Origin of the sequence: Polyangium spumosum (genome assembly GCF_009649845.1) — a bacterium.
Taxonomy (GTDB): domain Bacteria; phylum Myxococcota_A; class Polyangia; order Polyangiales; family Polyangiaceae; genus Polyangium; species Polyangium spumosum.
Genome location: NZ_WJIE01000004.1, coordinates 1 through 860,279 on the forward strand (window position 1 = coordinate 1; position 860,279 = coordinate 860,279).

668 protein-coding genes, 19 tRNA genes, 3 pseudogenes and 1 riboswitch are annotated in these 860,279 nt (G+C 69.7%); of the genes and pseudogenes, 377 read left to right on the top strand and 313 right to left on the bottom strand.

Annotated features, from left to right (window positions below):
* Nucleotides 1–476: 476 nt before the first annotated feature.
* Nucleotides 477–938: a DUF3592 domain-containing protein gene (locus GF068_RS13955; protein WP_153819896.1), complete on the top strand. Its 462-nt coding sequence runs from the start codon at nt 477–479 to the stop codon at nt 936–938.
* Nucleotides 939–953: 15 nt separating this feature from the next.
* On the opposite strand, the gene GF068_RS13960 is transcribed toward GF068_RS13955, so the two are convergent.
* Nucleotides 954–1,865, bottom strand: a complete 912-nt coding sequence (locus GF068_RS13960) for a hypothetical protein (protein ID WP_153819897.1) — start codon at nt 1,863–1,865, stop codon at nt 954–956.
* A 155-nt stretch (nt 1,866–2,020) separates the two neighbouring features.
* Between GF068_RS13960 and GF068_RS13965 the strand changes: the two genes are divergently transcribed.
* The 3 genes from GF068_RS13965 (at nt 2,021) to GF068_RS13975 (ending at nt 4,823) form a co-directional block, all read left to right on the top strand.
* Nucleotides 2,021–3,037 carry a hypothetical protein gene (locus GF068_RS13965; RefSeq protein WP_153819898.1) on the top strand — a complete coding sequence of 339 codons (1,017 nt, stop codon included), beginning with the start codon at nt 2,021–2,023 and terminating at the stop codon, nt 3,035–3,037.
* A gap of 164 nt (nt 3,038–3,201) precedes the next feature.
* Nucleotides 3,202–3,783 carry a hypothetical protein gene (locus GF068_RS13970; RefSeq protein WP_153819899.1) on the top strand — a complete coding sequence of 194 codons (582 nt, stop codon included), beginning with the start codon at nt 3,202–3,204 and terminating at the stop codon, nt 3,781–3,783.
* A complete protein-coding gene (locus tag GF068_RS13975) occupies nt 3,780–4,823 on the top strand; it encodes a hypothetical protein (RefSeq protein ID WP_153819900.1) in 1,044 nt (347 codons plus the stop codon). The genes GF068_RS13970 and GF068_RS13975 overlap by 4 nt, the downstream gene beginning before the upstream one ends.
* Nucleotides 4,824–4,832: 9 nt before the next feature.
* Here the strand turns inward: GF068_RS13975 and GF068_RS13980 are convergent, their stop codons facing one another.
* The 8 genes from GF068_RS13980 to GF068_RS14015 all read right to left on the bottom strand — a co-directional run bounded on the left by GF068_RS13980 (nt 4,833) and on the right by GF068_RS14015 (nt 19,824).
* The gene (locus tag GF068_RS13980; RefSeq protein WP_153819901.1) at nt 4,833–5,627 is read right to left on the bottom strand and encodes a hypothetical protein; all 795 of its coding nucleotides are present in this window, start codon (nt 5,625–5,627) and stop codon (nt 4,833–4,835) included.
* A gap of 12 nt (nt 5,628–5,639) precedes the next feature.
* On the bottom strand, nt 5,640–6,758 hold the full coding sequence (locus GF068_RS13985) for a DUF2169 family type VI secretion system accessory protein (RefSeq protein ID WP_170319478.1): 1,119 nt from the start codon (nt 6,756–6,758) through the stop codon (nt 5,640–5,642).
* 4 nt (nt 6,759–6,762) lie between these two features.
* Complete coding sequence (locus GF068_RS13990) at nt 6,763–7,437, bottom strand: hypothetical protein (RefSeq protein WP_153819903.1); 675 nt, start codon at nt 7,435–7,437, stop codon at nt 6,763–6,765.
* Nucleotides 7,438–7,453: 16 nt separating this feature from the next.
* On the bottom strand, nt 7,454–8,455 hold the full coding sequence (locus tag GF068_RS13995; RefSeq protein WP_153819904.1) for a DUF2169 domain-containing protein: 1,002 nt from the start codon (nt 8,453–8,455) through the stop codon (nt 7,454–7,456).
* 19 nt (nt 8,456–8,474) lie between these two features.
* Entirely contained in the window at nt 8,475–10,865 is a 2,391-nt protein-coding gene (locus tag GF068_RS14000) for a type VI secretion system Vgr family protein (RefSeq protein ID WP_153819905.1), read from the bottom strand.
* A 327-nt stretch (nt 10,866–11,192) separates the two neighbouring features.
* Nucleotides 11,193–12,113, bottom strand: coding sequence for a thioesterase domain-containing protein (locus tag GF068_RS14005; protein ID WP_153819906.1), 921 nt, complete (start codon nt 12,111–12,113; stop codon nt 11,193–11,195).
* Between the two features lie 11 nt (nt 12,114–12,124).
* Nucleotides 12,125–15,490 carry a non-ribosomal peptide synthetase gene (locus GF068_RS14010; protein WP_153819907.1) on the bottom strand — a complete coding sequence of 1,122 codons (3,366 nt, stop codon included), beginning with the start codon at nt 15,488–15,490 and terminating at the stop codon, nt 12,125–12,127.
* Nucleotides 15,487–19,824, bottom strand: coding sequence for a type I polyketide synthase (locus GF068_RS14015; protein WP_170319479.1), 4,338 nt, complete (start codon nt 19,822–19,824; stop codon nt 15,487–15,489). The genes GF068_RS14010 and GF068_RS14015 overlap by 4 nt, the downstream gene beginning before the upstream one ends.
* Nucleotides 19,825–20,085: 261 nt before the next feature.
* Between GF068_RS14015 and GF068_RS14020 the strand changes: the two genes are divergently transcribed.
* Nucleotides 20,086–21,723 carry a flavin monoamine oxidase family protein gene (locus GF068_RS14020; RefSeq protein WP_170319480.1) on the top strand — a complete coding sequence of 546 codons (1,638 nt, stop codon included), beginning with the start codon at nt 20,086–20,088 and terminating at the stop codon, nt 21,721–21,723.
* 35 nt (nt 21,724–21,758) lie between these two features.
* Here GF068_RS14020 and GF068_RS14025 read toward each other — a convergent pair whose 3' ends face one another.
* A complete protein-coding gene (locus GF068_RS14025) occupies nt 21,759–22,502 on the bottom strand; it encodes an SDR family oxidoreductase (RefSeq protein ID WP_153819910.1) in 744 nt (247 codons plus the stop codon).
* A 123-nt stretch (nt 22,503–22,625) separates the two neighbouring features.
* On the opposite strand from GF068_RS14025, the gene GF068_RS14030 reads away from it, so the two are divergent.
* Both GF068_RS14030 and GF068_RS14035 read left to right on the top strand, forming a co-directional pair.
* On the top strand, nt 22,626–23,525 hold the full coding sequence (locus GF068_RS14030; RefSeq protein ID WP_153819911.1) for a LysR family transcriptional regulator: 900 nt from the start codon (nt 22,626–22,628) through the stop codon (nt 23,523–23,525).
* Nucleotides 23,526–23,613: 88 nt separating this feature from the next.
* A complete protein-coding gene (locus tag GF068_RS14035; RefSeq protein WP_153819912.1) occupies nt 23,614–25,071 on the top strand; it encodes an FAD-binding protein in 1,458 nt (485 codons plus the stop codon).
* A gap of 27 nt (nt 25,072–25,098) precedes the next feature.
* On the opposite strand, the gene GF068_RS14040 is transcribed toward GF068_RS14035, so the two are convergent.
* On the bottom strand, nt 25,099–25,257 hold the full coding sequence (locus GF068_RS14040; RefSeq protein ID WP_153819913.1) for a flagellar basal body-associated FliL family protein: 159 nt from the start codon (nt 25,255–25,257) through the stop codon (nt 25,099–25,101).
* Between the two features lie 771 nt (nt 25,258–26,028).
* Between GF068_RS14040 and GF068_RS43555 the strand changes: the two genes are divergently transcribed.
* A complete protein-coding gene (locus GF068_RS43555) occupies nt 26,029–26,742 on the top strand; it encodes an NUDIX hydrolase (protein ID WP_170319481.1) in 714 nt (237 codons plus the stop codon).
* Nucleotides 26,743–26,794: 52 nt separating this feature from the next.
* Here the strand turns inward: GF068_RS43555 and GF068_RS14050 are convergent, their stop codons facing one another.
* Entirely contained in the window at nt 26,795–27,463 is a 669-nt protein-coding gene (locus GF068_RS14050; RefSeq protein WP_153819915.1) for a hypothetical protein, read from the bottom strand.
* A gap of 279 nt (nt 27,464–27,742) precedes the next feature.
* Here GF068_RS14050 and GF068_RS14055 point away from each other — a divergent pair, with 279 nt between their 5' ends.
* The 3 genes from GF068_RS14055 (at nt 27,743) to GF068_RS14065 (ending at nt 31,798) form a co-directional block, all read left to right on the top strand.
* A complete protein-coding gene (locus GF068_RS14055; RefSeq protein ID WP_153819916.1) occupies nt 27,743–29,011 on the top strand; it encodes a hypothetical protein in 1,269 nt (422 codons plus the stop codon).
* 130 nt (nt 29,012–29,141) lie between these two features.
* Nucleotides 29,142–30,704, top strand: coding sequence for a thiol-activated cytolysin family protein (locus GF068_RS14060; protein ID WP_153819917.1), 1,563 nt, complete (start codon nt 29,142–29,144; stop codon nt 30,702–30,704).
* An 881-nt stretch (nt 30,705–31,585) separates the two neighbouring features.
* Entirely contained in the window at nt 31,586–31,798 is a 213-nt protein-coding gene (locus GF068_RS14065) for a hypothetical protein (RefSeq protein ID WP_153819918.1), read from the top strand.
* 3 nt (nt 31,799–31,801) lie between these two features.
* On the opposite strand, the gene GF068_RS14070 is transcribed toward GF068_RS14065, so the two are convergent.
* From GF068_RS14070 to GF068_RS14080, 3 genes are all read right to left on the bottom strand, one after another.
* Nucleotides 31,802–33,061, bottom strand: coding sequence for a hypothetical protein (locus GF068_RS14070; protein ID WP_153819919.1), 1,260 nt, complete (start codon nt 33,059–33,061; stop codon nt 31,802–31,804).
* Between the two features lie 217 nt (nt 33,062–33,278).
* Nucleotides 33,279–34,052 (bottom strand): hypothetical protein, encoded by a 774-nt coding sequence (locus tag GF068_RS14075; RefSeq protein WP_153819920.1) that lies wholly within the window; start codon nt 34,050–34,052, stop codon nt 33,279–33,281.
* 316 nt (nt 34,053–34,368) lie between these two features.
* A complete protein-coding gene (locus GF068_RS14080) occupies nt 34,369–35,208 on the bottom strand; it encodes a peptidase associated/transthyretin-like domain-containing protein (protein WP_153819921.1) in 840 nt (279 codons plus the stop codon).
* A 360-nt stretch (nt 35,209–35,568) separates the two neighbouring features.
* Here GF068_RS14080 and GF068_RS14085 point away from each other — a divergent pair, with 360 nt between their 5' ends.
* From GF068_RS14085 to GF068_RS14095, 3 genes are read left to right on the top strand one after another with little or no spacing between them, the layout of a single operon-like run.
* The gene (locus GF068_RS14085) at nt 35,569–36,087 is read left to right on the top strand and encodes a DinB family protein (protein WP_153819922.1); all 519 of its coding nucleotides are present in this window, start codon (nt 35,569–35,571) and stop codon (nt 36,085–36,087) included.
* 60 nt (nt 36,088–36,147) lie between these two features.
* Complete coding sequence (locus GF068_RS14090) at nt 36,148–36,990, top strand: hypothetical protein (RefSeq protein ID WP_153819923.1); 843 nt, start codon at nt 36,148–36,150, stop codon at nt 36,988–36,990.
* Nucleotides 36,991–37,024: 34 nt separating this feature from the next.
* Complete coding sequence (locus tag GF068_RS14095; RefSeq protein WP_153819924.1) at nt 37,025–38,005, top strand: NHL repeat-containing protein; 981 nt, start codon at nt 37,025–37,027, stop codon at nt 38,003–38,005.
* 3 nt (nt 38,006–38,008) lie between these two features.
* Here GF068_RS14095 and GF068_RS14100 read toward each other — a convergent pair whose 3' ends face one another.
* Nucleotides 38,009–38,719 (bottom strand): hypothetical protein, encoded by a 711-nt coding sequence (locus tag GF068_RS14100; protein WP_153819925.1) that lies wholly within the window; start codon nt 38,717–38,719, stop codon nt 38,009–38,011.
* Between the two features lie 52 nt (nt 38,720–38,771).
* Nucleotides 38,772–40,058 (bottom strand): hypothetical protein, encoded by a 1,287-nt coding sequence (locus GF068_RS14105; protein ID WP_153819926.1) that lies wholly within the window; start codon nt 40,056–40,058, stop codon nt 38,772–38,774.
* A 65-nt stretch (nt 40,059–40,123) separates the two neighbouring features.
* On the opposite strand from GF068_RS14105, the gene rsmG reads away from it, so the two are divergent.
* Nucleotides 40,124–40,825 carry a 16S rRNA (guanine(527)-N(7))-methyltransferase RsmG gene (gene rsmG / locus GF068_RS14110; protein ID WP_153819927.1) on the top strand — a complete coding sequence of 234 codons (702 nt, stop codon included), beginning with the start codon at nt 40,124–40,126 and terminating at the stop codon, nt 40,823–40,825.
* Nucleotides 40,826–40,844: 19 nt separating this feature from the next.
* Here rsmG and GF068_RS14115 read toward each other — a convergent pair whose 3' ends face one another.
* Nucleotides 40,845–42,239 (bottom strand): sigma 54-interacting transcriptional regulator, encoded by a 1,395-nt coding sequence (locus GF068_RS14115; protein WP_153819928.1) that lies wholly within the window; start codon nt 42,237–42,239, stop codon nt 40,845–40,847.
* Between the two features lie 69 nt (nt 42,240–42,308).
* The gene (locus GF068_RS14120; RefSeq protein ID WP_153819929.1) at nt 42,309–44,165 is read right to left on the bottom strand and encodes a DUF8189 domain-containing protein; all 1,857 of its coding nucleotides are present in this window, start codon (nt 44,163–44,165) and stop codon (nt 42,309–42,311) included.
* Nucleotides 44,166–44,547: 382 nt separating this feature from the next.
* On the opposite strand from GF068_RS14120, the gene GF068_RS14125 reads away from it, so the two are divergent.
* Nucleotides 44,548–45,957 carry a hypothetical protein gene (locus GF068_RS14125; RefSeq protein WP_153819930.1) on the top strand — a complete coding sequence of 470 codons (1,410 nt, stop codon included), beginning with the start codon at nt 44,548–44,550 and terminating at the stop codon, nt 45,955–45,957.
* Here the strand turns inward: GF068_RS14125 and GF068_RS14130 are convergent.
* The 10 genes from GF068_RS14130 to GF068_RS14175 all read right to left on the bottom strand — a co-directional run bounded on the left by GF068_RS14130 (nt 45,887) and on the right by GF068_RS14175 (nt 58,486).
* Nucleotides 45,887–49,039, bottom strand: a complete 3,153-nt coding sequence (locus GF068_RS14130) for a serine/threonine-protein kinase (RefSeq protein ID WP_153819931.1) — start codon at nt 49,037–49,039, stop codon at nt 45,887–45,889. The genes GF068_RS14125 and GF068_RS14130 overlap by 71 nt on opposite strands.
* Before the next feature lie 40 nt (nt 49,040–49,079).
* Entirely contained in the window at nt 49,080–49,811 is a 732-nt protein-coding gene (locus GF068_RS14135) for a response regulator (protein WP_153819932.1), read from the bottom strand.
* A gap of 27 nt (nt 49,812–49,838) precedes the next feature.
* Complete coding sequence (locus tag GF068_RS14140) at nt 49,839–50,960, bottom strand: sensor histidine kinase (RefSeq protein ID WP_153819933.1); 1,122 nt, start codon at nt 50,958–50,960, stop codon at nt 49,839–49,841.
* A complete protein-coding gene (locus tag GF068_RS14145) occupies nt 50,948–51,478 on the bottom strand; it encodes a Rab family GTPase (RefSeq protein ID WP_153819934.1) in 531 nt (176 codons plus the stop codon). The genes GF068_RS14140 and GF068_RS14145 overlap by 13 nt, the downstream gene beginning before the upstream one ends.
* Nucleotides 51,475–53,205 (bottom strand): OmpA family protein, encoded by a 1,731-nt coding sequence (locus GF068_RS14150; RefSeq protein ID WP_153819935.1) that lies wholly within the window; start codon nt 53,203–53,205, stop codon nt 51,475–51,477. The genes GF068_RS14145 and GF068_RS14150 overlap by 4 nt, the downstream gene beginning before the upstream one ends.
* Nucleotides 53,202–53,768: a hypothetical protein gene (locus tag GF068_RS14155; protein WP_153819936.1), complete on the bottom strand. Its 567-nt coding sequence runs from the start codon at nt 53,766–53,768 to the stop codon at nt 53,202–53,204. The genes GF068_RS14150 and GF068_RS14155 overlap by 4 nt, the downstream gene beginning before the upstream one ends.
* Before the next feature lie 115 nt (nt 53,769–53,883).
* Complete coding sequence (locus GF068_RS14160) at nt 53,884–55,788, bottom strand: mucoidy inhibitor MuiA family protein (RefSeq protein ID WP_153819937.1); 1,905 nt, start codon at nt 55,786–55,788, stop codon at nt 53,884–53,886.
* Nucleotides 55,789–56,135: 347 nt separating this feature from the next.
* Nucleotides 56,136–56,909, bottom strand: a complete 774-nt coding sequence (locus GF068_RS14165) for a hypothetical protein (RefSeq protein ID WP_153819938.1) — start codon at nt 56,907–56,909, stop codon at nt 56,136–56,138.
* A 40-nt stretch (nt 56,910–56,949) separates the two neighbouring features.
* Entirely contained in the window at nt 56,950–57,555 is a 606-nt protein-coding gene (locus tag GF068_RS14170) for a hypothetical protein (protein WP_153819939.1), read from the bottom strand.
* 88 nt (nt 57,556–57,643) lie between these two features.
* Nucleotides 57,644–58,486, bottom strand: a complete 843-nt coding sequence (locus tag GF068_RS14175; protein ID WP_338046383.1) for a haloacid dehalogenase type II — start codon at nt 58,484–58,486, stop codon at nt 57,644–57,646.
* Nucleotides 58,487–58,585: 99 nt separating this feature from the next.
* Between GF068_RS14175 and GF068_RS14180 the strand changes: the two genes are divergently transcribed.
* Entirely contained in the window at nt 58,586–59,506 is a 921-nt protein-coding gene (locus tag GF068_RS14180) for a LysR family transcriptional regulator (RefSeq protein WP_153819940.1), read from the top strand.
* A gap of 17 nt (nt 59,507–59,523) precedes the next feature.
* On the opposite strand, the gene GF068_RS14185 is transcribed toward GF068_RS14180, so the two are convergent.
* Nucleotides 59,524–60,513: a hypothetical protein gene (locus tag GF068_RS14185; RefSeq protein WP_153819941.1), complete on the bottom strand. Its 990-nt coding sequence runs from the start codon at nt 60,511–60,513 to the stop codon at nt 59,524–59,526.
* Between the two features lie 113 nt (nt 60,514–60,626).
* On the opposite strand from GF068_RS14185, the gene GF068_RS14190 reads away from it, so the two are divergent.
* Together GF068_RS14190 and GF068_RS14195 are read left to right on the top strand one after the other, a co-directional pair.
* Nucleotides 60,627–61,379 carry a 2OG-Fe dioxygenase family protein gene (locus GF068_RS14190; protein ID WP_153819942.1) on the top strand — a complete coding sequence of 251 codons (753 nt, stop codon included), beginning with the start codon at nt 60,627–60,629 and terminating at the stop codon, nt 61,377–61,379.
* Nucleotides 61,380–61,427: 48 nt separating this feature from the next.
* Nucleotides 61,428–62,438, top strand: a complete 1,011-nt coding sequence (locus GF068_RS14195; RefSeq protein WP_153819943.1) for an AraC family transcriptional regulator — start codon at nt 61,428–61,430, stop codon at nt 62,436–62,438.
* A gap of 1 nt (nt 62,439) precedes the next feature.
* On the opposite strand, the gene GF068_RS14200 is transcribed toward GF068_RS14195, so the two are convergent.
* Nucleotides 62,440–63,258, bottom strand: a complete 819-nt coding sequence (locus GF068_RS14200) for a metal-dependent hydrolase (protein ID WP_153819944.1) — start codon at nt 63,256–63,258, stop codon at nt 62,440–62,442.
* Nucleotides 63,259–63,435: 177 nt separating this feature from the next.
* Between GF068_RS14200 and GF068_RS14205 the strand changes: the two genes are divergently transcribed.
* The gene (locus tag GF068_RS14205; RefSeq protein WP_153819945.1) at nt 63,436–63,963 is read left to right on the top strand and encodes an MXAN_0125 family MYXO-CTERM protein; all 528 of its coding nucleotides are present in this window, start codon (nt 63,436–63,438) and stop codon (nt 63,961–63,963) included.
* Between the two features lie 9 nt (nt 63,964–63,972).
* Here GF068_RS14205 and GF068_RS14210 read toward each other — a convergent pair whose 3' ends face one another.
* From GF068_RS14210 to GF068_RS14220, 3 genes are all read right to left on the bottom strand, one after another.
* On the bottom strand, nt 63,973–65,475 hold the full coding sequence (locus tag GF068_RS14210; RefSeq protein ID WP_153819946.1) for a hypothetical protein: 1,503 nt from the start codon (nt 65,473–65,475) through the stop codon (nt 63,973–63,975).
* A 200-nt stretch (nt 65,476–65,675) separates the two neighbouring features.
* Nucleotides 65,676–66,071, bottom strand: coding sequence for a hypothetical protein (locus GF068_RS14215; protein ID WP_153819947.1), 396 nt, complete (start codon nt 66,069–66,071; stop codon nt 65,676–65,678).
* Between the two features lie 41 nt (nt 66,072–66,112).
* A complete protein-coding gene (locus tag GF068_RS14220; RefSeq protein ID WP_338046384.1) occupies nt 66,113–67,558 on the bottom strand; it encodes an aminotransferase-like domain-containing protein in 1,446 nt (481 codons plus the stop codon).
* A gap of 154 nt (nt 67,559–67,712) precedes the next feature.
* Between GF068_RS14220 and yedA the strand changes: the two genes are divergently transcribed.
* Nucleotides 67,713–68,930: a drug/metabolite exporter YedA gene (yedA, locus tag GF068_RS14225; protein ID WP_153819949.1), complete on the top strand. Its 1,218-nt coding sequence runs from the start codon at nt 67,713–67,715 to the stop codon at nt 68,928–68,930.
* A gap of 58 nt (nt 68,931–68,988) precedes the next feature.
* Nucleotides 68,989–70,431 (top strand): gluzincin family metallopeptidase, encoded by a 1,443-nt coding sequence (locus GF068_RS14230; RefSeq protein ID WP_153819950.1) that lies wholly within the window; start codon nt 68,989–68,991, stop codon nt 70,429–70,431.
* Between the two features lie 120 nt (nt 70,432–70,551).
* Here the strand turns inward: GF068_RS14230 and GF068_RS14235 are convergent, their stop codons facing one another.
* The 3 genes from GF068_RS14235 to GF068_RS14245 form a co-directional block, all read right to left on the bottom strand.
* Entirely contained in the window at nt 70,552–70,824 is a 273-nt protein-coding gene (locus tag GF068_RS14235; protein ID WP_153819951.1) for an MFS transporter, read from the bottom strand.
* Between the two features lie 228 nt (nt 70,825–71,052).
* A complete protein-coding gene (locus GF068_RS14240; RefSeq protein ID WP_153819952.1) occupies nt 71,053–72,015 on the bottom strand; it encodes a macrolide 2'-phosphotransferase in 963 nt (320 codons plus the stop codon).
* Between the two features lie 302 nt (nt 72,016–72,317).
* Nucleotides 72,318–73,277, bottom strand: a complete 960-nt coding sequence (locus GF068_RS14245; RefSeq protein ID WP_153819953.1) for a hypothetical protein — start codon at nt 73,275–73,277, stop codon at nt 72,318–72,320.
* Nucleotides 73,278–73,450: 173 nt separating this feature from the next.
* Between GF068_RS14245 and GF068_RS14250 the strand changes: the two genes are divergently transcribed.
* On the top strand, nt 73,451–74,440 hold the full coding sequence (locus tag GF068_RS14250) for a hypothetical protein (protein WP_240806920.1): 990 nt from the start codon (nt 73,451–73,453) through the stop codon (nt 74,438–74,440).
* Between the two features lie 36 nt (nt 74,441–74,476).
* The gene (locus GF068_RS14255) at nt 74,477–75,814 is read left to right on the top strand and encodes a hypothetical protein (RefSeq protein WP_153819954.1); all 1,338 of its coding nucleotides are present in this window, start codon (nt 74,477–74,479) and stop codon (nt 75,812–75,814) included.
* A 125-nt stretch (nt 75,815–75,939) separates the two neighbouring features.
* Here the strand turns inward: GF068_RS14255 and GF068_RS14260 are convergent, their stop codons facing one another.
* The 5 genes from GF068_RS14260 to GF068_RS14280 form a co-directional block, all read right to left on the bottom strand.
* Nucleotides 75,940–77,451: a PGRS family protein gene (locus tag GF068_RS14260; protein WP_153819955.1), complete on the bottom strand. Its 1,512-nt coding sequence runs from the start codon at nt 77,449–77,451 to the stop codon at nt 75,940–75,942.
* A 47-nt stretch (nt 77,452–77,498) separates the two neighbouring features.
* Nucleotides 77,499–78,554 (bottom strand): hypothetical protein, encoded by a 1,056-nt coding sequence (locus tag GF068_RS14265; RefSeq protein WP_153819956.1) that lies wholly within the window; start codon nt 78,552–78,554, stop codon nt 77,499–77,501.
* Between the two features lie 59 nt (nt 78,555–78,613).
* A complete protein-coding gene (locus GF068_RS14270) occupies nt 78,614–80,341 on the bottom strand; it encodes a serine/threonine-protein kinase (RefSeq protein ID WP_153819957.1) in 1,728 nt (575 codons plus the stop codon).
* 129 nt (nt 80,342–80,470) lie between these two features.
* Entirely contained in the window at nt 80,471–81,307 is an 837-nt protein-coding gene (locus tag GF068_RS14275; protein ID WP_153819958.1) for a S1C family serine protease, read from the bottom strand.
* A 59-nt stretch (nt 81,308–81,366) separates the two neighbouring features.
* Nucleotides 81,367–83,841, bottom strand: coding sequence for an ATP-binding protein (locus tag GF068_RS14280; RefSeq protein WP_153819959.1), 2,475 nt, complete (start codon nt 83,839–83,841; stop codon nt 81,367–81,369).
* 290 nt (nt 83,842–84,131) lie between these two features.
* On the opposite strand from GF068_RS14280, the gene glgX reads away from it, so the two are divergent.
* The 5 genes from glgX (at nt 84,132) to GF068_RS14305 (ending at nt 92,352) form a co-directional block, all read left to right on the top strand.
* The gene (gene glgX / locus GF068_RS14285; RefSeq protein ID WP_153819960.1) at nt 84,132–86,294 is read left to right on the top strand and encodes a glycogen debranching protein GlgX; all 2,163 of its coding nucleotides are present in this window, start codon (nt 84,132–84,134) and stop codon (nt 86,292–86,294) included.
* 9 nt (nt 86,295–86,303) lie between these two features.
* Nucleotides 86,304–89,432, top strand: coding sequence for a malto-oligosyltrehalose synthase (gene treY, locus GF068_RS14290; protein WP_206079473.1), 3,129 nt, complete (start codon nt 86,304–86,306; stop codon nt 89,430–89,432).
* Nucleotides 89,429–91,276, top strand: coding sequence for a malto-oligosyltrehalose trehalohydrolase (treZ, locus tag GF068_RS14295; protein ID WP_153819961.1), 1,848 nt, complete (start codon nt 89,429–89,431; stop codon nt 91,274–91,276). The genes treY and treZ overlap by 4 nt, the downstream gene beginning before the upstream one ends.
* A 113-nt stretch (nt 91,277–91,389) precedes the next feature.
* Complete coding sequence (locus GF068_RS14300) at nt 91,390–91,800, top strand: hypothetical protein (protein ID WP_153819962.1); 411 nt, start codon at nt 91,390–91,392, stop codon at nt 91,798–91,800.
* Between the two features lie 114 nt (nt 91,801–91,914).
* Nucleotides 91,915–92,352: a DoxX family protein gene (locus GF068_RS14305; protein ID WP_153820484.1), complete on the top strand. Its 438-nt coding sequence runs from the start codon at nt 91,915–91,917 to the stop codon at nt 92,350–92,352.
* A 1-nt stretch (nt 92,353) separates the two neighbouring features.
* Here GF068_RS14305 and GF068_RS14310 read toward each other — a convergent pair whose 3' ends face one another.
* The gene (locus GF068_RS14310) at nt 92,354–93,607 is read right to left on the bottom strand and encodes a beta propeller repeat protein (RefSeq protein WP_170319473.1); all 1,254 of its coding nucleotides are present in this window, start codon (nt 93,605–93,607) and stop codon (nt 92,354–92,356) included.
* A 214-nt stretch (nt 93,608–93,821) separates the two neighbouring features.
* Between GF068_RS14310 and GF068_RS14315 the strand changes: the two genes are divergently transcribed.
* From GF068_RS14315 to GF068_RS43560, 3 genes are read left to right on the top strand one after another with little or no spacing between them, the layout of a single operon-like run.
* Entirely contained in the window at nt 93,822–95,567 is a 1,746-nt protein-coding gene (locus GF068_RS14315) for a DUF1592 domain-containing protein (RefSeq protein ID WP_170319482.1), read from the top strand.
* Between the two features lie 33 nt (nt 95,568–95,600).
* Nucleotides 95,601–97,136 (top strand): DUF1552 domain-containing protein, encoded by a 1,536-nt coding sequence (locus GF068_RS14320; protein WP_153819965.1) that lies wholly within the window; start codon nt 95,601–95,603, stop codon nt 97,134–97,136.
* Complete coding sequence (locus GF068_RS43560; protein ID WP_170319483.1) at nt 97,136–97,531, top strand: YkgJ family cysteine cluster protein; 396 nt, start codon at nt 97,136–97,138, stop codon at nt 97,529–97,531. The genes GF068_RS14320 and GF068_RS43560 overlap by 1 nt, the downstream gene beginning before the upstream one ends.
* A gap of 30 nt (nt 97,532–97,561) precedes the next feature.
* Here GF068_RS43560 and GF068_RS14330 read toward each other — a convergent pair whose 3' ends face one another.
* Complete coding sequence (locus GF068_RS14330) at nt 97,562–98,434, bottom strand: hypothetical protein (RefSeq protein ID WP_153819966.1); 873 nt, start codon at nt 98,432–98,434, stop codon at nt 97,562–97,564.
* 45 nt (nt 98,435–98,479) lie between these two features.
* A complete protein-coding gene (locus GF068_RS14335) occupies nt 98,480–99,289 on the bottom strand; it encodes a hypothetical protein (protein ID WP_153819967.1) in 810 nt (269 codons plus the stop codon).
* Nucleotides 99,290–99,694: 405 nt separating this feature from the next.
* On the opposite strand from GF068_RS14335, the gene GF068_RS14340 reads away from it, so the two are divergent.
* On the top strand, nt 99,695–102,595 hold the full coding sequence (locus GF068_RS14340) for a DUF2169 domain-containing protein (RefSeq protein WP_170319484.1): 2,901 nt from the start codon (nt 99,695–99,697) through the stop codon (nt 102,593–102,595).
* A gap of 146 nt (nt 102,596–102,741) precedes the next feature.
* Nucleotides 102,742–103,980: a hypothetical protein gene (locus GF068_RS14345; RefSeq protein ID WP_153819969.1), complete on the top strand. Its 1,239-nt coding sequence runs from the start codon at nt 102,742–102,744 to the stop codon at nt 103,978–103,980.
* 49 nt (nt 103,981–104,029) lie between these two features.
* On the opposite strand, the gene GF068_RS14350 is transcribed toward GF068_RS14345, so the two are convergent.
* On the bottom strand, nt 104,030–104,737 hold the full coding sequence (locus tag GF068_RS14350; RefSeq protein ID WP_153819970.1) for a hypothetical protein: 708 nt from the start codon (nt 104,735–104,737) through the stop codon (nt 104,030–104,032).
* Between the two features lie 199 nt (nt 104,738–104,936).
* Between GF068_RS14350 and GF068_RS14355 the strand changes: the two genes are divergently transcribed.
* A complete protein-coding gene (locus tag GF068_RS14355) occupies nt 104,937–105,866 on the top strand; it encodes a DNA/RNA non-specific endonuclease (RefSeq protein ID WP_338046386.1) in 930 nt (309 codons plus the stop codon).
* Here the strand turns inward: GF068_RS14355 and GF068_RS14360 are convergent.
* Nucleotides 105,863–106,246, bottom strand: a complete 384-nt coding sequence (locus GF068_RS14360) for a nuclease A inhibitor family protein (RefSeq protein WP_153819971.1) — start codon at nt 106,244–106,246, stop codon at nt 105,863–105,865. The two genes, GF068_RS14355 and GF068_RS14360, sit on opposite strands and share 4 nt — an antisense overlap.
* A gap of 94 nt (nt 106,247–106,340) precedes the next feature.
* Between GF068_RS14360 and GF068_RS14365 the strand changes: the two genes are divergently transcribed.
* From GF068_RS14365 to GF068_RS14380, 4 genes are read left to right on the top strand one after another with little or no spacing between them, the layout of a single operon-like run.
* Nucleotides 106,341–108,203: a YVTN family beta-propeller repeat protein gene (locus tag GF068_RS14365; RefSeq protein ID WP_153819972.1), complete on the top strand. Its 1,863-nt coding sequence runs from the start codon at nt 106,341–106,343 to the stop codon at nt 108,201–108,203.
* Nucleotides 108,200–109,048, top strand: coding sequence for a hypothetical protein (locus tag GF068_RS44235; RefSeq protein WP_206079474.1), 849 nt, complete (start codon nt 108,200–108,202; stop codon nt 109,046–109,048). The genes GF068_RS14365 and GF068_RS44235 overlap by 4 nt, the downstream gene beginning before the upstream one ends.
* A gap of 57 nt (nt 109,049–109,105) precedes the next feature.
* The gene (locus GF068_RS14375; protein WP_153819973.1) at nt 109,106–109,990 is read left to right on the top strand and encodes a TolB-like translocation protein; all 885 of its coding nucleotides are present in this window, start codon (nt 109,106–109,108) and stop codon (nt 109,988–109,990) included.
* The gene (locus tag GF068_RS14380; protein WP_153819974.1) at nt 109,987–111,486 is read left to right on the top strand and encodes a tetratricopeptide repeat protein; all 1,500 of its coding nucleotides are present in this window, start codon (nt 109,987–109,989) and stop codon (nt 111,484–111,486) included. Before GF068_RS14375 ends, GF068_RS14380 begins: the two co-directional genes overlap by 4 nt.
* A 15-nt stretch (nt 111,487–111,501) precedes the next feature.
* Here the strand turns inward: GF068_RS14380 and GF068_RS14385 are convergent, their stop codons facing one another.
* Nucleotides 111,502–112,833, bottom strand: coding sequence for a cytochrome-c peroxidase (locus GF068_RS14385; protein ID WP_153819975.1), 1,332 nt, complete (start codon nt 112,831–112,833; stop codon nt 111,502–111,504).
* A gap of 3 nt (nt 112,834–112,836) precedes the next feature.
* A complete protein-coding gene (locus tag GF068_RS14390) occupies nt 112,837–114,663 on the bottom strand; it encodes an ABC transporter ATP-binding protein (protein ID WP_153819976.1) in 1,827 nt (608 codons plus the stop codon).
* 215 nt (nt 114,664–114,878) lie between these two features.
* On the opposite strand from GF068_RS14390, the gene GF068_RS44240 reads away from it, so the two are divergent.
* From GF068_RS44240 to GF068_RS14405, 3 genes are all read left to right on the top strand, one after another.
* On the top strand, nt 114,879–116,558 hold the full coding sequence (locus tag GF068_RS44240; RefSeq protein WP_206079475.1) for a hypothetical protein: 1,680 nt from the start codon (nt 114,879–114,881) through the stop codon (nt 116,556–116,558).
* Between the two features lie 14 nt (nt 116,559–116,572).
* A complete protein-coding gene (locus GF068_RS14400; protein WP_153819977.1) occupies nt 116,573–117,931 on the top strand; it encodes a choice-of-anchor L domain-containing protein in 1,359 nt (452 codons plus the stop codon).
* 78 nt (nt 117,932–118,009) lie between these two features.
* Nucleotides 118,010–119,122 (top strand): serine/threonine-protein kinase, encoded by a 1,113-nt coding sequence (locus GF068_RS14405; protein ID WP_170319485.1) that lies wholly within the window; start codon nt 118,010–118,012, stop codon nt 119,120–119,122.
* Nucleotide 119,123: 1 nt separating this feature from the next.
* On the opposite strand, the gene GF068_RS14410 is transcribed toward GF068_RS14405, so the two are convergent.
* Both GF068_RS14410 and GF068_RS14415 read right to left on the bottom strand, forming a co-directional pair.
* The gene (locus GF068_RS14410; protein WP_153819979.1) at nt 119,124–120,305 is read right to left on the bottom strand and encodes a hypothetical protein; all 1,182 of its coding nucleotides are present in this window, start codon (nt 120,303–120,305) and stop codon (nt 119,124–119,126) included.
* A gap of 44 nt (nt 120,306–120,349) precedes the next feature.
* Nucleotides 120,350–120,625, bottom strand: coding sequence for a hypothetical protein (locus tag GF068_RS14415; RefSeq protein ID WP_240806921.1), 276 nt, complete (start codon nt 120,623–120,625; stop codon nt 120,350–120,352).
* Nucleotides 120,626–120,831: 206 nt separating this feature from the next.
* On the opposite strand from GF068_RS14415, the gene GF068_RS14420 reads away from it, so the two are divergent.
* Nucleotides 120,832–122,508 carry a hypothetical protein gene (locus GF068_RS14420; protein WP_153819980.1) on the top strand — a complete coding sequence of 559 codons (1,677 nt, stop codon included), beginning with the start codon at nt 120,832–120,834 and terminating at the stop codon, nt 122,506–122,508.
* A 77-nt stretch (nt 122,509–122,585) separates the two neighbouring features.
* Nucleotides 122,586–123,557, top strand: a complete 972-nt coding sequence (locus tag GF068_RS14425; RefSeq protein ID WP_153819981.1) for a formylglycine-generating enzyme family protein — start codon at nt 122,586–122,588, stop codon at nt 123,555–123,557.
* Between the two features lie 73 nt (nt 123,558–123,630).
* On the opposite strand, the gene GF068_RS14430 is transcribed toward GF068_RS14425, so the two are convergent.
* The 8 genes from GF068_RS14430 to GF068_RS14465 form a co-directional block, all read right to left on the bottom strand.
* Nucleotides 123,631–123,999 (bottom strand): response regulator, encoded by a 369-nt coding sequence (locus tag GF068_RS14430; RefSeq protein ID WP_153819982.1) that lies wholly within the window; start codon nt 123,997–123,999, stop codon nt 123,631–123,633.
* A 221-nt stretch (nt 124,000–124,220) separates the two neighbouring features.
* Complete coding sequence (locus GF068_RS47010) at nt 124,221–125,747, bottom strand: insulinase family protein (RefSeq protein ID WP_153819983.1); 1,527 nt, start codon at nt 125,745–125,747, stop codon at nt 124,221–124,223.
* Nucleotides 125,744–127,009, bottom strand: a complete 1,266-nt coding sequence (locus GF068_RS14440) for a M16 family metallopeptidase (protein WP_153819984.1) — start codon at nt 127,007–127,009, stop codon at nt 125,744–125,746. The genes GF068_RS47010 and GF068_RS14440 overlap by 4 nt, the downstream gene beginning before the upstream one ends.
* Nucleotides 127,010–127,050: 41 nt before the next feature.
* The gene (locus tag GF068_RS14445; protein ID WP_153819985.1) at nt 127,051–128,169 is read right to left on the bottom strand and encodes an isopenicillin N synthase family dioxygenase; all 1,119 of its coding nucleotides are present in this window, start codon (nt 128,167–128,169) and stop codon (nt 127,051–127,053) included.
* Nucleotides 128,170–128,248: 79 nt separating this feature from the next.
* Entirely contained in the window at nt 128,249–129,079 is an 831-nt protein-coding gene (locus GF068_RS14450) for a hypothetical protein (protein ID WP_338046387.1), read from the bottom strand.
* A gap of 151 nt (nt 129,080–129,230) precedes the next feature.
* Complete coding sequence (locus GF068_RS14455) at nt 129,231–130,076, bottom strand: DUF4215 domain-containing protein (protein ID WP_153819987.1); 846 nt, start codon at nt 130,074–130,076, stop codon at nt 129,231–129,233.
* A gap of 63 nt (nt 130,077–130,139) precedes the next feature.
* Nucleotides 130,140–131,246: a PEGA domain-containing protein gene (locus GF068_RS47015; protein ID WP_153819988.1), complete on the bottom strand. Its 1,107-nt coding sequence runs from the start codon at nt 131,244–131,246 to the stop codon at nt 130,140–130,142.
* A gap of 263 nt (nt 131,247–131,509) precedes the next feature.
* Nucleotides 131,510–133,066 (bottom strand): protein kinase domain-containing protein, encoded by a 1,557-nt coding sequence (locus GF068_RS14465; RefSeq protein WP_170319486.1) that lies wholly within the window; start codon nt 133,064–133,066, stop codon nt 131,510–131,512.
* Nucleotides 133,067–133,214: 148 nt separating this feature from the next.
* Between GF068_RS14465 and GF068_RS14470 the strand changes: the two genes are divergently transcribed.
* The 4 genes from GF068_RS14470 to GF068_RS14485 all read left to right on the top strand — a co-directional run bounded on the left by GF068_RS14470 (nt 133,215) and on the right by GF068_RS14485 (nt 137,805).
* Entirely contained in the window at nt 133,215–134,744 is a 1,530-nt protein-coding gene (locus GF068_RS14470; RefSeq protein WP_153819990.1) for a ferritin-like domain-containing protein, read from the top strand.
* Between the two features lie 82 nt (nt 134,745–134,826).
* Nucleotides 134,827–135,876, top strand: a complete 1,050-nt coding sequence (locus GF068_RS44245) for a hypothetical protein (RefSeq protein WP_206079476.1) — start codon at nt 134,827–134,829, stop codon at nt 135,874–135,876.
* An 82-nt stretch (nt 135,877–135,958) separates the two neighbouring features.
* A complete protein-coding gene (locus GF068_RS14480; protein WP_153819991.1) occupies nt 135,959–136,927 on the top strand; it encodes a hypothetical protein in 969 nt (322 codons plus the stop codon).
* Between the two features lie 65 nt (nt 136,928–136,992).
* On the top strand, nt 136,993–137,805 hold the full coding sequence (locus tag GF068_RS14485) for a hypothetical protein (protein ID WP_153819992.1): 813 nt from the start codon (nt 136,993–136,995) through the stop codon (nt 137,803–137,805).
* Here the strand turns inward: GF068_RS14485 and GF068_RS14490 are convergent.
* Entirely contained in the window at nt 137,748–138,194 is a 447-nt protein-coding gene (locus tag GF068_RS14490) for a hypothetical protein (protein WP_153819993.1), read from the bottom strand. The two genes, GF068_RS14485 and GF068_RS14490, sit on opposite strands and share 58 nt — an antisense overlap.
* 155 nt (nt 138,195–138,349) lie before the next feature.
* Between GF068_RS14490 and GF068_RS14495 the strand changes: the two genes are divergently transcribed.
* On the top strand, nt 138,350–138,868 hold the full coding sequence (locus GF068_RS14495; RefSeq protein ID WP_153819994.1) for a hypothetical protein: 519 nt from the start codon (nt 138,350–138,352) through the stop codon (nt 138,866–138,868).
* Between the two features lie 29 nt (nt 138,869–138,897).
* Here GF068_RS14495 and GF068_RS14500 read toward each other — a convergent pair whose 3' ends face one another.
* The gene (locus GF068_RS14500; RefSeq protein WP_153819995.1) at nt 138,898–139,560 is read right to left on the bottom strand and encodes an HAD-IA family hydrolase; all 663 of its coding nucleotides are present in this window, start codon (nt 139,558–139,560) and stop codon (nt 138,898–138,900) included.
* A gap of 137 nt (nt 139,561–139,697) precedes the next feature.
* On the opposite strand from GF068_RS14500, the gene GF068_RS14505 reads away from it, so the two are divergent.
* Nucleotides 139,698–141,866 carry a hypothetical protein gene (locus GF068_RS14505; protein WP_153819996.1) on the top strand — a complete coding sequence of 723 codons (2,169 nt, stop codon included), beginning with the start codon at nt 139,698–139,700 and terminating at the stop codon, nt 141,864–141,866.
* Between the two features lies 1 nt (nt 141,867).
* Here GF068_RS14505 and GF068_RS14510 read toward each other — a convergent pair whose 3' ends face one another.
* The 3 genes from GF068_RS14510 to GF068_RS14520 are packed head-to-tail and all read right to left on the bottom strand — an operon-like array spanning nt 141,868 to nt 143,506.
* Complete coding sequence (locus GF068_RS14510) at nt 141,868–142,314, bottom strand: hypothetical protein (RefSeq protein WP_153819997.1); 447 nt, start codon at nt 142,312–142,314, stop codon at nt 141,868–141,870.
* A gap of 26 nt (nt 142,315–142,340) precedes the next feature.
* Nucleotides 142,341–142,886, bottom strand: a complete 546-nt coding sequence (locus GF068_RS14515) for a hypothetical protein (protein ID WP_153819998.1) — start codon at nt 142,884–142,886, stop codon at nt 142,341–142,343.
* Nucleotides 142,883–143,506, bottom strand: a complete 624-nt coding sequence (locus GF068_RS14520) for an RNA polymerase sigma factor (RefSeq protein WP_153819999.1) — start codon at nt 143,504–143,506, stop codon at nt 142,883–142,885. Before GF068_RS14520 ends, GF068_RS14515 begins: the two co-directional genes overlap by 4 nt.
* A gap of 302 nt (nt 143,507–143,808) precedes the next feature.
* Here GF068_RS14520 and GF068_RS14525 point away from each other — a divergent pair, with 302 nt between their 5' ends.
* The 9 genes from GF068_RS14525 to GF068_RS14565 all read left to right on the top strand — a co-directional run bounded on the left by GF068_RS14525 (nt 143,809) and on the right by GF068_RS14565 (nt 153,760).
* The gene (locus GF068_RS14525; RefSeq protein ID WP_153820000.1) at nt 143,809–144,375 is read left to right on the top strand and encodes a hypothetical protein; all 567 of its coding nucleotides are present in this window, start codon (nt 143,809–143,811) and stop codon (nt 144,373–144,375) included.
* Nucleotides 144,376–144,440: 65 nt separating this feature from the next.
* On the top strand, nt 144,441–145,484 hold the full coding sequence (locus tag GF068_RS14530; RefSeq protein ID WP_153820001.1) for a hypothetical protein: 1,044 nt from the start codon (nt 144,441–144,443) through the stop codon (nt 145,482–145,484).
* 497 nt (nt 145,485–145,981) lie between these two features.
* Nucleotides 145,982–147,526, top strand: coding sequence for a YifB family Mg chelatase-like AAA ATPase (locus GF068_RS14535; protein ID WP_153820002.1), 1,545 nt, complete (start codon nt 145,982–145,984; stop codon nt 147,524–147,526).
* Nucleotides 147,527–147,603: 77 nt separating this feature from the next.
* Nucleotides 147,604–148,629: a recombinase RecA gene (recA, locus tag GF068_RS14540; protein ID WP_153820488.1), complete on the top strand. Its 1,026-nt coding sequence runs from the start codon at nt 147,604–147,606 to the stop codon at nt 148,627–148,629.
* A gap of 66 nt (nt 148,630–148,695) precedes the next feature.
* Nucleotides 148,696–149,196: a single-stranded DNA-binding protein gene (locus tag GF068_RS14545; RefSeq protein WP_153820003.1), complete on the top strand. Its 501-nt coding sequence runs from the start codon at nt 148,696–148,698 to the stop codon at nt 149,194–149,196.
* 104 nt (nt 149,197–149,300) lie between these two features.
* On the top strand, nt 149,301–150,836 hold the full coding sequence (locus GF068_RS14550) for a hypothetical protein (RefSeq protein ID WP_153820004.1): 1,536 nt from the start codon (nt 149,301–149,303) through the stop codon (nt 150,834–150,836).
* Nucleotides 150,837–150,857: 21 nt separating this feature from the next.
* On the top strand, nt 150,858–151,853 hold the full coding sequence (locus GF068_RS14555; protein ID WP_153820005.1) for an NADPH:quinone oxidoreductase family protein: 996 nt from the start codon (nt 150,858–150,860) through the stop codon (nt 151,851–151,853).
* Between the two features lie 44 nt (nt 151,854–151,897).
* Nucleotides 151,898–153,019, top strand: a complete 1,122-nt coding sequence (locus GF068_RS14560; protein WP_153820006.1) for an arginase family protein — start codon at nt 151,898–151,900, stop codon at nt 153,017–153,019.
* Nucleotides 153,020–153,064: 45 nt separating this feature from the next.
* Complete coding sequence (locus GF068_RS14565) at nt 153,065–153,760, top strand: phage holin family protein (RefSeq protein ID WP_153820007.1); 696 nt, start codon at nt 153,065–153,067, stop codon at nt 153,758–153,760.
* Nucleotides 153,761–153,774: 14 nt separating this feature from the next.
* On the opposite strand, the gene GF068_RS44250 is transcribed toward GF068_RS14565, so the two are convergent.
* Nucleotides 153,775–154,371 carry a hypothetical protein gene (locus GF068_RS44250; RefSeq protein WP_206079477.1) on the bottom strand — a complete coding sequence of 199 codons (597 nt, stop codon included), beginning with the start codon at nt 154,369–154,371 and terminating at the stop codon, nt 153,775–153,777.
* 63 nt (nt 154,372–154,434) lie between these two features.
* Between GF068_RS44250 and GF068_RS14580 the strand changes: the two genes are divergently transcribed.
* The 5 genes from GF068_RS14580 (at nt 154,435) to GF068_RS14600 (ending at nt 162,975) form a co-directional block, all read left to right on the top strand.
* Nucleotides 154,435–158,022: a MopE-related protein gene (locus GF068_RS14580; RefSeq protein WP_153820009.1), complete on the top strand. Its 3,588-nt coding sequence runs from the start codon at nt 154,435–154,437 to the stop codon at nt 158,020–158,022.
* The gene (locus GF068_RS14585; protein WP_153820010.1) at nt 158,019–159,461 is read left to right on the top strand and encodes a MopE-related protein; all 1,443 of its coding nucleotides are present in this window, start codon (nt 158,019–158,021) and stop codon (nt 159,459–159,461) included. The genes GF068_RS14580 and GF068_RS14585 overlap by 4 nt, the downstream gene beginning before the upstream one ends.
* A gap of 34 nt (nt 159,462–159,495) precedes the next feature.
* On the top strand, nt 159,496–160,329 hold the full coding sequence (locus tag GF068_RS14590) for a maleylpyruvate isomerase N-terminal domain-containing protein (protein ID WP_206079478.1): 834 nt from the start codon (nt 159,496–159,498) through the stop codon (nt 160,327–160,329).
* Between the two features lie 37 nt (nt 160,330–160,366).
* Complete coding sequence (locus GF068_RS14595; RefSeq protein ID WP_153820011.1) at nt 160,367–161,134, top strand: SDR family NAD(P)-dependent oxidoreductase; 768 nt, start codon at nt 160,367–160,369, stop codon at nt 161,132–161,134.
* 224 nt (nt 161,135–161,358) lie between these two features.
* On the top strand, nt 161,359–162,975 hold the full coding sequence (locus tag GF068_RS14600) for a glycosyl hydrolase family 28-related protein (protein WP_153820012.1): 1,617 nt from the start codon (nt 161,359–161,361) through the stop codon (nt 162,973–162,975).
* Between the two features lie 56 nt (nt 162,976–163,031).
* Here the strand turns inward: GF068_RS14600 and GF068_RS14605 are convergent, their stop codons facing one another.
* The 4 genes from GF068_RS14605 to GF068_RS14620 form a co-directional block, all read right to left on the bottom strand.
* Nucleotides 163,032–163,238, bottom strand: coding sequence for a hypothetical protein (locus tag GF068_RS14605; RefSeq protein WP_153820013.1), 207 nt, complete (start codon nt 163,236–163,238; stop codon nt 163,032–163,034).
* Complete coding sequence (locus GF068_RS14610; protein WP_338046388.1) at nt 163,235–164,401, bottom strand: acyl-CoA dehydrogenase; 1,167 nt, start codon at nt 164,399–164,401, stop codon at nt 163,235–163,237. The genes GF068_RS14605 and GF068_RS14610 overlap by 4 nt, the downstream gene beginning before the upstream one ends.
* A gap of 75 nt (nt 164,402–164,476) precedes the next feature.
* Entirely contained in the window at nt 164,477–164,974 is a 498-nt protein-coding gene (locus GF068_RS14615; protein ID WP_153820014.1) for a hypothetical protein, read from the bottom strand.
* 148 nt (nt 164,975–165,122) lie between these two features.
* A complete protein-coding gene (locus tag GF068_RS14620; RefSeq protein WP_153820015.1) occupies nt 165,123–165,653 on the bottom strand; it encodes a superoxide dismutase family protein in 531 nt (176 codons plus the stop codon).
* A 119-nt stretch (nt 165,654–165,772) separates the two neighbouring features.
* Here GF068_RS14620 and GF068_RS14625 point away from each other — a divergent pair, with 119 nt between their 5' ends.
* Entirely contained in the window at nt 165,773–166,552 is a 780-nt protein-coding gene (locus GF068_RS14625) for a GDSL-type esterase/lipase family protein (RefSeq protein ID WP_170319488.1), read from the top strand.
* Nucleotides 166,553–166,574: 22 nt separating this feature from the next.
* Here the strand turns inward: GF068_RS14625 and GF068_RS14630 are convergent, their stop codons facing one another.
* Together GF068_RS14630 and GF068_RS14635 are read right to left on the bottom strand one after the other, a co-directional pair.
* Nucleotides 166,575–167,450: a CBS domain-containing protein gene (locus GF068_RS14630; RefSeq protein WP_153820017.1), complete on the bottom strand. Its 876-nt coding sequence runs from the start codon at nt 167,448–167,450 to the stop codon at nt 166,575–166,577.
* A gap of 112 nt (nt 167,451–167,562) precedes the next feature.
* On the bottom strand, nt 167,563–169,935 hold the full coding sequence (locus GF068_RS14635; protein WP_153820018.1) for a nitric-oxide reductase large subunit: 2,373 nt from the start codon (nt 169,933–169,935) through the stop codon (nt 167,563–167,565).
* Nucleotides 169,936–170,246: 311 nt separating this feature from the next.
* Here GF068_RS14635 and GF068_RS14640 point away from each other — a divergent pair, with 311 nt between their 5' ends.
* Genes GF068_RS14640 through GF068_RS14650 form a run of 3 tightly spaced genes read left to right on the top strand, consistent with a single transcriptional unit; the run spans nt 170,247 to nt 173,815 of the window.
* Nucleotides 170,247–171,935 carry an amidase gene (locus tag GF068_RS14640; protein WP_153820019.1) on the top strand — a complete coding sequence of 563 codons (1,689 nt, stop codon included), beginning with the start codon at nt 170,247–170,249 and terminating at the stop codon, nt 171,933–171,935.
* Between the two features lie 6 nt (nt 171,936–171,941).
* Entirely contained in the window at nt 171,942–173,162 is a 1,221-nt protein-coding gene (locus GF068_RS14645; RefSeq protein WP_153820020.1) for an FtsX-like permease family protein, read from the top strand.
* The gene (locus GF068_RS14650; RefSeq protein WP_153820021.1) at nt 173,162–173,815 is read left to right on the top strand and encodes an ABC transporter ATP-binding protein; all 654 of its coding nucleotides are present in this window, start codon (nt 173,162–173,164) and stop codon (nt 173,813–173,815) included. The genes GF068_RS14645 and GF068_RS14650 overlap by 1 nt, the downstream gene beginning before the upstream one ends.
* Here the strand turns inward: GF068_RS14650 and GF068_RS14655 are convergent.
* Nucleotides 173,748–174,848 (bottom strand): acyltransferase family protein, encoded by a 1,101-nt coding sequence (locus tag GF068_RS14655; protein WP_153820022.1) that lies wholly within the window; start codon nt 174,846–174,848, stop codon nt 173,748–173,750. The two genes, GF068_RS14650 and GF068_RS14655, sit on opposite strands and share 68 nt — an antisense overlap.
* Nucleotides 174,845–175,822 (bottom strand): hypothetical protein, encoded by a 978-nt coding sequence (locus GF068_RS14660; protein WP_153820023.1) that lies wholly within the window; start codon nt 175,820–175,822, stop codon nt 174,845–174,847. Before GF068_RS14660 ends, GF068_RS14655 begins: the two co-directional genes overlap by 4 nt.
* Before the next feature lie 213 nt (nt 175,823–176,035).
* On the opposite strand from GF068_RS14660, the gene GF068_RS14665 reads away from it, so the two are divergent.
* Entirely contained in the window at nt 176,036–176,380 is a 345-nt protein-coding gene (locus tag GF068_RS14665; RefSeq protein ID WP_153820024.1) for a BPSL0067 family protein, read from the top strand.
* Between the two features lie 78 nt (nt 176,381–176,458).
* On the opposite strand, the gene GF068_RS14670 is transcribed toward GF068_RS14665, so the two are convergent.
* A complete protein-coding gene (locus tag GF068_RS14670) occupies nt 176,459–177,928 on the bottom strand; it encodes a flavin monoamine oxidase family protein (protein WP_153820025.1) in 1,470 nt (489 codons plus the stop codon).
* A 239-nt stretch (nt 177,929–178,167) separates the two neighbouring features.
* Here GF068_RS14670 and GF068_RS14675 point away from each other — a divergent pair, with 239 nt between their 5' ends.
* Nucleotides 178,168–178,530, top strand: a complete 363-nt coding sequence (locus GF068_RS14675; RefSeq protein WP_153820026.1) for a cupin domain-containing protein — start codon at nt 178,168–178,170, stop codon at nt 178,528–178,530.
* A 13-nt stretch (nt 178,531–178,543) separates the two neighbouring features.
* Here GF068_RS14675 and GF068_RS14680 read toward each other — a convergent pair whose 3' ends face one another.
* The 3 genes from GF068_RS14680 to msrB all read right to left on the bottom strand — a co-directional run bounded on the left by GF068_RS14680 (nt 178,544) and on the right by msrB (nt 180,472).
* Nucleotides 178,544–179,236: a DNA-binding protein gene (locus GF068_RS14680; protein ID WP_240806922.1), complete on the bottom strand. Its 693-nt coding sequence runs from the start codon at nt 179,234–179,236 to the stop codon at nt 178,544–178,546.
* Nucleotides 179,237–179,280: 44 nt separating this feature from the next.
* On the bottom strand, nt 179,281–179,952 hold the full coding sequence (locus GF068_RS14685) for a hypothetical protein (protein ID WP_153820027.1): 672 nt from the start codon (nt 179,950–179,952) through the stop codon (nt 179,281–179,283).
* Between the two features lie 112 nt (nt 179,953–180,064).
* Entirely contained in the window at nt 180,065–180,472 is a 408-nt protein-coding gene (gene msrB / locus GF068_RS14690) for a peptide-methionine (R)-S-oxide reductase MsrB (RefSeq protein WP_153820028.1), read from the bottom strand.
* A gap of 138 nt (nt 180,473–180,610) precedes the next feature.
* Between msrB and GF068_RS14695 the strand changes: the two genes are divergently transcribed.
* Complete coding sequence (locus GF068_RS14695; protein WP_153820029.1) at nt 180,611–181,231, top strand: Uma2 family endonuclease; 621 nt, start codon at nt 180,611–180,613, stop codon at nt 181,229–181,231.
* Nucleotide 181,232: 1 nt separating this feature from the next.
* The gene (locus GF068_RS14700) at nt 181,233–183,155 is read left to right on the top strand and encodes a spermidine synthase (RefSeq protein ID WP_153820030.1); all 1,923 of its coding nucleotides are present in this window, start codon (nt 181,233–181,235) and stop codon (nt 183,153–183,155) included.
* Here GF068_RS14700 and GF068_RS14705 read toward each other — a convergent pair.
* Genes GF068_RS14705 through GF068_RS14720 form a run of 4 tightly spaced genes read right to left on the bottom strand, consistent with a single transcriptional unit; the run spans nt 183,142 to nt 187,087 of the window.
* Nucleotides 183,142–184,302, bottom strand: coding sequence for a homogentisate 1,2-dioxygenase (locus GF068_RS14705; protein ID WP_153820031.1), 1,161 nt, complete (start codon nt 184,300–184,302; stop codon nt 183,142–183,144). The genes GF068_RS14700 and GF068_RS14705 overlap by 14 nt on opposite strands.
* Nucleotides 184,299–185,453, bottom strand: coding sequence for a 4-hydroxyphenylpyruvate dioxygenase family protein (locus GF068_RS14710; RefSeq protein WP_153820032.1), 1,155 nt, complete (start codon nt 185,451–185,453; stop codon nt 184,299–184,301). Before GF068_RS14710 ends, GF068_RS14705 begins: the two co-directional genes overlap by 4 nt.
* Nucleotides 185,454–185,468: 15 nt before the next feature.
* Nucleotides 185,469–186,113: a maleylacetoacetate isomerase gene (gene maiA / locus GF068_RS14715; RefSeq protein WP_153820033.1), complete on the bottom strand. Its 645-nt coding sequence runs from the start codon at nt 186,111–186,113 to the stop codon at nt 185,469–185,471.
* Nucleotides 186,110–187,087: a fumarylacetoacetate hydrolase family protein gene (locus tag GF068_RS14720; protein WP_153820034.1), complete on the bottom strand. Its 978-nt coding sequence runs from the start codon at nt 187,085–187,087 to the stop codon at nt 186,110–186,112. Before GF068_RS14720 ends, maiA begins: the two co-directional genes overlap by 4 nt.
* A gap of 110 nt (nt 187,088–187,197) precedes the next feature.
* Here GF068_RS14720 and GF068_RS14725 point away from each other — a divergent pair, with 110 nt between their 5' ends.
* Nucleotides 187,198–188,763 carry a serine hydrolase gene (locus GF068_RS14725; protein ID WP_170319489.1) on the top strand — a complete coding sequence of 522 codons (1,566 nt, stop codon included), beginning with the start codon at nt 187,198–187,200 and terminating at the stop codon, nt 188,761–188,763.
* A gap of 73 nt (nt 188,764–188,836) precedes the next feature.
* On the opposite strand, the gene GF068_RS14730 is transcribed toward GF068_RS14725, so the two are convergent.
* A complete protein-coding gene (locus GF068_RS14730; RefSeq protein WP_153820036.1) occupies nt 188,837–191,074 on the bottom strand; it encodes a DUF3160 domain-containing protein in 2,238 nt (745 codons plus the stop codon).
* A gap of 90 nt (nt 191,075–191,164) precedes the next feature.
* Nucleotides 191,165–191,680, bottom strand: a complete 516-nt coding sequence (locus tag GF068_RS14735) for a hypothetical protein (protein WP_153820037.1) — start codon at nt 191,678–191,680, stop codon at nt 191,165–191,167.
* A 579-nt stretch (nt 191,681–192,259) separates the two neighbouring features.
* Here GF068_RS14735 and GF068_RS14740 point away from each other — a divergent pair.
* Together GF068_RS14740 and GF068_RS14745 are read left to right on the top strand one after the other, a co-directional pair.
* On the top strand, nt 192,260–193,552 hold the full coding sequence (locus GF068_RS14740; RefSeq protein ID WP_170319490.1) for a neprosin family prolyl endopeptidase: 1,293 nt from the start codon (nt 192,260–192,262) through the stop codon (nt 193,550–193,552).
* Nucleotides 193,553–193,566: 14 nt separating this feature from the next.
* Nucleotides 193,567–194,142, top strand: coding sequence for a hypothetical protein (locus GF068_RS14745; protein WP_153820039.1), 576 nt, complete (start codon nt 193,567–193,569; stop codon nt 194,140–194,142).
* An 11-nt stretch (nt 194,143–194,153) separates the two neighbouring features.
* Here the strand turns inward: GF068_RS14745 and GF068_RS14750 are convergent, their stop codons facing one another.
* Nucleotides 194,154–195,509: a cytochrome P450 gene (locus tag GF068_RS14750; protein ID WP_170319491.1), complete on the bottom strand. Its 1,356-nt coding sequence runs from the start codon at nt 195,507–195,509 to the stop codon at nt 194,154–194,156.
* A gap of 67 nt (nt 195,510–195,576) precedes the next feature.
* Here GF068_RS14750 and GF068_RS14755 point away from each other — a divergent pair, with 67 nt between their 5' ends.
* The 5 genes from GF068_RS14755 to GF068_RS14775 are packed head-to-tail and all read left to right on the top strand — an operon-like array spanning nt 195,577 to nt 201,368.
* Nucleotides 195,577–196,587, top strand: a complete 1,011-nt coding sequence (locus GF068_RS14755) for an NADP-dependent oxidoreductase (protein ID WP_153820041.1) — start codon at nt 195,577–195,579, stop codon at nt 196,585–196,587.
* 49 nt (nt 196,588–196,636) lie between these two features.
* Nucleotides 196,637–197,932, top strand: a complete 1,296-nt coding sequence (locus GF068_RS14760; RefSeq protein WP_153820042.1) for an efflux RND transporter periplasmic adaptor subunit — start codon at nt 196,637–196,639, stop codon at nt 197,930–197,932.
* Nucleotides 197,925–198,629, top strand: a complete 705-nt coding sequence (locus GF068_RS14765) for an ABC transporter ATP-binding protein (protein ID WP_338046389.1) — start codon at nt 197,925–197,927, stop codon at nt 198,627–198,629. The genes GF068_RS14760 and GF068_RS14765 overlap by 8 nt, the downstream gene beginning before the upstream one ends.
* Nucleotides 198,629–199,834: an ABC transporter permease gene (locus tag GF068_RS14770; protein ID WP_153820043.1), complete on the top strand. Its 1,206-nt coding sequence runs from the start codon at nt 198,629–198,631 to the stop codon at nt 199,832–199,834. The genes GF068_RS14765 and GF068_RS14770 overlap by 1 nt, the downstream gene beginning before the upstream one ends.
* Nucleotides 199,827–201,368: a TolC family protein gene (locus tag GF068_RS14775; protein WP_153820044.1), complete on the top strand. Its 1,542-nt coding sequence runs from the start codon at nt 199,827–199,829 to the stop codon at nt 201,366–201,368. The genes GF068_RS14770 and GF068_RS14775 overlap by 8 nt, the downstream gene beginning before the upstream one ends.
* A 3-nt stretch (nt 201,369–201,371) precedes the next feature.
* On the opposite strand, the gene GF068_RS14780 is transcribed toward GF068_RS14775, so the two are convergent.
* The gene (locus tag GF068_RS14780; protein ID WP_153820045.1) at nt 201,372–202,418 is read right to left on the bottom strand and encodes a hypothetical protein; all 1,047 of its coding nucleotides are present in this window, start codon (nt 202,416–202,418) and stop codon (nt 201,372–201,374) included.
* Nucleotides 202,419–202,565: 147 nt separating this feature from the next.
* On the opposite strand from GF068_RS14780, the gene GF068_RS14785 reads away from it, so the two are divergent.
* The 3 genes from GF068_RS14785 to eutB are packed head-to-tail and all read left to right on the top strand — an operon-like array spanning nt 202,566 to nt 207,433.
* Nucleotides 202,566–203,768: a CehA/McbA family metallohydrolase domain-containing protein gene (locus GF068_RS14785; RefSeq protein WP_153820046.1), complete on the top strand. Its 1,203-nt coding sequence runs from the start codon at nt 202,566–202,568 to the stop codon at nt 203,766–203,768.
* Between the two features lie 28 nt (nt 203,769–203,796).
* The gene (locus GF068_RS14790) at nt 203,797–205,215 is read left to right on the top strand and encodes an ethanolamine ammonia-lyase reactivating factor EutA (RefSeq protein ID WP_153820047.1); all 1,419 of its coding nucleotides are present in this window, start codon (nt 203,797–203,799) and stop codon (nt 205,213–205,215) included.
* A gap of 16 nt (nt 205,216–205,231) precedes the next feature.
* Nucleotides 205,232–207,433, top strand: a complete 2,202-nt coding sequence (gene eutB / locus GF068_RS14795) for an ethanolamine ammonia-lyase subunit EutB (protein ID WP_153820048.1) — start codon at nt 205,232–205,234, stop codon at nt 207,431–207,433.
* A 22-nt stretch (nt 207,434–207,455) separates the two neighbouring features.
* Here the strand turns inward: eutB and GF068_RS14800 are convergent, their stop codons facing one another.
* From GF068_RS14800 to GF068_RS14820, 5 genes are all read right to left on the bottom strand, one after another.
* A complete protein-coding gene (locus GF068_RS14800) occupies nt 207,456–209,072 on the bottom strand; it encodes a WGR domain-containing protein (RefSeq protein WP_153820049.1) in 1,617 nt (538 codons plus the stop codon).
* A gap of 68 nt (nt 209,073–209,140) precedes the next feature.
* A complete protein-coding gene (locus tag GF068_RS14805) occupies nt 209,141–210,415 on the bottom strand; it encodes an ABC1 kinase family protein (RefSeq protein WP_170319492.1) in 1,275 nt (424 codons plus the stop codon).
* 100 nt (nt 210,416–210,515) lie between these two features.
* Nucleotides 210,516–211,349, bottom strand: coding sequence for a HugZ family pyridoxamine 5'-phosphate oxidase (locus tag GF068_RS14810; RefSeq protein WP_153820051.1), 834 nt, complete (start codon nt 211,347–211,349; stop codon nt 210,516–210,518).
* A 406-nt stretch (nt 211,350–211,755) separates the two neighbouring features.
* Entirely contained in the window at nt 211,756–212,658 is a 903-nt protein-coding gene (locus GF068_RS14815) for a hypothetical protein (protein WP_153820052.1), read from the bottom strand.
* A 58-nt stretch (nt 212,659–212,716) separates the two neighbouring features.
* Nucleotides 212,717–213,967 (bottom strand): hypothetical protein, encoded by a 1,251-nt coding sequence (locus GF068_RS14820; protein ID WP_153820053.1) that lies wholly within the window; start codon nt 213,965–213,967, stop codon nt 212,717–212,719.
* Nucleotides 213,968–214,060: 93 nt separating this feature from the next.
* Here GF068_RS14820 and GF068_RS14825 point away from each other — a divergent pair, with 93 nt between their 5' ends.
* A complete protein-coding gene (locus GF068_RS14825) occupies nt 214,061–217,210 on the top strand; it encodes a protein kinase domain-containing protein (RefSeq protein WP_153820054.1) in 3,150 nt (1,049 codons plus the stop codon).
* A 10-nt stretch (nt 217,211–217,220) separates the two neighbouring features.
* Here GF068_RS14825 and GF068_RS14830 read toward each other — a convergent pair whose 3' ends face one another.
* Nucleotides 217,221–218,066, bottom strand: a complete 846-nt coding sequence (locus GF068_RS14830; protein WP_153820055.1) for a methyltransferase domain-containing protein — start codon at nt 218,064–218,066, stop codon at nt 217,221–217,223.
* A 711-nt stretch (nt 218,067–218,777) separates the two neighbouring features.
* Between GF068_RS14830 and GF068_RS14835 the strand changes: the two genes are divergently transcribed.
* Entirely contained in the window at nt 218,778–219,392 is a 615-nt protein-coding gene (locus GF068_RS14835; protein WP_153820056.1) for a hypothetical protein, read from the top strand.
* Nucleotides 219,393–219,403: 11 nt separating this feature from the next.
* The gene (locus GF068_RS14840) at nt 219,404–219,976 is read left to right on the top strand and encodes a hypothetical protein (protein ID WP_153820057.1); all 573 of its coding nucleotides are present in this window, start codon (nt 219,404–219,406) and stop codon (nt 219,974–219,976) included.
* A gap of 27 nt (nt 219,977–220,003) precedes the next feature.
* Here the strand turns inward: GF068_RS14840 and GF068_RS14845 are convergent, their stop codons facing one another.
* Complete coding sequence (locus GF068_RS14845; protein WP_170319493.1) at nt 220,004–221,968, bottom strand: serine/threonine-protein kinase; 1,965 nt, start codon at nt 221,966–221,968, stop codon at nt 220,004–220,006.
* A 179-nt stretch (nt 221,969–222,147) separates the two neighbouring features.
* On the opposite strand from GF068_RS14845, the gene GF068_RS14850 reads away from it, so the two are divergent.
* From GF068_RS14850 to GF068_RS14870, 5 genes are read left to right on the top strand one after another with little or no spacing between them, the layout of a single operon-like run.
* A complete protein-coding gene (locus tag GF068_RS14850; RefSeq protein WP_153820059.1) occupies nt 222,148–222,963 on the top strand; it encodes an STAS domain-containing protein in 816 nt (271 codons plus the stop codon).
* 59 nt (nt 222,964–223,022) lie between these two features.
* A complete protein-coding gene (locus GF068_RS14855) occupies nt 223,023–224,120 on the top strand; it encodes a tetratricopeptide repeat protein (protein ID WP_153820060.1) in 1,098 nt (365 codons plus the stop codon).
* A gap of 54 nt (nt 224,121–224,174) precedes the next feature.
* Nucleotides 224,175–225,404 (top strand): hypothetical protein, encoded by a 1,230-nt coding sequence (locus GF068_RS44255; protein ID WP_153820061.1) that lies wholly within the window; start codon nt 224,175–224,177, stop codon nt 225,402–225,404.
* Complete coding sequence (locus GF068_RS14865) at nt 225,401–226,726, top strand: protein kinase domain-containing protein (RefSeq protein WP_153820062.1); 1,326 nt, start codon at nt 225,401–225,403, stop codon at nt 226,724–226,726. The genes GF068_RS44255 and GF068_RS14865 overlap by 4 nt, the downstream gene beginning before the upstream one ends.
* A gap of 9 nt (nt 226,727–226,735) precedes the next feature.
* Nucleotides 226,736–227,743 carry a PEGA domain-containing protein gene (locus GF068_RS14870; protein WP_153820063.1) on the top strand — a complete coding sequence of 336 codons (1,008 nt, stop codon included), beginning with the start codon at nt 226,736–226,738 and terminating at the stop codon, nt 227,741–227,743.
* Between the two features lies 1 nt (nt 227,744).
* Here GF068_RS14870 and GF068_RS14875 read toward each other — a convergent pair whose 3' ends face one another.
* Complete coding sequence (locus GF068_RS14875) at nt 227,745–228,491, bottom strand: ferritin-like domain-containing protein (RefSeq protein ID WP_153820064.1); 747 nt, start codon at nt 228,489–228,491, stop codon at nt 227,745–227,747.
* A 16-nt stretch (nt 228,492–228,507) separates the two neighbouring features.
* Nucleotides 228,508–229,680 (bottom strand): hypothetical protein, encoded by a 1,173-nt coding sequence (locus tag GF068_RS14880; protein ID WP_338046390.1) that lies wholly within the window; start codon nt 229,678–229,680, stop codon nt 228,508–228,510.
* A 243-nt stretch (nt 229,681–229,923) separates the two neighbouring features.
* Here GF068_RS14880 and GF068_RS14885 point away from each other — a divergent pair, with 243 nt between their 5' ends.
* The 5 genes from GF068_RS14885 to GF068_RS14905 all read left to right on the top strand — a co-directional run bounded on the left by GF068_RS14885 (nt 229,924) and on the right by GF068_RS14905 (nt 234,684).
* Nucleotides 229,924–230,376 carry a PA2169 family four-helix-bundle protein gene (locus GF068_RS14885; RefSeq protein ID WP_153820065.1) on the top strand — a complete coding sequence of 151 codons (453 nt, stop codon included), beginning with the start codon at nt 229,924–229,926 and terminating at the stop codon, nt 230,374–230,376.
* Between the two features lie 85 nt (nt 230,377–230,461).
* Nucleotides 230,462–232,042 carry a radical SAM protein gene (locus GF068_RS14890; RefSeq protein WP_153820066.1) on the top strand — a complete coding sequence of 527 codons (1,581 nt, stop codon included), beginning with the start codon at nt 230,462–230,464 and terminating at the stop codon, nt 232,040–232,042.
* Nucleotides 232,043–232,083: 41 nt separating this feature from the next.
* A complete protein-coding gene (locus GF068_RS14895; RefSeq protein WP_170319494.1) occupies nt 232,084–232,383 on the top strand; it encodes a hypothetical protein in 300 nt (99 codons plus the stop codon).
* A 277-nt stretch (nt 232,384–232,660) separates the two neighbouring features.
* On the top strand, nt 232,661–233,788 hold the full coding sequence (locus GF068_RS14900; RefSeq protein ID WP_153820068.1) for a GNAT family N-acetyltransferase: 1,128 nt from the start codon (nt 232,661–232,663) through the stop codon (nt 233,786–233,788).
* On the top strand, nt 233,785–234,684 hold the full coding sequence (locus GF068_RS14905) for a hypothetical protein (RefSeq protein WP_153820069.1): 900 nt from the start codon (nt 233,785–233,787) through the stop codon (nt 234,682–234,684). The genes GF068_RS14900 and GF068_RS14905 overlap by 4 nt, the downstream gene beginning before the upstream one ends.
* Here GF068_RS14905 and GF068_RS14910 read toward each other — a convergent pair.
* Nucleotides 234,668–235,474, bottom strand: a complete 807-nt coding sequence (locus GF068_RS14910; RefSeq protein ID WP_170319495.1) for an SDR family NAD(P)-dependent oxidoreductase — start codon at nt 235,472–235,474, stop codon at nt 234,668–234,670. The genes GF068_RS14905 and GF068_RS14910 overlap by 17 nt on opposite strands.
* A gap of 15 nt (nt 235,475–235,489) precedes the next feature.
* Nucleotides 235,490–236,608, bottom strand: a complete 1,119-nt coding sequence (locus tag GF068_RS14915; protein WP_153820071.1) for an MBL fold metallo-hydrolase — start codon at nt 236,606–236,608, stop codon at nt 235,490–235,492.
* A 193-nt stretch (nt 236,609–236,801) separates the two neighbouring features.
* Here GF068_RS14915 and GF068_RS14920 point away from each other — a divergent pair, with 193 nt between their 5' ends.
* A complete protein-coding gene (locus tag GF068_RS14920) occupies nt 236,802–238,175 on the top strand; it encodes a DUF2330 domain-containing protein (protein WP_170319496.1) in 1,374 nt (457 codons plus the stop codon).
* A 7-nt stretch (nt 238,176–238,182) separates the two neighbouring features.
* On the opposite strand, the gene GF068_RS14925 is transcribed toward GF068_RS14920, so the two are convergent.
* Nucleotides 238,183–239,349, bottom strand: a complete 1,167-nt coding sequence (locus tag GF068_RS14925) for an oxygenase MpaB family protein (RefSeq protein WP_153820073.1) — start codon at nt 239,347–239,349, stop codon at nt 238,183–238,185.
* A 162-nt stretch (nt 239,350–239,511) separates the two neighbouring features.
* Between GF068_RS14925 and GF068_RS14930 the strand changes: the two genes are divergently transcribed.
* The 3 genes from GF068_RS14930 (at nt 239,512) to GF068_RS14940 (ending at nt 243,315) form a co-directional block, all read left to right on the top strand.
* Complete coding sequence (locus tag GF068_RS14930; RefSeq protein WP_153820074.1) at nt 239,512–241,407, top strand: OPT/YSL family transporter; 1,896 nt, start codon at nt 239,512–239,514, stop codon at nt 241,405–241,407.
* Between the two features lie 131 nt (nt 241,408–241,538).
* The gene (locus tag GF068_RS14935; protein WP_153820075.1) at nt 241,539–242,258 is read left to right on the top strand and encodes a hypothetical protein; all 720 of its coding nucleotides are present in this window, start codon (nt 241,539–241,541) and stop codon (nt 242,256–242,258) included.
* Between the two features lie 379 nt (nt 242,259–242,637).
* Nucleotides 242,638–243,315, top strand: a complete 678-nt coding sequence (locus tag GF068_RS14940; RefSeq protein ID WP_153820076.1) for a hypothetical protein — start codon at nt 242,638–242,640, stop codon at nt 243,313–243,315.
* Between the two features lie 105 nt (nt 243,316–243,420).
* Here GF068_RS14940 and GF068_RS14945 read toward each other — a convergent pair whose 3' ends face one another.
* Nucleotides 243,421–246,393, bottom strand: coding sequence for an alpha/beta hydrolase-fold protein (locus GF068_RS14945; RefSeq protein WP_153820077.1), 2,973 nt, complete (start codon nt 246,391–246,393; stop codon nt 243,421–243,423).
* A 327-nt stretch (nt 246,394–246,720) separates the two neighbouring features.
* Between GF068_RS14945 and GF068_RS14950 the strand changes: the two genes are divergently transcribed.
* From GF068_RS14950 to GF068_RS14960, 3 genes are all read left to right on the top strand, one after another.
* Entirely contained in the window at nt 246,721–247,329 is a 609-nt protein-coding gene (locus GF068_RS14950; protein WP_170319497.1) for a hypothetical protein, read from the top strand.
* Between the two features lie 94 nt (nt 247,330–247,423).
* On the top strand, nt 247,424–247,801 hold the full coding sequence (locus tag GF068_RS14955; protein ID WP_153820079.1) for a hypothetical protein: 378 nt from the start codon (nt 247,424–247,426) through the stop codon (nt 247,799–247,801).
* Between the two features lie 60 nt (nt 247,802–247,861).
* Nucleotides 247,862–249,592 (top strand): hypothetical protein, encoded by a 1,731-nt coding sequence (locus GF068_RS14960; RefSeq protein ID WP_153820080.1) that lies wholly within the window; start codon nt 247,862–247,864, stop codon nt 249,590–249,592.
* Here GF068_RS14960 and der read toward each other — a convergent pair.
* Together der and era are read right to left on the bottom strand one after the other, a co-directional pair.
* Nucleotides 249,589–250,989, bottom strand: coding sequence for a ribosome biogenesis GTPase Der (der, locus tag GF068_RS14965; protein ID WP_240806923.1), 1,401 nt, complete (start codon nt 250,987–250,989; stop codon nt 249,589–249,591). The two genes, GF068_RS14960 and der, sit on opposite strands and share 4 nt — an antisense overlap.
* Nucleotides 250,990–250,991: 2 nt before the next feature.
* On the bottom strand, nt 250,992–252,401 hold the full coding sequence (era, locus tag GF068_RS14970) for a GTPase Era (RefSeq protein ID WP_153820082.1): 1,410 nt from the start codon (nt 252,399–252,401) through the stop codon (nt 250,992–250,994).
* 117 nt (nt 252,402–252,518) lie between these two features.
* Between era and GF068_RS14975 the strand changes: the two genes are divergently transcribed.
* Nucleotides 252,519–255,089 (top strand): glycosyltransferase family 39 protein, encoded by a 2,571-nt coding sequence (locus tag GF068_RS14975; protein WP_153820083.1) that lies wholly within the window; start codon nt 252,519–252,521, stop codon nt 255,087–255,089.
* A 60-nt stretch (nt 255,090–255,149) separates the two neighbouring features.
* Entirely contained in the window at nt 255,150–255,632 is a 483-nt protein-coding gene (locus tag GF068_RS14980) for a TIGR02266 family protein (RefSeq protein WP_170319498.1), read from the top strand.
* 44 nt (nt 255,633–255,676) lie between these two features.
* On the opposite strand, the gene GF068_RS14985 is transcribed toward GF068_RS14980, so the two are convergent.
* The 3 genes from GF068_RS14985 to GF068_RS14995 are packed head-to-tail and all read right to left on the bottom strand — an operon-like array spanning nt 255,677 to nt 259,197.
* Entirely contained in the window at nt 255,677–257,455 is a 1,779-nt protein-coding gene (locus GF068_RS14985) for a hypothetical protein (protein WP_153820085.1), read from the bottom strand.
* A 40-nt stretch (nt 257,456–257,495) separates the two neighbouring features.
* A complete protein-coding gene (locus GF068_RS14990) occupies nt 257,496–258,551 on the bottom strand; it encodes a zf-HC2 domain-containing protein (RefSeq protein ID WP_153820086.1) in 1,056 nt (351 codons plus the stop codon).
* Between the two features lie 19 nt (nt 258,552–258,570).
* Entirely contained in the window at nt 258,571–259,197 is a 627-nt protein-coding gene (locus GF068_RS14995; RefSeq protein WP_153820087.1) for an RNA polymerase sigma factor, read from the bottom strand.
* 369 nt (nt 259,198–259,566) lie between these two features.
* On the opposite strand from GF068_RS14995, the gene GF068_RS45060 reads away from it, so the two are divergent.
* The 10 genes from GF068_RS45060 to GF068_RS15045 all read left to right on the top strand — a co-directional run bounded on the left by GF068_RS45060 (nt 259,567) and on the right by GF068_RS15045 (nt 274,084).
* Nucleotides 259,567–260,478 (top strand): hypothetical protein, encoded by a 912-nt coding sequence (locus GF068_RS45060; RefSeq protein ID WP_240806924.1) that lies wholly within the window; start codon nt 259,567–259,569, stop codon nt 260,476–260,478.
* Nucleotides 260,479–260,500: 22 nt separating this feature from the next.
* Nucleotides 260,501–262,909: a tetratricopeptide repeat protein gene (locus tag GF068_RS15005; RefSeq protein WP_153820088.1), complete on the top strand. Its 2,409-nt coding sequence runs from the start codon at nt 260,501–260,503 to the stop codon at nt 262,907–262,909.
* Nucleotides 262,906–267,219, top strand: coding sequence for a tetratricopeptide repeat protein (locus GF068_RS15010; protein WP_153820089.1), 4,314 nt, complete (start codon nt 262,906–262,908; stop codon nt 267,217–267,219). The genes GF068_RS15005 and GF068_RS15010 overlap by 4 nt, the downstream gene beginning before the upstream one ends.
* The gene (locus GF068_RS15015) at nt 267,216–268,859 is read left to right on the top strand and encodes a tetratricopeptide repeat protein (RefSeq protein WP_153820090.1); all 1,644 of its coding nucleotides are present in this window, start codon (nt 267,216–267,218) and stop codon (nt 268,857–268,859) included. Before GF068_RS15010 ends, GF068_RS15015 begins: the two co-directional genes overlap by 4 nt.
* Before the next feature lie 53 nt (nt 268,860–268,912).
* Nucleotides 268,913–269,164: a hypothetical protein gene (locus GF068_RS15020; RefSeq protein WP_240806925.1), complete on the top strand. Its 252-nt coding sequence runs from the start codon at nt 268,913–268,915 to the stop codon at nt 269,162–269,164.
* 22 nt (nt 269,165–269,186) lie between these two features.
* Nucleotides 269,187–269,768 carry a hypothetical protein gene (locus GF068_RS15025; RefSeq protein WP_153820091.1) on the top strand — a complete coding sequence of 194 codons (582 nt, stop codon included), beginning with the start codon at nt 269,187–269,189 and terminating at the stop codon, nt 269,766–269,768.
* Nucleotides 269,769–269,865: 97 nt separating this feature from the next.
* Nucleotides 269,866–271,296, top strand: coding sequence for an AgmX/PglI C-terminal domain-containing protein (locus GF068_RS15030; RefSeq protein WP_153820092.1), 1,431 nt, complete (start codon nt 269,866–269,868; stop codon nt 271,294–271,296).
* A gap of 196 nt (nt 271,297–271,492) precedes the next feature.
* A complete protein-coding gene (locus GF068_RS15035) occupies nt 271,493–272,071 on the top strand; it encodes a hypothetical protein (protein WP_153820093.1) in 579 nt (192 codons plus the stop codon).
* A gap of 37 nt (nt 272,072–272,108) precedes the next feature.
* Nucleotides 272,109–273,500 (top strand): hypothetical protein, encoded by a 1,392-nt coding sequence (locus GF068_RS15040; protein ID WP_153820094.1) that lies wholly within the window; start codon nt 272,109–272,111, stop codon nt 273,498–273,500.
* Entirely contained in the window at nt 273,500–274,084 is a 585-nt protein-coding gene (locus GF068_RS15045) for a polysaccharide biosynthesis/export family protein (RefSeq protein ID WP_153820095.1), read from the top strand. The genes GF068_RS15040 and GF068_RS15045 overlap by 1 nt, the downstream gene beginning before the upstream one ends.
* Before the next feature lie 27 nt (nt 274,085–274,111).
* Here the strand turns inward: GF068_RS15045 and GF068_RS15050 are convergent, their stop codons facing one another.
* Both GF068_RS15050 and GF068_RS15055 read right to left on the bottom strand, forming a co-directional pair.
* Nucleotides 274,112–274,942, bottom strand: a complete 831-nt coding sequence (locus GF068_RS15050) for a PCC domain-containing protein (RefSeq protein WP_153820096.1) — start codon at nt 274,940–274,942, stop codon at nt 274,112–274,114.
* Nucleotides 274,939–276,933, bottom strand: coding sequence for an OmpA family protein (locus GF068_RS15055; RefSeq protein WP_153820097.1), 1,995 nt, complete (start codon nt 276,931–276,933; stop codon nt 274,939–274,941). The genes GF068_RS15050 and GF068_RS15055 overlap by 4 nt, the downstream gene beginning before the upstream one ends.
* Before the next feature lie 179 nt (nt 276,934–277,112).
* Between GF068_RS15055 and GF068_RS15060 the strand changes: the two genes are divergently transcribed.
* Nucleotides 277,113–277,730, top strand: a complete 618-nt coding sequence (locus GF068_RS15060) for a Maf family protein (RefSeq protein WP_153820098.1) — start codon at nt 277,113–277,115, stop codon at nt 277,728–277,730.
* Nucleotides 277,727–279,157, top strand: a complete 1,431-nt coding sequence (locus GF068_RS15065; RefSeq protein ID WP_338046391.1) for a glycosyltransferase family 39 protein — start codon at nt 277,727–277,729, stop codon at nt 279,155–279,157. The genes GF068_RS15060 and GF068_RS15065 overlap by 4 nt, the downstream gene beginning before the upstream one ends.
* Before the next feature lie 6 nt (nt 279,158–279,163).
* Here GF068_RS15065 and GF068_RS15070 read toward each other — a convergent pair whose 3' ends face one another.
* Entirely contained in the window at nt 279,164–280,021 is an 858-nt protein-coding gene (locus tag GF068_RS15070; RefSeq protein ID WP_153820099.1) for a DUF4351 domain-containing protein, read from the bottom strand.
* A 316-nt stretch (nt 280,022–280,337) separates the two neighbouring features.
* Between GF068_RS15070 and GF068_RS15075 the strand changes: the two genes are divergently transcribed.
* A complete protein-coding gene (locus tag GF068_RS15075) occupies nt 280,338–280,601 on the top strand; it encodes a hypothetical protein (RefSeq protein WP_153820100.1) in 264 nt (87 codons plus the stop codon).
* Nucleotides 280,602–280,718: 117 nt separating this feature from the next.
* Here GF068_RS15075 and GF068_RS15080 read toward each other — a convergent pair whose 3' ends face one another.
* The 4 genes from GF068_RS15080 to GF068_RS15095 are packed head-to-tail and all read right to left on the bottom strand — an operon-like array spanning nt 280,719 to nt 283,548.
* Nucleotides 280,719–281,708: an RluA family pseudouridine synthase gene (locus GF068_RS15080; RefSeq protein WP_338046392.1), complete on the bottom strand. Its 990-nt coding sequence runs from the start codon at nt 281,706–281,708 to the stop codon at nt 280,719–280,721.
* Between the two features lie 10 nt (nt 281,709–281,718).
* Nucleotides 281,719–282,318, bottom strand: a complete 600-nt coding sequence (locus GF068_RS15085) for an SMI1/KNR4 family protein (protein ID WP_153820101.1) — start codon at nt 282,316–282,318, stop codon at nt 281,719–281,721.
* Between the two features lie 20 nt (nt 282,319–282,338).
* Nucleotides 282,339–283,364, bottom strand: coding sequence for a lysylphosphatidylglycerol synthase transmembrane domain-containing protein (locus tag GF068_RS15090; protein ID WP_153820102.1), 1,026 nt, complete (start codon nt 283,362–283,364; stop codon nt 282,339–282,341).
* A gap of 13 nt (nt 283,365–283,377) precedes the next feature.
* On the bottom strand, nt 283,378–283,548 hold the full coding sequence (locus GF068_RS15095) for a hypothetical protein (protein WP_153820103.1): 171 nt from the start codon (nt 283,546–283,548) through the stop codon (nt 283,378–283,380).
* Nucleotides 283,549–283,634: 86 nt separating this feature from the next.
* Here GF068_RS15095 and GF068_RS15100 point away from each other — a divergent pair, with 86 nt between their 5' ends.
* From GF068_RS15100 to GF068_RS15135, 8 genes are all read left to right on the top strand, one after another.
* Complete coding sequence (locus GF068_RS15100; protein WP_153820104.1) at nt 283,635–284,480, top strand: SDR family NAD(P)-dependent oxidoreductase; 846 nt, start codon at nt 283,635–283,637, stop codon at nt 284,478–284,480.
* A 230-nt stretch (nt 284,481–284,710) separates the two neighbouring features.
* Nucleotides 284,711–286,501 carry a hypothetical protein gene (locus GF068_RS15105; protein WP_153820105.1) on the top strand — a complete coding sequence of 597 codons (1,791 nt, stop codon included), beginning with the start codon at nt 284,711–284,713 and terminating at the stop codon, nt 286,499–286,501.
* A gap of 109 nt (nt 286,502–286,610) precedes the next feature.
* The gene (locus GF068_RS15110) at nt 286,611–287,120 is read left to right on the top strand and encodes a T3SS (YopN, CesT) and YbjN peptide-binding chaperone 1 (protein WP_153820106.1); all 510 of its coding nucleotides are present in this window, start codon (nt 286,611–286,613) and stop codon (nt 287,118–287,120) included.
* A gap of 43 nt (nt 287,121–287,163) precedes the next feature.
* Nucleotides 287,164–288,240, top strand: coding sequence for a hypothetical protein (locus GF068_RS15115; RefSeq protein WP_153820107.1), 1,077 nt, complete (start codon nt 287,164–287,166; stop codon nt 288,238–288,240).
* 86 nt (nt 288,241–288,326) lie between these two features.
* Nucleotides 288,327–289,142 (top strand): carboxypeptidase regulatory-like domain-containing protein, encoded by an 816-nt coding sequence (locus tag GF068_RS15120; RefSeq protein WP_153820108.1) that lies wholly within the window; start codon nt 288,327–288,329, stop codon nt 289,140–289,142.
* Nucleotides 289,143–289,376: 234 nt separating this feature from the next.
* On the top strand, nt 289,377–290,333 hold the full coding sequence (gene cyoE, locus GF068_RS15125; RefSeq protein ID WP_153820109.1) for a heme o synthase: 957 nt from the start codon (nt 289,377–289,379) through the stop codon (nt 290,331–290,333).
* Between the two features lie 10 nt (nt 290,334–290,343).
* Nucleotides 290,344–290,802, top strand: coding sequence for a DUF420 domain-containing protein (locus tag GF068_RS15130; protein WP_153820110.1), 459 nt, complete (start codon nt 290,344–290,346; stop codon nt 290,800–290,802).
* Between the two features lie 34 nt (nt 290,803–290,836).
* Complete coding sequence (locus GF068_RS15135; RefSeq protein ID WP_338046393.1) at nt 290,837–291,523, top strand: SCO family protein; 687 nt, start codon at nt 290,837–290,839, stop codon at nt 291,521–291,523.
* 1 nt (nt 291,524) lies between these two features.
* Here the strand turns inward: GF068_RS15135 and GF068_RS15140 are convergent, their stop codons facing one another.
* The 12 genes from GF068_RS15140 to GF068_RS43580 form a co-directional block, all read right to left on the bottom strand.
* Nucleotides 291,525–295,739, bottom strand: a complete 4,215-nt coding sequence (locus tag GF068_RS15140) for a sigma 54-interacting transcriptional regulator (protein WP_240806926.1) — start codon at nt 295,737–295,739, stop codon at nt 291,525–291,527.
* A 110-nt stretch (nt 295,740–295,849) separates the two neighbouring features.
* The gene (locus GF068_RS15145; RefSeq protein WP_153820111.1) at nt 295,850–296,515 is read right to left on the bottom strand and encodes a DUF3105 domain-containing protein; all 666 of its coding nucleotides are present in this window, start codon (nt 296,513–296,515) and stop codon (nt 295,850–295,852) included.
* Between the two features lie 32 nt (nt 296,516–296,547).
* Entirely contained in the window at nt 296,548–297,588 is a 1,041-nt protein-coding gene (locus GF068_RS15150) for a hypothetical protein (RefSeq protein WP_153820112.1), read from the bottom strand.
* 83 nt (nt 297,589–297,671) lie between these two features.
* On the bottom strand, nt 297,672–297,926 hold the full coding sequence (locus tag GF068_RS15155) for a hypothetical protein (protein WP_338046394.1): 255 nt from the start codon (nt 297,924–297,926) through the stop codon (nt 297,672–297,674).
* A 174-nt stretch (nt 297,927–298,100) separates the two neighbouring features.
* Nucleotides 298,101–299,531, bottom strand: coding sequence for a cytochrome c3 family protein (locus GF068_RS15160; RefSeq protein WP_240806927.1), 1,431 nt, complete (start codon nt 299,529–299,531; stop codon nt 298,101–298,103).
* Entirely contained in the window at nt 299,528–301,141 is a 1,614-nt protein-coding gene (locus GF068_RS15165) for a hypothetical protein (RefSeq protein ID WP_206079479.1), read from the bottom strand. The genes GF068_RS15160 and GF068_RS15165 overlap by 4 nt, the downstream gene beginning before the upstream one ends.
* A 242-nt stretch (nt 301,142–301,383) precedes the next feature.
* A complete protein-coding gene (locus GF068_RS15170) occupies nt 301,384–302,163 on the bottom strand; it encodes a HEAT repeat domain-containing protein (protein WP_338046395.1) in 780 nt (259 codons plus the stop codon).
* Between the two features lie 241 nt (nt 302,164–302,404).
* The gene (locus GF068_RS15175; protein WP_153820113.1) at nt 302,405–303,328 is read right to left on the bottom strand and encodes a hypothetical protein; all 924 of its coding nucleotides are present in this window, start codon (nt 303,326–303,328) and stop codon (nt 302,405–302,407) included.
* A 63-nt stretch (nt 303,329–303,391) separates the two neighbouring features.
* A complete protein-coding gene (locus tag GF068_RS15180) occupies nt 303,392–304,447 on the bottom strand; it encodes an outer membrane beta-barrel domain-containing protein (RefSeq protein WP_240806928.1) in 1,056 nt (351 codons plus the stop codon).
* A gap of 296 nt (nt 304,448–304,743) precedes the next feature.
* Entirely contained in the window at nt 304,744–306,147 is a 1,404-nt protein-coding gene (gene ftsY, locus GF068_RS47020; protein ID WP_338046396.1) for a signal recognition particle-docking protein FtsY, read from the bottom strand.
* A 128-nt stretch (nt 306,148–306,275) separates the two neighbouring features.
* Nucleotides 306,276–308,069 (bottom strand): carboxypeptidase regulatory-like domain-containing protein, encoded by a 1,794-nt coding sequence (locus GF068_RS15190; RefSeq protein WP_153820114.1) that lies wholly within the window; start codon nt 308,067–308,069, stop codon nt 306,276–306,278.
* A 151-nt stretch (nt 308,070–308,220) separates the two neighbouring features.
* Nucleotides 308,221–308,370, bottom strand: coding sequence for a hypothetical protein (locus GF068_RS43580; protein WP_170319474.1), 150 nt, complete (start codon nt 308,368–308,370; stop codon nt 308,221–308,223).
* A gap of 28 nt (nt 308,371–308,398) precedes the next feature.
* Here GF068_RS43580 and GF068_RS15195 point away from each other — a divergent pair, with 28 nt between their 5' ends.
* Nucleotides 308,399–309,202 (top strand): HEAT repeat domain-containing protein, encoded by an 804-nt coding sequence (locus GF068_RS15195; RefSeq protein ID WP_240806929.1) that lies wholly within the window; start codon nt 308,399–308,401, stop codon nt 309,200–309,202.
* A gap of 91 nt (nt 309,203–309,293) precedes the next feature.
* Nucleotides 309,294–310,130 (top strand): methyl-accepting chemotaxis protein, encoded by an 837-nt coding sequence (locus tag GF068_RS15200; protein WP_153820115.1) that lies wholly within the window; start codon nt 309,294–309,296, stop codon nt 310,128–310,130.
* 73 nt (nt 310,131–310,203) lie between these two features.
* Here the strand turns inward: GF068_RS15200 and GF068_RS46245 are convergent, their stop codons facing one another.
* Both GF068_RS46245 and GF068_RS15210 read right to left on the bottom strand, forming a co-directional pair.
* Complete coding sequence (locus tag GF068_RS46245) at nt 310,204–310,656, bottom strand: YraN family protein (protein ID WP_338046397.1); 453 nt, start codon at nt 310,654–310,656, stop codon at nt 310,204–310,206.
* Between the two features lie 23 nt (nt 310,657–310,679).
* Entirely contained in the window at nt 310,680–311,339 is a 660-nt protein-coding gene (locus tag GF068_RS15210; protein ID WP_153820117.1) for a hypothetical protein, read from the bottom strand.
* Between the two features lie 604 nt (nt 311,340–311,943).
* Here GF068_RS15210 and GF068_RS15215 point away from each other — a divergent pair.
* The 7 genes from GF068_RS15215 to GF068_RS15245 all read left to right on the top strand — a co-directional run bounded on the left by GF068_RS15215 (nt 311,944) and on the right by GF068_RS15245 (nt 334,352).
* Nucleotides 311,944–313,593 carry a hypothetical protein gene (locus GF068_RS15215; protein ID WP_240806930.1) on the top strand — a complete coding sequence of 550 codons (1,650 nt, stop codon included), beginning with the start codon at nt 311,944–311,946 and terminating at the stop codon, nt 313,591–313,593.
* A 100-nt stretch (nt 313,594–313,693) separates the two neighbouring features.
* Nucleotides 313,694–317,533: a tetratricopeptide repeat protein gene (locus tag GF068_RS15220; RefSeq protein WP_153820119.1), complete on the top strand. Its 3,840-nt coding sequence runs from the start codon at nt 313,694–313,696 to the stop codon at nt 317,531–317,533.
* A 9-nt stretch (nt 317,534–317,542) separates the two neighbouring features.
* On the top strand, nt 317,543–319,006 hold the full coding sequence (locus GF068_RS15225) for a tetratricopeptide repeat protein (RefSeq protein ID WP_153820120.1): 1,464 nt from the start codon (nt 317,543–317,545) through the stop codon (nt 319,004–319,006).
* A 202-nt stretch (nt 319,007–319,208) separates the two neighbouring features.
* Nucleotides 319,209–319,481 carry a hypothetical protein gene (locus GF068_RS15230; protein ID WP_153820503.1) on the top strand — a complete coding sequence of 91 codons (273 nt, stop codon included), beginning with the start codon at nt 319,209–319,211 and terminating at the stop codon, nt 319,479–319,481.
* 220 nt (nt 319,482–319,701) lie between these two features.
* A complete protein-coding gene (locus GF068_RS15235; RefSeq protein WP_153820121.1) occupies nt 319,702–321,759 on the top strand; it encodes an AgmX/PglI C-terminal domain-containing protein in 2,058 nt (685 codons plus the stop codon).
* Between the two features lie 345 nt (nt 321,760–322,104).
* Entirely contained in the window at nt 322,105–323,016 is a 912-nt protein-coding gene (locus GF068_RS15240) for a tetratricopeptide repeat protein (protein ID WP_240806931.1), read from the top strand.
* Nucleotides 323,017–323,084: 68 nt separating this feature from the next.
* Nucleotides 323,085–334,352 carry a tetratricopeptide repeat protein gene (locus GF068_RS15245; RefSeq protein WP_153820122.1) on the top strand — a complete coding sequence of 3,756 codons (11,268 nt, stop codon included), beginning with the start codon at nt 323,085–323,087 and terminating at the stop codon, nt 334,350–334,352.
* A gap of 243 nt (nt 334,353–334,595) precedes the next feature.
* Here GF068_RS15245 and GF068_RS15250 read toward each other — a convergent pair whose 3' ends face one another.
* Entirely contained in the window at nt 334,596–338,534 is a 3,939-nt protein-coding gene (locus GF068_RS15250) for a serine/threonine-protein kinase (protein WP_153820123.1), read from the bottom strand.
* A 224-nt stretch (nt 338,535–338,758) separates the two neighbouring features.
* Here GF068_RS15250 and GF068_RS15255 point away from each other — a divergent pair, with 224 nt between their 5' ends.
* Both GF068_RS15255 and GF068_RS15260 read left to right on the top strand, forming a co-directional pair.
* A complete protein-coding gene (locus tag GF068_RS15255; protein WP_153820124.1) occupies nt 338,759–340,282 on the top strand; it encodes a hypothetical protein in 1,524 nt (507 codons plus the stop codon).
* Between the two features lies 1 nt (nt 340,283).
* Nucleotides 340,284–341,198 (top strand): hypothetical protein, encoded by a 915-nt coding sequence (locus GF068_RS15260; RefSeq protein WP_153820125.1) that lies wholly within the window; start codon nt 340,284–340,286, stop codon nt 341,196–341,198.
* An 18-nt stretch (nt 341,199–341,216) separates the two neighbouring features.
* Here the strand turns inward: GF068_RS15260 and lpxB are convergent, their stop codons facing one another.
* The 6 genes from lpxB to GF068_RS15290 all read right to left on the bottom strand — a co-directional run bounded on the left by lpxB (nt 341,217) and on the right by GF068_RS15290 (nt 351,344).
* On the bottom strand, nt 341,217–342,362 hold the full coding sequence (gene lpxB / locus GF068_RS15265; protein ID WP_153820126.1) for a lipid-A-disaccharide synthase: 1,146 nt from the start codon (nt 342,360–342,362) through the stop codon (nt 341,217–341,219).
* Nucleotides 342,359–343,603 carry an HRDC domain-containing protein gene (locus GF068_RS15270; RefSeq protein ID WP_153820127.1) on the bottom strand — a complete coding sequence of 415 codons (1,245 nt, stop codon included), beginning with the start codon at nt 343,601–343,603 and terminating at the stop codon, nt 342,359–342,361. The genes lpxB and GF068_RS15270 overlap by 4 nt, the downstream gene beginning before the upstream one ends.
* A complete protein-coding gene (locus GF068_RS15275) occupies nt 343,600–344,532 on the bottom strand; it encodes a matrixin family metalloprotease (RefSeq protein WP_338046398.1) in 933 nt (310 codons plus the stop codon). The genes GF068_RS15270 and GF068_RS15275 overlap by 4 nt, the downstream gene beginning before the upstream one ends.
* Complete coding sequence (locus GF068_RS15280; RefSeq protein WP_153820128.1) at nt 344,510–345,112, bottom strand: hypothetical protein; 603 nt, start codon at nt 345,110–345,112, stop codon at nt 344,510–344,512. Before GF068_RS15280 ends, GF068_RS15275 begins: the two co-directional genes overlap by 23 nt.
* Nucleotides 345,113–345,279: 167 nt before the next feature.
* Nucleotides 345,280–349,140 (bottom strand): isopeptide-forming domain-containing fimbrial protein, encoded by a 3,861-nt coding sequence (locus GF068_RS15285; RefSeq protein ID WP_153820129.1) that lies wholly within the window; start codon nt 349,138–349,140, stop codon nt 345,280–345,282.
* A gap of 176 nt (nt 349,141–349,316) precedes the next feature.
* The gene (locus tag GF068_RS15290; protein WP_206079480.1) at nt 349,317–351,344 is read right to left on the bottom strand and encodes an OmpA family protein; all 2,028 of its coding nucleotides are present in this window, start codon (nt 351,342–351,344) and stop codon (nt 349,317–349,319) included.
* Nucleotides 351,345–351,738: 394 nt separating this feature from the next.
* On the opposite strand from GF068_RS15290, the gene GF068_RS15295 reads away from it, so the two are divergent.
* On the top strand, nt 351,739–352,023 hold the full coding sequence (locus GF068_RS15295; RefSeq protein WP_153820130.1) for a tetratricopeptide repeat protein: 285 nt from the start codon (nt 351,739–351,741) through the stop codon (nt 352,021–352,023).
* 234 nt (nt 352,024–352,257) lie between these two features.
* Nucleotides 352,258–356,004: an isoleucine--tRNA ligase gene (ileS, locus tag GF068_RS15300; RefSeq protein ID WP_153820131.1), complete on the top strand. Its 3,747-nt coding sequence runs from the start codon at nt 352,258–352,260 to the stop codon at nt 356,002–356,004.
* Nucleotides 356,005–356,095: 91 nt separating this feature from the next.
* Here the strand turns inward: ileS and GF068_RS15305 are convergent, their stop codons facing one another.
* The gene (locus tag GF068_RS15305; protein WP_153820132.1) at nt 356,096–356,818 is read right to left on the bottom strand and encodes a nucleotidyltransferase family protein; all 723 of its coding nucleotides are present in this window, start codon (nt 356,816–356,818) and stop codon (nt 356,096–356,098) included.
* Nucleotides 356,819–356,846: 28 nt separating this feature from the next.
* Nucleotides 356,847–357,572: a tetratricopeptide repeat protein gene (locus GF068_RS15310; protein WP_153820133.1), complete on the bottom strand. Its 726-nt coding sequence runs from the start codon at nt 357,570–357,572 to the stop codon at nt 356,847–356,849.
* Between the two features lie 120 nt (nt 357,573–357,692).
* Here GF068_RS15310 and GF068_RS15315 point away from each other — a divergent pair, with 120 nt between their 5' ends.
* Nucleotides 357,693–358,118, top strand: a complete 426-nt coding sequence (locus tag GF068_RS15315) for a tellurite resistance TerB family protein (protein WP_153820134.1) — start codon at nt 357,693–357,695, stop codon at nt 358,116–358,118.
* 75 nt (nt 358,119–358,193) lie between these two features.
* Entirely contained in the window at nt 358,194–359,054 is an 861-nt protein-coding gene (locus GF068_RS15320) for a serine/threonine protein kinase (RefSeq protein ID WP_338046399.1), read from the top strand.
* Between the two features lie 4 nt (nt 359,055–359,058).
* On the opposite strand, the gene GF068_RS46250 is transcribed toward GF068_RS15320, so the two are convergent.
* On the bottom strand, nt 359,059–359,598 hold the full coding sequence (locus GF068_RS46250) for an FKBP-type peptidyl-prolyl cis-trans isomerase (RefSeq protein ID WP_153820135.1): 540 nt from the start codon (nt 359,596–359,598) through the stop codon (nt 359,059–359,061).
* 87 nt (nt 359,599–359,685) lie between these two features.
* Here GF068_RS46250 and GF068_RS15330 point away from each other — a divergent pair, with 87 nt between their 5' ends.
* Nucleotides 359,686–360,222, top strand: a complete 537-nt coding sequence (locus GF068_RS15330; protein ID WP_153820136.1) for a hypothetical protein — start codon at nt 359,686–359,688, stop codon at nt 360,220–360,222.
* Between the two features lie 384 nt (nt 360,223–360,606).
* Here the strand turns inward: GF068_RS15330 and GF068_RS15335 are convergent, their stop codons facing one another.
* Both GF068_RS15335 and GF068_RS15340 read right to left on the bottom strand, forming a co-directional pair.
* The gene (locus GF068_RS15335; RefSeq protein WP_153820137.1) at nt 360,607–362,598 is read right to left on the bottom strand and encodes a serine/threonine-protein kinase; all 1,992 of its coding nucleotides are present in this window, start codon (nt 362,596–362,598) and stop codon (nt 360,607–360,609) included.
* A gap of 216 nt (nt 362,599–362,814) precedes the next feature.
* On the bottom strand, nt 362,815–363,657 hold the full coding sequence (locus tag GF068_RS15340) for an MFS transporter (protein WP_153820138.1): 843 nt from the start codon (nt 363,655–363,657) through the stop codon (nt 362,815–362,817).
* A gap of 200 nt (nt 363,658–363,857) precedes the next feature.
* Here GF068_RS15340 and GF068_RS15345 point away from each other — a divergent pair, with 200 nt between their 5' ends.
* Genes GF068_RS15345 through GF068_RS15360 form a run of 4 tightly spaced genes read left to right on the top strand, consistent with a single transcriptional unit; the run spans nt 363,858 to nt 367,281 of the window.
* The gene (locus tag GF068_RS15345) at nt 363,858–364,853 is read left to right on the top strand and encodes a 3-oxoacyl-ACP synthase III family protein (RefSeq protein WP_153820139.1); all 996 of its coding nucleotides are present in this window, start codon (nt 363,858–363,860) and stop codon (nt 364,851–364,853) included.
* A gap of 10 nt (nt 364,854–364,863) precedes the next feature.
* The gene (nadC, locus tag GF068_RS15350) at nt 364,864–365,766 is read left to right on the top strand and encodes a carboxylating nicotinate-nucleotide diphosphorylase (protein WP_153820140.1); all 903 of its coding nucleotides are present in this window, start codon (nt 364,864–364,866) and stop codon (nt 365,764–365,766) included.
* Complete coding sequence (locus GF068_RS15355) at nt 365,763–366,611, top strand: biotin--[acetyl-CoA-carboxylase] ligase (RefSeq protein WP_153820141.1); 849 nt, start codon at nt 365,763–365,765, stop codon at nt 366,609–366,611. Before nadC ends, GF068_RS15355 begins: the two co-directional genes overlap by 4 nt.
* 16 nt (nt 366,612–366,627) lie before the next feature.
* Entirely contained in the window at nt 366,628–367,281 is a 654-nt protein-coding gene (locus GF068_RS15360) for a radical SAM protein (RefSeq protein ID WP_338046400.1), read from the top strand.
* 165 nt (nt 367,282–367,446) lie between these two features.
* Here GF068_RS15360 and GF068_RS15365 read toward each other — a convergent pair whose 3' ends face one another.
* From GF068_RS15365 to hisA, 9 genes are all read right to left on the bottom strand, one after another.
* Nucleotides 367,447–368,397: a HEAT repeat domain-containing protein gene (locus tag GF068_RS15365; protein ID WP_153820142.1), complete on the bottom strand. Its 951-nt coding sequence runs from the start codon at nt 368,395–368,397 to the stop codon at nt 367,447–367,449.
* Nucleotides 368,394–370,301: a protein-arginine deiminase family protein gene (locus tag GF068_RS15370; protein WP_153820143.1), complete on the bottom strand. Its 1,908-nt coding sequence runs from the start codon at nt 370,299–370,301 to the stop codon at nt 368,394–368,396. Before GF068_RS15370 ends, GF068_RS15365 begins: the two co-directional genes overlap by 4 nt.
* Before the next feature lie 151 nt (nt 370,302–370,452).
* The gene (locus GF068_RS15375; RefSeq protein WP_153820144.1) at nt 370,453–371,778 is read right to left on the bottom strand and encodes an MFS transporter; all 1,326 of its coding nucleotides are present in this window, start codon (nt 371,776–371,778) and stop codon (nt 370,453–370,455) included.
* Between the two features lie 10 nt (nt 371,779–371,788).
* Nucleotides 371,789–372,349 carry a hypothetical protein gene (locus GF068_RS15380; RefSeq protein WP_153820145.1) on the bottom strand — a complete coding sequence of 187 codons (561 nt, stop codon included), beginning with the start codon at nt 372,347–372,349 and terminating at the stop codon, nt 371,789–371,791.
* Entirely contained in the window at nt 372,340–373,662 is a 1,323-nt protein-coding gene (gene epmA, locus GF068_RS15385) for an EF-P lysine aminoacylase EpmA (RefSeq protein ID WP_338046401.1), read from the bottom strand. The genes GF068_RS15380 and epmA overlap by 10 nt, the downstream gene beginning before the upstream one ends.
* Before the next feature lie 11 nt (nt 373,663–373,673).
* Nucleotides 373,674–374,021, bottom strand: a complete 348-nt coding sequence (locus GF068_RS15390; protein WP_338046402.1) for a hypothetical protein — start codon at nt 374,019–374,021, stop codon at nt 373,674–373,676.
* A 13-nt stretch (nt 374,022–374,034) separates the two neighbouring features.
* A complete protein-coding gene (gene pgsA / locus GF068_RS15395; protein WP_338046403.1) occupies nt 374,035–374,706 on the bottom strand; it encodes a CDP-diacylglycerol--glycerol-3-phosphate 3-phosphatidyltransferase in 672 nt (223 codons plus the stop codon).
* A 10-nt stretch (nt 374,707–374,716) separates the two neighbouring features.
* Complete coding sequence (locus GF068_RS15400; protein ID WP_338046404.1) at nt 374,717–376,036, bottom strand: tetratricopeptide repeat protein; 1,320 nt, start codon at nt 376,034–376,036, stop codon at nt 374,717–374,719.
* 73 nt (nt 376,037–376,109) lie between these two features.
* Nucleotides 376,110–376,832: a 1-(5-phosphoribosyl)-5-[(5-phosphoribosylamino)methylideneamino]imidazole-4-carboxamide isomerase gene (gene hisA, locus GF068_RS15405; RefSeq protein ID WP_153820147.1), complete on the bottom strand. Its 723-nt coding sequence runs from the start codon at nt 376,830–376,832 to the stop codon at nt 376,110–376,112.
* Between the two features lie 56 nt (nt 376,833–376,888).
* On the opposite strand from hisA, the gene GF068_RS15410 reads away from it, so the two are divergent.
* Nucleotides 376,889–377,185, top strand: coding sequence for a DUF2288 domain-containing protein (locus GF068_RS15410; protein WP_153820148.1), 297 nt, complete (start codon nt 376,889–376,891; stop codon nt 377,183–377,185).
* Between the two features lie 370 nt (nt 377,186–377,555).
* On the opposite strand, the gene GF068_RS44260 is transcribed toward GF068_RS15410, so the two are convergent.
* Nucleotides 377,556–378,071, bottom strand: coding sequence for a hypothetical protein (locus GF068_RS44260; protein WP_206079481.1), 516 nt, complete (start codon nt 378,069–378,071; stop codon nt 377,556–377,558).
* Nucleotides 378,072–378,078: 7 nt separating this feature from the next.
* The gene (locus GF068_RS15420; protein WP_153820149.1) at nt 378,079–379,464 is read right to left on the bottom strand and encodes a hypothetical protein; all 1,386 of its coding nucleotides are present in this window, start codon (nt 379,462–379,464) and stop codon (nt 378,079–378,081) included.
* Nucleotides 379,465–379,695: 231 nt separating this feature from the next.
* Between GF068_RS15420 and GF068_RS15425 the strand changes: the two genes are divergently transcribed.
* The 3 genes from GF068_RS15425 (at nt 379,696) to GF068_RS15435 (ending at nt 383,217) form a co-directional block, all read left to right on the top strand.
* A complete protein-coding gene (locus tag GF068_RS15425; RefSeq protein ID WP_240806932.1) occupies nt 379,696–381,342 on the top strand; it encodes a DUF1592 domain-containing protein in 1,647 nt (548 codons plus the stop codon).
* Nucleotides 381,339–382,715 (top strand): DUF1552 domain-containing protein, encoded by a 1,377-nt coding sequence (locus GF068_RS15430; protein WP_153820151.1) that lies wholly within the window; start codon nt 381,339–381,341, stop codon nt 382,713–382,715. The genes GF068_RS15425 and GF068_RS15430 overlap by 4 nt, the downstream gene beginning before the upstream one ends.
* A 76-nt stretch (nt 382,716–382,791) precedes the next feature.
* The gene (locus GF068_RS15435; protein WP_153820152.1) at nt 382,792–383,217 is read left to right on the top strand and encodes a nuclear transport factor 2 family protein; all 426 of its coding nucleotides are present in this window, start codon (nt 382,792–382,794) and stop codon (nt 383,215–383,217) included.
* A 3-nt stretch (nt 383,218–383,220) separates the two neighbouring features.
* On the opposite strand, the gene hisH is transcribed toward GF068_RS15435, so the two are convergent.
* Together hisH and hisB are read right to left on the bottom strand one after the other, a co-directional pair.
* Nucleotides 383,221–383,865, bottom strand: coding sequence for an imidazole glycerol phosphate synthase subunit HisH (hisH, locus tag GF068_RS15440; RefSeq protein ID WP_153820153.1), 645 nt, complete (start codon nt 383,863–383,865; stop codon nt 383,221–383,223).
* 2 nt (nt 383,866–383,867) lie between these two features.
* Nucleotides 383,868–384,455 carry an imidazoleglycerol-phosphate dehydratase HisB gene (hisB, locus tag GF068_RS15445; protein WP_153820154.1) on the bottom strand — a complete coding sequence of 196 codons (588 nt, stop codon included), beginning with the start codon at nt 384,453–384,455 and terminating at the stop codon, nt 383,868–383,870.
* 48 nt (nt 384,456–384,503) lie between these two features.
* Between hisB and GF068_RS15450 the strand changes: the two genes are divergently transcribed.
* From GF068_RS15450 to GF068_RS15465, 4 genes are all read left to right on the top strand, one after another.
* Nucleotides 384,504–385,268: a hypothetical protein gene (locus GF068_RS15450; RefSeq protein ID WP_153820155.1), complete on the top strand. Its 765-nt coding sequence runs from the start codon at nt 384,504–384,506 to the stop codon at nt 385,266–385,268.
* Nucleotides 385,269–385,335: 67 nt separating this feature from the next.
* A complete protein-coding gene (lon, locus tag GF068_RS15455) occupies nt 385,336–387,732 on the top strand; it encodes an endopeptidase La (RefSeq protein WP_153820156.1) in 2,397 nt (798 codons plus the stop codon).
* 2 nt (nt 387,733–387,734) lie between these two features.
* Nucleotides 387,735–390,059 (top strand): tetratricopeptide repeat protein, encoded by a 2,325-nt coding sequence (locus tag GF068_RS15460; RefSeq protein ID WP_170319499.1) that lies wholly within the window; start codon nt 387,735–387,737, stop codon nt 390,057–390,059.
* A complete protein-coding gene (locus GF068_RS15465) occupies nt 390,056–392,518 on the top strand; it encodes an ATP-binding protein (RefSeq protein WP_153820157.1) in 2,463 nt (820 codons plus the stop codon). Before GF068_RS15460 ends, GF068_RS15465 begins: the two co-directional genes overlap by 4 nt.
* Nucleotides 392,519–392,527: 9 nt before the next feature.
* Here the strand turns inward: GF068_RS15465 and GF068_RS15470 are convergent, their stop codons facing one another.
* Together GF068_RS15470 and GF068_RS15475 are read right to left on the bottom strand one after the other, a co-directional pair.
* Complete coding sequence (locus GF068_RS15470) at nt 392,528–393,241, bottom strand: hypothetical protein (RefSeq protein ID WP_153820158.1); 714 nt, start codon at nt 393,239–393,241, stop codon at nt 392,528–392,530.
* Nucleotides 393,242–393,547: 306 nt separating this feature from the next.
* Nucleotides 393,548–394,816, bottom strand: coding sequence for a tetratricopeptide repeat protein (locus GF068_RS15475; RefSeq protein WP_153820159.1), 1,269 nt, complete (start codon nt 394,814–394,816; stop codon nt 393,548–393,550).
* Nucleotides 394,817–395,012: 196 nt separating this feature from the next.
* Between GF068_RS15475 and GF068_RS15480 the strand changes: the two genes are divergently transcribed.
* Both GF068_RS15480 and GF068_RS15485 read left to right on the top strand, forming a co-directional pair.
* Nucleotides 395,013–398,984 carry a serine/threonine-protein kinase gene (locus tag GF068_RS15480; RefSeq protein ID WP_170319500.1) on the top strand — a complete coding sequence of 1,324 codons (3,972 nt, stop codon included), beginning with the start codon at nt 395,013–395,015 and terminating at the stop codon, nt 398,982–398,984.
* A gap of 134 nt (nt 398,985–399,118) precedes the next feature.
* Entirely contained in the window at nt 399,119–399,988 is an 870-nt protein-coding gene (locus GF068_RS15485) for a PAS domain-containing protein (RefSeq protein ID WP_338046405.1), read from the top strand.
* A 22-nt stretch (nt 399,989–400,010) separates the two neighbouring features.
* On the opposite strand, the gene GF068_RS15490 is transcribed toward GF068_RS15485, so the two are convergent.
* The 3 genes from GF068_RS15490 to hisS are packed head-to-tail and all read right to left on the bottom strand — an operon-like array spanning nt 400,011 to nt 403,875.
* Nucleotides 400,011–400,838 (bottom strand): SGNH/GDSL hydrolase family protein, encoded by an 828-nt coding sequence (locus tag GF068_RS15490; RefSeq protein ID WP_153820162.1) that lies wholly within the window; start codon nt 400,836–400,838, stop codon nt 400,011–400,013.
* A gap of 53 nt (nt 400,839–400,891) precedes the next feature.
* On the bottom strand, nt 400,892–402,589 hold the full coding sequence (locus GF068_RS15495) for a hypothetical protein (RefSeq protein WP_206079482.1): 1,698 nt from the start codon (nt 402,587–402,589) through the stop codon (nt 400,892–400,894).
* Complete coding sequence (hisS, locus tag GF068_RS15500) at nt 402,586–403,875, bottom strand: histidine--tRNA ligase (protein ID WP_153820163.1); 1,290 nt, start codon at nt 403,873–403,875, stop codon at nt 402,586–402,588. Before hisS ends, GF068_RS15495 begins: the two co-directional genes overlap by 4 nt.
* 92 nt (nt 403,876–403,967) lie before the next feature.
* On the opposite strand from hisS, the gene ruvX reads away from it, so the two are divergent.
* Complete coding sequence (gene ruvX, locus GF068_RS15505) at nt 403,968–404,468, top strand: Holliday junction resolvase RuvX (protein WP_153820164.1); 501 nt, start codon at nt 403,968–403,970, stop codon at nt 404,466–404,468.
* A 6-nt stretch (nt 404,469–404,474) separates the two neighbouring features.
* Here ruvX and GF068_RS15510 read toward each other — a convergent pair whose 3' ends face one another.
* Entirely contained in the window at nt 404,475–406,088 is a 1,614-nt protein-coding gene (locus GF068_RS15510) for a serine/threonine-protein kinase (protein ID WP_170319501.1), read from the bottom strand.
* 286 nt (nt 406,089–406,374) lie between these two features.
* Between GF068_RS15510 and rpsO the strand changes: the two genes are divergently transcribed.
* Both rpsO and pnp read left to right on the top strand, forming a co-directional pair.
* A complete protein-coding gene (gene rpsO, locus GF068_RS15515; protein WP_153820166.1) occupies nt 406,375–406,641 on the top strand; it encodes a 30S ribosomal protein S15 in 267 nt (88 codons plus the stop codon).
* Between the two features lie 397 nt (nt 406,642–407,038).
* Nucleotides 407,039–409,312 (top strand): polyribonucleotide nucleotidyltransferase, encoded by a 2,274-nt coding sequence (gene pnp / locus GF068_RS15520; protein WP_153820167.1) that lies wholly within the window; start codon nt 407,039–407,041, stop codon nt 409,310–409,312.
* A 103-nt stretch (nt 409,313–409,415) separates the two neighbouring features.
* Here the strand turns inward: pnp and lysA are convergent, their stop codons facing one another.
* Nucleotides 409,416–410,702, bottom strand: coding sequence for a diaminopimelate decarboxylase (lysA, locus tag GF068_RS15525; protein WP_170319502.1), 1,287 nt, complete (start codon nt 410,700–410,702; stop codon nt 409,416–409,418).
* A 172-nt stretch (nt 410,703–410,874) separates the two neighbouring features.
* Here lysA and pyk point away from each other — a divergent pair, with 172 nt between their 5' ends.
* The 3 genes from pyk (at nt 410,875) to GF068_RS15540 (ending at nt 415,391) form a co-directional block, all read left to right on the top strand.
* Nucleotides 410,875–412,296: a pyruvate kinase gene (gene pyk / locus GF068_RS15530; protein ID WP_338046406.1), complete on the top strand. Its 1,422-nt coding sequence runs from the start codon at nt 410,875–410,877 to the stop codon at nt 412,294–412,296.
* Nucleotides 412,293–414,257 (top strand): serine/threonine protein kinase, encoded by a 1,965-nt coding sequence (locus GF068_RS15535; RefSeq protein WP_153820170.1) that lies wholly within the window; start codon nt 412,293–412,295, stop codon nt 414,255–414,257. The genes pyk and GF068_RS15535 overlap by 4 nt, the downstream gene beginning before the upstream one ends.
* Before the next feature lie 87 nt (nt 414,258–414,344).
* Entirely contained in the window at nt 414,345–415,391 is a 1,047-nt protein-coding gene (locus tag GF068_RS15540; RefSeq protein WP_153820171.1) for a selenoprotein S family protein, read from the top strand.
* A gap of 10 nt (nt 415,392–415,401) precedes the next feature.
* On the opposite strand, the gene GF068_RS15545 is transcribed toward GF068_RS15540, so the two are convergent.
* Both GF068_RS15545 and GF068_RS15550 read right to left on the bottom strand, forming a co-directional pair.
* A complete protein-coding gene (locus GF068_RS15545) occupies nt 415,402–416,037 on the bottom strand; it encodes a hypothetical protein (RefSeq protein ID WP_153820172.1) in 636 nt (211 codons plus the stop codon).
* A 251-nt stretch (nt 416,038–416,288) separates the two neighbouring features.
* Nucleotides 416,289–417,050, bottom strand: a complete 762-nt coding sequence (locus GF068_RS15550) for a class I SAM-dependent methyltransferase (protein ID WP_153820173.1) — start codon at nt 417,048–417,050, stop codon at nt 416,289–416,291.
* A gap of 127 nt (nt 417,051–417,177) precedes the next feature.
* On the opposite strand from GF068_RS15550, the gene GF068_RS15555 reads away from it, so the two are divergent.
* A complete protein-coding gene (locus GF068_RS15555; RefSeq protein WP_153820174.1) occupies nt 417,178–417,678 on the top strand; it encodes a hypothetical protein in 501 nt (166 codons plus the stop codon).
* Here GF068_RS15555 and GF068_RS47025 read toward each other — a convergent pair.
* On the bottom strand, nt 417,672–422,561 hold the full coding sequence (locus GF068_RS47025; RefSeq protein WP_153820175.1) for a translocation/assembly module TamB domain-containing protein: 4,890 nt from the start codon (nt 422,559–422,561) through the stop codon (nt 417,672–417,674). The genes GF068_RS15555 and GF068_RS47025 overlap by 7 nt on opposite strands.
* 114 nt (nt 422,562–422,675) lie before the next feature.
* Nucleotides 422,676–423,803: an LNS2 domain-containing protein gene (locus GF068_RS15565; protein WP_153820176.1), complete on the bottom strand. Its 1,128-nt coding sequence runs from the start codon at nt 423,801–423,803 to the stop codon at nt 422,676–422,678.
* Nucleotides 423,804–423,940: 137 nt separating this feature from the next.
* Between GF068_RS15565 and GF068_RS15570 the strand changes: the two genes are divergently transcribed.
* From GF068_RS15570 to GF068_RS15580, 3 genes are all read left to right on the top strand, one after another.
* Complete coding sequence (locus GF068_RS15570; protein WP_153820177.1) at nt 423,941–424,600, top strand: hypothetical protein; 660 nt, start codon at nt 423,941–423,943, stop codon at nt 424,598–424,600.
* Nucleotides 424,601–424,615: 15 nt separating this feature from the next.
* A complete protein-coding gene (locus GF068_RS15575) occupies nt 424,616–426,985 on the top strand; it encodes a serine/threonine protein kinase (RefSeq protein ID WP_153820178.1) in 2,370 nt (789 codons plus the stop codon).
* A 63-nt stretch (nt 426,986–427,048) separates the two neighbouring features.
* Nucleotides 427,049–428,575, top strand: a complete 1,527-nt coding sequence (locus GF068_RS15580; RefSeq protein WP_153820179.1) for a tetratricopeptide repeat protein — start codon at nt 427,049–427,051, stop codon at nt 428,573–428,575.
* Nucleotides 428,576–428,640: 65 nt separating this feature from the next.
* Here the strand turns inward: GF068_RS15580 and GF068_RS15585 are convergent, their stop codons facing one another.
* From GF068_RS15585 to GF068_RS15600, 4 genes are all read right to left on the bottom strand, one after another.
* Nucleotides 428,641–429,117 (bottom strand): hypothetical protein, encoded by a 477-nt coding sequence (locus GF068_RS15585; protein ID WP_153820180.1) that lies wholly within the window; start codon nt 429,115–429,117, stop codon nt 428,641–428,643.
* Between the two features lie 242 nt (nt 429,118–429,359).
* Nucleotides 429,360–430,280, bottom strand: a complete 921-nt coding sequence (locus tag GF068_RS15590; RefSeq protein WP_153820181.1) for a hypothetical protein — start codon at nt 430,278–430,280, stop codon at nt 429,360–429,362.
* 165 nt (nt 430,281–430,445) lie between these two features.
* The gene (locus GF068_RS15595) at nt 430,446–431,867 is read right to left on the bottom strand and encodes an NAD(P)/FAD-dependent oxidoreductase (RefSeq protein WP_153820182.1); all 1,422 of its coding nucleotides are present in this window, start codon (nt 431,865–431,867) and stop codon (nt 430,446–430,448) included.
* A 66-nt stretch (nt 431,868–431,933) separates the two neighbouring features.
* On the bottom strand, nt 431,934–432,434 hold the full coding sequence (locus GF068_RS15600) for a DUF2505 domain-containing protein (protein ID WP_153820183.1): 501 nt from the start codon (nt 432,432–432,434) through the stop codon (nt 431,934–431,936).
* A gap of 909 nt (nt 432,435–433,343) precedes the next feature.
* Between GF068_RS15600 and GF068_RS15605 the strand changes: the two genes are divergently transcribed.
* The 23 genes from GF068_RS15605 to GF068_RS15715 all read left to right on the top strand — a co-directional run bounded on the left by GF068_RS15605 (nt 433,344) and on the right by GF068_RS15715 (nt 438,619).
* A tRNA-Lys gene (locus GF068_RS15605) sits at nt 433,344–433,417 on the top strand.
* Nucleotides 433,418–433,618: 201 nt separating this feature from the next.
* Nucleotides 433,619–433,694 (top strand) — tRNA-Gln (locus GF068_RS15610).
* A gap of 121 nt (nt 433,695–433,815) precedes the next feature.
* On the top strand, nt 433,816–433,971 hold the full coding sequence (locus tag GF068_RS15615) for a hypothetical protein (RefSeq protein ID WP_153820184.1): 156 nt from the start codon (nt 433,816–433,818) through the stop codon (nt 433,969–433,971).
* 82 nt (nt 433,972–434,053) lie between these two features.
* Nucleotides 434,054–434,132 (top strand) — tRNA-Tyr (locus GF068_RS15620).
* A gap of 60 nt (nt 434,133–434,192) precedes the next feature.
* Nucleotides 434,193–434,263, top strand: a tRNA-Lys gene (locus GF068_RS15625).
* 96 nt (nt 434,264–434,359) lie between these two features.
* Nucleotides 434,360–434,435, top strand: a tRNA-Asn gene (locus GF068_RS15630).
* 1 nt (nt 434,436) lies between these two features.
* Nucleotides 434,437–434,512 (top strand) — tRNA-Glu (locus GF068_RS15635).
* 5 nt (nt 434,513–434,517) lie between these two features.
* Nucleotides 434,518–434,589, top strand: a tRNA-His gene (locus tag GF068_RS15640).
* 137 nt (nt 434,590–434,726) lie between these two features.
* On the top strand, nt 434,727–436,388 hold the full coding sequence (locus GF068_RS15645) for a TROVE domain-containing protein (RefSeq protein ID WP_153820185.1): 1,662 nt from the start codon (nt 434,727–434,729) through the stop codon (nt 436,386–436,388).
* A 57-nt stretch (nt 436,389–436,445) separates the two neighbouring features.
* Nucleotides 436,446–436,519, top strand: a tRNA-Asp gene (locus GF068_RS15650).
* A gap of 90 nt (nt 436,520–436,609) precedes the next feature.
* Nucleotides 436,610–436,730: transfer RNA gene (locus tag GF068_RS15655), tRNA-OTHER, on the top strand.
* A 14-nt stretch (nt 436,731–436,744) separates the two neighbouring features.
* Nucleotides 436,745–436,815, top strand: a tRNA-Ala gene (locus GF068_RS15660).
* Between the two features lie 6 nt (nt 436,816–436,821).
* A tRNA-Gly gene (locus GF068_RS15665) sits at nt 436,822–436,892 on the top strand.
* Between the two features lie 5 nt (nt 436,893–436,897).
* A tRNA-Glu gene (locus GF068_RS15670) sits at nt 436,898–436,971 on the top strand.
* Nucleotides 436,972–437,015: 44 nt separating this feature from the next.
* Nucleotides 437,016–437,087: transfer RNA gene (locus GF068_RS15675), tRNA-Arg, on the top strand.
* Between the two features lie 89 nt (nt 437,088–437,176).
* Nucleotides 437,177–437,250 (top strand) — tRNA-Pro (locus tag GF068_RS15680).
* Nucleotides 437,251–437,268: 18 nt separating this feature from the next.
* A tRNA-Pro gene (locus GF068_RS15685) sits at nt 437,269–437,345 on the top strand.
* Nucleotide 437,346: 1 nt separating this feature from the next.
* Nucleotides 437,347–437,430 (top strand) — tRNA-Leu (locus GF068_RS15690).
* A gap of 4 nt (nt 437,431–437,434) precedes the next feature.
* Nucleotides 437,435–437,519: transfer RNA gene (locus GF068_RS15695), tRNA-Leu, on the top strand.
* Nucleotides 437,520–437,529: 10 nt separating this feature from the next.
* Nucleotides 437,530–437,602: transfer RNA gene (locus GF068_RS15700), tRNA-Leu, on the top strand.
* Nucleotides 437,603–437,662: 60 nt separating this feature from the next.
* Nucleotides 437,663–438,178, top strand: coding sequence for an HNH endonuclease (locus GF068_RS15705; protein ID WP_153820186.1), 516 nt, complete (start codon nt 437,663–437,665; stop codon nt 438,176–438,178).
* A 50-nt stretch (nt 438,179–438,228) separates the two neighbouring features.
* Nucleotides 438,229–438,468: a hypothetical protein gene (locus GF068_RS15710; protein WP_153820187.1), complete on the top strand. Its 240-nt coding sequence runs from the start codon at nt 438,229–438,231 to the stop codon at nt 438,466–438,468.
* A gap of 66 nt (nt 438,469–438,534) precedes the next feature.
* Nucleotides 438,535–438,619, top strand: a tRNA-Ser gene (locus GF068_RS15715).
* Between the two features lie 279 nt (nt 438,620–438,898).
* On the opposite strand, the gene GF068_RS15720 is transcribed toward GF068_RS15715, so the two are convergent.
* Nucleotides 438,899–439,903, bottom strand: a complete 1,005-nt coding sequence (locus tag GF068_RS15720) for a hypothetical protein (protein ID WP_153820188.1) — start codon at nt 439,901–439,903, stop codon at nt 438,899–438,901.
* 95 nt (nt 439,904–439,998) lie between these two features.
* On the opposite strand from GF068_RS15720, the gene GF068_RS15725 reads away from it, so the two are divergent.
* Entirely contained in the window at nt 439,999–441,069 is a 1,071-nt protein-coding gene (locus tag GF068_RS15725) for an alpha/beta hydrolase family protein (protein ID WP_153820189.1), read from the top strand.
* Entirely contained in the window at nt 441,066–442,352 is a 1,287-nt protein-coding gene (locus GF068_RS15730) for a hypothetical protein (RefSeq protein ID WP_153820190.1), read from the top strand. Before GF068_RS15725 ends, GF068_RS15730 begins: the two co-directional genes overlap by 4 nt.
* On the opposite strand, the gene GF068_RS15735 is transcribed toward GF068_RS15730, so the two are convergent.
* Both GF068_RS15735 and GF068_RS44265 read right to left on the bottom strand, forming a co-directional pair.
* Complete coding sequence (locus GF068_RS15735) at nt 442,336–443,700, bottom strand: pyridoxal phosphate-dependent aminotransferase (RefSeq protein WP_153820191.1); 1,365 nt, start codon at nt 443,698–443,700, stop codon at nt 442,336–442,338. The two genes, GF068_RS15730 and GF068_RS15735, sit on opposite strands and share 17 nt — an antisense overlap.
* 13 nt (nt 443,701–443,713) lie before the next feature.
* Nucleotides 443,714–445,654, bottom strand: a complete 1,941-nt coding sequence (locus GF068_RS44265; protein WP_206079483.1) for a hypothetical protein — start codon at nt 445,652–445,654, stop codon at nt 443,714–443,716.
* Between the two features lie 354 nt (nt 445,655–446,008).
* Here GF068_RS44265 and GF068_RS15750 point away from each other — a divergent pair, with 354 nt between their 5' ends.
* The 6 genes from GF068_RS15750 to GF068_RS15775 all read left to right on the top strand — a co-directional run bounded on the left by GF068_RS15750 (nt 446,009) and on the right by GF068_RS15775 (nt 450,899).
* Nucleotides 446,009–446,587, top strand: a complete 579-nt coding sequence (locus GF068_RS15750; protein ID WP_153820192.1) for a hypothetical protein — start codon at nt 446,009–446,011, stop codon at nt 446,585–446,587.
* A 551-nt stretch (nt 446,588–447,138) separates the two neighbouring features.
* Nucleotides 447,139–447,684 carry a hypothetical protein gene (locus GF068_RS15755; RefSeq protein ID WP_153820193.1) on the top strand — a complete coding sequence of 182 codons (546 nt, stop codon included), beginning with the start codon at nt 447,139–447,141 and terminating at the stop codon, nt 447,682–447,684.
* Nucleotides 447,685–447,717: 33 nt separating this feature from the next.
* Nucleotides 447,718–448,440 carry a hypothetical protein gene (locus GF068_RS46255; protein ID WP_153820194.1) on the top strand — a complete coding sequence of 241 codons (723 nt, stop codon included), beginning with the start codon at nt 447,718–447,720 and terminating at the stop codon, nt 448,438–448,440.
* Nucleotides 448,437–449,351 (top strand): isoaspartyl peptidase/L-asparaginase, encoded by a 915-nt coding sequence (locus GF068_RS15765; protein WP_153820195.1) that lies wholly within the window; start codon nt 448,437–448,439, stop codon nt 449,349–449,351. The genes GF068_RS46255 and GF068_RS15765 overlap by 4 nt, the downstream gene beginning before the upstream one ends.
* A 435-nt stretch (nt 449,352–449,786) precedes the next feature.
* Complete coding sequence (locus tag GF068_RS15770; protein WP_153820196.1) at nt 449,787–450,290, top strand: Hcp family type VI secretion system effector; 504 nt, start codon at nt 449,787–449,789, stop codon at nt 450,288–450,290.
* Nucleotides 450,291–450,413: 123 nt separating this feature from the next.
* On the top strand, nt 450,414–450,899 hold the full coding sequence (locus GF068_RS15775; RefSeq protein ID WP_153820197.1) for an Hcp family type VI secretion system effector: 486 nt from the start codon (nt 450,414–450,416) through the stop codon (nt 450,897–450,899).
* 64 nt (nt 450,900–450,963) lie between these two features.
* Here the strand turns inward: GF068_RS15775 and GF068_RS15780 are convergent, their stop codons facing one another.
* Nucleotides 450,964–451,731, bottom strand: coding sequence for a crotonase/enoyl-CoA hydratase family protein (locus GF068_RS15780; protein WP_153820198.1), 768 nt, complete (start codon nt 451,729–451,731; stop codon nt 450,964–450,966).
* 74 nt (nt 451,732–451,805) lie between these two features.
* Here GF068_RS15780 and GF068_RS15785 point away from each other — a divergent pair, with 74 nt between their 5' ends.
* The 3 genes from GF068_RS15785 to GF068_RS15795 are packed head-to-tail and all read left to right on the top strand — an operon-like array spanning nt 451,806 to nt 454,591.
* Nucleotides 451,806–452,999 carry an acyl-CoA dehydrogenase family protein gene (locus GF068_RS15785; RefSeq protein ID WP_153820199.1) on the top strand — a complete coding sequence of 398 codons (1,194 nt, stop codon included), beginning with the start codon at nt 451,806–451,808 and terminating at the stop codon, nt 452,997–452,999.
* A gap of 7 nt (nt 453,000–453,006) precedes the next feature.
* Nucleotides 453,007–453,336: a hypothetical protein gene (locus tag GF068_RS15790; protein ID WP_153820200.1), complete on the top strand. Its 330-nt coding sequence runs from the start codon at nt 453,007–453,009 to the stop codon at nt 453,334–453,336.
* 43 nt (nt 453,337–453,379) lie between these two features.
* On the top strand, nt 453,380–454,591 hold the full coding sequence (locus GF068_RS15795; RefSeq protein WP_153820201.1) for a hypothetical protein: 1,212 nt from the start codon (nt 453,380–453,382) through the stop codon (nt 454,589–454,591).
* A gap of 3 nt (nt 454,592–454,594) precedes the next feature.
* Here GF068_RS15795 and GF068_RS15800 read toward each other — a convergent pair whose 3' ends face one another.
* Nucleotides 454,595–455,176, bottom strand: a complete 582-nt coding sequence (locus tag GF068_RS15800; protein WP_153820202.1) for a hypothetical protein — start codon at nt 455,174–455,176, stop codon at nt 454,595–454,597.
* A 117-nt stretch (nt 455,177–455,293) separates the two neighbouring features.
* Between GF068_RS15800 and GF068_RS15805 the strand changes: the two genes are divergently transcribed.
* From GF068_RS15805 to GF068_RS15825, 5 genes are read left to right on the top strand one after another with little or no spacing between them, the layout of a single operon-like run.
* Entirely contained in the window at nt 455,294–456,523 is a 1,230-nt protein-coding gene (locus GF068_RS15805; RefSeq protein WP_153820203.1) for a serine/threonine protein kinase, read from the top strand.
* Nucleotides 456,520–459,594 carry a serine/threonine-protein kinase gene (locus tag GF068_RS15810; RefSeq protein ID WP_153820204.1) on the top strand — a complete coding sequence of 1,025 codons (3,075 nt, stop codon included), beginning with the start codon at nt 456,520–456,522 and terminating at the stop codon, nt 459,592–459,594. The genes GF068_RS15805 and GF068_RS15810 overlap by 4 nt, the downstream gene beginning before the upstream one ends.
* Nucleotides 459,591–461,897 (top strand): cyclic nucleotide-binding domain-containing protein, encoded by a 2,307-nt coding sequence (locus tag GF068_RS15815; RefSeq protein WP_338046407.1) that lies wholly within the window; start codon nt 459,591–459,593, stop codon nt 461,895–461,897. The genes GF068_RS15810 and GF068_RS15815 overlap by 4 nt, the downstream gene beginning before the upstream one ends.
* Nucleotides 461,898–461,914: 17 nt before the next feature.
* Nucleotides 461,915–464,173: an NAD(P)-binding domain-containing protein gene (locus GF068_RS15820; RefSeq protein ID WP_153820205.1), complete on the top strand. Its 2,259-nt coding sequence runs from the start codon at nt 461,915–461,917 to the stop codon at nt 464,171–464,173.
* 57 nt (nt 464,174–464,230) lie between these two features.
* Nucleotides 464,231–465,769: a vWA domain-containing protein gene (locus GF068_RS15825; RefSeq protein ID WP_153820206.1), complete on the top strand. Its 1,539-nt coding sequence runs from the start codon at nt 464,231–464,233 to the stop codon at nt 465,767–465,769.
* Between the two features lie 7 nt (nt 465,770–465,776).
* Here GF068_RS15825 and GF068_RS15830 read toward each other — a convergent pair whose 3' ends face one another.
* Nucleotides 465,777–466,541 (bottom strand): hypothetical protein, encoded by a 765-nt coding sequence (locus tag GF068_RS15830; RefSeq protein ID WP_153820207.1) that lies wholly within the window; start codon nt 466,539–466,541, stop codon nt 465,777–465,779.
* A gap of 174 nt (nt 466,542–466,715) precedes the next feature.
* Between GF068_RS15830 and mltG the strand changes: the two genes are divergently transcribed.
* The 4 genes from mltG to GF068_RS15850 all read left to right on the top strand — a co-directional run bounded on the left by mltG (nt 466,716) and on the right by GF068_RS15850 (nt 470,786).
* Complete coding sequence (mltG, locus tag GF068_RS15835; protein WP_338046408.1) at nt 466,716–467,897, top strand: endolytic transglycosylase MltG; 1,182 nt, start codon at nt 466,716–466,718, stop codon at nt 467,895–467,897.
* On the top strand, nt 467,894–468,538 hold the full coding sequence (locus GF068_RS15840) for a hypothetical protein (protein WP_153820209.1): 645 nt from the start codon (nt 467,894–467,896) through the stop codon (nt 468,536–468,538). Before mltG ends, GF068_RS15840 begins: the two co-directional genes overlap by 4 nt.
* A gap of 80 nt (nt 468,539–468,618) precedes the next feature.
* On the top strand, nt 468,619–469,932 hold the full coding sequence (locus GF068_RS43585; protein WP_170319475.1) for a hypothetical protein: 1,314 nt from the start codon (nt 468,619–468,621) through the stop codon (nt 469,930–469,932).
* Between the two features lie 23 nt (nt 469,933–469,955).
* On the top strand, nt 469,956–470,786 hold the full coding sequence (locus GF068_RS15850) for a hypothetical protein (RefSeq protein ID WP_153820210.1): 831 nt from the start codon (nt 469,956–469,958) through the stop codon (nt 470,784–470,786).
* A gap of 7 nt (nt 470,787–470,793) precedes the next feature.
* Here GF068_RS15850 and GF068_RS15855 read toward each other — a convergent pair whose 3' ends face one another.
* A complete protein-coding gene (locus GF068_RS15855) occupies nt 470,794–471,873 on the bottom strand; it encodes a hypothetical protein (RefSeq protein ID WP_153820211.1) in 1,080 nt (359 codons plus the stop codon).
* Between the two features lie 6 nt (nt 471,874–471,879).
* On the bottom strand, nt 471,880–473,307 hold the full coding sequence (locus GF068_RS15860; RefSeq protein WP_338046409.1) for a cytochrome ubiquinol oxidase subunit I: 1,428 nt from the start codon (nt 473,305–473,307) through the stop codon (nt 471,880–471,882).
* 162 nt (nt 473,308–473,469) lie between these two features.
* On the opposite strand from GF068_RS15860, the gene GF068_RS47030 reads away from it, so the two are divergent.
* The gene (locus tag GF068_RS47030) at nt 473,470–474,585 is read left to right on the top strand and encodes an SUMF1/EgtB/PvdO family nonheme iron enzyme (protein ID WP_170319503.1); all 1,116 of its coding nucleotides are present in this window, start codon (nt 473,470–473,472) and stop codon (nt 474,583–474,585) included.
* A 4-nt stretch (nt 474,586–474,589) separates the two neighbouring features.
* On the opposite strand, the gene GF068_RS15870 is transcribed toward GF068_RS47030, so the two are convergent.
* On the bottom strand, nt 474,590–475,117 hold the full coding sequence (locus GF068_RS15870; RefSeq protein WP_170319504.1) for a sigma-70 family RNA polymerase sigma factor: 528 nt from the start codon (nt 475,115–475,117) through the stop codon (nt 474,590–474,592).
* A 133-nt stretch (nt 475,118–475,250) separates the two neighbouring features.
* Between GF068_RS15870 and GF068_RS15875 the strand changes: the two genes are divergently transcribed.
* On the top strand, nt 475,251–475,823 hold the full coding sequence (locus GF068_RS15875; protein ID WP_153820214.1) for a GNAT family N-acetyltransferase: 573 nt from the start codon (nt 475,251–475,253) through the stop codon (nt 475,821–475,823).
* Here the strand turns inward: GF068_RS15875 and GF068_RS15880 are convergent.
* From GF068_RS15880 to zwf, 3 genes are read right to left on the bottom strand one after another with little or no spacing between them, the layout of a single operon-like run.
* Entirely contained in the window at nt 475,820–476,830 is a 1,011-nt protein-coding gene (locus GF068_RS15880; protein WP_240806936.1) for a glucokinase, read from the bottom strand. The genes GF068_RS15875 and GF068_RS15880 overlap by 4 nt on opposite strands.
* A gap of 41 nt (nt 476,831–476,871) precedes the next feature.
* Nucleotides 476,872–478,665, bottom strand: a complete 1,794-nt coding sequence (gene pgl / locus GF068_RS43590) for a 6-phosphogluconolactonase (RefSeq protein WP_170319505.1) — start codon at nt 478,663–478,665, stop codon at nt 476,872–476,874.
* Nucleotides 478,662–480,251, bottom strand: coding sequence for a glucose-6-phosphate dehydrogenase (gene zwf / locus GF068_RS15890; RefSeq protein WP_153820215.1), 1,590 nt, complete (start codon nt 480,249–480,251; stop codon nt 478,662–478,664). Before zwf ends, pgl begins: the two co-directional genes overlap by 4 nt.
* A 132-nt stretch (nt 480,252–480,383) precedes the next feature.
* On the opposite strand from zwf, the gene GF068_RS15895 reads away from it, so the two are divergent.
* Together GF068_RS15895 and GF068_RS15900 are read left to right on the top strand one after the other, a co-directional pair.
* Complete coding sequence (locus tag GF068_RS15895; RefSeq protein ID WP_153820216.1) at nt 480,384–480,860, top strand: DUF433 domain-containing protein; 477 nt, start codon at nt 480,384–480,386, stop codon at nt 480,858–480,860.
* A gap of 219 nt (nt 480,861–481,079) precedes the next feature.
* The gene (locus GF068_RS15900) at nt 481,080–482,372 is read left to right on the top strand and encodes a hypothetical protein (RefSeq protein WP_153820217.1); all 1,293 of its coding nucleotides are present in this window, start codon (nt 481,080–481,082) and stop codon (nt 482,370–482,372) included.
* Between the two features lie 87 nt (nt 482,373–482,459).
* Here the strand turns inward: GF068_RS15900 and GF068_RS15905 are convergent, their stop codons facing one another.
* The 6 genes from GF068_RS15905 to GF068_RS15930 all read right to left on the bottom strand — a co-directional run bounded on the left by GF068_RS15905 (nt 482,460) and on the right by GF068_RS15930 (nt 492,549).
* Complete coding sequence (locus GF068_RS15905) at nt 482,460–483,842, bottom strand: carotenoid oxygenase family protein (RefSeq protein ID WP_153820218.1); 1,383 nt, start codon at nt 483,840–483,842, stop codon at nt 482,460–482,462.
* Between the two features lie 24 nt (nt 483,843–483,866).
* Nucleotides 483,867–489,371 carry an AAA family ATPase gene (locus tag GF068_RS15910; protein WP_153820219.1) on the bottom strand — a complete coding sequence of 1,835 codons (5,505 nt, stop codon included), beginning with the start codon at nt 489,369–489,371 and terminating at the stop codon, nt 483,867–483,869.
* A 160-nt stretch (nt 489,372–489,531) separates the two neighbouring features.
* On the bottom strand, nt 489,532–489,927 hold the full coding sequence (locus tag GF068_RS15915; RefSeq protein ID WP_153820220.1) for a DUF7793 family protein: 396 nt from the start codon (nt 489,925–489,927) through the stop codon (nt 489,532–489,534).
* Between the two features lie 44 nt (nt 489,928–489,971).
* Nucleotides 489,972–491,036 (bottom strand): PAS domain S-box protein, encoded by a 1,065-nt coding sequence (locus GF068_RS15920; protein ID WP_170319507.1) that lies wholly within the window; start codon nt 491,034–491,036, stop codon nt 489,972–489,974.
* A gap of 182 nt (nt 491,037–491,218) precedes the next feature.
* On the bottom strand, nt 491,219–491,767 hold the full coding sequence (locus tag GF068_RS15925; protein ID WP_153820222.1) for a protein N-terminal glutamine amidohydrolase: 549 nt from the start codon (nt 491,765–491,767) through the stop codon (nt 491,219–491,221).
* 569 nt (nt 491,768–492,336) lie between these two features.
* On the bottom strand, nt 492,337–492,549 hold the full coding sequence (locus GF068_RS15930; RefSeq protein ID WP_153820223.1) for a hypothetical protein: 213 nt from the start codon (nt 492,547–492,549) through the stop codon (nt 492,337–492,339).
* A 152-nt stretch (nt 492,550–492,701) separates the two neighbouring features.
* On the opposite strand from GF068_RS15930, the pseudogene GF068_RS15935 reads away from it, so the two are divergent.
* A pseudogene (locus GF068_RS15935) lies at nt 492,702–493,016 on the top strand (LysR substrate-binding domain-containing protein); the annotation flags it as partial.
* Here the strand turns inward: GF068_RS15935 and GF068_RS15940 are convergent.
* On the bottom strand, nt 493,013–494,824 hold the full coding sequence (locus GF068_RS15940; protein WP_153820225.1) for an MYXO-CTERM sorting domain-containing protein: 1,812 nt from the start codon (nt 494,822–494,824) through the stop codon (nt 493,013–493,015). The pseudogene GF068_RS15935 and the gene GF068_RS15940 sit on opposite strands and share 4 nt — an antisense overlap.
* Before the next feature lie 146 nt (nt 494,825–494,970).
* Between GF068_RS15940 and GF068_RS15945 the strand changes: the two genes are divergently transcribed.
* The 3 genes from GF068_RS15945 to GF068_RS15955 all read left to right on the top strand — a co-directional run bounded on the left by GF068_RS15945 (nt 494,971) and on the right by GF068_RS15955 (nt 499,113).
* The gene (locus GF068_RS15945; RefSeq protein ID WP_153820226.1) at nt 494,971–495,507 is read left to right on the top strand and encodes a hypothetical protein; all 537 of its coding nucleotides are present in this window, start codon (nt 494,971–494,973) and stop codon (nt 495,505–495,507) included.
* 65 nt (nt 495,508–495,572) lie between these two features.
* A complete protein-coding gene (locus GF068_RS15950) occupies nt 495,573–498,386 on the top strand; it encodes an acetate and sugar kinases/Hsc70/actin family protein (RefSeq protein ID WP_153820227.1) in 2,814 nt (937 codons plus the stop codon).
* 7 nt (nt 498,387–498,393) lie between these two features.
* A complete protein-coding gene (locus GF068_RS15955) occupies nt 498,394–499,113 on the top strand; it encodes a hypothetical protein (protein WP_153820228.1) in 720 nt (239 codons plus the stop codon).
* Nucleotides 499,114–499,134: 21 nt separating this feature from the next.
* Here the strand turns inward: GF068_RS15955 and GF068_RS46260 are convergent, their stop codons facing one another.
* Together GF068_RS46260 and GF068_RS15965 are read right to left on the bottom strand one after the other, a co-directional pair.
* Nucleotides 499,135–500,694 (bottom strand): Kelch repeat-containing protein, encoded by a 1,560-nt coding sequence (locus tag GF068_RS46260; protein ID WP_153820229.1) that lies wholly within the window; start codon nt 500,692–500,694, stop codon nt 499,135–499,137.
* Nucleotides 500,695–500,763: 69 nt separating this feature from the next.
* The gene (locus tag GF068_RS15965; protein ID WP_153820230.1) at nt 500,764–502,014 is read right to left on the bottom strand and encodes a sugar MFS transporter; all 1,251 of its coding nucleotides are present in this window, start codon (nt 502,012–502,014) and stop codon (nt 500,764–500,766) included.
* Between the two features lie 139 nt (nt 502,015–502,153).
* Here GF068_RS15965 and GF068_RS15970 point away from each other — a divergent pair, with 139 nt between their 5' ends.
* Complete coding sequence (locus tag GF068_RS15970; RefSeq protein WP_153820231.1) at nt 502,154–503,740, top strand: sodium-dependent transporter; 1,587 nt, start codon at nt 502,154–502,156, stop codon at nt 503,738–503,740.
* Nucleotides 503,737–503,868 (top strand): hypothetical protein, encoded by a 132-nt coding sequence (locus GF068_RS46265; protein ID WP_275939157.1) that lies wholly within the window; start codon nt 503,737–503,739, stop codon nt 503,866–503,868. Before GF068_RS15970 ends, GF068_RS46265 begins: the two co-directional genes overlap by 4 nt.
* A 327-nt stretch (nt 503,869–504,195) precedes the next feature.
* On the opposite strand, the gene GF068_RS15975 is transcribed toward GF068_RS46265, so the two are convergent.
* Nucleotides 504,196–504,660 (bottom strand): SRPBCC family protein, encoded by a 465-nt coding sequence (locus tag GF068_RS15975; RefSeq protein WP_153820232.1) that lies wholly within the window; start codon nt 504,658–504,660, stop codon nt 504,196–504,198.
* A gap of 86 nt (nt 504,661–504,746) precedes the next feature.
* On the opposite strand from GF068_RS15975, the gene GF068_RS15980 reads away from it, so the two are divergent.
* Nucleotides 504,747–505,628: a hypothetical protein gene (locus GF068_RS15980; protein WP_153820233.1), complete on the top strand. Its 882-nt coding sequence runs from the start codon at nt 504,747–504,749 to the stop codon at nt 505,626–505,628.
* A gap of 39 nt (nt 505,629–505,667) precedes the next feature.
* On the opposite strand, the gene GF068_RS15985 is transcribed toward GF068_RS15980, so the two are convergent.
* Both GF068_RS15985 and GF068_RS15990 read right to left on the bottom strand, forming a co-directional pair.
* Nucleotides 505,668–506,360, bottom strand: coding sequence for a methyltransferase domain-containing protein (locus GF068_RS15985; protein WP_170319508.1), 693 nt, complete (start codon nt 506,358–506,360; stop codon nt 505,668–505,670).
* 94 nt (nt 506,361–506,454) lie between these two features.
* Nucleotides 506,455–506,961 (bottom strand): hypothetical protein, encoded by a 507-nt coding sequence (locus GF068_RS15990; protein ID WP_153820235.1) that lies wholly within the window; start codon nt 506,959–506,961, stop codon nt 506,455–506,457.
* Nucleotides 506,962–507,069: 108 nt separating this feature from the next.
* Here GF068_RS15990 and GF068_RS15995 point away from each other — a divergent pair, with 108 nt between their 5' ends.
* Together GF068_RS15995 and GF068_RS16000 are read left to right on the top strand one after the other, a co-directional pair.
* Nucleotides 507,070–509,706, top strand: coding sequence for a dynamin family protein (locus GF068_RS15995; RefSeq protein WP_153820236.1), 2,637 nt, complete (start codon nt 507,070–507,072; stop codon nt 509,704–509,706).
* Nucleotides 509,707–509,708: 2 nt separating this feature from the next.
* Nucleotides 509,709–511,682 carry a hypothetical protein gene (locus tag GF068_RS16000; protein WP_153820237.1) on the top strand — a complete coding sequence of 658 codons (1,974 nt, stop codon included), beginning with the start codon at nt 509,709–509,711 and terminating at the stop codon, nt 511,680–511,682.
* Here GF068_RS16000 and GF068_RS16005 read toward each other — a convergent pair.
* Both GF068_RS16005 and GF068_RS16010 read right to left on the bottom strand, forming a co-directional pair.
* The gene (locus GF068_RS16005; RefSeq protein WP_153820238.1) at nt 511,663–515,718 is read right to left on the bottom strand and encodes a protein kinase domain-containing protein; all 4,056 of its coding nucleotides are present in this window, start codon (nt 515,716–515,718) and stop codon (nt 511,663–511,665) included. The two genes, GF068_RS16000 and GF068_RS16005, sit on opposite strands and share 20 nt — an antisense overlap.
* A 55-nt stretch (nt 515,719–515,773) precedes the next feature.
* A complete protein-coding gene (locus GF068_RS16010) occupies nt 515,774–517,051 on the bottom strand; it encodes an SEL1-like repeat protein (RefSeq protein ID WP_153820239.1) in 1,278 nt (425 codons plus the stop codon).
* A 170-nt stretch (nt 517,052–517,221) separates the two neighbouring features.
* Between GF068_RS16010 and GF068_RS16015 the strand changes: the two genes are divergently transcribed.
* The 4 genes from GF068_RS16015 to GF068_RS16030 all read left to right on the top strand — a co-directional run bounded on the left by GF068_RS16015 (nt 517,222) and on the right by GF068_RS16030 (nt 521,545).
* The gene (locus GF068_RS16015) at nt 517,222–518,226 is read left to right on the top strand and encodes a fatty acid desaturase family protein (protein WP_153820240.1); all 1,005 of its coding nucleotides are present in this window, start codon (nt 517,222–517,224) and stop codon (nt 518,224–518,226) included.
* Nucleotides 518,227–518,275: 49 nt separating this feature from the next.
* Nucleotides 518,276–518,896, top strand: coding sequence for a thiamine biosynthesis protein (locus GF068_RS16020; protein ID WP_240806937.1), 621 nt, complete (start codon nt 518,276–518,278; stop codon nt 518,894–518,896).
* A 152-nt stretch (nt 518,897–519,048) separates the two neighbouring features.
* Nucleotides 519,049–520,602: a right-handed parallel beta-helix repeat-containing protein gene (locus tag GF068_RS16025; protein ID WP_153820242.1), complete on the top strand. Its 1,554-nt coding sequence runs from the start codon at nt 519,049–519,051 to the stop codon at nt 520,600–520,602.
* 37 nt (nt 520,603–520,639) lie between these two features.
* Entirely contained in the window at nt 520,640–521,545 is a 906-nt protein-coding gene (locus GF068_RS16030; RefSeq protein WP_170319509.1) for an ATPase, T2SS/T4P/T4SS family, read from the top strand.
* On the opposite strand, the gene GF068_RS16035 is transcribed toward GF068_RS16030, so the two are convergent.
* Nucleotides 521,542–522,453, bottom strand: a complete 912-nt coding sequence (locus GF068_RS16035; protein ID WP_153820244.1) for a CBS domain-containing protein — start codon at nt 522,451–522,453, stop codon at nt 521,542–521,544. The two genes, GF068_RS16030 and GF068_RS16035, sit on opposite strands and share 4 nt — an antisense overlap.
* Nucleotides 522,454–522,577: 124 nt before the next feature.
* Here GF068_RS16035 and bioB point away from each other — a divergent pair, with 124 nt between their 5' ends.
* Both bioB and GF068_RS45105 read left to right on the top strand, forming a co-directional pair.
* A complete protein-coding gene (bioB, locus tag GF068_RS16040; protein WP_153820245.1) occupies nt 522,578–523,570 on the top strand; it encodes a biotin synthase BioB in 993 nt (330 codons plus the stop codon).
* Entirely contained in the window at nt 523,567–523,989 is a 423-nt protein-coding gene (locus tag GF068_RS45105; RefSeq protein ID WP_206079485.1) for a GFA family protein, read from the top strand. The genes bioB and GF068_RS45105 overlap by 4 nt, the downstream gene beginning before the upstream one ends.
* A 73-nt stretch (nt 523,990–524,062) precedes the next feature.
* Here GF068_RS45105 and GF068_RS16050 read toward each other — a convergent pair whose 3' ends face one another.
* From GF068_RS16050 to ribA, 3 genes and pseudogenes are all read right to left on the bottom strand, one after another.
* Nucleotides 524,063–524,929, bottom strand: a complete 867-nt coding sequence (locus GF068_RS16050; protein ID WP_153820246.1) for a mechanosensitive ion channel family protein — start codon at nt 524,927–524,929, stop codon at nt 524,063–524,065.
* Between the two features lie 71 nt (nt 524,930–525,000).
* Nucleotides 525,001–525,645, bottom strand: a complete 645-nt coding sequence (gene hpt, locus GF068_RS43595) for a hypoxanthine phosphoribosyltransferase (RefSeq protein ID WP_338046433.1) — start codon at nt 525,643–525,645, stop codon at nt 525,001–525,003.
* A gap of 12 nt (nt 525,646–525,657) precedes the next feature.
* A pseudogene (ribA, locus tag GF068_RS44270) lies at nt 525,658–526,227 on the bottom strand (GTP cyclohydrolase II); the annotation flags it as partial.
* Between the two features lie 346 nt (nt 526,228–526,573).
* Between ribA and GF068_RS16060 the strand changes: the two are divergent.
* The 5 genes from GF068_RS16060 to GF068_RS43605 all read left to right on the top strand — a co-directional run bounded on the left by GF068_RS16060 (nt 526,574) and on the right by GF068_RS43605 (nt 530,360).
* Nucleotides 526,574–527,284: an SDR family NAD(P)-dependent oxidoreductase gene (locus GF068_RS16060; RefSeq protein WP_153820247.1), complete on the top strand. Its 711-nt coding sequence runs from the start codon at nt 526,574–526,576 to the stop codon at nt 527,282–527,284.
* A complete protein-coding gene (locus GF068_RS16065) occupies nt 527,281–527,994 on the top strand; it encodes an SDR family NAD(P)-dependent oxidoreductase (protein WP_153820248.1) in 714 nt (237 codons plus the stop codon). Before GF068_RS16060 ends, GF068_RS16065 begins: the two co-directional genes overlap by 4 nt.
* 18 nt (nt 527,995–528,012) lie before the next feature.
* The gene (locus GF068_RS16070) at nt 528,013–528,363 is read left to right on the top strand and encodes a hypothetical protein (protein ID WP_153820249.1); all 351 of its coding nucleotides are present in this window, start codon (nt 528,013–528,015) and stop codon (nt 528,361–528,363) included.
* A 44-nt stretch (nt 528,364–528,407) separates the two neighbouring features.
* Entirely contained in the window at nt 528,408–529,007 is a 600-nt protein-coding gene (locus GF068_RS16075; protein ID WP_153820250.1) for a hypothetical protein, read from the top strand.
* 333 nt (nt 529,008–529,340) lie between these two features.
* On the top strand, nt 529,341–530,360 hold the full coding sequence (locus GF068_RS43605) for a sialidase family protein (protein ID WP_170319477.1): 1,020 nt from the start codon (nt 529,341–529,343) through the stop codon (nt 530,358–530,360).
* Nucleotides 530,361–530,381: 21 nt separating this feature from the next.
* Here GF068_RS43605 and GF068_RS16085 read toward each other — a convergent pair whose 3' ends face one another.
* Nucleotides 530,382–530,657: a hypothetical protein gene (locus GF068_RS16085; protein WP_153820251.1), complete on the bottom strand. Its 276-nt coding sequence runs from the start codon at nt 530,655–530,657 to the stop codon at nt 530,382–530,384.
* Nucleotides 530,658–530,791: 134 nt separating this feature from the next.
* Between GF068_RS16085 and GF068_RS16090 the strand changes: the two genes are divergently transcribed.
* On the top strand, nt 530,792–531,289 hold the full coding sequence (locus GF068_RS16090) for a hypothetical protein (protein ID WP_153820252.1): 498 nt from the start codon (nt 530,792–530,794) through the stop codon (nt 531,287–531,289).
* A gap of 6 nt (nt 531,290–531,295) precedes the next feature.
* On the opposite strand, the gene GF068_RS16095 is transcribed toward GF068_RS16090, so the two are convergent.
* Nucleotides 531,296–532,441, bottom strand: a complete 1,146-nt coding sequence (locus GF068_RS16095; RefSeq protein ID WP_153820253.1) for an anthrax toxin-like adenylyl cyclase domain-containing protein — start codon at nt 532,439–532,441, stop codon at nt 531,296–531,298.
* 26 nt (nt 532,442–532,467) lie between these two features.
* On the opposite strand from GF068_RS16095, the gene GF068_RS16100 reads away from it, so the two are divergent.
* From GF068_RS16100 to GF068_RS16120, 5 genes are all read left to right on the top strand, one after another.
* A complete protein-coding gene (locus GF068_RS16100; protein WP_153820254.1) occupies nt 532,468–532,743 on the top strand; it encodes a hypothetical protein in 276 nt (91 codons plus the stop codon).
* Nucleotides 532,744–532,822: 79 nt separating this feature from the next.
* Entirely contained in the window at nt 532,823–533,359 is a 537-nt protein-coding gene (locus GF068_RS16105) for a hypothetical protein (protein ID WP_170319510.1), read from the top strand.
* A gap of 127 nt (nt 533,360–533,486) precedes the next feature.
* Nucleotides 533,487–534,428 (top strand): hypothetical protein, encoded by a 942-nt coding sequence (locus tag GF068_RS43610; RefSeq protein WP_170319511.1) that lies wholly within the window; start codon nt 533,487–533,489, stop codon nt 534,426–534,428.
* Nucleotides 534,389–534,574: an HNH endonuclease gene (locus tag GF068_RS47365; protein ID WP_170319512.1), complete on the top strand. Its 186-nt coding sequence runs from the start codon at nt 534,389–534,391 to the stop codon at nt 534,572–534,574. Before GF068_RS43610 ends, GF068_RS47365 begins: the two co-directional genes overlap by 40 nt.
* Before the next feature lie 546 nt (nt 534,575–535,120).
* Nucleotides 535,121–535,621, top strand: coding sequence for a hypothetical protein (locus tag GF068_RS16120; RefSeq protein ID WP_153820258.1), 501 nt, complete (start codon nt 535,121–535,123; stop codon nt 535,619–535,621).
* A gap of 51 nt (nt 535,622–535,672) precedes the next feature.
* On the opposite strand, the gene GF068_RS16125 is transcribed toward GF068_RS16120, so the two are convergent.
* The 5 genes from GF068_RS16125 to GF068_RS16145 form a co-directional block, all read right to left on the bottom strand.
* Nucleotides 535,673–536,896, bottom strand: a complete 1,224-nt coding sequence (locus GF068_RS16125) for a Kelch repeat-containing protein (RefSeq protein ID WP_153820259.1) — start codon at nt 536,894–536,896, stop codon at nt 535,673–535,675.
* A 45-nt stretch (nt 536,897–536,941) separates the two neighbouring features.
* Entirely contained in the window at nt 536,942–537,508 is a 567-nt protein-coding gene (locus tag GF068_RS16130; protein WP_153820260.1) for a hypothetical protein, read from the bottom strand.
* Nucleotides 537,509–537,522: 14 nt separating this feature from the next.
* Nucleotides 537,523–539,184 carry a carboxypeptidase-like regulatory domain-containing protein gene (locus GF068_RS16135; protein WP_153820261.1) on the bottom strand — a complete coding sequence of 554 codons (1,662 nt, stop codon included), beginning with the start codon at nt 539,182–539,184 and terminating at the stop codon, nt 537,523–537,525.
* Nucleotides 539,185–539,276: 92 nt separating this feature from the next.
* A complete protein-coding gene (locus tag GF068_RS16140) occupies nt 539,277–541,514 on the bottom strand; it encodes an FG-GAP-like repeat-containing protein (RefSeq protein WP_153820262.1) in 2,238 nt (745 codons plus the stop codon).
* 109 nt (nt 541,515–541,623) lie between these two features.
* The gene (locus GF068_RS16145) at nt 541,624–542,610 is read right to left on the bottom strand and encodes a helix-turn-helix domain-containing protein (protein ID WP_170319513.1); all 987 of its coding nucleotides are present in this window, start codon (nt 542,608–542,610) and stop codon (nt 541,624–541,626) included.
* Nucleotides 542,611–542,867: 257 nt separating this feature from the next.
* Here GF068_RS16145 and GF068_RS16150 point away from each other — a divergent pair, with 257 nt between their 5' ends.
* Nucleotides 542,868–544,418 (top strand): hypothetical protein, encoded by a 1,551-nt coding sequence (locus GF068_RS16150; protein ID WP_153820264.1) that lies wholly within the window; start codon nt 542,868–542,870, stop codon nt 544,416–544,418.
* A 4-nt stretch (nt 544,419–544,422) separates the two neighbouring features.
* Here the strand turns inward: GF068_RS16150 and accC are convergent, their stop codons facing one another.
* Nucleotides 544,423–545,928, bottom strand: coding sequence for an acetyl-CoA carboxylase biotin carboxylase subunit (accC, locus tag GF068_RS16155; protein ID WP_338046410.1), 1,506 nt, complete (start codon nt 545,926–545,928; stop codon nt 544,423–544,425).
* Nucleotides 545,929–546,007: 79 nt separating this feature from the next.
* Between accC and xseA the strand changes: the two genes are divergently transcribed.
* Genes xseA through GF068_RS16170 form a run of 3 tightly spaced genes read left to right on the top strand, consistent with a single transcriptional unit; the run spans nt 546,008 to nt 550,405 of the window.
* Complete coding sequence (xseA, locus tag GF068_RS16160) at nt 546,008–547,483, top strand: exodeoxyribonuclease VII large subunit (protein WP_338046411.1); 1,476 nt, start codon at nt 546,008–546,010, stop codon at nt 547,481–547,483.
* Nucleotides 547,476–548,408, top strand: a complete 933-nt coding sequence (locus tag GF068_RS16165) for a shikimate dehydrogenase family protein (RefSeq protein WP_240806939.1) — start codon at nt 547,476–547,478, stop codon at nt 548,406–548,408. The genes xseA and GF068_RS16165 overlap by 8 nt, the downstream gene beginning before the upstream one ends.
* The gene (locus GF068_RS16170) at nt 548,405–550,405 is read left to right on the top strand and encodes an amylo-alpha-1,6-glucosidase (protein ID WP_153820267.1); all 2,001 of its coding nucleotides are present in this window, start codon (nt 548,405–548,407) and stop codon (nt 550,403–550,405) included. The genes GF068_RS16165 and GF068_RS16170 overlap by 4 nt, the downstream gene beginning before the upstream one ends.
* On the opposite strand, the gene GF068_RS16175 is transcribed toward GF068_RS16170, so the two are convergent.
* The gene (locus tag GF068_RS16175) at nt 550,368–551,513 is read right to left on the bottom strand and encodes a glycosyltransferase family 4 protein (RefSeq protein WP_153820268.1); all 1,146 of its coding nucleotides are present in this window, start codon (nt 551,511–551,513) and stop codon (nt 550,368–550,370) included. The two genes, GF068_RS16170 and GF068_RS16175, sit on opposite strands and share 38 nt — an antisense overlap.
* A 152-nt stretch (nt 551,514–551,665) precedes the next feature.
* On the opposite strand from GF068_RS16175, the gene pseB reads away from it, so the two are divergent.
* The 9 genes from pseB to GF068_RS16220 are packed head-to-tail and all read left to right on the top strand — an operon-like array spanning nt 551,666 to nt 562,016.
* Nucleotides 551,666–552,697, top strand: a complete 1,032-nt coding sequence (pseB, locus tag GF068_RS16180) for a UDP-N-acetylglucosamine 4,6-dehydratase (inverting) (protein WP_153820269.1) — start codon at nt 551,666–551,668, stop codon at nt 552,695–552,697.
* Nucleotides 552,698–552,707: 10 nt separating this feature from the next.
* The gene (locus tag GF068_RS16185) at nt 552,708–554,225 is read left to right on the top strand and encodes a lipopolysaccharide biosynthesis protein (protein WP_153820270.1); all 1,518 of its coding nucleotides are present in this window, start codon (nt 552,708–552,710) and stop codon (nt 554,223–554,225) included.
* Nucleotides 554,222–555,376, top strand: coding sequence for a UDP-4-amino-4,6-dideoxy-N-acetyl-beta-L-altrosamine transaminase (pseC, locus tag GF068_RS16190; RefSeq protein ID WP_153820271.1), 1,155 nt, complete (start codon nt 554,222–554,224; stop codon nt 555,374–555,376). Before GF068_RS16185 ends, pseC begins: the two co-directional genes overlap by 4 nt.
* A complete protein-coding gene (gene pseG / locus GF068_RS47035) occupies nt 555,369–557,222 on the top strand; it encodes a UDP-2,4-diacetamido-2,4,6-trideoxy-beta-L-altropyranose hydrolase (RefSeq protein WP_170319514.1) in 1,854 nt (617 codons plus the stop codon). The genes pseC and pseG overlap by 8 nt, the downstream gene beginning before the upstream one ends.
* The gene (locus GF068_RS16200; protein WP_170319515.1) at nt 557,219–558,778 is read left to right on the top strand and encodes a GNAT family N-acetyltransferase; all 1,560 of its coding nucleotides are present in this window, start codon (nt 557,219–557,221) and stop codon (nt 558,776–558,778) included. Before pseG ends, GF068_RS16200 begins: the two co-directional genes overlap by 4 nt.
* The gene (locus GF068_RS16205; RefSeq protein ID WP_153820272.1) at nt 558,768–559,670 is read left to right on the top strand and encodes a glycosyltransferase family 2 protein; all 903 of its coding nucleotides are present in this window, start codon (nt 558,768–558,770) and stop codon (nt 559,668–559,670) included. Before GF068_RS16200 ends, GF068_RS16205 begins: the two co-directional genes overlap by 11 nt.
* Before the next feature lie 9 nt (nt 559,671–559,679).
* A complete protein-coding gene (locus tag GF068_RS16210; protein ID WP_153820273.1) occupies nt 559,680–560,300 on the top strand; it encodes a pseudaminic acid biosynthesis-associated methylase in 621 nt (206 codons plus the stop codon).
* Nucleotides 560,301–560,325: 25 nt separating this feature from the next.
* Nucleotides 560,326–561,279, top strand: a complete 954-nt coding sequence (locus GF068_RS16215; protein ID WP_153820274.1) for a hypothetical protein — start codon at nt 560,326–560,328, stop codon at nt 561,277–561,279.
* Entirely contained in the window at nt 561,276–562,016 is a 741-nt protein-coding gene (locus tag GF068_RS16220) for a class I SAM-dependent methyltransferase (RefSeq protein ID WP_153820275.1), read from the top strand. Before GF068_RS16215 ends, GF068_RS16220 begins: the two co-directional genes overlap by 4 nt.
* Here the strand turns inward: GF068_RS16220 and GF068_RS47040 are convergent.
* From GF068_RS47040 to GF068_RS16235, 3 genes are read right to left on the bottom strand one after another with little or no spacing between them, the layout of a single operon-like run.
* Complete coding sequence (locus GF068_RS47040) at nt 562,001–562,861, bottom strand: methyltransferase domain-containing protein (RefSeq protein ID WP_153820276.1); 861 nt, start codon at nt 562,859–562,861, stop codon at nt 562,001–562,003. The two genes, GF068_RS16220 and GF068_RS47040, sit on opposite strands and share 16 nt — an antisense overlap.
* Nucleotides 562,862–562,913: 52 nt before the next feature.
* A complete protein-coding gene (locus tag GF068_RS16230; protein WP_338046413.1) occupies nt 562,914–564,305 on the bottom strand; it encodes a CCA tRNA nucleotidyltransferase in 1,392 nt (463 codons plus the stop codon).
* Nucleotides 564,306–564,343: 38 nt separating this feature from the next.
* Nucleotides 564,344–566,236, bottom strand: a complete 1,893-nt coding sequence (locus GF068_RS16235; protein WP_240806940.1) for a serine/threonine-protein kinase — start codon at nt 566,234–566,236, stop codon at nt 564,344–564,346.
* Nucleotides 566,237–566,666: 430 nt separating this feature from the next.
* On the opposite strand from GF068_RS16235, the gene GF068_RS16240 reads away from it, so the two are divergent.
* Entirely contained in the window at nt 566,667–568,367 is a 1,701-nt protein-coding gene (locus GF068_RS16240; protein WP_153820277.1) for an ABC transporter permease, read from the top strand.
* Between the two features lie 7 nt (nt 568,368–568,374).
* On the opposite strand, the gene GF068_RS16245 is transcribed toward GF068_RS16240, so the two are convergent.
* The 4 genes from GF068_RS16245 to GF068_RS44275 all read right to left on the bottom strand — a co-directional run bounded on the left by GF068_RS16245 (nt 568,375) and on the right by GF068_RS44275 (nt 574,970).
* The gene (locus tag GF068_RS16245; RefSeq protein WP_153820278.1) at nt 568,375–570,210 is read right to left on the bottom strand and encodes a sensor histidine kinase; all 1,836 of its coding nucleotides are present in this window, start codon (nt 570,208–570,210) and stop codon (nt 568,375–568,377) included.
* A 142-nt stretch (nt 570,211–570,352) separates the two neighbouring features.
* On the bottom strand, nt 570,353–572,146 hold the full coding sequence (locus tag GF068_RS16250) for a 4Fe-4S binding protein (RefSeq protein ID WP_153820279.1): 1,794 nt from the start codon (nt 572,144–572,146) through the stop codon (nt 570,353–570,355).
* A gap of 1 nt (nt 572,147) precedes the next feature.
* The gene (locus GF068_RS16255; RefSeq protein ID WP_240806941.1) at nt 572,148–573,119 is read right to left on the bottom strand and encodes a DUF362 domain-containing protein; all 972 of its coding nucleotides are present in this window, start codon (nt 573,117–573,119) and stop codon (nt 572,148–572,150) included.
* Nucleotides 573,120–573,233: 114 nt separating this feature from the next.
* Nucleotides 573,234–574,970: a protein kinase domain-containing protein gene (locus tag GF068_RS44275; RefSeq protein ID WP_153820280.1), complete on the bottom strand. Its 1,737-nt coding sequence runs from the start codon at nt 574,968–574,970 to the stop codon at nt 573,234–573,236.
* Nucleotides 574,971–575,226: 256 nt separating this feature from the next.
* On the opposite strand from GF068_RS44275, the gene GF068_RS16265 reads away from it, so the two are divergent.
* The 9 genes from GF068_RS16265 to GF068_RS16305 all read left to right on the top strand — a co-directional run bounded on the left by GF068_RS16265 (nt 575,227) and on the right by GF068_RS16305 (nt 582,192).
* Nucleotides 575,227–575,661: a universal stress protein gene (locus tag GF068_RS16265; protein WP_153820281.1), complete on the top strand. Its 435-nt coding sequence runs from the start codon at nt 575,227–575,229 to the stop codon at nt 575,659–575,661.
* Between the two features lie 50 nt (nt 575,662–575,711).
* Complete coding sequence (locus GF068_RS16270) at nt 575,712–576,284, top strand: CDP-alcohol phosphatidyltransferase family protein (RefSeq protein ID WP_153820282.1); 573 nt, start codon at nt 575,712–575,714, stop codon at nt 576,282–576,284.
* 72 nt (nt 576,285–576,356) lie between these two features.
* On the top strand, nt 576,357–577,331 hold the full coding sequence (locus tag GF068_RS16275; RefSeq protein ID WP_240806942.1) for a DUF4349 domain-containing protein: 975 nt from the start codon (nt 576,357–576,359) through the stop codon (nt 577,329–577,331).
* An 11-nt stretch (nt 577,332–577,342) separates the two neighbouring features.
* Nucleotides 577,343–577,807, top strand: a complete 465-nt coding sequence (locus GF068_RS16280) for a serine/threonine protein kinase (RefSeq protein ID WP_153820283.1) — start codon at nt 577,343–577,345, stop codon at nt 577,805–577,807.
* Nucleotides 577,808–577,855: 48 nt separating this feature from the next.
* On the top strand, nt 577,856–578,494 hold the full coding sequence (locus GF068_RS16285; RefSeq protein WP_153820284.1) for a hypothetical protein: 639 nt from the start codon (nt 577,856–577,858) through the stop codon (nt 578,492–578,494).
* Entirely contained in the window at nt 578,494–579,654 is a 1,161-nt protein-coding gene (locus tag GF068_RS16290) for a hypothetical protein (RefSeq protein WP_153820285.1), read from the top strand. The genes GF068_RS16285 and GF068_RS16290 overlap by 1 nt, the downstream gene beginning before the upstream one ends.
* 42 nt (nt 579,655–579,696) lie before the next feature.
* Nucleotides 579,697–580,557 carry a hypothetical protein gene (locus GF068_RS16295; protein WP_153820286.1) on the top strand — a complete coding sequence of 287 codons (861 nt, stop codon included), beginning with the start codon at nt 579,697–579,699 and terminating at the stop codon, nt 580,555–580,557.
* A gap of 13 nt (nt 580,558–580,570) precedes the next feature.
* Nucleotides 580,571–581,884, top strand: a complete 1,314-nt coding sequence (locus tag GF068_RS16300) for a M28 family peptidase (RefSeq protein ID WP_153820287.1) — start codon at nt 580,571–580,573, stop codon at nt 581,882–581,884.
* Nucleotides 581,885–581,925: 41 nt separating this feature from the next.
* The gene (locus tag GF068_RS16305; protein ID WP_153820288.1) at nt 581,926–582,192 is read left to right on the top strand and encodes a NifU family protein; all 267 of its coding nucleotides are present in this window, start codon (nt 581,926–581,928) and stop codon (nt 582,190–582,192) included.
* Between the two features lie 71 nt (nt 582,193–582,263).
* Here the strand turns inward: GF068_RS16305 and GF068_RS16310 are convergent, their stop codons facing one another.
* Entirely contained in the window at nt 582,264–583,094 is an 831-nt protein-coding gene (locus GF068_RS16310; RefSeq protein ID WP_153820289.1) for a hypothetical protein, read from the bottom strand.
* 190 nt (nt 583,095–583,284) lie between these two features.
* On the opposite strand from GF068_RS16310, the gene GF068_RS16315 reads away from it, so the two are divergent.
* The 3 genes from GF068_RS16315 to GF068_RS16325 are packed head-to-tail and all read left to right on the top strand — an operon-like array spanning nt 583,285 to nt 586,237.
* A complete protein-coding gene (locus GF068_RS16315) occupies nt 583,285–583,878 on the top strand; it encodes a cobalamin ABC transporter substrate-binding protein (protein ID WP_153820290.1) in 594 nt (197 codons plus the stop codon).
* Nucleotides 583,875–584,696 (top strand): type I methionyl aminopeptidase, encoded by an 822-nt coding sequence (map, locus tag GF068_RS16320; RefSeq protein ID WP_338046414.1) that lies wholly within the window; start codon nt 583,875–583,877, stop codon nt 584,694–584,696. The genes GF068_RS16315 and map overlap by 4 nt, the downstream gene beginning before the upstream one ends.
* A 14-nt stretch (nt 584,697–584,710) precedes the next feature.
* Nucleotides 584,711–586,237: an FAD-dependent thymidylate synthase gene (locus GF068_RS16325; protein ID WP_153820291.1), complete on the top strand. Its 1,527-nt coding sequence runs from the start codon at nt 584,711–584,713 to the stop codon at nt 586,235–586,237.
* Here the strand turns inward: GF068_RS16325 and recN are convergent, their stop codons facing one another.
* The 4 genes from recN to GF068_RS16345 are packed head-to-tail and all read right to left on the bottom strand — an operon-like array spanning nt 586,238 to nt 590,704.
* Nucleotides 586,238–587,986, bottom strand: a complete 1,749-nt coding sequence (gene recN / locus GF068_RS16330) for a DNA repair protein RecN (protein ID WP_338046415.1) — start codon at nt 587,984–587,986, stop codon at nt 586,238–586,240.
* Between the two features lie 55 nt (nt 587,987–588,041).
* The gene (locus tag GF068_RS16335) at nt 588,042–589,496 is read right to left on the bottom strand and encodes a hypothetical protein (RefSeq protein ID WP_153820292.1); all 1,455 of its coding nucleotides are present in this window, start codon (nt 589,494–589,496) and stop codon (nt 588,042–588,044) included.
* Nucleotides 589,493–590,317: a hypothetical protein gene (locus GF068_RS16340; protein WP_338046416.1), complete on the bottom strand. Its 825-nt coding sequence runs from the start codon at nt 590,315–590,317 to the stop codon at nt 589,493–589,495. Before GF068_RS16340 ends, GF068_RS16335 begins: the two co-directional genes overlap by 4 nt.
* A gap of 12 nt (nt 590,318–590,329) precedes the next feature.
* Entirely contained in the window at nt 590,330–590,704 is a 375-nt protein-coding gene (locus tag GF068_RS16345; protein ID WP_170319516.1) for a YkvA family protein, read from the bottom strand.
* A 134-nt stretch (nt 590,705–590,838) separates the two neighbouring features.
* On the opposite strand from GF068_RS16345, the gene GF068_RS16350 reads away from it, so the two are divergent.
* Nucleotides 590,839–592,050: a DUF3829 domain-containing protein gene (locus tag GF068_RS16350; protein ID WP_153820294.1), complete on the top strand. Its 1,212-nt coding sequence runs from the start codon at nt 590,839–590,841 to the stop codon at nt 592,048–592,050.
* A 57-nt stretch (nt 592,051–592,107) separates the two neighbouring features.
* Here GF068_RS16350 and glgA read toward each other — a convergent pair whose 3' ends face one another.
* Both glgA and GF068_RS16360 read right to left on the bottom strand, forming a co-directional pair.
* The gene (gene glgA / locus GF068_RS16355; protein ID WP_153820295.1) at nt 592,108–593,553 is read right to left on the bottom strand and encodes a glycogen synthase GlgA; all 1,446 of its coding nucleotides are present in this window, start codon (nt 593,551–593,553) and stop codon (nt 592,108–592,110) included.
* 19 nt (nt 593,554–593,572) lie between these two features.
* Nucleotides 593,573–594,400 carry a shikimate kinase gene (locus tag GF068_RS16360; protein WP_338046417.1) on the bottom strand — a complete coding sequence of 276 codons (828 nt, stop codon included), beginning with the start codon at nt 594,398–594,400 and terminating at the stop codon, nt 593,573–593,575.
* An 85-nt stretch (nt 594,401–594,485) separates the two neighbouring features.
* Between GF068_RS16360 and boxC the strand changes: the two genes are divergently transcribed.
* Together boxC and boxB are read left to right on the top strand one after the other, a co-directional pair.
* Complete coding sequence (gene boxC, locus GF068_RS16365; protein ID WP_153820296.1) at nt 594,486–596,165, top strand: 2,3-epoxybenzoyl-CoA dihydrolase; 1,680 nt, start codon at nt 594,486–594,488, stop codon at nt 596,163–596,165.
* On the top strand, nt 596,162–597,601 hold the full coding sequence (boxB, locus tag GF068_RS16370; protein ID WP_338046418.1) for a benzoyl-CoA 2,3-epoxidase subunit BoxB: 1,440 nt from the start codon (nt 596,162–596,164) through the stop codon (nt 597,599–597,601). Before boxC ends, boxB begins: the two co-directional genes overlap by 4 nt.
* 178 nt (nt 597,602–597,779) lie before the next feature.
* Here the strand turns inward: boxB and GF068_RS16375 are convergent, their stop codons facing one another.
* The gene (locus GF068_RS16375; RefSeq protein ID WP_275939158.1) at nt 597,780–599,036 is read right to left on the bottom strand and encodes a cyclic nucleotide-binding domain-containing protein; all 1,257 of its coding nucleotides are present in this window, start codon (nt 599,034–599,036) and stop codon (nt 597,780–597,782) included.
* Nucleotides 599,037–599,101: 65 nt separating this feature from the next.
* On the bottom strand, nt 599,102–599,584 hold the full coding sequence (locus tag GF068_RS16380) for a hypothetical protein (protein WP_153820299.1): 483 nt from the start codon (nt 599,582–599,584) through the stop codon (nt 599,102–599,104).
* A gap of 127 nt (nt 599,585–599,711) precedes the next feature.
* Between GF068_RS16380 and GF068_RS16385 the strand changes: the two genes are divergently transcribed.
* Complete coding sequence (locus tag GF068_RS16385; protein ID WP_153820300.1) at nt 599,712–601,472, top strand: TolB family protein; 1,761 nt, start codon at nt 599,712–599,714, stop codon at nt 601,470–601,472.
* Between the two features lie 4 nt (nt 601,473–601,476).
* On the opposite strand, the gene GF068_RS16390 is transcribed toward GF068_RS16385, so the two are convergent.
* Nucleotides 601,477–602,724 (bottom strand): hypothetical protein, encoded by a 1,248-nt coding sequence (locus tag GF068_RS16390; RefSeq protein ID WP_153820301.1) that lies wholly within the window; start codon nt 602,722–602,724, stop codon nt 601,477–601,479.
* Nucleotides 602,725–602,733: 9 nt separating this feature from the next.
* Nucleotides 602,734–603,624 (bottom strand): hypothetical protein, encoded by an 891-nt coding sequence (locus tag GF068_RS16395; RefSeq protein WP_153820302.1) that lies wholly within the window; start codon nt 603,622–603,624, stop codon nt 602,734–602,736.
* Nucleotides 603,625–603,812: 188 nt separating this feature from the next.
* Here GF068_RS16395 and GF068_RS16400 point away from each other — a divergent pair, with 188 nt between their 5' ends.
* The 3 genes from GF068_RS16400 to GF068_RS16410 all read left to right on the top strand — a co-directional run bounded on the left by GF068_RS16400 (nt 603,813) and on the right by GF068_RS16410 (nt 609,720).
* The gene (locus GF068_RS16400) at nt 603,813–604,973 is read left to right on the top strand and encodes an endonuclease/exonuclease/phosphatase family protein (protein ID WP_153820303.1); all 1,161 of its coding nucleotides are present in this window, start codon (nt 603,813–603,815) and stop codon (nt 604,971–604,973) included.
* Entirely contained in the window at nt 604,970–605,797 is an 828-nt protein-coding gene (locus tag GF068_RS16405) for a hypothetical protein (RefSeq protein ID WP_153820304.1), read from the top strand. The genes GF068_RS16400 and GF068_RS16405 overlap by 4 nt, the downstream gene beginning before the upstream one ends.
* Before the next feature lie 80 nt (nt 605,798–605,877).
* Entirely contained in the window at nt 605,878–609,720 is a 3,843-nt protein-coding gene (locus GF068_RS16410; RefSeq protein WP_153820305.1) for a protein kinase domain-containing protein, read from the top strand.
* A 5-nt stretch (nt 609,721–609,725) separates the two neighbouring features.
* Here GF068_RS16410 and GF068_RS16415 read toward each other — a convergent pair whose 3' ends face one another.
* The 4 genes from GF068_RS16415 to GF068_RS16430 form a co-directional block, all read right to left on the bottom strand.
* Nucleotides 609,726–610,454 (bottom strand): glutathione S-transferase family protein, encoded by a 729-nt coding sequence (locus GF068_RS16415; RefSeq protein WP_153820306.1) that lies wholly within the window; start codon nt 610,452–610,454, stop codon nt 609,726–609,728.
* Nucleotides 610,455–610,464: 10 nt separating this feature from the next.
* Nucleotides 610,465–610,920 carry a hypothetical protein gene (locus GF068_RS16420; RefSeq protein WP_153820307.1) on the bottom strand — a complete coding sequence of 152 codons (456 nt, stop codon included), beginning with the start codon at nt 610,918–610,920 and terminating at the stop codon, nt 610,465–610,467.
* A 9-nt stretch (nt 610,921–610,929) separates the two neighbouring features.
* Nucleotides 610,930–612,024 carry a lysylphosphatidylglycerol synthase domain-containing protein gene (locus tag GF068_RS16425; RefSeq protein ID WP_170319517.1) on the bottom strand — a complete coding sequence of 365 codons (1,095 nt, stop codon included), beginning with the start codon at nt 612,022–612,024 and terminating at the stop codon, nt 610,930–610,932.
* Nucleotides 612,025–612,085: 61 nt separating this feature from the next.
* Entirely contained in the window at nt 612,086–612,745 is a 660-nt protein-coding gene (locus GF068_RS16430) for a hypothetical protein (protein ID WP_153820309.1), read from the bottom strand.
* A gap of 195 nt (nt 612,746–612,940) precedes the next feature.
* Between GF068_RS16430 and GF068_RS16435 the strand changes: the two genes are divergently transcribed.
* A complete protein-coding gene (locus GF068_RS16435; RefSeq protein WP_153820310.1) occupies nt 612,941–613,711 on the top strand; it encodes a TerC family protein in 771 nt (256 codons plus the stop codon).
* A 247-nt stretch (nt 613,712–613,958) separates the two neighbouring features.
* Nucleotides 613,959–616,067: a hypothetical protein gene (locus tag GF068_RS16440; protein ID WP_153820311.1), complete on the top strand. Its 2,109-nt coding sequence runs from the start codon at nt 613,959–613,961 to the stop codon at nt 616,065–616,067.
* 66 nt (nt 616,068–616,133) lie between these two features.
* On the opposite strand, the gene GF068_RS16445 is transcribed toward GF068_RS16440, so the two are convergent.
* The 6 genes from GF068_RS16445 to GF068_RS16470 all read right to left on the bottom strand — a co-directional run bounded on the left by GF068_RS16445 (nt 616,134) and on the right by GF068_RS16470 (nt 621,958).
* Nucleotides 616,134–616,904 carry a hypothetical protein gene (locus GF068_RS16445; RefSeq protein WP_153820312.1) on the bottom strand — a complete coding sequence of 257 codons (771 nt, stop codon included), beginning with the start codon at nt 616,902–616,904 and terminating at the stop codon, nt 616,134–616,136.
* A 421-nt stretch (nt 616,905–617,325) separates the two neighbouring features.
* Complete coding sequence (locus GF068_RS16450) at nt 617,326–617,892, bottom strand: hypothetical protein (RefSeq protein ID WP_153820313.1); 567 nt, start codon at nt 617,890–617,892, stop codon at nt 617,326–617,328.
* A 19-nt stretch (nt 617,893–617,911) separates the two neighbouring features.
* Nucleotides 617,912–619,396, bottom strand: coding sequence for a helix-turn-helix domain-containing protein (locus GF068_RS16455; protein WP_170319518.1), 1,485 nt, complete (start codon nt 619,394–619,396; stop codon nt 617,912–617,914).
* A 70-nt stretch (nt 619,397–619,466) separates the two neighbouring features.
* Nucleotides 619,467–620,768 (bottom strand): nucleotide sugar dehydrogenase, encoded by a 1,302-nt coding sequence (locus GF068_RS16460; RefSeq protein WP_338046419.1) that lies wholly within the window; start codon nt 620,766–620,768, stop codon nt 619,467–619,469.
* A gap of 14 nt (nt 620,769–620,782) precedes the next feature.
* Complete coding sequence (locus tag GF068_RS16465) at nt 620,783–621,511, bottom strand: tyrosine-protein phosphatase (RefSeq protein ID WP_153820315.1); 729 nt, start codon at nt 621,509–621,511, stop codon at nt 620,783–620,785.
* 57 nt (nt 621,512–621,568) lie between these two features.
* Nucleotides 621,569–621,958, bottom strand: coding sequence for a hypothetical protein (locus GF068_RS16470; RefSeq protein ID WP_153820316.1), 390 nt, complete (start codon nt 621,956–621,958; stop codon nt 621,569–621,571).
* A 141-nt stretch (nt 621,959–622,099) separates the two neighbouring features.
* Between GF068_RS16470 and GF068_RS16475 the strand changes: the two genes are divergently transcribed.
* The 3 genes from GF068_RS16475 to GF068_RS16485 all read left to right on the top strand — a co-directional run bounded on the left by GF068_RS16475 (nt 622,100) and on the right by GF068_RS16485 (nt 624,569).
* Nucleotides 622,100–622,516: a hypothetical protein gene (locus GF068_RS16475; RefSeq protein ID WP_153820317.1), complete on the top strand. Its 417-nt coding sequence runs from the start codon at nt 622,100–622,102 to the stop codon at nt 622,514–622,516.
* 49 nt (nt 622,517–622,565) lie between these two features.
* Nucleotides 622,566–623,738 carry an ArsA family ATPase gene (locus tag GF068_RS16480; RefSeq protein WP_338046420.1) on the top strand — a complete coding sequence of 391 codons (1,173 nt, stop codon included), beginning with the start codon at nt 622,566–622,568 and terminating at the stop codon, nt 623,736–623,738.
* Nucleotides 623,739–623,822: 84 nt separating this feature from the next.
* Nucleotides 623,823–624,569 carry a hypothetical protein gene (locus GF068_RS16485; RefSeq protein ID WP_153820318.1) on the top strand — a complete coding sequence of 249 codons (747 nt, stop codon included), beginning with the start codon at nt 623,823–623,825 and terminating at the stop codon, nt 624,567–624,569.
* 55 nt (nt 624,570–624,624) lie between these two features.
* On the opposite strand, the gene GF068_RS16490 is transcribed toward GF068_RS16485, so the two are convergent.
* Both GF068_RS16490 and GF068_RS16495 read right to left on the bottom strand, forming a co-directional pair.
* Entirely contained in the window at nt 624,625–625,200 is a 576-nt protein-coding gene (locus GF068_RS16490; RefSeq protein ID WP_153820319.1) for a hypothetical protein, read from the bottom strand.
* Nucleotides 625,201–625,259: 59 nt separating this feature from the next.
* Nucleotides 625,260–626,264, bottom strand: coding sequence for a COX15/CtaA family protein (locus GF068_RS16495; RefSeq protein WP_153820320.1), 1,005 nt, complete (start codon nt 626,262–626,264; stop codon nt 625,260–625,262).
* Nucleotides 626,265–626,412: 148 nt separating this feature from the next.
* On the opposite strand from GF068_RS16495, the gene GF068_RS16500 reads away from it, so the two are divergent.
* From GF068_RS16500 to GF068_RS16525, 6 genes and pseudogenes are all read left to right on the top strand, one after another.
* Nucleotides 626,413–627,234 (top strand): MOSC domain-containing protein, encoded by an 822-nt coding sequence (locus tag GF068_RS16500; protein WP_153820321.1) that lies wholly within the window; start codon nt 626,413–626,415, stop codon nt 627,232–627,234.
* A gap of 17 nt (nt 627,235–627,251) precedes the next feature.
* Nucleotides 627,252–627,440: pseudogene (locus GF068_RS47370) on the top strand (NAD(P)/FAD-dependent oxidoreductase); the annotation flags it as partial.
* A gap of 295 nt (nt 627,441–627,735) precedes the next feature.
* Nucleotides 627,736–627,960, top strand: a complete 225-nt coding sequence (locus GF068_RS16510) for a hypothetical protein (RefSeq protein WP_153820322.1) — start codon at nt 627,736–627,738, stop codon at nt 627,958–627,960.
* Between the two features lie 96 nt (nt 627,961–628,056).
* On the top strand, nt 628,057–628,410 hold the full coding sequence (locus GF068_RS16515) for a hypothetical protein (RefSeq protein WP_240806944.1): 354 nt from the start codon (nt 628,057–628,059) through the stop codon (nt 628,408–628,410).
* Nucleotides 628,411–628,428: 18 nt separating this feature from the next.
* On the top strand, nt 628,429–630,243 hold the full coding sequence (locus GF068_RS16520; RefSeq protein ID WP_153820324.1) for a radical SAM protein: 1,815 nt from the start codon (nt 628,429–628,431) through the stop codon (nt 630,241–630,243).
* Nucleotides 630,240–631,937 (top strand): radical SAM protein, encoded by a 1,698-nt coding sequence (locus GF068_RS16525; protein WP_153820325.1) that lies wholly within the window; start codon nt 630,240–630,242, stop codon nt 631,935–631,937. Before GF068_RS16520 ends, GF068_RS16525 begins: the two co-directional genes overlap by 4 nt.
* Nucleotides 631,938–631,989: 52 nt before the next feature.
* On the opposite strand, the gene GF068_RS16530 is transcribed toward GF068_RS16525, so the two are convergent.
* The gene (locus GF068_RS16530) at nt 631,990–632,742 is read right to left on the bottom strand and encodes a hypothetical protein (RefSeq protein ID WP_153820326.1); all 753 of its coding nucleotides are present in this window, start codon (nt 632,740–632,742) and stop codon (nt 631,990–631,992) included.
* Nucleotides 632,743–632,802: 60 nt separating this feature from the next.
* Between GF068_RS16530 and GF068_RS16535 the strand changes: the two genes are divergently transcribed.
* Entirely contained in the window at nt 632,803–633,798 is a 996-nt protein-coding gene (locus GF068_RS16535) for a beta-ketoacyl-ACP synthase 3 (protein ID WP_153820327.1), read from the top strand.
* 6 nt (nt 633,799–633,804) lie between these two features.
* Here GF068_RS16535 and GF068_RS47045 read toward each other — a convergent pair whose 3' ends face one another.
* On the bottom strand, nt 633,805–636,867 hold the full coding sequence (locus tag GF068_RS47045; RefSeq protein WP_153820328.1) for an Ig-like domain-containing protein: 3,063 nt from the start codon (nt 636,865–636,867) through the stop codon (nt 633,805–633,807).
* Between the two features lie 302 nt (nt 636,868–637,169).
* Between GF068_RS47045 and GF068_RS16545 the strand changes: the two genes are divergently transcribed.
* From GF068_RS16545 to GF068_RS16560, 4 genes are read left to right on the top strand one after another with little or no spacing between them, the layout of a single operon-like run.
* On the top strand, nt 637,170–638,201 hold the full coding sequence (locus GF068_RS16545) for an amidohydrolase family protein (RefSeq protein WP_170319519.1): 1,032 nt from the start codon (nt 637,170–637,172) through the stop codon (nt 638,199–638,201).
* Entirely contained in the window at nt 638,198–638,860 is a 663-nt protein-coding gene (locus tag GF068_RS16550) for a hypothetical protein (protein ID WP_153820330.1), read from the top strand. The genes GF068_RS16545 and GF068_RS16550 overlap by 4 nt, the downstream gene beginning before the upstream one ends.
* The gene (locus tag GF068_RS16555; protein WP_153820331.1) at nt 638,857–639,306 is read left to right on the top strand and encodes a hypothetical protein; all 450 of its coding nucleotides are present in this window, start codon (nt 638,857–638,859) and stop codon (nt 639,304–639,306) included. The genes GF068_RS16550 and GF068_RS16555 overlap by 4 nt, the downstream gene beginning before the upstream one ends.
* Before the next feature lie 6 nt (nt 639,307–639,312).
* The gene (locus GF068_RS16560; RefSeq protein ID WP_153820332.1) at nt 639,313–641,943 is read left to right on the top strand and encodes a hypothetical protein; all 2,631 of its coding nucleotides are present in this window, start codon (nt 639,313–639,315) and stop codon (nt 641,941–641,943) included.
* A gap of 6 nt (nt 641,944–641,949) precedes the next feature.
* Here GF068_RS16560 and mfd read toward each other — a convergent pair whose 3' ends face one another.
* The 4 genes from mfd to GF068_RS16580 all read right to left on the bottom strand — a co-directional run bounded on the left by mfd (nt 641,950) and on the right by GF068_RS16580 (nt 648,572).
* Nucleotides 641,950–645,693 (bottom strand): transcription-repair coupling factor, encoded by a 3,744-nt coding sequence (mfd, locus tag GF068_RS16565; protein WP_153820333.1) that lies wholly within the window; start codon nt 645,691–645,693, stop codon nt 641,950–641,952.
* Nucleotides 645,694–645,730: 37 nt separating this feature from the next.
* Nucleotides 645,731–646,663 carry a tudor domain-containing protein gene (locus tag GF068_RS16570; protein ID WP_153820334.1) on the bottom strand — a complete coding sequence of 311 codons (933 nt, stop codon included), beginning with the start codon at nt 646,661–646,663 and terminating at the stop codon, nt 645,731–645,733.
* 68 nt (nt 646,664–646,731) lie between these two features.
* A complete protein-coding gene (locus tag GF068_RS16575) occupies nt 646,732–647,373 on the bottom strand; it encodes a DUF4276 family protein (RefSeq protein WP_153820335.1) in 642 nt (213 codons plus the stop codon).
* Nucleotides 647,370–648,572, bottom strand: coding sequence for an AAA family ATPase (locus GF068_RS16580; RefSeq protein WP_153820336.1), 1,203 nt, complete (start codon nt 648,570–648,572; stop codon nt 647,370–647,372). The genes GF068_RS16575 and GF068_RS16580 overlap by 4 nt, the downstream gene beginning before the upstream one ends.
* A 147-nt stretch (nt 648,573–648,719) precedes the next feature.
* Here GF068_RS16580 and GF068_RS16585 point away from each other — a divergent pair, with 147 nt between their 5' ends.
* Complete coding sequence (locus GF068_RS16585; protein ID WP_153820337.1) at nt 648,720–649,421, top strand: hypothetical protein; 702 nt, start codon at nt 648,720–648,722, stop codon at nt 649,419–649,421.
* 218 nt (nt 649,422–649,639) lie between these two features.
* Here GF068_RS16585 and GF068_RS16590 read toward each other — a convergent pair whose 3' ends face one another.
* Both GF068_RS16590 and GF068_RS16595 read right to left on the bottom strand, forming a co-directional pair.
* On the bottom strand, nt 649,640–650,023 hold the full coding sequence (locus GF068_RS16590) for a hypothetical protein (RefSeq protein ID WP_153820338.1): 384 nt from the start codon (nt 650,021–650,023) through the stop codon (nt 649,640–649,642).
* Between the two features lie 44 nt (nt 650,024–650,067).
* Nucleotides 650,068–650,436 carry a DUF2325 domain-containing protein gene (locus GF068_RS16595; protein WP_153820339.1) on the bottom strand — a complete coding sequence of 123 codons (369 nt, stop codon included), beginning with the start codon at nt 650,434–650,436 and terminating at the stop codon, nt 650,068–650,070.
* Nucleotides 650,437–650,788: 352 nt separating this feature from the next.
* Between GF068_RS16595 and GF068_RS16600 the strand changes: the two genes are divergently transcribed.
* Entirely contained in the window at nt 650,789–652,924 is a 2,136-nt protein-coding gene (locus GF068_RS16600; protein WP_153820340.1) for a PilZ domain-containing protein, read from the top strand.
* Between the two features lie 21 nt (nt 652,925–652,945).
* Here GF068_RS16600 and GF068_RS16605 read toward each other — a convergent pair whose 3' ends face one another.
* The gene (locus GF068_RS16605; protein WP_240806945.1) at nt 652,946–654,541 is read right to left on the bottom strand and encodes a hypothetical protein; all 1,596 of its coding nucleotides are present in this window, start codon (nt 654,539–654,541) and stop codon (nt 652,946–652,948) included.
* Between the two features lie 88 nt (nt 654,542–654,629).
* Between GF068_RS16605 and GF068_RS16610 the strand changes: the two genes are divergently transcribed.
* The 13 genes from GF068_RS16610 (at nt 654,630) to GF068_RS16670 (ending at nt 672,194) form a co-directional block, all read left to right on the top strand.
* Nucleotides 654,630–656,345, top strand: coding sequence for a glycosyltransferase family 39 protein (locus GF068_RS16610; RefSeq protein ID WP_240806946.1), 1,716 nt, complete (start codon nt 654,630–654,632; stop codon nt 656,343–656,345).
* A gap of 220 nt (nt 656,346–656,565) precedes the next feature.
* Nucleotides 656,566–658,380 (top strand): sigma-54-dependent transcriptional regulator, encoded by a 1,815-nt coding sequence (locus GF068_RS16615; RefSeq protein ID WP_153820342.1) that lies wholly within the window; start codon nt 656,566–656,568, stop codon nt 658,378–658,380.
* 291 nt (nt 658,381–658,671) lie between these two features.
* Entirely contained in the window at nt 658,672–659,961 is a 1,290-nt protein-coding gene (locus tag GF068_RS16620; protein WP_153820343.1) for a zinc-ribbon domain-containing protein, read from the top strand.
* A 77-nt stretch (nt 659,962–660,038) separates the two neighbouring features.
* Nucleotides 660,039–660,554: a thioredoxin family protein gene (locus GF068_RS16625; RefSeq protein ID WP_170319521.1), complete on the top strand. Its 516-nt coding sequence runs from the start codon at nt 660,039–660,041 to the stop codon at nt 660,552–660,554.
* Nucleotides 660,555–660,611: 57 nt separating this feature from the next.
* A complete protein-coding gene (locus tag GF068_RS16630) occupies nt 660,612–661,148 on the top strand; it encodes a hypothetical protein (protein WP_153820345.1) in 537 nt (178 codons plus the stop codon).
* Nucleotides 661,127–663,232: a DUF3570 domain-containing protein gene (locus GF068_RS47050; protein WP_153820346.1), complete on the top strand. Its 2,106-nt coding sequence runs from the start codon at nt 661,127–661,129 to the stop codon at nt 663,230–663,232. Before GF068_RS16630 ends, GF068_RS47050 begins: the two co-directional genes overlap by 22 nt.
* Nucleotides 663,232–663,789, top strand: a complete 558-nt coding sequence (locus tag GF068_RS16640; protein WP_153820347.1) for a hypothetical protein — start codon at nt 663,232–663,234, stop codon at nt 663,787–663,789. Before GF068_RS47050 ends, GF068_RS16640 begins: the two co-directional genes overlap by 1 nt.
* Nucleotides 663,786–664,343, top strand: a complete 558-nt coding sequence (locus tag GF068_RS16645) for a hypothetical protein (RefSeq protein WP_153820348.1) — start codon at nt 663,786–663,788, stop codon at nt 664,341–664,343. The genes GF068_RS16640 and GF068_RS16645 overlap by 4 nt, the downstream gene beginning before the upstream one ends.
* 95 nt (nt 664,344–664,438) lie before the next feature.
* Nucleotides 664,439–666,424 carry a serine/threonine protein kinase gene (locus GF068_RS16650; RefSeq protein ID WP_153820349.1) on the top strand — a complete coding sequence of 662 codons (1,986 nt, stop codon included), beginning with the start codon at nt 664,439–664,441 and terminating at the stop codon, nt 666,422–666,424.
* A 287-nt stretch (nt 666,425–666,711) separates the two neighbouring features.
* Nucleotides 666,712–667,731 carry a hypothetical protein gene (locus GF068_RS16655; protein WP_153820350.1) on the top strand — a complete coding sequence of 340 codons (1,020 nt, stop codon included), beginning with the start codon at nt 666,712–666,714 and terminating at the stop codon, nt 667,729–667,731.
* 16 nt (nt 667,732–667,747) lie between these two features.
* The gene (locus GF068_RS16660; RefSeq protein WP_153820351.1) at nt 667,748–669,226 is read left to right on the top strand and encodes a di-heme oxidoredictase family protein; all 1,479 of its coding nucleotides are present in this window, start codon (nt 667,748–667,750) and stop codon (nt 669,224–669,226) included.
* Entirely contained in the window at nt 669,223–670,710 is a 1,488-nt protein-coding gene (locus GF068_RS16665; RefSeq protein ID WP_153820352.1) for a di-heme oxidoredictase family protein, read from the top strand. Before GF068_RS16660 ends, GF068_RS16665 begins: the two co-directional genes overlap by 4 nt.
* A complete protein-coding gene (locus GF068_RS16670) occupies nt 670,707–672,194 on the top strand; it encodes a hypothetical protein (protein ID WP_153820353.1) in 1,488 nt (495 codons plus the stop codon). Before GF068_RS16665 ends, GF068_RS16670 begins: the two co-directional genes overlap by 4 nt.
* Nucleotides 672,195–672,204: 10 nt before the next feature.
* Here GF068_RS16670 and GF068_RS16675 read toward each other — a convergent pair whose 3' ends face one another.
* Nucleotides 672,205–673,683 (bottom strand): Kelch repeat-containing protein, encoded by a 1,479-nt coding sequence (locus GF068_RS16675; protein WP_170319522.1) that lies wholly within the window; start codon nt 673,681–673,683, stop codon nt 672,205–672,207.
* 278 nt (nt 673,684–673,961) lie between these two features.
* Here GF068_RS16675 and GF068_RS16680 point away from each other — a divergent pair, with 278 nt between their 5' ends.
* The 5 genes from GF068_RS16680 to GF068_RS16700 all read left to right on the top strand — a co-directional run bounded on the left by GF068_RS16680 (nt 673,962) and on the right by GF068_RS16700 (nt 680,409).
* The gene (locus tag GF068_RS16680) at nt 673,962–675,137 is read left to right on the top strand and encodes a hypothetical protein (protein ID WP_153820355.1); all 1,176 of its coding nucleotides are present in this window, start codon (nt 673,962–673,964) and stop codon (nt 675,135–675,137) included.
* A gap of 41 nt (nt 675,138–675,178) precedes the next feature.
* On the top strand, nt 675,179–676,441 hold the full coding sequence (locus GF068_RS16685; RefSeq protein ID WP_153820356.1) for a hypothetical protein: 1,263 nt from the start codon (nt 675,179–675,181) through the stop codon (nt 676,439–676,441).
* Nucleotides 676,442–676,443: 2 nt separating this feature from the next.
* Nucleotides 676,444–677,280 (top strand): hypothetical protein, encoded by an 837-nt coding sequence (locus GF068_RS16690; protein WP_153820357.1) that lies wholly within the window; start codon nt 676,444–676,446, stop codon nt 677,278–677,280.
* Nucleotides 677,281–677,291: 11 nt separating this feature from the next.
* Nucleotides 677,292–678,815 carry a hypothetical protein gene (locus GF068_RS16695; protein ID WP_153820358.1) on the top strand — a complete coding sequence of 508 codons (1,524 nt, stop codon included), beginning with the start codon at nt 677,292–677,294 and terminating at the stop codon, nt 678,813–678,815.
* A gap of 148 nt (nt 678,816–678,963) precedes the next feature.
* On the top strand, nt 678,964–680,409 hold the full coding sequence (locus GF068_RS16700; protein ID WP_153820359.1) for a hypothetical protein: 1,446 nt from the start codon (nt 678,964–678,966) through the stop codon (nt 680,407–680,409).
* A 2-nt stretch (nt 680,410–680,411) separates the two neighbouring features.
* Here the strand turns inward: GF068_RS16700 and GF068_RS16705 are convergent, their stop codons facing one another.
* The 5 genes from GF068_RS16705 to GF068_RS16725 all read right to left on the bottom strand — a co-directional run bounded on the left by GF068_RS16705 (nt 680,412) and on the right by GF068_RS16725 (nt 688,596).
* Complete coding sequence (locus GF068_RS16705) at nt 680,412–684,383, bottom strand: ATP-binding protein (RefSeq protein ID WP_153820360.1); 3,972 nt, start codon at nt 684,381–684,383, stop codon at nt 680,412–680,414.
* A 454-nt stretch (nt 684,384–684,837) separates the two neighbouring features.
* Entirely contained in the window at nt 684,838–685,512 is a 675-nt protein-coding gene (locus GF068_RS16710) for a hypothetical protein (protein WP_153820361.1), read from the bottom strand.
* A 44-nt stretch (nt 685,513–685,556) separates the two neighbouring features.
* Entirely contained in the window at nt 685,557–686,162 is a 606-nt protein-coding gene (locus GF068_RS16715) for a hypothetical protein (RefSeq protein ID WP_153820362.1), read from the bottom strand.
* A gap of 4 nt (nt 686,163–686,166) precedes the next feature.
* Nucleotides 686,167–687,501: an AAA family ATPase gene (locus GF068_RS16720; protein WP_153820363.1), complete on the bottom strand. Its 1,335-nt coding sequence runs from the start codon at nt 687,499–687,501 to the stop codon at nt 686,167–686,169.
* A gap of 87 nt (nt 687,502–687,588) precedes the next feature.
* On the bottom strand, nt 687,589–688,596 hold the full coding sequence (locus GF068_RS16725) for an aspartate-semialdehyde dehydrogenase (protein WP_153820364.1): 1,008 nt from the start codon (nt 688,594–688,596) through the stop codon (nt 687,589–687,591).
* A 77-nt stretch (nt 688,597–688,673) separates the two neighbouring features.
* On the opposite strand from GF068_RS16725, the gene GF068_RS16730 reads away from it, so the two are divergent.
* Complete coding sequence (locus GF068_RS16730; RefSeq protein WP_153820365.1) at nt 688,674–691,745, top strand: PQQ-binding-like beta-propeller repeat protein; 3,072 nt, start codon at nt 688,674–688,676, stop codon at nt 691,743–691,745.
* Nucleotides 691,746–691,749: 4 nt separating this feature from the next.
* Here GF068_RS16730 and GF068_RS16735 read toward each other — a convergent pair whose 3' ends face one another.
* The 9 genes from GF068_RS16735 to GF068_RS16775 all read right to left on the bottom strand — a co-directional run bounded on the left by GF068_RS16735 (nt 691,750) and on the right by GF068_RS16775 (nt 704,486).
* The gene (locus GF068_RS16735) at nt 691,750–692,493 is read right to left on the bottom strand and encodes a class I SAM-dependent methyltransferase (RefSeq protein ID WP_153820366.1); all 744 of its coding nucleotides are present in this window, start codon (nt 692,491–692,493) and stop codon (nt 691,750–691,752) included.
* 11 nt (nt 692,494–692,504) lie between these two features.
* Nucleotides 692,505–693,425, bottom strand: coding sequence for a tRNA (N6-threonylcarbamoyladenosine(37)-N6)-methyltransferase TrmO (gene tsaA / locus GF068_RS16740; protein WP_338046421.1), 921 nt, complete (start codon nt 693,423–693,425; stop codon nt 692,505–692,507).
* A 56-nt stretch (nt 693,426–693,481) separates the two neighbouring features.
* Nucleotides 693,482–696,538 (bottom strand): alpha/beta hydrolase, encoded by a 3,057-nt coding sequence (locus tag GF068_RS16745; RefSeq protein WP_153820367.1) that lies wholly within the window; start codon nt 696,536–696,538, stop codon nt 693,482–693,484.
* A 31-nt stretch (nt 696,539–696,569) separates the two neighbouring features.
* Complete coding sequence (locus GF068_RS16750; RefSeq protein ID WP_153820368.1) at nt 696,570–698,225, bottom strand: hypothetical protein; 1,656 nt, start codon at nt 698,223–698,225, stop codon at nt 696,570–696,572.
* Between the two features lie 66 nt (nt 698,226–698,291).
* Nucleotides 698,292–700,634 carry an HAD family hydrolase gene (locus GF068_RS16755; protein WP_153820369.1) on the bottom strand — a complete coding sequence of 781 codons (2,343 nt, stop codon included), beginning with the start codon at nt 700,632–700,634 and terminating at the stop codon, nt 698,292–698,294.
* Nucleotides 700,635–700,802: 168 nt separating this feature from the next.
* On the bottom strand, nt 700,803–701,456 hold the full coding sequence (locus GF068_RS16760; RefSeq protein WP_153820370.1) for a hypothetical protein: 654 nt from the start codon (nt 701,454–701,456) through the stop codon (nt 700,803–700,805).
* 165 nt (nt 701,457–701,621) lie between these two features.
* Nucleotides 701,622–702,671, bottom strand: a complete 1,050-nt coding sequence (locus GF068_RS16765) for a hypothetical protein (RefSeq protein WP_153820371.1) — start codon at nt 702,669–702,671, stop codon at nt 701,622–701,624.
* A 229-nt stretch (nt 702,672–702,900) separates the two neighbouring features.
* Entirely contained in the window at nt 702,901–703,692 is a 792-nt protein-coding gene (locus GF068_RS47055) for a CPBP family glutamic-type intramembrane protease (RefSeq protein WP_153820372.1), read from the bottom strand.
* A 20-nt stretch (nt 703,693–703,712) separates the two neighbouring features.
* Nucleotides 703,713–704,486, bottom strand: a complete 774-nt coding sequence (locus GF068_RS16775; RefSeq protein WP_153820373.1) for a DUF6261 family protein — start codon at nt 704,484–704,486, stop codon at nt 703,713–703,715.
* Between the two features lie 812 nt (nt 704,487–705,298).
* Between GF068_RS16775 and GF068_RS16780 the strand changes: the two genes are divergently transcribed.
* From GF068_RS16780 to GF068_RS16795, 4 genes are all read left to right on the top strand, one after another.
* Complete coding sequence (locus GF068_RS16780) at nt 705,299–706,561, top strand: hypothetical protein (RefSeq protein ID WP_153820374.1); 1,263 nt, start codon at nt 705,299–705,301, stop codon at nt 706,559–706,561.
* Nucleotides 706,562–706,569: 8 nt separating this feature from the next.
* Complete coding sequence (locus GF068_RS16785) at nt 706,570–707,097, top strand: hypothetical protein (RefSeq protein ID WP_153820375.1); 528 nt, start codon at nt 706,570–706,572, stop codon at nt 707,095–707,097.
* A 232-nt stretch (nt 707,098–707,329) separates the two neighbouring features.
* Complete coding sequence (locus GF068_RS16790) at nt 707,330–707,875, top strand: hypothetical protein (protein ID WP_153820376.1); 546 nt, start codon at nt 707,330–707,332, stop codon at nt 707,873–707,875.
* Between the two features lie 133 nt (nt 707,876–708,008).
* Nucleotides 708,009–708,557: a hypothetical protein gene (locus tag GF068_RS16795; protein ID WP_153820377.1), complete on the top strand. Its 549-nt coding sequence runs from the start codon at nt 708,009–708,011 to the stop codon at nt 708,555–708,557.
* Here GF068_RS16795 and GF068_RS16800 read toward each other — a convergent pair.
* A complete protein-coding gene (locus GF068_RS16800) occupies nt 708,549–711,083 on the bottom strand; it encodes a bifunctional serine/threonine-protein kinase/formylglycine-generating enzyme family protein (protein WP_170319523.1) in 2,535 nt (844 codons plus the stop codon). The genes GF068_RS16795 and GF068_RS16800 overlap by 9 nt on opposite strands.
* A gap of 65 nt (nt 711,084–711,148) precedes the next feature.
* Between GF068_RS16800 and GF068_RS16805 the strand changes: the two genes are divergently transcribed.
* A complete protein-coding gene (locus tag GF068_RS16805) occupies nt 711,149–712,072 on the top strand; it encodes an FHA domain-containing protein (protein WP_153820379.1) in 924 nt (307 codons plus the stop codon).
* A gap of 69 nt (nt 712,073–712,141) precedes the next feature.
* A complete protein-coding gene (gene grxD / locus GF068_RS16810) occupies nt 712,142–712,456 on the top strand; it encodes a Grx4 family monothiol glutaredoxin (RefSeq protein ID WP_153820380.1) in 315 nt (104 codons plus the stop codon).
* A 3-nt stretch (nt 712,457–712,459) separates the two neighbouring features.
* Here the strand turns inward: grxD (GF068_RS16810) and GF068_RS16815 are convergent, their stop codons facing one another.
* The 3 genes from GF068_RS16815 to GF068_RS16825 are packed head-to-tail and all read right to left on the bottom strand — an operon-like array spanning nt 712,460 to nt 718,052.
* Nucleotides 712,460–713,206 carry a uracil-DNA glycosylase gene (locus GF068_RS16815; protein ID WP_338046422.1) on the bottom strand — a complete coding sequence of 249 codons (747 nt, stop codon included), beginning with the start codon at nt 713,204–713,206 and terminating at the stop codon, nt 712,460–712,462.
* Nucleotides 713,203–714,414 carry a lipase family protein gene (locus tag GF068_RS16820; protein WP_206079486.1) on the bottom strand — a complete coding sequence of 404 codons (1,212 nt, stop codon included), beginning with the start codon at nt 714,412–714,414 and terminating at the stop codon, nt 713,203–713,205. The genes GF068_RS16815 and GF068_RS16820 overlap by 4 nt, the downstream gene beginning before the upstream one ends.
* A 14-nt stretch (nt 714,415–714,428) precedes the next feature.
* Complete coding sequence (locus tag GF068_RS16825; protein ID WP_153820381.1) at nt 714,429–718,052, bottom strand: S8 family serine peptidase; 3,624 nt, start codon at nt 718,050–718,052, stop codon at nt 714,429–714,431.
* Between the two features lie 102 nt (nt 718,053–718,154).
* On the opposite strand from GF068_RS16825, the gene selA reads away from it, so the two are divergent.
* On the top strand, nt 718,155–719,555 hold the full coding sequence (selA, locus tag GF068_RS16830; RefSeq protein WP_153820382.1) for an L-seryl-tRNA(Sec) selenium transferase: 1,401 nt from the start codon (nt 718,155–718,157) through the stop codon (nt 719,553–719,555).
* A 3-nt stretch (nt 719,556–719,558) separates the two neighbouring features.
* Here selA and GF068_RS16835 read toward each other — a convergent pair whose 3' ends face one another.
* The 5 genes from GF068_RS16835 to GF068_RS16855 all read right to left on the bottom strand — a co-directional run bounded on the left by GF068_RS16835 (nt 719,559) and on the right by GF068_RS16855 (nt 727,529).
* The gene (locus tag GF068_RS16835) at nt 719,559–720,962 is read right to left on the bottom strand and encodes an MBL fold metallo-hydrolase (protein ID WP_153820383.1); all 1,404 of its coding nucleotides are present in this window, start codon (nt 720,960–720,962) and stop codon (nt 719,559–719,561) included.
* An 11-nt stretch (nt 720,963–720,973) separates the two neighbouring features.
* Nucleotides 720,974–723,622 carry a TonB-dependent receptor plug domain-containing protein gene (locus tag GF068_RS16840; RefSeq protein ID WP_153820384.1) on the bottom strand — a complete coding sequence of 883 codons (2,649 nt, stop codon included), beginning with the start codon at nt 723,620–723,622 and terminating at the stop codon, nt 720,974–720,976.
* 75 nt (nt 723,623–723,697) lie between these two features.
* Nucleotides 723,698–725,404 carry a serine/threonine protein kinase gene (locus GF068_RS16845; protein ID WP_240806947.1) on the bottom strand — a complete coding sequence of 569 codons (1,707 nt, stop codon included), beginning with the start codon at nt 725,402–725,404 and terminating at the stop codon, nt 723,698–723,700.
* A gap of 138 nt (nt 725,405–725,542) precedes the next feature.
* Nucleotides 725,543–726,172, bottom strand: coding sequence for a hypothetical protein (locus GF068_RS16850; RefSeq protein ID WP_153820385.1), 630 nt, complete (start codon nt 726,170–726,172; stop codon nt 725,543–725,545).
* Nucleotides 726,173–726,323: 151 nt separating this feature from the next.
* Nucleotides 726,324–727,529: a hypothetical protein gene (locus tag GF068_RS16855; protein WP_153820386.1), complete on the bottom strand. Its 1,206-nt coding sequence runs from the start codon at nt 727,527–727,529 to the stop codon at nt 726,324–726,326.
* A gap of 168 nt (nt 727,530–727,697) precedes the next feature.
* A riboswitch (cobalamin riboswitch) is annotated at nt 727,698–727,852 on the bottom strand.
* 434 nt (nt 727,853–728,286) lie between these two features.
* On the opposite strand from GF068_RS16855, the gene GF068_RS16860 reads away from it, so the two are divergent.
* The 3 genes from GF068_RS16860 (at nt 728,287) to GF068_RS16870 (ending at nt 732,427) form a co-directional block, all read left to right on the top strand.
* Nucleotides 728,287–729,975, top strand: a complete 1,689-nt coding sequence (locus GF068_RS16860; RefSeq protein WP_281326452.1) for a protein kinase domain-containing protein — start codon at nt 728,287–728,289, stop codon at nt 729,973–729,975.
* 128 nt (nt 729,976–730,103) lie between these two features.
* Nucleotides 730,104–730,652: a hypothetical protein gene (locus GF068_RS16865; RefSeq protein ID WP_240806948.1), complete on the top strand. Its 549-nt coding sequence runs from the start codon at nt 730,104–730,106 to the stop codon at nt 730,650–730,652.
* A gap of 269 nt (nt 730,653–730,921) precedes the next feature.
* Nucleotides 730,922–732,427 carry a BamA/TamA family outer membrane protein gene (locus tag GF068_RS16870; RefSeq protein ID WP_153820388.1) on the top strand — a complete coding sequence of 502 codons (1,506 nt, stop codon included), beginning with the start codon at nt 730,922–730,924 and terminating at the stop codon, nt 732,425–732,427.
* On the opposite strand, the gene GF068_RS16875 is transcribed toward GF068_RS16870, so the two are convergent.
* A complete protein-coding gene (locus GF068_RS16875; protein ID WP_153820389.1) occupies nt 732,424–733,257 on the bottom strand; it encodes an FG-GAP repeat domain-containing protein in 834 nt (277 codons plus the stop codon). The genes GF068_RS16870 and GF068_RS16875 overlap by 4 nt on opposite strands.
* A 112-nt stretch (nt 733,258–733,369) precedes the next feature.
* Here GF068_RS16875 and GF068_RS16880 point away from each other — a divergent pair, with 112 nt between their 5' ends.
* The 9 genes from GF068_RS16880 to GF068_RS16920 all read left to right on the top strand — a co-directional run bounded on the left by GF068_RS16880 (nt 733,370) and on the right by GF068_RS16920 (nt 744,791).
* Nucleotides 733,370–734,578, top strand: coding sequence for a phosphoglycerate dehydrogenase (locus GF068_RS16880; RefSeq protein WP_240806949.1), 1,209 nt, complete (start codon nt 733,370–733,372; stop codon nt 734,576–734,578).
* Between the two features lie 269 nt (nt 734,579–734,847).
* Entirely contained in the window at nt 734,848–735,435 is a 588-nt protein-coding gene (locus tag GF068_RS16885; protein WP_153820390.1) for a ribosome maturation factor RimP, read from the top strand.
* A 24-nt stretch (nt 735,436–735,459) separates the two neighbouring features.
* Nucleotides 735,460–737,112, top strand: coding sequence for a transcription termination factor NusA (gene nusA, locus GF068_RS16890; protein WP_153820391.1), 1,653 nt, complete (start codon nt 735,460–735,462; stop codon nt 737,110–737,112).
* Nucleotides 737,113–737,172: 60 nt separating this feature from the next.
* Nucleotides 737,173–738,072: a YlxR family protein gene (locus GF068_RS16895; RefSeq protein WP_170319524.1), complete on the top strand. Its 900-nt coding sequence runs from the start codon at nt 737,173–737,175 to the stop codon at nt 738,070–738,072.
* 30 nt (nt 738,073–738,102) lie between these two features.
* Nucleotides 738,103–741,306: a translation initiation factor IF-2 gene (gene infB, locus GF068_RS16900; protein WP_153820393.1), complete on the top strand. Its 3,204-nt coding sequence runs from the start codon at nt 738,103–738,105 to the stop codon at nt 741,304–741,306.
* A 155-nt stretch (nt 741,307–741,461) separates the two neighbouring features.
* A complete protein-coding gene (locus GF068_RS16905) occupies nt 741,462–741,836 on the top strand; it encodes a DUF503 domain-containing protein (RefSeq protein ID WP_153820394.1) in 375 nt (124 codons plus the stop codon).
* Nucleotides 741,833–742,213 (top strand): 30S ribosome-binding factor RbfA, encoded by a 381-nt coding sequence (gene rbfA / locus GF068_RS16910; RefSeq protein WP_338046423.1) that lies wholly within the window; start codon nt 741,833–741,835, stop codon nt 742,211–742,213. Before GF068_RS16905 ends, rbfA begins: the two co-directional genes overlap by 4 nt.
* A gap of 63 nt (nt 742,214–742,276) precedes the next feature.
* Entirely contained in the window at nt 742,277–743,812 is a 1,536-nt protein-coding gene (locus GF068_RS16915) for a protein kinase domain-containing protein (RefSeq protein ID WP_153820395.1), read from the top strand.
* Complete coding sequence (locus GF068_RS16920) at nt 743,802–744,791, top strand: hypothetical protein (protein ID WP_153820396.1); 990 nt, start codon at nt 743,802–743,804, stop codon at nt 744,789–744,791. The genes GF068_RS16915 and GF068_RS16920 overlap by 11 nt, the downstream gene beginning before the upstream one ends.
* On the opposite strand, the gene GF068_RS16925 is transcribed toward GF068_RS16920, so the two are convergent.
* The 3 genes from GF068_RS16925 to GF068_RS16935 all read right to left on the bottom strand — a co-directional run bounded on the left by GF068_RS16925 (nt 744,792) and on the right by GF068_RS16935 (nt 748,947).
* A complete protein-coding gene (locus GF068_RS16925) occupies nt 744,792–746,921 on the bottom strand; it encodes a serine/threonine-protein kinase (protein ID WP_338046424.1) in 2,130 nt (709 codons plus the stop codon).
* Between the two features lie 73 nt (nt 746,922–746,994).
* Complete coding sequence (locus GF068_RS16930; RefSeq protein WP_153820397.1) at nt 746,995–747,387, bottom strand: DUF3592 domain-containing protein; 393 nt, start codon at nt 747,385–747,387, stop codon at nt 746,995–746,997.
* A 12-nt stretch (nt 747,388–747,399) separates the two neighbouring features.
* Nucleotides 747,400–748,947: a phytoene desaturase family protein gene (locus tag GF068_RS16935; protein ID WP_153820398.1), complete on the bottom strand. Its 1,548-nt coding sequence runs from the start codon at nt 748,945–748,947 to the stop codon at nt 747,400–747,402.
* Between the two features lie 149 nt (nt 748,948–749,096).
* Between GF068_RS16935 and GF068_RS16940 the strand changes: the two genes are divergently transcribed.
* Nucleotides 749,097–750,338 carry a TRAP transporter small permease gene (locus tag GF068_RS16940; protein WP_153820399.1) on the top strand — a complete coding sequence of 414 codons (1,242 nt, stop codon included), beginning with the start codon at nt 749,097–749,099 and terminating at the stop codon, nt 750,336–750,338.
* The gene (locus GF068_RS16945; RefSeq protein WP_153820400.1) at nt 750,335–751,990 is read left to right on the top strand and encodes a TRAP transporter large permease; all 1,656 of its coding nucleotides are present in this window, start codon (nt 750,335–750,337) and stop codon (nt 751,988–751,990) included. Before GF068_RS16940 ends, GF068_RS16945 begins: the two co-directional genes overlap by 4 nt.
* A 49-nt stretch (nt 751,991–752,039) precedes the next feature.
* Here the strand turns inward: GF068_RS16945 and GF068_RS16950 are convergent, their stop codons facing one another.
* The 6 genes from GF068_RS16950 to GF068_RS16975 all read right to left on the bottom strand — a co-directional run bounded on the left by GF068_RS16950 (nt 752,040) and on the right by GF068_RS16975 (nt 760,738).
* Nucleotides 752,040–752,966 (bottom strand): TRAP transporter TatT component family protein, encoded by a 927-nt coding sequence (locus GF068_RS16950; RefSeq protein ID WP_153820401.1) that lies wholly within the window; start codon nt 752,964–752,966, stop codon nt 752,040–752,042.
* A gap of 33 nt (nt 752,967–752,999) precedes the next feature.
* Nucleotides 753,000–755,069 carry a bifunctional aldolase/short-chain dehydrogenase gene (locus GF068_RS16955; RefSeq protein ID WP_338046425.1) on the bottom strand — a complete coding sequence of 690 codons (2,070 nt, stop codon included), beginning with the start codon at nt 755,067–755,069 and terminating at the stop codon, nt 753,000–753,002.
* Between the two features lie 107 nt (nt 755,070–755,176).
* Entirely contained in the window at nt 755,177–756,487 is a 1,311-nt protein-coding gene (ahcY, locus tag GF068_RS16960; protein ID WP_153820403.1) for an adenosylhomocysteinase, read from the bottom strand.
* Nucleotides 756,484–757,533 (bottom strand): methyltransferase, encoded by a 1,050-nt coding sequence (locus tag GF068_RS16965; RefSeq protein ID WP_240806950.1) that lies wholly within the window; start codon nt 757,531–757,533, stop codon nt 756,484–756,486. Before GF068_RS16965 ends, ahcY begins: the two co-directional genes overlap by 4 nt.
* Nucleotides 757,534–757,658: 125 nt before the next feature.
* Entirely contained in the window at nt 757,659–758,942 is a 1,284-nt protein-coding gene (locus GF068_RS16970) for a M16 family metallopeptidase (protein WP_153820404.1), read from the bottom strand.
* Between the two features lie 35 nt (nt 758,943–758,977).
* The gene (locus GF068_RS16975) at nt 758,978–760,738 is read right to left on the bottom strand and encodes a peptidylprolyl isomerase (protein WP_170319525.1); all 1,761 of its coding nucleotides are present in this window, start codon (nt 760,736–760,738) and stop codon (nt 758,978–758,980) included.
* Nucleotides 760,739–760,902: 164 nt separating this feature from the next.
* Between GF068_RS16975 and GF068_RS16980 the strand changes: the two genes are divergently transcribed.
* From GF068_RS16980 to GF068_RS16995, 4 genes are all read left to right on the top strand, one after another.
* Entirely contained in the window at nt 760,903–761,409 is a 507-nt protein-coding gene (locus GF068_RS16980; RefSeq protein WP_153820406.1) for a hypothetical protein, read from the top strand.
* A 75-nt stretch (nt 761,410–761,484) separates the two neighbouring features.
* Entirely contained in the window at nt 761,485–761,841 is a 357-nt protein-coding gene (locus tag GF068_RS16985; RefSeq protein ID WP_338046426.1) for a PilZ domain-containing protein, read from the top strand.
* Nucleotides 761,842–761,891: 50 nt separating this feature from the next.
* Nucleotides 761,892–762,317 carry a hypothetical protein gene (locus GF068_RS16990; protein ID WP_153820408.1) on the top strand — a complete coding sequence of 142 codons (426 nt, stop codon included), beginning with the start codon at nt 761,892–761,894 and terminating at the stop codon, nt 762,315–762,317.
* A complete protein-coding gene (locus GF068_RS16995; RefSeq protein ID WP_338046427.1) occupies nt 762,317–764,359 on the top strand; it encodes an ATP-dependent DNA helicase in 2,043 nt (680 codons plus the stop codon). Before GF068_RS16990 ends, GF068_RS16995 begins: the two co-directional genes overlap by 1 nt.
* Here the strand turns inward: GF068_RS16995 and GF068_RS17000 are convergent.
* The 6 genes from GF068_RS17000 to GF068_RS17025 form a co-directional block, all read right to left on the bottom strand.
* Entirely contained in the window at nt 764,356–766,629 is a 2,274-nt protein-coding gene (locus GF068_RS17000; RefSeq protein ID WP_153820409.1) for a CapA family protein, read from the bottom strand. The genes GF068_RS16995 and GF068_RS17000 overlap by 4 nt on opposite strands.
* Nucleotides 766,630–766,890: 261 nt before the next feature.
* On the bottom strand, nt 766,891–769,359 hold the full coding sequence (gene pheT, locus GF068_RS17005; protein WP_153820410.1) for a phenylalanine--tRNA ligase subunit beta: 2,469 nt from the start codon (nt 769,357–769,359) through the stop codon (nt 766,891–766,893).
* Between the two features lie 120 nt (nt 769,360–769,479).
* The gene (locus tag GF068_RS17010) at nt 769,480–770,556 is read right to left on the bottom strand and encodes a DUF4340 domain-containing protein (RefSeq protein WP_153820411.1); all 1,077 of its coding nucleotides are present in this window, start codon (nt 770,554–770,556) and stop codon (nt 769,480–769,482) included.
* A gap of 18 nt (nt 770,557–770,574) precedes the next feature.
* The gene (locus GF068_RS17015) at nt 770,575–772,413 is read right to left on the bottom strand and encodes a GldG family protein (protein WP_153820412.1); all 1,839 of its coding nucleotides are present in this window, start codon (nt 772,411–772,413) and stop codon (nt 770,575–770,577) included.
* Between the two features lie 10 nt (nt 772,414–772,423).
* Complete coding sequence (locus GF068_RS17020) at nt 772,424–773,161, bottom strand: ABC transporter permease (RefSeq protein ID WP_153820413.1); 738 nt, start codon at nt 773,159–773,161, stop codon at nt 772,424–772,426.
* Between the two features lie 6 nt (nt 773,162–773,167).
* Entirely contained in the window at nt 773,168–774,337 is a 1,170-nt protein-coding gene (locus tag GF068_RS17025; RefSeq protein ID WP_240806951.1) for an ATP-binding cassette domain-containing protein, read from the bottom strand.
* Between the two features lie 447 nt (nt 774,338–774,784).
* Here GF068_RS17025 and GF068_RS44280 point away from each other — a divergent pair, with 447 nt between their 5' ends.
* Both GF068_RS44280 and GF068_RS17035 read left to right on the top strand, forming a co-directional pair.
* The gene (locus GF068_RS44280; protein ID WP_206079487.1) at nt 774,785–775,885 is read left to right on the top strand and encodes a hypothetical protein; all 1,101 of its coding nucleotides are present in this window, start codon (nt 774,785–774,787) and stop codon (nt 775,883–775,885) included.
* A 103-nt stretch (nt 775,886–775,988) separates the two neighbouring features.
* Nucleotides 775,989–777,848, top strand: coding sequence for a GAF domain-containing sensor histidine kinase (locus GF068_RS17035; RefSeq protein ID WP_153820414.1), 1,860 nt, complete (start codon nt 775,989–775,991; stop codon nt 777,846–777,848).
* Here GF068_RS17035 and GF068_RS17040 read toward each other — a convergent pair.
* The 7 genes from GF068_RS17040 to GF068_RS17070 all read right to left on the bottom strand — a co-directional run bounded on the left by GF068_RS17040 (nt 777,842) and on the right by GF068_RS17070 (nt 786,241).
* Nucleotides 777,842–778,411: a hypothetical protein gene (locus tag GF068_RS17040; protein ID WP_153820415.1), complete on the bottom strand. Its 570-nt coding sequence runs from the start codon at nt 778,409–778,411 to the stop codon at nt 777,842–777,844. The genes GF068_RS17035 and GF068_RS17040 overlap by 7 nt on opposite strands.
* 21 nt (nt 778,412–778,432) lie before the next feature.
* Entirely contained in the window at nt 778,433–780,580 is a 2,148-nt protein-coding gene (locus GF068_RS17045; protein ID WP_153820416.1) for a hypothetical protein, read from the bottom strand.
* 83 nt (nt 780,581–780,663) lie between these two features.
* A complete protein-coding gene (locus GF068_RS17050) occupies nt 780,664–781,272 on the bottom strand; it encodes a hypothetical protein (RefSeq protein ID WP_153820417.1) in 609 nt (202 codons plus the stop codon).
* 69 nt (nt 781,273–781,341) lie between these two features.
* The gene (locus GF068_RS17055) at nt 781,342–781,572 is read right to left on the bottom strand and encodes a hypothetical protein (protein ID WP_153820418.1); all 231 of its coding nucleotides are present in this window, start codon (nt 781,570–781,572) and stop codon (nt 781,342–781,344) included.
* Between the two features lie 37 nt (nt 781,573–781,609).
* The gene (gene lipB, locus GF068_RS17060) at nt 781,610–782,407 is read right to left on the bottom strand and encodes a lipoyl(octanoyl) transferase LipB (RefSeq protein ID WP_338046428.1); all 798 of its coding nucleotides are present in this window, start codon (nt 782,405–782,407) and stop codon (nt 781,610–781,612) included.
* Nucleotides 782,407–783,897: an HD domain-containing phosphohydrolase gene (locus tag GF068_RS17065; protein WP_338046429.1), complete on the bottom strand. Its 1,491-nt coding sequence runs from the start codon at nt 783,895–783,897 to the stop codon at nt 782,407–782,409. The genes lipB and GF068_RS17065 overlap by 1 nt, the downstream gene beginning before the upstream one ends.
* A 52-nt stretch (nt 783,898–783,949) precedes the next feature.
* Nucleotides 783,950–786,241 (bottom strand): pseudouridine synthase, encoded by a 2,292-nt coding sequence (locus tag GF068_RS17070; RefSeq protein WP_240806952.1) that lies wholly within the window; start codon nt 786,239–786,241, stop codon nt 783,950–783,952.
* Between the two features lie 358 nt (nt 786,242–786,599).
* Here GF068_RS17070 and GF068_RS17075 point away from each other — a divergent pair, with 358 nt between their 5' ends.
* Nucleotides 786,600–787,934, top strand: coding sequence for a hypothetical protein (locus tag GF068_RS17075; RefSeq protein ID WP_170319526.1), 1,335 nt, complete (start codon nt 786,600–786,602; stop codon nt 787,932–787,934).
* On the opposite strand, the gene GF068_RS17080 is transcribed toward GF068_RS17075, so the two are convergent.
* Together GF068_RS17080 and cyaY are read right to left on the bottom strand one after the other, a co-directional pair.
* Nucleotides 787,903–788,829, bottom strand: coding sequence for a matrixin family metalloprotease (locus tag GF068_RS17080; protein WP_153820421.1), 927 nt, complete (start codon nt 788,827–788,829; stop codon nt 787,903–787,905). The genes GF068_RS17075 and GF068_RS17080 overlap by 32 nt on opposite strands.
* Nucleotides 788,830–788,837: 8 nt before the next feature.
* Nucleotides 788,838–789,173, bottom strand: a complete 336-nt coding sequence (cyaY, locus tag GF068_RS17085; protein WP_153820422.1) for an iron donor protein CyaY — start codon at nt 789,171–789,173, stop codon at nt 788,838–788,840.
* A 106-nt stretch (nt 789,174–789,279) separates the two neighbouring features.
* On the opposite strand from cyaY, the gene GF068_RS17090 reads away from it, so the two are divergent.
* Complete coding sequence (locus GF068_RS17090; RefSeq protein WP_153820423.1) at nt 789,280–790,815, top strand: serine/threonine protein kinase; 1,536 nt, start codon at nt 789,280–789,282, stop codon at nt 790,813–790,815.
* A gap of 130 nt (nt 790,816–790,945) precedes the next feature.
* Here the strand turns inward: GF068_RS17090 and GF068_RS17095 are convergent, their stop codons facing one another.
* Nucleotides 790,946–791,704, bottom strand: coding sequence for a hypothetical protein (locus GF068_RS17095; RefSeq protein WP_153820424.1), 759 nt, complete (start codon nt 791,702–791,704; stop codon nt 790,946–790,948).
* A gap of 693 nt (nt 791,705–792,397) precedes the next feature.
* Here GF068_RS17095 and GF068_RS17100 point away from each other — a divergent pair.
* The 7 genes from GF068_RS17100 (at nt 792,398) to GF068_RS17130 (ending at nt 800,968) form a co-directional block, all read left to right on the top strand.
* Nucleotides 792,398–793,648, top strand: coding sequence for a hypothetical protein (locus GF068_RS17100; protein ID WP_153820425.1), 1,251 nt, complete (start codon nt 792,398–792,400; stop codon nt 793,646–793,648).
* Between the two features lie 8 nt (nt 793,649–793,656).
* Nucleotides 793,657–794,163 (top strand): hypothetical protein, encoded by a 507-nt coding sequence (locus GF068_RS17105; RefSeq protein WP_153820426.1) that lies wholly within the window; start codon nt 793,657–793,659, stop codon nt 794,161–794,163.
* Nucleotides 794,164–794,352: 189 nt separating this feature from the next.
* The gene (locus tag GF068_RS17110; protein WP_153820427.1) at nt 794,353–794,685 is read left to right on the top strand and encodes a DUF2251 domain-containing protein; all 333 of its coding nucleotides are present in this window, start codon (nt 794,353–794,355) and stop codon (nt 794,683–794,685) included.
* Between the two features lie 126 nt (nt 794,686–794,811).
* Nucleotides 794,812–796,215: a sodium:solute symporter family transporter gene (locus GF068_RS17115; protein ID WP_153820428.1), complete on the top strand. Its 1,404-nt coding sequence runs from the start codon at nt 794,812–794,814 to the stop codon at nt 796,213–796,215.
* Between the two features lie 152 nt (nt 796,216–796,367).
* Nucleotides 796,368–796,805, top strand: a complete 438-nt coding sequence (locus tag GF068_RS44285) for a hypothetical protein (protein ID WP_206079489.1) — start codon at nt 796,368–796,370, stop codon at nt 796,803–796,805.
* Between the two features lie 129 nt (nt 796,806–796,934).
* Nucleotides 796,935–800,138, top strand: coding sequence for a TonB-dependent receptor (locus GF068_RS47060; protein ID WP_338046430.1), 3,204 nt, complete (start codon nt 796,935–796,937; stop codon nt 800,136–800,138).
* A 23-nt stretch (nt 800,139–800,161) separates the two neighbouring features.
* Nucleotides 800,162–800,968, top strand: a complete 807-nt coding sequence (locus GF068_RS17130; protein WP_153820429.1) for a hypothetical protein — start codon at nt 800,162–800,164, stop codon at nt 800,966–800,968.
* Here GF068_RS17130 and GF068_RS17135 read toward each other — a convergent pair whose 3' ends face one another.
* Nucleotides 800,969–803,662, bottom strand: coding sequence for an ion transporter (locus GF068_RS17135; protein ID WP_153820430.1), 2,694 nt, complete (start codon nt 803,660–803,662; stop codon nt 800,969–800,971).
* 121 nt (nt 803,663–803,783) lie between these two features.
* Between GF068_RS17135 and grxD (GF068_RS46290) the strand changes: the two genes are divergently transcribed.
* The 4 genes from grxD (GF068_RS46290) (at nt 803,784) to GF068_RS17155 (ending at nt 806,737) form a co-directional block, all read left to right on the top strand.
* Nucleotides 803,784–804,716, top strand: a complete 933-nt coding sequence (grxD, locus tag GF068_RS46290) for a Grx4 family monothiol glutaredoxin (RefSeq protein ID WP_153820431.1) — start codon at nt 803,784–803,786, stop codon at nt 804,714–804,716.
* Nucleotides 804,717–804,738: 22 nt separating this feature from the next.
* Nucleotides 804,739–804,999, top strand: coding sequence for a BolA/IbaG family iron-sulfur metabolism protein (locus GF068_RS17145; RefSeq protein WP_338046431.1), 261 nt, complete (start codon nt 804,739–804,741; stop codon nt 804,997–804,999).
* A gap of 51 nt (nt 805,000–805,050) precedes the next feature.
* Complete coding sequence (locus tag GF068_RS17150) at nt 805,051–805,326, top strand: N-ATPase subunit AtpR (protein ID WP_153820432.1); 276 nt, start codon at nt 805,051–805,053, stop codon at nt 805,324–805,326.
* Between the two features lie 121 nt (nt 805,327–805,447).
* Nucleotides 805,448–806,737, top strand: a complete 1,290-nt coding sequence (locus GF068_RS17155) for a PAS domain-containing protein (RefSeq protein ID WP_153820433.1) — start codon at nt 805,448–805,450, stop codon at nt 806,735–806,737.
* Here GF068_RS17155 and GF068_RS17160 read toward each other — a convergent pair.
* Nucleotides 806,734–807,702 (bottom strand): hypothetical protein, encoded by a 969-nt coding sequence (locus GF068_RS17160; RefSeq protein ID WP_153820434.1) that lies wholly within the window; start codon nt 807,700–807,702, stop codon nt 806,734–806,736. The genes GF068_RS17155 and GF068_RS17160 overlap by 4 nt on opposite strands.
* A gap of 92 nt (nt 807,703–807,794) precedes the next feature.
* On the opposite strand from GF068_RS17160, the gene GF068_RS17165 reads away from it, so the two are divergent.
* Both GF068_RS17165 and GF068_RS44290 read left to right on the top strand, forming a co-directional pair.
* Nucleotides 807,795–808,085, top strand: coding sequence for a hypothetical protein (locus tag GF068_RS17165; protein WP_153820435.1), 291 nt, complete (start codon nt 807,795–807,797; stop codon nt 808,083–808,085).
* 57 nt (nt 808,086–808,142) lie between these two features.
* Nucleotides 808,143–809,834, top strand: coding sequence for a serine/threonine-protein kinase (locus GF068_RS44290; RefSeq protein ID WP_206079490.1), 1,692 nt, complete (start codon nt 808,143–808,145; stop codon nt 809,832–809,834).
* On the opposite strand, the gene GF068_RS17175 is transcribed toward GF068_RS44290, so the two are convergent.
* Entirely contained in the window at nt 809,831–810,610 is a 780-nt protein-coding gene (locus GF068_RS17175) for a chlorite dismutase family protein (RefSeq protein WP_153820436.1), read from the bottom strand. The genes GF068_RS44290 and GF068_RS17175 overlap by 4 nt on opposite strands.
* 81 nt (nt 810,611–810,691) lie before the next feature.
* Between GF068_RS17175 and GF068_RS17180 the strand changes: the two genes are divergently transcribed.
* The 3 genes from GF068_RS17180 to GF068_RS17190 are packed head-to-tail and all read left to right on the top strand — an operon-like array spanning nt 810,692 to nt 814,067.
* Entirely contained in the window at nt 810,692–812,293 is a 1,602-nt protein-coding gene (locus GF068_RS17180) for a PAS domain S-box protein (RefSeq protein ID WP_170319527.1), read from the top strand.
* Nucleotides 812,290–813,270 carry a serine/threonine protein kinase gene (locus GF068_RS17185; RefSeq protein WP_153820438.1) on the top strand — a complete coding sequence of 327 codons (981 nt, stop codon included), beginning with the start codon at nt 812,290–812,292 and terminating at the stop codon, nt 813,268–813,270. The genes GF068_RS17180 and GF068_RS17185 overlap by 4 nt, the downstream gene beginning before the upstream one ends.
* The gene (locus GF068_RS17190; RefSeq protein WP_153820439.1) at nt 813,267–814,067 is read left to right on the top strand and encodes a ribonuclease H-like domain-containing protein; all 801 of its coding nucleotides are present in this window, start codon (nt 813,267–813,269) and stop codon (nt 814,065–814,067) included. The genes GF068_RS17185 and GF068_RS17190 overlap by 4 nt, the downstream gene beginning before the upstream one ends.
* Here GF068_RS17190 and GF068_RS17195 read toward each other — a convergent pair.
* On the bottom strand, nt 814,052–815,623 hold the full coding sequence (locus GF068_RS17195; RefSeq protein ID WP_153820440.1) for a POT-type proton-dependent oligopeptide transporter: 1,572 nt from the start codon (nt 815,621–815,623) through the stop codon (nt 814,052–814,054). The genes GF068_RS17190 and GF068_RS17195 overlap by 16 nt on opposite strands.
* Nucleotides 815,623–817,005: an adenylate/guanylate cyclase domain-containing protein gene (locus tag GF068_RS17200; protein WP_153820441.1), complete on the bottom strand. Its 1,383-nt coding sequence runs from the start codon at nt 817,003–817,005 to the stop codon at nt 815,623–815,625. The genes GF068_RS17195 and GF068_RS17200 overlap by 1 nt, the downstream gene beginning before the upstream one ends.
* 119 nt (nt 817,006–817,124) lie before the next feature.
* On the opposite strand from GF068_RS17200, the gene GF068_RS17205 reads away from it, so the two are divergent.
* Nucleotides 817,125–818,462, top strand: coding sequence for a DUF4403 family protein (locus GF068_RS17205; RefSeq protein WP_153820442.1), 1,338 nt, complete (start codon nt 817,125–817,127; stop codon nt 818,460–818,462).
* Nucleotides 818,463–818,489: 27 nt separating this feature from the next.
* Nucleotides 818,490–818,996 (top strand): hypothetical protein, encoded by a 507-nt coding sequence (locus GF068_RS17210; protein WP_153820443.1) that lies wholly within the window; start codon nt 818,490–818,492, stop codon nt 818,994–818,996.
* A gap of 273 nt (nt 818,997–819,269) precedes the next feature.
* Here GF068_RS17210 and GF068_RS17215 read toward each other — a convergent pair whose 3' ends face one another.
* Complete coding sequence (locus tag GF068_RS17215; protein ID WP_153820444.1) at nt 819,270–820,025, bottom strand: hypothetical protein; 756 nt, start codon at nt 820,023–820,025, stop codon at nt 819,270–819,272.
* A 126-nt stretch (nt 820,026–820,151) separates the two neighbouring features.
* Here GF068_RS17215 and GF068_RS17220 point away from each other — a divergent pair, with 126 nt between their 5' ends.
* Nucleotides 820,152–820,559, top strand: coding sequence for a hypothetical protein (locus tag GF068_RS17220; protein WP_153820445.1), 408 nt, complete (start codon nt 820,152–820,154; stop codon nt 820,557–820,559).
* 110 nt (nt 820,560–820,669) lie between these two features.
* Here the strand turns inward: GF068_RS17220 and GF068_RS17225 are convergent, their stop codons facing one another.
* On the bottom strand, nt 820,670–821,899 hold the full coding sequence (locus GF068_RS17225; protein WP_153820446.1) for a zinc-dependent alcohol dehydrogenase: 1,230 nt from the start codon (nt 821,897–821,899) through the stop codon (nt 820,670–820,672).
* A 141-nt stretch (nt 821,900–822,040) separates the two neighbouring features.
* On the opposite strand from GF068_RS17225, the gene GF068_RS17230 reads away from it, so the two are divergent.
* Nucleotides 822,041–822,952, top strand: a complete 912-nt coding sequence (locus GF068_RS17230; protein ID WP_153820447.1) for a hypothetical protein — start codon at nt 822,041–822,043, stop codon at nt 822,950–822,952.
* A gap of 86 nt (nt 822,953–823,038) precedes the next feature.
* Nucleotides 823,039–823,755: a hypothetical protein gene (locus tag GF068_RS17235; protein WP_153820448.1), complete on the top strand. Its 717-nt coding sequence runs from the start codon at nt 823,039–823,041 to the stop codon at nt 823,753–823,755.
* A 33-nt stretch (nt 823,756–823,788) separates the two neighbouring features.
* Here GF068_RS17235 and GF068_RS17240 read toward each other — a convergent pair whose 3' ends face one another.
* On the bottom strand, nt 823,789–826,221 hold the full coding sequence (locus GF068_RS17240) for a thioredoxin domain-containing protein (protein ID WP_153820449.1): 2,433 nt from the start codon (nt 826,219–826,221) through the stop codon (nt 823,789–823,791).
* Between the two features lie 150 nt (nt 826,222–826,371).
* Between GF068_RS17240 and GF068_RS17245 the strand changes: the two genes are divergently transcribed.
* Entirely contained in the window at nt 826,372–827,664 is a 1,293-nt protein-coding gene (locus GF068_RS17245; protein ID WP_153820450.1) for a hypothetical protein, read from the top strand.
* Between the two features lie 120 nt (nt 827,665–827,784).
* On the top strand, nt 827,785–830,694 hold the full coding sequence (locus GF068_RS17250; protein WP_153820451.1) for a DUF7003 family protein: 2,910 nt from the start codon (nt 827,785–827,787) through the stop codon (nt 830,692–830,694).
* Between the two features lie 3 nt (nt 830,695–830,697).
* On the opposite strand, the gene GF068_RS17255 is transcribed toward GF068_RS17250, so the two are convergent.
* Nucleotides 830,698–831,261, bottom strand: coding sequence for a GNAT family N-acetyltransferase (locus tag GF068_RS17255; RefSeq protein ID WP_153820452.1), 564 nt, complete (start codon nt 831,259–831,261; stop codon nt 830,698–830,700).
* A 319-nt stretch (nt 831,262–831,580) separates the two neighbouring features.
* Here GF068_RS17255 and GF068_RS17260 point away from each other — a divergent pair, with 319 nt between their 5' ends.
* The gene (locus GF068_RS17260; RefSeq protein WP_170319528.1) at nt 831,581–832,549 is read left to right on the top strand and encodes a DUF4846 domain-containing protein; all 969 of its coding nucleotides are present in this window, start codon (nt 831,581–831,583) and stop codon (nt 832,547–832,549) included.
* A 51-nt stretch (nt 832,550–832,600) separates the two neighbouring features.
* Here GF068_RS17260 and GF068_RS43630 read toward each other — a convergent pair whose 3' ends face one another.
* Nucleotides 832,601–832,924 carry a c-type cytochrome gene (locus tag GF068_RS43630; RefSeq protein WP_170319529.1) on the bottom strand — a complete coding sequence of 108 codons (324 nt, stop codon included), beginning with the start codon at nt 832,922–832,924 and terminating at the stop codon, nt 832,601–832,603.
* A gap of 252 nt (nt 832,925–833,176) precedes the next feature.
* Here GF068_RS43630 and GF068_RS17270 point away from each other — a divergent pair, with 252 nt between their 5' ends.
* A complete protein-coding gene (locus tag GF068_RS17270) occupies nt 833,177–834,448 on the top strand; it encodes an MFS transporter (protein WP_153820455.1) in 1,272 nt (423 codons plus the stop codon).
* On the opposite strand, the gene GF068_RS17275 is transcribed toward GF068_RS17270, so the two are convergent.
* Nucleotides 834,405–834,875: a hypothetical protein gene (locus GF068_RS17275; protein ID WP_153820456.1), complete on the bottom strand. Its 471-nt coding sequence runs from the start codon at nt 834,873–834,875 to the stop codon at nt 834,405–834,407. The genes GF068_RS17270 and GF068_RS17275 overlap by 44 nt on opposite strands.
* A gap of 384 nt (nt 834,876–835,259) precedes the next feature.
* Between GF068_RS17275 and GF068_RS17280 the strand changes: the two genes are divergently transcribed.
* Both GF068_RS17280 and GF068_RS17285 read left to right on the top strand, forming a co-directional pair.
* Nucleotides 835,260–836,696 carry a serine/threonine-protein kinase gene (locus GF068_RS17280; protein ID WP_153820457.1) on the top strand — a complete coding sequence of 479 codons (1,437 nt, stop codon included), beginning with the start codon at nt 835,260–835,262 and terminating at the stop codon, nt 836,694–836,696.
* Complete coding sequence (locus tag GF068_RS17285; protein ID WP_170319530.1) at nt 836,648–836,986, top strand: DUF3634 family protein; 339 nt, start codon at nt 836,648–836,650, stop codon at nt 836,984–836,986. Before GF068_RS17280 ends, GF068_RS17285 begins: the two co-directional genes overlap by 49 nt.
* A 4-nt stretch (nt 836,987–836,990) precedes the next feature.
* On the opposite strand, the gene GF068_RS17290 is transcribed toward GF068_RS17285, so the two are convergent.
* Nucleotides 836,991–837,257: a hypothetical protein gene (locus GF068_RS17290; protein WP_153820459.1), complete on the bottom strand. Its 267-nt coding sequence runs from the start codon at nt 837,255–837,257 to the stop codon at nt 836,991–836,993.
* Between the two features lie 133 nt (nt 837,258–837,390).
* Nucleotides 837,391–838,521: a hypothetical protein gene (locus tag GF068_RS17295; protein WP_153820460.1), complete on the bottom strand. Its 1,131-nt coding sequence runs from the start codon at nt 838,519–838,521 to the stop codon at nt 837,391–837,393.
* Nucleotides 838,522–838,698: 177 nt separating this feature from the next.
* Between GF068_RS17295 and adh the strand changes: the two genes are divergently transcribed.
* Both adh and GF068_RS17305 read left to right on the top strand, forming a co-directional pair.
* Nucleotides 838,699–840,219: an aldehyde dehydrogenase gene (gene adh, locus GF068_RS17300; protein ID WP_153820461.1), complete on the top strand. Its 1,521-nt coding sequence runs from the start codon at nt 838,699–838,701 to the stop codon at nt 840,217–840,219.
* Nucleotides 840,219–840,611, top strand: coding sequence for a DUF779 domain-containing protein (locus GF068_RS17305; protein ID WP_153820462.1), 393 nt, complete (start codon nt 840,219–840,221; stop codon nt 840,609–840,611). Before adh ends, GF068_RS17305 begins: the two co-directional genes overlap by 1 nt.
* 27 nt (nt 840,612–840,638) lie before the next feature.
* Here GF068_RS17305 and GF068_RS17310 read toward each other — a convergent pair whose 3' ends face one another.
* Both GF068_RS17310 and GF068_RS17315 read right to left on the bottom strand, forming a co-directional pair.
* Nucleotides 840,639–842,972, bottom strand: coding sequence for a sensor histidine kinase (locus GF068_RS17310; RefSeq protein WP_153820463.1), 2,334 nt, complete (start codon nt 842,970–842,972; stop codon nt 840,639–840,641).
* Between the two features lie 42 nt (nt 842,973–843,014).
* Nucleotides 843,015–844,895, bottom strand: coding sequence for a DNA methyltransferase (locus GF068_RS17315; protein ID WP_153820464.1), 1,881 nt, complete (start codon nt 844,893–844,895; stop codon nt 843,015–843,017).
* A 380-nt stretch (nt 844,896–845,275) separates the two neighbouring features.
* Here GF068_RS17315 and GF068_RS17320 point away from each other — a divergent pair, with 380 nt between their 5' ends.
* Nucleotides 845,276–846,136, top strand: a complete 861-nt coding sequence (locus tag GF068_RS17320) for a hypothetical protein (protein WP_153820465.1) — start codon at nt 845,276–845,278, stop codon at nt 846,134–846,136.
* 3 nt (nt 846,137–846,139) lie between these two features.
* Here the strand turns inward: GF068_RS17320 and GF068_RS17325 are convergent, their stop codons facing one another.
* Nucleotides 846,140–846,586: a hypothetical protein gene (locus GF068_RS17325; protein ID WP_153820466.1), complete on the bottom strand. Its 447-nt coding sequence runs from the start codon at nt 846,584–846,586 to the stop codon at nt 846,140–846,142.
* A 100-nt stretch (nt 846,587–846,686) separates the two neighbouring features.
* On the opposite strand from GF068_RS17325, the gene GF068_RS17330 reads away from it, so the two are divergent.
* Complete coding sequence (locus GF068_RS17330; protein ID WP_338046432.1) at nt 846,687–848,204, top strand: amidase; 1,518 nt, start codon at nt 846,687–846,689, stop codon at nt 848,202–848,204.
* A gap of 85 nt (nt 848,205–848,289) precedes the next feature.
* Nucleotides 848,290–850,146, top strand: coding sequence for a hypothetical protein (locus GF068_RS17335; protein WP_153820468.1), 1,857 nt, complete (start codon nt 848,290–848,292; stop codon nt 850,144–850,146).
* Nucleotides 850,147–850,152: 6 nt separating this feature from the next.
* Here the strand turns inward: GF068_RS17335 and GF068_RS17340 are convergent, their stop codons facing one another.
* The 4 genes from GF068_RS17340 to GF068_RS17355 all read right to left on the bottom strand — a co-directional run bounded on the left by GF068_RS17340 (nt 850,153) and on the right by GF068_RS17355 (nt 854,707).
* Nucleotides 850,153–851,391: an AgmX/PglI C-terminal domain-containing protein gene (locus tag GF068_RS17340; protein ID WP_153820469.1), complete on the bottom strand. Its 1,239-nt coding sequence runs from the start codon at nt 851,389–851,391 to the stop codon at nt 850,153–850,155.
* Nucleotides 851,392–851,504: 113 nt separating this feature from the next.
* The gene (locus tag GF068_RS17345; protein WP_153820470.1) at nt 851,505–852,233 is read right to left on the bottom strand and encodes a response regulator transcription factor; all 729 of its coding nucleotides are present in this window, start codon (nt 852,231–852,233) and stop codon (nt 851,505–851,507) included.
* Nucleotides 852,230–854,029 carry an ATP-binding protein gene (locus tag GF068_RS17350; protein ID WP_153820471.1) on the bottom strand — a complete coding sequence of 600 codons (1,800 nt, stop codon included), beginning with the start codon at nt 854,027–854,029 and terminating at the stop codon, nt 852,230–852,232. The genes GF068_RS17345 and GF068_RS17350 overlap by 4 nt, the downstream gene beginning before the upstream one ends.
* A 24-nt stretch (nt 854,030–854,053) precedes the next feature.
* The gene (locus GF068_RS17355) at nt 854,054–854,707 is read right to left on the bottom strand and encodes a hypothetical protein (protein WP_153820472.1); all 654 of its coding nucleotides are present in this window, start codon (nt 854,705–854,707) and stop codon (nt 854,054–854,056) included.
* 81 nt (nt 854,708–854,788) lie between these two features.
* On the opposite strand from GF068_RS17355, the gene GF068_RS17360 reads away from it, so the two are divergent.
* Nucleotides 854,789–855,283 (top strand): hypothetical protein, encoded by a 495-nt coding sequence (locus GF068_RS17360; RefSeq protein WP_153820473.1) that lies wholly within the window; start codon nt 854,789–854,791, stop codon nt 855,281–855,283.
* Between the two features lie 13 nt (nt 855,284–855,296).
* On the opposite strand, the gene GF068_RS17365 is transcribed toward GF068_RS17360, so the two are convergent.
* Nucleotides 855,297–855,560, bottom strand: a complete 264-nt coding sequence (locus tag GF068_RS17365) for a DUF6968 family protein (protein ID WP_153820474.1) — start codon at nt 855,558–855,560, stop codon at nt 855,297–855,299.
* Nucleotides 855,561–856,338: 778 nt separating this feature from the next.
* Between GF068_RS17365 and GF068_RS17370 the strand changes: the two genes are divergently transcribed.
* The 6 genes from GF068_RS17370 to GF068_RS17395 form a co-directional block, all read left to right on the top strand.
* Entirely contained in the window at nt 856,339–856,980 is a 642-nt protein-coding gene (locus GF068_RS17370; RefSeq protein WP_153820475.1) for a hypothetical protein, read from the top strand.
* A gap of 11 nt (nt 856,981–856,991) precedes the next feature.
* Complete coding sequence (locus GF068_RS17375; protein WP_153820476.1) at nt 856,992–857,810, top strand: hypothetical protein; 819 nt, start codon at nt 856,992–856,994, stop codon at nt 857,808–857,810.
* A gap of 83 nt (nt 857,811–857,893) precedes the next feature.
* Nucleotides 857,894–858,403: a hypothetical protein gene (locus GF068_RS17380; RefSeq protein ID WP_153820477.1), complete on the top strand. Its 510-nt coding sequence runs from the start codon at nt 857,894–857,896 to the stop codon at nt 858,401–858,403.
* A 146-nt stretch (nt 858,404–858,549) separates the two neighbouring features.
* A complete protein-coding gene (locus GF068_RS17385; protein WP_153820478.1) occupies nt 858,550–859,275 on the top strand; it encodes a hypothetical protein in 726 nt (241 codons plus the stop codon).
* Nucleotides 859,268–859,849, top strand: a complete 582-nt coding sequence (locus GF068_RS17390) for a hypothetical protein (protein ID WP_153820479.1) — start codon at nt 859,268–859,270, stop codon at nt 859,847–859,849. Before GF068_RS17385 ends, GF068_RS17390 begins: the two co-directional genes overlap by 8 nt.
* 93 nt (nt 859,850–859,942) lie before the next feature.
* A partial coding sequence (locus GF068_RS17395) for a hypothetical protein (RefSeq protein ID WP_153820480.1) occupies nt 859,943–860,279 on the top strand: 337 nt, incomplete at its 3' end.

Sequence of the window (860,279 nt, forward strand, 5' to 3'; positions counted from 1 at the left end):
GGGCGGAGGTAGAATCGATGGATCGAAGATGGGAAGGTTTGGGCACGCGGGTCAGGTCCAGTCTCCGCCCTCTTCTCTACACTAATTTCGGGAGGAGCGCTGTCTCATCGGATGTTGGCACAGAGGGCTTCACCAGGTTTGCCAGCGTACGCTCCGACAAACCCATTCAGGAGGTACGGTCCCATCGAGCCCGGCGGCCAGCCGCGGCGGCGTTGGTAGCTCAGACCACGATGCCGACGACGTGGCCACGTCGTCGGAACGGGTGGCCACGTCGTCGGAACAGGTGGCTACGTGCTGCCGGAATCGGTGGCTACGTGCTGCCGGAACGGGTGGCTACGTGCTGCCGGAATCGGTGGCCACGTGGGTCCGGAATACGCAGGTTGCGGAAGAGTGGGGCCGCGGTGCGGGTGGCAGGAGCACGGAAGCGCTTCGTTTTGCTTGCATTTCGGTCACGCATGAAGGACGATTGAGACGTCGTGCCCCGTCCCTCCATTGGCCGCATCGTCACACGGGATTACCTGTCGTTCCTTCTTCTGTACATTGCGGGTGTTCCCTGGGGTTTGCTCATCATCGGATTGGTGTATGGGGTGGTGACTGGCCGTGATGTCCAGTTCCCCTGGGATCTACTGGCCGCAGCCGTTTTCGTGACGGCCATCGTGGCGCGGATGCTTCACCGTCGATGCCGGCGGATTTCTCGACTGTTCGAACAGGGCCTCGCCGTGGAGGGGCGCGTCGTGGACTCGACCTACCGCAGCGGACGCCGTCTGACGAGTCGCTATTCCGTGAACGTCTCGTTCGTGCTGAACGGGAGCGAGCACGTCGCGTGGATCATGTTGCCGTGGTACGTCGGGCAGCCGCAGAAGGGGCGCCCGGTGACGGTCCTCGTGCATCCCGAGAATCCGCAGGAGGTCATCGTGGCCGACGTGTTCGGCGGGTGAACTGCAGCTCCGCCATTACTGACAAACCCGCACGACCCGCGCCTGCATATCCCAGGTATGCTGCTGCTGGAAGTTATCGGTGTGGATCACCTGGGCCTCGATCCCGAAATCAACCACTCCGTTCGGCTGAATTTCGAAGGTATTCACCTGGAGGTTCTGGATCGTGATAACCTTGTTCGGCCCTGCGAGAGACTTCACCTCACCGCTCCCCAGCAACGCGAACCGGATCACCTCGAACCCCTGCTGCCACACGACGTCGGCCCAGGGGGCGCCGAACGTCGCGGTCTCGGCGTAACAGCCGTACACCGTCCAGCCGCCGCTGCATTTGCAGCCCTTGCAATCTTCGACGACCTGGCCGTCGACCACGCGATGAGCGAACCGCTGACCCATCGGGCCGCACGGGACACACACGGCCTCGGTCCCCATATCCGCCTCGCACACCTCAGCGTAATCGCACGTCTTGGTCGCGACGAAGTCCCACCCGGTACCCGGGTTGAAGCAGTTGTAGCCTGCAATCTGGCGGAACGACTGCTTGTCGATCTCGGTATCCGTCTTGTATTTGCAGGCTGCGACCTGATCCTCGCAGCCGCCCGAGCCACCACCGCCGCCGACACCACCACCGCCGCCGACACCACCACCGCCGCCGATACCACCATCACCGCCGATACCACCATTACCCCCGACACCGCTGGCCCCTTGGCCACCGCTGCCGCCGGTCCCTGGACCGCCGCCGCCCATCCCCGGGCCGCTGCTGCTCACGCTGCTCCCCGTCCCGCCTGCGCCACCGGGGTCCGCGCCACCCGATCCCCCGCCCGATCCCGAGCCGGATCCCTCGTCCGAACCGCATGCTGCCGCGGAGAGGGCGAAAAACGTCGTGAAGAAAATACGAGGAAACGAAGAACGAACGAAGGTCATCCTGGTGCTCACGATCGGATCCGAGCACAGAGGCCGCCGTGAGCGCAAGCGGAGTGCGTTGATTCTCTCGGCCGGGCCGAGGGCCGCGGCCTTCGCCGCGGGACGTCGATGCATGGCTGCTCGCGTTCGTTGATCACCTGACGGTTCGCCCGGGTTATACGAGCGACATGATCGACCTCGCGAAGCTCGCCGCCATCCCCGATCCTCCTTCCATCCGGACCGCCGCCGTCGAGCGCGCGATTGCCGATTCTGTCGCGTACCTCGGCTCCGATGCCGCGCAGCAGAGCCTCGAGCTCGATCCGTACTGGCCCAAGTGGCACTCGCCTTGGTGGCACATGCTGCTGCTCCACGAGCTTGGCGAGGCGCGCCAGATCCCCGAAAGCGCAGCGGCCTCGATGGTCGCAGGCCTCGACCGCCTGCTCCACATCTTCCCGATCCACCCCGACGACGCTCCGGGCGCCGATGTGCACCGCGACATCGCGTGCCACTGCGCGCTCGGCACGATGTCCTCCGTGCTCGCGGCCACTGGCATCGACGTCGATCGCGCGCTGCCCTGGATCAAGCCGTGGTTCGTGCGCTACCAGATAGCCGACGGCGGCCTCAACTGCGATGATGCCGCCTACCGCCAGACCGCCGAATGCCCGAGCTCGATGGTCGCCACCGTCGCGCCGCTCGAAGCGATGTTGCTCGGCGAGGCGTGGTCGAACGAGCAGCGCGCGTTCGTCGATCGTGCCGCGCGCTTCCTGATCGATCGCGCGCTCGTTCGCGGCTCGCAAACCGTGCACAACGCCGAGGAGCGCAGCGCCGAGGCCGGCTGGCGCGCGCTCGCGTTCCCGCGCTTTTACTTCTACGACGTGCTGCGTGGTCTCGCGGCGCTCGTGCGCTGGGCCGAGACGACCGAGCAGTCGCTCCCGCACGCCGCGATTGCGACCGTCGTCGAGGCCCTCGTCGAGCGCTGGCCCGATGGCGTCGTGCGCGTCGAACGGAAGGCCCATGCCGGGCGCTCGACGATCCTCCCGACCGTCGATCGTTCGCCCAGCCCGCGCGCGCCGGCGTCCACGTTCCCGCTGCTCGAGGCGGTCAGCATCATCGGCGAGCCGTCCGAGGCGCTGACGCGGCAATGGTCCGCGGCCCGCGCCGGGGTGCTCCGGCTGTCGCGCGCAGGACGGCTCATCGTCGCGTAGATCGACCCGGAACCGTCGGGGCATTGGCTGCGCGTCCCCCTGCGCGTGTTCGGATTCGCGCCTCGATTGGCGACGTTCATGAAACGCGCCCGGTTCGCGGCACGCGCAGGGCATCACCGCGCGCTTTTCCCAGCGGTACGGATGGGTTATCCTCGGCCACCGCCATGGTGAAACGAGACTTCGATGCCGCCGGCCCGGAAGCCATGCGGACAGGGGACGGCTCTCTGGAATCACGCCCCGACGTCGCCCTCGACGACATCGAGGCTCCGGTCGCTTCCGCCGCCGTGACGCTCCTCTCCGGCCGCCGCTACGAGCTCGAGGCCGGCGCCGAGCGCGACCAGCTCACCATCCGCAGCAGCGGCGGCGAGGTCGTGCTTCGCGTCGAGGTCACGGACCGCGGTCCCGTCCTGTCGTTCTCCGGGGCCGAGGTCGAGCTGTCCGCCGCGCGTTCCCTTCGCCTCGCGGCCCGGGACGTATCGATCGCGGCCGAGCGCGACGTCGAGCTCGTTGCAGGCGGGTCGCTGCGCGAAAGCGCCGCCGGGCACCATCACGTCCGAGCAGGTGGTGATGCTCGCGTGGAGGGTGCGAGCGTCGAATTGCAGGCAAATCGCGACCGCGTGGGTGTACGGGCCATGCGCGCGATCAAGCTCGATGGGGAGCATATCGGATTGAATGACGATCCACTTCCGCAACCGTTCGGTTGGTCGCAGATCGCCGGTGGGCCTGGCGAGGAGGGTGAGACGTGAGCGCGGAAGAGGCGATCCTCCCGTTCGAGCGCTGGGCGGATATTTCGGCGAGGCTGCTTCGCCGCAGTCCCGAGGAGCGACTCGATATCCTGGAAGAGCTCGAGATCGATCCGGCCGATTGGAGCAAGAACGAACTGCACTGGGCGATGGCGCTCTCCCGCGACGCGGACGTGGACCGGCAAGACCGGATGGAGCTCTACGCTGCGAAGTGCCTGGCCGAAATGAATCGGCGGCGCGAGCAGAAGGCGCAGGATGTCGCCGATGGCTCTGTAGCGCCAAGCCCGCAGATCGAGTCCACTGTGCCATCCCGGGAGCCCATTGCGGTGCCTCCCGTGGCATCCGTGCAGCCACCTCCGGCTCCCGAGTCGCCCCCGGAGGCGCCCGTCCTCGTGTTGCCGAAGCCCGCTTCAGCGCTGGGCACCACGATGCCCGCCGTGATGTCCCTTCCGGGAAAGCCGCTCCCGTTCGGTAAGCAGTCCTCCAGCGAGTTTCTGGACGCTTTGCAGGCGCCGCAATCGACCCCCGCAGCAGAGCCGATCGGCGACACGCAACCCTTGCCCATTGTCGAGGATGCCGTGCAGGACGCGCCGGTGGATCTGGGGACAACAGGACCGATCAAGCTGCCAGCGACACACGATCTTCCACTTCCTTTTAGCGATCGACCCGCGCCGGGGTTCGTCGAGGCCTTGCAAGCGCCGCGTGCCCCTGCGCCGAGGACTGGCATCACAGACGCCACACTGCCATTGCAGATGGACCTCATGGCACAGGCGAGGGCCGCCATGCCGTTCCTCGAGCCTTCCTCGATGGTCGATGGTCCCCGGCTCACCCTGGATGCCTACGCCTCGCTTTGTGCGGAGCTTGCGGTGGCTCCGGAGAATCGAGCGGAGATATTTCGCCGTTACAGCATCCGTGGCGATGCCGCGTGGCGAGCCGTGGACCAGGAGTGGCGTGTGCGTCTCACCGAGCGCCCGGAGATTCAGCGGGAGTGGCAGGGAAAGTACGACCGGTTCAGGGAGTGGTTGCTCCTGCAGAAAACTTGAGAAGCTCGCTCACCTCGTCAGGTATATCGGCGATAGCATGCTTTTACGGATGATCCTCAGCTTGGTGCGCTGATCGCCGCAGCCCCAGCCCCGACACCCTCCGGCCTCCCGCCAGCATTCGTCGTGATAGGGCGAGCCACAGCGGCCGCACTGGCTACCTGCATCCGACTCGCCACATGCCCGACATGCACCAGCGACGGCGGCGATGGGGAGCTGGTCGATCCAATGCATGAAACTGTCGATGAGGAGCAACGCCCGCACGAGGTGCTCCTCGTCGGTCTCGCGACACCTCGACACTTCGAATCGGACCATGTACCCACCGGCCCACAACCTGAGCGGATTGCCCATCCTGAACGACGCTTCGGCAATCTGGGCCTCGAACTGCTTCATCAGGGCCAGGATCTCCTCGCTCAGCAGCGCCACGACGTCAGGGGATCCTTCCGTGACCAAAGCGTCGACGCCCTGACTCCCGGCTGCTCGATGCACGAGATCGTGCATCCGTCGCGCCTCGACGCATACGCCCGGGATGGGGCGCATCGTGAGGCCCACGAAATGAATGTCCCTGATGTCCCCGAGCGGCCCCATGGTCAGACGAAGCATTCCCCCCCAGCCGGGCTTGTCGAACTCGAGGCAGTAGATCCGGGCGAAGGCGCTACGCCAGGCAACCCGAAATCCATAGGACTCTCCCAGTTTGGATAACATCCTGTCACGCTTCGCGTGGGCGCGGCCGATCGCGAAAGCCACCAACAGCATGACAGCAGTGACGAGGAGCGCAGTTTCGATCTTGTCGATGATCCGGTGCATACGGGTCCCTGCTCAGCGTGTCCAGAGCGTGGCGTGTCGCATCGTCTCGACCATCTCTCGTGGATAAGGCATCGCGACCTCCAGTGTCCCTGCCCAGGTGAGCGTGACGAGATCCATTTCGGGCTCGATGAGCACGGTTTGCAGGCTAGGCTCGAGCTCGCGGGGGTTCACGCCAGGCGGTTCGAGCACCATCTGCGGTCGGTCTGCCGGGAGCTCGAACGAGAGCGCCTCATGCCTTGGATGCAGCCGATGGAGCTCCACGCGTTCGTTACCTCTCAAGCGAACCGTGGCGAGTCCCGCCGGCGCACAGTTGAAGGCACGAGGGTCGACCGTGCCGTCCCACGTCACCATGCGCTGAAGAATTTCATCGAGCCCCAGAACCCCGAGCCTTGCTTCATGAAGCTCTCGCTTCGGGCGATCGAATGTCGCCGGGATGAAGAACACGGCGCGCGGGAACGTGAACTGATCAATGGGCTCGAAGCAGGCGGCGGCTGGGCAGTCCATCCATGCCCGCATCGTGGGGGCGCACAGCCGATCGGGGACAATCGGATCGAGGGGATCCTCGATGCTGGGCATGGCGCTGCCTTCCATTCGTTCCCGATCGACGTCGATGAAGAACCCTCGCCCCGCGGGGTTGCGCGGGTACGCGAGCATTCCCACGGTCGACGCGCCCGGGCTGTTCTTGGCGAGCGCCTCTGCGTGTTCGTCCCTACCGCCGTATGCATGATCCCAGATGAGCGGGAGCGCGTCGCGCGGCACCGGCGCTGACGCAAGGAGAGCGCCTCCCCTGCCGAGTTGAATGGTTCGATCGCCCCAGACGCGGAGCGTCCTCGCAATGGGGCCGACGCGAAGTGCCACCTGGAAGCTCGGGACACGACCCTGGTGGGAGTACGCGGTCCCTCGAAGGAGGACGTCCGTGGCAGGCTTGATGCCCGCGAAGAAATCGACGTCCTCGACGAGGCGATGGGCGTTCGTCACCGAGGAGCGAATGTACCGCGGCGCCTCGACCAGCGTTGCAGTCTGCGGAACTGGCTCGGCACACTTGCCATTGCGAATCGCGTAGCTCCGCTTGGCCGTGATGCAAAGGTAGCTCTTGCCATCGTACGCGCGGAACGTGCTGACGGTCGACATGGGCTCAGCCCTTTTGCTGGGCCTCGACCCAGTCATGAACTTCCTTGGCCACGGGCTCCATGAGCTTTTTCACGATTTGCTCCGTGATGAACTCGATGATCGAAATCGGAATGGATTCGAGCGGCCCTCCGATGCCTCCAAGCCGTGCGCCAACGATTTCGCCAAGCCGGGGAGCGAGAAACCCAAGCGAAACCCACTTCACCGCGCCCGACGCCAGATCGGCGAGTGTGGGAGACGTCTTCACGGAGGTGACAGAGAGGACGTATCCTGTGGGTTGATCACCTTTCTCCCAGCAATTGAAATTCAGCCCGAGCGCACCGAACATGCATGCCGCCAGTGGGTTGCCCTGGCCGGTGACGCTTCCGATCGCGAGCATGGGCTCACTGCCGGAGGGACCCAGGATCTTGGCGTATTGAGGAACCTGGAGCAGGCCCATCTCGGCAAACAAGTGCACGTGCGGCACGAGGAAGAGCGAAAATTCGTCGTGGATCATCTGCCACCCGTCCGCCGTTATTGTGCCGGTGCGGTGCCAGAAGTTCGCCGCCGGCCAGAAGAAGGGCGCGCCTACCGCGTAAGGCCAGGGGACCTTCTGGTCCTCGACCACGCCGGGGAAGGGGTAGAAATCGTGCACATCGATCCCCACCATGATCGCCGAGTTGTTGTAGAAATTGACCGACATCGTCGTTTCCCCGTGCTCAGGACTCGATGGTGATCCAGGAGGGAGCGGTGCTCTCGTTGTAGCGAAACTCGTATCCGTAGACGCAGGAGATGAACTGCCTTGCGGCATCGACGTGGACACTGCGGACGCGCGCGGACACCTCGGTTCGACTCTGGCCGCGGCGCAGCGTGACGCGTGCAGGGCACGCGGGAACCTCGAATCGGATCGCGTCCGTCCCAAGGCCCTGGAGGTGGATGGCTGTGCCAGGGGGAAGGGCATCGAAGACGAGATAACCAGGGGCATGGTGCTGGACCATGAAGAAGGCCCGACTCGCGAACCGTGCCTGGAAAGCGGACTTTGTAGCATCCACGGGATTCGCAAGTGGCAGGTCGACGTGGACATGACGGAGCCGAAGCCCCACGAGCTCCGGGCAGGGGACGAAGCAGCCCGGCACGGGCCGGTCGCCCCAGCGAGTGACGAGCTGGTCGGCGAGTTCGAAGTTTGGCAGGAGGCCCCCGATCGCCGCAGCTTCGTCGGCATAGAAGCCGATACCACGTTCATTGAGATAATACTGCACCTTCCCCCCGGGATGCGGGAGGTCGGTGCCCGGGAGGAGGCCGGGAGGAAGAACGAACGACCCCCCGAAGGCGCGCTCGAACGAGAGGGGGAGCGAGTCGAACGGGGCCGGGTCGGTTGCGGTGAGATCGCCGAGAACGCTCTGCTCCCAGCGCCGATTGCCAAACGCGACGATCCGCCGGATTTCACGACCTACGCTCAGCGTGACAGGGCGGAGGAACGGTGGGCGTGATGGGCCGAAGACCTCGCCGGCAGCCGTGACCGATGTGCCACGCCACATAGGAATCTTGGTGGTATCCGGCGGATCCGTGGCCACCCGCTCGACGGACCCCAGCATGGGCTCGAGCCGCTCGCCGACCACCCGAAGACGCAGCTCGACCACGATCGCGCCGACGTCGACCTCGTCGCTCAGGCTACCCCGCGAAAGCACGGGTGAAAACTGCGTCTTGTTCCGGACGAACACGAAAGCCTCCGCCTGGCGCTCACTCGTTCAGCTTGATCTTTCCGCCCTTGGCGTTGATGTTTGCTCCCATGAGGGTCATGTCGTCCCCCGCCACGATCTGGGTGATACCGTCTGAATTCAACATGACGGTGCCTCCGGCGATGTTGACCAGCCCGCCGCCAAGTTGGAACCAGGCCCCAGCGCCGTTGTCGATCAGAATCTTCCCGGCTTTCATGAGGATGAACGCCCCTCCGACCTCGAGCAAAATCTCACCGGGCTTCATCGTCAGCGTGCAGCCCGAGACGTTGACCGTGAAGCAATCCTTCTGAAAGAACCCCGCCGTGGTGCTGTTGGTCTGAAAATCGTTGGTCAGGTTGAAGTACGTGTTCATCGCCTTCCAGGCGAAATGCCCGTTGGCCTGGGACTCCTCGTTGGCTCCGATGAAGACCCCCCGCTTGCCCGAGATGGTCAGCGAGTCGTCGGCATGCACCTTCGCCGAACGGTTCCCGAAGATGACATGCGTATCATCCGCCCCGATCGTCGTGAGCCGCTGCACGTCCACCGTGTGCGCCTCGTTCGACGCGAAATGCGTCGTCCGATCCCCCTGGACCGTGACCTCCTCCGTTCCCTTCACCGAGTGCGTCCGGTTTCCCGTCACCGAGTTGGACTGGTCGCCTCCCACGCTCGTGGAATGGGAGGCGCGGACCACCTCATTGAAGTCACGCTGCGCGTGCAGGAAGATCTCCTCCAGCGTCGCCGCGTCCTCGAACCGGATCTCGTTGTAGCCGTCCCCCTCAGGCACGGCGGTGCGGCTGCGGATCGTGCTTCGCGTGGGATACTGCGACGGATCGTAGGGCGGTCGGTTCGGCTCATTGTAGACGCGGCCCACGATCACAGGACGCTCCGGATCACCTTGCAGATATGCGACGAGCACCTCGTGCCCCACGCGCGGCGTATACAGCGCCCCGAAGCCCGGCCCTGCCCAGTTCTGCGAGACCCGGATCCAGCAGGAGGATGCCGTTCGATCGTCGTCCGGCCTCTGATCCCAGGGGAAACGCACCCGGACGCAGCCCTGCGCATTGGCGTTGATCTCGGGGCGATCCGCCTTCGAGAACTCCTCGGCCGTCACGAGCGCGGTCTGAATGCCATGAATGCGTGGCCGCGGAGCACGTTGCGCCGGGCGGAACGGAATGGCTGACGGAAGCGCCTGAAAGCGGTTTTCGTATCCGGCCTCGAGCGTTCCCGTCGCGCCCGCGAACCCGAAGGGCTCGTCGTCGAGCACCGTCCCCTGCGGCGTGAGCTCCGTAGCAAACGTCTCCACACGTACCACGAGCAGATCCACGTCCTCACGCAGCCCATCACGATCGTGCAGCTTGAACTGGCGCCCCGGTTCGAGCGCGCGGACGGTGCTCACGCCTTCCCGTAACGCCTTCTCCACGACGAACCGCTCCATCCGAAGCTTCGCCGGGAACTTCGCCGGTGCCTCACCGTGTTGCTCGTCGTTGGCGGGGAACTCGTAGTGGCCCTCGGCGTCCGGATCGCCTCCGCGAAGCTCGGCGCTCGCCTCGAAGAGCTGCGTGCTACGATTCCAGTCGTAATCGCGCATGACCACGGCGCGCGACCGCATCCGGCGCGTGTCACGGCAAACCCGGACCACTTCCTGCCCCGCGGCCTGACCACCCCGGCTCGCGCCGCAGAGCTCGAAGCGTCGGGCTTCCTCGAAAAGCGGCGCCTGTCCGGGGGCGTCCGTGACGACCAGGACGAGGTCGGAGTCGGTGTGCTCGAAGTAGTAACTCAGCCCCTCGCGTTCGAGGAGTCGCGAGAGGAAATCATGGTCACTCTCGTTGTACTGCACGACATACGAGCTCGTGGCACGGTCCGTGAGGCGTCCTTCGTCCGTGACGGCCCAGCGGTAAAGCGCGCGAGGTTCACGGAACGAGCGGAAGTCCGGATCGACGGACGGGGGCTCCGCCTTGGCGCTTTGCGGCGCGAGTCCCTTGTGCCCGCGTGGATGCGCGGGGGATCGGTTCTCGAGGATCGCATGAACGATATCCTTGAGCGTCCATTCGACGAAGTTGCGACAGCGTCGCCGGAAGCGCGCCCGGAACAGGTGCGGTACCAGAAGGACCCGGTAAAGGATCACCTCCGACGTGCGATCGATCTCCTCGACTTCCGCGAGAATTCCGTGCACGTATCGCCATCGCCCGAGGGTGCGGATCCGGAAGGTCGCGCCCGTGTCGAAGAGCGCGTCGAGATCGACGGGGCCGCTCTTGGCCGGGCGCATGAGGACGATCTCGTAGCGGAAAGGCTGGGAGATCTCCTCGATCGCGTGCCAACGCACGACGCCGAAGGCGCCCCATCCCTCGTGCGTGCCGAGCAGGTAATCGGCTTGGTTGCCGCGGTCGAGGTTCTGCGGCGGGCGTGAGGTCATGACGGATCGCTCCCTGGACGAGCGAATTCCCTACCATGAATCGGCGTGGTTCCACATGGGAAGTGGGGCGGGAAGCTGCTCCGCGCTCCGAGACGCCAACCAAAATCACGGACGAGCCCAGCCGTTGCCCTGTTGGCCCCCACCGTATGCCGCTGAACATCGCCGACTGCTACGAGCGCACCAACCGCACGACGAGCGCCTTCGTCACGTTTGGGGACGCCGCAGTCCTCGCACGCCGCACAGGCGACACCGCCCGCGCCGAAGAGGCAGGAGGACGCCGGTCCCCGTGGATCCCGGCGAGCACGTGGTCGAGGCAAAGGCGCCGGCTTATCCGAGCATCTCCGCCATGCGCCGGGAGATGAGGCTGCAGTCCGGGTCCTCGCCACTGAAGAGGGACGCGCAATCTGCGCTCAGGGGGTGATAGTGGATCTGCTCCGGCGGTAAGCTGCGCAGGTGGACCGTGTACGAGGTGTTCATGTCGAGCTCCAGCTCGCCATGCGACTGCCGGCCTACCACCAGCACCTCCACGTGCCCGCGAAGCCGGCGCTTCGGCTGATAACCCAGCATGGCGGAGAGCCCCGCCTCGTACATCTTCATTCGATGTCGGAAGAGGTGCTCTTCGGCCGGGCCTTTGAGGTAACCCGCTTCCTTCACGAGCCCAGTGACGAAGTCATAACGCTCGCTTTCGGGCAACGCGCGGATCCGCTCCATCGGCAGGGGCACCTGAATGCCGATCAGGCGCTCGAAGATGAAGTGATGATCCTCGATGGCACGGAGCTGCAGCGCGTCGGTCCCCGGCAGGCACGCCCACGGGCGCAGGAACACCGGCATGACCTGGAGGAGCATGGCGACCTCCTCGCCCTCCTCCTGCAGCCGGCACGCGAGCTCATAGGAGGGCAGGCCCCCCATGCAGAACCCGCCGATGTAATAGGGCCCGTGCGGCTGCACCGCGCGGATGTGGCGCAGCGTGTACTCGACCACCTCCTCCACGGTGCGCAGCGGCTCGCGCTCCTCGTCGAAGCCAGGCGCCTGGCAACCATAAAAGGCCATGCGCTCGGGCAGGTGAGGCGCCATGTAGCGGAAGTAAGAAATGCCGCCGTCCGTGGCCGGGAAGAAAAAAAACGCCGGCGCGCCGGGCTGCCCTTTCTTGAATTGCACGAGGTTGGAGGGCACGTCCTGGAGGGAGGCCTCCCGATTCTGAATGAGAGCGCGCAGAAGCTCTTGCTTGGTTTGCGAAAGCTGGGTCATGGTCCTATCTCCTACGTTGGAATCAGCTCCGAGAGCATGGATTGGGCCTCGTCCTCGCTGAGCTCCGCCACCGCGGCCTCCAGCGCCTCCATGTCCCCACGCCTCACCGCCGCCTGGAGCCGCGCGCGCTTGAACACGAGCGAGAGGCCGCGCACGGTGGGGTGCAAGAACAGCTCGTTCATGGACACGGATACGCCCAGCCGCTCGGACGCGGCGTGCAGCAGGCGCGCCGCCATCAGGGAGTGCCCGCCCAGCGCGAAGAAATCATCGTTCCGACCGGGCCGCCGGCCCGGCAAGAGCTCGGCATAAAGCGCCGCGACGGCCTCCTCCATGGGCCCCACGGGAGGCTCGTGGACCACCTCGGCGGCGCGCCGCGAGAACGAGGCGGGCGGCAGCGCCTTGCGGTGGACCTTGCCATTGGGCGTACGCGGCAGCTCCTCCAGCACGGCGAAATGCGCCGGCACCATGTACGTCGGCAATCGGCCCGTGAGCCAGTCGCGCAGCTCCTGCGCGACGAGCGCCTCCTCGGCCTCGGGGCAGACGCAGGCGATGAGCTCCAGGGAGCCATCGGGCCCCGGGCGAGCGACCACCGCCGCTTCTCTCACCCCCGGGTGCTGGTTCAGCACGTGCTCGATCTCTCCGGTCTCGATGCGGTAGCCGCGGATCTTCACCTGTTCATCCAATCGCCCGAGGAACTCCACACGCCCGTCGCCGCGCTGGCGGACGAGGTCCCCCGTGCGATAACAGCGCACCGGCGCGGGCAATACGCCGCCCGGATTGATTTGCACGAAACGCTCGGCCGTGAGCTCCGGCCGGTTCCAGTATCCCGCCGCGACACCCTCGCCGCCGATGTACAGCTCGCCAGGCACGCCGGGCCCCACGGGCAGCCCCGCCTCGTCCAGCACGTAGATCTGCGTGTTCTCCAGGGGGCGACCCGCGAGGATCGGAGCGCCCGGCGAAAGGCGCTCGCGCAGCGACCAGATGGTGGTCTCCGTGGGGCCGTAGAGGTTCCAGAGCTCGGCGCAATGCGTGGCCAGGAAGTCCACGACCTCGCGTGAAGGGTGCTCGCCGCCGCAGAGCGCCTTGAGCCGTTTGTCGCCCTTCCATCCCGAGCCCATGAGGAGCGACCAGGTGGCCGGTGTGCCTTGCATGGCCGTGACGCTGTGTGCTTCGAGCAGGCGCGCGAGGCGCTTGCCGTCTCGCACGTCCTCCGTCTCGGCCAGCACCAGGCGGGCGCCCGTCACGAGCGGCAGGAAGAGCTCCAGCACGGAGATGTCGAAGGACCAGGTCGTCACCGCGAGGAACACGTCCCCCGCGCCGAGCCCCGGAGCACGCGCAAACGCCCACAAGCAGCTCACCACGTTGCGGTGGCGCACCACGACGCCCTTCGGCCGACCGGTGGACCCCGACGTATAGAGCAGATAGGCGGGATCCTCGGAGGTGACGGCTACCGGCGGCGGCGCGTCGGCGCGCAAGGGCTCGAGATCCCGCAGCAAAAGCACGGGCACATCCTCCGGCACGGCGCTGGGCGTCGGATCCTCGGACAGGACCAGGCGGGCCTGGCTATCGGCCAGCATGAAGCTCAGCCGCTCCGCGGGCATCTCCGGATCCAGTGGCAGGTATGCGGCTCCCGAAGCAAGCACGCCGAGGACCGCGCATAAAAGCTCCGGCGAGCGCTGACCGAGCACCGCGACGAAATGGCCCGTGCCGATCCCGCGCGCGGCGAGGGCGTGCGCGATCCCGTGCGCGCGTGAGAGGACCTCGGCGCCCGAGAGCGTGCGCCCCGCGCACGTGACGGCAGGCTCCTCGGGCGTCTGTTCGAGCCGCTCGCGCACCCAGGCGTGCAAGCAGCACGCGCGAGGATAGGGGTGCTCCGTCCGATTCCAATCGAGGAGCACCTCACGCGCGCGCGCCTCGCCGAGCAGGCAGGCCGCGTCCACGGGCGCGTCCGGCGCTACGCCGAGGCGCGTGGCCAGCGTCGTGAAGGACTCGGCGAAATGCGGGGTGAATTCGTCGGAGAAAAGCGACGCGCTCGAGAGCAACACGCCCCGGGTGCCCCCCGGGCTCGGTGTCAGGTGGAATTCCAGGTCGAACTGGCAGAGCTTCGGATCGAAGGGGAGCTCTTCCGCCGAGAGCCCCGCGAGCCGCGGGGCACGAGACACGTTCTGCAGGCCGAAGAAGACCTGGAAGAGCGGACTGCGCGAGGGATCTCGTGTCTGCCCGGAGAGCTGCACGAGCTCTTCGAAGGCCACGTCCTGGTGCTCGGCAGCCTCCAGACCGGCGCGGTGGACACGCCGCACGAGCTCACGGAAGTTGATCCCGCGCGGGATCTCGATGCGCAGGACGAGCGTGTTCACCATGCAGCCGATGAGGGGCTCGAAGCCGTGATCCCCGCGGTTGGCGTGCGGGGTGCCCACCACGAGGTCTCTCTGACGGCTCATGCGCTGCAGGGCGACGGCGAAGACGGCGAGCAGCGCGGCGAAGGGGGTCGCGCCCTCCTCCGAGGCGACACGCGCGAGCGCCGCGTCCACCTCCGGCGGGAGGAGGAAGCGATGCTGCCGCCCCTCGTAGCGGGTGAACGCAGGGCGTGGAAAGTCGCAGGGCAGCTCCAGCGAAGGCAAGCGCTCGAGCCGCGCGCGCCAGTAGGGGAGGCTCCGGGACGCGAGGTAGACCTGGCGCTCCCACTCCACGAAATCCGCATACCCCAGGCGAAGCTCGGGGAGCGCTGCGGGCTCTCCGGAGAGCTCCTCGCCATGAAGCGCCGAGAGCTCCTCGTTGAACAGGCCGAGCGACCATCCATCCACCACGAGGTGGTGAAAGCCGAGCGCAAATACGTGATGGTCGGGGCCGAGCGTGAGCAGGCAACTCCGCACGGGCGGCTCGCGCCCGAGGTCGAAGGGGCGCGCCAAGACGTCGCGCAGAGCCTCTTGCACCTGCTCCTGCGTGGGCGGCTCCGGGAAGCGCAGGCGCTGCAAGGGCAACGTGTGGTGGTCTTCGATGAACTGCACCAGGTGCCCTTCGAGCTCGACGAAGGTGGCGCGGAGCGCCTCGTGCCGAGCGACGATGCGCTGCTGGGCGCGCTCCAGGAGCTCCGGACGCAGGGGGCCGCGGAGTTCGTATGCCTGGGCGACCAGATAGGCGCACTCCCCGGACGCGAGCCGGGAGAGGAACCACAACCGGCGCTGCACGCTGGAGACCCCGATCGCCGTGCGCCCGGAGAGGAGCGAGAGCAGCTCGGCCTTGTGGGCTCGCATCGCCTCCTTGTCCTCGGCCTGGAGCGCGCCGGGCGGAGCCTTGAAGCGGAGCTGGCCCTCCGAGGCCCAGAGTCGCACGCCCTTGCTGGTGAGGAGACCTAGGAGCGCCTTGGCCGTCGTCACAGGCTGCCTTCTTCCAGTCGAGAGGCGAGGGCCTCGGCGTCGATGAGCGGCTTGCGCGCCTCTCGCACATGAGCGCAGAGCCCCTGGGCCAGCGCGCGGAGGCCCCGATCTTCGAGGAGGAGCGATACCGGCACCTCCACCTGCAGGAGCGCGCGAAGGCGATTGTTGAGCTGCATGGCCATGATGGAGTCGAGCCCGAGCCGCTTGAGCGAGGACTCCGGCAAGAGCATCGACGTCGGGAGCTGGAGGATCGCGGCAGCGCGAAGGCGCAGGATCTGCTCGACCAGGGCAGGATCCGGGGCGCCGTGGGTGTCACGCAGGGCCTGCTCCAGGCGCGAGAGCTCGGGCAACTCGGGGGCGGGGGCCGCGCTGACCTGGGGTTCGGGGAGCGTGGCGCCCCCGAGGCCCTCGGGCCAGTAGCGCTGGCGCTGCCAGGGGTAGACGGGGAGGGAAAGGATCCGCCCGCCGCGCCGCTGCACCACGTGCCAGTCCACCTCCACGCCGCACGTATAAAGCTGCGCGAGCGCCTCGTAGAGATGACGTCGCCCCTCGCCACGCCGCAGCGAATGCAGGACCACCGCGCTCGCGCCTTCCTCGGCGATCGTCTGCTCGCAGGCATGGCCGAGCAGCGGGTGCGGCCCCACTTCGAGGAGCAGGCGAATGCCATCCCGGAGCAGCGCGCATACTTGTTCGTGGAAACGCACCGGCTCGCGAACGTTTTGGACCCAGTGGCGCGTGTCGAGCTCCGGCCCCTCGGCGACGAGGCCCGTCGTGGTGGAATAGAGCGGCAGCGCGGCGCGTCGAGGCGTGATCCCTGCGACGTCGCTCGCGAGCGCCCCCTGCACGGGCTCCACCTGGGGGCAATGCGACATGGGGAACTCGGGGCCCATGACACGCGCAAAGGCGCCTTTCGCTTGCACCTCGGCGACGAGCGCCTCCACGGCCTCGCGCTCGCCGGCGAGCGCGAAGCTCCGTGGCCCATTTCGCGCAGCCACACTCGCGCGCCCGGACCAGCGCGCGAGGGCCGCCGCGAGCTCGTCCGGCGAGCTCTCCACGATGGCCATGGTCCCCTGGCCGTGTAGCGATCGCAGGTGCCGGCTGCGCGCGCAGATGACGCGGGCCGCGTCCTCCAGGCTCAATGCCCCCGCCACATGCGCCGCCGCCACCTCGCCCATGCTATGGCCCACGACCGCCGCCGCCCGAACGCCCAGCGACTCCCAGAGCCGGCAGAGCGCGACCTGGAAGGCGAACAGCGCCGGCTGCGCGACGTCGGCCCTGTCCTCGATCGCCCTGCCCTCGGAGAGCCACGCGGCGATCGACTCGCCGAGGTAGGGCGCGAGGGCCGCGTCACAGGCCAGGAGCGCATGGCGGAACGTGGGTTCTTGCTCCAGGAGCTCTCGGCCCATGCCCTCCCACTGGCCGCCCTGACCGGGGAAAACAAAGGCCAGACGTGGCGGCTCGGTCGGCGAGAGGTGGGCCCCGAGGGGGCGGGACAGGGCCGCGGCGAGTTGCTCGCGCAGGCCGGCGCGCGTGCTGCCGACCACGGCCACGCGGTGCCCGAGGTGGCTGCGGCCGCAAGCCGCCGTGTAGCAGAGGTCGTCCAGGTCCAGGTCTGGAGGGGCTTCCAGCCGGGAAAGGAGCCCCGCCACTCGCGCGCGCAGGGCCTCGGGCGTGTGCGCCGAGACCGGGAGCACGCGTGGCAGCTCGGGCGCCTCGGCACCCGGGACGTCCCGCAAATGCGGGCGCACGGGCACGCCTTGCTCCCGCAGGGTCGCGGCGGCTTCGAACAGCGCCTCCCACTCGGAGGCACGGCGGTGGAGGGAGGCGACGACGCGGCCAGGGCGGCCAGCGTGCGCGAGGCACTGCTCCACGAAGCGGGCGAGCGCGGGCTTTGGGCCGACTTCGAGGAAGAGGTCCTCGCCGCGCTGGGTGAGCAGGTCGACGGCCCCCGCGAAGTCCACGGGCTCGCGCAGGTTGCGGACCCAGTAACGCGCGTCGAGATCGCGCCCCTCCATGAAGCGCCCCGTCACGGTGGAGAGCAGCGGGGTGCGCGTGGGCTGCGGCGATATCCCCGAGAGTCCCTCCAGGAGCTCCGCCAGGATGGGCTCGACGAGCGGGCTGTGCGAGGGGAAGCCGATGTCGACGAAGGCGCAGCGCGCGCCTGCCGCTCGTTGCTCGGAGGCCACGCGCTCGAGCGCGGCGCGCTCGCCGGAGAGCGCGGTGGAGGTAGGCCCATTGAACACGGCGAGCGTGACGCCCGCCCTGTCGCCGATGGCCGCTGCGACCTCGTGCCGTGATCGCTCCACCAGCAGGAGCCCTCCCTGGCCTGCGAGCCGCCGGGTGAGCTGGCCACGCAGGCAGACGAGCCGCACGGCATCCCCGAGGGACAGCGCGCCTGCCACGTGCGCGGCGGCCACCTCGCCGAGGCTGTGCCCGAGCACGGCCCGAGGGACGACGCCCCAGGAGCGCCACAGCTCGGCCAGGGCCACCTGTACGGCAAAGATCGAGGGCTGCACCACGTCCGGCTCGTTCAGCCGCGATCGCTCGGGCGGGGCGAGCAGCTCGTCGAACAGCGACCACCCGACCTCCGCCTGGATCGCCCGATCACAAGCCGAAAGCCGCGCGCGGAACAGGGGTGAGGCCACGAGCAGCTCGCGTCCCATGCCGAGCCACTGGGAGCCGTGCCCGGCGAAGTAGAACACGGGCTGCCGAGGCGCCTGGGACAAGGGGTTCGGGGCCACGAAAGGCCGTGTTTGCGTGGCGCTCGCCTGCCACTCCTCGAGCACGACATGGGCGTTGGTGCCGCCGAACCCGAACGAGCTGACACCCGCGCGGGCCGGCCCCTCTCGTTCCGGCCAGGGGCTCGGCCGGGCCTGGACCTCGAGACCCAGGGAGGCGAAGTCGATTTGAGGGTTCGGCGTGCGGAAGTGCAGGCTCGCCGGGATCTCGTGGTGGCGCAGGCTGAGCGCGACCTTGAGGAGACCGGCTATGCCTGCGGCGGCCTCGGCGTGGCCGATGTTGCTCTTGACCGAGCCGATACGCAGGGGGCGCCCCGGAGGGCGGCCTTGCCCGTAGACGGCTCCGAGGGCGGATGCCTCGATGGGATCTCCGAGCTTCGTCCCGGTGCCGTGCGCCTCCACGTAGTCCACGGAGGCCGGGTCGACGCCGGCCCTTTGGCAGGCCATGACGAGCAGCGAGCGCTGGGCGCGAGGGCTCGGCGCGGTGAGCCCATTGCTGCGCCCGTCGTTGTTGGTCGCGCTGCCGCGGAGGACACAATGAATGGGGTTGCCGTCCGCGATCGCCCGCGACAGGGGCTTGAGCACCACGAGGCCGGCGCCCTCGGCGCGGGCGTAACCGTCGCCCCCCGCGTCGAAGGGGCGGCAGCGCCCGCCCGGGCTCGTGGCGCCGAACTTCGCCATCTGGACCAGGCTATCGGGCGCGAGGATGAGGTTGACCCCTCCAGCGAGCGCCAGCGTGGACTCGCCGCTGCGCAGGCTCTCGCACGCGAGGTGTACGGCCACCAGCGAGGCCGAGCAGGCCGTGTCGATGGCCATGCTGGGCCCCTCGAGCCCGAGCGTGTATGAGATGCGGTTGGCGATGAGGCTATGGTGCACGCCCGTCACGGTGTGCGGGGCGATGGCCTGAAGCCCCAGGCGGCCAAGGAGCAGGGCGAAGTCGCTCCAGATGGCGCCGAGGAAGACGCCCGTGGCCGAACCGGAGAGCGAAAGCGGAGGGATCCCAGCGTCCTCGAGCGCCTCCCAGGAGAGCTCCAGCATGATGCGCTGCTGCGGATCCATGTGGAGCGCCTCGCGCGGGGAGATGCCCCAAAAATGCGCATCGAAGCTCGAGACGTCGCGCAGGAAGCCGCCCTGGCGCATGGGAATGGTGCCGGGTATGGCGCGATCGGGCGCGTAGAGCGCGTCCACGTCGAAGCGATCGCGGGGGATGTCCGTTATCGCGTCCGTGCCCGAGCGCAGGAGCTCCCAGAAGGCTGCCGGCGAGTCTGCTCCGGGGAATCGACAGGCGATCCCGACGACGGCGATGGGCTCGTAGGCGACGACCCGAGGCGCCTCCAGGGCGGCGGGGCGCGCTGCGCCGGCGAGGTGGGCGGCGAGATCGGCGATGCTGGGGAACTCCCACAGCAGCGTGAGTGGCACCGGGCGTTCGAGCCACGTAGAGAGGCGGCTGGCGAGCGCTCCGGCTGTCAGAGAGTCCAGGCCCAGGCGGCGGAAGCTACTGTTTACATGGACCCGTTCGGATGGGATCTCCAGCAATTCGGCGACCGCTACGACCAGCCACCGAACAATGCTCTGCTGCGGAATGGCGCAAGCCACGCCCTCACTCTCCCGCTGGACGAAAGAAGCAACCGGCGCCAGGTTAGCATGGTCGAAATTTATGTGCTACCGGTAGTTTTGTTGCCCGAAACACGGTGTGAGCCGCCGCGGGCGACGAGGATGCTCTCGGCCTTCTCGGGGGCCCGTGCGGCTGAGAAAGCGCCACGTCCACCGCCCTGTTCCTGGGGCCTCCACGCGGCCGCTCGCAAGCCGGTGACATGGCCGCGCTCGTGCGCCAGCTATGCCGCTGGGAGGGCGCTCATGGCACGGACACCACTCTTGCGATTGCTGGAGAAGCTGGCCTCGGAGCACCATGCGGCGCGCCGGCGAGGGCTCAGCACCGCCGCGCTGCGCGAGGAGCGCGCGGCCACTCGCGAACGGGACGCCCGCCGCGGGATTTCCCTCGCTCGCCGCCGTTTCCTCGGCGCCGCGGGCGCGGGGGCCTTGACCCTCGTGTTCCCGCGCGTGCTCCGCGCCGCGGCCAACCCGACCATCGCCATCGTCGGCGCCGGTATCGCCGGCCTGACCTGCGCCCTCGCGCTGCGCGATCGTGGCCTCTCGGCCACGGTGTACGAGGCCTCCGGCCGCATGGGCGGGCGCATGTTCTCCAACACCACCTCCTGGGACGCGGGTCAAGTCAGCGAGTGGTGCGGTGAGCTCATCGATAGCAACAACCGCACCCTGTTCGCCCTCGCCCGTCGATTTGGCCTGACCATGGACAGCCTGGAAGGTGAAAAACCGTCCGGCCTGGTGAATACGTATTTCTTCGACGGCCGCTACTACCCCGTCGCCGAGGCCGAGCGCGATTTTGCGCGTGTTTACCCCGCCCTCCTTTCGGATCTGCTCGCCGCGGGCGAGACCACCACCCACGACCGCGCGACACCTGCGGGGCGCGCGCTCGATCGAATGAGCGTGTTCGACTGGATCGCCTCGCGGGTCCCGGGCGGGCACGCCTCGCCGCTCGGGCAGCTCCTCGACGTGGCCTACGTCATCGAGTGGGGCGCCGATTCGCGGGATCAGTCCGCCCTGAACCTCGTCTACCTGCTCGGCAATCAGCCCGACCCCGACCATTTCTCCGTGTTCGGCGCGTCCGACGAGGCGCATCACATCAAGGGCGGCAACCAGCAGATCCCCATCGCCATCGCCAGGGCGCTCGGACCGCACGCCGTCAAGCGCGGGCACCGGCTCGTCCGCCTGCGCGAGAGCCCGGCGGGGAGGCAAATCCTCACCTTTCAGCGAGGGCCGGGCGTGATCGACGTCGTGGCCGACTGGGTCGTGCTCGCCGTCCCGTTCGCCGTCTTGCGCACCATCGACCTGAGGGGCGCCGGCTTCGACGCGCGCAAGCGCCTCGCGATCGAGCAGCTCGGCCGGGGTCACAACGGCAAGCTTCACCTCCAGTTTTCGCGCCGATACTGGCGCGACGAGGGCCCCTGGCCCGGCAGGAGTGATGGATCCACGTATGCCGATACCGGCTACCAGAATACGTGGGAGGTCAGCCGCGCCCAGCCGGGCGAGCCCGGGCTCCTCGTCCTGTATACCGGCGGGGCCGTGACGGACGCGATGTCCACGCGGAGGCCTTTCGCCACCATCAAGGACGCGGGTGTCCTCGCGGACGCGCGCGCGGGGCTCGGCAGGCTGGAGAGGGTTTTGCCAGGAGGCACCAAGAACTGGAACGGGAGAGCGACGCAATCGATGCCGCACGCGAGCCCGCTCTACGAGGCGTCGTATTCTTTTTATCGTGTGGGCCAGCGGGTCCTGTTCGGCGGCCACGAGGCGGCTCGCCAGGGCAGGGTGCTCTTCTGCGGCGAGCATACGTCGCTCGATTTCCAGGGGCACATGGAGGGCGCCGCCTCCCAGGGCGCACGCGCGGCGGAGGAGCTCGCGCGGCTCATCGTGTAGCGGATGAATCCATACGCACGACGGCCGGCGCCACCTCACATGGCCAACATGCTCGCGAACGTCCGTTCGAGCGCCTTGGGATCACGCTGCCACGTCGCGAAGAGGTCGCGTGCGTTGGGATCGGGTAGAATCTCGTCGAGCCCCTGCTCGACGCCTTCGACGATGCCCCGCGCCACGACCTCCGGGCTCGTCTTCGGTATCTCGAACGAGCGGATCATATCCGTGTCGATCGCGCCTGGCAGGGCGGCGTGGACACGGATGTTCTTTTTCGCGACCTCCGCGCGGAGGGCCTGCGTCATCGACCAGGCCGCGGCCTTCGCGGCGGAATAGGCGCCGATCCCCGGCATGTTCGCGAGCGATACGATCGACAGCACGTTCACGACCGCCGCGCCGCCCGACGCGCCCGCCCGCTCCAGCGCTGGCAGGAAGGCCTTCGTCGCCGCGAGCGTGCCGAAGAAATTCGTCGCGAACTCCGCCGCGACCCCATCCGCGCTGCTCCCCGTGATGCTCGACGAGACGAGCACACCCGCATTGTTGATCAGCACCGTGACATCGGACGCGATGGCCGCCGCGGCGGCGACCGAGCTCGGGTCCGTGATGTCGAGCGGGAGCGGCACCACGCGGTCGCGCGCCTCCGCGACGAGCGGCTCGAGCTGCACGGGATTTCGCGCCGCGGCGTAGACACGACGCGCGCCCGCCTCGAGGACCACGCGCAAAAGCGCGCGCCCGAGCCCGCGGTTCGATCCGGTCACCAGCACGATTGCATCTTTCATCTTCATGGCGTCACCTCGAGCGCCACTCTGCGCTGGATACGCGCCTCGGAGTAGGCTTCGGGGGCGAAAGTCATTCTTGCGCGTGGCGCAAGAGTCGTGCAGCATGGCGCCGTGGACCTATTGGCTTGCATGACGACCTTCGTGCGCGTCATCGACGGCGGGAGCCTCTCTGCGGCTGCGCGCGCGCAGCGGCTCTCGTTGCCCGCCGTCAGCCGGCAGCTCCGCGCGCTCGAGGCGGAGCTCGGGGCCGCGCTCCTCGTCCGGTCGACGCGTCGCCTGCGCGTGACCGACGCCGGGCAGCGCTGGTACGAGCACTGCGTCCGCGTCCTCCGCGACATCGACGACGGACGCGAGGCGGTCCGGAGCACGCAGAGCGCTCGTGGCACGCTCGTCGTCAGCACGTCGCTCACGTACGGGGCGCTCGTCGTCATCCCGCGGCTCCGGAGGCTCGCGGAGGAGCACCCGCAGCTCGTCGTGGACCTGCGCCTCGAGGACCAGCTCGTCGACCTCGTCGGCGAGGGCGTCGACGTCGCCGTGCGCGCTGGATCGCCGCCGCCCGATAGCACCGCGTACATCGCGCAGCCGCTCGCCACCATGGCCCGCGTCCTCGTCGCCGCGCCGAAGTGGCTGCGCAAGAACGGGACGCCGCGCACGCCCCTCGAGCTCGCGCGCTTCGATCACCTCGTCCAGGTGACGCCGGCCGGCTCCGTCGTGCGCTGGAGGCTCTTGCGCGAGCGCGAGGAGGAGACCCCCGACGTGCGTGCTCGTATTCGTTCGAACGCGCCCCTCGCGCTGCGCGACCTCGCGCTCGACGGGGCGGGGATCGCGTACCTACCGGATTGGCTCGTCGAGACGGAGATCGCGCAAGGGCGGCTCCGGCGCGTGCTGCCGGAGTGGTCGTCGCCGCCGATCACCGCCTACGCGATCTACCGCGCCGAGCTCCGCGGTGCGCCACGGGTGCAGGCATTCGTGAACGCGCTGGCCCGGGATGGCGCGCCCCGCGCGACGAAAATCGAAAGCCGATCGTGAGCACGTTTTCGAGAATGCCTTTCGGCTGTCATGGCGGCGCGCTTCCCCTATACTGTCCCGCCACCTCTCCCTTCAGGAGCGATCGACCATGACCCAGCCCCAGAACCGCAGAGCTTTCCTTGCCGGCTTCACCGCCGCCTCCGTCATCCTCGCCTTCAGCCCCTCTGCGCGCGCCTGGCTGTCCGAGCCAGAGGCCGCTGCCGACGCCGTCCCCCTCCCGCCCCTCGACGGACAGCTCCTTTTTGCTCCCGACGATCTCGGCGCTGCCGCGGACGATTTCGGCCACATCCTCCACCACACCCCGTTCGCCGTCCTCCTCCCCGGCTCGATCGCCGACATCCGCCGGATCGTCCGCTTCGCCCACGCCCACCGGATCCCGATCGGCGGGATGAGCATGATCGGCAATACCCATAGCGTCTATGGCCAATCCCAGGTCGAGGCTGGCATCGTGATCAACATGGCCTCCCTCGCCGCCATTCACGAGATCGACGAAGATTGCGCCCTCGTGGATGCCGGCGTCCGCTGGGTCGACCTGCTCGCCGCCACGACGCCGCTCGGCAAGAGCCCTCCTGCGCTCACCGATCACATCGACCTCAGCATCGGCGGCACCCTCTCCGTCGGCGGCATCGGCGGCCAGGCCTTCCGCCACGGCATGCTCGTCGACAACGTCCTCGAGCTCGAGGTCGTCACGGCGCAGGGACGGCTCGTCGCATGCTCTCCCACCCGCCACCCCGCGCTCTTCCACGCTGCCCTCGGGGGGATTGGCCAGTTCGGCATCATCACCCGCGCCCGCGTCCGCCTCGTCGACGTCCCCGGCATGGTTCGCCGTTATACGGCCTTGTACTCCGCCCTCGTCGACATGATGGCCGACCAGGAGATGCTCATGGACGACGGCCGCTTCGACTACGTCGAAGGTTTTGCGCTCCCCGCCGAGGGTGGTGGGTGGATGTATCAAATCGAGGCCGCAAAATATTACGCCCCCGGACAGCCCCCGGACGACGCCGCGCTCACGGGCGACCTCGGCTTCGCGCCCTCCACCCTCACGGCGGAAGACCTCACCCATTTCGATTTCGCGAACCGCATTGCCCCCCTCGTCGCGTTCCTGAAGTCCATCGGCGCCTGGGAGCTACCTCACCCCTGGATCGACACGTTCGTCCCTGGCTCCCAGGCGGCCTCCTTCATTCAATCCGTCCTCGACCAGACGACGGCCGACGACATGGGCGGCGGGCCCATCCTCATTTACCCGTTCAAGCGCGCCGCCGTCACCGCTCCCTTCGTCGCCCTCCCCGACGAGCCCACGGTGTATCTCTTCTCCCTGCTCCGCACCGCGCCTCCTCCCGCCGTCCCCGATCTCCTCGCCAAGAACCGCGCCATCTATGAGACCCTCCGCGATCTCGGCGGCAAGCGTTATGTCGCGAGCGGCGTCCCCTTCACCTCCGCCGACTGGCAGGATCACTTCGGCGCCGCGTGGCCGGCGTTCGTCCACTTGAAGCACCGCTTCGACCCTCGCCGCGTCCTCACGCCCGGCCCTGCCATCTTCGACTGAGATCGCGCGAGCGAGGGCCGAGGCGTCTCACGGCCCGCCCCCGATGATGGCCTCCGGGGCCTCGTCCTCCGCGCCTCCGGGCGCGGCGGGCGCGCCGCTCCCGGGCCTCTGGGAGAAGAAAACGCCCGCGCCGATCAGGCACAACACCACCGCGATCACCGCGAATATCTCGAGGACCTTCTTCATTCTCCAGCACTGCGGCGTCGCACCGCGACGCCGCAGCCTCCTCACCGGGATGGGGGATGGATCGACGAGCGCGCGCACCGAGGCCTTCCACGGCGGAGCCATCCGCCTGCGGCTCGAATGCGCGGCTCATCGAACGAGCGCGGCGTAGATTGCCCGCCGAAGGCCCCCTCGTCCAGAAGAAAGGTCCCGCATTACGGACATTGTCTGTCCGATCCCCCGCGCGGCGGGTTCAGGGGCTCGACGCCGCGGCGACCCCGAACACGCGGCCGGGGTCCAGTATCCCTCCACGGCGCCGCACGGCGACCCCGCCGGCCAGGCTCCCAGCGCGCGTCGTGCTGGAGCGTCCGCGCTGCGCGCCGCTCCCTTTCGATGAGGAGGCCCTGGCGCGGCAACTCGCAGGGAGTTCACCGAGGACAGCGTCGCGGCTTCGCTCGCGGCCCCCCGCGTCCAGGTGATCTTGGGGCTCTGCCCGAAGCGAGACGCTCGCTTTTTGGCGCGTCGGTTGCACCCCGGCCTGACCGTGAGGCGCCCGGCGCGCCCGTGTCAATCATGCGCGTCATATTTCCCGAGGTGGGCGGTGCCGGTGGAGAACCAGCGCCGACGGGCGGCCGCAAGGGCCATCTGCCCCTTTGGCTCAACCGGCCATCCATTGACGTATCATGCCGGCCTCACCAAATAAACGCTAGTTCATTACAAACATTGTTCGCGCGTGAAATATACGATTCAATCAATCGAGGCAATGTGCCTCCGGCGCAGAAGGAGTCGATGACCATGGCAACAACGAAACACTGCCGCTCCGCGATGGCCACCACCTGTGCCTTGGCGGTACACTTCGTCGTTCCGACACCCGTCGCGTACGCCGATCTCAAGGCTTGCTATCTGGTGGCGTACGATTGTAGATCGGCGGTTGGCGCGGACATTCTACTGGGAAGAAGAAATGTGATCATGAGGAGGCGCGGTGAGGTGGTCCTGTCGCAGCCTACCGTGCTGCTGAACGCTGGGCAATACCTGGTCCCGAGCGGCCTAGCAGAACCAGGTGAAACCGACGGAGCGGCATGCGCCATCCGGGAATTCTTGGAGGAGACAGGGATCGACATGAGCTCGTATCATGGCGAATTGTCGCGGTCGACGCGTACTTTGATGGATGAGAATACCAAGGAGAAGCATGCGGTGCACTATGTCCGCGTGGATGACGTCGTTGCCCTTGGGAACGCCATCCAGGTGAACCTAGACGCCTCGAACACGCTGGCCGACGAGCTCCACGAGGTTGAAATTTCCCCGGAATCCATCGCGATCCACTTCTTCCAGCCCGCCCCGCCGCGACATCATGCCAGGCTCGGGTACGTCATGCCCAAGTGGATGAGGGATCAGTACGACGAGGCCAGCCGCTCCGCATGGAACGGCCACCGCCTCGACACCTACCTCCTCAGTCCTGCATCCGACTGGTTCAAAATGGCGATCGAGCAAATGCCGAGCTGCCCTTGACGCTGCTCCTTGGCCCGACAGAGTTCGCATGGACGTACGTCGGGTCCCGCCGTCAAGCGGTTTCCGGCTCCTCCACGGGGCTCAGCAACCCCGGTGGCTCCACGCAGAAGATGCCGAGGCCGTCGACCCAATCCGAGCGCTCGCCGAGGAAGTATCGGACTCCGCCCACCACCATGCCGGGCGGGCAGACACCCATCCCGCGTCCATGAGTGCCGTGCTCGGCCCCACGCGGCTCTCGACCCCTGTGCCAGTTCACGAACAAGGTCTCGCCATCACTCAGTCGCAGGCATGAGATCCCGATAGCGTCGACCCAGTCCGACTTCCCGCCTTCATAGTACTGGACGCCGTTGACGACGTGTCCTGCCGGGCACTTCCCACCACCCATTCCGTGCGTTCCCTGCCCGCGACTGGGCTCGCCGGAAGGATCCCAGTCGTGCTCAGTTACTTTGCCCGTCAACAAGTTGATACAGGAGACACCGATTCTGTTCACCCAATCAGGGTTCTCTCCTGTGAAGTGCTCGAAGTATCGAATACCGTTCACGACCGACAAGGGCGGACAATAGCCCATGTCGGCGTCGCGGGCGCCCTGCTCCGCGCCGCGCGCTCCCGCTTCGACGTCCCAGTTGTGACGGACGCCACTTTGCGCAGACGCGAGAGCCGCAAAAGCGCTCACGACCGCAACTGTCTGGACACCCAGACACAGCTTGAATGAGATTTTCATGGCCCATGCTCCCTTGATGGCGAATCGATGTCCCAAGTGCTCCGACGTCGCTCGTTGTGGGCCGATGGGAAGTTCATGCTCGGAGATCCGGCGCGGTGTTCATTCAATTACGCCTTCCCATCAATGACAACGACGCGAAAAATCTACGCCCCTTGGATCCTGTCGTCAAGGTCAGACCGCGGAGGGAACAGCGATCGCATCGGCGCTTGCGACGCGGAGTGGATCGCACAAGTGATATACAAGGCCAATCGATTGGCCCACGCATGAAAGGAGCCGAAAATGTCACTCAGTCACAAGTGGGCACGCTTGATTGGGCCGACTGCGTTTGCTGTCTTCGCCGCCGATGCCTGCACAAGCGACTCGGTCGCGCTCGCAGGTGTCCCCATGGTCGGATTCGAATGGGAGTTTCCAGGAGTAAAAGTAGCGATGGTTGCCAGGGACAAGGCCAACAACCCCGTCGATCCAGAGCTCGCTGGACCTGAAAGGGTGCTGTGTGCCAGCGACAAGATCAACAGTTATCCTCTTGTGAGCATCACGTACGACGATGGTAAAGGGCCTGAGGGAAAAAAGCCGGTCCGGACACTCGAGATCATGACGGCGCCGTTCGAGGTAGTCAAGATGAATGAAATAATGCCACAATCATTCGCTGCGATCAAGGGGTTCTTCGCGGCAGCGTTGAATGAAAAGAGTGAAAAGAGTGATGGTTGGTATAAGTCATGGTCTTCCATTGCGGAAGAGTCGGAATTGTTGTTGCTCAACACAAGTGCCAACAACTGGCCCTGCGGGCGCAAGCCTGAAGAATTGGTCGATACGTACGGTGACCACGTTGGTTACGTACGATTTAATGCGGATATAAGTTTTTATCCTATGCGCCAATGGCACCACCGTGATGTGGGGACCCAAACCAATGTCGGCATCAAACTCTCGGATTTGGTCACGAGAGATCTGAGTGGTAGACGCCTGTTTGGTGACGAGAAGGTGATCGGGCAAAAGGCCTACGAGCAGGCGAAGGACGCGTTGAGAAACGTGGACATGGACGACGAAGCCAAGAGTTTTCTGATACTCGTCGCGATGGGCGTAAATGTTCACACAGAAATGAACCAGATCGGTAGCGACAGCTTGTCTAACGCCGCGGTCAAGAACATGTTCGGGATGTATCCCAAAACGCGTCTGAACGATATATACAGGGGGCTGCAAGAGAATGATCGCGATAAGGTTGAGGGGTGGTTGGTCAACAGTAATGAGTTTAACACGAAATTTTGTGTCCAGCCGATGGATTGCACAAAGGAGATATCCAACTATTGGGAAGCGATCCGTGATGGCATGGACCCAATCGATGTTGCCAAACCTGCTGGTCCTATCACGTTGAATGATCCAGGTGGTATGGGTGTCGTCATGGAGGTCCGCCTGCAGGACGCATTGGTTAACAGGTACGCAACACTCCGATGGAGGGGACCCAAAAACAAAGGGAACGAGGGGCAATTTGAATTGGTGGACTGGGAAAGGTTCAAACACTCGATTGATAAACTGTTCTCCGTTGCGAATTGAGCGAATGGCTTGGGCCCACGTGTCTATACGAGGACCGCAGCATTTGGAGGCAATCTGGAGGGGTGCACCTGTCAATCATGGGCAGCCATGGCCGTAACCATCCGACTGTTGTCGTAGTGGCGGGGAGATCATGACGAAGCTGAGATTAATTACACTCCTGGCTCATGTGGGCCTGTTGGGCACCGCCTGCGTCGCGACCACCGATGAGGCAGATTCGAGCCGAACGGGCGAATATCGACAGGATGGTGAGATACACCGCGGCGAGGCGAGCCAGCCGTTGATGGCGATTGCCGCGATCGACATCGACGATTACATCCGCTCCCTGGACTACGATCAGCGACAGATCTTGAATGTCCAGCTGGAGGGCCGGACGCCGACGCCGCCGGCCAGGGAGCGGGAGAAGAAGGGGAGCGCGGTCATCATCACGACGAAAACGGAGCACTCCCTCAGCAAGAACCTGTCCGATGTGGCTCTCCTGCGCCCCACGACCGGAGTGATTTTTCCCGGCGCGCTGATCTTCGCGGACCACAACCTGATGGAGGGGCAGCCGGTACCCATCACGCTCCCCCGGAGCAACATGATCATCTCGATCGATCTCCCGGGATTGCGGCATGGCTGGCGAGTCGTCGAAGAGCCCTCCAACTCGTCCGTTCAAGATGCCGTCGTGGAAATGCTGGAGGAGTGGAACGCACGCCCTGCGTCTCAGGGTTACGCGAACGCGGCCCGCTCGTACTTCGAGGTAAAGACGGCGTATACCTCGAGGCAGGTCGCGCTGGAGCTCGGCATCAACGCCAAGTGGGCCGCCGGGGCGGCCTCGTCACAGCTCGACGTCAGCACCAACTCCGAAACCTCGGTTGCGATTGCATTTTTCAAGCAGGTCTTCTACACCGTCACCCTGGATGTCCCCAGCAGACCGTCAGCGTTCTTCGCGGATTCTGTCACTCTCGCTGATGTACAGCAGATGTTCAAAGCCGAACGCCCCCCCGCCTACGTGCGGAGCGTGGACTACGGCCGTATACTCATGGTGCGAATGGAAACGATGTCACGCGACACCCGAGCCAATCTGCAGGGCGCCCTGAAGCAGGTGACCTCCGGCGGCTTCGAGGTGGGAGGCAGCCTGCGTGCTCATTACGAGGACATCGCCAAGAACGCGACCTTCACGGTCGTGGCCATTGGTGGGGGCGCCCAGACGGTCACATCGTTCGCGGGCAGTGAAGACGACATGAAGAAGTTGCGAGAGTACATCACCAATGGTGCGACTTACCGGAGGGACAACCCGGGGGCCCCCATCTCCTACACGGTGGCATTCATGCGAGACAACGCGATCGCCACGATGGGTTTCACGGGCGACTACACCCAGACAGAAAGCGTCGAGTACCCGAACGGGTTCATCAAGATGGAGCACCGCGGGGCGTACGTGGCAAAGTTCGAGGTCTCCTGGGAGGAGCCCGACTTCAACGACGAATACACAGTACGCAAATCATGGAAGTCTGGCAATAAAACAGCGGGCTACTCGCACAAGCTCGACCTGCCGGGCGACGCGCGCAACGTGAAGATACTCGGCATGGCTGCCACCGGCCTCATTTGGGATCCGTGGGCAGAGGTGCTGAATCTTGCTTTGCCGGGCATCGACAACAAGTGCTACCGCATCAAAGGTACGACCCTGCACCGGAGCTGGGACACCCGGTGCTAAGCGGGTGCATGCGTCGGAACGGTGCGGGATGCCCCGCACGACGCGGGTGGGGGGTACGAGGAGGCTCGTGCCCATTTGCATGTTGTGGGTCGGGCTCAGGAGCCCGATCGAGATCCCGTCGCACGTCATCGTCGGGTCCTGCTTCCCGTCTTCATGAGATCCGACGCCTGTCGGATCTGGTTGAGATCGATTGCAGTGTCGACGAGCTTGTGTCTGTCCGACCCCCCGCGCGGCGGGTTCGGGGCTCGACGCCGCGGCGACCCCCGAACACGCGGCCGGGGTCCAGTATCCCTCCACGGCGCCGCACGCCCCCACGCCTTCGAACGCCGGCGGGCAACGCGCCCACGGCGAGCGTGCTCGCGAGGCATAACAAAAGGGAAGGGATGGAGCGCGTGGACGCGCGGCGGGGTCTTCGGGGTGAGCTCATGCGAGGTGGGATCCACCGCGCCTCGCGGGTGGCTCAAAAAAGACCACGAAGCGCCGCGCGAGACGAAGATGAGCCGATCCGGCCGCCTCGAGGATCCAACCCGAAGGACGCCTCTGCCGGAGCGCTCGATCGACATGGGCAACGTCGGCGGATCGCTCCGCGAGCGCGCCCTCGCCCTGGCGCTCGCGGAGCTCTTGCGCGCGCGCTGGGCGGATATCGCGGCGATGGCCGCCGAAAACACCTCCGACGACCCGGCCCGCGCCTCCGCGCGTGCATCGAGTCCACCCAGCGCGTCCCTGCCGGCGCGTCCCCCGAGCCAGCCTCCCGCGCCGTCGCGTGGCCCTCGGCCTTCCGAGCGCGCGCCCCCTCCGCCGCTCCTCTCGGCGGGCGGCTCTCGGCGGGCCCGCGTATCGAACTGGGCTCTTGCGACGCGCGCCTCCGCGCGCTCGCGACGGTGGCCCCCGTCGCCTCCGCGGGTGGCCTCGTCGTGATCGTGTCGGGGGTCGGGAGCGGCCGCGTGGCGCTCGTACCTAGGCTCTGGATATCGCTGGATCTCGAGGTCGGTTACGTGCTCCGCCGCCTCGAATCCCCGGCCGCCGCGCGCGCCTCGCTTGGCTTCGGCGGGATGCTCGGCGGCGGCCGGCTCGGGCTCGCGCTCGCCCTCTGACGTTCAGGGCGCGCAGGGATCGACCGGCGGCGGGTCCGGCGGGGCCACGGCGCCCAGGTGGGCCGCCTTCATCGTGAACCCGATTCCGATCGAGATCCCGTCGCACGTCTTCGTCGGGTCCTGCGTCCCGTCCTTCATGATATCGGACCCCTGTCGGATCTGGTTCATGATCGATTGCAACGTCGGCGAGCTCGGGTCACAGAACGAATCGTCGAACTTCGCGGCCGTCTTCGCGATCTCCGCCAGGAACGCCTCCGTGTCGATGATGCCGCCGAGCTGCCCCTCGATGGCCCCGTCGTGGCCTGGAGAGAGCTTCATTTCGAGGCGCGCGTGGCGGATGGGGATCGCCGAGAGGATCGCGTCGTTTCCATCACCGAGCACCAGATTGAAGTTCGCCTCGGGGCCGGATCGGTAGACGTCGTCCTCGATCACGCTCTGCAGGAACACGTTCTTCGCCGAGGCAGGATCCGCCGGGTCGAGCAGGAAGTCGGGCCCGAGGGGCCAGGCGTCGGTCCCGTCCCATTGCGGCGCCGCCAGGTTGTCGCCGCGGTAGAGCTTGCTCGTCGCGGCGCACGACGTCGACGCGCCGAGCCCCTCGATGGCCAGCAGGTAGGTGAATTTGCCGGCCTGCATTTCCTGGTTCACCTGGCTCGAGTAGTCGCTGGTGAGCGCCAGGATGATGGGCAGGATGTTCTTGCCGAAAGAGTTGTCCTTGCCCTCGTTGCCGTCGGGGTACACCGCGGCGGGGTGGCCGCCGCTCGCCGGCTGGCACAACCCGACGGAGTCCTTCGTCGAGATCACGCCATCGAGGTTCATTCCATAGTGCTTCCAGGCCATGTAGTTCGGCGTGCCGTCGGGATCCGTCTCGCCCAGCAGGAGCTTGTCGATGGCGAAGACCGTCGTCGTCCCGTCATTACACGCCGGCAAGCTTCCGCCGCCGCCAGCGCCGCCGAAGCCCCCCTCGCCGCCGCCGCCGCCGCCCGCGCCGCCGATGCCACCTTCGCCGCCGCCGCCGCCCGCGCCGCCGAAGCCACCTTCGCCGCCCACGCCGCCGCTGCCACCCTGGCTGACGCCGCCTTCGCCGCCCGCGCCGCCGCTGCCACCCTGGCTGACGCCGCCTTCGCCGCCTTCGCCGCCCGCGCCGCCGCTGCCTCCGGGGCCACCTGGGCCGGCGTTCACGGTGACATTGCAGCCGGCCGCGAATGCGATCGCCGCCGCCGTCAAGACGACCCCACCCGCTCGCAACAAGGAAGAATACCTCATACCTATCTCCTCTCGATTCACCCTGCCGGTAGCGGCAGCTTTTCGACCATCCAGCCTGGGACACGGCAACATGCGTGCCGTGGATGGTGGTTCTCTTTTACGGTCCGCGCCCTCGCGCGCTGGCAACCTGGTTGGCGCCCCCCCGGTCGTGCTGCCAACCCGGCAAGAGTCGGACGTGCCTGGAACGCCGCGCGTGGACGTGGTTGCGCGTGAGGAATCAGGGGTGGACTTCGGGGATCTCGGCCTCCGCCGCGGCGGCCTCTTCCGGCTCTTTGGCCGTGTCCCTCCGGGCGGCGTTTGCTCGGTATTCGTCGAGCGGTCGGAGCGCGTCGCGCGCGGCGGCGCGGGATTCGATCGAGGCCTCCTCGTCGAGGCATACCGCGACGAGCTGGAGGGCGTGGAGAGCGATCGCGGCGCCCACCTCGCGCAGCGGGACGGCGAGGCTCGGGGTGGCGACCTCGGCGCGGGCCTTGGTGACGCCGATGGCCTGCCCGTACAGCTTGTGGATCCGCCGCACCTCGGCGAGGAACTCGGGCCCCGCGACGGCATCGATATCGGCGGCGAGCTGCTCCTCGTCGATCCGCTCGAGCCGCTTCTGCGTCTCGGCCCACTGGCTCGCATAATCGGCCTTGAGGAACGAGAGCCCCGTGGGGAACAGGGTGGCGACCAGGAAGCCGGCGCGCGCGGCGAGGGGATGTGTCTCCTCGGGCAGGCCCGAATAATCCTCGATTCGCCCGAAGAGGCGGCTCATGGCATGATCGGCGAGCACGTCGAAAGGCCGCGCGTCGGGCCGCTTCGCCACGCGATCCCGCTCCTTCCACGTGGTCTGGAGCGAGACGGCCTTCTGGCGGAGCGCCTTCGCGGCCTTCTTGACGGCGAGCGGCGCATGCTTGGGCGTGGCGGCGAGGAGCTTGGTCGAGAGCGCGACGGCGCCGGGCACGTCGAGCTTGGGTGAACGAACATAAACGGACGGGTCGAATTCAGCGTCCATGGAAACCTCCATCAAAAGGGGGTGCGAGGCAGACGATGGAGGGCGCAGGAGTGTGCAGACGGAATCTTGCTCGATGTGCGCACATCGTTCCTGGAGGTTCCGGGACTTGGCGGATCGATGTGGAACATCGCGGCTGGAGGTTCCGGGACATGCCGGATCGATGTGGAAGATCGTTTCGGGAGGTTCCGGGACGTGGCGGGGCGATGTGGGAGATCGTTTCGGGAGGTTCCGGGACGTGGCGGGGCGATGTGGGAGATCGTTTCGGGAGGTTCCGGGACGTGGCGGGGCGATGTGAAGATGGTTTCTTCCCGAGCCGTCACGGGATCGCGCCGCTGACCTGCACGCCACCCCCATCCTTGGCGATCTGGGGCTGAATGATGACATTCGGCGGAGGCGGATCGGGGCGGTTGGCGAGCCCGATGATGAGGCCCGCCAGCGAGATCCCCGCGAGAACGCCGCCACCGGCAGCAACTCCCGTCCAAACGCCCGAGGATTGGCCGCCAGCCTCATCGCTCCGCAGGACGAGGCCCAAGGCGAGAGCACCGGCGCCGAGCCCCATCCCGATCCCGCTCGCGACCATGAGGTTCCGGGGCCACGTCGGCTGATCGCTCTTCGATCCCGTCGACAGGTTGGCGTTGATGTTGAAGTGGATCTGCGTCGGCGCTGGAAACGCGACGTATTGCGAGTGGACCTTCTGCTGCATCGCGATGTCGAGCGTCTTGTGCTCTCCCGCCTTGACCTCCACGTCCGTCTGGTTCTGCCAGTAGCCGGATGCATTCGCTTTGACGATGTGTTTGCCCGGCTCGACGAAGAGCTCCTCGTGGAACGGCCAATCCGTCACGTGATTGCCATCCACGGTGATGCGCACGCCGGGGATGTTGACGCGAGGGACGATCGTCCCGACGTGCTTCTTGCAGTACGCGTGGACGGACCGCACCTCATCCAGGGTATGCAGTGCGAAATCACGCGCGCTCCAGAACGCGAAGAGGTCCTGGATGTGACGCGCACAGGGCAAGTGGAGCCCGGCGCGAGCCTGCGCGAAGGCGAGCTCGATCTGCACGCTGGGCCCGTCGTTGAGCTCGTAGGCATCTCGATACTTGTCGAGTGCCTCCTGGATCTTGCCCTCCTTTTCGAGGGCCTGTGCCTCGACGAGCATCCTTCTCGCTTCGGGATCGAACGCCAGGAGGAACCGATGCGACCTGTACGACACATGCGGGATCTTCATCGTTTCGCCCGGAGGAGGCTCGGCCGTGGGCGCCGCCAGAGCTGCCGAGGCCGAGAGGGACACCACGAGGAGAACCGAGCTTGCGAGAGGCAGGTGCTCATGCGACCAGCGTATACACCAGATCATCGAGCGGTCAAGACGAACCGTTTGCCCGGGGGAACGCCGTCAAACCTTGGGTTCGTCCGAGGAGCAACGGCTCGAGGCGCTCGTCGACCCCGTGGAAGCCGCCTCCCGGCGTCCCCGCGTCATCGCAGATGGCGAACCCGCCCGCGACCATGGTACAGTCCTCGAATGTTGCTCCCGGTCTTGCGTTATCAGCTCGACATCTCGTGGTCGCTCCTGTCGCTGCACCTCTCGGCCCTGAACGACGAGATGTGCTTGTGGGAGCCTGCCCCCGGGGCGTGGACGGTGCGGCCCAAGGACGGGCGCTGGGTCGCCGATCTCGTCCTCCCCGAGCCGGATCCGCCGCCCACGACCACGATCGGCTGGGTGACCTGGCACATCGGCTGGTGGTGGACGGGCGCGTATGCCCACACGTTCGGCGCGGGCCGAGGCGAGAAGCTCGACATGATCGAGCTCGCGAAGACGGTGGATTGGCCGGGCAATACAAAGGCCGTCACGGCGTGGCTCACGGGCCTGCGGGACTCGTGGGCGCAGGCGATGGAAAAGCTCACCGAAGCCGATCTCGGGCAGCCGGTCGCGTGGTTCGACCAGCCGCTCGGCCACGTGCTCGCCTGGGCGAACGTCGAGCTCATGAAGAACGCGGCCGAGATCGGTCAACTGAGGCTCCTGTACGGGGCTCGCCGCTGATCCCCTCGGGCTGCTCCGGATGACGCCCCGGACGATGGAGCCCATAACGATCCCGGATCCATGGGCTCGTATCGTCCCCTGGCGGCGCTCGCCGCGCTCCTGCTCGTCCCGCTGTCCGGCGGCAGGGCCCGCGCCGCAGAGCCGTCGCCCCCCTATATCTCGCCCAAGGCGGGGACGGCCAGGGTCGAGGCCCGAAGACCCGCGAAACCCGCGGGCCCCACGCCCATGGTCCGGCGTGGGCTCATCCTGCCCTCGGGGCTGCTCGACCCCTACCTGAGCCCCTTCGCCGAGCGCCCCGTCGGCGGCGATGAGCTTCGCGCGGGGACGAGCTTCGGCGCCGTCTGGGGTTTCCTCCCCGAAATGCACCTCGACGTCCAGATCGGCCCGAACTACCTGACGCCGCGCGCTCCCCCCGGGATGGGCCGCTTCACCGTCACCGGCCGGTTCGTCCAATCGCGGCCCGTCGACCTCGGCGCCTCTTTCATGGTCGTGCTCGATCCGAACCCCGGGCACGCCCTCCTCAGCTACGTCCAGCCGGGCCTGCCCGCCATTTTACGCCCGAACGAGCACCTCCGTATCGATACGGGTATCCACGTCCCCATGTATCCCACAGGGGATCGCCGTATCGGGCTGCGCGTGCCGCTCAACGTCTATGTCCAGCCCGCCGATCGTTATCACCTCGGCGCGACGAGCGCCCTGTTCGTCCCCGATACCCGCGATCCGAAGGGGACGACCCTGCCCGTCGGTTTGACCGGCGGCTACACCGCGGGCCCCGAGCTCTCGTTCCTGGCGATCACCCCGTACGTCACCTGGACGAACTTCTACCAGCCCGCGACCGGCGCCCTGGACACGCGCTCCTTCGTCGCGGGCGTGATCGCGGATTTCATCATCGACCTCCGGTAATTTACCTCCTATCCTGGGGGGCCGGAGGTCACGCATGAGTTCCTTTTTTCGCTCGCTTCGATTCGTGGTTCCTTCGGTGCTCGTCTTTTCCGCCTGCACGGTCACGCAGAATGGGTCTCGCCCCACCGGAGGCGGCGGGGAGGGGAGCGAATCGAGCGGCGGACAAGGCGGCAGCGCCGGGGCCACCGGCGGGGGCGGGAGCGCCGGCTCCGGCGCGGGCGGCGAGGGCGGGGATCTCTTCGGCGACGGCGGAATGCTGGGCGCGGGAGGCGGATCCGGCGGCGACGGTTGCGCGGACGAGGCGAGGCTCGTCTACATCATCGGCCAGGACAACGAGCTCTACAGCTTCGACCCGCCCACGCTCGAGGTGAAGCTCATCGGCGTGATCAACTGCCCGACCGGGAACGGGTCGACGCCGTTCTCGATGGCGGTCGACCGCAAAGGGACGGCGTGGATCCTCTTCAGCGACGGCCGCATCTACCACGTCGACGTGAAGACCGCGGCCTGCGCGGCGACGGCGTACGCCCCGGGACAGCAGAATTTCACGACGTTCGGGATGGGGTTCGTCTCCGATACGAAGGGCAGCGAGTCCGAGACGCTCTACGTCGCCGATTACAATGGCAAGGGCCTCGCGAAGATCGACACCCAGTCGCTCGCGCTCTCCGTCGTCGGCCCCTGGGACCAGCTCTCCGGCGCGGCCGAGCTCACGGGCACGGGCGACGCGCGGCTCTTCGGCTTCTTCAACGACAGCCCGATCATCATCGCGGAGATCAACAAAGCTTCGGGCAACATCCTGAGCCAGGCGCCCCAGCCCTCGGTCTCGATCGGGAGCGGCTGGGCGTTCGCGTTCTGGGGCGGCGATTTCTGGCTGTTCACGAGCCCCGCGGGCGGCAACTCGCAAATCCAGCAGTACAGGCCCTCCACCGGGGCGACGACCGTGGTGAAGACGGGCCTCGGCACGAACATCGTGGGCGCGGGCGTCTCCACCTGCGCGCCGGTCGAGCCGCCGAAATGAGCTCTACTGGAAGTTCATCGCGATCCACCCGCCGGCGGAGCTGAAGCCGCAGGCGACACGCGAGAAGTACTTCGCGCTCATGTTCACGTAATGCCCGCAGACGTCGCCCGTCTGTTGCCCGTAAAAATCGCAGTTGGGGCAGTCGGGGTTGTACCCTTCATTGCAGGCGTCACACCCGGAGCAGCCGGCCTGGTCCTTCTCGCCCCACATCTGATCGAGGCAGCCCGAGACGCCGGCGGCCCCGTGGCCCAGGCATTCGTTCTGGCCGCTGCCATTGCAGGTCGGATAGAGCTTCATCCCCCAGGAGCCGTGAGGCTTGTTGTTCTCTTCGTCCCACGTCGCCTGCTGATCCACGCAGGGCTCGGCGTCCTTCCAGCGCTCGAGGGGCGGCAAGCCCTTCGTGGCGCGGAGCGTGTTGATCGTGTCGACGCACTCCTGACGCGCCGCCTCGAAGGGATCGGGCCCGCCGCCGCTGCTGCTGCTGCTGCTGGCGTTGCCGCCGCCGCCCTGGCCGCCGCCGCCCTGGCCTGCGCCGCCGCTGCCGTTCGACGCGCTGCTGCCATTCGACGACCCTCCTTGCCCCGCGACGCCGCCGCTCCCGTCGCCGCCCGCGCCGCCATCACCGCCGCTCCCCTGCGGCTCGCCGCCCGAACACGCGGCAGCGCCGAGCACGCCCAGACACGCAAGAACTCGAATGGTCATCTTCATCGACATGAGGAAGCTCCTTGGCCAGGGCGCCAGTATGGATTGCGGCGCCGACGCGACGTTAGCCCGGGGCACCCTCGATCACCACGGGATTCCCCTCCCGCGCGACCAGCACCTCCAGGCTTCCGTGCTCGCGATACCCCACGCCGGCCACCACCACGCGGTCCAGATGGCCCGCCACGCGCACTCGATCCCCCGCCTCGATGCGCCCCTCCCGCGCCGCGACTTCGCCCTGATCGAGCCCACGCGCGGCGAGGAACGTCTCGCCGCCCTCGCGGCACACGTCACCGCGCGCGGGCACGTTCACCACGACATTCGCGGCGTCCACCACGCAGCGGCGACCGTCCTCCGTCACCACCACGAACGGCACGGCGTCCGCGTCGTCGAGCGGCTGCGCCCCGCTCTCGCCCGTGACCCGGAACGCGAGGCACCACGTCCCGCTGAAGGGAGCCTCGAGCTCGGCGCGCTCCGCCTCCCCCTCGCGCTCGCCCCGCCCCGCGAGCGCCCCGCGCTCCGCCTCGGTGAGCGGCTCGGCGCGCCCCACGATCCATTCGCGAGCCTCGGTCCAGCGCGAGAGCAGCGCCTCGTTGATCGAGGGCGGGTGCGGATCGAAATGGAAGAGCGAGGGCGGGCGCAGGAAATAACCGAGGGCCCAGCCGAGGAAGCCGGCGCAGAGCGAGGCCGGGATGAGGCCCATCCCCAGGAAGACGGCGTTCATCAATAGCAGTATGCCGAGCGACCTGATGAACGTGACCGGGTCCTTGTAGTCGAGGGAGGGGTCCCTGCCGAAGAGGTCCACGACGATCTCGACGAGCAAGAGCGCCGCGGCGGCCCCGACCCACGTGGACCGCTTCCGCGCGAACACGCGGACGCGCTCGTAAAGCTCCACGATCCAGCCCGGGGTCGTCCTTCGACGTCGAGAGGGCCTCGGCGCCTGGTCGAGCGCGACCCGGAGCACGCTCTCTCGCCGATCGAGCCGTCGGCCGAGGAGGAGGCGCAAGAGCGCGACGACGCCGACCCAGAGGCCCACCGGGATCCCGAACAAGATACACGCGCCCGCGAACACGCCGCAGAGCCCGGCGAGGGGCAACACGACGTGGATGGCTCCCTTCGGAGGACCCATGTCCACGAGCATGTCGACCATCGCGTACAGCGTGAAGCCGATCGCGGGCACGACCATGATCACGATCGCCCACTTCGCGAGCCACGCCGCCCGCGCCGGGGGCTCGACGCGCTGGATCGCGTCGTTCACCGAGAGCGCCACGCGCCCGCACGTGGGGCAGCTCTTCAGCGCGGACGAGAAGCGCAGCCGGCAGGACGAACACCCACGCGTGAGATCACGACGCATCCGGGGCCCATCCTAACGGGTTTCGACCCTTCGCGGGCCCCTCCGCGGCATGCTACGCCGTCCGCGTGACCAAGGCCGCCCGTCCTCCCCTCCCGCTGCCGATCTCCGCGCCCCTCGCGCCTCCCGAAGGCTTCGAGGCGCGCCTCGCGGCGATCGGCGTCCGCCTCGAGCCGGCCGCGCTCGCGACGCTCGGCGACTACCTCGCGCGGCTGCTCGCGATGAACGAGCAGATGAACCTCACCGCGATCAAGGACCCGCACGAGGCCTGGGAGAGGCACGCGCTCGACGCGCTCACGCTCGTGCCCCTGCTCGCCGATCTCGGCGCGGGTTCCCGCCTCGTCGACGTCGGCTCGGGCGGAGGCCTGCCCGGGATCCCGATCGCCATCACGCGGCCCGATCTACGCGTCACGCTGGTCGAGGCGACACAAAAAAAGGCGGCGTTCCTCTCGGCCGTCGTCGCCGCGCTGGGCCTCGGCAACGTGGAGGTCCGCGCCGAGCGGGCCGAGAAGCTCGGCGCCGGGGAGCTCCGCGGGGCCTTCGACGCCGTGACCGCGCGCGCCGTCGCCCGATTGAACCTGCTCGTGCCGCTCACCGCGCCGTTCGTGAAGGCCGGCGGGCTCGTGCTCCTGGTGAAGGGCCAGCGCGCCGACGAGGAGCTCGCCGAGGCCAAACGCGCGCTCGCCGAGCAGCGGACGACCCACGAAAAGACGGTCGTGACGCCGACGGGGCGGATCGTCGTGCTCCGGCGCGGGCCACGCGCGGGCTGAGACGGGGGCGCGCCGGCCTTCAGGTTCGATAGGCGTCGGCGTCGATCCCGTACCGCTTCAGCCACCGCTGCACCTGCATGCGCGCCTTGCCCAGCGCGCGCGCCACGGCGGCGACGTTGCCCTCGTGCGCCCGGAGCAGGGAGACGAGCTCTTCGCGCCGCGCGACCTCCTCTCGCATCGAGGTCGTCGTCGTCTCCAGCGCGGCCCGCACCGTCTCGGGGAGGTGCTCGAACGCGAGCGTCTCGGCGCCGTCCCGGAGGACGAGCGCGGCGCACAACGTCTGCTCGAGCTCGCGCACGTTGGAGGGGTGATCGTGGAGCAGGAGGGCCCGCGCCGCGCGCGGGTGAATGCGCAGGCTCGAGGCTTGCGCCGGCGCGGAGCGCCGCAGGAGGGCGGCGACGAGCAGCCCGAGGTCCTCCTTTCGAGCACGCAGCGGCGGTATCTCGATGCGATGGCCCGAGAGGCGGGCCAGCAGATCACGGCGGAACGCGCCCGACGCCACCATGGGCTCGAGGGGGCGGTTCGTCGCGGCCACGACACGAAAATCCACGGCCACGGCCGCGGTCGCGCCGAGGGGTCGGACCTCGCGCTCCTGCAGGACACGAAGGAGCGCGGCCTGGGCGGCGAGCGACATGTCGCCGATCTCGTCGAGGAAAAACGTGCCCCCGTCGGCCGCCCGCACGAGCCCGAGGTGATTCGTGGCGGCGCCGGAGAACGCGCCGCGCACGTGCCCGAAGAGCTCCCCCTCGACGAGATCCCGCGGCAGGGCGGCGCAGTTGACGCCGACGAACGCGCCGGCGCGCCCGGAGGCGGCATGAATGGCGCGCGCCAGGACCTCCTTGCCCGTGCCGGTCTCGCCCTCGATGAGGACGGGAATACGCGACGCGGCGACGAGCGAGAGCCGCGCGTAATCGCGGGCGAGCGCCGGGCAGAGGGTGGCGAGGCCGAGGGCGGGGGCAGGTGGGGGCGCGTGGAGGATCGCGGGCTCGTCGGGGCCGACGTCGGCGGAGAGGCGGAAGAGGAAAAAAGAATGACCGAGCTCGACGAGGTCTCCATCCTCGAGCGCGCCGCTCTTTCGAGGCTCGCCCTGCACGAAGCAGCCATTCTTGGAGCCCAGGTCCTCGAGGAGCCAGCGGCGGCCGACGCGCAAGATCCGCGCGTGGCGGGAGGAGAGCCAAGGGTCGGGCAGGCGCAGCTCGCACCGGCGCACCCCGCCTTCTCGTGTCGCGACGGCGCCGTGGTCCTTTCCGCGGCCCATCGTGACCTCGTCGAAGGCGCCGAGGTCGACGCGGAGCGGCGGCGTGAGCGGCGCGTGGCCCTGGAGGACGAGGTAAAGAAGAGGGCGGCGCGGCGAGCCGGATTCGCAGGGCTCCCCGGTGGAGGAGAGCGTGGATTCGTCGAAGCCGCCGTTCACGCGGGAACGGTAGCGGCCTCGGGACGTCGCGTCAATGCGCCGCGCGCGGCCGGGCGGGTGGGGGCTGTGTCATTGGGGGGTGCCGGTCTGCGAGGCGCCGAGCGCGTTCTCCAGCCAATTCCGCATGCTGCCGACGTTGCGCCCCAGGGGATCGGGGCCGCCCGTGCCGAAGGTCGCAGTGTAACGCGAGTAGTCGCCGTTGTAGCCCTGCACCACCCCGACGACCCACCGCTGGCCGCTCGAATCCGTCACGAACAGGGGGCCGCCCGAGTCGCCTCCGCGCACGACGTCGTCGGTCACGCCCTGGACGAGGAATTTGTTCGGGCTATCGAGGTAGCAGCCAGGTCCCATGCCCATACACGTGAACAACGACCTGCCCACCTGGCGGGTCGTCGCGAGCTCGCCGCCGCTCCACGCGGATCCGTCCCACCACTGGGCGCGCATGACGTTGCCCTGGCCGTGCGCCATGCAATCGATGCGGTTCGTGCCCCACGACACGCAGGAAGGATCGTTGAGAATGCCGTGGCCGATGTGGAGCCACGGGGTCCAGCTCCCGCTGATCACCGCGGCGTGGAGCAGCTCGCCGTTCTGGTAGCCGAAGCAATCGAGGCGGTTCACGCCCCACGACGAGCAGGTCGGCGCGCCCGTGAAGAGGCCGCCGCGGTTCGCCCAGGGCTGCCACGCGCCGTTGTAGCGCAGGTGCTTGAGCGCGGAGTCGCTGCCGCGGGCCACGCAATCGATGTTGTTCGACGCGTGGCTGACGCAGCGGGGATCCGAGTACACGACCTGCGCGCCCATCGACTCCCACGGCGACCACGCCGAGCCGTTCCAGTAGATGTGATCGACGGTGTTCGATGTATCCCGGACGAAGCAATCGAGGCGGTTCGAGCCCCACGCGACGCAGCTCGGCTTGCCCGAGAACGTGAGCGTGCCCAGCGTCGCCCACGCGCCCCAGCCGACGTTGCTCTGATACCAGATGTGCTTCAGCCTGTTATCCCCGCCGCGGGCGAAGCAATCGAGCCGCCCCGAGCCCCAGGAGACGCATTCGGGATCCGATGCGATCGCGCCGCCGAGATCTTCGGGCGTGGGGATCGTGGCGCCGTTGTCGTTGCTCCACAGGTGCCCGAGGCGGCTATCGGTGCGCCGGTAGAAGCAATCGATGCGGTTCGTCCCCCACGAGACGCAGGACGGCGTCCCCTCCAGCGAGACGCTCCCGTTGGTCACCCAGGGTTGCCAGGTGCCGTCGTATCGACGGTGCGTGAGCTTGTTGAGGTCATCCCGCGCGAAGCAGTTCAGCCGGTTCGACGCGGCCGAGACGCAGCCCGGCGTCCTCGCGACGGAGCCGCCGAGCGAGACGAGGCGCCCGGTGCCGCCGAAGCCCACCATCTCGAGATCGGTCGTCCCGAAAAACGACGCCGCGGACACGTTCGCGGGCAAGCGCGTCATGACCTTGGACGGCGCGGCGATGCTCGACGACACCGGGGAGGACAGGCGCAGGAGGAAGGCGTCATTCCCGCTCGGGAGGCTGTACTGGGTCGACGTGCGGGTGATGGTGCTGCTCGTCGTGAGGCCGATCCGGATGGTGATCGGCTGCTGAAACGTATACCACGCGCCGGGCGTCTCCCATTCGTTCCAGTCGCCGGTGGGCGTGCCCGGCGTGCGGAGCATGTCCACGCAATGGCCCGCCGTGAGCACCAGGTCCGACGCGACGAGGGTGCCCGTGCAGAGCCCGCCGCCGGTCTCGATGCGGACGACGGCGTTCCGCGCGGGGGAGCTCGTGTCGTTGCCGTCGCCGAGCATGATCGCGCTCTCGGCGCCATCGACGCCCTCGTCCTCGCCGGCCGCGCCGCAACCCAGGGCGAAAAGGAAGGGGAGGATCGCGGCGGGCGCGATCGCCGCGCGCTTCGAAAGCAGAAGGTCGTACATCGGGTCTCTCCGTGGTGTCACGGCGGTGTCCTTCCCTCGATGAGGGCGCCGTGCAGAATGCGGCGGCACCTGGCAATACGCGTACCACGCGTCCGGAGGCGGCTTCCCCGCGGAGCGCCGCGCGCGCGCCTGCGCGCGGGCGCGCGGGGCTGTTGCGCTGTTGCGCTCGTGTTACGCATCGCCGCCGACGCTGATTTCAGGCGGCCCCGGCGCGCCGGATCCGCCTGGATGCATCGAGAACGCGGTCGTTGCGCCGTTGCATTGGAATCGATGGTCGAGCGATCGAAATGGCTTGCCATCGCCGAGCATTGCGTGCCAGGGTGGGCACGTTCTCATGAATACCCGTTCCTCCTCTCGCCCTCGGTGGTCCCCTCCGCTCCTCGTGCTGGCCGCTTTCACGGGCTGCGCGGTCGCGCCGCAGCCGACGTCGGGCGTCGCGGTGGACGCCCTCGAGTCCACCTGCGCCGGGGGCGGGTCGACCCACAACGACATGCCGCACAACGACATGCCGCACAACGACATGCCGCACAACGGGTTGACCACCGAGGCATTGCAGGAGAACGCCGCCCTCCTCGCGTTCCTGAGCCAGAACCCGCTCAGCACGGATGCGTTCGTGCAAGCCGGGCTCGAGGTGAGGCAGGTCCTCGCGACCGAGTCCGCGCGTACACTCCTCTCGTACGTCGTCTCGTGCGCGCTCGATCCGTGCACGGCCGTGAAGGTCAAAGACGCCCTCGGGCAAACCCATTCGTTCCGCGGCGAGCTCGGGTATTGCGGGCCGGAGGCGCCCACGATGCTGCGCGGCTGGTCCGGGGCCGCGCCCACCGAGGCGTGCCAGGAAATGGTCTCGTCCTGTATCCTCGCCCGGACCAATGCCCTCGGAAAGCGGGTCGTCCTCTCGCTGCGGGATTCGGTCTACGCGCGGCCGCTCGTCGAGCGCGTGCCCGTCGAGACCATGTACCGCGAGAGCCGCGGCACGGACATCGCGAGCTTCTCCCCGTGCCCGCCCGACGCCGCGAGCGTGCCCCCGGCCGAGCGGAACTGCGGGTATTCTCCTCGTTACATGGGGCGTTGCCTCGCGGGCGAGAGCGTCCAGCTCACCGCGCCGCCCGGGCTCGTCGTCCGCGTCTGCGAAGGCATCCACGGCTGCGATCACCCCGAAGGGCCGAACCCGACCGCTGGCGATCCGCGCTGGTATTCGCGCCATCTCCCGGTCACGGGGCAGTCGAGCACGGGCAAATGGAAGTTCTCCTGCCCCGGCACCCACCCCGAGGACGGCACCGTCCGGGCCCCGATCGGCCCCTGGCGCACCTATGGCGTGATGCTCGCGCCGCTGGATCCCGCCGCGCCCGTGCCGCCCGAGGCCGACGTGCAAGCAGCCAACAAAGGATACCCGGCGCCCGAGACCCAGGTGTTCACCCATCGCGAGGGCGCCTTTTATGGAAACCTCTTCCAGTCCGCCTGCACCAAGCTCCCGTGCCCGGCCGCCTCCGCGATGCTCTCGGGGAAACAGTATGCGTGTTACAGCGACATCTGGAGCGACGGCCTGGCCGTGCTCGCGGATCGGCTGTGCGCGAGCTCGAACGCGGATTGTTTCCAGAACGAGCCCGGCCCCTGCCTACCTGCGCCCGAGGGGCAATGCGACCGTGAGTCGAACGAGACGCAGCGGCGTTACACGAGCTGCGGCTGGACGGACCTGCCCAATTTCCTGACCAAACACACGGTCACCGTGTACCTGAATCACCCCTGCGATCTGAACGATTTGAAGAATTGCGCCCTCGCGCACCTGCCGTGAGCAGCGCCCGCATGTCCCGCACCAGCGGGACGTCCGCGTCCGCCATCGCCCACGCGTCGATCACCCGCCGCGCGAATCGCTCGGCCCGCGCTCGATCGCCGCGCCGCGCGGCCCGCGTCGCCGCCTGCGCCATCCACGCCCGCGCCCCTGCGGCCTTCGCCTCGCTCGCCTCGAGCGCCTCCAGGAGCCGCCCGACGATCTCGTCCTCGCCCGCGTGTTCGAATGCCTCCAGCATGGCCTCGCCCATCACCGCGACGAAGGGCCCGGGCGCGCGCACGAGGGGACGAAATGCCTGCGCCGCGCCCGCGAGATCCCCCTCCGCGTACCGCTCCGCGCCCGCCACGAATGCATCGGTCTCCGGCAGGAGGCCGCCCGAGAGCCGCTCCTTCAGGGAACGAAATCGATCGAAGCACCGCCGCGACACGCCGCGCGAAGCCCGCGCGCAGATCGCCGGTAGCCGCAGGGGCACGTCGAGGTGCGCGCCGTCGAGCGGCGGCGGCTCCGGCTCCAGGAACACGCGGACGATGTCGTCGGCGACCTCGGGCCCGCGGCCCAGCAGCAGCCCGATTTCGAGCGCCCGCCACGCGATCTGCAATCGCTCCACCCGCACCCACCCCGCGTCCTCCGCCTCGGTCCCCATCACCCGCCGCGCGCGCTCGAGCGCCCTCGACAACCGCGCCTCGCTCGCGTCCACCTGCACGAGCCATTTGTCGCGCGCCACGCGGTGCACCGGATATCCCCCGGTCGAGACCTGCAAGGCGAGCCCCCGGACCTCCTCGCGCAGCCCCGAGGAAAAGAGCCGATCCGCGAGGACCGTGGCCACGTACGTATCGAAGGGCGAGAGGACGTGCGCCCGCCGCGCGAATACGAGCGACGTCTCCGCGTCCTCGGTGGCCAGCGCCCCGAGCAGCCAGCCATAACCCTCCCACGGCGCCCACGCCTGCATTCCTCGCACGGCCGCGGGCGCCCTCTCCGTCCCCTGCGTCACCGCCGCGAGCTGCAGCCACGGCGCGCAGAACTCGCCCACCGGGTTCTTCGGCGAGGCCTGCACGGAGAGCAGCGCCGCCTCCGCCGCCCGCCCTGGATCCGTCGATTGCAGGAGGCATGACGCCGTCGCCCAGAGCGTGCTCCGCGCCTGCGGGGAAGGCGCCTCGTTCGCCTGCTTCAAAATGGCCTCCACGACCTCGGGCGGATCGCGCCGAAAGACCATGTGTTCGAGCCGCGCCCGCGCCGCGAGCGCGCCGGGCGACGCCTCGTCGAGCGCCGGCAACGTGATCTCCGGCGTGCGCAGCCCCAGCGTGTACGCGCATCGGTATCGCTCGATCAGGCCGATCTCCGCGAGATCGGACGCCTTCTCCTCCACGGCCGCGCAGGCGCCCGGCAAGCCGCCCGCGTTGTGCGCCATCGCGAGCGTCAGATCGAGCAAGCGGAGCGCGCCGTCCACGTCCTTGGCGCGCGACACGTCGGCCTCCTCCGGCGCGAGGCGCGCCGCCCGCGGCAGGCTCCCGCGCGTGACGAGCGCGTCCATCACCTCCCGCACGGCCTCGTAGAGCCCGCGCCCTCGCCCCTCGGCGTGATCACGCTCCACCCCCGCGTCGTTTTTCAAGACGATCCGCACCTCGAACCCCGACGCGCCCCGGAGCACCTCGCCGTCGATGTGCATCTCCGCGCGCCGCGCCGCGTCGAGCGAGCGCGTCCGGGCCTCGGGCCCCGCGTAAGGATCCTCGGGGGATCGATCCGAGGGTTGTCCAGGAAAACCCAAAAGCTCCGCGGGCAGGAGCGTGCTGCCGGGATCGCCGCCGAACAGGACGCGCGCCCGCTCGCAGAACGTCGCCGCCGCCGCCGCGCCCAGCCACCCCGCCGGCGCATCCACGCCGGAGGCCACGAGCACCGGGCAGGCGAGCAGGGCGCGCGCAGGCCGGGAAGCGGAGGGGACCGGGCGTGTCGCATCCGGGCGGACGTCCTCGTGAAACATCGCGACGAACGACCCTGCTCCCAGCGCGGCGATGCCGGCCGAAAGGAGCACGACCGCCCTCCGGCGCCGCGGCGGGCGCGTATCGACCCCGAGGGGCATCGTGGCGCTCGCGTCGGACGTCCGCGTGGCCGTCGCGTCGGACGTCCCCGTCCTCGTCGCGCTGGACGTCCGCGTCTGCTCATCGGCGCGCGGCTCGTCCGCATCACGCGCATCGTCCGCTTGGAGCTCCTCCCCCTCGAGCATTGCCGCCGGCACGCCGAGCGCGACGCCGAGCGCGCGTATCGCGATCGTGGCCCGCGAGAAGCGCCGCTCCGGATCGGGATGGGTTGCCCGGACGAACCAGGCGTCGAACGCCGCCGCCAGCTCCCTCCCGCGCCGCGCCGCGCGGGCGCGCGCCGGCTCGACGGGGCCCTTCACCGCCGTGAGCGCGAACGTGATGGGATCCTGGCCCCGCTCGTCCTCCCAGTAAGGGCTTCCCACGAGGAGCGTGAATGCGACCATTCCGAGCGCGTGGATGTCCGCGGCCGGTCCCACCGGGAGGCCACGAATCTGCTCCGGGGCCATGTACGTCGGTGTCCCCACCGCGCCCGTCGTCTCCGGATCGCCGAGCTCGGTGAGCACCTTGGCCACCCCGAAATCGACGATCTTGATACGAGCGTCCTCGCGCGGGCGCTCCTCGACGAAGAGGTTGCTCGGCTTGAGATCGCGGTGGACGATGCCGCGCGCGTGTGTCGCGTCGAGCGCGAGCGCCACCTGGGAGAGCAGTCGGATCACCTCGGCGGCCGGGAGCGCCCCCGCGCGGCGCAGCCGCTGCCCGAGGTCCTCGCCGTGCAAGAGCTCCATCACGAGATACGGAGCTCCCGTCGCGTCGTCCGTCCCTGCGTCGAGCACGTCCACGAGGAACGGGCTCTCGACCTCGCCCGCGACGCGCGCCTCGAGGCGAAAACGCTCGCGCAGATCGCCCCGCGTGGCGGCGTGCGCGTGCATCACCTTCAGCGCGCGTGGTCGCCCCGTGGCGATGTCCAGCACCTCGTACACCGCGCCCATCGCGCCTGCGCCGAGGCGGCGCACGACGCGATAGCGCCCTGCGAAGAGGGACGCGCGCATGACGGCGGCGAGCCTATCACGCCCGCGGCCGCCTCGTCGCTCAGGCCGACTCGACGCGCAGGCTCGACGACAGTTGCTCCTCGATCTGCCCGATCAGCCAACCGATGAAATCCTCTTTCCGCATCACGCGCGAGACGTGCAGCCCCGACCAGACCGGCGAGCGGACCGACGAGGTGTCGCAGCTCTGCACGACGACGGGCAGGTCGCGGATCGCGGGATCACTCCGGATCGCCCGGACGAGCTCCACCCCGTTCATCACCGGCATGTGGATGTCCGTGATCACCAGCGCGACCTTCTGCGCCGCCAGGGTCAACAGCGCCTCGTGGCCGTTCTCGGCCTCGAGCACCTCGAAGCGCGGCGACAGCACCGAGCGGTACATGTGACGCAAGAACGCGTCGTCCTCCACGAGCAGGATGGCTCCACCCGTGGCGCCGCCGAGCACACGCTCCACCACCGCCCGCAGCTCCGAGGCCGTCACCGGCTTCTCCACGTACCCCGAGACGCCGTGCAGGATGGCCTCGGCCTCGCGCTTCACCACCGTGACGAAGACCGTGGGGATGCCGCGGCTCCGCAGGATGCGGTTCAGCGCGAAGCCATCCATCTCCGGCATCAGGACGTCGACCAGCACGAGATCCGGCGTCCACGCCGAGAGCCCCCGCAGCGCGTCACGACCACTCGGGCTCGTGTGCACCTCGTGGCCGACGTCCGAAAGCGCCGAGGCCATCCAGACCCTCGTCTCGTCGTCGTCGTCCACGATCAGGAGCTTCGCCATGGTGCTCTCCTTGCCATCGCTCCTCCCTCATGCCGCGAGGGACGCCACGGAAGCGGGGGCCTTGCGAAGACGGAACCAGAATCGAGCCCCTCCCTCGGGCGGCGCGTCGTAGCCGATCGAGCCACCCCAGCGCTCGACCGTGATCCGGCAGAAATAAAGCCCGAGCCCCGTCCCTGCCTCGGGCCCGTTCCCTCGGCTGAAGCGCTGGAACAGGCGCGGCGCCAGCGCGGCCGGCACGCCCGGCCCCTCGTCCTCCACGCGCACCTCGACGTTCGGGCCGTCCTCGCGCGCCGCCACCCGGACCCGGCCCCCGACCGGGCTGTGCCGGATCGCGTTGTCGAGCAGGTTCGACAGCACCCGCACGAGCCTCGGCTCGTCTGCGATGACGAGCAGATGCGGGGCCGCGACGTCCTCCTCGATCCGCACCTTCCGCCCGCGCGCCGTCAGCTCTTGCGCCGCGACCACGCGGCCGATCCCGGCCCGCAGATCCGAGACCGCCGTCTCCTCGTGCGTGGCGTCGAGGTCGCCGTGCTCGGACGCGAAGACGCTCAGGATCTCGCGGATCATCGCGCGTTGCCGCAGCGCCGCCTCGAGCGCCAGCTCGACGAGCACGCCCTCCTCCCCGGGCGCGTGTCGCTCGTCGAGCGACGAGAGCACGCCGAGGATCGTCTGCAGCGGGCTCGCGAGGTCGTGGACGATGCAATGCATGAGGATGTCCTTCTGCTCGATCTCGCGGGAGAGCGCGTCGTAGGTGAAGCGCAGCTCGCGGGCGCGCTGCAGGAGCAGCCGTCGCTCGCGGAAGAGCTCGTCGCAGCGCGTGATCACGAGCAGGCAGCGCGGCCCGAGCTTCAGCGCGGACGCCACGAGGGGCAGCTCCTCGCCGCCCGCGGCCGTCTCGCACCAGATGTCCGAGTCGAGCCGCGTCGGCCCTTCGCCGCGAAAGACGCCCTCCGCCTCGGGCAGGAACACCTCGAGGAACGGAAACAACGTCTCCGCGCGGATGGGCGTGTGCGCCGCCGGCACGCCCTGCGTCAGCCGCGCATACCAGTCCGGCGGGCTGCCGCGCAAGACGAACGCCCCGTCGCGCTGGCGCTCGAGGACCACCTTCCCGAGGGAGGCGAGGACCGAGCTCGAGATCAAGGTCTCCATGGCACATCCGCCCTCCCGCTCCGGAGCAGCGCGTAGCCGAGCGCGCGGAACGCCTCCTCCACGCCCGCGCCCGTCTTCGCGCTCGTCTCGAAGATGGGGAAACACGACGCGAGCTCACGCTCGTGGGCGTCGTCGAGCTCCCAGAACGGCCGCAGATCGGCCTTGTTCAGCACGAGGACCCGCGGCACGTCCCCCACGATCTCCGCCGCCGCCTGGTGCAGGGCCAGCGCCGTCTCCACCGTCGCGCGGCGTGTTCCATCGGCGACGAGCAGATAACCCGCCGCGCCCCGCAGGTACGAGAGCCGCACGCGCTGGAACTCGTCCTCGCCGCTCAGATCCCAGAGGACCAGCACGACCCTGTGATCGTCCACGACCACCTGCTTCGACTCGATCTTCGTGCCGATCGTCGTCTGGTACTGGTCCGAGAAGATGCTGCGCACGAAGCGCATCAAGAGGCTCGTCTTCCCCACGCCCGTGGCGCCGAGCAAGCAGACCTTCCGCTTCTCCAGCGTGCTCATGGCTCTTTCCCTGCCTTCACGAGGTGCACGGCGAAGGTGACCCTCCGCGCGGCCACCTCCGCGGCCCCCACGCCACGCGCCTCGAGCTCGGTGGCCGCGATGCCACGCTTCACGAGCTCGGCCGCCACGTTCGCCGCGCGCTGCTCGCTCAGCCGCAGGTTCGCCTCGGGCGTGCCCGCCGCGTCGGTGTGGCCCACGAGCTCGATCCGCGCGGACAACCCTGCGCGTGGCGCCGCCGCGAGCAGCTCCCGCGCGGCGCGCGCCGCGGCGTCGAGGTCCTCGAGCTCCGCTCGCTTCAGCCGGGCCGAGCGGGGCGCGAACGATATCTCGAGACCCTCGAGCGTGGCCGCCGCTGCCTGCGTCCGGTGGAGCGCCTCTCCATCGAAGAGCCGCGTATCGTCGAGCGCATCCACGCCTGGCAACGTCGTGGCGACCAGCCGCGCGCGGTCGATCCACGCGCGCTCGGCGACCCCTGCGACCACGACCGTCCCCCCTTCGAGGTGCAGCGACACGCCCGGCGGCGGCCTGAGCACCTGCCACGCGCGCCGCTCGACGATCGGCGGATCCAGCGAGATCATCGGCTCGAAGTGCAGCTCCACCTCGGCGAGGTCGAGCCCGTGGCTCGGCAGCAGCGTGGCCGGGTCCCTCGCGAGCGGATCACCGAGCCCTTCGACGAAGCGGCGCCCTCCCGCGCGCCCCGATCGCGTCACCGTCACGCCCGGCTCCGCGCCGAGGGCCTCCACGTACCCGTCGAATCGCTGATGCCGCTCGTAGAGGACCCCTCCTGCGATCACCACGCCCGTCAGGGCGAACGCCGACAGGCCTGCGATCGCGATGAGCCCCCGGCGCTGGCTCTTTTGCTTCCGGATGCGCTCCTCCCGCATGCACCCGAGCAGCGCCTCGCGGGTCGGCTCGAATGCGGCCACCTCGCCCTTGAAGTTCTCGAGCGGCTCCCGGTATTCGCCGTGAATGTATTCGAGCGTCTCGACGAGGGACGCCTCCACGTCCTTCGTGGCCACGCCCCGGACGATCGCCACCAGCACGGCGCGTGGCCCGTGCTCGACGACGCCCGTCAGCCCTCCGACGGAGAAACGCGACAGGCCGCTCTCCTTTTCGACGCGGAAGGCGTCGCGCGCGAAATCGTCGATCGCCGCCAGCATCGCCGACACCTGATCGGGATCCTTCGCCTCCGCGCCGTCCGTCGCGACGTGCTGCAGCACGAGCCCGCTCTCCCGGTGCAGCAGGAACACGTGCTCCACGCGGTAGACCAGGCTGTGGCGCATCACGACCTCGGCGAACGGGCGGCCCGTGCGCCTCGCCTCGACCCGCCATTTCAGGCTATCGAGCGTCATCGTGCGCTCGACGATGTCGTCCACACGCTGCAGCATCGCCTCGAGCGCGGCCTTGGCTGCCTTCCGGACGGCCGGGCCGATCGACGGGAAGATCGCGTCGGCGAAGAGCTCCGGGTTCTTCCGGACGGCCTCGCGGATGTTCGCGAGCATGATCGGCTGCATCGCGGACGAGAGCTCCTCGCCGCGCCTCTGGCTCGCGACGGCGGCCTGGGGCAGGACCTCGCCGACGGCCTCGGCCAATGCGTCGGGGGACTCGAGCTTCTGTTCGAGGCTCTTCAGCCGCTCCTGCTCGGGTCGTACGAGCAGCGGGCGCAGGTCGTCGAGCGTGTAATCGTGTTCCCGAGGCCGCGCCCGCGCTCGCAGGCGGGGGCTCATGGCTTCTCGATGCGAGGCTCCGGGGTGCGTGGGGCCTCGACGACGCCGCTCGGGGGGCCGACGGACTCCGAGGCCTCGCCGCTGAACAGGGCGAGCTCGCGCTGCAGCGTCCCCATGAGCTCCTCCCGGAGCGAGTGTGTCTGCTCCACGAAGCCCTTGGCCTCGTCGAGGATCTGCTGCCGGAAATCGCGCTGGGCGCGGATCAGCCCGTCTTCGAGCTTCTTGATGCGCTGGTCGAGCTCGGCGATGGCGTCCCGCGCCTCGCGCGCCACGTTGTTCAGCGCGGTCATCTGCGCGGCGCGATCCGCTTGTTGCTGCGTGCTGTGCGCGTCCGTCTCCCGCTTCACGTGCGCCTCGAGCACGCCGACCATACGCTTCGTATCGGCGCGTAGCTCCTCGCCTTGTGCGGCGACCAGGCCCTCGATACGCGCGAGCTTTCGCTCGAAATCGCGCACGAACGCGCCGAAGAGGATCTCCCGCACTTGATCGAGGCTGTTCGCCGGGGACGTCGCCGCGTGCGACGTCCCCCTGCTGTCGAGCTCCGCTCGTGCGCCTGCGCTCATGGATCCCCTCGTCGCCATACTCGAAGGCTCCTTCGGCTCGGTGGATCCATAAAGCGGCGCGGAGGGCTCGCCAGCCCCTGCGCCGCGGGCGAGGCCGCTGGCCTGCGGCTCCCGTTCAGAGCTGCTGCTCGATATCGATGAGCCGCTCCTCGAAATCCATCTTCTGGCGCGGGGCCGCGGGGCTCGGCGAGGGCGGGCGCATCTGCTGCTTGCGCCGCACGTCGAAGACCAAAGACGGCGGGTATTCGACCAGATACGACACGCGGAACTCGCGCTCCTCGCGGGGCTTCAGCGTCACGGTGAAGCGCACGATCCCCTTCGCGTCCGGCTTCTCGTTCGGGGAGATCTTCACGTTGCTCACGCGGATCTCGGTGTTCTCCGAGACCGGGATCCGCTCGGCGAGGACCAGCGTCACGGGCCGATCCGACAGGTTCTTGGCCCGGCTCACGAAGGCGAGCTGCATGCGGTTGCGCGCGTTGCGCTGCAGCGAGCTCTGGCGCTTGTCGAGCTCCCTCGTGAGCTTGACCTGATCGGCCACGCTGAAGAACATGGAAAAATCCTCGTCCTTGGCCACGAACTCGACGTCCGTCATCCCGAGGAACGCGCCGTCCTGATAACGCGCCACGCTGCCGGGCAGGAGCGGCTGGTTCGTCTTGTTGGCCATCTCCAGCGTCACGGCTGCATTGAGGGACTCCTCCGGGGCGGCGATGATGCGGCGCTGCGCCTTGATGCGGCTCGACCCGATGCGCAGCCGGATCGATCGGCCGTCCGAGCGCACGATCGCCGGGTCCTTGGCGATGAAATGCGCCGTCGTGCCCCGCGTCTGCAGGCCCTGGAAGATCTGCACCGTCTTGCTCTGCACGCGCTCGAGCAGCGCCAGGTTCGTCGAATAGGATTGCTCGAACCGCTCCACCTCGGAGATGTGCTGCGACGAGGCCTGGTTCATCCGGTTCCAGTGCCGGTTCTGCTCCTCGAACTTCTTCTGCGCGGCGCTGAACGACGTCACCTGCCGCGTCACCGTCCGGGAGACCTCCTGCGTCTTTCCGAGCGCCAGCATCTCGAGCTCCGGGATCCGCTCGCTGTCCGAGGACGATTGCGTCGAGAACGACAGCTCCGCGTGGCTCCAGTCCTCCCCCGTCGTCTGCGTGACCACCGCGAACGACGTGAGCTCCACCCAATCGGGATCCGCCGCGCTCGCGCGCACCTCGTGCATCGGCTCCCACGTGGCCCCGGGCGTCGCGTACGTCAGCGTCAACGTCGCATTCGCGGCCGCGTTGCCTTGCGCCGTCACGAGCACGGTCGTCTCCTCGAGCTTCGTCAGCCGGCGCAGCTCCTCGAGGTTCTTCGCGCTCGCCTCCACGTCGGGCGCGAGCGCCTCGCGCGCGGCCCTCGTATCACGCCGCGCGGCGGCCGTCCTGCGCAGCGTCCCCGACACGAAATCGACGACCTGCCCGAACTCGCCGACCTTGATGTCGCGCGTGACGGCGTCGGTCTTCAGCTTCTCGACCGAAAACACCTGGAGCGAAGCGACCTGTTCCTCTTGTGTCTCGAGGATCGCGAGCTCGTCGTCGAGCGCCTGGAGCTTCTGGAGCATCGCCTTGTGTGCTTGCTCCACCTTGCGGAACCCCTCGTCGCTGGATCGCGCCAGGAATCGCCGCTCGACGACCACGTCGATGATCTTCCCGGCGCTCACCGCGGCCCGCACCGAGCCCTCGTCGACCCAGCCCGGCAGCTTCGTGAAACGAAAAACCACAGGCTCGGCCGCGAGCGCCACCGTCGCCTCGCGGCTGACGAGCGCGCGATCCGAATACACGGTCACCTTGGTGATACGCGAGGCCACGCCCTTGTCGGCGGGATCCTCGGGGCCGGAGACGGCGGCGGCCAGGGCGAACACGGGAGGAGGCGTGTTCGCAGGCGGATTCGGCGCGGCGGGCGAGGCGGCGGGCGGCGTGGCCGTGCACCCGAGGGCCGCGGAGAGAAGGAGCAAGGCGGCGATCGACGTCGGAAGGGGCGTTCTCATGGAAGACCCCTATTGTACGGACGAAAGGCCCCGAGGATCTATCCCGCAGATTTGTGTTCTGGCAAGCCTGAAGGCCTCCCCGAACAGGACGACGACCCGTCCGGAGAGGCCGATCGGCCTCTCGAAGACGGCTTTTACGTCGTCCGAAGAGGCCTCCCGGCCTCCGAAAACGCCTCGCCGCCTCGTTCGAAGAAGCCTCCCGGCCTTCGAAAACGCCCCGTCGCCTCGTTTTCGCAGACCTCCCGGCCTTCGAAAACGCCTCGCCGCCTCGTTCGAAGAGACCCCCCGGCCTTCAAAAACGCCCCGCGCACCCTTTTCGGGAGGCCTCGGGGCCTCTTCGGGCGCCGTTACGCCCCTTCCGGCGAACCCTCGGGGGCTCCGGCGGGCGGGTTCCCTGGGCGTGGACGCTTCTGGGTGGCCTCGCGGAACGCGTCGAGCGGCCGCAGGGCGGCCCGGGCGGTCATGATCGTCGCCGGCTTGTCCCGATCGACGGTCGCGAGCACCTTCGTCGCGTAATCGACGATCTCCTGGCCCATCGCCCGCACGTGCTCGCCGAGGTCCTCGGAGAGCGCCGCCTCGCGCTGCAGCACCCCCGCCACCATCTTCCCGTACGCCACGTGTTGCACGCGGACGTTGTCGAGGAACTCCTTGCCCGCGATCCGCTCGATATCGACGGCGAACTTCTCCTCGTCGATGCGCCGGAGCACGGAGTCCGCAATGGCGTATTGCTCGGGGTACGACTCCGTCAGGAACGAGAGACCGGCGTCACCGAACAGGCTCGCGAGGATCTCGCCCGCGCGTTTCGCGTCCGGATACGTCTCCACCGGGAGCAACGTATAGGCCTGGAGCCTGCCGCGCAGCGCGCCCCACGAATTGTCCCCGGCCCGATCGATGGGCCGCGAGTCCTCCTCGCCCGCGCGCCCGAGCGCCTTCTTGCGCAACGTATACGCGATCTGCGCCGCCTCGGCGACGTCGATGAGCCGCTTCTGCGCCTTCTTGACGGACGCCGGCATGATCTTCGGGCAGCTCTCGGCGAGGACGCGGGAGAGCGTGATGCCACCTTCGAGCGTCATCACCGGAGGGCGAATGTATGCGGCGGGATCCGGCGGGGTAGGGGACATGCGCGCGACCCTACCAGCAAAGTCGCGCGTGGGGAAGAGGCTATCTCGCGAACCAATCACTCGGCCGCTGGCGCTGGGTCACGACGAGCCGCGCCTTCGTCCACTGGCCCTGGCTCGGCTTCAGCGTGCCCGAGCATTCGATCGTCCGCGACGAGGTGCGCTCGTACGTGTCGGTGAGGTAGAACCAGCCTGAAAACCCGTCTCCGCCCTTCTTGTCGAACACGTGCGCCCCGCGCCTGAGCCCCGTCTTCACGGGCCGCAGCCTGCTCCCGCGGGAGCAGGAGACGTCGCCCTGGACCTCGAAGCCCCCGCCGCTCGTCGTCCCCTCGTCGACCACGAGCCAGATGTTGTTGAAGGCATACCCCGTCCCCTCCCATTTGAACGGGATCCGGAACGGCTTCTCCGGCTCGACGGGCGTGCTCGCGACCTCGTCGTCGGGGACGTGCAGATCGCGGCCCTCTTCCTGATAGAGGAGATACCCGCCGACAGCCGCCACGAGGAGGAACAGGGTGAAGCAGCCGCCGCCGAGGAGGAGGCCGACCTTGTTGATCTTGTTCGGCCTCGGGGCGGCCGTGCGATAGGGACCCTGGGGGCCCGGGGGGCCGGGCCACGGGCCGGCCGGCGGAGGGGGAGGGGCGGCGTGCATCGCGGCGAAGGTCTCACGAGACGAATGCAGGGTCAACGGCGCACGTCGAACGCGTCGGAGGTGAGAGCTGCGCCCAGCGCAGCATGAATCACGCGCCGGCCGCGGCGAAGGTGACGAGCTCGGAGAGGCCCGCTCCGATGCCGTCGGGGAGCACGTCCAGCATTTCGGCGGGCTGCTTCATTCGATTGACCCAGAACGTCGGATAGCCGAACCACTTCGCCCCCGCGGCGTCCCAGCCGGCGAACGCCGCGAATACGATCGCCTCCCGCGGGAGCTCGAGCGCGTCGACCGCGAGCCGATACGCGCGCGGATCGGGCTTGTAGGTCCTCGCCTCGTCGGTGCTGATCGCCCGTTCGAAGAGGCCCCCGAGGCCGGCGCTCGTGATCGCAGCGTCGAGCATCCGCGGCGTGAAATTGGACAGGAAGACGAGCCGTACGCCCGCGCCTCGCAAGGAGCGGAGCGCGGGGAGCACGTCGGGCCACGCGCGGAGCTCGAGGTGAGCCTCGAGGAGCCGCGTCCGTGTTCGCGCGTCGAGGTCGAGCCCGAGCCGCGTCGCGGCAAACGAGAGCGCGTCGGCCGTGACCTGCCAGAAATCCGCATACCGCTGCGAGGCAACCCGGAGCCACGTGTATTCGAATTGCCGGGTGCGCCAGGCGTCCATCAACGAGGCGCCCTGGCCCGGGAAGAGCTCCTCGGCGAGCGCGCCGATGGGCCGCGGGTCGAAGATCGGAAAGGCATCGAAGGCGATCGCCCGGACGCGCGCGCGCGCGGGCGGCCGCGCGGGGGCCTCGGGGGCCGCCGCGACGCACGAGGCGGCCACTCCGAGCGGGGCCGAGGTGAGGAGCTGGAGGAATCGACGACGGTTCGACGGGAGGGTCGGCATGAAGACCTCGCAGGTGATGGGGGGCAAGACGTCCCAGCGCAGGGACACGAGGAGCTTGCGAGCTCCGCCATGGTCCAGGCACCAACATCGGCGTATGCTCCCCATGCGTTCTTGCATGGCGCCGCGAGCGCCGAGCGGGCAGGAGATATGCTCGACTGGGATGATCTGCGGTTCTTCCTCGCCGTCGCGCGGCACAAAAGCCTCACGTCGGCCGCGCGCGCGCTCGGGGTCGCGCAGCCGACGGTGGGGCGGCGCATCGACGCGTTCGAGCAGCGTCTCGGGGCGAAGCTCTTCCGGCGCACGCCGTCGGGGTTCGCGCTCTCGGCCGTGGGGGAGGGGATGCTCGCGCACGCCGAGCGGATGGAGCTCGATGCGCTCGCCGCCGAGCGCGCCGCCGCGGGGCGCGACGCCGGGCTCGCGGGCCACCTGCGCGTCACCGCGTCGGAGTGGCTCGCCGTCCGCGTGCTCGGCCCGCTGCTCGTCCCTTTCCTCGCACGTCACCCTGCCATTTCCGTCGATCTGGTCGCCGACGCGCGCTGGCTCAGCCTGCCGCGGCGCGAGGCGGACATCGCGCTGCGCCCCGCCGCATTCGAGCACCAGGACGTCTTCCAGCGAAAGGTCGCGCGTATCGGCTTCGGCCTGTACGCATCGGAGGTCTACCTCGCCGAGCGTGGCGTCCCCGATTTCGAGAAACAATGCGAGGGCCACGCCCTCGTGACGATGGACGATGAGCCGCCGATCGCCGACGTCGCCTGGCTCCGCTCCGTCGCCGCCCGCGCCCACGTCGCCGCTCGGACGAATGGCCGCGAAGCGCAGGCAGCCATGGCCGCCGCGGGCGTGGGGCTCGTGTGCCTGCCGCGGGTCCTGGGGGACGCGACCGCGGGCCTGTACCTCCTCGCGCCGCCGTCACCGCCGCCCGAGCGCACGTTGTGGCTCGGCGTGCATCGAGATACGCGCGCCGTGCCGCGCGTGAAGGCGCTCGTCACCCACCTCGCGGGCGCCCTCTCGCCGCTCGCGCAGGCCCTGCGGCCGGGCGCGCGGCCCCGGGCGAGCCGATCGTCGTTGTAACCCATGCCCGCGTGGACTCAGTCGAACCCGCCGAAATCCCCGAAGTCGCCGCCGCCGGAGTCGCCGCCGCCGAAGTCGTCCCCGCCGCCGAAGTCGTCCCCGCCGAGGTCGCCGCCGTCCCCCGTCTCTGCGGTGGTCTCGGCGCCGGGCTCCGCGAGCCCGGGGTTTTCCGCGACGTCCGCGGCCGAGCCGACCGAGGCGCCGGACGGGCTGACCACGTGGATCATGGGCGCGTGCATCATGTGCATGAACGACGAGATGAGCATCACGTCGAGCATCATCCCCATCGGGCTCGGGTAATAACGCGTATACGGGTCGTAGGCGGGGTTCGAGGGTTCGAGCTTCGCCTCCGGCGCGCCTTCGCGGGGGGGCCGGACGACGAGCGCCTCCGCGCGCTTCTGCGTGATGATCGCCTCGGGCATCGCAGCCCGCAAGGCGTGCTCGAGGCGCGAGACGAACGATTCGAACTGCAGCCGCGCGCCCTCGAGGCGCGTCGTGTCCGCGACGAGGGGCGTGACGCGATTGCGGTATTCCTCCGCGGACTCGCCGCGCCTCGGCTCGAGGTCCTGGATCCGGCCGCCGATCGAGACGTACGCCGAAGGCTCTCCCGCGGGGTGCTCCGTGAACGCGCGTGTCTCGACGAGCAGGTGCAGCCCCGCCTCCTCGTGCTCGAGCGCCAGCCGCAGCTCCGAGAACCCGCTGCCGAAGAGCGACGTGTGCTCCGACATCGCGATCATGAGATCGGGCAGGTCGCCCGCCTTGCCGTCCGTGTCCTGAAAAACGACGGTATCATCGACGACGAGCGAGACGGCATTGTCGAAGCCCAGCCCCACGAGCGCCCGCTTGATCACGTCGACGAGCGCGCTCGCCTCGAACGCCACGCGGACGCGGTCGGTGGAGAGGTCCGGCGAGCCGCCGAGCCGTTGCTTGATTTTCTCCCAGAAGCTCGGCTCCCGATGGATGACTTCGCCCCGGAGCGTCGCGTGGATCTGTCCGACGAGCCTCATGATGCGGGAGAGTCTAGGCGAAGATCCGGGCCTGTCACCCGGAAGGCCACGCGCGGCGTCCGGGGGGGCTCGGGCGGGAGCGCGGCGGCGCGGCCGTGCTAGGGTGGCGCCCCATGTCGACCGCCACGTTCGAGCCGCCGATGACCGCACCAGCCGACCTCGCGGAGGTGGTGCGCAGACAGGGGTTCGCCGTGGCAGATTCGAGCTGGGCTCGCAGCAAGGCCGGCGCGGAGGATCTGGCGTCGTTCGCGTCGGAATGGGACGACATGCCGCTCGATCCGCACCTCAAAGACGGCGGGCACTACCGGCGGCGCAGGCATGCTTCGTTCATCGTCGACGAGGGCTCCTGCCAGCTCGTCCCGCGCCGCGCGCACTTCCAGCCCCTGGAATACAACGCGCTCCACGGCGGGATGGAGCGCTGGTTCGAGCCGATGCGGGAGAGCCTGATCACGCGGCCGTTCTGGTCCGCGCTGCTCACGGGTCTCTCGGGGATATGTTCCGAGATCGGACGTGCTTCACCCTGGTACGTCGAGGCGCACCAGTTCCGGATCGACACGAGCGAGGGAATCGGGCGACCCACGCCGGAGGGCGCCCATCGGGACGGCGTCGACTTCGTCGCCTTGTTCCTGATCACGCGCCACGCGATTCGTGGCGGCGAGACGCGTGTCTTCGACGCCCGCGGCCCGCAGGGGATCCGCTTCACGCTCACGGAGCCCTGGTCGCTGCTCCTGCTCGACGACGAGCGGGTCATCCACGAGTCCACGCCGATCCAGCCGCTCCGCGCCGGAGAATCGGGCGCGGCGCCGCTCGGACACCGGGACACGTTGGTCCTCACGTACCGCAGAAATGGGTTTCAGGACCCGTGAAGGCGCGCGCCTCTTGACAGGGGCGGCCGCATTCGATTTCCTGCGGACATGGGCGTGGGCATGGCCAGGGCGAGTGGTGACCTGCCGGCTGCTTATGCGCTGCACCTGGTGGATCTCGTGGCGCGGTGGGGCGTCAGCCCTCCCGAGGTGCTCGATGGCCTCGGGCTCACGCGTGAATCGCTGACGAACCCGGCGGCGCGGATTTCGCTCGAGACCACGGGCACGCTCGTGAAGCGGGCGATCGCGCTCACCGGAGAGCCGGGGCTCTCGCTCTTCATGGGGCTGCAGATGCGCCTCTCGTCGCACGGGTATCTCGGCTTCGCCGCCATGACGGCCGGGACGATCCGCCAGGCCATCGAGCTCGCCATTCGTTTCGTCCCGACCCGGACGACGGCGCTCGCCTTCCACCTGCACGTCGAGGGCGAGACGGCGTCCCTGGTCCTCGAGGAGCGCGCGCCGCTCGGCGAGGCGCGGGAGTTCATCCTCGTCACGCTGATGATGGGCATTGCCCAGATCGCCCGCGACGTCACGAAAAAGGAGCTCGTGGGGGACGCGGACTTCGCCTTCGAGGAGCCCGGCCATTTCTCTCGGTTCGCGCACCTCGCGCCCGGCCGGGTCCGCTTTGGAAAGGCCAAGAACCGCATCGTTTTCGCGTCCTCGGTGCTCGACCTGCCCCTCGACATGGCCGATCCGGTGGCGATGCAGCTCGCGCGCGAGCAATGCGAGCGGGAAATGCAAGCCCTCGGGAGGGACGACCGGACGGCGGCGCGGGTCCGGGAGCTCTTGCCGCTGCCGGAGGGGTACCGCTCGCTGGAGGAGATCGCGCAGCAAATCGGGGTCTCGCCGCGCACGCTGAAGCGTCGCCTCGCGGACGCGGGGACGTCCTATTCGGATCTGCTCGACGATCTGCGGCGCGAGCGCGCGATGCTCCTGCTCCGGGACGAGAGCCTTTCGCGCGAGCAAATCGCCGAGCGGCTCGGCTACTCCGACGCGGCGAACTTCGCCCGCGCCTTCCGGCGGTGGACGGGGAAGACCCCCGGGATGCTGCGCAAGCCGTGACTCAGGCCGAAGGCGCGGCCCGAGGGTCCGCCTTCCATCGCTCGAGCTCGTCGCGGTTATCCATGTCCCACGGATGGAAGCCGGGCCTGTAATAGTCGAGGTAATGCAGGAACAGCTTGAACATGCCGCCCGGGCGGAAGAACAGGAAATCGACGAGCGACACCCATTCCCGGGCCGAGAAGAGGATCCCGTTCTCGTGCATGAGCCGCGCCTGGTGCTCGATCACCTTCCCCCAGAAGATCAGGGTGGTCGGGATCATCAGGGCGCACCGCTCGAAGGTTTTGCCGCCGGACGCGAGGTAGACGTCGAAGGCGACGGCCTTGTGTTCGTTCTCCTCGGCGGCGTGCCAGCGCCAGAGCGCGGCCATCTCGGGATCCGCGCCTTCGAGCAGCCGCGGATCCCCGAGGATGAAATGACCCATGAGCGCGGTGAAATGCTCGAGGTTGCAGGTCACGGCGAGCTGCCAGCGCGGCGGCAGGAGCCGCGACGCGCGGCGAAGGATTCGCACGACGCGCTTCTCCATCTCGTCGATGGGGTAACCCTGCGCCTTCAGCATCTCGTTGTACCGGATGTGCTCGCGGCCATGGATGCCCTCCTGCGCGATGAAGGCCTTCACCTCCGCGAGGAGCGCGGGATCACGCACGCGATCTCGATGCGCCTTCACGGCCGCGATGAAGAATCGCTCCCCCGCGGGAAAAAAAACGGAGAGGTTGTCGAAGAAGAGCGTGACGGCCCGCCGCCCTCCGTGCCAGAAGCGCGGGATCCGCTCGCCGGTCTCGAACCGGAGGTTGCGAACCTCGATCGTCGGGGAAACGGACATCACTCACCTCCTGCGCGAACATGCGGATGTTGACACGCCGCGCCAAGCCTCGGCAGGTTCGCGCGTGCCAGATCCGTGTCATCTCGGGCCAGGGGGGTCGGGAGGGGAGCGCGGAGCGCGCGTCGTGGAGCGCAGCGCGGGCGTCTCGTGTTAGGGTCGCTCGCACGGAGGTCTTGCATGAAATCGATCGCGTTCGCCATTCCCTTCGCCGCCTTCCTCGCCTTCGCCCCGAGCGCCGCGCGCGCGGGTTGCCCGCAGGTGGAGCCCGGCTGCGACGCCGTCGTCGAGCTCGAAGCCCGCCTCGAGGGCGCGCCCGCCTGCGCCCGCCTCGACAAGGTCGAGCCCGAGAACGGATGCGTTTGTCACGGTAGCGTCGCCCTGGCGAACGATTGTGCCTTCGAGATCGTCGCCGGGGATTTTGCCTTCGTCAACGACAAGACCACCGTGCTCCCCGGCGAGACGCTGTCGCTTTACATCGATGGCAGCCCCACGGGTGACGCCGTGGGGGGGCCGCCCGGCCAGCACCACGAGGAGCTGAACCTCCAGGCCGACGGGCAGAGCTTCAAGTTGATCCTCGATTTCACGGTCGAGCACCGGGTCATCGAGACAGGCTGCAATGTATCCGGCGGAAGCAGGCCGGGCCTCGCGGCCGCTGGTCTTGGGCTCGCCGCGTTGCTCTTCGCCCGCCGCCGCCGGGCTCGCTGAGGGGCCGACTCACCGGCCAGGATCGGAGGTCCTGCCGCACCGGCGCGCCTCGCCTTCGCGCCTCTCGAGCTCGCGGCAGCGGCGCAAGGCCTGAAGGAAATATCGATCGCCGAAGGAGAGGGATTGCTGCGGCCATCCGTAGGACGCGGAGCCACGCGCCAGGATGCCTTCGTGGGGAGAATCCACGGCGAGATAAGCGAGCTCGCCGTCGGGGGCGCGGAACGTGAGCAAGGAATGCAGAATGTCCTCGGCGGCGCCGAGATACCGCTCTCGCAGGTCGGCCTCGTCGACGAGCGTGCCGAGCTCGAGCAGGCCCGAGGCCGCCACCGCGGCGGCGGACGAGTCCCGCGCGGTGAAGGTCTTCGTGCCCGGCCGCCGGTCGCCGCGGACGCCGTCCCGGTTCGCGTCGTTCCAGGGGCCCTCGGGCTCGCCGAGGGCCGCGTCGAAATCGGTCGGGGGCACGAAGTCGCCGGGGACGTGGTTGTAGGGGTCGCGCGTGAAATGCGGCAGGTGCGTGATGAAATGGTCGGCCAAACGTTTGGCCGTTTCGAGGAACAGGCGCGGCTCGGTCGAGGGATCGTCTCGGGTGTAGCGATAGGTCGTGGTGAATCCGTGGATGGCCCACGCCTGGCCGCGGGACCACGTGGATTCGGGCGCGAACCCTTGATCGCTGATCTTCGCGTGGATGCGGCCCGCGCCGGGCCCCGGGCCGTCGTGGTGCTGCACGACGTGGTAGGTGCTGCCGTCGGGCCGCACGTTTTCGGCCATCACCGTCCTCGCGTGGGTCACGGCGCGCTCGTAGAGGTCGCGGAGCGGCCCGGACGCGGGCCTCCCGGCGAGATCCCAGGCGAAGAAGGGGAGCTCGACGTTCATCATGCTGTCGATGTACACGGGATACGGCGCGAGATAACCGTTCGAGAGCGGGAAGGCTCGGTATGCGCCGACCGGCGCGCCTCCGGCGTTGAAGAGTCGATCCAGGGAGAACGCGCTCCGCTCGATCGCCGTTCGCGCGCGGCCCCGCCAAACCCCGCCCGGGTCGTCCTCCTCGCCGAGCGCGTGGAGCGCCTCGCCGAAGGTCGAGAGGAAACGGAAGCCGAGGTCGTGATCGATCGGGGTATTCTCGAGCGTCGCCATGACGGACGTCCATGCGAGCGCGGCTTCGAGCATGCGTGGATCACGTTCGTGGCGATAGAGCTCCCAGGCGACGCCGGGGAAAAAGCCGCTGCGCCAGTCCTCGACGGGTCTCTGCTCCCAGCTCCCGAGGTCGGGGGGCGAATGCCTGGTCACCACCGGGAAACGCCTGGCGAAATGGGCGGGGTCGATGCGCACGAGCTCGTCGATCGTGGCGCGCGTCCGCCGCTCGGCAAAGGCGAGCGCGTCGTCGATCGGCAGGCGTAGCGGCGAAGCGGAGGCTCGGCTCGGCGCCTCCTCGTGCGTGCAAGCGGGTATCGCGAGGCTCAGGGCGGCGATGAGGGGGAGCGCCCGACGAGGGCGGGAGGCGGGCTCGTGCATGCCCGGTCTCTCGCGCCGCGCGCAGCGGTCGTAAAGCCGGGGGCGGCTCGGTGAAGAGAAGAGGACTTCTCCCCGATCTCGGCCAGGGAGACGAAGCGAAGGAAACCGTAAAGACGGGAAGGGCTGTCGGACGCGTTCAGGACGTATACCCTTGGCGGGTCGCTCGTCACGAGACCCGCTGCTGTCCGTGCCGCGAATCGTCAGGCGGATGCGCCGCGCGCCGCGATGGCCGAGAGCCGCCTCGACCAGTACATCCACAATCCCGAGAAGCTCATGAAGATCCCGAGGAAGATCCACGTGCCCCAGGGCGCGCCCTGCACGAGGGAGAGGGCGAATCCGAGGACCGCGGCGCCGGACCAGAGGATCTTGAGCCGGAGCATGGTCCGGAAGCTCGCGAGGTCCGCATTGCGGCCGAGGAGAGACTCGCCGCCGATCCCGACGAGCGCCGCGCCCACCACGCGGCTCGTGACGGGGTCGACCGTCGTCCACCCGAAGAGCGCGAGGAAGAAGCCCGGGAACAACAAGAGTGGCACGGCGAAGAGGAGGTCGGCCGCGAAATGGATGACGAACCAGGTGCGGAGGGAGCGCGGGACCATGTCGCCATGGTCGCACGCATGGCCGCGCGGTGACAATGGGTTTACACCCCGCACTCCGCGCAGAGCTTCCCGAGCGTACGAATCGCATGATCGAAGAGCTCCGACCACGGGTGCCCGCACGAGAGCCGGATGTAGCCCGAGAACCTCTGCTTCGCCGAGAAGATCGGCCCCGGCGCGATCGCGATCCCGCGCGCGAGCGCTCGGTCGAAGAGGTCGAGCGCGCTCGTGCCCGGGGGGAGCTCGACCCACAACATGAACCCTCCTGCGGGCCTCGAAATGCGCGTCCCCGGGGGGAAGTGTTCGGCCACGGCCTCGCTCACCCGCTCGACCTGCGCCGCGAGCTTGCGCCGCAGCGCGCGCAGGTGGTGGTCGTAGCCGCCATTGTCGAGGAAATCGGCCACGGCCATCTGCGGGAGCGTCGCCGTGGCCACGCTCTGGGCGAATTTGAGCTGCTCGACCTCCTCGCGGAAGACGCCGGGCGCGGCCCAGCCCACGCGATAACCCGGCGCCACCGTCTTCGAGAAGGACGAGCAGAGCATCACGAGCCCCCGTTTGTCGAACGCCTTCGCCGGCCGCGGGCGCTCGTCACCGAAATGGAGGTCGCCGTAAATGTCGTCCTCGATGAGCGGGATCTCCCGGCGGCCGAGCATCTCCACGAGCTCCTCCTTGGCCTCGTCCGGCATCAAGGAGCCGAGGGGGTTGGCGAAGTTCGGGATCGCCATCACCGCGCGGATGCGGTGGCGCCCCATCGCCTCCGCGAGCGCGGCGAGGTCCATGCCCGTGCGCGGGTGCGAGGGGATCTCGATGACCCGCATCTGCAGGCCCGCGAGCAGCCGCAGGAGCCCGTAATACGCGGGGGATTCGACGGCCACCGTGTCGCCCGGCCGCGTGGCCGCGCGCAAGCAAAGGTGGAGCGCCTCGGACGCGCCCACGGTGGTCACGATGTCGTCGACGGAGAGCGCGCAGCCCCATTCGATCGAGCGGCGCGCGACCTGTCGGCGCAAAGCGACGAGGCCCGGCGGCGGGTCGTAGGCCACGCCCGCGCCGCCCGCGCCCCGCGCGATGAGGCTCAGGGAGCGATTGATTCGTTCGGTCGGCAGGAGCGCGGGGTCGAGGGAAGCCGCGCCGAGCGGCACGATGCTCGGATCCCGGGCGGCGCCGTAGAGCTTCGCGACGAGGTTGCCGATGCTCGGCCGGCTCGTGGTCGTGCACGCGCGCGCCGCGCGGGGCTCGGGCGGGAGGGGCGCCCGGCGCGCCCGCACGTAATGCCCGGACTGCGGCCGCGCCTCGATGAGCGCGCGATTCTCGAGCTCGAGGTACGCCTGCAGCACCGTCGCGATGCTGACCCCCTGCTGGCGGGCGAGGCGACGCACCGAGGGGATCCTGTCGCCGGGCCGGAGCGTGCCCCGCTCGATCAGCTCCTCGATGTGCGCGGCGACGCGCTCGTAAAGAAGCCCCTGCTCGGCGGCGACGGTTTCTTGCTGCACGACCGCGAAGGATACCGCGCGCCGCGCCCGCGCGCACCGGTACAGTTGCCTCGGGCGACGACCAGCACAGTGAACGCAGGGCCAAACTGTACCGGTCGCACATGCAGGTCAACTGCATCTGTGCCGTTGGCCGCGCCGGCGTCACAGTCCGGGCATGACGACGACCGTGCCGAGGTTCCGCGCGGGCGTGGCGCCGTTCGCGCCGCGTCGTGTCGAGCTCGATCTCGCCAAGGGGGCGCTCTGGGCGCAGCGGCTCCGGGGGCCGTTCGCCCTCGCTTGTACGAGCGGATCCGTCTGGCTGACGCGCGAGGGGGATCCTGACGACGTGGTGCTCTCGGCGGGCGGCTGCTACCGTGGCGCCGATCAAGGGCTCGTGGTGGTCGAGGCCCTCGCGACGGCGCACATCACGGTGTCCAGGGACGGCTTTTCAGGGAAAATGCGGCAGCTCCTCGCGGCCCTGCGGCAGCACTGGCTCGTGGTCGTCTCGCTCCTCTCCCTCTACCTGATCTGGGGCTCGACGTACCTCGGGATGCACATCGCGCTGGAGACGCTCCCGCCGTTTTTCATGGGCGGGACGCGGTTCTTGCTCGCGGGCGGCATCCTGTTCGCCGCGCTCAGGCTGCGCGGCGAGGCCTCGCCTTCGCGCAAGCAATGGGCCGGGGCCGCGCTCATCGGCGCGCTCATGCTCGCGTGCGGCAATGGGTTTCTCGCGATCGGCCAGCGACGCGGCTGGGTGAGCTCCGGCGTGGCCGCGGTCGTGGTGACGACGATGCCGCTCTGGATGGCGGTGCTCGCGAGCGCCTCGGCGTTCCGAGCGCGCCGCGCGGGCCGCGAAGGGGCCACGGCCGCGCCGACGCGGGGCGAATGGATGGGCCTGCTCGTCGGGTTCACGGGCGCTGCGCTCCTGCACCTCGGCGGCGCAATGGGCGGCTCCGGCGGCGGGATGCTCCTCATGATGCTCTCGCCCTTCGCCTGGGCGCTCGGCTCGCTCCTCAGCCGATCCATGGATCTGCCGAGAGGCCTCATGGCCTCCGCCGCGCAGATGGTCGCGGGCGGCGCGGTCATGCTCTCTCTTTCGCCGATCCTCGGCGAGGCGATCCCGCTCGAGCCCTCGTACCGCTCGCTCGCCGCCCTCGCGTATCTGACGGTGTTCGGCTCGATCGTGGGGTTCTCCGCGTACGGCTACCTCATCCGGAACACGCGTCCGGCCATTGCGACGAGTTATGCGTACGTCAACCCGCTCGTCGCCATCGTGCTCGGCATCTGGCTCGGCGGCGAAGAAGCGTCGGCGACGACGTGGCTCGCGGCGCTGATCGTGATCTCCGGCGTCGTGATCCTCTCGGTCGCGCGGGCGCGGCCGTCGAGCTCCTGATCTCGAAGCGCCCCCGAGCCCCCTTTGAAAGCAGGGCCGCTCGGTGTACACATGGACCATGGCGCGACGGGAGGGCATGGTCCGGCTGCCGGTTTGTCTCGGCCTGTTCCTCTTCGGAGGCTGCGGGGGCTCGGCCGCGGCGCCCGCGAGTGTCGTGACGGGGGAGGCCCCGGCGGTGCATTACTCGATCGCCGTGGATGCGGAGCTCCGCACGCTTTCGGCCACCGTCTGTCCCCGTGATCTCCGGCTCGCGCGGCTCCGCGTGACGAGGCCCGAGGACGCCTCGCGCGTGCAGAGGCCACGCGTCGTCCGGGCCGCGGGCGAGGTGCCGCTGGAAATCGAGCAGGACGCCGTGCCCATTTCATCGGACACGGACGGCGCTTGTATCGGCTACGACGTCGATCTCGGGCCGCCCCGGGAGGGTTTTTGGCTCGCGCACGGCGGCGGCCACGTGCTCGCGTCGCCCGACGTCTGGCTGCTCGCGCCCGAGCCCCGGCCCGCGGGGACGCGGGTGACGGCGAGCTTCACGCTCCCGGCGGGCGTGCGCGTCGCGGTGCCCTGGCCGGAGGATTCACGCGGACATCGTATTCCGGAGACGGCGTTCACGATGCGCGGCGCGGGGGCCTTCGGCGCGCTCGGGCGGGAGGCGCTCTCCGTGGGAGGCGCCGCGCTCGACGTGGTCTCGCTCGGCGATGGGTTCGGCGAGCGAGCGCCGCTCGTCACGAGATGGCTGGAGCGGAGCGCTGCGGCGTTGACCCAGCTCCATGATGATTTTCCCGTGCCGCGCGTGATGGTGTTGCTCCTCCCGCAGCCTGGGGATGACGTCGGGTTTGGCATGGCGCTGCGCGGAGGCGGACCGACGGTGATGCTCATGGTGGGGTCGAGCGTCTCGACCGAGGCGCTCGACAAGGATTGGACGGCCGTGCACGAGCTCTTCCATCTCTCGGCGCCGCGGTTTCATCCGCGGGACGCATGGCTCTCCGAGGGGCTCGCCACGTATTACACGGACATCTTGATGGGGCGCGCGAGGATGCTCGATGAAAAGAGCGCATGGGACGATCTCCGGGACGGCTTTCAGCGAGGGAATCGCCGCGGGACGGGGCGCACGCTCCGGCAGGAGAGCCTCGACATGCACGAGACGTACGCCTACTGGCGCGTGTACTGGGCCGGCGCGGCGATTGCGTTGCTCGCGGACGTGGAGCTCCGGAAGCGGGGCGTGGACGGCGGGCTCGACGCGCCGCTCCGCGAGCTCGCGCGTTGCTGCGCCCAATCCAAGGAGGCCTGGTCCGCCGAGCGGTTCGCGGAGTTCGTCGATGAAAGGACGGGGCAGGCCGTGATGAAGCCGCTCGTCGCGCGTTACGCAGGCAGCGCCGATTTCCCCGACACCGCGGAGGTCCTCGCGGCGCTCGGCGTGCGGGGCGCCGGGCGGGATATGACGCTCGTCGAGGACGCCCCGCGAGCCGGCGTGCGCAAGGCGATGATGGCGCCCCGCAAGCGTTAGGCGATCTCGGGCGCCGGCGCGGCCTCCTCGGGGCGGCGCTCGATGCGCTTGCGGAAGACGAGCATGCAGATCGGCGCCGCGACCGTCATGAGCCCGATGATGAGTCACATCTGCCCCGAGTCACGCGGACCCGTCGGCGGACAGTAGACGGTGAGCGTAATTCGCTTCGCGCCCGGGCGGCGCGATCGTCGCCGTGTACTCGTAGAGCCGCGGCGACCAGAGCGCCTCGCCGATCGAGAGCAGCACGATGAACACGACGCTCGCGGCCACGGTCGTCGAGAACGCCAGCGCGAACACCGAGACCGCCGAGATCGTCGCGCCAATCGCGATGACCGGATAGGGCGGAACCTTCCGCGTCAGCGCCGTCGCCACCGGGGTGAGGAAGATGATCATCGCCAAGTTGATCGACCAGTAATACGCGAACGGGAAATCCTCGCCGAGGGGCGGCCATGGGCGAACGATACACGCGGCGTGGCCCGGATCCAGTGGGATTCGCAGGCTCTGGCGGGAGGGGTACGTCACGGCACCGGCGGGCAATCGCGTGTGTCTCTATCGAGCGGGAGAAGCAAGGCGCTCCCCGCCCTGGCGATTGAACGAGGCCAGATCAGCGGGGCACGGCCGTCACCCGCTCTCCTGGGCAATCGTCTCGAGCATCGTCCGGGCGAACGCGATGACGCCTTCGTTCCCGTTCGAGAGGCCCCACTTCGCCCCGAGCGCGGGGAACGCGGCCCAGCGCTCGGCGGCGTGATCCGCGAGGCCGGGCCAGGTCGTGCCTCCTCGCGCTTCGAATCGCGTGATACACGCGTCGAGCGCCGCCTCGCCGAATGCGCCGACGAAGAGCGCGAGATCGATCGAGGGATCCCCGAGGTGGGCCTCGGTCCAGTCGAGGATCCCCGTCACCCGGCCGTCCTCGTCGAGGAGCAGATGACCGGGGTGGAGATCGCCGTGCACCAGGGCGAGGTGATGTGGCCAGATCGCGTCGTTCGCGAGCCATCGTTGCCAGCGGGCCCAGACCACGTCGGGCGGCGCGAGGAGGGCACGCGTGTCCTCCATGGCCCGGGCGATCTCGGCGCGGCTGTCGTCGATCGATTTTCGAGGGATACCGGCCTCCGCGATCTCGCTCGCGCTCACCTTCTGCAATGCCGCGAGCGCGTCGGCGAACGAATCGATGAACGTGGCCCTGGGCGCCGCCGGATCGATACGATTCCAGACGACGCCGGCCGTGGGATCCATCGAAACGGCGGGGACGTTGCCGAGGCGCGGATAGGCGATCACCTGGTCGGTGAACACGCGCCAATCGGGCACGGCGACGGGAAGGTGCGCGCGCACCAGGCGGAGCACACGCGCCTCGACGCGCGCAGATTCCACCACGGAAGGGCGCCGCGGCGTGCGGACGACCCACGGCGTGCCCTCCTCGTCGTGGGCGTGCACCACGAGGAAATCGAGGCCACTTCGATCGAAATCGTCCGCGGCGGTGACGAGCCGGAGCCCCTCGCGGCGCGCGGCGGCGACGAGCGCGGCTGCGGATTCGAGCGGCTCGAAGGACGAAGAATGGGTGGACGAGACATCACTACGTTCGGTCATGAAAAACTCCTCTTCGCGCGCCGACGAGGCGCGTGCGGAAGGGGAAGACCGCGGCGCGTGGTCTCACTGCCGTACGTGGCAAAATGGTCTCGGGCTGCCAGGCTGCCGGCGTGAGTCACCGCGCCCGGTCTTCCACGTGGGGAAGCAGGCACGGGAGAGCACCCACGCGCTCGATGCACCGACCCGGCCGTGCCGGGGATGCAAGGAGGACGAGGATGCCGAGCTCAGCGCAGCCGAATGAATGCCACGGCGCGACTCTGCCACGTGAAGCGCGTAGACGCAAGCCCCTCGTCGTGGACGGCTCAACGCGGGGCCCGGAGCACCGGCGGGAGCCGGATCACCGTCGTGCGTTTCCCGGAGAGCTCGGCCCCGCAACGATCCCCTCCGAAGTTCTCGTCGCCGTATACAACAAAGACGCCGAGCTCCCGGGACCCGAACCCGTCAAAACCTTCGGACCACCCGCAGGAGCCTTGTTGCTCGGCCATCCAGGTGGTTTTTCCGGGGAGGGGGAGGTCGATCGGGAGCGTCACCTCGCGGATCGTCCCGTCCGCCGTCAGCGCTCGCAGGATGACCTTTTCTTCGAAGCGATCCTCCTTCTCCTCGCGCACGTACTCGAAATCGAGGCCCTCCCGATCGAACCGCGTGACACGTTTCCACGACCATTCCTCACGATCGTCGCGCTCGAGATCGAGCTTCGTCCAGGGAGTCCCGGGGCACGGCCCTTCGGGCTTGCGCCCCGACGAGACGCCCCTCCACGTGCTTTTGTCGAGGATCCGGTTGGCCGCCGCGAGATCGCGCTTCAATCGCGACAGCGCGGCGGGGCTCGTGTCGTCCGGGTCCGACGAGAGGACGTAGAACCCGAGCGCCTTCCCCGTGGCCACCGAGTAAAATCCCAAGGAATCGTAATCATGCCCGGTGAAGCTCTGCGTGTCCCCGAACCACGCGACCATGATCGTCCCGTCGCGGTTCACGGCCGGAAACACGTCCCGCTCTCCACCGGCCACGCGCACCTCCCAGGGGATCGGGGACGTACCTTCTTCGTCCTCGCTCTGGCGTGGCACGAGCTCCAGGCGAATCGGCGCGAAGTGGGGCTCGGGCGCGGCGGCCGCTGCGGCGCAATCGTCCGCCCAGCGGGGCTCGGCCTGTTTGTCGCCGGCAATGGCTCCGGAATCGAGGGGCGCCGAAACGTGAGAATGACTCTGGCCCTGGCCACAAGCGACCAGGGCAAACGAGGCGAGGAGGGCGATGGACGGCGCGCGCATGGCGCCCGAGAACGCCTTCGAAGGAGGACACATTCCGCTCTTGGCAGAGCCCCGAGAATCGTCGAAACCCTGTGTTCCACGATTCAATTCTGGGCTACACTGAGGCTCGCTGACGGACGAGCCGTACGGGCATGCGCCACGCGCGCCGTCCCGTCCTCGGCGATCTGGGGGTCATGTCGATGCTCATTGCCTCGTGCATCTTGCTCGCGTTTGCCCTCTGCGGGCTCGTGTTCATGGGGGCGCGATACCGGCGGACGACAGAGGCCGCGAGCGACGCTCGGAAGCGCGCCGAGGCCCTGGAAAACGAGAATCGGGCGCTCGTGGCGAAGCTCCACGTCGCCGTCGAAGAGGACAAGAAAAAGGTCGGCTGGCTCGACCACCAGGAGCAGGAGATCCTCTGGCTCCGGGCGGAGCTCGAGAAGCGGCCGAAGATCACGCGCAAGACGTACAAGATCCTCACGCTCGGCGTCAAGGCCACGGGCAAGACGTCGCTCACCCTCAAATGGGCGAACCCCTTGATCGATCTGGGCGTCCTCGCCGGGACCAAGATCGACCGTTACGAGCGGACGGTGAGCCACGTGCTGCAAAAGGACGTGGTCATGGAGCACGTCTTCGAAGTGGGGGACTGGGGCGGCGAGCACATCGTCGACGCGCAGCAGGAGCTCATCGGAGACGAAATTCACGGGCTCCTCATCGTCGTCGACCTCGGCGGTAAAGACGCGAAGAAGGTCGAGCCCGCGCGTATCCAGGAGCAGATCCAGGAGTTCCAGCCGCAGGCGCTCAAGTTCTTCTTCGGCCCGAAGACAGTCGCGTCGTGCAAGACCGTAGTGCTCTTCATCAACAAGAGCGACCTGCTCTCCGGCACGCCCCTCGAGGTGGAGGAGCAGGCGAAGAAGCTCTACACCCCGCTCATCGAGAACCTCCTGAAGTACTCGATGCAGCTCGATATCCGCGTCTTCGTCGGCTCCGCGAACTACGGGCACTCGACCCACCTCCTGTTCTCGCATTTCGTGGAGCGGATCCTCCCGAAGCACGCCTACGATTCGCAGCTCTTGCAGCGCATGGTGAAGGACTTCTCGGAGGCGCCGAAGGCGGAGAAGACGGTCCCGCTCCCCGCCTTGAACACCACCTCCGAGCCTCCCAAGCTTTCGCGGGTGAACTGAATGAGCGCGCGCGGCGAGGGCCGAAGGGGAGGCTACGTGGCGCCGACGTACGAGGCGCCCGCCGACGTGGCCTGGTACCATTTCCTGCACGGGAACGTCCCAGGGCATCAGATCGACTTCATCTATCACCCGGAGGTGCCGCAGGGATCGCTCTCCCGGCAGCACTTCGGCCATCTGGCGAGGCTGCTCAAATACATCGAGCCGCGGACGACGAGTGATTGCGCGTTCGCCATCGGGAACCTCTCCCGTGACGATACCCAGCACGAGCCGGGGCGCGGCGGCGTGGCGCTCATCTTCGGGCTCCGCATCCGCGGCGCCCGCGATCACGCCGGCCGGCAGGATCCGCCATTCTCGCACGCGATCGTGGCCATCGAGCGGGACCTCGATGAGGCCTTCTTGCTCCGGGCCGCCCTCGATTTCCGCGCGCGCCTCTTCGAGCGCACGGCGGCGACAGCGCAGGGCAATGGCTGGTATCACACCTATGCCCGCCGCGGAGAGGATCCCGCCGCGGCGCTGCCCCTGCTGCAAGCGTACAAAGCGAGCTTCGAGGGGCTGCCCTCGGCGGGCCCCGGGGCACGCTCGCTCCGCTGGGCCGTGGCCGAGGAGGTGAAGCTCCCGGGGCGTATCGTGATCACGCACGACGGCGATACGCCGTTCGAGGCGATCGCGGCGTGCGCGGCCAGGATCGCGGCCGTCCTGTATCGATCGAACATCAAATGGACGGCCCTCTCGAATGGGCGAGAGTCCGACCTGTCGAACGGCGTCACGATTCGATTCTTGCCCGCGAGCGAGGTCGGGCCGCAGCCGGCGGGGACGCCGATCGTCCGGCTGGAATGCGTGCCGCAGGACGAGGACGAGCTCGCGCGGGAGCTCTTCGGCGCGACACCCGTGCGGGGGCACGAAGGGCCGGAGCGCGGGCTCGGATGGCGGGATCAATATCGTGGGCCCGCCACGGCGCTCGTGGAGGAGCCCGCGCCGGTGGACATGGCCTCGGCCTCGCCGGACGTGCCAGCCCATTCCACGCCAAAACGCTGGCCCCTCGCAGGGCTCGTCGCGGTCGTCGCCATGGGAGGTTTTGGCTTGTACCTGACGCGCGGCGCGGGCCCGGTCGCCGATCCGGCGCCTCGGTCGCCCGAGCCGAGCTTCGCGCCCGGGCCGGTCGCTCCGGAGGCCGCGCCTCCCAGCGTCGCGAAGGAGGCCGGGCCTCTGCCGAGCACGCCTTCGGCGAGTTCTACCGGGCCGACCACGAATGACAATCCAGCCGCGAGCGTCGCCGCGCAGGAGGGCGCCTCGTCGAACAAGCAAGCGAAGGCGCGGTCGCCGAAGCCTCCCCGCAAGCCGCCGCCGGTCGTCGGAGGCCCTCCGCGGTTCTGATCGAACCGGCGGCGAGCTCCCGCCCGTGGAGCTTTCGTGGGTTTTTTTTGACAAATTCTAAAATGGTTTTGGCAAGAGCATCGCCGTGCTCCGGGGAGCACGGCGACGCTTCATCTCGAAGGTCGTCAATCGAAGGACTGCGCCTCTGCGCGGACCCCCGCGGGCGCCGGAGCCTGGGGATCGCCGCCCAGTCCACCGGGCCCCTCGAGCCCGAGCTCGAACGTGACACCCGGCGCCACCGGTGGTGCATTGCCGACCCATGCAATCCCGATCGAATGGCCGCCGCGACCGCCGCCGCCGTGCCCGCCGTCGCCACCGTTGCCCCCCTTGCCGCCATTGCAGCCGGGCTTCAAGGGGGAGATCAGGGGCGGGGCGCCGCCCTGTCCACCGGCGCCGCCATTTCCTCCCGCCTGGCCCGAGGCGCCGTCGCCGCCCTTTCCGCCCCTCGCCGTGACGATCGAGACGTCCTCGAAGGCGAGCCTGGCGTCGAGGCTCAAGAGGCCGAAGCTCCCGCCGCCCGCGCCGCCCCCGACGCCGCCTTTTCCGCCGCAGCCGCCCGTGCCTCCGCTGCCGCCGCCGGCGCCGTGGATCGTCTGGCTGCCCACGGGGCATTTGCCTCCCCCGGACCCGCCCAATGCGGCGCCGCCGCCGCCGCCGGCCAACCCCACGGAGCCTTCGCCGCCGCTCGCGCCGGCGGCCCCTTCATACCCGCTCGCCGAGATCGACCCGAGCAGATCGCCGTGAGCGCCCGGGGCGCCGACGCTCCCGTCCGCGCCGGGCCCGCCATCCGTGCATTCGGTGAGCGTGAATTCCTCGGGCTCGCCGCCATGGCCGCCGCTCACGTCTTTCCCGTGCGAGCTGTTTCGACCGGCCTTCCCCCAGGGCGAGGTGCCAAAACCCCCGGATCCGCCGATCGATTCGACCGGTCCACACATCGTGACGACCTCCTGCACATTGGAGTACGTACACGCGGCATATCCCATTTTCCCGGGCGCCCCGTCGGTCGCCGCCTGGGCTTCGCTCGGCGGGGTTTTTCCGTCGGCGCCATTGCCGGCCTCCAGATGACACCGGACGAGCTTCAGATCGGAGCCCTCGGCGATCACCGCGATGGATGACGAACCCGGGAGGACGGCGTCCGCGGCGATGACCTCGACATTCGTAAGGACCGTCGGTCCCCCCGCGCGGACCCGCAAGGGCACCTCGTTCGCGCTCGCGGAGAGCGTCGTGACGCCGACCTGCGCGCTCCACTTCGTGCCGGTCGTGCAGTTGTACCCGCCGTGAATCACCTCGCCGCCGCGCAAGGTGAGCGGCTCGACGAACGTCTCGGCGCAAGCGTAAATGGGTCGCGCGCCCTCCGCCTGCGCCATTCCCACGGCCTTGCCGAGCGTCCGCAGCGGGCGCTCGGGTGTCCCCGGGTTTTCATCGTCGCCGGAGGCCGACACGTAGATCCCGCAAGGCGAGGGCTGACTCGGATCCCCGTCGAGCGAGCATGCCACCTTCGTGCTCGCCTGGCCCCCGGCGCAGGTCTTCGTGACGCTGCAATCGGCGAACACGTCGAGGCCGCAGCCCCCGAACGCGGCGGCCCCAGCGGCGCACGCGAGCGTCGCCAGGAGGGAAGCCAATGAATGACGACGCATGAGCCTCGAACCTCCCCCATCCTCGTGACGACCCATCTTCAATGCCATCAGAACGTCCCCACGACCACGAGCGAGCCCCCCGCGGGCGACACCGCGGGCAGCGCGCGAATGGCCCCCGTCTTCGCGCGCTTCGGCTCCGAGAGGCCGAACGCGAGCGTCCCGACCGCCGCCAGGCCGCCTCCGACGAGGCTCCAGAGCGCGATTTCGCCGAACTGGTTCTGCTCGTTCTTCAGGTGGACGAGCTCGGGGCAGGGGCTCGTGCCAGCGTTATACGTACAGTAATCGTCGCTCTCCGAGGACAGCGGCTCCGCCAGTGTCCGCGCCGTGGCGGCGCGATTCACCGAGAGGGCCGCGAAGACGACGCCCCCCAGGATCCCGACCCCCGCAGCCACGCCTCCCGCAATGAGGATCGGCCTGCGATTCGAGCTCGGCGGCCCGGGCGGCGGCGCGCCTGTGTCCTCGCGGCGCGCGAGCACGCCGCTCGGCTGATCAGCGCTGCCCAGATCCAGCCGCAGGAGCTGCGACGCGCCCGGCCTGGCCTCGATCACGACCGGGCCCGAGGACCGCTCGCCGAGGCGCGCCTCGATCGTCCGCCGCCCCGGCTCGACGAACACACCTGCGTTCGCCTCGGGCCATTGAAACTTTTCGCCGTCCACGATCAAATGAACGCCGTCCACGTTCGTGTGCACGGAGAGCTGCGTGACCTTGGACCGCGCCTCGGAGAACATCGCGGAGGTGGCCTGGAGCTCGTCCGCCGCCACGTCCTCGGCGTGTCGCAGGAAATACGAGAGGTGCTCGGCCGCGTCGCGATGGTGGCCGAGCTCGAGCTCGACCCACCCGAGCGTGCCCGCGATCTGGAAATGCTGCATGATGCGCCACGCGGCCCGCAGCTCGTCGAGGGCGGCCCTCCATTGCTTCGCCTTCGCCGCGTCCTTGCCACGCACGTAATGGGCCCGGGCCATGTCCGCAGCCGAGGACGAGGTCTCCGAAGGCGCCGGAGGATCGGCCGCCGCCGCGGGGAGCGAGGCGCCCTGCGCGACGAGTCCCAGGACGAGCGGCAAGAGGCGCCGCGCTCGCGAGGTCCTTTCGATTCTCCCACCCATGCGGCAGGATAACATGAATTGCCGAGGAATCGAGGGCCCGCGAGGAAAACTCGAGACCTTCAGCGCTTGCAATTCGGGAAGAATCGAGGGCACGCCTTCCCGGTCTGCGCCGGCTTCGTGCTCGGGGCGCGCCATTTCGCTTTCGCTGTCGTCGCCGGCTTCGGCTGCGGCGGATCGACGGGCGAGGCGAGCGGTTTGCCGCCTCGAACGGGCATCGCGCTCCGTTTGTCCGGGCTGTTCGTGGGCGCCGCGGCTCCCGTGCCCGCGGAGGGCGATTGCGGCGGCCCGGCGCTCGGCGTGGCCATCGGCGTCGCCCGCGCGACCGTGGGCGCGGGCGGCGGCGAGGGGAGCGGCGCGGGGGTCGATATCGCCCCGCCCGGCGCGTCCGGCTTCTCGGGCCTGTTCGCCGTCGCCCGCGACGCCACGATGAAGATCAGCACGGGCGCGGCGAGGAGCGCGCAGAGGAGGGCGCCTCTGCGCATCACCTGACGTCTTCTCCGCTGTTTCTGCATTTCGGCGTCTGCCGGCTCGGTCCCGGCCGACATCGTGATGGCCCCGACGGTCATCGTGGCGCTCGGCGTGGTGCGGACCTCCGCGGCGCCGCAGAGCTGCGGCGTGGTCGCCGTGAGAATCGCGCTCAGCGACGTATCGCGCCATGGCGCTCTCGGCCCGCCCGCGGCGGGCGGCGGGGGTCGCACCTCGTCTCCCTCGGCCTTTTCGCCTTTGCCGGCAGGGAGGACCATCGTGCCAGGCAGCCGCATGCCCCCGTCCGGGGCGATTCCGACGGCGGGCCTTTGCTCGCAGACTTGCGTCTTTGCTTCGGCCTCGTCGGGCGTCGTGCCGTCGATGGCCAGCGTGAATTTCACGGTCTCCGGCCCCTCGGGCTGCGGCAGCGTCTTCGCGAGCGGCGCCGCCATGGTCGGCAACGACGCGGAGACCTGGGTCGCCTCGCGATCGCGCGAGAGCGCGTCGAGCAGGACGGCGACCTCCTGCGCTGATTGAAGGCGTTTGTCCCTTTCGCGCTGCAAACAATGGTCGACGAGGTCGGCGAGCCGGGGGTCGACGTGTCGGACGCGGCTCGAGACCGGGGGGATGTCCGCGACCAGGATCTGCTGGAAGAGGACGTCCACGTTTCCCTTGAACGGGCGCACGCCGGTGAGCATTTCGTACAGGACGACGCCCAGCGACCATACATCGGTCCGGAAATCGAGGTCCGCGGCGCAAAGCACCTGCTCCGGGCTCATGTACCCCGGTGTGCCGACCATGACGCCCGTGACGGTTCGCACGCAATCCTTCGTGTCGAGCTGCTTGGCCACGCCGAAATCGAGGACCTTCACCACGAATCCGTCGGCGGCTGATTCCCGGTGGAGGAACACGTTCTCAGGCTTCAGATCGCGGTGAATGATGCGCGCCTCGTGCGCCGCCGAGAGGGCGAGCGCGACGTCGCGGCCGATTCGCGCGGCCTGCTCTCCGGGGAGCCTGCGCTCGCGTTCGAGCAGATCGGCGAGCGTCTCCCCCGAGAGGAGCTGCATCACGAGGAATGGATCCCCCGCGGACGTCTCGCCGGCGTCGTAGACGTCGACAATATTCGGATGGGACAAACTCTTGAGCGCGCGCGCCTCGCGGCTGAGGCGAAGGCGGAGGTCCGCGCTCGGCCGCAGGATCAGCTTGATGGCGACGCTTCGGGCCGTCCGCTCGCTCTGGGCCTCCCACACCGACCCCATCGCGCCCTCGCCGAGTGGACGGACGAGGCGATATTCTCCCCCGATGCAGTCTCCGGCTTTCATGACCCCCCCGGCGCGCGATGTTACCACCGAGGGTGCGCAACAACACGGAAAAGCCGAGCCAGCGCCCGTTTTCTGGGGATTCGTCCGAGGCGACCGCGCACGTCCCGCGCGGAGGATACGTGGATCGCTTCAATGCCCCCGGCGCGCCCGCGGCCTCGACCTGCGCGCGTCCCAGAAGCTCCACAATGCGACCAGGGCCACGAGCCCCGCGAGGACGGCCGCCGAGATGGCCAGGTTCCGGAGCACGTCCTGCTCCGGCGTGCTCTCGAAAGGGATCACCGGCGCCGTCGGGCCGAGCTTCTCGAGCATGTCCTTCACGACCTCGATCGGAATGCCGAAATTCAAGCTCTGCGCTCGGTTCAGCGTGCCCACCGCGACGGCGACGACCTCGCCGCGCCTCGTCATGATCGGCGAGCCGCTCGAGCCCGGGGATATCGCGGCCGTGATCTGGATGCCCCACGATTGCAGCTCCGCCTCCCGAGCGATCTCCTTTCCCACGCCGCGCTGCCGGATCGCCGAGACGATCCCCACCGTCAGCGTGCCCGAGAGCCCGAGCGGGCTGCCGATGACCACGACCTCGTCGCCCGGAGAGACGCCGCTCGAATCGCCGAGCGTGAGCGCCGGCAGCCCGGCTCCGTCCGCCTTCACAATGGCGATGTCCCGCTCCTCGTCGGCGCCCAGGCGCCCGAGGATCACGAGCTTCGAGCCGTCCGCGAGCGTCGCCGTGACCTTCGCCGCGTTCGCGACGACGTGGTGATTCGTGACGATCCGTCCATCCGAGGAGATGAAAAACCCCGTCCCCGTCCCGAGCTTGTTGCCCGCCGTGTCCTCCACCGTGAGAAGCACGACCGAGGGCTTCGTGCGCTCCGCGAGCTCGGCGAGCTCACCCCCGGCCGCAGATGCCACGGCCGACGAAAACGAAATGGAGAGGGTCAGGGTCATCGCTGCCGCGAGCCGGTGGACCATGCCGCGACGGGAAGCGAACGAGCCGCGTTTGTCAAGAGAAATGCTACGTCCGCCTCCGTTCAGGCCGAACGACGCACCGGCCTTCGAGGGGCGGCGCGGGGGCGGCCTTTTCGCATCTCCGCCACGGAGGAGAGGGCCCGCTCGAGCTCCGCGGGATCGATCGGCTTCGTCATGTGGGCATCGAAGCCCGCGTCCCGGGCGCGGCGGCGGTCCTCCGCGCTGCCGTATCCGGTCTGCGCGATGAGGTAACTCCCGGCGGTCGCGGGGCTCTTCCGCAGCGCCTTCGCCACGGCATATCCATCCATGTCCGGCAGGCCGAGGTCGCAGAGCACCACGTCGGGAGCCAATCTCTCGGCAGCCGCGATCCCCTCCGGGCCGGTGTAGGCCACGTCGACGCGATATCCGAGCAGGCGCAGGAGGTTTTGCATGATGTCGGCGGTGTCGCGGCTGTCCTCGATGACGAGGATTCGCAAGGGGCCGTCGGTTCGTCGCGGCGAGGGGACCGGGGGCGGGGCCACGGCGAGCGCGCCTTCTGCGGAGAGCGGGAGCCGTACGCAGAGCGTCGCTCCTCGCCCCGGACCCTCGCTATGGGCCGCGACGGCGCCGCCGTGCAGCTCGACGAGTCCCTTGACCACGGCGAGCCCGAGGCCGAGGCCGCCTCGCGAGCGCTCGAGGCTCCGGTCGGCCTGGCTGAAGGTCTCGAAGAGCCGCCCGAGCATGGCCGCATCCATGCCGATCCCGGTATCGCTGACCGAGATCACGACCTCGTTCTTCGCGAGGTCCCCGTCGACCTTGACGTGAATGGTGCCCCCCGGGTCGGTGAATTTGATGGCGTTGTGGAGCAAGTTGCCGACGATCTGCGAGAGACGGGTGGGATCCCCCTGCACCCACCGGGGCGTATCCGGCAGGGAGAGCGATAGCGAGAGGCCGCTGTTCGTGACGATGGGCTCGTAGTCGTGGGTGACGTCGCGGACGAGCTGCACGATGTCACGAGGCTCCTTGCGCAGCTCGAGTTTGCCCCGGGAGATCCGCGAGACGTCGAGGAGGTCGTCGATCATCCGGGCCATGTGGGCGATCTGTCGTTCGATCATGGCCAGCGTCCGCGCGGCCTCCGGCGGGCCGGCCGCCTGCATGTCGAGGACCTTCACGGCCGTTCGAATGGGGGCCAGCGGATTTCGGAGCTCGTGCCCGAGCATGGCCAGAAATTCGTCCTTGCGGCGGTCGGCTTCCTTGAGCGCGAGCCCCGCCTCGCGCAGCGCGCGCTCCGTCTCCTTCAAACGGGTGACCTCGTGCACCGTGATATTGATGGCCTGCACCACACCGGCCTCGTCCTTGATGGGCACGAAGCTCGTGACCCAGTCGCGCAACAACCCGGGGTTCTGGGGGGTCTCCATGCGGTACTCGATGTCGGTCACGGGCTCGCCCGATTCGAGCACGCGGCGAAGCTTGGACTCGATGGATTGCGCGATGTTGGGCACCATCTCCCGCAACGGGCGGCCGATGTGCGCGGCGGCGGGGGCGCCATTGATCTGGGCCAGCGTCTCGTTGATGTTCACGTATCGGAGCTCGGTGTCGAGGAGGCACATGCCCGCGGGCGACGTCTCGTAAATGCTCTGGAGCTCCGCGAGGTGGCGCTGCGCGGCTCGTTCGCTCTCCTTGAGCTTGCGGACGAGCTCGCCGCGCTCGATCACGGCGGCCACCTGATCGCTGAGCGTCTGCATGAGCCGGAGCTCGTCGTCCGTGTACCGGGTTCGCTTTCGCGTCGCGAAGGCGAGCGTGCCGAGCACGCGGCCGTGCGCGACGAGGGGATAACCTGCATAGGCCTGCGCGCCGGTCGATTTGAGCGGGTCCGCCCCGGGAAACGTGGAGTGCTGGAGGTCGTCGAGGATGAGGGCCTTGCCCGTCTGGGCGACCGTGCCGCACAGGAACTCGCCGTACTTGAGCTCGTGGTATTGTTTGCGCTGCTCGGGCGTGAGCCCCGCGCTCGACTCGAGCTCGAGCACCTGGGGCACGGCCCCCGTCATGTAATTGAAGTAGAGCTCGACGTCGAGGTCGCTCGCGAGCTCCGCGAAGATCGCCTCGAGCAGCTCCGCGGGCTCGTCGGCGAGGGCGAGGCGCCCTGCGGCCTTGGCGAGCAGGCGGAGGTGCCCGTGCTGGGCCTCCTGGGCTTCCTGCGCGCGCCTTCGTTCCGCTACCTCGTCTGCGCGGCGCGCGGCGGTCTCGGCCAGCCGCTCGGCGGTGCGCCGCCATTGCACGCCGAACGCGGTCGTCAGCCAGAGGACCACCAGGCACGACGCGCGGCCCGTGGCGTCGATCCACGGGGGGACGATGGGCGGATGCGGGGACAAAAAGAACCCGACCGCCGTGAGGCCCGTGCATACCCCGACGACGGAGAACGCCGCTGCGCGAGAGGGGAGCCACAAGGCGAGCGAGACGGGCACGACGTACACGAAGGGGACGGCGAATCCCAGCGGTATCGAGAGGTCCAGCACGAATGTCGCGAGCGCGAGCGCCGCGATGACGAGCGGGCGCAAGGCGGCGAACCCCACGCGCCAGCGCGGTCGGGCTGGCTCGTCGGCAGAGCCTGCGAAACGCGTTCGGTCCCCCGATATGCTCTTCACAGCGTGCTGGCGGCGCCTCCACCACCCGGCGCATGCCGCCCCCTTTGGGACGAAAACATGCGTGGTGCGCCGTAGCTCGTCGAGCCGTGAGGCGGGCCGGCGCGAGCCATCGCTCGTGCGGGCTCGCCCGGAGGGCCTTGGGGGATTTCCCCGAGGGGGCCCGGGATACCGCATTCCAGCGTGGATGCTATGGACAGGACTCCATGCCCGCACGTTTCTGGCCCGGTCGCGAGTACCCCCTCGGATCCTTCTACGACGGATTCGGCGTGAACTTCGCCTTGTTCTCGGAGAACGCCGAGCGGGTCGAGCTCTGCCTCTTCGACAACCCCGACGACCGATCCGAGCGGGAAAGGGTTCTCCTCCCCGAACGGACCGCGCACGTATTCCACGGGTACGTCCCGGCCCTCCGCCCGGGGCAACTTTATGGATATCGTGTCCACGGCCCCTACGACCCCCCGCGGGGCCTCCGGTTCAACCCGCACAAGCTCCTTTGCGATCCTTATGCCCAGGCCGTCGCCAACGAGGTCGACTGGCGGGCGCCGATGTTCCCCTACAAACTCGGTCACCCCGACCAGGACCTCGCCATGTGCGAAGAGGACAACGCCTGGGGCGCGCCGAAGGCCGTCGTCGTGGACAACGTCTTCGACTGGGAGAACGACAAACACCCGCGGACGCCCTGGCGGGACACGGTCATTTACGAGCTACACGTCAAGGGTTTCACCATTCGCCACCCGGACGTCCCGCCCGAGCTCCGGGGCACGTACGCGGCCCTCGCCTCCGAGCCGGTGATCACCTACCTGAAGAAGCTCGGCGTCACCGCGGTCGAGCTCCTGCCGGTCCACGAGATGGTCGACGATCAGGTGCTCGTCGATCGGGGCCTCCGGAACTACTGGGGTTACAACACGCTCTCGTATTTCGCGCCCGCGGGCCGGTATGCCTCGATGGGCCGGAGGGGCGAGCAGGTCGCCGAGTTCAAGCGGATGGTGAAGACCCTCCACGCAGCCGGGATCGAGGTCATCCTCGACGTCGTCTACAACCACACCGCCGAGGGCAATCACCTCGGGCCGATGCTCTGCTACGAGGGCATCGACAACCCCACGTATTACCGCCTCGTCGCCGGCAATCCGCGGTATTACATGGATTATACCGGCACCGGGAACTCGCTCAACATGCGCCACCCCCAGACGCTCAAGCTCGTCATGGATAGCTTGCGTTACTGGGTCACGGAGATGCACGTCGACGGTTTTCGCTTCGATCTCGCCTCGACCCTGGCCCGCGAGCTCCACGACGTCGATCGGCTGAGCGCGTTCTTCGACATCATCCACCAGGATCCGACCCTCTCTCGCGTGAAGCTCATCGCCGAGCCCTGGGACGTCGGCGAGGGCGGTTATCAGGTGGGCAATTTCCCGGTGCTGTGGACCGAATGGAATGGCCGTTATCGCGACGCCGTGCGCCGGTACTGGAAGGGCGACGCGGCCCTCACGGCGGAGCTCGGGTACCGGCTCACCGGATCGAGCGACCTCTACGAGGGCGGCGGGCGGCGGCCCACGGCCAGCATCAATTTCGTCACGGCGCACGACGGCTTCACGCTGCGCGACCTCGTCAGCTACGACCACAAGCACAACGCGGCGAACGGCGAGGAGAACCGCGACGGCGCCGACAACAACGATAGCTGGAACCACGGCGTCGAGGGCGAGACCGACGATCCGGCCGTGAGAGAGCTCCGGGATCGGCAGATGCGGAACTTCTTCACGACCCTCATGATCTCGCAGGGCGTGCCGATGATCTGCGGCGGCGACGAGCTCGCCCGGACCCAGGGCGGGAACAACAACGCCTATTGTCAGGACAACGAGGTCTCGTGGCACGACTGGGACGTCGACGAACGACAGCGCTCGATGCTCGAGTTCGTCCGGCGCCTCTCGGCGTTCCGGCACGAGCAGCCCGTGCTCCGCAGGAAGAAGTTCTTCTCGGGCGGGTACATCCGCGGCAGCGAGATGAAGGACATCGTCTGGTTCCGGCCGGACGGCCAGGAGATGAGCGCCGAGGATTGGCAAAACCCGCACGGGCGGGCGCTGCAGATGTTCCTCAACGGCGACGCCATCCCCTCGACCGACACGCACGGCGAGCCCATCGTGGGAGACACGCTCCTCGTCCTCTGCAATGCGCACCACGAGCCATTGCCGTTCGTCCTGCCGGCCATCGAATGGGGGGAGCGCTGGGAGGTCGTCATCGATACCCGCGCGGCCGCGTCGCCCGAGATCGGCGTGCCGGCGAGGGCGGGCGAGCCCTACGTCCTCGAGCCCCGCTCGATGGCGGTGCTGCGCCTCTGCCGCAAGCAAGAGCCCGGCGCGAAGAGCGCGATCTGAGGGGTGACCATGATGCAGATGGATTCGACCGACGAGGCGACCCCGGAGAGCCCGAAGACGGCCGAGCCGGATCCCGCCGAGGGGCTCTACGAGACGATCCTCGCGGGCGCGCGCGTGCCAGGGGCGACGTATCGGGTCCAGCTCAACCATGCGTTCACGTTCGAGGACGCCGCGGACATCGTCGACTACCTCGACATGCTCGGGGTGACCGATCTTTATGCGTCTCCCTTCTTCAAGGCGCGGCCGGGCAGCATGCACGGCTACGACCTCGTCGACCACAACAGCTTGAACCCCGAGATCGGGACGAACGCGCAATTCGACGCCTTGCACGCCCGGCTCTCGGCCCGCGGGATGGGCCTGCTCCTCGATTTCGTGCCGAACCACATGGGGGTACACACGCCGGAGAACGCCTGGTGGATGGACGTGCTCGAGAATGGGCCGAGCTCGCTCCATGCGCCCTACTTCGACATCGACTGGCACCCGCTGAAGAGCGAGCTCGAGCGGAGGGTGCTCTTGCCGGTGCTCGGCGAGCATTACGGCACGGTGCTCGAGAATGGCGACCTCGAGCTCGCCTTCGATCACGGCGCGTTCTTCGTGCGTTGTTATGGCAACCCCTTGCCGCTCTCCCCGCGCACGTACCCGCTCATCCTCCAGCCGATCGTGCCAGCGCTCGCCCACGCGCTCGGCGAGGAGGACGACGCCGTGCTCGAGCTCATGAGCATCATCACGGGCCTCGGGCACCTGCCGTCGCAGGGCGAGACGCATCGAACCAAGGTGATCGAGCGCCGCCGCGAGAAGGAGATCTTGAAGCGGAGGCTCTCGGCCCTCGTCGCGGAGTCGCCCGCGGTGGCGCAGGCGATCGCGGAGCGGGTCCGCGTCATGAATGGGCAAAAAGGCGATCCACGGAGCTTCGACGCGCTCGACGATCTCCTGGAGAACCAGGCCTATCGGCTGAGCTACTGGCGCGTGGCTGCCGAGGAGGTCAATTACCGGCGCTTCTTCGACATCAACGATCTCGGTGCGATCCGGATGGAAAACCCCGCGGTCTTCGAGGAGGCGCACCGGCTGCTCTTCCAGCTCATGGACGAGGGGAAGGTGACGGGGCTCCGGATCGATCATCCGGACGGCCTCTGGGCACCCTCGACGTATTTTTGCCGGCTCCAGCGCACGTTTTTCCTCCACCGCGTGCGCCGCGAGCTCGCGGGGGCGGAGGACGGCCACGGCGCCGCGGCCGCGCTGCAATCCCTCCTCCTGAGCCGCTTCGATCGGGACGCCGAGAGGCGCTCGGAGGATCCGCCGCGGCCCCTGTACATCGCCGTGGAGAAGATCCTCTCGCGCAGCGAGGAGTTGCCGCGCGACTGGGCCGTGCAGGGGACGAGCGGCTACGATTTCGTGGCCCTGGCCTCCGCGCTTTTCGTGGATCGCAGCGCGGAGCGGACGATCACCTCCATTTACGAGGGTTTCACGGGGCTGCACCTCGATTTCGGGACGCTCGCCTACCAGAAGAAGAAGGTCATCCTGGAGAGCTCGCTCGCGAGCGAGCTCAACGTCCTCGCCAGCGCCCTCAATCGTATCTCCGAGCGGGATCGGCATACGCGTGATTTCACCCTCGGCGCGCTCACGGACGCGCTCCGCGAGGTCATCGCGTGTTTCCCGGTGTACCGGACGTACCTGCACGAAGGCACGACGACCGTGGCCCCGCGCGACGCCGCGGCCATTCGCGCGGCATTACGCGCGGCGCGGAGGCGCAACCCCACGACGGACGCCTCGGTGTACACGTTCCTCGGCGCGATCCTCCTCCTCGAGCGCCCGCCGCAGCCATCTGCCCCGAGTGATGAAGAAGAGGAGGTGGCGCGCCGCCGCGATTTCGTGATGCGATTCCAGCAGCTCACCGGGCCCGTGACCGCCAAGGGGCTCGAGGACACGGCGTTTTATGTGTACAATCGCCTGGTCTCGCTCAACGAGGTCGGCGGCGAGCCGGAGCGGTTCGGCATCACCGCCCTGGAGCTCCACCGGGCGAACGAGGCCCGGCAGAGGCTCTGGCCCTCGTCGATGCTGACGACCACCACGCACGACACGAAGCGCAGCGAGGACGTCCGCGCCCGCATCAACGTGCTCTCCGAGCTGCCCTCGGATTGGGCGGGGACCTTGTATCGCCTGGCCGAGGCGACGGCGCCTTTTCGCCAGGAGCTCGAAGGGATCTCGGCGCCCGATCGCAACGAGGAGTATCTCTATTACCAGACGGTGCTCGGGACCTGGCCCTTCGGCGCCGAGTCCGCAGAGCCCGCGTATGTCGAGCGGCTCGTCGAGTACATGCGCAAGGCCACCAAGGAGGCGAAGGTCAACACCTCGTGGATCAACGCGGATCCCACGTACGACGCCGCCGTCGAGACGTTCGTCCGCGAGACGCTCGCGGACGCGCCGGAGACACGCGCCTTCCGCGAGGCGCTGCTCCCGCTCGCGCGCGTCGTGGCGTACCACGGCATGTGGGGCTCGCTCGCGCAGGTCTTGCTCAAATGCACCTCGCCCGGCGTGCCGGACATCTATCAAGGCAATGAGCTCTGGGATCTCAGCCTGGTCGACCCGGACAACCGGAGGCCCGTCGATTTCGTATTACGCAAGCGGCTCCTCGTGGAGCTCGACGAGGCGCGGCGCTCGCCCGGATCGAGGGGAGAGCTCTCGCGCGTTCTCGTCGAGAATGCGACGGACGGGCGCATCAAGCTCTACGTCACCCGGGTCGCCCTCGAAGCGCGGCGCCGCGCGCGGGCGCTCTTCGGCCCGCACGGCGCATACGTTCCTCTCGCGGCCTCCGGGGCCCACGACGGCCACGTGGTGGCCTTCGCGCGGCGGACCCCGGAGCACGAGCTCGTCGTCGTCACCCCTCGGCTCACCGCGCGGCTCGTGAATGGCAGGAGCGAGCCCCCGCTCGGCGCCGTCTGGGCCGACACCACGGTCCCGATCGATCCGCCGTCCTCCTCCGCGTCCACGGCGTGGGTGTACGAGAACCTCTTCACCGGCGAGACGCTCGAGCCGACGCCCACGGACGCTGGGCTCTGCTTGCCTGTTTCACGTGTGCTCGGAGGTTTCCCGGTGGCATTACTCGCGCGGCGAATGGCGCGAGGCGAGGGCCTCTCATGAAGAACCCGTCCAGCGTCCCCCCGCTCGGCGCGTTTTTCCAGGGGGACGAGCTCGTCTTCCGTATCTGGGCACCGGATCACGATCGCGCCGAGGTCGTCCTGTACGGCGCGGACGCCGCGGCCGAGCGGGCGCGTATCCCCATGGAGGCCGAGCCGGGCGGGTTTTTCCGGGCGCAGGTGGGCGCTCCGGGGGCCGAGGCGAGCGTGTTTTACAAGTTCGGCGTGGGCGGCGCGGGCCCGTTCCCCGATCCCTTCTCGCGATCACAGCCCTTCGGGGTGCACGGGCCCTCGGAGGCGAGGATCGTCTCGTTTTCATGGACCGACCAGGCCTTCGCCGGGGTGAGCGTCGAGGATCTCGTCATTCAGGAGATCCACATGGGCGCGGCGACGGCCGAGGGCACGTTCGAGGCGCTGATCCCGCACCTCGTCGAGCTGCGATCGCTCGGGATCACGGCGATCGAGCTGATGCCCCTCGCCAGCTTTCCCGGGCGCTGGAACTGGGGGTACGACGGCGTTTGTCTTCATGCACCACAGGCCTCTTATGGCGGGCCGCTCGGGCTCATGCGCCTCGTCGACGCGGCCCACGCGTGTGGGCTCGTGGTGCTCGTCGACGCCGTGTACAACCACCTCGGGCCCGCCGGTAATTACCTCCGGGCTTATACGAAGCGTTATTTCACGGACCGACACCAGACGCCCTGGGGCGAGGGGCTCAACGTCGACGGCGAGGACGCCCGCGTCGTCCGCGAGCTGCTCGCGCGGAGCGCCGAGATGTGGATTCGCGATTATCACGCCGACGGCCTCCGGCTCGACGCGACCCACGAGATCCGCGACGACGGCGAGCCACACATCCTCCGCGAGATCGCCGAGCGCGCCCGGCGCGCGGGCGGGGGCAAGCAGATCGTCGTGATCGCCGAGGACGAGCGCAACGAGGCGCGCCTCGTCCGGCCCGTGGACCGGGGCGGGCTCGGGCTCGACGGGGTCTGGGCCGACGATTTCCACCATCAGATGCGCCGCGCGTTCGCCGGCGACGAGGACGGGTATTTTCAAGATTTCACCGGGAGCGCCGCGGACATCGCCCGCACGCTCATGGACGGCTGGTTTTATCAGGGGCAAACCTCGAAGCGGACGGGCGAGCCGCGGGGGACGTCGCCGCGCGACATCGAGCCCACGCGCCTCGTCCATTGCATCCAGAACCACGATCAGATCGGCAACCGCGCCTTCGGCGATCGCCTGAGCGAGAGCGTGAGCCCCGCGGCCTTCCGGGCGATGAGCGCGCTTCTCCTGCTCTCGCCGTACGTGCCGCTGCTCTTCATGGGGCAGGAGTGGAACGCGCGGACGCGTTTTCAATACTTCACCGATCACGAGCCGGAGCTCGGTCGATGGGTGACGGAGGGCCGGCGCAAGGAGTTCTCGGCCTTCGCCTCGTTCCAGGGCGCCGAGATCCCCGATCCGCAGGCGGAGTCGACGTTCCTCGCCTCGAAGCTCTCGTACGCCGAGCGCGAGGCGCCCGAGCACGCGGGCGTGCGCGAGCTTTACCACGAGCTCCTGCGATTGCGCGCCGAGCACCCGGCCTCGCGCGCGCGGCAACGTGGCACGTTCGAGGCCCGCGCCGTGGGCGAGGACGCGCTCGTGCTCGTGCGCCGGGGCGGCGGGAAGGAGCTCTCCGTCTGGGTGAACGTACGCGGCAGGCTCCGGCAGAAATGGGAGAATGCGTCGCCCTCGAAGCTCGTCCTCGCGACCGAGGAGGAGCGCTTCGGCGGGGGAGGGGCCTCGGGCGTGCGCGAGGGCCTCGCGGCGGGGGAGGTGCGGCTCGACGGGCCGGCCGCGGTGGTGATCGAAACGTGAGGGCCCGAGGGCGCGGCGATCGAGCCGAGCCACGCCTCGGCGCTTGTATCGGGATGGCCTCGGCACCACGTCCGCTTTTGCCGCGAGAGCAACGCGGGGGAGGAGAGGGAGACGTGAAGCAACAGAAAGCACCTCAGGCGACGACGGCGGACAAGCACCCCGAGGAGTACCTGCACGACCTCAACCCGACTGCGCTCGCCGGGCAGAACATCGGAAAGGACGCGTCCCACCCGGAAAAGGAGGAGGGGACGAGCGCCTACGACATCAAAGAGGCCCACGAGGCCCTGCCGGATCTGACCGCCGACGAGCTGCGTGACCTGCGCGTCCTGCCGCCGGGCGCGCCGCTGCTCGAGAATGCGACGTACATGGATATCCGCCACCGCGAGCGCGGCGAGATCGTGGGCCGCGCGGGCATGTTCGCCGACGACGTGCACTGGTACGTGCCCAAGAAGGACGTCGACTACGAGCTCTGGAACAAGCTGCTCGGGATCCACCACGTCAAGCGGACCGGCACCGGGGGGTAGCGTCGAAGAGGTGCGCGGAGCCGGCACGACGTGGTTCGTCGCCGGGGGACGACCTCTTGTAGCGCGCGCCGGGGGTGTGGTAGGGTAAAACCCGTGACGCCGCACGGAGGCTCGATGAACGCGAAGAAGATTGGTTACTGGGTGTCGACGGGCATCATCGCATTCATGATCGGGGTCGGGGGCGCGATGGACATCGCGCGGCCCCCCGAGGCGGTCGAGGGGATGGCGAAGCTCGGGTACCCCTCCTATTTCATGCTCATCCTCGGCGTGTGGAAGGTGCTCGGCGCGGTGGCCATCCTCGCGCCGAAGTTCCCGCGCCTCAAGGAGTGGGCCTACGCCGGCATCATCTTCGATCTCACGGGCGCGGCCGCCTCGCACGCGGCGGCCTCCGATCCGCCGCAGTACGTGGCCATCCCGCTCGTCCTGTGCCTCGTCACCGCGGCCTCGTGGGCGCTCCGGCCCGAGAGCCGCGTGATCCGCGCCGAGGCGAAGCGCCCCGCCTCCCCGCAGGCGTCCGCCGCCGCGGAGGACGTGCCCGCGGCGGCGGCCTGATTCACGGACAAACCGTGCTGCGCTCGGCCAGGCCGTGCGTGATGAACTGGATCGGGTGGCTGCCCGTGAACGAGCCCGCCGGGAGCTCGTCCCAGGTGATACCGTCCGCGCTCCGGTAGAACCGCTGCTTTTCGTAGTACTGTTGCCAGCCGCCGTTGACGGCGACGTACGTGCCCGCGTCGCTCCGCGCCACGGCGCCGACGAGCGGCCCGGGGCTCGTTTGCGTGGTGCCGTCCGCGTTTTTCCGGCGCACCTCGGTCGGCGTCAGCGTCCACGTGGCGCCGTCGGCGCTCGTGTAGCGCTGGGAGACGTAATTCGCGTCGCGGCCCCACGTGACGAACTCCGCGCCGGTCCAGAGCAGCCGCGCGTCGACCTCGCCGCCGATGTTCGACTCGGTCCAGGTATCACCGCCGTCGGTCGATCGGCAGGCGACGCCGGTCCCGCCGAGGACGACGATCACGCCATTGCCGTAGGCGAAGCCGCCCGACCATTGGATGTCGCCTGCGCACGCGCTCGGCAGCGTGGTCGGGCGTGACCACGAGGCGCCGTTATCCTTGCTCACGTTGAGATCGTTCCCGTTGTTCGAGCCGAACGCGAGCAGGAAGCGCCCTCCGTCGTGCGGCGCGAAGCCCGTCCGGCGCACGTTCCACACGTCGGAGCTCGGGTCGCCGCCCGGGGCCCACGTCGCGCCGGAGGCGTCCGCGACCTGCGGCGGGCGCTCGCCCGCGAGGAAGACGCCGCTGCCGAAGACGACGCCCGCGAACGTCTCTCCTTCGAGCACGTTCTCCCAGTCGACCCCGTTCTTGCTGCGCCGGATGGAGCCCGGCTTGCCCCACCCGAACGTCGCCACGAAATAGCCATTGCCGTAGGTGATCCCGCGCCCCGCGCCCGGGTGGTGATCACAATCGAACTCCTCCGGCGGGTCGAAGCAGGGATACGCTTCGTCGTCGGAGCGGTCTCCGACCCAGGTCATACCGTCGTCGCAGGAAATGACCGTCCGCCCCACCATGCCCTGCGCCACGAAGATGGGCACGAGACCGGGGTTCACGACGCCGCCGCCCTCTCCTCCCTGTCCGCCGCCGCCGCCCTGTCCCCCGCCGCCGCCGCCTTGACCGCCGCCGCCCTGTCCCCCCGGGCCGCCGCCGCCGCCGCCCGCGCCTCCCGCGCCGCCGCCACCACAAGCGACGAGCACGAGCGCCGCCGCGGCGAGCGTGGTCGTTTTGTATTTGTTCACGAAAGCAAGCCAGTCGAGCATCGAACTTCCTCCGCGCCCCAGGAGATCCGCGCAAAGGCTCCCTGTCAAGGGCCCTGTCCGATCCAGTGGTGGAATACAATGCCGCCATTGCGCGATGCGGCGCGGTTTTCTTTCGTTCGACGCTCTGGCGCGCGCGCGCGGATGCAGATACGTTGGGGCCCTCGTGCGCGGGGGGAACGCCTCGCGTCCGCTTCTTGCCAGGAGGTCCTTGGAAATGATGCGAAGACGGTGGCCATGGCTTCTGGGACTCGGCGCCCTCACCGGCGCTTGTACGGGGATCATCGGCGATCCCCTGGGTGGGAAGGAGGGCTCGACGCCGACGGCCTTCGTATGCGACGAAGGCGCGGTGCCCGCGGCTTTGCCGCTCCGGCGCCTCTCCCACCTGCAATACCGCAATACGGTGTCGGATCTGGTGCGCTTCGCCGTGCCCAGCGCGGCCGCGGAGATCCTGGGCGGGGCCGATCCGCTCTTCGCCACGTTGCCCGACGATCAGCGCGTCGGGCCCGACAAACACTACGCGGGCTTCACGCGCCTCGACCAAGCCCTCCAGCAGCAACACGTGGACGGCGCATACCGCGTGGCCGATCAGATCGGCAAGGCCGTCACGGCCTCGCCCTCGCGCCTCGCCGAGCTCGCGGGCGCCTGCGCGACCGACGCCGACGCGGCGAACGACGACGCCTGCCTCGACGACATGATCCGCCGCTTCGGCGAGCGCGCCCTGCGCAGGCCCGTGACGGACGAGGACGTCGCCTTTTATCGAGGCCCGGCCGGCGCGGCCCCCTTCGACGCCGCCGACTACGCCGACGTGGTCGCGCTGCTCCTCAATGCGCCGCACTTGATGTATTTCGTCGAGCACGGGCAGGACGGCTCCGATCCCACGGCGCCGCTCGACGCCTACGAGCTCGCCTCGCGGCTCTCCTACCATTTCTGGCAGACCCTCCCCGACGAGCAGCTCTTCGCGGCGGCGCGCAGCGGCGACCTGCTCTCGGAGGCCGGCTACGAGGCCGAGGTCGAGCGCATCTGGAGCGACCCGCGCACCCGCGCGGCCATGGGCGAGCTCTTCGGGCAATGGCTCGACAACACCACGCTCGAGGAGCTCGACGCGCGCGTCGGCACGCCCCTCTTCGACGCGTTCACCGCCGGCTACACCCCGGGCCCCGATCTACGCGAGCACATGCTCGCCGAGGTGACGGACGCGGCCCTTCATTACACCTTCGAAGAGCCCGGCACGTTCCGCGACCTTTTGACGAGCCGCAAATCGTTCGCCCGCACCGAGGACCTCGCGAGCCTTTATGGCGTCCCCGTGTGGTCGGGCGGCGAGCCGCCGGAGTTCTCCGAGCCGGAGCGCGTCGGCCTCCTGACCCGCGCCGCCTTCCTCGCCACGGGCTCGGCGAACACGCGGCCCATCATGAAGGGCGTGTTCATCCGCAAGGCCCTGCTCTGCGACGAGATCCCGCCCCCGCCGCCGAACGCCGCGGCGAACCCGCCGCAGCTCAGCGATACCCTCTCCACGCGCGAGGTCGTCGAGGAGCTCACGGGGCAAGGCACGTGCGCCGGTTGCCACAAGGTCGTCATCAACCCGCTCGGCTTCGCCACCGAGAACTTCGACTCCCTCGGCCGCGTCCGCGCCGAGCAGACGCTTTTTGATCCCGACACGGGCGAGGTCGTGGGCACGGCCAGCGTGAACACCGAGGCCGTGCCGCGGATCGAGAGCGGCGACGAGCGCGTCGCCATGAACGCGGAGGACCTCACGAACCTCGTCGCCGAGAGCCCCAAGCCGTATGCTTGTTTCGCTCGGCAATACTTCCGGTTCACCTTCGGGCGGCTGGAGGACCTGAATCGCGACGCTTGCGCGCTCTCCGACGTGAAGCTCGCCCTCGACGAGGGCAAGCCCATGGCGGACGTCCTCAGGGCCATCGCGCGGAGCCAGGCGTTCCGCGTGCGCTCGTTCGAAGATTGATGGTGCGTGGACACCGGAACCTGGAGAATCGACATGTCCCTCAAGACCAATCGACGCATGTTTCTCCGAGGCGCGGCGGGGTTCACGCTGGCGCTTCCTTTCCTCCCCTCGCTGTTCGGCCATGAAAAGGCGGCGCACGCCGCCGGCGGCCCGAAGCGCTTCGTCGCGCTGGCGACGCCCCACGGCGGCGTCTGGGCGCCGCGCATGTACCCGAACGAGGCGACCCTCACGCAATCGGCCTCGTACGCCGGCCACGACGTCCGGCGCGGCGCGCTCTCGCTCGAGGTCGAAAGTGGCGTGGCCTCCTTGTCCCCGGTCCTCTCGGGCGACGCCACGCGGCTCACGAGCACGCTCGTGCAGAAGATGAACGTGCTCCGCGGCCTCGACGTCACGTTTTACCTGGCGCACCACCGCGGCGGGCACCTCGGCAACTACGCGGACAACGACGGCAACGGCACGGACGGCCAGTCCGTGCAATCGAAGCCCCGGCAGACGATCGACCAGATCCTCGCCTGGTCGAGCAAGTTCTACCCCTCGCTCAGCTCGATCCGCGAGCGCTCGATCGTGATCGGCGGCAATGGCATGTCGCACGGCTGGTCGAACCCGGGCAACCAGACGGGCGAGATCCAGCGCATCACGCCCGAGAACGACTCGCTCGCCCTCTTCAACAAGATCTTCGTGCCGCCGGCCGATCCCGGGCAGACGCGCCCGGCGATCGTCGACCGCGTGCTCGAGGATTACAAGCGCCTGCGCGACGGCAGCCGCCGCCTCTCCGCGAAGGACAAGCAGCGCCTCGACGATCACATGGACCGCGTGAGCGAGCTCGAGCGCAAGCTCAACGTGAGCGCGTCCTGCGGCGACATCCAGGTCCCCGGGAGCTCGTCGATCGACGAGTGGGACTCCTCGTTCTCCGTCGACCCGGAGGCGCAGAAGCGGTTCTGGCAGCTCATGAACGACGTCATCGTCGCGGCCTTCGCCTGCGACACCTCCCGGATCGTCACGATGAACGTCGGCGACCACTTCTCCAATTTCGTCGGTGACTGGCACCAGGACGTCGCGCACCAGGCGAACGTGAGCGCCGCGCAGCACGAGTACATCTTCGAGGGCAACCGGCGCTTCTTCGAGGACGTCTACCTCGACCTCGTCTCCAAGCTCGACGCCCTGGAGGACCCGAGCGGCGGCTCCGTGCTCGACCATTCCCTCGTGCAATGGACCCAGGAGTCGGGCTGCGTCACGCACGATCCCCTCGAGATGGCCGTGGTCACGGCGGGCAGCGCCGACGGCTGGTTCACGACGGGCAACTATTGCGATTACCGGAACCTGCAGAAGTCGGCGGCCAAGGCGGACGGGAACAACCTCGTCGATTCCCACTGCGGCCTCATCTACAACCAGTGGCTCGGCAACGTGCTACAGGCGATGGGCCTCGACCCCGCCGAGTACGAGACCGACGGCTACGGCGGGTACGGCCTCGTGCAGCTCTCGACCGAGGGCTGGTACGGCGGGTACAACAAGTACGGCGCCGCCGAGCTCGGCGTGATGAGCGAGATCCTCCCCTTCCTGAAGGCCTGATGGAAAAGACCCACCTCCCGCTCGATCCGGAGCTCGCGCGCGAGCGGGAGGTGCCCGTCGATCCCGAGACGGGCGAGCCCCTCGATTGCACCCGTTGCGGCGCCTGCTGCGAAGCCGGCAAGGGGAACATCCCCCTCACGGCGGAGGACCTCGTCCTCTGGCGCAGGGAGGGCCGGCACGACCTCGCCGATCGTGTCGACGAGGGGCATTTCGGCATGATGGCCTTCCCCACGACGGACGAGGGCGCCTGCGTCTACCTCACGCGCCCCGAGGGCCGGAGCATCTGCTCGATTTACGACGGCCGCGCGAGCACCTGCCGCGAGTTCCAGGCCGGCTCGTGGCAATGCCTCGAGTTCCGGCGGGACGCGCGGAAGAAGGGGCGGCTCGGGCGGTAGACGGCGAGAGCGGGCCCGTGTGATCCGCCGTCACCGCTTCGGTCTCGGCATGGGTGTGCCCGTGAAGGGGTTGAGGAGCGGATCCGGCAGCGGCGGCTCGGGGGGAAGCTCGGGCGAGCCGGGCCAGGTGATGCCCACCTGTTGCAGGAGCCGTTGAACGCCGAGCAGTTGCTTCGGCTCGGGCGGCTTGGCGAGGAGCGTCGCGAGCTCGTCGGGCGTGAATTCCGTGGGGCCCTGCAATCGCCGATCGACCACCGCGTCGATGATCGCGTGGATGGGAGCCTCGGTCGTTCGGGCGCGCTCTGCTGCGAGCGGGGCAAGCTCCCCGATGACCCAGAAGGGTAGGCGACCGTTCTGGAGCATGCCCCAGGGGACGAGTCGCTCAGCGCCCGGGCATTTCGGGTCGTCGAAGAGCGTGCCCGCGACACGATCGCCGTGGAGCCAGAAGCCGACCCCGGCCAACCTCTCCGTATACATTTTCTTGTTCGGTAACTTCCCCGTGTACAAATCGCTCGTCGTGTCGTGCATGCCGGCGGCCAACTGAAAGGCTGGTTCGAGCTCTGGGGGGAGCCCCGGCACAGCCGGGCGCACATCCTCTGGGCCACCCGTCACCGTGTCAGGCGTCAGGCCGAGGTTAGCAATCGGGCCAAACCCCTTCTCGTACGCAAGACCAACGACGCCCGCCTCGGTCCAGGCCACGACATCGCGGTCGCCACAACCGCTGTCAGTCCGCAAGGCGCCTCGATGCACGTCGCCCGTCCAGGTCGAGTAGTCGCAGACGGGATACCACAGACCGCTCCCCAGTCTTTCCACGCGGGCTTCCACGTAGGCGCGCAGCGCGGCGCGCACGATGGCGTCACGGTTGAAGGCGAGGCGTCCGCGGGGATGGTTGCGTAGGACCATGTGCCTCGCCTAGACCTCGTTTGTCCGGGCGTCAACATGGGCGCGTCACGGCGCGTAGGATTTCGCGGCGTTGACCCGTTTTACTTCCTCGACCGGCGGGTTTCTGTTGCGAAGCCAGTTGTTGAGCTTGTTCGAAATAACGGCGGCGTTCTTGTTCGAGTTCGTGCCCCAGTCGCAACTGCGCTTGTCCACCCTGGGCACGACGTGGTTCACCTCCGCGAGCTGACCAGGGTCGAAGGGCGGGGGGTCGATCTCCTGCTCGTAGAGCACGAGCGGCTCCTCGCACTCTGCGGACACTTTCTCGCAGTTCGCGTCGTACACGTCGCAAGGCCACTTGAAGCCCGCGAGATCGGAGTGGATCTCGCCGCCATGCGCTCTGCGGTTGACCTGGAGGATATACTTGTGCTGCAGGAGCGACTTGCCATCGGCGCCGAGCACGCCGCTGTCACAGTTGTTGAACTTGTGCCCCGGCCCGACCGTGGGCGGCTCGGGCAAGTCGCGATACGGCCCGCTCACCTCCGTCGGCACGCCGTCGACCTCGACGAGCGGCGTTTGCCTCGGCGCGGGCTCATAATAGATGACGATGTGGATCGCGGGGTCCGGCCCGACCTGGCGAAAGTAGTTCTCCGTGCCGGGGATACGCTCGCATGCCGGGTAGTTCTTGTCGTAGGGCTCCGCTCCGAAGACCTCTGCGACCAGCACGCCAGCGTCGCACGCTTCCTGCGGAGTTTTGTAGAAGCAGTTGAACGCACCGCCGTCGGACATGTAACAAGCGTCGCCGAACGCGGCGATGTACTCCGCGCGAAGCGCGAGGTCCATGCTCGGATTGCCGAGGAGAGGGATGCGGTAACGCATGCACGGATCGGGCATCCCCGCCGCACATTCGGTCGGCGTGTCGGTCGGCGTGTCGGGTGGAGCCGGGCACGACTTGAGAGAACCCGGATCGAGAGGCGACTCGCACGCACCCGTCATCCCTGCCCCGACGAATCCCAACAACAGCACGCCGAGCATGACCGAGCCGCGTCTCGTCATTGCTTGCATGAAAGTCAGAATCGCGGACGAATCGGCTCGTCGGCAACGCAAAATGAGCCAAAGGCTCGCGACGCGCCCGGGAACCGAGCGTCCCAGGACGGTGACCGGGGCGGCGGGGAGGGGAGGGGGTGAGGTGCACGCGAGCCGGACAAGCCTCTTGCCTTGCGCTCCCTCGGGGGGCTACCGTCGTTCCCACGCGGCGAGAGCCCCTTTACAGGAACGCGGGTAGTGCCCTCCACGTCACCTTTCCCGATCCCCGTTTCTGCCCTCAAGCCCGTCGCTTGTGGCTCGGCGCTGTGGCGCAGCGGCGGCGTCCTGCGCGTCACGGTTTTCGTCAAGATCACCTTCACGCTCACCCACGAGCGCACGGCCTGGCCGACGACGACGGCCCTCGACCTCGTCCGCGAGGAGCGCACGCGCGACAAGAGCCCCGCTTCGAGCCTGCTCGAGGCCGTCGAGACCGCGCCGTACCTGCCCTCGGCGGGCGTGATCCTCTCGGGCCACGCCTGCGCGCCCGGCGGCCGGCCCGTCCCCGCGCTCTCGGCGCGCCTCGCGATCTTCCGCGACCGCGGCCTGCTCGACAAAACCCTGCACGTCTTCGGCGATCGCCCCGCGAACGCGCCCCAGTCGCCCCGCCCCTTCGATCGGATGCCGCTCATCTACGAGCGCGCCGCGCAGACCGAGGACAACCCGGTCGGCGTGGCCCCGGGCGCGCCCTCGCTGCCGAACCTCGTGGATGCCCACGGCCCCACGCGGACGGCGGGCTTCGGGCCCTACGGGCGGTACTGGCCCCATCGCAGGCGCCTGCTCGGCAACGTCGATCGCAAGCGGCTCGACGGCGTCGTCGCCGAGATCCCCGACAGCTTCGACTTCCGCTGGTTCAACCCGGCGCCGCCCGACCAGCAGATCGAGTTCCTCCGCGGCGACGAGTGGATCGTGCTCGACGGCATGCACCCGAGCCTGCCGCGTGTGCAGTCGCGGCTGCCGCAGGTGCGGGCGAAGGCGTGTACGTACCTCGTCGGGCCAGGCGGGCCGACGCCGGGGCGCGAGCTCGATCTCATCGCGGATCTGCTGGTGATCGACGCCGATCGCCTGCTCGCGTCGCTCGTCTTCCGGGGCAATTTCGCGCTCGATCGGCTGGAGACCGTGCCGCACCTGCGCGCCTTCGCCGACGTGGAGCTGCCGGGCAACCCGATCCGCTGGCCGGACGCGGCCGAGGTGATGCGCGCCCCGGCGCCCGCGCCCGTCATGCCCGCGGCCGCGAAGAAGTTGCCCCAGACGACGGCGCTGCCGGCGGCCGAGGCCTTCTCGACGATGCCGCTGCGGGACGAGAAGTCGTCCGCGAAGGCGGTGCTGCCGTTCCAGCCGCGGCCCCCGGGCGCGCCGACGGTGCTGCCGCCGAACACGCCGCCGCCGCCGCCGCGCCCGCGTGTCGATCTGGACGACGATCCGCTGATGCAGACGCGCGCCATCGACCCGGACGAGCCGCCGTCGCGCCCGGCGATCCCGTTCCTGAACGCGCCGTCGGGCGCCGCCGCGCAGGCCCGCGCCGCGCTCGGCGCGCCGCCGCCGCCCCCGCCCCCGCCGAGGCCGCTGCGCCTCGAGGACGATGATGGCGCGACACGCGCGATCGACCTCGCGGAGCTCGAAGCGAAACGGGCGGCGGCGACGCCGTTCGAGCGGGATCGAGGGCCGGGGAGCGTGAGGCCGCCGCCGCCTCCGGTCGTGCAAACGCCTCCCGCGATGGTGCACGCGCCTCCTCCCGTCGTCCCTACGGCTCCTGTAACGGTGCAGGCGACGCCTCCCGCCGTCCCAGCGCCGCCGCTGCGGGTGCAAGCGCCGCCGGCCGCCGTACCTGCGCCATCGCTGCCGGTGCAGCCAACGCAGGCCGCGGTACCTGCGCCATCGCTGCCGGTACAGCCAACGCCTCCCGCCGTCCCTGCGCCTCCTGCGATGGTGCAGCCGCCGCCTCCCGTCGTCCCTGACCGGCGCGCCATGGAGCAGGAGCCGTTGGCCCCGATTTCGGCCCGGGGAGCCGCTCCCGCGCCCGCCGTCGAGGAGACCGGCATCCGCGCCACCATCGTCGCCCGCCTCCGCGCCGGCGAGCGCAACCCGCTGCACGGCCTCTCCGTCACCGGCGCCGACCTCTCGAAGCTCGATCTCGCGGGCGCGAACCTCTCCGGCCACGACCTCGGCGGCGCGAACTTCACCGGCGCGAACCTCGAAGGCGCCCGCCTCTCCGACGCCCGTCTCGTCGACGCCGACCTCGACGGCGCGAACCTCAAGGGCGCCGACCTCAAGGGCGCCGACCTCTCCCGCGCGAGCCTCGCGAACACCCGCCTCGACGGCGCCACCGTCGAGGGGGCGAACTTCTCGTCCGCCCGCGGCGGCGGCGCCTGCTTCGACGGCTGCCGCGGACGCGCGCCCATCTTCGCCCGCGGCACCTGGGACGGCGCGAGCTTCCGCGCCCTCGACGCGCTCGCCGCCGACTTCTCCGGCGCCTCGCTCGCCGGCGCCGTCTTCGAAAAGGCCGTGCTGCCCGAGGTCAAGCTCGTCGACGCCCACGGCAAAGGCGCGAGCTTCTCGGGCGCGCGCCTCGATCAGGCCCACGCCGAGGGCGTGTCCCTCACGGAGTCGAACTTCCAGGAGATCGACGCCAAGGGCTCGACCTGGGAGAACGCGACGCTCGCCGGCTCCTCGTTCGAGGCCGCCCGCCTCGACAACGCCGTCCTGACGCGCGCCACCTGCGAGGGCGCCAGGTTCAAGCGGGCTTTCCTCAAAGGCGCGAACCTCGGCCGCGTCCAGGCCGACCGCGCCTGCTTCGACGGCGCGACCCTCGACGGCGCCGACCTCCGCCAGGCCCGCATGCACGAGGCCCGGTTCGAGGGCGCGAGCCTGCAGAGCGTGATCGGGGGCCGCGTCGATCTTTCGCGTGGGCACTTCGTCTCGGCCGACCTGACGAACGGCAACTTCCGCGCCGCCCTGCTCGCCGGCTCGAACCTCGCGAAGGCCAAGCTCGACGGCGCCGACCTGCGCGACGCGGACCTCAAGCGCTGCACGTTGAGCGGCGCCTCGCGGAGCGGGACCAAGCTGATGGGCGCCAACATCCGCGACGCCGTGGACGATTAGGCCTCACCCCCCAACCCCCTCTCCACTCCGTGGAGAGGGGGACGAAGAGGGCCTCTGGCTCCCCTCTCCACGGAGTGGAGAGGGGGTGGGGGTGAGGCTACCGAGGATTCGCCCACGGAGCGCAAATCCAGGTAGAGTGCTCCGCCATGACGGGAGGCCGTGGTGAAGCCCTGAGCGCGAGCGCGTGCCGCGACGAGGCCACGCTGCGCTCCTTCATCGAGACGCGGATCAGCCCGAACGCATGGCCGATCCAGTCGCCCGCGCTCCGCCGCCGTATCCTCGAGGAGGGCATCGACCTCGAGGCCGCGCGGCGCTTCCGCATGGACCTCGACGCCATGGAGCGCCTGATCCGCGCCATGGAGAGCCGCGCCTGTCGCGTCGAGCGCCTCCTCGGGATCCACAACGCGTTTCACACGACCCTGCACAACGACGAGGTGCTCCTGCGCCTCCTCCTGCTCGAGTGGCCCGAGGCCGCGGCCGTGCCCGAGGAGGTGAAGGCCGCGGCGATGCGCGTCTATCCGAACCTCGACGCGATCGCGGCCGTGCTCTGCGACGCGCTCGGGCGGATGCTCGAGGGCGGCGTGCCCGCGTCGGTGCTCGCGCGGGACCTGCTCGCGGCGCTCGGCCACGACTACGGCCACTCCGGCGGCACCGATCGCCTCGGCCCGGACGGCGCGCCCGCGCCGCTGACGCACGAGGAGACGGCGGAGAAGTACGTGGCGCCGATCGGGCTCGACTTCGGCATGCCGACGGCGCTCGTGCTGGAGAGCATGGCCGGCATCCGCGCGACGACGTTCCACGCGCGTCCGGGCCGCCCGCGGATCCAGGCGGCGACCGAGTTCGAGCGTCGGCTGACGGTGGCCGACGTGATGGGCTGCATCCTGCCGCCGCCGCTCTGGCTCACGCACGTGGGGGCGCCGGTGCTCGTGGAGAAGCTGCCCATCTGGCGGCGGCGCCTCGTGCAGATCCCGGGCGAGCTCGGGGCGATCGAGGCGCGCCTCGCGGTCCTCGCGGACGACGATCCGGCCCGGGAGGGGATCCTCGCCGAGCGCGAGGCGCTGATGCTGGAGGACTCCCGCATCGTCAAGCACGTCGAGGAGTGGTTCCGCAGCGAGCGTGGCTTCTTCGTGTTCATCGAGTCGAGCCGCCTCGGCGTCGTGCCACGCGCGCGGGAGCTCTGGGGCGGCGTCTTGCGCACGAAGATCGAGCTGATGGAGCACGTGCTCGCCCGGAAGGAGTTACTCGCGCCGCTCGCCGCGCAGGGGTTCCCCTTGCTCGGTCACTGCGCGGAGGAGCTCGCGAACGCGCCGACGCTGGAGAGCGTGATCGAGCGGGGGACGCTGGATCGGCGGCTGTGCGAGGTTCTCGGGATGTTTTTGCTGTAGCCTCCCGCCTCACCCCCCGGCCCCCTCTCCGCGCGGCGGAGAGGGGGAGTCAGAGGACGGTGATTTTCCAGGGGGAGGAGGCCGATGGGCCCGGCTCGTAGCCGAGCGCGAAGGTGCGGAGCTTGTACGCGTCGTAGCGGGTCTTCTCCTCGGCGAGGGCCGTCGTCACGATGCCCGCGCTCGGCGGCTGGCCGAGGGCGTGATCGATGGCGGCCACGCGGTCGCCGGTCGTGACGAGGTCGTCGACGTACACGACGGCCTCGTTCGGCATCGGGCGGCCGATGATCACGAGGTTCTGCGCGAGATCGTGCGCGGGGTCCTCTTCGTAGCTGAAGCGCGGGCGCATCGCGTCCTTGTGCACCACGCAGGGACGGACCTTGCCGAAGCCGAGGCGCTCGAGCTCGAGCGCGAGGTCGCGGCTCGGCCATCGATCGGTCGCGCGGTTGCCGCGGACCACGTTCGCCGCGGGGATCGGCACGAGCGCGATGTTTGGCTTCGTGATGGCGAGGGCCGTGCGGACGTCGCGCTCGTGGACGGCCACGATGTCGGCGACGTAGGCGTAGGCGGCGCTGGGCGTCTCCAGGCGCATCATGCTGCGGCCCGGGTGGAGGGGGTGCTGGATGGAGCTCGGGATGGGCTCCTTGCGCTGGTTCGTCACGAGGTAGACGAGCCCGCGCATCGGGTTCGCGTTCAGCCCGGCCAGGGGAGTCCCCAGCTTGTAGTACGAGCCGACGGCGTACCCGGGGATCCGCCTCAAGTCGCCGTCCCTCGGTTCATGTTCACGCGCGACCTTAGCGCGCTCCGTCGCACCTCTGCTACCCCCATGGCGCTCCCGGGCGCAGCCGAAGTGCCTCCGCGCTCGACGGCGAGGACGCGCTCGGAGAGCATGATATAGCGTTCCCAACGAAACGAGGCGCGATCCCGTGAGCCGGACTGCATCCAGAAAGCGTCGCAAGGTGGGGACTTGGGGCGCGCTCTTCGTGGCGCTCGTGGGCGGGCTGGGGGCGCTCTTGCATGCGTGCCGGGCCGACCGATGGCTCGACGAGCTCGCCACGCAGGGGTCCGCGGGGCAGGGCCGTCCGCGGCCGACGGCGACGGCGACGGCGCCCGCGCCTCGCCCGAAGGGCCGGCCGGCGCGCGGGGCGGGCGCGACGGCCGGGGGCGAGAGTGTCCATCTCGCGCTCGGGGTGCCGGCGGACGACGATGCCTCGGACGATCACCTGATGCGCAAGCCGCAGTACGCGCTCTCGTACAACACCAAAGAGAACGTGGCGAACTGGGTGAGCTGGCAGATCGAGGCGGGCTGGTTCGGCGACGTGCAACGGCACAAGGGCAAGTTCCTCACGGACCCGGAGCTGCCCGCGGGGTTCTACCGGGTCACGCACGACGACTACACGAACTCGGGCTTCGACCGGGGCCACATGGTGCGGTCGGAGGAGCGGACGCGTTCGGTCGAGGACAACCGCGCGACCTTCCTGATGACGAACATCCTGCCGCAGTACCACGACCTCAACGCAGGCCCGTGGTTGCGGCTCGAGGAGCGCTGCGAGGAGCTCGGCCGCCGGCAAGGCAAGCAGCTCTTCGTGATGGCGGGCGGGGTGCTCGGGCGCGGCGAGAAGCGCATGCGGTCGATCGGCAAGGGCGTCGTGGTGCCGAGCACGTACTTCAAGATCGTGGTGGTGCTCGAGCCGGGCGAGGGCCCCGAGGACGTGACGGCGTCGACGGAGGTGATGGCGGTCCTGATGCCGAACAAGGAGGGCATCCAGGGCGAGGGCTGGGAGAAGTACCGCACGACCGTGGACGAGATCGAGCGGCGCACCGGCTACGACTTCCTCACGGACGTGGACGAGGACGTGCAGGCGCAGATCGAGGCGAGGAAGGACTAGGTCTCGACGAGCTTCGTCGTCACGCCGAGCCAGACGCCCGACGGGTGCCGGCCGAGGACGAACGCCTCGATGTCGACCTTGCCCACGCGGTAGACGCGCAGGTCCGAGAGCTCGCGCTCGAGCAGGTCGACGAGCGCCCGGAACCGGCCGGCCGTGTCGTCGTCGCCCTCGACGACGCCTTCGAAGAACGAGGCCACCGTCGTCTGCTCGACGGGCGTGTCGAGCGGCAGGCCCCGCGCGTGGACCAACACCTCCGGCGACGGCTCCTCGGGGCCGAAGCGGTAGGCCTCGATCGGGAAGTCCGACTCGCTCGGGAACAGAAGGCCGGCCGCGGCCTCCTCGATCGACTGCATCAGCGGCTCGAGTTTCTGACCCAGCATCCGGCGCATTCGAGGCACGCAGGCTCGACGCGTCAAGGAGAGCGAAGTTCGAGCCCGCAAATCTTTCGGCAGACACGCGCGTCTACGAGGCACCATGCGCCCGCCCCGCCGCACCCTGGCCGCCTTCGGCCTGCTCTCCGCCCTCGTCTGCGCCGCGCCCTCCGCCGACGCCGCGACCGCGCGTAGCTCCGCCGTCGCCCTCGATCGAGCGTCCCTCGTCGCGTACGTCGCCGACGCCGACAACGAGGCGCTCCACCGCGTCGATCTCGTGAGCGGCTCGGTCGCGACGACGCCGCTCGGCTGCGCGCCCGCCGAGGTCCTCGTGCTCGCCGAGGATCGTGTCGCCGTGAGCCTGCGGGGCTGCAACGAGGTGCGTGTCCTCGACCTCGACGCGGCCGGAGAAGGGATCGTCGCCGCGAGCGCGACCGTCGCGGCCGAGCCCTGGAGCCTCGCGCCAGGGCCACGCGGCGCGTTGCTCGTCACGTCCGCCTACGGCCGCGCGCTCACCGCGCTCGACGCCGAGTCCCTCGCCGTGCGCTTCACCTTGCCGCTCCCGCGCGAGCCTCGTGGCCTCACCGTCACGCCCGATGGCCGCCGCGTGTTCGTCACGCACGCCGCCGGAGACGCCCTCTCCGTCGTGGACCTCGACGGCGGCGAAGGCGGCGAAGCGCCCGTCGTCCGCGCCGTGCGCGCGCTCGGCGGCAGCTACAGGAACCGCGTCGACGCCATGGTCGGAGCGAACACCCAGCACCCGACCTCGTCGCTCGCGTACACGGCCGTGCTCAACGAGGCCGGCACGCGCCTGTTCGTCCCGCACCTCGTCGTGCAGAACGGCGAGGGCACGACGCGTGTCATCGCAGGCGGTTACGGCGGCGTCGCCATCGAGGAGGACACGTCGGTCCCGACCGTGGCGGTCCTCGACGTCGCGCACGAACGTACACTCGGCGCGGACAGCGGCGCGGCGGCGAAGAACTTCGTCAACATCGCGGCGAACGCGTTCGTGGCGAGCGCGGTCGCGCCCGCGGGCTCTCCTGCGCGGCAAGCGCGCGGCGCGGCGGTGCTCGGCGACGCGCTCTTCGTCGTCTCGCACGGCACGGGCGAGCTCGTGGAGCTCGACGCGCGCTCGCTCGATCCCGCGCTCGCCCCGCGGCGCGTCTTCTCCGTCGGCGAGGGCCCTTCCGGCGTCGACGTCGATCCCCGCACGGCCATCGCGGTCGTGTGGAACCAGCGCTCGCACGACCTCTCCGTCGTGAGCCTCGTCTCGGGCGACGTGGACACGCTGCCCGTCGCGACCGACCCGCTGCGCGCCGATCTCGCGCGTGGGTACCGCCTCTTCCACGCGGAGAACGATCGCCGCGTCTCGCGTGATGGTCGCGCCTGCGCGAGTTGTCACCCGGAGGGGCGCGAGGACGGGCTCGTGTGGCGGCTCGGGGAGGGGCCGCGGCAAACCATGGCGCTCGCGGGCCGCGTGGAGCGCGGGCCGTACGGCTGGCACGGCGTACACGCGCGGCTCGAGGACAACATCGCGGAGACGCTCACGCGCCTCGGCGGATCGGGCTTGCCGGCCGAGGACCTCGCCGCGCTCGCGAACTACCTGCGCGAGGGCCTGTTCGTGCCGCGCCGCCCGGAGGAGGGCCCCGGCGAGGAGGCGCTCGTCACGCGCGGGCGCGACCTCTACACCTCGGAGAAGCTCGGCTGCAACGGCTGCCACGCGCTCGAGCAGGGCACGAGTGATCGCGTGGCGCACGACGTCGGCTCGCGCGCGAAGGACGAGTCCCGCGCGTCGTTCCGCACGCCGCCGCTCGCCATGCTCGAGGCCTCCGCGCCTTACTTCCACGACGGCCGTTACCCGACGCTCGAGGCCCTGCTCGACGACAACCTCGATCGCATGGGCCAGACGAGCCACCTGACGACCGAAGACCGCGCCGCCCTGCTCGCCTTCCTGAGGACCCTGTGAAGACGTACTTCCTGCCCCTGCTCGCCGCGTTCCTCCTGTCCGGCTCCGCGCAGACCTCGTCCGAGGCCGTCGCCGCGCCCGCGCCCGAGGTTGCTGCCGCTGCCGAACCCGCTGCCGCCGCCGCGCCCGCTGCCGCCGCCGCGCCCGCGCCCGCCGCCGCGCCCGCGCCGCCCGAGCTTCCCGCGGAGATGCGCGTGATCCTCGGCAAACGTGTCGGGCAGAAGTTCACCGTCACCGTGGTTCGTCCGCGCCACGTCGTCACGATGGTGCAAGGGGACAAACGTGTGCTCGGCTCGAACGAGGTCTCCCTCGCCGTCGACCCAGCGCAGGCGATCACCTGGGAGACGACCGATCGAACGACGCTCGAGACGCTCCGCGGCGAGGCCTTCGTCGACCTCCGGGAAGACGGGCGCCTCGACGCGGCCTCGCTCCGGCCGACCACGCTCCTCGCGCCCGTCGCGGAGGAGGCCGAGGGGCGACACGTCTGCAAGGCGTTCGAGGCGATGGACGCGGGCTTCTCGGTCGTCTGCCGCGTCGCGTCCTCGTCCGCCTCGGCCGCGCGTACCTTCGGCGAGAGCCCGCAGGGCGGCATCCTGAACGTCGCGGCCGGCGAGTACACGTTCTTCCGCATGGAGCTCGATCCCGGCGCGGACGGCGTCGACGCCACGGTCCTCGGTTACTCCGCCGGCGCGCGTGGCCACGTCGTTCGCGCCGAGGCGAGCAAGCTCGCCGGCGAGGCGCGCCCCTCGCTCGCCTTGCTCTCCGCGTCGCGGGTGCAGCCCGTCCCCCTCCCGCGCATCCGCCCGCATCACCACCGCTTTCCGCTCATCGATCCCTTCTTCTGATCCCCCACGGGCGAGCCTCGTTGACGCGGCCCGCGTGCTTCCCGCAAGCTCTCCTCGATGCGCCACGCTCTGCTCCTCGCGCCTCTCTTCGCCGCCGCGTGTAGCGCCGCGCCCGCGTCCTCGGGCCCCACGAACGTCGCCGATCCCGGCTCCGTGCTCGTCGTCCTCGACGCCCCGCCCGCCGCCACGACGCCCGTCGAGGTCGCGGTCCCGCTCTCCGCCGCGCGCGTGGACCTCGAGTGGGCCATCTTCGGCGACACGCCCACCGTCGCGTGGGCGCCCGACGGTGTCCGCCTCGCGATCGCCAACCAGTTGAACTACCTCAACGTGCCCGCGCCGCCCGGCGAGGCCGGCATCGACGTCGTGGACGTGGAGACGGGCAAACGCACGCGTGTCCACGAGGGCCCTGGTTACCACCCGGCGTGGATCTCCAACAGCCAGATGGCCTTCGGCTGCTCGACCTACGAGTGCGACGACGCGGGGCAGGGGGTGTACCTGCTCGACCTCGCGAAGAAACGCGCGCGGCTCGCGCTTTCGCATGGCGTTTACCACACGCGCGCGAGCAAGGACGGCGGCGTGATCTTCTTCTCCGGCTTCCCCAACTACGAGGGCTGGATGAGCTGGAATCTGCGCAGCGCGATGCCCGAACGTATCGCCGGCCCGAAGGACTCGTGGCAGGCGCCCGCGGCGCAGCTCGCCGATCAGTGCCCGTCGAAGGTCGGCGACCTTCGCGTCGAGCAACGTGGTGAGCAGGTGATCGTGGTGAACACCTCGACCGGCGATCGCCGCGCCCTCACCGCCGGGCATCCCTGGCTGCTCGGCTGGCCCGAGAGCCGCGGCGCCATCCAGCCGTGTTTGTCACCGGATGGGAGGTTCGTCGTGTACTTCTCGTGGCGCGGCGGCGCGGGCATCGTCGGCGTTCGCTCGATCGACGCTCCTTGAGCCGAGCTTCTGCAAGACGAGCGGCCGCGTTCGTCCTCCTCGTCCTCCTGCCGCTCGCGACCTCGCCCTTCACGGTCGACCTCCGGCCGCAGAAGACGCTCGTCTTCGCGCTCGCGCTCCCTCTCTGCGCGTGGGGCGCGCCTTCCCTCGTGGCGACGCTCGCGCTCGCGCTTGGCCTCCTCGCGCTCCTGGTTTGGCCCGCCGCGCCCTGGGAGATCCTCGCCGTCGCCGCGGCTCCGGCCGTGTTCCGCGTGCTCTCGGGCCTGCTCGTCGAGGATCGCGCCTTCGTCCTTCGCCTCGCGCGCCGCGCCGTCCTCGCCGCGAGCGCCCTCGCCCTCGCGGGCGCGGTGGGCCTCGTGCCGTTCGAGACCTCTGCCTTCCGCCTCCCGTACCCGGTCCTCGTCGGCACGTTCGGCAATCCGAACCATCTCGCCGCCTTCCTCTTGCTGCTGCTCCCGCTCTGCGCCGCCGATCGCGCCTCGGCCGAGCGCCGCGCCGATCGTGTCGAGGCGACGGTCGCGCTGATCCTCGGCGCAGCGACGATCCTCCTCTGCCGCTCGCACCTCGCCGCCCTCGCGCTCGCCGCCGCGCTGCTCGTGCTCGTCCCACGCGCCGCGATCGCCGCGCCTCTCGCGGGCCTCGCGCTCGTCCCGATCGCGCTCGCCTCCGAGGCGTTCGTCCGCGCCTTCGAGGGCCGGCTCTACCTGCTCGTCGTGCACGCGCGTGGCCTGTCCCTGAAGACCTCGCTCCTCGGCGTCGGCCCTGACGCGATCACCACGCGTTTCCTCGACTGGCAAGCCGAGCACCTCGCGCTGCACCCCGAGACCGCGCGCTTCTGGACGTTCCCCGAGCACCCGCACGACGACGTCGCCGCGCTGCTGCTCGCGTTTGGCCTCGTCCCCGCGGCGCTCGCGCTCGTCCTCGCGCGAAAGAGCCTGCGCCTCGCGCCCGCCTTGCCTCGCGCCGAGCTACGCGCCGCGTGGATCACCTTCGCCTTGCTCGCGCTCGGGGCCGGCCTCTCGGCTTCGCCCGCGACCTGGATCGGCGCGCTCCTCGTGATCGCTTGCACCTTCCGCCCGCGGATCGCGCCGCCGGCCTCGTGGAACCTCGCCCGCGCAGGCCTCGCGTGTGCGCTCGCCTGGGCGCTCGTGGCCTTCGCCTGGGCCCTCTCGGGCTACCATCACCGCGAGGCGTTTCGCGTGGCGGAGGCCTCGTCCGCGCTCCAGCACACGCGCGCCGCGCTCGCTTTGCCGTTCGATCGAGCCCGCCTGCTCCACCTCGAAGGCCGCATCCTGCTCGAGCTGGGCCGGCCTCGCGAGGCCGCGGACAAACTCCGCGAGGCCACGCGCCACCTGCCGCACCCGATCGTGTGGAAGGCCCTCGCCGTTTCCGAGCGCGCCGCGGGCAGGCCGGAGGAGGCCCTCGCCGCGGCGCGCGCGTGGATCCACTACCGCCCGGGTGATCCCGAGGCGAAGGTGTTCCTCGAAGGTCGATGAGCGCGTGGGAGGGTCTTACTTCGTGGAACCGAACGACGTGTCGACGAGCAGCGCCTCGGGGATCGGATCACCCGTCAGCGTCTCCATGAACGCGACGAGGTCGTCGATCTCCTCGGGCGACAGGTTGAGCGGCACCATCAGCGGATCCTTCGTGCCCGCATAATCCGCGTCGCCCCCGCCCGCGTTGTAGAACTCGACCACCTCGCGCAGCGTCGCGAGGTGCCCCGTGTGCATGAACGGCCCCGTCTTCGCCACCGAGCGCAGGCCCTTCGTGCGGAACGCGCCCGTGAGCTTCTCGTCCTTCGTGACGCCCTTGCTGCGATCGATGTTCGGGTCGTCGTTGTAGATGCCCTTCGTGCTGAAGTCCCAGCCGAGGTAGACGTCGAGCGCGCCGAACCGGCCCGGATCGCCGCCCATCGAGGGAGGCAGCACGTGCTCGCCGATCTGCGGCACGCCCGTCACGTGGAAGGTGTTGTCGCTGAACGTCGGGCCCGCGTGGCACTCGACGCACGCCGCCTTGCCCACGAAGAGCCCGAGCCCGCGCTTGGCGCTCTCGCTGATCGCCGTCGTGTCTCCCGCCACGTACCGATCGAACGGCGCGTTGCCGCTCTGCAGCAGCCTGAGGTACGCCGCGAGCGCCTTGCCGAAGTTCGCGTAGCCGCGGTTGATCACGGCGCGATCCGCCTCGGGCATGCCGTTCCACACTTCGGGCGCCACCGTCGGCGACGCGATCGCCGGGAAACGCATGTCGTCCGTGAGCGCCGGATCGAGGTCCGGATCAAAGAGCTCGTCGTACGCCGCGCGGTAGTCCGCGTCGTTGTAGAGGAACTTCACGATCCCCGAGCGATCCGTGCCCATGACGAACTCGGCCGGGATGAGGCACTTGCCCCAGAGGTTGTCGTTGAAGCCGACCCACCCGAACCAGTCCGTGTACGTCGCCACGTTCACCAGCGTGGGCGCGTTGCGGAAGAACCAGTCGATCGCGATCGACGTGTTCGCCGGGCTCGAGCGCGTGTCGACGAACCAGTCGGTCTTGATATGGCAGCTCTCGCAGGAGACCTTGCCCGCCTCGCCCACCTGTCCGAGATCGTTCGCCACCTTGATCGGCCCGGAGTAGCCCTTCTCGTAGAAGAGGCGTTGCCCGAGCGCGGCCGCCTTCGGGTCGTCGGCGAACGCGTTCGTCGTGTCCGCCTCGAGCGGCGGGAGCGGCGAGAGCTCCTGGATCGCCGCCCATTCCTCCGGCGTGAAACGACCGTCGACGAGCTCCGCGGCCTCGTCACCGCAGCCCGCCGCCGCGACGCACGCCGCCCCCACCACGCACAACCAGAGCGATCTTCGTGTCTGCATGGCCTAACGATACCCCTCCGCCTGCAGCGCGAACATCCGCGCGTAACGCCCGTCCTTCGCGACGAGCTCGGCGTGTGTGCCCTCCTCGATCACGCGGCCCCCGTCGATCACGAGGATCCGGTCGGCCATGCGCACTGTCGGGAACCGGTGCGAGACGACGAACGTCGTCCGGCCCTCGGCGAGCTTGCGGAACCGCTCGAAGACCGCGTGCTCCGCCTCCGCGTCGAGCGCCGCCGTGGGCTCGTCGAGCACCAGGACGTCGGCCTCCTCCCGCATGAACGCCCGCGAGAGCGCCACCTTCTGCCACTGGCCGCCGCTGAGCTCCGTCCCGTCCTTGAACCAGCGGCCGAGCTGCGTATCGAGCCCGCTCGGCAGCGCCGTGAGCACCTCGTCCGCGCCGCCACGCGTGAGCGCCCTCGACAGGCGATCCGCATCGTCCATGTGCGGCGTGCTCCCGAAGCCCACGTTCTCCCGCGCCGTGAGCTGATAGCGGTTGTAGTCCTGGAACACGACGCCGATGCGCCTCCGCAGCTCGTCGAGATCCCAGTCCACGAGGTCCTTGCCGTCGAGCAGGATGCGCCCCTCGGTCGGCGCGTAGAGCCTCGTGAGCAGCTTGATCAGCGTCGTCTTGCCCGCCCCGTTGTGCCCCACGAGCGCCACGCTCTGCCCGCGCGGCACGAACAGATCGAGCCGCTCGAGCGCGAGCTTGTCCTGGCCCGGATAACGGAAGCTCACGCCCTCGAAGCGGATGCCCCGCTCCCGCCCTTCGTCCTCCCCCGCCGCGGCCGCGAGCGCGGGCTTTTGCGGGCTCACCCCGTCGTTCGTCGGGATCGCGAGGTACGAGAACAGGTTCGACATGTACAGGTTGTGCTCGTACATGCCGCCGAGCGACGACAGGATCGACTGGAACGCCTGCTGCCCTTGCCGGAACGAGACGCCGTAGAGCACGAGGTCGCCGAGCGTGAGCTCCCCGCTCGCCGCGCCGAGGGCCATCGACGCGTAGCAGGCGTAAAACGCGCCCGTGCCGAGCAAGGACAGGGCCCAGCCGAGGCTCGCGCGTTTCACCGCGAGCGACCTGTCCTCGCGGTAGAACTTCTCGCCGAGCGCGCGGAATCGATCGAGCAGGAGCGGCCCGATCCCGAAGAGCTTGACCTCCTTGGCGTGGGCGTCGTTCGCGAGGACGTATTCCAGGTAGTTGAGCTTCCGCGCCTCGGGCGAGCGCCAGTTGCGGATCCGGAACGCGAGGTTGCCGAGCTTCACCTCCGCGATCGCCCCCGGCAGCGACGCGAGCGCCAGCGCCAGCACCGCGTACGGGCTCCAGCGGAAGAGCAGCGCCCCGTAGCCGGCCAGCGTCACCAGGCTCTGCACGATCCCGAAGGTCTCGGTCACCATCGCGAGTGGCCTCGACGACGCCTCGCGTCGCGCCCGCGTGAGCTGATCGTAGACGGCCGGCTCCTCGAAGTGCCGCAGCTCCAGCGTGAGCGCCTTCTCCAGGATCGCCCCGTTGATGTCGAGCCCGAGCCGCGCCCCGATGAGCGAACGCAAGAGCCCCATCCCGCGCTGCACGAGCGCGAGCGACGCGACGAGCGCGAGCTCCACGAGCACCCAGCGCAGCGTCGCCTCGCGCGAACGAGCGGCCACCGCGTCCACGATGGCCTTGCCCGCGTACGCCACCCCGAGCGGCAGCACCGCGGCGGCGAGCGTGAGCCCGAAGAGCGCGATCGTCGCGAGCTTGGCCGACCGGAACAGGAGCAGGAGCGTCCGCGGCGTGTGCTCGAAGCTGCCGCGCAGGCGGTCGAGCAGGGTCGGCTTGGGGGGCGGCTCGGCCATTGCGGCCCCATTGTTGCGCGCTCCCCGTGAAACCGCCCGTGGCGTTCCTGCGGCGCCGCCCCGATGGTAGGGCCGCGTGAACGTCGTCCTTCATGAGACGCGGCGCACATTCCTGCTGTTGACGTCCGGTTCGGGCCATGGTCATGCTGAGGCCCAGCGCTGGATCGTTCGCTCGAGCCTGCGCCCTTGCTTGTTCCTTTCGACGCCGAGGCGGGATGATGGGTGGACGGTGGCACTGGTTGGGGGTCGCCCTCGTGGCGGGGGTGTGCACGACGACGGCGTGCGCGACGGCCGTGATCGACGAGTCCTCGGGCGGCACCGAGAGCGGCGGCGAGGGCGGCGCGGCTGGTGAGGCCGGCGCGGGCGGCGTCCTGAGCTCGAGCGGCGGCGCGGGTGGCGTCGGCGGCGAGGCTGGGATGGGCGGCGAGGGCGGCGAGGGCGGGATGGGCGGAGCGAGCGCGTCGAGCTCGTCGGCCTCGTCGAGCGCGTCGAGCTCGTCGAGCTCGGGCGGCGGCGGCAATCCGAACTGCGGCAATGGCGTGCTCGATCCGGGCGAGCAATGCGACGGCGTGGATTTCGGCGGCAAGACCTGCGCGAGCATCGGCCTCGGATCGGGCAACCTCCTGTGCAATGGGTTCTGCGGCATCGTCGCGAGCGGCTGCGTGCCCAAGGAGCTCTGCGGCGATTTCAAGGACAACGATCAGGACGGCCTGACCGACTGCGCCGACGACGTCTGCTTCATGGAGGCGGCGTGCCTCGACTCGTGTCACGCGCCGAAAGCGCTCTCCGTCCCGGGCTGGTTCAGCGGCGACACCTCGGGCCGGCCCGACACCCTGGCGGCCTCCTGCTCGCCCGTGACCGGCCGCGAGGCCATCTTCGAGGTCGTGATCCCGCAGGACGGCATGTTGACGGCCACCGTGAGTAGCTGGTCCGGCGTCGATTTCAGCGTCTCGCTCCGCGCGACCTGCGGCGATCCCGAGAGCGAGATCGCCTGCAACAACGAAGGCGACCCGTTCGGCGGCAAGGGCGACAAGGTCTCGCTCGAGGTCGTCCAGGGCCAGAAGCTCTACGTCATCGTCGACGGCGCGGCGGGCGGCTCGGGGTATTTCGACCTCAATGTCGACATGCCCCAGCCCGAGAGCTTCTGCTTTGATTTCTGGGACGACGATCAGGACGGCTACGTCGATTGCGACGACCCGACGATGTGCCAGGGGACGTTCGCGTGCCAGCCCGGCCCGACGCCGCTCGGCGGGCCATGCTTCTCGAACTACGACTGCCAGGCGAACGCGAACGATCCCGTCTGCCTCCAGTCGTACCAGGGCTTCCCCGAGGGGCTCTGCAGCGAGTGGTGCGACCTCGCCGCGCAGGACTGCCCCGGCGACGGGTATTGCGTGGATCTCGGCTTCGGCAGCGTGCACGGCGTCTGCCTCGACGGCTGCGTCGCCGACGCCGATTGCCGCCTCGGTTATGCCTGCGTCGACGAGGGCCACCCGACGAAGGTCTGCCGGCAGGGGCCCGAGGCGAACTGCGACAATTACGCGGACGACGACGACGACCAGCTCACCGACTGCGAGGACCCGAGCTGCCAGGGCACGCCGGCCTGCCAGCCCGGCTCGAAGGCTGCCGGCCAGCCCTGCGCCACCTCGAACGAGTGTTACGCCGGGCAAAACGACCCGCTCTGCCTCGCGCAAGATTGGTACGGTTATCCGGGCGGCTACTGCTCGGAGTACTGCAACTTCCAGGATGATTGCGGCCCGGGCTCGATCTGCGTGAGCTGGTTCTTCTTCCCGAGCGGCGCCGGCACCTGCATGCGCACCTGCCAGTCCGACGCCCAGTGCCGCCCCGGGTATTCCTGTTACGACAATGGCTTCAGCGAGAAGTTCTGCATCTGGTGACGGAGGATCTCGACATGCGTGATCGAATTCGTCTTCTCGACGCGGCCCCTCGGCGCGCCAGGATCGCGGCGCTCTCCCTCGTGCTCCTCGCGCCCCTCGTGCCCGCCGCGTGCGCGGCGACCGGGGGCAAGACGGACTTCGAAAGCGTCGGCGGCGGGAGCCCCGGCTCCACGGGCCCGGGCGGGATGGGCGGCGCGGGCCAGGGCGGCACGGGCATGGGGGGCGACGATCTCGGCTTCGACGCCGGCAACCAGGGCGGAGCGGGCGGCGAGGGCGGCGGCATCATCAACTGCGACCCGAAGGGCCAGGACGACGACGTCGACGGCGACAGCTTCACGGAGGCCGAGGGCGACTGCAACGATTGCGACAAGAACCGCAACCCGAACGCCGTCGAGGTCCCCACCGAGCCCGGCAAGGAGGCGTTCGACGAGAACTGCGACGGCACCATCGACGAGCCCGTGCTCGCCGCCTGCGACGACGCGCTCGTGATCGACAGCATGGAGCCCATCGACGGCGCCCGCGCCGCCGATCTCTGCAAGATCTCCGCGGGCATCGGCGACTGGGGCGTGGTCTCGGCGAAATGGACCATGGCCGACGGCTCGCCGCCGCCTACGGGCAACGAGGTGAACTTCCACCTCGGCCACGGCCTGCTCACCGGGTTTGGCCCGAACATCCCGACCCGCATGGGCGCCCGCATGCTCGCGCTCTCCAGCGGCACCGCCCGGCAGCCCACGGATCCCGGTTATCAATCGGTCGGAGGTTTCACGAAGGGCTACCAGGGCGTCCACCCGCAAGGCTTCCCCAAGGAGTCGCCCGCGTGCCCCGGCACGACCACCGGCACCCCGAACGACCCCACCGGGCTCGAGATCGTCGTCCGCACGCCCTCGAACGCGTACGGCTTCTCGTTCGACTTCAACTTCTACACCTACGAGTGGCCGGGCTTCATCTGCAGCCAGTACAACGATTTCTTCGTCGCGCTGCTCACGCCCTTCCCGCCCGGGCAGACCGACGGGAACGTCTCCTTCGATAGCCAGGGCAACCCCGTCAGCGTCAACAACTCCCTGCTCGAGGTCTGTGGTTGTCCGGAAAACCCGCCCTCGCCCTGCTTCGCTGGCAACAAGTCCTTCAACTGCAGCCTCGGCAACATCGATCTCATCGGGACGGGCTTCGGCTTCGACGCCGAAGGCCAGGACCACGCCGCCACCGGCTGGCTGAAGACCCAGGCCCCCGTCAAGCCCAATGAGGAGGTCACGATCCGGTTCGCCGTCTACGACTCCGGCGACGGCTCCCTCGACTCCACGACCCTCATCGACAACTGGCAGTGGATCGCCAAGCCCGGCACGACCGTCGGGACGGCGCCCATCCCCAAGTAAAACGGACGAACCGGGGGGAGGCGCACGTTGGGCCTCCCACGCGCCGGGCATTCGCGCTACCATCCCAAGCTCATGCCCATGTCTCCGGCTGAGAGCTTCGACCGATACGTCATCGAGGAGCGCCTCGGAGAGGGCGCGGCCGGCGAGGTGTACCGCGCCGTGGACACGCGCCTCCGCCGCAAGGTCGCGCTCAAGGTCCTGCGGCGCGATCCCGAGATGGAGTCCGAAGCCTGGGAGCGCAACGTCGCGCGGATGTTACGCGAGGCGCGCGCCGCTGCGGGCCTCACGCACCCGAACATCGTCGCCGTCTACGACGTCGGCGAGCACGACGGCGTCCCGTTCATCGCGATGGAGCTCGTCGACGGCAAGACGCTGCGATCCTCCATCGGCCGTGATTTGCCGCAAAGCGAGCGCCTCGAGATCCTCCTCCAGGTCGCGTTCGCGCTCGCCGCCGCGCACGCCTCCGGCGTCGTGCATCGCGACGTCAAGCCCGAGAACGTCATGGTCCGCGAGGACGGCGTGGCGAAGGTGCTCGATTTCGGCATCGCGCGGCGGCTGCCCGGCGCCCTCACGAACACGCAGGACAGCGGCGTCTCGCGCCTCTCGCGGCTCACCGGCGACGGCAGCATCGTCGGCACGCCCGCGTACATGTCCCCCGAGCAGCTCCTCGGCCACGAGATCGACGCCCGGGCCGACCAGTTCTCCTGGGGCGTGATGGCCTTCGAATTGATGGCGGGCCGGCTGCCTTTCCGCACGGACGGCGGGGGCCTCGGGCTCGTGACCTCGATCCTGAACGACGAGCCGCGCGAGCTCTCGGACGCGCCGGAGGAGCTCGCCGCGATCGTGCGCCGCGCGCTCTCGAAATCGCCGGACGAGCGGTTCCCCTCGATGGAGGATCTCGCCGAGGCGGTCGCGGGCGTCGTGGCCTCGCAGCTCCCGCCGGCGCCGCCGATGCGCAAGAAGATGCTCTCGTCGGGGATCCGGCTCGTCTACGCGCAGGCCCCGGAGGCCGCCGCGCCCGCGCCCGCGCCTCCGCCGCCGGCCCGGACGAACCCGATCCTGATCGTCGGCGCCGCCGCGCTCGCCGTGGGCCTCTTCATCGGCGGCGTGCTCTTCCTGCTCCAGCGCAGCCAGGACGGCGCGGCCCCCCCCGCCTCGGCGGCCCCCGCCGCGACGAGCGCGCCGCGCTGATTCAGGGTTTTTTCGCCTCGCTGCCCTTGGCCTTCTCGGCCGCCGGCGCCTTGGCCTTGTCGTCCGCCGGCTTGCTCGCCTTGTCGACGAGGTCCTTCGCCCGGCGCTTCACGAAGACGTCCGTATCCTCTTGTTGCAGCTTCTCGAGCAGCTTCTTCGCGTCCGGATCCTTCTCCGCGACGAGCTCGAGGGCCCGGCCGCGCGCCATTCCCACGTTCGCCTTGTTCTCGACGATCGCGCGCGCCACCACGAGGGCCCGCTTCTTCTGCGCGTCCGACGACCCTGCGTGCCGGTGGAGGTAAAACAGCGCCGACGACATCTGCGTCGACTTGACCGTCCCCTCCTTCGCGCGTTTCTCGATCTTGTCGAGGAGCGGATCCCACTCCGCCTTGCACCCGCCGCCTTGCGGGTAGAACGCGGTCAGGTAGGCCGCTTCGCCCGACACGTCGTCGGCCGGATCGTCCACGAACGCGAGCCACATCTTGCACGAGTCGGCGGCGCGGTTCGGCGGCGTCCCCGTCCAGAAGGCGGACATCGCCGCCTTGCGTACGATCGTGTCCTTGTCGTTCGTCGCGATGTCCTTCACGAAGTCGTAGAGCGTCTCGCCGTTCGAGAAGAGCATCCGCGCGAGCAGGCTCGTGCGCATCTGCTGCACCGCGTGCTCCTTGGCCATCTTCTTGATCCGATCACCGAGCCCGGTGTCGGCGTGCTTGATCCCGCCGACGACGCCGCCGAGCTCCTGCGCGACGGTCTTGCTCTTTTCGCCCTCGGCGACCACGACGATACGCTCGGCGAGCGCCTTGTCGGTGCGGAAGGCCTTTCCGCGCTGCGAGAGGATGCGGCTGCCGAGCCAGCGCACGTGCTCGTTCGGGTCCTCGAGGAAATTCACGAGCGTCGCGTCGGCCTTGCCGTCGCGGACGAGCTCGCTCTCCGTGAGGGCCTTCATCTCGGGGCACCTCGAGTCGAAGCCGTAGGCGCCCCAGTTGCAGCCGAGCGCCTTCTTCGCGAGCTCGACCACGGCGGCGTCGTTCCCGGCCGCCTCGATCCCCTTCGCGTCCGGCTTTGCTTCGGGCGTCGCCGCGGATCCGGCGGGCTCCGGCCCTGACGAGCCTTTGCTGCACCCGAGCCCGAGCCCTGCGAGGAGCGTGATCGTGGCGAGAGTGATGGGTCGAACCATGTTCATGACCCCTCCTTACCGCATTTTTGGCGCGTCGGGGGCGAACGTGTTCAGGCCACCTTCTGCGCGACCTGCTTCGGCCGTCGGATCGGGGGCAGCTCCTTCGCGAGCAGCGTCGAGCCGATCGCGAATCCCGCGAGCGACAGCCGCAGCCGGAGCGCGTCCACGAGCCCCTCGTGGTGGAGGGCGGTCACGGTCTTGCGCACGTCGCCGCGCCGCACCTTGATGGCGAGCGAGAGCGCCTCGAGATCCATGGTGCGGCCCTCGACCTGGGCCTCGGCGAGGGCACGGAGGATGTAGGGCGCGATGTCCTTGGGCGTCATCATGATGATCGGACCCTACATCCTGTGCTGAACGTGTGCACAGTTTGTGGACATGATTTTTTGTTCAGCTCTTTTCGGTGGTCCGGATCACGCTCGGTTGTGTCTCCGCCATTTTGCGTGACGCGAGGGGACGGCATTCCGTGATATCCTCGGCGTTCCCTTTTGCGAGCGTCCTTGTTTTGGGGCTCTCGCTCACCGGAGGACTTCTCATGAAATCGAATCGCTTGTGGGGCGCGAGGCTCGTCGCATTCTCGTTCATGGCGCTCACGGGGCTCGTGGCCTGCGGAGGCGGGGAGGGCGGGTCCGGAGGGTCGGGCGCGAGCGGCGGATCCGGGGGCCAGGCGGGCGCGGGTGGAGAAGGCGGGGCCGGCGGCGGGATGGGCGGCGCGGGTGGGATGGGCGGCGCGGGCGGCGGCGGCATGAGCGGCTTCGCCGCGGTCGTCCTGCCTTCGAGCCGCGCCGTGCTCGAGGCCGACAATGGCGGCGCGCTCTCCGCGAGCTGCGGCGTGCAAAAGGACGGGATGGCGTACGGCGGATCGTTCACGTCGAAGGTCACCGTCTCGCCCCAGGACGGCGTCGTCGAGAGCGGGGGCAAGTACACCTTCGCCGAGGCGGGCATCTTCACGGTCGGCTGCGAGGTCGTGGTCGACGGACAAACCGTCACGGCCGAGGCCCGGGTCTCCGTGCTGAACGAGGCCATCGCGCCCCGGCTCGCGAAGGCGGGCGCGGGCCTCGCGGGCGTCCACAATGGCGTACACGCGGTGATCGCGGCGCATGGCGGCTCCGATCAAGCGCTGAAAGACGCGGTCGTCGCGCTCGACGCGAGCCTCGTGGACCTCGACCCGCTCCATTACGCGGATCTGAACGACGTCCTGCGCAAGATCCCCGGCGATTACCCCACGACGGCCGAGCTCACGGCGGCCGGCGTCGCGAAGAGCCCGGACGACGATTCCCTCGCCGCCGACATGGAGATCCTCGGGGCCGCGCTCGCCGATCTCCGGGCCACGATCGCCGCGATCGATCCCGGCGCGCCGAAGGCCGGGGACGAGGCCGCGCTCGTGATGAAGACGGCCGCGGTCGAGGCGGCCGTGGAGAAACTCTCCGCGCTCGAGCCCACGGCGCACGGCGTGATCGAGAATCGTACGAAGTTCGCCGCGCTCGTCCGTGACGAGATCGCGCCCACCGGCCGGAGCGTGGGTCAGCTCGTCAGCGCGCTCGCCAAGGCCGAGGCCGCGCCCGTCTTCATGGCCAAGGCGCCGGAGAGCGCCGAGAAGGGCGGCGGCGCCACGAGCCATTTTGGCTTCTTGAGCCTCACGCTCGGCATGTTCAACCAGAACCTGCTCCACATGCAGATGATCGACAAGATGTACGGCAAGTACATCGAGGCGATCGACAAGAGCATCAACAACCTCATCCTGATCCAGGCGATCGATTACCTCCTGCCGCCGAACCCGGAGGGGCCGGTCATCGAGATGATGTACGCGAGCTCGAGCCTGGGCTTCTCGAAGGTCGGATACGACACCTGGGTCCACGGTCACGGCTTCAACTCGGACCCGAACTTCAACATCTTCATCATCATCGGCGAGGGGTGGCAGACCATCGTCGAGAGCGTCTTCACCGCCTGCGGCGTCGGCGAGGCGAATACGCTGCCCGAGATGGTGGATACGGTGGAGCAATGCATCAACGACGTGACGGAGGCCGCGCAGAACAGCCTGCCGACGAACTCGATGCAGGTGATCGAGCCGGGCCTGCTCGCCGAGCAGGACATTCACATGGGCCCCTTCCCGGAGGCGTGCTCGAGCGCGATTCCCCTGGCGATCGGCGTCATCCCCGTGAACCTCGCCACGGGGCGCGGCCCGGTCTACAAGTCGAACTGCATCAAGTGACGTGAATGCCCGCGGCCAGAGCGCCCGCGCCTCCCGGCGACGCGGCGCTCTGGCGTCGCAGGAAGGAAAGTTGGATCATGAGGTGGGTATGGTTGGGGGTGGGGCCGCTGCTCGTGTTCACGGGATGCGTGCAGATCCTCGGGGGCGACAACGATTACCGTGCAGGTGAGGGAGGCGGAGCGGGCAGCGCGGGTATGGGTGGAAGCGGGGGCGGGAGCGGGAGCGGGAGCGCAAGCGGAAGCGGGGGCGGAGGCGGGACCGGCGGCGGAAGTAGCAGCGCGAGCGGAAGCGGCGGCGCGGGCGGGGGTGGAACGACGTGCCTCACGGGAAGTACGCCGATGGTGCTCGTCCAGGGGCCTCAGGGGCCCTATTGCATCGACGCGACCGAGGTGACGAGCCTGCAGTATTCGTTGTGGCTCGAGACGCTGCCGGTGCCGAACTCGCAGGATCCCGTATGCGGATGGAAAACCACTTACGTGCCGCGTTCGAACGGCGGCAACTGCAACGCGACACATTACGATCCGATCTTGAAGTCCGATTATCCTGTGGTCTGCATCGATTGGTGTGACGCGCGCGCTTTTTGCGAAGGCGTGGGCAAACGCCTGTGCGGGGGCTTCGGGGGGCAAGCGGTCGATTACGATAGCTTCAACGATTACCAGAAGAGCGAGTGGACCTTCGCCTGCTCCGCGGGAGGGCAGCGAACGTTCCCTTACGGGGACACGTTCGAGGCGGCGAGGTGCGTCGACGATCACTTCGATGGCACCCTCAACGCTGGAAATGGCAATTGCGTCGCCGTGGGTACTGCCTCGACGTGCGAGGGCGGCGTCCCAGGGCTCTTCGACATGTCCGGTAATGCGTGGGAGTGGGAGGACGCCTGCAAGACCGATGGGGACGCGGCGGATCCCAGGGACGATCGATGTCGAGATCGGGGGGGCTCGATGTGGGATCTGGAAAACTACCAGTCCTGCACTTCACCGTCGGTGGATCGCAGACGCGACAACTATAACAAACACATCGGCTTTCGTTGCTGCGCCGATCCGATCCCCTGATTCGAAAGGAGCAAGGGAAACCTCGGAGGAGCGATTGGGGGGCGCTCCACCGAGGTTTCCCTTGTTCCGCGCTTCAGGCGGCGGCCGTGAGCTTCGAGCGCAGGTAGCGGGAGACCTCGTCGAGCTCGTAGGGCTTGGGGACGAACCCGCTCGCGCCGCACTCCGTTCGCTCGAGCTGGCGCTGCGAGAGCGGATACGCGCTCGTCAGGATGATGCGGGCACGCGGAGCGGCCCGGCGAATCTCGCGGGCCAGATCCAGGCCGTTCAGCTCCGGGATCATGAGATCGACCATCACCACGTCGTAACCTTGCGCATCCGCGAGATGTCGCTTGACCTCGTCGGAGGAGGTGGCGAGCGTCACCTGGAACCCCTCGAGGCGCAAGGCGAGCGCGAGAGAGCGGCGTTGTGTGCTTTCGTTGTCCACGATGAGCACGCTGGGCATGTCTCACCTCCCTCCCGTCGGTCTCGAAAAAGAACGGTGGACGTACTAGCAAGGGTCGGGCCAAGCCATCCTCTCCGTGGGAGGAGGCAGATCCTGCGCGTTTCAAGGGCGGTCGAAGGATTGACCGGGGCTGGATGACGGCGGGGGGTTTCACCCATGAAATCCCCGACCGGCGTCGGGTTTTCGTCTTCGCGATCCCGGGCCGCTCGGGCCTCGGGATCTCAAGGTCGGGCAGCGGGCGCCGCTGCGGGGAGGGTGCGGATCCGGGCGAAGTTGCGTGTGGGGTCCACGACCTTCACCTCGCCGAACCTTTGCAAGCGTGGGCCCACGTGGGCTGCGTCACCCGCGACCACGATGACGGCGTGGCCGGGGCGCACGTGCTCGGCGAAGGCCTTCGCCGCAGCCTCGGGGGACGCCTGTCGGATCGCCCCGATGCGCTCGTCGAGGGCCTCGTCGGGCAGGTCGCGGGAACCCAGGTCACAAAGTTCGTCGGCGCGCCCTCCGGGCTTGCTCGTGCTCACGGCGCGGGATCCGCCGAGGAAACGCGCGGCCGTCTCCACTTCGGCGGGGCTCGGCGCCTCCTTCGTGAGGGCGCGCAGGTGGTCGAGCAGGGCCGCGAGCGCCTCCCCGGTGCTCTCGTCATTCGTCTTCGCGTAGACGTAAAACGCCGAGGGGCCACCGGCGAACGGCACGATCTCCGCGAACGAGCGCGACACGAGGCCACGTTTGTCGCGTAGATCGGCGCTGAGCCTGCCCGTGACCGGGCCGCCGAGGACCTCGGCCGCGAGCACGAAACCCGGGTAGGTCGGCTCCGACTCTTTCGGGCCGAGCGACCCCACGACGAGCTCGCTTTGCGTGCTGCCGGGCCTGTCGACGAGCGTGATCTTCGTCGACTCCACGGGCATCGGGTCCGTGAAGGAGAGGGGCGGCGGGGTTTTTCCAGACAGCCTTCCGAGGTGCTTCTCCGCGACCTTGCGGGCCTCGTCCGCGGGCACGTCGCCGGTGATCGCCGCGATCATGTTCTTCGGGACGAAATGGCGTCGGTGGTACTCTCTGCAATCGGCCGGCTTGATCCGCGTGATCTCCTCGGCCGTCGCGTCGAACGAGGCGTACGGGTGGTGCTCGCTCGGCAGCGCGAAGAGGTCCCGGTGGAGCATCATCAAGGCGCCCCAGGCGCCGTCGGTCCGGGCCTTCTCCGCGGCCGCCTCGGCGAGCGAGCCCCGGACGCGCTCGATTTCCCTGGGATCGAGGCGCGGACGACCCACCACGGAGGCGAGCACCTCGGCCGCCTCGGCGAGGCGCGGCGCGGCCACCGAGAGGCCGTACACCACCCGATCCGGGGCCACGTCCACCAGCAAACGCGCGCCGAGTTTGTCGAGGCCGCTGTCCTGCGACGAGGCCACGGCACGCGCGCAGACCGCCGCGAGGCCCGTGCGTTCGCCGTCGATCGCCGTGCCCGCGAGCACGGCGACGCGGAGGTGCACGACGGGCACGGCGCGGTCGAGCAGGCTCACGACCCGCAGGCCATTCTTCAGCTCGACCCAGCTCGTCTTCGGCGCGGAGAACGGCTTCGGCGGGAGCGACGTGGGCGGAGGCTCCTTCGGCTCGGGGGCCGCCGGCGCCGGCGCCTTCGAATCGGCGACCTTCCCCGGCGCAGGCATACGCGGCGGCGAGGGCGCGACGGTTTGGCCGGAACAACCGGCGCCGAGGAGGACGGCGAGCGCGAGGACGGACGCGTGTTTCCTCACGAGCCCTCCGTCGCCGTCGCGCGCGCGAGGTTGCCCTGGGGTGCGGGCTTCGGCCGCGTCTCGATGACGGTCCTCCGGCTCGGCGCGAGATAACGCGCCGCCGCTTTTTGCACGTCCGCCGGGGTCACGGCGGCGAGCCGCTCGAGCTCGCGCCCGATCGCCCGCGCGTCCCCGGTCGCGAGCTCGAACATGCCGAGCGCGGAGGCGCGATCTCGGCTCCACGCGAGGCCGAGGACAAACGCCGCCTCGATTCGCTTTCGCGCCCGGTCCATTTCAGCCTCCGTGGGGGGCGCGCCCGCGAGCTCCGCGAGCGCCGCGTCGATTCGTTTCTCCACCTCCGGCACGGGCGCGTCCTTTGCGAGTCGCACCTCGATATGGAAGGACCCGGGACCACGGCCGAAAGGCGGGTCGATCGTGGCGCGCGCCTCGGTCGCGAGGGACTCCCCCCGCACGAGCCGCGTGACGAGCCGCGAGCCCTCGCCGTCGCCGAGGATGCCCTGCGCCAATCGAAGCGCGTCGTGCTCGCGTGTCCCGCTCTTGGGCATGGCAAACGTATACGAGAGCCCCGGCGCGCGGGCGAGCGTGTCCTCGACGACCTCGCGCCGCTCCGCCGTCTGCTCCTCGGCGGCAGGCGCGGCGAAGGGTTTGGCCTGGATACGCGGGACATCGTCGAAATACCGGTGCACGAGGGACATGGCCGCGTCGGGATCAAAATCCCCAGCGAGCACGAGGACGGCGGTGTTCGGGCCGAAATGGGCGGCGTGGAAGGCGCGGACCGCTGCGGCATCCTTCCGAGCGGCGTCGATCGCGCCCTGGCTCAGGTCGAGGCTCCGCATGCGCTCGGCTTCGAGCCAGAGGCCGAGGGCGATCTCGTTTTCGGGGACGAGCATCGAGAACGTCATGTGATCGACCGCGCTCTCTGCCGCGACGAACCCGCCGCGGCTCGCGACGAGGGATTCGAATTCGCCCGCGGCGAGGTTCTTGGTTGCGCCGAACAGGAGGTGCTCGAAGAGGCGGACGAACCCGGCCTGGCCCGGCTGCTCGTCGCGCGCGCCGACGTCGTAAGTGACCACGAGGGCCACCGTGGGCGAGGCGTGATCCACGTTCATCACGACGCGGAGGCCGTTGTCGAGCGTGGCGCGCTGGATCGCGAGGCGGAGCGTCGGAGGCGGGTGGTCCTTCGGGGGAGCGGCGAGCGCTCCCGCGGGAGCGGCGAGCAGCGTGAGCGTGACGAGGAGCGAGCGCGGGGAGGGGAGGCGCATGGGCGGGTTCGTTCTTACCACGCCCGGGCCTCCGCGGGGAGTCAGGCCGTTTCTTGCGGCTCGCCGGCGCGCACGCTCGCGAGCCTGTCGTAATGGCGGTAGCCGAGCTTCGAGAGGGCCTCGGGCGGCGCGAGGCCGATATCGACGAGCGTCTTGATGTCGTACGTGCCCGCGAGGACCGGCGGCCGATAGGCCATCATCGCCTCTCGCGTCTGGAACGGGGGCAGCGGGAAGAGGCGCGTATCGGTGTGCACGTGGACGAAATGGGCCATCGAGGTGCGGGCATACCCCGGGGTCTTCGGCGCGGTGATGACGTGGGGCGTGGCGAGCAGGCGTCCGCCGGTCAGGATCTCGAGCTGCTGGCCGACCTGGGCCACGATGCAGCCTGGCGGCGCGGTCCCGGGCACGAGCGCGCCTCCGGGGTGGCCCTCGGCGCCGCGGGTCCGCAAGAAGAGCCCGCTGCGATCATCGGGCCGCGCGCATCGATGGCCATCCCGATCGAGGAACCAGCCGCCGGGCAGGAGCGTGAGCAGGTTGAAATCGGTATGCTCCTCGCCCCAGAGGACGCCCTGCTCGCATTGTTGTGCGTCGAGGGGCAGGTATTTGAGGGCGCGCGTGATGTGGGGGGCGCCGCGGGTCACGGAGGCGAACGTCTCGCGCGGCAAGGCGAGCGCGTCGGCACAGGCGCGGAGGAGCGCGAGGCCGGCCTCGTGCAGGGCGAGCCCGATCGCCTCGTACAACGTGCGGAAGCGTGGTCGATCGTCGGGCCAGACGTTGGGGGGGTGGATCTCGGGGTAGAGCTCGGCGGCGACGGGATCGACCTCGATGGGTGCGGCGAACCAGCACTCCTTGAAGTCCGGCTGACCGCCGGCGACGACGGCCTTCTCGGTGTTCGGCGGGGTATACCCGCGCTGGAACCAGAGGTCGGCGCGTGCCCAGCGGCGCTTCTCGGCGTCGGGGAGGGTGGTGAGGGCGAGGAACTCTTCGTAAAACGCGTCGAGCGCGGCCGGGTCGATGCCGTGGTTATTCACGTACACGAGCCCGTACCGGCCGAGCCCGCGCTCGATCGCGAGGGCGGCGCGTCGTTCGCGTTCGGGGTCGCCGGAGGCGACGTCCTGGAGGTCGAGGATGGGGATCGCGTCGTGGAGAGCGCCGGACATGGGGGCGGGGACCTACCACGGGTGGGGGAGGGGAGGCAACGGGGTGTTCGGCGCGGGCGAACGGTAGGGAGGAGGCGGCTCACATGGCGCAGAGGCCGTTCGTGCAGAGGTTGGTGTAGCAGTCGGCGGGTAAGGTGCAGGGTTCACCGACGTTTTTCACGCAGGTTTTGGTGCCGTTCATGTCGGGATCGGCGCAGCGTGTGGTCGCGCATTCAGTGTTGAGCGTGCAGAGTTGCTCGAAAGCCTTGAGGCAATTTCCGAAGTTGCACGCCTCCCCCTCGGCAGCGAGACATGCCTCCCCCATGCCATAGCTCGGATCCTCGCCGTATTTATCAATAAAGGTGCAGTCTCCGACGAGCTCCGCGTACACACACGTGACGCAAGGACCATCACACGCTGTGCCGCAGCACACGCCGTCCGTGCAGAACGTCGTCGCGCAATCGGTATTCGTTAGGCAAGCCTTCCCCTGCGCGCATGGCTGGCAATGCGTTCCGCCGCAATCTGCGTCCGTCTCGTCGCCGTTCTTTATACCATCATCGCAGCTATTGCATTTGTTCTCGAAGCAATAACCATCTACGCCGCAATGTTGATTGACCAGGCACTCGACACATTGCCCCGCGCCGTCGCAGAGACCCGCCGCACATAGCTCGCCTGCTGTCTTCGCCGTGCAGATGCTCGGCGCGCCGACATTGTTTGTGCAGGTGTAGCAGACCTCCACCACGCACGACGTGCAGCCATCGCCGTCGACGTCGTTCCCATCGTCACAACCCTCACCCGGGTCGACGACGCCATCGCCGCATGTTTGAGCGGCGCCACCCGAACCACCAGCGCCCGCGGAGTCCGCAAGCTCGTAATCATCAAGTCCGAGAATCTCGCCACAGCCGACCGCGAGCAGCGCGACCGCTGCCACGGAGCCGCAGATTCGTAGATAAGCGCCCTTCACCAGAACGTCAAAGCCTCCGGGCGGAGGCTACCCGAGGTTCAGGTGGACGTGAAGGGCTTCGAGGGGCTCGCAGGACAGGAAGGGAACGCGGGGGCCCGCAGGAGCCCCCGCGATCGGTTCACATGGCGGCGCAAGCGCCATCCATGCAATTGTTGCTCGCGCACTCACTGCTCGCGGAGCAGGGCTCGCCGTCATCCTTCACGCAGGTCTTTGTCCCGTCCATGTCGGGATCTTTGCAGTTGATGGTCGCGCACTCGGGGTTGTTCACGCAGGTCTGGCCCACGGCTTTTCCGCAGACCCCGCCGCCCGAGCACTCTTCGCCCTCGGCGGCGAGGCACGCCTCACCCACTCCGTAGCTCGGGTCTTCGGCATACTCGGGGATGGCGCTGCACTCCCCGACGGCATTGGCCAGGTTGCAAGCGAAACATGCGCCGTCGCATACGTCGTCACAGCAAACCCCATCCGTGCAGAACGTCGTCGCACAATCCGCCCCCGCGACGCACGTCTTCCCCTGCTCGCACGCCCCGCAAGTCGCACCACCACAATCGACGTCCGATTCGTCGCCGTTCTTGATGGTATCGTTACACGCCGCGCACGCGCCCTCGAAGCAGTACCCGTCCCCGCACTGCGTATTGTCCAGGCACTCGACGCACTGCCCCGCAGAGGTGCAGACCTTCGTCTCTTCACACGTCTCGCCCTCGGCCTTCGCCGTACACGCGCTCGGCGAGCTCGCGTCACACGTGAAGCACGCATCCACCGCGCACGCCGAGCACCCATCCCCGTCCGTGTTGTTCCCGTCGTCGCACGTCTCCCCCATGTCGACGACGCCATCGCCGCAGCTCGACGCCATGCCACCCGAGCCGCCGCTGCCCGCGCCGCCCGTCACGTCCGGCGGCAACGGCGCGTCGTCGGGACAACCCCCGAGCGCCGCCATCAGCGCGCCGAGGGTCAAAGCCAAGGTCATCGATGATCCGTACCGATTCATTGGAGATTCCAACCTCTCGTTCGTCGGGGCGTCCGCCCTCGATCAGAAGCTACCCTTCACCAGGACACCACCCGGCGTCACGTGGAAGGACGCAGAAGGCTGCGATTTCTTGCCCGTGAACGCGTAGACCGCCGTGCCCGCGCCGACGACCCCCGCGCCGATCAAGGTCACGAGCGCCGTGGTCCCGAGCGCCGCGCTCGTGCTCTGCGCGTCCCGGAAATCCGTCACGCATTGCGGGTTCGTTTTGACACACCGGTTCGCCTCCCAGGTGTCATAACTGCCCGAGTCGACGACCGAATATCCAATGAACGTCCCGAGGCTCACGAGCGCGAGGGCGCCCGCGACGCCCGCGCCCGCCAGGATGATCACCTTGTTCCGCGCCGGCGCCGGGGGCGGCGGGGGCGGCGGCGGCGGCTTCACCGCGACGGGCTCCGGCGGGGGCGTGAGCACCAGCGAGACCGTGCTCTCCGCGCCGGGGGCCGCCGCGAGGTCCTGCTTCGCCTCGGGCGCCCCCTCCTTGCGCGCCGTGATCGTGTGCGCGCCGGGCTCCACGAAGACCGCGCCCGCGAGCGGCGACGTCCCGACCGGCTTGCCGTCGACCTGCACCTCGGCGCCCTCGACGTCGATGTTCACGATCACCGTGCCGACCTTGGCCTTCGCCTCGGCGAACATCTTTTCGGCCGCCTGACGGTCCTCGGGCTTCGCCGCCTGGCCCTCCCGGAGGAAATACGCGAGGTGCTCGGCCGCGTCGCGTGGCTTCCCGAGCTGCATCTCCGAGCGAGCCAGGGCCAGCGCGATCTCCGGGCTCGGCTTGATCCGGTAGGCCGCATCCAGCGCCTCGCGGGCCTTGTCGTGCTGCCCGGCCTTCTGCGCCCGCGTGCCCTCCTCGAACTTCTTGGCCGCTTCCTTCTGCGGATCGGCGGCCTCCGCCCCGGCCGGCGCCTTCGCGTCCGTCGGCGCAGCGGGCGGCGCTGCCGGTGCCTTCGTGTCCGCCGGGGGCGCAGCCGGAGCCGCGGCGGGCGGCGCGGTCGGCGCCGCGGCCGGCGCCGCCGGGGCCTTTGCGGCCGGCGGAGCCGCGGCCGGCGCCGCTGGCTTCGCAGGCAATGCCCCGCCCGCCTTTTGCGCGTCCGCAGCCGCGGGAGACGTCACGCTCGCAAGTGCTGCCGCGAGCCCGAGCGCGGCCCACGCCGCGCGACCCTGTTTCCAAGTGCGCCGAACCTCACCGTTCGGCCGAACCAACCATCGTCGTTCCATGCGCCAGCATTGAAACGCACCCCCAGGCCGTTCACAAGAAAAAAGGTGCGCCCCTTCCGTGCCGCAGGCTTCCGTCCCCGTTGGGCTCTTCCGCCGCCTCGTTTCATGACAGAAGAATATTTTGGTGCTGGTTTGTCAGCCCGTATCGTTCTCGTCATTCAGCGCGCCCGCCGCTCCTCGCGCCGCGCCGCCCGGAGGGCCGCCTCTTCCTCGGCGATCGCCGCGAGCTCCGCGCTCTCCTCGGCCTCCCGCGCGCTCGCCTCGGCCTCCCGCGTGGCCTCCTTGATCCGCTTCCCCGGAGCCGCGAAGCGCATCCGGTCTCCGCCGCGCTTCTTCGCGAGCTTCTCCAGCCGGATCGCCTCCCGCAGGCGCGCCTCCGCTTCCTCCTCGGGCGTCGGATCCACCGGGAAGAGGTACTTCACCACGTGCGCGGCGAGCCCGACGCCCCAGCCGAGCACCGGGAAAAACCAGAATTCGCCCCCCACCGTCACCATGTCGAGCAGGAAAAAGAACACGCTGAAGACGCCCCACATCGCCGCGTGTCGCTCGAGCTTCTGCTTCTGCCGCGCCCGCCTCGGCGTCATCCCCGCCTCCGGGGCCGGAGCCGCCGCCAAAGGCGCCGCATCCAGCGCGGGCCGGAGCGCCACGAGCGCCGCGCGTAGCTCCCCCTCCTCGATCCCGACCTCACGCGCCGCCGCCGCGAGATCCGTGTACGCGTACTTGCGACCCTCCGCCTCCGCCTGCGCCTTGCGCTCCAGCGCGAGCGCGATCGCCTGCCCGAGCTCCTGCGTGGAGTAACGCCCCGCCGTGATCGCGCCCGGCGAAGGCCGCGAAAGGGCGGCCGGCTCGGCCTTCGGCCCCTTCGTGTCGCCCTCCTCCGCGAGCGGCTCGAGCAGCTCGACGACGTCGTCCATCGACCCGTACCGCTCCGCCGGGCTACGCGAGAGCGCGCGGCCGAAGACCTCCCGGAGCGCCGCGGGCACGCCCTCGGCCTGCATCTTCCGCGGCGGCTCCGACATCATCGCCGCCACCGTCGAGAGCGCGTCGTGCGCGTCCCACGGCCTCGTCCCCTCGCAGAGCTCGTAGCCGAGCACCGCCCAGGAGAACTGGTCCGTCCGCCCGTCCGCCGCCTTCCCGCGCACCTGCTCGGGCGCCATGTACATCGGCGTCCCGCTCACGCCGCCCTTCGTGGCGAGCGACGGCGCGTTTGGCTTCGCCGTCGGCCCTGCGGGATCCACGGGCGCCGCGCTCCGCCGCGCGATGCCGAAGTCGAGCACCTTCACCCGCCCGTCCCGCCGCACCATGACGTTCTCCGGCTTGATGTCCCGGTGCACGATCCCCGCCCGATGCGCGGCCGCGAGCGCGCGGGCCACGTCGACGAGCCAGCGGATCTTGCGCCCCACGGGCACGCTCGGGTCGCCGACGTAGGCGCGCAGCGTCTCGCCTTCCACGAGCTCCATCGCGATGAAGGGCTCTCCCTCCCACGCGCCCACGTCGTAGATGGCGATCGCGTTCGGGTGATCGAGCGCCGCGACGGCCCGCGCCTCGCGCAGCGCCCGCGCCGACGCCTCCTCGTCGCCGGCCGCGATCGTCTTCAAGGCGACCTTCCGGTCGAGCTTCTGGTCGTGGGCTCGATACACGACGCCCATGCCGCCCTCGCCGAGCACGGCCTCGATCACGAAGCGATCCGCCACCAGGTCGGAAGCTCTCAACATACGGCGCGCGAGGGTAGCGCTCGACGACGCCGCGCGCGAGCTTTCGAAGCGACGTGAGCGTGCGCAAGATCGTCGCGTCTTCCTGTCTTCCTTTGCCGCGAAGACAGCCGTACGATCGGGCCCTCTGCTCCACCGAGGAGGAACTCTCATGCATGATCGACTTGCCTTTCTTTCGTTGCGCCTCTCCCTCTTTGCGGCCCTCGGCCTCTCGGCCGTCGCCTGCGGATCGACCGTGGAAAACGGCGGCCAGGGAGGGCAAGGTGGCGCGGGCACGGGCGCGAGCACGAGCGCGACCTCGAGCCAGGGTGGCTTCGGCGGGTGGTCCGGCTGCGCGGGCGCGACGCCCGTCCTGCTCGCGGACGGCTCGGACAGCGGCTACGTGAAGTGCGACGACGGCACCATCCACCGCGAGGTGGCCGTCGCCTGCGATACCACGATCGACGCGCCCGCCTGCGAGGGCACCGAGCCGTCGAAGTCGTGCACGACCGACGCCGATTGCACGGCCAAGCCCCACGGCAAATGCATCCACCAGGACCCGGCCTTCGAGAACCCCGAGCCCTCCTGCGGCTGCGTGTACGCCTGCGCGAACGACGCCGAGTGCGGCGAGGACGCCGTCTGCGTCTGCCCCGGCGTCGTGAACAATGGCGTCGCCTGGTCCCGCTGCTCGGCCGTGGCGAAATGCGCGACCGACGCGGATTGCCCGAGCGGCGAGTGTGGCATCACCTCCTTCAACGACGGCTGCTTCCAGCAGATCGGCCTCGCTTGCCGCACGGCGGACGACGCCTGCCGCGTCGACGCCGATTGCATGGACGGGGCCGCCTGCGCCGCGCTCCCGTACAGCACGACCGGCGAGCCCGGCACCTTCAACTGCGAGACGCAAAACTGCGCGATCGGCCGCCCCTTGCTCGTCGCCGGCGCGGCCCGCACCGCGCCCGCCGCGGCTCGCGTCGACTGGATCCTCGCCGAGATCACGCCCGACGTGGCGTCGCTCGATCCGGCCGTCCGGCGCGCCCTCGCCGACGCGTGGACCGAGATCGCCGCGCTCGAGCACGCGTCCGTCGCGAGCTTCGCCCGCTTCACGCTCCAGCTCATGGCCCTCGGCGCGCCGCCCGAGCTGCTCTTCGCCGCGCAGACCGCCGCTGCCGACGAGGTCGAGCACGCCCGCGTCGGGTATGCCCTGGCGAGCCGTTATGCCGATCGCCCGATCGGCCCTGCGAAGCTCGATCTTTCGGGCGTCCCCCTCGAGACCGACCTGCGCGCCGTCCTCGGCTCCCTCATCGAAGAGGCCTGCGTGGGCGAGACGATCGGCGCCGCCGAGGCGCTCGCGCTCGCGGGGCTCGTGCAAGATCCGGCGCTCCGCGAGGTCCACGCGCGTATCGCCGAGGACGAGCAGCGCCACGCCGAGCTCGCCTGGAAGACCTTGCGATTCCTGCTCGAAGGCGCCGACGAGGACACGCGAAGCTTCGCTCGCGCCACGTTCGACCGGGCGATCGAGGCCTCGAGCGTGGACCCGTCTTTCCGGCGCGCCGTCGTGGCCGAGGAGGTCGGGCTCCTCTCTGCCAAGCAAATCGGCGCCCTTCGCCGCCAGGTTTTGCGTGACGTCGTGCGTCCTTGCGCCGACGCGCTCCTCGCGCCTGCCGCGGCGAAGGCGGTCTCGGCGCGCCTCCAGGCCTGCTGAGCACTTCGCTTCCCACCCTTTGCGTCTCCGCAATTGTCCTTGACATGGGCGAGCGGAATCCGGTCTCTTGGGTTCTGCTCGCATGTCTCGCCGTGTCCGCGCACCGGTGGTCCTCGGCGGCCTCGCGCTCGTCGCGACGGCGGTCGGGTACATGTCGCTGGGCGCGCGTTCTGCGCCCACGGCCTCGGCCGCCGCGCCCGTCGAGCCCGCGCCCGCGCCCGCGCCTGCGCCGCTCGACGTGGCCGAGCCCGCGCCCGCGCCCACGCCCGCGCCTCTCGCGCCTGCGCCTGCGAAGCCGGCCGAGCGCGCCGACGCCCATTTTGATCGTTCCTGGCGCGCCCCGCTCGCCGGCGGGCTCTTGATGTTCCCGCCCTCCTGGTCGTCGGAGGACGGCGCGTACGACCTCGTCCTGCACCTCAACGGCAACACGGACCTCGTCGAGGAGAACTACGGATTCGCGGGCGTGAACGCGGTCGTGGCGATCCTGAACCTCGGCGTCGGCTCGGGCGTCTACGAGGATCGGTTCGCCGACCCGGCGGGCCTGCGGCTCATTTTATCCCGCGCGCAAAGCGTGATGGTGGCGCGTGGATTGAAGAACGCCCGCCTTCGCCGCATCGGGCTCTCGGCCTGGAGCTCGGGGTATGGCGGGATCATCAAGATCCTCCTGCACGAGGAGTTCTTCGATCGAATCAGCGCGATCGTGCTCGTCGACTCCATTCACTGTGGATACGATCCCCACACGAAGGAGCTGAAGCGCGACCAGATCGAGCCGACGAAGCGCTTCGCGAAGAAGGCCGTGGAGGGCAAGGCGCTGCTCACCATCGTGCACTCGGAGATCGAGACGTACGGCTACCACAACGCGCACCGCACGACCGATTTCGTGTTGCAATCGGTGGGCGCCTCGCGGACGCCGACCACGGTCTGGCAGCCCTTGCCGAACGTGCCCGCGATGAAACACGTCGTCCCGAACGCGTACATGAAGCCACTCGAGCCGCTCACCGAGGCGCACGAGGGGGAGCTCCACGTGCGAGGGTACGGCGGCACGGGGCCTTATACGCACATGCTGCACCTGATTCAGTTCTCGACGACGGCGCTGCCGGATCTCGTGAAGTTCTGGGGGCGGCACCATTAAAAGACGATCCTCGTGAGCCCTCCGGCTCGTTTCTTCTTGTCGCCCAGCCGATCGACCCGCGACTCTGTACTCCATGCAAACCATGACGAAACGCCGCTCGGCCATGCTGGGCGTGCTGGTGCTGGGCTTTGGTGGGGCCACGATGATGGGTGCGTGCGGGCCGCCCCTCGATCCGGGGCCTCTCGATGCGTGCGCGACTCTCCCCGAAGCCCCGACCGAGACGTCGACCGAATGCGCGGAGCCCACGCTCGAGCCGTGCATGCTGTACCGCATCCCGCTCCTGGGAAACCCGACGGAGAACGGCGCGCTGCGGAGCAAGTACATCGCCGCGTTCGGCAGCGCTTGTTACATGTCCGTGGGCCCCATCCCCACGTTCAACTGCTTCTACGAGACGTGGGAGGCCGCGTGCGCCGATGCCGTGAAGATCGGCAAGGTGTCGGGCAATGCGGAGTACGACGAGGGCTACGAGTGTCAGCCCGTCGGCAACGGTGACTACACGCTGCAAGTTGGTCCGGATCCCGCGATCAAGATTCCGATCACCTACGAGGACGCGCCGCTCCAGTCGTCGCTCATCGAGATCAAGACCGTCCCGACGGAGGTGAACGGTCCGTATCGGAACCTGGTCGAGGTGACGCCCGTCGAGCCTGGCAAACGCTTCGACTGCACGAGCGGCCAGGTCGGCGCCGACGGCAAGACCATGAGCCAGAAGAAGTGGGCCCTCGAGGTCAACCGCAAGGCGCACGGCGGGAAGATTCACTCCGATCTCGCGGGCTACACGTGGCCTTGCGAGGATGAGAACTGCAAGCCGACGACGTGCACCGAGCCGGAGCTCCTCAATGAGCCACCAAAGGACCCCAAGGTCTATGACCCCTACGCAGCGCAGGTGCACCACGTGGTGCCCAGGAAGGACCCGCGCGGTTGCCGGTGGGGCACGAATGCATACAAGAACGCGGCCGTCATCTCGTGGAAACTCAACCTGCATCTCACGAACAAGCCTCCGCCGATCAAAGAGGTGACGCTGATCAACAAGGTCCCGCCGTACACGCCCTGACGCGGCCGGCGGACGCAGGCGACGCGACCGTTGACGCCGCGACAAACGAGGTCTAGGCGAAGCCGATGCTCGAACGGGTCACCCGCCGCCTCGGACGCCTCGTCTTCGACCGAGACGCCATCGTGCGCGCCGCGTTGCGCGCATACGTCGAAACCCACCTCGAGGAGATCTCGCGCTTTTGGTATCCAGCCTCCGACTGCATGGCCTGGACAGGCGACCTCCAGCGGGGCGCCGTCTATAACGCCGACGGAGAAGGAAACTACGAGGTTGTGGCCTGGAACGAGGCAGGCGTCGTGGGCCTCGCGTACGAACTCGGGTGCGGGCCCATCGAGCAGCTCGGCCTCTCGCTCGACGCGGTGACCCGCGGCCCGGACGACGTGCGCGGGGCCGTGCCGGGGCTGCCCGCCGAGCTCGAGTCCGCGTTCGTGATGGCCGTCGGTTGGCTCGCCACGGGAGAGGCGAGAGACGATGATGTGGTGTATGGGGAGAAGCTGGCCGGCGTGGGCTTCTGGCTTCACGGCGATCACGGGGGAGGCACGCTCTTCGACGATCTGGCGCCCCACGGCGCCGTCCGCCTCGCCGCGTGGGGCTTGCTCCACAATGGGCGCCTTTTGCCGCTGTCTTGTGAGTCGTATCGTCCACGCCCCGGGTGGATCGTGACGTACCACAACCGCCCCGAAGACGCCCCCGCCCACGCGGTCATCGACGCGGTGGTCGATCGGAGGCTGAAGGGCCCCACGGAGTTCACGCCCGCCGAGCTCGAGACCCTCCTTCGCCCCACGCCCAAGCCGGATCAGGTGCTCGCCATCCAGCGCAGGCTTCAAAAGGTCGGCATCACCTGGCCCGGCTCGCCCGAGATCCCCGAGAAGCCGACCTGACGGGCCCACCTCGGAACGAGGGCGGGGCCCGCGTGGACGTGGTCCTCGACCACGCGAGCGTCGCCCGCGGCCAGTCCGACGATCCTTGAAACGTCGTCGACGTCGCCTGCGACGGGTCCCGCGTCAGCCGCGACGACGCCAGAGTCACCTCCAACCACGTCGGAGTCACCTCCACCCACGCCGGAGTCACCTCCAACCACGTCGGAGTCAGCCACGACGACTCCGTAGTCAACTCCACCCACGCTGGAGCCACCCGCAACGACGCCGGAGTCGTCTCGACCCACGCCGGAGCCACCCGCAACGACGCCGCCGTCGTCTCGACCCACGTCGGCGTCACCTCCACCCACGCTGGAGTCACCTGCGACGACTCCGCCGTCGTCTCGACCCACGCCGGAGTCAGCCGACGCGTCGAAACCCTGCTTACCGTGGAGCCCCGCAACTTCCCGTCGTTGACAGAATTTTCCAGGGACTTAAAGGTGTGTGCTCATTCGCATCACCCGCGCGTCAATGGGGCGCGCGAGGTGCCGCAAAGAGGGACGGATCCATGAACAACGGACCCAAGGCGCTTTATAACGGCCCGACCACCTGCGACATCACGGACATCAAGGACCACGTCGTCGATCTGCCCGAGGGCGAGATGCAGCATCGCCGATTCGAAAAAGAGGGCATCGCCGACGTCCTCGTCGAGCTCGCGAAGGCCAAGACCGGCGCGCTCACGCAGGCCGGCGTCGCCTTCGAGGTCGTCGAGCGTATCGAGATGCGCTCCGCGAGGCTCGCGGTCATCCGGAAAAAGAAGGCCGAAGCAAAGAAGCTCTACGAGGTCCTCGACGAGACCGAGGCCAACGAGGAGGACGCCCGCGAGGGTGATATCGCCCTCGTCGCCAGGACCGCGCAGACGGCCTCCAAACACGTGGATCCGTCACTCGCGGCCCTCTTCGAGAAGACGATGAAGTATTACTCCCAGATCGGCGACAAGGCCGCCGCGACGCGCCGCAGGAACCTGAAGGCCGCCGCCGAAGCCGCCGCGCGCACCGCCGACAAGGCGAACGCCGACCCGAGCTGAGCTCCCCCCCCCGAATCAGCCCCGCCCCATCATTCCCCAGAAACGCGAGCCAGCACGAGCGGCAGCAGGTCCTCGGGTTTCGATAACCAGTGCGACGGCTCCGACGGGGCGAGGTCTGCCCGCGTCATCGGGCCCCAGAGCGCGGCGCCCGTCGCGACCCCGGCGCTCCTGCCGGCGTGCATGTCGTGCAGGCTGTCGCCCACGAAGAGCGCCTCGCCCGGCCGCGATCCGAGCCGCGCGAGGGCAAGATCCACCGGCTCCTTGTGGGGCTTCGGGTTCGTCACGTCGTCCGAGCAGACGAGCACCTCGAAGGCGTCGGCGAGCCCCGCGACCTCGAGCCCGCGCTTCGTGCTGTGCCGGTTCTTGCTGGTCACGATGGCGACCTTCACGCCCGCCCCGGCGAGCGCGCGGACACTCTCGACAGCCCCAGGGTAGGGCCGCACGCAAGCGTCGTGGTGCATGAGGTTGTACGCCCGGTACGTCTCGATCATCGCGAGCACCACCTCGGGATCGTCCGAATAACCGGCGAGCTGCGTCCGCAGGGGCGTGCCGACGCCGCGGAGGAGCACGTCGTCCGCGCACGGAGGCAAGCCGTGCGCGGCGAAGGTGTGGTGGTAGCTGTCGAGGATCAAGCGGATCGAGTCGATCAGCGTGCCGTCGAGATCAAACAAAACCGTCGTGTATCGCCGCATGGGAGCCGCGTCATTACCACGTCCCCGCCCAGGCGCACGCGGCGCCGCGCACCGGAGAGGAGTCCCCGAGATTTCGGGGAACTCGGCCGGCCCAGCCGTGTCCTTGCCGCACCGCCCAGAAAACCGAGGCAAATTCGATGCTTTCGACTTCCCGCCAATTTTCCGCCATTGTCGCGACGGCGCTGCTCCTGACGAGCGGGCACGCCGTGGCGCAGCCCGTCGCGCCCAAGCCGCCCCTGCCCCTCAAGACCGTGCGCCTCTACGAGTCGGGGGTCGGGTACTTCGAGCGATCGGGCCGCGTCGGCCGGGACGCCGGGCTCGCGTTGCCCGTGCCGGTCTCGCACCTCGACGACGCGCTGAAGACACTCGTGGTGCTGGGGACCGACGGGAAGACGAGCGTGGCGGGTATCGAGTTCGCGAGCAGCATCAGCGTGGAGAAGGGAAGGGCGCTCGCAGGTTTGCCCGAGGGATCGGGCGCGATCACGCACGCGAGCCTGCTGCGAAGCCTGAAGGGCGGCGGCATCGAGCTGCGCACGGCGCGCGAGGCGGTGAAGGGAAAACTCGTCGACGTGCTCGACCCGGACGACGGCGAGCCGGGCCCGTGTATGCCCGTGGCCGCGAGCGGAGCCGGGAAAAACCAGGGGGACGGCGCGCCGGCCCCGTGTGTGCCGCGAAAAGAGACGACGTTGCTCGTGTTGACCACGGAGGCCGAGATCCGGACGTTTTTCCTGTCCGACGTGGTCGGCGTCAAACCCACGGATCCCTCCCTCGCGGCGCGGCTCGGCGCGAGCGCGTCGGTGTCGTCGCCACAAGGCGCGTCGGCGCGCAGGGATCTGCGGGTGCTCGCGGAGAGCGCGTCCGACGTGACGATCGGCTACGTGGCGGAGGCGCCGGTGTGGCGCTCGACGTACCGGATGGTGCTGCGCGACAAGGAGCAACGCGGCACGCTGCAAGGCTGGGCGCTCGTGCACAACGACACCGACGAGGCGTGGCAGAAGGTCAAGATCGAGCTCGTCAACGGCCGCCCCGACTCGTTCCTCTATCCCCTCGCGGCCCCGCGTTACACGCGCCGCGAGCTCGTCCAGCCGAGCGAGCCACTCTCCACGATCCCGCAGCTCGTCCTGCAGACCGCGGACGCGATGTGGAGCGAGATGATCGGCGACACGTTCGGCGTCGGCGGGCTCGGCCTCTCGGGGGTAGGTTATGGCGGCGGCGGGCGCGGGGAAGGGATCGGGCTCGGATCGATCGGCACGATCGGGCACGGGAGCGGCACGGGAGCAGGCCGCGGCGGCCCGGATTCGAGCACGGTGCTCTCCGTGGGGGACCTCGCGCAGATCGCCGAGGCCGAGGGCGTGGAGGCGGGCGCGCTCTTCCGATACTCGATGCCCGCGCCGATCGATCTGCGGGCGCACGGCTCGGCGCTCGTTCCTTTCCTCCAGCAATCGATCTCGGCGCGGCGGATCGTGTGGTTCTCCCGCGCGGGCGAGGTGGGCAGGAGCGCGGCGCGAATCAAGAACGACACGAAGCAGACCTTGCCCGCGGGCCCCATCTCGTTCTTCGCAGACGGCGGCTTCGCAGGCGAGGCGCAGATCGATCGACTGAAGCCCACCGAGAGCCGGTTCATCGCGTTCGGCGAGGACATCGACGTCGAGATCACGGAGAACGGCCGGATGACCACGGACGAGGTGCAGCTCGTCGAGGTCCACGGCGATCACCTCGTCGAGCATTTCATCCGGCACCACCGCAACGATTACACGATCGAGAACCGGAGCGGCGGAGCGCGGACGCTCTTCCTGAACCTCGACCTCGTACGCAACGCGACAGTGAGCGGCGCCGACGAGCTCGATTTTGATGTCACCTCGAACAAGCCACTCGTGGTCTTCGCGAGCGAGCCACGCTCGAAGAAGGTCCGACGTATCGAGGCCGACGAGGGGCTGTCGCGCCGAACGGCGATCGAGAAGCTCACGCCCGTATCCATCCGGGCAATCGCGGCAGCGCCAAAGCTGCCCGCAGCGCAACGAGCGGCACTCGAGGAGGCAGCCGCGCACCTCATGGACGCCGAGGCGCGCGAGAGCCTCTTGCCGAAGCGAAGGGCGGACCTCGACGAGCTCGTCCAGGATCTCTATCGGCTGCGAGGTTACCTCGCCGCGACACGAGGGAAAAACGACGCGGAGAAATTCACGGCGCAGATCCTGGAGAAGGAGGCCCGGGTGAAGGAGCTGCGCACGCGGATCGCGGGCCTCGGGACCGAGGTGGAGGGGTATCGCGCGCGGTCGCGGGCGGCGCTCGGGAAGCTGCGGAAATGAATCACGCGCCGAGGGGCTCGTCCCGGCTCGACGCCCACGTGTGCTCGAGCCGCGCGAGGAGCAGGGGCCCTCGGATCCGCTCGAACCCCGCGCAGAGCAGGTCGTTCGCCGTGGCCGGCTCGGTGAGCCCGTCCGTGGCGACGGTCACGTGCGGAATGGCATTCTCGGTAAAACCCCTCTCGACGAGCGTGCCGTCCGCGAGGAGGAGGCCCACGACGACGGCCTCGACGCCGCCGTCCTGCCGACGCGCGTAGCCCGTGACCTCGAGGGTGAAGGCGCGGCCGAGGTCGCTCTCGGTGAAGGGAGGCGGGAGGTCGGCCGGGTCCTTCGTGCCATACCGGACGGTGCAATGGTGGGCGATCGGGCGGGGCAAGGTGCAGAAGCGCCGCCGGAGGATCTCGGCAGAGGACGGATCGAGGATGAGCGCGAAATACCCGTCGGGGTGCATGGTCCGAGGAGAGTAGGGGAAAAAAACTAACGCCCGCTGCGGAGCCTGTCCAGAAGGACGCAGGCGAGGCGGCGGAGCTTTTGCCACAAGGAGGGAGGGACGGGGGCGGAGGCGTCGAGCGGCGCGGGTGGCCGCGGCTCGGCCGTGTCCGCGGCCCAGGCGACGAGGTTGTCCCGCAACGCCGCGGGCGCGGTCGTTTCCTCGGGCGCGAGCGCTTCGAGGACGGCGTCGATCTCTGGGGCGTGTGCATCGGCCGTGTCGTCTGCCCAGGCGACGAGCCTCTCGCGTAGCGCATCCGGCGCGCGCCCGTCGGGTTCGGGCGCGAGGGCCGAGAGCACCGAACGCAGGATGGGATCGGAGGTCGATTCCGGCGCGCTCGGGGCGCTCGGGGCGCGCGTGGGCAGCACGAACGGCACGGGCATCGGGCGCGGCGGACGTGCCTTCGGGCCCGCCTTGGCTGCGGCCTCGGGGACGTCGTTGCGCGGGCGGACGAAGAGCGTGATGAGCTTCGCGAACCCCTTCTTGGGCGCGGGCGCCGTGGCCTCCCGCTTCCTCGCTTGCGAGCGCTTCATACCTCGCTCCCGGACAGGTCGCCTTCGCCCTGCTCGGGCCTCGGCGCGAGGGCGGCGAACGCGAAGCCGAGCTTGAGCTGCATCTTCTCGATCAGGCGGGAGATCCGCGATTTCACGGTGCCGAGCGGGATGGAGAGCGTGTGCGCGATGTCCTGGTAGCTGAGCCCCTCGCGGAAACGGAGCAGGAGGAGCGCGCGGTCGGTCTCGTTCAGGTCCTTCACCACGCCGTTCACGCGCTCGGCGCGTTGTTTTTGCTCGATACGGGAGATGGGATCGGCGCTCGCGGGCTCCGTGGCGTCGTCGCCGGAGGCCTGCTCTTCGAATACCTGGCGGTCGCGCTCGCGCCTGCGCCTTGCGTCGATCGCCTTGCGCACCGCGATCTTGACGACCCAGGCTTGCTTGTCCTCGAGCGACGCGTCGTACCGGCGCTTGCGTACCGCCACGAGGATCGACACGAACGCCTCCTGGGTCGCGTCGTCGATGTCCGGGCCTGCGCGGAGGACGCCATGGACCCACCCGTAGATGAAATCCACGAGCGTGCCCGCCGCCACCCTCTCGCCGCGCGCCGCCGCCTCCAGCAGCTCGACGGTGATGCGGTTCGTCGTTTGTCGCTTCATCATGAAACGTCTCGGCGTACCACGGACGAGGGTGGCGGATGGTTCCCTCGTTCGTGCGGTGAGACGTGCGAGCCGATTCGAAAGCGGCGTGACACGCGGTCGCGTTGACAGGCGCTTGGTGTTTCTGCTCCCATCCAGAAATGAGACGTCCGCCTTGGCGCCCCCTCCTCTCCCTGGGCCTCCTCGGTTGCCTGACGCTCTCGCTCCTGCCCCTTGGCTGCTCGTCGGCCACGATCTACCGCCCTACCGCGCCCGACGACCGCCCGCGCGTGCCTGAATCCACCGCGGAGCGGCTGAGGGAATGCGTGGATGAGCTCCGCGGCACGATCAAACCCGGACACTACACGCTGGACGCTTCGGTGAAGGTCGACCAGGAAGGGCGCGTGGTGGAGGTGGAGACGACGGGCCAGCCCAATCCGGACGTGGGCATTTGCATGCGGATTGCCCTGCGAGGGATGACGCTGCCCGCGGATGTCCTCGAACGGCGCATGCTGCGAACGTCCGCGTCGGCGGACGGGCGGGCATTGCCGGATCGGGGGGCGATCGGGGAGGTGGTGACCGTCGTCGTGGTCGTCACGGTCGTGTTCACCGAGGTCATCATCGAAGCCTTCGCGATCACGGTCGGCGTGGCGGTCACGGCGACGGTCGCGGCGGGGGCGGCGGAGGCGATTCGGAAGAGGAAGGACCCGGGCGTCGCGAACTGTCGAAAGCGGCTAAATGACTGCCTGGACAGCAATAAGGGCAGCGAACCGGGGAACAACTACAATACAACGCTATGCCCGACGTGTTTCGATCGGTGTATGGGCAGCGTCGACAAGAAGTGGCCTGAGCGGCTCGACACAGGGCAATCCTGCATCTATCCGGGATTTTGAGTGTGAATATGAAGGACGAAAGAAATTGGGACGCAAAGGCGTTCGCCAAGGCGTGCGGCGCTCTCTTGGTCAAGTCGCTGGAACCAAGCCGGAGCTTCGCCGAGGGCGCCCGTGACTTCCGCAAGCTCGAGGCGGAGTTCCTGGCGCGCGTGGGCGACGACGAGATCGCGGTGCGTGAGATCCCGCGACGCATCGCTGAGTACATCTTGTCGCTCGTCCAAGACAAGCGTCCTCCCTTCGAGGTTTGCCGCGAGGCGTGGAACGATATGGTTCGGCTCGGCTTCTCGCACATCGACGTCGAGTGCATGAAGTCCTGGCAGTACGCGGAGTGCTGCGCGTACGACGAGCGGCCCGACGAGGGGCTCGTGGTGCTCGTGCCGCTCATGGCCAAGCTCGAACAGCGGCTCGAGGAAGCGAGGGGAACGGAGACGAAGGCGGAATATCCCGCGGACTATTACGAATCCTGGATCGAGCGTCTGGGAATCCGCCGGGACGCACTCGAGGCCCAAAAACGCGGCGAGGTCGTCTCATGGCTGGAGACCCGCCGCGAGGACGAGGCAGCCCCCCCGATCACCCCCGAAGAAGAGCAGGCCGACGCGCTGCTCGACGAGTTCTTGAAAGCGCGCCGTGCCGTCTTCAAGACCTATGGCAAAACGCGCGATCGGAGCTTCGCCGACGTCGCGGCCGATTACCGACGGGTCGAGGCGGAGTTCGTGGCGCGCGCGGGCGAAGGCGAGGCGTTCGAGGCGTGTGTGCTCGAGATGAGGGCATGGACCGCGGAGGCGATCCTCATGGCAGCCTGTTCGCTCCGCGCGCCCTTCCAGGCCTGCCGAGACGCCTGGGACGAGTTCGTCCGCGTGGGCCAGGACAAGAGCTGGATGTATCCAGATATGTACGTGAAGACCTGCCTCGTGAACAACGAGCCCGACGCGGGGCTCGCCGTGGTCGAGCCGTGGATCGCCGAGATCGAAGCCAAGCTCCAAGCGAGCAAGGAGCCCTTGCGGCCCCCGGGGGAGACCAGCGTGGAGCTCGAGCGCCAGCTCGAAGAGCTCCTCGAGCTCCGGGACAAGCTCGTGGCCAATCGAAGGGGCGGAGAGCCGGCGACTTGAGGGGCGCGACAAGGCCCGGCGGATCTCGGTCGGTGTGTAACCATCATCACGGCCGACGCGCCTGAAGGTCACCTGCACACGACCCGAAGGTCTCGTGCGCACGACCCGAAGGTCTCGCGCGACCGTCTCGAAGCCTCGCCCACACGCCTCGAAGGTGAGTGAACGAACCTCAAGGTCTCGCGCGCACGACCCGAAGGTCTCGTGCGCACGACCCGAAGGTCTCGTGCGACCGTCTCGAAGTCTCGCCCACACGTCTCGAAGGTGAGTGAGCGAACCCCGAAGGTCTCGCGCGATCGACCCGAAGGTCTCGCGCGATCGACCCGAAGTCTCGCCCGATCGCCCCGAAGTCTCGCCCGCCCGCCTCGCAGTCGCGCGCAGGCGCCTCCCACCCTGGCGGCCGCCAGGCGGTTTTCCGCGCCGCCACCCCCGCGTTCCCACAAAACGCCGCGTTTCCCCCTTCCTCGGCCCCGGCACGGCGCTCGCAAAACGGGCGGGCCATGCAGGCGACCGCGCTGACCTTCATCCTCGTCGGCCTCGACGCGTTCCCCGTGCGCGTCGAGGTCGACTCCGGCCGCGGCCCCGCGGCCTTTCAGCTCGTCGGGCTCGCCGAGGCGAGCGTGCGCGAGAGCCGGGTGCGCGTGCGATCGGCGCTCCTGCAGATCGGCGTCGCCCTCGACGAGCACGTGATCACCGTGAACCTCGCGCCCGCCGATCTACGCAAGAGCGGCGGCGCCTTCGATCTGGCGATCGCCATGGCGGTGCTCGGCGCGCTCGGCAAGGTGCCCGCGGCGTCGCTGCGTGGGCTCGCGTTCCTCGGCGAGCTCTCGCTCACGGGCGCGATCCGGCCCGTACGTGGCGTCTTGCCGGCGCTCCGGGGCGCGGCGACGCGGGGGCTCGGTCGCGCCGTCGTCCCGCGGCACAACGGCGCCGAGGCGGCGAGCGTGCCAGGCATCGAGGTCCGCACGGCCGAGCACCTCGGCGACGTGGTGTCGGCGCTCGCGGGTGAGGGCGAGCTCTCCGCGGCAGGCCCGCGCCCGACGCTCTCGAATGTCCTCGCGGACGACGTCGTGGACCTCGCGGAGGTGCGGGGGCAACACGCGGCCCGGCGCGCGCTGGAGATCGCCGCGGCCGGCGGGCACAACCTCCTGATGATGGGCCCGCCGGGCGCGGGCAAGACCATGCTGGCGCGGCGATTGCCGACGATCTTGCCGCCGCTCTCGTACGAGGAGGCGCTCGAGGTGACGGCGCTCCATTCGGTCGCCGGCCTCTTGCAGTCGGATCGTGGCCTCACGCAGGCGCGGCCGTTTCGCGCGCCGCACCACACGGTGAGCCCCGCGGGCCTCGTGGGCGGGGGCGAGCCGATCCGGCCGGGCGAGGTCTCGCTCGCGCACCACGGCTGCCTCTTCCTCGACGAATTGCTGGAGTTCAAGCGCAGCGCGCTCGAGGTGCTGCGGCAGCCGCTCGAGGACGGGATCGTCACGATCTGCCGCGCGCAGAGCCGGGTGACGTTCCCGGCGAGGCCACTCGTCGTCGCCGCGGTGAACCCTTGCCCGTGCGGGTATCACGGGGACGACAAGCGCCCGTGCGCCTGCTCGGCCGAGCGCGTGCGCGTGTACCGGGCGCGTCTCTCCGGGCCGCTGCTCGATCGGCTCGACCTGCAGGTGCCGCTGCCGCCCGTGGACGTCTCGCACCTCGGGAGCAAGGAGCGCGGGGAGGCGAGCGCGGAGGTGCGGCGGCGCGTGATGGCGGCGCGCGAGGTGCAGGTCGCGCGGCGGGCGGCGGGCGAGGTGAGTGTCGCGACGAACGCCGAGCTCGGGCCGCGGGACGTCGATCGGGTGGCGACGCCGGACGAGGCGGGCCTCTTGATCCTCGGGCGAGCGGTGGAGCGGCTGGGCCTCTCGGCGCGGGCGTACGGCAAGGTGCTGCGCGTGGCGCGGACGATCGCGGACCTCGACGGCGGCGGGGCCGTGCGGGCGAGCCACGTGGCGGAGGCGATCCAGGCGCGGCTCCTGGATCGTGGCGCCCTCTGGCGCGCGCGCTGAACAGGAAAAACGTTTTTCTTAGCAACTCTTTTTTGGTGCGGTCGAAGTAACGAGCAAGAAAGGCGGATACGCAGATGATGACGGAGCTCCTGGAGAAGATGCGGACGGTGAAGACGGTGGTGGGCTCGATCGAGAAGCAATTCGGCAAGGGCGCGATCATGTCGCTCGGGGACGAGGCGGAGACGGACGTGCGGATCATCGGGACGGGCTCGATGGCCCTCGACGCCGCGCTCGGCATCGGCGGGTATCCACGCGGCCGGATCGTGGAGATTTACGGGCCGGAGAGCGGCGGCAAGACGACGCTGACGTTGCACGCGATGCGGGAGGCGCAGCTCGCGGGCGGCGTGGCGGCCTTCATCGACGCCGAGCACGCGTTCGACGTGAACTATGCGCGGGCCGTCGGGGTCGACACGGAGCGGCTGCTCGTCTCGCAGCCGGATTGCGGCGAGCAGGCCCTCGAGATCGCCGAGACGCTCACGCGCAGCGGCGCCGTCGACATCGTGGTGGTCGACTCCGTGGCGGCGCTCGTGCCCAAGGCGGAGATCGAGGGCGACATGGGCGACGCGCACATGGGGCTGCAGGCGCGGCTCATGAGCCAGGCGCTGCGCAAGCTCACGGCGATCGCGCACCGGACGGGCACGACGCTCGTGTTCATCAACCAGCTCCGGCAGAAGATCGGGGTCACGTTCGGCAACCCCGAGACGACGACGGGCGGCAATGCGCTGAAGTTCTACGCGAGCGTCCGGCTCGACGTGCGCCGCATCGGGCCGGTGAAGGTCGGCGACGAGGCGGTGGGCTCGCGGACGCGGGTCAAGGTGGTGAAGAACAAGCTCGCGCCGCCGTTCCGCGAGGCAGAGTTCGACATTCGCTGGGGGACGGGGGTCGACGCGGCCTCGGACCTCATCGATTACGGCTGCCAGAGGGGGATCGTCGAGAAGAGCGGGGCGCACCTCTCGTTCGCCGGCGAGCACCTCGGGCAGGGGCGCGAGCGCGCGCGGGAGTGCTTGCTCTCGAACGAGCGCCTCTTCTCGGCCCTGCGCGCCGCGGTGGTCGCGGGCGCCGAGGCCCGCGTGGGCGCGCGGCCGGCGGAGAAGGCGGCCTGACGCGGGCATTGCGGGAACAACCCATCGGACGACGACGAACGTGACTGGGAAGGAATGGAGGACGACATGAGCGACGGCATGAACAGGGTGGTGCTCCTCGGCAACCTCGGCGCGGATCCGGAGCTGCGGTATGCGGGCAGCGGGACGGCGGTCCTGAATTTCCGCATGGCGACGAACGAATCGTTCCTCGACCGGAACCGCGAGCTCACGGAGCGGACCGAGTGGCACAGCGTGGTCGTCTTCGGCCCGCGGGCCGAGGGCCTCGCGCGGGTGCTGGTGAAGGGCTCGTGTGTGCTCGTGGAGGGGACGCTGCGCACGTCGAGCTACGAGAAAGACGGGCAGAAGCGGTACAAGACCGAGGTGCACGCGCGCGACATCTGCCTGGCGGGCCCCTCGCCGGCGGCGCTGCGGCGCGACGCGGACGACGAGGTCGGGCCGATGGAGATGCCGCTCCCGTCGGAGGAGCCGGCGTCGCCGCCGGAGCCCGCGCCGCCGGCGCGACCTGCGCGCAAGCGGAACGGCGCGCCGCCGCGCAAGGCGGAGATGCTCGACGAGATCCCGTTCTGAGGCGGGAGTCGGCGGCGAAGAGCGGTCCGGGACGCACGGGGGGCGTCCCGGACCCCGCACGGCCCTTGTGGCGCAGGGGCCCCCGTGGCAAATGTGGTTCTATCATGGCACCTCGACTTACCGCCGCGCCGATCCTTGCTTTCCTCCTCGTCAACCTGCTCGCGGCCAGCGGCTGCGGCCGATCGTTCCCCGGCACCGGCCAAGGCGGCGCGGGGGGCGATGGAGGGTTCGCCGGCAATGGCGGGGTCGGCGGGGTCGGCGGGGTCGGCGGGGTCGGCGGGGTCGGCGGGGTCGGCGGTGTGGGCGGCGTCGGGGGTGTGGGCGGCGTCGGGGGTGTGGGTGGCGTCGGCGGCGTCGGCGGCGTGGGCGGTGTGGGCGGCGTCGGCGGCGGAATGGGCGGCGCCGGCGGAGCCGTGGCCATTTGTGGCGACGGGATGGTCGACGACGGCGAGGCGTGTGACGACGGCAATCCCGTCAATGGCGACGGCTGCAACGACGATTGTATCGTCTCGGGCACGGTGCTCTTCACGCAGAGCCATGGCGTCCCGGGGACGACCGGCGTGGAGCTCACGAGCGTCCGGATGGACAACCAGGGCAACCTCGTCGTCGGCGGCGTCGTCGGCATGGAGGGCAACCCCGACCATTACGATGGGTTCGTCGCCAAGCTCGATCCGCAAGGCAACGTGATGTGGTACCGGCATGTCGCGGGCGACGCCGGCCTCGACGACCGCATCTACGGCGTCGCCGTGGGGGCCGGCGGCAACGTCTTCGCGGTCGGCTACGAGACCCTCGGGGACGGGTCGACGAACATCATCGCCCGCAAGTACAGCGGAAGCGGCCAGCCGATCTGGTCGCAGAGTTATGACGACGGTGTCGTCGGAAACGACTACGGCTGGGGCATCACGCTCCAGGGCGGCAACGTCTTCATCGCCGGGACCCAGACCCACACGAATGGGGGCAACGACTTCCTGGTCATGAAGGTCACGAACCAGGGCGGGCAGTGGGCGTGGAGTTACCTCCTGGACGGGCCGGCCCAGGGCGGCTGGGACTCGGCCCAGGGAATCGCGGCGAATGGCAATGACATTTACGTCGTCGGTTACGTCACGAACGAGGCGGGCACGACCGACGTCGAGGTCGGCCGCTTTCAGGACGTCGGAAACAATCCGAGCTTCTTTTGGTCGCGCAGGTTCAATGGAGCCGCGAACGGCGACGATTACGCGATGTCGGTCGCGGTCGCGGTCGACGGCAACATCTACGTCGGCGGCGCCGAGGGCACGAACCCGGGCACGAAGGCCTGGCTGCGCAAGTACGACATGAATGGCCAGGAGCTCTGGACCCAGACCCATTCGAGCAACGTCCCCGCGGGCTTCGACATCATCTATGGCGTGGCCGCGGACGCGGATGGCAACGTGATCGCGACGGGCGCCGAGATGACCCCGACCCTCTCGACGGACGTCTGGACCCGGAAGTACGACGCCGCCGGCAAGGAGCTCTGGACCAACGTGCACAACGGCACGGGGGACGGCGCCGATTATGGCGAGGGGATCACCACGAATGACGCCTCCGAGGTGTTCGTCGTGGGCACCGAGCTCACCGCGGAGCAGGGCTACACCGCCTGGATCCGCAAGTTCGCCCCCTGAAAGAAGAGCACGAGAGACACGATGAAAGCCGTTCTTTGCAAGGCCTTCGGGCCGCCCGAGTCCCTGGTCGTCGAAGATCTCCCGAGCCCCACGCCCGACGCGGGGCAGGTGGTCGTCGCGGTCCACGCGGCCTCGGTCAATTTTCCGGACCTGCTCGTCATCCAGGACAAGTACCAGTTCAAGCCGAGCCTGCCCTTCTCGCCGGGCGGCGAGGTCGCCGGGGTCGTCTCGGCGGTCGGGCCCGGCGTGACGTCGCTCGCGGTCGGTGATCGGGTGGTCGCGTGGGCGCCGTACGGTTGCTTCGCCGAGGAGGTCGCGCTGGGCGAGGGGCAGGTGATCCAGGTGCCGGGCGGGATCGACCTCGTCACGGCCTCGACGCTGCTCGTGGCCTACGGGACCACGCATCACGCGCTCGTCGACCGCGCGGCGCTCCGGGAGGGCGAGACGCTCGTCGTGCTCGGCGCGGCGGGTGGCGTCGGCGTCGCCGCGATCGAGATCGGAAAGCTCGTCGGCGCGCGGGTCATCGCCTGCGCCTCGAGCGACGACAAGCTCGAGGTCTGTCGCGCCCGCGGGGCCGACGAGGTCGTCAACTACAGCCGCGAGGATCTGAAGGCGCGGCTCAAGGCGCTCGCGCCGAATGGCGTCGATGTCGTCTACGATCCGGTCGGAGGCCCCTTCGCCGAGCCGGCGCTGCGCGCCATGGCCTGGCGAGGCCGCTACCTCGTGGTGGGCTTCGCCGCGGGCGAGATCCCCAAGATTCCGCTGAACCTCACCCTGCTGAAGGGGTGCTCGGTCGTCGGCGTCTTCTGGGGCTCGTTCACGATGCGCGAGCCCGAGCGGTATCGCGAGGGGCTCGCCGAGCTCTTCGGCTGGGTGCGCGAGGGCCGGATCAAGCCACACGTCGAGCAGACGTTCCCGCTGGAACAGGCGGGCGCGGCGCTCTCGGCGATGGCCGAGCGGCGCGTGAAGGGCAAGGTCGTGCTCGTCACCGAGCGCGGAGCCGCCGCCGCGCGCTGAGCCCCGGTGCACACGAGGCCCTTCTGGCCTACGCTAGCCCTGCCATGACGCCGATCGAAGAGCTCGCCGTGCTCCTCCGGCCCGCGGGAGGCGGGCTTTACCTGGTCTCCACGGGGCGCGCCGAGCAGCTCGCCATGCAACGCGCGCTTTATCGGGTCGAGAGGGACGCCGAGGTCCACGACAAGCACCTCGAGGCGCTCACGCGGATTGCCTCGGCGCGTGTCGTCGTGCTCGGCGTGCCCTCGGACGTCGGCGCGGGCTTCCGGCGCGGGGCGAACCTCGGCCCGCAGGCGATCCGGGCGCGCCTGCTCGAGGAGCAGCCCGATTTCCCCGAGCGCGCCGCCGAGCTCGGCGTGGTCGACATCGGCGACGTCTTCGTCGTCCCGCAGCTCCTCTCGGACGACATGCTGAACGAGGCGCAAAAAGCCGCGTCGCGGCGGGCGCTTTACCCGAACGTCCCTCAAGGCCTGGCCGCGCGCCTGCCCGTCTCGCCGCTCTCCATCGCCGAGCGCGCGCTCGACCTCGTGTTCCAGTTGAACCCCGCCGCCAAACCCTTCGTCATCGGCGGCGATCATTCGACCGCCTGGCCCGTCGCCGCCTCGCTCGCGCGCGCCCGTCCGCCAGCGAAGGAGCGCTGGGGCATCGTGCAGCCCGACGCGCACACCGATCTCTTGCCCGAGCGCCTCGGGATCCGGATGTGCTTCGCGACCTGGTCGTACCACGCCAACGAGCTCTTCGGGCGCGACGGGCGGATGGTGCAGGTCGGCACGCGGGCCTCGCGCCACGATCGCGGCCACTGGGAGGAGGGCCTCGGCGTGCGGCAGTTCTGGGCGGAGGAGTGCCTCGCCAAACCCGAGGCGACGCTCGACGCGCTCGTCGCGCACCTGCGTGACCGGGGCGTGACGGGGGTTTATTTCTCCAATGACATCGACGGCACCGACGCGCGCTTCGCCGACGCGACGGGCACGCCGGAGCCGGGGGGGCTCGAGCCGGATTTCGTGGTCGAGCTGATCCGGCGCCTGGGGCGCGAGGTGGGGCTCGTCGCGGGCGACATCATGGAGGTGGCCCCGGTGCTCGGGCCGAGCCCCGAGAGCGAGCGGCAGACGGTGGGGCTCGCGGTGCGGTACCTCGACGAGACGATCCGCGCGATGCTCGTGACCCGTTGACAGCCCTCCTCCGGTGCGGTCTTCTCCCCGATCGCCGGAGGGGCCATGAGTCTTCGCAATACAGGGTTTCGCCCGTTTCCTCTCGTGATGATGCTCGCCGCGGGGTCGTGGGGGTGCGCGACCCTGCCCAAGACGGGGGTCGAGTCCACGGGCGAGCCGCTGAACGTCGAGGTCCGCACCGAGACGCACACGTACGTCACGCAGGCGAAGGTCGGCGAGGTGCAGCATCGCGACGCGCGAGGCCGCTACGTCGGCTCGTCGTCGATTTACGAGAACCGGATGGGTGCGTACGACATCACGCGCTGGCAGGTTTTTCAGGGCGAGACGCCGATCGACGATCAGGACTTCTTCAACATCGCGGGTGACACGGAGGCGGCGACCCAGATCGCCACGTACCGCGCCAAGGGCGTGATGATGAACCGCGTCGGGCTCGGGATGGCCATCGGGGGCGGCGCGCTCGCGCTCGCCAGTATCATCCTCGGGTCCGCGCTCGTCGCGAAGAACGAGTACGGCCTCGAGTCCCGGCCGACGTGGACCACGTGGTCGATGACGGGCGGGCTCATCGTGGGGGCCGTCGGCGGCAGCCTCGCCCTGGTCGGGAACGCGCGCACGAAACGGAAGCACCCGATCGACGACCCGCAGCGGGCGGCCAACGCCGCGAAGCGGTACAACCAAGCGATCGGCGAGCAGCCCGAGCCGATCGAGGAAGAGCCACGCCCGCGTCGCAAGCGTCGGCGCTGACGCCGGCGCGTCGCTCAGCCGCAGCCGCCGTCGACGGGTAGGTCATCGACGTCGAAGGGCTCGCTCATCGGGACCCACGGGGCCTGGGCGTCGAACGTGAGCGAGCCGTGGAGCGAGACGGTGCAGGGGAAGGTGCCTTCGACGACGAGGGTGCCGGCGCCGGAGATCGCCTCGGCGGAGCTCATCGGGGGCGGGGGAAAACCTCCCGGCGGGGCGCAGTCGCTCGCCTGGTTCGTCACGTCCGCGTGTGCGACGACCCAGGGGTCCGTGGTGTCGATGGCGATCGACGAGGAAGAGCCGGGCTCGATCCAGAGGCGGAAGCAGACGTTCCGCGTCGGATCGGCCTTGAAGATGATGAACCGCGGGACGGCGGTGACCAGGTTCGCCGCGGAGTATTCGCCGCCGCCGCTGCCGCCGTCGCCGCCCGCGCCGCCGCCGCCCGCGCCGCCGCTCCCGCCCGCGCCGCCGCTTCCGCCGCCGCCGCCGCTCCCGCTCGCGCTTCCGCTTCCGAGGTCCGGGATCGTGACTTCGCCGCCGCATGCGAGCAGGGCGAGGGCGAGGAGGGTGTTCGTTGTGACGAGACGCGTGGATCGAAAGGAAGGTAGGCGCATGGAAAGGTCCTCCGGTTGGTCCATGGACAAAGGGACGCCGCTTCTTTAGATTGTTCTGCTGGTATGTCACGCTTTCCCGCCTTCGCGTGCGCTTTCGCGGCGCTCGCCATCCTCCTCCTCCTTGGCCCGCGCGCCCTCGCCGCGGACCTGATCCTCGACGGCGGCGCCGCCGGCCCCGCGGTTTGCCCTGATGGCGGCACCCCCGTCGACAGGCTCTGCCAGGTCAACGCGACACCCGCGCTCAATACCGCCTGTCGTTACGGCGGCGAAAAGACGTTCGGCGTCGTGTCCTTGACGAACGGCGCCCTCGTCTGCGTCGCGCCGTACGACGGCGCCAACAAGGCCGACACGGGCAACCTCGTCGTCAAGGCCAACCAGATCACGATCGACGCGACCTCGCGGATCGTCGCGAAGGGCACGGGGTATCGCGGGCTGCTCTGCAACGACGGCGAGGGGCCCGCCGCGGCGCCGCTGTCCGGCGGGCGCGGCGGCTGCTCGGTGCTCGACTCGGGCGGCGGCGGCGCGCATTTCGGGCAGGGCGGGCGCGGCACGAAGGACTGCTTCGTCGTGGGATCGGCGACCGCGTGCGAGTTCCCGCAGGAGTGGGAGGAGGACTGCGGAAACCTCACGGCGGCCGGCAACGCCTGCGTGGCGGCGAACGATCCAAACAACGCCGTCTGTTACGGCACGACGAACAGCGCGAACGGCGCGGGCGACGGGTTGCCCACGGTCGCGGGCCAGCCGTTCCGGCACAGCGTCTACGAGATCGAGTTCGGCGCGGCCGGCGGGGACAAGGGTTGCCGCGACGGCTTCGAGGCGGGGCTACGCGCAGGGCGCGGCGGCGGGCGGATCGTGCTCTTCGCGGCGACGGCGAACCAGGACGGCATGATCGACATCGCCGGCGGCGTGAGCGCCGACGGCAACCGCGGCTGCTCCGCGGGCAACGACTCGGCCGGCGGCGGCGCGGGTGGCTCGATCCTCATCATCGGCGATCAGGTGAACGTGGCCTCGACCGCGCGCATCAGCGCCCACGGCGGCCGCGGCGGCGACTCGCAGCCGAAATGCCTGCCCTGCACGACGAACGCCCAGTGCCAGGCCGGGCAGACCTGCCAGGCGGGCCGCTGCGGGCCCTGCAACTGCACGCCTTGCACCTCGAACGCGCAATGCAACACGCTCCTCGGGCAGACGTGCAAGAACGTCGGCGGTGATCTCGGCTCGGTCTGCGCCGACGGGGCGAACCAGTGCACGCCGGTCGATCCGATGGACAACGAGGTCGAGTGCGTGGGCACGCAGAACAACGGCACCTGCGACGATTGCGCGGGCGGCGGCGGCGGCGGCATCATCAACGTGCAGTCGCGCGTCGGCACGATCCACCCGCAGGCGATCTTCGACGTGCGCGGCGCGAAGGGCGGCATCTGCCCGATCTGCGCCGGCGAGGCGGGCGGCGGCGCGGGCGAGCTCCAGATCGACAGCGCGTACGTCGGCGAGATCTGCGACGGCTGGGACAACGATTTCGACGGCCAGGTCGACGAGGATCTCGGCGTGATCCCCTGCCCGGACGGGAGCATGATCCCGGCCTGCGTGGGCGGCGTCCCGCAGATCTGCTCGTACGACCCGGCGTTGTGCCTGGTCCCCGCGTCCGACGCGCGGCCGCGCTTCGCGCTCGTCCTCGACACGTCGGGCTCGATGCTGAACGACCTCGCGGGCAACCCGACCTTCGGCGACGGCTCGGTGGATTTTCCGGGCGTCGATACGGGCAGCGATCCCGACGCGACGGCCGGGAACAATTCGCGCCTGTTCATCGCCAAGGAGGCGCTCACGCAGGTGCTCAGCGCCTTCCCGGAGAGCGATTACGCGCTCGCCAGGTATTACCAGGACGTCGGCGTCAACCGAAGTTGCCAGTCCGCGGCGAACTTCGAGTGCGCGCAGAGCTGCTGCTCGTACGACGATCCCTCGGACAACCTCCCGCCGCCGTACCCCTCGGTGTACCCGGGTAACCAGTGTGTGCTCTCGCAGCTCTATCCGGGCGCGGGCTATCCGAGCAGCGGGACGTTCACGGGGAACATCCCGATCGGCTGGCCGCAGGAGGCGATGGAGATGACGCCGACCTCGGATTGTATCAACTACGCCGGGTCCTGCGGGCCGCCGCGGCGGGGCGCGCAGGTGCTCGTCGGGTTCAACCAGCCGATCGGCCGTTATTTGCGCTGGCTCGACGGCGTCGAGGACGCGGACGCGATGTTCGACGCGAGCACGATGGAGGGCAACCACTGCGCGATGGGCAACTGCGAGGTGCGCGGCTCGGGCCCGACGCCGCTCGCCGGCGCGCTCCAGGCGACGTACGATTACCTCACGCCCGTCGTCACCTGCGACAGCGCCGCGGCGTGCCGCTCGTACGCCGCCATCCTGCTCACGGACGGCGCCGAGAGCTGCCAGGGCGACCCCCAGGCCGCGGCGGCGGCGCTCTTCGCGGGTGTCCATGGCAAGCCCATCCCGACCTACGTGATCGGCTTCTCCGTGCTCCCGAGCGAGCAGGCGCAGCTCAACCAGATCGCGGTGGCCGGCGGGACCCAGCAGGCGTTTTTCGTCTCGTCGAAGAGCGAGCTCGCCAATGCGCTGGCGCAGATCATCGGCCAGAACCAGAAATTCGAGCTCTGCAACGACCTCGACGACGATTGCGACGGCCTCGTCGACGAGGATTTCCCCGAGAAGGGCCAGCCCTGCACCGACGGCGAGATCGGCGCTTGCCTCGGGCTCGGGACGTACGTCTGCAAGGCCGATGGATCCGGCACCGAGTGCGGGATCGTCGATCCGGGCGCCTCGCCGATGGCCGAGGTCTGCAACAGCATGGACGACGATTGTGACGGCCTCGTCGACGAGGACGCGATGGGCCTGCCGCTCGATTGCCCGAGCTGCGTCCCTTCGCCCGAGGTCTGCGACGGGGTCGACAACGACTGCGATTTCAACATCGACGAGGAGCCGGACGTCTCGACGAACCAGCCGATGATCTTCGGCGTGCCTTGCGGCGAGCTCACGGCCCCGAACGATCAGGCGCCTTGCCAGCTCGGGACGGTGCTCTGCATCAACGCGATGCCCGTCTGCGTGGGCTTCGTCGGGCCGAAGGAGGAGCTCTGCAACGGGCTCGACGAGGACTGCGACGGCGTCGGCGACAACATGGCCCCGTGCCCGGGCGACAGCATGTGCATCCAGGCGCAATGCGCGATCCCCTGCACGGGCGGCGAGTTCCCCTGTCCGCCGGGCCTCGCGTGTAACGCCGACGGGTATTGCCTCAAGGTCACGTGCGACGACGTGAACTGCGGCCCGGGCCAGGTCTGCGTGGACGGCGTCTGCCAGGACGCGCCCGACGGAGGCATGGGCGGCAATGGCGGCGATGGCGGCGACGGTGGAAATGGCGGCTCGGCGGGCGCCGGCGGCGCGGGTGGAAATGGCGGCAATGCCGCGGCCACGACGGGCAGCGGCGGCGCGCCGGACCGGGGCACCTATGGTTTGCCCACGGGCGGCGGCGGCTGCACCTGCGGCGTCGCCTCCGACGAACGGCAAAACGCGGGCGTGATCGCGGGCCTCATCGCGCTCTCGTGCGCGGGGCTCGGGCGCCGCCGCGGCGCGCGCGGGTCGCGCAAGGAGGCGGCATGAAATCGGGACGAACGATGCGGCTCGGGCTCTTCGCGGCCCTCCTCCCCGGCATGGCCGCCGTCCTCCTCGGGAGCGGCTGCGTGGACGACGCGTATTGTTTCTCCGATTGTGGCCCTTCGGCCTCGGGCAGCGGCGCCTCCGGCGGGATGGGCGGCGAGGGCGGCGAGGGCGGCAGCATCGGGTTCGGCGGCTTCTCGCAGGTGGGCGGCGGCCCGCCCTGCGAGGCCGACCTGCTCACCGACGTCGAGAACTGCGGCGCCTGCGGCAACAAATGCTTGCTCGCGAGCGCCTTCCCGCGCTGCGAGCAGGGCGTCTGCGTGGTCGACACCTGCGTCGCCGGCTCCTACGACGTCGACGGGGACCCGAAGAACGGCTGCGAATACGCCTGCCCCGTGCCCGTGCTCGGCCCGGAGCAATGCAACGGCATCGACGACGATTGCGACGGCAAGGTGGACGCGGCCGATCCGGACCTCGCCGCGCCGGCGAACCTCTGCACGGTGACGGCCGGGACGCCTTGCGAGGGGACGATGGTCGTCTGCAACGGGTCGTCCGGCTGGTCGTGCGTGTATCCGCCCGAGGTCGAGGTCGTCTCCGGCTTCGTGCGGATCACCGAGACGCGCTGCGACGGCGTCGACGGCAACTGCGACGGCAGCGTGGACGAGTGGTTCCAGGACCTCGGCGCCGCCTGCGACGACGGCGGGCTCGGCAAATGCGCCGATGTCGGCGTCGTCGTGTGTGATCCGCAGAACCCGGCCACCACGATCTGCGACCTCTCGGCCCTGCCCGATGCGCAGCCGCCCACGCCCGAGCAATGCAACGGCGTCGACGACGATTGCGACGGGTTCGTCGACGAAGAGCTCGATCCTGCCGCGTTCGAGATGGATCCGATCCCCGGCTCGATCCCGCCCGCCTTCGTGGACCGATACGAGGCCTCGCGGCCGGACGCGACCGCGCAGGTCGCGGGGATCCTCGAGGCCGTGGCCTGCAGCAAGCCGCTCGTCCTGCCCTGGACCGGTGGCTCGTACGCCGAGGCCGAGGCCGCCTGCGCGGCGCGTGGCCCGGGCTTCCGCCTCTGCTCGTCCTCCGAACTCGAAGCGGCCTGCGGCGGCCCCGCGAACACGCTTTATCCGTATGGCCCGACGTACGACGCCATGGCTTGCCTCGGCGTGGACAACGCCGCGGCCATGGGCGTGGCGATCCCGACGGGCAGCCTCGCGGCATGCGTCTCGAGCGCGGGGCCGCGGGATCTCTCGGGCAACGTGACCGAATGGACCCGCACGCAGACGAACGTCGCGGCCGCGCCGAACCGGATCTTTCAGCTCCACGGCGGCTCGTGGCTCTCGCCGGCGCTCGGCCTCGCCTGCACGATGGAGCTGCCGGCGCGCGCGGCCGAAGGCACGTTGCTCCCCAACATCGGCTTCCGCTGCTGCCGGCAATAGTTTTTCCTCGCGAACGGGGGTAGAGTCGTCCCTCGTGACGCCTCTGCCCCCCCTCGCCACCGCGCACCTCTTCCGCGAAGTCTGCTCCGCCCTCCACGATCTGCTCGCCTCGCTCGGCCCGGACGACTGGACGAAGCCGACGGTCCACGCGACGCGGGACGTGAAGGACCTCGTGGCGCACCTGCTCGACGGCTCGCTCCGGCGCCTGTCGTTCCAGCGGGACGGGCACGTGATCCCGGCGCCCGAGATGCGCACGTTCGAGGCGATGGTGGGGTTCGTCCAGCGGCTCAACTCGGAGTGGATGGTGGCGGCGCGCAGGCTCTCGCCGCGCGTGCTCATGGAGATGCTCCGCCGCGCCGACGAGGAGGTCGCCGCGCTCTTCGAGGGCCTCGACCCCGAGGGGCCGGCGATCTTCAGCGTGGCGTGGGCCGGCGAGGAGTGGTCGCAGAACTGGTTCGACGTGGCCCGCGAATACACGGAAAAATGGCATCACCAGCAGCAGATCCGCGACGCCGTGGGCCGGCCGGGCCTCACGGAGCGTCGTCATCTGCATCCGGTGATCGACACCTTTTTGCGAGGCGCGCCGCACGCCTACCGGGATGTCCCGGCCGCGGACGGGGCGGGGGTCGACCTCGTGATCACCGGGGAGGCGGGCGGGACGTGGCAGCTCGCGCGAGCCGCCGATCGCTGGGAGCTCGTGACCACGCGGGAGACGCCGGCCGTGACGACGGTGGAGCTCGACGCGGACAGCGCGTGGCGGCTCTGGACGAAGGGGCTCGAGCCGGCCGAGGCGCGGGCGCGGGCCGTGGTGCGCGGGGACGAGGCGCTCGCGGCGCCGGTGTTCCGGATGGTCACGATCATGGCCTGACGTGCATCGGCGGCGTGGTCGTAGTAAGGCCCTCGCCATGCACGTCGCCATCACGGGTGCGTCGGTCGGCATCGGGGAGGCCCTGGCGCGCGCGTTCGCTGCGAAGGGCGCGGTCCTGTCGCTCGTCGCGCGGCGCAAGGAGCGGCTCGACGCGATCGCGCGTGAGCTCTCGGGTCGAGCCTTCCTGCACCAGGCGGACCTCTCCGTCCCGGAGCGCGCGACGGACTGGATCGCGCCGGCCGAGGCGGAGCTCGGGCCGATCGACGTGCTCGTGAACAACGCGGGCGTGCAGCACATCGAGCCGACCGAGCTCGCCGCGGTCGACGCGGGCGAGATGCTCCTGCGCCTCAACGTGCTGACGCCGCTCCGGCTCACGCGCGCGGTCTTGCCGGGCATGATGGCGCGGGGGAGCGGGGCGATCGTCGACATCGCGTCGCTGGCGGCGATCACGCCCATGCCGGGCATGTATTATTACAATGCCTCGAAGGGCGCGCTGGCGAATGCGTCGGAGGGGCTGCGGGGCGAGCTGCGGGGCACGGGCGTGCACGTGGTCACGGTGTATCCGGGGCCGGTGGACACGGACATGGGGCGCAAGGGCTACGAGAAGTACGAGCCGACGTTCACGTCGAAGCTCTCGCCGGTCGGCACGGCCGACGAGCTCGCGCGGCTCGTGGTGCGGGCCGTCGAGCGGAAGAAGGCGCGTGTCGTGTATCCGCGCTCGTATGGCGTGACGCTCCTGTTCCCGCGGATCGCGCGGTGGGTGACGTCGCGGTTCTCGCCGCCGATCAAGCGGCTGCCGGGCTAGCTCGTGGGGGCGGCGTCCCGGACGAATATCGACTCGTAATCGAATGAAATATCGCCTGTCTGCCGCGCTGGCTTGACAGTCGAATTCGTGCGGTCCATGTAATCAGGTCCCCGGTCCATTGTGCTTCATGCGCGTGGAGTCGCGTGAGGCCGAGAGGACTGGTTCCTTTCTTGACCGCCACTTTCTTTGGGTTCCGCTCCGCGGGGCCCTCGGAGGGCACGCTCATGCCCAGCGATACCCGTATTCGTCTCGTCGATTCGATGGTGGACCTGAGGAGCCTCACCTGGAAGGACGGGGCCGCCGTCATATTGGCCGGTCACGCCGCCCCCGGCGATGGTGGCGGCGGGATGTTCGTCTGGGACGCAGACATCACCACCGCAGACGATGGTGGGACGCTCATCGTCCCGAACGCGATGCCCCGTCAGGGATGCTGGAAGCGCGTCTTCGACAGGTTCGAGTACTCGGTGAAGTGGTTCGGCGCGCGGGGCGACAACATCGCCGATGATACGATCGCCATTCAAAACACGATCGAGGCCGCCCGGCATGCCGCATCGAACCCGAACACCGCTGCGTCGGTCCTGTTTCCGCCGGGGGTCTACCGCGTCTCGGACGAGATCAAGGGATACGGCCACCTCACGCTGCGCGGCCCCACCGCGGCAGGCGTGAATGGCGTGGCGGCAGCGACGCTGATCACGACGACGGGCTTCGCGGCGAACACCACCGGCTCGAGGGCCGTCATCCGCGCCGCATCACGAAACGTGGACAATTACGGTTTCTCGGTGGAGAACCTCGGCATCCGGATCGCCACCACGCGACCGAACGTGATCGGCGTCGATTTTTCGAGCGTCTGGTACGGCGTCGTCCGCGGCGTCGCGGTGCTGGGAAACATGACGGCATCGCCGCGGCAGCCCATGTCGGTGGGATCGGTCGGCTTCTTGTTCTCCGACGCCGACGGCCTCGACGCGGACGGCGCGCCGATCGCCGCCGGACGCGCCTGCTTCACGAACCTCGTCGAGCGCACCAGCGCGGCGGGGGTGACGACCGGTTATCGATTCCTCTCCGCGTACGGAAACTCGACCCTGCAGACGGTCACGAGCTTCTGGGTCTCCGATTGCCACACCGGCGTCTGGACGCACAGCATCGGGAACGTGGGCCTGACCTTCCGCGACGGATATCTCGAAGCACAGGGCGTGCAGCTCTCGGGGCGGAAATCCTTCAAGCACACGGGTGGATACCCGTTCGTCACCCTGATGAACATCCAGGACGAGTTCTTCGACGCCGGGAGCGATCTCGCGTATGGCAACACGTTCTGCAGCGTCGGATATCGTGGGGAGCCGCCCGCCGCCGGGACCTTCGAGGGCGTGGTCACGGCCTACAGCCTCCGGCGCATCGTGGTCGGAAACGAGGACGATCCCGGGGCCGGCGAGAGCGAAGCCAAGCCCCTTCGTCCCGGGGTGTACAAGGGCGCGAGATCGCTCTCTTTCTGGGCCAAGCTCCCCGCGAATACCGAGCTCTCGGACGGGGAGAACGTCTTCACGTATTACTCGCAGATCACCTCGTCGAGCGAGGCGACGCCGCCGCCCGTGCTGCCGGACCTCTACTTCACCTGTCACGTCAGCCGGGACGGCGGGCTGAAGCGGCCCATCTCCTGGTCGGGGCGGGCAGAGATGTCCCTGTTCCCGGGGACCTCGACGTGGTTTCTGACGTACCGCCTCTCGTTGTACGTGAATCTGCCGGCGGGCACGACGTTCCAGCTCCCGCAGGACCTCGTCTTTTATCTCGAGACGAACCAGACCACGCCCGCGAGCAGTCGAAATCGCAAGGTGAGTGGCAGGGACTGAGCCGTCGACGGGGCTCGCGAGGTGGTGACGCCGAAGAAGGGTGTTGACAAACCCGGCTAGAAGAACCCGCCCTCGAGCATCGAGGTGAGCAGCTCTTCGTCCTCGGGAGACTTCTCGGCGCCGTCTCCCTCCTTCGTCTCGGGCGGGGCCGCGGGAGGCGCGGGCGGGGGCTGCCGGAAGTTCGGGCAGCCCTCGGTCGCGCACTCCACCGTCACGATCCCCACGTAGGTCGCTCGCGCGCCGCAGCGGGGGCAGACGGTCATCCCTTCGCCTCGTACTCGCTCTGCAGGAGCTTCGCGATCGTGGCGAGCTGCATGTTCGACGTGCCCTCGTAGATCTTGCCGATCTTCGCGTCGCGGTAGAACTTCTCCGCGGGGTACTCCTTCGTGAAGCCCACGCCGCCGAAGAACTCCACGCACATCGACGCCGCGCGCTCGGCGACCTCCGACGAGAACAGCTTCGCCATGGCCGCCTCCTTCACGAAGGGCAGGCCCGCGTCCTTGCGCCGCGCGGCGTTGTAGACCATGAGCCGCGCGGCCTCGATCTCCGTCGCGACGCGGGCGTACTGGAACTGCATGCCCTGGAAGCTCGCGATCGACTGGCCGAACTGCTTGCGCTCGCCCATGTACCGCATCGCCTGGTCGAAGGCGCCCTGCGCCAGGCCGATCATCTGCGCGCCGATGCCGATGCGGCCCTCGTTCAGCGTCTCGATCGCGATCTTGTAACCCTTGCCGACCTCGCCGAGCACGTTCTCCGCGGGGACCTCGCAGTCCTCGAGGACGAGCTCGCACGTGCTCGACGCGCGGATGCCGAGCTTGTTCTCCTTCTTGCCCACGGAGAAGCCAGGGAAGCCGCGCTCGACCAGGAAGGCCGTGATGCCGCGGTAGCCCTTGCTCGGGTCCACGTTCGCGAGGACCAGGAAGAGCGAGCTCTCGTTCGCGTTCGTGATCCAGAGCTTGCGACCGTTCAGCACCCAGCGGCCGTCCTTCTGCGTCGCGCGGGCCTGCAGGGCGAAGGCGTCGGAGCCGCTGCCCGACTCGCTGAGCGCGTACGAGCCGACCCAGTCCTTGCAGAGGCGGGGCAGGTACTTCTCCTTCTGCGCGTCGTTCGCCCAGCGCAGCACAGCGTTCGCGACGAGCGTGTTCTGCACGTCCACGAGCACGCTCACGCTCGGGTCGACGACGGCGAGCGCCTCGACGGCGAGGATCGCGTTGAAGAAGCTCGAGCCGGCGCCGCCGTAGTTCTCGGGGATCTCGACGCCCATGAGGCCGAGCTCGAAGAGGGGAGGCAGGAGCGAGGGATCGAGCGCGCCTTTCTCGTCCATCTCGCTGACGAGCGGCGCGACGCGCTTCTTCGCGAAATCGAGCACCGAGTCGCGGAAGAGCGTCTCCTCCTCGGACAGGTGCGTGAGCGGGGGATGCGACACGTGCGGTCTCCTTGACGGGGTTACGAGGGCGCGGAGTATGGGGTGGCGCGGCTCGTCACGTCAACCCGGCCGGGCTCACCATTGCCAGCGCACGCGCACCATCGTCCCCGGGGCGAAATGGAAGGCCTTCTGGCCGTTGACGAGGGCGTCCTTCTTCTCGTCGAGCACGGTGACCTCGACGCTCTTGCCCTGCACCCAGGTCTCGCCGACCTCACCCTCGGCGACGAGCAGCCAGTCGCTCTCGGCGCCGTCCTTGCCGACCACGCGGAAGACCTCGGCCTTGTTGCCCTTCTGCGGGACGGTTTGGCTGGTCGCGACGAGGGGCTCGATGAGCAGCTTCTTGCCTGCCTTCAGCTTGACCTTGCCGTGGATCTCGGCCTGGTGGATGACGATCTCGGTCGTGTACTTGCCGGGCGCGGGCTCGGCCGCAGCCGTGGGCGCGGGCGGAGGAGGCGCGGGCGCGGTCGCGACAGGCGGGGGCGCGACAACCGGCTGCGGCGGGGGCGGGGGAGGCGGCGCTTGCCCGCTCCCACACGCCACGACGCCCAGCGCGAGCCCGAGGGAAATCGTCATCGAAAACGTACGTTTCATCGATCGCATCCTGCGCCTTCCCGCCCTCGGTCCTTCGTAGCGCAACTCGGGCGGGCGGGGCTAGCAGGATTTCGACCTCGAAAGGGTGACGGAGCGGAAGGTCGGGTGGGCACGCGCGTGCCCACGTCGATTACTTGGCGCTCGGCCGGATGACGCCGCAGGCGAGCCGCGCGCCGGCTGCGCCCGCGGGATCGGTCTCGTAGTCGTCTGCGCCGGCGTGCACCACGATGGCCGTGCCGTCGCCCGCGACGAGGCTCGTCGGCCCCTCGCCGAGCGTCACGCCGCGCGCGAACACCTCCACCGTCACGCGCCCGTTCGCCGGCACGTGGAGGTTCGGCAAATCGCCGAGGTGCGGGCCGGCCTTGCTTTCGAAGCCGTGGGCCGCGCCCGTCGGATTGAAATGGCCTCCCGCGGCCTCGAAGTTCGGCGTGCAGGCGCCCTTGTCGTGAATGTGAAACCCCTTGGCGCCGGGGGGCAACCCCGCGAGTTCGCCGCGGATGAGCACGCCGTTCGGCGTCTCCTCGAGCGACACGGTCCCCACGTCCTTTCCCTGGGCGTCGTGGAGCGTGGCCGCGGCCCTCTTCGCCTCGGCGCGCGAAGCGCCTGCGTGGACGAGCGCCGCCGCGAGCGTCGCGCCGAGCACGAAATGCCGTTCAACCATGGAAAACCCTCCTCTGGATGTTCGCGGGGAACGTGGGGAGGATTCGAGGGGGACGGCAAGGGGCCGATCGCGCGTGGCTGAGGCCGCTTTCTCGTGATAAGATCCACGATAGGATGCCGATGCGTTTTCCCCTCGCCGAGAAGCTCCTTCTCGCCGCTTTTGCCTGCCTTGCCGGCTGCGCGGAGAGCGCCTCCAAGCCGAAGAGCTCGCCCCTCGCGGAGAAGGGCCCCGCGCCCGCGTCCGCCTCCGCTTCGGCCCCCGATTCCGCTTCGGCCCCCGATTCCCGTCGCGCCTACGTCGTCGCGGCCATCGGCGATTCTCTCACGGATGCCCGCTCCCACGGCGGGAAATTCCTCGATTACCTGCGCGAGCGTTGCCCCGAGAGCCGATTCGACAATTTTGGCATCGGCGGACAGATGGTGAACCAGATGCACCGGCGCTTCGCGCGTGACGTGCTCGGCGAGCCTCCGCCCTCGGACAAACCCGCTTACACGCACGTCATCGTCTTCGGCGGCGTGAACGATCTCTACAGCGACGAGACGGCCTTCCGCACGCCGAAGCTCATCCAGGGCGACCTCGCGGGCATGTACGCCCTCGCCAAAGGGCGCAAGATGCAGGTCGTCGCGATGACCGTCGCGCCCTGGGGTGGTTTTTCCCGGTACTGGAACGACAAACGCGCCGCGGCCACGGCCCAGGTGAACGACTGGATCCGCGCGCGCAAGCTCGCGGGCGAGGTCGATCACGTGGTCGACGCCTTCGCGCTGCTCTCGTGTGGCAACCCGAACCGGCTCTGCCCCGAATACGAGGCGCCGTTCAAGGACGGCCTGCATTTCGGCCCGAAGGGGCACGAGAAGCTCGGCGAAACGCTCCACCGCGAGGTGTTCGCCGATTGCAGGTAGAATCGCGCGCGCTCGCCCGAGCCTACGGCGCCTTCACCTCGCGCGCCTTGCGCCCGACGAGCGCCGCGAGGACGTCGACGTAGCTGATGATGCCGACGATGCGCTCGGACGTGTCGAGCACGCAGAGCGCCATCTGCCGTTCGTCGAGGATCTTGTCGGCGATCTCGATGACGGAGGCGTCCTGCGGGACCGTCAGCGCGCCCGGCCGCATGACCTCGCTGACCACCTTGCCCTCGACGTCGAGCGCCGCGTCGTCCCCATTCAGCATGGCAGCCGCGTCGCCGACCGAGGCGCGGAGCTCCCGATCGCCGAACATCCCGACCGCGCGCCCCACCTCGTTGACGACGGGCAAATGACGTTGCCCCGAGCCGACGAGCACCTGGATGGCCTCGCGGAGCGGCAGATCGCTGCGGATCGTCATCACGCGGCGGTGCATGACGTCGCGCGCCAGGGGTAGGGGCGTCGGGCCGGCCGCGCCCTTGTGCGCGAGCCGTCCCCGTTCGGCGAGGACGTCGGTGCTCGTCAAGATGCCCACGAGCCTGCCGTCTTCGAGCACGGGGAGGCAATCGATGCGGCGCGCCGCCATCCGGGCGCTCGCCTCGTCGACGCCCTCGTCCGGCCCGGTCGTCTCGACGGGAGCGGCCATGACGTCGCGCACGGGCATGTCGAGCAGGGGACCGTCGGAGACCAACCCGAGGATGTCTCGATCGCCGACGAGGCCGACGAGCGCCTCGCCGCGCATCACGGGCAGATGGCGAATGCCCCCCTGGGCCATCAACTGCTCGGCGAGGGCCACGCATTCGTGTTCCTGAATGGTCACGACCTTGCGCGTCATGATCTCCCGCACCCGCGTGCCATGGGAGCGCCTGGGTTGCCTCTGGGTCGTCGCGTCGTTCATGGGCGGAGCGAGGTGCAAGGTCCGCGCCGACGCGAGAACGAGCGATTTCGTGATTGCGGGAGGGGAGGCCGCTGCAGGACCTGCGCGAGGGCGCGCAGGTCCTTCGGGTCTGTCAGGACGCGCCGCGCAGCGTGTTCGGCGGCAGGCTCATGGGAGGGGCGTCGTCGAGCGGAGGCGGCGGGGTCGAGGTCCCCTCTTTCGGGGCCTCTTGCTTCACGAGCGACCAGCCGGTCACGAGGCCGAGGAGGAAGTATCCGAGGGCGAGGATCCCCGTGGCGAAGATGGTATCGCCGAGGACACGCGACCACCGGAGCTTCTCCATCACGGGCGTCTGGAGGAACTCGGCCGAGCGGGCGTACCACATCCCGTGCTCCACGCTGGCGATGGCTTGCATGACGCCGACCGGCAAGAGGCTCACGATCGCCATCAGGCCGAGGCCGATGTTGATGGCCCAGAACGCGAAGGCGATGACGCCGGTCTTCCAGGCGAACCGCGCGAAGAGGCCGCGGAGGCAGAAGAGCATGAGGCCGATGCCCAGCATGCCGTAGACGCCGAAGAGGGCCGTGTGCCCGTGCACGGGCGTCGTGTTCAGCCCCTGCATGTAATAAAGCGCGATCGGGGGGTTGATCATGAAGCCGAAGAGGCCCGCGCCGACGAGGTTCCAGAACGCCACGGCGACGAAGAAGTAAATGGGCCACTTGTAGCTCTGGACCCAGGGGCGCAGGTGCACGAGCCGCAGGTTGCTGTAGGCCTCGAACCCGATGAGCGAGAGCGGCACGACCTCGAGCGCGCTGAACACGGCGCCGAGCGCGAGGACGGCGGTGGGCGTGCCCGAGAAGTAGAGGTGGTGGAACGTGCCGATGACGCCGCCGCTCAGGAAGATGATCGTCGAGAAGAGCACGGCGCGGCTCGCGGCGCGGGGCCTGGCGAGGCCGAGCCGGACGAAGAGGAAGGCGATGATCACGGTCGCGAAGACCTCGAAGAAGCCCTCGACCCAGAGGTGCACGACCCACCAGCGCCAGTACTCGACCATGGAGAGGTGCGAGTGGCGGCCCCACATGAGGCCCGCGGCATAAAACATCGCGATGCCGAGGGACGAGAGCAAGAAGAGGCCGACGAGGGGCCGCTGGTCGTCCTTGCGCCGGAGCGCGGGCATGAGCGCGCGCACCATCAGGACGAGCCAGAGGACGAGGCCCACGAAGAGGAAGATCTGCCAGAACCGGCCGATGTCCGTGTATTCGAGGCCCTGGTGGCCGAACCAGAAGCTCGCCTCGAGCCCCATGCGCTGCCGCGTCGAATACCAGGTCCCACCCAGGGAGCCGACGACGATGATGAGCAGGCAGACGAAGAGGAAATTGACGCCGGCGCGCTGGTAGCGCGGTTCGTCGCCGCCCACGGCCGGCGCCATGAAGAGGCCGGTCGCGAGCCAGGTCGTCGCGATCCAGAAGATCGCGAGCTGGATGTGCCAGGTCCGCGTGACGGCATAAGGCAGGATCTCCGCGAGCGGGATGCCGTAAAACCCGGTCCCCTCCACGGTGTAATGGGCCGTCACGGCCCCGAGGCCGACCTGCAAGATGAAGAGCGCCGCGGCGACCCAGAAATACTTGACCGTGGCCTTCATCGAGGGCGTGGCCTGGAGCTGCAGCAAGGGATCACGGCCGGGGAGCAGCGACGGAGGTGGCTCCTCTTCGTGTTGCTTCGCCGCGAAATACCATACCATCCCGCCGATGCCGGCGAGCAGCAGGACGAAGCTCACGATCGACCAGATCACGATCGGCGCGGTCACGCGGTTGCCCACGAGCTCGTCGGGGGGCCAGTTGTTGGTGTAGGTGACGGGCTCGCCCACGCGCTCGGTCACGCAGGACCACGAGGCCCAGAAGAAGAAGGCGTTCATCATGCGACGCCGCTCGACGTCGGGCACGCTGTTCGTGGGGATCGCGTACGCCTCGCGCAGCGAGGCGAGCGACGTGTCCGCGCCGAACAGCCCATCGTAATGGCTCGCCGTGGCCTTGATGGCGGCGGCGCGGCGCGACGAGATACGCAGATCCCCGGTCGCGGGGTCGTACGTGTTCGTGCGGAGCTCGGCCTGCACCATGGCCTGCACGCCGGCGCGTTTCACGGGGTCGAGTGTATCGAAGGCCGCCCCGTGTTCGGCCCGAGCGATGCTGTCGGCGAGGTGGGTGCTCTCGCGGTGCAGCCAGTCCGCGGACCAATCGGGGGCCTGATAACCGCCGTGCCCCCAGATCGATCCCACCTCCTGCCCGCCCATGGATTGCCAGACGTTCTGGCCATCCTGGATGTCGCTCTGCGTGTAGAGCACCGCGCCGTCGTCCGCGACGACGCGCGCCGGCAGCGGAGGCGCTTTTTGATGAATCTGCCACCCGTAGTACCCGAGCACTGCGAAGGACGCCAGGATGACGGTCGCGAGCGTGAGCCACAGCCCTCGGAACGGACTCTTTTTTTCAGGTCGTGCAGTCGGCTGCATGTTGCCTCGTTCCCTTTCGTAACGGGGCCTCAGAGCAAGGACCGTGCGCGGGCGCGAGCGCAAGGCATGCATCGAGATCACGTGTGTTGGCGGCGCTCTTCCGCCGGGCGCGCGACGCATCGAACGTGACGCGCACCGCTTGCATGTCCCGTCGCAAGATTTGCGCGAGGCGTGAGGGGAGGACCGGAATGTGGGCGAGAGCGCAGGCGCGTCGTCGCAGGGCTCCTCCCGGCCTCGCGGACGGGTTCGTTGCTGCAAACCAGGCCCCCATGGCCTAGGATTCGCCCCCCTCGCCCCGGAGCGTTCTCCTCATGACGTACGATCTCAAGACCGCCCATGCCCCCCGCATGACCGGCCTCGCGCTCGAAGCCGCAGCGCTCGCCCTCGAAAACCCGGCCACGGGGCACCTCATCGGGCAGAAGCTCCTGAAGGACCTCGGCATCCTGGATCTCCGGGTCACCGCCCTCCACGAGGCGCCCTCCGTCGCGCCGGACCTGCCGCGCCCCGCGAGCCTCACGGCCCAGGCCGCGCCGCCCCCGGACCTCGATGCCCTCGCGCGTTTGGCCCCGAAAACAACCGGATTCGCCTTCGAGTCGGCCGCGGACTTCGTCGCCGCCTACCGCGAAGGCCGCTCCGATCCGGTGAAGGTCGCCGAGCGTTTCCTCGAAGCCGCCCAGCGCCTCGACGGCGGCGAGCGTCCGCTCCGGGTGTTCATCGAGCGAAATGCCGATCGCCTGCTCGCCGCCGCGCGGGAGTCCCGCGAGCGATATCGCAGCGGCGCGCCGAGAGGCCCGCTCGACGGCGTCCCCGTCTCGATCAAGGACGAGCTCGACGTCGAGGGATATCACACCACCGTGGGCACGCGGATCTTCCGGGACCGGGCCGGCGAGGACGCCACCACGGTCCGCCGCCTGCGCGAGGCCGGCGCGTTGATCCTCGGCAAGGTCAACATGCACGAGATCGGCATCGACACCTCGGGGTTCAATGCCCACCACGGCACCCCGACGAACCCTTATGCGCCGGGCCATTACACCGGCGGATCGTCGAGCGGCTCGGGCGCCAGCGTGGCGGCGGGGTTTTGCCCCATTTCCCTGGGCGCCGACGGCGGCGGCTCGATCCGCATCCCGGCCGCGCTCTGCGGCGTCGTCGGGCTCAAGGCCACCTGGAGCCGCATCAGCGAGCACGGCGCCTTTCCCCTGTGCGCGAGCGTCGGCCACGTCGGCCCCCTCGGCGCCACGGTGCGCGACGTCGCGCTCGCGTATGCCCTCATCGCCGGCCCCGATCCCAGGGATCCGAATTCGCTCCATCAGCCCCCGCCCCACCTCGAAGGCCTCGGCCGGGACGACCTCGAGGGCGTGCGGATCGGCGTCTACCGCCCCTGGTTCGAGCATGCCACGCCCGAGATCGTCCGCGCCGCCGAGGGCGCGCTCGACATCTTCCGCGCCCGGGGCGCGCGTGTCGTCGAGGTCGAGATCCCCGAGCTCGACCGCGCCCGCGTCGCGCAGGGCATCACCATTCTCTGCGAGATGGCCTCGTGCATGGCGCGATACGACGCCGAGCACCGGCGATCGTTCAGCCTCGGCGTGCGGATCAACCTGGCGATCGGTCGAGCGCTCACGGGCGTCGATTACGTGCAATCCCAGAAGGTGCGCGCCCGTTTTTCCCGGCACCTCGCCCGCGTGTTCGAGGCCGTGGACGTCCTCGTCACGCCGACGACCGCGCTCACGGCGCCGCGTATCGCCGAGGACGTGCTCCCGCGCGGCGAGAGCAACCTCGATGTGACGAGCGGGCTCATGCGGTTCGTGTTTCCTGCCAACCTCACCGGCAACCCGGCGATCAGCGTGCCCGGCGGGTATGGCGCGAGCGGGCACCCGATCGGCATTCAGCTCATGGGGCGCCCCTGGGAGGAGCACCTCCTCTTGCGGATGGGCGAGGTGCTCGAGCGAGCCGTCCCGCGGAGGGCGCCGTCGATCCACGTGCGGCTGCTCGACGGGGCCTGAGGAGCCGTGGAGCCCGCCCCGCTGCCGCGCTCGCGCCCTCGCCTCGGGCCGCTGCTCTTCCTCGCACGCAAGAGCCTGCTCGGGAGCCGCTTCACGTTCGCCCTGCTCGTCGTCGCCGTCGCCGCGGGCGCGGGGTTCCAGATCCCCAACACGGCGAACCTCGCCGGCTTCAGCGAGGCCCTGCTCGAAGAGGAGCTCCGTCACGGGCCCGGCGACGTGCGCGTCGAGCCCCGGGACGGGCGCCCCTTCGAGGACGGCGCAGCCGCCGCCGCGCGGGTCGCCGAGGCCGCCGAGACGGGCGTCCGCGCCAGCATCCCGGTCCTCGTCCTGCCCGGCGCCGTCGGCAAGGGCGGGCGGTTCCACAACGCGCTCGCCTACGGCTACGATTTCCCCGGCGATCCCGCGGTCCGACCGTTCCACCTCTCGGAGGGCGAGCTACTCGCGCGTGGCGACACGAAGGGCGTCGTCCTCGGCAGCTCGCTCGCCACGCGGCTCGGCGTGAAGGTCGGCGACACGGTCGACCTGCGCGTGATCCTCGGCGGACCACCCGCCGCCGCCGCCGATCCGACGGCCACCTCCCTCATGACCGTCCGCGGCATCGCCTCGGGCAGCGCCGGCGCCTACCGCAGCGTCTTCCTCGACCGCGCCTCCCTCGCCGAGCGTACGGGCGCGCCCGCCGTGGCCTCCGCCGTGCACCTCCACCTCGACGACCACTTCGCCGCCGCGGCCCTCGCCCCGCGCCTCGAAGCCCGCCTCCCCGAGGCTCGCGCCGTCGACTGGCAAAAGGACGACCCCTTCGTCACGAACTACCTCGCCGCCAACCGGACCATCAACAGCCTCTCCTACGCCATGGTCGTCGCGGCGATCACCATCCCGGTCTGGGCCCTCTTCCACATCCACGTCCTCGGCCGGCGCCGCGAGATCGGCATCCTCGCCGCCCTCGGCTTCTCGCGCCGCGAGGTCTTTGGCCTCTTCTTGCTCCAGGCCCTCGTCGTCGCCCTCGCCGGGCTCACGGCGGGCGCCGCGCTCGGCTACGGGATGCTGCTCTATTTCCAGGCCCACCCCATCTTCTCGTGGGAGGCGCTCGTGGTTCGTCCCGTCATCACGGCTGCCGTCCTCGCCGGGCCCTGCCTCGTGGTCCTCGCCACCACCTTGCTCGCCGGCAGCGTCCCGGCCTTCCGCGCGGCCCGGACCGACCCGGCGCCCGTCCTGCGCAGGATCGACTGATGGGCGAGGTCCTCCGCTGCGAGAGCCTCGTGCGTCGCCTCGGCGATCGTGACGTCGTCCGCGGCGCCTCGCTCGACCTCGACGAAGCCGTGTCCGTCGCGCTCGTGGGCCCGAGCGGCTGCGGCAAGACCACCTTCCTCCAGATGATCGGCCTGCTCGATCGGCCCACCGCCGGCCGCGTCGTCCTCGCCGGTCACGACGCCTGGTCCCTCGCGGACGACGTACGCGCCGAGCTGCGCCTCGCCTGGATCGGCTTCGTGTTTCAGCAGAACAACCTCGTCGCGAGCCTCAGCGCGCGAGAGAACGTGGCGCTGCCTGCGTGGCGCCTCGGCTCCTCGCGCCGCGAGGCGGAGCGTGCGGCCGACGCGCTGCTCGAGCGGTTTGGCCTCGCCGCGCGGCGTGACGCGCCTCCGGGCGAGCTCTCCGTGGGCGAGGCGCAACGCGTGGCCATCGCCCGCGCCCTCGTCAACCGCCCGCGCCTCGTGCTCGCCGACGAGCCGACGGGCAGCCTCGACAGCGCCTCCGCGGACGTCGTGATGGACGCGCTCGCCGCGGCCTCGGCCCTCGGCGCGGCGCTGCTCATGGTCACGCACGATCCGCGGATCGCGGCGCGAGCCCAGCGGACCGTCGAGATGCGCGACGGGCGGCTCTGAGGAGCACGAACGAGCCCAGACAAACCGCCCCCGTGATCGTCACCACGCCCGCGTACTTCAAGGGCCCCGGCCACGCGAGCCGCGACGCTGCGATCTGCAGGAGGACCACGAGCGGCAGGTGCGTGACGTACGTGAAGTACGACGCGTCGGCGAGCCTGCGGACGAGCGGCCGCTCGCGGGTCACGAGCCGCCCCGAGGTGCCCAGAAAAACCGCCACGGAGACACACGAGAACGCCGCGCTCGTGACGAGCGCCCACGCGGGCGCGCGCGCCGGGGCGCCCTCCGCGGTGCTCGCGACGAGCGCCGGGACGAGCGACGCGAGCAACACGAGCGCGAGCCCCAGGAGCCACGGGAGCTTCTGGGCATACACCTCGAGCCCCTCCGGATCGAGCAGCCAGCCCCAGACGAAAAACACCACGAAATAGGCTGCGATCGAGGGTTCGACGAGGAACGAGAGGGGCGTGTCGAGCTGGAGTTTGCCCGCGGCGAGCAGCACCAGGGAGACCGGGACGATCGCGAGGCCTGGTAACACGAGCGGCCATCGGAGCGGGCGCCGCGGCAGCACGGCGGCGAGCGTCGAGAGCAAGAGCAGGTAGTAAAGGAACCAGAGGTGCGCGAGCGTGACGGGTAGCTCCGAGGCGCGCAGCGCCGGCACCTGGTTGCCCACGGCGGCGCGGCCTTCGAGCGCGCGCCCGTGGTCCCAGAGCGCGTTCATCGCCGCGGAGACGGGCACGAGCGCGGCGAGCAGCGGCGCGAGCACGCGGACCGCCCGCTCGCGCGCAAACCCCCGCAGGCCGCCGCGGAGCACGATCCGGCGCGAGACCATGCCCGACAGGAGGAAAAACACCGGCATCAGGAACGCGCGGCCCACCCACACCACGAAATCCGCGGCGAGGTGGGTCGAGTGGTCCTTGATCGCCCAGCCGATCGGCGTCTCCAGGAACGAGAGCAGGCCGTGCAGGAGGACCACGAGCGCCGTCGCGAAGGCGCGCGCGCCGTCGAGCGCGTGGATCCGCCGCTCCTCGTGGATCATCCGCCACGCGCCGCCGCGGGCCGCTCGGCGTGCTCGCAGAGCAGCCCGCCGAGCATGTGAAACTCGAGGTACGCCCGCGCGACGTCGATCGCGCCATCCATCCTCGCGCTCTTCGCGCCGAGCCCGATCTCGCCTTCGCCTTTGCGGAACCGGAACGCGAGCGTCTCGCCTGCGCGGAGACCACGCGTCATCACCGGCTCGAGCAGCGGCTCCTGGTCGAGCCCGAACAGGAACAGATCCCGCTGCACGATCGAGGACAGTTTGTCCGAGAGCGCCGTGAGCGAGAGCTCCCACGCGCCCTCTTGCAGCATCGCGGCGACCGAGCCGCGCTCGATGAGCTCCGCGTTCGCGCCGTCGAGGGACCGCAGCTCCGCGCGCACCAGCATCCACGCGAGCCCGAGCGCGCCGAAGCCGAGCGAGAGATCCGCGACGCGATAACCTCTCCGATGGGGACTTTGCAGCGAGCCGCGTGTGTTGTCGCGCTTCGCCATGAGCGCCTTCACCACGCGGTGCGTGATCGAAGGCTCTCGCACGAGCGCGAGCGCGCGCTCCTTCGTGTAGACCGTCTCGGCCCGCGGCCCTCCCTCGATGATGACGTCGAACGGCTCGAAGACGGCGCTCGCGAGGGGCTCCTGCGTGCGCAGGTGCCGGTGCAGATCGAGCGAGAGCGTGTCGCCCTTCTTGAAGACCTCGAGGTGGATCGCGATCGGCGAGCTCGATCCGCTCCGGGTCTCGCCGTCGGCGAGGAACTCGAGGTCCACGATCAGCGTCTTTTCCGGGTAACGCCGCGTGTTTGTCACCGTGATGCGGCGCGACCTCCGATCGATCGTCACCTCGCTGTCGTCGTTCTCCAGCGCGAGCCGGTTGCTCTCGTTCGGGCCGCGGCTGCCGACGCCCGCGAGTGGACAAACGACGCGCCCGCCGAAATAACGTACGCCGCGTCTCCGATGGGTCTCGATGTCAGGAAACATCATTGATGGTCCGGCTGGAATGATGCCGCGAACGCGTCAGGAATCGGGCAAAAAAGCATAACGCACCAGGTCGAAGTGCGCTCGTGTGAGATTTCCAACGAATAAATCGGCGACGAGCTGTTGACGTTGCTTGTGGGCTGGCTGAGATCGCCTGTACTCTTTTCGAGTTCCGTGGCGCCATGTTGCGCCACCACAAACTCGAGAGAGGAGCCCTTCATGGCCTATCGCACGAATACTCCGGAGCTTTACGAAGGCAGGCACTACGGCGAGAGCGAGCAGTGCGTCGCGCTCGTCAAGTACGCCTGCGGCGCGCCGCACACCTCGGCCTGGAGGAAGGGCGCTCTCGTGCTCGGGAACGCGGCCCTTCAGCCCGGCACGGCGATCGCGTGCGGCTGGGTGGACGACCGTTACATGAGCTTCGCGCGTGGCAACCACGCGGCGATCTACCTCGGCCAGTTCGGCAACACGATCGAGGTCGTCGACCAGTGGTCCGGCTCCCCGGCGCGTCGTCGCTACAAGACGCACAAGCCCGAGAAGGCGTACTACGTCATCGAAGGCTGATCCCGGCCCTTCGTGAAGGCGAAAGCCCGCCCCTGCGGAGACGCAGGGAGCGGGCTTTTCGTTTTGGGGGACGAGCGCTCAGCTCTTCTTCAGGATCTCGCTCGCGGCGCGCTTGCCGCTCTCGATCGCGCCCTGCATCCAGCCGGCCCAGATCGAGGTGTGCTCGCCGGCGAAATGAATGCGGCCCTCGACGCGGGGGATGACCGCCATCATCCACCACTGGCCCGGCAGGATCGCCGTCCACGCGCCCTTCACCCACGGATCCTGCGCCCAGACCTTCTGGTGGAACGAGGACTTCTCGGCCTCGATCTCCGGGAAAAACTTCGCGATCTCGGCCTGCATGAACGCCTCGCGTTCGGCCTCGGGCACGGCGCCGAACGCGTCGGCATTCTCGTTCTGGGTGTACGCCACGAGGATGCCCGTGTCGCCGGTCTGGGTGTTCGTCAGATCCCAGACGCGCTCGGCCCTCGTGTCCGACTTGACGAGCTTGAGCCCGCCGAGCTCGCCGAGCGGATCGTTCTTCCAGAATCGCGTCTTCGTCTGGAACGTGCCGCGCGCCGCGGTCATCATGTAAAGCTCGTCGATCGCCTTCTGCTTGTCGTCGGGCAGCGCCGGCGAGAACGTGACGTCGCGCAGGGGCGGGAAGGGGATCGCGCAGACGAGGTAATCGGCCTCGTACGTCTCCGTCGTGCCCTTCGCGTCGACGGTGACCGTGACCTTCGTGTCGTCCTGCGAGATCGATTTCACGACCTTCTCGAACAGGATCTTGCCGTCGAGCTTCTCGAGGAGCTTCTGCACGATGAGGTCGTTGCCGCCCTCGACGTGGTAGGTGAGGTTCCAGTCTTGGTCCGCGACCTCGAGCGCCATCCACGCGAGGGCGCCGATCTTGTGGACCTCGGAGCCGTTGTCCGACGCGTAGAGCGGGAGGAAGGCGTCGGTCGCGCCCTGGTCCTTGAGGTAATCGATCATCGTCTTGCCGTCCCATTGATCGACGACGCCGGGGAGCGGGAACGATCCGTCGCGCGGATTGCCGAATTTCTCGAAATTGGCCGCGATGTACGTCGACCACATGCCGAGGCCCTCCATGGCCTCCTCGGCCGAGAGGCCGTCGATCGGCCACGGCGTGCCCTCCGCGTGCACGAATCGGTTGCCCCCCAGGTAATACAGCGGCGTGCCGTCCTGGAACTCGACGAGCTTCAGGCCGAACTCCTCGGCGTACGCGATCGTGAGATCGTGCACGTCGGGGATGCGTGTCGCCCCGAGCTCGGCATACTGGCCGTTCTCGAACGCGCGGTGCGTCTGGACGCGGCCGCCGGCGCTGGCCTGCGCCTCCAGCACGGTGACGTCCCATCCCTGCTTCGAGAGATCGTAGGCCGCCGTGAGCCCCGCGAGGCCACCCCCCAGCACGAGCGCCTTCTTCGACGATGCAGGCGGATTGTTCGGCGGTTGTCCGTCGTCCGGCCCGCAGCCCGGCAGGTACACGGCGACGCCGGCGACAGAGAGGAGCTCGAGGAAGCGACGGCGATCGAACCTGGTCTTGCTTTTCATGTGGACCTCTTCGCGCTGCGCCTCGTCCGCGCCGAGGCAGCGCCTCCTCCCCCATGCCCGATTCCCGTCCCTGCCGCAATCGGGCTGGCACGGTATCCGCGTGTCCCGCCGCACCCGTATGTGCACAAATTTTCTGCAATATTGTACTCAATCAAACCAGTCGCGCGAAAGTGGTTTTCCTTCTCACCAGAGGGCGAAGGGATTGACGCGGGCGTGCGTCTCGGCTTACGCCCCTTGGTATGCCGACCTTCATCGAGAAGCCGAGCCGCATCGAGGCGGCGGGGAACAAGCCGAAGATCATTGACGAGTACGTCGGGCGGGTGAACACGCGCACCGAGAGCGCGAGCGTGGCCCACATGCGCAGCCCCGGGGGCTGGGTCGAGCCGGGCCAGCGCCCGGCGTTCGACGAGTTCACGGTCGTGCTACGAGGGACGCTCCACGTCGAATACGAGGGCGGAGCGCTCGACGTGCGCGCGGGTCAGGCGATCATCACGCACAAGGGAGAATGGGTCCGCTACAGCACGCCCGGGGAGGAGGGCGCGGAGTACATCGCGGTCTGCCTGCCGGCGTTCTCGCCCCAGACCGTGAACCGCGACGCCTGATCGGCGCGTTTTTTCAGGGCGAAGGCGCGGGGATCACGAGATCGACCGCGCCGCGCGGGGCAATCTCGTACCTCTCGAAGTATTGCTGGACGAGCCCCGTGATCTCGACCTCGGCGCCCACGGTGAGCTTCGTGGTGTCAATGAGGGGCTTGTCGCCCTGCAGGCACACGAAAATCTGGATCTCGCCGGAGCCGTCGTCCACGGACGCCCTGACGCCCACGAATTGCTCCTGGACGAGGTCCTTGGACACTTTCCCCTTGACGCGGACGAGCTGGCCCTCGGTCGACTCGCCGACGTCGCCGGCCGTGACGTCCTTCGGCATGACCTCCTTCACGCCGCCGAGGACCTGGGGCCCGGTCGCGTTGGTGACGAGCACGGTCTGCTTCGAGACCTGCGTCACCTGACCGATCACGCGGACCTGGGATCCGATGAGGATGTTCACCGGGTCGAGGAGGCTCACGTAGATGCCGCCGGTATCGTCCTGGATCGCAAAGCCGAAGTCGCCGGTGGCGCTGAAGTACGTGCCCGACGGGACGCTGACGAAGCCCTCGATCTGCGTGTATTCATTCGCGGGCAGGGCGCGGGCTTCCGCGATGGTGACGAGCTCCGGGGGAGGGAGCTCCGTCCCTTTCTGGAATTCGTCGGGGCCGCAGCCGGCGAGGAGCGCGGCGAGGGGAAAAGCGAGGAGGAGAGCGCGGTGAGACATCCGGTGGATCTACCGCGGCCGGGTCGTCCGGCGCAAGGCGCCGCTCACGGATCGACGGGGCAGCGGGGCGCGGTGTATTCGCCGCTCGGATCGGCCTCCCAGATCCCGCCCGTGAGCACGACCCGGAAATGCACCTCGTTCTCGTCGATCGAGAGGATCTCCAGCGTCCCCGACCCGAGCGAGCCGCCGCCATACGAGCAATCTTCGTTCGACACCGGCGGCTGGTGGAGGTCGCCGGTCTCGGACATGTAGCTGTAAGCGAGCAGCTCGGGGCTCTCGAGATCGTAGACGCCGACCTGCTGCAAGGCCGGGGGGAGCGCGATGCTGAGATGCCAATGGCCGCCGCAGCCGATGTCCGTGGTGGGCGCGTTGCAGGTGGCGCCGAGATCCGAGACGCGGAGGAAGAGGTCGTCCGGATTCAGATTGCCATCACCGCCGGAGCTCGAGCTGCTGCCGCTGGGATCGTTGTTTTGCCAGTACTCGTCCCAGAGGACGTCGAGCTGCGCGCGGGTGAGCGCGACGGCGGGGTATTCCATGCCGCTGCCGCTGCCGCCCGTGCCGCCGCCGCCCGTGCCGCCGCTATTACCATTGCTGTTGTTATTGCCGTTGCCCTTGGCGCTCTCCGGATCACCGCCGCCCTCGGCGACGACGTAGTTGCCGCACGCGGCGGCGAAGAGGACGGAGAGAAGCAAGAGGGGAAGGCGCTTGATGTTCATGCCCGTCACTCAGGCACGTTCTGGGCCAAGACAAAATCGGCCTGATTTCGCGACATCCGATGAGACTGTGCCAGTTGTGCCGGCACTTGTGTGTCGCGATGGGCCGAGTGTGTCAGCCTCCCGTCTTCTCGCGGGGCATGAAGTCGAGCGAGGCCGAGTTGATGCAGTACCGCATTCCGGTCGGAGGCGGGCCGTCGAGGAAGACGTGGCCGAGGTGGGCGTCGCATTTCGCGCAGCGGACCTCGGTGCGCGACATGCCGTGGCTCGTGTCTTCGAGCTCCTTGACGAGGTCCTTCGAGATCGGGGCCCAATAGCTCGGCCAGCCGCTGCCGGAGTCGTATTTCGTCGTGGAGTCGAAGAGCGGCGCGCCGCAGCAGACGCAGACGTAGCGCCCGTCGTCCTTGTGGTTCCAGTACTTGCCCGTGAACGCCCGCTCGGTGCCGCCGCATCGGCTGACGCGGTATTGCTCGGGGGAGAGGCGCTCGCGGAAGGGATCCTCGCGCTCGGGTTGGCTCGCCATGAAAGGTCCTCCGCCGCGCATCCTAGCGCGAGGCCGGGTGATGTTCGAGCCCCGACGCACGAGCACGACGGAGGAGCGCTTGACGGGCCTCGGGGGAGGCGGTAGCGGCTAGGAGGACCCTGCGGGGGAGGAGACGCCATGGCCGCCAAGATGCCTCTCGTGACCGAGGACGAGTACGTCGAGCTCGAACGCAAGAGCCCGACGAAACACGAGTATTGCCGCGGCGTGATCACGGCGATGGCCGGCGGATCCGCGCGGCACAACGCGATCTGCGCGAACATGATCGGCCTCCTCTTCGGCGCGTTGCGAGGAGGGCCGTGCGCCGTCCTGACCAGTGATCAACGCGTCTACGTCGAGGCGACGGGCCTCTACACCTACCTCGACGCGGTCGTCGTCTGCGGCGCGCCCCGGTTTCACCCGAAGTACCGCGAGAACCTCCTGAACCCGCGGGTCATCGTGGAGGTCCTCTCGCCCTCGACGGCGCGGCACGATCAGACGTCGAAGTTCGCGCATTATCGCATGATCCCCTCGCTCGACGAGTACGTCCTCGTGTACCAGGACGAACGGCGGATCGAGCATTTCAAGAAGCTCCCGACGGGGCAGTGGTTGCTCACCGAGCGCGCGGGGGACGAGGGCAGCGTCGAGCTGCCCGCGCTCGGCTGCACGATCCAGCTCGCCGATGTGTATGCGGGCGTCGATCGATTCGCGCCGGAGCAGGATGGCCAGGGGAACGAGCCACCTTCCGCCCCGGAATCCTGACATGCGCCGCGCGAAATACCCTCCGACCGCACCCGCGCTCGTCCAGGCGACCCTCGCCCTCACCCTCCTCGCCTGCGATACGCCCCGCGAGCCTTCGCGTTCGCCCGCGCCCTCGCCTCCGCCGAAGGTCGCATCGCAGAAGCCCACCCCCGCGCCGCCGCCCGGCGCCACGCTCCCGCCGGGCGTGCGCGCCGAGGTGCAAGGAAAAACCGGTATCGTGCGGGTCGTCGAGCAGGACGGCTTTCGCCTGCTCACCATCGACGACACCGTTCACGCCGCCCATTTCGTCGGCCCCGGGGACGCGCCGCTCGCCGCGTACGATCCGCTCGTCTCGATCCTCGTATCCGCGCGGCACGAGCACCCCGGGCACGCGCTCGTCATCGGCCTCGGCTCGGGCGCGACGGCGGCGGAGCTCGCGTCGGTCGGGTTCGAGGTCGAGGTCGCCGAGGAGGATCCCGCCGTGATCGACGTCGCGCGCCGCTTCTTCGATTACCAGGGTCACGCCGAGGTGATCGACGGCCTCGAGAAGGTGCGCCATTGCGGGTGTGAATACGATCTCATCCTGGTCGACGCCTTCGCGGGCCACGACCTGCCGCCCTCGTTCCTCGACGCCAATGCGATGTTCAACTTCGGCCTGCACCTCCCGCCGCAGGGGGTCCTCGCTGTGCGGCTTCTCGGCTCGCCCCGCGACGACGCCGTCGTGGCCGCCGTGCGCGCGTTTGCGGGCGCGTTCAAGCATGTGAGGCTCTACGGCACGGGCGCGGCGGACGAGCCGCAGAACCTCTACCTCCTCCTCTCCCACACGCCGCTGCGCCTCTTCGACGAAGACCTCGGGCTCGCCTTCCCGCTGCCGCTGCCCGCCCCCGAGGCGGCGCCGGCCGCCCGGACGTCGCGCGCCGAGGCCCGGAGGGACGTCGCGCTCGGCCGCATGGAACGGCGGGCCTCGCTCGTGGGCTACCTCGTGCGCGGCGAGGACGGCTCGTTTTGCCTCGACCTGCCGCACTGGGAAATGGGCGCGCGCCGGTTCGTCCTGACGGGGAGCGAGGCCACGAGCCTCGCCAAACTCCTGCCGACGAAGGTCGATTTTCCGACGCAGGGAGACCTGAGCACCGACGGCGACGTCTCCGGGACCTTGCATTCGCTGCTCGGCGGCGGCGGCGTGAAGCTCTCCACCGTGCGGTTCTCCCCCGTCGTGGTGGCCGTCGAGGGCAAGCTGTCGCGCCGCAAACCCGAGACGTCGGGGGATCCGCGGGACGTCCCGCGCGGCGCATTCAACCCGGGCGCCTTCATGGCCAGCGCGAAGAAGATCACGGCCAATGCGCAGGGCGAGCTCCTCGTGGAGAAGGTGCACCTCACGCTGACGACGGCCGAGTGGCGCGTCTTCCGGCAGAAGACCTTGAAGCCGCTCGCCGCGCGCGCGGCGGCGGCGCTGGCGAAGGCCGATTTCGTGGCGGCCGAGAAGGACATCCGCGGCATGCTCGACGCGCTCGACCAGCGATTCGGCCGCTTCGCCCCGCGGATGGTCACGTACGACGAGCTCGCGACCCTGCTCCGCGTGCTCGTCCCGCCGGCCTCCGGCGCCGACGAGGACCCCGCGGCGCGGGCCGAGGCGTGCAACGACGCGCGGAGACGTTATCGAATCGGGTACGGCGGGCCGGCCTGGCCGACCGAGGGCGAGCGGCGGGAGGTGTCGCGGATGCTCGTCGCGCTCTTCGAATGCGCGGCGAAGAACTACGAGCAGGCGGCGGGGAAATCGCCGTCCTCCCCGCGCGAACGGGCGCTCGCGCGGAGCCTCGTCGAGCTCTTCGAAGACGCGGGCTGGGACGAGTTCGACGACAAGAAACGGGAGGCGCTCGCGAAGCGGGCGGAGGAGCTCCGGAAGAAATGGCCCCTCGAGCCGGAGCCCCCTCCTATTCCTCGATGAAGCTCTCCTGATACCCCGGATCCTCCGCGCCGAGCGTGGCCTCCGTCGGCAGCAGGGGTTCGAACGTGTCGATCATGACCGCGAGCTCGCTCGTCTCCTTCGTGCCGATGCTGGCCTCGTACGAGCCCGGGTGCGGGCCGTGCGGGATGCCCGCCGGGTGGTGCGAGATGCTGCCCGGACCGACGCCCCGGCGCGAGGTGAAGTTGCCGCGGCAATAAAAGATGAACTCGTCGCAGTCGTACGACGAATGCGGGTACGGGCAGGGGATCGCCTGCGGGTGGAAATCGACCATCCGCGGCACGAAGCTGCAGACGAGCGCGCCGCGCGCCGCGAAGGTGCCGTGCCAGTCGGGCGGCAGGTGCACGAGCCCGGCGCGGGGCTGGAAGTTCAGGATCGGGAAGACGAACGGATACACCGTGCCGTCCCAGCCCACGACGTCGAGCGGCGAATGCGCCATCGAGAAGCCGTGGAAGCCTCCGTCGCGCTTGACGACGAGCTTGCGGATGCCCTCGTCCATCGGCCCGACGAAGGAGGGCTTCTTGAAGTCGCGGTGGCTGAACGGCGCGTCCATGCGGAGCTGGCCGACGTCGTTGCGCCATTGCTTCGGGAGGTGGATCCCGCCCATGGCCTCGATGCAGAGCCACGATTGCAGCCCCGCGTCGGGGATGAAGCGGTAGAACAGGCCCCGCGGCACGTAGACGTAATCGTCCTTCTCGTACCGGAGGTCGCCGAGCATCGTGCGCAGCATGCCGCTGCCCTCGAACACGAAAAAGAGCTCGTCGGCGTCGGCGTTCGAGAAATAGACGGGATCGGGCGCGTCCGGCCGGGCGATGCCGAGGACGACGTCGCCGTTGTAGAGCAGAGGGACGCGCCCGTCGATCTGCGGGCCGCTCGGGGTCGGGACCGAGGTCGATCGATAATGGCGCTTCGCCAGGGGGCGCTGCGGGGCCGGCGTGGGCAACGAGAAGCCGTGCTCGGCGGGCGTGAGGCGGTGCTCGTGGGGGCGCCGCTCGTGATACGCGATGGTGTAGGGCCCGTCGAACCCGCGGCGCGTCAGGCACTCCTCCCAGCGGAGCGCGCCCTTCGCGTCGCGGAGCACCGTGTGGTGCTTCGGCGGCAGTTCCCCGAAGGCGAGGCGCTCGATCATCCGATCTTGCCCTCCGTCTTTTGCTGCCGCTCGATGCTCTCGAAGAGCGCGCGGAAGTTGCCGCCGCCGAAGCCGCGATCCCCCTTGCGCTGGATGATCTCGTAGAAGAACGGCCCGGCCTCCGGATCCCCGTGCGTCCCGGCGGACTCCTTGAGGAAGATCTGGAGCAGGTATTTGCCCTCGCCCTCGCCGTCGACCAGGATCTCGAGATCACGCAGCACGTTGATGTCCTCGTCGATGCGCTGGACGCCGAGTGTTTGCAGGCGCTGCGGCAGCGCGTCGTAATACGAGCCGGGCGTCGGCATGAATTGGATGCCGCGCTCGCGCATGCTCCTCACGCAGGAGAGGATGTCCGCCGCCGCGAGCGCCGCGTGCTGCACGCCGTCGCCGCGGTGCTCCTCGTTGAAGATGTTGATCTGCGAGCTCTTGAAATACGGCCGGTACGGCTCGTTGTTCGCGAACTTCACGCCCGAGTGCGGGTCCCACATGACGGCCGAGCGCAGCCCGGAGCCGTGATCCGCGCCCTTCTTCACGTCCTCGGTGTGGAACTGGATCTCCCAGAACCGCTCGAACCCGAGCACGTGCTCCATCCAGAGCAGCGCGGGCGCCATCGTCTGGAAGTTCGACGTGATGTGATCAAAATGCGTGAAGCCGAGCGTGTTCTTGCCGCCGCGCGGCGCGTCGTAATGCACCGCGCCCGGGAAGAGCTTGCGGTACCCCTTGCGCTCGATGAAGCGGAACGTCGTGTCGCCGAAGGGCGTCGTGATCGAGAACGAGGCGAACTCACCGCCGTCCTCCTTCACGCGGGTGATCTCGTCGATCGGGGTGCCGCCGCGCGCGTCGAGCACGCGGAAGGCGCGCTCGATGTCCTCGACCTCGAAGATCAACGTGCCGACGCCGTCCGGGTGCTTGCGCAGGTACCGCCACGCTCGCCCGCCCTCGCCGAGCGGCTGCGAGCACATGACGATGCAGTCCCCGGCGCGGAAGACGACCGAGCGCTGCCGCGCGGCCTCCTCGAGCTCGGGGCTCGACTGCGCGATCTCCTCGAAATCGAGCTTCTCCGTGTAGAACTTCCGGCTCCGCTCGAGGTCGCGGACGTAGTAGTGCAGCGCCTCGAGACGCTTGATTCCGACGGACTCCGCTTTCGTCATGTTCCGATTCCTCTTTCAAGCTCCGGCGTCGATCTGCCGATCCGGATGAGCGGCCTGGAAGGCCGGTAGCGACGCGGCTTGCTCCTCGATGCGCACGAGCAAGGGGAACGGGGAGAGGTCCACGCCGAAGCGCCGCGCTGCATAAAGCTGGGGCACGAGGCACACGTCCGCCACCGTGGGCGCGTCTCCGACGGAGAATCGTCCATGGACGGGCTCGGCGAGCGCCTGGTACGCGGTGAGGCCCTTCTCGATGAAGCGCCGGGCGAACGCGAGCTCGTCCGCGCCGAACTCGGCCTTCACGAGCTTGAGCACCGAGGTGTTCTGGAAGGGCTGGATGCCCGAGTTGATGATCTCCGCGAGCTGCCGCGCCCGCGCGCGGAGGAAGCTGTCCGTGGGCAGGAGCCGGGGCTCCGGGTGGCGCTCCTCCAGCCACTCGATGATGGCCAGCGATTGCCCGAGCTCGTGCACCACGCCGCCCTCCTCGACCTCCAGCGTGGGCACCTGGGCCATGGGGTTCTTCGCGCGGTAGTCGTCCCCGTACTGTTCACCGCCGTTCTTGAGGAGGTGCACGGGGACGTTCTCGAAAGAGATTCCTTTGAGGTGCAAGGCGATCCGCGCGCGATAACTCGCGGAGCTGCGCCAGTAGCCGTAGAGCTTCATGGAGAGACCACCTTCTGCTCGATGCGTCCGAAAATATCGAGCCCGTCCTCGCCGCGCATCTCGATGGCGATGGTGTCGCCGGGCTTCATGAATGGCGTCTTCGGGGCGCCCTCGTCGATCGTCTCGATCATGCGGCGCTCGGCGAGGCAGCTTATGCCCCGCGCGCGGTCCACGTTGGAGACCGTGCCGCTGCCGAGGATCGTGCCGGCGCCGAAGGCGCGGGTCTTCGTGATGTGCTCGACGAGGTCGAAGAATGAGAAGTGCATCTCCGGCCCGGCCTCGGGATCCCCGATGAGCGCGCCGTTGTACGTCGAGACGAGCTTCAGGTGCACGCGGCCGTCCCGGAACGACGCGCCGAGCTCGTCGGGCGTGACCGCGAACGGCGAAAACGCGGTCGCGGGCTTCGATTGAAAGAAGCCGAACCCCTTCGCGAGCTCGCCGGGCACGAGGTTCCGCAGGGTGACGTCGTTCGCGAGGCAAAGGAGGCGCACGTGACGGTGCGCGTCTTCCTTTTTCGTGCCGAGCGGCACGTCGCCGAGGATGACGCAGATCTCGGCCTCGAAATCGAGGCCCCAGCGCGCGTCGTGCAGGACGATGTCCTCGCGCGGGCCGAGCAGCACGGAGGAGCCGCCCTGGTAGACGAGCGGATCGGTGCGCAGCGTCTCGGGTGGCTCGGCGCCGCGGGCCTTGCGGACGAGGATGATGTGATTGATGTACGCCGAGCCGTCGACCCACTCGTAAGCGCGCGGCAGGGGCGGCGCGAGCTTCTGCGGATCGAGCGGCTCGCCCGGGATCTCGCCGCGCTCGAGGCGCGAGGCGAGGTCCCGCAGGCGCGGCTCGCTCTCGTCCCAGCGATCGAGCGCGGCCTGCATCGTGGGGAACTCCGCCGGTGCAGGGGTGAACACGGCGCCGTCGCGCCTCACGACGACGAGCGTGCCGTCCCTTCCCGGTCCTCGTAGGCTCGCGAGCTTCATGCGCGCGTCCGGTAGCACGAAGGGGGAGGAAGGTTCAACCCCGGAGGCGCTCGCGTCGAGGCCGACGGTCGGGCTATCGCTGCGCGCGCGAGGCGTTTATGCTCCCGCGCGTGTTGCGCCGCTCCGCGATCCTGCTCGCCGCCCTCCTGACCTCGGCCTGTGCGTCCGCGCCGGAGCGCCGGCCCGACAACCCCCCGCCGCCACCACCCGCCGAGGCGCCGCCGCCGGCGCGTGTGGATCCGCTCGCCGGGATCGACGCGTACGCGGCGGAGACGCTCGCGGCCTGGAAGGCGCCGGGGCTGGCGATCGCCGTCGTGCGTGGCGACGAGACGGGAGGTGAGGTCGCGTTCGCCCGTGGCTACGGGACGCGTGAGCTCGACGGCGCCGCGCCGGTCGACGCGCACACGCGTTTCCCCGTCGCGTCGCTCACGAAGACCTTCACCGCCGCGGCCGTCGGCGCGCTCGTCGACGAAGGCAAGTTCGCCTGGGACGACCCGCTCAAGCGTCACTTCCCCGGCTTTTGCGTGAAGGACCCGCACGTCGCGGTCGCGCTCACGCTCCGGGACGTGCTCGCGCACCGGAGCGGGCTCGAGGATCGGGCGGACCTGCTCTGGATCGGCACCGGCTTCGATCGTCGCGAGGTGATCCGCCACCTCTGCCAGGTGGGCCAGGCGGCGCCGCTCCGCACGCAGTTCAGCTACAGCAACGTGCTTTATGCCGTGGCCGGCGAGTTCACGGCGCGCGCGAGCGGGCTCTCGTGGGAGGAGCTCGTGAAGTCCCGCCTGCTCGATCCGGCCGGGATGGGCGAGAGTGGCTTCGGCGCGCCCGCGCCGGGCGGCGAGAACACGGCGCGCCCCCACGCCGAGCGGGACGGCGTCCTCGTGCCCATCGCGCCGCGCGACGTCACCAACATCGGGCCTGCGGCGGGGCTCGTGACGAGCGCGCACGACCTCGCGCGCTGGCTGCTCGTCTTGCTCGGCCGCGGCGTGATCGAGGGCAAACGTGTCGTCTCCGCGGGCGTCGTCGACGCGATGCTCACGCCGACGACGATGGTTGGCCTCCGGCCCTGGCAAAAGGAGCTCTACCCCGAGAGCCATTTCCTCGCGCATGGAATGGGCTTCATGCTCCAGGACTACCGCGGCCGGCTCGTCGCCTGGGCGACGGGCGGGATCGACGGGTATTCCTGCTCGATGGCCCTCCTCCCCGAGGAGAAGCTCGGCGTCGTGGTCCTCGCGAACGTCCCCTTCACGGGGTTGCCCGAGGGAATGGTGTTCCGCCTCCTCGACGCGCACCTCGGCGCGCCGCCGAAGGACTGGAGCGGCAAGCGCCTCGCCTTGTCGCTCGCGAGCCGGGCGCGGGCGGCGGCGGCGCGCAAGGAGCGCGTGGGCGAGCGCGAGACGACGGCGTATCCGGTGCCGCTGGAGAGGCTCGGCGGGCTTTTTGCCTCGCCGATGTTCGGCGACGCGGTGATCGAGAATCGCGACGGCGTGCTCCGCTTGCGTTTCGCGAATGCGGCGCGCGCGACGCTCGAGCCCTGGCGGCCTGGGGCGCTCCTGGCCCGGTTCGAGGACGCGGACCTCGAGCCGTCGTTCGTGACGTTCACGATGGACACGCGTGGCGTGGTGACGAGCTTCGTGCTGGGGGATCACGGCACGTTCAAGCGCGTGACGCGCTGACGGCCGTCGCTTGTGCCGGCGTGTGCCGCCCGCCGCGAAATGCGGGCGGCCACGTCAGGGGGCGGGTTTCCTGTCAGCGCGAGACGAGGTCCGTCATCCACGGGACGTCGGCCGGCGTCGCGGCCTGGAGGCCCTGCTGCCACTCCTCGTCGGTCATTCGTTCGAAGTTCGAGGTGATCTGCTCGAAATAGGACGAGGCCAGGCCCACGAAGGCCCGCGGCGTGCCGCACGGATCCGCCGTCACCACCATCAAGCGCGGCAGGCCCGTCCCCACGTGCAGGACGCGGCCGACGGGGGCGCCGAGCTCGTCCGTCGGCTGCGTGTGCACGTCGGCGATGGTCGGATCCTCCTGGACGCTCTGGAAGTTGTCGAAGAAGAGGTCCGCGTACCAGCCCGTCGCGCCCTCGGGGTCGCCGCAGCCCATTTGCACCTTCACGGCCTGGTTGATGAAATCGAGGTGCTCCTGCGTGAGCGGGATGCCGTCGCGCTCGTTCTTGGCCATCTCGCCGAGCTTCTGGGCCACGTCGCGCAGGGTGGCGAAGTACGCCGGGAGCCGCTGGGCGAGGTAAGCGTTGCTCGAGAGATCGAGGGTGCCCACCATCTGCGTGCCGTGCTCGGCGAGCTCGGCGATGCGGGCGTAGAAGCCCGGGTACGGGTCCACGAACGCGTCGGGGAACTGGCACGAGGCGCCGCCCGTGTACGATTGCTTCGCGTAGAGCAACGTGTCGTGCCGGAGCTCGGCCCAGGACGCCATCTGCGTGTTCATGAGCCTGCGGCCCCAGGCCTCCGTCTTCGCGACCGAGGGCAGGCCCGACGGGTCGCCGCCGAGCGTGTTCATCGGCGAGAGCTCGCGTAACGAGACGAGCCAGCGGTTGTAGAGGTTGTCGTCCCAGAAGGACGCGGGGTGCGCGTCGACGAGGACCCGCATCATGTGCAGGTCCGGCGAATACTTGAATTGCTCGAGCTCCGGCACGAGCAGCAGCCCGGCCTGATCGTTGCCGAGCGCGGCGAAGCCGACGTCGAGCGGGTTCGGCATCATGCGCTTGACGGCGCCCTTCTGGACGCGGTCGTAGACGACGTTCGAGAAGACGTGCGAGTCGACCACGTAGCGCTGGCCGAAGAACGCGAAGCTCGAGGAGAGCGGCAGCGTGCCCTTGCCGAGGCCGTTGATCATGATGTGGCTCGAGATCCGCTGCGTGCCATAGCCCTTCTGCAGCATGGTCTCGGCGATCTTGGTGTCCTCGATCCCGACGAGGCCGGAGGCGTCCGTGGCGCCGAGATCGGCGAGCAGGCCGTCGAGCTCGGGCAGCGTCATGTAATCACTCTCCCCCACGAAGGCGCGGATCGCGTCGTCGATGCGGGTATAACGTTGCTGCTCGGGGCCCTGCGCGAGGGCGTGCAGGACGTAGGCGCCCTCGAGCTGCCTGCGCTGGAAGAGCTGGGAGCCGTCGCTCTGCGTCTCGATGATGCGGAAATCGACGCGGCCGAGCCACATCATCGCGCGGAAATACCGCTCGAGCTCGGGCGAATCGGTGTAGTGGCCGCGTGGCTCGAACTGCGAGAAGTCCATGAGGCGCGGGCTGCCGAAGAGGCGCGCCTCCTTCATGCCCTGGTGGGACTTGGCGCCGTCCACGAACGCGACGATGTCGGCCTCCTTGGCGCCCGCGACGGGCGCGATGGGCTTGTCGGTCAGGAGCGAGAGCGCCACGGCGGTGAAGAGATCCGCGTCCGCGCGGGCCTCGGCCCCGAGCGCGGCGCCGCCGCCGGCCTCGAGCTCGGCGCGCATGGCCTCGAGCAAGGACACGAGCTCGGGCGCGAGGGAGGCCATCTCCACGGCCTTGAGGATGGCGTCGTAGGAGCGGTGGACGGCATAGAGGATCGAATCGGCCGAAACGTACAGCGGCAGGTCGAGCGCATAGATGCTCTCGTAGCCGTACACGAAGGTGGGGAAGCGCTTCTTTTCGGAGATGACGAAGCCATTTTTCTGGAGCTTCTGCATCTCGTCGGCGTCGAGGCCCAGCGAGGAGGCCTGGATCAGCGGCATGCCGTCGGCCTGCGTGGGGTCGTAGGCGAGGCCGTTCGTGAAGGAGACCTTGTACTGGTCCGCGAAATCGGCGGCCGTCATGTTCGCCGACTTGTTGGCCTCGGCGAGCAGCGCGTCGAGCTCGGCCTTCTGATCCGGCGCCATCGGCGTGGGCGGCAGGGCCGTACCTTGTGGCTTGTCGGGCTGCTGTTCGTAGGTCGTGAAGCAGGCGGTGCCGAGGACGGCGAGGAGCGGGACGGAGCACAAGCGAAGCAGCGGCGTGCGCATGATGAGTTCCCTTCCGCGGCGGCTCGATCGCCGCGCGCACGGAAACCCTAGCAAGCTGCGTGCCTCATGCGCACGGCTGCGTCATGGCCTTCAGGCGGGGTTCGAGGTCTCCGTGGTGGGCTCGGCTTCTGCTTCGGCGCGGGCCTGCTTGTTCTTGCGGCGGGTGTTGACGGCCTTTTTCGCGTACTGGGAGCGGTACGCCAGGGTCGCCTGGAAGGCGGCCTGCACGGACGGGTCGCCGTGCTGAATGGTGGCGTCGACGAAGCCGCAGAGGCGGCTGATGTCGGCCTCGCGTGCGTCCTCGTAGTACATTTCGCTCTCCTCGAGGACCTCCGCGAGCTTGAGGACGTGCTTCTTGATCGCTCGGATCTCGTCGAGGGTGATCGTCTTTTCGACGATCGCGTCCCAGATGGTCGTCTGAATGCCGAGGATCGCGCCGTACTGCGGGATGGCCTTCGACAGCTCGTCGTAGACGCCCAGAAAGCCGGGCTTCTCGCGCTGCGCGCCCGTGAGCGTGCCATTGACGAGGTCCACGAGCCTCGGACGCACGTTCGAAATGTCGATCGAGCTGGGGCCGGTGTAGGGAGCAAAAATGTCATTCTTCATGAGAACCTCCAGGCCCGCACCCTCAAGGAAGGGAGCGGTAGATTTGGGGTGAGGCGCGCAAGATAATCAGGCCCCGGGAGCTGTCATCGGCGGAATCTTGCTCTGTCGACGGACGCGCGAAGGGCCCGGACGAGAGAGGAGGTTCGTGTCGGCGAGAGGGGGGGGTCGCGCGGACGGGAGCCCGGTTGGTAGGGACGAGAGGGGAGGCTCGTGTCGAGGAGGGAGGTGGTTCGCGCGGACGGGAGCCCGGTTGGTAGGGACGAGAGGGGAGGCTCGTGTCGAGGAGAGAGGTGGTTCGCGCGGACGGGAGTGGGGTTGGTGTGGACGAGAGGGGAGGCTCGTGTCGAGGAGAGAGGTGGTTCGAATGGACGGGAATGCTGTTGGTATGGACGAGAGGGGAGGTTCGTATCGAGGAGAGGTGAGGTTTGCCCGGACGGGAAGGCCGAGGGGGCGGACGCGACGTTTTCGGATGGGCCGCGTACTCTGGGGTAGCCACGCTTGACATAGCTCATCGCTGCCTGCGAGCATGCATGCCGACACAAAGGGGCGGACGGAACGATGCAACGACGGAACATTCTTTTGATTGCTGCGGCGACGCTGCCACTGTCAGGCTGCACGATTCTCGGGGGTGAGGAGGCGCCGGCCTTGCCGAAGCCGTCTCTGGAGCGATGCGCGCCCGACGAGCTGAACGCCGAGCAGCAAGCTCGCCAGAACGAGGTCGATCGCTTCCTCGCGACCTGGTACCAAGAGTCCGGCTGGGTCATCCTCGCGACGAAGCAGACGCGTAGCTGCGACGTCATCGATTACCTGGATCCAGCCAGCGTGCCCGGCTCGGAGATCGAGGCGCCGCCGGATCCGGTGTACGAGTTGCCGCCCGAGGTCATGGCGCAGGGGACCGAAATCGATGACGATTACGACGCGCAGGGACTCGCCTGGTCGGTCCCGGTGATTCGACCGCGGTTCGCGCCGTACGTGTTCGGCGAGGTGCCGGCGGCGTCCCTTTCGGCGTTCATCAGGCAGACCGTGCCGGGGGCGCCGGGGTCATCTGCTCGGCTCTATGCTGGGGTCGCTCTGCCTGTGCAGAACACGGGCGCGAGGACCTTCGTCAACCCGTACGACGGCAAGGTCGACGCGTTCGGCACGAACATTCTGGAAATGGCGATCCTGTGTCCGGGTCCGGATAGAGACAAGACGCTCGACATGGTGGGCGTGATGGCGTCGCGGGATCGGGCCAACTTCGAGCTGACCGTGCCCTCGACCCGGCTGCAGGTCGAGTTCCTCACGGCCGGAGATAGGGCGATCGGTCCGGGCATCGGCGGCATCGAGGGCGCGGTCATGAAGGCCGGTGTGTACATCGGACAAAAGACGACGGGCTTCATCGGCCGGGCCGGCGCGCCCTACGCCCCCGGGGCGGTGCTCACCCCGGTCTCGACCGTGGGCGGCGCGATCTACGAGTCGAGGTTCGAGATACAGCTTTTCGGCGGGAACTGGTGGATTGCGCATAACGGTAACTGGCTCGGGTACTACCCCCGGGAAGGGCTCGACCAGATCGAGTTCAGCGCGTGCGAAGCCCACTGGTACGGCGAGGTGCGCGATCGCAACACCGAAACCTGGGACGTGACCGACATGGGGAGCGGAGAGTTCGCGGCGGAGGGGCTGGGGCGCGCCGCGCATTTCCGGCTGCCGCAATACCTCGACGCCTTCGCGGCACCGCAATGGCCCGATGCCGCCCTCCCGTCGGAGCCGAACAACCCTCTCTGCTACACGAGCTCCGGCCTCCAGGACGAGAGCGCGACCTTGGGACCGCAGTTTCAACGAATTCTGTACGTGGGCGGACCCGGCGGCGATTCGCCGGGCTGCACCTACCCGTGAGTGGAGGACAATCGATGAAGCTAGGGCTCACGCAGTTCGTCGCGATGCTCATCGCTCTGTGCGGCCCGCTCGCCTTGCTCCACGGGTGCGGCGCGGCCCCGCCGCCGCCGCCGCACCTGCCGCCGCCGGACAGGCAGGAACTTTACATGTACTGCGAGGAGCACGTCGTGGCACCGACCGAGGACGGCGGCGTCGATGTCCGTGGCCGCCCCTGCGCGAAGGACAGCGACTGCCCGGGCGGCTTCTGCGACCGCGGCGTATGCGCGTGGCCGACGCCTGGAAATTACTATGGCCTGCGATGCTCTACTACCGCGCGTTTCACGCGCGAATCGCCGTATGAGTGTGCAGGGTATCTGTGCCTGGCCGGCCTGTGCCGGTCGTGCGAGTCCGACGCCGAATGCCACAGGTGGGCAGGGCCGGACACGACCTGCATGCCCTTCGGCAACTGGCCCGGCAAGCAATGCGGGACCATCCATCCGGTCCGGGTATGCCCGAACGGAAATTCGATTCATCCAGACTGGTGGTACGAGCCCGGAACGGGAATCCGCCCGCCCGTCATCGACCCGAAGCCCGCTCCACGCGGACGGTGAGACGGGGCGGGTCAATTCACCCGCTGCCCGCTCCCCGAAGCCCGCCGCTCCATGACGAGCGGCATCCCGCCCGACGGCGTGATCGTCACGCCGCGGCGGACCTCGTGGACCTTGCCGAAGAGGGGCAGGCGCAGCTCGGCGCGCGCGAGGATCGTGGCGAGGATCATCTTCATTTCGTAGAGCGCGAAGGCCATGCCGATGCAGCGGCGGATGCCCCCGCCGAAGGGCAACCACTCGTGCGGGCCGAATCGCTGGCGCAAGAATCGGTCGGGATCGAAGCGCGTGGGGTCCGGGTAGAGCTCGGGCCGGCGATGAATGAGGTAAATCGAGACGAGGACGGGCGTGCCTGCCTCGAGGTCGTAGCCGCCGATCCGCGCAGGCTTTTGCAGGAGGCGGCCGACCATCGGGACCACGGGCTGCAGGCGCAAGGCCTCGCGCGCCGTGGCGTCGAGAAGGGCGCAACGCGCGATTCGCTCGGGCGCGAGGTCGGGCAGGGCGCCTTCGGCCTCGAGCTCGCGGACGAGGCGCGGGGCGAGGCTCTTCGAGGCGAGGATCCACCGCAGCGCCCAGGAGAGCGCCGTCGCGGTGGTCTCGTGGCCCGCGGCGAGAAGGGTCATGAGCTCGTCGCGTAGCTCGTTGTCGCTCATGGGCTCGCCTTGCTCGTCGCGCGCGTCGAGCAGGAGCGAGAGGATGTCGTCGCCACGCTCGCCCGAGGCGCGGCGGCGCCGGATCTCCGCGTAGAGCATCTCGTCGGCCTCGGTGAGGGTCCGGGTCAAGGTCGTCCAGCGCGTGAGGGGGCCGAGGTCCCGCTGGAACATGGGCAAGAGGAGGATCGGGTTCGTCGCGAGCTCCAGGATGCCCATGAGGCGCTCGCGCAATCGATCAAAGAGCTCGCCCTCGTCGATGCCGAAGACGACCCGAAGGATGACGTCGAGCGTGATGGCCTGCAGGTGCTCGTGGACGGGGAAACGCTTGCGCTCGGGCCAGGTGGTGATCGAGGCCTCGGTGAGGTCGACCATGCGCGCGCCATAGGAGGACATGCGCTCGCCGTGCAGGGGCGGCATGAGCAGCTTGCGCTGGCGGAGGTGCTCCTTGCCGTCGAGCAGGAGGAGCGAGGCCTTGCCGAGGATCGGGCCGAGCACGGCGTTGACCTGGCCGGCGTGCGCGTCGTCCGCGCCGAGGGCGAAGACCTCCTTGGCCGCCTCGGGGCGGTGGAACACCACGGCCGGCTTGGGCATGGCCGGGAAGCGCATGGTGAAGGCGTCCGGGTACCGCTTGCCCATGGCCTCGAGGAAGGGGAACGGGCGGTACAGATAGGGGAGGACGGCGATGGCCGGGTGCAGGGCGGGGCCGGGGGGGAGGTGCATGGGCGCGAAGCCTAGCATTGCTCGAGGCGCGGTCGCCGGATAGGGTGCGCGCCGAGAGGAGGACACGATGACGGATGTGAACCGCTGCTTTCGGCTCGCCGCGCGGCCGGAGGGGATGATCAAGGACAGTGATTTCTCGTGGCAGGAGGAGGCCGTGCCGGAGCTCGGGCCGGGGCAGATCCTCGTCCAGACGCTGTATCTGTCGGTGGATCCGACGCAGCGGATCTGGAGCGCGTACGACTCGTACCTGCCGGCCGTGGCGATCGGCGAGGTGATGCGCGCGGGCGGCGTCGGGCGTGTCTTGCGCTCGAACCTGCCCGACTTCTCGCCGGGGGATCTCGTGTACGGGATGACGGGCTGGCAGACCCACGCCGTGATGGAGCCCTCGGTCCGCGGGCCGAGGAAGCTGCCGCCGGGCACGCCGCCGACGATGGCGCTCTCGCTCCTCGGGCTCACGGGGCTCACCGCGTATTTCGGGCTGCTCGACGTGGGGCGCGTGAAGGAGGGCGAGACGGTCGTGGTCTCGGGCGCCGCGGGCGCGACGGGTAATGCCGTGGGACAGATCGCGAAGATCAAGGGCGCGCGGGTCGTGGGTATCGCAGGGGGACCGGCGAAGTGCGCGTGGATCAAGGACGAGCTCGGGTTCGACGCGGCGATCGATTACAAGGCCGAGGACGTGAAGAAGCGGCTGGGCGAGCTCTGCCCGGGCGGGATCGACGTGTATTTCGACAACGTCGGCGGCGCCATCCTGGAGGCCGCGCTCGCGCACCTGGCGATGCGCGGGCGGGTCGTGCTCTGCGGTTCGATCGGCGATTACAACAACCCCGCGGGCTCGTCCGGGCCGCGCAACCTCATGAACCTCGTCATCAAGCGCGGGCGCATGGAAGGGTTCCTCGTGACGGACTACGCCGATCGGTTCGGCGAGGCCATCGGGGACCTCGCGCGGTGGGCGGCCGAGGGGCGGATCCAGGATCGCGTGGATGTCGTGGAGGGCCTGGAGAACGCGCCCGCGGCGCTGCGGCGCCTCTTCACGGGGGCGAACACGGGCAAGCAGCTCGTCAAGGTGGCGGACGGTTGAGGTTCCCGCGTAGGGTGACCGCCTCGGGGGCCGTCCAAGGGGAACGATCATGACATCTCCTCGAACCAACGAGCCGGCCGGCGGAGATCCGGAGGTCCTCCGGGTCGTCGCGCGGGGCAAGCGGCGGCGATGGCCGTGGGTGCTGCTCGCCGCCGTCCTCCTCACCGCCGGCGGCGGCGGCTTCTACGCGTGGAAACAGAAGGCCGCAGCCGCCGCGGAGGGCACGAAGTACCAGTCGCAGAAGGTCGAGCGCGGCGATCTGCGGGTGACCGTGACGGCGACGGGCACGCTGAAGGCGCGCAACACCGTGGAGGTCGGCGCGGAGATCACGGGCCGGGTGCTCGAGGTCCACGTCAATTTCAACGACAAGGTGACGAAGGGCCAGATCCTCGCCGAGATCGACACCGAGCAATACACGGCGCGGGTCGAGGAGGCGACGGCGCAGCTCGCCTCGGCCAATGCGTCGCTCGTCAACGCCCGCGCGACGGCGAACGAGGCGAAGCTGAAGCTCGGTCGCGCGGAGGCCATGGCGGGCCAGGGCCTCACGGCGGCGCAGGAGGTCGAGACGGCGCAGGCGAACCACAAGCGCGCCCAGGCGCAGGTGTCGTCGGCGGGCTCGCAGGTGACGCTGGCGCATGCGTCGCTCAAGGTCGCGAAGACGAACCTCATGAAGGCGGTCATCCGTTCGCCGATCGACGGCGTGGTGCTGAACCGCGCCGTCGAGCCGGGGCAAACCGTCACGTCGGGCCTGCAGACGCCGGTGCTCTTCGTGCTCGCGGCGGATCTGGCCGAGCTCCAGCTCAACGTGCAGGTGGACGAGGCCGACGTGGGCGCGGTGAAGGAAGCGCAGGACGCGAGCTTCACGGTCGACGCGTACCCGCAGCAGACCTTCGTGTCGAAGGTGCTCGCCGTGAAGAACATGCCGACGGCGGGGACGACGGTGGTCACGTACGAGGCGTGGCTGTCGGTCGACAATTCGAAAGGATTGCTCCGGCCCGGGATGACGGCGACGGCGACGATCACCACCGAGGAGCGCAAGGACGTGCTGCTCGTGTCGAATGCGGCGCTGCGGTTCAACCCGTTCCGCAAGCAGCAGCAAGCGCAAGGCGCGACGGTGAACCCGTTCATGCCCATGAACCGGCGCCCGAGGCCGGGGCAGCAGACGCGGCCGGCGGGCTCGGGCGGGCCCCGCGAGCCGGCGCTCTGGCTCTCCACGGACGCCGAGCCGCGCCGGGTGAAGGTGGAGGTCGGGGCGACGGACGGCATTCGCACGGAGGTCCGCTCGGAGGAGATCGGCGAGGGGACCGAGGTCGTGGTGAGCATGACGGAGGCGCCGCGTGGCTGAGGCCCCGCCCGCGGCCTATCCGATCGTCGAGTTCCGGAGGGTCGAGAAGATCTACGGCGAGGGCGAGTCGGAGGTGCGCGCGCTCGACGGCGTCGACATGCGCATCGATCCCGGGGAGTTCGTCAGCATCATGGGGTCGAGCGGCTCGGGCAAGTCGACCGCGATGAACATGATCGGTTGCCTGGATGTGCCCACGTCCGGCGCGTACCTCTTTCGTGGCGTCAACGTCTGCGAGCTCGATCAGGACCAGCGCGCGCTCTTGCGGCGCCATTTCATCGGGTTCGTGTTCCAGCAGTTCAACCTGCTCGCGCGGACGACGGCGCTCGAGAACGTGGAGCTGCCGCTCGTTTATCGGCGCGTGCCGGCGGAGGAGCGGCGGCAGCGGGCGCTGAAGGCGCTCGATCTCGTGGGGCTCTCGGACCGCGCGGGGCACACGAGCGCGAAGCTCTCGGGCGGCCAGCAGCAACGCGTGGCCATCGCGCGGGCGCTCGTGACGGACCCGTCGCTGCTGCTCGCGGACGAGCCGACGGGAAACCTCGATACGACGCGGAAGGCCGAGATCATGGAGCTCATGGTCCGCCTCAACCGCGAGCACGGCATCACCGTGGTGATGGTGACGCACGAGCCGGACATGGCCGAATACGGGACGCGGACGATCGTGTTCCGCGACGGCAAAATCATCTCGGGGAACCGCTGATGCTCTGGGCGACCTTGATCATGTCCCTGCGCGAGGTGCGGAAAAACGCGCTCCGCTCGTTCCTGACGATGCTCGGCATCATGATCGGCGTCGGCGCCGTGATCGCGATGGTGACGATCGGCGAGGGGGCGACGCAGAAGGTGCGGAGCGACGTCGGCGCGCTCGGCGAGAACATGCTCGTGGTCTCGCCCGGCGCGGCGCGGCGCGGGCCGGAGCGCACGCCGGCGATCCCGTTCGAGAGGGAGGACGTCGAGGCGATCGAGCGCGAGGTGGCCGGGATCAAGGCGCTCTCGCCGACCGCGCAGTCGGGCACGACGGTGGTCTTCGGCAACCAGAACTGGCCGACGAACGTGATCGGCGTGAACGAGGGGTACTTCGAGGTCCGCGGCTACAAGATCGAGGTCGGGCGGACGTTCTCCGAGGTCGAGGCGACCGGGGGCGCGCCCGTCTGCATCATCGGAAAGACCGTGCGGGAGAACCTGTTTGGCGCGACGATGCCCCTGGGCCAGCGCATCCGCGTGAAGCAGGTCTCCTGCCTCGTCATGGGCGTGCTCGCGTCGAAGGGCCAGGCCGCGATGGGCGGCGATCAGGACGACGTGGTCCTCATGCCGCTCCGCGCCTTCCAGCGGCGCATCGCGGGCAACAACAACATCGGCTCGGTGTATCTGCAGGTCGAGGACGCGCAGGCGACGAGCTCGGTGCAGATGCAGGTCGAGGACCTTTTGCGCGAGCGGCGGCGCATCCAGCCCGGCGCGGTCGACGATTTCACCGTGCGGAACATGCAGGAGATCGCCGATACGATGAGCAGCGTCACGTCCTCCATGACGGGCCTGCTCGGCGGGATCGCGGCCGTGAGCCTGCTCGTCGGGGGCATCGGCATCATGAACATCATGCTCGTGAGCGTCACCGAGCGGACGCGCGAGGTCGGTACGCGGCTCGCGATCGGGGCGCTCGCGAGCGAGGTGCTCTTGCAGTTCCTCGTGGAGGCGGTGGTGCTCGCGCTGCTCGGCGGGATCCTCGGGATCCTCTTCGGGCTCTCGCTCTCGTACATGGCGACGCAGAGCCTCTCTCTGCCGTTCGTCATCTCGCCGGGCACGGTGGCCGGGGCCTTCGCGTTCTCCGCGGCCGTCGGCGTCATCTTCGGGTATCTGCCGGCGCGCAAGGCGGCGCGCCTCAACCCCATCGAGGCATTGCGTCATGAATAGACCGTCGAAATGGTGCGTCGCCGTGTGTTCACTCGCGCTCGCCCTGGCCGCCGCGGACGCGTCTGCCCAGGAGGCGCAGCCAAAGCCGGCCGCGCGCGCGGGGGCCCCCGTGAAACACGAGATCACGGAGAGTGACGTCATTGCGCTCACGCTCCGGCACAACCCGACCCTCGCGTCGGCCATTCTCACGGAGAAGCAGGCGCTCGCCCTCGTGCGGGCGCAGGAGGCGCGGTTTCCGTTCGTGCTCACGGCGAACGGGGGATACACGCGCAGCGCGTCGCCCGCGCTGCAGCGGGACGGCGAGGTCGCCGTGGGCCGGCGGGATACGTTCTCCGTCAGCGGGGCGCTGCGGAAGGATTTCTCGACCGGCACGGTCGTGTCGCTCGCCGTGCAGGCGAGCCGCAACTCCACGACGAGCGCCGTCGGTGAGCTCATCACGGCGGGCGCGGCGGGCACGGGGTATCTGCTCTCGACGCGGCTCACGCTCTCGCAGCCCATCCTCCGCGGCGCAGGGACACGCATCGGCGAGGCAGGGCTAAGGGCCGCGGAGCTCGATCGGGCCGCCGCGCAGGAGGGGCGCGAGCGCGTGGCGAGCGAGGTCGTGCGCGACACGCTCACGGCGTACTGGGAGCTCTGGTATGCGTCACGCGCGCTCGGCATCGAGCTCGCCGCGCGGGATCTCGCGAAGGCCGAGCGCGACGCGGCCGAGCAGCGGCGCGAGAAGGGGGCGATCGCCGAGGTCGACGTGCTCTCGTTCGAGACGCGTATGGCGACGCTCGGGGAGTCGGTCACGTCGGCGGAGATGCTCGAGATGCAGCGCGGGCTCGAGCTCTCGCAGCTGCTCGCCGCGCCCGATCCGAACGTGCGCCTGCGGGCCGCGGGCAGCCCCTCGGATCCGCAGACGCCGACCGTGGCGGAGGTCGAGAAGGCGCTCGCCGCGCTCTCGCCCGAGCTGAAGGAGCTCGAGGCGAGGGTCGCCTCGGCCGAGTCACGCGCGCAGGTCGCGGGCGACGCGTACCGGCCGCGGCTCGACGTGGAGGGGTACGTGGAGCTGCGCGGGCTCGGCAATGGCTCGGTCGGGCCGGCGTTCGCGCAGATCGGGACGTTCGGGGCCGTGGGCGGGTACGTGGGGTTCCTCTTCGAGGCGCCGCTCTCGACGGCGCGGGAGTCGGCGGAGGTCGAGAACGCGCGTATCGGCGCGCAGATCGCGAAGAACAACCTCGAAGCCGCGCGCAGCCGGGTCCGCATCGTCGCGGTGCGCCTCGTCGCGCAGCTCGAGGCGGCCGAGCAGAGGCGCGCCGCGGCGGCGAAGACCGTGGCGATCGCCGAGAGGCAGGTCGAGGCCGAGCGGGCGCGCTTCGCGCTCGGCGCCTCGACGCCCCTGCAGGTGCAGCAGGCCGAGGACGCCGTGCGTACGGCGCGCCTGCGCGTCGCGCGGGCCACGGTGGATCGGGTCCAGGCCATGCTCGCGCTCGAGCACGCGATGGGTCGCATCGCGGCGCGGGTCGCGGGCGGCATCCCCGCGGAGAAGTGAGCTTCAGCGAGGAGGCCGCGACAAGAACGGGCGCCGCGGCCTCGGGCGGCCGGTGCGCGCGAGCCACTCCGCGGCGCCGAGCGGCTCCTCGAAGAGCGAGGCGTCGCTCCCGTGCAAGCGGAAGAGCTCCACGATGAAGCGCATCCGATCGGCGAGCGAGTCCCAGCGCTCGGCGCGGCTGCCGCAGGTCGACGCGATGTCGGCGTCGTAGCGCAGGACGAAGGTCACGAGCTCCGGGTCTTCGAGCGCCTCCAGGTGCTCGCCGAAGGGCCCGTTCGGCAGGTCCTCGCCGAGGCGATGGATGGCCGTGCCGCCGCCGAGCTCGAGCTCGAGCAGGGCCTTCGTGACGATCACGCGTGTGGTGGGGCCGCCGGGCATCGCGGCCGCGATCCGGCCTTGCAGGCGCGTCTGCTCCTGGAGGGCGACGTGCAGGTTCGCCGCGTAGAGCAGCTCGGCCTTGTGTTTGCCCGCGGGCGCGCGGGCCGCTTCGAGGTAGAGCTCGAAGGCGCGGCGGAGGATGTCCTGCCCGCCGCGCTCGGGCGGGCCCTGCGTGAAGCCGGCGAAAAACGCGGCGAGCGCGTCGTCTCCGCTGCGGTAGGCGCGCGTGAAGCCGGCGAAGGCCGGGGCGACCTCCAGGAAGACCTCGCGGTTGCCCTCGCCGACCTCGCGCGAGACGTCGCGCATGACGTCGAGGAGGAGCCGCGCGCCTGGCACGCGCGCCGCGGCCCGCGCCACGAGCTTCTGGCCCGGGAGATCCTCGCCGCGGATGGATTGTCCCGCGCGGCGCGAGGCCCACGCGGCCATCGTGCACCAGTTGATGGCCGCGCCGCTGCCGAGGAGATCCGCGGCTTCGATCGAGAGATCGCAGTAGGCCTGGGTGATGAGCAAATTGCGCGCAGCGGCGTCTCTCATGGCCACGACGCGCGTGATGTATTCCTCCGTGACGACACGCTCGACGCGCTCGCCGGCCTCGGCGAGCGGCGTGGATTCGCGGAAAACCGAGCGCCTCTGGAGGACATCCCACGCGGAGCTCGAGAGGAGCGTGAGCATGCCGGCTCGAAAAGCACGCGGCGCGCCAGCCGAGCTCGGCCTTGGGCGGCGTGATTTCCGAATTCGTAGCTTCCCCTCCCTCCACGCTTTGCGCCCAAGCTCGTCCTTGCCGCGTCGTCCAAGCCCGGCCATGAGAAGAGGAACCCCGTGAAGCGCGCGCTCGAGACGAAGGCCCTCCTCCTCTCTCTCTCGCTCCTCGCCGGCTGCGGCCGTTCGATCTCGCATCACCTGCTCGACGCCAGCATGTCGAGCGCCCACCGGCCGGCGCCGCTCGAGGCGCCCGCGGTGGTCCTCCCGGAGGCGAAGAGCCCCTTTCTGCTGCTCGGCGGGGACATGCATTGCCACGTGAGCCCCCCGGACTCGCCGCGGCACGTGAGCCGCGGGATGGCCGAGACCATCGAGCTCGTCCGCGCGGAGCGGCTCGATTTCGTGGTCCTCACGCCGCACGTGCGGTCGCAGTTTTTCCAGAGCGAGCCCTCGCGGCAGAAGGTGCGCGCCGAGCTTCGGGCGCTCGAGCAAGCCGTGCCGAAAGGGGAGGGCGAGCCGATCTTCATCGTCGGGTTCGAGTACACCGATCGCGAATATGGGCACGTGGGCGCGGGGTTCGCGGATCTCGACGCGGTCTACGCCGACGTCTCGGCGCGCGCGGCCCTCACGGATCCGTCGAGGTTCTTCACGGCATTCGTGCGGCACGGGGGCGTGCTCGTCGTCAATCATCCGCTGCTCACGCCGCTCGATTCGGTGATCCGCATGGCCCGCGCGAACCTGTCGTGGCGCCCGTTCACGGCGCCGGGGCCGTATCCGGAGGAGATCGTCGCGGCCGATCGGATCGCCCAGGCCTTCGAGGTGTACAACCTCGCGGTGACGGAGCTCCGCGACCGCTTCCTGCTCGGGGACGCCGCGAGCACGCTGGAGGCGACGTTCGCGCGGCTCGATCGGGAGGTCCCGCTGCGGGCGCGGCCCCTCGTGCCGGTCGGGGGCTCGGACAGCCACAGCGGCCATCTCCGTGCGACGACGTTCGTGCTCGCGGAGGAGCGCTCGGCGAAGGGCGTGCGGGACGCCATCGTCGCGGGGCGCGTCTGCGTGCGGGATCCGGCGGCGTGTTCGTTCGAGGTGCGGGCCGCGGGGGGCGCGTGGCTGCCGCCGGGCAGCGTGATCCGTGACGCCACCATGGTGGAGGCGCGCGCCCGGGGCGAGGAGATCCAGATCTATACGAATGGCGCCGTCGTGACGCCGGAGGGGCCGGGGCAGAGTGTGTTCGTCCCCGTCACACCGGGCCGATGCAGCGTGATCCGGGCGCGGGTCGACGCGGGGTATTCGGGGCCGGTCTACGTGAATTGCCCTTTTTAGCGGGCGCGAATCGTGGTTGATTGGTCGGGTGCGTGGCAACGTCCGCCTGCTCGGCCTCGACTTCGGCAGCACCACCAGCAGCGCGATGGTCGCGTCCGCTGTGATGGTGCGCAATTGCGTGACCGGCCGGGTGGAGCTCGGCGGGCTCACCGAGGAATACCGATCCGTCCCGGTCTTCACGCCGCTCCGTGAGGGGCGTATCGACGAGCAGGTTGTCCTTGGGCTGCTCGAGCGGTGGCTCGACGAGGGAGGCCTCGCGGGGAGGGACGTCTTTGGCGGAGGCGCGCTCATCACGGGCCTCGCGGCGCAGCGGGACAACGCGGCGGCGCTCGCTTCGCTCCTCCGCGGGCGCGTCGGCGACTCCATCCTCGTGGCGGCCGGCGACGCGAACCTCGAATCGTGGATGGCGTTCCTCGGGAGCGCGGCGCGGCTATCGCGGCGAAGCCCGGGGGTCGAGGTCCTGAACCTCGACATCGGCGGCGGGACGACCAACCTCGCGCTCGGAATCGACGGAGAGGTCCGCCGCACGGGTTGTTTGTTCGTGGGGGCGCGGCACCTCCAGGTCGAGCCGGGCGGGTATCGGATCGTGTCCGTGTCGAAGTATGCGCGGGCGCTCCTCGATCACCTGGGGATCCACCGGGGGCCCGGCGACGAGCTCTCCCCGGGCGACGTCGACGCCGTGCTCTCGTTTTACGTGACGCTGCTCGAAGCCGCGGTCTCGGGGCAAAACGAGACCTTCACGACGCCGATCGCGCGGCTGCACCAGCACACCGCGATCGCGATCGAGCCGCCCGCGGAGGTGCCTCGTGTCGTCACGCTCTCGGGCGGCGTGGGCGCGCTCGTGTACGAAAAGCTGCGGGGCGCGCCGTGGCCTCGGACGACGTCGTTTGGTGATCTCGGGATCGATCTCGCACAGCGGATCCTCTCGTCCGACGTCCTTTCGCGGGACCTCTCGGCGTGGATCCCCGACCATTTCGGCCGCGCGACCGTCTTCGGAATGATGCGCCACAGCATGGACATCTCCGGCGCGACCGTCTTCCTCTCGTCGCCCGACCTATTGCCCCTGCGCGACCTGCCCATCCTCGGCCGCCTCGAGAGCGACGCGGACGAGAGCCGCGTGTACGAGCTCCTTCGCCTCGTGCGCGAGAGCCCGTCCGGCGGCTGCTTGCGCATCGAAGCGTCGATTCTTCCGCTCGCCGCCCTTCGCGGGCTCGGCGCCCGGATCCGCGACGAATTGCGGGCGCGTCCTCTCTCGCCCCCGCAGGCGCTCGTCCTGTTCGTGGCCGAAAACGTGGGCAAGACCCTCGGCCAGTACGTCAGCGATTGGGGACAGATCCCCACCCCGCTCGTCGTCATCGACGAGGTCTTCGTCAAGGACGCCCGCTTCGCGCAGATCGGGCGCATGAAGGATCACGTCGTCCCCGTCTGGGTTCACGGGCTGGATTGAGAGAATCGAGGGAGTGATGGAGCAGGTCACGCAGGCGCTCGTGCCATTGTCCGACATCGTGGTTCCCCCGCCGCGGCCGCCCGAGGTCTACCGGACGACCGTGCTCGACGAGGAGGTCTCTTTCCTCGGCCTGAAGGCCCTGCTCGGCGCCGCCGACGAGAGCAAAGCCGGCGACCGGAATGCGGGGCTCGCGGCGAAGAGCGCCCGGCATCGCGAGGCCGCGCGGACGATCCTGTCCTCGTTGACGTTGCGCCACCTCCACGACAACCCGCTCACCGACGACGAGGGCAACGTCGACTCCGTGATGCGGGTCAACTACGCGATCGATCACGCCCTCTTCGCCGAGATCGCATCGATGACCGTGGGCGGGCTGAAGAACCGTCTTTTGCGCGCGCCGGGCGAGTGCGCGCGCGTGGGCAAGGCCTTGACCGGGGTGATGGCGGCCGCGCTGGCGAAGATATGCGACGTGCACGAGCTCGTCTTCCTCGCGCGGCACATCTCGCGGCCCACGAAGGCGCGGACGACCCTGGGTTTGCCGGGGACCTTGTCCTCGCGCCTGCAGCCGAACCACCCCACCGACGATCTGCGCGGGATCACGCTCCTCGTGTACTGGGGGCTCTCGGTGGGCGCGGGGGACGCGTTGCTCGGCATCAACCCCGCCATCGACACCGTCGAGAACGTCTCCGCGCTCCTGCGCCACCTCGACAAACTGCGCAGGAAGACCGGCGTGCCGTCGCAGATCTGCGTCCTCGGCCATATCAAGACCCAGCTCGCTTGCCTCTCGCGAGGCGCGCCGGTCGAGGTCCTCTTCCAGAGCCTCGCCGGCACCGAGAAGACGCTCACCGCCGAGTTCGACGTCACCGTCGAGCTGCTCGATCAGGGGTATCGCGCCATGCGCGAGCAGGGCGCGCTCGGGGCGGGCGCGCGGCAATTCATGTATTTCGAGACCGGCCAGGGGAGCGAGTTCACCTATGGAAAGCACCACGGCATCGACATGACGACGACCGAGGCCCTCTGTTATGGCCTCGCGCGCCGGTACGATCCTTTCATGGTGAACAACGTGACCGGCTTCATCGGGCCGGAGACGCACCTCGACAACTTCGAGATGATCGTGTCGAACCTGCAGGACCATTTCATGGGCAAGCTCCTCGGCCTGCCCATGGGCATGGCGCCGTGCTTCACGCTCCACTCGCACATCACGCTCGAAGGGCAGCAGATGGCCACGCAGATGCTCACGACGGCGGGCGCGAATTATTACATGGATGTCGCGCTCAACACCGATCGAATGCTCGCGTATTTCGATACGAGCGGGCACGACGACCAGACCTTGCGCGAGCTCTCCGGGAAAAGGACGACGCCGGAGTACGAGGCGTGGGCGATCGAGCGGGGGATCTTCCAGAGGCTCCCGGACGGCAGCGTCGCCCGCGGACCGAGCTGGGGGAATCCTCGAATGTTTCTGGAATCCGACGCGGAGCTCGCGGGCCTCGTCGCCACCACGCCCGCCCTGCACGGCTTCGAGACCGCCGGGCCGCGGCCGGCCGACGAGGTCAGCCGCAAGGTACGGCTCCATCAGGCCGTGGGCCGGGAGGCGACGCAGAGCGAGCTCCGCCTGGACGAATTGCGAGAGGTCACCGCATTCCGGGTGATCACCACGGAGGCCCCTTCCAAGGAGGCGCACCTGCATTCTCCGCACCTCGGCGCGCGCGTGTCCCCCGCGTCCCGCGCCACGCTCGTCCCCGAACATCACCAGGTGCAGATCCTCGTCTCCGACGGGCTCAGCGCCGAGGCCGTCCACCACAATGCGGGCGAGCTCCTGCCCGTGCTCGAGGACGGCCTGCGCGCCCGCGGCATCACCATGGGCGAGCCCCTCCTGGCCCCGAATGGGCGGGTGAAGCTCGCGGAGGACGTCGCGGAGCTCGTCCAGTGTGATCTCGTGATCTGCTTGATCGGCGAGCGCCCCGGCGGCGACGCCCTCGCGTCGCGTAGCCTGTCCGCTTACCTCGTGTATCACCTGCGGGACGACGAGACGCGGCGAGAGGCCGCCGCGTCCAGCGGCAACCCCGACGCGCGCTTCGAATACACGGTCATCTCGAACATCTACGCCGGCGGCCTGCCGCCGATCGAAGCGGGCGGGGTCATCGCGGAGAAGGTGTTCGAGGTGCTCGGGCGCCGCGCGGCGGGCAATCGCCTGGAGGCGTTGCTCTCGTCTCGCGGCTGATGCGGAGGGGAGGGCCGAACGTTTATTGCGCGAGGCGGCGAATCTCGCCGAGCACGCGGTAGAACCCGCCGCCCGCGACCTCGCGCACGTCGTCGACGACGTATTTCGCGCCTTCGACGCGGATGTTGCGCGGGAACTGGCAGTTGTACGACGATTTGAAGCCCGGCGAGACGACCCGCATGCGCAGCTTGCCGGCTTGCTTCACGCATTCGACGATCACGCCCTTCGACGTGTCGCGCGTGGTCTCGAGCTGCGTCGACGGGATCTCCTCGACCTTGCTCGGGGCCTTGATGTCACGCGCCGCCGGCACCTCGCCGGCCTGGGCCTTCTGGATCGCCTCCTCGCTCACGTCGATGCAGGCGAGCGCGCCGTCCGTCGTGACGATGTAGAGGCGCTCGTCGCGGTATTGCATCGAGTACGCCGAGCCGCACCCGGTCGCGAGCTTCCAGAGGCGCTTGCCCGCGCTGTCGAAGCAATACACCGACGAGCTCGAGTCGCCGCCGAAGATGTACTTGCCGCCGGGGGAAGCCGCGCAGGAGTAGATCGAGTCGTCGCAATCGCAGATCACGCCCGGCTTGCCGTCCTTCGTGAAGACGTGGATCTTGTCCTCGCTCGTGCCGGCGTAGACGTCCGAGGCCTCCTGCCAGCCGAAGAGCACGGCGCCTTTCGTCTTCGCCTCCCAGACCGTCTTGCCGTCCTTCCAGGCGTATTTCGTCACGCCACTCGAATGGCCGTGATAGACACCCTTCTCGTCGGCGCGCACCATCCAGCCGCTGTACCCCTTGCTCTTCTTGCGCCAGTTCGTCTCATTCTCGTGGTCGAAGATCGCGAGGTTGCCGCCCGCGTCGGAGACGCAGAGCTTGCCGCGGTAGATGTCGATCCAGAAGATGTCGACGTTCTCCTCGACCTCGTACGCGAGGCGCGGGACGTGGCCGCCGAGGTCGTAGACGTTGCCGTCGTCGCAGCCCGCGTACCGCCAGTCGTCGTCGGCGATGATGCATTTCACGCCGTCGGGCAGCTTGTACTGCTGCTCGATCGTGCCGTCGGCCGTCACGGCGAACACGGCGCCCTTCTGGTTGCCGACCCAGAAGAGCTTCGTGTCGATGTAGATGCCGAGCGCGTCGTCGCCGGAGTCGAACTTCCAGAGGACGGGCGCGTCCTTCTCCGCCGAGGGCTTGCTCGTGATGGTCCTGCGCGTGACGGCGCGCTTCTGCCGCACGCCCTGCACGGCCGCCTCGTAGCCCTTCTTCTTTTTTTCGTTGATCTTCTTCTGCGCGAAACCCAGCGCCTCGGCGGCCGTGCGGAACTTCTGCTCCTGCTTCTGCCCGCCGTCGCCGATGCGGCCATACCGGATCGAGACCTTCGTCCCGTCGATCACCACCTCGTAAAACTTGTGGGAGCCGCCGCCGTCCTCGGAGAGCTCGAGGTACGTCCGGTTCGCGTCGGCGGCAGCGGGCGCGGGCGCGGGCGCGGCGGCGGACCTGCCGGAGGAGGCGGCGGTGCGGCTGCGTTTGGCGGCGGGGGCCGGGGCGCGGGCGGCGGCCGTCCGGGGGGCCGAGGTGGTGCGTGTCGAGGCGGCGCTGGGAGACGCTTTGCGCGTGCTCTTTTTCGTGGTGCTCGGTGTGCGTTTGGTGGCCATGACGTGCTCTCCTCCGGGTTTCCGGCAGGCCGATGAGAGCACGACGCGCGGGGGCGCGTCATCAGGGATCAGGGCATGAACGACCGCTCCTCCGCCGCATAATCGACCTCCGCGTCGAGCCGCGCGAGGACCGAATAGAACCCGAACTGCAGGCGGTTCATGAAGAGCATGCCCTCGGGCATGGGCACGAAGGAGTCGTCCCCGGTCTTCAGCGTCTCCTTGCCGGCCTCCTTCATGTGGTTCACGAGGCTCGCCACGTAGTCGCGCGTGATGCGGAACGGCGAGGAGAACTGCGGCTCGAACGCGCGGCGGATGTACGAGAGCACGCGCTCTTCGTGCGTGCCGCCCCGGGTCTCCAGCATGATCTTCGCGGCCTCGGTGAACGTCGCCTCGTCCCGCTCGACGGCCGCGCGGTGCAGCCTGCGCGCCACGCCGCGGCGCTTTTCGGGGATGGGCTGCACGCAGCCGAAATCGAGGAAGGCCACGCGGCCGTCGTCCTGGAAGAAATAATTGCCCGGGTGCGGGTCGGCGTTGAACATCTCGCCGAGCAGCGTGCCCTTGTAGACGAACCGCCAGAGCGTGCGGCAAAGCGCGATCCGATCCCGCTCGGGCAGGGCGCTCGCCTCGTCGAGCGAGCGGCCCCGCACGAACTGGGTCGTCAGCACGCGCCGCGACGAGCGATCGAGGATAACCGCGGGGATCAGGATCTTCGGGTCGCCCTCGTGGACGCGGGCGAACTCGATCTGCCGGCGGGCCTCGATGGTGTAATCGAGCTCCTCGCGGAAGCGGGCGCGGACCTCCTCGAGCATCTTCGCCGAGCCGACCTTGCGGGTGCCCATCATCGAGAGCGCGCCTTCGAGCAGCCCCGCGTTTTTCAGGTCGCTCTCGACGGCCTCGGCCACGCCGGGGTGCTGGACCTTGACGGCGACCTCCAACCCCTCGGGGGTGCGGGCGCGGTGGACCTGGCCAATCGAGGCGCTGGCGACGGCCTTGTCGTCCCATTCGGCGAAGAGGTGGTCGATCGGCGCGCCGAGCTCCTCCTCGACGAGGCGGCGGACGGCCTCGGGCGAGGAGCGGGGGGCGCCCGCGAGCAGGGTCTTCATCGAGCGCTGGTACGCGTCGCGGTGCTCCTCGGGGACGAGGCCGTCGATGTAGCCGGCCATCTGGCCGACCTTGGCCGCGACGCCGCGCAGGTTGCCGAGGACCTCGGCCGCGCGTTTGGCGGCCGCGTCGTCGCCCTCGCGGCGGAGGAGCAGGCTCGTCCCGGTGCGCGCGCCGATCTCGGCGAGGCGGACGAGGCGGCCGAGGCGGCCGGAGGGAAGTTTTTTCGCGTCGTCCGACATGGGGGTTCGGGGGCGTAGCTCCGCTCGTCGGAGCGAAGCCCCCGAGCGTCGAGCACGCCGGGACGTAGCAGACGGAAGATGCCTGGTAAAGAGGCGCCCCTCAGCCCTCCTCGGCCCGCGCCGCCATCTCGATGAGCGCCTTGCGCGCCTCCTCGCGGGTCCGGACCTCCGCCTCGAAGGGCAGCCGCACGCGGCGCTCGCCCGAGGGCGCCTTGACGGCCAATTCGATGCCATATCGATCCACGGCCGTCATCTCCGCGGCCGTCGCGTCGGCGATATCGGCGAGCTTCCGGGCATACGCGAGGATCGAGTCGGCGTGATCGTCGTTCATGTGCCCGAGGATGCGGGGCGCGAATTCGGCGAGTGGATCCGGCTCGGCGCGGGCGTACGCCGCGGCGTCGACCCAGGACATGCGGCCGAACCCGCCGACGTAGCGGAGGGAGCGGGGCTCGATGCGGTAATGGGCGAAGTCGGAGAAATCGGCGTACGTCGCGGCGTCCGGGTGGGCGGCGAGGAAAAGCGCGCGGCACCCGGGCACGTCCTCGGCGGGGACGGGCGAGCAGGGGCCGATCAGGCTGACGCGGCCTCTCTCGAGCAGCTTGTCCCCTTCGATGGGTGATTCGAGCAAGAGGACGGAGGCCTCGGGGCGGGCGAGCAGGTTTTGCGTGTGCTCGGCGAGGCGCGAGAGCAAGAGGACGGCGCGACCCCGCGTATCCGTGGCGAGCGCAACGAGCGAGGCATAAGGAAACCCCTCGGGATCCCGCGCCATCGTGGCGAGGGATCCGAACCGGGCCGCGCGGGTGAGCGTGCGCGCTCGTTCGGCGTGGCTGGGCGCGCGCGCGGACGGAGCCGTCCCTGCGGCCGTGGGCTGGATGTCCACGCCTCTCTCCTTGTCTCCGTTCCCGGCGGCATTCTGCGGTCGGCCCTTGCTCATGAGGGCCGTCATAACACGGCGCGCCGGGGCGTGTGAGGTGGGCCGCAGGAAAACGTAGGGAGAGGGTGTGGACGGGTGTCGAACGTCGCTGTTGATGATGATCAGAGGGTGTGGACGGTCGTCGAGGGGCGCGGACGACGATGATCCGAGGGTGTGGGCGGGCGTCGAGGGGCGCTGTCGACGATGATCCGAGGGTGTGGACGGGCGGCGAGGGGCGCTTGTCGACGATGATCCGAGGGTGTGGACGGGCGTCGACCGTCGCTGTGGACGATGATCAGAGGGTGCGGACGCGCGTCGGGGGGCGCTGACGACGATGGGGAGAGGGGGTTGACGGGAGGCGAGGGGCTCGGTCGGCGCCAGGCGGGCTGCCGGGCTCGACACGCGGCGCCGAGGCCCGAATGCCGGGCTATTTGCCCGTGCGTTTCGGATTGAACTCGCCGCCGATGACGAAGGACTGGCCGATGGTGCGCAGCTTCGGGTGCTCCTTGTAGACGAGGGCGCGGCCCGTGTGACCGCCGAGGGCGCCCAGGTCCTTGTAGACCATGAAGTTCACGTCGCGCACCTGCGTGCAATAGGGCCCGTTCTCCTGCGCCCTGACGAAGAGGTTGATCAGGTTCTGGAACGGCTGGAGTCGGGCTTCCATCACGTATTCATGAATCACTCGGAAGTGCGCCTCGTGCAGGGGACAGGTGTGCGTCTCTTCTTTGATCGTGCTGCGCGGCAAGATACGCGCATCCACGATCGTCTCGATGAGGTCGAACAGCGTCTTGCTGCAGAGCGCCAGATCGTAGTCCGAGGGCCCGCGACCATCAAAATTGGGATCCCAGAGGCCCTTATGGCCGTCGGGCTTTGCCCACATGTACTTGATCCCCTCGACGGAGCTCCCCGTGAAGCCGAAATACAGGTCCTCGATGCCGGAGACCTCGTCGAAGAGCATCAGCATGAAGTCCACGAACGCCTTGGCGTTCCTGAAGCCGAGCGGCCGGAGCGTGGCGACCTCCGGGTAGGCGACGGTCCGTTCGTGTACGATGCTCTTGCCGCGGGGGCCCAGCGTCTTCGTCGTGCGATAGGTGCGGGCGACGCTCTCCTCCGGGTGCATGAACGGCGAATCCCTGGGATCGGGCGCCCGCATCCGCAGGATCACCTCCGAAGGCCGCTCCTTCGATTGCACCACCGTCGCGGGGTGTGGTGGCAGCCCCTTCCCCTTCCCCTGCACCGTCGCCGGATGCGGCGCCTTCGCCTGCACGATCGTCGCCGGATGCGCCTGTCGCCCCTCTCGCCCCAGCCTGTCACGCGCCCCGTCTCTCATCGCCGTCGCTTCCCCATGATGGGGCGATGCTGCGCGTACCGCCGCTTCGGGGGCAACTTCAGCGCAACCCACACCCCATCGTCACCGCCTGATCCACCACCGCCCCCTCGATCCTCCTCGTATCCGCGTCCACCGTCACCCGCACCTTCACGCTGCCGCCGAGACCCACGCGCGCCACCCCCTTCAGGAGGTCGCCGATGAGCCCGTCCACGTGCGCGCCCACCGCCGAGGCCCCGAGCTCCGAGCACGGCACCTCCCCGTCGAGCGTCATCTTGACCTTCGCCGCGAGCCCCTCTCGCTTCAGCGTCCCCGGACCCGAGAGCTCGAGCGCGCCCGCCTTCACCGTCGCCTTCGCGACGCGTATCTCTCCGAGGTCCGGCGTGATCTCGAACGTCGCCCCGAGCTTCGTCTTGTTCCCGAAGACGATCCCGTCGAGCTCCTTCGGGTGCGGCGGCACCCAGCCCTTCACCTCGAACGACGCCGTCCCCCCGTGCATCCCCTTCGACGCGGGATCACCAAAAAACACCTTCGCCGTGCCCTCCACCGTCGCGTCGCGCAGATCCGCCGGCACGTGTATCCCTCGACCCCGCGCGAGCTCCGCGACCCGCAGCGCCGGCACCGTCGCCGCGAGGCTCATCGGCGTAGGCGCCGTGTCCAGCGCGAGCCGCAGCGGCGCGGCCTCCACCGCCTCCGCGCCGATCCACATCGACACCGGGTCCTTCTCGTTCCACCGCGCCCCCACGAGGCCCAGGTTCGTCCCTTCGAACACCACCGTGCCCGCGAACGATCCGGCGTCGCCCGCCGCCTTCGTCGCGTGGCCCGTGAGCACGATCCAGGGCGCGTGCCTCGAGCCCCCGTGTACGGTCACCTCGGCGGTCGCCGGCAGATCGAGGGCGCCCGGGTGCGCACGATCGAAGGCCTTCAGCGCTTCGAGGCGCTCGTCGAGCGGGCCGACGAGCGTCACCACCGCGCCCCGTGCCTCGATCCGCGTGGGAGACAGGCCGTCGAGGTCCACCGCGATCCACGCGGCCTCGGCCGAGAGGCCCGGGACGCCGTCGAGCTTGGCCTTGGCGCCGTGCAGCACCACGCGGCCCCACCTCGGCGTGAGGTCGTCGAACGAGAGCTCGATCCCCCGCGCCCGCGCCTCCTTCTCGACCCACCATCGGGCCAGGTCTCGGTGGCCGAGGCCCACCCCGACGCCCAGGGCGCCGCCGAGGACGAGCACAAAAGCCGCGATCCGACCCCGGCGCGGGTTCTTCTTCGGGGCCTCCTTCGGGGGCTCCCGGACCGTGTCGGGCAGCGTGTCCATGGGTCTCCCTGCCTAGCACGTCGGGGGCGGTGAGGGCGCGCCCGCGTTCCGCATGGTGGAACGGCGCGCCTCGGACGTATACTGCGCGCCATCATGGCGGAAGGGACGCTGGCCCAGCCTGGCGACGTGATCGCCCGCAGATATCGGGTCGAATCCTGGCTCGGCCAGGGCAACATGGCCATCGTCTACCAGGCCAAGCACGTGAACACGGGCAAGGCGTGCGCGCTCAAGCTCGTGCACCCCCACCTCGTGCAGCGCAAGGAGTTCGTCGACCTCTTCGTCAAGGAGGCCCAGCTCGGCGCGCGCATCGGCGAAAACCCGCACATCGTCGACGTCTTCGACGCAGGCGTCGACGAGGCGCGCAAGGTCCCGTACCTCGCGATGGAGCTGCTCCAGGGCGACACGCTCGAGAGTTACCTCAAGAAACACGGCCGCCTGCCGCCGCGGCTCGCGCACACGATCTTCGAACACCTCGCCGACGCGCTCGATCAAGCGCACGGCGCAGGCGTCATCCACCGCGACCTCAAACCCGGCAACCTCTTCCTCGCCCGTGACAGGAAGGGTCAGATCCTGCTCAAGGTGATGGACTTCGGCATCGCGAAGGTGCTCGAGAGCCACGAGCAGCGCACCGCCACGCAGATCGGATCGCCCGCGTACGCCGCGCCCGAGCAGCTCGGCGCGACGCTCCGCAGCCTCGCCGCGACCCAGGGCATCTCGATCTCGCAGACCGTGCAGGCGTCGACCGACGTGTGGGCCCTCGGCCTCGTCGCGTACGAGGCGCTCACGGGTGTACAACCCGGCCAGTACTGGGGCGTCGACACGTACGCGGATCTCATGATCTGCATCGCGCTCGAGGATCACCCGGCCGCGTCGCATCGCGCGGGCGACTACGCGAAGTACCTGCCCTATGGCTTCGACAAGTGGTTCACGCGGTGCATCCAGCGCGACGCGACCGCGCGCTGGCAGTCGGCCGGAGAAGCGGTGCGCGAGCTGATGCGGCTGCTCGACGCGCACGCGTCGGATCCGATCACGGGTGAGCTGAAGCTCGCGGCGTTCGACGAGCCCGCGCCGTCGAAGGCGGCCAGGTCCGTGAAGCCTCTCCCGAAGCCCATGCCGAAGCCCGCCGCGGCAGGGCCGCTGCGCCCGTCGGTGACGGGGCTGCCGCTGAAGCTGCAAGCCGCGAAGGCGACGCCGAGCCCGGCCGCCGCCGCGCCCGCCGCCGCGCCGAGGCCCACGACGACGCCGACGCCGACGACCGCCGCGCCGAAGCCCACGACGACGCCGATCCCCGCGGCGAAACCCGCGACCACACCGGCGACCCCGCAGAAGCCCACGACGACGCCGACCCCGCCGCCCGCCGTCGCTGCTGCCACGCCCGCGCCCGCGCCCGCTGCCGCGCCCGCATCCCCCACGCTCCTCGACTCGCACCTCGTTTCGTTGATCGACTCGGCGCCGTCGCTGACGGACTCCGCGGCCGTGCTGACGGACTCCACGCCGTCGCTGACGGACTCCGCGCCCAAGTTGACGGACTCGGCGCCCGCGCAGAGCGACGCCATGAGCCAGCGGCCCACGCGGCCCATGCCTCCGCCGAAGCCCCAGGCGGCGCAGGCGGCGCCACCGCCGCTCCGCAAGGCCGCGCCGCCGCCCGTCCCCGTGCGTCGCGAGCCGCCGCCCAAGGCCGGCGCGCCGCCGATGCCCCCCAAGGAGCGCGCGCGCTTGCAGGAGCTCGCGATGCAGCTCGAGCTCGACAGCAAGTGGAGCGAGCTCTGCGACGTGCTGCGCAAGCTCGAGGCCGCCGAGCCCACGAGCGAGCGCAAAGCGCGTTACCTCTACCAGCTAGCGATCGTGCTCCTCGATCGCCTGGAGCAAACCGATCGCGCGCTCGAGCTGCTCGACGAGGCGCTCGACAAGAACCCGAGCCTCATCGAGGCCTTCGATCACATCGTCGCGATCCACGAGGGCCGCGCCGACTGGAAGAAGATCGAGCGCGCCTACCGCAAGATGCTCCACCGGCACGCGGGCACGGAGGACACGGCGCTCAAGCACCGGCTCTGGTTCAAGCTCGGCGAGATCTACCGCGACCTCTTCGAGAACGCCGGCGCCGCCGTCGAGGCTTTCCGCATGGCGCTGCGGAGCGCGTCGCGCGAGGAGCTCATCCCCGATCACCTCACGCTCGCCGATCTCTGCGCGAACATCGGGCAGCTCGACGACGCGCTCGCCTCGTACCAGGCGGTGGTGCGCGCCGATCCTCAGCACGTCGACGCCTACCGGGCGATCTACCGGCTCAGCGTGGATCGTGGCGCGTACGATCCGGCGTGGTGCGCGGCGGCGGCGCTCGCGTTCTTGCGCGAGGCGGACGAGGAGCAGGTCGGCTACTTCCAGGACTACCGCCCCGAGGGTCGCATCCAGGTGAAGAGCCGGTTCGACAACGAGCTCTGGGCGCGGCACGTCTTCCACGAGGATCAGAGCCTGCTCGTCGGCAAGGTCTTCGAGATGATGGCGCGCGCGGCGATGAAGGCGAAGGTCGAGGCGCTGCGGCAACGCAAGGAGCTGCTCGCGCTCGATCCCTTCCTGCGGCAGGACCCGACGACGTCGAGCGTGCCGTTCGTGCGCACGATGGGCTGGGCTTCGCGCGTCATCGGCGTCACGTGCCCCGCGCTCTTCGTGCGGAGCGACGTGCCGGGCGGCATCGTCGCGGTGCCGACGGAGCCGCCGGCGTCGGTCGTGGGGCAGAGCTTGCTCGGCGGTTTTTCGCAGGAGGAGCTCGCGTTCATCGCGGGCAAGCACCTCGCGATGTACCGGGGCGAGCACTACATCAAGCTGCTCTTCCCGAGCGCGGAGGAGCTGCGCGTCATCTTCCACGCGGCCGTGAAGATGGTGATGCCCGACGCGAACACGCCGCGCGACGTGGACAGCCGGGCGGAGACGACGGCGAAGGTCTTGCGCTCGTTCATGGGTCCGCGGGAGCAGGACGGCCTGCGCGCGGTGGTGCGGAAGTTCATCTCGGAGCGGGAAGAGGCCGACATCGGCCGGTACTTCCGCGCGGTCGAGTACACGGCGACGCGCGCGGGTTTCATCCTGTGCGGGGATCTCGGGGTGGCGAAGAAGATCATCGCCGCGGAGCCGACGCTCTCGGACGATCCGTTGCCTTCGGACAAGATGAAGGATCTGCTCGCGTATTCGGTGTCGGAGAGTTACCTCGTGGTGCGCGAGGCGCTGGGGATCGCGGTCGGGCAGGAGTGACGCGCGTGCGTCAGGGGGCCCGCCGCCCCGTCGCGCGGTTCCAGTAGAAGTAAAGCGCGGCGTCCGGGTGTTCGGCGAAGGCGTCGAGCTCTCGAACCGCGTCGCGCACCTCGTCGAGGTCGAAGTCATGTTTGCGGAGCAGGTCTTCGGCCGTCCGCAGGACGTCCGCGAACGCCATCACGTACGCCCGGAAGTTGTCGTGTCCGGCGTGGGCGAGCATCGGGGAGATGCTCAGTGAAATGTCGACGAAGCCTGCGCGTCGCGCCAGCCGGTAGAGGCGTTTGCCGATGACCGGATCTCCCCCGAGCGTCCGTTGCACGTCGAGGAAGCGGGTCCAGACGTTATCGAAGAGGGGGCACTCCGGGTCCAGGTCGATGGCGCGGGCGTTTGGCTCCTGCATGAAGAAGCGACCCCCGGGACGCAGGACCCGGTGCATCTCCTGGAGCACGCGCGCCGGGTCGGCGACGTGCTCGAGGACGAAGCGGCAATACACGACGTCGAACGAGCCGTCCTCGAAGGGCAGCGCATGCGCGTCGCCCTGGAGGAACGTGACGTTCGGCACCCAGTCCTCGGGGAGCTTGTCGAGCTCGCGCAAGGCATAGTCGATCTGAACCTCCGAGCGCTCGACGCCCCAGACCATCCCGAGCGGCACGCGCGCCGCGACCAGGCGCGTCAGGATCCCGAGCCCGCTGCCGACCTCGAGGACCTGCTCTTCGGGCTTCACGTCGAGGAAGCCGACGAACTCCGCGTTGACGATTCCGTTGAGCTCGGCGAGCCGGCGCTGCTCCTCCTCGCTGGTCCCGTGGATGTACGCAGCGCGCGGCTTCGTGTCGGGCGGCGGGGCCTCGTCCGTCATTTCCTGGCCGCCTCGGCGCTCGGCGACCCACCCGTCGTGAGGGATCGTTCGGGGATGCGGCGCATCGTGTGTCTCGCCACCCCAGTGTGCTCGATGGTCATTCTCGGGGGCAAGTTCATCATGAGGCCGCTCGCCCGGGGCGCACGGAAACGACGGGCCGGCGGTCGGGGTGAATCCACCTTTCGCCCCGCGGTCGCGTGTCCTTCCCCGACCCAAACCCTCGATCCGGGTCGCTCCTGAGCGCGCGCTCCCGGCCGAAACCCTCGATCCGGGCCGCCCCTGAGCGCGCGCTCCCGCCGGAAACCCTCGATCCGGGCCGCCCCTGAGCGCGCCCTCCCGTCGTCGACCCTGCCTCCGGCCTCCGGATGACCGTCGGATGTCAGCGCGCACCCTCGGACAGGGCTCGTTTTTGCGTTCGGCTCCCGTCTCTCACCCTGTCCCAGGGCTTCTCCTCGGCGCCTCCTCCCGGCCGTGAACCCTCCTATCGGCCTTCGCTCGACGGCGCGCTCTCGTGACGTAGCCACGAAGTGGCCACCTCCCAGGCGTCCGTCGCCGCGTTGAACCCTGCTCGTGGGTTCGGCGCGCAAGATTCCAACGTCGAGGGCCCTGCCCGAGGGCACCGCCCTCCGCTCGCCCATCTGGACGCCCCCCACGACGAGGACAATGGAACCGTCGTGGCCGGCCGCCCGAGGCCGGCGGGAGGGTAGCACCATGCGTTCTCTGTTTGCAGCGCTCACCGCGGGCTCCATTCTCGTCCTCTTCGCTTCCACCGCCTCCGCCGGCGGCGTGGAGAATCTCCCGTCCGTGTGCGAGAGCGGCATCGGCGCGACGGGCTTCCAGAATGGGACCCGTGCGCAATACCGCATCGTCATGCTGCTCTGGAGAAACGTGTACAGGGCCGATTATTTTCGCGCCAACCAGTTCATCGATAACGTGACCAGCACCGTGCTCGCGGCCCGGCCCACCATCACCCCGGACCAGAATGCCTTCGTCGGCTGTCGATTCATCGGCATGATCGACGGCGCGACCCGAGCCATCAGCGAGATCGCCGAGAATCAGCTCATCATGTGCACGAACGACGGCCTGAACATCGGTCATAATGCAGCGGCGCTCAACTGCGCGCTGATGCACACGATCCAGCAGATGGGCGTCGTGGCCGGCAAGAGCTACGTGGTGATGGACATCGAGTGCAGCGTCAACGTCAGCCTCGGCTGTCGGACGGGCTTCGATCGGTACTTGCGTGACAACGAGTTCGGCATCTGCGCCGAGCTCTCCAGCAGCCCCGACCTCGGCTACATCAAAAATGAAAGCTGCAGCATGCCGTGAGGAGGCCGCAGATGAAGTTCGCTCTCCCGCTGCTCTTGCTCTCGCTCGCTCTCGCTTCGCCCTCGTCGTCCTACGCGGCGCGCCCGGCCGCCTGCGCCAGCGGGTTGGGTCAAAGCGGGTACGATGCCGGGTACTCCGCACAGTCCAGGGTGCTCACCCAGCTCTGGAGCGACCACCACGAGTCCTGCGATGAGCTCAACGCATTCAAGAACAGCGTCGTCCTCGACCTCACCCGCGATTTGCCGGAGAACGTCTTCCTGCGGTGCAGGCGGGTGGGCATGATCCAGGCCTTCGAGGACGCGATTTCCCGGATCTCGGCCACGTGCACGTCGAACTGCTCGCTCGACCTCGACCCCTACGCGAAGATCTCGGCGCAGATCTTCTGCAAGGGCGCGGCGCCGGCCGCGTTCGCCGAGGAGCTGCGCAAGGAGGGCGTCCAGACGCCCATCTGCGGCAGCGAGGACTGGGTGGCGTGCAGGCAAAAGGTCATGAACGAAGCTCAGGCCGCATGTTCGGAGAGGGCAACGGTCCGCCGCGACGAGCTCGATCAACTGGCCGCCGTAGCCTGCCGAGCAGCCCAGTAATCGCGGGGGGGCGCCGTCCCCTCCGTCTCACCACCCCAATTTCGACACCGGCGGCGGGGGCGGCGTCGCGGACTTCGCCTCGTCCGGCAGGAGCTGCCGCAGGTGCCACGCTTGCATCGCCGAGCGCATCTCCGCCTCGCGCAGCGCGAGCTGCACGCGGCCCAGGATCAGGCTCGGCGCCACGATCAAAAACACGTTCCCGAGCGTCAGCGCCACCAGCGTCGGCACCTCGGGCAACGATACGCCTTGCGGCAGGACCACCATCGTCCCGTCCTGGAACGTGTACGAGCGCGCGATGAGCCCGAGCAGCTCGAGGCCGAGCGGGACGAGCAGGCCGATGCAGCCCGTCGCGATGATCGCCGCCCGGAATCGGCCCGAGTGTGTCATCGAGAACGAGAACGTGAAGATCGACACGAGCATCGGAACGAAAAAGAGCGGGCCAAACGCGCGGGACAAAAAGCCGAGCGCGAGGACGTTGAAGAGGTACGCCCCGTAGCTGAAGACGTAGAGCCGACGCACCTCTTCGGATTGCGCGGCGAGCAGCTTCAGCGCAGACGCGATCGCCGTCAAGCCCACCACGGCGAGCAGGTGCGCCATGCTGCGGATGCCCATCCACAAGGCCAGCGGGATCATCAGGATCACGCTCGCGACGTCGAATCGAACGCCGTCACGCAGCGCGAGGCGCAGCCGCCCGAAGCCACGCGCCCGGACCTCGTCCCGCGCCTCGGGCAGGATGTCGCTCGGCGGGGTCGTGATGATCCGGGCGAGGAGGCGAAGCGCCTCGCGGTTCGTCGGGTCGAGCGCGAGGGCGCGGCCGACCTCCTGCATCGCCTCGCGCCGCGCCTCGGCGGCCTCCGGGCCCGTCCCCTCGGCGCGGCGGGCGGCGACCTCGGCCGCGCGGGCGTGGCGGGTCGAGAGGTCGCGGCGCACCGAGACGTCCGTGTCGCCCGCGAGGAACCGCTCGATCACCTCGTGCAGCTCGCGGGCCGAGGCGTACCGCGCGTCCGGGTCGAGCGCGGTCGCCTTCACGCAGATGGCGTCGAGCTCCGGCGGCAGGTCGAGCGTGGGCGCGCGGCTCGAGGCGCGCGCGTCGGCGCCTTGCAGCGTCGCGAGCATCATCGCGTTCCACGTGTCTTTCGTGTGCAGAGGCTCGAGCGTCAGGATCTCGAAGAGGATCGCGCCGAGCGAGTAGACGTCGCTGCGCGCGTCGAGCGCGCTCACCTTGCCCATCGCCTGCTCGGGCGACATGTAGCCGAAGGTCCCGAGGATCTTGCCCGCGGCCGTCTTCAGGTCGTCCGAGGAGTCGTCGAGGGCGAGCGAGGCCTCGGGCGCGTCCTTGCGTAGCTTGGCGAGGCCCCAGTCGAGCACGTAGACCTCGCCGAAATCGCCGAGCATCACGTTCGAGGGCTTGAGGTCCCTGTGCAGGACGCCGCGGGAATGGGCGAAGTCGACGGCGAGGCAGGCCGCGGAGAAGGCGCGGAGCAGCTTCTGACGGCTGTAGGCCTCGACGACGGCCGGGTCTCTCCTGCGCAGGCCCTTCACGATCTGCGAGAGGGTCAGGCCCCGCAAGCATTTCATCGTGAAGTAAATCGAGCCGTCGATGTCCGTGCCGAGGTCGTAGACGGGGACGATCGAGGGGTGCTCGAGCTGCCCCTGCACCCGCGCCTCGCGGAGGAATCGCGCGCGGACCTGCGGATCGGCCTGGTAGATCGGCAGGATCACCTTGCGCGCCACGTCGCGGCCGATGCGCGTGTCTTTGCAGAGCGCGACCTCGCCCATCGCGCCGCGGCCGAGCCTTCGTTTCTCCACGTAACGATCGAGCGGCTCGACGCCGAACGCCTCGCCGTCGGCGGCAGGGTCGACGGGCGGGGGCACGGAGAAGATCCGCGCGGGCGGAGGCGCCGAGGTGCGCGCCTCCTCCTCCGGGGCCTTCGCCGGCTCCTCCACGGAGTCGTCGAAGAGATCGGGCTCGGAGGTCCCAGGGCGCTTCATGGATTCAAAGCAAGCCGAAACCGCATAAGGGGTCAAGCGCCGGGCGGCGCGCCGCTCGATTTCGTGACCTCGGGGCCGTCGTGAGGCGGCACGCGGGCGGGGGATACGGTCGCCGTCGGTGAAGTGCCGGAGGGATTTTCCGGATCCCCGGAGCGGTGCGCTGTGCGAGAGAGGCGAGCATGCAGCGCGTGATCGACGCATTCCGGGCGGGGCTCGACGGGTACGTGGCGGAGTCGTGCGAGCGCGTCATCGCCTCGGGGAACCCTTTTTACAGCCGGTTTCCGCGCGAGCTCCTGTTCGCCTCGGTGAAGCGCGTCTACGAGGCCATCCTCGAGGACCTCTCCACGGTCGACGGCAAGGCCGTCGTCACGTTGATGACCACGATCGGGTCGCAGCGCAGCGCGCAGGGCGCCAGGATCTCGCAGATCCTCCAGGGGATGGAGCACGGCTTCCAGGTCGTCACGGACCACTTCGCCGAGTCATTTCGTGACGATCCGGAGGCGCGCCTCCACTGGGAGGTGGCGCGGAGCCGGCTCGGTCATGCCGGCGCGGCGGCGCTCTCGGACGCCTTCCTCGCGGCGCGCGAGGACGCCATGCGGGCGCAGGCCGAGGAGATCTTCGAGCTCTCCGCGCGGGTCTTGCCGCTCGCGCGGGGGGTCTTGCTCATGCCGCTCGTGGGGCGGCTCGACGGGGCGCGCGCCGAGCTGGTCATGGAGATCCTGCTCGCGGCCGTGGGCGAGCACGCGGCGAAGGTGGTGCTGCTCGACGTGACGGGGTTGCCGGTCGTGGACGAGGTGGTCGCGCCGTACCTCGTGCGGACGGCGACGGCGGTGCGGCTGCTCGGGGCGACGCCGGCGCTCGTGGGGGTGCGGCCGAGCCTGGCGCGGACGATGGTGGCGGGCGGGGTCGATCTCGGGGGGCTCGTGACGCTCGCGCGGCTCGAAGATGGGTTAAGCTACGCGATGGGGCTGCTCGGGCGGCCCCAGGGGCGTTGACGGAGAGGGACACGGGCGGGAGGGCGGTGGTGCGCTGGGCGTGGGGGCGGGTTTTCCTCGTGGGTGCGTGGCTCGTCGGGGCCGCGGGGTGCGCGGGGCCCGAGCGGCCAGCGCGGGCGCCGGGGGTGACGGCGCCGGACCTCGTCCGCGAGGCGCGCGCGGCGGGGCTCTTCGCCGAGGATCCCCTGGCGATCGACGATACGATGAAGGCGGACGTCGAGCGGGTGGTGGGGCGCTTCGGCGCGCCGGAGGAGCGGCTGCGGCGGCTCTCGCGTTACCTCCGGGACGACCTCGCGTTCCGGTACGCGCGGAGCCTGTCGCTCACGGCGCGGGCGGGGTTCTCGACGCGGGCGGGGGATTGTGTCTCGTATACGCTGCTCTTCGTGGCGCTCGCGCGGCACCTCGACGTGCCGGTGTATTTCGTGTACGTGCGCAAGGTGGAGGGGCATTACGAGCAAAACGGCTCGTTTTTCCTCTCGTCACACGTCGCCGTCGGCCACGGCAGCGGGCCGATGGCGCTGGTGATGGATTTCGCCAGGGAGGCGCCGGACTGGACGCTCTCGCTCTACAACACCATCGACGACGGTACGGCGCTCGCGCTGTACGGGAACAACCTCGCGGTGGACGCGATGCAAGCGGGGCGGCTCGACGAGGCGGAGGTGTCGATGCGGTTCTGGCTCGCGCGCCGGCCGAATGTGGTGGAGCTCCACAACAACCTCGGCGTGCTGCTGAACCGCGCCGGGCGGCACGAGGAGGCGCTCGCCGTGCTCCGGCGCGGGATCGAGGTGTTTCCGCGGTACGAGCCGCTCTACACGAATGCGATCCGGGCGGCGCGGGCGGCGGGCAAGCACGCGGAGGCGCTCGCGCTCGTGGGCCGGGCGGAGGCGCTCGAGGAGGGGGATCCGCTGCTGCTGCTGGCGTCGGGGCTCTCGCTCTACCAGGCCGGCGATTATGGCGGCGCGGCCCAGCGGCTCGAGCGGGCGGGGCTCGTGCTGCCCGACAATGTGGTCATCGCGGCGTGGCTCGTGCGGGTCTACCTCGCGGCCGGGAGGCGCGAGGACGGCCAGGGGGCATTCGATCGGGTGAAGAAGCTCGCGCCTTCGGGGACGCTCGAGCGGGACCTCCGGCGCGAGTTTCCGGAGCTCGGAGCGTTGTGAGGGGCGCGCCGTTCGGATCTTGACGCGTTCGGGGTGCGGATGTCCAATCGGGCGATGCGCAAGGGGAAGCTGCGTCGGCCGGTGCTCGTGGCCCTGTCGATCTCGGTCGCGGGGGCGTTCGCGGGTTGCCTCGAGCCCACGCAGGTCACGATCGAGATCAAGACGGACGTGCCGTGCGGCATGATCTCGAGCACGGCGATCGCGGTCGCCAACGACTACCAGGCGCTCGAGGCGAACGCGCCGCCGGGCACCGAGGCGCTGACGTGTTTTCAGGGGCGCGTCGGCTCCCTCGTGCTCGTGCCGAAGGGCGCAAAGGACGAGCCGCTCGCGATCAAGGTCGCGACGGGCGTGGGGGTGAGCGGCATCGACTGCCTCGATCCGAATGCGACGCAGGCGACGAAGGACCGGTGCATCATCGCGCGGCGCAGGCTGCGGTTCATCCCGAGCACGCCGCTCGATCTGCCGATTTTCATGTGGAACGAGTGCATCGGCAAGCCGTGCGAGCCGGACTCGACCTGCGTCGCGAAGTTCGGCTGCGTCGACTCCGAGGTCACGGAGGCCGATTGCGCCAAGGACCCGAAGCAATGCGACGTGGGCCCGGAGCCCGGAGCCGGCGGGATGGGCGGGATGGGCGGGATGGGCGGCGCGGGCCCCGGGAGCGGGGGCATGGGCCCGGGGAGCGGAGGGAGCGGCGGCTCGGGCGGCAACGGTGGCGGTGGCGGTGTCGGCGGCTCCAGCAGCAGCAGCAGCAGCAGCAGCAGCAGCAGCGGCGGCGGCGGCAACGGTGGCGGTGGCGGCGGCTCCAGCAGCAGCAGCAGCAGCAGCGGCGGCGGCGGCGGCGGCAACGGTGGCGGTGGCGGCGGCTCCAGCAGCAGCAGCAGCAGCGGCGGCGGGGGCAACGGCGGCGGCGGGAGCAGCAGCAGTAGCAGCAGCAGCAGCAGCAGCGGCGGCGGCGGTGGCGGCGGCGGCGGCGGCGGGAGCAGCAGCAGCAGCAGCAGCAGCAGCGGCGGCGGCGGTGGCAACGGTGGCGGCGGCGGCGGGAGCAGCAGCAGCAGCAGCGGCGGCGGTGGCAACGGTGGCGGGGGCGGCTGGAGCGGCGGCAGCGGCGGAGACGGCGGCTGCGGCGGGGACGGCAGCGGCGGTGGCGGCGGCCCCACCCCGATCTGCATGGGCGAAGAACCGCCGTTCCCGGCCAAGCCGGCGCCGAACCCAGGGGTGCTGATCCTCCGACGTGGCATTCGCCTCTTCACGGAGGACGCGCTCAGGCGTATCGTACGCCCGTGACCGAGCCCGCTCCCCGGGATCCGGCCGCACCCGAGGGCGCGCCTGCGCCGGGAACGGTGCTCGCCGGCAAGTACGTCGTCGAGTCCGTCCTCGGTCAAGGCGGCATGGGGATCGTCCTGCAGGCGCGGCACCAGCGCACCGAGCAGGCCGTGGCCATCAAGCTCCTGCGCCCCGAGGCGCGTGTGCTCCCCGACGTGACGGCGCGGTTCGAACGCGAGGCGCGCGCGGCGTCCCGGATCCAGGGGCCCCACGTGGTGCGGGTCTACGACGTGGACAACCTGCCCGACGGCAGCCCCATGATGGTGATGGAGCTGCTCCAGGGCTGGGATCTCGGCCAGGAGCTCGCGATCCGCGGCCCGTTGCCGTACCCGGAGGCCGTGGGGCACGTGCTCTCGGCGTGCGAGGCGCTCGCGCAGGCGCACCGCATGGGCGTCGTGCACCGCGACATCAAGCCGGGCAATCTGTTTCTTTGCCAGGAGGGGCAGCGGCGCGTCGTCAAGGTGCTCGATTTCGGCATTTCGAAGGTCCTCGACAACCGCGACAATGCCGCGCACACGGCCACGACGGCCGCCTTCGGCACGCCGCAATACATGTCCCCGGAGCAGGTGCGCTCGGCGAAGAACGTCGACGGGCGGGCCGACGTCTGGTCGCTCGGGGTGGTGCTCTACGAGCTGCTCACGGGCCGCGGGCCCTTCGATCAGCCGAGCGCGACGGCGGTGCTCGCGGCGATCATCGCGGACGAGCCCACGCACCTGCGCGAGCTCCGGCCGGATCTGCCGCAGAAGCTCGCGGACGTGGTCATGAAATCGCTCGCCAAACGCGCGGACGAGCGGTGGCCCGACGTCGATACCTTCATGGCCGCGCTCGTGCCCTTCGGCCCGGCGGGCGCCGCGCCGCAGACGTTGCTCAACGCAAAGCCGAAGGTCGTCACGCCACGCGAGCCGATGTCGACCCGGCGATTGGTGTTTGTCTCGGCGGGTATCGCGGCCGTGCTGGTGGGCGGGCTCCTCGTGGTGCTGGCGTCGCAAACGAAGAAGCCGGCGGAGCCGATCGGGGAGACGGCGGCCACGACGGCGACGGCGCCTGTGATGGCAATGACGGCGCCTGCGACGGCTACTGCGCCTGCGCCTGCGCCTGCGCCTGCGACCGCTGCCGCGCCGGCCACGGCTGCCGCTGCCGCGACCGCGCCCGTCGCCGCGGGACCGGCTCCGAAAAAGGAGCCGGCGTCCGTCGCGCCGCCGGTCACCGCGACGGCGACCGCCGCCCCGCCGCCCAAGCCCAAGCCGCCCCCGACCCCGGTCGAGGATCCGACCCATCTCTAGGTGTGCGCCATGAGCCGAAATCGCCTCCGCGCTGGCCTCTCCCACGCCCTCCTCGTCGCGCTCTCGACGACGTTCACCTTCGTCGCCTCGGCCGACGCGCCGCCAAACCCGGCCGCGCAGGCGCCCACGACGACGCCCGATCCCGCGGTCGTGGCGCGCGCCAAGGAGCGCAAGGCCGAGGGCGACAAGGCGATGGACAGGCTCCGCCCCCTCGACGCGCTCGCGGCTTATTCCGAGGCGTACACGCTGAACCCGGAGCCGGCGCTGCTCTACAACATGGGCCGGGCCCTCGAGGCCCTCGACCGGTTGCCCGAGGCCATCGAAAAACTGACGGCGTTCCGCGCAGAGGCGCCCGCCGAGCTGCTCGCCCGGGTCCCGGGGCTGAATGATCGAATCACGAGCCTCGAGAAGCGTATCTCGCGGCTCACCGTGAAGGTGAACGTCGAGGGCGCGCGTATCCTCGTGCGCGACGCCGTCGCCGGAATGTCGCCTCTCGACAAACCACTCGCGCTCAAGGCCGGGCCGGCCGAGGTGGTCGTCGAGGCGGAGGGGTTTTTCCCGTATCGGACCCGCGTCGATCTGCCCGGCGGCGGCGCCTACGTGCTCGACGCCCAGCTCCAGAGCAAGGCCAAGGTCGGCAAGCTCATCGTGACCGCGCCGCATACGGGAGTAAAGGTCCTCGTCGACGGGACGAACGCGGGGCAGGCGCCGCTCGAGACGCTCGTCGCCGCGGGGACGCACAAGATCCAGGCGCGGCACCCGGAGTTCAAGCCGTACGAGACCAGCGTCATCGTGAACGCCGGCGGCGAACGTACGGTCGCGCTCGTCCTCGAGCGCCCGCCGCCCATTTACGCGCGGTGGTGGTTCTGGACGACGATCGGCGTGGTCGTCGCGGGCGGGGCGGCCGGAGGCGCCGCGTATGCCCTCACGACCGAGCGGGATCCGGACCGGGGGGACATCCAGCCAGGCCAGCTCTCGCCGGCCCACCTCGTGATGACGCCCCCGATCCCGTTCTGAATCAGGCCGCCTGCTCGAGCTTCCCTTCCGCGTCCTGGATCGCGTGATTCGCGACCCATTGCCGCACGTGCGCGAGGTGCTTCTCCTCGGCGCGCATGGCGTCGCGGAAATCGTCCGCCATCGCCTCGTGCCCCAGGTTCGTCGCGAGCTCGATCAGCATGTCCCAGCCCTCGCTGTCGGCGAGCTCCGCGACGAGGATCGCGTGGAGCGCTTGCGGCAGCGTCGTGCGGGGATCGTTCAGGACCTGCAGGAGGCCCGACGCCTCGACCGCGGCGATGTCCGCCGAGGGCGTGAGCGCCGTCGGGTCGGCGCCCATGCTCTCGAGCGCGCTGCGGAGCACGTGGAAATGCTTGAGCTCCTCGCCGTGGAACTCGAGCAGCGTATCGCGCGAGGGCCCGCCGTCGAAGCTGCCGAGCGCGTCGAACTTGGCGAGCACGCTCTCGTACATGCGCGTCCCCGTCCGCTCGAATTGCAGGCGCTCGGCGAGCTTGTCCAGGAAAACGGCCGGGTTCCTGGCGGTGATGCCCTCGAGCACCGATTTCACCGCGCCCTTCACGCTCGACGGCGGCGGCATCGTCCCCACGTTGCCCGACTCCGTGGTGTACGAGATCCGCAGGCTCGCGATCCCCGACGCGTCGCCCTCCGAGCTCGGCACCGAGGACGCGGCGCCGTCGATGAGCTCCTTCGAATCGAAGGGGCTCGTCCCGATCCCCGTCCGGTTCATCCCCATGTCGGTCGGCTCTTTCATGGTCTGCTCCTTCCCTTCAGGCCGCCTTTTTCACGAGCTCGCCGCCGGGGGTGTACACGTAGCCGGCCGCGACCGTTTGGCTGGGCGAACCATCGGCGTTGATCTGGCGGTTGTAGGCGATCGAGGGTGAATCCGGGGGCACCTGGTCCACCGGGACGAACCGGGTCCCCACGGTGCGCAGGTGGACCTCGTTCTTCAGGACCTGCCGCACGTAATCGCGGTGGCTCATGTACTTGATGCGCTCCGGCAGGCTCGTCGGGATGATCTCGAAGGGATCGCGGTTCTCGACGCGCCGGAAGAGGTCCATCACGTGGTGCAGGTGGCCGAGCTCGTAGGCGACCATGCGCTCCCAGATCGCCTTGATCCGGCTGTTCGACTCCTGCTCCATGCAGGCGAGGTAGTTCCAGACCTCGGTGCACTCGTGGATGAGCCATTTCTCCATCCACGTCTCGTTCGGGTCGATGATCGCCTCGTATTGCGTGACGTGTTGCTCCTCGATGTGACCGATCTCCGCGTAGAGCAGGCGCGCCGCCGGGTCGGAGAAGAGCGGCCCGATGTTCTGGTAGTAGTTCTGCGTCTGCTGCTCGCCCGACATGATCGTCAGCGAGACGAGCTTCGTGAGCGGGTCGGCAGTGTTCCGGTCGTAATGCTCGCGCAGGTCGTCGAGAGGGTGCCGGTGCTCCACGACCGTGGGCCTGCCGGGCATCACGTCTGTGTACGATTGCAGGATGGCGTTCGCGTCCTTGCCCTCGAGGCGGTCCATGAGCGCCGAATATCGATAGAGGTGGTCGAAATCCTCGAGCAGCCCGAAACGAAGGACCTGCGCGATGTACGGGTCGGGCTCGAGCAGCGCGAGGCTCGCGGTCACCTCGATGGCGACCTGCTCGTAGGCGATCGTGGTCTCGAGCGGCGATTGATCCGCCGGCAGGAGCCAGTTGACGAGCACCTGCTGGTGCGCCTCGATGCGCCGCACCTTCGCGAGGTCGGCGCGTACCGGATCGTTCATGCGGGCGAACGCGTGCTGGAAGCGGATCGCCTCCATCTCGATGCCGTTCATGAGGATGATGCGCAGGCGCGTGAAAGCGTCGTCGTTCAGCTTGCTGATCGGCTCGCGCACCATGTCGCGCCAGGTGAAGTCTTCCTGGGCGTCGAGAGCCACGCCCTTTTCCTTCGTCAGGTCGAGTGCCACGATAATCCTCCCCGTTCGGTTCCTCCGCGATCGCTTGCGGATCGGTCGCCGCAGGGTCGCCGTCCGACCCAGGGCGCTTGCAAGAAGCGTGGCGATGTTTCGTCCCGGACTGACCGCCATTTCGAGCGAGCAGCCTGTTCACGTCGCGGGCGAATCGTTCCCGCTGCGGGGCTCGACGCCGCGCATTCGTCCCCCATGGATAGGCCGAGCCTGGAAGGGCCCCGAGGAAACGAGAGGACCACCATGGATAACCGCGAAGTGTGCGACAAGCTGAACAAACTCATCAAGCTCGACGTGGACGCGGTGAATGCTTACAAGCAGGCGATCGACGCCTGCACGATGGAAGAGATCCGGAGCACGCTGGTCCAGTTCCAGGACGATCATCAGCGGCACATCCGGGATCTCTCGCAGCAGGTGCGGCTCTTCGGCGGCGAGCCGGAGGTGGAGACGTCCTGGGCCGGGTTCCTGATCGAGGGCTTCACGGCCATCACGTCGCAGGGCGACCACAGCGCGCTCGTCGCGATGCGGGGTAACGAGGAGCTGACGAACCGCACGTACGAGGCGGCGCTGAACACCCAGGAGCTGCCGGTGGACGTGCGCTCGCTCCTCGAGAGGAACTTCTCCGACGAGCAACGCCACCTGTCGTGGATCAAGGATCAGCTCGACGCGCGCGTCTGGGAGAGGAAGGCGGCTTAGCGCGCCGCTCCCCGGACGACGACATGGCCCCGCCCGCACGTCCCGTGTGTGGCGGGGTTTCGTTTTGTTGTAGGCTCTACGGCCGATGGAGCCGGAGCGTCAGGTCGAGATCCAGCTCGGCCACATGTGCAACAACCGATGCGTCTTCTGCGTCAGCGGCCAGGAGACGGCGCTCGGCCGCGCGCGGCCGCTCCCGCTCGCGCCGATCCTCGAGCAGATCCGGGCCGCGCGCGCGGCCGGGTACCAGAAGATCACGCTGCTCGGCGGCGAGCCCACGCTGCAGCCCGCCTTCCTCGACGTGGTGCGCGAGAGCGTCGCCCTCGGCTTCGAGGAGATCGTGATCTTCACGAACGGCGTGAAGACGGCCCGCGCCGCGTTCGTGGACGAGATCCTGCAAACTGGGGGAAATTTCACGTTTCGCTTCTCGATCCAGGGCGCGACCGAGGAGGCTCACGAGCGCACGACGCGCAAGGATGGATCGTTCGCCCGCATCGTGCAGTCGATGCATCACGTGCGGGCGCGCGGGCAGCGGCTCACCGTGAACATGTGTGTCGTCCAGTCGAACTACGAATCGGTGGACGCGTTCCCGGCGCTGCTCCTGCCGCTCGGCGCCTCGCAGCTCCACCTCGACATGGTGCGCCCGCTCGACGCGGGCGTGCGCACGGAGGAGGAGCTCGCGGCCATGATCCCGCGCTACCGGAGCCTCGTCGGCCCCCTCGAGCGAATGGTGCAGGGGTTTCCGGAGGATTTCGACGTGAACATCGGGAACCTCCCGTATTGTCTCGCCCCGCACCTCGCGCGCGTCATCCACCACGACGGCGAAAAGACGATGACCATCGCCGTCGACGGGGAGAAGACGCTCAGCAAGCCCTGGGACAAGTACCTCGTCAAGCGGCGGGACAAATCGAAGCCCACGAGCTGCGGGGCTTGCGTCTTCGACGGGCGTTGTAATGGCGTGTTCGAGAAGTATCGGGAAATGTACGGCGACGAGGAGTTCGTCGCCGTGACGCCCGAGCGCCTCGCCGAGGTCGATCCCGGCCGGCGGCTCTTCTCGGTGCACGCGCGGGCCCTCGTGGCGCGGGCGTTCGCCGGGTTCGTCCCGCCAAAGCCATTTTCGCGCGTCACCCTCACGGAGCTCGGCGAGCGGGCGGTCGAGGTGCGGCTCGAAGGGGACGAGAGCCTCGCGATCACGCTGCGCCCGCGGGCCGAAGGGGAGGGGATCGCCGGGGCGGGCTGGTTCTCCGTGCACGTCGCGGCCGCGCCCGCGGATCGAGAGGTGTTTCGCGGCGGGATCCTCGCCCTCGGCGAGAGGTTGTCCCGGCACGTGACGTTCGTGCACCCGATCGCGGAGGACGCGGCGGCGACGCTCTCGCGATCGATCGCGGCCCGTCTCTCGCTCCTGCGGCGGCGCGCGCCGTTCGGCGCCCTCGCGTGGAGGGACGTGCGCGTCGAGCAGGAGGGGCGGCGCGTCGAGCTCGCCTTCGAAGCGCCATCGGGGGAGCGGGCGTGGGTTTGGCTCGGTGAAACAAACGGAAAACCCGTGGGCGGGTATCGCGTGGGGGACGGCGAGCCCTCGGCCGAGGTCATCGAGGGGCTCAGGGCCGTGCTCGCGGCGCTCTCGCCGGGCGGGATCGGCGCGCGGACCACGCAGGCCTCGCGGGCTTGACGGCCCCGACGGAAGGCTAGCGTTTCGTCCACGCCGGCCCCATGGGGAACACGCTGGAGGGCATCATGGGGAAGGACCGAACCTGGCCTTTTGATCGGGGCGACGCGGACGGCGGGCAACCTCGGAGGCAAGAGGACGTACCCGGCGTGCGCGGCGGGGCGATCTCCCAGGACATCGGCGGCGAGCCGGCCTCGCGCCGCCCGCTGGGCGACGAGGGCGGCGCCGGCGCTTATCCGGGCGGCCCGACGTACTCGGAGGGGACGGAAGAGACGACGAACGCAGAAAATTGGGTGCCCCCGACCGAGCAGATCAGCGGGCCGCCCGAGGAGCCGACCGATTAGCGGTGGAGACGTCCCACGCCTGCCAGGGGCGCGCGCGCCTTTGACGAATGCCCCGGGCGCGCGCCACCGGAGCAGGGAAAAGCCTTGTTTCCCGAGGGGCGGGCTCGACGTCGATACCCGCGATCCCGGGCCCGTGATTGCGCACTTCGGAATGCCGGTGGGAGGTGGCGTGCCCCGGGGGGCCGGGTCATGCTCCGCGGGACCAGGCCGCTGCCGGTGTTCGCGTGCAGATCCGCGCTGATTCGGGGCGGGCGCGCGGGGCCGCGGGGGAGACGGGATGCAAGAGCTCGAGCTACGGCAGAAGCCCACTAGCGCGGGCGCGGACGAACCCGTCCGCGCGGCGATCTCCACGCAACGCTTCACGGGGGCCGCGTCGCTCGCGCTCGTCGGAGGCGCCTGGGACACGCTCGACGGGCTGCAGGAGACGCCCATGCAAGAGCGGCTCTGGACGGAGAGCTGGCTCTCGGCGAGCGGCACGTCCGATCGATTGCGTGTCCTCTGGGCGAACGCGCCCTGCGAGCTGCCCGCGATTGCCGCGTTCGTCCATCACGGCGGGCTCTCGCCTTCGCTGATGCCCGCCGGGGCCGTCGAGCTCGGCGAGCCCGTCGATCTGTCCCGCGGCGGGCCCGCGGCGCTCGGGGCGCTTTGCCGGGCGCTCGCCCGCGAGCCTCACCCGATCCACCTGCCGCGTATCGTCGCGAGCTCGCCGACGATCGCGGCCCTGCGCGCGGCCTACCGTCGCCGCGGCGTCGTCCGTATCGCTCCCGCGAAGCCGTATCCGTTCGTCCCGCTCGACGCCTCCTGGGTCGAGCCCGAGCGGCACCTCTCGTCGCGGAGGCGCCAGGATCTGCGGCGCGCGGAGCGGCACGCCGCGCGGATGGGCCAAATGTCGTATTCGTTCCTCGCGCCTTCGGCGGAGGAGGCGGAGGCCGTCCTCGACGAGGCGTTCCGCGTGGAGGCCGCCGGCTGGAAGGGCCGCGAGCGCACCGCGTTGTCGTGTGACCCGGTCGTCGGCGCGTTTTTCAGGACATACGCGCTCGGCGCCGCGCGCCGCGGGATCCTGCGGGTCGCGCTGCTCCGCGTGGGCGGGCGGGCGGCGGCGATGCAGCTCGCGGTCGCGCAGGCCGGGCGGTACTGGCTGCTCAAGATCGGTTATGACGAGGCGTTCGCGCCCGCCTCGCCGGGCATCTTGCTCCTCCGGGAGAGCCTACGTTACGCGGCCGAGCAGGGCCACGCGTCGTACGAGTTCCTCGGCGGCGTCGCGCCCTGGATCAAGCCGTGGACGAGCGAGGAGCGCGCCACGGTTTCGCTCAGCGCGTATCCGATGAGCCTCGCCGGCGCCTCCGCGTTGTCGGGCCGGGCCGCGGCGAGCGTGATTCGTAAATTGAGGAGCCGCTTTTCATGAGTGACACCTTCCAGGGTCTGAAGCAGGCCGCGCTCGCGGCGTGGGGGCCGCTCGAGAGGCGCGCGGGTCGCGCCTATTTCGCGGGGCCGAAGGTCGCGGACGCTCTCTCGGTCTCCCAGGGGTTCTGGGACGCGGGGATGGGCGTGGTCATCTGTTTCTGGAACGGCGAGGGCGCCTCCCCGCGGACCGTGGCGAACCGCTGCCTGACCGCGCTGGAGGCGTTCGCCGAGGCGGAGGGAGACCATTACCTCGCGATCAAGGCGCCTTCGCTCGGGTTCTCCCGCGAGCTCGTCGGGGAGATCGTGGCGAGCGCGGCGCGTGGCTCCGTGCGGGTGCATTTCGACGCGCAGCGGCCGGAGGCCGTGGAGCGGACGCGGAAGCTCGCGGAGAGCGTCATGGGCAGCGGGGCGACCATTGGATTCACGTTGCCCGGTCGTTTCGCGCGGAGCGCGCGGGACGCGGCCTGGGCGGCGCGGCGAGGTTTGCCCGTGCGCGTGGTGAAGGGGCAGGTGCCGGATCCTGCGGCGCCCGGGCTCGACCCGCGGGCGGGGTTCCTCGCCGTCGTGGACGCGCTCGCGGGCAAGGCGCGGCACGTGGGGGTGGCCTCGCACGACGCGACGCTCGTGCGGGAGGCGCTCGAGCGGCTCGTTTCGAACGGGACGCCGTGCGAGCTCGAATTGCTCCTCGGATTGCCGTTCGGGCCGGCGCTGCGGGAGGCGCGTACGTTTGGCGTGCCCGCGCGGATCTACGTGCCTTTTGGCGAGGCTCGATTGCCGTACCACATCACGGAGGCGCGGCGGAACCCTCGGGTGTTCGCCTGGCTCGCCCGGGATCTGTGGCGCGCGGAGACAGGGAAGCGCGAGAAGATGCCCGGGTGGACTAGCGCCCCCGCTTGATTCGCTCCTGCGCCTTTCGACCCTTCTTCATGAGGATCGGCTCGAGCCAGCGCGAGGCCGCCGGCGCCGTGTTCGCCGCGCGCGCCAGGACCCCTCGGCCGAGCGGCAACGTGATCTCGAGCGGGCGCTTCGGCAAAACCTCGTCCACGAGGGCGCGCTCGACGTCCTCGACGGTGAGCGGGCGCGGGCCGGAGAAGGTCATCGCGGCCTCGTCGTGGTCGACCTGCAAATCGAGCATGGGCGTCTGCACGGCGTCGGGCATGACCAGCGACACGGCGATCTCGTGCCGGGCGAGCTCCATCGCGGCGGCGAGCGAGAAGCCCCGGACCGCGAATTTCGACGCCGCATAAAGCGAGAGCCCCGGGACGGGCGCGAGCGACGCGAGCGAGCCGATGTTGACGATGTGCCCGCCCCGCCCTCGCCGGATCATCCGCGCCGCGGCGGCGCGCGTGCCGAGCACCGTGCCTTTCACGTTCACGTCGAGGTGGAAATCGACGTCCGCGGCCGTCAGATCCGTGACCCAGCCGGGCTTCAGCACGCCCGCGATGTTCATCACGACGTCGGGCCCGCCACCCTCGCGCTCGGCGAGATCGAGCGCCGCCTCCCAGTCCGCCTCCTCGCGCACGTCGAGTTTTACGCGACGAACGTTCGCCCCCCACGCGCCCTCCGCCGCGCGCCTCTCCAGCGCGGCGAGGTCCACGTCCGTCGCCACGACGGCGTCGCCGCGGCGCGCGAAGACGCCCGTCATGTGCGCGCCGATTCCACTCGCGCAGCCTGTCAAGACCAGCACGGCCATTCTCTCCTCCTACGCCGTTAGCGCCGCCCCGGCGGCGCGCGGCCGAATGTCTCCACGCGCGGGCCGCGCGGGTTTGCCCAGCGTGAGATCGCCGAACGAGAACGTCGGCGTGACGCCGGGGAACAGGAAATACGGGCTCAGCTCCGACGAGCAGACCATCCCCGGGAAATCCGGGTTTTGTCGGGACGCACCCGCCACTTCTTTCTCCTGCACCATCGAGATGTACTGGTCGAGCCCGCGCTCCAGGGTGTTGCCGTTGAGCACGACCTCCATCCCCGTCTCCTCCGCATACCTCCGGAGGCCCGGGATCCGCGAGGCGCGCGGGGCATACGCGTCGGGGCCGACGCCGTTCTCGCTGGTCACGAAGATCCCCTCGCTCGTCCGCGCCACGATCGAATGGTTCCCCTCGGTATGGCCGGGCGTCGCCATCAGGACGACGCTCTCGCCGAGCTTCGTGTCTCCATCGAGCAGGACGATCCGCGAGGGATCGAGGCCGTCGATCCCGCCCGGGCAATACCAGTCCCGCTGCGGCGGCAGGAGCGCGAGCGTGCTCTCCCATTCTTGCCGCATCACGAGCAGCTTCGCCCGCGGGAACAGGCCGGGGCGCCCGTGCGCGCCGAGCCATCGGCGCACGTCCTGCGTGTGCAGGTGATCGTACGTGATGTAATCGACGTCCTCGGGCGAGAGCCCCGCCTCGGCGAGGCAAAACTCCACCGTGCCGATCTCGGGCGCGATGAGGCGCTGGCCGAGCTCCTGGAAGGGGCCGAAGCTCCCGCCGAGGCGCTTGAAGAAGGGCGTCTCGGCATTGGCGCGGACGTCGGAGGGCGAGACGAGCAGCGTGCGGAGCTGTCCTTCGGCCTCGAACTGCACGAGGAAGACGCGGTTCAGGATGTGCACGAACGGCGTCGGGCCGCGGAAGGCGTCGCGCAGGGCATATCGCGTGGGATAAGGGACACGCACGAGCGAGCGGGATCGATAACAGGCGACCGGCGGCGCCGAGAGCAGCTCTTCGCGGAGCCGCGCCGCGCGCTTGCGGACCTCGCGCAGGCGGTCCTCGGGGCGGGACGCGTCACGGGCGCCCGCGAAGACGTCGATCGGTCGGAGCACGGGGTCCTTGGGTTCAGGCATGCAATTCGCTCCTCGCTCGCGCCCCTGCCTACCACGGAGGCGCGCCGCCGAGAACCACCTCGAAATCGTGTCAACGTGTGTCTATTTGTGCCTCAACGGGTCGATGTCCGGACCGCGGGATCATGAAATGACACGGAAAATGAAAGGCACGGCGCGTGCTTCCTTCCGTCCGGCTGCCCGGAGGTCCCAACCCATGAAGCTTTCCCACGCCCTCTTCCTTTCGATCCCCCTCGTCACCGCGATCGCGACCCATTCGGACGACGCCGCTGCCTGCGGCGGCTGTTTTCCCCCGCAGGACGAGTCGACGCAGGTGACGGGTCACCGGATGATCTTCTCGGTCTCGCAGACCTCGACCACCCTCTGGGACCAGATCGAATACTCCGGCGATCCCTCCTCGTTCGCCTGGATCCTGCCCATCAAGGGCCAGGTCCAGGTCGGTTTGTCCTCGGACGCGGTCTTCGCGGTCCTCAGCGAGCGCACCGCGACGAACATCTTCGCGCCGCCCCTCAACTGCCCGCCGCCCCCCGAGTGCTGGGACAGCTGGGGCAGTGGCTCCTCGGGCGCCGGCGGCGCAGCCGGAGGGCCGGACAGCGGCGTCGACATCATCACGCAGGAGGTCGTCGGGCCTTACGACACCGTGCAGCTCTCGTCGGCGGATCCCGGCGCGCTGAAGACCTGGCTCACGACGAACGGCTACAACATCGACGCGGACATCGGGCCCATCATCGACGCCTACGTCGGCGAGGGCTTCGATTTCCTCGCGCTGAAGCTCGTCCCCGGCCAGGGCGTGAGCTCGATGCGCCCGGTCAGCATCACCTCGGCCGGCGCGGGCGTCACGCTGCCGCTGCGCATGGTCGCCGCGGGCACGGGCGCGTTCGCCCCGATGACGCTCTGGATCTTCGGCGAAGGTCGGTACGAGACGAAGAACTTCGCCTCGTTCGAGATCAACCCGGCCGACATCGTCTGGAACTGGGACGCGAACGAGTCGAACTACGCGACGCTGAAGGACGACGCGTTCAAGGCCGCGGAGAACGCGAACTGGCTCAACCAGTACGCGCAGCCGACGTCGCCGTGGGACATTCGGAGCCGGCTGGAGCAGCTCGTGAACTTCCTGCCGGATCAGAGCGGCTACGGCGATCCGCAGGACGGCTGGGTGACGGCGATGGACGAGCTCAACGCCGACCTCGAGAAGATGTTCGGCGGGATCAACGAGAGCTCGCTCTGGCTCACGCGCATCAACGCCGAGCTCGCGCGGGCGTCGCTGAACAAGGACCTCGCGCTCGGCGCGGCGACGTCGCAAACGCCGGTCTCGAACTTCTTCCAGGCCACGAAGGCGATCGGCACGGCGCCCTCGTGCCCCTCGTACCCGCCCTGCGATCCGGGCACGGAGGACCCCGGCTCGACGAGCGGCGGCTCCTGGTGGGGCAACCTGGGCGACGGCAAGCCAAACGGCAGCTCGAGCTCGAGCTGCGCCGTGTCGAACGGGACGGAGACGACCGCCGCGCTCGGGCTCGTCGGCATCGCGCTCGGTTTGTCCGTGGCGCGCCGCCGAAAGGGCCGCAAGTAAGCGTCCTTCAAGCCGCCCGCGAGAGGCGCTCCGGCGGCGCGAAATGCGCCGGGGCGCCCCCGAGCCCCTCCTGCACCACCATGTCCCAGTAACGCGCCCCCGAGCGGATCGCCCGCTCGTGCGCCGCCGGCGAGCGCTTGCGCGCCTTCTCGGCCACACGCGTGACGGCGCGGAGCGCGTGGAAGCCCGCGACGAACGGGGTGCGCTCGATGCCGAGCTCGTCGGCGAGCGCGTCGCCGAGCAGCCCACGCGCGAAGCCGAGGCCGAGGCTCCGCCGGAGCGCGCCGAGCCGCCTCTCCTCGGCGGTCTTCGCTTGCTGGAGGGGCGACTCGAAGAGGGCACGCGTGAGCGCGCGGGAGTCGTCGTCCGGCCGGCCTTCCGTGGCCCGGATGAGGTTGCCGAGGTTCCACGCGTCGAACTCGCACGTCGGCAGGAGCTCGGGATCCACGCCGATGAGGTGCCCCGAGTACCGCCAGAGGTGCATGAAGCACGCGGCCTCGTCGGGATCGATGTCGAGCCCGAACGCGCGCATCCCCTCGAGGAAGACCAGCGAGAAGAGCAGCGACGTGCCCGCCATGTCGTGCTGGTTCACGGGCAGCCCCCACGCCGCCGTGTCCCATCTCGGGGATCGCGCGAGCATGCGCCGGACCTTGGCGTGCATCAGGCGCACCTTCAGGGTGATCGCGAAGGCCTCGCCCGCGCGTGAGAGCCCGCCGGGCTGCGCCGTCGCCTGCACGAAGCGCGAGGTCTCGCCGAGGCGTCGCGGGGCGCGCTCGACGAGCTGACCCGAGAAGACGAGCGGCTTGTTGCCCCCGGGCGAGGCGTACCCGAGCACGAGCGAGTAGGTGCCGAGCACCGCGCCCCCGAGGGGCCCGGAGCGCAGGAGCAGGTCGCCGCCGCGCCGGATCGCGTCCCAGTCGACCCAGGCGGGCACGTGGGAGGACCACGCGAGCAAGGCGCGCATCGCGGGGGGCAGGTCGAGCCCGGGCGCGTCGGGGTTCCGGAGGGCCTTGTCGAAGAGGGAAAAACCTCGGCTCGGCGGCGCGCCTTCCATCTCCTCGATGACCGCGTCGGCCAGCGGATCGCCGCGGAGCAAGAACGGCGCAAGACGGTCCACGCGGTCGCCGAAGCGCGCGCGAGCTTCCTCGAGGTTCTGGTATCGCGTGGGGAACATCGTGGCCCGGAGACCATAGGGGCAGTCGAGCCGGCTGGCGAGCGGGGGGCGGAGGTTCGTCCAGGATCTCCTCGGCCTCCCCCGAGGCGCGCTTCGCCGGACGTACGAGGTCACGATCCAGCGTTATGCGCGCCCGTCCGTGCTGCTAGCATCCCGTTCCCGATGACAACCCCTCCGTCCGTCGCCGCCGAGGAGGCGCCGCGCCCCAAATTCGCGTTCCTCCCGAAGATCGACTCGCCCGGCTACCACGTGCTTCTCTCGGCCGTGGCGATCCTGATCCTCGGCCCGCTCGGCGGCATCGCCGCCGCGTACATGAACTTCAGCCTCGGCTTCTTCGTCGGCGGGCAGGTGCTCGCGGGGATCCTGGGCAGCGCGGTGACGTACGGCTACGGGCCCGAGGGCAAGCACGGCGCGAACTACATGCAGACGATGGCCGCGAGCGTCGCGGGCATGGCGGGCATGGGCGTCTTGATCCAGGCGATGACGTGGCTCGGCATCCCGATGCCGCCCGCGCACCACCTGATGCTGTTCTTCGTGTGCATCGGCATGTTCGGCGTGGGCCTCGGCATGGTGTACACGCCGATCCTCGTCGATCGCCTGAAGCTCGATTTCCCGAGCGGCTACGCGGTCGCCAACATCCTGCGCGCGCTCACGGACAAACGCTTGCTCAAGCGGTCGATCGCGAAGCTCGGCAGCGGCACGGGCGCGGGCGTGGTGTTCGCGGCGTGCGCGGAGAGGTTGCCGTCGAGCAAGTGGGTGATGGCGACGATCCCGTGGCTCACGTCGATCTCGGCGTCGACGATCGGCGCGGGCATGGTCGTCGGCGCGCGGATCACGATCCCCGCGATCATGATGGGCCTCATCGGCTGGCAGCTCACGCCGTACCTCGTCTCGATCGGCTGGCTGAACGAGGGCGAGAGCTTCCGCAAGATCGGCTTCTTGATCGGGCTCGCGATGATCCTCGGCGCGGCGGTCGTCGACATGTCGCTCATCGCGGCGGAGGCGCTGCGGCGCGTGCGCGCGCAGGCGGGCAAGCCCGTGGAGGCGGACGCGAAGGACGCGTGGAAGCAGGTGAACCCGAGGCGCCTCGTCGCGTGGATCGTGTTCTGGGCGGCGGCGCTCGTGGCCGTGGCGACGCTGGTCATGGGGCAGCCGCTCGGGTTCACGATCTTCGCCATCCTGCTGACGAGCGTCTTCGTGCTGATCAACGGCATCTCGCTCGGCATCAGCGATTCGAACCCGATCTCGAGCGCGTTCGTGATCGCGGTCCTGCTCATGAGCGGCCTCGGCCTGAAGGATCCGCGGGTGGGTCTGATGAGCGCGAGCATCCTGCTCGTCGCGTGCTCGGTGGGCGGCGACATGCAGCAGGATCGCTCGACGGGTTATCGCCTCGGCACGAACCGCACCGTGCAGTTCCGCTACCAGAGCATCGGCATCCTGATGGGCTCGGTGCTCTGCGTCGTGCTCGCGACGACGTTCATGAAGGCCTACCCGGTGCTGACGATCAACTCGTTCGCGGACCCCAAGGCCGACGTCGGGCAGTGGCAGAGCGCGATGACGTTCAAGTTCGTCGGCGCGCTGCAGGACATCGGCTACCTGGCCGGCTACAAGGTGAAGGCGCTGGCGATCGGCCTCGTGATCGGCATCGTGACCGAGGTCCTGCGCAAGGTGATCCGCGCGAACAAGCGCTACCAGGACTACGTGAAGGGCTCGAAGCGAGGGTTCGCCACGGGCTTCGTGATGGATGCGTTCATCTTGCCGAGCCCGTACGCCTCGTCGTTCGGCGGCTTCGTCGAGCTCATGGTCTGCGTCTGGTTCGCGGTCGGCGGCGTGGGTTCGTCCGCGTACAACACCTGGCAGAAGAGCGTCGCCGCGAAGAAGGCGAAGACGGAGGACCTGCCCGAGGACATGAGCACGACGTCGCTCGTCGGCGGCGGCCTCATCGCGGGCGAGGCGCTCTACGCGCTCGCCGTGGGCCTGCATGGCCTCTTCTCGAACGTGATCCTCAAGCCCTCCGCCGCCGCGCCCCCGCCGCCCGCCGCGCCTCCCCAAACCTGACGACGCCCGGCGTCGAACGTCTGTGGCCCGGATCGCGGAATGGTGCGTCCTTGGACCTTCCGCGTCCGCCAAACGGAAAAAAATCGTGATGTCTTGAAATAACGGCACCCCGTCGCTCGATAGGGGATGCCATGAAGACGCAACACATCTCCGCTCTGGTCCTCTCGGCGCTCGTGGTCTCGCTCTCGGCGGGCTGCGGGAACGCCGCCTCCTCGCGTGAGGCGTGCGTGGAGGCGCCCGGCCTGGCAGGAGACCACGTCTACGTGTTCTCCGCGGGCTCCGTGTCGCAAGCGCGCGTCGAGCGCACGGTCCGCAGCGACGGCTCGGAGACGCTCTCGGGCGTCTCGCGCGTGGCTTCCTTCGAGGTGAAGGAATACGCCGAGCTCGGCCCGGATGGCCGCCTCGTGTACGCCGACGTGCTCGCGACGAACGCGTCGGGCGAGACGCGCCGGCTCATCGCGGACGCGCAACACGGCGCGTTTTACGTGCAAGACGCGCACGGCGGCCGCTGGAAGGGAATGGCCTCGGACGCCCCCTGGGTATACGCGGGCCTCGCGGGGGACGCGGCGTTCGCGCCCCTGCCGACGCCCGTCAGCGCGTGGGTCACGCTGCGCGCGACGAGCGCCTCGCCCGACGTGCGTGTCCTCGACGCGACGCTGCGCGAAGGTCGGATCGTGGCGCAGGATCAGCTCGTCGCCGAGGGCGAGGGCGACGAGCGCTTCGTGATCGCGGGCGACGTGGTGCTCTCGGCGAACGGCGAGTTCGTCACGGGCCTCGGCGAGGCCGCCGCCGTGGAGCCGCTCCGCATCGCTTCGGCCTCGCTCCGCCCGCGGCGGGTCGCGCAGCGCTGACGCACGCAAGATCGCAGTCGCTCCCCGCAAAAGCCCTCCTGCCCCGCCGCAACCCAGCCTCCGGCCAAGCGTCCGCCGACCTGCGGCGCCGCAAGCCGTCGAGCGCCATCTCTTCTCCCATCCGACAGCTCCGCAGCACGCCCCCCGCGCTCACCGCCGTCGAGCTGCGGCGCCGCAAGTCGCCGATCCCAGCCGGGAACCCCATCCCGCGGCGCTGCAAGTCCCCCTCCGCGAGCCCGTTGCCGATCCTGCGGCACTGCAAGCCCCCCTCCGCGCTTGCAAGAGCAAGATTCCGTTGCTCGCCCCCCGCAAGGGTCCCCTCTCCGTTCCGTCTAACCCCCCCGTAACCGTCCCGGTAACCCTTACGAGAGGTATTCCCATGGGAGAAATCATTCGCAAGAACTCGAAGTCCGACGCCATCATCGCGGACGCCCAGACGACCCTGACCCAGGCCACGGCCCTTGGGGGTCGCTGGCAAGAGCTCGCCGAGGCGCGCCTCGGCGCAGCGCTCGCCCTGCACGCGAGCGTCGAGGTCCAGCACAAGGCCGCCGAGCTCATGTTCGCCCCCCTGCGCGCCCAGGTCGACACCCGCAACAACAAGGCCGACAAGACCATCGGCAAGGTCCACGACATCGTCTGGAACGAGATCGGCCGCCCCGCATATGACGCCGCCCTCTCCGTGATCTTCCCCGACGGCATCGCATACTACGCAGAAGGCAACACGACCGAGCAACCCGAGCGCATGGACGTCCTCGCGCAGCTCCTGCAATCAGGCATTCACCCGAAGCTCTCCCCGGCAACCGCCACGAGCGTCGCCGCCGAAATCACGGCAGAAAGCGAGGCCCTGCGCGCCGCCCTGGAGGCCGCCCGCAAGCCTGCAGCGCAGCTCAAGGTCCTCGGGCGCGTACGCACCTCGCTCGCCAAGGTCGTGCACGCAGAGCTCTCGAAGTTGAAGCAGCTTTACAGGGTCGAGGGCTTCAGCGAGGCAGAAATCCACGCCGTCATCCCCGACCGCCCAACGGCAAAACCCACGAAGAAGGCACCTCCGACCTCGTAGGGTCTTGCGAACGGGCCCTTGGATGAACTGCGCGGTGCGCAGTTCATCCACCAAAGGTCCAGCGCTTGCGCGGGTCCGGGGCAGCGCCCCGGCTCCCGCGCTCCCTCAATTCCAGTCGATGCCGAAGAAGCCGCCGTCCCGCGCCACGCGCTGGTCGAGGAGATGACCACCCCGCTGGACCGTCAAGCGTCCGTCATAGACGATGAAATCGGGGGCGAAGCGGGGGAGGTGGCGGCTCGCGAGGGTGCCGGCGGAGGTCGTCCCCGCGTGCAGGACGATGTATTCGTCGGGATTCTTGGGGTGCGGGTGAATGAAGGAGATCCCCACGTCCTCGCCCTCGTGGCGCTTGCCGCGGAAGGTGAGAGCGGAGGGCTCGAAGCGGACGGGGAGGGCGCTCTCGAAGAGGGCGGTGACGCGGTTCGAACGTGGGTTTCCAATGAGGACGAGGCTGCGCTGATCCATTTCGGCGCCTTCGATCTCGACGTCGGATTTCACCGGGAAGCGGGCCGCGAAGGTATCGAAGGAGGCGAAATGTTCGGCGACGAGGCGGTTCGCCTCGATCTGCGCGGGATCCTGGGTGCCGTAGACGACGAGGCGGCCGTGGCGATCGATGTCGTCGAGCGGGCCCGAGACCCCGGCGCGCTTGCGTCCTTTGCGCGAGGGCTCCTCGGGGACGCGGACGAACGTGCCGTCCTTCTTGACGAGCCACAAAGTCGCGGCGCCGAACGGCCCCTCGATGGCCGCGCCGTCCACGGTCACCGTCGCGCCGTCGCGGAGCGAGAGCTGCGTCAGATCCAGGGCGAACGACTCCACGTTGCGGGTCTTGACCGTGACGCCTTCGGCCTTCGAATGGCGGGCGTCGATCTCGGCGAATTTGTCCTCGACCTCCATGCCGAGCAGCCGGACCCAGTGCGCCCGATCGTACCGCCACTCGCCGGTGACGAACCGGACGCGATCGGGCGCCTTGGGCCGCCTGTGCGATTTGAGCCAGCCGATCATGTCGCCGTCCTCGTAGGCGTAGTCCCAGACGTTGTGGTCGAGGTCCTCCTGGACGTCGAATTTGTGGGGATAACCGAGGGAGCGATAACGATTCGCGACGAGCTGCGAGCGCGTCGGGTCGTCCTTGCCGCCGTGGACGATGAAGAGCGGCACGTGCTGGCCGTTCTCGGCCCAGTTCACGATGTACCGCTTGGCGAGGAGGACGTCCTCCCAGGGCGTGTGGGGGGCCTTTCGGATGCTCTCCCAGCCGAGCAGGTTCGGATACCCGCAGAGCGGCGCGGAGGCGGAGAAGAGGTCCGGGTAATGTAACGGAAGGTAAAACGCGACGGTCCCGCCGAGGGAGTAACCGGTGAGGGAGATGCGGCGCTCGTCGATGGGGAAATGGGCGCGGACCTCGGCGATGACCCGCAGGACGTCGTCCTCGCCGAGGTGGCGCTGGCCTGCATTGCCGAATTGCCAGGGCGCGACGATGAAGGCGCCGAGATCGGGCAGGCCCGGGAAGTGGCGCGCCTCGAAGAGGCCATTGAAGCCAGCCTCGGGCGCCTCGCCGACGACGACACGCAGCGCGATCTCGGGGCGATTGCCGAGGCCGTGGGAGGCGACGACGAGCGGGAGCGGTTTTCCCCCGGGGCGGTAGGCCCGCGGGACAAAAAGGACGTACGGCTGGAGGCGACCGTCGAGCGGGCTGCGATAGGCGCGGCGCTGGACGCCGTACCGGCCGTCGTAGGGCTTTTCGTCTTTCTCGAGGGTGGCGACGAGGGCCTCGGCTTCGGCGGTCTGGCGCTTGATCCAGGAGATGTCGCGATCGCCCTGCGCGAGGTTCTCGACGAGGCCGTCGATATGGGCGATCAGGCTGTCTTTTTCGCCGCGCGTGGCCGAGGAGGCCTCGATGGTCTCGCGCTTGGCGGAGAGATCCAGGGCGCGTTTTTGCAGGCTTCCGCGATGGACGAGCGAGACCTTCGATTCGCTCCCCGGCGCGGGGCCGAGGCGGAGCCGGAGCTCGGTCGTGCCGGCCTTTTCGAAGGGAACGGGGAGGGACAAACCGCCCTCGGGGGCGCCGAGGGACGCGGCAGGCAAGAGGCCCTCGGCGAGCAGGCGCGCCGGGCCTTTTTCAGGGCCGAGCTCGGCGCGGTAGGGGAGATCGAGGGGATTTCGGGGGCCGAGGCCGATCCACGCGGGGCGCACGGAGACGTCGAACCCCGTGGGGACGGGCGTCCGCTGGATCTCGGCCCGGAGCAGATGGGCGGGTGTACACGTGGCCTCGGGCGCCGTGGCGAAGAGCAGGTCGGGCGGAGGTCCGCCGGAGGGCGCGCGGGCGCGGAGCCAGAAGCCGGTGGGCGCGGGGTTTGGTTGCTCGACCTCGACCACGATTCGATGGACGCCACGCTCGAGCTCGAGCGGAAAGCGCATCTCGTCGCGGAAAGGCTCCGGATCGGCCTCACGCGTGGCGTCGAAGACCCGCTTGCCGCCCACGGAGACGCGCACGCGGCCGGCGATACCCGCGGCGAGCAGGACCTTTTGCGCGCGGCCGGCGACGAGGTGGCCCGAGAGGACGAAATGGGTGGGGGGCTTCGGACCTCTCTTCGAATCGGCCTTGTCGTGGACCTCGACGTACCCGTCCTTCGCGCAGAGCGGGCGCGGCGCGGGCGGGGCGCCGGCGTCGGGGGGCGCCGCGTCGACCTCGGGCAAGGGGCCCGGGAGCGGCCCCGTGGCGGTCCACGCGTCGAGCCAGCCGTCTCCGTGAGGCGCGAGGAGCGCGTCGGGCGCGAGCACGGTCGGACCTCCCTCGACGCGCAGCGAGACGCAGCCCTGCCCGAGGCACGTCGAGCCCTCGCCACAACGCTCCTCCACCCAGCGCTCGCCGGCCTGGCAGACCTGCGAAACGTCGTCGGACGTACATCGCGCCTCGCCGGGCGAGCAGACGGCGCCCGGCGCGGCGTCCGGGGCCAGCGGGGCGCGCGCGGAGGGCTCGGTGCGGGCAGGGGAGCGCTGCTCGACGCCGTGCTCGGCGGGCGGGCGGCAGGCCGGCGCCCCGGTCAGGGCGGCGAGCACGAGCGGAAAGAGGTGCCTGGGGCGCATCGGGACGGGAGGAAGTGCCGCGTCCGCCCGGTCAGGCCGGCCGTCCACGCGGGCCGGCACAGCTACCACGAGCCCCGCCCCGGACCAAGCCGTGCGCTCGTCCACCGTCCTCCACGGAGCAAATCCATCCTTCGTTCAATTTTGCCTGGTCACCAAAACTTCCATCGCGCCCATGCGTCGAATGCAGTGACCGTCGCCCATTCGGGTCCGCCACCGCGGGGGCCCGTGAAATGTGGAGAAAGCGAGAAACCAGCCATGAAGAGCATTCCTCGATCCAAAACACCGAATTCCTCGAGGGGAGCCCCGGGAACGCGTGAGGACGGCTCGGTGATGTTTTCGCTGAGCTCACTCGTGGCCAAGGCCTCGAACGACGCACCCACGACGAATCGAACGAGCGCGGGTGGAGACGACTCGGGCATCATCGATCTGAAGGCGCTCGCGGCCGAGGCGCAACAATCGGCCGCGCCCGTCGCCCCGGTGGCGCCGATTTTTCCTTTTGGTTCGCCGGAGCCCTCGCCCCCGCCGGCCCCCGAGCCGCAGGTCGAGCCGGTCGCGACGAAGTCACGCAAAGGGCAGTGGCTGGTCGCCGCGGTGGGCGCCGTCCTGGTCTCGGCCATGGCGATCGGCGCCGCGAGCGCGCGCCCGAAGGTCGAGCCGATGACGCTGGGCGAGCGGGTCTCGCCGCAGTTCGTGGCCGTGATCCAGCGCGCGAAGGCCCCGCCGCCCGCGCCGCCGGCCGAGGTGAAGGCCACGCCCGCGCCGGAGAAGCAGGCGGCGGCGCCCGAGAAGGCGAAACCCGTGCAGAAGGCGAGCCCGGTCGTGCGCGTGAAAAAGCCGATCGAGCCCACGAAGACGGAGCCCGTGAAGCAAGAGCCGCCGAAGCTGGATCCTTCGTGTGATCTGATGTGCCAGATGCGGAAGGCGACGCAGAGATGACCAGCGCGCGCCCGGATGCGGCGGGAAGAGCGGGACGTCCCCGCCGCGCCGCAAGCGCTTTACGATCGCGGGCGTCCTCCCCACCCTTTCGCGCATGAACATCCCTCGCAGGTGGCAGCGCCGCGTCCGGGGAGCCTGGCGCGGCATCCAGCGCGCGGCCGGGCTCATCTCCGCCGTGGCCGCGGCGGTATGGTTCGTTCAAAGGCGGCGCGTCTCGGGCAGGCGCGTGGTGCGCACGCGGCCGCAACAGGCCGACGAGCGGACGATCCGCCGCATCGCCGAGGCGCAATCGGGCGGGATCAGCAGCCAGGAGAGCGACGCCCGTTACGAGAGCGGCGAGCACCCGGGAGGACTGCACGGCAAGGCCGTTCGCCCGCCGCCGGACGCCGAGATCTACGAGATCGACGAGCCGGAGGACCGCACCCACGCCCACCGGGGCTCGCGCCGCACGATGGCGTCGATGCGTCGCTGACACGATTTCGCGTCGGGTCGGAGGGCGCGGGGCGGGTACGATGCCAGCGGAGGTCTCCCCTTGCCCGATCCCGCGCCCCCCGCCGATTCGCCGGTGTCGCCGCCGACCCTCCGGCACGTGCCCGGCAAGAGCACCGAGGCGGCCCAGCACAAAGCCCCGCCGCCCCGGATCGCGGAGGCCGAAGGGTCCACCCGTCCGGCCGAGGCCCGCTCGCCCGTCCTCGGCGGCCTCGCCGTCGCGCTCCTCGTGATCGCGGCCTACGCCGGCGCGGTGGTGTTCTTCCGGTTCGTCGCGCCGAACCGTCCCCCGTACGTCGCCGAGGTCGGATCCGGGATCGCCGTCGGGATCGTGGTGTTCTTCATGCACGCGCTGCTCGGCGGTCCGCTGACCGAGACGATGCAGACGGGCGAGGAGCGCTTCCGGGCGCTGCTCGGGTTCATCGCGCTGATCGCGCCGTCGTTCGTGCGGTGGATCATCTTCGCTTGCCTCGGCGGCATGCTCGTCGTCGCCTACCAGGATCTGCTCGAGTGGGACCCTTCGCCGATCGCGCGCCTCCGGGTGCTCGGGGCCGCCGCGATGCCCGCGATCCTCGCGGTGTGCTCGGCGATGCTCGTGGAGCGCCGCTTCGCGCGTGGCGATTTCCGGCTGAAGGTGGGCTACGCGCCGGGCACGGGGGTGCGGGACCGGATGGAGCTCCGGGAGAAGGTCGAGCGCATGTGGGCCTACGAGAACGAGCTCATGCGCGAGTCGGTGCAACGCATGGCGCGGCACGCGGCGATCTTCGGGTTCATCGCGTCGGCGATCCTCATCGCCTGCGCGGTGATCCTGCTCCGGTACGCGCGGAGCGAGAACGAGCTCCGGCACCTCGTGGCGCTCGGCGTGGGCGCGGCGTGCACGGTGTCGTTCACCTTGAACCTCGGTCAGATCCTGTTCCGATCGGCCAGCAACGACTCGACCGCGCGCATGATGGCGTTCGCGGCGCGCACGCTGCTCATCGTGAGCGTGGCGACGGTGTTCCTCGGCGTGGCGCTGCTCTCGGGCCCGGAGGAGGCGAGCAGCGCGGAGAAGGGGTACCTGTTCCAGGGCTACAAGGGCGCGCTCATCGTGGGCGTGGCCGTCGCGCTCCTCGGCGAGCGCGTGTTACGCGCCGTGACGGATCGCGCCGCGTCGATGCTCGGCGTGGGGACGGCGGCGCCGATGCGCGGCAGCGATCTCGGGATCATCGACGGGCTGAACGAGGAGGACGTGGCGCGCCTCGCGGAGGAGCGGATCGACTCGGCGCACGCGCTCGCCTTCATGCCGACGCCGCGGATCTTCTTCAACACGACCTACAGCCTGCAGCGGATCTGCGACTGGCAGGATCAAGCGCTCCTGATCGCGCGCGTCGGCCGGACGAACGCGCAGCTCCTGCGCGAGCAGTACCTCGTGCGGGGCGCGATCGCGGCGCGGCAGATCGCGCGGGAGATCGTGGGCCCGGCGCGGAGCGCGATCTCGGCCTTGCGGGGGCCCGCGGAGTCGATCTCGGGTGACGCGATCTCGATCCCCTCCGAGGCGCACGAGGACGAGCAGGCCCGGCTCCGCGCGCTGGCGAAGGCGCTCGGCTTCACGGGCATCAACCAGGCCGTGCTCGGCCTGCGTTGCCTCGTGGACGACGAGGAGATCGAGCGGCTCGAGGTGTTCAGCCGCTCGGTGCCGGTGTGGAAAGACGCAGGCGTCGAGCACGTGCGTGACGACGCGTCGCCCCCGGGGAACGAGGGCCGCGCCTCTCGCCTGCCGCCCCGCGGGGACTAGTCGCCGCGGCGGCGCCTCGGCTTGTACTTCACGCGGACCGGCACGCCCTCGAAGCCGAAGTGCTTGCGGAGCTGGTTCTGGACGTAGCGCTGGTAGCTGAAGTGGAGCTGCTCGGGGGCGCTCGCCATGACCACGAAGAGCGGTGGTGAGGTCTCGGCCTGCGTGATGTAGTAGAGCCGCGGCGCGCGTCCGCCGGAGGTGGGCGGCGGGCGGTGCTCGAGGACCTGCTCGAAGAAGCGGTTGAGCTCGCCCGTGCCGACGCGCGTGCGGAAGGCCGTGGCGACGCGCGTGATCGTGGAGAGCAGGTTGCCCACGCCGCGGCCGGTCTTCGCGCTGAGGGGCACGATGGGCGCCCACGGCACGAACGAGAGTTTGTCCCGCGCGTTCTCCTCGGCCTTCGCGAAGGCCTTCTTGTCGAGCAGGTCGGCCTTGTTGAGGCCGATGACGACGGCGCGGGCGCGATCGACGGCGAGGCCCAGGATCTTCGCGTCCTGCTCGGCCACGCCTTCGAACGCGTCGCTCAGGAGGACCACGACCTCGGCGCGCTCCATCGCGCGGATCGCGTGGAGCACGCTCACCGCCTCGACGACGCTCTCCTCCTTCGTGACCTTCGCCTTGCGCCGGATGCCGGCCGTGTCGATGAACAGGAACGAGTGCTTGCCCTTGGTGACGCGCGTGTCGATGGCGTCGCGCGTGGTGCCGGGGCGCGAATCGACGATGAGGCGATCCTCGCCGAGCAGGCGGTTGACGAGCGAGGACTTGCCCGCGTTCGGTCGGCCCACGATCGCCACGCGGATGGCCTCGTCCGGCTCCGCGCCTTCCTGCGGCTCGGGCGGCAGAGGCGGGAGCGCGGACACGATCGCGCCCTCGAGCTCGTCGATGCGCCGGCCGTGGAGGGCGGAGAAGGGGATGATGTCCTTCGCGCCGAGCCGGTAGAGATCGCTGAGCTCCATCTCGGCGCGCTGCGAGTCGGCCTTGTTCGCGCAGTAGATGACGGGTTTGCCCGCGCGCCGGAGCAGATCGAGCTCGGCGTGATCGGCCGGCGTCGGAGGCTGGCTCGCGTCGAGCACGCAGACGATGACGTCGGCCTCGCTGATGGCGACGTCGATCTGGCGCTTGATCCCCTGGCGCATGGGATCGTCGCTCTCCGGGTCGAAGCCGCCCGTGTCGACGAGCGTGTACCTGCGGCCGCGCGAGGTGACGTCGCTGTAGTGGCGGTCGCGCGTGACGCCGGGCTCGTCGTGCACGATCGCGGTCTTCTTGCCGACGAGGCGGTTGAACAGGGTGCTCTTGCCGACGTTGGGGCGGCCGACGATCGCAACGATCGGCAGCGGAGCGCTCATCACCCGCGCGGGGGTCACGCCCTCGTCCGGCTGCTCGATTTGGTCTTCTTGCATCGTCATTCCTCCTCGTCCTGGTCTTCTTCCCCCTCGTCGTCGAGGTCTTCGTCGTCGTCGTCGTCGTCGCCCTCGTCCGCTTCTTCGTCGCGCTCGGCGACGATCACGTACTCGGTCGCCGCGCCCGCCCCGCCGCGGCCCTTGCCGTAGCCGAGCTCTTCGAGGCGCGGCAGCGACTCGCGCCAGTCCGGCGTCACGCGCACCCAGAGGCGCAGGACCACCTTGCCGCCGACGAGCTCCTCGATGCGCTCGCGCGCGGCGATGCCGATCCGCTTCATCATGGCCCCGCCCGCGCCGATGAGGATCCGCTTCTGGCCCTGCCGCTCGACGTGGATCGTGGCGTCGATCTGCACCGCCTGACCCGGGGCGCGTGGCTCGACGTACCGGTCGACGCTGACGGCCGAGGCGTGTGGCACCTCGTCCTGCGTCGCGCGGAGGATCTGCTCGCGCACGTACTCCGCCGCGAAGTACCGCGCGGGTTTGTCCGTCACGTCGTCGACCCCGTACCGGAAAGGGCCCTCGGGCAAGAAGCGCGCGACCTCGTCGAGCACGCGCGTGATGCCGTCCTCGCGTTGCGCCGAGACGGGCACGATCGCGTCGAAGTCGCGCACCTTCCCGTAGGCCTCGAGCAGCGGCAAGAGGTGCCGTTTGTCCCGGAGCAGGTCGACCTTGTTCACGACGAGCAGCGCGGGCCTGTCCGGGGCGAGGTCCGAGAGCAGCACGAGATCCCCCGGGTGCGGCAGGAGCGGGCGCGGCTCGATGGGCGTGCCGTCTTCCTTGCGCTTCACGGGGCGCGGCGAGACGTCCGTCACGAAGACGACGACGTCCGCTCGACGCGCCGCGTCCCGCGCGGCCTCGTTCATCGCGCGGCCGAGCTGCGTGCGCGGGCGATGCAGGCCCGGCGTGTCGAGCAGCGCGATCTCCGCGGAGCCGTGGTGCACCACGCCGAGCAGCGCGTCGCGCGTGGTCTGCGGCGTCTTCGACACGATCGAGAGCGGCTGCTGGAGCGCCGCGTTGAGCAGCGTGGATTTGCCGACGTTCGGCCGGCCGATCAGCGCCACGGTGCCGCTGCGCGAAGGTCCGCTCGCCTCGGGCGCGGGGCGGGGCTCGGGCCGCGGGCGCGGGGCGCTCGGGCGGCGCCCGTCTCCGTGGCCTCCACGCGGTCCACGCGTGAGATCGTCCGTCGTCGCCGGCCGCCCGCCTCGCGCGCCGCGCGTCGGCAGAGGCGCGCCCTTCTTCGCCGGCCCCTTCGCTCGCGCCTCGCCCGGTTTTCCCTTCGCTCCGCGCGTCTCCCGGCGAGGGGAGGCGCCGGCTCGTTCGTCATCGGGCGGTGTTTCGCGCCCCGTCCTGGGCTTCTGGCCGGGACGCTGGCCGGGACGCTCGGCGCGGGGTTCGGATCTGCGGCTCTTCACAGCGCGGCGCGATAGCAGACAGCGCGGTGGGCCTCAAACTGCTTCGTATCGTTCTCCACGCCGACCGCCCCTCCAAACGCCTTTGGCTACCGGCCCGAGCAGCGGTAGAAGCCCCCCATGGAAGCCGCCCACGAGAGCGCCCCCGACGGTACGACCCGCGAGCGCGCGCCTTCCCTCGCCGCGTGGTCCCGGCCGTTCGCCCTCGCGTTCGCCGCCCTGGTCCTCTTCTCGACCCTCGGCAAGAGCGGCATCTGGGATCCGTACGAGCTCGACGCGGCCGATCTGTCGCGCCGCGTCGCGATCCACGCCTTCCACGCGGACGAGCTCGCGCTCCCCGACGCCGTGAACGGGATGCCCACGCTGAGTGACCTGCGCATGGGCGAGCTGCCGTTCACCTCGATGGCGCTCGGCTTCAAGCTCTTCGGGCTCGCGGACTGGTCGGGGCGCTTGCCGCTCGCGATCTGGGCGTTCCTCGGGGTCGTCGCGCTGCACGAGCTGCTCGCGCGCCTCTCCGGGCGGAGGGCCGCGCTCTACGGCGCCGTCGCGCTCGCCACGACGCCGCTCTACTTCATGCAAGCGCGGACGATGCTCGGCGACATCGTCACGATGTCCGCGCTCGCGCTCGCCTTCGCCGGCCTCGTGGGCGCGCTCTTCGACCACGCGCGAGAGGGCCGGGGAGGGGGAGACGTCGAGGAGGTGGAAGGCGCTCGCACGTGGCTCGTGAAGGGCGCCTGGCTCGTCGTCGGCGCCCTCGGCCTCGTGGCCGGATACATGTCGCGTGGGCTCTTGATCGGCGTCGCCGTGCCCGCGCTCGCCGCTGGGCTCGCCTGGCTCGTGCTCGTGCTCGGAGGTTTGTCCGAGGGCCGATCCCGCGCCGAGCACGCCCTCGGCGCGCTCTCGCTCCTCCTCGGGCTCGTGGCGCTGGGCCTCGGTGTGAAGCTCCTCTTCGGCACCTCGCCCGACGCGCCTCTGCCGCGCGCGCTCGCGGTCGCGCTGACGAAGAAGTCGAGCGTGGACGCGACGTTCGACCGGACGATCCGCCACCTCGGCCACGCGCTGTTCCCGTGGAGCGCGTTCTTGCCCTTCGCCATCGGCCGGCTCTTCCGCGCGCCCGTCGAGCTCGACGGTCCTTCGCGCAGGCGTGAGGTCGGGCTCCGCGTCGCGCTGCTCGTCGGCGCTGCCGTCGCGTACGCCGCGTACGCCTTGCTCGCGCCGCACGTCGTGTTCCTCCCGTGGAGCGGCGTCGCGTTGCTCGCGGGCGTCGCGGGGCTCGCCGTGGCCGACTTCGATCGCGGCGCGCCTCCGTCGCGGGCCCTCGCGCTCGGCGTCGCCCTGCTCGCGTTCGTGCTCTACCGCGACATGGTGCTCGATCCGGCGCGGTTCTTCAGCGTGTTCGAGGTGGCCAAACCCTCGTTCCCGAAGAGCTTCGAGGCGACCTCGAAGACGCTCGTGCGCCTCTCCGCCATGGCGTTCGCGGGGCTCGTGGCGATCGCGTGGTTCGAGGGCCGCACGGACAAACCCGGCGCGTTCTCCAGGTGGATCGACGGGCTCGTCGATGACTACCGCCGCGTCGGCAAGGAGCTCGCCGCGGTCTGGAACGGCAACCTCGTCTTCGGCGCGGTCGTCGTGGAGGCTGCGCTCGTTGGCCTCGGCGCGATGCTCTTCCTCGGCACGCGGCTCGGCTGGGCGTCGGTGCTGAAGCTGCCCCGCAACTTCATCGACGCCGGCTTGAACCTCTGGTGGGCGGTGCCGCTCGTGATCGCCCTCGCGCCGATCTCGCTCGTCGCCTTGCGTGACGGCTTCCGCGCGGCCCTCGGCCTCACGAAGCTCCCGCGCGGCGCGGGCGTGTTGCTCGCCGCGCTCGCCGCGGGCGCCGTGCTCTCGTTCGGCTACTACCCCGCGCTCGCCGCGCAGCTCTCGCCGAAGGAGGTCTTCGACGCGTACGCCCGGCTCCAGAAGCCCGGCGAGCCGCTCGGCCTGCTCGGCGTCCGGGCTCGCTCGATCGCCTACTACCACCAGGGCGGCGAGGTCGCGCAGTTCAACGATCCCGCCGAGGCCTTCGCGTGGCTCACCGAGGGCAAGGACCGCCGCTGGCTCATCGTCCGCGCCGATGAGCTGCCGCGCCTGAACTCGCTCCACCGCAAGCACGCCGGCACGAACCTGTTCGTGCTCGACGCGCGCTCGAGCCAGATCCTGCTCGTCTCCAGCGATCTCGGGGGCCAGCGCAACGAAAATCCCCTCGGCGCGATGGTCCTCGACGAGCCGCCGCCCGAGCTCCACAAGGTCGACGCGGCGTTCGAGGATCAGCTCGAGGTGCTCGGCTGGGAGGTCCGCGACGGCGCTGGCCGGGTCGTGGACAGCGTGGTGCCGCAGCGCAAGTACCACATGCGCTTTTATTACCGGGTCGCGAGTCCCATCCTCGGCAACTGGAAGGCCTTCTTGCACATCGACGGCTTCCAGCGCCGGTACAACGGCGATCACGCGGTGCTCGACGGCAAGTATGCCATGAACCTTTGGCAGCCAAACGACATCGTCGTGGACGATTACGTCTTCGAGCTCGAGCCGAATTTCACGCCGGGCGACTACACGATCTATTTCGGCTTCTTCTCCGGAGACACGCGTTTCCGGGTGGTGCGTGGCCCGAACCACGAGAACCGCGTCATCGGAGGTGCGCTCCGCGTGCGTTGATCGACCGTGATGGCCGGATCCCTTGGCGCCCGTGTGGAAAGCGACTACGCGGAAGGTTCAATGGGTGAGCGTCACGGGAGCGATCCGGAGCGCGGGGCGGTCGACGAGGCCGCCGCGGCGGACAAACCGCCGTCGTCGACGCGCGGAGACGATGTGGCGCCCACGAGCAGCCGGCGCTGGTTCGAGCGCCGTTCGTCCGAGCGATACGACGTGACCTGGTCGGTGGACTGCGAGACCGAGGAGACCTTCCTCTACGCCGCGATCACGAACATCTCGGAGCTCGGCATCTTCGTGCGGACGACGGAGCCCCTCCCCGTCGGCACGAGCCTCACGCTCCGGTTTGCCTCGCCGAACAGCGGCGAGCCGTTCGTGCTCGAGGGTTCGGTGCAGTGGGTCAACGTGGTTCGTCCGCTGCACGACAACCCGAACCCCGGGATGGGCGTGCGCTTCGTGCGCATCACGGCCGCCGAACGCGAGCGGCTCGTCGAGACGATCCGCACGATCGCCTACCTCCGCGAGAACGCCGGACCCGTGTCGAACTGAACACCCCTCTCCCGCGCGGGAGAGGGGCTGGGCGTGAGGGAGTCTTACAGCCCGACCGGCAACGGGAAGCGGCGCACGTAGACGCCGAAGTGGTTCGGGCTGTCGTCCTGCCAGCCGATGGCGACGAACCCGCTGCCTCCGATCGCCACGGCGGGGAGGCTGCGGCTGCCGATCGTGCCCTCGGGGTCTCTGATGTTCGCGAGGAACGCGTCGTTCTGGCCGGTGACGCTGTTGTACCCGAAGCCCGACGTGCCGCCGATGAAGCGCGCGCCGATCGTGCCCCCCTCGTCCTCCCAGACCACCGTGAAGAAGCCGAGGCCCGCGGCCACCTTGGGCCTCTGCTGCAGGCCTTCGGTCGTGGTGTTCGCGGGCTTCTGATCCTCGGTGCCGGGGACGCGGCCCCCGTCCTTGTCGTACCGCTGGAAGAACACGTCGCCGCCCGCGTGCCAGACGACGATGAAGCGGCCGTCGGGCAACATCGCCACGTCGGGCTGATCTTGCAGGCCCGTCGTCGCGTCGTTCACGAGCGTGGGCGTGCCGAGCTCGCCGCTCGGCGAGACCGTCACCATGAAGATGCCGTCGCCGTCGCCGTTGCCCGCGCCCTGGTAGACGACCACCCAGCCATCCTTGTCGCCGGCGACGCGCGGCGCGATGCCGTCGGTCGCGATCGGGAGCTCGTTCATCGGCGGCTCGAGCTCGCCGCTCCTCGTCCAGATGCGACCGAAGATGCCCGTGCCGCGGTTCCACACGACGAGCGCGGCGTCGTCGGGCCCGCCCGCGACGTCGGGCCGGATCGACACGTCGCCGACCGTCGTGCTCACCCTTTGCGGAAGCGCATCCGCGCAGCCCCACTCGTTCTGCGCGCTCAGGTAGATGTGGTAGTTGTTCGTCCCGAGCTCGTCGCTCGCGTAGACGATGGCCAAGCGATCCAGGCCGACGGCCGCGAGCGCGGGATCCCGCTGGACGAGCGCGGGGCCCGACTGGGTCAGGTTCGTGCAGCGCGCGGGGATCTGGAGCTGCTGCGAGAGCAGGAAGGGGTCCTCGATCGGGTAGAGATCCGCGGCGAGGAAGCGCAGCAGGACGTCGCCTCCGCCGACGCCCGTGGTGCTCATGTACGCGGTGCGCAGCGCGTTTGTCGTCGCCTGCGCGCCGGGGGCGAACTCCATCGCGAGCTGCGTCTTCGTGCCCGGCCCGTCGTTGTAGAGCTCGGGCTTCACCACGTTGTCCACGGAGAGCAGGATCTCCTGCGCCGTGCAGTCGCACCGACAGACCGCGTCGGGCTTGATGCCGCCGCAGGTCTCGGCGGGGCTTCCGTCACACGCGAGCGCCGCCGCGGGGCCGAGATCGCACTGCTCGCCGGTGCCGAGCGCGCCGTCGTTGCAACACGCGGGCGGGGTGATCCGCTGGACCTTGATGGTGATCTCGAGCGGGTCCTGATCGACCTTCTCCACGACGCAGCCCTCGGCGAGGACGCCGGCGCTGCCCTCGGCCGTGATCGCGAAGATCTTCTCGGCGCCGTCGCGGTCGAGCTCGATCTCCTTGCACCAGGCGACGCCCTCGCCGCAGCCGTTTTTCTGCAGCTCGAAGGTCTGCACGGCGTCGCCCGTGGGGGCGTTCTCGACGTGGCCCGTGGCGGACGTGCACGTCGCGTTGCCCTTGTCGAAGACGCGCAAGGTGACGCGCGTCGCCGTGTCGAGGAGCCCGAGGGGCGCCTTCATGACGAGGCCCAGGGAGGCGACGGGCGCCTCGGCACAAGCGCCCACGGCGATGGCCACGGGCAAGGCGGGGACGAGGCCAAGAAGGAGGCGTGATCGACGACGCATGGCCCGAGTCTACCGGGCCGCGGGTCGGTCTCGAAAGGGCTCAGTACCCGGTGGCCTTGTCCGGGGCCGGCGCGGGTTGATACGAGCGTTTCGGCGCGGCGTGCACGCTCCCGCCCGGCCCGCCGCCCGGCGCGGCGCGCGCCTTCTGGGCGTCGGCCTCCATCGCGTCCGCCGCGGCGGGTTTGCCGGCAGGCGCGCTGCCGGCCACCTTCGAGGTCGCGGTCGGCGCCGGCGCCGCAGACCCGGCGCGGTTCGCGAGGGCGCCGCCCGTGTTCGTCTGCGCCGCTGCGTCGCTCTCCTTCAGCGCCTCCTCGGCGCGCGCCTTGTAACCATCGCTCTGCTTGAGCGCCGAATAGAGCTCCCTCGCGCGATCCGTGTTGCCGAGGCTCCGCTGGCACTGCGCCGCTTCCCACATCGCGTCCGCGGCCTGGGGCGTGCCCGGGAAACGCGCGCCGACGTCGTCGTACAGGCCCAGCGCCGCGTCGCAGCCGGATCCGTCGCGCGTCGCGCGCGCCGCGGCGAGCGCTTTCACGGCGCCGTCCGTGTCCTTCGTCGTGTCCTTGTCGGCCGCGTCGTCCTTGCCCTTCTTCGCGCCCTCCGAGGCTTCGGCGAGCGCGGCCATCGGCGCGGGCGCTGCGGCCATCGGCGGGGGCGGGGCCGCGGCCTGCGAGAGATCGACCTCGTCGGGCGCCGGCACGCCGCGCTCGGTCACGCGCACCGGCGTGATCCCCACGGTGCCGGGTTTGGCGCGGAGCAAGAGCAGGCTCGAGCCGATCACCAGGAAAAAGAGCGCGGCCATCGCGAGCTGCGGCCTCATCGCGTGGCTGCCTGCCCAGGCGAGCGCGCGCAGTGCCTTGCGGTGCCAGGGCGTCGTGCGTTGCGCGTCGGTCACGGCCGCGAGGATGCGATCTTCGAGGCCGGGGCTCGGCTCGTCGAGCGGGAGCATCGCGACCTCGCGCGTCGCGCGGAGCCCGTTCCAAGCCTCGCCGCAGCGCGCGCAGGACTCCACGTGACGGCGGAGCGCCGCGTACGTGAGCTCGTCGAGCTCCTCGTAGAGCGCATCCATCACGACCTGGTCGAACTTCTGGCAATCCATGGGAGCACCTTGCCCGGCGTTATCGCAGGGCTCGAGCGTAGTCCTCGTACTCGGCGAGCGCTTCCTGCAAGCGCTCGAGGGCGTAACGCATCCTGCTCTTGACAGTATTCTCCGGCACCCCGGTGATCTCGGCGATGTCCTTGAACGGCACGTTGCCGAGCTCCCGCAGGAGAAAGACCTCGCGTTGCTCGGGGGGCAGCCGCTCGACGGCGTGGGTGATCCGAACGCCGAGCTCGGCGCCGATCGCGACCCTCTCGACCGAGGCGGTGGGGTGCGCGTCGGCCGTGCGCTCGGCGAGCGTCGGGCCCTCCTCGCCGTTTCCCGTGCTCGTGGCCTGATCCAGCGACGGGTGCCGCCGGAGCGCGGCTTTCCGCAGGTGGTCGATGCACACGTTCCGGGCGATGGTGTACGCCCACGTGGAGAAGCGGGCCTCGTGCTTGAAGTCGGCCGCGTTCTGCACGATCTTGACGAACACGTCCTGCACCAGATCCTCGGCGATCTGCGGCATGCGGACCTGGCGGAGGATGAAGTTGTAGACGTTCGTCTTGTGTCGGCGGACGAGACCGGCGAACGCCGCTCGATCACCACCCTGGAACCGCATCATCAGGACCTCGTCGGTCACCTCCTCGCGTGAGATGCTCGCCATCGTCACCTCCTCGTTTCCCGCGCGTCTGCCGGTGCGGGAGCGGGCGAAGCGAGGTCGTGACGCCGGTCCTTGGGACGCGCGACGGAGTCCGAAGTTCTGATCGGAGGGGGGCGTCGCTGCACGACGCCACCTTACCGGATCGGGACACGAGCGGAGCCGCGAAGTTTGGGTGGGCCGGGTCCTCGGAAAGACCTCGCGCCAGGGCGGATACCGAGCGCCAGCAAATTCACGCCACGTCACGTCCCGGGTCCGCGCCGGGTCCTCGGTTGCATCGGCGCGCCCCCGGAAAGTACACTGCCCACAAGCCGGCAAGCATGGCCGGGCGACAGCGTGTCCTTCCGCCTTGCTTGGCTGATGGGGTTGGTCTTCATGCGATTCTTCCCGAAGACGCTCGCCGTGACGATCGCGGCAACTTGGCTGCTCGCGGCGCCGGCCGGGGCCCAGGCGCCCACGGCGCCGCCGCCGTCGATGGCCCCGGGCGCGCCCCGCGCCGTACCGTCGGGCCAAACCCCACCACCCGCCGCGCCCACGCAGCCGGGCATGCAGCCGCCGCCGATGCAGCAGCCGCCGGTGCAGCAGCAGCAGCCGATGCAGCCGGGCATGCAGCCTCAGCCTCCGACGCAGCCCGGCATGCAACCCGCGCCGCCGCCGGCCGTCCCCGGCGCGCAGCCGGCCCCCGGGGCGCAGCCCGCGCCGCCGCCTGGCATGGATGGCCAGACGTACGCCGTACGCCTGCGTGATCTCGAGCAACGCATCGACGAGCTCAAGGAGCAGATCCGCCGCAGCCACACGCGGCTCTCGTTGCTCAGCGACACGATCCTCTCGAGCGGCGGCGCCGGCTCCCGCGCGAACCTCAAGTACACGAACGAGCTCTCGGGCGCCTTCAAGATCACGCGGCTGCTCGTCGTGCTCGACGGCGCGGTCCAGTACAACAAGACCGATCAGACGGGCGCGATCGCCGAGGCCGGCGAGATCCCCATCTTCAACGGCTCGATCCCGCCGGGGGATCACACGGTGCAGGTCCTCGTGAACCTGCAGGGCAACGGCTTCGGCGTCTTCTCGTACATGCGCGGCTACAGGCTCGAGGTCCGCTCGAACCACTCGTTCACCGCGCTCGAGGGCAAGACGATGACGCTGCAGATCGTCTCGTTCGAGAAGGGCGGCGTGACCACGCCGATCGAGGAGCGCCCCGCGGTGCGGTTCGTCGAGAAGGTCACGCAAGGGCTCTCGGATCCGAACGCGCCCGCGGGCGCGCCGGGGCCGCAGGGCGTCGCCAAGTGAGCGAGCGCCGGAAGGGGCACGCATGAAGAGCACAGGCGGTTCCCGCGTGCGAAAGGCGCTCCTCGCGGGGCTCCTCTCGGCCGCTCTCGCCCTCGCGCCGGGCCTCGCCCACGCGCTCGACGCCGAGCAGGCGATCACGAGCGCGTCGCAGCAGATCGGCATCGCCGGAAACGGCCTGCGCGCGATCGAGGACGCGATCCAGAAGTCGAAGGGCCGCGAGCGCACGCCCGCGCAGCGTATCGCCGACGCCATGCTCCTCATGGGCTCGAGGGACTGGGAGCGCGCGGCCACGCTGCTGAACGAGATCCTCGAGAAGTACCCCGATCACCCCACGGCGTACCCCGACGCGCTCTCGCTGCTCGGCGAGACCTACTTCCAGTCGCGGCAGTACCTCTCGGCGCGCCGCGTCTACTTCAAGATCACCGATCGAAACCAGGAGCCGCGTTTCCTCTCGTACCAGAGCAAGGCGCTCGAGCGGCTCGTGGACATCGCGCTGCGGACGAAGGACTACCGGCACCTCGACGACGTCTTCGCGGCGATGAACCGCCTGCCGCCCGCGGCGATGACGAGCGGGATCTCGTACGCGCGGGGAAAAGGCCTCGTCGTGAAGAAGGACTGGGCCGGCGCGAAGGCGGCGCTCGGGGCGGTCGATCCGAAGAGCGCGTACGCGCATCAAGCGGGCTACCTGCTCGGCGTCGTGGCGATGAAGGAGGCGACGCCGCCGCCCGTCCCGCTCGCCGAGGGCGAGGTGCCGCCGCGGGCGCCGCGGAGCCGTTACGTCGCGGCGATCGAGCAGTTCCGCAAGGTCACGCAGCTCCCGCCGGATTCGAAGGATCACGAGCGGGTGATCGACATGGCCTGGCTCGCGATCGGGCGGCTCTTCTACGAGTCGGATCAGTGGGCGCAGGCCGTGGACGCGTACAACCACATCGATCGCGCCTCGCCGGAGTTCGGGACGATGCTCTACGAGCTCGGCTGGGTGTACGTCCGGCTCGGCGACGTCGAGCGCGCGCAGCGGGCCCTCGAGGTCCTCTCCGTCGCGGACCCGAACAGCCAGGACATCGCCGACGGCTCGCTCCTGCGCGCCGACCTGATGTTACGCGCGGGCCAGTTCGAAAAATCGCTCAAGGTCTACGAGGGCGTGCGCGCGAACTACGATCCGATGCGGGCGCGCGTGGACGCCTTCCTCGGCGCGACGAGTGATCCGGCGGTCTATTACGACAAACTCAGCGAGGAGCAGCTCGACGTCCTCGACGCGAGCTCGGGCCTGCCGACGCTCGCGATCCAGTGGGCGCGCGAGGCGGAGGACGGCCCGGCCGCGTTCGCCGTGATCGAGGGCATCTCGCAGTGCCGCACGCTCATCCAGCAGTCGAACGACGTCATCGAGAAGCTGAACGCGGTGATCTCCTCGACGAACCGCGTCCGCGCGTTCCCCGAGCTCAAGGCGGGCGAGGAGAAGGCGCTCGGGCTCATCAACCGCGTGGGCATCGCGCGGCTCGCGCTCGGACAGGGCATGGACGAGGTCGAGTCGTCGGCGCTCTCCGGCGAGATCGGGCAGGTGCGCGCGCGGCGTCGCTCGCTCGAGAAGCGGCTCGGCATCATCCCCGTCAACGACGCGGATTTCCAGGAGCGCGAGGGGCAGGCGCTGCGGCAGTGGAACGGCGCGTCGCAGGCCGTGCAGCGGATGACGCTCGAGGTGGACTCGCTCCAGGCGCAGGTGAACGGCCTGCGTCGCATGATTCGCGAGGCGCCGCAGGTGGGCGTCGTGCGGGATCCGGCGTCCGTCGCGCGGTTCGAGCAGGAGCTCGCCGCGCACGAGCGTGATCTCGCGGCGTACCGCAAGCAGATCGCGAACCTGCGCAAGTGGGTGGGCGCGGGCAAGATGCAGGTCGGCTTCGGGGATCAGCGCTTCATCGAGGACGGGCAGGTGCGGCAGGCCTACCGCGAGGCGATCGTGCGGGAGGTCCAGCTCGCGATGGCGGGGCAGGGGGGCGCGGAGCTCGCGACGTACGCGAGGCGCATCGCGCCGCTCCTGCAGAAAGGCGACGAGACGGACGCGAAGGTCTTCGCCGCGCTGAGTGATCTCGAGCGGGAGGTCGCGCGGCGGACGACGGACGTGCGGGCGATCCTGGCGCGCGAGACGGCCGCCGTGGTCGGCTACGAGGTCGAGCTCGAGCGGCTGGACAAGGAGGCGCGCGGGGTCGTGGGCGAGGTGGCCATGCGGAACTTCGGCCTCGTGCGAGATCGGCTGCGGAGCATCGTCTTGCGGGCCGACGTGGGCATCACTGAAGAGGCGTGGGAGGTGCGCGAGGAGCAGATGACCCGCGTGCGGAGCCTGCGCGTCGAGCGCGCGCGCGAGGAGAGGCTCTTGCGCGAGGAGCTCGACGAGGTCCTCGACGACAGCGGCCCGACCGAGGCGGAGGGCAAATGAGCGTGCTTCGTCGATCCTCCTCGCGATCGGGGCGCGGCGCGTCGTCGATCCTCGCGCTCCTCGTGGCGACGTGCGTCGCGGGCAACGCCGCGTCGCAGCAGCCGCAGCCCGCTGCGCCTCAGCCCGCTGCGCCTCCTCCCGCTGCGCCTCCGACCGCGACTCCTCCCGCTGCTGCGCCTGCGACTGCGGCTCCGGTGACGTCCACGAGCGCGCCTCCCATCCCGCCGCCCACGCCTGCGTTCAAGCCGAAGGCGCACGCGCCACCGCCGCCGCCTCCCACGCCCGAGCAGATGGCGGTCCTCGCCGAGCTCGAGAAGGAGGCCGCGACGTACGAGAAGGCCGCGCGCGACTACCGCTCGTCGATCACGCGCATCATCCAGCAGCACTACGAGCAACGTCGCCTCCGCGTCATCGCCGCGCTCGACCGCGAGATCGACATCGAGCACCGGGACCTCAAGAAGGCGCGCGAGGAGGCGATCCGCCGCCTCGAGAAGTTCGTCGATACGTACAGCGGCCGGAACGCGCACCCCGAGAGCACGCCCACGGCGATGTTCCGCCTCGCGGCGCTCTACGAGGAGCGCGCCCGCGAAGACAGCGACCTGTCCGACGATCTCGCGATCGGCCTCCGGCCCGCGATCGCGCTCTACAAGCGCATCATCCGCGAGTTCCCGAGCTACAAGGAGCTCGCCGGCGTCTACTACTACCTCGGCCACGCCCTGAACGACTCGGCGCGGATCTTCGAGGCCCAGCAGGTCTTCCGGTCGCTCGTCTGCCACGACGGCTACCCGTACCCCGTTCCTACGGATCCGAAGGATCCGACGCGGGATCTGGTCGGCAAGCTCCCGCAGGATCACGATCGCGACTACTGGATTGCCTGGGAGTCGCGACACCCGATCCCCATCGGCGAGGCCACGAAGCGCAAGGCCGCGGAGCCGCCGAAGAAGGGCAAGCCCAGGGGCAAAGGCAAGGCGACCGAGCCCGAGCCGGAGGCGCCCGCGATCGAGGACGAGCTCGTCTTCGTCAACCCGTACCCGGATGGCTGCAAGCCCATCCCGCAGAAGGTCGTGGAGGGCGCGGAGCCGCGGTACCTCGCCGAGGTCTGGTGGCTCATCGGCGACTACCACTTCAACGAGGTCGATCCGGGCGGCGGTCCCTTCACCTTGAACCGCGCCGAGGTCGCGTACGCGCGATCGCTCCAGTACAAGAAGCCGCCCGTCTACGGCGTCGCGATGTACAAGCTCGCCTGGACGTACTTCAAGCAGCTCCGCTACGAGACGAGCGTCCGGCAGTTCGTGAAGCTGCTCGACTACACCGACGAGCAGGAGAAGCTCACGGGTGATCCGGGCACGGATTTCCGCGGCGAGGCGTACACGTACATGGCCGGCGCGCTCACGTTCCTCGACTTCACGGGGCCGGCCGCCGACGAGCCCTTCGTCCCGCGCAGCGACATCCTCGACCTCGAGCAGGACCCGCGGATCCGCGAGCAGAAGATGCGCATCGCGATCGACCGCGTGCAAAACGCCTCGCTGATCCCCCAGGATCGCAAGTGGACCGTGGACGTCTACAAGGCGCTCGCGGCCGAGTTCAAGGAGCTCAACCAGTACCGGAACACCGTCGAGGTCTCCGAGCTCATCCTCAAGAAGTGGCCCATGCACCGCGACGCGCCGGTCATGCAGGCGCAGATCGCGGACATCTACGACACGCTCGCCGGGCAGTCGCGCGAGGGCACGGCCGAGCGCGCCGAGAACTCGGCGAAGGCCCTCGAGGCGCGCACGAAGCTCGCGAACTACGTCGGCAAGACGCCGTGGGTCGAGGCGAACAAGGACGATCCGGAGGCCATCCAGACCGCCGAGCGCCTCGTGCGCGGTGGCCTCCGGCGCGCGGCGGCCGATCACACGAACAGGGGCAGCGCGCTCGTGAACGCCGCGATCCAGAGCGGCGAGCAGGAGACGCGCACGAAGCTCTTCGAGCGCGCGCTCTCGGAGTACCGCATGGCGGCGCTCGGCTGGCAGGGCGTGCTGCAGGAGGACGAGAACGCCCCCGACGCCTACGACAGCCGCTACTGGCTCGCCGACGCGAACCACATGGTCGTCGTGATCCAGGTGGCGATGGATCGCTCGCCGACGGCCGAGGAGATCGAGACCGCGCGGCGCACCGCCGTCGACGTACGCGACTCGAACGAGGACGACAAACACCTCCAGCCGGCGGCGTTCATGGTCGTCGACACCGCGTACCAGGCGCTGCTCGACCAGTACAAGCTGCACAAGCGCAGCGGCGGTCAGCAGGGGATCGAGCAACGCACGGGGCTCCAGATCGTCACGGAGAACGACAAGCCGAAGGTCGTCGCCGAGGAGCTGCCGAAGGTCGTCAAGGACGCGGTCGCGGCGCGCGACGAGTACATCCAGCGCGTGCCTCCGTCTGCGGATCTCTCGACGCGTGATCCGCAGACGAACCAGGACCAGAAGAACAGCGATCTCTACGCCTACCAGTCGGCCGAGTTCTTCTTCCTCTACGGCAACTTCGCCGAGGCGCGGCGCAGGCTCGAGCCGATCTACGCCGAGCAGTGCGGCAAGACGCCGTTCGGCTACCTCGCGTGGGAGAAGCTCACGACGATGGCGAACCTCGAGAACGACGTGCCGCGGTCCCGCGCGCTCGCCGAGGCCGCGATGACGAAGAGCTGCGCCGTGAGCGAGGAGCAGAAGCTCAAGGAGACGGACATCGCCCAGCCCACGATTTCGCGCGGCTACTACGTCGACGCCGCGGCGAAGTTCGAGAAGGCCGAGAAGATGCCCGACGGCCCCGAGCGCGTGCAGGCGTGGCGCGAGGCGGCGGCGCTCTACCGCGTGGCGCTGGAGAAGGCCCCGGCGCGGGACGAGGCGCCCGAGGCCGCGATGAACGGCGCGTACTGCTACAAGCAGGTCGGCGACTACGACCAGGCCATCGAGATGTACACGCTCTTCATCAAGGAGTACGGGAGCGAGGCGAACCTCTCGAAGCTGGAGAAGGGCGACGAGGCTGCGAAGCCGCCGAAGCCGGCGGATCCGAAGCGTTACGGCGAGCGCGTGAAGTACCTGAAGCAGGCCTACGACGCGCTCAGCGCCGCGTACGTCCTCTTCTTCAACTACCGCGCCGCGGCCGAGACGTACGACACGATCTCGCGCAACGTTCGCTTCGAGAAGCCCGCGCGGCGCGAGGCGGCCCGGGCTGCCGTGTTGCTCTACGCGAACGTCGGCGAGCGGGATCGGATGATCGCCTCGCGGAGCGCGTTCCTCGGCCTCGACGCCCCGATCGAGCAGAAGGTCGAGATCGACTACATCGTCGCGTCGGCCGACCTCAAGACCTGGGACGAGAAGGGCCTCGACGAGGGCGCGAACAAGGCCGCGCGGGTCAAGGCCATGGACGCGATGGAGGACTACTACGAGATGAACCGCCTCACGCCGGCGGCCACCCCGTACCTCGTGCAGGCGGCCTACCACGCATCGAAGATGCGCAAGGCGGGAAGCGATCCGAAGGCGTTCGAGTGGTGCCGCAACACCATCAGCGCCTTCGACAAGTTCAAGGCGTTCGCCGCCGTCGACGGCAAGAAGGCGCTCGGCACGGCGCAGGCCGACATGGCCGCCGAGTGCGCCTACGGCACCATCAACGACCGGCTGAAGCAGTCCTGGGACTACGAGACCGGCCACCACCGCTATGCAGGCGTCATCGACAAGGTCGTCAAGACGTTCGCCGACGAGCTCAAGAAGGCGGGTGACACGCACTTCAACGACCTGCAGTCCGTGATCAAGACGTACGAGTCGCGCGCCTTGTCCGTCGCGGCCTTCGCGCGCCAGGGATCGCTCTACGACGCGTGCCGCACGGGCCTCTACTACACCGCGCCTCCGGCTCTGAAGCTCTACAATGAAAAAGAGGAGCGGCTCATCAAGCTCGCCGAGACGAGCGACCGCGAGGATCTGCAAGAGGTCGCCGACGGTTATCGCCAGAGGCGCCGCGAGCAGTGGCGCGAGGCGCGCGAGCGGCTCCTCAACGACGCCGATCGCGTCATGATCAAGTTCTACGTGCAGGCCGTCGTCTACGCGCGGGCCTGGAACGTACGAAACCCGGAGGTCGACCACGCGATCCAGAGGCTCGCGTTCTTCACGGACATCCTCGGCGACGCGAAGATCCGCGACATGAGCCAGGGGATCATCGATCCCGAGACGGGGCAGCCGTTCCAGTACGCGGACGGCATGTTCCTGCGCACGCGGCCCGGCATGGCGCCCGCGCTCGAGCCCGACGGCCTGCCCGCCCCGCTCCCGGTGAGCCTGCCATGACGCGAGTCGTTCGTTTTCATCCGGCCCTCTTCGCGCTCACCTGCGCGCTCGTGCCGCTCGCCCTCGCCGCCTGCGAGGAGACGACCTCGCAGCAGAAGCCGCAGACGCCGCCGCAACCCTCGGCCGCGTATCCGTACCCCTACCCGAACGGGATGAACTCGTGGGGCCAGCCGATGGGTCAGCCCGCGCCGATCGTGGGCATGAGCCCGACGCCGAGCCTCCCGCAGAGCGCGCCGCCGCCCGTCACGGCCGTGCCGCCTGCCCCTCCGCCGCAGGCCCTCCCGCCTGCCGCGACCGGGCCGTATCAGCAAGGCATGGCCGCGTTCGCCGCGGGGGACCTCAGCGCCGCGAAGGGGCTCTTCCAGCAGGTCATCCAGGCCGACGCGCGCGCGCACCACGCTCACTACTCGCTCGGCGCCGTGCAGGAGCGCCTGCGCGAGCCCGAGGCTGCGTCGAGCTACCAGAAGGCCCTCTCCATCACGCCCGACTACGAGCCTGCGATCATCGCCTACGCGATGCTCCTCGCGCGGCAGGGCAAGCTCGGCGAGGCCGAGAAGCTCCTCACGGAGAAGCGCGCGATCATGCCGCGATCGGCCGCGGTCACGGCCACGCTCGCCGAGGTGAAGAGCCTGCAGAAGGACACCGGATCGGCGCAACGCCTCGCCCAGGAGGCGCTCAAGATCAACCCGGACTACCGGCCTGCGATGGTCGTGATCGCCCGCGACCACTACCGCAACCGCAGGCTCGATCTCGCCCTCTACGCGCTGCAGGCGATCCTCGACGGGTTCGGCGCGGACAACCCTCCACGCGACAAGGAGAACCCCGAGGCGCTCCTCTTGCGTGGCCTCATCCTGCGCGAGCAATCAGAGCGCGCCGGCGCCATGGACAACTTCCGCCGCGCCGTGCAGCGGAGGCCCGATCTCGTCGAGGCGCGCGTGCAGCTCGCCGCCATGCTCCTCGAGGCCGGCAACGGCCAGGACGCGCTCCCGCTCCTCGAGGGCGCGGTCAAGTTCGACAGCGACAACCTCCCCGCGCACCTCGCGCTTGGTGACACGTATCGCCTGCTCGGCCGTTATGGCGACGCGAAGCGCGAGTTCGAGTGGGTGCTCGCGCGGGACGCCTCGATGCCGCAGGTCCACTACGATCTCAGCCTGCTTTACCTCTTCGCGCCGAGCGTCCCTGGCATGACGGCCAAGCAGCAGGTCGCCGAGGCGATCAGCGAGCTCAAGAAGTACCAGGAGCTCCGCCGCAAGGGCGTACGTGACGACTCCGACGAGCTCCTCCAGCGCGCGAAGCTCAAGGAGGGCGAGCTCGCCGCCGCCGCCGCTGCCGCCGTCGAGGCCCCTGCGCCCGTGGCGACGCTCCCGAGCCCGCCCAGCGCCGAGGATGCCGGTGCTCCGGACGCCGCCGCGCCCGCGCCGAGCCCGCCGCCTGCGACGCCGCCGAGCACGCCGCCCACGACCTCCGCGGCCCCGCCGCCCGCGCCTGCGCCTTCGGACAGCTCCGCGGCGCCCGCGCCTCCACCCGCGCCTCCGCCCACGGACTCCGCCGCGCCGCCGCCCGCGCCCGCGCCTGCGCCTGCGCCCACGCCGACGAGCTCCATCGTCGTGCCCTTCTCCGCGCCGCCCCCGGGCCTCTAGGGACATGGACGGCGCGCGTCGGACGAGGCATCTTGGAGCACGGAGGCGCGCCCATGCGTAGAGCGATGCTGATCCTCGTCGGGCTCGTGGTCCTCGGTTCGTCCGTACGAACCGCGGAGGCTCAGGAGAAGGACAAGAAACCTCGCGGCGCGATCACGCTCTCGGAGGTCACGATCACCGGCCGCATCGAGAAGCCGATCGCCGCCGTCGACGTGAGCCGCATCCAGCCGAAGCTCACCCTCGCCGAGCTCCGGCAGCCCTTCCTCGATCGCATCGAGGAGGCCATCTTCAAGGATCCTTTCTGATCCAACGATCTCCCCGAGGCGCTTGATCCTCGCGCTCGGCGCCCTGCTCACCCTCGCCTCCGTGCTGCTCGCGTGGTCGCACCTCGCGCGCGTGCGGCGGGCGACCTCCGGAAAGACCGCCGAGCTCGTCGTCGCGCTGAAGCGCCTCCCCGCGAGCGAGCGCGCCGCGGCCCTCGCCACGCGTGCGCCCGAAGGCAGCGCCGAGCGCCGCCTCGCCGCGCTGATCCAGCCGACCGACGAGGCCACAGGCGAAGCCCGCAGCGCCGCCGTCGACGAGCTGCTCGCCGAGATCGAACGCGCGCTCGAGGCGAGCGCCTCCTGGCCCGGCGCCGCGACGCGCATCGCGGCTCATGGAGGCCTGCTCCTCGCGGTGATCACCGTCCTCGTTCGCCCCGGCTCCATCTCGTTCGTCGCGCCTGCGCTCCTCGTCCTCGGCCTCGGCGGCGCGGCCACCTGCGCGGCCCTCGGGCGCCGCGCGCGTGAGCTCGCCGAGGCGCAACGCAAGGCCGTGGACGCGCTCGTCGACGCCCTCGGCTTGCGCGAGCCGCTCGCCCCGGGCGCTTTGCCGAGGGCGCCTCGTCCGGGCCGAAGGCGCGGCGTTTGAGCCGCGGGCTTTACCGATCTGGCGGCCTTGTGTACGCTTCCCTTGAAACTTCCGTGTCGGCTGGGCGTCTTCAGCGCTCCAGGCGGAGGCCCTTTTCATGACGCAGACGACGACGCAGACGGGGTCCGGGACGAAGCCCGGTCAGATGACCGCGGTCATGCGGGCCATGAACCAGGCGCCGGGACCGAAGGTCCTGCGCGTCGGGGTCGTCCTCGGCGGCAAGGTGATCGAGGAGCGCATCATCAAGCAGCGCACCCACGTCACCATCGGCCCCAGCGAAAAGAGCATGTTCGTCACGCCGAACAAGAACGTGCCGCCGAGCTTCCGGCTCTTCGAACTGGTCGGCGACGAGTACGCGCTGAACTTCCTCGAAGGCATGAGCGGTCGCGTCGCGCTGAAGACCGGCGTGACCGACCTCGCCTCGCTGAAATCGCAGGCCAAGAAGGTCTCGTTCGGCAACACGCAGGCGTTCCAGGTGCCGCTCAGCGACGACGCGCGCGGCAAGATCGTCGTCGGTGACACGACCTTCCTCTTCCAGTTCGTCGCGGCGCCGCCGCCTCAGCCGAAGCCGCAGCTCCCCGCGTCGGTGCGCGGCGGGTTCGTCCAGTCGATCGACTGGACCACCACGATCATCGCGGCCTTCTCGTTCCTCCTGCACTTCGGCGCGGTCGGCACGATTTACTCGGACTGGATGGATCCGCTCGTCAACGACGAGGTCGACGTCGCGCAGATCCTCGAGAGCGTGCGTAGCCTGCCTCCTCCGCCGCCGGTCGAGCAGCCGAAGGAGACGGACACGACGCCCACGCAGGCCTCGACCGCGCAGGCCGAGGCGCCCAAGCCTTCGGCGGGCGCGTCTGCAGCGAAGGGCGCGGGGGGCGGCAAGATCAGCGACGCGCGCGCCTCGGCGATCGCCAACGAGCTCGCGCAGCTCGACATGCAGATGCTCGGCGCCCTGAACGCCTCGGGCAACGCGACGGCCGGCGTCCTCGATCGTGGCGACGTCCCGCTCGGCCTGCTCGACAACGCGGCGGCCTCGGGCGCGGGCGCGGGGCTCGGCGGCATCGCGGGCCTGAACCTCGGCGCGGCGGGCGGCGGGACGGTCCGGCCCGGCGCGGCGGGCGGCGGCGGGCTCGCGAGTATCGGCGACACGCAGGCCGCCACGGCGGCGAGCGCGCAGGGCGCGGTGAAGACGGTCAAGGGCCCGACGGGCAGCGCGAACGTCGGCGGCGCGGCGGTCTCGGGTGGCAACGTCGCGAACGCCTCGTCCGTCGTGGCCGGCATGGCCGCGGGCTTCCGCCGTTGTTACAACCGCGGCCTGCAGAGCGACCCGACGATGAAGGGCTCGGTGCGCATCACCGCGAAGATCGGCCCGAACGGCGAGGTCCTCTCCGCGTCGCCCTCGGGCGGCGGCGGCCTCTCGGGCGAGGTCATCTCCTGCGTCGTGGCGCGCGTGCAGAGCGCGCAGTTCGCGCCTCCCGAGGGTGGCGGCGCGACCGTCGTCATCCCCGTCTCGTTCGTCAGCCAGTGATCGATCGCCTCGATCCTGCGGCTCCTGTCCGGGGCGCGTGAATGTCCGTGCCCCGCGGCGCAACGAACCCCCCGAGAGACCCTCCACGCCGGCCGTAAAAACGGCGGGATTTCCCGGGGTTTCTCCGCCTGCCCGCGTTGACAGGTGCGCTCGCCCGCTTCTATAGTGACCCCGTCTGGCCCTTCGGAGGACTTCGATGCAGCGAGAACGGATGCTCGGCTTCGGCGCGCTTTGCGCGCTTTCGCTGTTCGTGGCGGCCGGCATCGCGTCTGCACAGGCGCAAGGCGCGCCTCCGCCGCCGCCCGACACGAACGCGGGCCTTCAGCGTCAGGTCACGCTCACGCCTGCGCAGCAGCTCCAGGAGACGGACACCTACCTCGCGCGGATGGAGAGCGCGCGCAGCGTCGTGCGTCGCCTGCTCGAGGAGGCGCGATCGCAGCGCGACGTGGTGAAGACGCTCTGCCTGAACGACAAACTCAACCAGATCGACGTGACGCTGCGCAGCGCGCGAGAGCGTCGGCAGTCGCTCGATCTCGCGGTGAAGCGTGACGACGCGGAGATGTCGTCCCACGAGTTCACGATCCTCGGCGTCCTGCGGCAGCGCGTCGAGCAGCTCACGGCCGAGGCGAACCAGTGCATCGGGAAAGACGCCGACATCCTCGGCGAGACGTCGACGGTCACGCAGATCGATCCTGGCATCCCCGACGATCCTGCGTTTTTCCCGCCTCCCATCATCATCCAGGAGCCCGCGCCCTCCGCGAGCGTGATCAAGTGACGCGTTCGGTAGGTCCGTCGGAGCATCGCCCGATCCCATGAAGAAGCGTGGTCTGCTGATCGCGGCGCTCTCTCTGACGAGCCTCGCGCCTGCCACGGCGTTCGGTCAGGACCAACCCTGGCTCTCCGATCGTCGCTTCACGGTGGGCCCGGGGTACCGCGTCGGCGACTACGAGCTACACCCGGGCGTCGCGCTCGAGTTCGGCTACGACTCGAACTTCTTTTTGCGCGCGAGTGAAGGTGACGCGCCTGGTGATCCCGTGGGCGCGATGCGCCTGCGCGTCACGCCGTCGTTCTCGTTCTCGACGCTCGGCCCGCAGCGCCGGGCCGGCGGCGGCGCCTCGCAGGCCGCGCCCACGGCGGAGTTCTCGGGCGGTTTGTCCGTCACCTACAACGAGTTCTTCCCGGTCTCCGGCCCGCAGGAGGGCAAGGATCGGATGTGGCAGCAGCGCAACGTCAGCGGCCTCTTCGACGTGCGCCTCAACATCCTGCCCACGCGCCCCTGGTCGGGCGTGCTCTATGCGAGCGTCGGGCGCCTCATCCAGGCCACGCAAGAGGGCGTGATCCGCGACGACGCCCCGAACGATAGTTACAACCGCTTCACGCCGAACGCTGGCGCCGAGCTCGTGTGGAACCCGAACGGCGGCCTTCTCGACTGGCGCCTCGGCTACAACTTCGCCGGCACCGTCTTCGAGTCGAACCGCTTCGGCGGCCTGACGAACATCCACCACACCTTCCAGACGCGGGGCCGCTGGCGCTTCCTGCCGCGCTCGGCGCTCCTCTACGACGCGCGCGTCGGCATCATCCACTACCTCGATCCGAGCGAGAAGACGGGCTCGACGCCGCTCCGCGTGCAGATCGGCTACAACGGCCTCATCACGAAGAACTTCGGCGCGTTGATCATGGCGGGCTGGGGCGCGAGCTTCTACGACCCGTCCGCCAGCGAGACCGAAGAGACCGTTCAGGATTTCGACAGCCTCATCGGCCAGGCCGAGATCCGTTACTTCCTCACGCCGAACCCGAGCACCGATCCGCAGGCCGCGAGCACCACGCTCTCGTCGGTCTCGCTCGGCTTCACGCGCGACTTCCATGACGCGTACGTCGGCTCGTACTTCGAGCGTGATCGCGGGTACCTGAAGCTCACGTATTTCTTCGGCGGCCGCTTCGTCGTGATCGTCGACGCCGGCGTCGGCGCCCTCGTGAACCCGGCGATCAACACGCCGAGCCTCCAGGAGAACCCCTGGACCGACATCCGCGTCGACGCCGCGGGCTTCGCCGAGTACCGCTTCAAGGACGCGTTCGGCATCAACACGACGCTGCGCTACAACACGCGCATCAGCGACAACTCCTTCACCATCCCCGGCATCGGCGAGGACAAGCTCCAGTGGCAGCAGTTCGAGGCCTACCTGGGCGCCCGCTGGCTCATGTGATGCGGAGGCGCGACCTCCTCGCGACGCTCGCGTTCCTGCTCGTCGCCTGTGGCGGACGCCCGCGCCCCGTGGATCTCCCGGCCCCCGTGAGCAACGCGACCGTGGGCGTGGGCGACGTCTTCGAGATGCGCATCGTGCGCGAGGACAACCTGCCCACGATGTTCACGGTCGCGCCCGACGGCACGGTCGATCTGCCCTACATCAAGCGCGTCAAGGTCGCGGGCCTCGAGCCGCAGCAGATCGCGGAGATCGTCCGCAAGCGGCTGGTCGAAGCAGAGATCCTGACCGACCCGATCGTGAGCGTGAGCATCAAGGAGTACAACTCCAAGCGCGTCGAGGTGCTCGGCGAGGTGCAGCGCTCGGGCTCCTTGCGCTTCGAGTCCGGCATGACGCTCCTCCGCGCGATCTCGCTCGCCGGCGGCTTCAACCAGATGGCCGCGCGTGACAAGGTCACGATCCGCCGTCAGGTCGGCGACAAGACGCGCGCCGTCACGGTGAGCGTCGAGGACATCATCGACAACGCGATCCCCGACGTCCCGCTCCAGGCAGGCGACTCGATCAACATCCCGCAGCGTGTGTGGTAGGCGGCGGACGCCCGGTTCGTCCGGGCGTCAGTGCTTGCGGGACAAATGGAAGTGGCGCTTGCCCGTGGCCGGATCGGTCGTCGGGGCCTCGATCTTGAGCATGCCGAGCGCGACCTCGCGGACGCGGCCGTCCTTCTCCTGCCGCAGCCGGATGCGCTCGCCGTCGGAGCTCATCACCTCGCACTCGCCGAAGTGGAAGTGGCTCACGAGATCCCCCGTCTCCGGGTACACCTCCACGTCGTCGCGGTGCTGCATCGGGCGCGCGACCGGCGTGGGCGCCGTAGGCAGATCGGACGCGGCATGCGCGGCCGCGGGGAACGGGGAGACCGCGCGAGGCGCCTCGGGATGCGTGATCCGCGGCGCGGGCGCCGCCGTGCGGGCAGGGGAGGGCACCTGCGCCTGCACCTGCGCCTGCACCTGCGCCTGCGCCTGCGCGCCGTTGACGGCGAACGAACGATCGTCGCCCTGCCGCACGAGCGCGACGTCGTCGAGCGCGGTCGCGAAGATCTCGAGCGAGAGCGCGCGCGCCGCGACGATCTCCCCGGCGAACGTCTGCAGGCCGAACGGACCCTCCTGCACGAGCGTGGCGAAGAGCCGCACGCTCACGCCTGCACCCTCCGTCGCGATGTTGCCGGTGACGGAGACGGCCATCACGGGCGCGTCGATCCGCCGCGTCACGCGCGCGCCGCCCGCGTCCACGCTCGCGAGCTCCACGCTGTCGAGCACGCCCGTACCCGACAGCCGACCGGCCCTGGCGGAGGCCTCCTCGAGCGCGCGCGCGAGCTCGCGTGGCACCACCTCGCCGCTCTCGGCCCTGACGACCAGATGGCGAATCCCTCTCGATTCGACGACGTTCATCGACGCTTTCCTCGTTTGTCCCGCTGCACCGTGATCTCGAACTGCGGCACGTTCGCAGCGCGCTTTTCCCCCGGATCTCCCGTCGCCGCCGTGATGCGATCCGCCGGCAACCCGGCGGCCACGAGCGCCTCCTTCACGGCGAGCGCTCGTTTCTCGGCGAGCTCGAGCCCCTTCGCCGACTCGTCCCCGGCGCGATCGGCGTACCCCTCGATGACGATGGTGGCGATGGGAGCGCGGCCCGCGGCGAGCTGCGCCATCTGTCGCAACATCTCCTCCATCGGCTTGCTCGGCTCCGCCTTGCCCGGGGCAAACCGCGCGGGCGCCTCCGCGACGATGCGATCTCCGGACCAGCGCACCCGCGACTTCGCGCCTGCCTCGGGGCAGCCGTCCGCGTCGTCCTTGCCGTCGATCGTCTCGGCCTGGAGCGGGCACTTGTCGGCCTTGTCGGCGACGCCGTCCTCGTCGTTGTCGAGCTCCGGGCAGCCGTCCTCGTCCTCGAAGCCGTCGAGATCCTCGCGCGCGTCGGGGCATCGATCGGCCGCGTCGAGGACCTGATCGAGATCGTTGTCCGGGTCGGGGCAGCCGTCGTCGTCCTTGAAGCCGTCCTTGTCCTCGGCGCCGTTCGGGCACTTGTCGACCTTGTCGAGCAGCCCGTCCTCGTCGTTGTCGGGATCGGGGCAGCCGTCCTCGTCCTTGAAGTTGTCCTTGTCCTCGGCCTCGTTGCGGCACTGGTCGGACTCGTCGAGCACGCCGTCCTCGTCGTCGTCGGGATCGGGGCAGCCGTCGTCGTCCTTGAAGCCGTCGACCGTCTCGGCCGCGTCGCGGCACTTGTCCTTCGTGTCGGGGATCCGATCGCCGTCGTTGTCGAGCTCGGGGCAGCCGTCGCCGTCCTGGAAGCCGTCGCGATCCTCGGCGACGTCCGGGCATTTGTCGTCGCGATCGAGCACGCCGTCGCTGTCCTTGTCGCGGCCGGTGGGCGCGTAACGCGCGGCGAGGCCGAAGCGGAAGCGCGGCGTCGTCACCGCGGCCTCCGACGAGAAGGGGATCGGCCCGCCGCCGGAGAGCGTGAACGACATGTCGCCGCCGAGCAGCGGCGCCGTCGTCGCCGAGAGGATCCACTCCGCGGGGACGAACGCAGGGCTCTGGGGCTCGTCCGCCGTGCGCGCGGGCGGATCCTGCGCGGCGAAGTTGTACAGGACGAACGCCTCGCCGGCCGCGGTCAGCCATCCGTTCGGCAGGACGTCGAACGACGCGCCGAGCGCGCCGCCGAGCTGCGAGCCGATGCGCGCGTTCGCAAGGCGCGCCTCACCGCGGATACGCGCGCTCGCCTCGAGGCCGGCCTCGAAGCGGCCGCGGCGGTACGACGCGAGGACCGACGGGAACCACGTGATCGTCCGGCCGCTCGCGAATGCCTGCGCGTCCCCCGCGGGCACGGCGACCTCGAAGCGGCCGACGACGCTCGCTCCATCGGCGCTGCCCGAGCGAGGTCGCGGCAGGATCGACGCGGCGAAGCCGAAGCGCACGTCGCGCATGGTGCTCCGCGGCAGCTCGGCGTCGGTCGCCCTCGCGACGCCGATGCCCGAGCCATCCTGGTAAAACGTGATCGGCAACGCGGCCGTGATCTCGAGCCTGTCGTGCACGCCGAGCGACCAGAGGAAGGTCCCGTTCACCGCGTTGTCGACGACGTGGAGGACGGTCCCGTCGGGATCGGGCGAGCTCACGCGTAGCCCGATCGGCCGCGACAGGTAGCCCAGCGCGAGCCCGAACGAGGCCTTGCCCGCGGGCGCGAGCACGGGCGTCCCGAGCGAGAGGAACGGCCCCGCGCCTGCGTGCACCCACAGGTTGTCGGCGTTGATGCAGCCGCTGAGCTCGGCGCGTGCATCACACTGCGCCTCGGCCACGCTCGGCGCGAGCGTCAGCGCGGAGGCGGCCGCGAGCAGCGAGCCGAACAAGCGGAGGAGGTCGGGCTTCTGGGCAGGAAGGAATGTCATGGCAGGTGGAATCCGGTCGCGGTCCCAGCGCCTTCCGTGCCCGCGGAAGCGGACGGCCCATGGCGCGACCGCACGTCTACTCCTTTCCCGTCCGGAGTCAAAACGGCAAACGCGGCGTAGCTGCCAGGTCGACACGAGCCGTGGTAGGACAGGCGCGAAAGGAAGGCGCTGGGCTCGCCATGATCGACGAAACGCACCCCTTGCTGCTGGGCTCGGCGTCGCCGCGGCGCCGCGAGATCCTCGGCACGCTCGGCCTGCCCCTGCGGGTCGTGTCGCTCGACATCGACGAGCGGCTGCGGCCGAGGGAGGGGCCGCTGCCCTACCTCGAGCGTGTCGTGTCGGACAAGCTCGCCGCGGCGACGCCACACGCGGTGGGCGTGGGCGCGGTGCTCGTGGCCGACACCTCGGTGATCCTGGGCGACGTCGCGCTCGGCAAGCCCGCGGACGACGCCGAAGCGCGCGCCATGCTCGCGGCCCTCGCGGGTCGCGAGCACGAGGTCTGGACCCGCTTCGTGATCGCCGCGGGCGCCGATCCCACGCGCCCCGTCCACGCCGAGACCGTACGGACCCGTGTCTTCTTCCGCGCGCTCGACGCGGCCGAGATCCAGGCCTACGCCGCGACGGGCGAGGGCCTCGACAAGGCGGGCGCCTACGCGATCCAGGGCATCGGCAGCTTCGCCGTCGAGCGCATCGAGGGCTCGTACTCCAACGTCGTGGGCCTTCCGGCGTGTGAGGTCATCGTCGCCTTGCGCCGCGCGGGCCTGCTCGGGCGATTCCCGCGCCCCACGCACGCGTGACGGCCCCGAGCACCTCGCCCCGCCGACGGGACACCCTGATCGTCCTCGCGGCCGCGCTGCTCGCGCGCCTCGCCGTCGTGGCCTGGGCTGCGCCACGTTTCCCGCCGACCGCGGACGGCACCTTCTATCACCGCATCGCCGAGCGCGTGGCCGCGGGCCTCGGCTACACGTGGCTCTGGCCCGACGGCGTCGTCACCTACGCCGCGCATTACCCCGTCGGGTACCCGGCGCTCATCGGCGGCGCGTACGCGCTCTTCGGCGCGCATCCGGGCGTCGCGATGCTGATGAACGCCGTGCTCGGCGCGCTCGCCGCGGTCGCCGTCCATCGCCTCGCGGCGCGCGCGGTCTCCCCGGGCCCTGCGCTCGCTGCGGGTTTGCTCGTCGCGCTGCATCCGGGCCTCGTCGCGTACACGCCGGCGCTCATGAGTGAAGGCGTCACGGCCGCGCTCGTCACGTGCGCCGCGTGGGCGGCCGCGTGGCTGCGCGACGCCGTGCCTCTCGGCGCGCCGCGTACGATCGTGGCGCGCGTCGTGGTCCTCGGCGTCGTCGTCGGCCTCGCCACGCTCGTCCGTCCGCAGAGCCTCGTCTTCGCGCCTCTCTTCGCGCTGCTCGCGCTCGCGCCGCTCGCGGGACGACGCGCGGGCTGGAAGGCGCTTGGCTTCGCTGCGCTCGCCACGGCTTTTGCGCTCGCCGTGTGTGCTCCCTGGACCGCGCGTAACTGCGAGCGCATGAACCGCTGCGCGCTCGTCAGCGTCAACGGCGGCTGGAACCTGCTCATCGGCGCGGATCCCGCGTCCACCGGGGCGTGGTCACCGATCAAGGTCCCGGACGCGTGCCGCGAGGTCTGGGACGAAGCGGGCAAGGACGCGTGTTTTGGCCGCGCGGCCGCGCTCTACATCACGGAGCACCCGGGCGCCTGGCTCTCGCTCGTCCCGCGCAAGCTCGCGGCGACGTTCGACTACTGCGGCGCGGCTGGCTGGTACCTGCACGAGTCGAACGGCGCGGCTTGCGACGACACGTGCAAGCTCGTTCTCGGCGTCGTCGAGACCCTCTACGAGCGCCTCGTCCTCGCGCTCTCCCTCGTGGGCCTCGCCCTCGCGGCGCCGGCAGCGCGCGGCCGCAAGATCGCGACACGCCTCGTCGTGGCGCTCGGGATCGTCTTCCTGTTCCAGACGCACGCGTGGGTCGCCTACCTCGCGCTCGTCGTGGCGGCGCTCTTCGGCGGACGTTCTTTGTTACGAGGCCCCGTCTTGCCTGCGGCTGCGGTGATCGTCCTCGGCGCGACCTTGCTGACGCACGCGGTGTTCTTCGGCGCGGGGCGTTACGGGCTCGTGACGTTTCCGCTGATCGCGGGGATGGCGGGGATGGTGTTTGCGTGGAGGCGCGAGCCGGAGCGGTCGTCGGCGGTCGCCGCGGACCCTGCGTGAAGCTTTTCAGCTTGGCTCGTCGAGCACGTCCGCGAGCGTCTTGGCGCTGAGCACCCGCTCGCCCCACAGCTCGAGCTGGTTGCTCTCCGCGCTCTCGATCCGGGCGATCGCGCTCGCCGGCAGATCACCGAAGCGGGCACGAAGCTGTCGAAGCAGCATGGTGCGTTCTCCCTGTGCGACACCCTCCGCGACATACTTCCTGGCGAAGTCGCTCTGGTACACGTAGCCCTTCATCATCGCCTCCAGGGCCCGACGGGCCGCGTCGTTGAGAGAATTGTATACGAGATCGTAGTAGAGGCGCGCGCGCTCGTCATCGAGCCCCTCGATCACGGGCAGCACCGCCGCGGCGATCCTCGCCCCATGTTCCGTCTCGCCGTGCGCCATGGCCGAGAGCACGCCGAGCTCGGGCCGCCTGGCCGCGTCCTCGAGGTCCGTCACGACCGGAACCGCCTCGCGCCCCAGCACCGGTGGGCGCAGAACGAACCCGGGCACGCCCGTTTCGATCGGCTCCGCGCACCACGCCGCGACGGCGGGGTCCGGTGCGACCACGAGCAGACAGGCCGGGCAGCCGTGAATCGATCGCGAGACCGTCACATACGCGGGCCAACTGAAGCGCTTCCGAGCGGCGATCGCGAGCTGGACCTCGACGATGAGGACCAGGACCGGCACGTCACGGTCGAGCAAGAGGACGACGACGTCGGCGCGGTACTCCGCGGGCTGAACCCGGGTCAGGTCGATCGAGGCGAGGCGCGCATCGGTGTACGAGGGGAGGATGATGCCCAGCGTTTCGACCAGGATCTCGGGCGCGAGCGAGGGGCGATTTCGGAAGAGATCCACGAGGACCTCGTGGGCCATGGAGACCATGGCGGCGAGGTTCGCACGAGCGCGCGTCCGAGGACAAACCTCAGGGCGAACCCTCCCCCCTCCATTCCGGGGTCGCGTCTCCCTCTGCACAGCGCAGACACCGACCTGTGTGCGATCGGAAACACTTCTGCGCAGTGCAGAGGTTCTCGCCTGTTCGCCCTCGGCGGCCTGATCACCGCGTCTTTGACATGCCTCGCGAAGCCGAGCATTCTTGCGCCCGAGGGCTCTACTTGGCGCCCCCAGTTCTACGATGGGGCTCCGCCCGCCGAGCGGGCTTCGCCCCAAGCTCCAGTCGAGGTTCGGAGGAGACGACCCGATGCCGCTGATCGAGACCGAGGAGGCCGCACGCCGCTTGGCGCGCGCCATCGCGAGCGACCTCTCTCTCTACAACGAAGAGAAGATCGTCCAGGGGATCCAGAACGACGATCTCTTCACCGTCCTCGCTGAGGAGATCGAGGAGGGGCGCGCCCTCTACAAGAGCCGCGTCTCGCCCGACCTCTACATCAAGAACTTCTACGATCGCGCCATCGTCGACATCCTCGTGAAGTCGAAGGGGCACGTAAAATCCAAAATCTGGTAGCTCGACCTCCTGGATGAACTGCGCATCGCGCAGTTCATCCACCTTCGGTCCAGGCCGTGCCTGGTCCGGGTCCAGGGGTGGACAACCCCTGGTGGGGTGAAGGGGCAACGCCCCTTCTCACGCCTTCCTGATCGCCTCGATCGCGCCTGCCATGTCCGCGGGGATCGGGCTCTCGAAGTGCACATGCCTCCGCGTCGCGGGGTGCTCGAAGCCGAGCACCCGCGCGTGTAGCGCTTGCCGGCCGAGCGCCTCTGCCACCTCGCGCAGGGCCTTCTCCTTCGGCGTCTTCCCGTAGAGCGTGTCCCCGAGGATCGGCGTCTTCCCTCGCTCCGCGAGGTGCACGCGGATCTGATGCGTGCGCCCCGTCTCCAGACGACACGCGACGAGTGTCGCCGGCCCCAGACGCTCGAGCACCACCACACGCGTCACCGCGCGCTTGCCCTCCTCCACGTGTGTCGTGAAGCGCAGCCGATCCGTCGGGTGACGGCCGTGCAGGGTCGCGAAGGTCGCTTCCTTCGCCGCGCCCACCACCACGGCCACGTACTCGCGCTCGATGGCGTGCTTTGCGAACTGCGCCTTCAGCGCCTCGCGGGTCTCCGCGTCCTTCGCCACCACGAGTAGACCGCTCGTGTCCTTGTCGAGGCGGTGCACGATGCCGGGACGCAGGTGCCCCTCGGGATCGAGAGGATCGGCGCCTGCGCGTTCGAAGCCGCCGCGGCCGAGCAGCGCGTTGACCAGTGTCCCGCTCGCGTGACCCTTCGCTGGATGCACCACGAGCCCGGCGGGCTTGTCCACCACGAGCAGGTGCGCGTCCTCGTACACCACGGCGAGCTCGATCGAGCTGTCCGGCTCGGCGCGTGTTGGTTCGGGGGGCTCGGGGGTCACGTCGATGCGCGCGCCTTCGGCGACGGACATCGACGCGCGGCCTGGCTTGCCGTCGACGAGGACGCGGCCGTTTTCGATCCAGCGTTGCACCGCGGCGCGTGACGCGGCCGTGCCTGCCTTCTCCAGCAGCCGCACGACGAGCTTGTCCAGCCGGTCGCGCGGATCGGCCGCGCTCGCTTCGAACGTGGAGGTCACGAGGGGCTCGGGCGCGCTTCGTATCACGGACCGTGGATCAGTAGTCCGAGCTCTCGTCCTCGTCCTCTTCTCGCGAGTGCAGCTCGGGGTTGGCCGCGAGGTGCGAGTCGAGGTCGTCGAGCATCGCGCTCTCGCGCAGCTTGAGCAGGCCGAGCTGATGCGCGAGGTAGAGGTCGAAGGCCGTGTAACGCGGGAAGACGCGTACGTTCGTCTCGTCGTTCTCCAGGCCGAGGATCAGGAGCTCGCCGTCGCGCCTCGCCTCGCCGAGGTAGAGCGCGTTCCAGGGCTGGCCCGGCTTGTTCGGCAGGCGCACGACCTTGCCGCGGACGCGCGAGTCGGTCCATCCGAGCTCCACCATCGCCTCGGCGAGCTTGCGGACCGAGGTGATCTTCGGCTGCGGTGAGCGCGGGTCTGCGCCGAAGCGGTGCTTGCCTTTGAAGCGCTTGCCGAAGCTCGCGAACGTGAAGTCGTACGCGAGGAAGGTCCGGAGCGTGGGCGGCAGCTCCACCATCAGCTTCGACTCGAGGGCGTCGAGCGCGGCCGAGCTCGCGCCGACGACGCTCGCTCCCTCCGGGCGCTTCGAAAGCTCCGCGATGACGCGCTGTACAAGCCCGATGCCTCGTTCGATGGTCGCCATGTCGTAGGCGTACACGACCGTCAAGGCGTGCGTTCTGTCAAGAGATTCCGTTGACTTTCGGACGGGGAGGGCGCTGGCTCGCCCCCGAGCACGGCCGCTCCATGCTTGGCACGGAGCAGGGCGAGCGCCGCGAAGCCGACCGCGACGGCGAACCACAAGGTGGCGAACCGCACGAGGATCATGGCCGCCGTCGCCGTCGCCGGCTCCACGCCGCCGAGGCGCGCCATCTGCTCCTCGAGCAGCTTCTCCGTCACGCCGAGGCCGCCCGGGACAGGCACGAGCGCGCCGGCGAGCGTGGCCGTCGAGTAGAAAAACATCGTCAGCGGCATCGACGCTTGCTCGGCGAACCCGCGCAGGATGACCCAGAGGCCGATGCCTTCGAGGGACCACGCGCCGATCGAGAGCAGCGTCGGCCACACGAGCTGCGCGGGCGAGACGATCGTCCGCAGGCCGCCGAGCGCCTCGTTGATCTTCGGCGCGAGTTTCCCGCCGACGCGCCCGAGCGGACCGGGGAGCCTCGGCAAGAGCCGTATGACGGCGCCGTTCACGGCGGGGACGGAGACGAAGACGAGGAGCGCGATCACGGTGAAGGCGCCGAAGCCGGCCCAGATCGCGCCGCCGGGGAAGCTCGCGCTGCCGACCGCGATGATGGTGATGACGCCGATGAGATCCGTGACGCGCTCGGCGATGACGATGGGCGCGGTGCGCTCGATGGGGATCTTGCGGAGCTGGAAGAGGATCAGCGACTTGAAGACCTCGCCGACCTTGCCCGGCGTGACCGTCAGGACGAACCCCGACAGGAAGACGAGCAGGCTCTCGAGCTTGGGCACGCCGCGGATGTCGAGCCGCGCGAGGTAGTACTCCCACTTGAGGTAACGCAGGAGGTAGTTGCCGAACGCGAGCGCGCAGGCGATCACGAACGTCGACCAGGCGTAGACGGAGAGGCGCGCGGCGATGAGGTTCGCGTCGCGGTAGAGGACGAGCGCGCCGTAGAGGACGACGCCGAGCAGCATCACCAGCACGACGCGGCGGACCAGGTTGTTCAAGGAGCCGCTCCGATCATGGGGACTTCGCGCGCTTGCTGGCGCGCCTCGCGCGCAGGGCGAGGTAGACGATCGCGCCGAGCACCACGGCGGCGCCGAGCGCGGCGACGGCCCACCAGGGCGCGACCAAAACACCGCGGGCGAGGCCCTCGGGGGGCCGCTCGGTTTTCGTCTGCACGAAGCTCACGCGGGCTCGTCGTTACACGGGCCTAGGGGGAAGGGCAAGAAGCGGTATTGTTCGCGCACGCGAGAGGTCGCGAGGAGGAGGACGGGATGGGTCTGCTCGACGGCAAGGTGGCAATCATCACGGGCGCAGGCGGCGGGATCGGCCGCGCGGAGGCGCTGCTCTTCGCCCGGGAGGGCGCGAAGGTGGTCGTCAACGACGTCGGCGGCGCGCGCGACGGAAGCGGCGGAAGTGACGCCATGGCGCGGAAGGTCGTGGAGGAGATCACGGCGGAGGGCGGCGTCGCCGTGCCGAACTTCGACACGGTGGCGACGGCCGCGGGCGCGGCGGGCATCGTGAAGAGCGCGCTCGACGCGTTTGGCCGGATCGACGTGCTCGTGAACAACGCGGGCATCCTGCGAGACAAGACGCTGCTCAAGCTCGACGAGGAGCTCTGGGACAGCGTGATCGCCGTGCACTTGAAGGGCACGTTCCTCGTCACGCAGGCGGTGGTGAAGCAGATGGTCGCGCAGGGCGGCGGGGGCCGCGTCGTCAACACGACGAGCGTCTCGGGCATGGTCGGCAACTTCGGCCAATCGAACTACGCGGCCGCGAAGGCCGGGATTTACGGCTTCACGCGCACGGCGGCGATCGAGCTGCAGAAGCACCGCATCACGGTGAACGCGCTCGCGCCGGTGGCCAAGACGCGCATGACCGAGGATCTCCCGATGTTCCAGGCCGGCATGGAGTCGCTCACGCCCGAGCACATCGCGCCGGCGGCGCTCTTTCTGGGCTCGGATCTCTGCGGGGATCGCACGGGGCACGTCCTCGCGGTCACGGGCTCGCAGGTCTTCGCGTACAAGGTCGTGCAAAGCGCGGGAAAGTTCAAAGACGAGGGCGCGGCGTGGACGGCCCAGGAGATCGCCGATCACTGGGACGTGATCACCAAGGTCTGAAGCCGGGCGGGCGGCCGACGATCACGCGCTGGTCTCCGGGTTGGCCCTGCGCCGCGGCTCACGGACCGCGCTCGTTCTCCGCGAAAGATCCCGCCCGGAACGGCCCGTTTCGGCCATCCCGGCCGTTGCTGGGCTGGGACACGGATGCTAGTTTCGATCTTCAGCGGCGGCCGTCGTGAGCCTTGATCCCACGATCTGCCCCTTCCGCTCCGGGAGCCTCACGAACCGGCATGTCGCGCGAAGCCCAAATCCCCCTGCTGCTCTGGATCTCCGCGGCCATCGTCGTCCACTGGATGGGCGGGAACGGTGCTGTGGAGGTCGCGCAGGTCGTCGAGGATCGCGCGCAGATCCGAGCTCTCGTCGATTCCGTTCGTGAGGGGCTGCGTCCCGAGGACACGCAGTTCGAGATCCTCGTCGATGCGCCCCCGACGCCCTCGCCGCAAGCGGCCGAGCCGCCCGAGGAGAAGGCCGACGAGACGAACGACGACGAGGAGTCGGATCCGGACGCCGTCCCGGAGCCGCCGAAGACGCCCAAGATCAAGCCGCCGAAGCCGGAGAAGAAAGAAGAGCCGAAGGTCGAGCCGCCCAAGGTCGAGCCTCCCAAGGAGGAGCCGAAGGTGGTCCCGCCGCCTCCGTTGATGCAGCCTCCGCCGCCGCCTCCACCGCCTCCGCCTCCGCCGCCGCCGACGCCGGAGGAGGTCGCGAAGCAGGAGCCGCCGAAGCCGATCCAGCCGGATCGCCGCATCTCGGTGCGCCAGCACGTCGAGCCGAACCAGAAGGACAACCCGTCGGCGAACCGCATCGCGGATCAGGCGAACACCGTGAAGGAAGAGACGGTCGCGCGCCTGCGGTCCCACGATCACGATCACGCCGAGACGAACGCGGGCGCGATGAAGAAACCCGCGACCTCGGGCGAGGGGAACGACGACCACGAGAAGGTCGCCGACAGCGAAGAGAAGGCCGGCTCGGACAAGGCGCCGGGCGAGTCGAAGGATCGCAGCGAGAGCGCCGAGCATCACCACACGGCGAAGCCCGCGCCGCCCGCGGCCGCGATCGCGAAGGCGTCACCGCCTCCGTCGGCGCCCGGTGGAACGACGGGTGGAGGCGCGAACGCGCCGAAGACGCCCGCAGCTCCGCCCCCGAGCCCCGGCGGCGCAGGTCCCGCGTCACCCGAGGTCGTCGCAGGCGCAGGGCCGGGCGGGTTCACCATGGATCCGGCGAACCCCGGCGGAGACGGCAAGAGCCGGAGGGCCGGAAAGAAGCGGCGACCGGCGCCGTATCAGAGCCCGGTCAAGGTCGGCTCCGTGGGCCTCGGCGCGCCCGGGATCGCCGGCGGGCCGAACCTGAACCTCTCCCACGCGGGCTTCGAGGCCTCGGTCGGTCGGGAAAAACTCCAGGCCGAGCGCGCGGCCGACGGCGCGGCGCGGCGCAGCGCGCATCGCGGCAAGTGGGACAAGAACAACTTCGGCAAGTACAAGGCCGCGATCGAGAACTACGAGCCGACGGTGAAGGTCGGCAACCAGACGGCGCTGAACGCCGCGCAGTCCGTGTTCGCCACGTACCTGAACACGATCCACAACCGCCTGCACCCGATCTTCGCCGAGGAGTTCCTCGCGTCGCTCGACAACCTCCCGCAGCAGCACAAGCTGAACACGAAGCTCGTCACGCACCTCGAGATCGTGCTGAGCAAGGACGAGGGGAAGATCGTCCGGATGGGCGTGACCCGAGCGAGCGGGACGACGGTCTTCGACATCGTGGCGCTGAACTCGATGAACCGCGCCTCGCCCTTCGGGAAGGCGCCCGACGCGATCGTGTCGCACGACGGCAAGGTCTACCTGCACTGGGAGTTCCACCGCGATCCGGTGGACGCATGCAGCACGCGGAACGCGTATCCGTACCTCCTGTCCGCGCCGAAGGGCGGCGGAGGCATCTCGCCGGTGGGGCCGCCGCGCGCGCCGACGCCGACGCACTCGGACGAGCGACGCGGTCCGCCTCCGCTCTTGCCTGTCCCGACGCGCTGAGCCTCACCCCCGGCCCCTCTCCCTCGCGGGAGAGGGGGGAAGATGTGGAGCAGGGTTTGTCGAGGACAGGCCGAGACGACCCGCCCCTGAACTGGTAGTATCGGCCCCGATGTCCAAGGACGCTGCATCCGCAGCTCGCGTGAGCATCGCGCGGATCGAGCAAACGCTCGCGGACTCGCCGGCTTTCGTCCGTGTCGAGCCGCGTTTCTACGTGGTCCGGCAGGGGACGGCGTACATCTACATCCAGATCCTCCCGTGGGAGCCGGACCGCGCCGTCGTGCGGTTCGTGGCGCAGCTCGTCCGCGGCGTCGAGATGACGCCCGACCTCGCGATGAAGCTCCTGCGCATGAACGCGCGCCTCCGGTTCGGGGCCTTCGGCTACGTCGCGCAGGGCGCGTGTGTGGTCCTCGTGCACACGTTGCTCGGCGGCGAGACGCTCGATCCGGACGAGATCCTCGCGGCCCTTCGTGACATGTCCGTCATCGCCGACGAGTACGACGACCGGATCTTCGAGGAGTTCGGCGGCCACCGCATGCAGGACCTGATCGACGCGTCCGCGGCGTCGTCGTTCTTCGACGGCATGGCCCAGCCGCGCGATTGCGACTGGAGCGACGCGTGAGCGAGCGTCTCTCCGGGTGCCGCTCGCGACGAGCCCGAGCGCGATGAGCACGGAAGGCGAAAGCGTCGAAGCTCCCGGAGCGCGTGGCTCGGCGCCCCCTCCGCCGCCCGCGCCCGCCGAGGCGCCGAGCAGCTTCGGCGCGCTCGTGTTCGTGCGTCCGCTCGCCGCGTTTGCGGTGATCGCCATGCTCCTCGGGCGCGTGATCGGGCCCTCCGTGCGAGGCCTGGCCGTCGGGCTCGGCAGGACGGGGGATGTCGTCGAGCTCGTGGGCGCCGCGATGTCGCAGTTTTTCCTGATCGTCGCGACGGTCGGCGCCATGGCGCTCGGCCTCTCCGCGCTGCGCGCAGGGTTGCCTTCGATCGTGCGCTTCGGGGCCGTCTTCGCGAGTGGCCTCGTCGTGCTCGTGACGCTCTCGGCGTCGGCTTCGCGTGTGCCGGAGGGCTCGCTCGTGCTCGTCGGGGGCGTGGCGTGCGCGCTCGCGCTGCTCGCGGCCTGGGACACGATGCGGACGCCGTTCGCGCGGGCGACCGCGGTGATGCTCGGGCTGCTCGGGCTCGGCGGGCTCATGCGGGTCGTGTCGGTGCTCATCGTGATGCGCGAAGGCGTGGCGCCGGCGGCGCTCGCGCGGATGGCGCGTGGCGTGTCGACGGTGGGGCTCTTGCTCGACGGCGCGGCGATGGCCGTGGCCGTGGGGGTCGTCTCGTCGCGCGGCAAGAAGCTCACGAGCCCGGCCACGCTCGTGGCGCTCGCGGCGGCGCTGTTCGCGACGCGGCAAGCGCTCGCGGGCTCGTCCGTCGACGCGGCGGCGATGAGCGTGCTCCTCTCGCGCGCGGCGAAGAACCTGATCTTGCGCCCCGAGCCTCTCGTCTCGCCCGCGATCGCCACGTTCGTCGCCTTCGCGGCGCCGGCGATCGCGTTGGCGGCGCTGTCGACGCGGACGCTCACGCCGGCGCTCTCCGGGGCGATCGCGCTCCTCCTGGTGGCGCGGGGCGCGCCCGACGTCCCGCTCTGCGCGCTCGCGCTGGTGCTCGCCTCGCTCGCGACCGTGCTCGCGTCGCGGGATCATCGAGGCCTCTGGGCCGCGCTCGCGGGAGAGGCGAAGGGCGCGCGGCCGGGCTGAACGTGGCGGATTTTCTTCCGACCGACGGGACGAACCGGCGCGCTCCGTTGACGTGCCGCCGGGCGTTCACTACGACGCGGGGGCCCATGCAGCCTCGTCGAATCACCTGGATCGTCCCTTCGTTCGTGGCTGTGCTCGCGCTCGCGGCCGGCTGCCAGAAGGAGGCGGGGACCTCGCCTTCACCCGCGGCGTCCGCGACGGCGAGCGCCGCGCCGGCGGGCAAGCTCGGCAGCGCGACGATCGCCGGCGGCGTGAAATTCACGGGAGAGCCGCCCGCGATGAAGGTGCCGACGAAGCGCGCGCAAGCGACCGACGTCTGCAAGGACAAACAGCTCGTCCACGACGCCGTGATCGTGAACGACGGCAAGCTGAAGGACGTGCTCGTCCGTATCGCGCCGAAGAGCTTCGACGGTCGTTACGAGGTGCCTGCGGCTGCGACCGTGGATCAGGTCGACTGCGTGTACGTGCCGCGGATCCAGGGTGTCCTCAGCGGGCAGGAGATCCTCGTGAAGAACAGCGACCGGACGCTGCACAACGTGCACACGTACCTCGGCGCCGAGACGGTCTTCAACGAGGCGACGGCGATGGGATCGGCGCCGATCGCGAAGCGCTTGCCGCCCGGCGGCATCGTACGGTTTGGATGCGACATCCACCCGTGGATGCGGAGCTTCGTCGTGGTCACCGATCACCCGTTCTTCGCGGTGACCGGCGCGGACGGCGCCTTCCGCATCTCGCGTGTCCCTGCGGGCACGTATCGGCTCGAGGCGTTTCACGCCCGGTACGGCCTGAAGTCGCAGGAGGTCAAGGTGACCGACGGCCAGACGCTCGAGGTCGCCTTCTCGTACGACGGCGCCGAGCCGGAGCCGCCCGAGAACCAGGGCGAGCTCCAGGGGCTTTGGTAGGGGCGCGCGCAGTGGCCCCGTGTTCCGGCGCGAAGGGCTTCGCGCCTCGACCCTGTTGCCTCGAACGCGAGTTGACCCCACGACATCGCTGGGCTTTCCTCCCGCGCACGGCGCAAAGACGCCAGGTTCTCCCCGCTTCATGACGTCGCTCTGTATGGTCGCTGCTCCTGCTGCCTTGTTTCCTGGCCCCGCGCGCGTGCCGGCCGGTGCTGCATCTGCTATCGAGGTGCGCACATGACGATCCCCGCGGAGCCGCTCGGCGACGTGCACGTGAACCGACGTGACTCCGGGCACGAGCAACACGAGCGTTCGTGCGTGGCCGTTGCGCGTGATCTCGTCGCGCTGACCAAGCCTCGCGTGACGGTCATCGTGGTCGCGACGATGCTCGGCGGGGCGTGGGTCGCGAACCGTTTCGCGCGGGAGCAAGGCCTGACCGGCGTGTCTCCGGGGGTCGTCATGCTCTCGCTGCTCGCGACGGTGCTCGTCGTCGGCGGCGCGAACACGCTGAACATGTACCTGGAGCGCGACACGGACGGGCTCATGGCCCGGACGAAGAACCGGCCGCTGCCCGCGGGTCGGATCTCGCCGAGGCTCGCGCTCTGGTTCGGCCTCGCGATCTCCGCGCTCTCGCTCGTCTTGTTCGGGCTCGCGGTGAACATGACGACGACGCTGCTCGGGGCGTTCGCGTTGTTCTCGTACGTGCTCATCTACACGCCGCTGAAGCGAAAGACGACGCTGGCGCTGCTCATCGGCTCGGTGCCCGGCGCGATCCCGCCGCTGCTCGGCTGGACGACGGTGACCGATCGCGTCGACGGCCCTGGCGCGGCGCTCTTCGGCATCCTGTTCCTGTGGCAGGTGCCGCATTTCCTGGCCATCTCCATGTTCCGCAGCCGCGACTACCACCGCGCGGGCCTGAAGGTGCTCCCGATCGAGCGCGGTGATCGCCACACGCGGCACCAGATCGTCGGTTACCTCGTCGCGCTCGTGCTGGTCTCGCTGCTGCTCGTCCCGCTCGGCGTCGCCGGCCCCGTGTATCTCGCGGCGGCCGCGCTGCTCGGCCTCGGCTTCCTCGGCTTCGGCGTGTACGGCCTCCGCCCGACGGTGCTCGGGACGCGATGGGCGCACAGGCTCTTCGCCATCTCCATCGTGTACCTCATGCTGCTGCAGGCCGCGCTGCTCATCGGCGCTTGAGCTCCTCACGATGAGCGCCGAGAGCATCGGTCGGATCCTCGCGCCGCTGAACGCGCTCCTCAACGCGACGAGCGCGGCGCTCCTGTTCTCGGGCTTCGTCGCCATCAAGCAGCGGAACATCGAGGCACACCGGCGGCGGATGCAGGGCGCGTTCATCGCGTCGGGCGTCTTCCTCGTGAGCTATGTGGCGCGCTTCGCGCTCACGGGGACGCATCGGTTCCCCGACGTCGGCGTCGTCCGCACGATCTACCTCGTCATCCTCGCGACCCACACGTTGCTCGCGATGGTGGCGCTGCCGCTGGTGATCGTGACCTTGCGGCTCGGCCGGCAGGGTCGCTTCGAGAAGCACCGCAAGCTCGCGAAGATCACGTTCCCGATCTGGGCGTACGTGTCGGTGACGGGGATCGTCGTGTATCTCATGCTCTACCACCTCGCGCCGGCGCTCGCGCCCGCGGCGCACGCGCCTTGACCATGCGCGGAGCGCCGCCTACACCACGCTCGTCGTGACGTCGCGTGTACCGGCCAAAGGCGAGGGTGGAACGGACGTGGAGGCCGCTGCCCCGCAGCAAGCTCTACCGGCGGCGCCGCCGCGACGCGCGAGGCGGCTGCCGTGGATCGTCTTCGGGCTCGTGTTCGCCGCGCTGCTCGTCACGCGTATCGCGCTCACGCCACGCGCGTCGGCGCCGAAGCCGCTGCTCGAGCTGCCCGCGTACACGCTCACCGACCACCACGGAAAACCCTTCGGCGCGGCCGATCTGCGCGGGAAACCGTACGTCGCGGACTTCGTGTTCACGAGCTGCCCGAGCGTCTGTCCGCGTCTCACGAAGCGTATGGCCGAGGTGCAGAAGCGCACGGAGGACGTCGGCGATGAGCTCCGGCTCGTGACGTTCTCGGTCGATCCGGAGAACGACACGCCCGAGGTGCTGGCCGCCTACGCGCGCAAGTACGGCGCGAACGAGGGGCGATGGACGTTCCTCACGGGGCCGCTCGGCGAGGTGGAGACGGTGGTCCTGCGCGGCTTCAAGATCGCGATGGGCAAGAAGGAGAACGTCGAGGGCATCCTCGAGATCTTCCACGGCGAGCGCTTCGTGCTCGTCGACGGCGAAGGCAAGATCCGCGGCTTCTACGACGCCGACGACGCGGGGATCGAGGCGATCGTGCGCGACGCGCGGCTCCTCGTCGATCGCTGAATCAGGACGAGACCGAGAGCCGCTTCATCATCTTCTGCAGGCCGAAGCGCGAGAGGCCGAGTAGCTTCGCGGCCTGGGTCTGGTTGCCCTTCGTGCGCTCGAGCGCCTCACGCACGAGCTGCGCCTCGAGGGCGTCGACACGCGGGCGGACACGCAAGCCGAGATCCGCCGGGACGGGCGGCGCGACGTTCGCGATCTCGGGGGAGAGGTGCTCGCGCTCGATGACGCCGTCACAGAGCAAGAGCGCGCGCCGGATCTCGTTCTCGAGCTGGCGGATGTTGCCGGGCCAGGGAAACGCCATGAGCCGATCCATGGCGGCGCGCGTGACGCGCACCTCGGGACGTCCGTACTTGGCGAGCAGGTGCTTCACGAGGAGCGGGACGTCGCTCGCGCGCTCGCGGAGCGGCGGGATGCGTACCGTGATGATGTTGAGGCGGTAGTAGAGATCCTCGCGGAACGTGCGCGCGCGGACCATGGCCTCGAGGTCGCGGTGGGTCGCGGCGACGATACGCACGTCGACCTTGCGCGCGCGCTCCGTGCCGAGCGGGCGCACCATGCCGTCCTGGAGGATCCGCAGGAGCTTGGCCTGCATGCCGAGGCTCATCTCGCCGATCTCGTCGAGGAAGAGCGTGCCGCGATCGGCCGCCTCGAAGAGGCCGGAGCGTGGCCTGTCAGCGCCCGTGAACGCGCCACGCACGTGGCCGAAGAGCGTCGACTCGAGCAGGCCCTCCGGGATCGCACCGCAGTTCTCGCCCACGAACGGGCGCCCCGCGCGAGGACCGTTGTCATGGATGGCGCGCGCCACGAGCTCCTTGCCGCTGCCCGACTCGCCGTGGACGAGGACGGGCACGTCGGCGGTCGTGACGCGATCGACCAGGCGAAGCATCGCGCGGACGGGCTCACTCTCGCCGATGATCGAGCCGTACTCGAAGCGGGTCTCGCGCGCGCCGCGGGTCCGGCTGAGCTCGCGCTCGGCCACGTCGAGCGCGGCCTCCCGCTTCGCCAGCGTCTCCTCGAGCGCCGCGCTCGCGCGCTTCGCCTTGCGCGCCGCTCGCCGCAAGAGCGCCTGATCCCGAGCGTCTGCGATCGCCAGGGCCGCGATCGTCGCCACCGTGCGGGTCCACGCGAGCTCGCGGGGCCCGAAGGCTCCGCGCCGCACGCGATCGTCGAGGTAGACCACCCCGAGCGCCTCGCCGCGCGCGATGAGCGGGACGACGAGCACGCTCCGCAACTTGAGCGCGTGGACGCTGACGTGCACCGCCGGCATCTCGCCCGCCGCGTCCACGGCGACGACCGGCTCCAGCGCCGCGAGCGCGCGCCGCGCGAGCGTCTGGGAGAGCGAGAGCTGCTCGTCGCGGAGATCGGCGCGCGCGAGGTTCCGCGCGGCCCGCGCGACGAGACGACCGTCGGGCGCGCGCAGGAGGAGCAGCCCTCGCTCGACGCCCGTCCACAGCACGAGCGCGTCGACCACACGCTCGAGCAGGGAGCGGAGCCGCTCGCGATCACTCAGCGAGACGATGAGCTGTTCGAGCTCCCGCGCTTGCTCCGCGCGCATGCCTTCTTGCGGTGCGGCCGCGGCTTGCGCGACCCACGGGAGCGCGCGGATCGAGGGCGCGAGCTCGGGGGAAGCCCGCGAGAGGAGATCCCGCGCAGCGTCGCCGAGGGACGAGAGGAGTCGGACCGCGACGTCACCACGGCCGAGCCGCGCCGCGAGTGAATACCCCGCCGCGAGCGTGGGGCCCCGCGCCCAGACGGGCGCGCGTGCATCCGAGAGCGCGACGATCGCGCCGAGCACGCGCTCTGCCGCGCGCGCTTCAGGATCGCCCGAGGCCGCGAGCAGCACCTCGGCGCGCGCGCGCCACCAGTCGAGCCGCGCGCCCGCGGCCAGGCTCGGCGTGTCGGCGAGCCGATCGAGCTCGAGGCACGCTTCAACGTCGAGCGCCGCCTCCGCGTGACGGAAGAGCCGCGCCGAGGCGCGCAGCGTGTCGTCTCCGCCCGCGTCCGCGAGGAGCACGCGCGCTTGCTCCGCGGCGCGTCGCCCCTCCGTCGAGCCGCGCGGCGACACGTCCGCGATGGCCCAGAGCGCGTACGCCTCGGCCCGCGTGTCACGACCTTCCCGCGCTCGGGCGATCGCCTCGCGCGCGACCCGTTCGGCCTCGTGCACGACGCCCGCCGTCGCGTGCGCCGCCGCGCGCGCGAGGAGCGCGCGGGCCGCGAGCGCCGGCCTGCCGAGGTGCTCCCAGAGCAGCGCCGCGCGCCTCGCCGTGGCGATCGCGCCGCCGAGATCCCCGAGATCCACCGCGGCCGCCGCCTCACCCGTCCTGTACGTCGCCTCCTCGACCACGGCCCCTGCGCGCGTCGCGTGCTCGACCGCTGCGGCGAAAGCGCTCCGCGTCCGCGCCGGATCTCCTCCGTGCTCCACGTACCCCCGGAGCGCCGCGATCCGCGCGTGCTCCTCGGCGCGACGCGCGATCGCCTCGCCGCGCGTGATCGCCGCGAGCGCTCGCTCCGTGTCGCCCTTCATCGCGGCGACGAGCGCCGCCACCTCGCACGCGAGCACGCTCGTCGCGCCTTGCACGAGCGCATCGGCGTCCTCGTAACGCCGCTCGTCGAAGGCGATCCGCGCCAGGATCGCGCGTGCTCTCCCGTCCGGATCCGCGCCGCTTCGATCCGCCTCCGCCGCGATCTCGCGCGCGACGCCGAGCTCTCCGGCGCGTCGCAGGATCTCCGCCGCCAGCGCGTCCGCCCCCTTCGCGCGGCGCTCGCGTGCGCGCAGCACGAGGCTCCTCGCGCGCCCGAGCTCTCCCGACAGCCGGAGCGCGTCCGCGGCCGCGACCAGGAGCGACGCCGGCGCGTTGTCTCCGCGCTCGACACGCTCGATCGCGATCGGATCCGGCGGCACCGCGGCGATCGCGATCGACAGCCGCGCCACCTCCTCCATATCGAATGCGGCCGACACCGGGCGGCGGTCCAGCGCCAGGGTCGTGGGCGCTCGTCCGAGCGCGGCGCCTTCGACGTCGGCGAACGTCCATGCCGCGGGCGGGAGCCGCCGCGCCAGATCCACGAGCGCCGCGGCGAGCGACGCCTCTCCGATCTTGCCGAGCGGGCCCGTCGGCCACGCGGCGGCCGGGCTCCCCACGAGTGACGTCATCCACCGCGCGATCCCTTCGGGGCCGAGCGGACCGATCGTGGCTCCTCCCTCGCCGCGCGCCGACGAGCTCTCCTCGACGATGAGTGATCGTGCTCGCCGCGCCCACGCGAGCGCGTCTCCGAGCCAAGGCGCCGTGCTCGCTGCTGCGGATGCGTGGAGCGCGAGCTCGTCGCGTCGCGCCGAGAGGTAGGCTGCACGCACGCGCCGCGCGTCGCGCTCGCCTCGCTCTTCGCGCTCGCGACCCGAGCCTGCTTCGCGCGCGGCGAGCGCGGCTCGTGCTGTCTCCGCGACCCACGAAGCCGGCGGACGCGCGCCCGCGCTCGGCGACAGGAGCGCCGAACAGAGGAGCGCGATCGGCTCGGGCAGGCGAGCCGCGCGTGCCGCTTCGATCGGCTGATTCGAGGACGCCACGGCGTCGTCCACGAGCTCCGCGAGCAGCGCTCCGAGCGCCACGAGATCCCGCGCGCGCGCGTCTCCCAGATCGGAGTCTCCGCGCGCCAGGTACCGCGGCGTTCCGCCCTCGATCCGCGCCGTGTACACCGGGCACGCGAGCCCGAGATCGATCACGTGTGCGCGGCCGCTCTGCCCGATGAGCACGTTCTCCGGCTTGATGTCGCCGTGCGCGAGCCCGACGTCGTGCAGATCCGAGAGCGCTTCGCCCACGTCACGCGCCACCGAGAGCGCGAGCGTCGTTCGATCGGCGCCTGCCTCGCGCGCCCGCTCCCGCAGCGTCGTCCCCTCGACCCAGCGCAGCGCCACGAAGGCGAAGCGTGCTTCGTCTCGATCGTCGCTCGCTTCGACTGCGCGCGCGACGTCACCTTCTCGCACGAACCATCCGACGTCGACGAGCTCGGGCAAGCGTGGCGACAGCGCGAGGATCGCGTGCTTCGCTTCGCGTGCGATCGCCTCGCGCGCCGCTGCGTCACGCGCGACCTTCAGCGCCACGAGCGAGCCGCCGTGCCGCGCGCGCGCCTTCCACACCTCGCCCGCGCCGCCGCTCCCGGCCGCCTTGAGGATCTCGAAGCTTCGATCCGTCAACTCCGATGCCGGTTCGCGCTCGTTCATCGCAAATCGAGCGTGCGACCTCTGCTTCGAGGTGTCAACGCCGGTGGCATGAGGACCCCTTTCGAGGGCGCCGCCGCGGGGCAGGGGAGGGGCGGAGGACGGCGCGCAGGCTACTTGGCCGGGCAGTCCGGCGGCGCCGCCTCGACGTCCACGCCGTCGAAACAGGTCGCCTCGGGCCCCTTGCCGTACACCTCGGACACGAACGCCGCGAGCGACGCCGTGTCGATGCACGTCGCCGTGTACGTCGCGCCCCACGCGGCCGCGGCGATGGGCGCCTCGAGCTCCGCGTCCGGCGTCAGCACGAGCCTCGCCTTCGGCCCCGCGCCTCCCGACAAGCACAGCGGATCCGCCGCGGCTTCGTCGAACACCTTCTCGAGCGCCGCGACGACCTCGGGACACGCATCCTCGCAGCGATACGACAGCACCACGGCTCCGTGCTCCAGGTCGTGCACGTACATCTCGCGCGGCACGGGCGTCGTGTACTTCTTGAACGCCGCCCACTGGCCCCAGTGATCTCCTCCGCTCGGCGGGTTCGTCTCGTACGTGACGTCCGCGCAGAGCTCGACGTGGTTCGCCGAGGCGACCGGGATGTTCGTCGTCTTCACGACGCGGCACTCCGTCTCGCCGGGCAGCGGCGGCGCGTCGGGCGTCAGCACCTCCGTCTCCGCGGGGCCCGTGGGCCCGAGCGGCGGATCCTCGCCGCAGCCGGCGCTCCCGAGGGACACGAAGACGAGCGCGCAGGCGAGCGCGTCACGCGAAAACAGATGCGAAGGCATGGCGACAACCTACCACGCCGAGGGGCGTGTCCTCAGGGGCAGGCCGGCGTCTCTGCGCCCGTGCTGATCCACGCGCTGAGCGCCTCGAGGCTCGACTGCGGGGCTGCGTAGAGATCGTACGGCGGCATCGGCAAGCCCACGACGACCGACGCGCGCAGCCTGTCGATCTCGCCCGGCGCGAGCCCCGCTGCGGCGGCCATGCGCGTGTAGATCGGGCTCGCGAGCATCTTGTAGAGCAGGTAGCTGTTGCCCGCGTTTCCCGGGTCGACGTGCGGCATCGCCCGACCGAATCGGCGCGGCCGGAGGTCTGCCTCGTCGGCTTGCTCGCCCGTCTGCGTCTGGTTCGCGACGCGCCCGATCATCGCCGGGATCCGCTCCACGCCCGACAGATCGAGCCCCATCACGGCGGCCCCGAGCTCCATCGGCCCGTGACATCCGCCGCAGCCGATCGTCAGGCTCTTCGAGACGGGGCACTTGTCGATGCAGAGCTGATCATCCACGGCGCACGACGCCACGCACGCGCTCGCCGCGCAGAAGAGCTCCTCGGACGCCGCGCGCTGCGCCGCCTCGTCGAGCGCCGGATCCACGGGCCCGCCGGGCGGATCCATCGCGGCCGTCGTGAACTGCAGGACCACGTTTGCTTCGAACGGCGCGCCGTCGAACGCGCGCACGCCGAACGGCGACGTCTCCGTCGGCGCGAGCACCGTCAGCCAGTACTTCGTGTCGGGCACGAGCGTCGCCGACGCCGGCAGTCGATACGTGATGCGCCGGAACACCGGGTCGTAGCTCGGCTCGAGGAACACGCCCATCGTGCACTGCTGCAGCACCGGCACCGGCTCGGCGCTCGGCTGCAGGCAGATCGCTTGCCGGATCGCCTCTCCCGGCAAGAGGAACCGATCAAACGTGATTCGCAGGCTCGTCGTGGAGAGCGCGCGGCTCCCGTCGACGGGCGCCGGCGCGCTCGGCGTGAGCGTCAGCGTCGTGGGCTGACCGCCGGCGTCGACGCCTGACAGCTCGACTTCGACCAGGTGGACGGGGGGGGCGTCGATGGCCTCGCGCTCCGGGCTGCCCACGTCACAGGCGACGAGGGGCAGGGCCGTGGCGAGCAGGGCGGCGCCGAGGGCGCGCGGGGCGAAAAAAAGGCCGCTGGAGCCGATCAGCTCTCGGAGTAGGTCGACAGTTGTTCCTGGAGCACCCTTTCGTTCACGCCGGTCCGGATGTGCTCCTTCAAGCAGTCGGCCAGGGTGATGAGCATGTCGTCGACGCCCTTCTCCTCGATGAGCTTCGCGAGCAACTGCCGCGCTTCCCGGCCGTCGTCTTCCCGGAGGAAATTCCGCACGGTCTCCAGCGTGATTTCGCCCTGGAAGTCGAGGTAAAGATTGTCGAGCAGGTACTTGATCAGCTCCTTCACGCCCGTTCTCCTTGACGACGCGCGCGACCTCCGCGGAGGAGGAGGCGCTCCGTCGCCCTTCGCTATACCCGTCGCTAGAAGGGCAGCGCAAGGAATATGTCGGAGCTTTCGGGAGCCCGGCCCCGTCCGGCGGAGCTCCGCCGCTCCGCGTGGACCAAGACGGACGACGCATCTTCATTGGCACGCCCTCACGAGCGGGTCGCTCGACTGGTGGCAAACCAGGCAAGGACGAGGGTTTCGCGCGAACGCCACGGCGCATTTGTCGCGGAAACCGAGCGGATGCGGGTTCACGCCGTGCCCGCCCGAGAGGCCCTTCGTCGCGTGGCATGTCGCACAATCACGCTCCGTGTGGCAGGAGACACAGGCGTTCAAGTTCCGCATCGCCTCCCAGGCGTGGTGGTTCGGTCCGCGCGGCGCCGTGGTGAACTCGGCCGCGGGCGGGTGGAAGCGGCGGCCCGTGAGGCGGTTGCCGCTCGCCGTGTCCCGCGCGACGCCGACGCGGCGGTGGCAGTCGCCGCAGAACGTCTGGGCCTGATGGCAGCTCGAGCAGCGCGGGTTGTCCTGACGCGCGGACTGAGCGTGGATCGAGAGCCAGTCGTTCGGATGGACCTTGCGGGGACGGACGCGGCCGTCGTGGCAGTCGGTGCACTCGTTGACCGTGTGGCAGCTCCCGCAGAAGGCGCTGTCGTTCGCGGCGACCGACTTGTGCCGCTCGATGAAGTCCGGCGTGTGCGCCGCGTTGTGCATCCACTGCGGCGGCACGAGGTTGCCCGTCGTGAAGCTCGTGAGCATGCGGCCGTCGTTCCGCGCCGTGTGGCACGTCGTGCACGCGCCCTTCGCCTGGCCTTGCGCCGCGCCGCTCATGTTGTGGCACGCGAAGCAGCCGGCCATGCGCGGGAGCTGATCCCGCGTCGCGAGCTCGAGCTCGCCGACCTGACCGTGGCACTGCCCGCACTGGATGTTCCGGTCGAGGTGCTTCTTGTGCGTGAACACGAGGTTCGCGTTCGGCAGCACCATCGGCGCGACGGCGCCGTTCGCGCCGGCCTTGTCGCCGATGTGGCAGAAGACGCACTGCCCGTTCGCGTCCGTCCCCGCCTTCACCGCGTTCAGGTCCGAGTGATCGACGTCGTGGCAGGCGTCGCACTGCTCGGCCTTCGGCATCAGACGATCGGCGACCTTGTCGCTCGTGTACGCGGCCGCGTGGCAGGACTTGCAGGTCTGCTTGAGATCCTTCGTGTGCTTCTTGTGGTTGAAGCGGATCGTGATCGTCTGCGGCGGGTAGATCTCCTCGCTCGGGACGGGGCTCGCCCCGCTGCCGGGAGGCATGAACGCGAGCGGCGTCTCGGCGTCGTTCGGCATCGGATGCAGGCCGCTCTTGTAGCCACCCGGAGGCGGCGCGGGCGGCGCCGCGCTCTCCGCGGGGGCGTCCTCGGGAGGCGGCGTCTCGGGGACCGGCTGCGCCGAGGCGTCGGGGCCCACGAGGCCGAGCACGAGCGCCGACAGGCACGCCACGAGGGCGAGCCAACCCGGCAGCGGTCGTCCGTTCGATCGACGATCGTTGCGCGCGCGTGACGCGTTTCCCTTGGAGGCGTTCATCATCATCATCCGCCGAGCCTCAAGTTGAGCAGCGCCACGATGCGGAAGCGCTGCCCGACGAGCCGGTTCATGTCGTGCTCCCACTCGACGCGAAAGTCGGCTTGTTGCACGGGCCGCACGCCCGCGCCGAGCACGTAGCCGAACGACGTCGCGCCGCGGTCGGGCCGCAGCGGGTCGCTCCAGTCGTAGAGCGAGACGCGCCCGCCGACGCGGTAACGCCCGCCGTCGAAGCGCTTCTCGCCCGAGAGATCCGCGCCTCCCGTGTGCCCACGCGCGCCGGCTTGCACCATGCCGCGCAGCCCCACCTCGGCCGTGCCGAAGCGATACCGCCCCGACACGTTCGCGAGCGCGTCGACGGTCGTGGAGATCGCTCGATTGTCGGGATCACGCGTGAACGCCTTCGTGTTCGCGGGATCGATCTCCTGGTCGCCGCTGCAGAGCCCCGAGGCCCTGCACTGCTCGGCGCCGAACGTCTCGGGATCGCCGTCGGCCATCCAGAGCCGCACGCCGCCGTAGGCCGAGAGATCGAGCCTGCGCGTCGGCGCGACCCAGACGCGCGCCGTGGCCGTGGTGATGGGGCTCTTCGTGAACCAGTTGAAGATCGAGTCCGCGTCGAACGTGGGCACGAAGTAGTCGATGTCCGCGCCGATCGTCGCGCGTTTGCCCAGGTACGCCTCGACCCCGCCGTAATACGAGCCGACGATCTGGTTGTAGAAGTCGTACGTGAAGCCGCCCTTGATCGCGCCGAGGTCGCTCTTGTTCAGATCGAGCGCGTACCCCAGCCGATCTTGCGACACGCGCAGCCCCTCCGCGGTGCGGTAGCCGCCCGTCGGATCGGGGAACTGCTGCGTCACCGACGTGCCCGTGTTGTAGACGCGTCGATACGAGAGCCGCCCGTGGATCCAGCTCGGCCCGTTGCTCTCGAGCGCGACGCCGAACGCCGGCGCGGGTTGCGTGAACTGGTACGACGGCAAGTCCGTCACGCTCGGCTGATCTCCCGCCGTGCCGAAGCCGGCGTGGTTGCCGCGCCAGACGCCCTGCCGCTCGAAACGCGAGGTCGACAGGGGCAAACCCCCGCGCTGCTCGAGGCCGCCGTAGAGCTCGGCTCGCACGAAGTACGGCGTCGTCACGCGCGCGAGCGCGCCGTCGAACGACCACCAGCCGAGCGAGTCGACCACGTACTGCCGGCCCGCGCGAAAGCCGAGCCAGCCCTTCAAGAGGTTCCGGCCTTCGACGTACGCGTACATGAGATCGACCGGCGCCTGCTGCAGGCCCGGCACGAACCGCACGCCGGGCCCCGCCTCGATCTGATAGGCCGTCTCGCCGCCGCGATCGGCGGCGCCGAGGTGCGCGTTGATGCCGAAGTCGGCGTCGAGGCGCATGCGGAGCACGACCGAAAAATCGGCGCTGCCCGGCTTGTGATCGCCCTGCAGGTTGTACACGCCGAGCGACAGCGTCTGCATGAGGCGACGCCGATCGAGGATCGTGTCGCCCCACGGGCTCGAGACCTGGTAGGCCTGCGCGGCCGTGTCGCTCTGCACCTCGAAGTCGAGGGCGCGCGCGTCGCGCGGATGCGCGGTGATCGCCGTGGCAAGTGCGGCGAGCCCGGATGCAACCACGCGCGGAAGGCGCGTCGATCGATGTCCCCTCACGGCCTGGGATGCTCGCTTTCCGTCGAGTGGTGCCGGGGAGCGTGCGCGGATCACGCGCGGCTGCCGCTGGGCGTTCGACACACCCCGAACACGTCGGGGCAGCACGGATCCTCTTTCAGCGTGGGCCGCGCTGTCAACACGGACGAGGAGCGAGCATGTTGCTCTGCGCCGGCAGGGCAGGGGGAGCGCGCAATCCGCTACGCGTCGGATCAACCGAAGCGGAGCGAGCGCTTCACGATCTTGCCACCTTCGCCGACGGTGTAGCCGCCGGTGTCGCCGAGCGCGTCCGCGACGGCATCCCGACGGTCCTCGGGGATCGCCCATCCGCGCACCAGGAGGCCCTCGGCGGCCTTGTTCTTCACGCGGACCGACTCCTCGTTCACGAGCATGTCGATGAGCGGCTTGACGCTCTCGGGCATCGCCTGCGCGAACGTCGTCTGCACCGCGTGGAAGCGCACGGTCTCGTTGACGTCCTCGAAGAAGCGCTCCACGGCCGTGCGCACGTCCTCGTGCACGATCTCCTCGAGCGCCTGGATGATCTGAATCTTGGGCTCGACGTTGCGCGCGTACTCCGTGTCGAAGCCCTCGAGCAGATCGAGCAGCTCCTCGCGATACTCGTCCTCGTCGAGCACGGCGCCGAGCACCTTGAGCGGCCACGTCAGCGCCTCGGCCTTCGTGCAGAACTCGATGACGGCGGGGACCACGTCCTTGCCCGCGGCGACGATGCCCCGGAACGCCAGGTCCTTTTCTTCCGCGTCCGTGATCGATGGATCGATCGTGAAGTTGAAGCGCTTGAGGAGCGCGGCGGCTGCCTCCGGCGTCTTCAGGTCGACGAGGGCCTGAATGGCCTCCAGACGGTCGTAGGTCTGGGCGCGTTTGTCTGCGACGACCTTGGCGGGGCCGGCGATCTTCTTGTCGACGGCGGGCGCGCTGCCCGACGGAGGCGCGCTCTTGGCGCCCTTGCTACGGAGGAAGTCGAAAATGCCCACCTCTACCTCGCGCTCCGGCCCGAAGGGTAGGGCTGGAGCAGGCTTCGCATAGGCCCTCATCACGGACAAAGCAAGTGTTCGGCCTGCTGACGAGCGCTCCCGGCGTTTCGCGGGCGGCCTCTCGTGCTTCGAAAGCGACACGCCCCGTGATGCCTGGGCGACCTCGCGGAGGTTGATCTCCGTCTCGGCCGCCCGCATCCCGGGGCGTGTCCGCGGCTCTTTCGAGCCGGCTTCGTCTCCGTCAGTCGCTGTTCTTCACCTTCATGGGGAGGGAGAACATCAGGTTGACCGAGATCATGCTGTTGAAGCGGAACTGCCGATCTTTGTTGTTGACGGCGGTGTCGGGGAACGCCTCATCGTTGCCCGCGCCGGCGTTGTCGAAGCCGGACGTGTTCCACGCGAAGGGCAGCGCCCGGTACTCCGCGCCGAAGCCGAAGAACGACGTCGGGTAGAAGTTCCAGCCGACGCCGAACGTGGGCGCGAAGGCGATGCGGCTCTCGAGCTGGAACGACTCCTGCGAGGCGCAGGGCCGCTCGGTGAGCTGGTTGCCGTCGTTGTCTGCACCGCAGGGCGCGCGCTCTTGCACGCCGATGACGGCCGGGCCCACGAAGAAGCTGATGTCGGTGTCGACGAACAACGACGCGAACAGCGCCAGCTTCCCGCGGAACGGAACGACCGTGACCTGCGGCGCCGCGACCCACTGCATGCGGCCAAGCTGATCCTGAGCGAGGTTGCCGCGCGTCAGGTTGACGGCCGTCAGCTTGCAGGCGGAGTCGTTCGGGTTCGCGCTGCAGTTGCGGTCGTCGATGGCCTTCACCTGAAGCTCGTCGGTGAGCGACGTCGTCGTCTGGATGCCGTAGCCTCCCCAGACGCCGAACCCGATCCAGTCGGTCGGGTGGTACATCACGCGCAGACCAGGCATGATCGTGCGCTGATACTCGTCGAGCAGGGTGAAGGACGCGCTCGGTGTTATTTCGATGCGACCTGCCCGATGCAGGCGCAACTTCCGCACGGCCGGGGCCCCCGCGAGGGGACCCGTGAGCTGAATCTCCTGCGCTTCGGCGCCCGCGCTCATGGCGAGCGCTGCACATCCCGTGAGCGCCGCGAGCATGCCCCTGCGGAGCAGGCGAGACGCGCAAAGGCTATTCACGAATCGACGCATCATGCATGTCCCCGTACTTGGCTGAATCGTCCCGGATGTTCCTTGCACGCCACGCTGCCCCTCGGCTCACTTGGGCAGCCGGTATTCCCAGCTGAACGGCAGGAAGACCGAAAACCCGACCTGCGCCTGGACGTTGTTGGTGAAGCTCGTCTCGGGCGCGGTCCAGGTCGTCGGATCCTGTGCTCTCGGATTGTTGTTGGCGTCGACGCCGGTCGCGATACCCGGGTTCTCGAGCTCGTCGAAGAAGATGTAGTCGCTGAGCTCCGCCACCACCGCGAACCAGCGGTTGAAGAAGATGCGGAGGCCACCGCCGACGTGGAACGACAGCCGAGGCTTGAACTCGAACGTGCGGTTGTCGGGGTCGACAACGGCGATCGGGCGCGTAGCGATCGCACCCACGCCGCCGAGCACGTAGAAGTCGTAGTGGAAGATGAAGTCGCCGAACCCGGCGAACTTGCCGTACGCAGGCACGTACGAGAAGTTCGCGTTCGCGTTCCAGGCGTACTCCGTGATCGGAACACCGACGCGCGCCGCGCGGCTCGTCTGGAAGTTGAAGTTCGAAGGCGAGTTCAACCCGGCGTAGAAGTTGCCGTTGACCCCGACCGCGAGCACGTTGGTGATGTAGAAGTTGAGACCGAGCCCGGGCGCGGGGTGCGCGACGAACTGGTCGTTCATCGTGATCCCGAAGTAGGGCGTGATCTCGAAGCGGAACCGGCGCAGCGCGTAGATCTGCTGCACCGCGTACATCTCGGCGTTGATGTCCCGCTTCGCGGCCTCATCCATGTTGATGCTCGGGCAGGCCGAGGGGTCGATCTTGCAGATGTCCCCTAGTCCTTCACCCTCGCCGCCGGGAATCTCACCCTCGCCCTCACCCTCGCCTGTGCCGGCGCCCTCGCCCTCGGTAGGGGCTTCAGCAGGCGCGGCTCCCTCCTCGTCGAGGTTGATCTCCTTCGGTTGTCCTTGCTGCTGCGCTGCCGCCGTCAACGGCATGGCCAGCAGCGCAGCCGCTACGAGGAGCCCCACGCGAACCTGGTTCATCGCCATCCCTTCCGCAGTCCGTGCGACGTGAGCATCGATCGGTCCGGTCCGTCCGTACAAGTCTAACTGCGCGACTTCATTCAAAAAAACGGTCTACCGACAAGCGGGACGGACTATATCACGCGTAAAATCAGGGAATCAACAACCAAATCGGTTCTTCTGACGGATCGGATGGGGCAGGACCGTCCCCACTGCTCGCGTAGCGACACGCGCCGCGACACGATCCACGCCCATCCAACCACGAGACGCTCGCGTACGAGCAAGAAAATCAAACGATATCCACGTAGTTTGCGCCGTACGTCCGGAACGTGCTCGACGCGGCCCCGTCTCCGATCCCGGTCGGGGCCCCGTCGCGCGTGTTTCGTGCTCGGCGCAGAGGTTCACGCCGCCGCGTCCGTTGACTCGTCGGCCTGACCAAGCAGCGCTTCGACAAACTCGTCGGCGTTGAAGTCGCGCAGCTCGTCGGGACGCTCGCCGATGCCGATGTAGCGCACCGGGAGCGAGTGCTCCGCGCAGATGCCCAGCACGACGCCGCCCTTCGCCGTGCCGTCGAGCTTCGTCAACACGATGCCCGAGAGCGGCAGCGCCTCCTTGAACATCGCCGCCTGTTGCAGCGCGTTCTGTCCGTTCGTCGCGTCGAGCACGAGCAGCGTCTCGTGCGGAGCTCCCGGCAGCGCCTTGTCGATCGTGCGCGCGACCTTCTTGAGCTCGTCCATCAGGTTCGTCTTCGTGTGCAAGCGACCCGCGGTGTCTGCGAGCACGACGTCCGCGCCGATCTCCGCAGCCTTCTGGATCGCGTCGTAGATGACCGCGCCCGGGTTCGCGCCATCCTTGCCGCTCACGACCTCGCAACCGACGCGCTTGCCCCACACGACGAGCTGCTGCACCGCCGCCGCGCGGAACGTGTCACCCGCGGCGAGCACGACCGTGCGGCCCTCGGCCTTGAGCTTCGTCGCGAGCTTGCCGATCGTCGTCGTCTTGCCCGCGCCGTTGACGCCCACGAACATCACCACGGTCGGGCGCGCGGGGAACTTGATGCCACCGCCGCTGCCACCGAGCAGGTCACGCGCGCGACGACGCAAGGCATCCCAGACGTGCTCGTCCTTGACGAGCTTCTTCTCCTTGATGCCCGTGCGGATCTCCTCGAGCAGCGCCTCGGTCGTCTTGACGCCGACGTCGGAGGTCAAGAGCACCTCCTCGATCTGATCGACGAGGCCGGGATCGACCTCGCTGCGGCCGACGAAGAGCGCCTTCAAGCGACCGAAGAAGCCCTCGCTCTCGCGCGCCTTCGTGAGGCCGCGGCGCAGACCCTCGACGTCCTTCTTGCGCGGAGCCGAAGGCGCCGGAGGTTCACGCGCCGCGATCGGCTTGATCGCGCCCGCCTCCCCAGCCTTCGGCGCGGCCTCTGCCGCGGGCGTGGGAGCTTGCACCGGCGCAGGCTCGGGCTGCTTCGCCTCGGGCTGCTTCGCGTCGGGCGCGGGCTCGGGCTGCTTCTCCACGACGGCCGACGCAGGCTCGGCAGCCTTCTTGTCCTCCTTCTTGGCCTCCTTGGCCTCTTCGACCGGCTTGGCCTTTGCCGGAGCAGCCTGCTTCGGCTCCTCCTTCCCGGGTTTCCCCGCGGCCTTGGCCGGCTCTTCGCGCTCGGGCGCCTTCTTCTCCGAAAGCTTCTTCGGCTCCGGCGGCGTCTCGAGCTTCTTGGGCGCCTCCGGCTTCTTCCTCGTGAGGAAGAAGGCGACGAGCGCCACCACGACGAGACCAATGATGACGATGTAGAGGGGGTCCACGATGTGCGTTCTCCAGCGGTCGGCGAACTGGTTCGCGACTATATGGGACGGTACCCGTACGTCAACGTGTGTGCTCGGCGGCGAGCGCCGACGGAGCGCACGGGTGGGGGGTTCGGGGGCGGCTCACGTCATCCTCCCGGCTTTCGGCCGCCCTTGGGTTCGTCGTTGAGGAGCGACGCTTCGACCCCCTCGTCGACGACGGAGGGGCCGTAAGCGGCGTGCTCGAGGGCCCTCGCCCAGGACTCGATCTCCGCGTTGTTCGCGCGGAAAGCGGCCCGCCGGACGTGTCCGGGCGTCGGCTCGGGTTGCGTGTCGAAAGGCGCTCCGGTGCGTCGCGCCCATCGCACGAGCCGATCGAGCAACGCTCGGCGGCGGGTGATCAGGGCAACGCGCAGCACCCCCGGCGGGGGGAGCGTCTGCTCGTATCTGCTGTGCACCTTCGCCTCGATCACGAGACGCGCATCGCTGCGGTAGGGCACATCCAGCACGAAGCTGCCGCGCTCGTCGGCCGTCGCGCGCGCGATGACACCGTCACCTTGGAACGCGGGCGCCACCACGGCGAGCTGCGCGCCGGCGATCGGAGTTCCATCATGCGCGTCGAGCACCGAGCCACGGTAACCACCCTGCCCGGCCGACGCTCGCACGACCTCGACACCAGCGCGCCCCGAGGGCACGGGATGCTGTTCGTCGTCCTCGTCCTTCTTCGGAGGCATCGGCGCGCGGCGCCAGCCGATGACGATCCACGCCGTCACCGCCAGCACCACGAGCGCGATCAGGATCTGTCGCGCGATGCCCGGCCCCTTGACGTTCACGTCGACATTCAGGTTCGCCCCGGCCTTGTAGAAGGGCGCGGCCGGCACGTAGCGCAGCGTGAGTGGTACGACGCCGGCGCGCTCGAGCGCGAACGAAGCGATGACGTGCGCCTTGCCGCCTTGCACCGCCCCCGCGCCCACGCTCTCCTTCCCGCGGAGCGCTTCGACCACGCCGCCCGTCACCGGACCTCGCGACGTCGTGACATCCACGTCGATGCCGACGCCATCCTCGGGATCACCCGTGTCGACGGGATGAGAGAGCTCGAGCCGCACCTCCGCGCGCCGCACGATCGGCTGCGTCGTGGTCGCCTTCGCGAGCGCCGTCGTACCCTCGAAGCGCAAGCGCAGCTCGCCCGATCCAGGGTCGGGGAACGACGCGGTCGGGATCTCGAAGCGCACGCGCCCGTCGCCGCCGGTCTGCCCCTCTGCGATGCGCGTGCCGCGCTCGTCCTCGAGCTTGATCGCGAGCCCCTCGCGCCGCGCGGCGCCGGATCGAGGCGACCCGGCGCGATCGACGCGCAGCGACGCCGTGAGCAGGACGTTCTCGCGATCGAGATCGATCACGTCGGGCGCGGGCTCGAAGCGGAGGATCGTGCGCGCGAGCGGAGCGTCTGCCGTATCGAGTCGGACCACGCTCTCGGCTGGATCCCTGAGCTCGTCGCCGTCGAAGCGGAGCGTGATCGAGGCCTGCCCGAGCGGCGCGCCGGCGCGCACGCAGAACGCGCCGCGGTCGTCGGTCTGCACTTCGTACGCGTCCGTGCCCAAGAGCCGAACGGACCGCCGCGACCGCCGCGACGTCGCGTCACACGTCGAGGGCGTCGGCAGGCTGACGGCGGCTCCGCCCTCTGCGATCGCACGGAGCGTGAGCGTCGCGCCTGCCACGGCGGCCCCTGCGTCGTCGAGCAGCTCGCCGCGCACGATCGTACCGGACGGCTCGACGGTCGCGGCGGCGCTGATCTGCGCGCCGCCTCGCACCTGGATCCGGATCGTGCCCCCGGATCCTCGTGTCTGCGCCGCGACGGGCGCCGAGAGGAGGAGGACGAGCAAGGCGACGAGCGCGCACAGCGGGCGCGACGAGGCTCTCGCCTGGGCACCTCGGCTGCGGGACATCCCCTTCCTATATGCGGGAACTCCCCGCGCGACCAGCGCTTCTGCTGCGGCATCGTCAATGCCTGCCGTTGAAGCGAGTTCGGGCGAGGCCCGTCCAAGTCTCCACGGTTCCTCCGCGCCTCGTAGCCGCGGCGGATCTCGGCGACCGAGGTCACTCCACGTCCCCCCGGGGCGGAGCGACCTGCATCGTGCCGCTTTGCGTCGAGGCACGGGAGAGGTGCAGGATGAAGATGACGACGGGTGATCGCGTGATCGAGAACTCCACGACCGTTGATTCGGATCGAGCTCCCTCCATTCGCACGCGGACCTCGTGTATCTTCGGACCTCGAATGCGAAAGAGCGTCCCCGTCGTCGCGGCCCTCTCGTTGTTCGTGCTCACCCCCGAGGTCGTGCGAGCCGATCCTCGCACCGGTTATCTCGTCCAGCAGCTCAAGACGAGCGACGACTTCCGCGTGCGGACGCAGGCAGCGCTCGCGCTCGGCGCTTCGGGGGACGACGCCGCCGTCAAGCCTCTCTGCGACGCGCTCGCGGACGGCAACGAGTCGGTGAAGGTCGCCGCGGCGGCCGCGCTCGGCAAGCTCGGCAAGCCCGCGGGCCTGCCGTGCCTGCAGGCGGCGCTCAAGAAGGAGAAGGGCGGCTCCACGAAGACGCAGATGCAGAAGTCGATCGACACGCTGAAGAGCGGCGGCGTGTCTGCACCTCCACCGCCCGGCCCCGACGCGAAGTACTACGTGGCGATCGAGATCTCGAACAAGACGAAGCGACCCGCGGCCGAGGTCGAGGCGATCGTGCGCTCGGCGATGCAGTCGAAGCTCCTCGGCAAGGCCGGTTATGCCGTCGCGCCGAAGGGCGAGAAGCCTGCACAAGGCGGCAAGGTCGTCAACTCGAAAAAGCTGAAGGGTTTTTATCTCATCGCCAGCGTCGAGCCGCCGGTCTACGAGAACGGGAACCTCACGCAGATCGTGCGCGTGAGTATGTGGACGTACCCGGGCAAGGCGCTGCAAGGCGAGTTTTCGCCGAAGCTCACGCAATCCGACACGCCCAAGACCGACGTGCAGAGCGAGAACGTGCTCATGAAGATGTGCGTGGAGAACGCCATCGACAGCTTTGCGAAGGTCGTCGCGTCGATGTGATATCGCAGCGAGGGGGAGCGGATCCGGCGCGCCGCCCCTCCTCATGGGCAAACAACTCGCGCCGTTGCAACAGACGCGCAAGGTCCCCCCGATGAGCGAGGCTTCTGGCTCCGTCAACACGCCCTCCGCCACGAGCGGCCGCGAGCAGCGCCGCATCCGTAACTTCCTCCTCGACAAGCGCTTCCAGCTCAAATACGCGGGGTACCTCGCGGCGATCGCGCTCGTCGTTTCTGCTCTCCTCGGCGTGGTCCTCTGGTGGACGAGCAACAAGCTGATCGATCAGAGCCGGCAGGCCGTCGTGCAGCAAAAGGCGCTCGTCACGCAAGGACAGGAGACCGTCAAGCGCGGCCAGCTCGCGCTCGCCGAGCGGAAGAAGAACGACGAGCTCGTCAAGATGAACATCGCGAAGGCGTACGAGGACTCGCCCGAGCTCGCGAAGCAGTTCAGCAAGGACGCGGAGAGCGACGGGGCGAAGCTCAAGGAAGAACAAGCGAGCCTCGAGAAGGACGCCGACTCCTTGAAGCAGCAGGCCGCCGAGCTCGAGCGTCAGGCCGCCGCGGTGGAGACCCAGCAGCGCAACCTGATCGTCGGCCTCGTGCTCGCGCTCGGCTTGCTCGTCGCGTGCATCTGGATCGCGGGCATCGTCGTCACGCACAAGATCGCGGGCCCCGTCTTCAAGATGAAGCGCATGTTCAGTCGCGTCGGCGAGGGACACCTCGCCCTGCACGAGCGCCTGCGCAAGGGCGACGAGATGCAGGACTTCTTCGAGTCGTTCGATCAGATGCTCGGCAACCTGCGCGCGCAGAAGCAGCGCGAGATCGCGCAGATCGACGAAGTGATCACGCGCATGGAGGCGGACGCTTCGAGCGACGGCGTGGCGACGTTGAAGAAGCTGCGCGCCGAGATGCAGGCCCAGGTCGACGGCTGACGTCTCGCGCTTCTCGAGCGGCGTCGCCGTCCTGCCGAAGGATCACGCGACGCCGCGCGAAGCGTGTTTCCCCTCAGAACGCTGCCTTGATGTGCTCGACGAGCGGCTCGCCTTCGGGCGTGAACACGACGGCAACAGCGTCGAAGCGCATGCGCTCGATCGCCTCGTCGCGCGCGAACTTCGAGATCCAGAGCCGCTGTCCAGCGAGGCGCAAGCGCGCGCGTTTCCGTGCGTCGATGCTGTCGAGCGCGCGCTGATAACTCCGAGGGCCACGCGTGCGCACCTCGACGACCACGATCACGGCGCCGTCGCGGACGAGCAGATCGATCTCGGCGCGACCCACGCGCACGTTGCGGCCGAGGATCGTGTTGCCCATGCGAACGAAATGATCGGCGGCTGCGTCCTCGGCGCGCGCACCTGCGCGATGGCGCGCATCACGCGGGGGGAGAGCTCGGACGTGAGGTGAAGGAGAGCGCGCCGAGGAAGAGGCGGGCGGGGGGCGAGGGAGACGAGGAGGACGCGTCACGGGCGCGCGCGTCGCGGCTCGTCTCAGCTATCGGTGGTGAAACCGACGCCCTTGCACTGGGTCGCGTTGTAGTGACCCTTGACGGTGCCGCAGGAGCCTTCGGTGACGAACTTCGTGTCCTGCTTGATGCAGTACTTGCCGGTGAGCTGCTTGTCGCCGAGGCCCACGTCGGGACGGATCTCCTCGCAGGTGTAGCCGGTCGGGCACTCGCAGAAGTTGAAGTTCGGATCGGGGTCCGCGCCCTCGGCGACGCCGCAGCGGCACGAGCAGTACACGGCCTGCGCGGCGTCACGCTGCGAGTCTTCCGCGCACTGGCCGCAGACCTCGGCCTCGACGACCGTGTCGGTGCCGGGGACGCAGCAGGCCTTGTTCGCGTCGTCCGGCCCGGAGGTGGACGTCTGGCAGCCGCCCGTGGCGGTCCCGCCGGTCGTGGGCTTCGTTTGCCCGTAGGGGCAGCTCACGCGGCCCTGGAAGTGGTTCACGAGGCAGATACGGGTCTGGCACTGGAAGGAGCGCGACTCGATGTTCTCCTCGGTCACTTTGAAGCCGGCGAAGTCGGTTTTGTACTCGTCCTCGGGGATGCAGGGGTCGCCGACGCCGCCGCTCTGACAGGCGACCGGGAGGCCGCCCAGGGCGAGTACGCTGATCAGACCAAGCATGCCGGACAGGATCGAACGGGTCATCAGATCGTGCTCCTTGGGCCGGGGCGCCCCTGCTCCATGCGGGGCGCGCGAGCGCGACGCGCCGCCCGCGTCCACGTCGCGGACTCAGCGAACGACGCCAGCAGCGTGGACGCTAATCGAAGGGGAGACGGACCGTCAACCTCTCGATGCACGCCGTGATGGACTGCCGCCGGTTTTCGACGGACGGCCGCCGGTCGGCGCCCCGGGGGGGTCGGTCCGGGTGGACCCGCGATCGAGCCGAGAGCCCGAGAGTCCCTTGGCGGGTCGAAGGCGAGCCCCAAGGCACTCCCTGGAGAGGTGTCGGAAGCAGCACCAGGACTCGTGCTGCTTCAAAACCCGCCGCTTGACAAGCCAACCGTCATAATTTTACCATCCGCGGCCAGACGTAAGTATCCGCTGATTCTCATTGAAGTTTTTGGTCATCGCTCCCGGTACACGACACGCGGGGAGCCGCGACTGCGAAGGGCCCCGTCCACTGCGGATCAAGCAGCTAACGAACGGTATCTGGGCCGGTTCGGGTCGCCTTCATCGACCTCAACCTCCGAACGACGAGGAACGACGAATGCGGAAAGGGCTGGCTACTCTCTGTCTTCTTGCTTCTGCCATGCTCGTGGCGCCGACCGCCTGGGCCCAAAAGGGCCCGGCGCCGACGGCGAAGGCTGGCGATGCCAAGAAGGCCGCTCCCAAGGAGATCGAGCTCGAAGAAGAGGATGGGCCCGTGACCGCGGGCCAGATGACCGAGGAGGCGGCGCAAGCGAAGCGGTTGTTCGACGCTGAGCGGTGGAGCGAATCGGCGCTGCTCCTGAAGAAGGTCGTCGACGGCGAGACGGGCGACGACGAGGGCAACAAGCAGATCGCGCAGTATCACCTCGCGATCGCGCTCTATCGCCTGCAGTTTTTCCAGGCGAGCTACGCGATCTTCTCCGAGATCGCGGACAAGCCGAATCACCTCAAGTTCAACGAGACGCTGCTCTGGCTCTCGAAGCTCGCCACGCAGCTCCCCGAGCCGGCCGACATCATCGAGCGCGTCGGTAAGTACAAGGGCGAGCAGGTCGCGCGGTTCAACAACCCGCAGCAGCGGGATCTCTTCTGGCAGCTCAACTACCTGCTCGGCCGGTACAAGTACCGCAACCGCAACTACGAGGAGGCCATCGGCCTCTTCGAGAAGGTCGACGCCAAGAGCAAGTACTACGTGCAGGCCCAGTTCTTCACGGGCATCTCGAACGTGCAGCTCCGCAAGTCGGTGCCCGCGGTGAAGTCGTTCCAGCGCATCGTGCAGGCGCTCGACGAGGGCGTGGAGGGCGTCGAGGACGAGAGCCGCATGCGCGATCTCGCGTTCCTCTCGATGGCGCGCACGTACTACTCGGCGTCGGTCCGCCTCGACGACAACAGCGTCCCGAAGATCGACGGCAACAAGCTCAGCGCGGCCGTCAAGTACTGGAACCGCGTCGACGTGGGCAGCGAGTACTGGCTCGACGCGCTCTTCGAGCAGTCGTGGGCGTACTTCATGGCCGGCGATTACCCGCACGCGCTCGGCAACATGCACACGATCGAGTCGCCTTACTTCCCGAACGCCTTCTATCCGGAGGCGGACATCCTCAAGGCGGTCATTTCTTTCACGATCTGCCAGTACCAGGACGCGACGACGATCGTCGCGCGCATGCGCAAGCGGTACGAGCCGATCAAGAAGGAGCTCGAGGCGATCCTCAACCGGTTCAAGGGCGACGATGCGGAGGCGAAGTTCTTCGAGTTCTTGAAGGACGTGCGCGCGGGCAAGGCGGCGCTCTCGCCGACGGTCAAGCCGATCGTCGAGAACGCGCTCTCGGATCGCCAGTTGCTCCGCAACCTGGAGTACGTGCGCGTGCTGGACGAGGAGGACGCTCGTTACAAGAAGGCGCCGGCCGCGTTCCGCAACTCGCCCGTGGGTGGAGACGTGACGGACGCGCTGTCGCTGGCTCGTGATCTCGCGGTCCGCAACGCGGGCACGCTCGCGCGGGAGCGCTACCAGCGTTACCTCGACGAGCTCAACGAGCACCTCCGCGACGCCTCGAAGATCCTCATCGACATCACGGCTGCCGAGCGAAACAAGCTCGATCAGGAGGTCGTGAGCGGCCAGCTCACGAAGGAAGAAGCGCTCGTGTTCGGCGTCGTCAAGCCGGACGACGAGCACGTTCTGTGGCCGTTCAACGGCGAGTACTGGCGCGACGAGCTCGGTTTCTACCGGCAGGTCGTCACGTCGAAGTGCGGCAAGTAGCGGGAGGCCCGAGGGGGCGGCGATCTGATTCGCCGCCCCGGGGGGATCGCGGCAAAGCCGCCTCCGGGTTGCGAGTTATCCAGTTGAGGAGATGACGACGATGAAGCAGTCCAACGTGAGTGCGCTGCGCAAGCTCCGTTTCGTGACGGGCGCAGCGGCACTTTTCACCGCCGCCGTCGCGACGGGCCCGGCGTCGGCCGCCGATGAATGCATCACGCAACAGGCGAAGGACGCGCTGGCGCAGTGCCCCGGCGGGTCGCTGAAGCAGAGCGCCGGCAAGAAGCCGGCGATGAGCTTCAAGTCGGCGCCGCAGGGGATTCAGCTCAAGAAGCGTGACGACCAGCTCAAGCCGACGAACCCGACGGCGTCGATGAACGCCGCGCAACGCGACGAGCGTCGCAACAGGCTGGCGGCGCGCTCGCGCCAGCTGCTGATCACCGAGATCCAGGGCCTCGAGAGCCTCTTCTCGAACACGCCGAAGAACGCGCCCGATCGTCCGAAGTTGATGCGGCGCCTCGCGGAGGGCTACGTCGAGCTCGAGTCGGCCGCGTTCCGCGACAAGACCGAGCAGAGCATCAACGCCGACGAGGCGAAGCGCAAGAACCCCAAGGCAGAGAAGGGGTTCCGTGCCGAGGCGGCGAAGGCCGACAAGATCCTCGTCGCCGCGCGGCAGCAGGCGATCAAGTACTACACGCTGCTGAAGAACGGCTACCCGAAGTGGTGCCAGAGCTCGAACGCGCAGGATCCGACGAAGAGCACGGGCTGCACGGACGAGGTGCTCTACTACCTCGCGTACGAGTACGAGCAGGCCAACCAGCTCGATCAAGCGCGCAAGGTGTACTTCGAGCTGATCCAGAACTGGCCGCAGTCGAAGTTCATCCCGAACGCGTACCTCGCGTTCGGCGAGCTCTTCTTCAACGAGGCGCAGGGTGATCCCTCCAAGTGGCAGCTCGCGGAGCAGTCGTACCTGGAGGTCACGAAGTACCCGGCGCCCGACAACAAGGTCTGGGGCTACGCGCACTACAAGCTCGGCTACGTCTACTGGAACCAGGGTGAGTTCCCGAAGGCGCTCTCCGAGTTCAAGAAGACCATCGAGTACGGCACGCAGTACCAGCAGCTGCCGAACGCGAAGGAGCTCGCGAACTCCGCGCGGCGCGACATCATCCCGGTGTACGCGCTCGCGGCTGCGCCGAGGGCCGCGCACGACTTCTTCAAGCCGCTCTCGGGCGACACGGGCATCAACAACGAGAAGACGCTCAAGATGCTCGACGATCTCGGCCAGAACTACCTCGACACCGGCCACTACAAGGAAGGCATCGAGCTCTACAAAGACCTCATGGCTCGCGATCGTGGTCCCAAGTTCTGCAAGTACCAGGGACACATCACCGAGGCCACGCTGGCCATGAAGTCGGGCAACAAGGACTCGATCAAGGGCGAGCTCGACCAGATGCTCGAGGTGCACAACAAGTTCGTCTCCGAAGGGCACCCCGACGACGCGAAGCTGAAGTGCTCGAACTCGACCGCGGGTCTGCTCACCGAGACCGCGATGGCGTGGCACCTCGAGGCCGTCGGATCGGGCGGCGTTCGCGGCACGGGTGACAAGAAGACGATGACGCTCGCGACGGCGCTCTACGAGCGCGTCGTGCAGAACTTCAAGCAGGAGCAGTTCGCACGCTTCGAGTTCCCGCGCATCGTGAAGGAAGACTGGCCGAACATCTTCAAGATCAAGTACGCGATGGCCGACCTCGCGTACTTCAACAAGGACTGGGCGAAGTGCGGCCCGGCCTTCGACTCGGTCGTCGCGGAGGATCCCAGCGGTCCGCTCGCTCCCGAGGCCGCGTTCGCGGCGGTGCTCTGCTACCAGAACATCTATACCGAGACGCACAAGGACGGCTCGGACAAGAAGGGCAGCGGCAACCTCCCGAGCGCTGCGGACGGCGGCAAGAAGGGGGACAAGAAGGCCGACAAGGCCAAGTACGCCCCGAAGGAGTTCACCCCCAACCAGAAGGGCATGCTGACCGCGTTCAACCGGTACATTTGCTACATCAAGCCGCCGGAGAACGACAAGGAAGCGCAGGAGAACTACGTCGAGGTCAAGTACGCGCGCGCCCGCACCTACTTCGAGGCACAGCACTGGGAGGAGGCGGCGTTTGCGTTCCGCGACGTTGCGGTCAACCACTCCGACAAGGACGTGGGCATCTACGCGACGCAGCTCTACCTCGAGTCGTTGAACATCCTCGGCTCGAACTCCGAGCCGACGCGGCCGTCCTGCTACGACAACATGGCGGAGGACGTGCCCAGGTTCCTCGACCTGTACTGCAAGGGCGGCAAGGAGAAGGAGAACGCCGAGCAGTGCGGGATCCTGACGCGCATCCAGCGCGACATCGAGCGTCTGCGCGCGCAGAAGCTGATCGAGTCGGCGGACGCCGGTGGCACTGGCGTGGACACGATCAAGCTGTACGAGAAGGGCGCGCAGGCCTACATGGACCTGTGGAAGAAGTACGGCGAGGCGGCGTGCGAGAAGAAGGAAGCCTCCTGCGAGAAGAGCGAGGAGATCCTCTACAACGCGGCCCGCGCGTTCCAGGCCGCGCGCCTCATCGCGAAGTCGATCACGGCGCGTCAGATCCTGCTGAACCCGAAGTACAACCTCGAGAAGACCGAGCTCGCCAAGAAGTCGATCTACGAGATCGGCGGTAACTACCAGGCGATCGCGGTCTACGACGAGGCTGCCAACTGGTACGAGCGGTTCGCGCGTGAGAACCCGAAGATGGAGAAGGCGGCCGAGGCGCTTCAGGACGCCGTCGTGCTCCGTCTCGGTCTTGGGCAGGAGGACCAGGCGATCAAGGACGCCGACCTCTTCAACAGGAACTACGGGTCGCAGAAGCCCTCCGAGGCCGCGAAGATCGCGTTCGCCATCGGATCTCACTACATCGACAAGGAAGACTGGGACGGCGCGCGGCGGCGGCTCAGCTCGGCCATGGGCCAGATCGATCGCAACGCGACGTTCGATGTCCAGATCCAGGCGCACGCGATGCTCGGGCGGGTCTTCACGAAGATCAACAACCCGTCGAGCGCGACGCCCGAGTACAACAAGGTCCGCGGTTACTGGAAGGATCCGCAGGCCGCGCTGAAGAAGCTCGACGCCATCGGCGGGGGTGACGATGAGAAGCTCCGTCGTCTGGCCAAGTCGCTGACGGCCGTCGGTGAGGCGCTCTTCTTCTTCGCGGAGTTGAAGAAGAAGGAAGTCGATAAGATCCAGTTCCCCATCTACAAGGGCTCGGGTCAGCGCGACGACGTCATGAAGCACATCCAGACCAAGGTCATGGACTGGATCAAGAAGAAGCGGCCGGCGATCGAGCAAGCGTCGAACGAGTACGTGAAGATCGTCAACCTCGAGCCGCTGCCTCCGCCGCGCTGGGTCATCGCCGCTGGTTCGCGCGTCGGTGGTATGTGGAGCAAGTTCGTCGCCGAGTTCCGCGCCGCGCCGATTCCCAAGGAGTGGAAGGGCAACGGAATGGTCCCGGGTACGGACCTCAGCTACGCCGAGCTCCGCGGTGAGTACTACGCGAAGCTCGACGAGGCGAGCGAGCCGCAGAAGCTGTCGGCCAAGGCTGCCTTCAAGAAGTGCCTCGACTACTCGGTCAAGTATCAGTTCTTCGATGAGTACTCGCGTGCCTGCGAGGTGTGGCTGTCGAAGAACTACAGCGCCGAGTACCACCTGATCGACGAGTTCCGTGGTTCGCCGTCGCGCGTGAACTCGGGCCTCAGCGATCGCGCGCAGCCGGTGAACCTCGACGGTACGGCGTTCGTGCCCGTGCTCGATGTGCCGCAAGCCGAGAACAAGCCTGCTGCGGCGTCGGGCGACAAGCCTGCCGACGCGAAGCCCGGCACGTCACCCGAAAAGGCCGCCATCCAGGGCGCCACCACGAAGAAGAACTAGGAGCGAGCCATGAAGAGGTTTTCGATTCTTGTGGCGACGGCTGCCCTGACGGCTGCGGTGGGTTGCGGCGGTGGGGGAGCCGGTGGGGGCGGCAAGCCCGCGGTGGATCCCAAGACCGGCCAGGCGATCGTGGACAGCAAGGGCAACGCTGTGTCCGTCGCTGCGGCGAACAAGTACAAGGACGGCCTCGAGGCCTTCACCAAGCACGACAAGGCGCGTGATTGGAACGAGGCCGTCTGCGCGCAGACGGCGGAGATCTTTCTCGACGCTGCCGACGAGCAAGCTGGCAAGACGCTGGTCGAGGCGATCTACAACGCGGGCGTCTCGTATCAGCGGTGCAAGCAGGACGCGAAGGCGAAGGAGTATTTCAAGAAGGCGCTCGACGCGGACCCCAAGTTCCATCGCGCGCGGGTGCAGCTCGCGATCTACTCCTTCGCCGAGTCGGGGGAGAAGTCGCTCGACGCGACGATCAATGAGCTCTACCAAGCTGCGATCGTCGACGCCCGGTTCCAGAACGTCGAGGGCCTCGTTCAGCTCGGCATGTTGCACATGAAGCGCAACAACCTGCAGCCGGACAAGGATGGTCGGACGGACCTGCAGAACGCGAAGCGCTACGCGCAGAGCGCGCTGGCCATCGACGACGGGTATCTGCCGGCGTTCAACCTGCTCGCGCTGATTTACATGGAATCGGCGAAGCAGAAGGCGGGTCGCTCCTCCAAGAAGAAGGTCGCGACGAACGTCAGCAAGGAGAAGAAGATCGACACGCAGGCTCTGGATCTCGCGGCCCTGGTTTGCTCGCAGGCCATCCGCAAGAACCCGAACTACGCGCCGATCCACAACACGGCCGGCATGATCCAGGTCGAGCTCAGCAACCTGAACGGCGCGGTCGGCGCGTTCAACACGGCGCGCAAGCTCGACCCGACCTTCTACGAGGCGCAGATGAACTTCGCCGCCGTGAACCTGCAGTTCCGCGGGTTCGCTCAGGCGGAGGAGGCCTACCGCGCTGCGCTGAAGATGCGGCCGAACGATTACGACGCGCACCTCGGGCTCGCGCTGGCGCTTCGTGGTCAGATCGACGACTCGAACTTCGACAAGATGGTCGCTGCGGCCGCGGCCGAGCTGGCGGAGGCGAAGAAGCTCCAGCCGGATCGGCCGGAGACGTACTACAACGACGCGATCCTGACGCAGGAGTACAAGGCGAAGTCGGGCGGCAAGGACGCCGAGCCGATGTTGCTCGCTGCGAAGCAGCTCTTCGGTGAGTTCATCGCCAAGGCTGGGAGCGCGCCCGAGTATGCGGATGCGGTGAAGCGCTCGAAGGAGCGCATGGAAGAGATCGAGCAGATCATCGAGTTCAACAAGCAGACCGAGGCGGAGCGCAAGGCGGCCGAGGCGGAGGCGAAGACCCGCGCCGCCGAGGCGGAAGCCATGGGCACCGACGAGGGGGGCGCGAAGCCCGGAGGCGGGGGGCAGTGAGAAGAGGGCCCGCGGTGACCAGGACGTCGCCGCGGGCCTCTTTTTTTGGACCTCCGGGAACCTTGGGTCGTGCGGGATGTCTTTTCGGGCCAGGTCGAGAGAGTCTCGAACGAAACCAGGCTCGGATCCCGTTGACCACGTCCCTGCAGGGACGGTACGATGTGACTGAAAATACGGCGAAGACTTGCGAGGAGGCTTGAAGATGAAGAGGTCAACGCGTTTGGGTGCTGCGCTGGTCGCTGGTGTCGGCGTTCTTCTCGTGTCGTCGTTCGCGTTTGCCCAGGGGGCAGGTGGCGGCGCCGGGAAGAAGGACGAGGGGTACGGATACGAGTTCTCCGACGATCCCCTCAACGCTGGTGGCTTTGGGCCGAACGACGCGACGATCCGTGTTCGTCCGGGCCCGGTTCGCACGACCCTGATCCGTCCGCGCACGTCGTTCGTGCCGGAGATGCTGAAGTCGGTCGAGAATCTCTGAGAACGGCTCGGGGGTTCGTGCAGGCGGGGGGGGCTCGGCTGCGGTTTCGAGCGAGCACGGGGAGCGTGGTGTCTCGGGATCGCAGCCATGAATCCAAGGGCTCCATCGCCTTTCTGGGAAGGCGCACGGGCCCCTGAGTAATATTCGATGCCCCGACCCCGGGGTTTCTGGTCGCCTCGGGCGACGGCGGGACGCAACAGGCAGGGAAGGCTGGCTCACGATGGAAGGCAAGCAGAAGGTCGCGCTCACGTTCGCGCTCTACCAGAATGAAGCGCTCGTGCGTCGAGAGACGGTGACGCAGGACATCGTCAAGGTTGGAAAGGACCCGAAGAGCCATCTGCGCGTCGACGACGAGCTGGCCTCGCGAATGCACGCCGTCATCGAGGTGGCGTCGCCTGAGGACATCACGCTGATCGACCTCGGCAACGAGCCGGGGACGCTGGTGAACGGCGCCCGGGTCAACAAGGTCAAGATCAAGGCGAACGATCAGCTCCAGATCGGTGGCACGAAGATCGTGCTCGAGAAGGCCGAGCCTGTGGCGGTCGCGGGCGGCGCGGCGAAGCCCGGCAATCCGTTCGCGGCGGCTCCGGCGGCGAACCCGTTTGGCGCGGCTCCGGCGGCGAACCCGTTCGCGGCGGCCGGGGGCAACCCGTTCGCGGGCGCTCCGGCGGCGGCGCCGAGCCCGTTCGGCGGCGGCGGTGGCGACCCGTTTGGCATGAACAACCCCTTCGCGCAGCCGAAGGCGCCCTCGCACGACGAGGTGCCGCACGACGCGCCCGAGGGGTCGTACACGTACCAGCTCGTCAAGAGCGGCCCCGACGTCCCCAGCGAGGAGATCGAGTCGCCCTCCGCGTCCGTCGAGGTGATGGTGATGTGGGATCAGATGATCCTGCACGTCTCGCACTTGACGCCGCCGCGCTCGTTCTACGTGGGCGAGGAGGAGAGCAAGAACTTCAAGTGCGACTACTTCGTGCCGCAAGAGAAGATCGGCACGACGCGCGCTCCGATCGTGCTCGCGGACAAGGGCGGGTCGGTCTCGGTCGTGCTCCTGCCGCGCGCGAAGGGCACGATCGAGCTCGCGGGCCAGCCGAAGATGACGGTGCAGCAGGCGATCGACAGCGGCAAGACGCAGCCCTGCTCGGAGCTCTCGGGCGCGTTCCAGATCGCGCTGCCGCCGGGCTCGAAGGCGCGGGTCGACGTCGACGGCCTGATCTTCCAGGTGTCGACGGTGAACGCGGGCCGCGTGGTCGCGGGCCACCTGCAGTTCGAAACGCAGAACTTCATGTATCACGGCCTCTCGATGGCCGTGCACCTCGGGCTCCTCGCGGCGATGGCGTTCTTCATGCCGCCGCTCGGCGCCACGGACGAGGACGGGATCTCGGACGATCAGAAGTTCATGATCCAGCAGTTCCTCGCGTCGGCCGCCGAAAAGGAGATGGAGGAGAAGGAGACCGAGCAGGTCGCCGATAACGCCGCTGACAACAAGGAAGGCGGCACGGGAACGCGCGCCAAGGGTGAAGAGGGTTCGATGGGTAACCCGAACACCAAGTCGTCGGGCAACCGCTACGGCGTGCAGGGCCCGCAGGACAACCCCGATCCGCACATCGCGCGGCAGGCAGCGCTCCGCGACGCGGCGGAGTTCGGCATGATCGGCCTGCTCAACTCGGGCGCCGGTGGTGATCCGAATGCGCCGACGGCTCCCTGGGGTCGTGACGACTCGCTCGGCAACGATGCGCTGTCGGCCCGCGGCAACATGTGGGGCGACAACATCGGTGACTCGTTCGGCGCGGGCGGCCTCGGTTTGTCCGGTATCGGCGAGGGCGGCGGTGGTCGCGGTGAGGGTATCGGTCTCGGCTCGATCGGCACGATCGGCCACGGCGCGGGCACGGGCACGGGCCAGGGCTTCGGCTCGGGTCACGGTCGGCTCTCGGGTTCGCACCGCACGAAGCCGCCGCAGGTGCGCATGGGCGCGACGAGCGTGAGCGGCCGTCTTCCGCCCGAGGTCATCCAGCGTATCGTGCGTCAGAACTTCGGCCGGTTCCGCCTTTGCTACGAGAACGGCCTGCGGAACAACCCGAACCTCCAGGGCCGCGTCGCGGTGCGCTTCGTCATCGGTCGTGACGGCGCGGTGTCGAACGTGGGCAACGGTGGATCGGACATGCCGGATGGCGGCGTGGTGTCTTGCGTGGTCCGCGCGTTCTACGGCCTGTCCTTCCCGCAACCGGAAGGCGGTATCGTGACGGTCGTGTACCCGATCATGTTCAGCCCTGGCGGCTGATGTTGGCCTGAGTCGGCGACGATGCCCTGCGGGCCACGAGCTCGCGGGGCATCGTGTTTTTGTTGGCGTGCGTCGCGTCGATGGGGGAGCGTCGCGGCCTCCCGAGTACGCCCGGACGCTTGGTGCTTTGGGCGAAGTGCACAATCCAACTGGACTTTCGACGCGCCATCCGCCTATTCTCGGCGCGCAAGAGAACGTCTCGTCCTGTGCCTGGGCGGCAATTTGGGCTGCAAGTTCGAGGACTTATGTGCGTGCTTGGTGTGGGTGGGGCTGCCATGGCCCTCTCCGCGCTCAGGTGACGCGAGGAGCGGCGGAGCCGGCTCCGAGAGAAAGGTGAGCGAAGCGATGAAGCTTGGCGCAATGGTGATGGCGTCCTGTGTCGTGGTCTCGAGCATGCTCGGGCTGGGGTGCAGCCGGAACCGGCAGGAGGCCGTGATCCTCGCAAACCAGGGCGACAAGGAGGTCGCGCTGAACCCGGACGGCGCGGCCAACAAGTACGAGCAGGCGACCAAGCTCGATCCGACAAACCATCGGATCTTTTACAAGCTGGCGATGGCCTACAAGAAAAAGGAGGAGTGGGACAAGACCGCCTCGACCTTGAGCCGCGCCACGCAGCTTGCGCCGAAGTTCGCGAACTACTGGTTCGAGCGCGCGTATGCGCTCGAGATGCAGGCGAAGAAGAAGACGATCTCGTACGAAGAGGCGAAGGAGCCGTACCAGAAGTGCATCGAGAACGATCCGAACTTCGCTGACTGTTACCACCAGCTCGGCAACGTCTTCCTTTGGACCGACGACGAGCAGAAGGCGCTCGAGAACTACACCAAGGCGGTCGAGCACAATCCGAACGAGATCCGTTACTATACGGCGCTCGCGGACCTCTACCTCCGCCTGGGGTACACGAAGGAGGCCGAGCAGGTGCTCAAGGAAGCGAAGAACTTCGCGAAGCCCGGCGACAAGAGCCTCTTCGGCGTGCACGTGCTGCTCTCGCAGGTTCACCAGGATCGCAAGTCGCTCCCGGAGATGGTGACGGAGCTCGAGGCAGCGAAGGCGGTCGCGGGCAAGGATGGCCCGGAGGCGGTGCAGATTCTCTTCAGCTTGGGCAGCACTTACGCGCAGCTCACCCCGCCGAGGACGCAGGAGGCCGTCCAGATGCTCAAGGGCTTCACCGCCCGGGCATGCAAGGGCGCGAAGGCGGCGAGCTTCAAGACCGAGTGCGAGACCGCGCAGACGCTGGTCACGCGGCTCGGTGGCAACTAGTCGGGGGCGCGGTTCGGCGACGTCGTTTGCAAGGCCTTTTGTAGGTCAGGTCAGGGGCCGAGGAATCCATGGATCTTGCGCAGCGTCTGAAGCATCTCGAGTCGGTTCGTGATTGGCAGGGGCTCGCTGAAGAGCTCGAGAAGGGGCTCGCCAGCGAGGCGGATGCCACGGCGAAGGCCGGCTACCACCTGCGTCTGGGGCGGCTCCTCGAGGAGAAATTCCTCCAGGGCGTCAAGGCGCTCAAGCATCTGCAGGACGCCTTCAAGCTGAATTCGACGCTCACCGAGGCGCTTCGCCTCGCGCGGCTCGTGTACTGGGACCTTGGCAAGATCAACATGGTCCAGAGGCTCCTCGAGCTCGAGCTGAAGGGGATCGAGGACGGCCCCGAGGCGACCCCGCTGCTCGTGGAGCTCGGGGACGTGTACTGCGACATCGGCGACAACGAGAAGGCCGTGTCGACGTACGCGCGTGCGCTCGGCGCGTCCGGGGGCACGAGCGAGGAGGCGCGCGCAGGTCTCGCCGACGCGCAGGTCGAGCTGGAAGGCTGGGAGGCGCACGTCGCTTCGCTCCTCCAGGGCGCGGCCGATCCGTCGCTCGACGGTGCTGCGCGCGCGCGCCTGTATCTGCGCGCGGCTCGGCTCGCGCGTCGCTTCGCGCCGGCGGAGGTCGACGATCTCCTCGCGAAGGCGTACGAGGCGAACGCGCTCGATAAGCAGGTGTCGGCGCTCTACGAGGGGATCCTCGTGGAAGAGGAGCGGTCGCAGGCGCTCGTCGACGTGCAGCGTCGCGTGCTCGATGCGTCGAGCGGTCGTGCGCGCGCCGAGGCTGCGCTTCGGTTCGGCACGCGCTGGGCGACGCGGCATCAGAACGCGGAGCTCGGCGCCAAGCTGCTCGAGGAGGCGCTCGCGCACGACCCCGAGTCCGAGGGGGCCTTCGCCTATCTGCGAGACCTTTGGGGCGCCAAGGAAGGCGACTGGGAGCGCGTCGCGGTGCTCGCCGAGACGATCGCCTCGGACGGCGGCAACGGCTCGCCGTTCATGCTCGCCCAGGCGGGCGGGATCATCTGGCAGAAGCTCGGCAACGTGATGCGCGCGCGGCCCTGGTTCGAGAAGCTCTCGCAGGTCGCGCCGCAGCACCCCACGCTGCTCGCGTTCGAGACGCAGATCGGCGAGCGCCTCGGCGCCGCGGTTTCGGCGCCCGTGGCCTCGGTGCCCGTGGCTTCGGAGCCGGCCGTGTCGGCTGCGCCGGAGTCTGCGGCCGCGCCCGAGGTCGAGATGGAAGTGTCGACGGAGGTGGTCGAGGAAGAGGACTCCGTGGACTGGGCCAAGATCGAAGAGCTCAAGGCGAAGGCCCAGAAGCAGGAGCAGGCCAAGCGCTTCAACGAGTACGTCAAGACGCTCGTCGAGCTCGCGGAGGCGGTGCCCGACGCGTCGGACAAGATCGCGTACTACCAGCAGGCCGCGGAGCTCTACACGGGCAAGTTCTCGAACGCGGCCGAGGCCGTGAAGTGCTTCGAGGCGATCCTCGCGATCGACGGCGAGAACGCGCAGGCGATCGAGTACCTGCAGCAGAGCTACGAGAAGCGGCGCGACTGGGAGAAGCTCATCGGGCTGAACCGGCGCAAGGCGCAGATGATGCCGCCGGGGCCGGCGCGCGCGGAGAAGTTCCTCGAGATCGCGAAGCTCGCCACCGAGCGCGTCAAGAAGCCCGAGGTCTGCGTCGAGCTCTGGGACGAGGTCCTCGCCGACGATCCGGAGAACGTCGAGGCGCTGAACGCGCTCGCGGGCCTCCACGAGCGCTCGAAGGACTGGGACAAACTCGCTGGAGTGCTGCAGAAGCAGGTCGAGATCACGGCCGACTTCAAGGCGAAGGAGGCGCTGCTCGGCAAACTCGGCGCCCTCTACGGCGATCGCCTGAGCAACGACGACGCTGCGATCGAGTCGTGGGAGCAGTTGCTCACGCTGAACCCGAACGAGCGCAAGGCCCAGGAGGCGCTGAAGAAGCTCTACCTCAAGGTCGCGCGCTGGGAGGACCTGCAGCGGTTCTACGAAGAGCAGGGCAAGTGGGACGAGTTCATCCGCGTTCTCGAGTCGCAGGAGGCGAAGGAGACCGAGGACAAGAACAAGATCAGCTTGCTCATGAAGACGGCCCAGCTCTGGCTGGATCAGAAGGGCAAGCCCGATCGGGCGATGAAGGCCTACGAGAAGGTCTGGACGATCGACGCCGGGTATCTGCCGGCGGCCGAGGCCCTGATCCCGCTCTACACGCAGGCCAACAACGCGAAGGGGCTCGCGGTCGCGATCGAGGTCAAGCTCGCGAACGATCAGGACGCGGACACGAAGCTCGCGCTCTACCGCGAGGTCGCGGGGTTGTACGAGGCCAAGCTCAAGGAGCCGCAGAAGGCGTTCGAGCGCTTCCTCTCCGCGTTCGAGCTCGCCCCGGGCGACGAGCAGTGCATCGATGACGTGGAGCGCGTCGCTCGCACGACGGGTAGCTGGGACAGCCTCATCGGGTCCTACGGCAAGACGATCGCGCGCGCGGACGAGGAGGCGGATCGGGATCTCGGGATCGCGCTGCGACTCCGGCTCGGCCGCGTCCTCGTCGACGAGGTCCAGCGCGTGGACGACGCGCTCGCCCAGTTCCGGGCCGTGTACGACACGGACAGCGAGAACGCGTCGGCGATCTCGGCGCTCGAGCGTCTCTACCGCGACACGGGTCGGTTCACCGAGCTGCTCGAGATCTACAAGCGCAAGCTGGAGCTCGCGCAGGACACCGAGGAGACGAAGAGCATCCGCTACGCGATCGCGCAGCTCTACGTCAACGAGATCAAGGACCCGGCGAGCGCGATCACGACGTACAACGAGGTCCTCCAGGACGATCCGGCCGACGCGCCGGCGCTCGAGGCGCTCGACACGCTCTACCGCGAGGGCGAGCAGTGGGAGAACTACGTCGACGTCCTGCGCCGCCGCATCGAGCTGAACCTCGGTGACGCGGTGACGGTCGATCTCAAGTACCGGCTCGGCTCGACGCTCGAGAAGCTCGGAGACGCGCACGGCGCGCTCGAGAACTACCGGGAGATCCTGGTCCTCGATCCGGCGAACGACGGCGCGCGTGTCGCGCTCGAGAAGCTGCTCGAGAACGAGGAGCTGCGCGCCGAGGCGGCCGGGATCCTGCAGGAGATCTACGAGACGCGCGGCGACTGGGAGAAGCTCATCCAGTCCCTCGAGATCCTGGCGGCTGCGGAGGCGGACGTCGGCACGCGCGTGAACCTGCTGCGCAAGGTCGCCCGTACGGCGGCCGAGCACCTGACGGATCTCGCGCGGGCGTTCGAGGCGCAGAGCCGCGCGCTCAAGGACGATCCGTCGAACGGCGAGACGCGCGGGGAGCTCGAGCAGCTCGCGGCGCAGGCGGGCTCGTGGGACAAACTCTTCGCGGTCTTCAGCGAGATCGCGGGGGGCCTCAGCGACGAGCGACTCGCGCGCGAGTACTGGATGCGGCTCGCGGGCATCTCGGAGAAGCTCGGCAAGATCGAGGACGCGGCGAACGGCTACAAGCGCGTGCTCGAGATCGATCCGGCGGACGGCGAGGCGCTGGCCGCGATGGATGCGCTCTATCGTCGCACGGAGCGGTGGCAGGACCTCATCGAGGTCTTCCGTCGTCGGATCGCGCTCGCGCCGGAGTTCACGGATCGCGAGGCGCTCTTCGCGCAGATGGCCGAGGTCTACGAGGAGAAGCTCTCGCTGCCCGGCGACGCGATCGCGGCCTACCAGGAGGTGCTGCGCGAGGATCCGACGAGCCACGTGGCGCTCACGGCCCTCGACGGTCTCTTCTCGCGGCAGAGCATGTGGGAGGACCTCGCGGACAACCTGGAGCAGCAGCTCCGGTACGCCACCGAGGACGAGCACCAGATCCGGCTCATGCTCCGCCTCGCGGCGTTGCGCGAGTCGAAGATGAACCTGCTCGAGACCGCGATCGAGGGCTACCGCCAGGTCCTCGAGCGCGAGCCTTCGAACGAGGAGGCGCTCGGCGCGCTCGAGCGGCTGGGCAAGCTGCCGGAGCACGAGGTGGCGATCGCCGAGATCCTGGAGCCGCTCTACAGGGCGTCGGGCGACTACATGAAGCTCATCGGCGTGCACGAGGTGCAGGTCCGACGGAGCGACGACGTGAGCCGCAAGGTGGAGCTGCTCCATCAGATCGCGACGCTCTACGAGGACGCGGGCGGTGATCTGAACTCGGCCTTCGACACGTACGCGCGCGCGCTCGGGCACGATCCGGCGCTCGTCGAGACGCAGCAGGGCCTGGATCGGCTGGCGCGCGCGACGGGAAGGTTCCCCGACTTCGCGCTCGTGCTGGTGAACCTCGCGGAGCAGCAGCAGGAGCCGGAGCTCTCGAGCCAGCTCTTCACGATGAGCGCGCGTGTCTACGAGTCGGACATCGGCGACATCGAGAGCGCGATCAAGCACTACCGCAAGGTGCTCGAGATCGACGCGCACAACCTCGGCGCGGCCGAGGCGCTGGAGAACCTCTTCCGGGCTGCGGATCGGTACGAGGAGCTCTCGGCGATCCTGCAGCAGAAGGCCGACATCCTCGACGAGCTCGGGGAGAAGAAGGGCGCGCTCTTCCAGGCGGCGTCGATCGAGGAGGACATCCTCCAGCGGCACGACGCGTCGATCGCGGTGTACGGCAAGATCCTGGAGCTCGATCCGGAGGATCTCGGCGCGATCGATCAGCTCATCAAGCTCTACCTCGGTTTGTCGCGGTGGGCCGACCTTCTCGCGGTCTACACGAAGAAGGTCGATCTCGTCGGTGATCCCGAGGAGAAGAAGAGCATCTACTACCAGATGGGCGCGGTCTACGAGAGCGAGCTCAAGGACGTGACGGCGTCGATCGACACGTACCAGCGCGTCCTCGAGCTCGATCCGGACGATCAGCAGGCGCTCGGTCGGCTCGACGTGCTCTATCAGCAGGCGCAGAACTGGCACGAGCTGCTCGGCGTGCTCGAGCACCTGTCCCGCATCTCGGCCGATCCGGCGGAGCAGATCTCGTACAACTACCGGATCGCCGAGCTTTACGAGAAGCACCTCGGCGACATGCAGCGTGCGATCGAGCTCTATCGGGATCTGCTGCAGGTGATGCCCGATCACGAGCCCACGCTGATCGCCCTCGAGGGCATCAAGAGCAGCGGCGCGGCGGCGGCGCTCGAGGCGGCCCTCGTGCTCGAGCCGATCTACGACACGGCCCAGCAGTGGGAGCAGCTGATCAGCGTCCTCGAGGTCCAGGTCGCGAAGGCGGACGATGCGTACGCCAAGGTGGAGCTGCTCCACCGCGTCGCGCGCCTGCACGAGGAGATGCTCGGCAACCACCAGGCGGCCTTCGACACGTACGCGCGGGCGGTGACGTTCGACATCGCCAACCAGGACTCGCTCGGCAACATCGAGCGGCTCGCGATGTACGTGTCGCGCTGGAAGGACGTCGCGGCGCTCTATGATCAGGAGCTCGGCAAGCTCGGTGAGCAGCCGGATCAGTTCGTGGAGCTTGGGCTGCGGCTCGCGGGGATCTTCGAGACGCAGCTCGAGGACGTGGACAGCGCCGTCGCGCGCTACCGGCGCGTGCTCGAGGTCGACGCGGAGAACTGGACGGCGGTCTCCTCGCTCGACCGGCTCTTCACGATGACCGAGCGCTGGACCGACCTCGTGCCCGTGCTCGCGCGCGAGGCCGAGTCCTCGCCGAACCCGGAGGACTCGCTCGAGTTCAAGTACCGGCTCGGCCAGGTGCACCAGCTCCGCCTGAACGATCTGACGGCGGCGATCGGCGTCTACCGCGAGATCCTCAACGCGGCGCCGGATCATCAGGCGACGCTGGAGGCCCTCGAGGGGCTCTTCTCGGCGGGCGTGAAGCAGCTCGAGATCGGCGAGATCCTCGAGCCGCTTTATCAGTCGTCCGGCGACTGGGAGAAGCTCGTGGGCGTCCTGGAGGCGCAGCTCGGGCACCTCACGGAGCCCGCGGATCGGCTCACCATGTACTACCGCATGGCCGAGATCCACGAGGAGCGGCTCGTCGCGCTCGACGGCGCGCTCGAGGTGTACGTTCGCGTGCTCAAGGAGTACCCGACGGACGAGAAGACGCTCGAGGAGGTCGAGCGGCTCGGCGCGTCGACGGACAACGGCTGGAGCACGCTCGGCGACGCATACGCGGACGTGCTCGGCCTGCACGCGGACAAGGCGGTGCAGACGAACATCGGCACGCGGCTCGCGCGCGTGTTCGAGGAGGAGCTGCGCGACATCGAGAAGGCGGAGCAGACCTACCGCTACGTGCTCGGTGTGGACCCGCTCGATCCGAAGGCGCTCGCCGAGCTCGATCGGATCTACTCGGGGCTCGAGCAGTACGCGGAGCTCGCGGGGATCCTCGAGCAGCGGGTCAAGGTGCCGATGGAGGCCTACGAGCTCATCGAGCTCTACGGCCGCCTGGGCCAGGTGTACGAGGAGCAGCTCGGGCAGGTGGACGACGCGATTCGCGCGTTCCGCAAGCTCTTCGACGAGCTCGACACGAAGAACGAGGCGGCCATCTACGCGCTCGAGCGCCTCTACGGCGGCAAGGGGGCGTGGACGGAGTTGATGGGCGTCTACGAGCGTGAGCTCGAGATCACGGCGGACGAGGGCGAGGTGCGCGCGAAGATGGCGCGGCTGCTCATGCCGGAGCACCTCAACAACATCGCGGCCGCGATCGAGATGTGGAAGCAGGTCCTCGAGATCAAGGGCGAGGACACGGAGGCGCTCTTCGCGCTCGCGAATCTGCACGAGCGCGAGCAGCGGTGGGCGGAGCTCTGCGAGGTGCTCGAGCGGCAGTTCGACGTCGAGCCGACCGACGAGGCTCGCGTGGCCGTCCTTCTGCGTCGCGCCAAGCTCTACAACGATCAGCTCAGCCGCGATGATCTCGCGCTCGACGATTACAACCGCGCGCTCGACATCGAGTACGCGAACGTCGAGGCGCTCTACGCGATCGCCGAGATCTGGCGCAAGCGCGGGGACGACAACGAGCTCGTGAGCATCCTCCACCAGACGGTGGATCGTGCGGGTTCGGTGCTGCCGGCCGAGAACGTGGTGGCCCTCTACCGCGAGCTCGGGATCATCTACCAGACGCGCCTCGTCCAGCCGTACGACGCGATCGACGCGTGGCGGAAGCTGCTCGCGGTCGACCCGCGTGACTTCGAGGCGATGGCGGCGCTCGAGAACCTCCTCCGCGCGGAAGAGCGCTGGGTGGAGGTGATCGACGTCAAGATGGGCCGCGCGGCGGCGTACGAGGACGGCGCGGAGAAGATCCGCGAGTACCTCGAGGTCGCCGACATCTGGGAGCACCAGGTCCAGGACAAGGACAAGGGCACGACGGCGTACGAGCGTGTCCTCGAGATCGAGCCGACGCACGATCGCGCCTACCTCACGCTCGAGGAGCTCCACAGCGCGGCGCACCGCGCCGAGCCGCTCATCGAGCTGTACCTGGCGCGCCTCGACACGCGCGAGGACACCGACGAGAAGACGGACATCCTCCGCAAGGTCGCGCGCGTGTTCGAGACGGAGCTCGAGGACCGGATGCAGGCGTTCGACGCCTTGCTCACGGCGTTCGAGCTCGACTTCGACAACATGGACACGGTCCGTTACCTCGAGCGCATGGCGCAGGCGACGAACCGCTGGCCGGAGCTCGTGCAGACGGTCAACGGGTGGCTGCAGGCGCTGAACCCGGAGAGGGATCCGCTGCGCACGATCCGGCTCTGCCTGCACCTCGCCAAGTGGTACGCGGAGGACCTCGGCCACCCCGAGTACTCGCAGCCGTACTACGGCAAGGTGCTGCAGATCGATCCAAACAACGTCGACGTGCTGCGCCAGATGGCGAACTTCCACAAGAAGGGCGGCCAGTGGCAGCAGCAGGGCCAGATGCTCACGCGGGCGCTGGAGATCGCCGTCAAGGACACCGATCGCAAGGAGATCCTGACGGAGCTCGGCGAGGTGCTCGAGAGGAACGCGGGCGACGTGGAGCAGGGGCTCTCGTTCTACAAGCGCGCGCTCGACGTGGACGCGTACCACCTGCCGGCGCTCGAGGCGCTCGACCGCATCTACACGGAGCGCGGCCTGCTCACCGAGCTCGTCGACGTCCTGACCCGCAAGGGCAAGGCGCAGACGGAGCCGTCGCAGATCGCGACCACGAAGCTGCGTTGCGCAGGGCTGTACGAGAAGGACCTCGGCCAGATCGAGAAGGCGGGTCAGGTCTACCGCGAGGTGCTCGAGGTGGACGCGGCCAACCTGCTCGCGATGCGAGGCCTCGAGCGCGTCTACAACCAGACGCACCAGTGGCCGGACCTCGTGAGCGTGCTGGAGATGCAGCTCGACGTGGTCACGACCGAGCGCGAGCGCATCGACGTGCTGCTCAAGATCGCGAAGATCCAGGAGGAGCAGTTCCTCAAGCCGGATCTCGCGGCCGCGAGGCTCGAGCAGGTCGTGGACATCGATCCGCACCACGAGGTGGCGCTCGATTCGCTCCAGCGCTGCTACCGCCGGCTGCGGCAGTGGCACGATCTCATCAACAGCTACGATCGCCACATCAACGCGACGATCGATCGGCAGAAGAAGATCGAGCTCTGGTCGGCGACGGCGAAGGTGTACGCCGAGGAGGTCCAGGATTTCGACCGCGCGATCGACGCGTGGCTGAACATCACGGACCTCGACGACAAGCACATCCCGGCGCTCGAGGCGCTCGCGAAGCTCTACGAGAAGCAGGACGATACGTCGCGCGCCATCGATTACATGACGCGCGTCGCCGACCTGACCGCGGACGGCAAGCAGCGCGTCGAGATGTATTACCGGATCGGTAAGCAGCTCGACGAGAAGATGGGCGATCGGTTTGCGGCGCGCGACCGGTTCGAGATGGCGCTCGATCTCGATCCGACGCACCTGCCGACCCTCGCCGCGCTGCGTGTCATCGCGATCGACGCAGCGGATTGGGATACCGCCGCCCGGTACCTCGATCAGGAGCAGATGAACACCGAGGCGCCGCGCCAGCGCGCCAAGCTCCTCGTGGAGCTCGGCAAGCTGCGCGAGCAGATCGGTGAACACGACCTCGCGGTGCAGGCGTACGAGCTGGCGCTCCAGAGCGACGCCGACAACGAGGACGCGGCGATGCCGCTGCTCACGGAGTACGTGGGCACCGAGAAGTGGGCGAAGGCGGAGCCGCTCGGCGAGATGCTCGTGCGCAAGTCGGGCAAGCGCGAGAAGGCCGAGCAGCACAACCTGCAGAACACGTTCGGCAAGGTGCTCGTCGCGATCGGGAAGAACGAGCAGGCGCTCAAGGCGTACCAGGCTGCCTACGCGATCGACATGACGAACCGCGAGACCATCGAGGGCCTCGCCGACGTCTGCTTCCGCTTGGGTGACTGGGCCGGCGCGCTGACGAACTACCAGAAGGTCCTGGGGACGACGGACGAGGCCGAGACCGAGGCGCGGGCGAACGTCTACTACAAGCTCGGCCTCATCAAGCAGAACCAGGGCCAGGCGAAGCAGGCGATCAACAACTTCGAGAAGGCGCTCGGCGTGGAGCCGGCCCACCGGCCGACGCTCGACGCGCTCGTCGCGGTCTACGACGGGCTCAAGGACTGGAAGCAGGTCGCGCACTACAAGCGCCAGATCCTCGACAACATCATCGACGGCGCCGAGCGCTTCAAGCTGCTCGGCGAGATCGCCGATACGTGGGAGAGGGATCAGACCCCGGCGAAGGCCGTGGAGGCGCTCGAGGAGGCGCTCGATCTGGAGCCGCAGAACCACGTTCTGCTGCACCGGATGCTCACGCTGTACCAGAAGGTTGGTCAGTGGGAGCAGATGGTGGACACGCTCCAGCGCATCGCGGACCTCGAGACGCAGCCGGGTCGCAAGTCGCGTTACTTCTTCACGATGGCGCAGATCTACCGCGACAAACTCGAGGATCTCGGGCGCGCGGTGGACCTGTTCAACGACGCGCTGGATCTCGATCCCGCGTTCCTCGACGCGTTCGAGCGCATCAACAAGATCCTCACGTCGCAGAGGGACTGGAAGCAGCTCGAGCGGGCCTACCGGAAGATGCTGCACCGCGTGGCAGGCAAGGGGAACATCGACCTCGAGTTCACCTTGTGGCACGCGCTCGGCCTCATCTACCGCGACCGACTCGAGGACACGAACGCGGCGGTCGAGACGTTCAAGATCGCGTCGCGGCTCAAGCCCGAGGACACGCAGGAGCACCAGATCCTGGCGCAGCTCTACACGGGCGTCGGCAACACGGAGGACGCGATCACCGAGTACCAGGCGCTCGTGAAGATCGACGCGACGAACGCCGACTCCTACCACGAGCTCTATCGGCTCTACGTGGAGCAGAAGTCGTACGATCCGGCGTGGTGCACGGCGGCGGCGCTCGCGTTCATCCGCAAGGCCGACGAGGACGAGCAGCGCTTCTTCGAGGACTACCGTCCGCAGGGGATGCTGCAGGTCAAGAACCGGCTCGACAACGAGCAGTGGCTCCGGAACCTCTTCCACGAGGAGGAGAACCTCTACATCGGCAAGATCTTCGAGATGATCGCCTCTGCGGCGCTCAAGGCGAAGATCGCGACGCTGGAGGCGAAGAAGGAGAAGCCGGTCCTCGATCCGCGGTTCCGTCAGGATCCGGCCACGTCGACCGTCACGTTCGCCCGCACGTTCGGGTGGGCTTCGCAGGTGCTCGGCATCCCGTGCCCGGCGCTCTACGTGCGCAGTGACGTGCCGGGTGCTCTCGTGGCCGTGCCGGCCGAGCCGCCCTCGTCGGTTGCGGGTCAAACGGTCTTGACTGGGTTCTCGCCGCAGGAGCTGACGTTCATCATCGGCAAGCACCTCGCGATGTATCGCGGCGAGCACTACATCAAGACGCTGTTCCCGACGGTCACCGAGCTGACGGTGCTCCTCTTCGCGGCGATCAAGCTCGTCCAGCCGGACGCGCCTTCGCCGCCGGACATCGACAAGCAGGTGCTGGCGACGGCGCAGACGATTCGCCAGTTCATGCAGCCGATGCAGATCGAGGGTCTGCGGATGGTCGTGAAGAAGTTCGTGGCGGACGGGGCGAAGGCGAACCTGAAGCGGTGGTCGCAGTGTGTGGACATCACGGCCAACCGCGCTGGGTACCTGCTCTGCGGCGACCTCGAGATCGCGAAGAAGATCATCGCGGCCGAGCCGCAGCAGCCGGGTGATCTGCCGCCGCAGGAGAAGCTGAAGGAGCTGCTCCTGTTCTCGGTCTCGGATCAGTACTTCGCGCTGCGGCAGCAGCTCGGCATCGCGATCGGCGGCGAGTAACCGCTCCCAGACAAACGCGAACCGCCCTCCTCGCAAGGGGAGGGCGGCTTCGTTTGTGCACCAACGGTCAGCCGCTACCCTTTGCATCGACCGCGTCGCGGTCGATGCGTTGCTTGACGATGGGGCTGCGCTCGGCAAGCCGAGCTACGCCCCAAACCCCCGGTCCAGGCCGTGCCTGGTCCGGGTCCAGGGGTGGACAACCCCTGGTCGGGTCCGGGGTGAAACCCCGGCGCAACGCTCCAGCTACGACTCGTTTGGCGGAAGCGAGAGGATCTGCTCGATGGGCTTCGTGACGCAGCCGTAGGCTTCGGCGGCGGCGAGCAGGCCTGCGTTGTGCGGGAGGTTCACCAGAAAGGCGCGCGCGTAGGGCGTGCCTTCGAGGCCTTTCAGGCGGCGCTCGAGGTGCGGGATGGCGCGCTCGACGCCTTCGCGGGCGCTCTTCAGGTCGCCGATGTCGACGTAGGCGTCGTGCAGCGTCAGGTAGATCGAGGCTTCGTTGAGCAGGCTCGGGGCGCCGGATTCGACGAGGCCTGCTGCTTCGCGGGCGAGATCGATGGCCTGGTCGGAGTTGCCGAAGCGGCGCTCTGCTTCGGCCCAGAAGCCGAGGGCGACGGGGAGAACGTCGCGGTTTTGGGAGGCTCGATAGGCCTCGGTGGCGGTCTTGAGCAGCGAGCGTGCGCGCGGGATGTTGCCTGCGCCGTCGGTGCGGAGCAGCTCGCAGCCGCGGTAGAAGAGCGTGCCGAGTGTCACGCGGTCCTTGTGGAACCAGGCGACGGTCGCTTCGTCTGCGCTCGCGCGGGGCTCGGCGAGGGCTGCGTCGAGGCGGCTATCCGGGCCGAACGTCGCGGCCCAGCAGAGCAGGTTCATCTGTGCGTTGCGTACCGTGCCGGGGCTGCCGATCGCCGAGGCTTTCGCGAGGCCTGCTTCGAGCTGGTGCAGGGCCTCGTGGCGCGCGCCGATCGTGGTCAGGGCGAAGCCGACGTTCGTGATGAGCATGGCCTCGCGCTCTTGCAGGCCTGCGCTCTTCGCGGCGCGGGCTGCGTTGCGCCGGGCTTCGAGTGCTGCGCCGAGCTGCCCCTGCGTTTGCCTCACGACGGCGAGGGCTTGCCATGCGTCGACGGCGGCCCAGTCGATCGAGCGGTGCTCGGTGAGGTCCAGGAGGACCTTCGTTTCGCGCTCTGCGAGGGCGAGCTGGCCGGCGTAGGCGTAGAGGTTCGCGAGCGACGCCGAGCAGCGCGCCTCTTCCTCGACGAGGCCGAGCTTCGCGGCGCGATCGCGGCACTGGATGAGGCGGGCTTCGACGTCGAAGCCCGATCCGAGCACGTAGTCGTAGCGGACGCGGGCGCCGAGGGAGCGGATCTCGCTCTCTTCGTCGAAGACGTTCTCGGCCATCGCGTCGATCGCCTCTTTGCGCTCGGTGGACTTCGCGTCGAGGCGGCAGTGGGCCTCGTCGAGCAGGACGGCGCGGGCGAAGGCGGTGGGTTTGTCCGTCGCGTACGTCAGCGCTTTTTCGGCCATTTTTACGGCTTCCTGGAGCGAGTTCGTCGCGAGGGCGCGGCGGGCGGCCGTCTCCCAGTGGACGGCGGCCTTCTCGTTCTGGGCGCCGAGTTCGAAGTGTTGCGCGACCGTCGCGGCGTCCTCGCCCATGTTGGCGAGCCACTCGGCGGCGGCGGCGTGGATCTGCTTGCGCAGCTCCTCGTTCGCCGAGGCGTAGGCGACGTCGCGGACGAGGGCGTGTTTGAAGAGGAACTCACGTGTGCCGGCGAAGCGGCTCGCGCCGTGCTCGACGAGCAGCTCCGCGGCGATGAGCTTTTTCAGGGCGCCGTCCGCGTCTGCGACGCCGACGGCGCTGATGCCGGAGTCCCACACGCTCAGGCCGAGGACGCTCATGCGCACGACGGCCTCGCGCGTCGCGTCGTCGAGGGCGTCGAGGCTGACCTGGATCGCGGCCTCGATCGTCGCGGCCGTGGTCACGTCCTTGCCGGCGGCGATGACGCGCGCGAGCTCTTCGGCGAAGAGCGGCGAGCCGGCGGCTTGCTCGGCGACGCGGTTCAGCACGGCCTCGTCCGCGTGCTCGCCGATGATGGCGCGGGCGATCTCGCGCGTGGCCTTCTTCGACATCGGGCGCAGGTCGATTCGCACGTGATCGCGGCCGACGAAGCGCTGGCCCTGGTCGCGCCAGAACGACGGTCGCATGACCATCATCACGAAGAGGGGCAGGTTCGTGGCGCGGCCGAGCAGGTGCTCGATCCAGGAGATGCTCTCGGGGTCGGACCACTGCGCGTCTTCGAAGAGCAGGACGCAGGTGCCGGCGGAGGCGGCGCCGAGGGCGAGCTCGGTCATCGAGAGGTAGAGCGAGTCGCGGGCGCCGCGTGGATCGAGGCCGTCGTCGAAGGGCTGGTTCGCGAGCAGGCGCGAGAGCAAGGTGCTGTCGCCGCTCCGGAGCTTGCGGACGCGCAGGCCTTGCTCGACCTGATCGAGGCTCGCGCCCTTGGGCAGGCCGAGCAGCGCGCGGAGGGCGTCGGTGGCGACGCCGAGGGCCTGGGCGCGGCCGAAGGACTCGCAGCGCACGCGGACGAGGAGAGGTGGCTCGTCGCGGGTCGTGATGCGGTTGACGAACTCGCGGCCGAGGCGGCTCTTGCCGATGCCGGGCGGGCCCGAGATCGTGACGATGATGGGGGTGCGATCGTCGACGCAGCGCTCGTACTGCGCGAGCGCGTTGATGAGCTCCGCCTCGCGTCCGATGAACTGCTCGGTCTTGCGGCCCTCGGGCTTGGCCTTCGCGCCGACCTTGAAGTGACCACCGGGGACGGGGTCGAACTGGAAGAAGCCCTTGTCGAGGTCCTTCGTGGTGCTGTCGCAGAGCAGGTTGCCTTCGCCCGCCTTCCGGGCGAGGGCGCTCGCGCGATCGACGACGTCCCCCGCGGACTTGACGCGATCGAGCCGCGTGCGGCCCGTGGAGACGCCGACGCAGGCGCCGTCCTGGGCGAGCCATCGGCCGAGATCGAGGGCGTTCGTGGCCTCGTCGCCGTGCGACTGGCGCATGCCGAGGTGCGCGACGATCGAGTCGGTGCCGAGGGGCAAGGCGTCGGCGCCGCGCTCGCGCAGGCGCTCGAGGAGCTGCAGGCGTTGCTCCTTGCGCGAGCCGACTTGCAGCGCGACGAGCGTCGTGACGAGCCGCGTGTTCATGGGCGGCGGCTCGGTCGAGGTGGCGAGCGCGCGCGCGACCTCGGGGACAGACGGGTCGCGGCAGAGCGCGTCGAGCTCGAGCGCGACCTCGCGTGACGAGGAGGGGCGATGCTCGCGCTCGGACATGAGCATGCGCGCGACGAGCTCGTCGAGGGCCTCGGGCACGTCGAGCAAGAGCTCGTTCAGGCGAGGCGCGGGGGTCGTGGCGAGCAGCGCGATCGTGGCGATCGAGTTCGAGCCGATGTGCGGGGGCCGTCCGGTGAGCAGCTCGAAGAGCGTCGCGCCGAGCGAGTAGATGTCGCTGCGCGCGTCGGCGATCGCGTCGCCGCGGGCCTGCTCGGGGGCCATGTACGCGGGGGTGCCGACGAAGATGTCGTTGCCGGTCAGGCGCATGTCGCGCGAGGTGGCGACGCCGAAGTCGACGAGCTTGGAGGTGAGCTGCTCGGGGGCCGCTTCGCCTTCGTCGCGTGACCTGCGTGTCGTGCGGGTCGAGACGGGGGGCGAGTCGGGATCGGGGAAGCGGCTCGAGAGGATGAAGATGTTCGAGGGCTTGATGTCGCGGTGCACGACGCCTGCGTCGTGGGCGGCGGCGAGCGCGAAGGCGACCTGACGCGCGATGTCGAGGGCCTGGCGCATCGTGAGGGCCGCGCGGAGCTGGCGCGTGAGCAGGTCCTCGCCTTCGAGCCACTCCATCGCGATGAAGGGCGTGCCTTCGTCGAACTTTCGGCCGAGCGCGGCGGTGTAACTCGAGTCGAGGGCGCCGTAGGCCACGACCTGGACGATGCCCGGATGATCGAGCTCGCTCAGGATCTTGCCCTCTTGCAGGAGGCGCGTTCGTTCGCCGGGGTCCGACTCGCCTGCTGCGATGATCTTCAGGGCGACGCGCCGCTGGGAGACCGTGTCGAACGCGCGGAACACGATGCCGACGGCGCCGCGCCCGACCTCGCGCTCGACCTGAAATCGCCCGGCGATGAGCTGCTGCGTGCGTGCCATGCCTTGCTCGGGGAGACCGGCGCGACGCCGGCCGAGGGTGTACGTAGGCCCGTTATGCGGGCCCGCCCAAGGGTACACAATCGGCGCACGAGCCAAAAGGCGGCTGCGCACCCGAGAGCGCGCTCGCTTGACGGTCCCGGGCCGAGCCCCTAGCCTCACGGCCACGCGCCCGCCGAATCGTGTGATCGGGCGAGCGCAGAAAGCGCGAAGAGGAGAGCTAGCGCATGCTCGAGCGGGTCGCGGTCCACCAGACGAGGCTCCGCACGCCGGGCCTCGGCCTGGATGCGCGCGGCGTGGCGCTCGGCGCGAAGGGCGTGGTCCTCCTGCCCTCGATCGATCGGCTCGTCGCGTTCCTCGCGCTCTACACGAGGCAGGGCTCGCTCGCCGACATCCTCCGGTCGCTCGCGATCGAGGTCGTGCGATCGAAGCTCGGGGCGCGCGAGGTGACGCTCACCTTCGCGGCCGAGACGAGCGATCGTATGGATCGCATCGCCGAGATCGCGCGTCTCGCCGGCGGCTACACGTTCACGGGGACGAGCCGTCACTTCGTCCAGTACCGCGACGCCGCGGCGCCCTTCGGCTACGACGTCGCGCAGATCAGCGCGGGCGACGCGACGTTGTGGCTCTACCACAACACGTTCTCGCAGAGCTACGAGACCGAGCGGAAGATCGACGTGCGCTCGCTCGTCCTGCGCCTCGAGCCACACGCCGATCCCTCGACAGGACGTGAACCCGGTCCGCGCTGGATCGCGGCGGAGGCGGGGCTCGGGCCGGCGCTGATCCACTACTTCGTGCGCTCGGGTGTCGCTGCCGAGGTCGGCGTCGCCGAGTGGCCGCCGGCCTCGAGCTTCGATGACGGGCCCGTCGTGCGTTACCTGTTCCGCGTGCCCGAGTTGCCCGAGCGGATGCTGCCGCTGCTCACGCGTACGCCAGGGGTCTCGATGTTCGTGCCGGCCGCGCCGGGCACGGCCGTGGAGGTGGGCTTCCGGCACCCCGTGAACCTCCGCGCTTGTCCCGTCTTCGCGGAGACGGGCCTCGTGCTCTTCCGCGGCCACGGCCTCGATCCGCTGGAGATCCCGAAGCTGCCCGCGCTCGGCGACGTGCGCGCCTTCGCCCGCATGGAGATGCGCAAGGACGTGGCCGCCGCGCGCGAGAGCGCGCCGAAGGCGACCTCGGTCTCGGTCGCGCTCCGCCTCGTGCCCACGCTCGATCCGTGGCGCCACGTCACGGCGACCTGGGTCGAGTCCGAGGACCTGCCCGTGCTCCGCCGCATCGCGTATGCGCTCGGCCCGGAGAGCTTGCGCGCGGCGCGCGTCGCGTTCACCGAGCGGGGCGCGATCGTCCGCCACCCGACGGGCATCGAGGGCATCCCCGTGGGCCAGTTCTTCCGCGAGGTGCACAAGCAGCTCTACGTGCCCGCCGGCTACGACGTGGTGCCCGCGGTCGCGCCGGACGTGCTCTACCGCTCGCTCGGCGCGCCGCCGGGGCAGGTGCTGTTCATCGGCCGCGACGGCAGCGTGCTCGGCGTGCCCGAGGAGGGCTTCGTCTCGCTCGAAGTGGCCGTGCTCGAAGCGCAGGCGTGGCTCCCGCTCGCGGCGGATCGCTTCGCGGACGCGCTCTCCTCGGCGCTCGCCACGGAGTTGCCCGAGGTGACGCTCGGCGGCGTGGGTTTGCGGCCGCTGCGTGACGTCACGGCGAGCGAGGACGGCGCCCTCCCCGCGCTCCCGGGTGCAGGCAGCGGAGGCTAGCTTGGCGAGCGACGACGAACGGTTCGAGGAGCTCGTCACGGGGATCGTCGCGCCCCTCGTCCTCGGCGGAAAATTGCGCCTCGTGCGTCCGTTCGGCCAGCTCGGGGCGCAGCTCGGGGAGGGGAAGGGCGTCGTCGACGCGGACCTGCGCTCGCGGCTCGACGTGGCGCGTGTTCGTCGCGCGCGGCTCGTCGCGCCGGTCGACACGTTGCCGGAGCTCGACGAGCACGAGTGGGCCCTCGCCGCGGCGCTGAACGATCTCTTGCAGGTGACGAACCACGAGCTCGGCGGGCTCTTCACGAAGGGGCGCTACATGCGCCTGCTCAGGAGCGTGTTCGATCTGTGCGGTCGGGTTCCGCCGCCGCGTGACGTGGGCGCGGCGCTCGCCCGCCATGCGACGTTCGCCCGCGTGATGGAGCTCAGCCGCGCGGACACGTCGGTGCGGTGGTGGACGGGCTCGGCGAGCTTCCGCGGCATGCCCCCGCCGAAGCGGCTCTTGCTCTGGCAAGACCTGCGGCGCGTGCACGTGGAGACGCAGCGGGTGCCGATCCACGAGATGTGCGACGGTCTGCCGACGATGGTCGCCGAGGGCTACACGACGGCGCTCTCGGCGTGGCTCTCGCGTTCGCCGCTCACCGACCTCGCCTCCGTCACGCGCGCGGCGCCGCTCTTCGCCTGGTCGCCTCCGACGATCGCGCTCATCGCGGTCCCTGCGGGTCGGATGCTCGCCTTCCACGTGCTCGCGCGGCAGCGGGCCGAGCACGTGAGCGCCGCGCTCTCGCGGGCCAGCGCGGGGCTCGACGGCCCGCTCGCGGCGCATCGTCCGGTCGTGGAGGAGTTCTCCCGGGAGATCGCCGCCGCCTTCGAGGCGATGCGGACCAAGCCGGACAGACGGGTCGCTGCGCCACGCGAATGATCGTTTGACTTCAAACGGTCAAAGCCACCGAGCGAGCAGCGCCGCGACACGCCCGCCGAACGTGCTTGGGCCCGGGGGCGTGAGGATCACGTGGAGCTCGCGGGCGTCGGATCGGGCGCGCTCACGGCGCTCGTCGTCGAGCAGCGAAGCGGCAGCCGCGGCGAGCGAGCGGCCCCGCGCCTCGTCCTGGAGCAGCTCGGGGTGGGCACGGCGACCGAGCAAGACGTTCGGCAGGCCGATGTGCGGCGTCCGTACGAGGCGACGGGCGAGGGCGTAGGTGAGGGGATCGACGCGGTAGGCGATGACCGTGGGCAGCCCGGCGAGCGCCGCCTCGAGGCAGGCCGTGCCCGAGGCGCAGAGCGCGAGATCGAAGGCCCCGAGCAGCGGGGAAGCGCCGTGCTCCGCGTCGGCTTCGGTGATCCCCACGCCGGCGCGGCAGGCCGCCCGTTCGAGCTCGGCGCGAGCGCGCGCGTCGAGCCACGGCGCCACGAGGACACGCGCCTCCATCACGTCGCCGCGCGCGACGAGCATCGCGGCGGCTTCGCAGAAGTGCGGCGCGAGGCGCGTGATCTCGCCGGCGCGGCTGCCCGGCATGACGCAGGCGGCGCGACCGCCGCCGAGCCCGAGACGGCCACGCGCGACCTCGCGGGGGAGGCGCGGCGCCTCGGCAGACGGATGCCCCACGAAGCGCGCGTCGTAGCCCGCGTTTCGCCAGAGCGGCTCCTCGAAGGGCAGGACGACGGCGAGCGTGTCGACGGCGTCGTGGAGCGCCCGGATGCGCCCTTCACGCCAGGCCCAGACCTGCGGCGCGACGGCCCAGAGCACGCGTGTCCCCCGGCGCCGGAGCGCGCGCCCGAGCCGCGCGTTGAGCTCCGTGAAGTTCACGAGCAACGCGGCGCGCGGCGGGTCCTTGCGGATCTGGCCGATCAGCGCGCCGAGCGATCGTCCCAGCGCCGACGCCTTCCGCAGCACGTCGAGCGTGCCCATCGCCGCCACGTCCGACGTATCCGCGAGCGTCTCCATCCCCTGCGCTCGGCACCCGCGCCCGCCGATGCCGAAGGCGCGCGCCGCTCCTGGCCTGAGCGCGCGCAGCACCTCGGCCGCGATGCGATCCCCCGAGGCTTCGCCGGCCACGACGAGCAGCGGCGCGCCCGCGCCGCTCACGATGCCTCGCGTGGCCCGCTCCCTTGCGCCTGCGCGGCGGCCTCGCCCGGCGCCGAGAGCAGCGAAGCGAGGCGCTTGCCGTACCGCTCGAACCGCTTCGCGCCGAGGCCCGGGATCGCGGCGATCCGCGCGAGCGTCTCCGTGGGTTCTTCTCCCGCCGCCGTGAGCAGGATGCTCGCGACGTCCTGCGCGCAGTGTCCTGGCAGCACGGCCTGCTCGTCGACGCCGCGGCGCTTGGCCTCGGCGCGCCGGAACGTGCTGATCTTCGACTCGAGCTCCCGCCGCCGCGCGATCTCCTTCCGATCGATTGGCGCGACCTCGAAGTGCGCTCGTTCGTCCGGAGGCACGTCCCCTTCGGCGGCGCCGCGCGTGACCGCCTCGAGCCACCGCGCCGCGTGCCTGCCTGCGCGGCCCGAGAGCGCGCCCGGCACGCGGCCGAGCTCCCGGATCGACGTCGGGCGCCTCGCCGCGAGCTCGAGCAGGATCTCGTTCGTGACGATCTTGAACGGCGGCACGTCGGCGGCCTCGGCGATCGCCTCGCGCGCCGCCACGAGGCTCCGCAGCGCGGCGCGGCCCGGCCGATCGAGCTTCTGCGCGCCCTTGATCCGCACGTAGGCGGGGCGCGTCTCCCGGGGCGGCGCGAGCGCCGCGCGCAGCTTGTACGCGCACTCCTCCTCGATCTCCTCCTCGATGTCCACCGCCGCGGCCTTCGCCGCGAGCGCGCGATCGAGCCGCAGGAGGTAAGCGACGTCGTCGCCGAGGTACCGCCGCTCCGCCGGCGAGATCGGCCTCCGGGACCAGTCGTGTTGCTGGAAGCGTTTGTCGAGGACGATGCCGAGCTCCGCCGCCAGGAGCGACGCGAGCCCGGTCGCCTTCTGACCGAGCAGCCGCGCCGTGACCGACGTGTCCCGCACGCGCGCGAGCGGCGCGCCCGCCTCGGCGAGCATGCGCGCGTCGAACGTGAGATCGTGCAGCACCTTCGTGGGGCCGTCGGGGCCGAGGAGCCTGTCGAGCGCGGCCGCGCTCGTGGCGAGGGTGTCGACGAGCAGGACGACCGTCTTCTCGCCTTCTTCCCAGGCGACCTGCGTGGCGCAGAGGCGAGGGCGGTAGACGAACAGGCCGTTCGCCTCCACGTCCACCGCGATCGCCGGGGCCTTCATGGCGCGCTCGAGCGCGCCGCCGAGCGCGCGCGCCTCCTCGACCCACAGGACCTCGTAGGGCGGCGCTTCGTGGCTCGTCATGGACGCGCGCGCACGGCTCGCCGCTTCGCCGCGAGGCCGAGGGCGAGGGCGAGGGCCGCGAGCGCGCTCGTGCCCGCCGAGCGAGGCGAGCCGGGGGCCGTCGCGCAGCAGCTCCCGTCTTCGGCCACGATCGGGGGCGGAGAGCACTCCGTTTCGAAGCCACGGCGCGGCGTGGGATCACACTCCGCGGGGATCGGATCGCCGGGCGGATAGGCCGCGCAGATGCCGTCGATGTCGTCGTTCTCCAGCGATCGCAGCTCCATCGAGCCGGGCATGTAGTCCGCGAACATCGTCGCCGTCCCGTCCGCGGAGTGCGACATGCCGAGGAAATGCCCCGTCTCGTGCGCCGCGATCGAGGGCAGGTCGTAGAGGACGTTGTCGATGCCGGTCGTGAACTCGACGTTCGCGCCGTTCAGCTCCATGTCCGCGTCGTAGATCTCGCCCGTCTCGACGTTGTACGTGACCGTGGTCAGCGCGAGCGTGCTCCCTGCGCCGGCGTGGGGCCACACCTTGTCGTGGAAGAGGATCACGTTCGCGTTGCCGGCCTTCTTGTTGTACTCGTGCACGTTGCACGCCACGGGACCGAGGTTCACGACCTTGATGCGCGGGTGCTTGCCGTCGCCGCAGTCGGCGTCGGTCCACTTCTGGAAGGCCTCCAGGAAGATCTGCGTCGCGTCCTCGAGGTCGATCTGCGCCGACGCGTCCTTCTGCATGGAGAAGCCGACGCAGGGCTTGCTCCAGAAGAGCTCGACGCCGCAGTCGGTGGGACGCACGGGCACGCAACGAGCGCCGGTCCCGACGCCCTTGCAGCTCGTCGTGCGGCAGTAGGCCGAGGCCGACGGCGCGAGCAACGCCGCCGCTGCGAAGAGCGAGAGCCCCAGGGCGATCGGCGCGAGCCGCGCTCGATTACTTGCGTTCACGCGGCGCACGTTTCGCCTCCTCGATGGCTGTGATCGCACGCGACAGCGTCGACCCGACGAGCACCTCGCGGGCGGCGACGCTGGGCCCGGTCCGCGGCAAGATCGTCCCCGCGTCGGGGCTCGCCGCGAGCTTCGGGACACCCTCCACCGTGGCGAGCACGGGGTAGTGGCCCTGCGCCATCGCCGTCACGACGACCGTGGTCGGCGTCTTGCGCAGAAACAAAAGCGAGCGCTCCCCGGGCTTGATCACCGCCTCGCCGGAGACCCATTGCCCGACCTCGCCCACGACGCCGCCGAGCGTCCGCACCCACACGCTCGTGCCCGGCTCTCCGACGACGGATTGCTCCACGTCGAGCCGCGTGTACGTGACGATCCGCCGGCCGTTCGGCGTGTCTTCCCACATGCTCTGTCGTTCACTCGCCTTCGCGACGACGACGTAGGACGAGCTGCCCACGAGCTCGTCGAGCGAGACGACCACCGACACCGCCGCCGCGGCTTCCTTCGGGCCCGTGTGGGGCGAGTGTGGTGACACGAAGAGCGCCGCCGGCAGGGCGAGCGAGAGCGCAAGCAGGGAGGCTCGAACGCGCATGCCGTGAAGGATACCACGTGGGGCCGCGCTCGCTCGCGCGTCGACCTCGTGCCGTGGGGACATGAGGTTCGACCCCTCCAAAAACGAAGCGCCGCGGCCCTCGAGAGGACCGCGGCGCCTCGACGCTCCCAGGGCACGTTTGGGGCGCCCTTCGAGCTTGTGATCGCTCAGCTACGACGGCGACGTCGTGCGAGCGCCGTCCCGGCCGCGAGCGCGACCAGGAGCGGCAGGCCCGGGGGCGCGTCGTTCCCGGGCTGCGCGGCGCAGAAGCCGTTGCCGCTGAGGATGGTCCCGTCCGCGTCGTCGTCGGCCGGATCGAGCGGATCACCCTCGCCCGTATCGACCACGCCGTTCTTGTTCTTGTCCTCCTCGCCGTCCTTGAGCCCGCCGCCGTCCGTGTCCGGGTTCAGCGGATCGGTCTTCGTGGCGCCCTTGTCCGCGTCGGAGATGCACGTCTCCTTGGTCAGGTCCGTGTCCCCGTTCGTGCACTCGAGGCCGAGCTCGGTGCCGTCGAAGAGGCCGTCGTTGTCGCTGTCCGGGTCGAGCGCGTTGATGATGCCGTCGCCGTCCGTGTCCTCGCCGGGGCTCGGCTCCTGACCGTCGGGCACGCCGTCGTCGTCCGAGTCCGCGTCGTTCGGGTCGGTGCCGAGCTCGCCCTCCTCTTCGTCGGTGAGACCGTCGCTGTCGGAGTCCATGGGCGGCACGACGTTGTCGTCGGTCGGATCGTTCGGATCACGCTCGTTCGGATCGACCACGCCGTCCTTGTCCGTGTCCTCGTCGCCGTCGCTCACGCCGCCGTCGTCGGTGTCGGGATCCACCGGCGAGGTCGTCGTCGCGCCGTTGTCGCCGTCGGGGACGCAGTTGTTCGCCGCCGGGCTCGTGGCCGGATTCGAGCAGTCCTTGCCCATCTCCGTGCCGTCCTTGAGCCCGTCGCCGTCGCTGTCCGGATCGAGCGCGTTGATGGTGCCGTCGCCGTCGGTGTCGTCCGTCGGGTTCGGCTCCTCGCCGTCGATCACGCCGTCGTCGTCCGAGTCCGCGTCGTTCGGATCGGTCCCGATCGTGTTCTCGTAGTCGTCCGTCAGCCCGTCGCCGTCCGTGTCCGGCTTCGTGTTGTCGTCGGCGGGGTTGTTCGGATCGAGCTCGCCCTCGTCCACGGCGCCGTTGCGGTTCTCGTCCTCGGAGCCGTCGATGACGCCTCCGTCGTCCGTGTCCGCGTCGAGCGGCGAGGTCGTCGTGCTCGGATCCGCGTCGGCGATGCAGTTGCCCGCCATCGCGTTCGTGGCCGGGTTCGAGCAGTCCTTGCCGCTCTCGGTGCCGTCGAACAGGCCGTCGTTGTCGCTGTCGGGATCGAGCCCGTTGATGAGCCCGTCGCCGTCGGTGTCCGCGCTCGGGTTCGGCTCCTCGCCGTCGAGCAGGCCGTCGTCGTCCGAGTCCGCGTCGTTCGGGTCGGTGCCGATCTGCTCCTCGAGATCGTCGCTCAGCCCGTCGCCGTCGGTGTCGGTCGGCGGGGTCGCGTCGTCGCTCGGCTCGTTCGGATCACGCTCGCCCTCGTCCACGGCGCCGTTGAGGTTCGTGTCCTCGTCGCCGTCGGAGACGCCGCCGTTGTCGGTGTCGGCGTCGAGCGGGTCCGTCGTGGTGTTCGGATCGGCGTCGGCGCGGCAGCTCTGCGCGTCCGGATCCGTCGCCGGGCTCGAGCAGTCCTTGCCCATCTCCGTGCCGTCGAAGAGGCCGTCGTCGTCGCTGTCCGGATCGAGCGCGTTGATGAGGCCGTCGCCGTCCGTGTCGACGTTCGGCGAGGGCTCCTCGCCGTCGGGCACGCCGTCGTCGTCCGAGTCCGCGTCGTTCGGGTCCGTGCCGTACTGCGTCTCGACGTCGTCCGGGATGCCGTCGCCGTCGGAGTCCTGGCAGCCCATGTCGGTCGTGCCATCGCAGTCGTTGTCGATGCCGTCGCCGCAGACTTCGACGCCGGGCGTGCCGGGGGTCGCGTCGCACGCGGTGTTGCCCATCGCGTCGCACGCGAAGACGCCCGTCGCCATGCAGGCGCCGACGCCCACGGAGCAGGCCGTGCCGACGTCGAAGCCCTCGTCGGTCTCGCCGTCGCAGTCGTCGTCGACGTTGTTGCAGGTCTCCGTGCCCGGCTCGCCGGGGAACGCGTCGCAGGCCGACGTGCTGCCGTCGACGCAGACGAACGTGCCCACGCTCATGCAAGCGCCGACGCCCGCGGAGCACGCCATGCCGACGTTGAAGCCGTCGTCGATCGTGCCGTTGCAGTCGTTGTCGATGCCGTCGCAGATATCCATGCCGGAGGGCACGCAGGTGCACGTGTTCGTCGCGACGTCGCAGGTCGGCGTGGCGCCGCCGCAGGTCGCGTCGGTCACGCACTCGACGCAGGTGTTCGGCGTCCCGGCCACGTTGCAGACCGGCGTGGGCGCCATGCAGTTCGCGTCGGACTCGCACTGATCGATGACGATCGGCGTGGGCGGCTCGCCGCTCGTGGGACCGTTGCCGTCGGTCGGCGTGTCCTCGGCGGGCGCGCCTTGCTGGCCCGCGGCCGTGATCGTCGCCTGGTTGTTGATCGTGCCCGAGGCGTCCTGGTTCACGGTGACGCGGAACCTGACGGTCGTCGTCTCGCCTTCGAGCATCGTGCCGCCGACCGCGCCGGTCGCGCCCGTGCCGAGGCGGATGATCACCGCGTTCGTGCCCGCGTCGAACTCGCCCTGATCGTCGGCGAGGTCGTCGGTCTTCATGCCGACGTTCTCCCCCGAGAGGACCTCGATCGAGCCCGGCACGTACGACACGCCCATCGGGATCGGGTCGGTCAGCACGGTGTTGATCGCCGTGTCGTTGCCCGTGTTCGTCACGACGATCGTGTACTCGACCTCGTCACCCGGCAGGAGCGCGCCGCCGTTCACGTCGACGGCCGACTTCTCCGACGTGGAGAAGTCGGGCTTGAACGTGGGGATCGAGGTCACGAAGCCGGCGAGCCAGTACTGGTCGCCCGTGCTCGTCGCCGAGATCGGCGCGGACGTCTGGCCCGCCGTGAGCTGATCCGTGACGTCCACGATGTCCATGTCCATGCCCGCGAAGCTGCCGGCGGTGCCGTCGAGCTGGGGCAGGTCGCCCACCACGGTCACGGCGCTCCCGAGGTCCGTCCGCGTGCGGTTGAAGAAGTTGTCCGCGGGGTTCAGCGCGTTCGTGAGCTGCACGCCGCCGAAGGAGAACTGATCTCCCGAGACCGTCGTGTCGCCCTCGAACGCGACGACGCCGAGCCTCGCGTCCGCGAACGCCGGCGGGACGAGGAAACCCGAGAGCGTCACGTTCTGCGGGTTGGCGCTGGCGACGAGGTCGAACCCGTCGAAGACGGTGAGGTTGCGCGGCGGATCGGAGGCGCGCTCGTAGAGCACGACCATCCACCAGCCGGCGAACGTCGTCTCGTCGTTCACCCCCTGGCCGACCGGGTTCTCGACGTCCACGCCCGAGACGCGGTACGCGCCGGACCCTTGCGCCTGTACGATCGCCGTGATGTCGGCGACGCTCTGGTAGGCGTTGTTCTGCGTCGTCGTGTAGCTCTGGGTCGCCGTCAGATCCTGGGTGAAGCCGCCCGGCCTGTCGAGCGTGGCCGTGGTGTCGGCGCCCGCGGAGCTGCGCGTCGCGCCCCAGTAGAGGTAGGCGTGCGTGACCGTCGCGCCCGCGGGGATGTTGAGGATCGCCGTGCTGCGCGCGTTGGCGACCGTGATCCCGGTGCTCGCCTCGGCCTGCCCGGCCATCGGCGAATCGGAGCGCCACAGGATGTCGATGCCGCTGTCGGTCGCGTTGTTGCCGCAGGCCCCGACCGTGCCCACCACGGGCGCGGGCGGCGGGTTGCCCCCGATGAGCTGGCAGTCGTAACCGAGCGTGTTCCCGATGAGGAGGAAGTCGCCCTTCTGATCGACCTGCACGCGCACGTTCTGCGCGGCGGACGCGTCGCGGGCGCAGATCCCGAGCGCTGTCACGCTCGCGAGGCCCGCCAAAAGCAAGTGTCTTCTCATGACCAATACCTCTGTCGAATGGGTGGCGCGGCCTTCAGGGCCTCACACCACGCGGATCTCCGCGCGCACCTCGCGGCGCGAGCGGAGGCGTTGCAGACCGGCCGCGGAGGCCCTCGCGAGCCTCCGGACCGTTCCCGTTACGGGGCGCCCGCGTCAGCGGGCGCCCCGCTCCTCGATCACTTCTTGGTGGGAGCCGGCGCCTTGGTGGGCGCGGGAGCCTTCGGCGCGGGAGCCTTCGGCGCGGGGGCCTTCGGCGCGGGAGCCTTCGGCGCAGCGCCCTTCGGCGCGGCGGGCGGCGGCGGCGGCGGCGCGGCGTTCTCGAACTTCTTGATCGAGCCGTCCTTCATCTTCTTCTCGAGGATGACGAACTGGACGCGGCGGTTCGCCTGGCGGCCCTCCTCCGTCGCGTTGTCGGCGGCGGGTCGATCCGGGCCGTAGCCCTGCGTCGACAGGCGATCCGCGCTCACGCCACGCTTGGCGAGCGCGGCCTTCACCGCGTCGGCGCGCGCCTTCGACAGCTTCGTGTTGAGCAGCTTCGAGCCGCGGCTGTCGGTGTGGCCCTGGACCTCGACCTTGAGGAGCTCCGGGTGCTCGTTGAGCACGCCCGCGACCTCGTCGAGAAGCTGATCGCTGACCTTGCGGATCGTCGCGCGGGCCGTGTCGAACTGCACCTGCTGCAGGATGATGACCTCGGTCTCCGTGACGCGGACGGCCTTCGGGCAGCCGTTCTGCTTCGGATCCGGATCCGCCGCGCCCTTCTCGTTCGGGCAGGCGTCCTTGTCGTCGCGGATCTTGTCGCCGTCGGTGTCGCCGGGGCAGCCGTTCGTCGCCGGGTCGCTCGTCTTGAGGCCGGGGATGTCCGGGCACGCGTCCTGCGCGTCGTAGACGCCGTCGTTGTCCTTGTCGGGCGGGCAGCCGTTCTTCTTCGGATCCGGATCGGCCACGCCGGGCACGTCGACGCAGGCGTCCTGCGCGTCGATGATGCCGTCCTTGTCCTTGTCGGGCGGGCAGCCGTTCTTCGCGGGATCCGCGTCGGCCACGCCGGGCACGTCGACGCAGGCGTCCTTGTCGTCGTAGATCCCGTCGTTGTCGCTGTCGGGCGGGCAGCCGTTCTTCTTCGGATCGTCGTTCGCCACGCCCTTGAGATCCGGGCAGGCGTCCTGCACGTCGATGATGGTGTCGTCGTCACGATCCGACGGACAGCCGTTCTTCTTCGGGTCGGAGTGCTTGACGCCCTTCACGTCGACGCAGGCGTCCGCCTTGTCCGGGATGCCGTCCTGATCGGTGTCCTTCGACTTCCACTTCGGCGTGTACGCGAGGGAGCCGACGACGCGCACGTCCGGCGTACCGATGCCCGAGGAGAGGCCGGGGCCGGCGGCGATGCCCGCCTCGAAGTTCTCCGCGAAGCGATACTTCGCGCCGACGAGCGCCTCGGCATTGAGGCTCTGCCGCGTCGTCTCGCGCATCGAGGCGACGACGTTGAACTCGGGGCCGATCTGGAAGTTGCGCTCCTCGCCGAGCAGGAAGCCGATACCGCCGCCCGCGACGAACGTCGTGCCGAGCAGCGTGTTGTCGTAGTAGTTCTGATCCGGCCGGATCTCCGGGCCGATCGCGGCCGAGTACACGAACCGGTCGTGCTTGCCGCCGACGATCACCTGCGGCAGGCCGCGCACGGCGCCGTCCGTGACGAACGTTCCCGTGCCCGTCGGCACCCACAGGTAGCCGCCGATCGCGAGCTGGAACAGATCGTCGTAGTCGCCGAGCACCTTCAGGCGCAGGCCGAGGCGCAGGTCGCCGAAATCCGCGCCGCTCGGCGAGCTGATGCCGAGGGTGTTCGCCGGGTTCTCGCCGCTCTGGAACAGCGCCACGGGGACGTCGACGTTGACGAGCAGCCGCTCGAAGAGCGCGAACGAGCCGTTGAGGTGCAAGAAGAGCTGGTTGCTCACGACCGAGCCGAGCGACTCGTCGTCGCTCCGGCGGCGGATCACGAGGGGGTTGTGCGCGTAGTCGACGATGAGCGCCGCGTGCGGCGTGAGCTCGCCGTTCACGAAGGGTGACTGGACGCCGAAGAGCCGATCGCCGGCCGCGGAGGGGTAGAACCGGTTGATGGCGAGATCGTCCGCGCTTGCCGGCGCGGCGATGCCCGCGATCGACCCCAGCGCCGCCGCGCAGAGCAGCCACCTATATCCCTTGGAAGTTCGCATCGCGTGATTGACCTCTCGAATTTTCGTGTCGGAGTCCGCCAAAGGGAAGGCTCGACGCAAGACGTCGCCCTGGAGTGACCCGATGGTCCGCCGCGCGTGTGAGTGGACGGCGGCAGCGGACAATGGAGCTACCTATACACGGACTGTGCCGGAGACGGACCACAAACGATCAGCGCAAATCTCGTTCTCCGCCCGTTTCCAGTGAGGCGCGTCGGCCTCAACTCGGGGCCTCAACTGAGGCCTCCGGTCCTCGGAGCTCCCACACATCCTCGCGCAACGATCCGAAACCAATCGTGTTTTGAATGGATCGCCCCCGTTTGGCCCGACCACCGGGGGGCCGGCCGCGCCACACCCGATCCACCGGATCGTTGACAGCGGAATCGGTCCGGCCACGATGCACTCCGTGCTCCTCCCGCTCCTCCGCGCGCCTGCTGCGGCCGTTCTCCTCGGCGCCCTCGCCACCGCCCCCTTTCAATGCGCGCGGGATCCCGACCCCGAGAAGGCCATGGAGGAGCCGGCCGAGGACGCGCTCTACGAGCTCGCCGAGCAGTTCCGGGAGAAGGGCGACAAGGAAGCCCGCATCACCACGCTGCGATTCCTCGTGACCCGCTACCCCTCGAGCCGCTTCGCGGAGCGGGCCCGGCGGGAGCTCGCGGAGCTGGGCATCGCCTCGCCCTGACGCTGCCGGCCTCCGATGACGACGCTTCGAGGCCCTTGCGCTTCCCACGAGCGCCGCGCAGGAGGGCTGCCCGTAAGCGCGAGGACCACGGGGAGTCGCTGCCGTTCTCCGGCAGGACGCCGGGGAGTCGCTGCCGCTCTCCGGCAGGACCTCGGGGCGTTGCTGCCGGGGACGGGCAGGGGGCGAGGGAGCTCGACGCCCTTTCAGGGCGAAACGTGCTAAGCGCAGCCGACCATGTCAGGCCGCGAATCCTCCCCGAAAAACCTCTTCAAGACCGTTCGGCCCGAGCTCGATTTCCCGAGGGACGAGGCCGAGATCCTCGCGTTCTGGAAGAGGGAGGGCATCTTCCAGAAGACGCTCTCGGCGGAGACGCGCGCCACGGGGCCTTCGAAGGGCACGTTCGTCTTCTACGAGGGGCCGCCCACGGCGAACGGCATGCCGCACAACGGCCACGTGCTCACGCGCGCCGTGAAGGACGTCTTCCCGCGCTACAAGACGATGCGCGGCTACGACGTGCCCCGCAAGGCCGGCTGGGACACGCACGGCCTGCCCGTCGAGGTCGAGGTCGAGAAAGAGCTCCGGATCCACGGCAAGGCCGACATCGAAAAGTACGGCGTCGAGCCCTTCGTCGCGCGCTGCATCGAGAGCGTGTTCCGTTACACGGACGCGTGGGAGAAGCTGACGGACAAGATCGGCTTCTGGGTCGACCTGCCCGACGCGTACGTCACCTACCACCGGAGCTACGTGGAGAGCGTGTGGTGGGCGCTCGCGAAGCTCTACGAGAAGGGCCTGCTCTACCAGGGGCACAAGGTCGTCTGGTGGTGGGCGCAAGGCGGGACGGCGCTCTCCAGCGCCGAGGTCGGTCAGGGCTACAAGACCGTCGACGACCCGAGCGTCTTCGTGGCGTTCCCGCTCGTCGACGAGCCCGGCACGGCGCTCTGCGTCTGGACGACGACGCCGTGGACCTTGCCGTCGAACATGTATGCGGCGGTGCGCGCGGACTTCGATTACGTCGTCGTCGACGCGGGTGATCGTAAGCTCATCGTCGCGGCGGGCCTGCGCGAGGCGCTCGCGAAGAAGCTCGGCAAGGACCTGCCGGTTCTTTCGACCACCAAGGGATCGGCGCTCGTCGGCAAGAAGTACGTGCCGCCGTTTGATCTCTACGCGGCGGAGGCGAAGGCGTACGAGGCCGTGCATGCGGTCGTCGCGGCGGACTTCGTCACGCTCGACGCCGGCACGGGCATCGTCCACATCGCGCCTGCGTTCGGCGAGGACGACTACGGCGCGCATCGGCAGCTCCTCGCGGCGGGCAAGACGCGGAAGGACCCGTTCTGCGCCGTGAAGCCCGACGGCACGTTCGTCGACGAGATGGGCAAGTATGCCGGCCGCTGGGTCAAGGACAGCGACAAGGATCTGCAGAAGGACCTCGCGCAGTCCGGCAAGCTCGTGTTTGCCGAGCTCTACCGCCACGAGTACCCGTTCTGCTGGCGCGCCGACGACGATCCCTTGATCCAGTACGCCCGCCCGGCCTGGTACATCCGCACGACCGCGCTCATCCATAAAGCGATCGAGAACAACCAGACGGTCAACTGGTTGCCCGAGCACATCAAGACCGGCCGGTTCGGCGACTTCCTCGCGAACAACGTCGACTGGGCGCTCTCGCGCGAGCGGTACTGGGGCACGCCGCTGCCGATCTGGGTGAACGACCAGACGGGCGCGATGGAGGCCATCGACTCGGTGACGACGCTACGCGCGAAGGCGGGCAACAACGTGGCCGAGGTCGAGGCGGAGCTGAAAAACGCGCACCCGAAGACGGCCGAGCACCTGCTCGTGCACAAGCCCTGGATCGACAAGATCACCTACCAGAAGCCCGGCGAGCCCGGCACGTACCGGCGCGTCTCCGAGGTCATCGACTGCTGGTTCGACTCGGGCGCGATGCCCTTCGCGCAGTGGGGTTTTCCGCACGCAGAGGGCTCGAAGGAGAAGTTCGACCGCGCCTTCCCGGCCGACTTCATCAGCGAGGCGATCGATCAGACGCGCGGCTGGTTCTACTCGCTGCTCATGATCTCGACGCTCGTCTTCGACGAGCAGACGCAGAAGTCGCTCGGCCTGTCGCGGATCCGGAGCTACCCGCACCCGTACCAGACCTGCGTGGTGCTCGGTCACGTCGGCGATCGCGAGGGCAAGAAGGAGAGCAAGTCGAAGGGCAACTACACGCCGCCCGAGGTGATCCTCGACCGCGTCCGCATGGAGTTCGCCGTGTCGACCGGCGAAAAGGCACACATCGGCGTGGTGCCCGAGGGCGTCGGTTACATCGCGCGCGAGGACTACGAGGGGCTCGATCTCTCGGGCGAGAGCGCGAAGGTGAAGCTCTACCGAGGTGATCGGCCCGGCGACGTGATGACGCTCGAGCTGCGTCCGGCGACGGGCAAGCTCAGGTTGCCGCGGCGTATCCTCGCGCTCTCCGGCGCGGATCTCGCGAAGCTCGGGCTCGTCCCCGGTGAGAACCCGCTCGACGTGAAGCCAAACGAGGTGTTCCGCCAGCCGCAGGAGGCGCGCGCGTACATCGAAGACCCGAGCGCGCCCGCGCCCGGCGCCGACGCGTTCCGCTGGTTCTTCTACGCGTCCTCGCCTCCGTGGACGAACACGCGCCACTCGCTGACGAACGTGCGCGCGACGCAGAAGGAATACGCGATCAAGATCCGCAACGTCTGGTCGTTCTTCTCGATCTACGCGAACATCGACGGCTTCGATCCGGCCCGCGGAAACGGAGACGCGAAGGGCGTCACGCCCGCGGATCTCGCGAAGAGCGAGGGGTACCGGCCGGCGCGCGAGCGCAGCCTGCTCGATCGGTGGTTGCTCTCCGAGCTCGCCCTCACGACCCGCGAGGTCACGCAGCACCTCGACGACTACCGGCTGTACGAGGCGGCGCAGCGGCTCGTCGACTTCGTGGACGCGCTCTCGAACTGGTACGTGCGCAGGAGCCGCGCGCGTTACTGGTCACCCGCGGAGAACGTCGCGGCCGTGGCCCTCGCCGACAAACGCGACGCGTATTTCACGCTGTACGAGGCGCTCGTCGTGATCGCGCACCTCACCGCGCCGTTCACGCCCTTCCTCGCCGAGGAGCTCTACCAGGCGCTCGTCCGTGGCCCCTGGAAGACGTCGCAGCCCGAGAGCGTGCACCTCGCGCGTTTCCCCGAGCCCGACCTCGCCGCGATCGACGAGGGCCTCGCCGCGGAGATGCGCGCCGTGCGCGAGCTCGTGAGCCTCGGCCTCCAGGTCCGCACCCTGAACAAGCTGAAGGTCCGCCAGCCCCTCGCGCGCGCCGACGTCATCGTCTCGAACCAGGCCATGCGCCGCGCGATCGCAGAGCACGCGGCCCTCATCGCAGAGGAGCTCAACGTCAAGGAGGTCCGCTTCCTCGAGCCGGGGCAGGAGGGCGAGGCCGTTCGTTACGTGCTCAAACCGAACTTCCGCGCGCTCGGACCGAAGCTCGGCAAGAAGGTGCAGCTCGCCAAGCAGGTCCTCGCGAAGGCGAACGCCGCCGAGCTGCGCACCGAGCTCGTCACGCGCGGCGCGATCGAGCTCGAGCTCGACGGCGAGAAGGTCTCGCTCGGCCCCGAGGAGATCGAGGTCGTCGTCGAGGCCGGCAAGGACTTCGCCGCGGCCGGCGGCAAGGCCGGCGTCGTCGTCCTCCACGCCGCGCTCACCGACGCGCTGCGTGACGAGGGCCTCGCCCGCGAGATCCTCTCGCGCGTGCAAGGCCTGCGCAAGGACCTCTCCCTCGGCTTCACCGATCGCATCACGCTCGCCGTCGAAGGCAGCGAGCGCGTCCTGCGCGTCACGCGCGCGGCCCAGGACGACATCACCCGCGAGGCGCTCGTGCGTTCGTTCGAGATCGGCAGCTCGACCGTGGCGGGCGAGCGGCGCGAGCTCAACGTGGACGGCGAAGCGCTCGTCCTGACGATCACGCGGGCCTGAGGCATGCCGCCGGGGTCTCCACCCCGGTCCCCGACTGGTCAACGATGGGGCTACGCTCGGCAAGCCGAGCTACGCCCCGCGTGTCGGCCCATCACGCCTTCGTTTCGGGCAAATAACGCGCGCGGTTCTTCTCGAACTCGTCCTGCGCATCGGCGAAATCGTCGCTGCGCCCGATGTCGAGCCAGTGCCCGTGGAACGGGTGCGTCTGGATCGGCACGCGCGCCGCGAGCAGCGCGTGCATGAGCTGATCGAAGCCGAACGGCACCCCCGGCGGCACGTACCGCAAGAGCGTCTCCCGGCTCATCGCGTAGATGCCCATGCTCACCCAGAACGAGTAGGACGGTTTTTCTCGGAACCCCGTCACGCTCCCCGCGGCGTCGAGCTCGAGCACGCCGAGATCGATCTTCGTCGCGCGCTCGAACACGCAGACCGTCAGCGCCGCGTTCGCCTCGGCGCTCGTCCTCGCGAGCTCGCCGAAATCGAGGTCGCAGAGGATGTCGCCGTTCATCACGAGGAACCGCTCGGGGAGCTGCTCGGCCATCGCGCGCAGCGGCCCGATCGTGCCGAGCGGCTGCTCCTCGCGCCGATACGAAAGTTTGACCCCATAACGATCGCCGTCGCCGAGCACGGCCTCGATCAGGGCGGCCTGGTGCCCCGTGCAGAGCGTCACGTCTCGCACGCCGTGAAACGCGAGCTGGCGGAGGAGGATCTCCACGATGGTCTGCTCGCCGATCGGCATGAGCGGCTTCGGGATGAGCGCCGTGTAGGGCTTGAGACGGCTGCCTTTGCCGCCGGCGAGGACGATGGCCTTCATCGCCGGCGAAGGTACCACGCGTGCCGGATCACTGACGCGGAGGCACGACCTCTCCCTTGGGATCGGCCGTGAGGCACCCCTCGTCGAGCCCGAGCTGGCAGGCCTTCGTGAACAGCGCGAGCGCGCGGTCCGGGTCCTTGCGCACGCCGTGGCCGCGATCGTAGAGCCGGCCGAGCTCGAGGCAGGCCTCGGCGTTGCCGCGCTCGCAGACGCGCGTGAAGAGCGTCGCGGCGAAGACCGGATCGAGGCCGACGACGCGCCCCTCGAGGTAGGCCTTGCCCGCGGCGACGCAGCCCCGGTTCGCGCCCGCGTCGCACGCCTTGCGGTAGAGCGTGACCTCCTCGGCCGGATCGTCCTGGAGCGTGCCGTCGTGGTAGAGGTCGCCGAGCTTGATGCAGCCACGCGCGCTGCCGCTCGTGCAAGCGCCGCGGAAGAGCTCGACGGCCCGCGGCGGGTCGGTCCGAACGACCTCGCCGCCGCGCAGGTACATCACCCCGAGCGTGACGCAGTCCTCGACGATCCCGTCGTCGCAGCCGTTCGTGCAGCCCACGAGGTCGTCCTCGGCGCACGGCAGGCGCAGCTTGGGCGGCGCGGGTTCGGCCGTGACGGGCGCTGGCGCGGGCTCGATCGCGCCCATGTCCTCGGAGGTGGCGTCCTCGCTCGGAGGCGCCTTGGGCGCGGGCGCGGGGCCGCAGGCGACGAGCGTGATCGTCCCCAGCGTCAAGAACGCGGCGCCATGCTGGAAGGGGCGCATCCGTGAAGGATGACACACGGCCCGCGCGCGCCGGTGGTTTTCCTCGTTCGGCACGTCCCGGGCGTCCCTCGCCTTTTCAGCGGTCTTTTGGCCTCGGCGAGGACGGTGTAGGAAGGGGACATGGCGCCGATTTCCTTGCGGTCCTCGCACACGCTCGATGAACCGAAGCTCGAGGCCCTCGTCGAGCTCATGTACCTCGCCGCTTACGCGGACGGCGAGTTCGGCGCGGAGGAGAAGCGCCACTTCGCGCGGAGCGTGCAGTCGCTGACGGACCGCAAGGTGACGCCGGATCAACTCGAGCAGCTCATCACGCGGCTCGACGCGGCGCGCAGGGCCTCGGGCACGGCGGCGCTGCTCGCGGGCGCGCGCACGACGCTCGGCAGCCCCGCGGCTTGCCGCGTCGCCTTGAGCCTCGCGATCGGCGTGATCGCGGCCGACGGCACGATCACGACCTCCGAGCGCGCGATGATCCACGAGATCGGCGCGGCGCTCGGCCTCGACCGTGGTGGGACCGAGGAGATGCTCCGTGAAGCGGAAGGCGGATGACGCCGCGCGCCGCCCTGGGCGCCTTCGGCGCTGAAGAGGCCCGGGGCGGCCTGATTCTTGTTAAATTGAAGGCGCGTGAACTGGGCGAATCAAACCGGCTCGCATCTGATCCCGTTCCCGGTCCCCGGGACGACGTTGACGTCCACGCGCGGCACCTACGTCGTCGGGGCCCTCATCGGGGATGGCCAGTACGGATCGGTGTACGAGTGCATCGGGCCCTTCGATCAGCGGTACGCGCTGAAGATGCTTCGCCCGGCGAACAAGTCCTACCAGGCGGTGAAGGACGAGTGGGCGCAGGAGCTACGGCGCCTCGAGCAGTTCCGCCATCCGAACATCGTCTACATCCACGACGCGTTCGAGAACAACTACCTCTTCTACCTCGCGCTCGAGCGATGTGACACGAGCCTGCGCGCGCTGCTCGGCCGTCCCTTCTCGGACCTCCTGCTCGTGGAGCTCTGCCGGCAGCTCCTGATGACGCTGCAGTACCTGCACGACAGCGGCGTCGTGCACTCCGACCTCCACGCGGGCAACGTGCTCATCTCGCAGCTCGACCGATCGCCGATCGTCAAGCTGACCGACTTCGGCGTGGCGCATCAGCTCCAGGGCAGCACGCGCTGGTTCCGCCCGCAGGTGGCGAACCCGAAGATCCTCACGCCGGAGCTCGTCACCGCCGGATACACGACGACGCAGAGCGACCTCTATCAGTTCGGCCTGCTCATGTACCAGATGCACACGGGCCAGCCTGCGATCGACGTGGACGTCGCCTACCCGGAGATCACGCGGCAGATCTCCGAGGGCGCGCCGCGCAAGAAGGCCGAGGCCCTCGGCACGCCCGTCGGCAACGTGATCGCCAAGCTGCTGCGCCGTCGCGACGCCTATCGTTACCAATCCGCGCGGGAAGTCTGGGAGGATCTGCGCCAGGTCACCTGGCGCTAGGCGCTCACTTCTTCGGCGCTTCTTTGAGCGCGCCCTTCGCCTTCGTGTCCTTGCCGCCCTCGGCGGGCTTCGCGTCCTCGCCGACGATCTCGAGCAGCTCCACGTCGAAGACGAGCGTCGCCTTGCCGGGGATCTTGGGCGGGCTTCCACCGTCGCCGTAGCCGAGCTTCGAGGGGATCGTGAGCTTGCGTTTGCCGCCGACCTTCATGCCGGCGACGCCGAGGTCCCAGCCCTTGATGACCTCGCCCTTGCCGAGCTCGAACTCGAACGGGTCCTTGCCGACCGAGCTGTCGAACATGAAGTTCGTCTTGAGCAACCGGCCCGTGTAGTGGACCTTGACCTTGTCGCCTTCCTTGGCCTCGGCGCCCGTGCCGACGGTGATGTCTTCCTTGATGAGGTCTGCGGGCTCGGGCTTCTCCGGCTCGCGCGGCGCCGCGGCGCGAGGCTCGGCGGCAGGCTCGGGGACCTTGTTCTCACAGGCGGCGGTGGTGGCGACGCCGAGGGCGAGGATCACGAACGAACCCAGACGACGGATGACCATCATGCGCCCCTCCTATTCGACGAGAGGCGTTCGAGCAAGCGCCCCGAGGCGCGAGCGGCCGGGGCCGTAGGGCCTCAGAACGGCTTGGGGATGCTCTTCTTGGTGGTCGTCGTGGGCTTCGGCGTCGGCGACGTCGACGTCGACGTGCCGGGGAGGGAGACGGTGGGCCGCGACGGCGGCGTGGTCGACGTGGTCGTCGGCGAAGGTTTGGGCGCCGAGCCGGTCGTGGTCGGGGTCGACGTCGGCGGTTTCGTCGTGGTCGTGGAGGTCGCGGTGGGCTTCGGCGGCGTCGTGGACGCGGGGCGCACGGGCTCGGGCGGCGGCGCGGGCGCCTCCGCGGTGGCCTCGGGCGGCGGGGCGTCGCCGGTCGCGGGCGGATCGGAGGCGACGCTGATGGCGCTCGGCTGGCTGACCGGCGCGAGGGGAACATCCTCGGCCGTGCTGCTCGAGCCGCCGCGGAGGAGGAGGAAGCCGCCGAGCGAGAGGCCGCCGATGACGAAAGCGGCGGCGAGGCCGATGGCGACGAGCGGCGGGCCGCTGTTGCCCGAGGAGGCCACGCGAACCGGCGGAGGCGGGGGCGCGCCGTACGCGGGCGGGCCGGCCATCCCCGGGACGGGCGGGCCGTAGGGCGACGGAGCGGGCGCGCCGTACGGAGCCGGTCCGGGGACGGGCGCAACGCCGTAGGGAGCGGGTCCGCCTGGTTGGGTGCCGGATCCTTGGCCGAAGGGGGCGCCGGCGGGCGGCGCGTGGGCCGGGTAGACGGGGGCTTGTGCGGGGCCGGCGTCGACCATGGTGGCGGGCACGGGCGCGCCTGCGAGGGGCGCGGGGGCGGGCATGCCAGGCGGGGTGACGCCGGGGGCGGGCGAAGGGCCGGCGCCCTCGGGCCCGAACAGGGGCTCACCGACGATGGTTTTTCCGGGACCGTAGGGGCTTCCCGGCGGCTGTTGTTCGCTCATCTCGCCGACGTTCTCCTTGGCTACGAGCTGCGCGTTGCGTTCGGGGAACGAGACTTCAAGGGTTCTGCCCCGGGATCGGGATCCGGATGCGGGGCCGACCGCTCGTGCTGGTCGAGGGCCGCGGCGTCGGGGTCGACGTCGTGGGGTTGGGCGCGGGCCCGGTGTTCGTCGGTTGCGCCGTCGGCTGCTGGCCCGGGATGGGGAAGGGGAGCGGGATCGGCGTGCTTCCCCAGGGGATCGGGATCGGGCTCGAGCCCCACGGGTTCGGGATCGGGTTCGTCCCGGTGCTCCCGGACGCGGAAGGTTGCGGGGCCGTCGAGGTGCCCGTCGGCTTCGGCCCGCCGACCGTGTTCGTCGGCCGCGGCACGTTGGTCTGCGGCGGGGGCTGCTGCGGCGGGTTCACGTTCACCGCGCCGGTCGTCTGGGTCGGCTGCTGCGCGCCGGTGTCCACGGGGACGACCGCCGTCGGCGGCTGCTGAAGCGGGATGGGGTCCCCGGCGTGCTCCTCGTTGCTCGTGAGCTTCTGCCCGAGGTACACGCCGCCGACGACCACGCCGGTGACGGCGGCCGCGAGCAGGAGCATCATCAGGATCGACGCGCCGCCGCTGCGCTTTTGCTGGTTCTGGTGCCCGGGCGGCCGCGCCCCGATCGGGTTCATCGGGGTGGTGGGCCCGTAGCCGGGGGTCTGGGCGTAGCCGCTGTTCACGGGCGGATAACCCGGCGGCGGACCGTAGTTCGCGGGGGCTGCCCCGTAGCCGGGGGACGAGAGGGCCTGGCCGACCGCGGTGCCGCCGGGCCGCGGCGACATGTCGTACGCGCCGGGCGGGGCCGTGTGCGAGGCGAGGGGCGCGGCGGGGGCCGTGGCGTCGTACCTGGGGCTCTGCTGCGCGAGGCTCTCGGGCAAGGGCTCGCCGATGGCCGTGTGGGGCCCGGCGGACCTGTTCGGCGCGTCGAACCCGCCGAGCGGCGTGGCCAGACCGGCCGCCACGATCTGCGGCGGGATCGAGGGTTCGCTGACCCCGGGCGGCGGTTTGTCGTCGGTGGGGGGGAGCGTCTTCGGGATGGGCGAGGCGCCGGCCTCGGGCGTCGCTCCGGGCGCGGCGGGGGAGATGGCGGGCCTCGGCGTGACGCTTCCGGGCAGGGGCGTGGCGAGCGCGGCGCCGGTCGAGGCTCCGCGCGTGCCGGCCGCGAAGGGATCGAGCGCGCTCCGGAACTCCGCGACCGAGCTGTAGCGATCGGGCGGCTTGGGCCCCATCGCGCGGTGCACGACGCTCGCGAGCTCCGGCGGCACGTGCGGTGCGAGGTCCGTGAGCTGCGCGATTTGCCCGGTCAGGTAGGCCGACGCGATCTGGTGCGGCTCGTCGCCGCCGACGGGCCTTCGGCCGGCGAGCATCTCGAAGATCATCACGCCGAGCGAGAAGATGTCGGCGCGGGCGTCGACCGCGTCCGCGGAGTAGGCCTGCTCGGGGGCCATGTACTCGGGCGTCCCCATGATCACGCCGGGCCGCGTGAGGCCTCGATCGAGCTCGCCCGTGACCTTGAGCTTGGCGATGCCGAAGTCGAGCAGCTTGAGGAGCGGCTCGCCCTTGGTCCCGCGGGTGATCATGACGTTGTCGGGCTTGAGATCGCGGTGCACGACGCCGGCGGCGTGGGCCGCCTCGACGCCGTCGATCATCTGCATCGCGTACTCGAGCGCGTCGGTGTACGAGAGCCGTTGACCCGCGTGGTAGAGCTCTTCGTAGAGCATCTGGAGGGTCTTGCCCTCGAGGTACTCCATCACGATGAAGGCTTGCCCCGTGGCCGTCTGGTCGACGTCCTTGACCTCGACGACGTGGGGGCTGCGGATCTTGACCGAGACCTTCGCTTCCTGGATGAAGCGCTGCACGAGGCCTTGGCGCCGCGAGAGCTCGGGGTGGAGGAACTTGAGCGCCACGGTGGTGCCGAGCACCTCGTGACGCGACTCGTACACGCTTCCCATCCCGCCATCGCCGATGACGCGGACGAGCCGGTACTTGTTGTTGATGACCTGGCCGACCTGAGGGCGCATGGGGACCTGTGCGGCGCTACTTTGGACGCGGGAGAGTGTCACAAGCCTATGGACGAACGACAAAGAATTTCGTCCTGCAGAACGATCCCTTCGTGATCTCGCGGGACGGACGCGAAAATCCAGGGCGGGAGGTGAGGAGCGAGGGCGCCCGCGGGTCAGGGGGCGGCGGCGAGCTCGTGGATACGGAAGCAGTTATCGAAGCGGACCCGCGCTCGCTCAGCGCTGCCCGTCCCCGGCGCGCATCCGTCTCGCCTTCACAGGGGCGTCTCCGACCTCCACGAGGGCGCCGATCGCGTCCCGCAGCGCGTCGCCCATCGGGTCGAGCACGTCCTGCGCGCAGATCATCTCGTGGTCCGCGGGCAGCTCACCCGAGAGGAGCCACGCGCCGAGGTGCGCCTCGTCGCGCAGCACCGCGAGCACCTCCGGCGCGCCGTCCTTCGTCACCACGAGGGCACCGAGGCTCGGGCCTTCGTGGAGGATCTGCGCCTCCACCGCCGCGAGCCGCGTCGCCGAGAGGCGCGGCCGCCTCCGCGCGAGCGTCGCCCGGACGTGGATCCGGAGCGGGAGCTTCGTGTTCTTCGCCTCGCGCGGGAGACGCTCGAGCGGCAACGGCACGAAGCCATCCGAGGTGCGGAGCACGTGCACGAGCCGACCGCCCGACGGCATGAGCGTGACGCCCTCGAGATCCTCGTACGCGACCTCCACCGTCCCGCCGCGCACGAGCGGCAGCGCAGGCACCGTCAGCGCGCGCAGCCCGAGCACGATCGCGAGGTCCTGCCGAGCGCCGAAGCGCCTCGCCAGCACGGCCGCGTAGACCCCGCACCCGAGGAGCACCACGCCGAACGAGGCGAGCCCGACGCCGGTCGCGCCGCCACGCGTGATCCCGACCGAGACGCCGAGCGCGAAGCCGAGCCCGAGCAACACCACGAACACCCAGAGCATCCGGGAGGGGTTCCTGAGCGGCACCCGGAGCTCCCGTCCCAGGCACGCCGCCGAAAGCTCCGCGTGTTCACGCCGGAGCAGCTCTCGTTCTCGTACCTTCGCCTCGCGACCTTCCATCGTTCGTTGTGTCCCTCCTACGGCCGCCCGAGCATGACGGAAAACAGTCGCGAAATGGAGCGACGGAGCGAACGCGACACCGCAAAAAATCATACGCGGCCATTGCCGCGTCCGCTCGGTCGGACGTATCTCGTCCGCTGACGCACCGTGTCGGTCGTTATGCCTTTGATACCCGGCCGAGTCGCATTACGAGCCCAGGGATGCGTTCAGCGATTCTGGGCGTCGGCCATTACGTGCCGACCAAGGTGGTGACCAACGACGACCTCGCTCGCACGATGCCGACGAGCGACGAGTGGATCCAGCAGCGCACGGGCATCAAGGAGCGGCGGTTCATCGAGCGTGACGGGATCGGCGCGAGCGACCTCGCCGTGCCGGCCGCGCAGATGGCCCTCGAGCGCGCCGGTCGCAAGGTCTCCGATGTCGACATGATCATCTTCGCGACCCTGAGCCCGGACCACAATTTCCCCGGCTCGGGTTGCTTCCTCGGCGAGAAGCTCGGCCTGCCCGGCGTGCCCGCGCTCGACGTCCGCAACCAGTGCTCGGGGTTCCTCTACGGGCTCAGCGTCGCCGACGCGTGGATCCGCGCCGGGGCCTACAAGAACATCCTCGTCGTGGGCGCCGAGGTGCACTCGACGGGCGTGGAGTTCACCGAGCGCGGCCGCGACGTGGCCGTGCTCTTCGGCGACGGCGCAGGCGCGGCCCTCGTCGGCGCGAGCCCGTCCGACGATCGGGGCCTCATGTCGATCCACCTGCACGCCGATGGTACGGGCGCGAAAGATCTCTGGCTGCCCGCGCCCGCGTCGAAGCACATCCCGCGGCTCACGCAGGAGATGTTCGAGCGCGGCGATCATTACCCCAAGATGAACGGCAAGCAGGTCTTCCGCTGGGCCACCGAGAAGATGCCCGAGGTCAGCCGCGAGGCGCTCGCCGCGGCCGGCATCGACATCAGCAAGATCGACCTGTTCGTCCCACACCAGGCGAACATGCGCATCAACCAGTACGTGGCCGACAAGCTGGGTTTGCCGCCGGAGAAGGTCGTCCACAACATCGAGCGGTACGGCAACACGACGGCCGCGACGATCCCCATCGGCCTGAGCGAGTCGGTCGCCGACGGCCGCATCAAGGAAGGATCGACCGTGCTGACGGCCGCCTTCGGCAGCGGCTACACCTGGGGCGCCGCCGTGCTCCGGTGGTAAGAAGAGCCCGATGATCGCTCCTCCCCTCCTCGACGCCATCGTCGATCGCGCGCTCGAAGAAGACCTCGCCGGCGGTGACCTGTCCGGCGAGGCGTGCGTCGACGCAGAGACCCGAGCCGACGCCGCCGCCGTCGCGCGCAAGGCCGTCGTCGCCTGCGGCGCGGAGGTCTTCCGCCGCGTGTTCACGCGCGTCGATCCACGCTGCGTGGTCGAGACGCTGGTCCCGGACGGCAGCGCCGCGCCCGCCGGGACGACGCTCTGGCGCGTGCGCGGGCCGGCCCGCGCCGTGCTCGCCTCCGAGCGGACCGCGCTGAACCTCGTGCAACGCATGACGGGCATCGCGACGATCACGCGCCGCTACGTCGACGCCGTGCCGACAGTCGCGCGGACGCGTATCACCGACACGCGCAAGACCACGCCGGGCCTGCGCGCGCTCGAGCGGTACGCCGTCCGCATGGGAGGCGGGGTGAACCACAGGAACGACCTCGGCAGCGCGGTGATGATCAAGGACAACCACATCGTCGCGGCCGGCGGCATCGGCCGCGCCGTCGAGCGCGCGAGGGCCCACGCCCCGCACACGTCGCGGATCGAGGTGGAGGTCGACTCGCTCGTGCAGCTCGAAGAGGCGATCGCAGCCGGCGCGGACATCATCCTGCTCGACAACTTCTCGACCGAGGACGTTCGAACGGCCGTCGCCCGCGCAGCCTCGCTCACGCCTCGCCCGATCCTCGAAGCCTCGGGCGGGATCACGCTCGAGCGCATCACGGAGCTCGCCCTCGCCGGCGTCGACGTGATCAGCGTCGGAGCTCTCACGCACTCGGCGCCCGCGGCGGACATCGGCCTCGACTTTTTGGTCGACGCTCGGGGGCTCCGCTCGGACGAGCCGAGCTCTGCCCCCGAACCCCCGCTTTGAACGACCTCGACCCTCTCCGCATCGAGGCCGAGCTCGAAAGGCTCGGCGCGAGCATCGGCCGGCCCGTCGTCGTCGCACGGATCACCGCCTCGACGAACGACGACGCGCGCCGCGCCGCGGCCTCCGGCGCGCCCCACGGCGCCGCCTTCCTCGCCGACGCGCAGACGCGCGGACGCGGCCGCAGCGGCCACGCGTGGCACTCGCCGCCCGGGGAGAACCTCTACCTCTCCGTCGTCCTTCGCCCGAGGATCGACCCGCGCGCCTTGCCGCCGCTCGCGCTCGTCCTCGGCGTGTGCGTGGCGCGTGTGGTCGACGAGGTGCTCGGGGCGAGCCGCGCGCGGGCCGGTGTCAAATGGCCAAACGACGTGCTCGTCGACGGCAAGAAGCTCGCGGGCCTGCTCGTCGAGACGGCCCTGCGCGGCGGCACGATCGACGCGGTCATCGCGGGCGTCGGGCTCAACGTGCACGCGGCCTCGTTCCCCGCGGAGCTCGCCTCCCGCGCGACCTCGCTCCACGCCCTCGGAGGAGCCGGGCTCGACAGATCCTCGCTCGCCGCGCGTCTGCTCGCCGAGATCGGCCACGCCGTGCGCAGCTTCGAGGCCGACGGCCTCGGCGCTTTCCACGGCGAGCTGCAGCGCCGCGACGTCCTCCGCGGGGTCCCCATCGACGTCTCGGGTATCTCGGGGACGGCGGCCGGCATCGATCACGAGGGCTACCTCCTCGTGATCGGGAGCGACGGAGAGACGCACCGCATCGGCTCCGGGAGCGTCACGACGCACGGCCCGCTCGGCTCGCCGGGCGCTCGTGTTCGTGGCGGACCTGGCGCGGGCGGGGCCGAGGGGTAAGAACGTCCCGCCGCACGTGAAGGAAGACACCCTCGTCGTCCACGAGATTTATTCGAGCATCCAGGGCGAATCCACGTTCGCCGGGCTGCCGTGCACGTTCGTACGCTTGACGGGGTGCAACCTGCGTTGCGCCTGGTGCGACACGACGCAGGCATTCTTTGGAGGCCAAAGAATGCGGCGCGGCGAGGTGCTCGACCGTGCGCTCGCCTCCGGCACGCCCCTCGTCGAGCTCACGGGGGGCGAGCCGCTCCTGCAGCCCGGCGCGATCCCGCTCCTGCGCGAGCTCTGCGACGCAGGCCGGACAGTGCTCGTGGAGACGAGCGGCGAGGCCGACGTCTCACGCGTCGATCCGCGGGTCCACAAGATCATGGACCTCAAGGCCCCCGGCTCCGGCGAGAGCCATCGCAACCGCTGGTCGAACCTCGCGCACATCGGGCCGCGCGACGAGATCAAGTTCGTGCTGGCCGATCGCGCCGACTACGAGTGGATGCGCGGCGTGATCCGCGAGCGCGAGCTCACGCGGCTCGGCTGCACGCTGCTCGCCTCGGCGGTGTGGGGAAAGCTCGCGCCGAAGGATCTCGTGGCCTGGGTGCTCGAGGACGGCCTGCTCGTGCGCGTGCAGGTCCAGCTCCACAAGATCATCTGGGGCGCGGAGGCGCAGGGCGTTTGAGGCGGGTGGCGTAGCGCCGGGGTTTCACCCCGGGCCCGTCTGGTCGACGATGGGGCTACGCTCGGCAAGCCGAGCTACGCCCCAAACCCCGGGGTTATCCACCCCTGGACCCGGACCAGGCACGGCCTGGACCGAGGACGACCGCGCGAAGCGCGGTCGACCGGGTCAGCGATGCAGCGGGCTGTTCTTGAAGCGCTCGAGCAGCGCGTCGAGCGCCGCCTGATCCCCCGGCCTCGCGCCGCGCTTCGCTTGCTCCACGAGCGCAGGCGTGGACGGGTGATCCACGATCAGCACGGCCTTCGTGATCGCCGCGCGCGCCTCGCCTTCGTAACGCAGATACGACGCCACGAGCGCCCGCGCCGCGGTCGAGCGCACGGCCTCTTCTTCGCCGCTCGCCGCGATGATCGGCGTCTGCCAGGCCCACGCGGAGCCCACGTCGCCGAGCGATCGCGCCACGACGATGGCCGTCTCCGCGTCCGGGCGCGCCGCGAGCGTGGAGGCGAGCGCCTCGGCGACCACGAGCCGCCGGCAATCGCCCATCCCCGCGAGCACGCCCTTCTGCTTCGGGCCCTCCTTTTTCGCCAGCGCGACGAGCTTCTGCGCCGCCGCGTCCGTGCCGAGCTTGCCGAGCGCCGAGGCCGCGGCGCGCACGAGATCCGGGTTCTCCTCGGGCGCGTCGAGGATCGCGAAGAGCACGGGCGCCGCGCGGCCGTCCCGCAGCGTGCCCGCGGCCTCCACGAGGCCCACGCGCCACGCGTGCCAGGCGTCCGCGGACATGTCGCCGCGCGGCTTCGCGTCCACCGCGAGCTCGTTCAACACCGGCAAGAGCACGTCCTTGCCGAGGCGCTTCAAGATGGCCGCGACGGGCACGTACCGGCCGCGCTTCTGCGCGTCGAGCGCCGGCATGTCCTCCCGCAGCCGCGCGAGCGTCTCGAACGCCGCGGGGTTCTGGCTCCGCGCCGAGCCGATCGCTTGCACGAGCGTCGTTCGGTCCTGCGCGGCGAGTTTGTCCGGACCGATCCACACGCCCTCGGCCGCGCTCGCCGCGCCCGTGAGCGCCGAGAGCAGGAGCCCGGCCGTGAGCAGCCCGATCCCCAGGACTCGTTTTGCCTTCACAGTGCACCTCCCCACCAGGGGTTCGTCTCCGGCACGACCCGCGTCGTGTTCGACCCGCAATGAACCTCTCCGCTGTTGCGGTGGTAGAGGTTCCAGTTCTCGATGAAGCTCACCGTGATCCCGTAGGGCTTGAACGCCTCGACGAGCTGCGTCTCGAAGATGTCCTGCCCGTTGATGTTCGGCCCGTGCGGCTTCGGCGGGCCGAAGACCGTGTCCGAGAGGTAGATCCCGTTCACCGTGCCCGGCTGGTACGCGAGCGAGTAGCCCTGCGCCGGCTCGTGCAGGAACGGGATGGGGATGATCTCGGCGTCCGTGATGCCCGTCTCCTGCTTCAGCACCTCGAGCTGCCCGGCGACCTCGACCGCGGACGCGGCGCTCTCGTTCATGACGTCGGGATCGGCCAGCACCTCGTTGATCGTGACCTCGGCGGGGTCGTTCCCCCACCAGTATTTCCCGACGAACATCGGCACGTCGCCGTGCCCGGCCGCCTTCGCGTCCTCGAGCATCTTCTTCGCGAGCGCGACGTCGTTCAGGCCGAGCGCCCATCCGCGCGGCGTGTTCGACTTGACGAACGTCGTCGTCTCGTCGACGTGCCCGACCAGGAGCCACTCCGTGTCGATGTAGAGGATCGGCTGCTCCCGCTGCGAGCTCACCATGCGGTCGAAGCTCCTGTCCGGGTAGTAGCTGGCGGTCGATCCGCGCAGCACGCGTCCGTTCGGGTAGCTCTTCCCGTCGTGCGTGTACGGCGGCACGGTCTCGAAGTTGCCGAACGAGTTCAGCGTATCCATGCCGTTCGAGTGGTTCGGATCGAACTGCGCGAGGCCCGCGACGTCCTTGCCGCGTAACGCGAAGACGATCCGCCCCGCGCTGCGCAGGCTGCCCGTGTGGTTCGCGGAGCGGAAGTTCACGTGCATCACGTGTTGCTTGCCGCCGGGGCCGGGCATCGAGGTGTACGCGGTTTCGAAGTAGTCCTGCGTCCACTGATCCTGGCTCTGGTGCTCGTAGAGCGGCTCGGCCAGGCTCGCGACCTGCATGGCCGCCTTCAGGTCGTCGCGGAAGGCGGTGGACGAGGTGGAATTCTGGGCCGCCGCGTAGATCGTGCGCGCCGGGTGCAGGTGGTGGCGGAAGAGCACCGGCGCGACGCGCAGCCGCACCGTGTCCTTCGTCTCGGGCATCGGCGCGCCCGAGGGCTCGGTGCCCGTCACCGTCAGCGAGACGTCGACGAACCCGTCCCACGTGGACTCGTCACGCACGATGTCACGCGCCTCGATCGCGAGCTCGACGCCCGCCGCGAGATCCGCCTGGCCGAGCGTCGTCGAGGGATCGAAGAGCTCGAACGTACCGCCTTCGGTCTTCCGGAAGAGCCGCACTTGCTCCGGCGCGCTCACCGTGATCGTGCCCGATGCGTCGGCGTACGCCTCGGGCCACGGCGCGGCCACGATACGCGCGAGATCGGCGAGATCCTCCTCGCCGTTCACCACCGTATCGGCCGCGTCGTTGCAGCCGACGAGCTGCGTGTCCGTCTGTCCGCTCGAGGGGCACTGCTCCTGATCGTCGTCGACGTTCGCCAGGAAGATCGCGCCGTGCTGGGCGTCCCAGGTGTCCTCGCCCTGATCCTCGGTGGGATCGTCGAGATCGATCGTGCCGTTGCGGTTCACGTCGGCGCGGAGATCGGCGGGGCTCTTGGGCCCTCCGCTTTGCCCGCCGCTGCCGCCTTGCCCTGCGCCGCCCGGGCCTGCGGCGCCCTGCCCTGCGCCGCCCTGGCCCGCGCCGCCTTGTCCGGCGCCGCCTCCGACGCCTGGGCCCGCGCCGAGCCCGAGATCCTCGTCGGCCCCGCCGCACCCTGCCGCGAGCGCGGCTCCCGAGAGCGTCGCGGCGCACAGCCACGTCCATCGTCTTCGCATTCGTTTCACCTCGAACGATCGCTTCGTCCCGCGTGAGGGTATCGATGTAGGCCGATCAAAAGCCGCGCGACAAGCGTCGAATCGTGTCGAAATGTGTACGTTTCACGTGAGGCAGGAATAGTTCGCCGAGCGTGTTCGCGCGGCCCCTGCGTCACATCTGGGGTGCAGCGGCGACGTTCTCTTCGGCGCGGAAGTGCGCCTCGGCCTTCCTCGGATCGCAGAGCAGCAGCAGCGGGATCACCACGACCTGCACGACCGAGGCGATGAAGAAGGCGCGCTGGTAGCCGAACGTATCCGCCATCCATCCGCCGTAGCGCGCGGTGAACGAGTAGCAGAGGTTCGTCATGGCCATGTACGCCGTGAACTGCGTCGCCCCGAGGGCCGGGTTCGAGAGCCGCATGAAGAACTTGAGCGCCGACGCGCTGTAGGAGCAGATCGCGATCTGCAGCGTCGCCCCGTACACGACGAGCAGCGCGTACCGCGGCCAGAGATCGCTCAGCGACGCGAACGTCGCCATGACGACGCCGATCAGCGTCATGCTCATGGCCATCGTCTTTCGCGTGCCCATTCGATCGGCGAGCGCGCCGCCGACGAGCGCGCCCACGACCCCCGCGGGCGTGTCGATGACCGTGAGCAAGTAGAGCGCCTCCTCCGAGAGCGCGAGGTCCTTGCGGTAGAGGCGCGTCGTGAACGTGCCGACGAGCGCGAAGCCCGCCGGCATGACGAAGCCGAGCAAGAACCCCGAGAGCGCCGGCCAGAAGCGCAACGTGCGGACGAGCTCGGGGACGTTCAGGCGCTTGCCTTCCTGCGCGAGGCGCGTGTCCTCGCCGCGAGGTCGCTCCCGCACGAGCAGCGGCACGAGCATGATCAGCCAGACCGGCAAGGTCATCGCGACGAACGTCGCTTGCCATCCGACGTGCTTGGCGAGCACCGCGCCGGCGCCGCCGATCATCACGCCCACGACCTTGCCGGCCCACATGATGCTGTTGGCGCGCCCGGTCTCGTGCTCCGGCAAGATGTCCACCGCCAGGCCGTCGACCGCCACGTCCTGGAGCGCGGCAAACGTGTTGTGCAGGAAGAGCAGCACGTTCACGAGGCCGAGCCGCGCGGGATCCACGGCCGCGAGCGCGAGCAGCGGCACGCCCATCAAGATCTCGGCCAGCACGATGAACGGGCGCCGCCGGCCGAAGCGACCGCCGCGGTATCGATCGAGCAGCGGGCCGAAGAAGACCTTGAAGCTCCAGGGCAGGTAGGCGACCTGCATGACCGCGCCGAGCGCCTCGTTGCTGAGGCCGCGGTCGATCAAGAAGACACGATAACCACCCGCGAGGAAGCCCCACGGGATGCCCTGCGCGAGGTAGAGCAAGCCGAAGAAGACGAAGCGGAGCATCCGGCTCTCCACCAGCGTCGTGCCACGCGCCTTCGGTGGATCGGCCTCGCCGGGAGCCGCGTAGGGGTTCGGGGCCGGCTCGCTCATCGCGCCGAGGCTACCACGCCTGCTCGTCGCCCGAGGCGGCGCGGCGATCGCGCAGCCGCGGGAAGAGCGCCGCGCGGATCGCCGAGGCCGGCGCGTCGAAGAGCGCTTCGAGGCGCATGTAGACCACCGCCGCGATCCGCCCCGCGGGAGGGCGGAGCGTGGCCCGCACGAACGCCACGTCGACCTCGATGCCCGCGTGCATCGACGCGTCCTTCGCGAGCTCGCCCGCCCGTTCGTCCGAGCACGAACGATCCCTCACCGCGCGGATCCGGATGCGCAGGCTCGCGCGGAGCAGGGCGTGATAACCGATCATCCAAGCGATCCAGGCTTCGATCCCGCCGCCCGCGAGGGCCGAGCGGATCGCCTCGAGGCGCGCGTCGACGACGTCGAGCGGCAACGTGTCGAGCTCGCAGAGCGCGCCCGGGAACCGCTCGGCGAGGGCCTTGAACACGGCCTTCTCGGGGATCGGCTCGCCGCGATCACGCGCGCGCCGGAGCTCCGCGATCTCCGCGTATTTTCCTTCGAGGGCGACGAGCGCCTCGTGGCTCGGTCGCTCCGCCTTCACAACCACGTGTAGGGGAAGGCGGTGACGTCGCCGATCGCGCGCGCGCCGATGCCGAGCGCGACCAGCCGATCGACGCCGAGCGCGTTGCCGGCCGCGGGCGGCAACCCCTCCGCGAGCGCCGCGACGAACCGCTCGTCGATCGGATAGACGCTCTTGCCCTCGGCGCGCCGCTGGGCCTGATCTCGCTCGAAACGCGCGCGCTGCTCGACCGGATCCGTCAGCTCGCCGAAGCCGTTGCACACCTCCACGCTGCCCACGTAGAGCTCGAAGCGCTCCGCGACACGTGGATCGTCCGGGCAGAGCCGCGCGAGCGAGGCGAACGGGGCGGGGAACCTCTCGACGAACACAGGCCGGCCGAGGCGCGCGAGCTTCGGCTCGACCTCCTCGACGAGCAGCCGGAAGAACCGATCCGCGTCCTCGCTCGCCATGGTGATCGCCTCGTCGTGGCTCGTGCCCGCGTACCGCGCGAACGCCTCGCCGACCTCGATCCGCTCGAACGGCGCCGCGAGATCCACGCGGGTCCCCTCGACCTCGATCACGCTCGACCCCGCGAGCTTCGTGACGACCGAACGCACGAGCTCCTCCGTGTCGCGAACGACCGCATCCATCGGGGCGAAGGCGCGGTACCACTCGAGCATGGTGAACTCGGGGTTGTGGCGGCTGCCGATCTCGCCGCGGCGATAACAACGCGCGAGCTGGAAACAACGGGGAACGCCGCCCACGAGCAGGCGCTTCATCTGGTACTCGGGCGACGTGATGAGCCAGAGCGGGCGACCCTGAGGCGCTCCAGTCGACGCTCGGGGCTTCGGAGCGCCTTCGGCGTCCTGCGCCCCGAACCCCTCGATGCCAAACGCATCGAGGTGCAAATCGAGCCCGGGGCAGGGGACCATCGAGGGCGTCTCGACCTCGAGAAAACCCTGGCGCACGAAGAACGATCGCACCTCGGCGAGCGCCTCCGCCCGCGCCCGCAGCGCGCGCCCCACGCCACGAAGGACGAGCCGCTCGGTCTCGGTCTCGGGCTCCTCACTCGCCGCGCCTCGCGAGACGTTTGGCGTCTTCGGCCCGTGCCGCTCGATCACGCGGCCGCCTTCGAGCTTGCCTGCGGAGAACGACGCCTCGACGACCACGAGATCCGCGGGCGCGACCGTGCCCTCGGTGAGCGTGATCGTCACGCGCGCGAACGCGTCGGCGAGGATGACCTCGTCCCCCACGACCTCGAGGACCCGGCCCGCCACGCGGATCGACCCGGGCGCGCCCGCGAGCGTGTCGAGATCACTCGGAGCGAACGGCAACACCAGGGCTTCGTTCAACGTCGCCACGCGCGTGAGGCTCAGCCCCCGCCCGCGCCGCCCGCGCCACCCGCGCCACCTTGTCCACCCGCGCCGCCTTGTCCACCCGCGCCACCTGCGCCGCCCGCGCCGCCACCACCACCGACGCCGCCCGTGAGCGCCCCGGGCGTGCACGCCGGATCGTCACTGCCCGTCGGCGGGCAGCAGATGTCCGAGTTGCCGAGCAGCTCGGTCTTCGACACGCACACGAGGCCGTCCTCGCAGTCCGTGCTGTTGTTGTCGATGCTGCAGGCCTGACCCACGCCCTGGTTCGAGCACGCGGCGAAGGCGAGGCCCGCGGCGAGCGCGACCAGGACGAACCCCGGGAAGAAGATACGGCGGGAAATCACGCCGCCTCTCTTATCATTTTTCCCGCGAAGGCTCCGGTCCCTCGTACGCGGCCTTGTTCTTCGCGTCGATGGCGTCCACGAAGAGGCTCATGTACCGGCCCGCGCTCCAGAGCGAGAAGACGAGCGACGTGTAGATCAACATCCTCCCCACGTGCACGAGATCGACGACGCCGAAGTCGAAGACGCCGATCGTGAACCAGTACGGGTAGCCGAGGATCAGGCACACGATCCCGATCATCTGCAGCGCCGTCTTCGTCTTCCCGCCCTCGCCCGCGGCGATGATGATGCCCTCCGACGAGGCGATCGAGCGCAGCGCCGTGATCGTGATCTCGCGCGAGATCAAGAGCACGACCGCCCAGGCCGAGATCCGCCCCATCGGCACCAGCCAGACGAGCGTGCCCGTGACGATGAGTTTGTCCGCGAGCGGATCGAGGAACTTGCCGAGCACGCTCACGAGGCCCTGCCGGCGCGCCAGCCACCCGTCGAGCATGTCCGTGATCGCCGCGAGCGCGTAGACCGCCGCGGCCCAGAAGCAGTCGTGGGGGCTGCCGCGCCCGAGCAGCATCAAGACGATCGGGATCATGACGATCCGCGCGAACGTCAGGAGGTTCGGGACGTTCTTCGCGTCCTCCCAGAGCGTCTTCCGCCGCGCGGCCTTGATCTGCCGCAGCGACGCTTTGTCCACCTTCGAGCCGCTAGCGACCATGGAGCAGCACCGTGCCCTCGCCGGAGAAAACGACAAAACTCCGGGCGCCGCCGAGGGCCTCGCTCGGGGGCAGCGCCCGCGGGATCACGCGGCCCATCCATCCGAGCACGCTCGGCGCGTGCAGCGCGGAGCTCTTGCCCTCGCGGACGTCGAGCGCGAGCAGCGGCGCTCGCAAGCGCGCGACCAGCGTGCCCGGGCCGCGGAGCTGCACCATCCCGACCGCTTCGCCCTCCCCCGCGGGCATGCGGCCGTTCTCGTAGCTCATCGCCCCCTCGAACCCGCCGAGCAGATCCTCGCGCAGGTAAAGCGGCTCCTCCTCCAGGCTGATCGACACGAGCTCGTGGTCCGCGGGCGGCGCGAGCACGAGATCGCCGCGCCCCTCGAGCTCGACGAGCGCGTCACCCTCGCCGCCGAGCGGCTCCTCGAGCGACTTGCCGCGCATCCTGCGCATCATCGGCTTGTGCTTGAGCCCGCCCGCGTACGCCATCGAGCGCACGAGCGAAGGCCGAACCGCGAAACCACTCGTCGCCGCCACGAGCAACACGCCGCCCGGGTGCAGGGCGATCTTCCCCTCGGCCGGGAACGTGAGCGTGTGTCGTCGCCCGAGATCGGTCGGCGACAGCGGCCCACGCGGCGGCGTGTCCGAGTGCGCCTTCGTGTTCGTCGTGTTCGTCGCGGCTTGCGCCGCGCGCGCGGGCGTGGCCTCCGCGGCGGCGAGCAGCGCGTCCCAGCCGGCCGAGAGCGACTGCGGCAGGGCGCTCGAAGGCGTGAGGTCGGCCGAGCGATCGATCTCGTGGAACGAAGGCCTGCGCTCCGTGGTCGGCGTGCCGCCGCTCGCGTCCATCACCCGCCGCGCCATCGCGTCGTGGCCGCCCCGCGTGAACGCGTGCAGCGCGCGATCCGCGTCGCCGAGCGCCTGGTGCGCGAGGCCGAGGTAGCCCCACGCGCGTTTGTGCCCCGCGTGCGCGGAGACCACCTTCTCGAGCTCCTGCCGCGCCCGCGCGGGTTGCCCGGTCTTGAGCAAGCAGAGCGCGAAGTTCACGCGGGGCTCGTGCGCCTCGGGGTGATCGTGCACGAGCTTCTCGAAGACGCCGATCGCGCGTGGATAGAGGCCGAGCCGGAAGTAGACCACGCCGACCAGATCCTGGGCCTTCGCGTCCGCGGGCGAGAGCACGAGCGCCTGTTCGAGCTCCGCGCGCGCCTCCTCGAGGCGACCATCCTGCAAGAGCTCGCCGCCGCGATAGAGGTGGAACAAAAAGTCCTCTGCCGGATCACGCGTCGGGTGCGGCGGGGATGCTCGATCGGCCACGGCGCGAAGGGTACACGATGATCGCCTCGGGAAAAGGGCGCGCCGGGCGTTTTGCCCGCGCGCGGCCGGCGCGTCACGCAGCGGGGGCCGCCGCCGCGATGGCCTCTTCCAGCGTGAAGACGCGCTCGTAAAGCGCGCGACCGACGATCGCGGCGGCCACGCCCGGGACACGCGCGAGCGCGCGGAGGTGCTCGAGGGTCCCCACGCCGCCCGAGGCGATCACGGGAAAACCTCCCTTCTCGGCGAGCGCCGCGGTCGCCGTGACGTTCGGCCCGGCCTGCGTCCCGTCCCGCGCGACGTCCGTGTAGAGCAGCGCCGCCACGGGCGCGCCGGCGAGATCCCGCGCCACGTCGAGCGCCGTGCGTGTCGACGTCTCGACCCACCCCTCCACCGCGACGAACCCGTCCTTGGCGTCGAGCGCGACCACCACGCGCCCCGGGTGCGCGCTCGCGAGCGCCCGGACCATCACGACGTCGCGGATCGCCGCCGTCCCGAGCACGACCCGCTCGGCCCCGAGCGCGAGGTACTGCTCCGCGGTCTCGGCCGCGCGCACCCCGCCGCCGACCTCGACGCCCGGCCCGAACGCCTGCACGACCGCGCGGACGAGCTCCTTCTGCACGGGCCGGCCCTCCCGCGCGCCCTCGAGGTCCACCACGTGTAGCGCCTCGACCTTCCCGCGTAGCCGCGCCGCGAGGCCCACGGGATCCGCGTCGTAGACCGTCACGGCGTCGTAGCGCCCTTGATGCAGCCGGACGGCCTTGCCCTCGAAGAGATCGATCGCGGGGAGGATCTGCATGACGAACGGAGGCCTACGATGGAACCGGGCCGAGGAAAAGCTAGGCTCCCGCCATCATGCGCGAACGTATCGCCGAGACCCTCGGGGACGTCCACTGGAGCGACCTGCGCGCGCACCTCGCGCGGGACGCCGTCATCATCGTCGACGACGCGCTCGATCTGCTCGACGTGGGCGTGGCCCTCGCGAAGAACGACGTCGCGTCCGTCGACGCCTGGATCCGCGCGGGCAAGCTCCAGAAGCCCACGACCGAAGATCTCACGCGCTGGTCGCTCGACACGAGCGCGCGGTTCCTCTCGGCGATCGTGCAGCCCTTCGTGCTGATCCGCAGGCCTCCCGCGAAGGCGCTCTCCTAGGCGCTCGACACGAGCGCGCGTCTCCAGGTCACGAGCGCGCGTCTCCAGGTCACGAGCGCGCGTCTCCAGGTCTCGTCCACGCGTCTCCAGGCCACGACCGCGCGTGTTTCAGGTCACGACCGCGCGTCTTCCGGTCTCGCGCGCGCGTCTCCAGGTCTCGTGCACGATACCTCAGGGTCTCGTCCACACGTCTCGAGGTCTCGTGCACACGTGTCCCAGGTCACGAGCGCACGTCTCGAGGTCTCGTGCACACGTGTTCCTTGTCACGAACGCGCGTCTCCAGGTCTCGCGCGCGCGTCTCCAGGTCTCGTGCACGATACCTCAGGGTCTCGTCCACGCGCCTTCAGGTCTCGTGTTCGTGGGGCCTACCTTACATCCCGCCGGCGCCGCCCATGCCACCGGCGCCGCCCATGCCACCGGCGCCGCCCATCCCGCCGCCGCCGCCCGAGCCGGGGCCCGCCTGCGGATCGAGCCCTTCGATCCACAACTTCACGCACTCCACCTCGCGATCGGTCATCGACCCGCCGAGCGGCATCTTCAGCCCGCAGGGCGGCGGATCCACGAGCTTCGCGTAGATCAGGCTGCCCGTCGGATCGACCGGGTTCGCCAGGATCGCGCTGCCGCACGACTCCGTCCCGGCCACGCTCACGAGCCGCGACGCCACGTTCGGCGAGGCCAGATCCACCGACGCCGATCCCGGGCCGTGGCAGTTCGCCGAGCCGCACTTCTCCGCGAGCATCGCGGGCACGTCCGGGCAGGCCCCGCCGCCCTGGAAGATCGCCTTCTCCTCCTCGGTCAACGTGCCGGGACAACCTGCCGCGAGCAGGGCGACGAAGGGGGCTCCGAGTGCTGCGACGAAGAGCCGGAAGAAACGCGTGTTGTTCATCGTCTCCTCAATCCATGTAGGCCAGGCCGAGCCGGACCCCGAAGAATTGATCGAGCGCTCCGCCTGCCACGTACGCATCGCCGAGCACGGGATCGAAGCCCGAGAAGAACCGAAGGTACTCGCCCGACAGGCGGACTTGCAGCCCCGACTCGAAGCGCACCGCGAGCCCCGCCGTCGCCGAGATGCCGTGCACCGACGGCCCCGAGAATCGCTCGTACACCTCACCCGTCGCGAGCGGCTCGATCCACTCGAACCCCACCATCGCCGCCACCGGCCCGATCGGGAACCAGCCGTCGACGCCCGCGCGGATCGCGAGGTAGTCGACGTTCGGCACCTGCGTGCGCAGCGCAGTCGGCGCGTCGATCTCGAACGTCTGCCACCGGACGCCGCCGAGCACGCCGATGACCGGCCCCGTCGGCCGCGAGATCGGGATCCGGTACTTCAGCGCCGCCGTGATCCGCTGGTAGACCGTGCCCACCGGATCCCCGTCCTCCGTCGCCGATTGCAAGCCAAACGCGCGCGCGTACCCCGCCGTGATCCCGAGATCCCGGAGCACCGGGATCGTCGTCATCGCCGCCGGGAACACCTCGATCGCCGCGGCCGCCATGGGCGCGCCGTAGACGTCGTACCGCCGCAGGTTCCCCGAGATCCCGTCCGAGTACGTGAACACGCGCCCGCCCATCTCGAAGCCGACCTCGGCCGTGATGATCGACGATCCCGCCTGGTGCCGCACCCGCTCGGGCGACTCCTCCTCCTTGGGTTTCTCCTCGCTCGGCGGCGGCGCCGCCTCCTCCGTCGGCTCGGGCGGCGGCGGCGGCGCGAATTGCTCCACCGCGCTCGTGATCGCCGCGGCGATCCCCTTCCTCCGTTCGTCCTCGGATCCCTTGAGCGACACCGCCTCGTCGACGGGCGTCGCGGCGTCGTCGGCGTTCACCCAGACGAGGTGCACCTTCTTCTCGCCGCGCACCTTCTGCACGACCCCGACGAGCACCGCGTCGGCCCCGAGGCTCGACGCCGCCTTCTGCACCTTCGGCACGAGCTTGCCGCGTTGCTTCGGGTTCGTCATCGCCGCGCCGAGCGGTTTGCCCTGGCCCGCTTTTTTCAGCGCCGCCGAGAACTCCTTCGCCGTGGCGACGGTGATCCGATCCGGCAGCGAGGCCTCGATGTCGGCGCGCACCGAGGCCGCGTCCGGGCCCTCCACGTGCACGGCCAGCACCTTCGTCGCCGCGGGCTCCGCGGCCGAAACCGAGGCCGGCGCGCTCGCCGCCGCGAAGGCCACGAAGCCGAGGAGGGGCGCCACGAGGCGCGTCACGAGCGCGACGGCGAAGACCGCCGTGCGCCTGGATTTCGAGCGAATCGCCGCCCGTCGCGGCACCGCGTTCGTCGCAAGCACGGCGTGAGCCTACAGGGGCCTTGGCCCGGGGGTAAAGCCCTACGCAATCACAGCCGTGACAGCAAAATCCCATACCATTGCGATGGAAAGATTCGTCCCAATGCGATCGACGGATTCGCGGGTCATTGGGCTGCTCCGTCGTTGACGCGCGTGGAGAGTCGGCATACCACCGAATTCGCCAAAGCCCTGGAGGTGGCCGGCATGGAGACTCATAGCGCCCCTTCCTCCGTCATGCGCCGCATTCCGACGCTGCTTCGCGCCGGAGCGCTCGTCCTCGCTTGTCTCTTGCCCTCGTGTGTCGGGACGATCGGCGGTGCACCGGACGAACAACAAGCCGTCGAATCGATCCCCGAGCGGAGCGCCTTCCCGCGCTTGACCCACACGCAGTGGGAAAACTCGGTCCGTGACGTTTTGCGCCTCGAGCAGCGTCCGGGCCTCTCGACGTCGTTCACCGGGGACCCGCTCGGCGGCGTCTTCGACAACAACGAGGCGGTCCTCGCGGTCACGCCGAACCTGTGGGCCGATTATCAGCGCGCCGCCGAGGAGCTCGCGGCGATGATCGTCGCCGATCCCGCGAAGGTCGCCCTGCTCGTGCCCGCCGACGAGGGGCAAGGCGACGAGGCCCGCGCCCGCGCGTTCATCGAGGCCGTCGGCAAGCGCGCGTATCGCAGGCCGCTCACGGCCGCGGAGATCGACGAGCACGTCGCGCTCTTCAACCTGGCCCCGACGGTCATCGACGGGGATGCCTTCCTCGCCGGCGTCGCGCACGTCCTCTCGGCGTTTTTCCAGTCGCCGCATTTCGTCTACCGCGTCGAGGGCACGCGCGAGCCCCGGGAAGACGGCTTGATCCCGCTCGGCTCGTACGAGCTCGCGTCGAGGCTCTCGTACCTCCTCTGGAACACGATGCCCGACGACGTGCTCTTCGACGCCGCCGCCGCGGGCGAGCTCGACACGAAGGAGGGCCTGCGCGCCCACGCCGAGCGAATGCTCGCCGATCCGAAGGCGCGGGAGGTCATCCTCTCGTTCCACAGCCAGCTCTTCGACTGGAGGAAGTTCGAGGACCTCTACAAGGACCCGGCCGTCTTCCCCGAGTTCGTCCCCGAGATGGGCCAGGACCTCGTCCGCGAGGCCGAGCTCTTCGTCGAGGACGTGGTCTTCGCGCAGGAGGGAGGCCTGCACGAGCTGCTCACTTCGCGCACGGCGTTCGTGAACGAGAGGCTCGCGGCCGTCTACGAGGTCGACGCGCCGAGCGGCGCCGAGTTCGGCAAGGTCGAGCTCGACCCCGAGAAACGCAGCGGCATCCTCACGCGCGCCGGCTTCCTCGCGGCGAACGGCACGGCGCGCGCCTCGGACCCGATTCATCGAGGCGTCTTCGTGAACCTGCGAATCCTCTGCGCGCGCCTCCCGCCGCCGCCGAACAACGTCCCGCCGTTGCCGCCGGCCGAAGGCAAGACGACGCGTGAGCTCGTCGCCGCGCACACCGGCAAGGGCACGTGCGGCGCCTCGTGCCACGGCACGCTCATCAACCCGGCTGGCTTCGCGTTCGAGAACTACGACGCGATCGGCCGTTATCGCACCGAGGACAACGGCTTCCCCGTCGACGCCGCGGACGCGTATCCGCTCGGCGGCGGGATGGCGAGCTTCGACGACGCCATCACGTGGAGCCAGATGCTCGCCGAGAGCCGCGAGGCGAACGAGTGCTTCGCGCGCAACTGGCTCGAGTTCGCTTATGGCCGGGACGCCGAGGTCGAGGACGCCGTGCTCATCGAGAAGCTCGGCGAGGCCTCGCGCACGGGCATGTCCGTCAAGGAGCTCCTGCTCGAGCTCGTCGGCTCCGAAGCCTTCTCGACCCGCCGCCCCGTGGAGGTCGCGCCATGAATCGCCGTCATTTTCTTCGAGGACTCTTCGGCGTCTCGCTCGCGCTCCCGTTCATCGAGAGCTTCTCGCCGCGCAAGGCCGAGGCCGGCCCGGGTGACGTGCCGCCCTTCGCCATCTTCATGCGCCAGGCGAACGGCGTCGTGCAGCAGACGAACGACGAACCCGAGATGTTCTGGCCGAGCCAGACTGGCGCCCTCACGACCGAGTCGATGAACGCGGAGGGTGATCGCGCGGTCAGCGAGCTCAGCGCGTATGCCTCGCGCCTCATCCTGGTGAAGGGCATCAATTTCGCGTTCCCAGGCAACGGCTGCGGCCACTCCGGCGGCGGCAACCAGTGCCTGACGGCGCAGAAGGTCTCGCAGGATCCGAGCGGCAACGAGTCGCTCGCGATGGGCGAGTCGATCGACAACCGCATCGCGCGCGAGCTCAACCCCGCGGGCGTCGAGCCCCTCACGCTGTATGCCGGCAAGAAGGCCGGCTACATCAACGAGGTGCTCTCGTACCGCGAGGCGAAGGTGATCCGCGCCGCCGAGCACAACCCGATCAACGCCTACAAGGCGCTCTTCGGCCTCTCGAACCTCGACCCCGAGGTCCTGAAGAAGCTCGCCGCGCAGCGCAAGAGCGTGAACGACCTCGTGCGCGAGCAGATGCAATCGCTCATGACGCGCAGCGACCTCGGCAAGGCCGATCGGGATCGATTGGACCTGCATTTCCAGTCGATCCGCGACCTCGAGGTCGGGCTGCAGTGCGCGCTCACGGCCGAGGAGGTCGCGGCGATGGAGGCGATGAGCCCGGACGCACGCGCGAACGACAACCTGGAGAAGGTCGCGCGGATGCAGATGGACATCATCGCGCTCGCGATGGCCTGCGGGACGACACGCGCCGCGACGATCCAGATCGGCGACGGCAACGACAGCACGCAGTACACGATCAACGGCGTCAAGCAGAAGAGCTTCCACAAGATCTCGCACCGCATCGACAGCGACGGCTCCGAGGGCCCGCCGATCGAGGGCGCGCACCTCTTGCACCACGAGATCGACCGCATCCACGCGCGGATGTTCAAGTACCTTCTCGACAAACTCGCGTCCTACGATCTCGGCTCGGGATCGCTGCTCGATTTCGGCGTCGCGGTCTGGCTGAACGACCTCGGCAACAAGTACCACTCGTACACCGACGTCCCGTACGTCCTCTGCGGCGGCGCGAATGGTTACCTGAAGACGGGCCAGTACGTCGACGTGAACGGCGTGCACAACGGCCGGCTGCTCGGCACGATCGGCGCCGCGCTCGGCTGCAAGAACGGCGCGGGAGGCCCGCTCGACGATTTTGGTGATCCCGAGCTGCCGAAGGGCATGCTCACCGAGATCATCGCCTGACGTTGGGGGCTCCGCTCGGCGAGCCGAGCTCTGCCCCCAAACCCCCGCCTGCGTCGTAAGTGCTATATCGGGCAGCATGCCCACGCTGCCCGAGCGTCTCCTCACCCTCTTCGCGACCTACCACATTCGCCGCGAGAAGGTCCTGCCGGATCTCGACGCGATCTACGCGCCCGACGTCCGCTTCGTCGACCCGTTCAACGACGTCACGGGCAAGGATCGATTCCTCCGCATCAACGAGAACCTCTTCAGGCGCCTGAAAGAGATGCGCTTCGACGACCTCGCGCTCGTCGGGCAAGAGCCCCATTTCATGCTCTCGTGGACCGCGACGATCGAGACCCGGCTCGGCCTCACGATCACGGCCCCGGGCGTGAGCGAGTTCCGCACGGAGAGTGGCCTCGTCGTGTATCACCGCGACCACTGGGACGTGCTCTCGTCCATGGCCGGCAGCGTCCCCGGCATCCGCAGGCTCTATCCGCGGATCACGGGGATGTTGTTCGGCTGAGCGTCACCCCGCGACGAACGCCCCGAGCAGCATGAGGCCCGCGGCCTGGCTCTTCTCCGGGTGAAACTGCACCGCCGTCACGTTCTCCCGCGCGACCGCCGCCGTGATCACGTTCGGCCCGTGCGTCACCGTCGCCACCACGATCGACGGATCCTCCGGCACCGCGTGATAGCTGTGCACGAAGTACACGTGCGGCGCCTCCCTTCCCCAGGCGCCGAGCGCCCCTGCCGCCTCGCGCTTCCATTCGAGCCGATTCCACCCGATGTGCGGGATCTTTACCGCCTCCGCGCCGGATCCGGGATCGAGCCGTCGCACCTCGCCGCGGAAGATGCCGAGCCCCGCGGCCCCCGGCGCCTCCTCGCTCCGCTCGAACAACGCCTGCAGCCCCAGGCAAATGCCGAGATAGGGTTTGCCCTGGCGAACGACCTCCCGCAGCGCCTCCCCGAGCTCGCCCGCGAGCGCCGCCGCGCAATCGCGGAACGCGCCTTGCCCCGGCATCACGATCTTGTCCGCGCCGAGCACGTCCGAGACGCGCCCGCTCCGGACGACCTCGCACGACGCGCCTCGATCCGCGGCGGCCTGCGTGATCGCGCGCTCCACGCTGCGCAGGTTGCCCATCCCGAGATCCACGACCACGACCCGCGTCATGGCTAGAGGCTCCCCTTGGTCGACGGCACGCCCGTCACGCGTGGATCGATCCGCGTCGCCCGCATCAGCGCCTTGGCGAAGGCCTTGAAGCTGATCTCGATGATGTGGTGCAGGTTCTCGCCCTCGTGCATCCGCAGGTGCAGGTTGCACGGCGTCGAGCGGGCGACGGCCTCGAAAAACACCGGCACGAGCTCCACGTCGAACGTCCCGACCTTGGCCTTGGGCAAGGGCACGCGAAACACGAAATACGGGCGACCCGAGAGATCGAGCGCGCACGTCACGAGCGCCTCGTCCATGGGCAACGTCGCCTCGCCGTAACGCGTGATCCCGGCCTTGTCCCCGAGCGCCTGCGCGACGGCCGAGCCGAGCACGATCCCGAGATCCTCGGTCGTGTGGTGCCCGTCGATCTCCACGTCGCCTTGCGCCTCGACGGTCAGATCGAACAGGCCGTGCCTGGCGATCTGATCGAGCATGTGCGAGAGGAACGGGAGCGGCGTCGAGATGCGGCTTTTTCCCGTCCCGTCCAGATCGATCTCGACGGCGATGCGGGTCTCGTGGGTGACTCGTTCGACCCGAGCAACTCGCGGCATGGCGGGCATCCTAGCTCCTTTCGCCCGTAGATGTGTTATGCCCGCCTCGTGAAGCTCTCCGCCGCGCTCGTCGCCTTCGCGCTCCTCGGCGCCGCCTGCAGCCCGAGCACCCTCGTCCAGCAAGGGCCCAGCGACACGCTCCGCGCCTACGCCCGCGCGCTCGAAGAGGGCCGCGTCGACGACGCCTACCGCTTGCTCTCCGACGACGCCAAGCGCTCGATGTCGCTCGAGGCGTTCCGCCGCGCCGTGAAGGAGAGCCCCGACGAGGTCCTCGAGATCGCCCGCGCGGTCTCGCGCCCGTCGAGTGATCCGCTCGTCACGGCCACCGTGAGCTTGCCGAACGGCGACGAGCTGCTCCTCGTCTACGAGGACGCCAAGTGGCGCATCGACGCCGCTGCGATCGACCTCTACAGCCAGGCCACGCCGCGCCAGGCGCTCGCTGGCTTCTTGCGAGCCTTCGAGCGCAAGCGTTACGACGTCATCCTCCGCTACGTCCCCGACGCCGAAAAAGAGGGCATCACCCTCGGCGAAGAGCCCGCGCCCGCCGCCCCGCCCGACGGCGCTCCGCCCGCAGGAAAGACCGACGCGCCTGCGACCAAGACGAACGGCACCGAGCTCACGGCGGACAAGCTCCGCGCGGCCTGGGAGGGCCCGCAGAAGGACCAGATCAACCGCATCGTCCAGGCCATTCGCACGGCGCTGCCGACCGCGGTCATCGAAGAGACCGGCGACAGCGCGTCGATGTCCTACGGCGCCGGCGGTACGGTCGCGCTGGTGCGCGAGCACGGGCTCTGGAAAATTCGCGACTTCTGACCGGCGCTGCGTCGAGCCTGCGCCTCACGAGCAGGTCCGCAAAAAATGTACTAGGGTGTCGCGCATAATGGCCTCGAACGGCGCGCCCCCTTCACGACCGCCCTCTTCCTCGGGCGAGGATAGCGTCCCGATCCTCCCGCTGCGGAACTCCGTTTTGTTCCCGATGTCGGTGGTCCCCATCAACGTCGGGCGTCCTCGCAGCGTCCGGCTCGTGGAGGACCTCCTCGGACGCGAGCGGGCCCTCGTCGGCGTGATCAGCCAGCGTTCGCCCGAGATCGACGAGCCGACCTTCAAGGAGCTCTACACGATCGGGACGATCGCGCGGGTCGTGAAGGTGATCCGCCTCGGGCCGAGCAACTACTCCGTCGTCCTGAACGGGCTCGGCCGGTTCCGCGTGAAGAACATCGTCGCGCTCGAGCCGTACATGCGCGCGAAGATCGAGCGTATCCCCGAGTCGCTCGTCCGCGACGTCGAGCTCGACGCGCTCGGCACGGGCCTGCGCGAGGCCACGCGCGAGGTCCTGCAGCTCATGCCGAACTTGCCGCGCGACACGGCGGGCATCCTCGACAACGTCCGCGAGCCCGGCGCGCTCGCCGACCTCATCGCCTCGAACTTCCCGCAGGCGCAGGCGTCCGTCGCCGACAAGCAGGAGATCCTCGAGGCCTTCGACGTGAAGGCGCGCGTCCGGCTCGTGCTCGCCATGGTCGGCCGCCAGCTCGAGGTCCTGCGCGTGAAGAAGGAGATCTCCTCCATGGTCCAGGAGGAGATGGGCAAGAGCCAGCGCGAGTACATCCTGCGCCAGCAGATGAAGAGCATCCGCGAGGAGCTCGGCGAGGCGGGCGAGGACGACGAGATCGAGGAGCTTCGCGAGCGCGTGCGCCGCGCGAAGGTCCCGGCCGAGGTCGAGAAGGTCGTGAAGAAGCAGCTCGGCCGCATGCGCTCGATGGCGCAGCAGTCGGCCGAGTACAACGTCACGCGGACCTACGTCGAGTGGATCGCCGATCTGCCGTGGTCGAAGACGACGGTCGATCGCATCAGCGTGCAGGAGGTGCGTCGTTGCCTCGACGAGGACCACATGGGCCTCGAGAAGGTGAAGAAGCGCATCGTCGAGTACGCCGCGATCCGGCAGCTCCGCGCCGACAAGAAGGGCCCGATCCTGCTCTTCATCGGGCCGCCCGGCGTCGGCAAGACCTCGCTCGGCCGCTCGATCGCCCGCGCGATGGGCCGCCAGTACGAGCGCATCGCCCTCGGCGGCGTGCGCGACGAGGCCGAGATCCGCGGCCACCGCCGCACCTACGTCGGCGCCTTGCCGGGCCGCATCCTGCAAGCCTTGAAGAAGGCCGGTACGAAGAACCCGGTCCTCGTCCTCGACGAGGTCGACAAGATGGGCGTCGATCTGCGCGGCGATCCGGCGGCGGCGCTGCTCGAGGTGCTGGATCCCGAGCAGAACTCGACGTTCCAGGATCACTACCTCGACCTGCCGTTCGACCTCTCGCAGGTGATGTTCCTGGCCACCGCGAACAACCGCGACACGATCCCGCCTGCGCTCTTCGACCGCATGGAGGTCATCGAGGTCCCGGGCTACACGCGCACGGACAAACTCGGCATCGCGCGTGAGTTCCTCGTGCCCAAGCAGCTCTCGGCGCACGGCCTCACGGACGAGCGGCTCGAGTTCACCGAGCCCGGCATCGCCACGCTCGTCGACCACTACACGCGGGAGGCCGGCGTGCGCGGGCTCGAGCGCGAGATCGCCGCGGTCTGTCGGGCCACGGCGGTCAAGCTCGCCGAGGGCAACGCCGTGATCGAGGTCGTCACGCCCGAGCACGTCGAGAAGGTCCTCGGCCCGCACAAGCACCGGCCGGAGATCGCCGAGCACCACCTCGAACCCGGCGTGGCGACGGGCCTCGCGTGGACGCCCACGGGCGGCGAGATCCTCTTCATCGAGGCCACGAAGATGCCCGGCAAGGGCAACGTCGTGCTGACGGGCAACATGAAGAACGTGATGCAGGAGTCCGCCACCACGGCCGTCTCCTTCGTCCGCAGCAAGGCCGGCGATCTGCACCTCGATCCCGAGTGGTTGAAGAACATCGACCTGCACGTGCACATCCCCAAGCACGGCACGCCCAAGGACGGGCCCAGCGCGGGCGTGACGATGTTCACCGCGGTCTGCTCGCTCCTGCTCGGCTGCCCGGTGCGCTCGGACGTCGCGATGACGGGCGAGATCTCGCTGCGCGGCCGCATCATGAGCGTCGGCGGCGTGAAGGAGAAGCTGCTCGCCGCGCACCGCGCGGGCATCAAGCACGTCATCATCCCCGCGAAGAACCGCAAGGACCTCGAGGACGTGCCGCAAGACATCCTCGACGAGGTCAAGGTGACGCTCGTCCACGCGATGGATGAGATCCTCCCGCTCGTGCTCGAGCCCCCGAGGCAGACGTCCGTGAGCACGCCGCCGCCCCTGGCGTGAGCGTGAACCTCCGTCAACTGGCGAGCGCGCGGCCGTCCTCGATCGGAATCGGGGCGGTCGTGCTGCTCGTGGGCGCGATCGGCTTCTTGCCGCTCTTCGACGGGCCCGGCTACGAGAGCGCGCTCGCCGCGGGCCTCGTCGTGCCGAGCGCCGCGGCGATCACGACGGCGCTCGAGACCAGCAAGTCGCGCCCCGCGCCCTTCGACGCGTTCGCCGAGGGCCTCGCGCGCGGGGCGAAACTCGCGGCCGTCGCGTGGCTCGTCACGATGCTCCACGGCCTGCGGGCGGGCTTCTGTGACCCGCTCGCGGGCTCGGTCCTGTTCGCGCTCGGCCCCGGGGCCGGCGCGCTGCTCGCGGGCGCCTGGGGCGCCGTGGCGGGCGAGATCGCGGGGCGCGTGGCGCGCCGCCGGCTCGTGGCCGTCCTCGTCGCGCTCGCGGCGCCGCTCGGCTCCGTCGTCGTGTCGCTCGTCCGCTTCTACACGAGCCCGATGGTCTTCGCGTACGACCCGTTCGTCGGTTACTTCAGCGGCAGCCTCTACGACACGGTCATCGACGCCTCGGGCCTCCACGCCTACCGCGTGGGATCGGCTGCGACCTTGCTCGCGGGCGCCGTGCTCGCGTCGCACCTCGCGCGCACCGACGAAGGCAAGCTCTCGCTCCGCGTGATCCGCCGCCCGAGCGCGGTCGTGCTCGGCGCGCTCGCGGCCGCGGCGAGCCTCGGGGCGACCTTCTTCGGCCACCACCTCGGCCACTGGCACACGCCCGCGACCATCGCCGCGACGCTCGGCGGCAGGGTCGAGAGCGAGCGTTGCGACGTCGTCTACCCGCGCGGCATGCCTCGCGAGGACGCGCTCCGCTTCGCGGAGGATTGCTCGGCGCACGTCCTCGCGCAGGAGGCGTGGCTCGAGACGAAAGGCCCGCCGAAGATCACGGCCTACCTCTTCGCCGATCCCGCGCAGAAGGGCGCGCTCATGGGCGCGGCCGACACCTACATCGCCAAACCCTGGCGCAACGAGGTCTACGTCCAGCAGAACGGCTACCCGCACCCCGTGCTCGGCCACGAGATCGCGCACGTGATGGCCGGCTCCTTCGGTCGTGGGCCTTTCCGCATCGCTGGCAGCTTCGGCGGGCTCTTGCCGAACCCCGGCCTCATCGAGGGCATCGCCGTCGCGACCTCGCCGCACGAGGGCGCGCTCTCGGCCCGCGAGTGGGCCAAGGCCATGAAGGACCTCGGCAAGCTGCCCCGGCTCTCGCGCCTCTTCGCGCTCGGGTTCCTCGGGGAAAACTCCAGCGTCGCGTACACGGCGAGCGGCGCGTTCGTGGGGTTCGTCAAGGAACGTTACGGCGCGGCCGCGGTGCGCGCCTGGTACGGCGGCGGGGAGCTCTCCGCGATCACGGGCGCGAGCTGGGACGAGCTCGAGCGTGCCTTCCACGAGGACCTCGATCGTGTCGTGCTGCCCGAGGCCGCGGCGGCCCAGGCGCGCGCGCGCTTCGAGCGGCCCGGCATCTTCGGCCGCAGGTGCCCGCACGTCGTCGACGCCTGCCGCAAGCGCGCCGAGGAGCAGCGGGCCCGCGGCGACGACGAGGGCGTGATCGAGGCGCTGCGCGAGGCCCTCACGCTCGACCCGGGCGAGAGCGGCGCGCGCGTCGCCATCGCGCGCGCGCTCGTTCGGATGGGCAAGCCCGACGCGGGCAAGGCCGAGCTCCAGGCGATCGCCGACGAGCCGCGTTTCCCGCGCCACGTGCGCGACCGCGCCCTCGAGGAGCTCGGCGACCTCGCGCTCGCGGAGGGCGATCACGAGCGCGCGATCGTGCATTATCGCGAGGTCATGTCTCGCACCGTCGAAGAGGATCAGCTCCGCACCCTCGACGTGAAGCTCGGCGCCGCGGAGGACACGCGCGGCAAGGACGCGATCGTCGCCCTGCTCGTGGGCACGAAGGGCCGCGGGCCCGACAAGGTGCGCGCCGCCGAGGAGCTCGGCGCGTGGGCCACGAGCGCGCCGGACGACGGCCTGCCCGACTACCTCCTCGCCCGTCAATACATGGGCAGCGGCGATTTCGCCGAGGCCGCCCGGCGGCTGGATCGCTCGCTCGCGCGCCGCCTCGGGATCCCACGTGTCGCGGCCGAGGCCGAGCGCCTGCGCCTCGTCGCGGCGTGCGCGCTCGAAGACCCCGAGACCGCCAAGCGGATGGCGACCGCCTACGTCACGCGCGCGGACGTGCCACGCGCGCGTCGCGAGGCGGCCGCGAGCCTGTATGCTCGTTGCACGGGCGCACCTGCGCCGGCCGTCCCCGGGGCCACGCCGACGGGGGACGCGCTTCCATGAGGGGAGGATCGGTGCCGGATCCGGACAAGCTCGTCGTCCTCAACGCCGTGTTGCGTGTCGCCGCGCGGCACCCGAGCCTGCTCGCGCCTGTGGCGTTCGAGGAGCTCCGGCGCGCGCTCGCGGCGCACATCCCGTTCGCCTCCCTCGTCGTGCTCCTCCCGGACGACGACGCCCATCAGCGCTTCTACACCGACACGGACAACCCCAAGCTCCCCCGCGACATCCGCTTCGGCGGCCGCATCCCCTCGGATCCTGCCTTCTGCCAGCGCGTGTACGTCGAGGTCCGCCCCTTCGTCTGTGACGACGCGAGCCTCGGCAACGCCATGGATCGCGCGGGGTTCGAGGCCGGCTACCGCTCCTACGTCGGCGTGCCCGTGCGCTCGTCCGGCGACGCGCGTGTGTTCGCCGCGCTCGTCATGTCCTTCCCGCAGCCCGGCGAGGCGGGGCGCGCGCCGATCGATCTGCTCGAGGAGATCGCGGACATCATCGGCGTCGGCGTCGAGCGCTCGCTCCGGTCGGCGCGTGAGCGCAGGCTCGCGATGATCCTCGACACCTCGTGTGACGCGATGCTCGCCTGGGATCGGAGCGGCCGCGTGACCGACGCGAACCGCGCCGCGCTCACGCTCACGGGCCTCTCGCGCGAGGAGCTCATCGGCCGGCGGATCGGCACGCTCCTCGATCCCGAGCCCGATCCGGCCGTGGGTTTGCCGCAGCCCGACGCGCGCCTCGTGCTCGTCGCGCGTTTGCCCGACGGCGAGGCGCGCCGCTTGCCCGTGGCTGCGACGGTCACGGCCGTGGAGGACGATCCGCTCGTCGCTTGTCACGCGCTCTTGCGGGACCTCTCGGCGTGGGAGGCGAACGAGCGTGAGGTCGTCGCGCACCTCGCGCGGATCCGCGAGCTCGAAGAGCAACACCGCACCCTGCTCGACAACGCGCCGCTCGTCATTTTCCGCCTCGATCCGCGGTCCCTCGAGCTCGTCTACCTGAACCACTGCGCCGAGCGCCTGCTCGGGGTCCCGCTCGACGAGGCGCTGGTCACGCCGGGCTTCTTGTGCGGCTTGCACGTCGATCCCGAGGGCACCGCCGCGTACGAGGAGGCCGTCCTGCGAGCTCGCGCGGGCATGCGCTCCTCGCCGTACGAGGCCCGCCTCGCGCGTCGCGGCGCGCACGCGATCACCGCGCGTGGCACGATCTACCCGCTCGTCGGCAAGGGAGGCGAGGTCGTCGCGATCGAGGGCCTCTTCATGGACGTGAGCGTCGAGCACGCCGCGCGCACGCGCCTCATCCAGGCCGATCGCCTCTCCACGCTGGGCACCCTCGCGGCCGGCGTCGCGCACGAGATCAACAACCCCGCCGCGTTCATCCTGCTCGGCCTCGACATGATGGCCCGCATGCTCGACGGCCCCGGCGTGGACCTCGGCCCCACCGTCTCCGAGCAGGTGCGCAGCATGCTCGGCGAGCTGCGCGACTCCACGCGGCGTATCGTCGACATCGTCCGCGACCTTCGTATGTTCGCCCGTGCTCCTGGTGGCCCGCGTCGCATCGCGGTCGACGTGAACCGCACCGTCGAGAGCGCGCTCTCGCTCACGCGGGGTCAGATCATCGAGCGCGCGCGCATCGTCCGCGACCTCGGCGACGTGCCGCCGGTCCTCATCGACGAGGGCCGCCTCGGGCAGGTGCTCGTGAACCTGCTCGTCAACGCGGCGCAGGCGATCCCGCGCAACGCGCCTGGTGAGCCGGCGGTCACGGTCACGACGCGCAGCGAAGATCCGCGCACCGTGGAGATCGAGGTGCGCGACACGGGCCTCGGCATCGCGCAGGAGATCCGTGATCGCATCTGGGATCCCTTCTTCACGACGAAGGAGCCTGGCGCGGGCACGGGGCTCGGGCTCTCGATCAGCCGTGAGATCATCGAGCGCAGCGGCGGGCGCATCTACGTCGAGAGCCCGATCGAGGGCGAGGAGCTGCCGCACGGCGGAGCGCGCTTCGTGATCGTCTTGCCTGCCGCGGGCCGTGGTGACTCGTCGATCCCGCCGATGCCCTCGACCCCGCCGCGCTCGATCCGCAGCGGCGTGCGTGTGCTCGTCGTGGAGGACGAGGCGCCGCTCGCGCGTGCGCTCGCCGAGGAGATCGGCCGGGTGCACGAGGTCACGCTCGCGAGTGGGGCGCAAGGGGCGCTCTCGGCGCTCGGGTCGCAGCGGTTCGACGTGATCCTCTGTGACCTGCGGATGCCTGGCATGAGCGGCGAGGCGTTTTACGAGAAGGTCGCGGCCGACAGACCCGACGTGGCGAAGCGCTTCGTGTTCATGACGGGCGTGGGTTTCGGCGCCGACGTGGAGCGGTTCCTGGCGGAGTCGGGGCGTCCGGTGCTCGAGAAGCCGTTCTCGGCGGAGGACGCGCTCTCGGTGATCCAGAAGGTCGTGACGAGGCTCGGGCGGGCGGCGAATCCGGGGCGGTGAGGGGGGCGGTCAGCCGCCGGTGGGGCTGCCGGGCGGGGGGGAGGTCTTGCCGTCCTTTTGCATTGCCTCGAGGGTGTCGAGGTAACCGAACACCTTGGCCTCGAGGTCCCTGGGCAGCGCCGGGTTTTTCTTGATTTCGCGGACCAGATCGTCGCGCAGTCGCCCGAGCACGCCGACGGCGCTCGATCGGAGCTGAGCGGCCTGCTTCCGGGCGGCTTTGGGCACGTCGGCGCGGTCGCTGAGGGCGTAATGGATTTGCTCGCCGGCATCGAGGAAACCTTTTGCGGCGTCGAGCAGCGTGCCGCCATTGGCGAGGGGGAAGTGCTCGAGGTCCTTTTTCATGGAGACGAGCAGGGGTTTCCGCTCGATGGCGCGGTCGGCCTGGACGGCGTAGGACGCGCTGAGCTCGACCATTTGAGGGATGAACGCGGCGCGGATCCGCTGCGCGGCCTCGACGGTCGAGGGGATCGCGCTGGGCAATCGCAGATAGACCTCGGTCGTGAGATAAATGGCGGCGCCGAATCCATCGTGCGTGTCGTTGAGGGTATCGAGCGTCGCGGCGAGGGGCGCGCCGGTGAGGGCGGGCGGGAGGGCCTCGATGGCGGCGAGCTGCTCTTCGAGGTCGGTTTCGTAATACGCGCCGGCCTTGGACAGGAGGAGGTCGGGCCGGCGCTTGTCGAGCAGGTCCCGGAGGACGAGCTTGACGGAGGTGAGGGTCAACATGGGGGCGGAGTGTACGGAGAATGTGTGGGACGGACAGCAAAAGATGGCGTCGACGGCGTGCTCAGGCGAGTCGGGGTGGCTCGGGGGTGCGGTCGACGGCACGGGCAGGCGAGTCGGGGTCGCTCAGGTGTGCGGTCGCTCGCACAAGTGAGCGAGTCGGGGCAGGGGGATGGGGCGGTCGACGGTAGGGGCGGGCGAGTCGGGGTAGGGTGGCGGGGCGGTCGACGGCATGAGCGGGCGAGTTGGGGCAGGGTGGGGAGGCGGTCGACGGTAGGGGCGGGCGAGGTGGGGTGATTGCAGGGCGCCTCAGCCCCCGCCGCCCATCTCCTCCCAAAGCGCCTCATCCCCCAACCCCGCCGCCCGCTCCGCGTCCGCCCGCGCCTCGTCCACCCGCCCCATCCGCAACAAAGCCCGCCCCCGCCACACGAATGCCGTCGCGTCCTCCGGATCGGCCGCAATCGCCCGCTCCGCGTCCGCGATACACGCTGCGTCGTCCCCCTGATCGAAATGCGCCTCCGCCCGATTCGACAGCACACGCGCCACCTCGGGCGACAGCTCCAGCGAGCTCGTGTAATCGGCGATCGCCCCCTCCACGTCGCCCACGAGGTGCCGCGCGATTCCACGCGTATCGAATGCGTCCGCCTCCGGCTCCAGGTAAATCGCCCACGACGCGTCCGTGATCGCTCGATCGAATTCGCCCGCTTCCAGCCACGCCGTCGCGCTCGCTCGGTACGCCGCCGCGATCGCCCCCGCGTCGCGCACGCCCCACGTCCACGCGCGCGCTTGTCGCGTGTCCTCGAGCGCGTCCGCGATCCGCTCCTCCTCCAGCGCTTGCAGCGCCGAGTCCGTGTGCACGACCATCTGCTCGATCCGCGTCGCCTCCGGCTCCGCGAGCACCGTCGATTCGAGCCGGTCCATGAAACGTGGCCCCGAGGCTCCCTCGTCGAACTCGTAAAACACCGGCTCGTCCTCGACCGTGAACACGGGCATGTCGTGCGCGACCGCGAAGGCCAGAGCGACGAGGCCAAAGGCGTGCGCGTCGGACGGGACCGAGAGGTAACGGCCGAGCGGCGTGTCCGGGTCGAGGTCGAAGAGACGCGCGAGCAGATCCTCCGTGCCGAGCTCACGCAACGACGCCAGCGAGAGCGGCTCCTGCTCCGGCAGCGCCGCGTGGATCGCCGCGAGAAGCGCGTCCCACTCGTCCTTGCGTAGCTCCCACACGAAGGGAAGCGACCAGCGCACGCGCGCGCCCTCGTGGCCCTTCTCCAGCAGCGATCGGATGTGCCCGTCCGCGCGCCGAAGCGTGGACAGGAGGTGGCCGAGCACGAGGTCGAGGTCCGCCGTCGAGGGCAACGTGACGAGGTCCTCGCCGTACGGCAAAAAGAGCCGCGGCGCCGCCTCGCCGAGCGACGAGAAGAACGCGTCGTCGTCCTCGAGCGGCGCTCCCTCGGCGTCCACGAGCTCGAAGCGCGGCGCGCAGAACATCCGCCCGACCCCGAGGACGTGCTCCAGGAGCGGAAAGGTTGCGAAGCTGCGGAACTCGAAATCCGCGTCACCGAGGAGGGAATGGCCCATGCGACGCGCGCATCATGGCCCCGCACAAGGTGCGCGAGCAAGGGGGGGAGCCGTGCTCCGCCGGAGCTTTCGCCATGGTGTCGGTTCTGACCACGAGCCGCCCAGAACGATCCTCGGACGCGCCCAGGGCCCCGAAATGACTTGGATGATTGCGCATCGGCCCGGATAGAATTCCTCCGCGATGTTGAAGCCAGGGATGCGAGTCGCCGCGCGCTTCGAGCTCGAAGACCACACGATTTCGGGCGGGATGGCCACGATCTACCGCGCGCGGGACCTCGAGACGGGCGCCGTGGTCGCGGTCAAGGTCCTCGGCGGACGGAACGTGCGCGAGATGGAGCGCTTCTCCGCCGAGGCCGTCTTGCTCGCCGAGCTGAGGCATCCGGGCATCGTCCGGTACGTCTCCCACGGCTCCTTGCCCGAAGGAGAGCTCTTCCTCGTCATGGAGTGGCTCGAAGGCGAGGACCTCTCCGACAGGCTCGCGCGCGGACGCTTGCCCCTCGACGAGGCCGTCCGGCTCGCGAGGCGCGTCGCAGACGCGCTCGGCGCAGCACACGCGCGCGGGATCGTCCACCGCGACGTCAAGCCGAGCAACGTGTTCCTGCCGCGCGGCGACGTGGACGAGGCGAAGCTGCTCGACTTCGGCATCGCGCGCCTCGGTTACGGAAGGACGCTCGCGACACGCACGGGCACGCTGCTCGGCACGCCCGGGTACATGGCCCCCGAGCAGGCGCAGGGGCGCAAGGACGTCGACGCGCGCGCCGACGTGTTCTCGCTCGGCGCGATGCTCTTCGAGTGCTTGACCGGGCGGCCCGCGTTCGCCTCGGAGCAGCTCATGGCGACGCTCTCGCGCATCCTGTTCGAGGAGCCGCCGCGCGTGCGCACGATCCGCAGCGAGACGCCGGCCGCGCTCGACATGCTCGTCACGTCGATGCTCTGCAAGGATCCCGCAGGGCGGATGCGCGACGGCGCCATGGTCGTCGCCGCGATCGACGCGCTCGATCCGCTTCCCGGAGGCCCGCCGTCGAGCGAGCTCGTGCACTCCTCCGTGATGAGCAGGCCCGCGATCACCGTGCGCGAGCAGCAGCTCCTCTGCGTCGTGCTCGCGACGAGCACGTACTCGAAGACGATCGCCGACGGAGACTCCACCGCGACGGACGTGACGCTGACGCCGGGCATGATGGCCGAGGCCATCATGCGCAGGAGCCTGCCGAGCCTGCCCGGCGACGCGGTGAGCGCCACCGCGGGCACGCTCGACGATCTGAACGGCGTCGCGGCGGCGTACGGCGGCAAGCTCGAGCGGCTCGTCGACGGCTCGCTGCTCGCGGTGTTCTCGGGCGCGGCGGCCGCGATCGATCTGGCCGCGCGCGCGGCGCGGGCCGCGATCGCGCTCCGTGAGCTCCTGCCGAGCGTGCCGATCGCCGTGGCGACGGGGCGCGGGCTCGTGGCCCAGCAGCTCCCGATCGGCGAGGCCGCGGAGTCGGCCGCGCGCACGCTCTCGGGGGCGCGCCGCGAGGGCGCGCGCATGGAGGGGCGCGTGTTCGTCGACGAGGTGACGGCGGGCCTGCTCGACGCGCGCTTCGACGTGCGCGAGGAGGGGCAGACGCGGGTGCTCGAGGCCGTGCGGGATCGCGCCGACGCGGCGCGCACGCTGCTCGGCAAGCCGAGCCCGTGCGTGGGGCGCGAGCGCGAGATCGGCACGCTCGTCGCGATCATGGAGGAGAGCATCGCGGAGCCGATCGCGCGTGTCGCGCTGGTGACGGGGCCCGCGGGCGTCGGCAAGTCGCGCGTCGCGACCGAGGTGCTGCGCAGGCTCGACGCGGCGGGGCACGACCTCGAGGTGTGGGTCGCGCGTGGTGATCCCATGTCCGCGGGCTCGACGTTCGGCATGCTCGCGCAGATCATCCGCACCGCCGCGAACATCGAGGTCGGCGCGCTCGCGGCCGTGCAAGAGGAGCGGTTGCTCGCGCGTGTCTCCTCGTGCGCGCCGCCCGAGGACGTCGTGCGCGTGACCGTGTTCCTCGGCGAGATCCTCGGCCTGCGTCTGCCGGCGGAGCGCAGCCACCTGCTCGCCGCGGCCCGCGCGGACGCGATGCTGATGGGTGATCAGATGCGCCGCGCGTTCGAGGACTGGCTCTTCGCCGAGTGCACCAAGAAGCCCGTGCTGCTCATGCTCGACGATCTGCATTTCGGCGATCTGCCGACGGTGCGGCTCATCGACGCGGCGCTGCGCCACGCGCGGGAGAAGCCGCTCAGCGTGCTCGCGCTCGCGCGCCCCGAGATCTCGCGCGTCTTCCCGCGCCTCTGGGAGGAGCGGGGCATGCAGGAGGTGCGGCTCGGCGAGCTCGGGCGGCGGGCGAGCGAGCAGCTCTGCAAGGTCTGGCTCGGCAACACCGTCTCGTCGGAGCTCATGGCGCGTATCATCGAGCGCGCCGCGGGTAACCCGTTTTACCTCGAGGAGATCGTGCGCGCGGTGGCCTCGGGCCGCGGCGACGCGCTGCCGGGCACGGTGCTCGCGATGGTGCAGGCGCGCCTCGAGGACATCGAGTCCGTCGAGCGCCGCATCCTGCGCGCCGCGAGCGTGTTTGGTGATCTCTTCTGGCCCGCGGGCGTGGCCGCGCTGGTCGGCGGCGAGAAAAAAGAGGGCTCGGTGCGCGAGGCGCTCGCGAGCCTCGTCGAGCGCGAGCTCGTCGTGCGCCGGACCTCGCGCCGCTTCCTCGAGCAAGAGGACCACGCCTTCCGCAACGCGCTCGTCCGCGAGGCGGCGTACGCGACGCTGACGGACGCCGACCGCATGCTCGGCCATCGCCTCGCGGCGGCGTGGCTCGAGTCGACCGGCGAGACCGAGGCGATGGTGCTCGCGCAGCACCACGAGCTCGGCGGCGATCTGCTACGCGCGGCCTCGTGGTACGGGCGCGCCGCGGAGACGGCGCTCGGCGGCAGCGACTTCGAGGCGGTGATCGAGCGGAGCGAGCGCGCCATCCAGTGCGGCGCGCACGGCGAGGAGCTCGGCCGCCTGCGGCTGCGCCAGGCCGAGGCCTACCGCTGGCAAGGCAAGTTCCAGGAGGCCGAGGAGCGTGGCCTCGAGGCGATCCAGATCCTGCCCGCGGGCAGCGATCCGTGGCTCTTCGCGGTCGGCGAGATGGCGAGCGTGTTCGGCAAGCTCGGCAGCGTCGAGCGCGTGGAGGTCCTCGGCGACGCGCTTCTCACGGTGGCGTGTATGCAGGAGGCGCCCGCGAGCGACGGGCACATCGCGGCGCTCTCGCGCACCTCGACGGCGGCGCTCCTGCTCGGCAAGAACGAGCTCGCGGAGGCGCTCTACAAGGAGCTCGAGCGCCTCGGCGGCGGCTCCGACAAGCCGCTGTCGATCGGCTGGATCGAGCGCGCGCGGGCGTTCCGTGCGCCGTTCGTGGGCGAGACGGGCGCGTCGGCGCGTTACTTCGCGCTCTCGGCCGAGGGCTTCGAGAAGGCGGGCGACGTGCGCAACGCGTGCCTGCAGCGCGCGAACTACGGCGCGTCGTGCCTCGAGGTCGGCGACTGGGGCGGCGCGGAGAAGGCGCTCGTGCCGGCGATCGTCGACGCGGAGCGCATGGGCGCGAAGCACATCGTCTCGTCGGCGCAACGCGACCTCGGCTACGCGCTCGCGCGGATGGGCCGGCTCGAGGAGGCGAAGACGCTCGTGGAGCAGGCCGTCGCAGAGTTCGCGGCGCACGGCGATCGGCGCCTCGAAGGCGTGGGCCGCGACGAGCTCGCGACGATCCACCTGATGATGGGTGATGTCGCGGAGGCGGAGGCGGAGGCGAGGCGCGCGGTGGATCGGCTCTCGGTCGCGCCGCCGTACCTCTGCCACGGGCAGGCGACGCTCGCGCGGGTGCTGCTCGCCGTGGGCCACGTGGAGGAGGCGCTCGCGAACGCGCGCGCGTCGCGCAAGCTGCTGACGGAGGTCGGCGCGCTCGAGGAAGGCGAGGGGCTCGTGCGGCTGATCCTGGCGCGCGCGCTCGACGCGTCGGGCCAGGTGGAGGAGGCGCGCGCCGTGCTCGAAGAGGCCGTGCAGGAGATCGAGCGGCGCACGACGACGATCGCGGACGCCGAGGCGCGGCGCACGTTCGTCGTGATCCCCGAGCACGTGGAGACACGCGAGCTCGCGAAGGCCTGGGGGATCACGGGCTGATCACTCGAGTGACCACGTTTGCGCGCGGCGGGCGCGTCTTGCGGAGCTCGTACGAGGTCGGATAAAACGGATGTTTGGCCGGGCGAACTCCGCCCGGCGTTCGTCCCGGTACGGGCATGGCAGGAGGTCCTCGCGTGGCGTTCCTTCTTCCCAGCATCGAACGGACCGACTGGAAGACGTTCCTCCTCCTGCAGCTCGTCCTCGACGCCATCGCCGATCCGATCTTCGTCAAGGACACCGCGCACCGCTGGATCGCCTGCAACCAGGGGTTTTGCAGGCTGATCGGGCAGCCCTACGAGGCCGTGATCGGCGCGAGTGATCCGGACTTCTGGCCGAAGGAGCAAGCCGAGGTCTTCTGGCGCCACGACGACGTGGTGTTCCGGAGCGGATCGCCGAACGAAAATGAGGAGGTCGCGACGGGCTCGGACGGCGTGACGCGCACCATCTGGACGCGGAAGTTCCCGATGCGGAACGCGCACGGCGATGTGGTGGGGCTCTGCGGGATCATCACCGACATCACGACGATGAAGGCGCGGCTGCAGCGCGCCGAGCGGATCGAGGCGGAGAACCGCGAGCAACGCGCGGTGATCGAGGCGCAGACGGCGATGCTCGATCGGATGTCCATGCCGGTGCTGCAGGTCGGGCGAGGCGTGCTGCTCTTGCCGCTGGTCGGCGAGCTCAGCGATCGGCGCGCCGAGCGCGCGCTCGAGGTCTTGCTCCGCGCGATCCACGATCGTGGCGCCGAGATCGTGATCCTCGACGTGACGGGCGTGCCGAGCATCGACGCGACGGTGTCGGCGCACCTCGTGCAGGCGGTGCGAGCGGCCGAGCTGCTCGGCTGTGAATGTGTGCTCGTGGGCCTGAGCCCGGCCATCGCGCGGACGCTGGTGGAGTTCCAGGTGGATATCGGGCGCGTCGCCACCCGCGCGACCCTCGCGGACGGGCTCTCGTTCGCCATGAAGATGCGCAAGCGGCGCCCGGGACCAACACGCGGGAACGCTTGAGGCGGCCCGGGGAACACCCTCCTCAGGGGTTCGGCATGAGGAACGGCGGCTTTCGCGTATTTGCGTCGTTCTTCGCGACCTTCGTGGGCGCGGGTCGCGCGGCGCGGAGGAGCTTCTCGAGCTCGCCCGTGACGCCGTCGGCCCATTTCGTGGCGGCCTCGATGCCGGCCGGGAAAAAACCGTAATGCCAGCCGTCGCCGCCGTCGGGGTAGGCCGAGAGCTTGCGGCTGTCGATGAGGTGGCAGGCGGGTGAGCCTGCGGGCCAGGTCGGGTCGTCCTCGACGGCCTTGATGCCGGCGCGCAGCATGGCGTAGACCTTGTCGCCGAAGCCGGACGACCATTTTCGCATCGAGGGCGGGCCGATCCAGACGCAGACCGTGTCCGGCCGGGAGCGAATGCGCCGGATGGTCTGCTCGACGTTCTTGACCTGCAATGCGGGCTCGCCGGGCATGTTGCTGCCGAGCCCGACGAGGACGACCTGTTTTTCGTACGTGCCGGGCGGGGCGAGCAATTCGTCGACCGAAGGGGCGCGTTGCTTGCGCTCCGGGACCCGGATCCGCGGGAGGATCGGGGTCTTGTCGCAGCTATGGTAATGGTAGCCGCGGAGCGACACCTTCGCGGCGACGAGCCACTCCGTCGACGCGCCGCCGAGCGTGTAGCTCTCGAGCTCGGCGTCCTTTTGCGCGAGGATCCAGCCGTCGATCCGCTCGCCGAACGCCGTGAGGCCGTGCGAATCGTAGACCGTCACGAATCGGACCCGCCCGCAGGGCGCCGCGTGCGCCTCCTCGCTCGAGAGGAGCAGCGCGGCGAGCGCGATCCCGGCCGTCAGGATGCGACCCAAAGCAAGCACGAGCCGAGGCTACCACGCCGAAAGGCGCGCGGAAAGGGGCCCGCGCAGCCGGCCTATTTGCTGAGCGTGATCGGGATGTACGCGAGGCGCATCTTGGAGTTGGTGCCGTCGCGTGTATACCCCGCCAAACCGTAGAGCACGTTCCACCAGTGGCCGGTGGGCGATTGGCCGTACGAGAAGAACGGGAAGAAGTGGAACTCCCACTCCGAGCCGTTCGCGACCCTCTTCTCTCGATAAAACGTGTTCAGCGCGAGCTGCGAGACGCCGTCCTGATCGGCGAAGCGGAAGAAGCCGGGGAGCACGACGGTGGCGCGGGAGGTCGGCGAGGCGAAATCCCACACGAACGGCGCGAGCACGAGGTGCGACGAGTTGTACGTGCGCCCCATGTGGAAGAGGGGGAAGAGGTTCGCCGCCCAGCCCGTCGTGTCCTTGCGATAACGGAAGAGTGGCGTGATCCAGGTCTCGTCGCTGAGGCCGTGTCGCTGGAAGCGGCCATAAAACGGGAAGACCGCGAGGTCCTTGCCGCGCGGCGATTCGCCCTTGTAGAAGAACGGGAAGAGCAGCTTCCGATCGAGCCCGATGTCCGGATCACTGTAATGCCAGTAGAAGGGCGTGATCATCTCGAGCTCGGTGCGACCCTGGTAATGGGCGTACCCCCAGGTCACGAACGTCTTCTCGCCCTTCTCGCCCCGATCCCACCAGAAGAGAGGCGTCACGAGCCGCGAGGCGTTGCCCTCGTACCCGTAATGAAAGAACGGGAAGACCGTGAGGTGTTCCTTGTTCTTGCCCCACTTGTGCCAGTAGAAAGGCACGATGTGGCGGCTGTCGCTCTCGCTGTCGTGGCTGCGGACGTACGGGCCCCAGACGTTGAGCCAGCTCTCGCCGATCTCGTTGTAACGATAATAATGCAGGAGCGGCGGGATGACCTCGTATTCGGTCGTCTCGTTCCGGCCGTAGAAATAGAGCGGCGCGACGCCGAGGTCGATGTCGTCCGCGGTGCGCGTGTCACACGCCGGGCCGCCCTTCCATTTGCAGAACATCGGGCCGACGATGTCTAGGCCGTCGTGATCCGTGTGCTGCGTGAAGGTGAGCAGCGGCGGGATGTGCAGGTAGCTCTTCTTCCCCGTGTTCCCCTCGAAGAACAGCGGGGGCAGGAGGTTCATGTGGCCCGCCGGCCGCTTCGCCGTCGCCTCGCGCTCCTGATGCACGAAGGGGCCCACGACCGTCGTGCGGGTCTGGCCGTCACGCATTCGCCAGAAGAGCGGGAAGAGGACGTCGGCGTCGACCTTCGGGCTGCGCCGGTTGTAATAAAAGAGGCCGAAGAGGCTCGCGCGGTCCTTCTGCTGCGGCTTCTTCCACTCGGCCCAGAGGGGAAAGAGCGTACGAAACTCGTATTTCGGGCTCTTCTCCGAATACCAGAGCCCATAAAAACGACGATCCGCCGGCTCCATGGGCGCGACGGCCTCCGGATCGACGCTCGTCCCGATCTGCTTCGCCACGGCCGGCGGGACCTGGAGCGGCTCCTGCGGCAGCGCGGGCTCCTGCGTCTGGAGCGGCGAGGCCTCCTCCGCGCCGGACGCGGCGTGCGTCTGCGGCTCCGTCGGCGGCGGCGGCTTCGAGCGCCCCTGCGGCGGAGGCGCCATGCCCGGGCCACCCGGGCCCACCTGCGCGAGCGTCGCCCCAGGGACCACGACGAGCGCCGCGATCACGAGGGAGGCCAGCGCCACGCCGCGCCTTCGGAAGACGCTCACCGCGCCTCGCCCGGCGGAGGCCCTGCCTCGGCCCTCGCCCGCGCCACGAGGACGTCCGCCGCGTCCGCGAGCGGCACCTCGTCCTGCTTGTGTTCCGCGAGAGCCTTCACCGACACGACGCCACGCTCGAGCTCGCCGTCGCCGAGGATCACGCAGAGCTTCGCGCCGAGCGCGTCCGCGCGGCGGAGCATGGCCTTCAAGCGTCCGCCGCGGCCGTCGACCTCGACACGCACGCCACGCGCCCGCAAGTCACGGCCGAGCACGAGCGCCCGGCCCGTGCACGCGTCCGAGAGCGGCGCGACGTAGATCGCAGGGCGCTCGCGCGACGCCTCGCCAGGCATCAGCGTGAGCAGACGCTCGATGCCCATCGCGAAGCCGATCGCCGGCACGCTCGGGCCGCCGAGCCCCTCGACCATGTTGTCGTACCGTCCGCCGCCGACGACCGTGCTCTGCGCCCCGAGATCCCCGGTCGTCGTGACGAACTCGAAGAGCGTGCGCGTGTAGTAGTCGAGCCCGCGCACGAGCGTCGGATCGACGACGTACCGCACGTCGAGCGCGTCGAGGTGGCGACGAACGCCCGCGAAGTGCGCGGCGTCGGCCTCGTCGAGCAGCTCGAGGATCGAGGGCGCGCCCTTCGAGGCCTCGCGATCACGCGGGTCCTTCGAGTCGAGGATCCGGAGCGGGTTCTTCTCGAGCCTGCGCTGCGAGTCCTCGGAGAGCTTGTCCTTGATCGGCGTGAAGTGCGCGACGAGCGCGTCGCGGTAACGCCCGCGTGTGCCCGAGGCGCCGAGCGAGTTCAGCCGGATCTCGATGTGGCCGATGCCGAGCCCCGCCGTGAGCAGGGAGTAGATCATCTCGATCATCTCGGCGTCGGCGACCGGCCCCGCGTCGCCGAAGAGCTCGCAGCCTGCCTGGTAGAACTGCCGGTAGCGGCCCTTCGCCGGCCGTTCGCCGCGGAACATCGGGCCGAGGTAGCACCAGCGCGAGACGGGCTCCTTCGTGTGGACTTTGTGCTCGACATACGCGCGCGCGGCGCCTGCCGTGCCTTCGGGACGCACCGTGAGCTCGTCGCCGTGACGCGCGAACGAGTACATCTCCTTCTCCACGACGTCGGTCGTCTCGCCGATCTGCCGCGAGAAGAGCGCGGTGTGTTCGAGGATCGGCGTGCGCACCTCGTCGTATCCGTACCGAGCGACGTGCTCGCGGAACGCCTGCTCGAGGCGCTGCCAGCGCGCCGCCTCGTCCGGCAGGATGTCGTTCATCCCCTTGACCGCGCGAAGTTCCATGTCCGCCGCGGCTTATGGTCGGAGAGCCGAGAAGGGTCAAGCGCTCCTGACCTCTTGACGTACGACGGGGTCTGTCCTCCCTTGTCTCCCGTATGGCAGAGCGTCCCGAGCGTCCCCGAATCTGCGCCCTCGACCTGGGCAAGGCCCGGGTGGGCGTCGCGATCGCCGACGAGCTCGGCCTGCTCGCGCACCCCCGCCCCCCGCTCGACGGTCGCGACAAAAAGGCGCTGATTCGCGCCCTCGGCGAGCTGGCCCGCGAGGAAGGGGTGGGCCTCTTCCTGGTCGGCCTGCCGCTCGACATGTCCGGCGAGCACGGCCTGATGGCCTCGCGCGCGGAGGCCCTCGCGCAGGAGATCGGCCAGGGGACGGGCATACCCGTGGAGCTCTTCGACGAGCGCTGGACGACGGTGGAGGCGGCCCGGAAGCTGCGCGAGGGCGGCACCTCGGGCCGGAAGCAAAAAGGCGTCATCGACGGCATGGCCGCGGCCGTGATGCTCCAGGCCTACCTGGACCGGGCCCAGGGGCTCGGCAGCGTCGATTCGCTCGCCATGCCGCCGCCCCCTCCGCCGCGCGGGCGGGGCGGTCGGCGTTAGCAGGCGTCAGGCCACCTTCTTGTCGCCGTCGAGCATCACGTGCGCCGTGACCGACGCGACGAGCGCGATCACGAGCAGGAGCACGTCCCAGACCGGCCACGCGACGCCGACCGCGCGCCGGAGCAGCACGGACTCGATCAGCCGCACGAGCATCGAGCCGAACCCGTAGGCGCACAGGCCCACGACCACGGGGCGACGGAGCCGCCCGAGCAGCTCGATCGCCTTCACCGTGTTGGCCCAGACCGTCTTCCGCATGTGGCGGATGAACAGGATGATCGGGGTGGCGAGCGCGACGGGGATGAGGAGCAGGAGGAGGACGGACTCGGACACCGTGAGGTTCGCCGTCGCGCTGCCGCCGCGGGTGATGCGGAAGATCGACGCCGCGGTCGTGATGAGGCCGCCGAGCGCGAAGAAGATGCCGAGGGCCGTCATCAAGACGAGCATCGGCCGCGCCATCGTGGCCTCTTGCTGCTGCTTCATGAAGAGGGCCGAGGGCCGCGCCGCGGTCCCGGTGGCGGTCTGATCGACGGGGATCATCGCCCCGCTGGACGGCTCGTCCGTGTCCCACGGCGCGAGATCCGCGTCGAGCTCGGCCATGCTCTGGTACCGATCGTTCGGCTCTTTGGCCATCGACCGCTGGACGACCATCTCCAGCGTTTCGGGGATGCTCGGCTCGAGCGAGCGCGGCCGCGGCGGATCCTCGGAGAGCACCGCCATGAGCGTCGCGGCCGGATCCCCGAGATCGAAGGGGCGCTTGCCCGTGAGGGCGCAGTAGAGCATCGCGCCCACGGCGTAGATGTCGGCGCGATGGTCGACGCGTTGACCACGCGCTTGCTCGGGCGCCATGTACGAGGGCGTGCCCATGATCATGCCCGTGCGCGTGAGGGCCTTGCCCGTGGCGTTGTCCTCGATCTTCGAGATGCCGAAGTCGATCACCTTCGCCGTCGGGCGCGCGAGGTCGCCCGTGAGGAAGACGTTCTCCGGCTTCATGTCGCGGTGCACGACGCCCTTCGCGTGCGCCGCGGCGAGCGCCTTGCAGACCTGACGGACGATCCGCACCGCCTGCGGCACGCCCATCTTGCCCATCTGCGTGAGCAGGTCGGCGAACTCCTTGCCGTCGAGCAGCTCGCCGACGATGAACGGACGTCCATCGGCCGTGCGATCGACGTCGTACACATCGACGACGTACGGGCTCTTGATCTGCGCGGCCGCCTCGGCCTCGCGCTGGAACCGGGAGAGCACGTCGGGCTGACGCGCGTACTCCGGGTGGAGCATCTTGATGGCGAAGCGCTTCGACTCTATCCGCGTGTGACGCGCCTCGTAGACGCGGCCCATGCCGCCTTCGCCGATCACGCGGACGATGGTGTACGACTCGCGCAGCGTCTGGCCGACGAGCTCGTCTTGCACCTCGTCGACGAGCTGACTGCCGTCCTTGGGGCAGACCTTGTATTCCCCGGGGTAGCGGCTGTTGCAGGTCGGGCAGACGCGCTCGGCGGCGGCGATGCCTGCGACGAACGAGTCGGCCGATCCGTACCCGGTGGCCGCGGAGCCGATCCCGGTGAGGTTCGTCGTCGCGGGTCCCACGACGATCGAGGGCTGCGACGCGGTGGACGCAGCCATGAGCGGAGGTGCCCCCGGATCGGGGGACCGAGCGTTGCCGGCCATCGTGACGCAGGTTAGCGGAAGTCGGCGCGTCCGGGGTGACAATCCCGCGGCGCCCCTCGCCCGCTCGTCATCGGGCGGCGCCGTCCGTTGACCGGACGGTCGAGATGCGTATACTCCGCCTCCGTTTTCGTTCGGCCCGATCACGTGGGCACGCGCCGCTTCGGGCGCGCGCTCGCCGTCGGGCGTCGCTTGGCCGATCCGGCGCTCGGTAGCGCTGAAGAGGCCGAGGAGCGGTAGACCGATGCTTCATCCGATCCACAAGTCCACGATCATCGACAAGTTCCGCACCCACGAGGGCGACACCGGCTCGCCCGAGGTGCAGATCGCGCTCCTCAGCGAGCGGATCACGCAGCTCACGGAGCACTTCAAGACGCACAAGAAGGACCACCACTCGCGCCGTGGCCTCCTCAAGCTCGTGAGCCAGCGCCGCCGCCAGCTCGACTACATCAAGCGCATCGACATCGAGCGCTACCGCACGCTCATCCAGCGGCTCAACATCCGCAAGTGAGCGAGCGCCAGGCCGCCGCGAGGCGAGCCGGCGAACACGACGAGAGGGTTCGCTCCCGCGCCGCGTGTCGGCAGGGGGCGAGCCCTCTTTTCGTTTTGTCCTGCCCTTTTATCGAAGTGTTTCACGAAGAACGGGGCGTTTGTCCGCCGAAAAAAGTGGCGGGCGTGGGCGGGAAGTTCTACACAGAGAGCCGAAATACGTCGGTTTGGACAACAGAACGGGGCGCGGGGGCGTTCCCCGAGGCCGTGAGCGCTACGGAGCGTCTTCGTCTTCGCTTCGTGCCCAGCAGCGTCGTTGCTCCTGGGCAGGAATCGAGGAAGAAGATCCGCCTTGCGCTCGGGATTTCCTGGTCTTCGGGAGCGCGCTCGCGCGCCGCGAGAGAGAGCGCAAGACACATATGTACGTTCGTGAATCCGTCATGGTCGGCGGCCGAGCCCTCACGCTCGAGACCGGCCGTCTGGCCAAGCAGGCGCATGGCTCCGTCCTCGTGACCTACGGCGAGACCATGGTCCTCGTGACCGCGGTCTCGCAAGAGGAGCGGCCCGGCCTCGACTTCTTCCCCCTGACCTGCGAGTTCGTCGAGAAGACGTACGCCGCGGGCAAGATCCCCGGCGGCTTCTTCAAGCGCGAGGCGCGCCAGCGCGACGAGGAGATCCTCGCCTGCCGCATCATGGACCGCCCGCTCCGCCCGCTCTTCCCCGAGGGCTTCAAGAAGGACACGCAGATCATCGCGACCGTCCTCTCGAGCGACAAGCAGAACAAGGCCGACGTCCTCGCGCTCACGGGCGCGAGCGCGGCGCTGCACATCTCGGACATCCCGTGGAACGGCCCCATCGTCGGCGTGCGCGTCGGGCGCAAGGCGGGCGAGTTCGTGGCGTACCCGACGGCGGCCGAGATCGAGGAGTGCGACATCGACCTCGTCGTCGCCTGCTCGCGCGACGCGATCGTGATGGTCGAGGGCGGCGCCGCCGAGGCGACCGAGAGCGACCTCATCGACGCGCTCATGTTCGCGCACGAGACGGCGCAGCCGGTGCTCGACCTCATCGAGCGCGTGCGGCAGGCCGTGGGCAAGCCGAAGAAGTCGTTCACGGCGCCGCAGCTCGAGGACGCGATCAAGGCGCGTGTCGCCGAGCTCGTCGACAACGACCTGAAGTCGGCGACCCGCGTGACCGACAAGAAGGCGCGCTACGAGGGCTACTCGGCGCTCAAGAAGAAGCTCGGCGAGGCGCTGCTCGCGGAGCTCGGCGCGGAGAAGTACCTCGCGAACGAGAAGCTCATCAAGGCCGAGTTCGAGGAGCGCAAGGCGCACGTCGTGCGGACCTACGTGCTCGACGAGGGCAAGCGCATCGACGGCCGCGACACGCGGACGATCCGGCCGATCATGTGCGAGGCGGGGCTGCTCCCGCGCGTGCACGGCAGCGCGCTCTTCCAGCGCGGCGAGACGCAGGCGATCGTGACGACGACGCTCGGCACCTCGACGGACGAGCAGAAGATCGACGGCCTGATGGGGGAGAGCTGGAAGCGCTTCTACCTCCACTACAACTTCCCGCCCTTCTCGACGGGCGAGACGAAGCCGATGCGCGGCCCCGGCCGGCGCGAGATCGGGCACGGCGCCCTCGCCGAGCGCGCGCTCTCCCGCATGATCCCCGCGCAGGAGCAGTTCCCCTACACGATCCGCATCGTGAGCGAGACGCTCGAGTCGAACGGCTCGTCGTCGATGGCGGCCGTCTGCGGTGGTTGCCTCTCGCTCATGGACGCGGGCGTGCCGATCAAGTCGGCCGTCGCGGGCATCGCGATGGGCCTCATCGCCGAGGACAACAAGTACGCGATCCTGAGCGACATCCTCGGCGACGAGGACCACCTCGGCGACATGGACTTCAAGGTCTGCGGCACGGCGCGTGGCGTGACGGCGATCCAGATGGACATCAAGATCGCCGGCCTGTCGCGGGCGATCCTGGCGCAGGCGCTCGATCAGGCGCGCGAGGGTCGGCTGCACATCCTCGGCAAGATGCTGGAGGCGCTGCCGGCGCCGCGGCCGGAGCTCAGCCAGTACGCGCCGCGTATCACGACGATCAAGGTCAAGCCCGACCAGATCCGCCTGATCATCGGCCCCGGCGGCAAGACCATCAAGGGCATCGTCGATCAGACGGGCGTGGCGATCGACGTGGAGGACGACGGCACGGTGAACGTGGCGTCGTCGGACTCGGAGGCCGTGAAGAGGGCGCTCGACATCATCAAGGGCCTCACGGCGGAGCCCGAGGTCGGCGCGGTCTACAAGGGCACGGTCAAGCGCATCACGGACTTCGGCGCGTTCGTCGAGATCCTCCCCGGCACCGACGGCCTCGTGCACATCTCGGAGCTCGCGCACACGCGCGTCGAGCGTGTCGAGGACGTGGTGAAGGAGGGCGACACGGTCGAGGTGAAGGTCGTGAGCGTCGACCGCGAGGGCAAAATCCGCCTGAGCCGCCGCGAGGTGCTGCCGCTGCCCGAGGGGCAGGCCGGCGTGGAGGCGAAGGCGCGTATGGATCAAGCGCGCGAAGGGGGAGGAGGCCCCCCGCGCCGCAGCGAGCCGGGACGCGACGGCCCCCGCGGCGATCGTCCGCCGCGTGGTGACCGTGGTGATCGTCCCCCGCGTGATCGCGGCGACCGTCCGCCGCGCGAGCGTCGCTAGTCGAGGTGGATCGGGTTGATCAACGTCGAGCACGTTGATCAACCCTTCGACCCCGAAACAAAGGGGCGGGCCTTCCGGGCTCGCCCCTTTCGTTTTTGTCGAGTCAGCCGAAGAGGCGGGACGCGGCCCAGGCCGCGGCGTCGCGTGATTCGTGGATCGCGGCCACGCGGCCTCCCGCGAGGAAGATCTCCGTCGGCAGGCCGCGCCCGTTGTACTCGCTCGCCATCACGAAGCCGTACGCGCCCGCATCGCGGATGACCACCGCGCGCGGCAAGAGTTCCGCGAAGGGGTGCTCGCCGAAGTCGTCGGAGCTCTCGCAGACGGGCCCGACGACACGATAACCCGGCGCCTCGCCGGCCGCGGGCGGAGGCCTGTCGATCGGCTCGATGCGGTGCTTGGCGCCGTAAAGAGCAGGGCGGACGAGATCGTTCATGCCCGCGTCGATCATGAGCCACCGGCGCGAGGGTTCGCCGCGGGATCGCTTCGCCATCACCACGCTCGCGCAGAGCACGCCGTAGGGCGCGACGAGCGCGCGGCCCGGCTCGACGACGATCCGCGTGCCACCAAAACCTCGCTCGGCGGCGAGGCGCGTGGCCGCGCGCGCGAAATCTGCCGGCGTGACGGGGCAACCCGCGCCGTAGTCGACGCCGTAGCCGCCGCCGAAATCGAGGTAGGCGAGGGGTTTGCCCGTCGCGCGGCGCTCGGCCGCGAGGTCGAGCACCACACGCGCGCCTTCGAGGTACTCGTCCGTGCGCGTGAGCTGCGAGCCGATGTGGCAGCCGATGCCCATGAGCTCGAGTGCGTCTCCCGCTCTGTCGATCGCTTCGTACGCCGCCGGAAGATCGGCGAGCGCGATGCCGAACTTCGCCTCGTCGTGCCCCGTCGCCACGTGCGCGTGCGTGTCGGCCTCGACGCTCGGGTTCACGCGGAAGGACACGCGCGCCTTGCGGCCGAGCGCCCGCGCGCGGGCCGCGACGCGCGTGATCTCCTCGACGCTCTCCATCTGCAGGGCGAGGATCCCGCGGTCGCCGACGCCGATCGCCTGATCGATCTCGCGGCTCGTCTTGGCGACGCCGCTGAACAGGATCACGTCCGCGGGGAAACCCGCGCCGAGCGCCACGGCGAGCTCGCCGCCGGAGACGACCTCCGCCCCGCAGCCCGCCGCGCCGAGCGCGCGCACGATGGGGCCCGCCGTGTTCGCTTTGACGGCGTAGGCGATGAGGTGCGGGGCGCCTTCGAAGCCGCCGGCGAGGTCCCGGGCGGCCTGCACGATCGCGTCCACGTCGTACACGTAGGCGGGCGTGCGCGGGGCGTCGGCCCCGAGGTCGAGCAGGTCCTCGAGGCGGAGACCACCCATCGTGGCGGCTCCGTGCGCGTCGCGTTCGAGCATGGGCCCTCGGGTAGCGCGGGGCTGGCACCGGGTAAAGACGCCATGGCGCGAGGCGTCGAGCGGGCTCGTCCCCACGACCCGGGAGGAGGGGCCATTCCAGGTCGGACGGCTCACGGACCTTCCCGGCGGAAGGCCCCTGTCAACGGCGCGGACGTCGTGCCATGCTCCGCCCGTGGTCGTACGTCGCGCGAAGATCGTCTGCACGATAGGCCCTGCGTCCGAGCCCCAGCTCGAGCAGCTCATCCGCGCCGGGATGGATGTGGCGCGGCTGAATTTTTCCCACGGCACGCACGACGAGCACGCGCGCAGGTTCCAGGCCGTGCGCGCCGCCGCCGAGGCCTGCGACAAACCCGTGGCGATCCTGCAGGACCTTTGTGGTCCCAAGATCCGCGCCGGCAAGTTCGAGGGTGGCACGATGGACGTGCCCACGGACGCGCACGTCGTGCTCGTCGAGGTCACGAAGGAGCAGCCGTTCGCCGCCCCGGGCGAGATGCCGATCCTCTACGAGGGCCTCGCCGAGGACCTGCAGCCGGGCGACATCGTGCTCGTCGACGACGGCCGCATGGTCCTCACGGTGATCAAGGTGGACGGCCGGCGCGTGCACACCGCGGCCACGCAGGGCGGGCAGCTCCGCGATCGGGTGGGCGTGAGCTTGCCGGCGCGGCGCGTGCGGCTCGCGGCGCTCACGGAGAAGGACAAGGCCGATCTCTCGTTCGGCCTCTCGCTCGGCATCGACTACGTGGCGCTCTCCTTCGTGCGCACGGCCGAAGACATCCGGCTCGTGCGTGACATCTGCGAGGCGTGGGGCCGGCCGACGCCGATCGTCGCGAAGATCGAGACGCCCACGGCCGTGGAGCACCTCGAGTCGATCATCCAGGCGACGGACGCGGTCATGGTCGCGCGTGGTGATCTCGGCGTGGAGTTCAACCCCGAGCGGGTCCCCGTGATCCAGCGCGAGATCCTCGGCCTCGCGCGCGTGCACCAGAAGCCGGTCATCGTCGCGACGGAGATGCTCCAGTCGATGGTCACGAACTCGCGCCCTACCCGCGCGGAGGCGAGCGACGTGGCGACGGCGGTCTTCGAAGGGACCGACGCGGTGATGCTCTCGCAGGAGACGGCGACGGGCGCGCACCCGCCGCTCGTCGCCCGCGTGATGAGCCGCATCATCATGGAGGCCGAGCAGAGCAAGTTCTTCCGCCCGCTCTCCAGCGAGGTGCCCGGCGTGCGCTCGAACGTGCCCGAGTCCGTGGCGCGCAACGGCTGCGACATCGCGCGCGACATCGGCGCGCGGGTCATCGTGGCCTTCACGGAGAGCGGATCGTCGGCGCTTTATGCCTCGAAACATCGGCCCGTCGTGCCCATCATCGCGTTCTCGCCGAACGCGGCGACGCGCCGCAGGCTCGCGCTCCTCTGGGGCGTCGTTCCCTGGCCGATCGACAAGGTCACGAGCGCGGACGAGATGGTCGATCGGGCGAGCATGCTCCTGCTCGCGAACGGCTTCGTCTCGCCGGGGGACAAGTTCGTCGCGATCTTCGGCGCGCCCATCGGCGTGCGGGGCTCGACGAACTCGATCCGCGTGAAGGTCGTGGAATGACGGAACCCTCCGCCCTGCCGGGGCTCCCCAGGCTCGCGAAGTACGAGCTCGTCGAGGAGATCGGGCACGGTGGGATGGCGACGGTCTATCGCGCCCGGGACAAACGCCTCGGGCGCGAGGTCGCCATCAAGCTCATCCACAAGCACCTGCGCGAGAACACCGAGGTCGGCGCGCGGTTCGTCGCCGAGGCGCGCGCGGCGGCGAAGCTCCGGCACCCGGGGATCGTCGAGGTCTTCGACGTCTCCAGCGAGGAGGACGGCGAGCGTTACCTCGTCGTCGAGCTCTGCCGCGGCACCACGCTGCGCAAGATCCTCCTCGCCCACCGCGACATGCCCGCCGAGATCGGCGCGTCGATCGTCCTCGTGCTCTGCGAGGCGCTCGAGCACGCGCACGCCTCGGGCATCGTGCACCGCGACGTGAAGCCCGAGAACGTGCTCGTCGAGCTGCCCGCCGATCGCGCGAACGAGGCGCGCTCGCGCGGCGACAAGGCCGACGAGACGCCCGTCCCCGAGGCGCCGAGCTCGTCGCCGCGGCCGGTCACGTCGCGGGCCGGCAGCCTCGGCGTGATCATCAAGCTCACCGACTTCGGCATCGCCAAGATCCTCGACGCGCAGGGCGTGACCTCGACGGGGCAGGTGCTCGGATCCCCCGCGCACATGGCGCCCGAGCAGATCGAAGCGGGCGAGGTCGACGGGCGCACGGACGTCTTCGCGCTCGGCGTGCTCATGTACGAGTGCCTCGTCGGGCACCTGCCGTTCGAAGGGAAAAACCCGGCGCAGGTCCTGCGTCGTGTGCTCGAGGGCGACTATCCGCCGGCGGACCATGAGCGGCCCACGGTCGGCGGTCGCTTCGCGCGGATCATCGACGGCGCGCTCGCGCACGCCGCGGCCGATCGGGTCGCGGGCCCCGGCAAGCTCGGCGAGCTCATCCGCGCCGAGCTCGAGGCCCTCGGCATCACCGATCCGCGACGCGAGATCGAGGCCTACTTCGCGGATCCGGCCGGCTACGTCGAGGCCCTCACGGCGAGGCTCGTGCCTTGCCTCGTCGTTCGCGGCGAGGCCGCGCGCAAGGCCGGTGATCGGACGGGCGCCGCTGCCGACTTCAACCGGGCCCACGCGCTCGCGCCGCACGACCTGTCGATCCTCAAGCGCGTCACGAGCCTCTCGGCGAGCGCGGAGCGGCAGAAGCTCGTGCGCAGGGGGGCCGGCATCGTCGCGGTCGCCGTCGCGCTTGGCCTCGTGGCCTTCGGCGTCGCGCGCTTGCGCAAGCCAGCGGCCGCGATCGAGCCCGACGCGGGTCCGAAGACCGAAGGACCGAAGGCCCTCGCGCAGATCCCCCAGAACCCGGCCGTCCTGCCCGACGTGTCCGCGGAGCCCGCGCATCCGCTCACGGCTCCGCCGACCCAGAGCTCCGCCGATGTGCCGCGTAGCATCCGCATCAAGCTCCCGATCGGCCCGAGCACGGCCTCGGCCTCGGCCATCACGGCGCCTCCGACGGCGACGCCGGAGAAGCGCAAGGTCGTCTTCCTCGTGAGCCCCCCGGGCGCGACGCTCGTCCTCGACGGCAAGGAGGAGAAGCATTTTTCCCGGACGTTCAAGCTCGATCCCGGCCCGCACGCCGTCTCCGCCCGGGTGAAGGATTCGAAGTGTTGCAACACCTTCGAGGGCACCTTCGTGGTCGAGCCGCCGCCCGAGAGCGACCCCGAGGACGTGCAGCGCTTCCGCGTCCGGCTCACGCCGCAGCCCGCCACCGTCTCGCTCGGCCCCTCACCGGCCAACGCGCAGGTGGTGTGCTCGGACATCAAGTTGACGCTTTTTCCAGGTGCCAACCAGAAGGTGCAGCTCAACGAGGCCACCTACGACGGCAAGTGCCAGTTCACGGCGCCGGGCGAGGAGCCGTTCCGGCGCAACGTCAGTCTGCGCGCCGGTGAGCACAACGTCGTACCCTGGGCGGCGCGGTGACGCGCGTGGAGGCGGGAGCTCGCGGATAGCGTCCCACGGCGCGCCAAATTCCGGTAGAAGGGTGCCTCGGTTACTCGGTTACGAGGAATGACGGCGCGACCTCGTCTGCAGCGGGCTCTGCCCGGCGGGCTCCGGTTCGGGCGGGACCGCCGCGGCCCCAGGGCCTCCGGGCGCGCGTCGTTCGTGCCGCGGGCGATCGCGCCTGCGATCGTCCTCGTGTTGCTCTCCGTGTGTCGCTCGGCCCGCGCGGACGACATGCAGCAGTTCGAGCTCGGCAAGACGCGCTTCGACGCGGCGGAGTACGACGAGGCGGCCTCCCGCTTCGCGGCCATGCTCGACCCGGCGCAGGAGCCTTGTGAGCCCGAAGCGACGAGCGGCGCCGCGCCTTGCCGCCTCACGGACGCGGACCTCATCCAGCGCGCGCGCACGCTGCTCGCGGCCTCGCTCGTGGCGCTCAAGCGGTACGACGAGGCCGAGGCGGAGATCGCCACGATCCTCCGGCAGAACCCGACCTACGCGCCCGATCCTGCGGTCTTGCCGCAGGAGGTCGTTGATCGTTTCACCCTCGTGCGCGCGCGGCTGCGGGAGGAGCTCGACGCCGCGGCGCAGAAGCGCGCCGAGGAGGATCGGCAGCGGCGCATCGCCGAGCAGAAGGCGAAGGAAGAGGAAAAACGCTGGGTCGAGTCGCTCGTGAAGGCGGCCTCCGAGCGGCAGGTCATCGTGCAGAACTCGCGCCTCGTCGCGGCGATGCCGTTCGGCATCGGCCAGTTCCAGAACGGGAACAAGAAGCTCGGCTGGACCTTCGCGATCACGCAGGCGTTCACGGGCGCGTCGTCGATCGCCGCGTCGCAGGTGTTCAACTACTACGCGAGCTTCGACCAGACGATCGCGACGGGCGCCGAGCGCGCGGAGCTCGTGCGGCGCCAGCAGATCACGCTCGTCATCAACCAGGTCGCGTTTGGCCTCTGGGCCGGGCTCACGGTGGCGGGCATCGTGCAGGCGCAGATCGCGTTCGTGCCGCAGAAGGTGACGATCGAGAAGCGCCCGCTCCCGCCGCGCCCCGCGCTGCGCGTCGTGCCGACGGTCGCGGTGACGCCGGACGGGTTTTCCGTGGGCGCGATCGGCGCGTTCTAACCTTTCCGGATCACGTGATGCGGCTGCTCGTCGGCCTCACGCCCGCGGGGCCCTCGTTGTGCTCGCGGCAGCCGGTGCGCGACATCATCTTCGCGCGGAACGAGACGCGGCCGCACGTGTCGCAGACGCAGAGGTTCTGATCGTACAGGTTGCGGTTCGAGAGGATGTCCGCGGCGAAGAGGCTGAGGACGACGTCGCTCAGCGAGTCTTCCTTCTGCGGCCGCGCGATCCACGACACCTTGGTGCCGATCCCGAGCGGCTGCACGCGTCCGCTCTTCGTGGCGGTCTCGAGGAAGCCGTCCTCGGGCGGATCGGTGATGAGGCCGCGGAGCGTGAAGACGACGCGCGAGCGCGCGCGGCCGAGGATCCGATCGAGCAGCGCCTTCGTGGCCGAAGGCGGCGCGCCCACGGTGTTCAGCGTGTCGAGCAAGAGCGTGCCGGCCATGGGCTCGGTGACCTGGACGGGCCGCTGCATGCGTCCGGCGCGCACGAGGTACTCCTCGATCCAGGTCTTGAGCTCCCGCGCCCCCATGGCCCCGATCCCCACACCCTCGACGAACGCGAGCGCGCCGATGAGGGCGCCGCGGTCGTTGTCCGCGCCGGTGAGGAGGGTCGGGATCGAGCTCGTGGACGACGAAGGAGGCATTGCGGGTCCTTTCAACGACGACGGGCGCTCGGAGGGGGCCCTGCAACGTGCAGTATCGCTCTAGCTCGCGGTGGGGCCAACATCGCCGCCGGGGGGCGGGGACCTCGGGACCCGATGCGCGAAACCTTCCAAGACACGACACGAAAAAATATCAGTGATTTCCGACCGAAACAACAACGACGAGGGACCACCGTCACGAAGGGTCGCCCGGGGCGGGACAGGGGCGGTGCGCTGACGTAGGTCCTTGGCTTTCAGAGCTTCTCGAGCGCGACGATCCAGAAGCCGCCGAGGTGGCGGAGCGGCGAGTCGCAGAGCGCGCGCTCGGCGCGGACGAGGGCGCCGCGGACGAGGGGCACGCGCATCACGGCGGCCGCGGGCGTGACGATGCGGACGCCACGCGAGGCGCGGACGCGGACGCCGGCAGGGTAGAGGCGGCTCGCGTTCCAGGGGCTCACGAAGCGGGTGTAGACGGCGTCTTCCTTCGTGCGCGTGCTGATCGCGCCGGCCGGGAGGAAGCGCTTCACGAGGCCACGCAGGCTGACGGGGTTGTAGAGCTCGGCGAGGACGGTGCCGCCCGGACGAACCACGCGGACCATCTCGGCGATCGCGCGCTCCATCTCGCGGACGTGCGGCAGCACCTTGAAGGCGCAGGCGACGTCGAAGCTCGCGTCGGGGAAGGGGAGGTCGGTCGCGCTGCCGACGGTGACGTCGAGGCCACGCGCGCGCGCCTTTTCGAGCATGCCGGGCGAGAGGTCGACGCCACGCGCCGTCTTCGCGAACTGCGCGATGCGCCGGAGCAAGAGCCCCGTGCCGCAGCCGACCTCGAGCACGTCGCGGCCCTCGGCGAAGCGGCGCAGGAAGGTGATCTCGAGGTCGTCGACGAGGTCGTGGTAGCCGGAGGTGTCGCGGCCGTCGCGCTTGTCCTCGTACCGCTCGGCGAACTCGTCGTAGTACGCGCGCGTCGCTTGGAGGTGGTCACCTTCGGGGAGCGTTTCTTGAGGCGCGCCGTTCATCGGGGCGGGTTGTAGCCCAAGGCGAGGGTGATGGCAGCCCCTGCGCGCTCGGCAGGGCGTGACGTCGCAGCTCGCCGGCCCTATGAATCGGTTGCTGCCCGAGCGGGCGGCCGGACAGGAGGCGACCATGAAGCCCGGCGATCATCCCGACTTCTTCAAGCTCGCGCCCCCGCCGGGCACGTCGCGCGAGAGCACGATCGTGCTCGATCGCGAGGGTCGCTTCTGGCACGACGGCGCGCGCGTGGATCACCCCGCGCTCGAAGAGGCGCTGCACCGTTGGATCACGCGGCACCCCGAGGACGGGCGGCTCATCCTGACGAACGGCTACGACTGGTGTTATTTCCGCGCCGAGGTGACGCCGTTCGTCGTGCGCGGCGTTCGTGTCGAGGACGAGGGGCAGAGGGCGTCGCTCGTGCTCTCGGACGGCACGGAGGAGCTGCTCGATCCACGCGTGCTCTCAGTGTCGAGCGAGGGCGTGGTGTTCGCGCGGGTGAAGGCGGGCGCGGAGGACGCGGTGTTCACGCGGCACGCGCAGGCCGGCCTCGCGCCGCTGCTCGTCTCGGGGGAGCCTCCCGTGGTGCGCGTGGGCGACGTCGCGGCGGAGCTGAAGGAGCGCGCGGCTCAGTAGCGGTATTGCCAGAACAGATCGAGGCCCGAGCTCGGCTGCTGGTTGATCCCTCCGAACCCGAACGATCCGCGCAGCATCCAGTTGCGCCGGAAGCGCCAGTCGAGGTTCAGCTCCGTGCGGTTCTCCGTGCCCTCCGCCGCGCCTGCCGGGGTCTGGATGCCCTGGAGGCGGCTCGAGGGGGAACCTTCGTAACTCGCCTGCGCGGTCACGGTGTCGCCGAGCTCGTAGATCACGGTCGTGCGTAGCCTCCCGGCCTCGGTCGTCCCGACACGCGTGGACAGGCCACGGAGCGGCGCGATCTGCGAGAGGATCGCGTTGATCTGCTGCGAGGCGATCTCGCCGCCGACGACGCCGGCCGCCCTCTCCGCCGCGCCCGGCGAGCCCTCCGTCGAGGCCGTCTGCGACTGCGTGTCGGACTGGGACTCGGGCGTCTCGCCCATGAGGATCATCGACAGGATCGACTGCTGCGACATCGGCGGGCTCGACCGGAAGCGCAGCTTCTGCTCGGTGATCGGCTTCAGATCGCCCACGTAGTCGACGAAGACGCGCGTGCCGTTGGGCGCGTCCCAGCGCGCGGTCACGTTCACGTAGGGGTTGCCCGCTTCCTCGGGCCGCAGGCGCAGGAGGCCTCGCTCGATCTCGAACTTTTTGCCCACGATCTCGAACGTGCCGCGGTTGATCTCGACGTCGCCCGAGAGCCGCGTCTCGTCGGTGAGCGCGACGCGCGGTGGAGGGCTCCCGCCCGTGAGCTCCAGATCCGCGCCCATGCCCTCGATCTCGATGTCGCCGAGCTCGAACGTGACCACGTACGAGAGGGCGTCCTTGGGGCGCTCCTCCTTCGGCGGGCCGAGCGGGTGCGAGACGTCGACGTCGGCGTGTGGATCGAGCGACTGCACCGCGCGCGAGCTCGAAGCGGGCAGGGCGAGGTGGAGCTCCGGCACGCGCACCGTGAGCGACACCTCGCGCCCTTCCTTCGCCGCGGCGAGCTCGATCCGCCCGTGCGCTTGCCCGAGCGGCACGCCTTCGAACGTGACCGGAAGCTCCTCGTCGTCGTCGATGCGCAGCTCGCCGCGCGCCGTCTGGAAGGCGAGCCCCTGCATCTGCACGACGGCAGAACCCTCCACCGCGCCGGAGATGCCCTCGGCGCGGATGTCGTCGAAGCGCAGCTCGCCGCTCTCGGTCGTGCGGATCGAGACGCGCGCGTTCTTGAACTCCTGGCCGATCTGCGGGACGTGGAAGACGCCGCCCCGCACCTCCATGTTCGCGTCGATGCGCCCCTCGTCCTCGCCGAAGCGGTGCAGGCCGAGGCGCAGGTCGCCGTCGAGCGTGCCGTCGAGCCGCGAGAGGGTGCCGGAGACGAGCGGGGTCAAACTCGCGAGGCGGAACCTGGTCGCCTTCACGAGCAGGTCCGCAGGTCGCGTGTCGTCGATCTGCGGGAGGAACCCTTGCCAGTCGATGCCCGCGTACCCCGTCGCGTCGATGCGCCCTCCGCCCCGACCGACGAGCGCGAGCTGCGCGACGCCACGCGCCGGCTTCCCCGGGCCGCCGGGGCTCCCGATCGAGAGCTCGAGCGCGGCGCGATCGAAGGACGATTGGCTGCCGAGCGCGAGGCCCGACACCTCGATCCGCGCCGCGGCTTCGGGCTCGTCGCCGCGCTGATCGAAGCGCATCACGCCGCTCACGCGGCCGGCGACGTCCCGGTCCGCGAAGAACGGGATGAGCTCGAGCGGCAGCTCCCGCAGCGTCGCGCGCACGTTGCCGCGCGGCGGGATGGATCGACCCTCGCGCAGCGCGTTCAGATCCGCGTCGGCCTGCCCCTCGACCAGCGCGAGCTCGCGCGTGCCCTTGCGGACGGCCGCGCGTAGCCTCGCCTTGCCCGCGTCGTACGTCGCGGTCGCGTCCACGTCGACCGGCAGCGCCCACGGGCTCGGCTCGACCGTCGACGCGTCGTGCCTGAGCCGGTAGCCACGCGCATGCACGCGCAGCGCCGGATCACCGAGGCTGCCGCTCGCCGTGGCCGAGAGCGCGACCTCGCCGGCGAGCGGCGGGAGCACGTCCCGCAGGGCCGAGGGCAAGGTCCGGAACGAGCGCACGGTTCGCCGCGGGATCGCGAACTCCGCCGTCCCCCGTGACGCGAGCAGCGAGGCGCGTCGCTTCTTCGGCTCGTCGACGAGCGTCGGCAGATCGAGGTTCACGTGCACGCCGAGCTCCGCGATGGTCGATCGGTCGAGCAGCGAGAGCGTGACGTCCGTCGCGCCCGTCGCGCCGTTCAGCGAGCCCGAGAGCGCGACGTCCATCCGGCGGGACTCCCACGCCGGTTTGTCCTCGCCGAACGCGACCGGCCCCGCGACCACGAGGTCGCGCGTGCGCACGTCGAGGTCGCGTACCGAGACGAACCGTTGCCCGTCGGGCCGCTCGATCGAGAAGCTCGTGCCGAGGCGGCCCGAGACCTCGCCGAGGACGAGCGCGACGGGCAGGCGGGCCGCGATGCACCGCAGATCCCAGTCGGGCGCGTCCACGCGCGCCGAGCCCGTGAGCCGCGTCCACGTCGTCGGATCCAGGAGCGGCCCGCGCAGATCACCCTCGGCGCCGGAGATCCGCACCTCGGCGATCGATCCGTTGCACGCATCCTCCGCGCCCGTGTCGTCGCGATCGACCAGCCGGAGCGTGCCATCCATCGCCGCGCGCGCGCCGTCGAACGTCGCCACGATCGAGCCGGACGCCCCCGTGACGGGCAGACCTCCCGCCGAGAACGTCCCGTCCTCGACCATCACGTGTACGTGCCCCTTGCGCCCGTCCCTCGTGCGCGCGAGCGCGATGTCCACGTCCGCGAGGCCCTTCAAACGTCGATCGAGATCGAGCAACCGGCCGATCCGCGCGAGGTCCACGTCTCTCCCTGCGAGGTTGCCCGTGAGCTCGCGACCGTCGACCGCGAGGGTCCCGCCGAGCGATCCGAGCCCCGACCCCTCGGCCCGGAGCCCCTCGATCGCGAGCCCTCCGCCTCGCACCACGATGCGCTTCGCCTTGCCCTCGATCCGCTCGCCCTCGCGCGTCAGCCGCAGCGCCACCTCGCGCGCGCTCTTCTCCTTCGGCTCGATTTGCGCCGACGCTTCGAGCTCCCCCACGTCGCCGCCTTCGAGCCGCGCTTGCACCTTCGGCGCCGTCACGGGCCCGCTCACGCGCGCCGTCACCCGGTCCGCGCCGCGCCCTGCCGCGACGAGCCCTTCCCCTTCGAGCGAGGCCTCGACGTCCAGCCGATCGAACGGCCCGCGGATGCGACCCTCCACGCGGCCTCGCTCGAGCGAGACGCCGCCCTTCGCTTCGAGGTCGTGCACCGAGCCGAAGGCACGCGCGTCGATCGTCCCCTCGCTGATCGCGCCTCGCACGTGCACGCGCGCGCTGCCCGTCGCCGGACCTCGGAGCCGCGGCGCCGACGCGAGCGACGCGACGTACGTCTCCGCCTCGAAACGCACGGCGCCGCCCGGGCTCACCACGAACGAACCGGAGACCGGCGCGCCCGGCTCGTGCAAGGTCACGCGACCCTCGAGCTCGCCGTGATCGAAGACCAGGTGCACGTCGGCCGCCGGCACCGCTTGCGCCTCCACGACCATCGGCTCGGTCCGCGCGTCGGCCACGATCCGCAGCGCCGGGTTCGTGTCGAGCAGGAGCCGCGCGCCGAGGTCCACGTTCGCCGCGGGCAAACCCTCCACGAACATGCGTGGATCGAGATCGTCCGCGGTCACGTCGAGCGCGAGCCGTGCGCCCTGCGTCACGTCGAGCTCACCTTCGAGCTCGAGCGAGCCCGGCGCGCCTTCCTTCGGCGAGACCTCGAGCCGCCCCTCCACCTCGAACGACGGGATGTCTCCTTCGAGCGAGAGCCTCGCGGAGACGCGCTCGCGCACGGGCAAACCCGGCACGAGCTTGCGGAGATCCTCGGGCTCGGCGCGCGGCAGCTCGATCGCCGCCGTGACCCGCGTATCGTCGAGCTTCGCGCGCGCGAGCACCTCGACGGGCCCCGCGCTCCCCGCGAAGCTGCTCCACATCCGCGCCACGCTCGGCGGGGCCTTCGCCTCGGGCGCCGCGCTCGTCGGGTCCGTGGCGGGCGGCGTCTCGACGTGCAGGTGATACTCGAGCAAACCCGCGAGCTGCACGTGGGCGAGCCCGCGCTCGCGGATGCCCGTCGGCTCCACGTCCACGGACACGCCCCGCGGGCCGACGTGCACCGCGCCGATCAAGCGCGTCACGTCCGCGTCGATCACGCGCGGCGGCGCGACCTGCCCGCGCACGCGCGCGTGACCGATCTCGATGCGATCGAGCGAGATGCTCGTCGGCCGCTCGGCCGCGACCTTTGCTCCGGGTTTTCTGGGTTTCTTCGGCTTCTTCGGCTTCGGCTTCGGCTGGAAGGCCGTGGTGATCCCGAGCCGCTGATCGGGCCCGCGGTCGAGCACGATCTCGGCCTCCTCGATGCGGATGTGCGGGAAGGCGAGCTTGCGCTCGCCTTTGCCGAAGAGCGACGCGCGGGCGAACGGGACGAGGTCGAAGCTGCCGCGAATGCCCTTCGCGTGGATGACCTCCCGGCCGTGGGGATCGAGCGTGACGGCGGAGCGGATCTCCACCTCGTCGAGCGCGAGGTGATCGATCTCGGAGATGACGATCTTGCCTTCGAAGAGCGAGCCGAGCGCCTGGTTGGCGACGTCGCGCGCGAGGCGGCGGAAGGGCGCGGTGTCGAGGTGCAGGCCCACGGCGAGGACCGCGGATCCCGTGAACACCGTGCAGAGCCCGATCGTGGCCGCCGCCGCCCTGAGCGCGCGGCGCGCCCGTCCCGGTCGCCGCGGCGCGGCTTTCTCCGGGGAATCGCGATCGGCTGGCGCGCTCGGGGCCACGCCTGCAGCATAACAAATCGCCGCCGCATGGCCCGGGCTCCGCGCCCCATCGTTTCGTGCTTTCTTTCGAGGAGGGGCGGAAGTTCCCGGAGAATCACGCTCCGCCCGCGTCGTTCATTCGCAGAGGCTCGGCAGGGCTTCGGCCTCGGCGAGCAGCTCCGTGTAGCTCTCGATCCGGCGACCGCCGTGCGCCGCATCGGTGAACTCGATGAACACGCGCCGCTCGGCGGGCTCGACCATCGCGCTGAAATACGCCGCGGCGTCCGTGTCCGTATTGCCGAAGGCGTAGGCGGGGACCATCCCTTTTTGCGCGAGCATCGAGAGCTCCCCCGTCTTGTACGTCGAAGCTTCGCTCCCGAGCGCGCCCGACTTCGTCAGCGTCGTGTGCACGATCCCGTGCGGAAAGCCGTTTTGATCCAGGAACGCCCGCGTCCGCGCCCCCAGCCATTCAGGCCGCGCGGTCATGTAAAACGGGTGATACCCCTTCGAGACGAGCACATCGAAGAGCTTCGCCGCGTCCTTTCGCACCTCGGGCAGCTCCCCTTGCGCGAGCGCGACGAACTCCTCCGTCTCGTACGTCGTGAGCGTCCCGTCGATGTCGCTCACGAACACGGGCGTCCCTTCCGGCACCACCTCGAGGAAGAGGTCCGTCGTCGAGAGGTCGCCCTTGACAACCAGATGAACCCTGTGCCTGCCGAGCCCCAGCGCCTTGTCCGGCGGGATCTGGAAGTAGATGCGCCCTCCCGTGTCCTCCACGCCCTCGATCGTCGCGTGCTCGCCGTCCTCGGTCGTCGTCGCCGTCCCGAGGTGCTCCCACGTGCCTCCGCAGTCGCGGTTCACGTAGACGTCGACGAACTCGCCCTTGATGTCGTCGTCGAGCGTCCCGTACGAGAACTTCGCCAGGATCCACTGCGGATCGCCCGGGTTCAGGAAGAGATCGCGGCCGCGGTGGTTCGGGTCGCCGATCGGCGGGAGGATCGAGTTCCAGTCGATCGCGATCCCCGGCGGCGGAGGAGGCGCGTCGCAAGCCGGGATCGGCGTGCACCACGCCCCCGGCACCTGGGCCGATCCTCCGCCGCCCGCCTCGCCTCCGCCCGCGCCCGCGCCCGCGCCGCCCGCGCCCCCGGACGCGCCGGCGCCCGTCGTCGCGCCCGGCGTCACCGACGTGTCGGCGCCGCTGCCCGAGCCACATGCGGCCATGCCCACGATCCCCGCCACAAAGAAAGCGAACGTTCCACGCATGGCGCTCATTGTGGCCCCGATCGAGCCGCAGAAACAGCGCTTCGACGCGCTGCGTCCTTCGCCTCCGCGCGGGCTACACGGGCGTTTACGCCCCTTGCGCGAGAGAGCGCACCTCTGCGAAGGTTCTAGCCCCCCGTATGCCCAAGCCTGATCCCCGCGTCCTCGCTCGCACCGCTGGCAACTACCTCAAAGAGCACCCCGAGGAGATCGTCCGCGCTCTGCGCAGCGCCCTCGGCCTGCGCGCCTCCATCCCCATGGATGCCTTGCGTTACCTCGCGCGCGAGTTCGTTCCGGACACCAAAAAAGCGCCGAAGGACATCGTCATCGAGGCGGCGCCGCCCGGCGTCCGCGTCGCCGCGACCGTCGACGCGATGGGCACGCCGCTGCGCGCCTCGCTCGTCCTTCACATCGAGGAGATCAACATCTCCCTCGACGAGATACGCGTCGGGGTCCGCATCGAGGGCCTCACCTTGACCGTGCTCGGCGAGTCGAGCTCGCCCCTCGCCGGACTCCTGAAGTCCGGCGCGCTCGATCTCTCGAAGCCCGGCAACCTCGTCGCCTTCATGCCCAAGCGCCCGCCCATGCTGGTCGAGGCCAAGGACGATCGCCTCACGCTCGATCTCATGAAGGTGCCCAAGATCGCGGAAAACCCGAAGGTTCGTCGTTACCTGCCGATCGTCCTGCCCGTCGCCTCCGTTCGCGCGATCCGTACCAAGGACGATCACCTCGACGTGCACCTCAAGGCGAGCCTCGGCGGTATCCCGCAAGCGATCGCTGCAGCGCGGCAACCGGTTTGATACACTGACCCGCGAATGCCGCCGCCTCCTGGGCAAGACCCGTCCGCGCTCTCCTTCCTGGTGCTCGCGGAGATCGCGGCCGGGGAGTCGGCGCGGGTCGATCTCTGCCGCGTGACCCACGGCCCCGCCGAGGGCCGCCTCGTCGCCGTCAAGCGCCTCCACCCGCACCTCGCCAGCGACCCCGCGTTCGTCGCGCAGTTCCGCGACGAGATGTGGATGACCGCGGCGCTCCGGCACGCGAACGTGGTCGAGGTCGTGGGCTGGGGCAGCGACGATCAGGGTCTCTACCTCGCCGTCGAGCTCGTGCAGGGCGTCTCGCTCGCGCGGCTCATGAAGACCATCTTCGACACGAAAGAGGCCTTCACCGAGCGGATGGTCGTCTTCCTCGCGCGGCAGATCTGCCGCGGCCTCGGGACCGCGCACGCCCTGCGCGCGCCGAGCGGCGAGCACATGAGCCTCGTCCACCGCGATCTCACGCCCGGCAACGTGCTCTGCTCGTTCCAGGGCGACGTGAAGATCACCGACTTCGGCCTCGCGAAGGCCAAGCAGCGGCTCACGCGCACGCTGACCGGCATGGTCAAGGGCCAGCTCGAGTACATCTCCCCGGAGCAGGCCACGGGCAACAACATCGACGCGCGCGCCGACATCTTCTCGCTCGGCGTGATGCTCTTCGAGCTCTTCGCGGGCCGCAGGCCCTGGGTCGCGCCGAACGACATGGAGCTCGCGCGCATGCTCATGACGGCGCCCCCGGCCGACCTCTTCAAGCTCCGGCCGAGGATCGATCGCGAGCTCGTAAGCATCGTGAGCAAGTGCCTCGAGAAGGACCCGAAGGCGCGCTTCCAGTCCGTCGCCGAGATCCTCGCGCGGCTCGACGAGTGGCTGAGCGCGCACGGGTACATGGAGGACAACGAGGAGGCCCTCGGCCGCTTCGTCCGCCGGAACGCGATGCGCCAGATGGCCTGGTTCGAGCGCGTGATCGCGAGCCAGACGCCCGAGATCAAGAAGGAAAAACCTCGCCCGCCCACGTTCACCGGCGGCTCGGTCGTGGCCCCGCTCCCGAGAGATCCGCCTCCCGAGGTCGGGGGCTACGCTCGGCAAGCCGAGCTGCGCCCCCAGACCCCCAGGCGCATCGACTCGCCCCCGCCGACGGAGCGCCCGGGCACGAAACGATCGGCAGGGGCCGGCTCGACGAGCCCGATCGCGGCCTCGAACGAGCTCGCCGAGGACACGACCGCCGAAGTCGTGAAGACCCCCTCGCGGCGGGCCGCGACGCTCGGGAGCGCGCCGCGCATCAGCGGGCGCGGCACGGGCGAAGGCGAGGTCGACTGGGGCGAAGAGGTCCCGACGCTCGTCAAGGGCACGCCGGAGCAGCTCGCCATGCTGCGCCAGCAGTTCAAGGGGGGCAAACCCTTCGATCCGAAGCTCGTCGCCGCCGACGTCGCCGCGTCGCGCCCCGCGCCCCCGCCCGAGGCCCCCGAGGACAAACGCGCCTCGCTCCCGAGTTACGCCACCGTCGTCGAGGGCAAACCCTCGGTCGAGGGCGCGGGCCGCTACGAAGGTCCCGACAGCGAAGAGCTCGACGATCCCACGGCGCCCATCGGCGACATGCTCCGCAAGGTCCGCGCCGCGACGGCCGCGCGTGCGGCGCCTCCCGCGCCGCCCGGTCAGATCGTCGCCGCGGACCCCTCCGTGCCGCTGCCGCCCGTCACCACCCGCAGCGCCGGCTCTGCCCCGCCTCCGCCTCCGGTGCCGCCCGAGCCGAGCGGCGAGGAGCGCCTGCTCCGCGAGGCCGAGCGGCTCTCCATCGAGGCCATGCGCCTCGCCGAGGAGGCGAAGGCCGCGTACACCCGCGCCGAGCGGAAGGCCGCGCTCGCCAAGGCCACGAGTGACGCCGCCGCCATCGCCGCGGAGGCGCTGCGGATCGGCAAGGCCCAGGGCGTGACCGACGGCCTCCGCCGGCTCGAGGTCGCGCTCGCGATGGAGCGATCGGCCCGCGCGACCGAGGGCGCGGCGGCCGCGTCGACCGTGAGCGCGCCGCCTCCGGGCTTCGCGGCCATGGCCCCGCCGCCGATGCCGCCGGCCGCGCCGATCCCGGGCCTCTCGCCCATGCCGTCTCCGTCGGCGCCTCCGCTCGCGGGCTCCTCCCTTTCTGTTCCTGCGCCGCCGCTGATCCCGCCGGCGCCTCCCGTGCCGGGTCGCTCGGTGCCGCCGGGCGCCACGCGCCTGCCCGATCGCCACGCCTTGCCTGCGCCCGACCTCGACGCGGACGCCTTCACCACGCGCCTCCGTCCGCGCGTGCTCGGCCTGCAACCGCCGGTGATCGTGGCCATCGGCGTCGGCGTGGTCGTCGTCCTCTTGCTCGTGCTCTGGATCGGCTTTTCGTGACGCGCTGTGCCCAGGCCTTCCGCGCTTGATCTCGGAAGCGGCCTTTCGCTACCGTGATCCGCGATGAGCAAAGACGTTGAATGGGTCATGATCGGCCTCGACCCCAAGATGTCCCGCCGCCAGGGGATGCCGCCGCAGCTCCCCATTCCCAAGAGCGAGTTCGAGGGTCTGGCCGACAAGGGCCTGTCCATCGACAACGCCCGCAAGTGGATCAAGTCGTTCCTCAACGACTCGCCCGCGGGCAAGGATGGCAACTGGCGCAAGAAGAACAGCCAGCTCGTCTCGGCGCTGGAGGTCTTCCTCGACAAGGCGCCGCTGCTCGATCGCGCCCAGAACGGCTTCGCCGAGAACGACTTCGAAAAGGCGCTCTCCGCGCTCAAGCGTATCGCCTCGATGGATCCCGACGATCACGCGGCGCGCCTGAACCTCGCCGCCGCGCAGACGGCGCTGCGTGATTACCCGGCCGCGCTGAAGACGTACCAGTCGATCCGCAAGACCTTCGAGGGGGACGCGGATTATCACGTGGGCCTCGGCCAGGTCCACGCGACGATGGGCAACAAGGACGCGGCGATCGACGAGTTCGTCCTCGCGCTCGAGGCCCAGCCCGACTGCCAGCCCGCGCTCGACGCGCTCGCCAAGCTCGGCGTCCTCGTGCCCGTCTACGAGAACCCGCGTGACGCCACCTCGCTCACCTACGTGCGCAGCGACAAGGTCGACGAGTACCTCACCTCGGTGTGGGACGCCGAGGCGCGCGACGCCGCGTATTACCTCGAGCAGCTCGCGTATCACGAGCGCGAGAGCCGCCCCCTCGTGGTGCTCGCGATCGCCGATCGTATCGTCAAGCTCGGCGACGCGGCGTCCGTCGAGCGCGGCGAGCTCGCGCGTATCGCGGCGCTGCGTGACCTCGGCCGTCGTGACGAGGCCCTCGCGGCGGCGAAGGCGTACGTCGAGAAGGCGCCGAAGTCGGCGGGCGCGCACGTCGAGCTCGGGCGCTGCCTCGCGGCGCTCGGGAACGTGGACGAGGCGCGCGCGGCGCTCGACAAGGCGCTCGAGGCCGATCCGGGGGATCTGCTCGCGCTCCAGTACCGGTTCTGGCCCGCGGACGCGGCCACGAACATCCAGGGCGTTTCGAACGCGATCCCCGCGCTCACGGCCTTCGCCGAGGCGCACCCGAACGCCGTGGGCGCGTGGCGCTCGCTCGCGCGGGCGAAGATCGCGACGGGCGCGAAGGACGAGGGCATCGACCTCCTCAAGAAGGCCGTCGCGCTGCGCGCCGACGACGACGACCTGCGCGCCGAGCTCTGGACGCAGCTCGGCAACGAGAAGCGTTACCAGGAGATCGTCGACGACGCGGGCAAGCTCGAGAACCTGGCCAAGCGCGACTGGAAGCTGCGCTGGAACGAGGCGGAGGCCTACCTCGGCCTCGAGAAGAAGATCGAGGCGCGCGGCGCGTTCTCGGCCATCAATTTCGACGACTCGTTGCACGTCGACATCCGCAAGCGCGCCAAGCGCGCGGTGAAATCGATCGACGAGGGCCTCACCCTCGGCGGCGTCATGTCCAATCCGGAGACGCCCCCCGCCGCGACCTGATCGTCCGGACGAACGACACGAATAAGGCGCGAGCCCGAGGCATGGGGCTCGCGCCTTTTTTTGTTTCACTTCATCGGCAGCGGCTCTTCCGTCGTCACCGTGCCGTAGATGCCACCCACGATCGCGCCGAACGCGAGGTGCGCGGCCACGAACGCGAGGATCCCGAGCCCGCCGTACTTCGACATGAAGAAGCCCGGCGCCGCCACGAGCTCGGGCACGAGCGGGTGCATCAGGCCGACGAGGCCCACGAAGATGCCCGCGAGCGCGAGGTGCACGAGCGAGACCTTGAGGCCCGCCGCGACGCCGGCGCTCCGCGTCACCGTCTCGAACACGGCGCCGTAGGCGATACCGATGAGCCCCGAGAGCATGATGGTCACGAAAAAACCGACGAGCCACGTCATGCTGGTCGGCGCATTTCCGGGCAACGTGCCGAGGAGCTGCGCGACGTCCGCCGACGCGCCGGCCGCGCGCGCGGCCGTCAGGATCAGCGTCATTGCGGCGCCGCCGACGATCCCTGCGAAGAATGCTTTTCCGACGTTCATGCCTGCCCTCCTTTTCCCGCTCGGGGGGCGCGGCTCGGGCGAGCCGAGGCCGAACGGGCGTCCCCGAGCGTTCCCAGGGCAAACGGGGTGCCAGGCGGGCTCTACGGTGTGTTATCGATGTTTCGTGGATTTCCAGGGATCGTTTCCTGGAAATGGGGCGAAGACCGGTTCTGATGAGCGTGGACGCTCGTGCCGGTTACGCCGGTGGGCAATCCCTGCTCGAGCCGGCTTGGCGCGCGTGATCAAAAGTCATTCGAGCACGCAGAGAGCTGGCTGCTGCACGTGGTGTCGATGCAGTTGATGCAGTCGGTGGATCCGTCTCCACCCGCGCAGAAATTCGCGCTGCACACCGCCGCGCAGGTCCCGCAAGCACACGTGTTGAACGCGTTCCAGAGCGACTGCGACTCCGGGCAGAGCGTCGCGCTCGACCCGGGGTAGTACTCGGCGCAGCGCACGCAGGCGCCGCCGCCGCCGCAGTCCACGGAGTCGGAGCCCTCGGGGCAGAGGCCCGAGCCTTCCGGCTCGTCGCAGTAGCCGTCGGACGTGTAGGCGCAGTAGCAATCGGTCGGATCGGTCCCGGCCGCGCAGGTCCCCGTCCCGCCGGGCTCGTCGCAGACGCCGTTGTTCTCGGTGGGGCACGACAGGCCGCAATCGAGCGGATCGGAGCCCTCCGCGCAGAGCCCCGTCCCCTCCGGCTCGTCGCAGATCCCGTCGCCGGCCGAGGGGCACGTCGGCACGGAGCAATCCATCGTATCGGATCCTGCCACGCAGAGGCCATCACCCTTGGGCGGAGGCTCATTGCAGACGCCGTTGTTCACCAGGTTGCAGGCCGGCGGCGGGTTCAGGCACGAATTGAGGTCGCTCTCCTCGGCGAAGCACATCGACTCGTCGTAATCGCCGTCGGCGCAGGCGGCGTCGTTGGTCAGGCAGCGCAGGAGGGTCGAGTATTCCTCGCCGCAGTCGGACTCGGACTCGTCCTTCAGGTTGATCTTGTCGTCGACGCAGGTCGCGCGCTCGCTGTCCGTGCACCCATTGCAATCGCAACGTTGATTGCAGTACTTTTGCTCGGTGGTCAGGGGGTCCTCGCCGCCACACGCGGCGAAGCTCGTCGCGGCCGCGAAGAAGAGCAGGGTCAAGCCTTTGGCCAAACGCTTGTGGGTCATCGGTGCTCCCGCAAATGGGTTGGGGGCGCCGCGCGCGGGCGCCTCGAAAAGAAAGGAGCGGCCTACGCGTGCTGGCGGAGACCATTTGTAAACGTTATCACGGACGCAGGCGCGCGTCCAGGGCGGCAGGGAACGGGGCGTCCCCGCGGAGAATCCGGGGCGGCGTCAGCGCCTCGAGGCCGGCTCGGGCAGGACCACCTTCGAGGGAGGAGCCCCCGTGATGAGCCGCGCCGCGCGCTCGTATGTCAGGTAAGAAAAAGCCCATTCGAACAGCACGAGGAACCGATTCCGGAACCCGATCAAGAAAAACACGTGAATCAGGATCCACGCGACCCACGCGACGAAGCCCGAGAGCTCGACCCGGCCGAGATCCGCCACCGCCGCGTTACGCCCGATCGTGGCGAGCGAGCCCTTGTCCACGTAGCGGAACGGGCGCCGCGGCTCGCCCTTCATCGTCCGCAGGATGTTCCGCGCCGTGTGGCGCGCCTCCTGGATCGCCGCGGGCGCGAGGCCCGGGACGGGCCGGCCGTCCTGCTCGAGGAAGGCGAGATCCCCGATCACGAAGACCTCCGGGTGGCCGGGCACGGAGAGGTCCGGCGTGACCTTCACCCGCCCCGCGCGATCGAGCGGCGCCCCCAGCCATTGGCCGAGCGGCGAGGCCCGTACGCCCGCGGCCCAGAGCACCGTCTTCGCGGCGAGGCGCTCCTCGCCGATCGACACCCCTTCCGGGTCGATGCCCGTCACCTTCGCGTTCGTGCGCACCTCCACCCCGAGCCGCTCGAGCTGCCGCTTCGCGCGCGCCGAGAGCAGCTCCGAATACGTCGGCAGCACGCGATCGATCCCCTCGAGCAGCACGATTCGCGCGGCCGTGGGATCGATCACCCGGAAGTCGTTGGCGACGGTATGGTGAGCGACCTCGGCCAGCGTCCCGGCCAGCTCCACGCCCGTCGGTCCTCCGCCCACGATCACGAACGTCAGCCACGCGGCGCGCTCCTCCGGCGTGGGCGCGCAGCATTCGGCTTTTTCGAATGCGAGCAGCACGCGGCGCCGGATCTCCAGGGCGTCCTCGAGGCTCTTCAGCCCCGGGGCCAGGGCTTCCCAGTCGTCGTGCCCGAAATACGAGTGGCTCGCGCCCGTCGCGAGGATGAGAAAATCGTATCCGAACGTGCCGGCCGTCGAGGAGATCGTGCGCTCGTCCGGATCGATGCCCGTCACCTCGGCCAGCAGGACCTGCACGTTTCGCTGATCGCGCAGCACGCGCCGGATGGGCGCGGCGATCTCGGCCGGGTTCAGCCCTGCGGTCGCGACCTGGTAGAGCAGGGGCTGGAAGAGGTGGTGGTTCTTGCGGTCGAGCAGGGTGATACGTACGGGCGCGTTTCGGAGCGCCTTGGCGGCGTAGAGCCCTCCGAAGCCGCCGCCCACGATGACCACGTGGGGCACGTGCACCGGCTCCTTGCGTGATTTCGGGGAACGGCCCGGCTCACCGAACGTGATGGGGCTGCCGTGCTCGTCCGCGCGGCGCTGTGCGAAACGCGCCCTGCGCGGCGCATGCTTCGGCCTCCCCGTTCGCCCCGACGCACCTTTCATGCCCGGGGCGATGCAATCAGCGGTCCAGGTGAGGCGGTGGGGCGCTTCGGACGGGCGTCCTGGTCCTCAAGAATGGGTCTTGACCCAGTCGTTCATGAAGACGGCGCTGTCGTTCCAGCCGTCGCGGAGCTGCTTCTCGGCGGAGCTCTCGATGAGGCCTCCGATGCCGAACACCTTCGCCTCGATGATGATCTCGGCGATGCGGCGGACCTTCTTGTCGCCGACGGGCTCGACGCGCATCGTGCCTTCGTTGCGCAGCTTGTCGGCCATGTTGCCGGGGATCATCTTCCACGACCAGAGGTTGGTGGCCTTGTTGAGCCGGCCTTCCTCCGTGTAGCCGAAGTTCGAGCCGAGCACCTTGGCGACGGGCCCGGGCACGTTCATCTTGGGCGTCCCTGCGACCTTGCGGACGACCTCGGTGTCGCTGTCGCGCTGGTCGAGGATGCGGAAGTCGGGGAAGCCGAGGTGTCCCTTGTAGAGCTTCTCGTTGAATTCTTTGTCGAGGAACACCTTCCAGAAGGTCTCCACGTCGCAGTTGATCTCGTGTGTGACGGTGAACTTGGCCATGACGTCTCCTGGTTCTGCCCGGGGGGCCGACGCTCGCGCCATCGGGGGCTTCGTGGCCTTCGGGGCTCTCGAGGGCGGCGACTCTACCAGCGAGGGCCGTCCTTCCATAGCCTCCCTGCGACGGCACTTTGCGCTCTGCCCGGGGCGGTCAGCCGCCCCTGGCATCCGCGATGCACGGCGTCATGGGCCTCGGCTCCGGTGCGCATCGCGTTCCCGGTAGGGGGGTCGAAAAGAAAAAGAGATAACCGGGAACTTTTTTGTTGCAAAGTCGATCCGAGACGAGTATCTCTCGCCGGAGAGTTTCCACATGTTGATCCGCCCCACGACTGATCGGAACCACGAACGAGCCGCGCTGCTGGCAGCGGGACTCGTGTGCGTGGCGTTCGATCGGGCGCGGAGTGCGGGACACATGGGGCCCAAGGTCGGCAAAGTCGAGTCTTTCTGCGGATATACGCTTCGTGATTCGCGGCAGCTCGGCAACCCGGCGGAGGGCACGTAGGCGGTAGAGCAAGCGTCATTGTGACGACTGCGAAGGCCGCCTCGGGAGATCCCAGGCGGCCTTCGGCGTTTTTGGCCTTCTCTTTGGCGCTCTTTCTTGGGGCGCTGCGGGGCAGGTGGAAGGGGAGAGTTTCGTCCTCGAATGGGGGGCTCGTGTATTGAGCCCTGGCGGGGAGACGTGTATCGAGCGGGGCAGTATCGGGGAATTTCGCGTCTCGCGGAGCGGGGCGCGGCGACGTCCCTGGGCTCCGTTCTGAGAGACGAACACGAGGGCGCGTGATGCGCTCCTGGGCACGCGTGTATCGATTGCATTCGCATCGACGGCGCGCGCGTGCATGGGCCGTCGTGTGTCCTCGGCTCGGGATCGCATTGACGACGTGCGATGAGGCCCGAGGTGTATCCAGAGAATGCGGATCCGTAGTCTCAATCGGTAGAGCAGCCGCCTTTTAAGCGGAAGTGTGGAGGTTCGAGCCCTCCCGGATCCACTCCTTATATAGAGAGATAGGCATGGCGCTCGATTTCGATGCGAGCGTGTGGAGAGAGGAAAAAATCAAAATCGACGAGCCCATCAAAACATTTCCTTGCCTCGAACGTCGAAATGGATGTACAACGAAACGCGAGGGGACGGGGATAGGGCAGGGGAGAGGGCCGCCCGCGTGCATGCGCGAGGCTCGGGCCTCTGGTTCGGATCCGTAGCTCAATGGGCAGAGCGTCCGCCTTTGAAGCGGAAGCGTGGAGGTTCGAGGCCTCCCGGGTCCTCCATCTGCTGATTTCGATTTCAATGATCGACGACAGACGACAAAAATAAAATCGACGGGGCAGCGAATAAAATGGTTGACCCGAACGTCGAAATGAGAGAGGATAGGCGGACGAGGGAATGGCGATGGGCGAGCATCTGTATGACGAGGACGTGAAGGGGAGCGCCGGCGAGCTGCTGGGCGAGAGCCTCTCCGATCTTCTGCGGAGCCCTTCGCGCAACGCGGCGAACGAGTCGAGCCCGGTGTGTGGTCTCGAGCCTCTCGATACGGGTGGATCCTAGGATCGTCACGACGTGACGTGTCCGAGGAGGCCGCCCGGGAAACCTGGCGGCCTTCTTCGTTTGGGGCCGCTCATGAATATTCGTGGACGCTGGGCATGGGTGAGCCCCGACGGCTGTAAACCGTCCGCGTTTGCTTGGAGGTTCGAGTCCTCCCGTCCACACCGGCGCGTGAGAAATCACGCGCGACAGGCGACGTGTGCGTGCAAGGCGCCGCCTGTTTCGGATTCGTAGCTCAAGGGTAGAGCAGCCGCCTCTTAAGCGGCAGGCGAGGGTTCGATCCCCTCCGGATCCGCGACGTATCCCTCCTCTCCGGAGGCGGGACTCGTTCTATGACAATCGATTCCGATACACAACGCGATGTCGCAGGGGCACGTTTGCCCCTGCGCGTTTCAACGTAGCTCAACCGGTAGAGCACTCGCCTGTTAAGCGAGGAGATGGGGGTTCGAAGCCCTCCGTTGGAGCCACGCCCCGTTCGTCTAGCGGTCAGGATACCGGCCTTTCAATCCGGTTGCCGGGGGTTCGACTCCCCCACGGGGCGCCATTGTGTGGGCGTTACTCATCTGGTGAAGAGGGCAGGTTGTGACCCTGCGAAGGCGGGTTCGATTCCCGTACGCTCACCCGAGAGGCGGGTCGGAAGGTCTCGGTTATCCAATTGCAACCTGGTGAAACATCCGAGATCACCCAGCTCATCCGTCCCTCATTCCCTTTCTTGATCCTTCTCTTTCACTCGCCCGCAGCGCGGGCCGGAGGTTCCCATGGCCAACTACATCCAGCACTTCGCCGCGCTGTTCACCCGACAAAAGGAGAAGGCGCGGCCCGAGCAGGTCGAAAACTACGCAGGCGGCTTCGTCTTCCAGCTCGACGACTGGGCCCGCCTCGACCGGTGGCTCGTCCTCGGCGCCGACGGCGGCACCTACTACGCCACCGAGCGCGCCCTGACGCAGGACAACGCGCGCGCCGTCCTTCGTTGCCTCGACGCGGACGGCGAGCGGGCCGTGCGGCGGATCGTCGAGATCAGCCGCTCGGGCCGCGCGCCCAAGAACGAGCCCGCGATCTTCGCCCTGGCGATGGCCGCGGGGCACGCCCGCCCCGAGGTCCGCAAGTCCGCACTCGCGGCCTTGCCGGAGGTTTGTCGCACCGGTACGGATCTCTTCCACTTCGCGCGAGCGGTGGAGGGCTTCCGGCGCTGGGGCCGCGGCCTCCGGAGCGCGATCGGCGCCTGGTACCAGGGCAAGAGCCCGGATGAATTGGCCTACCAGGCCGTGAAATACCGGCAGCGGGACGGCTGGAGCCACAAGGACCTCTTGCGACTCTCGCACCCGACGCCCGTCACGGACGAGCACGGCGCGATGTACCGCTGGATCGTCGGTGGTATGGACGCCGTGACGAACGAGGCGGCCCGCGGCGGGGCTCTCGACCCCGAGAAGCTGCCTGCCGTCGTCCGGGCGTTCGAGGAGGCCAAGGGCGCGCCGCGCGAGCGGCTCGTCACGCTCGTGCGCGAGAATCGCCTCACGCACGAGATGGTGCCCACGGAGTGGAAGAACGACCCTGCCGTGTGGGAAGCGCTGCTCCCCCACATGCCGCAGACGGCGCTGCTCCGGAACCTCGGCAAGATGACCAGCGTCGGATTGCTCGCGCCCATGAGCGCGGCCGCGAGGCTCGTGGCCAGCCGTCTCACGGACGCCGAGCGCCTCCGGCGCGCCCGGATTCACCCGGTGAGCGTTCTCTCCGCATTGCGCGTGTATGCGCAAGGGCGGGGCGAGCGCGCCCAGAAGCGCGAAAATGCGCTCACCTGGGAGCCGGTGCGCGAGATCGTGAACGCCCTCGACGAGGCGTTTTACCTCGCATTCCGGTCGATCGAGCCGACGGGCAAGAAGCACCTGCTCGCCCTCGACGTATCGGCCTCCATGGATGGGGGCGCGATCGCGGGGATCCCGGGCCTCACGCCCCGGGTCGCGAGCGCGGCCATGGCGATGGCGACGGCGCGCATCGAGCCGTCGTTTTCGACCCTGGCCTTCGCCTCCGCGGGCGGCGCCTTTGGCCCTCGCGGGGTCTCGGGCGTCATGTCGCTGCCGCTGTCGCCGAGGCAACGCCTCGACGACGTGCTCGGCATGGTCAGCGGTTTGCCCTTCGGCGGCACGGACTGCGCGCTGCCGATGATCTGGGCTCAAAAGAACAAGGTCGAGGTCGACACGTTCGTCGTCTACACGGACAGCGAGACCTGGGCGGGTGAGATTCATCCTTTCCAGGCGCTTCGCGACTACCGGCAGGCGATGGGCCGTCCCGCAAAGCTCGTCGTGGTCGGCATGACCTCCACGGGCTTCACGATTGCCGATCCGCAGGACCCTGGCATGCTGGACGTCGTGGGCTTCGACGCGGCCGCGCCGCAGGTGATGGCCGATTTCTCGAGGGCCTGATTGCAGTCGAAAGGACGAGGGGGAGCGTGCCTCCACACGCGCCTCCTCGCCCGGTTTGCTCCCGTATGCTCTCTGGTGAGGCAGCCTGATTGTCGATCAGGTGAGGGCGGGTTCGAATCCCCCCGGGGGCGCTGGGACAATCGTCCGGTACATCCGTCATCAAACCCTCGCCCGGGGGCCGGGCCGAACGATGATGGTTATCGCAATTGTCCCACGTATTTGCCGTCGTAGCTCAGCGGGTAGAGCAACTGACGCCTTCTTCGACAAACTCGTCCGAGTCGGGCCGGCAGAGGAAGGTTATCGTTATTCAGGATGTCACGGGTTCGAGCCCCGTCGACGGCGCAGATTCACGGTTCGGGGTGATGGTTCAACGGAAGAACACTGCCCTTGCACGGCAGGGATCGGGGTTCGAGTCCCCGTCATTCCACGAAATGCGGTGGTGGTTCAACGGCAGAATCCGAGTGTGCCATACTCGGGATGGGAGTTCGACTCTCCCTCACCGCGCTCTTGCACTCGTATTGCTAGTGGGTCAGGCAGCCGGACTCTCAATCCGGTGACGCGGGTTCGATCCCCGCCGAGTGCGCAAATCCGCCGAGGGGGTGAGCTGCTGACTCGCCCCCTCATTCTCTCCCTGTCCTGGCGGCCAGGCGTCGGTCTACGAAGCCGACTGGCGAGGTTCGACTCCTCGCGGGGAGACCATGCCCTCGTCCTGCCGGTGCATGCAGGCGCGAGCGTCCGAAGCTCGACGTTCCAGGTTCGACTCCTGGCGAGGGTATGTCCGAATTCATCTGGGTGTGGCTCAACCTGGTAGAGCGCCGGCTCGGGGTGCCGGAGGCTGGGGGTTCGAATCCCCCCACCCAGACAAGGCGCGCAGAAACATCTGGGTGTGGCTCAACCTGGTAGAGCACCGGCTTCGGGAGCCGGGGATTGGGGGTTCGAATCCCTCCACCCAGACCATGTCCACGTGGCGAAACTGGCAACCGCAGCGGTCTCAGAAACCGTGCTCGAAAGGGCAATGAGGGTTCGACTCCCTCCGTGGATATCATGTCGTCGTGGCGGAATGGCATACGTAGCAGGCTGAGATCCTGTGCCCGCGAGGGCGTGTGGGTTCGACTCCCACCGACGACACCAGCATCCCGCTGCTCGGGTGGCGAAATGGCAAACGCGGCCGGTTCAAACCCGGTTCATTGGGGGTTCGACTCCCTCTCCGAGCACCGGACCATCGCAGTTGGAGAGCGAAATGAAGAAGAAGAGATAGGACGGAGAGGTGGATCATGACCGCGCAGACATTGCTGCTCACGCCCTGGATGGTGCCGCATCAGGTCATCTCCTGGCAGACCGCCGTGACCCTGAGCTTTCTGGGTAAGGTGGAGGTGCTCGAGACGTACGACGACGAGATTCGCTCGCCCACGATGACCATTCGCGCGCCGGCGGTCGTCCGGCTCAAGCGCCATGGGAGTTCGCACAAGCGTGGCGTCAAGTTCTCCCGCACGAACGTGTTCGTGCGTGACGACTTCCGCTGCCAGTACTGCGGTGTCCAGAAGGACGCCGGCGAGCTCACGTACGACCACGTCCTGCCGCGCGTGCAGGGCGGCCGGACGGTCTGGGAGAACATCGTCGCGTCTTGCCAGAGCTGCAATACGAAGAAGCGCGGTCGCACGCCGGAGCAGGCGGGTATGAAGCTCTTGAAGAAGCCCGTGAAGCCCCGGTGGCTGCCCGCAGCCCCCGTCGTTCGGCTCGGCGCGCGCAGGATCCCGGAGATCTGGGTGCATTACTGTGCCGCGAGCTGAGGTCCCCCCGCGGGGCCTTTTTTCAACAATCCCTCATCGAGGAGGTACTCATGACGCTCGAAACCAATCAAATGGCGGGCGTGCGGATTCGTTTGCCCATGGAGTCTGCGGCCGTCGCTGCAGTCGTGCTCGTTGGTGTCCTCATGCTCGCGATCGCCTCGCGGATCGTCGAGGTGAACGGGGCTTCACGGCCGGCAGGCGCGCGCTCGACGAGCGCGGCGTCGCCCGCCGACGCGCCGGACTCGGCGCGGTTGCTCGCGGATCGAGGACGCCCTGGGCGGCGGTTCTGAGCATGACCGTCGAACGTGACCCTCACCTTCACCCCCACGCGGCGCTGCGGCGTCGAATGGGGATCTGGAAGAAGAACTGGTCGGGGACCAGGCCTGTTTGGAAAACAGTGCGCACCTTTGTAGGTGTGAGGTTCGAGTCCTCCTTCTTCCGCCGTGGAGAGCATTCCGGGTGTGGACCCGGCGCCGTTTTGAACACGGAGGGCAGCCTCGCTGCGGGGTTCGACTCCTCTGCTCTCTGCCATTCTGGAAGACGAACTGATCAGGGATCAGACCTGTTTCGAAAACAGTGGGCACCTACGGGTGTGGGGTTCGAGTCCTCCGGCTTCCGCCAGGTGTATCTGGAAGCGAGAATCGGCCGTGGGGCCGAGCCCGTTTGCTACTCGGTGCGTGCCTCCGGCATGGTGTTCGACTCACCCCGCTTCCGCCGAGATCACTTCGATGGCAGGAGAGGCTCGAGCCCCGAGAGCACGAGCACCTTCATGAGCTCCTCCCCGAGCGGCTCCTGCGGGCGTTTTGCGGCGAGCGTCCACAGGTGGCGCATGATGGGGAGCCTGCCGCCTTCCGCGTCGCCGATACGTACAGCCTCCGTGATCCATCCGCTGCCGCCCGGGTTTTTCCGGGCAGCCTCCACCAGCGCCGGCGTGAGTGCCTCGAAAAACAGCCTGGTGGCGTCCATCATCGGCTTTCTGTGGCCTTCGTCGACGTCATCATACGTCCGGAAGTTTTCGAGCTCGAAATTGGCGAGGAGCTCGTCGACGGCCTCGATCGACATCCTTCGCTCGTTCTCGACGATGACGGCCGGCGCCTCGAGCTCCTTCAATCGGCGGAGCCGGTTTCTCCGGTTCACGATGCGCCGATATGCGTCGTGTAGCGTGCGGCAGAAGCACGCCTCGCCCACGAGCGCCTGGGATTCCTCCACGGTGGCTGCGCGAAGTGGGGGCGAAATCACGGGGATCGACCACCAGACGAGCTCCTTGGGGCACCAACCATTCGCCTGCCGCCCCGCCGCTTCGGCCTCGTCGACGCGCGCGACGAGCGCGGCCGGGTCCTTGTAGGAAAGCTCGAGGATCTCCTCCTCGGTCATTGCGAGGAGCGGCGCCAGGAGCTGCCGCGCCGGCCACGGGACCACGGGCTCGACGAGCGCGACGTGCCCGCATCGCCGGAGATCCGGCGGATTGCCGAAGATCGACGGGCACAAGAGCCCTCCCGGCTCGGGACGTCCGGTGCTGAAGTTCAGCGTCTCCGGGCGCTGGATGTCGCCGGCGGACCACGATGGTGATCGCTCGGCGGCCGCGGCTTCGGGGAAGAGATCGAGCGTGCGGCCGCCGAGCCGCACGCCGAGCCCGAGCAAGCGGCCGAGCGCGCGGAGGCGCTGGAGGAGCAGCGACGACGGCAGGTCCATGGAGACGGTGACGCTTTGGGTTTCGCCGGGCATGAAGTCGCCTGTTTGCGTCAATCGACGTCGCGCGTCAATGGCGCCCGCGGGTCCGGGGCTTCCGCCCGGAGCGCTTCGTGTGGTACGATCGTCTCGTGATACGCAGCCTCCTCAGCACTGCGGCCTCGAGCTTCGATACCGCCGTGGGCGGGGCCCTGCTCCTCCGGCGCAGCCGGCCCAAGGGGCAGCCCGATCCCGAGGCGCTCGGCCACGCAGCGCGTATGGAAGCGCTCGCAGAGCTCCGGCGCACGTACGACCGGCCCGAGCATTATGAGCCGACACACGGGTTTTTCGCGCCCCCCGCCCCCCTCACGCCCTCCATCACCCGCGTGCGGCCGATGGGCGGGCCCGAGCCCGGCACCGTGCTGGATCTGACCTGGCCGAGCCTCTTCGAGCCGCTCGCGGAGGACATCCGCGCGAAATATCTCTCGCACGAGGCCAACGCCACGGCGGCGGCCCGGCTCTTCTTGCACGCGGGGCCCGCGCGCCCGGCCGCGATCCTCGTTCACGGCTATCGTTGTGGTCAGTATCGGCTCGAGGAGCGCATCTGGCCCGTGCAATGGCTCTACGACCGCGGCCTCGACGTCGCGCTCTTCGTGCTCCCTTTCCACGCGGTGCGCTCGCACGAGGCGTCGCCGCGTTTCCCCGGCGGTGATCCGCGCGTCACGAACGAGGGGTTCCGCCAGGCCGTGCTCGATTTGCGCGCGCTCGTCTCGTTCTTGCGGGATCGCGGCTCCGAGGCCGTCGGCGTCATGGGCATGAGCCTCGGCGGGTATTCGACGAGCCTGCTCTCGACCGTCGACGATCGCGTCGCGTTTGTGGTCCCGATCATCCCGCTCGCCTCGATCGCCGACGTCGCGCGCGCCGCAGGGCGGTTCGTGGGCAGCCCCGAGGAGCAGCGGCGCCAGTACGAAGAGCTCGACGCCGTGCACCGCGTCGTGAGCCCGTTCGCGCGTCCGTCGCGGGTCGCTCCGGAGCGGGTGCTCGTCCTCGCGGCGAAGAGCGACAAGATCACCCCGGTGGATCACGCGCGCCGCCTCGCCGACCATTTCGACGCTCCGCTCGAAACGTTCCACGGCGGTCATTTGCTCCAGTTTGGCCGGGCAGACGCCTTCCGCGCCGTGGGGCGGATGCTCGGACGAATGGGTATTTTTTCCCGCAGATGAGCACGAGCGGCGAGCCCCCGAGCGAATCGACCCTCGTCCTCACGAACGTCACCGTGAGCGAACGTATGCTCCGCCCCGCGCGCACGTTCGGGCTCGTGGGCCTCGCCCTTGCGTTTGCACCGCCGCTCGTCTCCGTGACCCTCGACGTCCTCCGGGCCGTGACCCGCGCGCCGGCAGGGGAGTTTTACGAAGATACCATTTTACCGATCGTGTGGCTCGTTTGCGCCTTGTCCGCGCCCGCGTTCGGCATCGGGAGCGTGGTCTTGGGGATTCCGACGACCCGGGGGTGGCGAGGCCCGGCGCGCGTCCTCGCGCATGCCGGGGGCCTGACGTTCGAGCGCGGAGAGAGCATCGTCCAGTTCGTACCTCGCGCGGGCATCACGGACGCCGTCGTCGTGCCGGGCCCGGATCCGCGCCTGGACGTTCACCTCGTGCGCGGCAATGTCCTGTCCATCACGCTGCCGAGCGAGGAGCAGGGGCACGAGGCAACGGAGAAGCTCGGCTTTTCGCCCAGCGATCGGCGGCTCTCGATCCAGCTCGCGTCGCCACGAGGCATGATCGTGGCCGCTTGTATGGGTTTGCCCGTGATCGGGCTCGTGCTCGTCGTGTTGGTCCGCGCGTTGCACGATATTGGAATACCCAGGACGATGCAGGACGTCCTCGTCTTCGTCGCGGCGGTCTTCGTGACGTGGCTCGTCATTCGGGCGCAGAAGCCCGACGAGATCGTCATCGGCACGGACGGCGTCGTCGTGCGGCGGTTGTTTTCCCGGACATACCATTCCCACGCGGACATCGAGCACGTGGAGGCGAAGGACAGCAAGCTCGGGTTTGGCCTGCGCGGGGCAAAGAAGCTCGTCACCGCGGCGAAGGGGGAACCTCGGCTCATCCAGGCCGCCGCGCAGCGGATCGAGGGGGCGCGGAAGACGGGCGCCGTCGCCGAGGACGGCGCGAGGATCGCCGAATGGCTCGATCTCGGCGGCCGCTCGGTCGCGGCGTGGCGGGCCGAGCTCCCGGACCTTCTGGGGAATGCCAATTATCGCCGCGCGACCGTGACGCCGAGGGAGCTCGCCTCCGTGCTCGAGAATGCCGCCGAGCGTCGCGACCGCCGCCTCGGCGCCGCCATGCTCCTGCGGATCGCGGCGCCCGAGGAGGCGTCGAGGATCCGAGGCGCGGCGGACGCGGCGGCCGACGAGGACCTGCGCGCCGCGCTCGAGCGCGCCGCCGAGGAGGAGCTCGACGACGCGGCGATCGAGCGGGCGCTCGGCCTCACGCGTAAATCTTGATCATCTTCTCCAGCCGGCCGAGGGCGCGCGTCAGCGACTCCTCGCCCGGGCCGAACGAGAACCGCACGTGGTGACGGAACCGCGAGGCCCGGTGCGCCCTGCGTTTGCCCGGGTTCACGTCGAAGAACTCGCCCGGCACCACGATGACGCGGTGCTCGAGGGCGGCCCGGAAGAACGAATGCCCGTCGTTGATGCCCTGCGGGAGGTCCGCGACGGAGCCGAAGCAATAAAACGTCCCCTCGGGGGCCACGTCGACCTGGATCCCGAGCTTGCGCAGGCCCTCCAGCATGAGGTCGCGTTTCTTCGCGAACGTCCGCTGGATCGCCGCCGTCTCGGCCTTCACGTGCTCCATGTCGAGCAGGGGCACGGCGGCGCGTTGCATCGGCTTCGAGCCGCCGCCGTCGAGGAAGCTGCCCGCGCTCGCCACCGCGTCGATCACCTCGCGCGGCCCCACGGTCCAGGTCACGCGCCAGCCGGGGTATCGCCAGTTCTTCGTCAAACCGTCGAAGATGACCACCGGATCCTGATCGACGTCCTCCACGTACCGCGCCGCGCTCTCCATGGGCGCGGGCCCGCCGAGGCCGTACACGTAATGCGAGTAGAACTCGTCGAAGAGCATCGTGCAATCGAGGTCACGCGCGGTGCGGACCCACGCGGCGAGCTCCTCGCCTCGAATGTGTTTGCCCGTGGGGTTGCAGGGGTTCGAGGTGAGGATGGCGCCGAGGCCGCGACCCAGGATCTCCCGCCGGAGATCGCCCACGGAGAAGGCATAACCGCGCTCGCTCTCCAGCAGGATCGGGATCGGGGAGAAGAGGCGGAAGACGTCGAGCAGCTCCTCGTAGGCCGTGTAATCCGGGAGGAAATGGCCGAGGTTGATCTGCCCGAGGGCGGCGGCCGCGCGCGTGAGCGAGGCCCGGCCGCCGCCGGAGACGCTCACGTTCTCGGCGCTGTACCGCGAGGGCATGCCCCTCCGGTAGGCGCGGTTGTAGAAATCGGCGATCGCCTCGCGCAGCTCCCACAGGCCCGCGACGGGCGCGTACTCCTGATCGTCACCCGCGATCGTCACGGCCTCGCATCGCGGCGGCGCGCCGGGCAAGGGGCCGGTCTCGGGCTGGCCTTGGCCGAGGTTGCACCAGGCGTCCTCGCCCCCTGCGTCCACGCTGGGGCGATAGCCGTGTTTCTGGGCCTCGCCCATCACGTAAATCACCCCCGTGCGGGGCACCTTGCGGAATGCGCCGAGGGATTTCTCCTCGTTTGGGCCGCGCAGGATGGGCTCGCTGCGTGTCTTCGCCGGAGGGAGGGCCTCGGCGCCTTCGGGGGGCGTCTCGATCGTGTCGTTCGTGCTCATGGCAATGGATCCGTCAGGCCTTGGCAGGGGGCATCGATTCGGGCTCGTCTCGGAGGGTGACGACCTTCGGCTCCACCGATTTCGGCAGGAGCGCGAGGAAGAGGCCCAGGCAGAAGGCGAGCGAGATCAGGGTGAGCGCGGTGTATTTGTCGTCGTTCCAGTAGGAGCTGATCCACACGAACTGGCTCAGCGCCGCGAGGCCGAAGAGCGGGGCCTCGAAATCCCTCCGCACCTTGGTGAGCGGCGCCGAGAGGATCATGAACGAGTAGTAATAACAGGTGAGCTGGGACAGGAGGATCATCCAGATCTGCCCCAGGCACTGGGCCACCCACAGGTTCTTGAGGCGGCGCTGCACGTAGATGCTCAGCGCGAGGGTGAGCCCGATGATCAGGTACGCGACGATCTTGTACTTCTTGTACCGCTCGTTGCGCATGTTCTTCCAGGTCTCGAAGGGATCGATGAGCTTGATGTCCTTCGTGAACTTCATGCGCCCGGAGGCCTTGCTCGCGGCCTCCTTGTAATGGAAGACGTCGCCGATCTTCTGGACCGTGTCCGGGCTCAGGAGGCCGCGGGCCTTGAGGCCGTCCGAGAGCGGCGTGAGCGCGTCGCCGATCTGCGAGATCGCCTGCGACTTCATGTCGTGCGCGATGATGACGCGCAGGCCCATGTGGTTCGTGAGCGGGGTCTGGTCGTGGACCTCGAGCGTGTGCTTGTAGAAATCGTGGTACGAGCGCGGGCCCGAGACCGCGATGCTGAGCGGGATGAGCACCGCCGCCGCGGCCGTGCCGCCGAGCAGCATCTGCACCTGCTCGCCCGACATCTTGCGTTTTCGCACGATCGTCCAGCCCACCGTCACGAGCAGGCCGACCACGCAGAGCCCGGGGAAGATACGCAAGAGTCCCGCATACACGAGCGAGGCGCCCGCGAGCTTCGGGTACTTCTTCCGGAGCAGGCAGACCGACAGGACGAGGAAGAAGATCCAGTCCTGCCGCAGGAACGCGCCGCCGGTCCAGTAGAACGGCGCCGACGACTGGCAACCCCAGAAGATCGCGCCCACCGCGAAGACGCGCCAGCCGAACGCCCACCACAGGGCGACGAACATGCCGAGCGTGTAGACGAGGTCGAGCGACGAGAGGAACTGGCAATACCAGACGCTCGCGGGCTGCAGTTCGGCGAAGAACCGGCCCATGATGGTCCACACGGGCGGCGGGTTGTACCCGTGGTCCTTCTGCATGTCCTCCCAGTAACCCTTGCCGGAGACGGCCCGGAAGAACTTCACGTCTTCCTTGAACTTCTCCCAGCGCTCCGGGGGGAAATGGTCCTTGCAGGTCTCGCCGGGGTTCTCGAGGAAGTGCGCGGCGGGAACGAGGAGGTTGTCGCCGCCGAGGTTGCGGATCTTCTTGTCCGGGTGCCGCACCTCCTTCGTCATGTCGATGCGCTCGACCCGGCCGTTGTCGTGCTTGTAATTGACGACCCCGAGCTCGTCCTGCGCGACGAGGGCGCACTTGTAGAGGCCGTCGTACCCCATTTCCTTGAAGTACTTGGCCCCCATGTAATAGTGGAACTGATCCCATCGGTGGTAATACTGCGGGTATCCGAAGCGGAACCCGTTGAAGTAAGCCACGATGGAGGCCACGGCGAGCGTCACGCCGATGTACTTCTTCCAGCGCTCGGAGACCGGTCGCTTCATCGCCGCGCGGTGCTGCTCGTAGAAGACGCAGCCCGCCGCCGTGATGGCGAGCGCGGCCTTCATGATGTCGACGGTGCGGGCGTGGTCGTCGGTGAGCTTCGTGATGCCGAACGCGGCGAGCGCGACCGTGCCGATCACCGCCACGTAGCGGAACCAGACGCGAAGGCGCTCGTCGATGGATCGATCGACGAACCACAGAAGGAAGAAGTAGACGCCACCGACGCTGACGAGCAGAGATATCTGCGAGATGCTGAGCTGCTTCATTCGACTTCGTGCGGCAGAAGGCCCGCTCTCTCGCCGCCTGGGACGGCCGTGAAGGCGAGAGCGGGCGGGACGTTCGGCGACACCTTAGGCGGACCTCGGCCGATTGCCTAGTGCGATGAGCCACGTCCCGACACGCAGCGCGTCAGACCCCGCGGTTGGCCGCTGCAAACGGCCCTTCGCAGCGGGGTCGGGAGGCGCCCGAGGGGAGGACCGGACACGACCGGAGCGAGGCACGCTCGTCCCCGGAGGTGATACCTGAAGGGCTCGTTCTCCCGCCTCGGGCGGAGCCGAGATGCGCGAGAACACGCGCGAAATCCCGCGCGCTTCGGCGCTTCGCTCGTGTATCGTCGCCTCGTGGTCACGAGAGTGATTTCGCCATTCTTCGCGGTGGAGCCAGGGGGTCGCGGCAGGTCGTCGTCGCGTGGTGATCAGAGCCCGCCGTCGGGCGTCACGCGATCGGGTCGCGGCGAGCGCGAGGAGGGGGAGATGGGCTTCGTGCTGGAGTCGGGCGACGCCGCGGGGCCCTTGCCCTGCAGGCTCGTGCTCGGCTTCCGCGAGGCGCTCTCGGCCGCAGAGGATCCGAGCGTCGTGATGCCCGCGCGGCTCGTGATCGTCGAGCCCGACGTGACGACCGACGACTGGCTCGCGCGCTGGTCGGAGGACGATCAGCAGGTGCGTCGCACCGTGACGATCTGCAGGACGCACGACGGCACGAAGGTGACGGCGGTCGTGACGATCGCGTCGTACGGGCGCGGCACGGCGACGTCGCTCGCGGTCGAGTCGGTCACGCTCCCGCAGCGCCGGCGCATCGTGCGCAGCGGCGTGCACCCGAAGTCGTTCCTCGACGCGGTGCTGTCGCGGGTGCGCAGCCAGAGCACGAGTGGTCAAGTGGCCGCGAGCCTCGAGCCGCAAGACCCGTCGCCCTCCGCGTGAGCCCTCGAAGAAGAGCGCGTTCGCCCGGCATTTCCGCGTTTCTCGGTTTGCGCCGTGGACGCCAAAGTGATAAGGTCGCGACAGTACCGGAGGGATTCGTGTCCGGGATTGGTCCTGCTGGGGAGTACCCTGGCGTCGGTACGAAACCACATCGTCGAGCCCTTGGCGCGTCGATGCTTCGAACGAACACCCACGCCTGCCGAGCGCGCGAGCGCAGGCTCGGCAACGGGGTGCCGGCAAGCCGGAGGAGGGATGGTCACCATGCAGAATACCCGTGGCTCTAACCCGGAGGCTTCGGGCTACTGACCATCACGTGGTGCTCCGGGCGGCGTTCGCGCTGCCGGGCATCAGGTCCTCCGGCATGGAGTCGCCATAGGACGCGCCTCTTCACCGGCGGGCCGGGTCAGAGTTGGCCTCCGCTTGGATCTCGACATCGACGGGAGTCGACGCGGTATCCAGGCCAGGGATGTGGGGCCTGAGCGGGCTGGAGGTGAGACCTCCGGCCCGCTCTTTTTTTTGTTTCACGCGCGGCTCGCGCCACCCTCTCGGCGATGTCTCTCTCCGCTCGGAAGACGCTCCTCGTTGGCCTCACCGCGTCGATCGTCGGCTGCCTCGGCGACGGCAAGGTCGATCCTCATCACCCCGGCGAGCCGCTCGGCACGTACCAGGTCGCAGCCACGCGTGAGACGAACACATGCGGCGAAGGCGCGCTCGGCTCGACGGCGACGTGGCAGTTCCAGGTCCGCCTCTCGCGCGGCGACGGCGAGCTCTTCTGGGACAGCGGCGCCGAGGTCACCTCGGGGACGCTCGGCGCCGATGAGCGCCGCTTCTCGTTCGACACGCAGGTCGCCGTCGACATGCGCGCGGGCGAGACGAAGGGCCCCTTGCCACCCTGCGCGGTCGTGCGCGGCGATCGCGCCGAAGGCCTGCTCGACGAGGACGCGGGAGGCTTCACGGGAGAGCTCGCGTATACGTTCACGCCGTCGGAGGGCTCGGACTGCGCAGACCTCGTGACGGGCCCGGAGCCCGCGTTCGCGGCCCTGCCGTGCATGATGTCGTACGTGCTCGATGCCGAGCGGATCGTCGCGCCACGCTGAGATCCGCGGCCCTCGTGGTAGATCCGGGCGGCCTTGGTCTCGGCCTACGACAAGAGCCTCGCGCGACGCGCGCTCGGGATCGCCGCGCTCGTCGGGTGTGTCGTGGTGCTGGTCGTGACGGCGACGGACGAGGGCGCGGGCCTCGCGCGGAGGGTGGCGCTCTGCGCGGCGCTCGCGCCGGTGGCGGGCGGGATCGGCGCGCTCGCTGCGTCGAGGATCGCCCGCGCGAGGGGCGAGACGCGCGCGCTCGAGGCGCTCGGCGCGCACCCCGGCAGGGTGTTGCTCGGCGCCGCGCTCGGCGGGGCGATCATCGCGGCGATCGGCCCGGCCCTCGTGCTCGCAGACGTCGCGGACCTCGAGCCGCTCTTCCCGAGGCCCACGGCGCCGAGCGTCTGGATCGCCGAGCCGGACGGAGGTTTGCGTGACGTCGTGCGCGGCGCGAGGCTCGGGCCCGGCGGCGCGCTCGAGGTCGCCGCGCGTTCACCCGAAGCCCTCGCGCCGGTAGGGGCTGGCGAGCGCCGCGTTGCCGTCGGGCTCGCGCTCCTGATCCTCGCGGTCGGGGCGCCGCTCGGGGCCACGCAGGAGGGTGGTTCGTCGGGCCGCGCCGCGTTCGCCTTGCTCCTCGTCGTCGCCATGATCGCCGCGTTCCAGCTCGTGGCCGCGGGCCACGTGGGCGCGTTCGTCGTGTGCGTCCCGCCGCTCGTCTTGCTCGCGCACGCGCTCGTCTCGCGCTACCGTGCCGTCCCTCCCCGATGAGCGAACCGATCGTATCGCAGGGCGGACTCCTGGGCCGGTTCGGCGTCGTCGTGCACGGCGGCGCCGGCAACGTCAAACCCGAGCGTCGCGCGAAGCACGCCGAGGGCTGCTTGCGTGCCGCGCGCGCGGGCCTCGAGGTGCTCCGGCAGGGCGGCAGCGCGCTCGACGCCGTGGAGCGCGCCGCGCGCGCGCTCGAGGACGACACGCTCTTCAACGCGGGCACGGGCGCGTGCCTCGACGAGGAGGGGCGCGTCGCGCACGACGCCTCGATCATGGAGGGGAAGGGCCTCGCGGCCGGCGCGGTGTGTGATCTGCGCGGCTTCGCGAACCCGATCTCGATCGCGCGTGCTGCGCTCGACGATGGTCGACACGTGCTTTATGCGTCCGAGGGCGCGGCGCGGTTCGCGCGGGCGCGTGGTTTCGTCCCGGTGGGGGACGAGGCGCTCGTCACGGAGGCGGCGCGCGAGGCGCTCGCGACGGCGCGTCAGGGCGCGATGCCGATGGGCTGGGCGGGCAATACGATCGGCGCGGTGGCGCTCGACGGCCATGGCCTGCTCGCGGCGGCGACGAGCACGGGCGGCGTGGTGAACAAGCGCGTGGGGCGGGTGGGCGACTCGCCGATCATCGGCGCGGGCACGTATGCCGACGACGAGGCGGGCGCGGTCTCCACGACGGGCCACGGCGAGGGCATGATCCGGCTCTGCATCGCGCGTACGGCCGCGGAGCACATGCGCGGGGGCCTCGCCGCGGAGGAGGCGGTTCGCCGCTCGATCGAGCATCTCCGGGGCCGGATCGGATCGACCGGCGGCGCCATCGCGATCGACCCGCGTGGCCACTACGGCCTCTCGCGCTCGACGGCGTCGATGTCGTGGGCGGCGACGTGGGCCGAGGGGGAAGCCTCGGGCTTCTGAATCGTGGTTCTTCCAGGCCCAGGGGCCTGATGCACAGACGGGCCACCTTCGTCAATTCTTTTGCGACGAAGCCCGACCGGTGTCTGCGTTTTCCCTGGATCCTTTGTAGATCCGGGTAGATGGGCGCGGGGGTTTGGTCGGCTTTCGTTTTGTCGTCCCGCGATATTTACGCCTGCCGTGATTTCGTGCCGGAGGGGGGAGAAGCGGGCAAGAAAGAGACATGGGGCGAGCAAAGAAATGCTTGACGGCCGGGCAGAAACTCCGAACATACGAACCCACCACACGGTGACCTTCTCGGCTCCCGTGAGGTCGCGGGTTCGGCATCGAGCTTTTCCCGTGAACCATCGTTCCCGAGAGGTGAGACATCTGCCAGCGCGCAATGGGGCGTAGACTGAGTCCAGATCGATTGCCGCCGAGGGAACAGGTCAGGTCAACATGGCTCTCAATGCGTATCTCCGTCTGAAGGGGCAGAAGCAGGGCGAGATCAAGGGCTCCGTGACCCAGAAGGGTCGCGAGAACAGCATCATGGTCATCGCGGTCTCGCACGAGATCGTGAGCCCCCGCGATCCGGCGAGCGGCCTGCCGACCGGCAAGCGCATGCACAAGCCCTTCATCGTGACGAAGGAGCTCGATAAGGCGTCGCCGCTGCTCTACAGCTCGCTCGTCAACAACGAGAACATCTCGGAGTGGGAGCTCAAGCACTACACGCCGCAGGTGAAGGCGCAGCAGGGCGTGGGCACCGAGGTGAACCACTACACGGTGCGCCTGATCAACGCGAACATCGCGTCGATCAACTTCCGCATGCCGAACAACCGGAACCCCGATCTCATGAAGTACGCCGAGTACGAGGAGATCTCGTTCACGTACCAGAAGATCATCTGGACGTGGACCGAGGGCGGCATCACGGCCGAGGACGACTGGGAGACCCCCCTCGTCTGAGACTGGGCTGACGCCCAGCAAAATCAGCCGGGCGGCCTTCGGGTCGCCCGGTTTTCGTTTGTCCGTAGGACGGGGGGAGAGTAAGCTCTTCCAAGATTGGTGCCGAGGCTTGATGGATCCCCCATGGCCCTGAACGCGCACTTGAAGATCGTCGCGGAAAAACAGGGCGCCATCCTGGGCTCGGTGACGCAAAAAGGTCGCGAAGGATCGATTCAGGTCATCGCGGCCATGCACGAGATCGTGAGCCCACGCGATCCCGCGAGCGGCCGTCCGACCGGCAAACGTGTGCACAAGCCGTTCGTCGTGACGAAGGTGCTCGATCGCTCGACGCCGCTGCTTTACAGCGTTCTCTGCAACAACGAGAACATCAAGAGCTTCGAGCTCCAGTTCTACACGCCGCACAAAAACGGCATCGAGAAGCAGCACTACACGGTGCGCCTCGAGAACGCGAACATCAGCTCGATCATCTTCCGGATGCCGAGCACGCGCAGCAAGATCGCGGCGCAGCTCCCCGAGCGAGAAGAGGTCGCGTTCACGTACCAGAAGATCATCTGGACGTGGAACGAAGGCGGGATCACGGCAGACGACGATTGGGAGACGCCTCGTTGACGATGGGGCTCCGCTCCGCTTCGCGGAGCTGTGCCCCCAAACCCCCCCGGTGTTTGCAGAGTGATCATGCGACGCTGCCGCCATGGCGGCCGGCGCCTTGCGTGAAGCGGGAAGCGCCTTCGAGGGATTCGCCCCCGCTCAATGCTGAGAGGCCGTGGCGGAGCTCGTTCTGGAGCGCCTCGTGGAGGGGGAGATCGAACTGCTCGTAGGCGCTCAGCCGGTCGCCGCGCATGCATAGCTGCGGGAAGGCGGCGAGCTCGTGCGCGAGCTTCTCGGCAGCCTCGCGCGAGCGGCCCTTGGGGACGACGCGGTTCGCGAGGCCGATACGCAGCGCCTCTTCGGCGTCGACGGGCCGGCCCGTGAGGATGAGGTCGAGCGCGCGGCCGAGCCCGATGAGGCGCGGCAATCGGACGGTGCCGCCGTCGATGAGCGGGACGCCGAAGCGACGGCAGAACACGCCGAGCACCACGTCCTGCTCGACGATGCGCAAATCACACCAGAGCGCGAGCTCGAGGCCGCCGGCGACCGCATACCCCGCGACGGACGCGATGACCGGCTTCGAGAGGAGCATACGCGTGGGGCCCATCGGCCCGTCGCCCTCGGCGTCGATGCGGTTCGGCGCGCCCGCGGCGATCGCCTTGAGATCCGCGCCGGAGCAGAAGGTGCCGTGATCGCCGTGCAGCACGCCGACGGACGCATGCGGGTCACTCTCGAAGGCGCGGAACGCCTCGGCGAGCGCGTGCGCCGTCTCGCGATCGACGGCGTTGCGGCTCTCCGGCCGGTCGAGGATGACGGTGGTGACAGGGCCCGATCGTTCGACGCGTACGGTCATGGGGCATGGTATGAAGCGTGCGGCGAGCGCCGCAAGGCCACGCAGGCGCGCGAAGGCAAACGGAGGACGCGAGCATGAATTTCGAATTGGACCCCGAGATCGCCGCGCTTCGGCAGAAGGTGCGGGCGTTCGTCGAGGAGCGCATCGTCCCGAGCGAGGCCAGGATCGTGGCCGAGGACCGCGAAAACAAGCGGGAGACGCTCTCGCGGTTGCAGGCCGAAGCGAGGGCGGAGGGGCTCTGGGTGCCGCATTTGCCGGCGGCGTATGGCGGGCGCGGGCTCGGCATCATGGGCATGTGCGCGCTTTTCCGCGAGATGGGCCGCTCGCCCGTGGGCGCGAAGGTGTTCAACTGCGACGCGCCGAACCAGGGGAACATGGATCTCCTGCTCGGCGTGGGCAGCGAGGTGATGAAGGAGAAGTACCTGCGTCCGCTCGCGGCCGGCGAGATCACGAGCGCGTTTTGCATGACCGAACCCGCGCCCGGCGCAGGGGCCGATCCCTCGAACCTGCGGACCCGCGCCGAGCGGGACGACCGCGGCTGGGTGATCACGGGGCGCAAGTGGTATTCGACGGGCGGCCGGGACGCCGCGTTCCTCATCGTGATGGCGAGGACGAGCGACGATCCCCGCGGCGGCGCGACGATGTTCCTCGTCGATCGGAAAGCGCCTGGCGTGGAGTACGTGCGCGACATCCCGACGATGTCCGAGCCGCTGCTCGATCACCGCGAGGGCGAGATCGCGTTCCACGGCGTGCGCGTGGGCGACGACGCGGTGCTCAAGGGCGTGGGCGAGGGGTTCCGGCTCGCGCAGCAGCGGCTCGTTCCGGCGCGCCTCACCCATTGCATGCGCTGGCTCGGCCTCGCGGATCGGACGCTCTCGATGTGCAAGCAGTACCTCGTGACGCGCGAGAGCTTCGGCAAGAAGCTTGCGCAGCACCAGCTCATCCAGCAGAAGATCGCGCACCACGCGCTCGGGATCCACGCGGGCAACCTGATGACGTACCATTGCGCGTCGATGCTGGAGAAGGGGCTCGACAAGGAGTCGCGCCCGTACTCGTCGATGGCGAAGCTGCACGTGGCGCGGCTGCTCTGCGACGTGCTCGACGACGCGATCCAGATGCACGGCGGGCTCGGGTACAGCGAAGACGTGCCCTTCTCGACCTGGTACCGGTATGCGCGGAGCGCGCGGATCGCGGACGGGCCGGACGAGGTGCACGAGGTGGTGATCGCCCGCGATTTCTTCACGCGTGGGCTCGAGCTGCTCGTGTAGGGCGGGCATGACCGGCAAGAAGAAGCCTCTTTCTGCCCGCGCGGCGCGCCGGGAAGCCGAGCGCGCCGCGGTCAAGCTCGCGCGGGATCGCGAGCGGCTCGCGTCGCTCGAGCCAGGCGGCGCGCCTTCGCTTCCGATCGAGATCACGAGCGCGTCGGAGGTCGAGATCGCGGCGCGCGGGAAGCCTTGCGCGCGGTGCGGCGGCGAGGTGCGTGTCGAGGAGCACCTGGCGGAGACGGTCGGGACGTCGCGGCTCCGCGTCGCGCGTGTCTTCTGTCCGGCGTGTGGCGCGCGGCGGGCGATTTACTTCCGGCTCGGCGCGGGTTTGCCCAATTAGCGCCTCTCGGGCTGGCCTACACTCCCCTGCCTGGAGGTGGCTCATGAAAAGCCGATCGTCGTCGTCGCTTTTGCTCTTGCTCGTGTCCTTCGCGCTCGCCGCGTGCGGGGGAGGGGAGGCCGGCCCGGGGGGCCCGGGCGTGGGCGCCGGACCGAGCCCGGCGTGTGTCGCGCTCGGCTGCGCGGCCGACCAGAAGATTTGCGTCGAGGACGCCGCCGGCGCGTATTGCGAGGGATGTCCGATGGGCGCGTACGCGGCGTCCTCGGGGCGATGTGAGACGCTCTCCGGGACGCCGCTCGAGCATACCTTCGCCGAGTTCACCGTGCAGGCGGGGGAGGAGATCAAGGGCCTTTGCCAGAGCGTCACGCTGCACAACGAGACGGAGCTCTGGGTCAACGCCGTCGAGCTCCGGCAAGACTCTTCCTCGCACCATTCCAACTGGACGTTCGTCCCGCAGGACAAGTTCGACGGCCCCGACGGCGTCTGGAATTGCTGGGAGCGTGATTACGACCAGGTCTCGGCGGCGCTCGCGGGCGGCGTGATTTACGCGCAATCGACGCAGACCGAGCGCGAGGTGCAGAAGTTCCCGGAGGGCGTGGCCGTCCGCATTCCGCCGTATTCACGCATCATCGGCGACGTGCACCTGCTCAACACCTCGGCCTCGCCGATCACGGGCGCGCTCTCGCTCACGTTGTATCATATCCCCGAGAAAGAGGTCGCCCACAAGCTCACGCCGTTCCACCTCGATTACCACGGCCTCGACATCCCGCCGCACGCGAAATCGCGATTTTATGGGGAGTGCGCCCTCGAGAACGCCTTCGCGGCCGCGGGCAATACGTTCGATCAGAAGGTCTACTACATCCTGCCGCACACCCACGCGATGGCGAAGCGGTTCTTCCTGGAGATCCTCGGCGGCCCGCGCGACGGCGAGACGATCCTCGAGCTCTCGGCCTACAACGGCGAGGCGCACGGCAGGGTCTACGAGGAGCCGATCGACATGACGGGCGCAGAGGGGTACCGCTTCGGCTGCGAATACGACAATCCCCGCGACGAGGCCGTCGGCTGGGGGTTTGGTGATCAGGAGATGTGCGAGCTCCTGGGTTTCGCCGAGTCGACCGTGGGCTTCGAGTCCAAGATCAGCTCGGCGCAGGAGGTCGGCATGGACGGAGACGTCCGTCTCTTCACGGCCCCCTGCGTGACGTTCGCCTTCCCCTGGGACCACGACAAACCCGGCGGCATGCCGCCGGCCCCGTGAGCTTCACTTCGCCGATTCGAGCGTCGTCCGGAACGCGTCGCGCGAGGCCTGCACCGTGTCGCTCGGGCCGACCATCTTGAAGAACCACGTGCCTCGATCGGGCGTCTTCACGGCCGCCCCGACGAGACGGAAGTTCTCCTTCACCATCTGCATCGCCGCGCGCTTCTTCGGGCCCACGGGCGGGCCGAGGGCGATCTTGTAGGTCCCCGAGACCTCGACCGTCTCGACCTTCAGCGCGCCGACCTCGAAGCTCTCCCGTTTCGCCTTCGCGCCCGCGTCCCCGTCGAACTGGTCGAACCACTCCTTGAAGCGCTTCTCCGGGTCCCCTTCGGCGCCCGTGCCGTAGAAGAACACCTCGATGTCGGCGTCTTCCTTGTCGTCGCCGACCTTCAGGGCCTTGTAGGCGGCCTTCTTCGGCCCGCCCTTGGGCGGATCCTGCGCGGTCCACGCCGCGGGCGCCGTCCACTGGAGCGGGGTGACGGCGGGGCCCTGGGGCGCCGCGGCCGGAGGCGGGTCGGGCTCGGCGGGGCTCTTCGAGCAGGCCACGAGCGAGAGGAGGAGGAGGGCGAGGTACCGGGAAACCATGATAGACGTCGAAGGGGGCACCTGGCCCATGGCTACACCATCCTGGGGAGACGCGCACGTCCTGTAAGTCCTCCGGGGGGGTCATCCGTAGGTAGTCCGGCGGATCGGAGACGCGTGATGGAGCAGCTCGGTGATTACCTCGTCCGGCGCCTGGTCGGCGAGGGGGGGATGGGCAAGGTCTACGAGGGCGAGGAGCGCCTTTCGAAGCGCCGCGTGGCCCTCAAGGTCCTGCACCCCGAGCTCGCGAAGAGCGAGACCGGCCGCAAGCTCTTCGTGAACGAGATGCAGATCCTCGCGCACCTCGAGCACCCGAACATCGTGCGCAGCCTGGCCAGCATCGAGGCGAACGGCCAGCTCGCGATGGTGCTCGAGTTCCTCGACGGTCGCACGTTACGCACCGTGCTCGGCGAGGAGGGGCGCCTGCCCTGGGCCGAGGCGATCCGCATCGTCGCCGCCGTGGCCTCGGCGCTCTCGGCCGCGCACGGGCAGGAGCCGCCGATCATCCACCGCGACCTGAAGCCGGAGAACATCATGATCCTGAGCGACGGCGCGGTGAAGGTCATGGACTTCGGCATCGCCAAGATGCTGCAGGCGATGAACCAGACGAACACGCAGAGCGTGGGCACGCTGCAGTACATGAGCCCCGAGCAGATCGACGCGCGCACCATCGATCACCGCGCGGATCTCTACGCGCTCGGGCTCGTGTTCTACGAGCTCCTCGCGGGCAAACCGCCCTTCTCGTCGGCCTCGCCGCGCCAGCTCCTGAACCTGCAGTGCACGGCCGAGCCGCCGCCGCTCGAGGCCGAGGTGCGCAGCGGCTTGCCGAAGGGCGTCGAGCAGCTCCTCTTCCAGCTCCTCGAAAAAGCGCCGGAGGATCGGCCGTATTTCGCAGAGGACGTGGTCGAGAGGCTCGAGCCCTTCCAGGTCGCGGCGCCCGCGCCCGCGCGCACGAGCCCCGGCCGCACGAGCGCCCACGGCGCCACGACGCCGCACCAGAAATCCCCGACACCCCGCACGATCCCCGACGCGGGCGAGGTGAACGACGAGGACAAACCCGCGGCGCGATCGGATCGTCGAGACGACGAGGCGAAGGGCACGCGGCGCGAGGCGGGCGCGCGCAAGGACACGATCGCGCTCGTCGATCAGGTGGATCAAGGCCGCGAGGTGCCCGCGAAGGTCGCGGTCGGGATCATCGTCGGGCTCTCGCTGCTCGCGGGCCTCGGCGCGTACCTCGTCCGATCGACGCAGGCGCCGGAGGAAGGCGCGGACACGGGCGCGCCGACGGCGACGGCGACGGCGACGGCGACGGGGAAGAGCACGGCGACGGGGAAGGTGAGGGGGCGATGATGAAACGCGCGCGCCCGGAGGCGAGCGGGGTCGCGGCCGGCGCGCCCTTGCCCCCGCTCGGGCGCGCGTCGCGTTTTGCTTGTGACGGCGGGCGCGAGCTGTTTCGCCTGCCAGGATCGGACGAGGCCGCGGCGCGGCGGCTGCTCGCGTTCGGAGAGGCCTCGATCGGCGGGTTTGCCCTCGGCGGCGTGGACGACGAGGGCGTGTGGATCGTGCGCCGGAAGCTCGGGGCGAGCCTCGCCGAGCTCGTTCGGGAGCGGAAGGGGCCGTGGCCGTGGCGCGAGGCGCTCGGCGTCGCGCTCGGCGTCGCGGAGGGGCTCGCGGCGTGCGAGAAGGCGAGCTTGTTCCCGGGGCCGCTCTCGCTCGAGGGCGTGTACGTCGACGAGGAGGGCGCCGTGGTGGTCGCGGCGCCGAGGCTCGTGGGCGCGATCCTGGGCGCGCAGGAGGGCGGATCCCGCGGCGGATCGGCGGAGATCTCCCCACGCTGGACGCCGCCCGAGCAGGCCGCGGGGGCGGTGTGGGACGGCGCGGCGAATCGGTACGTGCTCGGGCTCTTGCTTTATCGGCTGCTCGCGGGGGAGCACCCGTTCGCCGGCGCGGGCCTGCGACACGCGCTCGACGAGGCCGCGGAGCGCGAGGCGCCTCCGTTCGTGGACGCCGTGGCGCGGGCGCTACCGACGGGTCTGCAGAGTTTGTCGCTGCGGATGATCGACCCGGACCCGGCGCGGAGGCCGGATCGCGCGTCGACGATCGCCCAGGAGCTCGGGCGTTTTCTGCGCGGCGAGAGCCCCGAAGCGCAGGCCGCGCGTCCTCCACGCGAGCGAAAGCCCGTCGAGACACGCGCGAGGAGCGCCGAGGAGAAGACGGCCGATCGTCCGGCTCCCGCGCCGCGCGCCGCCGCGGAAAAACCGAGCGCCCCGAAGAGCGCGTGGATCTCCGCGGGCCTGCCCATCGGCGCGGGCCTGCTCGTCGCCGCGTTCGCCTTCTCGCGCCTCGCGCCTGCGCCGCCGGAGGCGCCGAGGCAGGAGATCGCGCCGCTCGCCCCGATCAACGCGACCGGCACCACGAGTGAAGCTTGCGCCTCGTGCCATCCGCGCCAGGCCGCGGAGTGGCGCCGCTCGGTGATGGCGCATTCCGTGAAGAGCCCGCTCTTCAATGGGCTCGAGAGCCTCATCGAGGAGCAGGTCGGCCGCGACGAGGATTGCCCGAACGGCGCGGGGATCCTCCGCCGCGTCAATGCATCGACCGCCTGCCGCAATCGCCAGAGTGGTCTGCCCGTGACGGGCTCGGGCGGCGAGCACTGGTGCGTCAATTGTCACAGCCCCGCCGAGAAGATCGAGCGCCCCTTGCCGGCCTGGGACGGCCGCGCCGGCGGCGATCCGAACACCCGCAAGCCCGTTCGTGATCTGCTCGGCGCGCAGGGCATCGAGGGCATTTCCTGCGTCTTTTGCCATACCGTGCACGGCCCCGTCGGCCCTCGCAGCGGAGGACGCGGCGGCTACGAGGGCAACCCCACCTGGACGTCGTTCGTCACCGGTACCGTTTTTCCGGCCAGACCCGAGGACAACCGCGGCCTGTTCGGCATCGCGAACAGCGGCTACGAGCTCAGGAACGAGGAGCTCTTCCTCGAATCACGCGCGCCGCGCCCGATCGCCTCGGGATCGGCCGGATCCCCCGACGCCGTCGACCCGCTCGTCCACCGCCGCCCGAGCGAACGCGCGGACGCTTATCTCCGCTCGAGCGAGTTCTGCGGCAGTTGCCACGACGTCCGCCTCTTCGGCTCCGACGTCCTCGGCGCGCAGAAGGGCGAACATTTCAAGCGCCTGCGCAACGCCTACTCCGAGTGGGCCGCCTGGGCGCGCGACGAGGAGCGGCGCGGCAGGACACCCGCGACGTGCCAGGACTGTCACATGAGCAGTTATCCTGGCGTCTGCGAGCCCGGCGATCCTCCGAGCGGCGAGCCCGAGCCCGAATGCCCGCCCGGCTCCCATTTCGTCGCCCGCGCGCCCGGCGTGTTCCCGAAGGGCCGCGCCGCCGACAACTCGCCCGAGGCCACGACCGTCAGCACGCATTATTTCTCCGGCGTCGATCTCCCGCTCTCGGATGAGTTCCCCAATTCGCTCGTCGACGAGACGACCCTCGACGTGCACGGCATCCCGCTTGGCGCGCGCCGCCGCCGGGATCTGCTCCTGCGCCACACGTTCCGCTTCGAGATCGACGGCGCTCGCCGCGGAGGATCCGGGATCGAGGTCCCGATCGTCGTCGAGAACGTGGGCGCCGGGCACCGCGTCCCGGCCGGCTTCAGCCAGGAGCGCGAGTTCTGGGTGCACCTCATCGTGCGGGATCGCGACGACCGCATCGTCTACGAGGTCGGACGCGTGGGCCGGCCCGACGAGGATCTACACGACAAGGTCTTCGTCCGCGTGAACACGAATCCCTCGTCGCTCGACGAGCGCGGCCGGCCGATCGGCCTTTTCGGCGCCGACGTGCGCGACGGCCCCGACGTCCCGCGCTGGAATCCTCCGCCCGAGCGCGGCGGCACCTCGTTCCGCGGCAAGGGCCTCGTCAATTTCCAGAACGGCTTTCTGCGCTGCGTGCGTTGCATCGGCGTGATCGGCCCCGACGGCCGCTGCGAGCCCGGCCCGGGGCAAGGTTTTCTCCGGGCCGATCGTTTCGACGACGGCGATTACGACATCGACACGGGCGAGTGCCGCTCGAACCTCTCGCTCGATCACGCGCTCTTCGAGACGTACTTCCCGGTCGGCGCGCTCGACGCGAGCCGCGGCCAGGTCCGCGGCCCCGACGCGATCGTCGACACGCGATCCTTGCCGCCGAACGTGCCCATCCGCTTCACGTACGACCTCGACGCGGGCGCGCGTCGCGGACCCTTCCGCGTCGAGGCGCGCCTCCTCTTCCGGGCCTTCCCGCCTTTCTTGATCCGCGCCTTCGCCGCGTACGAGCGCGAGCAAGCGCGGCGCGGCCTCCGCCCGAACGGGCCCAACGTCACCGAGGACATGCTCCGTCGCCTGGAGGTCGTCGAGCTCGCGAAGGCCGCCGTGGAGGTGCCGTGACCCAGGGGTCGCCCGCGGCCTCGGGCGAGCGCGCCGCGTGGCCTCCGGCGGTGTGGGAGGCGCCGGTGTTCCGTGGCCTCGACGCGCGCGCGCGCCGCGAGATCGAGGACGCGGGGCGCATGGTGTCGCTCGCCGAGGGCGAGGTCGTCTACCGCGCCGGCGAGGCAACGCGCGCGTTTTACGTGGTCGCCGAGGGCCTGGTCGCGCTCTCGGCCGTGCGTCGCGGCGAGGATCACGAGAGCGAGCTGCGCGTCGCGGGGAAGGGCGCCTCGTTCGGCGAGGAGGCCACGGCGTTCGGGGCGCGCAGCGCGACGGCCACGGCGCGGGCCTCCTCGCGGCTCTGCGAGGTGCCCGCGCACGTCTTCCAGCGCGCGGCGGCGCGCAGCGGCAAGGCCGAGGTCGCCGAGCGGCTCGAGCGGATCCTGCGCCGCGCCGCCACGCGCGACCTCCTGCACACGATGGCCTTCGCGCGCGCCCTCGATCCCGAGGACGTCGACGTCCTGCTCGACGCGGCCCGCTACCAGCGCTTCGAGCGAGGGCAGCCCGTCTATCGCGAGGGAGATCCCTCGACGGACCTCTTCCTCGTCGCCGACGGCATGATCCAGATCCAGACCGACGACGGCGAGCGCCTGCGCGTCCGCGCCTACCTCGGCCGCGGCGACTTCTTCGGCGACGCGGAGATCGAGGCTGGATCGCCGCGCCTCACGAGCGCCGTCGCGAGTGGCCCCTCGCTGCTCGTCACCATCGACGCGCGCACGTTCCGCGGCATCTCGGCGCGCCACCCCGAGCTCTTCGGCGCCCTCCGCCGCATCGCCCTCGATCAGCAGGCGGCGCAGCGCGGCGTCGTCGGCCGCGCCGCGCAGAACGCCACGCAGCACGCGTTCCGGGATCTCTATCGGCTGAAGGTCGCCCGATCGCTGCTCGTGATCGACCTCGAGACGTGCGTGCGCTGCGGGCATTGCGCGTGGGGTTGCGCCGAGCTCCACGGCGAGGCGCGGATCGTGCGGCGCGGCGACAAGATGGTCGCGCGCGTGGAGGCCCGATCCGAGGCGCCGCGCAGCCTGCTGTTGCCGAACTCGTGCCAGCACTGCGAGAACCCGAGCTGCATGATCGACTGCCCCACGGGCGCGATCGGCCGCGAGCCGGACGGCGAGGTCTTCATCCGCGAGGCGCTCTGCACGGGCTGCGGCGCGTGCGCCAAGGCTTGCCCCTGGGACAACATCCAGATGGCCACGCGTCCCGCAGAAGCCTCACGTCCCGCGGGCGGCGCCTACCCCGACGTCGCGGTCAAATGCGACCTCTGCCGCGGCTACGAGGGCCCCGCGTGCGTGCAGGTTTGTCCGACGGGATCGATCTTCCGCATGAACCCGAGCGAGGAGCTCGCCGACGTGCGTGATCTCGTCCTCGGCGGATCCACGGCTCGCGCCGCGGTGCAGGAGCGAGTCGCGAGCTCGGCGGGGCTCGTCGTGGGCGGCGCGATCGCGGGCGCGGCGATCGGCGTCGTCGGCCTGATCATGCACGCGCGAGGCCTGTGGCATGCGGACGCGGGCCTCGGCGGCGCGGCGGGTGTCCTCGCGGCCGTGGGGTTCGTCCTGCTCGTCCTCTATGCCGTCCCCAAGCGCCTCGTGCGCCTCTGGATGCGCAAGCGCGGCGGCGACGAGACCGCCGAACCTCGCGCGCCCGTCGCCTCCCGGGTTCGTCCTCAGCTCGCCGTTCACCTCGCGCTCGGCCTCGTCACGACGGGCCTCGTCTTCGCGCACGCGCCGGTTTATCCGATCGCCCCGTCCACGGCCGGCGGCGCGCTCCGGCTCGTCTTCCTCGCGAGCGCGCTCGTGGGAGGACTGTCCGCGTTCGGCTACCTCGTGATCCCGCGCCGCATGGCCCGCATCGAGCGATCGGCCGCGTTGCCGGAGGATTTCTCCGCCGCGCGGAGGGACCTCGTCGACAGGCTCTACCGCGAGGTCAGCGGCAAGAGTGATCTCGTGAAGAGGATCTTCGAGAAGATCCTCGTGCCCTTCGCGATGTCGACGTTCGGCCCGCTCCTCTTGCTCGCGAGCGGCCGGACCTTGCGGCAGGAAGAGCAGGCCTTGCGGGCGCGGATCGATCGGGTCCTCGAGGGTCGCGGCAAGGAGCGGCTCGCGGGCCTCGACGGGCTCGTGCGCATCGTCGTGGAGCTACGCGCGCTGACGGCGCAGCGGCTCCTCTTGCGCCTGCTCCGCGTGGGGCTGCCGCTGCACATCCTGACGTTCGGGATGGCGATGGCGCTGCTCGTGGTGCACGTGGCGGCGGTGATGAAGCGGTGAAACGAGGCGATCCTTCCATGGCAGACCGCGATCGTCGAGACGAACCCTCCGCGGACAAACCACCCGCCGCGCTCCCCACGCTCTACGCGTCGCCGCTCGGTGACGCCCGTGATCGCGCCGCCGTCCCGCGCGAGCTGCCCCGCGGACGCGCCGCCAAGCGCGCGGAGACGACCACCGACGTCACCCGCTTCCGTGGCTTCCTCCCCGCCACGATCGTCGCCGCTCTTGCCGCGGCCCTCTCGGCCTTCCTCCTCCCGCCCCCCGGCGGCCACGCCTCCCCGGGCCCGCTCTCACGCCCGCACGCGCGCGCGGAGAGCGTCACCTGCGCGAGTTGCCATGGCACCGACGCGTCTCCCAAGCGCCCCGACGAAGCCTGCGCCACTTGCCACGGCCCCCACGCGCCGCGCCGCGGCCCTCACGCGCGCCTCTTCAAATCCGGCGCCCTCCGCTGCTCGACCTGCCACCCCATCCACCAGGCCGATCAGGGCGTCACCTTCGTCCCCGGCGAGCCACCGATCCGCTTCGCGCCCGGCGTCGAGCGCTCCCTCGACGACGCGCCACCCGCGCACATCGAGGCCACGGTCCCGATCGTCACCGCCGCGAGCTGCAAGGGATGCCACGACCCGCGCTCGTCACGTGATCCCATCACCCGCTGCTTCGCCCCCGGCCCGGACAAACTCGGCCCGGACAAACCGTCCCTCTGCTTCGACGAACATCAGACCGCATTGCCGCCGGACACGCCCGATCGTCCCGGCTCCGCGGCCCGCGGCCGCGTCTGCGCCGCGCAGCACGGCGATGATCGCCCCGTCGCCTGGGACGCCGCGCGCGACGTCGCCCTCGCCGTGCCGAAGCTCGATCGCCCGCAGACCGGCGCGCTCTCCTGGCTCTGGCTCGGCACGGGCACGCTCGCCTTCGCCCTCACGCTCGGCCTCGTCCGCGGCTCCGGCGCCCTCCGCTTGCGCCTCCGCAAGGCCCAGGACAAACCCCCGGCGCCCGAGGCGCTCCTCAAACCGCAGACGCGCGTCCGCCTCCCGCAGATCGACACCCAGACCTGCCTCGGCTGCTACGCCTGCGTCGACGCTTGCCCCTACGACGTGCTCGAGGTCCAGAAGTACGTCGCGGTCGTCGTGCGCCCCGAGGCCTGCTGCGGCCTCACGCTCTGCGAGCAACGTTGCCCGAACGGATCGCTCCGCGTCACGGACGGCGACTTCATCGGCGATCGCCCGCGCATCGACGACGCCCTCCAGAGCGAGGACACGCCCGGCCTCTTCCTCGCCGGTGACGTCACGGGCCTGCCGCTCATCAAGAACGCGATCCTCCAGGGCGCGCATGCCGTCGAGAAGATCGCCGCGAGCCTCGAAGCGGAGGGGCCTCGCGCCTCCACGGACGAGCGCCCGAAGGACCTCGTCATCGTGGGCGCCGGGCCCGCAGGGATCAGCGCCGCCCTGCGCGCGAAGGAGCTCGGCCTCTCGTTCGAGGTCATCGAGCAAGGCTCGGTCGCGCAGAGCATCCGCAGCTTCCCTCGCGGCAAGCTCGTCTTCGATCAACCCCTCGACCTGCCGCTCACGGGCAAGCTCTGGCTGAAGGAGTCCACCAAGGAAGAGCTCCTCTCTCACTGGATGCGGATCATCCGCAAGGAAGAGCTCCCGATCCGGCAAGACACGCGCATGACCGCCGTCGCCCGCGAAGAAAGCGGCAAGCTCTTCCGCGTCACGACGGAGCCGCGTGACGGCGGTGGTCCGCCGCGAGAGATCCTCGCCCGTCGCGTCCTGCTCGCTATCGGCCAGCGCGGCACGCCTCGCCGTTTGCCGATCGAGCTCTCGCCCGACATCGAGGCCCGCGTTCACTACCACCTCGCCGACGCCCGAAGCTTCGAGGGCAAACGAGTCATCGTGGTCGGGCTCGGCGACGTGGCCATGGAAATTGCCGTCGCGCTCGCACGGCAAGCCGGCACCACCGTCACCGTCGTCCACCGCGGCGCCACCTTCACCCGCGGAAAGTCGAGGAACATCGACGAGGTCAAGCGCATGCACGCCGCGGGCCGCCTCGGCCTGCGCTTCGAGACCGAGATCGCCGCCCTCGACCCCGACGTCGCCACCCTCCGCACCCGCGGCCGCGACGAGCGCGTCCCTTACGACGCCGTCTTCGTCCTCATCGGATCCATCCCGCCCTGGGACACCTTGAAGGCCTGCGGCGTCCGCGTCGCCGGGGAAGCACACACCACCGCAGATCGTTCGCCTTCGATCTTCGTCCAAGGACCCACCGGCGCACCGTAAGCTCGTCCTCGTGATCCCCGTTTCCCTGGCGCCGATGCTCGATCCCCGGAGAAGCCCATGAAATCGTCCCGCGTCGCCGTCCTCGCCTTCGCCGGCATGTTGCTCACGAGCCTTTCCGTCTACTCGTTCACCCCGCCCGGCGGCCTGCCCTCCTCGAACGAGCCCACCATCGGCGCCGAGGTCGCCGAGGACGACACCACGACCGAGAAGACGACCGACGCCACGACCCAGACCGAGCTCGCCCACTTCACCGCGGGTTCGACCGTGATGATCGAGGGGCGCATGGGTCACCCCAAGATCCTCAAGAACCCCCGCGGCGAGACGTTCCTCATGCTCGAAGCCCGCGCGAACGCGTCCGATCGCGCCAAGGCCTCGCCCCAGGTGAACCTCTCCATCGTCATCGATCGCTCCGGCTCGATGAAGGGCACGCGCCTGCGCAACGCCGTCAACGCCGCGATCGGCGCCGTCGAGCGCCTCCACGACGGCGACATGGTCTCCGTCGTCACGTTCGACACGCGCACCGAGGTCGTCGTCCCCGCCGTCGTCATCGGCCCCTCGACGCGTGGCTCGGTCGTCTCCTCCATCTCCGGCATCACCCTCGGCGGCGACACCTGCATCTCCTGCGGCATCGAGACCGCCATGGCCGAGATGAGCCGCGCGAGCGAAGGCCGCATCAGCCGCATGATCGTCCTCAGCGACGGCGACGCGAACCACGGCCTGAAGGACGTCCCCGGCTTCCGCAGCCTCGCCCAGCGCGCCCGCGACCGCGCGATCGGCATCTCCACCGTCGGCGTGGACGTCGATTACAACGAAAAGATCCTCTCCGCGATCGCCGTCGAGTCGAACGGCCGCCATTACTTCGTGGAGAACGACTCTGCGCTCGCCCGCGTCTTCGAGGGCGAGGCCGAGGCCCTCACGCAGGCCGTCGCGAGCGGCGCCGAGGTCGACATCGATCTCGCCCCCGGCGTCGAGCTCGATCGGGTCTTCGATCGCTCCTTCCGCCGCAACGGGAGTCGCATCACCGTCCCGCTCGGGACCTTCAGCGGCGGCGACGTGAAGACCGTGCTCGTCAAGCTCCGCGTCCCTTCGGATGCGAACGGCGAGCTGCCCGTCGCGAGCATCGACATGCACTACAAGGACCTCGTCAAGAACGAGGACGGCCGCTGCAACGGCAAGCTCGGCGTCGAGGTGGTCGACACGAACGGGAGCGATCTCGACGCCGTCGTCGCGGGCCGCGTCAACCGCAGCGAGACAGCCGCCGCCCTCGAAGAAGCCAACCGCCTCTTCGAGCAAGGCAAGGTCGCCGAGGCCCGCCGCCGCATCTCGGCCCGCGAGCAATCCCTGCGCGACTCCGCCGCCAGGGCCAAGACCTCCGCGCCCGCGCCCCGCGCCGCCGACGTCGCCTTCGACTTCGACCAGCAGCTCGCCGTCGTTCAGCGGGCGGAGGCCGGCTTCGCGCAAGCCCCGGCCGTCGCCGAGCCCGCCGCGGGCCCGTTCGCCACGCCCCCGCCGCCCGCGGCCGCTCCCGTCGAGGCCCGCCAAGCGCGCAAGGCCGTCCGCGCCAACCAGGAAGCCGCGACGAACATGGGCTTCTGAGCGAGCTTCAGTCCCCGCCCGTCTCCGCCCGCGTCGCCGCCAGCTCGTACTCGTTCGTCTCGCCCGGGTGCCGCTGCGACGGCTTGAGCCGCCCGGCCAGCTCCTCCAGATCCGCCAGCGCGAACGTCGACGACAGGACCGCCGCCCCGCGGCTGAAAGCGCGATCGTTCGCCTCCATCGCCGCCCGCTTCGCCCGGAGCGTCGCCTCGGCCTCGCGGAGCTCACGCGCCACGGCCGCGAGCGCCTTCTCCAGCGGCGGCAGCTCGAGCTCGAGCTCCTCGGCGAACGCCTCCCGATCGAGCGACAAACCCCGCCGCCGCGGCGCCGGCAGCCGGATCGACTCGTCCCGCAGCGCGTCGAGCACCGAACGCCCGATCGTCGCGAGCACGGAAGGATCGGTCGGCACCGCCTCGAGCAGGTGCAGCCGCGGCAAACCCGCCATCCCGCAGGTCGTCTCCACCGCGGCGCGTAGATCCACCAGGATCCGCCGCACCTTCTCCACCGCCTCGTCGCGCGCCTTGCGGGGCGCCGCGTCGTCGGCGAGCTCCCGCTCGTGGGCCGTGTCGGCCCGCACGAGGGCCTCGTTCTCCGTGGCGATGTGCCTCCCGACCAGCCGCAGGAAGAGCGCCACGTCCGGCATCTCCTCGTCGGGCCGGAGGTGCGCCGAGAGCAGCTCGGCGACCCGGGTCCCCACCTCGTTTGCGTGCGTGTGGGCTGCCGCGGTCACGGCGCGCGCGGACTTCTGCCGATCGGTGACGGCCTTGGATGCCATGCAGGGAAAGGACCTCCTCGTGCCGTGGCATCATCACCCTCGAAGCCGCCCCGTGGCAACGATCGGCTTGACGCCCTTCGGCGTTTGGTGCTTTGCACGGGTCCTGCCGTGCCCACGAGAGCCCCGTCCTCCCCCGGGCGTCGCCGCCGCCGCGCGTCGCCCCCTTCGCCCTCCGTGGCCGGCGCGCAGGCTCCCGCGCCCTCTCCGCCGCCGTCGCCCAGGAAAAAGCCTCGCGCGCGCCTCTCGCGCCGCGCGCGGTCGGCCCTCTTCGCGCTCGCGGGCGCCGCGGGCGCCGTCGTCGCCTCGCTCCTCGTCCTCGTCGTCGGCTACGGCCACCTGCACGCGCCCGACGAGGGCGCCGTGGTCGAGGTCGACTGGCCCGCAGGCCTCGACAGCGACCAGGCCGCGGCCCTGCTCGCCCGGCACGGCCTCGTCCGCAGCGAGGGCGCGACGGCCATGTTTTTTCGTACGACCGGCGGCACGGCGGCGTTCGTCCCTGGCCCGCACCTCCTCGCGCAGGGCCTCGATCCCTGGGACCTGCGCCGCCTGCTCGAGCGCTCGCCCAAGCGCCCCACCGTCCGCGTCACCATCCCCGAGGGGTTCCACCGGTTCGACATCGCGACGCGCCTCGAGAAGCTCCGCGTCGCCGGCAAGGGCGCCTTCCTCCGCGCGAGCGCCGATCCGCGGCTGCTCGACGAGCTCGGCATCGAGCGCAAGGGCGCGCTCGGCGTCGAGAGCGCCGAGGGGTACCTCTTTCCGGCGACGTACGAGTTTCCGATCGACGCCGATCCGCGCGACGTCCTCCGCCGCCTCGTCACGGAGGCCGATCGCCGCTGGGCGACGCTCGCGGTGCGGCATGCCGCGGGGGTGGCGTCGCTCCGCAGCACCCTCGGGTTCGGCCGCCGCGAGATCCTGATCCTCGCCTCGATCGTCGAGAAGGAGGCGGTCCAGGCCGACGAGCGCCCGCTCATCGCCAGCGTCTTCTTGAACCGGCTGCTCGATCCCGGGTTCAGGCCGAAGCGCCTTCAATCCGACCCCACGGCGGCTTATGCTTGTTTCTCCGAGCCCGACGTCGTCCCGGCGTGCGCCGGGTTCTCGGGCAAGATCACCCCGGCCATCAACCGGGATTCGAAGAATCGATACAGCACCTACGTGAACGACGGATTGCCGCCCGGTCCGATCGCGAACCCCGGCGCCCCGTCCATCGAGGCCGTGCTCTCGCCCGCGGCGACGAAATACCTCTATTTCGTGGCCAAGGGAGGCGGCAGGCACACCTTCAGCGAGGCGCTCGCAGAGCACAACGAGGCCGTCCGCAAGCTGCGCGCGGCGACGCCGAGCGCCGAGAGACACGAATGAACCCCTCCGATCGCAAGCGCCAAACGTTCGTCTGGAAAAACTCGTCGTGGCGCGTGGTCCTCGTGACCGCGCCGCTCCTCGTGGCCTGCTCGGGCGCCACCGCCCCCGACGGCTCGGCGCCGGCGCCGACGACGAGCGCCGCCGCCCCGCCCGCGTCGGCTTCTGCGGCCGCGCCTGCGCCACCTTCTGCGGCCGCGCCTGCGCCCTCCGACGCGCCCGCGGCCGCGCCGGCCTCCGCTTCCGCCGCCGCTTCCGCCGCGCCTCCGGAGGCGCCGAAGCCCGAGGAAGCGCCCCTGCCGGCCGTCAAGGTCAAGAACATCGGCATGCACATCGGCGGCGGGCCGCACGACGACGCCACGAAGGCCCCCTTCAACCGCTCGGTCGAGCCCCATTTCGACGAGCTTCGCCGCTGCTTCGCCAAGGTCGACGATCCGAAGAAGGGCGGCGATTTCGGCGTCGACCTCCTCGTCGACGGCAAGGGCGGCAAGGCGCAGGTCTCCCACCCCCGCACGGCCCTCAAGGGCGAGGGCTTCGTGCCGTGTGTCGTCGGCGTGTTCGAATCCATCGAATTTTTGAAGCCGAAGGGCGGAAAAAAGACGATGGTCAGTTATTCGATTCGCTTCACCCCCGAGGGGCGCTGACGACGCGCATCGCTCGCTTGTCGCGCCTCGCCTGCGCGCCATACTCTCCCCTCTTCCATCCACTTCTGCGAGGTCACTCCATGCGCTTGCTTGCTGGATTTCTCCGTTCGAACTTCCTCTTCTCGGGCCTCGTCGCGCTGGCCTGTCTCGGCCCGATCGCGTGCGCGGCGGGAAACGAAACGCGCGGCGCGGGAGGCGGCGGCGAGGGAGGGCAGGGCGCGCAGGGCGGGTCCGGCGGCGCCGGCGGTGAGACGGCCGGTCCGGGAGGCGCGGGCGGAGCGGGCGGCGCAGGCGGCATGATGAGCGGCTCGGGGGGAGCGGGCGGCGCGGGCGGCGCAGGCGGCGGCGGGGGAATGGGCGGGCAAAATGGGACGGCGACGAAGGCCGTCACCGTGTTCGGCGGCGGCAGCGCGACCATCGCGAGCGAGACGGACCTCGAATCGGGCGTGACGAAAACGACGCCCTGGCAGGCGCAGAGCACGGACGCGATCGGCCTCGCCTCCGACGGCACGGGCACCGGCATTTGCGTGCTCCGCTCGAACGTGAACGGCGAGCTTCGCGTCGCGCTTTACTCGGGGGGGGCGTGGACGCCCGCGTCCGGACAAACCGTGCCTTCGCTCGAGGCGGGCCTCCTGAGCGAGGGCGGCGCGCAGGTCGCGGGGGGCGGCGGCGTCGGGCACCTCGTCTACAAGGGCACGGACGGCTTCTATTATTATGGCCGTTTCCAGAACGCGCTCTGGGTGAGCAAGAAGGAGGCGATCACCGCGAACGGACAGCACTCCTCCGGGCCCAATCCGCCGGCCGTGGCGGCGATCGGCAATGCGCCCGTGATCGCGTTCGTCGGCGCCGACGGGACGTTTTACGATCAATCCCGCAGCGGCGGCGCCTGGTCGGCCGCCACGCCGCACCCGATCGCCGGCAAGGCCGCGCCCGCGACGCCCGGCATCGTCGCGCTCGACTCCGGCCCGGAGCTCGTCGCGGTCTTCGCGAACGAGGCGGGGAGCCTGCATTGGCTCTCGCGCACGAGCGGCACGTGGACGAGCCCCCTGCCGATCGAGGGCGCCTCGTCGCTCGATCAGCCGAGCCTCGCGCCTCTGCCCGGCGGCGGCGCGTTGCTCGCGTATCGCGGCGCCGACCAGCGCCTCTACACCGCGCGGCTCTCGGCCGGCGACGCGCCTGCGTGGTCGGTCCCCGTGGCAGGCGCCGGCGCGGCGAACCCGTTCCTGCTCGTCCCGCCGGCCGTCGCCCGCGGCGGCAAGGGCGCCGAGGCGGAAATGATTTACGCCGACAACCTCGGCAGCGTGTATTCGACCCGCCTCGTCGCGGGCGCCTGGATTGCCCCGGCATTCGCGGGCAGCGCCTCGGGCCGGGTTGCGATCGCCACCCTGCCTTGAGCTGCCCGTGCTAGCGTGGGCCCATGACTCACGCGCTCGACGACCTTCAGAGAGCCCGCGTAGGCGGCTGCCTCGTCCTCCGGGACAACCTCTGGAGTGATTGCGGCATCGACGGCATGCGCGGCGATTTTCGCCGCCTCACCGCCCAGGGCACGCGGGGCTTCTGCAACGTGAACGCCGGCCGCCACCACGTCGTCACGCACCACGAGGACGAGCCCATCGTCCTCGATCTCGTGCTCTACCCCGGCGAGACGCTCGTCCGGCGGCTCGACGTCGACGAGCGCGAGTTCGTCCTCGACGACCCCGAGACCGAAAAGAAATACCTGGCCCTCGCGGCGGGCGGCAGCCGCGGGGCCATGGCGGGCGCGCTCGTCGATTACGAAAAGGCGATCATCGCGGCGAGGGGCGGCGCGCCCGAGCTCTTGCCGGACGAGGTGGCGAGGCGCGTCGGGGCCGCATTCATCACGGCCGCGGAGCAGGCGGCGCGCGGCGCCGATCAGGGCGAGCTCATGGAGCGGACGTACAAGGCGGGCCTCGAGCTCATCGGCCACGTCATGCCCTCCTCGCACATCCAGAAGTTCGTGGGCCTCTTCTCGATGACGGCGTCGAAACACGCGATGGCGGGCGAATACGAGCTCGCCGCGCGGATCACGCTGCTCGGCCTCTCCATCCTGCCGGGCGAGCCCTGGCTGCTCGACCTCCTGGCGAACCTCTATTCGGACGGCGGCGCGCCGGTCTCGGCGCTCCCGTTCAGCGAGGAGGCGCTCCGGCGCGCCCACGTGTTGCCCGAGAAGCTCGCCCAGCAGCTCCGGGCGTCGTACGAGGAGATCGCGGCGGCGGCGCGGGGGAGCTGATCCTGATTCAGCCAGCCGCCCTCGTTGCCCGCGTGAGCGCCGTCCGGATCGCCCACGCGGCGAGCATCGCATTCACCAGGAAAAACCCGAGGAAGAGCCACCGCCCCGAGACCTCGGCGGCCCGCGCGTGCTCTGCATAAAGGGCCACGAAATCGACGGCCGTGATGCGCAGGACCTCGCGCACGACCGTCGTCCCGAGGATCACCAAGAAGAGCCCCGCCGACGCGACGGCCAGAGCTCTCCCGCGCCCCGCCTCGGCCCGGAGCAACCCCAGAAACCCCGCCGCTTCCACGACGACGCCGATCGCCGCCGCGACGAGCCACGGCCTCGCCATGGGCCCGATCGCGTGCGCCCTCGCCTCGGGCCCCACGAGCGTCGCGTATCCCGCCGCGCACGCGCCGGCGACGACGAGCCCCCCGAGCCCGATCCACGCGACGCTCCGGAACGACGCCGCGTCCGCGAGCTTCCCGGCCCGCTCGCGCCGGTGCAATTGCCAACCGAGCAACACCGAGAGCGTCGGGAGCGCGCCGAGCGTCCAGAGGAGCATCCGCGGCAGGATCTCGCCGTTCTCGTAGATCATCGCCTTCGACGCGTACATCGGCGCCCACGCCGCCTCGCTCCGCGCGAGCAGGTAGTTCTCCGTCCACGAGAGCGCCGTGAACAGGAAACACGCGAGCGCCCCCATCGGCACGAGCACCCCGAGGCGCGGGCGCTCCTTCACGAACGCCGTCTTCTGCGCATAGAGCAGGTAAAACCCGACGATCAGCGCCGGCAGGATGAGCATCCAGCGGTGGAAGAGCAGCAGGTTCGCCGTGTAAAACGATTTTTTGTAGAGGATCTGGATGAAGAGCAGCGGCGCGATCCCCGCCGTGATCGCGGCCGAGAGCGCGAACGGGAGCCAGTCGCGGAGCAGGTCCACGATCGCGTCGTTCGCCTCGGTTTTCCCGCGGATCCTCCGGACGACGAGGACGCCCGTCCCCGCGAGGACGTAGTTCATGAACACCACGTGCGAGACGAGCGTGAGCACGAACGTCACGAGGTAAAATGCGGTCGGCCCGGGGAATCCGAAGGGGAAGGGGCTGTCCATGATGACCTACTTTTTCACCGAGGCAGGGCGCGTCGTATACCCGGGCGCCGTGCCGGCCTCGTCGAGCCAGCGCTTGATCTGCGCGAGCGTGGCCGCGTCGTTCGTCACCTCGAAGGGGCTCGGCCTCTCGGCGGCCTCCCACTCGATGTACCGCACGAGCGCCTCGAGCTCCTCCGGCGTGCCGGCGAACGGCGGCATGAACGGCTTCGTGTGCTGGAGCTTCGCCACGTTGAGCCGCGTCTGCTCGCCCGTCCACGTGCCCGCGAGGTGCACGATCCCGTTCACGCCGCCCATCGTGTGGCAAACGCTGCACTGAAACCGGTACACCTTCGCCCCGAGGCGCACCTGATCATTCGGGAACACCTGGTCGTCCCGCAGCGGGTAGGGGTCGCGCGTGACCGAGCCCTCCTCCCGAAGCGTCACGATCTCCGCGGGCGTCATCGCGTTCGAGTAGAGCGTCTCGCGCACGGTGAAGGGCTTGCGCGCGCCCTCGCGGACGAACTCGCCGCCCGCGCTCGCCGCGAACCCGAGCGCCACGAGCAGCGACGCGGTCGCGCCGTTGACGTTGAGGCGGCGCCAGAGCAGGCCGACGATCGCGTAGAGTCCGACGAGCAGCGACGCGCCCGCGCCGACCCCGAAGAACATGCTCATCGCGGGGCTGCCGCCGAGCACCCAGCTCCGGCTGTCCTTCGGCATCGCGAAGAGGTACCAGGCCCCGAGCAGGGGCATGAGCGCCATCGGCGCGAGGAGGTGCGCCGCCCGATGCAGGAGCTCTTTTTTCTCGTCCTGCTCGAGCGTGGGTGAGACGCTGAGCACGAGCGCCGCGACGAGGGCCGCGATCGCCATGGCCGCGACGGTGCGGAAGAAGAGCGACGGCCAGAACGTGGGGTTGAAGAAGCCGGCCCAGAGATCGCCGCCCTCGAGCCAGGCGCCCGGCGTGAGCTGCCACGAGAGAATGCCGTTGATCCAGAACAAGCTGAACCACGACGCCGTCGTGTAGAGCCCGAGCAAGAAGAGACGCGAGCGGCTGTCGAGGTCCTTGCCGTAGCGGTAGAAGCAATATCCGGCGATCACCTCGAGCGCGAAGAACGTCCACTCCGTGGCCCATACCCAGTGGAACGTGTCCACCATGAGCCCGATCGTCCGGGGGCTCGTCTGGATCGAGGTGAACCACATCCCGACGCCGGTCAGGGCGCCGACGACGAAGCTCACGAGCACGAGGACCTTGAAGTAGCCGTCCGTGAACCGCCGCGCGGACGGGAGTTTTCCCTTGCCCGAGAGCCACTCGAAATACGTCATCAGCGCGCCGCCGCCGATGGCGAACTGCGCCAGAAAGACGTGGAAGATGCCGAGTCCCCCGATGACCAGGCCCTTCATGAGGGGACCAAAATCGTTCGTGGGGTAGTAGGGCACGCCGAGCGTTGAGGTATCCACGTTGACACCCTGGATGTAAGGGGTGCCCGGCGCGCTTTTCAATGGCAAAATCGCCGCGGTCGGGCCCGCGGGATGCGGCAGGTTGCCGCGGGACGTGGCGCGGCGGCCGGTGGATCGTCGGCGCGCCTCCGTTCGTCTCGAGACCTGCTACCGTGCGCGCCCGTGCCCGGTCGGTGGTTCGTCATGGTCGTGCTCGCTCTCGCGCTCGCGGGGTGCAAGGCGAGCTCGAACGAGGAGCGGAGGCCCGCGAAGCCAGGCCCGAGCGCGTCCGCCGCGGCGCCGTCCGCGCCGCTGCCCGAGGGCGGGGTAGGGGAAGCCAGCGAGATCCACGAGCGACGAGCGGACGCTGGCGCTCCGGACGCGGCGGTCGCAGGCGAGAGGCCGCTGCACCACGCGACGCAGGAGGGGCTGCTCGCGCTGATCTCGATCGCGCCGGGGAAGAAGTGGCGGAAGCGGGATCCGGGCGAGTTCTTGCGGCGCTACGTGGGGCCTGACGGGCCAGGACAAACGAACCAGGGCAACCCGGCGCTCGCCCGGCACGTGATCGGCCGGGCGCAATGCCTCGAAGGGCTGCGCGGGGTCACCCTGCAGACGGAGGCGCAGCGCGAGATGTGCGGCGGGCACGAGAACATGGTGCCCATTTACGCGGGCGGCGACGCGGCGAAGGCGAGAGCGTGCATCGACGTCTTCGAGTACCCGAACCGCGCCTGCGAGCTGCCCATGGTCTGGGTGCCGCCGGCCCACGCGGCGGCGCTCTGCGAGCTCCAGGGCAAGCGCCTCTGCACGCAGGACGAGTGGGTCCTCGCCTGCCGCGGTGACCCCGAGGGAGGCGCGCCGAGCACCTACGCCTACGGGAGCGAGCTCGACCTCGATATTTGCAACACCAACAAGCCGGCGGCGAAGTGGTCGGACAAACCTTGTGATCCGCGGACGATCGACACGACCTGGGCGACGTGCGCGACGAACACGGAGCCCGCGGGCTCGTCCCCGAGGTGCCGCTCGCGGTTCGGGGTCTACGATCAGCACGGCAACGTGGCCGAGGCGATGACGCGGTTCGATCCCGAGGAGGACAAGGTGGTCTCGCAGCTCAAGGGGAGCGCGTTTTTTTACGTCGACGTGGCGCGCAGGCTCGACGAGCCGCCGCGGCGCGAGGTGTACTCGGACCACTGCGCGCACGATCCCCGCTGGCACGTGCAGCCGATCCGGAAGGCGTTCCACGTGAATTACCATCTCGGGTTTCGGTGCTGCTTCACGAGGGGGAAGGGCTCCGGCGGGTGAGCGGTCACCTCGGGGGCGATCCAATGCGGATCCGCGCCGCGCGCGCGAGCGCCGCGAGCCGGTGGAAGAGTTTTCCGCGGCTGACCCCATAGTGCTGGGCGAGCTCGTCGAGCGTCATGTCTTCGAGGAAATAGGCGACGAACAGGGCGCGCTCCTCGTCCAGCATGATGGAGAGGGCCGCGTCGACGAGGCGCGCGGCGTTCGCCCGTTCGTCGAGGTCGGACCCGGGCGCGCGGGCCCGCGCGAGCCCACGATGCCCGAGCTCCTCGTATTCGTGCCGCGCCAGGCGGAGGAAGTTCTGGCCGAGGTGCCAGGTGATCCTCTCGATCCAGGCGCGCCTTCGCCCCTCCGAGGCGTCCTGCACCTCGTGCCAGCGCGGGAGAGCGATCTCGAACGCGTGCTGGACGATCTCCCTCGCGTCCTCCGGCGAGACGCCCAGGCGGCGGAGGCGCCTGCGAAGGAGCCGGACGGTGCTCTTGTAGAGATCGGCTTGCGCCTGCGCGAGCGGCGTGCGGGCAGAGTTCCGGGTCACACCTCCAAAATTTGTTGGCGAGCTCGACTTCTTAAAAAATCTCAGAATTCTGCGAGGGCCGGATTCGCAATATCGCTCGCCGAAATCGTCCCGGAAATCATGGTTGAGCTGCGGCTTCTGTTATCCTGGCCCCATGCTCCCGCTCCGCGCCATCTTCCGGGGCCCGCGCGTCTGCCTCCGCGCGCCTCGCGCCTCGGACGCGCCGCGTATCGTCGAAATTCGCGCTCGATCCCGCGAGTTTCTCCGGCCCTGGGTGCCCGTCCCCGGCCCCGACGAATTCGACGTCACCCTGGCGCGCGCCCGCATTCAGCGGGATCGCCGCGATATACGCGCCGATCGCCACTACCGATTCTGCATGACCCTCGGCGAGGCCGGCCCCGTCATCGGCCGCGTCGCCCTCTCCCAGGTCTTTCGCGGCATCTTCCAGAACGCCTACCTCGGCTACTGGATCGACGTCGAGCACCACGGCCGAGGCCTCACCACCGAGGGCGTGCGGCTCGCGCTCGACGTCGCTTTCCGCGAGATCGGCCTTCACCGCGTCCAGGCCGCCATCATGCCCCACAACGCCGCGAGCCTCGGCGTCGCGCGCAAATGTGGCTTCCGGCAGGAGGGCCGCGCCGAGCGATACCTCCAGATCGCCGGCCAGTGGCAGGACCACTTGCTCTTCGCCATCACGGCCGAAGATTGGGTAGACCTGCCGCGCTAGACCGCTTCGATCAGATCCTTCGCCATCGCCAGCGCGCCGCGCACGCCGACCAGCGGATCCGTCACCACGGCGATCGGGATCTCGGCCATGAGCGCCGCGAAGCGCCCCTTCTTGCGGAACCCGTCGAGGAACTGCTTTCGTCGCCCGAGCACGATGTGCCGCGCGATGTTGCCCACCACGAACACGCCCCCGAGCGCGAGCTGCTTCAGCGCGAGGTTGCCCGCCTCGGCGCCGTAGATCGAGGCGAAGAGGTCCACCGCCTTCGCCGCCGCGCGTGACGCGCCGGACAAACCGAGCTCCGCGATCGTGGCGTTCCGATCCCCCTCCGAGAGCCGCCGCTCCGTCGCTTTCGTCTCGCGCCCGCCGCGCGCCACGAAGAAATCGTAGAGCGCCCCGAGCCCATCCCCCGAGAGCACGCGCTCGTAGCTCACGTGATCCGGGAACCGCTTCGAAAGGAACTGGAAGAGCTCCACCTCGAGCGCGTCACGCGCCGCGAAATCCACGTGCCCGCCCTCGGTCGGCAGCACGAGGTGCCTCGACCCGTCCCACACGAGATGCGCCTCGCCGAGCCCCGTCCCGGCCGCGATCACGGCCACGCTCCGGCCCTTCGACGTCGGCCGCGCCTCGCCGAGCGGCACCACGACGTCCGCGGGCAGGTGCAAGCAGCCACGCGCCGCGACCGCGAGATCGTTCACGAGGACCACGCGACCGAGCGACAAGCTCCGCGCGAGCTTCACCTCGTCGAGCTTCCACGGCAGGTTCGTCACGGTCGCCGCCCGATTCCGGATCGGCCCCGCCACCCCGAGCACCGCGACCTTCGGCGGCGGATGATCGGCGCTGCCCAGGAAGCTCCGCGCGATCTCCTCGAACGTCGCGTGCTCGCGGCTCGGCAACACCGCTTCGAGCAGCAACCTCTTGCCGCGGCCGTCGTAGAGCGAGAGCCGCGTGCGCGTGCCGCCGATGTCGCCGACGAGGATGGATCCCGAGACGCCGCGCTTCTTCATCATGACCTTTCGATCCCGTACGAACATCGACGCGGGAAAGCAAGTTACAGCTTCAGCCGCACGTCGTGGAGGAACCACGTGACCTTGCCCCGCGCCCGGAGCAGCACGCGCGCCGGCACCTCCTCTTCCGACCCATCACGCAGCGCTGCCTCGAGAGGTTTTTTCTTCTGCTTGCCGCGCGCGATGCCCATGACGAACAGCGCCTCGCAGAGCACCGGCGCCGTGAGCGTGAGCCGCGCTTCGAGGCCCTTGTGCGGCTGCGCGGGGATCGCCGCGACGAGGCGATCGTCGATCGTCGTCGAGCCCATCCCCGGGAAGAGCGAAGCCGTGTGCCCGTCGTCGCCGATGCCGACCGTGAGCACGTCGAACGCGACCGCGCTCGCGACGCCGAACGTGCGCCGCAAGCGCGCCTCGTACCGCGCCGCCGCCGCCGCGAGATCCGGATCGTCCGCCTCCATCCGGTGCACCCGCTCCGGCGGGGCACGATCGAGCCCGAGATCCGCGAACGCGGCCCCGTAGTTCGATCGCTCCGAGGCCACATCCACCGCGCGCTCGTCCACCCAGAACCAGTCGATCCGATCGAGCGGCAGATCCATCTGCGCGAGCCTGCGGTGGATCGGACGTGGCGTCGATCCTCCGGAGAGCGCCACCCGCGCTGTCCCATGCTTCGACACGGCGCCCTTGATCAGCCCTTCCAGGGCCTTGGCAACACTGTCCACGTAACTCGCCTCGTACTCGGGCCCGAACGAGATGACGTGGTAGCGCGTCTCGGCGACCCTCGTCCTCCTCGCGGTCCGGGTCCACTGCGCTGCGAGCAGGACCGACGCCTCGAGCACCCGATCTCCCTCCATCGCGTCGATCGCCTTCACCAGCACCCACGCCTCGTCCCGCTGCCCGAGCGCGTGCTCGTGCGACGAGACCCGCGCCCCGCGCCGCGTCCACGCGACCTGCTTCGGGCTGTCCTGGTCGCGCACGCACGCGAGCGAGAGCGGCTCTCCTTCGATCGACGTCTCGATCCAGATGCCCGTGATCTGCCCCGGCGGAAGGCCCTCCCGCGGATCGTCGCGCAGCGAGATCCGGACGGCTTCACCGCGCCGGTCCCGCGCCTCGTCGGCCTTCTCCGGGAAGGTCCAGCCGAGCCGCGAGCCGAGCCAGCCGAGGAACATCGCCGCGGGCTCCGTCACGCCGCCCGGCGTGCGGCCCACCGTGACCTCGCGGATCGACAGAAGCGCCGAGGGCGCGTCGTCGAAGAACCGCGCCACGAGCTCGCGCCACTGGTACGTTCGGACGAACTCGCGATCCCCCACGCAGCCAGCCGCGGTTTTTTGCCCGATCTCCTCGATCTCCGTCGCGCTCGTGTGCGCCGAGTCCACGATGATCCGATCGGCTCGCGGCACGAGCGAGGACCAGAGCTCGTACGGCGCGTCGCGGCCGATCTCCACGACGACGGGCACCTCGGCGAGCGCGAGCGCCGCCACGACCGAGCCTGCGCGCTCGCCGGCCGTCTCGCCGAACGAGAGCTCGATCCAGTCCTGGCAGATGGGCGTCGTCCCCCCGTCGAGCCGGCACGCCGCGCGCACGTCGTACCGCACGTCGAGCGGCGCGAGCGCCTCGTCGATCGACAGCACGAACGAGCGCCCGGGGTGCGTGTCCACGAGTGCGTCGGTCGTCTCGCGCGCGCGCTCGAGCTCCGACGGCGCCGCGACGTACACGAAGCTCATCGTCGACGAGCGCACCTTCGTCATCGGCGCGCCTGCTTGCTCGTCCGGCGACGACCAGAACGACGCGAGCTCCGCTTCGATCCGCGCGAGCGCCTGGCCGACCGGGAGCGCCGTCACGGCTTCCTCCACTTGTCGCCCGGCACGAGCAGCCGATCCGCCTCCGCGGGCCCCCAGCTCCCCGCCTCGTACGTCGCGACGGGCGCGTCCTCTTCGCGCCAGCCCGTGAGGATCGGATCGATGAAGCCCCACTGCGCCTCGACCTCGTCGGCGCGCGTGAACAACGTCGCGTCCCCGCGCATCGCGTCGAGCAAGAGCCGCTCGTAGGCCTCCGGCGTGCTCGATCCGAACGCCGTCCCGTAGCGGAAATCCATCGCCACGTTCCGCATCGCCATCCCGCCGCCCGGCACCTTCGTCGCGAAGCGCAGCGCGATCCCTTCATCCGGCTGGATGCGCACCACGAGCACGTTGGGCTCGTCCTCGCCGCGCCGGATGCTCGGCGGCGGACCTCCGTCGAGCCCCGCCGGCGCGTCGCGGAAGAGCCGGTGCGGCAGCGGCTTGAAGTGCAGCGCCACCTCCGCGCAACGCTTCGCGAGCCGCTTGCCCGAGCGCAGGTAAAACGGCACGCCGCCCCAGCGGAAGCTGTCGATCCGGAGCGACATCGCCACGTACGTCTCCGTCTTCGAGTCCGGATCGACGTCGGGCTCCTCGCGATAGCCGGGCACCCGGTCGCCGCGCACCGCGCCTGCCACGTACTGCGCGCGCACCGTCTTCTCCAGCACCTCGCGCCCGCGGATGGGCCGGAGTGCGCGCAGCACCTTCACCTTCTCGTCGCGCACCGCGTCCGCGTCCCACGACGACGGCGGCTCCATCGTCACCATCGTGAGGAGCTGCAGCGCGTGGTTCTGCACGATGTCGCGCGTGATGCCCGTCTGATCGTAGAACTTGCCGCGCCCCTCGACCCCGAGCTCCTCGGCCACCGTGATCTGCACGTGGCTCACGTGTTGCCGCGACCAGAGCGGCTCGAAGATCGTGTTGCCGAACCGGAAGACGAGCAGGTTCTGCACCGTCTCCTTCCCGAGGTAGTGATCGATCCGGTAGATCTGCCGCTCGTCGAGGCAAGCGAGGAGCTGCCTGTTCAGCGCGTGCGCGCTCGCGAGATCCTCGCCGAACGGTTTTTCCACGACCACCCGCTGGTAACAGGCGTCCGGCGCTTCCGAGGGTGGCTCGATGAGCTTCGCGTCGCAGAGCCCGCGCACGATCGCGGGCACCTCCGTCGGCGCGACCGCCAGGTAAAACACCCGGTTTTGCCGCATCCCGCGCTCGACCTCGAGCCGCCCGAGCTCCGCCGCGAGCCGCTCGTACGTGGCCGGATCGTTGAAGTCCCCCTGCACGTAGGCCAGGCCCTTCTCGAGCTCGCACCACGTCGCCTCGTCGAGCGGCCTGCGCCGGGAGAACTTCGCCACCGCCTCGCGCATTTCCCGGCCGAACTCGGGCTTCGGCCGCCGCGCCACCCCGACGGCCGCGAACCCGCCCGGCAAGAGCCGGCTCAGCGCGAGGTTGTAGATCGCCGGCAGGAGCTTGCGCCGCGTCAGATCCCCGCTCGCCCCGAAGATCACGACCGTGCACGGCCGCACGGTCCGCTCGTCGGGCATGCCCTCGCGGAGCGGGTTTTCCAGGGCGGCGACGTCCTCCGAAAACGACATGCGTATCTCCCCTCGCGGGACGTCCCGCGTCCCTCGGGCGAGGCTACCAGAGCCTCGCCCCCGACGTCGGCGCGCGACGTTTGGTTGATATCTTTGCTACGGGCCCGGCCCTGGCTACCCTCTCGGCCACGTATGGCAGACGCAAGCCTCCCGCGCGTCCGGGTCCCTCATCCGCACGTGCGCTGCGACGCGAGGATCCTCGCCGGCAGCCCCCACGTCGAAGGATCACGCGTGCCCGTTCGGCGCCTCTGGGTCTGGCACCGCGGCGGCGCCTCGGTCGAGACGCTCCTGCGCCGCTACCCGAACCTCGGCCCGGCCCGCATCCTCGACGCGCTCTCCTTCGCGTACGACAACCAGGATCTCATCGACGCCGACCTCGCCCGCGAGCAGGCGCTCTTCGAGAAGCAAGGCGGCCCCTCCGTCGGCGCCCGCCCCCTCGCGCAGCTCGAGCTGCCTTTTGACCCCGACGCCGCGGAGAACACGCCGCCCCCCAAGCAACCCATGCTCCCCGGCATGTCCGTGTCCGCGCCTGCACCTTTGCCTGCGCCTTCGGTGTCCGCCCCGACCAAACCGGCGGCGTCCGCGACAAAACCTGCACGTAAGCGCTAGGCCCGAGCAGTCCCTCGGCGATCCAACGGTCTTTACAGCCCGGCGAGACTAGGGCACAAGGGCGACCGTGCTGGGAGGGATCGACGCGGGGCGTCTGGGCAGCTCTTCGCCTGGTGGGCTCCGTTTGCGGGACCTGCCACTTGGCAGAGACACGCGGCTCGGCGCCCAGCGCGTCCGCACACAGAGAGGCGCCCGCCCGGGTGCCGGAGGGTTTCTCAGATGAGCGTCAATCGTTGGAAGTTGTTCTCCATGCCGGTCGTGGTCCTCGGGATCGCCTCGCCGCTGCTCGCGAACTGCGGCGGCAAGCTCCCCGGCGTCGGCGGCGTCGAGGTCCCCGACGCGGTGACGGAGGGCATGGAGGCCGCGAAGGGCTGCGACGAGTTCAAGAGCGGCGATTTCGGCTCGCTCGCGATCAAGGGTGACGCGAAGGTCCAGGGCAAGATCAAGTCGTTCCTCCAGGTCTCGTACGACGTGAACAAGACCGTCGTCGACCTCGAGAAGGGCCTCATCGCCTCCTGCGGCGCGCTCGGCAAGGACCTCGGCATGAAGGAGGACGAGCTGCGCGCCGAGGTCGGCGGCGGCAAGGGCGCGGACAAGGTCTGCTCGGCGGTCGCCGCGAAGGTGAAGTCGATGCTCGCCGCCAACGCCGAGGCGAAGATCTCGCTCGAGTACGATCCGCCCAAGTGTTACGCGGACGTCGACGGCATGGCGAAGTGCCTGGACGCCTGTGGCTCGCCGATCGAGCCGGGCAAGCTCGAGGCGAGCTGCTCGGGCGGCGAGGTGAGCGGCTCGTGCGACGCGCAGTGCAAGGGCTCCTGCTCGGTCGAGGCGGGCGCGCAGTGCACGGGCTCGTGCAAGGCGACCTGCTCGGGCTCGTGCGAGGCCGGCTTCAAGGGCACCTGCGGCGGCAAGTGTGACGGCAAGTGCGACGGCAAGGACTCGAAGGGCGCCGCCTGCGCCGGCCGCTGCGAGGGCAAGTGCGACGCGAAGGCCGAGGGGACGTGCTCGGGGACGTGCTCGGGCTCCTGCTCGGGCTCGTGCGAGCTGAAGGCCCAGGCGAAGTGCTCGGGCACCTGCTCGGGCGGCTGCTCGGTCGCGTACAAGGAGCCGAAGTGCTCGGGTGACTTCAAGCCCCCCACGGTCGACGTCGAGTGCCAGCAGAGCTGCACGAACCGCGCGGCCGCGACGGCGAAGTGCGACCCGCCGAACGTCCGCGTCGTGGCGAACGGCAAGGTGAACACCGACGTGCAGAAGCTCGTCGGCGCGCTGAGCCGCAACATGCCCGCCATCATCAAGCTCTCCGCGGGCTCGGGCGCGAAGATCAAGGTCGGCGCCGAGGGCCTCGTGCGGACGGGCAAGGGCATGATCGACGTGGCCGGCGACGCGGGCGGCAAGGCGCTCGCGTGCATCAAGGCCGGCGTGGACGCGACGGCGAACGCGACGTCGTCGATCGACCTCAACGTCAAGGCGAGCGTCAGCGTGACGGCGTCCGCCAGCGCGAAGACCAACTGAGCGGTCTGCCGCTTCCCTCACCCCCAAGCCCCCTCTTCCGTCCCGGGAGAGGGGGTTTTTTGTTGGAGCATCAACCGTTGGTGGTCCTCACGCAGGCACCCACGCCGCGTGGAACCCGTACGGCACGCGCCGGGGCATCCGCACGCGCGCGACGGGCCCACGCGAGACCTCCCGCGCGTCGAGCACGATCATCTCCGATTGCCCCGTGCCCTCGTCGTGAACGAACCCGACGACGTACCCGTCGTCCTCGCGCGTGGCGCCTTCTCGTGGCGCGAACACCATCTCGCCTCCGTATCGGTTTTTCCCGAACAGGTGCTTCTCGCTCCGATTGCGCTCGAAATCGTACCGAGTCACCCCGTCGACGAACGGCATCTCCGTGCCCCGCGCGAAATGCGCCGCCGTGCCGAACCGGTTCTTCCTGCCCGTGAGGCGGTCGTCGATCCGCGTGAAATCCACCTGCGCGTCGTCGAGCTGCTCCTCCCTGGCCTCGCCCGTCTCGAGGTCGAACGTGAACCGCCACGCGCGCCCGCCCTCGTAATCGAGCTTCGTCGCCTCGGGCGACGCGCCCATCACGTCGGTCCCCGCGAACCGGCTCGCGAGCAGCACCACCCGCGAGCCCTCCTCGTACGCATTCCACACGTGAAAAATGAAGCACGCAGGCAGCTCGAACCAGCGCACCTGCGAGGCATCCCCCCGCCGCGGCATGATCCCGAACCGCGCCGGCCGATCCGGCTCGAAGGCGAGCGGCACCTGCCCTCGCTCCATGCGCTCCATCCGGAACGTGTAGGGCAGGTGCAAGAGAATCGAAAAATGCTCGGTGACCGCGAAGTCGTGCATCATCACCGGCACGTCGAGCGGGATCTCGACGTAATGGTCGAGCCTTCGATCCGGCCCGATCACCCCATATTTGATGTACGGCAGCCAGAGCGTGTACCCGAAGAAGATCATCTCGCCCGTCACCGCGTCCACCTTCGGGTGCGCCGTGAACGGGTAATCGAGCCGCCCGCCGAAATCGTCCTGCCCCACCGTCTCCAGGCCCGGCAGCCGGATCTCGTGCGGCGCGTCTCCCTCCCAGGTCGCATAGAGCCGCGACGCGTGTTGCGCGAGCGCCGTGTTCGCCACGTTCTTGTACATCATCCCGTGCGGCGGATCCGCCACGTTCGGCGGCTCCGCGAAGCCGGTCCAGAGCGCGCGGCCCGCCTCGCGCTCGTATTGAAACCCCTTCGTGCGCACCCATCGGTTCTGGTACGACGCGCGCCCGTCCTCGACGCGCACCGCGTGTACCATGCCGTCGCCGTCGAAGAAATGGTAACGGCCGATCGGCGCGAACTGCGCGTTCGGTCCGATGCGCAGGAACGTGCCCCGGAGGTCCTTCGGCAGCTCGCCTTCCACGTGCAGATCCGAGACGTCGAGCTCGTCGTGGACCGGTCCCCAGTTCCCCTCGAGGTAAGCGCTCGTGACGATTTGCATGACCGAGCAGTTGCCGCCGGCGCGTCAGGCTGTCAAGCCGCCCGCCGTCGGCGTGGGCGCCGGCGCGAGCGGCAATCGAACGGTGAACGTCGCGCCGTCGCCGGGCCTGCTCTCCACCTCGATCGTGCCGCCGTGGCTCGAGACGATCTGGTGGGCGATGTAAAGCCCGAGGCCGAGGCCACCATAATGCTCGACGGGCACGGCCCGCTCGAACCGACGGAAGATCCGCTCCTGCGCCGCGGGCTCGATGCCGATACCATGGTCGGTCACCACGAGCGTCGCCTGCCCGTCGTCCTCGGAGACGGCGACCTCGATCGGCTTGCCCGCGCCGAATTTCATGGCGTTCGTCAGCAGGTTCGTGAGCACCTGCTCGAGCCGTAGCCTGTCCCATGAGCCCACGACGGGCCCGTGGATGTTCGTCTGCACCGGACACCCCGCCCGCGTCAGATCCGCCGCGAGCCCGTCGAGGACGTCACGCGCGACGAGCGCCAGATCCACGGGCTCGAACCGCAAGGAGAGCTCCCCCATCTGGAGGCGCGAGACGTCGAGCAGCGCGTCGACGAGCTGGTCGAGCCGCTTGACCTGCCGCGCCGAGACGGTCGCGAGCTCGCGGACGGCCTCCGGGGCCAGCGTCTCCTTGCCGGCGAGCCGCTGCAATCGCTGGGTCGCGAGCTGGAGCGAGGTCAGCGGCGTCCGGAGCTCGTGTGACGCGACGGACAGGAACTCGTCGCGCAGCCGGACGGCCTCGCGCAGGGCATTCTCTCCGCGCTTGCGCTCGGTGATGTCGGTCCCGATTCCGCAGACGCCATACGCTTGCCCGGTCGCGTCGTAGACGGGGAATTTGATCACGAGGAAGGTGTGCAGCGTGCCGTCGTGGAAGGCGGTTTCCTCGAGTTGCATGGCCTTGCCGGACTCGAGGACGATGCGGTCGTTCCGGCGGTAGCTATCGACCTCGTGGGGGACGCCGGAGACCTGTGCGTCCGTCTTGCCGAGGATCTCGGTCTTGCTTCGCTGCCAGAGCTCCTCGAACGGCCGGTTGATCAGGATGTACCGGCCCTCGAGGTCCTTGATGAAGACCACGGCGCTCGTGTTGTCGATGATGGCCTGGAGCTGCTGCTGGCTCTTGCGGACCTTCGCCTCGGCCCGCGTGCGCTCGGCGTTCTCCTGCTCGAGCTCCGCGTAGAGCTTCGCATTCTCGAGGGAGATCGCCGCCTGCGAGAAGAGGAAATCGAGGACGGTGAGCTTGTCCTGCGTGAAGGCGCGGGGGGTGAGGTTGTTCTCGAGGTACGCGAGGCCGACGAGCGTGTCCTTGCGGATGATCGGCGCGCAGTAGACCGATCGCGGGCGGAAGCGCAAAATGTAGGGGTCCGTCGCGAAGGGGCTCGGCGCCGACGCGTCGCCGAGCAGCACCCTGTCCCGGGTCCGCCGTACATAATGCAAGATCGACATCGGCAGCGCTTCGAGCGAGCGCTCCTCCGCGCTCGTGACGAGCGTCACCTGCTCTTGCCCCGCCTCCGCCGTGGCGACGACGCTCGAGCCCTCGCCCTTCGCCAGGACGAGCGTGCCGCGCTGCGCGCCCGCGTGTTCGATCACGAGGCGCGTCAGGGTCGAGAGCAGCCGCGGCAGGACGATCTCCTGCGAAATGGCCTGCGTGGCCTTGACCACGGTGAGCGTATCGAGCTGCACGTCGGTCCCGCGGACGGCGTCGGCGTCGTCGCCGGAGGGGCGCTTGTCGAGCGCAGGGAAACTCGCGTCGAGCTGCCGCACCTTTTCGTGCGCCCCCCAGCGTCGATGCCCATCCCGGGCCTCGTGGAGGTACGCGCAGCCGATGGTCACGTACCCGCGGGCGAGGTAATAACGGCCCGCGAGCTCGTTCGCGAGCGCCTCGTATTGCAAAAACCCGTGGCGCCGCGCCTCCTTCACGGCCTGCTCGTACAGGGCCATCGCCTGCTCGTGCCGCCCTTCGAGGCGAGCGAGCTCGGCGTCGACGAGGCTCGCCTTGTGGGCGAAGTTGTCGGGGCACCGCGCGGCCCACGCCGCGAGCAGCCGTCGATGTTCGGCGATCTCCCGCAGCACCGCGTCGGGCGCTCCGGCCTCGGCGCTCGCGGCGAGGCTCACGGCGCGCACGAATGGATACGACGAGACGAACAGATGGCTGCGGGCCGTCCAGAGGTCGGCCTTCGCCACCGCGGCCGCGATCGAGGCGCCCTCCATGTCGCCGGCGAAGAGCAACGACTCGGCCTTGAGCATGTAATACAAGCTCCGCATGGCGCCCTGAAACGGCGCGTCGAGGCGCTTTTCCAGGGCCTGCGCGGAGAGGCTCGGATCGAGGTCCGGCGCCCGCGGATCGTGCAGGCGGCGGATGGCGAGCCGGATGCCCGCGATGCCGTCGATCATGTATCCGAATTTCGCATTACGAACGTAGGCGAGCCGGCGCTCGCTGTCCGCGAGGATCTCCTCGAGCGGATCGGACGCGGCCCACCGAAACACGAGGAGCTGAAAGCTCAGGTAACAGGTATAGGTCAAGTTCCCCAGCCGCAGCGCGGCGTCGAGGCCCTGCTCGGTGAGGCGAATGCCCTGCCGCACGTGGTGGGTCCACGGATCCGTGTGGTTGGCGAAATAGTTGATGACCTTCGGCCGCGAGGCGAGGTTCTCCTCGCGCTCCGAGAGCTCGCACGCGAGGTGCCCGAACCGGTAGCCCTCTTCATACCGCCCGAACCGGGGCCCGAGCACCATCCCGAAGCAGGCATAACCGTGCGCGGAGGCGGGCGCGATGCCATTTCGCAAGGTGACGAGCGCCATCTGGCACGCGAGCAGGCAAAGCAGGTTCTCGTCCGTCAAATAAGCCGGGGCGATGAGGCTCGACATGACGTCGAGGGCCGCGCACGCGTCCGGATCGACCATCGGCGGCTCGTCGAGCAAGGACTCGATCGGGCGCTCGCCGAGCTCGACGAGGACCGCCTCGTAGGCGGCGTCGACCGCCGCGGGGCTCGGGTGCGCGGGCAGGCGCAGGCCGAAGAGCGCGAGGCTCGCGAGGCCGCTCTGGGCCGCCTCGGCGTACCGAGCCTGCGTGATGTGCAGGTCCGTGAGCACGCGGTGGACGGCGGCGCGCTGGAAGCGCGAGCGCGCGCGGCCGAGCAGCGCGCCGAGCAGCGCCTCGGCCTCCGCCGGGCGCCCGGCGAGGAAGCGGCACTCCGCGCGGCCGAGCTCGAGCGACCACATGAGGTCGTGGCGGCTCTCCCAGGCGTCCGAGGAGAGGAGGGCGATGCCCGCCGCATAATAATCGGCGGCGGCGGCATAAGCCGTCGCCCCGTGCGCCTTGCGCGCCGCCGCGAGGTCGATCTCGGCGGCCGTCTCGCGCTCGCGACGGTCGACGATACGCTCGGCGCCCAGGTTGAAATGGTTCGCCAGATCGAATACGTGCTCCTCCGGCGAACCCGCCTCCCGGAGCAGGTGCCGGCCGATTTGCAGGTGGATGTCGCCCCGTCGCTCCGGGGGGACGAGGGCATAAGCGGCCTGTTGCACCCGGTCGTGGGTGAATGAAACGAGATCGCCGCGCCGCACGAGCAGCCCGGCCTCGAGCGGCTCCCAGAGCAGGCGCTGGAGGGCCTCCTCCGTGAGGCCCGTGATCGCCACGAGGGTGCGCATGTCGACCTGATGACCGGCGCAGGCCGAGAGCATCAGGACCTCGCGCGCGGCGGACGAGAGCCGCATGAGCTTCGCTGCCATCAGATCGGCGACGTTGTCCGTGTATCCCTTCTCGTGGATCCGGTCCGTGTCCCAGCGAAAGGCCCGCGCGGAAGCGTCGAATCGGAGCAGGTCCTCGTGATACAGCGCGGTGAGGAACTGGTTGACGAAGAAGGGATTGCCGGCCGTCTTCTCGTGGATGAGCCTCGCGAGCGGGGCGACGGCCGCGCGGCTCGCGTGCAGCGTGTCGACGAGCAGGGTCTCGAGCTCTCGGACGTCGAGCGGGCCGAGGTGGATCGTCTGCACCACGGCGTCGGCTTCGGCGAGCGCGCGCAGCATCCCCGCGAGCGGGTGGGACGCGTCGACCTCGTTGTCGCGATAGGCGCCGACGAGCAACAGGTGCCGCGTGTCGGGGTGGAGCATGAGGTGCTCGATGAGCTCTCGGCTGGCCGTGTCCACCCATTGCAGGTCGTCCAGGAAGAGGACGAGGGGCTTCTCCGGCGCGCTGAAGAGCGAGAGCAGCTTCCACAGGACCCGGCGAAAGCGGCCTTGCGCCTCGGTCGGGGGCAACGCCGGTACGGCCGGCTGTTCACCCACGATGAGCGAGAGGCGCGGCACGAATTCGGTCATCAGGCGAGCGTTCGGGCCGAGGCTGTCGAGGATACGCACGCGCCACGCCTCGATGTGCTCCTCCGGCGCGCCGAGCAGCTTCTGGACGAGCTCCGCGAGCGCCTGGGAAAAAATGGCGTACGGCCGCTCGCGCATGACCAGATCGAATTTTCCTGCGGCGAAGGCGCAATCTCGCTGCATCACGGACCAGCGCAGCTCCCCCATGAGCGTCGATTTTCCGATCCCGGAGAAGCCGCTGAGGAGGACGAGCGCGGGCCGGCCATCCCGGGCGACGCGCTCGAACGCCTCGTGCAGCGCGGCGAGGTCCGCGTCCCGGCCATAAAGCCGCTTCGTGAGCTGCAGGCGCTCCGGGACGTCTTGCTCGCCGAGGGGGAAGGGCTCGATATGCGTCGCCTGCCGCCATTGCGCGAGGCAACGCAGGAGGTCGGCCTCGAGCCCCCGGGCGCTCTGATAACGATCCTCCGGCTCCTTGGCGAGGAGCTTCAGGACGATGTCGGAGACGATCGAGGGAATCGCGGGGAGCCGGGCCGCGGGGGCGCTCGGTCGCTGGGCCACGTGGCAGTGGATCCACTCGACGGGATCACGCGCCGAGAATGGCAACGACCCGACGAGCATCTCGTAGAAGATGACGCCCAGCGAATAAAGATCCGCGCGGCCGTCGACGCGGGCGGCGCGCACGAGCTGTTCGGGCGACGTGTAGGGCAGGGCGCTCGCGATCCCGTGGGCCTCCTCGAGCGGGGCCTCGTCGTGGCGCAGGACGAAAGCGCGGCTGAAGTCGCCGATCTTCACGCCGCCCTCGTCGTGGAGGACGAAGACACACGCGGGCCTGAGGCTCCGGTGCACGACGTCCTGCGCGTGCAGCTCCGACAGGGCGGAGGTTATCTGCGCCGCGAGCGACAGGAAGCGACCTACCGGCATGGGCTCGCCGAGGAGCTGCGCCAGGGGGACGCCCTCCACATCCTCCAGCACGAGCACGGGGCGCGGGGACGACGTGTCGAGGGCGCAGGCCCGGATGGGCGCCGGGGGGCTCAGGCCGCGGGAAATCTCGTATTCGCGCTGCAGCCGGGCGTATTCGTCATTCGTGGGGCGGTCGCCGCGGAGGAGTTTGAGGAGCACCGGCCGTCCATCGTCTCGCCGATGTGCCCGGTACAGGACCGTCCGGCCGTCGTCGACGAGCAGCTCGTCCGTAGAATAGCCGGCGATCTCGAGCACTGGTCAAACCCCGCGTGTTTCCGCGCCGCACCGCGCCATCCCGAGGTGGTCGTGGCGCACTCCGTGGGGGATAGCAACACACGGGCCATTGCCCCTCCCGCGTGCTGCGGCGTGGTGGCGCCGCGCGAGGCGGCGGGCCCTCGGCTGCTTTGCCGTCTCCTCAGCGGAACCGGAGCGACGGCGGGGGGCTGTCGTGCTCGTCGTCGAGGAACCACTCGATCCACGGCATGGCGGCCTGCTCGGAGGCGAAGAGCTTCGTGGGCACGGCGGGCTTCGAGACCGTGATCACGAAGTTGCCGATCATGTTGCTGACGGGCGAATTGCCCGTGATGACCGCGACGCATTTGCAGACGGCCGGGACGTCGGGGCTCACCCAGAACTTGCGGACCGCGTGATCCGCGCCGCGCAGGCCCCGCTCGTCCACGAGCAGGGGGCGCGGCAGACCACCCGCGAGCTTCTTGGCCGCCTCGAAATCCTCCTCGGCGTCCTGCAACGTGTACTCCGCGCCGTCCTTCGTCACCTTTTTGACGAACCCGCGGGGATCGTACGTCAGCACGGCCCCTCGTGTCTCAATCTCGACCGGAACGTCGCTCGAAACCATTATGAACTTCTCCTGGGAGCCTCGGCCTTCTGTGCCTTGCGGTTCATCGAGAGCGCGATCCCGCTCTTCAGCGTGCTGCACGTCCTGACACCGGGCAAATCGAGCCCCATGTCGACGAGGGTCTTCGCCACCTCGGCGCGTAGTCCCGTCAGGACCACCTCCACGCCGAGCATCCGCGCCGCGTGGGCCGCGCGGACGAGGGCGCCCGCCACCTCCGCGTCGACCACCGGCACCGCGGTGATGTCGAGGATCGCGACGCGTGGCTTCATCGTCGAGACCCCTCGCAGGAGCGACTCGATCACCTGATCCGCGCGCTCCTGATCCAGCGTGCCCACGAGCGGCATGACCACGATCTCGTCGGTGATCGGGATGAGCGGCGTGCTCATCGTGCGGATGAGATCGTTCTTCGCGCGGATCGCCTCCTCGAGGCGCATGCGCTCTTCGTCGGCGCGTTTCCGATCCGTGATGTCCCGCAGCACGCACACGAAACCCTCGATGGTGCTGCCGTTCTGGAGCGGCGAGGTGGACACCGAGACCTCGAGCAGCGCGCCCGCCTTCGTGGCGCACTGCAGCTCGTGCCCGCGCAAGGAGAGGATCCGCGCGGGATCGAGGTCCTCCGCGAGGGGCGCGAAGAGCGCGCTCACCGACTTGCCGAGCAGCTCGCGGTCCGTGAAGCCGAGCAGCTCCGTCGTCGCGCGGTTCACGGTCTGGATGTCGCCGCTCGCGTCGGCCACGACGAGCGCGTCCGCCATCGAGGCGAAGACGCTGTCGAGGTACGTCCTCGAGACCGTGGAGCTCTGCAGCTCCTCGCGCAGCATGTTCAGCCCCGCCGCGATGCCGTCGAGCTTGTCGTTCGCCGGGCTGATGTTGGCGCGCGCGTCGAAGTTCAGCGCCGCGAGCTGCACGACCACGTTCGTCAGCGTGGCGATGCGCTCGTCCTCGACCTTGCGCTCCGCGAGGACCTTGCTGCCGAGGGCCTCGATCTCGCGGAGGATCTCGCCGATGAGGCCGCTCCGCTCGCGGCTCGGGAAGACGAGGTCACCGGCGCGCAGGCGCCGGAGCATGGTCACGGCCTCGCGTAGACCGGCGTCGCTCGGCGGCCCTGCGCTTGGGGGCGGCCAGTCTCGTCGTCCGTCGTCGCGATCGTCTGTTCCCATCCGTGTCTACTGGGGACCGAGTTGCCCGACGCGGGAGCATATACCGACACCGGCGCCCTTGGCTAGCCGACCTCGTCCGGGCGCATCGATCAACTGAAACGCGCGGCAAACGCGGGCAGCGAGAGCACCTCGCCGAGGAACGGGCGCTCCATGTCCACGAAGGACATCAGGTTCGACGGGGCGTTCGGGTCACCAATCACAGGCCAAGGTGGCGGGGGCGCGCGGAAGGATCCGTCCGGCAAGCGCATGTGCGAGCGGTCCGAGGTGAAGGTCTCGACGAAGAGATCGGCCGGGACGACGCGGAACGAGGGCAAGAAGCGCGGCTCGACGCCGGGGTGGAAGCTCGCGCGGAGCCAGTCGATCGCGGGCAGGGGCGCGCCGAGGGTGCAGTCGACGTCCCAGATCTCGGCCGGATCCCAGGCGAGCAGGACGACGTGATAATCCCAGACGACGGGTTTGCCCCGACCGGCCTTCTGCGACCCCATGGGGCAGGCGCGCTCGGCATTCGAGACGAACACCACGTCGCGCCGCCGCGCCGCGAGCGCGGGCTCCTGGCAGAGGTGCCAGACGTTTTCTTCGCAATAAAAGGGCTGACGCCGGAGGCGCGGGGCGCTCATTTTGGTGTTGGCGGGCTGCATTTCATCAGCCGTCGCGGCCCTCCATGGTGGGGCTTGTCTCAAAAGCGTCCTTCGGAGGTGGTGGACCGTACCTGGGCGCGGTCGCGCGTGTCAAGCGGGTCGTAACGACGGCGCGCGGCGGGTGGCGCGCGTGTGCAAATCGAGCGAGCGCGGTTGCGGGGAGGGTGTTGCGTCGACGCAAGAGGGGTCAGCACATGGACATGGAGCGTCTTGCACCGGTTCGAGGCAGGTCCCGCGGCGTGTGGGGAGTGTCTTGAACCGGTTCGAGGCAGGTCCCACAGCGTGTTTGAGGTGACTTGCGTCGGTTCGAGGCACCTCCAACAGAGTGTTTGAGGTGTCTTGCGTCGGTTCGAGGCACCTCCAACAGAGTGTTTGAGGTGTCTTGCGTCGGTGCAAGAGGGGTCCCACAGGGCGTGGGGGTCGATTTGCACCGGTTCGAGACACGTCGTGCAGGATCCAGGAGGCTTCTTGCGTCCCCGCGAGCGGTCTTGACAACGTTTCCGCGGCCCGTTCGCATGGACGCATGCGGCGGGGAGCGAGGTTGGTGAGGGGCGTCGCGTGGGTGCGCTCTACGCCCCGAGCGCGCGCGCATGCGTGATGACGTCGTCGACCTCCCAGTGATCGTCCGCGTGGGCGCCGTCGTGGAGCGCGCGGATGCGCCCCTCCGCGTCGAGGAGGAAGTCCGCGGGCAGGCCATTCTTGCCGCCGCCCCCGGCGAGCGGGTTCCCCGACGCCGTCGCGAGGCCCTTCATCGCCGAGAGCATCGCGCGCGGGTGGGCCATGGCGCGCGCCTCGTGCCCACGGCCCGCGCCGCCGCGCTGGCCCCGCGCCTCAGCGAGGCCCTGCGGCAGCTCGAAGCGGCCGTCGCTCCCCCGCAGGCCTTCGATCCAAAGGCGTCGACGTCGACGCTGTCCACGTCGGCAACGACAGGAGCAACGTGGTCGCCGAGGCCCTGCGGAGGCGGAAGCTCGCGCGGCGCGTGGCCCTCGAGGTCCCCTCGTTCCTCGCGGGCCTGCACGTCGTCGCGGCCTCCGACCTCCTCATGAACGTGCCCGTTCCCCTCGTGAACGACGTCGCCGCCGCCCTCGACCTCGTGGTGCGCCCCGCGCCTTTGCCGCTGCCGTCCGTCCCCTTCGCGCTGCTCTGGCACGATCGTTTTCAGCACGACGAGGCCCACCGCTGGGCGAGGGACGTCGTCGCCGCCGCCGTCGATCCGCGGTTCTCGCGCCCCCCCGTCGCCGCCCGTTAACGACCGCGGCGCCGCGAGCCCCGGAGCGCGGCGAGCGCGAGGAGGCCCAACGCCGCCGCCGCGCCGCCCGCGGGCGCCGATTGTCCCGGCACGGAGCAATCGCAGCTCGCGGCCTCGCCCACGCCGCCGTCGCCGCCGCCCGTCGCCGCGCCGCCCGCGCCGCCCCTGCCGCCTTCACCACCCTCGCCGCCCACGCCGCCCCCTTCGCCGCCCGCGCCGCCCGCGCCGCCCACGCCGCCGCCACCCGCGCCGCCCGCGCCGCCGCCGCCCGCGTATTGCACGAGCTTCGATTGCGAGAACGACTCGGTGACGAGGGGTTGGTTCGGGCAAACCTCGAAGCCATACCCCCATTTCGCCTTGAGGAAGAAGCCCGCGAGCGCCGGCGCGCCCTTCACCTCGAGCTCGAGCGTCACCGTCTTCGACTGCCCCGCCGGCAGATCACCAACCGGCACGCCGGCCGTGACCTTCGCCGCGTCCACGGGGTTCCCAGAGGCGTCCCCCGGCGTGCCGTCGACGGCGAAAGAGACGAGGCCGAGGCTCGCCTCGAGCGGGAGCGAAAAGTCGATCTGCTCGGCCGCGACGTCCCCGTTGTTCGCGAGGATCGCCGTGACCGTGAACGTGTCGCCGAGCGCGACCGAGGGCGGCGCGTCGATGACGCTGCTCGCCACGCCCTTGAAGTCGGGCGCATTCACGTCGATCGAGAACGCCGCGAGGATCGGGGCATACGAGTCACCCGTCGTCAGCGTGCGGATCACGGCCGAGCTCTGCCCATTCTGGAGCTGCCCGTCCTGCGAGCTCAGCGGCACCGTGGTCACGTCCCAGCCCTGACGGCCGCCGCTCACGTTCGTGCCGCCGATCGCGTCCTGGTTCCGGTCGCCGAAGCTGCCCTGCGTGTCGAGGTTGCCGTCCGCGTCGTTGATCTGCGAGCAGAAGAAATTGTCCGAGGGGTTGTTCGGGCCCGAGAGATTCACGAACGGCCCCGCCGCGGTGGGGGCAATGCGGAGCTGATCACCAACGAAGTTCGCGTCACCCTCGATGGCGCTCACGACGACGGTGCCCTCGACGAGGCCCGCAGGCGGCGCGCAGAAGCCGCTCACCGTGTAGTCCTGGGTCGTGTTCTCGTCGACGAACGATCCGCCGACGAACACGCTGAGGTTGCGCATGGGCACGCCCTCGTCGCGATACGCGACGACGAGCGTCCAGCCCGCGGCGTTCAGGTTGTTGATCGAGCTCGCCTGCGTGGCCGGGACGCCCGAGACCTCGTACGTGCCCTTGCCAGCCTGCTTGACGAAATCGGTCACGTCCGCCGAGCGCATGTAATACCGGACCGCGAAGCCCGATTGCGCGGTCTCGTTCAGCGTGAGCGCCGTCGTCGGATCGGGCGCGACCATCATCGTCGAGCCATTCGCCGCGAGGGTCACGGCCGTGTCGAGCATCGACGTGACGTTCTCACCGCCATAGTCGTAGCTGCCGCCCCAGAGCAGCTCGGCGTAGAGCACCTCGGCCTCGGGGAGCGAGAGCACGGCGCTCGATCCATTCATCGTCCAGTCGGCCGTGGTGCCCATCGGCCAGGGGTTCGCCGCGTCGACGGGCTCGTCGACCGAATTGCCGAGGGAGATGAACGCGCCGATGGAGTCGCGATCGCCGGGGCCGTTCACGTTCGTGGCCTTGCTCAGGCCGAGCGTGTTGCCCGTGCCGGCGATTCCGCCGGGCACCGTCGCAGTGAAGCGGAGCTGTTGCGCCGCCGCGGTCGCAGGGGCGAGCGCAGCGCAGGCGAATGCAAGGAGGAGAGGTACACGAAGCTTCATGAGAGCATGGCTAACCCGGGCGCGCGCGAGGGTCAAATCCTGTACACCGGAGGGCCGGGGCGTCAGCAGAAGCAGTCGCGCGGCTGTGTTGGTTGACACGTGGCTGGCACCCCGCTTGCCCGGCGAGGACGGAGCGAGGTATTGCTGTGCAAATCGGAAGCAGGTGGGCGGCGCTGGCAGGGCTCTGCATGGCCCTCGCGTTCGGATCGGGCTGCACGGGGGCCACGGTGGCGGCGAGGGTCCCCGTCGGATATGGCTCGGTCTACGGGTATTCGGTCGTCGATCCGGGCGGCGTCCCGTACGATATTTACAATTACCCGAGTTATTTCTGGAACGGGTCGTACGCCTACCTCGTCGGCTCGTCCTGGTATTATCCCCATGGCGGCAACTGGGTGGTCTTCCAGGATGAGCCCTGGGATCTCTACCAGTACCGGAGATCCCGGCCGGTCCAGGTCGCGCCGCCCGCCGCGCGATATCCGGCGTATCGGGAGTATTACCCCCCGCCGCGGCGGTATCGCGCGCCGGACGTGCGGACCTATCCCGCGTATCGCGCGCCGAGGTACCAGACGCGGCCGCCCGTCCAGACGGCGCCTCCGGCCTATCGACGGCCTGCGGACGTGCAGGTCGCGCCGCCGCGCTCGCGGGGCAACGTGCAATCGGCGCCGCCTGCGCCGCGGCGGTAAGCGCGCGGGGGGCGTATCGCGGCGCGTGGAGGTGGGGTAACATCACGCGGCCTCCCGGGCCGACCATGAACGACATCGCCACGCACTCCCCCGCGCCCGAGCGCGCGAACCCCACGCCCCGCGTCCGTATCGACGTCATCTCCACGGTGGTCCAGCGCGCCCTGCCGAACGGCGTGCGCATGGAGATCCGCCCGCCGCGCGTGGTCACGGCGGCGTGGGATCAGGCGCTGCCGCTCTTCGAAGGCTGGATGCAGAGCGCCGAGCTACGCGTCCGCGTCTCGGGCCTCGCCGAGGGCCCGTTCTTCGCGGCGCTCGAGATCGAGGGCGAGAAGGTCGGCTCCGCGGTCGCGGCTTCGATCGGCGCTCCCCCGGGCGAGGCGGGCGCGGGTCCGCTCTCGTCGTTCTCGATCGAGCTCGTCGTGCCGCTCGTGCTGCTCGCGCCCCACGCTGGGAAACGTTGCGCGCTCCGGCTGATCCTCTCGCCGCACGGCTCGCTCGCGGGCGCGCGCAAGGTGACGCTCGCGCGGACGTGGTTCGTGGGCATCCCGGGTTACGGGCCGCTGCTCTCGGCGCTGGATCTGCTCGAGTCGACGGACTCGGTCCTCGTCGACGCGCCCGAGCGGCGGCTCTTCGATCTGCAGAACCCCGAGGAGGGCCTCTGGATCGGCACGGGCAAGTGGCGCCTGCGGCTGTTTGCGGACTGGGCCAAGATCGAAGGCGAGCCCTTCGTGATCGACACCAAGCCCTCGCACGTCTTTCACCGCTTCCAGCGTGACGACGACGCGCCCGCCGTGGTCGTCGAGGACGCGACGCGGCGCGCGGGCGGGCGGCGTACGTACACCGAGCTCGTGCTCGACGCGTCGCACCCCGACCTCCTGCCAATCCCCGAGGAAGGCAAGGACATCCCGCTCGATCTCACGGTCGAACACGCGCTCACCTACGGCGAGCACGCGGGCGTGTGCACGTGGCACGCGGCGCTGCCCGTGCGCCTGCGGGATCCACGTCCGCTCTTGAAGTCGTTCCAGCGCCTCTCCGCGGTGGGCATCGATTTCGGGACGACGGCGACGGTCGCGGCGCTCTACCAGAAGGGCTATCGCGCGCTGCTCCGGCTCGGCAGCGGCAGCGCGCCGGCCGAGAAATCGGCGGAGAACCCGACGTTTTTGCTCGTCGAGGATCACGAGCGGCTCTGGGCCGAGGCGGCGCGTGTCGCGGCGAACGACACGCGTTTCCCGAACCTCCTGCGTATCGTGCGCGGCAGCCACGCGGCGCGCGAGGCGATGACGGACTCGCCAAACGCGGTCGTGCCCGAGCTGAAGAGCCTGCCCGAGCGCGTGCTCAGCCTCGATCAGTCGCCGCAGCTCCGCGATCGTGAGCGTCGCAAGGACTTCTTGCTCGACGAGGGCCGCGTGCGCGTCCTCGTGCGCGCCTACGCGTACCTGCTCTCGCGCGCGATCAACCGGCCGGGGCAGGACGTGTACCTGCGCTACTGGCTCACGCACCCGGCGAAGTTCGACGAGCGCTCGCGCAAGCTGCTCGAGGAGGAGATCCGCCGCGGGATCCTGCTCGGCATCCCGGAGGGCATCCCGGCCGAGGAGGTCGTGGTGGAGATGAGCGCGAGCGAGCCCGAGGCGTTCGCGGCCGAGGTTTGTCCGGAGCTCGCGACGTACCCCGAGCTCGAGCCCGTGATCTCGAAGTTCGGCGAGATGCGCTTCGCGGTCTTCGACTTCGGCGGCGGCACGCTCGACATCGCCTGCGGCCGCTTCCGGCCCGCGACGGACGCGGAGGCGGAGGAGCTCGGCAGCCGCACGGTGATCGAGACGCTCCAGGTGAGCGGCGACGATCACCTCGGCGGCGACTACCTGACGCACGAGCTCGTGTGGCTCACGCATCAGCACGACAAGCACCTGCCCGAGATGGAGGACAAGGAGGTGCCGATGATGCGTCCGCAGACGGTGCCGCCGAACAACCTCGCGAACAAGCCGCACCTCTACAAGCGGAGCCTCGCCGGGCGGCAGAACCGCTACCGCTTCGAGCGCGAGCTCGGCCTCGAGGCCGTGAAGTTCGCCCCGGAGAACGAGCCGCGCCGCGCGGCGGATCTCTCCGCGGCGCGCCTCGACGGCAGCGAGGTGCGGCTCGAGTCGCTGGCGACGGACGTGCCGGCGCTCCACGCGAAGCTGAAGGAGCACCTGCAGACGCGTATCCGCGACGGCGTGAAGCTCATGAAGAGCATGCTCGCGATCGCGCCCTGGGGGAGCGAAGGGGACTGGCGCGAGCAAGGCGTGACCATCCTGCTCGCGGGTAACTCGTCGCGCAGCGCGTTCGTGGAGCAGGCGCTCGCGGACGAGCTCGGGATCCCGGGTTTGAAGGTCTGGCGGCCCGGCAGCAGTGATCCTTTCCAGCAGGTCGTTCTCTACGAGACGCCGCAGCGCACCGAGCGCGGCGTGACCATCGTGGGCGTGACGCCGAAGACGGCCGTGGCACTCGGCGCGCTGAAGATCGCGAACCGCGAGGTGCACCTCGTGCGGCGCGCGCAGGGGTTCTCGTACTTCGTGGGCGACCTGCGGGGCTTCCCGCCGAAGTTCGTCGCGCTCGTGCAGATGGGCACGCCGGTCTCGGATCCGGGCGTGTTCGGGCCGCATTACGTGGACTTCGGCAAGTGGGACACGAAGACGCCGCTGCGCGTGGCGCAGGAGTACGTGCCCGGGAAGATGACGTCGAACGATCCACGCGTCTCGATGATCCCCACGGGCCTCGCCGCGGGCCTCGTCGGGCGGCTCTACGTGTGCGTCTCGGGCCCGGACGAGCTCACGCTGGCCTTGCAACGCGACGGGCAGGACCCGCTCGTCACGACCTTGAACCTCGCGAAGTACATGCGGTGAGCTCGCCATGAAAGAGACGTTTTCCGCGGCGCTGCGCGCCGAGATCGAGGCGATCGTCATGCGCTACGAGGCGCTCGTCTCGTCGCGCGTGGACGCGGCCGAGCGTGATGGATCCACGGCGGCGCGTGACGAGCTCGCCGCGCTGCGCGCCGAGCGCGACGAGATGGCGCGGGAGCTCGCGACGTTGCGCGTGCAGCGCGAGCGTCTGTCGCTGGAGCTCGACACGGCGCGGGAGCGAATCGCGGCGCTCGAGGCCGAGGTGCGGGCCGGGGCGGCGGCGCACCTCGCGCTGGAGGAGCAGTTCACGGCGGAGAAGCGGTTCACGGCGGCCTCTGCCGAGGTGAGCGGGACGATGCTGGAGGGCGCGTTACGCGCGGCGATCGGTCGCGACCTGGATCCGAGCCCCGCGCTTTACGCGGCGCTGAAGGGCAAGGGGCTCGAAGGTGTGCTGGTGGCCGCGTTCAAGGAGCGAGGCCGCACGATCGCGCACGCGCCCTTGCTGGAGCGCGAGCGCGCGCCGCTCTCGGCCCTCGCGTCCGCCGCCGGCTGCGAGCTCGTCTCGCCTGCGCCGGGGACGCGGTTCTCGGCTTCGTCGATGGAGAAGGCGGCGACGACGAGTGATCCGGCGGAGGAGGGGAACGTCGTCGAGTGTATGCTCCCGGGGCTGCGCCGGGCGGGGACCGACGGGATGCTGGTGTTTCCGCGGGTGCGCGTGGCGACGGGGTGAATTCCCCGCCGGAGGGGTGAATCAGCGACGCCTTCGCTTGGCGAGCAGCCCGAGGGCGAGCGCCGCGAAGAGGCCGGCCGATCCGGATTCACCCGCGCCTGCGCCGCGCACGCTGCATCCGCCGTCGTCCGGGGTGCCGCCGCCGCCGCCCGCCTGCCCGCCGGAGCCACCTGCGCCGCCAGCGCCGCCCATGCCGCCACCTGCGCCGCCAGCGCCGCCTGCGCCGCCCATGCCGCCATTGCCGCCAGCGCCGCCCATACCGCCTTCGCCGCCAGCGCCGCCCATACCGCCTTCGCCGCCAGCGCCGCCCATGCCGCCTTCGCCGCCCGCGCCGCCTTCGCCGCCCATGCCGCCCGCGCCGCCGGAGCCACTGCCCGGATCCGTGCATTGCCCGCTCTCGCAGACGCCGCTCACGCATTCATCGCCGATCACGCACGACTCGCCCGCCGCGGCGTTGCCCAGCGGATAGATCTCCACGCTGGCCAGGCTGCCATTGCCCGGCGTGCCGCCCGCGATGACCACGCCGTGCCCGGGCACGTACGTCGCCGTGTGGAACGACCGCGGCGAGGCCATGTCCGGCAGCGAGATCCACGTATCGAGGGCCGGATCGTAGACCTCCACGCTCGCCGTCTCGCCGCCCGATATCCTGCCACCCGTCACCATCACGCGGCCGCTCGGCAGCTCCGTCATCACGTGGTACCACCGCTGCACGCTCATCGAGGCGACCGGGGTCCACGTGTCCGTCGCCGGATCGTAGATCTCCGCCGACGAGATGATACCCGTATTTTCCTCCACGCCGCCCGAGACCAGCACCTTGCCCGAGGACATCAGCGCCGCCGCGTGCCCCTTCCGGCCCGTCCCCATCGGCGCGACCAGGGTCCACGTGTTTGTCATCGAATCAAACGTCTCCGCGACCGTGAGGGTCACGTGGTTCTCCTCCATGCCCCACGTCCAGCCGCCCGTCACGAGGAACCGGCCGTCCGGCAGCATCGTCCCCGTGTGCGCGGATCGATATTGCTTCAGCTTCGGGCTGCTCACCACGGTCTGCGTGACGGGATCGTAGCGGACCGACTGGTTCGTGACGTCCTCGCCGTCCTGGGAGCCCGCGGCGATCACGCTTCCGTCCGCGAGCACGCCGAGCACGCCGTTGTATTCGTAGTTCAGCGCGAGCGCGGGCTCGTTCGTCCAGGTGTCCGTCGCCGGGTCGTAGGTGGCGCCGTGGCCCGCGTCGAGGAAGAAGATGCGGCCATCGGGCAGCACCCCGCTCGACGCGTTTTCGATCCCGGCTGGCGGCGGGGTCAGGGCCGACCACGTGCCGGTCGCGAGATCGAGGCGCTCGGCGGTCATGTAGGCCGTGTCCTCGATACCGTTCTGCGCGTACCCTCCGACGACGACGAGCCCCACGCCGGGGGCGAAGTGCGCCTCGTGCCATCGGCGCGGCGTGGACATGGGCGCGATGGATTGCCACATGGCCGACGATATCGACGGCCCTTTCGGCGCGGCCCCGCCCTCGGGCAGGAACGCGAAGAAGGGGAGTGACGCGAGGAGCGCGAGCGGCAAGAGGCGGCGAAGGCGTCTCATGGAATCTCCTTTCGCGTGGATCCTAGACGAGTCGCCGGGAAAACGCGACCAGAGTACTCCGCACGCGTGTCAATGCGCCGCCGCTGCGACGCGTGATCCACGAGCACCGAAATGGACGATGTAGAGATAGCAGAGCGCCGGCAGGACGAAGGCGCGGTGGACGCCGACGACGTCGGCGAGCGAGCCGAAGGCGACGGGCAGGATCGCGCCGCCGACGATCGACATCACGAGGACGCTCGAGCCCTGGCTCGTGAGCTTGCCGAGGCCCTCGATGCCCAGCGCGAAGAGGGTCGGGAACATGATGGAATTGAAGAGCCCCACCGCGAGCAGGGTCCACATCGCCGAGGGCCCGCTCGACAAGACCGTCGCCGTGACGAGCAGCGCCGCGATGACCGCGCTCGCGGCGAGGACCCGGCCCGGATCGTATTTCCGCACGATGGCCGCGCCGAGGAACCGGCCCACCATGGCCCCGCCCCAGTAAATGGAGACATATCTCGCCGCCTCCGCTTCGCTGAGGCCCGCGATCGAGGGCAATACGAAGAAATTGACGAGGAAGCTGCCGATCGAGACCTCGGCGCCGACGTAAAGGAAGATGCCGAGCGCCGCGCGCCGCAGCTTTGGCATCCGGAGCGCGTCGAGGACGGAGCCGTGTTTCGCCTCTTCGCCCTCGACCGACGTGATCTTCGGGAGCTTGATGAACACGAGCGCGAACGCGAGCACGAAGAGCATCACGGCGAGGCCGACGTAGGGGAGCCGCACGGCTCGGGCCTCGGCGAGCGGGCCCTCGGCGTGCGTCACGGCGCCGAGGATGAGGTGTCCGCCGAAAGAAGGGGCCACCGTGGTGCCGAGCGAATTGAACGCCTGCGTGAGGTTGAGGCGGCTCGAAGCCGTGGCCGGAGGGCCGAGCACGGTGACATACGGGTTCGCCGTGACCTGCAAGACCGTGATCCCGGTCGCGAGGATGAACAGGGCGGCGAGGAAAAAGGGATACGAGGGCAGGCTGGCGGCGGGATAAAACAAAAGCGCGCCGACGCCGGCCGTCACGAGGCCGAGGAGGAGGCCGCGCTTGTAACCCACCCTCGTGACGAGCTCGCCGGCGGGCAGCGACATCAGGAGGTACGCCGAAAAAAACGAGAATTGCACCAGCGCGCTCCGGGCATACCCGAGGTCGAAGACGCTCTTCAGGTGCGGGATCAGGATGTCGTTCATGCAGGTCAAGAAGCCCCACATGAAAAAGACCGTGGTCACCACGCCGAGGGCGAAGGTGTGGGTCGTGGCAGGCGCGTCCGCCGCCGCTCCGCGCTTGGTCGGTACCTCCATGTCCCCCCGGTTGTCTTCTCACGGCGCGCCGTGACGCGCCACCTCCCGCGCGGCTCACGCGGCGAGCGCTTCCGCCCGCGACGGCGGCTCCGCGGAAACAAGGGCTCGACGCGGGCGCGGCGCGCGGGTAACGAGCGCCATGGACAGCACGCCTCGGGATGGAGCGACGCGCGCGGGTTGGGGGTCACGGATCGGCGTCATCCTCGCAGCGGCGGGATCGGCGGTTGGGCTCGGGAACTTCTTGCGGTTCCCCGGCCAGGCGGCGAAACACGGCGGCGGAGCGTTCATGCTCCCCTATTTCATCTCGCTGCTCGTGCTGGGGATCCCGCTCGCCTGGGCCGAGTGGACCATGGGCCGTTACGCGGGCGTCCGCGGCTACCACTCGGCGCCGGGGATCTTCCGGGTCCTGCTCCGGCATCACGCCGCCAAGTACCTCGGCGTGGTCGCGTTGCTCATCCCGTTCATCGTGTACACCTATTACGTGGTCGTCGAGGCGTGGTGCCTCATCTACGCGCTCCATTACGCGACCGGCGACCTGATGCGCGGCGACGATCCCGGGCAATATGCCGCCTTTTTTGGTCGGCTCACCGGGGCCACCGCGGAGGGCTCGGTGTTCGGGGGCGGAGACGGGCTCACGCTGCTCGGGGTCGTCGCCCTCTGCTTCGCGCTCAACCTGTACCTCATCGTGCGCGGCTTGAGCCGCGGCATCGAGGCGTTCTGCAAGGTCGCCATCCCCGGGCTCGCGGTGCTGGCCACGATCGTCCTCGTGCGTGTGCTCCTGCTCGGGACGCCGGATCCGTCGAAGCCGTCGCAATCGATCGAGGCCGGGCTCGGCTTCATGTGGAACCCGCGCGCCGAGGCGCTCTTCGATCCGGAGACGTGGCTCGCGGCTTCCGGGCAGATCTTCTTCAGCCTCTCGGTCGGGTTTGGCGTCCTCGTGCATTACGCGAGTTATCTCCGGAAGAAGGACGACGTCGCGCTGAGCGCGCTCACGGCGAACTCGATGAACGAGCTCTTCGAGGTCTGCCTCGGCGGCCTCATCACGATCCCGGCGGCGTTCGTCTTCCTCGGCGCGATTGACCCGGGCACGCTCGAGTCGTCGTTCAAGCTCGGCTTCGTGACGTTGCCGAACGTGTTCGCGATGATGTGGGGCGGGCGCGTGTTCGGCTTCCTCTGGTTCTTCTGTTTGTTCATCGCCGCGATCACGAGCAGCGTGTCGATGCTGCAGCCCGTGATGGTCTTTTTCCAGGAGGGGACGGGGATGAGCCGGCGACGCGCGGCGGCCCTGCTGGGCGTGCTCTGCGCGGTCGGCTCGGGGATCGTGTTGTATTTCTCGAAGGGGCTCGTCGCGCTCGACACGTTCGATTTCTGGATGGGCACGGTCGGCATCTTCGTGCTCGCCACGGTGCAGGCGGTCCTTTATGGCTGGGTCTTCGGCATCGAGCGAGGGCACGAGGAGCTGCACCGGGGGGCGCATATCAAGGTCCCGTTCGTCGTGCAGATCGGCCTCAAATACGTGGTGCCCGTGTACCTGCTCGTCATCTTCGCGGCGTTCTGCGTGAAGAACCTGCCGGGGCGCCTCGAGGAGCGGCAGCCCGGGGCGCTCGTGGCGCTGGGCTTCGTCCTCGCCGTGACCGCGCTCCTGGTCAAGATGGTGCGCCTGGCCGAGCGGCGGTGGGAGCAGCTCGAGGCGCGTGGCTTGACGCCCGGAGGGAAGGTGTCGTGACGACGGGTGGCCTTCTGGTGATGATCCTGAGCGTGACCTCGGTGGTCGTGCTGTCGGCATATTGCTTGTACCGGGTGCTGACGTTGCCCGCGCCACCGGAGGACGGGGAGGACGGCGCGGATCGGTAGGGTGGGTGACGCCGCGAGCGTGATCAGAAGGGGTGGATCGGCGTCCGGGGTCGCTCCTCGGCGTGGGGAGCGGGTGTGGACGGCCGTCCGGGGTCGCTCCTCGGCGTGGGGAGCGGGTGTGGACGGTCGTCCGGGGTCGCTGCCGAGCGTGAGGAGGAGGTGTGGACGGCCGTCCGGGGGGCGCTGCCGAGCGTGAGGAGGGGGTGTGGACGGCCGTCCGGGGGAGCTGCCGAGCGTGAGGAGGGGGTGTGGACGGTCGTCCGGGGGAGCTGCCGCGCGTGAGGAACGAGGGGAGACGCTCGTCGAGGGGCGCGCGGCGGGTCGTGCTCAGCGAGCGCGCTCCACGTAGGCCTTCAGCGCGTCCAGGTCCTTGTCACACGCCTTCTTGAAGGCGCCGCCCATGAGCTTGCCGATGATCTTGGTGAACAGGCCGCCGGGCATTTCGATGACGGCGCTGGTCCGCAAGAGCGTGCCCGTACCGGCGGGCTCGAAGTCGTAGACGAAACGATATTCGCCCTTGCCCGTGGTCCCCTTGGTGCCGTCGACCCTGAGCCCGAGGCGCTTGCCCGGCTCGCAGGTGGTGACCTCGAAATGCTCGGTCGCCTCTCGCCCGAACATCTTGCGGGTCTCGCGGAACTCGGTGCCCACGCCGAAGTCGCCCGGCGTGACGCGCTCGGCCCGCACGAACCCCTGCATCCAGTCGCCGAAGCCCTCGGGGTTCGCCATCGCCGCGAAGACACGCTCGGGGGGAGCGTCGATGTGGTGCTCGGAGGTGAAGGTGAGTCGGTGCATGGAGGGATGCTGCCCGAGAATGTGCTGGAATGCACGCGGTCATCGGCATAACCTGCCTCCTTCACGCCTCACGACCTGGAGGAACCATGCGCGCTTCGAAGACCTTGCCTTTCGCCGCTGCCGCCCTCGCCCTCGCCCTCGGCGCTTGCAGCAAATCCGAGCCGCAGCCGGCCGCGGAGCCGAAGAAAGACGCGCCCGAGGCGAAGCCCGCCACGACGGCCGCCGGCCCCACGACGGGCGCCGTCGCCACGGCCCCCGCGGCGGCCGCCACGCCGGCCGCAATCGCGACGGCGCTGCCCGCGGGCCGCTCGGCCATTCCGACGCTCGCCGAGTGGAACAGCCAGCAAAAAGAGGTCACCGTCAAGGGCTCTTCGGCCTTGAGCTGCGAGACGAAGGTCGTCCGCGAGTATCTGCGCGTCTCCTGCCGCGGCAAGAACGACACCGGCGGCACCCCCACGAACGTCGTCGTCAAGAAGGGCGGCCACGGCGAGGCGTTCACCTACGTCGGTGCCGGCGTCACGAGCCTCGTCGTGCCCTTCGTCGAGGGGATCGATTTCGCCGCCGATTTCTCCTGGACCGACAAGAGCCACACGCTCAGCGTCGCGTGGCCCCGCGGCAGCGCCCGGCCCGTCGTGGTCGGCGTATTCGAAGGCGCGAAATCACCCCTCGACGCCTCGTTCGACAAGGCGCTCGCCGACAAGGCTTGCCAGTGTCACAAGCAGGTCACCGGCAAGGCGAACTGCGACGACCTGCTCGGCGTGAACGCCGATTGCGCGCGCACCTACCCGAACGACTGCGCGAGCTTCCTCGAGTGCAGCCGCGGCGAGCCCGGCGTCTGGCCGCGCTGCCAGGCCGGGTTCCTGAATGGACCCTTCGGCTTCTGTTACAAGCAATGCGACCCCAGCAAGAGCGAGTGCGGGCCCGACGAGAGCTGTCAGGGCGACAGCAAGTACGCCATCTGCTTGTAGGTCGCGGAGCGGATCACGCGATTTCGCCTCCGCGCACGCTCAGAGGGTGCCCGTGAAGATCGCGGTGCACTCCGGAACGCGCGCCCAGGCGCGCTCGCGGATCTGGGCCACGAGCGCTGGACCGAAGAATTCGCCGCAAATGCGCGCCGCGGCCTCGACGTCGGGGAACACGTAGTCGGTGCGCACCCAGCGGCGCGAAAGCCCATGCGCGTGCTCCAGATGCGCGAAGTACTCGTCCATGCCCGGATGGACCCGTGGCGTCTCGTGGCCGGTGCCAAGCGTCTCGATGACCATGAGCGCACCGCCGGGACGCACCACGCGGCGCATCTCCGACAGCGCCGCGTCCACTTCCTCGCGCCAGCCCTCCGGCATCCAGTGACGAAAATGCCCGAACACCCATCCTGCCATCGCGACATCGACGCTCGCGTCGGGAAACGGCAACGAGCGCGCGTCCGCGTGGTGGATGCTGAACGGCACGCCGGCCTGCGATAGATGCCGGCGCGCGATCTCCAGCATAGGCGCCGCGCGATCGACCAAGTGCAAGCGAGACGCGCGTGCGCCGACGATACGCGAGAGCCGCCCGGTACCCGCGCCGACGTCGAGCGCCACGGCCCCCTCCGGCAGCCATTCGCGCACCACGCTTGCGAGCGCCTCGTCCGCGTCCTCCGCATTGATCAGCGCGTCGTACGCGTCCGCCTTCTCCTGGTACACGCGCGCCTGCGCGTCGCTCACTCGGTCGCTCATCGGCGCGACCTTATCGCAAGGGCGCGCGAACAGCTACGCGGACAGGAACCCATTTCGATTCCACCTTCGGGCGCGAGCGCGATCAGCCGGGCGGAAGCAAAGCGAGCAAGGCCCTCGCGCCGACCTTCTTGTCGACGATGAGCACGCTCCGGACCATCTTCGTGCTGCCGAGGAGCGCTTCGCCCAGCGCTTCCCCCGGGATGTCGAGGCGGCACGCGAGGAGGCGCTGCGGGTAACGGGAGAGGAGCGCGTCGCAATCTCGATAGAATCGCTCGCTGCCATCGTTCGCCAGGAAGAGGAGCCGCGACACGCGGGCGTTCTGCGGGCTGCCGGGGGTCTTCTCGTTCAGCGCGTCGAGGCCCTTCTGCTCGCTGGCCAGCTTCTCGCCGATGAGCTCCAGGCCCATGTAGGCGTGCCTGGCGGCGAGCGCGCCGCGGAGCTCCGCGGCCAGCGTGTCGGTCATCGGGAGCGTCGCGACCTGGTGGCGACCATGCTCCCATAACGGACGCGCGTGCGTCTCGAGCAGGCGCACGACCGCGTCGTGCCGAGGATCGGCGACGACGTCTTTGGGCAACGTGAGGGTGGACATTGCGGGGATGTCTAGCCGACCCAGGCAACCTGTCGCAAAGAAATCTCGCCCCCGCCTCCGCCCCCGCGCCCGCTTCTCTGTTGACACCCACGCCGACCATGGCTTGCCATGTCCCCCATGTGGAGCCCTGAAGGTCGCAAGCAGAACGCGCGCGAGCTGCGCCAGATCGCCGACAAGGTCCTGCGGTACCGCCAGCTCTGCGACCGCTTCGCGAGTTACTTCCAGCCCGAGAGCGACAACGCCCGTCAGCTCCGCCAGATCCGCGGCAAGCTCGAGGACCTGCGCGGACGCGCGCTCGATCGGGAGAAGCGCCTCGCGAAGGGCGTGGTCAAGATCGGCGTCGTCGGCCTGGAGAAGCAGGGCAAGAGCGCGTTCCTCTCGGCGTGGCTGAAGAGCGAGAAGCTCCTGCCGAGCGAGGCCGAGCGCTGCACCTGGAGCACCACCGTCATCGAGCCGGGCGAGCCGGGGCAGTTCGCCGCGACCGTCACCTACTACAACGAGGTCGATTTCAAGGCCCGCATCCAGAGCTACTTCGACGCGCTCGAGCCGGGCAGCGTCGAGCGCTGGCACGGCCTGAACCAGGCCGAGGTCCTGCGCCTCAAGGCGAGCTTCAAGGCGCGCGAGGGGTACGACGTCGACGACCCCGATCGCGCAGGGAGGCGCGAGCAGACGGCGCTCGCCGAGCTCGTGGAGATCAGCGCGGGCCTGTCGGAGATCAAGGCGCGGCTCGGTCGCCCACCCGAGAAGATCACCGCGAGTAGCCTCGATGCCCTCGCCGAGCAGATCCGGCCCTACATCGCGCTCAAGGACACGAAAAACGGCAACCGGCCCTATCCGGGCGTGCGGGCCGTGAAGATCGTCACGGTCACGATCCCCGTCGAGGGCGCCATGCCCGGCGTCGAGCTGATGGATCTGCCCGGCATCGACGCGCCCTCGGACAAGGCGCGCCGCGACACGGAGGACGCGCTCGCGAACGAGGTCGACGTGACGATCTTCGTCAAGGACATCACGCGGCCTTCGCTCGTGCGCAACGAGATCGAGCTGCTCCGCATGGCGCAGACGGCCGATCGGAGCATCTCGCTGAAGGATCGGATCTTCGTGGTGCTGACGAAGGTCGACCTCTTCGACCACGCCGACGAGAACGGCAACTGGCACTGGTCCCTGGCGGCGCGGAACTTCCGCGAGCAGGGCGTGGATCGCATCTTCCCGTACTCGAAGGTGTGGGTGCACCAGGGCGTCGACGCCGAGCACCCGGTGGCGCGGCAGCTCATGGACTTCTTCGGCACGACGACGCCCGTGAACGGGCTCGACAAGCTGAAGGACGCCGTGGAGCGGTACCTCTCGACCGACGTGGAGGCGCTCGATCGCAAGGTGACGCAGGCGATCACGAGCGAGTTCGGCGAGGTCGAGGCGCTCCTGCGTGGCGTGCTCGTGACCGTGAAGGACGGGCTCAGCGATCGCGAGTTCGACAGGCGCGCCGAGCAGGTCTTCGATCTGCACTACGAGCACATCCAGTCGGGCGAGGATCCGACGGGGCTCCTGCCCGAGATCCGCAAGCGCATGTCGGCGTTCATGGACTTCGAGATGAGCGACCATCAGCGGTCGGCCCGCGCAGAGCGCGCGGACGTGCGGATCGATCAGATCCGGAGCGATCTGCTCGCGCGGCTCACGCCCGAGGAGGCGGAGGCGAAGCGGCGGCAGATGCCGAGCCCGGGGCTCATGAACGAGACCGCCGTCGAGATCGAGATGCGCAAGCAGATGCGCGAGCGCGTGGCGTCGCGGATCGCGGGGCTCGGGGAGGACTTCCGCAACACGGCGCGCGAGAGCGTGGAGCGGATGCTGCACGAGATGTTCATCGAGGCCGGCTACGAGGGCGGGCGGCTCGAGGTGCTGCTGCCGGCGGGCAAGGCGCTCATCGAGCGGATCGACGCGCTGGGCCGGTCGGGGCACGTGTCGGAGAGCGTGGTCCGCTACCAGAACCAGGAGATGGCCAAGGCGGACGTCGCGTTCGAGGTGCTCTCGCGGTACTTCGCGCGGCAGATCGTGGACATCCTCGACGCGACGGATCCCTACGATCGGGAGATCCGCGAGCGCGAGATGCGCGGGCTCGAGCAGTTCTTCGGGATGGGGATCGCCGACAAGGCGCAAGCGACCGCGACGGGCGCGGCCACGACCGCGAGCGGCGTCATCGGATCGGTGAAGGCGAAGCTCGGGTTCGGCGAGGAGAGGCCGGACGGCAACGGCGCGGCAGGAGCGGCGCCCGCGCCCGCGCAGGCGCCCGCGATCGGAGGGTTTCCGACGGTGGGCGCGGCGATGCCGGCGCCGAAGCAGGTGCAGGCGCAGCCTTCGGCGGCGGCGCCCGCGGGGAGCACGAAACCCCCGCAGACGAACCCCGGCGCGGCCGCGCAGGCTCAGGCGCAGACGGGCCACGTGCGCGACTGGTCGAAGATGCTCTCGCGGGTGCGCGTGGACGTGGAGCGGATCTGCGACTTCCTCGAGGCGCTCGCGAAGCACCCGCGAGGCCTGCAGAAGTACCACGAGGAGGCGGTGCGCACGGTGCACGACTCGTGGCTCGATCGGGAAGGGGAGCAGTCGCTCCGGCGCTGGGTGCGCAGCGAGTGCGCGCGGATCTGGCCGCACAAGTTCGCCGCGATCGAGGCGGAGAAGGATCGAGCGCGCGCGGACATCGAGGCGCTCGAGGAGCTGTTCGGCGGGAGCCCGGCCCCGCAGAAAGCAGGAGCCTGAGCGTGGCCTACGATCTCGCGCGTCTGTCGAGTTACGTGAGGTTCTACCAGACGGTCGTGAACCAGCTCGTCGCGGCCTGGCAGAACCTCGAGCAGCTTCACCTCACCGCGAAGGACGCGCTCGCCCCGCTCGCCGAGCCGCTCGCGCCCGTCGCCTACGCGCCGCTGCTCGCCGCGCTCTCGGATCCCGCGCCTTCGCGGGAGGCGATCGCCGCGCTCTGGCGGCCCGTGGACGAGAAGGATCTCTCGGATCTGAACGACATCTACGAGGTCGCAGGGAGGTTCGGCTTCCAGGGCGAGGACAACCAGAACCTCGCGCGCGTGCAGGTGCTCGTGGCGACGGCGCGCAACGAGATCCTCGGGCACCGGAGGAGGCTCGCCGATCTGCGGGAGCTGCCGAACGCGGCGCGCGCCGCGGCCGCGCGCCTGCGCGCCGAGGAGGAGGCGCGCGCGTCCGCCGAGCGCGCCGAGAAGATGGCGGCGTTCGGGCCACTCGCCGAGACCGTGGTGACGCGGGCGAAGCAGACGATCGACGCGGTGCGCGCGGTGCCGTTCCCGGATCTCTCGGACGCCGAGACCGCGGCCGAGGAGTACCGCAAGTACGCGGCGAAGCTCGATCACGTCTACCAGACGTGTTTGCCCTTCCTGCGCAAGGCGATCCAGAACCTCTACACGTTCGTCGCCGCCGAGCCGACCGCGTCGTGGCCGGACACGTTGCCGCTCACGAAGGAGCTGCCGCCGGAGCTCGTGACGGTGCCGCCCGCGGGCTCGGGGGAGCTCACGCAGGCGCGCGCGAGCCTGACGGCGCTCGCCGAGGAGGAGATCCAGCTCGGCCGCGCGCGGGACGCGGTGTCGACGGCCGCGGCGAGGCTCGAAGGGGAGATGGCCGCGGCGCAGATGAAGGACGCCGAGGTCGGGCAGGAGATCACGACGGCGCACGCGATCCTGGATCTCGCGGCCGCCTCGGAGCAGGCGGAGCTGACCCGGGTCGAGCTCGAAGGCCTCGCGGCGCAGCGGGCCTCCCGCGTGGAGAGCGCAGGCGCGGTGCTGTCGAAGCAGCGGCAGATCGAGGCGGCGATCAAGCTGCTCGAGGACGAGCTGCGGCGCAGGCACGCCGAGCTCGCCGCGCTCGAGGCGCAGCTCGTGGAGGTACGCAAGGACGAGCCGGTCCTGTTCGGCAAGGACGAGTGGCGATCGAAGGTCGCCGCGATGGAAGAGCAGAAGGCCCAGCAGCAGGCGGCCTACGGGCAGCGGCTCTCGACGCTGCAGCAGTTCCAGATCGATCACTCGAGCGTGTCGGTCGAGGTGCAGACGGAGCAGCAGAAGCAAGCGCTGCTCGAGCGGCAGATCGCGGAGGCGCAGACGAAGTCCGCGACGCTGGAGCTGACGATCCGGGAGATCGGGACGAAGCTCGGGGCGGCGAGGCCGTCGCGGGCGGTCTCCGCGGACGACGCGCGCAAGGCGCTCGCGTCGCTGCAGCAGGCGAAGCTCGGCGTGGCCGAGCGGATGGAGGCGCTCAAGGCGGAGATGCGGCGGCAGAAGGACGAGGCCGTGCGCGTCCTGAACCGCATGAAGCAGATCGCGGTGGAGCGGCAACACGTGACCGCGATGGTGCAGAGCGCCGAGACCGCGGCGACGCAGGGGCGCGAGGAGGCGCTGCGGCAGCTCGCGCGCGAGCGGCGGGCCGGCGTGGAGCGGCACGTGGGCGAGGTGCTGGCGACGCTGGAGAAGTCGATCGCGCACGTGGGGCCGGTCTTCATCGATCCGGCGAAGGACCTGCTCGTCGCCGCGACCGAGCCGAAGGCCGAGGTGACGGCGCGGGTGCTCGAAGCCGCGGAGGCGGCGGCGCCGGTGGTGGAAAAGCTCTCGAAGGAGCTCGATCCGGAGCTGCTCGCGCAGGACGCGACGCTCGGTCAGATCCAGCGCGAGTTCTGCGACGTGGCCGAGGCGGCGTGCGTCACGGCGTGGGGGGGATGATCAGGCGACGGTTCGGGTCGTCCGGGCCGTCGCCGCCGAGCCACTCCTTGCAGAGCGCGCGCAGGCGGACGTTCGCCGCGCGCCGATCGAGGAACGACTGGCGGAGGTCGTCCTCGCCGATCGTGGCGGCGCGCGTGTGGAGCTGCGCCCGCGCCGCGACGAGCGCCGCGCGGGCCTCGTAGGTCGCCTTTTCGAGCAGGAGCGCCTCGACGCGCAGGAGCGTGATCTCGGGCGGAGCCGGGGCCTGCTGTCCGCCGTTCGAGGGGCGCAAGGCGAGGGCGCGATCGACGAGGGTGAGCGTCTTCTGGGGCTTCTTCGCCGCGAGGAACAAGGCCGCGCGTACGCCGAGCAGCGCGCCGGGCGGCGCGGAGGCGGACCGGAGCGCGCCGAGCATGCGATCGGCCCTGTCGAGATCGCCGAGCGCGATGTTGGCGCGCGCCGCGAGCAGCCGCGCCCTGCGCGCGGCGAGGCGCTCGCCCCGCGCCTCCGCCAGGGCGACCACGTCCTCGGCCATCTCCCGCGCTGGGGCGAAGGCGCCGCGCTCCAGGTTGAGCAGCGCCTCGAACGTGCCGCCCACGAGCGAGGTCAGGCTCTCTTCGGGCTGGCCCTGCAGGCCCTCGTGCAGCTCCTTCTCGGCGCGCTCGTGGGCGCCGAGGAGCAGGAGATCGAGGCCGACGTGCACGCGCGCGTGCGGCAGGTAGCGGTGGTCGCCGATGGTCGCGAAGCGGAGGACGCTCTCGCGATCGAGCCCGAGCGCGGCCCAGGGGTCCTGGTCGACCGCGCGCGCCCAGTGGGCGCGGGTGTGGAGCGTCCACGCGACGACGACGGGCTCGCGCTCGGCGGCGGGGGCGGTGACGTGCCGCATGCGCTCGAGGTAGGGCAGGGCCGCGGCCGGCTCGTGATCGAGCAGCGAGTCGATCGTGGCGCTGAAGGCCCAGGAGAGCTCGAGGACCGCGTCGTCCGCGGGCTTCTCGTGGAGGAGCCGCTGAGAGAGCTCGGCGGCGTTCTTCGTGTCGCCCAGGGCGAGCGCCGAGCGGATCGCGCCGCCGAGGGCGCGGGCGTGGTGGCGGCTGCCGGGCGTCGCGTAGAGGAAGGCGCAACGCGCGGCCTCGTAGGCGTGGGCGTGGTTCGATCGCCAGCTCTCGGCGTCCGTGGCGATGGCCCAGAGCTCCGCCGCGGCCTCGCCGTTGGCGCCGAGATGGAGGCCCCGCTTGGCGAGCTCGATCGCCGTGTCGAGCGCGCCACCGGAGAGCGCTTGCTCGGCGGCGCGCACGTAGAACGCGACCGCGCGACGCGCGTCGCCGCCGCGATCGAGGTGGAGCGCGAGCACGCTCGGATCCTGTTCGCCTGCGGAGAGCAACCACTCGGCCGCGCGCTGGTGGCAGAGCCTTCGGTTGTTGTCAGTGAGGCGCGCATAGGCGGCCTCGCGCAGGAGCAGGTGGCGGAAGGTGTACTCGGTCTCGCCTGCGAAGCGGCTGTGTCGTCGTCGCTCGAGCAGCTCGCAGTCGCCGCAGAGCCGCGCGAGCGTCTCGTCGAGCGAGGCCGTGGGCTCGCCGTCGCCGTAGACGAGCAGGCGCAGCGCCCCCTCCCACGCCGCGTCGCCGAAGACGCTCGCGGCGCACAGGACCATGCGCGCCTCGTCGTCGAGCGACTTCGAATCGATCCGCGCGTCCACCATCCCGAGCACCGTCTCGGGCAGGGCGCCGTCGCGGCCCTCGTTCACCGCGCGGATGAGCTCCTCCAGATAAAACGCGTTGCCCGCCCCAAGCTTCACGATGCGATCGACCACGGCGCGCGGGGTCGAAAGGCCGAGCGCGCTCCAGACGATCCGCTCGGCGTCGTCCTTGTCGAGCGGGTGGAGCCGCACGTCCTGCACCTCGCGATCTTGCCAGAGCCCGGGTAGTCGCTTGCGGACGTCGGGCCGCGCGAGCGCGAGCACCGCGAACCTCCGATCCCGGAGCGCGTCGAGCGCGGCGTCGACGAGCTTCAGCGACGCCGCGTCGCTCCACTCGAGCTCCTCCAGCACGAGCAGGAACGGGTGCGTCTCGGTCAGCACGTGGATGAAATCGAGGAACGCGTCCTTGATGTGATCGGCCATGAGGGCCGCGTCGCTGCGCGCGGCGCGGAGCTCGGTGCGGCCCGCGTCGGGGAAGTGCAGGCCCACGACCTCGCCCAGGAAATCCGTCACGCGTCGTCTGTCCGTGCCGGCGAGGTACGTGCCGACGAGCTCGCGGAGCTTGTTCTGGCTCACCTCGACGGGCTCGCCCGCCGAGATCCCGGCGGCGCTGCGCAGCGCGGAGCCGACGATGGAGAAGGCCGATCCGGCGCGCAGCGGATCGCCGCGGCCGAGGACGACGCTGAGGTTCGGCTTCGCGCGGCAGAGGCGCTCGATGAGCTCGAAGCGCAGGCGCGACTTGCCGGCGCCGGGCTCGCCGAGCACGAGCACGGCCTTCGGCTTCTTGCCCTGGAGCGCCTGCTCGACGTACTTGCGGACGGTGCCGAGCTCCTCGTCGCGCCCGACGTAGGGGCTCGGCTTGCCGAGCAGCGTGCGCACGGCGCGCGTCGTCTCGCGCTCGCCGCGCAGCCAGAACTCGCCGATGTAGCTGGCCACGTCGAAGCGCGCGTCGAGGAAGGCGCAGGCGACGTCGTTGACGCGGACGGGCCGCGGCCCCTTGCCGCCGTCGAGCGTGGGCATGTCGAGGAGGTGGAAGACGCCGTCGAGCACCTTGCCGACGGGCGCCTTGTCGTTCGCCTCGGCGTACGCCGCGAAGATGGCCACGCGCGAGCCCTTCGCGAGCCCGGCGATCTCGAGCCCGAGCCGGGCCGCGCGGCCGGCGATCTCGGTGGGGTTGCCCCGGCCGAGGATCTTGATGAGCAGCGCGACGCCCGGCAGCTCGTGCAGTTGCTCGTTCTTCCTGGCGTCGACCTCGGCGCGGATCGCGGCGACGACCTCGGGCTCGATCCCGCGCGGAGGTTTGTCGGAGAGCAGATCCTCGACCTCGGGGACGGGCTTCGCCGCGACCACGAAGAGGAGCTGCTTCTCCAGCGGGCTCATCCGCTCGCTCGCGGGGACGGGCGGCGCCGGCGGGATCGGCGTGAGCTTGCGCGCCCACGGCTCGTGCGGCGAGGCGGGCGGATAGGTCGTGATGACGGGGTGCGAGCGTCGGTCCGCGAGCGGCGGCCGCGTCGAGGCTCGCTTGGCGATGGCCTCCAGCGTGTTCGCGGCGGCGGCGCCGTTCTGCGGACGCTGGGACGGGTCCTTCGAGAGCATGCGGGCCACGAGCTCCGAGAGCGCGAACGGCACCTCGGGGCGGATCTCGGCGACGCGTGGCACCTCGGCCATCACGATCTTCGCGAGCACGACGTGCTGCGGTCCGCCCTCGAAGGCCCTGCGACCCGTGAGGCATTCGAAGAGCACGGCGCCGAGGCAAAACATGTCCGCCGCGGCGGTCACGCCCGAGGCGTAGTCGATCTGCTCGGGGGCCATGTATCCGACGGTCCCGAGGACCACGCCGGTCGAGGTCATGTGTCCGCCCGCGAGCAGCGCGATGCCGAAATCCAGCACCTTCACGCGCTCGACGTCGGAGCCCACGAGGTAGATGTTCGAGGGCTTGATGTCGCGGTGCACGACGTCCGCCGCGTGCGCCGCGCCGAGGGCGTGCGCCACGCGCAGGCCGAGCTTGACCACGTCGTCGACTTGCAGCGGGCCGTGCTTCAGCACCTGGTCGAGGCCCCGGCCGTGGAGCCACTCCATGGCGAGCCAGGGCTCGTTGTCCGTCACGCCGTGGTCGACGTAGCGCACGATGTGCGGGTGCTCGTGGAGGTGCCGCGAGAGGATCTCGATCTCGCGCCGGAACCTCCGGAGCATGCTCTCTTTCGGCGTGGATCCGTCCCTCGGCTCCGCGACGAACTTGATCGCGACGCGCTCCTTCGAGTCCTTCTCGTAAGCGGGCCAGACGATCCCCATCCCTCCGTCGGTGATGGGCTCTCCATCCAGTACGAAGCGACCGCCGATGACGTCACCTGATTTGCGCACGGACAGCCAGGATCACCAGCGGCGGGGGCGGAAGGCAAGGGGGACGCGGGCTGCTTCACCGCGGAGGCGGCTTTTCCGGCAGCGTGGTCCCCGTCAGGGAGCAGGCCTCGGCGTATCCCTGCAGGCAGGCCCGCTCGCGTAACCTGCGCTCCTCGGCCGGGTCCGGCGCGAGCCCGCCCTGGCCCTCGTGGTGCATCCGGGCGAGGGTGGCGCACGACGCGCCGTGGGCCCGTTCGCAGGCGATCCGGCGGTATTTCACGGCGAGGCGGTCGTCTCGCGGGAGCAGCTTGCCCTGCGCGTAGATGCGGCCGAGGTTGTTGCAGGCGAGCGGCTCCTTCTTTCCGCAGGCGAAAAAGTAGAGCTCGATGGCGCGGGCCGTGTCGCGCCGTATCTCCTGGCCGCTCTCGAGGGCGGCGGCGAGGTTGTTGCAGCCGAGGGGCTCTTTCTGGTCGCAGGCGCGCTGGTGCAGCGCGAGCCCGCGGCGCGGGTCCTTGGGCAGGCAGTCGCCGTCCTCGTAGGCATTGCCGAGGTTCGTGCAGCCGAGCGGCTCGCCGCCGTCGCAGGCCCGCTGGTACGCGGCGACGGCCTTGCACATGTCCGGCGCGACGCCGAGCCCCTTGTCGTACAGGAACCCGAGGTTGTTGCAGCCGAGCAGGTCCCCGTCGTTGCAGGCCCGCGTGAAGAGCTCGCGCGCGCGGACGTGATCGACGGCGCCGCCGCGGCCCTCGCGCAAGAGGTTGCCGAGGTTCAGGCAGGCGCCGGCGTCCCCGAGGCTGCAGCCGCGATCGTAGGCCCCGCGTGCAGACGCCGGGTCCTCGGGGGCGAGGCCGCCCATGCCGTTATCGAGCAGCAGGCCCGCGTTGCGGCAGCCGACGGCGAAGCCGAGGCCACACGCCTTGTGGTAGAGCGCGAGCGCTTCGAAGACATCCTTCGGCACGCCGAGCCCGTCCTCGTGGAGGTTGCCGAGGTTCGTGCAGGCGCGGGCGCTGCCGTACGTGCATCCGCGGGCATAGAGGCGCCCGGCGCGCGCGACGTCCCTGGGCACGCCTTTGCCATTGTGGAGCAGCCAGCCGAGGTCGTTGCAGCCGTGCGGGTCGCGGAAGTCGCAGGCTTTTTCGTAGTACCACGCGGCCGACTCGCTCCCGCGCAGCTCCCCTCGCTCGACGCGGAGGCCGAGCTCGGTGCAGCTCGGCCCGTCGCCCTTGTTGCAGCGCTCGCGCAGGGTGTCGCTGGGCGCGTCGGCGACGGCGGACGGAGCGGCGGGCGTCGGCGCCGCCGGGGCGGCGCAGCCGAGGAGCGCCGCGGCGGGAAGGGCGAGGAGGGCAGAGCGCATGATGCGTTCCGGGCTAATCCAGCGGCGCGCCGGATCCAAGAGGCTCGGCGCGTAGCGGCGTGCGCAGCGCGATTGCCCCTTGCGGACCTTGCCAGGGCGCGCGAGGTTGGATAAGAGCACGCGCACCAAAGCTTCTCCTTCGCCCGGATTCACCGGCCATCTTGCGGACCATGCAGGGAAACGAGCTCGTCGCCGTCACGCGTCCTTTCGCCATCGAGGATCGAGCGCGCAGCATTTATCACGTCGCCTCGACGTTCGCCGTGCTCGCGCTCGCGACCGCCGTCGCCGCCGCGGCGCCGTGGCGGTCGCTGCGGATCTTCGGCAGCGTGCTCGAGGGCCTCGTGATCGTGCGCGCGTTCATTCTGGCGCACGACTTCCAGCACGGGGCGCTCTTGCGCAAGTCCAAGGTAGGCAGCGTGATCTTCGGCCTCTACGGCGCGCTCGTGCTCACGCCGCCGCGGGTCTGGCGGCAGACGCACAACTACCACCACGCGCACACGGCGAAGATCGTGGGCGCGCAGATCGGCTCGTATCCGGTGATGACGGTGGAGATGTGGAAGCGCGCGCCGCGCAGCAAGCGGATCGCGTATGCGATCGCGCGCCACCCGCTGACGATCCTCTTCGGCTACCTGACGATCTTCCTCGGCGGGATGTGCGTCTCTGCGTTCCTCCGCAATCCCAGGGAGAACTGGGATTCGGCGGCGGCGTTCGTCCTGCACGCGGGGCTCGTCGCGACGATCACGTATTTCTTCGGCTGGGAGATGACGCTGCTCGTCCTCGTGGGCCCGCTCTTCATCGCCTGCGCGCTCGGCTCGTATCTCTTTTATGCCCAGCACAACTTCCCGGGCGTGCACATGCAGCCGAGGCAAACCTGGACGTTCGCGCGCGCGGCCGTGGAGTCGTCGAGCTTCATGCGCTGCGGGCCGATCATGAGTTATTTCACGGGTGACATCGGTTATCACCACGTGCACCACCTGAACGCGGCGATCCCGTTCTACCGGCTGCGCGAGGCGATGGCGGCGATCCCGGAGCTCCAGGTCGAGCCGCAGACGAGCCTGTCGCCGCGCGACGTCCTGCATTGCTTCTCGCTCAAGCTCTGGGATCCGCAGGCCGGCAAGATGGTGCCGTTCCCGAAGGACGCGCCGCCGCCGCAGGAAGTGGCGGAGGCGGCCTGAGCGATCGTCGGGCTTGGCAGATCCTCCGAGTCGCGGTAAGCCGCGGGCCATGCCGCAAGCGAACGCGCGCCCGAGGCGAACGTGGACCGTGCTTTTCGTGGCGACCCTCGCCGCGTGTAGCCGCGGCTCTGCGCCGTCGGAGGTGACCTCGCCGGCGGGGGGTTCGTCGGCGGTGAACGAGGCGGGCGCGGCGACGGCGAGCGCGCCGCCCGCGAGGAGCCCGCGGCTCGACGATCCGCGGTGGCAGCGGGCGATGGGCGAGGATCCGGCGGGCCTCGCGGCGCTCGCGGATGCGCTCGGCGCCACGGGGCTCGTGGAGGCGCTCGGGGACGGCGGGGTGATCCAGCGGACGGCGCTGCTCGCATTGCCGCTCGCGGACGACGCGGATCTCGCGCTGGGGCCGCTCGGCGGGCGGGCGCTCGTGACGACGGGTGAGGAGCGCGCGGCCGTGCTCGAGGCCCTGCTCGGCGTGGCGGGTCGGCCTGCGGACGCGCGCGAGATGCTGGATCCGGAGGGCGCCGGGGAGGCCGCTGCGGCCGTGCTCTCGATCGCGAACGACGCCTCGCTCCCGCGCGAGCACCGGGCCCTCGCGGTCTCCGCGGCGCGGGCGCTCGCCGAGAAGAAGCTCCTCGACCCGGCGAAGATCCCCGCCGAGCTCGATCCTCCGTAGAGCCGAGAGCCTGGAAGACCCGGAGCGCCAGCGTTTGGCGCGCCGATCCGGCTTCCCATTTCGATCGGCGAGCACATTTCTGGCATCGCGGCGCCCGATGACGGCGCTCGAAGCGCTTGAATGGATCCCGCGCGCCGGGTGAAGCTCGGTCCATGGGAAACGGAACGACCATTCCCCGTGGGGTCCGGCGTGGGGTCGGGGTGGGTGGATTCGCGGCGGCGCTGCTCGCCTCGTCGAGCGTGTTTGCCGCGACGTACCAGGTGGGTCCGGGCAAACCGCATGCGAGCTTGAAATCGGTGGCGTCGCTGCTCCAGCCGGGCGACGTGGTGGAGGTCTCCGGGGATGCCACGTATGCGGGCGACGTGAAGCTCACGAAGTCCGGCACGGCGTCGAAGAAGATCACGATCCGGGGCGTGCGGGTGAACGGGAAGCGCCCCTTGCTCTCCGGGGGGACGAACACGCTCGAGGTGGGGGCCGACCATTACGTGATCGAGGGCTTCGAGGTGGTGGGGGGCAGCTCGCGCTGCGTGTTCCACCGCGGGCACGACGTCACGATCCGGGACACGGCGGTCCACGATTGCCCCTCGCACGGCATCCTCGGCGCGATGGACGGGTCGGGATCGCTGACGCTCGAGTACGTCGAGGTCTACAAGGCGGGCAAGGGCACGACGCGCCACCCCATTTACATGGACACGGACGAGCACACGCACCCCGGCGCGGTGTTCCGGATGCAGCATTGTTTCGTGCACGACGGCCTCGGCGGCCACGCGGTGAAGAGCCGCGCCGAGCGGAACGAGATCTATTACAACTGGATCGAGGGCGCGTATTACCGGGAGCTCGAGCTCGTGGCGCCGGACGGCGAGGCCGAGGACGTCGCGCGCGAGGACGGCGACATCGTGGGGAACGTCTTCCGCAAGACGGGGACGTTTTACACGGTGCGCATCGGCAGCGACGCGACGGGAGGCTCGACGAACGGTCGATATCGATTCGTCAACAACACGTTCCTCCTGGCCCAGGGATCGAAGCCGGTGGTGGAGATCTTCTGGGGCATCGAGAGCATCGAGATGCACAACAACACGTTTTACCGGGTCGGGGGTGGCGCGCTTTCGATCCTGCAGCTCACGGACGTGGAGTGGGCGGCGGGCAAGGTGGTGATCGGGGGCGAAAAGAACTGGGTGCCGCAGGGGAGCTCGGTGCCGTCGCAATGGCAGGGGACGATCCAGGGCGCGGATCCGAAGTTCGCCAACCTGGCGTCGTTTGATCTGCGGCCGGCGGAGGGCAGCCCCCTGCGCGACGTCGGCGCCGCGGCCCCGCCGAGCCCCCCGGGATATCCGTTCCCGTCGCCGCTCGTGACGCCGCTGTTCGAGCCGCCGGCGAAGACGATCGTGGCGAACGCCGGGCAGCTCGGGCGGGTCGCGGCGGGGCCGATCGACATCGGCGCGTACGAGGGCGCAGGGCTCGGGGCGGCCGAGGAGCCGGCGGCGGAGCCCGAAGCGAACCCGGAGCCGGACATGGAGCCGGAAGCAGAGGTGGAGCCGGAGGCGGCAGCGGAGCCGGAAGCGGAAGCGACGGCGGGAGCGGACGCGGACGCGGACGCGGCTGCCGGGGGCCTCATGTGCGCGGCGGGGCCGGGGCGAACGGCGGGGGCGGCTTGGGTCGGGGGGCTCCTTCTGGCGACGGCGATCGCTCGGAGGCGGCGGCGGTAGCTCCTTTCGGCCCGATTTGCGTTACCGTGACGCCCCCGTGACCACTCCCTACGCGAGCGAAGCGTTCCTCCACCAGATCCTCGGCAAGGCGCAGGCGGCCCAGGCGAGCGACATCCACCTCCGCGTGGGGCAGCCGCCGGGGGCGCGGGTGGCGGGGGACATCGTCTACTTCCGCGCCGAACCGCTGCAGCCCGAGGACACCGAGGCCGTCGCGCGGCTCGTCCTCGCCCGGCGCCCCAAGATCCTCGCGACCCTCGGCTCGCTGCGCGAGGTCGACGTCTCCTACGAGATCGAGGGCCTCGGCCGCTTCCGCGTGCACGTCTACCTCCAGCGCGGGACGGTCGCCCTCGTCCTGCGGGTGATCCCCTCGCAGATCCCCTCGTTCGACGCGCTCGGCGTGCCACCCGCCGCGCGCGCCCTCGCCGACGAGGGCCGCGGGCTCGTGCTCGTCGTGGGCGCCGCGGGCCAGGGCAAGACCACCACGCTCGCCTCGATGCTCGCGCACATCGTGCAGACGTACCCGAAGCACGTCGTCACCCTCGAGGATCCCGTCGAGTTCGTGCACGGCGAGGGCCGCGCGACCGTGAGTCAGCGCGAGGTCGGCAGCGACACGGAGTCGTTCGCGTCGGGCGCACACGCGGCGCTGCGGCAAGATCCGAACGTGCTGCTCGTCGGCGAGATCCGCGACGCGGCGACGATGGAGGTCGTGCTGCAAGCGGCCGAGGCGGGCCACCTCGTGCTCTCGTCGCTCCCCACGCCGGACGTGGGCCGCACGATCGGCCGTCTGCTCTCGATGAGCCCGCAGCCCGAGGAGACACGCGAGCGGCTGCGCGCGTGCCTGCGAGGCATCGTCGCGCAGCGCCTCTCGCCGCGCCCCGAGGGAGGCGGGCTCGTGCTCGTGTCGGAGGTGCTCGTCGGTGACGAGCTCCGAGCCTCGCTCTAACCCGCGCGGCGATACGGCATCGGCGGGAACAGGTCCTTCATCGCGGCGGGCAGCTCCGAGCGGACGTCCTCGATCTCGCCTGCGGACACGCTGTCGGCGATGACCTCGCACGTCGCGTAGAGCACGTCCGTCGCGGCCTCGGGCGAGAGCTTGAGGGCGCGGCGCAGCTCGGCCTCGATCGTGTCGGGCGTGATGTCCTTGTTCGAGCCGCCGAGCGTCGCGTCGAGCTGCGGGACGAGCTTCGACGGGAGCTGCGCGAGCAGGTGCTGCGCCTCGTCCTCGGTGAGGCGGCTGCAGAGGTTGCCGAGCACGATCAAGAGCGCGCGCTCGGCCTGCTCGCGCTTGGGCAGGCCCGTCTGGCGCATGCAGGCGTGCAGCAGGCGGCCGTAGGTGTTCTCCGCGCGCGCGGCGCGCCTTTGCCGCGCACGTTCTCCGCCGCGGCTCAGCGTGACGCTCGCCGGGCTCGTCGCGCCGGCCGGCTTGAAGCGGGCGGCGACCTCGAGCTGCGCGGTGATGATCGAGCGGGCGGTGTCGGGGTCGATCGCTCGTTCGATGAGCAGATCGTCGAGCGTGACGATGCCGACGGGCCTGCCTGCTTCGAGCACGGGGACGCGTCGGCAGGCGTGCTCGCGCATGAGCCGCACGACATCTTCGACCGTGTCGTCGATGTCCACGGGCGTGACCTCGTCGCTCATGACGTCGCGCAGGGGCGTGGTGCGCGGGTCGAGGCCGGCGGCCACGACGTCGAGGGCGAGGTCGCGGTCGGTGGCGATGCCGACGAGCCTCTGGTCCTCGACGACCAGGACGGCGCCGACGTGGTTGTCGGCCATGGCGCGGGCGGCCTCGTAGGTGGTGGAGCGGGGGTGGAGGACGATCAACCGGGGGCGGCGGTACCGATCGAGGGACATGTGGCACTCCTCTGCGTTTTGCCCGGAGAACGTGCCAGATCGGTGCCAGTCCTCGGGGCGCGGCGAGGGAGCGGTTCGGGCTATGGCTTTTCGCGCGGGCCTTTGTCGGCTACACCGGCCGGCCATGACCGAGGTCTTCCCCATCCGCCACGACTGGACCGTGGACGAGGTCGTCGCGATCCACGACTTGCCGCTCTTTGTTCTGATGGACCGTGCGCGAGGTGTGCACCGGGCGCACCACGTCGATGGGGAGGTGCAGCTCTGCACGCTGCTCAGCGTGAAGACGGGCGGCTGCCCCGAGGACTGCGCGTACTGCCCGCAGTCGTCGCACCACGAGACGAGCACGAGCCCCGAGAAGATGCTCGACGTCGACGGGGTGCTCGAGGCGGCCGACCGCGCGAAGGCCGCGGGCTCGACGCGCTTCTGCATGGGCGCGGCGTGGCGCGAGGTGAAGGACGGCCCGGCGTTCGACCGCGTGCTCGCGATGGTGCGCGGCGTGAAGGAGCGTGGCCTCGAGGCGTGCGTGACGCTCGGCATGGTGAACGAGGAGCAAGCGAAGAAGCTCAAGGAAGCGGGCCTCGACGCGTACAACCACAACCTCGACACGTCGCGCGAGCACTACCGTTCGATCATCTCGACGCGCACCTACGACGAGCGCCTCGTGACGCTGCGCAACGTGCGCAAGGCGGGGATCACGGTCTGCTCGGGCGGCATCATCGGGATGGGCGAGACGGTGCGTGATCGCGCGGCGATGCTGGTGGAGCTCGCGCGCCTCCAGCCGCACCCGGAGAGCGTGCCGGTGAACGCGCTCGTGCGTGTTCCTGGCACGCCGCTCGAGAGCCTCCCGCCGCTCGACCCGGTGGAGTTCATCCGGATGATCGCGACGGCGCGGATCGTGTTCCCGAAGAGCATGGTGCGCCTGTCGGCGGGCCGGACGGACCTCACGCGCGAGGCGCAGATGATGTGCCTGTACGTGGGAGCGAACTCGATCTTCTACGGCGACAAGCTGCTCACGACGCCGAACCCGGACGCGAACGAGGACACGGCGCTGATCCGGGACGCGGGGTTGTCGGCGAGGAAGCCGTCGGTCGCGGTGGAGGCGGCGGCGGAGGAGTGAGCACGAAACGCAAAGGAGAAATCGTGCCGATCACGGGCGGTTGCTTCTGCGGAAAGGTCCGATACCAGATCGAAGCCCCGCTCGGGCCAGGGCGCTGCTGCCACTGCTCGCGATGCAGGAAAGCATTCAGCGGCGCGGGGTCCGCTTATGCCGAGGTCGTGCCAGGTTCTTTCTCGTGGCTCAGCGGCGAGGAGAATCTCACCTTCCATGAGACGACCCCCGGATGGGGGCTCTGCTTCTGCCGGACCTGCGGGAGCACGTTGTGCGGCACGGCCGGGGAGAAGGTGCACGGCGTGACGCTCGGCAGCGTCGATGGAGATCCGGGCGTCCAGATCGAGATGCATATCTTCGTCGATTCGAGGGCGCCCTGGGATCACATCGGGGGAGATGCCCCCCGGTACGCGGAGTTTCCTTCGTAGGAGCCGTCGAGCCATCCTGCCGGGCACCACCCCCGAATGTCGAGCGGCATTCGGGAGCTGGAGCGATGATGCTTCAAACCTGCGCGAATCCCCGCACGTCGTCGGCCTTGGCCGTCGCGAGCCGCCCGAGCTCTCCGCGGAGCACCACCTCTTGCGCCGGGATCGGATAACCGAGCTTCCCGATCTCCGCGTAGACGGCGAGGTTCGCGGCGGTGAGCGCCCAGGGATATTTCCTGCTGTCGACGTAGGAGTGCGCGACCAGCGTCGGGCCGGCGGCGCTCACGCCCGTCATCTCGATGAACGGCGGCGGGTCGCTGACCGCGTGGTCCGCCTTCGGCAGCTTCTCCTCCAGGATCTTGATGACCTTGTGCACGTCGGCGCCGTGGGGGAGCTGGACCTTGATGTCCAGGCGCGCGACCGGGTTCTCCGTGTGGTTCGTGATGATCTCGGTGAAGATCTTGTTGTTGCCGATGAAGACGCGCTCATTGGCGAAGGTATCGATCGCCGTCACGAAGAGGCCGATCGAGTGCACGATCCCCATCGTCCCGCAGATGGTGACCACGTCGCCGGCCTTGAAGGGGCGCAGCATGATCATGAACACGCCCGCGGCCAGGTTGGCGAGCAGGCCCGACCAGGCGAGGCCGATGGCGACCCCGGCCGCCGCCAGGATCCCGGCGAAGGTGAAGGTCTGGACGCCGAAGACGCCGAGGACCGTGACGATGAGGAGGATGTTGAGCAGGACGCTCGCGACCGAATGCAGGTAGCGCGCGAGCGTATCGTCGATCTTGCGCACCTTCGTCGCTTGATCGAGCAAGCGAAGGACGCCGCGTATCAGCACCCGGCCCACGATCCACAGGACGATGGCCCCGAGGATCTTGGTGCCAATGTCGAGGCCGAGCTGGAGGCCGATTTCCGTATATTTCTTGACGATATCGTTCATTGCGTGAAACTCTGTTGATCGTTGAATCGATGGTCTGTGGAGTACCCGGGATACGCACGGCAGCCGTGCGATCACCCGCGCGTGGCGATGAAGGGGAGCTCGCGGAACCTCTGCTTGAGGTCCAGCCCATACCCGAAGACGAAGTCGTCGGACTCCAGCGTGAAGCCTCGGTAGGCAATGCGGAGCGCCGGGGTGGTATGCCTGGGCCTGTGGAGCAGCGTGCAGACCTCCACGCTGAGCGGCTCTCGCAGCGCCAGGTTCTCCCGCAAATAGGTCGTCGTCATCCCCGTGTCCACGATGTCCTCGACGAGCAGCACGTGCTTTCCGCTGATCGGGAAGGCCAGATCCGCGGTCGTCCGGAGGACGCCTCCAGAGCTCCCATCGCTTCCATACGGCTGCAATCCCATGAAGCCGCAATGCAGCGTGATGGGCGCCAGGTCGAGCTCGGCCTGGGCGAGCTGGATCTGGCGGAGCAGGTCGCCGAAGAACATGAACCCGCCATTGAGGACACCCACGGTCACCAGCTCCTTGCCCGCGAAGTCCCGCGCGACGTCGCGCGCCAGCTCGGCGACGCGCGCGCGGATCTGCTCGGCGGTGAAGACGATGCGCGCGTGCCCGCCGACCTGCTCGTCCAGCCACGAGCGGATGTCGTGGCCCATCTGGGCATTCTTGGTCTGGATGTATTTCTCATTGTGCGGATTGGCCGTCGCGGGCATGGGGCGACGGCCCACGACCCGGATGCCGCTCTCCGACAAGCCGGAGATCTTCACCGGGTTGTTCGTCAGGAGAGACACCGAGCGCACCCTCAGTTGCTCGAGCATCTTGCCCGCCACCGAGAAGTCACGCAGATCGTCCGCGAATCCGAGCGCGCGGTTGGCTGCGAACGTGTCGAGCCCCTCCTGCTGAAGGGCATAGGCTCGAATCTTGTTGCCCAGCCCGATGCCGCGCCCCTCCTGCCTCAGTTAAAGCACGATCCCGCGGCCTGTCTTGGCGATCGTGGTCAGCGCCGCGTCGAGCTGCTCGCGGCAATCACACTTCAAGGAGTGCAGCGCCTCGCCGGTCCAGCACTCCGAATGGATACGCACGAGGACATCCTCGCCCTCCCGAACGTCGCCGACGACGAGCGCGATGTGCTCGTCCAGCGGCGCGTGATGCTGGGAAGCCCGATCGTCACGGAATACGATGACACGGACGTTCCCGTACTCGGTGGGCACCATGGCTTGGGAGAAAACCGAGATCCCTCCGGTCGTCGGAGCCTCGGTGCTCGCGCGCCGCGGCGCTTCAACTTCCATGGTCATGAGCGCAATCCTGTTCGTTGTCGGGAGGCGATGTTCCGGTGGCAGCCCAGGGGACGAGCGGAGTCACGGCAGGACTCTCAGCTGGCAAGGCACCCATACCACCGGCTGTATGCGACCACCATCGGCAACATGTGTACCAGTGACGGAAACGCGGCCCCAGGAGATGCATGCAGACAGAAAGCGCCGCGAAGAGAGCGGTCGCCAGGATCAGCGCCGGGCGGCATTGATGCTCGGAGTCCTCAGTGAAGCTCGCAGGCTGTAGCCTGGCGACCTCACGGATACCGACGACCTGCAATCCACCACCCGATTGACGTGGACGTGTGGGCGTGATATCGCGTCGCCCCTCATGTTACCCGGACTTCGCGACAAAGTCGCCATCGTCACTGGACATCGCAGCGGTATCGGCACGGCTGTGGCCGCGTTGCTGGAGGAGCACGGCGCGCGTGTGCACGGCTTCGACCTCCCCGACGTCGACCTGCGGGATCTCTGCGCCATCGACGCGCACGTGCAGCGCGTCGCCGCGCGCGAGGGGCGGATCGACATCCTCGTCAACAATGCCGGCGTCACGCACCTCGGCAACCTCGTGGACACCTCGCTCGAGGCGGTCGACGACGTGCTCACCGTGAACCTCAAGGCGCCCTTCCTGCTCATGCAATCCGTGATTCCGATCATGTTGCGCAGCGGCGGCGGAGCGATCGTCAACAACGCGAGTGATCAGGCCTTCATCGGCAAGCGCGACAGCGCGATTTATGGCGCGTCCAAGGCGGCGCTCGCGCAGCTCACGAAGAGCGCGGCGCTCGACTGGGGCCCCCGCGGCATTCGCGTCAACTGCGTCGCGCCGGGCAGCACCGATACCCCGATGCTGCGCCAGGTCCTCTCCGTGCTCTCCGCGCGCATGAACGTGCAGAGCGACGACGTCTACAAGGCCGCCGTCCCGCTCGGCCGCTTCGCCGAGCCGCGCGAGATCGCCTGGGCCATCACGTTCCTCGCCTCGGACGCGGCCTCTTTCATGACGGGCGTCGTCATGCCCGTCGACGGCGGCGGGGTGGCGCAATGAGCGCGCGTGTCGCCCTCGTCACGGGCGCGTCGAGGGGCATCGGCGAGGCCATCGCCCAGCGATTCCACGAGGGAGGCTTCTCCGTCGCGGCCCTCGCGCGATCCCGCGTGGAATCACCCCACGTGGCGGAGAGCTACGTCTGCGACGTCAGCGACGCGGGCGCGGTCGCGCAGACCGTACGCGCCGTCCTCGCGCGTTTCGGCCGCATCGACGTGCTGGTGAACAACGCGGGGCTCGCCGGGGCCAACTCGCTCGATCCCGCGGACGACGACGCGTTCTGGCACCAGGTCCTCGCGGTCAACCTGAATGGCACCTATTACCTGTGCAAGCACGTGCTCCCCCACCTGCCCGACGGCGCGGGGCGGATCGTCAACATCGCCTCGGTGCTGGGCCTCAAGGGCGTGCCGGATCAAACCGCGTACGTCGCGGCCAAGCACGGCGTCGTCGGCTTCACGCGGGCCCTCGCGCTGCACGCCGCTCCGCGCCGCATCACCGTCAATGCGATTTGCCCGGGCTGGACACGCACGGAGATGGCCGAGGGCCGGATGCGCGAGCTCGGTATGGACGAGGCGGCGCTCGCGAAGGGCGTGCCCCTGGGCCGCATGATCGAGCCGCGCGAGGTGGCCGACCTGGCCTTCCATCTGGCGGGGGAAGCCTCCGCGGGCATCACGGGGCAGGCCATCGTGATCGACGGGGGAGCCCTCCTTTAGGGAGGTGCGTCGTCGGCCATGAACAGCGAACAGCATGACCTCCCCGCCTACCTCTTTCGCCGGCAACGAATGGCGTTTCAGGTCGGTTATCGGCTCAATGTCTACATCCTGCCCTTCGAGGACGATCCCGCCCAGCGCTGGCTGCTCGGGTCCGAGGGGGCGGAGGTGGAGCTCGACGGGCGCGTCCGTGTCCAGCATTGCTTCGTCACGCGTTATGGAGATGTCGATCCGAGGGTCCGGGAAGAAACGGGGCTGAGGGGCGAGGGGGTGAGCTCGTTCGAGCGCGTGTTCCAGCGATACTGGGCGCAGGAGTACCCGGACCGCCCTCTCTCGGACGACACGCGCCTCTTCGTCTTGATGACGGCATGACGCGCCTGTCACACTCCGCGCCTCCGCTCCGATAACGGGCCAACATGAAGCCGATCGTCGCCTCCCTCCTGGGATCCTTCGCCCTCACCGCGTCCGCGTTTTGCGCCTGCAAGCCCGCGCCGGCAGAATCGCCGGGCGAGCTCCCGGGGGCGCTCGTGGCCCGGCTGCGGGCCGAGCTGCCGGAGCACCACGCCGCCTGTGACGTCGCGTTATCGGGCCCGTGCGCCGTGCGTGGTGATCTCGACGGCGACGGCGCAATCGACGACGTGGTGCTCGTGCGCAGCCGCGCCGGCGCCGGTGGCATTGCCATCCTCTGGGGGACGGGCGCCGCGGAGCTGCTCGGCGGAGGTCGACGGGGGCAATGGTGGACGAGGACGGAGGTGCCCGACCTCGGGGGCAGGCCGGACGCGCCGCCGCGCCCGACGGAGATCGACGCCGATTTCGGCTGGCTCGCGCGCTGGGAGCTGCGACCTCGAGCGCTTCGTGACGGCCTCCCCGTGCTCGTCGGGCGGATCGGCCCGCGGATCGTCGAATCGCCGGCGCCAGGCGCCCTCGGCGACGGTCTCCTGCTCGACGGCGGCGACGCCGCGGCCGTCCTCTACCGCACCCGCGGCGGATGGACGTTGATGCACCTCGGCTTTTAGCCCGAACCGAAGAACCGCGATAACGAGCGAAGCCACGTCCCCCGCCGGCGGACGGCCTCCGAGGCATACCCGTTGCAATGACCGTGGTCCCTGCGGGGCTCGCCCTCTTGCGAGCCCCCGAAACACGTCTGCGCCCCACCCACGAGGGACAACAACATGCTTGCAAGGACCAACCTTTTCTTTGTCTGCGCCATTGCCACCGCTTCCGCGTTGTTGCTTGGCTGCGGAGCCGGCGACCCTCCTCGATCCGACGGCGCCGGTGGGAGCGGCGGAGACGGCGCCGGCGGCGCGGGTGGCGCCGGTGGCGCGGGTGGCACAGGTGGCACAGGGGGAATGGGCGGCTCCACGCCCGGCTGGGCGCTGCCCGCGTGTGAATCGGTGAGCGGCACGTCCGCCGTCACCTTCACGCTCGATGAAGGGAAAAACCTCGCAATGACCGCGGGGGAGCTCCAGGGGATCGGGTACACCTACGGGCTCGCGGCGCTCGATACGCCGAACACGTTGCTCGCCGAGCACAAGGGCGAGCTCCTGCGCTCCGAGGACGCCGGCTGCACCTGGAGCGTCGTGGGCGCGCTCGCGGGCAGCATCTTCAGGATCACGGCCGCGAAGGGGGGCCTCGCGTATGCGTGGGCCGAGAACGGGGCGGGGTTTTATCGGATCGATGAAAACGGCCCCCAGGCCTTCACCACGCCCGCGCCGAACATCATTGGCCTCGGCGTCGATCCGGCCGACGGCAAGCACCTGCGCATCGGCGACGCGAGCGGCAGCCTGCACGAATCCCACGACGGCGGCGAGACCTGGTCGAAGCAGGGCACCCCGCCCGCCTCGGGCAGCGTCATCGGTTATCGATTCGCCTTCGATCCCGCGAACCTCGACCACGTGCTCTGGGGCGAGAGCGTGAACGGCGGCGCCGTCAGCTTCGACGGCGGCGCGACGTGGCAGAAGAGCGCGGGCCTCGGCGCGAACGGCGCGAACCTCTTCTCGATCGCCGTGTCCCCCGCGGCGAGCGACGTCGTCTGGGCCGAGGCGCTCGAAATGGGCCCGGACATCCGCCACATCCACCGATCGAAGGACGGCGGCAAGACGTTCGAGGTGGTGGTCACGGAGTCTGCGGAGGTCGACCTCATCAATGGCACGTTGATCGTCCCGCACCCGACCGACGCGGCCGTGCTTTATTTCGTCTTCGGCACGGGGTACAACGATTACGGGACGGACCTCTTCCGGTACGACCATGGGACCGGCGTGGTCACGAAGACGCACAACGGCTACGACGGCGTATCGGCGATCGTCGCGTCGCCCGCGGACCCGAAGCTCTTGTATCTGGGGCTCACGGTCGAGAATGGGGGCGGCTAGGCCGCGGCGACGGGCCCGTCGCTAGAAACATTGCGGATCCGGGCGATCCCACTCGCCCCACATGTTGAACACCGTGTTCTTGCAGCGGGTCGGCGGCCCCCAGTCGAGGACGGGCGTCTGGGCGCAGGCGGCCTCCCAGTTCGCGCCGCGGGGAATGTTCCACAGGATCGCCGAGAATTGCCGGAACCCCGTCGACTTGCAGCCGTCGTCCTTCAACGCGCCCCAGTTCACCGCGTGGGCCTGCGAGGACACGAGGAAAACCAGGCCGAAGACGGCACCGACGAGCAATCGAAACATGACTCCTCCTTCAACGCCTCACGGGCGCCTTCGACAGACGATGGAGTCGGGCGCTCGGGACCACAAGCCTTCGATGGCTGCTTGTGCACCGACGCGTCGACACTACGTACATCCAAAGGCGGGAGGGAGGATGTATGGCGACGAATTCATCGACATTCGCAGCCTCGTCGGCGGCGCGGCTCGTGTTTCTCGGGGGCGTCCTGCTTTTCTCGTTGATGAGCGGATCGGCGTCCGCGGCGGCGTGCCGTGACCTCGACTCCGTCAAGCAGAGCGCCGACCCGTCGCGGAACACGGCGATGGGTGGACATCTCACGCAGCACATCCTCGGCATGCGGCCTCCGCCGGGGACGTCGCAGGTCGGAAAGACGCTGTTCTCGGAGAGGGGCAAGTTCGAGCTTGCCTGGAGAGTCTACATGAACACCGTCACGAACCCGAGGACCTGCTCGGGCCGCGGGGTCATTCAGGTCTTCGACCTCGGCTTTCCGATCGACGCCTTCTCGTGCAGGAGGGCGGACGGCAATGGGCAATGCACGGACTGGGCCTCGTACCACGCGACCCAGGTCAGCGTCGCCTTCCTCTTCGTGAACGGGTCCTGGATCTTGAATACGGCGTTCCCGATGCCGATCGATTGATCTCTGTCACCGATTCCGGTGCATGACCACGCCGACCTTGCCGAGCTGCGCCTCCCACCCCGTGTTCATCAGCACCATGTAGCCGAGCTGCTGCGCCGCTCCGGTGAACGCCTTCATGTCCTCGATGTCGCGGATCCCGTACGTGAAGCACTTGCCTTTCCTGTCCGGCAAGAATCCGATGAGGGGGAGGTCGACATCCTTGACGTAAGGCCGCCCCGTCTCGTCGCTGTGATGGCACATGTTCCGGAGGGGCAGCCCCGTCATCGCGCCGATGACCGAGTTCAATAGCTGCGCGATCAGGAACACGCGGTTCGTGATATTGCCGAGCTGCGGATGCTCGTTCGCGAGGATGCCCGTGTTGCTCGACGCGCCCGCGAACCTGTTGTCCTCGTGGATCGGATCGAAGTCGCGGATCATCGGCCAGACCGTGAAGAGATCGTAATCGCCCGTGATGACCGAATAGGGCGAGCGGGGGTTGTCGGCGTAGGGGTTGATCATCCCCATGACGTGCTCGTACCGCTGGCCGAAATCGCGGCTGTACTGGTGAGGTCGGCCGAGCGTCTCCTGCCTCAGCCCGCCTCGGGTGTACGTGGTGGTGTCGAGGCAGAGGGCCCACATCGGCTTGCGCGCGCCGGGCGGGATGTGGTGGTGGTTCTTGATGAGCGCATAATGAATGGGCTCGATGCCGTTGAAATGATACGTGCCGAGCACCAGGTCGATGCCCTTGAGCGTCGGCGCGTGCCGCGGGACGCCGAGCTGGCCGTGCGCGCGCAGCCACTGGATCCGCTCGTCCGAGATGTAGATGGGGCCGGTGTTGGCCTTCCACTGGCGGTCGTGCGCGACGTTCTTGTTCGCGAAGGACTCCATGTGCTCATTCGCGTTGGATTTCGCGCCGTCGAGCCCCTTCTTGTTGAAGCGCGGGTCGAGGCAGACGAACCCCGCCATCGGCCCCCACGTGCAGGACTTCGCGTGGATCCGATACCCCTTCGTCTGGTACCCCTCCTCGATGAGCTGCGTACACGCCTCGCCCACGGCGCGGCTCATGATCACGCACCGCTCCTGGACGGCGACGCGCTCGAAGGCGGGCCCGTGGGAATGAGGAAAACCAACGAGATCGAGCGCAGCTCGGTCGGCGGGTAGGTTCAGTCGCATGATCGGATCACGGTAGAAGAATGTCGATGCGCTTGTCCAGTCGCGCGGGTGACCTCGTGCCCGGACGCGGTGGCTTCGCCTCACCTCTCGGGAGGCTCGTCACCCCCGAGGTCGAGGTGCGGAGCTCGGCGCTCCCCGAGACGATGTCTCCGACCGTCCCCTCACGGCTCCCCACCTTCACGAGCCCATCGATGGAGCGCCGCCGGTGTGGGCGGCGTGGATCAACGGCCTCGTTGCGCGTCCCGCCCCCGGCCGACGTGAGCGTGCTTCATTTCGTCTTCGGCACCGGGTACAACGAGTAGGAGACGGACCTTTTCCGGTACGACCACGGGGGCGGTTGACCCCTGAACCATGAGCGCGATTCCTGACCACCTCCTCCCCATGTCTCGCCGCGTCCGCGCCGCGTCCGTGCAGGACCCTCCCGCCCCGTGGAAGCGACGTGGGGTGCACGCCGTCGGAGGCCTCACCGATGTGGGCTTCGGCCGCGGGTCGGATCTCCTGCTCGTCGTCTCGACCAGCGGCCGCGGGGTCATTGATTGCACCGGTGGATTGCGTGTTGCTCGCGACCCATCCGTCCCGGGGCCTGGCGAGGACGACTGGCAGGATACGTTCGAGCTCGAAGTGGAGGGCATTGGCCCGCTCGCCGGGCAGAGGGTGCGTACGGCCGGCCTCTTCGGGGGAGGGCTCGCGCGCTGCACGCGAGACGGCTGGACGGTCGAGCGTCTCGCTCTCGACTGGCCCGAGGCGTCGCTCCTGCTCCTGCCTCCCGGGGCTTGGATCTACGAGACGCGCCCGGGTCGGTCCGCGGAGTTCACGAAGGTGGCCGTCGAGAGCGAGGTTCGTGCCTGGGGATTTTCACCGACGGGAAGGAGCCTGGTGATTGCGACGAGCAGTGACGTGACGGTGTTTGGCCGGTAGTGTCACGCGGGAGCGCGCGTCAGCTCATGCAGGAGCAGGCCGGGGAACTCATTGGGCAGATGGACAGGAGCAGGTCCACGGCAGCCGTGTTTTGGGTCTGCTCGCTTTGGAGTCGGGAGAATACAAGATGGTCGATATCTTTCACGGCGACGATGCCAAGACACATCGAGCCTTTCAGGCTTGGAGACGTACCAACGTCGATGGGTTTTACATGACGGAAGCCCCGCCGGGGACGTTCACGATTCACTACGCGCAAGACAGGCGAGAGAATCCCGAAGGGCGAGGCTGCTGGCACCAGGGGGGCAGCGACAATGACTATCGGGCCGACAAGAACGGCTGTTACACCACCGCTCGGAAGGTCTGCTCCAGGAGGCTCGCCGAGTTGATCGCTTGGGCGAAGCAATACGGTCTCGAGACCAAAAATTGCGGACATTGTGACACCAAGAAGTTCCCCTTCCGAAATGCTCATGCGGTGTCCAATGATGGCCCGCAGCAGACCGCAACGGGCGACACGCACCCCAAGCCTCACGTTTTGCAGATCCAGCTCGTGGCCAGCCTCGCTGACATCGCTCCGAAGGACCACCACCTCGTCATGGACCTGGTCGAGGCTGCCGGTGTGGACGTAAGTGATTGGGCGAACTACAAGGGTGGGGCGGACAAGGCGGCCGCAAATCCGAAATATTGCTATCAATGGTCGTTCGTCGAGCCCCGCAAGGTCGTCGTCCTCAACTTGTGGCATGGTTTGCTGCAGGAGCGGGACGGAGTCATCTCCCAGGAGTTCAACATGCGACAAGAGGCACGACGGTACCGGCGGGCCGGTACGATCCCAAAACCGGTCAATGCACGCTCACCCGCGCTGTCGTGCCGGTTCGGTTTGCTGATCAGTTTTCGAGTGGGGAGGAGTCAAATCGACCGGCAGAGCGACGCCTCGTCTCCGGTGAGGTGTTTCTTCGTAACCCCGCAGTGCGGCAGCGCGTCCTCATGCGAGCTCAGGGAAAATGCGAGTGGTGCGGTGAACCTGGCTTCGCGATGGCAGACGGCCGAGTATTCCTCGAGACGCATCATGTGATACCACTGGCCGCTGGTGGACCCGATACGATCGCAAATGTCGTCGCACTCTGTCCCAATCATCACCGCGAAGCGCACCACGGGGCGAAGCGGCAAGAGATGAGCGACAAGTTGCTCGCGCGCCTTTCGACATTCGGTGCCTCATGAAGAGACGCGCCTTGCGGCTCGTCGTCGACGGATGCCTGCATTCGCGAAGCATCATGAACGAGCGGCGATAACCAACCACGCAGAGATCGAGCGGCCCCGGCCCACGCCCGATGCCCTCCACCACCACGACACCCCCACCTCACCCCTCGGACCCGAGTCTCACAGCCCCGTCCCCGCCTCTCGCCCCCGTGACCTCGTCTCCTGACGCGTCGCCCTCATCTCCTGGGGACACGTCGCGTCACCTCCGGCGATCGCCGCGTAGCTCTCCGGACACGCCTGCGTCCTTTCCCGCGGAGTCCTCGTCTCTCGACGCATCTCCCACGCCTCTCCGCCCCGCGCCCTCGACCCTCCGGAGGCTCGGCCTCGTGTCTCCGGAGACTCGACCTCCTCTCTCCGGACCTCGCCCCCAGCCCCCGCATCCACGTCCCCGACACTTTCTTGCTCGACCTCCATCCTTGAAGACACGGACTCGTCCAACCCACGCGCTGCAATCATGCGGCTCGACTGTACAGCCCCATACCCCCCGACTCGGGGAGGAGTCTTCCGATGTCCGATCCCAAGCATCCCAAGCCGTATGATCAGATCTTCGACCTCTCGGATCTGCAGCTCGTCGACATCACGCCGGAGCACATCAGCCACTTGACCAAGCTCCGTGACGGGCACGACGTCGCTGTCGAGACCCTGCTCTTCGCGTCGCCTCTCGCGCTCAAGCGCGCGGGGATTCATCCCGACGAGGCCCAGGAGCTCGCCGCGCTCTGGGCCGATGCCCAGCGTATCGACGAGGTCCTCCCCGCCGCCGAGAAGCTCGTCGAGCTCCTCCGCGAGACGCGCCTCGTGCGTGGCCACGAGATCGCCATCCGCCTCGGTGAAATGGTGCAGCAGATCCGCCGCCGCGCCGATCGATCCCCCGACGGCGCCGAGATCCTGGCGCCGTTCGAGAAGGTCATCGCTTACCAGTCCGCGCCCGCCCTCAAGGCCGCCGCGACCAAGGAGAAGATGCGCGCCAAGGAAGAAGCCCCCGGCGCGCCCGCGCCCTCGGACGGCTGAGCTTTAGAGGGTGTTTCACAGGCGCCGCGCAGCAGCCTGTGGAACACCCTCTCAGAGCTTTGGCCAGCTCAGCTTCCACAGGTCGTCGAAGAACGTGCTCGAGCCGCCGTCGGAGGAGGACCCGCCGTGGAGGAAGAGCTCGAAGGCCGCCTTCGTCTCGCGCACGAAGGCGACGCCCCCCACGCGCGCTGGGGGAATCGCGGCGGCGGGATCGAGGGTGATCTCGGTCCACTGGTTCGCCGCCGTCGAGTAGAACCAGAGATCATTCGAAACCCCGTCGAACCCGCCCCCGCCGAAGACGACGATCCCGCCGCGCGTGGTGTCGAAGAAGGCGACGGGGTTGTCGCGGGGTGACGGCAGCGCTCCCACCGGCTGGAGCCGGGTCCAGGTAAACGTGTCGAGGCTGAGCGACCAGAGGTCATTCTCGTAGTTGGTCGGACCAAAGAGCTCCCCGGGCGGCGTGTCCGGCCCCTGGGCCGCACCGAGGCGGTAGCCGCCGAAGATCAATAACGAATGGGTGTCCGGATCGTAGACACCCGCGGGCCAGGCCCGCGGTGCGGGCTTTTCGCCGTGGGTCGGGACGATTTGCCAGCCCGCCTCCCCGTCGTAGACGGCGAGGTCGTCGCGAAGGCCGCCGGGCGTCGTGGCGAACCGCGGCAACGTATTGCCCACGCCGCCGAACGCATAAAACGTCTTCTTCTTCGGGTGGCCGACCACCGGCACCGCCACGACCGCGGCGGACGAGCGGCGCATGGCGAAGGGATCTCCCTGCTCCTGCTGCGGGGCCAGCTTCCATTTGCGACTCTTCGTGTGGTAGGTCCACATCTCGGGGAACATGTGATCCGAGCCGGTCCGGAACCGGCCCCGGCCGCCGACGATGCTCACGCAATTGCCGCAGGGGCCAGGGATCATCAGCGTGTCGGCCCGCGGGGCGGGCGTGTCGGCCGCCCCGAGGTTCGTCCACGTCATCGTGGAGAGGTCGAGGGCGTAGAAGTCGTTCACCGTGAAATCGGTCGGGAACTGGCTGATCTGCCCGCCGAAGCGGTAGACGATATCGGGATCGTTGGTGCGCGCGAACGAGACGCCGGCCTCCCATAACGCGGTCGGGAGGTCACCATGCTGCGGGACGGCCTCCCATTGCGGAGCCGCGGTGAGCCCCACGGAGGTTATCGCCGAAAGTGCCTCCGGCGACGACGCCTCGGGGATCGTGGGGTCTTGCGCGCCGCAGGCGGCCACCATGAGGCTCGCTGCGAGGCCGGCGCAAAGGTGGCGCATGGATGTACGAGGCGGATGGGAAAGATGGGTCATCGATGGATCTCCTCACTGCGCCTTCATGACCTTGACCGGCCGACCATCTCCATCGACCTTGCTCTCCCCGGCCGGCGCGGCCTTGGGCTGGTTGCCCGCGTTGATCGTGAATGACTGCACCTTGGCCTGCTCTCGGCCGCTGAAGGTGCCGCTGACGCGTATCGCGAGGTTGCTCGTGGTCGTCGGGGCGTCGTAGAGGACGGACACCTCGAGGGATTGCCCTTTCCTCACGGACGAGGCCGAGACCGGAGTCGCTCCTCCGGTGAGCTTCAGCCCGTCCACGCCCCAGACCTCGATGGTGACATTCGAGCCGTCTGCCCCGAAGACGACATCCAGATCGGCCGCGCCTGGCTTCAGCGTCGCGGTCACGTCGACGGGGGCGGAGGGCTTCGCCGTGGGCTCGGACGGGCCTGGCTTTTCAGCCGCGACCGCGCTTGGCGCCGCGGCCTCGGGCTCGAGCGCGGCCGCCTCGGGAGAGCCGCCCGCGCTCGCCGGAGGAGCCGGAGGCCGCGTCGCGTCGGTCCCGCACGCCGCTGCCGCGAGAAGGACGACCATCCCCACGATATCGATGTATTTCATTGTCGACTCCTCTTTCAGTGCGAGATGGTGATGTCGGCCGAGTACGACACGGGCATGGTGTTGTACCCGCGCACGGTGAGCACGTAGATCGTCCCTGCCTCCGAATTGAACGTGAGGCTCTCTTCCCCGCTCGGGTTCTCGTCGGACGTGACGAGGACGCCGGCGTCGTACAGCGCCAGATCGACGTTGCTCGGGCTGGTGGAGGTGACGGTGATGGGCATCCCGTCGCCTTCGATCTGGTAGTAGACGTTCTGGCAGAGCCGATTGGATTCGACGTCGCCGGTCAGATCCACGGTGTAGGTATTGCCGACGACGCCCTGCTTGTAGACCGGCAGGCTCCCGGTGAAGCCGCCGGAGTGCGTCTCGTTCGTCCCCCACTCGTCCTCGATGGGGTCGATGCCGAAATCGGCGCTCGCGTTGTAGAACGACGTGAGCGCGTCGATGTCCGGCGCGGCTCCCGGGTTGCTCTCCTTGAGCGAGGCCACGAACGAGAAGAGCGTCGTGAACGAAGCCCTCTGCTTCTGGATCTGGAGCGCGTCGTAGATGCCACCGATGCCCACGCCGACCTGGTCGAAGGGCTCGTCCGGCCCGTCGTAGAGATCATAAACGATCCCCTCGACCGTCCTCTCCGAGAACCAGCCCGGGTTCGACTCGACATCTTTGTGGTTCACCTCGACGTCATTCGAGAATCCGCTCGCCTGCCCGGGCCCGGAGCTGTCGGTGTACGTCGTGTCCGGATCGAGGACGATCGCGCTCAAGCCGGTGCAGAGCCCTTCGCTCCAGGCGAGCCGCGGGTCCTCGATGTCGCTGGCGCCGTGGGTGCCTCCGATGGTGTCCGCGCGGCCGGTCGTCTGGTCGAACCAGTGTCCCCACTCGTGGACGATGATGTGTGAGTCGAACTCGTCGGTGTCCACGTCCGCCTTGCCGAGGATGTAGAGCTCCTCGCCGTCGAAATGGGAGGTGCCGACCTGGCCCATGGCCTTGTCGCCGTCCTCGGGGCGATTGTCGATGCTCCAGTTGAACTTGAGCGGAGGGAGCTCCGGGGGCGGGGAGACCTCGTCGAGGAAGCGCCTCGCCGCCGTGTAGGCCGTATCGAGCACGGCGAAGGGCGCGGCGGCGCGGGTCTTCGTGTACGCGGCCCCGTCCCAGCCCGTGGCGGCGAGGACGTCGAGCTTCGTGTCCTCGCCGCTGTCGGCCGTGGCGCTCTCCATCACGTAGATCTCGTCTCCGGACGTATTGTCCTCGACGGTCAACGAGGGGACCTCCGTCTGGGCGTAGACCCAGAGCTTCACCTTGGCGGCCCCCATGTAGTCGAAGCTGTAGGCGCCCTCGTCGTCGGAGGTCGTCTTCGCGATCTCGGCGTCGGTGTCGGCGTCGATCAGGCGGACCGAGGCCCCGCGGATCGGGCGCTTCTCGATGTTGCCATAATCGAGCTTCTCGAGGTCGACGTCGAAGGGCACGTATTCGTACGACAGCGACCCCGAGAGGCGAAATCCGGTGTCCTGACCGCCGGCTCCGCCGCTTCCCGAGGAAGAGCTACTACTACTGCTGCTGCTGCTGCTATTGCTGCTGCTGCTGCCATTGTCGTCGTCGCAGCCGGCGACGAGCCCGAGGGCGAGCGCCGACACGAGGAAAGGGAGGGTCCTGCGGAGAACGAGCAAGCGTGTGTAGATCATGAAGCATCCTTCGACCGGACTGTCTGGACGCGCCGGCGATGCGTCAGCGATGGATGGGCGAGACCGAGGTCGTGAGGGGGCCCGGCCGTCTGTCAGAGCCCGTTGGGGATCACGGTGAGGGTGGCGGATCCCCTGTTCGTCAGGATGAGATCATCGTACCCATCTCCATCCAGGTCCGCGGCGGCGATGGCGTTGAGGCCGGGCGAGGTGCCGGTCGGGACGACGGCGCCTGCGGCGAAGGAGCCATTGCCGTTGCCGGTCATCGGGCGGACCCCGCCCGAGGCGGCGGTGACCAGGATGTAGGCGTCGAGCTTGCCGTCGCCGTTGAAGTCGCTGGCCACGACGCCCAGCGCCGAGTTGGCGATGGCCGAGGCCCCCGTGGCGGATTGCACGCCGCTCGCGACGGTGCCGTCGCCGTTCCCCTTGAAGAAGAAGAGATACGCGCCGGCCGCGCCGTTCGCGAGGATGTCGAGCGTGCCGTCTCCGTCGGAGTCGCCGAAGGCGAGGCCCGCGGTCTGGCCGTTGACCGCGTTCGTGTAGGAGACCGGGGCCGCGAACGAGCCGTCGCCCTGGTTGACGAGGATCGAGAGGCGCGCGGAGCTGGGGCTCGTCACCACGATTTCGGGGCGGTCGTCGCCGGTGAGGTCGCGACAGGCGATGGTCGACTGGGCGCCGCCGGTGGACGGGATGGAGAGGAGCACGGGCGCGCCGAAGCTGCCCCCGCCGTCGCCGTACATGACGCTCACCTGGTTCGTGACCACGCTCGTGGTCGCGATGTCGATCCGCCCGTCGCCATCGAAGTCCCCGGCGCAGAGGTGCACGGAGCCCGGGGCGCCGGTGGTGAAGCTCGTCAGCGCGCCGAAGGTCCCGGGCGCGCTCGCGCCGAGGTTACGGTAGACGCTGATGCTGCCGTTGATGGCGGGCAGGTTGGCCTGGCCGTCGACGGTGACCGCGTCGAGCCATCCGTCGCCGTCCACGTCGACCGCCACGACCGCGTTGCTGGAGAGCGTCGCGCCCGCGTAGTTGACCTCGGCCTGGACGGTGGCGTCGCCATTGCCGAGATACACGGAGACCGAGCCGGAGGGGTCCATCGTCGAGCCGGATTCGCCGTTGGCCACCAGGATGTCGAGCTTGCCGTCGCCGTTCACGTCGGCGACCGCCGGAGCCAGCGGGGTGTGCGTCGCCGGGACGGAGATGGGCGTGCCGGGGACCTGGCCGGTGGGCGGAGCCTGGCAGGTGCCATTCGAGCAGATGTCGCCCGTCGAGCACGCGAGGTCGCAGGCGTTGCAGTGGTCGACGCTGCTCTGGAGGTTCACCTCGCAGCCGTCGGCTGCGCTCCCGTTGCAGTCGGCGAGGGTGCCGGTGCACGCCTCGCAGTTCGTCCCCTCGTAGGTGGGGGCGCACTGGCAGGTGTAGCCGTTGATGCCGTCGGTGCACGTCCCGCCGTTCTGGCAGGGGTTCGGGGCGCACTCGTCGATGTTCGTCTCGCAGTTCGTCCCCGTGAACCCGGGCGAGCACAGGCACATGTAGCCGTTGATGCCGTCGATGCAGTCGCCGTTCTGGCAGGGGTTCGAGACGCAGTCGTCGATGTTCGTCTCGCAGTTCGTCCCCGTGAAACCCGCCGCGCACTCGCACGTGTAGCCATCGACGCCGTCGGTGCAGGTGCCGCCGTTCTGGCAGGGGCTCGGCGCGCAGTCGTCGACGTTCGTCTCGCAGTTCGTGCCCGTGAACCCGGCCGCGCACTCGCAGGTGTAGCCATCGACGCCGTCGGTGCAGGTGCCGCCGTTCTGGCAGGGGTTCGGGGCGCACGCGTCGACGTTCGTCTCGCAGTTCGTGCCCGTGAACCCGGCCGCGCACTCGCAGGTGTAGCCATCGACGCCGTCGGTGCAGGTGCCGCCGTTCTGGCAGGGGTTCGGCGCGCAGTCGTCGACGTTCGTCTCGCAGTCCTTGCCCGTGAACCCGGCCGCGCACTCGCAGGTGTAGCCATCGACGCCGTCGGTGCAGGTGCCGCCGTTCTGGCAGGGGTTCGGGGCGCACGCGTCGACCTGCGTGCACTTGCTGGGCTGCCCGGAGCAGGTCCAGCCGCTCTCGACGGCGCAGCCGCTGGAGCAACCATCACCGCTCGCCTCGTTGCCGTCGTCGCAGGCCTCCGACGCGGCGAGGGCGCCGTCGCCACACGCCGCGCTCATGCCGCTGCCGCCGTTGCCCTGGTCGATCTCGGTGCGATCGACGCGGGCGATGATCTCGCACCCCGTCGACCCGAGCAGCATCCCGACGCCGAGGGCCCAGCAGCCCAGCCGCCCGACCCGCTTCGACGTCGCTTTGTTCATGGAACCGGAAGAGGAAAAAGAGGAGGTCATCGGCGGAGGCGTATAGACCAAGGCACGCGCGCCTACGACGGCCATCCCCGAGGGAGGACCGGAATGTTGCGCTTTTTGATCAGCCGCACGTTTTTGGGTTACCGCGGCGCAGGCCGCGCCCGCGCGCGAGCGTCTCGGAGGGGCTCTCCTGGAAGCACTTCCTGTACTCGACGCTGAACCGCCCCGCGTTGCGGAAGCCGATGACGGCGGCGACGCCCGACACGGTCGTCTCGGGCCGCGGGGCGAGCAGCATGTGGCGCGAGAGCTCGAGCCGTCGGAGCTTGAGAAACTCCATGGGCGTCACGCCCCGCGCCGCGCGAAAGGCCGCCTGGAGCGAGCGGGCCGGCGCGCCCGCGGCGGCGACGATGTCCGAGAGCCGGATGGGCTCGCCGGCGTGCGCCGCGATGTACTCCTCGGCCCGGCGCACGACCGCAGGAGCGACACGCGGGGGCGGAAGATCGAGCAGGCGCGAGCCCTCGTGGCGAGGGATGGTCACGAGCGCGGTGAGGAGCACGTCGAAGAGCCGCGGCCGGACGAACGGCGAGGCCGCGGGGCGCTCGATCTCCTCCCGGAGCAGGCGCACGATCCCGTGGAGCGTGGCGCCGCCGCCCGCGGTGATGTCCAGCTCGGGGTCGAACGAGATGACGCCGCGGCTCGTGTGGCCCGTGAGGAGGGCGAAGTGCGCCTCGAGGGCAGAGCGCTCGACGGTGAGGGTCCGGCCCTTCGTGCCCACGGGCATCCGGATGCTCGCCGGGCGCCCGGGGATGAAGAGCGCGGCCCGCTTTCCAGGGGTGATCGAGAGGCGCCGGCGCCGGATCTCCACCTCCCCATCGCTGCTGCCCTCCCCCGCGAACACCAGCGCGTAACGATCACCGAGGGCGGCCGCCTCGACCCGGCTGCCGAGGTCCCAGTCCCCCGCGACGAACGACACGGTCCCGGCCGCGGTGACCCCGAAATGACACCGGAAGGCCGTCCTTGCCAGGGGCCGGAGCGTCGCGCCCGGGTAGAGGCGGGAGAAGGTGGGGAGCAGCTCGTCGGGGTCGGTGGTGCTGAGGTGGGTCTTCACGACCAGGAGGGGCGCCGGTGCTCGCCTGGCTTCGAGCGCCGGCGTGTCGGGGAGGGGCTTTGGGTGGGCGAGATCCGTTCCCGACCTGGCGTGCATCATGCAGTTCCATGATCACGCGTAGCGGCAATCAAAGGCAACGTGATGGTGCTGCCTGGACATCAGGCTCGGCGAGCGCCTCGCCGAGACGACGGTCCCCCTGCACCCTCGAATGACCAGCCCCCTCGCCGCAACTGACCTCGCCGTGGAGGTCTTGTTGCATGGTCTACAGTGGAAAGACACGAAAGTCCTGGTGCGTGGCCCTCGGCGTCCTGGCTTCGGGGCTGCTGCCTGCGTGCAGCGGTTGCCAGGTCGACATCGAGCGTGGCTCGGCGACACACGCGGATGGGCTCTTTCGCGGGCTCCTCGTCGGGGGGACGGAGCCGGATGGGCCGTTCGTCGTGGCGCGGCGCGAGCGCGCGCCGGGGGACGAGGAGCTGGTCCTCGTCTCGCTCGTGGAGGGTGAACGGCGCTCCTGCTCGCTGGGCAAGGCTGCCCTCTACACCACGAACACGCCCAATGCCGGGTTCGGGGGCGAAGAGCCACGCGTCGACGCTCGGCCGGCCCGCATCCTGACCATCGAGGGAGAGCTCGGGGACGAGAGCGGGGATTTGCGTATCTTCGACGCATCCTGCACGGAGCACGTACGCGTGCCCTCGGTCGCGGTGGCTGTGTGGCCGAATCGGACCCTAGCGTGGGTCTTCGACGAAAACTACGAGCCCGTGGGCTACGTTGTGCGGACGACGTCCGGTGAAATCGTGACGATCGATCCCTGGGCCGGCTCGGTGAAGACGATCGTCAAGGGCGTGAGCTTCTGGAGTCCCATGTACAGCCGATTCTGGTTGATCGAGGGCGGGAGCCTGGTCGTGCGTGAGCTCGACGGGAAACTCGTGCAAACCGCGGGCGCGGGCGTGACCGAATTCGTGGTCGGGCCCTCCGGGGCCGAGGTGGCCTATGTCGACGAAAAGGGCCTCTGGGTGCTGAAGCTGGGGGAAGACGCGCCCACGGCCATTCCCACGCCGGCCGCGCCGTGCAAACTCGAATATCTCTGGGGCTCGTCGAGGCTCGCCTACCACGAAGACTGCGCGGCCGGCGTGCTCGCGGTCCGGGATTGGGAGACGGGGGAGAAGCGCGCGTTCGGTCCCGGGGTCACGTACGTGGATTCGCGCAGGCTAGAGGAGAGCCCCTGGCTCTTCTTCGAGCGCGAGGAGCCGGGCAAAAAGCGCGAGCTCTGGGCCGTCCCGGAGGGCGGCGAGCCGGTGCTCGTCGGGACCGATTCGAGGCTCGACCTGGGCCTCCGGTCGCACGGGGATGGTTTTCTCCTCACCCTCGACCACGACGGCACGGCCGGCACGCTGGGGAAATGGAAGCCGGATGGCGGCTTTTCTCCGCTCGTCGAGGGCATCGCGGGGGCGGCAGGGGGAGGGAGCTTCACCGGTTATCTCGTCGCGGTCGCGGACGCGCAGGAGGAGGTCGGGACGCTCGTCGTCTTCGACGGGCAGACCCTGGCCGAGACGCTCCGGGTCCCGCGGGTCCACGGTCGGACCTGGCGTCTTTCCTGGCAAGCGCCCGTGCTCGGATATGTTCGCGACTGGGACGCCGCGCTCGGCGCAGGCACCCTCGAGGCCTGGATCCCGTTTAATGGCCAGCAGGTCGAGGTCGATACGGGCGTCGCCGAATTCAATGAGGTCTTCTGGCCCGAGCCCGGCATCGTCTACGCCGTCCGCACGCCCGGACGCGCGGGGCTCTGGACGGCGTATCCCGACCTCTAGCAGGCTACTTCATCACCCGCGCCCGATGTTGCTCCACCCACGGTGACAGCCGGCCTCGATCCTCGAGCGCCTGCCCCGCCGTCCGCTGCGCCTTCCGCTCCGCCCGCGCCGCCGCCACCGCGATGGCCACCGCGAGTGTCGCCTCGTCCTCCTCGTGGACGTCCGAGTAACCGAGCAGCGCTTCCTTGTTCTCGTCGATGAAGCCCGTCGTGTAGCGGCCCTCCACGAACGACGGGTGCGCGAGCACCTTCTCGTGGAAGACGATGTTCGTCTTGATGCCCGTCACCACGTACTCGGAGAGCGCACGGCGCATGCGCCCGATGGCCGTCTTCCGGTCCGGTCCCCACACGCTCACCTTCGAGATCAGCGGGTCGTAGTGGCTCGGCACGGTCGCGCCCTCGTAGAAGCCGCCGTCGTCGCGCACCCACGGGCCCGCGGGCACGCGGAGCGCTTCGATCTTGCCGGGGCTCGGCAAGAAGCCGATCGGGTCCTCGGCGTAGATGCGGCACTCGATCGCCGCGCCTCGACGCACGAGCTCGTCCTGTCGCCACGCGAGCTTCTCGCCCGCCGCCACGCGTACCATTTCGGCCACGAGGTCCGTGCCCGTGATCCACTCCGTCACCGGGTGCTCGACCTGGAGGCGGGTGTTCATCTCCAGGAAGTAAAAGCTCCCGTCCTCGCCGAGCAAAAACTCGAACGTGCCGGCCGAGAAGTAACCAACCGCGAGCGCGCCCTTCACCGCGACCTCGCCCATGCGGCGGATGAGCTCGGGTGTCGCGACGGGGCAGGGGGTCTCTTCGATGACCTTCTGGTGGCGGCGCTGGATCGAGCAGTCGCGCTCGAAGAGGTGCACCATGTTGCCGTGGCGATCGCCCATCACCTGGATTTCCACGTGCCGGGGGCGGAGGATCGCCTTCTCGATGTAGACCGTGGGGTCGCCGAAGGCGCGGGCGGCTTCGCTCTGGGCGCGCTCGAAGGCGCTCGCCATCTCCTCGGCGTTGTGCACGAGGCGCATGCCCTTGCCGCCGCCGCCCATCGCGGCCTTGATGAGCACGGGGTAGCCGACACGTTCGGCCGTCGCGCGGGCCTCTTCGACCGTGGAGGCGTCGCCGCCGGGCGTGATGGGCACGCCGGCCGCGGCCATCTTGGCGCGCGCGGCGGTCTTCGAGCCCATCGCGGCCATCGCGCGGGCCGGGGGGCCGATGAAGGTGATGCCCGCGCGCTCGCAGGCCTCCGCGAATTCGCTCTTTTCCGAGAGGAAGCCGTATCCAGGGTGGATGGCGTCGGCGCCGGATTTGCGGGCGGCGTCGAGGACCCGCTGGATGTCGAGGTAACTCTCGCGCGCGGGCGCCGGGCCGATGCAGTAGGCCTCGTCGGCGAGCCGGACGTGCAGAGATTTGCGGTCGGCTTCGCTGTACACGGCGACGGCGGCGATGCCCATCTCGTGGAGCGTGCGGATGATGCGGACGGCGATCTCGCCGCGGTTGGCGATGAGGACCTTGCGAATCACGGGAGGCCACGTAGCACGGCTCCGCTCAGGCGGGTTTCCCTTTCCCTCCGGCGCGTTACGAGCTACCTCTCGGCCCGCCGTGCAGCGACGCGAATCGGGCCCCGCGCTCTCTTTCCACGGGGCATCGGTCCCTGACGACGTGGCGGGCTACCAGCCTCTCGGGAGCTCCTACCCCGCGCGCCCCGAGGCACCGGACGAGCCCGAGGTGATCTCCGTGGCCGCGCTCGATCAGCGGCTCCGGAGGGTCGTCGAGGGCGCGTCGCAGGACGTGCGGGTCCTCGGCGAGGTCGGAGGCTTTCGGCTGCACGCGAGCGGGCACGCGTACTTCACGCTGAAGGACGAGCGCGAGGACGCCTGCATCGATTGCGTCATGTACAAGACGGCGTCGCCACGCGCGCGGAAGCTGCTCGCGGACGGGGCGCGTGTGGTGCTCATCGGCCGGGCCACGGTGTACGTGCCACGCGGGAAGCTGCAGTTCTCGGTGAGCGACGTGCGGCCGGCCGGGCGGGGCGCGTTGCTCGAGGCGCTGGAGCGGCTGAAGCAGAAGCTCGCGGGCGAGGGGGTCTTCGCGGCGGAGAGGAAACGCGCGCTGCCCGTGGATCCGGCCGTGATCGGGGTCGTGACGAGCGGCAGCGGCGCGGCCATCCACGACATCGTGACCGTGTCGTACCGGCGCGGCGCGCCGCGGATCCTGCTCGCGCGGGCGACGGTGCAAGGGCCGGGCGCCGCGCAGTCGATGGCCCGCGCGCTCGATCAGCTCGCGCGGGTGCCCGAGGTGGAGGTGGTGATCCTCGGGCGCGGCGGCGGATCGGCCGAGGATCTCTCCGCGTTCAACGACGAGGCGCTCGTCCGGAAGGTGGCGAGTTTCCCCGTGCCGGTCGTGAGCGCGGTCGGGCACGAGGTCGACGTGACGCTGACGGATCTCGCGGCGGACGCGCGCGCGGCGACGCCCTCGCAGGCCGCAGAGATGCTGGTCGCGGACCGGATGGAGCGGCGTATGCAGCTCCGGCATCTGTACATTCGTATCGCGCGCGCGACGCGGGCGGCGATCGAGCGGCGGCGGGCCGTCGTCGACAGGCTCGCGCGGTCGATCGGCTCGCCCGCGGACGTGCTCGCGGCGCGGCAGCAGAAGCTCGACGAGCTGACGAGCAAGCTCGAACGGGCGCAGGAGCGGGCGACTTCGCGGCGCAAGGAGGAGCTCGCGGAGCTCGAGCGGCGGCTCGCGGCGAGGCACCCGCGGGCGGTGATCGCGGGGGCGCGCGCGGCGACGGGGACGCTCGAGGTGCGGCTCGTGGCGGCCGAGCGGCGGAGGGTCGAGCGGCTGCGGACGACACTCGGGAGGCACGCGGCGCGGCTCGACGCGCTCTCGCCGCTCGGGGTGCTCGCGCGCGGGTACGCCATCGCGACGACGGCGTCGGGGCGCGCGGTGCGCGACGCGAAGGAGGTGGCCGTGGGCGAGGCCATCACGGTGCGGGTGCACGAGGGCCAGATCCGCGCCGAGGTCACGGCGGTGCTGGAGAGCGCGCCGGATGCGGGCGGGGGAGACAATGGCTGAAGGGCAGGTCTTCGCGCTCCTCGGGCACCCGGTGGCGCACTCGCTCTCGCCCGTGATTCACACGGTGGCGTACGCGTCGCTCGGGCTGCCGCACGTGTACCGGGCGATCGACGTGCCGACGGCGGGCGAGCTCGTCGCGGCGTTCGACGAGCTCAGGTCGGGCGCGATCGGCGGGGCGAACGTGACGCTGCCGCATAAACGCGCGGTCCTGGAGCTCGTGGACGAGGTGGACACGAGCGCGACGGAGCCGGGGGCGGCGAACGTGCTCTGTCGGGGCGAGGACGGGCGGCTCCGGGCCTACAACACGGACGCGGACGCGCTCGCGGACGACATCGCGGCCCTCGCGCCGGGCGCGTCGCGCAAGCGGGCGATGGTGATCGGCTCGGGCGGGGCGGGCGTGGCGGCCGTGGCCGCGTGCAAGAAGCTGGGGTTCAAGGTGATCGGCGTGACGTCGCGCTCGTGGGCGCGGTCGGAGGACATCGAGTCGTCGCCGTCGGCCGAGCAGGTGCGGCGGATGGGGGCGCTGCCGCTGCTCTGGCCTTCGCCGGGCGAGTCGGCGCCGGACAGCTTCGCGACGCAGGCCCTGCGGCTGCAGTGGTGGGACCTCGCGCGGGGCGCGTCGGTCGTCGTGCAGGCGACGAGCGCGGGCATGCTCGGCAAGGATCCGGGGGAGTCGGTCCGGGACGTCGTGCCCTGGGACGATCTCGGAAGCGACACGTTCGCCTACGACGTCGTGTATACCCCGAGGATGACGCCGTTTCTGCGCGCCGCCGCCTCCCGGGGCCTCCAGGCCGAAGGGGGGCTCGGGATGCTCGTCCGGCAAGCCGCCCGCGCGATCCTGCTCTGGACCGGGAAGGAGCCGCCGCTCGAGGTGATGCGCCGCGCGGCCGAAGACGCCCTCGATCGAGGAGGGCGCACGGTATGAGCGGGAGCGGTGGCGGAGCGGCCGCGGCCGCTTCGATCTGGCCGCACGTGGACGTGCGGCGGGAGCTCGGGCGCGCGCTCTTTCGCGAGTGGGTCGCGAGCAACGGCGCCGGGGCGTACGCGAGCTCGACGGTCGCGTGTATGCACACGCGGCGCTACCACGGCCTGCTCGTCGCGGCGCTGGAGCCGCCGCGCGCGCGGCACGTGGTGCTGTCGCACGTGGACGTGACGGTCAAGTCGCTCGCGCCACGCGCGGCGTGGGATCTGGCGACGCACCAGTTCCCGGGGCTGAACCCGGAGCGCGGGCCGTTTTACCTCGACCGCTTCGATCAGGATCCGGTGCCGCGCTGGACCTACGCGGTCGCGGGCGGCGAGCTCGAGGTGCTGCTCGCGCTCGTGCGCGGCGAGAACGCGGCGGTGCTGCGGTACACGTGGCGCGGGCCGCACCCGGTGGTGATCACGCTCCGGCCGCTGCTCGCGATGCGGCACATGCACGCGCTGATGCGCGAGCACGGGGCGATGGAGCAGCGGGTGGAGCTGCGCGCGGGGGAGATGCGCGTGCGGCCGATGAAGGGGCTGCCGCGGCTCTGCTTCCGCTACGAGGGGACGTTCGTGGGCTCGCCCGACTGGTGGCGGCGCTTCGAGTACCTCGTGGAGCGAGATCGAGGGCTCGAGTTCCAGGAGGATCTCTGGACACCGGGCGTGTTCGAGATCCGCGCGGATGGCTCGGGCGCGCCGAGCTTCCTCGTGGTGGGCGTGGACAAGCTGCCCGAGGGCAAACCCGAGGAGATCATCACGCAGACGGTGACGGCGATCCAGGCGGAGGACCCGGGGCCGACCGTCTCGACGCTCGAGCGCAAGCTGTCGGTGGCGGCGGAGCTCTACCGGGCGGATCTGGCGCCGGTGCCGTCGGTCGTCGCGGGGTACCCGTGGGCCGAGCACTGGGGGCGGGACGGGTTGATCGCGCTGCCGGGGCTCTACCTCGCGACGGGAAAGGTCGAGGAAGCGAAGCGCGTGCTCCGCGGGATCGTGGCCACGATGGAGGGGGGCCTCGTGCCGGGCCGGAGGGCCGACGAGGACGGCCGCCCGGACACGGCGATGGCCGGCGCGACGCTCTGGCTCTTCGAGGCGGCGCGCTCGTTCGCGGACGTGCTCGGCGACGCGGATCCCTTCCTGCAAGGCGAGGTCGTGCCGGCGATGACGGCCGCGTTCGAGGCGATCCTGCGCGGCGACGCGCCAAACGGGATCCGCGTGACGGCGGACGGGCTGCTCGCCGCGGGCAAACCAGGTGACGCGCCGACATGGATGAACGCGCGCGTGCACGGGCAGCCGGTGACGCCACGCGTGGGCTGCGCGATCGAGCTGTCGGCGCTCTGGGCGCGAGGTTGCCACACGCTGGCGCGTCTCGCGCACGCGGCGGGCGCGGGCGCGCTCGCCGATCGAGCCGACATCGCCTGCCGGAGGGCGCGCGCCGCGTTCCACGCGCGGTTCTGGTGTGACCAGACGTCGTATCCGTACGACGTGATCTCCGAGGTGAAGGAGGGCGAAGAGGCCTTCCAGGACGCGGCGATCCGGCCGAACGCGGTGCTTGCGCTGGCGATCGATCCGGCCTGCTTCTCGCCGGAGCGGGCGCGCGCGACGCTGCGGCGAGCGCGGGAGGAGCTGGTGACGCCCGCGGGGCTCAGGACGCTCGCGCCTTCGGACACGGCGTACAAGGGGTATTACGGCGGCAACGTCGCGGAGCGCGACGCGGCGTATCACCAGGGGACGGCGTGGCCGTGGTTGCTCGGGTTTTACGCGCGCGCGGCGCGGGGCGTGCTCCCCGCGGAGGATTCGCTCGTCGTGGAGCTGCCGGAGCTCATCGCGTCGGCGGCCGAGCGCGAGGTCGCGGTGGGGCAGGTGGCCGAGCTCGCGAGCGGGGACATGCCGTACACGCCGAACGGCGGGCCGGCGCAGGCCTTCAGCGTGGCGGAGCTTTTGCGGGCGCTGAAGGGCTGACAGCCTTTCGGTAGAGCGCCTCCCAGCGGTCGACGCACCTCTCCCAGTCCGCGTGCTCCTCGACCCAGGCCTTGCCGTGCGTGGCGAGCCTCGCCCCGAGCTCGGGGCTCGCGGCGAGGCGATCGAGGGCGCCGACGAGCGCGCCGTGATCGCCGGGCGGCACGAGCAGGGCGCGCTCGTCGTGCGCGAGCACGCCCGCGTAGTCCGGCAGATCCGTGGCCACGACGGGCACGCCGAGCGACATGAGCTCGCAGAGGGTGCTCGGCACGCCGTCGGCTTCGAGCGCCGAGACGGCGACGTCCGCCATCGCGTACATCGCGGGCAGCTCCTCGTAGTCGCAAGGAGGCGCGAAGCGCACGAGGTCCGTGACGCCGAGCTCCGCTGCGAGCGCGCGCAGGCGCGCCTCGTGCACGGCGTCGTCGTCGCGACCGTGCAGCTTGATGACCATCACGCCGTCCCTGGACCAGGCGCTCGCGGCGAAGGCGCGCAGGATGCGGTCGACGTGGTAGTGCGGCTTGTTCTGGCGCGGGCTCAAGAGCACACGCACGCCGGGCGCGATGCCGAGCCGTTCGCGCATGGCGCGCGCGCCGGGCGCGGCCTTCGCCGGATCGAAGAGCGCGCGGTCGACGCCCCAGAAGACGAGCTCGAACGGCGCGCGGGAGTCCTTCGCGCGCGCGCGGGCCTTGCGCAGGAGGGCGTTCGAGTCGGCGGTCACGGCGTCGGCGTGGGCGAGGACGCGGTCGACGGCGCGGGTGACGTGCTTGGGCTTGGGGAAGACCTCGTCGTTGAGGTCGCTGCCCCAGGCGGTCGCGATGTACGGGAGGAGGCCGATCCAGAGCGCGTGCCAGTGCTTGAGCGAGTTCAGGTGCACGACGTCCGCGCCGAGCGCGCGGGCACGGCGGCGCGTGAGCGCGCGGCGGAGGAACATCGGCAGCCGCGGCTGGCTCGACATCTCGGCGCAGCGGTCGGGGTAGGCCGCGCGCACGCGGGCGGCGATCTCGGGGGCGTCGCAGAGCACGATGTGGTGGCCGCGCGAGGCGAGAGCGAACGCGAGTCGTGTCTGCTGGGTGGCAGCGGGATCGCCATGAAGCACGACAGTGAGGCTCATTTTTCGTTCTCGCGGGCTCGCGCTAGCACGTGGCCGCGTGGGCGACGAGCCGCACCTCCGGCCTCGTCATGGCATGAGCGTCGTGCTACGTCGGGGGCGATGCTTTGGCTCGCGTTCTCTTCGAGGCGCGGGCGTTCCGAGGAGAAGGCGCGTTGAAACGGAAGCTCGCGTTCGGTGATGTCTCGCCCAATCTCGAGGGCAAGGTCGTCCTCGTGACCGGCGGCACGGGTTCGTTTGGCACCGCGATGGTGCGTCGCCTGCTCGCCGAGGGATCGCCGCGCAAGGTGATCGTCTTCAGCCGGGACGAGCAGAAGCATTACCAGATGCAGCAGACGCTCGACGATCCGCGGCTGCGTTATTTCGTGGGCGACGTGCGCGACAAGGATCGGCTGCGGCGCGCGTTCGAGGGCGTGGACGTCGTGTTCCACTCGGCGGCGATGAAGCACGTGCCGCTCGCCGAGTACAACCCGATCGAGGCGATCCGCACGAACATCAGCGGCGCCGAGAACGTGATCGACGCGGCCCTCGAGCGGGGCGTCGAGCGCGTCATCGCGCTCTCGACCGACAAGGCCGTCAACCCGGTGAACCTCTACGGCGCGACGAAGCTCTGCATGGAGAAGCTCTTCGTCGCGGCGAACAGCTACCGCGGCGCCTCGCGGGGCACGTCGTTCGCCGTCGTCCGATACGGCAACGTCGTGGGGAGCAAGGGCTCCGTCGTGCCGCTGTTCCTCGCGCAGCGCGAGAAGGGCGAGATCACGATCACCGATCCGCGGATGACGCGCTTCTGGATCTCCATGGATCAGGCGCTCGATCTCTGCCTGCACGCGGCCGCCGCGGGCAAGGGCGGCGAGGTGTTCGTCCCGCAGATCCCGGCGACCGATCTCGCGACGCTCGTCGAGGCGCTCGCGCCCGAGTGCAGGAAGCGCATCGTGGGCATCCGGCCCGGCGAGAAGCTGCACGAGGCGCTGATCACCGCCGACGAGGCGCGGCAGGTCGTCGACACGGGCAAGGTGTACGTGATCGAGCCGAGCTTCCCGTGGTGGGGCGGCGCGCACCACGAGGGCAGCCGCGTGGCCGAGGATTTCTGCTACACGAGCGCGAACGCGCCGCACCGGCCGGGCGTCGAGGAGCTGCGCGACCTGCTCCGCAGCCTGGGTTTCTTGCCCGCGCACTGCGCCGCCTGAGATCCCGCTCATGGGCGCCGAGCTCGATGCAGAGGCCGACAAGCGGGCCGCCGCGGCGCCGCTCGGTTCGAGCATCACGAGGCTCTTTCGAAACGCGTCGATCTACGGCTTCGGACAGCTCGTCGTCTCGCTCATCTCCTTCGGCGCCGACCCGCTGCTCTCGTACCTGCTCACGCGGGCGGACTTCGGCCTGCTCGGCCTCACGCGCACCACGACGAACCTGCTCGCGAACGGATACCGCCTCGGCCTCGACAGCGCCGTCAACCGCATGTTCTTCGACGTCGAGCGGGACCCGGGCGCCCAGCGGCGTGCGATCGGCACCATCAACACGTTCCTCCTCGGCTGGGCGCTCCTGCTCACGGCGGCGCAGGAGTTGTTTGGGCCCGCCATCTACGCCCGCGTCTTCACGAACGTGCCCTACGCGCCGTACGGCCGGTTCGTCGCGTACGCGCTGCTCTGCAACACGCTGATCGCCGTGGCGCAGACGGTCTGGGGGGCGCAGGAGCGCGCGAAGAAGCTCATCGGCGTGCGCATCGTGAGCGCGCTCCTGACGAACGCCATCATGTTCGGGCTGCTCTACCTCTCGGAGCTCGGCGTGATGTCGGTCTACGTCGCGCAGGCCGTGGGCCCGACGATCATGCTCTGGGTCCACCTGCGTTTCGCGTACCGCTCGTTCGGCTTCGCGTTCGACCCGACGGTGCTCGGGCGCGCGCTCGTCTTCGGCTTGCCGATGGTGGTCCACCTGTCGAGCCACTGGGCCCTGGAGGCGGCCGATCGGCTGCTCATCGAGACGTACCTCGGGCGCGACGCGGTCGGCCTCTACACGGTCGCGTACGGGTCGACGACGACGCTCTTCATGATCAACCAGTCGGTCAACGGCGCGTACGTGCCGCAGTTCATGCGGGCGCACGGCAAGCCGAGCGAGGAGGGCTTCGTGGGCCGCGCGATCACGCTCTTCTTGCTCACGGTGTCGGCCGCGACGCTTGGCTTCGTGATCTTCGCGCCGACGGTCGTCCGGACGCTCTACTCGTCCCGCTTCACGGAGGCGGCGCCGCTCACGATGATCCTCTCGCTTGCCGCGCCGATGCACGCCGTCTATCTCGTGCACGTGAACGCGCTCTTTCACGCGTCGCGGACGCGGATCATCCCGGTCCTCACGTTCCTCGCGGGCGCGGCGAACATCGGGCTCAACGTGTGGCTGCTCCCGAAGCTCGGGATCGTGGGCGCGGCGTGGGCGACGCTGGCGAGCTACGCGATCCTGGCGCTCCTCTTCTGGGCGGGGTCGCGGAGCGCGCGTCTGCCCTACGAGAAGGGGCGGCTCGCGCGGATGTTCGTGGTCGCGTCGATCGTGGCCTTGGCCGCGGCGCTGGTCGACGGCAGGTTCTCGCTCGCCGCGGAGCTCGGTCTGAAGCTCGGCATCACACTCGCGGCCCCGGTCCTGCTCGCGGCCACGGGCTTCCTGACGGACGAGGAGCGGGCGTGGATAGCGAACAAGCGCGGCGCGCTGGCCGCGAGGTGGTCGTCATGAGTGCTTTTCTTCCGTACGGCAGGCAGTCGATCGACGACGACGACGTCGCCGCGGTCGTGAGGGCGCTGCGCAGCGATTGGCTCACGCAGGGGCCCGAGGTGGACGCCTTCGAGGCGGAGCTCGCCCGGATCACCTCGGCGCGCTTCGCCGTGGCATTTTCGAACGGGACGACGGCCCTGCACGCGGCCTGCGCGGCGCTCGGGCTCGGGCCCGGGGACGAGGTGATCACGACGCCGATGACGTTCACGGCCTCGGCGAACTGCGCGCGGTACGTGGGCGCGACGCCCGTGCTCGTCGACGTCGAGCCGAAGGCCGCGACCCTCGATCCATCGTGCCTCGAAGCCGCCATCGGCCCGAAGACGCGCATGATCATCCCGGTGCATTACGCGGGGCAGCCGGCGCGGATGGAGGAGATCGGCGCGCTCGCGAAGCGGCACGGCCTCGCGGTCCTGGAGGACGCGGCCCACGCGCTCGGCGCGACCCAGGGAGGATCACCCATCGGCTCGTGCGTGTTCTCCGACATGGCGATGTTCTCGTTCCACCCGGTCAAGCACGTGACGACGGGGGAGGGGGGCGCGATCACGACGAACGACGAGAAGCTCCGCGACGCGCTGCGGCTCTTCCGATCACACGGAATCACGAAGGATCCGACACGGCTCCGCAACCCGTCGCCGGGGCCCTGGTACCAGGAGCAGATCCTCCTCGGGCACAACTTCCGGCTCACGGACATCCAGGCGGCGCTCGGCCGCTCCCAGCTCGGCAAGCTCGAGCGGTTCGTCACGCGGAGGCGCGAGATCGCGGCGCGGTACGACGCGCTCTTCGGGCCCGCGCATGGCGTCGAGCCGCTCGGGCGGCTCGATGGGACGGAGCACGCCTTCCACCTCTACGTCGTGCGGATCGACTTCGCCGGGTTCGGCAAGACACGCGCCGAGGTGATGACGAGGCTCCGCGAGCGCGGGATCGGCACGCAGGTGCACTACGTGCCGGTGCACTTGCACCCGTCGTACGCCGATCGCGGCTGGAAGCCGGGCAGCTTCCCGGTCACGGAGGCCTTCTACGCCGAGGTCCTCTCGCTCCCGATGTTCCCGGACATGCAGGACGCCGACGTCGATCGCGTCGCCTCCACGCTCGTCGAGGTCCTCGGTGCCTGAGCCGCGCGTCGTCGCGATCGTGCAGGCGCGAATGGGGTCGAGTCGGCTCCCCGGGAAGGTGCTCGAGCGCGCCGCCGGACGTCCGCTGCTCGACCACCTCGCGGAGCGGCTCGGCGCGGCGAAGCGGCTCTCGGCGATCGTCCTCGCCACCACGCGGCGCCCGCTCGACGACGTGCTCGAAGGCGAGGCGGCGCGGCTCGGAATCTCCTGCTCTCGCGGCAGCGAGGACGACGTGCTCGAGAGGTTCGTCCTCGCCGCGCGCGCGGCCGAGGCGGACGTCGTCGTGCGCATCACGGCCGACTGTCCGCTGCTCGATCCCGCCGAGGTGGATCGTGTCGTCGGCGCCTTCCTCGCGGCCGATCCTCCGCTCGACTACGCGGCGAACTTCGCGCCCGACGATCGGCGGATCCCGCTCGGCCTCTCGGTCGAGGTGTTCTCCCGCGCGGCCCTCGAACGTGCACACGCCGAGGGCCGCGCGGGTTACCACCGGGAACACGTGACGCCTTACCTGTACGAGGAGAAAGGTCGGTTTCGCACGGGCGTGGTGCACCCCGCCGAGGACCTGTCGCATCTCCGCCTCACGGTGGACACGCCCGAGGATCTCGTCGTCGTGCGCGCGGTGCTCGAAGCACTGGAGGGTGAGCCCGATCGGATGTCGCTCGCCCGCGCGGCGCGCTTCCTCGTGGTGCACCCGGAGATCGCGCGGCTGAATGCCTCGGTGCGACAGCGCTCGTTCCGGGAGAGCGACGGGCCCGCGCGGCTTCACGGCGCCTGGGCGATCTTCCGCGCGGACGCGACGCCCGAGGTCGGCGCGGGGCACGCGATGCGTTGCCTCGCGATCGCGGAAGCCTGGGTCCTCGCGGGCGGTCGCGCCGCGCTCCTCGGCCTCGTCCCCGCCTCGATCGCGGATCGCTTCACCGAGCGAGGGATCGAGGTCCACGCCGTTCCGACGCGCATCACCCCGGGATCCGCCGCCGATGCGCTCTGGCTGCGCACGTCGGCCGAGGAGCGGGGGGCCGTGGTCGTCGTCGCCGACGGCTACGCCTTCGACGCGCAGTGGCTCGCGACGAGCCGCGGCCCGTTCGTCACGGCCTACGTCGACGATTTCTCGCAGCAGGACCTGCCCGTCGACGTCGTGATCGATCCGAACGCCGGCGGGCGCGAGGAGGGGCGGGGCGCGGGGCCGCAGCGTGTGCTCGCAGGCGCGAGGTACACGCCGCTGCGTGCGGAGTTCCGGAGGAGCCCGGCGCCCGCGCGATCGTTCGCGCCGCCGCTCTCGCTCCTGCTCACGTTCGGGGCGAGTGATCCGGCGCGGCTGTCGCTCCCGGCGCTCCGGGCTGTGCTCGCGATCGGGAAGGCCGTGCCGCTGCGGATCACGGTCCTCGCGGGCCCGATGCACCCGGACCTCGAGGCCTTGCGCGCGCTCGCCGCGTCCGTGGACGACGTCGCCCAGAGGCCCGCGATCGTGCACGACACGAAGGACGTGGCCGCGCTCTTCGCGTCGATCGATCTCGCCGTGGCCGCCGCGGGCAGCACCGCGTGGGAGCTCGCCGCGATGGGCGTGCCGATGCTGCTCGTGCCCGTGGCCGACAACCAGCGCGCGGTGATCGACCCGCTCGTTTCCGCCGGCGCCGCCGCGCGCCTGGATCTCGAAGCCGCGAGGGATGAAGCGCGCCTCTCGCGCGTGATCGAGGTCTTCGCCCTCGCGGGCGCCCAGGCACATCTGGCGATGTCGCAGGCATGTACAGGGCTCGTCGACGGACGCGGCGCAGAGCGGACATGTGACGCGCTCGCGGAGATCGTATCCGCCGAGGCCGCGCGGAGAGCCCCGAAGGAGAGAGCATGATGGAGCGATCGATCCCGAGCATCCTCATCGGCCAGCGACGCGTCGGTCTCGACGAAGGCTGCTACGTCATCGCGGAGGCCGGCAGCAACCACAACGGCAGCCTGGAGCAGGCCTACCGTCTGATCGACGTGGCCGTCGAAGCTGGCGCAGACGCCGTCAAGTTCCAGATCTTCCGCGCGTCCGCGCTCTACCCGCCGACCGCCGGCAAGAGCGACTACCTCGGCGACGAGCGCAACATCTTCGACATCATCAAGTCGATGGAGATGCCGCCCGAGTGGCTGCCGAAGCTCGCGGAGTACGCGCGCGGCAAGGGCATCGGGTTCATGGCCTCGGCGTTCGACGAGGCGTCGACGGACCTGCTCGATCCGTACGTCGACGCGTACAAGTGCGCGAGCTACGAGATGACGCACGCGCCGCTCCTCCGGCACATGGCGTCGAAGGGCAAGCCGATCGTGTTCTCGACGGGCACGGCGTCGCTCGTCGAGGTGGGCGAGGCGATCGAGGTGGTGCGCGCCGCGGGCAACGATCAGATGATCGCGCTGCAATGCACGGCCGCGTATCCCGCGCCGCTCGAGAGCATCAACGCCCGCGCGCTCGTCACGATGCGCGAGGTCTTCGGCGTCCTCACGGGCCTGTCCGATCACTCGCGGGACGCGGTCGCTGCGCCCGTGACCGCGGTGGCGCTCGGCGCAGTCGTGATCGAGAAGCACTACACGCTGAGCAACCGCCTGCCGGGGCCGGATCACGCGTTCGCGCTCGAGCCGCACGAGCTCACGGAGATGATCCGCCGGATCCGCGAGGTCGAGCGGGCGCTCGGGACGGGCCGCAAGGAGGTGCACGAGGTCGAGGAGGAGCTGCGCGCCTTCGCGCGACGGACGGTCTTCTCGTCGCGGAGGATCGAGCCCGGTGAGTCGCTCTCGGCGGAGAACACCATCATGCTGCGCGCGGGCAAGCACCGGCACGGGATGTCGCCGCGGCAAGGCGTGGAAGCGTTCGGGCGAAAGGTCGCCCGCGCGATCGAGCCTTACGAGCCCGTGAGCCTCGAGGACCTCGCGCCCGCGCCCACGCGCGCCGCGCCCGCTGTGACCTTGCGCAAGGCCGAGCGTCGCGACGAGGGGCGCGTGTGGGTCTGGAACGACGAGCCGGGCGCGCGGCGCGTGTCGATCAGCAAGGAGCCGATCCCCTGGGAGGCGCACAAGGCCTGGTTCGCCGCGCGCCTCGCCGATCCCGGAACGACGCTGTGGATCGTCGAGTCCGGCGGGGAGGCCGCGGGCACCGTGCGGATCGAGCGTCGCGGCGAGGAAGACCAGATCTCGATCGCGCTCGCGCCCTCGGCGCGTGGTCGCGGGATCGGCGTCGCGGCGATCCTCGAGGCCACCCGGCTCCACGAAGGCTGGCTCGTCGCGCTCGTCTCGTTCGAGAACACGGCGAGCGCGCGGGCCTTCGAGCGCGCGGGGTTTGGCCGGGTGGGCACGCGTGACGTGCAGGGGACGACGGTCGTGGTCTACGCGCGCGCCGCGCGCCCGCCCGCCGCGGAGGCGCTCGATGAGCGGTGACGCTCCCGTCACCATCGTCATCCCCTGCTTCAACCACGGCCGTTTCCTCGCGGACTGCGTCGGGAGCCTGGAGCGCCAGACCCACCGGCGCTGGCGTGCCGTCGTGATCGACGACGCCTCGACCGACGGTGAGACGCCTGCGCTCGCCGACGCTGTCCGGAGCGATCGGGTCGAGGTCGTGCACCTCGCCGAGAACATGGGCCGCGCGGGCGCGCGCAACGTCGGCATCGAGCGAGCCGAAAGCGAGGCCGTGATGAGCCTCGACGCGGACGACAAGCTCGAGCCCGAGCACCTGGCGCGCACCGTCCCCGTGCTCCTTTCGGATCCGCGGTGCGGCATCGTCTACACCGATTACGAATACTTCGGCGCGCGGCAGGGGACGGCGCGGGGAAAACCCTTCGATCGGGATTTGCTCTACGTCGACCAGTACATCTTCGCCGGCAGCCTCTTCCGCAAGAGCGCGTTCGCGAAGACGCCCGGGTATCGCAGCGAGTTCAACATCGGCAACGAGGACTGGGATTTTTGGCTCTCGATCGTCGAGGCCGGGTACACGGCCTCGTACGTCGCCGAGCCGCTCTACGCGTACCGCGTCCACGAGGGCTCCTGGACCTCGCAGCCGACGCTCGCGCGCGCCGAAAAGACGCGCCTCTCGCGCGAGCTGCTCCGCGACATGCACATCGAGGGGTACCGGCGCTCCGGCAAGCTCCGACAGTTCGATCGAGACACGGAGGTCAAGGACGGCCGGCTCCGGCTCCTCGGCGGCGACCCCCACGGCGCGCGGCGGAGCCTCCTCCGCGCGCTCGGTATCGCGCCTCTCTCGCTCGAACCCTGGCCACTCTTGTTTCGCGCGCTCGTCGAGCGCCCTGCCCGCACGGCGGGCGAATCGAGGTAAAAGGACCCCATGAACGAGACGAAGTCCCCGGACGCGCGAGACGTCGAGCGCCTCTTCGCAAGCGAATTCGGCGCGCAGTACACCGATCGCAACCGCGCGATCGATCCGCGCAAGCCTGCGTTTTTCCATGACCTTTTCCGGCGCCACGGGATCCGCCGGGTCCTCGAGTGTGGCTCGAACCTGGGCCTCAACCTCACCGATTGCGTCGGTGATCCCGAGATGGACGTCTGGGGGATCGACATCCAGCGCGGCGCCATCCGCGACGCGTGGGCCTCCAGGGCCGGCGGCAACTTCGTCGTGGGCAGCCTCTTCGACCTGCCTTTCCGGGACGGTCGATTCGACCTCGCGTTCACGTGCGGCGTGCTCATCCACGTCCCGCCGGCGGGCATCCGGGATGCGATTCGCGAAATGCACCGCGTGAGCTCGCGATACCTCCTCTGCGCCGAGTACCACGACGATCGAGACGAGGTGGCCGTGCCCTGGCGGGGCCAGGCCGCGGCCCTCTTCCGGCGCAACTACAAGAAGCTCTTCCTCGAGCTGTTCCCGGACCTCGTGGTGGTGGAGGAGGGCTACAAGGGACAGGAGGAGGGGTTCGATCGAATCACGTGGCACCTCTTCCGGAAGCCCTGAAGCGCGTCGAACCGCGGTCGCTTTCATGTTCGTGAGCAACGCCCATTACGGTCACCGGACGATCCTCAATCGTCACGGCGGAGTCCCCGACGGCACGCCCATCCCCGGGATGGTGGAGCACGGCTGGAACTACGACCTGGGGGCCACGCACGAAGACATCCTCCACCCGTTCCCGGACCCATTTTACGTGTGGTCCGAGCGCAACCTGCGGAATTGCCGCAAGGCTGGAGGGCTCGATCACGTGGTGCCGCTCGGCGCGCCCTTCCTGTATCTCCCTCCGCTCGAAGAGACGATCGAGGCCGAGCCCGGCTCGCTCCTGGTGATGCCCATCCACGGCTGGGAGAGGTCGCGGGTCCTCTGCGACTTCGATCAGTACGTCCAGGATCTAGCGGAGATCGAGCGCCATTTCCGATCGATCACCGTGTGTCTTTATTACTTCGAGCACCGGGAGGAGCGTTTCCGCAGGCCCTTCGAGGCGCGCGGGTACGAGGTCGTCACCTCGGGGCCACGCGACAACAACCCGACCTTCCTGCACGACCTCCGCCGCCTCCTCCTGCGTCACGAATACGTGTCCACGAACCGCGCGCAGACGGCCACGTTTTATGCGCTGCACCTCGGCCGAAAGGTCTTCCTCCACGGGCCGGCGGCCGGCGTCGAGCAGCGTCTGGATCCCTCGGGGCAGCTCTATCAGGCGTGGCAAAGCCTCGAGTTTCCCATGCTGCTCTGGAAAAATTTCAAGGATGAGACGTACCCCCAGATCGGAGCCGACGAGCTCGGCCTCCCTTTCGTGCGGACGAGGCAGGAGCTCCGTGAGCTCTTCCTGTGGCAGCCCGAGCAGCGCCGCGCCATCGACGCGCGCGCGAGCGCCGTCCAGCAGCGGAATCGAGAGCGCATCCGCGCGCGGCGCATTCAGGCCTGGCAAGACGCGTTCGTCGCGCTCCCCTACATTGGACGTCACTTCTCCCGCGTGAAGAAATGAGCGAAACGAGCCCGCCTTCGAGCGACGCCGCCATCGAAGAGGATCTCGACCGGATCCGGCGATTCTACAGGGACAAATTCCTCCCCGAGAACGCGTGGTCGACGCTCCTGCCGCGGCCCTACCTCTACCTCCGCCAGCGCCAGCGCCGTTTACGCGACACGCTGATCGAATGTGGCATCGACACGCCCGAGCGGCTGCGCTCGGTCGACGTGCTCGACGTCGGCGCGGGCACGGGGACGAACCTCACCTGGCTCGTCGAGCTCGGCGCGGATCCTTCGCGGTGCACCGGCATCGACATCATGCCCGAGAGCGTGGCCGTCGCCCGCGAGCGATTGCCGCTCGTCCATTGGTACAGCGGCGATTTCTCCTCGACCGACGTCGGCGGGCCCTTCGATGTCGTGATGCTCCTCGCCGTGCTGACGTCGATCCTGGACCCGTCGCTGAAGCAGCGGATCGTGGATCGATGCTTCTCGCTGCTCAGGCCCGGCGGCGTGCTCTTCTTCTACGATTACATGAGCAAGAAGGAGGTGCGCGGCTCCGAGAACTACAAGCGCCTCTCCTACGCCGAGGTCGACGGGTATTTCCGCGGGCGCACGGCGCGATGGTGGAGACGCGATTACCTGCGCGCGTCCGTCGCCAACCGCATCGTGCCCCGCTTCGGCGTCACCGCCGCCGAGCTCGTGCAGGCGCTCGGCTGGTTCAACATCGAAGGCTCGTTCGCCTACGTCCGCGTCTGATCAGCGGCCTCGCTGCGCGGCTTCTTGCAGGCGAGGAACTTGCGCGGGTGGATGCCGTAACGCGCGCGCGTCGCCTCGTCGAACGTCCGCTCCACGTCGACGATCTCGACCTCGAAGCCGAGCCTGCGCAGCCGATCGGGCAGGTCGCTCCCGTACCGGCGGCGATGCATCGCCTCCTCGGGCCGCGCCCGGCCATACTCCTCGGTGGGCGCGCTCCAGTTCATCGCGTTGTCGAGCAGGCCGACGCCGCCCGGGGCGAGGACGCGATAGAGCTCGCGCATCGCGCGCTCGTCGTCCTCGACGAGGTCGAGCACGTGGAAGCAGACCCAGAGGTCGAAGGACGCGTCCGCGAAGGGCTGCGCGCAGATGTCCCCGCGCACCATCGCGTGCGGCGCGTAGAGGTCGAAGGAGACGTAGTCGACGTCGTCCGGGAAGAAGCGGCGCGAGTTCGAAAGGGGCCCGATGTCGAGCACGCGGCGCCGCTCGGCGCCGAAGAAGTCGGCGAGGATCTCCTGGCAGTAGAGCGGCAGGAGCCGGACGCGATCGGTCGAGCCACACGCGTAGCAGAGCGTGTCCTCGCGGTAGGCGTCGACGTAGTAGATCGGCCCGAAGCGCTCGCCCGTCCAGCCGCAGAGCGTGCAGGCGCGCTCGCCGCCCCGGCCGCGGATCGCGCCGCGGATCTCGCGGCCGAGGGCGCGGAGGGCGCGGACGCCGTTCTCGACGCCGTCGCGGCGGCGGAGCGTGGCGAAGCGGGCCATGGCGGCGCCGATCGAGGCCGCGCGGCCGAGGTAGGCGCGCGCGCGAGAGAGAGGGCCCGGATCGGGCAGGGGTTCGGGGCGAGTCACGGCTCGGCGTCTACCCAATCGGGCGCCGCGCGTCGACGCGTTTCCTCGCGGCTCAGGCGCTCGTCTGCTGCTTGCGCTCCTCGTAGAGGCGCCGCGCCGCCGCGAGCAGGCGGCCGCGCTCGTTCTCGGCCGGATCGTCGGTGACGACCTCCACGAGCGCGCCGAGGATCTCGCCCACGACGGGCCCGGGCGGGATGCCGAGCTCCTTCATGAGCTCGTTTCCCCGGATCGCCAGGTCCTTCGTGCCGAGCGCCGTGCCCGCCGCGAGCAGGCCCGTCGCGCGCTCGCGCAGGCGCTCGATCGACGCGACCTCGCCCGTGGCGTCACGCCCCTTGCCGCGCACGTCCGCGAGCGCGAGGGCGTAGAGGTCGGGCGCGAGATCGGGCGTCACGCGCCGGATCCAGCGACGCACGGCCGCGTCGGTCCAGCCCTCGTCGTAACAGAGCAGGTGGTGCCGGACGAGCGCGCCGATGCGGTCGCGCTCCTCGTTCGAGAAGCGCAGCCGGCCGAGGATCTCCATCGCCATCTCGGCGCCGAGCTTCTCGTGGTCGTGGAACGTGTAGTCCCCGGTCTTGTCGGAGAGCTCGCGCGTCCGCGGCTTGGCGATGTCGTGCAGGAGCGCCGCCACGCGGAGGAGCGGCGCGGGCTCGCTCGCGTCGAGGCACGCCATCACGTGGCCCCACACGTCGTAGGCGTGCCACTTGTTCTGCGCGCACCCCACGCCCTCGAGCAGCTCGGGGCAGGTGATCTCGAGGATGCCGGTGCGGCGCATGGCCTCGAACGCCACGCTCGGGCGCCGCGCGCGCATGCTCTTCAGCCACTCGTCGCGCACGCGCTCGGCGCTCACGCGGCGGAACGTCACGTGCGACCGCGGCTCGCTCATCGCGCGCTCGGTGTCGGGATCGATCGAGAACTCCATCGTGGCAGAGAAGCGCGCGGCCCGCAGGATCCGGAGCCCGTCCTCGCCGAAGCGCTCGCGCGGATCGCCGACCGCGCGCACGACGCGCGCCTCGAGATCACGCGCGCCGCCGAAGGGATCGATCACGTGCCCGTCCACGGGATCGAGCGCGATCGCGTTCACCGTGAAGTCGCGCCGCGCGAGGTCGGCGCTGATGTCGTCGACGAACTCGACCTTGTCGGGGCGCCTGCCGTCGCTGTAGGCGCCTTCGCCGCGCAGGGTCGTCACCTCGTAGTGCACGCCGCGCAAGAGGACCGTGACGGTGCCGTGCTGGAGGCCGGTCGGGATGACCTTGCGGAACATCCGCATGACCTCCTCCGGCCGCGCGTCGGTCGCGACGTCCCAGTCCTTGGCGGGCGCGCCGCGCAGGAGGTCGCGCACGCAGCCGCCCACGATCCAGCCGCGCTTGCCGTTCTCGCGCAGCCGGCGGCAGATGCCGAGCACGTCCTCGGGGACCTTGTCGATGAGGTGAGCGACGCCTTCCACGGCGCTCGGCTTTATCACGCTTCGGGGGCGGACGGCCCTTACTTACCGCCCCAGGGATCCACGACGTCGCCGGTGCCGCCCGGGGTGGTCTTCTTCGAGGTCCCCGCGCCGTGCGGGTTCGTCCCCTTGTTGAAGGTCTGAGGCGGGCGGCCCGCCGCGGCGTCCGTGGTGGCCGGGGTCGTCGCCGCGGTCGCGACGAGCTTGACGGTCTGCTTCTCGAGCGAGCCGTCGATCGTGATCGTCTGCGCGTTGTAGCCCTTCGCCGTGACCTCGACGGTGATGGGTTTGCCCGGCTCGACCTCGAAGTTCGTCGGGAACGTGAGCTGTTTGCCCGCGTAACTCGTCTCGGCGTTCGCGTCCTGCGGATCGACGACGACGAGCACGACCTTCTTCGCCACGACGGCCGTGGGCGGCGCGGGCGGCGCCATCGTCGCGGCCTGCGTCGTGACGGCGCCGGGCTCGGCCTTCGGCGGCGGGCCGTTCAGCAGGATGAGCACCGTGCCGAGCGTCGCGCCCATGACCACCGCGCCCACCGCGACGAACCGGAGCCAGGGCGACCTCCGCGGTTTGTCCGGGAGCGCTTCGGGCACGGAGGCCGAGAGGCCGTCGCGCGTGGCCATCTCCGCGACGGCCTCGGGCAGGTGGCCCTGCTGGAAGCGCTGCAGATCGGCCGCGAGCGAGGCCATGTCGGGGTAACGATCCTCGGGCGCCTTCGACAGGCACTTGAAGATGATCGCCTCGAGCTCCTGCGGGCAGGGCGGCTCCAGGTTGTACTTCGCCAGCGGCGCGGGCGCCTGGTACATGTGCTGGCTCAGGATGCCCATGAAGTTGTCCGCGACGAACGGGAGCTGACCGCTCACCATCTCGTAGAGCATGATCCCGAGCGAGTAGATGTCGGTGCGGTGATCGAGCGGCGCGCCCGCGGCTTGCTCGGGCGACATGTAGTGCGGCGTGCCGAACACCGCGCCCGCGCGCGTGAGCTTGTTGTCGCCGCTCGTCGCGACCTTCGCGATGCCGAAGTCGAGGATCTTGACGAACTCTTTGTCGATCCCGCGCTGGATGATGAAGATGTTCTCCGGCTTGAGATCGCGGTGGATGATGCCGCGATCGTGCGCCGCGGCGAGCCCGTTCGCCATCTGGATCGCGATCTTCGCGATGAGCTCGGGCTCGAGCCGCTTGTCCTTGTCCTCGTTGAGCTGGATGAGGCTCTTGCCGTCGAGGAACTCCATCACGAAGTACGTCGACCCATCCGGCAGATCACCGAAGTCGGAGATGTCGATGATGTGCGGGTTGCCGATGCTCGACGCGGCGCGCGCCTCCTGCAGGAAGCGCTCGAGGATCTCGCGGTCGCGCGCCATGTCGGAGCGCAGGACCTTCACCGCGACCTTCTTGTCGATGACCTTGTGGCGCGCGAGGTAGACGAACCCCATGCCGCCTTCGCCGAGCAATTTCTCGATCTTGTAGCGGTGATCGAAGGTCGTGCCGATGTACGGATCCTTCGAGCCAGGCGCGCGATCCGCGTCGACGTGCGTGGGCGGCGGGATGTCCGGGTCCTGCTCGCCGCGGCGCGACGCGGGCAGGAGATCCTCGTACGAGCGGCGCGAGATCGGCGGCCCGTCCTCCGGGTTCGAGCTCAGCCGGCGGCGCGGGGCGTCGCCATCGGGCGAAGACACGCGGCTGCGGCGCGCCGTCGCGTCGAGCTCGGCCTGCGACTTCGCGATCGCCGCGATCTCCGGATCGAGCGTCGCTTCCTCTTCGTCGATCTGGATCACCGGCGGCGGCGCGGGGATCGACGGCGCCTTCGGCATCGCCGGCGGAGGCACGCTGCCCTTGGGCGGCACGACGCTCGCGGGGCGCGGCGGGTTCGTCGTGGCCGCCACGGCCATCGACGCGGGCAACGCGGGCGGCCCCGGGATCGACGGCTTCTTCAACGAGGGGAGCGTCGCCGGGCGCGGGAGGCTCGGCGCCGCGGGGCGCAGAGGACCGCCGAGGGCCGGCTTCGGCGCCGCAACAGGCGCCGGGGGCGTCGCCGGAGCAGCAGGTTTCCCGCCCCCGGGCTGGGGCGAGCTCCCGGCTGCGACTTTGGGGACCGCAGGCGGCTTGGGCACGGCAGGGGGCTCGTTGTCCGGGGGAGACATGAAGGAGATCGCAGAGAGAGCGGGAAGCCAGGGTCCATCGTAGCAGGACGCGGGGAACACGAGAAGAGCGTGGAGGATGTCTGTCCGGTCCAGGCTCGACGGCGCGTCGGGCGACGATTCAGGCCCGCCCCGAAGGGCCCGCGTCCCTCGCCTTACGCCCTTCGTGTCCTTCCCGAAGCTCGCGCGTGCTGCGGAGCGCGGCCTCTGCTAGAGGTCCCGCGAGATGGGTTACCCCCTCGAGGTCGCGCTCCGGTACCTGGGGAGCAAAAAACGCGCGTTCATTTCGGTCGGAACGGCCTTCGCGATCCTGGGCGTCACGCTCGGCGTGGCTGCGCTCGCCACCGTGATGAGCGTCACGGGAGGCTTCCAGGCGCAGTTCCGCGAGAAGGTCCTCGGGGTGAACGCGCACGTGCTCGTGCTCAAATACTCCACGGATTTCCGGGAGTATCGCACGATCATGGAGCAGGTCGCCAAGGTGCCCGGGGTGCGCGCGGTGGCGCCGTTCAGCATCAACCCGATGATGCTGACCCACGGCGACGCGACGGCGACGGGCGTCTTGCTGAAGGGCGTGGATCCCGCGACGAGCCTCGGCGTGGGGCAGCCGGAGGGGGCGCCGTTCGTCCTGGATCTGCCGAAGCAGGTGAAGGAGGGCTCCCTTGACGGCCTGCGCCGCGCCGGCGCGAAGCCGCCCGAGCGGCGGACGAGCGCGCCCGACCTGCCGCCCGTGCCAGTGCTGCCGGACAAACGCTCGCTCGACGCGGACGCGGGCGCCGACGCGGGAGGGGGGACGCAGGGCTTGCTGCGCGCGATCGAGGAGGACCTCCGCAGGGCCGAGAAGGCGCCGGAGCCCGAGAAGATCGAGCCGAGCGGCGGAGGCATCGAGGAGATCCTCGCGATCGAGGCCGGCAAGCTCGGCGCTTCGGACGAACCCGAGGGCGACAAACCCCGCGCGGACAAACCGTCGGACGAGGAGGTCGCCGCGGCGGACGCGGCCCTGCCCGAGGGCGCGCCCGTCGGCTCCGTGGAGCCGGAGGGCGGCTACGCGAGCGTGCTGCCCGACGACGACGACATCCCCAAGGAGATCGATCCCGATCTCTGCGCCGACCCGGCCGAGGTCGCGAAGCTGCCGGGCATCGTCGTCGGCGTCTCGCTCGCGAAGACGTTGAAGCTCGGCCTCGGCGACTGCGTCACCGTCACCTCGCCGACCATCGGCTACTCGTACTCGGGCGGATCGCTGAAGCCGCCCGTGGCCAAGCGTTTCCGCGTCATCGCCGTCTTCGAGGCCGGCTTCGATCAGTACGACTCGAAGCTCGTCTACACCGACCTCTTCGAGGCGCAGGCCTTCTACGACCAGGGCGACACCGTCACGGGCGTGGAGATGAAGGTCGACGACATCGACCAGGCCAAGGACATCGCCAAGCAGATCAGCACGAACCTGCAGAGCGGCCTCTACCACACGATGGACTGGGAGGAGCTGAACCACGGCCTGTTCACGGCGCTGCTCATCCAGCAGATCCTCATGAGCGGCGTGCTCGCGCTGATCATCGTCGTCGCCGCGTTCACCGTCGTGGCCACGCTGATCATGGTCGTGCTCGACAAGACGAAGGAGATCTCCGTCCTCAAGGCCATGGGCGCGACGGACGGGGAGATCCTGCGGATCTTCCTCTACCAGGGCGGGATCATCGGCCTGCTCGGCACGACGTTTGGCCTCCTGCTCGGCGTGGTCGTCTGCAAGGGCCTGCTCGTCTACGGCTTCCCGCTGGATCCGAAGGTCTACTTCATCTCGCGGCTCCCCGTGCAGGTGCGGCCGCTCGAGTTCGTCATCACGGGCGCCATCGCCATCGTGATCTGCCTCGTCGCGACCATCGTGCCGAGCCTCTACGCCGCGCGCCTCCGCCCCGCCGAAGGGTTCCGAGCGCAGTAGGCGCAGCTCAGACCGGCAAGGTGAACGAGAACGTCGTCGTCTTGCCGGGCTCGCTCTCGACCCACAGGGCGCCGCCGTGCGCCTCCACGAGGCCACGGCAGATGTAGAGGCCGAGCCCGAGGCCCTTGATCGGCGACGCGCCCGAGGTCCCCCGCTGAAACCGCGTGAAGAGCCGCGGCACGATCTCGGGCGCGATCCCCGGCCCCTCGTTGCACACCGAGATCAAAACCTCCCGCGGGCGCAGCCGCAGCCGGAGCGCGATCGGCGTCCCGGGCTTGCCGTACTTCAGCGCGTTCGAGAGCAGGTTTTCCACCACCTGCTGGATCCGCGCCGCGTCGACGAGGACGAGCGGCACGTCCCGGTCCACCGAGAGCCAGACCCGCGCGCGCGCGTCCTCGTCGGGCATGTCCTCGACGATCTGCCGCAAGAGGACGGGCAGGTTCGTCGAGGCGCGGACGAGCTCGAGCTTGTGCGTGTCGAGGCGCGACAGATCCGAGAGGTCGTCGGTCATCCGGACGAGCCGCTCGGCGCTCGCGCGGATCCGATCGACCTTGCGCCGCACGCTGGGCTCGCCGAGGGCGCGGACGAGGTGCGACGCGGTGGCGAGGATCGTCGTCACGGGCTGGCGGAGGTCGTGCGCGACGATGGTCGTCCACTCCTCGCGCAGGCGGACGAGCTCCTTCATCGCCGTGACGTCGAGGAAGAGGACCACCGCGCCGTGGATCTCGCCGTCGTCGTCGCGCACGGGCGAGGCGTTGACCAGCGTGTGGATATGCGCCCCGTCGGGCCGCTTCACGACGAGCTCGCGGCCGATGATGACCTCGCCCGCGAGCGCGCGCTCGACGCTCAGATCACCGGGATCCATCGGCGAGCCGTCCGGGCGGAAGATACGCAGCCGCAAGAAGTCGAGGCTCGGCCCGGGGTTCGGGAGGTGGCCGAAGAGCTGGTCCGCCATGCGGTTTTGCGTGGCGCGTGGCGCGCTCTCGCCCTCCCAGAGCTGGATGCCGACGGGGGAGCAGTCGATGACGGCGCGTAGCCACCGGCGCTCGTCGGCGAGGGCCCGGAGCAGCGCCTCGCGCTCGTGCTCGACGCGGCGAAGCTCGGTGACGTCCTGCACGACGCCGAGCACGTCGATCGGCCGCCCCGCCTCGTCGCGCGTGAGCTCGGCCTCGACGCGTACGATCCGCAGCTCGCCGCTCGGTCGGATGACACGGTGCTCGCACGCGAACGGCACGCCCCGCTCGAGGAGGGCGCGGAAGCCGTGCAGGATCATCATCCGATCGTCGGGGTGGACCACGGCCGAGAGCGTCTGCGGCGGCTCGGGGCCCGTGCGGGGCGAGAGGCCGAAGATGCGGTAGACCTCCTCCGACCAGCACGACGCGCCCGTCTTCGCGTCCCACTCCCAGTGGCCGACGTGCGCCACGCGCTGGGCCCGCGAGAGGCTCTCGCGGCTGCGTCGGAGCTCCTCCGCGTAGCGCTTCCGTGTCGTCACGTCATGGATCCACGCCACGTGACAGCCGGGCAGGACGTTCGCCCGCGCCCGGTACTCGACGTCGATCGTGCTGCCGTCTCCGCGGACGAACGTGAAGTCGCCGATCTGGATCCCGTCGGCGAGGAACTGGCTCCAGCGCTCCTCGAAGCTCCCGAGCGCTTGGCTGGGCGTGATCTGCTGGATGGTGAGTCCGAGCAGGTCCTCGCGGCTCCGACCGAGCAGGGTGCAGGCCGCCGGGTTCGCGTCGAGGTAGCGGCCGTCGTCGCTGGCGACGAGGATGCCGTCGAACGACGCGTCAAAGAACCGCCGGAAGGCGTCGTGCGCGGCAGGGCCGTCCATCCACGCAGGCATCGCTGTTCCGCTTCTCTTGGCCACGTTAGCGGCACTAGTTTGCTGAACGAACGATGACGCTCACAAGGCAAAACAACCGAGGATGATCTGTCCGGATTCGTGGCCGGGGGCGGCGGCTCGACGGGCGCGGTAGGGGTGGGCCTCAGCCGGGTCGGTTGTAGTTCGTGTCTTCGAGCAGGATGACGTTCGTCTTCGAGCGGCTCTCGCCGACGTTGGTCACGTAGACGGCGGGCTTGTCCTGGACGGGGCAGACCTTTTCACAAGCGCCGCAGCCGATGCAGAGCGAGGGGTCGACGTGCGGCCGCTGGACGTGCACGGTGGTCATCCCGGGCTCTTTGCCGTCTTCGCCGGCCATGGGCAGGCGCTTGGGGATGTCGACCTCCTCGACCCAGATGGCCTTGGGCGAGGTCGGGCAGAACTCTTCACAGACGATACACGGCGTGGCCATGGCCCAGGGCAAGCAGCGGCCCTGGTCGTAGAAGGCGGTGCCGATCGAGAGGGCCTTCTGGCCGATGCCGAGCTTCTGGTCCTCGGTGATCTTCTGGATCGCGCCGGTCGGACAAACCTGGCCGCAGAGCACGCAGGAGTGCTCGCAATAGCCGATGCGGGGGATGAGGATCGGGGTCCAGATGCCCTCGACGCCGGCCTCGAAGAACGCCGGGTGCAGGGCGTTGTTGGGGCAGACCTTCATGCATTCGGCGCAGCGGATGCAGCGCTCGAGGAACTCGCGCTCCTCGACCGAGCCCGGCGGGCGGATGACGCGGTGATCGTAGTTGGCGTCGATGACGTCGGCGATACGCATCGCCGGGATGACGACGGCGCCCGCGGCGGCCGAGGCGATGGCGGTGCGGCGGCCCGTGTCCGGCTTCGAGATCGTGCTCTTGCGGCTCGGGAGGAAGCGGAACTTGATCACGTCCTCCGGGCAGGCGTTCTCGCAGTTCAGGCACATGTGGCACTCGTCCTGGCGCCACTTCACGCCCCCCTGCGGCGAATCCGCGCCCTGGCAATGCACGAGGCAGAGGTTGCAATCGGTGCACTTCGCGTGGTCCTTCTCCATGCCGAAGAGCGCGAAGCGGGCGAAGACGCCGAGGAACGCGCCGAGCGGGCAGAGGACGCGGCACCAGAACCGCGGGATCACGCGGTTCATGAAGAGGATCGCGACGAGCAGGATCCCGATGAACCAGGTGTGGTGGAAATAAAACTGCTTCGATTGCCAGACGGTCTGCGCGAGGAAATCCTGGGCGGCGTCGGACGCGCCTTGCACGGGGCGGACGCCGGCCTGGCCCGCCGCGAAGCTCGCGACGCCCGTGATGTATTGCAGGGCCGGGACGACGGCGAGGCCGATGGCGCGGACCGCGACGCAGATCGGATCGAAGAGCCCGCCGATCGCGCTGCCCGCGACGCTCGCCGCGAGGAAGGCATACAGCAGGTAGTATTTCACCTGCTGCCGCGTCGCGGTCTTGTTGGACTCGACGCGCTTGTTCCCGCGCAAATAACGGGACGGGAAGATCCAGCCGAAGAAATGGTGCAGCGTGCCGAACGGGCAGATCCAGCCGCAGAAGACGCGGCCGAAGACGAGCGTGACGGCGAGCAGGCCGAGGGACCAGGCGAGCCCGCGGTAGACCGTGTGCGTCGAGAGCAGCGTCATCGCCGCGACGAACGGGTCGGCGAGCAGGAACGCCTCGACCGGCAAGGGCAGGCGCACCGCGGTCTCGGCGGACGCGAACGTGCCGCGGAAGGCGGTCTGGAAGAGGAAATAAAGAAACAGCGCGAGGAAGCCGGCCTGCGAGACGCGACGCACCCAGACGAGGACGCGGATCGACAGGCGCGCCTCGATGCCCGAGCCGGCGCGTGTCTTCTTTTTCGCCGGGGCCTTCGAGGCCTTCGCGGGCGAGGACGAGGGTTTGGCGGGACCAACGATCGCGGGAGCGGCCATCTCAGACCTCCACCCAGCGCAAATCTCTCCAGTGCATCGTGCCGAGGCCGCGCTCGTGGCCCATCTTGAGGTAGGGGATTTCCTCGGGCGAGCGGCCGACGAGCTGGCAGCCCCACGCGTCGGCCGCGACCTGATCGGTCGAGGCGAGCACGGTGCGCATCTCCTTCGCGTCGGCGATGTTGCCGCCCTGCGGGCCGTTGCGCACGAGCACGCGCCAGGCGTCGACGATCGTGAGCGTCGGCTGCATGAAGGTCGCGAGATCCGCGATGGAGACGTCGATGTTCTGGTGCAGCCGATTGCGCCGCCCGCCGAGCGAGCCGTACCAGTTCTTCATCGCCGCCGTGTACTTCGAGAGGTTGTGGTGCTTGGCGATGGGGACGTTGATGACCTTGTCGGCGTTGATGAGCGGCGTGTAGACGGGCCACTCGTCGAGGACCTCGCCCTTGAGGCGCATGCCGCGGAAGCGGTGCTCCGCGGGCAGGACGACCTCGGCGCCGACGTCGTACGCGGCTTTCCAGATGCCGGAGCGCTGGAAGCAGCGGTTCGGCTCGTTGCAGGAGGCGTCCGTGACCACGACACGCTTGGCGCCCGCGTCGTAGGCGAGCTTGACGACCTCGGCGACGACGCGCGGGTTCGTGTTGGCCGCGTGGATCGGGGTGCGATCCCAGCCGATGTTGGGCTTCACGACGACGATGTCGCCCCGCGAGATGAAGCGGTTCATGCCGCCGAGCGCGGCGACCGCCTTGCGTACGAGCGCCTCGGGCTCGGCCTCGTTCTTCGCGACGACGAGCTTCGGCAGCTCCGCAGGCAGATCCCGCAGCCGGTAGTCCCGCGTCTGCGGCCGATCCGTCGAGGGGCCCGCCTCGATCGAGCCACGATCGTAGCGCGTCTTCGCGAGGGCCGCGGCCCCGCCCAGCACGAGCCCCGCGGCGCCGAGGCGCTCGAGCATCTCACGGCGCGAAATGTTACGCATCGGAAGATTTCCTACGGATAGCAAGGCCGCGCCGGAGGGACAAGCGGGCCCCGTGTGGAAGAGGCTAGTGGGCAGGGCAGGGGGCGTCGACGAGGATCGACGGGCCCGAGGCAGCTACTTGCCGGGAGGCGGCGGAGGGGGCGGCGGAGGGGGCGGAGGCGGCGGAGGCAACGGAGGTGGCGGGGGCGGGCCCACCGAGGCGCTCGCGGGCGCGGGGGGCGGCGGCGCGATGGAGGCGGAGCCCGCGGGGACCGTCGCGTTTGCGGCGGCGGATTTCAGCTCAGCGCGGAGCTTTTCCCTCTCGTCGCTGCACGTCTTCTGCTCGGCGACGCAGCGATCCCGCTCCTCACCGAGCTTCTTCAGCTCCTCGGCCCTCTTGTCGGCGAGGGCCTTGAGCTCTTCGCGCTCGTTGCCGAGGGCCGCGCGTTGTTTGTCCCACTCGGCCTCGCGGTTCTTCCACTCGTCCTCGGCCTTCGTGGCGTTCTCCTCGCAGGTCTGGAGGCGCGCCCTGCCCTGATCGCGGGCTTTTTTGATCTCGATCGCGCAGTCGAGCTCGCCGCCCGACTCGCAGAGGTTCATCTGCGCGTCGAGCTGCTCTTCGTAGAGCTTTTTGTCCTTGCTCCAGGACGCCTTGCACTTGTCGACGTCCGCCATCGCGGTCTTGTAGGAGGCGTTGCAGATCTCGATCTGATCGAAGCGCCGCGCTCCTTCGGCGCGGGCGCGCTCGAGCTCGTTGGCGAGCGCCAGGGTCTCGCGCTTGGAGAAGGCGACGACCGCGCCCGCGGCGGCGAGCAACAAGAGCGCGCCGGCCGAGAGCCGGAAGCCCTGGAGCGCGGCGCGTTGCTTCTGCCGTTGCCGCTCCTCGGCGCGGGCGATCGCGCGCTCCGGTTCGAGCAGGACGTCGAGCTCCTCGGCGAGCTCGCTCATCGTCGGCCGCTCGCGCGGATCGCGCGCGAGCCACCGCGAGAGCGCCCGATCGATCTTCTCGCGCGCCTCGCCCCGCACCTCGGGGAGCGCGCCGTCGGGCAGCGGGTTTTGCGCGCGGATCTCGAGGGCGCGTTCGAGATCCGCCATCGTGTTCGCCGAGGCCCCGGGGTACCGATCCTCGCCGACGAGCGAGACGAGCAGCGTCGAGGCGAGGCAATACGTGTCCATCTTCTCGCTGATGGGCAGCTCGCCGAGCTTGCCCTTCATCGCGAGGAGCTGCTCGGGCGAGGCGTAGAGCGCGGTGCCCGCGACGAACGTGCCGTCCTTCTCCGCCGCGACGCCGAGATCGAGCAGGATCGGGTGCACGCGCCCGCCGAAGGTGGCGAGGTAGATGTTGTCGGGCTTGATGTCCTGATGCCGGAGGCCCGCCGCGTGTAGCGCCTCGAGCCCGCGGGCGATGGCGAGGACGATGTCGTGGGCCTCGCGCAACTCGAGAGGCCCGCGCTCGAGCCGCTCGGCGAGGGTCTCGCCGCGGTAGACGGGCATCGTGAGCCACACGTACTCGGGCGTGGTGCCGTGGTCCTTCATCTGCACCACGTGCGGGTGGCCGACCGTCGCGAGCATGACGAGCTCGCGCTCGACGTTGCGGCCCGCGAAGTGGGATCGCGGCAGGATCTTCAGCGCGACCTGGTGCTCGGGGACGTCCTCGCGCTGGGCGACGTAGACCTTGCCGAACATGCCCGCGCCGAGCAGGCGTTTCAGGCGGTAGACGCCGCCCACGACGTCATCGATGGTCGGCATGACGACGACCGAGGGCGGGCTCTGGCTCTCGTGCGGGAGGGCCCCGGCGCGCTGGGAGTCGTCCACGACGGTCACGGCGTAGGCGTGTACGGTGACGGTGGCGCGGAGGTTCGAACTCTTCACGGCGAGGACGAGCGTACCGCGATGCCTCCCTTTGCCGCGAGAAAGCGGCGGACTCGGCCCTGGCTCGGCGCGTGCAAGCCCTTCGGGGAGGCCCTTTCACCCGCGCAAGGAGGTGCCGCTCGGGGGCTGCCATCGCGCCCGTTTCGGGCCTCACGTGACGTGACGGCATGGACAGCCGACGCGCCCCGCGAGCTCCCTGGTTGCGCGGGCCGGGGTGAGCCTGCAACCTGCGCTCCCCAAACGAAGAGGAGCCGCCATGACGACGAGCGCGAACGTGACACTGCTGGTCCCCATCGACTTCGAAACCGCCTCGATGAAGGCGCTCGCGCTGGCGAAGGAGCTCGCCGCGCGCCTCGGCGGTCAGGTCGTGCTGGTGCACGCCTACCAGCTCCCGGTCTACACGTACCCGGGGCTCGAGCCGACGCTTCTGCCCGGGTTCCACACGGAGGTGACCGCGGCGGCCCAGCGCGCGGTGGATCAACTCGCCCAGCAGGAAGGGGGCCTCAAGGCCGTGCTGCGCCAGGGTGATCCCGCGATCGAGGTGCTCGCGGCGGCCGAAGAGCTCGGCGCCACGATGATCGTCATGGGCACACACGGTCGCACCGGCGTCGCGCATCTGATCCTCGGCAGCGTGGCCGAGAAGGTCGTGCGCAAGAGCCCGGTCCCGGTGCTGACGGTGCGGGCGAGCTGAGCTGCGCCGTCTTCGGGGGGGTTCGGGCGTGTAACGCGGGGGGGGCGTGAATGCCGCAGTATCGTCTCGCTGATCTCGGTCTGTTGCCGAACGTCCTCAGCGCGCTGCGCCTACCGCTCGCGGCGATGTTCCCCTTCGTCGTCGAGGACGTACGCGCGGCGCTCGCCGTGCTCTTCGCGGCCGCGCTGACGGACGTGCTCGACGGCTGGCTGGCGCGGCGCCGCGGGCAACTCACGGGCGTGGGGGCGGTCGTGGATCCGATCGCGGACAAGGTCTTCGCGGTGACCGTGGTGGTCACGTTGCTGTACGAGCGGCGCATGCCCGTGTGGGCGCCGTTCGCCTTGCTATCGCGTGAGATCCTGGAGGCGCCGCTGCTCGCGTGGGTGCTCGTGAGCCGCCGCTTTCGAGGGGCGCGGCGGGCGGGGGCGCGCGCCAACGTGCCGGGCAAGCTCGCGACCTGCGTGCAGTTCGTCGCGGTCGTCACGGCGATCGCGGCGCCCGATCTCGTGGAAGGCGCGCTCATCGCCGCGGCCTGCGCGGGGACCCTCGCGGGCGTGTCCTACTGGGCGCGCGAGATCGAGCGGGCGCGGCAGCTCTCGGGCCGGGCCTCGCGGGGCTCCTGAACCACGAGCCCCTTCGCGCGTGAAGCGAGCCCATGTATCGTGCTCGGCGCGATCCCAAGGCCAGGACGAACGATGCGACCCAAAGTGATCCTCGCGCTCGCCAGCGTGATTCTCGGGCTCCTGCCGGCTTGTTACGCGGGCGCGCAAGCGCGGTCGTACGAGTCGCCGATGGCCTCCACCTACTCGACCGATGGCATCCAGGCGGACGAGGAGCTCACGATCGCCTCCGCGGGCGAGTCCACGGCCGATCTCACGGCCAGCGCGGGAGACGAGGGCGCCTCGTTCGCGAGCACGCCGCAGGGCCTCACGCTGGGCTTGCGGCGCGAAGCCACGCCAAACGACGCCCCGCCGCCCGCGCCTCCGCCGCCGCCTGCGCAGGTGCCTTCGCCGGGCGGAAACGGAAAGAAGAGCGACGCCCCCCCGAAAGAGGCGCCCGTGGGCGGAGAGGCGAGGCCACTCGCGGAGCCGACCGGCAAGCCGCTCGAGGGCGACGGCACCGTGGCCGTCATGCGCGCGCCGATGCTCGTGTACACGGCGCGCGTGAACATGGCCGTCTTCGAGGTGAAGAGCTCGCTCGCCGAGGTCGAGTCGCTCGCGCGTAACCTCGGCGGCTTCCTCGCGCGCAGGAACGATCAGTCCATCACCATCCGCGTGCCGGCCGCCCGCTTCGACGAGGCCATCCGCCGCATCGAGAAGCTCGGCGACATGCTCTCGCGCGACGTGCAGGTCGAGGACGTGACCGAGGAGTACCTCGACACCGAGATCCGCCTGAAGAACGCGCGCGCCGTCCGCGAGCGGCTCGAGCAGCTCCTCGCGAAGGCGACGAAGGTCGAGGAGTCGATCCAGATCGAGAAGGAGCTCGAGCGCGTGGCCGAGACCATCGAGAGGCTCGAGGGGCGCATGAAGTTCCTCCGCGATCGCGCGGCGTTCTCGACCATCACCGTGACCTTCCAGCCCCAGCGCGCGGCCGAGCTCGGCAAGCGCCGCTTCAACCTGCCCGTGCCCTGGATCTACCAGCTCGGCCTCGGCCGGTTGCTCAGCCTGTGACGGAGTGTTCCGTGCGATTCCGACCTGCAGCCATCGCTCTGTTCGCCCTGCTCTTCGCCTCGGGTTGTCGCCCCTTCGAGCCGGCCACGCCGCCCGGCTTCGTCGAGCTCGAGGACCGTTACGGCCGCTCCGAGTACCGCGCGACGACGGCCGACGGCGTGGTGCTCGGCGTGCGCGCGTTCGACAACGAGCCCAAGGGCGAGCGCGCTTTCTGGGTGCGCGCCATCGAGAACCGGCTGCGCGACATGGGCGGCTACGCGCTCCTCGAGAAGCGCGAGGTCAAGGACCGCGCCGGGCTCACGGGGACGCAGCTCCGCTTCGGTCACGACGAGGGAGGCGAACCCTACCTCTACTACCTCACGATCTTCGTGACCGACGATCGCGTTTTTGTCCTCGAAGCGGGCGGGGCGCGGCCGCAGATGCAGCGGCTCGCCGAGCAGATCGACTGGTCGGTGAAGAATTTCCTTCATCACTAGAGGGCTCCCGCGTTGCTTGCGCTCGGCCCCTTTGCTACCCCGCGTCTGGTGCGACACCTGCTCTCGTCCGCCGCGCTCCTCTTGCCCGCGCTCTTCGTGGCCCCGGCGCTCGCGCACGGCGGCGCCTCGTCCTCGTCGGGCCCGCCGATCGAGATCCCGCCGCCGCCCCCGGGGGACGGCGCGACCGCGGTCGGCATCCTGAAGGACGTCGAAGCGAAGGCGCTGGATCCCCGCTCGAAGAAGGCGGTCGCGGACGCGATCTCCCGCGCGCGGAAAGCGCTCGAGCGGGCGCACGGGATGCGCGCGTCGGGGGACGTCGCGCACGCGCGGATGCTCGACGGCGTCGCGCTCGAGTGGGCTGAAAACGCGCGCGATCTGCTACGCGCGGCGGAGGCGGAGCGACGAGCCGCGGCCGTGGCCGAGAAGGCGAAGGAGGCCTCCACGCAGGCCGAGCGGGCGCGCGCGCTCCTCGAAGAGACGCAGGCGCGCAGGGGCCGCGCCGAGGCCGAGCTCGAGCGCGCGATCGCCGAGGAGAAAGAGGCCCGCGAGGCCGCCGCGAAGGCCGAGGACGCGCGCGTCGCCGCGGGCAAGTCCAAGGACAAACCGACCCAGGCCCCGAAGAAGGGCCCGGCCGCGGACCCGAAGAAGGGCCCGGCCGCGGACCCGAAGAAGGGGAAGGGCAAGTGATGAAGCGGATGCTCCTCGTGGCGCTCGTCGCGCTCGCCTCGGCATGCGCGCCCGTGCCGCGACCGCCGGTCCTCTCCGAGGTCGATGCGGTGCAGCAGGGCGCCGCGGCGAAGGAGGCGCGGGATCTCGCGCCGCTCGCCTTCGCGCGCGCCGAAAAGTTCCGCAAGGACGCGAACGCCGCGTACGAGGCCGGCGACCTCGCAGGCTCGCAGCTCCTCGCCGAGCGGGCCCTTGCCGCGTACGCCCATGCCCTCACGCTCGCCCGCGTGGCGCGCGCGGAGACCGACGCGAAGAGCGTCGAGGCCGAGCTCGAAGCGAGAAAGGCCGAGCTCGCGTCGCTCGACGGCGAGCAGACGCGCGCAGCGGCCGAGGTCGCGGCGCTCGAAGCGCGCATCAAGGTCGCTCGCGACGCGCAGCCCGTCGCGCCTTCCAGCCCCGCGGACGCGGCGCGCGAAAAAGCGCGTATCGCCGCGGCGCGATCGCTCGCGCTCGAAGCGCGCATGCTCTGCACGGCGGCGCGCCTCCTCTTGCCCGAGGTCCCCGCTGCGAAGGCCGACGCGCCTCGGCCCATCGGCGCGCCCACCCGCGAGGCGCTCGTCGCCGAGCTCGACGAGGCGCAGCTCATCGTCGGCAAGCTCGACGAGTCGCTCGCCGGCAGCGGCCCTGCGCCGATCGATCTCGCGACGCGCGCCCGCGCGAGTTGCCTCTCCGCGCTCACGGGCATGCGCCGCGCCATGACCCCGGTCACGCGCGCGCCTGGCGCGGGGGACGCGCTGCTCGGCGAGATCTCGGCCACGCGGCTGTTCTCTCCGTCGCGGGACGATCGCGGCATCGTGGTCACGCTGCGCAACGTCTTCGCCGGCGAGAAGCTCACGCCGGCCGCGACCGAGCAGATCACGCGGCTCGGCAAGCTCGCCGCGGAGAACCCGCGTTTCCCGCTCGCGGTCATCGTGCATCAGGAGAAGGAGCCCTCGGCGAAGGAGCAGGCGGCCGTGAAGGCGCGCGCCGAGGCCGTCGCGGCGGCGCTCCGGGCGGCGAACGCGCCGAAGGTGGACGTCGTCCTCGCCGGCGCGGCCTCGCCCGTGGTGGATCCTGCGGGCAGCGATCGGGCGCGGAATGCGCGCGTCGAGATCGTCTTCGTCACCCCCGAGACATTCTAGTAGCATGCACCCGCGCGCTTCTCGTGCGCGCCCGAGGTCCCGATGCGTTCGAGCTCGCTCGCTTCCCTGATCGTCCCTGCCGCCCTCGTCGCGACGCTCCCTGCGTGCGAGGACAACAGCAAGCAGCAGGAGCAGGACGCGGCTTACGTGCTCGACAAGCTCGTGCCGCTCGCGAACGAGGACGCCGCGCAGGTGCGCCGCGGCCTGCCCGAGGGCGCGAAGAAGCTCGGCGAGATCGTCGACGCCGATCCCGGGGCGAACCTCGTCGCGCTGCAGAAGGCCGTCCGCGGGGCGCGCGCCTCGGTGAAGGATCTCGACATCGCGAAGACCACGTTCTTCACCTTCGTCGACACCACGGGCATCGCGCTGCGCAGCGAGGCCGATCCCGACATGCTCGCGCAGAAGTCGGTCCTCTCGTCGTTCCCCGTGCTGAAGAAGGCCCTCGAGCCGAGCGCGGGTGTCGTCGAGGCGTGGGGCGAGATGCAGGAGATGCGCGGCGTGCGCACGGGCCCCGACACGCAGTGGGTCGCCGCGCACCCCGTGAAGGACAAGGAGGGCCAGGTGAAGGGCATGTTCGTCACCGGCTGGTCCTTCCGGCGCTTCGCGTACCACCTCGAGGAGATGGCGAAGCGCGAGCTCATCGACCGCGCCGAGCGCGAGAAGCAGAAGAAGGTCCCCCTCATCTACGTCTTCCTCGTCCGCGAGGGCAAAGCCTACGGCGCGCCCGTCACGCCCGACGTCAACGCGCAGGCCGTCGAGGGGCTCGATCTCGCGAACAAGACGCAGAGCGGCCCCTTCCGTGGATCCATCGAGATCACGAAGCGCAGCTACGGCGTCGCGGCGCAGCGGATGCCCGACCTCGGCGAGGGCACGATCCTCTCCGTGATCACCTCCTCGTTCTGAGCCCGGGACCCTCGTGGCGAGCGAGCCTCCGCCGGCACCTTCGGCCCCCGATCCCGCGGCGAAAGCGCCCTCGAAGGCGCGCTCGCGTCGTCGTCGCACGATCGCCCTCGTGCTCCTCTCCATCGTGCTGCTCCTCGCGCTCGATCAGGTCGGCGTGCGTGAGCTCTCAGGCCGCGATTTTCCTTCGTCCGATCCGCTCGCCCTGGCCCTGCGCGCGCGCGTCGAGCAGCTCGCCGCGCCTGCATGGGGCGGCCGCGTCCCTGGCAGCGAGGGCAACGCCGCGGCCGCGCGTTCCCTCGCCGACGCGCTCGCCGCGGCGAACGTGAAACCTTTCCCATCGCTCGGCGGCTACCTCGCGCCGCTCTCCGAGCCGACCTCGCCGCTCGGGCACAACGTGCTCGGATGGATCCCCCCCGAAGGTGAATCGCGCGGCACCATCGTCCTCGGCGCGCACTTCGATCACCTCGGCATGACCGACGAGGGCCTCCTCCTCGGCGCCGACGACAACGCCGCCGCCGTCGCCGTCCTCCTCGGCGCGCTCCCCTCGATCCTCGCGCAGCACCCGCGCCCTTACGGCGTCGCCGTCGCCTTCTTCAACACCGAAGAATCCCCCTACTTCGGCACGCCGCGGCAGGGCTCGCAGCGCTTCGTCGCCGCGCTCCCCCGCGAGATCGGCGGGCTCTCCGCCGTCCGCCTCGCCGTCGTGCTCGACCTCATCGGCGGCGTGGTTTGGCGCCCCACGGCGGACACCATCTTCGCGTGTGGCGCCGAGAAGGCCCGTGGCCTGCCCGCGATCGTCGACGGCGTCCGCGAGCCTGGCCTCGACGTTCGCCGCCTCGGCATCCACGCGGTCGAGAACATCCCTGGTTACGTGCCGCAGCCCTTCTCCGACTACGACGTCTTCCGCGATCACGGCGTGCCGTTCCTCTTCCTCTCGAGCGGCCGTACGCCTCGCTACCACCGCGCCTCGGATCTCCCGGAGACGCTCCATTACGATCGTATGGCGCGCACCTCGCGCTGGATCGCCGGCCTCGTCGCAGCGCTCTCCGCGGCGCCGCCTGCGCTCTCCTTCGATCCTCGTGGCGAGGACTTCGCGGCCGAGCGCGACACGCTCCGCTATGCGTTCGGCGCGGCCGCCAAGCCCTGGACCTCCATCCCGGGCACGAGCCCGATCACCTGGGCGCGTATCCTCGGCGATCGCTCGCGCCTCGAGGCCATGGCCGAACCGGGCCATACGTGGACCCCCGAGGACGCCCGGGCGATCGAGCGCGCGAGCTTCCGCCTGCAATGCCTTCTCTACCGCTTCCCGGTCTGCTTCACGCTCTGAGGGCTTCGTGGTACGTTCGGCCCCGGAGATAAGTCGAGACGATGCCCGCGAACATCGATCAGATGCTCAAGGTTTGCCGTGAGGTGATCGCGCCGCTCGTGCGCGCGGATCAAGGCGAGCTCTACCTCGTGGCGGTGGAGCCCGATCAGATCACGCTCCACCTCGCCGGGATGTGCGCGGGTTGTCCCGGCGCGAACCTCACGACGAAGGGCGTCATCGAGCCGGCCGTGCACGCGGTCGCCCCCACGGCGCGTGTCGTCGTGACGAGCGGCATCCGCATCCCCGAAGGCGCGTCGCTCGTCACCTGAAGGGCAGGGGATGGAAGACGAAGGGCCCCGGTTGTTCGGGGCCCTCTCGTTGGATCACGTCTTCCCGTTGATCACTTCTTCTTCTTGGGATCGGCGGGAGGCGGCTCGGGCGCCTTGTCGTCGCCGCGGATCGCGGCGGCCACCGCAGGATCGATCTCCTCCTCCTGCTTCGGCTTGTTCGGGCGCAGCGAGTCGAGCTTCGCGAGCGTCGCGTTGTCCTCGTACGCGATCGCGATCGCCGCTTCGCCGCGCTCGATCAGGCGCACGTGCGTGGCCTGGTCCTTCCAGTCGACGACGGTCGAGTACATCCCGAGGTCCGGGTTCGGCGGGATGATCCGGCCCGGCGTGCCGTAGGCCGTGGAGAGCTTGACCGCGGCCTCCTGGAAGTTCGCGCCGAAGGGCCCACCCTTCTGCAGCTTGATCTCGTCGATGATCTTCCAGAGTTTGTCCTGGATGAAGAAGAAGTACCGCGTCTTGCCGTCACGCGTCTGCGACAGCATCCACTCGTTGTTGAGGTAGCTGTACTCGCCGCGGAGCGGCGTGGAGTCGACGGCCACGGGCAGCTTGCCGAACGCGATCTTGCTGCGGCGGAAGGTGTTTTTCTCTTCGAGGAGCTGCGCGTCGAGCGCCCGCATCCTCACGCCGGGCGAGACCTTCTGGTAGAGCGGCTTGTAGGCCTCGTCGAGCTGCTTGTCGATCGCCTCGCCGACCTGCTTCGTCGTCATGCCCCACTTGAGCGAAGCGGGCTCGATCGCGATGGGCTTCTTGACGACCGCCGGGCCCATCATGGCGGGGGCCGCCGCCTTCTTTTTTGCCTGCGCCTCGACGACCATCGGGGTCGCCGTCGCTGCGAGGCCGAACGTCGTCGCCAGGAGGGCTGCCCAAAGCTTGTTCACCTTCATCTCCAAATCCTCCGCCCCGCCGGCCCGCGGCCGGCAACCGGGATCTACCAGATTCTGCGGGACAAGGGGCCCGCCGAGGTCTTCGGGGGCGTTGGACGAAGCCCGAGCCCGATCGATGGAAAACGATCCGCGCGAGGCAGCAGGCTGCCAGCACTGACAGGACCGGGGGGACGTGCTAGGTCGAGGCCCGATGCCGCAGCTCTCGACGCGGACGGCCAAGCAGGCCCTCGCGGTCGCGTTCAGCGCGGCCCTCGGGGGGCTCGTGTCCGGTTGTGGGGCCGCGTCCGTCCAGGGTGACGCGAACACGACCGCGTACCCCACGTGGACGGGGCACGATCAGGTGCTCTTCGACGACGTGGTCGACGCGGGCGCCCTCGGCCTCGGCGCCGATGTCTCGCGTGCGCAGAAGGATCCGCTGCTCAGGGAGCGGGCGCGCGCGTCCGAGCTGGTGTCGCGGGTGCGCGTGAGCACGGTGACGGTGGAGTCGCTGGCCGAGGTCCGCACCTACCGCCTGGTTCTTCAGGTCGTGCCGCCGCCGTTCGGGTCGCCGGCCTTCGAGCAGACGGCCTTCGAGCTCGTCATCGGCCCTTCGGCCCCATCGTACGGGGTCGCCAAGGCCTTCGACATGCGCCTGCGTGGCGCGTCGTTCATCGGCTTCCTCCGTCGTTTCGCGGGCGCTGGAGACGAGCCGAGCAAGTTACACTGGCACCTGTCGCCGGACACCGCCGAGGTGGCGGCCGCCGTGACGGATGCCCTCGCCCTCGCGGAGCTTTCGGGATCGTGAGCAACGTCAGCATCAAAACGTTGAAGGAAGTCGAAGGGATGCGGGCCGCGTGCCAGATGGCCGCGGAGACGCTGCTCGCCGTCGGGGAGATGATCCGGCCTGGCATCACCACCGAGGACATCAACCGCTTCGTGCACGACGACACGGTCCGCCGCGGAGGCTGGCCGGCGCCGCTGAACTACCACGGCTTCCCGAAGAGCGTGTGCACCTCGGTGAACGAGGTCGTCTGCCACGGCATCCCGGGCCCGCGGGTGCTCGAGCCGGGCGACATCATCAACGTCGACGTCACCACGATCTTCAACGGGTTTTACGGCGACACGTCGGCGACGTTCTACGTGGGCAAACCCTCGTCCGCGGCGAAGCACGTGACCGAGGTGTCGCGGCGCTCGCTCGATCTCGCGATCGCGCAGGTGCGCGAGGGCGCGCGGCTCGGGGACATCGGCGCGGCGATCCAGGAGTTCGCCGAGGGCGAGGGCTGCTCGGTGGTGCGCGCGTTCGTGGGGCACGGCATCGGCCGGGTGTTCCACGAGGCGCCGCAGGTCTCGCACGTGGGCAAGCGCGGCACCGGGATGCGCCTGCGCGCCGGGATGTGCTTCACGATCGAGCCGATGATCAACCTGGGCCACCACGACGTGGAGGTCCTCGCGGACAAGTGGACCGCGGTCACGGCGGACGGCTCCCTCTCCGCGCAGTTCGAGCACACGCTCGTCGTGACCAAGAACGGCTGCGAGATTCTCACGCGCCGAAGCAGGAAACTCGCGAACAGCGAGATGTTCGGGGACGTGTTTTCGGTCGCCGCCGCGGCCACGACGCGCTAACGGCCATCGCTCCCATGCCTCTCGACGAAGCTGCGCGCGGCCGGATCGCGCCGTACGTCTCCAGCCTGACCGACGACGTCTTCGCCCTCTCGGGTTTGCCCGAGGAGGTGATCGCCGTCCTGTTCGCCTACTACTCGCGCAGCCGCGACGACCTGCGGACGAACCTCGCGCGCCTGCTCGCCGATCAGGAGCTCGACGTCGGCGAGGCCGCGGCCGCGCGCCCCGCGTTCGGGCTCGCGACCGAGAAGGCGCGCGCGTTCCACGAGAAGTGGGTCGTCGGCTATGGGCACGCGTCGGTCGCGGAGCACGCGGTCGTGCACCTCGCGATCGAGAACGTGAGCATCGTGGCCTCGAAGGTGATCGAGGACCTCCGGCTCGGCTCGTACACCGAGAAGAGCACGCGCTACGTGGTCTTCGATCGGAACAGCTTCGTCGATTTGCCCGAGCTCGAAGGAGCGCTGGGACAAACCTACCGGCAGAGCGCGGAGCGGCTCTTCACGACGTACGTCGAGCTCATGGCGCGCGTGATGGATGCGCTCAAGGTGCGCGTGCTCCGGCCGCCGGGTGCATCGGAGGCGGCACACGCGGCGGCCATCCGCGCGCATGCTTGTGATCTCCTGCGTGGCCTCTTGCCGGCCGGCACGCGGACGAACCTCGGGCTCACGGCGAACGCGCGCGCGCTCGAGGCGCTGCTGACGAAGATGCTCTCGCATCCGCTCGCCGAGGTCCGCGACGTCGCGACGGCGATGCACGCGGCGGCGCGCACCGTCACGCCGACCCTGGTCAAGTACGCGGCGAAGAGCGAGTACCGCGCGGCGCTGCGGGGCGACGTCACGGACAAGCTGCGATCGGTCTACGATCCCGGCCCCTGGGACGTGGGCGCGACGAACGTGGTCGGGCAGCCGGTGCGGCTCGTGCGTCACGACAAGGACGCGCTCGAGCGGATCGTCCTCGCCCTCGCGTACGAGGGGAGCGAGCCGAACGTGCACGCGCGTGGTCTCTCGGAGGGGATGCGGCACGCGACGGCGCGCGAGCTCGAGGACATCGTGCGCGCGTCGGTGCAGCGGCGCGGCGCCTACGATCCCGTGCCGCGCGGGTTCGAGGCGACGACGATGACGTTCGAGCTGATGCTCGACTACGGTGCCTACCGGGATCTGCAGCGGCACCGCATGCTCCTGCCGGCGACGCAGCGGCTCACGTGCCGGCTCGGCTTCGAGACGCCCGCGGAGCTCTCGGAGCTCGAGCTCGATCGCGTCTACACCGATGCGATGGTGGCGGCGTGTGACGCGTGGGAGCAGATCGAGGAGCAGCGCCCGCTCGAAGCGCAATACGCGGTGCCGCTCGGCTTCCGGATCCGCACGCTCTGGACGCTCAACCTGCGCGAGCTCTTTCACGTGATCGAGCTGCGATCGGCGCGGCAAGGGCACGCGAGTTACCGGCGGATCGCGCAGGGGCTCTTCCGCGCGGCGATCGCGGTGCACCCCTGGCTCGAAGGCCTCGTCCGGGTCGACCTCGGCGACTACACGCTCTCGCGCGCCTGATCAGGGAGCGCGGCCCTTGGCGCCGCGCTTCGGGGTCGGAGCCGTCGTCGATACCACCTTCGCCTCGTCCAGGAGCTCGGAGGCCGCCTTCAAGGCGCTCGGGCCGACCTTCGCGCCCGCGAGCATACGCGCCACCTCGGCGACACGATCCTTGCCCTCCACGCGCTTGACCGTGCTCTTCGTGATCGCGCCGTCGACCTGCTTCGACACCACGAAATGCGCGTTGGCGTAGGCCGCGATCGTGGCGAGGTGCGTGATGCAGAAGACCTGGTGGTGGCGCGCCACGTCCGCGATCGCGCGGCCGATCTTGTCCGCCACCGCGCCGCCGACCCCGGCGTCGACCTCGTCGAAGACGTACAGCCCCGCGGGCCCCGACTCCGCGAGCGTGCGCTTGAGCGCGAGCAGCGCACGCGAGAGCTCGCCGCCCGAGGCGATCTTGCGCAGCGGCCGCGGCTCGATGCCCTTGTTCGGCGCGATGAGGAACTCGACGCGATCGATGCCGTCGCGGCCGAGGCGAGCGCCGTCGACGACGAGCTCGGAGCGATCCCCCGAGAGCTGCGCGACGTCGACGATCACCCGCGCGCCGCCCATGCCGAGCTCCGCGAGCTCGGCGCCGATCGATGCGCCGAGCCTCTCGCCCGCCTCGCGGCGCTGCTGCGAGAGCTTCCGCGCGCGCTCCCCCGCCGCGCGCAGCAGCCGATCTCGCTCGTGCTCCAGCGCTTCGAGCTTCGTCTCCACGTTGCCGAGCCCCTCGAGCTCCGCGGCGATCCGCGATCGCGCCGCGATCACGTCCTCGATCGTGGGCCCGTGCTGTCGGAGCAGGCCTTCGAGCCGGTACATGCGGTCCTCGATCTCCGAGAGGCGCGACGGGTTCGCCTCGGCGCGCTCGGCGTACCGATCGACCTCGCGGGCGATCTCGCGCAGCTCGGCGAAGCAACCGTCGAGCGCGTCCGCCGTCTTCTCGAGGGAGGGATCGAGATCCGCGGCGGCGCGCAGATCCTTCGAGAGCTTCGCGAGCTCGTCGCAGATCGCGTGTTCACCCTGATCGAGCCGCGCGGCGGCGTGTTCGGTCAGCTCGCGGAGCCTGCCCGCGTGGCGGAGGCGCTGGCGCTCGGCCGCGAGCTCTTCGAGCTCACCGGGCAGCGGAGACACCGCGTCGATCCCCTGGAGCTGGAAGCCGAGGAACGCCTCGCGCTCGACGCGACCACGCTCCGCTTCGCGCACGTCGCGGATCTCGGCGACGATCTTCTCGAGCCGCTCGACCTCCGCGGCGAGGGCCTCGCGCGCGGCCGAGAGGCGGCCGAAACGATCGAGGTACCCGAGGTGCGTCGAGGGATCGGTCAACGCGACGCTCTCGTGTTGCGAGGCGACGTCGCAGAGCTCCGGCGCGAGCACCTGGAGCTCGCCCGCGGTGCAGAGGCGTCCGTTCAGGTAGGCGCGTGAGCGGCCGTTTTGCTGCACGACGCGGCGGATGACGAGCTCGCCGCCGGAGGAGACGCCGGCCGCTTCGAGGGCCGTGGCGAGGCGCTCGCTGCCCGTCACGTCGAAGAGCGCCTCGACCTCGGCCTCGTCGGCGCCGGGGCGCACCTGCTCGGCGTTGCCGCGGCCGCCGAGCACCAGCGAGAGCGCGCCGACGACGATCGACTTGCCTGCGCCGGTCTCGCCGGTGAGCACGTTGAAGCCAGGCTCGAGGCGAAGCTCGAGCGAATCCATCAGGACGAAGTTCTTGACGCGGAGGGCGACCAGCACGGGGCCGGGAGGATAAAGAACGGAACGAGAGACGTCGACGCGTTCCGCGCGAAGGTCAGCGGATCGTGACCGACTTGCTCACGGTCACGGGTCCGCCGGAGAACGGCGGGACCGAGGCGCTGCGGAACGCCGCGGCGATGCAGCCACCCGTGCGGGTGCCTGCGAAGGGCGGGCCGTTGACGATGGCGCTCGTGGCGCGGCCGGACGGGGCGAACGTGACGCTCACGCGGGCCGTGCCGGCCGGATCGGTGGGCGAACGGCAGCCCGCGGCCCTGCCGGCGGCGGCGCCGAGCGCGGAGGACGCGGCGCTCCGGCTGAACTCGCCTCCGCCGCCCGCGGGCGCCGGGGCGGGCGCGCTCGCCCCGCCCTTGTTCGCCGCGGCCATCGCGGCGGCGAGGTCCTGCGCCTTGTTCCCCGACGACGGCTGCGCCGGCTCGGCCGCCTTCGTATCGGCCGGTTTGTCGGGCTGCTTGTCCGCGCCCCCGGCGGGTTTGTCCCGACCATCACCCTTCGGCGCGTCCGCCTTTGTGTCTCGTTTGTCCGCGGGGGCCTCGGCGCCGCCCTTCGTGGCGGCGGTGTCGGCCGGCGCCGCGGCGGCCGTGTTCGGCGCGGGCGCCTGCGCCGTGTCGGCCGTGCGAAGCGCGGGCGGCGTGTCGTTCGCCGGGTCGTCCGGGCTCGTCGTCGTCGACTCGGTCGCGACGGCGGACGCCGGATCCTCCGGCTTCGTCGAGGCGCTTTGCACGCCGAAGAACACGAGGCCCGCGAGGGCCGCGACGAGCACGACGCCGATTGCGATGCGCTTCCGATCGAGCTTGCCGCCCGCGGCCGCGACGTCGACGTCCACGTCGATCGCGTCGATCGACGACTTCTGCGCCGGCGGCGCGGTGACGGGCGGCGGGGCCAGGAAGAGCGGGTTTGCGGCGGCCGGCTCGTTCTTCGCGGCGGCCGCAGGCTCGGCCGCTTTCGGCGCGGTCGTGAGATCCTTGCCGAGCCCGGACATGCCGAGGGCCGACACGTCGGGCGCGACGAGCGGCGTGAGCGACTGGTTGCTGAAGAGGCTGCTCGAAAGGTTGAACAGGTCCTCGTCGACGATCTTCCGGCTGCGGCTGATCTCGCGCTGGTCCGGGCGCGAGCCGCGCTGGGCCGCCTTGTCCGCGGGTTTTTCCTGGACGGCCTCGGCCTGGGCCTTGGCCGCCTCGGCTTCGTGCCGCTCGACGTCGAAGACATCAAAAAACGAGGGGCGGTCGTCGTCGTCCTTCAACGTCGGCGTGCGCTTCGTCATGGCCGGCACCGGCGTCGGGTTCTTCCCCAGCGCAGGCTGCGACGCGGCCCGCGGGCGGACCGGCGGCGGAGGCGGCGGGATCTTCGGCACATCCGAAGCTGCGTCGAGCGGCGGCGGATACACCGTCACCACGTCGGCCGACACGTCGACGTCGGTGGGGAGCGTCGGCGGCGTGCTCGACCTCATCGTCTCGGGCGGGATCGCGTCGTCGTCTTTTTTGTCGCTCATCGTGTCGGAACCTCGCGGTCGGCGGGTACGGCCGGGTCCCCCGAAAGCCAGTGCTTCTCGAGCCAGTCGAGCGCGACGTCCGCCCCGCGCAGGGCCGCGTCGATGGCCATCACCTGCGGATCCGGCGCGCCGAGATCCTTGGCGTAGGCGCGCGCGTAGAGGATCCACGTCGAGAGCTCGTAGTGATGCAAGAGCGGCCCGAAGCGGTGGCCGTCGAAGCGCGCGATCGTCTCGGCCGCCTCCTCGGCGGAAGGGGCGCGCACGAGCGCGGTGCTCGCGTCGAAGAGCAGCTCGCGCAGATCCTCGAAGGCTTTGTCCGGGTCGCGGGACACCTCGTCGAGCATGGCCTCGAACGCCTCCTCCGGCATGCCCGCTTGCTGCGCGACCTCGGCCATCGCGGGCACCTGCGTCTCGAGGAAGGACGCGTCCGGCGCGTGGCCGAGCAGGCGGCCGACGAGGTAGAGGTCGAACGCGCTCGCGATCGACTCGCCGAGGAAGAGCGCCTCGGGGCTCTGGCTCGACGCCGTCCCGAGGGCCTCGAGGGCGCGGCGCGTGACGTGATGCCAGCCCGCGTGCATCAGCACGTCCGCGGGGATGGCGTCGCCGTCGAGGACGTCGCTCGGCTGGTCGGCCGACCAGAACGTGAGGTTCAGGAAGAGCGCTCGATCCCACCGCGCTTCCGGCGTCCCGGGCTTCGGGACGAGGAAGGTGACGTGATCACGCACGAGCGCGCGCTTGAGCTCGGCGTAGAGCCCGATGTGGCGATACGACCGCTCGTCCTCGATGCGGAGATGGTCGAGCGTCAGACGTTGGAGTCGCACGGGAACCGATGTTCAAGCTACGCGGACATCGGCCCCGGATCGAGGCCCTCCTACGTCGACCACGATTTCCGGCTTCGGCTCGTGGTACCGGCCGAGCTGCCGGTGCAGGAGCAGACGGAAGACGAGGACCACGCCCGCGTCGTCGATCCAGGTGATGAAAGGCACGGCGTCGGGCACGAGGTCGAGCGGCCAGATGCAATAGGCGACCGAGAGGACGACGAGCGCCTTGGCCCAGAGCGCGGCCTCCTTGTCGCGGAGGAGCCGCCACGCCGCGGGCGCGTCGCGCAGGAGCGGCACGAGCGCGAGCCCGCGCGCCTTGCCAGAGACCTTCTTTCCATCGAGGTTCAGCGGACGCGCGTCGGTGGTCTTTTTCACGACGTCCAACATGATTCCGCTGCACGAGGCTGCAAGGGGCCGAGGTGCAGCGGCGCTTGAAAGTCCGTGGCTGTCGGGCATGATGCCGGTCCTGTCGTCGCCCGCGCTTCGCGAGGCGTCGGCGCGTCTTCGAGGAGGCTGTCTTCATGATCCGGCTGCGGTCTTTTCTTCCGTTCGTGCTCGCGCTCGCTCCCCTGGCCCTGGGCTGCAAGAAGGACGAACCGCCTGCGCCTGCGCCGGAGGCGAAGCCGTCGACGGCGGTGTTGCCGAGCGGAAAGGGCAGGTTGCCGCTGCGCAGCCCGATCGCGGCCGTCCCGAAGTTCGATCCGCAGGCGATGAAGGACTACCGCCTCGAGGTCTGTTACTTCGGCACCCTGACGCTGCGTCAGGCGCGCGACGCGTACTTCGCGAGCCTCGGCAAGGACGAGCCGAGCGAGAAGAAGATCCCGAACTTCGGCGTCAGCGGCGGCTCCTTGCCGCACGCCCCGCCGCACGCGCCGCCCACGATCGCGCCCGTGGCCAAGCCCGGCGCGTCCGGGGCGCCTGCGGCCGGCGCCTCCGCGGCCCCCGCGATCCCCGTGCCCCGCAGGGTGGCCGACATGGGCATGCGCGCCCCGCACGAGCGCAACGCGCGGGCCTGCACCGTCGCCGCCGGCCTCAAGGATCCCGCGATGCCCGACGTCGACGCGGCCCTCGGCGCGTTCGCCCCGTTCTCGCTCGAGCTCAGCCGCAACATCGCCGCGGCCAGCGTCTACTACCAGCGCGAGGAGTACACGAAGGACAAGCTCGAGCGCGGCAAGGAGCTGCACAAGAAGCTCGTCGCCGACTTCGCCAAGCTCGACGAGAACTCGGAGAAGCTCGGCGGCGCGCTCGCCGCGTGGCGCAAGGATCACCCCGTCGACACGGCGAAGCTCGACGAGGGCGAGCGGCTCGTGTTCACGGCGTACGACCGGGCGCGTGGGCTCGTCCTCGGCATGATCGCGAAGAAGATCGACGTGGGCGCCTTCAAGGAGGGCGTCGCGGCGCTCGCGAAGGACATCGAGGCCATCAAGGCGTTCGGAACGAACAACACGAACGACCCCTGGGCGAAGATCACCGCTCCGCCCTTCACCACCTTCCACAAGGCGGCGGACGAGGCCCAGGCGAAGATCAGCGACAAGGGGATGGAGCCCGCGGCGTTCCTCGCGATGGTCAACACCTTCACCTCGCTCGTCGAGGCGAAGCACCGCGCCCTCTCTCGCTCGCTCACCGCGAAGGGCCAGGTCGTCGAGCCGAGGAGCGGCCCGGCGGCGCGCCCGAACGTGCATCCGCGGCAGCACATCGAGCGCCCGGACGAGCACGCAGGCCACAAACACTGAGCCTCACCCTCAACCCCTCTCCACGTCGTGAAACGTCGTGGAGAGGGGAGCTGAGGTTCAGCCGCCGCGATGCCGTGAAATCGCGAGCCGATAGAGCGCCTCGTACTGGCGGCTCGCGTAATCCCAGCCAAACGGCTTTTTCATCGCGCGCCGCTGCATCGAGCGGAAATGCGCCGGGTGCGCGCGGTAGATCCACGCCGCTTCGAGCACCGCGTCCGCGAGCACGTGCGGCGAGAGGTCGAGGAACTTGAAGCCCGTCGCCATGTGCTCGACCGTGTCGTCGAGCCCGCCCACCGCGCGCACGACGGGCAACGTGCCGTATCGCTGGCTGTAGAGCTGGTTCAGCCCGCACGGCTCGTACCGCGAGGGCATCACGAAGAGGTCCGCGCCCGCCTCGATGCGGTGCGCGAGCGCGTCGTTCATGCCGATGTGCGCGCGGAATCGATCCGTCGAGTGGCCGAGCCGCGTGAAGAGATCCTCCGCCCAGCTCTCGCCCGATCCGAGCACCACGACCTGCACGTCGTGCTGGAGCAGCGCGCCGAGCGCGCCCGCGAAGACGTCGATGCCCTTCTGGTTCACGAGCCGGCTGATCAGGCCGATGAGCGGCACGTCCGGGCGAACCGGCAGCCCCATCTCGCGCTGCAGCTCCGCCTTGCAGAAGGCCTTGCCTTGCAGGTCGTCGGCGTCGAAATGCGCGGCGAGGTGACGATCGGTCGCGGGGTTCCAGATCTCGTCGTCGATCCCGTTCAGGATGCCGATCACGTCGCTGCCCCGCTCGCGCAAAGCGCCTTCGAGCCCGTGCCCGCCCTCTTTCGTCTGGATCTCCTGCGCGTATTTCGGCGAGACGGTCGAGAGCATCGTCGAGAAGTTGATGCCGCCCTTCAGGAGGTTCAGTTTGTCGTAGGACTCGAGCGCGCGGTGGTGGAAGACGTCCCAGCCGAGGCCGGTCTGGAAGAGCTCGTTTTTGTCGAACCAGCCCTGGTAACCCATGTTGTGGATCGTCAGGACCGACGCGGCCCCGCCGAGGGGCGAACGAGCGTCGAGCGTCTTCAAATAAATGGGGACGAGGCACGTCGGCCAGTCGTGCACGTGCACGACGTCGGGGACGAACCCGAGCGCGCTCGCGAGCCGGAGCGCGCCGCGCGAGAGGAACGTGAAGCGCGCGAGGTTGTCGCGATAATCCCCGTTCGAATCGTTGTAGATCCCGGCGCGATCGAAGAGCTCGTCGTGCTCGAGCAGGTAGACACGCGCCGCGCTCTCGCCGAGCCGCGACTCCCACACCGCGCCCCACGCCTCGCCGTGTCCGACGGGCACGCCGAGCGAGATCGGCAGGCGTTTGGCCGGGTGTTTCTTGGCTACGCGGTAACGCGGCATCACCGTGCGTACGTCGTGGCCCCGCGCGGCGAGCGCGATGGGGAGCGCGCCGGCCACGTCCGCCAGGCCTCCTGTCTTTGCAAAAGGGACACACTCGGAGACGACGTTGAGGATGCGGAGGCGAGGCATGCAGGTAACTGACGGACGGTTACGGGAGCCTACCACGGCTCGCCGCGTTGACGATCTTCACGAGCCGGTCGGTCGAGCGTTCGAGGCCAAGCGCCGAGGTGTCGATGACGTGGGCCGCGCGCTCGTAGAGGGCCCTACGAGCGCGTAGGATCGCGCGCAGCTCCTCCATCGCCGCTGGCCGGCTCGCCATGGGCCGCGCGTCGCCCTGGTCGATCACGCGCTGAAAGTGGTCCTCCGGTCGCGCGCGCAGCCACACGGTCACGGCCTCGCGGCAGAGCAGCTCGAACGTCTCGTGAGCGGTCACGAGGCTGCCGCTCGTCGCGACGATCCCGCGATCGCCCCGCGCCACGAGCCGCTCGAGCTCCTCGCGCTCGAGCCTGCGGAAATACGCGGTGCCGTGCATCTCGAAGATCTCGGTCAGGCTCATGCCGGCGCGCGCCACGACGAGGCTGTCGAGCTCCACGAAGGGCAAACCGAGGCGGACGGCCGCGCGGCTGCCCAGCGTGGTTTTTCCCGCCCCGCGCAGGCCGAGCAGCGCCACGAGCGGGCCCTTCGCCGAGCGCGTCGTCGTCGGCTCGGAGGGCGCGTCCGCGAGCAACGCCGAGGCCGACGTGCCGAGCGCGCGCGCGATCGCGTCGAGGCGAACCACGGACACGTTCGCCTTGCCGCCCTCGACGAGCACCAGGAACCGCTCGCTCACGCCCGACGTGATCCCGAGGTCCCGGAGCGTCAAACCCGCCGCGCGCCGCCGCTCCCGCACCCGCTCGCCGAGCGCCTGGAGGAGGGGCGAGCCTTCGCCTTTTTCGGCGCCCTCCTCGCGCGTCTCGGGCTTCTTTCGGGCCGCCACGTCATGAACTATATTTCATGAAAGAAGGAGCATCAAGCAGTATATTGCTTGACACCCTTCCGTCCGGGTGATGGAGTTTCCGGCGATGGGCATCGAGAGTGAAAGCAGCGGGGCCAAGGCGCCCGCCATCCGTTTCGAGACACATCCGAGCCGCTACAAGCACTGGAAGCTCTCGTTCGAGGGAGCGATCGCGCGGCTCGTGATGGATGTGGTCGAGGAGGCGCCGATGCGCCCCGGCTACACGCTCAAGCTGAACAGCTACGACCTCGGCGTGGACATCGAGCTCGCGGACGCGGTGGAGCGGCTGCGCTTCGAGCACCCCGAGGTGAAGGTCGTGATCGTCACGAGCGGGCAGCCGCGTATCTTCTGCGCCGGCGCGAACATCTACATGCTCGGCTCGTCGACGCACGCCTTCAAGGTCAACTTCTGCAAGTACACGAACGAGACGCGCCTCTCGCTCGAAGAGGCGTGCAGCGAGAGCGGCCAGCACTACGTGGCCGCGCTGAACGGTGTGGCCTCGGGCGGCGGCTACGAGCTCGCGCTCGCGTGCGAGAAGATCCTGCTCTGCGACGATGGATCGAGCGCGGTCTCGTTCCCGGAGACGCCGCTGCTCGCCGTGTTGCCTGGCACGGGCGGGCTCACGCGGCTCGTGGACAAACGCAAGGTTCGGCGCGATCTCGCGGACGTGTTCAGCACGCTCGCCGAGGGTGTGCGCGGCAAGCGCGCCGAGGAGTGGCGCCTCGTCGATCGTTCGATCCCCAAGAGCCGCTTCGATCAGGTGGTGATCGAGGAGGCGAACGCGATCGCCACGAGCGCGTCGGACAAGCAGGGCCCGGGCGTCACGCTCGCCCCGCTCGAGGTGAAGCGCTCGGAGGACGGCAGCAAGTACAGGGCCGAGTACAAGTACGTCACGCTCGTCGTCGACAGGCAGACGCGTGTCGCCGAGCTCGAGGTGCGGGCTCCCGCGGGCGCGCCCGAGACGACGGTCGAGGCGCTGCACAAGAGCGGCTCGGACGTGTGGGCGCTGCGCGCCTTCCGCGAGATCGACGACGCGCTGCTCGATCTGCGCTTCAACCACCCGGAGGCGGGCCTCGTGCTCCTGCGGACGAAGGGGGATCCCGAGGCCGTGCGTGCCGCGGATCGGGCGCTCCACGCGCTCCGTGACGACTGGTTCGCCCGCGAGATCCTGCTCAAGATGCGTCGCACCTTGAAGCGGCTGGATCTCACGGCGCGCAGCGTGTTCTCGCTCGTCGAGCCCGGCTCGTGTTTCGCGGGCTCTCTCTTCGAGCTCGCCCTCGCGGGCGACCGGACCTACATGCTCGACGGCGGCGACGATCCGCCCGTGATCGGGCTCTCGCCGCTGAACTTCGGCCCGTTCCCCATGCCGAACGGCCTCACGCGCCTCGAGACGCGGTTCCTGCACGATCCTTCCGCCGTGAAGCGTCTGGAAGGACAAACCGAGCTCGTCGACGCCGACGGCGCCAGGAAGCTCGGGCTCGTGACGTTCACGCCTGACGAGATGGACTGGGACGACGAGGTGCGGATCGCGGTCGAGGAGCGCGCGAGCCTCTCGCCCGACGCGCTGACGGGCATGGAGGCGTCTCTTCGATTCGCGGGGCCCGAGACGCTGGAGACGAAGATCTTCGGGCGTCTGTCGGCCTGGCAAAACTGGATCTTCCAGCGCCCGAATGCGGTCGGCGAGCGGGGCGCGCTCACCATGTACGGCCGGCCCGAGCGACCCGAATTCGACTGGAGGCGAACGTGAGCTCTGTCGTCAATTCCGAGCGTATCCCGAACAACGTCGATCTCGCGTCCGACAAGAAGCTGCAGCGGGCGCTCGAGGCCTGGCAACCCAGGTTCATCGATTGGTGGAAGGAGATGGGTCCCGAGGGCTTCCAGGAGGACCAGATCTATCTCCGCACCGCCGTGAGCGTCGATCACGAGGGCTGGGCCCATTTCGACTACGTGAAGATGCCCGACTACCGCTGGGGCATCTTCCTCACGGACCCCGTGGCCGATCGGAAGATCGGCTTCGGCGATCACATGGGCGAGCCCGTCTGGCAGAGCGTGCCCGGCGAGTTCCGCAACGTGCTTCGCCGGCTCGTCGTGACGCAAGGAGACACCGAGCCCGCGAGCGTCGAGCAGCAACGGCTGCTCGGCCAGTCGTGCCCGAGCCTCTACGATCTGCGCAACCTCTTCCAGGTGAACGTGGAGGAGGGCCGGCACCTCTGGGCGATGGTGTACCTGCTCCACAGCTACTTCGGCCGCGACGGCCGCGAGGAGGCTGAAGCGCTGCTCGAGCGCCGGAGCGGCAACCCCGACAAACCGCGCATCCTCGGCGCGTTCAACGAGCCCTGCCAGAACTGGCTCTCGTTCTTCATGTTCACGTACTTCACCGACCGCGACGGGAAGTACCAGCTCCTCGCGCTCGCCGAGAGCGGCTTCGACCCGCTCGCGCGTACGACGCGGTTCATGCTGACCGAGGAGGCGCATCACATGTTCGTCGGCGAGACGGGCATCCTGCGCGTCGTCCAGCGCACCGCGGAGCTGATGAAGAAAAACAAGAACGAGGACGCGCGCGCCGAGGGCGGCATCGATCTGCCCACGATGCAGAAGTATCTGAACTTCTGGTACTCGGTGTCGCTCGACCTGTTCGGCGGCGAGATCTCGTCGAACGCGGCGAACTTCTTCGCGTCGAGCCTGAAGGGGCGCGCGAAGGAGGAGAGCTACGAGGATCACCGCGCGGTCGACGGCGCCTATGCGATGGACGTGCCGATCACGGCAGGACCGGGCGTGATTTCGGGGTTCCGTCGTGAGGAGGTGCCGCTGCGCAACGCGATGAACGAGGTGCTCCGCGACGAGTACATCGAGGACGCGCAGCGCGGCGTCGACAAGTGGAACCGCGCGCTCGCGGAGGCGGGGATCTCGTACAAGCTCACGCTGCCGAGCCGCCGCTTCCACCGCCGCACGGGCATCTACGGCGGGCTCTACTTCGACGTGCATGGCAACGTCCTCACGAAGGAAGAGTGGGAGCGCCGTCGCGACGAGTGGCTGCCGACCGAGGCGGACGAGGCGTACGTGAAGAGCCTGATGACGCAGCCCATCTTCGATCCGAAGCAGATGGCCAACTGGATCGCGCCGCCGAAACACGGCATCAAAGGCCGACCGATCGACTTCGAGTACGTGAGACGCCAGGCCTGACCCTCCCTCGGCCCGCTGGAAGAGCTGCGCATCGCGCAGTTCTTCCACCTTCGGTCCAGGCCGTGCCTGGTCCGGATCCAGGGGCGGACAGCCCCGGGGTTTGGGGCGTAGCTCGGCTTGCCGAGCGTAGCCCCATCGTAAACCGACGGGGCCTGGGGCGACGCCCCAGCGCGGCGCCTCAGCTCGTATACGGCCTGACGCCTTGCGCTTCGAAAAGCTCGGCGCGGGCCTCGGAGAGCTCGGTGTTCACGGTGCGCAGGCGCTGCGAGAGGCCCTGCACGAAGCTCCAGAGTAGCTTCACGGCGAGCACTGGCTCGCGTCGCATGACGTTCATCATGTCCGCACGCGTGATGACCATCGTGCGCGTGGGCTCGAGCGCGCGCACCGTCGCCGAGCGCTTCGAGTCGTCGACCAGGCCCATCTCGCCGAAATAACCGCCCGTCAGGATCGAGGTGATCGCGACGTTGTCCTTCTCGACGGCGACGCGCCCTCGCAGGATCACGTACAGGTCCTCGCCAGGCTCGCCTTCGGTCACGATGGCTGCGCCTGCGGGGTAACCCTTCACCTCGGAGATGGCCAGGATCTCGGCCTGCTCGCGGTAGGTGAGGTGCATGAAGAGCGGGATGCCGCGTAGCGCTTCGTGCTTCGTGAGCGCCTCGGGCTCCTCTGCCGTCGCGCCGCTGAACGAGAGCACGATGGCTGTGATGTTGTCCCTCCCGCCGCGCTCGTTCGCGACGTCGATGAGCCTCTCGGCCAGGCCTTCCGGCGCGCCTTCGCAGAGCGTCGGGACCTCCTCGTCCTCGACGTAGCCGTAGAAGCCGTCGCTGCAGATCAGGAAGACGTCGCCCGTCATGATCTCCACGAGCAGCGTGTCGACCTGCACCGACTCCTGCGTCCCCACGGCCCGCGTCAGCACGCTGCGGAGCGCGCTCACCTTGGCCTGCTCCTTCGTCATCGTGCCGTTCTTGATCGAGGCCGCGACGATCGTGTGGTCCTCGGTCAGCCGGTTCGCGATGCCGTCTCGCACGAGGTAGGCGCGGCTGTCGCCCACGTGCCCGACCACGGCGCGATCACCTGCGACGGCGAAGCACACCATCGTCGTGCCCATGCCGCGGAGCTTGGGGTCGTTCTCGGCCATGGCCCAGAGGTCCGCGCAGGCCGCCTGGATGGCGGACGCGACGAGCTCTTGCGCGGCGATGCGGTTCTCCTGGGTGGGGCTCTCGGCGAAGCGGATCAGCACCTCGACCCGGTCGGCCACGTAGGCCCGGGCCACGTCGACGGCGCGGCGCGACGCGACGTCTCCGGCCGCCTGTCCGCCCATGCCGTCGGCCACGACGTACAGGCCGAGGTCGGGATCCACGAGGTGGCTGTCCTCGTTGCGCTTTCGCTTGCGACCGACGTGCGTCGCCGCCTGCGACGTGACCGAGAGGGGCATGGCCCACATCCTAGTCGAGACGCCGTCGGGTGCGGAAGAGCGCGTCGCCGTGGGGGATCCCTCGGTCAAACCATGGGGATGCGACGCTGGAACGGGAGAAACCCGACCGCGAGCGCGAGGCCGAAGATGACGTGCTCCAGGATCGCCGGGCCGACGGGGGCGCTCGCGGCGAGGTCGCCGAGGCCCACGAGGGGCAAGACGAGGCGGTACATCACGAGCCAGACGAATGCGCCGTACGCCGCGCCGAACAGGACCGTGCGCAGCGGGTTCGCGCCGAAGGCGAAGAGGCCGAAGAGCGCGCCCCAGCCGATGGAGATGGCGAAATGGATGATGATTCCGAGGGCCACCACGGCAGCGTCGAAGCCGGGCGCGAAGGCGAGCTCGGGGAAAAACGGGGCCGCGGGGGCCTTGAACGTCAGCCACGGGTCGCCTCCGCGCGCGACCATCGCGAGCAGGCCGTAGAGGGTCAGCACGATGCCGCCGAAAATGCCCGCGATCACGCCGCCCGAGAGGGCGATGACCGTCCTTTGAGTCCCGCTCGCCGCCATGCGGGTCCCGTGGCGCCAAGCGCTCGCGTGTCAACGTGAGGGAATCGTGTCGCAATCGGGCGGGCTCGTCGTCGACCGCCCGGCACGAGCCGCTTGACGCCGGCTGGTAGCCATTGATCATCGGTCCATGAATTCTGCGCTTCGACGTGATATCGTACTCTTGTTGACCCTGGCCTCGGCCGCTGTGCTCGGCGCGGCGGGGGTCTCTTGTTCCGGTGGCGGCAGTGGCAGCGGGGGCGGCTCGTCGCAGGGGACGGGCGGCGCCGGCGCTGCGAGCGGCTCGGGTGGCTCGGCCGGCGCGGGCGGGGAAGGGGGGACGTTCATCGGCAGCGGCCCCAATCCGGACGGACCGTTCGCCGATTTCCCTGCCGGCCCGCAAATCGACATGGGCGTGCCCGCCGAGGCGCCCGGCCTCTTCGAGAAGACGCCCGCGATGCCACAAGGTGGCCCGTGTATGGCGGAGCCGCCCATGGAGGCGCTCGTCCCGACGAACTGGACGCCGTTGCGCTTCGAATGGATCGCGCCGCCCGGGCACAACGTCTTCGAGCTCCGGCTCGCGGTCGACAACCAGGTGAACGAGCTCGTCGTTTACACGGCGGCCACGTCGTACAGCATTCCCCCGGACGTCTGGACCGGGCTCGCGGGGCACAGCGCGGGCCGCGACCTCAAGGTCTCGATCCGCAGCGCGCAGATCGACGGCGGCGCGCTCGTCGCGGGGCCGGTCATCGGCACGGAGGGCGTGGTGCACGTGGCGCCCGTCGCGGCGCCGGGGTCGATCATTTACTGGACGACGGGCGCGCCGGGCTCGGGCAAGACCGCATTGAAGGGTTTTACCATCGGCGACACCGAGCTCAAGACGGTGCTCTCGCCCGAGAGCCTGGGCGGCGACACGGTCTGCGTGGCCTGCCATGCCTCGTCGCCGGACGGCCTCTTCTCGTTTTTCGCGCGCGACGGCGCGGCCAACACGCGGAGCGTGACGGCGCGGAAGGTCGACGGGACGGCGGGTTTGCCCACGGAGATGCAGGTCTCGGCCGTCGCGCTCGGCTTGCTCGATAGGCAGAGGCAAACGGTGCCGACGCTCTCGAAGGCGCATTATTCGGCGCAGGATGCCGTGGTCCTGACCGTGATGTACGATCCCGTGCTCACGGCGGGCAGGTGGGACCTCGTCTGGACCGACCTCCACGCGCAGGATCCCGCGACCGGCTGGGGGATCTTGTCGCGCGGCGGGGAGACGGGCGTGGTCGCCTCGCCGACGTGGTGGCACGACGGGACGACGATCGCCTACACGACGGCGCCCACGGGCGGCGAGGGCGTCATCACGGGGATCACGGATGCCAACCAGCAGATGGACATCTACACGGTGCCCTTCAACAACCGGCAAGGCGGTAATGCGACGCCGCTGCCGGGCGCGAGTGATCCGGCGCTCCTGGAGTTTTATCCGGTCATCTCGCCGGGCGACACGATGCTCGCGTTCAATCGATTCGCGCCGTACAAGCAGGCGAATGGGGTGTGGGCCGACTCCTACGACGAGCCGCAGGCCGAGGTCTTCGTGGTCCCGGCGAAGGGCGGCGAGCCCGTGCGCGTGGCGGCGAACGATCCGCCGGCGTGCGTGGGCAAGGCGAGCCCGGGTCTCACGAACTCGTGGCCGCGCTGGGCGCCGAGCGCCGAGGCGTTCAACGGGAAAAAGTATTACTGGCTGACGTTCAGCTCCAAGCGGCGCGACCTCAACAATCCGCAGCTCTTCGTGAGCGGCGTCGTGACGCGGTTCGAGAACGGGGTCGAGGTGGTCGACAAGACGTACCCGGCGCTCTACGTGACCTCGCAGGTCCCGGAGGAGAACAACCACACGCCCGCGTGGGACGTGTTCCAGATCGAACCGCCGCAATGAATCGTCAGGGGTCGCCGCCGGCCGCTGCGACCTCCGCCTCCGCCTCCTTCACGTCCTTCGTGAACTCCTCGACGTGGCGGTCCTTCTCCTCGCTCTGCCATTCCGCGTCCGAGAACACGCTCTCGGGATAGGCCTTCGTCGTGTAGAAAGGACCATCGCGCCCCGGGACGAGCTCGCGATCGGGGTACGTGTCCTCCTTCAGCAAAAACGCCTCGACGTCGCGCAAGACGAACGGTGATTTCGCCTGCTCGTCGAGGACGAGTTTGCCGAAAATGCACATTTTCGCCTCCTGCGCGCCCGCGCCGAGCGGATCGTTGTGCTCGAGGTAAGCGAATCCATCCCCGCCGGCGTCGTCCACGCGGCCCACGACCACGTACCGGCCTGGTTTGTCCACGGCGAGGCGCACGTACAAGCAGAGCGAGCCGTCCTCGAGGACCTCGCGCACGTCGCCCGTGAAGCGCGCCGGCGGGGCGGGCGTGTAGACGAGGTCGAAGCCCGCGGCGCCCTCCTCGCCGTCGATGCGTAGATCGAGCTGTATCGCGATCGGGCCGTGATACCCGCCGAAACCTTCCTTCGCCGGGGCGAAGAGCGCCGCGGCGCTGCCCGCGCCGTCGTCGGCGAAGACGACGGGGGCCGGCGGGAGGGTGTTCGCCTGCGGCATCGACGCGGGGACCTTGGCCTCGGCGCGCAGGACCTCGCACCGCGCGGGGCCCTCGCTCGTTTCGCACGTGACGGCGAGGCGCGCGGCCTCGTCGCCCACGAGGTACAGGCGATCCTGCGAGAGCGTGACGCGGGCGTCCGTGAGCTTCTGGTCCGGGCGCGCGAGCGGCTGCGTGCTCGGCTGGACCGCGTGCGGCTTCTGGAGATCGGGCTTCTCCGAGAGCGGGCGCGCGCCGGGCGGATAACGCGTGGCCTGCAAATACCCTTCGAGCGTGTGCCGCGCCCGCGCCAGGCGCTTCTCGGCGATTTCAAGCGACGTCGAGCCCCCGCCGTCCTCGCCGGCGCCGGTCCTCGTCGGATCCACGAAGCGCGGCTTCGGGCCGTCCCCGAGCAGGCTGCGGGCGGGATCGGGATTTGCCGAGCGCGCGGGGGCCCCGGCGAGCAATTCGTCCTCGGAGGGCGCGCGCCGCGGCGAGAGGCGGTCGTGTTGCCAGAAGAGCAGGAGGGCCGCGGCCAGGACGGCCCCCCCGATCACGAGGCGCCGCCGCCCCGGCCCCGGAGAGGCCATTTTTCCTGCCAACCGTTTTTTCACGCGGCGGTTTTACTTGGCGTAGTTGACCATGTCGGCGCGCACCGGGCCGACGATGCCGCCCCACTTGCCCGCCGCGTAATGGTCGTAGGCCTCCGAGTCGTCGCGGAACTCGACCGTGTGGTAGGACCATTTCGCCTTGTTGTTGCTGGTCGCGCCCGAGCCGAGCGACAGGGTGCCGTCGCAGAACAGGTTGCCCGGGTTGCAGAAGCCGCCCGTCGAGGCGACGCCGCCGGTCGAGTGGTAAGCGACCGCCTCGTCGTCCTGGCCGGGCAGGGTGCCGGAGTAGAGCGTGCCCTTGGCGCCCGCGAACATGTAAAACCATTTTCCGCGGGTCTGGTTGTGGTCGTAGAGGCCGCGCATCACGCCCGTGCGCAGGTCGCCCGTGAGCGGGTCGCTCACGGCCCAGGAGCCGATGTTCGCGAGCTCGCTGCCGCCGCCGGCGCCGCTCGCGACGTCGACCCACTTGATGTTCCAGCCGGTCTGCGTGCCGCCCGCGTTGCCACACGTGCCGTCGGCGGCGGGGCTCGCGTTCTTCTTGTTGCGCGTCGAGCCGCCGTAGAGCGCCAAGGCGTACCCGATCTGCGCGTCGCCGGCGCTGTGGGCGGCGATGTAACAGAAGTTCGCGCCCGTGCAGTAGCAATCGAGCGCGTCGCGGATGCGGTAGTTCTGGCTGGAAATGCGGCTCTTGCCGTCCCAGTTGACGGCCTTCTTGTTGATGCCGGCCGCGGTCGAGGACGAGCCCCAGTAGGAGAAATCGGCGTAGTTGCCCGCCTTGGTCGCGGTGCCGGTGTTCCGGCCGTGAATCCAGAGCGTGTAGTTCGCCGCCGACGCGTCGGGCGTCACGAGCAGCGCGGCGGCAGCAAGAGGAGCGAATGCGAGGAGGAGGGAGGCGCGGGACATGGTCCAATAAAAAGTGAGCGGAACCGGGGTGTCAAGCGGGAACCAGGCGCGTGGATTCGAATGAATTGCAGCGCCGCAGCGCTTTTCCGCGCCGGCTGCACGCGGCCACGCGCGGACGTGGACCCTGTGACTGGGGACACCCGTAAGGATCTTTCAGCGTCCGGGCGCGGGGAGTAGCATGGACGGTCATGACACTCCTCACCCGCCGCCGCGTGCCCTTCGCGCTCTCGATGTCGGCGCTGCTCGCGTCGCTCCCGGCCTGCGAGCCCATGGCGCAAGACTTCGACTTCGTCCGCGAAGAGGTCCCGGTCACGACGCGCAGCGTCCTCGTCCCGCCCGCCGATCCCCAGCCCGCCGCGCTCAAGGTGATGGCCTGGAACGTGAAATACGGCGCGGCGCGGATCGACTTCTGGTTCGATTACTGGGGCGACCGTGTGCAGATGACGCACCACGAGGTCGCCGAGAACATGGCCGACCTCTACCGCCTGGTGAACGAGTACGACCCCGATATCCTCATGGCCGAGGAGATCGAGGTCAACTCGCGGCGGAGCGCCTATTACGACATGGTGCAGGGCACGCTGGAGGGCACGAGCCTCAACTATGCCGCCTACATCCAGACCTGGAACAGCCGCTACGTCCCCTCCGAGGGCGTCGGCCGCATCGACCTCGGCAACGCGATCTTCTCGAAATACCCGATCACGTTCGCCGAGCGCATCCGGCAGGAGGATCGCACCGATCAGGACGGGGTCACGGCCACGTTCTACATCCACCGCATGATCGGGCGCGCCGTGATCGACGTGGGCGCCGGCCGCGACGTCGCCGCCTACGTGGTGCACACCGAGGCCTACGACGTCGACGGCACGAAGGGCCGGCAGATCCAGCAGATATACGACGAGATCAAGAAAGAGACGCTCCCGTTCGTGCTCGGCGGCGATTTCAACGAGTTGCCTCCGACCTCGGTCAAGATCGTCGGCTTCCCCGACGAGCACCCGAGCTCGATCGGCACCGAGTACGAGCAGCCCCCCTACACGCCGGAGATCATGCAGAAGTTCTACGACGATTACGTGCCCTGGGTGAGCCTCGAAGACTACGGACAAACCGAGGCCGAGCAGCGGCGGTATTTCACGCACACCGTGGCCGGGCCGCTGCGGAGCGACGAGGAGGGTCAGCCGCAGTTCTGGAACCGCACCCTCGATTACCTCTTCGTCACGAAGGCCGACGCCTGGGCCCCGGGCTCGACCGACGTCTTGCAGGAGCCGGGCAGGCTCGGGATCCAGAGTGATCCGATGCTCCTCAGTGATCACGCGCCCGTCGTGGGGACGTGGGTGCTCGGGGGAGGGACGCCGTGAAGCGATCCCTCTTCGTCGCGCTCGGCGTCGCCGCGTTGCTCTCGCCGACCCTCGCTTCTGCCGAGCCCATGCCCGCGCGCGAGACCGCGCGTGTCCTGCCAAAAGGAAAACTCTCCGCGGGGCTGCTCTCGCCCTTCGAGCTCGGGCTCGGCAAGGGCTGGGAGGTCACCACCATGATTGTGCCCTGGCTCGTGCTCTCGCCGAATTTCACGTTCCGCGGCGAGCTCGGCCATCTCGGCAAAAATATCGTTGTGACGGGCGAATACGGCCTCTCGGCGCCGACGGGCGCGATGCGGCTGACGCAAGGTTATCTCTTCCCGACGTGGGAGACCTCGGGGAGGCGGCCCGGCTGGGTGATCGCGCCGACCGCGGGGCTCTGGATCTCGGGCGGCGAGCGCGGCGTCCTCACGGGGCGGCTGGAGACGACGGTGGGCCTCGGGCTGGGCGACAACCCGGCGACGCCGCTCGAGACGTACGCGCCGATCGAGCTCCTCTTCGCGCCCGCGCTGAACGGCTTCCGCGTCCGGACCGGCCTCGCCTACGATTACGCGATCCTCGACTGGCTCCGCGCCCGCGCCGCCGTGAACGGTTATGTGATCGGCAGGAGCCCGTATCCGCCGCGATCGCCGCTCTATGCGAGCGCCGAGGTCGGGCTCGAGATCGGCCTCGGAAAGACGGTGCGCGTGGCGCTCGGCGCCATCTGGTACAACTACGATCAAAGGGAAAAGGTCCTCGAGAAGGGGGACGATGGGCGGTGGAGCCGGGTCCCCGTGCGATCGAACGATTTTTTCCCGACGTTCGACTTGATCCTGCGGCCCCGGTGAAGCGAGGCTAGAGGCTCGCCTCCTCTCCCGCGCGGGATGAGGAGGCGGGGGTGAGGGGAGTGGGACCCGTGGAAAATGTCGTGCAATTGCCGTCCGTCTCCGAGGAGCTCAGCCGGCGCTTCGTGATTCGCCGCTGCCTCGGGCAGGGCGGCTTCGGCGTCGTGTACGAGGCGTTTGATCGATCCCTCGGCTCGGACGTCGCCTTGAAGGCGCTGCTCTCCATGGATCCGGCGGCGCTTTATGCCTTCAAGCAGGAGTTCCGGGCGCTCGCCGACGTCGCGCACGAGAACCTCGTCGGCCTGCACGAGCTCTTCTTCGACGATGGCCGGTTCTACCTGACGATGGAGCTCGTGCGTGGCGTGAGCTTCCTCCGCCACGTGCGCCCGAACCGCGAAGAGCGGAGCGACGCCTCGGCGATCACGCTCCCGCCGCTGCCCACCGCCCAGCGCGCGATGGCCGCCGAGCTCGAGACCGTGGTGACCATGGACCTCCCCGCCGTGGCCGGTCCGCACGGCACGATCGCCATGACGACCCTGTCCATGGATGGCGCCGCGCCCCCGCGCCCGCCGCAAATGCAGCCCGACGCGCGAGGCGAGCTCGACGTGGATCGGCTGCGCCATAGCCTCGTGGGGCTCGCGAAGGGCGTCTCCGCCATTCACCGCACGGGCCGCGTGCACCGCGACCTCAAGCCCTCGAACGTGCTCGTCACGCCCGAGGGGCGCGTGAAGATCCTCGATTTCGGGCTCGTCGGATCGTTCGAATCGCTGGCGCGGGACCGCATCCTCGTGGTGGGCACGCCGGCGTACATGTCGCCGGAGCAAGCGACGGGCGCCTCGGGCGACGGGGGCTCGGACTGGTATTCGGTCGGCGTGATGCTCTTCGAGGCGCTCACGGGCGTCGTGCCGCACCTCTTCGAAGGGACGAGCATCGAGGATCTGCTCTACGCGAAGCACCTCGTCGATCCGCCCGATCCGCGGGAGATCGCGCCCGACGCGCCGGAGGATCTCGCCGAGCTCGCCCTCCGCCTGCTCGCGCGGGATCCGGGCGCGCGGGCAGGGGCCGAGCAGGTCTTCCGCGTGGGCCGCGCCGCGACGGAGAGCGCGCCGCGCGTGGCGTCGATGACGATGACGACGCGTGGCGCGCGGCCGAGCTTCGTGGGCCGCGCGCGCGAGACCGCCGCGATGCGCGAGGCGTTCGAGGCGTTCGTCCGCGAGAAGCAGCCCGTGGTGCTGCACGTGCACGGCACGTCCGGCATGGGCAAATCGGACCTCGTGCGGTCCTTCCTCGACGGGCTCGGCGCCCAGCCGATCGTGCTCGAAGGCCGCTGCCACGAGCGCGAGTGGGTGCCCTACAAGGCGTTCGACGGGGCGATCGACGCGCTCGCGCGTTTCCTCGGCGAGTTCGACCCGGAGGATCGCCTGGGGTTCTTGCCCCCGGGTTTGTCCTCGCTCGCGCGCCTCTTCCCGGTGCTCGGCCGGCTCGCGGAGGAGGGGAGCGAGCCCGAGGCGCCCGATCCACACGAGCTGCGGCGGCGCGCGTTCGAGGCCCTGCGCAAGCTCTTCGTGAACCTCGCGCAGCACCGCCCGCTCGTGCTCTACCTCGACGATCTGCAATGGGCCGACGCCGACAGCGCCGCCCTGCTCGAAGCCTTGCTCGTGGCGCCGGCGCCGAACCTCTTCCTCGTCGCGAGTTACCGGACCGAGGAGGCGCGCGGCAGCGAGCTCGTCGGGCGTTTGCCCTCACCACGCGCGGCGGAGGCGGCGGCGGAGATCGAGGCGCGCGAGGTCGTCGTCGGTCCGCTCTCGACCGAGGACGCCGAGGCGCTCGCGCTCTCGATCCTCGGCAGCGACGACGCGGAGGCGCGCCGGGCGGCGGCCCGGATCGCGCGGGAGGCCGCGGGCAGCCCGTTTTTCGTGCAGGAGCTCGCGCGGTACCTCCTCGCGGGGCACACGAGCGAAGGGCTCGACATGCGCGGCGTCGTGGCGGCGCGCGTGGCCTTGCTCCCGGCGCACGCGCGCCTCGTGCTGGAGATCGTGAGCACGGCGGGGCGGCCGATCGAGCCGGTGCTGATCAAGGAGGCGGCGGCGCTCGGGGACGAGGAGAACAGCCGCGCGATCGCGGCGCTGCGGGCCGAGGGCCTGCTCCGCGCCAAGGGCGGGCGCGACGAGGCGCGCGTCGAGGCGTACCACGACAAGATCCGCGAGTCGGTCGTGCAGGGCCTCGCCGACGAGGTCTTGCGGGATCGGCATCGCGCGCTCGGCCACGCCATGGAGGGCATGAGCAACGCCGACCCGGAGGCGCTCGCCATGCATTTCCGCACGGCGGGCGAGCCTTCGCGCGCGCGGGCCTACATGGAGCGCGCGGCGCAGCGGGCCGAGCGGGTGCTCGCGTTCGACCGGGCCGCGACGCTCTACCGCCTCGCGCTCGAGCTCGCCGAGCCTGCAGACGTGGGCGCGCTCGAGCTCCGGCTCGGCGACGCCCTCGCGAAGGCCGGACGCGGGGCCGAGGCGGCGAACGTCTTCCTCTCCGCGGCGTCGAAGCTCGACGCGCGCTCGGCCCTCGTGCCGCGGCAGCGGGCCGCCGAGCATCTTTTACGCGCGGGCCACATGGACGAGGGCCTCGCGGCCGCGCGGGAGCTGCTCCCGGCCGTGGGCCTGCGTTACCCGGCGACCCCGCGGCGCGCGTTCGTCAACGTCGCCGTGGCTCGCGTGAAGCAGCGGCTCCGGGGGTACGACTTCCACGAGAGGCCCGAGCACGACATCGATCCTGCGGTGCTCCACCGCATCGATCTCTGCTGGTCGCTCGGCAATGGCCTCGGCGGCGTCGACGCCGTCCGCGGCGCCGACTTCCAGGCGCGGCACCTCGCGCTCTCGCTCGAGGCGGGTGAGCCTTATCGCATTGCGCGGGCCTTCTCCTGGGAGGCCGTGCTCCGCAGCCTCGGCGGCGGCGCGCAGAACATCGCCGAGGCCCGCGAGCTCGCGGCGCGCGCGGAGGCGATCGCGCGGCGGATCGAGCACCCGCACGCGCTCGCGTGGTCCTCTGCGGCCAGGGCCCTCGCGGCGCACAACGGCTACGAGTTCCGCGAGGCGATCGTCCTGTGCGAGCGCACGATCGACCTCTTCCGCGAGGCGTGCAGCAACATCGCCTGGGAGATCGCCTCCATGTACGCCTGGTGGCTCCTCACGGCGCTCTTCTACGTCGGCGACCTCCGCGCCCTGCTCGAGCACCTCCCCCGCTGCTTCCATGAGGCCGATGCGCTCGGCGATCGGTACATGGAGACCGCGCTCGGCGCCTTCATGGGTCCGATCGGCCTGCTCCTGCAGGATCGGCCGCACGAGGCGATCGCGTCCGCCGAGCGTGCCCTCGCGGGCTGGACGACCCGGGGGTTTCACACGATTCACTGGGGCGCGCTCTACGTGAGGGCGGGGGCGTGGCTTCAACTCGGCGAGGGCAGCCGCGCCTACGCGCACGTGCACGCGCGGCTCGGCGAGCTGCATGCCTCGATGCTCCCGCGCACCGCGAAGGCGATCCGCCTCCGCCTCCTCGACCTCCAGGCCCGCGTGGCGCTCGCCCGCGCCCGTGACGTCGCGGACCCCGAGCCCCTCTTTCGTGAGGCCCTTTCCCTCGCGGATCGCCTCGATCAGGAGCGCACCTCCTGGTCCGACGCTTGCGCCCTCGCCATTCGTGCCGCCATTCTCGTGCGCCGCGGCGACGTCGATCGCGCCCTTGCCTACCTCCTGCGTGCTGGCTCTGCCTTCCGCCGCTCCGACCTCGATTTCTTCGCGCGCCTGACCGAGCGGCGCGTGGGCGAGCTCGAGGGCGGCGAGGCGGGCCGAGCGCGGATCGACGCCGTCGACACGTGGTTCTGCGAGCAAGGCGTCCTTCGCCCCGATCGCCTCGTCCCGGCCTTCCTCGCCGTCTGAGCCTGCTAGCCCGCGGGCTCGTCCGCCCAGTACGCGCCCCGGATCCGCTCGCAAAACGCGACCAGGTTCGCCCTCTCCAGCGCGCGGGCCTTCACCGGGCTCTCGGCGGGCGCGAACAGGATCGGCGCGAGCATGCCATACGCCGTCGCGTCGATCGTCGACGGCTCGTCGTCCAGGAAGAACCGCTTGTCGCCGAGCAGGTCCGCCGCCGCGTCCACGAGCGAGCGGCCCATCGCGAACACTTCCTCGCGCGTGTGCCGGCCCATTCCCTGCGCCTTCAGCATGTTACGCGTCCCCCGCTGCGCGAACGAGAGCATGGGCGACACCATCAAGCGCGGCACCCCTCCGGCCATCATGGCCTCCCCGAACGCGGGGCGGACGAGCGCGAAGTCCTCGTCGCTCCACCACCGGAGGTACACGAGGACGAAATAGAGCTCCGACTCGAAGAGCGACTTGATGGCCCGCCCGAGCGCGCGCTCCCGTGGGCCGAAGCGCCCGTCGTTCAGCTTGTCCCCGTGCTTCTCCACGAGGTAATCGATGATCTGGCTCGAATCGGGGATCAGCCGGTCGCCGTCCGCCGCGTAGGGGATTTTTCCTTTGGGCGCCTTGCGGAAATCGCCGACCTCGCTCCGATACGGCAGCCCCGCCATGCGCAGCCAGGTCTCGAGCTTGATGACGAACGGGCCGAGGTCGGGCAGGCCGAACGCGGGGCCGAATTTGTAGACCGTCAGCATCGTCGTCTCCTCAGGGCGCCTCGCCGCCCTTGTCGCCGTCCTTCTCCGGCGGCGGCGGCGGCGGGTCGGGCTTTCGCGCGGGGGGATCGCCGTATTCGACCGAGAGCTTCTTCGCGAGCGCGTCGACGATCATCCGCTCGTGGTAACTCGGCATCGTGGGCAGCTTGGCCGTGACGCGCACGACGTCCTTGCCGCTCTGCACGACCTCGATCGAGCCTGTGTGCACGCGTTTGCCGCTCTCGGGGCTCGTGTATTCGAAGAGCAGGTAGCCGTGCTCCGGGTCCTTCTCGGTGATCTTCAGCCCGAGATCCACGCGGACGAGGCGGATCGCCGTGCCCCAGGTCTGCTCGAAGGTGTAGGGCGACTCGTAGGCCGTCGCAGCGAGCGCCTCGGGCTCGAACGCGGGGACGAGGACGGCGCCGCCGACGAGCAGCGCGCAGAGGACCATGCCGCAGAGCCGGCGCATGGAAAACACTTACCCCAGGCGTGACGTGGAGGGCCAGCTTTCCGGCGCGCGGCGGAGCAGGAAGAGCCCGAGCCCGAGGCCGACGAGGTGGAAGCCGACCTGGGCCGCGTAGAGGACGAACACGAACGCGGCGGCGGGGCCTCGCAGCGCGCTCTCGGGGAAGTACATGGCGAGCGCCACGTACGTGGAGAGCTGGAACGCGCCGAAATACCCGGGCCCGGACGGGACGAGGATGCCGATGCCGATGCAGCCCATGGCCACGCAGGCCTCGGCCAGCGTGATCCCCGCGAGCCCCGACCCACGCGCGAGCAGCCAGATCCCGGCCGCGTTCACGCCCCAGTAAGCGGCCGTCTCGAGCAGGAAGGGCAAGAGGTGGCGGGGCGAGGGCAAGAAGCGGATGCCCTGGGCGACGCGGTCGACGATGTCGGCGACACGCTCGCCGAGGCGCTTCGAGGCGAGGCCGAGGATCGCCCGGGTCGCGCGGCGGGCGAAATCGCGGGCGAAGAAAAAGACGGCCATGGCGACGAACGCCGCGAAGAAGAGGAAAAGCGCGCCATTGGCCGCCTGCGGTACGGCGGCGACGGGGACGGGCAGATCGGCGATTCGATCGGGCAGCGGATCGAGCGGCGTGGCGAGGCGGAGGGCGACGAAGAGGATCACGCTGAGCGCGAGGCCATCGATGACGCGCTCGGCCCCGACGGTGCCTGTCGCCTCCCAGAGGCGCACGGGTCCGCGGCGGGTGACGAGGTAGGGCCGGACGATCTCGCCGCTGCGAAGCGGGGAGAGGAGGATGGCGCCGAACCCGACCCAGGAGACGGCGACGACGTCCCGCAGCGAGACATGGCCGAGGGGCCGGAGGAGGTGGCGCCAGCGGGCGGCGCGGAACCAGTGGACGACGGCGAGCGAGGCCACGTAGGCGACGACGGCCGACGGTTGCAGGAGGTCGAACGAGCTCTTCGGCGGCAGGAGGGGCAGGCCGCCGCGCAGGAGGACCCAGGCGAGTCCGAGGCCGCAGAGCAGGGAGATGGCGAGGCGAGCGCGCCAGGGTGTTTGGGGGCGCTCGGCGACCGCTTCGGGCTGGAGAGGCTCGTCCGCTGCGGACACGGGCGCCAGGGTGGCAGGACGAACGGGTGGGGGCAAGGCGGGAGCGCCCCCGCCGCCTCCTCTACTTGAGCTCGATCTCGAGCTCGATCTCCAGGTCGTGATCCCTGTTCACGAGGTCGATGGTGTGGGCGATGGAAAACTCGCGGAAGGTCCCCTTCGCCTTCACGAACTTGCCGGTACCACCGACGATCCTGGCCGTCTCGGGGATGGTGCTCAGCGTGCGGAGCGGCGTCGGGTAGGTGCGGATGAGCTCCCCGGTGGCCAGCATGTCCTCGACCTCGGCGAGCAGGACCGTCAGGTCCTCCGTTTGGGCGAGCATGAGCGTGCCTTCATCCATCAGGGTCAGCGTGTACGTGGTGAACGTCCTCGCGTTCGGCAGGTCGAGCACCTCTTGCTCCGTGCCGAAGCCGCGCAGATTGCCCTGCTCGTCGTACAGCTTGAATGCGAGGAGGAATCCGTCGGCGATCTCGGGCTCGTCGAAGGTCGGAATGCTCGCCGGAGACGGCGCGAAGAGTCCGCCGGAGGCCATCGTCACGGCAATGACGTCGTCCGTCGAGAACCTGAACGTCTCGACGGACGGTTTCTTCGAGGACACGGCCAGGGCGTCCGCCACGACCGCCGCCTCGCCCTCGGGGGCGATCGGCGTGTCCACTCGTGGATCGCAGGCAATGATGAGCGACGAAATGCAGAGCCCGATGACGGAAATACGATTGGAAAGCACGACGATTCCCCTCCTCTTTCGCGGACGGATGTCGACCGGCCGGGGTTGGTGCTCTAGCATTCGGAGGGTGGGCGCACGCGTCGGGGCGGTACCTCCGACGAACCTGGTGGATCCCTGCCTACCCTGAAGGGGGAAGCGGAGGGGACGTCATCGCGGCCCCTTCCCGCGCGAGGAAGGTTGCCCTAAAAGCAGGCGATGCTTTCAGGCATCCAGGATCCGGAGACGTGGGTCGCGCTCCTCTCGCTCTGCGCGATGGAGATCGTGCTGGGCATCGACAACGTCGTGTTCATCTCGATCCTCACGGCGAAGCTGCCGGCGGACAAGAGGGACGGCGTCGGGCGTCTGGGCCTCTTGCTCGCGCTCGTGATGCGCATCGGCTTGCTCTTCACGATCAGCTTCTTGATGGGCCTGACGAAGCCGCTCTTCACGCTCCCGCTCGCGAACGTGGCCATCTCGGGCAAGAGCTTGATCCTGCTCGTCGGCGGCCTGTTCTTGATGGCGAAGTCGACGAACGAGATCTACTCGAAGGTCGAGCGGGACGAGGAGGGCGAGCACGGCCCCGGGGGCAAGGCGGTGAGCGTGGGGCTCGTGGTCGCGCAGATCCTGGCGCTCGACATCGTGTTCTCGCTCGACTCGGTGATCACGGCGGTCGGCATGATCCCGCCCGAGCAGATGTGGGTCATGGTCACGGCGGTCATGGTCTCCGTGGGCGTGATGCTCCTGTTCGCCAAGCCCATCTCGAGCTTCGTGCTCGAGCACCCGTCGGTGAAGCTCCTGGCGCTCGCGTTCCTCCTGCTGATCGGCGTGATGCTCATCGCCGAGGGCATGGGGCAGAAGATCCCGAAGGGCTACATCTACTTCGCGATGGCGTTTTCGCTCGGCGTGGAGCTGCTCAACATGCGGTTCCGCGGCAAGAGGCGGAAGAAGAGCGCGCCTTCGGCGGCGGGGCCTTCGGCGGCGGGCTGACCCGGGCGCTTTTTTCACCCGACCTCATCTCACAGATCGCGGCAATGAGGCCTCTCCGCGGAGGCTAGGACATTCTCGCGTCATTGGCGCCATTGCGATCGTGCGCGCCGGGGAGCACACTGCGTCTGATACGTGATTCACCTGCCGGCTGCTCCGGCAGGTGGCGTATCGGGGAGGATCGCGCGGGGCCCGCTGTTCGTGGGCTCAGGGGCGCGCTCGTCCTCGTGCTTCGGAAAGGAGCAATGACATGGCGCAGTATACTTCTCTCAAGGCGCTCTCCGGCGCTCGTGGCACTTTTTATAGCCCCGGAGGAGCCCACGTTTATTTCGTCACCGATAACGGCAAGGTGAGCCGCGTCCGGTTCACGCACTCCGAGATCGTCGACCAGGGCGCGAGGCGAATCACCAAGTCCACCCTCACCCACAACCTCGACGGCGGCACGGACCTCGGGGATATTCGGTGGAGCAATACCCTCGCCCATTCGACCGGCGCCCTCCAATCGGTCGGCAACGCCCGCATCGCCGCGATGGCGGCGCCCCCTCCGGACGGCTACGCGAACGTCGCGGCCGACACGCTCGAAGAGCTCGCCATCGCAGACACCGTGCTGCCCGAGGACGGCACCTCCTCGGAGGGCAATGCCTACGCCGTCCTGACCAGCAAGGGGAACCTCGCGAAGGTCCGCATCTACAAGGACACCTTGCTGAACCAGACCTGGATGGAGTGGGTCACCTACCGGCTCAGCAAGGAGCCGGAGGACGTGGGCACGGGCTTCGGCGCGCCGACGGATCTGATCATCAAGAGGAGCCCCGAGGACCTCCTCCTTTACGTGTGCGGCGTCGGCGATTTCGGCGGTTGCGTGTATGTCGCCTTCTCGTCCGCGGCGCTGCTGAAGCCCGATTTCGGGTGGAACCAGGAGTACATCATCGCCGACGGCCTCGATTCCCCGAAGCAGATGGTGCTCGCGGGCGACGATCGCACGATCTTGCTCGCCGACGGCGTCACGCTCTGGGCCATCGACTCGGACCTCTACACGCCGGCCGACAAGGTCGACCTCTTCGCGGGCGTCGCGTCTCCCCTCGGCGGGATCAGCGGCGTCGCGATCGCGAAGGACGGGGTCACCGTGTACCTCTCGAGCAGCACCGACAACAAGGTGCACGTCGGTCAGTTCGATCTCGACACGATGAAGCTGACCCTCGATCCGGAGCCGCTCGCGCCGAGCGTGACCCTCGGCCCGGTGGGCACGCTGGCCTGGGCCGACGAGGAGCAGACCGCCCTGCTCGTCGCCGTGGGGGACGACCCCAATGGCAACAAATTGCTCCGCGTTCCCCTCTCGGATCCGGCCGACATGCAGGACCTGCTCGAGGGCACGGCGGGCGTCGGCGAGCCGCGCAGCGTCGAGCTCATCGGGCCCCAGCTCTACGTGATGACGAGCAGCGGCGGCGTCGGCGAGCTGAATTGCGGGTTGCCCATCGGCCTCGACGTGCCGCTCGGCATCGGCTTCGTGCCCTTCCAGTCCATCGTCCAGAGCGGCGAGTTCGAGGGCCTCGCGGACACCACGGACCTCGCCGGGTATTTCTTCAAGGTGCAGAATGCGGCCTTCGGCGGCACGATGCATTTCCAGTTGAACCACGCGAAGGCCTACCAGGACGGGCATCGTTACTACCAGATCCGGTTCATCCAGAATGGCGTCGCCAAGGCGATGACCGCGTCCTTCACCGATGCCAAGTGGAGCCGCACGCTCCTGCGCTTCGAGCCCGCGGCGACGGCGGCGGTGACGGTGGGGAGCCGGACGGGTTGTTACCCGGTCCGCGCGCCGGGCGATCTCTGGTACAACGCGCACCTCGGCGCGCTGCTCAACACGACGAGCCTGCCGAACGGCGTGCAGACGCTCGAGATCACGTTCCTCGACGAGAATGGCGTCGTCTTGGGGGTCTTCTCGCGGAAGATCCGGATCGAGAACGTGGGTTGCGGCTTGAAGTTCCTGAACTTCCTCATCAATGGGACGCCGCCGTCCTCGGCGTGCGGCGTGTACCAGTACGGGAGCAAGGACGATCCGGTGGTGCTCGAATTCGAGGCGACGTACCCGGGCACGATGCCGGCGACCTACAGGCTCGATGTCCGCGTCGGATCGAAGCTGATCACCACGCAGAGCGGGATCTACGACCCGGAGAGCCCGCTCTTCAGCCGATCGTTCGACCAGCTCCGCGATCTGATGGGCAAATGCAACATCGCCACGGTCTCCGCGTCGATGTGGATTCACCCGCGGGTGATCAACGGCCACCAGTTCATCGGCGGCGCCGGCAAGGGCGCGGCCTTCTCGCTGGTGCCGCTGAGCTTCGACATCGACGAACCCTGAACCACTCGCCGATTCGCCCCCCGTCCGCCCTTCGCGCATGCCGCGAAGGGCGGGCGGGGGCGCCCCCTATTCTTTCCCCGGCTCCACGATCGGCGGCGTCGGCTCCGAGTCTTCCGCCTCGGGCAGCCCTGCGCGTCGCCGCGCCGTTGGCCTTACGCGGTCGGCGAGCGTGGATTGCGCGGCCATCGTGAACAGCCCGGCCAGCGTATCGGCGACGCCGGGATATACCTTCCCCCAGCGCGACATGAGCTCGTCTTTTGCGGTTTGCGTGAGCTGCGCCTCCCGCTTTTCGCGCTCCACGTGGTCGAGGGACGTGCGCAGCGCGGTCATGGCGAGCGAGAGGTCGTCGGCGGCGGCGATGGGAGCGAGCGTCAGGCTCTTGATTTTGGGCTGCTCGGTGAGCGGCCGCTTCCGCAGGAGGGTCTCGGCGTTTCCGGCGAGCGCGAGCAGGAGCTGCGGATCCTCGGGCAGGGCGCTGTCGAGCCCGTACGCCTCGGCGACGGCGGGGCCATAACTGCGGACGACGAGCTCGCGCAGCGATGCATAGACGTTTTTCAATTCGGCGATGTGCTCCTCGCGCTCGGCGCGGAACCCGTCGTCGTCGGCGAGCTCGGTGGCGTGGTCGCGATCGGCGTCCTCGAGCGCCGTGGCATAACGACCCATCGAATTGCCCACGGCCGTGATGACATCGGCGACCGTGAGGGTCTCCGGCACGCCATCGGGGAAGAGCAGCTTCTCGAGCGCCGGCGCCACCTGGGGCCCGTGCACCGTCGCCGCGGTCTGCACATATCGCGCGATGACCACACGATCGGCGACCATCTTGGAGACTTTACTCATGTCACCTCCCTTTCAAGGTCGAAGGTGGCCGGTGTAACACAGCAGAGGTCGGCGAGGAAACGGTTTTCTGCAGGAGGGGCGGAAGGAGGAAGGAGGAGTTGGAAGCTGGGACACGTGTTTTGGTTTGAAATATAGGAGATGGCTCACGTCCGGAAGGCGTGTGTGAGGCGCGTCGGGGCGCGTCGGGGGAGGAGGGACGCGGGTTTCAGCGGGGGAAGAGCGCGTCGGGCGGGAAGGGAGGAGGGGCTCGGCCGGGGAAGAGCGCGGCGGGCGGGAAGGGACGGGAGGGGGCGAGCGGTGAGAGGCGCGGGGGGCGAGGCGGGAGGGGGATGCGGATCTGGGAGGGGCGCGGCGGGGGCGCAGGCGAGGGGATCAGGGGGCGGGAGGGGAGGGGCGGGGCAGGCGGGGAGGGGGTGCGGCTTCAAGACTTTTGCGGGATCACGACCTGCCCCGTCCAGATACGGGCGAAATCGGGGCGTGAGATGGATAAGGGCTGTCCCTCGCGCGGATACCAGGGATCCAGGTAGCGGTAGCCTCCGGTGAAGCTCTCGACCAGCACGATCGCGTGGTGCGGATGCTGGGGGATGCGGCGGCTCAAGTCTTCACGCTTGTGGATGTCCTCGGGCGATCGACGCATGAGGGCGCCAAAGCGTGATTTCGCGGCCGGAGGATGCCGTTCGTGGTGCATGGTCATCGGACCGGGGTAGACGTCGACCATGAGCCAGGTGCCTTGTCCCAGGTACGCGTCGAGCAGCATGCGCTCCTCGGATTTGTCCCAATCGAGGTATCGGAACTTCCAGTCCGTGATCCTGGCTGCGAGCCGCAATCCCGCCGCAGGTTCGAGATCGCGCCGGATGGCGCCCTCGTCCGGATCGACGCCGAGCCACCGCTGGAGGATACATACACACGCAACGACGCATCCGTCGGCGACGGCTTGCTCCTGGTGAAACACGGCCGGGCTGCGCCGCGAGGTCTTCGCACGGGCCATGACGAGAAGCCGGCGCCGTCTACGACGAAGTGGCGCGTGCACGCTTGCGCGCACCGCGCCGGGACGAAGGGGCGGGGCGATCGAGGACGCTGTCGATGATCTCGAAGCCACGCGTGACCCGAACGAACCCTGCGGGGCGTACGGAGCCCTGGTCGCAAGCCTCGACGACCATCACTTGAAAGCCATACGGCTCGCGCAGCACGACCGCGGCGTGGAGGCACTCGTACCCCGGCGTCTCTTGCAGGTACCCATCGACGCGCGAGCGCGCCTTGTCTTCGGGCGAGCGCAGCGGCGCGCGCTGGGCGTCGTCGAGCTCGGCGTGGGGGGGAAGCTCGTCCGTGAGCCCGAGGCCGAGATAATCGCGGGCAGTCACGGGATCGATGGCGCCGCGCGCGAGGGCGCGCAGCGCGAGGTCCTGGAGCGCACCCGCGCGTAGCCCGATGGCCCCGCGGTGGACGTCCGGGTGCTCGGATGGCGTGGGAGGAAGGTATTTGCGTGTGAGCATCACGCGGCGCGCGTCGGGGGGAAGACGATACACGTTCTTCAGCACGTTGATCGCGGTCTCACGGCCGACGCCGTAATGATGGCTCACGGCGACGATGGCTTCCTCCGAGGTCGCGTCCGTGCGCCCCACGAGCTGCCGGACGCCCTCGGGCGGGGCGAGGAAATACGCGGCGAACGCGCTGGCGCGGCGCTCGATGCTCTCGAAATCGTCGAAGAGGTGAAACCGACGATAGGACCTCCGCCGGGCCCCTTCCTCGTCCCCCGCCGGCGGCCTCGGGCTGAACAGGACGAACCCGCGTGGCCGGCTTTCGCTGAGCACGTTCCGATCGAAGACGAGGTGACACAGCTCGTGGGCGAGCGTCATGCGGGTGCGCCAGAAGAGCTCGGCGCCGCCGACGAGGTTGACGAGAATGGCGGGCGCGGGGCCACGCGCCGAGGCTCCATCGATGTCGCGATCGAGCTCGTCGGGGCTGACCCAGAGGATGTCGACGCCGAGCCGGCGCTCGAGCAGGTCGATCATGGAGGGAATGGGATCGAGGCCCAGGCCGAGGTGCGCGCGGAGGGATCGAGCGAGGCGCTCGGCGCCATGCGGCGGGGGCGAGGCGTCGATGGGCCGCGCTTTGAGGCCATTCAGGAGGGAGCTGTCGCGAGGCTCGTGGAGAAGGTCGCGCAGATCGGCGATGTCGCGGGCCGTGCGGACGAACTCCCCGAGGACGCGGTGGGCCTCGGCGCTCGCGAGCTCGTCGAGGCTGCTGGGCGTCTGAATCGAGCGAAGGAGCAAGCCCATGGGCGCATGCCGGGCTTCACCGGCGAGGAAGCGCTTCAGGGACAGGCCAAAGGTCTGGGCGTAACGGTCGAGCAGGGCGGGGGAAGCTTCGTCCTTGCCGTTCTCGATACGACGGAGGCCGTCCGTCGAGAGGCCGAGGAGACGCGCCATGGCGTGCTCCGAGAGCTTGGCCGCCTGTCTGGCGTCACGGACGATCGCGGGGATGGAGAGCATCGTACAGTGTTGAGGATAGGGGTAGCACGGAGGCCGGCAGGCCATCTACACCGGGGCGCGAGCGCCCCTTCTACAACCGCACGACCTTCCCCTTGTCCCCCTCCACCTTCCGCAGCGCATCCCGCGTATCGACCACGAGCTTCGCCTCCCGCAGGAGCCGTCCATAATCGACCGCCGCGTGATCCGTCACGATCACCACCGCGTCGTATTCGCCGTACGCCACCGTGTTCGGCTCCGATCGCATCACGATCCCGCCCTCGTCGCACTCGGGCACGTACGGGTCGTGGTAACGCACCTCCGCCCCGAGGCCCTGGAGCTGGTGGATGATGTCGAAGGCAGGCGACTCGCGGTAATCGGCCACGTCGCGCTTGTACGCCACGCCGCTCACCAGGATCTTCGAGCCGTTCGCCGCCTTGCGCGCGCCATTGAGCGCCTGTTGCACGAGGTGCACCACGTATTCGGGCATCGCGCTGTTGATCGTGTCCGCCAGCTCGATGAAGCGCGCCTGGTATTTCAACGTGCGCATGCGCCACGAGAGATACAGAGGATCGATCGGGATACAATGGCCGCCGAGGCCCGGGCCCGGGAAGAAGGGCATGAAGCCAAACGGTTTTGTGGCTGCCGCGCGGATGACCTCCCAGACGTCGATGCCGAGCTTGCGGCTCATCAACGCGACCTCGTTCACGAGGCCGATGTTCACCGCGCGGAAGGTGTTCTCCAGGAGCTTGACCATCTCGGCCGCGTCCGTGCTCGAGACGGGAACCACGGTCTCGATGATCTTGCCATAAAGCGCCATCGCAGCTTCGAGGCAACCAGGCGTCGCGCCGCCGAGGACCTTCGGCGTGTTGCGCGTGCCATAGGTCTTGTTGCCAGGGTCCACGCGCTCGGGGCTGAAGGCGATGAAGACGTCCTTGCCGAGCTCGTAACGGCCCGCCGTCAGCTTGGGGACCAGGACCTCGCGCGTCGTGCCAGGGTACGTCGTCGATTCGAGCACGATGAGCATGTTCGGGTGCTGGTGCTCCGCGATCTCGTCGCTCGCCGAAAGGATGAACCGCATGTCCGGGTCCTTCGTCTTGTTCAGCGGCGTCGGGACGCAGACGACGATCGCGTCGGCCGCGCTAAGGACCGCAGGGTCGGTCGTGGCCCGCAGGCGCCCTTCGGCGACGTGCGGGGCGAGCGCCGAGGACGGGATGTCGCCGATGTACGATTCGCCCTGGCCGAGCAGCCGAACCTTCTCGTGATCCTTGTCGTAGCCGGTGACGGAGAAGCCGGCCCGGGCGAACTCGACGACGAGCGGCAGCCCGACGTAGCCGATGCCCACGACGACGATGTGCGCGCTACGATCCTCGATCTTCTTGAGAAGCTCCTGCACGATGCGTGTCCCTTTCACGAGTCGACCCGGCCCTCCAGGATGGAAAGCGGTCCTTCAATCAGCATGTCGCGTGCCTCGGCCAGGCCGAGCGCGTGGTGGAGTCGTTCGATGCCCAAGGCGACGTCCTCGACGTCCCGAGGAGCGTGCGCGTCGCTGCACGCCGCGTAGTAGTAGCCCTCTTCCAGCAAGAGCTCCGCGCACTTCTGCGTCGCGCGGCCGTACTTGCCGACGAGCGAGGCGACGTCGAGCAGGAGGACGGCGCCGCCGTCGAGCAGCGGATCGAGCACGGCGTGGTCGTCCCAGACAGGCGCATAACGCTCCGGATGCGCGAGGACGGGGCGGAGCTTTTTCTTGCGGCGGAGGTCGGCGAAGCGAGAGGCGAGGCGCGCCGGGAAGGCGCGGGTCGGCAGCTCGACGAGGACGGCGCGCTCGCCAGGGTAGGGGAGCGCGTCGCCACGCATGAGGCGCTCGTAGACGACGTCGTCGAAGAAATGCTCGGAGGAGAGCGCGAGCTCGGGCAAGCCAGGGGCGCCTTCGAGCGCCGCGCGGGTGGCCTCGTAGGCCGCGGCGAGGTCGCCCTTCGTGTTGTCGAACATCCCGGGGCGCATGTGCGGCGTGGCGATGACCTTGCCAAAACCAGCTCCCGCGAGGCCCGCGAGCAGGGCGCGGCTGTCCGCGGCGGTCCGGACGCCGTCGTCGATGCCGACCACCCAGTGGCAATGCAGGTCGATGTAACCAGTCATCACGCGTGGCGCGCGAAGCTAGCAGTTTTTGAGCAGGATGGCGGAGCGGGCGTGTTTCTACAGGGCGCGTGTGATGACCTTGGCGATGTCGAGATCCCTGAGGCAACCGTCGGAGCCCTTGCCGAACACACACGCGAGGGTGACGACGCCGTCCTTCAGGCCCACGGAGGCGGTGCCGTCTTTCAGGTTCGTGACGACGATTCGCTTCACGCCGTCGCGGACGGCCTCCTTGCCGAGCTCGTCGACGCAGATGACGCGGAAGGCGTTGGCGAGCAGGCGGACGCCGAGGTGCTGGACGTTCTTCAGCGCGGCCTCGTCGGTCTCGAAGGTCGCCCAGTCGACATCCACGACGACGGGCGCGCCGGCGGCGTCCTGGATGGCTTTTTGCTCGTCCGGGAGCCAGGACTCCTTCGCTTCCTTGATGAGCCGCTTCTCGATGAGTCCCATGAATACCGCCTCCGTTCGCAGCGTGACGATCACGCCGGGCGGCGGAGCATACAGGAAGGAGATCTCGCCGGAAAGTGGACCCCGCCGCGGCACACGGGCGACGATCCGCGGCGGTCCAGGAAGCCCCAAGGAGGTTGTCTCTTGTCGAGGAAGGATCCCAACGAGGCCCCGCCGCCGTCGCTCGGGGCCGAGCGTCGCAGGCGCCGGAGCGACGATCCGATCACGGCGCTGCACTATCAGCTCTCGGTCGCGCGCAGCGAGGGCAAGCTCGAGGCCCTCGTGCTCGTCGATGATCGAGGTTGCCTCGTCGCAGGCGCAGGCGCGTGGCCCGTCTGCGAGGAGCTCGCCGCCTACGCGCCCCTGCTCGCCGAGCCCGATCTGCCAAAAAACGCCGTCGTCGGGACGAGGATCGCCGATCTGTCGCGCGAGGTCGTCGTGAGCTCGCTCCCGCTCGGCGCCGCGGAGGCGCTGCTCGCGGTGCGCGGGGGTGGGGACGATCGCTCGGCGTTCGTCGCGCGGGCAGCGGCGGGGGTGCAGCGGATCCTGCGGGCGGCCTGAGCGCTTTCCGTCATCCCCGAGGCTCCAGAGCCGTGCTAAAGCGCGGCCCGTGGTTGCCTCGGATCCTCGTTCGTCCACGCCCGGCGGGCTCGGCAAGCTGCTCGAATCCCGGCGAGTCCTGCTCGTCGTTGGTTGCGGCGGGGTCGGCAAGACGACCACGACGGCGGCCCTCGGCCTCGCCGCGGCGCGCCGAGGGAAACGTGTCCTCTGCTTGACGATCGATCCGGCGCGGCGCCTGTCGCAGAGCCTCGGCATCGAGGAGATGAAGACCGAGGCGCAGAGGATCGATCCCGCCCTCTTCGCGCAGGCCGGCGTGTCCGTCACGGGCTCGATGACCGTGATGATGCTCGACACGAAGAGCACGTTCGACTCGCTCGTGCAGGAGCTCGCGCCCTCCGTCGAGCAGCGCGAGCGCATCCTGAACAACGTGCTCTACAAGTACATCTCGACCTCCCTCGCCGGCACGCAGGAGTACATGGCGATGGAGAAGCTCTACGCGACGAAGGGCGATCCGAGCTACGACCTCATCCTGCTCGACACGCCGCCGACGCCCAACGCGCTCGACTTTCTCGATGCGCCGGAGCGGCTCGTCGGCGCGATCGACAGCGCCGCGACGCGGTGGCTCGTGCAGGCCGTGCAGAGCTCGGGGAAGTTCTCGATCAACGTGCTCGCGAGGAGCGCAGCGGCGATCGTGCGCGGCATCGGGAAGGTGTCGGGCAGCGGGTTCCTGGAGCAGATGGCGGCGTTCATCGCGGAGATCAACTCGGTCTTCGGCGGATGGAAGAAACGCGCCGACGCGGTGAGCGCAGCGCTGCGCGGGCCCGACGTCGCGTACGTGCTCGTGACGACGCCGGATCCGCTCGCCGTGCGCGAGGTGATGTTCTTCGCGGACCGGCTGCGCGAGCAGGACATGCGGCGCGACGCGTTCGTGGTGAACCGGGTGCACCCGACGTACGGGCGGGTGCCGGACGCGGACGAGGTGGAGGCGGCGCTCGCGAGGAGCACGATCCCGCTCGGGCCAGGGGCGCCGGAGCGGCTGCGGCGCGCGGCGGAGGACGAGAGCCGCATGGGCAAGCTCGACGCGCTGCACCTCGTGGGGCTCGAGGCCGCGCTGGAGGACGAGGCGTCGGGCGGGAGCCTGCTCGCGCACGTGCCGGCGTTCCCGTACGACATCCACGATCTGGAGCGGCTGTCGCGGATCGCCGAGGTGCTCGCGCCGTAGACCTTCTCTCCCGTTCCGCCCCGCGCGTCGTCGTGGCATGTTCAGGACATGAATCGAGGCGGTTCGAGCTTTTCCCGCCCGCGCATGCGGCTTCTGTTTCTTTCACTTTTCGGGGCGCCGCTGGTGCTCGCGTGGCTCTCGGGCGCGGCGGGTTGCACGGAGGAGACGGGCCTCGAGCCGCGGCCCGGCTTCCCCGGCGATAGCTGCACGAAGACGGACGACTGCGCGACGCCGCTGCGCTGCATCGGCAACGTGTGCGTGGAGCCTCCGGGCAGCGGGAACGACGCGGGCGTCACGCCGGACGGTTTTGGCCCCGGCCCCGGGCCGAGCGCCGACGCGGGGCCGTGGAGCCAGTGCGACGAGTGCCTGGAGGGGACGTGCGGGCAGGCCGAGAAGGCGTGCGGGCCCGATTGCCAGAGCATCGAGGCGTGTATCGAGACGCTCTGCGCGAACCTGAGCGCGATGGGCTTGCCCGACGAGGCGGCGTGTTTCGTGTACTGCCAGGACCGCTTCCCGGCCGGCAAGGAGCAGCACCTCGCGGTGGTGAACTGCGCGCAGGAGGTGATGTGCTCGCCGCCCTGCACGTTCTACCCGCAGGACTACGAGCTCTGCCGCACGTTCATGAACAACGGCGATTGCACGGGCTACCAGAAGGCGTGTGAAGCGGACTCGCGCTGCACGACGTACCGCGACTGCGTGAAGTTCTGCGGATCGATCGCAACCTGCACGGCGTGTGACGACACGGCGGACGCGACCGAGGGGCGGAAGCTGCTCGAGGCCTACGAGCAGTGCGTCGCGGGGGAGTGTTTGACGGAGTCCTGGATTCCTTGACCTCACCCCCCAGCCCCCTCTCCGCGCGGCGGAGAGGGGGAGGGCGAGAGGAGGTTCAGGGGCAGTTCGGGTTCGCGGCCTCGACGACGGCGCAGTACTCGGGCGCGCCGGAGTCGCCGCAGATCGTCTTGCAGGTCTGGCAGAAGACGCAGGAGTCGAGGGCCTGGAACTTCTGGAGCGCGGCCGCGGGCGTCGCGAGGTCCTCGGCGCACTTGATCGTGCAGCAGCCGCCCTCCGTGCTGAGGACGCATTTGTCGTAGGAGCACGTGGCGAGGGCCTGGCAGTCGGGGTCGGCGACGCAGGCGTCGGCGAGCGCCTTGCACTCGTTCGCGTACGCGCCGGTCTGGTTGTCCGTGCAATCGCTGCAGACCGAGTAGCCGCTGCTGCCGCCCGTGCCGGAGGAGCTCGACGACGCGCCGCCGCCCATGCCGGAGGAGCTCGACGCGCCGCCGCCCATGCCGGAGGAGCTCGACGCGCCGCCGCCCATGCCAGACGAGCTCGACGAGCTCGAAGCCGGACCGTTGCCCGTCCCGCCGGCGCCGCCCGTGCCGCCCGTGTCATCGCCGCATCCCACGCTCACGAGCACAGCGCCGATCGCCGCGAGCCCGAGCGTATACAATCCAAGCCTCATCGTGTGTCTCCCTTTCAAGCCTGAGCCAAGCGCGCCGCCGCGCGCTTCATGGAGACATCCTACCGCGGAGGTACCTTCTTCGCGCGAGCGAACTCGTCCGGGAGCGTGGGCCAAGGCGCAGGCTCGGCCGATTCCAGCAGAGCGTCGGACCTCGTGGCCTCGGGCGCTTCGCCGAGCGACCACGCCGTGAGCACGACGAGCGCCATCCACACGAGATCGGCGAGCAAGAGGTGCACGAGCTGCATCCACACGGGCGCGAGCAAGAAGAGGTTCAGAAAGCCCGCGCCGATCTGCAGGATCACGAGCACCGAGAGGACACGCGCAGGCTCACGCAGGCGCGCGCGTTGCGAGGCGACGAAGCCCGTCGCGAAGAGCAGGTACGCGGCCACGACGCCAGCCACGATCGGGTGGTAGACGCGGAGCTGCACGAAGGCATGCGCGGTCTGCGAGAGGTCGGCGGCGAGGCCCTCGCTCAAGGTCTTCGCAGGGAAGAGGGTGTCGCCGAGGGCCGCGATCGCGCCGGTCACGCCGACGAGCACGACGCCGAGCAGGCCGCCAAAGAGGACGTAGGTCGGCGCGCCCGCGCTGCCACGGCGAGGCAAGGGGCCACCCGAGGCCCAGAGCGCCGTGAGCGTCATCGACGCGACGAGGAGGAAGGTGTTGATGAGGTGCGCGCTCATCCAGTAGCCACGCGCGATCGAGGTGTCTCCCGCGACGCGCTCGAAGAGGACGATGCCCGCGCCGACGGCGGCCTCGGTGACCATGAAGAACATCGAGGCGGCCGCGCCGAAGCGCACGGCGTGCCGGCGCGGGAAGGCACGGAAGGCCCAGACGAGCTGGACCAGCGTGAGCAGGAAGGCGATCCCCGAGGTGATCCGGTGCGTGAACTCGATCAACGTCTTCACGCTGGGCGCGCGGGGGATCACGTCGCCGTTGCAGGTGGGCCAGTGGCTCCCGCAGCCAGCGCCGGCGCCGGTGGCCCGGACGTAGGCGCCCCAGAGGATCACGGCGAGCGTGACGGCGAGGGTCGCCCACGCGACCGTACGAAACCGACCTTGCGACATGCCACCCGTTCTAGGGCCGGCGGCGGGTCGAGGCGAGCGACTTTCAGCCTCTCGACGCCCGCGCGGGGCCGCCGTATGCCTCCCATGAACCCCCGGTCGACGCTCGGGGGCTCCGCTCGGACGAACCGAGCTCCACCCCCGAAGCCCCATGAGCACCATCACCCTGAGCGGACTCTTCGTGTACCCCGTCAAGGGCGCGCGTGGCATCACCCTCGACCGGGCCCAGGCGACCAGCCTCGGCATCGAGCACGATCGGCGCTTCATGATCGTCGACCCGGACGGCGAGTTCCTCACGCAGCGCGAGCACCCGGAGATGGCGCTGATCGAGACCACGATCGAGGGCGAGGCGCTGATCCTCGGCGCGAAGGGGCACGGGCCGCTGCGGCTGCCGCTCCGCCCCGAAGGGCCCACGAATCGGCGCGTCCGGGTCTGGAGCGACAAGTGCAGCGCGGTCTTCGTCGGCGACGAGGCCGCCGCGTACCTGAGCGATTACCTCGGTCGGCGCGTGGAGCTCGTGTACATGCCCGCGGACGCGGCGCGGCGCGTGGACGGTCGTTACGCGCGACGCAAGGAGCGGGTCGCGTTCGCCGATGGGTTCCCGTTCCTGCTCACGTCCGAGGGCTCGCTCGCGGACCTGAACGCGCGGCTCGCGGAGGGCGTGCCGATGGATCGATTCCGGCCGAACCTCGTGGTGCGCGGCGCGCCGCCGTGGGGCGAGGACGCGTGGACGAGCCTGTCCATCGGCTCGGTGGTGTTCCACTCGCGCAAGGCGTGCAGCCGCTGCAGCGTGATCACCGTGGATCAGGCGACGGGCGCGCGGGGCCAGGATCCGCTGGCGACGCTGGCGACGTTCCGGGCGCGGGCGAACCGGGTGTACTTCGGCTGGAACCTCGTCGCCGAAGAGGAAGGCGAGCTCCGCGTGGGGGACGCCGTGACGCTGCTCGCGCGATCGTACGACGAGGCCCGCTGAAGCCAATGACGAGCCCCATGCAGAACGCAGCGCCGTGGGACGTGATCGTGATCGGCGGCGGGCCTGCGGGCTCGTCCGTCGCGACCTACCTCGCTCGGGAGGGGCGGCGCGTGCTCTTGCTCGAGCGGGAGCGGTTCCCGCGGGAGCACATCGGCGAGTCGCTCTTGCCGGGCGTCTTGCCGTACCTCGACGCGCTCGGCGCGCGCGAGGACGTGGAGAACGCGGGCTTCGAGCGCAAGGAGGGACAAACCTTCGTCTGGGCCGGGATCGTACGCCGTGGGAGATCGACTTCCGCGAGCTCGACGTACACCCGTACGCGTACTTCGTGGACCGGGCGCGCTTCGACGAGATCCTCCTGGTCGTACCGCGCGCGTCGCCTCTCGGGGCCGGGGATCTTGCTCGCGGGGGACGCGGCCTGCTTCATCGATCCGATCCTCTCGACGGTTTTGCGACGTCTGGCTCCGGCCCGAGCGCGCGCGGGATGGCCGCCTCCTCGGCGAGGTGCCCGAGGCTGCGCGCCTCGTCGCCGACGCGTGCCGCGTGATCTGGGAGGCGACGCGGTCGGCGGCGACGCTCTCCGCGGCCTTCGCGGCGGCCGAGGCGGCGCTCCGGGGCCTCGAGCCGGCGGGGTACACGTTCGAGATCTCGGGTCGGCTCGGGATCACGGAGGATGGAGAGCCCGACCCGGCTGCGACGAGCGCCACGGCGAGCGCCACGATCGGTTGATTTTTCTGCACGGGAGCGCGCCGTCCCGGGCGTGCACATCGGCCGGAGCTGGTTCAGCCTGCACGACGTATGGCGATCACGTGCAGGGAAGAAGCGATGCGGTGGGTGCATCGGTATGCGATCGGCGGCGCGGCCTTCGCGGCGCTCCCGCTGCCGATCTCCACGAGCGCGGGCCTCGCCGCCCTCGAGGTCCACATGTTCAACTTCATCGGCGGCGTCTACGGCGAGTCCGTGGGCAACCTGGCGAGCCTCGCGGCGGGCGGCGGGCTCGAGGTGATGGGCGCGGGCCTCAAGTTCGTCGCCACGCGCGCCGTCTCGTTCGTGCCCGGGCCCGTGGGCATCGTCGTCCGGGCGAGCATCGCCGCGGTGGTGATCGAGACCCTCGGCCGCGCGATCATCGGACATTTCGAGCGCAAGCACCCCGGGAGGCTCTTTTCGCCCGCGGCTTAGGATAGGATCGCGCCGAACGTGAAGGCGCTGATCAAAGTCGGCTACGCGTGCAACGAGAACTGCACGTTCTGCCACACCGCCGACATCCGGCACCTCGACGACACGGCCGAGCGGGTCGAGTGGAAGATCGACCGCGCCAAGCGGCTCGGCGCCTCGATGGTCGTCCTCTCCGGCGGCGAGCCCACGATGCGGCCCGAGCTCTCGCGCTGGGCGCGCCGCATCGCCGCGCACGGCCTCGATTTCGGTCTCGTCACGAACGGCCTGATGCTCTCCTACCCGCACGTCGTCGACGAGCTCGTGGGCGAGTGCCGCCTCCGGTACGTCTACATGTCCCTGCACGGCGGCGAGCCCAAGGTGCACGGCTCCGTCGTCCGCGCCGACACGTTCCACAAGGCCATGCAGGCCATCGAGAACCTGCACGGCCGGATCCCGGATCTCACGATCAACTGCGTCGTGACGACGGCGAACCTGAAGCACCTCCGAGGCCTCGTCGATCGGCTGCTCCCGCTCCCGGAGCTCTGCATCAAGCTCTCGATGACGCAGCCGAAGGGCGCGGCGAACCGCGCCTTCGACGTCATCGTGCCCGACGTCGCCGCCTGCGCCGCCCGCGTGAAAGAGGCCATCGAGCACGGGCTTTCGCGCCGGAGCGAGCGCGGGCCCCGCTTCGCGCACGACGGCCTGCCGTTTTGCCTGCTGCCCGGCCTCGAGCACCTCTACGACGACCTCAAGACGCACCGGTACGCCACGATGATCGAGGCCGACGAGGACGACTTCGTCCCCGTCGACGACGTGGCCAAGATCCAGCCCGAGGAGACCTGCGGCGACTGCGCGCTGCGCGGCGCGTGCCCGGGGCTGTATCGTGGTTACTTCGAGGTCCACGGCGCGAGCGCGCTCCGGCCCGTCACGGATCGCCCGCGGGCGAACTCGTACAACTTCGTCCCCGAGCGCGACATCGCGCGCCCGCCCGGCGCGCCTTGCCCGGTCCGCGCGGACGGCACGAGCCCCTACGATCGCGGCCGCACCTTGTTCTTGCGCCTCAAGGATCGCATGCGCCTCTTCCGCACCGAGACGCGTGATTTCTCCGACGAGGAGCTGCTCGGCTTCAAGGAAGGCGCCGGCCAGGTCTACCTCGACGTCTCGACGAAGCTCGCCCCGGATGACTTCGCGAAGGACTTACGGAAGTTGCGCCCCTCCGCCGAGTGTGAGGCTTGCCCCGAGCGCCCGCGTTGCACCGGCGCGTGGGAGCCCGTGCCCGTCGACGTCTTCACGCGCGACGATCGCGCCGTGCTCGACATGCTCGCGGAGCTCTCGGGGCGCGTGCTGGATCTCGGCTGCGGCGAGGGCCCGTACCTCGACGCGCTCGCGCGGCGCGCGGCGGAAGGGCACATCGAGTACGTCGGCGTGGATCCGGATCCGCAGCGGCTCGCCGTGCTCGCGTCGCGCCATCCGTTCGCGCGTTTCGTGGTCGGCCGCGCGGAGGAGCTCGGCGAGGAGCTCGGCACGTTCGACCACGTGCTCGTGCTCCGCAGCGTGAACCACCTCGAAGATCCGGCGCGCGCGTTCGGCGCGGCGATCACGCGGCTCCGGCCCGGGGGCACGCTCACGCTCGTGGACAACGTGGCGTTTGGGCTCGTGCGCAGCCGCGCGCACGCGGCCCGCGCGGAGGCCGCGCCCGGAAACCGGTTCGAGCATTACCGCAACGACGACGCGGCGCGGGCCGCGCGGCGCCTCGAAGGCGAGCCCTTGCGCCTCCTCGAGCGCCGCGACGTCGGCCGCGCGACCAGCAACCAGTGGATGTTACGCTACGAGCGTTTGGTAGAGGTGCCATCGTGACTGCTCCCGCCCCTCGACGACTCCCGATCGCCCCGGCGCAAGCGGAGACGGCGTTCGCCGACTTCCAGAACGAGGCCCTGCTCGCGGGCGCCGAGGGCGAGGGCAAGACGCTCGCGCACGAGGCGGCCGCGCACGAGAAGCGCAACTGGGTGCGCCTCTCCTACGACTGCAACAACCACTGCACGTTTTGCCTCGACTCGAACGCGCACGACGGCACGATGCGCGCGACGCAGGACATCAAGGTGCAGATCGTCGAGGGCCGCAGGCGCGGCGCCGATCGCCTGATCCTCTCGGGCGGCGAGCCGACGATGCACCCGAACTTCCTCGACTTCGTGAAGCTCGGTCGCCTCGCCGGGTACCGGAAGGTCCAGACCGTGACGAACGGTCGCATGTTCCGCTACCCCGACTTCCTCGAGAAGGCCGCGGACAACGGGCTGCACGAGATCACCTTCTCTCTGCACGGCCACACGGCGAAGCTGCACGACGCGCTCGTCGGCACGCCCGGCGCGTTCGTCGAGGAGGTCGCGGGGCTGAAAGCCGCGCTCGCGTCGGAGAGGTTCATCGTCAACGTCGACATCGTCATCAACAAGCAGAACGTCCGGCACCTGCCGGAGATGCTCTCGACGTTCATCGGTTGGGGCGTGAAGGAGTTCGACCTGCTCCACGTGATCCCCTTCGGCAACGCGTGGAGCGACGCGCGGCACCACCTCTTCTACGACCTCGACGGCAACCTCGAGTACCTCCAGCAGGCCTTCGCGTACGCGCGCCGGCCCGACATCCACATCTGGCTGAACCGCTTCCCACCCCCGTACGCCGAGGGGTTCGAGGATCTCATCCAGGATCCTTACAAGCTGAACGACGAGGTCCGCGGGCGGCGCGAGGAGTTCGATCGGTACCTCTCGCTCGGCAAGAAGCTCATGTGCCGCGAGCCCGAGCGGTGCAAGTACTGCTACCTCGAGAGCCTCTGCGACACGCTCGACGAGGTGATCGACGTGCGCAAGGCCGAGGAGGTCGACGTCCTGCGTTACGCCGGCGAGCCGCCGCGCGCGGGCAAGCTGCCCGAGGCGCGCGTGGCGCGGATCGTCGCGACGAACCTCGCGGAGGCCGCGGCGCTCGCGGCGAAGGCGGCGCCGGGCGCGATCACGCTCGAGCTCGCGTCGTACGAAGGTTTGTCGGGAGCGCTCTCGCCGGAGGGCCAGCTCTTCGGCAAGCAGCTCGTGGCTTGTTACACGGACGATCCCGCCGCGATCGAGCCCTTGCTCGGGATCGCTGGCCCCTTCGAGGTGCGCGCCTTCCTCACGAAGGCGACGGAAGCCGTGATCCGGAGGCTCGAGCCGCCGCCGAAGAACCTCGTGCTCGTCCAGAAAAACTACGACCTCGTCTCGGACGCCCACGCGAACGACGTCGACACGAAATCGTTTTTCGCGACGTACCCCCACATGATCCCGGTGGAGAACGTGCCCGCGTGCCTGGCGGGCCGGCCCGTGCGGACGGCGCCGCGGACGCTGGATCTCGCGATGCTCGGCGCGGACGCGCGGATCGACATGACGGAGTTCACGAAGCGGTACGTGGCCGACGGCTTCTACACGAAGGCGCTCCGCTGCAAGGACTGCCGCGAGAACGCCTCCTGCCGGGGCGTGCACGTGAACTGGGTTCGCGCCCACGGGTTCGGGGCGCTCGAGCCGATGGGGTAGAGGCCTTCACCCCCGGCCCCTCTCCCGCGCGGGAGAGGGGAGGAGAGGCGGGTCAGGGGACGAGGGTGCAGCCGCTGAGCAGGCCCGCGAGCATCTCGCCGCGCGGTTGACCTTCCCAGCCGCTCTCCCAGTGGAACGTCGGGCTCTTCAGCTTGCCCTCCACCGTGTACTTGCACTTCACGCTGAAGCGCGTCGCCGGCAGGTTGCCCGCGAGCGCGGGCTCGCTCCACAGGCCCGCCGCGACGAACTGCACGTTGTCCGTCGACGTGTAGGGACGCAGCGTCTTCTTGTCGTCGCCGGGATCCCCCTTGCCCCACACCTTCTGCGGCGTCTCGAAGCTGCAGTGCCGGCCGTTGACCTCGTCCGTCGCCGCGCAGTTGAGCTCGCGTTTGTCGCCCGCCACCAGCGTGATCTCGACGTCCACCGTCTGACCCGGCTTCCACGCGGGCCCGCGCGGACCGCCGCCCCCGCGCTCCTGACCGAGCAGCGCGAAGCCCGCCGCCAGCGTGCCCACGACGACGACGAAGAGCACCATGCTCTTGCCGAGCGACGCGGAGCTCGGCGGCTGCGCGCGCTTCGGCCCGGCCTTGCCGACCTTCGCCGTCTTCTTCGCCGGCGCCTTCCCCTTCGCCGCCTCCGCCGCAGCCTGCTTCTCGGCAGCCGCGAGCTGCGCCTTCGACTTCGCCTCCGCCTCGGGCTCGGGCTCGGGCTCGGCCCCGCCCTCGGCCTCGTTCTCCGTCTCGCCCTCGTTCTCCGTCTCGCCCTCGTCCTCGTCCCTGTCGTCGTCGCGTTCTTTCTCGGCCATCGCGGGCGGACTCTACCTTCGTCCGCCCCGCTTCTCAAACCTTCTGTTACCCTCCGCGCCATGAGAGCGAGCCTCCCGCGCGCCCGGATTCTCGGCACTGGCCGCTACCTGCCCGCCCGCGTCGTGACGAACGACGAGCTCGCCGCGCGCGTCGGCACCTCGGACGCCTGGCTCAAGGAGCACGTCGGCGTCGAGCGCCGTCACGTCGCAGCCGAAGGCGAGACGACGAGCGACATGGCCACGGCCGCGGCGCGCGCGGCGCTCGACGCGGCCCGGCTCTCGCCTGCGGATCTCGACCTCATCATCGTCGCGACCGTGAGCGGCGACAGCCCCATGCCGGCCACCGCGGCCACGGTCCAGCAGAAGCTCGGCACCGAGCTCGTCCCGTCCTTCGACCTCGCCGCCTCACACGCGGGTTTCCTCTACGGGCTCGCCGTGGCGGAGCAGTCGATCGCCTCGGGCGCGACGCGGACGGCGCTCGTGGTCGGCGCGGACATGCTCTCGCGCCGCGTGGATCCCGAGGATCGGACGACGGCGGCGCTCTTCGGCGACGGCGCGGGCGCGGTGGTGGTCGGCGTGGCGGGCGACGACGGGCGCGGGATCCTGTCGATGCGCCTCGGCGCCGACGGCGCGATGGCCTCGTTGCTCTCGATCCCGGGCGGCGGCACGGGCGAGCCGATGACGCCCGAGCGGCTCGCGGCGAAGCGGAACAAGATCCAGATGGACGGGCCCGACCTGTTCCAGGTCAGCGTGAAGAAGCTCCAGGTCACGAGCATGGAGGCGCTGAAGGCGGCGGGCCTGCTCTCGGACAAACTCGACTGGGTGATCCCGCAGCAGGCGAACCGGAGGATCGTGGACAAGATCGCCGCGCGGCTCGGCTACTCGCGTGAAAAGTTCATCGAGAACCTCGCCGACGTGGGCAACACGGGCGCGGGGTCGATCCCGATCGCGCTCGACGAGGCGGTGCGGGATGGCCGCGTGAAGCCCGGGCAAAACGTGCTTTTGTGCGCGCTCGGCGCGGGCGTCACGTGGGCGGCGTCGATGGTGAGGATGTAGGGCGGGTCAGGGCGCGACGTACCGCATCACGGACGTCGTGAAGTCGCTGAATACGACCGTCAGCTTGATGCAGCTCCCCGAGGGCAACGGCGCTCCGCCCGGCGGGGCGCCGCTGGCGGCGCTCGCGTCCGTCGCGCCCGCGGGCACCTCGCCGTAGCTGATCGGGCCGGCGAACCCGGCCGGGAAGCTCGCCGCCGAGAGGGCCCAGTACGTCGTTCCGCCCGTGACCGGGCCGGGGCCCATTGGCGTCATCGCGTCCGGGTCTGTCACGAAATACCCGAGCGCGTTCACGTTCGCCATCCAGCTCACGAGCGGGCCGCCCATGCCATTCATCGCCAGCGTGAGCTCGTGCGTGCCGGTCGCGCCGTCACACACGGGCGGGCCGACCGGGGGGCGCTTCAAGGTCCAGCGCACGTCGAGCGCCTCGAGCCCGGGGCTGCGCAGGAACAGCGTGCTCTCGCCCTCGTCCGCGACCCCGTCGCCGTCCGTGTCCACGAGATCGAGCGTGGTCGGGAAGCTCCGATTGAGGAAGCCCGGCCCCACCCGGAAGGGGAACGGCGGCCATACCGACTTCGAATCGGCGATCGTCACGTCGACGTCGGTCTGGAGCGTCGGAGACACCTGCGCCGAGATCACGGCGCCGTATGGCGTGGAGGTCGCCTTCACCGGCGTCTCGACGGGGATGATCTTGGTGGGATCGTACTTCTTGTTCATGGAATCGAGCGTCGGGTGATCGACGGTCACGATGTAATCACCCTCGAGCGTGAGCTTCGGCGCGGCCGCCACCGTGAAGCCGATCTTTCGCTCGGCGACGAGCGCCCGCTCGCTCCAGGCCTCGAGCCCCGCGCCGACGACGATCTCGTATTTCCCGCCAAACGCGAGCGGCGCCGCGGGCGTGATGGCCACGTGGCGCTCGGCGGCCTTCACCGTGATCGGCACCTCGGCGCCGCCCTCGTCCGTGAGCCGGATCGACGCGAGGTTCTTCGGATCCTCGAAGACCGGGTGGGAGAAGGTCAACTGGAGATCACCTTCGCTCCGGACATCGACCGCGCCATTGCGGGGCGACGAGTTGAGCAGGAAGAACTCGCGCGCCGTGAGCTCCTCGAGGTACCGCGTGAGGTCCTTCTTCTCGGCGTCCGTGACGTTGCCGAGCGAGAGCTTCAGCATGGCGTCCACGGCCTCCTCCATCGTCCAGGCCGCGCCATTGACGAGCCAGAAGCCATGTCGATACGCGCCGACGAGCGGCGGCACGACGATCGGGTGCGTGGTCTGCGTGCCGCCCTCGGGCAAGCGGAGCCCTTCGGTGGTCAGCGGGCCGGCGTGGCAGCCCGCGCAGTTCGCCTTGCCGCGGAAGATCGCCTCGCCGCGGCGCGCCGCTTCGCTCATGCTCCCGTCCCGCGCGGTGGCCCCGTTCGCCGGGGGCGGGGGGACGAGGGCCGAGAGATAATCGTAAAATGCCTGATGCAGCTCGCCCGTGACGGTGGCGCCGATCGTGGGCCCGGGGCTGCCCCAGAGATACGAGTAGAGGTCGTAGGCGTCGCCCTCCCAGCCGATCATCGAGGGGCGCTCCATCCAGAACATCGGCCGGCTCGCCGACTCGGAGAAGCCACCCGCGGACCACACGTTCCCGTCCGAGAGCGCGTCGACGTGGCAATCGGCGCAGCTATGGTTTTCCCCCGCGCCGGCGCCGGTGCCCGTGTACATGTATTGCCCGGCGGCGACGCCCGCGCTCCGCGGATCGCCGGGGAGGTCGATTTCCTTGTCGGGCATGCCCGCGCTGCTCGCGACCGTGACGCGGAACGATTGCGCGCCGTGGACGAAGAGCCGGTCCTCGCTCGCGAGGATCGTCCGCGGCCGCCCCTCGGCGGCGAAGCGCGTCTTCTCGGCGAGCGTCTCCGGGTCGAGGCCCACGACGGCGTCGCTGCCCTCGAACGACACCCACAACGTGCCGCCCGCGAGGGCCATCCCGAAGGGCCGAACCGCGAATCCCGTGGAGCTCGGCTGTCGGCCCACGTCGACCGCCGCGACCTCGGCGAGGCTCGTCGTATCGTAGGCCGCCACGGAATGGCGGAAGGCCGTCATTCCCGGCGTACCCGAGAGCTCCTCGAGCGCGACCCGCGTCGTCGCGACGTAGAGCCGGTCCTCGTCGAGGTAGAGCCCGCCGATCGTGGATCCGACGGCCTCGATGTATTTCGTCACCGCGAGCGTCTTCGTGTCGACGACGGCGATATCGTATTTATCGTTGCGCTCCTCGACCGGGAATTGCAGCCGCGCGCTCGTCCCCGAGAGGTACGAAGCGACATACAGCGTCGCGCCGTCCTTGCTGAGCGCCATGGCCGTGGAGCTCTTGTTCGTCGCGACGCGCCCGATCACCTCGCGGCGGGCCACGTCGATCACGACCACCGCGCCCTCCGTATTGAGCGAGACGTACGCCTTCGCGCCGTCGGGCGAGAGGACGACGTCGGCGGGCTCGTCGCCGACCCACACGGCGTCGACGAGGCGGCCCTTCGCGACGTCGACGAACCCCACGGTATCACCGGCCTTGTGCGCGACGAGCGCCAGGCCCTGCGCCTTCGCGAACGCGACGGCGACGGGCCACGGGCCGGACTGGATCGTGCCCTTCACCGCGCCGCTCGCCGGATCGACGCGCGTGATCTTCGGCTCGAACAGGTTCGCGACCCAGAGCTCGTCGTTCACCTGGGCGAGGGATCGGGTCTGGTAATAATTGAAGTGCTCGTAGGGCACGTCGTCCGTCACCGTCAACGTGCGGCGCAGCTCGCTGGTTTCGGCGCGGAACACGTAGGTCCCGGGCAGGACGGGCGTGAATCGATGAAAACCGTCGCTCCCGGCGACGACCTGGTTTTCGTTCCCGGCCGGCGCCTCCTCGAGCGTCCACCCGCCCGTCGCGGGGTTCGGCAGCCAGTAGGTCGAACCGACCGGAAATCGCTTGACTTGCTGGAGCTCGAGATCGGCGACCTCGGGCGTCGTCGGCGGAGTGCCCTCGTTTCCGTCTCCGCAACTCGCGCCAGCCGATACGGCGAGCGCCATCACGAGCATGACCGTACCCACGGATGATTTCGATAGAGACCAGGAGCGCTTCATCATTTGGTTCCTTGCTGGAGCTGCTCTTCTAAGGGAAGCCGGCGCCGCGACAAGGTCACGAACGTACACGACGTTCGCGCGGCGCCGTATTTGATCGACCTGTGATTGCTCTCACGGTTGGCAGCGCGGTTCGCAGCCGCTTCACCACATTCATGGTTGCCCGGCACGACCATCGGCGCAATACGCGCGACCCGCTTGACATCACGAGGTTTCTCGAATCCATTGTGGCGGTGTTTTTACGTCGGTCTCGCGCGGGACGTACTCCGCTCGTGTTGATCTCGGTCCTCGGGCTTTTTGCGCTCGCGTCCCTCGACACGGGCTGCGGCGCGCCGCCGCGTGGCGTCGACTGGAACGGCAAGCGCCTGCCGGTCATCGATCTGCACCTGCACCCGGGCGACTGGGATCACGTCCCCGAGGACACGCGGAAGTTTCTCGCCTCGCGGTTTCCGTTCCCGCTCGGCCTCGACGCCGAGGCGGCGGCGAAGGGATCCCTCGAGCCCGAGAATGTCCTCCTGGAGATCGACGACGCGGGCATCTGGGGCGCGGGGCTCTTCGCCATCTATGCGCCGCGCACCGTGGGGATCGCCTCGAACGAGCTCGTCGCCGAGGCCCTCACCGTCGCGCCGGAGCGCTTCTTCGGCCTCGCCTCGCTTCGCGTCGATCGGTGGTCGACCGATCGCGACGCCGAGCTCGCGCAGCTCGAATCCACGCTCTCGCGGCCGGGGTTCGTCGGCATCAAGCTGGCGCACGCCCACCAGCATTTCCGGATGGACGACGCCGCCTACTATCCGATTTACGAGATATCGGCCCGGATGGGCAAACCGCTCTACCTCCACACCGGGACGAGCCCGTTCCCCGGCACGTCGCAGGACGCGCCCTACACCGATCCGACGTACCTCGAGCCCGCCATTCAGCAATTTTCCGGCGCGAAGTTCATCCTCGGGCACCTCGGGTATGATTTCAAGGAGCAACGCAACGTCGGGCTCGAGACCTGCATTCGCCTCGCGAAGGCGTATCCGAACGTCTTCCTCGAACCCTCGGCGCTCGGCTCCGCGGGCTCGGATCCGACGGGCGCGAACCTGAAGGAGGCGATGCGGCGCATGCGCGAGGAGGGCGTCGTGGACCGGATCATTTATGGCAGCGACGGCCCGCAGAGCCCGGGGTTCGTCAAGGGATACCTCGATCGAACCGTCGCCGCGATGCAGGAGGCCGGATACACCGAGCAGGAGGCTACCGACGTCCTCGCGGGGAATTTCTCCCGTGTGTTCGGCGTGGCCATCCCGGCAGAGGCGGCGGAATGAAATCGACCCTCGTCGTCGCCTCGGTCCTCGCCGCGTGGGTCTGGACACCCCAGGCGCTCGCCGCGGAGCCGCGTTCCCCCTTTCCCGAGCACGCCGCGCTCGACGCCGTGGGCGGGAGCCCGGCGAGGGGCGCGTACGTCCTCTCGGCGCAGGGCGGCTGGCCCTTCTCGTTCCTGCGCGCGCAGGTGGGTTTGTCGAAGCGCATCACGTTGCAGAGCGAGCTCGAGTCGGCCCTCGGGCGTCGGTATCGCCCCATGCTGGGGATCGGCGTGCGGATCGCGGACGCGAGGCACCTGCGGCTCTCGGGCGAGCTCCTCGGCGGATGGCTCTTCCAGCGCAGCGAGGAATATCGGCGCGGCCCCAATGGAGAGCTCCGGCTCCGCCTGGCCATTCCGGTGCGGAGGTTCGTCCCTTACCTCGTGCTCGGCACGCGCCACGCATTCCTGCCCGACCTCTTGACGATCGAGCGCGCCTCGGGCACGGAGACGAGCTGGTCTTTGCGGCACGAGTGGACGCCGTGGGCCACGCTGGGGCTCGGCTTCGCGATTTCACGCGCCGTCGGGCTCGATATCGGCATCAACTACGGCTGGGTCGGCGCGCCGGAGACGATCGCGCTGCCGGGGATCCACGCAGGCCTGCATTTCGGAGGGGATCGATGAGCCGGGCCGCCCTGGGCTTCGCCTGCGCCCTCGCGCTTTCGCTCGCGGGGTGCATCAACGAGGAGACGCGCCTCTACGAGGTCGTGCTCGAGGGCGAGGTCGGCGTGGCGCCGGGCGCCCCGAGCGAGGGGGCCGTGCACCTCCAATTCCACGTCGCGAGGACGTTCGGCGAAGGCGACCTCGCGCATCCGCTCGGCGAGTTCGATCGGCGCACGATCGCCGGCGTCGGGCCGGTGCGCGAGACGTTGCTCCATCCGCGCGATGTCGGGGAGGGGCTCGTCGTCTACGGCTGGCTCGACAGCGACGGCGACGGCATCCATTGCGCGCCCGGACAAACTGAGGAGCCCGCGGGCCTCGTGGAGGTCGCGGGGTTCCCGGCGCACGCGCTCTCCTTTTCGCTGACGTTGAGCGCGCCGTGTGTGGGGCCGGAGTCGTTGTATCCTTGAGAGACGATGTCCGACGCACCCAAGCCGAAGCGTGACGTGCTCGATCCCGCGCTGGCTCTGCGCTTCGCCTGGCGCGTGGCGCCGCCGCCCGAGCCGTCGCCCCCGCCCCCGCAAGCCGACCCCCGAGCCGCGACGAACGTCGACCCCACGGCATCACGAGGCTTCGCCGAGCACGCGGCCGAGGTCTGCGAGGAGCTCGCGAGGGAGGTGCGCAAGGCATGGGCGCTCGTATCGCCGTCCGCGCAGGCCGCCGCCACGAAGCGGCTGAAGCGCTTCGCGTGCCGGATCGGCTTCGAGATCGTCGGCATGTCCCGGCATCCCCTGGAGGCCGTGCGGCTGCTCCGCCTCCTCGTCCGTCACGTCGAGGCCGCGCCGATCCGGCGTCACGAGATGTTCCAGCTCGCGTGGCTTTCCGTGCCGGATCGCCACCCCGAGGTGGTCGAGCTCCTCGTCGAGGCCGCGCGCACCGGCGACGAGAACCTCGCGTTTGTCCTCGATCGCACCGTGGCCGACAAGGAGCTCGGAGGACGTTATCCCGAGCTCGGCGCGCGGCTCGCCCAGGTCGCCGACGAGGCGCGCGCCTGGCCCGCGCGCGCGCTCGCGATCCGGTGGCTCTCGCTCGACGATTTCCCGGCGGCGATCCCCTCGCTGCGGCGCGCGCTCCGGGGGAGGCACGCGCGGATTCGATATTATGCGCTCTTCATCCTCTCGCAGATGAAGGGAGGGGCGCTGCGCGAGGAGGACGTCCTCTGGCTGCTCGAGGACGCCGTGCCCCACCCGCTCGACGGCGACCCCGGGATGAGCAGGTACGAGCGCATCGCCGACTACGAGAAGGCGCTGATCGACGCGCTCCGGGTGGCGTGTCCACCCGAAGGATGGAAGCCGCTCGAGGTCATCCTCGAGGGCGGCGGCGCGTACATCTTTCGTGATCGTCCCGGGCTCGACTCCGACTGGGCGCTGGAGGCGCTCGCGGCCGGATATCCGGAGCGGGCCATCCACCGCATCGATCGCGCGCTCGTCGAGCCGGGCAGCCTCGACAGGTACGCCGCCCTCCGCGCGATCGGGCGCTTGCCGGAGGAGCTGGCGCGCCCGCGGCTCCTTCAGGTGGCAGGGGCCTCCGAGCACGACCTCGTCGAGCGCGCGAAGCAGATCTGGTTCTCTCGGTTCGGGAGTGAGCTTCCGACCTCGCCGCTCGCCGGGGTGCCCGTGTCTCTGCTCGAAGGTCCGCCGAGCGAGCGCTTCTTCGCGTGCCTGACCGTGCTCCGCGGCGCGTCGCAGCCGGCGATCTTCACGATGGTCGACGCGCTGCTCGCCGAGGCGCCCGAGGGGGACGCTCCGCCCGAGCGTCTCTCTCCCGCGCAGCGTGAGGCGCTCGTGTTGCTGCTCTTCACGCTGCGCACGACCGGCAGGCTCTACAAGCACCCGACGCGGGGCGATCTGAACGAGGCCCGCTGGGCCAAGCTCTTGCTTCGCCGGTTCGGCGCGCCCGCGTTCGAGGGGCTCGTGGTGTTCGCGGAGGCGGGGGCCGTCGCCGGGGTGCTCTTCGGCTGGCTCGACGCGCTCACCTCCTTGGCGCGGGAAGAGATGCTCGGCCCGGAGCAACGTGAGCGCCTGCGGGACATCGCGCGCGCCGCGCTCGCGTCACCCGCGTGGGACAACGCGATCGCGCCGCTCAACGCGCTCTCGGTCGTCGGCGCGCCGGAGGACTGCCTCGAGCGGCTCTGGTCGATCCTGATGGTGCCGGAGGAGCCCACGGAGAAGCGGAGGGGTGGCGTGCGTTCGAACGCGGACGCGGCGCGGTGGGCTTCGATGGCCCTGCGCGGGATGGAGTCCCCCGAGCTCGACGCGCGGATCGCGGCGGCGGCGGGCGAGGCGCTCCGGCAGAGGGACTTCGAACTCTTCGATCGGCTGATGTTCCTCGGATCGGCTCGAAAGACGCTCGGGGTGCTGGACGTCGCGATGGCCGCCCTCTCGTCGTATGACGGTGATCCTGCCACGTACGGCCCGGTGTCCCACGCGGCCTCCGTGCTCGCGCGGGCCGAACGCCTCGACGACGCGTGGATCCTGTCCATGCTCGAGCGGCCCGAGGCGTCGCAGTTCCCGATCGCCGCTGGGCTCGTCCGGAGCGACTCGCCCGCGCCGATGCTCGAAGCGCTCACGCGCGCGCTCGGCTCACCCGCGCGAGGCGGCGCGGCCGCGGCCGAGGCGGCGCAGGTGCTCGTGTTGCAGGAGGTGATCGCGGGGGACGACCCGCGGCTCCCTGGCATCCTCGAACGAGCGCCGGACCTCGCGCGCGCCGAGCTGTGCGGCGCGCTCATCGACGTCAAGGTGCCACTCGCGAGCTACCGGGAGCACGTCGCGGCCTGCCTTCTCTCGCCCGATCCACGCGTCACGCGGGAGCTGCACGATCCCTTGTGGTGCCGGGAGCCGGAGGGGAGGGACGAGCTGTTCGAGGAGCTCTTGCCTCGGGTGCAGGTCGAGGACACGCGCGACTTCATGCGCCATCACCTCCGCGCGCCGAACGAGGCCGCGACGTACTGGGTCGACGGCGCCGAAGAGGACGAGGACGAGGACGACTGGGACGACGACGACTTCGACGACGACGACGACGAAGGCGACGAGGACGCCCCGTCCTGACGCGGGCTACGCCTCTGCCTTCATGCAGCCTGCGAGCTCCGCGAGCAGTTTGTCCGTCGCCTCGAGCCCGCTCGCGAACGGCTCGGTGTCGCGGCTTCGTCGTGACAGTCGCATGTCCGGCGACAGCTTGTACGGCGAGCCCTTCGGCTGCACGAGCTTCATCACCTTCGCCGGATCGAGCGGCGTGTCGTCGCGCAGGTGCAAGGTCACGCCCTTCGCCGTCGCCTCGCAGGCGAGGGCGCGGAGCTTCCGGAGCTCGGTCTTCAGGCTCATGAGGTGCACGAGCCGCCGCGCCTCGATCGGGGGCGCGCCGAATCGATCCTCCATCTCGTTCGCGAGATCCTGCACCTCGTCCGGGCTCGAAGCGCTGGCGAGCCGCTTGTAGAACGACAGACGCACGCCGACGTCGGACACGTACTCCTCGGGCAGGAGCGCGTCGGCGTCGAAGGCGAGCTCGGGGTCGACCTCGTGCACGACGGGCTCGCCTTGCAGCTCGTGCACCGCCTCGTCGAGCATCTGGCAGAAGAGCTCGAAGCCGACCTGCGCCACGTTGCCGCTCTGCTCGGCGCCGAGGATGTCGCCCGAGCCGCGCAGCTCGAGGTCCAGCGAGGCGATCTGGAAGCCCGAGCCGAGCTCCGTGTGGCGCTCGAGCGCCTCGATCCGCGAGCGTGACTCGTCGGTCATCGCGTTCGCCGGCGGCACGACGAGGTAACAATACGCGCGCTCCTTCGAGCGGCCCACGCGGCCGCGGAGCTGGTAGAGCTGCGAGAGGCCGAACATGTCGGCGCGATCGACGATCATCGTGTTCGCCCGCGGGATGTCGAGGCCGCTCTCGATGATCGCGGTCGAGCAGAGGATGTCGTAGCGACCCTCGACGAAATCGAGCATCGCCTGCTCCAGCGCGGTCTCGCTCATCTGCCCGTGCGCGACCGTGATCCGCGCCGAGGGCACGAGCTCCTGCAGCCGCGCGGCCCGCTCGTAGAGGCCCTCGACGCGGTTGTACACGTAAAACACCTGCCCACCGCGACCGAGCTCGCGCAGGGTGGCCTCGCGCAGGACGTTCTCGTCGTGACGCGTGACGATCGTCCGGATCGCGCGCCTCTCCGCGGGTGGCGTGGTGATGATGGACATGTCGCGTAGCCCCGTGACGGCCATCTGCAGCGTGCGCGGGATGGGCGTCGCCGTGAGCGTGAGGACGTCGACGTTCGTCTTCAGCGCCTTGATGCGCTCCTTGTGCGTGACGCCGAAGCGCTGCTCCTCGTCCACCACGAGCAGGCCGAGCTTCTTGAAGTGCACATCCTTGGAGAGCAAACGATGTGTGCCGATGACGACGTCGACCTTGCCCTCGCGCAGGCCCCGGGTGACCTCGTCCTGCTCCTTGTTCGACTGGAAGCGCGACATGGCCCGGACCTCGAGCGCGTACGGGCTCATGCGGGCCTTGAAGTTCAGGTAGTGCTGCTGCGCGAGCACGGTCGTCGGGCAGAGGACGGCGACCTGGCGGCCGGAGGCCGCGACGCGGAAGGCCGCGCGGATCGCGACCTCGGTCTTGCCGAAGCCCACGTCGCCGCAGACGAGCCGATCCATCGGGCGCGCGGCCTCGAGATCCGACGAGACCTCGCCGATCGCGCGGGCCTGATCGGGCGTCTCGTCGAAGGGGAAGGTGGCCTCGAAGGCGGCGTAGTCGTCGTCGGGCAGAGGCGTCGGCTCGCCGACGGCGCTCTTGCGCTCGGCGTAGAGGCGGAGCAGCTCGTCCGCCATCTTGCGCAGGCTCTTCTCGACGCGGGCCTTCGTCTTGGCGAACGTCTGCCCGCCGAGGCGGTCGAGCTTCGGCGCGCCCTCGCCGCCCTGGAACTTCTGGATCTGGTTGAGGCGATAGACGGGCAGGTAGAGTTTGTCCCCGCCCGCGTACTCGACCGTGATGAGGTCGACGACCATGCCGCCGACCTGCTTGTGCACGAGGCCCTGGTAGCGGCCGATGCCGTGATCGGCATGGACGACGAAATCACCGACGGAGAGGTTGCGCAGGTCCTCGAGGAAGGGGCGCGCGGAGGCCTTCGTGTCCTTGCCGGCGCGCGCGGCGCGGCGATGCGCGCGGGCGCCGAAGATCTCCTCCTCCGTGACGAGCGCGACGAGCTCCGCGGGGGCGACGACGCCACGCGCGAGGGCGCCTCGCACGACGAGCGCGGTGCGCGCGGCCTCGGGATCGGACGCGTCGAGGAGCGCGGGATCGAAGGCGCCGAGGCGGGCTTTGACGCGGACGCCCTGGTGGCGCAGCAGCGTGACGAGGCGCTCGACCTGGGTCTCGGCGCGGGCGGCGATCACGACCCGCATGCCGTGCTCCTGCCAGGCGAGGATGCGGCGCACGAGCGGATCGAGCGCGCCTGTCTTGCCGCGGGAGGCGCGCGCGGCCTTGATGGCGCGCTCGAGGTCGCCTTGATCGAAGGTCGCGAGGGAAGGCGCGTCCTCGGGCGCGACCTCGAAGCGCTCGAGCGAGGCGGGCTCCGGCGCGTCGCCCGCGATGCCGGTCCGGTGCAGCGCGACGTGCGTGCGGCCCGCGATCCACGAGGCGACGCCGCCTTCGGTCTCGTAGAACGCTTCGAGCGGGAAGTGCGCCTCGCGCGACTTGTGGGCGAGATCGGCCATGGCGCGGCCGACCTCGTCGCGGAGCGAGCGCGTGATCGCCGCGGGATCTTCGAGCACGACGATGGCGTCGTCGGGCAGGTACGAGGCGAGCGGCGCGAGGTCGAGGTACGCCGGGAGAAACCCCTCCGCGCCGAAGAACGTGCGCCCGCTCGTCACGTCGTCCACGAGGGCGCGCGCCTTGATCGAGGGCAGATCCACGGCGTCGCACGCGCTGCGCACGCGCTCTCTGGCGCGCGCCTCGTTCTCGGGCGTGAGCACGGCCTCGCGCGCCTGCGGGAGCCAGACCTCCTTGATGTCGGCGATCGTCTTCTGTCCCTCGGGATCGAAGGATTTGATCGCCATGACGAGGTCGCCGTAGAACTCGATCCGAGCGGGGAAACTCGCGTTCGGCGGCCAGACGTCGAGCAGGGCGCCGCGCACGGCGAAGGTGCCCGGGTCCTCGACGAGCGGGCTTCGGACGTAGCCGGCCTGCGCGAGCCTGCGGATCAGGGCATCGCGCTCGATCTCCTGCTCGGTGACGACGAGCTCGGCGTGCTCGAGGACCTCGGGCTGCGGTACGACCTTCCGCGCGAGGGCGGAGACGGGACACACGAGCGCGCGCCAAGGCAGATCCACGGCCAGGTGGAAGAGCGCGGCGAGGCGGGCTTCGGCGCCGCGGCGATCGGGGTTCACGTCGGCGTAGGGGCTCGACTCGTTCGGCGGGAAGAGCAGCACCTCGCCGAGCGTGGTTTTTCCCGCGTCCGGCTCCTCGGCGTCGACGCCGGCGAGCAAAAACGATGCGTCGGCGTGGAGGGCGCGGGCGGACTCGAGATCCGCGGTGACCACGATGATCTTCCGGCGCGTGTTCTTCGCGAGCGCGCGGACGACGAGGGCGGTCGCGCCGCCCGCGACGGAGACGACGTGGATCGTGGGGCCCTTGTGGGCGTTGATCCGCGTGGCGAGGTCGCGCGTGGTGGTGATCGGGCGATCGAGCGGGAGCTCGTAAGAGGGCAGGGGCTCTACCGGTGCCGCTTCCGGGCGATCGAGCTCGAGCTCTTCGATTCCGGCGATCTCGCCGAGGGGAGCGCGCAGCTCTGCGGCTCTGTTTGCCTTTTCGGTCGCGGGCATCGTTCGCCCGCGCTCTGTAGCACGAAGCGTGCGGGAGCTACGGGGCCGAGATGTACTGCTCGGCCACCCAGAGCTGCGTGCCGTTGCTCATGGTGACGAAGTACTGACCTTGCGCGACTTGCGCGACCGTCCCGGGGTACTTGTTTCCGTCCGACCACGCGACGAGCACGGCCGAGCCGACGCCCGGCTTCGACAGGCTCTTGCCGAACGAATCGAGCGCGTGGCCGAGCTTGTCGAAGCCCGACTTGAGCGCGCCGCCGACGACCTTGGCCGCCTCGGCTGCGTCTTGCTCGATGCCCTTCGGCTGCTGGGGCTGCGGGGCGGGAGCGGGCGCGGGAACGGAGGCGGGAGCGGGCGCGGGCGCGGGCGCGGGAACGGAGGCGGGAGAGGGAGAGGGCGCGGGCGCGGCGGCCTCAGCCACGGCGGCTGCGGCTTCCTCGGGTGCTGCGAAGGCCGTGGCTTGCGTGCCGATCAACGTGGCGAGGGTGGTGATGGGGCGACGCTCGCCGCCGCGGTGGAGGCGCAAGAGCTCCTGCTCGACGGCGCACACGTACGCGACGAACTTCTGCATGTCGCGCGACATGGCGGCGTTCCAGTGGAAGGCGATCTGCTGGTACCGGAAGAGATCCAGGTCTTGCCGCGCGAGCGTGGACGAGAGGCCGGCGTGCATGATCTGGGCAGAGAGCTCGACGTACTCCTCGAACGTGAGCGTGGGGGCGGCGCCCTTCGCGCGGCCGAGCGCGGCCTGATACGCGGGGACGAACCGCGCGGCGATCGCGCCGCCGAGCGCGGGATCCTCGAGCCGCGCGAGCCAGCCCGCATGCGCGGCGAGCCAGTCCTCGCGGGAGACGTCCTTCGACTGCGCGACGCGCGCGCAGGCGTCGGTGTCGTCGGGGTGATCGGCGCAGAGGGCGCGGAGCTCGGCGTATTGCTCGAGCGAGAGGCCGGCGATGGGCGCGAGGGGATCCATGCGGGGCGAGGGAAGCCGGGGTGCGGTGAGGGGTCAAGGGGGAGGCAAGGGAAGGGCAGGGCGAGGGATCAGACGCCCAGCGTCCGGAGGAGCTTGTCGAGGCTGCGGGAGCCGTGCTGCCCGGGTTTGCACTTGCGGGCGTCGGGGAAGTTCAGCTTCGTGAAGAGGTCCTTCCCGTCGCGGATCTTGTCGTACTCGCGGCCGAGCAAGCGGGTGAGCTCCAGGACGCCCCTGCGGCCTTGTTCGCCCATGTTTCCTTCGAAGGAGTGGAACTTGGGGGCCGTCTTGAAGACGCGCCGCTGGTGCAGTCCCCGTGCGTCCGCGAGGAGCCAGGCTTCGAAGGTTCGATCGGCGATGACGACGTACGCCTCGTGATGGGCGTAGCCCTTCGCGCAGAGTTCCTTGGAGAGCTCGTGATGGACGGTTTGCGCAAACTGGCCCGTGCAGTCCTGCCGGCTCTCGCGATCGATGCAGATGACGACGCGGGTGCGCCCCGCGACGATGTGCCCGATGACCTTGGGCGCGACCATCTTGGCGATGGCGGTGGGCGTCATGTGCGAGCCGACGCCATGCAGGTTTGTCGGTTTGAGCGGAGGGCAGCCGGGGATCAGGCGGGGCAGCTCGGCGAGCGCGTGGAACTCGGTCTCGCCCTCGACGATGAGGCCGATCGTGGAGAGGGCCTTCGGACCATCCGCGCGCGCTCGGCTCATTCCGCTGCGTCCGGCACGCCGCCGAGGGTTCCATCGAGCCACACGTCGCCGAGCTTCTGTCCGCTGTTGGCGAGGATGGTCCGGAGGGCGCGCTCTTTTTCGAGGGCAGGGGTCACGATCGTGCCGTGCTTGTCGTGGTTCTCCACGATGTAGAGCGAGGCGGGATCCCGCACGGAGTCGACGACGACGGGCGAGTGTGTGGAGATGAGGAGGGGCTCAGCGAACGGCAGTCGATCCTGCGCGCGGTCGAGGATTTGCTGAAGCGCCCACGGGTGGAGCGCGTTCTCCGGTTCCTCGATGGCAAGCACGTTTCGCTCATTGCCTTCGAGCGCCACGAGCAACGCAAGCGCGTGGATGACACCGTCGGACACGTTGGCTTCGGAGAGCTCTCCTTCGATCCCTCGTTCTTTGAAAGAGAGCGCGATACGGCCGGGTTGGTAGTGGATCGTCGAGACGTCTTCGATACGAGGGTAGACGGCCTGGAGCCCGGTGAGGACACGCTGGAATGCCTTGGTCGGCGCCTTGCCGCGGGGCCGTATCCGCTCGAGGGCAAGCGGCAACCCCTCGCCTGTCGAATGGAGCAAAGGAGCGCGGCGGCGCGCACCGCCGACGTTCGACTCGGCCCGCAGAGCAGAGGCATCGAGCCGGATACGAGCGGCCCTCGGAGGCCGGTAGGAGAGCGCCCACTGCAACAGCCAAGGAGAGGCCAAGAGCCGAGGCTCCGAGGCGACATGATGGAAAGACGAAAGCCAGTTCCGTGTCTCGTGGTTCAGAATTTCCCCAGCATCGAGATCCGTGGGAGTCCCCTCGGACCACACGGCTCGAAACGGGCGGAGAGCGGCCTGCTGGATCTGCATTTCCTCATGGCTGACGCGCACCTCGCGATGATCGCCCGCGTGCTTCAGCGTCAGATCCACGCGCAAGCCGAACCGCGTCTTTCCAGACGAGAACGGCATTTCGACCGCAAACCGCATGCTTTGCGCGGGCCTTTTTCCCCGTCGGACGAGCTGCTCGTAGCCTCCGTACAGATCGATCGGCTCTGTGGACCTGGCGGCCAGCATGTCCAAAAACAACGCCAGCGCCTGCAGAATGTTCGTCTTCCCGGCCCCGTTCGGCCCCACGAACACCATGAGCGGCGACAGCTCGAGACGGAGCTTCTTGATGGACTTGAAGTTCTCGACCTCGAACCAGCTCAGCATGACGTCCTCTGCGCGCTCGCCTCGCCCCGGACTCTACCGCGCTCGCCCGCGCCTGCGACGTGGAAAAACGAAGCCCTTGCAAGGCAGCCCGCGTCTCTGCCATCGTTCCGCCCGCCCGATCCACCCCCCCCAAAAGGAGCCTCCCCCATGGCCGACCCGTACATCGATCCCTACGAAACCAAGCCCTACGGCAAGTTCGCGCGGGAGCAGATGGCGGCCGTGCTCCTCGGGAAAAACCCCGTCTTCGACGACCTCGTCGACTGGATGATCGGAAAACAACTCACCGCCGATCAGGCGATGAGCGACGTCCTCGACAAACAACCCAAGCCCGCGCCTCTCCTCGACAGCGCCGCCGTCCTCGAAGACGCGCGCGACACCATCGTTCGCTTCGGCGCCCACCTCGACTCCCTCAAGGGCCGACCCGTCGATCCCAAGGTCTTCTTCCGGAACGATCCCCCGAGCGTCATCGCTCGCCGCAGGCTCACCAAGCTCACCGCCGCCTTCGGCCACATCCTCGACGAGTTCGGCAAACACAAGGCCAAGATCCGCGACGCCGACCACTGGTACGCCGAGATCGCCGAGGTGCACCTGAAGCTCGGCCACCTCGAGAAGCAACAACGCGCCGCGCGTGTCGAGAAGGTCGAGGTCGGTCCCGAGGTCTCCGCCGCGCGCGAGGCGTGGCTCGACGTGTACACCGCCAACAAACACCTCGTCCGCGGAATGCTCGCGCACCTCGGCAAGCCCGAGCTGCTCCCGCTCATCTTCGACGACCTCGCCGAGGTGCACCGCGCCGGCGGCGTCAGCGACGCCCTGCCCGCCGGCAACGAGGCCCCCGCATCCGAGGGCTGACGCCACGCCCCCGCCGCAAGACTCGTCTCAACGCTTGAAACGCGCCCCCGTCCGCCCAGGCGCCGACTTCAAGTGTTGAAACGACGACTCGCCCGCCGAGCGGCGCGCTTCAACGCTTGCAGTCGTCGACCCCGTCGGGCCCCCCGCGCACTTCAACGCTTGTTTTGCAAGCGCTCGATCCCCGAGGCGCCCGCTTCAACGCTTGAAGTCGACCCCCGTCAGTTCAGCGACCCGCCGTCGCCCTTCGCGCGCCCCGCCCCAAAAATCGCCTCCCAGTTCGCCCTGTACGCGTCCGTCGCCACCTGCGCCGGCCCGGTGCGCGCGGGCTCCGGGGCCTTCGGGCTCTTCACGAGCACCTCCACGTCGTAGAGACGCTCGTGCTCCTTGCGCGGCGACAGCTTCACCACGTCGCCGTGCACCGGCGCGCCTTCGCGCATGTTGCGGATCGCGCCGAGCTCCACGTTGCCCTCGCGAAGGCGGAGCACGTGATACCCCTCCCCGTCGGTCATGGGGCTGTGGATCATCACCACGTCCTCGGCCTTCGTCTCCAGCGCTTCGCTCGGCTTTGGCGGCGCCTCGGGCGGATCGGGCTCGTCACTCACACGGCAAGCTTGTCACGTTTCGGGCGGATCGCAGGCGTCGATCCTCAAGCCCCGAGCAGCGCCGCCTCGTAACCCGTGCGCATCGAGCCGTCGGCCCGGAAGAAGCCCTGCGCCGTCGCCTGGTCGATGGCCTCGAGCAGGCGCCCGAAGCGGGCGATGCCGCTCTTGCGCAGCAAAAGTGTCCCGCGGCCACGCTGACGCGCGAGCTTGCGCGCGAGCTGGACGGCGCCGTGGCTGTTCGTCTCGGTCACGATCACGATGAGCTGGCAACGCTCCACGAGCCCCTCGAGCGTCTGCGCGCCGCGGCCTCGGACGTCGCCGCGGTGATACTCGAGCTCGTGACCGGCCGCCTTCGCCAGCCGCTCGAGCTGCACCTCGTATCGCTCGACTCCCCCAATCCATCCAATACGCATGGGGCCTCCGTGACGGCGCACCCCGCGCGCGCTCAAAGCGCCGCCGGTGGCCGATTGTCCGCTATAGCGGATGATATAAGGTTCCGTAGCGGAACTGTCCAGGGCTTCACGGCGCGATCACGGAAAAATGTCCGCGATGACGGAGCCTGGACCGGACCCCCGCGCCCTTCCCATGGCGTCGGCGTCGTCCGCTCCTCCCGACAACCGGCGCGGGGGCCGTTTCTTCCCGGTCAACGCTCCGCCACCAAACTTGGCCCTCTTCTTCGAGGTGCCTTAGTCGGGGCGAAAGCGAGAGAGCCGCGGGGGCGCGGCGGGGACGGGGTCTGTCCAGTCCCTACCCTGGAGGATTGTCATGAGCATGCGAGGCGCAGAAGACTCGGCGACGAACACGACGGCCACCAGCGGGACGCCGGAGAGGCGCGCGGGCCACCACCGGGTTCACTTCGAGGCGCTGGTGGCCGTGGGCGAGGCCAAGGGGAGCGGCGGCTTCGAAGCCGAGTCGATCGACGTCTCGCCCGAAGGCATGCGCCTGCGCACGGCCTACCTCCCGCAGATCGGCGACAAGCTCGTCTGCCGGTTCGAAGGAGACGCCGGCGAGGTCGTCGCCGACGGTGAGGTGATCTGGCGACGCGAGGCGCCCCGCGGCGGCGAGTTCGGCCTGCGCTTCGTGAGCTTCGACAGCCCGGACGCGGAGGCGACGCTGCGCAGCCTGTGCCAGGAGCTCGGCGGCCCGGACGAAGCGAGCGCGGGCGTCGGCGCGATGGGGATCCCCGGGACACGCGTGCGGCTGCACATCGAGGGGCTCGGCTCGCCCATGAAGGCGCGGGTGCGGGAAGCGACGGGCGGCGAGGTGCTGGTGGGCTCGAACCTGGAGTTCCTCAAGGTGGGCCGCTCGCTCGAGCTCGAAGACATGGACCACGGCGACAAACGCGCCGCGACGGTCGACGCCGTGAAGGTGGAGGTCGACCCGTCGACGAAGGTGCCGCAGCTCGTGGTGTCGCTGCGCTTCGGCGAGGCGAAGGAGTCGAAGAAGGTCGCCGCCCCGGCGAAGGCGCCCGAGAAGGAGACGAGCAAGGAGACGGGCAAGGAGAGCTCGTCCCTCGCGCTCGGCGCGCTGATCAAGCGCACGACGCCGGGCGTGGGCGCGGTCGGGAAGACCGAGATCAGCCCGAGCGGAGGCGAGGCGAAGGAGGCGCGCGCAGAGGAGCCGTCGTCGCCGCCGGCGCCGTCGCTCGCGAGCGGGCAGAAGAAGGAGTCGCGATCGATGCCGCCCGTCACGCGGCCGAGCGCGTCGGAAGCGTCGGCCGCGCTGCGCGAGGAGGCGAAGGCGGAGGACGAGGACGTGAGCGAGGCGAACGATCCGTCGCTGGACTCGCCGGCGGTGGGCGGCGCGAAGAAGGATTTCTCCGCGGCGCTGCGCGGGGCGACCGAGAAGGCGAAGGGCGCGACGAAGGCCGCGTTCGGCGCCATCGGGCCGGCAGCCGCCGGGCTCGGGACGAAGGCGAAGGGCGCGATGTCGGGGCTCTTCGCGTCGATCCGGAAGCGGCGCGGGGCGGAGGCGGCCGAGCCGGAGGAAGCTCGCGCGACACGAAGGACGACGGCCGCGCCGCCGACGGGCGCGCTCCGCGCAGCAGGCAAGAGGCTCGTGCGCGACAAGGAGGAGGTCGAGACGACCGAGGCCACGCAGAAGCCGCGCTCGAGCACGAAGGCCGCGCTCATGGGAAGCGCGCTCGGGCTCGCGTCGGTGCTCGTGCTGGTGGGCGCGATCCGGCTGATCGGCGCGTGGCGTTCGCCGGACGCGGCGCCGCAAGGGACCGAGGCGAACGCGGCCGCAGCGACGGCAGCGCTGCCCGCGCCTACGGTCGCGAACACGGCGGCCGGAGATCCGAACGCCGTGCCGAGCGTGAACGTGCCGCTCTTCGGGGCGACGCCGCTCTCGACGACGGAGCCGGTGCCAGCGATGCCGACCGAGCCCGATGGAACGGTCGCAGAGGCGCCGCCCGAGGGAGGCGCCCAGCTCGCCGCAGCGGGAGACGAAGGGGAAGGCGAGGACGACGCCGAAGCGACGGAGACCCAAGGCGACGGCAAGCAGTTCGGCAAGGGCACGGTGCGGAGCCCGATCATGCTGCGGCTGAAGGTGGACGGGCCGATCGAGACGGTGAACGGCGCGTCGGGCGCGATGGGCTTCACGGTCTCGCTGCCGGGGCGGCGCGCGCTCTCGTCGGCGACGGAGCTCGCCCGGAAGGACAAGCGCATCGCCGCGATCAACGTGGTGAACACCGCCGCCGGCGCGGAGATCAGCCTGCAGTTCAAGGACGGCGTGCCGGCCTATCTCGCGAAGGCGAAGGGGAACCGGCTCGACATCGCGCTCGGCACCGACGCGAAGAAGAAGGTCGCGAAGGCAGGCGAGAGCAAGAAGAAGAAGAAGGGCACGCTCAAGAAGAAGGTCGCCGCCAAGAAGAAGGCCGGCGACAAGAAGAAGCCCTGAGCGAACGGACGGGTTCGAAGATCAGCGCGGCGCCGGACGGGTTTCGGCGCCGCTTTTTTTTTCGTAGATGCACCAGGCCCCGCCGCCGCGCAGGCGGATCGTCTCGGCCACGGCGAACTCGGCGCGGAACTTCGGGTGACCGTGGAGCACGCGCGAGGAGGGGACCGTGGGGTTCTTGCAGTCGACGCTCGAGGAGATGATCACGGCGTAGCGCGGGGCGCGCGCGAAGATCGCGGCGGCGTAACCCGCGCCCGTCTTGTTCGTGTAGCCGCCCGGGAGGCGCGCGATCTCGGGCGCGAGCAGGCCGAGCATGTCGACGATGGGGAAGTTCGTCGCGTAGCCGACGTAGCCGATGTCGGCGATGGCCACGGGGCCGGGTTTGTCGTGCCCGGAGAGCCACGCGGCGGTGCGGCCCGCGGCGTCGTCCCAGAAGGCCTTGTCCTTGTCGAGGATGTCGCGTTGCGCCTGGCGGAGCGAGCCGACGCGGGTGAAGGCGACGAGGACCATGAAGAGCGCGATCGCGACCGCCGCGGCGCGCTCGCGTCGCTCGGCGATCGTGCGCGCGGCGGCGTCGACGAGCAGGAAGGCGAAGGGCTCGGCGGGCGCGAGGAAGCGGTAGTAGGGCATCCAGTCGCCACCGACGAGGACCACGTAGAGGCCGAAGGTGAGGGCGATGGAAGCGATCGCGAGGCCCTCACGCCGCTTGCGGACGAAGGCGATCGCGACGGCGGCGATCCCGAGCCAGAGCGCGGGGCCGGCGTGCACGACGTAGCGGCGCAGGTAGTCGACGCCGCCGTTCCACTGCTGCTCGAGGTTGCCGGTCTTGGCGGTGAGCGTGTTGGGGAAGAAGCCGCCGTAGTAGGCGCGCCGGAAGGCGAGGTGCGCGATCACGGGCAGGGCGAAGGTGGCGAGGCGGAGGAGGCTGCGGCGGGAGAAGGGCCTGTCCGGATGCCAGACGTAGAGCAGGAGCAAGAAGAGCGGCGCCTCGGGGCGGGTGAGGGCAGCGAGCGCGAAGAGCGGGCCGGACCAGGGGAAGACTTCGGCGTCGTCGTGCTCCTCGACGAGGAAACGGTCGGTGCCGAGCAGGACGAGCAGGACGAAGAGCGGCGACTCCAGGCCGAAGACGGCGTACCCCGTCTGGAGGAAGCTCGAGGCGAAGAGCCAGGTGGCGAGGCACGGCGCCCATCCGAGCGGCGCGAGCCTCTTCGCGATGCGGTAGAGGGGGACGAGCGCGGCGCACGCGCAGACGACGCCGAGGACCTTCGCCGTCATCTCGGGGCGCGCGCCGAGCGCCGCGAAGACGCCGAGCAGCACGGTCCAGAGGAAGTTCGTGTAGCCCTCGACGCGCTCGCCGAGGTTGTAGACGAGGCCGTGGCCCTCCGCGAAGTTCCGGGCGTAGCGGAAGGAAATGTACGCGTCGTCGATCGTGAAGCTCGCGACGCGGTAGGCGTTCGTGGCGACGAGCATCATCGGCAAGACGAGCCCGAGCACGAGGTGCGCGCGTGAAGAGAGCGGCGCGCCGCCGAGCCAAGCGCGGAGGGAGGAAAGCGCGCCGCCGAGCCAAGCGCGGAGGGAGACGAGCGCGCTCGGCGGAGCGGCGGGAGGGCGGGTCGACATCGCGGAGCGGCCCATACCCGGCCTTTGTCGTGGCGGAAAGCGCGGCGACGCTTGCCAACCCCGGGGCCTGCGATGTTATGGCCGTTTCGTGAAGAGGACGCCCGAGGGCCAGGAACGAGACAGCGACGCGGACGCGGAAGCCGAAGCGGAAGAAGCGGACGCCGACGACGATCGCGGCGAGCCCGATCCCGACGCCGCCGATCCGCCCTGGAGACGCCCGCCCGCCGAGACGCTGCGCGACTGGCTCGCGGGTGCGCCTCTGCCGCGGCCCGTGCACCTCGTGCTCGGCCTCGTGCTTCCGGCGGTCGTGCTGCTCGTGAACGCGGGGCGCGTCCTGTCGTTCACCATCGACGACGCGTACATCTCCTATCGATACGCCCGGAACCTCGCGCGGGGGCTCGGCCTCGTCTACAACGCCGGCGAGCGCATCGAGGGCTACACGAACTTCCTCTGGACCGTGATCCTCGCGGGCGCGATCAAGATCGGCCTCGATCCCGACGTCACGGCGAAGGTCCTCGGCGCGGGCTCCGCGCTCGGCGCGCTCGTCATGATGTACCGCCTCTCCGATCGGCTCCGACCGCTCGCGGCGGCGCCTTGCCTCGCGACCTGGCTCGCCGCGACGACCGTCGTCTTCTCGGGGTACGCCGTCTTCGGCCTCGAAACCGCGTTTTTCGTCTTCCTCCTGCTCGCGGGTACGTGGCTCTTCCTCCGCGAGATCGAGCCGGGGTCGACGAGAGCGCTGCCCTGGTCGGGCCTGGTCTTTGGCCTCGCGGGCATCACGCGGCCCGAGGCGCCTGCCTTCGTCGGGTTGCTGATGCTCGTCCTGCTCTTCGGGCGCGAGACGTTCGGCACGAAGAACGGCCTCTTGCACGTCCTGCGCGCGCCGGGTGGCTTCTTCGGCAAGCAGAACCTCTTGCGCGGCGCGGCGTTCGTCCTGCCCGTCGGCGCGCACCTCGCCTTCCGGCGCGCCTACTACGGTACGTTCGTGCCGAACACGTTCTCGGCCAAGACGGGCAACTGGTCGGCGCAGCTCGACGGGGGCAGCGCGTACGTCAGGGACTACGTGTTTCACGCGGGGCCGGTGCTCTACCTCGGGATCTTCGCCATCGCGATCGGCCTGGTCGCGCGGCGCCGTGACCTGCTCGCCGTCTCCGCGATCGCGCTCTTCGTGCTCGGCTACGTGATCGCCGTCGGCGGCGACTGGATGCCGTTTTATCGCTTCATGGCGCCGTTCGAGCCCTTCGCCTTCCTGCTCGTCTGCGTCTCGGCGCGCGTGATCGTCGACCGCAGGAGCCAGGCCGCGAACGTCGCGCTCGCCGCCTTCCTGACGGTCGCCTTCTCCTTGCGGATCGGGAACATGCACGTCGCGCAGCGCCAGATCGTCGAGAAGGAGGAGCGGTTCTGGAAGATGGCCGCGGGCGGCACCACGAAGTGGCTGCTCGAGAACGGGCAGCCCGGCGAGATCGCGATCGGCGACATCGGGTACGTCGGGTACGCGACGGACTACCCCATCCTCGATCTGCTCGGCCTCGTCGATCCGGTCATCAGCAAGCTCGAGGGCGGCTACACGCGCAAGCTCGGCCCGGGCTTCACCGATCGGCTCTTCGACAAACGCCCGCCCTACGTTCTGATCATCTCCTCGAACATCGACTGCAAGCACCCGTCTGTCCCGGGATCGCAGGTGATCTACCGCGATCGGCGCTTCCTCCCGGCCTACGAGATCGCGGGCCGCGTGCCGCTCGACGCGGGCTTCGCCTGGTGCATCTACCGTCGCAAATCGACGCCCGGCACGCGGGCGCCCTGATGCATTCCGTACGAGCGTCCAGGCCGTACCCGACACGGCCCTCCGGAGATCGTGACACCCGAACGAGGGGGATCCTGAATTGATCCCGGCGGGTGGCGTGAGCGAACCTCTTCGCTAGAGTTCCTTCACCGAAAGCGTGGAGGCGCCGCGTAGATCACGCGGAAAACCTCCGGGGAGGAAAAGCTTGGGAGCGAGCGCTTCAGTGCATGCGAGGGGATCGATGCTCCGCGCGCACCGGGCGGCCGGGCACCATACGGGGCGGGTCCTGCTCGTCGAGGACGAGCCGGATCAGGCTGCGATCTTGGAGGCCGTGCTGCGGCACGAGGGGCTGGACGTCCTCGTCGCTTCGAGCGGCGAGCAGGCCCTCGAGATCCAGCACCGGACGCCCGCGGACGTGCTCGTGACCGATCTGAACCTCCCCGGGATGACCGGCATGGATCTCATGCGTCGGCTCACGCCTCCGACGGACGACGAGGCGCACAAGACGACCACGCCCGCGCCCGCCGTCGTGGTCGTCACGGGGTCGGGCTCGGTCTCGAGCGCGGTCGACGCGCTCAAGCTGGGCGCGGCCGACTATCTGCAGAAGCCGCTCGATCCCGCGCGGCTCGTGTCGCTCGTGCGTGAGCTCCTGTCCTCGGACAACGTCCGCGAGGCCGAGGGCGAGGACGACGACGCGACGGCCGGGCCGCTCGTGTTCGAGGGCATGGTGGGCGGATCGCGCGGCATGCGCGAGGTCTTCGCCCGGATCGACCGGGTCGCGTCGACGATGGCGCCGGTCTTGATCGTGGGCGAGAGCGGCACGGGCAAGGAGCTCGTGGCGCGCGCGATCCACAACCGCAGCCCGCGCAAGAACGGCCCGTTCATCCCCGTGCACACGGGCGCCATCCCGCGCGAGCTCATCGGCAGCGAGCTCTTCGGCCACGAGAAGGGCTCCTTCACCGGCGCCTTCTCCTCGGCCGAGGGCAAGTTCGAGGCGGCCACGGGCGGCACCGTCTTCCTCGACGAGGTCGGCACGATGGACAGCGCCGTGCAAGTGAGCCTCTTGCGCGTCCTCGAGACCTACCGCTTCACGCGCGTCGGCGGCCGCAAGGAGATCGAGGCCGACGTCCGCATCGTCGCCGCGACGAACAAGGACCTGCTCGATCTGGTGGACGACAACGTCTTCCGCGAGGATCTCTACTACCGCCTCAACGTCTTCACGATCACGCTGCCCCCGCTGCGCGAGCGCGTGGAGGACATCCTGCCGATCGCCGAGCGCTTCCTCGTGAAGTTCGCGAAGCGGTACGGCACGCCCGCGCGTCGCTTCTCGGAGGGCGCGATCCAGCGGCTCTACGTGCACGACTGGCCGGGCAACGTGCGCGAGCTTCGCAACGTCGTCGAGCAGACGGCGCTGTTCGCCGCGGGCGAGATCGTCGCGCCGGAGGAGGTCCAGATCGGCCAGGGCCGCATCGAGCGGCGCACGGGCCGTCGCTCGCACCACGACCTCCAGGTGCAGCCGAGCCAGCCGCACCCGGAGCCGGAGCATCCCACGCCGCCCGCGCCGATCACGACCACGCCGCCGCCGGCGCTCGCCGAGGCCGAGGGGCGCGAGCCGCCGCCTTCGCTCGTCGAGCCGCCGCCGACGTCCGTGTCCCCGTCGTTCGCCCAGCCGCCGATCCGCGCGACGGCGCCCTCGTCGCCGCACGACCTCGAGGCGCGGGAAGGCGGCGAGCGCGGCGAGCACCCGCTCGTCCTGCGTTTGCCCGTGGGCACGCGCCTCGCCGACGCCGAGCGCAAGTTGATCCTGCTGACGCTCGAGGCCGTGCGCGGCAACAAGCAGCGGGCGGCGCGCGTGCTCGGGATCAGCCGGCGTGGCCTCTACTCGAAGCTCCAGGCGTACGGCGAGCACGTGGGCAGCCACGAGGCCCCCGAGGCGCAAGAGGCCGAGGGCCCGCAAGACAGCGCCGAGGAGACACCCGCGCCCGCCTCGGAAGAAGCCCCGAGCGTGCCGAGCGCCCCGGCCGACGCGCTCGACGCGGGCCGCTGTCTCTCCTGAGCCTGCCCTCGACGTCTCGCGAGCCTGCCCGGCGGGGGTCCACCTCGTCGGCCGGGCTCGCTCGCCGTTTTGCGCGCTCCCTTCCTTGGGCGGGTTGCTTTTGACGCTCTTGCAAGCGCTTTTTTGGGTTGGACCTCAAGAAATTGCACGTGGAGACGAATTTTTGGCAAATTCGAGTCTTCCTCGTGGCTGATACGTCAGGAAAGGTCCGAAACGACGGGGCGCCCTGGTAGAGTCTTCTACCGAAGACCGACCGCGGGTAAACAGTCGACCCTCCGAACCAGACGCGACATGAAGATCACCTGCCAATCTTGCCAGTCGAAGTACACGGTTTCGGACGAGAAGGTCCAAGGCAAGACCGTCAAGATCAAGTGCCGTAAGTGCGGCGCGACGATCCTCGTCAACAGCAGCGGGGCGACCACGACGAACGCCGACGCCGCCTCGGCCGCCGGAGCCGAAGAGGCCGCGGCGACGGACGGCGGGTCGTACCAGGTCAACGTGGCCGAGGGCGATCAGCGAACGATGTCGCTGCAAGAGATCGTCCAGGCCTACAACAGCTCGGTCATCACCGCAGACACGTACGTCTGGGCCGATGGCATGGGCGACTGGCAGCCCCTCGGCCAGGTGCCGGCGATCGTGGACGCGCTCAACGCGGCCGCGCAAGGCGCGAGCGCGCCGCCGCCTGCCCCCGAGCCCGCGCGAGCCGCCGTCAAGAAGGACGCAGCGCGCGGCGGAGCGCGGGACCTCTTCGGCACCGACGGGTCCAGCCAGGACGTGTCGACGAGCGCCTCGAGCTTCGGCGGCTCCTCCCGCGCAGCCGCGCCCGTGCGCATCGGCGCCGGGCCCAAGGAGGAGCAGTCGGCGCTCTTCTCGCTCAGCGCCCTGACGAACCGCGCCGCCTCGTCGTCGTCGTCGGCCGCGAGCAGCCTCGGCAGCCTCGGCGCGCTGGCGTCGTCGCCGGCGAAGTCGATGAACACCGAGGACTCCGGCCTCATCGACCTGAAGGCCCTCGCAGCCGGCGCGGCCGCGCCTCCGGCGGCGAGCGCCGCGGCGAGCTTGCTCGGCGACTCGGGTGGCTTGTTCGAGCTCGCGGCGCCGCCCGTCACGGCGCCCGCCGCGGCGCCGATCCCGATGCCCGAGGAGGCCAAGCCCCAGAAGAACCGCACGCCGCTCTTCATCGGCATCGGCGCGCTCGTCGCGGTGGGCGCGATCGTCGGCGCGTTCATGGTCATGAAGGGTGATCCGCCGCCGGAGCAGCCGGTGGCGACCTCGGCCGCGCCGGTGAACACGCCGCCTCCGCTCGAGACCGCGCCGCCGGCCCCGACGCCGTCGGTGGCCGACACCGCGACGCCCGAGGCCAGCGCGTCCGCGGTCGCCGCGACGACGAAGACGGGCGGCACGACGAAGACGGGCGGCACGACGAAGACGGGCGGCACGACGACGAAGACAGGCGGCACGACGAAGACGGGCGGCGGCACGGCGCCGCCGGCCACGGCCAAACCCACGCCCAAGCCGAGCTCCTGCGGCTGCGCGCCGGGTGATCTCATGTGCGCCATGCGCTGCTCTGCCAAGGGCAAGTGAACCCGAAGGGAGGGGGCTCCCGACGCCCGGACAAACGGAGCCCCCCTCAACGTCTCCTCGTTCGTCTCTCCAAACATTTGATCCACAACCGCGCGTTTTTCCTCGCGGCTTGCCTCGTCGCGTGCGGAGCGCGTCCGCCGGAGGCGCCTCCGGTCGTGGCGATCCCCGGCGACGCGCCGGCCCCGGTCGCCGCCGCCGCGCCGCGCGACGACCCGAAGCCTCCGCCTCGGATTCGGCCGTGGGTGTGGGAGACGGACGAGCCGCGGGCCCGCGCGCGTGCTTCGCGGGAAGGTTTGCCGCTGCTCGTCCACCTCTCGGCCGACTGGTCCGCGGCTTCGCTCATGATGGCGCGCGAGGTCTGGTCCGATCCGCGTATCCTTCTTCAGCGCACGCCCCTCGTGGCGCTGCGCATCGATCTGACGGACGGGTCGGCGTCACCCGACGCCGAGCTCTGGGCCGAGCGGTACGGCGCGCGCGTCGTGCCGACGACGATCGTGTTCGACGCCGAGGGGCGCGAGGTCGCGCGTATCGACGGCGCCTGCACCGTGGAGGACGTCCTCGCGGCGATCGGGCGCGCCGCGGCCGATCCCTGAAGGAGAGCTTGTCCCTGTTTCCCGGGCCCGGTTATGATGGCGAGCCTCCCCGGTACCATGCTCGATCGCTCATCCATCCTCCTTCTCGCCGCGCTTGCGGCGCTCCCCATGGCGGTCGCCGGATGCGCCACCGAGGAGATCCCGCCCTACGGCGATCCGGCGAAGGTCGTGGGGGGCTCCGGGCCTTCCTCCTCGGCGGCAGGCGGCAGTTGCATGGCCGATCCCAATTGCGGGGTCAGCTTCGCGATGCAGGTCGCGCCGCTGCTCGACGGAGCCCCGGGCCGGTGCACCGACGCCGCGTGTCACGGTGCCGGGGTCGAGCCGCCGCAGCTCACGCCGAACGACCCGAAGAAGCTCCGCGAAGAGCTGCTCGCGATCACGTTGCCCGCGGGGCCGTACGTCGCGTGTGGTGATCTCCCGAGCTCGTCGCTGCTCTGCAGCATCCGGACGGAGATGGGTGTGACGAAACCTCCGAACTGCTTCCCGCTCATGCCGAAGGTCGACGAGGACGACGCGGTCGCCGACGCGCGGCTCACGCAGGCGCAGTACGACATCATCGAGGAGTGGATCCTGTGCGGCGCGCCCGACAACTGATCCGCGCGTTCTTGTTGCCGGCGGCCGTCTTCGCGCTCGTCGGGCTCACGGACGCAGGGCCCTCGTTCGCGGGGGACAAGGACGCCGACGGCCTCGTCGCGGTCGCCGAGGCGATGAACGAGTTCGTCGAGGGCAAGTACGACAAGGCCCTCCAGCGGCTCGGTGCGGCGCTCAGGGCGTGCAAGGGCAAGGCCTGCGAGCCGAGCGTGCGCGCCGAGATCCACATGGCGATGGGCGTCGTGCACGGCGCGGGCAAGAAGAAGCTCGACGCGGCGAAGCAGTCGTTCGAGGCGGCCCTCCAGGAAGACCCCAAGGTCAAGCTCGACAAGCAGTGGGCGACGAAGGACCTCGAGAAGACCTACGCCGAAGCGCGGCAGATCCTCGGCCCTTCGCGCCCGCCGCCGACGAAGCAGCAGATGGCCTCGGTCAGCGCCGCGGAGGCCGCGCTCGCCCAGAAGGACTGGAGCGGGTGCATGCAGACGCTCATCGCCGAGATGGCGACGTCGAGCGAGTTCGCCGCGGGCAAGCTGATGCTCGCGAAGTGCCAGGACGTCGGTGGCCTCCTGCTCGAGGCCGCGGCGGACGCGCAGATCGCGTCGAAGTACGCGGAAGAAGAGAACAACCCCGGCGTCGTCGACGAGGCCAAGGCGCTGCTCGAGAAGCTCAAACTCGACACGCCCACGATCACCTTGCAGATCCCGAGCTCGTGGAGCGACGTCGAGATCAAGATCGACGGCGTCGCCATCCCGAAGGAGAAGGTCAAGCAGCCGATCCCGCACAACCCGGGCAAGGCCACGATCGAGGCCAAGGGCAAGCGCGGCAAGTTCCCCGCGCAGTACAAGACGACCGAGGCGTTCGATCGCGGCGAGCAGATCACCGTCAACGTCGATCAGGGCGGCGCGGGCGGGAACAACAGCGCCGTCTTCCAGTGCATGCAGGCCGCGCGCACGCCGGCCGACATGCAGCGCTGCATCGACACCGGCGGCAAGGGGCGCGGCTTCACGCTGAGGGCCGGCCTCGAGACGATGTTCTACACCGACACGCTGAACACCACGGTCGTGTCGCCGGCCGCGTACGTCTCCGGCGAGAACCCGACCGCGGGCTGGCAGGTGGGCGGCAGCTTCGTCGTCGACGTCGTCAGCACGGCCTCGCCCGACATCGTGGCGACGGCGTCGCGGCGCTGGAACGAGACACGTTACGCGGGCTCGCTCTCGGGTGACTTCAAGGTCAAGACGGTGAAGGTCGGCTTGAACGGCGCGGTCTCGGTCGAGCCGGACTACCTCGCGCGCAGCGTCGGCGTCGCGTTGAGCACGGACCTCAAGAGCAAGATGGTCACGCCGACCCTCGCCTACAACCTCGGCTTCGACGTGCTCAGCCGCGCGGGCACGCCGTTCGAGGTCTTCTCCGAGGACATCATGCGGCACACGATCGACGCGGGCGTCTCGCTCGTGATCGATCCGAGCACGATCGTCGTCGTCGGCGGCACGGCCGAGCTCGTCTTCGGCGACACCTCGAAGCCCTACCGTCACATCCCGATGTTCACGCAGGCGGTCGCCTCGCGCGTCCCGCTCGGCGCGACGCGCCAGGTCGTGAGCTCGAACCGCTTGCCCTTCGCGCCGCTCGAGCAGCTCCCCACCGAGCGCAGCCGCTTCGCGCTCGTCGGCCGCGCGGCCAAGCGCTTCGACAAGACCACGATCCGCGGCGACGAGCGGGTCTACGTCGACACGTGGGGGCAGATGGCGAGCACCACCGACGCGCGCTTTTTCTTCGACGTCAACGACGACCTGCGCGTCGGCAGCCACCTGCGCTTCAACATCCAGTCGTCGGTCGACTTCTGGAAACGCGCCTACATCGCGGAGCAGACGGCGGCGGGGTGGAACGTCCCCCAGTACCGCACGAGTGATCGCGAGCTCGGCGCGCTCATGGGCTTCACGCTCGGCGCGAACGTGAGGTACGCGCTCGCCCGGGTGCTCTCGGCGCAGCTCCAGGTCGAGGGCCTCTACAACCAGTACTTCGACCACATCTACGTCTTCAACCGGTTCGGTTTGTTCACCGCCGCGACCCTGGAGCTGGAGGTCGATTGATGGTCCCCGTATCGAAGGGACGAACGGCCCTCGCGCTCGCGTTCGCCGCGCTCGGCGCCGTGGCCTGCAACGGTAACGATCCCCTCCCGCAGGAGGTGATCGACGGTTTGCCCGCGGAGACGGGCTCGCCGAGCGCGACGCACAGGCCGGGTCAGCCCTGTTTGTCCTGCCACTCGACGTACGGCGGGGCCGCGCCGGCGTTCGCGATCGCGGGCACCGTGTACAAGGAAGACGCCATGACGGGCGCGCTCGCGGCGGCGCCCAACGTGAAGGTCGAGATCTTCGACTCGGCCGGGCCCTCGCGGTTCGCCTGCACGAACGCGGCCGGCAACTTCTTCATCGAGAAGGAGAAATGGGCCGACCTCACGTTCCCCCTCAAGGTGAGGGCCGGGTCGCGGAACATGAACTCGATCATCGGCCGGGATGGCTCTTGCGCGACGTGCCACAAGTTGCCCTCGGACGACAGGCCGGGCACGGGCGCCGGGCGTGACTCGGCCGGCGTGGTGATCGTGGACGACGGAGACACGGATCCGATCTGTGGTGGAGGTGCGCCGTGACGCGAAACCTGCGTGAGCGGCTGTTCGGCCGGCGGGGCCTCGCGGCGCTCGGCGTCGTCTCGGCGGGGCTTCTGGCCATCGGCTTCGGGGCTTCGAGCTGCGTGGGCGAGGAGGGGCTCGAGGCGTACGCGTGCCCGAACCCCGCGGTCTTCACGGCGAGCGTCTCGCCCTACCTCGAGCGCCGCTGCGGCACGCTCGATTGCCACGGCCAGGCCACGCGGCCGATGCGGATCTACGGCCAGCTCGGCCTGCGCCACCCGCTGGAGAGCAACGTCTCCGGCGGGGCGGCGACGACGCAGCTCGAGCTCGAGTCGAACTTCGCGGCCGTGTGCAACCTCGATCCTGCTGCGATGCAGCAGGTGGTCGACGATCTCGGCTCCACGGCCGACAAGCTCCTGCTCGTCAACAAGGCGCGGGGGCTCGAGCGGCACAAGGGCGGCAAGATCGTGAACGAGCAGGATCCCGGCGACCTCTGCATCCTCGGCTGGCTCGGCTTCAAGGACGCTGCCACCGTGGACGCGGCCTGCACCGCGGCGATCGAGCCCCTGAAGTAGGGGCTCCTTCAAAGGATCGCGGGAAGTACCCACCGAGGCCCGAGACGTGCAAGAATGCCCCCGCGGCTTTCCTCGACGCCGCCACGATCCGAAACATGCGACCTGACGAAATTCGCCCGGGCGGCCTCGTGGCCGGGAAGTACCGCATCCGGACCATCCTGGGCCGGGGGCACGGCGTCCTCGTCGAGGCCTTCAACACGGAGTTCGACCAACGTGTCGCGATCCGCCTCCTGCTCGCCGGCCAGACCGACGACAAGGAGCTCGAGCGGTTCCGGCGCGAGGCGCGCACGCTCGCCAAGCTCGAATCCGAGCACGTCGCCCGCATCATCGACGTGGGGACCCAGCAGGACGGGACGTTTTACCTCGTCCGCCAGTTCCTCGAAGGGACCGACCTCGCCACGCACGTGAAGACCCGCGGCCCCTTGCCTTTGCAGGAGGCTTGCCTGCTCGTCCTGCAGGCGGCGGAGGCCGTCGCCGAGACGCACGGGCACGGCATCATTTTCCGCGAACTCCAGCCGCAACACCTCTTCGTGACCACGCGTGTCGGCGGCGCGCCTTTCCTGAAGGTCATCGACTTCGGCACCGCGAAGCTCATGCGGGACGTGGCCGCGCCCATGGCGGGCGAGATGACGGCCACGACGATGCTTGGCCTCTCGCCTTACTCCTCGCCGGAGATCGTGCGCAAGGCGAAGACGGTCGACGTGCGGGCCGACGTGTGGTCGCTCGGCGCGATCCTCTATTTCCTGCTCACGGCGCGCCCGCCCTTCGAGGGCGAGATGGCGATGCTCATGCTGCAGATCACGAAGGAGGAGCCGCGGCCCGTGAGCCAGCTCCGCCGCGATCTGCCGCCCGAGATCGAGCAGATCCTCGGCTGGGCGATGGCCAAGGACGTCGACGGCCGCTTCGCCAACGTGCACGGCTTCGCGCACGCGCTCCGGCCCTACGTGACGGCCGAGGGGCAGGTGATCATCGATCGCATCGGCGCGATCACGCACGCGGCCAAGCAACGCAAGAAGACTGGCTCCGTGCCGCCGCCGCCCCTGCCCACGCCTCTCCCCTCGCCGCGCACACCTGCGGGCAGCCAGCCGGGGATCGAGGACGAGGAGTCCGTCACGCGGATGATCCCCACGGCCCAGGCCATCGGCGAGATGGAGCGGACGATGTTCCTCGCGGGTGATTTCGTCCCGCAGCCGCCCGGGCCGCCCAAGGACCTGAAGCCCCCGACGCCGGGGACCGTGCCTTTCCCGCCTGGCGGAGGAGCGGGCCCTGTCTTCGGGGGCGCGGCGAGTGGCATGGCCGGGCCCTCCGGGCTCGGGCCTTCGGGGGCGCCCGATACGGCGCAGTCCGCGTGGGCTGCGGGGCGCGTGGATCCGGCGACGCCGCCGGGCACCGGCCCGATGGGCGGTGCGGTCGAGCCGAACCCCTTCGCGCCGAAGAAAGATCGACGGGTCCTCATCGGAGGGCTCGCGGCTGCGGCCGTGCTCGTGCCCGTGATCCTCGTGCTCCTGCTCGTCGGGGGCGACAAGAAGGAGGAGGCGGGTACGACGGCGGACAGCGCCGCGCCGGTGGCCGTCGCGCCCCCGCCGGCGACGACCGGCGCGCCGGAGGCCACGGCGGCGCCGCCTGCGGAGACGGCCGAACCTGCGGAGACGGCGCCTGCCGCGACGGGAGAGCCTGTCGCGGTGAACACGCCTCCGGCGGGGGATCCCAATGCGGGCAAACCGGCGGCGGGCGGCAACGTGGGTGGTGGGAGCGCGCCTGTGGGCACCGCCCCGAGCGGCGGCGGGACGTCGAAGCCCATCCCGACGCCCACGAGCACGGCGAAGGCGCCGCCGACGGCCACGGCGACGGCGGCACCTGCGGCCGGCGGCGGCAACGGCACGCTGGTCGCGGTCGCGGTCGGCGGGACGTGTGCGTTTTCGGTGAACGGCGCCTCGAAGGGGACGACGTCGACGCTCAAGCTCTCGCTCTCGCCCGGCACCTATTCGGTGAGCTGCAAGCCCGCGAGCGGCGCCACGAAATCGAGGAGCGTGGCCATCAAGAGCGGCGCGACCGCGATGGCGATGTTCAAGCTCCAGTAAATGCAGGAAAGGGCAGCCGAAAATGGCGCGCTGCCCGCCTATTTCGCCCTCCCTCGAGCGCACCCTCCCCGCGCCTTCGGTTCTGCGACGCATTGCGATGCGACCATACCCGCGCCGCGGGCCGCGTCCTTTGGGATGCGAATGGATGTACGCGATCCGCGTCGGCGAGACCTCCGGGCCGGGTTTTTAGCGAAAGTTATGTGTTGACCCACCGAAGCTGGCTTGTTTAAATAGCCGGCTGGTCTCATCGGGTCACCGCGTCGTGGGGGAAGCACCGGGAGTGGAGCATGCGCAATAGCTTTATCAAATCGATTCTCGTTCCGTTGACCGCGCTCGGCCTGGCGGCGTTTTTCGCCCAGGCGTGCAGCGGAGGGGACAACACGAACTCCGGCGGGTCGGGCTCGACCGCCTGTGTTCCCGGGCAGACCGCCGCGTGTGTCTGCGCAGGTGGGGGCGAGGGCGTCCAGGTCTGCAACGTGTCCGGCAATGCTTTCGGGCCGTGTGATTGCGGCGGCGGCGGCGGCATGGGCGGCGCGGGCGGCGGCGCCCCGACCTGCGTCCCCGGCGGCGGCTCGACGGCGCCCGTCTGCGGCAATGGCAACGTCGATCCGGGCGAGGAGTGCGACGACGGCAACTGCGTGCCCGACGATTCTTGCACCGACAAGTGCAAGCTCCCGTTCTGCGGCGACAAGATCGTGCAGGCGGGCGAGGACTGCGACGACGGCCAGAACGAGGTCGGCGACGTGTGCCCCGACGACTGCCAGCTCGACGGCGGCACGGACGCCCCCGTCGATCCCTGCGAGGGCAAGCTCATCTTCAGCGACTTCACGGCTGCGCCGCAGGCGGCGCAGTGGAGCTTCATGGGCAGCCTCGGCTACGAGGCCGGCACGAAGATGTGCCAGGCGATCGGCGCGGCCGGCGTCTGCGATTACCTGCAGCTCAAGGAGGTCCTCGACAACCCCGCCGCGCACCCGGCCGACGTCACGAAGATGCTCACGAAGGTCCCCGCCGGTGGCATGATCACCGTGTGGGTCAACCGCAGCACGGTCGAGACGGTGGGCGGCGTCGCGTCGCAGCCCGGCGCCGGCGCCACGTGCAACAACTGGACGTACATCACGAACCACATCGGCGACGGCGAGTACCTCACGCTGAACAACACGGCCGGCGCGCTCTCGGGCACGTTCACGCTCGACGCGGACACGGTCTTCTCCGGCGATCCCGGGGACGGTCATGCGCAGCCCGGCCTCGATTGCGGCGGCGTCACGCGCTACATCCCCTGCTGCTTCCCCGTCTGCGCGCCGCAATGACGCGGAGCCTCGCGGCATGAGCGCTCTCCGTCGGCTCGGACTCGCGCTCCTCCTCCCCCTGGCGGCCGGCCTCGTGGTCGCCGCCGGGGGCGAGGGGCCCGTCCCCTGGCCACACGGCGAGGCGCCCTCCGCGGTCGAGCTCGATGAAATGGTCGGCGGCGCCCTCGACCTCGCCAAACGCGAGCGCTTCGAGGAGTACCTCGAGGCCGCGGAGAAGGGCGAGGATCGCGAGCACATCTTCGCGCTGCAGTCGACGATCGATCTCGGCGCTTACGATCTCGATCGGCTCTTCCAGTTCGGCGACGCGCTCTTCGCGCACGAGTTCCGCAAGGAAGACGGCTACGGCGACGCGCCGTATCCCGGGCTCATGCGCGTGCACACGGGCGTGCGCGGCGGGCTCGACACGTATTCGTGCGCCGGTTGCCATTCGGTCGGCGGTCCCGACGGCGCGGGCGCGCCGACGCAAAACGCTTTCCTGCTGGGCGACGGCGATCGGGCCTCGTCGGCGAACCAGCGAAACGCGCCGCACGTGCTCGGCCTCGGGTTCGTCCAGGCGCTCGCCGCGGAGATGACCTACGAGCTCGGCCTTGCGCGCACGAACGCGCTCGCCGAGGCCGCGGCGAGCGGGGCCGACGTGACCGTGGCGCTCGAATCGAAGGGCGTCTCGTTCGGCAGCCTCACGGCGCGCCCCGACGGCTCGCTCGAGACGTCGGCCGTCGTCGGGGTGGATCGGGATCTCGTGGTCAAACCCTTCGGCTGGAAGGGCGACATCGCGCGGCTCAGGCGCTTCACCGAGGACGCGGCGCGGATCCATTTCGGCGTGCAGTCGCACGTGCTCGCGCTCGGGTGGCAGGTCGAGCCGGACGTGCCGAAGCTCGGCGCCGGGCCGAGCTGGTGGGACCCCGATGACGACGGCGTGCAGCGCGAGATCGAGGAGGGCATCCTCACGGCGACCGCGGTGTACATGGCGATGCTGGAGTCGCCGGTGATCCTGCCGCCGCACGATCCGGCGCTGCGCGCGCGCTGGTCGAATGGAATGGCCGTGTTCGAGGAGGCCGGCTGCGCGGGCTGCCACCGCCCGGAGCTGCCGCTCTCGAGCGTGCGCTGGTACGAGTGGCCCGATACGACGGGCGGGCCGCCGGTGGAGCTCAACCTGATGCGCGACGGCGACAAACCACGCGGCACGAGCCTGGTGAAGCTCTACAGCGATCTCAAGCGGCACGACATGGGCGAGGCGCTCGCCGATCCCCACGACGGGACCGGGGAGATCCCGCGCGGCGTCTTTCTGACCCGCCCGCTCTGGGGCCTCGCCGAGACCGCGCCTTACCTGCACGACGGCCGCGCCGCGACGATCCCCGAGGCCATCGAGGCCCACGGCGGCGAGGCCGAGCCGGCGCGCGACGCCTTCCGCGCGCTCGATCCCGAGGACCGGAAGGACCTCCACGTCTTTTTGCTCTCGCTCACGCGGGAGCCGAAGGTCCACGTGTTGCAATGAAGCGCGCGCTCTCCTTCACGCTCGTGGCCACCACGCTCGCTGCGTGCGCGCTCGAGCCCACGCCCATCCCGACCGCGCAAAAAGGATCGGCGCGCGCGCTCGGGGTGTACACGACGAACCTCGATCCGGACCTCGAGCGTCAAGCGTACGACGCCCTCGCGCGGGACGCGCGGCGGCGCGAGCACCGCTTCCTCGACGCCGTCGATCCCGAGCACCTCGCTCGCTCGATCCGCGTCGAGCAGTCCGATCTCGAGGCGGGCCTCCATCCGCCCGAGGAGATCTTCCAGCTCGGCGCGCAGCTCTTCCACGCCACGTTCACGCCTCCGATGGGGTACGGCGGCGAGGATCGTCCGCACCTCTCGCGCTTCCACCAGGGCCGCCGCGGCGGGCCGGACGCCATGCGTTGCGCTTCGTGCCACTGGCGCGGCGGTCCCGGCGGCGCGGGCGACGCCGCGGACAACAGCTACCTCGCGGGCGACGGCGATCGGCAGTCGAGCGCGCTCGCGCGGAACCCGCCTTCGCTCGCGGGCGCGGGCCTCGTCGAGCTCGTCGCGCGCGAGATGAGCGCCGAGCTCGCCCACGCGCGTGCGTCGCTCGTCGCGGCGGCGAAGGCCGCGGGCAAACCCGCGCGCGGGCCGCTCGTGGCCAAGGGCGTCGATTTCGGCGAGCTCGAGGCCCGGCCCGACGGCGGCCTCGACGGCACGAGCCTGCTCGGGGTCGACGCCGATCTCGTGGTCAAACCTTTCGGCTGGAAGGGGCATTTCGCCTCGCTGCGCGACGTCGTCGAGGACGAGCTCAACGTCCACCACGGCATGCAATCCACCTGGCTCGTGGCGCACGCGGACCCCGCGCGGATCGGGCCGTTTGGCGGGACGGACCCCGACGGCGACGGCGTCACGGACGAGATCACCGAGGGCCAGGTGACCGCGCTCGCGCTTTTCCTCGCGATGCAGGAGGTGCCAATCTCGGATCTCCCCGAGGAGCAGGACCACATCGTGCGGCTCGGCGCGGGCGAGGCGCGTTTCCAGGCCCTCGGCTGCGCGGGTTGCCATGTCCCGTCGTTATCCCTCGAGAGCGCGGTGTTCACGCTCCCGAGCCGCGAGGGCGGGGCCTCCGTCTCCGTGGATCTCGCGCGGGACGCGGCCATGCCGCGGATCACGCCGCCGGCGGAGGGAGGCTCGCTGCGGGTCTGGCTCTACAGCGATCTCAAGCGGCACGACATGGGCCCTGCGCTCGCGGAGAACCAGGCGGATCGGGGGGTTCGTCCGGGCACCTTCCTGACCCGCCCGCTCTGGGGCCTCGCGCGGAGCCGCCCCTACCTGCACGACGCCCGCGCCCCGACCCTCGAGGATGCGATCCTGCTCCACGGCGGCGAGGCGCAGGCCGCGCGGGACGCGTTCGCCGCGCTCTCGGAGCCCGAGCGCGCCGACCTCCGCGTCTTCCTCACCTCGCTCACCCGGGCTCGCCGGCTCTCGGTTCCATGACACGTTCGCTCGTCGTTTTGCTCCTCTTCGGCCTCGGCGCGCTCGGCTGCGGCGAGGTCGAGGTCGCCTGTGACGACCCCGTCGCCTGCACCTGCGGCCCCGCCCGCGCCTTGCCCGACGGAGGCTGCTGCCCCGCGTGGACCGTGGCCGAGGCGGGCGGGGTTTGTCGCCCGCGCGCCTTCGTGTACCCCGCGCCTTCCCATGCGATCGGCAGCCCCGGGGCGCGCCGCGTCTCCGCGTCGATCGACGGCAGGGGCCGCGTGATCTTCGTCTGGGACGAGGCCGCTCTGCCCGGGCACGACGTCGTCGTCGTCGCCGAGGAGACGGACGCGGGTTTGTCCCTTCGCGAGCCGAGCGCCGCGTTGCCCGGGTTCGCCGGCATGGGCGTGGTCGTCGGATGCGAGGCGGGCGACGCGGTGGTCTCGTGGCGCCAGTCGATCTCCGGCAGCGAGGGCGACGTCTTCCGCAGCGAACGCGCGCCGGACGGGACGTGGACCGATCCGACGTCCGTCGCGGATCGGGCCTCGCTCGGGGAGAAGGCGTACGAGCCGAGGCTCGCGACGGCGCCCTCGGGCGAGGTCCTGCATGTGTGGAACCAGTGGTACGACGGTTCCCACTACGGCGTCGCGGTCGCGCGCCGGAAGGGCCCGGGCGAGGCGTGGGAAGGGCCTGCGGCCGAGGACGACGTGCTCTCGCCGCCCTCGTTTTTTTCGAACGCGCCGCAGATCGCCGTGAACGGCCGGGGCGACGCGGTCGTGTCCTGGTACCAGTCCGCGGGCGGCGCGCTCATGGCGTTCATGAGCGAGCGGATGGGCGAAGGAGGCGCGTTCACGCGGCCCGGCGTGGACGATTTCGTCTCCGCGGACGGCGCGACCGTCGACAACGATCCCATCTCGAACCCGAAGCCCGCGGTCGCCGAGGATGGGCGCGCGGTCGTGGTGTGGACGCAGGAGACGGGGCAGGGCGGCGTCGCGGTGTACCTCGCCGCGCGGGACACGAAGGGCACGTGGACGCGGCCCGCGGATCTCGGAGATACGTTCTCGCGGCCGGAGGGCAAACGTCGGGACGTCCGCGCGGCGTTCGACGCGCAGGGGTTCCTCTACGTGGTCTGGTCCGAGGACGTGGGGACCGGGCCTGTCGTCAACCTCGCCCTGCGCAGGCCCGACGACACCTGGATCCACCCGGGTGATCAACCACTCGTGCTCTCGAGCGACGAGGCGACCGAGGCGATCACGCCGGTCGTCGCCGTCGGCCGGGACGGCGGGGTGCTCGTCGCGTGGAGCGAGCAGGTCGGCGGGCGCTTCCGCGTCGCTGCGCGGCGTGGCAGCGCGGCTGGCTTCGGGCTGATCGAGGTCCTCTCGCCGGCCGGGGATCACGCGCTCGCGCCGCACGTGGCCATCGGCGGCCCGGGTGATCGCGCCGTCGTCGCGTGGATCCAGGGTGATCCGAGCGTCGGCCGCGTCCTCTTCGCGACGCTCGATTGACGAGGGTTTGTCAGGGCTGCGCTTCGGCGCCCGTGCCGATCGCGCCGCTCGCGTCGCGTCCGCCCCACACCAGCATCCGCGTGCCGGTCCACGTCGCCGTCGCGTCGCGGCGCGCGCTCAGCTCGGGCACCTCGGGGATGGGCTCCCACGTCCCGCCGTTCATGCCGGGCGTGTACCGGCCGCCGTCGCCGAGGGCTCCGGTGCAGACCAGGTCCCCGCAGCCTCCCCAGACGATCATCGACGACCCCGTCCAGACGGCCACGTGTGAGCGGCGCGCGCTCGGCGCGCCCGTCGTGGTCATGGGCGTCCACGTGCCCTGCGCGCCGTTGTTCGGCGCGAAGATCGCGCCCGTGTCGAGGTACGGCCCGCCGTTCCAGCCGCCCCACACGTAGATCTCCGAGCCCGTCCACACGGCCGTGTGTGACTCGCGGAACGAGGCCGCGTTCGTGTTCGAGGTCTTCGCCGTCCACTGGTTGTTCTGCGGCGAGTAAAACGCGCCGTCGCCGAACCAGTCGAAGAAGTCCATGCCTCCCCACACGACCACGCGATCGCCCGTCCACGTCGCGGCGTGCTGCGTGCGCGGGCTCGGGGCGCCGCTCGTGGCCGTCGCGGACCAGGTCTGCGTCTGGACGTGGTAACGGCCGCCCGAGCTCAAGGGCTGGTTCGTCCCCGAGGTGCCACCCCAGACGACCATGTACCCGTCGGCGAAGACCGCCGTGTGGCGGATGCGCGGCGAAGGCTCGCCGGTGGTGGAAAGCGGCGTCCAGGCGTTCGTGTTCGGGTTGTAGATCGCGCCCGAGCCGACGAGGCCGTCCGTCGAATAACCGCCCCACACGACCATGACCTCGCCCGTCCAGACCGCCGTGTGGCCGAAGCGCGGCGAGGGCGCGCCCGTGGTGCTCATCGGCGTCCACGTCTTCCCGACCGGATCGTAGACCGCGCCGTCGCCGAGCAGCGGATCGGGGCCGCCGCGCTCGCCGCCCCAGAGGATCCACTTCGTGCCCGTCCAGACCGCGGAGTGGTTGAAGCGCGGCGAGGGCGCGTTCTCCGTCGGCAGGGCCACCCACGACAGGCAACTGCTGCCGAGCGGCGTGTGCGAGATCATGCCCGTCTGCGGATCGCAGGAATCGGTCGTGCACGGATCGCCGTCCTCCGTGCTCACCGGCGTCGCGACACACGCGCCGGCCGCGTCGCAGACGAGGCTCTCCACGCAGGGCTCGGGGGCGCCGCACGCCGTGCCTGCGGCGAGGGGCGTGGACATGCAGGCGCCCGACATGCACGTGTCGGTGGTGCAGGGGTTTTGGTCGTCGCAGGCCGTGTCGTCGGCGCAGCCTGCATCGGACGTGCTCCCGCCGCTGCCGGCGTCCGGGGCGTTCGTGTCGTCGGGGATCAGATCGTAATCGATCTCGGCGATGAGCACGCAGCTCGTGGCCGACGACGCGACGAGGAGCGCGCTCGCGAGGGCGAGCGGCGCACGGCGGGGAGACATCCTTTTCCGGTACCAAGGATGTTGCCGAGCATCAAGAACTCCTTCCCATGAGGTGCAAGGGGACGCATAATCTGGATCTGATCCGGCTCGTCCTCGATCTTCGAGGCGAGGCGAATCGAGGCGAGGGTCGCGCCGATCGATGCAAGGACAAGGCGTGGCCCTCGGTTTCCCGGCCTCCTCGGGTGGACCTGCATCGATCCACCTGCTCATCCTCGATCCTTGTTATGGCAGTGAAAACTTCTCGTGAAATCGGATCGTCACGCCGCTCCATTGCGGGGGTGGCCTTGTCGCTCGGCGTCATGGTCACGGTCGCGGTGGGGATCTCTGCGTGTTCGGGCGGGGGCGCCGGGGACTCGGGGGCCGGCGCGTCCGGCGGCGGGGGCGTGGGTGGCATGGGCGGCGGGCCTTCGGGGCCTTCGGCGTACGAGCTTTTCCTGGAGGTCGAGCCCGACCTCGTCACGAATTGCAACATCTGCCACAAGAAGGGCGGCTCGGCGCCGGCGCCGTTCCTCGCGGGGGAGACGCCCGAGGAGCGGTACCAGACGATAACGTTCTGGCCGGGCATCGTGGTCTCGGCGCCCGAGCAGAGCATTCTGATGACGCACCCGGAGTCGCCGAACCACGGCGACGGTGAGGCGCCGAAGATCCCGGACGCCGTCAAGCCCAAGGTGCTCGCGTGGTTGACGGCCGAGTCGGACAACCTGCCTTCGACCGACCCTGCGGACATCGGGCCGAGCGTTCGACCGTTCCGGCCTCTGCCCGGCGGCGCGCTGAACACCGTCTACCTCGACGATCTCGGCCCCGAATTCGAATACATGTCGATCTCCTTCTTCGCGGAGGCGCTCGGCGGCTCGAGCGACGCGCCCACGATGCTGCGGCTGACGAACATCACGGTCCACCCCGTGGTCGACAGGCCGCTCCACATCGTGCACCCGCTCTTCACCGTCTATGTGCCTGGACAGAAGGGTGATCCGGATCCGGTCGACAGCTTCTCCAATCTCGACCAGACCTTCACGCTCGGCGGCGAGAACACCCTCGGCACGGGCGAGCTCGTCCTGACGAACTGGCAGAAGGGCGCGTACGTCGGGATCGCGTTCGAGCTCATCGAGGTCTACGGCGGCAACGCCGGGCCGGGGACCGGCTGCAAGGACCTCGCGATGTTCAAGGCGAACGTCGCGCCGGCCATGCAGACCTGCATGATGAAATGTCACGGTGGGACGAACCCGCAGGCGAAGGGCACGATGGATCTCTCGGAGCTCAACGCGATGATGCCCGATGCGGCTTGCCAGGAGGTGCGAGCGCGCATCAAGCCCGGGGATCCGGCGACGAGCCAGATCCTGCAGGTGACCGATCCGGTGCAGCCGATCGTGCACATGTACAAATTCGATGGTGATCTGAACGCATACAACGCTTTCAAAGCCAAGGTGGAGCCTTGGATCATGGCGGAGCAATGACAATGAAATGGGGCAAGAGAGCGTGGACGGGGCCCGCGCTGATGGGACTTTCTTTGGTCCTTTCTGCGTGTAACCCCGACGATCCGAACAAGCTCCTCGGCGGGTCGCCCGCCAATGGAGGAAAGCCCTGCCCGCCCTCCGCGGGCGGCGAGGGCGGCCAGGCGCCGACGACCGTCGGGAACGGCGGCGGGAGCAGCACGGGGACGACCACCGGCGGCGGCAACGGCGGCCCGAAGACGGTGCTCGACGAGCGCGTCGTCTCGTATAGCGAAGCGCTGCGCACCGCGAGCCTCAAGCTCGCGGGCAAGCTGCCGAAGAACGACGAAATCGAGGGCATCCGCAGCGCCGAGGACCCGAAGAAGGTCTACGAGACGTTCGTCGACCAGTACATGGCGTCGCCGCGGTTCGCCTCGGCGATGATCGATTTCTGGAAGAACACGTTCCGCTCGGGCGCGATGGCGCCGGGTGAGACGCCGAACCGGGACACGGCGCCGCTCTTCGCCGCGAAGATCACCGTCGAAGGCGCGGATTTCCGGCAGATGTTCACCGCGACGGCCGGCACCTGCCCCACGTACGACGCGGCGACGGGCACGTTCACGCCCGGCGATTGCGCGAACGGCCCGACCGCCGCGCCCGCGGCCGGCGTGCTCACGGACGCGGGCCTCATGGCCCAGTATGCGAGCGCGCTCGCGTTCCGGCGCGTCCGGTTCATCCAGGAGACGTTCTCCTGCAGCAAGATGCCGGCCGAATACACGAGCAAGCCGGAGCCGAAGGGCCAGGGCTTCTACACCTCGCCGTGGCCTTTCGAGTCGATCGCCGGCGCGGCGAACGGCGGTCGCGTCGACTTCCTCGATTACTCCTCGACGATCTGCGCGAACTGCCATGGCACGATGAACCACCGCGCCCCGCTCTTCGCGGCCTTCGACGACAGCGGCACGTACGTCGAGCCGGTGGTGGGCGGCGACGGCTTCCTCGAGTTCTCGGCCACGGTGCCCATCGACGGCAACCCGAAGGTCAAGATGAGCGATTACCTCCCGCCCGGGGAGACGACGGGCTTCAAGTTCGGCGCGCCGGCCGCGAACATGCTCGAGTTCGGCCAGAGGATGGCGGCCGACGACGAGGTCGCGCGTTGCGCGGTCGTCCGCGTCTGGAACTTCGCCATGTCGAAGGGCGACGCGGTCTACGATCTCGCCGACGTGCCCGAGAGCGTCATCGGCCCGCTCCTGACGCAATTCAAGACCAACTACAACCTGCGCGATGTCATCCGCGCCGCGTTCGTCCACGACGACTTCGTGAGGTATTGATCATGGCGCGAAGTTTCTTCGGCTGGGCGCTGCCCGGCCTCTTCTTCACGATCGGCTTCGGGTTCGCGGCGTGCCTCGGCACGGAGGATCCGATGGGCGAGGACTGCGTGCCGTCGGCGACGGGCCCCGGCGGGGGCGGCGGCGACGATGGCACCGGCGGGACGGGCGGCGCGGGCGGCGGCACGACCGGCGCGGGCGCGCAATCGGCCGGCGACCCCGAGACGAGCCAGAATGGGGAGAACAACTTCCACCACCCGATGGATCCGACACAATCGGGCCAGGAGGATCCCTTCGAGATCCTGAAGAAGCGCGCGTCCGAGGGGCCGCCCGAGATCCGCACGCGGCTGCACTCCTGCAGCAAGCTCACGTATGCGGCGCTCGGCGATCTGCTCTCCTCGCGCGGCGTGGATCTCAACAAGGTGGCCGCGGCGGGGCAACCGCCGACGGCGGGCCAGCTCTACAAGTCCGCGGCGACGAGGGACTCGCTCGGCGTGGCGAACTTCGACGCGCGCATGGGCGAGTCGTATTTCTACACGATCTCGGCGGCGGCGAAGGTGCTCGACATCTTCGTGCAGGCCGCGCCCGAGATCATCCAGAACATCCAGAACGCCGAGGAGTGCAAGGTCAACGGCGTGGGGTATCCGATGTTCTCTCCGTCCGACGGTGAATGCGTTTATTACGCCCTGAGCTGCATCATGGGGCGCCCGGCGACCGAGGACGACATGGATCTCTGCAACCTGATGGTCGCGCAGGCGAACCAGGCCAGCCCTCAGGATCTGGCGAACAAGCGCGCGCTCACCGTCGCTGCGTTCATGAGCGCGGCGCATACCTGCGAGTAGGAGAACGGGCCATGGCAAACTATAAACTCAAGGATTTGCGCGGCCCCCAGCGCCGGAATTTCCTCCGGCTCATGGCCGCCGCGGGCGCGGGCTTCGCGCTCGAACGGTCGAGGCTCCTCAACTTCATCGCCGACGAGGGCGGCACGGCGCTCGCCGCCGAGGCGTGTGGCGAGACGAACCGCCACGTCGGCATCGTCTCCGGCGGCGGCAACTTCTGCCTCTGGCACCTCATCTGGCCGCTGCCCGACGTGGCGGCCGCGATGAACCCGGTCTTCTCGTACGACGCGGTCGGCCAGGGGTTCATGACGAACCACGTCGACGCGACCTCGTATTTCAAGTCGGGCCCCGCCGACAGGCCGTTTTATTACGGGCCGGACTCGCCGTTCGTCGACCAGGCGACGCAGCAGGTGCTCCGGCCGATGACCGCGTACCTCGTCGCGGACACGGCCGTGCATCATCGCAAGCCGCTCCGCCAGATCACGATCGACGGCGCGCTCCCGGGCAACACGAACAACAGCGGCGACGGCATCGTCGGCAACAGCGTGACGCTCTTCGCCGCCATTGGCGCGCTGCAGCGCACGACGACGTCGATCCTGCCCTCCATCGGCGTCGCGCCTGCCTCCATTGGCTCCGCGCCGGGCGCGCCCACGCTCTCGGTCGTGCCGAGCGCGGACTCGATGGTCGACCTGTTCAACAGCGCCGCTTCGAAGGCGATCCTGCTCGCGCAGGAGGACAAGTCGATGTTCGAGACCTATTACAAGGCGATCCTCGGCCTGCGCGAGGCCGCTGGTCGCCCGACCTGGGCCCGCGAGCTCGACATCGCCAAGAAGGCGTCGAACCTCATCGGCCGGAACCTCGCCTCGCAGCTCATGCCCACGGCCGCGGACCTCGCGTTTTATGGCGCGACCGAGGTCGAGGGAATGGCGGCGGCCTCGTTCTTCGGCGGTCAGAACGGCAAGGACAGGCTGCTCAACCTGGCGAAGGCCCTCATCATCACGAAGAAGGCGTTCGCGCTCGGGTTGACGAACCAGGTGATCATCGGCGTCGTGCCGGAGACGGGCGGCGGCATCTTCACCGATCCGCACGAGACCTTCGCGCAGCTCCCCGGCGCGCGGAACGTGGTCAAGTACTACGGCATGTTCCTCGACCGGTTCTATCAGGACCTCGCGAATTCGGCGGATCCCGCCTGCACCGCGAAGAACCTCGACAAGACCGTCATCACCACGATCCACGGCGATCACCCGCATGATCCGCTCCGTCGGCCGGCGTGGCCCGACTCGACGCCGGGCGGCGCGAACTGGATCTACGTGATGGGCAACGGCTACCTCCCGGCCGGCTGGCACGGGCATCCGAAGACCGACAACACCGCGATGGGCATCGACCCGACGACGGGCATGTCCGTCGATTACAACGGCACGAGGTCCGTGCACGCCGCGAGCGCCGCGATCCTCTACGCGATCGCGAACGGCGACATGAAGAAGGTGACGGAGTTCTACAAGGGCCCCGCCATCAGCGCGCTCGTCAACCCCGTCTGACAGAGCCCCTCGGGGCCTTCACCTGACCTCGGCCGCGGAGTGATCCGCGGCCGAAGTCTTTTGGGGGGCACGAACGTCGAAGGCCCGTTCGCCGAAAGGTGTAGGGTCTTTGCGGGCTCGAACGTTCCCGGGAGGCGAGGAGGATCAAATGAAGCGGAGCATGGTGGGTGTTGCGGCGTTTTTCGCCACGGGGATCGGGCTCGCGGCTGGCTGCGCGGGGGGTCCGACCGTCGTGCACAGCAGCGACGAGGCCGCGACGCCGAAGGCCACGCAGGCAGAGGCGCAAGCTGTCGCGCCCACGGCCGAGCCGACGTCGAAGCCCGTCACGACCGGCACGGCGGCCGAGGTGGCGGGAGGCCCGTCCGAATGGGGCATCCTCGGCCCCACGCCCGCGGCGAACGTGGATTACCCGAGCGTCGTCCGGAAGGTCGAGTCGATGGTCGGCGACCGCAACGTCATGGCGGGGGCGCAGCGCCGTGGTTTGTCGGTCATGAACGTGATGTGGGAGGATACCGGCAGGGCGCAAGGCTCGTCGCTTGGCCCGAACATCTCGGATCTGACGCTGCAGGTGCGCTTCCGCGAGGACGCGCGCGGCGGCTTCCGCACGGCGCTGATGCCCGTGATTCGTTTCCCGAACTTCACGGATCGCACGGGCGACATCCCCTCGGATCGGTTCTTCGTGCGGGTCGGCAACCAGAAGGCGGCGGGAGGCTCGATCGAGTCGGTGCCGCTCAAGGACGTGCTCCGGGACATCCGCGCCTTCGCCAGCGTACCGGGCTCGATCCTCGGCAGCGGCAACCTGCTCGCGCCGCGGGACACGCATTTCCTCGTGAGCGCGCAGGCCGTGTTCCTGCCGATCCCGAAATCGGGCAAGGCCGAGTTCAACCCGGTGATCTTCAACTACCAGTCGGCGCCGAGATCGCCGGCGGTGCTCACGCTGCTCGTCACGCGTGAGGGCACGAGCATCAGCGTGATCGAGAACCGCGGCGAGGAGATGGGCGCGCGCGGGATGGGGCAGGAGCTCTATTTCAACAACAAGGGCCAGCGCGCCTCGTTCACGGCCGAGCGCCGGAGCGACGTGAAGGCGCGGATCGAGGCGCAAGGTGGGCCGAAGACGGAGGCCGATCAGAGCGCGCTCGCGAAGGGAGCCGACGTGCTCTTCCTCGTGCAGGTGCCGCTCGTGCACGCGCAACGTGGCAGGCTCGGCGGGTCCTTGCCGCCCTCGGCGCCGATGGCCGCCGGCGCCGCGCCGATGCCCGCGCCCATGCCGAAGAAGTCGGCCGCCAAGGCCGCCGACGAGGAGAGCGACGTCGAGCAAGCGGTGCTCGGCCACGGCCCGAACCTCGGGCCCTACAACGAGGGGCGCAACCTCAAGCTCGTGCGGGATCCCAAGTTCCCGATCCGGATCACGGTGCAGTTCTACAAGGCGACGAGCAACGGCGTCGTCGACGCGTCGGACCTCGACGGCATCGCGCGCTCGATCGGCAGCGTGTACGAGCACGCCGAGTTCGTCGGCTCGCTCGTGGTGCCGGAGGGGGATCCGCGGCGGCCGACGGCCTGGCAGAAGATCCCGGGCGAGTGGTTCCCGTGGTGAGGTCAGGCGGGGAGGGAGAGCGCGCGTTCCACCCACGCGCGCGCCTTCTCCGCGAGCGCCCCGAGCCGCTCGGCGTCCCACGTCGCGCGGGGTAGGGGCATCTCGCGGCGGCTCACGGTGTTCCTCGTGTCGAAGAGCTCGCAGAAGGACAGGAGCGCGAGGGCCTTGCGGAATCGATCCACCGGCGCGCTCTCGGGTTCTTCGTGGAGATACGCGGCCGCGAGCCGCGCCATGCTCTGGAGCTCGTTGGCTTCCCAGAGGAGCGGGACGTCGAGGATACGTCGCGCGCCCTCCGCGTCCCCTCGCGCGAGGGCCTCGTCGGCCGTGAGGACGATACGCAGGTAGTCGCGTATCACGGCTTGCTCGCGCGTCCATGACCGCTCCTCCGAGAGCGGCACGCAGAGCGGGATGAGCTCCTCGGGCTTGCACTTGCCTTCCTCGTATGCGGCCGAGCGATCGAGCTCGACGAGCGCCGCCTCGGGTTCGTCGAGCATCATCAGCAAGATCCCGCGCATGTGGTGGAGGTGCTTGGCCTCCGCGGGCTCGCGGAAGCTCGAGGGATCGATGTTCGCGAGTCGATCCAGCGCCTCGCGCCACCGTCCGGCGACGGCGAGCGTCCGGCTGTATCCCAGCCGGAACCTTGGATGATCGGGGAATCGTTCGCACCCGAACGCGTCGACGAACCCGGCGCTCGTGTTCTCGCGGAGGCGAAGGAGCGCGTGCTCGAGCGCGAGGACCTCGTCGGGGCCTGCCTTCCGCCGTGCCCACTCGATGCGCCGAGTGATCCCTTGCTTGCTTTCCCGCCGGAGCAGGCGCTCCTCCGCGACGGCCGCGGCGAGGTTCTTTCCCGTGGGCTTGTGGCAGTCGAGGTGCTTCGCGTGCACCGTGCTCCTGGGCAAACTCGGGAGGTCGAAAGCGGCGAGGTCTTCGCCCTCGGCGGCGGCCTTCGGGGGCACCGGGCCGAGCGGCACGGTCTCGTGGTGATCGGCGTGCGTCACGAGCAGCGCCGCGTGCCTCCCGTCGGCGGTCCCTGTGACGAGCGCCCGCCGGGGCACCCGCACCTCGTACTTGATCATGAGCCCGTCCTCGCCGTCCTCCAGGCCGAACAGCAAGCGCCCGTTCTGGTCGAGGTCGAACAGCACGAAGCACATCCCCGTGTCGAGGCTCCCGACCGCCGTCACTTCGCGCACGGCGTGTACACCTTCGAACAGACGCATGGGCCGCGCGCCGCGCGCGTCGATGTCGTAGAACCCCCACCGTGCGGCGTGAGGCTCCTTCGGGCCTTCGGGATCGCTGGTGACGCCGATGATACGTTCACCGTCCGGGGCCGCGACGACCGAGCGCGCGAGGAGCGCGTCCTTCGGCAACGTGGGGCCAGGGGGCGACCCACGGGAGCCGTAGAAGGTCGTGCGGCCCTCGTCCTTGTCGTCGTCGAACTGGCAGACGACCACGCGAGGTACCTTCGATCCGACGACCGCGCCGACGTGGACGCGCGAGGCGCGATGCTCGCGGAGCTCGCGCGCGAGCCGCAGATCCGCGAGGTCGTAGATGCCGAGGGTCCGGCGAAGGCTGCGTTTTTCGTTGCTCGAAAGCGTGTTGAGCCAGAGCCACCGCCCATCCGCGGTGACGGTCGCCTCATCGACGTGCACCTCGGGCAGGACGATCCCGTCGACGTCCTCGTTCTCGAGCTTCGGCACGACCGCGTCGCCGTTGCCGAGGACGTTCGAGCACCACCGCTCGACCGTCCAGTCGTTCGTGTTGATCTCGAGCAGGCTCGCGCGCTTGCCGACGAGGAGCAGGCGTCCGTCGCGGAGCGCGGCGGTCAGGAACTCGATCGGGTTCGGCGTGCGGAGGGTGACGCGCGTGAGGAGCGCCCCCGTCGCCACGTCGATCACGCGGATGAACACCCACGCGTCTCTCGTCTGCGGGACGATCAGGACGATCTCCTCGTGATCGTCGCGCGTCCGCGCGAGCATCGTCTCCCACTTCCACCGCGACGGGAGGCGCGCGTCGTGGAGCGTCGCCGCCGGGGCTTCGCCCTCCTCGAACGTCTCGACGCGCACCGAGAATCGTCGCCGCACCTCCGCGCGGATCTCCCCGCGCAGCGCTGCGACCCGCGCCGCATCCTCGCCCTCCACGCGCGCCGAGAGCTCCTCGCACACCGCGAGCGCGCGCAGCGTATCGCCCTCGCGCCGTAGCTGATCCAGCGACGTCCACAACGTCCGCCGCTCCACGACCCGCTGCACCTCCGCGTGGAGCACGTCGACCGCCGCGGCCTCCTCCTCCGGCAGATCCTTGCGCTGCACGTCGCCGAGGATCTTGTTCGCTTGCGCGGCGTCGCCCTCCGCCATGACCCGCCGCGCCGCCTCGACGCGCCCCCGCGCCACGCGCCTTCGCTCCTCCACGAGCGCCGCCTGCGCCCTGCCGCGCACCTCCTCGGCGGGCCCGAAGCCGTGCAGGACCTTTCCGTGTGTATCGACGAGCTCCATCGCCGCCTCCGGCGCTCGCTCGGCGATCTCCTCGGCGCGATGTAGCGCCACGATCGCGGCCACCGCGGCTTTCACCTTCGCCCCCTCGCCGGGCGGCGCGACGACATCGATCCACGCGAAGAGCTTCGTCGACTCCGCGTGCTCCTTCACCTTCACGCGCCCCGCGGCGGGCAGCGCCGCGTACGCCGCGAGCCCCTCGGCGAGCGCGCCCGCGGCGACCTTCTCGGCGATCGCCGCCGCGTGTGCTTCTTCTTCCCGCGCGCGCGCCTCTGCGACCTGCGCGGCGATCCTTTGCTCCGCAGACGTAGCCTCGTGCGACGGCAGCCCGAGGATCTTCGCCGCTTCGAGCAACGACGCGGCGCGCACCGTCTCTCCACGATCGAGCGCGTCGTGCGCGTCGTCGAGCTTCCTCCGCGCCTCGTCGAGCTTCTTCTGCTCCTCGATGGATCGCAGGATCCTCCGCGCGACCTCGCTCTCCGGGTGGTCCACGAGGATCTCACGCGCGCGCGCCTCCGCGCCGTGGAGGTCTCCTTCTGCGTGGAGCCGCGAGACTTCCGCCTCCGCGGGCCCTCGCGCCCCTGCGCGTGCCTTCGCGAGCGCGGCCGTGAGGCTGACGAGCTCCGCGTGTGTCGCGTCGAGCGCGCGTGCTCGCGCGAGATCGTCCGCGGCCGAGGCGAGGTCTCCCGCTGCGAGCGCGCCTTTGGCGAGCGCGACGAAGACCTCGGCGACACGTGTTGGTTGTGCCTTCGAGGTGGACGTCGTGAGCAGGCGGAGGGCGCGCGCGCGCTCGTCGAGGCGCGCGGCGGCGAGCGCGAGCAGGAGGCGCACGTGTACGTCGGCGAGCGCCTCCGCGGCGATCTTCTCCTCCAGGGCGAGCGCCGCTGCCGAGGCGCCGAGCGTGTCCACGAGCAGCAAGAGCAGCGCCTTCGTGGCCTCCGCGCCGCCGCCGCTCCTCTCGAGTGCTGCTTCGAGGTGTGTCTGCGCGAGCTCGTAGTCGTACGCGGCGAGCGCCTCGTCCGCCGCGCGGAGCAGCTCCGGGACCTCGCGCGGCGCATCCTCGTCTCGCTCGACGCGCGGGCCTTCTCCCTTCGGGGGCGTGGTGTACGCGGAGACGTCGGGGGTCGGGTCTGCGAGGTGCGCCGTGTCCAGGGCGTGCTGGACGAAGGAGCGTGCGTCGTCGTCGAGCTCGGCGAGGACGGCGTGGCAGGCGTCGAGGCCCGTGGGGCGATGGTGGAGGAGGACGACGCCGGGCTCGCGGGGCTCGGGTCGGACCTCGACGGCGTCGCGGAAGCGCGTGACGAGCACGCTCTGGAGGCGGCTCTTGAGGGCGTACCGCCGGGCGGCCTCGCGGCGATCGAGGCCGAGGCCGGTGGGGTTCACGTCGCGGATGAGGGCGACGAGCTCGCGCGCGTCGGGTCGCACGCGGCCGGTGAGGACGTCGTCGGGGGTGAGGGAGCCGCGTCGAGATTTCTTGTCGTGGGCCATGGACGTGCGTGACGGCGAGGCTTCGGCGGTTCGGAGGCCCCCGCAGGCGCGGGAAACGTGCAGGAAGCGCCTCGGGTCGTGTGTGGCCCAACGATACCCGTGTTTGAAGGAAGCTCAGGCCCGTAGGAGGCGACGGCACGCGCCCGAGGAGCGGATTTTTCTTCCGTGGGAGCGAAATCCACGTCCGCAGGAGTGAATTCCTTTTCCGTTTGAAGGAGCCGCACTTCCGTTTGAAGGGAGGCGTGTGATGTAGCTATCTTTACCCGACGTGTCGGAAGCTTTTCCCATCGTGTGGGAGGGGAGGGCGCGTCGGTGGGAGGGGATCCGATGTCGGTTTGTTGCGATCGACGTCGGGGGGTCGGGGAGGGGAGATGCGTGGTGGCTCCACCTCAGCCACCCACGAGCCGCTCCGCGATCTGCACCGCGTTCAACGCCGCGCCTTTCCGCGCGAGTCTCATGCGCCGGGCCATGGCAGCTTCGACGCCAGCATGCTCGCTTGGGGCTCGACGTCCTCCGCGCCGACAGGCCATGTGCCGGGACCGAACAAGGACGCAGCCGCCACGTCGGTGGGACGATAACGGCGCGCTCCGAGGTCCTGCTCGACCCGCTCCTCGGCGCGTGTGAGGTCGGCGCCATGGATGGATCGCTGTATCCACTGGACGAGGACGTCTCCGATGTCGCGTTGCCATCGGAGATCCTCCTCGGTTGGCTCCCGCCATCGTGAAACGTCGATCATCTGGACGCCTACCGATCGCAACATCGCGAGGACGAAGGTCGCGCAGGTGAACGCTGCGTCGTCGTCCGTGAGCGCTCCTGTCCCTTGGTCGAACGTTGCCGTGGCTTCGCCGAAGCCGTAGGCCAAGCCAGTATTCGCATACCGCCGCGCGACACGTCGGGCGAGGACCTGCAACGTCTCATCGATCAGGGGATCGAGCGAGAGCTTGATGACCGCAGCGGGGAGCTTCACCTCGCCGCGGGTGATGATTCCCTCCAGAGGTTCGTCGCGCACGTCTCGGTGCCACGCGAGGTGCAAGACGGGCTCGTGCGGCTCGTCGTTGCGCCCGAGGCCGAGATGGAACTGCGTCCCGCGGATCCGCACGAGCACCGTGGTGCAGGTGAAACCGTCCACGCTTCGTTCACCGCGCAGCCGGAGCGGGAACGCTCCAACCCCGTTCACTCCCGGAGCCCCCGCAGCATGTTGTCGACGTCCCTCTCGGTGCGTCCCGCTCGGCCGACGAGCCATCGCGTGAGGCGCGTGATGAAGGGTTCTCGCTCCATGAAGTGCGCGCGCGTCAGTCGTGTCGTCGCCAGCAAGAGGATCCCCATGGACTCCGGCGCTCGATCGAGATCGAGGCGCTCGAAGAGCTGGTCCACGTTCGCGGCGCCGTCCGCCGTCAGCCAGCCCTCGAAGGTGTCCAGAAACGTGTCGAGCACGTCGCGGGCTCGTGTGCCCTTCGCGTGGGCTTCGTACACGGCATCGAGGAGGTCAGTGACCTGGTCTGCGTCCTCTCGAATTGCGGACTCGACGGACGCGATCGTCTTTTGCGCGTGCGCCGCGCGCCCGCACGCAAGCTCGCGGATTGCAGGCTCGGTCCGCTCGCGCAGCAGGGCGGCGAGTTCTTCGGGCAACGGCGCGCCGTGCGCGTCCACGAACGTCAGCTCCACGACGAACCCCGCCCCCCGCAACGCGGCTACGCCTCGAGCGCGGCTGATGAAGTCGCGCTTCGGCGCTTTGGCGACGAACTGCACATGGCGGACGGGGGCGTGTGTGGTCTGCATCGTGTCACCACAGGTCGAGCGCATGCAGGAGGTCCGATAGGAGATCGAAGCGTGATTGCTGGAGCGCACGGGAGATGAGCTCGGACTCGCGATCGTCGAGCTGTCGCCAGCGGAGCTCGTTCGTATCGCTCTGGGCGTCGTGAACGGACTCGCAGAGGATGATACCGCGCTTGATGTCCTCCTCGGATTCGAACGGTACGGTGTCCACGAGGATCGGGTTCTGGCTGGTGAGGAAGCTTTGCCGATCGCGAAGCACGTTCACGCACCAGTCGATCCAATCGGAGTGGAGGCCGTTGACGAGCTCGTCGGCGATCGCGACATCGGGGTTGCATGCCAGGTACCAGGCGAACGAGAAGAGTCGTTGCTGGCCGAAGGAGAGCTGGTCGTGCCGCCGCACGGGTTTACCCCCGCGGAAGAACTGGAAGGAGGGCGAGGAGTAACGCCACCCGGAGTCCGTGGACGCGCCCGGGCCGAAGTATGCTTTCGCGTCATCGAAGCCGAGTTGCTCGATGACTGACTTCAGCAGCGGGTGGAGCGACAACGGAAGCGAGATCGGTTCGCCCTTGCCCTCGAAATGCAGAGGAGGAGGAAGCCATGGGTGCGATTGAACCTTGGAGCTCAGCAGGACGGTCAAGCCACCGCCCACCATCGCGCGGAGCGCGCCGAGCGCCTCATCGAACGGGGCAGTGGTGCCAGGATAGTCGAACACCCGGGCGAGGGCGGTGGGGATTGCCGGATGGTCGAATGCGGGTGTGTCGGCGTTTTTTATGAACGCAGCGCTCAACAAGGGCAGCGCGACTGACAAGTCGAGGGGATCGTCTGCCCAGGCAAGTTCGTGGACCGGTGTTGCAGGTCCGTTTTCCGGGTCCTTCGTGAAGACACCGAGACCCTTGCCGGTGCGCGCTTGTATCCAATAGCAGAGCGAAGGGTCTCGTTGCTCGACACGAATCAAGACCTCCGCTGCTTCGTGTGTCGTGGGGCCCCCCAACGGGAGGACGACATCCGTCTCGAAAGTTCGACGGATCTTCGCATGAAGAGCGATTTCACCGACCGCAAAGGACGCCTCCACGTGGAACGGCGTCTCCGCGAAGAAGGGTCGACGAAAACTTAGCGTCGACATCGCGGCGAGCAGCTCCACGAGCGTGCTTTTTCCCGATCCGTTCTTGCCGAGGATCAGGTGGAAACCGTCCCCGAACCGGAGCTCCGTCCCCGGTCGCACGTCGCGGAACGCATGCACCTTGAGCGACCGCAGCCGCAGCCTCGGCGTGGTCGCCTCCGCGGGCTCGCCACCTTCGCCGTGCGGGACAGAAGGCGCATCCTGGTCGTGCTCGCCGCTCATGGGTCTCCCAAAGCGGTAGAACAGTCTCGTACCGCTGTCGAGACTCCTGCGCTCGCCAAGCTCTCTGTCTTCTTCCGCCTCAGCCGCTCAGCCGCCCACGAGCCGCTCCGCGATCTGCACCGCATTCAACGCCGCGCCCTTCCGCAGGTTGTCCGCGACGATCCACAGGTTCAGCGCCCCCGGCACCGCCAGGTCGTCGCGCACGCGGCCCACGTAGACCTCGTCCGTGCCCGCCGCCTCGCGCGGCTGCGGGTGCCGGCCCGGCGCGTAGGGCTCGTCGAAGAGCCGCACACCCGGCGCGCGGCGCAAGAGGTCGCGCGCCTCGCTCGCCGTCATCGGACGGTGGAACTGCGCGTGTACGGCCTCGCTGTGGCCCGTGACGACCGGGACACGCACCGTCGTCGGCGTCACGCCGATCGATGCGTCGCCCAGGATCTTGCGCGTCTCGTGCACCATCTTGAGCTCCTCCTCCGACCAGTCGGGCAGGCTCCCGCTCTTCCAGTCCATGAGGAGGTTGCCCGCGAGGGAGCCCGGAAAGACGTTCGCCGTGGGCTCGGCGCCCGAGGCGAGCTCGCGCGTCTGCGTGATGAGCTCGTCCATCGCCGCGTGGCCCTTGCCGCTCGCGGCCTGGTACGTCGAGACGACGATGTGCTTGAGCCGCGCGGCGGCGTGCAGCGGGCCGAGCGCGACGACCATCTGGATCGTGCTGCAGTTCGGGTTCGCGATGATGCCCTTCGGGCGGTCCTTCGCGGCGTCCATGTTCACCTCGGGCACGACGAGGGGACACGCGGGATCGGCGCGCCACGCGCTCGAGTTGTCGATGACCACGGCGCCACGCAGAGCCGCGAGCGGCGCGAGCTCACGCGAGGCCGCGGCCCCCGCGCTGAAGAGCGCGATGTCCACGCCGTCGAAGGCCTCCGCGCAGGCGAGCTTCACCTCGAGCTCGCCGCCCCGGAACGGCACGCGGCTCCCCACGCTGCGCGCCGACGCGAGGGCGCGCACTTCGGTCGCGGGGAAGCGCCGATGCTCCAGGGTCCGCAACATCTCCCGCCCCACCACGCCCGTGGCGCCCACGACAGCAACGACACACGACATGCGCCCGCTCTAGCGCACGCGCCGCGGTCCACGCAAGAACGCTGCGGGCCGGCGAGCCGCGCGCTAGCATGGCCGTGATGCGAGGCCGTACATCCCGCGCTTCGAGCCTCGTCGCGCTCCTCGCGTTCGCGACGCTCCCGGTGACAGGCTGCAAATCCGGCGCGTCGGGCGGCGCCACGAAGGGGTCCGCGTCGCCCGCGGAGAAGCCCGCCGCCGTCCCCGGAAAACTCGTCCCGATGGTCTCGCCCTCGCGGCTCTTGCCCGACGTGCGCGGCGATCGCGGGGTCATCGCGTACGAGGCGGGCGCGCGGCGCGTGCTCGTCGATCGCATGCGGCTCGTCACGTACGAGGACGGAAGGACCGAGCGGGCGAACGAGCTCCTGCCGCTCGGTCACGTGCGCTCCGTCGAGCTGCCGAGCCGGCTCGGCGGCGGGTTCGTCTTCCACGCGACCTCCGGCGGAGGCACGCAGCTCTGGCGCGCCTCGTCGTGGCTCGGGAAGCTCCGGCCGCTCGTGCAGTTCTCGTCGACCACGACGGACGTCGTGCCGGGGTTCGACAGGCTCTACCTCAGGCTCGCGTCGAACGGAAAACTCGTCGCGGTCGACACCGAGACGGGCGAGGTGCGATCCCTCGCGCCGCTGCCGCCCGCCGCCGCGTACGGGGGGCTCGCGTTCGCCGACGGGTTCTCGGGGGTCGTCGACGCCGATCTGCGCGGCGTGCTCGCCACGTTCGACGCGGGCGCGACCTGGAGGCCGCTCCACCTGCCCGAGCGCCCCGCCGCGATCTCGGTCGTGGACGGCGAGCCGACGATGTTCGTCACGGGCGGCAAGTACGTGCTCGATGCGCGCGGAAACCTCACGTACCGCGCGAGCCAGGTCGCGACCGACGACGAGGGCGACGACACGACGCCCGCCGCGCCGAAGGGGCCGTTCGGGAAGAAGGTGCTACGCGCCGCGGTGGAGGACGGCTTCCCGGACTCGCCACGCACGGCCGTCGTCGCGAGGCAAGGGGCGCTCGCGCGGGTCTCGCTCGACACGGGCGCGATCGTCGATCTGAACCTCACGGCGTTCCCCGAGCGGGAGGCGAGCTGCCACGCGACGCGCGTGGGCGCCTCGTACGGCTTCGTCTGCGGCGAGCGGGAGGGGCCAACGAACGTGTACACGTTCGCGCCGCCGCTCGTGATGAAGAAGGTCCTCTCGTTCAAGGGCCCGCGTTTCGTGTCGCCGAACGGCCAGGGCGCGCTCGTGGTCCGCGGGCCGTGCGGCGAGGAGGACGCGGGCGCGGCGAGTGATACACGTGTCTACTGCGTGCGCGCCGCGAGCGGGGCGACACGCGAGGTGCGGGTGAAGGGGGATCTCGGCGTCGAGCGGGTCGTGGCGCTCTCGGACGAGCGGGTCGCGATCCTCGTGCCGCCACGCGCGGGCAGCACGGGGCAGCTCACGATCCTGAAGGGATCGGACATGACGAACGTGCCGCTCGTGTTGCCGCAGAAGCCACGCAGCGTGGCGCGGGAGCTCCGGCGCGGGATGTGGCTCGAGGGCTTCGAGGAGCGCGAGCCGGGCGTGCTCGGCGGCTGGGTGGAAGCAGGCGGCCCCGTGATCGGCGTGCGCGTCAAACTCGACGGCGCGGTGACCGCGGGGGAGGCGCGCGACAACGAGAACGGCGTGGTGGTCTCGGGGCGCTTCGCGCTCTCGCAAGGGGAGGGCGGGCGCTCGGCGGAGTCGACCGACGGCGGCATGACGTGGAAGGTCTTCGACATGCCCGAGCACGACGTCGCGCCGGGCGACGCGCCCACGCGCGCCTGCGGCCCCGTCGGTTGCGTGCTCGCGGGCTGGGTCCGCGTGGGCTGGGGCAAGCCCGCGATCTCCGGCGATCTACGCGCGGCGGAGGCGCCGCCTTCGCTCTACGTGCCGATGAAGACGACGCCGACGGTGCGGCTCACGTGCGCGCACGTGGGCAAACCCGTCACGGAGCCGCTGCCGGACAAGCCCGTGAAGAAGGCGCCGACGCCGCCGCCGCGGTCGTCGGGCACGTTCGGCATGGGCGGCTTCGGGGGCTTCGGGGGCTTCGGGCGTGTGTCGCCGCAGCCGCTGAAGACGCCCTGGAGCACGTTCCGCAACATGCCCGCGCCGACGCTCGACAAGGACGAGATCGGGATCGACAACGGCGCGCCGTACGACCTCGTGAGCCTGCGCGCGTACGCCTGGGGCAAGAAGGGCTCGGACTGGGCGCGCACGGGGCATTTTCTGGTCCGCTTCGACGATCGCTTCGATCCCGCGGGCGGCGTGCGCTCGACGGCGACGAGCGCGCCGCCCTGGCCCGACGAGAGCGCGACGGCCGACGGCATGGGCATCGGCTCGTACCCGCTCGCGTCGTGGGGCTCGTTCCTCGATCCGAGCGGGCGTCACGCGCTCTCGCACGTGTGTCGGGGGACGAGCTGCTCGCTGCTCGCGGCGAGCGAGGGGCAGCCGGTGCTGCTGCTCCGGGACGCGGCGGGGCGCACGACGGGCCTCTCGCGGCCGTTGCCGCTGGGCGCGGTGCGGGTCGGCGAGAGCTGGTTCTTCCTCGCGCAGGGCACGTCGTACGACATGGTGTCGCTCTACCGCGTGGATCTCGGGGTGATACGGCTCGTGTCGTCGTTCCATCGGCCGAGCCCCTCGCGGTACACGATGCCGGAGCCGCCGCGGCTCGTGCGTCGCGCGCTCGGGACGGGCCTCGGCCTGCTCGTCACGAGCATCCCGGAGCCGGGCGAGCGCTTCGGCGGGATGTACGTGCACCCGGTGGATCCGGAGACGGGCGTGGTCTCCGAGCCCATCGCGCTCGGCAAGCGGGACCTCGGCGGCGCGCTGCCGCCGCGCTGCGTGGAAGGGCAGGACGGCTGGATCCTGGACACGTCGCTCGACGTGTCGCCGTCGCTCGAGACGCCGGGCGGCCGGGGGACGTTCGACTCGGTCGAGATGCGGCTGCGGCTCGATCCAGGACAGGCGTGCGTGGAGGGGATCGCGGCGCGCCTCGACGGCACGTTCCTGCCGCATGCGGAGGCGAAGGCGAGGCCGGCGGACAGACCGGCGCAGCCGGCCGCGGTGCCACTCGCGGCGACGGAGCGATCGACGGGGCGACGGTGGAGCTTCGTGTGCAGCCGGCGCTAGCCGCTCAGGGCTTCTTCGCGACCACGATGTACTGATCGGGCAAGGTCTCCGGGACGACCTCGGCTTCGAGGCCCGCGGACGCGAGCTCGGCGATCATGGCCTCGGGCGTGATGCGGTGCTCCTTCGGCGGGCCCTTCGTGGCCTCCATCGTGAAGTCGACGATGACGAGCAGGCCGCCGGGCTTCAGGCCGTCGCGCACCTTCGCGGCGTAGTCCTTTCGTCCGTCGATGTGGTGCCAGACGTCGACGATGAGCACACGATCGACGGTGCCCTGGCCGAGGCCCGGATCGGCGAGCCCGACCTGACGCGCCTCCACGTTGTCGAGCTTCTCCTTCGCGGCGCGCTCGCGCAGGTAACGGACCATGTCGGCCTCGACGTCGAGGGCGAGCACCTTGCCGCTCGGGCCCACGCCACGCGCGAGGTGCGGCTCGAAGTACCCCGTGCCCGCGCCGAGATCCGCGACGGTCATGCCGGGCGAGAGGCGCAGCGCCGCGACGACCTCGTCCGGCTTCTGCCAGGCGTCACGCGCCGGATCGTCGAACTCCTTGGCCCAGTCCTCGGCCTTCTCGAAGCGATGCACGAGCGGCCCGCCGTGCCCGTGATGGCCGTGATGGCCGTGATGGCCGCCGTGCGCGTGGGCGCCTCCCGCGGGCTCGGCCGTCTTGGGGGCGGGTTGCGTGGCGCTCGCGCCGCCGCAGCCGGCGAGCAGAGGGAGCGCGAGGATCACGAGGAGAGGATGAAGTCGCATGACGCGCCCTTCTAGCACCTCGACTCCCCATCCTCCCGGCCGAACCGCGCGACGAACGCGCGATGCACGTCGACGGCAGGATCGTCGGAGAGCGCGAGATCGCGCTCGCGGTAGCCCGTCCCGATCGACAGGATCGTGACGTCGCGGCGATCGACGCGGAACCGGACGCGGAAGTCCTTGTACGCGAGGCGCAGCGTGCCGTCGGGCAGGGCGCGGATGCGGCGGTACGGGTGCGGCTGCGGGCCGAGGCGCAGCGTCCGATCGACGGGCGCGACGAGATCGATCCCGTGTTCGTCGCGGAGATACGCGGCCTGCGTGGAGGCGTGCGCGCTCCAGGTGACGGAGAAACCTGGCTCGGGATCCGCCGGCGCCTCGCCCGCGTGCTCGTCCGGGGCCGCGAGTGGCTCGAGCCAGCCCGTGCGCGCGCCGGGCCGCGCCTCCGCGTAAGGGATGTAGGGCTTGATGTCGAGCACGGGGCTCTCGTCGATCATGTCCACGTCGCGAACGTGGATCACGAGGCTCTCGACGGAGACGAGGCGCACGAGCGAGAGGCCGATGGGGTTCGGCCGATGGGGCGATCGCGTGGCGAGGACGCCGCGGCGTTTGCCGGCGCTGCGCGGGGGCAGGACCTTCGGCCTCCAGCCTTTGTTGAGGTGGAAGAGGAAGACGACCCAGAGGAACTCCCAGCCTTCGAGATCACTCACCGCGTGCTCGAGGCCGCGGCCGGCGGCGAGCTCGATGCGGCCCTCCGCGCCCTCCGAGGCGTGCGGCTGGCGCGGCGTGCTCACGCGATCGGGGAACGGCGTGCGCAGGATCCCGATCGGCGTGAGCGAAATCGGGCTGAGGCGGGGATCGTCGGGTCGTAGCAATGTGATGGGGGGTTTGGGGGCGTAGCTCGGCTTGTCCGAGCGTAGCCCCCAAGCGTAGACCACGTTTGGGGGTGTAGCTCGGCTTGTCCGAGCGTAGCCCCCAAGCGTAGACCACCAACTTACTCGGTCCACATCGCTTCGGACTCGCCCATCGTGCGGTACTTCGTGTCGATGTGGTTCATGAGCTCGAGCCACCACGACTCGAGCTTCGCGCCGCTCGCGAGCGGGCTCTCGCCGAAGAACGTGCCGCGGATGCACTCGGCCTTGCCGTCCGGACCCGTGCGGCAGCGGCCGTCCACGAACACCATGATCATCTTCGGCAGCCGGCTCTCCGTGCTGTCCGTCGGCGCGTTCATGAACGTCTTGATCAACGCCGACGCCGCCACGAGATCCTGCGGCTCCTGGCCGTAGCCGTGCAGCGCGTAGACGACCGGGTAACGCCGCTCCTTCTGGTCCTTGTGCGCATAACCGGGCGGCAGCGCCACGCTGACCGGGCCGACGCGGCCGAAGGACGACTTGAACTCGAAGTTGCAAGCGCCCGCGACCTCGCACGGCTCGGCGTCCGGATCCGCGTCGTCGTTGCTCTCGAGCACGAGCGTGCGCAGCTCCGGATCGGGCCAGCGCGAGCCGATGAAGTAGAGCGCGCTCTGCAGGCGCGCCACGAGCTCGTTCGCCGTGCCCACGTGCTGGCCGCTGCCGCTCTCGATGTCCGCGGCCGTCGGATCGAGCTTGCCGTAACGCTGCAGCACGATGCCGGGCAGGTCCGCGTACGGCACGCGCGAGGGCGCGTAGGCGTTGAAGTTGCCCGGCTCGAGCTCGGGGTGCTGCGTGAAGTCCGAGAAGTACGTCACGCTCCGCTTGCGCGCGCCGAACGCGCCCGCGAGGTGCTGCGCGCTCACCGCGAAGTTGAAGAGGTCACGCGTGCCGCCGTCGGTCCACACGTCGATGCGCCGAAGCGCCGCGTCGTCGAGCTCGCCGCCGGGCGGCGCCTCGCGCGTGATGCGGTGGACGATCGAGTGCGCGTCGCGCTCCCAGAACCGGTCGAGCCCGCTCGCGACCGTGAACTTCCCGTCGCCCTCGCCGACGTCGTAGCCGTCGCCCTCCTGCTGCCAGCCCCCGGGCGGCTGTTGCTTCGTGCCGGCGACGCCGTCGAGGCCGACGTCCTGGAAGGGCTCGCCCGCGTCGAAGCGCATGTTGCCCTCCGTGCCGCTCGGGTTGTACTGCGCGTCGTAGTCGTCGCCGGCCGGATCCTCGTTCACGCCCGGCATGTACCCGGGCTCCATCGTGCTCGGGATCCCGTCCTTGCCCACGTCGTCGAACGGCTCGTGGCCGGCGCGGATGATCGGCTCCATCTCGTCGCGCTTGCCGTTGCCGTTGTAGTCGACCGCGAGCGCGAGCTCGAGCGGGTAGGTGTTGCCCTCGTCGGTCCACCAGTTCGCGTACGGCGAGCGCTCCTGCTTCTGCGGCGAGCCGTCGCAGACCGTGATCACCGGGAAGGTGCCGTCGGGGTTGAACTCGTCGTCGAAGTAGCTCGTCAGCGTGAGCGTGTTCGCGCAGCGCTCGATCGGGCAGTTCTGCTCGAGCTCCTGCTGCTTCTCCTTGTCCGGCCCGTCGAGCGGATCGACCCAGAGCGTGCACTCGTCCGTGGGACGGCCGCCCGTCTGGCTCGCATCGTCCGGGCGAACGCCGGCGGGCAGGTTCTCCGCGCCGGGCGTGAGGTTCTCGCCGTTGGGGTTGCCGAACATGACGGCGAGGTCGCGGAAGATTTGCACGTACGCCCCGCGGTTGAAGCTGCCGCCGGTGCCCGTGCGCGGGTACTCGAACCACCACTGGTTGAAGACCTGCGTGTGCTCGTACGGATCACGCGGCGGCAGGATCCACGCGCACTTGCCGGGTGATCCGTCGATCACGCCGATACACGTCTCGTCCGCCGCGCACTCGGCGTTCGTCTGGCAGAGCGTGGGCTCCATCGGGATGTCGCCGAGCACCGTGCCCTTCTGGATCGGCCGGAACCCGCCGACGTAGTGGCGCTTCACCGCGTCGAGCATCCACGTCCAGGAGACCGGCCCGCCGAGCGGCGCGAGGGCGTCGAAGAGGTGGTGGTGGCGCATGCCGAACATGGCCGTGCCGCCGCCGCCCATCGAGACGCCGAGGATCGCGCGGTGGGTCAACCTGCGCGGATACGTGTTCGTGCCGGCGTCCTTCGCCACGACGGCCTGGTAGGTGCCGAGCCGCGGCGCCTTGAACGAGAGCGCCCACGTGTCGCCGACCTTCACGAAACGCGCGTCCGCGACCGGCACCACGCGCGGCTCCTTGAAGGCCGGGCCCGAATACGCGACCGAGACGTGGCGCAGGCGCGCCTTCTCCGGCAGACGCGCGGGGTTCACCGGGATGGTCATCGGCACGTCGCGCTGGAACCTCGAGGCGACGGGGCCAAACGTGACGGGCGGGCCGAGCGGATCGTAGCCGGTCGGCAGCGTCGCTTCGCCGCAGGCGATCGTCGCGTCGAACGGCGCGACGCTCCACAGGTAGCTGCCGCTGTTCGGGTTGCTCGCGCCCTCGGGCAGGCCGAGGCTCGCCGCCGCGAGGCCGCCCTTCGCCGTGATCGTCTTGCCGCCCTCGACCTTGCCCGTCGCGCCGTCTCCCGCGGCGCAGGTGACGTCGGCCGCGCCGGACGTGTCGAGCACCTCGACTTCGAGCGTGGCCTCCACCTCGGTGCCGTCGCCGCGGGGCAAGAAGGCCTTCACCGTGGCGCTGCCGCCCGTCTTGCCAGCGGCGACGGCGACGTCGACGCCCGCCTTGTACAGGTCGAGCGTGTCGCCTGCGGGCGCGGGCGTGATGTCCGCGCTCGACGTCTCGAAGCGGATCGGGGTCTTGGTGCAGAAGTCGGGCTCGGCGACGAGGCGGACCGTGCGCGTGGCGCACGCCGCGCCCTCGGCGCATTTCGCGACGAATACGCGGCTCGGCTCGAAGCGGAGCTTGACCACGTCGGGCGACGGCGCGGAGCAGAAATCACCGGGCCGGAGCGTCGGGTCGGTCCCGCCGGAGCTCGTGGGCGGGGTGGTCTCGGTGGTGCAGCTCGGCGCGGCGACGGCGCCGAGCGCGCCGAGGAGCGCGAGGACGGAAGCCGCGCGGAAACGCGTGGAAGAAAAGCCCCATAGGCGAGCGGTCGTCATGGGGTCGGGAGGATACCGAAGAATGCCCCGTTCAGGGCGACGGCACTTCGGGCTCCGGCTCGGGCTCGGGGTCGGGGTCGGGCGCGGGGGGCATCTCCTCGGGGAGCGCGGGGAGCGCGCCCGTGACCGGCGACTTCTCGATCGACGCGACGAGCGCGCCGTCGGTCACGCTTCCCACCCAGGATCCCTGGAGCGAGACGGGCACCGCGATGTCGTCGACCTTCGCGCCGGCCGCGGCGAAGATCTGGACGAGGCCGATTTTTCCCTGGATGGCAGAACCATCCTGGGCCGCGTCCCAGCGCGCGGTGAGCGCCTCCTGACAGAGGCCGGCGAGGCACGTGGCGTCACAAGCGCCGAAGCTGCCGAGGGCCTGGCCGAGCGCGTCGCAGCCCGCGATCGTCGCGAGCGCGTCCCCCATCGTCGTGCCTTCGGGCGCGCCTTCGAGCGCCACGCTCTTGCACACGCCGCCCACGTACCGCGTGGGCAACCAGAAAAGCTCTGCGCTCGTGGCGATGTTGTCCCCCGGCTCGGACGCGATCTTCACGAGGTGCGTGCCCGGCATGCCGGCTTCGTCGGCCGGGACGACGCCGAGGCGCGACGGCGAGAAACTCCCGTAGCCGGGGACCGCCGTGAGCGCGGTCAAACGCCCGGTGAGCTCGCCCGGCGGCGCGCTCGAGCCCTGCGCGAGGAACGCCTCGATCGCCGCGCGCAGCGTCATCGGCTGCGCGGCGAGGTGGTCCTTCGTGATCGTGTCCCAGCCGCTCGCCGCGCGGGCGTCGGCGAAGAGCGCTCCATCGAGCTCGGAGACGCGCGCGGCCATCTCGTCGAGCAGCCACGTCGAGGCCTCCGCGCCCGCGGGCGCGAATCGCTGGAGCAAGTCCTTGCCCGCCGCGGTCATCATCGAGCCCCACGGCGTCGCCGCGGGCGTGAACACGAAGCTCACGTCGAGGTCGGTCTTCCCGACGACGATGGGTTTGTCGATGATGTTGACCTTGATCTTCTCCGTCGTCCCCGCGATGAGGCCACTCGCCGTGGCGCAGCCCCACGCGTAACGGCCGGCGCGCACCGAGACCGCGAGCGTCGGGCCGACGGGGGCCTTCTCCACGAAGAGCGGCTCGGAAGCGGGCGCGCTCATCACGATGTCGGCCGGCGCGTCGTCCGGCAGGAGCGGCGCGACCGCCTCGCACGTCGAGCGCGGCAGCACGCTGACCGTCCAGGTCGTGACGTCGCGCTTGCCCTTGTACGTGGGCACGACCTCGAGCGTCGCGAAGCCGTCGCCGCTCACCGTCACGGGCAGCTCGGCCGCGGGGCCGTCCTTGATCCACGCGCGCAGGGTGAAGCTCGTCGCCTTGTTCGGCGCGCGCATCTGCACCGTCGCGGCGCCCTCCGCGTTCATCGGGGCCGCCACGCGATCGAGCGTCGCGTCGAGCGAATCCCCGAGCAGGACGAACCACACCTCCGAGGACGTCGGCGGCTCCGTTCGCACCGTGATCGTGGCCTGCTCGCGCATGCCCAGGTTCAGCGTGCCCTCGTTCGTGAAGAGGAGCTGCGTCTTGGGAGCCTCCTCCACGGGCGGCGACCACGGCGTCACCGCGGGCGCCTCGTCGTCACTCTCGGCGCAGCCGAGCAGCGCCGGCCCCGCCGTCGCGAAGAGGACAAACCATGAAAGACGGAAAGGTAAGCGCATCGGGGGGGAGTTTACCCCGGAGCGAGGCCGGCGGCGACCTCTCTTCGCGTGATCTTCGCTGGTTCGTCAGGGCGGAAGGGGGACGTGGTCTGTCCGGACGTGCGAGAGAGCGCCCGCGGCGGGCAAACCCGGCGAGCCCGCGGCCTTGCCGGGTAGCCCGGGCGAAACCAGGAGGCGAGCCGCATTTCCGCAGAGGATCAAGGCCTCGCCGAGGGCCAGCGCCGCGGCCTCGAGCGGGCTGAAGAACCCCGCCGCGCAGAGCGGGATGACGGCCGCGTTGTACACGCCCGAGACGAGGAGCGTTTGCCGGAGCGTCGCCCGCAGGGCCCGCGCGAGATCGACGAGCCACGCGACGGTCTCCAGCCGGTCGTCGCAGAGCACGAGGGGCGCAGGTACGGCCACGGGCAAGGCGCCCGGGGCGACGGCGAGCGAGACGTCCGCCGGCGTCTTGCGCGCCCGGTCCTCGTGCCCGTCGCTGATGTGGAGGACACGCGCGCCGGCCTGCTGCAGCGCACGCACGTGCGAGGCCTTCTCCGCCGGGCCGAGCCCGCCGAGCGCCGGGACGCCCAGCCGATGCGCGAGCGCGAGCGTCGCGTCGGGGCCGTCGCCGCTCACGAGACGGCAGCCGAGCCCGCGCTGGAAGAGGGCGCGGAAGGCCCGCTCGGCCCCGACCCGCGGCCCGTCCCAGAGCTCGAACCAGGCTTCGACGACCCCATTGCGGCGCACGCAGACCAGGCTCGCGCCCTCCCGCGCGTCCGGCGGCAGAGGATCCCCGCGCCGCGCCGCCGAGACCTCGACGAGCGCGCCGCGCGACCGGCCCACCACGCCGTCGGGCCGCACGTCGGCGGGCTCGTCGAGCGTGGAGGGGCGCACGCCGGCCACCACGAGGTGATGCGCGATGGCGCGGCCCGCGCGGTGCGTCGCGGCCATCTCCAGCGCGGCCACGTCCTCGAGGATCGAGATGTCCGGGAACTCGCGCCAGGCGAGGCGCGTGACCCGCGGCGTCCCCAGGGTCACGGTGCCCGTCTTGTCGAAGCAGGCGACCGTGGCCGTCGCGAGGCCCTCGAGCGCAGCCGGATCCTTGACGACCACGCCCGCCGCGCGCGCCCGCAGCACCGCGATCGTCCGCGCCGCCGGCAGCACGATCACGAACGCCGCGGGGGACGCGCCGATGAGCACCGCGATCGCCGTGAGGTAACCATCCGGGTGGAACGGGCCTCGGCCGAGCAGCGCGTGCACGACGAACGCGAAGCCGGCGAACGAGACGGACGCGACCGACAGGGCGAGCGAGGCCACGTGCGCGAACGACTTCCCGCGGTGTTGCCGCGCGTCCCGCTCGATGCGCAGCGCGGCGCGGTGGACCTCGGCGTCGGCCGCGGCGGCGACCTCCGAGCAGGGGGCCCGCACCACGCGGCCTGTCACCTCGCCCGAGAGCAGCCGCGCGCCGGTCTCGACGATCTGCCCGCTCGCCCGGTCCTCGGCGCGTCCGTCCGGCAGCATGACCCGCGCGGCGCCTTCGAGCGCGATCTCCACGGGCGCGACGTCGCCTTCGCCGAGGCGCACGCGGTCGCCGGGCGCGAGCAAGGCGCAGGCGACGCGCTCGTCCACGCCGTTCGGGCCGATGCGGCGCACGCGGGCGTCGCGGGCCGCGGCGGCGCGCGAGAGGCCGCGGAAGGCGCGCGTGAGCAAGGCCGTGTGCGCGAAGAGCACGAGGATCGCGCAGCCCAGGATCGCGCCCGAGGCCTCGAAGGCCCGCAGCGCGACGCCGTCGAGCTCGAGCCCGAGGCGGGCGAGCCTCTCCGTGAGGGAGGCGGATCGGCTCGGATCGAAGGCCATCGCGGCGACGCCGAGCACGAACACGATCGAGGCGCAGGCGAGCGTGACGACCTCGCGGCCGACGACGCCGCGCCGCGCGAGGGCGCGGGCGCGATGGAAGAGCGGGGTGCCGGCCACGGCGAAGAGCAGCAGCGTGAAGCCGAGCTCGACCCAGGCGATCTCGCGCTCGGGCGCGCGCGTGGGCCTCCACGAGGCGAGGGCGAGCAGGTTCGCGAGCAGCGCGACGACCAGGCCGAACCGACCGGCGTCGAGCCGCGTTCGTTCGCTGGGTGGTGCGCCCGCGGCGGCCGTCAGCGTGAAGCCGCGTTGCGCCATGGCGGCCACGATCTCGCGTTCGCTCGTGACGCGTACGTCGTAGATGGCCTGGGCGATCTCGCCGAAGAACCCCACGGACGCAGCGCGGACGCCTGGCAGGGCGCGCAAGGCTTGCTCGGCGTGTCGGGCGCAGCTCCGGCAGGAGAGGCCTTCGACGTGGAAGGTCGCCTCGTGCTCGAACGTGGGCCGCGCGTGGCCGCCCTCGCGCCCGGGACGGGCGTCACCCTCGACAAGCGCAATGGGAAAGGATTTGTGCATCTTCGCGGCGAACCCGAGTGGTCGGGTGCGCTAGCGAACTTCGGGCCGCCCCTGGTCGGGTCGGCTCGGGCAAGACGTGCACGCGCGGAGGGGGGCGGGGACGCCGCGTAAATGCGGGAAATCGTGGGGGAAGGGGAGAGCCTGGAGAGGCGAGAACCTGGAGGGGCGCTACTTCTTGTAGATCTGGGCGGCGGCGAGGCCGGCGCCGGCCGTGGCCTTCACGATGATCTTGCCGGGGCCGCCGACGGGCAGCGGGTTCTTGAAGCAGCCGTTCGCCTTGCCGCCGAGGACGGCCGTGGCGCCCTGGCCCGAGCTCTGGGCGAGGACCTGCGGGGGCAGGGGCGCGGCGTGCAGGACGAGCTGGATGTCGAGCTGCTGGATGCCGACGCCGGAGCCGATGACCGTGTAGCACTTGCCGGCCTCGATGTTGATCGCCTGCTCGAGGACCTGGCCCTCCTGGAACTGGGCGGCGAAGGGCGCGCCATCGGGCTGCATGCCGGGCGCCTCGGAGGCGGCGATGCCCTGGAGGGCGAGCGTCGCGACCTGGGCGGCGGCGGGGGCGATCGGGGTGGCGGGGGCGCCGGCGGCGGCGCCGCCGGGGGCGGGCGTCGTCGGGGCGGGCGTGACCGTGGTCGCCGTGGGGGCGGGCTGCTGGTACTGGCCGGGCTGCTGGTACTGGTTCGGGTTGTAGGAGCCCGGCTGCTGGCCCGCGTACTGGTTCTGCTGCTGCGACGGGTCGTTCGGGTCGGGCGTGTCGCTGCCGCCGCAGCCGACGGCGAAGAGGCCCAGCAGGGCCACGGGGACGATCATCGAGAGGCGCATGGTTGGCTCCTTGGAAATCTATGCTGCCGTGGTTCGGGAGCGCGGCGGCGTTGCCGCACCTCGGGAGACGCTCGGGGCCGACGATACGGCTCACCGATGCCTCGGGCTAGAGACGGGCCCAGGCGGTCGCTACTTACACCGAAATCGTGCCCGGGGGGGAGTTTGTCACTTGGGCTGCTCGATGCAGCAGCCCGTGAGGCAGTAGAAGCCGGCGTCGCAGGGGTCCTGGCCGGGCAGGCCGCAGGGCTGGACGCCGTCCTCGCACTGCGCGGGGGGGTCGCCGGCGTCCGTGCCGCTGTCGGGCGTCCCTCCGTCGGGCGTCTCGAAGCACTCGGGCGGCAGCTCGTCCTTGCCGACGCAGAGCTCGCACTTGCCACATTCGTTGTAGCAGGCGCCCTTCACCTGCGTGCAGGGGGAGCACTTCTTGTCCTGGTCCGGCGTGCCGAGGGCGTCGAGGGTGCAGGCGGAGTTGCCGAGGCCGTCCTCGGTGCCGAGCCAGACCGGGCCGTACTCCTGGCCATTCTTGTAGAGCACGCAGCAGCCGAAGCAATCGCAGCCGTTCGGGGTGAGGTCCGGGCACATCTGCTCGCAGGTCGCCGGCTGGTTGTTGAGCAGCTCGTCGCAGCTCAGGCCGGTGCCCGGCGTGTTCGCGTTCTGGTTGTACTGGCACGCGGCGCCGTTCCACCACTCGGGGTAGTAGTCCGGCCCGACGGACTTCGGGTCGCATTGGTGGTTCCAGTAGCACTCGTCGTTGCCGGAGCCCGAGTTCGAGTCCCAGAAGCAATCCTGGGTGCAGGCGGGCCCGCTGCCGCCGGGGATGCCGACGCCGAGGCCGGTCTCGGTGTTGTCGCAGGGGCCGAGGCACTCCGGGTCCTGCCAGTCGATGAGGCCGTCGCCGTCGTCGTCGATCGTGTTGCCGCACTGATAGACCTGGTTGACGCACGCGGCCTGGACGAAGCCGCCGTCCGGCCCGCCCCAGCCATCGGGCCCTGCGTCGAAGGCGCCCGTGCCGCCCACGCCGCCGCCTGCGCCGCCCGTGCCGCCCGTGCCGCCCATGCCGCCGGTGGAGATCCCGCCGCCGCTCGCGCCGGAGCCGCTCGCGCCGGAGCCGGAGGTATTCGTCTGGGGATCGTCGCTACAGCCGACCGCAATGACGGAGGCGAGCAGCGGGCTCGCGAGGAGCAAGACGATTGCATTTCTGGAGAAGGACGGCATGTAAAGTCTCCTTGGCGGAAGCTCTGGCTCCGGGGGGCTCGGGTTCCCCGGGCCGTGTCCACGGACGCACGACTGCGAAAGCAGAGTGCACGAGACGCGCCAGGGGTGCAAGACGGGAAGGGCCGCCGAAAAGGCTCATTTCGTGCGCCCCGCGTGGTGGATGGTGGTTGCCCGAGTGACCAGGCATCGTTATCCGTCGGGGGCGCCGGAGGTGGGCCGGGTTATCCGATCAGGCGACGAGCGCGACGGCGGACCAGAGGACGTGGACCGCGGCGTGCGAGAGCATCGCGGCCTCGAGGCTCCGGCGGACGTAGAGCCAGCCGAAGGCGAGGCCGGCCAATGCATTCAAAACGAGGATACGCGCCACGACGGGGGGCGAGAGCGGGATTCCTTGCGCGATCACGGCGGGCAGGTGACCTGCGCCAAAAAGGACGGCGGCGAGCGCGACGGCGGTCGCGAGCATCCACGCGGCGGGGGGCTCTTCGGGCTTGCCGCCGATCTTGTAGAGGATCCAGGCGAGGAAGGTGGCGAGCCCCCAGCGCATGAGGAGCTCCTCGGTGATCCCGCCATAAAGGACGCCCATGACCGTGAAGCCGAGGGTCCGCCCGCTGGTGATACGGAGATTGCGCCCGGCCTCGCCCAGGACAGGGAGCGTGAAATGGTCGATGGCGAGGATCAGGAGCGCGGTGAGCAGGGCGAGGCCGAGGGCGATCGGCACCTCTCTGGCGAAGGGGCGCGTCTCGGCGGGATGGTCTGCCGCCCACGCGGCGAGGTGGGACCGCAGGCGCAATCGCGGGGCGAGGGCCACGCCTCCCGCGACGGCCAATGCGAGGAGGAGGAGCGGCTGGAGGAGCGAAGCGGCGACGAGGACGGGCAGGGGAGGGAGGGGCTTGCCGGCGGCGAGGGTCTCGATTTGCCGCTGCAATTGCGGGACGAGGATGGGCACGAGGCTCGTGATGCCGAGGGCGCCCATGGCGAAGAGGAGGCCAAAGGGCTTCCAGAAAGGGAGGCGGTTGGGCACGGGGGCTCCTGGGTTCTCCCCTATGCGTCGCCCCCCTGCTCGATCTCCCCCGTCTCCGGATTCACGTCCTCGATCGGCTTGCGCTCGCGCAGATACTTCCGGATCGCCTCATTCTGCACGAGGATCGGCTCGAGGAGCGCGCCACGCGCCTTCACGTCCGCCTCGTTGTCGGAGGGGTATTTGCCGAGGATGAGCGCCACGGCCTGGAGCATCAGCGATTGCCCCTTCGCGCGCGCGTCCTTCACGTGGGCGAACGTCAGGACCCCGCCCGGCCCCTCGATGGCGGCGCGGTATTGCGCTTCGAGGTTCTTCAGGCGCGCCACCTGCCGCGTGAGGCCGAGCTCGGTCACGAGCGTGTTGTAATCGGGCTGCGCGACACGATCGAGGATACGGTTCACCTCGGCGAGCTCCTCCACGAAGGGGAGGGACGTGACGCCGCCCGCGCCCTTCGGGAGCAGGACCGTGAGCATCTTTTGCGCCGCCTCCGCGAGCGGATCGTCCGGCGCCGACGCCCGGATCTGCGCCTCCGCCCCGTCGCGGAAGGCCGTGATCGCGGCGTCCACGTAGATATCGAGCTGCCTGGCCTCGGGGGAATAGGTGGTGAGCTTGCGGCCCGCCCATTTCGCCTCCAGCGCGCGCGTGTCCTTGTCGTGCGTGATCGCCTCGTCCACGTGCAGGACGACGTCCGAATGCCCGGCGACGAGGGCGAGCTTCCGCACCTGGTACAGGGCGAAGAGGCGGCGGCCGGTCGAGAAGGTGTAAAAGGTGAGCAGAGAGGCGAGGAGGGGAGTCATGCGGGCGGTCCTTTCGGCGGTTGATGCGCAACGCAGGAGGTCGTGAGCCCGGACGCATGTTGCCCGAAACACGACGAAGAAGGCAAGGGGCTTTTCGGGGTGGGACAACGATGGCGGTTCGGGAGGGGGCGGGGGTCGCGAGGCGCGACGTGAGCGAGGGCGAAGGTGGCCGCGGGGGTCTTCCTTTGGAACACGCGCGCGGGCCAAAATGGGCGCGGGGGTCTTCGCGTCGCGCTCGACCGGCATGCGAGCAGGTCGCGGGGCTCGATACGCGCGACCCGAGCGCCGCGTGAGGCGGGGCGGGACCTCTTGTTTCGTCGCTCGTGTCACGAGGGAGGAGGTCGTTGCCCTTCCGCGTCGACGTCGACGTTCGAGAGGAAGAGGGGCGGGACCTCTTTGATCGAGGTTCGTGTCGCGTCTTCGGAGGGCGGAGGGCAGCTCTCGTCGGGCTCGCGTCGGCGCTCGAGAGGGGCGAGGGGTCCGATGTTCGCGCGCGGGAGCGAAACGAAGAGGTCGGAGACCATTTTTGTTCTCGCGCGAGAAGGAAATGAGGTGGGCGGAAGCCAGGTCGGTCGAGGTTCGGGTGAGGCGCGGCGAGGGGAGAGGGCACCTCGGCGGGGGGTCGAGCGAGGATCGGGGTGGGGGAAGGTCGCCGCGGAGGGGGTTCGACCTGGGTCGGGGGAGGGGGCAGGTCAGGTGGGTCGGGGCTCGACCCGGACAGGGTACGTCCGAGCCTTCTGCCTTTTGTCTTGCCCGACCCGTTCGTCCCCTTGATAGATAGGGCCAGACCTCATCCGAGGAGGGGATTCCAGATGAGACGAGGGGATTTCTTCGTCGCGACGCTCGTCGTCGCGGCGTTCGTCGCATTCTTGTGCGTTTTGACCGGGTGCGCCCCGTCGCGCGACCCGATGATGGCCCGGGTCTTCGAGGCGCCGAACGTCATTCACGTCTGCGTGCGTCCGCCGAATGTGCCGAAGAATCAGGCGTCCTGGGCCGTCACCGCCAGCGGCGATCCCCTGACCGCGCCCTCGGAGGTGGACCTCGCGAGGCGAAATGGCCTCGCCGTGTACGTATTCGACCCGAATGCCCCTCCCCGAAGCGCGAAGCTCTTGCCGATTCCGCATCATCGGCTCGAATGCCCGGCGCCGCCGAAGCCTCGTGTCGTCGTGGCGAAGGTGGAGGGTGAGGGCGAGAAGAAGAAAGAGGAGACCAAAAAGGCCGAGCCCTCGAAGCCGAAGCCGCGGCCGATTGCGAAGCGGATCGAGCGTTGTCCCGAGGCGGGGCAGGCGCGGCGGCGTGGCGGCACGGGCTCCCGTACCTGCACGAGGGTCCTCATCAAGCGGCCAAGCCCGGAGCCCGTCGTGGCGGAGAACCAGCCGCCCCCCGGGCCGCGCCCGGTCGAGCCGCCCCTGCCGAAGCATCCGAGCGAGATAAACCCGGGTGAAGTATGGGTGTATGAGAAGACCTGGAGGTTGCCGCCGGAGGATGTGGCGCTGCTCGACCGAGCCTACGAGTGCGCCCAGGGAGTTTGCCATGCCCGGCACAAGAACTTCGCGCCGAATGCGGGGAAGCCCGCCGGGAAGCACAATGGGCAGTCGTTGTCAACGGCGAGCGGGAGCGTGGGGGGAGCGAAAATACCCCGGCCCGTGCGGACCACGACCGTCAAGACGAGGACGAAGACGGTCGGCAAGCCGAATGGCGGGGCGGCGGGGCAGGGGTCACCGGCGAATGCGGGCGCGGCGGCGAATGGGAGGCGCGTGCCGAATCCGGATGGCAAGAAGGGGGGGAAGGCGCATCGGGACAAGGTGGACGAGGTCGCGAAGGACATCAAGAAGCGCGGCCTCGACCCGGTGAAGGAGTATCCCGTCGACACCCCGGGCGGTCCGAAGAAGAAGCGCTACATGGACGTCGCCGGGGTTGACAGGAACACGAAGGAGCCGGTTGAGTTCCACCAGGTCGGGAAGCAGAGGAAGGATGGGCAGCCCGTGTCGCGTGAGCGGAAGCCTATCGACGAGGTGGAGCGCGCGAAGGGCATTCGGCCCAAGTTCCATCCCTACAACGACACGAAGAAGTGAGGAGAGCCATGGGACACCAGTCACGCTTCTACATGACGCCCAAGGACATGGCGGACTTCGAGCAGCGGCTCCGGGCGAAGACGGACTTCATCATCCTCCTCTCGGAGTCGCCCACGGCATCGCCGCGCGTCGTGGACTCGCTGAACTTCTCCGAGAACGGCAAGCCGTGGTACTTCAAGTACCTCGCACGGCCCGAGGACCTGGACGCGATCGTGATGCTACACCTGCCCGAGCAGGGCTACTGGTGGGTGCAGGACAGCCCTTCGCCCGTGATCGAGATCGGTCCTTGCCCTTTCGACGGGAAGTCACTTCGCCCGAGCCGCCTGTATTACGTCGACACGTTCCTGGGTCCCGATCGCGAATGGACGGAGAAGAGCGAGGCCTTCCGGAAGTGGGCGAAGAGGGTGCACACGCTCCTCAAGAAGTCCTTGAAGTGGCGTGCTTCGTATAGCGACTACATCGGCGCGGACGCCCAGGCCTGGGTCGACGCCGGTGGACAGCTCGTGACCGATACCGGGCAGCCCATCACCTGGTAGCGCGTAGCCTGTAGACGGAGCCCGGCGCATCGTCGGGTCCGCACCCCCGCCCGCGCCCATTACACATCCATTACACGGCTCGACCCCGCCCCTCCCCGGCATCGCCCCGATCTGTAAGGGCCGCGTAAGTGCCTTTCGTCGAAAACGGTGACATCCTCTCCATCGTCGAAAGCGCAGCGCGAGACGCCGCGCCTGCAATGCACACGAGACCGAACAGAGAGGAACATCCATCATGGCTCAGGATATCTTGATCATCGTCAACGCCGAGACGGGCACCGTGCAGATGTTCGCCGCCGATCCCTCCATCGTGCAGGGCAACTCGCAGGGCTCGAACGAGCTCTGGATCCGCGTCCCGGCCTCCGAGAACCTGCGCTGGCGCGTGGAGCCGCTCCAGCTCTCCGAGGGCGTCAGCGGCGAGGGCGACATGTATCACGCCATCATCAGCAGCGTCCGGCTCTGGGGCGCGAACGCCGGGCAAAACCAGGGGGACGCCGGCAACTACCTCGTGAACTGGGCCTCCAACAACGGCGCCGGCGATACCCCCTATTACAACCCCCCGGGCGACCTCATCCCCGGCAAGAACGAGGACGGCAAGCCCGCGTCCATCGGCACGCAGGGCATCAACCGTCCCTTCGTCGAGTGCACGACGCAGCTCTCGAACCGCGACGAGGAGACGAGCCTCAAGCTCGCTTACTCCTTCACCGTCGACATCTACCAGGGCCGGCAGAAGGTGCGCTCCATCAGCTGGGACCCCTATGTGACGGTCTACCGTCCGTGAGCACGTCCCCGAGCGGTCCACGCTCGGGCTCGAACAGGGCGGCCGCCGCTTTGCGCGCGCCGCCCTGTCTCCCGCCCTCCGTGTAACCGGCTTGTAATTGACGGGGCGCGCGCGCTCCGGTACGAGGGAGCGCATGCAAAACGAGAAGAAACGTGACGAGTCCCGTGGCATCCATCCGCTGAACGCGCAGCTCGACCCGGGGCTGCTCGATTGGCGGTATTACAGGATCGAATGGGACGGGAGCCGGCGGTTCGCCGACATCATCGCGACCAACGTCGCCGGCGCAGGGTACAGCGCCGGAAAGGAATACTGGCTCGTCGACAAGTCGCAGCTCGAGGACGCGAAGGAGCTCGTCGTCAGCAACCTCGGCGACAAGTCCTGGACCGACGCGCGGCCCGCGGCCCCCTCGAGCTCGCAGGAGTTCGTCGCGGATTGCGCGGCGACTTGGACCCAGGTGGGCACCGACCTCACGACCGGCAGGCTCTACAAGCACGATACCGAGGACTATTACGTGCGGATCACGATCACCGGCACGGCCCCGAACGCGACCATCACGACGCTGCGGTGGTATCAGGAGAAGTCGACGGCCCCGGGGCCGTCCTACGATCCGAGCGGGTCGTATACCGAGGTCTCGGCGCTCGGCTCCGGGACGATGTGGTACGCCGATTCGAAGTCACCCTGAGCGCGTCGGCGCGTGATTCGTCACGCTCCGCGCGACCCGCAGCCCCACCGTCGCCCGCCGGATCCCAGGCAAAAGACCAAAGCGCCCCGCCGCGCGCGCAAAAGGAAGCGCGCTGCTCCATCCGCCGCCACGCACCGCCCGGTGCTCCGGATCGTCCGGCGACGCCTCGTCGACGAGCGCTCGCTCCCCCACGATCGCCGGCCCCTCGCGCCGCCACACGTTGCCGCACCAATCACGCGAGTTGCCGCTGAGGCCACGCACGCCGTACGGGCTCTCGTCGGCCGGATAGCTGTCCACCACGACGCGCCTCGGCACGCCCGCGTGGCTCTCGAGCACACACGCGAACGTCGCGTCCGGGTAATCACCCCACGGGTAGGCTCGGCCGTCCACCCCACGCGCGGCCTTCTCGCGCTCGAGCTCGTTCGGCAATCGCCAGGGCAGCCCCGTCCGCGCCGCGAGCCAGCGCGTGTACGAATACGCCGCGTGCCAATCGATGGACGCCACGGGCCACGCCGAGGAGAGCCGCGCGCCGGCCTCGTCGACCGAAAGCACGAAGCGCCCCGAAGCATCACGACCAAAGAGCGGCCGCTCGTCCCTGGCCTCCGCCATCCCGTGCGCGGCGCGTGGCACACACGCGAGCGCCTCTTCCTCGCGGCCCTCGTCGAGCAGCGCGTTCAGGAACACGAGGTATTCACCATTCGTCACGGGGAAGCGGCGCAAGACGAACGCGTCGATCCATACCCGCCGGCCAGGCAAGCTGTCCGGCGCCTCCGGATCCCCGCCGATGTCGACATGGCCCGCGGGCACGAAGCAATCGTCCGGCCCGAGCTCGTGCAAGAAGGGCAACGCGAGGAGGCCAGGGCCCTCCTCGCCCGGCGGGGCGCCATTCCAGTGGGCGCCGCGCTCGATACATACCGGCAAGCGCACCTCCGCCCGCCCCGGCGCCGAGATCACGAGGAGATAACTGCCGCGGGGCAAGACCGCCTCGCGGATCGGCGCGCGCCCGAGGTGCCGCAAGGGCTCGGCCACGAGGCGCCTGTCGCGCGCGGCATAACGGCAGAGCAGCACCTCGGCGTCCTCGGGATCGGTCACGAGCGAGAGCGCGCCGTCGCCGCGCAAGATGGCCGCATATCGGCCCCGATCGTGGGTCCGGAGCATGGCCTCGGCGCGCGCCGCGTCCTCCTGCCGGCGCGCGCGTTCGGCGGCAAGGAGCTCGGCGCAATGGCGATCGGCGAGCAGGTCGTGCGCCTCGGGCAGCTCGGGGTCCAGGATCAGCGCGCCGTGCGCCGCTTGCAGCAGGGCCGCCTCGCGCAGCGCCGCGTCCTCGGCAATACGTGACGCTTCGTCCTCGAGCGCCCAGGCGGGTCGCTTGAGCTCCACGGGATCGTAGGGGCGCACGGCCTCCATGAGCCGCCGCGCGTGGGCCGTGACGTCACGCGCGCGCGCCCGCAGCTCCGCGATCTCGGGCAGGAGCGCCGCCGCCTCCGCGAGCGCGAGGCGGGCCTGCTCGCGGCGGCGCGCCCCGTCGAGCCAATCGAGGACCTCACGGCCGAGCGCGGCGGCGTCGGGGTACCGCGCGGCAGGATCACGCTGCATGGCGCGCTCGCATATCGCGACGAGCTCCCGCGGTAATACGAGGCCGGGCCGGGCCGCCTCGGCGAGCGGGATCGGGGGGCCCGCGAGCACCTGCCGCCAGACGGCGAGGCCGCTGCCCCGATAAGGCGGGCGCCCGGCGAGCAGGTGATAAAGGATGGCGCCGAGGGCATACACGTCACTCGGCTTGCCATGCATGTCGCGCTCGCCGCCCGCCTGCTCGGGCGGCATATACGCGGGCGTGCCGAGCACCTCGCCGTGGCGCGTGAGGCCTCCTTCGTCGGATTCGTGGATCACGCCGTCCTCGTCGAGCTCGCTCGGCAGCGGATCCCCCATGCGGCGCGCGAGGCCCCAGTCCATGACGAAGGCCTCGCCCTGCTCACCCACCATGAGGTTCATCGGCTTGAGGTCGCGATGAAGGATCCCCTCGCCGTGCGCGTACGCGACCGCCTGGGTGATACGCGCGAACGCGTCGACGGCGCGGCGGAAGGTCCAGCCCGAGGGCGCGGCCCCGAAGCCCTCCGGCCCCGCGGCCCCGTGGAGGTCCGCAATGACGGCGTCGAACGTGCGTCCGCGGACCTCTTGCATGGTGAACCAGGGCCGACCGTCGTCGAACTGGCCCCGCTCGTGGACGGGGATGATCCCCGGGTGTTGCAGCCGCGCCGTGAGCTCGATCTCGCTGATGAATCGAGCGCGCATCCGCGTGTTCTCGACGTGCTCGAAGCGCAGCACTTTCATGGCGAGCACGCGCCCGAACCACAAATCACGCACGCGCCGCACGTCGCCGGCCCCGCCGCTGGCGATACGGCCGAGGTCCTCGTAGCGGCGCGGAAGCGGCGGCTCCTCGGCGCCCATCGGGAGGGCCGCGCGCACGCCGGAGTCGGTCTCGCCGGAGGCGTCCACCGTCACCGAAGGACCGGGGCTTTGATCCATGATGATGGCGTATACACGGGCCTCGGCGGGCATGGTAGCCTGCGGTCCATCCTTCGGGGGCGCGGATGGGGACGCTCAAAAACGAGTCGACACAGGCGTATGTCAGCCTCGGCGTGCGGTGCCTGATCGGGCGGCATTCGGCCTGCGACGTGCGCGTGGACGAGCGGCGCGTCTCCGCGGAGCACGCGAGCTTGCACTGGACGGGCGGGCGGTGGGAGCTGCGGGACCTCGGGAGCCGGAACGGGACGTGGCTGGGGGGTCACCGCCTTTCGCCCGGTGAGCGGGTGCCGCTCGCGGAGGGAATGGCATTTTCGCTGGGAGGCGCGGGCGCGACGTTCGTGCTTTGTGAGGGCTCGCCGCCGGGCGCGGCGGCGCGGCACCACGCGAGCGGCGCGCGGCGGGCCGCCTCGGGGGGCATGCTCCTCCTGCCGGACGAGGAGCTGCCGCTCGTGAGCGTATTCGAGGACGGCGAGGGCAACTGGGTGACCGAGATCGGCGACGATGTGCAGCCCGTCGAGGATCAACAGGTCCTCACGATTGCAGGCGAGCCCTGGACGCTGGAGCTCCCGCCGCTCGACGGCGCGACCTGGCAGAGCGACATCCGGAGCCCTGCGCTGGAGAACATCCATTTGCGGCTGGCCGTGAGCCAGAATGAAGAGCAGGTGGCGGCGACGGTGGTGATGGGCGGGCGGGAGGCGGAGCTGCCGGCGCGCACGCACCATTACCTTCTGGTCACGCTGGCCCGCGCATGGCTGGAGGATCACGACGCGCCGGCGGCAAAACGAGGCTGGCTCGGGCGTGACGCGTTATGCCGGATGCTGGCGACGGACATGAACAAGGTGAACGTGGACATCCACCGCGCCCGCAAGCAGCTCGCGGTCCTGGGGGTGCAGAATGCCGCGGGGCTCGTGGAGCGGCGGGCGAGCACGGGGGAGATCCGGATCGGCGTGCGGAGCGTCGAGGTCGTCCGGATGGCCGCAGCTCGTTGAGAGGGTCGCCGTCGCTCCCGCGCGCGCAGGCTCGCTCCGCCGCTTCCCTTACGCTACGTTTCCCGCGCCATGAGCGATGCCCGTCAAAGGATCCAGGAAATCATCCAGCAGAACCGCGTGGTCCTCTTCATGAAGGGGACGAAGACCTTCCCGCAGTGCGGCTTTTCCCAGCGCGCGGTGCAGATCCTCAAGGAGGCCGGGGCCGACTTCGTGGACGTGAACGTCCTCAAGGACCCCGACATCCGCCAGGGGATCAAGGAGTTCTCGAACTGGCCGACGATCCCGCAGGTGTACATCGACGGGAAGTTCGTCGGCGGCAGCGACATCCTGCTCGAGATGCAGAGCTCGGGCGAGCTCGGTCAGCTCCTCGCGCCGAAGAACTAGGCCTCACCCCCCAACCCCCTCTCCACCTCCGTGGAGAGGGGGCGATCGGCGCGCGCGCTCGAGCGCCGCGGCCAGGACCTCGTCGAACATCCCCTCCGTGAGCCGGCCCGTCTGCGTGTTCTGCTGGCTCACGTGGTAACTGCCGAACAACCACGCCCGACCGCCGCGGCCCCGCGGATCCGGGATCTCCGCCCGAACCCCGTGCCCGAAGGCCGGCACGTTCGACACGTCGCCGTGTCTCCTCGCCAGCGTGAGCACGGCGTCGTAGCCGATCTTGCCGAGGGCGAGGTAAACACGCGCCCGGTCGAGCAGCGCGAGCTCGGACTCGATCCACGGGCGGCAGGTGGTGAGCTCGGCAGGCGTGGGTTTGTTCGCGGGAGGGGCGCAGCGGCAGGGGGCCGTGATGAAGACGCCGCAGAGCTCGAGGCCGTCGTCGCGGCGCACGCTCGTCGGCTGCGAGGCGAGGCCCGCGCGGTAGAGTCCCGCGTAGAGGAAGTCGCCCGAGCGATCCCCCGTGAACATACGACCCGTGCGGTTGCCGCCGTGCGCCGCAGGCGCGAGGCCCATGATCACGAGCGCGGCGTCGAGGTCGCCGAAGCCAGGGATCGGGCGGCCCCAGTAGGTCTCGTCGCGGTACATGCGCCGCTTCTCCCGCGCGACCTGCTCACGCCAGGCGACGAGGCGATCACAACGGCGACACTCGATGAGCGACGCGTGCAGCAGATCGAGCGCGCGTCGCCGCTCCGTCACGACACCTCGCGCGTGCTCGCCGGCGCGCGCCTGGACGAGGCGGGCGCGCGCTCGGACAGAGGGGTACGCGCCTCGCGTAGCTCCTCGCCCACGATCATGCCGGAGACGACACGATCCATCACGACGTCGAACCGCACGCGCTGGAAACGCGCGCCACTCGCGAGCCAGTCGGTGTGACCACCCGCGCCCGGGAAGTGGCCCACGATGTCGAGGTGGTCCGCTTTGCCCACCCAGACGAGATCCCCCCAGATCTGCGAGGTGAGAGGCACGACGCCGTCGTTCGCCGTCGGCGGCAAGGCCTCGCCGAGCATCGCCTTGAGCTTCGCTTGCGCCTGTCCATCCGCCGCGGCGCACGGGTACCGCTCGTCGAGGCGGCTCGTCAGGTTGTAGAGCGCCGTGAAGATGGTCGCGCTCATGGCGGTCCACGGCGAGCGCAACGCGCTGATCCAGTCGCGCACCGCGTTCGAGGGCGCATACGTCGCCACGCACTGGTAACGCACGCCGGGGCGGTCCTCGACGCCGGCCTGGAAGAGGTCCATGGCCTCGGGCATGAGCTGCACGATGGCGCCTTGATCGCCGCGCAGGAGATCGAGCCAGGTGCGCAGCTCGCGGCTCGAGGCCTCGTCGAGGACCTTCGCGACGGCGTCGACGGCGCGGTTGACCATGTCGAGCTCGAAGTTGCCGATCGAGAGGCGGCCGAAAGCAGCGACGAGCGCCGAGGTGGCGGCGAGCGGAGGCGCGCCGAGCTTGAGCGCGGTCACGGTGAGCGCGCTGATCGCGTAGAGCATGCGCTGGCCGCTGACGGTCGCGAAGAAGGCGGCGAGCGGCGTGCCGTAGTGCGGCGTGTTCATGGTCGTGATCGAGGCGAGCCGCGGCAACCACGCGAGCTCCTTGCGCGCGACGCCAGGCAGGCGCGCGGTCGGAGAGGCGACGAGGCGCGCGTCGAGGCCACCCGTCGAGTGGCCGATCACGTGGATGGGGCCGTCGTCGTCGCCCGCCGTGGCGGCGATCATGTGCGCGAGCTTGGCCGCGCGGCGGCAGACGCTCGCCGTGGGGTGGACGTCGCAGACGAGGACCTTGGCGACGCGGCCGCGCTGGCGGAAGCGCTCTTCGAGCGCGACGACGAGGTGTTCGAAGTACTCGAACGACGCGAGCCGCGCGAAGCCGAACATGCCGGGGGAGAGGTAGATACGAACAGGAGGCGCCACGCGCCGATGGTAGCCTAGGCGCGCGCAGGCCGCCGCCTCCCGAGCACCGCGGCGAGGCCCACGAGCAAGAGCGCCGCCGCGCGCGTGTCGCCGCCGTCACGGCCGGCAGCTCGGCAATCACAGCCGCCGGACGCTTCGAGGGGGCGCGGCAGCCGGGCCTCCTCGCACGTGTCGACCGTGAGCGGCGCCTTGGCCTTGCGCAGCGTGCCCTGATCGAGCGGGACCTCGAGGTTGCCCGTGTTGCGGTTGTCGTGGTGGAAGCTCTCCCAGGCGATGACGCCGTCGGTCCGGCCGCGCGTGTGCCAGACGTACAGGAAGCCGCTGCGCGTGCCCGCCGCGACCTCGAGCGTGCCGTCGCCGTCGAGGTCGCCGACCGCGGCGGTGGAGGCGATCCACTGGCCCGTGAACTTGGGGAAGCCCGCGGGCTCACGGCCGCAGCCGTCGTACGCGTGGAGGAAGTAGCCGCCCGAGCCGGTGATGATCTCGGGGTAGTCGTCGCCGTCGAGGTCGGCGATCGCGTGGTTGTTGAAGAAGGTGAAGTCCTCGAGGAGGAAGGGCGAGCCGGGGAGCATGGCGCCGGTCTTGCCGCTCCACGCCGCGAGGAGGTGCTCGCCCCCGCCCGCGGCGTTGCCCTGGAGCGTGGAGGCGAGCAAGAGAGAGGCGCCCGAGGCGATGACGTCGGGCACGCCGTCCTGATCGATGTCGCCGACGGAGGGGCTCGAGAAGAGCGGGAGCATGGCGTCGGGGCGCGAGGCCAAGGAGAGCGGGCCGTAGACGCTCGAGGGCTCGAGGCCGCGGAGGAGGCCGCCGGGCACGTCGGGATCGGGGCGGACGGGCAGGAGGTTCGCAGGTTGCGCGCCGAGCGAGGTCTGCGCGCCGGGATCGGCGGGCAAGACGAAGGGCATGCTGACGTTGCCGTGCGCGACGGCGGCGAGCGAGCCCTCGAAGCGCGCGACGACCGGGGAGTTCGGGACACCCTCGGCGACGAGCGGGAAGATCTGGAAGGAGCTCATCGTGACGGGCCAGCCCGAGAGGATCGGACCACCTTCGGCGAGCGTGCCGCGACCATCGACGACGCTGACCGCGCCAAACTGTCCGCTCGCGCCGAGGCGCTCGTTCGAGCCGACGACGAGGTCCATGACGCCATCTCCGTTGAAGTCGGCGACGGCGGGTGTCGTGAGGATGCGGCTGCGCACGCTGGGGTTCTTCTCGGGATCGTGGCGGATCTCGACGGGGAAGCCGGGGAGGGGAGCGCCACTCGCGTCGAGGGCGTAGAGCTTGCCGTCGAAGGCGGCCTGCACGATGTCGAGGCGGCCGTCGAGATCGAGATCGACGAGCACGGGCGAGGCGAAGGCGCCGCGCGTGATGCGCTGGTCCTCATCCATGCAAGGGCCCGAGGGCGCAGGCATGTCGAGGGCGCGTGGGCAGGAGGGGACACGAGGCAGGCGGTAGGGGAAGCCGGCGCGCTGGGAGCCGTCGGGCCCGAGGACGTAGATCGTGCCGGCGAAGGAGGTGGCGACGATCTCGACGACGCCGTCGCCGTCGAGGTCGGCGATGGCAGGCGCGTTCATGAAGCCCTCGCGCGCGAGGTCGAGGGAGACCTTGCCCGAGGCATAACCAGGCGCGGCGGCGTGGCTCGGCGCGCCGTCGATCGGAGGCGAGGCGAGGCCGTCGAGGGGGTTCGTCTTGAAGGGGAAGCCAGGCAGCTCCGCGTGGCCGGTCTTCGTGAGCCTGAGGGCGTGGATCTTGCCGCCGCCCGTCGGGACGACGATCTCGCGCACACCGTCGCCGTCGAGGTCGGCCATCTTGGGGCTCGCCTCGATGCTGTCGCCGAGCCACAGCGGAAAACCCGCGGCGAGATCGGGATCCGAGTGCACGTAGTAGGTGCGGCGCATCTCGCCGGTGACGTCGCCGATGGCGCCGCCGTAGTGCGCGACGGCGCGGACACGGACGGTGATGGTGCGATCGTTCTCGCCGCGTGGGCTGTCGATGTCACGCGTGTGGTTCGGGCTGACGTTGCGGACGTCGAGGCGCGCGAGGGGCTCGGCGGCGCCGGTGACGACGGTGGGATCGACGTTCAGGCGCTGGGCGAGGACATGTTTGCCGAAGTCCTCTTCGAGCGGCTGCACGCCGCTCGCCCACTCGACGACGAAGTCATAAGCGTTCGCCCGCGGCGCGGCGATCGTCCCGCGGATCTCGATGGGGCCGGAGGCGCGATCCTTGTAGAGGACCTCGAACCAGCGCGGCGAGACGATGTCGACCGCGGGCGGGATGCGGCCGTCGCGGATCGCCTCGAGCGCGCGGGCGGCGTTGACGCGCCCGTAGCCGAAGCGTTGATCGAAGCCGGGCTGCGAGAAGCGGTAGATCGATCCAGGCTCGCGCGACTCGGGCACGTCGATGTCGTCGGCCGTGAAGAAGAAGATCGAGTGCGCCTCGCCCGGCGAGAGCTGCGGCACGGTGTTGTACTTCTGCGCCGCCGCGTAGAGCAGGCCCGCGATGCCGCTGAGCTGCCCCGTGGCCTCGCTCGAGCACGAGGTGCCCGACGCGGAGAGGAAGTTCTGGCCGCCGTAGTTCGAGCAGGGGTGGAAGTCGAGGAAGCTGCGCGAGGCGCGGGCGCTCGGGCCGTCGAACTGGATGGCGTGCACGGGGAGCGTGTGGTTGCTCGCGGCCGGCATGTTGTGGTGGCGCGAGTTCTCGTCGGCCATCGAGGTCACGACGAGGACGTTTTTCTCGTACGCGTAGTCGAGCGCGGCCTGGGCGAAGCGCGTCATGTTGAGCGTGCCGAGCGCGCACTGCACGACCTTGGCGCCGCTGTCGGTGGCGTACACGACGGACTCGCCGAAGGCCTGCACGTCGCCGATGAAGCTGTCGCCGACGCGGAGCGGGAGGAACATGCAGCGCGGGCACGCGCCGGCCTTGGCGATGCCGTTGTTGGCTTGGGAGGACGAGTCCTCGGCCTCGCCCGTGCCGTGCCCGTAGCGCGTGTCGTCGTACGGGTCGTTGTCGTTCTTCATGAAGTCCCAGCCCGAGATGTCGTCGACGTAGCCGTTGCCGTCGTCGTCGATGCCATCGGAGTAGGCGAGGATCAGATCCCCCGCGTCGAGCACGCCGTTGCCGTTGCGATCCCCCGCGGGCAGGGGCACCGAGATCGCGTAGTCGGAGACCGAGAGCACGCCGTCGCCGTTGCAGTCGAAGCCGGCGAGATCGCCGTCGCCGCCGCACGGCACGCCGCCCGCGAGGAAGGGCTTGTGCGTGAGGAGCTCGCGGCGGTTCAGGTACGCCTTGTCGACGAGATCGGGCTTCTCCCAGTGGATGCCGCTGTCCGTGACAGCGATGACGACGCGTGGATCGCCGATCGAGACGCGCCACGCGAGGTCGATGCTCATGCCCGAGGCGACCTCGCCCGCGCGCCTCTCGACGCCCGGCGCGGCCGGGGGCAGGAACGAGAAGTAGTTCCACTGCCCGTCGCGATCGTCGGCGTAGCCGTAGCCCGGATCGTTTGGCCAGTTCGCAGGATCGGCCATGTCCGCGTCGGGCGCGGGAGGCCAGCCGGCGGATGCGGGGTGGGGCGCGAGTGCGCTCACGAGGGCCAGCGCGGCGAGCAAGCCGCCGCGCCACGAGGGGCGGTACGTTCGCATCGTCTCCTCCTCGGCGTCGCCCGGCGCGGTGATCGGCGAAGCCGCGGTGTGTGCTCAAAAAGTAGGGGAGAAGGAGTGGAGAGAGGGTAGATGTAGCAGCCGATGGGCGAGGAGGAAACGCGAGGGAAAGACGGCGCGGATCTGCGGGGCATCCCACGGGTGGACCGTGTCCTCGCCAGTCCGTCCCTCCCAGAGGCGAAGCGTCGGCTCGGCGTCGCTTCGTTGACGCGCCTCGTGCGGCGCGCGCTCGACGAGGCGCGTGAAGCCGTGCGCGGCGGCGCGCCGTGTCCCACCGCGGAAGACGTGGCGGCGCGCGTGGCGGCGTACGCCGAGCAGACGCTCCGGACACGCGCGCGGCGGGTGATCAACGCGACGGGCGTCGTGCTGCACACGAACCTCGGGCGCGCCCCGCTCGGCGCGCGTGTGGCCGAGGCGCTCGCGAGCTCCGCGGCGGGATACACGTCGATCGAGATCGATCTCGCGACAGGGAAACGCGGGCGACGCGGCGCGTTCGCCGAGGACGCGCTTTGCGAGCTCTCGGGGGCGGAGGCCGCGCTCGTCGTGAACAACAACGCGGCGGCCGTGCTGCTGATGCTCGGCGCGCTCGCCGCGGGCAGGCCCGTCGTCGTGTCGCGTGGCGAGCTCGTGGAGATCGGCGGTGGGTTCCGGGTGCCCGAGGTGATGGCGCGATCGGGCGCGCGTCTCGTCGAGGTGGGCACGACGAACAAGACGCGGATCGCGGACTACACGCGCGCGCTCGACGCGGCGCCGGACGCGGCGGCGATCCTGCGGGTGCATCAAGGGAACTTCCGGCAGGTGGGCTTCGTCGAGCGGCCTTCGCTCGCGGCGCTCGCGGCGCTCGCGCGGGAGCGGAAGGTGCTCTTGCTCGAGGATCTCGGCGGCGGCGCGATCGTGGATCTCGCGCCGCTCGGGTTCTCCGAGCCGAGCGTGAAGAGCTCGATCGAGGCGGGCTCGGACGTGGTTTGTTTCAGCACCGACAAGGTCCTCGGCGGGCCCCAAGGCGGGGCGATCGTCGGACGCGCCGATCTCGTCGCGGCGTGCCGGAAGGATCCGCTCGCCCGCGCCTTGCGCCTCGGTCGCCTGCCGCTCGTCGCGCTCGAAGCCACGCTCGCCGCGTACCTCGAAGGTGACCTCGACGTGATCCCGACCCTGGCCGCGCTGCGGGCGCCGCTCTCGGCGGTACGAGCGCGGGCCGAGCACCTCCAAGGGGAGCTCGAACGTCGTGGCGTGACGTCGTCGGTCGTGGAGCTCGACGGGGCCGTGGGCGGAGGCGCGTGCGCAGAGGAGCCGCTGCCGTCGTGCGGCGTGGCGCTCGAAGCCACGGGCGGGCTCGCGGCGGCGATCGCCGAGCGTCTCCGGTCGGCGGATCCGCCGGTCTTGCCGCGTGTGCAGGAGGGCCGGATCCTCTTCGACGTGCGCACGCTGCTCGACGGCGAGGACATGCCTCTCGCCCTTGCGATCGAGCGCGCCGTCAAAGGTTGAGGTTCAAACGATCTCGAGCTTGTCGTTCGGCGCAGGGATCAAGATGGAGTCGTGCCCGCGCTCGCGCATCTTGTCCGCGAGGACGCGCTGGGGCCTGGGATCGCCGTGCACGAGCGCGATCGTCGCGGCAGGCCCGCGCGCGCGGCACCCATCGGCGTAGGCCACGAGGTCGCGCTGATCGGCGTGCGCGGAGAAGCCGTTCAGGACCACGACGTCCGCGCGGCGCTCGCGCTCGACGCCGAAGATCCGGACCCGCGCGCGTTGCTCGACGAGCCTTCGGCCGAGCGTGTGTTGCGCCTGGTAGCCCACGATGAGCACCGTGTTGCGCGGATCCTCCACGCCGTTCTTCAGGTGATGGAGGATCCGGCCCGCCTCGCACATGCCGCTCGCCGAGATGATGATCGCGCTGCCCTCGCCGCCGATCTCCTTGCTGCGCTCCTTGTCCTCGACGTACTCGAGGTCCGCGAAGTCGAAGGGCGTGTCCAGGCCGCGGAGCAACTCGCGCGCATCCGCGTCGAAGCACTCGGGGTGGAGCTTGAAGACGTCGGTGATGCGGACCGTGAGCGGCGAGTCGACGTAGACGGGGACGCGCGGGATCTTGTCGTCCTTCCGGAGCCTCTTCAGCGCGTAGATCACCTCCTGCGCGCGCTCGAGCGCGAACGAGGGGATGAGGACTTTTCCCCCCCGACCTATCGTCCGGTTGACGACACGCGCGAGGTCCTCCTCCATCTTGTCGACGCCGTCGTGCAGGCGATCGCCGTACGTGCTCTCGGTGATCAGGATGTCGGCGCCCTCGGGGATCTCGGGATCCCGGATGATCGGTCGGCCCGCGCGGCCAAGATCACCCGTGAAGACGAGGCGCCGCTTCTTCCCGCGCTCCTCGAGGTCGAGCACCGTGATCGCGCTGCCGAGCACGTGCCCCGCGTCGAAGAAGGTCAGCCGCACGCCGTCGGCGATGGGGATCGTGCGGTGATAGGGCACGGAGACGAAACGCGAGATCACGTCGAGGACGTCTTCTTCGCTGTAGATGGGCTCGACGAGCTCGTCCTCGCGGCCCTCTCGCACGGACTGCTTGTTCAGGTAACGCGCGTCGGCTTGCTGGATCGCCGCCGCGTCGCGGAGCATGAGCGCCGCGAGATCACGCGTCGCCGGTGTCGCGTACACGAGGCCGTCGAAGCCGTTTTTCCCGAGCATCGGCAGCGCGCCCGAGTGATCGATGTGCGCGTGGGAGAGGACGACGGCGGAGATCTCGCGCGCAGGCACGCGCAGGCGACGGTTGACCTCGAAGGACTCGCGCCGCCGCCCCTGGAACAGGCCGCAGTCGAGCAGCACGGTGGCGTGCTCGGTGCGGACGACGTGCATGGAACCCGTGACGCTCTGCGCAGCTCCGACGAACTCGATTTCCAACGGTCAGACCCTCAGAGCGTGTGCTGGAAGTAACCCATGACGCGGCGCCCGACGCGGTTGCCGAAGGGGTGCATCTGCGGCGCTTCGTCGGCGAGGCCCGCGAGCGCGTTGTAGACGACGAGCGAGACCTCGCCCGTCGTGCCGGCGATCGGGAAGCGGTAGCCGATGCGCCCGTTCAGGAGCGCGTAGCCGGGCACGTCGAAGTACTGCACGCGGATGCCGGAGAGCGTCGAGACCTGCTCGCCCCAGTTCTGCGCCGACTGGTAGTGGAAGGTGATCTCGCCGTCGATGCCGGGCTTCGTGCGGAGCTGGACGCCGGCGTTGATCTTGTGCCGGCTCGTGCGCTGATCGGTCGGCTGGGTGCAGCCGTCGGGCAGCTCCTGCGAGCTGAGGTTCAGCGCATAGTTGGCGAAGATGTCGAGGCCCTCGACCGGGTAGACGCGCGTGCCGACCTCGCCGCCGAAGACGTTCTGGATGTCGCAGCGGTTCAGCCATCCGCCGAAGCCGACGGTGTACCGCCCCGTCTCGGGGTTGAGCCCGCCGAGCCCATCGGCGCGGTTCGACAGCGTGAGCGGTCGCTCGCCGGCGAGCTGGATGAGGTCCGTGATGCGGTTGTAATAAGCCGTCGCCTCGAACTCGAAGCGATCACTCATCTGGTTCAGGTAACTCGCCTCGGCCGTGATGATGCTCTCGGGCCGCAGGCGGAAGGCCGGGTCCTCGTAACGCTGCGAGGCCGAGATCAGCTCGACGCCCGGGAGCTGGAGCTGGATCGGCAGATCGAGGTACGACTCGAGGAAGGTCGTGTTGCGGAAGGCCGTCGAGCCGCTCACGCGGATCGACTGGAGCTCGGTCGGCTTGATGATGAGCGAGCCGCGCGGCGAGACCTTCACGTTCTGGAGGTAGGGCACGTAGTCGGCGCGGCCCGAGACGACGAGCTGCACGGACTTGCCGAAGCGCAGCGTGTCCTGGAGGAAGAGCGAGCCCCAGTGCTCGAGCGGCGTGTCGTCGCGCAGGTACGTCCAGGTGATGGACTTCATGCGGTACGCGGCGCCGCCGCGGAGGCTGTGCTCGACGGACCTCGGCCAGGTGACGTCCTTGTAGAAGTTGAGCTCGGCGTCGACGACGTTCTGGTTCGCCTGGCTCGGGAAGAGCGTGTGGCCGTAGTAGTCGTGGTTCGACGAGGTCTGCGCGGCGATACGCGTGTAGAAGACGCGCGCGGAGAAGTTCTCCGTCCGGAAGAGCGCCGTGATGTCGGAGTTGTCGAAGCGGGCTCGGTAGTCGTTGAACGGGCCGATGCCGTAGACGTCGAAGTCGCTGCGCGCGAAGCCGCCGCCGATCTGGAGCTCGCGGTTGTTCTTGAACCGCTGCGACATGCGGATGTCGACGCGCAGGTTCTCCGCGCCGAGGTTCTGGTTCGGATCGAAGACCGTGATGTCCTGACGCCCGTTCTGCACCTCGCGGGTCCACCGCGGGTAACGCGTGTAGCCGACCGAGGCGCGATACCCGAAGTCGCCGTCGCGCCCCGTGGCCCACGCGGAGCCGTACCCCTGGCCGGTGTCGCCATACCCGACGCGGAAGCCGGTGCGGCCTTCGCCCGGCGCGATCGTGATGATGTTGACGACGCCCGCGAACGCGTTGGCGCCGTAGAGCGCGGAGCCGGGGCCACGCACGACCTCGATGCGCTCGATCTGATCGACGTCGATCGAGAGCGTCTCCCAGAACGTCGAGCCGAGGATGTCGTTGTACGCGGGCCGCTGCCCGTTGATGAGCACGAGCAGCTTGTTCGCGAGCCGGCTGTTGAAGCCGCGCATCGAGACGTTGGTGTCACCGCCCGTGATTTGCATGACGTCCATGCCGGGCACGCGACGCAAGAGCTCGGGGATACGCGTGATGCCCGAGAGGCGGATGTCCTGCCGCGTGATGATCGTCGTCGAGTTCGGCGAGTCGAGCGGGCTCTGGGCGCCGCGTGAGGCCGTGATGACCGTCTCGCGGTAGACGTCCTCGTCGCGCGCCTTGCCGACGATCTTGTTGACGTCGGCCTGCGCTTGCTCGTCGCCCGGCTTCGTGTCGCCGGCGCTGGTGTCACCCGGTTTCGTGTCGCCAGCGCTGGTGTCACCCGGTTTCGTGTCGCCGGGCTTGGTGTCGCCCGGCTTCGTGTCGCCGGGCTTCGTGTCACCCGGCTTCGTGTCGCCGGGCGACGCGACGCCGTCGCCCGTCTTCGGCGGCTCCGTGGCCTTGGCCTGCTCGGCGCGCTGCAGCGCGAGCTTCTCCTCGAGCTGCTTCAGGATCTGCGCGGACTCGGCGCGATCGGGCGGATCGGACGCGACGTACTGCTTGTACGCGTTGATGGCTTGCTCGAGGTTGCCGGCCTCGGCGTGCGCGCGCGCGATGTTGAAGAGGACGTTCGGGTGCGGGAGGATCTCGTTGGCGAGCTCGAGCTCCTTGATGCCCTCGTCGTACTTGCCCTTGCTGATGAGCTCCATGCCCGCGCGGAAGTGCCGCCGCGCTTCGGTGCGGGCGTCGGCCATCGCGGGGCCCGAAGCGAGGGCCGTGGCGAAGGCGAGGGCGAGCGCGACGAGCGCGCGTGTCGTGCGCGAGCGTCGTGGTTTCGCGGAGGCGGAGGGCGCGTCACGGTGGGCGGATGAAGGCTCGGGCGACATGGCGGTTCCTCGGGGGCAAACCGCACTCTACACGAGCAGAGAACGCGCCTCACCGCCATTTCGGCGGCGCGCGCGTCAGTAAGGATCGCCCTTGTACGGGTCCGACTTGTAGTTCGGGTTCTTGCCCCCGCCGGTCTTCGTCGTGACGGGCGGGGTGCGCACGGGGCCTGCGACGGCGTCGAGCGTGACCTTCACCTTCTCCTCGACGACGGTGACCTTGATGGTCTTCGTCTGGTAGCCCTTCTTCGACAGCGTGAGGCTGTGCACGACGTCGGCCGCGGCTCCGGCGCCGCGGAACGTCACGTCGCAGGGCGTACCCCCGCAGAGCGTCTCGTTGCCCTCCACGACGCTCGCGCCGGAGGGCTCACTCTCGATGTGCACGACCCGATCGCCGGGGCGCGCCGGCGCTTGTTGCGTGGGCGTGGGCGCGGGCGGCGGCGTCGCGGCGGGCGACGCGCTCGACGCCGTCGTCTCTCCGGCGCCGCGTGTCTGCGTGAGCGTGATGATGATGCCGACGAAGCCGAGCACGAGCACGCCCGTGATCAACATGAACCGACGCTTGCCGCTCTGGCCCGAGAGCGCGTCCGGATCCGGCAAGGGCATCGGCTGCGAGGCCGCGAGCGGATCGACGAGCGAGTTCGGGCCGCTGAAGCCGAGCGCCGCGGGGCGCGCGCCGGAGAGCGAGAGCGACGTGGAGGGGCCGCTGTCGCCGGGCGGACCCGAGGGGCGGCGGAGAGGCCCCGAGAGCCCGGTGGTGTCGCCGGGCGGGAGGCTGTCGAGGTGCCTCGCGCGGGTGAACGCGCCCGACTGCGAGTAGGCCTGGTACGGCCCCGTCATCATCTCCTCGGCGCCGCCGCCGCAACGCTTCAGCGCCGAGAGCAGCTCGTCCATCGAGCCGAACCGGCGCATCGGATCCTTCTCGAGGCAGCGGAGGACGATGGCCTCCATCTCCTCGGAGATCATGAGGTTCGGGTTGTAGTGGATCATCGGCGGCGGCGGGTCGTTCACGTGCGCCATCAGCGTGCCGACGCCCGGGCCCTTGTCGAAGGGCACCTTGCCGCAGAGCATCTCGTAGAGCATCACGCCGAGCGAGTAGATGTCGGTCCGCGCCGAGACCTCCGCGCCCACGATCTGCTCGGGCGCCATGTACTTCGGCGAGCCCATGAACAGGCCTTGCTGCGTGAGGTCCTCCGCCTCGCCGGTCACGTCCTTGACGAGGCCGAAGTCGAGGACCTTGACGTTGTCCCGCTCGTCGCCGTGCTGCGTGAGCAGCACGTTGCCCGGCTTGAGGTCGCGGTGCACGACGCCGATCTGGTGCGCCTCGCGGAGCGAGCGGCAGATCTGGCGCGCGATGTGGCAGGTGCGGCTCTCGCTGAACGGGCCCTCTTCGCGCAGCACGCGGTGGAGCGTCTTGCCGTCGACGAACTCCATCGCGATGTAGTAGATGTCGTCGCTTTGCCCGTAGTCGAACACGGTCACCGTGTTCGGGTGCGTGAGCTTCGCGGCGATGGACGCTTCGAGGAAGAAGCGCTTGTGGAACTCCGGATCGCGATCGCCCTCGTACTTCGGGGAGAGCACTTTCAAGGCGCAGATGCGTCCGAGCGGCGCTTGCTCGGCTCGGTACACCTTGCCCATGCCGCCGCGGGCGATGACGCCGACGATCTTGAAGCGACCGCCGATGGTCATCCCGATGAGGGGATCCGGCGCGGCCCCCCTCGGGTCATCGACGCCCTCCGCCTGGTGGTCTTGTCGGGACGTGCCCATATTTGGAAGCTGGGCCATCGGGTTTGGATCCTCGGCGAGCGGCGGCCCCCTGAGGCACGCTCGGATGCGCGGAAAAGTCTGCCGGTGGCGCGCTCTTGTGTCAATTGTGCTGACCACCTGCCCCGTGGGATGGTCCACGGGGCAAGCGGAATGTGGTCAGCCCAGGGAGGTTCGTCCGGGTGGCGTGGGCGTCGAAGGGACGACCCGCCCCGACGTGGGAGGCGGCCCAGGCGGCGGCGTCGACGGGTTGATGGGCGCCCGCGGCGCCGATGGAGGCGATGGAGGCGCGTCCGACGCGGCGGCGTCGCCGAGCGGGAGGTCCATCGCGACCCCGCGCGGCATGGGCGCGGACTTGGGGATCACCGGGACCTGCGCGGAAGGTGGCGTCACCGCGAGCATCGCGGGGGTGCTCACCTTGGTGGGGGACAGCGGCCGCGTATCCGAGCCCTCCACGAGCACGCCGTTGACTTCCATCATCAGCGTCGGGGAGGTGACCACGATGTGTCGACCGAGGCGCTTGACGAGCAGCACCGCGCGCGCTCCAGGCGACCAGCGCGGCGCGACGCGCGCCTTGTCCGACTCCTCGTCGACGAGCCAGCCGACGAGCTCCGAGCCCACGAGCTGCGACGACGTCGCGGCCACGAGCTTGCCACCGGCCATGCGGTAGCGGCTGTTCTTCGTTTCGAAGACCCGATCGCCCGACGCGTCGGGGCGAAGCCTTCCCTCCAGGAAGGCGTCGATGCTCATGCGTACGACGCGATCGGTGTCGGGCTCGAGGAAGTTCATGACGCCTCCCATGCGGGGACCCCGTCTTACCTCGCTTATCACGCCCCTCGCCGAAGAAACATCCCCGGCGCGCAGGCATCGAGAGACCACCCGCCTCGCGTTGGGTCGAGTGGTCTCCCGGCCTACCGGATCCGGCGAGGAGAGGCGGCGATCAGGGGACGCGGCTGACGACCGCGGTGACTGTCGTGTCGCTCCCGCGCTGGCCGATCACCCAGAGCCGATCTTGATCGTCGGTGAAGAAGGGCAGCGGCGTGCCGGCCGTGGCCGCCGTGAGGAACACGCCGGGCTCGCCCTCGGCGACGATGGCGCCGCCTTCCACGCGGTAACGCTGCGCGATGACGTCGAGCCCTTCGAACGTATTTCCGTCGACGGGCTGGAGCGCGAGCACGCCGGCTTCGCCCGACGCAGGCGCGATCGCGGCGAAGCTGCCCGCGTAGCCGGGCACCGTGAAGAGCGTGGCGCCTGCGGCAGGTCCCGCGCCTCGCGCGACCTTCTCCGCTGCGTAGCCGCGCGCCTCCTGAGCGCCGATCGCCCCTGACATGAGGGCGAAGACGTTGCCCTGCGAGTCCGCGGCCATCGGCCCCGAGTAGTCCCCGAACGTGTCGACCGCGATCGGCGCGGCGCACGTCATGTCGCCATCGGGCACGAGCCGCGGCGTGGCGCCCTCCGCGCCACAAGCGTCGGCTGCGTAGAGCGCGTTCGTCTTCGTCATGGCGTCGTTCACGGGTGACAGACCCGTGTAGAGCAAGCGCCCGAGCGCGCCGGCCTGCCCCACGCCCACGCCCGCGAAGAACCCGTTCACCGGGTAACGCGCGGCGACGGTCGTGCCGTCGAGGAGGACGATCTCGCCCGTGAGATCACCTGCCGTGTACGAGACGAGCGTCCATCCGAAGAAGGGTAGATCGATCGCTTGAGCTCCAAGGAACGTCATCGCCGGGATCTTCGCGTCGACGTCCGTCGCCTCGACCGTGAGCTTGCCCGTGGCGCCTGCGGGCGGCGTGAGCCGCTCGATCGTCACGGCGCCCGGCGCGGGCGCGGGGCTCACGGCGAGAGGGCCGCCGTGACCGCCCCACGTCGACGGAGATCCCACGAGCGTGTCGGACTCGTAGAGCGCCACGACGCAGAACCCTGCGTCCTTCACGGTGAAAAGATCCGCGTACGTCGAGGCGTCGAGGCACCCGTCGGCGCCGCCGCTTCCGCCGGTGCCGCCGCTTCCGCCGGTGCCGCCGCTGCCGCCGCTTCCGCCGCTGCCGGTCGTGTTCGATCCGTCGCTGCAGGCGACCAGGACGAGGCTCGCGCTCATGACGAGGGCGAGCGCGACGTGCGCGCTACGAGAGCGCTTCGATTCGTCGTTCATGTTCATCTCCGCATCGGGCGACACACCCGCGCCCTCGGGTCTCGTGGGCGGGATCGAGTGATCCCGCCGTGGAGCGGCGCCGACGTGGACATGGACGGAGAGACACGACGCGAGGGTCCCGCCGCCGCATGCTCCACCCCGGAGACCGCGGTCGGGCCTCGACGCAGCAGGTTTCCTGGCTCCCGGATCGTCCTCGGGCGGACCTTCCCGCGCCGCGGCGCTTCCCGGCTCGCACCGGAGAGGCGCTCTTTGCGCAGTGGATCTTCCGCCTTCGTCCCCGGCTACAGTGGCGGGGGCCGCGCCGGCGTTGGACCGGCTTCCCTGTTGTCCGGCGCGCGCGTCCGGCGAGCCTCGGCTCTCCACATGCGCGCGCCCACTGCTCGAGATCGGCGGCCCCCTGAACCTGGATTCCGGGGCCCGCAGGGGCGGCGTAGGCGATGAACGAGCGCGCAGTCAAGAAGAGGTTCATCGATCGTCGCGCCCGCTTCCTCGATGCGCTCCGGGGGCGTGGGGGGGCGACCACGGGGGGGCCACAAAGGGGCGGGAAGGGGGGTACGTGGAAGAGGGGTCACGGGCCAACCGGGCCGCGTGGTGGGTCCGGACCGACCCTGAACCCCCGGAAAACGTAGGGGCTCGTGGGAAGGTACTCGTTCTTGAAAAGGACTCGTTGCGCTCTCGCCCGAGATGGACGACGCTTGTGGGAAACCAGCACCGTCCCGACCCACTGGGCAACGAGGCGGCTGACCCTCTTCTCGTCGTGACCAACAGAACTCCTCCCCCCCCGATCACTCCCGGAACGGTCATCAACGACCGATACGAAATCCGACAAAGCCTCGGCAAGGGTGGCATGGGCGAGGTCTTCCTCGCATTCGACCGATCGACGCAGCAAGAGGTCGCGCTGAAGGTCGTGCGCGAGGAATCGCGCATGCCTGGCGACGACGAGGCGCTCCGGCAGGAGCTCCTGCTCGCGCGATCGGTCGCCCATCCCAACGTTTGCAAGGTCTTCGATCTCGCCCCGAGCCTCTGGGGGCCCATCCTCGTGATGGAGAAGATCGCCGGACAAACCCTCCACACGCACATCCGGAAGAAGAAAGCGCAAGGCGGCTACACCGCCGACGAGTTCCGGAAGATCGCGGCGGAGGTGTGCAGCGGCCTCGCGGCGATCCACGCGCAGGGGCTCGTGCACGGTGATCTCAAGCCGGGCAACGTGATGGTGAGCGAAGGCCGCACCGTCATCCTCGACTTCGGCTTCGCGCAGGAGCGCGCGCGCGCCTCGGCGCGCAGGCCCGGGGCGCCACCGGACGGCGGCACGCCGAACTACATGTCGCCCGAGCGCCTGCGCAACGGCGGCGCCAGCGTGGACGACGACGTCTACGCCATGGTGCTCACGCTCTGGGAGATGTGGACCTGCCGCGTCCCCGAGCCGGGCTACAAGCCGCGCGCGCGGCCCATGCGCCAGCAGATCATGTTCGACGTGCCCGCGGGCCTCGCGACCGACGAGGTCAAGCAGATCTTCCGCGGCATGAACGAAGACCCGACGATGCGCCCGCAGGCGCGTCACCTCCGGTTCTTCAACCCGACGCAGCTCACGACGAGCCCGATCCAGCTCCCGCGCGAGCGCCTCGAGCCAGGGCCTCCGCCGGGCCGCGCCCAGACCGCCGCGTTCACGCCCGGCGCTCAGTCCTTGCTCATCACGTACGCGACGAACGCGCCGGAGATCGTCGGACAGATCCTGCCCCTCGACAAACCGATCATGACGCTCGGGCGTCGCGCCGATCAGGACCTCGTGATCCCCGAGGCCACGGTGAGCGGCCAGCACGCGCTGCTCCGTTGCCAGTCGGGATCGTGGACGATCGAGGACCTCGGCAGCACGAACGGCAGCTACGCGGAGTTCGGCTTCGAGCGCAAGAGCCAGATCACCTTCATGCACAACGGCGAGGTGCAGGTCGGCGAGTGCCGCTTGAAGCTCGTCAGCTTCGGCCCCGAGTCGCCCTCGCACAAGCGCGCGCGCCAGTACCTCGCGAAGCGTGACGGCTTGACGGGTCTGCTCGTGCGCGAGCACCTCATGAAGGCCATCGACGAGGACGGGCTCTTCGCCGAGTGGGCCGAGGTGAACGTGCAGGTCGCGCGTTACGAGCTCCGCGGCCCGAACCGGCAGGTGAGCGAGCGGCCGACGATCCTCGAGATGCTCGCCCTGCGCAAGGCGGCCCAGCGCGTCGTCGACCTGACGGAGATGCTCATGTTGAGCCTCACGCCCGTCGTCGCCGGTCGCACCGGACCGCTCAAGTTCGTCGTGTCGATGGTGGGCCACTCGCTCGAAGAGGCCCGCCACGTCGTCGAGCAAGTCCTCTCGCAGGTGCAAGGCACGCTGCCGGACTCGCTCGAGCTCACCGCCACCATCGTCAAGGGCGAGCCGGGTCGACCGGCCCGGACCCTCCTCGACTAACCCGGTGTTGTCCCGGTGATCGAGAGTTTCGGCCGACGATGATCAGGCCCCCGCTGTCGTCGAGCCCGCCGTCGCAGCCGTCCCCTTACCGCTACCTCGGTCGCGGCGGGGGCGAGCGACCCGTGCGCATGCAGATCATCTTTGCGCTCGTCGCCGGGATGATCCTCGTCGCCGTTCCGCTCTACCTCTGGCGCGGGCCGCGGCCCGACTCGATCCCCTCGGCCGACGCGGCCGTCGCGGACGCGGGCCCTTCGGACGCGAACGCCCCTGTGTTCGTGGTCGACGCGGGGCCGCCGCCGGTCACGCTCTCTCCGTTCACCACGATCCGTTGTATGAACCCGGGGCCGGGGAAGACCCCACCGGAGCGGTGTGATCACGTTACCTTCTTCGAGGACGGCCTCGCCCGTGCCATCCGCGAGAACACAGCGTGCGCGCCCACCGGAAAGAAGCAGACCACCGTGAGCTTCGTGCTGGAGATGGACTTCCGCTCGAAGAAGACGAACCTCTTCGTCGGCAGGTCGTCGAGCATCAAGCGCGACAAGGCGAAGGAGCTCCTCCGCTGCGTCAAGCGCGCCATGCCGAAGCCCGACTGGCCCACGATCCCGCACCAGTACGTGCGGTACAAGATCAACGTCGTCGCGACGTATCCGCCGGCCGACGACAAGCTCTCGCTCTAGCGCTCTCGGCGCTCCTCGTTTCGTCCTTCTCCGCGCCCCTCGCGAAGGCGGCCGAGGCGGACGACGAAGCGCTGCCGCCGCCCTCGTATTCGCCGTACGAGCTCGAGACGATCAAGGCGGTCGTCGCGGCGCAAGGCAAGGCGCTCGACGCGTCTCCCGAGGGCAAGATCATCGAGGCGGTCGACATCGTCACGCTCGACGTCATCGAGCAGCGTGATCCCGTCCCGAACTTCCTCAACATCTTCCACGCCACGACGCGCAAGTACGTCGTGCGTCGCGAGGTCCTCCTCGAGCCGGGGCAACCGTATCGGCAGGACCTCGCCGACGAGACGGGGCGAAACCTCCGCAACATCCCGCAGTTCTCGCTCGTGCTCGTCCTCGCGGTGCGCGGCAGCAAGCCCGATCGCGTGCGGCTCGTCGTCGTCACGAAGGACGTCTGGAGCCTGCGCCTCGCCATGGGCTTTCGTTTCGCCTCCGGCACGTTCGAGTACCTGCTCATCCAGCCGAGCGAAGAGAACCTCTTCGGCACGCATCACGGCGCGCTCGTGCAGGCGTACATCCAGCCCGAGACCTACGCGCTCGGCGCTCGTTACTCGATCCCGCGTGTCGGCGGCAGCCGCATCCTCTTCAAGGCCGAGGGCAACCTCGTGTGGAACCGCGAGAGCGGCAAGCCCGAGGGCTCCTTCGGCTCGTTCCAGTACGGGCAGCCCCTCTACTCGACGCGCGCCGAATGGTCGTACCTCACGCAGATCAACTGGCGTTACGAGATCGATCGTCGTTACGTCGGCGGACGCCTCGCCACCTTCGACGCGAAGTCCACCGAGGAAGACGACGCGATCCCCTTCCGCTACCGCGCCGACGTGATCGGCGGCTCGTACACGCTCACGCGATCGTTCGGCACACGCACGAAGCACGACTTCAGCATGGGCGTGGAGGTGAGCCGCCGCGTCTACCGGCAGGACGACCTCTCCCGCTACGCGCCCGAGGCCGCGCGTGACTTCGTCGACTTCGCCGTGCCGCGCAGCGACACGCGGATCGGCCCCTTCGCCCAGGTCCGCGCCTACTCCACGCGTTTCATGCGCGTGCTCGACTTCAACACGCTCGGCTTGCAGGAGGACATCCGGATCGGCCACGACGTCATGCTGCGCGTGTATCCCGTCTTCTCGGGGATCGGATCGAGCCGCGACTTCCTCGGCGCCATGGCCTCGGCGAGTTACACGTTCCCCATGGGCGACGGCATCACGCGTGTCTTCGCCGAGGGCATCGTCGAGGCGCAGCCGGATCGTATCGCCGATGCCTCGCTCGAGGCCGGCGCGCGTATCCAGACCCCGCGCACCGGCATCGGCCGGCTCGTCCTCGACGCCCGCCTCCTCCGGCGCTTCCGCAACTACATGAACCGACGCTCCGTGCTCGGCGGCGACACGCGGCTCCGCGGCTACACGACGCTCGCGTACATCGGCGCCGACGTGCTCTCGTACAACCTCGAGTACCGCGCGCGGCCCTTCCAGCTCTTCTCCTTCCAGATTGGCCCCGTCGCCTTCCTCGACGCCGGCGACGCCTTCGACGGCTTCGAGGAGATGCGCATGAAGCACTCGGTCGGCGTGGGCCTGCGCCTGGTCTTCCCGCAGATCGACCGCTCCGTCATGCGCCTCGACTGGGGGTTCCCCCTGACGCGCGAGTTCGCCCCGAAGGGCCCCTTTCCCGGCGAGTTCGTCGTCACGTTCCAGCAGGCCTTCCCGATGCCGCAGATCCCGCTGCGCGCGACCGACTTCTAGCGCTTCGGTTTCGGCGGGAACGCCGCGCGGATCCGCGCGACGTGCGCGTCGAACGGCGCGCGTAAGGACGTCGGGATCGGCTCTTTCTGGAGAGCCTCGAGCGTGGCTTCACGCGCGCGGCCTGCGCGCAGCGCGTGCCACGCCTTCTCCAGGGCGCGCCGCGCGCGTGTCGCGTCCTCGACGGGCTCGTCCTTCTCCTTCCGCGGCGCCGCGTCGGCGCGACGCGCGTGCCACGCGATCGCCACCTCCGAGCGCGCGCGATACCTCCCTGCCTCGAACGTCGCGACCTCCAGGAACGCGGGCCGGATCGGATCGTCCTCCGGCACGGCCACGCGGCCCACGAGATCGAGGTGCCCGTCCTCGTCGATGTCGGCGACCTCGGTCGGCGCGAGCGTCATCTCGACCTCGTACTGCGCGGATCCCGTCGGGAAGATCCGGTGCACCTCGAGCGCGCCGCCGCGTCCTCGCAGCACGACGTCGAGTGTTCCATCCCCGTTGAGATCCGTCAGCGCGCGGAACGCGCCGTCCTCGTATCCGCCGCTCGGGCCTGGCACGAGCGCCGGGAGCAGCTCCGTCGCGTGCTCTCCGGCGTCACGTGGACCGACGGCCAGCACCACGCCGTGCACCGTGGCGACACGTACGGCGAAGGTCTTTCCTCCAACGACGTCCGTTCCTTCGTACCCGCGGACGACCACCGGTCCGCCTGCGCGCGGCAGTTTGGCGTGTATCTCCGAGGTTTTCTGCAGGCCGAGGGCCGAGGTCTCGGCGTCGATCGCGGAGAGCTTTACCTCGATGTCGGGCGGCGCGGCGAACGCCGTGAGAGGCGGCATTCCTCCGCCTCCCCAGGGTGAGACCCGGTGGCCTTCGGTGCACCCCGAGAAACCGATCGTCGCCACGACGACGAACAACCGCGCTGCCTTTTCTGCTACCGTTCGCCCTCGCATGCGCCTCTTGATCGCCGACAAGATGGACACCCAAGCGCTCGAGGAGCTCCGCGTCCTGGGTGTCGAGATCATTTCCCGCCCCGAGCTTACCAAGGAGACGTTGCCCGCGGCCCTCGACGGCATCGGCATCCTCGTCGTTCGATCGACCGAGGTGACGGCACGCGCCATCGAGGCGGGCCGCCACCTCAACCTCATCGTGCGCGCGGGCGCCGGCGTGAACACGATCGACGTCGCCGCGGCGAGCGCGCGTGGCGTCTACGTGGCGAACTGCCCTGGCAAGAATGCGATCGCGGTCGCCGAGCTGACGATGGGCCTCGTGGTCGCGCTCGATCGCCGCATCGTCGACGCGACGATCGATCTGCGCGCGGGCAAGTGGGAGAAGACGCGTTACGCGCAGGCGGAGGGGCTCTACGGCCGGCGCATCGGCGTGGCGGGCCTCGGCGCGATCGGCCGTGAGGTCTTGCATCGCGCGCGTGCCTTCGGGCTCGAGCCGTACGCATGGTCGCGCTCGCTCTCGTCGAACAAGGCGCAGCGGCTCGACGTCGGCTTTGCCCGCACGCTCGAGGAGCTCGCGGCGCGCTCGCACGTGTTCACGATCCACCTGCCGCTCGACAGCCGGACGCGTGGCATCGTGAACCGCAACGTCCTCGACGCGCTGCCGGACGGGGCCATCGTGGTGAACACGGCGCGCAGCGAGGTGATGGACTACGAGGCGCTCGAGGTCGCCATCGCGAAGAAGGGCTTGCGCGTCGGCCTCGACGTGTTCCCGAACGAGCCGGATCGCGGCACGGGCACGTTCGAGCCGCGTGTCCTCGGCAGGGGCCTCGTCTACGGGACGCCGCACATCGGCGCGTCGACCGAGCAGGCGCAGCGTGCGATCGCCATGGAGACGGCGCGTATCATCCGCGCCTTCATGACCGAGGAGACGGTGCCGAACGTGGTGAACATTTGCGCCACCTCGCCGGCTCGTTACGTCGTCGTGATTCGCATGCTCGACAAGGTGGGCGTCCTGGCGAACACGCTGAGCGTGCTCAAGCGCCATGGCATCAACATCGAGGAGATCTCGAACACCGTCTTTGACGGCGCGCTCGCGACGTGCACGAAAATGCGTGTGTCTGGACGTCCGGGGGACGCCTGCCTGAAAGAAATCGCCGCGTTCGACGAGGTCTTGCACGTGGACGTGGTATCGTTGCCGAACCTCGCCTAGTCCCTGGCGAGACCGGGCCTGCCCGCTGGAGAGGCCGCTGAGAGGCGGATTTTCCTGGGCTTTTTGCTCGTGCGAGGTGGGCGTCCATGCCCCCTTGCGTATCCGCCCAGGTTCGTTTAGAGTCACCCCGACAAAACTAGGCGGATCCGCGGAGCCGGATTCCCAAGTTTGGGAATCGGCTCTTTTTTTTTCTGGGCCCCCGCGAGGCGGGCGTCCGGGGCGAAGACGGGCTACCGCCGCGCGGGGCCTCGCGCCCTTCCCTCTCAGGCATGCAGCAAGCGTCGAACGAAGAACCCAGCAAGAAGACCGTCGATTTCGACCGCATCCGCGCGGCCGTCGGCCCCGTGCTGGCGACGCACGGCGTGGTCTTCGTGGATCTCGAGTGGTTCACCGACCAGGGGAGCTGGACCTTGCGCCTGACGATCGAGCGTGAGGGGCTCTCGGACTCGTCGGATCCGGCGGGAGGCGTCTCGCTCGACGATTGCGTGGAGGTCTCGCGGGACGTCTCGACGGTGCTCGACGCCCACGAGGACGCGATCCCGCACCACTACAGCCTCGAGGTGTCTTCGCCCGGCCTCGAGCGGCGGCTCAAGAGCGTCAGCGATTTCAGGCGATTCCGCGGCAAACTGGCGCGGGTGAAGCTCGCCCGCCCGGCGCCCGACGGCCAGAGCCTCCTGCGCGGCGAGCTCGTGGAGGCGCCGGACGACAAGGTCGCCGTCATCGTCGACGGCAAGCGGATCGAAGCGCCTTTCGCGGATGTCGTGGAGGCGCGTCTCGTGTTCGAACTCGCGACGCAGCCGAAGAAGCAGAAGAAGAGCGGGCGCGCGGGCAAGTCCAAGCAAAGCGGTAACCGGTAGTTGAGATCAGGAGAGCGAGCAGCCATGGCAACGATGGGAGCGACGCCCACCGTGGATACGAGCCTCGGGGCGATCCTCGAGCAGGTCGCGAAGGAGAAGGGCATCGACCGGAAGATCCTCGTCGAGACGATCGAGGCGGCGATCTTGAAGGCGGCCCAGAGCGTCTTCGGGCCGACGCGCGAGCTCGAGGCGCGGTTCAACGAGGACAGCGGCCAGGTCGACCTCTTCCAGTACATGACCGTCGTCGAGGAAGTTGCCGAGCCCGAGCGCGAGATTTCGCTCGCCGACGTGGAGAAACACAAGCTCGACGCGACCCTCGGCGAGGAGCTCGGCTTCCAGGTCTTCTGGCGCCCCGAGGACGCGGAGAAGGCGCGCGAGCAGGACAAAGAGTTCGGCGACATCTTGAAGCTCAAGGCCGGGCGCACGACGTTCGGCCGCATCGCCGCGCAGACGGCGAAGCAGGTCCTCCTCCAGCGCGTCCGCGACGCCGAGCGCGACCTCATCTTCAACGAGTACAAGGACCGCAAGGGCGAGCTCATCCGCGGCATCGTTCGCCGCTTCGAGAAGGGCAACAACATCATCGTCGACATCGGCAAGACCGAAGGGATCCTGCCGTTCCGCGAGCAGACGCCGCGCGAGACGTACCGTCCGGGCGATCGCATCGTCGCCTACGTGAAGGACATCGATCGCGAGGCGCGCGGGCCGCAGGTGATCCTGTCGCGCTCCGATCCGCGCCTCGTGGAGAAGCTCTTCGAGGCGGAGGTGCCCGAGATCTACGAGGGCATCGTGCGGATCGTCTCGGTCGCCCGCGAGCCGGGCGCTCGTTCGAAGATCGCGGTCACCTCGCGTGACGCGGACGTCGATCCGGTGGGCGCGTGTGTCGGCATGAAGGGCTCGCGCGTGCAGGCGGTCGTGCAGGAGCTGCGCGGCGAGAAGATCGACATCGTGCCCTTCGATCGGGATCCGGCGCGGTACGTCATCGCGGCCATCCAGCCGGCCGAGGTGCACAAGGTCATCGTCGACGAGGCGGACGGGCGCATGGAGCTCGTCGTCCCGGACGAGAAGCTCTCGCTCGCGATCGGCAGGAAGGGCCAGAACGTCCGGCTCGCCGCTCAGCTCACGAACTGGAAGCTCGACATCATCAGCGAGTCCAAGTTCAAGCAGATGGAGGAGGAGGCGATCCACGCGCTCCAGCAGATCGACGGCGTGTCCGAGTCGATCGCGAAGTCGATGTACCGGCTCGGCTTCCGGGCGCTCGAGGAGGTCAGCGAGGCCTCGGTCGAGGAGCTCGCGGCGATCCCGGGGCTCGGCGGCGCCGAGGTGGCCGAGCGGATCAAGACGCAGGCCGACACGACCATGGAGCGGCTGCGTCAGGAGCGCATCCGGGCCGCGAGCATGCGGACCGAGCCCCTCACGGATCGTGAGCGCCTCATGTTCATCCGTGGCGTCGGCGACCGGACGGTGGGCCTTCTCGAAGAGGCGGGCTACAAGACTGTCGAGGACATCCTGCGCGAGGACGAGGACCGGCTGGCGATCCGGACGGGCCTCGGCATCAAGAAGGCGCGCGCCATCCGGCAGGGGGCGCGGGACTTCGTGGAGAGCGAGCAGAAGGTGCTCGAGGCGGGCCGCGCAGACGCGAGGCGCGCCGCAGTGGCGGCTTCGGCAAAGCAGGCGTAAGAGGGCGCGGCTCGGCGCATCGACATGGGTGAACGAGCCGCGACCAGGGAAGCAGACGGGATGATGGAAGCACGGACAGACGAGCAGCGAGCGACGCCGCAGGCGGACCGGGATGGTTCGTCGCGGGTGCGCACGTGTGTCGGCTGCGGGGAGCGGGTGGAAGTCCCGCGCTCCGGGGCGGCACCGTCGGTGCTCGTCCGTCTCGTGCTCGGCCCGAGCGGCGAGGTCGCGGTGGACGCGGCGGGCGGCGGCTTCGGCCGAGGCGCGCATGTGCACCCGCGGCCGTCGTGCGTCGAGAAGGCGGCGCAGAAGGGTCTTTCGCGCGCGGCCAAGGGCAAAGTGAGCCTGCTCTGGGACGAGGGTCCCGAGGAGGCGGGCGAGGAGGCGCCGTCGGGGACGGCAGCTTCCGGCAAGCTCGTCCCGCTCGACGCGGGCTCGCTCTCGCGTGTGATCGTGCGCGCGCTCGATCGGCGGGTGCAGGGGCTCATCGTCGCAGCGGCTCGGTCGCGGAAGATCGCGGTCGGGGCGGACGCGGTGACGGGCGCGGACGTACGGGGCGAGGCGGAGATGATCGTGGTCGCGACGGACGCGGCTGCGGGCTCGGAGCTCTCGGCCGTGCGTCGCGCGGTCTCCGATGGGCGCGCCGTCGCCTGGGGGACGAAGAAGGTGTTGGCTACGTTGTGCTCGGCCGCGGCTTCGTCGAAGCGCGCGGAAGGGCTCGCCGTCGTGGCGATCAAGGATGATCGGATCGCGGCGGCGCTCAGGGAGGCCGTACAGGCGGCCTCGGCGCTCGCCGCGCCTCCGCTTTCAGGTGCGGCGGCGGGCCGCAAGCGCCATGATGCGAGGCGCCCCGGTGGTACCGGGCAGGAGTCCACATCCAGGTCCAAGCCGGAGGATGCGGGCGGCGGGATCGATGATGATGGGGCGCGGTCCGATCGGGATCGTCGTGCGGACGGGTGAGTCGGGTTTGTCGTATTGGAGCGAGGTGGCATGAGCAAAGTTCGGGTGTACGAAGTCGCTAAACAGCTCAACATGGATCAGAAGACGCTGGTCGCGCTCTTCCAGTCCATGGGCATCGGCGACGTGCGCAACCACATGAGCGCGGTCGAGGCCGATGTGGTGGAGCGCGTGAAGCGCCATCTGGAGCGGCAAAAGGCGCCCGAGGTGGTCGAGGAACGGATCCGTCCGACGGTCGTGAAGCGTCGCGCGCGGGGCTCCGAAGGCGAAACCTCCGGCCCCGAGCCGACGACGACACCCGCCCGTGCCGCCGCTCCAGCCGCCATCCCGCCTGCGCGGGCCTCCGCTCCATCCGCCGCTCCAGCCCCGACGAGCCCGACGACGACGCCCGCCGCGCCGAGGACGACGCCTGCACAGGCGCCGGTCGTCGAGGCCGCGAAGCCTCCTCCCGCTCCCGAGAAGCCCGCAGCGACGCAGACGGCGCCCGCCCAGCCGATGGAGCGTGAACCGAAGGAGGCGCGTGAGGTTGCTCCGCCTGCGCCGCCCCCGGCTCCTGCCGTCGCGGCTGCGGAGCCCGTGAAGCCCGCTCCCGAGAAGGCCCCGGAGGCGCCCGCGCCGAAGCCCGTGGAGGCGGCAGCAGCGCCGCCGGCCGAGGCGCCGAAGGCTGCGCCCGCGCCTGCGGTCGCCGAGGCGCCGAAGGCCGCTCCGGCTCCGGTCGAGGCTGCGCCCGCCGCGAAGGCCGCGGCGGAGCCGCCCAAGAAGGCCGAGGAGCCCGCGGCGCAGGTCGCGGCGCCCGCCGAGGCCCCGAAGGCCGCGCAGCCCGCGCAGCCGGCCGCTCCGGCGACGGCGCCTGCCGCGAAGGCGGCCGAGCCTGCGCCGAAGGCCGCGGCGGAGCCGTCGAAGAAGGCCGAGGAGCCGGCGAAGCCTGCGCCGTCCGACGCGCAGAAGCCGGCGGCGGCCCCGCAGCAGCAGCAGCGGGCCGGTGGGGCGCAGCAAGGGCCCTCCAAGCCCACGGCGCCGCCTCCGGCCACGACGCGTCCGCCTGCGTCGCAGCAGGGTCCGGGTCGTACGCCGCCGCCGAGCGCGCCGCCTCCGGCTCGCACGGCGCCTGCGTCGTCCGTGCCGCCGCCGCGCAGGCCTTCGGACACGCCGTCGTCGGTCCCGCCGCGTCCGTCGTCCCCGCCGAAGACGGGCATCGACGTGTGGCAGGGCCGCCCCGGCGTTCCGATGCCGGCCGCGCAGCGCACCACGCCGCGCCGCACGACGTACGATCCGCGCGCCCAGGCGCCGCAACCGGGTCGTCCGGGCACGGGCTTTGGTCCGCAGACGGGCCGTCCTGGTCAGCCGGGTGGACCGCGCAGCGGCCCGCAGCGTCCTGGCATGGGCGGGTTCCGTGGTCGTCCGGGCGGGCCTCCGATGCAGCAGCGGCGCGGGCCGGCGATGGTCTCCACGCAGGAGATGGCCTCCCACAAGAAGGTCGTCAAAATCGAGGAGCAGGTCAGCTTGCAGGCGCTCGCCGGCAAGATGAGCGTGAAGTCGACGGATGTCCTCCTGAAGCTCCTCCACATGGGGATGACGGGCGTGAACATCAACTCGACGCTCGACGCCGACACCGCGAAGATCGTCGCGAGCGAGTTCGGCTGGAACGTCGAGGACGTCGCGGTCAGCGAGACCCAGACGCTCGAGGACGCGACGCGCGTCGAGTCCGAGGCGGACATGGACTTCGAGCTTCGTCCGCCGATCGTCACGGTCATGGGTCACGTCGATCACGGCAAGACGTCGCTGCTCGACCGGATCCGCAAGGCGAGCGTGGCGGAGGGCGAGGCGGGCGGCATCACGCAGCACATCGGCGCGTATCGCGTCGAGACGCCGCGCGGGACGATCGCCTTCCTCGACACGCCCGGCCACGAGGCGTTCACGGCGATGCGCGCCCGCGGCGCCTCGCTGACGGACATCGTCGTGCTCGTGGTCGCGGCGGACGACGGCGTCATGCCGCAGACGCGCGAGGCGATTTCGCACGCGCAGGCCGCGAAGGTGCCGATCATCGTCGCGGTGAACAAGATCGACAAGCCGGGCTCGGATCCCGACAAGATCAAGCGCGACCTCGCGAACCTCGGGCTTCAGCCGGAGGAGTGGGGCGGCCAGACGATGTTCGTGCACGTCTCGGCGAAGACCGGACAGAACATCGACCAGCTCCTCGAGTCGGTCATCCTGCAGGCCGAGCTCCTGGAGCTCAAGGCCTACCCGAAGCGTCGTGCGAGCGCGACGGTCATCGAGGCGCTGCTCGATCGCGGCCGCGGCCCGGTCGCGCGCGTCATGATCCAGGACGGCACCCTGCGCACGGGCGACATCATCATCGCCGGCAGCGTGTGGGGGAAGGTCCGGGCGATGACCGACGAGCTCGGCCGCACGGTGTCGACGGCGGGCCCTGCGACGCCGGTCGAGGTGCTCGGCTTGAACGAGGTGCCGAGCGCGGGTGATCCGGTGCACGCGGTGAAGGACGCGAAGACGGCGGAGGAGATCGCGGAGACGCGTCGCAAGAAGGCGTCGAAGTCGCTCATCCCGCAGGACTCGCGTGTCTCGCTGGAGACGCTCACCTCGCGCCTCGCGGAGAGTGATCAGCTCGAGCTGAAGCTCATCGTGAAGGGCGACGTGCAGGGCTCGGTCGAGGCCATCTGCCATGCGCTCTCGAAGCTCTCGACGCAGAAGGTCAAGGTCACGATCGTGCACGCGGGCGTCGGTGGCATCACCGAGGGCGACGTGAATCTGGGGGTCGCTTCGAAGGCGATCATCGTCGGGTTCAACGTCCGCCCCGCGGGCAAGGCCGCCAGCCATGCCGAGACCGAGGGCGTCGAGATCCGGCTCTACAACATCATCTACAACGCGGTCGACGACATCCGCTCCGCGATGGAGGGCCTCTTGCCTGCCACGAAGGTCGAGAAGCAGCTCGGCCGTGCGGAGGTTCGTCAGGTCTTCCGCATCACAAAGATGGGCACGATCGCCGGCTGTATGGTGACGAGCGGGCTCGTGAAGCGGACGGCGGAGGCGCGGCTCATTCGCGACAACGTCGTCGTCTGGACGGGCAAGCTCTCGGGCCTGCGCCGCTTCAAGGACGACGCGAAAGAGGTGGCCGAGGGGTTCGAGTGCGGTATCTCGCTCGAGAACTCCCCGGACATCAAGGAGAGCGACATCATCGAGTCCTTCGAGATCGAAGAGATCAAGACGAAGCTCACCTGAGCTTCGCGAGGGACCGCGCCCTGGGTAGCGCCGGCCCGCGCCGGCGCGTAGGGGGCATCGCTGGGTAGCGCCGGCCCGCGCCGGCGCGTAGGGGGCATCGCTGGGTAGCGCCGGCCCGCGCCGGCGCGTAGGGGGCATCGCCCCCTGGTACAAAAATGTTTGTTGGTGTGTTGAGGCTGAGGCTGGACGTGCCCGGGGCGCGATCGCTCAAGGACAGACGGAGCGTCGTGCGCTCGTTCAAGGAGCGCGTGCAGAGCAGGCTGAAGGTGGCGGTCGCGGAGGTCGGGGTGCTCGACGATCCGCGGCACGCCACGCTCGGGGTCGCGGTCGTGTCGAACTCGCACACGGTTTGTGATCAGATGATCTCGAGCGTGGTGAGCATGGCCTCCACGCTGCCGGATGCTCTGCTCGCCGATCGGGCGAGCGAGATCGTGAGCTTTGGTGAAGGCGGTCGAGGGGTCGTGGGCGGGATCGAGCAGACGCTCGGGCATCTCGGCCACGACGACGACGACGAAGGGGATTCCGCGTGAGTGGACAGGGATTGCGGTCGGCTCGGGTCGCGGCGCGGGTCCGGGAAGAGCTCGCGGCGCTCTTGCGGGACATGGCGGATCCACGCCTGCACGGCGTGCTCATCTCGCGCGTGGAGATGACCGACGATCTGCAGACGGCGCGGATCTTCGTGCGGAACGAGCTCGGCACGACGCTGGGCGAGCAGGAGCGCCGGTCGATGCTGAAGGGGCTCGAGGCGGCCGGCGGGCGGCTCCGGCGCGACGTCGGCAAGGCGGTTCAGCTTCGGAGGGCGCCGGACCTCAAGTTCATCTACGACACGGGCCAGGACAGCGCGTATCGGGTCGAGGAGATCCTGCGCGAGATCCGGGACGACGACGCGAGCCGGGACAAGGGCTGACGAGGCGCCTGGCCCGCGTCGAATGCGGCTCACCGTAGCGGATGCCGTGGTATTCTCCGCGCCGTGAGCCTTTCGGCCGGCGCGCTCGTCGGTACCAACGTGCGTCTGCTTCGTCCGCTCAAGCGCGGCGGTATGGGCAGCGTGTGGCTCGCAGAGCACCTGACGCTCCGTACGCAGGTCGCCGTGAAGTTCATGTCCGAGCGCCTCGCGCAGGACCAGGAGTACGTGGCTCGCTTCACGCGCGAGGCCATGGCGAGCGCGCAGATCAAGAGCCCGAACGCCGTTCAGGTCTTCGATCACGGCATCGCCGAGGGTACGCCGTACATCGTGATGGAGCTGCTCGAGGGCGAGGACCTTCGGATGCGGCTCTCGCGGGTCGGCACGATCGGCCTCGATGAAGCGGCGACGATCGTCGTGCACGTCGCGCGCGCCCTCTCGAAGGCGCACGCGCTCGGCATCGTTCACCGGGACATGAAGCCCGACAACGTCTTCCTGTGTGATCAGGACGGCGAGCTCTTCGTGAAGATCCTCGACTTCGGCATCGCCAAGCACGCGACAGCCGAGAGCGAAGGGCTCGACGGCATGACGGGCACGGGCGCGATGGTGGGCACGCCGCACTACATGAGCCCCGAGCAGATCTTGAGCGCGCGACGCGTGGATCATCGGGCGGATCTGTGGTCGGTGGGCGTCGTGTTGTATCGAGCGTTGACGGGGCAGGTGCCGTTTCAAGGCGAGACGCTCGGCGCGGTTTGTATCGCGATCGAGCGCGGGAGCTTCGTGCCGCCGAGCCAGCGGCGGCCCGGCCTCCTGCCCACGCTCGACGCCTGGTTTCTGAAGGCCCTCGCGCGGGATCCGGCGCAGCGGTTCCAGTCCGCGAAGGAGCTCGCGGACGCGTTCCTGTCGGCGCTGGCTGCGGGCGGGTATGTGCCGCCGGCGTCGCCGTTCCGGCTCGACACGACCGCGGCGAGCATGCACCGCTCTGCGCCGTCGCAGGCGCCGGGCAGCATGACGCCGCTGCCGGGGAGCGGCGCTGCAGCCTCGGGAGCCGCCACGTGGGTCTCGGGCGCGACGCCGCCGACGATGATGGGCACGGGTCCGTCGGTCGCCACGCCGCCGCCGTCGCCGCTCACGGCAGAGCAGCCTCCGTGGGCCATGAGCGGCGCGGCGAACGCGCCTCCACCGCTGCAGACGTTCCACGGCTCCTCGGTCACGCACGCCGAGTGGAAGAGCTCGTCGCGGCGGCGCGCGATGGTCACGGTCGTGTCGGCTGGGCTCGGGCTCGTCGTGCTCGTGCTGATCGTGATCGTCGTGCTCACGAAGGGTGATGGCGCGGAGAGCGGCAACGCTGCGGCAGCGCTGCCCGCCGACGTGACGACGACGGCGAAGGAGGTCGCGGCGCCCGCGCCGACGCCTGCGCCCACGCCGACGCCTGCGCCCACGCCCGAGCCGGTCGCGCTCCCGCTGCCGACGCCGACCGAGGTCGCCGCGCCGCCGCCGTCTGCGTCCGCGAAGGCCTCGGGAGCCGCGGCGCCCGCCAGGCCGATCTCGACACAGACCTCCACCTCGACGGGGAAAACGAGACGTGATCGTGGCTTCTGACAGGGCGCGCAGAGCGCTCGTCGCGTGCCTGTTCGGCGTCACGACGATCGTGGCGGCAGAAGCCGTCGCGCACGCGCAGACGAAGACCGAACGCGACATGGCGCGCGCGCTCATGGATGAGGGCGACGCCAAGGTCGAGAAGAAGGACCTCGAGGGCGCGCTGCGCGCCTATCGGGCGGCGCACGCGATCATGGGCGTGCCTTCGACCGGCATCGAGGTCGCGCGCACCGAGGAGAAGCTCGGGCACCTCGTCGAGGCGCACAAGGCCGCGCTCGAGGTCGCGCGTTCGCCCGAGAAGCCGGGCGAACCGAAGCCGTTCACCGAGGCGCGCGAGGCCGCGAAGAAGCTCGCCGCGGAGCTCGAGACGCGCGTACCCACGATCACCGTCGTCGTGCAAGGCGTGCCCGAGAGCGCGCCCGTCGAGGTGAAGATCAACGGCGTGCTCTTGCCGAGCGAGGCCGCGCGTGACGCACAACCGGTCAATCCGGGCAAGCACGAGGTCTCGGCGGCGGCGACGGGCCTGCCGCCCGTGTCGAAGGAGGTCGAGGTCGCGGAGGCGCAGCGGCTCCGGGTCGCGCTCGCGCTCGGCGACGCGGCTGCGTCGGGCGGCGGCAGCGACAAACCCGGCCGGCGCGTCTCGCCGCTCGTCTACGTCGGCTTCGGCGTCGGCGGCGCCGGGCTCATCGCGGGGACGGTGACCGGCGTGCTCTCGCTCTCGCGCGCGGGCACCGTGGAAGATCTCTGCCCCGCGGGCACGTGTCCGACGCAAGCGGCGCTCGACGAAGCTACGCCCGTGAACGACTCTGCGAAGACGCTGGCCAACGTCTCCAACGTCGCCTTCGCGCTCGCCGTCGTGGGTGTCGGCGTCGGCGTGGCGGGGATCTTCCTCTCGGGGGGCGAGGCCAGGAAGAGCCCCGAGCAGACCTCGCTGCGGCTCAACGTCGGGCCGACCGGGCTCGGGCTCGTCGGTCGGTTCTGATCAGCGCAGGACACGAAGAGCGACGAGGAAGCCTGCCGCGACGACGGCGAGCAGCGCGACGATCATGAGCATCGTCGTCTGCTGCTTGCCCTTCTCGACCTCGGCGGGCTTGTTCTGCTGCGTTGCCGTCGCGCTGCGCGCCGCGCCGCTCGTCGATCCGGCCGCGGGGCGCCTGCGCCAGGGTACGGGCGCGCGGAGCGGACGGACGCCGCCGGGTGGCGGGGCCGCGATTTGCTCCTCGGGTATCGGCGCGGGCGGGTGGAGCGGCGCAGCGGCGGGGATGCCGCTTCGTCGCTCGGGCGCTGCGGCGGGCTCGGCCGGGCGGGGCGGGATGTTCGACGTACGCTCGGGGCGCGTGGGCAGGGCGGAGATGCGCTCGGGGCGCGTGGGCAGGGCCGAGGTGCGATCCGTGCGGCCGGGCAGGACCGAGATGCGATCGCGCCCGCCGGGCACGATGGAGGGGCGGTCGGGGTTTCGACCGGGCAGGGCGGAGATACGATCGGCGCGGCCGGTACCGCCGGATGAGGTGGGTCGCTCCGAGCCCGTGGCGGCGGGCCGCTCGGAGCCGCTGCGTGTCGGCGCGGACGGGTGCTCCGAGGGGATACGCGCGGCGGCAGGCTCCTCGCGCGGGCCCGAGGGGAAGGTCGCGTCGAGGATCGGATCCGGCGGCAGCGAGCCCGCGTCGCTCGGCGGCTTGGGCGCGCGAATGGCGGAGGTCAGCGTCGCGTCGAGGATCGGATCCGGCGGCAGCGACGACGCCTCGTCCGGCTTCGCTGCGGGCTGCGAGGTGCTGATGGCGTCGAGCCGCGGCAACGTCGGCGGCTCGGAGAACGGCTGCGGGATGTTCTCCAGCGTCTTCGGCGGCTCGCTGATGGTCGCGGGCGGCTTCGCCTCCGGCATGGGCGGGGGCGTGGGCGCGGGCAAGGGCAGCGCCCTCGGCGCGGGCAGCGGCAGCGGCGGGATCGCGCTCTTCCGTTGCGTGCGCATGAACGGCATCGGCCGCTCGAGGCGACGCGTCGGCGTGTCGGGCGCGTCGTCGTCGTCGTCCGGCATCGCCTTGGGCAGCGCGCCTCTCGGGAGCACGTCCACGCGCATCGTCGCGGGCTCGTCGTCGACGACCTCGGGCGCTCGGTTCTGCGCGATCGGCGCCGTGGGCATGACGTCCGTCGTGTCCCAGCGCGGGCGGATGTTGCTCGCCGACAGCCCGTCGGCCACGCGCTCGAGCTCCGCGGCGAACGTGCGCGCGGTGGCGTAACGCTCGGCGGGCTCCTTCGCGAGGGCCTTCATCACGATCGCATCGAGCCCCGCAGGCAGCGCTTGTGTCGCGTGACGCGACGGCGGCTCCGGCACCTGGAAGGCGTGCGCGCGTGCCAGATCGAGCAGCGTCGTGATGTGATCGAAGGGCCCGCGCCCCGCGAGCAGCGTGTAGAGCACCATGCCCACGGCGTAGAGATCCGCGCGGCCGTCGACGGGCTTTCCGCGCGCTTGTTCGGGCGAGAAGAAGCGCGGCGTGCCCATCGCGATGCCTTCGGCCGTGGGGAACGCGAGCGGCAGGGGCGTGCTCTCCCCCGTCACGCTGACGACCTTGGCGACGCCGAAATCGAGCACCTTCACGAGGCGTCGCGCTCCCTCGGGCGCGTCGCACAGGAACAGGTTGTCGAGCTTGATGTCGCGATGCACGACGCCCGCGTCGTGCGCGGCGGCGAGGCCTGCGAGCGTCTGACGTACGACGTCGATCGCCTCGGCGACGGGGAAGAACCTCCGCTGCGCGAGCTCGTCGCGCAGATCCCGCCCGTACAGGCGCTCCATCACGAGGAACGTGCGACCTTCGGCGGTCTGCCCGAAGTCCGTCACTTGCACGAGGTTCGGGTGCGTGATCTTCGCGAGCGCCTGCGCCTCGATCCGCATCCGGTCCACGTAATCGGCGCGGCTCGCGTGTCGCTCTTGCAGGAGCTTCACGACCACGCGTTTGCCGAGCGCGACGTGCTCCGCCTCCACCACGTCGCCCATGCCTCCGCGGCCGAGCGGCGCGATGAAGCGGTACGGCGTCCCGTCCAGCAGCGTGGGGTTGTAGCCCTGGGGAGCGGCCGAAGGATCCGGCGGGCCGATGGGGTTCTGGGCCGAGGTCACGGTCTCCGCCGATACTACTTCGTTCTTGCCCGCGCGGGTTGCCTTCTCCGTGCTCGTTTTTTGATCGGGACGGCTAGGTCACGAGCGCCTGGACCACCGCGGCGACGCCGAGCAGCGCGGCGAAGGCGATCCACACGAGCCCTGGGCCCCAGAGCTGCGCCGATGCCTTTCGTCGCGCGCGTTCGGGATCCCTCGGATCGTAGAGCACGAGCACCTCTGCGCCGATGCGCGTCTCGTCGCCGGCCTTGCGGGTCCGCTCGACGACCTCGACGTCGAGCCCGTCCTCCGTGCGGAAGCGTAGCCGCGGCGGCGGATCGTCGTCTTCTTGCTCGGCGGTCGTGTTCGCGACGACGCGCGCCGTCGCGAGCTTCCCCACGCGGACGAGCCTCCATGCCCGCGTGATCTCCACGAGACCCGCGAGCGCCGAGATCCCTGCGGCGAGGGAGATGCCGACGGGCGAGAACATCCGCGGGCGAGCTTAACCGAGGTCCTTGATCACGGCCTCGGCCGCGTTGTGGCCCGCGGCGCCGATCACCGCGCCGGCCGGGTGAGCGCCTGCGCTCGCGAGGTACAGGCCGGCGACGCCGAAGCGGTACGGCAAGCGTTCGGCGAAGCCGTAGCTGTTGTCCACGTGGTGGATGTGTCCGTACGTGATGCCGAAATGTCGCTCGATTCCCTGCGGCGAGAGCGCGAACGTGTCCTCGACGAGATCGGACGTGCCGGGCGCGAAGCGGTCGCAGAGCGAGAGCAGGTGCTTCACGTAGCCCGGGAGCACGTCGTCCCAGGAGCGGCCGTTCGCGAGCTCGTAGGGCACCCATTGCACGAAGAGCGCGGCGTTGTGGCGGCCCGCGTCGTCGCGCAGCGAGCCGTCGACGGCCGTGTGGATGTACATCTCGATCGTGGGGAACTCCGGGAGGCGGCCGGCCATCGCGTCGGCGTGGGCTTTTTGCAAGCACGCGAGCACCACGCTCTCCTCGGGCAAGAGGTGGATCGTCGCGCCGTACTGCCCGCGATCCTCGGGCAAACACATGAACGTCGGCAGCGCGCGGAGCGCCAGGTTCACCTTCATCGTCGTGCCCGGCCGCTGCACCTCGTCGAGGCGTCGCCAGAGCGCCGCGGGGAGGCGCTCCTTGCCGACGAGCCCGCGCGTCCGGTAGGGATCCGCGTTCGACACCACGACCTTCGTGGCGATCCGCGATCCGTCCTCCAGCACGACCCCGCTCACCGCGCCGTCCGTCACCTCGATCGACGCGACCTTCGCGCCTTCGTGGATCGTCGCGCCCTCGGCGCGCGCCTTGTCCGCGAGCCTCTGCGACACCGTGCCCATGCCGCCTTCGACGACCATCCACGTGCCGTCGGCGCCGGGCAGGCGGCACATGTTGTGGACGAGGAAGTTCATGCCGGTGCCGGGCGAGTCGTAGCCGCCGGACACGCCCGAGAAGCCGTCGGTGACGGCGTACATCGCCTTGATGAGGTCACTCCGGAACCCGAAGCGATCGAGGTAGTCGCCCACCGAGCCGCGGCACAGATCGACGAACGCCTTGCGCAGCGCGGGACGCACGTATTTCTCTGCCGTCTCCTCGATCGAGAGCGGCTCCTCGAGCCACGTGGGAGCGATGTCGTCGCGGAGCGCGGCGAGCTCCTGGTTCAGCGCGAAGTTCGCCTCCAGGTCCGCGTTGGAGAAGAACTCCAACATCTGCCGACGCATCGAGTCCGTGTCCGATCCGAAAAGCAGGTATTGACGGTCGGTCGTGGGAAGGAAGTAGTGCGGGTCACGCCGTTTCATCGGCAGATCCACGCCGAGCTTGGTGATGAGCTCCGGCGGGACGAGGCCGAGGAGGTACGCGCCCGTGGAAATGCCGAGCTTCGGGGCGCGGGCGAAAGGGAACTCCGTTTTCGTGGCGCCGCCGAGGGTGGGTTTTTCTTCCAGGACCAGAACCCGAAGCTTCCTGCGTGCGAGCAGGATGGCCGCCGTGAGGCCGTTGTGCCCCGCCCCCACGATCACGACGTCAGCGCGTTGTTCCATGGTTGGTCTCGTTAGCCCGCGTGCTCCCGTTTGTCCACGCGTCACGGCGCGGCAGAGCCCTGGATCGTCGGGGAAAAAGCACCTTACGCGACGCGTCGAAGCGTTCGCCGCCGTTTACCGGGCCTCCATGAAACCGTTAATGTCGCCGCATGGCAGGCGAACGCGACGAAGAGAAGGACCCGGTCGAGGCCGAGGAGCCGAGCGAGGCCGAACCTTCGGCGAGCACGAAGGACGACGAACCGCAGGCCACGACGTCGCGTGAAGAAGGAGCCAAGACGAGCGCCGAGCCGCCCCGCGCGGGCGCCGCGTGGGCGACGCCGTTCGTGCGGCTCGAGCGTGCGCTCACGTGGTTCGAATCGCGGCTTCTCTTCCTGGTCCTGCTCGCGCTCGTGTTCGCGCTCGTCGCGTGGATCTCGCTGCGTGGCCTCGCCTCGCCCGTGCAAGCGGACAACGCGGCGGGGACGGTCTTTCGGGCGCTGCTCGGCGCGGCGCTGCTCGGCGCGCTCGCGCGGTTCGGCACCAGCCGCGCCAGGATCGACGACGAGAAGAGGCGCGCGATCGTGACGGTCGTCGCGATGGCCATCGGCGTCGCGATCGCGCCGGCGTGGCGCGAGGTCGGCGTCGATCGCTTCGACGCGATCCTCAACTGGCTCCAGGAGGGCTCGTCGCTCACGCTCTTCGGCGGCCTGCGTGGCGTCGCCACGCGCCTCACCTTGCTCGTCGCGCTCATCGGCGCGTCGCTCGCCGCGGCGCGATCGAAGCACATCAACATCGACGTCGTGCTGCGCTTCATGCAGCCGAAGCTCCGCCCCTTCGTGCACGTCGCGGGCGCCCTCGCGACCGCCGCCGTCTGCTTCACCGCGGGCTTCGGGTTCTTCGATTACGTCTCGATCGAGGGCTTCGGCCAGCCCAAGGAGGCGCCGCTCGCCGAGAAGATCGCGGGCGTCCGGCGCGCCTCGTCGCTGCACTTCTTCGTCCTTCGCAAGCAGGTCGCGCTCGATCTGCGGGCCATGCCGGAGGTCGTCTTCAAAGGGGTCCGCTGGGACACTCCTTCACGGATGAACGGTCGCGCCTGGAACACGTGGCTCGACGAGGCAGGGTTTGGCGAGCGCTTCACCGCGGAGGAGCTCGTGATGATGAAGGCGCCGCCGGAGGCCGAGGAGCAGCCGCGCATCGCGGTCGTGAACCTGCCCGGGGAGAGCGCGCGTGGCTTGCTCATCCACGACATGAACCTCATGTGGCTCGTGGGCCTCTGGATGATCGGCCTGCGCGTGCTCCTGCGCGCGTTGCTCGTCGCGTCGGGCCACGCCTCGGTCGAGCCCGACGCCGAAGAGCCCGACGAGGACGACGAACCCACCGCGCCTGCGGCGGCCGGGGAGGGAGCGCGATGAAGCCCTGGGTGATCGTCATCATCCTCCTCACGCTCGTGGGGATGCCGCTCTTCGCCGTGATGGGCGGCATCTCCATCCTGTCGTGGCTCGGCTCGGACATCGCCGATCAGCGCTTCGTGCGCTTCATCGCGGCGAACGTCCTCGAGGACAAGTTCTCGAATTCGCCGATCCTCGTCACGATCCCGCTCTTCACGTTCGTCGGTTACCTGATGGCCGAGTCGAAGACGCCCGACCGTATCGTGCGCGCGGCGTCGGCGGTGCTCGGGTGGATGCCGGGTGGCCTCGCGATCGTGTGCATCGTGGCGAGCGCGTTCTTCACGACGCTCACGGGCGGCAGCGGCGTCACGATCGTGGCCATCGGCGGCCTCCTGTATCCGGCGCTCCGGCGTCAGGGTTATTCGGAGCGGTTCACGCTCGGGCTCGTCACGACGGCGGGCGCGATGGGCCTGCTCTTCTTCCCGAGCCCGCTCGTGATGGTCTACGCCTTCATCGCGGGTGTCGACGTCACGCGCGCCTACAAGGCCACGTTCCCGCCGGGTTTGCTCCTCATGGTGCTGCTCTGCGGCTACGCCTTCTGGGAGGGGCTGCGCTCGGGCATCCCGCGCGCGCGCTTCGACGTCGACGAGGTCGGCAAGGCCCTCTGGCACGTGAAATGGGAGCTCGCGACGCCGCTGCTCGTGGGCCTCGGCCTCACGACGGGGCTCATGGAGCTCGACGAGAGCGCGGCGGCGGCGGCCGTCTACACGCTGATCGTGGAGGTCTTCGTCTACAAGGACCTCACGGGGCGCAAGGTCGTCAAGGTCGCGCGCGACGCGATGACGCTCTCGGGCGCGATCATCCTCATCCTCGCCATGGCCACGGCCATGACGAACTACATCATCCAGGAGCGCATCCCGCAGGCGATCCTCGAGTGGTTCACCACGCGCGGCATGAACGCGGCGTGGCAGTTCATCCTCGTCCTGAACGTCTTCCTCTTCATCCTCGGCATGCTGATGGACGCGTTCAGCGCGTTGCTCGTCGCGCTGCCGCTTTTGATCCCGCTCGCCGCGACGTTCCAGGTGAACCCCTTCCACCTCGCGGTGATGTTCCTCCTGAACCTCGAGATCGCCTACGTGACCCCGCCCGTGGGCCTGAACCTCTTCATCTCGAGCTTCCGGTTCTCGCGCCCGATCGTCGACGTCTACCGCGTCGTCCTGCCCTTCGTCGCGCTGCTCGCGCTGGGGCTCGGGATCGTGCTCGTGGTGCCGTCCTTGTCGAGCTTCACGATCGCGGGTGACGTCGCGCAGGCGCGGGCGCAGGCCGCGCAGAACGGCCTCCCGCCGCGCGACGCGTGGCTGCTCGAGTGCGTGCAAGAGGACACGAACAACCTCAAGCCCTGCACGAAGGAAGACGTCGAGAAGTGGGGCGCGGACGGGATGGGCTTGGCGGCGAAGGAGCCCGAGAACCCCGCGCCCACCGGCGACGTCGTACCCGCGGTGGACAGCGGCGAGGACGCGGGCGCGGGCTCGAACGAGATGGATGATCTGCTGAAGGAGATGCTCGGCGAGGGCGCGGCGGACGCCGGAGCGCCCGACGCGGAGGCGCCGAAGGAGGCGGATCCGATGGATGACTTGCTGAAGGAGATGCTCGAAGCGGGCAAGGACGGGGGCTGATCCCGCGGGGATCCGGGGCTCGCCCGCGAGGCGAGCCCCTCGGCCTCGATCAGAACCCGCACTCGCGCATGCGCACCTTCCCGAGGTAACGCGCGGCGCGGCGCTTCGCGACCACGTTCGTCAGCCGTTGCTCCGGGAAGACGTCGCCGGCCTCGACGACCTCGGTCAGCGCTTTCACGTACGCGTCCTTGTCGCCCTTCAAGCAATGGTATTTCGCGGCGTACTGCACCTGCGTCAGCAGCATCTTGCCGCCGTGGATGGCGATCGCCTGATCGAAGTGCTTCTTCGCGTCCTCGAGCTCGGCCATCGCGGTGCGCGCGTGGTACGCGCCGAGGATCGTGTGACCGCTGCCGTTCATGAACCTCGGATCGAGCGCGACCGATCGCTCCATGAGCGCGACGCCGATCCACAGATCCGCGACGGCGGCGGGGTCCTCCTTCTGGACGTTCACCTTGCTGATCCACGCGTAGCCGGCCCAGAAGAGGGCAGGGGCGTCGCGCTCGGGATCCGTGAACTCTGCGGTGTACGCGCGGATCGTCTCGTCGTTCTTCCGCGCGTCCTCGAAGCCCGGGTGGTAGAGCGAGAGGAGCTGCAGCGCGTACTGCAGGCCGCGATCGTAGCCCGCGATCGCGCGGTTTTTCAGCGACAGATAACGCGGACCTTCGAGGCCCTCCTCGTCCTCGGCCTGCTCCATCTCGTCCTCGATGAAGGCGAACGTGCCGCTCGTCCAGCCCTTCGCGAGCATGTAGAGCGCGTCCTCGTTGTCCGGGGCGAGGTAATGCATGCCCTCGAACTGGCCGATGCCGTTGAAGGCGATCGTCTTCGCGACCTCGTAGTCGGTCATCGTGTCGATCGCCGCGGAGGCTTCGCGGGTGCCCGCGATCTGGCCTTCGAGGACCATCTGCTTGATGCACCCCGTGCTCGATAGAGACAGGGCACAAAACGCGAGGGCGGAGAGGGTTTGGAAGGGACGCACGACGCGGATGGTACGTCGTGAGGCCCGCGCGATTCAACGCGGGAACGCCGCGGCATTTCCTCCGTCGACCGTGATGACGCAGCCCGTCGTCGCCTCGGCCGTGGCGAGGTACAAAAAGGCCTGCGCCACGTCGGCCGCGGTCGTCTCGCGCCGGAGCAGGTTTGCCCGGAAATATTCATCCACGCCGACACCTCGCGCGCGGGCGCGGGCCTCGAGCATGCCGCCGGCGAAGATGCCCGTGCGGATGCGGTCGGCGTTCACCGCGTTCGCGCGGATCCCGTAGGGCGCGAGATCCACGGCGTACTGGCGCATGAGCGCGACGAGGGCGGCCTTGGGGACGGCGTACGGGCCGAAATCCGGGCCCTGGTTGAAGGCGCTCTTCGACGCGTTGAAGAGGAGCACGCCGCCCGCGCCTTGCTGGATCATCACGTCGGCGGCGAACCGCGCGACGTTCTGGTGGCCGAGCAGGTTCAGCTCCAGCGAGGCGCGCAGCGAGCTGTCGCCTTGTTCCCCGTAGATCGGGCCCTCGAAGGCCGCCCCCGCGTTCGAAACGACGACGTCGAGCCCGCCGAAGCGCAGCGTCGACTTGCGGATCGCCGCGCGCGCCGCGTCCTTCGACGTCACGTCGCAGGGCAGGAGGAAGACCCGATCGCCGTGGGCATCGAGGAGCGGCTTGGCCGTCTGCTCCAGGGCCGCCTCGTCGCAATCGGTCATCGTCACGTGTGCGCCCGCCGCGAGCAACACGCGCGCCGTGGCGAGGCCGATCCCCGACGCCGCGCCCGTCACGAAGGCGACGTGCCGATCGAGCGGCTTGCCCCCGCCTGCGCTCTTCTTCAGCTTGGCTTGCTCGAGGCTCCAGTACTCCACGTCGAAGATGTCGAGCTCGCTCGCGGGCTCGTAGCCGGCGTTCGCCGTGGTCTGCTCGATGATGGCCGACGTGTGCTCGTAGATGTCCGCCGCGATCTCGGCGTCCTTGCGGCTCTTGCCCAGGGTGAGCGCGCCGAGGCCCTCGATGAGCACGACGCGCGGCCAGGGGTCGAGCTCCTTGCGATCGCCCGGTCGCATCGCCGAGCAGCGGCGGAAGTAGGCCCTGTAGCTCTCCGCGTAGGCCGAGATCGCGGCCTCGATCGTGGCCTTCGTCTTGAGTTTGTCGTCGGGGGAGAGCGGCGGCAGGAGCAGCGGCAGAGGCTTCGTGCGCAGCACGTGATCGGGCGTGGCCGGGCCCTTCTGCGAGACCTCGTCGAGGTCGTCGCGGTCGCAGAACGCGAGAAGCTGCGGGCTCATGCGGAAGGAGCAGATCCAGCGCTCGCCGGAGGCGCGGGTGAGGGCGCCGCGGATCATCGGCGCGAGGCGCGCGCAGGCGTCGGGGGAGGGGCTCGAGAGCGTGCGCCGCGAGATGGCCGAGGCCTCTTCGAGCCAGCGCTCGGCGCGCGTCACGTTCGCGATCATGCGCTCGTAGCTCTCCAGCGCGGTGTCGCCCCACGTGAAGATCCCGTGCTTGTCGAGGATCATCACGTTCGGCTCGCGACCCGCGCGGCTCAGCGCTCGCCAGAGATCGGCGACCCTCTTCGCCAGCGCGAAGCCGGGCATCACGTAAGGGATGAAGAGCGCGCGATCGCCGAAGACCTCGCGCACGAGCTTGCTCGATCCCGGCTGATCGACGACGGTGAGCACCGCGTCGGCGTGGGTGTGGTCGATGTACTTGAAGGGCAGGTAGGCGTGGAGCAGGGCCTCGACCGAGGGCGTCGGCGCGCTCGGCTCGAGCATGTGCGAGCGCAGGAGCGAGACCATCTGCTCGTCGGTCAAGCTCGGCAGCTCGCAGATACGGCGGAGCTGCGCGAGCCGGCAAGCGGGGAACCCGTCGGGCTCGATCGCGCCGAGATCCCAGCCGCTCCCCTTCACGTAGAGCACGTCGGTCACGTCGCCGACGAGCTCGGTCACCTTCGTCTTCACGGACGTGTTGCCGCCTCCGTGCAGGACGAGGTCCGGTTCCTGTCCGAGCAGGCGCGAGGTGTAGACGCGCAGGGCGAGATCCTCGCCCCAGCGCGGGCCGTACGTCTCGACGAACTGGGCGGCTTCTGCGGCGCGGTAGCGTGACTCCACGCCGCGTTCATACCACGGGAGGCAGGCGGGACGAACGAGCTCGGAGCCGCTCGATCGAGGGGACAAACCCGGGCGCGCCGCGGGACGGAGCGCCCGGGTGGTCTTCCTCAGTACCGGTAGTTTTCCGGCTTGAACGGGCCCTCGACGGGCACGCCGATGTAGTCGGCCTGATCCTTCGTGAGCGTCGACAGCTCCACGCCGAGCTTGGCGAGGTGCAGCGCGGCGACCTTCTCATCGAGCTTCTTCGGCAGCAGGTGCACGCCGAGCGGGTACTTCTCGGTCCAGAGGGCGATCTGGGCGAGGACCTGGTTCGAGAACGAGGTCGACATCACGAACGACGGGTGGCCCGTGGCGCAGCCGAGGTTCACGAGCCTCCCGCGGGCGAGCACGATGAGGCGCTTGCCGTCGGGGAAGATGAAGTGATCGACCTGCGGCTTGATGTTCTCCTCTTTGATCTCGGGGTTCGTCTCGAGCCAGGCGATCTGGATCTCGGAGTCGAAGTGGCCGATGTTGCAGAGGATCGCCTCGTCCTTCATCCGCTGCATGTGCTCGGCGCGGACGACGTCCTTGCAGCCCGTCGCGGTCACGAAGATGTCGCCCACGTGCGCGACCGACTCGAGCGTGCGGACCTCGTAGCCCTCCATCGCGGCTTGCAGCGCGCAGATCGGGTCGATCTCCGTGACGATGACGCGCGCGCCGAGGCCGCGGAGCGACTGCGCGCAGCCCTTGCCGACGTCGCCGTAGCCGCAGACGACCGCGACCTTGCCCGCGAACATCACGTCCGTCGCGCGCTTGATGCCGTCGCCGAGCGACTCGCGGCAGCCGTAGAGGTTGTCGAACTTCGACTTCGTGACCGAGTTGTTCACGTTGAACGACGGCACGCGCAGCAGGCCCTTGCGGTGCATGTCGTAGAGCCGGTTGACGCCCGTCGTCGTCTCCTCGCTGATGCCGCGCACCGGATCCGGGCCCTCGAAGAGCTGCGGGTACTTCTCGTGGACCATCGTGGTCAGGTCACCGCCGTCGTCGAGGATCATGTTCGGGCCTTTGCCGCCCTCGAAGGCGTAGAGCTGCTGCTCGATGCACCAGTCGTACTCCTCGAGCGTCTCGCCCTTCCAGGCGAAGACCGGCACGCCCGTCGCCGCGATCGCCGCGGCCGCGTGATCCTGCGTCGAGTAGATGTTGCAGCTCGTCCAGGTCACCTCGGCGCCGAGCTCGCGCAAGGTCTCGATCAGGACCGCGGTCTGGATGGTCATGTGCAGGCAGCCCGCGATACGAGCGCCCGCGAGGGGCTTCGACTTGCCGTACTCGGCGCGCAGCGCCATGAGGCCGGGCATCTCCTTCTCGGCGATGCGGATCTCCTTGCGGCCCCAGTCGGCGAGGCTGAGATCGGCGACCTTGAAGCGGGGTTTTTCGCTCATCGTGTCCTCTTGTCCATCTCGGCGGTCCGTGTGGTTCCCTCGCTGCGCCGACCGACCAGAAGCTGCCAGACGAGGTGCCTGTCCGGGCCATCTCCCTGCCATGCGCGTGGGAGACGGCGAATCGTCACGTCCGAGAGACCCGCGTCCACGGCGAGCCGCCGCAGGGTCTCGGGATCGAAGCCTTGCCAGAGATCGGCCTCCTGCTCGCAGAGGGCCTGATCGTCGTGCGCCTCGTAGTCGAGCACGCACACCGCGCCACCCTGGGGGCGCGCGAGATCCGAGAGCGCGGCCATCGCGCGGGCCGGCTTCGGCGCGTGATGCAAGACGCGCGCGGCGAACACCACGTCCGCGCCGCCCGCATCAGCCGCCCTCGAAGCGACCACGTCGCGCAGCGCGGGCGCGTCGTATTCGCCCTGCACGAGCTCCACGTTCGCGAGCTCGCGCCGCCGGATGCGCTCCTCCGCGAGCGCGAGCTGCGCCTCGGCGCGATCCACCGCGATCACCCGATCGAAGAGCGGCGAGAGCACCTCGAGCAGCGCGCCGTCGCCCGTGCCCACGTCCACCGCGAGGGCGCGATGCGCGAGGAGCGGCGCGAACGCCGCGAGATACGCGCCGAGCTCGAGCGGCGGGCCGGACCGCGAGGGCCTCCCGCCGCGCGCAAAAAACTCACGCGTCGCGGCGTCGCGACCGGCGATCACCTCGCCGATCCGCTCCATCGCCCCGTCGGCCTCGCAGGCGGCCGTCCCGGCCCGCACCGCGTCGGCCACCACGGGATCCGTCGCGGCGCCAGGCGAGAGCCGGAGCAACGTCCACGTGCCTTGCTTGCGCGCGAGCAAGAGCCCCGCGTCCCGGAGCGCCGCGGCGTGCCGCGAGATCTTCGGCTGACCTTCCCGGAGCAGCTCCGAGAGCTCCCCGACGCCGAGCTCCTCGGCCGCTGCCAGCGCGAGCAGCCGCGGGCGCACCGGATCGGCCAGGAGCCGGTAGAGCTCCCACCGGCTCGCGGCGTCCGAGGGCAGACGCCCCCCCGGGCCCATCGGGTCGTGCATCACGGTCCTTGCTATATGCGTTCATGCGCATGCATGCAAGAACGTTCCGTCCCGAGCTCCTGCTTTCGTAACTACTTCAATAACTGCGCGCGTTTCTGCCTTGGAAAACCATCCGGTTCTGTGCTTCATCCGCCAAAGTTCTTGACCGCTCGCTCCATCCGCCCCTCTTCCGCGCGGCTGAGCAGGCCCACGGCGACCGTGGTCATCCGCTCGGGACGGAATATACGCTGGGCGGCGTCGCGCACGTCGGCGATCGTCACGCTGGCGAGCTCCTCGTGCCGCGCCATCGGCGTCCGGGCGATGTCCGCGAAGGCGGCGAGGCCGTAGAAGCTCGCGATGGCGTCGGCGTCGTCGAGCATGGCCTCCACGGACCAGAGGTGGCGGTTCTTCGCCTTGTCGAGCTCCTCGGGCGTGGGCCCGTGCGAGGCGAGCTCGTGCACGAGGGCGAAGATCTCCTTGAGCACCACGGTCGCACGCTCGTGCGCCGCGCCCGCGGCGATGTCGACGACCCCGTCGTCCTCGTACGCCTCGAACATGCCCGACACGTCGTAACAGAGGCCGAGCCTGTCGCAGATGCGCTCGTAGAGGCGCGTCGACATGCCGTCGTCGAGCACGCGCAGGAGCATCTCCACGGCCGGCTCGAGCTTGTCCTTCTCGCTCACCGCGCGGAACGCGACGCGGAGCTCCGTCTGGCTCGACTGGTTCTCGATGAACTCGAAGCGCGGCTTCTTCTGTCCGTTCGGCGGCGGCGCCGCGCTGATGCGGCTGCCCCTGGGCATCGGCGCAAACGCACGCTCGGCCGCCTTGATCACGCGCTCCGGGTCGAGGTTGCCCGACAGGCAGAGGACGGCGTTCGACGTCGTGTAATGGCGCGCGTGGTGGGCGCGCAGCATCGGCTCGTCGAAGAGCGCGAGCGTGTCGAGGCCGCCCGTGATCGTGTAGCCGAGCGGGTGCTCCTGGTACATCAGCGCGCGCGCGAGGTTGTCGGCGTCGATGATGCGCCCGTCGTCGTCGAGGTCCTCGAGGATCTCCTCGCGCACGATGCCGCGCTCGATCTCGAGATCCGAGAAGCGCGGCACCGTCGTCACTTCGCCGAGCAGCGCGATCACCTGCTCGAAGTTCCGCGGCGGAACCGAGATGCTCATCACGCCGTGATCCACGTAGGTCGCGGCGTAGAGCGTCCCGCCGAGGCGCTCGAACGCGAGGGCCTGCGCGTGGGCCGACGGGAGATCCTTCGTCCCCCGGAAGACCATGTGTTCAAGGAAGTGCGAAATTCCGTTCGTCCGTGCGGTCTCGAAACGCGAGCCCGTACGCAGGAACAACGCCGCGACCGCGCGGTGTACGCTCGGCTGCGGCACGATGACGAGCGGCAGCCCGTTCGGGAGGACGAGGTCGTGGTGGATCAGCATCCGCCCTCACGAATGATGCATCCGGGCCCGTTCCGCTACTGTCCCAGGTCCTCGCCGGCCTCGTTCTTCGGCTTCGCTTCCGTCGTGAACTCCGAGCCGCCGAACTTGATCTCCGTCCCGAGCGTGTTCCGGAGCCGCTGGATGTAAGCGACGAGGGCGTCCTCCTGCTTCTGGACGAGGAACTGGGCCATGTAGTCGTCGCGGTTCTTCTCCCAGTCCTCCTTCGAGGCGGGCTTCTTCTCCTTCAGGACCATCACGGCGTAGCCGTTGAAGAGCTGGACAATCTCGTCCGCGGGCTGGCCCGGCTTGTCCAGCTTGAAGGCGAGCGAGGCGGCGTTCGAGCCGGGCATCACGCCCGGGATGGGGCTGCCCGAGCTGTTGAAGGGCAGGCTCGACTCGACGACGGGGCGATGCGGGTGCTTGCGCGCGGGCGAATCGGCCGCGGCCTCGTCCTTCTTCTCGCCGTCCTTCTTCTCGTCCTTCTTGGCCTTGCCGTCTTTTTTCTCGTCCTTCGCGCCGAGCTTCGCCTCGAGCTCCACGAGGTACGCCTCGACCGCCTCGTCGAGCGTCTTGCCGCCCTTCACCGCGGCGAGGATCGTCTTCGCGGCCTCGGCCGAGAGGCGCTCGGTCTCGAACTTGAGGTAGAGCTCCTCGTCGACCTCGGCGCGGCCGATGGTCTCGGCCTCGAGGTCCTTCGCGATCTTGTCGACGAGCACGAGGTGATACCCGAACTCGCTCTCGACGATATCCGTCACCTTGCCGGGCTCGGCCTTGAGCATCGCGTCCTCGAAGGGCTTGACCATCTTGCCCTTCGTCACGCAGCCGAGCAGGCCGCCGCGCTCCGCGCTGCCGTCCTCGCTCATCGCGCGCGCCACGTCGGCGAAGCTCTCGCCCTTGTCGAGCCGCGCCTTCGCCTGCTCGATCTTCTCCTTGGCCTTCTTCTTGGCCTCGGTCGGGTCGCTCGCCTCCTGATCGATCTTCGCGAGGATGTGGCGCGTCACGCGGCACTCGGGCAGGTACGAGGCCTTGCGCGAGCTCCACTGGCGCTCCTCCTCCTCCTTGTTCAGCGCGACCCACGCGTCGATCGCCTTCTGCGACTTGTCGGCCACGAGATCGGCGAAGAAACGTTTGTCGAGGCGGACGTAGGAGACCGAGGCCGTCGACTTGTCCTGGTTGTACCGATCAAACGCCTCGTTCTCGCCCACGACCACGCGCGAGCGGACGAGGTCACGCATACGCGCCGCGATGAGCTCTTCCTTCTGGTACTCGCGGAAATCCTGCGGGCTCATCTTCGCGATGAGGCGGACCTCACGCTCGTACGCTTTGAGGTCGAACTTCCCCGTCTGCCGGTTCTTCACGTTCAGCATCCGGACCATGCCGAGGCCCCTGTACGAGGGCCCGCGAGGATCGAGCACGCGACCGTCGGGCATGGTGATGGGCGCGAGGGGCATCGAGACGTGCATCCGGCCCGAGGTGAGCGCCTCGTTGAGCTCGTCGTCGGAGATGGTGATCCCGAGCCGCTTCGCGTCCTCGTTCAGGAGGTGCCGCTCGATCAGCCCCTCGGCCGCGATCCTGCGGAAGTTCAACTGACGCAAGATCTCCGCGTCGGCGCGCGGCGCGAGCATGCGGTACGAGGCCCAGTAATGGCCCGACGGGATGCAGTTCCCGCGGATCTCCACGGCGCACCTCGCCGACTCGACCACCTGCTGTCCCGCGTTCGGATTGAAACCGATGATGAAGACGACGGCGATGGCGATGACGGCGAAGCCGCCCAGGATGCTTGTCAACTTGTTCACGTGCTCGAGCTCCGCATCCGGCGTGGCGAGGTCAGACGCCTCGCAGGGATCAACCGAGGCCCCGGCATAGCACGAGTTCAAGCGAGAGGCGCTGGGGGAGAGGCCCGTTCAACCACGTCGAACGGCTCGACCGCCCGGCGCGTGATGAGTAAGCTGCCGGTCCCATGGCCACCCCGAAAAACATGTTGCCGGATTGCGGGCTCTACCTGACGTCGCAGCCGCTCCCGGGCAACGAGCAGAAGGTCCCTGCCAACTCCATCGTCTACTTCCACAACCACTCGGACAGCGGCCTTCCGCAGGTCATCACGCCCGACCACAACATCCACAACCGCTGGCATTTCCACGGCCCGGGCATCGAGTTCCGCGGCCTGAACTGGGCCAGCACGTTGAAGCGGCTCACGCCCGAGGGCTTCTACACCCTGCGTCGCGAGCTCACGTTCGACGGTGGATCGTGGCCGAAGGGCGCGATCGTCCAGCTCGGCTACACCCGCGAAGGGGACCCGATCCTCTTCATCGGCCGCGTCCGCTCCCGCCTCGAGGAGAACGACCTGTTCTTCTCGGACAAGGGCCTCAAGCTGAAGCGTGATCAGCTCAACGTCCTCGAGCCCGCGCCCGTGTACCAGGAGCCCGACGACGGCTCGAGCGGACACGCCCCGAACGCCACGCATTGAGCCCAGGGCGAAATCGAGCGGAAAAACCGTACGTAGGCTGACAAGGCGAGGCCGGCTGCTACGCTCCCGAGTCTCGTGAAACGCCGTTCCTTGACGCCTACGACTTGTGCTCCTCCCTCCACGGCCGGCCTCCGCCGCCGCACCTCGTCGCGCCGCCCGTTCACCGAGCGGGTGGTGCTGCGGCGAGGGGAGAGGGAGGTGCACGGCTTTGCGCTCAACATCAGCCTGGGAGGCCTGCGCGCGATCCTCGACGAGCCCGTGGGCCTCGGCGAGTGCTTCGAGGTGGGCCTGGGCGACGAGGGATCGCGCTGCGGTCGCGTCGTCTGGATCCAGGAGGAGCTCGGCGGCGCGATCGTGGGGCTCGCGTTCCTCGACGCGGGGATCACGATGGGCGACGCCGAACCGACCCTTGACGTTTCTTCACGAAGTTGAGAGCCTTGGGCCCGGTCCAAATCCATCGGGGGGCCCGGAACGATCGGACGATGCCGACGCCGGCCGAAGTCAAAAAAGCTTTGATCGCTGCAGGGTTCGAGGTGTACCGCACGCGCGGTGACGTCGTGCACGTCGCCGAGCGCGCGCGGGAGAACCTCATCATGGACTCGGGCGTCCGCGTGCACGCGGGCGAGGTCGCGGTGAGCCTCGTGCTCCGCGCGCAGCGCAGCGATTTCCCGCACGACGCCGAGGACGTGATGTTCGAGCGCGCCAGGCAGCTCGGCGTGGCCGCGAAAGAGCGCGGGTACGCCGAGGTCGCGACGCACGTCACGCGCCTGCCGGACCCGAGCGACGAGGAGCGCACGCTCGATAGCTGGTTCGAGGTCTCCTTCGAGAAGCGGGTGGCGGGGCTCGACGAGGCGATGGCCGAGGTCGGCTTCGCGCTCTCGCTCGAGAAGGCGGCGTCGCGGACGTAGTGAGCTACGACGACGACGAGCTCGACGAGCCGCAAGAAGCGTCGAAGAGGGAAGGGCGCGCGCGAAAATGGCTCGGCCCGGAGGGGCCGCTCGCGCGGGCGTTCGAGGGCTACGAAGATCGCGAGGGGCAACTCGCGATGGCCGACGCGGTGGAGCGCGCGCTCGACGAGGATCGGGTGCTGCTCTGCGAGGCGGGCACGGGCACGGGAAAGACACTCGCGTACCTCGTCCCGGCGATCCTGAGCGGTCGCAAGGTCGTGATCTCCACCGCGACGAAGGCGCTCGAAGAGCAGATCTTCGCGAAGGATCTGCCGCTCGTCGCGGAATACCTGGGCCTCCGCGTCTCGGCCGCGCTCGTGAAGGGGCTCGGCAACTACCTCTGCCTGCGGCGTTTCGACGAGTTACGCACGAGCCCCGAGTCGCAACACGACCCGGGCGTCCTGCGTTCGTTGCCCGTCGTGGAGGCGTGGGCGCGGGACACGGAGAGCGGGGATCTCGCGGAGCTCGTGACGCTCGCGGAGTCGGATCCGATCCGCCGCGAGGTGTGCTCGTCGAGCGAGACGCGGATCGGAGCGGCGTGCCCGTTCTTCGAGAAGTGCTTCGTCACGCGCATGAAACGCGAGGCCGAGGAGGCGCGCGTGCTCGTGGTGAACCACCACCTCTTCTTCGCGGATCTCTCGCTGAAGCTCGGGCGCGGCAACGTGCCGGGCGCGGGCGCGCTGCCGCCGTACGACGCGGTGATCTTCGACGAGGCGCACGAGCTCGAGGACATCGCGACGGAGTTTTTTGGCACGCGCATCTCCGGGGCTCGCGTCGACTCGATGCTGCGAGACGCCGATCGCGCGTTCATCGCGAGCGGGCTCGCCGATCGGATCCTCGGCCGAGGGGAGGGGACCGCGATCGTGGCGCTCGTGCGGGAGGCGGCCGATCGCTTCTTCGCGAGGCTCGCGCAGGCCGGAGGAGACGAGGCGCGCGAGGGCCGCGTGGAGCTGCGGCGCGAGGTGTGGGCGGGTGAGCTGCTCGACGCGTATCACCACTTCGACGAGGCGCTCGAGGCGCTCGCGGGTTACGCGTCGGCGCACGCGATCACGGAGGCGGTCGCGCTCGTGGGGACGCGTGCGGAGACGTTACGCGCGGACGCGGCGAAGATCGTGGACGGCAAGTCGAACCAGGTGACGTGGGTCGAGGTGCGATCACGCTCCGTGTCGGTGGGCGCGTCGGCCGTGGACGTCGGGTGGCTCTTCCGCGAGGGGATCTTCGAGCGGATCGGCGGCGTCGTGCTCACGAGCGCGACGATGACGGCGAAGGCGGGGGACTTTCGTTTCTTGCGCACGCGCCTCGGCCTCGACGAGCGCCTCACCGTGCCCGTCGACGAGCTCGTCGTGCCGTCGCCCTTCGACTACGCCTCGCGCGCATTGCTCTACACGCCGCGGGATCTGCCGGAGGCCTCCGATCCCGCGTTCCTCGCCGCGTCCGCCGATCGGATCGTCGAGCTCGTCGGCATCGTGGGGGGTGGCGCGTTTGTTCTTTGCACCTCCAACCGTTCCATGGTCGCGCTCGGCCGCGCGCTCGCGGGCAGGGTGCCGGGGCCGCTCATGGTGCAGGGGCAGGCGCCGAAGCGGATGCTGCTCTCGAAGTTCCGCGCGGCGCACCACGCGGTCCTCGTGGCCACGATGAGCTTCTGGGAGGGCGTGGACGTGCCCGGCGACGCGCTCCGGCTCGTGGTGATCGACAAGATCCCCTTCGCCGTGCCCACGGATCCGGTGGTCGTCGCGCGATCGCAGGCGATCGAGCAGGCGGGGCACTCGCCCTTCGCCACGTACACCGTGCCGCAGGCGGCCATCACGCTGAAGCAAGGGTTCGGTCGGCTGATCCGGACGCGGCAGGATCGCGGGATCGTGGCGATCCTCGACAGGCGGGTGAAGACGCGTGGCTACGGCGCGCTCTTGCTCGACGGGTTGCCGCCGGCCGCGCGCACCGAGCGCATCGACGAGGTCAGAGCTTTCTGGTCGAAGCTGCTCGCGGAGGACGCGGCGGACTAGTTCACGGTGAACGTTCGATGCCCGAGCGTGACGCCGAGGTTGCCCACGCCCGCGGCCACGTTCGTGAAGCGCACGTGGCTCCAGTTGTTCGGCGCGGGGATCGCGAACCCGTACTGCGCGTAGCTCGAGCTCTTCTCCCAGTGGATGAGGCTGAAGTCGTCCACGAAGAGGCGCCCCTCGCCCGTCGCCGGGGGCACGAGCCGGAAGTAGAAGCGCGCGCTCGTCGCGGTCGACGCCGCCGTGACGTTGACGACGAACTGCGTCCATCCGTACGTGCCCGCCGTCTTCGTGAACGAGTCCGTCTGGCTGAGCAGCGCCCCGCTGTCGCTGTACATGCGCGTCGTCATCGTGAAGGCGCCCGCGTTGTCGCCGCGGACCCAGCCGGTGAACGTGAGCTTCGCGCCGGCGGGGAAGGGGACGCGGTGCCGGCTGTAGACCTGGATCTCCGACATGTTCGAGGAGTTCCGGAGCATCACGAGCGCGCCCATGCCGCTGCGCGTGACGCTGTTCGCCACGTAGCGGACCGCGCTCTGATCCCACGCGTGTCCTTCGCTGAAATCGCCGTCCACGTCGAGGTCCTCGAAGTCCCCGTGGAGCAGGATCTCGCGGCCCCACTCGACCGTCGCGCTCGCGTTCGCCTTCACGTACGAGAGCGAGTCCGACGGCGCCGAGCGCGTGAACGCGATGGGGCCCGTCGCCCCGCTCGTCACCGGCGCGTTGATCGCCTGGTTCGTCGACATCGTCGTGTACTGCGACGACGAACGCAGCGCGACGATCCGGTGCCCCGCGGGGAACACCACGGCGCCGGAGAGCCCGTCCGTGATGTTCTGGCCGACCGGGCTCCTGGGCAGGTAGGTCGACAGGTGCGCGAAATGGCGCCCCGCGCGCGCGAGCCCTTCCCCCGCGACGAGCTTCGGCACGTAGCCCTCGATCGTGATCGGGATGAGATCCAGCCGCGCGACGTCGAAGCCGCCGCCCGGTAGCACGTCGACGTCGGCGACGGCGAGGAAGGACGTGAAGGTCTCGTACTGATCCTGATCGAAGACGAAGTTGCCGAGGGACATCATCACGAAGCGCGGGCCCGTGCCGGGGTTGACGAGGCCGATGCCCTGGGCCGTGTGCGTGTGGTGCGCGACGACCATCCCCGCGCCACGCTTCACGAGTGACACGAACTTCGAACGCATCGGGTTCGACGGGTACTCGGAGTACTCGATGCCGCCGTGGATCATGGGGATCGCGAAGCGCGCGGGTGTCTCGTCGTCGATGAACGCGTTCATGTTCGCCGCCGACGCCTCGAGCGCGCCGGCCTTGTCCGGATCACGAGCGACGAGCAGGTAGTCGAGCTCCGTCGAGCCGTCCGAGACCAGCTCGGCGAAGCCCTGCATCGCGAGCGGCACGTTGTTCAGCGTGCGGTAGATCGTGGAGGCCTTCGCGTCCGACTCGTCCGCGCCCACGCCACACCAGTCGAACCCCGCGTTCGAGACGTGGAGCATCGAGTCGGTCACGCCGTCCGTGAGGAAGTCGAAGATGTGGTTGTTCGCCATGTCGACGCCGTCGATGCCCGCATACGTCAGGCCCGCGAGCGTCTCGGGGTACGAGAAGAACGTGTAGTCCTTGTACGGATGCGGCGTGTCCGCGTTCGAGGTGACCGGGGACTCGAGGTTCACCATCGAGTGGTCGGCGGCGGAGACGGCGTCGCGCACGTAGGCGAAGATGGCCTGCGCGTCGGCGGCGCGGGTCGCGGGGCGGATGAGGTCACCGGTCTCGCCCTCGATGCCGTCGTTGTCGAGGTCGACGAAGCGACGGCCCATCATGGTGTCGCCGCCGAAGAGGAGCCGCACGCGGCCCGTCTTCAGCGGGTTCATGGAGACCGTGCCCGTGCTCGTGACGGTCTCGCTCGTGGGCCGGTGCAGATCGACCGGGACGATCTCGCTGTAATGGCCGGACGCGGTGATCTTGAGCAGCACGTTCCGGCGCTTGAGGCCCGTGAGGGTGAAGCCGCCGGAGGCGCTCGTGGTCGTGGTTTTTCCCGCGTTCGACGCGCCGTCGCCCCAGGCGACGACCGTGACCGTGGCGCCCGCGATGGCCTGCCCCGAGCGGTTCTTGACCGTGCCCGAGAGCGAGATGGGGGTCTGCGCGTACGTCGTGTCGAACGTCGCCTCGGTCGTGTCGAACTGGTAAGGCTGCGCGCGCGTGACGTTCGGCACGAAGGCGCTCGCCACGCCGAGGAGCACGAGCCCTGCCCGAAGGTGTCTACCGGTGATCGCCATGTCCGCTCCGTCCCGTCCTTGTGAGGTCGAACAGGGGACCGGAGAGCGCTCGCGGCGATGCAAGAGGGACCCGGATCGACGGGGAGCGCTCGAAGGGCCCCGTAGCAAATTTCAGTCTTTTCCGGGTGAGCCGAGCCCGTCAATCGTTCGCGCCCGGGACCCTCGTTTGGTTAGCGCAAACGCTGCGTAGAAACACGGAATGGCCTCCGTGTTCGCAGAGATGTCGAAATTTCATGAATAGGCTGGACGGAGAACCGTGGCTCAGGCGCGGAGCGTGGCGCCGAATCGGGCGTGGACGGTCTCGAAGACGGCCTTGTTCCGCCGGTCGACCTCCTCGTCCGTGAGCGTGCGGGCCTTGTCGGGGTCGGTCGCGGCGCGTGGATCGCGGTAGACGACGTGGAAGGCGAGGGAGCGGTGGCCCGCGGGGATGCTGCCGCCGCGGAAGACGTCGAAGACCTCCACGGACTCGCAGAGCTCGCCGCCCGCCTCGCGGATGGCCGCCGCGACCGCGCCCGCCTCGACCTCGTCACGCACGGTCAGCGCGATGTCACGCGTCGCCGCGGGCAAGGTCGGGATCGGGCGGTACTGCGGCCGCGCAGCGCCCACCTCGGCGAGCGCGCGTAGATCGAGCTCGACGAGGACCGCGGGGCCGCCGAGGTCGAGCTTGTCGACGACGTCGGGGTGCAGGACGCCGAAGGCGCCGACGACGCGGCCCTTCACGAGGATGTTCCCCGCCGCGCGCGGGTGCAGGTACGGCGCGCGTGAGGCCTCGGGCTGGTGCGCGACGGTCGCTTCTTCATGGGTCACGCGCTCGACGATCTCGAGCGCGACGCCCTTCGCGTCGTACACGTCGACCTCGACCGGCTTCTGCAGCGGCGAGCGGCGGTAGCCGGCGAGGACCGCGGCGAACGAGGGGGCCTCGTCGGCGAGCGGCGCCTGCGCAGGATCGGCGAGGAAACGCGCGCCGACCGTGAAGAGCCGGGCGTCCTGGACGCCGTGCCTGCGGGCGCGCCGCACGGCCTCGAGCAGGCCCGGGAGCAACGAGGTGCGCATCACGGAGCGATCCTGCGTGAGCGGGTTCAAGAGGCGGAACGGCGCCGGCGGCAGGCCGAGCGCCTCGATCTCCTCGGGCGAGACGAAGCCGTAGGTGATCGCCTCGGACAAACCCACCGCGACGGCCGCGCCACGGACGCGGAGCGCGAGGTCGAAGGCGTGGCGCGGGGGCTGGGGCCGGAGCGCGGGGAGCACGGTCGGCACGGTGCCGAGGCCACGCACGCGCACGATCTCCTCGACGAGATCCGCCTCGCCGGCGATGTCGGGCCGATGTGACGGCGGGACGACGTCGGCGTACGCGGCCTCGCCCTCGCCGTGCGTCGCGCGGATCTCGAAGCCGAGCCGCGCGAGGATGTCGGTCGCCTCGGGGAGCGGGACCTCCACGCCGAGCAGCGCGTTCATGCGCGCCGCGCGCAGGCGCACGGGCTCGCGGGGCGGGATCTTCGAGCCGGCGAGGATCGGCTCGCGCGCCGCCGCGCCACCCGCGAGCTCCGTGAGCAGCGTCGTCGCGTAGGCGAGGGCGTCCTCGAGCGAGCCGTGATCGACGCCGCGTTCGAAGCGATGGCTCGACTCGGTGTGCATGCCGTGCCTGCGCGCGGTGCGCCGGACGCCACGCGGCGCGAAGTAGGCGCACTCGAGCAGCACGCGCGTGGTGCTCGAGTGGATCTCGCTGTCCGCGCCGCCCATGATGCCGGCGAGCGCGGTCGGCCCCTCGGCGTCCGCGATGACGAGGTCGTCGGCGTCGAGCTTGCGATCCTCGCCGTCGAGCGTCTTCAGGGGTTCACCCGGCGCGGCGCGGCGCACGATGATCTGGCCGCCGCGCACGTCGCTCAGATCGAACGCGTGCATCGGCTGTCCGTACTCGAGCAGCACGAGGTTCGTCACGTCGACGACGTTCGAGATCGAACGCACGCCGAGGCTCTCGAGCCGGTACCGCAACCACGTGGGCGAGGGGCCGATCGTCACGTCGAGCACGAGGCCCGCGCCGTACCGCGGGCAACGCTCGGTGTCGTCGATCCGCACGGAGACATGGCGCGAGACGGCCTCGCCTTCGGCGAAACGCGCAGGGGCTCTCGGCGTGGGCCGCTTCCACGGCAGGTTGAAGAGCGCGGCGATCTCGCGGGCGAGGCCGATGTGGCCGAGCGCGTCGGGACGGTTGGGGGTCAAACCAAGGTGGAGGATGTAGTCGTGCACCTCGGGCATGGCCTCGCGCAGCGGCGTGCCGGGCGCGGCGAGGCCCTTCGGCAGGATCAGGATCCCCGCGTCCTCTTCCTTGCTCGCGACGGCGGAGAGGCCGAGCTCGCGCTCGGAGCAGAGCATGCCCTCGCTGACGACGCCGCCGATCTCGCGCGGCGTGAGCGTCATGTTCACGGCCGGCAGGTGGGCGCCGAGGGGCGCGAATGCGACGAGCCCGCCCGGCTCGGGCACGTTCGGCGCGCCGCAGACGATCTTCTGCTCCGCGCCGCCGCGGTTGATCGTGACGAGCTTGAGCTTCGCCCGCGACGGGTGCGGCTCGAAGGACAGCACCTCGGCCACGACGAGCGTCTTCGTGCCCTCGCCGAACTCGGTGATCGCCTCGACCTCGATGCCTGCGTGCGTCAAGCGCCGCCCGATCTCCTCGGGGGAAGCATCGAGGCCGGGGACGAGCTCGCGAATCCAGCGGTAAGAGGCTTTCATGACCCCTGCGGCCTAAAACGCATCCCCCCGAGATTCAAGCGTTCTCGCGCGACAAAAGCCGAAGGCCCCGTTCCGGGTGGGAACGGGGCCTCCGTGTGTCCTCAGCCTAAAGGCGCCGGATCACTCGAGCTCGGGAGGCGCGCCGTGGCCGTGGCCGTCGTCCTCCCCGTGCTCGTCCTTCTTTTCGTCCTTCTTCTTGTCGTCGGACTTCTCGAACTTGGCGCGGTCCGCCGTCGCCCAGTCGCCCGACCAGGACGAGATCACGTAGACCGTGCCGTCCGCGCCCTCTTTCTGGGCGAAGCGGCTCGATCCCTTGCTCGTCTTGCCGACCTTGACCGTGATGTCGCCGGCGTTGTCCTTCAGCTTGATCTGGACCACGCCGCCGTTCGTCTCGGCCGCATCGAGCCCGGTGTCCGATTTCTCGTCACCGAAGTCCTCCGCGGTCAGGGACTTGTACGCGCGCAGCATGTCCTTGACCTTGGCCTCGTCGAACTTCTCCCACTTCGTCTCGGCCTTGCCGAGCTTGCCCTTGTCGCGCTTCGCGTACGAGCCGGACCACTTCCCGTCGTTCTGCGAGAAGCTGAACTGGCCGTTCGCGTTGGTCACGGACACCTGGATCGCGTTCGCGTCCTCGAACTTGAGGATCGACGTCTCGCGCCAGTTCTTGACCTCACGCGTGTAGAGGAAGCTCGAGTAGCCGCCGACCACCCACGCGCCGTCCTTGCCGCCGACACGCGCGAGCTGGCCACGAGAGCCGCTCTTGCCGAAGTAGGCGTCGAAGACCTTGCCGTCGCCCTTGTAGGCGACGACGTGGACGCCCTTCTCGTCGTCGAGCTCGTACTGCTTGTAGGTGCCCGTCCCGCGGTCGATGCTCTCCTTGACCTTGATCTCCTTCAAGTTGTCGAGGAGCGACCGCACGTTCGAAGCGTTCGCCTTGGCGGTCACGGGGGAGATGACCTCCCACGCGTCGCCCTTCTTCTCCAGCGTGACGTTCGACTTGTCGGCGTTCTTGATCTCGATCTTGGTGATCGCCTCGACGTCCTCCTTCGAGGGCGCGAGGGCCGGGAAGTCGGCCGTCGCCGCGGTCGCGGAGTGGGCCGAGAGCTCCTTCTGCTTCGTCTGCCTCGTGGCGTAGAGGCCTCCGCCGAGGGCCGCGAGGACGCCGATGGCCACGTAGATCTTGTGCTCGGTCTTCATGGGTCTCCTTCGTCTTCGTCAGTCGAGTCGGATGGATTCCCGCGCGTTCTCACGCCGCCACCAGCGGAAGAGGCCGAACGCCGCGAAGAGCAAGGGGCCGAAGAGCGTGAGCGACCACTGCACGCGCGTCTGCGTCTTCTTGCGCTCGAGGCGGTACTCCTCGGCCTTCTTCGTCGCCGTCGCCTCGTCGTCCGTCGCGTCGAGCTTCGGCGCCTCGATGTTCGCGTACGTGAGCTTCGGCTCCTGGAGGAGCTTCGCGCTCGTCGCGATGAGGTCGCTGTCGCCGCTCATCCAGTCGAGGACGTTCTTGAACGCGAGGATCGTCGCCGTGAGGTAGTTCTGGGCGTACGGCATCGAGAGCATCTGCAGATCCTCGTCGCCGCCCATGCCGCCCATCATCGCCATCTGCGGCGGCATCGGGGGCGGGTTGCCCGAGCGCGCGTAGGGGTTCGCGAGGAACTGCGAGGCGCTGATCACGAGCAGGCGGCTCTTGTCCTTCGACTCGGCCGGCGCCTCGATGCCCTCACCCGCGCCGAACGCGCTCTTGATCTTGCCCTCGAGCGCGACGGCCATCGCACGCTGGCCGTACTCGCCCTTGGGCTTGGCCTGGGCCGAGAACTTGAGGTCGATCGCGTCGGAGGTGTCGATCGTGCTGCGCGGCGTGGAGCGAGCGACGACCTTCATCTGCGCGCCCGGCTGCTTCTCCGGGTGCGGGACGAGCGTCGAGGGGAAGGGGAACGCGAGCTCCTCGATGCGGAAGAAGCCGGCGAACGACGAGTCGAGCGTCTGCTCGGCCTCGTTGAGGCCGTCGACGTGCTGCGCGTGCGCCATGCCGTAGCCGATGATGCCGACGACCTGGCCCGTCTGCGTCGGGACCGCGATCCGGACGGGGCGGCCCCAGTCCATGATCGCTTCCTTCTTCATCTCGACGCCGTAGCCGTCGAGCAGTTTGTCCAGGCCGTGGAGGTTCAGCTCGGCCTTCATCGCCGCGTCGGAGGCCTTGAGGTTCACGGCGCCCGCGATCACGACGACCGACTTGTTCCCCTCCATGAGGAACTGGTCGATGCGGCGGAGCTCCTTCTCGGTGTAGTCCTTCGCGGGCTGCGTGATGATGATGCCCGCGAGCTCCTTGTTGATCTCGGCGTCGCCGTTCTGAAGGTCGACCTCCTCGATCTTGTAGAAGGGCAACGCCTGGTCGAGGATGCCCTTCATCGAGGGCCCGCCGCCGCGGCCGGGCTGCGCCGCCACGAGGTTCGTGTCGGTCAGCTTGATCTCGTCCTTGCCCGTGATGACGCCGTATTTCTGGTAGACGTTGTCGGCGCGGTCGCGGATCTCCCGGATCTTGTTGGTGATCCAGAACTCGAGCCCCTGCGACTGGTCGGCGGAGAGGACCGGGATCGCCTCCTTCTCGCTGCCGTACTTGAAGGCGATGCCCATGTAGCCGCGCGTGATCGTGGCCGAATCCTGGCCCGTCTCGCTGCCCTCGCCGAGCACCACTTCCTGGAGCCCCGCCTCCTTCGCCGCCGTCTTCTGCTCCTCGGTCTTCGCCTCGACGAGCGTGTACTTGAACTTGCCGCTGCCGGCCCGCTCGTACTCGTTCATGAGGTCGACGAGGTCCTGGATGAACGCCTCCTGCTTGGGGCCGCCGCGGGTGATGTAGACATCGACCGCGAGGTCCTGCTTGAGGCCCTCGGACACGAGGCGCGCAGAGCCCTTCGAGAGCGTGAACCGCTCGTTCTTCGTCACGTCGATGCGCTTGTTCATGCCAAACGCGATGACGTTCGCGACGACGAGAATCGCCGCGACGAGGACGAGATAAACGCCGGTCGTCGCTTTGGCCTTGGTCTTGCGTTCCATGGCCTTCCTCCTACGCCCACTTCCGACGCTCGAGCGCGCGGAACGCCGCCATCAGGCAGCCCACGGTGATCGAGGCGAAGTAGACGATGTCACGGGTGTTGATCATGCCCTTGGCGAAGGGCACGAGGCGGGTGTCGAAGCTGATGAAAGAGATCGCCTCACGCAGCCAGGGCGTGGGCATCTTGTCGGCGACGCTGCCCACCATGTGGAGCGCGAAGAGCGTCACGAACGTGATGAAAAACGCGACCGTCTGGCTCTCCGCGAGCGCCGAGATGAGCAGGCCGATCGAGACCGCCGCGGCGCTGTAGAGCAGGAGGCCGAGGTAGCCCGAGTAGACCGGGCCCATGTCGAGCGGGCCGAGATCCCACGGCTTCCAGAACATCATGAGCGGGTAGAGCAGCGTCGAGGCGACGAGCAGGAGCACGAGCCCCAGCGCCCCGAGGAACTTGCCCAGGATCACCTCGTGATCCTTGACGGGCAGCGTGATCAGCATCTCGAGCGTGCCCGAGCGCTTCTCCTCCGCGAGGAGGCGCATCGTCACGACGGGGATGATCAGGAACGACAAACCCCGCGGCGCCTGCGCGAAGATCTGCACGAGCGAGGCCCGGTCCTGCTGCCAGAAGCCGCCCCCGAACTCGAAGAACACGAAGCCCAGGAGGATCAGCCCGAGGCAGATCACGACGTAGGCGAGCGTCGAGTCGAAGTTCGAGCGGAACTCGCGCTTCGCGATGATGAATGTGGTGCCCATCGGCGTTCAGCCCTTCTTCTTCTTGTCGTCCTCGTCGGACTCGTCTTCGTCCTCGTCCTCGTCGGACGCGTCCTCGTCGGACTCGTCTTCGTCGGACTCGTCTTCGTCCTCGTCCTCGTCTTCCTCTTCGGCGGCCGACGCTTCGTCCTCGTCCTCGTCCTCGTCGACGATGGGACGGCCGCGATCGCGGCGCTCGTCGTGCTTCGTGAGCGCCTTGAACACGTCCTCGAGCTTCTGCGCCTCGCGCCGCATCTCGAGCATGAGCCAGCCCTTCGAGACCACGAGCTGGAAGATCTCCGGCCGGATGTCGCCGTCCTGCGCGCCCATGAGCTGGAAGCTGTGCGCGCGATCGTCCGTCGGGAGCTCGATCACGCTCGTCACGCCGGGCAGCTTCTCGAGCGCCGCCTGCACCTCCTCGGCGCTCGGCGCCTTCTTCGCGGGGCCTCCCTCGAAGATGCGCTTCTCGTGCACCTGCACGACGTAGCGGACCTTGCCGGTCCTCGCGCGGATCTCCTCGAGCGGCCCGTCGGCGACGATGCGCCCCTTCGAGACGATGATGGCGCGCGCGCACGCCTGCTCGACCTCGGAGAGGTTGTGCGTCGACAGGAGGATCGTGCGCTCCTTGCCGATCTCCTGGATGTACTTGATGACCTCGGCCTTCTCGTTCGGGTCGAGGTCGCTCGTCGGCTCGTCGAGGATGAGAATGGGCGGGTCGTGCACGAGCGCCTGGGCGAGGCCGACGCGCTGCCTGTAGCCGTGCGACAGGTCGCGGATGTCCTTGCCGAGGCTCGTGGCGAGACCGCAGATCTCGACGATCCCCTTCATGCGCTTCTTGAACGTGGACGTCTCGAGCCCACGCATCTCCGCGACGAAGCTCAGGTACTCCCAGACGTTCATTTCCCCGTAGAGGGGAGCGCGCTGGGGCAGGTAGCCGATCTTCTTGCGGACCTCGAGGGGATCGTCGAATACGTCGTAGCCATGCACCCGCGCCGTCCCGCCGGTGGCGGAAATGAAGCAGGTGAGGATGCGCATCGTCGTGGACTTGCCGGCGCCGTTCGGGCCGAGAAAGCCCACCACCTCCCCGCGGTGGACCTCGAAGCTCACCTTGTCGAGCGCGCGAAACGCCCCGTATCGCTTGGTGAGCCCATTGGCCTCGATCATCACGTCGGTAGACAATCCGACCTCCTTCGGTAGAGCGCGCACCTCGCGCCCCTTTGTCGCTGCACGGTGAAACCAGTTGGGGGTCCGCCAGAGCCGCACGGCGGCGCCCCATGCCTCGGGATCTCGGCGTTCTCGTCGATCTACCCCGAGTGAACGGCGCGCATCCTAGCGGTGGGCGGATCCGTGTCAACGCCATGGTGACGTTGATCGCGCGGCCCAAACCCCCAGCGAACCGCTTTATTCCCGGCCGCACGTCGAGATTTGTGTGTTCCGTCATACGCGATTTGGGCGTCAGGCGCGGAAGCGGCGAGGGACGCGGAAGGGGAGGCGGGGCTGGAAGACACGGGCGGCGCGGAAGCGGCGAACGGCGCGGAAGCCGAGAGCACGGGCGAGGGGTGGGGGGCGCGTGTTAGGTTCGGGCATCTTTCTTCGACGCCGCGAGCGGCGAGCAGGAGGTCCTTCATGTCCCTTCGAAAGCACTGGTCTTTTCTCGGTACGAGCGCGGCGTGCGTGCTCGGGTTCTGTGTCCTCGCGACGGCGTGTCGAACGGAGGAGAACAACAACCCCACGGGCGGCAACGAGGGCGGCAGCGGCGCGACAGGCCCCACGGGCCCCGGCGGCAACGGCGGCGCGGGCGGCGGCACGGGCGGCGGCGGCGGGGACGGCGGCGGCGGCGGAGCGGCGGCGTGTGACGGCAAGGAGGTGACGATCGAGCAGATCACCAACGCGAACGCCGCCGGCGCGGTGGGCAAGGGGACGCCCGTGAAGGTGAAGGGCGCCGTCGCCATGAGCCACAAGTTCCTCGTCTCGCAGAGCAACGCCGGCAACTGCCTCTGGGGCGTGTTCGTGTCGGCGCCGGGCCTCGCGGAGACGAAGGAGTACTCCGGCGTGATGGTGCTGAGCTACGGCGTGCCCGCGTCGATCCCGCCGGGCGGCAACAAGGCGTACTGCCCGAAGCTCTCGAACTACTTCGAGAACGATCCGCTGCCGGGCGACGCGATCCCGGACGACGTGAAGCCGGGCGACGTGCTCGACATCACGGGCGTGGCCGATTCGTTCCTGCTCGCGGCCTGCGCGAACGAGATGAACGGCAGCCAGGTGCCGCAGACGCAGATCGCGTTCACGTGCTCGGTGACGAAGACGGGGACGGCGCCCGTGCCCGCGCCGCACGTGTTCACGGACGTGGCGGACATGACGAAGCTCGGCTCGCCGACGGACAAGGCCTTCCACGACGCGTGGGGCGGCGTGAAGGTTCGGGTCCAGAACGTGAAACCCGTGCCGCAGCCGGACCCGGAGGGCGGGATGACCGAGGTCGTCGTCGGCGACTTCGGCGCGATCAAGCTGATGGACTCGAACCTCGAGGTCGGCGACAAGATCTATTATCGCGGCTACGACAAGAACGATTGCTACAACGCGCCGGTGTTCTCGGACGTCAATATGACGTTCAATACGATCGACGGGTTCAGCTACCTCAGCTATTGCACCTGGGGCCTGCAGCCGAACGCGAAATGCGCCGATTTCGATCCGAAGAGCGAGGACTGCGGTAGCTTGACCTGTCCGTGACGAGGCGCGCCGCCGAGGCCCCGGACGCACGCCCATCCCGCATCCGGGGCCCGGCGCGTATCTCTATCCCCCACGCCCCGATCCCGAGTACGCTCCGGTCATCATGGCCGTTCGCCGTACGACCGCAGCGACGAGGCCGAGCCCCTCGCTCCAGGCGCTGCTCGGCCTCTCCGGTCTGCTCGCGCGCGGAAAGGCCGGCGGTTTGCTCTCCGAGGCGCTCGCCCTCGTGCTCGAAGGCGTGGGCGCGTCGCGCGGCGCCGCGTACGAGGCGAGCGACGACGGGCTCGAGCTGAAGGCGGACGTCGGGCTGCCCGCGACGCTCCGCGCCTACATCAGAACGTTCCCGAGCTCCGAGGTGCCCTGGTTTCCAGCGCAGACGGCCGCGAAGAAGAGGCGCGTCGTCACGGAGACGGAGGCCCAGAAGGCGCTCGCCGGGCGCATCGATCCGGATCTCGTCGGCAGCGCAGGCTGGGCGACGATCGCCGCAGCGCCCATCCTGATCGGCCGGGACGTGCTCGGCGTGCTGGTCGTGGCGGCGTCGGCGCCGGAAATGCTCTCGCCGGAGGCGCCGTTCGTGCTGGAGACGGCCGCGAACATGCTCGCGCTCTCGATGGCGCACGAGAAGGCGCGCGAGCACGCCGCGGCCCTCGTGGAGGCGACGAAGGTCGCGGGGGACTCGCACGAGGGGAGGGGCGCGGACGCGAAGCTCGCGCGGCTCGCGATCCTGGGCTCGCTCGCGGCGGGGTTCGCCGACGAGATGCGCTGGCCGCTGTCCTCGCTGGGCACGCAGCTCGAGGAGCAGGAGAAGCTCATCGGCCACCTGCGCGTGCGTTTCCCGGGCGTGGCCTCGGCCCTCGACGATCTCGCGCGGATCCAGGACGAAGCCACGACGGCCCTGCGCTTCGCGCGCACCGCGGGGACGCGGCTGCTCTCCGCGCTGGAGGACTCGAGCGCCGAGCCCGTGGACCTCGAGGATCTCGCGCACGAGGCGGCCGCCCTCGTCGAGCCCACCGCGCGCGGAAAAAACGTCGATCTGCTGGTGACGGTCATGCACGGCACGGCGCCTGTCGTGGTGGGGAAGCGGAGTGATCTCGGTCAGCTCCTGCTCGCGCTGATCACGAACGGCGTGGAGGCCTGCGCGGCCGCCGCCGCTGCGGCGAGCACGAAGGCCGGCGAGGGGGAGCAGAAGCCGCTCGTTTGTGTGGCCATCACGCGCGAGATGGATCGGGTGGTGGTGCGCGTCGAGGACGCGGGGCCAGGCATCCCGCCCGACGTGCGGGCCCGGATCTTCGATCCCTTCTTCACGACGAAAAAAGACGCGCTCGGGATCGGGCTCACGCTGGCGCGGCAGGTCGCGGCGTCACACGGCGGGGCGCTGGAGCTGGATCGGTCCGAGCTCGGAGGCGCGCTCGTGCGGGTCGTGCTCCCGGCGGCGCCAGCGGACGTCGTGGTGCTGCGGGATCAACCACCGCCGCCGTCGCGACGAAAGCCGTTGTTCGACGCCTCCGAGGCCGTGATCGCGCCCTCGTCGCCCATCCACAGCCCGTCCACGGCGCGTGACGGCTGGACCTCCGCCCCGAAGCCGATCGAGCAAAGGAAGTCCCGGCGGCCCGTCCGCGCGCCCGTCCCGATCCCGAACGCGCTCGTGGTCACGGCGGACACGGACGTCTGCGCGCCGACGCAGCGGGTGCCGCGGACGCCGTCGGGAGGGCACGCCGCGCAGACGCCGAAGGTCCCGGACGTGGCGCCGGCGTGCGTATCGAGGACGACGGCGCCACGCGTGACCATCGTGTCGTCACCGGGCCGCGCGCAGGACTCGTCGCAGATGGCGACGCAAAAGCTGCCGCCGAAGGTGGCCCGGACGAACCTGACGCCGGGCGGCAGCCTGGTGCCGACCGACCGGGTGCCCGAAGCGCCACGAAGGGCGCCGCGATCACGAAGGTCGAAAGAATCGCCTCAATAACCCCAGACGTATTCGGCGCGGAGGAAAGCGCCGATCATCTGGTCGTAGCCGCCCTTCGGGCCGAGGAGGAGCACGCCGTAGCGGCCCGAGGCGCCCAGCGTGAAGCTGCGGGTGACCTGGTAGTCGACGCCAACCAACCCGGACAGGCCGAGGCGGCCGCTCGTGCAGCCGGTCTCGCCGGCCGCGCCGCACGGGTCGAGCGCCGAGACGGCATACCCGCCGGCCATGACGCCCGCCCAGGGGACCCAGCGCAGGACATCGATGACGTATCCAATGCCGACGCCGCCTCCGGCGAGCAGGACGGGCGTCTGACCCGGCGCGATGCTGCCGTCGACCTGGACCATCAAATTGAAGGCGTCGCTGAGGCCGTACGTGCCGTGCACGGCCGCGCCGACGCCGTGCAGCGAGGTCGCCGTGGTCGGAATGCTGCCGCCGGGCAGGAGGAGCGAATACCCGAGCCCGCCGCCGACGTGCCACTGCCGCTCGTACGCCTCGGCCTCGGGCGCGAGGGCCAGGATGGACAGCATCGAAGCAAGGAGCCAGGGCGCGCGGGACCGTCGCATCGCAGAGAGCGATAGCACCTTTTACAGGTCGAGGTGCCGCGCGAGCTCGATCCGGGTCGGATCCGAGGCGACGCCCCGCAAGAAACGATAACGCGCCTCCCAGCGCGACGCGGCCTCGGCGTCGCCACGCACGCGCGCCGCGTCCGCGCGGGCGAAGGCATACGAGCGGAGCGAGAAGCGGCGCGTGTCGAAGGCCGAGGCCGCGTCGAGCCAGACCTCGACGTCCCCTTCGGAAGGATCGAGCAAGCGACCCGCGAGCACGAGGTGCACGCCGAGCCAGGGCGGAGCATCGCCGCGATCCCGGAGCGCCGCGAAGCGCCCCGCGCGGCGGAGCTCGGGATCCGCGCCCGCGAGGCCCACCCAGCCGTCGAGCGCGCGCGCGACACGCGCCGATTGCGCGGCCACGTCGCCAGCTCGATACACTTCAAGCGGGTTGCCGAAGCCGATCCACACGAGCGCGGCTCCCGCCTCGACGTCCTGCCACGAAGGCGGCGGCGCGGTCCTCGCGCCGAGCGCCGCCAGGAGCCAGCGCGCCCGCGCCGCGAGCAGGAGGTCGCGCGAAGCCTCCGCGCGTTGCTCGCCTCGCTCGGCCGAGCTCCGCGCTTCCTCGCGCTTGCCGAGCGCCATCGCGAGCTCCGCCCGCTGGATCGCCACCGCCGCGGGGACACGTGGATCCGCGGCTCCGCCCGCTCGGTCGTCCTTCGCGGGCACGTCGTCCACGGCGAGCTCGTCGAACGCCTTCTCGCGGTCGCCGCCGAGCCGGAACACGTTCGACCGCAGCAGCGCGCGCCCGTGTGGCCCCAGCCGGAGCGCGGTCGCGGCCTCGTCCGCGGCGTTCGCCCCGCCCTCGACGTCGCCCTCCCGCGCGAGCGCCGCCGCCGCTTCGAGCCAGAGCGCGCCCCGCGCCGCGACGAGCGCCTCGGCCGTCGCGCGGCTCGTCCCGCCCTTGGGCGCGTGCAGCTTCGCCTCGAGGCCGAGGACCCCGCGCGCCGCCGCCACGAACGTCGCCCCCGGCACCACGGGCGCCGGGTCCGCGTCGCCGAGCGCGGGCCTCCGCTCGGCGAGCCACTCGGTCGCGGTCCACGCGATCGGCGCGGCGAGCGGCTCCTCGTCGTCGCGGGCCTTCGCGAGCCGCGCGACGTCCTCCGCGTCGAGCTCCGCGCCCGCCGCGAGGAGCGCCGCGAGCAGCGCGACACGCACGCCCGGGCCGCGGGGACCCCGCTCGAGGAGCGACTTTCCTGCCGCGATCGCCGATTGCAACGGCTCGGTCGCCTCGCCGTTCGCGTGGGTCGTGGCCAGCCGGAGCCGGAGCAGCGCGCGTTGCTCGATCGCGTCCGCGCCTCCCGCCTGAGGGTTTTGCGGCATCGGCGGCGGCGATTTTCCGGCGCGCGCGGCGCAGGCGACAAGCAGCGCGCGCACCTCGCCGAAATCACGCGCCATTCCTTCGTATCGCCGCGACGCCCGATCGTCTTGCACGAACGGCAGCATCTCGAAGCCGCGCGCTGGATCGTCGCCCAGGCCCATGCAGAGCACCGCGGCGATCGCCGTGCGGCTGTCGTGATCCCGCGGGTCGAACTCGGCGTATTTCCGCGCGAGGGCCTCGGCGCGTTTTGGATCGGCCTCGAGCAGCGCCGCGCGTAGCGCCGCGATCCGCACCCGGAGATCGAGCCACTGCTCGCCCCGCGCGAGCAGCGTGCGGCGATCCCCCAGAGCGTCCGCCTCCCGCCCCACGTCCGGCGCGCCGACCGAGCGGCCGAGCTCGTCGAACGTCACGCGCTGCGATCCGCTCCGCACCACCGTGGCCTGTTGCTCGAGCTCCTCCGCCGCCTTGGCCAGGCCCTCCGCCGACGGCACGGACGCGGCCGCGTCGACGTACCTGGCGTGCGCGATCCGCGCGTTGAGCTCCTCCGCCCGGTAACGCGCGCGGTCCGAGGTCGTCGGCATCCGCGCCGGCAGGATCATCCACTCCACGAGCTCGCCGCAGGCTGGCTGATCGGGGCCACGTGGCGCCTCGTACGACGCGAGGCAGGCCTTCGCCTCGCGGGTCCCGTGGGCGAGCATGATCTCCGGAACGGTCACGGACGCGGCCGCGGCCGTGGCCACGACGGCGACGCCGGCGAGCGCGGCCATCCGCGCCTTGCCGAGCTGCCTTTGCCGTGTCGCGCCCATCTGGCGCCCTTCTTAGCTGATCTTCTGCCCCGGCTGCACGCACGAGCGACGGAAATCGAGGCTGCTTCCGCGACTTTGGGGCGTCAGACCACCGTCGCCGCCACCGCGATCCCGGCCGCGATCGAGCCGAGGCCGGCGAGGGCCTGCAGGCGCGGGGCGAGGGAAGGGGCGACGCGGGTGAGCGAGCGCATCGGCCAGGCCACGAGCGCGGCGATGAGCGCCATGCCGAGGACCGAGGCGAGCCCGAACACGCCGACGAACACGAGCGCGGCCGTGCGGCCCTGCATCGTGCTCGCGACGAGCAACGTGAGCGCCGCCGTGCCCGAGGCGCCGTGCACGAGCCCGACCAGCAGCGGCCGCTTGACCGTCTTCGGCGGCGCGGCGTCCTCCGCGGGCTTCTGCCGGCGCGAGACGAGCGCGCCGATCCCGAGCCCGACGAGCATCACGGCGACGGCGATGTCGAGCGCCAAGGCGAGCCCCGGGGGCACGGTCGCGCCGGAGGCCACGAGCGCGCCGCCGGCGAGCACCATCACGGCCCCGTGCCCGAGCCCCCACAACGCCCCGGACCAGGCCGCTCGCGCGACCGTACCGCCGCGCGCCACGAAGGTGCACACGGCCGCCACGTGATCCGCCTCGAATGCATGCTTGAGCCCGAGCCCAAGGCCGAGGACGCTCGCCGCCAACACGGACATGGGCGGGACCGTAGCACAGCCCGCGCAGCGTGTGTCACGCGTGTTGGTTTTTCCGGAGCTCGGCGAGGGTCACCAGGGTGGGCGCCCCGAGGGCGGGGGCGGGGGCGGCTTGCCCTGGAACGAGAGCCCGCAGTCCTCGCAGACGATGGCGACGTCGATCCCGTCGAGGAACGGGTTCTGCCGGCGCCGCGGAGGCGCGCCCCGGCCGCCGCAGCGTGGACAACGCTCGAGCGACGACGGATCCAGCGACGTCTGGATGACGGCAGCCTGGCGAGGCGGAGGTGAAGACCGGGACCCCACGAGTCACGAGGATCGCATGAAGCGAGCTCCCGCGGAATCAGCCGGAGGCGGGCTTTTTTTGCTCGGCGGGGCCCGAGGAGGATCGGGCTTCCCCCGTCAGCGCGCGCTCCAGATCGGATACGTCCGACATGTCCTCGACGCGCGAGACGGAGACGTCGAGCCCGCGTGAGAGGATCTCGTGGCACCCGAGCGCGACGTCACGCACGGAGGGCGCGTTCCCCGTGAGCTCCTCGATCGACGTGACGCCGTGGTCGCGGATCCCGCAGGGCACGATGAGCTGAAAGGCGCGGAGATCCACGTTCAGGTTGAACGCGAAGCCGTGCATCGTGACCCATCGCGTGAGGCGCACGCCGATCGCGCCGAGCTTCGCGAGCTCGCTCGCCCAGGGCGCGCCGGCCCACTCGGTGGGTTTGTCGCGATCGGCCCACACGCCGATGAGCCCGTCGACGACGCCCGCCTCGACCCCGAGATCACGCGCGAGCAGGATCATCACCTCCGCGAGGGATCGGACGTAGCGGCGCACGTCGCATCGATCGGGCCTGAGATCGAGGATCGGATAACACACGAGCTGACCGGGCCCGTGGTAGGTGACGTCGCCGCCGCGGCCCGTCTGCACGAGATCGACGCCGAGCTCGGCGAGCGCCTCCTTGCCACGAAGGACGTTGCCCTCGTCGGCGGCGCGGCCGAGCGTGACGACGGGCTCGTGCTCGACGAGCAGGATGATGTCCTCGATGTGCCCGTCCGCGCGGAGGGCGACGAGGTGCCGCTGGAGCTCGTGGATCGGCTCGTAGCGCCGTCGACCGAGGAAAACCGCCTTCGCGTGCCTTGCGCCCACTACTCCGGCACCTTGTCTCCGGCGCTGCGCCGCTCGTCGCGGTAGCCCTCGATCTTGTCGGTGAAGTTCGCAGCGACCTCGGGATCGAACTGCGATCCGGAGCATCGCTCGATCTCGGCGACGGCGACCTCGTGCGGCAGCGCGCGGCGATAGGATCGGTCGCTCGTCATGGCGTCGTAGGTGTCGGCCACGGCGATGATGCGCGCGATGATGGGGATCTCGTTGCCCTTCATCTTGAGCGGATACCCGCGCCCGTCCCAGCGCTCGTGGTGCAGGTGCACGCCCGGGATGAGCGGGTGCAGGAACTTGATGGGATCGAGGATGTCGCGGCCGTAGACGGGGTGCTTCTTGAAGACCTCGTACTCGTCCTGCGTGAGCTTGCCGGGCTTGTTGAGGTTGAGCACGCAGCCGATCTTGCCGATGTCGTGCATCAGCGCGCTCTGCCGGACGATCTCGATCTCGAACGCGGAGAGGCCGAGCTGCCTGGCGAGGAAGACCGCGTAGAGCGCCACGCGATCCGAGTGGCCCGACGTGTAACGGTCCATCTTGTCGATGGCCTTCGCGAGGCCCTGGATCGTCTGCTGGAACGTGGCCTGCAGGTCCTGGTAGAGCCGCGCGTTCTCGATCGCGGCGGCGGCGCGCGAGGCGATGATACTGAGCAGCTTGCGTTGCCCCTCCTCGAAGCGCCGCCCCTTGGAGAACGACGCGAGCGCGATGAAGCCCATGAAGCGCTGGCCGATGCGCAGCGGCACCGCGACGAGCGAGTAGAGCGGCACCTCCGGCGGGGCCGAGAAGAACTTCAGCCCGCGCGGGCCCTGCTCGAGCAGCGTCGCCTCGGCGCGCAGGTGCACGGCGATCTTGTCGTGATCGAGCGCGCCGATCGCCGCGTCCTCGGGGAGCTGCGGGCCGCGGATGTGTTGCCGCTCGAAGAGCCCGCCCTCGCCGTCGTCGAGCCACGTGGACACGAGATCGCTGCGCACCTCCGACAGGCAACTCTCGGCCACGGTCTCGAGCACCTGATCGAGCGAGAGGCTCGCCTGGATGGCCTCGCTGACCTTGTACAGGCCGAGCGCCTCGCGCAGGCGCAGGTTCTCCGCGGCCATGCGTTGCTTCTCGAGCCCGCGCTGCACGACGTGGACCACCTCGTCGAGCTTGAAGGGCTTGAGCACGTAGTCGTACGCGCCGCGCTTCATCGCGTCGATCGCCGTCTCGACCGTGCCGAACCCCGTCATGATCACGGTGAGCGCGTCGGGCGAGGTCTTGCCGATCTCGTCGAGGAGCTGGATGCCGCCCATCTTCGGCATCTTGAGGTCGCTGATGATGAGGTCGTAGTGCGACTTCGTGAGCTCACCGAGCGCGGCGTTGCCGTCCTCGGCCGTGCGCACGATGTAGCCCTCCATGCCCAGGAAATCCGCCAGCATGTCGCGGATCACCTTCTCGTCGTCGACCACGAGGATACGCGGGCGCTCTTCCGTGAGTTGAGACGGCACGGGCCGAGCCTACCAGATGTCGTGGAAAGTTTCGGGCGAGATGAATCCGCCGTCAGTCGTCGTCCGAGACGATGGCGTGACGGATCGTGCGAGGAGACTCGTCGAGCTCGGGGACGGCCTCGGTCGGCGCCTCCGTGATCGTCGGTGATGGCAGGCCACCCGGCGGCGCGTACGAGGCCGGCTGCGGATGGGAGGGAGGCGACGCGTACGACGGCGGCGACGCGAACGAGTCGGGCGACGCGTACGACATCGGCTCGGCGAGCGAGTCCGGCGGGTACGAGGGCGGCGGCGGCGCGAGCTCGTTCGGCGCCGGGGCGATCGCGGGCTGCGTGCCTCGATCGAGCGGCCGCGGCGGCGGGAGCGGCGCGGGCGAAGGCTCGCCCGGCAGCATCGAGGAGGCGCGGTTCTCGCCGAGCGCGTGCTTCTGCTCGAGGAACTTGATCACGGACGAGCCCGTCGCGCGCTCGAGCGACGCGCGCAGATCCCCTGGCAACGTCGACTCGATGAGCAGCTTCGCGCCCGTGCGTGGGTGCACGATCTCGATGCGGATGAGGTGCACGAACGAGCGATCGAGGCCGTGCTTCTCCTCGAAGTAGCGGTTCGTGGGCACGTGGCCGTAGCGCTCGTCGCCGAGCACGGGGTGACCGATCGCCGCGAGGTGACGGCGGATCTGGTGCGGCCTGTGTCCGTCGGGGATCACGCGCAGGATCGAGTGACCCGAGGCCACGGCGAGCCTGCGGTAACGCGTCCTCGCCATGTAGCTGCGCCCGCCCTCGCGCAGGTCACGCGCGATGGCGCCCTTCGTCGGCGTGACGCCCTTCGCGGCGACGAGGTAGATCAGCCGCCCGCTCGTGGCGAGCGCCGTCGTCCAGAGCTGCCGCGCCACCTCGTTCCGCGCGAAGATGCAGAGGCCGCTCGTCCCGGTGTCGAGCTTGTTCACCACCTTGAGGTTCGACACGCCCGGCAAGCGCAAGCAGCGCTGCATGAGCGAGCCGAGGTACTCCGGCTGGTTCTCCACCGGCTCGTGCGGGCCCTTCTCGACCACGATGACGTCGTCGTCCTCGTAGATCACCCGCGGCTGCGCCGGCGGCGCCCGCTTGAGCACCGCCACCGTCTCGACCTCCTCCGTCAGCGGGATCATGTCGATCGGGATGAGCTCGCTCGACGTGTAGCCGAGGCGGCTGAAGTGATCGAGGTCCCGCGCGAGCGTGTCCGGATCACACGACACGTAGATGCAGAGCGGCGCGCCGAGCCGCGCGATCGCCTCGCGCGCCGCGGGCGAGACCCCGCGCCGCGGCGGGTTCATCACCACGGCGTCGAACTTCTCGTTGTTCGCGAGCAGCGAGTTGACCACGTCGGCCGCGTCGCCGACGCGCGCGTCGAGCTTGCCGAGCCCCTGCGCCTCCGCCGCCGCGCGCGCGTTGTTCACCGCCGGCGCGAACGACTCCACCATCGTCACGATGTTCTTCGCGTGCGAGAGCGCGATCGAGATCGCGCCCGATCCGCCGTACAGATCGAGCACGCGCGGCTGCCTGCGGTTCGTGCCCGTCTCGTCGATGAGGAGCTGCATGTCGAGCGAGGCGATCTCGCGCGTGATGAGCGCGTGCACGCGTGACGCCTGGCCCCGGTGCACCTGCACGAACGAGCCGAACGAGGCCACGTGGTACGTCGGCCCGATGCGGTCCTCCGCGTGTGGCACGCCGTCGAGCACCATCGTCTCCGGCCCGAGGATCTGCGGCGCGTCCGCCTCGTGCAGGTTCGCCGCGATGCCCACGACGCGCGGCAGGAGCGCCCGGATCGCGCGCCCCGCCTCCTTCAGCTCGTCCCGCGAGGGCACGCGATCTCGCTGCAGCACGAAGGTGAGGAGCACGCCGACGCGGTTGCCTTGCGCCGTCGTCGTCGTCTCGGGCAGCGCCGTCGTGCCGGGCATGTGCACCTCACGCAGATCGATCGCGCGCAGCACGCCTCCGCCGTGTGGCTCGTACGGCAAGAGCAGCCCGCGCGCCTCCGGCGGCGGCGACGCGATGAGCCCACGCAGCGCCGTCGTCACCTCGGCGAGCGCGGGCGCGAGCACGCGGCAGTTCGGGATGTCGATCACGTCGTGGTTGCCGGAGCGACCGTAGAGGCCGATCCCGCCCGCGTGCGACACGATGAGCTTCGCGCGCCCGCGGTAGCCGACGATCTGATCACCGGGCACGACCTGGCGCGTGTACAGAAGCTCGAGCGCCGGGTAGTGCACGATCGCGCTCACCACGCGCGCGCGCTTGGTCGTGAGCTGCTGGGCGTAGTCCATCCCGATGAGCGGGCAGCCGCCGCATTGCTCGGCGTGCACGCACTCGATCATCGTCGACGGGATCTCGCCGGCTCGGAGGGTCCGACGCGTGGGATTCGAAAGAATACCCCGCGCGGTCCCTCCGGCCCCGGGGGTTGCATCGGGCCCATTCGGCCCGTTTTTCCCTGCGCCTGGGTCCATCGGCGGTAGATTACAAGCGTCACTCGGGGACGTCGAAGCAGGAAAACTCGCGGCCCATCGTTTTCTTCGTCGGGCGGGGAATCTCACCACCGGACGGTCGGGGCCGGGCCCTGGGTTGGCCTCGGCAGGGGCCGGACGAGGGCGGTGGTAACTTTGTCGTCACGCCCGCTCGGGCCCGCGTAGGATGCGGACCGCGAGGGCGATGGCAGCCCGCGTGATCGACCGAGCCATGCCGAAGAGGCGTACCAGCGCCGCACCTCGTGACGGACGAACGGGCCGTCCCGGGCCAACCTTCCTCCGGCGCCTCGTCGGGGCTGGTCTCGTCGCCGCCGCCGCGCTCTCCACCATGCATGCGCGCGCGGCGCCCGGGGACGCCCAGGCCCGCCAGGGCATCACGCTCGCCCGCAAGGGAGACTGCGCGGCCGCCCTCCCGCTGCTCGAGGAGGCCGAGGGCATCCGCCATCGGCCCGAGACCGCCGTCGCGCTCGCGGGTTGTTACGAGATGGCGGCCGAGCTCCTCCAGGCGAGCGTCCTCTACGGCGTCGTCGCGGAGGAGCCGCCCGCTCGATCCCACACGCGCGCCGATCGCGTGGCCATCCAGATCGCGAAGAAGAAGCTCCGCGACATCGAGCCTCGTATCCCGACGCTCACGTTCGTCATCCCCGAGGGCTACGAGGGCGTCGTCATCACGATCGACGGCGAGCCGCTGGAGCCGCCGACCGCGCCGCAGAAGGTCGATCCCGGCGACGAGCTCGCGGTCGTGATGAAGGCCAAGGGCCGCAAGGAGCGCAAGGAGACCATCACCCTCGAAGAGCGCGAGCGCCGCGTCGTCACGCTCGATCTCGCCCCGCTCGGCGGCGCCGCGCGGCCCGGCCCCATCGTCCCGTCCAAGGAGCCGCGCCTCTGGGTCGGCGCGTCGTACCGCGGCTACGTCATCCCGCGCTTCGCCATGAACATCTTCGGCGACGGCGGTCGCACCATGATCGCGCCGGGCGGAGCGCTCACGCTCGTGCGCCCCTCGGGCCCGCTCGACATCTCCTTTTCGCTCGGCTACGCGGCCTTCTTCCTGCCGCCCACGCCCTTCAAGTCGCGCGGCACCCCCGACACCGAGTACGAGATCATCCAGGCCGACCTCTCGTCCTTGCAGGCCTCCGTCGAGCTCGTCTGGAACATCCCGCTCGACGCCCGCCAGCGCTTCCGCTTCCGCATCGGCGGTGGCCTCGGCGTCGGTTACACCTTCATGGGCGAGCTCTACCGCACGCAGGCGTACCCGCCCGGCTTCACGCCCGGTGATCCCTACACGTACCAGCCTTGCACCGCGCCGAACGATCCGCCGGGCAGCTTCCGTTACTGCAACCAGCTCGACAAGGACGCCGATCACTACAACGGCTACGTCGAGCCAAACTGGTTCGCCGGAGGCGCGCGCCCGCTCGTGTACCCGTGGGTCGTCCTGCCCATGCTCGGCCTCTCGTTCCGGCCGACGCCGCGTGTCTCGATCGACCTCGAGATCGCGCCGACCCTCTCGGGCCTGCTCACCGGCCTCGGCGTGCGCCTCGGCCTCTGATCCTCCGCGCGCCCACGAACACGAGCGCGACACACGCGATCACCTCCGCCGCGCCCCTCGTCCCGTCCTCGCCCGGCGCGCTCACGCTGCAGTCCCCCTCCGTCTGCTTCGCCGCGCACTCCGGCGAGAACCCGTGCCGCGGGATCGGGTTGCACCGCTCCTTGTCGATCGGCTCTCCCGTCGGCGGATACGCCTCGCAGATCGCCGCGATGTCGTCCGCCGCGAGCGTACGCGGCAGGATGCTGCCCGACGTGTAGGTCGGCCACATCGTCGCGTTCGCGTCCTCCGCGTGCGCGATCCCGAGGAAGTGCCCCGCCTCGTGCGTCATCACGCTGAGCAGATCCATCTGCACCGTCTCCGGATCGTCGGTGAGCGTGAACGGAAAGCCGGCCGTGTTGACCTCGATGTCCGCGTCGAAGATCTCGCCCGTCCGCGTGCTGAACGTCACCGTCGTCAGCGCGATGTTGTGCGGCCCGTCCGGGTGCGTCCAGGCCGCGTCGCGGAAGACCACCACGTTCGTGTTGCCCGCGGTCTGGTTGTACTCGACGCGATCACACTGCACGGGCCCGGCGTTCATCACGTGGATGTTCGGCGGCCCCGGCAGCACCGTCTCGCACACGGGCTCCTCCCACGCGCGGAACGACCGCTCCACGAGCGCCTCCGCCTGCGCGAACGAGACCTCCTCCGACGCGTCCACCTGCACGCTCACGCTCACGCACGGCCGCATCCACGCGAGCGGCTTGCACGCCGGATCGTCCCAAGGCGGCGGCCCGCAGAGCTGCCCCTCGGCGCACGTCGACGCGCGGCAGTACGCGAGCGCCTCTCCCGCGACAGCGCTCATCGCGAGCGCCGCCCCGAGCGCGAACGTGAAGGCGAGCCGAGGCGAAGCGCGCATGGCGGCTCCTAACGAGGGAGCTCGACGGGGCTGCCGAGCTTGCGCGACAGGACGCCCTCCACGGTCGTCCAGAGCTCCGCCCCGTCCTTCGAGGCCTGCCAGCGCGCGCCCCCCTCGCGTGGATCGAAGTGCCAGGCGGTCCGCTCGGCGGCCATCCAGATCTGCCGCGCCGCGCGGTGGCTGTTGATGACGTACTTCGTCCCGTCCCCGAACTCGACCGTGAGGACCCCCATCTGCAGATCGACCTCGAGCCCGTCCACGCCGTCGAGCGCCCGCTCGAGCAGACGCAGCGTGTCGTCCGCGGCCCGTTCGAAGTCCCGCTCCGAGATGCCCTCGCTGCTCATGGCCCGAACCTACCTCGACCACCGTCGAGCGCCAAGCGACCGCGCCCCGCTTTCGTTTGGCCGATGGATTGACTAGGATGGCGAGCCACCCGAGGACCCTTTCCGCATGTCGGAGAAGAAGAAGATCACCCCCGGCCAGGTCGTCGCCGGCCGGTATCGCGTGATCCGGGAGATCGGCCGCGGCGCGGTGGGCGCCGTGCACCTCGTGCAGCACGTCCACACGGACGAACAGTTTGCCCTCAAAGTGCTTCACGACCCGGCCGCGGCGAGCCCCGAGAAGATCGCCCGCTTCCGCGTGGAGGCGCGCGCCCCCGCGCGTATCGACAGCGACCACGTCGTTCGTATCACGGACGCCGACGTCGCCGCCGAGCTCAACGGCGCCCCCTTCTTCGTGATGGAGTACCTCCGCGGACGCGACCTCGGCGCCGAGCTCGACGAGCGCGGCCAGCTCCCCGCCCCGGAGGTCGTCCTCTACATGCGACAGGCCGCGCGCGCGCTCGACAAGGCCCACGCCCTCGGCATCGTGCACCGCGACCTCAAGCCCGAGAACCTCTTCCTCACGGAGCGCGAAGACTCCGTCCCCTGCGTCAAGCTCGTCGACTTCGGCATCGCCAAGCTCACGGGCGACGCCGCCACCATCGCGCAGATCATCTCCCGCACCCAGACCGGCCGCATCTTCGGCACGCCCCTCTTCATGTCCCCCGAGCAAGCCACGGGCCGCGTCTCCCTCGTCGGCCCCGCGACGGACGTCTGGGCCCTCGGCCTCGTCACGAACCGCCTCCTGACAGGCCGCGACCACTTCGAATCAGAGACCGTCGCCGAGCTCATCGGCAAGATCGCGTACGACGACATCCGCCCCCCGAGCGCCTACGGCTCCACCCTCGGCCCCGCCTACGACGCCTGGTTCCTCCGCTGCTGCAACCGCGAGATCACCCGCCGCTACCGCTCCGCAGGTGAAGCCGTCACCGCGCTCGCCGCCGCCCTCGGCGTCGAGGAAGGTGACGCGCTCATCGACGCCGTCATCTCCTCGCGACGCTCCCTCGGCGGACCGAGCATGGCCTTCAGCGAGACCATGCGCGCCCCGCCCACGCTGGGCGACTCGATCGACATCCTCCTCGACGCCCTGGAATCCAAGGTCCCGCCGCCGCCGCCGCCGCCGCCGTCCAGCCTGCCGGCGATGAAGCCGCCGCCCGTCCCGAACCTCCAGGCCACCCTCTCGGAGCCAGAGCTGTCACCCTACGCGCCCGCAGCGGCGCCGACCCCCGCGCCCCCGACCGTCGTGAGCGGCCCGGCCGCCGCCGTCGTCCCCTCCGCGCTCGACCTCACGCCCCCCCCGCGCTCGCGTGGCTCCGTCTACATCGGCCTCGCCGTCGCCGCCGCCCTCGCCGCCGGCCTCGTCCTCGGCCTCCTCTTCATCCAATCAAACGACCCCGCCACCCCGACCGCCGCCACGGCCCCCGTCAGCGCCCCCTCGAGCCCCCCCGCGCCGACCCACGCAAAGCTCCCGACACCATCGTCGCCGACAGCCTCATCCCTGGTGCCAGCCTCGACCGTCGCACCAGCCCCCTCGACCTCGGTCATGCCAAACGTGGCGCCGCGGGGGACGTATCCAAGGAAGGATCCGTTGTACGGGAGGCATTAGAGGGGAGATTGGGGCGTCGCCCCAAACCCCAGGAGGGGGCTGTCCGCCCCCTCCACCCCCGACCAGGCACGGCCTGGAGCGAGGGTGGATGAACTGCGCATTGCGCAGTTCATCCAGCGGGAGCGGAGAGTCAGCCGTTCGTGTCCGACTTCGATTTCCGCGTCGCCCGCGCCGCCGCCTCGGCCCGAAGCTTCGCCATTGCATCGAGCAGCGGCGCGAGCAAGGTTTTTCCTTCCTGGAGTCTCGCCGTCTCGGACCGCTTCGCCCGGCTCGACACGTAGCGCCGGAGCCGCACCATCAGCTCCACCCAATCCGTCTCCGCGTCGCGCCCGGCGCCGACGTGCTTGCGCTTGTCCGTACGCGCCTTCTCCACCTCGGCGAGCAGCGCGTCACTCTTGTCGAGCGCCGTCTCCCATTTCTCCAGCCATATCGAAGGCAATTCGATGGCCGTGAGTGTCGCCGCGTGCTCCGGGGACCGGAGGATGACCAGCGTTTCCCGGCAGATTCGATTTTCGTCGGCGATGGGATCGTCCACGTGCGCGAGGCCATCGGGGAAGGCGGCCTGGTGGACGGCGGCGGCCTGGAGCGCGAAGGGGCTCGTACGACGACGCGCCTCGATGTCGATGTAACTCTCGATATGGCGATACCAGGTATCGACCTCGTCATCCGCGCTGGCGAGTTGTGCGAGCCGCGCCGTACGCTCCGCCTCCGCGAGCACGTTCCCCGTGACGTGCGCGTCGAGCTCGTCGACGACCTCCGCGCATTCGTCGATATACGCGTCGAGCGCAGGCTCCGGGGGGCCTTTCACGGCGCGCGCGGTGAGGTTGTCCTTGAGCTTTTTGGCGATATCGCGCTTCTCGGCGCGCGGAATCTGATCGAGCTTGGCCATAGGTCCTCGTGGATCCCCCCGAACGTAACGCGACCTTATCAGCGCGCTCCGCAAGGTGCAACACATCCGATGGAGGGAGGACGGTCGGAATGTTGCTGGTTGGTTCCTCCCTCGGGGAGGAGAGCGGGCGGAACGTTCCGAGGAGCTTCGTCCCTCGGGGAGGAGAGCGGAGGGAACGTTCCGAGGAGCTTCCTCCCCTGGGGAGGCGAGGGGAGGGAACGTTTCGAGGAGCTTCCTCCCCTGGGGAGGAGAGCGGAGGGAACGTTCCGAGGAGCTTCCTCCCCTGGGGAGGAGGCCGAAGGAGACGTCTCCTGCGGGCTCCTCCTCCAGGGCGACGGCGCTGGGGGAGGGTCGGAGGTGCTTCCTCTTCGAAGGAGGAGGTCGAAGGGAACGTTTCGAGCGTGGTCCCCGCGAAGCGAGGTTCCTCCTTGCTCCGTTCCTTTCCCCTGATGGACCATGATCCCGAGGAAGACCGCAGGCTCGCTCACCGGCGCGGGGGGCGCGGAGGCTGTCAAGGAGATTCGTAGGGGCGGGCCCTGGGGTCGTCCACGGACAGGGTAGGTCCTACCCTCCCCCATAGGGGTTGCGCGTTCGCCGGGCGATCCGGCACAAGGATCGCCAGGAACAACGCAGGCCCGCGCACGGCGCCACGGGGGTGGCTTGGTGTGGCCTGCCCGAACGAAGGGGGCCGTCATGGCCTCGATTGTATCGATCCGCCTGCGGGGCGTGCTGCTCGCCGCGCTCGTCGTGCTCTTGCTCGTCATGACCGGGTGCGCCCCGTCGCGCGACCCGATCATGGCCCGGGTCTTCGAGGCGCCGAACGTCATTCACGTCTGCGTGCGTCCGCCGAACGTGCCGAAGAATCAGGCTTCCTGGGCGCTCACCGCCAGCGGCAGTCCCCTCACCGCGCCCTCGGACGTGGACATCGCGAGGCGAAATGGCCTCGCGGTGTACGTCTTCGACCCGAATGCCCCTCCCCGGAGCGCGAAGCTCTTGCCGATTCCGCATCATCGGCTCGAATGCCCGGCGCCGCCGAAGCCTCGTGTCGTCGTGGCGAAGGTGGAGGGTGAGGGCGAGAAGAAGAAAGAGGAGACCAAAAAGGCCGAGCCCTCGAAGCCGAAGCCGCGGCCGATTGCGAAGCGGATCGAGCGGTGTCCCGAGGCGGGGCAGGCGCGGCGGCGCGGCGGCACGGGCCCCCGTACCTGCACGAGGGTCCTCATCAAGCGGCCCAGCCCGGAGCCCGTCGTCGTCGCGGAGAGCCGGCCGCGCCCGGTCGAGCCGCCCCTGCCAAAGCATCCGAGCGAGATAGACCCGGGTGAAGTAAGGGTATATGAGACCTGGAGGTTGCCGCCGGAGGACGCGGCGCTGCTCGACCGAGCCTACGAGTGCGCCCAGGGAGTTTGCCATGCCCGGCACAAGAACTTCACGCCGAACGCGGGGAAGCCCGCCGGGAAGCACCATGGGCAATCGTTGGCGACGGCGAGCGGGAGCGTCGGGGGAGCGAAAATACCCCGGCCCGTGCGAACCACGACCGTCAAGACGAGGACGAAGACGGTCGCGAAGCCGAATGGTGGGGCGCGGGGCGAGGGGTCACCGGCGAATGCGGGCGCGGCGGCGAATGGGAAGAAGGTGCCGAATCCGGACGGCAAGAAGGGCGGGAAGGCGCATCAAGACAAGGTGCGGGAGGTCGAGAAGGACATCGAGAAGCGCAACCTCAAGCCGAAGACGGAGTATCCCGTCGACACCCCGGGCGGCGAGAAAAAGAGGCGCTACGTGGACGTCGCCGGGCTTGACAAGAAAACGGAGCAGCCTGTGGAGTTCCACCAGGTCGGAAAACAAACCAAGGACGGTCGGCCGGTGTCGCGTGAACGGAAGCCGCTCGACGAAGTGGAGCGCGCGAGTGGCCTGCGGCCGAAGTTTCACCCCTACAACAAGGAGAAGTGACGAACACCATGGGACACCAGTCAGGCTTCTACCTCACGCCCAAGGACAAGGCGGACCTCGAGCAGAGGCTTCGGGAAAAGACGGACTTCATCATCCTTCTCGATGAGTCCCCCACGGCGTCGCCTCGTGTCGTGGACTCGCTGAACTTCTCCGAGCCCGACAACCCGTGGTGGAGCAAGTACCTCGCGCGGCCCGAGGACCTCGACAAGATCACGACGCGCCACGTGAAAACGCAGGGGTATTGGACTGTGGAGTACCTGTTTTCGCCCGTGCTCGAGTTCAGCGGCTGCTTCTTCGATGGAAAGATCCTGCGGAGGGGACGCGTGTACTACGTCGACGGGTTTTATGGTCCGGACGGCGGCTGGGTGGAGAAGAGCGAGGCGTTCCGGAAGTGGGCCAGGATGGTGCATACGACCATCAAGAAGTCGTTGAAGCGCCGTGATTCGCAGTATGTCGAATACATCGGCGCGGACGCCCAGGCGTGGGTCGACGCCGGAGGACAGCTCGTCAACTGACGTGGGCAGCCTGTAAACGGAGCCCCGGCGCATCGTCGGGTCGAGCCGCACGCCCCTTCCCACGCCCGCCTCCGCCGCCGCAGTACCGCCCTCCAAGCCAGGACCCCCGAAGGAGGGCTGCGCCCCATGAGCAGAACAGAGCACCGATTAGGGGATAACTACAAGAAAAACCATCCGTAGGAGAGCATCGTGGCAACGGAAGAGATCTTCGAGAGCTGTGTTCGGTCCGCAGGCGATCTTGCAGGCGTGTTCGAGTACAACGGGGAGACTGGCTACTTCTACCTTTACGCGACGGGGGCTGCTGGCGAAGCACGTGTGCTCGATGCCATTCATGTTGTATCCGGCGAGGTCAGCTTCACGGCATCGGATATCGCGATCGAGTGGGAGCAGGGCGAGACACGCGTTGGTCTATTCATTCGTGGCCAACTGCGAGCGTCGTTCGACGCCACGAACATGACCAAGCTGGGCGAAACTCCTCGCAAAGAGCCGCAGCGCGCGACGCCGAAGAAGAGGAGCAAGTGAAACCGCTTCAAGCGGAGGACGAGGGGAACATCCGCCACACCGCCGTCCGCCGAACGTGCCGAAGTCGCAGGCTTCCTGGGCGATCACCGCCAGCGGCAGTCCCCACCTGCTAACCTCCGCGCTCCCGTGCCTCCCCATCGCCTCCCCATCGCCCTCGCCGTCGCGGGTTACCTCCTCGCCCTCCTGCTCGCCGGCACCTTCGTCTCCCGGCGCTCCGGGGGCTTCTCCGGCTACGTCACGGGCGGCGGCAAGATCCCCGCGTGGATGCTCGCCCTCTCCTTCATGGCGAACTTCGTCAGCTCGAACTCCTTCGTCGGACATGCCGGCAAGAGCTACCAGGTCGGCCTCGGCTGGTGTGTCGTCGGTGGCTTCCTCGTCGTCGCCTGCGCCCTCTCCTTCCACCTCTTCGCCCCTCGTTTCGCCGAATTCGGACGCACGAACGGCGCCCTCACGCTCCCCGACTTCTTCGAGCGCCGCTTCGGATCCCGCCCGCTCGCCGTCTTCGTCCAGTGGATCGTCGTCGCCACGACCCTGCTCTACGTCCTCGCCGTCCTGCGCGGCACCGCCCTCGTCGTCGCCTCCGGCCTCGGCCTCTCCTATTCCGCTTCGCTGTGCGCCGTGTACGGCGTCACCCTCGTGTATTGCCTGCTCGGCGGGTTCTGGGCCGACGTGCTCACGGACGTCGTGCAATCGTTCGTCTTGCTCGCCGGCGCGGGCCTGCTCTTCGTCGCCGTCCTCTTCGCCGCGCCCGCGCCTGCGGCGCCCGCGCCTCCGCCGCTCCGCCCGCTCTCCGTCGCGGAGCTCGTCGCGGTGGGCCTCTCCGGCGCCGTCAAGCTCGTCGCCGATCCCAAGCAGGTCATGGTCTTTTATGCCTTCGGCGACGCCACGCGGGCCCGCCGCTTCCGGCATTTTGCACCGCTCTTGCTCCTCGTCGTCCTCGGTTGCCTCTTCCCGATTGGTTACCTCGCGCGGACGCTCTTGCCCCTCGTGCGGGACGCCGACGAGGTCGTCCCTCGCCTCGTCTTCGAGCGAGGCCTGCTCGGCTCGGCCTTCGGATCCGTCTTCCTCGTCGCGCTGCTCGCCGCCTCGATGTCCTCGCTCGACTCGGCCCTGCTCGTCGTCGCCTCTTGCCTCGAAAAACACGTCGTCGCCCCGCTCGCTCGTCGCGAGCCGAGCGAGCGCCACACGCGCCTGATCCTCTTCCTCGTCGCGACCCTCGTCCTCGCGCTCTCCTTTCGCCCGCTCGGCGACATCGTCTCCCTCTCCACCCTCGCGGGCGCGCTGCTCGGCGCCTCGCTCTTGCCCCTCCTTTGCGTGGGCCTCTTCGGGCCGCCGATCCCGCCGCGTGTCGCCCTTTGGTCCCTCACGCTCGGCCTCGTGGGGGCCCTCGCCGGCAAGCTCGCGCCACGCGCGCTCGGCCTGCGTTCGCCCTGGCTGCAGGACATCTTCGTGGGCCTGCTCCTCGCGACCTTGCCCCTCGCCGTCCATGGGCTCTTCGACCGCCGCCGCCCCGCTTCCGTTTCCACCTGAAGGCGCTCCGGCCACGACGCACCGGGGCGTGGCCCGGACGTACGAGGACGGCGAAATTCAAGAAATGGCCCCGATCCGCCGTGGAGTTTCCACATTCTGCGGGTCAGACTCCTCCCTGGAACACGTGACTTCTTTTCTTCCGGGGGGCTTGCATGGACACGAATCGAGTATTCGTGCGGATGGCGGCGCTCGTGGCCTGGGCAGGGCTCGCCGCATGTGGTGATCTGGAGAGGATCGAGCAGCGGACGGGCCGCGGCATTCCCGAGCTCACCACGAGCTCCGACGGCAGCGTCGGCGCCGCGGCGGTGGGACCCGGGGGCGCCTTCGGAATGGGCGGCGCCGGAGGGGCGGAGCCAGGTGATGGCGGCGCTGCAGGCGCCGGCGGTGGCGGCGGCGGAAGCGGCGGCGGCGGCGGCGGAAGCGGCGGCGGAAGCGGCGGCGGCGGCGGCGGAAGCGGCGGCGAAAGCGGCGGCGGCGGCGGCGGTGGCCGCGGCGGAAGCGGCGGTGGCGGCGGCGCCGGTGGAATCGACGTTGCGCAACCTGAGCGAATCGCCCCGCGCGATCTGCGCAAGCGCCTCTTGCACAAATAGCGCGACGAAAAACACGCGGCGCCTCGAACCTCCTTATATGCATGCGCCCGGTTCGTCCTCGCGCCTGCCTGGCACGCTCGCTGCTCATGCGCCCTCCGGGCCCGCGGGGCGGGCTCGAGGGAGGTCCACGTGAGACGGCCGAATCGAGTATTTCTCCTCTGCGCGCCGGCCCTCGCCACGGCGATCGTCTGCTTTGGCAGCGATGCGCTCGCGCAGGGCAACGCCACCATTTCGGGCAAGGTCATCAACGCCGCGACGAACCAGCCGGTCCCCGACGTCGTCGTCACGGCCACCTCGCCCGCGCTCCAGGGCGAAGAGATCGCCGTGACGGACAAGGCAGGCAATTACCGCCTCTCGAGCCTGCCACCCGGCGACGCGTACGTCATTCGCGCCGACGCCGGCACCGCCTATCGACCTTATGCCTCCAGGCCCTTCACGCTCCGCGCCGGCGGCGCGGCCCTCGTCCAGATCCAGATCCTCCCCGACGTCGTCGACGACAGCGTCGAGATCCTCGTGGAAGTCGCCGCGCCGACCATCGATTACACGACCGGCGTCAAGACCAGCGTCGGGCCCGAGTTCACCCGGCGCGTCCCGACGAACCCGCCGACGGGCAAAGGCGGCGCGACCCGCTCCTTCGAGGGCCTCGCCACCATCGCCCCCGGCACCTTCACCGACACCTACGGCGTCTCCGTCAATGGCACGACCTCGCCCGAGAACGGCTTCGTCATCGACGGCCTCTCCGCCAACGACGCCGCCTTCGGTATCCTCGGCACCCCGCTCTCCAGCGAGTTCGTCCGCGAGGTCAACGTCATCACGGCCGGTTATCTGCCCGAATACGGCCGCTCGATCGGCGGCGTCATGGATGTCGTCACGAAGAGCGGCTCGAACGAGTTCCACGGCTCCTTCTTCAGCGCCATCACCCCCGGCGCGCTCGAGGGCGAGCGCAACATCATCCCTCGCCAGGGCAGCACCATCCAGACCAACCCGAGCCTCGCGACCATCCAGGACATCGGCTTCGAGCTCGGCGGCCCCATCCTGCGCGACAAACTCTGGTTCTTCACCGGCATGAGCCTCGCCATTCAGAAGACGCGCCTCGACCGCACCCTGAACAAGCTCCTCTACGTCGAGAACCAGGACGGCACGCCGGTGCTCGACGACATGGGAAACCCCACGCCGATCCTCGATCCCAAGACCGGCTTCCAGCGCACCGAGCTCCTGCCGGGGACGAGCGCCACGCGATTCGCCACGAGCCGCACGTATCAATACATCGGCAAGCTCACGTGGAAGGCGAGCCAGGATCATACCGTCTCGCTCTCGGTCTTCGGCGTACCCCAGACGTCCGGCGGCAACGGCGATTATCCGTTCAACCTGCAGACCGGCGGCGCGGGGGTGAACATCACCGGGCCTTATTCGGCGTTCGGCGGGATCAGCGAGGCATTCACGAACAACGTGGTCCTGAAGACGTCGTCGTCCTTCGCCGACAAGAAGTACCTGCTCGACACCACGATCGGCTGGGTCCACGGCTCGCTCGTGGAGGCGGCCGCCGACGGCAGCGGCGTCGCGGACATCGGCACGCCGGGCACGATGGCGAACATCCCGAGCGTCGCCTGGCGCAAGTCCACCGGCGGGCGTTACCCGATCACCGAATTCGAGACCCTCCCCGCGGCCGCGCTGGCCATGTGCGCGCCCGGCGGCGACCAGGAGATCGCGTCGCTTTATTGCCCCGTCGTCAACTACTTCACGGGCGGACCCGGCATCCTGCGCAGGGCCACCCAGAACCGCGTCCAGGGCCGCGCCATCTTCACGGCGATCGGCAACCTCCTCGGCCAGCACATCCTCAAGGCCGGCGTCGATTTCGAGTTCCTCGACTACACGAGCGCCCGCGGCATGAGCGGCGGCAACGCGTTCCGGGAGTCCGCGGACGGCTCCTATTTCCTGGACGCGCGCCGGTTCGGCTTCCTCGCGGGCCCCGACCGGCCCGTCTTCCTGAACTCGTTCTCCACCACCTCGCAGTCCATCACCGTCGGCGGGTTCATCCAGGATAGCTGGAACATCATGGATCGCGTGACCCTGAACCTCGGCGTCCGCTACGACGCGCAGGTCGTCACGGGCAATGACGGTCGTATCGGCATGACCCTGCCGAACCAGTGGTCGCCCCGCGTCGGCGTGATCTGGGATCCGACCCGGAAGGGCCGCGCCAAGGTCTTCGGCAATTTCGCGCGGTTCTACCAGGCCATCACCCTGAACCTCGTCGACCGCTCCTTCCCCGGCGAGCTCCAGGTCTACTCCCTCCGGGGCGCGAGCGCCTGCGACCCGCGAAACCCCCAGCATGTCAGCGGCGCCTGCGACGACCCGCAGAACCTCGTCACGATCAACGGGAGCACGGATCCCAACCGCAAATTCGGCGCTGCCGGCTCCGATCGTGTGCCCGTGGATCCGGACATCAAGCCTCAGTCCTCCGATCAGTTCGTCATCGGAGGCGAATACGAGCTCTTCACCGGCGCGCGTCTCGGCGGCGCTTACACGCACCAGTCGCTCAACTACGCGGTCGAGGACATGAGCCGCGACGAGGCGAACACCTACTTCATCGGCAACCCGGGCCACGGCATCGCCAAGGACTTCCCCGAGGCCGTCCGCGATTACGACTCGTTCATGATCTTCTTCGAGAAGGCGTTCGCGAACCGCTGGCTCGCGCAGGCGAGTTACACCGCGTCTTACCTCCGCGGCAACCTCGCCGGCCTCTTTCGGCCCGAGACCCAGCAGCTCGATCCGAACATCAACTCCGATTTCGACCTCATCTCGCTCCTGCCGAACCGCGAGGGCCCGCTCCCCGGCGACAGGACCCATTCCATCAAGGTCTTCGGCGCGAAGGAGTTCGTGCTCCCGGGCGACATCACGGTGAGCGTCGGCGGCAGCTACACCGCCCGCTCGGGTACGCCCATCAACGTCCTCGGCGCGCACCCGCAATACCTCACGGGCGAGGTCTTCATCCTGCCGCGCGGCGAGGGCGGGCGGACGCCGTGGGTCCATTCGATCGACACGAACGTCACGGCGGGCCTGAAGCTCGGCAAGGACCAGGCCGTCACCTTCGGCGTCGATATCTTCAACCTCTTCAACTTCCAGGCCGTCACCGGCGTCGATTCGAATTACACGTTCGCCGACGTCCGGCCCATCGCCGGGGGAAAGACGTCCGATCTCCCGGAGGCGCAGGGCAAGCTCGTGTACTGGGACGGCGAGCCGTTCCGGGACGTCGACAAGAACCCCAACTTCGGCAATCCCGCGGGCTTCCAGCTCCCGCGCCAGGTCCGCTTCAACGCCCGGGTGACCTTCTAACCGTGCCTACGAGGAGACGAACCATGAAGAGAGGTCCTTCCTTCCTTGCTGCCGTGATCCTCGCGCTCGGCGCGGCGATGTTCGGCTCGGCTTCGTGCTCGCAGCCGCCGATCCAGTGCGTCGCCGGGCACGGGCCATTCATCGCGAAATACACGCTCGTAGAGGGGACGGGCACGTGCGCCGATCTCGTCGGCGAGGAGATCGGCGTCGCCACGTTCCTCGCGCCAAACGCCGATGGCACGGGCGCCGATTACGACGCACGTAGCATCGCGGTCCAATCCGACACGTTCGGCGGGCTCGTCCAGGAGCGCGAGGGCCTCGGGGCAGGGGAGGACGACCTGCCTTACGCGCTCGGCGCGTACACGACGAACCCCGACGAGCGTGATCTCTGCTTCGCCGGAGGCGCCGCCGGGACGGCCGCGCTCGCCCCCGCCGAGCTCGATTTGCCGGAGGCCGAGGTCATGGACAGCATGGGGAACCCGATCACGTTACCCGCCCGCAGATTGCGACAAACCTGGGAGGACCTCTCCCTTTACGTCACCGCGGCCGCGCCGGGCACGCAGATGGTCGGCACGATGACGTACGAGGACCTCATCGAGGGCTGCTCGGCGACGTACACGTTCGTCGCGCTTTTCCCCGCGGTGCCATGCGCGAAGGCCGGCCCGGACGGCGAACCCACGAACGAGCCGGACGACGCGCTCTGCGATCCGGAGGGCAACGCCGCCGAGGGCCGCACCCCGTCCGGGATCAACCCCGATTACCGCGTGAAATGTGATCCCACGCTGCTTTATTGCGTGCTCGACGAGCCCCCGCGCGCCGCGCCCCGATGATCAAGCGACGCCCGCGTCCGACGGGAGCCCGGCCCGGCGGAACGCGGGTGGTCGGTCGCGCACCGCCCGGAGCTCCGGCTCCTCGAGATCACGGCTCTCGGCGAGCGCGTAGAGCGCCACGATCTCCGACAGATCGAAGACCCGATCCCGCGGCGGGTTGAGCAGCACCTCGAGCGGCTCGTTCTCCTTCGCGTCCGCGCTCCGGAGCTCGATCGCGATCGGGATCACCTGCCTCGGCGCGAGCGCCTCCCGCAGCTCGTCGAACCGCGCCGAGCCCTTCGCGACGGCCGCGAGCGCGCCCGGCTCGAGCCGCACGATCTCCTGCCCGTACTCGCCGAGGATCTCGTCGTAGAGCGCCGTCACGCCCGGCACGAAGGCGCTGTGCACCATGAAGTAGTTCTTGATCCGGTCGGTGCTCACGAGCGAGAGCCGCAGCCGATCCGCGGAGGCGAACCCGCATCTCTTCGCGTCCACGAGCCTGCGCGCGTGCTCGCCCTTCTGCACCGAGGCGAACTCCGCGAGCACGTGCAGCCGCTCGCCCCGCGCGAGCTCGCCCCGCTCGAGCGCCCCCACGAACCGGAGGAGCCGCATCGTCGTGCGCGCGTCCCGATCGACCGCGTCGGGCTCGCTGAGGAAGATGACCGCGCCGACAGGCCCGCCCTTCTTCGCGCACGCGACCGCAAACGAGGCGAGATCCTGCCCGCGGTGCGTGTACACCGTCACCTGTCCGCCGTGCTCGAGCGGCATCGTCACGCCCTCGCGCCCCGGCGGCGGCGCGTCCCGCCCGAGGCCGAGGCCGAGCGACGCGAGGCGCGCCGCGAGCGGCAAACGCTCGTCGCCGCGCTCGCCGAGCACGAGCGTCGCCGAGACCCCGGGCATGAACCGCGCGAGCTCACGCACCATCGACGGCAAGGCCGCGCTGTACCCCACGACGAGCACGCGCGAGAGCAGCCCACGCGCCATCTGCGTGTCCTCGGCCCACGTGTGCACCTCGGGCCGCGGAGACGTGTGCTCGCGGCCGAGCGGCGCGACGCCGCGCCCCATCACGAGATCCCGCCCGTACTTGCGCAGCGGCGCGTACGTCGCGGTGACGCCGATGATCCCGCGGAGCAGCTTCGTCGGGATCTTGCCCGCGCGCGCGCCGAGCTTCCACGCGCCCGAGTCCTCCTCCGGATCGCGGAGCGGGTTCAGCCATTGCTCGAGGTTCGCCACGGGCACGAGCCCCCGCGTCCGCCGCGGCGCCTCCTCGCCGAGGAAGACCCCGGTCAAGAGCACGCCGCGCTCCTCGTACGCCGCGCGCGCGAGCCGTTCGAACGAGACGAACCCGCCCGCGTCGCCGAGCGCCTCGATCGCCTCGGCCTCGCCGGGCTCGACGAACAAGTGCGTGTAGAACTCGGACCCGTCCGCCGTCATGAGGTCCGTGTACAGCGCCTCGACCCCCGGCGTGACGAGGTGCTGGCACAAAAAAAGCCCGAGGAAACGCGGCATGTCGAGCGGGAACGTATGAGGCCCGCCGATCGCCATCACGAGCGCGCTGTTCTCGCTCTCCACCACCTCGACGAAGACCTGCGCGTCGGCGTTCTGCGCGCGGAACGAGGCCAGCGTCATCGTCGTCACCGCGTCCGCGTCGGGCCCTGCGTCCGCGCGCGAGAGCAGGATCGCGCGCTTCGCCGACGCCGCCGACACCCGCCCGAGCGCGTCCGGATCCGAGCCGTCGCCCTCGCGGTACATCACCCAGCGCATCATCGGCTCGTAGAGGTAGCCGGGCGGAGCCTCCGTCGTCCCGAGCAGCGCCATGCGCGGCAGCGCGTGCCTGCGCGGCCTCGCCCCGCGCCCGCGTAACCATTGCAGGATCTCCGCCGGCCGGAAGGCGCTGCGCAACATGCGGTTGCGCTCGTAGAGCCGCGCGAACTCCCGCACGAGCATCTCCGCGTCGTGCACGGGCCCGATGACGAGCGAGTGCTGGTGGTAGTCGACCGGGCGCCGCCGCTCGGCCCGCACGACCTGATCGACGATGTTCGATCCGATGCCGATGATGAACGACACCACGAACACGCCCACGATCGTGAGCCCCAGCGAGAGCACCGCGATCGGCGCCGGCACCTTGATCGTCCCGACCAGGTTGTCCGGGCTCTCGAGCTGCCGGAACGCCCACCACACCCGATCGAAAAAATCGGCGTCCGCGTCGAGCCCGCTGCCCGTGTAGTCGTAGCGGACCGCGAGGTGATCGAGCACCACCGCCGCGCCGAACGCGAGCGACCAGACGGCCACGGTCACGAGCGCGAACTGCTGGAGCTGCTCGCGCCGGGTCACGATCGAGTACACGTCGGCCGCGAGCTCGCGCGCGAACCGCAAGAGCAGCAGGAGCCGCGCGAGCCGGAGCGAGAGCAGCGGCGCGACGTACCGCCCGTCGCCCATCTGCTCGAAGGGCAAGAAGCTCAGGAGCGCGAGCAGATCGACGACGAGGAAGAACCATTCGAAGCGCCGGATCTCCTCGCGGGGCCTCTTGAGCGCGAGGAAGCGCAGCGCGAGCTCGAGCGAGAAGATCAGGAGGAAGGCGGGCCGGAGCGCGCTCTCCACCCGGGGCAGGGGCAGGAGCGAGACGATGATGCAGAGCGCGAGCCCGATCTTGATCGGACGCTTGTCGAGCAGCGCGGCGACGCGATGCGGGAGGCTCGGTGCCCGAGGGGCCATCGCGCCGCAGCATAGACCAGGCCGCCCCGCCGGCGATCGGCCAGGGAGCGTCGGCGCGGCACAATTGACGTAGCGTCACGTTTCGAGACGTGCGAGAGTCCCGGCCGATCGAGGGAAACAGATGAATCTCAGTGAACCGCTCAAGCAGCGTATCGAGGCGCTCGTCCGCTCCGACCGCGTCGTGCTCTTCATGAAGGGCTCGCGCAGGTTCCCGCAATGTGGGTTCTCCGGCGCCGTCGTGCAGATCCTCGACGAGGTGATCGAGACATACACGACGGTGAACGTCCTCGAAGATCCCGAGATTCGCGAGGGCGTCAAGGCGTACGCGAGCTGGCCCACGATCCCGCAGGTTTACATCGACGGCGAGTTCGTCGGCGGGGCCGACATCGTCCGGGAGATGCGCGAGAGCGGCGAGCTCGCGCAGAAGCTCGGGGGCGCGAAGGGCGGCGAGCCGAAGGCGCTCACGCTCACGCTCTCGGAGGCGGCCAAGCGCGCGGTCGTCGAGGCCGCGAAGGACGCGGATCCGGGCGAGCTGCTCCGCTTCGAGGTGAGCCCCCGCTTCGAGTATGGCCTGTTTTTTGGCCCGCGCGCCCCGGGCGACGTCGAGGTCGACGCGGGCGGCATCACGGTGCTCGTCGACGCGGCGAGCGCGCGCCGGGCGGACGGGGTCCGCGTCGATTTCGTGGAGGGGCCGGAGGGCGCGGGCTTCAAGATCGACAACCCCAACGAGCCGCCGCGCGTCCGTCAGCTCTCCGTGCGCAAGCTGAAGGAGATGCTCGACGCCGGCGAGAGCTTCGAGCTCGTCGACGTGCGCACCGAGAGGGAGCGCGCGATCGCGTGGATCGAGCAGGCGAAGCTGCTCGATCAGGCCGAGCTCGAGCGGCTCTCCGCCCTGCCCAGGGACACGGCGATCGTCTTCCATTGCCATCACGGCGGCCGGAGCCGCTCGGCGGCCGAGGCGTTCGTCGGGCGAGGTTTCTCCAGAGTGTACAATCTGGAGGGGGGCATCGACGCCTGGGCGGTCGTCATCGACCCCTCGGTTGCGCGATATTGAAGAGAATGGGTAGGGAGGCGCCGTGTCGTACCACATGACCACGTTCCAGGGCTCGATCCCCGCGGCGATCGAGCAGGCCATCAAGGAAAAGATCAACGACGCCGTGGTGGAGGTGCAGGGCGGGGGAGGGCATTTCGAGATCTCCGTCACGAGCAAGGTCTTCGCGGGCAAGAGCACGCTCGAGAAGCACCGCCTCGTCCTCGGCGCGATCGCGCACCTCATGGCGGGCAACGACGCCCCCGTGCACGCCGTCGACAAACTGAATACCAAAGTCCCCTCGTGACGACCCCGGGCGCGCGCCGCTGCGAGCGTGCGCCCGAACGACGGAGGCCCCATGACGAACCTCGTCCTCCGCGCGCTCCTTTACTCCTCCCTCGGATTCGCGCTCGGCTGGGCGCACGCGAAGGCCATCGCCGAAGGTGAGCGGATCTTCCGGGAGACGGGCGAGCGGGCGCGTCCCACGGTCATCTTCGTGCTCCGCCTCGTCCTGCTCTGCGTCGCATTCGGCGTGATCGGCAAGGCGGGGTCGATGCCATTCCTCGCGGCGCTCCTCGGCTTCGTCGTCGCGCGGCTCGTTCGCCGTCGCACATCGAATGCGCCAAATAAGTGACACTTCTGGATACCACTGTACGGCTGGCTGATGTCGTTATAGACAGGGCTCTCTGCCACCCGTTTCTCCCGCGAGGTTGCCCGGAACGTGGCATATCTCGCTCCTCGGAAAAACGGGCGTCATGGAGGAGCTCCCGGTGGACGTGCAAGAAATCCAGGCATTGCAGGAAGAGGCCGAGCGGCTCCGCGCGCGCGTGACCGAGCTCGAAGCGGCCCTCGCGGCCGCGACCCGTCGCGTGACCCTCCACGAGGCGTTCCTCGAGGACCTCCCCGTCCCGGTCGTCGTCACCGACGCCGCGGGGGTGGTGGTCGAAATCAACAAAAAGAGCCGCGAGTCGCTCGGCGTCCCCTCGCGGGAGCTCGTGGTCGGCAAGCACAACGTGCTCCACAATCCCAGCTCGGCGGCCTCGGGTTATACCGGGTACATCGAGAGGGCCCTGCGTGGCGAGGCCTTCGTCACGCCGCCCACTTCGTACGATGTAGCCGATACGGGGTTCGGGCGGAAGCGCGAGGTGCGCTGGGCGGAGAACGCGTTCCAGCCCATCGACGTCGACGGCGAGCGGTACGTGCTCTCGGTGAACGTCGACGTGACCGAGCGGGTCCGGGCGCTGCGCGCGCAGGAGGAGAGCCAGCAGTTCTTGCGCGGGATCGTCGAGAATGCGCCCTCGCTCGTGTACGTGAAGGATCTCGCGGGCCGTTATCTGCTGGTCAATAACCAGTTCGAGCAGTTCGCCCACATGGACCGCGCGTCTATCCTCGGAATGACGGACGCCGAGCTCTTCGGGGAGCACGCCGAGGAGTACATGGAAGCCGACGGGCGCGTGGCCCGGACGGGGACGCCCCTCGTGCGCGAGGACGTGCTCCCCATGGGCGACCGCGTCGCCACCTACGTGACGACGAAGTTCCCGCTGCAGGACATCGCGGACAAGACCATCGCCGTGTGCAGCATCTCGGTCGACGTCACCGAGCAAAAAGAAGCCGAGGCGCGGGCGCGAAAGCTCCAGGACGAGGTGATGTCCCTGCAGGAGGCCACGCTGCGGGCCCTCTCGACGCCGCTCCTGCCGATCGCCGAGGGCGTCGTGGTGATGCCGCTCATCGGCAACATCGACGCTCGCCGCGCCGAGCAGGTGCTCGAGACGTTGCTCCCCGGCATCGTGGAGAACCACGCGTCGATCGTCATCCTCGACGTCACCGGCGTGCCGGTCGTCGACGCGCAGGTCGCGAACGCGCTCGTGCAAGCGGCGCGCGCGGTCGAGCTGCTCGGGGCCGAGGTCGTCCTGACGGGCATCCAGCCGGCGATGGCCCGCACGCTGGTCGACATCGGCATCGAGCTCGGCCGCATCCGGACCCAGAGCACCCTCCGCGGCGGGATCGCCATCGCGCTCGCCCGCGGCGCGCGAACCAGGCGCTAATCGCCCTCCTTCACGGAGAGCGCCTCCTTGGCCATTTCCTCGTAACTCATGCGCCGGACGCGCGCGAGCTCCGCGTCGTCGTATTGCCGGGCCATGAACTCCTTGCCCACGCCCCCCAGGCGGCCGAGCAGATCCCCGAGCAAGGCGCCCGCGAGCGGGTGATCGACCCCGTCCTGCAAGACCCGCAAGAACCGGGTGAAGGGCCGCCGCGACGTCTCCTCCTTGCGGCCGAGGAGCTGCATCCGCTTGAACGCGTCCCGGAGCCGTCTCCCCTGCGGATCGACGAAGCTCATCGGATCGAGGAACACGTCGCGGATGAACGGGTGCCCGTGATAAAGCATGTTCACGAACGCCTTCGCCCCCCGCGCCCGCTCCGCGAGCGAGAGCGACGTCTCGCGCTCGGCCATCCGCCGCTCGTAGGCCTCGGAGCCGTAATACTCCGCCATGTGATAGTCGATCGCGATGTGGCGCGACTCGTCGCGGTTGATGAGCGTCATCGCCTCCTGGCTCATCTCGTCGTGCACGAAATCGTTGATCGACCGGAGGAGCGCGATGTCCAGGATGAGCTCCCCCGCCACGATGTAGGCGTTCGCCACGTCGTCGCTCAGGTAATGAATCGCGTCCACGAAATGCGGCGCGAACGCCGTCAGGCTCTCGCTCTGCCGGTACATCCTGTAATGGTGCACGTCGTAGAAATCGGCGAGCATCTGCGCCGCGTGCGAGTGCCGCACCTCGTCGACGACGAACGTCCGGAAGATGGCCTTCAGCGTCGGAGCCGTGACGCGCCGCTCCTGCTCGCGGAAGAGCGCGCCCGCGAGCCGCTCGATCCCGGCCATGTCCGTGAAGAGCTGCACGATCGCGATCTCGTCCTCCCGCGACATGGGCCGCGGCTTGCGGCTCCAGTCGAGGTCGCCGACGCGCCACTGATCACGCCGGCAGTTCTCCAGCATCCGCTCGAGGTCCATGCCCGTCAGGATACCCCTCGTTATCGACCCGGTAAAGCGCCCGACGGAGGGCGCACACGCGCCCCGGGCACCCCGCTTGCGTTCGTCGGGGCATGACCCCGACCCGCGTTATCGAGACGACCCGAACGGAAGAGAAGAACCCGGCCAGACCACCCGAGCGGCCCGGAGCGCCGCCCGCGGAGGATCCGAACATCCGCAAGGGCCCGATCGAGGATCCGCGCATCCGCAAGGGCCCGATCGAGGATCCGCGCATCCGCAAGGGCCCGATCGAGGATCCGCGGCCCCCGAGCCCCGTCCCCGGCGAACCCGCCGAGGAGCCGCCCGTCATCCGTGATCCTCCCGCGCCCAACCAGAAGCCGGGCGAGGTGATCCGGGTCGCCTGAAACGAAACGCACGAGCACCTTGATGCGGCCGACGACCTTCGGGCATCATCCGGTCCCATGCGCACGGGAGACGTCGTTGACGGACGCTTCGCCATACTGGAGCGCGCCGGCGTCGGCGGCATGGGATCCGTGTATCGAGCCCTCGATCGGCAGACGACGAAGCTCGTCGCGATCAAGGTCCTGCACGCGCCGGACACGACCTCGCAGGCCCGCTTCCTCAAGGAGGCCAAGGCGCTCGCGGGGCTCGAGCATCCGCACATCGTCCGCTACGTGACGCACGGCATCTCCCCCGACGGCGAGCCGTACCTCGTGATGGAGTGGCTCGAGGGCGAGAGCCTCGACCGGCGCCTCGCCCGCGAGCCTTTTCGCCTCGAGGAGTGCCTCGACCTCGCGCGGCGCCTCGCCGTGGCCCTCGGCGCCGCCCACACGCGCGGCGTCGTCCACCGCGACGTCAAGCCGAGCAACGTCTTCCTCGTCGACGGCGTGATCGACAAGGTCCGCCTGCTCGATTTCGGCATCGCCCGCCTCGACGACGTCTCGAGTGGCCTCACCCGCACCGGCAACGTCCTCGGCACCCCCGGGTACATGGCGCCCGAGCAGGCCCGCGGGGACAAACGGTACGTCGACGCGCGGGCCGACGTCTTTTCGCTCGGCTGCCTGCTCTACGAGTGTTTGACGGGTGAACCACCCTTCAACGGCCCGCACCCGATGGCCATCATCACGAAGCTACTCGCGGAGGAGGCGCCGCGCCTGCGCGCGAGCCGCCACGACGTCTCGGAGGCCCTCGACGCCCTCGTCGCCCGCATGCTCTCGAAGGAGCCCGGCGCGCGCCCCGCGGACGGCGCTGCGGTCGCCGCCGCGCTCGACGCCCTCGCCAGCCTGAAGAGCGTCGAGCCGCCGCCGCCCTCCATCCGCTCGCGCCCCTCGTACGCGGACGTCTTCCCCTCGATCCCGCCCTCGTCCCCGCCCTCGTCCGATCCGACGCTCGGCATGGCGGCGACGATGCCGGGCCTCTCCTCGCTGCGCGAGCTGTCCGAGCAAGCCGGGCAGCGCCCCTCGTCGCCGCCGCCCGAGCCTCGATCGAGCCGCATGGTCGACCTGCCTCCGCCGAGCGTCTCTCCCGCGAGTGATCGCCGCTGGTTCGAGCGCTTGCCGCGGCCCGCGGGCCGGAGCCAGTTCCGGGTCAAGGGCATCGCCTACAAGGGCCTCCTTCATTACGTCTCGACGCGCCTCGACGGCGGGATGCAATCGCTCGCGAATACGTTCCGCGACCCCGTCTTGCGCGAATACCTCGGCCAGCCCTTCCTCGCGTCGAGCTTCTACGACTTCTTCCCGCTCGTCGCGGCGAGCGCCGGGTGCGCCGCGCTCGTGGGCGTGCAGCTCGAGGTCTTCGCCCAGGGCCAGGGCCGGGCCCAGGCGAAGTACGACGCCGAGCACGCCTATCGTTCGTTCGTCCAGGGCCGGTCGATCGACGATTTCCCCTCGCGCTTCCGGCTCATCGCCACGCGTTATTACGATTTTGGCGAATGGGAGGCGAACTCGTTCTCGCCGGGCACGATCACCTTCGTGCAGCGGGGCATCCCGGCCTGGTCCATCCCCTGGTACTCCCCGCTGCAATCGGGGTACATCTCGACGCTCGTCCACCTCGTCTCGGGCAAACCTGCCTCGGTGACCGTCTACCCGACCCGCCGCGACGGCGTGAGCGAGGGGATGCAGACGGTCATCCTCGAGATGGACGTGTCGTATTAAGCGAGCACGCGGCCCACGAAGAACGGGCCCATCTGCGTGATGAACTCGCTCGTTTGCCGCGTCTTTCGCATGGCCTGCACGATGTGCGAGAGCGGGTGCAGCTCCTTGCCGACGAGGCCGATCACGAACTCGTTGTCGTTCATGTCGAGCCCGTGGCAGGCGAGCCGGACGTCGTGCGCGAGGTCCTTCGCCCCGTAGGCCTTCCCGATCGTGCCGTGCTCGCGCATGATCCCGCCCTGCTCGCGCGGCTCGAGCTTGGAGAACGCCCCGCTCCGCCGCAGCGGATACCACACGGCCCACGGCCACGCCGCGTTCGTCACCGTCTCCGCCGGCCTGCGCAAGAGCCAGTATTCGAGGTCCTGCTCGTAGCCGGTCGAGTAGGTGCGTCCGAGCATGGTCATGTCGGGGCGCAGGCGCAGCCGCGGCGCCGAGCTCTCGTCGAGGATCGCCGGGCGCACGATCTCCACGAACGCGCCCGGGTTCTCGCTCCACGTGAGCACGCCGATGCTCCAGGGATCGTTGACGTCCTCGTAGACCACGACCCCGACGCCCTTGCTCTGGATGCGCGAGCGGGTGTCCCGCGCCTTTCGCGTGATGGCGTCCGCGGTCCCGTTTTCGGCCTGGAAGACCAGGAGCTGCATGAACAGCCGCCGATCCATCGTCTGCGGCTGGCCGTCCCGCGGCGCGCCGCGCTCGCTGACGTCGATCTGCAGTTCCTCGCCGCCCTGCCCATGGCCATGTCCGGCCGGTCGTCCGCCCGGGGTCGCTTCGCTCATGTTGCAAGGGCTACCCGCCTCGGCGGCGCGCTGCAAGGCCGGATCGCCCGGCGCCCGAGCGGCGTGGTAGAAGCCCGGGTCATGGACACGAGCACGCGGCGGGCGGCGCTGCTCCCCGAGCGGGAGAACCTCATCGAGACCTTGCTGGTCGAGATCCCCCAGGCGTCGCCGTTTTATGCGAACTTCCCGAAGACCGCGCAGCTCGCCATGGCCGCCCGGCTGGTCGACCTCTTCCTCGAGGCCCAGGACGAGGTCCGCGTCGACGCCCTCCGCGCCTTCGGGGCCGAGGTCTTCACGCGCCGGCACGAGCAAGGCGCGACGCTCGAGCACGTCCTGATCGGCATCCACGCCTGCCGCCGCGCCTTCGCCCGCCTCGCCCTGCGCGTGCTCCCGACCGAGCCCGCCATCGAGGCCATCGAGCGGGCCGAGCTGGCGTGTGACGAGCTCGTCCGCACCGCCTCGGTGGTCTACGAGCAGCGCCGCGACACCGAGCGCAAGGCCTTCGCGGCCCTCGAGCGCAAGTTCCAGCTCCTCTACCAGCGCACCCCGGCCCTCATGCACTCGATCGACACGGAGGGCCGCATCAGCGCCGTGAGTGATCGCTGGCTCGACGTGCTCGGCTACACCCGCGACGAGGTCCTCGGCCGTCGCTCGAGCGAGTTCCTCACGGAGGAGTCGCGCAAGCGCGCCCTCGAGGTGAACATCCCGAGGCTCCGCGCAGAGGGGCACATCGACGACGTCCACTACCAGTTCGTCCGAAAAGACGGCGAGCTCTTCGACATCCGCCTCTCCAGCGTCGCCGTGCGCGACGAGAGCGGCGAGATCCAGCAGTTCCTCGCGGTCGCGCAGGACGTCAGGGCCGAGATGAACGCCACGCGCGCGTTGCGCGAGAGCGAGGAGCGCTGGCGGGGCCTCGCCGAGCTCGCCCCGCTGCCCATCGCCGTGCACAAGGGCGGCGTGTTCCTCTGGGTCAACGAGGCCCTCGCGCAGTTCGTCGGCCGGCCGCGCGAGGAGATCGTCGGCACGAGCGTCCTCGGGATCGTGCACCCCGAGGACAGGGAGCTGCTCGTCGCGCGCCTGCGCGAGAGCCGGGAGAGCCGCGTCGCGTTACCTCCGCTCGAGGAGCGATTCATCCGCGCGGACGGCGCCACGGTCTACGCGGACGTCGCCGCGCGGCCGGTCCTCTTCGAGGGCCAGGAGGCCACGCAGATCGCGGTCGTCGACGTGACGGCGCGGAAATACGCGGAGGAGGCGCGGCGGCAGAACGAGGCCCAGGCGCGCCTCATCGAGGCCCAGGAAGAGACGCTCCGCGCGCTCTCCACGCCGCTCATCCCCATCGGCGAGGGCATCCTCGTCTCGCCGCTCATCGGCCGCATCACGGACGAGCGCGCCGCGGGCATCCTGGAGACGCTCGCCGCGGGCGTGGTGGCCCAGGGGGCGCGCGTGGCCATCCTGGATGTCACGGGCGTCCCCGAGGCCGACGCCCTGGTCGCCGAGTCGCTCGTCCGGGTCGCGCGGGCCATCCGGCTGCTCGGCGCCGAGGTCGTGATCACGGGCATCCAGCCCTCGATCGCCCGCACGCTCGTCGATCTCGGCGCCGATCTCGGTGGCCTCGCCACGCGCGCGACGCTCCGGGATGGTATCACGTACGCGATGCGGGGCAGCTCGCGGAGGCGCGCATGAACACGACCGATCTCTTCCTCTCGCTCACCCCGCACAAGGTCCTCGAGGCCGTCGAGGACGCGGGGTTTTCCGTCAATCCTCTCTGCTACCCGCTGAACTCGTTCGAGAACCGCGTCTACGAGGTCGAGCTCGAGGACCGCTCCCGGCTCGTCGCGAAGTTCTACCGCCCCGGCCGCTGGAGCCCCGCGCAGATCCTCGAGGAGCACCTCTTCCTCGCCGACCTCGCCGAGGCCGAGGTCCCGGTTTGCCTTCCCCGGACGCTCCGCGGCGGCGGCACCCTCGGCGCCGTCGACGGCATCTCGTATTGCCTCTTCCCGCGCATGGGCGGCCGCGCCCCCGACGAGCCCGACCTCGACCTCCTCCAGCGCCTCGGCATGCTCGCCGCGCGTATCCACAACGTCGGCGCGGCGCGGCCGGCGGCGCACAGGGTCCGCCTCGACGCGGACGTTTTCGTCCGGCAGAACGTCGCGTTCCTGCGCGAAAAGGCGTTCGTCCCGCAGCGCCTGCTCCCGCGGTACGAGCGCGCGGCGCGGGTGATCGCGGACTTCGTCGACGAGGGGATTGCGGCCACGCCCGTCCACCGCATTCACGGCGATCTGCACCTCGGCAACCTGCTCTTGCGTGACGGCGTGCTCTCGGTCGTCGATTTCGACGACATGGTCGTGGGCCCGGCCGTGCAGGATTTGTGGCTGCTCCTGCCTGGCCAGGGGGTCGAGGCGCGGATCGCGCTGGAGAGCTTCCTCGAAGGGTACGAGACGCTGCGCGCGTTTGATCGAAAGAGCCTCCGCCTCGCCACGCCGCTCCGGGGCCTTCGCCGCGTCCATTATGCGGCCTGGATCGCGCGGCGCTTCCACGACCCCATCTTCCCCCGCACCTTCCCCCATTTCGGGACCGAGGCCTACTGGGAGGAGGAGACGCGGGATCTCGAGCAGATCCTCCAGATGATCGCCGGCGAGCGCGGGGGCTTCGAGGCATGACGACGTTCGTCGTCTTCGATTTCGAGGCCATCCTCGACAAGGACAACCCGCTCCCCGAGGGCGCCGATCCGGATCGCGTGCCCGCCGTCTCCCACCTCGCGATCGTCTCCGGCGCCACCCTCGCCATCGTCGTCGAGGATGCGGGGATCCGCGTCTACCCGCCGCGCCTGCTCGGCGGGCCGAGTGGCGGGGACGAAGCCGCGATCGTGCGTGATTTCGTCAAGCGGGTCGGGGACAAGCGGCCCGTGCTCGTCTCGTGGAATGGCCGTGGCTTCGATCTCCCGCTCGTCCTCGCCCGCGCGATGCGCCACGGCGTCGTCGCGCCCTGGCTCTGGAACCGCGATTTCGAGGATCGTTATCGGGGGCAGAACCACCTCGATCTCCAGGACGCCGTCAGCATGCGTGGCGCCGGCCGGGCCTCGCGGATGGCCTCGTTCGCGTGCCTCTGCGGCTTTCCTGGCAAGGTCGGCGTCGACGGCTCCGACGTGGAGGGCCTCTGGGCGAAGGGCCCGGAGGGCCGCGAGGCCGTGCGCCGTTACAACCTCGCCGACGTCGCCTCCGAGGCTGCGATCCTCCTGCGCTTGCTTGTTTGTCGGGGCGATATCACGCTCCACGATTATCGCGAGGGCGCGCGGGCGCTGCTCGCGCACGTCGACGGCGACGAGCGGCTAGCGGTGTTGCGGCCGGAGATCGATCGTGAGGTATTTCTGCTCGCCGACGCCGGCAAGCCGGAAGGCGAGGGGCAGGGGGAGGCTCCGGACGCGGACGGCGAGGCGCCCGCTCACGCCTTCCGATAATGCTCCACGCTCCTGTACCGCGTCGCATACATCCCGAACAGGACCGCGAACAGGAACGCGAACCCCGCGAAGAAGTACATCTGGAACGCCGTCGTCGATAACCCCGTGCTCGTCGTGATCGCGCTCGTGAGCCGCTCGTTTTTCATCCCCGCATTGACGAGCAGCACCCAGAGCCCCCCCACGGTGACCGAGAGCGACCAGAAGCTCATCAGCGTGCCCTTCATCTTCGCGGGCGCCTGGCTATAAGCGAACTCCAGCCCCGTCGCGGAGACGAGCACCTCGCCGAACGTCAGGATCGCGTAAGGCAGGACCTGCCACAGGATCGACACCTTCTCGCCCGCGTCGATCCAGCCCTGGATCACGCCGATCACGATCCACGACACGCCCGCGATCGCGATGCCCGCCGTCATGCGCCGCAGCGGCGTCGGGTTCACGCCGAGCGCCCGCAAGATCGGGTACAGCACGACGTTGTTGAACGGAATGAGCAGCATCACGAGCAGCGGGTTCACCGATTGCATCTGCGACGCGCTCGAGAAGAAGCTCCAGCCGGGCAGCTCCATCGCCTTGCCCTGGAGGATCCACGTCGAGGCCTTTTGGTCGAACAGCGACCAGAACGGCGTCACGAGCGCGAAGACCACGAGCACCTTCAGCACCGACCGCACTCCCTCGACGTCCTCGTCCGGATGAACCCCCCGCGCCCCGTCGAGCGACAGCAGGACGCCCGGGCCCGCGAGGACCAGGAACACCACGATGGCCAGGCAAAACGACGCCACGAAGCCAAGCGTGGAGATCAGGAACAGCGACGCGAAAAAGCCGACGCCCCCCAGGATCGAGAGCACGCGCCCCGCGCCCCGCCCGTTCTTCAGCGCCGTCCACGCGACCCGCCCGAACGAGTTCGGGTCCGAGGGCGAGGGTGGCACGACCACGTACGCCTTGCGGCCGAGCCAGAAGATGAACGTCGCCACGAACATCAACGCGCCCGGGATGCCGAAGGCGATGCTCGGCCCCCATTTCTTCAGCGCCAGCGGGATGAGCAGGGACGCGAAGAACGAACCGAAATTGATGATCCAGTAGAATGCATCGAACACCACGCGCGCCAGGTGCTTGTTCGACTGGTCGAACTGGTCGCCGACGAACGACGAGACGCACGGCTTGATGCCGCCCGATCCGAGCGCGATGAGGAAGAGCCCCGCGTAGAAGCCGGGCTTGCTCGATTCGAAGACCGCGAGGAACGCGTGCCCCACGCAGTAGAGCAAGGAGAGCCAGAAGATCGTCCGGTACTTGCCGAGGAAACGATCCGAGAGCCAGCCGCCGAGCAGCGGGAAGAAATACACCCCCATCACGAAGACGTGAAACACCTCCTTCGCCGCCGCGTCGCGATCCTTCTCCGCGACGTCGAGCAGGAGGTACGTCACGAGGAAGATCGTGAGGACGTTCCGCATCCCGTAGAAGCTGAAGCGCTCGCACGCCTCGTTTCCGATGATGTACGGGATCGTGGGCGGGTACTTCGCGGCGGCCGGGGGGCTCTCGGGGCGCTCCGATACTTCGGTCGTCATCACTCCTCGGGCGCATCCTTCCGGGGATCGCCGCCCGAGACAAGCACATTCGATTGCAGCGCGTGGTGGCGCTCCCAGAACGCCTCGTTGGGCTCGAGGCCCCGTTCGTCTCGGCTGAGCTCGGGCAGGATTCGCTCCAGGAAATACATGTCGAGCTCGCCCTTGCCCTTGACCGAGACCGCCCCGCGCGCCGTCACCTCGAAAAAATCCTTCACCCGCTCGTACGTCCTCCGCGAGACGTTGATGCGCCAAACCTCGCCCGACGACTCCATCCGGGCCGCCGTGTTCACCGTGTCGCCCCACACGTCGTAGGCGAATTTCTTCGAGCCCACCATGCCGGCCATCAGCGGCCCCGAGTGCACGCCGATTCGCACGCCGTGGAACGGCCCCTCGTGGCCCTCGACGTCGCGCCGGATCCGGAGCGCGAAGAGGCAAGCGTCGACGGCGTGTGTCGCCGTCGCCTCGGGCAGGCCCGCCGCGACCATGTACGCGTCGCCGATGGTCTTCAGCTTCTCCACGCACGAGCGATCGGCGATCCCGTCGAAGCGGCAAAAGTAGGCGTCGAGCGCGGCGACGAGCGCCTCGGGCGGCATGGTCGCGGCCTTCCCCGTGAAGCCCACGAAATCGGCGAAGACGATGGTCGCCTCCTCGTGGAAGACGGGCTTCACCGAGCCGTCGCGCGTGAGCTCGGAGGCGATCGGCGCCGGCAGGATGTTGCAGAGCAGCGAGTCGATCTTCGCCTTGTCCCGCGCGATCTCCTCGTTCTGCCGCTGCACCGTGCTCCCCTTCGCCCAGCCCTGCCGCCGCAGCCTGTCGCTCAGGTGCACGAACACCCCGGAGACCAGGGCCGCGGCGCCGAGGTCCTGGAGCGAATAACTGCGCTCGGGCCCCTCGAAGTCCATGCCCGCGACCATGCCCGAGACCCAGAAGACCAGGATCGCCGCGCCGAGCATGCCCCACGCGTAACGCCGCCGCACGGGCGCGAGCGGCACGAGCATGAGCACGAACAAAAAACCGCCGAGGTACGGGCTTTTGCCGCTGGTGAGCCCCGTGATGAGCCCCGTCGTGCACTCGAGGCACATGCAGAGCACGAAGAGCGCGCGGCTCGCGTGTCGCGGCGCCGACGGGAGGAACGAAAAGAGGAGCGCCAGGGCGCCGGCGAACGAGAGGGAGAGCCGGAGCAAAAGGAGCGACGGGAGCTCGGGGTGCAGCGCCTCGTCGAGGCGCAGGTACGGTAGCCACGCGAGGGTGCAGATGAGCCCGGAGACCCGGAGGATCTTCCAGGACTGAAACGCGAGCTCGTCGTCGAACGTCTCCGGGTAGCCGCCCTGGCGCTCCCCCGCGCCGAACAGCCACACGAAGGCACTGCCCGCGCCCGCCATGGGTTCACCGTATCAAGCCGAGGTCCGCCTCCGCAACCTGCGCGACAGATGGGAAGGCTTTGTCCCGGCGTGGCGTCTTGGGTTGACACCTGCCCGCGGTCCGTCTTCTTTTGCACGCCATGTCGAGAACCTCGCTCGCCATCCTCCTCGCTGCCGTCACCATCTCCGCCGGCTGTGGCTCGGCCACGCCCGTGTATCCGCCGCGCCCGCCGGCGACCCCCGGCGAGCCCGTCGCCGATCCGGTCCCCTCGCGTGTCGTCGTGCACGCGACGATCACGGGCTCCGCGTTGCAGCGCGAGCTCGAGAACGCCGTCCCGCGCACGGGCGAGGGCACCTTCCCGATGCTCGGCAACGAGCGCAAGTACACCTGGACGCGCGGGCCGATCGCCGTCCGCTTCGACCGAGGCCGCATCGCGCTCGACCTGCACGTCGACGCGAACGCCGACCTGCCCGTCAGCAGCCTCGACATCCCGCTCGACTTCACGATCCTCGCCGAGCCCGTGGTCACGAGCGAATACGCGGCGAAGCTGCAGTCGATCGAGGTCAACGTGAAGAGCGAGGACCGCGTGGTGAAGGCCGCGGACGCGGCGGCCGACGTGCTCGGCAAGGTCAAGTCGGCGGTCCGGGGCAAGCTCGAGGAGTTCAGCTACGACCTGTATCCGACGCTCGCGGAGGCGCACGGCCGCCTCGCGCAGCCCATCGAGCTGCCGCTCGGGGACGCGAGCGGGTGCGCGGCGCTCGAGGTCGTCTCGGTGGAGGCGGGGCCGACGGTCCTCGCCGGCGGGTTCGAGAAGGACCTCGCGCTCGTCGTCGCGCCTTCGGTGACGATCCCCTGCCAGCCGCCGAACCCCGGCGCGAAGCTCCCGCCGCTCGCGAACGTGGCCACGCTCCAGCCGGGCCCGTTCTCGGTGACGGTGCCGATCGTCGCGAAGTACGACGAGCTCGCGAAGGCGATGGGCCTCGTCTTCACCGACGGCAAGTTCTTCTTCTCGAAGGAGCACCCGAAGCTCTACATGGAGAAGCCCGAGATCTACGCCGCGAAGGATCAGCTCGTGCTCAAGCTCCACATCGCGGGGCACGTCGACAACCCCGTCAGCATGGACCTCGACGGCGACCTCTTCATGACCGGACACCCGACGGTCGTGGACAACGAGCTGCGTATCCCGGACCTCGAGCCGACGATCGAGACGAAGAGTTTCCTCTTCGCGCTCAAGGCCTCGATGGATGCCGACAAGATCCGGGATCAGGCGCGCGACGCGCTCAAGCTCGACATCGGCGAGCGCCTCAAGGCGGTGCGCGACAAGCTCTCGAGCGACATCTCGTTCGCGAGCGGCCAGGGCTGCATGAAGGCGCAGGTGCACAAGATCGAGGTCAGCAGCGTGCACGTGCACGGCACGTACATGCGCGTCTACGTGACCACGAACGCGAGCGCGTCCGTGTACATGCCCTGCCCCTGAGCCCCGCGTCTCGTGATAAAAAGCGCCATGCGCGCTCCCCTCCTCGTCGCCACGATCCTCGCCGCGTTCTCGTCCTCCTGCGCGGCGGTGGATGATGGATCCATCAAGCCCGAGCCGCGCGCCGAGGCGCCGAAGGTCGTGGCGCCGCTGCCGCCCGAATTCGGGACACTCGGCGAGCCTTGCCCGCCGCCGGGGCCATTGGACCCCGGGGCCCCGCACGTCGGGTGCGGGAAGGATGGCCGCGTCGGCCTGATCACGGCCTACCGCCGCACGGGGCTACCGGAGGGCGCGCAGAAGCTCGAAGGCTCGATGGGACGCGTGGAGGTCCTCGTCGAGGCCGATCGGGTGTGGGTGCAGGGGACGTGCATCTTTTGCCGGTCGTTCACCGAGCAGACGAGCATCGTCCACCTCGCGCACGCGACGGACGAGCAGCTCATGCAGATCCAGATGCAGGCGGAGCTCTCGAACAAATCGCCGCTGCGCGACGCGAATGCGTGGCGCGGGGCGATCGCGGCGTGGGAGCCGAAGAGGTGACCATCGGCTCCTCCGGAGCCATGCCGCGCATGCGTGTAACCTCGTTCTTCGACCTGCCCGCCGCCCCCGCGTCCCCCTCCGCCGGCTCTCCTCGGACCTGCTCGAACCCCCCGAGCCCACCCCCTTCGAGCAGGTCGGAGGAGCTCGTGGCCGGCGGGGGGAACCCCACGAGAACAGGGCGGAAACGCTCGCGGGGGCCCGCGCATCGGTCTCCCCGCAGGGCCGAGGCGCTCGCGGGGCGTCGGAGGCGGGGCGGGCAGCGGGTTCGAGGCGCTAGGGGGTGGCGGGCTTCGCTTCGGTCGGGGAGGGCGGAGGAGGGAGCTCGGGGGTGGCCTTGCCCTTGGCCTGCGCGTCGGAGGCGCTCTTTTCGAGGAGGTCGAGGTACCCGAAGACACGTGCGTCGAGGTCTTTGGGCAGGCTCGGATCCTCCTGGAGCTCGAGGGGGAGGTTCTTGCGGGCGCGGTTCAGGATGCCGATGACCTCGCCGCGCAGCCGGGCCGCGTCCTTGCGGGTCCTCGATTCGAGGTCGGCGCGGGCGCTGAGGAGGGAATCGATATCGATGCCGGCTTCGAGGAACCTCGCGGCCCAATCGTGCAGGGTGCCGCCGCCCGCGACGGGGAACATGGTGAGCTCCGGCTGGAGGGCCGCGAGCGCGTGTTGTCGATCCATGGCGGCCTTGGCCTGCGCCGGATAACTCGCGCCGAGGTCTTCGAGGGTGGGAACAAAAGCGGCGCGGATCTTCCGGGCGGCGGCGCGGACGGGCTCGGGGAGAGCGGGGAGCCGCTCGTAGGCCTCGGTCATGTGCCAGATGGCATAACCAAAGCCGTCGTGACGGACGTCCGCAGAATCGAGCTCGTCGACGAGGGGGCGGCCCGCGACGACCGCGGGGAGCTTCGCGAGGGCCTCGCGCCTGGCGGTGAGGAGCTTGATGCAGGCGGCGCCGGAGGCGAAGCTCTGGAGGGCGTCTTTGCGATTCGTGAGGAGATCGTTCAACGCGACGAAAAGAGCGACGAGGGAGATATGGCGCATGGGCGGGACGTTACAGCGGAAGGAGCGGAGAAGGCAACCGCGGAGATCGTGATGGCGAGTGATCCGCCCGGAGCAGGCTTGCCGTTCGAGGCTGGGACCGCACGTTCCGTTCTCGGAGGTGCCATCATGGCGAAGCGGTTTCTATTGTCGTTGATCGTCGCGAGTTTCGTGGGTGCTGGCGCGGGCGCGGTGGCCGCGCCGCGTGAGGCCCTGGCGGCCGCCCCGGAGGAATTCGTCGAGGAAAACCTGGGCGAGGCCGAAGAATACCTGATCGAGTCGGAAGAAGACCTGGCAGAAGCCGAAGGCGCGCTGAGCCTGCCCGACGACGAGGCCGTCGCCGAGTCCGAGCAAGCGCTGAGCGATCAACACTGGCGCTACCGCGACCGCTGGGATCGTCGCCACGACCGCCGGGATCGTCGCTGGGATCGCTGGGATCGCCGGCACGACCGCTGGGATCGCCGGCATGACCGGTGGGATCGCCGGCATGACCGCCGGGATCGTCGCTGGGATCGTCGCCACCGCCGCGGCTGGTGAAAACCTCACCCCCAACCCCTCTCCACTCCGTGGAGAGGGGAGCCAGAGGCGTTTTTCTCCCCCTCTCCACGGAGTGGAGAGGGGGTTGGGGGGTGAGGCAGGTGCCCCCTTCAGGCCGCCTTCTTCGCCGCCACGGCCGCGGGCGCGAGCTCGACCTTCACCCAGCCCGGCATGCGCCGATCAAACGCCTTGTAGGCGTCGATCACCGAGACGAGTGGCTCCTTGTTCGTCAGGATCTTCGTGGGATCGACGGCCCCGCTCGCGACGAGCTCGAGCAGCTTCGGGATGTACCGGCGGTGCGGGCAGTTGCCCATGTTCAGCGTGAGGTTCCGGTTCATGGCCATCCCGATCGGGAACCATTTCATCTGCGGCGGATACACGCCGATGATCGACAAGGTCCCGGCCTTGGCGAGGGCCTCGACCGCCCACGTGAGCGCCTGCGACGGCGCGTCGCCCGGGTGCCAGTTGTCGCCCTGCTCGTGTGTCTTCGGGGCGACCGCCTCCAGCAAACGCTCGGCCTCTTTTTTGTCCTCGCGGCTGACCTTCGCCGGCCCCGAATGTGGCCGGTTCGCGTCGACGCCCACGGCGTCGATCGCGCGGTCCACGCCGATACCGTCGGTGAGGCGCAGGATGGTCTCGATCGGATCCTCCGCGTCGTAATCGATCACCTCGGCGCCGAGCGCGCGCGCCATTTCGAGGCGCGAGGGGATCGCGTCGACGGCCAGGATCCGATCCGCGCCGAGCATCTGCGCGCTCAGGATCGCGAAGAGCCCGACCGGACCGCAGCCGAAGATGGCCACGGTGTCCCCCGGGGTGATCTCGGCGATCTCCGCCCCGAAATACCCCGTGGGGAAGATGTCCGAGAGCAGGATCGCCTGATCGTCGCTCACGCCGTCCGGCAGCTTGACGCAGCCCACGTTCGCGAACGGGATCCGGGCGTACTCGGCCTGCAGCCCGTCGAAGGGGCCGGTCTGGGCGGGGCCGCCGAAGAAGGCCGTGCCGGCTCGTTTTCCGTTGGGGTTCTTGTCGCATTGCGACGGGTAGCCGGCTCGGCAATACGAGCAGGTCCCGCAGGCGATGGTCGACGCGATGACGACGCGGTCGCCCTTCCGCAGGTTCCGTACGTCCTTGCCGATCTCCTCGACGACGCCGACCCCCTCGTGCCCGAGGATCGTGCCCGGCTTCATGCCGGCCATGGTGCCCCGGACGAAGTGCAAATCCGTCCCGCAGATCGCGCTCGCCGTCAGGCGCACGATCGCGTCGGTCGGCTCCTGGATCTTCGGCTCTCGTACATCGTCGAGCCGGATGTCTCCGACCCCGTGAAACACGACGGCCTTCATTCGATTTTTCCCCCCGCGAGACCCCTAACGCCCCTGGGTCGCCTCGGCCAGGGAGGTTTCGCGTCGCGTCGTGGCAAAAAAGGCGTATGGCTGGCTCGGCTCGCTCTTCACACCGGCGCGTCGTTCCTCTATGACTTGCGCATGAGCTTCGTTGCACGGTGGGTGGGCGTGGTGGCGCTCGTGGGCTGCGCGCTCCCGGGCATGGCGCGGGCGGACGAGGGCGCGCCGGAGGCCGCGACGGCGGCGTCCGAGATCCAGCTCAAGAATGGCAGCACGATGCGCGGCACGATCGTCAACGTCGAGCCGGGGCAACGCGTCATCGTCATCGTCGCCGGGGAGCAGAGCGTCATTCCGTGGGGCGAGATCGCGCAGATCGTGGGAGGTCCAACGGACACCGCGGCGCCGCCGCCTCCTCCTGCGCCCCCCGCCGCGCCCGCGCCCCCGCCCGCGGCGCCGGCTGCCCCTTCCGGTCCCACGAGGGGCATGCCGTTCGTTCACATCGAATCGAACTGGCCCGACGTCGAGCTCTCGCGGGTCGAGGGCGACGTCGGCGGAGGGTACCACCACCAGCAGGGCGGCTACGTGGGCCCGACGGTCATCTCGAAATATGTCTGCCGCGCGCCGTGCGACAGGCTGGTCGACGGTCGAGACGGCCATCGGTTCTTCATCGGCGGGGCGGGCATGTTCCCCGCGCCTTCCTTCCGCCTCGACGACCTCGACGGGAACGTGACCGTACGCGTGAAGGGCACGAGCCTCGGGAAGTTCACGGGCGGCGTGGTCCTGACGGCGCTCGGCGGGATGCTGGCGCTCGGCGGCACCATGTTCACCGCGGTGAGCTTCGCGATGGACCCGGAGCCGACGCCGGAGCACCCGAATCCGGAACACGAGATTGGCGTGGTCCGCACGTTTGGCCTCGTCACGCTCGGCGTGGGCGCGGCGTCACTCGTCGGCGGGCTTCTCCTCCTGTCCGGGGGCCGCACGCGGATCGAGATCGTCAAGCCGCAACGAGGGAACACGGGCGTCGTGCTGGAGAATGGCGTCTTGCGGTTCTGAACGAGGCAAAGACGGAAGCGTAGGCAGAAGCGGAGGTGGCTTGCCACCCAGGCGGACCGGCTTAGGTACGCCGAGGGGGTATGGCCATGAAGCACATGATTCCGATTCTCGGGCTCGGCCTCGGGCTCGTGATGGGCTCCGCGTCGGAGGCATCCGCGCAGGATCCGGAGATCATCCAGCACCCGCCGCCCCGGATCCCGGCGGTCGACGTGGCCCCGTTCCTCGACGCGGGCTGCGTTCGGAGCGAGGACAGGCTGGATTGCTCGGCGTCCCCGGCGATCGAGCGATTTGGTTGTTTCGGGAATACCCTGCGCATCGACGAGACGCTCGGCGGCCTCGCGCCGCACGTGGCCATCGCCGAGTGCAACGTCGACGCGCGGTCGGGCGACGCGGTGGGGATCGTGAACCTCGGCTGCATGCTCCCGCAGAAGCGTCGATATCTGCTGGCGACGGGCGGCGGGCGGTTCGAGCTCATCGACACGGCGGCGGCGTTCATCGACCACTTCTCTCCGGTGACCTCGCCCGCGGAGGCGCTCGGCTTCGCGGCCGCGCTGACGACGGCGAACCCCGAATACACGATCGAGATCCACGAGGGGCGCGATTTTCTGGTGGACCGCATCGAGACGACGAACATCCGGCGCGTCCGCGGGGGATACCGGGTGCGCCTGTTCGACATGGAGCTCTGCGGATGTAGCCTCCACCCGACGTCGGCGGTCGATTATTTCGTGCCGTACAGCGGGCGGGTGCGGGCCGTGGCTCGGGAGAAGGTGTACCGGTTCACGGCGTTCCTTTGTATCGATTGAGGGCCCGGATCCCGCCGCCGAGGCAAGACATCGTCACTGCGTGCGCACGATGATGTGAAATCCGAACGCGGTCTCCACGACGCCGCTCATCTGCCCCACGTTGAGCGCCTCCACGGTGTCCTGGAAGGGTTTGACCATCGCGCCCGGAGGGAACGTGCCGAGGTCGCCCCCGCGCTTCGCGGCGCCCGGCTCGTCGCTGTATTGCGCGACGACGTCCTCGAATTTCGCCCCGCCGAGCACGCGTTTTCGTGCCTCCTCGGCGCGCGCGATCGCCTCGTCGCGCGTGCGGGTGATATGGGCCGGCGCGCGCATGGAGCCCGCATACATGACGAGCAGGTGCTTCGCCCCCAGGCGCACTTGCGCGACCGCCCCCGGCGCAGGGGCCGACGAAGGCGAGGTCCCGAACGGCGGCGGGACCGTCGCCACGAGCGCCACCGGCTGCCGGGCGTCGGCCTTGAGGAGGTCGGGGGCGATGAGCTCGCGCTTCAGGGCCTTGTTGACGTACCGCTGGAAGGCGTGGAGGGGCTGCGCGCCGCTCAGGAAATAATCGTTGATCACGAACCCGGGCGTGCCCGAGATTTTCAGGCGCCCGGCGAGCTCGACATCGGCCTGGACGACCTTCCAGTGCGCGCGCGTGTCGAGCGCCGCCGAGAGCTTCGGGACGTCGAGGCCCACCTCGGCGGCCATTTGCTCGATGACCGCGCGATCGAGGCCCTGCGATTGCGCCTCCCACAGCTTCGCCGAGAAAGCCCAGAAGCCGGCCTCGCCCTTCTGCCGGAATGCCTCCACGGCGGCCTCGGCGGCCATTTGCGCATGCGGGTGGAAGGAGAGCGGCAGGTGCCGCCAGACGACGCGGACCTTGCCCGGATAAGCCGCGATGAGCCGATCGACCTCCGACTGCACGCGCCTGCAGAATGGGCACTGGAAATCCGCGAACATCTGGACCGTGATCGCCGCCCCGGGCGGCGCGCCCTTGCCGGGGTTGTCTTTCGTGGGGGCGGGGGCGAGGATCCGCTCCATCGTGACGCCGGCCTTGGCGTCCTTCTGGAGGGTTTCGTACACCTTCGCGGCCGGCGTCCCCTCGACGAAGAGCTGCCGGGCCTTCTTGATCTCCTCGTCGATGAGGGCCTCGAATCTCTCGCGCGGCTGCGCTCCGGCGAGGCGCCGGCCATTGACGAAGAAATGAGGCGTGCCGGAGGCCTGGATCTCGGCGGCGAGGTCCTGATCCCGCTGGATACGCGCGGCGTGTTTTTTCGTCGCGATCGCCTTCATGACGCGCTTCGTGTCGAGGCCGAGGGCCCTGGCGAGGTCCTCGAGGTCGGTGTCCTCGAGCTTGTCCTGGTTGTCGTAGAGCGCCTGGTGGGCCTTCCAGAAGGTCGCCTCTCCCTTCTGCGCGCCGGCCTCGATGGCGAACTCGGCGGCCGCCTCGGCGCGTGGATGCATGGGCAGCGGGTTGTGCTTGAAGACGACGCGTAGTTTGTCGCCGTACTTGGCCTCGAGCTCGGTGATCGTCGGGACGGCCCGCTTGCAGAACGGGCACTCGAGGTCGCCGAACATCACGAGCGTCACGAGCGCCGTCGGGCTGCCGCGCACCGGAGAGCCGTCGACGGGCACCTTCCAGACCGTGGTGTCCAGCGGCGGGGCGGGCTTGGGCGGCGGGGTCTTGTGGTTTCGCTCCGAGAGCTCGGCATAGATGCGCTGCGGGGGCACACCCTGGCGCCGGAGCGCGGCGGCCTCCGCGAGCTGGGCGTCGATGACCGCCTGGAACTTGTCGATCGGCTGGGCGCCGGCGACGAACACGCCATTGACGAACGAGGCCGGCGTCCCGGTGACGCCCACGCGCTTGCCGAGCGCGAGGTCGTCGTCGATCGCGTCCGCGAAATGCTGCCGCGTGAAGGCGACCTCGAAGGCCGAAGGATCAACGCCGCTCTGCGCGGCCCAGGCCGTGAAGGCGTCGGGGGTGAGGTCTCGCTGGTTCGCGAAGGCGAGGGCGTGGAATCTCCAGAATGAATTCACGCCCCCGAGCCGCAGCACCGTCTCGGCCGCGATGTGGGCGGGCCGCGCGTTCTTGTGGAACGGGAGCGGGTTGTGTTTCCAGACGATCCGCAGCTTGGCGGGGCCGTATTTCTCCTGCAGGGTGGGCAGGTTGGCCATGAGCCGGGCCGTGAATGGGCACTGGTAATCACCCCAGAGGACCAGGGTCACGGGGGCGAGCGGGTCGCCCCAGGAGGGGTCGTCCTGCGCGACGGGGACGGCCGTCCCGGGCTCGGCGAAGGCCGCCGCGCGCTCGCCTGCGCCTTCGGCCGCGCCCTCGGCGGGAGGGAGCGCGACGAGGACGCCGCCCGCCGGCTCGTCCTGACGGTCGGCCACGGCGGGGCTCGTGGCCGGCGGCGGCGCGCAAGCGCCGAGCAGGACCGAGGCCAAGAGCAGGTAGGTCGTGCTGCGTCGCCCGCGAAATTCCTTCATCGTGGCTCCTCCATCGAGCGCGACGACGCTACACGACGAGGGCCGGGCGGGAAAGGACGTCAAGAGCGGGCGCCGGCTTGCCCCTTTTCGTTCGTCCCGCGCCGGGGCAAACTGCGCGGCCGCTGTGGAGCCGAGGAAGGATCAATCGTCGTGAGCGAGGCACCCGGGATCTGGTTCGTTTATCGATCACACTACGAAGGGCCGCTCTCGCGCCGCGTGCGGCGGCTCGACGCGCCCTCGGTCCTCGCGTGGTTCTCCCGCATGCTCGCGGACGCCAAGAAGGCCGAGGATCCGGGCAGCGTCTACGAGGCCGAGCTCGGCGGCTACGTGTACGGCTTCGGCACGGTGTTCGATGCGGCGAAGGAGCGCGGGCTCGTGGCGCCGAAGTCGACGGCCGAGCTCGAGAAGATCCTGCGCGCGCACCTCTACGTCGAGGGAGGCCCGGAGAACACGCGCATCGACGAGCACTCGCTGCGCGTGCTGACGGACGACGACGAGGTCTCGCTCGCGTATTTTTTCTTCGACGACGAGGTCGCGCGCACGCAGCCGGAGCGCGTCTCGTGGCTCTTGCACGAGGAGCCGAAGCTGCCGGAGGGTGACGCCGACGGCCCGTTCACGCCGCCCTTCGAACCACCGCAGATGTTGCCGCGCGGCGAAGGCGAGGGGGCGACGTACGCCTGTCTGCTCACGTTTTACGACGGCGACTCGATCCCCGGCCAGGCCGTGGTGATCCCCGGCGTGCGCCTGCCCGAGCTCGCGTCGCACCTGCGCACGGTGGTGCCGGCGAAGAAGCCCGCGTCGTGGTCGAAGGAGTGGCTCGAGACATGGCCGGTGGAGCTGCGGCTCCTGCGGGCGATGATCGAGCCGGGCCAGATCTCGATCGCGCCGGCGCTCACGAAGTGCGCGGCGTATCCGCTGCGCGCGGTGGCGAGCGAGACGAACCACACGCTGCTCGGCGTGGGCGCGCATCAGAGCGCGGAGGGCGAGTTCTACAAGGTGGGGACGGCGTTCGGGCGGAGCGGGGATCCTTCGAAGGCGATCGTGCAGGTGGGCAAACACGCGGCGCTGTTCTGCCCGCACACGTCGAGCGCGTTTGGCCACGAGCAGTGGATCCTGTTCGACGATCGCTGGGCCGCGGCGCATCCGGCGCTCGCCGCGTCGATCCTGAGGTACACGAACGGCTGGGATCCGCTCCGCGATCCAGCGCCGCCGACGCCGGTGGAGACCGAGGCCGAGCGGAAGGAGCGCGCGTGGATGGAGGCGCTCGCGGGGCGGATGGAGGAAAAAGCAACGCCTTATCTCACGACGTCGACGTTTGCCCCGGGAGACCTCGTCGAGCACACGAAGTTCGGCCGGGGGCTCGTGCGCCGCGTGGAGGCCGGGAAAATCGAGGTGTTGTTCAAGGACGGCGCCAGGCTCTTGGCGCACGCGATGCCGGGGTGAGGACAAGCGCCGGGACCACCGACGCTCCTCCTTTCCGCTTCCGCCGTGACCTCCGCCCGTTTGGCCAGGGTAGCCAGATCGCTGGGCGCTCGCTAGCATCGGCACGCGCAGAGCAAGTTGATGAAGAAGGAACACGTCACGAAGACCGCGCCCCGATGGTTCGATCCATCCTCGCCGGTGAGCATCGCCATGCGGGACGCACGTGTCTCTCGTCGCGACGGGCGCGGGCTCATGTCGCTGAGCGAGGCGCGTCGCCTGCTCGAGTCGACCGAGGTCTACCGCAAGGGCGAGGGCCGATCGACCGGAGGGACGATGGTGTTCGAGAGCGACCGCGTGTGGGCGGCGCTCCTGTCCCTCGAAGACGCGGCCGAGTTCGTGAAACACGCGACGCGGATCCGCTGGGAGTTCCAGGTGCGCGGTCGCGACAACGTCGCGCTGCACGATCGGTACGGAGACGGGATCCTGCCCTGGATCGAGCGCCGCGTCGAAGGCGACGGCGCGCTCGTGAACGTGCCGTGGTGCGTGCTGCCGTGCCTGCTCGCGATCGGGACGCGTGAGGCCCTCGAGGTCACGCTGCGCGTGCGATCGGTCGTGGAGCTCGCGAGCGCGGGGAGCGAGATCGACGCAGAGGAGAGCGATTTCGCGGAGGACGAGCCCGCGGCTTCCGACGACGACGACGAAGACGACGAGGAAGAGGACGAAGAGGACGACGAGGACGAGGACGATCCGAGCGCGGACGAGGACGAGGACGAGGAGCGTGGTCGCGAAGGCGACGCCGAGAAGCACGACGGGCTCGAGGTGGCGCGGCGATGGATGACGCGGCACCCGGACGCGTACGGCGCGCTCGCGGCGCTCGCGGACGAGGGGAACACGCGCGCCGCGGAGCTCTTGCGAGACCGCGCCGCGGCGCTCGGCGGCGTGGTGCGCGAGGCGATCGAGGCGGCGCTCGGGCCCGAGGCGGCCAAGCGTATCGCCGAGCAGTTCAGCTTGCCGCGCACGCGCCTGCCCGAGGCGGTCGAGCGGCTGCTCGCCGAGGCGGACGTGATCGACGAGCCGCGCGGGCCGCTCTGGAGCATCGCCGAGCTCGACGAGGCCGCGCGGCGGTTCGATCTGCCCATCTGGGACAACACGAACTACACGACGGCCGCGATGCGGATCACGGGGTACGCGTCGCAGAAGGGAGACGCGCTCGTCATCGAGCAGATCGTCCACCACCCGGGATCGGGCGCGCTCGTCGGCTGGCACTTCGAGGCGTACGGGCCCGGCGCGGGCAAGCGCTCGGGCAGCGACGACGAGCTCGTCGACGCCACGCGCGACGAGCTGCAGAGCGTGGAGATCGACGCGGACGACTACGTCGACGGCATCACGAACCAGATCGTGTTGCTCGGCGAGCGTGACGAGAAGGGTCGGCCCACGGCAGGCTCGGACGGCCCGCGGATCGTGCCGCTGCCGCTGCCGTCGGACGACATGATCGTGCACGTCAAGCGCGCGGCGGTGCGCCAGAACGGGGACCCGCTGCGCGCGAGTTACCGCCTGCCGCGCTCGTTCGCGGCGCTGCCTTCGGAGACACGTGAGGCGCTGCGGCTCGTGACGCCGGCCGAGGCGCTCGTCGTGGACCTGTGCCGCCGGCATCGCGACGCGATCTTCGCGGCCGATCGGGATCTGCGCGTCGCCGCGGGTGTCCCGCAAGGCGCGACGCGCCTCTTCTCGTTTGACGATTTCCAGTACGTCGCCGCGGGGGAGCCCGCGTCGCGATCGATGGACCTCGTGGCGATGGTCGAGGCGCTGCGCGCGCGGCGCAAGATCACGCGCCTGCCGGGCGCTGCGAACGCGCGGCCCGAGCGCTGGATCCCGGCCGCGGCCGAGATCCGCAGCTACGCGGGCGGCGACGCCTGGGCCGAGGGTGACGATCCGGTCGAGCCGGAGCCTCCGGCCGCGGGGGTCGGCGTGACGCCCTACTGGAGCCTCACGATCGCGCGGGGGTTCCCGCACGGGGTGTGGCTCCTGCATGGCGCGGCGCAGAACAAGAAGGGGCAGGCGGAGCAGGCGATCCTGCACCTGATGAACGCGTCGTCGCCCGTGATTCGCCTGTTCTGGCCGCGCCGCACGGCGTGCATGTGGGCGCGCGCCACGGGGCTCGCCGAGCGCAAGTGGGTGACGGGGGATCGCGGCGTGCTCGCGGCCGCGAAGAACGATCGCATGCTCTACGCGGCCGAGGCGCGCAGGCTCGTGGAGAACTTCGTGCTCAGGCCGTGGAGCGTGCCGCCACACGTGGGCGCCGAGCTCGTGCTCTTGCTCGAGGCGCTCGTGGGCGGACGCGAGACCGTCGACGCGTTCGTCGTGGCCCTCGGGAAACTCTCGCCGGAGGCGTGGGCCTCTTCGTTGCCTGCGCTCGCGAGCGCGATCTTCGAGCTCGGCTTCGTGCTCCATCGCGTGGAGGGCCGAGCGGGGCCGCTCCACGAGCGGCTCGAGCGCGCGTATCGCCAGGCCCAACCGGGCGAGGCGATGCGTCTGCTCGACCTCGTGCTGCACGGCCGCGCGGGCGCTGAACGGAGCGCGCGGTGCGAGCTCGATCTCGCGCACGTGGGTGACGACCCGGACTGGGTGCGCGAAAAGCTGCTCGATCGCAGGACGCCGGCCTCTGCGCCGGACGTGTTCCTGGTCTCGCTCGCGGGAGAGGGGATGCTCGCGAAGTACGAGGCGCGGATCCCCACGGTGACGGACGCGGCGTGGGTGGGCAGCCAGCTCGCGCGGCTCGCCTCGGCGCGTGTGGTCGGGATGGCGCTCGCGATCTACGCGGACAGGCCCGAGGCGCGCGCGGCGATCTCGCAGGCGCTCTTCGAGCGGCCCGAGATCCGCGCCGAGATCGAGTCGAACCAGCGCGGCCCGCAAGCCAAGATCGCGCGCGCGCTCCTCACCGCGCTCGACGAGCGTGACGAGCGCGTCTACGCGCGGCGGCAAGGCGCGCAGGACGACGAGGACGATGACGACCTCGACGAGGACGACGAGGACGACGACGACGAGGCGTGACGCCTACACGTCCTGGTTCAGATACTCCCGGTCGAGCAGCCCGTAGATCGCCGAGTCCGTGAACTTGCCGTCGTAGAGCCAGTTCTCGCGCATGAGCGCGTCTCGCTTGAAGCCGAGCTTCTCGAGGACGCGCCGCGAGGCCTGGTTCGCCGGGTCGATGTTCGCCTCGACCCGGTGCAGCTCCATCCGCGTGAAGCCGAAGCGCAGGATGGGCCGGAGCGCCTCGACCATGAGGCCTTTGCCCCAGAACTCGGGCGCGAGCTCGTAGCCGATCTCCGCGTGGCGGTGGTCCTTGTCCCAGCGCCAGAACCCACACGTCCCGGCGAGCGCGCCGCCCTCCTTGACCGAGAGGCCCCACCGGACGCCGGTGCCGTCGCGCATCGCGTCGAAGACGAGCCCGAGCTTCGCCTCGGCCTCGGCGATCGTCGTCATCGCGGGACGCCCGAAATAACGGACCACCTTGGGGTTCGACTGGATCCGGAAGATCGTCTCCACGTCGGCCGGGACGAGCTCACGCAGGACGAGGCGGGGGGTTTCGAGGGTCGGGAAGGGGGTGAACGAGACCATGGCGGCGGGCGAGGCTCTCACCTTTCCACGGCGCCAGCAACGACGCCGCGGCGCGTTGCACGATCGCGACGGGGAGGGGACCTGCTTGCACGAATGAAAAGTCGGTCCGGACCAACACATGGCCAACTGCTCGGATCCACGCGCGAACACGTTGGCCCGGACCATGCAATCTCCACGGCCAGAGCGCCTGCTCCGGCCGCCCCCCCCGCCGTAGAGTAGGCGCTCTGCTTTTTGTCGCCTTGCATCCGGACGCGCGAGCCGAGCAGGCGCACGTCACACTTCCGAGCGCCCGTTCGATACGGGAGGGAAGGAGATGACCATGCGGTGGACCCTCGCGCTTCTCGGCTCGCTTTCGGCCTGCACCACGCTCGGCTCGACCGGCGCGGAGACGCGGCGGGACGGGGAGGAGGTCGCGGCGCGCCCCGAGCCCGCCCGCGCAAAATCCAGCGAGCCGGCAGGCTCGTCCCCTGCGAATCCGCCGCCCGTCGTGAGCTTCGCGCGATACCCCTGGCTCGAAGGCGGAGCCGGGAGCGCGCCGTCGCCGGTCGAACCCCTCGAGCAGCGGTTTCCGCCTCCGCCCGGCTTCACCCGCGTCCCCCTCGCCCCGGACGGCTTTGGCGCGTTCCTGCGTGGCTTGCCGCTCGCCGCGAAGGGCACGCCGGTCCTCTCGTACCGCGGCGACACCATCCGCCCCGACGGACACCCGCACGTCGCCGCGGTCGTGGCCATCGACGTCGGCAAGGCCGATTTGCAGCAATGCGCCGACGCGATCCTCCGGCTCCACGCGGAATGGCGCTGGTCGCGCGGGCGTCGCGACCACGCGTACCGCACGGCGAGCGGCCAGAAGCTCGATTTTCAACGTCATGCGTCGGGACAGAGGGTCCGGTTGAATGGCAACAAGCTCGAGCTCGTGCAGGCGGCGAAGCGGGCCGAGCCGACGCATGCGCTCTTCCGGCGCTGGCTCGACGACGTGTTTGGCTGGACCAACACCGGCGCCCTCGCGCGCGACGGCGAACGGGTGGCCCTCGACGCGCTTCGCCCGGGGGATTTTTTCGTGCTGACGGGGGTCCCGTTCGGGCACACGGTCCTGGTGCTCGACATGGCGAAGGACGCCGCCGGGCGCCGCGTGGTCCTGCTCGGCCAGAGCTTCGTGCCGGCGCAAAACGTCCACGTGATTCGCCCCGAGCCCACGAGCGCGTGGTTCGTCGTCGACGAGTCGAGAGGCGCGCTCACGACGCCGTTCTGGGATCCATTTCCGTTTGATTCGTTGCGCCGCTTGCCCGAATGAAACGAAATGAGGCTCCTCGCGCGGCGCCTCGCCGTTACCGCCGATACGCGCTCACTCCCCGTTCAGCGTGTAGAGGTAGGCCGCGATGTCCTTCGCTTCCTGCTCGCTCACGCCGAGGGTCGGCATCTTCGTGCGGGGGGCGAGATCGGTCGGCCGGCGGATCCACTTGACCAGGTTCTCGGGCGTGTTCGAGGTGACGCCCGCGATGTCGCCCCGGTTCGCGAAGCCAAACAGCGGATGCGACTCCTTGCCGATCGCGCCCTCCACGCCCGGGATGATGTGGCAGGCGCCACACGCGTACTTCTTGATCGCCTCGCGCCCTCGCGCCGCGTCCCCGCCGCTCACCTCGCGCCGCGGCGCCGACTTGCACGCCATGAGCGTCCCGGGCGCGGCGAGGGCCAAGAGGACCAGAAAATGCCGAATTCGTCGTGACGCAATCACCAGAGCTCCCGTGCCCGCCGCGGACATCCGTGAGGCAGGCTCGCCCTCGATAGGGGTGCCGAGGACGGCGGGCAAGCTAGCACGAAGGGCTCGGGACGGAAGGCGGGCCGTGTGGGTCGATGGAGCATCTTCCAAGGTGTTGGCCCGGCGCGCGCGGACCCTGGAGAAAGCTGCCATGCTTGCCGCATGCTCGACCTCCTTCGCCGCCGGCCTGCCTTCCGGCGCCTCTGGATGGCTGGCACCGTCTCGCTCGTCGGGGATTGGCTCGCGTTCGTCGCCGTGAGCCGGCTGGCGCTCGACCACGGCGGCGGCGCGCTCGCGCTGGTGGGGATCCTCGCGGCGCATTCGCTCCCCCACGCGTGCTTGTCGCCCATCGCGGGGTTCGTCGCGGATCGCTTCGATCGGCGGCGCCTGCTCGTCGGCATCCCCCTCGTCCAGGCGGCCTTCACGCTCGCGATGGCGCTCGCGGCCGCGGCGGGCGCGCTCGTCTCGCTGCAGGTGCTCGTCCTCGTGCGCTCCGCGTTCACCGCCTTCATGGTGCCGGCCGAGACGGCGGCCCTGCGCCACACGGTCGAGCCGCCGGAGCTCCTCCAGGCGAACGCCATCGTCTCCGGCACGTGGAGCGTCACGTTCGTCGCGGGCATGGCCCTCGGCGGGGTGCTCGCCGCGCTCGGGCCCGTGCCCGCGATCCTCGTGGATGCCTGCTCCTTTTTCCTCGCGGCGGGGCTCGCTTCCGGGCTGCCGTCCTTGCGGCCCGAGGGCGAGCGTGAGCCGCGGGCGGCGGGCGTCTGGGGGCTCGTCCGGGCGGTGCCGCCGGAGCTCTGGGAGGCGCTTGGCCATGCCCGCGCGCGCCCGGCGCTCTTCCGGGCCGTGTTCTCCAAGGTGCCTTGCGCGGTCGCGGGTGGCATGGGCTGGGTCTCGGTGAACCTGCTCGCCGATCAGGCGGCGCCTTTTGGCGCGGCGGCGGTCTCGCTCGGCATCTTGCAGTCCGTGCGGGGGCTCGGGACGGGGCTCGGGCCGCTCGGCATTTCGCTGCTCGCGCGGGGCAAGGAGGAGCCCGGCCGGCCCCTCGAGCACGCGGCGGCCCTCGTCACGTTCGCCAGCGTCGCGGGCTTCGCCCTGGTGCGGCCGTGGCCTTTGCTCCTCCTTGGTATCGCGCTGCTCTGGGGGATCGGCGGCGGGAGCAACTGGGTGCTCACCAGCGCGTCTCTTCAGCGCCTCGCGCCGGACGTGATGATCGGGCGTCTGTCCAGCATCGACGATCTCTCGACCACCACGACGATGGTGGTGGGCGCGCTCCTGGCGGCGCTGCTCGTCGAGGCCTCGTTTTCGCTCGTGGCGATCGGGGCCATGGGCGCGGCGGTGGGGCTCGTGTCCTGGATCGCCCTCTCGCTCCGGAGGGCGGAGGCCCCGCTCAGTTCGGGAGCCCCTGGGGTCGCTCCAGCGCCACGAATTTGAATCGGCCGTACATCGTCGGTCCGCGCATCTCCGCCTCGCCCAGGGCGAGCACGCCCATGCCGATGTCCTCGAAGATCAGGACGACGCCGAGCAAGCCCGCGAAGAACAACAAGCCGTGCGCCATCTGGAACTCGGGCAGCCGGAGCAGCCGCATCTCCAGGAGTTCGAGCTCTCGGCCCGCCATCTGCGCTGCCATCTGGGCGAGCGCGCCCTCGAGGGCCGCCTCGCGGGTGGGGACGCCCCTCGCCAGGAAGTCGAGATCGGTGCCGAGGTGATCAAAAAATGCGTCCATCACCTCGGCGAACTCCTCGGCGTGCAGGACTTTGTCCTTCACCCTCTCCACGAGGGCGCGGAGCTCGGCTTCGTCGGGGGGCTCGATCGGCGTGGGGCGTCCGGACGAACCCCTCGGCGCGCGGCGGAGAGGCAAGGAACGACGGGGCGGACGGGGGGGACGGGTACGTTTCATGGTGCTCGTCTACCGGAAACGGGTTTTTCTGGAACGGACCTCGTCAGGCGCGCGCGGGGCGCGAGCGAGGGCTCGTGCCCGTCCATCGACCGGAGCCATACCGCAGTTGCGTACTTCGGTGATTTATTTTCGAAGGCCTTCGAGCGATTTCCGGGTTCCCTGGGAAAACCGCTCGTTTGGCTGGAAGAACGAGCCGGTCGGGGGCCGGGCCGGGCCGGTCGGCGCGGCGGAGTCGGCGCGCGCTCGGGACCTTCCGACGGGGACACGCGTCCCGGCTCACGTCCCGCGCCCCGGCCCCCTCGTGGTTTCCTCCCCCCGAGGACTTCTGGTACCCTCCGCGCCCGCATGGACAGCGCCCCTCCGAGCCTCGCGACCCAGATCGCGCGACAGCGCGTCGGGCGCGTGCTCCGCGACAAGTGGCGCCTCGACAGCGTGCTCGGCACGGGCGGCTTCGGCGCGGTCTACGCCGCGACCCACCGGAACGGCAAGCGCGTCGCCATCAAGATCATCCACCCCGAGCTCAACGCGATCGCCGACGCCCGCAGCCGCTTCTTGCGCGAGGCCTACGCCGTCAACGCCGTGAGCCACCCGGGCATGGTCTCCATCCTCGACGACGACGTCGACGAGGACGGCTGCGTCTTCCTCGTCATGGAGCTGCTCGATGGCGAGACGCTCGAGGCCCGCCGCCTCCGGGGCGGCGGCAGCCTCGACTTCGACGACGTCCTCTCCATGGCCGACCCGATCCTCGACGTGCTCGCCGCGGCCCACGAGAAGGGCGTCGTGCACCGCGACCTCAAGCCCGAGAACGTCTTCTTGCTCCGCACGGGCCAGATCAAGCTGCTCGATTTCGGCGTGGCGAAGCTGCGCGAGGCGCCCCGGGGCAAGGCGCTCACGGTGAACGGCATCGTGATCGGCACGCCCGCCTTCATGCCGCCCGAGCAGGCCCGCGGGCAGTGGCAGCTCGTCGACGAGCGCTCCGACCTCTATTCGGTCGGCGCGACCCTGTTCACCCTGCTCACGGGGCAGCTCGTCCACGGCAACGTCACGCCCCAGGAGTCGCTCGTCGCCGCGGTGACGACGCCCGCGCCCTCGCTCGACACCATCTCGCCCGGCGCGCCCCGCGCCCTCGTAGCGCTCCTCGCCCGGGCGCTCGCCTTCGAGCGGCAGGATCGCTTCCAGACCGCGCGCGAGATGCAGGCGGCGGTGCGCGAGGTCTACCACGAGCTCACGGGTGGCCTCGCCTCGACGGCGCCCCACGAGGCGGCCCGCGCGCCCTCCGTGGAGGACGAGCCGACCACGCAACGCGGCGGGGATGACGAGCCGACGGCGGTCCTCTCGCGCATGCCGCAGATCACCCTCTCTCCCCCGTCGCGTGGCGAGCGCCTGGCGTCGATCTTCGACTCGGCGGATTTTGGCGATCGATCCGAGCTCTCGGCGGAGATCGCCAAGGCGACGGCCGAGCTCAACGCCTCGGCGGCGGCGGCGAAGGCGAAGGACTCGGCGGGACCGGAGCCGGACGAGGCCACGATCCCGAACGTGAAGGACGACCCCGCGAAGGCGCCCGAACCAAACGAGGCGCTCGCCGCGGCCCAGGAGGCGCGCGCGTCGCGGACGTGGATCTGGGTGGCCCTCGTGGTGGCGGTGCTGGTGGGGCTGCTCGGGGGGTTTGCCCTCGTGCGGGGCAAGCAGCGGCGGGGAGAGGCCCTCGGAGCGGAACGTTGCTATGCTGCGGCGTGGCTTGGCTCGTCGCCCTGGGGCTCGTCGCCTTCGTCGTGGTCGTGATCGTCTCGGTGGAGCGAACACGACGGCTGCTCGTCGTCGAGGCGGCAGGGGGGCGTATCGCGCGTCTCTCGGGGCGGGCGCCGGCGGAGCTCACCGCGGACATCGAGGATGTCCTTGGTCGTTCCCGTGCGACGGGGACGATCGTGCTTCGGCTTCAGGGGGGACGTGTCGTGGTGCGTGCCGAGAAGGGCATCGACGAGACGACGGCGCAGAGGTTGCGCAACGTCGTCGGGCGGTTCCCCGTCGCGCGGCTGCGCACGGCGCGGCGCGTGCGGCGGGGGGCTCGTTAGGCGCTCACGCCTTCTCGAGGAACTTGCGCACCTGCGACTCGATCGCGCTGCCGGGCACCACGAAGGGCTTGTCCGTGATGTCCACGGCGAACGCCTGGCCCGTGATCGTGTAGATGCCCTTCACCGTGCCGGCCGGCGTCGGGACCGAGAAGTCACCCTTCTTCTCGTCGCCGCCGAACTTGCCGCCGGCCTTCTCGATCGCGCCCTTCGCCTTCGCGATGATCTCCTGCGCGGCGCCGGGGAAATTGACCGAGAAACTGTGCTTTGCCATGTCGTAAACCCCTCTGGTTGTGCGCCGCGCGGAGCCTACTCCCCACGACGGCGGAGCCGACCCTAAACCGTTCGCGTCACGAAATCCAGCCCGAAGCCGCACCCCGACCCATGGAAGTGCTTCAATAACCGCCTCACGCGCTCTTGCGGTCCTGGCTCCGCGCCTTCTCGGCCTCGTAGGTCGCCTCGAGCTTCCCGCCGCCCGAGTCCACGACCGGCCGCTCGTACCAGGGGCGCGTCGCGCGCTCCCGGAGCCTGTAGACGAGCCACGCGCCGACGAGCAGCGGCACGACGCTCCAGGCGAAGACGTGGACCGTGAGGTGCGGCCCGATCGTCGTGCGCTTCTCGAACGGCGCCTCCATGAGCCGTAAGCGCACCGGCTGGCCCTCTTGCATCCAGGCGAAGTCCCCCTCGTCCACGTGGTCCCGGACCAGCACCCCCTCCCGCGGCGACATCCACACCATGTAATGGTCGACGACGCTGTCTTCGGACCTCGTGGTGTAATGGTGGAGCCTCACGATGGGCGCCGTCGTGTCCGTGCCGGCCCAGCGCCGCAGGTGAAAGCCGAGGACGAGGGCGTGGAACACGAACGCGCAGAGCAGGATCCACTTCGCCCACCGGCCGTGGAAGCGCGCGCGCTCGAGGAATCGTTCGCCGAGCGGCTGCGACGAGAGAAGCATTCGCCCGCCGCGCGGAGGCCGCAGCACGAAGCCCTCGCGCCCCGATCGATACCCCGCCGCCGGCGGCGACTCCGGATCCTGCGCGCGCGAGAGCGTCCCCGAGGCGTAGACCCGCTCGCCGGGCGTGAGCTCGGCGTAACGGACGCGGGTCTTGAGATCGACGCGGATGACGCCGTCCATCTCGTCCACGAGGAAGACGTCGTCCCTCGGCTCGACCCGGACACGGTCTCCCGAGCCGAGGCGCAAATAAAAAGGCTCGACGAGGACACGCCGCCCCTTTTCGGTCCACTTGTGCGACCACGAGCCGGAGGTCTCGTGATCCTCGCCCGCCTGATCCACCTCGACGCGCACCGCCGTCTCGGCCCCCTCGGCCCGCTCGACCTCGCCGAAGAGGACCGCCGCGCCGGGCACGAGCGGCTTCGCTCCGTCGAACGAGGCCTCGGCGGACCGCGCCTCGGCCCGCTTCCGGGCGCGCGCGTAGAGGGCCACGCCGAGGAGCGCGAGGAAGCCGAGCGTGCCCACGCCGTCCACGAGCAGCGACGAGATCACGGGCCCGACGTGGTTCTCCGACATGAGGTCCGACATCCCGGCGACTCTACCACAGACGCCTCCTTTGACGCTCGGGGCTGCGCTCGGACGAGCCGAGCTACGCCCCGAACCCCTTGACACAGACCACCCCGGGGAGTTTGCTCCTTCCTCGCCTCCGAGGCGGCCCGAGGGGGGCACGTCGAGGGGCGCGAGTCACGCGCGGAGGGAATCGTCATGGTCTACGTGCCGCCCAACCAAGAGGGCTCCAAGGTCTCGTTCAAGTCCCGCTATGGCAATTACATCGGCGGCGAGTGGGTCGCCCCGGTGAAAGGGGAGTATTTCGAGGACATCTCCCCCGTGAACGGCCGGCCGTTCTGCGAGATCCCGCGCTCCTCGGCGGAGGACATCGACAAGGCGCTCGACGCCGCGCACGCCGCCCGCGCCGCCTGGGGGAAGACCTCGCCGGCCGATCGCGCGAACATCTTGAACAAGATCGCCGACCGCATGGAGCAGAACCTCGAGAAGCTCGCGGTCGCCGAGACGTGGGACAACGGCAAGCCCGTGCGCGAGACGCTCGCCGCCGACCTGCCGCTCGCGATCGACCATTTCCGTTATTTCGCCGGCTGCATTCGTGGCTCCGAGGGCACGATCGGCCAGATCGACGACACCACCGTCGCCTACCATTTCCCCGAGCCGCTCGGCGTCGTCGGCCAGATCATCCCCTGGAACTTCCCGCTGCTCATGGCCGCGTGGAAGCTCGCGCCCGCGCTCGCCGCCGGCAACTGCGTGGTCTTGAAGCCCGCCGAGCAGACGCCGGCCACCATCCTGCTCTGGGCCGAGCTCGTCGGCGACCTCTTGCCGCCGGGCGTCTTGAACATCGTGAACGGCTTCGGCTTCGAGGCCGGCAAGCCGCTCGCGTCGAGCCCGCGTATCGCCAAGATCGCCTTCACCGGCGAGACCACGACGGGCCGGCTCATCATGCAATACGCGTCGGAGAACCTCATCCCCGTCACGCTCGAGCTCGGCGGCAAATCGCCGAACATCTTCTTCGAGGACGTCTTCGCGGCGGACGACGATTTCGCGGACAAGACGCTCGAGGGCTTCGCCATGTTCGCCCTGAACCAGGGCGAGGTCTGCACCTGCCCCTCGCGCGCGCTCGTGAGCGAGAAGATTTACGGCCAGTTCCTCGAGCGGGCCGTCGAGCGGACGAAGAAGATCAAGCAGGGTAACCCGCTCGATCCGACGACGATGATCGGCGCGCAGGCCTCGACCGATCAGCTCGAGAAGATCCTCTCCTACATCGACATCGGCAAGAAAGAGGGCGCGAAGTGCCTGATCGGCGGCGAGCGCGTGCGGCTCGGCGGTGACCTCGACAATGGGTATTACGTCGCGCCCACGATCTTCGAGGGCTCGAACCGGATGCGTGTCTTCCAGGAGGAGATCTTCGGGCCGGTCGTGAGCGTCACGTCCTTCAAGGACGAGGCCGAGGCGCTCTCGATCGCGAACGACACGCTCTACGGCCTCGGCGCCGGCGTGTGGACGCGCGACATCAACACGGCCTACCGCATGGGCCGCGCCATCCAGGCGGGCCGCGTGTGGACGAACTGCTACCACCTCTACCCGGCGCACGCCGCGTTCGGCGGGTACAAGCAGTCGGGCATCGGGCGCGAGACCCACAAGATGATGCTCTCGCATTACCAGCAAACGAAGAACCTGCTCGTCAGCTACAGCCCGAGGGCGCTGGGGTTCTTCTGATGGGAGCCTCGGCCCCCCCGCGCGTCGTGGCCACGGAGGCGGCCAAGGACCTCATCCGCAGGCTGAAGGAGCGCCACGGCCCGCTCATGTTCCATCAATCGGGGGGCTGCTGCGACGGCAGCGCCCCGATGTGTTACCCGCGCGGCGAGTTCAAGATCGGCGAGCGGGACGTCCTGCTCGGCGAGATCGAGGATTGCCCCGTGTACATCGGCGGCGCGCAATTCGAGCTGTGGAAACACACCCAGCTCGTCATCGACGCCGTCCCCGGCCGCGGGGCTGGCTTCTCGATCGAGTCCCCCGAGGGCAAACGTTTCCTCACGCGCTCCAATGTCTTCGGGGGTGACGAGCTCTGCGCGCTCGACGCCGCCGGCGTCAAGCGCGGCCCGCAATAATCAATCGCCCGCGCGCCCGCCCGCCCGCTACATACCCGCCGCGCATCGCGCTGACACCGCCAGCGGCAACGTGAACGAGAAGCTCGTGGTCCGCCCCGGCGTGCTCTCCACGGCGATCTGGCCACCTTGCGCCTCGACGAGCCCCTTCGAGATGTAGAGCCCGAGGCCGAGGCCGGCGATCTTGCCGGCCCTCGCGCCCCGTGTACGGGAGAACCGGTGGAAGAGCTCCTGCTGCTCCTCCTTCGGGATGCCGGGCCCGACATTCGTCACCGTCACCCGCACCGCGTCCCCCGCGCGCTCCACGACGAGCAGGATCTCCGTGCCCGGCGTGCTGTATTTCCCGGCGTTCGACAGGAGATTGCAGAGCACCTGCACGACCCGATCGGGGTCGGCCCAGGCCTTCGGGGCGTCCCGGGGAATGTCGACCCGGCAGCGCGGAGCGACCTCGGGCAACGTCTCGAGGACCTGCTCCACGATCTCGGGCAGGCACACCACCGCGGGCCGGATCGTGAGCTGATTGGCCGCGATACGCGAGACGTCCAGCAGATCGTCGATCATGCGGACCAGCCGATCCGAGGCGATACGAATACGCTCGATGGCCACCCGCGCCTGGTCGCACGGCTCGGCGCGCGACAGCGTCGCCACGCTCAGGCGGATCGCGCTCACCGGCTGCCGCAGGTCGTGGGAGATGACGGCGGCCCACTCCTCGCGCAGCCGCGAGAGCTCCTCCTCGGCGGCCTTCTGCGCGCTGATGTCGCGCTCGATCGCGCAGATGTTCCCGTCGCCGCCGCTCCCGTCCCGGAGGCGGGTGAGGGACAACGAGACGGGGATACGCGCCCCGTCCTTGCGCAAGCGCACCACCTCGACGCCGTGCACCTCCTCGCCTCGGAGCAGCTTCTCGAGCAGCGCCTCACGTGGTGCGCGCTCTTCCGGCGGCACCACGCGCAGGATCGACTGGCCGATCATCTCCGCGGCGCTGTAGCCGAAGATCCGCTCGGCGGCCGGGTTCCACGTGAGGACGGCGCCGTCGAGCGCCTCGACGATCATGGCCTCTCCGGCCGATTCGACGATGGTCGCGAGGCGCGCCTGCGCCCGCCGCGTTTCGTGCTCCTCGGTGATGTCTTGCACGTAGGCGGCGCGGTAAAGGACGTTGCCCGCGCTGTCCTTCACGGCCGTCGCGTCGATGACGACAGGGAACACCGTCCCGTCCTTGCGCACGTGCTCCGACTCCCACCGGTACGCGCCGTACGTGTGGATTCGCTCGAGCTCCTCGGCGAGGCCTTCGCGTCGGCTCGGCGCGAAGACCGCGGCGACGGGCCTCCCGGCGAGCTCCTCGATGGTGCAGCCGTGCATGCGCGCGAAGGCCTCGTTCATGATCGGCGAGAGCGTGCCGTCCGGCATGTCGGCCACGAAGCCGGCGGACGCGTGCTCGAAGAAATGCTTCCAGACGGCGAGCTCCTGCTCCGCCTCCCACCTTCGCGCGTCCGCTTCATTGAGCGCGCGGCCGACGACGAAGATCGCGGCCATGACGACGATCAGGCTCGCGACGACGGCGAGGATGGAAGCCCCGGGGGCCGCGTAGAGCCCCTCGACCTGCCCTATCACGGCGATGAGGCCGATCAGCGGGATGGCGAGCCCTGCCGTGAGCATCAGCCGCCGCGACATCACGCTCCCGACGTGTACGCCCGTCAGGATCGACATGACGCCGTATGCCGGCCGCGCGCCCAGGATCCCCGCGGAGAACAGGAGCAGCCCGATCGCCGAGGGCACCGCCATCTCGATGAGCTCGGGCCGCTCCGACCAGCTCACCAGGTACGGGCTTCCATAAACATGCGCCATCACCCCGCCGATGGACAGCGTGCCCGCCGCGAGCGCGAAGAGCTCGGAGATCGTGAGCCGCGCGCGCGGGCCCACGTCCAGGAACAAGAGGGCCACGCTCCCGAACACGAAGGCGATCGCCGAGGTGAGCGCGCTCCGAGCGGGCATGACCTTCCGGAGGAGCTGATCGACCCCCGCGACCCCGGCGAAGAACTCCGCGGCGACCGCGGCGAGCGCGAGCAGGAGGACGAGCCCGGCGGCGCCCTTCGCGGCCCACCATGCCTTCGTCCTCGGCTCGCGCGAGGCGAGCACGAGCGCCGCCCCGCCGAGGATGAACATACCCGCCGTGCTCGGCGCCATGGCCGGCGTACCCGGGAGGAGCTGCGTCAGAAAGGGGATCCCGGCGAGCCACCCCGTCAGCGCCGCGACGCCGATCAGCAAAACGATGGCCGCGGCGATACGCGAGAACCGTTTGAAGCTCGCGCACAAGCCCGGCTGGACTGTCTCGGCCCGCTCGCCGTGCGCTTGAAATGGCGTGCCCATGGTCCCCCGGGCCGACGGGCGAGGACTCCGTCGGCCCAACCGTTACGGTACGGTCCGCGCCGTGACGCGTCCACCACGCTTCGGGCATCCTGCGGTGAAGGCCGCCTCCCCGGCGCGCGCGGCATATCTCGTGAAGAGGACGGCCAGCCTGTCCGCGTCCGTCTCGAAAGGTTTTCCCGCGTCGAAGAGCGCCTCCACCTCCCTGTCGAGCTCGTCGTGGGCGCGCGCGAGCGCCTCGGGCATGCCCCGCGGATCGTAGAGCTCGCCGAGGCTCTTTCCGGGGAAGCCGCGTCGTGTGTCGAGGACGCCGCGCGCCTTTGCCTCGACGCGGCGCCGCCCCTCGGCGTCCGGCTCGGGGAAGGGGAACGTGCAATAGGTCAGGTGCGGCGCGAGGCTGATGTCGCTCTTCATGCGCCCGGCGACCGCGCGCACCCAGGCCATCCACATGCTCGATTGCAAGATCCCGAAGAGCCACGCGTCGGCGCCCGGGAACGTGATCAGCTTGTTGCCGGCGATCACCTCGGGCTCGAGGAACGCCGCCGGGATCACGCGGCGGTTCTCGGACGAGACCTCCGGCAGCGCGAGGTAACGGACGCGGGGCTGCCGGAGCTGCGTGAACAACCACGGCGTGTCCGCGAGGGCCCGCACCGAAGGCGTCCGCGAGGCGAGGCGCGCGCGCCGGACGGCCTCGATTCGTCTTTGCAAGAGCGGAGAGCTCGCCCTCTCCTCGGGGCTCGCGCCCTCGAGCCACAAGCAAAACCGCGGCTCGTCCCAGAGCAGCTCGGACGCCTGCAGATACCGGCGCACGTACCGCCGGGCGATCGGATCCGCCATCACGGCCGCGTGATCCTCGGGCTCGACCACGAGGTGACCGCCGTCGGTCGGCTGGTTGCCCTTGGTGCCCGGGGGATAACCGGAGCCGAGCGGGGTGTTTCGTTTCCGGGGAATGACGTCCGGCCCGTCGGCGAGGTAGACGTTGATGTTCGTCGCCGGCCGCTCCACCGGCGCGCCCCGCGGATCGGGGGAATCGAAGAGCCGGAGCGGTCCGGCCTTCCGCCGGGAGAACCCGATCACGACCACGTGGACCTTCGCTTTCCCTTTGGAATCACTCGCCCAGGGGAACGAGCGGTGCGCGAAATCGATCCGGTAGCCATACCGCCCGAGGAGCGGGCCGAGGCAACGCGCCTGCTCGCCTTGCGTGAGCGAATTCGTGGCCACGAACGCGAATCGAACGGGGTGGTCCTCCCCGTATGCGACCGCGCGGGCGAAGAAGGCCGCCGCATAATCGAGCCGCCCGGCGTGCAGCCCGCGCGTGTCGAGCCCCTCGAAGGCGAGCCGCCGGTCCTCCTGCTGCTCCGGGCTCATCCAGGCCGTGCCCACGAACGGCGGGTTTCCCAGCACGAACGAAGCGCGCGCCGCGGGCAGCACCTCGTTCCAGTCGATCCGCAATGCATTCCCGACGACGATCCGCGGCGCCCCGCCCTCGGCCCCGGCCTCCGCTTCGAGCGCGAGACGCGCCGCCTCCGCCGCCCGCGGGTCGATCTCGATCCCGCAGACCTGATCGAGCCGCACCCGCCGCGCGAGCGCCGCGCCCCGATCAGACGCCCGGCGCAGGGCCTCGCCCTCGAGCCGGCGGAGCTCGCGGTAGGCCACGACGAGGAAATGGCCCGCGCCACACGAGGGATCGAGCAGGCGCAGGCCCGCCAGCCGCTCGACGAAGGCGCGCAAGGCGTCGACCGAGTCGGCCTGCGCGAGCGTGGCCTCGAGCTCATCGACGAAGAGCGGGCGGATCGTGCGGAGGACAAACGCCTCATTCGTGTAATGGACGCCGAGCCTGCGGCGCTCGGCCGCGCTCATCGTCTCCTCCACGCGCTCGGGCGTCACGGTCACGGCCGGCTGGAGGTTCGCCCGGCCGGCCGCCACCCGTCAAGCGGCGCCACGTGGCGCCGGTGCCCAGGTGGCGCGGCGTGCTCGGGTACGGAGCGCCGCCGGACGACCGGCGGCACGTCGCGCTCGGGAACGAGGCGTCACCTGGCGAGCGGCGGCACGTCGCGCCCGGGAACACGGCGCCGCCTGAGGACCGGCGGCGGGTTGCGCCCGGGAACGAGGCGCCGCCTGGCGAGCGGCGGCGCTTTGCGCCCGGGAACATGGCGCCACCGGACGACCGGCGGCGGGTTGCGCCCTGCGCATCGGCGGCAACTGGCGACCGGCGCCACCTTGCGCCCTGCGCGGGCGCGTGGGCGGGCAGCTTGGCGCCGCCGCTCGCCTCTGCCGCCCCGGGGGGCGTCGTGATAAAAGGCGGCATGCACACCCACGGAGGCTCCACTGCCATCCTCCTCGCGATCGCCTTGGGCGCCGCCGCCTGCACCCCCTCCGAGCGAGAGTTCCCCGCGCTCTGCGACGGGGCGATCCTCTGCGACGACTTCGAATCCTTCGCCGCGGGTGACGCGCCCGGCGGCAAGTGGCGCATCGTCGAGGTCGGCGGCTCCGTCGTCGTCGCCTCGGAGAAGGCCCACAGCGGCTCGCGCGCGGTCAAGGTCACGACGGCGCCGAGCACGATGGAAGACGCCTTCCGGGCCGTGGCGCTCGCCTTCGACGACGCCTCCGTGCTCCCACCCGAGGGCAACGTCCTCTACGGCCGGGCGATGCTCTTCATCGAATCCGTGCCGACCTTCTCCGGGAGCATCGCCCTCGTCTCGGGCAAGGGGCGCGTGCCCGGACAGACCTATTCCTCGATCTATCGGTACGGCTTCGATCAGCCTGTCTACGACGAGGCCACGGGCACGTTCCTCGGCGATAACCTCGCGGCGTTCTACGACACGCCCGAGTATTACGACGACCCGCCCGCCGCGCCGTGGACCTCGTGCTGGGCGCACGCGCAGACGTCGCTCGTGCCCGTGGGGCGCTGGGCTTGCTTCGAATGGAAATTCGACGGCCCGAACGACGCCATGCAGCTCACGGTCGACGGGCTCGTCGTGCCCGGGCTCTCGGTGCAGGGGACCGGCGACGGCTGCTCGAATCCGGAGGCGCCGGCGGCCCCGTGGACGGCGCCTTCGTTCTCCGAGGTGTATCTGGGGTGGGAGGCGTATCTGCCGGACGAGGCGCGCGCCGTGTGGATCGACGACGTCGTGCTCGCCGCGCAGCCGATCGGTTGTCCGGAGTGAACGTTACTTCTTGCCCTTGAAGGTCCAGTCGTACGACACGACGGTCGCTTCGTTCTTCGTGGTGCCCGTGACGTCCATCGAGAGGGCGCCCGCGTCATCGAAGTTCAGCGTCGCCGAGAGGGGCAGCTTGCCCTCCCAGTTGGCCACCTTCACGTCACACGTGTTCGAAACGACGATGATCTTCGGCGTGGAGGCCTTGCCCTTCATCTCGCAGGCCCCGAACTTCACGACGTAGGCGTCGCCGTCCTTCGAGACCGACACGGTCGCGTCCGGCACCTTGCGCGGCGGCGCCTCGTTTTTCGCCACGTCCGCCGTCTGCGCGACGGCGATCTTCACGGTCCCGGACTCCGTGGCCTCGCCCTTGTACGTGCCCGAATGATCCGCGCCACAGCCGGCGGCGCCGAGGGCTCCGAGCGCGAGGAGACCGAAGAGAAACTGATGGTTCATCATGCCTCGTTTCGTGGGGTGCTGGAGATGGCCCCCTACATACTCCAACCTCGCCGCGGGATCATCGTTCTCGGCACGACCCGGTTCTGGTAGGTACACGAGGGTGAGCTTCAAAGAATACGACGACCACGACGCCCTGGGCCTCGCCGCCCTCGTGAAGAAGGGGGAGGTGAGCCCCGCGGAGCTGCTCGAGGAGGCCATCACGCGCGCCGAACGCGTGAACCCCCGGCTCAACGCGATCGTGATCGGCATGAACGTCCTCGCGCGCGAGCGGGCGCGCGGCGAGCTGCCCGAGGGCCCCTTCCGCGGCGTGCCGTTCCTCATGAAGGACATGGGCACGGCCTACGCCGGCGTGCCGCTCCAGGCCGCGAGCCGCCTCTATCGCGGGAACGTGCCTTCACGCCACGCCGAGCTCACCGAGCGGTTCCTGCGCGCCGGGCTCGTGGTCTTCGGCAAGACGAACTCGCCCGAGTTCGGCATCCTGCCGACGACCGAGCCCGAGCTTTATGGCCCCACGCACAACCCCTGGCGCCTCGGGTATTCGCCGGGCGGGTCGAGCGGCGGCGCGGCGGCGTCGGTGGCGGCGGGTATCGTGCCGATGGCGCACGGCGGCGACGGCGGCGGCTCGCTCCGGATCCCGGCCTCGTGTTGTGGCCTCTTCGGCTTCAAGCCCACGCGCGCGCGAAACCCCGTCGGGCCGGACGTCAGCGAGACGTTTTTTGGGTTCGCGGCGGAGCACGTCCTCACGCGCACCGTGCGCGACAGCGCGGCCGCGCTCGACGCGACCGCCGGGCCCGAGTCCACCGCGATGTACCACGCGCCCGCGCCGTACGGAGGGTTCCTGGAGGCGCTCGGCGCGCCGCCGGAGAAACTCAAGATTGCCTTCACCGTCGAGCCGTTCCTCAGCGGGGGCGAGGCGCACCCGGACAACCGGCGCGCGGTCGAGGAGGCGGCGAAGCTGCTCGAGGACCTCGGCCACCACGTGGAGCCGGCGCGGCCGGCGTTCGAGGCCCGCGATTTCGCGAAGGGATTTTTCCTGCATTTCAGCGCGGTCGTGGCGTCCGAGCTTCGCGCGGCGGAGTCGTTCCTCGGCCGGCCGGCGCGGCGCGAGGACGTCGAGCTCGTGACGTGGCTGCTCGGCCTGGTCGGTCGGAGCACGGACGCCGGCACGTTCGTGTATTACCGGCGCAAGCTCTTCGAGGTGCAACGCGCCGTGGCGGGGTTCTTCCAGGACTACGATGTGCTGCTCACGCCGACGATCGGGCGCCCGCCGGTCCCGCACGGCACGCTCGTGGCGAAGGGGCTGGAGGAGGGCGTGCAGGAGCTCGTCGCGCGGCTCGATCGCCCCGAGCTGCTGCGCCTGCCCGGGTTGCTCGACAAGGCCGTGGATCGCGCGTATGCATTCTCGCCGTACACGCCGCTCTTTAATGTGACGGGCCAGCCTTCGGCGAGCGTGCCGCTTCACTGGAACCGGGACGGGTTGCCCATCGGGACGATGCTCACGGCGCGTTTCGGCGAGGACGCGCGCCTCTTCCGGCTCTGCGCGCAGATCGAGGAGGCGCGGTCGTTCCGGGCGCGAAGGGCGCCGGTGCACGCGTCGGCGTCGCCTGGGCTTTCGTGACCTGCGGAGAATCCTGCGAACCACCCTTCAATTCTCCGAGATCGTCTCGTAGTCTGACTCCTTCCCTCTTCCGAAGGAGTCCCTCATGACGAAGCTCGAGCCCCGCTTTGGCGATTCTGCGCGTCCTCTCCGTCTTGGCCTCGCGACGCTCACGCTCCTGGTGCCGCTCGCGAGTTGCCAGGCGGTCGCGCCCGAACCCGACGTCTCCGTCGAGGGCGCCGCCGCGCCGCTGGTCGGGGTGGGCAGGCAGCTCCCCGCGGAGGAAGGGCCCACGCTCACGACGACCGATGGCAAGATCTGCGAGCGGTACGAGTGGCAGCCCTGTTATTACGGCCCCCCGGGCACCGAAGGGGTCGGCATCTGCTCGGGCGGGCACCAGGAATGCAGCTACGACGAGACCTACTGGTACGAATGTGACGACACCCGCCCCGAGGTCGAGTCCTGCGCGAACGACGTCGACGACGACTGTGACGGCGAGGTCAACGAGGGCTGCGTCTGCCAGCCCTGGGAAGAGGAGGCGTGTTGCGTGGGCGACGGCCCGAGCGTCGTCTGTGTCCCCGGCGTTCGGCCCTGCGCGTCGGACGGCTTCTCCTGGGGCGAATGCGTGCCCGCGGGCCGGACGTGCGCCGAGCCGGCGGGCCCGCCCGGCACGTTCAACTGGGACCGGAGCATCGGCATCGACGGCACGACGATCGTCCGTGACGTCGTGACCGACGGGGATTGCGGCGTCTACGTCACGGGGTCCTTCGACGGGACGATCGATCTCGGCGCGGGGCCGGTGACGGCGACGGTGGCCGGCGAGCGCGACAAGTATTTCGCCAAGTACGACGCGGGCGGCCACCATGTCTGGAGCAAGGTTTTCCACTTTCCCACCGGGTCGGTCTCGATGACCGACCTCTCCGTGGACAGCGCGGGCAACGTGCTCGGCGCCGGGAGCTGCTCCGGGTGGTTTGATCTCGGGGCGGGGCCCATGGCGAGCGCCGGGAGCTCCGACAGCTTCGTCGGCAAGTTCGACGCCGATGGCAACCTGATCTGGGGCCACTGTCATGGCGGCGCGGGGGCCGACGGGGCCGTGACGGTATCCCCGATGCCGGGCGGCGATGTCCTGGTCTCGGGCGCCTTCGAGGGCGTGGTCGATTTCGGCGCCGGGCCCATGATCTCGGCCGGAGGCAAGGATCGTTTCGTCCTCCGGCTCGATTCGAACGGCAACCCGCTCTGGAGTGTCTCCTTCGGCAATGAGGTCGGCAACACCGGCCCCTCCAATGCCGCTGTCGTCGACGGCGCGGGCAACATCTACACGGGCGTCAGTTTCACCGGCTCCATCACGGTCGGCGGCGTCACGCACGTGAGCCTGGGCAACACCGATCTGGTCTACATGAAGCTCGATCCGAGCGGCAACGTGCTCTGGTCCCGGCGCGTCGGCGGCACGTCCAGCGACTCCGGGGCCGCGGTCGCGGTCGACGCGGCGGGCAATAACTACTGGAGCGGCTACTTCAATGGCACGATCGATCTGGGCGCCGGGCCGGTCGCCTCCGTCGGCGGCGCCGACATGTACTTGATGAAGCTCGATCCGAACGGCCATCCGCTCTGGAGCCGCGTGTACGGGGCCGACGGCTCGCAGGGAGGCGGCAACCTGGTGATCGACCCGCAGGGGGGGCTGCTCTTCTGGGGCACCTGGCGTCATGCCCCGGATTTCGGCGGCGGGCAGGTCGTCCCGGCGACGACGGACCTTCACCCCTACCTGGTGAAGCTCGACAGTGACGGCAACCATCTCTCGACCCGCGCGTTTGGCGTCGGCTCGATCGCCGGGCTCTCCATGCACCCGAGCGGCAACGTCGTGATGCTCGGCAAGTACCGTACCCCGATCGATTTTGGCGGAGGCGCGCTGCCGCCGCCGCCGCCGTGGACAGACTACGGCTTCGTGGCTTCGATCTCGCCCTGAATCTCGTCAGTTCGGCGCGTAGAGGATCGGATACACGACCGAGGTCTCCTTCGTCGCCGCGGGGAACACGAAGCTCTGGGCGGCCTCGCGCATACACGTCTCCATCGACTGGAGCGAGGCCGCCTCCGCCGTGGCCTTCACGTTCGCGACGTGCCCGTCGGTGTCGACCTTGAAATCGAGCAAGATCCGGCCCGACGCCCCCGGGTTCGCCTGGAGCACCGCCTCGTAACAAGCGCGGAACGCGCCGAAATGGCTGCGCACGACGGCCTGGATCTCCTCCTGCTCGAGTGACGCCGGCACCTCGACGCTCGTGGCCTCGATCGGCAGCTCGCCCATCCCGGCGAGGGTCGTCTCGACGTTGTCGAGCTGGGCGAAGCGCGGCGCCGCGACGAGGATCACGGGCGGCGCGCCCTCGCGTTTCTTCGCGGCCACGAGCCCCTTGCCCTTCTCGAGGCGCGCCTTGATCTCGGCCGAAGGCAGCGGAAGCTCCGCGTCGTACCGCGCGGGGATCTCGCCCCCTTCGAGGTCGTAATAATAAACGACGAGCGAGGACGCGATCTCGGCGCGCGCGCGGAGGATGCCGATCCAGGACGATTCCCGGTTCGTGGTGCTGTCGACGTTCACCTCGCACGCCGGGCAATCCTTCTCCTTTTCGGCGCGTAATGCCCCGGCCACGTTGAACGTGCCGATCCGCTCGCTCGCGTGGGTCTGATCCCCGCCGAACGCGAGGATCCGCACGCGATATCGCCCGCCCGCGTCGGGCGCGAACGACTTCGCGAGCACGCCCGCGAACGTCGAGACCGTCGGCGCGGCGGGGGTGAGGCGGCGCTTCGTGGCCTGCTCGCTGCCCGTGAGCAGCTTGCGCAGCCGCTTCTCCGCCTCGGCCGAGAGCGCCCATTCCCGATCCGCCGCGTGTTTCGTGATGAGGTTCTCCACCGCCGTGATCGCGCCTTCCGTGTCGGCGTTCGCCTCGAGGGCGCGGCTCCACACGAGTATCGCCTCGTCCTGCTCGATCGCGGTCGCGGCAGGGTCCTTTCGCACGAGGTCGATCTCGGCGAGCGCCTTCGCCGGATCCTCGCCGCGGTCGAGCGCGCGCAGGGCCCGCTCGATGCGGAGCGCGACCGACGCCTCGCCGCCCGGCGCCGCCTGAATGGCCGGCGCCTCGTTCTCCTCGGGGCCCTCCCCCGCGCAACCGCCGAACACGAACGTCGAAGCCAGGGACACCAGAACGAGTTGCTTCATCATGAATACATCCTCCGTGGATGGCTGCCATCGCGGCGCCGTCTGGAGACCACTCTAGGGCGCGAACCTGTACGAAATTCCTCCGCCATGTCACCGTTGGGTCACCGGGGCGGGTTTCAGTCCCCCGACACGTTGGCCGCGCGGGTGAAGCGGTATCCCGCGCCGCGGACCGTGACGAGGTGGCGCGGGTTCTTCGGGTCGTCCTCGATCTTCGCGCGGAGGCGGTTGATGAAGTTGTCGACGGTGCGATCGGTGCCGAAATAATCGGCGCCCCAGACCGCGTCGAGGATCCGCTGGCGAGGCAGGAGCGTGCCCTCGTGGCGCAGGAAGTAACGGAGCAGGCGCATCTCGAGCGCGGTCGTCTCCAGCGGCTCTCCGCCGCGGCTCAGCGTATGGGCGCGGAAATCGGCCGTGACCTCGCCGATCTGGATGATCTCGGCCTCCGCCTCGGCGCGGCGCCGTCGCCTGAGCGCCGCGTCGATCCGCGCGCAGAGCTCGGCCACGCCGAAGGGTTTTACAATGTAATCGTCGGCGCCGAGCCGCAGGCCGCGGACCTTGTCGGGCTCCTCGCCCTTGGCCGTGACCATCAGAATGGGGAGCTCCGGGTCCGCCTCGCGGAGCCGCTGGCAGACCTCGAATCCGTTCATCCCGGGGAGCATCACGTCGAGCAGGACGAGGTCGGGTTTCTCCGCGAGCGCAGCCGCGAGGCCGTCCTTGCCGGTGCCCGCGACCTTCACGAAAAACCCCTCCGAGCGCAGGGTCTTCGTCATGGCGAGGCGCAGGCCGAGGTCGTCCTCGACGAGCAGAATGGTCTCCTGCCGCCCCGCGGGGCTCTTCGTGCTCATTGTTTCCTCCCTGGGAAAAACAGAATGAATGCCGCCCCGCGGCCCGGCTCGCTCTCGACGCGTACGCTCCCGCCGTGGGCGCGCATCACGTGCCGGACCAGCGAGAGGCCAAGGCCGCTGCCCTCGGTCTCGCGGCTCAATTTGTCGTCGAGCCGCTCGAAGGGCTCGAAGATCCGTCGCTGATCCCGCCGCCCGATCCCGGGCCCCCGGTCCTCGACACGAATCGTGACGCCGTCGCCTTCACGCCGCACGGAGACGCGATAGGGTGTGCCCTCGGGCGCGTACTTGCGCGCATTGTCGAGCAGGTTGTCGAGGGCGAGGCGGACGAGGCCCGCGTCGACGTGCGCAGGGGCCTCCCGGTCGATGGCGCGCTCGAGCGGAGGCAAGTCGGAGAATCGCTCCTCGAAGGCGCGGGCGGCCTCCTCGGCGACACGCGCGAGGTCGGCCTCGGCGCGCACGGCGGCGAGCCGGCCCTTGGCCATGCGGCCGAGCGAGAGCATTCGCTCGACGGTGTCGCCGAGCCGCTTCGATTCACGCGCGAGGGCCTCGAAGACCTCGTGTTGCTCTTCGGGCTCGACGCGCCCGCCTTCGAGGAGCTCGGCGAGCATTCGTACGGAAGAGACCGGGGTGCGGAGCTCGTGCGAGACGGCGGAGACGAAATCGACCCGGAGCTCGCTCGTGCGCCGCGCCGCGCGCATCCGCGCCCATAACAAGGCGAGCAGGCCGAGGGAGACGACGACCGCGCCGGCGCCGATCGCGGCGAGCACGCGGCGGCTCTGCGCGGCGCGCCGGTCGATCGCGGCTGGATCGGCGGGCACGACGTGCAGGGCGAGGCCAGGCGCGAGGAGGGCGGTGCCCGAGAGCTCGCCCATGGCGGCGAGGGTCGGGGCGAAATGGGCGCGCTCGCCTGCACGCGCACCCGGGAGACCGGCGTCGAAGGCAGCGGCGAGGGAGTCGGCGTGCACGAAGAGGCCCGCGAGCCTCCCGTCGTCGAGCGCGCGAAGGACGAACATGGCGCCCGGCGCGCGGAATTGCAGCATCCCGGCGCGATCGGGCCCGCCGCGCAGCGCCGCCGCGGCCTGCTCGCTGCGCAACGCTTCGAGGATCTTTCCCCGCGCGGTCGGGGCACCACGTAATGCGAGGAGGGCGCGGGCGCGAAAATTCTCGCCGAGCGCGGGCGCCGCCGAGACCTCCTCGCGTGTCGCCTCCCGCTCCCCGGGCGAGAGCGAGCTCGCGTGCGCCTCGATCCAGGCGACGAGGCCCGGCGCCTCGGCCTCCGAAAGACCGGCGAGCGCGACGACAGGATAGAGGAAGCGCCCGCCAGGGCCCCGCGCTTCGGGACATGCCGTGAGGAGCTCCTTGCGGGTGGCCTCGCGTGTATCCGCGTTTTTCGTGCCCGTGAACGTGACGGCGAGCTCGTCGCAAGGGTCGCTCGGGGCCGTCGTCGCGGCGTTCGGGGGAGGCGGGGCCGGCAGGACGAGGGCGCGGTCGCGATCGAGCAGGAGCGGGACCGCGAAGGGCGGGGCGAGGCCTGCGAGGGCCTCTTCGGCCTCACGCAGCTCGGCGCCAAGGCGCGCGGCGGCGAGGGCCTCACCGGCCGCGGCGAGGGATCGCTCGACGTGGACGCGGAGCCGCTCGGCGCTGAAGGCGAGGGCGCTCCGGGCCTCGCGCCGCTGCGCCGCCTCCTCGCCCTCCATCGCGCGCAGGCCGAGGACGGACACCGCGATCGAAGGCAGGATCGCGAGCGTCGCGAAGAGGAGGAGATCCCGCAGCCGAGAGGCGCGTTCCGTCAGCACGTGGGGGAGCTTCGCACGGGAATGTCACGGCCGTGTCACGGCGCGAAAGATCAAGCGCCGCGCCGAGGGAAAATCCTCCCCGATCGCGCCGCGGCGGGCGGCAATGGCCTCGGCGAAGAGGCCCGCGCCGACGAGCGCCTCCACGTCCGCGAGCGTGGCGCCCTCCGTGGGCGAGAGCGGCATGAAGTACGGCTTTTCCCCGGTACGCACGCCCGCCTCGGCGCGCTCGATCACGTGGCGCAAGAGGGCGAGGGCGTCCTCGGGCAGGCGACCGCGCCTCTCGATTTTCGAGAATGCCTCGGTCCAATCGAGATCGGACGAGCCGCGGAGCTTGTCGAAGGTCAATTCATAGGCAGCGGCGAGATCCGGACTCCACCCGACGGCGTCGAGCGCGGCCTCGAGCACGTCCTGATCCGAGTCGCCGCGGATCAGCATGATCTCGGCCTGGGCGAGGCGCAGTCGTCCCTTGATCGCCGGGTCTTCCACGGCGATGGCCACGGCGCGGAGGGTGGAGGCGTCGGCGTCCGCGGCCGTCTCCTCCTCGTTCATCACCCGCGCGGCCCAGGCGAGGAGCTCTGCGGGGAGGTCGGGGTTTTCGGCGAGGGCCGATTGCGCGACCTCTTCCTCGTCGAGGCTGTCGTCATCGCGGAGTCGATCGAGCAGGGATTGGGCGTCCATCGTGGGGGACACCCTACGCGGGATCGTGGAGAAGTTGCACGGGGCTTGTGCCGCGTGCGTCGCTTCGGTAGGGTCTCGCCCATGCCCTCGGCCGACGAGATCCCTGCCTGGCTCAAGCTGCGACGCCGCCTGATGGCGCTCCAGGAGGGGGTGGGGGGCACGCACGCCGTGGTCTGCGCGCTCTCGGGGGGCGTGCTCTGTTATGGCCAGCCGAGGCGGCCGCTGCCGGAGTCGGCCGCGCCGGAGAGCCTCGCCACGTCGCAGGGTCCGGAGGCGCTCGCGCGGGAGCAGAAGCAGCTCGGCGGGTTGCTCGAGCGCGTGCTCCGGGCGCGCCCGCCGGGGAAAGACAGGCCGGGGACGAGCTTCACGGTGGCGCTCGCCGACGAGGAGCCATTTGCCTTCGCGCAATCGTTCGCGGGCAAGTACGTGCTGCTCGTCTCGTTCAACGGCCCGTTCACGCCCTTCCCGGTCGTCGCGAAGGTGCGCGGCGCGTTGCCGGCGATCGAGGCGCTGACGTTGAAGTTGCCGCCGACGGATGGGCCGGGCCGAGGGGTGATGGTTTGGCGGGAGGGGTGAGGGGGCGGGAGCGTCAATCCGTGGGCGTCAAGGTGCCGCCGCGGGCGCGCAGGTCGAGCAGGGCCGGGACGGTCTTGTTCGCGAGCTCCGCGGCTTGCTCGGCGTCCGCGCCGTAGATTCGCTTGGTGCAGGGCTCGTCGAAGCCGGCGATGTCGATCACGGCGGCGTACATGTCTCCCTGCGGCTCCGGGGGGCTGATGGTGACGGTGATGGTTCGGGCGGGGCCGCCTTCAGGGGGGAGCCATTGGAGCTCCTGGGTATGCATCGTCGCGCTCATTTCTTCCTGGGGCTGCTTGGTATCACAGAGGACTCGCTGGTCGCGACAACACGCACCGCATACGGTACTTGCGTCTCGCTCGAAGCAGCCCCTGTAGCCATTGTCCCACGGCTCGTTGCAATCTTCAAGGAGTGGAGGTTTTCGATCATCGAAGCGCCTCGGCTTTTCGCGCGGACGGCGAGCTGCAGCGAACGCGAGAATGAACGTCGCGGACACGCACGCGAAGGCCGGCCCAGAGGCGTTTTTCGAAGTCGGTCGGGAGGGGCATCGGGCGGGGTTGTACCGCGGGCGGGGGGAGGGATGTCGAGCGCATTTGCGCGAAGGGCGGGGTGGCTCGCGCGAAGGGCGGAGTCGCTCGCGCGAAGGGCGGAGTCGCTCGCGCGAAGGGCGGGATGGCTCGCGCCGAGGGCGGGGTGGCTCGCGCCGAGGGCGGGGTGGCTCGCGCCGAGGGCGGGGTGGCTCGCGCGAAGGGCGGAGTCGCTCGCGCCGAGGGCGGGATGGCTCGCGCGAAGGGCGGGATGGCTCGCGCGAAGGGCGGAGTCGCTCGCGCCGAGGGCGGGATGGCTCGCGCGAAGGGCACCGTGGCTCGCGCGAAGGGCACCGTGGCTCGCGCGAAGGGCACCGTGGCTCGCGCGAAGGGCACCGTGGCTCGCATCCACCTCACGCGCCGATGTCTTCCATCTGCCATGGGTTGTGGAGTACGCTTGGCGTGAAGGAGGGGGGCGGGATGACTTCGCGTGTTCGCTTGTTTGGATGATTGCGAGACCGCTGGGGCGCCATGAAAAACGAAGCAGCTTTCACGCTGATGCTCCTCGCCTGCGGCGGCGGCGTGCTCCTCGGGCGCGCGTTGCCGCGTGATCCGTCCCGGGACGCGGGGGCTACCCCGGGCAGGGCGCCGACCGTCACTTTCACGCCCAGCAGGCAGCCGAGTTGCGGCGCCGACCGCGCCGAGCTCGAAAAGACGCAGGCCGAGCTCGCCCGTTGTGTGGCGTCGACGTTTCGCGCTCCCCCGGTCGAGCCCTCCGCGGAACCCGTAGCGGAACCCGCGGAGGAGCCCGACGAGGATACGCCCGAAGAGTACGCCGCGAGGGATGCCGCGCGGATGCGCAGGAATGTCGAGGTCTTGAAGACGCACAAGGAGGTCATCTTCGTGCGGCGCTCGGACCACTCGCTCTGGTTCTATCCGCCGGATCAGCAGATCGATGATGGCCTCATCGTCGCCCGCAGGCTGCCGAGCGGAGAGATCGGCTGGTACGACCCCGACGCCGGCCCTCGAACGGACCCCTCCGCGTTCAAGCCGGCCCCGCCAGGCTCAACCCACGCCATGCCCGAGATCGAGACGGGCCCCGATGGGTTGATCCGGGTCAACGGAGCGATCGCCGATCCCGCGGTGCAAAAGATGTTTGGCGGGGCGCGCTAGCGCTTGGTTCTTTGGGGCGCCGCCCCGGACCCCGGCAGGGGGTGGCACGGCCCGGCCGCGGCGCGTTGTCATGGCGAAACCTCCTGGCGTTGACGCCAATCGAGACATCTGGTCGCCTCTTCGTCGTGCCGCTCCAGCGCAACCGAACCGTCCTCTCCGTGGGGCTCCTCCTCTGCGCGACCGCGGCGCTGGTACCGCTCGGCTGCGCGGCCAGGATCCGCCACCGCGCGGACGACCGCCCGCGTGTCCCCGCCGCCACCGCGGAGCGCCTGCGGGCGTGTGTCGACGAGCTCGGTGGCGAGCTCGAGCGCGGGTACTACACATTCGACGCGACGGTGAAGATCGACGAAGAGGGCCGCGTGGTGGATGTGAAGGGCAGAGGCGTGCCGCATCCGGAGCTCGCGATATGTTTGCGGATCGCGCTGCGAGGCATGACGGTCACGGACGAGCTCCTCCGGCTGCGCGAGCTGCGCGTGCCTGAATCGGCCGCGCCAGCGAACGGGCAGGCGCCGGACGAGCGTCGGCTGGTCGGCAACCCAGCGGTGGCGGTGGCCGTGGTCGTCGTGCTCGCCGACCTCTTCATCGAAGTGGGCACGACCGTCGTCGTGCTGGCCGCTGCGGTGGAGATGACCGGGGAGATCGCGGAGACGGTTCGGAAGAAGAAGGACCCGTGCCAAGAGCCTCTGAACGACTGCCTCGATTCGGCTCGACAAAGCAGAGACGGGGGTAGGTGGAAACATTCAATATGCGTGGCATGTCATGAGCAGTGTAAGGGGAACGGTAAATGGCCCGACAGAGTCATGATGTCCAAATGGGAGAGCTGTAAATGAGGGACAACTTGGGAGCGCGCCGAGAGATGGAGGGGGACGAGCTAGCTTTCTGCAACGCCGCCGGCCGCCTCTTGGTCAAGTCTATGGATGAGGAACGAAGCTTCGCCGAGTCCGTGGACGACTTCCGCCGGCTGGAAGCGGAGTTCGTGGCCCGCGCAGGCGACGATGAATGGGACGTGCGCGAGACGAGGCGACGCATCGCCGAGATCATCCTCACGGTCGCGCAATCGAAGCGCCCTCCCTTCGAGGTTTGCCGCCAGGTCTGGAACGATTTGGTTCGCCTCGGCTTCTCGGGCAGGGACCGAGAATACGTGATGACCTGGTTCTATGCGGATTGCTGTCGGTACGACGAGAACCCCGAGGAGGGGCTCGCCGTGCTCGAGCCGCTCGTCGCCGAGCTCGAGCGAGGGCTCGAAGAAGCGAGGGCGACGCAGAGCGACACGGATTTTTACGAATACCACCTCGAATCTCTGGTGAAAATCCGTGACGAGCTTCTGGCCCAGCAAAGGGGCGAACCAATCCCGGGGAAGAGCACGCGGCGGCTCGACGAGGCGCCCGGTCCGACCCCGGAGGACTCCGGCGGGGCGCCCTAGCCTTGGTCCTGGGCGGAGCACGGGTCTCTTCTTTGGGGCGCCGCCCCGGACCCCGGCAGGGGGTGGCACGGCCCGGCCGCGGCGCGTTGTCATGGCGAAACCTCCTGGCGTTGACGCCAATCGAGACATCTGGTCGCCTCTTCGTCGTGCCGCTCCAGCGCAACCGAACCGTCCTCTCCGTGGGGCTCCTCCTCTGCGCGACCGCGGCGCTGGTACCGCTCGGCTGCGCGGCCAGGATCCGCCACCGCGCGGACGACCGCCCGCGTGTCCCCGCCGCCACCGCGGAGCGCCTGCGGGCGTGTGTCGACGAGCTCGGTGGCGAGCTCGAGCGCGGGTACTACACATTCGACGCGACGGTGAAGATCGACGAAGAGGGCCGCGTGGTGGATGTGAAGGGCAGAGGCGTGCCGCATCCGGAGCTCGCGATATGTTTGCGGATCGCGCTGCGAGGCATGACGGTCACGGACGAGCTCCTCCGGCTGCGCGAGCTGCGCGTGCCTGAATCGGCCGCGCCAGCGAACGGGCAGGCGCCGGACGAGCGTCGGCTGGTCGGCAACCCAGCGGTGGCGGTGGCCGTGGTCGTCGTGCTCGCCGACCTCTTCATCGAAGTGGGCACGACCGTCGTCGTGCTGGCCGCCGCGGTGGAGATGACCGGGGAGATCGCGGAGACGGTTCGGAAGGAGGATGAAGTTCCGAAGACATGCAGCGACCACCTGGGCGCTTGCCTGGAGAAGCATCCCGCGAACAAGCGCGGGGAACATCACAAGGCGTCGGTATGCCACGCCTGCTGGAAGAAGTGCTCGAAGGACGACGGATGGCCTGACGAGGTCCCGCTATTCGGCCGCGGCCGCGTATCCTGTAAGTATGATTGAAAAATGGAGCGTCGACACGAACATGACCACGGAGAAGGAAATCGACCCGTTCGGCGGAGAGCTCACGACAGCCAATGTCACGCTCCTGGTCAAATCGCTGGAGCGGCACCGCACGTTCGCCGAGGCCGTCGACGACCACCGTCGGCTGGAGGCCGAGTTCGTGGCGCGCGCGGGTGACGATGAATTTGCTGTTCTTCAGACCAGGCGGTGCATCGCTGAAACCATCCTATCGATTGCGCGTGAAAAGCATCCGCCCTTCGAGGTTTGTCGCGAGGCCTGGAGCGAGGTACTGCGCCTCGGCTTCACGGACCTCGGTGACAGGTGCAATGCAAGCAGGTTTTTCGCCGATTGCTGCGCGTACGACGAGAACCCCGAGGAGGGGCTCGCCGTGCTCGACCCACTCGTCGCCGATCTCGAGCGCGGGCTCGAGGAAGCGAGGGCGACGCAGAACTCCACGGAGTTCTACGAATATGAGCTCGAATCTCTGCTGAAACTCCGTGATGTTCTTCGGGCTCAACGAAGGGGCGAACCAATCCAGGGGAAGAGCACGCGGCGGCTCGACGAGGCGCCCTAGCCTTGGTCCCGGACGAACCGCCGGTTTTACCCAGGGCACGCGGGCAAACGTTCGTCTTGACCGCCCGGCGGGAGCGGGGGTAGGGTTGCACGCATGAAGCACCTCCTCCTCGCAAGCACGGTCCTCCTCGCAGGTTCGGTCTCGTCCTCGGTCGCTCGGGCCGACGACAACGCCAAGGTGGACGCCGCTCCGACCGAGCCTCCCAAGATCCCTTTCGCCTCCTACGACTCGGCACGCGCGGTGCGTGCCCTGCACGTCGAGACGCGCAAGATCCTCAAGGAGGCCCAGGCCCTCGAGAAGGCCGGCAAGATGGACGAGGCCCTGGAGAAGTATCGGGACGCCTGGCGAGATGCGCCCTATGTCGAGATGCAAGCGGAGCTGGGGCTCGCGGAGGCGCGGGCCGGGCACATGCTGCCGTGCGCTCGGAATC

Bases quoted from the DNA above. Each gene is read 5' to 3' on its own strand.
- GF068_RS13965 (WP_153819898.1), top strand. From the start codon at position 2,021: ATGATCGACCTCGCGAAGCTCGCCGCCATCCCCGATCCTCCTTCCATC.
- GF068_RS13970 (WP_153819899.1), top strand. From the start codon at position 3,202: ATGGTGAAACGAGACTTCGATGCCGCCGGCCCGGAAGCCATGCGGACA.
- GF068_RS13980 (WP_153819901.1), bottom strand. From the start codon at position 5,627: ATGCACCGGATCATCGACAAGATCGAAACTGCGCTCCTCGTCACTGCT.
- GF068_RS13985 (WP_170319478.1), bottom strand. From the start codon at position 6,758: ATGTCGACCGTCAGCACGTTCCGCGCGTACGATGGCAAGAGCTACCTT.
- GF068_RS13990 (WP_153819903.1), bottom strand. From the start codon at position 7,437: ATGTCGGTCAATTTCTACAACAACTCGGCGATCATGGTGGGGATCGAT.
- GF068_RS14000 (WP_153819905.1), bottom strand. From the start codon at position 10,865: ATGACCTCACGCCCGCCGCAGAACCTCGACCGCGGCAACCAAGCCGAT.
- GF068_RS14005 (WP_153819906.1), bottom strand. From the start codon at position 12,113: ATGACCCAGCTTTCGCAAACCAAGCAAGAGCTTCTGCGCGCTCTCATT.
- GF068_RS14020 (WP_170319480.1), top strand. From the start codon at position 20,086: ATGGCACGGACACCACTCTTGCGATTGCTGGAGAAGCTGGCCTCGGAG.
- GF068_RS14025 (WP_153819910.1), bottom strand. From the start codon at position 22,502: ATGAAGATGAAAGATGCAATCGTGCTGGTGACCGGATCGAACCGCGGG.
- GF068_RS14030 (WP_153819911.1), top strand. From the start codon at position 22,626: ATGACGACCTTCGTGCGCGTCATCGACGGCGGGAGCCTCTCTGCGGCT.
- GF068_RS14035 (WP_153819912.1), top strand. From the start codon at position 23,614: ATGACCCAGCCCCAGAACCGCAGAGCTTTCCTTGCCGGCTTCACCGCC.
- GF068_RS14040 (WP_153819913.1), bottom strand. From the start codon at position 25,257: ATGAAGAAGGTCCTCGAGATATTCGCGGTGATCGCGGTGGTGTTGTGC.
- GF068_RS43555 (WP_170319481.1), top strand. From the start codon at position 26,029: ATGGCAACAACGAAACACTGCCGCTCCGCGATGGCCACCACCTGTGCC.
- GF068_RS14050 (WP_153819915.1), bottom strand. From the start codon at position 27,463: ATGAAAATCTCATTCAAGCTGTGTCTGGGTGTCCAGACAGTTGCGGTC.
- GF068_RS14055 (WP_153819916.1), top strand. From the start codon at position 27,743: ATGTCACTCAGTCACAAGTGGGCACGCTTGATTGGGCCGACTGCGTTT.
- GF068_RS14060 (WP_153819917.1), top strand. From the start codon at position 29,142: ATGACGAAGCTGAGATTAATTACACTCCTGGCTCATGTGGGCCTGTTG.
- GF068_RS14070 (WP_153819919.1), bottom strand. From the start codon at position 33,061: ATGAGGTATTCTTCCTTGTTGCGAGCGGGTGGGGTCGTCTTGACGGCG.
- GF068_RS14075 (WP_153819920.1), bottom strand. From the start codon at position 34,052: ATGGACGCTGAATTCGACCCGTCCGTTTATGTTCGTTCACCCAAGCTC.
- GF068_RS14080 (WP_153819921.1), bottom strand. From the start codon at position 35,208: ATGCTCGTCGAGGCACAGGCCCTCGAAAAGGAGGGCAAGATCCAGGAG.
- GF068_RS14085 (WP_153819922.1), top strand. From the start codon at position 35,569: ATGTTGCTCCCGGTCTTGCGTTATCAGCTCGACATCTCGTGGTCGCTC.
- GF068_RS14090 (WP_153819923.1), top strand. From the start codon at position 36,148: ATGGGCTCGTATCGTCCCCTGGCGGCGCTCGCCGCGCTCCTGCTCGTC.
- GF068_RS14095 (WP_153819924.1), top strand. From the start codon at position 37,025: ATGAGTTCCTTTTTTCGCTCGCTTCGATTCGTGGTTCCTTCGGTGCTC.
- GF068_RS14100 (WP_153819925.1), bottom strand. From the start codon at position 38,719: ATGTCGATGAAGATGACCATTCGAGTTCTTGCGTGTCTGGGCGTGCTC.
- GF068_RS14105 (WP_153819926.1), bottom strand. From the start codon at position 40,058: ATGCGTCGTGATCTCACGCGTGGGTGTTCGTCCTGCCGGCTGCGCTTC.
- GF068_RS14120 (WP_153819929.1), bottom strand. From the start codon at position 44,165: ATGTACGACCTTCTGCTTTCGAAGCGCGCGGCGATCGCGCCCGCCGCG.
- GF068_RS14130 (WP_153819931.1), bottom strand. From the start codon at position 49,039: ATGCGCGCGTCCCTCTTCGCAGGGCGCTATCGCGTCGTGCGCCGCCTC.
- GF068_RS14135 (WP_153819932.1), bottom strand. From the start codon at position 49,811: ATGGCGAAGCTCCTGATCGTGGACGACGACGACGAGACGAGGGTCTGG.
- GF068_RS14140 (WP_153819933.1), bottom strand. From the start codon at position 50,960: ATGGAGACCTTGATCTCGAGCTCGGTCCTCGCCTCCCTCGGGAAGGTG.
- GF068_RS14145 (WP_153819934.1), bottom strand. From the start codon at position 51,478: ATGAGCACGCTGGAGAAGCGGAAGGTCTGCTTGCTCGGCGCCACGGGC.
- GF068_RS14150 (WP_153819935.1), bottom strand. From the start codon at position 53,205: ATGAGCCCCCGCCTGCGAGCGCGGGCGCGGCCTCGGGAACACGATTAC.
- GF068_RS14155 (WP_153819936.1), bottom strand. From the start codon at position 53,768: ATGAGCGCAGGCGCACGAGCGGAGCTCGACAGCAGGGGGACGTCGCAC.
- GF068_RS14160 (WP_153819937.1), bottom strand. From the start codon at position 55,788: ATGAGAACGCCCCTTCCGACGTCGATCGCCGCCTTGCTCCTTCTCTCC.
- GF068_RS14165 (WP_153819938.1), bottom strand. From the start codon at position 56,909: ATGTCCCCTACCCCGCCGGATCCCGCCGCATACATTCGCCCTCCGGTG.
- GF068_RS14170 (WP_153819939.1), bottom strand. From the start codon at position 57,555: ATGCACGCCGCCCCTCCCCCTCCGCCGGCCGGCCCGTGGCCCGGCCCC.
- GF068_RS14180 (WP_153819940.1), top strand. From the start codon at position 58,586: ATGCTCGACTGGGATGATCTGCGGTTCTTCCTCGCCGTCGCGCGGCAC.
- GF068_RS14185 (WP_153819941.1), bottom strand. From the start codon at position 60,513: ATGAGGCTCGTCGGACAGATCCACGCGACGCTCCGGGGCGAAGTCATC.
- GF068_RS14190 (WP_153819942.1), top strand. From the start codon at position 60,627: ATGTCGACCGCCACGTTCGAGCCGCCGATGACCGCACCAGCCGACCTC.
- GF068_RS14195 (WP_153819943.1), top strand. From the start codon at position 61,428: ATGGGCGTGGGCATGGCCAGGGCGAGTGGTGACCTGCCGGCTGCTTAT.
- GF068_RS14200 (WP_153819944.1), bottom strand. From the start codon at position 63,258: ATGTCCGTTTCCCCGACGATCGAGGTTCGCAACCTCCGGTTCGAGACC.
- GF068_RS14205 (WP_153819945.1), top strand. From the start codon at position 63,436: ATGAAATCGATCGCGTTCGCCATTCCCTTCGCCGCCTTCCTCGCCTTC.
- GF068_RS14210 (WP_153819946.1), bottom strand. From the start codon at position 65,475: ATGCACGAGCCCGCCTCCCGCCCTCGTCGGGCGCTCCCCCTCATCGCC.
- GF068_RS14215 (WP_153819947.1), bottom strand. From the start codon at position 66,071: ATGGTCCCGCGCTCCCTCCGCACCTGGTTCGTCATCCATTTCGCGGCC.
- yedA (WP_153819949.1), top strand. From the start codon at position 67,713: ATGACGACGACCGTGCCGAGGTTCCGCGCGGGCGTGGCGCCGTTCGCG.
- GF068_RS14230 (WP_153819950.1), top strand. From the start codon at position 68,989: ATGGCGCGACGGGAGGGCATGGTCCGGCTGCCGGTTTGTCTCGGCCTG.
- GF068_RS14235 (WP_153819951.1), bottom strand. From the start codon at position 70,824: ATGATCATCTTCCTCACCCCGGTGGCGACGGCGCTGACGCGGAAGGTT.
- GF068_RS14240 (WP_153819952.1), bottom strand. From the start codon at position 72,015: ATGACCGAACGTAGTGATGTCTCGTCCACCCATTCTTCGTCCTTCGAG.
- GF068_RS14245 (WP_153819953.1), bottom strand. From the start codon at position 73,277: ATGCGCGCGCCGTCCATCGCCCTCCTCGCCTCGTTTGCCCTGGTCGCT.
- GF068_RS14250 (WP_240806920.1), top strand. From the start codon at position 73,451: ATGTCGATGCTCATTGCCTCGTGCATCTTGCTCGCGTTTGCCCTCTGC.
- GF068_RS14260 (WP_153819955.1), bottom strand. From the start codon at position 77,451: ATGCGTCGTCATTCATTGGCTTCCCTCCTGGCGACGCTCGCGTGCGCC.
- GF068_RS14265 (WP_153819956.1), bottom strand. From the start codon at position 78,554: ATGGGTGGGAGAATCGAAAGGACCTCGCGAGCGCGGCGCCTCTTGCCG.
- GF068_RS14270 (WP_153819957.1), bottom strand. From the start codon at position 80,341: ATGAAAGCCGGAGACTGCATCGGGGGAGAATATCGCCTCGTCCGTCCA.
- GF068_RS14275 (WP_153819958.1), bottom strand. From the start codon at position 81,307: ATGGTCCACCGGCTCGCGGCAGCGATGACCCTGACCCTCTCCATTTCG.
- glgX (WP_153819960.1), top strand. From the start codon at position 84,132: ATGCCCGCACGTTTCTGGCCCGGTCGCGAGTACCCCCTCGGATCCTTC.
- treY (WP_206079473.1), top strand. From the start codon at position 86,304: ATGATGCAGATGGATTCGACCGACGAGGCGACCCCGGAGAGCCCGAAG.
- treZ (WP_153819961.1), top strand. From the start codon at position 89,429: ATGAAGAACCCGTCCAGCGTCCCCCCGCTCGGCGCGTTTTTCCAGGGG.
- GF068_RS14305 (WP_153820484.1), top strand. From the start codon at position 91,915: ATGAACGCGAAGAAGATTGGTTACTGGGTGTCGACGGGCATCATCGCA.
- GF068_RS14310 (WP_170319473.1), bottom strand. From the start codon at position 93,607: ATGCTCGACTGGCTTGCTTTCGTGAACAAATACAAAACGACCACGCTC.
- GF068_RS14315 (WP_170319482.1), top strand. From the start codon at position 93,822: ATGATGCGAAGACGGTGGCCATGGCTTCTGGGACTCGGCGCCCTCACC.
- GF068_RS14320 (WP_153819965.1), top strand. From the start codon at position 95,601: ATGTCCCTCAAGACCAATCGACGCATGTTTCTCCGAGGCGCGGCGGGG.
- GF068_RS43560 (WP_170319483.1), top strand. From the start codon at position 97,136: ATGGAAAAGACCCACCTCCCGCTCGATCCGGAGCTCGCGCGCGAGCGG.
- GF068_RS14330 (WP_153819966.1), bottom strand. From the start codon at position 98,434: ATGGTCCTACGCAACCATCCCCGCGGACGCCTCGCCTTCAACCGTGAC.
- GF068_RS14335 (WP_153819967.1), bottom strand. From the start codon at position 99,289: ATGCGTTACCGCATCCCTCTCCTCGGCAATCCGAGCATGGACCTCGCG.
- GF068_RS14345 (WP_153819969.1), top strand. From the start codon at position 102,742: ATGACGGGAGGCCGTGGTGAAGCCCTGAGCGCGAGCGCGTGCCGCGAC.
- GF068_RS14360 (WP_153819971.1), bottom strand. From the start codon at position 106,246: ATGCTGGGTCAGAAACTCGAGCCGCTGATGCAGTCGATCGAGGAGGCC.
- GF068_RS14365 (WP_153819972.1), top strand. From the start codon at position 106,341: ATGCGCCCGCCCCGCCGCACCCTGGCCGCCTTCGGCCTGCTCTCCGCC.
- GF068_RS14375 (WP_153819973.1), top strand. From the start codon at position 109,106: ATGCGCCACGCTCTGCTCCTCGCGCCTCTCTTCGCCGCCGCGTGTAGC.
- GF068_RS14385 (WP_153819975.1), bottom strand. From the start codon at position 112,833: ATGCAGACACGAAGATCGCTCTGGTTGTGCGTGGTGGGGGCGGCGTGC.
- GF068_RS14390 (WP_153819976.1), bottom strand. From the start codon at position 114,663: ATGGCCGAGCCGCCCCCCAAGCCGACCCTGCTCGACCGCCTGCGCGGC.
- GF068_RS44240 (WP_206079475.1), top strand. From the start codon at position 114,879: ATGATGGGTGGACGGTGGCACTGGTTGGGGGTCGCCCTCGTGGCGGGG.
- GF068_RS14400 (WP_153819977.1), top strand. From the start codon at position 116,573: ATGCGTGATCGAATTCGTCTTCTCGACGCGGCCCCTCGGCGCGCCAGG.
- GF068_RS14405 (WP_170319485.1), top strand. From the start codon at position 118,010: ATGTCTCCGGCTGAGAGCTTCGACCGATACGTCATCGAGGAGCGCCTC.
- GF068_RS14410 (WP_153819979.1), bottom strand. From the start codon at position 120,305: ATGAACATGGTTCGACCCATCACTCTCGCCACGATCACGCTCCTCGCA.
- GF068_RS14415 (WP_240806921.1), bottom strand. From the start codon at position 120,625: ATGATGACGCCCAAGGACATCGCGCCCTACATCCTCCGTGCCCTCGCC.
- GF068_RS14420 (WP_153819980.1), top strand. From the start codon at position 120,832: ATGAAATCGAATCGCTTGTGGGGCGCGAGGCTCGTCGCATTCTCGTTC.
- GF068_RS14425 (WP_153819981.1), top strand. From the start codon at position 122,586: ATGAGGTGGGTATGGTTGGGGGTGGGGCCGCTGCTCGTGTTCACGGGA.
- GF068_RS14430 (WP_153819982.1), bottom strand. From the start codon at position 123,999: ATGCCCAGCGTGCTCATCGTGGACAACGAAAGCACACAACGCCGCTCT.
- GF068_RS14440 (WP_153819984.1), bottom strand. From the start codon at position 127,009: ATGCGCCTCCCCTCCCCGCGCTCGCTCCTCGTCACGCTCACGCTGCTC.
- GF068_RS14445 (WP_153819985.1), bottom strand. From the start codon at position 128,169: ATGTCCGGCGCTCTCCACGACGCGATCCCCATCCTCGACCTCCAGGAC.
- GF068_RS14455 (WP_153819987.1), bottom strand. From the start codon at position 130,076: ATGACCTTGGCTTTGACCCTCGGCGCGCTGATGGCGGCGCTCGGGGGT.
- GF068_RS14465 (WP_170319486.1), bottom strand. From the start codon at position 133,066: ATGTTGAGAGCTTCCGACCTGGTGGCGGATCGCTTCGTGATCGAGGCC.
- GF068_RS14470 (WP_153819990.1), top strand. From the start codon at position 133,215: ATGCATGATCGACTTGCCTTTCTTTCGTTGCGCCTCTCCCTCTTTGCG.
- GF068_RS44245 (WP_206079476.1), top strand. From the start codon at position 134,827: ATGTCTCGCCGTGTCCGCGCACCGGTGGTCCTCGGCGGCCTCGCGCTC.
- GF068_RS14480 (WP_153819991.1), top strand. From the start codon at position 135,959: ATGACGAAACGCCGCTCGGCCATGCTGGGCGTGCTGGTGCTGGGCTTT.
- GF068_RS14485 (WP_153819992.1), top strand. From the start codon at position 136,993: ATGCTCGAACGGGTCACCCGCCGCCTCGGACGCCTCGTCTTCGACCGA.
- GF068_RS14495 (WP_153819994.1), top strand. From the start codon at position 138,350: ATGAACAACGGACCCAAGGCGCTTTATAACGGCCCGACCACCTGCGAC.
- GF068_RS14500 (WP_153819995.1), bottom strand. From the start codon at position 139,560: ATGCGGCGATACACGACGGTTTTGTTTGATCTCGACGGCACGCTGATC.
- GF068_RS14505 (WP_153819996.1), top strand. From the start codon at position 139,698: ATGCTTTCGACTTCCCGCCAATTTTCCGCCATTGTCGCGACGGCGCTG.
- GF068_RS14510 (WP_153819997.1), bottom strand. From the start codon at position 142,314: ATGCACCCCGACGGGTATTTCGCGCTCATCCTCGATCCGTCCTCTGCC.
- GF068_RS14515 (WP_153819998.1), bottom strand. From the start codon at position 142,886: ATGAAGCGCTCGCAAGCGAGGAAGCGGGAGGCCACGGCGCCCGCGCCC.
- GF068_RS14520 (WP_153819999.1), bottom strand. From the start codon at position 143,506: ATGATGAAGCGACAAACGACGAACCGCATCACCGTCGAGCTGCTGGAG.
- GF068_RS14535 (WP_153820002.1), top strand. From the start codon at position 145,982: ATGCAGGCGACCGCGCTGACCTTCATCCTCGTCGGCCTCGACGCGTTC.
- recA (WP_153820488.1), top strand. From the start codon at position 147,604: ATGACGGAGCTCCTGGAGAAGATGCGGACGGTGAAGACGGTGGTGGGC.
- GF068_RS14545 (WP_153820003.1), top strand. From the start codon at position 148,696: ATGAGCGACGGCATGAACAGGGTGGTGCTCCTCGGCAACCTCGGCGCG.
- GF068_RS14550 (WP_153820004.1), top strand. From the start codon at position 149,301: ATGGCACCTCGACTTACCGCCGCGCCGATCCTTGCTTTCCTCCTCGTC.
- GF068_RS14555 (WP_153820005.1), top strand. From the start codon at position 150,858: ATGAAAGCCGTTCTTTGCAAGGCCTTCGGGCCGCCCGAGTCCCTGGTC.
- GF068_RS14560 (WP_153820006.1), top strand. From the start codon at position 151,898: ATGACGCCGATCGAAGAGCTCGCCGTGCTCCTCCGGCCCGCGGGAGGC.
- GF068_RS14565 (WP_153820007.1), top strand. From the start codon at position 153,065: ATGAGTCTTCGCAATACAGGGTTTCGCCCGTTTCCTCTCGTGATGATG.
- GF068_RS44250 (WP_206079477.1), bottom strand. From the start codon at position 154,371: ATGCGCCTACCTTCCTTTCGATCCACGCGTCTCGTCACAACGAACACC.
- GF068_RS14580 (WP_153820009.1), top strand. From the start codon at position 154,435: ATGTCACGCTTTCCCGCCTTCGCGTGCGCTTTCGCGGCGCTCGCCATC.
- GF068_RS14585 (WP_153820010.1), top strand. From the start codon at position 158,019: ATGAAATCGGGACGAACGATGCGGCTCGGGCTCTTCGCGGCCCTCCTC.
- GF068_RS14595 (WP_153820011.1), top strand. From the start codon at position 160,367: ATGCACGTCGCCATCACGGGTGCGTCGGTCGGCATCGGGGAGGCCCTG.
- GF068_RS14600 (WP_153820012.1), top strand. From the start codon at position 161,359: ATGCCCAGCGATACCCGTATTCGTCTCGTCGATTCGATGGTGGACCTG.
- GF068_RS14605 (WP_153820013.1), bottom strand. From the start codon at position 163,238: ATGACCGTCTGCCCCCGCTGCGGCGCGCGAGCGACCTACGTGGGGATC.
- GF068_RS14615 (WP_153820014.1), bottom strand. From the start codon at position 164,974: ATGACGATTTCCCTCGGGCTCGCGCTGGGCGTCGTGGCGTGTGGGAGC.
- GF068_RS14620 (WP_153820015.1), bottom strand. From the start codon at position 165,653: ATGGTTGAACGGCATTTCGTGCTCGGCGCGACGCTCGCGGCGGCGCTC.
- GF068_RS14625 (WP_170319488.1), top strand. From the start codon at position 165,773: ATGCGTTTTCCCCTCGCCGAGAAGCTCCTTCTCGCCGCTTTTGCCTGC.
- GF068_RS14630 (WP_153820017.1), bottom strand. From the start codon at position 167,450: ATGAACGACGCGACGACCCAGAGGCAACCCAGGCGCTCCCATGGCACG.
- GF068_RS14635 (WP_153820018.1), bottom strand. From the start codon at position 169,935: ATGCAGCCGACTGCACGACCTGAAAAAAAGAGTCCGTTCCGAGGGCTG.
- GF068_RS14640 (WP_153820019.1), top strand. From the start codon at position 170,247: ATGACGTACGATCTCAAGACCGCCCATGCCCCCCGCATGACCGGCCTC.
- GF068_RS14650 (WP_153820021.1), top strand. From the start codon at position 173,162: ATGGGCGAGGTCCTCCGCTGCGAGAGCCTCGTGCGTCGCCTCGGCGAT.
- GF068_RS14655 (WP_153820022.1), bottom strand. From the start codon at position 174,848: ATGATCCACGAGGAGCGGCGGATCCACGCGCTCGACGGCGCGCGCGCC.
- GF068_RS14660 (WP_153820023.1), bottom strand. From the start codon at position 175,822: ATGATGTTTCCTGACATCGAGACCCATCGGAGACGCGGCGTACGTTAT.
- GF068_RS14665 (WP_153820024.1), top strand. From the start codon at position 176,036: ATGGCCTATCGCACGAATACTCCGGAGCTTTACGAAGGCAGGCACTAC.
- GF068_RS14670 (WP_153820025.1), bottom strand. From the start codon at position 177,928: ATGAAAAGCAAGACCAGGTTCGATCGCCGTCGCTTCCTCGAGCTCCTC.
- GF068_RS14675 (WP_153820026.1), top strand. From the start codon at position 178,168: ATGCCGACCTTCATCGAGAAGCCGAGCCGCATCGAGGCGGCGGGGAAC.
- GF068_RS14680 (WP_240806922.1), bottom strand. From the start codon at position 179,236: ATGTCTCACCGCGCTCTCCTCCTCGCTTTTCCCCTCGCCGCGCTCCTC.
- GF068_RS14685 (WP_153820027.1), bottom strand. From the start codon at position 179,952: ATGAACATCAAGCGCCTTCCCCTCTTGCTTCTCTCCGTCCTCTTCGCC.
- msrB (WP_153820028.1), bottom strand. From the start codon at position 180,472: ATGGCGAGCCAACCCGAGCGCGAGGATCCCTTCCGCGAGCGCCTCTCC.
- GF068_RS14695 (WP_153820029.1), top strand. From the start codon at position 180,611: ATGGCCGCCAAGATGCCTCTCGTGACCGAGGACGAGTACGTCGAGCTC.
- GF068_RS14700 (WP_153820030.1), top strand. From the start codon at position 181,233: ATGCGCCGCGCGAAATACCCTCCGACCGCACCCGCGCTCGTCCAGGCG.
- GF068_RS14705 (WP_153820031.1), bottom strand. From the start codon at position 184,302: ATGATCGAGCGCCTCGCCTTCGGGGAACTGCCGCCGAAGCACCACACG.
- GF068_RS14710 (WP_153820032.1), bottom strand. From the start codon at position 185,453: ATGACGAAAGCGGAGTCCGTCGGAATCAAGCGTCTCGAGGCGCTGCAC.
- maiA (WP_153820033.1), bottom strand. From the start codon at position 186,113: ATGAAGCTCTACGGCTACTGGCGCAGCTCCGCGAGTTATCGCGCGCGG.
- GF068_RS14720 (WP_153820034.1), bottom strand. From the start codon at position 187,087: ATGAAGCTCGCGAGCCTACGAGGACCGGGAAGGGACGGCACGCTCGTC.
- GF068_RS14730 (WP_153820036.1), bottom strand. From the start codon at position 191,074: ATGCGCACGCCGCTGCTTCGCTTGTGCTCCGTCCCGCTCCTCGCCGTC.
- GF068_RS14735 (WP_153820037.1), bottom strand. From the start codon at position 191,680: ATGAAGAATGACATTTTTGCTCCCTACACCGGCCCCAGCTCGATCGAC.
- GF068_RS14745 (WP_153820039.1), top strand. From the start codon at position 193,567: ATGAAGCTAGGGCTCACGCAGTTCGTCGCGATGCTCATCGCTCTGTGC.
- GF068_RS14750 (WP_170319491.1), bottom strand. From the start codon at position 195,509: ATGCACCTCCCCCCCGGCCCCGCCCTGCACCCGGCCATCGCCGTCCTC.
- GF068_RS14755 (WP_153820041.1), top strand. From the start codon at position 195,577: ATGACGGATGTGAACCGCTGCTTTCGGCTCGCCGCGCGGCCGGAGGGG.
- GF068_RS14760 (WP_153820042.1), top strand. From the start codon at position 196,637: ATGACATCTCCTCGAACCAACGAGCCGGCCGGCGGAGATCCGGAGGTC.
- GF068_RS14770 (WP_153820043.1), top strand. From the start codon at position 198,629: ATGCTCTGGGCGACCTTGATCATGTCCCTGCGCGAGGTGCGGAAAAAC.
- GF068_RS14775 (WP_153820044.1), top strand. From the start codon at position 199,827: ATGAATAGACCGTCGAAATGGTGCGTCGCCGTGTGTTCACTCGCGCTC.
- GF068_RS14780 (WP_153820045.1), bottom strand. From the start codon at position 202,418: ATGCTCACGCTCCTCTCGAGCTCCGCGTGGGATGTCCTCCAGAGGCGC.
- eutB (WP_153820048.1), top strand. From the start codon at position 205,232: ATGGAGCAGGTCACGCAGGCGCTCGTGCCATTGTCCGACATCGTGGTT.
- GF068_RS14800 (WP_153820049.1), bottom strand. From the start codon at position 209,072: ATGGCCACCAAACGCACACCGAGCACCACGAAAAAGAGCACGCGCAAA.
- GF068_RS14805 (WP_170319492.1), bottom strand. From the start codon at position 210,415: ATGTCGGACGACGCGAAAAAACTTCCCTCCGGCCGCCTCGGCCGCCTC.
- GF068_RS14810 (WP_153820051.1), bottom strand. From the start codon at position 211,349: ATGAGCAAGGGCCGACCGCAGAATGCCGCCGGGAACGGAGACAAGGAG.
- GF068_RS14815 (WP_153820052.1), bottom strand. From the start codon at position 212,658: ATGAGAGACGGGGCGCGTGACAGGCTGGGGCGAGAGGGGCGACAGGCG.
- GF068_RS14820 (WP_153820053.1), bottom strand. From the start codon at position 213,967: ATGGACACGCTGCCCGACACGGTCCGGGAGCCCCCGAAGGAGGCCCCG.
- GF068_RS14825 (WP_153820054.1), top strand. From the start codon at position 214,061: ATGGCGGAAGGGACGCTGGCCCAGCCTGGCGACGTGATCGCCCGCAGA.
- GF068_RS14830 (WP_153820055.1), bottom strand. From the start codon at position 218,066: ATGACGGACGAGGCCCCGCCGCCCGACACGAAGCCGCGCGCTGCGTAC.
- GF068_RS14835 (WP_153820056.1), top strand. From the start codon at position 218,778: ATGCGTTCTCTGTTTGCAGCGCTCACCGCGGGCTCCATTCTCGTCCTC.
- GF068_RS14840 (WP_153820057.1), top strand. From the start codon at position 219,404: ATGAAGTTCGCTCTCCCGCTGCTCTTGCTCTCGCTCGCTCTCGCTTCG.
- GF068_RS14845 (WP_170319493.1), bottom strand. From the start codon at position 221,968: ATGAAGCGCCCTGGGACCTCCGAGCCCGATCTCTTCGACGACTCCGTG.
- GF068_RS14850 (WP_153820059.1), top strand. From the start codon at position 222,148: ATGCAGCGCGTGATCGACGCATTCCGGGCGGGGCTCGACGGGTACGTG.
- GF068_RS44255 (WP_153820061.1), top strand. From the start codon at position 224,175: ATGCGCAAGGGGAAGCTGCGTCGGCCGGTGCTCGTGGCCCTGTCGATC.
- GF068_RS14870 (WP_153820063.1), top strand. From the start codon at position 226,736: ATGAGCCGAAATCGCCTCCGCGCTGGCCTCTCCCACGCCCTCCTCGTC.
- GF068_RS14875 (WP_153820064.1), bottom strand. From the start codon at position 228,491: ATGAAAGAGCCGACCGACATGGGGATGAACCGGACGGGGATCGGGACG.
- GF068_RS14885 (WP_153820065.1), top strand. From the start codon at position 229,924: ATGGATAACCGCGAAGTGTGCGACAAGCTGAACAAACTCATCAAGCTC.
- GF068_RS14890 (WP_153820066.1), top strand. From the start codon at position 230,462: ATGGAGCCGGAGCGTCAGGTCGAGATCCAGCTCGGCCACATGTGCAAC.
- GF068_RS14895 (WP_170319494.1), top strand. From the start codon at position 232,084: ATGGGGAACACGCTGGAGGGCATCATGGGGAAGGACCGAACCTGGCCT.
- GF068_RS14900 (WP_153820068.1), top strand. From the start codon at position 232,661: ATGCAAGAGCTCGAGCTACGGCAGAAGCCCACTAGCGCGGGCGCGGAC.
- GF068_RS14905 (WP_153820069.1), top strand. From the start codon at position 233,785: ATGAGTGACACCTTCCAGGGTCTGAAGCAGGCCGCGCTCGCGGCGTGG.
- GF068_RS14915 (WP_153820071.1), bottom strand. From the start codon at position 236,608: ATGCCTGAACCCAAGGACCCCGTGCTCCGACCGATCGACGTCTTCGCG.
- GF068_RS14920 (WP_170319496.1), top strand. From the start codon at position 236,802: ATGAAGCTTTCCCACGCCCTCTTCCTTTCGATCCCCCTCGTCACCGCG.
- GF068_RS14925 (WP_153820073.1), bottom strand. From the start codon at position 239,349: ATGTTCCCCACGCGATACCAGAACCTCGAGGAAGCTCGCGCGCGCTTC.
- GF068_RS14930 (WP_153820074.1), top strand. From the start codon at position 239,512: ATGACAACCCCTCCGTCCGTCGCCGCCGAGGAGGCGCCGCGCCCCAAA.
- GF068_RS14935 (WP_153820075.1), top strand. From the start codon at position 241,539: ATGAAGACGCAACACATCTCCGCTCTGGTCCTCTCGGCGCTCGTGGTC.
- GF068_RS14940 (WP_153820076.1), top strand. From the start codon at position 242,638: ATGGGAGAAATCATTCGCAAGAACTCGAAGTCCGACGCCATCATCGCG.
- GF068_RS14945 (WP_153820077.1), bottom strand. From the start codon at position 246,393: ATGCGCCCCAGGCACCTCTTTCCGCTCGTGCTCGCCGCCCTGACCGGG.
- GF068_RS14955 (WP_153820079.1), top strand. From the start codon at position 247,424: ATGAACATCCCTCGCAGGTGGCAGCGCCGCGTCCGGGGAGCCTGGCGC.
- der (WP_240806923.1), bottom strand. From the start codon at position 250,989: ATGCAAGAAGACCAAATCGAGCAGCCGGACGAGGGCGTGACCCCCGCG.
- GF068_RS14975 (WP_153820083.1), top strand. From the start codon at position 252,519: ATGGAAGCCGCCCACGAGAGCGCCCCCGACGGTACGACCCGCGAGCGC.
- GF068_RS14980 (WP_170319498.1), top strand. From the start codon at position 255,150: ATGGGTGAGCGTCACGGGAGCGATCCGGAGCGCGGGGCGGTCGACGAG.
- GF068_RS14985 (WP_153820085.1), bottom strand. From the start codon at position 257,455: ATGCGTCGTCGATCACGCCTCCTTCTTGGCCTCGTCCCCGCCTTGCCC.
- GF068_RS14990 (WP_153820086.1), bottom strand. From the start codon at position 258,551: ATGGATTGCCAGAAGTTCGACCAGGTCGTGATGGATGCGCTCTACGAG.
- GF068_RS14995 (WP_153820087.1), bottom strand. From the start codon at position 259,197: ATGGCGAGCATCTCACGCGAGGAGGTGACCGACGAGGTCCTGATGATG.
- GF068_RS45060 (WP_240806924.1), top strand. From the start codon at position 259,567: ATGCGATTCTTCCCGAAGACGCTCGCCGTGACGATCGCGGCAACTTGG.
- GF068_RS15005 (WP_153820088.1), top strand. From the start codon at position 260,501: ATGAAGAGCACAGGCGGTTCCCGCGTGCGAAAGGCGCTCCTCGCGGGG.
- GF068_RS15010 (WP_153820089.1), top strand. From the start codon at position 262,906: ATGAGCGTGCTTCGTCGATCCTCCTCGCGATCGGGGCGCGGCGCGTCG.
- GF068_RS15015 (WP_153820090.1), top strand. From the start codon at position 267,216: ATGACGCGAGTCGTTCGTTTTCATCCGGCCCTCTTCGCGCTCACCTGC.
- GF068_RS15020 (WP_240806925.1), top strand. From the start codon at position 268,913: ATGCGTAGAGCGATGCTGATCCTCGTCGGGCTCGTGGTCCTCGGTTCG.
- GF068_RS15030 (WP_153820092.1), top strand. From the start codon at position 269,866: ATGACGCAGACGACGACGCAGACGGGGTCCGGGACGAAGCCCGGTCAG.
- GF068_RS15035 (WP_153820093.1), top strand. From the start codon at position 271,493: ATGCAGCGAGAACGGATGCTCGGCTTCGGCGCGCTTTGCGCGCTTTCG.
- GF068_RS15040 (WP_153820094.1), top strand. From the start codon at position 272,109: ATGAAGAAGCGTGGTCTGCTGATCGCGGCGCTCTCTCTGACGAGCCTC.
- GF068_RS15045 (WP_153820095.1), top strand. From the start codon at position 273,500: ATGCGGAGGCGCGACCTCCTCGCGACGCTCGCGTTCCTGCTCGTCGCC.
- GF068_RS15050 (WP_153820096.1), bottom strand. From the start codon at position 274,942: ATGAACGTCGTCGAATCGAGAGGGATTCGCCATCTGGTCGTCAGGGCC.
- GF068_RS15055 (WP_153820097.1), bottom strand. From the start codon at position 276,933: ATGACATTCCTTCCTGCCCAGAAGCCCGACCTCCTCCGCTTGTTCGGC.
- GF068_RS15060 (WP_153820098.1), top strand. From the start codon at position 277,113: ATGATCGACGAAACGCACCCCTTGCTGCTGGGCTCGGCGTCGCCGCGG.
- GF068_RS15070 (WP_153820099.1), bottom strand. From the start codon at position 280,021: ATGGTCTCCATGGCCCACGAGGTCCTCGTGGATCTCTTCCGAAATCGC.
- GF068_RS15075 (WP_153820100.1), top strand. From the start codon at position 280,338: ATGCCGCTGATCGAGACCGAGGAGGCCGCACGCCGCTTGGCGCGCGCC.
- GF068_RS15085 (WP_153820101.1), bottom strand. From the start codon at position 282,318: ATGGCGACCATCGAACGAGGCATCGGGCTTGTACAGCGCGTCATCGCG.
- GF068_RS15100 (WP_153820104.1), top strand. From the start codon at position 283,635: ATGGGTCTGCTCGACGGCAAGGTGGCAATCATCACGGGCGCAGGCGGC.
- GF068_RS15105 (WP_153820105.1), top strand. From the start codon at position 284,711: ATGTCGCGCGAAGCCCAAATCCCCCTGCTGCTCTGGATCTCCGCGGCC.
- GF068_RS15110 (WP_153820106.1), top strand. From the start codon at position 286,611: ATGTCCAAGGACGCTGCATCCGCAGCTCGCGTGAGCATCGCGCGGATC.
- GF068_RS15115 (WP_153820107.1), top strand. From the start codon at position 287,164: ATGAGCACGGAAGGCGAAAGCGTCGAAGCTCCCGGAGCGCGTGGCTCG.
- GF068_RS15120 (WP_153820108.1), top strand. From the start codon at position 288,327: ATGCAGCCTCGTCGAATCACCTGGATCGTCCCTTCGTTCGTGGCTGTG.
- cyoE (WP_153820109.1), top strand. From the start codon at position 289,377: ATGACGATCCCCGCGGAGCCGCTCGGCGACGTGCACGTGAACCGACGT.
- GF068_RS15130 (WP_153820110.1), top strand. From the start codon at position 290,344: ATGAGCGCCGAGAGCATCGGTCGGATCCTCGCGCCGCTGAACGCGCTC.
- GF068_RS15140 (WP_240806926.1), bottom strand. From the start codon at position 295,739: ATGAACGAGCGCGAACCGGCATCGGAGTTGACGGATCGAAGCTTCGAG.
- GF068_RS15145 (WP_153820111.1), bottom strand. From the start codon at position 296,515: ATGCCTTCGCATCTGTTTTCGCGTGACGCGCTCGCCTGCGCGCTCGTC.
- GF068_RS15160 (WP_240806927.1), bottom strand. From the start codon at position 299,531: ATGATGATGATGAACGCCTCCAAGGGAAACGCGTCACGCGCGCGCAAC.
- GF068_RS15175 (WP_153820113.1), bottom strand. From the start codon at position 303,328: ATGATGCGTCGATTCGTGAATAGCCTTTGCGCGTCTCGCCTGCTCCGC.
- GF068_RS15190 (WP_153820114.1), bottom strand. From the start codon at position 308,069: ATGTCCCGCAGCCGAGGTGCCCAGGCGAGAGCCTCGTCGCGCCCGCTG.
- GF068_RS15195 (WP_240806929.1), top strand. From the start codon at position 308,399: ATGCGAAAGAGCGTCCCCGTCGTCGCGGCCCTCTCGTTGTTCGTGCTC.
- GF068_RS15200 (WP_153820115.1), top strand. From the start codon at position 309,294: ATGAGCGAGGCTTCTGGCTCCGTCAACACGCCCTCCGCCACGAGCGGC.
- GF068_RS15210 (WP_153820117.1), bottom strand. From the start codon at position 311,339: ATGACCCGTTCGATCCTGTCCGGCATGCTTGGTCTGATCAGCGTACTC.
- GF068_RS15215 (WP_240806930.1), top strand. From the start codon at position 311,944: ATGCTCGTGGCGCCGACCGCCTGGGCCCAAAAGGGCCCGGCGCCGACG.
- GF068_RS15220 (WP_153820119.1), top strand. From the start codon at position 313,694: ATGAAGCAGTCCAACGTGAGTGCGCTGCGCAAGCTCCGTTTCGTGACG.
- GF068_RS15225 (WP_153820120.1), top strand. From the start codon at position 317,543: ATGAAGAGGTTTTCGATTCTTGTGGCGACGGCTGCCCTGACGGCTGCG.
- GF068_RS15230 (WP_153820503.1), top strand. From the start codon at position 319,209: ATGAAGAGGTCAACGCGTTTGGGTGCTGCGCTGGTCGCTGGTGTCGGC.
- GF068_RS15235 (WP_153820121.1), top strand. From the start codon at position 319,702: ATGGAAGGCAAGCAGAAGGTCGCGCTCACGTTCGCGCTCTACCAGAAT.
- GF068_RS15240 (WP_240806931.1), top strand. From the start codon at position 322,105: ATGAAGCTTGGCGCAATGGTGATGGCGTCCTGTGTCGTGGTCTCGAGC.
- GF068_RS15245 (WP_153820122.1), top strand. From the start codon at position 323,085: ATGGATCTTGCGCAGCGTCTGAAGCATCTCGAGTCGGTTCGTGATTGG.
- GF068_RS15250 (WP_153820123.1), bottom strand. From the start codon at position 338,534: ATGGCACGCACGCAGCAGCTCATCGCCGGGCGATTTCAGGTCGAGCGC.
- GF068_RS15255 (WP_153820124.1), top strand. From the start codon at position 338,759: ATGCTCGAGCGGGTCGCGGTCCACCAGACGAGGCTCCGCACGCCGGGC.
- GF068_RS15270 (WP_153820127.1), bottom strand. From the start codon at position 343,603: ATGACGAGCCACGAAGCGCCGCCCTACGAGGTCCTGTGGGTCGAGGAG.
- GF068_RS15280 (WP_153820128.1), bottom strand. From the start codon at position 345,112: ATGCGCGTTCGAGCCTCCCTGCTTGCGCTCTCGCTCGCCCTGCCGGCG.
- GF068_RS15285 (WP_153820129.1), bottom strand. From the start codon at position 349,140: ATGAGAAGACACTTGCTTTTGGCGGGCCTCGCGAGCGTGACAGCGCTC.
- GF068_RS15290 (WP_206079480.1), bottom strand. From the start codon at position 351,344: ATGCGAACTTCCAAGGGATATAGGTGGCTGCTCTGCGCGGCGGCGCTG.
- GF068_RS15295 (WP_153820130.1), top strand. From the start codon at position 351,739: ATGCACTCCGTGCTCCTCCCGCTCCTCCGCGCGCCTGCTGCGGCCGTT.
- ileS (WP_153820131.1), top strand. From the start codon at position 352,258: ATGTCAGGCCGCGAATCCTCCCCGAAAAACCTCTTCAAGACCGTTCGG.
- GF068_RS15305 (WP_153820132.1), bottom strand. From the start codon at position 356,818: ATGAAGGCCATCGTCCTCGCCGGCGGCAAAGGCAGCCGTCTCAAGCCC.
- GF068_RS15310 (WP_153820133.1), bottom strand. From the start codon at position 357,572: ATGCGCCCCTTCCAGCATGGCGCCGCGTTCTTGACGCTGGGGACGATC.
- GF068_RS15315 (WP_153820134.1), top strand. From the start codon at position 357,693: ATGGCGCCGATTTCCTTGCGGTCCTCGCACACGCTCGATGAACCGAAG.
- GF068_RS46250 (WP_153820135.1), bottom strand. From the start codon at position 359,598: ATGATGGTCATCCGTCGTCTGGGTTCGTTCGTGATCCTCGCCCTCGGC.
- GF068_RS15330 (WP_153820136.1), top strand. From the start codon at position 359,686: ATGCTCTTCTTGGTGGTCGTCGTGGGCTTCGGCGTCGGCGACGTCGAC.
- GF068_RS15335 (WP_153820137.1), bottom strand. From the start codon at position 362,598: ATGCGCCCTCAGGTCGGCCAGGTCATCAACAACAAGTACCGGCTCGTC.
- GF068_RS15340 (WP_153820138.1), bottom strand. From the start codon at position 363,657: ATGGAAGGTCGCGAGGCGAAGGTACGAGAACGAGAGCTGCTCCGGCGT.
- GF068_RS15345 (WP_153820139.1), top strand. From the start codon at position 363,858: ATGCGTTCAGCGATTCTGGGCGTCGGCCATTACGTGCCGACCAAGGTG.
- nadC (WP_153820140.1), top strand. From the start codon at position 364,864: ATGATCGCTCCTCCCCTCCTCGACGCCATCGTCGATCGCGCGCTCGAA.
- GF068_RS15370 (WP_153820143.1), bottom strand. From the start codon at position 370,301: ATGCGAAGACGATGGACGTGGCTGTGCGCCGCGACGCTCTCGGGAGCC.
- GF068_RS15375 (WP_153820144.1), bottom strand. From the start codon at position 371,778: ATGAGCGAGCCGGCCCCGAACCCCTACGCGGCTCCCGGCGAGGCCGAT.
- hisA (WP_153820147.1), bottom strand. From the start codon at position 376,832: ATGCAGATCCTCCCCGCGATCGATCTCTTCGAGGGCAAGGCCGTCCGG.
- GF068_RS15410 (WP_153820148.1), top strand. From the start codon at position 376,889: ATGCGCGAACGTATCGCCGAGACCCTCGGGGACGTCCACTGGAGCGAC.
- GF068_RS44260 (WP_206079481.1), bottom strand. From the start codon at position 378,071: ATGAACAACACGCGTTTCTTCCGGCTCTTCGTCGCAGCACTCGGAGCC.
- GF068_RS15425 (WP_240806932.1), top strand. From the start codon at position 379,696: ATGCGCCGCATTCCGACGCTGCTTCGCGCCGGAGCGCTCGTCCTCGCT.
- GF068_RS15430 (WP_153820151.1), top strand. From the start codon at position 381,339: ATGAATCGCCGTCATTTTCTTCGAGGACTCTTCGGCGTCTCGCTCGCG.
- GF068_RS15435 (WP_153820152.1), top strand. From the start codon at position 382,792: ATGCCCACGCTGCCCGAGCGTCTCCTCACCCTCTTCGCGACCTACCAC.
- hisH (WP_153820153.1), bottom strand. From the start codon at position 383,865: ATGACGCGGGTCGTGGTCGTGGATCTCGGGATGGGCAACCTGCGCAGC.
- hisB (WP_153820154.1), bottom strand. From the start codon at position 384,455: ATGCCGCGAGTTGCTCGGGTCGAACGAGTCACCCACGAGACCCGCATC.
- lon (WP_153820156.1), top strand. From the start codon at position 385,336: ATGGCCTCGAACGGCGCGCCCCCTTCACGACCGCCCTCTTCCTCGGGC.
- GF068_RS15465 (WP_153820157.1), top strand. From the start codon at position 390,056: ATGAGGGGAGGATCGGTGCCGGATCCGGACAAGCTCGTCGTCCTCAAC.
- GF068_RS15470 (WP_153820158.1), bottom strand. From the start codon at position 393,241: ATGTTGACCCTCACCTCCGTCAAGCTCGTCCTCCGGGACCTGCTCGAC.
- GF068_RS15475 (WP_153820159.1), bottom strand. From the start codon at position 394,816: ATGGGCCATTCCCTCCTCGGTGACGCGGATTTCGAGTTCCGCAGCTTC.
- GF068_RS15480 (WP_170319500.1), top strand. From the start codon at position 395,013: ATGCGAGTCGCCGCGCGCTTCGAGCTCGAAGACCACACGATTTCGGGC.
- hisS (WP_153820163.1), bottom strand. From the start codon at position 403,875: ATGGAACTTCGCGCGGTCAAGGGGATGAACGACATCCTGCCGGACGAG.
- ruvX (WP_153820164.1), top strand. From the start codon at position 403,968: ATGGCAGAGCGTCCCGAGCGTCCCCGAATCTGCGCCCTCGACCTGGGC.
- GF068_RS15510 (WP_170319501.1), bottom strand. From the start codon at position 406,088: ATGGCTGCGTCCACCGCGTCGCAGCCCTCGATCGTCGTGGGACCCGCG.
- rpsO (WP_153820166.1), top strand. From the start codon at position 406,375: ATGCTTCATCCGATCCACAAGTCCACGATCATCGACAAGTTCCGCACC.
- pnp (WP_153820167.1), top strand. From the start codon at position 407,039: ATGTACGTTCGTGAATCCGTCATGGTCGGCGGCCGAGCCCTCACGCTC.
- lysA (WP_170319502.1), bottom strand. From the start codon at position 410,702: ATGCTCGAACGCGACGCGCACGGAGCCGCCACGATGGGTGGTCTCCGC.
- GF068_RS15535 (WP_153820170.1), top strand. From the start codon at position 412,293: ATGACGGAACCCTCCGCCCTGCCGGGGCTCCCCAGGCTCGCGAAGTAC.
- GF068_RS15540 (WP_153820171.1), top strand. From the start codon at position 414,345: ATGACGGCGCGACCTCGTCTGCAGCGGGCTCTGCCCGGCGGGCTCCGG.
- GF068_RS15545 (WP_153820172.1), bottom strand. From the start codon at position 416,037: ATGCCTCCTTCGTCGTCCACGAGCTCGATCCCGACCCTCCTCACCGGC.
- GF068_RS15550 (WP_153820173.1), bottom strand. From the start codon at position 417,050: ATGAACGGCGCGCCTCAAGAAACGCTCCCCGAAGGTGACCACCTCCAA.
- GF068_RS15555 (WP_153820174.1), top strand. From the start codon at position 417,178: ATGAAGCCCGGCGATCATCCCGACTTCTTCAAGCTCGCGCCCCCGCCG.
- GF068_RS15565 (WP_153820176.1), bottom strand. From the start codon at position 423,803: ATGCGTGGAACGTTCGCTTTCTTTGTGGCGGGGATCGTGGGCATGGCC.
- GF068_RS15570 (WP_153820177.1), top strand. From the start codon at position 423,941: ATGCCCAAGCCTGATCCCCGCGTCCTCGCTCGCACCGCTGGCAACTAC.
- GF068_RS15575 (WP_153820178.1), top strand. From the start codon at position 424,616: ATGCCGCCGCCTCCTGGGCAAGACCCGTCCGCGCTCTCCTTCCTGGTG.
- GF068_RS15580 (WP_153820179.1), top strand. From the start codon at position 427,049: ATGAGCAAAGACGTTGAATGGGTCATGATCGGCCTCGACCCCAAGATG.
- GF068_RS15585 (WP_153820180.1), bottom strand. From the start codon at position 429,117: ATGAACGTCGGAAAAGCATTCTTCGCAGGGATCGTCGGCGGCGCCGCA.
- GF068_RS15590 (WP_153820181.1), bottom strand. From the start codon at position 430,280: ATGACCCACAAGCGTTTGGCCAAAGGCTTGACCCTGCTCTTCTTCGCG.
- GF068_RS15595 (WP_153820182.1), bottom strand. From the start codon at position 431,867: ATGAAAGGTGCGTCGGGGCGAACGGGGAGGCCGAAGCATGCGCCGCGC.
- GF068_RS15600 (WP_153820183.1), bottom strand. From the start codon at position 432,434: ATGGCCAAGTTCACCGTCACACACGAGATCAACTGCGACGTGGAGACC.
- GF068_RS15615 (WP_153820184.1), top strand. From the start codon at position 433,816: ATGGGCGAGCATCTGTATGACGAGGACGTGAAGGGGAGCGCCGGCGAG.
- GF068_RS15645 (WP_153820185.1), top strand. From the start codon at position 434,727: ATGGCCAACTACATCCAGCACTTCGCCGCGCTGTTCACCCGACAAAAG.
- GF068_RS15705 (WP_153820186.1), top strand. From the start codon at position 437,663: ATGACCGCGCAGACATTGCTGCTCACGCCCTGGATGGTGCCGCATCAG.
- GF068_RS15710 (WP_153820187.1), top strand. From the start codon at position 438,229: ATGACGCTCGAAACCAATCAAATGGCGGGCGTGCGGATTCGTTTGCCC.
- GF068_RS15720 (WP_153820188.1), bottom strand. From the start codon at position 439,903: ATGCCCGGCGAAACCCAAAGCGTCACCGTCTCCATGGACCTGCCGTCG.
- GF068_RS15730 (WP_153820190.1), top strand. From the start codon at position 441,066: ATGAGCACGAGCGGCGAGCCCCCGAGCGAATCGACCCTCGTCCTCACG.
- GF068_RS15735 (WP_153820191.1), bottom strand. From the start codon at position 443,700: ATGAGCACGAACGACACGATCGAGACGCCCCCCGAAGGCGCCGAGGCC.
- GF068_RS44265 (WP_206079483.1), bottom strand. From the start codon at position 445,654: ATGAAGCAGCTCAGCATCTCGCAGATATCTCTGCTCGTCAGCGTCGGT.
- GF068_RS15755 (WP_153820193.1), top strand. From the start codon at position 447,139: ATGTCTCTCTCCGCTCGGAAGACGCTCCTCGTTGGCCTCACCGCGTCG.
- GF068_RS15765 (WP_153820195.1), top strand. From the start codon at position 448,437: ATGAGCGAACCGATCGTATCGCAGGGCGGACTCCTGGGCCGGTTCGGC.
- GF068_RS15770 (WP_153820196.1), top strand. From the start codon at position 449,787: ATGGCTCTCAATGCGTATCTCCGTCTGAAGGGGCAGAAGCAGGGCGAG.
- GF068_RS15775 (WP_153820197.1), top strand. From the start codon at position 450,414: ATGGCCCTGAACGCGCACTTGAAGATCGTCGCGGAAAAACAGGGCGCC.
- GF068_RS15780 (WP_153820198.1), bottom strand. From the start codon at position 451,731: ATGACCGTACGCGTCGAACGATCGGGCCCTGTCACCACCGTCATCCTC.
- GF068_RS15785 (WP_153820199.1), top strand. From the start codon at position 451,806: ATGAATTTCGAATTGGACCCCGAGATCGCCGCGCTTCGGCAGAAGGTG.
- GF068_RS15790 (WP_153820200.1), top strand. From the start codon at position 453,007: ATGACCGGCAAGAAGAAGCCTCTTTCTGCCCGCGCGGCGCGCCGGGAA.
- GF068_RS15795 (WP_153820201.1), top strand. From the start codon at position 453,380: ATGAAAAGCCGATCGTCGTCGTCGCTTTTGCTCTTGCTCGTGTCCTTC.
- GF068_RS15800 (WP_153820202.1), bottom strand. From the start codon at position 455,176: ATGGTTTCCCGGTACCTCGCCCTCCTCCTCCTCTCGCTCGTGGCCTGC.
- GF068_RS15805 (WP_153820203.1), top strand. From the start codon at position 455,294: ATGGAGCAGCTCGGTGATTACCTCGTCCGGCGCCTGGTCGGCGAGGGG.
- GF068_RS15810 (WP_153820204.1), top strand. From the start codon at position 456,520: ATGATGAAACGCGCGCGCCCGGAGGCGAGCGGGGTCGCGGCCGGCGCG.
- GF068_RS15820 (WP_153820205.1), top strand. From the start codon at position 461,915: ATGGCAGACCGCGATCGTCGAGACGAACCCTCCGCGGACAAACCACCC.
- GF068_RS15825 (WP_153820206.1), top strand. From the start codon at position 464,231: ATGAAATCGTCCCGCGTCGCCGTCCTCGCCTTCGCCGGCATGTTGCTC.
- GF068_RS15830 (WP_153820207.1), bottom strand. From the start codon at position 466,541: ATGGCATCCAAGGCCGTCACCGATCGGCAGAAGTCCGCGCGCGCCGTG.
- GF068_RS15840 (WP_153820209.1), top strand. From the start codon at position 467,894: ATGAACCCCTCCGATCGCAAGCGCCAAACGTTCGTCTGGAAAAACTCG.
- GF068_RS43585 (WP_170319475.1), top strand. From the start codon at position 468,619: ATGCGCTTGCTTGCTGGATTTCTCCGTTCGAACTTCCTCTTCTCGGGC.
- GF068_RS15850 (WP_153820210.1), top strand. From the start codon at position 469,956: ATGACTCACGCGCTCGACGACCTTCAGAGAGCCCGCGTAGGCGGCTGC.
- GF068_RS15855 (WP_153820211.1), bottom strand. From the start codon at position 471,873: ATGGACAGCCCCTTCCCCTTCGGATTCCCCGGGCCGACCGCATTTTAC.
- GF068_RS15875 (WP_153820214.1), top strand. From the start codon at position 475,251: ATGCTCCCGCTCCGCGCCATCTTCCGGGGCCCGCGCGTCTGCCTCCGC.
- GF068_RS15880 (WP_240806936.1), bottom strand. From the start codon at position 476,830: ATGATGAAGAAGCGCGGCGTCTCGGGATCCATCCTCGTCGGCGACATC.
- zwf (WP_153820215.1), bottom strand. From the start codon at position 480,251: ATGTCGTTTTCGGAGGACGTCGCCGCCCTGGAAAACCCGCTCCGCGAG.
- GF068_RS15895 (WP_153820216.1), top strand. From the start codon at position 480,384: ATGGCAGACGCAAGCCTCCCGCGCGTCCGGGTCCCTCATCCGCACGTG.
- GF068_RS15900 (WP_153820217.1), top strand. From the start codon at position 481,080: ATGAGCGTCAATCGTTGGAAGTTGTTCTCCATGCCGGTCGTGGTCCTC.
- GF068_RS15905 (WP_153820218.1), bottom strand. From the start codon at position 483,842: ATGCAAATCGTCACGAGCGCTTACCTCGAGGGGAACTGGGGACCGGTC.
- GF068_RS15920 (WP_170319507.1), bottom strand. From the start codon at position 491,036: ATGCTCCGGCGCCTGCGCGCCGGTGACCTCGTCTTCCCGAGCCGCGAG.
- GF068_RS15925 (WP_153820222.1), bottom strand. From the start codon at position 491,767: ATGCAGCCCGCCAACACCAAAATGAGCGCCCCGCGCCTCCGGCGTCAG.
- GF068_RS15930 (WP_153820223.1), bottom strand. From the start codon at position 492,549: ATGGCCCACCCGCGCGCGATGCTCTCGGCGATGAAGGGCCTCGCGACG.
- GF068_RS15940 (WP_153820225.1), bottom strand. From the start codon at position 494,824: ATGAAGCTTCGTGTACCTCTCCTCCTTGCATTCGCCTGCGCTGCGCTC.
- GF068_RS15950 (WP_153820227.1), top strand. From the start codon at position 495,573: ATGAACGACATCGCCACGCACTCCCCCGCGCCCGAGCGCGCGAACCCC.
- GF068_RS15955 (WP_153820228.1), top strand. From the start codon at position 498,394: ATGAAAGAGACGTTTTCCGCGGCGCTGCGCGCCGAGATCGAGGCGATC.
- GF068_RS46260 (WP_153820229.1), bottom strand. From the start codon at position 500,694: ATGAGACGCCTTCGCCGCCTCTTGCCGCTCGCGCTCCTCGCGTCACTC.
- GF068_RS15965 (WP_153820230.1), bottom strand. From the start codon at position 502,014: ATGGAGGTACCGACCAAGCGCGGAGCGGCGGCGGACGCGCCTGCCACG.
- GF068_RS15970 (WP_153820231.1), top strand. From the start codon at position 502,154: ATGGACAGCACGCCTCGGGATGGAGCGACGCGCGCGGGTTGGGGGTCA.
- GF068_RS15975 (WP_153820232.1), bottom strand. From the start codon at position 504,660: ATGCACCGACTCACCTTCACCTCCGAGCACCACATCGACGCTCCCCCC.
- GF068_RS15980 (WP_153820233.1), top strand. From the start codon at position 504,747: ATGCGCGCTTCGAAGACCTTGCCTTTCGCCGCTGCCGCCCTCGCCCTC.
- GF068_RS15990 (WP_153820235.1), bottom strand. From the start codon at position 506,961: ATGTCCACCCTCACGTTGCCCAAAGACGTCGTCGCCGATCCTCGGCAC.
- GF068_RS15995 (WP_153820236.1), top strand. From the start codon at position 507,070: ATGTCCCCCATGTGGAGCCCTGAAGGTCGCAAGCAGAACGCGCGCGAG.
- GF068_RS16010 (WP_153820239.1), bottom strand. From the start codon at position 517,051: ATGCGCTCTGCCCTCCTCGCCCTTCCCGCCGCGGCGCTCCTCGGCTGC.
- GF068_RS16015 (WP_153820240.1), top strand. From the start codon at position 517,222: ATGCAGGGAAACGAGCTCGTCGCCGTCACGCGTCCTTTCGCCATCGAG.
- GF068_RS16020 (WP_240806937.1), top strand. From the start codon at position 518,276: ATGCCGCAAGCGAACGCGCGCCCGAGGCGAACGTGGACCGTGCTTTTC.
- GF068_RS16025 (WP_153820242.1), top strand. From the start codon at position 519,049: ATGGGAAACGGAACGACCATTCCCCGTGGGGTCCGGCGTGGGGTCGGG.
- GF068_RS16035 (WP_153820244.1), bottom strand. From the start codon at position 522,453: ATGTCCCTCGATCGGTACCGCCGCCCCCGGTTGATCGTCCTCCACCCC.
- bioB (WP_153820245.1), top strand. From the start codon at position 522,578: ATGACCGAGGTCTTCCCCATCCGCCACGACTGGACCGTGGACGAGGTC.
- GF068_RS16050 (WP_153820246.1), bottom strand. From the start codon at position 524,929: ATGAACGATATCGTCAAGAAATATACGGAAATCGGCCTCCAGCTCGGC.
- hpt (WP_338046433.1), bottom strand. From the start codon at position 525,645: ATGCCCGCGACGGCCAATCCGCACAATGAGAAATACATCCAGACCAAG.
- GF068_RS16060 (WP_153820247.1), top strand. From the start codon at position 526,574: ATGTTACCCGGACTTCGCGACAAAGTCGCCATCGTCACTGGACATCGC.
- GF068_RS16065 (WP_153820248.1), top strand. From the start codon at position 527,281: ATGAGCGCGCGTGTCGCCCTCGTCACGGGCGCGTCGAGGGGCATCGGC.
- GF068_RS16070 (WP_153820249.1), top strand. From the start codon at position 528,013: ATGAACAGCGAACAGCATGACCTCCCCGCCTACCTCTTTCGCCGGCAA.
- GF068_RS16075 (WP_153820250.1), top strand. From the start codon at position 528,408: ATGAAGCCGATCGTCGCCTCCCTCCTGGGATCCTTCGCCCTCACCGCG.
- GF068_RS43605 (WP_170319477.1), top strand. From the start codon at position 529,341: ATGGGCGGCTCCACGCCCGGCTGGGCGCTGCCCGCGTGTGAATCGGTG.
- GF068_RS16085 (WP_153820251.1), bottom strand. From the start codon at position 530,657: ATGTTTCGATTGCTCGTCGGTGCCGTCTTCGGCCTGGTTTTCCTCGTG.
- GF068_RS16090 (WP_153820252.1), top strand. From the start codon at position 530,792: ATGGCGACGAATTCATCGACATTCGCAGCCTCGTCGGCGGCGCGGCTC.
- GF068_RS16095 (WP_153820253.1), bottom strand. From the start codon at position 532,441: ATGCGACTGAACCTACCCGCCGACCGAGCTGCGCTCGATCTCGTTGGT.
- GF068_RS16100 (WP_153820254.1), top strand. From the start codon at position 532,468: ATGCGCTTGTCCAGTCGCGCGGGTGACCTCGTGCCCGGACGCGGTGGC.
- GF068_RS16105 (WP_170319510.1), top strand. From the start codon at position 532,823: ATGTCTCGCCGCGTCCGCGCCGCGTCCGTGCAGGACCCTCCCGCCCCG.
- GF068_RS43610 (WP_170319511.1), top strand. From the start codon at position 533,487: ATGGTCGATATCTTTCACGGCGACGATGCCAAGACACATCGAGCCTTT.
- GF068_RS47365 (WP_170319512.1), top strand. From the start codon at position 534,389: ATGGCAGACGGCCGAGTATTCCTCGAGACGCATCATGTGATACCACTG.
- GF068_RS16120 (WP_153820258.1), top strand. From the start codon at position 535,121: ATGTCCGATCCCAAGCATCCCAAGCCGTATGATCAGATCTTCGACCTC.
- GF068_RS16125 (WP_153820259.1), bottom strand. From the start codon at position 536,896: ATGCGCCACCTTTGCGCCGGCCTCGCAGCGAGCCTCATGGTGGCCGCC.
- GF068_RS16130 (WP_153820260.1), bottom strand. From the start codon at position 537,508: ATGAAATACATCGATATCGTGGGGATGGTCGTCCTTCTCGCGGCAGCG.
- GF068_RS16135 (WP_153820261.1), bottom strand. From the start codon at position 539,184: ATGATCTACACACGCTTGCTCGTTCTCCGCAGGACCCTCCCTTTCCTC.
- GF068_RS16140 (WP_153820262.1), bottom strand. From the start codon at position 541,514: ATGAACAAAGCGACGTCGAAGCGGGTCGGGCGGCTGGGCTGCTGGGCC.
- GF068_RS16150 (WP_153820264.1), top strand. From the start codon at position 542,868: ATGGTCTACAGTGGAAAGACACGAAAGTCCTGGTGCGTGGCCCTCGGC.
- GF068_RS16165 (WP_240806939.1), top strand. From the start codon at position 547,476: ATGGCTGAAGGGCAGGTCTTCGCGCTCCTCGGGCACCCGGTGGCGCAC.
- GF068_RS16170 (WP_153820267.1), top strand. From the start codon at position 548,405: ATGAGCGGGAGCGGTGGCGGAGCGGCCGCGGCCGCTTCGATCTGGCCG.
- GF068_RS16175 (WP_153820268.1), bottom strand. From the start codon at position 551,513: ATGAGCCTCACTGTCGTGCTTCATGGCGATCCCGCTGCCACCCAGCAG.
- GF068_RS16185 (WP_153820270.1), top strand. From the start codon at position 552,708: ATGGGCGCCGAGCTCGATGCAGAGGCCGACAAGCGGGCCGCCGCGGCG.
- pseC (WP_153820271.1), top strand. From the start codon at position 554,222: ATGAGTGCTTTTCTTCCGTACGGCAGGCAGTCGATCGACGACGACGAC.
- GF068_RS16200 (WP_170319515.1), top strand. From the start codon at position 557,219: ATGATGGAGCGATCGATCCCGAGCATCCTCATCGGCCAGCGACGCGTC.
- GF068_RS16205 (WP_153820272.1), top strand. From the start codon at position 558,768: ATGAGCGGTGACGCTCCCGTCACCATCGTCATCCCCTGCTTCAACCAC.
- GF068_RS16210 (WP_153820273.1), top strand. From the start codon at position 559,680: ATGAACGAGACGAAGTCCCCGGACGCGCGAGACGTCGAGCGCCTCTTC.
- GF068_RS16215 (WP_153820274.1), top strand. From the start codon at position 560,326: ATGTTCGTGAGCAACGCCCATTACGGTCACCGGACGATCCTCAATCGT.
- GF068_RS16220 (WP_153820275.1), top strand. From the start codon at position 561,276: ATGAGCGAAACGAGCCCGCCTTCGAGCGACGCCGCCATCGAAGAGGAT.
- GF068_RS16240 (WP_153820277.1), top strand. From the start codon at position 566,667: ATGGGTTACCCCCTCGAGGTCGCGCTCCGGTACCTGGGGAGCAAAAAA.
- GF068_RS16245 (WP_153820278.1), bottom strand. From the start codon at position 570,210: ATGCCTGCGTGGATGGACGGCCCTGCCGCGCACGACGCCTTCCGGCGG.
- GF068_RS16250 (WP_153820279.1), bottom strand. From the start codon at position 572,146: ATGGCCGCTCCCGCGATCGTTGGTCCCGCCAAACCCTCGTCCTCGCCC.
- GF068_RS16255 (WP_240806941.1), bottom strand. From the start codon at position 573,119: ATGCGTAACATTTCGCGCCGTGAGATGCTCGAGCGCCTCGGCGCCGCG.
- GF068_RS16265 (WP_153820281.1), top strand. From the start codon at position 575,227: ATGACGACGAGCGCGAACGTGACACTGCTGGTCCCCATCGACTTCGAA.
- GF068_RS16270 (WP_153820282.1), top strand. From the start codon at position 575,712: ATGCCGCAGTATCGTCTCGCTGATCTCGGTCTGTTGCCGAACGTCCTC.
- GF068_RS16275 (WP_240806942.1), top strand. From the start codon at position 576,357: ATGCGACCCAAAGTGATCCTCGCGCTCGCCAGCGTGATTCTCGGGCTC.
- GF068_RS16290 (WP_153820285.1), top strand. From the start codon at position 578,494: ATGAAGCGGATGCTCCTCGTGGCGCTCGTCGCGCTCGCCTCGGCATGC.
- GF068_RS16295 (WP_153820286.1), top strand. From the start codon at position 579,697: ATGCGTTCGAGCTCGCTCGCTTCCCTGATCGTCCCTGCCGCCCTCGTC.
- GF068_RS16305 (WP_153820288.1), top strand. From the start codon at position 581,926: ATGCCCGCGAACATCGATCAGATGCTCAAGGTTTGCCGTGAGGTGATC.
- GF068_RS16310 (WP_153820289.1), bottom strand. From the start codon at position 583,094: ATGAAGGTGAACAAGCTTTGGGCAGCCCTCCTGGCGACGACGTTCGGC.
- GF068_RS16315 (WP_153820290.1), top strand. From the start codon at position 583,285: ATGCCGCAGCTCTCGACGCGGACGGCCAAGCAGGCCCTCGCGGTCGCG.
- GF068_RS16325 (WP_153820291.1), top strand. From the start codon at position 584,711: ATGCCTCTCGACGAAGCTGCGCGCGGCCGGATCGCGCCGTACGTCTCC.
- GF068_RS16335 (WP_153820292.1), bottom strand. From the start codon at position 589,496: ATGAGCGACAAAAAAGACGACGACGCGATCCCGCCCGAGACGATGAGG.
- GF068_RS16345 (WP_170319516.1), bottom strand. From the start codon at position 590,704: ATGTTGGACGTCGTGAAAAAGACCACCGACGCGCGTCCGCTGAACCTC.
- GF068_RS16350 (WP_153820294.1), top strand. From the start codon at position 590,839: ATGATCCGGCTGCGGTCTTTTCTTCCGTTCGTGCTCGCGCTCGCTCCC.
- glgA (WP_153820295.1), bottom strand. From the start codon at position 593,553: ATGCCTCGCCTCCGCATCCTCAACGTCGTCTCCGAGTGTGTCCCTTTT.
- boxC (WP_153820296.1), top strand. From the start codon at position 594,486: ATGGGCATCGAGAGTGAAAGCAGCGGGGCCAAGGCGCCCGCCATCCGT.
- GF068_RS16375 (WP_275939158.1), bottom strand. From the start codon at position 599,036: ATGCCCCTCTCGGTCACGTCGCAGGCGGCGACGCACGTCGGTCGCAAG.
- GF068_RS16380 (WP_153820299.1), bottom strand. From the start codon at position 599,584: ATGGCGGCGAGCGGGACTCAAAGGACGGTCATCGCCCTCTCGGGCGGC.
- GF068_RS16385 (WP_153820300.1), top strand. From the start codon at position 599,712: ATGAATTCTGCGCTTCGACGTGATATCGTACTCTTGTTGACCCTGGCC.
- GF068_RS16395 (WP_153820302.1), bottom strand. From the start codon at position 603,624: ATGTCCCGCGCCTCCCTCCTCCTCGCATTCGCTCCTCTTGCTGCCGCC.
- GF068_RS16400 (WP_153820303.1), top strand. From the start codon at position 603,813: ATGACACTCCTCACCCGCCGCCGCGTGCCCTTCGCGCTCTCGATGTCG.
- GF068_RS16415 (WP_153820306.1), bottom strand. From the start codon at position 610,454: ATGCTGACGGTCTACAAATTCGGCCCCGCGTTCGGCCTGCCCGACCTC.
- GF068_RS16420 (WP_153820307.1), bottom strand. From the start codon at position 610,920: ATGCGCCGGCTCTGCGGCATGGTCCTCTGCGCGCTGCTCGTCGGCGGC.
- GF068_RS16435 (WP_153820310.1), top strand. From the start codon at position 612,941: ATGCTTTCAGGCATCCAGGATCCGGAGACGTGGGTCGCGCTCCTCTCG.
- GF068_RS16440 (WP_153820311.1), top strand. From the start codon at position 613,959: ATGGCGCAGTATACTTCTCTCAAGGCGCTCTCCGGCGCTCGTGGCACT.
- GF068_RS16445 (WP_153820312.1), bottom strand. From the start codon at position 616,904: ATGAGTAAAGTCTCCAAGATGGTCGCCGATCGTGTGGTCATCGCGCGA.
- GF068_RS16450 (WP_153820313.1), bottom strand. From the start codon at position 617,892: ATGGCCCGTGCGAAGACCTCGCGGCGCAGCCCGGCCGTGTTTCACCAG.
- GF068_RS16455 (WP_170319518.1), bottom strand. From the start codon at position 619,396: ATGCTCTCCATCCCCGCGATCGTCCGTGACGCCAGACAGGCGGCCAAG.
- GF068_RS16465 (WP_153820315.1), bottom strand. From the start codon at position 621,511: ATGACTGGTTACATCGACCTGCATTGCCACTGGGTGGTCGGCATCGAC.
- GF068_RS16470 (WP_153820316.1), bottom strand. From the start codon at position 621,958: ATGGGACTCATCGAGAAGCGGCTCATCAAGGAAGCGAAGGAGTCCTGG.
- GF068_RS16485 (WP_153820318.1), top strand. From the start codon at position 623,823: ATGCGGCTTCTGTTTCTTTCACTTTTCGGGGCGCCGCTGGTGCTCGCG.
- GF068_RS16490 (WP_153820319.1), bottom strand. From the start codon at position 625,200: ATGAGGCTTGGATTGTATACGCTCGGGCTCGCGGCGATCGGCGCTGTG.
- GF068_RS16495 (WP_153820320.1), bottom strand. From the start codon at position 626,264: ATGTCGCAAGGTCGGTTTCGTACGGTCGCGTGGGCGACCCTCGCCGTC.
- GF068_RS16500 (WP_153820321.1), top strand. From the start codon at position 626,413: ATGAGCACCATCACCCTGAGCGGACTCTTCGTGTACCCCGTCAAGGGC.
- GF068_RS16515 (WP_240806944.1), top strand. From the start codon at position 628,057: ATGCGGTGGGTGCATCGGTATGCGATCGGCGGCGCGGCCTTCGCGGCG.
- GF068_RS16530 (WP_153820326.1), bottom strand. From the start codon at position 632,742: ATGGCCGAGAAAGAACGCGACGACGACAGGGACGAGGACGAGGGCGAG.
- GF068_RS16535 (WP_153820327.1), top strand. From the start codon at position 632,803: ATGAGAGCGAGCCTCCCGCGCGCCCGGATTCTCGGCACTGGCCGCTAC.
- GF068_RS16550 (WP_153820330.1), top strand. From the start codon at position 638,198: ATGAAATCGACCCTCGTCGTCGCCTCGGTCCTCGCCGCGTGGGTCTGG.
- GF068_RS16555 (WP_153820331.1), top strand. From the start codon at position 638,857: ATGAGCCGGGCCGCCCTGGGCTTCGCCTGCGCCCTCGCGCTTTCGCTC.
- GF068_RS16560 (WP_153820332.1), top strand. From the start codon at position 639,313: ATGTCCGACGCACCCAAGCCGAAGCGTGACGTGCTCGATCCCGCGCTG.
- mfd (WP_153820333.1), bottom strand. From the start codon at position 645,693: ATGCCCGCGACCGAAAAGGCAAACAGAGCCGCAGAGCTGCGCGCTCCC.
- GF068_RS16570 (WP_153820334.1), bottom strand. From the start codon at position 646,663: ATGGATCCCCTCGCGCCCATCGCCGGCCTCTCGCTCGAGCAATACGCC.
- GF068_RS16575 (WP_153820335.1), bottom strand. From the start codon at position 647,373: ATGAGCCGAGCGCGCGCGGATGGTCCGAAGGCCCTCTCCACGATCGGC.
- GF068_RS16580 (WP_153820336.1), bottom strand. From the start codon at position 648,572: ATGCTGAGCTGGTTCGAGGTCGAGAACTTCAAGTCCATCAAGAAGCTC.
- GF068_RS16585 (WP_153820337.1), top strand. From the start codon at position 648,720: ATGGCCGACCCGTACATCGATCCCTACGAAACCAAGCCCTACGGCAAG.
- GF068_RS16595 (WP_153820339.1), bottom strand. From the start codon at position 650,436: ATGCGTATTGGATGGATTGGGGGAGTCGAGCGATACGAGGTGCAGCTC.
- GF068_RS16600 (WP_153820340.1), top strand. From the start codon at position 650,789: ATGAGCATGCGAGGCGCAGAAGACTCGGCGACGAACACGACGGCCACC.
- GF068_RS16605 (WP_240806945.1), bottom strand. From the start codon at position 654,541: ATGTCGACCCGCCCTCCCGCCGCTCCGCCGAGCGCGCTCGTCTCCCTC.
- GF068_RS16615 (WP_153820342.1), top strand. From the start codon at position 656,566: ATGCTCCGCGCGCACCGGGCGGCCGGGCACCATACGGGGCGGGTCCTG.
- GF068_RS16620 (WP_153820343.1), top strand. From the start codon at position 658,672: ATGAAGATCACCTGCCAATCTTGCCAGTCGAAGTACACGGTTTCGGAC.
- GF068_RS16630 (WP_153820345.1), top strand. From the start codon at position 660,612: ATGCTCGATCGCTCATCCATCCTCCTTCTCGCCGCGCTTGCGGCGCTC.
- GF068_RS16640 (WP_153820347.1), top strand. From the start codon at position 663,232: ATGGTCCCCGTATCGAAGGGACGAACGGCCCTCGCGCTCGCGTTCGCC.
- GF068_RS16650 (WP_153820349.1), top strand. From the start codon at position 664,439: ATGCGACCTGACGAAATTCGCCCGGGCGGCCTCGTGGCCGGGAAGTAC.
- GF068_RS16655 (WP_153820350.1), top strand. From the start codon at position 666,712: ATGCGCAATAGCTTTATCAAATCGATTCTCGTTCCGTTGACCGCGCTC.
- GF068_RS16660 (WP_153820351.1), top strand. From the start codon at position 667,748: ATGAGCGCTCTCCGTCGGCTCGGACTCGCGCTCCTCCTCCCCCTGGCG.
- GF068_RS16665 (WP_153820352.1), top strand. From the start codon at position 669,223: ATGAAGCGCGCGCTCTCCTTCACGCTCGTGGCCACCACGCTCGCTGCG.
- GF068_RS16670 (WP_153820353.1), top strand. From the start codon at position 670,707: ATGACACGTTCGCTCGTCGTTTTGCTCCTCTTCGGCCTCGGCGCGCTC.
- GF068_RS16675 (WP_170319522.1), bottom strand. From the start codon at position 673,683: ATGTCTCCCCGCCGTGCGCCGCTCGCCCTCGCGAGCGCGCTCCTCGTC.
- GF068_RS16685 (WP_153820356.1), top strand. From the start codon at position 675,179: ATGGGACTTTCTTTGGTCCTTTCTGCGTGTAACCCCGACGATCCGAAC.
- GF068_RS16690 (WP_153820357.1), top strand. From the start codon at position 676,444: ATGGCGCGAAGTTTCTTCGGCTGGGCGCTGCCCGGCCTCTTCTTCACG.
- GF068_RS16695 (WP_153820358.1), top strand. From the start codon at position 677,292: ATGGCAAACTATAAACTCAAGGATTTGCGCGGCCCCCAGCGCCGGAAT.
- GF068_RS16700 (WP_153820359.1), top strand. From the start codon at position 678,964: ATGAAGCGGAGCATGGTGGGTGTTGCGGCGTTTTTCGCCACGGGGATC.
- GF068_RS16705 (WP_153820360.1), bottom strand. From the start codon at position 684,383: ATGGCCCACGACAAGAAATCTCGACGCGGCTCCCTCACCCCCGACGAC.
- GF068_RS16715 (WP_153820362.1), bottom strand. From the start codon at position 686,162: ATGCAGACCACACACGCCCCCGTCCGCCATGTGCAGTTCGTCGCCAAA.
- GF068_RS16720 (WP_153820363.1), bottom strand. From the start codon at position 687,501: ATGAGCGGCGAGCACGACCAGGATGCGCCTTCTGTCCCGCACGGCGAA.
- GF068_RS16725 (WP_153820364.1), bottom strand. From the start codon at position 688,596: ATGTCGTGTGTCGTTGCTGTCGTGGGCGCCACGGGCGTGGTGGGGCGG.
- GF068_RS16730 (WP_153820365.1), top strand. From the start codon at position 688,674: ATGCGAGGCCGTACATCCCGCGCTTCGAGCCTCGTCGCGCTCCTCGCG.
- GF068_RS16735 (WP_153820366.1), bottom strand. From the start codon at position 692,493: ATGCGACTTCATCCTCTCCTCGTGATCCTCGCGCTCCCTCTGCTCGCC.
- GF068_RS16745 (WP_153820367.1), bottom strand. From the start codon at position 696,538: ATGACGACCGCTCGCCTATGGGGCTTTTCTTCCACGCGTTTCCGCGCG.
- GF068_RS16750 (WP_153820368.1), bottom strand. From the start codon at position 698,225: ATGCGCTTACCTTTCCGTCTTTCATGGTTTGTCCTCTTCGCGACGGCG.
- GF068_RS16755 (WP_153820369.1), bottom strand. From the start codon at position 700,634: ATGCACAAATCCTTTCCCATTGCGCTTGTCGAGGGTGACGCCCGTCCC.
- GF068_RS16760 (WP_153820370.1), bottom strand. From the start codon at position 701,456: ATGCGCCTCTCGATGATCGTCCCCGTGGCCCTGCTGGGCCTCTTCGCC.
- GF068_RS16765 (WP_153820371.1), bottom strand. From the start codon at position 702,671: ATGCCGTCCTTCTCCAGAAATGCAATCGTCTTGCTCCTCGCGAGCCCG.
- GF068_RS16775 (WP_153820373.1), bottom strand. From the start codon at position 704,486: ATGACTCCCCTCCTCGCCTCTCTGCTCACCTTTTACACCTTCTCGACC.
- GF068_RS16780 (WP_153820374.1), top strand. From the start codon at position 705,299: ATGAGACGAGGGGATTTCTTCGTCGCGACGCTCGTCGTCGCGGCGTTC.
- GF068_RS16785 (WP_153820375.1), top strand. From the start codon at position 706,570: ATGGGACACCAGTCACGCTTCTACATGACGCCCAAGGACATGGCGGAC.
- GF068_RS16790 (WP_153820376.1), top strand. From the start codon at position 707,330: ATGGCTCAGGATATCTTGATCATCGTCAACGCCGAGACGGGCACCGTG.
- GF068_RS16795 (WP_153820377.1), top strand. From the start codon at position 708,009: ATGCAAAACGAGAAGAAACGTGACGAGTCCCGTGGCATCCATCCGCTG.
- GF068_RS16800 (WP_170319523.1), bottom strand. From the start codon at position 711,083: ATGGATCAAAGCCCCGGTCCTTCGGTGACGGTGGACGCCTCCGGCGAG.
- GF068_RS16805 (WP_153820379.1), top strand. From the start codon at position 711,149: ATGGGGACGCTCAAAAACGAGTCGACACAGGCGTATGTCAGCCTCGGC.
- grxD (WP_153820380.1), top strand. From the start codon at position 712,142: ATGAGCGATGCCCGTCAAAGGATCCAGGAAATCATCCAGCAGAACCGC.
- GF068_RS16825 (WP_153820381.1), bottom strand. From the start codon at position 718,052: ATGCGAACGTACCGCCCCTCGTGGCGCGGCGGCTTGCTCGCCGCGCTG.
- selA (WP_153820382.1), top strand. From the start codon at position 718,155: ATGGGCGAGGAGGAAACGCGAGGGAAAGACGGCGCGGATCTGCGGGGC.
- GF068_RS16840 (WP_153820384.1), bottom strand. From the start codon at position 723,622: ATGTCGCCCGAGCCTTCATCCGCCCACCGTGACGCGCCCTCCGCCTCC.
- GF068_RS16845 (WP_240806947.1), bottom strand. From the start codon at position 725,404: ATGGCCCAGCTTCCAAATATGGGCACGTCCCGACAAGACCACCAGGCG.
- GF068_RS16850 (WP_153820385.1), bottom strand. From the start codon at position 726,172: ATGAACTTCCTCGAGCCCGACACCGATCGCGTCGTACGCATGAGCATC.
- GF068_RS16855 (WP_153820386.1), bottom strand. From the start codon at position 727,529: ATGAACGACGAATCGAAGCGCTCTCGTAGCGCGCACGTCGCGCTCGCC.
- GF068_RS16865 (WP_240806948.1), top strand. From the start codon at position 730,104: ATGCAGATCATCTTTGCGCTCGTCGCCGGGATGATCCTCGTCGCCGTT.
- GF068_RS16875 (WP_153820389.1), bottom strand. From the start codon at position 733,257: ATGCCGCCTCTCACGGCGTTCGCCGCGCCGCCCGACATCGAGGTAAAG.
- GF068_RS16880 (WP_240806949.1), top strand. From the start codon at position 733,370: ATGCGCCTCTTGATCGCCGACAAGATGGACACCCAAGCGCTCGAGGAG.
- GF068_RS16885 (WP_153820390.1), top strand. From the start codon at position 734,848: ATGCAGCAAGCGTCGAACGAAGAACCCAGCAAGAAGACCGTCGATTTC.
- nusA (WP_153820391.1), top strand. From the start codon at position 735,460: ATGGCAACGATGGGAGCGACGCCCACCGTGGATACGAGCCTCGGGGCG.
- GF068_RS16895 (WP_170319524.1), top strand. From the start codon at position 737,173: ATGATGGAAGCACGGACAGACGAGCAGCGAGCGACGCCGCAGGCGGAC.
- infB (WP_153820393.1), top strand. From the start codon at position 738,103: ATGAGCAAAGTTCGGGTGTACGAAGTCGCTAAACAGCTCAACATGGAT.
- GF068_RS16905 (WP_153820394.1), top strand. From the start codon at position 741,462: ATGTTTGTTGGTGTGTTGAGGCTGAGGCTGGACGTGCCCGGGGCGCGA.
- GF068_RS16930 (WP_153820397.1), bottom strand. From the start codon at position 747,387: ATGTTCTCGCCCGTCGGCATCTCCCTCGCCGCAGGGATCTCGGCGCTC.
- GF068_RS16935 (WP_153820398.1), bottom strand. From the start codon at position 748,947: ATGGAACAACGCGCTGACGTCGTGATCGTGGGGGCGGGGCACAACGGC.
- GF068_RS16940 (WP_153820399.1), top strand. From the start codon at position 749,097: ATGGCAGGCGAACGCGACGAAGAGAAGGACCCGGTCGAGGCCGAGGAG.
- GF068_RS16945 (WP_153820400.1), top strand. From the start codon at position 750,335: ATGAAGCCCTGGGTGATCGTCATCATCCTCCTCACGCTCGTGGGGATG.
- ahcY (WP_153820403.1), bottom strand. From the start codon at position 756,487: ATGAGCGAAAAACCCCGCTTCAAGGTCGCCGATCTCAGCCTCGCCGAC.
- GF068_RS16965 (WP_240806950.1), bottom strand. From the start codon at position 757,533: ATGCACGACCCGATGGGCCCGGGGGGGCGTCTGCCCTCGGACGCCGCG.
- GF068_RS16970 (WP_153820404.1), bottom strand. From the start codon at position 758,942: ATGCTGATCCACCACGACCTCGTCCTCCCGAACGGGCTGCCGCTCGTC.
- GF068_RS16980 (WP_153820406.1), top strand. From the start codon at position 760,903: ATGGCCACCCCGAAAAACATGTTGCCGGATTGCGGGCTCTACCTGACG.
- GF068_RS16990 (WP_153820408.1), top strand. From the start codon at position 761,892: ATGCCGACGCCGGCCGAAGTCAAAAAAGCTTTGATCGCTGCAGGGTTC.
- GF068_RS17000 (WP_153820409.1), bottom strand. From the start codon at position 766,629: ATGGCGATCACCGGTAGACACCTTCGGGCAGGGCTCGTGCTCCTCGGC.
- pheT (WP_153820410.1), bottom strand. From the start codon at position 769,359: ATGAAAGCCTCTTACCGCTGGATTCGCGAGCTCGTCCCCGGCCTCGAT.
- GF068_RS17010 (WP_153820411.1), bottom strand. From the start codon at position 770,556: ATGAAGACCGAGCACAAGATCTACGTGGCCATCGGCGTCCTCGCGGCC.
- GF068_RS17015 (WP_153820412.1), bottom strand. From the start codon at position 772,413: ATGGAACGCAAGACCAAGGCCAAAGCGACGACCGGCGTTTATCTCGTC.
- GF068_RS17020 (WP_153820413.1), bottom strand. From the start codon at position 773,161: ATGGGCACCACATTCATCATCGCGAAGCGCGAGTTCCGCTCGAACTTC.
- GF068_RS44280 (WP_206079487.1), top strand. From the start codon at position 774,785: ATGTCCCTTCGAAAGCACTGGTCTTTTCTCGGTACGAGCGCGGCGTGC.
- GF068_RS17035 (WP_153820414.1), top strand. From the start codon at position 775,989: ATGGCCGTTCGCCGTACGACCGCAGCGACGAGGCCGAGCCCCTCGCTC.
- GF068_RS17040 (WP_153820415.1), bottom strand. From the start codon at position 778,411: ATGCGACGGTCCCGCGCGCCCTGGCTCCTTGCTTCGATGCTGTCCATC.
- GF068_RS17045 (WP_153820416.1), bottom strand. From the start codon at position 780,580: ATGGGCGCGACACGGCAAAGGCAGCTCGGCAAGGCGCGGATGGCCGCG.
- GF068_RS17050 (WP_153820417.1), bottom strand. From the start codon at position 781,272: ATGTCCGTGTTGGCGGCGAGCGTCCTCGGCCTTGGGCTCGGGCTCAAG.
- GF068_RS17070 (WP_240806952.1), bottom strand. From the start codon at position 786,241: ATGATCGAGTGCGTGCACGCCGAGCAATGCGGCGGCTGCCCGCTCATC.
- GF068_RS17075 (WP_170319526.1), top strand. From the start codon at position 786,600: ATGCCGAAGAGGCGTACCAGCGCCGCACCTCGTGACGGACGAACGGGC.
- GF068_RS17080 (WP_153820421.1), bottom strand. From the start codon at position 788,829: ATGCGCGCTTCGCCTCGGCTCGCCTTCACGTTCGCGCTCGGGGCGGCG.
- cyaY (WP_153820422.1), bottom strand. From the start codon at position 789,173: ATGAGCAGCGAGGGCATCTCGGAGCGGGACTTCGAACGGGCCGCGGAC.
- GF068_RS17090 (WP_153820423.1), top strand. From the start codon at position 789,280: ATGTCGGAGAAGAAGAAGATCACCCCCGGCCAGGTCGTCGCCGGCCGG.
- GF068_RS17095 (WP_153820424.1), bottom strand. From the start codon at position 791,704: ATGGCCAAGCTCGATCAGATTCCGCGCGCCGAGAAGCGCGATATCGCC.
- GF068_RS17100 (WP_153820425.1), top strand. From the start codon at position 792,398: ATGGCCTCGATTGTATCGATCCGCCTGCGGGGCGTGCTGCTCGCCGCG.
- GF068_RS17105 (WP_153820426.1), top strand. From the start codon at position 793,657: ATGGGACACCAGTCAGGCTTCTACCTCACGCCCAAGGACAAGGCGGAC.
- GF068_RS44285 (WP_206079489.1), top strand. From the start codon at position 796,368: ATGGACACGAATCGAGTATTCGTGCGGATGGCGGCGCTCGTGGCCTGG.
- GF068_RS17130 (WP_153820429.1), top strand. From the start codon at position 800,162: ATGAAGAGAGGTCCTTCCTTCCTTGCTGCCGTGATCCTCGCGCTCGGC.
- GF068_RS17135 (WP_153820430.1), bottom strand. From the start codon at position 803,662: ATGGCCCCTCGGGCACCGAGCCTCCCGCATCGCGTCGCCGCGCTGCTC.
- grxD (WP_153820431.1), top strand. From the start codon at position 803,784: ATGAATCTCAGTGAACCGCTCAAGCAGCGTATCGAGGCGCTCGTCCGC.
- GF068_RS17150 (WP_153820432.1), top strand. From the start codon at position 805,051: ATGACGAACCTCGTCCTCCGCGCGCTCCTTTACTCCTCCCTCGGATTC.
- GF068_RS17155 (WP_153820433.1), top strand. From the start codon at position 805,448: ATGGAGGAGCTCCCGGTGGACGTGCAAGAAATCCAGGCATTGCAGGAA.
- GF068_RS17160 (WP_153820434.1), bottom strand. From the start codon at position 807,702: ATGGACCTCGAGCGGATGCTGGAGAACTGCCGGCGTGATCAGTGGCGC.
- GF068_RS17165 (WP_153820435.1), top strand. From the start codon at position 807,795: ATGACCCCGACCCGCGTTATCGAGACGACCCGAACGGAAGAGAAGAAC.
- GF068_RS44290 (WP_206079490.1), top strand. From the start codon at position 808,143: ATGCGCACGGGAGACGTCGTTGACGGACGCTTCGCCATACTGGAGCGC.
- GF068_RS17175 (WP_153820436.1), bottom strand. From the start codon at position 810,610: ATGAGCGAAGCGACCCCGGGCGGACGACCGGCCGGACATGGCCATGGG.
- GF068_RS17180 (WP_170319527.1), top strand. From the start codon at position 810,692: ATGGACACGAGCACGCGGCGGGCGGCGCTGCTCCCCGAGCGGGAGAAC.
- GF068_RS17185 (WP_153820438.1), top strand. From the start codon at position 812,290: ATGAACACGACCGATCTCTTCCTCTCGCTCACCCCGCACAAGGTCCTC.
- GF068_RS17190 (WP_153820439.1), top strand. From the start codon at position 813,267: ATGACGACGTTCGTCGTCTTCGATTTCGAGGCCATCCTCGACAAGGAC.
- GF068_RS17195 (WP_153820440.1), bottom strand. From the start codon at position 815,623: ATGACGACCGAAGTATCGGAGCGCCCCGAGAGCCCCCCGGCCGCCGCG.
- GF068_RS17200 (WP_153820441.1), bottom strand. From the start codon at position 817,005: ATGGCGGGCGCGGGCAGTGCCTTCGTGTGGCTGTTCGGCGCGGGGGAG.
- GF068_RS17205 (WP_153820442.1), top strand. From the start codon at position 817,125: ATGTCGAGAACCTCGCTCGCCATCCTCCTCGCTGCCGTCACCATCTCC.
- GF068_RS17210 (WP_153820443.1), top strand. From the start codon at position 818,490: ATGCGCGCTCCCCTCCTCGTCGCCACGATCCTCGCCGCGTTCTCGTCC.
- GF068_RS17215 (WP_153820444.1), bottom strand. From the start codon at position 820,025: ATGCGCCATATCTCCCTCGTCGCTCTTTTCGTCGCGTTGAACGATCTC.
- GF068_RS17220 (WP_153820445.1), top strand. From the start codon at position 820,152: ATGGCGAAGCGGTTTCTATTGTCGTTGATCGTCGCGAGTTTCGTGGGT.
- GF068_RS17225 (WP_153820446.1), bottom strand. From the start codon at position 821,899: ATGAAGGCCGTCGTGTTTCACGGGGTCGGAGACATCCGGCTCGACGAT.
- GF068_RS17230 (WP_153820447.1), top strand. From the start codon at position 822,041: ATGAGCTTCGTTGCACGGTGGGTGGGCGTGGTGGCGCTCGTGGGCTGC.
- GF068_RS17235 (WP_153820448.1), top strand. From the start codon at position 823,039: ATGAAGCACATGATTCCGATTCTCGGGCTCGGCCTCGGGCTCGTGATG.
- GF068_RS17240 (WP_153820449.1), bottom strand. From the start codon at position 826,221: ATGAAGGAATTTCGCGGGCGACGCAGCACGACCTACCTGCTCTTGGCC.
- GF068_RS17250 (WP_153820451.1), top strand. From the start codon at position 827,785: ATGAAGAAGGAACACGTCACGAAGACCGCGCCCCGATGGTTCGATCCA.
- GF068_RS17255 (WP_153820452.1), bottom strand. From the start codon at position 831,261: ATGGTCTCGTTCACCCCCTTCCCGACCCTCGAAACCCCCCGCCTCGTC.
- GF068_RS17260 (WP_170319528.1), top strand. From the start codon at position 831,581: ATGCGGTGGACCCTCGCGCTTCTCGGCTCGCTTTCGGCCTGCACCACG.
- GF068_RS43630 (WP_170319529.1), bottom strand. From the start codon at position 832,924: ATGGCGTGCAAGTCGGCGCCGCGGCGCGAGGTGAGCGGCGGGGACGCG.
- GF068_RS17270 (WP_153820455.1), top strand. From the start codon at position 833,177: ATGCTCGACCTCCTTCGCCGCCGGCCTGCCTTCCGGCGCCTCTGGATG.
- GF068_RS17280 (WP_153820457.1), top strand. From the start codon at position 835,260: ATGGACAGCGCCCCTCCGAGCCTCGCGACCCAGATCGCGCGACAGCGC.
- GF068_RS17290 (WP_153820459.1), bottom strand. From the start codon at position 837,257: ATGGCAAAGCACAGTTTCTCGGTCAATTTCCCCGGCGCCGCGCAGGAG.
- GF068_RS17295 (WP_153820460.1), bottom strand. From the start codon at position 838,521: ATGTCGGACCTCATGTCGGAGAACCACGTCGGGCCCGTGATCTCGTCG.
- adh (WP_153820461.1), top strand. From the start codon at position 838,699: ATGGTCTACGTGCCGCCCAACCAAGAGGGCTCCAAGGTCTCGTTCAAG.
- GF068_RS17305 (WP_153820462.1), top strand. From the start codon at position 840,219: ATGGGAGCCTCGGCCCCCCCGCGCGTCGTGGCCACGGAGGCGGCCAAG.
- GF068_RS17310 (WP_153820463.1), bottom strand. From the start codon at position 842,972: ATGGGCACGCCATTTCAAGCGCACGGCGAGCGGGCCGAGACAGTCCAG.
- GF068_RS17320 (WP_153820465.1), top strand. From the start codon at position 845,276: ATGCACACCCACGGAGGCTCCACTGCCATCCTCCTCGCGATCGCCTTG.
- GF068_RS17325 (WP_153820466.1), bottom strand. From the start codon at position 846,586: ATGATGAACCATCAGTTTCTCTTCGGTCTCCTCGCGCTCGGAGCCCTC.
- GF068_RS17335 (WP_153820468.1), top strand. From the start codon at position 848,290: ATGACGAAGCTCGAGCCCCGCTTTGGCGATTCTGCGCGTCCTCTCCGT.
- GF068_RS17340 (WP_153820469.1), bottom strand. From the start codon at position 851,391: ATGATGAAGCAACTCGTTCTGGTGTCCCTGGCTTCGACGTTCGTGTTC.
- GF068_RS17345 (WP_153820470.1), bottom strand. From the start codon at position 852,233: ATGAGCACGAAGAGCCCCGCGGGGCGGCAGGAGACCATTCTGCTCGTC.
- GF068_RS17355 (WP_153820472.1), bottom strand. From the start codon at position 854,707: ATGGACGCCCAATCCCTGCTCGATCGACTCCGCGATGACGACAGCCTC.
- GF068_RS17360 (WP_153820473.1), top strand. From the start codon at position 854,789: ATGCCCTCGGCCGACGAGATCCCTGCCTGGCTCAAGCTGCGACGCCGC.
- GF068_RS17365 (WP_153820474.1), bottom strand. From the start codon at position 855,560: ATGAGCGCGACGATGCATACCCAGGAGCTCCAATGGCTCCCCCCTGAA.
- GF068_RS17370 (WP_153820475.1), top strand. From the start codon at position 856,339: ATGAAAAACGAAGCAGCTTTCACGCTGATGCTCCTCGCCTGCGGCGGC.
- GF068_RS17380 (WP_153820477.1), top strand. From the start codon at position 857,894: ATGGATGAGGAACGAAGCTTCGCCGAGTCCGTGGACGACTTCCGCCGG.
- GF068_RS17390 (WP_153820479.1), top strand. From the start codon at position 859,268: ATGATTGAAAAATGGAGCGTCGACACGAACATGACCACGGAGAAGGAA.